This window comes from Streptomyces sp. R35, assembly GCF_041053035.1.
Lineage (GTDB): Bacteria > Actinomycetota > Actinomycetes > Streptomycetales > Streptomycetaceae > Streptomyces > Streptomyces lutosisoli.
The window spans coordinates 2,100,865-3,014,510 of the sequence record NZ_CP163440.1 but is presented as its reverse complement, the minus strand read 5'-3'; the positions used below and the strand labels follow the sequence as shown (position 1 = coordinate 3,014,510).

The following is a 913,646-nucleotide window of genomic DNA, read 5'->3' as shown; positions in this document are numbered from 1 at the left end:
CCCACGGCTGCCACCGGCAGCCAGCCCGCGAGCGCGATGCGCCACGCCGAGGCGCCCGCCGCGAGCGCGCGCCGGTTGAGCGGCTGGATCAGCATGTACGCCACCATCGCGCCCACCCACAGGGACAGCGGGATGAAGTACGGGGCGAACCCGGTGCCGTAGTTGGGCGCCTTGTGCAGGTCCTTGGAGGCCAGCTGCACGGGGTCGGACATGACCTGGGTGCGCTGGTCGCGGGCCGTCCTGTCGTAGTCGGGGATCTGGTCGGCGCCGTCGTGCAGTCCGCCGGCGAGCTTCCCGGAGCCGCCGACGAGCTTGTACAGGCCCCCGTCGAGGGCTTTCGCGCCCGTTTTGAGCTTGCCCACGCCCGTGTCGAGGTCCGTCGCACCGGTCTTGGCCGTGCCGAGCCCGGTGTGCAACCGCTTGGTGCCCTTGGCGACCTTCTCCGCGCCCGCGTTCAGCTTGTTGATCTTGGAGACCGCGTCGTCGAGGTCCTCGGAGAGGTGCGGCGAGCGGTCGGCGAGTGCCTGGGCCTGCTTCTGGAGCGTGGCCAGGTTCTTGTCGAGCTTGTCGAGGTCGCCGCCCTGGTCGTCGATCAGTGTGTTCACGTCGTCGGCGACCTTGGCCACGTCCGCGGCCGCTTCCTTGGCCTTCTTCAGGTCGGGACAGGCGGCGTCGGGGACCGGCAGGGTCTCGCAACGCGCTCTGTAGACGGCGTTCAGCGCGGTGGAGGCCGTATGGGCGCCCTTGGCCGCGGCCGGAGCCGTCTCCACCAGGGTGTCGAGGTTGTGGCGGATCCCCCCGGCGGAGTCGGCGACGAGCTGGGCCGTGTCGCCGATCGACTTCTCGTTGTCCTTCAGGAAGGGGCCCACCTCGTCCGCGACCCCGTTGACCTTGTCGGCCAGCGACTGCGTGCCGTCCGCGACCTGCCGCGAACCGTCCTCCAGGTCACCCGCGCCCTTGTTGAGCTTCTTCAGGCCCCCGGAGAGTTTCCCGCTTCCCTTCTTGGCCTCCTTCAGGCCGTCCGCGAGATCCTTGGAGCCCTTCTTCGCCTTGCCGATCCCGCCCTTGAGCTTGTCGGCCCCCTCGGCGGCCTTCTCGGTCGCCCCGTGGATGTCCGAGAACGAGATGAAGATCTTGTCGAGGAACGACCGCGACGCCTTCGTGGAAGCGGCTGTCCGCACCTCGCTGAACACCGTCCGCGAGATCTGCCCGACGATGTAGTTGTTCGCGTCGTTCGTACGGACCTGGAGCGCGCCCGTCTCCGGCGTGTCCCCGGAGCTGGAGGCGATCCTCTCGCTGAAGTCGCTCGGCATGGTCAGCGACAGGTAGTACGTGCCGTCCTCGACGCCCTCGCGCGCCTCGGCGGCACTCACCTCGTGCCATTCGAAGGTGTCGCTGTCGCGCAGTCCCTTGGTGATGTCGTCGCCCGCCGTGACCTTCCTGCCCGCGGCCACAGCGCCCTTGTCGTCGTTCACCAGCGCCACGGGGATGCGGTCGAGACGGCCGTACGGGTCCCAGAACGACCACAAGTAGAGGGCGCCGTACAGCAGGGGCAGCAGCAGGAGGGCGGCCAGCGCGGCACGCGGGAGCTTGCCCCTGCCGAAGCGCCTGAGCTCAAGCGCGGCCAGTTTCGGCGAGCGCATCGGCCGTCTCCTTGCCTTGGGTGGATTTGGCGGATTCGCCAGACTGGGTGGACTGGGTGGACTGGGTGGACTGGGTGGACTGGGGCGACACGACGGTGGCGCCCTCGGGGGCCTCGCTGCACACCGCCACCACCGTGGTGCCGGACTCGGTGAGCGACTTCAACAGGGCCCACACCTCGGCCCGTTCGGCGTCCGACAGCTTGAGGTCGGTGTCGTCGACGCCAAGGAGGCGCGGACGGCCGATGAGAGCCAGCGCCACGGACAGCCGCAGCGCTTCCAGCCGCTCCAGATCGCGTACGGCGGTCCGGGACCCCTTGGGCAGGGACTCCCGGTCGAGTCCCGCGGCGGCCAGCGCGGTGTCGATCCGCAGCTTCGCCTCGTTGACCCGCTCCGCCCTGGGCCGCAGCAGCCCCCGCAGGGAGCCGCCGAACCGCCGCTGCAACAGCGCCCGTTCGCTCAGATGCTCCCCGACGGTCAGGGCCGGGTCGAGGTCGGTGACGCCGGGCACGTGCGCGAGCGCGCTCACGCGACGCACCGCGGCCATCTGCTTCGGCAGCCTCGACGGGCCCACGACGGCCGTCCCCTCGGTGGGCTTCATCCGGCCCGTGAGCGCGAGCAGCAGACATGTGCGGCCGGATCCGGAGGGCCCCTCGATCGCGATCAGCGAGCCGGGCTCCGCGTCGAATCGGACCCCCCGGAACGCCCAGCCGCGGGGTCCCCTGAGCCCGAAGTCCTCGGCCGTGACGCCGAGTCCGTGCGGACTGTCCACAGCTTCCCCATCCCCTGGAACCACTTTTTGAACTGACTGGTCAGTGCAAAAACTATCTCGAACCTTCGATCGAAGCAAAAGGCCAGGTCAGAACGGATTGTCAGTGGCATACCTCACGATGGGCACATACGGCCACAGTGCCGTCACACAGACGACAGGAGGTTCGTCATGGCCAGCTCTTCCGCGGCCGCCGCCCACCGGCGCCGCGCCACCGGCCCTGCCCCCTCACTGACCGGCCCGGCGAGCGACGTGCACCCCGTGCTGCGCCGGGCCACGGCCCCGCCCGCCGCCCTCGAGCTGCTCGCCCAGGCCCGCGCCGGACTCGAAGAGGCGACGGCCCTGGAAACGCCCAACGAGCGGTACGCGACGGCCCACTTGGCCGCCCTGCGCACCGCCGCCGCCGTCCTCGCCGCCCGCGGCCGCCCGGAGACCACGCCCCGCCGCAGGGCCCGTATCCGCAGCGCCTGGGAAGTGCTCCCCGAAATCGCGCCCGAACTCACCGAGTGGAGCGCCCTGTTCGCCTCCGGCGCCACCCGTCGCGCCCGCGCCGAGGCGGGCATCCAGGGCGCGGCCCGCAGCCGCGACGCCGACGACCTGATACGCGACGTGGCGATGTTCCTGCGCCTCGTCGAACGCATGCTGGTGCTGCAACCCGTGCTTCCCCAGCCCCGACAGGAGGGAGACCGCGAGATCCCGGACGCGGGCTGACCGGCACCACGGCCGAGAAACGGCCTACGGGCCCTCGCCCGCTCATCGCGCGATCCGCCGCGTGAGACGGAGGATCAGTCACGACGGCGGAGGCAATAGGGTGGAGGCGCCTGCAGCCTCCTCACCGGGAGGCCACAAAGATCGCTCCGCCCTGCAAGAGGCGGTGCCGCGCCGAGGAGTCAACTGCCGTGTCGGACCCGATGCGCCCCCGCGCTTCTCTCCGTACCGCCGTGGTCTGGGAGGTCCTCAAGGACGCCCTGGACCGCCGGGTCAAGGCCACCGGGCGGGAGTCCCTCGACGTACTCGACACCGGAGGCGGCAGCGGCAACTTCGCCGTGCCTGTGGCCCGCCTCGGCCACCGTGTCACCGTCGTCGACCCCAGTCCGAACGCGCTGTTCGCGCTGGAGCGCCGCGCCGCCGAGGCCGGCGTCGCCGACCGTGTGCAGGGCGTCCAGGGCGATGCGCACGGCCTCTTCGACGTGGTCGAGCGCGGCGGCTATGACGCGGTGCTGTGCCACGGCGTCCTGGAGTACGTGGACGACCCGGCCGAGGGCGTGCGCAACGTGGTCGACGCGCTGCGCCCCGAGGGTGTCCTCAGCCTGCTCGCCGCCGGCCTGGGCGGAGCCGTGCTGGCCCGCGCCCTCGCCGGGCACTTCAAGGAGGCCAGGCAGGCGCTCGATGACCCGGACGGACGCTGGGGCGAGGGTGATCCCGTACCGCACCGCTTCACTGCCGAACAGCTCACCGCCCTGGTCGAGGGCGCGGGCCTGCGCGTCGGCGCCGTGCACGGCGTGCGGGTCTTCGCGGACCTGGTGCCGGGAGTCCTTGTGGACACCGAGCCCGGGGCCCTGGAGGCACTGCTGAAGCTGGAGGCGGCGGCGGCCGAGCTCGCCGCGTTCCACTCCGTGGCGACACAGCTCCATGTGCTCGGTGAGGCTCAGGGGGCGGCCGAGAACTGAGCCGCCTCCCGCGCCCGAGCGCCCCGGAGGCGAACGAGGCCAAAGAGGGGCGCGCCGCTGATCAGGGGCTTGGCGGCAGATGGAGTACGCCACAGACCCTCCGATCGGGTGCTCGGCGCCGTATGATCGAGGGAGACCGTCCGGCATGACGGACCGTTCGCTGGGGAATGCACGCCTCAGTGGATCGGGGCGCCATGGCGGGTTCCGGTTGGCGAATTGGCGTAGAGGGGCGGGTTTCACGGGGGCGATTCCCTGCCTATCCTGAAGGGGACCCCCGGTCGCCCCGGCGACTGCACGATGAGGAGGACTCCGTGCCGCTCTCGGAGCACGAGCAGCGAATGCTCGAGCAGATGGAGCGAGCGCTGTACGCCGAAGATCCCAAGTTCGCGACAGCGCTTGAGGGAAGCGGGCTGCGTACGTACACCCGGCGACGGGTCTACCAGGCGGTCGCGGGCTTCCTGGTGGGTATCGCGCTCCTCATGGCCGGAATGGTCGCAGTACAGATCTGGCTCAGTGTGGTGGGCTTCCTGGTCATGCTGGGCTGCGCGGTGCTTGCCGTCACCGGTTGGCGCAAGGCCCCCAAACCGGGTGAACAGCCGGCAGCGCCCGGCACACCCGCCGCTCGCCGCCAGGGTCGGCAGCGCCGTTCCCTGATGCACCGAATCGAAGAACGCTGGCAGCGCCGCCGCGACGAACAGGGCCACTAGCCCTCCGGGCGCCGCAGCCGAAGAAACGCACGTGAGGGGGTGTCCACCCAGGTGGTGGACACCCCCTCACGCACGCCCTGAAACCCCCCAGGAGCCCGGCACGGGGGCGGCGTCAGCGCACCAGCGGTAGTGGCGGCCGGACTTGCGAAAGTACCGAGGGAATCCGCACGCACCGCGGCGGACCCACCGAGGCAGACCCGGGGACACATGTGGCGCCACCCCGGACGGGGTGGCGCCACATGTGTCCGTGACCGTCAGCTGTTCTGACCCGAAGGGCGGCGCAGCAGGGTCTCCCTGCGGGCCGCGAGACGGGCCGTCAGGCTCGCCCGGCGGGCCGAGGCCGCCCAGACCACACGGATGGCTGAGCGGGGCGCGAGAAGGGCGCGGAGGTGGGCAGGGCGGCTCGCCGAGGTGCGCAGGGCGTCCGCGATGCGGCGCGCGTCGTCCGCGAGGCCTGCCACGGGTCGGGGATGCGGGGCGTAGAGAACCTGTTCCACGGCTGCCGCCAGCCGGTGCACCGCGTCCGACGCCGTCGGATCGAGGTCCCCGAGACGGACGATCCGCGCGGCGGCCTTGCGTGGCGTCTGCGACTCGTCCGGCACGATCCCGTAGTCCCACGCCGTATCGGTCACCTCCTGCCAGGCGCCCAGCGTGTACGCCGCCGCGTCCGCCTCGGTGCGGCCGTGCCCGCCGAGCCGAACGGCCCGTATCCGCATCCGCCAGAGCATCGGCAGCAGCGGCACCGCCAGGACCAGGAGCCCCGCCAAGGTCAGCCCCAGGATCTTGAACCACGGCCAGCTGTCGTCGTGGGAGCTCGCCGTCGCCGCCGCCGACTGGCTCGGGCACGCCTCCAGCTTGCGCTGCTGCGCCGTGCAGCTCTCGCTCGCCGACGGGGCGGTGGAAGGCGCCGCGGACGAGGACAGCGTGGGCTTCGGAACGGCCGGCACGTTGCTGCCGGGGGTGTCCGTCTGGGTGTACTCCGGCACCGTGCCCCGGTTCGGGGTCGGCTCGAAGCGGGTCCAGCCCACTCCCTCGAAGTACAGCTCGGGCCAGGCGTGCGCGTCGCGCAGCCCCACCGACATCGAACCGTCCGCCTGCGGGGAGCCGGGCGTGAAGCCCACCGCCACACGGGCCGGTATCCCCAGCGTCCGGGCCATCGCGGCCATCGCGAAGGAGAAGTGGACGCAGAAGCCCTCCTTCTCCTTCAGGAACCGCGCGATCGCGGCGGAGCCGCTGCCGACCTGCACCTGGGTGTCGTAGCGGAAGTTGCCGCTGACGGCGAAGTAGTCCTGGAGCTTGACCGCCTGCTCGTAGTGGTTGGCCGAGCCCTCGGTGACCTTCCGCGCGGTGTTCGCCACCACCGCGGGCAACGACTCCGGCACCTTGGTGAACTCGCGCTTCATCGCCGCCGACGGCTCGGGAGCGCTCGCGAGCTGCGCCGCCGTCGGCTGCACGACCAGGCTCGTCACCTCGTACTGCAGGCCGCGGGTGTTCTGGCCGTGATCCCCGACGAGGGTGCGCCCCACAGGCTCGTACCGCCAACTGCCCTTGATGTCGACCTTGCTGGCCGGGTACGGCATCGGGAGCCAGTCCTGCGCGTACCAGTCGGCCGCCGAGATACGGGTCTGGATCGAGGCCCGCTGGATGTCGCTCCCGAGGCCGATCGGCGTCGGGAAGGTGTCCGGGACGTCCTGGATGCGCCGTTGGGCGGGCTTCCAGGCCGTGCCGTCGAAGTCGTCCAGGGAGACGATCCGCAGATAGAGGTCCTGGGTGTCGTCGGCGTTGGTGCGGTACGTCATGACCGTGCGGTCCTCGTCCACGTTCAGACTGTCGCGGAGCGAGACCAGCGGGTTCACCGCGGAGATCGTGCCGCCGCCCCCGGAGCCCGAGCCCACGCCCGTCCCCGCGCCGTCCAGCAGGCCGCCGTCGAGTGAGGGCAGGCCGAGCGGCACCACCAGGGCGATGCCCAGCGCGACCGCGCCGATGCGGCGCCCGGTGCGGACCGGCGCGACGGCGCCGCCGGCCGAGTCGGGGCCCGGTGTGCGGGGCGCCCCGCCGAAGACGCGGCCCCATTGCGAGAGCCGGTCGCGGCCCTCGGCCAGCAGCAGCATCAGATAGCCGGCGGCCGCGAGCAGGAACCACAGCCATGCGGCGCTGCCGCCGGAGAGCCCCGCGGCGACCGAGTACAGCGCGAGCAGCGGCAGTCCGGCGGGTGCCGCGCTGCGGTACGTCACCGCGAGCGCGTCCACCGCGAGCCCGATCACCAGGACGCCGCCGATCAGCATCAGCCGGATGCCGTCGTGCAGCGGCGCCGGAATCGAGTACCGTCCGACGTCGTCGGCGCCCTCCTGCAGCAGCACGCCGAACTGGTGGAAGACCTGGGGCCCCGGGACGATCCCGGCGAGGGCCTGCTGCCGGGCGAAGGCCAGCGTGAGCATCATCAGCGTCACCAGCGCCTGCACCGCCACGGTCAGCGGCCGGGCCAGCGGAACCCGCCGGGTCAGCGCGCCCACACCGGTCTGCACCGCCAGCAGGAACGCCGCCTGGAAGATCCAGGTCGCCGGGTCGACCAGCGGCAGCAAGGCGCAGGCAGCCATCAGCGTGGCCGCCGCCGCGCACAGTGACAGTCGTGCACGCCCGCTCATGAGCCGTCGCCCCCCGCCCTACTCCCCGTCGACGCGACGTGCGTGCGCTGTCGGTCGGCCTCCCGCCACAGGTCGGCGATCCCCGCCCCCCGCGGCACCATCACGGCGGTCCAGCCCGCCTCGCGCAGCATGCGCAGCCGATCCTCGCTCTGGTCCAACGGGCCGGGGACATCGGTCGGTTCCCGCACCCAGGTCTCACTGTCCAGCAGGAAGGCGACGGCCCCGCCGCTGCGCTGGCGCATCTTGCCGAGCACCGTCGCCTGCTCCTCGTCCAGATCGCCGAGGAAGGCGATCAGCAGCCCTTCGTTTCCGCCGCGCAGCACGTCGTACGCCCGGGAGAGCCCGGTTCCGTCCGAGTGGTCGATGACCGCGAGCGTGTCCATCATCATTCCGGCCGCGTCCGCCGACTCCTGGCTGGCGCCCGCGAAACCGTCGGCGCCCTCGCCGGGTACCGAGTTGCCGGTATCGGTCAACAGCCTTACCGAAAAGCCCCGTTCGAGCATGTGCACCAGCGTCGACGCCGTGCCCGAGACGGCCCACTCGAAGGCCGAGTCGGGGCCCGCGCCCTGGAAGGCGATGCCCCGGGTGTCGAGCAGCACCGTGCAGCGGGAGCGCTGGGGCTGCTCCTCGCGGCGGACCATCAACTCGCCGTAGCGCGCGGTCAGGCGCCAGTGCACCCGGCGCAGGTCGTCGCCGTAGCGGTACCCGCGCGGGATGATGTCGTCCTCGCCGGCCAGTGCCAGCGAGCGCTGCCGTCCGTCGCCGTACCCCTTCGCCTCGCCGGTCAGCCGCACCGGCGGCAGCGCCTCCACGCGCGGGATGACCGTCAGGGTGTCGTACGTCGAGAAGGAGCGGGTCAGCTCGCACATGCCGAAGGGGTCGGTGAGCCGCAGTTGCAGCGGTCCGAGCGGATAGCGGCCGCGCAGGTCCGAGCGCACCCGGTAGGACACCTCGCGCCGTCCGCCGGCCTCCACCCGGTCCAGGACGAAGCGGGGCCGCGGACCGAGCACGTACGGAACCCGGTCCTGGAGCATCAGCAGTCCGGTGGGCAGCCGCGAGACGTTGTCCATCCGCAGATGGACGCGTGCCTCGGAACCGGCGGGCACGCGCGCGGGGGAGAGCCTGCGGCTGCCCGCGACCCGGTAGCGGGTGCGGTACAGCACGGTCGCGCAGACCAGCGGCAGGACCGACAGGAGCAGGCCGACCCGGAGCAGATCGCTCTGCCCCAGGACGTACGCGCAGATCGCGGCGGCGACACCGGCGGCCAGGAAGGAGCGCCCGCGCGTGGTGAGACCGGCGAGCGCGGTGCGCAGCCCGCCCGTGTCCTCCTCGGCGGTGTGCCCCGTGCCCGCTTGCGTCATCAGAGCCTCCGGGGCGGCTGCTGGCCGTACGCGGGCGTACCGCGGCCCATCGTGAAGCCGGACTGCTGCTGGGGAGCCGCGGGAACGGGGGTTCGCTGAAGGATCTCCTGGACGACCTGCTCGGCCGTGCGGCGGTTCAACTGGGCCTGGGCCGTGGGCAGCAGGCGGTGGGCCAGGACCGCCACGGCGAGCGCCTGGATGTCGTCCGGCAGCGCGTACTCCCGGCCGCTCAGGGCGGCGGACGCCTTCGCCGCGCGCAGCAGGTGCAGCGTGGCACGCGGCGAGGCGCCGAGTCTGAGGTCGGGGTGCGTGCGCGTGGCCGCGACCAGGTCCACCGCGTAGCGCCGCACCGGGTCGGCGACATGGACCGTGCGGACCGCGTCGATCAGCTTCACGATCTCGTGCGCGTGCGCCACCGGTTGGAGGTCGTCCAGCGGGTTCACCCCGCCGTGGATGTCCAGCATCTGCAACTCGGCGTCCGCGCTGGGGTAGCCGATGGAGACGCGGGCCATGAAGCGGTCGCGCTGGGCCTCGGGCAGCGGGTAGGTGCCCTCCATCTCGACCGGGTTCTGCGTGGCCACCACCATGAAGGGGCTGGGCAGTTCGTAGGTCTGCCCGTCGATGGTGACCTGGCGCTCCTCCATCGACTCCAGGAGCGCGGACTGCGTCTTGGGTGAGGCGCGGTTGATCTCGTCGCCGATCACGATCTGGGCGAAGATCGCGCCCGGTTTGAACTCGAAGTCCCGGCGCTGCTGGTCCCAGATGGACACACCTGTGATGTCCGAGGGCAGCAGGTCGGGCGTGAACTGAATACGTCGCACCGAGCAATCGATGGACTTGGCCAGCGCCTTGGCCAGCATGGTCTTGCCGACGCCCGGAACATCCTCGATCAGAAGATGTCCCTCGGCGAGCAGCACGGTCAGCGAAAGCCGTACGACCTCAGGCTTGCCTTCGATCACTCCTTCCACCGAACTGCGGACACGCTCCACAGTGGCGGTCAGATCCGTAAGGCTCGCTCGATCGTCATAGGTCGTCACCCGGCCCTCCTCGGCCCTTTCCCGGGCCGACGCCCTGTGCGGACCGGCCCACCCCGAAACACGGACACCACGCGCGGAAAGTTCCGCGTGACGCCACACCCGCATTCTTGTTGCCGTTACCGGTTCGTGTCACTCGCCTGTGGATAACTGGCCGCGATATGTCAGGTCTTACGGCTCTTTGGGCGCCGGAAGGCCGGGGTTCTTTCGTGAAGAGAGAGTCCCACGAGGTGCCGAGGGGCGCCGACCGGGGGTCCGGCGGAGCCGGTCAGGTGGGGTCGATCTCGCGCATCAGACCGGTGGTGACGTCGAAGACGAAGCCGCGTACGTCATCGGTGTGCAGCAGGAACGGGGAGGTGCGCACCCGCTGCATCGACTGCCGTACGTCCTGCTCGACGTCCCGGAAGGCCTCGACCGCCCAGGCGGGGCGCTGGCCGACCTCCATCTCCAGGTCGTGCCGGAAGTCCTCGGTGAGGGACTCCAGACCGCAGCCGGTGTGGTGGATGAGGACCACACTGCGGGTGCCGAGCGCCCGCTGGCTGATCGTGAGGGAGCGGATCACGTCGTCGGTGACGACACCGCCCGCGTTGCGGATGGTGTGGCAGTCGCCCAGCTCCAGGCCGAGCGCGGCGTGCAGGTCGAGCCGGGCGTCCATGCACGCGACCACCGCGACGTGCAGCACGGGACGGGCGTCCATCCCGGGGTCGGTGAACGCGGCGGCGTACTGCTCGTTCGCATCGACGAGACGGTCGGTGACGGTGCCGTCGGTGGATATGGCGCCTTCGGGTTCGGTGGGAACGGATGCGGAAGTCGTCATACCTATGACGTTACTGGTCACAGGCGGAGGAGTCCTGCTGTGAGAGGGGACAAAGAACGTCATCGTGGCTTGTTGTGAGGTAACCCACACGGGCGGTGGCGGCGCGCCCATAAGGGTGATTACCGCGGATTTGCGGCTTCATCGGGAGAGGGCCGCGCGACGCGCATGCCGGTTGATTGACCGCGAGACACCGTGGACTAAAGTGACGCGAAGCGGGAGGCGAGGCTCTCCCTGCTGGACTGTTATCCCCCGGAGACCCGGCGCTTTTCCGGTGTCTCCCCGCGTGCGCGGCGCGTACGTACGGCTCGGCCTCCTCCCGCTCCCGGTCGGCTGACGCCACTCACCCGGCGCCAGCAGGCCTCCCCTTCTCGAGCGGGCGGGGACCCGGCGGTGCGTGCGGCCGCGCCGGACTTGAGAGGGCCCCTTGAGCCAGAGTCGACACGTCCCGGTGATGCTCCAGCGGTGCCTGGACATGTTGGCCCCGGCCCTCGCCGAGCCGGGAGCCGTGGTCGTCGACTGCACCCTAGGGCTCGGCGGCCACAGCGAAGCCCTCCTCGCCCAGTTTCCCGAGGCCCGTCTCGTGGCCCTGGACCGCGACAAGGAGGCGTTGCGACTCTCCGGGGAGCGGCTCGCCCCCTTCGGCGACCGCGCCACCCTGGTGCACGCGGTCTACGACGAACTCCCCGACGTACTCGACCGCCTGGGCATCCCGCGCGTCCAGGGCGTCCTGTTCGACCTCGGCGTCTCCTCCATGCAACTCGACGAGGCGGACCGCGGGTTCGCCTACGCGCAGGACGCCCCGCTCGACATGCGCATGGACCAGACGACAGGGATCAGCGCGGCCGAGGTGCTCAACACCTACCCGCCGGGCGAACTGGTGCGGATCCTGCGGGCGTACGGCGAGGAGAAGCAGGCCAAGCGGATCGTCTCCGCGGTCGTGCGCGAACGCGAGAAGGAGCCCTTCAGTAACAGCGCGCGGCTCGTCGAGCTGATCCGCGACTCGCTCCCGCAGGCCGCCAAGCGCACCGGCGGCAACCCCGCCAAGCGCACCTTTCAAGCCCTGCGCATCGAGGTCAACGGTGAACTCAGCGTCCTGGAGAGGGCGATCCCCGCGGCCGTGAAGGCGCTCGCCGTCGGCGGCCGGATCGCCGTGCTGTCGTACCACTCGCTGGAGGACCGGCTGGTCAAGCAGGTTTTCGCGGCCGGCGCCGCCAACACCGCGCCGCCCGGACTGCCGGTCGTGCCCGAGCGCTACCAGCCCCGGCTCAAGCTGCTCACCCGCGGTGCCGAACTTCCGACGGAGGAAGAGGTCGCCGAGAACCGGCGCGCGGCGCCCGCCCGGCTGCGCGGGGCGCAACGCATCCGCGAGGACAACGCCGAGTGAGGCGCGGGGAGAGGGAGGGCGCGTGAGTCGGAAACCCAAACTCGCGGGATGTCGTGGGTTGGATGTCCAAACCCGCGGGATGTTGCGGGTTGGGAATCCAAACTTGCTCAGCCTCAGTGAGTGGGGAAACCAAACCCGCTCGGCGGCCGTGACGCCGGGAAATCAAACCCACTCGGCGACCGTGGCATTGGGAAACCAGACCCACCGAGCGGCCGTGGCGCCGGGAAACCAGACCCATCGAGCGGCCGTGGCATCGGGAAGCCCAACCCGCCAAGGGGCCGTGAAGCCGGGAAACCCATCCCGCCGAGCGGCCGTGAACTCGGGAAGCCGAACCCGCAGGGAGGGCGTGTGAGCACGAAACCCGAACTCAGGGGACGGGCCGCCCGGCTCACGCGGCTGCTGCCGGCCGGTGCCGGACAGGCCGCCCGTACCCCCTTCGTCCTGTTGGTCGTCCTCCTGCTCGGCGGCGGCCTCATCGGACTCCTCGTGCTGAACTCCGCGCTCAGCGAAGGGTCGTTCCGCCTCGACGACCTGCAGAAGGACACCAAGAGCCTCACCGACGAGGAGCAGGCGCTCCAGCGGGACGTGGACGCCTACGCCGCCCCCGACGCCCTCCAGCGCCGCGCCCGCGAGCTGGGCATGGTCCCCGGCGGCGACCCGGCCTTCCTCAACCCCGACGGCACCGTCAAGGGCGTCCCGGGAGCCGCCGCCCAGCAGTCCTCCGCACGGAACCCGATGGTCCTCGCGCCCGAGGTCCTCGCCGCCTCACAGAGCCAGAGCCCAAGTCAGAGTCAGAGCCCGAGTCAGGGGCAGGGGCAGAGTCCGTCTCCGACGTCCGCCGCGCAGCCGTCCGTGGCCGTCCCGGCGACTCAGGCCCCCACCCCGTCCACGCAGCCCTCCACAACCCCCGGCAGGTGACGGAAGTGTCCGACAGGGAACCGCCGCGCCGCCGTGTGCCCGGACCCGCCAGGCCCGTACGTCCCGGAAGCCAGCGGCGCCCGGGCCCCGGTGCCCGCCCCGCGCGCCGCCCGAGCGCACCCCGGCCGAACGGTCCGCGCGTCATCCGGCTCGGCAGCCCCCGGCCCCGCCTGCGCATGGTCAGCCTCGCGCTGACCCTGGTGATGATCGCCTTCGTCGTGCGGCTGCTCCAGGTCCAGGCCGTGGACGCGAGCACCTACGCCGCGAAGGCCGAGCAGAACCGGTACGTCGGGCGCACGCTGGCCGCCGAGCGCGGCGGGATCACCGACCGCAACGGCGTCGAGCTGGCGACGAGCGTGGACGCGTACGACATCACGGCCGATCCGACGATGTTCACGCAAAAGGCCACGACGGTGGCGGACGCCCCCGAGCAGGCCGCGGCGCTGCTCGGCCCGATCCTCGGCCAGGACGCCGACACCGTCGCCAAGAAGCTGAGCACGAAGAACACCCGCTACACCCTGCTCGCGCACCGCCAGACCCCCCAGGTCTGGAAGCAGATCAAGGACCTGAAGACCACGCTCGCGGCCAAGTCCCAGACCGACAAGACCACGGTGAACGTCCTCGCGGGGGTCCTCGCGGTCCCCGCCAGCAAGCGCGTGTATCCGAACGGCGATCTCGCCGCCGGGATACTGGGCTGGGTCAACGCCGACGGCAAGGGCGGCGGCGGCATCGAGCAGCAGCTGAACAAGGAGCTCACCGGCAAGGACGGCAAGATCCGCTACGCCCAGTCCGGCGGCCGTCAGGTGCCGACCGTGGACTCCACCGAGACGCCCGCCGTGGCCGGCTCCGACGTCGAGCTGACCATCGACCGCGACATCCAGTGGGCCGCGCAGAACGCCATCACCGAGCAGGTGAAGAAGTCCAAGGCGGACCGCGGGTACGTGATAGTGCAGGACACCCGGACCGGCGAGATCCTCGCCATGGCCAACTCGCCCGGCTTCGACCCGAACGACCTCTCCCAGGCCGACCCGAACACCCTGCACAACTGGGCCATCGAAGACGCGTACGAGCCCGGCTCCACCGCCAAGCTGATGTCGATGGCCGCCGTCCTGGAGGAGAACGCGGCCACGCCCGACACGCATGTCGTCGTGCCCAACCGGCTGCACCGCGGCGACCGGCTCTTCCAGGACGACGTCGACCACAAGACCTGGTACCTGACGCTCAACGGCGTGCTCGCCGTGTCCAGCAACATCGGCACCATCCTGGCGACCGGCCAGCTCGGCAAGACGCAGAAGGAGGCCAACCAGGTCCTCTACTCGTATCTGCGCAAGTTCGGCATCGGCAGCCACACCGGGCTCGGCCTGCCCGGCGAGACGGCGGGCATCCTCGCGTCCCCCGACACCTGGTCCACGTCGCAGCAGTACACGATTCCTTTCGGCCAAGGCGTGTCGATCAACGCGCTGCAGGCGGCCTCCGTCTACTCCACGATCGCCAACGGGGGCGTACGCATCGAGCCGACGCTGGTGCGCGGCTCGAAGGGGGCCGACGGTCGCTTCACCCCCGCCGCCCAGCCCAAGAAGACAAGGGTCGTGAGCGAGAAGACGGCGAAGACCCTCGCCCAGATGCTGGAGTCCGTCGTGGACGACGAGCAGGGCACCGGCGCCAAGGCGCGTATCCCCGGCTACCGGGTCGCGGGTAAGACGGGTACGGCCAACCGCGTGGATCCGGCCACCGGCAAGTACAAGGGCTACACGTCCTCGTTCGCCGGATTCGCGCCCGCGGACAACCCGAGGATCACTGTCTACTGCGCGATCCAGAACGCCACCGAGGGCACCTACTTCGGCGGCCAGACCTGCGGGCCCATCTACAAGCAGGTCATGGAGTTCGCCCTGAAGACCCTCCAGATCCCGCCCAGCGGTGCCCAGGCCGCCAGACTGCCCGTGACCTTCACCCCGTGATCCACTGTGACCGCACGCCCTGATCAGCCTCCAGCACAACGGACCAGGAACAGCTCGTGACAACGATCACCCCGGCTCCCGGGAACCAGCCCCCGCCAAACCCCTCGCTTCGCTCCAGCGGGGGTGCGCCCGGTACGCTCACCGCCGTGCCACACGCTGATCAGTCCCAAACCACCCAGAAGGGCGTTCCTGTGACATATCCGGGACCGCCGCGACCGGTTCACGTCTCCGCCACACCCCTCGCGGAACTGGCCGATCAGCTGGGTGCCACCGCCCCGGCGTCGATCGCGGAGGTCACGGGCATCACCCATGACTCGCGGGCCGTGCGCCCCGGCGACGTGTACGCCGCGCTCCCCGGTGCCCGCCTGCACGGCGCCGACTTCGTGACCCAGGCGGCCGGCCTCGGTGCCGTCGCCGTCCTGACCGATCCGACCGGCGCCGAGCGCGCCGCGGCCACCGGTCTGCCGGTCCTCGTCGTCGACGACCCGCGCGGCCGGATGGGCGAGCTGGCGGCCACGATCTACGGCCGCCCCGGGCGCGATCTGCTCCAGATCGGCATCACCGGAACCTCCGGCAAGACCACCACGGCGTACCTCGTGGAGGGCGGCCTGAAGAGGGTCCGCTCCACCGGTCTGATCGGTACGGTCGAGATGCGGATCGGCGACGAGCGGATCAAGTCGGAGCGCACCACCCCCGAAGCCACCGACCTCCAGGCGCTGTTCGCGGTCATGCGCGAGCGCGGCGTCGAGGCGGTCGCGATGGAGGTCTCCAGCCATGCGCTGGTTCTCGGCCGCGTCGACGGCTGCGTCTTCGACATCGCCGTCTTCAACAACCTCAGCCCGGAACACATGGAGTTCCACTCCGACATGGAGGACTACTTCCGGGCCAAGGCGCAACTGTTCACACCGCACCGCAGCAAACTCGGCGTCATCAACCTCGACGACGAGTACGGCCGCAGGCTCGCCAAGGAAGCCGGCGTCCCGGTCGTCACCTTCTCCGCCGAGGGCCACCCCGACGCCGACTGGCGAGCCGAGGACGTCGAAGTCGGCCCCATGGACTCGACGTTCACCGCGGTCGGCCCCAAGGACGAGCGGATCACCGCCAGGTCGCCGCTCGCGGGCCCGTTCAACGTGGCGAACACGCTCGCCGCGATCGTCGCCCTCGCCGCCGCCGGACTCGACCCGCAGACGGCCGCCGACGGCATCGCCGCCGTGCCGGGCGTCCCGGGCCGCCTGGAGCGCGTGGACGCGGGCCAGCCCTACCTCGCCGTCGTCGACTACGCCCACAAGACGGACGCCGTCGAATCGGTCCTGCGCGCCCTGCGCAAGGTGACGAGCGGCCGCCTGCACGTCGTGCTCGGCTGCGGCGGCGACCGGGACAAGACCAAGCGGATGCCGATGGGCGCCGCCGCGGCCCGGCTCGCCGACACCGCCGTACTGACCTCCGACAACCCCCGCTCCGAGGACCCCCTCGCGATCCTCGCAACCATGCTCGCGGGGGCGGCGTCCGTGCCGGTACACGAGCGTGGCGAGGTCCAGGTCTTCGAGGACCGGGCCGCCGCCATCGCCGCAGTCGTCGCCCGCGCCGAGCCGGGCGACACCGTGCTGGTCGCGGGCAAGGGCCACGAGCAGGGCCAGGACATCGCCGGGGTGGTGCGTCCCTTCGACGACCGCCAGGTGCTTCGCGAAGCTATCCAGAAGACCCAGGGATGAACTTGTGATCGCCCTCTCTCTCGCCGAGATCGCAGCAGTCGTCGGCGGGCAGACGTATGACATACCGGATCCGTCGGTACAGGTCACCGGACCGGTCGTCAGAGACTCCCGTGAGGTGGAGTCCGGCAGTCTCTTCGTCGCTTTCGTGGGCGAGCGTGTGGACGGCCACGACTACGCCGAGGCGGTGATCGAGGCGGGCGCGGTCGCCGTACTGGCGTCGCGCCCCGTCGGCGTGCCCGCGATCGTCGTCGCGGACGTACAGACGGCTCTCGGCGCCCTCGCCCGCCATGTCGTCGAACGGCTCGGCGCGACCCTCGTGGCCCTCACCGGCTCCGCGGGCAAGACCAGCACCAAGGACCTGATCGCGCAGGTGCTGCGCAGCAAGGCGCCGACCGTGTTCACGCCCGGATCGTTGAACAATGAGATCGGGCTGCCGCTCACCGCGCTCAGTGCCACCGAGGAGACGAAGTTCCTCGTGCTGGAGATGGGCGCCCGCGGCCTCGGCCACATCAGCTACCTCACGGATCTGACGCCTCCGAAGATCGGCCTCGTCCTCAACGTCGGCACCGCCCACATCGGCGAGTTCGGCGGCCGCGAGCAGATCGCGCGAGCAAAGGGCGAGCTCGTCGAGAGCCTCCCGGAGGACGGCACCGCGGTCCTCAACGCCGACGATCCCCTCGTACGCGCCATGGCATCCCGTACGAAGGCACGCGTGATCCTCTTCGGAGAGTCCGACGAAGCGGACGTACGCGCCGAGAACGTCCGTCTCACGGAGAGTGGACAGCCTGCCTTCAGCCTTCGCACACCCTCCGGGTGCAGTGACGTGACCATGCGCCTGTACGGTGAGCACCACGTGTCGAACGCGCTCGCCGCGGCCGCCGTCGCCCATGAGCTGGGCATGTCCGCAGACGAGATCGCCCGCGCGCTCTCCGAAGCGGGCTCCCTCTCCCGCTGGCGGATGGAGGTCACCGAGCGCCCGGACGGCGTGACAGTCGTCAACGACGCCTACAACGCGAACCCCGAGTCCATGCGAGCCGCCCTGCGCGCGCTCGCGGCAATGGGCAAAGCCTCACAGGCACAAGGGGGCCGTACGTGGGCGGTGCTCGGTCAGATGGCCGAGCTCGGGGACGAGGCGCTCGCCGAGCACGACGCGGTCGGGCGGCTCGCCGTCCGACTCAACGTCAGCAAGCTCGTCGCGGTCGGGGGCAGGGAAGCGTCCTGGCTGCAACTGGGCGCATATAACGAGGGTTCGTGGGGTGAGGAGTCGGTGCACGTGTCCGACGCACAGGCGGCTGTCGACCTGTTGCGCAGTGAACTGCGCCCGGGGGACGTCGTACTCGTGAAGGCGTCCAGGTCGGTCGGGCTCGAACGGGTGGCCCTGGCGCTGCTCGACAGCGGCGTTGAGGGTGAGGTTTCCGCCCGATGATGAAGCAGATCCTGTTCGCAGGAGTCTTTGGTCTGTTCCTGACCCTGGTCGGCACTCCGCTGCTGATCAAGCTGCTCGCCCGCAAGGGCTACGGCCAGTACATCCGGGACGACGGGCCGAAGGAGCACCACAGCAAGCGCGGTACGCCGACGATGGGTGGTATCGCCTTCATCCTGGCGACGATCATCGCGTACTTCCTGTCGAAGCTGATCACGGGTTACGCGCCGACCTTCTCGGGTCTGCTGGTGCTCGGCCTGATGGCGGGCATGGGCCTGGTCGGCTTCCTGGACGACTACATCAAGATCGTCAAGCGGCGCTCGCTCGGTCTGCGGGCCAAGGCGAAGATGGCCGGACAGCTGACCGGCGGCATCGCCTTCGCGGTGCTGGCCCTGCAGTTCGCCGACAACCGTGGCAACACCCCGGCCTCCACGAAGCTCTCCTTCGTGCAGGACTTCGGCTGGTCCATCGGCCCGGTGCTGTTCGTGGTCTGGGCGCTGTTCATGATCCTCGCCATGTCGAACGGCGTGAACCTGACGGACGGTCTCGACGGCCTCGCCACCGGCGCCGCGACCATGGTGTTCGGCGCGTACACCTTCATCGGTGTCTGGCAGTTCCAGGAGTCCTGCGCCAACGCGCAGACGCTGACCAACCCGGCCGCCTGTTACGAGGTGCGCGATCCGCTCGACCTCGCCATCGTTTCCTCCGCACTGATGGGCGCCTGCCTCGGCTTCCTGTGGTGGAACACGTCACCGGCCAAGATCTTCATGGGTGACACCGGTTCGCTGGCCCTCGGCGGCGCGCTCGCCGGCCTCGCGATCTGCTCCCGCACGGAGCTGCTGGTCGCGCTCCTCGGCGGTCTCTTCGTCCTGATCACCATGTCGGTCGTCATCCAGGTCGGTTCGTTCCGGATGACCGGCAAGCGCGTCTTCCGCATGGCGCCACTCCAGCACCACTTCGAACTCAAGGGGTGGTCCGAAGTCCTTGTGGTGGTCCGCTTCTGGATCATTCAGGGCATGTGCGTCATCGTGGGTCTGGGGCTCTTCTACGCAGGATGGGCAGCCAAGAAGTGACCGACTGGCAGGGCAAGAACGTCACCGTCGCCGGGCTCGGCGTCTCCGGAATCCCGGCGGCCAAGGTGCTGCACGGCCTCGGTGCGGTCGTCACGGTCGTCAACGACGGCGACGACGAGCGCTCCCGTGCGCAGGCCGCGGACCTGGAGGCGCTCGGCGTCACCGTGCGCCTCGGTGACGGCGCGACCCTGCCCGAAGGCACCGAGCTCATCGTCACCGCGCCCGGCTGGAAGCCGGACAAGCCGCTGTTCGCCGCGGCCGCCGAGGCGGGCGTCCCGGTCTGGGGCGACGTCGAGCTGGCCTGGCGGCTCAGGGGCCCCGATGCGGCCCCCTGGCTCGCCGTCACCGGCACCAACGGCAAGACCACGACCGTCCAGATGCTCGCCTCGATCCTCAAGGCGGCAGGCCTGCGCACGGCGGCGGTCGGCAACATCGGCGTCTCACTGCTGGACGCGGTCCTCGGCGAGGAGACCTACGACGTCCTCGCCGTCGAACTCTCCAGCTACCAGCTGCACTGGGCGCCCTCACTGCGCGCGCACTCCGCGACCGTACTGAACCTGGCGCCCGACCATCTCGACTGGCACGGCTCGATGGAGGCGTACGCCGCCGACAAGGGCCGTATCTACGAAGGCAATCGGGTCGCCTGTGTCTACAACGTGGCCGACAAGGCCACCGAGGACCTGGTGCGCGAGGCGGACGTCGAGGAGGGCTGCCGGGCGATCGGCTTCACGCTCGGCACTCCCGGGCCGTCCCAACTCGGCGTCGTGGAAGGCATCCTGGTCGACCGCGCCTTCGTCGAGGACCGGCACAAGAACGCCCAGGAGCTGGCTGAGGTCTCCGACGTCCGGCCACCCGCCCCGCACAACATCGCCAACGCCCTTGCGGCGGCGGCCCTGGCGCGCGCCTTCGGGGTGCCCGCCCGGGCCGTACGCGACGGTCTGCGGGCCTTCCGGCCCGACGCCCACCGCATCGCGCACGTCGCCGATGTGGACGAAGTCGCGTACATCGACGACTCCAAGGCCACCAACACGCATGCCGCGGAAGCCTCTTTGGCGGCCTACGAGTCGATCGTGTGGATCGCGGGCGGGCTCGCCAAGGGTGCGACCTTCGACGAGCTGGTCGCCAAGTCGGCAAAGCGACTTCGGGGTGTTGTCCTGATCGGTGCCGATCGCGCGCTGATCGGCGAAGCGCTCGCGCGACACGCCCCGGAAGTACCGGTCGTCGACCTCGACCGGACCGACACTGGGGCGATGCTCGCGGCGGTTCAGGAGGCGCGGGGGCTCGCTCACGCCGGTGACACGGTGCTGTTGGCTCCGGCCTGCGCCTCGATGGACATGTTCGCCAACTACAACAAGCGCGGTGACGCTTTCGCGGAGGCGGTTCGCGAGATCGGCGCCGTCGACGGCTGACCCGGGTCCGCCTTGCCTGGCGGCGCCGGGCACACCTGGGAGGGAACGCGTGACAGGGATGTGGCTGGGGTCCAGGCGTCCGACCGCCGGTGGCACGGCGCTGTACCAGCCCGTCCCTCCGCCGGCGCCTGAGCGGCCCGGGAGGACCGCAGGCGGGCCACCCTCCCTCAGCGGCAGCGGCAGCGGCACCGCCCGCCGCGGCGGACGGAGCCGCTGATGGCCGGCAGTCGCACCGGCCGCCCCCCGGTCCAGCGGACCACGAGGCGGCCCGCTTCCCCCCGCCCCCCTCGCGACAACCCCGTACGCCTGCTCTACACGCGCGCCCGCAAGGCCTGGGACCGCCCGCTGACCGCGTACTACCTGATCCTCGGCGGCAGTCTGCTGATCACCGTGCTCGGCCTGGTGATGGTCTACTCGGCGTCGCAGATCACGGCGCTCCAGCTGTCGCTGCCCGGGTCGTACTTCTTCCGCAAGCAGTTCCTGGCCGCCTCGATCGGCGGCGTGCTGCTGCTCGTCGCCTCGCGGATGCCGGTGAAGCTGCACCGGGCGCTGGCGTACCCGATGCTGGCCGGATCGGTCTTCCTGATGATCCTGGTGCAGGTGCCCGGGATAGGAGTCGCGATCAACGGCAACCAGAACTGGATCTCCCTGGGCGGCTCCTTCCAGATCCAGCCCAGCGAGTTCGGCAAGCTCGCCCTGGTGCTGTGGGGCGCCGACCTGATCGCGCGCAAGGAGGACAAGCGGCTGCTCACGCAGTGGAAGCACATGCTGGTGCCGCTCGTCCCGGTGACGTTCATGCTGCTCGGGCTGATCATGATCGGCGGCGACATGGGAACGGCGATCATCCTCACCGCGATCCTGTTCGGACTGCTGTGGCTGGCGGGCGCTCCGACCCGGCTGTTCGTGGGTGTGCTGTCGATCGCGGCCACCCTCGGTGTGATCCTCATCAAGACCAGCCCGAACCGCATGGCCCGGTTCTCCTGCATCGGCGCCACCGAACCCGGCACGGGCGCCACCTCGTGCTGGCAGGCCGTGCACGGCATCTACGCCCTCGCCTCCGGCGGGCTGTTCGGTTCCGGACTCGGTGCGAGTGTGGAGAAATGGGGCCAACTACCCGAAGCCCACACCGACTTCATCTTCGCCGTCACCGGTGAGGAACTGGGCCTCGCGGGGACGCTGTCGGTGCTCGCCCTCTTCGCGGCTCTAGGCTATGCGGGTATCCGCGTGGCCGGACGCACGGAGGACCCCTTCGTGAGGTATGCCGCGGGAGGCGTGACCACCTGGATCACGGCCCAGGCCGTGATCAACATCGGTGCGGTGCTCGGTCTGCTGCCGATCGCCGGTGTCCCGCTCCCGCTGTTCTCCTACGGGGGTTCCGCCCTGCTGCCGACCATGTTCGCCATCGGGCTGCTGATCGCCTTCGCACGCGACGACCCCGCTGCGCGGGCGGCGCTCGCGTTGCGGCAACCTCGCTTTGGCAGAAAGCGGGCTGCGGTGAGAGGCTCCGCGGGGGCCGCGGGGCCTCGGAGATGGAACACGATGCGACGGCGCGCCGCGGTGCGTTCGTCCGGAGAGCGGTGAATTTCGGTGCATGTCGTACTCGCCGGCGGGGGGACCGCCGGCCACATCGAGCCCGCGCTCGCCCTCGCGGACGCCCTGCGGAGGCAGGACCCGACCGTGGGGATCACGGCCCTGGGCACGGAACGCGGGCTTGAGACCCGGCTCGTACCCGAGCGCGGCTACGAACTCGCGCTGATCCCCGCCGTCCCGCTGCCGCGCAAGCCCACGCCCGAGCTGATCACCGTCCCCGGGCGGCTGCGCGGCACGATCAAGGCGGCCGAGCAGATCCTGGAGCGCACCAAGGCGGACGCGGTCGTCGGCTTCGGCGGCTATGTGGCCCTGCCCGCCTATCTCGCGGCCAAGCGGCTCGGCGTGCCGATCGTCATCCACGAGGCCAACGCCCGTCCGGGGCTCGCCAACAAGATCGGTTCCCGGTACGCGGCGCAGGTCGCCGTCTCGACCCCGGACAACAAGCTGCGCGGCGCCCGCTACATCGGCATCCCGCTGCGCCGCTCGATCGCCACCCTCGACCGGGCCGCCGTACGCCCCGAGGCGCGCGCCGCGTTCGGGCTCGACCCCGCGCTGCCGACCCTGCTGGTGTCCGGCGGCTCGCAGGGCGCCCGGCGCCTCAACGAGGTGGTCCAGCAGGCGGCTCCGTACCTCCAGCAGGCGGGCATCCAGATCCTGCACGCGGTCGGCCCGAAGAACGAACTGCCGCAGGTGCATCAGATGCCGGGGATGCCCCCGTACATCCCGGTACCGTACGTGGACCGGATGGACCTCGCGTACGCCGCGGCCGACATGATGCTCTGCCGCGCGGGCGCGATGACCGTCGCCGAACTCTCCGCCGTCGGGCTCCCCGCCGCCTACGTCCCGCTGCCCATCGGCAACGGCGAACAGCGGCTGAACGCCCAGCCGGTGGTCAAGGCCGGCGGCGGACTGCTGGTCGACGACGCGGAACTGACGCCCCAGTGGGTGCAGCAGAACGTGCTGCCCGTGCTCGCCGACCCGCACCGGCTGTACGAGATGTCCCGCGCCGCCAGCGAGTTCGGCCGCCGGGATGCCGACGACCTGCTCGTCGGCATGGTGTACGAGGCGATCGCCTCGCGCCGCCGCCAGTAACGCATCGGCGAGTGAGCCGAAGGGGCGCGCGGGTGTCGAGAGATCGAGCGCGCGGAGGCCCGAAGGGCTGAGCACGGTCGGGCTCTCGACACCGGCTTGGGTGCCCCGGAGGTGAACCGAGCCAGGGAGAAGGAGTGCGCGTGGCCGGACCGACGACCGCCGATCGCGGCGAACGGCAGAAGCTGGAGTCCGGCCCGCCCCGGCCGCCCCGTCTCGGGCGGCTGCGTCGCCCTCGTACGCTCATCATCCTTTTGCTTGCAGCGGTGTTGGCCGGGGCCGCTTCGGTCTGGGTCCTGTACGGCTCGCAATGGCTGCGCGTGGAGCACGTATCGGCGTCCGGGATGCGGGTGCTGACGGCCGAGCAGGTGCGGGAAGCGGCCGATGTTCCGGTCGGATCCCCGCTGATTTCCGTCGATACCGATGCTATTGAGGCACGGCTGCGCCGAAAATTGCCCCGAATTGACTCGGTTGATGTCGTCCGTTCCTGGCCGCATGGAATCGGTCTGAAAGTGACCGAACGCACTCCGGTCCTGATGGTGGAAAAAGGCGCGAAGTTCATCGAAGTGGACGCCAAGGGCGTGCGATTCGCCACGGTTTCTGATGCTCCGAAGGGCGTTCCCGCACTGGAATTGACGGTGTCCCGGTCGGCGGGGCTGCGCCGTTTCGGCGCCGACCGGCTGGTGCGCGAGGCGGTGCGGGTCGCCGGTGACATTCCGGCCGCCGTCGCCCGTGACACTCGTACCCTCAAGGTCCGTTCGTACGACTCCATCTCGCTGGAGTTGAAGGGCGGCCGCACGGTCGAGTGGGGCAGCGGCGAGAAGGGCCGCGCGAAGGCCAGGACGCTCACCGCTCTCATGAAAGCCGCTCCCAAGGCCCGGCACTTCGACGTGAGCGCTCCCACCGCCCCTGCGTCATCGGGGAGTTGACGCACATCTGCGCAGGCCAGCACCCTGGTTGGGCAGTGCTACGCCTGATCACATAGGGTGAAAAGAAAAACGGGAGGTTCGGCGTGTTCGTTGAACGTGCGCCACTTGTCGACTTAGTGTCCTGTTCGGAAGAGTCCAAGGAACAGACACACTGGTAACCCTAAACTTCAGCGTTAGGGTTCGGGTCGGCGTTCGGACCGTCCCATTCGGCATCAGTCGTCGGATCGCGAACGTGCGAGGCGACGACACGTAACTCGAGGCGAGAGGCCTTCGACGTGGCAGCACCGCAGAACTACCTCGCAGTCATCAAAGTCATCGGTGTCGGCGGCGGTGGTGTCAATGCCATCAACCGGATGATCGAGGTCGGTCTCAAGGGCGTCGAGTTCATCGCCATCAACACCGACGCGCAGGCGCTGTTGATGAGCGACGCCGACGTCAAGCTCGACGTCGGCCGCGAACTCACCCGCGGACTCGGCGCCGGAGCCAACCCGGCAGTCGGCCGCAAGGCGGCCGAGGACCACCGCGAGGAGATCGAGGAGGTCCTCAAGGGGGCCGACATGGTCTTCGTGACGGCCGGCGAGGGCGGCGGCACCGGCACCGGCGGCGCGCCCGTCGTGGCCAACATCGCCCGCTCGCTCGGCGCCCTCACCATCGGCGTGGTCACCCGCCCGTTCACCTTCGAGGGACGGCGCCGGGCCAACCAGGCGGAGGACGGCATCGCCGAACTCCGCGAAGAGGTCGACACCCTCATCGTCATCCCGAACGACCGGCTGCTGTCCATCTCGGACCGCCAGGTCTCGGTCCTCGACGCCTTCAAGTCGGCGGACCAGGTCCTGCTCTCCGGTGTTCAGGGCATCACCGACCTCATCACCACGCCCGGCCTGATCAACCTCGACTTCGCCGACGTCAAGTCCGTGATGTCCGAGGCGGGTTCGGCCCTCATGGGCATCGGCTCGGCCCGCGGCGACGACCGCGCGGTGGCGGCGGCCGAGATGGCGATCTCCTCGCCGCTCCTCGAAGCCTCCATCGACGGCGCCCGCGGTGTCCTGCTCTCCATCTCCGGCGGCTCCGACCTCGGCCTGTTCGAGATCAACGAAGCCGCCCAGCTGGTGAGCGAGGCCGCGCACCCCGAGGCCAACATCATCTTCGGCGCGGTCATCGACGACGCCCTCGGCGACGAGGTGCGGGTCACCGTCATCGCCGCCGGCTTCGACGGCGGCCAGCCGCCGGCCAAGCGGGACACCGTTCTCGGCGCGTCCTCGGCCAGGCGCGAGGAGCCGACGCCGGTACGGTCCTCCGACAGCCGCCCGTCCTTCGGCTCGCTCGGCAGCGTCACGCCGAAGGAAGCCCCGGAGCCCGCCCCGGAGCCGGTGAACGAACTGCCGGTCTCCCCGCCGGTCCCGCCGTCCCGCGCCTACTCGGACAGCGCGGCCGAAGAGCTGGACGTGCCGGACTTCCTGAAGTGATAGGACAGCGCTCCGAAACGAGCAATGTGAGCGGCGCGCACTTCGCCTTCACCGACCGGTGGGGCGGGGTGAGCGCCGTTCCGTACGAGGAGCTCAACCTCGGCGGAGCGGTCGGCGACGACCCCGACGCCGTACGGACCAATCGTGAACTGGCCGCCAAGTCGCTCGGACTGGACCCGGCCCAGGTCGTCTGGATGAACCAGGTGCACGGGCCGGATGTGGCGGTGGTCGACGGGCCGTGGCTCTCTTCGGAGATCCCGTCCGTCGACGCGATCGTCACGGTGCGGCGGGGGCTCGCCCTCGCCGTTCTCACCGCCGACTGCACGCCGGTCCTGCTGGCCGACCCGGTCGCCGGGATCGTGGCCGCCGCCCACGCGGGACGGCCCGGCATGATCGCCGGGGTCGTCCCCGCCGCCGTACGGGCCATGGTGGAACTCGGCGCCGAGCCCGCCCGGATCGTCGCCCGCACAGGCCCCGCGGTGTGCGGGCGGTGTTACGAAGTGCCGGAGCAGATGCGCGCCGATGTCGCCGCCGTCGAGCCCGCGGCGTACGCCGAAACCAGTTGGGGCACGCCCGCGGTCGATGTGACCGCCGGAGTGCATGCACAGCTGGAAAGGCTCGGGGTGTGCGACCGGGAGCAGTCGCCGGTGTGCACGCGCGAGTCGCAGGACCACTTCTCGTACCGACGGGACCGCACGACCGGGCGGCTCGCGGGCTATGTCTGGCTGGACTGATGGGGCATGACGGACCGTAAGGCTCAACTCGCCGAAAACCTGGCGAAAGTGGAAGAGCGCATCACGGCGGCGTGCACGGCCGCCGGGCGCAAGCGCGAAGAGGTGACCCTGATCGTGGTCACCAAGACCTACCCCGCGAGCGATGTGCGGATGCTGTCGGAACTCGGTGTGCGTCATGTCGCCGAGAACCGGGACCAGGACGCTGCGCCCAAGGCCGCGGAATGCTCGGATCTGCCCCTCTCGTGGCATTTTGTCGGTCAGTTGCAGACCAACAAGGTGCGTTCCGTGGTGGGTTACGCGGATTTCGTGCAGTCCGTCGATCGTTCCAAGCTCGTCACGGCTCTGTCGAAGGAGGCGGTGCGGACGGAGCGCGAGGTGGGCTGTCTCGTTCAGGTCGCACTGGACGCGGAGGAGAGCGGGAGAGGGGAGCGGGGTGGCGTAGGGCCTGGCGGAATCGAAGAGTTGGGCGAGCTCATCGCTCGGGCTCCGGGGCTCCGGCTCGACGGACTGATGACCGTCGCGCCGCTCACCGGACCGTACGCGGGGCGCCAACAGGCGGCGTTCGAGCGGCTGATGGATTTGTCGACTGTCCTGCGCCGCGCTCATCCGGCTGCGAACATGGTCTCGGCAGGGATGAGCTCGGACCTCGAACAGGCCGTGGCAGCCGGAGCGACACATGTACGCGTCGGTACTGCGGTACTCGGAGTCCGACCCAGGCTCGGGTAACGTCGCCAAGAAGTCGGACCACAGCAGAAAATATGGTCATTACCGCCGATCGGCGGGCATAACGACCTCGTGGATCGCGGGCACTTGGCAATTCGTCAGCCGATCCACCACAGAGCGGAGGACTCAGAGCATGGCCGGCGCGATGCGCAAGATGGCGGTCTACCTCGGCCTCGTGGAGGACGATGGGTACGACGGCAGGGGGTTCGACCCCGATGACGACTTCGAGCCCGAGCTTGACCCGGAGCCCGAGCGTGACCGCCGGCGGCACGAGCCGCCGCACCAGTCACATCAGGCACATCTGAACCAACGGGACGAATCGGTACGAGTGGTGCAGCCTCCGGCGCCGCGCGATCCCGTGCCGCATTCCGCTTCGCTCGCCGCGGAATCCGGGCGTCCGGCGCGAATCGCCCCCGTGGCATCCATCACACAAGAACGTCAAAGCCTGGAGAAGAACGCCCCGGTGATCATGCCCAAGGTCGTGTCGGAACGAGAGCCGTACCGGATCACCACGCTGCACCCCCGGACCTACAACGAGGCCCGTACCATCGGGGAACACTTCCGTGAGGGCACCCCGGTGATCATGAATCTGACTGAGATGGATGACACAGACGCGAAGCGACTTGTCGACTTTGCGGCTGGTTTGGTGTTTGGTCTCCACGGCAGCATCGAGCGGGTGACGCAGAAGGTGTTCCTGTTGTCGCCTGCTAACGTCGATGTCACGGCGGAGGACAAGGCCCGCATCGCAGAGGGCGGGTTCTTCAACCAGAGCTGAGACGCAGGACCGGAATCAAGGCACGGAAACAGGGGAGAGGGAAGCACGGATCATGAGCGTGGTCGGGCAGGTTCTCTACATCGCGCTGATGTGTTTCCTCATCGTGCTGATCTTCCGGTTGGTCATGGACTACGTCTTCCAGTTCGCCCGCTCATGGCAACCCGGCAAGGCGATGGTGGTCGTTCTTGAGGCCACCTACACTGTCACCGATCCACCGCTCAAGCTTCTGCGGCGGTTCATCCCGCCGTTGCGTCTCGGGGGCGTGGCGCTCGACCTGTCCTTCTTCGTACTGATGATCATCGTCTACATCCTGATCTCCGTCGTGAGCCGGCTGTGAACGATACGGTCTTGCCGAATGCCGACGACTACGTTGAGGTGAAGAGATGCCGTTGACCCCCGAGGACGTGCGGAACAAGCAGTTCACGACCGTCCGCCTCCGAGAAGGCTATGACGAGGACGAGGTCGATGCCTTCCTCGATGAGGTCGAAGCCGAACTGACCCGCTTGCTCCGCGAGAACGAGGACCTGCGCGCCAAACTGGCGGCGGCCACGCGCGCGGCTGCGCAGAACCAGCAGCAGGGCATGCGCAAGCCCCCCGAGCAGCAGGACCAGCAGCAGGGCCCGCCGCAGGGCATGCGCGGTCCGGGCGCTCCCGTGCCCGCCGGGATATCGGGCCCGCCGCAGCAGCAGATGGGTGGCCCCATGGGCGGCCCGCCGCAGCTGCCGAGCGGCGCGCCGCAGCTGCCCGCCGGCCCGAGCGGCCAGGGTGGTCCGCAGGGCCAGGGTCCGATGGGGCAGGGTCCCATGGGCCAGGGCCCGATGGGTCAGGGTCCGATGGGCCAGGGTCCGATGGGTCAGGGTCCCATGGGTGGTCCCGGCCAGCAGATGCAGCCGCAGATGCAGCAGCAGATGGGTGGCCCGATGGGCGGTCCCATGGGTGGCCCCATGGGCGGTCACGGCCCGCAGATGCCGCAGCAGGGCCCCGGTGGCGACAGCGCCGCCCGTGTCCTCTCGCTGGCCCAGCAGACCGCTGACCAGGCGATCGCCGAGGCCCGTTCCGAGGCCAACAAGATCGTCGGCGAGGCCCGCAGCCGCGCCGAGGGTCTGGAGCGCGACGCCCGTGCCAAGGCCGACGCCCTTGAGCGGGACGCGCAGGAGAAGCACCGTGTCGCGATGGGCTCCCTGGAGTCCGCTCGCGCCACGCTGGAGCGCAAGGTCGAGGACCTGCGCGGCTTCGAGCGCGAGTACCGCACGCGGCTGAAGTCCTACCTGGAGTCGCAGCTGCGCCAGCTGGAGACGCAGGCGGACGACTCGCTCGCCCCGCCGCGTGCCCCGGCCACGGCGTCCCTGCCGTCGCCCTCCGCGCCCTCGATGGCCCCGGCCGGCGCGAGCGCGCCGTCGTACGGCGGCAACCAGGGCATGGGTGCCCCGGCACCGGCCGCGCCCTCCTACGGCGGGCAGCAGCAGATGTCCCCGGCGATGACCCAGCCGATGGCTCCGGTGCGGCCGCAGGGGCCGTCGCCGATGCAGCAGGCGCCCTCGCCGATGCGTGGGTTCCTCATCGACGAGGACGACAACTGACGGCCTCTAGTACGCCTTAGGCGTCGGCAGCGTTCAGGGCGGAGCCCCGGATTTTTCCGGGGCTCCGCCCTTTTGTTCTGTTCCCTTGGAGTCCTTGGGGCACGTGTACGTGGGCACGCAACGCCGAAGGCCCGGCCCCACCAAGATCTTTGGTGGGGCCGGGCCTTCGGGGTGTTCGTTCGGCTGCGGGTGGGTGGGGGCTGGTGGCGCAGTTCCCCGCGCCCCTTAAGGGGCGCGGGGAACTGCGCAATCTTTTCAGCGGGGGTCTGGGGGCGCAGCCCCCAGGTATGGGACGGGTAGGGGCGGCGGGGGCGAAAGAAGCCCCTGCCGCCCCTCGGGTCAGGCCTTGCGGAGGCGGAACGTCAGGGACAGGGACTCGTCCGTGAAGGGGGCACCGTATGTGTCGTCGGCGTCGCTCTGCGCGAAGTCCGTGGCGAGGACCTCGTCGGCGATGAGGGGCGAGTGCTCGGACAGGGCGGCGACGACGGCCGGGTCCGCGGAGGTCCAGCGGAGCGCGATGCGGTCGGCCACGTCGAGGCCGCTGTTCTTGCGGGCCTCCTGGATCAGGCGGATCGCGTCACGGGCGAGGCCCGCCTGCCGCAGCTCCTCCGTGATCTCCAGGTCCAGCGCCACCGTCGCGCCCGAGTCGGACGCCACCGACCAGCCCTCACGCGGGGTCTCTGTGATGATCACCTCGTCCGGGGCCAGCGTGACCGTCTCGCCGTCGACATCGACCGAGGCCGTGCCCTCACGCAGGGCGAGGGAGAGGGCCGCGGCATCCGTCTCGGCGATGGCCTTCGCGACCGCCTGGACGCCCTTGCCGAAGCGCTTGCCGAGCGCGCGGAAGTTCGCCTTGGCCGTGGTGTCGACCAGTGAGCCGCCCACCTCGGAGAGCGAGGCGAGGGAGCTCACATTCAGCTCCTCCGTGATCTGCGCGTGCAGCTCGCGGTCGAGCGTCTCGAAGCCCACCGCGCCGACCAGCGCGCGGGACAGCGGCTGGCGGGTCTTGACGCCCGACTCCGCGCGCGTGGCGCGGCCGAGCTCCACGAGGCGGCGTACGAGCACCATCTGCCTCGACAGCTCCGGGTCGATGACGGACAGGTCCGCCTCCGGCCAGGACGTGAGGTGTACGGACTCGGGGGCGCCCGGCGTCACCGGCACCACCAGGTCCTGCCAGACCCGCTCGGTGATGAACGGGGTCAGCGGGGCCATCAGGCGCGTGACCGTCTCCACGACCTCGTGCAGCGTGCGCAGCGCGGCCTTGTCGCCCTGCCAGAAGCGGCGGCGCGAGCGGCGCACGTACCAGTTGGACAGGTCGTCGACGAACGCCGAGAGGAGCTTTCCGGCGCGCTGGGTGTCGTACGCCTCCAGAGCCTGCGTCACCTGGTCGGTGAGCGCGTGGAGCTCGGAGAGCAGCCAGCGGTCGAGGACCGGGCGGTCCGCCGGGGCCGGATCGGCCTCGCTGGGCGCCCAGTTGGACGTGCGGGCGTACAGGGCCTGGAAGGCGACCGTGTTCCAGTACGTGAGGAGCGTCTTGCGGACGACCTCCTGGATGGTGCCGTGGCCCACGCGGCGGGCCGCCCACGGGGAGCCGCCGGCCGCCATGAACCAGCGCACCGCGTCCGCGCCGTGCTGGTCCATCAGCGGGATCGGCTGCAGGATGTTGCCCAGGTGCTTGGACATCTTGCGGCCGTCCTCGGCGAGGATGTGGCCGAGGCAGACCACGTTCTCGTACGACGACTTGTCGAAGACCAGCGTGCCGACGGCCATCAGCGTGTAGAACCAGCCGCGGGTCTGGTCGATGGCCTCGGAGATGAACTGTGCCGGGTAGCGGCTCTCGAACAGCTCCTTGTTCTTGTACGGGTAGCCCCACTGGGCGAACGGCATCGAACCCGAGTCGTACCAGGCGTCGATGACCTCCGGCACGCGCGTCGCCGTCTGTCCGCAGCCGTCCTGGGGGCACGCGAAGGTGACCTGGTCGATGAACGGGCGGTGCGGGTCCAGGTTCGACTGGTCGGTGCCGGTCAGCTCGGTGAGCTCGGCGCGGGAGCCGACGCAGGTGAGGTGGCCCTCCTCGCAGGTCCACAGCGGGAGCGGGGTGCCCCAGTAGCGGCTGCGGGACAGCGCCCAGTCGATGTTGTTGTTCAGCCAGTCGCCGAAGCGGCCGTGCTTGACCGAGTCCGGGAACCAGTTGGTCTTCTCGTTCTCCTGGAGGAGGCGGTCCTTGATGGCCGTGGTGCGGATGTACCAGGACGGCTGCGCGTAGTAGAGGAGCGCGGTGTGGCAGCGCCAGCAGTGCGGGTAACTGTGCTCGTACGGGACGTGCTTGAGGAGCAGGCCGCGGTTCTGGAGGTCCTCGGTGAGCTTTTCGTCCGCCTTCTTGAAGAAGACACCGCCCACGAGGGGGACGTCCTCCGCGAAGGTGCCGTCCGTGCGGACGGGGTTCACCACCGGCAGGCCGTACGCGCGGCAGACCTTGAGGTCGTCCTCACCGAAGGCGGGGGACTGGTGGACCAGACCCGTACCGTCCTCGGTCGTCACGTACTCGGCGTTCACCACGTAGTGCGCGGGCTCCGGGAACTCGACGAGCTCGAACGGACGTTGATACGACCAGCGCTCCATCTCGGCGCCGGTGAAGGACTCGCCGGTGGTCTCCCAGCCCTCGCCGAGCGCCTTCTCGACGAGTGGCGCGGCGACGACGAGCTTCTCCTCGCCGTTCGTCGCGACGACGTAGGTGACCTCGGGGTGCGCGGCGACCGCGGTGTTGGAGACCAGCGTCCAGGGGGTCGTCGTCCACACCAGGAGTGCGGCCTGACCGGCCAGCGGACCGGAGGTGAGCGGGAAACGGACGTACACGGACGGGTCGACGATCGTCTCGTAGCCCTGCGCGAGCTCGTGGTCCGACAGACCCGTCTCGTCGCGCGGGCACCACGGGGCGACACGGTAGTCCTGGACCAGCAGACCCTTGTTGAAGATCTCCTTGAGCGACCACCACACGGACTCCACGTACTCGGGGTCCATGGTGCGGTACGCGTCGTCCAGGTCGACCCAGTAGCCCATGCGGGTCGTCAGCTCGGTGAAGGCGTCCGTATGGCGGGTCACGGACTCACGGCACTTGGCGTTGAACTCGGCGATGCCGTACGTCTCGATGTCCTGCTTGGTGGTGAAGCCGAGCTCCTTCTCGACCGCGAGCTCCACGGGGAGGCCGTGGCAGTCCCAGCCGGCCTTGCGGGCCACGTGGTAGCCCCGCATGGTGCGGAAGCGGGGGAAGACGTCCTTGAAGACGCGGGCCTCGATGTGGTGGGCGCCCGGCATGCCGTTGGCGGTGGGCGGGCCCTCGTAGAACACCCACTCGGGGCGGCCCTCGGACTGCTCAAGGCTCTTGGCGAAGATCTTCTGCTCGCGCCAGAAGTCGAGCACGGCGTGCTCGAGGGCGGGCAGGTCGACCTGGGCGGGCACCTGGCGGTACTGCGTCGGGTTCATCGGCGAGCTTCCTCCGGCGGACTTACTGCCTTCCGTCGGAGGGACGAGAGCCTGTGCTGCTACTCAGTAGCTGCTGCGGACGCCGTCTGCGGCGCGCTCCCGCGGTACCACCCTCCTTGGCTCCCCGGTGCTCGGTGTGCACCAGTGAGCCCCCTCATTGGGGTCGCGATGCCGGGTCTACCGGCCGCTGCTTCTGGGCTGCGGCTTTCTTCCGGCGGCTCCGGGGTGATCTTCGCGTCGCGCTCGCCCCCGGGCTTCCACCGTCCCCGGGTCGCTCCTGGCTGCGTACGCCGCTACTCGTCCCCATCCACGCTTCTCGCTCCGCCCAGTGTACGGCGCCTCGGGGACAGCGGCCGACCGGTTTTCCGGGGTGTCCCGGTGGTCTGCGCGGTGACCCGAATGGCGAGGTGCGGGCGTCCGGATCCTGGGACGCCGGGCCTGGCGGATTACCCGGCGGGGAGCTGGGCACAACGCATGCAGGCTTGTCGCGCGGGACCCGCGGGGCGGGCAAATCGTAGGCGTGCCCCGTTGCCGCGGGCCGGAAGTCGATTTATCGTCCCAGCACGATTCGCGCGCAAGATCACAATATGTGAAGGGGCCGCGGCCATGGTGGCGAAGAAGACCGCCGTACAGCAGTCGGCGTCCGGCAGATCCACGGGTCCGGCGGCCAAGGATGTGGGTGGGAAGAAGACCACGCAGGGGGCGCCCGCGACGGACGCGGTCAAGCCGGTGAAGACGGCTTCCAGGACGGCGACCAAAGCGGTGCCCAAGGCGACGACGAAGAAAACGGCCGCTACGAAGACCGCGACCAAGAAAGCGGCCACCACGAAGACGGCCACCACCAAGGCTGCGACGGCCAAAACAGCGTCTACGGAGACGGCGACGAGAAAGGCGGCGGCTTCGAAAACGGCAACCACGGAGACGGCGTCTACGAAGGCGGCCGCCAAGAAGGCCACCGGGAAGAAGACGGCGGCAACGGCGACGAAGGCGGTGGCCAAGAAGACGGCCGGGAAGAAGGCCGCGGCCAAGAAGAGCACCAGTACGGCCAAGAAGGCGGTCGCTTCCGCGGCCGAGGGCGCGGCCCAGGCCGCGAAGACGACGGGAGCCACGACGGTGGTTGCGAAGAAGACTCCTGGCACGGCCACGGCGGCGAAGAAGCCCACCCCGGTCCCCAAGGCGCGGATCGCGGCGGCGGAGCCCGGCGAGCTCGCGGTGCGCCCCGGTGAGGACCCCTGGACCCCGGAAGAGGTCGCGGAGGCGCGTGCGGAGCTGCAGTCGGAGGCGCTGCGGCTGAGCACCGAGATCTCGTCGTCGGAGGAGGCGCTCGTGGGCCTGATGCGTGACTCCGGTGACGGCGCGGGCGACGACCAGGCGGACACGGGCACGAAGAACATCACGCGTGAGCACGAGATGGCCCTCGCGGCCAACGCGCGCGAGATGCTGGAGCAGACCGAGCGCGCGCTGGAGCGCCTGGACGCGGGCACGTACGGGCTCTGCGAGAACTGCGGCAATCCCATCGGCAAGGCGCGGATGCAGGCCTTCCCGCGGGCCACCCTGTGCGTCGAGTGCAAGCAGAAGCAGGAGCGCCGTTACTGAACGGCGCGGGAGGGCTCCTGAGCACATGGGCCCCAGGGGGTGTGCCGTACCCTCGTCCTCAGTCAGGAACCTAGGTCGAGGGACTCACTCACGTGACAGAGGCGGAGCGCATCATCGGTACGCCGGACATCCCAGGAGCGGCGGGGGCCGAGCCGGAGCAGTCCGACGAGAACGCGGCGTCGGGCGACCGGTCCGCCTCGGACGAGTCGGCCATGGACGAGCGGCCCAAGGGCAGGCGCAGGATCGCCGTCCTCTTCACGGTCGCGGCCCTGGCGTACGCCCTCGACCTCGTCAGCAAGATGATCGTGGTCGCGAAGCTGGAGCACCACGCGCCGATCGAGATCGTCGGTGACTGGCTGAAGTTCGAGGCGATCCGCAACGCGGGCGCGGCCTTCGGCTTCGGTGAGGCCTTCACGATCATCTTCACGGTGATCGCCGCCGCCGTGATCGTGGTCATCGCCCGGCTCGCCCGCAAGCTCTACAGCCTGCCCTGGGCGATCGCGCTGGGCCTGCTGCTCGGCGGCGCGCTCGGCAACCTGACCGACCGGATCTTCCGCACGCCGGGCGTCTTCGAGGGTGCGGTCGTCGACTTCATCGCGCCCAAGCACTTCGCGGTCTTCAACCTGGCCGACTCGGCGATCGTCTGCGGCGGCATCCTGATCGTGCTGCTGTCCTTCCGCGGGCTGGACCCGGACGGCACGGTCCACAAGGACTGACGGGTTCCCAGGGGCCCCGGGTTCGCAAGGGCTCACGGGGTCCCTGACGACTGACGTACGAGGCCGTCCGGGGACTCTCCACGGGCACTGATGTTCGGTCCGTGGTCAGGCGGTGTCGGACCCGTCCGGCATACTCGACGGGTGAGCACGATTCCCGAGATCCGTAACCTGCCCGTGCCCGACGGCCTGGAGGGCGAGCGCGTCGACGCCGCCATCTCCCGCATGTTCGGCTTCTCCCGCACGAAGGCCGCCGAGCTTGCCGCGGCGGGGAAGGTCACGGTCGACGGCTCGGTGGTCGGAAAGTCCGAGCGGGTGCACGGCGGCGCCTGGCTCGAGGTGGAGATGCCGCAGGCGCCCGCACCCGTGCAGATCGTCGCCGAGCCCGTCGAGGGCATGGAGATCGTGCACGACGACGATGACATCGTCGTGATCGTCAAGCCGGTCGGTGTGGCCGCCCACCCGAGCCCCGGCTGGACCGGTCCGACGGTGATCGGCGGCCTCGCGGCGGCCGGGTACCGGATCTCGACCTCGGGTGCCGCCGAGCGCCAGGGCATCGTGCACCGGCTGGATGTCGGCACCTCCGGGCTGATGGTCGTGGCCAAGTCGGAGCGTGCGTACACCTCGCTGAAGCGGCAGTTCAAGGAACGCACGGTCGACAAGCGTTACCACTCGCTGGTCCAGGGACACCCCGACCCGATGAGCGGCACCATTGACGCGCCCATCGGCCGGCATCCGAACCACGACTACAAGTGGGCGGTGACGGCCGAGGGCAAGCCGTCCGTCACGCACTACGACCTGATCGAGGCGTTCCGCGCGGCCAGCCTGCTCGACATCAAGCTGGAGACCGGGCGCACCCACCAGATCCGTGTCCACATGGCCGCCCACCGGCACCCCTGCGTGGGCGACCTGACCTACGGCGCGGACCCGACGATCGCCAAGCGGCTCGGCCTCACCCGGCAGTGGCTGCACGCGGTGCGGCTCGGCTTCGAGCACCCCGGCGACGGGCAGTGGGCGGAGTTCGCCAGCGACTACCCCGAGGACCTGCAGAAGGCGCTCGACAAGGTCCGCGAGGAGAGCAACGCGTGAGCGCCGCGTACGTGCTGCGGGTGGCCGAGGACGCCGCCGACCGTGAGGCCTGCTTCGGGGTGCGCAAGGAGGTCTTCGTCCGCGAACAGGGCGTACCCGAAGACCTTGAGTACGACGCCTACGACGCCGGTGCCCTGCATGTGCTGGCCGTGCGGGAGGACGGGTTGCCGCTGGGCACCGGTCGGCTCCTGTACGGCGAGGCGGCGGCCTCGAAGACCGACGGTGACCTGACGGTCGGCTCGCTCGGTCGGCTCGCCGTGACGAAGGCGGCGCGCGGGCTCGGCGTCGGCGCCGCGCTCGTGGGCGCCATCGAGAACGCGGCACGCGCGCGTGGACTGGCCGCGGTGGACCTGCACGCGCAGACGCAGGCACTGGGGTTCTACGAGCGGCTCGGGTACGTGGCGTACGGGGCGGAGTTCCCGGACGCCGGGATGCCGCACCGGGCGATGCGCAAAGCCCTGTAAGCCCTGTAAGCGGGGATTGCGGGGATTGTCGTAGGCGCGTGGCAGGCTTGAGGTCTGGCTCTTCCTTGATCGCCTAGACCTCGCCGGAGCGCTGACCGTGGATCAGTTGGCCCTGCTGTTCGTGCTGTTGCTCGGGGCCGTGGTGAGCGTCCCGCTCGGAGCCCGGTTCGGTCTGCCGGCGCCGGTGCTGATGACGCTCCTCGGGATCGTCCTCGCGGTGGCCGACTTCGTACCGGACGTGAGCATCCCGCCAGAGCTGATCCTGCCCCTGCTGCTGCCGCCGTTGCTGTACGCGGCGGTGCGGCGCACGTCCTGGCGGCAGTTCGCGGCCAACAAACGGCCGATCTTCCTGCTCGCCGTGGCGCTGGTGTTCGTCACCACCTTCGCCGTGGCCGCCGTCGCGAGCGCGATCGTGCCGGGGCTGCCGATCGCCGCCGCCGTGGCGCTCGGCGCGCTCGTGGCGCCGCCCGACCCGGTCGCCGCGACCGCCGTCGCGGGACAGCTCGGACTGCCGCGCCGGCTTGTGTCGATCCTGGAGGGGGAGGGACTCTTCAACGACGTGACGGCGATCGTGCTCTATCACGTCGCGATCGCCGCCGCCGTCAGCGGCACCTTCTCGCCCTGGCGTGCCGGGCTCGACCTCGTGCTGTCCGCCGTGGTCGCCGTCGTCGTGGGGCTCGCGCTCGGCTGGGCCGCGAACAGGCTGATGGACCTGCTCGGCGACGCCACGCTGCAGATCGGGATGACGCTGCTGGTGCCGTACGCCTCGTACGTCCTGGCCGAGGAGCTGCACGGGTCCGGAGTGCTCGCCGTGCTCACCACCGCGCTGTTCCTGGCGGAGTACGCCACCGACGCCGACGACGTCATGACCCGGCTCGCCGGGTCGACCGTGTGGGACGTGGTGGACACGCTCGTCACCGGGGTCGCCTTCGGGCTCATCGGTCTTGAGCTGCACAACGCGATCCGGACGGCGGCCGGGCGCTGGGGCGAGATGCTGGGCTGGGCCGCCGCGATCGTCGTTGTCGTCGTGCTCGTACGGCTGCTGTGGCTGCTGCCGGCGACGTGGCTGACGAAACGGCTGCACGCCAAGCGGGACTACGACGAGGAGATTCCGACGTCATGGCGGGAGACCGTGGTGATGTGGTGGTCGGGGATGCGCGGGGTCGCCTCCGTCGCCCTGGCGCTGGCGATTCCGCTGGAGATGGATGACGGGTCGCCGTTCCCCGACCGGGACGAGATCGTGTTCATCGCGTTCGGGGTGATCATGGCGACGCTGGTGCTCCAGGGGCTCACGCTGCCGTGGCTGGTCAGGAAGCTCGGGGTGCGGGCCGACACCGACGTCGAGAAGGCCTTCGAGAAGGAGCTGGCGATCCGTGCCGCGAAGGCCGCGAAGCGGAGGCTGCGGGAGATCGAGCAGGTGGAGGAGCTGCCGGAGGAGGTGTCCGAGCAGCTGCTGCGGAGGGCCTTCGACATCGGGGTGCGGATCAGTCCCGACATGGGGGACGAGGAGCGGCGCGAGGCATCTGTGCAGCGGGCTCGCCGGATGAAGCGGATGCGGCGGATTCAGGGGGAGATGATGAGCGCGGCTCGGCATGAGGTGCTGTCCGCGCGGAGTGAGCCGGGGGCGGATCCGGAGATCGTGGACCGGGTGCTTCGGCATCTCGACGTGCGGAGCCTGCGGTGATCTCCCGCCCGCGCACCGCCCCCTGGCGCGCAGCGTAGTGATCAGCGGCCTGGCGATCAGTGGTGGTGGTCTCAGCCGCGGCCGGGGCCCGTCCGTGGTGGTTCGTGTGCGGTGCGGCCGTGATCCGGACGCGCTGCCGCCCCGTCCGCCCCGTCGGAATCGCCGCGCTCCGCACGCGATGTACTGCCCGGCGGCAGCACCGCGTCCGCCGTGTTGACGCGGGGGAGTGCGTAGGGGTGCTCCTCGGTCAGCCAGCGGATCATCCGCTCGCGGACCGTGACCCGTACCGTCCAGATGTCGTCCGGGTCCTTCGCGGTGACCAGGGCGCGTACCTGCATGGTGTTGGGCGTCGACTCCGTGACGGCCAGGCCGAAGTTACGGCCGTCCCAGGCCGGGCACTCGCGCAGGATGTCGCGCAGCTGCTCGCGCATCGCCTCCACGGGCGCGGAGTGGTCGACGTGGAAGAAGACGATGCCTGTCATCTGGACGCTGCCGCGCGACCAGTTCTCGAAGGGTTTCGAGGTGAAGTACGAGACCGGCATGGTGATCCGGCGCTCGTCCCACGTCCGTACCGTCAGGAACGTCAGCGTGATCTCGTCGACCGTGCCCCACTCGCCGTCCACCACGACGGTGTCGCCGAGGCGGACCATGTCGCCGAAGGCGATCTGCAACCCGGCGAAGAGGTTGGCGAGCGTGGACTGCGCGGCGACACCGGCGACGATGCCGAGGATGCCGGCCGAGGCCAGCAGCGAGGCACCGGCGGCGCGCATCGCGGGGAAGGTGAGCAGCATCGACGCGACCGCCACCACGGCGACGATCGCGGACACCACGCGCTGGATCAGCGTCACCTGCGTGCGCACCCGGCGGACCCGCGCCGGGTCGCGGTGGGCGGTCGCGTAGCGGGTGTAGGACGTCTCGACGATGGCCGTCGCGATGCGTACCAACAGCCATGCGACGGACCCGATGAGGAGCAGCGTCAGGATCCGGCCGACGCCGATCCGGTGGTCCGTCAGGAGCTTCGCCCGGTCGTAGGAGCCTCTCAGCAGGGCCGCGAACAGCACGAGCTGGAAGGGGACACGGGCGCGGCGGAGCAGGCCCCACAGCGGGGTGGCCTCGTGGTGCCGGTCGTCGGCCCGTCGCAGCAGGCGGTCCACGACCCACCCGACGAGCAGCGTGAGCACGACCGAGCCACCGATGACGATCAGCGGGCGCAGTACGTTCTCCATGCCTCCGACCGTATCCGGCCAGGGGCCGTCATGAACATGTGGTCCCGGCCCGAAGATCTGCTCCCGGCCCGGCCGTGCGGTCCCGGCCCGGCGTTGTCAGCGCCGGCTGGCACCATGGAGGTCATGAACATCATGCTCTTTCACTCGACCTACGGGCTGCGGCCCGCGGTGCGCGCGGCGGCGGACCGGCTGCGCGCCGCGGGACACGAGGTGTGGACGCCTGACCTCTTCGAGGGGCGCACCTTCGAGACCGTGGAGGAGGGCATGACCTTCAACGAGGAGATCGGCAAGGACGAGCTCCTCAAGCGCGCGGTCCTGGCCGCCGCGCCCTACTCCGAGCGCGGCCTGGTGTACGCGGGATTCTCGCTCGGCGCCTCCATCGCGCAGACCCTGGCCCTGGGCGATGAGAAGGCCCGCGGGCTGCTGCTCCTGCACGGCACGTCGGACATCGCCCAGAGCGCGTCGGTGGACGATCTGCCGGTCCAGCTGCATGTCGCCGAGCCCGACGCCTTCGAGACGGACGACTGGCTGAGCTCCTGGTATCTGCAGATGCGGAGAACCGGGGCCGATGTGGAGATCTACCGGTACGCCGGCGCCGGCCACCTCTACACCGACCCCGACCTGCCCGACTACGACGGCGAGGCGGCCGAGGCCACCTGGAAGGTGGCGCTCGGCTTCCTCGACAGCCTGTAGAGCCGCCGCTGGGAGGCCAGAGCCTCCAGGCCTCCGGGACCTCCGGGAGGCGCCGCTACGGCGTCACACCGGGTCGTGGCCTCACACCGGGTCGTACGTCCGCTCCACCTTCTGCGTGCCGCTGCGCGTGCGGTACGAACGGACCCAGGACGAGGTCGCGTTCGGGTCCGTGCGGTCGGAGAGCACGTAGTAGTCCATCTGCGCGCGGTCGGCGGTGATGTCCAGGACGCCGTAGCCGTGGCGGTCGGTGTCGACCCAGTGGACGTGCCGGTTGGCCGCGCGGATGATCGGCGAGGCCACGGCGGAGACGGTGCCTTCCGGGACCTTGACGATGTCGTCGAGGTTGTCGGAGGTGACCGAGGTGATGACGAACTCCGTGGCGGCGGAGGCGGACAGCGGGTAGGTACCGGCGTCGACCGGCACGTCGTTGGCCCAGGCCATGTGGATGTCGCCGGTCAGGAAGACCGTGTTGCGGATGGCGTTGGAGCGCAGATGCGCGAGCAGTTCGCGGCGGTCGTCCGTGTAGCCGTCCCACTGGTCGGTGTTGAGGGCGATGCCCTCCTGCGGCAGTCCGAGCAGCTTGGCGAGCGGCTTGAGCAGGTCGGCGGGGAGCGAGCCCACAGAGAACGGCGAGATCATCACCGAGTTGCCGACCAGGCGCCAGCTGGTGTCGGAGGCCTTGAGCCCGGCCTTCAGCCAGTCGAGCTGGACCCGGCCGGTGATCGTGCGGTCCGGGTCGTCGACCGAGCCGCTGGCGGTGGACGCCTGCTGCGAGCGGAAGGACCGCAGGTCGAGCAGGGAGAGGTCGGCGAGCTTGCCGAAGCGCAGCCGGCGGTAGGTGGTGCCCTCGATCGCGGGACGCACCGGCATCCACTCGAAGTAGGCCTGCTTCGCGGCGGCCTGGCGGGCCGTCCAGGTGCCCTCGGCGCCCTCGGTGTGGTTGACCGCGCCGCCCGACCAGGCGTTGTCGGCGAACTCGTGGTCGTCCCAGATCGCGACGACGGGCGCCTTGTGGTGCAGGGACTGGAGGTCCGGGTCGGTCTTGTAACGGCCGTGCCGGGTGCGGTAGTCGGCGAGGGTGAGGATCTCGTTGGCAGGGGCGTGCGGCCGTACGACCGTGCCGCGCGCCGCGTACTCGCCGGACTTGTACTCGTAGATGTAGTCGCCCAGGTGCAGCCAGGCGTCCAGGTCGCCGCGCGCGGCGAGGTGGCGGTACGGGGAGAAGTAGCCGGCCTCCCAGTTGGCGCAGGAGACCACGCCGAAGCGCAGACCGGTCACGGCGGCGTCGGCGGCCGGGGCGGTGCGGGTGCGGGCGACGGGGGAGTCGGTGCCCCCGGCGGAGAAGCGGAACCAGTAGTCGGTGGCCGGTTCCAGGCCGCGGATGTCCGCCTTGACGGTGTGGTCGGAGGCGGCCGACGCGGTGGTGGAGCCCTTGGCGACGATCGTGCTGAACGCCTTGTCCTTGGCGACGGTCCAGCTGACCTCGGTGTCCGGGCCGAGCCCGGAGCCGGGTATCGCCTCGGAGGTGGGCGTCACCCGCGTCCACAGCAGGATGCCCTCGGGCAGCGGGTCACCGGAGGCGACGCCGTGCAGGAAGGCCGGTGCCTCGGTGGCGGCACGGGCGGGCAGCGCGGCCGCGAGCGGGGCGGCGAGGACGGCGGTGGCGGCCGCGGCCTTGACGACCGTACGGCGGCGCGGGGCGCGGGAGTTGACGGCGCCCGGAACGTTGTGCGGCTCGGAAGATCTGTATCGACTGGTCACGGGCGATGAGGTTACCGATCAGTACAAGCCAAGAGCGGGCGAACTGGCAAAAGTTCGCCCGCTCTTCGAGAGCTGGTCGCCCAACGCGCCCGTCAGGGGGTGCCGGTGGCTCAGGCCTTCAGCGCCGCGTCGATCGCCGTGGTGAAGTCCGCGACCGTCATCGGGGCGTTGCCGTCCGAGCCGGTCAGCGTCTTGCCGTCCATCTTGAAGGTCGGCGTTCCGGTCACACCGCTCTTGTTGAACTTCTCGGACATGGTGAGCGCCCACTTGTCGTAGGTGCCCTCCTTCACGGCCTTCTGGAACGCCGTGTTGTTCTTCAGAGCGGACACGGTGTTCGCGACCTTGATCAGGTAGGCGTCGCTCTTGAACTTGTCGTCCGTCTCCTCCGGGTGGTACTTCGTCGAGTAGAGCGCGCTCTTGTACTCGAAGAAGGCCTCGGGGCTCACGTTCAGGGCGGCGCCGAGGGCGCTGAGCGCGTTCTTGGACCCCTCGCCCGCGCCGTTGTTGTCGATGAACGTGGCGCCGATGTACTGGATCTTGTACTTGCCGGCGTCGAGGTCCGTCTTCACGGTCGCGCCGACGGTCTGCTCGAACTGGGCGCAGATCGGGCAGCGCGGGTCCTCGTACTCCACGAGGGTCTTCTTGGCGGTGCTCTTGCCGACGACGACCGTCGTGCCGTTGGTGCCGGTGGTGTTGGCCGGCTTCACGAGCTTGTCGTTCTTGGCCGCCTCCCAGTAGGTCGGCTTGTTGTTCTGCACCACGGCGTAGCCGATGCCGCCGGCTATCGCGAGGACGCCGACGGCGGAGCAGGCGACGATGACCTGCCGCTTGACCTTGTCGCGCTTGGCCTGGCGCTCGCGCTCCTCGCGCAGGCGCTCACGGGCTGCCGTCTTCGCGGCCTTGCTGTTCCGCTGGCTCATATTGGTGATCTCCATGTGGGACGCGCACATGCCGTACGCGGGATACGTAGGGGGACTGCTGGTGCTCAGATGACGTCGCTCAGGCGGACTTGCTCACGCGAAAGCGACCGAGCACGGCGGTCCACGCCGTCCCAGGGAGTGCACGAAAAGGCGCGTACGGGCGGTGGCCGCCCGGCGCGCGGTGCGCGGCAGCCGGCGGACCGGAGCGAGCCGTACGGTCACCGCGGCGACCGCGATCAGCAGCGGCCGGAAGGTGGCCGCGGCCACCGCGCGCAGCAGCTGGTCCAGGGCCCGCTCGCCGCGGCGCAGCCAGGCCGCCGCGAGGAGCCCGACGCCGACGTGCGCGCCGAGCAGCAGCCAGGCGGCGGCCGGGTCGGCGTGCGCGAGCAGGGCCGCCGCGCGGTCGGTGCTGCCGCCGGTCACGCGGGCCAGCGGGGTGCCGACAGTGCCGCCGCCGCACAGGAGGTCGAAGCCGACCGAGCGCAGCGGGCCCGCGACCGGGCCGCCCGCCCTGCCGTAACAGACGTGCTGTCCCGTGGTGAACACGGTGTCGGCGGCCAGCTCCAGCGGGATCAGCAGGGCCGCGATCCGCCCGAAGCCGCGCTCGCGGCCGGCCAGCGCGTACGCGATGACGAAGACGGCGGCGGCGATCGCGGCCACGGTGCTCAGCGGCAGCGGGACCCGGGACAGCAGGACGTGCGACGCGGTGGAGAGCGTCACGACGAAGGCCGTGAACAGCGCCGCGCGCACGGCTCTGAGCTGGGTCCCGGATATGTCCATAGCGGAGGAGAGTCTCCCACGCGCTCCCGTAAGGGACCCCTAAAGAGTTCCTGTGCGTTACGGGAGCGTTGTGGGACCGCTACCGGAGGACCGGCAGCGGCGTACGGACGTCCGAATGTCTCTACAGGCCCGGGATCCGGCCGTTGCGGAAGAGATCCACGAAGATCTGGTGATCGGCACGCGCGCGTGCGCCGTAGCTGTGCGCGAAGTCCACCAGGAGGCCCGCGAAGCCGTCCTCGTCGGCCGCGATCGCCGCGTCGATGGCCCGCTCCGTGGAGAACGGCACCAGCTCCGAGTGGCCGCTCTCGTCGTCCGCCGCCGCGTGCATCGTGGCCGTGGCCCGGCCGAGGTCCGCGACGACCGAGGCGATCTCCTCCGGGTCGTCGATGTCGCCCCAGTCCAGGTCCACCGCGTACGGCGACACCTCGGCGACCAGCTGCCCGGCGCCGTCCAGCTCGGTCCAGCCCAGCCACGGGTCGGCGTGCGCCTGGAGGGCGCGCTGGGAGATCACCGTGCGGTGGCCCTCGTGCTGGAAGTACTCGCGGATCGAGGAGTCCGTGATGTGCCGGGAGACGGCCGGGGTCTGGGCCTGCTTGATGTAGATCACGACATCGTTCTCCAGGGCGTCGCTGTTGCCCTCCAGAAGGATGTTGTACGACGGCAGACCGGCCGAGCCGATGCCGATGCCGCGGCGGCCCACGACGTCCTTCACGCGGTAGGAGTCCGGGCGGTCCAGGGAGGACTCCGGGAGCGTCTCCAGGTAGCCGTCGAACGCCGCGAGCACCTTGTAGCGGGTGGCCGCGTCCAGCTCGATGGAGCCGCCGCCGGGCGCGAAGCGGCGCTCGAAGTCACGGATCTCGGTCATCGAGTCGAGCAGCCCGAAGCGGGTCAGCGAGCGGGCGTCGCGCAGCGCGTCCAGGAGCGGGCCCTCGGCGGTGTCCAGGGTGAAGGGCGGCACCTCGTCGCTCTTGGCGCCGGTGGCGAGGGCGTGGATGCGCTCGCGGTACGCGCCCGCGTACACCGTGACCAGCTCGGTGATCTGCTCGTCGCTGAGCGCCTTCGCGTACCCGATGAGCGCCACGGAGGCCGCGAAGCGCTTGAGGTCCCAGGTGAAGGGGCCGACGTACGCCTCGTCGAAGTCGTTCACATTGAAGATCAGGCGGCCCTGGGCGTCCATGTACGTGCCGAAGTTCTCGGCGTGCAGGTCGCCGTGGATCCAGACCCGGGAGGTCCGCTCGTCGAGGTACGGTCCGCCCCGCTTTTCCTGGTCGAGGTCGTGGTAGAAGAGGCCCGCCGTGCCCCGGTAGAACGCGAAGGCGGAGGCCGCCATCTTGCGGAACTTCACGCGGAACGCGGCCGGATCGGCGGCCAGGAGCTCGCCGAAGGCGGTGTCGAAGACGGCGAGGATCTGCTCGCCGCGTTGCTCGGCGCTGAGCTGCGGAACCGACATCGCGGGGTGCCTCCTGGTGCAGGTGGTGCGGTGATTTGGCAGGACGGACACGCCGTCCCCCAGGACGGCTGGTCCGTCCACTTCCAACGGACGAAGGTACGCGGGAGTGCCCGGGTACCCGCACGAAGGTACGGCTGATCGCCCGCCGAGTGTCAGTCCCGCGTCATAGACTTCGACGCTGTCCCCCCAGACTGTCCGCAGCCTGTCGCCGATCGTTCTTCTTGGAGGCCGAAGCCGTGTCAAAGCCGCCGTTCACGCACCTGCACGTCCATACCCAGTACTCGCTGCTGGACGGTGCCGCGCGGCTCAAGGACATGTTCAATGCCTGCAATGAAATGGGCATGACCCATATCGCCATGAGCGACCACGGCAACCTCCACGGGGCGTATGACTTCTTCCACACGGCGAAGAAGGCGGGCGTCACGCCGATCATCGGCATCGAGGCGTACGTCGCTCCGGAGTCCCGGCGCAACAAGCGCAAGATCCAGTGGGGTCAGCCCCACCAGAAGCGCGACGACGTGTCCGGTTCGGGTGGTTACACGCACAAGACGATCTGGGCGGCCAACAGTACGGGCCTGCACAACCTCTTCCGGCTCTCCTCGGACGCGTACGCCGAGGGCTGGCTCCAGAAGTGGCCGCGCATGGACAAGGAGACCATCTCCCAGTGGTCCGAGGGGCTCATCGCCTCCACCGGCTGCCCCTCCGGAGAGCTCCAGACCCGGCTGCGCCTCGGCCAGTACGACGAGGCCCTGAAGGCGGCCGCCGAGTACCAGGACATCTTCGGCAAGGACCGGTACTTCCTGGAGCTGATGGACCACGGCATCGAGATCGAGCGCCGGGTCCGCGACGGCCTCCTGGAGATCGGCAAGAAGCTCGGCATCCCGCCCCTGGTGACGAACGACTCGCACTACACGTACGCGCACGAGGCGACCGCGCACGACGCCCTGCTGTGCATCCAGACCGGCAAGAACCTCTCCGACCCGGACCGCTTCCGCTTCGACGGCACCGGCTACTACCTGAAGTCCACGGACGAGATGTACGCCATCGACTCCTCGGACGCCTGGCAGGAGGGCTGCGCCAACACCCTCCTGGTCGCCGAGCAGATCGACACCGCCGGCATGTTCGAGGCGAAGAACCTCATGCCGAAGTTCGACATCCCCGAGGGGTTCACCGAGGTCACCTGGTTCAAGGAGGAGGTCCGCCTCGGCATGGAGCGCCGCTTCCCCGGCGGCATCCCCGACGACCGCCAGAAGCAGGTCGAGTACGAGATGGACGTCATCATCCAGATGGGGTTCCCGGGGTACTTCCTCGTCGTCGCCGACTTCATCATGTGGGCCAAGAAGCAGGGCATCGCGGTGGGCCCGGGCCGTGGTTCCGCGGCCGGTTCGATCGTCGCGTACGCCATGGGCATCACCGACCTCGACCCGATCCCGCACGGCCTGATCTTCGAGCGGTTCCTCAACCCCGAGCGCGTCTCCATGCCCGACGTCGACATCGACTTCGACGAGCGTCGGCGCGTCGAAGTGATCAGGTATGTGACAGAGAAGTACGGCGCCGACAAGGTCGCCATGATCGGCACGTACGGCAAGATCAAGGCGAAGAACGCCATCAAGGACTCCGCGCGCGTGCTGGGCTACCCGTACGCCATGGGCGACCGGCTCACCAAGGCGATGCCCGCCGACGTCCTGGGCAAGGGCATCGACCTCAGCGGCATCACCGACCCCTCGCACCCGCGCTACGGCGAGGCCGGCGAGATCCGGGCGATGTACGAGAACGAGCCGGACGTGAAGAAGGTCATCGACACCGCCAAGGGCGTCGAGGGCCTGGTCCGGCAGATGGGCGTGCACGCCGCCGGCGTCATCATGTCCAGCGAGCCCATCGTCGACCACGCCCCCATCTGGGTGCGGCACACGGACGGCGTGACCATCACGCAGTGGGACTACCCGCAGTGCGAGTCGCTCGGCCTGCTGAAGATGGACTTCCTGGGCCTGCGCAACCTGACCATCATGGACGACGCCGTCAAGATGGTGAAGGCCAACAAGGGCATCGACCTCGACCTGCTGGCCCTGCCGCTCGACGACCCGCAGACCTTCGAACTGCTCCAGCGCGGCGACACCCTCGGCGTCTTCCAGTTCGACGGCGGCCCCATGCGCTCGCTGCTGCGCCTGATGAAGCCCGACAACTTCGAAGACATCTCCGCCGTCTCGGCGCTCTACCGTCCCGGCCCGATGGGCATGGACTCGCACACGAACTACGCCCTGCGCAAGAACAAGCTGCAGGAGATCACGCCGATCCACAAGGAGCTCGAAGAGCCCCTCGAAGAGGTCCTGGCGGTCACCTACGGCCTGATCGTCTACCAGGAGCAGGTACAGAAGGCCGCCCAGATCATCGCCGGGTACTCGCTCGGCGAGGCCGACATCCTGCGCCGCGTGATGGGCAAGAAGAAGCCCGACGAGCTGGCGAAGAACTTCACCATCTTCCAGGCCGGCGCCAAGAAGAACGGCTACAGCGACGAGGCGATCCAGGGCCTGTGGGACGTACTGGTCCCCTTCGCCGGCTACGCCTTCAACAAGGCCCACTCGGCCGCGTACGGACTGGTCTCGTACTGGACCGCGTACCTGAAGGCGAACTTCCCGGCCGAGTACATGGCCGGCCTGCTCACCTCGGTCAAGGACGACAAGGACAAGTCCGCGATCTATCTGAACGAGTGCCGGCGCATGGGCATCAAGGTGCTGCCGCCCAACGTCAACGAGTCGGAGCAGAACTTCGCCGCCCAGGGCGACGACGTGATCCTCTTCGGCCTCTCCGCCGTCCGCAACGTCGGTACGAACGTCGTCGAGTCGATCATCAAGAGCCGCAAGGCCAAGGGGAAGTACGCCTCCTTCCCGGACTACCTCGACAAGGTCGAGGCGGTCGCCTGCAACAAGCGCACCACGGAATCGCTGATCAAGGCGGGCGCGTTCGACACGATGGGGCACACCCGCAAGGGCCTCACCGCGCAGTTCGAGCCGATGATCGACAACGTGGTGGCGGTCAAGCGCAAGGAGGCCGAGGGCCAGTTCGACCTCTTCGGAGGGATGGGCGAGGAGGAGACCAGCGAGCCCGGCTTCGGGCTCGACGTGGAGTTCACGACCGATGAGTGGGACAAGGCCTATCTGCTCGCCCAGGAGCGGGAGATGCTCGGTCTGTACGTCTCCGACCACCCGCTCTTCGGCCTGGAGCACGTCCTGTCCGACAAGGCCGACGCGGGCATCTCCCAGCTCACCGGAGGTGAGCACGCGGACGGCGCGGTGGTCACCATCGGCGGCATCATCTCGGGCCTCCAGCGCAAGATGACCAAGCAGGGCAACGCCTGGGCCATCGCCACGGTGGAGGACCTCGCGGGCTCCATCGAGTGCATGTTCTTCCCGGCGACGTACCAGCTGGTGTCGACCCAACTCGTCGAGGACGCCGTCGTGTTCGTCAAGGGCCGCCTCGACAAGCGCGAGGACGTGCCGCGGCTCGTCGCGATGGAGCTCCAGGTCCCGGACCTGTCGAACGCGGGCACCAACGCGCCCGTGATCCTCACCATCCCGGCGCTCAAGGTCACCCCGCCCATGGTCAGCCGCCTCGGTGAGATCCTCAGCCACCACAAGGGCGAGAGCGAGGTCCGCATCAGGCTCCAGGGCCCGAGCAAGACGACGGTGCTGCGGCTCGACCGGCACCGCGTGAAGCCGGATCCGGCGCTCTTCGGTGACCTGAAGGTGCTGCTGGGCCCGTCCTGCCTGGCGGGCTGAGACACGGCGGCCTGCGACGGGGCGGGCTGGTACGAGGCGGGCTGACACCCGTCAACTGAAGTACGCGAGGGGCGCATCCGCGATGGGATGCGCCCCTCGGTGTGTGCCTGGGCTTCAATAGCCCGGTCGGGCTTCAACAGCCCTGCGCGTGGCCTCAGTTGTGGCCGAAGCGCTTCTGGTGCTTACGGGCAACATCCGCCGGGCTGCCCTGCGCCTGCGACATCGGCGACTGCTGTGCCTCCGACGAAGAACGCTGCGCCTGCTCCTGTGCACGCTCGGCCTGCGAGGAGCGGTCCTGCTGGGTGCCCTGCTTGCGGTTCTTGTTCTTGGCCATGGGGATCTGCCTCCTGAGGGGGATCTAGGGGCCAGGGCCGCGACCAGATTCACATAGGCTGACAAGCGGCGCATTTCGGAGAATTACCGTGCGTAATAAGCCCTGTCGGGGAGCGTTCTCTCGATACGCCACGCCGAAGATCGAGTTCCGGCCGTTAACCTCCGCGCGGTCGGGCAGACTCGAAGGAAGCCCGAAGCAAACCTCCCGGAAAGAGGGTGGATCGAGTGGACCGCTGCATCGTCCTGGTGGACGCCGGGTATCTGCTCGGGGCTGCTGCCAGTCTTCTCGCCGGGGATTCCTCCCGCTCCCGGATCACCGTCGACCACGCCGCCCTCATCCAGGGCCTGCGCGAGCGCGCCGAGTCCGACACGGAGCGGCCCCTGCTGCGCATCTACTGGTTCGACGGCGCCCCCGACCGTGTACCGCAGCCGGAGCACCGCAGGCTGCGCGTGATGCCGCGCGTGACGGTGCGCCTGGGCGCCCTGACCCGTAGCGACGGGCGGTGGGCGCAGAAGGGCGTCGACGCCGCCATGCACGCCGAGCTGACCGAGCTGGCGCGCAACCGCGCCTGCTCCGACGTGGTCCTGGTGACCGGCGACGGGGATCTGCTGCCGGGCATGATGGCCGCCAAGGAGCACGGGGTCGCCGTACACCTGTGGGCCGTGCAGGCTGCGGACGGCGACTACAACCAGTCCGAGGACCTGGTGGCCGAGGCCGACGAGCGGCGCGTGCTCGACCGGTCCTGGATCACCAAGGCCGTACGCGCCAAGGAGCTCGGCGGGATCTGCGCGCCGCCACCCGCGCCGCGCCCCGAGATCGCCGCGATCCTCTCCGCGCCGCTGCCCGAGTCGGCGCTCACCGCGGCGGCGGAGCGGTCCGCGCCGGAGACGGAACACCACTCGGCGGCCGAGTCGCCCAACGGCACCGAGGAGCGCGTACCCACGCCCAAGGGCGTCCCCACCCCCAAGGACCTGGCCGCGCTGCGCGGACCCGGCACACAGGCCGCCCAGCACCCCGCCAGCGCGACGCTGCGCTGGTCCTCGGACAAGGGGTGGGTCGAGCGGCCCGGGGGCGCCACGGAGTCGGCGGAGGCCGCCGCGCTGCCCACCCTCGCCCAGCTCACCTCCGCCGAGCAGCGGTGGGCGGACCGGGAGGAGGACATCACCACGGTGGGTGGCGATCCGTACGAGGTCGGACAGGTGTTCGCGCGGCGGTGGATGGAGCGGCTCACCGACCAGAGCCATGTGCCGAAGCTGTCCACGATGTATCCGCGGATTCCGCATCGGGTGGACGGGGAGCTGCTGCGGTATGCGGCCCGTTTCGGGCTGCTGGCGCACAAGGACGACCAGATCGATGAGCATGATCGGTATGCGATCCGGGCGGGGTTCTGGCGGGAGATCGATGTGCGTACGGCGGCGGAGCATGCGCCTGTGGGGGAGTGACACGCTCGTTTGGCTGCGGGGCGGTGGGGGCTGGTCGCGCAGTTCCTCGCGCCCCTGACGGCACGGGGCTGCGCCCCTGTGCCCCGGTGGGATTTTGGCTGCGGGGCGGTGGGGGCTGGTCGCGCCCACGCGGCGGAGCCGCACAATGTCACAGCCTCGCGCCCCTTACGGGGCGCTCCTTGAGGCAGCCCCGGGCGCATAACGGGGCATCGGACCCCGTAGGCTCGTCCTTCGTGAGTACGCGCACGGCAGGGGCAGTCCGGGATGGGCACAGGGGCGATGTCGTGTGCTCGGTGCGCGCGCTGAGCAAGACCTATCCGGCTGTGCGGGGACGGCGTGGCACTCCGGGTACACCTGAGGTGCGGGCCGTCGACGGGGTGCGTCTGGATATTCGGCGCGGCGAGATCTTCGGGCTGCTCGGGCCGAACGGTGCCGGTAAGTCCACGCTCGTGCGGCAGCTGACCGGGCTCATGCGGCCCGACAGCGGCAGCGTCGAGATTCTCGGCCACGACATCGTGCGTCACCCTGAGCGGGCCGCGCGGATTCTCGCGTACCTCGGGCAGGAGTCCACCGCCCTGGACGAACTGACCGTGTCGCTCGCCGCGGAGACGACCGGGCGGCTGCGCGGGCTGGAGCTTCGCGAGGCGCGGGCCGAGCGGGACGCCGTACTCGACGAACTGGGCCTCGCGCCGCTCGCCTCCCGCGTACTGAAGAAGCTCTCCGGCGGGGAGCGGCGGCTCGCCTGCGTCGCCGCCGCGCTCGTGGGGGAGCGGCCGCTGCTCGTCCTCGACGAGCCGACCACCGGTATGGACCCCCTCGCCCGCCGGGCCGTCTGGGCCGCCGTCGACCGGCGCCGGGCCGAACGCGGTACGACCGTCCTGCTGGTCACCCACAACGTCATCGAGGCCGAGACCGTCCTCGACCGGGTCGCCGTCCTCGACAAGGGCCGCGTCATCGCCTGCGACACCCCGGCCGGGCTGAAGGAGCGGGTCGCGGGCGAGGTACGGGTCGAGCTCGTCTGGCGCGAGAGTGCTCCGCTCGACGTCCCCGAGGTGGCCGCGTTGCGCGCCCGCGCCGTCGAGTCGGGCCGCCGCTGGATCCTGCGGCTCGCCCCCGAGGAGGCCCGCGCGGCCGTCGCCACGGTCACCGGAGGCGCCGCCTTCGCCGCCCTCGACGACTTCACCCTGGCCACGCCGAGCCTGGAGGACGTGTACCTCGCGCTCGGGGGCAATACCCAGGGGCTGGTGAAGGCGTGAGCACGAGGCGCCCGGGAACCGTACGGGAGGCGGGAGCCGCAGATGTACGGAACCCGTGGGAGGCTGCGGACGTTGGGAACAGGACGGCTGCCGGAGTGAAGGGGAGCAGCTCGACGTGAGTGTCGTACCCGCTGGAGTTCTGCCGGGCAGTGCGCTGCCCGTGGCGGAGAACGCCGGCGATGCCGCGGAGCTGGGGCCGCGTGCGCGGCTGTGGCCGTCGCTGGCCGCCGTGTACCGGGCGCAGCTCTCCCGGGCGCGCGTCGCGCGGATCCCGCTGCTGTTCGTGGCCACCTTCCAGTCCGTCGGCATCATGATCATGATGCGGGGTGTGACGGACGGCGGCGGCGAGGCACGGGCCGTGGTGGCCGGGTCGACGGTCCTCGTCGTCGCCTTCGTCGCCCTCAACCTCCTCGCCCAGTACTTCGGGCAGCTGCGGGCCAGCGGAGGGCTCGACCACTACGCGACGCTGCCGGTGCCGCCGGCCGCCGTGGTGCTCGGCGCGGCGGGCGCGTACGCGTCCTTCACCGTGCCCGGGGCCGTCGTCACCGCCGGCTTCGGGTGTGTGCTCTTCGGGCTGCCGCTGGCGCACCTGTGGGTGCTCGCCGCGGTCATCCCGCTCGCGGGCGCCGCCCTCGCCGGGCTGGGGGCCGCCTTCGGACTGCTCGCGCCCCGGCCCGAACTCGCCACGCTGCTCGGGCAGCTGGGCATGTCGGCGGCGCTGCTGCTGGGGGTGCTGCCGGGGGACCGGATGCCGACCGTCGTGCAGTACGCCCGTGATCTGCTGCCGTCGACCTACGGCGTCGAGGCCTTCGCGCGCACGTTCGGGGCGCATCCCGACTGGGCCGCCGTCCTCGGTGACCTGGCCGTCTGTGCCGGTGTCGGGGTGGCCTCGCTGGCCCTGGCGACCTGGGCGTACCGCCGGGCAGCCGTCCGGTGACGCGGCGGACAGCCGGGCCTGGCACGATGTCAGGGTGACCGCTCCGTTGACTCCGCCTCCGCCGCCGCATGAACCGTCTCCGCACAGTGCCTGGCAGGCTTCGCCCGTTCCTGGGGACGCGGCTCCCGCCGCGTACCGGGCCGCGTATGAAGTCTCGTATGGACAGGACGGTCCCGGGATGAAGACCGAAGTGCGGGAGGCCGCCGTGATGACGGTGGCTGTGGCGCTCGCCGGGGTGCTGCTCGGGGTGCTGTGGTCGTGGCTGGCGCCGCATGTGCCGCTGATCGCGGACGCCAGCGCGGTGTATCTGAAGGACACCGAGGGCGAGCAGGCCATCGGGGTTGATGGAACGTTCACTCTGCTTGCGCTGGGGTTCGGTGCGGTCAGTGCGCTGTGCCTGTTTCTGGTGCGGCGGCGTGGGGGTGTGCCGCTGGTTGTGGCGCTGGCCGTTGGGGGGCTGCTCGGGTCGCTGCTGGCGTGGCGGGTCGGGGTCTGGCTCGGGCCCACGCAGGACGTGGTCGCTCATGCCAAGGCTGTGGGCAAGGGGGTTACCTTCTCCGCGCCGTTGAAGCTTGGGGCGAAGGGGGCCTTGCTGGCGTGGTCGCTGGCGGGGCTGGTGGTGCATCTCGGGCTCACCGCGTTGTTCGGGCCGCGGGATCCTGACCCGTACGCGGCGCCTCCGGCCGGTTAGGCAGGGGGTTTCGCCCCCGCCGCCCCTACCCGTCCCATCCCTGGGGGCTGCGCCCCCAGGCCCCCGCTTAAAAGATTGCGCCGTTCCCCGCGCCCCTTATGAGAGTTCGTCTGCGGGGCGGTGGGGGTTGCTCGCGCAGTTCCCCGCGCCCCCTTAGGGGGCGCGGGGAAACGTTGGTCATGCCGGGCGACGGCCGTGGTTTGCGCGGTGTTTCTTGATGCGCCACTTGCGTTTGCGGGTTTTCTTCGACATGTCTCTCGTGCTTAGCCGAGGACGGGAGGTACGTCGAGGGGTCACGCACGGGCGACGTGGGCGGAGACCGCTTCCGTGAGGGCCGTCAGGTCGGCGGGGGTGAGTTCGACCTCCAGGCCGCGACGGCCCGCCGAGACGCAGATCGTGGCGTGGGCGGAGGCCGAGGCGTCCAGCACCGTGGGGAGTTTCTTGCGCTGGCCCAGAGGGGAGATGCCGCCGCGGACGTAGCCGGTGGTGCGTTCGGCGGCTGCCGGGTCGGCCATGGCGGCGCGCTTGCCGCCCACCGCCGTGGCCAGGGCCTTCAGGTCGAGGGAGCCGGCCACCGGGACCACGGCGACGACGAGGGAGCCGTCCACGTCCGCGACCAGCGTCTTGAAGACCCGGTCCGGCGAGACGCCCATCGCCTCGGCGGCCTCCTCGCCGTAGGAGGGGTGCGAGGGGTCGTGCTCGTACGCGTGCACCGTGTACGAGACGCCCGCCGCCGTCAGGGCCACCGTCGCAGGGGTGCCCCCGGACTGCTGCTGCTTCTTCGACTTCTTCGCCAAGGTGCGGACGCCTTACTTCAGTTGAGTCGCCTCAGTTGTCAGTTGAGACTTGTCGGGCCGCGCGTCAGGTCCGACGCCGGCAACGACGGCAGATTACGGATGATCGCGGTCTCCGCGCGCAGCAGTTTCAGCTCCGCACGCAGGCGCGACGCGGTGTCGGGGGTCTGCAGCAGCTGCTGCTTCGCCGGGATGTCCAGCATCACGGCGGCCGCCACGAGGTAGGAGACCACCGCCGGTTCGTCCGGGAGGTCGGCGCCCGTGGACAGGGAGCGTTCGCGCGCGCCCGCCAGGCGCTTCTGGTACTGGCGGAAGGCCCGCAGGACGCCCTCGGCGAGCGCACCCGCCTCCTCGCCGGGCTCCTCGGGCAGTTCCTCCAGTTCGGCCGTGAGGAACGGGCCGGACGCGTCCACCGACAGCAGCCGCACCCGCGTCGTCCCCGTCGCCAGCACCTCGAAGCTGCCGTCGGCGCGCTCCCGGATGGTCGCCGCGTCCGCGATGCAGCCCACCTCGTGGAAGGCCTTGGCGGGGTCGTCGCCGAAACCGGCGGCGGCCCCGCGCTCGGGCACGGCGGTCTGGTCCGGCATGCCGGGTGCGGTGGGCGCGACCTCGTGGCCGTCGCGGATGGCGACGACGGCGAACCGGCGCGGTTCCTCCTCAGGGGTCTTGAGCAAATCGCGCATCATGGCGCGATAGCGCTCCTCGAAGATGTTCAGAGGAAGCACGAGTCCCGGGAAAAGCACCGAGTTCAGGGGGAAGAGCGGAAGCCGGACGGTGGTCACGACGCGAAAGCCTAATGGTCGCCGGAGCGGGCGCGTCCGTCGTGCCCACTCCCTGGATGCGGGTCAGGCTCCGGCCGGCCCAGCGGAAGGCCCGCGGCGACCTCCAGACGGACGCCGTCGCGCAGCTCCAGGAACTGGCCGAGCGGGTCGTCCGACACCTGGTCCCAGGGGAACGACGTCGCGTACGGGCCGATCAGCCGGAGCTGGTCGAGGGCGTCCTGCCAGCGCTCCAGCCTGATCAGGACGTAGGTGAGGAGGTTGCGGACCTCCGCGGGCCACGCGTCGGCGGCGGCGTAGGTCCCGGAGACCGCGATCGCGAGGTCGGCCGCCGCGTCGAGGCGCTCGCGCGGCACCACGGCCCCGCCGCCCTCGGTCAGATAGGCGAAGGCCGCGCGCACCGGCAGCGCCTGCACCAGGGAGCCCGGCAGCGCGTCCTGCGCCGCCCGCTCGGCGAAGTCGAAGCACTCGCGGTGCGAGCCGTACCAGGCGGCCGACAGGTACTGCAGGGCGGCCACATGGCAGCCGTAGTGGTGCGGGGAGCGTCGTACGGCCTCGCCCCACAGCTTCTCGTACTCGGTGTGTCCGACATGCGTGCCGCGGGCGTGGTCGAGCGCGATCCGCCAGGGCACCGGATCGCGGGGATCTCCGTCGGCGGCGGCGCTGATCAGCGGACCGACCTCGCGCAACAGCTCGACGCGGGCGGGCGACTCCCAGCCGCGGCGGACCGCCAGCTCGGCCTTGACCAGCAGCGCGTCCGGGTCGTACGGGCAGGCGCTCTGCCACTCCCGGAGCCACTCGTCGCGGGAGCGCGCGAAGGTCGCGAGGCGCATCGCGTACCGGTCGCGGTTCTCCCACTCGGCGGCCTCGCGCGTGGTGGCGAGCAGCTTGGCGGCGGGGCCGTACTCGCCGCGGCCCGCCGCGACCAGCGCGGGACCGAGGCGCTCGTCCGGGGCGTCGAGCAGTACCTCGTCGTCGGCGGGCAGTCCGGCGGCGAGGCGCGAAGTGTTCCGTGCCATCCGTGCCGTACGGATGAACGCGCGCAGCAGAGCCATGGTGACGACCATTGAAAGCCGCAGGTCGGAGCAGTACCAGGGGTGCGCGGTGACACTTTCGTAACCGTCGTTTGGTTGTATGGCCGACGGTCAAGGGCGGGTAAAAGGTGACTGTTGTTCTACTGTTCGACGTCTGTGCGTACGGGTCCGCGTACCCCCTGGGTCAGCCTCGCCGCAGCAGCCGTGTCGCCCCCGCCGCCACCGTCGTCGCCAGGATCCAGCCGAGCAGGATCACCACCGCGGCCAGCCACTGCCAGCCGCCGCGCAGCTGCCAGAAGCCGACCTGGCCGAGGTCGATGACCGGCAGCAGCAGGTCCAGGGCGAACAGCGAGGCGTTCCACGGGGGATGCCCGTCGCCGTTGATCGGCGGATGGCTGGCATGGGAGAACGCGACCGAGGTCGCCGCCCACAGCACCGCCATCCACAGGGCGGCCCGCCCCGGCCGGTACCCGTAGGCGACCGTCCAGTCCTGCGCGTACCCCCAGAGCTTGGCGGCCGGCGGCAGGGTCTCGCGGCGGCGGCGCTGCTTGGCGAGCAGCACCTCGCGGGCGTCCTCGTCCTCGCCGGAGTTGCGCAGCACCGCGGCGAGGCGCTCGTACGGCTCCGGGTTGTACTCGGCGGTCGCCGCCGCCACCCACTCAAGGCGCCGGGTCAGCGGGAACGCGCCCTGCGGCACGAGGTTCTCGTACCCGAAGCCGCCCATGTGGAGGCTGCCGGGCCCCGGCCAGCTGGAGGCACTGTCCACCAGGTTGACGACCCGGGCGCCGGACAGGACCACCTTGCCGCGCTCCGGTCTCTCCCCGAGGAAGCGCAGCTCGGGCGTCTGGATCCGGCGCAGCGACAGTTCCTGGTCGTCGTCGAAGGTGAAGCGGGCCCGCTCGAAGTCGACCGCGTCCCCGAACCGCCCGTCGTCGAGCCGGATCCCGCCCTGGCACTCGAACCGCTGCACCAGCGTGCCGCGCGCCGGGGTCGCCCCGCTGGTCAGCAGCGGATTGCCGACACCCGCGGGGGTCATGTAGAGCGTGCGGTTGACGGTCAGCTGGGGGGCGTTCAGGGCCAGACGCGTGTACGGGTTGCTCAGCTTGCTGCCGCGCAGGCTGAGCGAGACGCCGACGGTGGCGCCGCGCAGACTCAGCTCGCCGTGCGACTCCAGCATCTCGGCCTGGAGGTCCTGCCCCACGGTCATGCCGTCGCCGGTGATCGAGCGGCCACGCCGGTCCCGGTAGACCACGGCCTGGTTGAGCAGCAGATCCGTGCCGATGTGCGCGTCGGTGAGGCGTACGCCGTTGTGGAACCGGCAGCGCGGCAGATGCAGATCGCCCTCGGTGTGCACCCGGACCGCCTCCAGACGCGGCACCGAGCAGTCCACGAACCGCGCGGTCGTGAACCGGGCCTCCGGCAGCAGGATCTCCTTCTCGAACCGGCACCCCTTCATCTCCACGTACGGCACCACGGTGCCGCCCGCGAGATCGAGCACGTCGGTGATCTGTACGCCGGTCAGCTTCAGCGAGGCGACCCGGCCCTGGAGGGCGGGCGGGCCGTCCAGCAGCAGCCAGGCCACGATCCGGGCCCGGACGCTGCGCTCGGGGCCCCAGGGATGACCCCCGTGCGGATCGTCGACGCTCATGTCCCCGCTGCGCAGGTCGTACACGCTCCCGTTGCGGAAGGCCTGCCACATCCCGGCCTCGGCAGCGGTCAGTTCGTCCGGCAGGTCCCCACCGCGGATGCCGGCACCCTCGGTCACGGCTCTTCCCTTTCTCCCCAGCTACTCGCGGGTTTCGTACAACCGTCCAATGCCCGCTCTGTGACGGCCCGAACGCTAGTGGTGAAGGGGATCTTCCGCGGAACCAAAGGTGGCCGGTATCAGCCACCAAGCGCGATGGACCCCGGCGTTGTATCAGCCATTGATACAGCCGTCCGGCGCCTTATCGCGGTCTGAGAGAATTGCTTACGTGATCTCCCGAATCGATCTGCGCGGCGACGCCCTCCCCGAGGGTTCCGCCCTGCGCGACCTGCTGCCCCGAGCCGACTTCGACGTTCAGACCGCCCTGGAGAAGGTGCGTCCGATCTGCGAGGCCGTGCATCATCGGGGAGACGCGGCGCTGATCGACTTCGCGGAGAAGTTCGACGGCGTACGGCTGGAGTCCGTACGCGTCCCGGCCCAGGCGCTCGCCGACGCCCTGGAGCAGCTCGATCCGGCCGTGCGCGCGGCGCTGGAGGAGTCCATCCGCCGCGCCCGCCTGGTCCACCGTGAGCAGCGCCGTACGACGCACACCACCCAGGTCGTGCCGGGCGGCTCGGTCACCGAGAAGTGGGTGCCCGTCGACCGTGTCGGTCTGTACGCGCCCGGCGGACGGTCCGTGTACCCCTCGTCCGTGATCATGAACGTGGTCCCGGCGCAGGAGGCCGGCGTCGGCTCCATCGCGCTCGCCTCCCCGGCCCAGTCCGAGTTCGGCGGGCTGCCGCACCCGACGATCCTCGCCGCCTGCGCGCTGCTCGGCGTCGACGAGGTGTACGCGGCCGGCGGTGCGACCGCCGTCGCGATGTTCGCGTACGGCACCGAGTCCTGCCCGCCCGCCAACATGGTCACCGGGCCCGGCAACATCTGGGTCGCGGCGGCCAAGCGGTACTTCGCGGGCAAGATCGGCATCGACGCCGAGGCCGGCCCCACCGAGATCGCGATCCTCGCGGACGACACCGCCGACCCGGTGCACGTCGCCTCCGACCTGATCAGCCAGGCCGAGCACGACCCGCTCGCCGCCGCCGTCCTCGTCACGGACTCCGTGGCGCTGGCCGACGCGGTCGAGAAGGAGCTGGAGCCGCAGGTCGCGGCCACCAAGCACATCGAGGACCGGATCGTCCCGGCACTGAGCGGCAGGCAGTCCGCGATCGTGCTCGTGGACGGCGTGGACGAGGGCCTGCGGGTCGTGGACGCGTACGGGGCCGAGCACCTGGAGATCCAGACGGCGGACGCCGCCGCGGTGGCCGACCGGGTGCGCAACGCGGGCGCGATCTTTGTCGGGCCCTGGGCGCCGGTCTCCCTCGGCGACTACTGCGCGGGCTCCAACCACGTCCTGCCCACCGGCGGCTGCGCCTGCCACTCCTCGGGCCTGTCCGTCCAGTCCTTCCTGCGCGGCATCCACATCGTCGACTACACGAAGGACGCGCTGGCCGACGTGGCGCATCACGTGGTGACGCTGGCGGAGGCGGAGGACCTGCCCGCGCACGGCGCGGCGGTCAAGGCGAGGTTCGGATGGAAGGTTCCCCAGAGCAAGTGACCGGCATCGACGATCTCCCCGTACGGGACGAGCTGCGCGGCAAGTCCCCCTATGGCGCGCCCCAACTCGACGTGCCCGTACGGCTGAACACCAACGAGAACCCGTACCCGCTGCCCGAACCGCTCGTCGAGCGGATCGCCGAGCGGGTGCGCGAGGCCGCCCGCGACCTCAACCGCTACCCCGACCGGGACGCGGTGGAGCTGCGCACCGAGCTGGCCAAGTACCTGACGAAGACCGGCAACCACCGGGTCGGCCTGGAGAACGTCTGGGCGGCCAACGGCTCCAACGAGGTCATCCAGCAGCTGCTGCAGACCTTCGGCGGACCGGGCCGTACCGCCATCGGCTTCGAGCCCTCGTACTCGATGCACGCTCTCATCGCGCGCGGCACCGGCACGGCCTGGATCTCCGGCCCGCGCAACGAGGACTTCACGATCGACCCGGCCGCCGCCGAGCAGGCGATCGCCGAGCACCGGCCGGACGTCGTCTTCATCACCACCCCCAACAACCCCACGGGCAACGCGGTCCCGCCCGAGACGGTCCTCGCGCTGTACGAGGCCGCGCAGGCCGCCAAGCCCTCGATGGTCGTGGTCGACGAGGCGTACATCGAGTTCAGCCACGGCGACTCGCTGCTGCCGTTGATCGAAGGTCGGCCGAATCTCGTCGTCTCGCGGACGATGTCGAAGGCGTTCGGAGCCGCGGGCCTCCGGCTCGGCTACCTCGCCGCGCACCCGGCCGTCGTGGACGCCGTCCAGCTCGTACGGCTGCCGTACCACCTGTCGGCCATCACCCAGGCGACCGCGCTGGCCGCCCTGGAGCACACCGACACCCTGCTCGGCTACGTCGAGCAGCTGAAGGCCGAGCGGGACCGGCTGGTCGCCGAACTGCGTGCGATCGGGTACGAGGTGACCGAATCGGACGCCAACTTCGTGCAGTTCGGGCGGTTCGCCGACGCGCACGAGGCCTGGCAGAAGATCCTCGACCGGGGCGTCCTGGTCCGGGACAACGGCGTACCGGGGTGGCTGCGGGTCTCCGCCGGAACCCCCGCCGAAAACGACGCGTTCCTCGACGCGGTCCGTGAACTGAAGAAGGAGCAGAGGGCATGAGCCGCGTAGGACGCGTGGAACGCGTGACCAAGGAGACGTCGGTCCTCGTCGAGATCGATCTCGACGGGTCCGGCAAGGTCGAGGTGTCGACGGGCGTCGGCTTCTACGACCACATGCTCGACCAGCTCGGCCGGCACGGTCTGTTCGACCTGACTGTGAAGACCGAGGGCGACCTGCACATCGACTCGCACCACACCATCGAGGACACCGCCCTCGCGCTCGGCGCCGCCTTCAAGCAGGCGCTCGGCGACAAGGTGGGGATTTATCGATTCGGCAACTGCACGGTCCCGCTGGACGAGTCGCTCGCCCAGGTCACCGTCGACCTGTCGGGCCGCCCGTACCTCGTGCACACCGAGCCCGAGACCATGGCGCCGATGATCGGCGAGTACGACACGACGATGACCCGGCACATCCTGGAGTCCTTCGTCGCCCAGGCCCAGATCGCGCTGCACGTGCACGTGCCCTACGGGCGCAACGCGCACCACATCGTGGAGTGCCAGTTCAAGGCGCTGGCCCGCGCGCTGCGCTACGCCTCCGAGCGCGACCCGCGCGCCGCCGGAATCCTCCCCTCCACGAAGGGCGCGCTGTGACCGGCCTGTCGAGCATCCTGATCGTCGTCGGACTCTTCCTCCTCGGCGGCATCTACTCCTTCGTCAAGCAGGAGATGCCCAAGAGCCTCATCGTGCTGCTCTCCATCGGCGCCGCGATGTGTCTTGTCGCCGGCGTCATGAGACTGGAGGTGTGGAATTGAGCGCCCCTAAGAAAGTCGTCGTTTTCGACTACGGCTTCGGAAACGTGCGCTCCGCCGAGCGTGCCCTCGCGCGCACCGGCGCCGAGGTCGAGATAACGCGCGACTTCGACACGGCCATGAACGCGGACGGTCTGCTGGTGCCGGGCGTCGGCGCCTTCGCCGCCTGCATGCAGGGCCTTAAGGACGCCCGTGGCGACTGGATCATCGGCCGCCGCCTGTCCGGTGGCCGCCCGGTGATGGGCATCTGCGTCGGCATGCAGATTCTCTTCGCGCGTGGCATCGAGCACGGCGTGGAGACCGAGGGCCTCGACGAGTGGCCCGGCACGGTCGAACCGCTGCAGGCCGAGATCGTGCCCCACATGGGCTGGAACACGGTCGAGGCCCCGGCAGGCTCGCGGCTCTTCGAGGGGCTCGACGCTGGCGACCGCTTCTACTTCGTGCACTCGTACGCCGTCCACGACTGGTCCCTCGAAGTCGGGAACCCGGCGCTGCGCGCACCCCTGGTGACCTGGTCGACGCACGGCAAGCCCTTCGTGGCGGCCGTCGAGAACGGCCCCCTGTGGGCCACGCAGTTCCACCCCGAGAAGTCCGGCGACGCCGGAGCCCAGCTCCTCACCAACTGGATCGGAACCCTGTGAGCAAGCTCGAACTCCTTCCCGCCGTCGACGTCCGCGACGGCCAGGCCGTCCGCCTCGTGCACGGCGAGTCCGGGACGGAAACTTCTTACGGCTCCCCCCTTGAGGCCGCCCTCGCCTGGCAGAGCTCGGGCGCCGAGTGGCTGCACCTCGTCGACCTGGACGCCGCGTTCGGCACCGGCGACAACCGCGCGCTGATCGCCGAGGTCGCGAAGGCGATGGACATCAAGGTCGAGCTGTCCGGCGGCATCCGCGACGACGACACGCTCGCCGCGGCCCTCGCCACCGGCTGCACCCGCGTCAACCTCGGCACCGCCGCCCTGGAGACCCCCGAGTGGGTCGCCAAGGTCATCGCCGAGCACGGCGACAAGATCGCGGTCGGCCTCGACGTACGCGGCACGACGCTGCGCGGCCGCGGCTGGACCCGCGACGGCGGCGACCTCTACGAGACGCTGGAGCGCCTCAACTCCGAGGGCTGCGCGCGCTACGTCGTCACCGACATCGCCAAGGACGGCACGCTCCAGGGTCCGAACCTGGAGCTGCTGAAGAACGTCTGCGCGGCGACGGACCGCCCGGTCGTGGCCTCCGGCGGCGTGTCCTCCCTGGACGACCTGCGCGCCATCGCCGAGCTGGTCCCGCTGGGCGTCGAGGGCTCCATCGTCGGAAAGGCCCTGTACGCCAAGGCGTTCACGCTGGAAGAGGCCCTGGAGGCGGTAGCCAAGTGAGCGACGTACGACGCGTCTCGACCGGCGCGCCCTGGGAGGAGGCCTTCGGCTACTCCCGAGCGGTGGAGCTGCCGAACGGCCTGGTGCTGGTCGCGGGCTGCACCTCGGTGATCAACGGGGTGATCGCCCCCGGCGACCCGTACGAGCAGACGGTCAACTCCTTCAACGTCGCGTTCGCGGCCCTTGAGCAGCTCGGCCTCGGCCGCGACGACGTCGTCCGCACGCGCCTGTACCTCACGCATGCCCGGGACGTGGACGACGTCGGCCGCGCCCACAAGGAGCTGTTCGACGCCGTCCGCCCCGCCGCATCCATGATCATCGTCTCCGGCTTCGTGGACCCGCGGCTGGTCGTCGAGGTCGAGGTGGAGGCGTACCGAGGGGAAGCGCGGTCATGACCCTGGCGGTTCGAGTCATCCCCTGCCTGGACGTGGACAACGGCCGGGTCGTCAAGGGCGTCAACTTCCAGAACCTGCGCGACGCGGGCGACCCCGTCGAGATGGCCAAGGTGTACGACGCCGAGGGCGCCGACGAGCTGACGTTCCTGGACATCACGGCGTCCTCCGGCAACCGCGAGACCACGTACGACGTGGTGCGCCGCACGGCCGAGCAGGTCTTCATCCCGCTGACCGTGGGCGGCGGCGTACGCACCGCCGAGGACGTGGACAAGCTGCTGCGGGCGGGCGCGGACAAGGTCGGCGTCAACACGGCGGCCATCGCCCGGCCCGACCTCATCCGCGAGATCGCCGAGCGGTTCGGGCGGCAGGTGCTGGTCCTGTCGGTGGACGCGCGCAGGACGGAGAGCGGCTCCTTCGAGGTGACGACCCACGGAGGCCGCAAGGGCACCGGCATCGACGCCGTCGAGTGGGCGCACCGGGCCGCCGAGCTGGGCGCGGGCGAGATCCTGCTCAACTCGATGGACGCGGACGGCACGAAGGACGGCTACGACATCGAGATGATCGAGGCCGTACGCAAGCACGTGACCGTGCCGCTGATCGCGAGCGGCGGCGCGGGGCGGCTCGCCGACTTCCCGCCGGCCATCGCCGCGGGGGCCGATGCGGTGCTGGCCGCGTCCGTCTTCCACTTCGGGGATCTGCGGATCGGTCAGGTGAAGGAGACGCTGCGCGAGGCGGGGCATCCCGTTCGCTGACGTCGGCAAGGCCATGAGCCCCGGTCACTGGGTGGCCGGGGCTCAGCCTTGGCCAGATGTGAAAGAGAAGTTGCGCAATTTTAGTTGCGCAACTTTTATTTCACATCTAGCGTGGAGTCATGGCAAGCAAGGAGAACCGCCGGATCACGGATGTGGGGACGCTCAAGGCGCTCGCCCATCCGCTGCGCATGAAGTTGTACCGGGCGCTGATCGTCGCGCGTGCCGCGACCGCGTCGCAGCTGGGCGAGCAGGTCGACGAGGCCCCCTCACTGGTCAGCTACCACCTGCGCAAGCTCGCCGAGCACGGGCTGATCGAAGAGGCCGAGGCACGCAGCGGGGACGGCCGTGAGCGGTGGTGGCAGCCCGCGTCCGACGGCATCAGCATCCACGACGAGGACTTCCGGGACGCCCCGGAGAGGGCTGCCGCGCATACGGCCGCCGCTCGGCTCTTCTTCGAACAGCGCAACGAGATGTACCGGCGCTTCCTCGACGAACGGGGCCACTGGGGTGCCGGGTGGAACGACGCGGTCCATGACTCCGAGACCCTGGTGAAGCTGACAGCCCCCGAACTGGCCCAGCTGAACAAGGACATGCAGGACCTGCTCAAGAAGTACGACGAGCAGGGGCGCGCCCGTGAGGCGGCCGGCGACACCCAAGGGCGCGAGCACGTCGCGCTGCACGTGTACGGCTTCCCGTTCCGACCCTGAGAGGACGCGCACCGTGACCACGACCGGCATATCCCCGGCCTCCGTCTCCGTCTCCGCCACCTCCGGCAAGCCCGCTCACCGCGACGGCAACGTACTGCGCTGGCTCGGTGCCTACACCTCGTCGATGATGGGCGACAACGTCTGCTACATCGCGTTGTCCTGGGCGGCCGTGCAGGCCGGAACACCCGCGCAGGCCGGGCTCGTGATGGCCGTGAGCGCCATACCGCGCGCCCTGCTGATGCTGGGCGGTGGAGTGGTCGCCGACCGGTTCGGGCCGCGGAAGGCCGTCATCGGCAGTGACGCCGTGCGCTGCGTCGCCGTCCTCACGCTGGCCGCGGTGCTGTTCGCGACCAGCCCGAGTCTGTGGCTGCTGGCCGTGCTCGCCACCGTCTTCGGCATCGTCGACGCGCTCTTCATGCCCGCCGTGGGCGCCCTCCCGGCCCGTGTCACGAGCCGCGACCAGCTCGCCAGGGTCCAGGGCATGCGGGGCCTCGCCATCCGCTTCGCCAACGTGGTCGGCGCCCCGCTCGGCGGCCTCGGAGTGGCGCTCGGGGGTTCGGCGGCGGCGTTCGGGCTCGCGGGGATGCTGATCGCCGTGTCGGTGCCGCTGCTGATCTCCGTACGCATGCGGGAACTGCCCGCGGACGACGCGCCGGACCAGACCGGCGGCACCGCCTGGCGGGACCTCCGTGACGGCCTGCGCTACCTCCGCGGCCACCGCGTCCTCGCCCCGCTCATCGTCGCCATCGCCCTCGGCGACCTCGGCTTCGTCGGGCCGCTGAACGTGGGGCTGACCCTGCTGGCCGACCGGCGCGGCTGGGGCGCCTCCGGGATGGGCTGGGTGGTCGCCGCGTTCGGGACCGGCGCGGGAGCCGCCGCCCTGCTGCTGACCCTGCGAGGACGCCTGCCGCGCGCGGGGAGCCTGGCCGCCGTGACCATCCTGGGCGGCTCGGTCGCCATCGGCGCCCTCGCCTTCGTGCCGAGCGTCGCCACGGCTGTCGGTGTCGCCCTCGTCCTCGGGCTGCTCGCGGGGCTCAGCGGCGCCCTGTGCGGCGCGCTGCTCCAGACCCAGGCGGACCCCGCCTACCTGGGCCGGGTCAGCGCCGTCGCCGGCCTTGTCAGCCTGGGCCTCGCCCCGCTCAGCATGCCGCTGACCGCCGCCGCGATCGGCTGGTGGGGCACCGGCCCCGTGTTCGTCACCAGCGCCGCGGTCTGCGGCCTCGGCGGGGTCCTCGCCCTGTGCGTCCGCGATCTGCGCCGCGCCGAGCTGCCCCGCTGAGCGGCCCGCTCAGAGGCCCAGCTGCTTCGTCTCGTTCAGCTTGGCGATCGCGTCCTTGTCGCCCTCCAGCTCCACGTCGGCCACCTTCTGCCGCCCGTACGCGAACAGCAGCAGCTCCGAGGGCTCGCCGGTCACCGTCACGACCGGCGTGCCCTTGTGCGCGACCGTCGTCTGCCCGTTCGGGCGGCGCAGCACGAGACCGGTCGGGGCGCCGCGGCCGGTCAGCCGGGCTGTGCGGTCCAGCAGCGACCACAGGGCGTCCTGGAAGACCGGGTCCAGCTCGCGCGGCGTCCAGTCGGGCTGGGCACGCCGTACGTCCTCGGTGTGGACGTAGAACTCGGTCGTGTTCGACGCCTCGTCGATCTGCTTCAGGGAGAAGGGCGAGAAGCGCGGCGGACCCGTACGGATCAGCTGGATCAGCTCCTCGTACGGCTTGTCCGCGAACTCCGCCATCACCCGCTCCAGGCGTGGCGCGAGCTGCTTGATCAGCAGCCCGCCGGCGGCGTCGGCGCGGCGCTCACGGACCACCACGTGCGCGGCGAGGTCCCTGGTGTTCCAGCCCTCGCACAGGGTCGGGGCGTCCGGGCCCACGGCTTCCAACAGATCGGCGAGGAGAAGTCGTTCACGCTTGGCATGGGTCGACATGAGCATCAGCCTACGACCGCCCCGCCGCTGCGCACAGTGGAGACCGGCGGGGTCCGGCCTGTGGACAACTGCGGGGCACGTCGGTGGGGCGCGGCACAATGGCACCCATGACCAGCACGCCTCCGCCCAGCAGGCCCAGCAGCCTGGACCCCGAGATCGCCGCGCGCCTCAAGCGCAGTGCCGACGGGCTCGTCCCCGCCATCGCCCAGCAGTACGACACCGGTGAGGTGCTCATGCTCGGCTGGATGGACGACGAGGCGCTGCATCGCACGCTCACCACCGGCCGCTGCACGTACTGGTCGCGCAGCCGCCAGGAGTACTGGGTCAAGGGCGACACCTCCGGCCACTTCCAGCACGTGAAGTCCGTGGCCCTGGACTGCGACGCCGACACCGTCCTGGTGAAGGTCGACCAGGTGGGCGCCGCCTGCCACACCGGCGCCCGCACCTGCTTCGACGCCGACGTGCTGCTCAAGGACGCCGATTCCGGCGTACCGTCACTGGATCAGTAAGGTCAGCCGCCATGGACCTCGAGACGTTCCGCAAGCTGGCCACCGATCGCCGCGTGATCCCCGTCAGCCGCAAGCTCCTCGCGGACGGCGACACGCCGGTCGCGCTCTACCGCAAGCTGGCCGCCGAGCGCCCCGGCACCTTCCTCCTGGAATCCGCCGAGAACGGCCGCTCCTGGTCCCGCTACTCCTTCGTGGGCGTCCGCTCCGCCGCGACCCTCACCGAACGGGACGGGCAGGCCCACTGGCTCGGCACCCCGCCCGTCGGCGTCCCCGTCGGCGGTGACCCGCTCGCCGCCCTGCGCGCCACCATCGAGGCGCTGCACACGCCGCAGGGCGAGGGACTGCCCCCGTTCACCGGCGGCATGGTCGGCTATCTCGGCTACGACATCGTGCGCCGCCTGGAGAAGATCGGCCCCGGCGAGCGCGACGACCTGAAGCTGCCCGAGCTGACCATGCTGCTCACCAGCGACCTCGCGGTCATGGACCACTGGGACGGCTCGGTCCAGCTGATCGCCAACGCGATCAACCACAACGACCTCGACACGGGCGTCGACGAGGCCTACGCGGACGCCGTCGCCCGCCTCGACGCCATGGAGGCCGACCTCTCGCGCGCGGTCTCGCAGCCCCCGGCCGCGCTGCCGCCCTCCGAGCTCCCCGAGTACACCGCGCTCTGGGGCGGCCCCGACTTCCAGGACGCCGTCGAGGACGTCAAAGAGCGCATCCGGGCGGGCGAGGCCTTCCAGGTCGTCCCCTCCCAGCGCTTCGAAACCCCGTGCACGGCAAGCGCGCTGGACGTGTACCGGGTGCTGAGGGCGACCAATCCCTCCCCGTACATGTACCTCTTCCGCTTCGAGGGCTTCGACGTCGTCGGCTCCTCCCCGGAGGCCCTGGTCAAGGTCGAGGACGGGCAGGCGATGGTGCACCCCATCGCGGGCACCCGGCCGCGCGGCGCCACCGTCCAGGAGGACCAGGCCCTCGCCGACGAGCTGATCGCCGACCCCAAGGAGCGCGCCGAGCACCTCATGCTCGTCGACCTCGGGCGCAACGACCTGGGACGGGTCTGCGAGCCGGGCTCCGTCGAGGTCGTCGACTTCATGTCCATCGAGCGGTACTCGCACGTGATGCACATCGTGTCCACGGTCACCGGGCGCGTCGCGGCGGGCCGTACGGCCTTCGACGTGCTGACGGCCTGCTTCCCGGCCGGCACCCTCTCCGGCGCCCCCAAGCCGCGCGCGATGCAGATCATCGACGAACTGGAGCCGTCCCGCAGGGGGCTGTACGGCGGCTGCGTCGGCTACCTCGACTTCGCGGGCGACTCCGACACCGCCATCGCCATCCGTACGGCCCTGCTGCGCGACGGCACCGCGTACGTCCAGGCGGGCGCCGGAATCGTCGCCGACTCGGACCCCGTAGCCGAGGACAACGAGTGCCGCAACAAGGCCGCGGCGGTCCTGCGCGCGGTCCACACGGCCAACCGGCTCGGGCAGTAGAACCCGGGAGAACCAGGGTCCGACGGTACGAGTCCGGGCAATAGGACGAGAGTCACGTGAACCCCGGGTGACGGTTCGCCCGGGGTTCAGGCGATAGTGGAGTACGTGACAGCTGTACCGCACCCCCGCCCCGAAGCCGCCGGACCCGCCCGGTCCGCCCGCCGCAGCCTTGGTATCGCCCTGCTCAGCGGCGCCCTCGGCGCGGCCGTGGCGCTGCTCTCCACCAGGCAGAGCTGGTCGGAGGGCACCGCGACGGTGGCCGGCGGCGACTTTCCGCTGACCGCCAAGGGCAGCGACGTCACGGGCGTGCCCGCGGCGCTCGCGATAGTGGGCCTCGCCGCGCTCGTCGCCGTCTTCGCCGTACGCCGCTCCGGGCGCTTCCTGGTCTCCGGGCTGCTCGCGCTCTCCGGCGCCGGCACGGTCGTCGCGGCCGTGCTCGGCGCGAGTGACAGCTCCGCGCTCGACGAGAAGGCCGCGGCCGCCTCCGGCAACACCGCCGCCACCGCGGACGCGCTCAGCCACACCGCCTGGCCGTACGTCGCGGCCGCGGGCGGCGCGCTGATCCTCCTCGCGGGGCTGCTCGCGCTGCGCTACGGACGGCTGTGGCCCGCGATGTCGGGCCGCTACGAGCGTGACGGCACACCCCGGCCGCGCAAGGCCAAGCCGGTCGACCCGGACCGCCCCGAGGACATCTGGAAGGCCCTCGACCGCGGCGAGGACCCGACCGGGCCTGATCCGGCCGGCACCTAGATCCGCCGGGGCCCGGATCCAGCGGCGGCTCAAGGGACTTAGGTCCCGCCGCCCGAAGGGTCCTCGGCCCCGGGACTTTCGTCGTGACTTGGCGGAATCGACGCGCGAGGGGGCACCCCCCGCTCACGGCGGACGTCGTTGTACGGGACAATGGACGAAGAGCGTCCGACTTACATACGCACACAGCAACGAGGAGCAAGTCATGGCGGGCAGCAGCCACGGTCACACCCCGGCCGCCTGGACCGGTGTCATCATCGCCTTCATCGGTTTCTGCGTCTCCGGTGCCTTCACGGTGATGGCCAGCCCGCTGGGCTTCTGTGCCGGCATGGTCATCGTCGCCCTGGGCGGTGTCGTCGGCCTGGCGATGCGCGCGGCGGGCCTGGGCCAGCCGAAGACCGCGCACGCGCAGCCCACGCGCGCGGTGCGCGAGGCCGTGGGCGTCGACGCCTGACCCCGTAGCGCTTCACGAGAGGCGGTCCCGGCACTTCTGCCGGGGCCGCCTCTCGCGTACGCGGCGAGCGCCTCCCGCGCGGGAAGGGCAGAATGCGTCGGGTGAACGCCGAAACCCAGAGGGTGACGCGGGCCGAGAGCCCGGGGACCACGGTCGGTGCTGGTGCTGGTGCTGGTGCTGGTGCTGGTGCCGACGCCGGTGTCGGTGCCGGTGATGTGCTGCGGCGCCTCGCCGTCCCCGGTGGGATCCTCGCGGCCGTCGTCGGCGCCTTCGCGTACGTCGGGGCCGTAGACCCGAACCAGCCCGGTCACTACCCCGTCTGCCCGCTGCTGCGCTTCACGGGCGTGTACTGCCCCGGCTGCGGCGGCCTGCGCGGCGCGTACGCCCTCGTGCACGGGGACTTCGCGGCGGCGCTCACCGACAACGCGCTCGCCGTCGCGGGATATCTCGTCTTCGCCGTGGTGTGGACCGTCTGGGTGGTCCGGTCGGTGCGCGGACGGCCGATGCGGATCGATCTCGGGCCGGTCCACCTGTGGAGCGTGGGCGCATTGGTGCTGGTCTTCACCGTTGTCCGGAACCTGCCGTCCGGCGGCTGGTTGCATCCTTGATCCATGGGCAAATGTCCAGGTAGTGGGACCGGCGTCAACCGGATGTGAGGCCTACGCCTTCCTCCGGATACCATCAGAGTGACCCGTCTTTACTGTCCGAGACGATGAACCCGGGTCAGCTGCTCAACCGCTTCAACTGTCCACCGCAGGGAAGGGGGCCGCTCGCGTGAGTGTGCTCGACGAGATCATCGACGGAGTCCGTGCCGACCTCGCGGAGCGGCAGGCGCGCGTCAGCCTCGACGAGCTCAAGGAGCGCGCGGCGAAGGCTCCGGCGGCCAAGGACGGCGTGGCCGCCCTGCGCGGCGAAGGCGTCAAGGTCATCTGCGAGGTCAAGCGCTCCAGCCCGTCCAAGGGTGCGCTCGCCGCGATCGCCGACCCGGCCGGGCTCGCCGCGGACTACGAGGCGGGCGGCGCGGCCGTCATCTCCGTCCTCACCGAGCAGCGCCGCTTCGGCGGCTCGCTCGCGGACCTGGAGGCCGTCCGCGCCCGCGTGGACATCCCGGTCCTCCGCAAGGACTTCATCGTCACGTCGTACCAGCTGTGGGAGGCCCGCGCGTACGGCGCCGACCTCGTGCTGCTCATCGTGGCCGCGCTCGACCAGGCCGCCCTGGAGTCCCTCATCGAGCGCGCCGAGTCCATCGGGCTCACGCCGATCGTCGAGGTGCACGACGAGGACGAGGTCGAGCGGGCGGTGGACGCGGGCGCCAAGATCATCGGTGTCAACGCGCGCGATCTGAAGACCCTCAAGGTCGACCGCACCACCTTCGAGCGCGTCGCCCCCGAGATCCCCGACAGCATCGTCAAGATCGCCGAGTCCGGTGTCCGCGGGCCGCACGACCTCATCGCGTACGCCAACGCCGGCGCCGACGCGGTTCTGGTGGGCGAGTCGCTGGTCACCGGCCGCGACCCGAAGACGGCGGTCGCCGACCTGGTGGCGGCGGGCGAGCACCCGGCGCTGCGGCACGGCCGGAGCTGACCCGCCGGTGCCCACCTCGCCCCACGCCTTCGCCGTTCACCGTCCGGGCCTGAGCCCCGACGGCGACCCGGCGCGCGTGGGGCCGGCCGCACCGGGCCATGGGGACTCGCACCCCGAGTCGGCCGCACCGCTGCCGGGCCACGGGGACTCGTACGGGCGCCCCTGCGTGCGCTCCGCCGCGCCGCTCCCCGTCGCTTCGACGGCCCGGAACCCCTACGCCCGCCTCGCCCGCGGCTGCCGGCCGCGCGGCTGCCGGGCGCCCGCACGACGTGTGCACGGGCGCCGGGTGCGGTACGTCATCGGTGACGAGCCCGGACAGGTGAACGGCATGCGATGGCGCCTCTTCAGGGGCGCGGGGCTGTATTTGATTTGCGGCTACCGCCGCGCGGGCGCGAGCAACTACAGCCGGCCCGCAGCCGGCTGACGACCCCGCCCCCACGGCGATCAGTGCATTTCCACACACTCACCGTGAGGTTTCCGCATGCCCAGCGAGTTCTTCATTCCCGACCCGGACGGTCAAGTTCCCAGCACCGAGGGGTACTTCGGCGCGTTCGGCGGCAAGTTCATCCCGGAGGCGCTGGTCGCCGCCGTGGACGAGGTCGCCGTCGAGTACGACAAGGCGAAAGCCGATCCCGAGTTCGCCCGCGAGCTCGACGACCTGCTCGTCCACTACACCGGGCGGCCGAGTTCACTCACCGAGGTGTCCCGGTTCGCCGAACACGCCGGTGGCGCCCGTATCTTCCTCAAGCGGGAAGACCTCAACCACACCGGATCCCACAAGATCAACAACGTGCTCGGCCAGGCCCTCCTCACCAAGAGGATGGGCAAGACCCGGGTCATCGCGGAGACCGGCGCCGGTCAGCACGGCGTCGCCACCGCCACCGCCTGCGCGCTCTTCGGCCTCGAATGCACCATCTACATGGGCGAGATCGACACCCAGCGCCAGGCCCTCAACGTGGCCCGGATGCGCATGCTCGGCGCCGAGGTCATCGCCGTGAAGTCGGGCAGCCGCACCCTCAAGGACGCCATCAACGAGGCCTTCCGGGACTGGGTCGCGAACGTCGATCACACCCACTACCTCTTCGGGACCGTCGCCGGCCCCCACCCCTTCCCCGCCATGGTGCGTGACTTCCACCGGGTCATCGGGGTCGAGGCCCGGCGGCAGATCCTGGAGCGCGCCGGACGTCTTCCCGACGCCGCCATCGCCTGCGTCGGCGGCGGCTCCAACGCCATCGGCCTCTTCCACGCCTTCATCCCCGACGCGGACGTACGCCTCATCGGCTGCGAGCCCGCCGGGCACGGCGTCGAGACCGGTGAGCACGCGGCCACGCTGACGGCCGGCGAGCCCGGCATCCTGCACGGGTCGCGGTCGTACGTCCTCCAGGACGAGGAGGGCCAGATCACCGAGCCCTACTCGATCTCGGCCGGACTCGACTACCCGGGCATCGGGCCCGAGCACTCCTACCTCAAGGACAGCGGCCGCGCCGAGTACCGCGCGGTCACCGACGACGCGGCCATGCAGGCACTGCGCCTGCTGTCGCGCACCGAGGGCATCATCCCGGCGATCGAGAGCGCCCACGCGCTCGCCGGAGCCCTGGAGGTCGGCAAGGAGCTCGGCAAGGACGGGCTGATCATCGTCAACCTGTCGGGCCGCGGCGACAAGGACATGGACACGGCCGCCCGCTACTTCGGCCTGTACGACAACGGCGTCGACGCCGTCGTCGCCGCGGACGCCGACAGCGAGAACGCCGAGATCGAGGGGGACGTGAAGTGAGCGGCAACATCCAGCTGTTGAGCGACACCCTCGCCGGCGCCAAGGCGGAAGGGCGGTCCGCGCTCATCGCGTACCTCCCGGCCGGGTTCCCGACCGTCGACGGCGGCATCGCGGCCATCAAGGCCGTCTTCGAGGGCGGCGCGGACATCGTCGAGGTCGGTCTGCCGCACAGCGACCCCGTCCTCGACGGCCCCGTCATCCAGACCGCCGACGACATCGCCCTGCGCGGCGGCGTCAAGATCGCCGATGTCATGCGGACGGTTCGCGAGGCGTTCGAGGCGACCGGCAAGCCCGTCCTCGTGATGACGTACTGGAACCCGATCGACCGCTACGGCGTCGAGCGCTTCACCGCCGAGCTCGCCGAGGCGGGCGGGGCGGGCTGCATCCTGCCCGACCTGCCCGTGCAGGAGTCGGCGCTGTGGAGGGAGCACGCCGAGAAGCACGGCCTCGCGACCGTCTTCGTCGTCGCGCCCAGCAGCAAGGACGCCCGGCTCGCCGAGATCACCGCGGCGGGCAGCGGGTTCGTGTACGCGGCCTCGCTGATGGGCGTCACGGGCACCAGGGAGTCGGTGGGGGCCCAGGCCCAGGACCTGGTGCGGCGCACCAAGGCTACCACCGAGCTGCCCGTCTGCGTCGGCCTCGGCGTCTCCAACGCCACTCAGGCCACCGAGGTGGCCGGCTTCGCCGACGGCGTGATCGTCGGCTCGGCGTTCGTGAAGCGGATGCTGGACGCACCGGACGAGGCGGCCGGCCTGGACGCCGTACGGGCGCTCGCGGGCGACCTGGCGAAGGGCGTGCGCGGAACGGCGTAACGCGACCGTCCGAGCAGGCACGTATCCGAGTAGGTACGTAAGTACACGTATCCGAGCGGGTACGTAACGGACAATCCACTCACCCGAACGGGTGGACCTGGGACCGGGGAGGCGCGCTGCGCCTCCCCGGTTCGTTCTGCCGGATGTGAGCGAGAAGAACCGTGACGGAAAGCGCACCGCCCGCGAGCGGCTGGCGGTCGAGCGAGAGAAGCAGAGGGCCGCGGAGAAGCGCCGGCGGGCGCTGATCGTGGGGGCGTCGGCGATCTGCGTCCTGGTCCTGGCCGTGGTGGTCGGCGTGCTGGCCGCCAACTCCGGCAAGGACAAGAAGAGCGACACGTCGGGCCCGGTCGTGTCGCCCTCGGGCGCGACCGGCAAGGACGCTCTAGCGATTCCCGTCGGCAAGGACAGCGCCAAGTCGACTCTCACGGTGTGGGAGGACTTCCGCTGCCCGGCCTGCCAGGCCTTCGAGACGATGTACCGCTCCACGATCCGCGAGCTGGTCGACGCCGGTCAGCTGAAGGTCGAGTACCACCTCGTCACCCTCATCGACGGGAACATGGGCGGCAGCGGCTCCCGCCACGCCGCCAACGCCGCGGCCTGCGCCCAGGACGCCGGGAAGTTCACCGCGTACCACGACGTGCTGTACGAGAACCAGCCCAAGGAGGCCGACGACGCCTTCGCGGACAACAGCAAGCTCATCCAGCTGGCGGGCAAGGTCGACGGCCTGGACACCCCCGCGTTCCGGACGTGCGTCAACGACGGTACGCACGACAGCTGGGTCGTGAAGTCGAACGCCGCCTTCCAGAGCGGCGGCTTCACCGGCACGCCGACCGTGCTGTTCGGCGGCAAGAACATCTACGCGGACCAGACGATGACCCCCGCCAAGCTGAAGCAGATGGTGGAGGCGGAGAACAAGGGCTGAGACCGCCTTGGTGCCCCCGGCCTGTGGCAGGCCGGGGGCACCGCACGTTATGGACCCGTTGCAGGGCTGCTTGCCGTCGGTGGCGTCCGGCACGGTAGCGTCGACCTTGCCATGGAACTTGCCTTCATTCCCAGCCCGTCGCGCGGTGTGCTGCACCTCGGCCCCATTCCGCTGCGCGGCTACGCGTTCTGCATCATCATCGGCGTCTTCGTAGCCGTCTGGCTCGGCAACAGGCGCTGGGTCGCCCGGGGCGGGCGGGCCGGCACGGTGGCCGACATCTCGGTCTGGGCCGTCCCCTTCGGCCTCGTCGGCGGCCGGCTCTACCACGTGATCACGGACTACGAGCTGTACTTCAGCGACGGCCGCGACTGGGTGGACGCCTTCAAGGTGTGGCAGGGCGGCCTCGGTATCTGGGGCGCGATCGCGTTCGGCGCGGTGGGCGCGTGGATCGGCTGCCGCCGCCGCGGCATCCCGCTTCCCGCCTACGCCGATGCCATCGCCCCCGGTATCGCCTTCGCGCAGGCGATCGGGCGCTGGGGCAACTGGTTCAACCAGGAGCTGTACGGCAAGGCGACGGACCTGCCCTGGGCGCTGCACATCACGTCCTCCACGGACGGGCGTGTGCCGGGCTACTACCACCCGACGTTCCTGTACGAGTCGCTGTGGTGCATCGGCGTCGGATTCCTCGTCATCTGGGCCGACCGCCGCTTCAAGCTGGGCCACGGTCGTGCGTTCGCCCTGTATGTCGCCGCGTACTGCGTGGGCCGGGGCTGGATCGAGTACATGCGCGTCGACGATGCCCACCACATCCTGGGCCTGCGTCTCAACGACTGGACCGCGATGGTGGTCTTCCTTCTCGCGGTGCTCTACATCGTCATCTCCTCGCGTCGGCGGCCTGGGCGGGAAGAGGTTGTGGAGCCGGGGGCGGGTGCCTCCGGCGGTGGCGACGGTGACAGTGCGGGCGCTTCCGGCGAGGGTGACGACTCGGGTGACGACGAGGCCGTCGACCTGGAGAAGTCGGCTGAGCCGGATGAGTCGGCTGACGCCGAGTCCACGGAGTCCGACGAGGCCGAGTCCGCCAAGAAGAGCTGAGTTCTTCGGTACGTCGAAGAGGGCGCCGCGTCCTGGAACGCGGCACCCTCTTTTTTCGCCCCCGCCGCCCCTACCCGTCCCATCCCGTTCCTGGGGGCTGCGCCCCCAGACCCCCCTGAATGCGTCTGCGGGTGGGTGGGGGCTGGGCGCGCAGTTCCCCGCGCCCCTGACGGCTCGGGGCTACGTCCCATCGCCCCCGGCCCACCTCGGGTGCTTTTAGGGGCGCGGGGAACTGCGCGCCCAGCCCCCACCCACGAGCCCCGGGAGGGTCAGACCAGGCGGCGTGCCAGGGCGAGGGTGCGGTGGGCGCCTACTACTACCGCTGCGTCGATGAAGCGGCCGTCGGGGAGGGCCTGGGCGCCGGGGCCGGTGGCGGCGGCCTTGACGATGGCTTCGGCGGAGTCGATCTCGGCCGGGGTGGGCAGGTAGGCCCGCTCGATGATGGGGAGCTGACGGGGGTGGATGGCCGCGCGGCCGAGGAAGCCCAGGGTGCGGCCGTGCGCGCAGGACGCGGCGAGGCCCTCCACGTCGCGGATGTCGGGGTAGACCGACTGGACCGGCGGCGGCAGGCCCGCCGCACGGGCGGCCACGATCACCCGGGCACGGGACCAGTCCAGGCCCGCGTCCTCCCGTACGCCCAGGTCGGCCCGTAGATCCGCCTCGCCGAGCGAGACACCGCGCAGCGCCCGGTGCGCGGACGCGATGGCGAAGGCCTGCTCGACGCCGAGGGCCGTCTCCAGGAGGGCGTACAGCGGGATCGCGCCCCCCTCGGCGGGAGTGGCGCCCTCCGCGACCCGTACGACGTCGTCGGGCGAGGTCACCTTGGGCAGCCGGAGACCGGACAGGCCGGGGAGCGGGGAGAGGGTCTTGAGGTCGGCCTCGGCCAGCGGGCCGTCGAGGGCGTTCACCCGGACCATGACGGGGACCGGTGTCGGTTCGGTGAGGAGGTCCGCCGTGGCGGCGCGGGCGTACTCCTTGCGGTCCGGGGCGACCGCGTCCTCCAGGTCGACGAGGACGACGTCCGCGCCGGAGACGAGGGCCTTGGCCACGACGTCGGGGCGGTCCCCGGGGGCGTACAGCCAGGTGAGAGGGAACTCCGCGGTCACAGGGCGCCCTCCGCTCGCAGGGCGTCGATCTCGGGCCCCGTCAGGCCGAGTTCGGCGAGCACCGTCTCCGTGTCCGCGCCGTGCGGACGGCCCGCCCAGTGGATCGCACCGGGCGTGGCGGAGAGCCGGAAGAGGACGTTCTGCATGCGCAGCGGGCCCAGTTCGGGGTCGTCGATGGTGGTGATCGTGTCCAGGGCCTCGTACTGCGGGTCGTTCATGACGTCCCGGACGTCCTGGATGGGAGCCACCGCCGCCTCCGCCTTCTCGAACGCCTCCAGGACCTCGGCGCGGGTACGGCGGGCGATCCAGGCCCCGACCGCCTCGTCCAGGATCTCCGCGTGGCGCGCCCGGTCCGCACCGGTCGCGAACCATGGCTCCTCGATCACGTCCGGGCGCCCGACCAGCCGCATCACCCGCTCGGCGATCGACTGCGCCGACGTGGAGACCGCGACCCAGGAACCGTCCGCCGTGCGGTAGGTGTTGCGGGGCGCGTTGTTCGCGGAGCGGTTGCCGGTACGCGGCTGGACGTGGCCCAACTGGTCGTACCAGATGGGCTGCGGGCCGAGGACGGTCAGGATCGGCTCGATGATCGCCATGTCGACGACCTGGCCCTCGCCGGTGCGCTCGCGGGCCGTCAGCGCGGTCATCACGGCGTACGCCGTCGCCAGGCCCGCGATCGAGTCGGCCAGGCCGAACGGGGGGAGGGTCGGCGGGGAGCCGGGCTCGCCGGTGATCGCCGCGAAGCCGCTCATCGCCTCCGCGAGGGTGCCGAAGCCGGGGCGGTGCGCGTACGGGCCGAACTGGCCGAAGCCGGTGACCCGGGCGAGGACGAGCCGCGGGTTCGCCGCGGACAGTTCCTCCCACCCGAGATCCCACTTCTCCAGCGTGCCGGGGCGGAAGTTCTCGATGATCACGTCGGAGGTGGCGGCGAGGCGGAGCAGGGTCTCACGACCGCCGGGCCTGGACAGGTCGAGGGTGATCGTGCGCTTGTTGCGGCCGAGGAGTTTCCACCACAGGCCGATGCCGTCCTTCGACGGGCCGTGCCCCCGGGACGGGTCCGGCTTGGCCGGATGCTCGACCTTGATGACCTCCGCGCCGAAGTCGCCGAGCATGGTGGCGGCGAGCGGTCCGGCGAAGAGGGTGGCGAGGTCGAGGACGCGCAGCCCGGCGAGGGGGCCGCCCTGCGAGTGCGCTGTCATGAGCCGGCCTGGGTGTCGATCTCGGAGCGGTACGGCATCGAGGACGACGCCCCGGGCCGCTGCACCGACAGCGCGGCCGCCGCCGATGCCCATGCGAGCGCCTCCGGCATCTCCCGGCCCTCGCCGAGCGCCACCGCGAGGGTGCCGACGAAGGTGTCGCCCGCACCGGTCGAGTCCACGGCGGTCACCTGGGGCGCGGGCACGCTGAGGAGGGCTGCGCCGCGGGCCGCGTACAGGCTGCCGGCCGCGCCCAGCGTCACGACGACCTCCGGAACCTGGTCCAGCAGGGCGGCGGCGGCCTCGCGGGGGTCGGTGACGCCGGTGAGCGCGGCGGCCTCGTGCTCGTTGGGCACCAACAGGTCGATGGAGGCGAGGAGTTGGGGTGGCAGGGGTTGCGCGGGGGAGGGGGTGAGGATCGTACGGACGCCGTGCCGGCGCGCGGCTTCCGCGCCCGCGACGACCGCGTCCAGCGGGATCTCCAGCTGGAGCAGGAGCGCGTCGGCGGTGGCGATGAGGCCCTCGTCTCCGGGGGCGAGGGCGGTGACGGTGCCGTTCGCGCCGGGGATGACGACGATCGCGTTGCCGCCCTCGTCGTCCACGACGATGTGCGCGGTGCCGGACGGGCCCTCGGTGGTGCGCAGATGGTCGGTGTCCACGCCCGAGTGCTCCAGTGTGGACCGGAGCAAGCTGCCGAAGGCGTCCGCGCCCACCGCGCCGATCAACGAGACGTCCGCGCCCGCGTGGGCCGCGGCCACCGCCTGGTTGGCGCCCTTGCCGCCGGGGATCGTACGGAACTCCCGTCCCGTCACGGTCTCTCCGCGCTGCGGGGCCTTGGCGACGTACGCGACGAGGTCCATGTTCGTGCTGCCGAGTACGGCGATATGGGTCATGGGCGACGGGTCTCCCGGTGCGTGAGATGGGCGAGGGTGTCGAAGCCGATGCCGTTGAAATCGGCGATCGAGGTGGCGAGGCGGTTCTTCAGGGGGGTGGTCCAGCGGTCGGGGAGGGCGAGCGGGTCTCCTGCCAGCAGACCCGCGATGCTTCCCGCCGTCGCGCCGTTGGAGTCGGTGTCCCAGCCGCCCGACACCGCACGGCAGATGGAGCCGGAGAAGTCGCCGTCCGCATGGGTGAGGGCGGCGGCGATCAGGGCGGTGTTGGGGATGGCGTGGACCCAGTGGTAGGCGCGGTGGGTGGTGTGCAGTTCGTCGACGACCGCGTCGAAGTCCGATGTCGTACGGGCGAGTCGGACGGCGTGGCGGACCGCCTGGGCGAGGCGGGAGGCGGGCGGGACGACGGTGAGTCCGGTGTGCAGGCAGGCGTGGATGTCGTGCGTTCCGGTGGCCGCGGCGCCGATGGTGGCCGCCGTGAACATCGCCGCGTAGACGCCGTTCGCCGTGTGGGTGAGGGTGGCGTCGCGGTGGGCCTGTTCCGCGGCGGCGGCCGGGTCGCCGGGGTTGGTCCAGCCGTGTACGTCCGCGCGGATCAGGGCGCCGATCCACTCGCGGAACGGGTTGCGGTGGCGGGCCGTGCGTGGGGGGCCGATGCCGGTGAGGAGGTTGCGGTAGGCGATGCGTTCGGCGGTGAAGGTGCGGCCTGCGGGGAGTTCGTCCAGCCAGAGTCTCGCTACGTCCGCGGTGGTGAAGTTCCTGCCGTGGCGCTGGAGCAACAGGATGTTCAGGAGGGGGTAGTTGAGGTCGTCGTCCTCTGGCATGCCGTCGATGTTCTCGGCGAGGGAGGTGGGGGCGGAGCGTTTGTTCCAGGGGTAGGTGGTCTTGAGGTCGTCCGGGACGCCGCGTGCCGTGAACCAGGTGTGGAGGGGCCAGTTGCCGGTGGCCCGGGCGAGGGCTCGGATGCCTTGGAGGGGGAGCTTCTCCACTGGTTTGCCCAGGAGGCAGCCGACTGCTCTGCCTAGCCAGGCTGCTTCCAGGCGGGCCTGGGTGGGAGCGGAGCTGGGGGTGGGGGCGCTTACCGGCGCCGACAGGGCGCCAGGCCGGGCGGGCCAGTCGGGGCAGTGGGTTCTGATCTTTGTCAGGCTTGTTGGTTCGTGTTCTGCCAACTTGCTGGGCAGGTCTGCCAGTTCGTCCAGGAGGTCCTTGGCCAGTATCCGGAGGTAGGGGGATGCCGGGGTGGGGGAGGCGCCCGCGCGGAGGGGGGCCTCCGGGCCGCCGGCCGCTCGCCAGCGGGAGGCGATGGCCGAGGGGGCGCGGCCGTCCTGGGAGGCCTGGTGGAGTTCGTGGCCGAGGAGGTCCTCCGGTTGGACCCAGGTCAGTCGGAGCATGGTGTTCCCGTCAACGCCGCGTACGCCGACGCGTGAGCCCGGTGGCGTCGGGCGTCCCGTTCGAAGATCTCGCCGGTCACCTCCGTGAGCGTCCTCGCGGGGGCGTTCAGGTCGAGGCGGCTCGACTCCGCCACCGTCTTGGCCCAGTCGTGCGGGACCTCGGAGCCGAGGGCGCCGGCGAGGGCGCCGGACATGGTGGCGATGGAGTCGCAGTCGCGGCCGTAGTTGACCGAGCCGAGGACCGCGTGCCGGTAGTCGCCGGCCGCGACCACCAACATGCCCAGGGCGAGGGGGAGTTCCTCAATGGAGTGGAGGCGGGAAGGGCGGCGGGCGCCGAGGGAGGGGGAGCGGTAGTCGGGGCCGACCGTGTCGTAGGGGGCAACCGCCTCCCGCAGCGGGACCAGCGCCGACTCGAAGTCCGTGTGCCGGGCGGCGACTTCGCAGACCGCCTCGATGGCCGAGCGGGTGCCGTCCTTCGCCAGGGCCAGGCAGGCGGCCACGACGGAGTCCGGGGTCGCCCCGGGTGCGCACGCCGCCGCCACCCCCGCCGCGAAGACGCCCGCCGCCTCGCGGCCGTACGACGACTGGTGGGCGCCCGCGATGTCGAGCGCCTCGGCGTAGGCGCGGGCCGGGTTGGCCGCGTTGACCAGGCCGACCGGGGCCATGTACATCGCGGCACCGCAGTTGACGATGTTGCCGGTGCCTGCCTCGCGGGGGTCCACATGGCCGTAGTGGAGGCGGGCCACCAGCCATTTCTCCGCGAGGAAGATCCGCTGGAGGGGGAGGGCCTCGGCCTCCAGTTCGGGGATCCAGCGGGGGGTGCCCATGAGGTCGGGGACCAGGTGCTCGGCGACGGCGTACGCGTCGAGGTGGTCGCGGACGGTGGCGTACACCCGTACCAGCGCATGGGTCATCAAGGTGTCGTCGGTGACGTGCCCGTCGCCCTTGTGGTACGGGGCGATGGGGCGGGCCGTACGCCAGTCGTCGCCGTTCCAGGGGCAGACGATGCCGTGTACCCGGCCGCCGTGACGTTCGGTGATCTGCTCGGGGGAGTACCCCTCGACGGGGCCGCCGAGCGCGTCGCCGACGGCGGCTCCGACGAGGGCTCCGGCGATCCGTTCGTCGAGGGTGGATCCTGTTCCTTCTCCTTTGGGCGTCATGCCCGAATCATCCCTCTGGGGTGGCCAGTTCCGTGGCTTCCAGGAGGTCGGCGAGTCCGATGAGATCCGTACCGGTGAGGCGGGGGAGCGCGCAGCCGGACAGCGTGCGGCAGGCGTCGCGCCAGGCGGCGGGGATCGCGGCTCCACCGCCGAGGGCGCCGGTCAGTGCTCCGGCGAGAGCCGGCGCGGAGTCGGCCACGCGGGACAGGCACGCGGCGGCGGGTACCGCTTCCGCGATCCGGCCGTGCGCGGCGGTGGCGAGGGCGAGGGCGACGGGGACGGTTTCGGCGGCCGCGATGCCATAGCTGTAGACATGGTCGACGATCTGATGTTCCAGCAAGGGGACGAGCGCGAAGGTGCCCTCGCTCTCGCGGGCGAGCCGCAGCGCGTGCCGGGTGTTGCGGCCGATCTCCGTCGATGCGGGGAGTTCGGCCAGGGCGGCGTCCACGCAGGCGTCGACATCGGCCCCGGCGAGGGCGAGCGACACCGCCGCGGCCATGGCACGGGCGCCGTGCACGCCGTCGCTGTCCTGGGTGTAGCGGGCGTCGAACTCGGCGAGTTCCGCGGCGAGTCGGGGGTCGCCCGGGTGGGCCACGGCCAGCACGCAGGCCCGTACGCAGGCCGCGTCGTCGAAGTAGTGCGGGTTGTCGTGGCCGGTCGCGGGCGGGCGCAGACCGGTGGCCAGGTTGCCGAGTCCGGCCCGTACGGAGATACGGGCGCGCAGCGGGAGCAGCGCGGACTCGACCTCGGGGGCGCGCTCGGCGGCCGCGGCGACCTCGCTGGCGATGGCGTTCCACGACAGGTCGATGGACGCCCGCATCCGCCGCTCCCGGCTCAGGTCCCCGAGCGCGGCGCCCTCCCCGGCCCGCAGCACGGCCTCCGCCGCGAACGCCGCCCACTCCGCGTCGTCCGACGGGCCGAGCCGCAGCGGCTCCGGCGGCTGGTTCAGCGCGATCGGCACGGGCAGCGTCGTCGTCGCGTTCTGCTCCGCGAACGTGTCCAGCTCCCGCGTCAGCCGCCGCGTCCACTCGGGCATCCGCGCGGCACGGTGCCGCGCGGCGGGCCAGCCGGCGGCGTCCCCCGCGGCCAGCCCGAGGAGAAGCCCCTCGATACGACGGGGGCGCGTGCGCGGGGGTGTTTCCGTGCGGGGGTCTGTGAGGGTGGGTGCCCCTGCGCGGGGCTCTGCGAGGGCGGGCGCCGTGCGGGGGTCCGTGAGGGCGGGCGCCTCCGTGCCGGGCTCTGTAAGCGTGGGTGCCGCCATGCGGGGCGTTGCCGCGACGGGCGTCGCCGTGCGGGGGGCTGCCGCATCGGGCGTCACCGTGCTGAGCGCTCCCGCGAGGGGCTCCTCTGTGCTGGACACCTTCGTGCCGGGCGCTGCCGCGACGGGCGCTGCCGTGCCGGGCCCCGTCGTGCCGGGCCCCGTCGTGCCCAGCAGCTCCGTGACGGGCGTCGCCGTGAGGGCTTGCTCCTTCGTGCCGGGTGGCTCGGTGAGAAGGGCTGCCGTGAGGGCTTGCTCCTTCGTGCCGGGTGGCTCGGTGAGGAGGGTCGGCATGAGGGGCTGCTCCTCCGTGTCCTCCGTGCCGGGTGCCTCCGTGAGGAGGATCGCCGAAACGGCCTCTGCCGCAGGGGTGGCCCCCACTCCGGCTCCCTCGCCCGTGCTCTCTCCGGGCTCGTCTCCGACCAGGCCGGGCCTCACGGTCGTACCTCGTCGTCATCGGCGGCGAGGACGTACGCGTCGGCGTAGGGAAGCGCGTTCGCGTCCGTGTCGGGAAACGCGTGGGGAGGGGCGTAGGGAAGTGCGTACGCGTCCGGGTGGGGCAGTGCGTACGCGTCCGGGGCGGGGAGGGACCACTCGCCGCCCGGATCTCGTACGAACCCGCCCGCGCCCCCACCCCTGCCCGCACCTCGTGCGTGTCCCCCGGCCCCCCACTTCCCGTCGTCGCCCGGCGTCAGCAGTTCCGCCACGTCCAGTACGTGGTGGCCCTCCATCGAGGGGAGGCAGCTGCCCCGGGCCGGGCCGATGGCCGCTGCCCAGGCGGCCGGGATCGACGAGGCGCCGTGGGTCGCGCCGGCCAGGGCGCCCGCGACCGCCGCCGTCGTGTCGGCGTCGCGACCCATGTTCACTGCGGTGAGCACGGACTCGGTGAAGGCGCCGTCGGCGGCCGCGTAGGCGCCGAAGGCGAGGGCGACGGCCTCGGGGGCGAGGTCGGTCCAGGGGTAGCCGCCGATGACGACCGCCGAGCGGACCGCGCGCTCGCCCCGGTGAGCCACTGCGACCGCCCGGCGCAGGGAGCGGGCCGTCCAGGAGTCGTCCGGGATCACCGCGAGCGCGGAGGCGACCACCGCGATCGTGGGGGCGCCCGCCATCGCCGCCGCGACGCCCGCCGCGACCGCCTGGCCGCCGTAGATGCCCTCCCCGTCATGGCTCACCGAGCCGTCGATGGCGACGAGCCTCGCGGCTTCCGCCGGGCGGCCGGCCGCGAAGACGCCGAAGGGGGCCGCGCGCATGGCCAGGCCGTCACTCCAGGCGTGCCGGTGCTGGGCCGAGATCGGCGCCGCCAGGCCGCGGCGCAGGTTCTCCAGCGTGCCGCGCTCGCTGAAACCCGCACCCTTGAACGGGCCCTCGTCACGGTCCGCGATCCACTGGTGCCAGGCCGACTCGACATGGGCCACGGTGAGCGCCGAGCCGTGCCGGGCCAGCAGCAGCCCCGAGAAGATCGCGTACTCGGTGTCGTCCGTCCCGGCCGGGTGCTCGGCGACGTATCCCGTGATCCGGCCCCACTTCGCACGGATCTCCGACGGCTTCATGTTCTCGGCGGGCGCGCCCAGCGCGTCCCCGACGGCGAGTCCGAGCAGCGCGCCGCGCGCCCGTTCGCGGAGATCGGCGGCGTCCCCGGGCGCCGGGACCGAGGGAATGCAGGCGATGGAAGCCATACGTGCCTCTCCTCTCGGGGCCCCTGTCAGTGCGCGGAACCGAGCGCGCGGAACCCTTTGCGGATCTCTCCCACATTGGCGGTTGACAGGAGCCTCATCGGCCTCACTGTCACCCGGTCGACATCTGTGCAGACATTCGCACGAATGAGCGTAAGCCGGTAAAGGTGCAGGTTAGCCCAGCCTTTCCTTGCTGGCGGGGGCGAAATGAAGGGCGTAAGTTCAGTGTTGTCGAAGAGTGGAACTTGTCTAAAGTTAGCCTTACCTTAGAGCGCTGGGGGACCCGTATGGCCATCATCGAGATCGAAGCGACACTGCACGAGGCGCACCGTGACAACCACACCCACCGGGATGTGAACGGCGGATGGCTGCGCCCGGCGGTGTTCGGTGCCATGGACGGGCTCGTGTCCAACCTCGCCCTGATGACCGGCGTCGCCGGCGGGTCCGTGTCTCATCAGACGATCGTCATCACCGGGCTCGCGGGCCTCGCCGCGGGCGCCTTCTCCATGGCTGCCGGCGAGTACACCTCCGTCGCCTCGCAGCGCGAACTCGTCGAGGCCGAACTCGACGTCGAGCGACGGGAGTTGCGCAAGCACCCCCTTGACGAGGAGCGCGAGCTCGCCGAGCTCTACCAGGCCCGCGGTGTCGAGCCCGAGCTGGCGCGGGAGGTCGCCAGGCAGCTGTCCCGCGACCCCGAGCAGGCTCTGGAGATCCACGCCCGCGAGGAACTGGGCATAGACCCCGGCGACCTGCCCTCCCCGACCGTCGCCGCCGTGTCCAGCTTCGGCTCCTTCGCTCTCGGCGCCGTGCTCCCCGTGCTGCCGTTCCTGCTGGGTGCGACCGCCTTGTGGCCCGCGCTGCTGCTCGCGCTGATCGGGCTCTTCGCGTGCGGTGCGGTGGTGGCGAAGGTGACCGCGCGGTCCTGGTGGTTCAGCGGGATCCGGCAGCTCGCTCTGGGTGGTGCGGCGGCGGGTGTGACGTACGTCCTGGGCAGCTTGTTCGGTACCGCCGTAGGATGATGCATCGAGCACCTATGCAAGGGACTGCATAAGTAGCCGTTACTCGGCGGTTTCGATTGCTTAACCACCGGGCATGAGCCGTAAGCGCTGTGGGCAATGAGGCCTGCACGCACCACTCGCTGTGGGCGACGAAGCCTGCCGCGAACCGGGCCGACGGTCACTGATCTGTCCGCTTAGGTCCCTTACCTTCCACCGCCGAGCGCGGTACCCCCCGCCGCGACCCCGCGGTGTCCGCATGTTGGAACGGTGTATCCAGTTACCGGGAACCGCCCCATCATGTAACCTGCACGAAATTTTGCACCCCAGCAGAGGGCCAACGTCGTCCCTCGGCAGATGTCATATGCCACGACGACGACGGGAGAGCCGATGCGTACGCCGCGCCAGCCGTCCCAGCACTCCACGAATGGCCAGAAGTGGTCCTTCATGGATGCTCGCCCTGCTGCGCAGGGTATGTACGACCCCCGCAACGAGCACGACGCCTGTGGCGTCGGCTTTGTGGCCACCCTCACCGGCGAGGCGAGCTACGCGCTGGTCGAGCAGGCGCTCACGGTTCTGCGCAACCTGGAGCACCGGGGTGCCACCGGCGCCGAGCCCGACTCGGGCGACGGCGCGGGCATCCTGTCCCAGGTTCCGGACGCCTTCCTCCGTGAAGTGGCCGGATTCGAGCTCCCCGCGGCCGGTGCGTACGCCGTGGGTATCGCCTTCCTCCCCGAGGACGGCATCACCGACGTCGTCTCACAGATCGAGACGATCGCCGCCGCCGAGGGCCTCACAGTCCTGGGCTGGCGCGAGGTCCCGGTCGCCCCCGAGCTGCTCGGCGCCACCGCCCGCTCGACGATGCCCGTCTTCCGCCAGATCTTCGTGGCCGACGGCGTCAGCGAGGGCATCGACCTCGACCGCAAGGCCTTTGTGCTGCGCAAGCGCGCCGAGCGCGAGGCCGGCGTCTACTTCCCGTCGCTCTCCGCGCGCACCATCGTCTACAAGGGCATGCTGACCACCGGTCAGCTGGAGCCCTTCTTCCCGGACCTGTCCGACCGCCGCTTCGCCTCCGCGATCGCGCTCGTGCACTCCCGGTTCTCCACGAACACCTTCCCGAGCTGGCCGCTCGCCCACCCGTACCGCTTCGTCGCGCACAACGGCGAGATCAACACGGTCAAGGGCAACCGCAACTGGATGCGCGCCCGCGAGTCCCAGCTGGTCTCCGAACTCTTCGGCGACAAGGGCCTGGAGCGGATCTTCCCGGTCTGTACGCCGGACGCCTCCGACTCAGCCTCCTTCGACGAGGTGCTCGAACTCCTGCACCTCGGCGGCCGTTCGCTCCCGCACTCCGTGCTGATGATGATCCCGGAGGCGTGGGAGAACCACGCCTCCATGGACCCGGCCCGCCGCGCCTTCTACCAGTTCCACGCCACGATGATGGAGCCGTGGGACGGCCCGGCCTGTGTCACCTTCACCGACGGCACCCAGGTCGGCGCGGTCCTCGACCGCAACGGCCTGCGCCCCGGCCGCTACTGGGTCACCGACGAGGGCCTCGTCGTCCTCGGCTCCGAGGTCGGCGTCCTCGACATCGACCCCGCGAAGGTCGTCCGCAAGGGCCGTCTGCAGCCCGGCAAGATGTTCCTCGTCGACACCGTCGAGCACCGCATCATCGAGGACGACGAGATCAAGGCCGGCCTCGCCGTCGACAAGCCGTACGCGGAGTGGCTGGAAGCCGGCGAGATCGAGCTCTCCGACCTGCCCGAGCGTGAGCACATCGTGCACACCCACGCCTCGGTCACCCGCCGCCAGCAGACCTTCGGTTACACCGAGGAGGAGCTGCGCGTCATCCTCGCGCCGATGGCCAAGGCCGGTGCCGAGCCGATCGGTTCGATGGGCACGGACTCGCCGATCGCCGCGCTGTCCTCGCGTCCGCGGCTGCTCTTCGACTACTTCACCCAGCTGTTCGCGCAGGTCACCAACCCGCCGCTGGACGCGATCCGCGAGGAGCTGGTCACGTCCCTGCGCTCCTCGCTGGGCCCGCAGGGCAACCTGCTGGAGCCGACGGCCGCTTCCTGTCGTAGCGTCACCCTGCCCTTCCCGGTGATCGACAACGACGAGCTGGCCAAGCTCATCCACATCAACGCCGACGGCGACATGCCCGGCATGAAGGCCGCGACCCTGTCCGGCCTGTACCGGGTCTCCGGCGGCGGCGACTCCCTCGCCGCGCGCATCGACGAGATCTGCACCGAGGCCGACGCGGCCATCGAGAACGGCGCCCGGCTGATCGTCCTGTCGGACCGTCACTCGGACGCCGAGCACGCGCCGATCCCGTCGCTGCTGCTCACCGCGGCCGTTCACCACCACCTCATCCGCACCAAGCAGCGCACCCAGGTGGGCCTCCTGGTCGAGGCGGGCGACGTCCGCGAGGTCCACCACGTGGCCCTCCTCATCGGCTTCGGCGCCGCCGCGGTCAACCCGTACCTGGCGATGGAGTCCGTCGAGGACCTCGTCCGCGCCGGTACCTTCCTGACCGGCATCGAGTCCGAGCAGGCCATCCGCAACCTGATCTACGCGCTCGGCAAGGGCGTCCTCAAGGTCATGTCCAAGATGGGCATCTCGACCGTCGCCTCCTACCGTGGCGCCCAGGTCTTCGAGGCCGTCGGTCTCGAAACGGCCTTCGTCGAGAAGTACTTCAACGGCACGGCCACGAAGATCGGCGGCGCCGGTCTCGACGTCATCGCCAAGGAGGTCGCGGCGCGTCACGCCAAGGCCTACCCGGCTTCGGGCATCGCGCCCGCGCACCGCGCCCTCGACATAGGCGGCGAGTACCAGTGGCGCCGTGAGGGCGAGCCGCACCTGTTCGACCCGGAGACGGTCTTCCGCCTCCAGCACTCGACGCGCTCCGGCAGCTACGAGATCTTCAAGAAGTACACGGACCGTGTGAACGAGCAGTCCGAGCGCCTGATGACGCTCCGTGGCCTGTTCGGCTTCAAGTCGGACCGCCCCTCGATCTCCATCGACGAGGTCGAGTCCGTCTCCGAGATCGTCAAGCGGTTCTCGACCGGCGCCATGTCGTACGGCTCGATCTCGCGCGAGGCGCACGAGACCCTCGCCATCGCCATGAACCAGCTGGGCGGCAAGTCCAACACCGGTGAGGGCGGCGAGGACGCGGACCGTCTCTACGACCCGGCGCGCCGTTCGTCGATCAAGCAGGTCGCCTCCGGCCGCTTCGGCGTCACGTCCGAGTACCTGGTCAACGCCGACGACATCCAGATCAAGATGGCGCAGGGTGCCAAGCCCGGCGAGGGCGGCCAGCTGCCCGGCCACAAGGTGTACCCCTGGGTCGCCAAGACCCGGCACAGCACCCCGGGCGTGGGCCTCATCTCCCCGCCGCCGCACCACGACATCTACTCCATCGAGGACCTGGCTCAGCTGATCCACGACCTGAAGAACGCGAACCCGCAGGCGCGGATTCACGTGAAGCTGGTCTCGGAGGTCGGCGTCGGCACGGTCGCGGCCGGTGTGTCGAAGGCGCACGCGGACGTCGTCCTCATCTCCGGCCACGACGGCGGAACGGGCGCCTCCCCGCTCACCTCGCTGAAGCACGCGGGCGGCCCCTGGGAGCTCGGCCTCGCCGAGACCCAGCAGACGCTGCTGCTCAACGGCCTGCGCGACCGCATCGTCGTGCAGACCGACGGCCAGCTGAAGACCGGCCGTGACGTCGTCATCGCCGCGCTGCTCGGCGCCGAGGAGTTCGGTTTCGCGACCGCGCCGCTCGTCGTCTCCGGCTGCGTCATGATGCGCGTCTGCCACCTGGACACCTGCCCGGTCGGCATCGCCACCCAGAACCCGGTGCTGCGCGACCGGTTCGCCGGCAAGGCCGAGTACGTCGTGAACTTCTTCAAGTTCATCGCCGAAGAGGTCCGCGAGATCCTCGCCGAGCTGGGCTTCCGCTCCATCGAGGAGGCCGTCGGCCACGCCGAGAACCTCGACGTGGAGCGGGCGATCACCCACTGGAAGGCGCAGGGCCTGGACCTGACCCCGCTCTTCTACGTGCCCGAACTGCCCGAGGGTGCCGCGCTGCACCAGGTCATCGAGCAGGACCACGGCCTGGAGAAGGCGCTCGACAACGAGCTGATCAAGCTCGCCGCCGACGCGCTGGCCGCGGACTCCGCGACCGACGCCCAGCCGGTCCGCGCCCAGGTCGCGATCCGCAACATCAACCGCACGGTCGGCACCATGCTCGGCCACGAGGTGACGAAGAAGTTCGGCGGCGCGGGTCTGCCCGACGACACCATCGACATCACCTTCACCGGCAGCGCGGGCCAGTCCTTCGGCGCCTTCCTGCCGCGCGGTGTCACGCTGCGCCTGGAGGGCGACGCCAACGACTACGTCGGCAAGGGCCTCTCCGGAGGCCGGGTGATCGTCCGTCCCGACCGGGGCGCCGACCACCTCGCCGAGTACTCGACGATCGCGGGCAACACCATCGCGTACGGCGCGACGGGCGGCGAGCTCTTCCTGCGCGGCCGCACCGGCGAGCGCTTCTGCGTCCGCAACTCCGGCGCGACGGTGGTCTCGGAGGGCGTGGGCGACCACGGCTGCGAGTACATGACCGGCGGTCACGCGGTGGTCCTGGGCGAGACGGGCCGCAACTTCGCGGCCGGCATGTCCGGTGGCGTCGCGTACGTCATCGACCTGAACCGCGACAACGTGAACGTCGGCAACGCGGGCGCCGTGGAGGAGCTCGACGACACCGACAAGCAGTGGCTGCACGACGTAGTGCGCCGGCACGCGGAGGAGACCGGCTCGACGGTCGCCGAGAAGCTCCTCGCCGAGTGGTCCGTCTCCGTGGACCGCTTCAGCAAGATCATCCCCAGCGCATACAAGGCAGTGCTCGCCGCCAAGGACGCCGCCGAGCGAGCCGGACTCCCCGAGTCCGAGATCACCGAGAAGATGATGGAGGCGGCGACCAATGGCTGATCCCAAGGGCTTTCTGAACCACGGCCGTGAGGTCGCCAAGTCCCGTCCCGTGGACGTGCGTCTCAAGGACTGGAACGAGGTCTACGTTCCGGGCTCGCTGCTCCCGATCATCTCCAAGCAGGCCAGCCGCTGTATGGACTGTGGCATCCCGTTCTGCCACAACGGCTGTCCGCTGGGGAACCTGATCCCCGAGTGGAACGACTACGCGTACCGCGAGGACTGGTCCGCCGCGTCCGAGCGCCTGCACGCCACGAACAACTTCCCGGAGTTCACCGGCCGTCTGTGCCCGGCTCCTTGTGAGTCCGCGTGTGTGCTGGGCATCAACCAGCCCGCCGTGACCATCAAGAACGTCGAGGTCTCGATCATCGACAAGGCGTGGGACACGGGCGATGTCGCCCCGCAGATCCCCGAGCGCCTGTCGGGCAAGACCGTCGCGGTCATCGGTTCCGGCCCCGCCGGTCTCGCCGCCGCCCAGCAGCTGACCCGGGCCGGCCACACGGTCGCCGTGTACGAGCGCGCCGACCGCATCGGCGGCCTGCTGCGCTACGGCATCCCCGAGTTCAAGATGGAGAAGCGGCACATCAACCGCCGTATCGAGCAGATGCGCGCGGAGGGCACCCGCTTCCGTACGGGCATCGAGATCGGCCGCGACCTCAAGGCGACGGACCTGCGCAAGCGGTACGACGCCGTGGTCATCGCCGCCGGTGCGACCACCGCCCGCGATCTCCCCGCCCCCGGGCGGGAGTTGAAGGGCATCCACCAGGCGATGGAGTACCTGCCCCTGGCCAACAAGGTGCAGGAGGGCGACTACGTGGCGCCCCCGATCACCGCCGAGGGCAAGCACGTCGTGGTCATCGGCGGCGGCGACACCGGCGCGGACTGCGTGGGCACCGCCCACCGCCAGGGCGCGGCCTCGGTGACGCAGCTGGAGATCATGCCGCGACCGGGCGAGGAGCGGAACGCGGGCCAGCCCTGGCCGACGTTCCCGATGCTCTACAAGGTCACCTCCGCGCACGAGGAGGGCGGCGAGCGCGTCTACTCCGTCTCGACCACCCACTTCGAGGGCGACGAGGACGGCAATGTCCAGTGGCTGCACCTCGTCGAGGTCGAGTTCATCGACGGCAAGCTGACCCAGAAGCCGGGCACGGAGCGCAAGATCCCGGCCCAGCTGGTGACGCTGGCCATGGGCTTCACGGGCACGGACGTCGAGAACGGCGTCGTCTCCCAGTTCGGCCTGGAGCTCGACGCCCGCGGCAACATCGCCCGAGACGCCGAGTTCGCGACCAACGTCCCCGGCGTGTACGTCGCCGGTGACGCGGGCCGCGGCCAGTCCCTGATCGTCTGGGCCATCGCGGAGGGCCGCTCGGCCGCCCGCGGGGTCGACCGCTTCCTCACGGGCGCGAGCGACCTGCCGGCCCCGATCCGCCCGACGGACCGCTCCCTGATGGTCTGACGACCACCAGCGGTCTGACGCTCCACCCAACAAACGTCCCGTACAACGGCGTACGGAACTGAACGCGGCGCCTGCCTTGTCCCCGACCGGACTTTGGTGGGCGCCGTGGTGCGTTCGGCTACCGCACAGGGGTTACGGCACCTGCGTCACGGCACCTTGTACGTCTCCCCGTACACCTTCCACTCCAGCGGCGTACGCAGGTCCAGGTTGCCCTCGTACAAGAACTTCCGCTGGGCCGTGTCGATGCGGGTCGTGTCGCGGTGGGCGTTCTTGGACTTCATGGCCGCCCGGCGGATGTCGAGGAAGATGTCGAGGTAGGCCTTCTCGGAGCCGCCCTCGGCGGGGGTGTCGGCCTGGGCCAGGGCGCGGGTGCGCAGGCCGTAGAAGCCGGTCGCGCTGGTGCCTGGGCCGTGCATGACCATGGCGTCGTAGTAGATGAACTGGCCCAGTGTGCCGAGGCCGTCGAGTGTGGCGCGGCGGACCGCGGGGTCGAAGTAGACGCGGTCGCGCTCGGCGTCCTGGGCCGCGCGGAAGGCCGCCACCGAGGCCTCCTCGCGCCAGGCCGCGGGGAAGCCCGGGTCGAGGCCCTCGTGCGAGTCCGTGCCGTCGACCTTGCGCAGGGCGGGGAGATAACGGGCGAGACCGTTGCCCGGGTGGTCCTTCGTGTAGTGCTCCACCAGGACGAGCAGGTCGTGGGTGCCGGTGCAGAAGCCGATGAGGCCAGCCGTGTAGCCCTGGCCGTCGCCGATGTCCTCGATGTAGGAGTAGGCGCTGCGCCAGTCCAGCGTGGAGTTCTCGGCGCTCGCCACGATCTGCTGGGCCAGTTCCTTCTTGTCGGGCGCGGCGAGGCCCTCGGCGTCCGTGTGCCCGGCGTCCTGGCGGGCTCCCGGGTGCCCTGCGGTCTCGCCCGCGCCCGAGGGCCCGGGGGTGAAGAAGTAGACCGCCGCCGTGACGAGGGGGAGGACCGCGAGCAGCAGAAGACGACCTCGTTTCATGGGCCCAGCGTAGGGATCGGCTAGGCCGCCCCGCTCTTCAGCGCGGACATCTTCGCGACGGCCAGGACCACCAGCAGCATCAACAGCATCGCGCACGCGGCCCCTTGGCGGAGAGCCCGGCGGCTGTCGCGGGGCGCGTACGCGTAGGCCAGCGTCACGGCACCGCCCGCCAGCAGACCGCCCAGGTGGCCCTCCCAGGAGGTGATCCACGCCGAGATCACCAGCCAGAGCAGCAGGCCCCCCATGTACTGGTTGACGCCGCGCATGTCCGCGCCCAGCCGGCGGGCCATCACGTAGTACGCGGCTCCGAGGCCGAAGATGGCGCCGGACGCGCCGACCGTGGGATCGTCCGGAGCCGCCAGCAGGATGAGGACCGAGCCGCCGAGCGCCGAAAGCAGGTACAGGGTGACGTAGCGGGCCCGGCCGAGCTGGGCCTCCACGACCCGGCCGATGTTCCACAGCGCGACCATGTTCATCACGATGTGCGCGATCCCGAACGTGCCCTCGGTGGGCGGCTGATGGAGGAACGCGCCTGTCAGCATCCGGTACCACTCGCCATCGATGATCCCCTCGGGATGCAGGACCGACGGGTACGGGTACTGCCACAGGTAGTGCCCGCCGTCCGGGCCCGCCAGGCCCCGGCCCAGCATCTCGAACCGGTCGACCACCGACGGACGGGCCACCTCGGCCACATAGGCCAGCACATTGAGGCCGATCAGCAGGTACGTCACCACGGGCACCGTCGAGATCCGGCCGCCGAAGGCCGTGCGGGCCTGCCGCACCGACCGCGCGCCCTCCTTCACACACCCCACGCACTGGTGGCCGACGGCCGCCTCGCGCATGCAGTCCGGGCAGATGTAGCGGTCGCACCGCGTGCAGCGCACATGGGACTCCACCTTGGGATGGCGATAGCAGGTGGTGACGGCGGACTCGGGCTCCACGGCCGGCTCCTCGGGAGGTAACTGCGTGACGGTGACAGGAGTGCCGATGGGGGCGGCGGCGAACAAAATATCGAACGCCGGTGTGCGGGAGGGACGGAGGGTGCCTGAGTGCCTGCGGTGACGTAATCTCGGCGTTTCCGCAACCCTCGCGCGATGGGAGCTCCGCATGGCCGGAATCAGCCTGACCAAGGTGGAGGAGACCGCGCCCGCGTTGGTCAGTCTGTACAAGAGCGCGGGGGTGTCCCTCACCCGGCACGGGCTGAACGGGCAGCGGGCCGCCGTGTATCTGGTCGTCGACTACTCGGGGTCGATGAAGGAGTACTACAAGGACGGCAGTGTGCAGGCGCTCGCCGACCGGGTGCTCGGTCTCGCCGCCCACTTCGACGACGACGGAACCGTGCCTGTCGTCTTCTTCTCCACGGACATAGACGCCGTCACCGATATCGCGCTCGACAACCACCAGGGCCGCATCGAGCGGATCGTCGCCGGGCTCGGGCACATGGGCAAGACCAGCTACCACCTCGCCATGGACGCCGTCATCGACCACTATCTCGACAGCGGCTCCAAGGACCCCGCCCTCGTCGTCTTCCAGACCGACGGCGGACCGATCAACAAGCTCGCCGCGGAACGGTACTTGTGCAAGGCGGCGAAGCTTCCGCTGTTCTGGCAGTTCATCGGGTTCGGGGATCCGGACAGCCGGCAGTTCGAATTCCTGCGCAAACTCGACGAGTTGGCGGTGCCGCACAAGCGGGTCCTCGACAACGCCGGGTTCTTCCATGCCGGTTCGGATCCGCGGAAGGTCTCCGACGGGGAGCTGTACGACCGGCTCGTGGGCGAGTTCCCGCAGTGGCTGTCGGCGGCGCGGGCGCGGGGGGTCGTCCAGTGACCGTACAGCCGCTGCCCGCCGCAGAGCGGGCCGCCGTGCCCTGGAAGAACGGCGGCGGAGTGACCCGTGAGATCGCCGCATGGCCCTCGGGCGCGGACATGGGCGACTTCGTGTGGCGGGTGAGCCTCGCCGATGTCGACGCCGACGGGCCGTTCTCGGCGTTCGCCGAGGTGGACCGGATCCTCACCATGGTCGAGGGCGAGGGAATGGACCTGACCGTCGGCGGCGAACGCCGTCGCGTCGACACCCGCTACGCGCCCCAGGGCTTCCCCGGCGACCTGCCCACCGACTGCCGCCTGCTCGGGGGCCCCGTCGTGAACCTCAACGTCATGTGGCGCCGGGGCGGAGAGGCGGCCCCGGCCGTCACGATCACGCACTCCCGGCCGCCCCTCACCCTCCCCGCGGACCCGGCCGTACTGGTCGTCGTGCTCGACGGGACCGCCGAGCTGTCCGGGCTGACCCTCGGACGGTACGACGCGGCGCTGCTGACCGACGAGGACGCGGTGCTGCACGCGACGGGCCGCATCGCCGTCATCGGTCTCATGTCACGGGACTGAGCGACGGGATCACGACGCCCCGTTGGCTTCGGCGAGGCGGCATGCCACCCTGGTGGGCCGAGGGGAGCGGTTCATGGGCGTGCGAGAGAGCAACTCAGGCCGGGCTACGGGGACTTCGAGTGCAGGGACTTCCGCTGCCGGGACTTCAACTGGCAGGACGTCGTCCGTCGGGACTTCGCGTGCCGGGCGGGACGAGACCGGCAAGGGGGAGCGGCTCGCGGACTGGGCCGACGGGCGGCTGGGCATCTACGCGCTGGCCAAGGCCAACATGCGCAAGGTCTTTCCGGACCACTGGTCGTTCATGCTGGGCGAGGTCTGCCTCTACAGCTTCATCGTCCTGATCCTGACCGGCGTCTATCTGACCCTGTTCTTCGAGCCGAGCGGGGTCGAGGTCGTCTACCACGGCTCGTACAAGCCGCTGAACGGCATCATCATGACGCGGGCGTACGAGTCCACGCTCGACATCAGCTTCGATGTGCGCGGCGGCCTGCTGATCCGGCAGATCCACCACTGGGCGGCGCTCGTCTTCCTCGCCGGGATGCTCGTCCACATGATGCGGGTGTTCTTCACCGGCGCGTTCCGCAAGCCGCGCGAGGTCAACTGGCTGTTCGGCTGGACCCTGTTGATGCTCGGCCTCATCACCGGTCTGACCGGCTACTCGCTCCCCGACGACCTGCTCTCCGGCACGGGCGTCCGCTTCGCGCAGGGCGCCATCCTGTCGGTCCCGGTCGTGGGGACGTATCTCTCCTTCTTCCTCTTCGGAGGGGAGTTCCCGGGGCACGACATCATTTCGCGCTTCTTCCCCATCCATGTGCTCCTGCTGCCGGGGATCATGCTGGGGCTGGTGGTCGCGCATCTGATCCTGGTCTTCTACCACAAGCACACGCAGTACCCGGGGCCCGGCCGCGACCAGAAGTCCGTCGTCGGCATGCCGTTCATGCCGGTCTACATGGCCAAGGCGGGCGGCTTCTTCTTCCTCGTCTTCGGCGTCCTGTCGATCATGGGCGCGATCGCCACCATCAACCCCGTCTGGGCCTTCGGGCCCTACCGGCCGGACCTGGTGACCACCGGCGCGCAACCCGACTGGTATCTGGGCTTCTCCGAGGGACTGATCCGGGTGATGCCGGGATGGGAGATCAACGCCTGGGGCCACACGCTCCAGTTGGGCGTCTTCATCCCCTTCTCGCTCTTCCCGCTCATCATGACCGCCATCGCCGTCTATCCGTTCATCGAGGCGTGGGTCACCGGGGACAGACGTGAGCACCACATCCTGGACCGGCCGCGCAACGTGCCCACGCGCACCGGACTCGGCGTCGCCTGGCTGACGCTGTACGCCGTCCTGCTGGTCGGCGGGGGCAACGACCTGTGGGCCACCCACTTCCATCTCTCGATCAACGCGATCACCTGGTTCGTACGGGTCGCCGTCTTCGCCGGACCCGCGCTCGCCTACGTCGTGACGAAACGGATCTGTATGGGACTCCAACGCCGGGACCGCGACAAGGTGCTGCACGGGCGCGAGTCCGGCATCATCAGGCGGCTCCCGCACGGCGAGTACGTCGAGGTCCACGAACCGCTCACGCCGGCACAGCGGTTCACGCTCACCCAGCACGAGCAGGCGCCGCCGTACGAGGTGGGGCCGCTCGTCGACGCGAACGGCGTGGTCCGCCGGGTCGGCCCCGCCCGGCGGCTGCGCGCCCGGCTGGCGCGGGCCCTGTACGGACCGGACACGCAGATCCCGAAGCCGACGGTGGAGGAGTACCGGGAGCTCACGAGCGAGGACCATCACCACTGAGTCCACTGAGTCCACTGAGTCCACTGAGGACGTCAGCCCTGCACTCGGCGGGCGTGCCCCACGCGGTGCGCAGGGCGCGGGCCTTGGTGAGCCAGAGGGAGAGGTCGTACTCGGCCGTGTAGCCGATCGCGCCGTGCAGCTGGAGGGCGGTACGGGCGGTGGCGTACGCGGCTTCGCAGGCCGTGACCTTGGCGGCGGCGACGTCTGCCGGTGTCATCGACAGGGCGGCCCCGAACAGGAGCGGCCGCGCGAACTCCAGGGCGATCCTCGCGTCGGCGAGCTGATGCTTGACGGCCTGGAAGGAGCCTATGGAGACGCCGAACTGGGTGCGCTGCTTGACGTACGCCACAGTCCGGTCGAGGAGCGCGAGCCCTGCCCCGAGGGCCTGCGCGGCGGTGGCGAGACGGGCCCAGCACAGGGCGTGGGCGGCGGCACAGGTGACCTGGGGGCCGGTGGCCAGAAGTTCACCGCCGGGTTCCGGCCGGGCGAGCCGCCGGGCCCGGTCCACCGACGGGCGCACCGGGCCGTGGCCGGGCGCGAGCCGCAGGCCGGCGCCGTGCACGGCGAGCAGGACCGTCGCCGCGTCCGCGTCGAGCGCGCAGGAGTCCGTCAGGGCGAGCGTGGCGACGCTCTCGCCCGAGGCCAGCGCCGGCAGGAGCCGCTTGGCGGGGCCCGACTCGTCGAGCCCGGAGAGCAGCGCGGCCGCCGCCACCGTCTCCACCAGCGGACCCGGAACCCCGTGGCGGCCCAACTCGACGAATGCCACGGCCAGTTCGACGGGCAGGGGGCCCACCCCGTCGTACGCCTCGGATATCGCCAGCGCGAAGACGCCCGCGTCGGCGAGGCGGGACCACAGGGCGCGGCCCGGGGTGTGGTCGCCCTCGGCCCAGGCGCGGATGGCCGAAGGGGTGTTCGCGGAGGTCAGCATCGCGTCGAGGGAGGCGGCGAAGGCGCGCTGTTCGGTGTCGAGGAGGAAGCGCATCAGCGGCGACCCTTCGGGAGGCCGAGCAGGCGCTCGGCGATGATGTCGCGCTGGATCTCGTTGGTGCCCGCGTAGACGGGTCCCGCGAGGGAGAACACGTAGCCCTCGGACCAGTCGGTGTCCGCCAACTCGCCAGCCGGGCCCAGGAGATCGAGCGCCGTCTCGTGCAGCGCGATGTCGTACTCGGACCAGAAGACCTTGTTCAGGCTGGACTCCGGGCCGATGCTCTCGCCGTCGAGGAAGCGGGAGGCGCCCGCGTACGTGAACAGCTGGTAGGCGCGGGCGCCGATCACGGCGTCGGCCACCCGGTCGCGCAGGGCCGTGTCCGAGGGGTCGGCGTGGGTGCGCCAGAGGTTGACCAGCCGGTCGGCGGCGGCGAGGAAGCGGCCCGGTGAGCGCAGCGTCAGCCCCCGTTCGTTGCCCGCTGTCGACATGGCGATCCGCCAGCCCTGGCCCGGCTCGCCGATCACGTCCTCGTCGGGGACGAAGACGTCGTCCAGGAAGAGCTCCGCGAAGGCCGGTTTGCCGTCCAGGCGGCCGATCGGGCGGACGGTCACGCCGGGTGCGCGCAGGTCGAACATCAGGTAGGTGAGGCCTTGGTGGGGTTTCGGGGTGTCCGGCTCGCTGCGGAACAGGCCGAACGCGCGGTCGGCGAACGCGGCCCGCGACGACCAGGTCTTCTGCCCGCCGAGCAGCCAGCCGCCGTCCGTGCGCACCGCGCGGGAGGTGAGGGAGGCCAGGTCGGAGCCGGCCTCGGGCTCGGACCAGGCCTGCGCCCAGATGACCTCGCCCGTGGCCATCGGCGGCAGCACGCGCGCGCGTTGCTCCCGCGTGCCGTGGTCGAAGAGCGTCGGCGCGAGGAGGCTGATGCCGTTCTGGCCGACCCGGCCCGGCGCGCCCGCCGCGTAGTACTCCTCCTCGAAGACCAGCCACCGGACGATGTCCGCGCCCCGTCCGCCGTACTCCGTGGGCCAGGACACCACCGACCAGCGGTCCGCGGCCAGTTCGGCCTCCCACGCGCGGTGCGCGGCGAAGCCCTCCTCGGTCTCCAGCGAGGGGAGCGGGACGGACGGGACATGGGCGTCGAGCCAGGCCCGGGCCTCGGCGCGGAACGCCTCGTCGGCGGCGGAGTGGGCGAGATCCATCGGCGGCACCCTTCGGGGACGACGTTCGCCGGCAACCTTCTGTGCGGCCTTCCCTAACAAGTGTTTGGTAGGTTAGCGTGGAGTCATGAGCGACGTCGAGAGCCCGGCGTACGTACCCGGGCACGGGCTGCTGAAGGGGCGCTCCGCCGTGATCACCGCCGCGGCGGGAGCGGGTATCGGCGGGGCCACGGCACGCCGGTTCCTGGAGGAGGGCGCGCGCGTGCTGATCAGCGACGCCCACGCGCGCAGGCTCAAGGAGACCGAGCAGTCGCTCGCCGAGGAGTTCGGCGCCGCGCAGGTCGCCTCCCTGCCCTGCGACGTCACCGACGAGGACCAGGTCCACGCCCTCTTCGACACGGCCGCCGGTCTGCACGGCGGCCTGGACATCGTCGTCAACAACGCCGGCCTGGGCGGCACCGCCGACCTCGTCGACATGACCGACGAGCAGTGGTCGAAGGTCATCGACGTCACGCTGAACGGCACGTTCCGGTGTACGAGGGCGGCCCTGCGGCTGCTCAAGGAGCAGGGCGGCGGGGGAGTCGTCGTCAACAACGCCTCCGTCATCGGCTGGCGCGCCCAGGCCGGCCAGGCCCACTACGCCGCCGCCAAGGCCGGGGTCATGGCGCTCACCCGGTGCGCGGCGATCGAGGCCGCCGGGTACGGGGTGCGGGTCAACGCCGTGTCGCCGAGTCTCGCCATGCACCCGCACCTCGTGAAGGTGACCACGCCCGAACTCCTTGAGGAGCTGACCGCCCGCGAGGCCTTCGGGAGGTACGCCGAGCCCTGGGAGGTGGCCAACGTGATCGTGTTCCTGGCGTCCGGCTACTCCTCGTACATGACCGGAGAAGTCGTCGCGGTCAGCAGCCAGCATGCATAGCTGCGAGGCGGTGGCCGGCCTGCGTGGTCCCGAGGCGCGGAGGACCACAATGGACCCGTGCCTACCAAGAAGAAGCCCCAGGTGACCGCCTCGCCGGAGCGGCGCCGTGAACTGCTCGGCACCGCCGCCGAGGTCTTCGCCGAGCAGGGCTACAACGCCACCACCGTACGCAAGATCGCGGACGAGGCCGGGATGCTCGCGGGCAGCCTCTACTACCACTTCGACTCCAAGGAATCGATGCTGGAGGAGATCCTGCGGACCTTCCTCGACGAGCTCTGGAACGGGTACGACGCCGTCCTGGACGCCGAACTCGGCCCCCGGGAGACCCTGGAGGCCCTGGTCACCGAGTCCTTCCGGGAGATCGACCGGCACCGTGCCGCCGTCGCGATCTACCAGAAGGAGTCCCGGCACCTCGCGGCCCAGCAGCGCTTCGCGTTCCTCGCCGAATCGCAGCGCAATTTCGAGAAGGCGTGGCTGAGCACGCTGGAGCGCGGCGTCGCGGCCGAGGTCTTCCGGGCCGACCTCGACATCCGGCTCACCTACCGCTTCGTGCGCGACACCGTGTGGGTCGCCGCGTCCTGGTACCGGCCCGGCGGACAGCACAGCCCGGAGGAGATCGCCCGCCAGTACCTGTCGATGGTGCTCGACGGGATCGCCGTACGTGAATGACCCATGTCTGTGAGGGAGTTGTCATGGCCGAGGCCTACATCGTCGAAGCGGTCCGCACCCCCGTCGGGCAGCGCAAGGGAGGCCTGAGCGGAGTCCACCCGGCCGACCTGGGCGCGCATGTCCTCAAAGCCCTCGTCGAGCGGTCCGGAGTGGACCCGGCCGCCGTCGAGGACGTGGTCTTCGGCTGCCTGGACACGGTGGGGCCGCAGGCCGGGGACATCGCCCGCACCTGCTGGCTGGCGGCCGGACTGCCCGAGGAGGTGCCGGGCGTCACCATCGACCGGCAGTGCGGGTCCTCCCAGCAGGCCGTGCACTTCGCGGCCCAGGGGGTGCTGTCCGGCACCCAGGACCTGGTGGTCGCCGGCGGCGTCCAGAACATGTCGCAGATACCCATCGCCTTCGCCTCCCGCCAGGCGGCGGAACCCCTGGGCCTGACCGCCGGCCCCTTCGCGGGCAGCGAGGGCTGGCGGGCGCGCTACGGCGAGAAGCCCGTCAACCAGTTCCACGGCGCCGAGCTGATCGCCGCCAAGTGGGGCATCAGCCGCCGTGACCAGGAGGAGTTCGCCCTCCGCTCCCACCAGCGGGCGATCCGTGCCATCGACGAGGGCCGGTTCGCGCGCGAGACGGTGGCGTACGGCGAGGTGACCGTCGACGAGGGGCCGCGCCGGGACACCTCGCTGGAGAAGATGGCGGGCCTGAACCCGGTCGTCGAAGGCGGCACCATCACCGCCGCCTGCTCCTCCCAGGTCTCCGACGGAGCCGCCGCGATGCTGCTCGCCTCCGAGCGGGCGGTACGGGAGCACGGGCTGACCCCGCGCGCCCGCGTCCACCACCTCTCGGTGCGCGGCGAGGACCCCATCCGCATGCTCTCGGCCCCCATCCCGGCCACCGCGTACGCCCTGAAGAAGACCGGCATGTCCCTCGACGACATCGACCTCGTCGAGATCAACGAAGCCTTCGCCCCGGTCGTCCTCGCCTGGCTCAAGGAGACCGGCGCCGACCCCGGCAAGGTCAACGTCAACGGCGGCGCGATCGCCCTCGGTCATCCCCTCGGTGCCACGGGCGTGAAGCTCATGACCACCCTGCTCCATGAACTGGAGCGCACCGGCGGCCGCTTCGGCCTCCAGACGATGTGCGAGGGCGGCGGCCAGGCGAACGTGACGATCATCGAACGGCTCTGACGCCTCCGCCGCCCCGGACCCGAGGCCTCCCGGGTCCCGGAGCCGGAGCCCTAGCGGGTCAGCGAGAAGCCCAGCCACACCGCGGCCGCGACCTCCACCATGCCCGGTGCGAGGTCGCCGCCGCCTGTGCCGCCGGCATTCTGGCCGTGGCCGCGGTAGGGCGTGACCGACTCCGGATCCACGTCCTCGACGTGCACCACCGGACCCAGCGAGACATCGGCGGCCTCCGCGTAGACCCCCGCCTTGCGGCGCGCCGCCTCGACCGCTCTGCGGCGGGCCTCGTCGCGCAGCGCGGACTTGTCCTGTACGTCGAAGAGGACATCGTCGACGTGGTTGGCGCCCGCATTCACCGCGTCCACGATCAGCTGCTGCAGCGCGTCCAGGTTCGTGGTCTCGATGGTGAACGTCGCCATGCAGCGGTAGCCGAGGAACTTGCGGTCGGCGCCGTATCCGTCGTACGCGGACTTGAGCGAGAGCCGGGAGCCCGACACCTTCGCGTCGGGTATGCCGTGCCGGCGCAGGGTCTCGCGCAGCGCCGACACCGCCGTGCCCGCCTTGTCGAACGCCTTGTCCGCCGTCGGCGCGAGCAGGTCCACGGCCAGCTTCAGGCGCGCGAGCTGCGGCTCGGCCTGCACACTGCCCGTGCCGAACACACTGAGACCCCAAGGCTGTCTGATCGTCTGATTCATGCGGGCGAGTCAAACACCTTCGCGGTCGGACAGGGCGGAAAATCCACCGATGACCGCCTCTGCCTGAACCATGATCCGCTCCACCAGCTGCGCGCACGAGGGGAGTTCGTCGATCACCCCGGCCACCTGCCCGGCCGCCATCACCCCCAGATCCGTGCGCCCTTCGACCATCGACGCACGCAGCAGCATCGGCGCGTTGGCCGCGAGGAGCACCTGGCTCCAGGACAGGTCCTTGCCGTGCTTCATCGCGAGCCCGTCGCGGATCATCTGCGGCCAGGAGAGCCCGGACAGCTTCCGGAAGCCGGCGGCCCGGCGGACGGCCTGGACGAGGGCCTTCGTACGGCCGGACTTCTCCAGGGAGCCGACGAGGTCCGTACGGAGCATGCGGTGCGGGAGTCCGTCCACGGCTGTCGTGACGGTGACGTCCTTGACCGTCGCCGCCAGGTACTTCGCCTTCACCGCGTCCGGGACGGTCGAGTCCGAGGTGAGCAGGAAACGGGTGCCCATGGCGATGCCCGCCGCCCCGTACGCCAGCGCCGCCACCAGCCCCCGCCCGTCGTGGAAGCCGCCCGCCGCCACGACCGGGATGCCGACCGCGTCCACGACCTGCGGCAGCAGTACCGTCGTCGCCACTTCACCGGTGTGCCCGCCGCCCTCGCCGCCCTGCACGAGCACCGCGTCGGCGCCCCAGGCGGCGACCTTCTCGGCGTGCCGCCGGGCCCCGACGGAGGGGATGACGACCATGCCCGCGTCCTTCAGTTCGGCGATCAGCTCGCGCGAGGGAGCGAGCGCGAAGGACGCGACGCGCACGCCCTCGTCGATGATGATCCGTACACGGTCGCCCGCGTCCCCCGCGTCGGCGCGCAGATTCACCCCGAACGGCTGGTCCGTGCGGGATCTCACCTCCCGTACAGCGTCCCGGAGCTGGTCGAGCGTCATCGTCGCGGAGGCCAGGATGCCCAGCGCGCCCGCGTTCGCCGTGGCCGACACCAGACGGGGGCCCGCCACCCAGCCCATGCCGGTCTGCACGACCGGGTGGCGGACTCCGACGAGCCGGGTCAGCGCGGTCTCCATCAGAGCTCGGCCTTTCCCGCTATGGGAACCTCGCGGTTGCGGGTGCCCTGAGGGTCGATGACCTCACGGATCAACTCCAGCTCCCGTGACGTCGGTTCGCGCGTGAACGGCACCCGGTCGGGGACGTGCAGCTCGAAGCCCGTCGCCTCCCTCACCCGCTCGACCGTGACGCCCGGGTGCAGCGAGGCGAGGCGCATCGAGTGGTCGGGCGTGGCGAAGTCGAGGACAGCGAGGTCGGTCACCACGCGCGGGACGCGGTGGAAGCGCGTGGCGCTCGGGCCCGCCGCGGCGGCCCGGTCGTACCCCACCCCGCACACCATGTCGACCCGCTCGACGAAGACGCGCGGTGAGTGCTTGGGCACCCAGTAACTGGTCGGATTGTTGAGGGTGTTGACCGGGGCTCCGCGCACGCCGAGCAGTTGGCGTGTGGGCCTGGCCCAGTCTCCGATGCAGGAGATGTTCTGGTTGCCGAAGCGGTCGATCTGGCTCGCGCCCATCATCACGTGCCGACGGCCGCCGGTGACCATCGTCAGATGCCGGCGGTAGGGCAGCCAGCCCTCCGGTGTGCCGTCGAGGCCGACGAGCATCGCCTCGCCGTCGGTCAGCAGCAGGTCGGGCGAGAAGGTGCGCCTGGCGAGGCGTGCGCCGATGGACGGGATCAGGCCCATGGGGCTGGCGAGCACCTCGCCGTTGTCCCGCCAGGCCTCGGCGCAGGCGATCACGCAGTACTCGGCACGGGTCGCGGTCACTGGTCGCGCTCCTTCCGCCAGGCCTGGACGGCGCGCTGGTAGGCGTGTTCGTCGCCGCCGAGGAAGCGCTCGGCGAACTCGGCATGCGGCGTTGTGGCGTACAGCTTCTGGAAGGCCTCGTCGCGCCCGTAGTCGGGGACGCACGAGGTGAAGTGCGCGCCGTTCGGGGTCTCGACGACGCCCGTCACGCTCGACCGGTCGAGCAGCAGCGTCTGCGGCGCGGCCTCCTTGGTCAGCTCCGCGGTGTCGACGACGCGCTCGCAGGAGACGTACGCCGTGTCCGCGGCCTCGCAGAACAGGTCGTCGAAGTACGGGTCCGGGCCCAGGTACTGGCCATTGCCGAGGCGGTCCGCGCGGTTCATGTGGACCAGGGCCGCGTCCAGGCGCAGGGCGGGCATGGCGACGAACTCCTCCCGTATCCCCGAGGGCCCGTCGGCGTACGGCGAAGTGACCGTCCGCAGGCCGGGGTTGACCCGCATCACGTCCGAGCCGATGCCCGCCCGCACCGGCAGGAACGGCAGCCGGTTGGCGGCGGCGCGCAGCCCCCACATGAACATCGCCTCGTCGACCTCCATCAGCTCGAAGGCGCCGCGCTCGCGCGCCGCCCGGTAGTGCGGTTCGAGCGGGATCGAGTCGAGCGTCGCGAAAGCGGTGACGAGCTTGCGTATCCGTCCGGCGGCGGCGAGCAGGCCCACGTCCGGGCCGCCGTACGAGACCACCGTGAGATCGGTGATCTGGGTGCGGAGCAGCGCTCTCACCAGGGCCATCGGCTTGCGGCGCGAGCCCCAGCCGCCGATGCCGAGGGTCATCCCGCTGCGCAGCCGGGAGACCGCCTCGTCGGGAGTCATGGTCTTGTCGCTCACTCTTCAGCCCCCTCCTTTTCGATCTTTCCGGCCTCTCCGGCCCTTCCGAAGGTGTCGCGCACGCGGTCGGCGACCCCGCTGAGGTTCGCCTCGAAGGTGAAACCCTGCTCGAAGCGGTAGCTGCGGCGGACGTCGACCGGGTCGATGCCGTTGATGGCGGCCTTGGCCAGGCGGATCAGCTGCCCGTCCTTGGCGGCTATCTCGCGCGCCAGCTCCAGCGCCGCCGCCCGCAGTTCCTCGCGCGGCACGACCTTCCACACCGAGCCGTGCGCATGCAGCTCGGCCGCGGTCGCGGTGCGCGAGGTGTAGTACAGGGCGCGCATCAGGTGCTGCGGGACCAGCCGGGCCAGATGCGTGGCCGCGCCGAGCGCGCCGCGGTCGAGCTCGGGCAGCCCGAAGGTCGCGTCCTCGCTCGCCACGATCGCGTCCGCGTTCCCCACGAGCCCTATCCCGCCGCCCAGACAGAAGCCCCGCACCGCCGCGACGACGGGCACCTCGCACTCGTACACCGCGGCGAAGGCCTCGAAGCAGCCGCGGTTGGCGCCTATGAGCGTGTGATGGCCCCCGGTGGCCTCGGTGTCCCGCTGCATCTCCTTGATGTCGACGCCCGCGTTGAAACCGCGCCCCTCCGCCGTCAGGACGACGCAGCGGATCCCGGGGTCGCGGCCCGCCGCGCGGACGGCGTCGGCCAGGTCGAACCAACCCCGCACCGGCAGCGCGTTCACCGGCGGGAAGTCGACCGTGACGACGGAAATCCCCTTTTCCGGGGACGAGGTGGAGACACCCATGGGCGCATCAGCTACCTTTCCACCAAACGTTTGTTAGGCACATCTCGAAGCTAGCAGCGATTGCATCCGCGCGGGAGGCCCTGTGGACAACCTGGATCTCGGAGGCAGGACCGTCGTCGTCACCGGCGGCACCCGCGGGGTCGGGGCCGGTATCGCGGGGGCGTTCGCACGGGCGGGCGCGCACGTCGTGGTCTGCGCGCGAAGGCCGCCCGAAGTGCCCGTGGAGGGAACCGGCTTCGTGCCCGTCGACCTGCGCGACACGGCCGCCGTACACGCCTTCTTCGACGCGCTGCCCCGGCTCGACGTCCTGGTCAACAACGCGGGCGGCGCGCCCTACCGGCCCCTCGCCGAGGCGGACGCGGCACGGCACGCACGCGTCATCGAGCTCAACCTCACCGCCCCGCTCACCGCCTCGATCGCCGCCTACGAACACCTCAAGCGGACCAAGGGCTCGATCGTGATGATCGGCAGCGTGAGCGGGACACGGCCGTCACCCGGCTCGGCGGCCTACGGGGCGGCCAAAGCGGGCCTGGAGAACCTGGCCCGCTCGATGGCCGTCGAATGGGCCCCCGACATCCGGGTCAACACCCTGGTCGTCGGCATGGTCCGCACCGAGCTGGCCCATCTGCACTACGGCGGCGAGGACGGCATCGCCGCCGTAGCGCGCACCGTTCCGCTGGGCCGCCTCGCCCAGCCGTCCGACATCGGCGAGGCGGCCGTCTTCCTCGCCTCCGACGCCGCCGCGTACATCACCGGGGCCTCGCTGCTCGTCCACGGGGGCGGGGAGCGGCCCGCCTTCCTCGATGCCGCAACTGCCAACAAGGAGAACTGAGATGAGCGCACGGCTGCTGTGTGAGGGGCGAGTCGTGATCGTCACGGGCGCGGGCCGCGGACTCGGCCGGGCCCACGCGCTCGCGTACGCCGCCGAGGGCGCGCGGCTCGTCGTCAACGACCTCGGGGTCGGCCTCGACGGCACACCGGGACCGGACAGCCCCGCCCGGCAGGTCGTCGACGAGATCCGCGCGGCGGGCGGCGAAGCGATGGCCCACGGCGGCGACATCGCGACGACCGAGGGCGCCGCCTCCCTGGTCAGCGCCGCCCTGGAGACGTACGGCCGTCTCGACACCCTCGTCAACAACGCAGGGTTCCTGCGCGACCGGATGCTGGTCAACCTCGACGAGGACGACTGGGACGCCGTGCTGCGCGTCCACCTCAAAGGGCACTTCCTGCCGCTGAAGCACGCTGCGGCGCACTGGCGGGCGGAGGCCAGGGCGGGCCGGACCCCACAGGCCCGAGTCGTCAACACCAGCAGCGGAGCCGGGCTGTTGGGATCGGTCGGCCAGGGCAACTACAGCGCCGCCAAGGCCGGAATCATCGGGCTGACGCTCGTCGCCGCCGCCGAGATGGGGCGGTACGGCGTCCAGGTCAACGCGATCGCTCCCGCGGCCCGCACCCGGATGACCGAACAGACCTTCGCCGAGACCATGACGGCCCCCGGCTCCGGCTTCGACGCCATGGCACCCGAGAACGTCTCACCCCTGGTGGTCTGGCTCGGCTCGGCCGCGAGCGCCGGCGTCACCGGCCGTGTCTTCGAGACCGAGGGCGGGCGGATCACCGTGATGGAGGGCTGGAGGCCGGGCCCGACCGCGGACAAGGGGGCGAGGTGGACGCCGTCGGAGGCGGGCGAGACGACGTTGAAGCTGCTGGCGGAGGCGGAGGTTCCGGGGGCGGTGTACGGGGCGCGGTAGGCCCCAGCCCCCCAAAAAAGATTGCGCAGTTCCCCGCGCCCCTTAAGGGGTGCGGGGAACTGCGCGACAAGCCCCCACCGTCCCGCAGCCGACACACAACCTACGGGGTCTGGGGCGGAGCCCCAGAAGGATGGGACGGGTGGCCCAGGGCCGATCGCAGGAGTGTGGCTATCCCGGCATGGGCCGTCTGCTGGTCGTTGCCGGCGAAAGGGCGGCCCTGCGTGTCGAGGAGTTGGACCTCGATGGTGATGCCGTCGTCCTCCGGGTAGCGATGGGTGACCGACTCGTGGCCCGGGCCGTGGATCTGTTCCAGACCCGCGCGGAGTTCGGCTTCCACGTCCAGGGGAACCCAGCGCAGGGCCTCCGCCAGGGCCTCGGACCTCGCCTCGGCTCCCTGGGCGAGGAGGGCTCGTACGCACCCCAGCGACCCCCGCCGCGCGGCGGCGACCAGCGGCGGCTCACCGGTCGGACCGGGACGGTTCGGGTCCGCGCCGGCCGCGAGAAGGGCCTCCATCACCGGAGCGTGGCCCCGCCGCACCGCCCAGGCCAGGGCCGTGAAGCCGAACGCCTCCACCGTGTCCGGGTACGCCCCGGCCGCCAGCAGGGCGCGGACGACCGCCGTATGGCCGCCGCAGGCCGCGCCGCACAGGGGAGCGTCCGTGTCCTGGCTGAGCCGGTCGGGGGCGGCGCCGGCCGCCAGCAGCAGTCGTACGATGCCGGGCTGGTCGCTCACCGCCGCCAGATACAGCGCCGTCTGGCCGTCCTCGTCCACCGACTCCGGACTCGCGCCGGAGCGCAGCAGCCGTACGACCGCGTCGTCGTCACCCTCGTACACAGCGGTGAAGAGACGCGCCGCGGGGTCGTTGGTGCTCATCCTTCGACCCTCGCTCGCAAAGGACCGGGAGGCAAAGCCTTTTGGGGTGTTCTGTCTCACCCCTTACGTGCTCAGCCCTGAGCCCACCCCTTACGAGCTCCTGTTACGTGTCGCACTCCAGCACCGTCCGGCACAGCGCGCACCGTGCCCGTACCCGGCCGCGCACCGGCACCCTGATCCGCTGGTGGCAGGTCGGGCAGGGGAAGGACACGTGCAGGGGACCACGGCCGTGGGGGGTGAAGGCGTAGGGGACGCCGAGGTGGGGGCCGGGGGTGTGGTGGTCCTGGGCGTGGCGGCGGTCCTTCGCGTAGCGGCGGCGGCCCGTCCAGCCGGCGGCGGTCAGCGGGGGCTGCTGTTCGTCGCGGCGGGCCTGCGCCATGCCCTTGGTGTACGCGGTGTACGCCTGCGGGCTGGTGAACCAGATCGAGGGGTCCTCACCGAAGACGAGGGCGCGTTTGGCGAGGACGTACCCGAACTCCTCCGGCGTCAGATACCCCAGCTTCTGGGAGGAGGCCGCGTCCTCGCGGTAGGCGTCGAGGAGCAGCCAGCCCGCGCCCAGATACGTCGCCGCCGTGTCCGTGAGGATCTCGTTGTCGCGCGTGCCGGGGAAGGAGAGGTCGAGGCGGTGCAGATAGACGTGCATCACCTCGTGGGCGAGGGCGGCGCCGATGTCCCTGCGGTGGGTGCGGAAGCGGTCGTTGAGTTCGATGAAGTACTCGGGCCCCGCGGCGAGTTCGACGTTCGCCGCGTGGGTCATCTCGCGGAAGCCGATGATCATCCGGGCGTCCGGCAGCCGGTAGTGCCGCACCATCTCGTGGGCCACGCGCTGCGCGCCCAGATGCAGGTCGTCGGTGTCGGCGAAGGCCACGTCGGCGGGGGCCACGCTGGTCGCGAAGGTGTGGATGGTGTCGTACGAGAGCCGCTTGTAGAGCGCGGTGATCGAGGCCCGCACCGTGTCCAGATGCGGGTAGCCGTGCTCGACGGGTCCGCCGTTCGCCACGTCCGCACCCCCTGAAGACGCCAGCACTGGATTCCACAGCACTGGCTTCCACTCTAAGCGGGGTTCCTCCCGGCGGCGGGGGGTGCGCGGGCGCGCCGTGCCGTGTCTGGCCGGAATGCGGCCCTTGCCCGGGGTGCGCGAGGCTCCCCATAATCCGCACCAGCTTGGCAGGGGCATGCCATGGCTGTCGAAGGGCCACTTCGGCGGGCCATGCCGGCAGACCCTCGCCTCGCGTTCAACCCCCCACGAAAGGAAGCACGTTGAAGTCTCTCAAGAAGTCCGGCGTCATCAGAAGAGTGCTCGCCATCGGTGCGGTCACGCTCGCCGCGGTGTCCCTCCAGCCGCTGTCCGCGCAGGCAGCGCCCGCCCCCGTCGTCGGCGGGACCCGGGCCGCGCAGGGCGAGTTCCCGTTCATGGTGCGGCTGTCCATGGGCTGCGGCGGCGCCCTGTACGCCCCGAACATCGTCCTGACCGCCGCGCACTGCGTGGACGGCTCGGGCAACAACACCTCCATCACCGCCACCGCCGGCGTCGTCGACCTGCAGAGCAGCAGTGCGATCAAGGTCAAGTCGACGAAGGTGCTCCAGGCGCCCGGCTACAACGGCAAGGGCAAGGACTGGGCGCTGATCAAACTCGCCACGCCGATCAGCCAGCCCACCCTGAAGATCGCCACCACCACCGCGTACAACAACGGCAACTTCACCGTCGCCGGCTGGGGCGCCACCCGCGAGGGCGGCGGCCAGCAGCGCTACCTGCGCAAGGCCACCGTCCCCTTCGTCGACGACGCCACCTGTCAGCAGGCGTACGGCAGCGATCTCGTCCCCGGTGACGAGATCTGCGCCGGATTCGTCCAGCAGGGCGGGGTCGACACCTGCCAGGGCGACTCCGGCGGGCCCATGTTCCGCAAGGACGACACGGGCGCCTACATCCAGGTCGGGATCGTCAGCTGGGGCCAGGGCTGCGCGGAGCCCGGCTACCCCGGGGTGTACAGCGAGGTCTCGACGTTCGCGGCCGACATAGCCCGGGCGGCGTCCGGACTGTAGGCGCCGCGCTCGTCGCACGCACGTCTGACGGTGTGGGCGCCCGTGACCCCGGTTGCGGGCGCCCCGCTGCGCCGGTCCCATGGAGCCGCGCCGGCCCCATGGCAGAGAGATCCCCTTTGCGGCTCTCCGGCACTCCGGCCTCCGTGGGCTGTACCGGTGCTCTGAACTCTCCCGGCCGGCAGTCCCGTTAGTCCAACTGCTGTCCCTCCTTTGTCCATGGGCACGTTCACCTCACGCGGCGCAGGCTGACGGCACGGAACGCCGCCCCCAGGAGGAGTGCCTTGAAGCCCTCAGCCATGCCTTCAGACACGTTCGCCCCCACCCGCCGTGCCGTCGTCGCGGCGAGCGCTGCCGTCGGAATCGGGGCCGCGCTCGGCACACCCGGCGCGGCCTCGGCAGCCACCGCCTCCGGCGAAGACATCACCATCCGCTCCGGCGCCCTCGAAGTCCGCGTCGCCGCCGCCTTCCCGCGGATCGTCTCCTACACCGACCGTGCCACCGGCGCCGTCCTGCACGGCCAGGAGGACGAGGTCACCTCCGTCCTCATCGACAACGCCGAGCGCACCCCGACGGTCACCACCACGGCGGGCGACACCGCGGTCGCGTACCGCCTCGCCTTCGACGGCAGCACCACCATCGACATCGAGATCACGGTGACAGACCGTCAAGTCACCTGGCAGGTCACGGAGATCGCTGACACCGACGCCCTCCCCGTCGGCACCCTCCGCATCCCCGGCCTCGCCCTGCTCTCCGTCCGCAGCGACCAGCCCGGCGCCCAACTCATCGCCGCCCGCATCCAGTTGGACAAGTCCAAGAGCGGCGACACCCTGCTCACCCCGACCGCCGACAGCCCTGCCGACACCGCCACCGGATGCGCGTACGCCGTCGTCGCGCACCACGGACTCGCGGGCGCCGTCGAGACGAACACCGTCTACGACAAGCCCGTCAGTGCCGACGGCACCACCTGGGAGAACGGCCGCCTCTGGCGCCGGACCGTCCGCAAGGAGGGCTACGTCAAGGCCCAGCTCACCCCCGGCCAGTGGACCCACCGCGCCGCGACCGCGACCGACACCGAACCCCTCCCGTACGCCACGGTCATCGTCACCGGCGACCGCAACGGCGACGGCGTGATCGACTGGCAGGACGCGGCGATCGCCTTCCGCGACATCATGGTCACCCCGCTCGGAGCCGACGAGACCCATCTGCGCGTCGTCCCGCACATCCCCTTCAACTTCGCCTCGCAGGCCACCAATCCGTTCCTCGCCACCCTCGACAACGTCAAGCGGATCTCCCTCGCCACCGACGGACTACGGCAGTTCACGCTCCTCAAGGGCTACCAGTCCGAAGGACACGACTCCGCACACCCCGACTACGCCGGCAACTACAACCAGCGCGCCGGCGGCCTCGACGACCTCAACACCCTGGTCAGGGAAGGCAAGAAGTGGAACAGCGACTTCGCCGTCCACGTCAACGCCACCGAGTCCTACCCCGTCGCCCACGCCTTCTCCGAGACCCTCGTCGACAAGACCGACGAGCAGTGGGACTGGCTGGACCAGTCCTACCGGATCGACCAGCGCCGCGACCTCGTCTCCGGCGACATCGCCCAGCGCTTCGCGGACCTGCGACGCGACGCGGACCCGGCCCTGGGCTCCCTCTACATCGACGTCTTCCGCGAGTCCGGCTGGACCTCCGACCGCCTCCAGCGCGCCCTGCGCGACCAGGGCTGGCACGTCACCTCCGAATGGGGCCACGGCCTGGAGCGCTCCTCGCTCTGGTCGCACTGGGCGACCGAGACCGACTACGGCCCCGACACCTCCCGCGGCATCAACTCCCAGCTCATCCGCTTCATCCGCAACCACCAGAAGGACGTCTTCGCCGACAAGTGGCCCACCCTGCTCGGCATCGCCCGCATGGGCAACTTCGAGGGCTGGACCGGCAAGACCGACTGGACCTACTTCTACGACCTCATCTGGGCCCACTCGCTGCCCGCCAAGTACCTCCAGGCGTTCCCGGTCAGGACGTGGGACGAGCACGAGATCACCTTCTTCGGGTCCACATCGGTGTCGGACGCCGACGGCACCCGCCGCATCACCACCGACGGACGGCTCGTCTACGACGGCGGCAGCTACCTCCTGCCCTGGGAGCCGAAGCGGCCCACGAAGCTCTACCACTACAATCCCCAGGGCGGCAGCACCAGTTGGCAGCTCCCGCGCGCCTGGGAGGGCCTTACTCGCATCGCCCTGTACCGGCTCACCGACCAGGGCCGGGTGTTCCAGACGTACATCCCCGTACGTGACGGCAAGGTCACCCTCGACGCCACGCCCAAGCAGCCGTACGTCCTCCACCGCACCCGCGTCTCCGACACCCCCGACCCCGCCTGGGGCCAGGCCACCCCTCTCCACGACCCGGGCTTCAACTCCGGCTCCCTGAAGGGCTGGACGGTCAGCGGCCCCGCCTCCGTCCAGCTCAGCGACCTCGGCGACTACGAGCTGGTGATCGCCTCCGGCGGCGCGGCCACCGTCGCCCAGCGGCTCACCCGCCTCAAGCCCGGCCCGTACGCCGCCTCCGTCCAGGTCGAGGTCGGCGAGAGCGCGGACGACACCCGCAGGGCCTGTCTCCAGGTGCGTACCGCCGACGGCGTCACGGCCGTCAACTGGACGGACACCTCCACCGCGGGCAACTACGTCGCCGCCGACCGCAAGCACGGCACCCGCTTCCAGCGGATGGTCACGTACTTCACCGTGCCCGAGGGCGGCGGCCGGGTCGACCTCACCCTGCGCGCCGACGCCGGGCACGCGCGCGTGCGGTTCGACAACGTCCGTGTCGTGCCCGCACGGCAGCCCTCGAAGCAGGGCGCCCTCGTCTTCGAGGACTTCGAGAACGTCCCCCAGGGCTGGGGCCCCTTCGTGAAGGGTGACGCGGGCGGCTCCACCGACCCGCGCACCCATATCGCCCAGCGGCACGCCCCGTTCACCCAGCGCGGCTGGAACGGCAAGGCGATCGACGACGTCATCGACGGCTCGCAGTCCCTCAAGTCACGCGGTGAGAACGACGGCCTGGTCTACCGGACCGTCCCGCACACGGTCCGGTTCGAGCCGGGCAAGCGCTACCGGGTCACTTTCCGCTACGAGAACGAGAAGGCCGGGCAGTACGCCTGGATCACCGCCGCCGACCACGGCGCGACGACGACCGAACTGGACCGCGCCGACCTTCCCGCCGCCACCGAACCGGCCGAGCCGGCCTACGAGTTCACCGCACCCGGCGAGGGCGAGGCCTGGGTGGGGCTGCGCAAGGTGGGGGACGACGGCACGGCGGAGTTCTCGCTGGACTCGTTCGAAGTGAACGAGGTTTCCTGAAGCTCCAGCACCCACACCTCGTTCACGCCCTCACGCAGGACCGGACCGGGGACGTACAACTCCCGTTGCGGTCCGACCGACCAGTACCGCCCCAGATTGAACCCGTTGATCCACACGAACCCCCGGGTCCAGCCCGGGAGTTCCAGCAGGGCGTCCCCGGCGCCGCGCACCTCGACAGTGCCGCGGTACAGACCGGGGGCGCCGTCCCCCGGGAGCGCCGCGAAAGGCACCCGCCCGACGTCGTCCAGCGCGTCCAGCCGCAGCCCCCGCGCCCGCACCCCGTGCAGATACTGCCGCTCGTGCAGCACACCCCCGGTGATGCCCTTCGGCTCACCCGTGCGGGGCCCGTAGTTGACCCTCCCCAGGGGCTCCACCCACAGCTCCACGCGCGCGTGCCCCACGACCGGCTCCTTGAGCTGCGGCTCCTCCTCGGTGAGCACCCCGGCCCGCACACCGTCGACGTACACCACCGCGAGATCCCTGAGCCCGCGCAGCATGAGCGGATACGGCTGCCGGGGACCGGGCACGGTCACCTCGTACTTGACCAGGCCCCGGTCCACGTCCAGTTCCTCGAAGGTCGGCGGCACGGGGTACTCGCCGCCGGCACCGCCCACCGACTCCAGCACGGCGTCCATGGAGGCCCATTCCCGAAGGGCGACCTGCCCGGACGCCCCGAGCGGCGAGGGCAGCGGCGGCAGCTCGGGCAGCGGCCCGTCCGCGTACTCGGCGAGGACCTCCCGGAAGCGCCAGAACTTCTCGGTGGGGCGCCCGAGTTCATCGATCGGCGCGTCGTAGTCGTAGGAGGTCACGTCCGGCTCCAGCGGCCCGTCGTGCAGCGCCCCGCCGCCCCGGTTGGCACCCGCCCAGCCCCCGAAGTTCGTACCACCGTGCGCCATGTAGAGGTTGACCGACGCCCCGCACTCCAGGATCTCCCGCAGCGCGTCGGCGGCGTCCTGGGGATCCCGTACGACATGGCCGGCGCCCCAGTGGTCGAACCAGCCGCACCAGAACTCCATGCACATCAGCGGGCCCTCGGGCCGGTGCTCGCGCAACGTCGCGAACGCCTCGCGCGCGTGGGAGCCGAAATTGGCGGTCGCCAGGATGCCGGGGACCGAACCGCCAGTGAGCATGTGGTCCTCGGGCCCGTCCGAAGTGAACAGCGGCACGCTCACCCCCTCGGCCCGCAGCAGGTCCGCCAGCCACCGCAGATACACCTGGTCCGAGCCATAGCTGCCGTACTCGTTCTCGACCTGCACCATCAGCACCGGCCCGCCGCGGTCGATCTGCCGCGGCACGATCTCGTGCAGCAGATGGTGGAACCAGTGCCGCACCTGCCCCAGGTACTCCTCGTCCCGCGTCCGGAGCTTCCCCGTCAGCCAGTGCGGCAGCCCGCCGTTCTCCCACTCCGCGCAGATGTACGGGCCAGGCCGCACGATCGCCCACAGCCCCGCCTCCCGGACCGCGTCCAGGAAACGGCCCAGCTGCTGGACATCCCGGAAGGAACCCGAGCGCGGCTCGTGCAGATTCCACGGAACGTACGTCTCCACACAGTTGAGGCCCATCGCCCGCAGCATCCCCAGCCGGTGCGCCCACTGCTCCTCGCGCACCCGGAAGTAGTGCAGCGCCCCGGACAGCAGCCGCACCGGGCGCCCGTCCAGCAGAAAATCCGTGTCCCCCACCGTGAACTCGCTCATGGGCACACGATCACCCCTGGCGGTCGGCCACGTCCATGGACAAAGATCGTCGCTGATTGGACACAAGCAGTACCGAGCCGGGCAGGAGGAAACGGGATGTACCACACCTGGATGCGCTATTTCACCCCCTCTCCGGCCCACCACCGCCTCGGACTCGCCTGCCTCGGTGTCGGCCTCCAGTACGGCGAACTGCCCGCCGTCGGACCCCGCATCCTCGACCACCACGTCGCCGTCGTGATCAGCGCGGGCAGCGGCTGGTACCGCACCCCCGACGGACACCGCCACCCCGTCACCGCACCCGCCCTCATCTGGCTCACCCCCGGCGCACCCCACCACTACGGGCCCGACCCGAGCTGGGACGAGTGCTTCGTCGACTTCACCGGACCCGCGACAGCCACGTACACCGAACTCGGCTACATCGAACCCGACCGGCCCGTCGTTCCCCTCGCCGACGCGGGCACCGCCCGCACCGTCGTCGGGCGCATCGCCCGCGCCGCCCGCCGCGGCAACCCCCTCCTGGAAGTGGAGACCGGCGCCGCCGTCCACGAACTCCTCGTCGCCCTGCGCCGCGCCCGCGCCGACCTCGCTCCCGACGGCGACCAGGTCCTCCACGCCCTCGCCCGCGACGCCTTCCAGCCCCTGTCCGTCGCCGAACACGCCGCCCGGCACGGCATGACCCCCGCCGAACTGCGCACCGCCGTCCGCCGCGGCGCCGGATGCAGCCCCAAGGACTACCTCCTCGGCATCCGCCTGGGCCGCGCCAAAGAACTCCTCGCCGCCACCGAACTCCCCGTCGCCGCCGTCGCCCGCCGCGTCGGCTACGACGACCCCGCCTACTTCTCCCGCCTCTTCACCCGCCGCGTCGGCATCGCCCCCGTCCGCTTCCGCGACCAGCAGGGCCGAACCGTCCCCGGCGGCTGGAGCAACCAGATCCCCGACCCCGACGATCCACCCATGATCGAGCCCCCGCACGCCCCGTAGGGTTGGATGTCATGACCACCAGCAAGCCCCAGGAAGTCGACCCCGCCGTCCGCGCCGAACTCGACCGGCTGCGCGACAGCATCGACAACATCGACGCCGCCGTCGTCCACATGCTCGCCGAGCGCTTCAAATGCACCCAGCAGGTCGGCCACCTCAAAGCCGCCCACCAGCTGCCGCCCGCCGATCCCTCCCGCGAGGCCCACCAGATCGCCCGGCTGCGCCGCCTCGCCGAGAACGCCAAGCTGGATCCGGCCTTCGCCGAAAAATTGCTGAATTTCATCATCGCCGAGGTCATCCGCCACCACGAGCGCATCGCGGACGGCACCGCCGCCACGGGGGAGTGACACCGGGCGCTCCGAACGTGCATCCTGCGCGGAGCACTCCCTGCCACAACCACAGACCCGCATCGTGAGTCCGTACGGGCATAAGCTGGAATGTCCAAACGAGGGGACGTCGGGCCATGCCGTCGGATGCCAGGATCCTCATCGTCGACGACCATGAGGACACGCTGTACGCCCTGGAGAGCGCCCTGGCCCCGCTGGGCTACCAGGTCGCGCGGGCGACCAGCGGCGACGAAGCACTCAAGGAAGTCCTGCGCGGCCAGGTCGGGCTGCTCCTCCTCGACGTGCGCATGCCCGGCGTCAGCGGCCTCGACGTCGTCCGCTACATGCGGCGCCTGGAGCAGACCCAGCACATACCCATCATCCTGCTCACCGGCTTCGGCCCGGACACCGAACTCACCTCCATCGCCTTCAACCTCGGCGTCGCCGACCTCGTCATGAAACCCATCGACCCCTGGGCCCTGCGCACCAAAGTCCGCTACCTGTACGACGCCCACCAACGCCACCAGAGCCTGGAACACGAAGTGCGCGAACTGCGCGCCCTCATCAAGGAACACACCCCCGACCCCGCCCTCACCCACCCCGACACCCGCGTCCCCGTCCAGCGCGATCCCCACAACGAGACGCTGGAACAGGACCGCACCCCTTAACCGCAGCGGACATACGCCCTATCCACAGGGGACATACGCCGCGTACCGGACCACCCCTGTGCGCTGTCGTACCCATCAGGCAGCATGTCCTCATGTCCGTACTGACGCGCGACGAAGCGCAGACCCGTGCCAAGCTCCTCGACGTCCACCACTACGGGATCGAACTCGACCTGACCCGCGGGGACGACACCTTCGACTCCCGCACCGTCATCCGGTTCACCGTCCGCACCGACGCGGACACCTTCGTCGAGCTGAAGCCCGCCGAGCTGCGCTCCGTCACCCTCGACGGCCGGCCCCTCGACCCCGAAACCCTCCACGAGAACCGGCTGCCCCTGGACGGCCTCACCGCCGGCGAGCACGAGCTGCGCGTCGACGCCGCCATGCGCTACTCCCGCACCGGCGAGGGCATGCACCGCTTCACCGACCCCACCGACGGCGAGACCTACCTCTACACCCAGCTGTTCATGGAAGACGTCCAGCGTGTCTTCGCCGCCTTCGACCAGCCCGACCTGAAGGCCGTCTTCGACCTGTCCGTCACCGCCCCCGACGGCTGGACCGTCCTCGCCAACGGCGTCACCGAACACCTCGGGGAAGGCCGCTGGAAGGCCGCACCCACCCCGCTGATCTCCACCTACCTCGTCGCCGTCGCCGCAGGCCCCTGGCACTCCGTGCGCACCGAGCACCGCGGCCTCCCCTTCGGCATCCACTGCCGCCGCTCCCTGGCCCCCCACATGGACGCCGACGCCGACGAGATCCTCGACATCACCCGCGCCTGCTTCGACCGCTACCACGAGAAGTTCGAGGAGCCCTACCCCTTCGACTCCTACGACCAGGCGTTCGTCCCCGAGTTCAACGCCGGCGCCATGGAGAACCCCGGACTCGTCACCTTCCGCGACGAGTTCATCTACCGCTCCGCCGTCACCGACACCGAGCGGCAGACCCGCGCCATGGTCATCGCCCACGAAATGGCCCACATGTGGTTCGGCGACCTCGTCACCCTGCGCTGGTGGGACGACATCTGGCTGAACGAGTCCTTCGCCGAGTACATGGGCTACCAGACCCTCACCGAAGCCACCCGCTTCACCGACACCTGGGTCGACTTCGGCGTCGCCCGCAAGTCCTGGGGCTACGACGCCGACCAGCGCCCCTCCACCCACCCCGTCGCCCCCGACCCGGAAGCCGTCCCCGACACGGCATCCGCCATGCTCAACTTCGACGGCATCTCCTACGCCAAGGGCGCCTCCGCCCTGCGCCAACTGGTGGCCTGGCTCGGCGAGAAGGACTTCCTCGCCGGCATCAACACCCACTTCGCCCGCCACAAGTTCGCCAACGCCACCCTCGCCGACTTCATCGACTCCCTCGCCGGAGCCACCGAACGCGACGTGCACGCCTGGGCCGACGCCTGGCTGCGCACCACCGGCGTCGACACCCTCACGCCCTCGATCGGCGAGTCCGAGGGCTACTGGCACCTCACCGTCGACCGCGACGGCAGCCGCCCGCACCGTATCGCCGTCGGCGCCTACGACACCGTCCCCGGCGAGGACAACCGGCTGATCCTGCGCGACCGCCTCGAACTCGACGTACCACAGGGCAACTCCGTCAAGCTCGGCCCGGGCCGCCGCCCCGCCCTGCTCCTCCTCAACGACGGCGACCTCTCCTACGCCAAGGTCCGCTTCGACCCCGAGTCCTTCGAAACCGTCCGTACGGCCCTCTCCGGCCTCCCCGACCCGCTCACCCGCGCCGTCGTCTGGAACGCCCTGCGCGACGCCGTACGCGACGGCGAACTGCCCGCCATGGCCTACGTGGACGCCGCCCGCGCCCACCTCCCGCACGAGACCGACCTCGCCCTCGTCCAAGGCGTCCTGTCCTTCGCGACCGCCCACGTAGCCGACCGCTTCCTCACCGCCGAGGACCGCCCGGCTGCCCTCGCCACCCTCACCGACCTGTGCCGCGACCTCATCCGCCGCACCGAGGACGGCTCCCACCCCGGCCTGCGGCTCACCGCCGTACGCCACTTCATCGACGTCGCCGCCCACCCCGACACCATCAGCGCCTGGTTCTCCGAGGGCACCGTCCCCGGCGGCCCCGAACTCGACCCCGAGCTGCGCTGGCGCATCCTCGGCCGGCTCGCCGTCCTCGGCGCCGTCGACGACGCCGTCATCGACGCCGAACTCGTCCAGGACCCCAGCGCCACCGGCCAGGAAGGCGCCGCCCGCTGCCGGGCCGCGCTGCCCGACCCGGCGGCCAAGCGTGCGGCCTGGGAGTCGATGTTCACCACCGACGACCTCTCCAACTACCTCTTCACCGCCACCGCGCAGGGCTTCTGGCAGCCCGAACAGGCCGACCTCGTACGGGAGTACGTCGAGCGGTACTGGTCCGACGCCGTTGCGCTCGCCGCCCGCCGCGGCCCCGCCATCGCCGAAGCCGCCGGACGCTGGGCCTTCCCCGTCCACGCCATCTCCGCCTCGACCCTCGCCCTCGGCGAGACCTGCCTCCGCGACGCCGACCCCACCCCCGCCCTCCGCCGCAAACTCACCGACCAACTCGACGACCTGTCCCGAGCACTGCGGGTACGCCAGGCGTAACACCGGCCCAGTTCTTTCGCCCCCGCCGCCCCTACCCGTCCCATCCTTCTGGGGCTCCGCCCCAGACCCCGTTCGGTTGTGTGTCGTCTGCGGGCCGGTGGGGGCCGTTCGCGCAGTTCCCCGCGCCCCTGACGGCGCGGGGCTTCGCCCCGCGATTCCCCGCCCGCCCCCGTTTTTCAGGGGCGCGGGGAACTGCGCAATCTTTTAGCGGGGGTCTGGGGGCGCAGCCCCCAGGGATGGGACGGGTAGGGGCGGCGGGGGCGACACACGTGCGTGACGCCTAGCACCTTCGCCTGCCCAACACATTTCCTCCGTACGGCAGTACCCCCTTTTGGGTCGGATCGTTGTCCTATACGGGCGCGCCGACCCGAAATGCGTACAGGCTTGGACTCCCCCTGCCGCGCGCCCACCGGAGGACACCCCATGAGCACGCCGCCCCTCGCCTCAGGACCCGAAGGCCCCGACGCACTGCGGCCGTTGCTCGAAACCGTCCTCGACGCACTACGCGAGGGCACCGCCGCACGCGGAGGACCACTGCCCGCCGGAGGCCCGCAGACGGTGGCCCGCCGCGTACGGGACACGGTCGGCGACGTACTGCCCCGGCAGGGAACCCAGGACGCCCTGCACGTCCTCGTACGCGCCCTCGCGGAAGGCGCCGCCGACCCCGCCGACCCCCTGTGCGCCGCCCACCTCCACTGCCCACCCCTCGCCGTAGCCACCGCCGCAGACCTCGCCGCCGCCGCCCTCAACCCGTCCCTCGACTCCTGGGACCAGGCCCCGGCCGCATCAGAGCTGGAAACCCTCGTCACCCAAGCCCTGGCACACGAGGTCTACGGCACCCAAGGCGACGCCCTCGTCACCACCGGCGGCACCGAGTCCAACCAACTCGCCCTCCTCCTCGCCCGCGAAGCCCACAGCGCAGTACAACTCGTCTGCGGCGCCAACGCCCACCACTCCCTGCACCGCGCCGCCTGGCTGCTCGGCCTGCCCGACCCCGTCGTCGTCCCCGCCCCCGCCGGCACCATGGATCCCGCAGCCCTCGACGAAGCCCTCACCGAACTGCCCGGCCCCCGCGGCAACTTCCTCGTCGCCGCCACCGCCGGCACCACCGACGCCGGACTCATCGACCCACTGCCCGACATCGCAGACCTGTGCGCCGCCCACGGCGCCCGCCTCCACATCGACGCCGCCTACGGCGGAGGCCTCCTCTTCAGCGACCGCCACCGCACCCAACTCGACGGACTCGACCGCGCCCACACCGTCACCCTCGACCTGCACAAACTCGGCTGGCAGCCCGTCGCCGCAGGACTCCTCGCCGTACGCGACCCCCACGATCTCGCCGTACTGCAACACCGCGCCGACTACCTCAACGCCGACGACGACACCGAAGCAGGACTCCCCGACCTCCTCGGCCGCTCCCTGCGCACCACCCGACGCCCCGACATCCTCAAAATCGCCGTCACCCTCAAAACCCTCGGCAGGGAAGGCGTCGGCGCCCTCGTCGACCAAGTCTGCGCCCATGCCCACGAGTTGGCCGACCTCATAGCCGCCCACCCCGGCTTCGAGCTCTACGACCGGCCGACCATCAGCACCGTCCTGTTCCGACCCGCCGGAGCCCCCGACGACGCCGTCGCCGCCGTACGCCGCACCCTCCTGCACCAAGGCCGCGCCGTCCTCGGACGCGCCGCACTCGACGGCCGCCTCTGGCTCAAAGCCACCCTCCTCAACCCCCACACCCGGCCGGGCGACCTGGCCACGCTCCTGAAACTGGTGGAAGGACACACCCCCCAATGAGCCCGACGCCCACCCCCACACGCCCCGCCGCCGAAGCACCCCGCGACCTGGTGGGCATCGGCATCGGCCCCTTCAACCTCTCCCTCGCCGCCCTCGCCCAGCCCCTCGCCGAACTCGACTCCGTCTTCTACGAACAGCGCCCCGGCTTCGACTGGCACCCCGGCCTCCTCATCGACGGCGCCACCCTCCAAGTCCCCTTCCTCGCCGACCTGGTGACCCTCGCCGACCCCGCCAGCCCCTGGTCGTTCCTCAGCTACCTCAAAGCCCGCGAACGACTCTTCCCCTTCTACTTCGCCGAGCGCTTCCACATCCAGCGCGCCGAATACGACGCCTACTGCCGCTGGGTCGCCGACAGCCTCCCCGGACTCCACTTCGGCCACCAGGTCGACGCCGTCCGCTGGAACCCCGAACGCACCCTGTTCGAAGTCGACTTCACCCAACTCGACACCGACGGAGAAGCCGAAGCCCTCGGCCGCACCTACACCCGCAACATCGTCCTCGGCGTCGGCACCGCCCCCCACATCCCCGAACCCCTCAGACCACTCGTCGAAGCCCCCGGCGTGCCCGTCATCCACGCCGCGGACTACCTCAAGCACCGCGAACAGTTCCTCACCGCCGAACACATCACCGTCATCGGCGCGGGACAATCAGGCGCCGAAGTCTTCCTCGACCTGCTGCGCAACCGCCCCCCGGGCCGCGAGAAAATCCACTGGCTCGCCCGCACCGAAGCGTTCGCCCCCATGGAGTACTCCAAGCTCGGCCTCGAACACTTCACCCCGGACTACACCCGCTACTTCCACCACCTCACCGAACCCGTGCGCGACCGGCTTGTCGCCGCCCAATGGCAACTCCACAAAGGCATCGACGCCGACACCATCGCCGCCATCCACGACGAGCTCTACCGCCGCACCCTCCACGGCGGCTGGCCCGACGCCGTCCTCACCCCCGCCGTCACCGTCCGCACCGCCGGACGCGTCGCCACCACCAAAGTCGAACTCCACCTGGAACACGTCCAACAAGGCGCCCGCACCCGCCTCACCACCGACGCCGTCGTCCTCGCCACCGGCTACCGCGAACGCCCCCTCGGCCAGATCCTCGCCGGACTCGACCCCTACCTGCGCCGCGACAGCTCCGAACGCCCCCGCATCGACGACCAGTTCCGCCTCGTCCTCGACCCCTCCGTCACCGGCCACGTCCACGTCCAGAACGCCGAACTCCACACCCACGGCGTAGGCGCCCCCGACCTCGGCCTCGCCGCCTGGCGCAGCGCCACCATTCTCAACTCCCTCACCGGCAAAGACCCCTACCCCCTCCCCGGACGAACGGCCTTCACCACCTTCGGACTCGACCCCCACCCCCAGATCCCCACCGCCCGCGACACCGCCCGCACACTCACCCCCCTCGTCGAGGGAAGATAAGCAACAGGGCAAAAAGCGGCGTTCACGGCGCCGGCGCACAACCCATCGCCGACACCGTGGACGTATCCCAGCTGGACCTCTGGACCTCTGGACCTCTGGACCTTCAGGCCTTCAGGCCTTCAGACCGCTAGAAGACGGGCGTGCCGTCCCGCGTCAGCTTCCAGTCCACCGAAGCGAACTCCTTCGGGTCGAGCGAGCCCTTCGCGGTCACCCACTCGGCGATCCGCGTACGGATCTCCGTCGACTCCGCCCACACCTCGGTGGCGGAAGCGACATGCGGGAACGCACCGCCACCATTGGCCCGGTAGTTGTTCACCGCCAGCACGAACTGCTCCGCGTCATCCAGCGCCGCACCGTTGTAGGTCAGGTTCTTGATCCGCGAACCCGCCGCCTGCGCGATGTCGATGTCGTACTGAAGACCCGACACGTAGTCGTAGTTGTAGTCCGGACGGCTGTTCGCGTTCGTCAGCTTCTCCACGTCGACCGTGGCATCCGCCGCCGTCTGCACGAAATACTGCGCCGAGTACTCCAGGTACGCCCGGATCTGCGCGCCCGTCATCAACTTCGCGACCAGCGTGTTGTCGTACACATACAGGCTGGACAGATCGCGGATGGTCACGTCACCGGCCGGGATCTCCGACGTACGCGAGAACGGCGACGCCTGCGCGATCACCGGCAGCGACGCATACGACGTACCCACCAGCGCCGCCTTGACCACGTCCTCCTGCACCTTGGTGATCAGGTCGATGATCGGGGCGTCCTTGTACCGCGCCTCGACCGTCGTCAACGTCTCCGTCGCCGTGCCCACCACCTGGTTGACATACGCGACGACCACATCGTGCTCGTCCTTCAACAGCTTGGTGATCTTCGGGTCGTCGGCGACCGAGTTCGAGTTGCGGACCGACGCCGCCACCGACTCGACCGTCCACTTCCCCTTCTCGAAAACCAGCTCGACGTCGAACACCGACAGCCGCTCCGCGTACGCCAACGGCTCCGACAGCACGACCGTCCTGCCCGTCGCCGTGTTGGTGACCTTCAGCTCCGGGATCTCCACATGCGCGTGCCCCACCAGAATCGCGTCGATACCCGGCACCTGCTGAGCGACCAGCGCCGCCGAGTTCTCCACATACGGCAACTGGTCACCGTACGACGACGTGCCCGACGAACCCGAGTGCGCCGACACGACCACCACGTCCGCACCCATCGACCGCAGCTTCGGCACCCACTTCGCCGCCTGCTCCTCCAGACCCGGGAACGTCAACTTCCCCTGCACATACGCCTTGTCCCAGATCGCGATACCCGGGTTGGTCAGACCCAGAACCGCCACCTTCACCGCCGGAGCACCCGGCACATGGAACTTCTTGATGAAGTAGGGAGGGAACGCCGGCTTCAGCGTCTTCGCGTCCAGCGCGTTCGCACCCAGCAGCGGGAAACGACACTGCGACTCGAACTTCCGCAGCGTCTCGATCCCGTAGTTGAACTCGTGGTTGCCGAGCGCCGCCGCGTCGAACCCGATCGCGTTCATCGCCTGCGCCATCGGGTGGACCGGACCGCCCTTGGCGGTGATCGGGTCCACCTTCGCGTAGTAGTACGTCAGCGGCGTGCCCTGGATCGTGTCACCCGCGTCCAGCAGCAGCGTGTTGCAGCGGCCCTTCTCCTCACGGATCTCGTTCACCAGCGTCGAAATCCGCGCCAGACCCTGCGCGTTGCCCGCCTTGTCCGTGTACTCCGCGTCCTTGAAGTAGTCCCAGTTGAAGACATGCCCGTGCAGGTCCGTCGTACCCATCACCGTCAGCGAATACCGCTTCGGGGCCTTCCCACCCGCCACGGACTCGGCAGCCTGCGCCGCCGGAGCCGCAGCCGCCCCGGCGAGCGCAACCCCCGCACCCGTCACAGCGGACTTCTTCAGGAACTTCCGGCGGTTCAACGGCATCTCTATGGCTCCTCTGGAAAAGGTCAACGACGCGCGTAGATTCTGACCCACCCACCACCACCGCAACAGGTCCAGGAGGTTTCGATCTGATGACCTGTAGGCACCCAGAACCGACCCGCCCAGTGACAGAGTGGGACGTATGACCCCCACCCCGGACACCACCCCAGACCAACCCCAACCCGCAGTCCCCTACGGAACACCCGAATCCCCACGCATCGCCGTCCGCGGCGAAGCCCACCTCGAAGTCGACCCCGAAATCGCCCGCATCGGCATCACCGTCATCGCCCGCGGCACCGACAAACGAGACGCCCTCGCCGACCTCACCCGCCGCAACACCACCGCCCTCGACGTCGTCAAGTCCTACGGCGACGCAGTCGAACGCGTCGAAACCGGCGCCTTCTCCATCACACCCGAACTCACCAAACGCGGCCGCGGCGAACGCATCCGCCACTACTACGGCCGCGTCCACATCACCGCCGAATTCACCGACTTCACCGCACTCGGCGAACTCACCACACGACTCGCCGACCTCGACGTCACCCAAGTCGACGGCCCCTGGTGGGCCCTGCGCCCCGACTCACCCGCCCACCGCACAGCCCGCCAACAAGCAGTCCGCGAAGCCGTCCAACGCGCCCGCGAATACGCCGAAGCCCTCGGCACCACCCTCACCGCCCTCGTCGAACTCGCCGACATCGGAGCCGACAACGCCCAGCCCCACGCCTTCGAAGCCCAAACCGCCCGCTCCCTGCGCACCAAGTCCTTCGCCGGCGGCGCCCACGACGACGAAGCCCCGCCCCTCGACCTCGAACCCCAACGCCAACACGTCTACGCCCAGGTCAACGCCCGATTCACCATGGCACCACCCCAGATGTAGCCCAAGCGGCCAACACCATTTCTCCGTGCATAAATGCAGCCGGGGTGCGCCAAAAACCCGCCATGCTCATCCGAGCACCCCGGCGCACAATTCAACCCTTGTCAATAAGGCTTCACGTAAAGGTTGTTGAGTAGTCACGCACGACCAATTCTCTACCCGTCGGTAAGGCCTAGGCTCACACCATGCGCCGAGCGAAAATCGTCTGTACATTGGGCCCCGCCACCGACTCGTACGACCAGATCAAAGCCCTGGTCGAAGCCGGAATGGACGTAGCCCGCTTCAACCTCAGCCACGGCACCTACGCCGAACACGAGGAGCGCTACCGCCACGTACGCAAGGCCTCCGACGAGACCGGCCGCAGCGTCGGCATCCTCGCCGACCTTCAAGGCCCGAAGATCCGACTCGGCCGCTTCAGCGAAGGCCCCGTACTCCTTGAACGCGGAGACACCTTCACCATCACCGTCGAAGAAGGCACCGAAGGCGACCGCCAAACCTGCGGCACCACCTACTCCGGCCTCAACACCGACGTCACCCCCGGCGAACGCATCCTCGTCGACGACGGCAAAGTCACCCTCGAAGTCACCGCCGTCGACGGCCCCCGCGTCCACACCACCGTCGTCGAAGGCGGCATGGTCTCCGACCATAAAGGCCTCAACCTCCCCGGCGTCGCCGTCTCCGTCCCCGCCCTCTCCGACAAGGACGAAGCAGACCTCCGCTGGGCCCTGCGCTCCGGCTTCGACGTCATCGCCCTCTCCTTCGTCCGCAGCGGCCGCGACATCGAAGACGTCCACCGCATCATGGACGAGGAGAACCGCCGCCTCCCGGTGATCGCCAAGGTGGAGAAGCCCCAGGCCGTCGACAACATCGACAACATCGTCGCCGCCTTCGACGGCATCATGGTCGCGCGAGGTGACCTGGGCGTCGAAATGCCCCTGGAGCAAGTGCCCATCGTCCAAAAGCGCGCCATCAAGCTGGCCAAGCGCAACGCCAAGCCGGTCATCGTCGCCACCCAGATGCTCGACTCGATGATCGACAACTCCCGCCCGACGCGCGCGGAAGCTTCGGACGTGGCGAACGCGGTGATCGACGGTACGGACGCCGTGATGCTCTCCGGCGAGACCAGCGTCGGCAAATACCCCATCGAGACGGTCAAGACGATGGCCCGCATCGTCGAGGCGGCCGAGGAGGACATCCTCGCCAAGGGACTCCCGCCCCTGACCGAACGCAACAAGCCCCGCACCCAGGGCGGCGCCGTCGCCCGAGCCGCCGCCGAGATGGGCGACTTCCTCGGCGCCAAATTCCTCGTCGCCTTCACCCAGTCCGGCGACACCGTCCGCCGCCTCTCGCGCTATCGCTCCCCGATCCCCCTCCTGGCCTTCACCCCCACCCCCGCCACCCGCTCCCAGCTCAACCTCACCTGGGGCGTCGAAACCTTCCTCGGCCCCCACGTCGACTCCACCGACGCCATGGTCGACCAGGTCGACGAACTCCTCCTCAAATACGGCCGCTGCCAAAAGGGCGACATCGTGGTGATCACGGCCGGCTCCCCGCCCGGAGTCTCCGGCTCGACCAACCTCGTACGCGTCCACCACATCGGCGAGGACGACAGCCCCAAGTAGCACGCGAAGGGCCCCTCTCGGCGAGGGGCCCTTCATTTCGTTGCGGCCCTTATGGCGTCACGATGTTGAAGTCGGCCGTCGGCGTCACGATGACAGAGAACAACTTGGTCAGCAGGGCGGTGTCACCGGACGTCTGAATGGACCCCAGCCCCTTCCCCGCGAGCAGCTGAAGCAACTGCACCTTGTTCATGGTGAGCGTGAGCCCGGCGGAGCCACTTGCCTTGGTGTCGACGGTATGGGTCAACACGCCATTCCTCAGCCGCAGATGCCAGTACCTGCCCTGCCCCGGCAGATACCAGTCGATCGCGACATCGAGATCCCAGGCCTTCGGCCCATTCACCCGCACCGACATCGCATCGATGAGCTGGTCGACCGAGAGCGCAGCCTTCACATCAGTGCTGTCCGTCGTCGTCGACGGAGGCTTCACACCCTCCCGAAGCTCCATCGCACCCGTCAGATAGAAGTTCCGCCACACCGCGTTCTCAGTGGCATACGCCAGCTTCTCGTAGACCCGCGCCAACAGTTGCTTCGGCTTCTCGGCATCAGGCTCGGCGAACACACAGTGATTCAGCAGCGTCGCGGCAAATCGCAGATCACCATCACGGATGAACCCACGCGCCTTCGACACGGCCGACGACATCCCCCCGAGCGCCTTCACATACCGCTTGGCCTCGGCGACCGGCGGATGCTCCCACAAATGCGCGGGATTAGCATCGAACCAGCCCATGTACCGCTGATAAATGCCCTTCACGTTGTGACTCAGCGACCCGTAATAGCCGTGATTCGCCCATACGCCAGCGAGAGCGGGCGGCAGCGCGAACTCCTCCGCGATCTCCCGCCCCGTCATCCCCGAATTCAGCATCCGCAGCGTCTGGTCATGCATGTAGGCATACAGATCCCGCTGGTTCGCCAATAGCGCGACAATGTCGTCATTGCCCCAGGTCGGCCAGTGGTGCGAAGCGAACGCGACATCCACCCGACCGTCGTACAGCCCAATGGACTCGGTCAGATACTCCGCCCACTGCTTGGCATCCCGAACCTGCGCACCTCGCAGGGTGATGATGTTGTGCATCGTGTGCGTCGCGTTCTCCGCCATGCAGACCGCACGCAGCTCGGGGAACAGGAAGTTCATCTCAGCCGCGGCTTCCGTCCCCGGCGTCATCTGGAACTCCATCACGACACCATCGACGGTCTCCCGCTGCCCGGTCGCGGAGATGTACGTCGTCGGTTCGAGGAGCCCGATGGTGCCGGTCGAGATGTTCTGGCCGAGACCGCACCCGATCTGCCCGGCGGGACCCTTGTCGAGCTGAGCGCCGTACATGTAGATCGAGCGCCGGGTCATCGCCGTACCCGCGTATACGTTCTCGGAGACCGCGTGCTCCATAAACCCCTCGGGGGCCAGGATCGGCACATCCCCGGCCCCGTCCGGCAGTACGCCACGACAGCCGCCGTAGTGGTCCACGTGCGGGTGGGTGTAGATGAGCCCCGTGACCTTCTTGTCGGCCACGTGATCGCGATACAACTTCAGCGCGGCGGCGGCCGTCTCGGCGGAGATGAGCGGATCGATGACGACGATTCCCGTGTCACCTTCGACGATGGTCATGTTGGAGAGGTCCAGCCCGCGGACCTGATAAATCCGGTCCGTGACCTTGTAGAGCCCCTGCTTCCGCGTGAGCTGCGACTGCCGCCAGAGGCTGGCGTTCGCCGTCTTGGGGGCGGCGTCCTTCAGGAAGTCGTACGCGTCGTTGTCCCACACCGCAGTGCCGGCCGAATTCTTCACCACGCCCGGCTCCAGCGCGGCGATGAACCCCTTGTCCGCGGCGTCGAAATCAGCGGCATCCGTCGTCGTACCACCGCCGCTCGCACCCAGTGCGGCAGCGGACTGTGGGTTGAGCGCAACAGCCGCCGCAGCCGCACCGGCAGCCGCGACGACGAAACCTCGTCGGTTCATGGGAGTCATGCGGCCGAAGATCGCCCCGCCTCCTACTGCCGGTCAATAGTTCCTTCGCGATTTGGGGCAGCTCCCAGTCGGGGGCGGGGCAGACAGTGACGGGTCATATTGCGGGGTCAGTACTTGGGGCCTACGTGGGTGTCCATGAGGGCGACGGAGGCCTTGCGGGCGATGGAGATGTTGCGTGAGTTCGGCTGCTTCCAATCGACGCCGAGTGTGTCGAGGGTGTCTGTGAAGAGGCGCATGATGTCGGTCGACTTGTTGGTGAAGAAGTACCGGGGATACTCGTAGCGCTTGTGCTCGCCGCCCATGACCTTCTCGGTCCAGTTGGTCACGCGGCAGCCGTCCGAGTGGATGAGGCCCCGGATGAACTCCCAGGGGTAGGCGTCGACGATTTCCTGTTGCCAGGGTTCGAGGGCGATCGAGCGCTCGTGCTTCTTGCCGGGGCCGTGCTGGGGGAAGAAACAGGGCCAGTGATGGCTGTACCCCACGACTGAGGTGTACCCCACCGCTTGGACTCGGTTCGACTTCTTGCTGGGGTTGATGGCTTCGATGGCAGCAGCGCAAGCCTCGATGAGGCCGGGCCAGGCATTGGCGCAGGCGATGCGGAGGAAGTAGCCCGATCGCACGCCGGGACTGATGCAGCCGTCGCCGAGGTAGAGCCCGAGCAGATAGCTGTAGGCAGCCGTGTTGGAGGGGGACGCAGCCGCTGGACCGCATCTTGAGCACGGCGTGCGCTGCATTCGCGGTAACGGCTCGATGCGCGATTGCCAGGAGCGGATCGCGGCCCGGGAGACCCCCGTCTCCTTGCTCACGGAGTTCAGGCTGCGCCCCTGAGCCACAAGTGCCAGAGCTCGCTTACGTGTACCCATGTCGTGCATGCGGCCACTGTGTGTGGCTGATTGTGACCCTGCACAGCGAAAAGCGGATGTTCACGAGAATGAGAACATCCGCTTCTGGGTGGCGACCTTGGAATCCAAGGAAAAGTGCCCCGGGTGGGACTCGAACCCACACTGTATGCTGTTTGAGAGCACTGCCTGCTGCCGATTGGGCTACCGGGGCTCAATGAATCGAAGGTTCACCTCGACCCACTGCCTGACCACCATACCGCAGCTAGGTAGGCTCTTGGGAGCAGTACCCCTGCCCTGAACGAGGAGCCCCCGTGACCGCCCCCGAGTCGCCCCAGCCCGTAGACGCGCCCGACGACGACAAGTCGCACGTGCCTCCGCTGACGACCCGTGTCGTCATCGCAGAGGACGAGGCGCTGATTCGTCTCGACCTCAAAGAGATGCTGGAGGAAGAGGGCTACACCGTCGTAGGTGAGGCGGGTGACGGTGAGCAGGCCGTCGAGCTGGCCCGGGAGCACAGGCCGGACCTTGTGATCCTTGACGTGAAGATGCCGAAGCTGGATGGCATCTCGGCGGCGGAGAAGATCGCCGAGGAGTCCATCGCCCCCGTTCTCATGCTGACCGCCTTCTCGCAGCGTGACCTCGTCGAGCGTGCTCGCGATGCCGGTGCGATGGCGTACCTGGTGAAGCCGTTCAGCAAGAGTGACGTCGTACCGGCCATTGAGATGGCGGTGTCGCGGTTCACGGAGTTGAAGGCGCTGGAGAAGGAGATCGAGGATCTCACGCAGCGGCTGGAGACGCGGAAGCTGGTGGACCGTGCGAAGTCGGTGCTGCAGACCCAGTACGGGCTGACTGAGCCTGCCGCGTTCCGGTGGATTCAGAAGACTTCCATGGACCGTCGTATGTCCATGCAGCAGGTCGCGGAGGCGGTCATTCTGGACGCCGAGGAGAAGAAGTCGGCCAAGGGCTAGCCCTGGCCCGTTCCCGTCCCCGTACAGCGAAAGAGGCCCGCGCCCCCAGGAGGGGCGCGGGCCTCTTCGTACACCTGGAGTGGACTCAGTCCTCGCCGAGGTATGCCTTGCGTACGGATTCGTCGTGCAGGAGGTCCTGTCCGGTGCCGGAGAGGACGATGTTGCCGACCTCCATGACGTGTCCTTGGTCGGCGAGGGAGAGCGCGGCCTGGGCGTTCTGCTCGACGAGGAGGATGGTCGTGCCGGAGGCCTTGAGTTCGGCGATGGTGGCCAGGATCTTCTGCATCATGATCGGCGAGAGGCCCATGGAGGGTTCGTCGAGCATGAGCAGTTTGGGCTGGGACATGAGTGCCCGGCCCATGGCGAGCATCTGCTGTTCGCCGCCGGACAGGGTGCCGGCTGCCTGCTTGCGTCGCTCTCCCAGGATGGGGAAGAGGTCGTACGCGCGCTGGATGTCCTTCTCGATGCCTGCCTTGTCGCTGCGCAGGAATGCTCCGAGTTGGAGGTTTTCGGCGATCGTGAGCCGGGGGAAGATGTGGCGTCCCTCGGGGGAGTGGGCGAGGCCGAGGGCGACGATCTTGTGGGCGGGGACGTTGGCGAGGGGTTGGCCGTCGAAGAGGATGCGGCCGCCGCTGGGCTTGAGGAGCCCGGAGAGGGTGCGCAGGGTGGTGGTCTTGCCGGCGCCGTTGGTGCCGATGAGGGTGACGATCTGGCCGGCTTCGACGGTGAAGGAGATGCCCTTGACGGCTTCGATCTTGCCGTAGGCGACCTTGAGGTCTTCGACCTCGAGCAGTGCGGTCACTGGGCGTTTCCTTCCTTGCTGGTGGTGCTGTCCGCGGTGTCGTCGGCGGTGGTGGTGTCCGTGGCTTCTGCCGCTTCGACCTCGGCGACTTCCTCGGCTCCGGGGGCGCCTTCGAACGGCTCACCGAGGTACGCGGCGATGACGCGTTCGTCGCCCTGGACGACCTCCGACGTTCCCTCGACGAGCTTTTCGCCCTGGACGAGGCAGGCGACGCGGTCGCTGAGGTTGAAGATGAAGCGCATGTCGTGCTCGATGACGAGGACGGCGATGCCTCGGTCGCGGATGGCGAAGACGAGGTCTTCGGTTGCGCGCGTTTCCTGGGGGTTCATGCCGGCGGTGGGTTCGTCGAGCAGGAGCAGCCCGGGTTCGCTGGCCATGGCTCGCGCGATTTCCAGCTTGCGCTGTTCGCCGTAGGGGAGGTTGCGGGAGAGGTGGTCGGCCTTGTGGGCGAGGCCGATGAACTCCAGCAGTTCCATGGCGCGTTCGCGGGAGGTTGCTTCGGCCTTGCGGAAGCCGGGGCCGCGGAGGAGGGCGGACCAGAGGCCTTCCTTGGTGCGGGTGTGGCGGCCGACGAGGACGTTTTCCAGGACGGTCATGTTGGCGAAGAGCCGGATGTTCTGGAAGGTGCGGGCGATGCCGGCGCTGGTGACCAGGTGCGGCTTGGGGGGCAGCACCGTGCCCTTGTACGACACCTTGCCCTCGGTCGGGACGTACAGGCCCGTCAGGCAGTTGAAGAAGGTGGTCTTGCCGGCGCCGTTGGGGCCGATGAGGCCGACGATCTCGCCGGTGTTGACGGTGAGGTCGACGTTGCGTACGGCGGTGAGGCCGCCGAAGCGCATGGTGACGCCGCTGGCTTCGAGGACGGGGGTGGTGGCCGTGGTGGTGGTCATGTGGGTCACGCCCCTGCCTTGGTGACGCCGACGGTGGTGTCGGGCAGGCCTTGTTCGGGGATGTCGATGTCGTCGCTCTCGTGGAATTCGAGCTGGCGGCGGCGGTTGGCGATGATGCCTTCGGGGCGGAAGCGCATGAGGATCACGAGCGCGATGCCGAAGGCGAAGAGCTGGTACTCCTTGAGGAAGCTGAGCTTCTCGGGGAGGAGGTAGAGCAGGGTGGCGCCGAGGATGGGTCCGTTGACCGTGCCCATGCCGCCGAGGACGACTGCGGCGAGCAGGAACGCGGAGTTGGGGGGTACGGAGCCGGCGAACTGGTACGGGGCCGGGTTGACGCTGTAGCCGACGTGGGCCGAGACCGTACCGGCGAGGCCCGCCAGTGAGGCGCCGAGGGCGAACGCGATGAGCTTGACGCGGAAGCCGTTGATGCCCATGGCGGTGGCGGCGGTCTCGTCTTCGCGGATGGCGATCCAGGAGCGGCCGATGCGGGAGTCGGCGGCGCGGTTGAAGACGATGACGACGATCGCGGTGATGAGCAGCATCAGCAGGAAGTAGTTCGCGAAGCGGCCGAGGGTGACTCCGGCGACGTCGTGGCTGCTTCCGAAGTTGAACCCGAAGATCTTGAGGTCCGGGATCATGGAGATGCCGTTGGGCCCGTTGGTGAGGTTGGGTCCCGAGGTGCCGTCCATGTTCTGTACGGCGATGCGGAAGATCTCTCCGAATCCCAGGGTGACGATGGCGAGGTAGTCGCCGCGCAGTCGCAGGGTGGGGGCGCCGATGAGGACGCCGAAGACGAGCGATGCGGCCATGCCGGTGAGCATGGCGGCCCAGAAGGGGAACTGGACGCCGGAGAAGCGGGAGAACTCGGAGCCGGAGACGAGGGCTGCGGCGTAGGCGCCGACGCCGAGGAAGGCGACGTATCCGAGGTCGAGGAGTCCGGTGAGGCCGACGACGATGTTGAGGCCGAGGGCGACGGTGCCGACTACGAGGATGTTGACGCCGAGGTTGGCGTTGTGCTCGTTGTTCGCGACCCAGGGGAAGATCGCCGCGGCGAGGAATGCCATGGTGGTGGCGAATCCCTTGTGGCGGGCGTTGAGTGCGGCGAAGCGGTCGAAGAGTCCGGCGGTGAGGAGTGCCCAGGTGCCGAAGATGACCAGGAGCAGGTAGCCGAGGAACGTTTCGCTTGCGTCGGGGTCGACGCCGATGCCGTAGTTGAAGACGATCAGGGCCACGGCGGTGGCGCCGGTGATGACGAGGCGTTCGCCCCAGGCGGGGAGCTTGGCTGCCGGGGGGATGTTGTCCGGCTTGCTGACGTAGTCCTTGAAGGTGTCGCCGGGCTTGGGGAGTGCCAGGGTGCCGAGGAGGGCGATCAGGGAGCCGATGGCGGCGATGTAGGCGCCGGGGTCGAGGGCGACGAGGCCCTTGAGGTCGACGGCGATGGCGATCGCGCTGAACCAGCTGACGGCGAACGCGGCGGCGGCGGCGAGGACGACGGGCTGGGTGGCGCCTGCCGGGTTGAGCCAGCCGAGGCCGCGGATGTTCCAGAGGGTGAGAGAGAAGAGGAGGGCGAGGGCGCCTGCGATGAGGTCGAGGACCTGGAGTCCGGCCGGGGAGCCGTAGTAGGTGAGGTCCCCGGGGAAGTCGGACGTGTAGGTCCAGGACATGAAGGTGCTGGCGATGGTGGCGATGGCGCCGATGGCGATGAGGGCGCGGGCGGTGGTCTGGGGGAGTGCGATCAGGCCGCGCTCGGCCGTGTTCTCGATGGTTGCCATGGTGCTCACGCCCTGTCCGCGACGCGTTCGCCGACTAGGCCTTGTGGCCTGAACAGCAGTACGAGGATGAGGAGTACGAAGGCCCACACGGAGGCCCAGCCGCCGCCGCCGAGCTGCTGCATGCCGGGGATGCCGTCGATGTAGCTGGTGGCCATGGTTTCGGCGAGGCCGAGGACGAGGCCGCCGATCATGGCGCCGTAGATGTTGCCGATGCCGCCGAGGACGGCCGCGGTGAAGGCCTTGAGGCCCATCTGGAAGCCCATGTCGTACTTGACCGAGCCGTAGCGCAGGCCGTAGGCGACGGCTGCGACGGCGGCGAAGAAGCCGCCGATGGCGAAGGCGATGACGATGATGCGGTTGGTGTCGATGCCCATGAGCTGTGCGGTGTCAGGGTCCTGCGCGGTGGCCTGCATGGCGCGGCCGGTGCGGGAGAGGCTGACGAAGAGGGCGAGGGCTGCCATGCAGATGGGGGCGGCGATGATGACGAAGAGGGAGCCGCTGCTGATGCTGATGGAGCCGAGGTGCCAGGGGCCGCCGTCGATCTGGGGGAAGTTGATGTCGGTCTTGGCGTCCGGGTACCAGTTGAAGACGGCCTGCTGGAGTGCGAGGGAGAGGCCGATGGCGGTGATGAGGGGGGCGAGGCGTGGTGCTCCGCGCAGTGGTCGGTAGGCGAAGCGTTCGGCCCCGACGGCGATGAGGACGGAGACGAGTCCGCCGCCTATGAGCATCGCCGGGAGGGCTATCCACATGGATGTGCCGTTTGGCAGAACGTAAAGGTAGACCGTGAGTGCGCCGAAGCCGCCGGTCATGAAGATCTCGCCGTGGGCGAAGTTGATGAGCTGGACGATGCCGTACACCATCGTGTAGCCGATGGCGATCAGCCCGTACATCGAGCCGAGGAACAGCCCGTTGGCCAGCTGCTGCGGCAGGGTGTTCACCGCATGGCCTCCATGTGGTGGGGAGTGTTGAGCAGGGCGTATGAAACGGGCCGCGCGGTGACGGGTGGTCTGGCCGCGCGGCCCTTGGGTGGTGCTAGCGGCAGGTGGGGATCAGCCGTTGAACGGGCCGCTCTTGACGGCCTTCCACTTGCCGTCGACGACCTGGTAGACGGTGAGCTGCTTGTTGGTGGTGTCGCCGTACTCGTCGAAGGAGACGGGGCCGGCGATGCCGTCGAACTTGGTCTTCTGGACTTCGGCGACGATCTTGGCGCGGGCGTCGCTCGGGATCTTGCCGTCCTTCACGACGTTGCCGATGGCCTTGATGATCGCGGTGGCGGCGTCGTAGGAGTAGCCACCGTAGGTGCCGTAGTCGCCCTTGAGACCGGATGCCTTGTACTTCTTGATGAAGTCGGCGGCGGAGGGCAGGGAGTCGACGGGCTGGCCGACGGAGGTGACGAGGTCGCCTTCGGAGGTCTTGCCGGCGGTCTCGATGTAGGTCGGGGTGAACATGCCGTCACCGCCGAACAGCGGGATCTTGACTCCGCCGTCCTTGAGCTGCTTGGTGAGCTTCTCGGACTCGTCGTACTGGCCGCCGTAGTACACGAGGTCGGCCTTGGAGTTCTTGATCTTGGTGACGAGGGCCGAGAAGTCGGTGTCGCCGGTGTTGACGTGGTCCTCGCCCGCGACCTTGCCGCCGAACTTGGTGAAGTTCGCCTTGAAGAGCTTGGCGAGGCCGGCGCCGTAGGTCTGCTTGTCGTCGACCACGAACACCTTGCGCTTCTTCAGGGTGTTGTAGGCGTAGTCGGCCGCGAAGCCGCCCTGGAGGGCGTCCGTGGTGGCGGTGCGGAAGTACGTCTTGAACGGACGCGACTTCGCGGTCTGCCAGTTCTTGCCCTGGGTGAGCTCGGGGGCCGTGTTGGACGGCGAGATCTCGACCAGGTTGGCGGTGGCGAAGACCTGCTGCATCTGGGTGGCGACGCCGGAGTTCAGCGGGCCGACCACGCCGAGGACCTTCTCGTTCTGGACGAGTCCGGTGGCGTTCGACTGGCCCTGGGCCGGGATGGCCTTGTCGTCGTGCGCCTCGACCTTGAAGGTCACGCCGGGGACGGTGTTGTTCTTGTTGGCGTCGTCGACGGCGATCTGGACGCCGCCCTGAATGCCAAGGCCGGTGGCGGAGTTCTGACCGGTCAGCGGCGCGTCCACGCCGATGATGATCTCGGTCTTCTTGCTGCTCTTGCTGTCTCCGCTGTCGTCGCGCGAGCCGCAGGCGGTCAGCGTGAGTGCTCCTGTGGTGAGCACGGAAGTGAGTATGACCAAAGAACGCTGTCGCACGTTGAATCCTCTCCCTGGCGCGGCTCCCCAGGGTGGGGGCCGTGTGTCTCGCCGGGCCGTACTGGGTGATGCAGGCCGTGCAGTAGACGCGCCCGGCGGCGCGGTGACTGGCCGTGACTATAAGCGCAGGTAGGGGGAGCTCACAGGAGCGTAGGGAAGGCTGTGACGCTCTTGTTATGCGGGGAGTGTCCTGGTGGGCGCAGGACGGGCAATTCGGGCATTTCGGTTAGCTGTTGGGATGGTGACTGCGTGTTCGCATGCTGAGAACGCCCTGTTCCGGTTCGTGGCATGGATTGATCTCGACTGGTGCGGCGGCGGGTTGGGGTGGCCTGCGGGTCGGGCCGCGTGGGGTGCCGTGGCGTAAGCATTGCTTCATTACGGCAGAGGTAACCGACTGTTACCGCCGTGTGAGGTTGCGCCAGGCGTCTCGGCGAGGGAAGCGGACGCCGGGGAGGCTGTGTTGGGGAAGCAGGCGGCGCGCAGGTCGGTCCACTGGTCGTGCGGGGAGGCGCAGCCGAAGAGAAAGCTTTGCTGCTGCCGTGCGGTCTTGTTGCTGAGGGGCAGGTCGAGGTAGGGGACGTCGAAGGCTGGGCGGCAGGGCGGAGGAGTTGTATACGGAGATGCGCACGGTGATCAGGCGGGGCGATCACGCCCTCACTGTCAGTGGCAGCCAGGGCGGGGTCGTGGCACCCAACTCCATTATTCTGGCGTCAAGTTGGCGAACGGCCAAAGCGCAATGAGTCGTAGCGCGCGGTGAGTTGGAGCGACCTGCAGGCTGGCGAAGGTGGTTCTGCGGAATGCTTCAACGTGGAGGGGCGTCCGGGCTGAACGTGGGCCAGACTAGGCAGAGCAGCGTAGTAAGGCCGTGGCCATCAAAGCGGCGGCGATGATCATTGCCGCCGCTCCGCACAGCCCGGTCGAGATGACAATGCTTGATCAATTCAAGCAGCGTGAATTTGGTTGTGTGTTCTTGGACATTCACATGCCAGAGAAGGGCCCATCGTCGTGGGGTGATCCATTAGAGCGAGTGATTGGCGACAAGACGTTGGCGGGCGCCAATCCGCCCAAGGTGTTCATTGAGTACACGGTCGTGCGTCCGCCAACACGCACTTTGCATTCTTTATCCGTTTGGCAAATATCTCGCGGACCGTTGCGAGCTGCTGTGAGTTCTTTGAAATTGCCGCGGATTCGTAGGTTCGCTCAACCGCAGTCGCTCGCTTGTAGGAACTCTGCATCTGGCAGGATCGACTAGCCAGCGCCGCCCGCACTTCCTGCGATGTGGGATTCTTCGAGTTGGTCCACTTGGGGGCGTGTGCTACCGCTCTGGGATCCTTGTATGAAAGCCCGGTTTTATTTTTGAAGCATTTGACCCATCGGCTTTCAGCATCCTGAACGGACGCGTCGTTGGCGGATTCGTGAATTATGCCCGCACGAAGCTTAAGGATCATATTGACGGCGTCCATCTCGCCGCCTGGCCATGCAGGGGTAAAAGGAAAATTAATACCCGTGGAAAGCTGCTCGTCCGCCTTTCCTGCACACCCGAATTTCGAAATCGACTTCCCGTGATAGCTTGCCGCCCTGTCGGTGCGAGTCCCATTCAGGATCAGCAGAATGTTAGTTCTCTTCTCCTTGTCTGCGGGAAAAGGCTTGGCGGGCTCCATGACGGTGTTTTTCGGGTGAAATCCCAGGGTGCGGGTTTCTTTGATGTCGCGAAGTTCTATTTCGTCGCTTTGCGTGATGAGAGAGTCAGCCTCTCCGGTATCAATAAGGATCACCGGGCGCTGGAGAGTGAAACCATAGCTTTTCAAGCATTTGCGTGTAAGTATTTCTTTGGCTTGCGTAATCAATACTCCTTCGTCTGGGGTGGGAATGTAGCCGCCGAGGCGCTGGTCGGGGCTACCGCTGGCAGATTCTCGGGCTACCACTTGCGGATTTTCTGGTCCCGAGCAAGCGGTGACACCGAACAGCATACATATGGAAACCGCGACACAATTGATAACCTTATTGGCTGTGTGCACTGTTCGACTTCCCGGCCCTCTGTGGGCCAAAGCAAGGGATACTCTGATTGCGCCGCAAAACTCCGGGACGGTTATGACTTTGTCCCGGAGTCTAGTGTCAGGCTGCGGAGGCCGCTCGGCCTCGGGGGGTTACGCTATTCCGTAAACGGGCGATCCGCAGTCGAATTCTGTGCTGTCGCCGTAGAGGCAGGCGTTCACCTTCACCTGTTCCCCCTCGGGAAAGTCTGGATACCAAGTGTCGGTCCAGCCGTTCCCGTTGCTGTTCGTGTAGGTGTGACTTTCCGACGGGCTCTTGAACTTCCCCCTCGCGGAGTATCCGTCCTTCTCCTCGTCCGTCACCTGTGCGAGGTCGCCGTTGGAGATAAAGTGTGCGGATGCACCAGCGGTGGTGGCGTTCCAGGCCCACCCGGAGTCCTGGCCAGCGTAAGACGCCGTTGCCGATCCGGCTGTGATGGCCATAGCTGCGACAGCTGGAATCACGAGCAGGCGCAATCTGGATGTTTGACTCATGTCGAACTCCTGATGGTGGTGGGTGACCGGAATGATCACCTCGAGGGGACCCTAACCGCGAATGAAGGGAAAGTAAAGAAAATTCGAACTCGCTTTTCGGGCAATGGGTGGGTAAGTCAGGGCGAGGTGGCTATGGCGATCAATATTGACATTAAGTGCCCTGTGTCCGTTTTGATTCACTCTTGCGCATGCTAGGCGCGGAAATCGGATATTCTGGTGGTGTACGGCTAATTTTGGCCTGTGAGGATCGGCCAATGAGTTCTTCGGCCGACGGGTTTGCTGCCTTGATGTCGTTCGTTGGCATGTGAGAGGAAGCAGCTCCCGTTCGCCTCGGATTGGCGCACTGGCGTGCGGGCGGAGCGCCTGCCGGCATCCGCTGCCGCGCGTCCGTCAGAGATCGACGCCGAGGCTTAGAGTGCGGATCTGCGAGGCTGGCCCCAGGGCTGGTCCCTGTTCGTCGGCCGCTTCCCGCGTTGATCCACTCCGCCGGGGTATGGCGTCGTCGCGCCCCAGATGAACGCGTGCCCCTTGGCGCGCCGCCTGCCGGGGAGCGCCTTCCGGGCGTCAGGAGGTGGGGGCGTCCTTGAGGACGCAGGTGAGGCGGGCGCTGCAGACGCGCTTGCCGTCCTCGTCGGTGATGGCGATCTCGTAGGTCGCCGAGGTGCGTCCCCGGTGTACGGGTGTGGCCACGCCGGTGACGAGGCCGGAGCGGGCTCCGCGGTGATGGGTGCAGTTCAGGTCGACGCCCACGGCGATCTTGGAGCTGCCGCCGTGGAGCATGGCGCCGACGGAGCCGATGGTCTCGGCGAGGACGGCGGAGGCGCCTCCGTGCAGCAGGCCGTAGGGCTGGGTGTTGCCCTCGACCGGCATGGTGCCCACGACGCGGTCGGCGGAGGCCTCGATGATCTGCACGCCCATGCGGGTGCCGAGGTGGCCCGCTGAGAACAGCGCGGGCAGGTCGACGCCGAGGGCGGCGTACTCGTCGAGGACCTCTTGCGGGAACTTCACGGTGTGCTGCTCGCCCATCGGGCCCGGCTCCGTTCGTCGTGGATCACTTCGTCGTGGATCACTGTCGTGATCACTCCTGCTGAGCAAACGCTCAGTCGGTTGCCGATTGTTCCAGACGTACGACGACGGACTTGCTGGCAGGGGTGTTGCTGGTGTCGGCGGTCGCGTCCAGCGGGACCAGGACGTTGGTCTCCGGGTAGTACGCGGCCGCGCAGCCCAGGGCGGTCGGGTAGTGCACGACGCGGAAGCCGGGTGCGCGCCGCTCGACGCCGTCCTTCCACTCGCTGACCAGGTCGACGTACGAGCCGTCCGCGAGCTTCAGTTCGCGCGCGTCCTCGGGGTTGACGAGCACGACCCGGCGGCCGTTCTTGATCCCTCTGTAGCGGTCGTCCAGGCCGTAGATGGTGGTGTTGTACTGGTCGTGCGAGCGCAGGGTCTGCAGCAGCAGGCGGCCCTCGGGGAGCTTCGGGTACTCGACGGGTGCGGCCGTGAAGTTGGCCTTTCCGGTGGCCGTCGGGAAGCGGCGTTCGTCGCGCGGGGCGTGCGGGAGCGCGAAGCCTGCCGGGTTGGCGACGCGCGCGTTGAAGTCCTCGAAGCCGGGGATCACGCGCGCGATGCGGTCGCGGATCGTCGCGTAGTCCTTCTCGAACTCCTCCCAGGGGGTGCGGGAGTCGTGGCCGAGCACGCGGCGGGCGAGCCGGGCCACGATGGCGGGCTCGGACAGCAGCTGCCCGCTCGCGGGCTCCAGCCGGCCGCGTGAGGCGTGCACCATGCCCATGGAGTCCTCGACGGTCACGAACTGTTCGCCGCTGCCCTGGAGGTCGCGCTCGGTGCGGCCGAGGGTCGGCAGGATCAGGGCACGCGCGCCCGTGATCACGTGGCTGCGGTTCAGCTTCGTCGACACGTGCACGGTGAGGCGGGCGCGGCGCATGGCCGCCTCCGTCACCTCGGTGTCGGGCGACGCGGCGACGAAGTTGCCGCCCATCGCGAAGAAGACCTTCGCCTCGCCGTCGCGCAGCGCGCCGATGGCCCGTACGACGTCGTAGCCGTGTCCGCGCGGCGGGGCGAATCCGAACTCCTTCTCCAGGGCGTCGAGGAAGGCCGGGGCGGGGCGCTCGAAGATGCCCATCGTGCGGTCGCCCTGCACGTTCGAGTGGCCGCGGACCGGGCAGACGCCCGCGCCGGGGCGGCCGATGTTGCCGCGCAGCAGCAGGAGGTTGACGACTTCGCGGATCGTGGGCACGGCGTGCTTGTGCTGGGTGAGGCCCATCGCCCAGCACACGATGGTGCGCTGGGAGGCGAGGACCATGCGGAGGGCCTCGTCGATCTTCTCGCGGGTGAGGCCGGTCGCGGTGAGCGTCTCGTCCCAGTCGGCGGCGCGGGCGGCGGCCGCGAACTCCTCGTACCCGTGGGTGTGTTCGGCGATGAACTCCTCGTCGACCGCGCCCTCGGTGTCGAGGATCAGCTTGTTCAGGAGGCGGAAGAGGGCCTGGTCGCCGCCGAGGCGGATCTGCAGGAACAGGTCGGTGAGGGCGGCGCCCTTGATCATGCCCTGGGGGGTCTGCGGGTTCTTGAAGCGTTCGAGGCCCGCCTCGGGCAGCGGATTGACCGTGATGATCTTCGCGCCGTTGGACTTGGCCTTCTCCAGGGCGGAGAGCATGCGCGGGTGGTTCGTGCCGGGGTTCTGCCCGGCGACGATGATCAGGTCCGCCTTGTAGAGGTCGTCGAGGGAGACGCTGCCCTTGCCGATGCCGATGGTCTCGGAGAGGGCGGAACCCGACGACTCGTGGCACATGTTCGAGCAGTCCGGCAGGTTGTTCGTGCCGAGCTCGCGGGCGAACAGCTGGTAGAGGAACGCGGCCTCGTTGCTGGTGCGGCCCGAGGTGTAGAAGAGGGCCTCGTCGGGGGATCCGAGTGCGGCGAGTTCCTCGGCGACGATGTCGAAGGCCCGCTCCCAGGGCACCGGTTCGTAGTGGTCGGCGCCTTCCGCCAGGTACATGGGGTGCGTGAGGCGGCCCTGCTGGCCCAGCCAGTAGCCGCTGCGGGTCGCGAGGTCGGTGACCGAGTGCGCGGCGAAGAAGTCCGGGGTGACCCGGCGCAGGGTGGCCTCCTCGGCGACCGCCTTCGCGCCGTTCTCACAGAACTCCGCCGCGTGCCGGTGCTCCGGCTCGGGCCAGGCGCAGCCCGGGCAGTCGAAGCCGTCTTTCTGGTTGACGCGCAGGAGGGTGAGCGCGGTGCGGCGCACGCCCATCTGCTGCTGCGCGATGCGCAGGGTGTGGCCGATGGCGGGCAGCCCGGCCGCGGCGTGCTTCGGCTCGGTGACCTGCGGTGCGTCCTGAACCGGATCGCTTTTCGGCGGCTTGCTGGCCATCGCTGAACCCCTTCGCGTGCACACATCCCTGCTATGTCACCGATGGTCGCACGCGGCTGTGACAAGGAGCCTGGCGGGCCGGGACGGCTCTCGATGTCAGTGGGCCGTGGCAGGATCGGGGGCGTGGCAGAAACAGCATCGAAGAAGACCGAGAAAACCGCAGGTGCGGGCCGTCCGAGGCTGATGCTCATGGACGGGCACTCGCTGGCGTACCGCGCGTTCTTCGCGCTGCCCGCGGAGAATTTCACGACCGCGACCGGCCAGCCGACGAACGCAATCTATGGTTTCGCGTCGATGCTGGCGAACACGCTGCGCGACGAGGCGCCCACGCATTTCGCGGTGGCGTTCGACGTCTCGCGCAAGACGTGGCGCTCCGAGGAGTTCACCGAGTACAAGGCGAACAGGTCGAAAACCCCGGACGAGTTCAAGGGTCAGGTCGAGCTGATCGGCGAGCTGCTCGACGCGATGCACGCCCAGCGGTTCGCGGTCGACGGCTTCGAGGCCGACGACATCATCGCGACGCTCGCCACACAGGCCGAGGCCGAGGGCTTCGAGGTGCTGATCGTCACCGGCGACCGCGACTCCTTCCAGCTGGTCTCCGAGCACACGACGGTGCTGTATCCGACGAAGGGCGTCTCGGAGCTGACCCGGTTCACTCCTGAGAAGGTCGTCGAGAAGTACGGGCTGACGCCGGCGCAGTACCCCGACTTCGCGGCGCTGCGCGGCGACCCGTCCGACAATCTGCCGGGCATTCCGGGTGTCGGTGAGAAGACGGCCGCGAAGTGGATCAACCAGTTCGGTTCGTTCGCGGAGCTGGTCGAGCGCGTCGACGAGGTCAAGGGCAAGGCCGGGCAGAATCTCCGCGATCACCTGGAGGCGGTGAAGCTCAACCGCCGTCTCACGGAGATGGTGAAGGACGTCGAGCTGCCCAGGACGGTCCCGGACCTGGAGCGCGCGGCGTACGACCGTACGGCTGTCGCGATGGTCCTGGACACCCTGGAGATCCGGAACCCCTCACTGCGCGAGCGTCTCTTCGCCGTCGACCCGGGTGCCGAGGAGGCCGAGGCGACGGCGCCGGCCGCCGAGGGCGTGGAGCTGGACGGCACGGTGCTGGGCGCGGGCGAGCTGAAGTCATGGCTCGCCGAGCACGGGAACACGGTCCTGGGTGTGGCCACGGTCGACTCGTGGGCGCTGGGCACGGGCTCCGTCGCCGAGGTCGCGCTCGCCGCCGCCGACGGGGCGGCCGCGTGGTTCGACCCGACGCAGCTGGACGAGGCCGATGACACCTCGTTCGAGAAGTGGCTCGCCGACCCCAAGAAGCCCAAGGTCATGCACAACGCCAAGGGCGCGATGCGGGTCTTCGCCGAGCACGGCTGGAGCATCGAGGGCGTGTCCATGGACACCGCGCTCGCCGCCTACCTGGTGAAGCCCGGGCGTCGCTCCTTCGCGCTGGACGCCCTGTCGTTGGAGTACCTCGGCCGGGAGCTGGGTCCCGCCGCCGCGGCCGACGGGCAGCTCGCCTTCGGTACGGACGAGCAGGCCGAGGCCGACGCGCTGATGGCGCAGGCCCGCACGATCCTCGACCTGGGCGAGGCGTTCGGCGAGAAGCTGACGGAGGTCGGCGCGGCCGACCTGCTGCGTGACATGGAACTGCCCACGTCCACACTGCTGGCCCGCCTTGAGCGGCACGGCATCGCGGCGGACAAGGCCCACCTGGAGGCCATGGAGCAGATGTTCGCGGGCGCCGTGCAGCAGGCCGTGAAGGAGGCGCACGCGGCGGCCGGGCACGAGTTCAACCTGGGCTCGCCCAAGCAACTCCAGGAAGTCCTCTTCGGCGAGCTGGCCCTGCCCAAGACGAAGAAGACGAAGACGGGCTACACGACGGACGCGGACGCGCTGGCATGGCTCGCGACGCAGACCGAGAACGAACTGCCGGTGATCATGCTCCGGCACCGCGAGCAGGCGAAGCTGCGTTCCACCGTCGAGGGCCTGATCAAGACGATCGCCGCGGACGGCCGCATCCACACCACGTTCAACCAGACGGTGGCGGCGACCGGCCGGCTCTCCTCCACGGACCCGAACCTGCAGAACATCCCGGTCCGTACGGACGAGGGCCGCGCGATCCGCCGCGGCTTCGTGGTCGGCGAGGGCTTCGAGTCGCTGATGACTGCGGACTACAGCCAGATCGAACTCCGTGTGATGGCCCACCTGTCCGAGGACGAGGGCCTGTTGGAGGCGTTCACGTCGGGCGAGGACCTGCACACCACGGTGGCCTCCCAGGTCTTCTCGGTCGAGCGTTCCGCGGTGGACGCGGAGATGCGCCGCAAGATCAAGGCGATGTCCTACGGGCTGGCGTACGGGCTGTCGGCCTTCGGCCTCTCCCAGCAGCTGAACATCGACGCGGGTGAGGCCCGCGGGCTGATGGACACCTACTTCGAGCGGTTCGGAGGCGTACGGGACTATCTGCGCCGCGCGGTCGACGAGGCGAGGGCGACGGGCTACACGGCGACCCTCTTCGGGCGTCGCCGCTACCTGCCGGACCTCAACAGCGACAACCGGCAGCGCCGCGAGGCGGCCGAGCGCATGGCCCTCAACGCCCCCATCCAGGGCACCGCCGCCGACATCGTCAAGATCGCCATGCTGAACGTGGACAAGGCGCTCCGCGAGGCGAACCTCAAGTCCCGCATGCTCCTCCAGGTCCACGACGAAATCGTCCTGGAAATCGCCCCCGGCGAGCGCACCACAACCGAAAACCTCCTCCGCCACGAAATGGCCTCCGCCGTCCAGCTCCGGGCTCCCCTGGACGTATCCATCGGCTCGGGCCCGGACTGGGAGTCGGCAGCGCACTAGCCTCCGGCGGGCGGGGGGGGCGGTCACGGGGGCTGCGGGGGCCTGGCCCACGTGCCTCGGACTACGGGGTGCGGGCCCCGTACCCCGGCCCCACGGGCTGGGCATCCCCCGGCTCGCGGACGCCGAGCCCGCAGACCTCGGCCCACCGGATGCGGGTGGCGGGTGTGGGTTGCGGGCCCCGGACCACGGGCCCAACGGGCTGAGGGCCCCCGGCCCACGGACCTACCGGTGGACGGTAAGTCACGTCCTCCGCCCGGCTCATTCAAGGCCCGGCACCGCAAGGTGCCGGGCCTTGAATGTCCGCCGCAACGGCGAGAAGCCGACACGGCGCTGTTCGGCTGTGCCGAACCGTCCGAATCCCGCCCGGGCCGCCCGCAGGGCAAGTCCGACCCCCGGCCGCGCGGCAAGGGCAAGGCCCAGGCCCCCACGGCAGCCGGAGACACGGCTTCGTACCCCGCCCAGCTCCCGGAGGGACCCGTCCAGCTCCCCGAGGAACCGCCGACATCCCTGGAAGGCCCCCCAAACTCCGGAGGGCCCCGCTCAATCACCGGGAGGGACTCCATCCAGCCCCGGGAGTGATTTCGCCGAACCCCCGGAGGGACCGTCACCCGCGTGGCCCCCGCAAAAGCGCCCCCCGCCCGGCCGGGCCGTAAGGATGCGGGCATGGGTATACGCATGCTCCACTGCCGCACGGCCACAGCCACGGCCGTCGTCGTCGCGGCCACAGCTGTCGTCTCGGCGCTGCTCGCGCCGATACCCGCGGTCGCCGCGAAAGCCAGCACCGCGCAGGTGCCCGCGGCCTGCCGCTCCACCAGTGACCCCGACCTCGCCGCCCAGATGTCCCGCGACATCCGGGCGGCGTTGTCGTCACGCCAGGGCACCGTCTCCGTGGCGGTGCACGATGACGACACCGGCCTGACCTGCGACCTTGCGAGCGAACGGCAGTACGACTCGGCGAGCGTCGCCAAGGTCACGATCATGGAGGGCACTCTGCGCCGGGCGGAGGAGCTCGGCCGCAAACTCACCGACTGGGAACTGGCCAACATCCGCCCCATGATCACCAGGTCGGACAACACCTCCGCCCTGCGCCTGTGGAACGACCTCGGCCACGCCTACCTGGACCGCCTGCTGGCCCGTGTCGGGACGACGGGCACCGTCCTGGGCCCGGACGGCTACTGGGGCCTGACCCAGATCACGGCCGCCGACCAGATGCGGCTGCTGGACGTCCTCACCAATGCCCGCTCGTTCCTGAAGACCCGCGCCTACGGCCTGAAGCTGATGAGCGAGGTCCGCAGCGACCAGCGCTGGGGCGTGCCCTCCGGCATGCCCAGCGGCCTCACGGCCCATGTGAAGAACGGCTGGCTGCCCCGGGCCACGCACGGCTGGCGCGTGCACAGCGTCGGCGCGTTCACCGGTACCAACCGCACCTACCGCATCGTCGTCCTGTCGCACGACAACCCGACGATGGCGTACGGCGTCCGCACCATCGAGCGCATCGCGCAGGCCGTGCACCGCGGCCTCAACCAGGGACGCGGCCGGATCCAGAGCCCCACCCCGGAGGGCGAGATCAGCGAGAAGTCTGACGGCTCGGCTCCGTACGAGCTGCTGCCGGGCTGGGACGAGCCGGAGCCGGACGCCACAACCTGACGCCCGCGGCGTACAGCCCGAGGCCGAGCACCAGGCCCGCGCCCCCACCGAAACACAACGCCGGGATCAACTCCCAGGGCTTCGCGCTGGAACCCCAGTAGGCCCACCAGCGCGAAGCCCGCTGCACCGCGCCCACCAGCGCGCAGCACCCGAGAACGGCACCCGCCAGCCACCGGTCGGAAGCGGACAGCACCGGCACCCCCACCGGTTCGCCGGACGGGGTGCGGCGCAGCGCGATCACCACGAAGGTCACGACGACGACGGCCGCCACCGCCGAACTGCCGTACTGCGCGTACCAGAACAGCGGTGAGCCCCCGGCGTCCCGGCTCAGGGCGGGGATCAGCCGTACCCCCCACCGGTCGTGATGCGTGAACGCGTCCCACACGACATGCGTCAGCGCGCCGAGCGCCGCGGAGACGTACCACCACAAGGCCGTCGGCGGACTCAGGCGCCGACGTGCCGTCCCGCAGCGCAGCAGCCGGGCGGGACGCCCCTGCCGGGCCGGCGGCAGCAGCGCCACCAGTGGCTCGCGCAGCACCAGCCAGGCGCCCACGAGCGTCCATGCGACGAGCACGTCGAAGGTGAAGACACCGGTGAACGAGTGCGTGAAGGTGCCGAACTCCATCGCTCCGGGCAGCACACTCGCCGCGTAATAGGTCATGTCGGGAGCGAACGAACCGGCCACGAGGACGGCGGGAACCAGCCGTCCGCGCCCGCTTCCGTCACCGCGCACGGCGGGCAGCACGGCCGCCGCATGGCTGAGAGTGAAGGGCAAGTCGTCCCCCTACGGCTGGTTTCGGGCGGCCGGCTCGGGCCGGTGATCAATGACGCCCAGTATGAGTGACCTGTGAAATCATGCGAGCCGGCCACTCGGGGCCGGCGTTCCGCGCACATCGCACATGGCCAACCGGTGAATATCGGGCGCGAACGGGTGCCCGCGCAACGGAAGTTGTCGTAGGGTCACCTGGGTCAACGTGCCGGGGAGCGCGGTCGAACGCCGGCAACACAGGCACGAAGAAGCGGTTGTCCACGGGAGGGGCTCACTCAATGGCGGCGCATTTCGGCAGGAGGCTGCGCAAGGGGGCGGCAACCACCGCCGTGGCCGCGGCCGCGGTCGCGGCCCTGTCCGCGTCCCAGGCCCCGGGAGTGATCACCGACGACCACGGCAGGCAGACGACCGGCGCCGATGCCACACCGGACGCGAACAGCGACGACACCGCGAGCGGCAACTCGCGCTACTACACGGACCTCCCGCCGCTCGACAGCCCCAGCCCGTCGCCGACCACCGGCACGCCCGTCGTCACGGGCGAAGCCGAGGCGGGCATACCCGCGACTGTCCTCGACGCCTACAAGAAGGCCGAGGCGTCGCTGCGCGAGTCCAAGCCGGGCTGCAACCTGCCCTGGCAGCTCCTCGCCGCCATCGGCAAGGTCGAGTCCGGCCAGGCCCGCGGCGGCCGCGTCGACGCGAGCGGTACGACGTACTCGCCGATCCTCGGCCCGGTCCTCAACGGCAACGGCTTCGCGAACATCAGCGACACCGACAACGGCGCGTACGACGGCGACTCCACGCACGACCGCGCGGTGGGGCCGATGCAGTTCATCCCCTCCACCTGGGCGTGGGCGGGCCGCGACGGCAACGGCGACGGCAAGAAGGACCCCAACAACGTCTACGACGCGGCGCTCGCGGCCGGTCACTACCTCTGCCGGTTCGACCACGACATGTCGGTCCAGTCGCAGATGAACGCCTCGATCCTCAGCTACAACAACTCGACGGCGTACCTCAACACGGTCCTGTCGTGGCTGGAGTACTACCGCAAGGGCACCCACGAAGTGCCGGACGGCACCGGAACGCTGCCCTCGCACAGCAGCGACGACACCTCCGGCGCGAACCCCAGCCCGTCGTCCCCCTCGACACCGTCCCCCTCGACACCGAGCACCACGACGCCGAGTACGACGGAGCCGGGCACCTCCGAACCGGGCGACGGCGGCTCGACGAGCCCCAGCCCGAGCCCCTCCACGCCCGCCTCGCCCTCGCCGAGCCCGTCGACGCCCACGCCCACCGAGACCGTGGATCACCTGGCCGACTCGGGTACCGGGAAGCTCACCGCGACGGCGGGCGACACGTTCGCCCAGAAGATCGCCGTACGGACCGAGACCGACGCCGACAAGGCCGTGGCGAAGGTCCGGGTCCGGTTCACGATCCTCGGGGACGACACGGACGCCGCCTTCACCAGCGGCGAGACCGTCGCCACGGTGGTCACCAACCGGCTCGGCATGGCCACCGCGCCCGCGCTCGTCGCGGGTGAGAAGACCGGCGACTTCACGGTCCGCGCCACCGTCGTCGGCCGCGTCATGGCCGGCCTCGACTACACGGCGACCGTCACCCCGCGCCAGGCCGACACCCTCACCCGCACCAGCGACACCGAGCTGACCTGCGTGCCGAGCGGCGAGTTCGCCGACCAGGTCGAGGTGAAGGCCACCTACAACGGCGCCGTCGCGGGCAAGGTCGCGGCCACCGCCACGCTCATCAAGTCGGCGGACGACGCGACCGAGAACGACAAGGGCCCGTACTTCAAGGACGCGGACGGCAAGACCGTACGCACCCTCACGGACCTCACCACGGACGCCGACGGCGTGCTGAAGCTCCCGAAGCTGTACGCGGACGACAGCACCGGCACGTTCCTGCTCCGCATCAACACCACGGGCGGCGCGACGCTGACCGTCGAGCTGAAGGTGGCGGCGGCCACCTCGTAGTCCATGCGCACCGCACAGTCCATGCGCACCTCGTAGTTCATACGCGCGTCAGGGCGCCCCTCCCGCTTCCGGGCGGAGGGGCGCCCTTGTCTGTGTGCAACGTGTTCTCATCTCGCCCCGCCGTTGCTACGGTGCCGGACCTGACGATGTATCAGCTCCTGGCCTTCGGGAGGCCCGCATGCGTGCCCTCATCGCCGCCGCGACCGGTCTCGCCGTGGCGCTCGCCCTGGTGCTGACCATCACGGCCATGGGCTCACCGGCCGGCAGAACATCGCCGAAGCCGCTGCTGACGACCGTGCCCGCACACCCGTAGACCGTGTCTTCAGACCCGTAACTCTCAGGGAGGGACGCCGACATGCGCCGCAAGGCAAGCCTGATCCTGCTCGCCTGCGCCGTGTTCTTCACGGCGCTGTCCCCCCTGATGCGCTGGTACGCCTTCCCGCGCCTGGCGAAGATCCCCGCCAACCAGTACCAGGACATGGTCCTGGAGGCGAAGAACGCGACCCTTATCGACTACGGCACCATGAAGGCCAAGACGGTCCCCAAGGTCACCGTCGTGCAGACCCTCAAGGGCAACGTCGAGGCCTCCGAGAAGATCGAGAAGACCGCGGGCCGGGACGTCGTCGTCTGGGACTCCCTGTCCTACGTCCAGGGACCCGACGGCAAGATGATCTCCAAGATCCCCGAGCGCTACATCTTCGACGCGCACAGCCAGGACCCCGTCCACGCCACGGGAGAGATGGTCGACGGCGACCCGGTGACGCGCGAGGGCATCGAGTTCAAGTGGCCCTTCCTCACGGAGAAGCGGGACTACGAGTACTTCGACGCGCAGACCCGCACCACCAACCCCATCCACTACAAGGGCACCCAGAACTTCCGGGGAGTCAAGGTCTACTACTTCGAGCAGACCATCCCCTGGACCAAGGTCCAGTTCCCGAGGACCATGCCCGTCAAGGGCATCACCCGGGAATCGCTCGCCAAGACCGGCACGAGCATGTGGTACACCACGGTCCGCAAGTTCTGGGTGGAACCGGTCACCGGAGCGCCCGTCTACGGCGAGGAGGACCACAAGGAGGAACTCCGCGGCGGCACCCTGCTCGGCGACGGCAAGAAGGTGACCGCGTTCGCCGGGAACGTGAAGATGCGTGAGGACTACATCAAGCACACGGTCGACCTGGTCAAGTCGAACCGCACCCTGATCCTGCTGCTGACGTCCTACCTGCCGTGGGGTTTCCTGTTCCTGGGCGTCGCCCTGCTGTCCCTGTCGCTGTACCTGGAGGCGCGCAGCCGCAGGCCCGGCGACCCGGCGCCGACGCGGGCAGCGGAGCCCCAGCCGGTCAACGCCTGAGCCGCGCGTTCGTGTGCCGCGTCGGCTCGGCGCTCGCCGGATCCTCGGGCCACGGGTGCTTGGGATAGCGCCCGCGCAGTTCGGCCCGTACGGCCTTGTAACCGTCCCTCCAGAAGGAGGCGAGGTCGGCCGTGACGGCGGCGGGACGACCCGCCGGGGACAACAGATGCACGAGTACGGGTACGCCGGCGACGGCGGGGGACTCGTGCAGGCCGAACATCTCCTGCACCTTCACGGCGAGCACCGGCCGCTCGGGGTCGCCGTAGTCGATCCGGATTCTGGACCCACTCGGCACCTCGATGCGCTCGGGGGCGAGTTCGTCGAGCCGGGCCGCGTCCCCGGTGGCCCAGGGCAGCAGCCGGTTCAGGGCCTGCCCGGCGTCTATCCGCGCCAGATCGGCCCGCCTGCGGGCGCGCCCCAGCTCGGGCTCCAGCCACTCGTCCACGCGCGCGTGGAGCGCGTCGTCACCGACATCGGGCCACGGGGCGCCCAGGTGCAGGTGCAGGAACGCGAGCCGCCGCCGCAGCACCTCCGAGTCCGGGGACCACCGCAACAGGCCGAGCCCCTCCGCCCGCAGCCCTTCGCACAACGCTTCCCGTACGAGTCCGGAGTCGGCGTTCTTGAGCGGCCGCACCGCCAGCTCCACGGCCCCGAGCCGCTCCACCCGCCGCGCGACGACATCACCGTCGGCCCAGTGCACCTCCTCGCCCTCGGCATACAGGCTCTGGGCGGCCTGCCGCGCCGTCTCCTCGTCGATGACGGCCCCGAGGCGCACGCGCGCGTGCCCGGCACCCCCGGGCCGATCGGCCACGGCGACAGCGAGCCAGGGCGCTCCCCGCAGTCCTGTGCCGTCCTGGAGCTCGGCACGGGTGCCGGAAGCCATGAGGTACGAGCCGCCGTGCGCCCGGGCGACGCGCTCCGGGAAGGCGAGCGCAGCGACGAGCCCCACCACACGGTCGCCCCCGGCGCCGGCCCGCCCTCCCGCCTCGAACTTCGTGCCGGTGGCCGAGAAGGAACCTCCGGGTCTCGACCGGCCCGGTACGGAGTCGAGGGCCGCCGCGGGGGCGTCGGCGGGGCGTGTCGCCGCCGCGGCCCCACCGGAGAGAGCGTCGGTGCTCGGCTCGCCCGGGAGAGAGTCCTGGGCGGGCGGGTGGGAAAGGCCCCGCGCCGAAGGCGTGGGCGCCGACGCGGCCCGCAGCCGCCGGGCCTCCGCGCGCCAGCGCGCTGCGTAGGCGTCGCCGCCACGCCGGGCGGCACGCCAAGCCGCGGCGAGGTCGTCGCCGTACTCCCGCGGCGGCTCCTCGCTGAGCAGGGCCACGACCTCCGCGGCCCGGTCCGCGCCCACCTCGGGGGCCGCGTCCAGCAGGGCCCGGGCGAGCCGGGGGTGCAGCCCGAGCCGGGACATGCGTACGCCCCGTTCCGTCGCCCGCCCCGCGGAGTCCACCGCCCCCACCGCCGACAGGACCGACCGTGCCGCCGCCATCGCCCCACCCGGCGGCGGGTCGAGAAGCGCGAGCCCCGTAGCGTCCGGATCGCCCCAGCAGGCCGCCTGGAGGGCGAACGCCGTCAGGTCGGCCACCTTGATCTCCGGCGCGGGGAAGCGGGCCAGACGGGCGTCCTCCGCCTCCGCCCAGCACCGGTACACCGCTCCCGGCGCCTCACGCCCGGCGCGCCCCGCCCGCTGCCGCCCGGCCGCCTGCGAGGCCCGTACGGTCGTCAGCGCGCTCAGCCCGCGCGCGTGGTCCACCCGCGGCTCCCGCGCGAGCCCGGAGTCGACGACCACCCGCACCCCGGGAACCGTCAGCGAAGACTCGGCCACCGCGGTCGCGAGGACCACCCGGCGCCCCGCACCCGGGGACAGCACCGCGTCCTGCACGGCGGCCGGCGCCCGCCCGTGCACTTGAAGTACCTCGACCGGACCAAGATCCCCCAGCTGACCCGCCACCCGCGCGATCTCCCCGACCCCGGGCAGGAAACACAGCACGTCCCCCTCGTGCTCGGCCAGCGCCCGCCGCACCACCGACGCCACATGGGTCAGCAGCGCCGGGTCCACCCGCATCCCGTGCGGCGGCCGTACGGGCCGTACCGGCGGCGCCCACACCACCTCGACCGGATACGACACGCCGTGTGCCTCGACGACTGGCGCGTCGCCCAGCAGCCGGGCCCACCCTTGCGCGTCCGTCGTCGCGGACGCCGCCACCAGCCGCAGCTCGGGGCGGAGGGCGGCCCGTACGTCCAGCGCAAAGGCAGCCACCGTGTCGGCGTCCAGGTGCCGCTCATGGCACTCGTCGAGTACGACCACGTCGACGCCCGCGAGCTCCTGGTCCCGCTGCAACCGCTGCAACAGGACACCGGTCGTGACGACCTCCACGCGCGTGTGGCGGCCGACCACCCGCTCCCCGCGCACGGTGTAACCGACGCTCTCGCCCACCTTCTCGCCGAGCAGCCACGCCATCCGCCGCGCGGCGGCCCGGGCGGCGATCCGCCGCGGCTCGGCGACGACGACCCGGCGTACCGGCCGCCCGTCGTCCAGCAGACCGGCGAGCGCCAGCGGCACCAGCGTGGTCTTGCCGGTGCCGGGCGGCGCCACGAGCACCGCGCTGCCGCCGCTCTCCAGGGCGTCGCTCAGGGCGGGCAGGGCACCGCGAACAGGCAGCGCGTCCAGGGCGTCGTAACGAATCACGCCCCCAGTCTCGTACGGGCGTCAAAACGCCCTCCACGCGCGTGTGCCCGGCAGCCGTCAAAACGCCGTCCACGCGCGCGTGCGCAGTGAAAAGGGTGCCCACGCACGCGTGGGCACCCTTTTCGCACGATCCCTTCGAACGGTCAGTCCCGCTCGCAGACGAAAATCGCCGTCCCCGGGATCAGATTCCCGCGCAGCGGGGACCAGCCGCCCCACTCCTGGGTGTTCCAGGCGGGCCACTCCGGCTCGACGAGGTCGACCAGACGGAAGCCGCCGGCCACGACATCGCGGACGCGGTCGCCGATCGTCCTGTGGTGCTCGACGTACACCGCGCGGCCCTCCTCGTCCTGCTCCACGTAAGGAGTGCGGTCGAAGTAGGAGGCGGAGATGCTCAGCCCCTCGGGGCCGGGCTCGTCCGGGAAGGCCCAGCGGATGGGGTGGGTCACCGAGAAGACGAAGCGGCCCCCGGGGCGCAGCACCCGGCGTACCTCCCGCAGGACGCGGACCGGGTCGGCGACGAACGGCAGCGCGCCGTACGCCGAGCACGCGAGGTCGAAGGATCCGTCGGCGAACGGCAGGGCGCCCGCGTCGGCCTCGACCAGGGGCACGCCCCCGCCGATGCGCAGGGCGTGCTGGAGCTGGCGGTGGGAGAGGTCCAGGGCCACCGGACGGGCCCCCTGGGCGGCCAGCCAGCGCGAGCACTGGGCCGCGCCGGCGCCGATCTCCAGGACGTCCTTGCCCTTGAGGTCCTCCGGCGGGCCGAGCAGCTCGGCCTCCACCTCGTCGAGGCCCTCGGGGCCCCACACGAAACGGTCGTCCCCGAGGAACGTGCCGTGCTCGATCTGGTACTCGTCCGCGTTCCGGTCCCACCAGCCCCGGTTGGCTCGGGAACTCTCCGTGACGCCCGCATCGCGTCGGGTGGCTTCGGGCTCAAGCGGTTCGGGCTCTTGGATGATCGGCTCCCTCGTCGTACTCTTCCGTCCAACCCGTCTCCGCGTGTCACGGCAGAGGCGTCCTATGGCCCGCGTGGCCTCAAGAGACAGGTCTTGTGCCGGGTATGCGGCGATCCGCCCCGGGTGTGCGCCTTCGCGCATTGACCCTGCCCGGCTGCCCCCGTATGCTACAAGTTGCGCTGCGAGCCTGCGCTCCTCAGACCTAGCAGGCTGCGCTCGCATCTGTATGTATGTCCCCTCGGTTTTCGAGGCGCCCACCGGCGGTGTTTGTCACAAACACCGCTCCGGGTTGGGTGCTTCCTTGGCTGTCCGGCCTTCTGCAGAGCGAAACGGGCTCCCGGCGTAAGCAGTACCTACGACTCTCTGTCCGTACCGGAGCCCTTTCCCACATGACGAGCAGCACCGAGACCACCGCCACCACCCCGCAGGTTGCGGTCAACGACATCGGTAACGAGGAAGCCTTCCTCGCCGCGATCGACGAGACGATCAAGTACTTCAACGACGGCGACATCGTCGACGGCGTCATCGTGAAGGTCGACCGGGACGAGGTCCTGCTCGACATCGGTTACAAGACCGAAGGTGTCATCCCGAGCCGCGAGCTCTCGATCAAGCACGACGTCGACCCGAACGAGGTCGTCAAGGTCGGCGACGAGATCGAAGCCCTTGTTCTCCAGAAGGAGGACAAGGAAGGCCGCCTGATCCTCTCGAAGAAGCGCGCCCAGTACGAGCGCGCCTGGGGCACCATCGAGAAGATCAAGGAAGAGGACGGCATCGTCACCGGTACCGTCATCGAGGTCGTCAAGGGTGGTCTCATCCTCGACATCGGCCTCCGTGGCTTCCTGCCGGCTTCCCTCGTCGAGATGCGCCGTGTCCGCGACCTCCAGCCCTACGTGGGCAAGGAGCTCGAGGCCAAGATCATCGAGCTGGACAAGAACCGCAACAACGTGGTCCTGTCCCGCCGTGCCTGGCTGGAGCAGACCCAGTCCGAGGTTCGCCAGACGTTCCTCACCACCCTGCAGAAGGGTCAGGTCCGCTCCGGCGTCGTCTCCTCGATCGTCAACTTCGGTGCCTTCGTGGACCTGGGTGGCGTCGACGGTCTCGTCCACGTCTCCGAGCTCTCCTGGAAGCACATCGACCACCCCTCCGAGGTTGTCGAGGTCGGCCAGGAAGTCACCGTCGAGGTCCTCGACGTCGACATGGACCGCGAGCGCGTCTCCCTGTCGCTCAAGGCGACGCAGGAAGACCCGTGGCAGCAGTTCGCCCGCACGCACCAGATCGGTCAGGTCGTGCCCGGCAAGGTCACGAAGCTGGTTCCGTTCGGTGCGTTCGTCCGCGTGGACGAGGGCATCGAGGGTCTGGTCCACATCTCCGAGCTGGCCGAGCGCCACGTGGAGATCCCGGAGCAGGTTGTCCAGGTCAACGACGAGATCTTCGTCAAGGTCATCGACATCGACCTTGAGCGTCGCCGGATCTCGCTGTCCCTGAAGCAGGCCAACGAGTCCTTCGGTGCCGACCCGGCCTCGGTCGAGTTCGACCCGACGCTGTACGGCATGGCTGCCTCGTACGACGACCAGGGCAACTACATCTACCCCGAGGGCTTCGACCCCGAGACCAACGACTGGCTCGAGGGCTACGAGACCCAGCGCGAGGCGTGGGAGCACCAGTACGCCGAGGCGCAGCAGCGCTTCGAGCAGCACCAGGCGCAGGTCATCAAGTCCCGCGAGGCTGACGCCCAGGCCGAGGCCGAGGGCGCTGCCGCCCCCGCCGCCGGTGCTGGTGCGGGTGTCTCGGGTGGTTCGTACTCCTCGGAGTCGGACGACACCTCCGGCGCGCTGGCGTCGGACGAGGCCCTGGCTGCGCTCCGCGAGAAGCTCGCGGGCGGCCAGAGCTGAACCGGTAGGTTCCGCTAGGCAGTAGCTAGTCGGTGGGCCGCACCCCTTACGGGGGGTGCGGCCCACCGCTTTTTGGTTTCGTCCGCGGGCTTGTGGGGGCTTGTCGCGCAGTTCCTCGCGCCCCTGCGGGGCGCTCCTTGTGCGGCGCCCCCTGCGCGGCGCTGTGGAGTCACCGTGACGGGTTCACAGAGCAACGGATCCACGTACATGAACTGTGGGCGCCAATCTGAACGCAGGGGCGGCGTATGTCTGCATCAAGGTCCGAGTCGGTCCGGGTGTGCGGGGAGAGAAACGTGGCAGATACACGAGTAACTCCAGTGCCGTAACAGGGCGTTGCCAGGATCCCCGGGTCATTCAAGATCGTGAGGGGAGCCGAAGTCATGGCAGCACAGCAGCGATCGGGTACGGCGAGCAGGCGCGCCTTTCTCCGCAACGTCGGTCTCACCGGCGGCGCGGGCGCGATGTTCGCCACCATGGGGGCCCTCGGCCTCGCGCCCACCGCTCAGGCCGCACAGCGCGAACAGCCCTTCCGTGCACTGAAGTCGAGCGATTTCACGCTCACCGGGCGAGGCGCCGCCAAGGTCGTCATCGTCGGCGGCGGCATCGCCGGACTCGCGGCCGCGTACGAACTGGGCAAGGCGGGCTACGACTGTACGATCCTGGAGGCCAGGGACCGCACCGGCGGCCGCAACTTCACGGTGCGCGGCGGCGATTCGACCACCGACCTCTACGGAAACACGCAGACGGCCCGCTTCGGCGAGGGTCATTACATGAACGCGGGCCCTGCCCGTCTCCCGCAGTGGATGGTCACCCTCGACTACTGCCGCGAACTCGGCGTCCCTATCGAGGTGTTCACCAACGTGAACGCGGACGCGTACATCTACAACGAGTCGACCGGCATGACCAAGCCGATGCGCTACCGCACCGCCAAGGCCGACGTCTACGGCTATGTCTCCGAGTTGCTCGCCAAGGCCACCGACAAGGGCGCCCTCGACAAGGAGCTGACCGCCACCGACCAGGAGAAACTCGTCGAGTTCCTCAAGGACTTCGGCGAACTCGGCGACAAGCTGACGTACGAGGGCGGCGAGCGCCGCGGCTACACCACCGTCCCGGCCGCCGCGGGAACCCCAGGCGTGCTCCTCGGGGACGTACCGTCGGCCTCCGAGGTCTTCGCCACCGGCGTCGGCCGCTACTTCTCCTTCGAGTTCGGCTTCGACCAGGCGATGCTGATGTTCCAGCCGGTGGGCGGCATGGACCAGATACCGCGCGCGCTGACCAAGGCGATCGGGGCCCATCGCATCCGTACAGGAGCCGCGGTTTCCAAAATCACCGACAAGGGGAGTGGCGTTACCGTCACTTACACCCAGGGCGGCCGTACCAAGTCCATCGACGCCGACTACTGCATCGGCGCCCTCCCGCCCAACATCTTCGCCAAGATCCCGCACAACCTCGGCTCCGGCGTCCAGAGCGCGCTGGAGGCGATCACGCCGCAGTCCGCCGCGAAGATCGGCCTGGAGTACCGCTCCCGCTGGTGGGAGCTGGACCACAACATCTACGGCGGCATCACCGAGACCGACCAGGACGTCGTCCACATCTGGCACCCCTCGTACGGCTTCCACGGCGAGCGCGGCGTACTGATCGGCTACTACAACTACGACGACGACGCCGACTCGTACGCGAAGCTCACCCCCGAGGAGCGCGAGAAGCGCGCGGTGGCCACGGGCGTGAAGATCTACGGCGAGAAGTACCGCACCGAACTCGCGTCCTCCTTCTCGCACCACTGGCGTCAGACGCCGCACCTGGAGGCCGCCTGGCACGACACCCCCGGCGGACCCGACGACGCCCGCTACAAGCCGTTGAACCAGCCCACCGGACGGGTCTACTTCGCGGGCGACTGGCTCAGTTACACCGACGCCTGGCAGCACGGTGCCTTCACGTCCGCCCGCAAGGCGGTCACCGCGCTCCACGCGCGTGTGCTGTCCTCGTAACACGCGTGTGCTGTCCTCATAGCCGTCTGTAAGTGTCCTCGTGGCCGCTTCGGATGTCTTTCCAGCCGCTCGTGGTGGCTGAGAAGTCGGTAAGAGGCAGTGGTGCGGAGCGCGGGCCGGGAATGCCCGCGCTCCGGGCCACGTTGTGCAGTACGAACACGAGGAGGAGCGGTCACAGTGCTTGATCCGCAGGGTTTGTACGCATGGGAGCCGAAGGGCTTGGCCGTTGTCGACATGGCACTCGCCCAGGAGTCGGCCGGCCTTGTCATGCTCTACCACTTCGACGGATACATCGACGCGGGCGAAACCGGCGACCAGATCGTCGACCGGGTGCTCGACTCGCTGCCCCACCAGGTCGTGGCCCGTTTCGACCACGACCGGCTCGTGGACTACCGGGCCAGGCGCCCGCTGCTGACGTTCAAGCGTGACCGCTGGACCGACTACGAAGAGCCCACCCTTGACGTACGCCTCGTGCAGGACGCCACGGGCGCGCCCTTCCTGCTGCTCTCCGGCCCCGAGCCGGACGTCGAGTGGGAGCGCTTCGCCGCCGCCGTCCAGCAGATCGTGGAGCGGCTCGGCGTCCGTCTCTCCGTGAACTTCCACGGCATCCCCATGGGCGTCCCGCACACGCGCCCCGTGGGCCTCACCCCGCACGGCAACCGCACCGAGCTGGTGCCCGGCCACCGCAGCCCCTTCGACGAGGCTCAGGTCCCCGGAAGCGCCGAGTCCCTCGTCGAGTACCGCCTCATGGAGGCAGGACACGACGTCCTGGGCGTCGCCGCGCACGTGCCGCACTACATCGCGCGTTCCCCGTACCCGGACGCCGCGCTGACCGTCCTGGAGTCCATCACCGGCGCGACCGGCCTGGTACTCCCCGCCATCGCGCACTCCCTGCGCACCGAGGCGCACCGCACCCAGACGGAGATCGACCGGCAGATCCAGGAGGGGGACGAAGAGCTCGTCGCCCTTGTCCAGGGTCTTGAGCACCAGTACGACGCCGCGGCGGGCGCCGAGACGCGGGGCAACATGCTCGCGGAGCCGGTGGACATCCCGTCGGCGGACGAGATCGGCCTCGAGTTCGAGCGGTTCCTGGCGGAGCGCGAGGGCGACGCCTGAGCCTGGTTCCAGGGCTCCCGGTCGGGAGGCCTGTCAGTGGCAGGCCCTAAGCTGCTCGGCATGCTGAAGGTGGGCCTGACCGGTGGTATCGGCGCCGGCAAGAGCGAGGTGTCGCGGCTGCTCGTCGAGCAGGGCGCGGTGCTGATCGACGCGGACAGGATCGCGCGGGAGGTCGTCGCGCCCGGAACTCCCGGGCTCGCGGCGGTCGTCGACGCCTTCGGCGAGGACGTGCTCGCACCGGACGGCGGCCTGGACCGGCCCAAGCTGGGCTCGATCGTCTTCGCCGACCCGGAGAAGCTCGCCGTCCTCAACTCGATCGTGCACCCCCTGGTGGGCGCCCGCTCCCGCGAGCTCGAAAGATCCGCCTCCGAAGATGCCGTCGTCGTACACGACGTGCCCCTCCTCGCCGAGAACAGCCTCGCACCGCTGTACGACCTGGTGATCGTCGTCGACGCCAGTCCCGAAACCCAGCTCGACCGGCTCGTACGGCTGCGCGGCATGACCGAGGACGACGCCCGCGCCCGCATGGCCGCCCAGGCCCCGCGCGAGAAGCGCCTGGAGATCGCGAACGTTGTCATCGACAACGACGTACCCCTGGAGGAGCTGCAGCGGCGCGTACGGGAGGTGTGGGCGGATCTCGCGCGTAGGGCACATCAACCCCATCAGCCCCAGGAATAGCGGCCCCCTGCGGGGGCGTTGAACCCTTCGAGTGAGGGAAGGACTCTGCCGTGCCCGAGACCAGCGGTTCGACCGGACGTACTCCGGAGACCCATGTCATCGACTTCCGTGCCGCCGAGCGACTGCTCGAAGCGCGGGACCCGCGGGGCGCGGTGAAGCTGCTCGACTCAGTCATCGGCGCGCATCCGGAGAACACGGCAGCCCGGCTCCTGCGCGCGCGTGCCTTCTTCGCCGCCGCGCAACTCCGCCCCGCCGAGCTGGAGTTCACGATCGTCCTGGAGCGCGAGCCGGACAACGCCTTCGCGCACTTCGCGCTCGCCCGTACCTATGAGCGCCAGCGCCGCCCAGATCTGGCGAAGCGGCACTTCAGACTGGCGGCGGCGCTCGACCCGAAGCCGCAGTATCTGGAAGCGGCGCGCTTCGACTCGTAAGACATGAGCCGGCGGTGAGTGGGGCCGTGACTGGGCCCTGAGCCGGTCAGGGGTGGCGGTGCTCCGGCGGCCGGAAGGGAGGCCGCTGATCAGCCGGCCGGTACGGAGGCCGCTCATCCACCGGCCGGTACGGTGGCACGTCTCGGCCCGGCTGGAAGTGCGGCCCCTGATGGATGTGCCACAGGATCATGGTCATGTCGACGGTGACGATCAGCCACAGCACGCCGCAGGCGGCCGCCCATCCCGGCCGCCCGGTCAGGGCGAACGCGGCCGTCCCGAAGATCGCCCAGATCAGGCCCCAGAGGCTCAGCCAGAAGCGCAGCCGCAGAGCACTGCGCGCTGTCGTCGGTTCACTGCCCGTACGCATCAGGATCACTACTCCTACTCGGAAACGTACTCTTCGTGGTGCACGTTCACCAAGGGAGAGAGGTCGGATCCACGACCACCGGGGGAGGCGACGGTGCTGCTGGACGCGCTGCGGGCGGACGCGAGACTCGCGGAGTGGCTGAGGGACCTGGAGAGCGAGGGCCCGCCGCGGATGGAAGCGGTGCTTCCGGACGCGGACGAGCTGCCGGACGTCCTGCTCGACCTGACCGTGGCCCACGAGCACATCAATGAACTCGTCGCGCTGCGCGCCCGGTTGGCGGCCGACCCGGAGGCGATGACACTCCTCGCACGCTGCGTCGGCCGCTTCGTCAGGGACATGGGGGAGCCAGGCAAGGGCTGGGAGCCACCCGCGTTCCCCGAGTCGACGGGGGAGCTCGGGCGCTGCTTCCATGTGTACGTCTTCATCGCGGCGCTTCCCTATGTGCGCGCGTACCACCGGGAGCACGGCGTCCCGGAGGACGTGTCCCGGCGCACCCTCGCCGACCTCGGCCGCCATGTGGCCGTGCACCACAGACGGCTCGGCACACCCGGGCTGCTGTTCCCCTGGTGGATCGCCCTGCACTTCCACGGCGAGCTCTTCCAGCTGGGCCGACTGCAGTTCCAGCGGGCGCGGCTCGGCCGGCGCACGGGCGGGGCCGTCGCGGCGGCGAGACTGGACCTGGGCCCCGGCGACTCCTGCCTGAGCCTGCACATCACCGACTTCCGCGGCCCCCTGACACCTTCCGCCTGCGACCGATCGCTCGCTCTGGCCCGGGAGTTCTTCACCCGCCACTACCCCGACGAGCGCTATGAGGTCGCCGTCTGCCACTCCTGGCTGCTCGACCCCCAGCTCAAGCGGTATCTCTCCGCCGACTCCAACATCATCCGCTTCCAGGACCGTTTCGAGCTCGTCTACCAGAACAAGACCCCGGACGACGGGGTGCCCATCGGCTTCGTCTTCGGCGATCCGGAGCTGCCGGTGGAGAAACTGCCACGGCGGAACAGTGTCGAGTGCGCGGTGGTGGACCATCTGCGCGCGGGCGGCCACTGGTACGGCGGCCAAGGATGGTTCGCACTGTAGCTCGCCACTCGAACGAGTGAATGGGGGCGGGGTGGGAACGGGCCGATGAGGGCGGCCCGTTGGACGGGTATGAGGATCGAGAAGCGTCAGGGACACGAAGGAACCGGACCCGGTGCCATCACACCGGACGGCTGCGCGGTCGAGCTCTACGCGCGCCTGCCCATCCGGGACGAGCCGGACATCATCACCGCGGCGGTGCCCGCGGGCGCGCACATCCTGGAACTGGGCAGCGGGGTGGGACGGATGACCCACCCACTCCTGGAGCGCGGGTTCACCGTCACCGCCGTCGACGAGTCGGCCGAGATGCTGGAGCGCGTCCGAGGAGCGCGCACCATACGCAGCACGATCGAGGACCTCGACCTGGGCGAGACCTTCGACGTGGTGATGCTCGCGTCGTTCCTCGTCCACACCGCAGACGCCACCGAGCGGCAGTCGATGCTCAAGACCTGCGCCCGCCATGTCGCGGAGGGCGGCTGCGTCCTGATCCAGCGAGAGGGCGAGGACTGGCACACCAACGTCCCCCGCGAGCGGGTCGACCCCTCAGGCTTCATCTCCCGGATCACGTCCGCGGAGCCGGTAGGCGACGGGGTGAACTCGGTCCACGCGGAGTACGAGTTCCCGGACGCCACGTGGACCCAGACGTTCCTGGCCCGCCCGTTGACGCAGGACGAGTTCGAGGAGGCGCTGGGGGAAGCGGGGTTGCGGGTGGACCGGTATGTGACGGAGGACCGGGTGTGGGTGAGGGCGGTGAAGGGCTGAGCCGTGTGGGGGTGGGGGCGGCGGGGGCGAGGACAAAGCCCGTCCCGCACCGATGAGTTCGGGCCCCGCACCGGGTCTACCTCTGTGAAAGCAACAGCTACCGCTCACACAGGAGTCCCCCATGTCCGAAACCGCCGCTCCCGTCCCCGCCGTCTCCCACATCACCCCCGGCACCAGCCGCCCCCGCAGCGCCCGAATCTCCCTGGCCGCCCTGCAAATCGTCCTCGGCCTCTTCTACGCGATCGCGAGCGCCCTCCCCAAGCTGATCGCACACCCGTCAGCAGTAGAGGCCTTCGACAAGCTCGGATGGGGCCACACGGGCATGTACGTCATCGGTGCACTCGAACTCGCAGGCGGTATCGCCCTGTTGGTCCCGCTCCTGGACTCCGTGGCAGCGGTGGCGCTCAGCGCACTGATGGTCGGCGCGTTCATCGTCAACGTCACGGTCGTCCACGGCCCGTACGTGGCGACCCCGCTCATCCTGATCCTGCCGCTCGCACTGATCGCGTGGGCCAGGCGCAGCCACACCACCGAACTGCTCCGCCTGGTACGCCGACGGGCATGACGGCCGTACGAGACGAAGGGCTCCCCCTGTCAGCAGGGGGAGCCCTCCACGTCGTACGGGGTGAGATTCAGGACCGGGAACCGGAACCGGAACCGGAACCGGACCTGGAACCGGACCCGGATCCGCCGTGCCCACGCTCCTGGCCGGAGGCTCCGGAGGCTCCGGAGGTGCCCGAGAAGCCAGGGGTGCCGGCGGCAAGCCCCCGCAAGCGCTCCAGCTCGCGCCGGTCCCGCTTGGTCGGGCGCCCCGCCCCCCGGTCACGGATGCCCGCGGGAGCGACGGCCTCGCGCGGCGGAGGCGGCGGACTGTTGTCGACGTAGCACTCGACGGCGACCGGCGCTCCGACCCGCTTGCGGATCACGCGCTTCACGACGACGACCCGCTCCCGCCCGTCGTGCCGCAGTCGCACCTCGTCCCCGACGCGCACGGCATACGCGGGCTTGACGCGCTCGCCGTTCACCCGGACATGCCCGCCCCGGCAGGCGGTGGCGCCCATCGAGCGGGTCTTGACGAGACGTACGGACCAGATCCAGCTGTCGACCCGGACGCTCTCGCCGCGACCCGGACCGGCGGCCTTGGCGGCCTCGGCCGCGCTCACCGTGTCACCGGAGCCGTGCGCACCGCCGTTACTCGTGCCCTTCTTGTCACCGTCAGCACCCTCAGAAGCCATATCTCGACCTTAGTCCCCAGTGGCGGCCGCACCGGGAGGATTTTCCACGGCACAGGCCATGGCACAGACCGCCGCACGGACCACCCCGGATGCGACCGCCCTCCGCAGCTCGTGATGACCTAGTCGTACCGTGGAGGGCATGGACACCAGCGGCCTGGAGGGCAGGGGCCTCGCCGAGCTGGACGCGCGGGTCACCGGGTGCCGGGCCTGTCCGCGCCTCGTCGCATGGCGCGAGGAGGTGGCCCGCACCAAGCGCGCCGCCTTCACCGGCCAGACGTACTGGGGGCGCCCGGTTCCCGGGTTCGGACCCGCCGACGCCTCGCTGCTCATCGTCGGACTCGCACCCGCCGCGCACGGCGGGAACCGGACCGGGCGGATGTTCACGGGAGACCGGTCCGGGGATGTGCTGTACGCGGCGCTGCACGACCTGGGCCTGGCGTCGCGGGGGACTTCGGTGAGCGTGGACGACGGGCTGGAGCTGTACGGCGTACGCGTCACCTCGCCCGTGCACTGTGCCCCGCCCGCCAACAAGCCGACGCCCGAGGAGCGGGACACATGCCGCCCTTGGCTCGTACGGGAGTTGGAGCTGCTGCGGCCCTCGCTGCGGGCGGTGGTGGTGCTCGGGGCCTTCGGGTGGCAGGCCGCGTTGCCCGCGTTCGCGGCGGCGGGGTGGGCGGTGCCCCGGCCCAGGCCGGTGTTCGCGCATGGAGCGCGGGTCACGCTGGGCCCGGATTCTGTTGAATCGCAGTCGATGCCGATGGGGCCCGTCGAATCGGAGCCGATGTCGATCGGGCCCGTCGAGCTCTTCGGCTGTTTCCACGTCAGCCAGCGGAACACCTTCACCGGGCGGCTCACGCCCGCGATGCTCCGGGACGTGCTGCGTACGGCGGCGCAGGTGGCGGGGCTGACGATGCGACCGTAGGCGGGTTAGCCTCGCGTGATGGGTGTGTATCCGGAGATCGAACCGTACGACCATGGAATGCTCGACGTCGGGGACGGCAACCGCGTCTACTGGGAGGTCTGCGGCAACCCGCGCGGCAAGCCCGCGGTGATGCTGCACGGCGGCCCCGGCTCGGGGTGCGGTGCCTGGTACCGGCGCTACTGCGACCCGGCGGCGTACCGCATCGTCCTGCTCGACCAGCGCGGCTGCGGACGCTCCACACCGCGCGCGAGCGACTACGAGACGGACATGAGCGTCAACACGACGGCTCATGTGATCCGGGACCTGGAGCTGCTGCGCGGCCACTTGGGCATCGAACGGTGGCTGGTGTGGGGAGTCTCGTGGGGATCGGTGCTGGGGCTGCGGTACGCGCAGACGCATCCGGACGCCGTGTCCGAGCTGGTGCTGACGGGGGTGGCCACCGGCTCGAACCCTGAAGTGGCCATGCTGACCAAGGGACTTGGGAAGATCTTCCCCGAGGCCTTCGAGCGGTTCCTCGCCGAGTTGCCCGAGGGCGAGCGCGACGGCAACCTGGCGGCCGCGTACAACCGGCTGATCGAGTCGCCCGACCCGGAGGTACGGGCGCGGGCGGCACGCGCCTGGACCGACTGGGAGACGGCGATCATTCCTGCGCCGCCGCGGTCCGTGGAGCGCTACGAGGACCCGGCCTTCCGCATGGGTTTCGCCCGCACGGTCACGCACTACTTCGGCAATGACCACTTCCTGGGGGAGGGGAACGACGAGGGCGTCGTCCTCCGGGACGCACCCCTGCTCAAGGGCATCCCCGGCACCCTCGTCCAGGGCAGCCTCGACCTGGGGAATCTGCTGGGCATCGTGTGGCGCCTCCACCACGCCTGGCCCGGCAGCGAGTTGGTCGTCGTCGACGACGCGGGACACAACGCGGGGGCTCCGGGGGTCGTGGACGTACTGGTGGCAGCCACGGACAAGTACGCGGAGGGCTGGGCGGGTTAGGAAAGTTCCGCCTCACCGAACAGATGGCGCACCGTCGACCGGTAGTTGGCCTGTACGTGCGCGAGTGCGTGCGCGCGGGCCCGCTCCGGGTCGCCGGATGAGATGGACTCGTACAACTCGCGGTGTTCGGTGAGGAGTTGGGGCCACTCCTCGTTCTGCCGGGTGAGCCAGCGCAGCCGGCCGTCGACCGGTTCCATGACGGAGATCAGCAGGCTGTTGCCCGCCATGGCCAGGATCCGGTCGTGGAAGCGGGTGTTGATGTCGGTGATCGCCTCCGCGTCGTCGGCGTGGGTCGCGGTCGCCGCGCGGTCGAGCAGCCCGGCCAGCTCGGCCAGCGCCTCCGGGGTGGCGCGTGACGCGGCGAGCCCGGCCGCGTAGACCTCCAGCGCCTCGCGCAGTTCGAAGAGTTCGGCGACATCGGTCGGAGTGAGCCGGCGTACGACGGTCCTGCGCGGCGTCTCGAAGAGTACGAATCCCTCGGCGACCAGCGCGCGGATCGCTTCGCGGACCGGAACCCGGGAGACCCCGAAGCGCTCGGCCAGCTCGCGCTCGACCAGGCGGTCGCCGGGGTGCAGCCGCCCCGCGATGATCTCCTGCCGCAGGGTCGCGAGGACGCGCTCGCGCACCGCGCCCAGCGGCTCTCGCTCCGCGCCCAGAGGTTCGATCTTCGTCATGGTGCCATCTTCGCCGACTCCGGGGGTGTTTTACGGAGCCGTAACTCCAGGGACATCGGTCGGAACGGTTGACGGGGAGACCATGGCAGCAGTTTGGTATACCAAACATGCCCTGCAGGGTCGTCCCCACACTGAATGCAGTCCTCCGCTCCCTCGCCCATGGAGGCCCCGTGTCCCTCACCGACCGTGCCGAAGCCACCGGCACCCCAGCGTTCGTCCCCGATCCCCGGCTCACCAACGAAGACCTCGCGCCCGCCGAGAAGCGCAACTGGAAGGTCTTCGACCTCTTCGCCATGTGGATGTCCGACGTCCATAACCTCGGCAACTACACGTTCGCCGCAGGTCTGTTGGTGCTCGGCATGAACGTCTGGCAGATCTTCACATCGCTGCTCGTCGGCTTCGTGATCATCTACGGCGGTATGAACCTGATGGGCCGGATCGGACAGCGCACCGGCGTGCCCTTCCCCGTCGTCAGCCGCATCAGCTTCGGTGTCTGGGGTGCCAACATCCCCGCGCTGATCAGGGCGATCATCGCCATCATGTGGTACGGGATCCAGACGTATCTGGCCTCCGTCGCCGTCAACGTCATGCTGCTCGCCGCCTGGCCGGGCCTGGAATCGTGGACCCATCACGCCTTCCTCGGCCTGGACGCGCTCGGCTGGACGTCGTTCCTCGCGCTGTGGCTGGTCCAGGCCGTGATCATCAGCCAGGGCATGGAGTCGGTCCGCAAGTTCCAGGACTTCTGCGGCCCGGCCATCTGGCTCGTCATGATCGCGCTGGCCATCTGGGTCCTCGCCAAGGCCGGCTGGAGCATCTCGCTCACCGCGACTCCGCACCCGGTCTCCGTGGGTGAGCAGTGGCGCATGTGGTTCGGCGCGGTCGGGCTCATCCTGGCCACCTACGGCACCCTGATGCTCAACTTCTGCGACTTCTCACGCTTCGCCCCCAGCTACAAGACCGTCAAGCGCGGCAACTTCTGGGGCTTGCCCATCAACTCCACGGCCTTCGTGATCGTCTCGGTCATCGTCACGGCCGGTTCCATCGAGGCGTTCGGCGAGGCCATCACCGACCCGGCGCTGCTCGTCGCCAAGGTCGGCAACACCTGGGTCCTGATCCTCGGCGCCCTGACCTTCGCCATCGCCACCATGGGCGTCAATATCGTCGCCAACTTCGTCTCCCCGGCGTACGACCTCGCCAACGTCTGGCCGCAGAAGATCACCTTCAAGGTCGGCGGCATGATCAGCACGGTCGCCGCACTGGTCGTGACCCCCTGGAACCTCTTCTCCAACCCCACCGTCGTCAACTACTTCCTCGGCGGCCTCGGTGCCTTCCTGGGCCCGCTGTTCGGTGTGATCATGCTCGACTACTACTGGGTCAAGCGCGGCAACGTCGACATCGACCAGCTCTTCAACGCCCAGCCGGGATCGCGCTACTACTACCGCAAGGGCGTCAACCCCAAGGCGCTGTGGGCGTTCCTGCCCTCGGCGGCCGTCGCCGCGGTGCTCGCGCTGGTGAAGGACTTCAGCGACGTGGCCCCGTACTCCTGGTTCATCGGTACGGCGCTGGCGGCCGGCCTGTACGCGGTGCTGTGCCGCTCGGAGCGCGCCGCCAACACCGAGCCCGTCCCCGCCTCCGCCCCCGCTTCCGCCTCCACTGTCGTGGAGGGCTGAGCGTGCGGATCGTCGTCACCAACTGCAATACGACGCAGGGGATGACCGAGGAGATCGTACGAGGTGCCCGGGCCGCCGCCGGCCCGGGCACCACCGTGCTCGGACTCACCCCCACGTGGGGACCCGAGTCCGCGGAGGGCTGGCTCGACAGCTATCTCTCGGCGGCAGCCGTCCTCGACACCCTGCGGACATACGAGGGCCCGTACGACGCCGTGGTCATGGCCGGCTTCGGGGAACATGGCCGCGAGGGCGCGCGGGAGCTGGTGGACGTACCCGTCGTCGACATCACCGAGGCCGCCGCCCATCTCGCCTGTCTGCTCGGCCGTCGCTACGGCGTCGTCACCACGCTGGAGCGGTCGTGCGGGCAGATCGAGGACAGCCTGGAGACGGCCGGGGTGGGCCGCAACTGCGCCGCAGTCGTCGGCACCGGGCTCGGCGTCCTCGACCTCGGTGACTCCCAGCGCACCGAGGACGCCTTCGTGACCGCAGCCGAGCGCGCCCGTGAGGCGGGCGCCGAGGTGCTGGTCCTCGGCTGCGCGGGGATGACCGGACTGCAGCGGGCGGTGGGGGAGAAGCTGGGGCTGCCCGTCGTCGACGGGGTCGCCGCGGCGGTCAAGCTCGCCGAGTCGCTGGTGTCGCTGGGGCTGAGCACGAGCCGCGCGGACGGCTATGCCAGGCCGTTGCCCAAGCGGCGGACTTGGGGGGCACCGGGGGCGGGGGGCTTGGATCCTTCGGGATGATCGGGGCGGGCTCGCTTGTGTCGGGCGATCGGGGCGGGGCTCGCCTGTGTCGGGTCATCGGGGCGGGGGCTTGCCTCCGCGAGGGTGATCCGGTTGACGGCTTGCCTCCCCTGGGGGGTCTTGGGGACCCGGCGGTGGAGCGCGGGCAGACCGGCCGTCGGGGAGTGGTGGCTGTGGCTGTCCTATGTGGTGGAGCCGGCGGGCAACTCCCAGTGGTGCACTGGGAGTTGGCGGTGCGCTGAGCGGGTCCCGTGAAGTCCGGTGCGGTATGGCAGCGCCCTGAAGAGGCGCGGGGCCGTGACACCATGCGGCTCCGCCGCGCGAGCGCGACCAGCCACGACGGGCGCGCTGACGACGCACCGGACCTCCAGCGGAGCGCTCAGCCGCGATCCGGGACCACGGCGACCGCCGTGATCTCCACGAGCTGCCCGGTGTACCCGAGGCAGGTCACCCCGATCAGCGTCGACGAGTGCGGGCCGATGCTGAGCCCGGAGGCCTCGACGACATCCCAGACGTCGGACAACACCGCCGGCTCACTTCCGACGACGTACACGTCGGTCGACACGACGTGCCCCATGTCGCTCCCGACCGCCCGCAGTTGTTCATCGAGATTGGCCAACACCTGCTCGGCCTGCCGCACGTGGTCACCCTCGCCGACTATCTTCCCGTCGGTGTCGAGCGGCACGGATCCGGCGAGGAAGGCGACCTTCGTCCCGGCCTCGACGACGGACGCGTGCGAGTAGGCGGGCGGCGTGAAGAGGCTGGGGACGGTGACGCGCTGGACCATGGGGCTCCCTGTCGAACGGTCGAGGTGCAGTCGAGGGGCAAGTCGAGGGACAACGGACAACCTGCCGATCATGCGGGGCCGGGGGCGGCGGGCGCATCCGAATTTGCGGCGCCGCCGGAGCCGCTGGATGCGCGAAGCGCGGCGGTCGAGCGGATCGATGAGGTCGGCGGGAGGCGGCAGGAGGCAGGCGGAGGCGTGCGGCAGGAGGCGTTCGGCAGGTGTTTGTATGCCCCCGGCCCCTGACCAGGTCACCGGCCTCCCTCCCTCCCTCCCTCCCCCTCCCTCGCCCGCTCCTACGGCGCGCCGAAGAGCATGGGGTTGGCGTACGGACTGTTCACCCGCCAACCCGCCTCGCGTGCCACCCGCTCGAAGACCCCGATCTTGTACGCGAGCCCTTCCGGCTCACCGAGGTCGCCCCACCCGTCCGCGTCGGCCCACTCCGCCTCTCCTCTGATCAACGGGCGCCCCCGTACGGCCAGATGCAGCGCGAGGGTCGAGCGCGCGTAGAGCCGTACGGCATCACGCTGATCTCGCATGAGCGCACACCCCTCGGTGGTCTCGCGCAGCCGTAGCCGCCCGCCCTCGCTTCCGGCCACGAGGAGCGGCATCATCTCCGGCGAGCCGCTCGCCGGGGTCGCTGGGCCGGCGGCCACCAGGAAAGTCAACTCCCTTCCGTACTCGCGCACCTCGTATCGCGGCAAGTACGACAGCCGGGACAGCCCCAGCGCGTGCTTCCACGAGGTGACCCAGAGCCCGCGGTTGAGGTAGTGGCGAACGCTGTTCTGCCAGGTCCAGTACGCGTCCAGCCGGAAACCGTGCAGCCCTTCGGCGCGGCATGCCTCGTACACCGTGTCCAACACCGCCGAGGCGAGGCCGCGGCGCCGCGCCACGGGGTGCACGTACAGAGACCAGATGCGCAACGCCCCCGCGCCCGTGGGCCAGGTGTCGACGGCGATCGTGCCGATGGGGCCTTGCCCTGGTGCCCCATCGCGCCGGTGTTCGCGCCGGTGTTCGCGTCGGTCCTCCTGCCGGTGGCCGTGGCCGTGGCCGTCGCCGGCGCCACGTCCGTCCTCGTGCCGGTCCTCGGACTTGTTCTCGATGCCGGGGCCAGGCTCGCCCGTCGCGTAGATCCAGTACCTCCTTCGGTCCATGTCCTCGTCGTCCGTGTCCTCGTCCTTGCGAGCCTGCCCGAACTCGCCCAGCCGGGCCCGTAATTCCTGCTCGCGCGAGGCCGTGAGCGAGAGCGGGTCGACGCATGCGCCCAGGGCGCCCTCGACCATGGATGCCAGGTCCCAGCGCCTGAAGCCGGGCCCTTCCCCGGGAGCGACAGGGCGCAGCCCGGGGAAGGCCGCAAGGCGTTCGTGTACACGCAGGGCGAGATCGTCTTTCATGATTTCGGAGCCTAGGAGCGCCTCGGACTCGCCGGAGTGCGCTCGGGGCGCGCTCCAGTGGTGCGTCATCAGCGAGGTGGACCACGTCATTGATCACGTGCTCGCCTTTCGCACTCCTGTGCAAGGGCGGGGTACGCGTCGGCGATGGCCCCGTAGATCCGTCGCCGAAGCAGCGTGACGGCCTCGGCCCGCCCGGGGGACCGCTCGCCTCCGGGTAGTCCGTCCAGGAGCCGTTCGTAGTGGCTCAGCCGATGGCGCAGGTAGTCGACTTTCCAACGGAGGAGCGAGGCGCGGTCGCTGGAATCGGCGGATGCGCGGTGACCCGAGTCGGACGCCGTGCGATCACGATCAAGATCACGATCAGGGACAGGAGAGCGGGACTCGGTGCGATCGCGGGAGCCGGGCAGGCCGCAGCCGGCTCCCGCGCTGGTGACACCTCCCGATCGCTGCCCCCACTCCGCCTCCCTCCGGGCTCGGTACTCAACGGTCCGCAGCGCCAACTTGCCCGGGTCCAGGCGTGGCACATCGATGGGCTCCGTCCTGATCCGTTCCAGGACTGCCTCCCGCCGTCGCTCCAGTTCGGCCCGTACAGCATCCGACCGGCGTACCGCACTCTCCGCAACCTCCCGGAACTCTTCGCTCCGCTCCGCGGCCTCGACCCGTTCGGCGCGATAGAGCCGTGTGTGCGGCGCGGACCTGAACCGCGGATTGACGCTGAGCCGATCGGGCGCGCCCAGCAGCCGGCGGACCATCCCGCCGGTCCACCCCCGTGCCCGCAGCCCCGCCGACGAGACGTACCTCTGCCCGTCTTCCTGGTAGCCAGCCACCGCTACCTCCCCCGTAGCCACTAGTCGTGACTCTCTGTGACGACTCTCCCCAATTAATAGCGCCCGCCACTGACAATGGTCGGAGCCGGGGGATCGAGGCCGGGGTGACCGGCGGTGGATATTGACTCGACACCCCCGCCACCCCGCCTCCATCCTCACTCCATGCGCACCAAGCACTTGGGACGTTTCACCGCGGCGGACTTCTAGCCGGGCCACGCCGGAAATGCCGGCGGCCCCGCGGAGGTCCGTCATGTCCCGCACCGTCCACCACGTCCCCACCCGACACCGTTCCACGCCCGCCTACTGGTCATCAGGCCTGCCGGGCTGTGTCACCGCCCATGCCCTCTCCGAACTCCGCTACAGCTACAAGGAGTTGACCGGCGCCCTCCGCGAGGGCCGCCGCCCTGCCCCCACGCCCGTCGTTCGTTCCTTCGCCGCGTACATCTACCCCCGCGCCTTGAACGAGCAGTTCCGAACTCCCTACGAAGCCGCAGCCCGCGCCGACCTGTGCACCTTCCGTACGACGGCCCGGAAACTCCTCCGCGCCGCGCCCTCGGGCGCGCTCCTCGAGACCGCCGAAGACCTGGACCACCCGCCGACCCGCCATCGCCACCGCGACCTGTGGGAATCCTGACGTACGGCCCTGCCGTCACCGGGCTACGCCAGGTGACCGGAACTGCGAAGAAGGGGGCGCGTTGGGCGAGTTGGCAGAGCTGGCGGTCGCTGGGGACGCGCAGGCGGCCCGCACGTCCAGGCCCAGGCAATCGGCGACCTGACCATCGGAGATCCGTGCCGTTGAACCCCGAAGAAGAGAAGTTCCTCGGCCGTGTGGCCGATCGCCTCGCCGCCCTCCCCACCGTCCGGGCCGTAGCCCTCGGCGGCTCCCGCGCGCAAGGCACCCACGGGCCCGACAGTGACTGGGACTTGGCGATCTACTACCGGGGCGACTTCGACCCCGAGAACCTCAAGGCCCTCGGCTGGCCCGGCGAGGTCTCCGAGATCGGCGGCTGGGGCGGCGGCGTGTTCAACGGCGGTGCCTGGCTCACCATCGACGGCCGTCGCGTCGACGTCCACTACCGCGATCTCGGCGTCGTCGAACACGAGTTGGCGGAAGCGGAGGACGGCCGCTTCCGCGTGGAGCCCCTTCTCTTCCATCTCGCCGGCATCCCCAGCTACTTGATCGTCGCCGAGCTCGCCATCAACCGCGTACTGCGCGGCGACCTCCCGCGCCCACCGGCCTTCCCGACCAAGCTGCGCACCGCCGCCTCCGCCCGCTGGTACGACACCGCCCGCGCCACCCTCGCCTACGCGAAGTCCCACCACGCACCGGCCGGCCGCCTCACGGAGGTCGCGGGCGCCATCGCGACAGCCGCGATGCAGGCCGGGCACGCGGTGCTGGCGGCGCGGGGGGAGTGGGTGACGAATGAGAAGCGGTTGCTGGAGCGGGCCGAGCTGCGAACCGTCGATCGCATCATCGCGTCTCTGTCCACGGAATCGGCCCCGGATCAGCTGTCCCGGGCGCTCACGGCGGCTCAGACGCTCTTCGATTCAAAGGGGCTGGGACAGGCCGCAGGCCTGTAAAGAAAGCAATGGAACGGGTCCGCTGCGCGGTCAGCGGCCGATCCGGCCCGCTCCGCGGCCAGTCTGCCAAGGGCCCGTCCCCGAATTGCGTTCATAAAGTTCGCGGCATCCCCGGGACGCGTCATCTCCTGGAAATACGTACGTTCCATTTCCTCCAGCAACGCGATCTACCCTGGTACGACAACAGCCCGGCCGACGTCGCCCGAAGGCACCCGCCCGCCCTCGTCCGACAGGAGCCCCGTGCCACTTCCCAGTGTCGCCGTACCGCCCTGGCTCGCCCACGCCCTGCGCGCGCAGCGCGGGCCCGTGCCCTGGAGTGCGGTGGGGCGGGGTGCGCTGGCCGCCGGGCCACTGCTCCTCGTGGCGGTGCTGAGCGGGCGTACCTCTCTTGGAGTCGTCGCCGCCCTCGGCGCCATGCTCGCCGGGATCAACGACCGGCCGGGGAGCCGGCGCGCCGCCGTCAAGAGGCTCGGGCTGCCCGCGCTCGCCGGGGCCGGGGGGCTGCTCGTGGGGTCGTACGCCGGACAGCATGCCGGGGCCGTCGCGCTCACTCTCCTCCTCACCCTGCTCGGGCTCGTCGCCGGAGCCGTCAGCGCCATCGGGCCCGTCGCCTCCGGGGCCGGGACACAGCTGCTGGTCGCCTCGGCCATCGGGGCCGGGATGCCGTTGCCCGAACCCGGGTGGCAGCGTGCGGTCTTCTTCCTCGCCGGGGCGGGTTGGCTTCTTGCGCTGCGGCTCGCGCTGCCGGCAACGGGCGTCAGCGCCGGGGACTACCGGTTCGACGGGGAGCGGGATGCCGTCGGTGGTGTGTACGACGCGATCGCCGCTCTGCTCGACGCGGCCGGCGGACCGGACGCGAGCCGGCGGCGCGTCGCGCTGACCGCCGCGCTCGATCACGCGCAGGACGCGCTCGCCGGGCCCCGGCTGCGGCGGTACGCCAGTTCCGCGGCCGAGCGGCGGCTGCACGCGCAGTACGCCGCCGCGCTGCCGCTCGCCGAGGCCGCGACCGCGCTCGCCTGGGCGGGCGAGACCGTGCCCGCGCGGGCCGCGGAGGGGCCGCGGCGGCTCGCCGTCGCCGTCCGCACCGGTGCCCACACCGGGCCGCTGCCCGCGCCCGCCCGCTCCGCACCCGCGCTGCGCGCCCTCGACGACGCACTGCTGCACGCCGCCGACGCCTTCGACCGGGGCGGCGCCGGAGACACCCTGCACACCCGGCGTCGTACGGCTGCCTCCCTCGTGCGCACCGCGCTCGGTTCCGGAGGGCGCGAGTACGGGCTCCGGGTCGCCCTCTGCTTCGGCGCCAGCGCGGCCGTCGCGCAGGCACTGCACCACGCCCGCTGGTACGGGAACCACTCCCACTGGTACTGGCTCCCCGCCACCGCCGTGTTCCTCGTCAAGCCCGATCTGGGGCCGCTCGCCTCGCGCGTGCTGTGCCGGGCGGCGGGGACCGTGCTCGGCGCGGTCGTCTTCGCGGGGCTCGCCGCCCTGCTGCCCCGGCCGGAGGGACTCATCGCCCTGGTCGCGGTCAGCGGCGCCCTGATCCCCGTCGCCACACGGCACTTCGCCGCGCAGACCGCCGTCGTGACCGTCCTCGTACTCGCCCTCGTCATGGTGGGCGGGGAGCCGCAGGCCTCCTGGAGCCGGATCGGCGAGACGCTGCTGGCCTGCGGGATCGTGCTGCTCGTCGGGCATCTGCCGGCGCTCGGGCAGCGCGGCGGGGCGGTACGGGCCCGGCTCATCCGTGCCGCGGAGGCGGCGGACGCCTATCTCACGCATGTGCTGAACGACGGCACGACAGAGGACCGGGCCGGCCGGTGGATCCTGCGGCGCGAGGCCTACCGCGCGCTCGCCGAGGCCCGCGCCGCGATCGACCTCGCCGCCGCCGAACTCCCCGCCCTCGCACGGCACGCGGAGGGTACGGACGAGGTCGCGGCCACCCTCGAACGGCTCGTCGACACGACCACGGCGTGCGCCGTCCAGCTCGACGACACCGGACGGCTCACACCTCGGCACACCGAGCGGATCGCCGAACTCCTCGACGAGCTGGCCGAGCGCCGGGAGCGGGCGGGGCTGTTGGCGCCGCGCAAGCTCCCTGTCGCGGTGTAGGCAAGCTCCCCTTCGCCGTTCGGCGCAGGACATCGCTCACAGAGACCGCTACGGCTGCACCCGCACCCACACCGGCGCATGGTCCGACCCCGCCACCCCGCGCCGCTCGCCCGGATCCGCACCCACCGACGGCAGCCGGAGCTGCTGCTCGCCGGGCAGACCCGTACCCGCGGCGGTGACCCGACGCACCAGCTGATGGCTGACCAGGATGTGGTCGATCAGTTCGCGCCGCCCCGAGTTGACGCGGGAGTAGCGCTGGTCGGCCGGGATGAGCGGGGCCACGTCCCACAGGCGCATCGCGTCGCCCGCGTCCGCGTGGTCGTACCCGGGGGTGCCGATCTCGGAGCCGGGCGGGCCGAGGAGGATCTGGGTGGTCGCGGCCTGCACCTCGTCGTTGAGGTCGCCGAGCACCGCCACATCGCGGGTGCGGCCCTCACCGGCCAGAAGCTCGTCGGCCAGCGCGCGCAGCGCCGTGGCCTCGGCGGTCCGCCGGTACAGGGCGTACGCGCCGAAGCGGGCCCGTTCGCCCTCGTCGCGCGGCTGGAAGCGCCCGCCGGGGTACGACAGCAGCTTCGACTTGAGATGGCAGACCGCCACCCTCAGGGACAGGGCCCGGGTCGTGATCTCCACCGCCAGGAAGCCGCGGCCCGCGTGCGACACGGTGGCGCCGCGGTCGTCGGCCTGGACGGGGCGCAGCGGCTCCGGGAAGGCGTTCGTGTCGGCGAGCACCTGTGGCACCACTCGGCTGAGGAAACCGACCCTGATCCCCCGGTCGTCCGGATGACCGGAGAGCGTGACCTGCCAGTCGCCGTCCAGCATTCCGGCCAGGTCGGCGAGCGCGTCCGGGTCCCCGACCTCCTGTACGCCCAGCAGAGTCGGGTCGAGTTCCGTGATGACGGCGGCCAGGGCGGCGAGTTTCGTCTCGTACGCGGCCTTGTCCTTCGGTCCGAAGGGGCCGCCGGGCCGGTACAGGTTCTCCAGGTTCCAGGTGCCGAGGAGCATGCCGGCTCCTTCCAGAAGGCGGGCTGTGGTGACGCCAGGGTGCTCGCGCAAGCGGCCCGGCGACAGGGCTGGGACGGGATGCGCGGTTCACCTCCCTCCGCGGCACGACACCGTCGTACGGTGAGGCGATGACGCAGTCTCCCGCTGATCTCCTCATCACCGGATGCACCGCACTGGTGCACGACGGTCAGGAGGAGATCGAGTTCTTCGAGGACGCCTCGATCGTCGTACGAGGCGGGGTCATCGAGGCGATCACCGACGACGTACGCGGCCTGGACGCCGTCGAGCACATCGACGCCCGCGGTCAGGTGGCGATGCCCGGGCTCATCAACTGCCACACCCACTCGCCGATGGTCGCCCTGCGCGGCATCGCCGAGGACGTGCCCGCCGAGGAGTGGTTCAACGACTACATCTGGCCCATCGAGTCCAACCTCACGGAAAAGGACGTGGAGTTGGGGGCGCGGCTCGCCTGCGCCGAGATGATCCGCGGAGGCGTGACCTGCTTCGCCGACCACTACTTCTCGATGGACACCGTCGCCGCCGTGACGGCCGAGAGCGGGCTGCGCGCGCACCTGGGACAGGCCTTCTTCTCCTCGCAGGGTGCGCAAGGCCGGGAGAAGTCACTGGAGTTCGCGCTGCGGCACCGGGGCGGCGCCGACGGGCGCATCACCACCGCCCTCGCCCCGCACGCCCCCTACACCGTGGACGACGCCGATCTGGCCGCGACCGCCCAGCTCGCCCGCGAGCACGGCCTTCCGGTGCACCTCCACGCCTCCGAGAGCCGCGACCAGACGGACAACAGCCTTGCCCGCCACGGTCTTACGCCGATCGAGGTCCTGGAGCGCACCGGGCTCCTCGACACGGAACTCCTCATCGCGCACGGCACAGGCATCATCGACCGCGACCTGCCCGTACTGGAGCGCGCGACGGGACAGGTGGCCGTCGCGACCGCACCGCGCGGGTACCTGAAGTTCGCCTGGGACCCGACACCGGTACGGGCCCTGCGCGAGATCGGCGTCCCCGTCGGCCTCGCCACGGACGGAGCCGCCTCGAACAACTCCCTGGACGTCTGGGAGTCCATGGCCCTCACCTCACTGGTGCAGAAGTCGGCCGAGGGCGACCCACGCTGGCTGACATCCCGTCAAGCCCTGCACCACGCAACCCTCCAGAGCGCGCGAGCCGTCGGTCTGGGGGAGCGGATCGGCAGCCTCGCGCGGGGCCGGCGGGCCGACATCATCCTGGTCGACCTCACCGGCCCGCACACCCAGCCGGTGCACGACCTCGCGGCCACACTCGTGCACAGCGCCCGCTCCAGTGACGTACGGACGACGATCGTCGACGGGCGCGTACTGATGCGGAACCGCGAGCTGCTCACACTCGATCTGCCTTCCACGGTAAGAGAGTTGGGGGAGCGGCTGCCCGCACTGGTCGACCGTGGCCACGGCCGGCGGATCCAGGAGTACGACACGTGATCCACCGTGCCGGAAAGAATCTCGGCGACGGGCCGATGAGTTCCGCTCCTTGCGCCAGTCCCTTACAGGAAGGGCACCGTTCCGTTCCGTAGGAGGAGCACATGACGCTTCCGCAGATCGTCTCGCGTGAGGAGTGGCGCGCCGCGCGCGAGGAGCTGCTGCTCAAGGAGAAGGCCGCAACGCGTGCGCGGGACGCGCTCAACGCCGAGCGGCGCGGGCTGCCGATGGTCGGGATCGACAAGGAGTACGTGTTCGAGGGCGGCGACGGGAAGGCGACGCTGCTCGACCTCTTCCGGGGGCGGCACCAACTCGTCGTCTACCACTTCATGTTCGCGCCCGAGTGGGACGCCGGCTGCCGCAGCTGCTCGGCCTTCCTCGACCAGATCGGGCACCTCGCGCATCTGCGGGCCCGCGGCACGGAGTTCGCCGCCGTCTCCCGGGCACCGTACACGAAGATCCTTCCCTTCAAGGCCCGCATGGGCTGGACGGTGCCCTGGTACTCGTCGTACGACAGCGACTTCAACCACGACTTCCAGGTGTCGTTCATGGGCGACGACGAAGGTGGTGGCGAGCCCTGCGAACGTCCGGGCGTGAGCTGCTTCCTGCGGGACCGCGAACAGGTCTTCCACACGTACTCGACGTACGAACGCGGCCTGGACGGGCTCGGCTCCACCACCAGCTTCCTCGACCTCACGGCACTCGGCCGGCAGGAGGAGTGGGAGGAGCCCAAGGGGCGCGCGTCCGCGCTGGGGGCGCCCGCGGGCAGCGAGCGGATCCGGTACCACGACGAGTACGAGGACTGAGAGTTCCCTCACACGGGGTGTACCGCCCTGTGTCGGCTACGTCTCAGTACGGTCACTTCGCGAGCCGTTCACCCCATGCAGGGCGTTTAACTCTATGAGAGCAGTACTACATGGAGGTGCAGGGTGAACGGGCGAACGGTGCTGGAGCGCTTTCCCGCCGGTGGGCCGCGCGGGTCGTGGCCCGCGGAGGAGTTCGCACAGGCGCGCCGCCAGGAGGGACAGGCCGTGGAGGTCGTCATGGATCTCTCCACGGACGCGTTCCTGGTCGTCGTGCGAGGTGCCGACGTCGTCGAGTGAGCTTCGCCGAGCGCGCCACGAGTGAGCGTCGCGTGGGATCAGCCCCCGTCAGCCCCCCTTGGGGTGGGCACCTTCGACGTGAACTGCTCGGCTTGCAGTGAGTACAGCTCCGCGTAGATGCCGCCCGTGGCCAGGAGCTCGTCCGGGCTGCCGGACTCCACGAGACGGCCCTGGTCGAGGACGTGCACAAGATCGGCGTGGCGTACGGACGCCAGCCGGTGCGTGATGAGGATGACCGTCTGGCCGGTGCCCGCCAGGGCCCTGATCTTCTCGAAGACCTCCAGCTCGGCCCGGGCGTCGAGCGCCGCCGTCGGCTCGTCCACGATCAGGATGGCGCCGCGCCGGTACGCGGCCCGCGCGATGCCGAGGCGCTGCCACTGCCCGCCCGACAGCTCGTGCCCGCCGCTGAAGCCGCGGCCCAGGAGCGTGTCCAGGCCCCGGGGCAGGTCCGCGACCACGTCCTCCGCCCCGGCCTCGGCGACCGACGAGGCCAGGCGCTCGTCCGTCAGCGGCGCCGAGGCGCGTCCGACCGCGACATTGACGCGTGCCGTGAACGGCCACCGTTTGAAGTCCTGGGCCACCATCGCTATCCGCTCGGCGAGTTGATGCCGGTCGGCGGTCGCCGCGTCGACGTCGTCCCACAGGATCCGGCCGTGATCGGGGGCGTAGAGCCCCGCGAGCAGCTTCACCAGGGTCGTCTTGCCCGAGCCGTTCTCGCCGACGAGTGCCACGATCTTGCCGAGCGGCACGCTGAGGGTGACGTCCGTGAGCGCGGGCCGGGCCGAGGTGCCCGGATAGGTGAACGTGACGTTCTCGAAGCGGATTTCGCGCGGATCGGTGGGAAGCGGATCACCGCCCACCGGGATCGCGCGCTCGGCCGCCTCGACGTACAGACGCTGCAGGTCGCCTACGAACAGGGCCTCCTCGTGGAGGGAGTTGACCTCCAGGACGAGCGTGTCGAGGCTCGCGGAACCGGTGCGGATCGCGATCACGGCGGTACCGGCGACGGAGAGCGCCATCGCGCCGGCCAGCAGCAGCCCGCCGAGGGTCGCGTACGTCGCCACGGTGGCAAGTCCCGTCCAGGCGGCGGCGATCAGACCGGTGCGGGCGGAGAGCCGGGCCAGCCGTGCCTGTTCGGCCTCGGCGGTCTCCGACATCGAGCGGAAGTGGCGTAACAGGAACGGCCCGACGCCGTGCACGCGGATCTCCGGGGCCGCGGCGGGCTCGGTGAGCAGACTGCTGATCAGATGCCCGGCGCGGGCGTGCTGCACCCAGGTGTGGAACGACTCGTAGCGCCGCCGGGCGATGGTCAGCGCGCTCCAGGCGCTCGGCAGCGTCATCGTGACGAGCAGTGGCAGCAGCGCGGGGTGCAGCACGGTCAGGACGCCCGCCGCCGCGCACAGCGAGATCATCGCGTTCACCACCCGGGTGGCGATCGTGATCATGCTTCGGGCGGACCGGGCGCCGTACTGTGCGGTGTCCAGCAGCTTGTGGAAGGCGTCGTCCTCGATCGCGGCCAGCTCCACGGCCGCCGCCCGCTCCAGATACAGCTCGGTCGCCACCCGCTCCACCTTCGGCTCCAGGCGTCCGGTGGCATACGTGGACGCGGCCCGCAGCAGCGCGGCGACCAGCATCACGGCGGCGACCGTGACCAGCGCCGGGAGCGCGCCGCGCAGCCGGTCCCCGACCGGGCCGCTCGTCATCAGCCGCCCCAGCACGCTGTTGACCGCCAGCAGGCTGACCGCCTGGGCGCCGCCGCGGGTCAGCTCGGCGGCCAGCACGACACGGGCGGCGCGCGGGTCCGCCTTCCAGGCGAGACGGAAACTGGACGCGAGCAGCGACGGCAGCCGCGTCAGCATCGCGCGGAAGTTCAACTCAAGGAACGCGTCGGCGTGTTGGGACCAGCCCATGTCGTAGCGGAGCGGGCCGCCGAAGAGCAGGTATTCGGAATCGGAGGGCGGCGGTTTGTCGTTGCCGCGCTTCTTCTTGCGTGTCGGCTTCCCAGCCGATTCGCCCGTCGGCTTCTCCGCCGACTCGCCTGCTGACTTCTCCGCCGCTTTCCCCACCCATGGCCTCCCCGGGACTGCACGAACGGTGCTTTCCCCAGGAACGCGGCGCTCCACCCGCGGAGGCAGTGGTGTTTTGCGGCGACCGGCGCACTTCGGACACGTCCGGCAGCCCCCGGCCGGAGGGTTTACGCGCTGATCGGACGCGACCAAACGGGCGTCGTCCCCGTCATCCGGCACAGCGCCAGATAGAGGGGGATCGGCGGGGTGTAAGGAAGCGTGCCGTCCGGCTTGTGGATGAGGCCGGGTGCGTCGGGCGCGTCCGGTACGACCGCCCCCGTGGCGTAGTGCGCGGGCGCCGGCCACTCCAGAGCGACGTCGGAGTCGGAGGGCACGAGCAGCCACCAGCGCGACCCGTCCGCGTAGACACAGCCCACGCGGGGCAGCCGCGGCAGCAGCAGAGGTCCGAACCGGGCGGGCACCGACACCGCGTCGCAGCCCAGCGGCACGGTCATGCCCTCGGGTACGAGCAGACGCCTCAGCGGCCCGGACATCCGCTGCCCGCGCTTCATGCGGACCATCGTGTCCAGGCTCAGGACCTGCGCTCCAGGCCCTGCCGCGGGCGTACCCCTCACACCCTCCCCCAATCCGGGTTGCGCTCGATCGGCGGGACCCCCAGGGTCCGCGTTCCCCAGGACGCTTCCGTCCCGGTTCCCTGGCCGTCGGCCGGGGGCTTCTTCGCGCTCCAGCCCAGGTCCGACCGGGCTTCGGTGGCTCCGTCCCGCCCGCCCTGCCCGCCCGCGCCGCGCTCCAGCTCCGCCCAGACCAGCAGGCCGGGCCCGGTGTCCTGGGCCCCCCAGGCCCTGGACACGGCCGCGACGAGGAGCAATCCCCTCCCGTGCTCCTCCTCGGGCCGCTGCGGCGAGGGGTGCGGCTCACCCGGAGCGCATCCCTCGTCACGTACCGCTATCCGCACCACGTCGGAGGCGTCGTGCAGCTCGCAGAGGACGCGCTCGCCGGCGGCGTGCACGATCGCGTTGGTGACCAGTTCGGAGATGACGAGGGCCGCCGTGTCGCAGGTGTCCTCGCACACCGCCCAGCCGGACAGCCGGGCATGTGCCAGGCGTCTCGCCTGAGCCACGGAGCCCGGGTGTGCGGCCAGCTCGAAGCGGAACCGGCGCTCGGCGGCCGCGCCGGGCCGGAGCCCTGCGGCGGCACGGAGACCGATCCGGTCTTCGGCGGCGTCTGTTCCTAACGGCGCGGACGGAGTCACGCTTGCCACTATCGCCCCGCCGTGAACACTTGGCAAGTGTCACTCTGAAAAATGCAGAGTGCTGTACGACGCGGTGAGGGCGCGTGGCACACTGCTCGCAACAGCACGCCGAGCGGCGCCAGTTGGGATCGTCGAAGAGGACGAGGAAGAACCCGTACGGCGCCGCCCGGCCTGTCCGGACTCTGTGGACGGGCTGTCATGGACGCAGTGGACGGGCTGTCATGGACTCAGTGGAGGTGGGACGTGAGCGAACCGCGGTCCGCGCCGACGGTCGGTCAGGTGGTCCTCGGCCGACGCCTGCTGGACCTGCGGGAACGCGCGGGTCTCAAGCGTGAGGAGGCCGCGCGCATCCTGCGTGTCGCGCCCGCCACGGTCCGCCGTATGGAGATGGCCGAGGTCTCCCTCAAAATTCCGTACCTCCAACTGCTGCTGAAGGCGTACGGCGTCAGCGACGAGGAGGCCGAGGCCTTCGTCCAACTGGCCGAGGAGGCCAACAAACCCGGCTGGTGGCAGCGGTTCCACGACATCCTGCCGGACTGGTTCTCGATGCATGTGAGCCTTGAGGGCGCCGCCGCCCTCATCCGCTCGTACGAACCCCACTTCGTGCCCGGGCTGCTGCAGACCGAGGACTACGCGCGCGGCGTCATGAAAGCGGGCGCCATCGGCCAGACCAGACCCGAGGACATCGAGCGGCACGTGGCGCTGCGCATACAGCGCCAGGATCTGCTCACCCGCGCGGACGCGCCCCGGATCTGGGCCGTGATGGACGAGACGGCCCTGCGCCGCCCCATCGGCGGTCCCGAGGTGATGCGCGCCCAGATCGACAAGCTGCTCCAGGCCACGAAGCTGCCCAACGTGACATTGCAGGTGATCCCGTTCTCCTCGGGGCCGCACCCCGGCACGTACGGGCCCTTCGTGCTGTTCCGCTTTGCCATGCCGGAGCTCCCGGACATGGTCTACAGCGAGTACCTGACCGGCGCCGTCTACCTGGACGCGCGCTCGGAGGTGGCGACCCACCTCGAGGTCATGGACCGCATGGCGGCTCAGGCCGCCACGGCACATCGCACGAAGGAGATCCTCCGGGATCTCCGCAAGGAGCTGTGAATGGAACGCATCAAGCCGCGGATACGCGACGTGCGCATCTACAACGGAATGCCCGCCCGCGAACTGGGCAACGAAGGCTGGCACAAGCCGTGGAGCGGCGGGAACGGCGGCAACTGCCTGGAGGCGATGAAGCTCGCCGACGGACGCATCGCGGTCCGCCAGTCGGCGGACCCGGACGGACCCGCCCTGATCTACACACCCGGCGAGATGACCGCGTTCATCCAGGGCGCGAAGGCGGGGGAGGCGGACTTCCTTCTGTCATGAACCACTTGTGTTCCCCTTTCCCCGGCTTCCCTAATTGTGGCTCTGAGTTGATGACTTACTTCGATATGAATCCTGACCGCGGCACGGACTTACGGAGAGGCTGGGGCTACAGCCGGGACCACATGCGCCGTGGGGCGTCCACCAGGCGACTCACGGCGACCACCGGGAACGGCGGCTGGTCCGCGCGGCCCGGGCCGAGGCTCAGCCCGTAGTAGATCTGCTCGATGGACGGCGGCCCGACCGCGAGATTGCGCCCGCGCGGGGGCCGCGCTGCCATCGCCGTGATCGGGCGGCTCTGGAACAGCCACAGCCGCCCGCCCTCGTCGAAGCCGAACTCGATGTCCTGGGGGCCGCCGAAGACGCGCCGCGCATGCCGTGCGAGCCGGGCCGCCAGCATCGGCTGGACGAGCACCGCCATCGGGGCGGTGGTGCCGTCAGGGCGGTGCGCCGATTCGAGAACGGTCCGTATCGCCGTACGGAAGTCGCGCCAGCCGCGCACCTCCAGCACGGAGGCGAACTGGCCCGCCAGGGACGACTCCTGGGTGTTCTCCTGAGGGGACGAAGAGCGTACGACGAGGGGGAGCGTGCCGCCCTGGGAGAGCTGGTGCCAGGCTCGCCGGAGCGAGACGGGGTCCCCGTCGGGATCACTGTCCGCCGGGTGTGGCACCACGAACCCGGGAAGCACGGGCAGCCCGGCGCGCGCCGCCCGAGCGAGATGCGCGGCCTTGGAACCCACGAGTCGCGGCAGTGCGGCCGAGGGCTGATCCAAGGGGACGGGGCCGAGACCATACGGCGCGGGGCCGAGGCCGTCTGGCGCGGGCGCGCCACCGCTGTTGTGCCCCACGTCAGTTGGAGGTCGCTTTCCGGCCAGGTCAGCCCGGTGGCAGCACTCCGCACAACGCGTCGAGCGCCGCCCCATAGGCATGCTCCGCGGGCGTCGCATAGCCCACCACCAGCCCGTCCGGCGCGGCCGTCACCGCCTCCGGATGCCGGAACTCGGCGAGCCCGTCGAGCGCGACGCCCTGCCACACCGCCGCCTTGACCGTCGACTGCTCGGTCCCTGGCGGCAGCCGCAGCACCGCGTGCAGCCCGGCCGCGATCCCGGTGACCTCGATGTGCGGTGCCTGAGCGGCGAGCGCGGCGACGAGCCGGTCCCGCCGCCCCCGGTACCTCTGCCGCATACGCCGCACATGACGGTCGTACGACCCGGAGACGATGAAGTCCGCGAGCGTCAGCTGGTCCAACGCGCTCGCCCACGCCTCCCGTTCGCCCTTGACGGCGAGTACGGCATCGACGTACTGCTCCGGAAGGACCATCCAGCCGAGCCGCACCGCCGGCGAAAGGCTCTTGCTGACCGAGCCGATGTGGATGACCCGCTCCGGGTCCAGGCCCTGCACGGCACCCACCGGTTTGCGGTCGTAGCGGAACTCCCCGTCGTAGTCGTCCTCCAGAATCACCCCTCCACGCGCGCGTGCCCAGTCGATCAGGGCGGCCCGTCGCGCGGGATGCAGCGGACCGCCGGTCGGGAACTGGTGGGCGGGCGTGAGCAGTACGGCCCGCTCCCTGCGCAACTCGCCCACCTGAGCGCCGTCTTCGTCCACGGGCAGCGGTACGGTCCGTACGGGCGCGGCGGCCAGCAGTTCGCGGTGGAAGCCGAGGCCGTACGACTCGACGGCCAGCGGGCCCCGCAGGACATGCGGGAAGAGCAGCCGCAGGGCGTGCGCGAAACCCGAACAGATCACGATCCGTCCAGGCTCCGTGCGTACGCCACGCGCGCGTGCCAGGTATGCGGCGAGTGCCTCGCGCAGTTCGACCCGCCCCGCCGGATCACCGGGCCCGAAGGCCTCATTGGGTGCCTGCTGGAGGGCGCGGCGGTACGACGCGAGCCAGGCGGCGCGCGGGAACGACGACGCGTCCGGCGTGCCCTGCCGTAGATCGTGCCGGGGTCCACGCGCGCGTGGAGGTGCCTTTTTGGGTACGCGCGCGGGGGTGCCCGGCGGTGCGGTGCGGTCGGCCACCCTGGTGCCCGAGCCCTGCCGGGCGGTCAGCCAGCCCTCGGCGACGAGCTCGGCGTAGGCGTCGGCGACCGTGTTGCGCGCGACGCCCAGGTCGGCGGCGAGCGAGCGGTACGGCGGCAGCCGCGTACCCGGCGCGAGCCTGCCGCCACGCACGGCTTCGCGCAGCGCACGGATCAGCGCGGCCCGCCGCCCACCCGAGCCCGACAGCTCCAGGTGCAGGTCGGCGCCTATCCGCTCCGCGGAATTGACCCATGAATCTGCCATGGAAATGCACCCTACAGCCGGTCTTTCCGGCCCGTAGATTCATGGTCATGACGACGCACGCAACGCACCTGACGCACACGACGGCCGGTACCACTGTTTCTTCGGGTGGGGCGACCGTGGCCGAAAATGCCCGCCTCGACTTCGCGAAGTCCGCTCCGAAGGTCTTCCGGGCCCTCATCGGCTTCGACGCGGCGGCCCGCGAGGGGCTCGACCCGGCCCTCGTCGAACTGATCCAGATCCGCGCCTCGCACCTCAACCACTGCGCGTACTGCCTCCACATGCACACCAACGACGCCCGCAAGGCCGGCGAGAGCGAGGACCGGCTGCACATGGTCGCGGTGTGGCGCGAGGCCCGGCACTTCTTCACGCCGCGGGAGCAGGCGGCCCTCGCCCTGACGGAGGCGGTCACGCGCGTCGCCGACGCGGGCGTGCCGGACGACGTGTACGCGCAGGCCGCCGCCCACTTCGAGGAGCAGGAGCTCGCCCACGTGCTGGCCCTGATCTTCACGATCAACACGTGGAACCGGGTGGCGCTGTCGACGGCGAAGGTGGCGGGCACGGACGAGCGCCGCTGACGCACCGCCGCCTCCCCTCCGGTCGATGCGCGGCCCGTCACCCGCGACTCGGCGCCTCTGCACCGCCCTCGGTCACACCGTCCTGAGTCACACCGTCATCGGTCGGTCGTACGGCCCTATCGGCGCCGGAAGCTGCGACGTGCCCGTCAGCCGACGGTCCACCGCGGCGGCAGCGGCTCGCCCCTCGGCGATGGCCCAGACGATGAGGGACTGGCCGCGGGCCGCGTCCCCGGCGGCGTACACCCCGGGAACGTTGGTCGCGAAGTCCTGGTCCCGGGAGATCGTGCCGCGCGGTTCGAGGGTGAGGCCGAGCTGGTCGATCAGGCCGTCGTGGCGGTCGGGGCCCGAGAAGCCCAGGGCGAGCAGCACAAGGTCGGCGGGGAGGTCCCGCCCGGAGCCGGGTACCGGGCGGCGCACCTCGTCGACCTCGACGAGGTGCAGTGCACGCACATGCCCGTCCGTGTCCCCGGTGAAGCGGAGCGTGGACGCCGCGAAGAGCCGGGCGTCCGCGTCCGCCGCGGGCGCCGTCTCCAGCACGCCGGCCTCCTCGTGCGCGGCCGAGAGCCGGTAGATCTTGGGGTACGTCGGCCACGGCTCGGCGTCCTCGTCGCGCTCCGCCTCGGGCAGCGGATAGATGTCGAGCTGGGTCACGGACGCGGCGCCCTCGCGTACGGCCGTCCCCAGACAGTCGGCGCCGGTGTCACCACCGCCGACGATCACGACGTGCTTGCCGGCCGCGGACAACGGCGAGACCTCCAGATCGCCCTCGCACACCCGGTCGGCCAGCGGCAGATACTCCATCGCCTGATGGATCCCGGCCAACTCCCGTCCGGGAACGTCCAGTTCGCGCCAGGCGGTGGCGCCCACGGCGAGGACGACGGCGTCGTAGCGTGACTTCAGCTCGGCGGCGCGGATGTCCCTGCCGATCGCCGTCGACGTACGGAACTTCGTTCCCTCCGCCCGCATTTGCTCCAGCCGCCGGTCCAGGTGCCGCTTCTCCATCTTGAACGCGGGGATCCCGTACCGCAGCAGCCCGCCGATCCGGTCGGCCCGCTCGTACACGGCGACGGTGTGCCCGGCCCGGGTCAGCTGCTGTGCGGCGGCGAGCCCGGCGGGCCCCGACCCGATCACCGCGACGGTCCGTCCCGACAGCCGGTCCGGCGGGCGCGGTGGCGTGAAACCGTCCTCCCAGGCCCGGTCGGCGATGGCCACTTCGACGTTCTTGATGGTGACCGCGGGCTGGTTGATCGCGAGCACACAACCCGCCTCGCACGGCGCCGGGCACAACCGCCCGGTGAACTCGGGGAAGTTGTTCGTCGCGTGCAACCGGTCGCTCGCCGCCCGCCAGTCGTCCCGCGAGACCAGGTCGTTCCACTCGGGGATCAGATTGCCCAGCGGACAGGCGTCGTGGCAGAACGGGATTCCGCAGTCCATGCAGCGGTCGGCCTGCTTGCTGATGATCGGCAGCAGCGCCCCGGGGACGTACACCTCGTTCCAGTCCCGCACGCGTTCCTCGACGGGCCGGCGCGGATACTCCTCGCGCGGTGTGGTCATGAATCCCTTGGGATCGGCCATGGCCGTCTCCCTCACGTACGCGTACCGGTGCGGGGCCGCGCGGCCACCGGACGTCATCGGCCCACGGCCTCCGGGCGGCACTCCTTTCCCGCCACGATACGTCGCCTCCGTCGGCCCCGCCGCTCAGGTGAGGGCCAGCGTGTACGACACCGCCGCGGCGGCCGACGCGACCGTGCGGATGTGGTTCCACATCGTCCACTCACGCACGTACGTACGCCAGTACAAAGCGGTCTCCGGAGCTCCGGGCTCCATCTTGAGCAGCGCCTCGTTGCGCGGCACGTTCGCGACGACCGTCACCCCGAACGACCCGAACAGATACAGCGCGCTGCCCAGCAGCAGCTCCACCGTCCCGTCGTCCGGCAACAGCACGAACGTCACCACGGCGAGCACGGCGCACAGCCCGGCCGACCCGAGGAACACCAGCATGAACGGCGGGCGCAACGCGGCGACGTTGATCGCGTTCATCGCGGCGACCCCCTGCGCGGGCGGCAGCTCGGCGAGCCCCCTCATCACGAACGTCGAGAACCCGCAGAACACCCCGGCCACCAGCCCGCAGCCGAGCACCCCCAACACCGTCAGCACGAAGTACGGTCCATCGATCATGTCCACTCCCGCATCGACCCCCCAAGTCCAAAGATCCTGCACGGCACCAACCGTCACCACAAGTGAAATCCTGAACGAGGACAGTGACCATGGCCCAGGGGTGCGGGTGCATACGCGAGCGTCCAGAACCGGGTCGACAAGGGCGGGTAGGGCGGCCAGGACGGCTAGGAGGCGCAGGGCAAGCAGGCAAGCAGGTGGGCAGGCAAGCAGGGTGGGCAGGGCGGGTCTCTGGGCCGGCCGCGCGTCTGCCGGGCAACCCGGTCATGCGCGCGCTGTGAGCTCGTCGCGCCACTCCCAGAGCCGCGCCTCCACCGAGGCCGCGATCCGGCGCCGCGCCTCATATCGCGGCACACCGCTCATCAGCAGCTGGTCGTACGGAGTGTCCGCGTGCCGTACCCCGGCACGAACCGCCGCGGTCACCGCGGCCTCGGACAGCGCACGGCCCGCGGCACTGCGCCCCACCCGCCCGCTGCCGCGCACCGAGGCGTGAGCGGCGATCGCCCGCGCCCGCTCGGCCGGACAGCCGGGAAACAGCCGTCCTATCTCCCGCGCGAACGCGTCCGTGAACCGCAGATCCTCCGCCTTCCGCCGCCGCGCGTCCCGAGCACGGCGCCGCCGCCGCGCCTCCGCGTCCGCCAGGCACCGCTCCTCGGCCCGTGCGAGCGCCGCCTCCTCTACGAGGACACCCTGCCGTTCGTACCGACTCCGCCGCCGGTTGAACCGCACCACCACCGCCGACAGCGCACTGCCCTCCCGCGACCTCCGCGTCAGCGCGGTGTCCCCTCGCGGCAGGAACACCAGATGCCCGAGATCCGCGCAGTCCAGACACCGCGGCGCCCCCTCCTCCAGCACCAGCAGCGCCAGCGGCCCGGTCCCGCACTCGACACAGTGCCGCTTCTTGAGCGGCTGGATCACGAGAAGTCCGGTGCGGTGCGGGGGAGTTGCGATCGGTGCCATATGCGGTTCATTCCCCCGTCCGACCCGGGATCTACGCGGCCGGGCCATCACGGCGGGCGTAAGCCCGGGCTGAAGACCGACACGCGCGTACGGTGCGGAGCGTCGGCGTCTCGATCTCGTCGAGCACCGCCACCGCGAGGTCCGCGTACGCACGTACGGCAGGTGCGCGGCGCCGCGCGGTGCGGTCTCGCCCCCAAAACGGTATCGCCCGGCCGACCGGGCGGGCGGGTGGCGTGAGTATCGCGGCCCATACCTGGAGCGCGGCTCACCTCCCTGAACTCCTCGCCGCCCGCCACGCCCACGAGAACGTCTTGTGATCGCGGCATCATGGGCCCTGTGCGACTCGAAGCGATCACCTGGGAACGGCTCGGCGACCTCCTCGCCGAGCGTCTGCTCGACCTGAAGCCGGACGATGGCAGCCCCTGGCCGCGCATCGCCTTCGACGGAGCCCCGGCCGCCCGCCCAGGCGAGCTCGCGCACCGCGTCTCCGAGGCGCTGCGCATACGCGGCCGGTCCTCGCTCGTCGTGGGCACGGAGGGCTTCCTGCGTCCGGCGTCGCTCCGGCTCGAATACGGCCACCAGGACGCCGAGGCGTACTACGACGGCTGGTTCGACACCAGCGCCCTCTGGCGCGAGGTCTTCGGCCCCCTCGAAGCGGGCGGCAACGGCCGTGTCCTGCCCGACCTCTGGGACCCGGCCACCGACCGCGCCACCCGCAGCTCCTCCATCCAACTCCCGCCCGGCGGCCTCCTGTTGCTGCACGGCCCCCTCCTTCTGCGCCACTGGTTCCCGTTCGACCTCAGCGTCCATGTACTCCTCTCCCCGGGCGCCCTCCGCCGCCGTACTCCGGAGGCCGAGCACTGGACCCTCCCCGCCTTCGAGCGCTACGAGAACGAGGTGGACCCGGGCGCCACGGCCGACGTCCTGGTGCGAGCCGACGATCCGCGTCGCCCGGCGTGGAACGGCTGACTCGTCGCCCCGTCACCCCGTCGCCCCGCCGGCAGGCTGATCGGCTGATCAAAAGTGCCGACCCCTCAGGGCTTTTATATGCATGCGCATGTAGTTAGCCTGTGTTCATGACGCTCTCCGCCGACAATCCGGCCTCCTTCGACGACTCCGTTCGCGCCCTCCTCGACGGCAAGAACTTCGCCAGCGTCGCCACCCTCGGCCCCGGCGGCGCTCCCCAGAACTCGGTGGTCTGGATCAAACGCGAGGGCGACAGCGTCCTCTTCTCCTCGACCGCGGGACGCCAGAAGGTGCGCAACCTCCAACGGGACCCCCGCATCAGCCTCTCTGTCTTCGACCTCGCCAACCCCTACACCTCGGTCGAGATCCGCGGCACCGCCGAGATCCTCCCCGACGACGCCAAGCGCCTCCCGTACGAGCTCTCGCACAAGTACCTCGGCATCGACCCTCCGGCGGAGAAGGACGACGAGGTCCGCGTGATCATCCGCGTCGTCCCGCGGAAGATCGTCGGATTCTCCGTCTGACCCCGGGCGGCTTGGCGGGCACCCCTCGGCAACGGGGACTTCCGGGTGCGTATCGCTGGGGACACGGCGAGAATGTAGGGCGCCGGGACTAGCGGTGTGTTCCGCGCCGCGCCGGCCGTCCGGCACCGGGAGGTACTTCATGACCACCGCCGGAGACATCATGCACCGTGGTGCCCAGTGGATTCCCGCCCACGAGACCCTGGACCGCGCCGCCCAGCTGATGCGCGAGCTCAACGTGGGCGCCCTGCCCATCAGCGACGAGAACGAACGACTCTGCGGCATTCTCACGGACCGCGACATCGTCGTCGGCTGTGTGGCCATGGGCCGCGACCCGGCACGGGTCACCGCGGGCGAGATGGCCCAGGGCACACCGCGCTGGATCGACTCGGGCGCCGACGTCGGCGAGGTGCTCCTGGAGATGAAGGGTCACCAGATCCGCCGGCTTCCCGTGATCGAGGACAAACGCCTGGTCGGCATGATCAGCGAGGCCGACCTGGCCCGGCACCTGACGGACGAACAGCTCGCGGCGTGGGTCGAGAGCGTCTACGCGACGAGCTGACCTCGCCGGTTCTGCCTGTTCCCGCCTTCCAGCCGTTCCCGAGTGGGCGCCTTCCCCGTCCGGCCGGCCGTGCCGGGCGAGGGGCGTCTCACAGCCAGCCGTTGCGCCGGAATCCCCGGTACAGGACGAGGCAGGCGAGGGATATCACGCCTATGACGATGGGGTAGCCGAACCTCCAGTGCAGTTCCGGCATGTTGTCGAAGTTCATGCCGTACACCCCGCAGACCATCGTCGGCACGGCGATGACCGCCGCCCATGCCGTGATCTTCCGCATGTCCTCGTTCTGCGCCACCGTCACCTGCGCGAGGTGCGCCTGCAGGATCGAGTTGAGCAGTTCGTCGAAGGCGGCGATCTGTTCGGTGACCCGCAGCAGATGGTCGGAGACGTCCCGGAAGTAGGCTTGTATCTCCGGGTCGACGACCCGTATCGGCCGAGTCGCGAGCTCCTGGACCGGGCGGGCGAGCGGGACCACGGCCCGCTTCAGCTCGAGGAGTTCACGCTTGAGCTGGTAGATGCGGCCCGCGTCGGTCCGTGCTCCGTTCTCGGCGAACACATGGGCCTCGACCTGGTCGATGTCCTCCTGGACCGAGTCCGTGACATTCACATAGTCGTCGACCACATGGTCCGCGATCGCGTGCAGCACCGCGGCCGGTCCCTTGGAAAGCTGGAGCGAGTCGGCCTCCAACTCCTCGCGCAGCGGGCCCAGGGAGCCGTGCCGTCCATGCCGCACGGTGATGACGAAGTCGTGCCCGACGAAGACCATGATCTCGCCGGTGTCCACCACTTCGCTGGTCGCCGTCAGTTCCTTGTGCTCGACGTAGCAGACCGTCTTGAACACGGCGAACAGCGTCTCGCCGTACCGCTCCAGCTTCGGGCGCTGATGGGCCTCCACCGCGTCCTCGACCGCCAGGGGGTGCAGATCGAAGAGCTCGGCGATGCCGGCGAACTCCCGGGCCGTCGGCTCGTGCAGTCCGAGCCAGACGAATCCTTCGTCGCTCTTGCGGATCCGCTCCACGGTGTCGACCAGATCGCGGCCGCCGGGGACCCGGGCGCCGTCCTGGTACGCCACGCAGTTCACCACCGCGGAGCCCAGCGGAGACCGGGCGGGGTGACTCAGGTCGACACGGGCGCGCCGCCGCGTCAACCGGGCCACCTTGCGGAGGCCGCCGACCGCGCCGAGGGCCGTGACCTTCCGCAGATTCCCTGCCATGGACATCTGGATCTCCTTGCGTGGATCTCCTCGCGCCGCACTTTGCGCCTTGGCGCGCCAGTCTGCCAGGCCTGATCGAGCGCCGGAAAAGCCTGTGGGAACGGAACATTCCGTTCCGGCTGGTGTGTGAGTGAGCGGTCAACGCTCACCGGATCGCGCAGGTGGCGGCAACGGGAGCGTCGGCGATTCCAGACAAGCCGGTCAACTGGGATGATCTCCTCATGACGCGAACCGACGGGTATCTCCTCGACAACCAGCAGACCGAGGCGGGACAGCGCTTCGACGCCTTTGCCGCTCTCTTCGACCCCACGACGTTCCGGCACATCGAGCGCTTCGGCATCGGGTCCGGCTGGCGCTGCTGGGAGGTCGGCGCGGGCGGCACGTCCGTCGTGTCCTGGCTGGCCAAGAAGGTCGGCCCGACCGGACGGGTCGTCGCCACCGACATCGACACCTCGTGGGCGGCCTCCGCAGCCCGCCCGCCGGTCGAGGTCCGTGTCCACGACGTGGGCGCCGAGGAGCCGCCGGGGGAGGGCTTCGACCTCGTGCACGCCCGGCTCGTGCTGGTCCATGTGCCGGACCGGGAGCGGGCGTTGCGGTCGATGGTCAAGGCCCTGCGGCCCGGCGGCCGGCTCCTCGTCGAGGACGGCGACCCCGCGCTGCAGCCTCTCCTCTGCCCCGACGAGTACGGCCCCGAGCAACAGCTCGCGAACCGACTGCGCCAGGGCTTCCGCAGTCTGCTCGCGGAGCGCGGCGCCGATCTCGCGTATGGCCGCAAACTCCCGCGCCTGCTCCGCGAGGCGGGGCTGCAGGGTGTGGAGGCCGACGCGTATTTCCCCGTCACCTCGCCCGCCTGTGCCGACCTGGAGGCCGCGACGATCCGTCAGATCCGCGACCAGCTCGTCACCGCGGGCCTGGCCACCGACCAGGACATCGACCGCCACCTGGCCAACGTAGCCACCGGCTCCATGGACCTGGCGACGGCACCGATGATCTCGGCATGGGGGCGCAAGGGGTAGCCGGAAAAGGGGAGTTGGCCCGGGGCGCCATGGGCCGTGCCGCGCCGATGCGGGGCGCCACGGGCCTGGCCGCCCACCCGTGGGCCGGCCCACTCGCGGGCCGGCCCACCGGCAGGCTTCGCCGGCCCGCCGCCGAGTCTTCCGTCCGGCCGCCGTCAGGCGCCCACCGGTGGCCTTCCTCCGATCCGTTCCACCGCCATCGCCCCCGCTCCGCAGCCCTCCGCCGCCGCCTCCTCGGCCTCCGCGCCCGCGAGCAGGGCGGCGAGGAATGCCCCGGTGAAGGCGTCGCCGGCGCCCGTGGTGTCGCGAGGGGTGGCGGGCACGGCCGGGACACGGGCCCGGACGGTTCCGGAACGGGCCACGAGGGCCCCGTCAACGCCCTGCTTGGCGACGACCAGGGGAACATGGCGGCTCAGCTTGGCCGCCGCGTCCGCGGGATCGGGCAGCCCGGTCAGCAGGTACGCCTCGTCCCGGCTGGGCAGCAGGATGTCGACGCCCTCGGCGAGTTCGAGGAAGCGGTCCACCCCGAGCTCGGTGAGGAACCCCGCCGACGCCGGATCCAGGCTCACCGGTACGCCACGCGCGCGTGCCGACTCCAGTGCCACCGACACCAGCGCCCGGCTCGGCTCGGAGAAGAACAGGTAGCCCGACAGATGCAGGCGCGCGACACCGTCGAGCAGAGCGGGTGACCAGTCGTCGGGTTCGAGCCGCAGGGAGGCCCCGCTGTCCGTGAGGAACGTACGTTCCGCCGAAGCACCCGTGTCCACCAGGCAGATCACCGTCCCGGTCGGCGCCTCCGGATCAACGACGAGCAGGGGACGTACACCGCAGGTCGCGAGCTCGCGCTCGTGCCACGCGGCCGCCTCCGCTCCCACCCGGCCGAGCAGCCGTACGTCCGCGCAACCCCGATGCGCCGCCCAGCATGCGACGTTGGCGCCGGCGCCGCCGGGCACGGTGCGGATCGCGGCGGCCGTGTCGGTGCCCGCCGCGAGCGGCCCGCGGTGCCGGGCGACGACGTCGGTGACCACGTCTCCGACGACGAGCAGAGCGCCCGCAAGCGCCTCCGCCTCCGTATCCCGCCCGGCGGCCCCGTGATCCGTCCCGCTCACGCCCCGGCCCAGGCCGCCGCGATCCGCCCCGCGAGCCGTACGTTGCCGCGCACCGCCGCCAGATTGGCGCTCAGCGAGGCGCCGTCGGTGTGCCGCACCAGATAGTCGAGCAGGAACGGCGTCACCGCCTGCCCGGTCACGCCCTCCGCCTCACACGCGTGCAGCGCGTCGGCGAGCACGCGCGCGTGGAGCGCGGGATCGAGCTGCTCCTCCTCGGGGACGGGGTTCGCGACGATGAGCGCCGACTCGGGAGCGTCCAGTGCGTCCTGCGCGCGCATGACATCCGCCACCTGCCCGGGGGACTCCAGCGTCCAGTCCACCGGATGTCCCGAGTCCGACAGATAGAAGCCGGGGAAGCGCTCCGTGTCGTACCCGGCCACCGCCACACCCAGCGTCTCCAGGCGTTGCAGCGTCGCCGGCACGTCCAGGATCGACTTCACACCGGCGCACACCACCGTGATCCGGGTACGCGCCAGCAGGCCCAGGTCGGCCGACTCGTCCTGCGTCACCGTCCACTCCCGGTGCACCCCGCCGAGCCCGCCCGTCGCGAACACCCGTACGCCCGCGCGGGCGGCGAGCAGCGCCGTCGCGGACACGGTCGTCGCCCCGCTCGCACCCGCCGCCACCGCGAGCGGCAGATCGCGGTGGCCCAGCTTGCGGATCCCGTCCTCGTTCGCGACCCGCTCCAACTGCTCCTTGTCCAGACCGACATGCGGCTGCCCGTCGAGCACGGCGATCGTCGCGGGGACGGCACCCTCCTGCCGTACGACATCCTCCAGCTCCAGCGCGACCTGCAGATTGCGCGGGCGCGGCAGCCCATGGGCGATGATCGTCGACTCCAGGGCCACCACCGGCCGGCGCGCGTCGAGCGCCTCCCGTACCTCTTCGGACACCACGATCACGCGCCTGCCTCCTGTCGGTCGTCTTTCCTCACCTCTGGATCTCTGGCGGGCGGCGCGCCCGGTCAAACCCTTGCGACCTGCGGCGTACGACATCAGCCTGGGGGCATGACGGACAACTCGCCACGTCTCGACCATGTCGTCCTCTGGGTACGTGATCCGGTCGCCTCGGCCGACTTCTACGAGAAGGCGGTCGGACTGGAACCCCTGAAGGTCACCGAATTCGCCGCCGGAAAGGCGTCGTTCCCCTCAGCGCGCCTCAATGAAGAGACCATTTTCGACCTCATGCCCCTCCCCATGGCGGCGTATATGAACATGGTCCCCGGAGGCGCCGACAGCGCCGGTCATCCGGTCAACCACGTATGCCTGTCCCTGCAGGAAAGCGATTTCGACGCGCTGCGGGCACGTCTGGAGGAGCGGTCCGTCCCGCTCTCGGGCTTCTCCTACGACTCCTATGGCGCCCGCGGACTGGCCAAGCGCAGTTTCTACTTCCGCGACCCGGACGGGAACGTCTTCGAGGCACGGCACTACGAGTAGGCCTCACGGCACTACGAGTAAGCCTCAAGGGGGAGAAGGGGTGCACCCGCGCGCGGGTGCACCCCTTCGGGAGGCCATATGGCTGTGTCGATCCGCACGGGACGCTGAACGGCGGACGGCCTGTCTGACCGCGTCTCGAACAGAGGCGACCCTCGACGCGCCCGGCGGATCACGTGCCCTTAGGGTGACCGCTCATGACCACGAACACCCAGCCCGCCCCGTCCTTCGCCGTGCACATCCCCGACGCCGAGCTCGAACCGGAGCCCCTGGACCCGGCTCAGATCGTCTCCGGCGACCCGGTCGTGACCGGCAAGGTGCTGTGGGAGTCGGCCGACGGCAAGCAGCTGCGCGGCATCTGGCAGATCACGCCCGGCGTGGTGACCGACACGGAGGCGAACGAGCTCTTCGTCGTCGTCAGCGGCCGCGCCACGATCGAGGTCGAGGGCGGCGACGTCATCGAGGTGGGCCCCGGCGACGCGGCGATCCTGCGCGAGGGCGACCGCACCACCTGGACCGTGCACGAGACGCTCCGCAAGGCGTACCACATCAGCCTCTGAGGCCCCGGGAGCCGCTGAGGGCCTTTCTCCGGACCTCAGAGACCTTCCACGGCCTGTGATCCCCGAGAGCGCCGACCCCGCGTGAACAGCGCCAGCCCGCTCAGCGGCACCAGCAGACACGCCGCGACGAGGTTCAGCCACCCATAGCTCGCCCGCGCGACCACGAGACCGGCGGCCGCTCCACCGAGACCGGCTGCCGTGCTCATGGTCAGGTCGGACAGCCCCTGCGCGGCGGCCCGCGCCGCCTGGGGCACGGAGTCCGTCAGGAGCGCCGAGCCCGACACCATCCCGGACGACCAGCCCAGGCCCAGCACGAAGAGCCCCACGGCGATCTGTCCGCGGCTGCCGCCCGCTGTCCCGGCGAGCAGCGCCGCACAGGCCAGCAGCCCCACCGCGAGACCGATCCCGGAGAGCCGGCCGAGCCGGTCCGAGAGCCGCCCCATGAGGGGCGAGAACGCGTACATGCCCGCGATGTGACCACTGATCACCAGCCCGATCAGATCGATGCTCGCCCCGTGATGTCCGAGGTCCACGGGGGTCATCGACATGATCGAGACCATCGCGGTGTGCGAGACGGCCACGGTCACGAGCGCCAGCTTGGCCCGCGGCGAGGCCCTGACGGCCGCCAGACCGGCTCGCAGCGTACGTGCGTCGGCCGACTGCTCCTCGATCGGCGCGAGCGCTCTGGCGGTCAGCAGCGGATCGGGGCGCAGCAGTACGGCCACCGTCAGCGCCGACACGAGAAACACCCCGGCCGCCCACAGGAACGGCCCCGCCGCCTCGGGAATCCCGAGTCCGGAGACGCTGCGTCCGGCGGGCGCGGCGATGTTGGGCCCCAGTACCGCTCCGATCGTGGTGGCCCACACCACGTTCGAGATGGCCCGGGCGCGCCGCCCGGGTTCGGCCAGATCGGCGGCCGCGAACCGCGCCTGCAGATTCGCCGACGAAGCCGCGCCGAACCCCGCCATGCCGAGCAGCAGCAGCGGAAAGCTCCCGACGCTCGCGGCGACCACCACGACACCCGCACCCAACGCGCCGATGAGATACGCCAGCACCAGCCCCGGCCGACGGCCGCGCGCGGTCATCAGCGCGGCCAGCGGTACCGAGAGCACCGCCGTACCGGTGACGGTCGCGGTGGGCGCGAGCCCGGACAGCGACTCGGTGCCACTGACCTGCTTGGCCAGCACGGCGGCGAGCGCGATGCCCGTGGCGACCCCGAGCCCGCCGAGGATCTGACTGGCGATCAGTACGGCGGTGATACGGCGCCGCAGCGCCGGTATCGCGTCCGCGTCGAGGGAGAGGGCGTCCTGCCGCTCGACGGAGGTCACGGCGAATACTCGGAGGCAGCGGAACAGGATGCGGAACAGGGTCTGGTCACCGGCGCAGTTTCCCAGCTCGTACCCCAGTACGAACACCGGTTATCGGGTGTACGCACGCGGGTTGCCGCCCAGGGCGATAGGCCCCGTCCGGCTCACCGAGGAGCCATCCGAACAGCGGCGCTCACCGAAGAGCCGTGAGAACCGCGATGTTCACGGGAGAGCCGTCAGAACAGCGGCTCGGGAAGCACGCCCTCCAGAGCGAGCAGCTTCCGCTTGGTCTCCAGGCCACCCCCGAACCCGCCGATACCGCCGTCGCTCTCGACCACCCGGTGACACGGCACGACGACCGGCAGCGGATTCGAGCCCATGGCCACCCCCACGGCCTGCGCCGCACCCGGTTGGCCGACCCGCCCGGCCAGGTCGCCGTAGCCCACGACCGAGCCGTAGGGAACGCCGGACGCCAGCTCGCGGAGCACCTGGCGGTTGAACCCGGAGATCAGCGACCAGTCCAGCGGCAGCTCGAAGTCGCGCCGTTCGCCCGCGAAGTACGCCACGACCTGATGTATCGCCTCGGCCAGCAGAGGTGACCCGGGTGCCTCGACGGGCTCGGCGCCCAGTCGGGACGCGAGCCGGTCGAGCGCCTTGTCGCGCACCGTGTCCGTGGCGTGGAACACGACGTTCACCAGGCCGTCGCGCGTCGCCGCCAGCAGCAGCGGACCGATGTCCGTGCCGACGACGGTCCACACGACCTGCTGCTCGTACTGCCCATGGCTGTCCATGCGACCCACCGTACGGCGCGCCACTGACAATGCCCGTGGTGCGGACGACGGCGCACGTCCGCACCACGGGCGAGGGGCCGGGCGGTACTACTGCAGAGCCTTCTGGATCACGTCGGGCACATTGGTGATGACGCCGTCCACCCCGAAGCCCGCCACGCGCCTGGCGGTGTCCGCGTTGTTGACGGTCCAGGCGAAGACCTTCATCCGACTGCCGTGCGGCCCGTCGAACCCGTGGACCGCGGAGACGTAGCCGGACGAGAGAGCGGTGTGATCCGAGTTGATCTGATCGGCGAACTGCGCGTAGTCGGGCAGCTGTGCGATCGACGGCCTGCCCAGGAAGGCCGTCTTGATGCCGGGGCGCAGATCGTGGACCGTTCGCACGCTGTCCGCGCTGAAACTCTGGACGATCAGGCTGCTCTTCAGGTGCGCCGGGTCGAGCCAGCCCTCGTTGCTCAGGAGCTTGAGGGTCTGCCGCTCGATGCCCGGATAGAGCTCGGGGTTCTTGACCTCCAGGACGAGCTTCTGGTGGTTGTGCGAGACGCGGTTCATGTACTGCTTCAGCGTCGGCACGCGCACGCCCGCGTACCGGGGGCTGAACCAGCTCCCGGCGTCCAGGCGGGCGATCTCCGCGGCGGTGAAGTCCTTGACCTTCCAGGGAGACCGGTGCGGATAGACCCGCTCGACGTCGGTCGTACGCGCCAGCGTGGCGTCGTGGAGGACCACGAGTTCACCGTCCTTGGTGCGCTGGACGTCGTTCTCGACCCACGGGAATCCCATCGCGGCCGCCTTGTCGATGGCGGCCAGGGTGTTCTCGGGCGCGTAGGCGGAGGCGCCGCGATGGGAGACGATCACGGGACCGGTGCTCTGGGACCCGGCCCGGGCGTGCGGACTCGGCAGTATCAGCACGGCGCCCCCTAGAAGCGCGGCGGTCGTGGCGGCGGCAACGCGCGCGTGCATGCGTTCTCCTCACGTCGAGCGATCACGGACAGCACAAGAGTGACAGCAGAGGGTCAACGGAGGAGGGGTACGAGATGGCCGCGGATTGAAAGGAGTTGTCCAAGTCCGCTCACTGGCACCGCACAAGTGGGGCGAGGTCGTGATTCTTTGCCGGAAAATCGTTCGACCATTCCGGTGGGAGTCATACTCTCTGCCTCGACCCTGTCCGCTCTCGCGGTCCTGAGGGTGGGGGCATTTCAGGAATTTTCAGGAGCAACAGGGTGGGAAGGGCAGCCGCACATGCAGGGCACGGTCGACGGCTTCACTTACGGACTCGTCACACCGCTGGTGGCATACCTCATGGCCTGCCTGGGCGGAGCGCTGGGTCTGCGCTGCACCACCAGATCGATGCTCGTCGCCCGCTCCTGGCGCGGCGGCTGGCTCGCCCTCGGCTCGGCGGCGATCGGCTCGGGCATATGGACCATGCACTTCATCGCGATGATGGGGTTCACGGTCAAGGAGACCCCCGTCCACTACGACAAACCGACGACGTTCGCGAGCCTGGGCGTTGCCATCGTGATGGTCGGCATCGGGATCTTCATCGTCGGCTACAAGGGCGCCACCGGAACGGCGCTCTTCACCGGGGGCACCATCACCGGTCTGGGTGTCGCCTCGATGCACTACCTGGGCATGGCCGGCATGCGCCTCAACGGAAAGCTCGAATACAACACCCTGACCGTCTCCGCGTCGGTCGTCATAGCCGTCGTCGCCGCCACCGCCGCCCTGTGGGCGGCGGGACAAGTGCGGGGATTCCTCTGGAGCGTGGGCGCCAGTCTCGTCATGGGGCTCGCCGTCAGCGGTATGCACTACGTGGGCATGGCCGCCCTCAGCGTCCATCTGCACGGCTCGACCAGCACCCCCGCGGGGGACTCGCCCGCCGCCCTGCTCGCACCCATGATGATCGGCCCGCTGGCCTTTCTGTGTCTGGCGGGCGTGGTCGTGATGTTCGACCCGCTGATGGTCATGGGCAAGCCCGACTGGACGCCCGTGGAGAACAGGCCGGGCATCCCGGCGCACCCCGCCGTCCCGCACCCCGGCCGCCGTCCCGCGCCCCGCCGCGGCCAGGACCGCGGACACCGGAGTTCCCGCACCCCGCAGAGCTGGTGATCCGGCCCCGTTGTCAGTGCGGGGTCGTACGGTGGATTCCATGCGGCCCGTATCCAAGATCGAACGTTCGGTGGCGCCTTTCGAGGTCGTCAGCTCCTACCAGCCGAGTGGTGACCAGCCCACGGCCATCGCCGAGCTGGAGAAGCGCATCCGCGCAGGTGAGAAGGATGTCGTTCTGCTGGGAGCGACCGGCACCGGCAAGTCCGCCACCACGGCGTGGATGATCGAGAAGCTCCAGCGCCCCACCCTGGTGATGGCCCCGAACAAGACCCTGGCCGCCCAGCTGGCGAACGAATTCCGCGAGCTGCTGCCGAACAACGCGGTCGAGTACTTCGTCTCGTATTACGACTACTACCAGCCCGAGGCGTACGTTCCGCAGTCGGACACCTACATCGAGAAGGACTCCTCGATCAACGAGGAGGTGGAGCGCCTGCGCCACTCCGCGACCAACTCGCTGCTGACCCGCCGCGACGTCGTCGTGGTCGCCTCCGTCTCCTGCATCTACGGCCTCGGCACGCCGCAGGAGTACGTGGACCGGATGGTCCCGCTCAAGGTCGGCGACGAGATCGACCGCGACGACCTGCTGCGCCGCTTCGTCGACATCCAGTACACGCGCAACGACATGGCGTTCGCACGAGGCACCTTCCGGGTCCGCGGCGACACCATCGAGATCTTCCCGGTCTACGAAGAGCTGGCCGTCCGCATCGAGATGTTCGGCGACGAGATCGAGGCCCTCTCCACGCTGCACCCGCTCACCGGCGAGGTCATGAGCGACGACAACCAGATCTATGTGTTCCCGGCCTCCCACTACGTGGCGGGCCCCGAGCGCATGGAGCGCGCCGTCAACGACATCGAGAAGGAACTGGGGGAGCGCCTCACCGAGCTGGAGAAGCAGAGCAAACTCCTGGAGGCCCAGCGTCTGCGCATGCGCACGACGTACGACATCGAGATGCTCCGCCAGATCGGTTCCTGCTCCGGCGTAGAGAACTACTCGATGCACTTCGACGGCCGCGAACCCGGCTCCCCGCCGAACACCCTGATCGACTACTTCCCGGACGACTTCCTGCTCGTCATCGACGAGTCGCACGTCACCGTTCCCCAGATCGGCGCGATGTACGAGGGCGACGCCTCCCGCAAGCGCACCCTTGTCGACCACGGCTTCCGGCTGCCCTCCGCCCTCGACAACCGCCCCCTGAAGTGGGAGGAGTTCCAGGAGCGCATCGGCCAGACCGTGTACCTGTCCGCGACTCCGGGCAAGTACGAGCTCTCCCGCGGCGACGGCTTCGTCGAGCAGATCATCCGTCCCACCGGCCTGATCGACCCCGAGGTCGTCGTCAAGCCCACCGAGGGCCAGATCGACGACCTGGTGCACGAGATCCGCAAGCGCACCGAGAAGGACGAGCGCGTCCTGGTCACCACGCTCACCAAGAAGATGGCCGAGGACCTCACCGACTACTTCCTGGAGCTCGGCATCCAGGTGCGCTATCTGCACAGCGACGTCGACACCCTGCGCCGCGTCGAGCTGCTGCGCGAACTGCGCGCGGGCGAGTTCGACGTCCTGGTCGGCATCAACCTCCTCCGCGAAGGCCTCGACCTGCCCGAGGTCTCCCTGGTGTCGATCCTCGACGCCGACAAGGAAGGCTTCCTGCGCTCGGGCACCTCGCTGATTCAGACCATCGGCCGCGCGGCGCGCAATGTCTCCGGCCAGGTCCACATGTACGCCGACAAGATCACCCCGGCGATGGAGAAGGCCATCGAGGAGACCAACCGTCGCCGGGAGAAGCAGGTCGCGTACAACACGGAGCGGGGCATCGACCCGCAGCCCCTCCGCAAGAAGATCAACGACATCGTCGCGCAGATCGCCCGCGAGGACGTCGACACGGAGCAGCTGCTCGGCTCGGGCTACCGCAAAACGAAGGACGGCAAGGGCGCCAAGGCCCCTGTGCCCGCGCTCGGCGGCAAGGCGGCCAAGTCCGCCAAGGGCAAGGCCAAGGAGACGGTGCCGACCGACCGCCCCGCGGCCGAACTCGCCGGGCAGATCGAGGAGATGACGGAGCGGATGCGCGCTGCCGCGGCCGATCTCCAGTTCGAGATCGCGGCCCGGCTGCGTGACGAGGTGTCCGAGATGAAGAAGGAGCTGCGCCAGATGAAGGAGGCGGGCCTGGCCTGACGTCCTCGCGGGCCCTGCCGGACCTCGGCATATGCGCGCTGTGTTGCAAGACCGACACAAAGCGCGCCCCAGGGTTCGGCACTGTCAGTGGTGCTGCGTAGGGTTCTGGTCATCCGCGGACTCCGCGGCAACAGGGGACAGTTCGAGAGGGGAACAGCGCGTGACGGTCAACATGACCAAGGGTCAGGCCATCAGTCTGCAGAAGAACGACGGGGGCACCCTGACCGCGGTGCGCATGGGGCTCGGCTGGCAGGCCGCCCCCCGGCGCGGCCTGTTCGGCTCGCGCACCCGGGAGATCGACCTCGACGCCTCCGCCGTGCTGTTCGCGGACAAGCAGCCCGTCGACGTGGTGTTCTTCCGCCACCTCGTCAGCGACGACGGCTCGGTACGGCACACGGGTGACAACCTGGTCGGCGGCGTGGGCCAGGGCGGCGACGACGAGGCGATCCTCGTCGACCTGCAGCGCCTCCCGGTCCACATCGACCAGATCGTCTTCACCGTGAACTCCTTCACGGGCCAGACCTTCCAGGAAGTGCAGAACGCGTTCTGCCGTCTGATCGACGAGACCAACGGCCAGGAGCTGGCCCGCTACACGCTGGACGGTGGGGGCAACTACACCGCCCAGATCATGGCGAAGGTGCACCGCGCGGGCACGGGCTGGCAGATGACCGCCCTCGGCACGCCGGCCAACGGCCGCACGTTCCAGGACCTGATGCCCGCGATCCTGCCGCACCTGTAGGCAGCGCGGCGCGCACAGCACGAGGCGACATAGGGGGACAAGGCGATGACGGCCGAGCTGGTCCGGGGGCAGAACCATCCGCTCTCCCAGGTCCGTCTTGAGGTCCGTGTTTCGGCCGGCAAGCCGATCGTGGCCGGGGCCACGCTCAGCGATGAGCAGGGCAAGGTCCGCGGCGTCGAGTGGGTGGCCCACCCGGGCGCGCCCACTCTGCCCGGACTCGAGGTCTCCAAGCAGGCGGCGGCCGACCACCGCCTCGCGTTCGATCTGGACGCCCTGCCGGAGACCGTGCACCGGGTCAGTGTGCTGCTCGCGCTGCCGTCCGGGGCCGGGGGCCCGGTCCGGTTCGGCTCCGTCGCCGCCCCCTTCATCGCGGTCACCGGCCTCGACGGCTCCGAGGTCGCCAGCTACACCATCACAGGGCTGGACGCCGAGTCGGCCGTCGTCGCCCTGGAGCTCTACCGCAGGCAGGGCGCCTGGAAGGTCCGCGCGGTCGGCCAGGGGTACGCGGGCGGTCTCGCCGAACTCCTCACCGACCAGGGCCTGCCCGAGGCCCAGCAGCTCGCGGGCAGCATCAACGAGGCGGTGGCCCAGGGCCTGGCCCGCTCGGTGGCCGCACCCCCGCCGCGCACGCCCGACGGGGACCGCTCACGACAGGCGGCCACCTCGGCGTCGGGACCGGACCAGCCCTACGGCGGACCACAGGGCGCCTCGGGGACGGTACCGCCGCAGCAGTCCCCGTACGACGTGCCGAGTCCGCAAGGGGCCCCCGCGCCGCAGACCGGCTACCCGGGCGGCCCCGGCCAGCCCGATCCTTCGGCCGTCACCCAGCCGTCCACTCCCGCCGGCGGCGGGATCGACTACAGCCATCCCGGCCGGCAGACCGGGGCCCCGCCTCCGCCCCCGCCGACCGCACCACCCGCTCAGCCCGGGCAGCCCGCACAGCCGGTCGCGGGCGACGCGACCGGCTGGTCCATGGAGGAGCGGCTCTACAACCAGGTGTGGGGCATGTTCGAGGACCTGGCCCGCACCACCGCCGCATACCGCAGCGCCGTCGACTTCGCCGACTCGCGGATGGAGCAGGAGCTCGACAAGGTCCTGTCCGACCCGCGCAGCAGGATCGGCGGACAGGGCGACGCCGCACGCGATGCGGCCCGGGCCAAGCACGCCGATCTGGTCGACCAGGCCCGCGCGGCCCTCGACCGGGACCTCGCCCAGCTCACCGCCGAGGCCGAGGTGGTCGAGCCCGCGCTGCCCCCGGCGTTCGCGCGCTGGGACAACCCGGTCTGGCACGGCTACCGAGTGCCGATGGAGATCCCCATGGCGCTGCGCCTGGGCGACCTCCATCTGCCCGAGAGTGAGGGCCTGAGCATCCCGATGCTGGTCCGGCTGCCACTGGAGCGTGGCCTGTGGATCGACAGCGGGCGGGCCACCCTCGACGATTCACTCGCCGACTCCGACGAGCTGCGCCGCCTCGCCATGGACACGGCGGTGGCGCAGGCCGCACGGCTGCTCGCCGTCTATCCCGCGGGCGAGTTCATGGTGCACGTCATCGACCCGGCCGGCTCAGGAGCCTCGTCCCTCGTGCCACTGGTGCAGTCCGGAGCGCTCGACGGCGCGCCCGCGGTCGGCGCCGCAGGTGTGGCCGACGTCCTGGCCAGACTCACCCAGCGCGTCGACCTGGTGCAGATGGCGGTGCGCGGCGGAGCGGCCGACTCGCTGCCACCGGGCTTCGACACCGCGGAGCAACTGCTGATCGTCAACGACTTTCCGCACGGCTTCGACGATCGCGCCGTGACCCAGCTGCGCTATCTCGCGGACGAGGGGCCGGCCGTCGGCGTCCATCTGATGATGGTGGCCGACCGGGAGGACGCCTCCGCCTACGGACCGCTGCTCGACCCGCTGTGGCGCTCGCTGCTGCGCATCACCCCGGTGCCCGACGACCACCTGGCCGATCCGTGGGTCGGGCATGCCTGGACGTTTGAGCCCGCGCTCGTCCCGCCGGGCAGCCAGGTGCTCCAGCAGGTGCTCGCGCAGGTGGCGGCGGCCCGTCGTCCCTGGAACCGCTGACCTCGTCAAGGCCCTGTCAGGAGCTTGCGTCAAGCATCAGTAAAACGTCCTGACCAGGGAATTTATCCATTCCTTTACTAACCCCTTTACCTTTCCTTGGTGATTCGGGTACTCTTTTCCGTACGGAGGGGAGTACTCCCTACCTGCTGCGGCGTACCCGTCAATACGGATCAGGCCAGATCCCGGGGCGTCGGCCCGTGAACGTCACGGGTGGAAGAGACCTCCGGTAGCGACGACGCTGAAATCTGCCGTTACGTACTGCCGGAGGCGCAGTGGATGTTTCCGTGACCCTTTGGGTCCTGACAATCGTGGGCCTCGCCGCCCTGATCGCGGTCGACTTCTTCATCGGCCGCAAGCCGCACGACGTATCCATCAAGGAAGCCGGAATCTGGACCATCGTCTGGATCGCCCTGGCCGGACTGTTCGGACTCGGACTGCTCATGTTCTCCGGCGGTGAGCCCGCCGGAGAGTTCTTCGCGGGCTTCATCACCGAGAAGTCCCTGAGCGTCGACAACCTCTTCGTCTTCGTCCTGATCATGGCGAAGTTCGCGGTGCCCTCGCAGTACCAGCAGCGGGTGCTCCTCGTCGGTGTGCTCATAGCCCTCGTCCTGCGCACGATATTCATCGCCGCGGGTGCCGCGATCATCGCGAGCTTCGCGTGGGTCTTCTACATCTTCGGCGCGTTCCTCATCTACACCGCCTGGAAGCTGATCCAGGAGGCCCGTGCCGACGACGAGGACGAAGAGTTCGAGGAGAACAAGCTGCTCAAGGCCGCCGAGCGACGCTTCGGCGTGGCCGACCGGTACCACGGCACCAGGCTGTGGATCGAGCAGAACGGCAAGCGCGTCATGACGCCGATGCTGGTCGTGATGCTGGCGATCGGCACCACCGACGTGCTCTTCGCGCTCGACTCGATCCCCGCGATCTTCGGTCTGACCCAGGACCCGTACATCGTCTTCACGGCCAACGCGTTCGCGCTGATGGGTCTGCGACAGCTGTACTTCCTCATCGGCGGCCTGCTCAGAAAGCTGGTCCACCTCAGCTACGGCCTGTCGGTCATCCTCGGCTTCATCGGCATCAAGCTGGTGCTGCACGCGCTGCACGAGTCCGGCGTCCATGTCCCCGAGATCTCCATACCGGTCTCACTCGGCGTGATCTGCGGCGTCCTGGTGGTCACCACGATCACCAGCCTGGTCGCCTCCAAGAAGCAGGCGGCGCTCGAAGAGGTCAAGAGCGCTCCGAAGGACAGCGTCGACGTCTGACCACGACGGACGTAGGAACAACCATCCCCGGGAGCGGTGCGCGGCGGATTGCCGACCCCCGCTCCCGGTGCTTGCTTGGATTCTGCGCGTTCCCGGCCCGGGGGCGCCCCGGCCGGGTGGAGGTACCCATGAAGTTCGTGCAGATCATCGAGTTCGAGACCGAGCGTATCGAGGAGATGCAGAAGCTGGCCGAGGATGCCGACAAGCGCATGGCCGGCCGCAGCGGTGGCCCCACGCACCGCCTCGTCCTGCACGACCGCAACAAGCCCAACCACTACCTCGTGGTGATCGAATTCGATTCGCACGAGGACGCCATGCGCAACAGCAACGACCCCGAGACGACGAAGATGGCGGAGCAGATGGCCGCGCTGTGTACCCGGCCACCGTCCTTCACCGACTGTGACGTACGGGAGATGAGCGAGCTGAAGTAGTGCGCCGGTGACCGAACGGGTTCCTTCAACGCAGTAGCGGAGTAGGCCCCGCGCCACCGGAGTGCGGGGCCCGTGTACGCCTGCGACGATCGCGGCATGATCGTTCGGCTCCGGTCACTCGCGACGCAGTGGACGTTCGTCGTGCCCGTGGTCGCGGTGGTCCTGCTGGCCTTCACCTGGGGACGTGACCTGCCCGGCGCCGTCGTCGTGCTGGTGACGCTGGTCCTTGCCGGGGCCGTGCTGGCCGCAGTCCATCACGCCGAGGTGGTCGCGCACCGGGTCGGCGAACCCTTCGGCTCACTCGTCCTCGCCGTCGCCGTCACGATCATCGAGGTCGCGCTGATCGTCGCCCTGATGGCGGACGGCGGCGACAAGAGCTCGACCCTGGCCCGCGACACGGTGTTCGCAGCCGTGATGATCACGTGCAACGGCATCGTCGGGCTGTGTCTGCTGGTCGCCTCGCTGCGTCACGGGCTGGCCGTCTTCAACGCGGAAGGAACCGGCGCCGCCCTCGCGACCGTCGCGACGCTCGCCACGCTCAGCCTGGTCTTCCCGACCTTCACCACCAGCAAGCCGGGCCCGGAGTTCTCCAGCTCCCAGCTCACCTTCGCCGCGCTCGCCTCGCTCATCCTGTACGGCCTCTTCGTGACGACCCAGACCGTGCGGCACCGGGACTACTTCCTGCCGATCACCCGGCAGGGCGAGGTGATCGACGCGGACGACCACGCCGACACCCCGTCCGGCCGCGAAGCCGGGATCAGCCTGGGGCTGCTCGGCCTGGCTCTCGTCGGCGTGGTCGGCCTCGCCAAGGGCGTATCGCCCACCATCGAGTCCGGGGTCGAGGCGGCCGGCATGCCGCACTCCGTGGTCGGTGTGATCATCGCGCTGCTCGTCCTCCTTCCCGAGACCATCGCAGCGGTGCGGTCGGCCCGCCGTGACCGGGTGCAGACCAGCCTGAACCTCGCCCTCGGCTCCGCGATGGCCAGCATCGGACTGACGATCCCCGCTGTCGCCCTGGCGACCATCTGGCTCTCCGGGCCACTCGTTCTCGGCCTCGGCTCCACGCAGATGGTGCTGCTCGCGCTGACCGTGGTGGTGAGCTCCCTGACGGTGGTTCCCGGGCGAGCGACCCCCCTCCAGGGAGGCGTCCACCTGGTCATCTTCGCGGCCTATCTGGAACTGGCGATCAACCCATGACGGGGTCGACCGACAAGGGCGCGGTCTTGTCACTCCGTCGCCGGTACGACCGCCAGCCGCGGCACCGGCCGGGTCTCCGGCAGCAGCGCGAAGCACCCAAGACTGAGCAGCGCGATCCCGGTCAGATACGCGGCCACGCCCCACGGGACGCGCTCTCCGCTCGCCACCGCCGTCGCCACGATCGGCGTGAGCGCGCCCCCAAGGACGCCGCCCAGGTTGTAACCCACCGCGGCGCCCGTGCAGCGCACCCTGGGCTCGTACAACTCCGGCAGATACGCGGCGATCACAGCGAACATCGTGACGAACGCGAGCAGCGCCACCAGGAAACCGAGGAACATCAGCAGGGGTTCGCCGGTCGACAGCAGCGCGACCATCGGGAACATCCACAGCGCGGCGCCCGCGCAGCCCGCGATGCACAGCGGCCGCCGCCCGTAACGGTCGCCCAGCAGGGCCACCAGGGGCGTCAGGGAGCCTTTCACCACCACGGCGGCCATGATGCAGGCCAGCATGACGGTACGGCTCACACCGAGCCGTTCGACGCCGTAGGCGAGCGCCCAGGTCGTCACCGCGTAGAACACGGCGTAGCCGACCGCGAGGCCGCCGGCCGTCAGCAGCACGAGCCGCCAGTGGTCGCGCACCACCTCGGCGAGCGGCACACGCGCGTGGTCCCGCATTTCCAGAAACCGCGGACTCTCCGCGAGCGAGCCGCGCAGCCACAGCCCCGCCACGGCGAGCACCCCCGCCGCCCAGAACGGCACTCGCCATCCCCACGCCGCGAACTGCGCGTCGGACAGTGTCGCCGACAGCACCAGCATCACGCCGTTGGCCAGTACGAACCCCAGCGAAGGGCCGATCTGCGGGAAGCTCGACCACAACCCGCGCCGCTCGGCGGGCGCGTGCTCCGCGGTCAGCAGCACCGCCCCGCCCCACTCCCCGCCGAGCCCGAGCCCCTGCAGAAAACGCAGCACAAGAAGGATCACGGGAGCGGACACGCCGATGCGGTCGTACGTCGGTACGAAGCCGACGGCGACGGTCGCCGCACCGGTCAGCAGCAGTGAGGCGACCATGACCGGCCGCCGCCCGCGCCGGTCCCCGATGTGCCCGAACAGCACCGATCCGAGCGGGCGTGCGACGAACCCGACGCCGAACGTCGCGAAGGCCGCCAGCGTTCCCGCCAGCGGTGAGAACGTCGGGAAGAACAGCGGGCCGAGGACCAGTGCGGCCGCGGTCCCGTAGACGAAGAAGTCGTAGAACTCGATGGCCGTCCCGGCAAGCGAGGCGGCCGCGAGCCGGAGCATGGAAGGCGCCCTTACGGTGCGTACGTCGTGCATGCCGCGTCAACTACCCACGGTGATCGGCGGTTACGGGGGGCGCGCGGGAGTGTGGTGTGGGTCAATAGGTGACTGCGATGCGCCGGGCTGGTCCGTCGACACGAATCGTGCCCCCATAGGGGATGACGAATTGGGGGTCGGTGTGTCCGAGGTCCACGTCGAAGACGATCGTCGTGCCGGGCGCGTAGGCACGCATGGCGCGGAGCACGGCCTCCCGCTGCTCGGCGGCGTAACTAGCACCCTCCTCCGGGCTGTTGGGGCGCTCGAAGGACCACGTCCTGGCACGGCCCATCAGCAGCGCGGAGAAGCGCTGGAGCAGTCCGCGCTCACCCATGTTCCGCAGCGTGCGGAAGACCTCGGGGGCACTCGGCATCTCCTCCGAGGTCTCCAGGAACAGCACTCCGCCGTCGTACTCGGTGAGGTCGTGGGAGATCTCGCGGTCGGCCATCAGCAGCCAGCCGACGATCTCCAGGCAGCCGCCCCAACTGCGGCCCTCGACCACCCGGTCGGCGTTCACCCAGGTCCATCCGGCGCCGGGCCGGGTCTCCGGTTCCGCGTCGAAGGTCGCCGGATCCGCCCAGTCGCGGCTGACGTCATTCCAGCGCTCGGCGGGCCTGAGCTCGTACTCGCCGGAGGTGAAGAGCGCCGCCCTGAGGGATTCGGCGGTGTGCGGGTTCATGGCAACCGGGCGGCCCAGCTCGCACATCACCGACGCACCGTGGTAGCCGACGATTCCGGCGTTGCGGAGAAAAGCCAGCAAGTTGGTGTTGTCGCTCATCCCGAAGAACGGCTTCGGATTCGCCCGGATCAACTCCCGGTCCAGCAGCGGCAGCACGGTGATCTGGTCCTCGCCGCCGATCGACGCGATGACTGCCTTGACCGTCGGATCCGCGAACGCCGCGTGGATGTCGTCGGCCCGTTCCTGCGGGGTCGAGCCCATTTTCCGGGTCGCCGGATACTCCACCGGTTCGAGGACGTACTCCTTGCGCAGCCGCTCCAGGCCCAGCTCGTACGGGAGCGGGAGGATCCCCGCCAGCCCTGAGGACGGCGAGATCACGGCTATCCGGTCGCCAGGGGAGGGCTTGGGAGGGTACGAAGGCGTCGTCATGACGGGAGGGTACGGGCCGTCACCACTCAGGTGCACCGTGATAAACCGGGTCTGAGCAGCGGTCCTCCACGGACCGGCAGACCTGAAGGACCGGAGGAACCGTGCCCCGCACCCTCGCCAACGCCCCGATCATGATCCTCAACGGGCCCAACCTGAACCTCCTCGGGCAGCGCCAGCCGGAGATCTACGGTTCGGACACGCTCGCGGACGTGGAGGCCCTGTGCGCCAAGGCGGCGGCCGCGCACGGCGGCACGGTCGACTTCCGGCAGTCCAACCACGAGGGCGAACTGGTGGAGTGGATCCACGAAGCGCGCCTGAACCACGCCGGAATCGTGATCAACCCGGCAGCCTACTCGCACACTTCTGTCGCGATCCTGGATGCGCTCAACACCTGTGACGGCCTTCCTGTGGTGGAGGTCCACATCTCCAACATCCACCAGCGCGAGGAGTTCCGGCACCACTCTTACGTCTCGCTCCGCGCCGACGGGGTCATCGCGGGCTGCGGTGTGCAGGGGTACGCCTTCGCGGTGGAGCGGGTCGCGACGCTGGCGGGGACGGGGCAGGCGGACGCCTGACCGCGAGGCGACGCCGTGCGGTGGGGGTGCGCGGCCGCTTGACGGAGGGTAATCGGACGGGCTGAGTCCGATTGTCAGTGGCGGGTGCCACGATCAATTCATGAATTTCTTCGAGGGATTGATCGCGCCCGACCCGCCCGACCCGGCCGACCCGCCCGACGAGCCGCAACCGGAGACGGAACACCGACTGGCCGCCTACCTGCCGGGCGCGGACGAGTCATTACCGCCCGCGAACTGGTTCGTGCCCGCCCAACTGCCGCAGGTCACCGAACTCGGCGCCGGCCCGGCCGCGCGCATCATGCTCACCGGCTGGCATGTGTGGCCCGGTTCGGTGACCTTCCGGCTGCGCATCTTCCTGAGGTCGATCCGCCAGGGCCGGCCGACGCACCCCATCCACTTCGGGCCGGGCCGACCCGGCACCGGCGCCCTGCGCTTCGGCCTGCTGCTCCCGGACGGGCGGCGGATCACCACACTCGACGGCCACCCGTGGCCCGCACCCACGGAGGGACCGCCACGGCCCACTCTGCGACTGCACGGTGGAAGCGGCGGCGGGTTCCACTACGAAATGGAGCTGCACCTGTCGCAGTTGCCCCCGGAGGGGCCCATGCAGCTGGTGGCCGAGTGGCCCGACCATGGCGTGCCCGAAACGCGTACGGAGATCGACGCGACGGCACTACGGGCCGCGGCCGCCGAGGCGGTGGCGATCTGGCCGGAGACCGAGCCCCCACCCTCCGAGGGGAAAGCCCGGCATACGGGCAGTTGCGCGAACCTCAGCTCGGGGCCCGGGGAGATCATGGCGGAGGGCATCGTCGGCCCCGCCGGACGGCGCGACAACCGGCCGGCCGCTCCGCCGCCGAACCCGGACCGCGATGACTGGGAGGCCATGGGGCACGAGGGATGGCAGGACATCGAACTCGTCAGAGCACGCCTCGCAGAGGGCGCCGACCCTCTGGAGGAACTCGACTCCTGGTCCGGCGAGACCCCACTGCACCACGCCGCGGAGCATGGCGCGCCCGAAGTCGTCGCCGAACTCCTGCGGCACGTCGAGGACGTGGACGTGGCGGGTCGCGAGGGATGCACCCCACTGTGGGAGGCGGTCTGCCACGGTGAGAGGGAGGCCGCGGAGCTGCTGCTCGCCGCGGGCGCGGACGCCTGGAGCCCGCAGATGGGCGGCCGGTCGCCGGGCCGTCTCGCCCTCACGACACAGCTGGCCCCGCTTTTCGAGGCGCTGCCGAACGCTGTGCCTCTGACTCCGGAGGAGCGCAAGGCGCAGGAGGATGCCGACCGCCGGGCCGAGGTCTTCCGCGACATGCACTTCGACGGCCGGTCGATCGCCTTCGTGGCGGGGATCGACGAGGAGACGGCGATACGCCGCCTGGGGGCCGACCCGGCTGCCACTGCCGTACTCGACCTCGACCGGGAGCCGGGTCCGTACGGGACCGGACCCCACGGGTTCGACCCCGGTGACCACGAGCTCTCCGGGCGCTTCGTGGGCGTGACCGGAGTACCTGGCGGATGCGTCCTGGTCCAACCGACCAACTACCGCCTGAACACCTCGGACGTTCTCAACGCCCTCTCACCCGGCACGACCGCCTACGGGCTCTACTTCAACGCCAAGGGAGGCACCTTCGGCGAGCTCTCGCGCGACGGGCACAGCGAGTTGAGCGAGGAGATCGGCCTTGTGTTCGGGGACGAGCCCGACCTCCACTGGCTGTACCGCTTCTGGCAGTGGGACAAGCCCTCCGGGATGTGGGGCGCCTACGAAGTGGCGTACGCGTCGCACATGGGCGGCATACGTGTCACCGACCGACGTGCGGTCGAGGGGCCGCCGCGGCGCTGGGCGGAGATACCCGAGGGCAGCGAACTGCTGGGCTGATCCGCGCCGCCGCCGAGGCGTCCGTCAGAGCCGACCCGCCTCCACGATCCGCCGCAGAAACTTCTGTGTCCGCTCCTGCTGAGGGTTGCCGAAGATGTCCTCGGCCGTGCCTCGCTCCAGGATCACACCACCGTCCAGGAAGCAGACCTGGTCCGCGACCTCGCGGGCGAAGCCCATCTCGTGCGTGGCGAGGACCATGGTCATTCCGTCGTCCTTCAAGTCCCGGACGACGTTGAGGACCTCGCCGACGAGTTCAGGGTCGAGGGCGGCGGTGATCTCGTCGAGGAGGAGCAGCCGGGGACGTACGGCCAGGGCGCGCACGATCGCGGCCCGTTGCTGCTGGCCGCCGCTGAGCCGGTCCGGGTACTCGCCCGCCTTGGCGCCGAGCCCGAGCCGATCGAGCAGCTCACGCGCGTGCGCCTCAGCCTCGGCGCGGTTCACGCCGTGCACGCGGCGCGGGGCGAGGGTGATGTTCTCCAGGACGGTCATGTGCGGAAAGAGGTTGTAGGCCTGGAAGACCACGCCGATCCGCCGGCGTACCGCGTCCTGGTCGACCCTCGGGTCGGTGATCTCCTCGCCGTCCAGCCAGATCGCACCGTCGTCGATCTCCTCCAGGAGGTTCGCGCAGCGCAACAGCGTCGACTTGCCGGAGCCGGAGGCGCCGATCAGCGTGGTCACCGTGTGCGGGGCGACTTCCAGGTCGACGTCCCGCAGCACGACCGAGTCGCCGAAGGTCTTGCGGACGGACTCCATCCGCAGCATGGGACCGCTGAGGTCGGGGTTCCGGCTCATACGACGCCTCCCTGGCTGCGACGCCGGTCCATACGCGCGGTCACCCAGTCGGTGAAGCGGGTCATGGGGATGGTCAGGGCCACGAACAGGAGCGCGGCGACGATGTACGCCGTGTAGTTGAGGCTCCGGCCCACGATGATGTCCGCGGAGCGCATCGCCTCGACCGCACCACCGATCGAGACGAGGCTGGTGTCCTTCTGCAGGGACACCATGTCGTTGAGGAGCGGCGGGACTTGGCGGCGTACGGCCTGCGGCAGTACCACGTGGCGCAACGTCTGCCGGGTGGTGAGGCCCAGTGAGCGTGCCGCGGCCCGTTGTGACGGATGCACGGATTCGATGCCGGCGCGGACGACTTCGGCGACGTACGCCGAATAGGTCAGTACGAGGCCCGTGCCGCCGAGCAGAACGGGGTCGTTGGTCACGCCCTGCAGCTGGAGCGCCGGGATACCGAACACGACGATCGACAGGCAGATGATCAGCGGCAGACCGCGGAAGAAGTCGGTGTACGCGGTGGCCAGGGCGCGCACCGGCCAGTACATGGGGCCTCGCAAGGTGCGGGCCACGGCTATCAGCGTGCCCAGCACCAGCACCACGACCCCGCACACCACGAACAGCCGGACGTTCAGCCACAGCCCTTCGAGCACCTTCGGGAAGGCCTCACGCGCGAACGACGCGCTGAAGAACGTCTCCTTGGTGCGCGGCCAGCCTGGCGCGTCGACGACGACGAGGTACAGGACCACGGCGGTGACGAGCGTGGAGAGCGCGGCCACTGCCGTCGAGCGGCGAGCACGGCTGCGCCGGTAGCGCTCACGCTCGATCCGCCGCTGCGACGGGACGTAGGCGTCGCCCCCACCGGGCATGTCCCCCTCGGCGGAGTCCTCGCCCGACTCCTCCTTCATGGCCGTCACTTGAGCACCGGAGCGTCGACGGCCTCGGACAGCCACTGCTTCTCGATCTTCGCGAGCGTGCCGTCCTCGCGCAGCGTGTCCACAGCCTTCGTCACGCAGGAGGTCAGCGCGCTGCCCTTGTCGAGGACGAGCCCGAACTGCTCGGGCGTACCACCCTGGTTCTCGAACTGCCCGACGATCTTCGCGTCGGTCACCTCGGCCGCGGTGATGTAGAAGGCGGTCGGCAGGTCGACCACGATGGCGTCGATCTGGCCGTTCTTCAGCGCGGACTTGGCCTGGTCGTTCTTCGCGTACGCGGCCGGCTGCTGGGTCGGCTTCACGACGTCGTTGATGTAGTTCAGGCTGGTGGTGCCGACCTGGGCGCCCAGCTTCAGGCTCTTGAGGTCCGCGATGCTCGTCGCCTTCGCGGCCTTGGAGCTCTTCAGCGCGATGACGGCCTGGCGCACGTCGTAGTAGCCGGACGAGAAGTCCACGGCCTTCTTGCGCTCGGTGCTGATCGACACCTGGTTGATGTCGAAGTCGAAGGACTTCGTGCCGGGCGCGAAGGCCTTGTTGAACGGGACGCTCTGCCAGACGACGTTGCTCTTGTCGTAACCGAGCTGCTCGGCCACGGCGTAGGCGACCGCCGACTCGAAGCCCTTGCCGTTGGCGGGCTTGTCGTCCTTGAACCACGGCTCGTACGCGGGCTCGTCGGTCGCGATCGTCAGCTTGCCGGAGGTCTGGGTGCTCAACTTGCCCTTGGCACAGGTCTCCCCGGTTGCCCCGGAGGCCTTGTCGGTCGCCTTCTCCTCCGGCTGCGGAGCACAGCCCACGGCGAGGGCGAGCAGGGCAACGGTGGTGGCGGACGCGGTGCGGCGCAGGGCGCGTTGGGCGAGATGCATGGCGGGAGAGTGACAGTCCACCATGCCGTTTGTCGAGGTCACAAGGGCAAATGTCCGCATAGTGGGAACGTGTGTTGCAGTCCCGTGAACGCTCGACGGGAAGCCCGGCCATGTGCTCGACGAGAACGCTGCCGGGGCCGCCGGCCGAGGGCGGGGATCGAAAGGCCGGCGGCCCGTCCGCGCAGGAGCCGTCATCCTGTGCGGGGCTGCTTTCAGTGGACTGCACCAGCGCCCGCGCCGGGAGCGCGCGCGTGACACCGGCGCGTGCGCTCGGTTCACACGGGGCGCGTGCTGCGTCATTCGCGCCGTCGTGCGTACGTGGGTTGCGTGGGGCGTGTACGAGGGACGTGCGCGAGTGAGGCGCACTCGGAGCGCACGACTACGGCTCGCGCGCGGGGAGCGTGCGCTGAAAGCTCGCGCTGGGCTCGCGCTCGCGATCATGCGCCGGGCGCTGTCACGGCAACGCGCCGGGCGCGCTCGTCGCAGCGTGCGGGGCGTGCGCTCACAAACACGCGCGGGGCGCGTGCTCGCGAACACGCGCCCCTGGGGTCGGACTCACCACCCCCGCGCGTGCCACTCCGGCAGATGCGGCCGCTCCGCGCCCAGCGTCGTGTCGTTGCCGTGGCCCGGGTAGACCCAGGTCTCGTCCGGCAGAACGCCGAAGATCTTGGTCTCGACGTCCTGGATGAGGCTGGCGAACGCCTTCGGGTCCTTGCGTGTGTTGCCCACACCACCTGGGAAGAGGCAGTCCCCTGTGAACACATGCGGGTGCCCGTGCGGGTCGTCGTAGACGAGAGCGATCGAGCCCGGCGTGTGCCCCACCAGATGGCGCGCGGTGAGTTCCACGCGCCCCACCCGGATCGTGTCGCCGTCGTCGACGAGGACGTCGGTCGGCACGGGGATGCCGACGGCGTCGTGCCGGCCCGCGTAGGTGCGCGCGCCCGTGGCCGCCACGACCTCCGCAAGCGCCTGCCAGTGGTCGCCGTGCTGATGGGTGGTCACGACGGACGCGATGCCGTCGTCACCGATCAGCGTGAGCAGCGTCGAGGCGTCGTTCGCCGCGTCGATCAGAAGCTGCTCGTCGGTGGCCCGGCAGCGCAGCAGATAGGCGTTGTTGTCCATCGGGCCGACGGCGACCTTGGAGATCATCAGGTTCTGCAGCTCATGCACATCGGCAGGTCCGCCGACCTTCACCGCTCCGCTGTACGTCATGACGGCAGCCTATAGCGGGGGCAGGCCGGGAAGCGGACCGCCGTCGACGCTCAGGCCGGCCCCGTCGCGGCGCCCCGCGAGCCAGCCGAGCAGCGCCGGGGAGGTTCCGGTCACGGTGACCTCGGGGCTGCCCTCCGTGACGCGGCCCGTGCTCCACGCGCGCGTGCCGTCGGTGACGCGTGTGGCAGGCACCTCGGGGTGTCCGCTGAAGCGGTCGGCGAGGAAGTCGATCTCCCGTGCCACGAACTCCTCCGGAAGATCTTCGAGCTCGTACCCGATCCCCAGATCCACGTGGTGCAGTTCGACCTCGATCCACCGCCGGAACGGCACTCGGGCCGCGGAGTCGGTGACCCCGTTGCGCAGCTCCACGGTGCGGGACCAGTCCGCGGGAGCGGCCCCCGCCTCCTGGAAGCGGGCCGCGCTCTCGCGCACGTCCGTGAGCTGTACGTCCAGGGCGCGCGGTGCGTCCCGCTCGATGTCGTTGTCCCGGGCGTCCCCGGAGGCGTACATGGGGCGCCCTTCGAGGACGTTCACGAGAGCGTCCGCGTTGCGGGCGAGGTGGGCGAGGACGTGGCCGCGGCTCCAGCCGGGAAGCCGTGACGGCTCGGCCACGGAAACGTTGTCCAGTTTGGCGGCTGCGCTGAGCAGCCGTTCGGTCGCGTCACGTACAGACGCCAGGTCGCGCACATGATCAATCATGAGGCCGACCCTAGCCCCGCCACACGTTTGGGTGAAGGTGGTCGACCACCACCCTAAATCGAATACGCGTGCTATAAGCTCGGGCGTGGCGTCGGGCATGCTGGAGGGCCCGGGATTGTTGTGAACCAGGGAAACCAACCGGCGCTGTCAGTGGCTCCCCCTAGTCTGAGAAAGACGGGGGCCTCGGCCCCTGTCACTTCTCTCAAGAAAGGTGCGGACCGGCGTGGCCGACCGTCTCATCGTCCGTGGAGCGCGCGAGCACAATCTCAAGAATGTCTCGCTCGACCTCCCGCGCGACTCGCTCATCGTCTTCACGGGCTTGTCGGGGTCGGGCAAGTCCTCGCTGGCCTTCGACACCATCTTCGCCGAGGGGCAGCGGCGCTACGTGGAGTCGCTCTCCTCGTACGCCCGGCAGTTCCTCGGCCAGATGGACAAGCCGGACGTGGACTTCATCGAAGGCCTCTCCCCGGCGGTCTCCATCGACCAGAAGTCGACCTCGCGCAACCCGCGCTCGACGGTCGGCACCATCACCGAGGTCTACGACTATCTGCGCCTGCTCTTCGCGCGCATCGGCAAGCCGCACTGTCCCGAGTGCGGCCGCCCCATCACGCGCCAGTCGCCGCAGGCCATCGTCGACAAGGTCCTGGAGCTGCCGGAGGGGAGCCGCTTCCAGGTCCTGTCGCCGCTGGTGCGCGAGCGCAAGGGAGAGTTCGTCGACCTCTTCGCCGATCTCCAGACCAAGGGGTACAGCAGGGCCCGGGTCGACGGCGAGACGATCCAGCTCACCGAGCCGCCCACGCTCAAGAAGCAGGAGAAGCACACCATCGAGGTGGTCGTCGACCGCCTCACGGTGAAGGACTCGGCCAAGCGCCGCCTCACCGACTCCGTGGAGACCGCCCTCGGCCTGTCCGGCGGCATGGTCGTGCTCGACTTCGTCGACCTCCCCGAGGACGACCCCGAGCGCGAGCGCATGTACTCGGAGCACCTGTACTGCCCGTACGACGACCTGTCCTTCGAAGAGCTGGAGCCCCGCTCCTTCTCCTTCAACTCGCCCTTCGGCGCCTGCCCCGAGTGCACCGGTATCGGTACGCGCATGGAGGTCGACCCGGAGCTGATCGTCCCGGACGAGGAGAAGTCGCTCGACGAGGGCGCCATCCACCCCTGGTCGCACGGGCACACCAAGGACTACTTCGGGCGGCTCGTCGGAGCCCTCGCCGACGCGTTGGGATTCCGAACCGACATCCCCTTCGCCGGTCTTCCGCAACGTGCCAAGAAGGCCCTGCTCTACGGGCACAAGACGCAGATCGAGGTCCGCTACCGAAACCGGTACGGACGCGAGCGCGTGTACACCACGCCCTTCGAAGGGGCCGTCCCCTTCGTCAAACGGCGGCACAGCGAGTCCGAGAGCGACGCGAGCCGCGAGCGCTTCGAGGGCTATATGCGCGAGGTGCCCTGCCCCACCTGTGAGGGCACGCGCCTGAAGCCGCTCGTCCTCGCGGTCACGGTCATGGAGAAGTCGATCGCCGAGGTCTCCGGGATGTCCATCAGCGACTGCGCGGACTTCCTGGGCGAGCTGAGGCTCAACGCCCGAGACAAGAAGATCGCCGAGCGCGTCCTGAAGGAGGTCAACGAACGGCTGCGCTTCCTGGTCGACGTCGGCCTCGACTACCTGTCGCTGAACCGCGCGGCCGGTACCCTCTCCGGCGGTGAGGCCCAGCGCATCCGGCTGGCCACCCAGATCGGCTCCGGACTCGTGGGCGTCCTGTACGTCCTCGACGAGCCCTCCATCGGTCTGCACCAGCGCGACAACCACCGACTGATCGAGACCCTGGTCCGGCTGCGCGACATGGGCAACACGCTCATCGTGGTGGAGCACGACGAGGACACCATCAAGGTCGCCGACTGGATCGTCGACATCGGCCCCGGCGCGGGCGAGCACGGCGGCAAGGTCGTGCACAGCGGCTCCCTGAAGGAGCTGCTCGTCAACGAGGAGTCGCAGACCGGCCAGTACCTGTCGGGCAAGAAGTCCATCCCGCTGCCCGACATCCGCCGCCCCCGGGACCCGTCCCGGCAGCTCACGGTGCACGGCGCCCGGGAGAACAACCTCCAGGACATCGACGTGTCCTTCCCGCTGGGCATCCTCACGGCCGTCACGGGCGTGTCGGGCTCCGGCAAGTCGACGCTGGTCAACGACATCCTGTACACGCACCTGGCCCGAGAGCTGAACGGCGCGAGAAGCGTCCCCGGCCGGCACACGCGCGTGGACGGCGACGACCTCGTCGACAAGGTCGTGCACGTCGACCAGTCGCCCATCGGCCGAACCCCCCGGTCCAACCCGGCCACGTACACCGGAGTCTTCGACCACGTCCGCAAGCTGTTCGCGGAGACGACCGAGGCGAAGGTCCGCGGCTATCTGCCCGGGCGCTTCTCCTTCAACGTCAAGGGCGGCCGCTGCGAGAACTGCTCCGGCGACGGCACCATCAAGATCGAGATGAACTTCCTCCCGGACGTGTACGTCCCGTGCGAGGTCTGCCACGGTGCGCGCTACAACCGGGAGACCCTGGAGGTCCACTACAAGGGCAAGTCCGTCGCCGACGTCCTGAACATGCCGATCGAGGAAGCCATGCACTTCTTCGAGGCCGTCCCGGCGATCGCCCGCCACCTCAACACGCTGAACGACGTCGGTCTCGGCTACGTCCGGCTCGGTCAGTCCGCGACCACCCTGTCCGGCGGCGAGGCCCAGCGTGTGAAGCTCGCCAGCGAACTGCAGAAGCGGTCCACCGGACGCACGGTCTACGTCCTCGACGAGCCGACCACCGGCCTTCACTTCGAGGACATCAGCAAGCTCCTCACCGTGCTCTCCGGACTGGTCGACAAGGGCAACACGGTCATCGTCATCGAGCACAACCTGGACGTCATCAAGACCGCCGACTGGCTCGTCGACATGGGCCCCGAGGGCGGCGCGGGCGGCGGTCTCGTGATCGCCGAGGGCACGCCGGAGGAGGTCGCCGGCGTTCCGGCCAGCCACACCGGAAAGTTCCTGCGCGAGGTCCTCAGCGCCGACCGGATCAGCGACGCCGCCCCGGTGAAGGCCGTGCGCAAGACCGCCGCCAAGAAGACGGTGGCGGCCAGGGCGACGGCGAAGAAGACGACCACGAAGACCGTCAACAACACGGCCACGAAGAAGGCGGCCGCGGCCACGAAGAAGACGGCCACCAAGAAGGCGACCCCCGCGAAGACCACGCGGGCTCGCAAGGCCTGACAAGTCCCCAAAAGTACGGCGCCCCGCGGGAACTCCCCGTGGGGCGCCGTGCGTTGCACAGTCAGCCGCGCTGTCCCTGCGGCTCGACGAACTGCATGTCCAACTGCACCTTGACAACATCACCCAGGAACCCGGTCCCGAAGTCCAGACCGAAGTCGCTGCGCCGTATCTCGCCCGTCGCCTCGAACCCCGCGTGCCGGCGACCGTCGACGGGGGAGTCCACCACCCCGCCGAACTCGACGGCGAAAGGCACCGTCCGCGTCACGCCTCCGATGGTCAAGTCCCCTTCCATCGACCACTCCTCACCGTCACCGGACACCCGCGTCGAGCGGAAGGTCATCGTCGGACGTTTCTCGACGTCGAGCAGTTCGGGCGAGCGAGTGTGCGCGTCGCGGTCCGGGTTCCCGGTGTCAAGAGAGGCAAGAGCGATCTCGGCGCTCACCTTGACATCGGCTGCCGTCTCACCGACGTACAGCCCGGCCTTCACCTCGCCGAAGCGCCCCCGCACCTTGGCGATCCCGAGGTGGCGGATGGTGAAGTTGACGGCCGAGTGCAGGGGGTCGAGCTCCCAGTCGCCAGCGGCGAGCGGCAGGGAAGAGGCATACGCGGTCGGGGAGTTGTCGTCAGTCATGGCTCCACCCTGCGCGGCCGGGCAGCCAGCAGGGAGACCGGCTGAATGGTGGTAGTGACAGGGCCACGATCCGGTGCCGTACGCGCTGTACGTTCGACAGGTGAGCGACAACGAGCTGGGCACCTTCCTGCGCGCACGCCGCGAAGCGATCACACCCGCCGAGGTGGGGCTGCCGACGGGTTCCCGCCGTCGCACTCCGGGGCTGCGCCGCGCCGAGCTGGCCACACTCGCGGGGATCAGCGTCGAGTACCTTATCCGGCTCGAACAGGGCCGCGACCGCAACCCGTCACCCCAGGTCCTGGGCGTGCTCGCCGACGCGTTGCAGCTGCCCGTGACGGAGCGGATCCTGCTGCGCCGGCTCGTCAAGGAGGCCGGTCACGACGCCGTGTTCTGCACATCGGTGGTGGAGCCCACCCGCACCGTGCGCCCCAGCGTGCGGGCCATGCTGGACCGGCTGGAACCCACACCCGCCGTGCTCCTCAACTGGATCGGCGACATCCTCGCGTACACCAGCGGCTATCGGCGGTTCGCCGGACCTCTCGGGGTGCTCGACGGCAAGCAGCCGAACATCCTGCGGTATGTGTTCACCGACGAGCGGGCGCGCGCCGCCTACTCCAACTGGGATCAGGTGGCCGACGTACAGGTCGCCCACCTCAGGCAGGAGGCGTCACTCCAGGATCCCCATGTCGCTGCCGTGGCCGACGAGTTGACCGTCACCGCGGGCGCCCCCTTCGCCGACCGGCTCGCCGCCGTTCCGGCCATGCCCCGGCGGGCCGGTACCGACCTGGTCGCTCACCCGGAGGCCGGCCCACTGCGCCTGTCGTACGAGACGCTCGCCCTGCCGGACGACGGCCACCGCATGGTCGTACACCTGCCCGCCGATGAAGCCACAGCGGCCGCGCTGGACCGCCTCAACGGGCGGCAGCCCGGGGCGCTGCGGTCGGTCGGCAGCTGACTGTGCTGTTACAGGTTGCCGAGTTCAGCGGCGTACGGCGGTTCGGCTCCCGCGCGGGAGCAGGTGATCGCCGCCGCGCGGGCCGCGAAGCGCAGCAGTTCGGTCCAGCCGTCGGCGCCGAGGGCTGCCACCGCAGCCGACGACAGGGCGTCCCGCGCGCCCAGGCCGTGCAGCAATGCCGCGTTCACGGTGTCGCCGGCGCCGATGGTGTCCACGACGTCGACTGGTTCGCCGGGCACGGAGTGCACCGCGCCGTCGCGGGTGAACACCGTCAGACCGTCGCCGCCCTGCGTGATCACCACGGCCGCGGGACCGGACGCCAGCCACTCGCGTGGGGTGCCGCCGAGCCACAGGGCGTCCTCCTCCGAGAGCTTGAGGAGCGACACCGACGGCAGCCAGCTCTTGAACCGGGCCCGGTAGGCATCCGCGTCGGGGATCAGCCCGGCTCGGATGTTCGGGTCGAGCGCGGTGAACACCCCCCGTGCGGCGGCGGTCCGCATCAGCTCCTCGTACGCGCTCGCGCCCGGCTCAAGGACGAGCGAGCAGGTGCCGAAGGACACCGCCTTGGTGGCGTCGGGGAGTTGGTCCGGTGCGGAGAAGAGACGGTCCGCGGTGCCCTCGACGTAGAAGGAGTACGCGGCTGAGCCATCCGTGCCGATCGAGGCGACCGCGAGGGTCGTCGGCTCCGTTCCGCGCTGCACGGACGACACGTCGACGCCCGCCTCGCCCAGCCCGCCCAGGAGTGCCTCACCGAACGCGTCGTACGAGACCCGGGAGCAGAAGGCAGTGGGGGAGCCGAGGCGGCCCAGTGCCACCGCCGTGTTGTAGGGGCCGCCGCCCAGGCGCGGCAGCAGGCCCACGAGGGCGCCCGTGCCCTGCGGTACCAGATCGATCAGGGCCTCACCGGCGACGATGATCACGACTCGGGTCCTTTCCTGTGGCGCTCGGGACTCTTGGAGCTCTCGGGGCAGCCGCACGAGGTGCGGTGGACGAAGGCGGAGGGCAGCCGGACGGTACGGCCCGGACGGCCGGGCGACGCCAGCCGTTCCAGGAGCAGCCGGACGGCCTGGGCCCCGATCTCCTTGCTGGGCTGGGAGATCGCGGTCAGCCGGGGGGTGAACAGGTCCGCCCAGGAGAAGTCGTCGAAGCAGCACAGCGCCAGGTCGTCCGGCACCGACAGGCCCCGTCGGCGCAGGGCCCGCAACGTGCCGATGGTCATGGCGTTGTTGGCGGTGACGAGTGCGGTGGGCTGGGCCGCGAGGGACAGCAGGGCGTGGGTGGCCTCCTCGGCGGCCTCCGCCTGGGAGTTGCCGTGCGCCACGAGCCGTTCGTCGTACGGGAGTCCGGCGTGCGCGAGGCCGTGGCGGTAGCCGGTGATCCGTTCGGAGGTGGTGCTGAGCCCCGGCAGGCCGGCGACCAGTCCGATGCGTTGGTGGCCCAGTTCGGCGAGGTGGGTGACCAGCCGTGTCGTGGGCTCGGCGTTCTCGGTGCAGACTTGGTCGAAGGGGAAGGGGCTCTCGGCGGGGGAGCCGACGAGTCTGTCCAGGAACACGGTGGGTACGTCGTGCTGCCCGAGATAGCGCAGGAGCGCCTCCGGATCCGCCGAGGGGGCGATGATCACGCCGTCGACGCGTCGCTCGTACAGCAGTTGGACGATCTTCCGCTCGTGCTGCGGGTCGTCGTGCGGATCGGCGATCAGCAGGCTGTAGCCGTGCTTCAGGGCGCCGGCCTCGACGCCCTGAAGGATCTCCGTGAAGTACGGGTTGCTGATCGCCGATACCGCGAGCCCGATGGACCGTGTGCGTGCGGTGACCAGTGAACGGGCCAGGGTGTTCGGCGTGTATCCGAGCTCGTCGATGGCATCGAGGACGGCCTGGCGGGTCTGGGGCAGTACAGGGCGCGTGTCATTGAGCACATGCGAGACGGTCGCGATGGACACACCCGCGCGCTGAGCCACATCGACCATCGTCGCCATGACGCTCCCTCCCCTGGAACCCGGTCGTCCGCACGGGAAGCTATCCCATCCGGCGGTAGACGTAAACGCTTACGTAAGCGTTTACGTCCACCTCGTGATGTCGACCCACCCCGCCCGGGGCGGAATGATTCAGACCGGTATCGTCGATCTCCACCGCCCCCGACCAGTGGAGATGCCATGCCCGGCCGTCCGTCCGCGACCCGCCGTACCGTCCTGCGGGGAGCGGCGCTCACCCCGGTCGCCGGGCTCGGCCTCAGCGCGTGCTCCGGTGGTGGCGAGGGTGCTCCCACGAAGCTCACCGGACCGGTCGAGCTCGGCGCGGAGAGCGAGATCGCCAAGGGGAGCGCCAAGCTCTACCGCGATGAGAACGTCGTGGTCAGCCGCGCGGAGAACGGTTCACTCAAGGCGTTCAGCTCGATCTGCACGCACGCGGGGTGTGCCATCAACAAGCTGGAGGGCGCGACGCTCACGTGTCCCTGCCACGGCAGTGAGTTCGACGCGATGACGGGCAAGGTGCTGCACGTGCCGGCCACCACGCCGTTGGAGGAACTGTCCGTGGAGGCGAAGGGCGGGAAGATCATCGCGGGCCCGGGCGCCTGAGGCGCTCTCGCAGCGGACGCCTGACCAGGCCGGTCACCGACGCCGTGCCCTTGACCTGGGTGGTCACTCCCAGTCCCACCCGATCCCCACGATCCCCGACCGCACGCGCGGCTCGACCAGATGCACCGAGCGGTGGCGACCGCTCAGCGTCAGTTCCTGGCGACCGCTGCGCGGAGCCGCCGCCGAGTGCTGGGTGAACCGGTGGCAGTGCACAGGCAACGCGTCCTCGGCGAACTGCACTTGGAGGGCGTACTGCCCGCCCGCGAAGCTGAAGCCGCGGACGTACTCGCTGGACGCACCGGCCGTGCCGTCGTCGAAGCCGTAGCGGAACAGGAACGTATCGCCTGCGCGCAGACGTGTGTCGAAGAGCAGTTCGGCCACGAACACCCCGGTGTCCTGGTGCCAGCGCACCCGCCCCGTACGGCAGTTCTCCAGGGCGCGTACCGCCATCCGTTCCGGAGCGCACCCCGGGTCTCCGTGGTGGATGGCCACATAGCGGTCCACGCCGTCCCTGTGGGCGCGCACTATGTGGTGCGACTCGCGGCCCAGCAGCTCGCGATGTGCCCCGATCCGCACGCGTTCGTGGTGGCCGAGGGTGTGCAGCCCGCCGTCGAGAGGTGACTCCAGCTCGGCCAGAAGCCGCTCCAGGACGCCGGATGCCTCCACGAGGGAGCGGTACGAACGGCCCGCGGGGCGCTGCGGATCGGAGCGCTCGTCGGCCTTGGCGAGCAGCCGGATCAGCGACTCGTCCGGCAGCTGGAGGATCTCCTCCAGGGCGCGTACGGCGCGCAGCGACTCGGGGCGCTGTGGGCGCCGGGCGCCCTGCTGCCAGTAACTCAGGCTCGTCACCCCGACCTTGACCCCGTACCGCGACAGATGGTGCTGTACGCGCTGCAGCGGCAGCCCGCGCGCGGCGATCGCGGCGCGCAGCGCGACATGGAAGGGGCCGCCCCGCAGAGCCGTCTCCAGTTCCGCAGTGGCGACGTCCGCGTGCTGTGTGCCGTGCCGCATGCAGGGGGCCTTTCTGTGAATGTTCACAACGGCTGGTCAGGCCGTTCGTGCGGGTCGTCGGGGCCGCCAGGTCGGCGCGCGGGGGCTGTTCACACGCAGGTTTCGCCGTTCACGCCCCGAGTTCCCCCGCATTGAAGCGTGTTGACCAAGCCCCGACAACACCTGATGCTCAACATGCTTCACCGCAGCGTCCGGACGCGCTCCTCCACTCCTCGAACCCCACTCGGGAGGAACGCATGCGCCACAGAAGGCTCCTCGCTCTCGCCGCCGTGCTGGCCGCCCTCGGCGCCGCCCCGGCGACGGCCGCCGCTTCCCAGGCACCCGCGGCCAGTACGTCCACGCCCCACGCGACGACCCTCGCGTACAAGCGCCTGAACATCACCATGCAGGTCCAGCAGAAGAGCAACTGGTGCTGGGCGGCGAGCGGGAACACCGTCGCCACCTGGTTCGGTCGGAGCTACTCGCAGAACCAGTTCTGCAACGCCGCCTTCGGGCGCGCCCAGGGCGCCGAATGCCCCAACTGGCAGGCCTCTCTGGGCGATGTGCAGGACGGCCTGGACTGGGCGGGCATCAACCCCGGTTCGTACGTCTCCGGATGGCTGCGCCACTCGACCGTGGTGACGGAGATCGACGCGAACCGGCCCGTCGAGACCCGGATCCAGTGGTCGAGCGGCGGCGGCCACATGCACGTCCTCTACGGGTACGACGACACGAACAGCTGGGTCTACTGGGGTGACCCCTGGCCTTCCAACGACCGCTACAACTGGGCCTCCCACGCTTGGTACGTGGACAACGACTCCTTCTCCTGGACCCACTCGCTGTACCGGATCGGGGCGTGAGCGCGATGACCCGACGTACCCGCATCACGAGCGCAGTCGTCGCGGGCTGCGCCGCCACCCTGCTGCTCGGCCTGGCCGCCCCCTCGGCCAGGCCCGAAGCCGGACTCTCACCGGTCGCCCAGGCCTCACCGGTCTCCCAGGCCTCACCAGTCCCTCCGGCCTCGGTGGCCGCCGCGCACCGCGCCGCCACCGAGTCCGCGACCCTGGACACCCTCGTCCGGTTCTTCGCGGCCCCCGGCAGTTCGGTGACCGAATCAACCATCCACGCGCGCGTGGACGACGACACCGTCCCGGTGTACTACCTGTCTCCTGACTTCGTGGCCGGCAGGACCGGCGCACCGGTCGCCCGGCTCGCGTTCCTGGCGACCCGGGCCGTCTCCTCCGACGGCCGGAAGGCATCCCTGTGGACCGCGCGACAGGGCGGCGGCTGGCAGGTGGTGAACATCGCCTCCGGAGACGACGAGACGCGGTACGCGGCCCTGGGCGCCCGGCTGCTGCCGGGCGGCACGGTCTTCAGGGAGCCGCAGATCGACGCCTGGTACGTCGAGCGCCACGCGCGCGTGCTGCCCCTCGACACGGACGCCCGGCACGCGATCGGCGCCCACGGCGCGACGCTGGGCGCCTATCGCGCGCGCGTACACAACGCGTACGCGGACAAGCTCCCCGGCTCCGTGTACGCGCGGTCGGGCGAGGCGGGCGGATACGGCTCCGAGCCCCCGGGGGCCGGCCGCCCGCACGATCCGGAGAACCCCGGCCCCGCCGTCGTCGTCGCCTCGGCGGCAGCCGGCGTCGGAGCACTCGTGGCCCTCACGCTGAGCGCCTCCCGCGTCCTGCGCCGACGCCGCCGCTGACTTCGCATCCCCCCGGCGCCGGGCGGAGCCACGCCCCCGCTCCGCCCGGCAGCCACCAGGAGCCGCACAAGCCAGAGCCAGCGCTCAATCCCGAGCCACCGCCGGCCCCCTACACCCGGCCGCTCACTCCCTACCCCTCACTCCCTACCCCTCACGCCTCACCCCTCACCCCTCACCCCTCAGCAACTCCCATATCGCCCCCGCCGAAAGCGCGGACTTGTGCAGGAAGCCGCGGGCCGAGCTGGCCGCGACGAGTTCCTGGAAGTCCTCCAGGGAGTGCGTCGAGATCAGGATCACGGCGGGCACGCTGCCCGCGAGTCGCGCCGCCACGTCGAAGCCGTTCTCGCCGTCGAGGTCGATGTCGACGAGGGCGACGTCCGGAGTCACGTCAAGAGCCCGCGCGAGAGCCCCCGCGCCCGTCGAGGCGACACCGACGACCTGTACCCCACCACGCTCCAGCAGGGCGCGCGCGGCCTCCAGGAACCGGGCGCTGTCGTCGACGAGGAGACAGCGCATGGACATGCTGACAGCTTCCCAACAGGTTGACCTTCGCGCCTTCCCGCTAGCCGGAAAGTGCTGAAGTCCTTTGCCAGGAAGGCAGGTTCGCGCTCACGCAAAGCAGCGGCGTGTCACCGGCGGTAGCATGTCGATGCCCTGGGGTGGCCGTGTCCCGTCGGTTGGATGGGGGTACACGATGACGTTGCTCCGAAGGAAACCGCTGCACGGCCGGGCGTTCCTCGCCGGAGTGCTCTGCGCGGCCCTCCTCGCCGCCGGATGCGGCGGGGGAGGTGACGACGGAAAGCGTTCCAGGACGCGCGCGGACACCACGTGCGACGGAAGACTCAAGGGCACCACCGACATCACCGTGTGGTTCCACGCGGGCCCGAGCGGGGAGCTCAGCACGCTGCGCGCGCAGGTCAAGGACTTCAATGCCGCGCAGAAGGCGGTCCGGGTCGAGCTGATCACCCTGCCCGAAGAGCGCCCGTACACGGATCTGGTCGAATCCGCGGCGGCCAGCGGCGACCTGCCCGACCTGCTCGACTTCGACGGCCCGAACCTCTACAACTACGCCTGGTCGGGCAAGCTCAAGCCGATCGACTCCTGTGTGCCCGACAGCGTGAAGAACGACCTGTTGCCCTCGATCCGCGAACAGGGCACCTATGAGGGCCGGTTGTGGGGCGTAGGCACTTTCGACTCCGGACTCGGCCTCTACGTACGTCCCTCGGTCCTGAAGAAGGCCGGTATCCGTGTGCCGAGCGGCCGAGGCGACGCCTGGACGGCCACCGAGCTGACCGGCATCCTCCACAAGCTCCGGAAGCAGGGCTACGAGCGCCCGCTGGACCTGCGGCTCAACTACTCCGTTCCGGGCCAGGAGTGGAACACCTACGGCTTCGCGCCCGCCGTCTGGTCGGCCGGCGGCGATCTCATCGACCCCAGGACCCATCGCACGGCCGACGGCTTCCTCAACAGCCCCGAGGCGGTCAGGGCGCTCACGACGATGCAGAGCTGGGCCAAGGAGGGGCTGATCGACCCGGACAAGGACGACAAGGCCTTCGTGGCGGGCCGTAGCCCCCTCTCCTGGGTGGGGCACTGGATGTACCCCGACTACACCAAGGCGTTCCCCGGCGATGTGAAGATCGTCCCGCTGCCCGACTTCGGCAAGGGCACGGTGACGGGGATGGGGTCCTGGCAGTGGGGCGTCACCACGGGCGCCACCGATGGCGACGCGGTCTGGCGGTTCCTCACCTATCTGCTCAAGCCCGACCAGATCCACCGTATGACCGTGGCGAACGGGGCGATCCCGGCGACGAACAGCGCCGTGAGGATCTCGCCGTCCTTCGCCGAGGGCGGCCCCGAGCATCTGTTCATCGAGCAGCTGAGGACGGTCGCGCGGCCCCGCTCGCAGACTCCCGCCTATCCCGCCGTGACCGTGGCCTTCTCCAAGGCCTTCGCGAAGATCGTCGTGGACCTTGCCCCGGTCAAGCCCGCGCTGGACCAGGCGGTCCGTGAGATCGACAAGGATCTGGCCGACCACCAGGGTTACCCGTCTGGCGGGCCATGAGACCCGGCGGCCGGCGCCCGGCCGGGGCCCGTCCGCCGCTGCTCGCGCGGCTGCGGGTGGGCACCAAACTCATGCTGCTCGTCCTGCTGCCGGTCACCGGACTGCTCGCCTTCACGGTCTTCTCGGCCCTGGCCCAGTGGCAGGAGGCGCGCACACTGGAGGACTTCAGGGCCTCGACCAAGGTGTCCTTCGCGACGGCCGGGCTCTACGAGGCCGTCGCCCGCGAGCGCCTCGCGGAGGTCCTCGCCGAGGCGGCCCCGGACCGTACGGACACGGCGGCCGAGCGGGACGCGGCCAGGGGCGCCACCAACCGCGCTCTGACCGCCGCCGAGGGCGCCGCGGCCGGGCACGAAGGACAGCCCGACGTCCTCGGCATCCTCGACTCCCTGCGCAACCAACTCCACGCGGCCCGGCTGGAGTCGGACAGCGGGTCGCTCGCCACGGCGCGGATCGAGCAGCGGTACGCGACAGTCGCGAGGTATCTGCTCGACACCGTCCGCCGCCTCGACTCCAGCCGCCCCACGCGGGCCTCGGGCCGCTCCGGCGATGCCTATCTGGCGATCCTGGGCGCCGTCGAGGCCGCCGAGCGGGAACGCGTCGAGCTCGCCGTCCTGCTCGCGGCGCCGCGGCAGGAGGGCGAAGGCGGCCCCGCCAACCGCTGGCCCGCCCTGGAGAGCGCCCAGCTGGACACCTTCCGTCAGACCGCCTCCGGGCCGCTCCGCGCCCGCCTCTCCCGCGCCCTGTTGCTGCCCGCGGGCCGCACCGTGCGCGCGACCCGTGACACCCTCATGGCCTCCGAGGGCGCCACCGAGCGACTCCCTTCCCTGGAGGGCTGGCTCACGGCCTCCGGCGACCGGCTCACCGCCCTGCGCGGCATCGTCCACGCCGCGGCCGTCGAACTCGCCGCCGACGCCGACCACGACCTGAAGAGCGCCCAGGACCGGGGCGAACGCGCACTCACCCTCTCCGTAGGGGTCCTTTCCGCGGTCACCCTCCTCGCCCTGCCCCTGAGCCGCTCCATCACGCGCCCGCTCACCGTGGTGTCCCAGGGCGCCAAATCGCTCGCCGCCGGCGACCTGTCGTACGACGTCCACTACAGGGGACGCGACGAGATCGGCGTCGTCGCCGACACCTTCCGCGAACTCCATGTCACCAGCGAGCGGCTCGCCGCCGAGATCCGCACCATGAACACGGCATTCGACGACAACCGGCTCGGCCACCGCGCGGACGTCGCCGCGTTCGACGGGACCTGGGCGCAGCTGCTGGGCGGCATGAACGACACCATGGCGTCCTTCGCCGCCGCGCACGGCAGACGCCGCAAGGCCGAGCGGGAGCTGGCGAGCATCTTCACCCTCTCCCTCGACCTGCTGTGCATCTGCGGGATCGACGGCTACTTCAAGCGCGTGAACCCGGCCTTCGAGCGAACCCTGGGGTACGCCGCCGACGAGCTTCTCGCCAAACCCTGGCTGGAGTTCGTCCACCCGGAGGACCGGGCACGCACGCGTGCCGCCTTCCACCGCCTGGCCGACGGCGTCGAGCTCGCCGAGTTCGAGAACCGCTACCTGCGCGGCGACGGCACCGAGCGCTGGCTCCAGTGGAGCGCCCGCCCCGTGACCGGAGAGGGCCTCGTCTACGCCGCCGCGCGCGACGTCACCGAGAGCCGCCGCGCCGACCGCGAGCAGGCCGCGCTGCGCCGCGTCGCCACCCTCGTGGCCCACGGTGATCCGCCGCACGAGGTGTTCGCGGCGGTCGCGCGCGAGGTGGGCCTGGTGCTGAGCACGGCGGCAGCGGCCGTTCTGCGGTACGAGGCCGACGGCGCCGTCACGGTCCTCGGCTCGGCCCACGCGGCCGCGGTCGCGGGCGAGGAGGCGGCCGCCGCGGTGGCCGAGACCCGCCGGGCGGCCCGCGCCGGACGCTCGGTCGGCGCCCCGATCGTCGTCGACGACCGTCTGTGGGGCGCCGTCGTCGCGGCCCCGACGGGCCCGGAACCGCTGCCCCCGGGCACCGAGTCCCGGCTCGCCGACTTCACCGAGCTCGTCGCCACCGCCATCGCCAACGCCGACAGCAGGGCCCAGCTCAGGGCCTCACGCGCGCGCGTGGTGGCCGCCGCGGACGCCTCCCGGCGCCGTATCGAGCGCGATCTGCACGACGGCGTCCAGCAGCGCCTCGTCTCGCTCCAACTGGAGTTGCGGATGGCCGAGTCCATGATGGACGACCAGTCGGCCGAATTCGTCGAGCAGTTGGCGCACATCAGCAAAGGCCTGGACGACACCTTCGAGGACCTGCTGGACATCTCCCGCGGCATCCACCCCGCGATCCTCTCCAGGGGAGGCCTGGGCCCCGCCCTGCGAGCCCTGGCCCGCCGCTCCGCCGTCCCCGTGGAGCTGGATCTCCGGCTGCCCTCCGTCCGCCTTCCGGAACAGACCGAGGTCGCGGTCTACTACGTGACCTCCGAAAGCCTCACCAACGCCGCCAAACACGCCCGCGCCACCGTTGTACAGGTGGCTGCACGGACGTATGACGACGTCCTTGAGGTGTCCATCGGCGACGACGGGACCGGGGGCGCCGAACCGGGCGGCGGCTCGGGGCTCATCGGGCTCATCGACCGCGTAGAGGCGATCGGCGGCAAGCTCGCGATCAGCAGCCCGCCGGGGAGCGGTACGACCCTGACCATACGGCTGCCGCTGCGGGAACAGCCGACCGACGTGTGACCGCCCGGGGCGTGCACGGAGGGGGTCCCATACGGGGGGGCCTTGGACTCGCCGACGTGTGTACGCGCCGCGCGGTCGGTTTCGATCGGTTCCGGACGGAAGAGACAGCCGTCCGGCTCTGGGCCCCGTTTCCGGGGAGACCCGCCCTGTCGGCCGTCCTCGGCGCCGGGTGCGGGCGGTGCGCCGCGCCGCGCGAGCCGTGGACGTCGGGCACGCGCGATGTCGGGATCCCGCGGGTCGAGGGCATGGCGGAGGGGCGCCGCCTCGTCCTCGTACCGGCGGACACGGACCGACCACCGTCGTCTCTCGATCCATGTCGTCACGGCCAGCCCCCCGCCTGTGTCATCGGGTCCGACAGGCTGTTGGGGGCGCGCGCAGGAACGCACCACCGCACCGCAGCGCACGGGTCGGGCAAGGGGGGCCGGGACCATGGACGCCGATCAGCAGCCCGTGCGGGGACGGGTCGTCCTCGCCGACGACGACGTCCTGCTCAGGGAGGGCCTGGCGAGCCTCTGCGAGCGGGTCGGCTACGAGGTGGTCGGGCAGGCCGGTGACGCCGTGCGGCTTCTGGAGCTGGTCGTCGACGAGCATCCGGACCTGGCGATCGTCGACATAAGGATGCCGCCGAACCACTCGACCGAGGGCCTGAAGGCGGCCCGCACGATCCGCGAGCGCCACCCGGACACCGGCATCCTGGTCCTGTCGGCGTTCGTCGAGGTCGAGGACGCCCTGGAGCTGCTGGCGGGCGGGCGCCAGGTCGGCTACCTCCTCAAGAGCCGGGTCACGGTCGTGGACGAGTTCATCGAATCGCTCGACCGGATCCGCAAGGGCGGCTCGGTCGTCGACCCCTCTCTGGTGCAGGAGCTGTTCTCGGCCCGGCGGCGCGACGATCCGCTGTCCTTCCTCAGCGCCCGCGAGCGCGAGGTCCTCGCGCTGATGGCCGAGGGCCGCTCCAACGCCGGCATCGGCCGCCGGCTGTGGGTCACCGAGGGCACCATCGAGAAGCACGTCCGCAGCATCCTCGGCAAACTCCACCTCCAGGAGGACACCGACGATCACCGCCGGGTGCTGGCCGTGCTGACGTTCCTGGAGTCCCGATAGGGCCTCCCCGGGAGGCCGCCCCGCATGCCGTCCGGCGTTGTCCACAGGGTCGCCGCGCTGTCAGCCCTCGCCAGTAGGGTGTGTGACATGGCCGACCCCTCCAGCTACCGCCCCAAGCCGGGACAGATCCCGGACTCTCCCGGGGTGTACAAATTCCGCGACGAGCACCGCCGGGTGATCTACGTCGGAAAGGCGAAGAGCCTGCGCCAGCGCCTGGCGAGCTACTTCCAGGACCTGGCGAACCTCCACCCGCGCACCCGCACCATGGTCACGACGGCCGCGTCGGTGGAGTGGACGGTCGTGTCCACGGAGGTCGAGGCACTTCAGCTGGAGTACTCCTGGATCAAGGAGTTCGACCCCCGGTTCAACGTCAAGTACCGCGACGACAAGAGCTACCCGTACCTCGCGGTGACCATGAACGAGGAGTTCCCGCGCGTGCAGGTCATGCGCGGCCAGAAGCGCAAGGGCGTGCGCTACTTCGGTCCGTACGGGCACGCGTGGGCGATCCGCGACACCGTCGACCTGCTGCTGCGCGTCTTCCCCGTCCGCACCTGCTCCGCCGGCGTCTTCAAGAACGCGGCCCGCACGGGTCGCCCCTGCCTCCTCGGCTACATCGGCAAGTGCTCCGCCCCCTGCGTCGAGCGCGTCTCCGCCGAGGAACACCGCGAACTGGCCGAGGAGTTCTGCGACTTCATGGCCGGCCGTACGGGGACGTACCTCCGCCGCCTCGAGAAGCAGATGACCGACGCGGCCGAGGAGATGGAGTACGAGCGGGCGGCCCGCCTGCGCGACGACATCGAGGCCCTGAAGAAGGCCATGGAGAAGAACGCGGTCGTGCTCGCCGACGCGACCGACGCCGACCTGATGGCCGTCGCCGAGGACGAACTGGAAGCCGCCGTGCAGATCTTCCACGTACGCGGCGGCCGGGTGCGCGGCCAGCGCGGCTGGGTCACGGACAAGGTGGAGGCCGTCACCACCGGTGACCTGGTCGAGCACGCGCTCCAGCAGCTCTACGGGGAGGAGACGGGCGACTCCGTCCCCAAGGAAGTGCTCGTCCCCGCGCTGCCCGACCCGGTGGAGCCCGTCCAGGAGTGGCTCACCGAGCGGCGCGGGTCGAACGTGTCGCTCCGCATCCCGCAGCGCGGCGACAAGAAGGCGCTCATGGAGACCGTGCGGCGCAACGCGCTCCAGTCGCTCGCGCTGCACAAGACCAAGCGTGCCTCCGACCTGACCACCCGCTCGCGCGCCCTGGAGGAGATCGCCGAGGCCCTCGACCTGGACAGCGCGCCCCTGCGGATCGAGTGCTACGACATCTCGCACCTCCAGGGCGACGACGTCGTGGCCTCGATGGTCGTCTTCGAGGACGGGCTCCAGCGCAAGAGCGAGTACCGGCGCTTCCAGATCAAGGGTTTCGAGGGCCAGGACGACGTCCGGTCCATGCACGAGGTGATCACCCGCCGCTTCAGGCGCTATCTCGCGGAGAAGGAGAAGACGGGGGAGTGGGCCGACGGCGAGGCCGGGCTCACGGAGGAAGACGGCCGTCCCAAGCGCTTCGCCTACCCCCCGCAGCTCGTCGTCGTCGACGGCGGTCAGCCGCAGGTCGCGGCCGCCAAGAAGGCCCTCGACGAGCTCGGCATCGACGACATCGCCGTGTGCGGCCTCGCCAAGCGCCTGGAGGAGGTGTGGCTGCCGGAGGACGACGACCCGGTGGTCCTGCCGCGCACCAGCGAGGGGCTGTATCTGCTCCAGCGGGTCCGTGACGAGGCCCACCGCTTCGCGATCACCTACCAGCGCACCAAGCGGGCCAAGCGCTTCAGGGCGAGCCCGCTCGACGATGTGCCGGGCCTGGGCGAGACACGCAAACAGGCGCTGATCAAGCACTTCGGTTCGGTGAAAAAGCTGCGATCCGCGACAATCGACCAGATCTGTGAGGTTACGGGCATAGGCCGCAAGACGGCCGAGGCGATCTCCGTGGCCCTCGCCCAGGCGGCCCCGGCCGCACCCGCCGTGAACACGGCGACAGGAGAGATCATGGGAGATGAAGAAGACGGGGCGCCCGAAACGACGGCGGGCTCCCCGGAGGAACCCGTGACCGCGGGAGCCTCGGACGAGCGACGGGGGCAGGAGAGATGACCGAGAACGACGCGCGCGAAGAGGAACGTCCGGCGCAGGGCCAGGGCGCTCACGAAGCACACAACGAGACAGGCGAAGATCACCTGGAACAGGAAGCGCCCCAGGAAGACGGAGCACAGGTGGGTACGGGTATCGAATCGGCAGGGGTCCCCGAGACGGCCATCCCCGAGCTGGTGATCATCTCCGGCATGTCCGGAGCGGGCCGGTCGACGGCCGCCAAGTGTCTGGAGGACCTCGGCTGGTTCGTCGTCGACAACCTGCCGCCCGCCCTGATCCCCACCATGGTGGAGCTCGGCGCCCGCTCTCAGGGCAACGTGGCCAGGATCGCGGTCGTCGTCGACGTACGCGGCCGTCGCTTCTTCGACAACCTCCGCGAGTCCCTCGCCGACCTGGAGTCGAAGCACGTCACCCGGCGGATCGTCTTCCTGGAGTCCTCCGACGAGGCCCTGGTGCGCCGCTTCGAGTCCGTGCGCCGCCCGCACCCCCTCCAGGGCGACGGCCGCATCGTCGACGGCATCGACGCCGAGCGCGAGCTGCTGCGCGAGCTGCGCGGCGACGCCGACCTGGTCATCGACACCTCCAGCCTGAACGTGCACGAGCTGCGCGCCAAGATGGACGCCCAGTTCGCCGGCGAGGAGGAGCCCGAGCTGCGGGCCACCGTCATGTCCTTCGGCTTCAAGTACGGCCTGCCGGTCGACGCCGACCTGGTCGTGGACATGCGCTTCCTGCCCAACCCGCACTGGGTTCCGGAGCTGCGCCCCTTCACCGGTCTGAATGAGGAGGTGTCGGCCTACGTCTTCAACCAGCCCGGCGCCAAGGAGTTCATCGACCGCTACGCCGAACTGCTCCAGCTCATCGCGGCCGGGTACCGGCGTGAGGGCAAGCGCTATGTGACCATCGCGGTCGGCTGCACCGGCGGCAAGCACCGCTCGGTCGCCACCTCAGAGAAGCTGGCCGCCCGCCTCGTCTCCCAGGGCGTGGAGACCGTGGTCGTTCACCGGGACATGGGACGCGAATGACGGGACGTGCCGCTCTGCGGCTCAGCAGGCTGCGCCGGGTGACCCCCGAGGGCAAGGGAGGCAAGCCCGCCGAGGCGCGCGGTGCCAAGCCGCGCCGCCGCGGCGCCCAGCCCAAGGTCGTCGCCCTCGGCGGCGGCATGGGCCTGTCCGCCTCGCTCGCCGCGCTGCGCCGGATCACCGGTGACCTCACCGCCGTCGTCACCGTGGCCGACGACGGCGGCTCCAGCGGGCGCCTGCGCGACGAGCTGGGCGTGCTCCCGCCCGGCGACCTGCGCAAGGCCCTGGCCGCGCTGTGCGGCGACGACGACTGGGGCCAGACCTGGGCCCGGGTCATCCAGCACCGCTTCCAGTCCAAGGGCGACCTGCACGAGCACGCGGTCGGCAATCTGCTGATCGTCGCCCTGTGGGAGCAGCTCGGCGACCACGTCCAGGCCCTGGACCTGGTCGGCAAGCTGCTGGGCGCGCACGGCCGTGTGCTGCCCATGTCAGCTGTACCCCTGGAGCTCCAGGCCCTGGTCAAGGGGCACGACCCGGAGCGGCCCGAGGACGTCGACACGGTACGAGGACAGGCGACCGTGGCGCTCACACCCGGCGAGGTGCAGTCCGTGCACGTCGTGCCGCACGACCCGCCCGCCGTCCCCGAGGCCGTGGCGGCGGTCCTCGACGCGGACTGGGTGGTCCTCGGCCCCGGCTCCTGGTTCTCCTCGGTGATCCCGCATCTGCTGGTGCCCGAGCTCCTCGATGCCCTCACCCAGACGAAGGCGCGCCGGGTACTCTCCCTGAACCTCGCCCCGCAGCCCGGAGAAACCGATGGCTTCTCCCCGCAGCGTCATTTGGAGGTTTTGGGACGACACGCCCCTAAACTCGCCCTGGACGTGGTGCTGGCCGACGAGGCCGCCGTGCCCGACCGCGACTCACTCTCCGACGCCGCCAAGCGGTTCGGCGCCGCGGTCGAGCTGGCGCCGGTGGCCCGGACCGACGGAACTCCGCGGCACGACCCGGAGCTGTTGGCCGCTGCGTACGACCGTATTTTTCGGATGCATGGAAGGATCGGCCCATGGCGATGACGGCAGCGGTGAAGGATGAGATCTCCCGGCTCCCCGTCACCCGGACCTGCTGCAGAAAGGCGGAGGTCTCCGCCATTCTGCGGTTCGCCGGCGGCCTTCACCTGGTGAGCGGCCGGATCGTGATCGAGGCGGAGCTGGACACCGCGATGGCGGCGCGCCGGCTGAAGCGGGACATCCTGGAGATCTTCGGCCACAGCTCCGAACTGATCGTGATGGCGCCCGGCGGACTGCGCCGCGGCTCCCGCTATGTCGTACGCGTCGTCGCGGGCGGCGACCAGCTGGCCCGCCAGACCGGGCTCGTCGACGGCCGCGGCCGCCCGATCCGCGGGCTGCCCCCGCAGGTGGTCTCGGGGGCCACCTGCGACGCCGAGGCGGCCTGGCGCGGGGCCTTCCTGGCGCACGGCTCGCTCACCGAGCCGGGCCGCTCCTCCTCCCTGGAAGTGACCTGCCCGGGCCCGGAGGCCGCGCTCGCGCTGGTCGGTGCCGCCCGCCGGCTGTCGATCGCCGCGAAGGCCCGCGAGGTGCGTGGCGTGGACCGGGTGGTCGTCCGCGACGGTGACGCGATCGGCGCGCTGCTCACCCGCCTCGGGGCGCACGAATCCGTGCTGGCCTGGGAGGAGCGCCGGATGCGCCGCGAGGTCCGCGCCACGGCGAACCGGCTCGCCAACTTCGACGACGCCAACCTGCGCCGCTCGGCCCGCGCCGCCGTCGCCGCCGGGGCCCGCGTCCAGCGCGCCCTGGAGATCCTCGCCGACGAGGTGCCGGAGCACCTCGCGGCCGCAGGGCGGCTGCGCATGGAGCACAAGCAGGCCTCCCTGGAGGAGCTGGGCGCGCTCGCCGACCCGCCGCTGACCAAGGATGCCGTCGCCGGCCGTATCCGCCGGCTGCTCGCGATGGCCGACAAGCGGGCCCAGGACCTGGGCATCCCCGGGACGGAGTCGAACCTCACCGAGGAGATGGCGGACAACCTCGCGGGCTGACCAGCCCCGATTGATCGCCAGAAGCTCAACACGCCGGTGCCGATGCCCACTTGGGGCATCGGCACCGGCGTTTGCCTGTCTGTGAGGCGCCCTTGACTTGACCATGAAGTGTCATGAGCCTGGCATCTGTTCGCTGCTGTGGCGGACTCATGCAAGGGGGGCTCATGAGACGAAGAGCGAGAGCGATCCTCGCTACCGGCGCGCTCCTGCTGGGCGGTGCGGGCATGGCGCCCATCGCCCAGGCGCAGAACGGCAGTTCACCCAAACCCGACGCGAACGCCGTGAAGGTGTTCCACGCGGAGGTCACGAAGCAGCAGATACCCCTGCTGCTCGCGGCCGGGCAGGACGGCCACGAACTCGGCGACACGACCTGGAAGAACGGCAAGAGCACGGTCGAGGTCTACGTCACCGACCAGCAGGCCAAGAAGCTGGAGAAGCAGGGCGTCGAGCTCACCGAGCACACCCTGTCGGCCAAGGCCGAGGCGCGCGTGGAGGACGCGGCCCAGGGCGTGTTCCGCCCCTACAGCGGCAAGGGCAATCTCCAGGAGGAGATCGTCAAGACGGGCGAGGCCCACCCCGACCTCACCAAGGTCGTCTCCATAGGCAAGACCGTCAACGGCCAGGACATCCTGGCGCTCAAACTGACCAAGGGCGCCAAGAAGACCAAGGACGGCGCCAAACCGTCGGTCCTGTACCTGTCCAACCAGCACGCGCGCGAGTGGATCACGCCCGAGATGACACGGCGTCTGATGCACTACTACTTGGACAACTACTCGACGGACAAGCGCATCAAGAAGATCGTCGACTCCACCGAACTGTGGTTCGTCCTGTCCGCCAATCCCGACGGCTACGACTACACGTTCAAGGACGCGGACGCGCGCCAGTGGCGCAAGAACCTGCGGGACGTCAACGGCGACGGCGTCATCTCCACCGGCGACGGCGTCGACCTCAACCGCAACTTCGCCTACAAGTGGGGCTACGACGACGAGGGTTCGTCCCCCAACCCCACCAGTGAGACCTACCGCGGCACGAGCCCCAGCTCCGAGCCCGAGACCAAGGCCCTCGACGCCTTCGAGAAGCGCATCGGCTTCACGTACGGCATCAACTACCACTCCGCCGCCGAACTGCTTCTCTACGGAGTGGGCTGGCAGGTGGCGACGCCGACTCCGGACGACGTGCTCTACAAGTCGCTCGCCGGAACCCCCGAGAACTCGGCGATCCCGGGCTACCACCCGCAGGTCTCCTCGGAGCTCTACACCACCAACGGCGAGGCGGACGGCCACGCGGGCAACGTCAACGGCATCGCGATGTTCACCCCCGAGATGTCGACCTGCCAGACCGCCTCGAACCTCGACCCGGGCGACGCCTGGAACGCGGCCGACTGCGCCTCGGTCTTCACCTTCCCGGACGACGAGAAGCTGATTGAGCAGGAGTTCGAGAAGAACATCCCGTTCGCGCTCTCCGTCGCCGAGACCGCGGCCCACCCCGACACGCCGTCCTCCTCGGTCGGCATCGACGCCCCCGACTTCACCCCGGCCGCCTTCACGACGTCGTACTCCCGCGGCGCCGACCAGGAGGTCTCCGTCGTCGTCCGCAGGTCCGTACGCGACAAGGAGCTCAAGTACCGCGTCAACGGCGGTCGTACGGAGGACATGGCGCTCAAGGCCTGGAAGGGCGGCGAGACCTACGGCGGCAGGGACAACCTCTACTTCGACGAGTACCGCGCCAAGGTCCGGGACGGCGACCCGGGCGACAAGGTCGAGGTCTGGTACACCGGCAAGACGAAGACCGGGAAGCCCACCTCCAGTACGCACTTCACGTACACCGTGGCCGAACGGCCGAAGGCCGACACGCTGGTCGTCGCCGAGGAAGGCGCGACCGCCACACAGTCCCAGGCATACGTGGACGCCCTGAAGGCCAACGGCAAGAAGCCCCTCGTCTGGGACGTCGCGGCCCTGGGCGCGCCCGACGCGCTCGGCGTGCTCGGCCACTTCAAGACGGTCGTCCACTACACCGGCGCCGTACGACCGGGCGTCGCCACCCAGCTCCAGTTGCGCGCCTTCCTCAACGGGGGCGGCAAGCTGGTCGAGGCGGGCGAGCTGGCCGGCGGCAGCGTCGACCTCGGCGGCGGCACCTTCTCGAACGACTTCAGTCAGTACTACCTGGGCGCCTACTCCCGTACGTCCACTCCGGGGGCCACCGGCTTCACCGGCTCCGGGAAGCTCACCGGCTTCACGGGGGCACTCGGCGACGCGCCCGGCAATCCGCTGAACGCGGCGGGTACCTACAGCGTCACCTCGGACACGCTGCCCGCCGCGTCGTACCCGCAGTTCGCGTCGAGCGCCGGAGCGGGGCAGTTCGCCGGGACCGCCAACCCGTACGGGCCCTACGCGGGCTCGTACATGGCCGCCGCCGTCCACACCGACGACGCCTACAAGCGCCTCACCCGCACCATCGACCTCACCGGTGTCGGAGCGGCGGACAAGCCGACGCTCCGTTCCCAGCTCCTGTGGGACGTCGAGCCCGGCTACGACCACGTAGTGCTCGAAGTCCACACCACCGGGGCCGACGACTGGACGACACTGCCCGAGGCGGGCGGCGCCGGCAGCAACACGGTTCCCGCTGAGTGCGAGGCCGGATTCCTGATCAGGGAGCACCCGTCCCTCAAGCGGTACCTGACGTTCAGCACCGCCGGCTGCACCAACACCGGCACCAGCGGATCCTGGAACAGCATCACCGGTGCCTCCAGCGGCTGGCAGCAGGTCAACTACGACCTGAGCGCGTACGCCGGCAAGTCGATCGAGGTCTCGCTCAGCTACATCACCGACCCGAGCACCGGCGGCCACGGCGTTCTCGCCGACAACGCCTCGCTCGTTGTCGGCGGTGCGGCCACCGAGACGGAGGGCTTCGAGGCCTCTCTCGGCCCCTGGAGCGTCCCCGGACCGCCCGCGGGCAGCCCGGCCGTCCTCAAGGACTGGGCGCGCTACGGAGAGCTCTTCAAGACGTACGGAGGGATCACCACCGGCGACACCGTGCTGCTGGGCTACGGCCTGGAGCACGTCACCGCGGCGGCCGACCGCGCGGCCCTCATCGGGAAGGCGCTGACGGCGCTCAAGGGCTGACCCTGGGTGACGGTCTCGTCAACATCGAGGGTGTTCCGTACCCCTACTGGTGGGTACGGAACACCCTGCCGTGTATGGGGCATCTGGATGTCACTCCGGGAGCCTCAGGGAGGTAGGGTCGTAGGCGGTCGGGGACATCCCATACAAACTCGCCGGCATCTGAGTCGGCGTACCTAACGAGGAGATCGGTTCGTGACGATCCGCGTAGGCATCAACGGCTTTGGCCGCATCGGTCGTAACTACTTCCGCGCGCTGCTGGAGCAGGGTGCTGACATCGAGATCGTGGCTGTCAACGACCTGGGTGACACCGCGACCACCGCTCACCTGCTCAAGTACGACACCATCCTGGGCCGCCTCAAGGCCGAGGTGTCGCACACCGCCGACACGATCACCGTCGACGGCCACACCATCAAGGTGCTCTCCGAGCGCAACCCCGCCGACATCCCGTGGGGCGACCTGGGCGTCGACATCGTCATCGAGTCGACCGGCATCTTCACCAAGAAGGCCGACGCCGAGAAGCACATCGCCGGCGGCGCCAAGAAGGTCCTCATCTCGGCTCCGGCCAAGGACGAGGACATCACCATCGTGATGGGCGTCAACCAGGACAAGTACGACGCGGCCAACCACCACGTCATCTCCAACGCCTCCTGCACCACCAACTGTGTGGCGCCGATGGCCAAGGTTCTCGACGAGAACTTCGGCATCGTCAAGGGCCTGATGACGACGGTCCACGCGTACACGAACGACCAGCGCATCCTGGACTTCCCGCACTCGGACCTGCGCCGCGCCCGCGCCGCCGCCGAGAACATCATCCCGACCACGACGGGTGCCGCCAAGGCCACCGCCCTGGTCCTCCCGCAGCTCAAGGGCAAGCTGGACGGCATCGCCATGCGCGTCCCGGTCCCGACCGGTTCGGCCACCGACCTGGTTGTCGAGCTGCAGCGCGAGGTCACCAAGGACGAGGTCAACGCCGCGTTCAAGAAGGCCGCCGAGGACGGCGACCTCAAGGGCTACCTGTCGTACACCGAGGACCCGATCGTCTCCTCGGACATCGTCAGCGACCCGTCGTCCTGCACCTTCGACTCCTCCCTGACCATGGTCCAGGAGGGGAACTCGGTGAAGATCCTCGGCTGGTACGACAACGAGTGGGGCTACTCCAACCGCCTCGTCGACCTCACGGTCTTCGTCGGCGGCCAGCTCTAAATCCCAGAGCAGGCACCTCGATGTGAGCCAGGGCTCGGGCCGCGCAAAGCCGCGCTGCCCGAGCCCTGTGCTACGTACTGATCGATCAGCCCTCTCGGATTTGAAGAGCCTTCCCTAGGAGTCCCTTTATGAAGACGATCGACGAACTTCTCGCCGAAGGCGTGGACGGCAAGCGGGTCTTCGTCCGCGCCGACCTGAACGTGCCGCTGGCCGACGGCCTCATCACCGACGACGGCCGCATCCGCGCCGTGCTGCCCACGGTCAAGGCCCTCGCCGAGGCGGGCGCCAAGGTGATCGTCGCCTCGCACCTGGGCCGTCCCAAGGGTGCCCCGGACCCGGCCTTCTCCCTGCTGCAGCCCGCCGAGCGCCTCGGTGAACTCCTCGGCGCCCCCGTCGCGTTCGCCCAGGACACCGTCGGCCCCGCCGCGCACGACGCCGTGAACGGTCTGGAGCCCGGCCAGGTCGCGGTCATCGAGAACCTGCGCTTCAACGCGGGCGAGACGGCCAAGGACGACACCGAGCGTGGTGAGTTCGCCGACCGGCTCGCGGCCCTGGCCGATGTCTACGTAGGCGACGGTTTCGGCGCCGTGCACCGCAAGCACGCCTCCGTGTACGACCTCCCGGCGCGCCTTCCGCACTACGCGGGCTACCTCATCGCCACCGAGGTCGGTGTCCTGAAGAAGCTCACCGAGGACGTCAAGCGCCCCTACGTGGTCGCGCTCGGCGGCGCCAAGGTCTCCGACAAGCTCGCCGTCATCGACCAGCTGCTCGGCAAGGCCGACCGGCTGCTCATCGGCGGCGGCATGGCGTACACCTTCCTCAAGGCCCAGGGGCACGAGATCGGCATCTCCCTCCTCCAGGAGGACCAGATCCCGGCCGTCAAGGAGTACATCGAGCGGGCGGAGAAGAACGGCGTCGAGCTGGTCCTCCCCGTCGACGTGGTGGTCTCGACCGGGTTCCCGGACCTGACGGCCAAGGCGCCCACCAACCCCACGACCGTCGCCGCGGACGCCATGCCCGCCGACCAGATGGGCCTGGACATCGGTCCGGAGTCCCGCAAGCTGTACGCATCGAAGCTCGCCGACGCGGCCACCGTCTTCTGGAACGGCCCGATGGGCGTCTTCGAGCACCCCGACTACGCCGAGGGCACCAAGACGGTCGCCCAGGCCCTTCTCGACTCCCCGGCCTTCACGGTCGTCGGCGGTGGCGACTCCGCCGCGGCCGTCCGCATCCTGGGCTTCGACGAGACGGCATTCGGCCACATCTCGACCGGCGGCGGCGCCTCCCTCGAATACCTCGAGGGCAAGACGCTCCCCGGCCTCGCCGCACTGGAGGACTGACCCCGCATGACCACTCGCACGCCGCTGATGGCGGGCAACTGGAAGATGAACCTCAACCACCTCGAGGCCATCGCCCACGTCCAGAAGCTCGCCTTCGCCCTGGCCGACAAGGACTACGACGCCTGTGAGGTCGCCGTCCTGCCGCCCTTCACCGACCTGCGCTCCGTGCAGACCCTGGTCGACGGCGACAAGCTCAAGATCAAGTACGGCGCCCAGGACGTCTCGGCGCACGACTCCGGCGCGTACACCGGCGAGATCTCCGGTTCGATGCTGGCCAAGCTGAAGTGCACGTACGTGGCGATCGGGCACTCCGAGCGCCGCCAGTACCACGCCGAGACCGACGAGATCGTCAACGCCAAGGTCAAGGCCGCGTACAAGCACGGCCTGACCCCGATCCTGTGCGTCGGCGAGGAGCTGGAGGTCCGCGAGGCGGGCAACCACGTCTCGCACACGCTCGCGCAGGTCGAGGGCGGTCTCAAGGACCTCCCGGCCGAGCAGGCCGAGTCGATCGTGATCGCTTACGAGCCCGTCTGGGCCATCGGCACCGGCAAGGTCTGCGGCGCCGACGACGCACAGGAGGTCTGCGCGGCGATCCGCGGCAAGCTCGCCGAGCTGTACTCGCAGGAGCTGGCCGACCAGGTCCGCATCCAGTACGGCGGCTCCGTGAAGTCCGGGAACGTCGCCGAGATCATGGCGAAGCCCGACATCGACGGCGCCCTGGTCGGCGGCGCCTCGCTGGACGCCGACGAGTTCGTCAAGATCGTCCGGTTCCGCGACCAGTGAGCCGAGCAGTGAGTAGGCGGTAGCGGCGATCCGTCGTACCCTTGCGGGGGTCTGGTGCGCTTATCCATGTGCGGCTCCGCCGCGTGGCCACCGGGCCCCCGTCGTCGATCCAGATCCGAGGAAGTTGGTCCAGCCGTGGTTATGGGGTTCTCGATCGCCCTCATCGTCTTCAGCCTGCTGCTGATGCTGCTGGTGCTGATGCACAAGGGCAAGGGCGGCGGCCTCTCCGACATGTTCGGTGGCGGCATGCAGTCGTCCGTCGGTGGCTCCTCGGTCGCCGAGCGCAACCTCGACCGCATCACCGTGGTGATCGGTCTGCTCTGGTTCGCGTGCATTGTCGTGCTCGGCATCCTGATGAAGGTCAACAACTGATCACCGGCTGACATCGGTACGGCAGCACAACTGCACATTACGCAAGCACATTCCGCACGTAAGGCCCCATGTCCGGTACGCGCCCGCAGGCGCGGCCTATCATGGGGCTTGCGTCTAGGGGCGGGGGTGTAACTCCAATCACTGGACGCGCGTTGGGCCTTACGTAGACTGAGGCGCTCGCAGCGAAGCGTCACGCCGACTCGCTTCGCGGCACCATCACGCAGGGAGTTACGACCGTGGCAAGTGGCAACGCGATCCGAGGAAGCCGGGTCGGGGCGGGGCCGATGGGCGAGGCCGAGCGCGGCGAGTCCGCACCCCGGCTGCGCATCTCCTTCTGGTGCTCCAACGGGCACGAGACGGTCCCCAGCTTCGCCAGCGACGCGCAGGTTCCCGAGACCTGGGACTGCCCGCGCTGCGGCTTCCCCGCAGGACAGGACCGGGACAACCCGCCGGACCCGCCGCGCACCGAGCCGTACAAGACGCACCTCGCGTATGTACGGGAGCGACGCAGTGACGCGGACGGCGAGGCGATCCTCGCCGAGGCGCTCGCCAAACTGCGGGGCGAAATCTAGAAGTTGAGAGCCGGCCGGGCACCGAGGGGTGCCTGGCCGGAGCTGTATCGCACGGTTGTCGTGGGGCGTACGGGCGTGCGCCCCACGTGGTCGTGCCGGCCGGAGCTGTCTCGCGCGCGGATTCCCGTGCCGTGACCGGATCCCGCGTCCGTGCCCCGCTGCGCGGCGGCCGATTGTCAGTGGTGCCCTCTACGGTTCTTGAAGTGGCGGAACCAGAGGGGGCGTTGTGACGACGGCTGAACTGGCGGGCGTACGGGCGCCCACGTGGCGCGGGGGATTCGGGCGGCTGTGGACCGCGGCCGTGGTGTCGCAGTTCGGGGACGCCCTGCGCATCGCCGCGCTGCCGCTGCTCGCCGTGCGGCTCACCGACGATCCGCTCGTCATCGCCTCCGTGACGGCCTGCGGCTATCTTCCGTGGCTTCTCTTCGGGCTGCTGGGCGGGGCGCTCGCCGACCGCGTGGACCAGCGGCGGGCGATGTGGGCCGTGGACACGGCACGCGGCGCACTGGTGGCCTCCTTCGCCCTGGCCGTCGGGTTCGGGCACGCGTCGATCGCCCTGCTGATCACCCTCGCCTTCACCTTGACCACCCTCCAGACCCTCTTCGACAACGCGGCCACGGCCCTGCTGCCGTCGCTGGTGGACAAAGAGGCCCTCGGCAGCGCCAACGCCAGACTGATGACCGGACAGCGGCTCGCCGGAGGGCTGCTCGCGGGTCCCTTCGTGCCGCTGCTGCTGACCGTCGGGGCCGCCATGCCGTTCACGGCGGACGCGGCCACCTATCTGCTCGCCGCCGCGCTGGTGGCCTCTGTGCGGATCCGGGCGCCCGAGCGGGAGCCCCGGCCGGCCGGGAGCACGCTGCGCGCCGAGATAGCCGAGGGACTGCGCGCGCTGTGGCGCGACCGGGTACTGCGGGCGACGTGCACGGCCACCCTGCTGTGCAACATCGGCATGGGCGCGCTCATCGCCACCCTGGTGCTGCATGTGACGCGCTGGCTGCGCGCAGGGAACACGGGATACGCGGCGGCGATGACGGCGTACTCGGCGGGCAGCTTCTGCGGCGGCTTCGTCGCCCAGCGTGTCGCGCGCCGGTTCGGGCGGGCCCGCAGCCTGCTGCTGGGCGGATCCGTCCAGACGGCGTCGCTGCTGCTGATGGGCACCGTCCGTCACCTGGGCGCCCTCATCGTGGGCATGGCGCTGCTCGGACTGATGAACATGGTCTGGAACGTCAACCAGGTCACGCTGATGCAGCAGCGCAGCCCCGCGGACATGGTCGGCCGCATCAGCTCCGCCTTCCGTACCGCCTCCACCTCCGGGGCCCCGCTCGGCGCCCTCCTGGGCGGCGCGGTGGCGGGGGCGTACGGGCTGAACGGGCCCGCGCTGTTGGCGGCCGTGCTCTTCGCGTTCGCCGTCATCTCGCTGATACCTGCGCTCAAGCCGGACGTATCTGTTGTTGAGCCGGACGACGGCGTTACGACAGCTCGCGTCAAGCCCTGATCAATTAGGTTGGGACCGGCAGCGGGGCAAGGTACGCAGCAGCACAGGCAGGAAAGAAGGCGGAAGTCCGAGATGAACGCAGACAGCCGTACCAGGCTCAACCAGACGCCCGAGTGGACCGCTCTGGCCAAGCACCGCGAGGAGTTCGCGGACACCCATCTGCGGGACCTGTTCGCGGCCGATCCCGGGCGCGGCTCCGGCTACACACTTCAGGTCGGCGATCTGCACGTCGACTACTCCAAGCACCTGGTCACCGACGAGACGCTGCGGCTGCTGCGCGAGCTGGCCGCGGCGACCGACGTCTTCGGGCTGCGGGACGCCATGTTCCGGGGCGAGAAGATCAATGTCACCGAGGACCGCGCGGTGCTGCACACCGCGCTGCGCGCCCCGCGCGACGCCGTGATCGAGGTCGACGGGGAGAACGTCGTCCCCGCGGTGCACGCGGTGCTCGACAAGATGGGCGACTTCGCCGAGCGCGTCCGCTCGGGCGAGTGGACCGGGCACACCGGCAAGCGCATCAAGAACGTCGTCAACATCGGTATCGGCGGCTCCGACCTCGGTCCTGCGATGGCGTACGAGGTGCTGCGCTCGTTCACGGACCGGGATCTGACGGTCCGGTTCGTGTCGAACGTGGACGGCGCCGATCTCCACGAAGCCGTGCGGGACCTGGACGCGGCCGAGACCCTGTTCATCATCGCCTCGAAGACGTTCACCACGATCGAGACGATCACCAACGCGACCTCCGCGCGCGACTGGCTGCTGACCGAGCTGAAAGCCGGTCAGGACGCCGTCGCGAAGCACTTCGTGGCCCTGTCGACGAACGCCGGGAAGGTGTCGGACTTCGGCATCGACACGGCCAACATGTTCGGGTTCTGGGACTGGGTCGGCGGGCGCTACTCGTACGACTCGGCGATCGGCCTGTCCTTGATGATCGCCATCGGCCCGAACCACTTCCGGGAGATGCTCAACGGGTTCCTTCTCGTCGACGAGCACTTCCGCACGGCTCCCGCCGAGTCCAACGTGCCGCTGCTCCTGGGCCTGCTGGGTATCTGGTACGGCAACTTCCACGACGCCCAGTCGCACGCCGTACTGCCGTACTCGCACTACCTGTCCAAGTTCACGGCGTACTTGCAGCAGCTGGACATGGAGTCCAACGGCAAGTCGGTGGACCGTGACGGCCGTGCGGTGGAGTGGCAGACCGGGCCGGTCGTGTGGGGCACGCCGGGCACCAACGGGCAGCACGCGTACTACCAGCTCATCCACCAGGGCACCAAGTTGATCCCGGCCGACTTCATCGGCTTCGCCGCGCCGGTCGCCGATCTGCTGCCGGGGCTGGTCGCCCAGCACGACCTGCTGATGGCGAACTTCTTCGCGCAGACGCAGGCCCTCGCCTTCGGCAAGACACCGGACGAGGTGCGCTCCGAGGGGGTGCCCGAGGAGCTGGTGCCGCACAAGACGTTCAAGGGCAACCACCCGACGACCACGATCCTCGCGCGCGAGCTGACCCCTTCGGTGCTGGGCCAGTTGGTCGCCCTCTATGAACACAAGGTGTTCGTCCAGGGCGCCGTGTGGAACATCGACTCCTTCGACCAGTGGGGCGTCGAGCTCGGCAAGGTCCTCGCCAAGCGTGTAGAGCCGGCGCTCACCGATGGCGCTGAGGTGCCGGGACTGGACGAGTCGACCAGGGCGTTGGTCGCCAAGTACCGGGAGCTGCGCGGTCAGTAGGCGGCAACGGGTGCGGGTAAGCGGGCGGCGGGAGTCCGCCCGCTTCCCGTAGAATCCCCGGCGATCACGGCGTCGAGCGCTCGGGGGAGCGAAACATGGCTGGTTCGCGCGGGAGATGGCTGAGCGGCAGGCTATCGGTGGCGTCGATCCTGCAGCCCAAGGCCGTGGCGCAGGCGGTGTTCCACCCGGTGTGGATTCCGCCGTCCGTCGACCAGTCCGTGGAGCGGCTCAAACGCGTGCGCGTCATCGCGGGGGCTATCGCGGCGTTCGGCGTGTACACGTTCGTGGAGGGCAAGTTCGACTTCACCGAGGTTCTGGAGAACATGCTGACGGCGGCCGTCGTCCTGCTGTTCATCACACCTCTGACGGTGGGCGTGATGCTCTTCGTCTGGCGGCGCACCGGGAGGATCCGCGATCTGCGCGGGTCCCTGTTCAACTCGCTCAAACTGCTGCTGCTCTTCATCGGCATGGTCGTGGGGACGGTGCTGCTGTGGCAGTTGTCGATCTCGCTCGGGGGCATCGCGCTGGTGGCGCTCGGCCTGGTGGCGATGTGGCTGACCGGCTTCTTGATGTACGGGGCCGTGCAGCTGTCGGGGAACTTCTTCGGTTCCGCCGCCGTGCACCGCGGCCTGCCGCCGCTGCTCGCCACGGTGACGACGTGGCTGATGGCCATTCCCGACCTGGTCACCGGTGATCTGCACGGGCTCAGCTTCAAGATGGGGATCGTCTTCATCCTGGGCGCCCCGCTGACGGTCTCGGCCATCGCCGTCCTGGAGATGAACCGGCTCCGACGGCACCACGGCATCCGGCTGGGCGCGCACCCCGCGACGTTCCCGCCCCCGCGGGTGTATGCGCCGAACCCCGGGTTCGTCCCGCCGCAGGGGAACCCCTACATGCCGCCCGGCCAGCCGTACGCCCCGCCGGGACACCCGTACGCACCGGGCAACGGCACCCCCTACGCCCCCGGAAACGGCGCCCCGTACACGCAGTGGCCGCAGAACCCGTACGGCCAAGGCCCATACGGTTCCTGACCGGCGGGCTCAGGCCACCGCGCTGAGCGTGTCCGCCAGTCGCCGACGGGCCGCTCGCGCCGCGGGCAGGGCGGCGAGTGCGGCGGCGCCCAGCACGGCGGCCGTGCCGAACATCAGGAGAAGCACGGAGGACGGCCCCTGGGCGATGCCGGCGCCGATGCCGCTCGATCTGCCCTGGGCGTCGATCAGCCAGTGCGCGAGGGGCACCCCCAGCGCCGTAGCCACGAGGACCGCTGCCAGGGCCGTGCACCCCGTCGCCGTCACGGTGACCGCGGTGATCTGCCGCGGAGTCAGCCCGATCGCCTTCAGCGCCAGCAGATCCCGCTCGCCCTCGCGCACGGTGCCGCCGATCGCGGTGAGCAGCTCGATGAGCCCGATCAGGGCCAGTACGGCGATCAGCCCCGCGACGACCCCGCGCAGCGGCGAGAGCCCGTCGGCCGGGTTGGTCACGGTGTGCACGTCGAAGCGTCCGTGGGCGGCCGTGGCCAGCTCGGTGGCCGCCTTGTGCGGGTCGGCGCCGGGACGCAGCTGGAGTTGGTAGAGGGTCGGCCGGAGGTCGGGGTCGTTCTCGCGGAGGGTGTCGAGCGAGGTCGAGATGACCCGGCCGCCGTTCTCCGGCTCGATGCTGCGCCCCACGATGTGCAGGATCTGCGGCTGTTCGCCCACCGTGATCCGCACCCAGTCGCCGACGTGGACGTCCAGCAGGTCGAGCAGTCCCTGACCGGCCACCGCCTCGTCGGGGCCGCGTGCGGGGCGGCCCTCGGCCAGTGAGAACGGGTACGGATCCTGGTGGGTGCCGAGCCCGCGCAGCGCGATCATGCCCGTCTGGCCGGGGACCAGGGCGGCCACCTCGACGCCCGGGTGGACGGCGGTGACCTGCGGGTTCTTGGCCAGCAGGGCCCGTACGTCCGCATCGCTCAGGTTCTCGTCCGCCCGCACCGTGAGCGCGGCCGCGAGACCGATCTGATCGGGCCTGCTGTGGAAGCGGTCGATGGTCGTCCACGCGCTCATGGCCACCACGATCAGCAGCAGCGGCAGCGCGAGCCGGGCGATCGTGGCCAGCGAGCGAGGCCGTCGTGTGAACGCCTTGTGCCAGCCCAGGACCAGCGCGGACGGCAGCCGCAGCCCGAGCGCCCCGCGCGCCAGGCCCGACAGCCGCCCGCCGAGCGGCGCTGCGGCCCGCAACCCGGGCACCGGAGGCACCCGCCCGGCGCGCCAGGCCGCGAGTCCTGTCGTCGCGGCGATGAACAACACCGCGGCCACGGGTATCGCGAAGAGTGCCGCCGTGTGCCCCGGGAGCCCCTGCCACACACCGACCGCGTCGCCTAGACGCCCCGGAACCCGGCTGCCCAGCGTCTCGCAGAGCGCGGCGGCCAGCACGGCGCCCAGCAGCGCGAACGCCACGTGCTGGAGCAGGAAGATCCGCACCACCTGGCCGGGCGTGAAACCGATCGCTTTCAGCACCGAGATGTCCCGCAGATGGCCGCGGATACGGGTGCCGATCGCGCCGTGCACGGCGAGCGCGGCGGCGAGCAGCGCGCCGAGGCCGAACAGGCCCAGTACCTGCCCCAGCAGTCGGTTGTCGCCCTGGGCCTCGGCCCGCGCCTGCTGCCAGTGGGAGACCTCGGTGACCGCTCCGGCGCCCAGGAGGGTGACGGCCCGCTGGACGGCGTAGTCCGTGTCGCCGGGATCGGCCAGCCGCAGCCCGATCACCTGGCCGGTGGGCCCGGCCGTGCGCTGCACGGCGGACGGCAGCGCCCACACGAGGCCCGAGCGCTCGCCCGGGCTGTAGCGGGGCTCGGCGCTGTCGGCGACGCCCAGGACGGTCAGGGTCCGTGCGGTGCCGGGCACGGTGAGGATGTCGCCCGGCTCGGCCCACAGCGCCCGGGCGAGGCTGCTCTCCAGCACCACGCCGTCCGGCCTGGCGGGGTCCAGCCAGCGGCCGGAGTCGAGGAGCGGGCGGCCGGTGGTGGGTGGTTCGACGGTGCCGCGCAGTTCGACGGAGGCGCGGGTGCCACGCGACTCGACCGTGGCGGCGGTGGTGGGGTACGGGCCCGCGACGGACTCGACTCCGTCCAGATCGGCGAGCCTGTCCGCATCGGCCGACGGGCCGGTGTGGATCCACACGTGCGCGCCGTGCGACTGGGCGAAGACGCGCTGCCAGGGGTTGGTCGCGTACCCGAAGAGCGCCGTGGCCAGCAGCAGCGAGGCGACGATCCCGGCGGTGGCGAGCACGATGAACAGCGCCTCGCCCCGATGCGTGCGCAGATCGGCGTGCGCCCAGCGCAGAGTGGCCCGCATCCCGGCTCAGCCTCTCGGCTCGCGTACTAGGGACCGGTTCGTCGGCGGAGGCTTGCGCACAGCGGCTCAGTCCTTCAGTTCCAGCACGCCGGATATCCCCACGCCCCGCGACGGCGTGCCGTCGAGTTCCGCGTCGTCGGCGATGCGGCCGTCGAAGAAGCTGATCACCCGGTCCGCGGAGCTCGCGAGCCGTGCGTCGTGGGTGACCAGCACGATGGTCTGGCCGCGCTGGTGAAAGCGGGACAGCAGCCGGGTCACCTCGCGGGTGCCCTTGCTGTCGAGGCTGCCCGCGGGCTCGTCGGCGAGCAGCAGGGGCGGATGGTTGACCAGGGCCCGCGCGAGCGCGACGCGCTGCTGCTCGCCGCCGGACAGCTCGCCCGGCATGCTGCGCTCCTTGCCCTCCAGACCCAGCTCGGCGAGGAGCGTCTCGCGCTCGGCGCGCGCCTGCTTGGGGGAGAGGCCGGCGAGCAGGGCGGGCAGCTCGACGTTGTCGGCGACCGACAGGTTCGACACCAGGTTGAAGAACTGGAAGACGATGCCGATACGGCGCCGGCGTTCGACCGCCCAGCGCGCCTCGCTGTACGCGTCCGTGCACTCGCCGTCCAGCCAGACGCTGCCGGAATCCGGGCGCTGGAGCCCGCCGAGCAGATGCAGCAGGGTCGACTTCCCGGCACCGGACGGACCGGTGACGGCCACGAACTCGCCTTTCCGTACGGAGAGGTCCACGCCACGCACGGCATACGCGGGCGCACCCTCGCCGTAGTGGGTCTTGACCAGGCCCTCGGCGCGCAGCACAGGGGCGTCCTCGGCGGAAACGTCCTCGGGGCGCGGCGAAGGAGCGGTGCGGCTCATTCCTGCTCCTCCAACTCCTCCTGGCAGCGCTCCAGCCAGTCGAGATCGGCCTGCAGATGCAGCATGGCGCCCTCGATGAGCAGCTGGGAGATGCGGTTGTCCCGGTTCTCGGCGGCGGCGAGCTTCGACAGATCGCGCATGGTGTTCAGATACTGGCGCCGCTGCTTGTTGATCAGGGCGATCTGGTCGGCGAGACCGGTCTGCGGTGCCAGCGCGAGCTTCATGAAGAACTCGTCCCGTACGCGCGGTTCGTCCGCCGTCTCCTCGTACCAGGCGCGCAGCGCCTCACGCCCGGCGTCGGTGAGGTGATAGATCTTCTTGTTGGGCCGGCTCGACTGCTCGACTTCCTCGCCCTCGATCAGTCCCGACTTCTCGAGGCGGCCGAGCGTCACATAGATCTGGCCGACGTTCGGCTGAGGGTACGCGGCACCCAGCAGTTGCTCAAGGCCCTGCTTGAGCTCGTAGCCGTGGGCGGGTCCGCGCGCCAGCAGGGCCAGGAGGGACAGCCGCACTCGTGCTCTCCTCCCCGCATCCTTGTCATGTGCCGCAGGCCCACGTGCCCGAGGCCAATGTGCCGCAGGCCCTAGTATCGCCCATACCTAACAGGTATACATGGCCTCTGACTCCGGGCGAAGGTGCCCGGCGCCGGTGTACAGGGAGGAACCTATGCGGTGGATACGCGCCGCCGGTAGGGGCCTCCTGGTCGCGGCGGTGGTCCTGTCCGGTTACGTCGCCTCGGGCGCCCAGGCCGACCGGGCGCAGGGCGGCGGCCGCGGTCCGCTCACGCTGGCCACCGCCGGTGACCTGACCAACTATCTGGGGCCGCTGCTCGACGGCTGGAACCGCACCCACCCCGGCGAGAAGGTCACCCTCGTCGAACTCCCGGACTCCGCGGACGAGACCCACGCGCAGATGACCACCGACCTGCGCGGCGGCGACCGGAGCCGCTTCGACGTCCTCAACATCGACGTCGCCTGGACCTCGGAGTTCGCCGCCGCGGGCTGGATCTCCCCGCTGCCGCGGGACCGCTTCCCGCAGGGCAGCTTCCTGCAGCCGGTCGTGGACACGGCGAGGTACGACGGAAGGCTGTACGCCGTCCCGTACGTCACCAACGCCGGACTGCTCCTCTACCGCAAGGACATCCTGGCCAAGGAGGGCGTCGCGCCCCCGCGCACCTGGGCCGAGCTGGAGAAACAGGCGAAGACCATCGCGCCGAAGTACGGACTCGACGGTTACGCGGGCCAGTTCCTGCCCTACGAGGGGCTCACGGTGAACGCCGCCGAGGCGGTCTACTCGGCGGGCGGCACGATCCTCGGTGACGAGGGCGAGCGCGTCACCGTCGACTCCGCGGCCGCCCGCGAGGGCATCGGCTTCCTCGCCCGCGGCGTACGCGACGGCTGGATCCCGAAGAAGGCGCTCATGTACAAGGAGCAGGAGTCCAAACAGGCCTTCCAGGACGGCCACCTCCTCTTCCTGCGCAACTGGCCGTACGCCTACGTCAGCGCCTCCGCCAAGGGCTCGGCCGTCGCCGGGAAGGTCGGCGCGGTGCCGCTGCCCGGACCCGACGGGCCGGGGACGAGCGTGCTCGGCGGCTCCAATCTCGCGGTCAACGCGCATGCCCGGCACCCCGACTCCGCGGCGCGCCTGATCGCGTACCTCACCAGCGAGCGGGTGCAGCGGCAGGTCCTCACGCGCGGCGCGCTGCCGCCCGTACGGGCCGACCTCTACCAGGACCCGGAGCTGATCCGGGAGTTCCCGTATCTGCCGACGCTGCGCGCGAGCGTCCTCGCGGCGGCGCCGCGCCCCAAGAGTCCCCGATACGACCAGGTCAGCCTGGTGGTGCAGGCGGTCGTGCACGACGCGCTGACGGGCCACGAGACGCCCGAGGCAGCGGTGCGCCGACTGGCGCGCGAGCTTGCCGACATCTCTCGCCGAGGCTGAGCCCTCTTTCCGTCGCGCTCGACGGCTCCTAGTTACATGTTAGGTAACGCGCTCGTCTCATCTTCTGCCTCAGTGGGTGGAAAAGTCGGCATATAAAGTCCCAACTTCCAGATACGCGAAACCTATTCGTTGACACCCGTGCGACATGCCTACTTAACATGCATGCATAACCGGAGGCACGCACAGACAGGTCAACGGGTGAAGCTCAACACGCACCGCTGGTGGCGCGACGCAGTGATCTACCAGGTGTATGTCCGGAGTTTTCTGGACAGCACCGGGGACGGTATCGGCGATCTCGCCGGAGTCCGGGCCGGACTGCCGTATCTGAAGAAGCTCGGGGTCGACGGCATCTGGCTGAGCCCCTTCTATCCCTCGCCGCAGCACGACCACGGCTACGACGTCGCCGACTACTGCGACGTGGACCCGCTCTTCGGCGACCTCGCCGAGTTCGACCTGCTGATGACGGACGCCCGGCGCCTCGGCGTCAAGGTGCTCCTGGACATCGTCCCCAACCACTGCTCCAGCGAGCACCCGTGGTTCCAGGAGGCGCTGGTCTCGGCGCCGGGCAGCGCGACCCGCGCCCGCTTCCACTTCGCCGACGGCCGGGGCCCGGACGGGGCCGAGCCGCCCAACAACTGGCACGCCATGTTCGGCGGCCCCGCCTGGAGCCGGGTCACCGAGCAGGACGGCACCCCGGGCCAGTGGTACCTGCACATGTTCACGCCCGAGCAGCCCGACCTGAACTGGCGCAACCCCGAGGTCGGCGCCCACTTCGACCACGTACTGCGCTTCTGGCTCGACCGGGGCGTCGACGGCTTCCGCATCGACGTGGCCGCCGGCCTCTACAAGCATCCCGACCTCCCGGACTCGTCCGACCCGGAGGCCGACGCCCGCACCCGCGACTCGGTCAACCCGCTCGCCTGGAACCAGCCCGAGGTGCACGACGTCTGGCGCCACTGGCGGTCGGTGTGCGAGGAGTACACCGCCCGCGACAGCCAGGAACGGCTGCTCGTGGGCGAGGTCTCCGTGCCGACCGCCCGCGAACACGCCCAGTACGTACGCCACGACGAGCTGCACCAGGCCTTCTTCTTCGACCTGCTCAGCGCCCCCTGGAACGCCGACGCCTTCCGCAAGGTCATATCCGAGGCCATGCAGGACATCGCCGGCACCGGCTCCACGGTCACCTGGGTGCTCAACAATCACGACCAGGTCCGCACGGTCACCCGCTACGGCGAACTCGGCACCGAGGGAAGCGGCCTGGGCGCCGCCCGCGCCCGCGCCGCCGCGCTGCTGATGCTGGCGCTGCCCGGAGCCGCGTACATCTACCAGGGCGAGGAACTCGGACTCCCCGAGGTCGTCGACCTGCCCGACGACGTGCTCACCGACCCGATCTTCCGCAGGACCGGCAGCCGCGCCCGGATCCGCGACGGCTGCCGGGTGCCCCTGCCGTGGTCGGGGCACGCCTCGCCGTTCGGCTTCACCTCGGGCGTCGAGAGCGCCAAGCCGTGGCTTCCGCAGCCCGCCTACTTCGCCGAGTACGCCACCGACCGCGCCCTCGCCGACACCCGCTCCTTCTGGCACCTCTACCGCGACGGACTCCAACTGCGCGCAGGACTACCCCAGTTGGGCGAGGGCGCGCTGCGCTGGCTGGACACCCAGCCCGGCGTCCTCGGCTTCGTCCGCGGCGACGGCCTGGTCTGTGCCGTCAACTTCGGTACGGCACCGATGCCCGCGCCGGTCTCCGGCACCCCGCTGCTGTCCAGCGGCCCCTGCGCGCCCGGCGTCCTGCCCGGCTCGACGGCCGCCTGGTGGATCAGCGACTGCACCAACCCCTGAGCCCACCCCTCCTGATAGCCACCCCCTCTCCTGATTGCCCGTCAATTCCCATACCTTCGAAGGGACATCAACGATGATGCGACGACGTACGACCCTGCTCGCGAGCTGCACCGCCCTTGCCCTCGCCCTCGGCGCGACCGCCTGCGGAGGCGGCCCCGTCTCCGCAGGCGGTGGCGGCAAGTCGCTCAGCGGCCAGACGATCACCGTGGCCGGTGTCTGGTCCGGCAGTGAGCAGAAGAACTTCCAGAAGGTCCTGGACGCCTTCAGCGAGAAGAGCGGCGCCAAGACCCAGTTCATGTCCACCGGCGACAACGTCTCCACCGTCGTCGGCAGCAAGATCGAGGGCGGCAACGCTCCCGACGTCGTGATGGTCCCGCAGGTCGGCGTGCTCCAGCAGTTCGCGAAGGAGGGCTGGCTCAAGCCGCTGTCCAAGACGACCCAGCAGTCCGTCGACAGCAACTACGCGAGCGTGTGGAAGAACTACGGCAGCGTCGACGGCACCCTGTACGGCCTCTACTTCAAGGCCGCCCACAAGTCGACCGTCTGGTACAGCCCCGACGCCCTCGACCAGGCGGGCGTCAAGCCGCCGACGTCGTACGACGCGATGCTGAAGGCCGGGCACACCGTCTCCGAGTCGGGCCTCGCGGCCTTCTCCGTCGCCGGGCAGGACGGCTGGACGCTCACCGACTGGTTCGAGAACATCTATCTCTCCCAGGCCGGACCCGAGAAGTACGACGCCCTGGCCGCCCACAAGATCAAGTGGACCGACCCGACCGTGGTCGACGCCCTCACCACCCTCGGCAAGCTCTTCAAGGACAAGCAGCTGATAGCCGGCGGCCAGAAGGAGGCGCTGAACACCGACTTCCCCGGCTCCGTCGAGAAGGTCTTCGGGCCCAAGCCCGAGGCCGGCATGGTCTACGAGGGCGACTTCGTGGCCGGGGTCGCCAAGGACCAGTTCGGCAAGAAGATCGGCGAGGACGCCAACTTCTTCCCCTTCCCCCCGGTCGGCGACGGCAAGGCGCCCGTCGTCAGCGGCGGCGACGCGGCCGTCGTCCTGAAGGACGGCAAGAACCAGAAGGCCGCCCAGCAGTTCCTGGAGTACCTGGCGACCCCCGAAGCGTCGGCGGTCTGGGCCGAGGCGGGCGGCTTCCTCTCCCCGAACAAGAAGCTCGCCCTCTCCTCCTACGGCGACGACGTCACCCGCGAGACCGCCAAGTCCCTGGTCGCCGCCGGGGATTCGGTCCGCTTCGACATGTCCGACCAGGCCCCGGCCGCGTTCGGCGGCACCAAGGGCGCCGGCGAGTGGAAGATCCTCCAGGACTTCCTGCGCGACCCGTCCGACCCGAAGGGGACCGCGGCCGAGCTCGAGAGCGCGGCGGCCAAGGCGTACCAGGGCTGATCACCATGACCGCCACACTCCTCAAAGAGGCGAGCCCGCCGCCGGTCAGCATGGCCGACCGCCGGCGGCGGGCCCGGCGACGCGGCCGGATCGTCGCTCTCGCCTTCGTCTTCCCCGCCCTGCTCCTGCTCGGCGCGCTCGTCGTCTACCCGGTGCTGTTCTCGGTGGGCCGCAGCTTCTTCGACGCCTCCGGCACCCGGTTCGTGGGCGGCGACAACTACACCGAGATGTTCCGCGACCCCGCCACGCTCAAGGCCGTCCGCAACACCGCGATCTGGGTGGTCGTCGCACCGACCCTGCTCACCGGGCTCGGCCTCGTCCTCGCCGTCCTCGTCGAAAAGGTGCGCTGGGCAACGGCGTTCAAGCTGCTGCTCTTCATGCCGATGGCCGTCTCCTTCCTCGCCGCGGGCATCATCTTCCGGCTCGCTTACGACGAGGACCCCGACAAGGGCGTCCTGAACGCCGCCGTCGTCTCCGTGCACGACGCCTTCACGGGCACGTCCTCGTACCCGACCGCCCGCGCCCGCGACGGCCAGGGCCTGACCAAGGGGGCCGACGGCTCGTACCGTACGACCGCCACGGCGTCCCCCGGCCACACCGTCGACGTCGGTCTGGTCGGCGTACTCCCGAAGGACCTGCCGCAGGGCGCGCGACCCGCGTACCCGGCGGCGGCGCGGAAGGCGGCCTCCGACGAACTGCGCGGTGTCGTCTACCTGGACTTCACGCGCGGCGGGGGAGGGCAGCAGGGCAAGGTCGACCGCCAGGAGAGCGGGCTGCCGGAGATGAAGGTCGAGGCGGTGCGCGACGGAGAGACGGTCGCGAGCACCACCACCGCGGCCGACGGCTCCTTCCGCTTCCAGGACCTCGGCTCGGGCTCGTACTCCGTGCGGCTGCCGGCGTCGAACTTCGCCCCGCCGTACCAGGGCGTCTCCTGGCTGGGCCCCGCGCTCGTCACGCCCGCCATCATCGGCGCCTACCTGTGGATCTGGACCGGCTTCGCCATGGTCCTGATCGGCGCGGGGCTCGCCGCGCTGCCGCGCGACGCGCTGGAGGCGGCGCGGATGGACGGCGCGAACGAGTGGCAGATCTTCCGCCGGATCACTGTGCCGCTGCTCGCGCCCGTCCTCACCGTGGTCTTCGTGACCCTGGTGATCAACGTGATGAAGGTCTTCGACCTCGTCTACATCATCGCGCCGGGTCCGGTGCAGGAGGACGCCACCGTGCTGGCCACCCAGATGTGGCTGGTGTCCTTCGGCGGCGGCAACAACCAGGGCCTGGGCAGCGCGCTCGGTGTGCTGCTCCTGCTCCTGGTCATCCCCGCCATGGTCTTCAACGTCCGCCGTTTCCGAGGGAGTCAACGATGAACGCGCTCAGGCGAGGGCTCGGCAACAGCCTGGTGCAGGCGTTTCTCGTCGTCGTGGGGCTGGTGTGGCTCACCCCGCTCGCGGGACTGTTCGTGTCCTCGCTGCGGTCCGCGCAGGACACCGCGAAGGGCGGCTGGTGGACCGCGTTGCGGAGTCCTGGGCAGCTGTCCTTCGACAACTACTCGGCGCTGCTGGGCAATTCGGGGATGACGCGGGCGTTCTGGAACACCGTGCTGATCTCCGTCCCGGCGACCTTCCTCGTCGTCGTCCTTGCCGCACTCGCCGGATACGCCTTCGCGTGGCTGGACTTCCCGGGGCGCGAACCGCTCTTCCTGCTGGTGGTCGCGCTGTTGGTGGTGCCGGTCCAGATCGGATTGTTGCCGGTGGCCAAACTCTTCGGGCAGCTGGGCCTGTTCGGCACGATTCCGGGGGTGGTGCTCTTCCACGTGTCGTACGGGCTGCCGTTCGCGATCTTCCTGCTGCGGAACTACTTCGCCGAGATGCCGAAGGAGATGCTGGAGGCGGCGCGCATGGACGGGGGCACCGAGTGGCGTATCTTCACGCGGCTCGTGCTGCCCGTGGGACGGCCGGCCATCGCCAGCCTGGCCATCTTCCAGTTCCTCTGGGTGTGGAACGACATGCTGGTCGCGCTGCTCTTCGCCGACAGCTCATCACAGCCGCTGACAGTTCAACTCCAGTCGCAGATACGGCAGTTCGGGAGCAATATCGATGTGCTCGCGCCCGGGGCGTTCCTGTCCCTGGTGGTACCGGTGGTCGTGTTCTTCGCCTTCCAGCGGCACTTTGTGCAGGGGGTGATGGCGGGGTCGGTGAAGTGACGGGGCCCGAGGGGGTTTTCGCCCCCGCCGCCCCTACCCGTCCCATCCTTCTGGGGCTCCGCCCCAGACCCCGTGGGCCGGTTCGTCGGCTGCGGGTGGGTGGGGGCCGTTCGCGCAGTTCCCCGCGCCCCTTAAGGGGCGCGGGGGAACTGCGCAATCTTTTAGCGGGGGTCTGGGGGCGCAGCCCCCAGCGAAGCGGCGGTCTCCATGGACACGGAAGGCCCCAGGTCGCTGACCTGGGGCCTTCTGGTGGGTTCAGAATTCAGGGCGAAGCAGGCGGATACAGCGACCGGGGCAGTTGGGAAGCCGCCGCGTCGTCCAGCAGCCACAGGGTGCGGGAGCGGCCGTAGGCGCCGGCGGCCGGGGCCTGGATCTCGCCCGCGCCCGACAGGGCGATCGCCGCGGCCTGGGCCTTGTCCTCGCCCGCCGCCAGCAGCCACACCTCGCGGGCGGAGCGGATCGCGGGAAGCGTGAGCGAGATCCGGGTCGGCGGCGGCTTCGGCGCGCCGTGCACGCCCACCACCATCCGCTCCGTCTCCCGCACGGCGGGCAGCTCCGGGAAGAGCGACGCCACATGGGTGTCCGGGCCGACGCCCAGCATCAGGACGTCGAAGGCCGGCGCCGAGCTGTGGTTCTCCGGCCCCGCGGACTTCGCGAGCTCCGCGGCGTACGCCTCCGCCGCCGCGTCCACGTCGGCGCCGTACGGACCGTCGGACGCGGGCATCGGATGCACCCGCGCGGGGTCCAGCGGCACCGCGTCCAGCAGAGCCGCACGGGCCTGTGTGTCGTTGCGGTCCGGGTCGCCCTCGGGCAGGTACCGCTCGTCGCCCCACCACAGGTCGAGGCGGCCCCAGTCGATGGCGTCCCGGGCGGGCGCGGCCGCGAGCGCCGCGAGGAGCCCGTTGCCGTTGCGGCCGCCCGTGAGCACGACCGAGGCGTAGCCGCGCGAGGCCTGCGCGTCCACGATCTTCGTGATCAGCCGGGCCGCGGCGGCCTGGGCCATCAGCTCCTTGTCGTGGTGGACGACGAGCTGCGGAGTACTCACTTGGCTGCCGCCTTCTTCGCGGGAGGCCTCTTGGCGGCGGCCTTCTTGGCAGGGGCAGTGGCCTTTGTCGCGGGCTTCGCCGCGGTCTTGACCGCGCCCGGCGCCGCGCCCTCCTCGGAGGACTCCGCCGCCGTCGCGTTCAGCCGGTGCACCCCGTACCGCAGCGCCGACGCGTAGGTGTCGTCCGGGTCGAGGCGGCGCAGCTCCTCCGCGATCAGCTCGGACGTCTCGCGGCGCTTGAGCGCCACCGCACGGTCGGGCTGGCCCTGGATGGACAACGTCGCCAGGGAGCCGTCGGCGCGGTCCAGGACGATCGGGCCGCAGCTCGTGCCCAGCCGGACGGCGGTGAGGCCGGGGCCGGAGGACGTGGAGCGCTTGACGGGGACGTCGAGGCGGTCGGCGAGCCACATGGCGAGCAGCTCGCAGCTCGGGTTGAACTCCTCGCCCTCCACCTCGACCGCCTCCACCTCGCAGGCGACCTGGTCCAGGGCCGCGGCCAGCATCGAGCGCCACGGCGTGATGCGGGTCCAGGAGAGGTCGGTGTCGCCCGGGGTGTAGGCGTCGGCGCGGGCGCTGAGCTCGCGTACCGGCGCCTCCGCCGCGTAGGTGTCGGTGACCCGGCGCTGGGCGAGAGCGCCCAGCGGGTCATTGGCCGGGTCGACCGGCGCGCTCACCGGCCACCAGACGACGACGGGGGCGTCCGGCAGCAGCAGGGGCAGGACGACCGAGTCGGCGTGGCCCGCGACCTCGCCGTACAGGCGCAGCACCACCGTCTCGCCGGTGCCGGCCTCGACGCCGAGCCGTACCTCGGCGTCCAGACGCGACTTCGTGCGGTCGCGGGGCGAACGCGAAACGCGCTTTATGACCACGAGGGTGCGCGAGGGGTGTTCGCGCGAGGCGTCGTTGGCGGCCTTCAGGGCGTCGTAGGCGTTCTCCTCGTCGGTGACGATGACCAGGGTGAGCACCATGCCGACGGCGGGCGTGCCGATGGCGCGGCGGCCCTGCACGAGCGCCTTGTTGATTTTGCTGGCCGTGGTGTCCGTGAGATCGGTCTTCATGGGCGACGCCAGCTCCGTCCGTCTCGCTCGAGCATTTCGTCCGCCTCGACCGGGCCCCACGTGCCCGAGGGATACTGCGCGGGCTTGCCGTGCTTGTCCCAGTACTCCTCGATCGGGTCGAGGATCTTCCAGGACAGCTCGACCTCCTCGGTGCGCGGGAAGAGGTTCGAGTCGCCGAGCAGGACGTCGAGGATCAGACGCTCGTACGCCTCCGGGCTCGACTCCGTGAACGACTCGCCGTACGCGAAGTCCATGGAGACATCCCGGATCTCCATCGAGGTGCCGGGCACCTTGGAGCCGAAGCGGACCGTGATGCCCTCGTCGGGCTGGACGCGGATGACGATCGCGTTCTGGCCCAGTTCCTCCGTCGCCGTGTGGTCGAAGGGGGAGTGCGGGGCGCGCTGGAAGACGACCGCGATCTCCGTGACGCGGCGGCCCAGGCGCTTGCCCGTGCGCAGGTAGAACGGGACGCCCGCCCAGCGGCGGTTGTCCACCTCCACCTTGATCGCGGCGTACGTGTCGGTCTTCGACTTGGGGTCGATACCGTCTTCCTGGAGGTAGCCGACGGCCTGTTCGCCGCCCTGCCAGCCCGTCGCGTACTGCCCGCGGACCGTGTTCCTGCCCAGGTCCTTCGGCAGCTTCACCGCGCCGAGGACCTTGGTCTTCTCGGCGGCGAGCGCGTCCGCGTCGAAGGAGGCGGGCTCCTCCATGGCGGTGAGGGCCATCAGCTGGAGCAGGTGGTTCTGGATGACGTCACGGGCGGCGCCGATGCCGTCGTAGTAGCCGGCGCGGCCGCCGATGCCGATGTCCTCCGCCATGGTGATCTGCACATGGTCGACGAAGGACCGGTTCCAGATCGGCTCGAACATCTGGTTGGCGAAGCGGAGCGCCAGGATGTTCTGGACGGTCTCCTTGCCGAGGTAGTGGTCGATGCGGAAGACCTGGTCGGGCGCGAAGACCTCGTGGACGACCGAGTTGAGCTCCTCGGCCGACTTGAGGTTGTGGCCGAAGGGCTTCTCGATGACCGCACGGCGCCAGGAGCCGCTCGACTGGTCCGCCAGGTTGTGCTTCTTCAGCTGCTTGATGACCACCGGGAAGGCGGACGGCGGCACGGAGAGATAGAAGGCGAAGTTGCCGCCCGTGCCCTGTGCCTTGTCCAGCTCGTCGATCGTGGAGCGCAGCCGCTCGAAGGAGTCGTCGTCGTCGAAGGTGCCCTGCACGAAGCGCATGCCCTGGACGAGCTGCTGCCAGACCTCCTCGCGGAACGGCGTACGGGCGTGTTCCTTGACGGCGTCGTGGACCTCCTGCGCGAAGTCCTCGTGAGCCCACTCGCGGCGCGCGAAGCCGACGAGCGAGAAGCCCGGCGGCAACAGACCCCGGTTGGCGAGGTCGTACACGGCAGGCATCAGCTTTTTCCGTGACAAATCGCCCGTGACGCCGAAGATGACCAGGCCCGACGGCCCCGCGATACGCGGGAGCCGTCGGTCTGCGGGGTCACGCAGCGGGTTGCTGCTTGACAAGATTTCAGCCCTCCGAAGGGGCGAGGCGCTGGAGCTCCACCTCTGTGGACTTGAGCAGGTCGTTCCAGGACGCCGCGAACTTCTCGACGCCCTCGTCCTCCAGCAGCTGGACCACGTCGTCGTACGAGATCCCGAGCTTCTCGACCGCGTCGAGCTCGGCGCGGGACTGCTCATACGTACCGGCGATGGTGTTGCCGGTGATCTGGCCGTGGTCGTCGGTGGCCTCCAGAGTGGCCTCCGGCATGGTGTTCACCGTGTTCGGCGCGACCAGGTCGTCGACGTACAGGGTGTCCTTGTACGCCTTGTCCTTGACGCCGGTCGAGGCCCACAGCGGACGCTGCTTGTTGGCCTGCGCCTTGTCCAGGGCGGCCCAGCGGTCGGAGGAGAAGACCTCCTCGTACGCCTGGTAGGCGAGGCGCGCGTTGGCGAGCCCGGCCTTGCCGCGGGCGGCCTTGGCCTCGTCCGTGCCGAGCGCATCGATGCGCTTGTCGATCTCGGTGTCCACGCGGGACACGAAGAAGGACGCCACCGAGTGGATCTTGGAGAGGTCGAGGCCCGCGGCCTTGGCCTTCTCCAGGCCCGCGAGGTACGCGTCCATGACCTCGCGGTAGCGCGCCAGCGAGAAGATCAGCGTGACGTTGACGCTGATGCCCCTGCCGATGACCTCGGTGATCGCGGGCAGGCCCGCCTTGGTCGCCGGGATCTTGATGAGCGTGTTCGGACGGTCCACCAGCCAGGCCAGCTGCTTGGCCTCGGCGATGGTCGCCGTCGTGTTGTGCGCCAGCCGGGGGTCGACCTCGATGGAGACCCGGCCGTCCTGGCCCTGCGTGGCGTCGTAGACCGGGCGAAGGATGTCGGCGGCGTCACGGACGTCCGCCGTCGTGATCATGCGGATCGCCTCGTCGACGGTGACCTTGCGGGCGGCGAGGTCGGCGAGCTGCTGCTCGTAACCGTCACCGCTGCTGATCGCCTTCTGGAAGATCGACGGGTTGGTGGTGACGCCCACGACGTGCTGCTGGTCGATCAGTTCGGCGAGATTGCCGGACGTGATCCGCTTGCGCGACAGGTCGTCCAGCCAGATCGCGACGCCTTCCTCGGAGAGGCGCTTGAGTGCGTCTGTCATGGAAATTGCATCTCCTACGTGTCGTATGACCAGCGTCAGCGCTGGGCTGCGGCGATCGATTCCCGGGCGGCATTGGCGACGTTCTCGGCAGTGAAGCCGAATTCGCGGAAGAGCACCTTGCCGTCGGCCGAAGCACCGAAGTGCTCCAGCGAAACAATGCGTCCGGCGTCCCCGACGAACCGGTGCCAGGTCAGACCGATACCGGCCTCGACCGAGACCCGCGCCTTCACGGACGGCGGCAGGACACTGTCCCGGTACGCCTGGTCCTGCTCGTCGAACCACTCCACACACGGCATGGACACGACCCGCGTCGGGACGCCCGCGGCCTGCAGCTGCTCGCGCGCCTCGACGGCGACGTGCACCTCCGAGCCGGTGCCGATCAGGATGACCTCGGGCGAGCCGCCCTCGGCCTCGAACAGCACGTAACCGCCCTTGGCGGCATCCTCGTTGCGCTCGTACGTCGGCACGCCCTGACGGGTCAGCGCGAGACCGTGCGGGGCGCCCTTGCCGAACACCTTCGTGTAGCGCTTGAGGACCTCGCGCCAGGCGATCGCGGTCTCGTTGGCGTCCGCGGGACGGACGACGTTCAGACCGGGGATGGCGCGCAGCGAGGCCAGGTGCTCGACCGGCTGGTGCGTCGGGCCGTCCTCGCCGAGACCGATGGAGTCGTGCGTCCACACGTACGTCACCGGCGCGTGCATGAGGGCCGACAGGCGCACGGCGTTGCGCATGTAGTCGGAGAACACCAGGAAGGTGCCGCCGTAGACACGGGTGTTGCCGTGCAGCGCGATGCCGTTCATCTCCGCGGCCATCGAGTGCTCGCGGATACCGAAGTGGATCGTGCGACCGTACGGGTCCGCCTCCGGCAGCGGGTTGTCCGCAGGGAGGAACGAGCTGGTCTTGTCGATCGTGGTGTTGTTCGAGCCGGCCAGGTCGGCGGAGCCGCCCCACAGCTCGGGAATCACCGCGCCGAGCGCTTGCAGCACCTTGCCGGACGCCGCACGCGTCGCGACACCCTTGCCCGCCTCGAAGACCGGGAGCTTCTCCTCCCAGCCGGCCGGCAGTTCGGTCGAGGCGATGCGGTCGTACTCGGCGGCGCGCTCCGGGTTGGCGGTGCGCCAGGCGGCGAAGCCCTTCTCCCACTCGGCCTTGGCCTCACGACCGCGGTCGAGCGCCTCACGCGTGTGCGCGAGAACCTCGTTGGCGACCTCGAAGGACTTCTCCGGGTCGAAGCCGAGGACGCGCTTAGTTGCCGCGACCTCGTCGTCGCCGAGCGCCGAGCCGTGCGCGGCCTCGGTGTTCTGCGCGTTCGGCGCCGGCCAGGCGATGATGGAGCGCATCGCGATGAACGACGGCTTGTCCGTCACCTTCTTCGCGGCCTCGATCGCGTTGTAGATCGCGTGCGGGTCCAGGTCGCCGTCCGGCTTCGGGGCCACGCGCTGCACATGCCAGCCGTACGCCTCGTACCGCTTGACCGTGTCCTCGGAGACCGCGGTCTCGGTGTCGCCCTCGATCGAGATGTGGTTGTCGTCCCACAGCAGGATCAGGTTGCCGAGCTCCTGGTGGCCTGCCATGGAGGACGCCTCAGCGGAGATGCCCTCCTGGAGGCAGCCGTCACCGGCGATCGCGAAGATGAAGTGGTCGAACGGGGACTCGCCCTGCGCGGCCTCCGGGTCGAACAGACCGCGCTCGTAGCGGGCGGCCATCGCCATGCCCACGGCGTTGGCGACACCCTGGCCGAGCGGCCCGGTCGTCGTCTCCACACCGGTGGTGTGCCCGTACTCGGGGTGACCCGGAGTCTTGGAGCCCCACGTGCGGAACGCCTTCAGATCGTCCAGCTCCAGGCCGAAGCCGGCCAGGTAGAGCTGGGTGTAGAGGGTCAGGGACGAGTGGCCCGCGGACAGTACGAAGCGGTCGCGTCCGACCCAGTCGGCGTCCGCCGGGTCGTGCCGCATCACCTTCTGGAAGAGGGTGTACGCGGCAGGCGCCAGGCTCATCGCCGTACCGGGATGGCCGTTGCCGACCTTCTGTACGGCATCGGCGGCCAGGACGCGGGCGGTGTCGACGGCCCGCTGGTCCAACTCGGTCCACTCGAGGTCTGTGGTGGTCGGCTTGGTGCTCACCCTGGGTCAGGGCTCCTCTCCACATGTTCCACATGTCGAATATCCGGTGCACTGGGCGCCCACCGGCGTTGTCGAGCCTACCCCCGTAAGTACGTGCGTTTTTTCGAGTCATTCCAGACTGCCGGGACTCTCGGAGATCCGCCTCCCGACCGGTCCGTTCCGCATTCGGCAAGTGAATACGGAGCCGCTCGTCCGAGTGCTCAATCGAGTGGTGCTCGGCTCTTCCAGCGGTGCTGGTCAACACGACCCCACCCCCGCGAATGTCGGGGTCTGGGCAACGTCTACAGTGGCGTGGTACGCGCGAGCCTTTACCGGGAGTTCACACCCGGGGCTTGCTGGGATGTCTCTGTCAGGGGTGTGCGTGACGGCCGTCGAATCCCGTCCAGCGGGGGTGCTCGCCAAGAGCAGCAGCCGGGGCCAGCGGCCGTTCGGGGCCCGTGTCAAAGCGTTCGTGGCGCTGACCAAGCCGCGAATCATCGAACTGCTGCTGATCACCACCGTTCCGGTGATGTTTCTGGCCGAGCAGGGTGTTCCCGACCTGAAGCTGGTGCTCCTCACCTGCCTCGGCGGCTACCTCTCGGCGGGTGGCGCCAACGCGCTGAACATGTACATCGACCGTGACATCGACGCCCTGATGGAGCGCACCTCCCAGCGTCCGCTGGTCACCGGCATGGTCAGTCCGCGCGAGTGCCTGGCGTTCGGCATCTCGCTGGCGGTCGTCTCGACGCTGCTGTTCGGCCTGACGGTCAACTGGCTGTCCGCCTGGCTCTCGCTCGGCGCACTCCTCTTCTACGTCGTCGTCTACACGATGATCCTCAAGCGCCGTACGTCGCAGAACATCGTGTGGGGCGGCATCGCGGGCTGCCTCCCGGTGCTCATCGGCTGGTCGTCCGTCACGAACTCCATGTCGTGGGCGCCGGTCATCCTCTTCCTCGTCATGTTCTTCTGGACGCCGCCGCACTACTGGCCGCTGTCCATGAAGGTGAAGGACGACTACGCGCGCGTGGGCGTGCCGATGCTGCCGGTCGTCGCCTCCAACAAGGTCGTCGCCCGCCAGATCGTCATCTACAGCTGGGTGATGGTCGCGGTCTCGCTGCTCCTCACCCCGATGGGCTACACGGGTTGGTTCTACACGGTGGTCGCGCTCGCCGCCGGCGGGTTCTGGCTGTGGGAGGCCCACGGTCTGCAGAACCGCGCCAAGTCCGAGGTGACGGGCGGCAAGCTCAAGGAGATGCGGCTGTTCCACTGGTCGATCACCTACGTGTCGATCCTCTTCGTGGCCGTCGCGGTGGATCCCTTCCTGCGCTGACACTCCGCCGGGACTTCGCGACGGGCGGGGTACGTGGTCAAGGCCACGCACCCCGCCCGTCGCCGTTTGATCTACCCGTCGGTAGCATCCTGGCCATGGCAGACACCCAGCAGGTTGACGAGACCAACGGCGCCCCCCAGGACGCCAAGGCCGAGCGCAAGGCCGCCAAGCTCGCCCAGCAGATCGGCGCCTTCTCCAAGGCGCACGGCGGGGCCGAGGGACAGGTCGCGTACATCGGCCAGAAGGGCGCCCGGATCGTGCTCGTCGGCGCGGACGGCGGCTGGGGCGACCTCGTGGCGCCCACGTACGCGATCGCAGAGGAAGCTGTGAAGAAGTCCGGCATCACCGTTCACGAAGAGTTCGACGGCGAGTTCGCGGCGAAGGTGAAGACGGGCCCGTACGAGTGGACGCGCATGGCGGGGATCCAGCTGGGCGGCTCACGGAAGGCCTGAACCCGACGCGGGCTGGAGCGCCCTGTAAGGGGCGCGAGGCTGTATCGATATGCGGCTCCGCCGGGTGGGCGCGGCCAGCCACAGACGGCCCGCAGTCTCACCACAGCCCGGACCGCCCGAACCGCACGTACAGCGGAGCGCTTTCGCACGGGGTGCGCACGGCCATCACCTGACCCCCGGTCCACCCGTTAAGACCTGTAAGCAGCGCAGCGTCTACGCGGGGAGTCCGGATGATCGAAACGCCGTCCCTCGTGGACCAGTACTGCCACGGCGTACTGAGAACGGAGCTGGGCCTCGGCACCTTCGAGGCCCACCTCGCCAGGACCGAGGGCCCGCCGGCCGCAGGCACCACCTTCTTCGACACCCAGACCGGTTTCGCGGTACGCCGCTGGTGCCCTCCGCTGCTCGGTCTGGAGCCGCACTGTCCCCCCGCCCGCTATCTGGCCAGGCGTCGCGAACTCGGCGTACTGGAATCGGGCCGCAGGCTGCTGCGCGGCAGCGGCATCACGACGTATCTCGTCGACACCGGGCTGCCCGGCGATCTGACCGGGCCGGGCGAGATGGCCTCCACGGGAGCCGCCGACGCGCACGAGATCGTCCGTCTGGAGCTGCTCGCCGAGCAGGTCGCCGACACCTCCGGCACGGTCGAGTCGTTTCTCGCCAATCTCGCCGAGTCCGTCCACGGGGCCGCCGCGAACGCCGTGGCCTTCACGTCCGTGGCGGGCGGACGGCACGGACTGGCGCTCGCGCCCGAGCCGCCCGGGCCGGGCGAGGTGCGGGGCGCGGCGGGCCGCTGGCTGGCGCGCCGCCGGGTGGGCGGCCCGCTGAGCGATCCCGTCCTCCTCCGCCACCTGCTGTGGATCGCGGTGGCGTCAGGACTGCCCCTCCAGCTCCACGCCGGGCTCGGCGAACCCGGACTGCGCATCGACCGCACCGACCCCGTCCTGCTCACCGACTTCGCCCGCGCCACGGCCGGACTCGGCACCGACCTCGTCCTCCTGCACGGCTACCCGTACCACCGGCACGCGGCCCACCTCGCCGGGGTCTTCCCGCATGTGTACGCCGACCTGGGCGCCGCCCTGGTCCGTACGGGGGCGAGGGCGGCAGCCGTCCTCGCCGAGATCCTGGAGCTGGCGCCCTTCGGCAAGCTCCTCTTCTCCAGCGGAGCACATGGATTGCCCGAACTTCATGTGGTCGGGGCACGCCTCTTCCGCGAGGCGCTCGCACGGGTGCTCGGCACCTGGGTCGCCGAGGGGGCCTGGTCGCTGGCCGACGCGCAGCGGGTGGCGGGGCTGATCGCGGCGGGGAACGCGCGGCGGGTGTACGGGGTGGAATGACGCCCCTCTTCACCGGCGTGCCCGGCGGCTCCAGACTGTGCGGATGACCGATGAAGGCACCGCCCAGTTACTCGACCGCTTCCTCGCCGATCTGCGCACCCTCGCCCCGGTCGCCGTGTGGGCGCACGGCTCGCTCGCCGGGGGCGACTACCAGGAGGGGCGCAGCGATCTCGACCTGATCGCCGTCCTGGAGGGCCCCGTCTCGCTCGGCGCGATACGGAAGCTGGTCCGACTGCACCGGCGGCTGCGCGCCGACGAACCGCTCGCCGGGAAGCTGCACTGCAGCTATCTCACCCCTGACACCATGGCCGGCGCCGAGCGGTCGTACGTCACGTGGGCCCATGACCGGCTGCTGAAACGCCCGGTCACCCCGGTCACCCGCCGTGAACTGCACGCCTTCGGTCTCGTCCTGCACGGCAAACCGCCCGAGGACCTGCTGCCGCCCCTCCTGGACCACGAGCTCAGCGATTTCGTCGTACGCGACCAGAAGGAGTTCTGGCGGCCCGCGGTCGACAAGGCCCGGCTCTGGAAACAGGACGTGTGGGTCGACCTCGGGACGATCACCCTCGCGCGGGCCACCACGACCTTGAGGGACGGGCGCCTGATATCGAAGAGGGAGGCCCTGGAGCTGCTCCCCGGGCTGGGGGCGCCGGTGGAGGTGGTCGACGACATCTGGAGGCGGCGCTACGAGGACCCCGCGCCGCCCACGGAGGAGTGGACGGCGCGCCGGGCCGAGCTGACACGGGGCTATCTGGGTCCCGCGATCGACGACCTGGTGACTGCCTATGAACGGCCCACGCGCGCGTGAATGCCGGTACGGCCCACGCGCGCGTGAGCGTCGATACGGCCTACGCGCGCGTAAGCGCCGATTCCGCCGAAGGACCCGGCAGGTCCGCCACGACGTCCGGGCGTTCGCGCAGCGCCAGCAGGACGCGGAGGACCGCGATCCACACCAGGCAGGAGCCGAACATGTGGAGGGCGACCAGGGCCTCGGGGAGGTCCGTGAAGTACTGGACGTAGCCGATGGCGCCCTGGGAGAGGAGGACGAGGAACAGGTCGCGGGTGCGGTGCAGGGGACCCTTGGGGGCGTCGACCGCCTTGAGGACGAACCACAGGGCGAAGGTCAGCGTCACGACGATCCAGGCCAGCACCGCGTGCAGCTTGGCGACCGTCTCCCAGCTGATGGGGATCCGGTTGACCTCGCTGGAGTCGCCCGCGTGCGGGCCGGCGCCGGTGACGACCGTGCCGACCGCGATCAGCAGGAGGGCGGCGGTGACCAGGAACCAGACCAGCTGCCCCACCGACGCGCCGACGAGGGGGCGCGGCTCGCCGTCGCCCTCGCGGGTGCGCTGCCACATGACCGCCGCGACGGTGATGAGCGCGGTGGAGAGCAGGAAGTGGGCGGCGACCGTGTAGGGGTTGAGGCCGACCAGGACGACGATGCCGCCGAGGACCGCGTTGCTCATGACGATCCAGAACTGGGCCCAGCCCAGCCGGGTCAGGCTCCGCCGCCACGGCTTCTGCGAACGCGCGGCGATGATCGCCCAGCCGACCGCGGCGCACAGGACGTAGGTGAGCATGCGGTTGCCGAACTCGATGACTCCGTGGAAGCCCATCGCGCTCGTGGTGGTCAGCGAGTCGTCGGTGCACTTGGGCCAGGTCGGGCAGCCGAGCCCCGAGCCGGTCAGCCGCACGGCGCCGCCGGTGACGACGATGACCACCGACATGACGAGCGCGGCGAGGGCCGCCCGCTGGACCGTCCGGGGTGTCGGGGTCCAGCGTTCGGCGATGAAGGCGAGCGGGTTGCGCACCGCGCTAAGGGCGTCGGCTCGGGTCACGTTTGGCACGCGCCCCATCGTAGGGGGCCGCTTGTGCATGTCTTCACGAGGGCCCCGCACCTACCCAAATCGCTACTCCGGACTGCTCCCGACTACTCCCAGCGGAAGAACTTCCCCGCGGCTCCCAGGCCGACCACCGCCCACACGGCCAGGATCCCGAGGTCGCCCCACGGCATCCCCGCCCCGTGCTGAAGGACATCCCGCAGCCCGTCCGAGAGTGCCGAGATCGGCAGGAGGCCGAGGACGTCCTGGGCGCCGGAGGGGAACTTGTCCATGGGGACGATCACACCGCCGCCGACCAGCAGGAGCAGGAAGACCAGGTTGGCGGCGGCCAGGGTCGCCTCGGCCTTCAGCGTGCCCGCCATCAGCAGGCCGAGGCCCGAGAAGGCTGCCGTGCCGAGGATCAGCAGGAGCAGTACGGCCAGCGGGTTGCCGTGCGGCGACCAGCCCAGGGCGAAGGCGATCACCGTCAGCAGGATGATCTGGAGGGCCTCCGTGACCAGGACGGATGCCGTCTTCGCGGTCATCAGGCCCCAGCGCGGGAGCGGCGAGGCGGCGAGCCGCTTCAGGACGCCGTAACGCCGCTCGAAACCCGTGGCGATCGCCTGGCCCGTGAACGCCGTCGACATCACGGCGAGCGCCAGGATGCCGGGGGTCAGGAAGTCGACCGCCTCGCCCTTGCCCGTGTCGACGATGTCGACCGAGCTGAACAGCACGAGCAGCAGCGTCGGGATGACGACCGTCAGGAGGAGCTGCTCACCGTTGCGGAGCAGCATCTTCGTCTCGAAGACGGCCTGCGCGCCGATCATGCGGGGCAGCGGGGCCGCACTGGGCTTCGGGGTGTACGTACCGGCGACGGTCACGAACGCAGCTCCTTGCCGGTCAGTTCCAGAAACACGTCTTCGAGAGTGTGGCGTTCGACCGAGATCTTCTCCGGCATCACCCCGTGCTGCGCGCACCAGGACGTCACCGTCGCCAGCAGCTGGGGATCGACCTTGCCGCCCACCCGGTAGGCGCCAGGCGTCAGCTCGGCGGCCGTGGAGTCGGCCGGGAGGGCCTTCAGCAGGGACCCGACGTCGAGCCCGGGGCGGCCGGTGAAGCGCAGGGTGTTCTCGGCGCCGCCGCGGCACAGCTCCTCGGGCGAGCCCTGGGCGATGACCTTGCCGGCGTCGATGATCGCCACGTCGTCGGCGAGCTGCTCGGCCTCGTCCATGTAGTGCGTGGTGAGGATGACGGAGACGCCGTCGGCGCGCAGATCGCGGACCAGGTCCCAGGTCGCGTGCCGGGCCTGCGGGTCGAGGCCCGCGGTCGGCTCGTCGAGGAAGACCAGTTCGGGGCGGCCGACCACGGCCATCGCCAGCGCGAGGCGCTGCTGCTGACCGCCGGAGAGGCGCCGGTAGGTCGTGCGGCCGCAGCTGTCGAGGCCGAGCCGCTCGATGAGCGCGTCCACGTCCAGCGGGTGGGCGTGGAGCTTCGCGACATGCCGGAGCATTTCGTCGGCGCGGGCGCCCGAGTAGACGCCGCCGGACTGGAGCATCACGCCGATACGGGAGTGCAGTTCCGCGGACTGTCTCGCCGGGTCGAGGCCCAGGACGCGCACCGTGCCGGAGTCCGGCTTCCGGTACCCCTCGCAGGTCTCGACCGTGGTCGTCTTGCCCGCGCCATTGGGTCCGAGTACGGCGGTGATACCCGCCTTGGCCGCCAGGTCGAGGCCGTCCACCGCGGTCTTCGTGCCGTACCGCTTCACCAGGGCCTGGACCTGGACCACGGGCTCGCTTCGCATGAGGCGCAAGTCTAAGGACGCCGTCGAGGCCCGGGGGCGCCGGGGGCCGCATCCACGTACTGGTCCCGCGGCCGGTGCAGCGCCAGCCAGCGCTCCGCGTACGCCACAGCGTCGGCCACCGGGAACAGCCGTGCGTCGGCCGCGCCCACCTTGCCCCGTACGACGGGACGGTCCCGTTCGAAGTCGGAGCCGAGCTCGTCGAAGAGGTCGGAGGTGATCGATATCTCCCGCACCACCTCCCAGCCCGTCGCGGAGGGGCGTCCCACCTCGACGACGGGCGACGGAACGCGGTACTCGGCCAGGTGGAAGCTCGTGCAGGTGCCGTAGCCGGCGCCGAGCAGCAGGATCCGGGCGCCGTCGGCCTCCAGGCGGGCCAGCGGGCTGCGCTCGCCGAGCCGGCAGTCGGGCGCGTGGCCCTCGATGATCGCCGCCGCGCGCGGGCCGAGCGCCGCGAACGAGGTCTCCGGGTGCGCGCTGCGCAGGGCGCCCGGCCAGTTTCGTACGGTCTCCGGGATCACGCCGACCCCCTGGGAGGGCGTCACCCGGGGGTCGTACGCGGGCATCGTCGCCCTGATGGTCGACCACCACTCCTCGGGCACGGGCGGGTTGCTCCACAGTGCCGGATCGGAGAGGCCGCCGGACTGGGTCGGGACCACCAGAGTGCCGTCGGGGCCCAGTGCGTCGAGCAGTCCCTGGACGACGGCGACCGGGCCCCCGTTGACCCAGCCGAGGGAGCTGAGGGAGGAGTGCACAAGAAGTGTTTCTCCTGGCTGTACGCCCAGCGAGAGAAGGTGTGCGGCGACGGTGTCCCGAGTGACGAGTGGGCCGGTCGGAGGGGGTGTCGGCATGGTTCGGCAGTCTCCCCGAGAGCCCGGCTGTGCGCCACCCAATTGATCGATCAAAGATCGTTTCCGCAGGTCACCTTAGGTATACCTAAGTGATGCACGGCACCGTCCACCCCTCAGGACGCGGCTTGTCAGGCTCTGAGGAATTACGCAACAATGGCGTTGTGAAAAACGTTCGCGAGGCTCGGGAGGCCCCCACGGGGACCCCGCAGGAGGAACTCACGACCGGGGAGCGCTCGACGCGCAACCGGGTCGCGCGGTCCATCCTGGACCACGGCCCCTCGACCGTCACCGACCTCGCGGGACGACTGGGCCTGACCCCGGCCGCCGTACGCCGTCATCTCGACCTGCTCGTCGCCGACGACGTCGTGGAAGCACGTGAGCAGCGGGTCTACGGAGCGCGTACGCGCGGCCGTCCCGCCAAGGTGTTCGCCCTGACCGACTGCGGCCGCGACGCCTTCGACCAGTCCTACGACAAGCTCGCCGCGGACGCGCTGCGCTGGATCGCGGCGCGCGAGGGCGGGGACGAGGCCGTCGTCGCCTTCGCCCGCGCCAGGATGGCCGCCCAGGCCGACGCGTACCGCAAGACCGTCGAGGCCGCCGCCCCCGAGGAGCGCACCGAAGCGCTGGCCAAGGCCTTGAGCGTGGACGGGTACGCTGCTACGGCGCGTAACGCACCGGTTGGTGAGCAGCTCTGCCAGCACCACTGCCCGGTCGCCCATGTCGCCGAGCAGTTCCCGCAGCTGTGCGAGGCGGAGACCGAGATCTTCTCCCAGCTGCTCGGCACCCATGTCCAGCGGCTGGCCACCATCGCCCACGGCGATGGCGTATGCACCACGTTTATCCCCAAGACCACACATAACGCATCTGCAAGCACCGCCGGGAGGAACCCCGCATGACGCTCCCCATCGAGGAGACTGCCCACCCTGAGCTCGAGGGTCTGGGCACGTACGAATACGGCTGGGCCGACTCCGACGTGGCCGGTGCCTCTGCCAAGCGCGGTATCAACGAGGACGTCGTCCGCGACATCTCCGGGAAGAAGTCCGAGCCGGAGTGGATGACCAAGCTCCGCCTCAAGGGCCTGCGCCTTTTCGAGAAGAAGCCCATGCCGAACTGGGGCTCGGACCTGTCGGGCATCGACTTCGACAACATCAAGTACTTCGTGCGCTCCACGGAGAAGCAGGCGGAGTCCTGGGAGGACCTGCCCGAGGACATCAAGAACACGTACGACAAGCTCGGCATCCCGGAGGCGGAGAAGCAGCGCCTCGTCGCCGGTGTCGCGGCCCAGTACGAGTCCGAGGTCGTCTACCACCAGATCCGCGAGGACCTGGAGGAGCAGGGCGTCATCTTCCTCGACACCGACACCGCTCTGAAGGAGCACCCGGAGCTCTTCAAGGAGTACTTCGGCACGGTCATCCCGGTCGGCGACAACAAGTTCGCGTCGCTGAACACCGCGGTGTGGTCCGGCGGCTCCTTCATCTACGTGCCGAAGGGCGTGCACGTCGAGATCCCGCTCCAGGCCTACTTCCGTATCAACACGGAGAACATGGGCCAGTTCGAGCGGACGCTGATCATCGTCGACGAGGACGCCTACGTCCACTACGTCGAGGGTTGTACGGCCCCGATCTACAAGTCGGACTCCCTGCACTCCGCGGTCGTCGAGATCATCGTGAAGAAGGGCGCCCGCTGCCGCTACACGACCATCCAGAACTGGTCGAACAACGTCTACAACCTGGTCACCAAGCGCGCCGTGGCGTACGAGGGCGCGACCATGGAGTGGATCGACGGCAACATCGGTTCCAAGGTCACCATGAAGTACCCGGCCGTCTACCTGATGGGCGAGCACGCCAAGGGCGAGACCCTCTCCATCGCCTTCGCGGGCGAGGGCCAGCACCAGGACGCCGGCTCCAAGATGGTCCACATGGCGCCGAACACGTCGTCGAACATCGTGTCGAAGTCCGTGGCGCGTGGTGGCGGCCGTACGTCGTACCGCGGTCTCGTCGAGATCGGCGAGGGCGCTCACGGCTCCAAGTCGAACGTGCTGTGCGACGCGCTGCTCGTCGACACCATCTCCCGTTCCGACACGTACCCGTACGTGGACGTCCGTGAGGACGACGTGTCCATGGGCCACGAGGCGACCGTCTCCAAGGTCAGCGACGACCAGCTCTTCTACCTGATGAGCCGGGGCATGACCGAGTTCGAGGCGATGGCGATGATCGTGCGCGGCTTCGTCGAGCCGATCGCCAAGGAGCTGCCCATGGAGTACGCCCTTGAGCTCAACCGGCTGATCGAGCTGCAGATGGAAGGCGCGGTCGGCTAACCCCGCCCCCATCGGTCAGCACACGTCTTACTCAGAAAGCGAGCACTACGACAGCCATGGCTGAGGCTCAGAACATCCCGGTGGGGTCCACCACCGCCGGCCAGATCGCGGTGGCCGCCGAGTCGACCGTCGCCACGCGCATGAGCGCGCCCCCGTCCTTCGACGTGGCGGACTTCCCGGTCCCCCACGGTCGCGAGGAGGAGTGGCGGTTCACCCCGCTGGAGCGCCTGCGCGGGCTGCACGACGGCACCGCGGTCGCCACCGGCGACGGCGTGAAGGTCGGCATCGAGGCGCCCGAGGGCGTCATCGTGGAGACCGTCGGCCGTGACGACGCCCGGCTCGGCAAGGCCGGCACCCCGGTGGACCGCATCGCCGCCCAGGCGTACTCGGCGTTCGAGAAGGCCGGTGTCGTCACCGTCCCCAAGGAGACGGTGCTCACCGAGCCGATCCGTATCGCCGTGCACGGCGAGGGCGGGGTCGCCTACGGCCACCAGGTCGTGGAGCTCGGAGCCTTCGCCGAGGCCGTCGTCGTCATCGACCACACCGGTGACGCCGTACTCGCCGCCAACGTCGACTACATCCTGGGCGACGGCGCCAAGCTCACCGTCGTCTCCGTCCAGGACTGGGACGACAAGGCCGTGCACGTCGGCCAGCACAACGCGCTGATCGGCCGCGACGCCACCTTCAAGTCGTTCGTGGTCACCTTCGGCGGCGACCTCGTACGCCTCCACCCGCGCGTCGCCTACGCCGGCACCGGCGGCGAGGCCGAGCTCTTCGGCCTGTACTTCACGGACGCGGGCCAGCACCAGGAGCACCGCCTCCTCGTCGACCACAACACCCCGCACTGCAAGTCGAACGTCGCCTACAAGGGCGCGCTCCAGGGCGACGGCGCTCACGCGGTGTGGATCGGTGACGTCCTGATCGAGGCCAAGGCCGAGGGCACGGACACGTACGAGATGAACCGCAACCTGGTTCTGACCGACGGCGCCCGCGTCGACTCCGTGCCGAACCTGGAGATCGAGACCGGCGAGATCGTCGGCGCCGGACACGCCTCCGCGACCGGCCGCTTCGACGACGAGCAGCTCTTCTATCTGATGGCCCGCGGCATCCCCGCCGACGAGGCCCGCCGTCTGGTGGTCCGCGGCTTCTTCGCCGAGCTGGTCCAGCAGATCGGCGTCGACGACATCGAAGAGCGCCTTCTCGTGAAGATCGACGAGGAGCTGGAGGCGTCGGTCTGATGACTGCCTCTTCGACGTTCCTGCGCGCCTGTGGGCTGAGCGAGCTGGAGGAGGACACCCCGAAGCGGGTGGAACTCGACGGCACGCCGGTCTCGGTCGTGAAGACCGAGGGGGAGGTGTTCGCGATCAACGACATCTGCTCGCACGCGAACGTCTCGCTCTCCGAGGGCGAGGTGGAGGACTGCCAGATCGAGTGCTGGCTGCACGGCTCCGCGTTCGACCTCCGCACCGGCAAGCCGTCCGGTCTTCCCGCGACGCGCCCCGTCCCCGTATACCCCGTAAAGATCGAAGGGGACGACGTACTCGTCTCCCTCACCCAGGAGTCCTGAGGAACCCATGGCAACGCTTGAAATCCACGACCTGCACGTCACCGTCGAGGCCGACAACGCCACGAAGGAGATCCTCAAGGGCGTCGACCTGACCGTGAAGCAGGGCGAGACGCACGCCATCATGGGCCCCAACGGCTCCGGCAAGTCGACCCTCGCCTACTCGCTCGCGGGCCACCCGAAGTACACGATCACCAGTGGCACCGTCACCCTCGACGGCGAGGACGTCCTCGAGATGTCCGTCGACGAGCGTGCCCGCGCGGGCCTGTTCCTGGCGATGCAGTACCCGGTCGAGGTCCCCGGCGTCTCGGTCTCCAACTTCCTGCGTACGTCCGCCACGGCGATCCGCGGCGAGGCCCCCAAGCTGCGTACGTGGGTCAAGGAGGTCAAGGAGACCATGGAGCGCCTCTCCATGGACCCCTCCTTCGCCGAGCGCAACGTGAACGAGGGCTTCTCCGGCGGTGAGAAGAAGCGCCACGAGATCCTTCAGCTGGAGCTCCTCAAGCCGAAGATCGCGATCCTCGACGAGACCGACTCCGGCCTGGACGTCGACGCCCTGCGCATCGTCTCCGAGGGCGTCAACCGCGTCCGCGAGACCGGCGAGGTCGGCACCATGCTGATCACGCACTACACGCGCATCCTGCGCTACATCAAGCCCGACTTCGTCCACGTCTTCTCCGCGGGCCGGATCGTCGAGTCCGGCGGCGCCGAGCTCGCCGACAAGCTGGAGAACGAGGGCTACGAGGCTTACACGAAGGGTGGCGTATCCGCGTGACGCAGCTGCCGGGCCTCCTCGACACCGAGGCGATCCGCAAGGACTTCCCCATCCTGGACCGTCAGGTCCACGACGGTAAGAAGCTTGTGTACCTGGACAACGCGGCGACTTCGCAGAAGCCGCGCCAGGTGCTGGACGCACTCAGTGGCTACTACGAGCGCTACAACGCCAACGTCCACCGCGGTGTGCATGTGCTCGCCGAGGAGGCCACGGCGCTGTACGAGGGCGCGCGCGACAAGGTCGCCGCGTTCATCAACGCGCCGAGCCGCGACGAGGTGATCTTCACCAAGAACGCCTCCGAGTCGCTCAACCTCGTGGCCAACATGCTCGGCTGGGCCGACGAGCCCTACCGCGTGGACCACGAGACCGAGATCGTCATCACGGAGATGGAGCACCACTCCAACATCGTGCCGTGGCAGCTGCTCTCGCAGCGCACGGGCGCGAAGCTGAAGTGGTTCGGCCTGACCGACGACGGCCGTCTCGACCTCTCGAACATCAACGAGATCATCACGGAGAAGACGAAGATCGTCTCCTTCGTGCTGGTGTCGAACATCCTGGGCACCGTGAACCCGGTCGAGGCGATAGTGCGCCGCGCCCAGGAGGTCGGCGCCCTGGTCCTGATCGACGCCTCGCAGGCCGCGCCGCACATGCCGATGGACGTCCAGGCCCTCCAGGCCGACTTCGTGGCCTTCACCGGCCACAAGATGTGCGGTCCCACGGGCATCGGCGTCCTCTGGGGCCGCCAGGAGCTGCTCGAGGACCTGCCGCCGTTCCTCGGCGGCGGCGAGATGATCGAGACCGTGTCGATGCACTCGTCGACGTACGCCCCGGCGCCGCACAAGTTCGAGGCCGGCACCCCGCCGATCGCGCAGGCGGTCGGTCTCGGAGCGGCGATCGACTATCTGACCTCGATCGGCATGGACAAGATCCTCGCCCACGAGCACGCGCTCACCGAGTACGCGGTGAAGCGGCTCCTGGAGGTCCCGGACCTGCGGATCATCGGCCCGACCACGGCCGAGGACCGCGGCGCGGCGATCTCGTTCACGCTGGGTGACATCCACCCGCACGACGTGGGCCAGGTCCTGGACGAGCAGGGCATCGCGGTCCGGGTCGGCCACCACTGCGCCCGCCCGGTCTGCCTGCGCTACGGAATTCCTGCGACCACGCGAGCGTCGTTCTATCTGTACTCCACGCCGGCCGAGATCGACGCGTTGGTCGACGGCTTGGAGCACGTCCGGAACTTCTTCGGCTGAGGGGCTGGCTGAGACGTGAAGCTTGATTCGATGTACCAGGAAGTCATCCTGGACCACTACAAGCACCCGCACGGGCGGGGCTTGCGGGATGGCGATGCCGAGGTGCACCACGTCAACCCGACGTGCGGCGACGAGATCACGCTGCGCGTGAAGTACGACGGCGAGCAGATCGCGGACATCTCGTACGAGGGCCAGGGCTGCTCCATCAGCCAGGCCTCGGCCTCCGTGCTCAACGAGCTCCTGGTCGGCAAGGACCTGGCCGAGGGGCAGAAGATCCAGGAGACCTTCCTGGAGCTGATGCAGTCCAAGGGCCGGATCGAGCCCGATGACGCGATGGAGGAGGTGCTGGAGGACGCGGTCGCGTTCGCCGGCGTCTCCAAGTACCCGGCCCGGGTGAAGTGCGCTCTCCTGAGCTGGATGGCGTGGAAGGACGCGACGGCCCAGGCTCTGGGCGAGAGCGCCGAGAGGAAGACGGCATGAGCGAGAACGAGACCTTGACGACGAAGCCGGCCTCGGAGGAAGAACTCCGCGAGGCGCTGTACGACGTCGTCGACCCCGAACTGGGCATCGACGTCGTCAACCTCGGCCTCATCTACGGCATTCACATCGACGACGCGAACATCGCGACGATCGACATGACCCTGACGTCCGCGGCCTGCCCGCTCACCGACGTCATCGAGGACCAGGCCAAGTCCGCCACGGACGGCCTCGTCAACGAGCTCCGCATCAACTGGGTCTGGATGCCGCCGTGGGGCCCGGACAAGATCACGGACGACGGTCGCGAGCAGCTTCGGGCGCTCGGCTTCAACGTCTGAGTCCTCTGTACTGCCCGTGGGGCCCCGGTGCTGTGTGCACCGGGGCCCCACGTCGTCGTCGGCGCCTCTTGACGCCATCTGTGCGGGTGCATGCGTGAACGCTCCACCTGAGGGAAACGGATTTCTCCCGTTGAACCCTCGGGGCTCAGTCCCAGCCCTTCACCACACGAAACGCCGAGTCCGCCCGATAGAGCGTGCTGTTCTCGTACGCGTCCAGGCGGAGCTGGAAGTTGCGGTGGCGCAGATAGCGGCCCGGGTAGTTGACCGACTCCAGCATGACGGCGCCGGAGTACGACGACGTCCGGGGGCAGAAGGTGGCGTCCTTCTCGAAGAGGTCGGAGCCGTCGTCGCGGTCGGCGCGCAGGGAGAAGTTGCGGTGGCGGAGATAGGTGCCGTCGGTGGTGGCGAAGGAGTAGCAGGAGGAGTTCGCGAGTCCCTCGACCAGCTTGAAGCTGGCGTCCTGCTTGGTCGTGGCCGAACTGCCCGAACCCACCGGATCGAGCCGGACGGCGCCGTCGCTCACGTGCCAGTAGCGGTCGGGGTAGTTGACCGACCGGATCGACTTCAGCGAGGAAGTCGGTTTCGAGGAGGGGGACTTGCTGGACGAGACGGGCTTCGACTGTCCGGGGGCGGGCTCGGCGTCGGAACCCTGTCCCGAGGGCTTGGGCGAGGCGGAACCCCGCGAGGCGGTGGCGGAGGGGGAGGACTGCGGCGGGGCCAGGGCGGTCTTGCCGGCCGGGGCCACGGTCGGGCCGGTGGTCCCGGCGGAGGCGCCGGGCGGGAACAGCAGGCCCGTGTCGGAGGTGGTCTCGTTCGCCCGGTTCTGTGATGAGTCGTCAGAACCGTTGTCCTGTAGGGCGATTGCGGTCGCCGTGGCGATGAGTACCGCCACGGCCAGCCCGCCGGCCAGCCAGAGCCGTCGTGTCCCGGGCAGCCGGCCCTCGTCCGTGACCCGTCCGGCCTCCCATGGCGCCGGGGGTTCGGGGGCGAGATCCGTCTGCACGGGGTAGGGCGTGCCGTGCGGCCTGGGGCGCCAGGGCTCCAGCTCCGTGGAGTGAGCGGGCTGGTCGGGCCCAGGGGTTATTTCTGGCATGCGCGTTCCTCCAGCGTCGCCCGTGGCGAGCGCGGATTCGTCGGCTGGTCGCGGTAACAAGAGATCTACTGGTCTCAGCACAAGTGGGGGGGCGCGGGCGCTCGGAACGGCGGTAGCCGTGGAGGCCATGTGCGCGACTGGTGAAACAGTAGTGGACACGGTGACGTCCGAGCAGCCGTTTCCCCCAGTGATCCCCGAGTGATATCCCGGTGATGCCTGATCGATTCCTCGGTGATCCATGGGAAGTCCACAGGAACTCGGCGCCGGCCCGGCCCGGGGTGCGGCGGGTTCACACGGCATTCTCAGCGTGATCCCAGTCCGGCCTCATAGGCTCGCGGCAGCGTGGAACCGTGTCTGACTCCCTGCGCCCCGTCTTCGTCCTCGGCTGTCCCCGCTCCGGGACCACACTGCTGCAGCTGATGCTGCACGCGCATCCACGGATCGCGCTGCCGCCCGAGACGAGGTTCGTTCTGCCCGCCTACGAGAAGCGGCTGGGCTTCGGTGATCTGAATGAGCGCGGCAACCGGGCCGGGCTCGCGCAGTGGATCACCACGCGCAAGGAGACGCGGTTCCATGAGCTCGGGGTGGACCCCGGGCGCGTGGCCGAGCGGATCACCGAGGGGCCGCCCACGCTCGGGTCGGCACTGGGGATCGCGCTCCAGGCGTACGCCGAGGAGCACGGGAAGGTCCGGTGGGGGGACAAGCGGCCCGCGTACGCGCTGCACGTGGCGGAGATTCTGCGGCTCTTCCCCGACGCCCAGTTCATCCATCTCGTACGGGACGGACGGGACTGTGTCGCCTCGCTGCTCGGCATGCCCTGGTGGCATCGCGGCTTCCACGAGGCCGTGGCCACCTGGTCGCAGGTCATGGACACCACGCGCAAGTACGCCCACAGGCTGGGATCCGGCAGCTGGCACGAGCTGCGCTTCGAGGACCTGGTGTCCGACCCCGAGGGTCAACTGCGCGGTGTGTGCGGGTTCTTGGGGGAGGAGTACGTCCCCGAGATGAGCGAGCCGTACCGGGTGGCCGAGGTGGCCGTGCCCGCACGGAAGACCTGGCACCGGCGCACCCACGGCGTGGTGGACACCTCAAGGGCGGGGAACTGGGCCACTCGCCTGACGCCCGCTCAGATCGCCCTGTGCGACGACGTGTTGGGCGACAGGCTCACCTCGTACGGCTATGAACTGGCCGAAGCCGTCCGCCCCGACCCCGCCGAACTGCTGCGCTATCGGCGCGTGGAGGTCCTGCGACGGGCCGCCCACGCCAAGCGGCGGATGCTCGACCGCTTGGCGCGAGTGCGTGAACCGGGGCCCGTGGCCAGCCAGTTGATGACCACGTCCGAGTTCAGGGCCTAGGGTCTGTCCGGCCGGCCCGCCGGACGGACCCGCCGGACGGACCCTGGGCCCGGCCGTTCGCTACGGAGTGATCCGGACGACCTGCGGGTCGTGGTCGCTGGTCTGGTCCGAGAACTCGCTGTTGATGTGGACGATGTCGTAGTCGTACGACGTGATCGCGGAGCTGACCAGGGTGTGGTCGAGGACCTGCGAGTTGCCGTCGTAGACGTACGTGTACTGCTGCGACGCCGGCAGGGTGTCCACCAGGTCGGTCAGTACGCCGCCCTCAAGGGTCGTGGCGGTGGTCGAGAACTGGTAGTCGTTCAGGTCGCCGAGGACGATCACCTTCGCCGAGGACTGGACCGCGAGGATCGAGTCGACGAAGGAGTTGACGGCCGCGGCCTGCGCGGTGCGCTGGGTCTCCGAGGAGCGGGTCGGGGCCTGGTACTGGCTGTGCAGCGAGTAGTCGCCGCCCTTGGAGACGAAGTGGTTGGCGATCAGGAAGTACGTCGAGCCGTTGAAGGTGAACTCCGCGGCGAGCGGCTTGCGGCTGGCGTCCCAGGCCGAGTTGGTCGGGTCGATCCGGCCGGGCGAGTACTTCAGCTGCGCCGTACCGCTGCTGTTCACCACCGAGTTGGCGGTCGTCGCGGTGCCGCCGGTGCGTGACGTCAGGCCCACGCGCGCGGTGTTGTAGAGGAAGACCTGGCGGATGTTGCCGCCGGTCTCACCGCCGTCGGCGTCGTTGGTCGGGCTGATCTGGGTGTACGCGTATGTCGGACCGCCCGCCGTCTTGATCGCGGCGATCAGCGTGGAGAGCGTGGTGCTCGCGTCGACCGTGCCGTCGTCCGTGGCACCGTTGTTGTCCTGGACCTCCTCCAGGGCCACGATGTCGGGCGACTTGAGGTTGGTCACGATGCCCGAGGCGAGCGCCGTGAACTTCGAGGCGGCGTCGGTCGGGTCGAGGTTCTCCACGTTGTACGTCGCCACCGAGAGCTGGCTCGTCGACTGGGCCGTAGTGGTCTCCTTGGCGATACCGCCCGAGGTCACCGTGCCGAGCGTGGTGGCCTGGAGGGTGTAGCCGCCGTACGCGATGTAGTCCATGACGCCGGTCGCGCCCGAGAGCGTGTCGCCGACGTTCGCCGTCGGGAACGTGGACGACAGCAGCGTGCTGATCTGGACACGGCCCGAGTTCTGGCTGCTGTACGAGGAGTACAGCGAGCCGCCGCGCGCCGAAGTCACCTGCGAGGGCTTCACGTTGACCCACAGCTCGCTGTACTCGTCGGTCCGGCCGACCACGGGCGAGCTGCCGACCGAGACGCGCATGCCCTCCAGGGACTCGTAGTAGTCCAGGGCGTACGTCGTCGGGGCCAGGGTGTACGAGTTGATGGAGCCGCCGCTGTTGGTGCGCGTGTAGGTGGCGGGGACCGTCGAGTCGCTGATCGTGGTGGCCGAAGGCAGCGTGTTCCCGGTGGAGTTGGTGGTCCAGGTCGCGCTGGAGATCTCGGTGAGCGACTGGCTGCCGCCGTCCGTGTCGGGGTAGTACTCGGAGACCTTGCCGGTGACCGTGACGCTGTTGCCGACCGTCGTGCTCGGCGTCGTCGAACCCTTGTAGACGAAGATCGCGTCGCTGGTCGCCGCGTTGCCGTCGCCGCTCGCGCTCTGGATCCAGAAGCCGCGCGAGGAGCCGGTGGAGCGGATCGCGGTGACGATGCCGGTGGTGGTGACCGAGGAGCCGCTGTACGGGGAGACCCGGGTCGAACCCTGGATGGCGGAGATCGTGACGGTGGCCGCCTGCGCGGTCTGGGGGAGGGCGACGAGCGCCCCCGACGCGATGAGAGCGGCGGCCGTCGCGCGGGCGCCGAGCCTGAGCGTTCTGTCCATGTGCGTCCCTTCAACGGGCGGAAGAGCGGGGCGAGTTGGTGCATGGACGTGCTGTTGACCGGTCGCGGAGATTTCTAGGCGCTGGGTGTTACGCGGCGATGTACGGATGGTGTTCTACGCGTGTCGTCTACGCGCGTCAATCGTGTGCGCGGGAATCCGTCGGAAATGTCGGTCGGGATCGCGGGCAAGGCTGTGACCTGACTGTTCATCGCCTGTGCCGCCGTGTCGCGTTCGCTGTACCGGGAGGCGGGAGGCGGGAGGCGGGAGGCGGGTGGCAGCCGGGCCCGGCCGGTGGCGGTCGCCCGCGCCGCGGGGGAGGGCCGCCGCCCCGGCCGTCTCCCCCTACCGCCTCACTCGCGGTCCGAGTCCGGCGCGGCGGGCGGCTGAGGCGGCGCCGACGCGTGCAGGAGTATGTCCGCGAGCCCCTCCCTGCGGATGCGCTGGTCGATGTAGAGCAGGGTCGAGACCAGCGGCAGGAACACCATGGTGAACAACTGGGCGACGAGACTTCCGAGCAGCGAGAGCGCCAGATAGACGCCCACGTGCGGCAGGCTCTGCGCCCAGACGTCCGCCGCGTCCGAGGCCGTCGGCGACGAGGGGTCGTACGGCTGCGGGGTGGGCATCGCGAACGTCAGCGGGAGCCGGATCGCGAGCGACAGGATCAGCGTCGTCAGACCGCCGAGCAGGGTGATGCCGAAGGTGCGCCACCACGCGCCGCGCACCAGCCGCACCGAGCGGCGCAGCGCCTGCACGGGCCCCGCCGCTTCCAGTACGGCGGCGGCCGGGGCGAAGGAGAACAGGACCCAGAGCCACACGGCCAGCGGCACGGCCAGCAGCATGAGCAGGAAGAACAGGGAGAAGATGCCGTACGGCAGATCGCTGCCCAGGAGCATGGCCACGAAGAACGAGACGAACACCGCGGCGAACAACAGCAGCGGGATCATCAGGATCAGACCGAGCAGCAGCATCACGCCGAGCACCGACGGGGTGCGCGGCCAGGTCCGCCGCCAGATCTGGCCGAGGGTGGCCCGCCGGCCGAGCACGGCGTCGTGCAGGGTCGCCGAGCACGAGGCATGGACGAGGGCGCTCGCGGCCGTCAGGCCCACGAGCGCGAAGACCCACACGGCGCCGAACGCGAACAGGACGGGCCGGAAGTCGGCCCAGCGCGGATCACGGGTCGTGTCGTAGATCGCGTGCACGTGATCGCTCACGGCGGCGTACGCGACGGCCGCCGCGCCCGCCATCAGCGCGGCCAGTGCGAGGTTGACCAGGACGGCGAACCCGAACAGTGGCTTCGCGTACCGGCGCATCGTCGCGAAGGCGCCGCCGAAGACCGTGTCCACGCCGAGCGGTGCCAGGGGTATGACACCCGGCTTGGGCGGAGGGGGCGCCGGTGTCCAGCCCCAGCCGCCCGGAGGGCCGCCGTACGGCCCTGATGGTCCCCACCCCGATGTGTCCGACATCGCCCTTGCGCTCCGATGCTCAGGGAGTCCCGTGACTCCAGCCCCCACTGTGATCGCGAACGATATCCGGTGCGCCAGGTGGTGCCTATGGGGGTTGTGGGGCGACTTTGTGTACGGGTGTACGCATCGATGTGTACACTCGTACGCATGGGATACGTGCTGCTCGCCGGAGCCATCGCCGCCGAAGTGGGCGCCACCACCGCCATGAAGTACAGCGAGGGCTTCAGCAAGCTGTGGCCGTCGCTGGTGACCTGCCTCGGATACGTCATCGCGTTCGCGCTGCTCGCCCAGACCCTGAAGACCGTCTCGGTCGGCACGGCCTACGCGATCTGGGCCGGCGTCGGCACCGCAGTCATCGCCGCGATCGGCATGGTGTTCCTCGGGGAGGGGCTCAACGCGGCCAAGGTCGCCGGGATCGCGCTGATCATCGGCGGGGTCGTGCTGCTGAACCTGGGCGGGGCGCACTGATGGCGCGCCGGTACGACCCCGAGCGGCGGCAGCGGATCATCGACGCGGCGATCCGTGTCGTGGGCGCCAAGGGCCTCGCCGGGCTGAGCCATCGCTCCGTCGCCGCCGAGGCCGATGTGCCGCTCGGCTCCACCACGTACCACTTCAAGACCCTCGACGAACTCATGGTCGCCGCCCTGCGCCAGGCCAACGAGGGATTCGCCAAGGTCCTCGCCGCGCACGGCGCGCTGGAGGACCCCGACGTCGACGTCGCCGCCGAACTCGCCGCCCTGATCGGCGAGTGGCTCGGGGGCGACCGCACGGGCATCGAGCTGGAGTACGAGCTCTACCTCGCCGCCCTCCGCCGCCCCGCTCTGCGCCCCGTCGCCGCCCAGTGGGTCGAAAGCCTCGTCGAGCCCCTCGCCCGGCGCACGGATCCCGTCACCGCCCGGGCACTCGTCGCCCTGCTGGACGGCATCTGTCTCCAGGTGCTGCTGACGGGGACGTCGTACGACGAGGAGTATGCGCGGGAGGTGCTGGGGCGGGTGATGCGCTGAACCCGCGTGGGCCCGGCCGTCCGGTGACCCTGCGAGCCCGCGAGCCCGCACGCTCCCCGTGACCAGGTGACCGCCCGGTACCTGAGACGCCCCGTGCACCGGTTCGCCCGGGCGGCCTCCGCCAAGTTAGGTTTTCCCCATGACCGACACGACTGCTACTCGTACCACCGGCGCCGTCGCCGCCGGGCTCGCCACCCTCACCGCCGACGGCACCGTTCTCGACACCTGGTTCCCCGCCCCCGAACTGTCCGCCGAGCCCGGCCCGGCCGGTACCGAGCGGTTGTCCGCCGAGCGGGCCGTGGAGCTGCTCGGTGAGGGCGCGGCCAAGGCCATCGGCCCGGACGCACGCCGTGGCGTCGAAGTGGTCGCGGTCCGTACGGTCATCGCCTCGCTGGACGACAAGCCGCTCGACGCGCACGACACGTACCTGCGTCTGCACCTGCTCTCGCACCGCCTTGTGCAGCCGCACGGCCAGAGCCTGGACGGCATCTTCGGCCACCTCGCCAACGTCGCCTGGACCTCGCTCGGCCCGGTCGCCGTCGACGACGTCGAGAAGGTCCGGCTGAACGCCCGCGCCGAGGGCCTGCACCTCCAGGTGACCTCCATCGACAAGTTCCCGCGCATGACGGACTACGTGGCGCCGAAGGGCGTCCGCATCGCCGACGCCGACCGGGTCCGCCTCGGCGCGCACCTCGCCGCGGGCACGACCGTCATGCACGAGGGCTTCGTGAACTTCAACGCGGGCACGCTCGGCACGTCGATGGTCGAGGGCCGTATCTCCGCCGGTGTCGTGGTCGGCGACGGTTCCGACATCGGCGGCGGCGCGTCCACCATGGGAACCCTGTCCGGTGGCGGCAACGTCCGCATCACCATCGGCGAGCGGTGCCTCATCGGTGCGGAGGCGGGCGTCGGTATCGCGCTGGGCGACGAGTGTGTGGTCGAGGCGGGGCTGTACGTCACCGCCGGTACCCGTGTCACCATGCCGGACGGGCAGATCGTCAAGGCGCGGGAGCTGTCCGGCGCCTCGAACATTCTCTTCCGCCGCAACTCGGTCTCCGGAGCGGTGGAGGCGCGGCCGAACAATGCGGTGTGGGGCGGGCTGAACGAGGTTCTGCACAGCCACAACTGATCAGGTCGTTCTTCGGCTGCGGGTAGTTCGTGGCTGGTCGCGCCCACGCGGCGGAGCCGCATGTGTCACAGCCCCGCGCCCCTTACGGGGCGCGGGCGCGCGGCTTTCAGTGTGCTTCGACTGGTGCTGGAATTACGCCTCTTGTCCGACTTCACCGCGAGTGAATGCTGCCACCCTTGCCGTGACCGTCTGTGAGCGGTCGAGGGCTGGTGGTGGGGATGGTTCCGGCGGCTGAAGAAGACGGAGCGGTCGGCGAGGCGCGCGCGTATGTGGCGGGGCAACGGGTTCGGCACCGGGTTCTGCTGGGTGTGCTGATCTGTGTCGCGGTCCTCAATGCCGGGCTGGTCGCCCTGGTCGTGGCCGCGATCGCCGGCTTCGCGAAGGCCGGACTCGTGGTGCTCTGGCTCGTCGCGTTCCTGGTCACGCTCACCTTCGTGGCGGCATCGGCGCGGCTGTCGAGTGCGGTGGCGGGCATGCGGAGTGCGCGGGAGCCGGCCGAGCGGCAGCTGGAGGAGAGTGTCGCTCGTCTTGCGGCGCAGCTCGGGGTGGACGTCCCGCGGGTGCGCGTCATCGACGACGTCGCTGCCAACGCCTTCGTGGTCGGGTACGGCCGGGGTGCCACCGTCGTCTTCACCTCGGGTCTCGTCGAACTGTGCGGTGACGACGGCGAGTTGCTGGAGGCCGTCGCCGCGCACGAACTGGCAGCGACGGCTGCTCGTGGCACCACGCTGACCTGGCTGTCGTATGCCCTGCTGGGCTGGTCGCTGTCCCTCGCCGTGCCCGCCCGGGAGATCGCCGAGCTGCTGCGCATGGTGTCGCGGGGCTTCAGGAAGGGCGACCCGGAGGTGCCGCGCCACGAGGGGCAGAGCCAGGCCGACTACATGGTCGACAGCATGATCCTCCTCGTGATCACGAGGGCGATCGGCGTGGTCCTGTGGCTCGCCTCGGTGCGCGTCCTGGTGCTCTTCGGCGTTCCGTGGCTGCTCGCGCGGGTCACCCGGGCGGAGATCGTGGGACGACGTGTGGTCGCCGCCGACGCCGTCGCCGTACAACTGACCGGCGAAAAGCCCGCGTTGGTCGAGATACTGACAGAGCTCGGGGTAGTACTCACCACACCGGATCGCGGCGGCCGGCTCGTCGAGGAGCTGTGCTTCGTCGGTCCCCCGCCGCGGCCGGAATCCGAGAAGGAGAACTGGACGCACTGGTTCCCGCCGTATCCGGACATCAAGACGCGTCTCGCGGAGCTCGCCGCATTCGAGCGGGGGCGGTTGCCCGACCGTGTCCCGGTGGCCGGACTCCTGGTGGTCGGGGCCCTGCTCCTCGCTCTGCTGGGCGGGCTCGGCACGCTCGCCGTGCGGCTGCCGTACGACCGGGCTTCCGGGCCGTCCCCGGCGGCCGGGGCGGTGCCCGGAGCCGTGCCGGCGCCCGCGGGCTCGGGTACGCCCACCTCGCGTGTGCCCCTCGGACCGGAGAGCGAGCCGGGCTCGAAGGGAACGTCGGAACCAGGCACCTCCCCGTCCCGGAAACCCACCGTCACCTCCTCGGCCTCGGCCTCGCCCTCGACCACCTCCTTTCCGGCCGACGCGCCGCCGGGTGACACGCCCTCCGACGACAACGTGCCGCCGCGTGACAACCCCGGCAACCCCGGCAATCCCGAGGTGAACACGCTGTCCGAGGCCCACTGGAACGACTTCTGCTCGCGGCAGTTCGGTGTGGCCGCCCGCTTCGGGCCGGACGCCTACAGCGTCGGATGTGTGGGCATCGACCATGCCTTCAACGCGGTGACCGAGGTCTGTGCCGTCGAGTTCCCGGGCGCGTCGCCGAATGTCGACCGGCTCGGCGACTTCCACGATCCGCTGTCCTGGGGCTGCATCGCCCACGCCGACCTTCTCGGGGCGTTCCAGCTCTCCGAGACGCTGCTGGAGCGGCAGACCGGCCGCGATGTCGTCTACCACGCCGACGTCAGCCCCAGCGCGTACGGATACACGTACGCGGACGGCTCACCCGTCGCACTCGGCGAGCTCTGCACCAAGACGCACGCCACCTCGGCCGTCGACCGCCTCCTGGACGTGTACAACGCCCACTCGTCCGTGGAGTGCTACAGCTCCGCCGCGTGAGCCGCGGCGAACTCCGCCAGCGCCGTGAAGTCGCCCTCGCGCAGGCCAAGTCGGGGACTGACGTGGTGGAGCAGTGCGGGCCCGGGATGGTGGGCGGCGACGTAGTCGTCGTCGGCCGGGCTCTGTTCGTCGTCCACCCAGGCGAAGGGGCGGCCCTCGGCGTATGCCACGATCCGTTCCGTCTTCCAGTGCACCCCGTCGGGGCGCTCGGCGAACAGGGCGCCCGTGAAGTCGACGTACGGGAGTTCGGGGAGGCCGATGACCGGGGCGATCCAGCGGTTCGCGGCGTCCATCCAGGTGGTGGCCCAGCACAGGTCGTAGCCGAGAGCGAGCAGGGCGCGGCCGTGATCGGGGTGGAGCCAGACGCGCAGGGGCCTGCCGAGGGTCAGGGCCACCCGGATCGTCGTGTAGCCCTCGGGCCGGCGTTCCGGCTGGGCCGCGTACGGGTTGAGGGGGCCGTCGACGTCGAGGAAGAGCAGAGGTCGGCTCACGGGGTCACCGTAAGCGACGTCGAGGGGGAGAGCCCGGGAAATAACTTCGGCCCGGGGACATAGCGGCGGGCGGGCACGCGCGTCACAAGGAGCACAGGGGCGGGCCACGGGGGCCGCCGAGGAAGAGAAGGTGACGATGGATGCCGAAGCGCAGGAGAGCTTCCGGGAGTTCGTGGCGAACCGGTCGTCCGCGCTGCTGAAGACGGCCGTACTGCTCAGCGGCGGCGACCGGCACGCCGCCGAGGACCTGCTGCAGAACGCCCTGGTCAAGGCCGTGGGGCGGTGGAACCGCATCGACGAGCCCGAGGCGTACGTACGACAGATCCTGTACCGGCAGCAGGTGAGCCGCTGGCGGCTGAAGTGGCCCAGACGGGAACTGAGCGTCGCCGAGCCGCCCGAGGCGTCGCTCGGCGCGGACGCCCAGTCCGCCGCCGAACTGCGCATGGTGATGCGCGGGGCGCTCGCCCGGCTGACGGCGCGGCAGCGCACCGTGCTGGTGCTGCGGTACTTCGAGGATCTGCCCGAGGCCGACGTGGCCCGGCTCCTCGGCTGCTCCGTCGGGACCGTGCGGTCCACGACACACCGCTCGCTCGCCCGGCTGCGGGCGCTCGCCCCCGAACTGGCCGAACTCGGCCCGGGGAACGCCGAACAGCCGCCGTCCCGTGACTTCTCGCCCGTGGAGGTAGGTCCGTGAACGTCGAGGAACTCGTGCGCGACTCCCTGCGGCAGCAGGCCGCCGAACAGCCGTCGGCGGGACCGGGGTTCGCCGACCGGGTACTGGCGGCCCATCGGCGCCGCCGCACCCGCAGGCTCGCGTCCGTCGCCACCGCCACGGCCGCCGTGGTCGCGATGGCGGTGGCGGTGCCGCTGCTGGACTCCGGCAAGGACGACGTGCGCCCGGCGGGCGTACTGGACTCCAAGGAGGTCCACGCCCACCCGGACCAGTCGCCGCCGCGCGATCTGATCTCGGCCGGGAACGTGGCGCTGGCCGCGTACTACACGTCGAAGACCGTCGCGCAGACGGACGACGTGGGCGTCGTCGTCCGCACCTACTGGCTGCTCGACCAGAAGACGGGCACGTACCAGAAGACGACCCGATGGTCCGCCGTGGCCGTCGCCCCCGGCATGCGGACCGCCGCCGTCCTGGAACAGGGCCTGCCCGCCCACCGGATCGGCCTGCTCGACCTCACCACCGGGAAGATCGAGAGGTGGATCCCGGTCGACCGCGGGGTCGGCGGGCTCGCGTTCTCGCGCGACGGGAAGAAGCTCGTCGCCACGACCTACGGCGAGAACCCGGACCTGCGCGACAGGCAGAAGGACCAGGCCGCACTCGAGTGGGTGCCGCGCTTCGGCAAGTCGAGCAGGACCGGCTTCCTCGTCCTCGACATGGCCTCCGGCAAGAGCTCCTGGAGCAGCGTCCCGCCCGGCCGTGACACCAACGCGCGCCAGGACTTCGCCTTCAGCCGCGACGGCAGGCTCGTGTACTCGGCGATCATCGGAGGCCATGACGGCATGCAGCAGTTCTACGACCTCGTGGGCCGGAAGGTCGCCGCGCCCGCCGACGAGAAGTACCTACGCTCGGACGTCTCCGCACGGCTTTCCCCGGATGGCAGGCTCGCCGCGGTCGGCCTGACCAAGGAGCGCCCCGACACCTCGTACTCCGAGATCGTCGATCCCCGTACCGGCAAGCGGATCACCCTGGTGCGCGGCGCGGAGCTGCTCGCCTGGGTGGACGCCAAGCGGCTCATCGCCTATGAGCGGGCTCCGGGCTCGGGGGAGTACCGGCCCATGCTCGTCCTGGTCACGATCGGCAGCGACAAGTTCGTCCAGCTGAGCGGTCCGCACGCGCACCAGACGGACTTCTCCCGGCAGGACTGGCAGCCGGTCTTCGCCGAGCGCTGACCGTGGCCCCGACGGCCCGGCCTCAGGCGGCCACGAGCTGCTCGTACGCCGCCAGCAGCCCGTCGACCCTCGCCGGGTCGGCGGGCCGCAGCGGCGGCCTGACCGGACCCGCGGGCAGCCCGAGCGCGCCGAGCAGCGCCTTGGCCGTGACCGTGCCGGGCAGGCCCCCCGCCATCATCGATTCGACCAGGGGGACGGCCTGCCGCTGGCGGCGGGCCGCCCCGGCCGTGTCCCCCGCATCGAACGCGTCGAGAATCGCCCGGAACTGACGGGGCGCCACATTCGCCACGGTGCTGATGAAACCGGCCCCGCCGACCGCCCGTGTCGCGAGCACGTACTCGTCGCAGCCCGTGTAGTACGCCAACTCCGTGCGGGCCAGCACCTTCTGGGTGCCCAGGAGGTCGTACGCACAGTCCTTGACCGCCACGATCCTCGGGTGCTCGGCGAGCCGGATCATCGTGTCCGGCTCGATGCGCGTGCCGGTGCGTCCCGGGATGTCGTACAGCGCGAGCGGCAGCCCCGAGGCGTCCGCGATCTCGCGGAAGTGCGCCTCGACGGCGTCCTGCGGGGGCCTGCTGTAGTACGGCGTGACCACCAGCAGCCCGTCCGCGCCCGCCTTTTCGGCCTCCAGGGCCAGCTCCACGGTGTGCCGGGTGTCGGCCGTGCCGACCCCCGCCACGATCGACGCCCGCTCCCCGACCGCCTCCCGCACCGCCCGCACCAGCGCGGACTTCTCCGCGTCCGTCGTGGTCGGGGACTCGCCCGTGGTGCCGGAGAGGACCAGCCCGTCACAGCCGTCCGACACCAGCCGGTCGGCGAGGTGCTGCGCGCCGTCGAGATCGAGCGCGCCCGCCTCGGTGAAAGGGGTGATCATCGCGCAGAGGGCGCGGCCGAAGGGAGTGGGACCCGGTGTCGTCATGCCGACAGTCTCGGCACCTCGACCGTGAAGCTCCACTTAATTCTTCTACGAGGTACTGGCAACGAATGCTACGGAGTGCGGGCTCGCGGGGCATCGAGGCCCTAGTGCCAAATCGGCCCCTTATGGGTCACCATGGCGAGAACGGAAGTCGGCGGCAGATCGCGGGAGGCGTCATGAGGCTCGGCAAGGCACTCGCCACCGGAGTTGCGGAAGAGCAGGCCCACACGCAGGACGAGGAACTCCCCGAAGTGGTCGAGGAGTTGGAGGCGTCCGTGCCTGAAGAGGTCCCGGTCGCCCGATGAGGCTGCGGCTCCCCGAGGAACGACCGACGGAGCCGCCGACCGGATACAAGATCGCCCACCCGGTGCTGTCGCAGGACGGCACCCGGGCCGGGTTCACCGGCGTATCGCTGGGTGGCGCGCTGCCGTACGGAGTGCTGGACGAGGCGCGCTGTGTCTACGGGCGACGGCACCGGGCGCCGCACCGCCGCTGCGACTGCGGCTTCCACTGCGTACACGACTCCGCCGCCGCCGAGGCGATGCTCTGCACCGCCGAGCACCGCGCGGCCGTCCTCCTCGACGTCACCGTCCTCGGCGCCTACATCCGCTTCGAGCAGGGCTTCCGCTACGCCCGCCAGCGGGTACGCACCGCGACTGTCGGCCCGTGCGCCTGCGGCGCCGTGGCCGGGGCCCTGGCCGACGCGGGCTGGGGGCGGCCGGGGTGGCGCGCGCTGACGGCGGCGTGCGCGGGATGCGTGCGCGGTCGTACGTCCCTCTCGCTCGCTTCCTTCGCACGGCTGGCGGGGGAGGGGCTGCGGGTCCGGGCCGGGAGCGGCGCGGTGGCCGCGCCCGCCGACCTCGGCGTCTCCGAGCTCGTTGCCGAGGCGGCCCTGCTGCAGGCCCGACTCGACTGGTTCCAGACCCAGTTGGCCCGCCTGGACGAGGGCGGGCCACAGGCCCGGTGAGGGCCGCGGCGCCAGGGGTGGCGCGCACCAGGGTGCCGCCGCCCGGTTTCGCCGTGCCCTCCCGCCGGCGACTCCGACCGTCCCGACGTCCGCCTTGACCCCCGCCCCCGCCATGACCTCCACCGACAACTCTCACCGTCTGGACAAAAAAAGTTTTCGGTGGGAGGGTGGAGTCATGTTGGACGTGACCGTGATCGAGGACGCCGAGGCCGCCGCCGTCTCGCTGGACCCCATACGGGCCCGGCTGCTGGCCGAGCTGGCCGCCGGGCCCGCGTCGGCCGCCATGCTGGCCGGGAAGGTCGGGCTGCCCCGGCAGAAGGTGAACTACCACCTGAAGGCGCTGGAGCGGCACGGCCTGGTCGAGCTCGCGGGTGAGCGCCGCAAGGGCAATGTCACCGAGCGGCTGATGCGCGCGACCGCGGCGTCGTACGTCATCTCGCCGCTCGCCCTGGCCGCCGTGCAGCCCGACCCGGACCGCTTCCGGGACCAGCTGTCCGCCCGCTGGCTGCTCGCGCTCGCCGCCCGGCTCGTACGGGACGTCGGTTCGCTGATCACCGGTGCGGCCAAGGCCCGCAAGCGGCTCGCGACGTACGCGCTCGACGGTGAGGTGACCTTCGCCTCCGCCGCCGACCGGGCCGCGTTCATCGAGGAGTTGACGGTCGGCGTCGGCGCGCTGATCCGCAAGTACCACGACGGGAACGCGGAGGGCGGCCGCCCGCACCGGATCGTCGTCGCCGTCCACCCCACGCTCAAACCCGAAACTGCTGAAGCCGCTGAAGCCGCTGAACCCGCAGGCATCGCGGATGTCGCGGACGCCGCTCAAGCCGTCGAAGCCGGACACTGATCACTCAGGAGCCAACCACCATGTCCAAGGAATTCGAGATCGCCCGTGAGTTCGAGGTCGATGCCCCGCCGCAGGAGGTGTGGGACGCGATCACCAGCGGTACCGGCGGCTGGCTGTGGCCGATGGAGTTCGAGCCGCGCCAGGGCGGGGCCGGGCCCTTCGGCTCCACGCTCACCAACTGGGACCCCCCGCACCGGCTGACCAGCCTGGTCGAGGACGTCGAGGGCATCTCTCAGCAGACCCTCAACCAGATCGACGAGACGATCGAGCCGCGCGACGACGGCCGCCGCTCCTGGATGCGGTACGTGCACAGCGGGATCTTCGTCGAGGACTGGGACAACCAGTACGACGGCGCGAGCAAGCACACGGACTTCTATCTGCACACCCTGCGCGAGTACCTGACCCACTTCGCGGGCCGCCCGGTCGCCTTCTCGACGTTCGACGGACCCGGGGCGTCCATGGCGTCCGACGCCTTCGCCGCGGTCGGGCGGGCGCTCGGCCTCGCGGACGACACCGCCGGGGGCGCGCGGGTCCGGGCCCAGGGCCCCGACGGCGCGGTCCTCGACGCCGTGGTCGACTACCGCGACCCGTACTTCATCGGGCTGCGCACCGACAACGCCCTCATCCGCTTCTTCGGGCGCAACCACTGGGGCGCGCCGGTCGGCATCAGCGTCCACGACTTCGCGGCCGACGCCGACGCCAAGCGGAACGAGACCGCTTGGCAGGGCTGGCTGAACGGCGTGTTCGGCGCCCAGGACTGATCCAAGGCAGGCCTTGGGCGCGGGCAGGGGAAGAGCCCGGCCCCCCGGACGACGGGGCCGGGCTCTTCCCTGTGCGGGCTGCGGCCGGGGCCGCGGCCCGTTACAGGCCTACGGCCGGAACCGCAGCACCTGCGGGTCGTGGTCGCTGATCTGGTCGTTGAACTCCGAGTTGATGTGCACGCTGTCGTACTCGAAGCAGTCCTTGCGGATCGACGGACTGATCAGGATCTGGTCCAGGACCTGCTGGTTGCCCTGGTAGTCGTACGTGTAACGCTCGCTCTTCGGCAGCGACTTGATCGCCGACCAGAGCTCGCCGTCACCTTCGAGGATCTTGGCGGTGTCGGAGAACTCGAAGTCGTTGATGTCACCGAGGGTGATGACGTCGGCGTTCTTCTGCGTGTCCAGGATCTGGTTGACGAAGGCGTTCACCGCCGTCGCCTGGAGGTGACGCTGGGTCTCCGAGCTGCGCGTCACCGGCTGGTACTGCGAGGTCAGACCCTGGTCGCCACCCTTGGAGTTGAGGTGGTTGGCGATCACGAAGACCGTCTTGCCCTTGAAGACGAACTCGCCGGCCAGCGGCTTGCGGCTGGTCGTCCAGGCCGTGTTGCTCGGGTCGATGCGACCGGGGGAGGCGGTGAGCTGCGCCTTGCCGTGCACCTTCGTGACGCCGACCGCGGTGGTGGCGTCGCCGCCCGCGCGGTCGGTGAAGGAGACCCGCTCCGGGTTGAACAGGAACACCTGACGGATGTTGCCGCCCGGCTCACCGCCGTCGGTGTCGTTGGTCGGCGTGATGGAGCGCCAGTCGTACGTCGGGCCGCCCGCGGCGACGATCGCGTCGATCAGCTTGTTCACCGTCACATCGGCGGCGACCGTGCCGTCGTCCGTCGCGCCGTTGTTGTCCTGGATCTCCTCCAGGGACACGATGTCGGGCGACTGCAGGTTGTTCACGATCGCGGCGGCGTGCTCCTCGAACGTGGCGTCGGACGGGTCGAGGTTCTCGACGTTGTACGTCGCCACCGCGAGCTCGTTCTTCGACTGCTTCTGCGTGGTCTCGCGCTCCAGACCGGCGCTCTCCACGGTGCCGAGCCGGCTGGCGACGAGGGTGTAGCCGCCGTACTGGTTGAAGTCCAGCGGGCCGGCCGTGACGCCGGCGAGCGTGTCGCCGACGTTCACCTTCGGGAAGTCCGCCGTCGCACCCAGCGACTGGATCTGGAGGCGGCCGGTGTTCTGCGAGGTGTACGAGCCGTAGACGGTGCCGCCGCGGTGGTTGGCGTGCTCGTTCGGCTTCACCGTGACCCACAGCTCGCTGTACGGGTCGGTGGCGGTGACCACACGGGTGTCGGCGACCTGGACGTTCATGCCCTCAAGGGACTCGTAGTAGTCCAGGGCGTACTTCGTCGGCTCCAGGGGCAGACCGTTGATCGAGCCGCTCGCGGCGGTGTCGCCCAGGGGGGTGTAGTCGTCCGGTACGGACGAGGCGTCGACGACCGTCGCGGCCGGGACGGCGTTGCCGCTGGAGAGCACGGTCACCGTCGGCTTCGAGATCTCCGTCAGCGACTGGTTGCCGGTGGACGCGCCGCCCGGGACGTACTCCGAGACCGTGCCGGAGACCGTGACGGAGTCTCCGACGGCGACCTTCGGGGTGGAGCTGGTGAAGACGAAGACGCCCTCACTGGTTGCCGCGTTGTCGTCGGCGTTCGGGTCCTGGAGCCAGAAGCCCTTCGAAGAACCGTAGGTCCGCACGGCGGTGACGATGCCGGGTACGTCCGTGACCTTCGTCCCCGCGAGCGGGGAGAGGCGGGTCGTGCCCTGGATGTCGTGGATGCGGACGGTGTCCGCGTGAGCCGGGGTGGTGAGCACCACGGCGGAAAGGGTCGAACAGACCGCGGCGACGGTCAGCGCGCCTATGCGCGTCGTTCTCTTGCTCGGCAAGGGAATCCCTCCGGGGACGTACTTGAGCGCCGGGACGAGGGTGGAACAGTGGGGGGAGCGCGACCTGCGTGCGGGCCGGTGACGCGCGTGGAAGTGTGGGCGGCCGGGTGGCCGTGCAACTTCTACGCGCGTAAATCTCGTGTGTGACAAGGGGAGTTGTCAAGGTTTCAGCGGTGTACGGCTCCTGTCAGGGACATGAACCGGGCGGCATGGGTGGAAATCCGTCTAGGCTGAGTCGTCGGCGCGGAACTCCGGGGCGGCCTCCGGATGCCCGCGTCCGGGGACGGTTCTCGGGGTCCGACGCCTGGGGCATGTGCCGCTGCTCGCCGACGCTCGTCTCGCATTGCCACGATTACCCTGCTTTTCCTGGTTGTTCGGAGGAGAACCCAGCCGATGTCAGACAGCTCGCCCTTGCCGCCGGTGCGGCTGACTTCCGAAGCGGAGCTGGCGCGGGACGCGCTCGCCGCACCGTTGTTCTCCCGCGCCGCGCGGCTGGCCCGCTGGGCGGGTCCGGACACGCGCGTCGGCGCGGGGGGCGAACTCGTCGAAGAACAGCTTCCCGAGGCCGCTGCCGTACTCGGGCTCTCCGGGGACGACGCGGCCGCCCTCGCCAGTGAGGCCTGGCGGGTGGCCGTCGACACCGGGCTCGTCGGGATCGTGGACGAGGAGGAGGGCACCGTCGGCGCGGGCGAGGACCTCTCCCTCCTCACCTCCGGAGGACCGCAGGACGTCCTGGGCGTGTGGCTCGGCGCACTGGACACGGTGCTGGCCGACGCGAGCGTGCCCGACCTGGACGATCTCGTCGGCGCGATGGACGAGGGCGGCGAGATCGACTTCTCCTCCCTGGACTGGGATCCGGAGGCCGAGGCCGAGTTCCTCGACGGGGTGCTCGGCAATCTGTATCTGCTCACCGTGAGTGAGGAGGGGCCCGGAGGCGGGCCCATTCCGCTGCCCGCGCTCGCCGCGTCGATGATCGTGCCCGACGACATGGGGGAGCCCACCAACGACGTCCTGGAGCAGGTGTCGGACGCGATGATGCGGCTCGACGACCAGTTCCGGCTGCTGGAGCCCATCGGACTCGTCGACTTCCAGCCCGTCGACGAGGCGCTGATGGCGGAACCCGATGAGGAAGCCGAGGAACCGGCGGCCGTCGACGACACGGACGTCTCGCGGTACGGCATGGTGCGGCTGACTCCGCTCGGGCTGTACGGGATCCGGGCGCGGCTGCTCGAAGCGGGCATGTCCGCTCCCGCGGTGGGCGACCTGGCGGACAAGGGGGCGGACACGCTGCTGGACGGCACGTCCGTGTTCCCGCCGGCCGCGGCCCAGGCCGAGACCGAGCAGTGGCTCGCCCGGCGCGAACCGCTGCCCGCCGCACGGGAGTTGCTCGCCGCGGCCCGCGGTGGCGACGCCGGGGCCCCGCTGCGCCGGCTGCGCTGTCAGCAGGCGCTCTCGCTCGTCGGCATGGAGGCCGAGCCCGCGCTGCGCGAAGTGCTCGACGACGCGGAGCTGGGCGGGCTCGCCCGGGTCTGGCTCTCCGAGCACGGCGTGCCCGACGTGCCCGCGCCGTCCGAGGCGATGGTCTTCTGGCTCACCATCGACACCCTGGCGGCCCAGCTCGCGGCCGAGGGCAACTCCGACGAACTCCAGTCCCTGGTGGAGGGCCTGGCCCAGCAGCACGGCGGCTTCTTCGCCACGGCGTGGCGGGTGGACCACCCGGCTACGCCGGATGTCCTGGAGGCCATGGGGCGGCTGCACCCCGACAAGAAGGTGGCCAAGGAGGCTCGTAAAGCGGCGTTCAAGGCCCGCTCCCAGCAAGGGAGTTGAGAGCGCGGCGATGCGGCGGGGGCAAGGTTTGCCCCCGCCGCTCCATGCGTCAGGTCAATGCGTCGGCCCGATGCGTCGGCAGTGGTGCCGCTCGATGCGTCGGCAGGCGTACCGCTCGATGTGTCAGCAGTGGTACCGCGTCGTGTGCTTGAACGACGACGTCGCGCCGTTGAAGCCGTAGGTCCCGCGGTAGGCCGGCGGGTTCTGGAACTCGCCGACGATGGTGATCGTGGTGGCGCAGGAGCCCTGGCCGGCACGCTTCGCGTCGAGGCGGATCGTTTCCCCTACGTAGCCGCCCGTGATGTCCCAGGGGGCGCCGCAGATGCCGGAGGTGATCTTGCCGCCGGTCACGACGTGCGGGTAGGTGTTGGGGTTGTACTTCACCTCGATGGCGAAGGTGACCGCCCCGTTGTGCAGTTCGAGCTGGGCGGACGTGGAGACGGCCTCGACGGAGACGTCCTGCTGTGAGGCGAACGCCTCGTCCCGGGTCTTGACCTCCGCGCCCTGCGGGTTGTGGAAGCGGTGCTCGGAGCCGGCGTGGCTCTTCTGCCGCTTGGCCTGCGTGGTCATGCTGATTCCCTCTTCCTGTGCGGGTATTGAGTGACCGTCAGGCCAGCTGCTCGGCGATTTCCACCCGCAGCAGTGTGCGAACGTTCTCGATGTGGTTGGCCACGGTGACGACCGAGGACCCCGCGAAGAGCAGACCGGTCGCGACGTTGTCGAGCGAGGTCACCAGCGAACCGGAGTCGCCGCCCGCCGAGATGTTCGTGGTCAGGATCTGGTCCTTGAACCGGGCCGTCCCCGCCGTGCCGTAGCTGACGTCGATCGTGGCGTCGGTCGCGATGATCCGGCCGAAGCTGATGTTCGTCGTGCGGCCGGTCTTCTTCACCAGGTCGCCGACCGCGACGTTGGCCTTGCGCCGCCAGGCGCGCGGCGCACCGCTGAAGTACTGCTCACGGGTGGCGTCCTGGAACTCCACCGCGCCGAGCGCGCAGTCGACCACGTTGTTGTGGCGCTCCACCGGGGTCTGCGGTGCGAACTGGATCGTGATGAACCGGTCCAGGGTCGCGATGCGGTCCGCCGGGTCCGTGCCGCCGTCGAACACTCCGGGCTGCAGGATCGCGCTGCCCAGCTGTGCCCGGTTGGAGTCGGCCAGCACGTGGTTGTTGGAGAGGATGTAGAACTTCGACGGTGTGCCGAGGCCGGGCCCCGGAGGGTCGACGGTGGCGCCCGGCAGGAAGTCGTACACCACGCTGCCCAGTGTGCCCGCGGTCACCCGTACGTTGCCGACCGAGAAGCCGGAAGGGGACGGGCGCATACGGCGCTTGAGGAGCTGCGGCTCGAACTGTCCGAGCCCACTGAGCTCTTCCAGCAACGGCTGCGAGAGGCCGGCGAGTTGCTCGGCCATGCTGCCGTCGGGCTGGTAGGAGACACCGCGGTCCTCGGAGCGGGGCGAGGTCCTGCGCTGCTGCTGACGCTGCGCGGCGACATGGCCGACCGCGACTACGTCGGTGGGGGTGCCGTCGTCCATCACCCGCGGGATGACGTCCCGCTCGGGAAGCTGGGACTCCGGAACCTTCTGGGTCACGAACACCAGCACGGCTGCCTCGCCCGTGGCCTGTCCGTCGATCCACTTCACGCCGTGGCCGAAGCCGACGACATTGGCCAGCGGCGACTGCGGCCGCAGGAAGTCTGAATTCGCTTGCTGGCGGGAGCTGTCACTCAGCTGACCACCAGTCGGTCCTCGCATCATTTCGGGCTGGCTCACGCCAGACCACCTCTTCAGTTTCGGCTCTGGGTTCCTTACGGGCCGCGGCGCGGTGACTCAGCGCTCAGGACGGCTCACAAGTCCTCTTCCTGAGCGCTCACTTCACCGATCGCGAGCACGCGCACCGGTACGCCGTCGAGCTCGTCCGGAACCACGTCTTCTTGAAGGAGCCGGTCACGGGGCACTTTCCGGGTGACGAAGACGATGATCACGTCCTGTCCCGAGTGCTCGTCCCTCCCGGTGCCGACTCCACTCACATGGGCCAGCTTCATGAGCCGGCCTTCGTGGAGGCGCCTTACCCGCTTTGCGTCCATCGGGCTCGCCTCCCCTTCGGGTGGTGTGCTCTTCCTGTCTATGGCCCGGGGGTCCGAGAGTCAAGGCATTCTGAAATGAATCACGAGTTTCGCTACCATTCGCGCCTGTTGACCTTCTTTACGAAGATTATTCCGCCCATCGGCTCGAGTGCGAGAGGTTTCACGGATTCACGGAAGCGGGACCCCTGAAGTTGGCCCATGTTCAACTCCCGTTCAGGCACGGGCGGGACCGTGTGGCCGCAACCGAGGTCCGCCACCCCGCCCCCCCCCACGACAGTCCCACTCCACCGTCACAGGAGACACCATGTCGCTCACCCGCAGGGACTTCGCCAGACGATCCGCGATCACCGGTGCCGGTGTCGCGCTGGCCGGCAGCGTAGGCGCCCTCGCCACCGCTCCCAACGCCCTCGCGTCCACCGACACCGACATCGACACCGAGAGCACGGGCGAGGAATCGGCGGACGGACACGGCGGTGTCGGCTACGGGCCGCTGATCTCCGACCCGAACGGCCTGCTCGCGTTGCCCGCCGGGTTCTCGTACCGCGTCATCACGTACAGCGGCAAGACCAAGCTGGAGTCGGGCGAGTTCACGCCCTCCAACCACGACGGCACCTCCACCTTCTGCGGCCCGCGCGGCGCCACCCTCCTCGTCAACAACCACGAGCTCCGCGGCCCGCGCGCCAGCTGGGCCTACCCCGTGCCGCTCACCGAGGGCCTGGTCTACGACCCGGCCGCGGCCGGCGGCTGCACCGTCGTCGAGGTGCGCGGCGACAAGGTCGCCGAGTGGGTCGGCATCGCCGGCACCGCCACCAACTGCGCGGGCGGCAACACTCCTTGGGGCACCTGGCTCACCTGCGAGGAGACCGAGGACAAGGCCGGCCAGAACGGCATGACCAAGGACCACGGCTACGTCTTCGAGGTCGACCCCGAGGACCGCCGTCGCAACCAGAACCCCAAGCCCATCAAGGCACTCGGCCGCTACGCCCACGAAGCGGTCGTCGTCGACCCCAAGCGCGGCCGCCTCTACCTCACCGAGGACGCCGCGACCCCGAACGGCCTCCTGTACCGCTGGACGCCCCCGCAGGGCTTCGAGCACGGCCACGGGCAGCTCGGCACCCTCGCCGACGACGCCGGCTCGCTCCAGGCCTTCAAGTGCTTCGACTCCGGTGGCCAGTTCGTCGACGACCTCTCCCGCGCCACCAAGATCGGCACCGTGTACGGCGTCGACTGGGTGGACGTCCCCGACCGCGACGCCAAGACCACCTCCGTCCGCAAGCAGTTCGCCGACGGCCAGGTCACCCGCGCCCGCAAGCTCGAAGGCATGTGGTGGGGCGACGGCGGTGCGTACATCGTCTCCTCGTACGCCCGCACGGAGAGCCCCGTCCAGCACGACGGCGCCGTCTGGTTCTACGACCCCAAGCGCCGCACCCTGACGCTCAAGGTCCTGATCGGCGTGAACCCCGACCCGTCGGTCGACGGCGCCTTCGACGGCCCCGACAACATCACCGTCTCCCCCTACGGCGGCCTCGTCATCGCCGAGGACGGCGAGGGCATCCAGCACCTCTTCGGCGCCACCGACAGCGGCCGCACGTACCCGATCGCCCGCAACGAGCTGAACAACGGCACCGCGGAGGCGCCCGAGTACAGCGAGTTCACCGGCGTCACCTTCTCGCCCGACGGCAAGACCCTCTTCGCCAACATCCAGGAGCCGGGCATCATGCTCGCGATCACCGGGCCGTGGAAGCGCCAGAAGCGCGCCTGATTAATTCAATGGCTCGACCCGCGGCCGCACTCCTAAAGTAGTGCACGTCCAGGTGCGAAGGCAGGACCTACTTCCACTGATAATGGGGCGGCCGCGGGTTCGAGTCCCGCCACCGGTACAACGCGCCGGTGTAGCTCAGGGGTTAGAGCACCTACGTCGGTTCCGCCGGCCTTGAACTCTGGACACCACAACTTCATGCACCTCCCGGTGCGCGGGCTGCGGCTACTTCTCTTCCAAAGAATCCACGCCGCCGCCGATTTGATCTCGGGAGGCGCAGCTCATGGTGGGTGCCCGGTGCGCAGGCAACGGTTACTTCATTGGATCAGAAGGTTGCGGGTTCGACTCCCGTCATCGGCTTCGGGTCGATGTAGCTCAATGGATAGAGCATCTGACTAAAGTCCGTCGTCGACCCCTGATCTCGGGCACCCTCCTTTTGCTGCGCCTCCCTCCGAAACACGACTTCACCGTCGTACAGAGAATTCGGGGGAATTCATCATGGCGCGATTCAACACCAAGGCGGCCAAGGCGCAGCCCACTTCCCGTGTGACGTCGACCGGCCGTGTGCTGACGACGCACCAGGGCGGCCGCGGCCAGGAGCGCGACGCGCGCTCGGAGCTGTTCCTGCTCGCCATCGCCAACTTCGTCTCGCAGCAGACCTTCTACGAGTCCGGCGCCGCCCGCGACGACCGGTTCGCCACGCTCGTGCGCGAGCTCGCCGTCGCCGACCCGTCGTGGACGGCCGCCCTGCTGGGCTGGCTGCGCGGCGAGGGCAACCTGCGGACGGCCTCGCTCGTGGGCGCCGCCGAGTACGTGAAGGCACGCCTCGACGCGGGTGCCACCGACGGCCCGGCCAACCGCCAGGTCATCGCCTCCGTGCTGCGACGCCCGGACGAGCCCGGCGAGCTGCTCGCGTACTGGACCTCCCAGTACGGCCGCAACGTGCCCAAGCCCGTCAAGCGCGGCATCGCCGACGCCGTACGACGTCTCTACAGCGGCAAGTCGCTGCTGAAGTACGACACCGCGTCCAAGGGCTACCGCTTCGGCGACATCCTCAACCTGGTGCACGCGGCGCCGGACCCCGACAAGCCGTGGCAGGGCGACCTGTTCCAGTACGCGCTGGACCGGCGGCACAACCCGGACACGGCCGTGGTGCCCAAGTCGCTGCCCGTCCTCGCGGCCCACCGTGACCTGATGGCACTGCGGCCCGCCAAGCGGCGCAAGGTCGTGACCGGAGCGCACGGCGCACAGCGCCTGGCCGAGGCGGGCATGACCTGGGAGGCGCTGGCCGGCTGGCTGCAGGGCCCGATGGACAAGGCGGCCTGGGAGGCCGTCATCCCGTCCATGGGCGCGATGGCGCTGGTCCGCAATCTGCGGAACTTCGACGAGGCGGGTGTCTCGGACGAGGTGGCGGCTCAGGTCGCCGCGAAGATCAGCGACCCGGCGGAGGTCGCGCGCTCGCGGCAGTTCCCGTTCCGCTACCTCGCCGCGTACCAGCACGCGCCCTCGCTGCGCTGGTCGTACCCGCTGGAGCAGGCGCTCGGCCACTCGCTGGCCAACGTGCCCGCGCTGCCCGGGCGGACGCTGGTGCTCGTGGACCGCTCGGGCTCGATGTTCTACTCGCGGCTGTCCGACCGCTCCGAGCTGAACCGGGCGGACGCGGCGGCGATCTTCGGCACGGCGCTCGCGCTGCGGGCGGCGGACGCGGATCTCGTCGAGTTCGGGACGACGAGCAAGTGGGTGAAGTTCCGCAAGGGCGAGTCGGTGCTCAAGGTGCTGGAGCGCTTCGGCGACCTCGGCGGCACCAACACGAGCGAGGCGGTGCGCAAGCACTACAAGAAGCACGACCGGGTGCTGATCGTCACCGACGAGCAGGCCATGTACAGCCACTACGGCGACCCGACCGAGCAGGTCCCGGCGCACGTACCGGTCTACACGTGGAACCTGGCCGGGTACCAGGCGGGCCACGGCCCGTCGGGGAAGGCGAACAGGCACACCTTTGGCGGCCTTTCGGACGCGGCTTTCCGGATGGTGCCGCTGCTGGAGTCGGCGCGGGATGCCGACTGGCCGTGGGCTGCCTGACGGCGTGAAGTGAGCGGGGTCCGCACTTCGGTGTGGGCCCCGCTCTTGTTTGTGCCGAGGACTGACATCTAACATTTCAGTTCATGGAAGCCCTACGACCCGTGCACCGCACCCTGCTGCGGGACCGCGCCTACGAAGCGATCCGCGACGCCATCGTGGCGGGGGAGATCGAGCCCGGCACGCTGGTGCGGGACGCCGAACTCGCGGAACGGCTCGGGCTGTCCCGGGCACCGGTGCGCGAGGCGTTCACGCGGCTCGTGGACGAGGGGCTGCTGGAGAGCAAGCCGCAGAGCTACACGCGGGTGACCCCGGTCGTGGCGGCCGACGTGCGGGACGCGGCGGCCGTGGTCGGAGCCATGCACGAGCTGGTCACACGGGTTGCGGTACCCCGGCTGTTCGCCGCGGACGTGGAGGCGATGCGCACGGCCAACGAGCGGTTCGCCGCCGCCGTCCGCTCGGGCGACGTGGACGCCGCCCTGGGCGCCGACGACGAACTGCACGACATCCTGGTCCGCGTCAGCGGCAACCGTGCCGCCGCCGCCACCATCGCCCGCTACACCCCGCTCATCCGCCGACTGGAGCGACGGCGCTTCGGCGAGGGCGGAAACTGCCGTTCGGCCGGGCTGCACGAGCAGCTGATCGAGGCCTGCGCGGACGGTGACGTGGACGAGGCGGTTCGCGTCACGGCGGAGATCTGGCGGGGCCTGGCCGCGCTCGCCGACGAAGAGGCCCACTGAACCCGGAGGACCCATGTCCCTTTCCTCGACTTCTTCCCCGTCCCTTTCCTCGTACGAGCGTTACCCCCTGCTCTTCGGGCCCTCGCCCGTGCATCCGCTGGAGCGGCTGACCAAGCACCTCGGCGGCGCCTCCCTGTGGGCCAAGCGGGAGGACTGCAACTCCGGTGTCGCGTACGGCGGGAACAAGACCCGCAAGCTGGAGTACCTCGTCGCCGACGCGCTCGCGCAGGGCTGCGACACGCTCGTCTCGATCGGTGGCGTGCAGTCCAACCACACCCGCCAGGTCGCGGCCTGCGCCGCCCGCGCCGGTCTCAAGTGCGTGCTGATACAGGAGAGTTGGGTGGAGTGGCCCGACTCCGTGTACGACAAGGTCGGCAACATCCTCATCAGCCGGCTCGCCGGTGCCGACGTACGGCTGGTGCGGGCCGGGTTCGGGATCGGGTTCAAGGAGAGCTGGGAGCAGGCGCTGCGGGAGGTCGAGGAGGCGGGCGGCAAGCCGTACGCCATTCCGGCGGGAGCCTCGGATCATCCGCTGGGCGGGCTGGGGTTCGCCGGGTGGGCCTATGAAGTCGCCGAGCAGGAGCGGGAGTTGGGCGTCTTCTTCGACACCGTTGTGGTGTGCTCCGTGACCGGGTCGACCCAGGCGGGCATGGTCGCCGGGTTCGCCGCTCTGGAGGAGGCGGGCGGGCGGCCGCGGCGCGTCCTTGGCATCGACGCGTCGGCGGCGCCCGCCCGTACCCGTGAGCAGATCGCCCGGATCGCCCACGGAACGGGGCAACTCATCGGCGTACAGAAGGAGTTGACGGAGGCGGACGTCGAGCTGGACGAGCGGTACCACGCGGGGACGTACGGGATTCCGGACGAGGGCACGCTGGAGGCGATGCGGCTCGCGGCGCGCACCGAGGGGATGGTCACCGACCCCGTGTACGAGGGGAAGTCGATGGCCGGGATGGTGGATCTGGTGGCACGGGGCGAGATCGGGCGGGACTCCACCGTGCTCTACGCGCACCTGGGTGGACAGCCGGCGCTGAACGCGTACAGCGCGTTGTTCTAGACGGTCAGGCTCTGGGCGGTGGGGTGCTAGGCGGTGGTCTTCGGCTTGGTGCCCGTGATCACGAATGCCGACACCAGCAGGGCGGTCAGCGCGATCAGCGAGCCGATGCCGAACGCGCGGGCCGCTCCATCGGTGAGGATGTCGGACGGGGAGCCGTGCGCGTGCCGGGTCGCCGTGCCGAAGACCGTGACCAGGATGGCGAGGCCGAGGGTGCCGCCGAGCCACTGCAGGGTCTGCAGCAGGCCGGAGGCGGCGCCCGCCTCGCGTGGCTCGATGCCCGCGAGGATCGTCGCGTTGAGCGGCATGAAGCTCAGTCCGACGCCTACGCCGAGCAGCAGCAGCGGCCCGAACAGGCCGGTCAGATAGCCGTCGCCGGGCTCCAGCCGCCACAGCCACCCGGCCGCGACGGCAAGCAGGGCCATGCCGGTGAGCAGCACCGGCTTGGCGCCGAGCCGCCCGAGCAGCCGGGGCACGAAACGCACGACCGTGAACATCGCCAGGGTCATGGGCAGGAAGGCGAATCCCGCGCGGAGCGGGCTGTAGTCCAGGACCTGCTGGCAGATCAGGGTGAGGAAGTAGAAGGCGCCGAACATGCCGGCGGGCAGCAGCAGGACGCCCGCGTAACCGCCCGCGCGGTTGCGGCTGGCGAACAGGCGTAGCGGCATGATCGGCTGGTCCGCCCGGGACTCGATCAGGGCGAAGCCCACGAGCAGAGCCGCCGCCGCACTGAACCCGAGCTGCGCCTGGATGTCGCTCCAGCCCTCCTCCGAGACCCGGATGAACGCGTACACCAGCGAGGTCATCCCGGCCGTGCCGGTGAGTGCCCCCGCCGCGTCGAAGCGGCCCGCGTGGCGCGGGGTTTCGGTGACGCGGCGGGGCAGGGCGACGGCGACCGCGACGCCGATCGGTACGTTGATCAGCAGGGCCCAGCGCCAGGACGCCCAGGAGGTGAGCATGCCCCCGAGCACCAGGCCGATGGAGGCGCCGATGCCCGCCATGGAGGAGTAGATGCCGAGGGCGTGGTGGCGGCGCGGGCCCTCCGGGAAGTTGGTGGTGATCAGGGCGAGGGTGCTGGGTGCGACGAGGGCGGCGCCCACGCCCTGGAGCGCGCGGGCCGCCAGCAGCCAGGCGCTTTCGGTGGCGAGACCGCCGAGCAGGGAGGAGGCGGCGAAGAGCAGGACGCCGGCGGTGAGCGTACGGCGGCGGCCCGCGATGTCGCCGACCCGGCCGCCGAGGAGGAGTAATCCGCCGAAGGTCAGCGTGTAGGCGTTGAGGACCCAGGAGAGACCGGTGCCGCTGAAGTCCAGGTCCTTCTGGATGTCGGGCAGGGCGACATTGACGACCGTGGAGTCGACGCCGACCATCAGGTAGGCGGTGACGATGACGAGAAGGACGGTGCCGAGCCTGGCCGGGTGTTCATCCGCCGAGCGGGGCGGGCTGGTGGCGGACGGGGTGGACGGCATGGACGGGGTGGACATGGGATGCTCCCTGTCTCGTGTCCCCGGTGAGTGGTGTGCGGGCAGCGCGAACTGCCCGCCGCGATAACCGGGGACTGTCTCCGTTTAGTACTCGGTAAGATACGGAGAGAGTCCCCGGTTGGCAAGGAGTATCTGAATGGCGCAGGTCAAGCCGATGCGGGCGGATGCACGGCGGAACTATGAGCGGCTGCTCAAGGAGGCGGCAGTCGCCTTCGCCGAGCACGGGGAGAACGCGTCCCTCGACGACATCGCCAAGCGGGCCGGGGTGGGGTCCGGGACCCTCTACCGGCACTTCCCCACCCGGCGGGCTTTGCTGGAGGCCGTGTACGTGGACAGCATCGACGCGATCGCCGTGCGCGCGGACGAGTTCGCGGCGGAGCTCCCACCCGGCGAGGCCCTGGTGGAGTGGCTGAACGAGCTGAGCGAGGGGATGATCCAGGTCCGCGGGCTCAAGACACTGCTCGGCTCGGCCGTCACCGACGGGAGTTCCGCCGTACTGACCGCGTGCGGGACCTCGGTGAAGGCCGCCGCCACCCGGCTGGTCGAGGCCGCTCAGCGGGAGGGGACCCTGCGGGCGGACGTGGAGCCGATCGAGGTGCTCCGGCTCGCGCATGGCGTGGCCACCGCGTCGGAACTGGCGAACGGGCAGGGGAAGTACATCCGCCGGTATCTCTCGCTGCTGACGGAGGGGTTGCGTCCCCAGGAGACGGACGGGGCATGAAGCACGGCGGTGGTGACCTCAAGTCCCCACCGCCGTCTGCCTCTTGCGTGCCTCCGTGCGCTCTTGTGGCGCACGCGAGTGGTCAGAGCGCTTGGGCCGCCGGCTTCACCATGCCGCGGACCGTGCGGGACTTCACGAAGTCGCCGATGGCCGTCATCTCCCACTCGCCGGAGAACTGCTTGATCATCTTGGCCATCATCACGCCGGTCTGGGGTTCGGCGTTGGTGAGGTCGAAGCGGACCAGTTCCTCGCCGGTGGCGGCGTCCAGCAGTCGGCAGTAGGCCTTGGCGACCTCGGTGAACTTCTGGCCGGAGAAGGAGTTGACCGTGAAGACGAGGCCGGTGACGTCCTGGGGGAGGCGGCCGAGGTCCACGACGATCACCTCGTCGTCGCCTCCGCCCTCGCCCGTGAGGTTGTCGCCGGAGTGCTTGATCGCGCCGTTCACGATGGAGAGCTTGCCGAAGTAGCAGCTGTCGATGTGGTTGCGCTGCGGGCCGTACGCGATGACCGACGCGTCCAGGTCGATGTCCTTGCCGCGGTACGCGGGCTCCCAGCCGAGGCCCATCTTGACCTGGGAGAGAAGCGGGCGGCCGCCCTTGACCAGGGAGACGGTCTGGTTCTTCTGGAGGCTCACCCGGCCCTTGTCCAGGTTGATCTTTCCGGAGGGCGCGGGGGCGGCGGCGGGCGCCGGGGGTGCGGGCGGGGCCGGCGGGGCGGTGAGGCGGGGGTCCAGCGGCGGGGCCGGCGGCGCGGGCGGGGTTACGGGGGCCTGGACCGGGGGTGCGGCAGGGGCCGGCGCCGGCGCCGGCGCCGGCTCCTCCACCGAGACGCCGAAGTCCGTGGCGATGCCCGCCAGGCCGTTCGCGTAGCCCTGGCCGACCGCCCGAGCCTTCCATGCGCCGTTGCGGAGATAGATCTCGACGATCACCAGGGCCGTCTCGGTGCCGAGCTGCGGCGGGGTGAACGTCGCCAGCACCGCGCTGTCGGCCGCGTTGCGGATCGTGGCTGTGGGTTCGATGCCCTGGAAGGTCTGGCCGGCCGCGTCCGGGCTCGCGGTGACGACGATCTTCTCGATGCCCGGGGGGACGGCGGTCGTGTCTACCGTGATCGAGTCGGGGCTGGCGCCGCCGCCGGATCGGTACGTCACACCCTGGCCGGTCGGCTGGTTGTAGAAGATGAAGTCGTCGTCGGAGCGCACCTTGCCGTCGGCGGTGAGCAGCAGGCCCGATACGTCGAGCCGCACCGGGGCGGCGACGTCCACCGTCACGCGGGTGACGGAGAGAGGGATGTTCGAGCCGGGGGTCATAGCTGTCATGCCATGGGTAACGAGCGGGGCCGCTTTACCGTTCCCTTACCTGACCGCCAATTGAGTCAGAGGCTGTTGCGCGGGTGGTTGCGGGCCGTTCGCTCGTTGCCCCGCTGGTAGTTTCCGGTCCAGCGGGCCACGACCAGCCGGGGATCGCCGGATTCCACCTCCGTGAGGAACTGTTCGGCTCGGGCGCCACGCAGCGTTCCGGCGGGGCGGCCGAGGTGCGTGATCATTACGGTGCCGTCGGCCTGCTCGGCGTACGAGAATCCCTCTGGGCGTGGCATGACGTGGATGCTAGCTGGAGCCGGGGCCCACATCCCCCGCGGTTGCCCGCCACCAGACAGCGAGCCTGAAGGAACAGTCTCGCTTTGCCGGACGACTGAAGGTACCGGGCCAGTGGGCTGGTTTTGGCCCCCTCTCCCGCCTGACAAGCGGAAGATTCCTCCCTGCCAAGCCGCCGAATCACGGCCGAGCTTGAGATGGGTTCCTGCTTCATCACGCTTGGCCCTGATTGCCGACCAGGGGCTTACGTGCGCTCCACAGGCGTTTACCTCACGCTGCGGTGAGGGCCCCCGGCCCGGGGGTGGGTGGTGCTTCGGGCTGGGCCGCCCGGATCCGACGGCCCTCGTCTTGGGTGTTCTTCGCCGCGTTCCAGTCCCGGTCCTGCGTCGTCCCGCAGGCTGAACAGGTCCAGAGCCGGATTGCCAGGGGCTTGGGTCCGTCCAAGTGACCGCAGGATGAGCAGAGTTGGCTGGAGGGGAAGTTGCGGGCCACACGAGTGAGCTCGCGCCCGTAGCGTTTCGCCTTGTAGCCGAGCATGGCCAAGAATTGGCCCCAGCCCGCGTCGTGCACACTCTTGGCGAGCCTGCCGCGCGCCAGGGCCTTCACGCTGAGCGTCTCCACACTGACTGATTGGTTCTCTCGGATCAGTTTCGTGGACAACTGGTGGTGAAAGTCCTGACGCGCATCGGCCACTGCTGCGTGTGCCCGCGCCACTTTCGCACGGGCCTTCCCCTGGTTCTTGCTCCCTTTCTGTTTGCGGTCCAGCTCTCGCTGCTTCTTCTTCAGTTTCTTCTCTGCCCTCCGCAGAAAGCGCGGCGAGGCTACACGCGAGCCGTCGGAAAGCACCGCAAAGTGCGTTAGCCCCAGGTCAATGCCCAGATCGCCCTCTGCGTCCGGGGCCGCGGCCCGATCGGTGTCGGGATCGGTCGTGACCTTGAACGAGGCGAAGTATCTGCCCGCCGCGTCTTTGATCACTGTGACGCTGGACGGGATCGAGGGCAGGCGCCGGGACCAGCGCACCGGAATCTCACCGATCTTCGGCAGGCTCAACCGTCCTGCCGCGGTGATTGCCTTGTCCTGGTCCCGCAGCGACTGTTGCAGCGGTACCGCTGATACCCCGGCCAGCCACGCCCGCTCCTCGGTCCGCTTGGCCTGAGTGATCAGCAGCTTCGAAAGGTCTCCCGTTTTTGGAAACGGGAGACCGCGCTCGTGCGTCGCCCGTCGGACGGCCAGAGCGTCGTTCCAAACCACCCGTGCGCATCCGAAGGTCCGCGAGAGGGCTGCCCGTGCGCCGGCACCCGGTTCCAGGCGGAACGTGTACCGCAGCTCCATGCACCCTCCCCCTGCGAACGTCAGACCTGGACGCGAACAGAATTCCTGTTCCCTCATGGGGAACGCGTCACCGGTAGGAAAGTCACGCCGGATTCCAGAAATCCTGAAAAGCGGTTCTGTCGCCTCAGTACGGCAAGATCGACAGGTCACTCACGGAGCGGCAGCCCGGGCATGCGTGCGCCAAGTTCTCTATGGGAGCACCACGATCTTCCTGCCGATCCCTGATGCGAACTGGTCCAGTGCCTGGGGGTACTGGTCTAGAGGCAAACGGTCGCTGATGAAGATGTCGGGGTCCAGGACACCGGTCCCGAAAAGTTCCGCCGCCCGTTCGAAGCTGTGCAGGACGGCCATGGAGCCGGTGATGGTGAGCTCTTGGTTGTAGATGCGGTACGGGTCGATCGTCACCCGGGTCGCGTAGTCGGCGACGCCGAACTGGAGGAAGGTGCCGGCCTTGGCGACCCGGTCGAGGCCGTCCTGGATCGCCGCGGCGTTGCCCGTCGCGTCGATGACCAGGTCCCAGCCCTGCGGGCGGTCCAGCTCGTCCGGGTTCGCCGCCGAGGCGGAGGCGCCGAGCAGCTGCGCGGTGGCCAGTCGCTGCGGGTTGAGATCCACGATGTCCACGCTCGCGGCGCCGGTGCGCTTGGCGAGCTCCAGCATCATGAGGCCCATCGTTCCGGAGCCGTAGATCAGGACGTGCGCGCCGAGGCGGGAGTTCAGGACGTCGTAGCCGCGTACCGCGCAGGAGAGCGGTTCGACGAGTGCCGCGTCCTGGGTGCGGACGTGGTCCGGGAGCCTGACGCAGTTCGCCACGGGGGCGGTCGCGTACTGGGCCGCGCCGCCCGCCGTCGTCACGCCGATCGCCGCCCACCGTTCGCAGAGGTTGTTGTGACCCGTACGGCAGTAGCGGCACTCGTAGCAGTAGAGGGACGGGTCCACCGCTACTCGATCGCCGACCGAGATCTCCGTGACCTGGGTGCCCACCCCGACCACCTCGCCCGCGAACTCGTGCCCCGGCACGATCGGCAGCTTGGGTGCGAACTCGCCCTGGAGGATGTGCAGATCGGTGCCGCAGAGGCCGCAGGCGGCGACCTCGACGACGACCTCGCGGGGGCCCGGCGTCGGGTCCGGGACCTCGGTCACGACCGCTCGACCGGCGGACTCGATGACTGCGGCCTTCATTTCACGGCTCCCAGGGACAGGCCCTGGACCAACTTGTCCTGGGCGGCGAACCCCGCGGCGAGCACCGGCAGGGAGATGACGAGCGACGCGGCGCACACCTTCGCCAGGAACAGGCCCTGGCTGGTGATGAAACCGGTCAGGAAGACGGGGGCCGTCTCGGCGACGACACCCGTCAGTACACGGGCGAAGAGGAGTTCGTTCCAGCTGAAGATGAAGCAGATCAGGGCCGTGGCGGCGATGCCCGGCAGGGCTATGGGGGCGACCACGCGGGCGAGGATCGTGGGGAGCCTCGCGCCGTCTATCTGGGCCGCCTCGATCACCGCCACCGGGACCTCGGCGAGGAACGACTGCATCATCCACACCGCGATCGGCAGGTTCATGGAGGTGTAGAGGATGACCAGGAGCCAGATGTTGTCCAGCATGTGCGTGTTCTTCGCGAAGAGGTAGATCGGGAGAAGCCCCGCCACTACCGGCAGCATCTTTGTCGACAGGAAGAAGAACAGGACGTCCGTCCACTTCTTCACCGGGCGGATCGAGAGCGCGTACGCCGCCGGGAAGGCCAGGAGGAGGACGCAGATCGTCGAGACCGTCGACGCCACCGTCGAGTTGATCAGAGCCGGCCATGGGCTCGCTCCGCCTCCCGTGCCGAAGAACTCGCGGTAGCCGTCCAGAGTGAGGGCGGCGCCGAAGGACGGCGGGTTGGTCGCTGCGTCCGACTCGGAGTGGAACGACGTCAGGGCCATCCAGGCGATGGGGAGGAAGAAGACGATCCCGGCCAGCCAGGCCACCAGGCCGAGACTCGTGCCCCGGCTTCCCCGGCCTTCTCGGTTTCCCCGGCTTTCTCGGCGGGCACGGACGCGTACGGCGATGTCGCTCATGCGCGGGACACCTCCTCGCGGAACAGGGACGACACGACGCGGAGCGCGAAGGTCGCGATGATGATCGAGCCGATGACGACCAGGACGCCCGCGGCCGAGGCGAGGCCGTTCTCGTGGGCCTGGTAGAAGCTCTGGTAGACGGTGTAGGGGAGGTTCGCCGTGCCCAGGCCGCCGGACGTGAGGGTGAAGACCGCGTCGAAGTTCTGGACGATGTAGATCGAGCCCAGGAGCGCGCCCAGTTCCAGGTAGCGGCGCAGGTGGGGGAGGGTCAGGTGACGGAAGACCTGCCAGTCGCTCGCGCCGTCCACCCGGGCCGCCTCGATCTGTTCGTGGGAGCGGCTCTGCAGCCCGGCGAGCAGGATCAGCATCATGAAGGGCGTCCACTGCCAGACCAGGGAGGCCTCGACCGCGAGCAGCGGGGTGTTCGAGATCCAGTCGGGCTGTGGTCCGCCCACGTAGTGCAACAACCCATTGAGCAGGCCGTATTCAGGGTTGTAGAGCACATGCTTCCAGAGCAGCGCCGCCGCCACCGGGACCACCAGGAAGGGGGCGATGAGGAGGGTGCGGACGATGCCCCGGCCGCGGAACTTCCGGTCCAGGAGCAGGGCCAGACCCAGGCCCAGGATCAGGCTGACCAGGACCACGGTCACGGTCAGCAGGATCGTCGTCCAGACCGAGTGGCGCAGATCCGCGTCGGTGAGTACGTCCGAGTAGTTGCCGAAGCCCGTGAAGTGGCGGGCGTTCGGGTAGAGGGCGTTCCAGTCGAAGAAGGAGATCACCAGCGTGGCCACGAAGGGGAGCTGGGTCACGGCGATCATGAAGATCAGGGCGGGGAGGAGCGGGGCGCGGGTGGCCCAGGCGCGCAGTCGGCCGGAGGGCCTGCGGGTGGCGCGTACCGATGTGGTGGCCATCGGGGCTGTCGTCGCTGCGGTCATCGTCCCTCGTACTCCTTGGAGATCTTCTCGGCGAGTTTCTGGGACTTCCTCAGGGCCGAGTCGACGGACTGGCGTCCGGCGATGGCCGCGCTGATCTCCTGCGAGACCTTGGTGCCGAGATCGGTGAACTCGGGGATGCCGACGAACTGGATGCCGGGCGCGGGTCGCGGCTGTACCCCCGGGTCGCGGGGCCGGGCTCCTTCGATCGCCTCGCGGGTCATGTCCTGGAAGGCCGCGGCCTCCTTGCGGTAGGCGGCGTTCGTGTACGTCGAGGCGCGCTTGCCCGCCGGGACGTCGGACCAGCCGGTCGTGTCCCCGACCAGCTGCTCGTACTGCTTGCTGGAGGCCCAGGAGATGAACTTCCAGGCCTTGTCCGAGTTGTGGGAGGCCTTCTGCAGGCCCCAGGCCCAGGTGTAGAGCCAGCCGGAGGACTTGGTCTTCTCGACCGGCGCGGGTACGTAGCCGAGCTTGCCCTTGACCGGGGAGTCGGCCGCCTCCAGCAGGCCCGCGGCGGATGTGGCGTCGTACCACATGGCCGTCTTGCCCTGCGTCATGTTGTTGAGGCACTCGGCGAAGCCGGACTGGGCGGCGCCGGACTCGCCGTGCTTGCGTACGAGGTCTACGTAGAACTTCGTCGCCTTTTCAAACTCGGGGGTGTCCAGGCGCGCCTTCCAGTTCTTGTCGAACCAGGTGCCGCCGAAGGTGTTCACGACGGTGGTGAGCGGTGCCATGAGTTCGCCCCAGCCCGGCAGGCCGCGCAGGCAGATGCCCCGCATGTCGGCCTCGGCGCCGTCGACCTCGGCGGCGAGCTCGCCCACCTGCTCCCAGGTGGGGTGCGCGGGCATCGTCAGGCCCTTCTTGGCGAACACGTCCTTGCGGTACATCAGGAAGGACGATTCGCCGTAGAAGGGCTGCCCGTAGAGCTTCCCGTCGTCGGCCGTCAGGGACTGCCGCATGGGGGTGAGGATGTCCTGCTCGTCGTACCCGCTGTCCTGGCGTACGTACGAGTCCATCTCGTGCAGCCAGCCGTTCCTGGCGTAGATCGGTATCTCGTAGTTGGACAGTGTGGCGACGTCGTACTGGCCCGCCTGGTTGGCGAAGTCCTGGCTGATCTTGTCGCGGACGTCGTTCTCCGGCAGGACGGTGAAGTTCACCTTGATGCCGGTCTCTTTGGTGAAGTGGGCCTTGGTGAGCTTCTGCAACTCCACCATCTGGGGGTTGTTGACCATCAGGACGTTGATGGAGTTGCCTCCGGAGCCCGCGCCGCCCGCTCCGGTCCAGCATCCGGAGAGCAGCGGGGTGAGCAGCGTCCCTGCGGCGGCCGCGGCGAGCAGTGCGCGCGGCCTCCGTCGGCTCGGGGTTCGCATGGATCACTCCTGGACGTATGGGGAGAAAAAGGGGTGTGGTGGGGCATGGGTGTGCCCTACGGAGTACGTGAGTTGGGTTTCCGGACGCTATGGGGGGGCGGTTGGGTTTTCAGACTCGGATGACCTGTGGGCCCTGGAGTGTGTAGCGGTGTGCCTCGGACGCCGGGAGCAGCGTGCTCGTGACGATCGCCTCCAGGGAGCTGATGTCGGCGAAACGGCAGAAGCTGACCGCGCCGAACTTGGTGTGCACGCCCGCGAAGACCGTGCGCCGGGAGGCCCGGATCGCCTGTGCCTTGACCTCGCTGACCGCCGGGTCGGGGGTGGTGAGGCCGTGTTCGCGGGAGATGCCGTTGGCGCCGATGTACGCCAGGTCGATGACGAAGCCGGCCAGCATCTTCGTCGTCCAGTGGTCCACGGTCGCGAGCGTGCCGGGGCGGACCCGGCCGCCGAGCAGCAGGACGCTGGTGTGGTCGGCCTCGGCGAGCGCGCCCGCCGTGGCCAGGGACGCGGTGACCACGGTCAGCGGGCGGTCCCTGGGCAGTGCCTCGGCGATGAGCTGGGGAGTGAACCCCTCGTCGACGAAGACCGTCTCGGCGTCCCCCAGCAGCTCGGCGGCCGCGGCGGCGATCCGGCGCTTCTCGGGCACATGGCTCGTGGTGCGGAAGGCGAGCGTCGTCTCGAAGCCGGCGCTCTCCACGGGATAGGCGCCGCCGTGCGTGCGGCGCACCAGACCGTGGTCCTCCAGGGTGCGCAGATCGCGCCGTACGGTCTCCTTCGCGACGCCCAGCTCGGCGGCGAGCACGGTGACGTCGACCGAGCCCGTGCGGCGCGCGGCCCGGACGATCTCGCGCTGTCGCTCCTCCGCCGTCATCGCCGTCATGGTCGCCACCTGCTCCCTCGCGCTCCGTCGCGCACTGCCCGTTCGGGCCCTGTGCGGCCCTTGAGGGAAGTTCTACAGCGGGTATCGGCCACTGACCAGGCCTGTTGCGTGCCCGATGATGCCCGGCTGAGCCCGTTTCACGGTGCGGGTGCCCGCGGCGGACCTGGGGCGGAGCGGAGGACGAGGTGGGATCGGGCAGGGTTCGCGCCCGAACACGGGAGCGGGCGGGCCCGTTCGGTGCCCGCCCGCCGTGTTTTCCGGTTCTCGCCGCGCTGTCAGTACGGCCAGATCGGCGGGTGCGTGGTGAAGTGGCCGCCCAGGTGGGCGTGGTCCGGGTTGCCGGGGTCGAGCTCGCCCTGCTCGGCGATGAGCTTCTCGGCGTACGGCTCGGAGTCGTCCCGCGGCTCGTAGCCCAGCGCCCGCGCGGTCGACAGGTCCCACCACAGGCGGGTGTTGGCGGACGAGCCGTAGACGACCGTGTGCTGTACGTCCTCGGCGGTCAGCGCCGCGTGGAAGAGGCGCGCGCCGTCCTCCGGGCTCATCCAGACCGAGAGCATGCGCACGCTGGTGGGCTCCGCGAAACAGGAGCCGATGCGGACCGAGACCGTCTCCAGGCCGTGCTTGTCCCAGTAGAGCTGGGCCAGGTCCTCGCCGAAGGACTTGGACAGACCGTAGAAGGTGTCCGGGCGGTGCGGGGTGTCGATGGGGATCAGGTCGCTGTCGCCGAAGGGAGCCTCTCCCTGCGGGCGCGGGGTGAAGCCCACCGCGTGGTTGGAGGAGGCGAAGACGATCCGCCGTACGCCTCCCTCGCGCGCGGCCTCGTACAGGTTGTACGTCCCCTCGATGTTCGCCTTGACGATCTTGTCGAAGGACGCTTCCAGGGAGATGCCGGCGAGGTGGATGATCGCGTCGACGCCCCGTACCGCTTCGCGCAGCGCCGCCCTGTCGGAGAGATCGGCGGTGATCGCGTCCGGCTCGCCCTCGATGGGCAGCAGGTCGAGGAGGCGCAGCTGGTAGCCGTACTTCGGCAGCAGCCCCCGCATCAGGGTGCCGAGTCCGCCGGCGGCGCCGGTGAGCAGAACGGTGCGGGGAGCGGGCATGCGGGTGTCTCTCCTCGGTGCGGGGCGATGTGCCATGTCGTGCCGCGTCGGGTGGCCGTAGTGGCCGTATTCATGTACGGCATTCACATCCATGGACACGCTAAGGAGCGGTGACCTGCCGCGTCAAGTGTCGCGCGGTGGTGGTGAATCCGCTGCCGTGTTGCGAGTTTGCGTGCTTGACCGGCCCCAAGGTCGCGTCTTAGCGTGGTCGCGTTCAGAAATATGGACGTGGATCAGAAACGTGCACCGCTGAGCACCGTTTTAGGGAGAGCCCGTGACCTCAGCCCCTCTCGCCGCTCGACTGAGTATCCCCAGCGGGCCGTTGTTCTTCCCTGTCACCGCGTACGGCCCCGACGGCTCCGTCGACCTCGACGTCTACCGGGAACATGTGCGGCGCGGGGTCGAGGCGGGCGCCGCGGCCGTCTTCGCGTGCTGCGGCACCGGCGAGTTCCACGCGCTGACGCCCGAGGAGTTCGAGGCGTGTGTGCGGGTGGCCGTGGATGCGGCGGCGGGGCGGGTGCCGGTCGTCGCCGGGGCGGGGTACGGGACCGCGCTCGCCGTGCGGTACGCGCGGCTCGCGGAGGGCGCCGGGGCCGACGGGCTGCTCGCCATGCCGCCGTATCTCGTCGTGGCCGGACAGGAGGGGCTGCTGCGGCACTACCGGGAGGTCGCCGCGGCCACCTCGCTGGACGTCATCGTCTATCAGCGCGACAACGCCGTGTTCACGCCCGAGACCGTGGTCGAACTGGCCCGGAGCGAGGGAATCATCGGGTTCAAGGACGGGGTCGGCGACCTTGATCTGATGCAGCGGATCGTGAGCGCGGTGCGGAGTGAAGTCCCCGGGGACTTCCTGTACTTCAACGGGCTGCCGACGGCGGAGCTGACCGGGCTCGCGTACCGGGGTATCGGGATCACGCTGTACTCGTCCGCCGTGTTCTGCTTCGCTCCGGAGATCGCGCTGGCCTTTCACGCGGCGCTCAACGCCGGCGACGACGATGTGGTGAACCGGCTGCTCGACGGGTTCTACCGGCCGTTCGTCGATCTGCGGGCGCAGGGGCGTGGGTACGCTGTCTCGCTCGTCAAGGCGGGGGTGCGGTTGCGGGGGCTGGACGTGGGGGAGGTGCGGCCGCCGTTGCACGAGCCGGCCGAGGACCATGTCAAGCAGCTCGCGCAGTTGATCGAGCGTGGGTACGCGTTGCTTGAGGAGGGTGTGTGAAAACGTCCGCGTTCTTGTACCCGTGGGATGTCAACGGGGATCCGGAGGCCGCCTCGCGGATCGCCGGGCTCGGGATACGGCAGGTGACGCTCGCGTCCGCGTACCACTCGACGCGGGCGTTGACGCCCCGGCACCCTCGGCACCGGATCGTCACCGCCGAGCATGCGGCCGTGCTGTACCCCGTGGACGAGTCGCGGTGGGAGGGGCGCCGGATCAGGCCGTACGCGGCGGGGAGCTGGGCCGAGGGTGACGCCTACGGGGCGGCTGCCGCGGAGCTTGCCGATGCCGGGCTCGAGGTCCACACCTGGGTGGTCCTCGCGCACAACTCCCGTATGGGGGCCGAGCATCCGTCCACTTCCGTGGTCAACGTATATGGGGACCGGTATCCCTGGGCGCCGTGCATCGCGCAGCCCGGGACGCGGGACTATCTGGTCGACCTCGCGACGGAGGCGGCGGTGCGGCCGGGGGCTCGTGGTACGGAGCTGGAGTCGCTGGGGTGGTACGGGCTGGCGCATCTGCACGCGCACGACAAGATCGGCGGGGTGGGGTTCGGGGATGCCGGGCAGTACCTGATGTCGCTGTGCTTCTGTGCGGTGTGCCTCGACGGTTACGCGGAACAAGGGCTTGACGGGCGGGAGTTGGCGGCCGCCGTGCGGGGGGCTCTGGAGCCGGTGTGGCGGGGGGCGCCGTCGGACGGTGGGTGGGCGGGGGTCGAGAAGCTGCTCGGGGCGGGGGCTGCGGGGGCTACGCGTGTGTGGCGTGACGGGGTCGCTCGTACGCTCCAGGAGGCGGCGGTCTCGGCGGTACGGGCGGCTGCGCCGGGCGGGTTCCAGGTGCTGCTGCACGCGGATCCGGTGTCGTACCACTGCGGTGCGAACGCCGGGGTCGACCCCAGGCACATCCTGTCCGTGGCGGATGGCGTGGTCGTGCCGTGCACCGGTGGTGCCGGGCTGTTGACTCCCTTCGCGGAGGCGGCGCGGGAGGACAGCGTGCTGGCCGCCAACTTCACCGTGGTGTCGGGGATGGGGGGCAGGCCGGGCGCCCTGGCCGCGGACGCGGAGCGTGCGGCTTCGCTGGGCGCGACGGAACTTCGGCTGTATCACGCCGGGTTGGCGTCTGATGGGGATCTGCGGGCTGTGGGGGCGGCGGTGGCGGGGCTGGGGTGAGGGGCGGGTCGGTTCGGGTTCGTTGTGGGTCGGGGCCGCGCCGGTACGTCCAGCCCGTCGCCGGTGGGCATTACTGCCTGCTGCCACAGCATGAACTTGCCCATAACCACGTAAGCGACGGGCTGGACGTACCGACACGGCCCCTTCTGCGCGACGCCGACTGCGGGTGCGTGTCGGCCGTGCGTCGCCGACTGCGGGTGCGGGTGCGGATCCGTGTGACGAACGGTTCCTGGGGGATCGCGGGGCGCAGCCCCGCGCCTTTGCTTTTGCTTTTAGGGGCGCGGGGAACTGCGCGACCAGCCCCCACCGGCCCGCAGACGACTCTCTTCAGGGGCGCGGGGAACGGCGCAATCTTTTAGGGGGGTCTGGGGGCGCAGCCCCCAGGAACGGGATGGGACGGGTAGGGGCGGCGGGGGCGAGGAAGTGCTTTTAGAGCGGTGGTGCGGAGGGGGCGTCGCGGAGGAGCGGGGGCAGGGTGAGGAGGCGGGTGAGGCCCAGGGCGGCCAAGAGGATGTGGTAGTCGATCAGTTCGACCAGGGCGGCGCCGACGGCCAGGCCGAGGGCGTTGGGGGCGTAGAGGAGGGTGTTCGCGGTGGCGGTGGTGCGGCCCAGGAGATGGGCCGGAGTCTCCCGCTGGACCGCGGTGTACGTCGCGATCAGAACGCAGGGGAGACCGACACCCACGGCCGCGCAGGAGACGAGGGTCAGGGGCTCGGAAGGGATCGAGCGGAGCGCAACCGCGGCGGCCGTGAGAGCGATCCCGTACCCGGCGAAACGGCGTTCGCCCAGCCGGCGCAGGAGGGGGCCACAGACCAGGCCGATCGTCACCGAGCCGGCGCCCTGGACGACGTAGAGGAGACCTACGTACGTGGGGGAGTGGCCCAGGCCTTCGGCCACGGCGTAGATCGTCGCGCCGTTGAGGCCCGCGAAGAGCATGGTCGTACCGCCGGCCAGGACCAGGGGCCGGAGCCGGGGATGGCGCCAGACGAAGGCGGCGCCCTCGGCCGTGCGGGTGAGCCAGGCGGCAGGGGTGGCTTCGGGTAGCGGGGGTTCCTGGACTCGTAGCAGCGCGCACACGCCCGCCGCCAGCCCGAACGTCACCGCGTCCAGCAGCGCGACCCGCGCACCGCCGTACGCCGCGTACAGACCCGCCCCGGCGAGGGGAGCCAACAGCTTCATGCCCTCGTTGGCCGTCATGCGCAGGCCGTTGAGGTCGCCGAGAAGGGTCTTGTCGACCGCTGTGGCCAGCAGCGCCGACTCCGCCGCGTCCTGGACGACGCCTGCCGCGCCGTAGAGGAGAAGCACCGTGAAGAGGATCCACAGGCGGTCCGGGGTGTCCACGGCGAAGAGGGTGAGGAGGAGCGCGGCCAGGGCCAGGTTCGTGGTGATCAGGAGTGGGCGGCGGCGGGTGCGGTCCGCCAGGGTGCCCAGGAGGGGGCCGATGAGTGTGGGGGCCCAGAGCGCGAAGACGCAGAGGGCCGCCAGGCCGTTCGAGCCCGTCAGGTCCTTGACCCAGATGCCCGACACCAGCCACATCGCCGACGATCCGAAACCGGAGACCACCACTCCGGTCAGGTACAACCCCGCGTTGCGGTCACTGAGAACACGCGCCACCGTCCATGTCATGGCAGGTGATCGTGGTTCTAAGGCGGCTGCCGGGGGATCGGGCATGTGCCTTACCCGGCCCGGCGGAAACCGTTGCTGTCTGAGCCGGGGTCGAAGGCCCCAGGTGGGGGTGGGGGTGCCTGGTGGTCTTCGGCCCCGGGCTCAGGGGCAGGTACGGCGGGATGGGGACGGAGGTCGACTTGAGCGGTCAGCGGGCCGTGCCGAAGTCCTGCGTCCAGTAGCTGCCGGGCTGCGCGAGGCCGACGCCGATCTCCTTGTAACCGCAGTCCAGGATGTTGCGCTTGTGGCCGGGGCTGGACATCCAGCCCGCCATCACCTGCTCGGGGGTCGAGTATCCGTACGCGACGTTCTCGCCGTAGGAACTCCAGATGTAGCCGGCCCGCGTGATCCGTGTGCCCGGATCCGAACCGTCGGAGCCCGTGTGCGACATGTTCTGGTGGCTCGCCATGTCCACGCTGTGTGCCTGGGCGGCCTTCGTGAGCTTCGCGTTCAAGGTCAGCGGAGAGCAGCCGACCTTGCTGCGCTCGCTGTTGACCAGGGCCACGATGCGAGCCACGGCGCTGGAGGATGCCGGGGTCGCCGTGGCGGTGGCGGCCGAGGACGCCTTGGGCGCGGCGGTTGTCTTCGAGGCGGTTGCGGTGGGTGCCGCAGTCCTCTTCGAGGCGTGGGTCCTGGATGCGGCGGCCGTCGTAGTGGCGGGTGCGGCGGTTGTCTGCGAAGCCGACGGCTTCGACGTCCACTCGCGGTGCTTCCACCCCTCCTCCGACGAGGACGTGTTCCGCCAGTTCTGCCACTGACCGCCGTACGACTCGGCACCCCGGGTGCCCTGATGGTTCAGACAGGCCATGGCGGCGGTCGGTACCGCCAGCGCGCTCACCACGAGACCAGCGATGGCTATCTGCCGGTGGCGCGTTTTCCTGCGGTGCTTCCTCATGGGGACCTCGCTCCGTCGTCGCGGGTGCGCCTCCGGTGGGCCGGCTCGGCATGGACGCTGTGCCTGAGCTGCGGTGACGCCTTGTGGGGCCGTCATTGTTAAAACCTGAGTGAGTAAGCGGCAACGAGCGCTACTACTACCCGGCCTCGTAGTCCACGAACGGCCTTGAATCGGGCGCACGGGTGTGCTGACGCGGCTCACCGGCGCGCGGCAGGGTCTGGCGCTCCGTCAGAAGCCCCCCTGTGCCCGGCGTGCGGGGTGAAGGAAGCGGGCGGGATGCATGCCATTGGATCATGTGCGTCGTATGTCTGATTCCAGACGGCAAGTCTGGCTATATCGCCCAGGCGTCATGTACTACCGAACCGCGTTGATGCGGGAAGTCGACGTGATGGATGTCACTGTGTGCTGCTGCAACCATTCCCGACGGACGCGTACGGCGCCTCATCGCGGCGCAAGCGGTGAGTGCGCAAGCGGTGAGTGCGCAAGCGACGAGTGTGCAAGCGGTGAGTACGGAAGCGATGAGTTTTGGGCGCCGCCTCGGTCTACCCCATCAGTGGACATGAGTGCTGAGTACTGAGGAGACGTGGATGACCGGCCAGACTTTCGACCTCGGACCGCAGGCCCTGATCGTGGCGCGCCTCGCGCAGGGCGTGACCGAGGAGCAACTCGACGGCGTGACCCCCTGTCCGAGGCTCGCGGTGCACAACATGCTGGGGCATGTGGCCGGGCTGGTCATCGCCTTCCGCGACGCCGCGCGCAAGGACCTGGGCCCTACGACGGCCACCAGCCCGGACTCCTTCGTGCCCGACATCGAGGCCGGCTGGCGCGAGGCCCTGCCCAAGGCGCTCGACGAGCTCGCCGAGGCCTGGCGCGACCCGGCCGCCTGGACGGGTGAGACCCGGGCGGGCGGGGTCTCCCTGCCGGGTGCGGTGGCCGCCGTCGTCGCCGCCGACGAGCTGGTGGTGCACGGGTGGGATCTCGCCCGGGCCACCGGCCAGGAGTACGAGCCCGATGCCGCTGCCTTGCAGGCGTCACATGGGCTCCTCGCCGCCGCGGCCGAGGAGCCGAGCAGGGACGGGGGTCTCTTCGGGCCGGTGGTACCGGTGCCGGACGACGCACCGCTGCTCGACCGGGTGATCGGGCTCAGCGGACGCGACCCCGGCTGGAAGCCGTAGGGCATCCGCACATACAGACACCGAGGACGCTGTAGGGCGCCGGTACATACAGGCACCTGAGGAGCCGCCGAGTCGTGGCGTGCGAGGACACCTGGGGAGCCGGCGGAGTGGCGGCGCACGCGACATGCCAGCAGCCGCAGCGCCCCTGGGGTACCGGAAAGCGTCCCTGGAGTACCGGAAAAGGGGAGTCCGGCGCGCGGTCGTTCCGTACGCTCCCCGCATGTCTCTCGCCCTCACCGTCCTCGGCACCGCCTCCCCCCACCCGGGGCCCGGCCGCCCCTGCTCCGGCTATCTGCTGAGCGGCGGGGGCGCCGAGGTGTGGGTCGACGCCGGGCCCGGGAGCTTCGCCGAATTGCAGAGGCATACGGATCCGGCGCGGCTGGACGCGATCTGGATCTCGCATCTGCACGCCGATCACTGTGCCGACCTCCTCTCCGCCATGTACGGGCTGGCGTACGGCGGGCTCACCCCCTCCGCCCCTCTTCCCGTGTACGGGCCGCCCGAGCTCGGGCAGCGGCTCGCCGGGTTCTTCGGGCAGCGGGATTCCGGGTTCCTGAGTGGGGTCTTCGACCTCCGGACCCTGTACGACGGGCATGACACGCGCGTGGGCGAACTGCGCCTTCGTACGCGTGCCGTCGTGCACGACACCGAGGCGTACGGGCTGCGGGCCGAGTGCGACGGGAGCGTTCTCGCGTACTCGGGGGACAGCGGTCCCTGCCCGGCGCTCACCGAACTCGCCGCCGGCGCCGACCTGTTCCTCTGTGAGGCGGACATCGACCGGCATCGCGGAGGCGAACGCCCGGTGCACCTCACACCCGAGGACGCCGGGGCCGTGGCCAAGGAGGCCGGCGTACGGGAGTTGCTGGTCACCCATGTGGGGCCGACCCTCACCCCGGAGTCCGCCACCGAGCGCGCCGCCGTCGTCTTCGGCGGCCGGACCTCCACCGCCCGCGAGGGCGACATCGTGAGCCTCTGACACCGAGGGCCGGCTCACCGGTCACTCCAACTTCTTTTGTCAGAAGCGTTGACGAAACACAGGCGCGCTCCTACCTTCAACCCGTCGTACTTCGTACGTCATATATGAGACGCGATATGCGAGATCCGATACACGCGATCGGAAGCCCGCGATCCGACACGTGAGATCCGAGAGGCGCGCATGACCTCTGTGCCCACCCCGATCCCGTCCCGCACGCAGTTCGTGCTGGAGGGGATCAAACACCGCATCCTCACCGGGCAGTTGACCCCGGGACAGGCCCTGGTCGAGACCGAGCTCGCCGCACAGTTCGGGGTGTCGAAGACGCCCGTGCGCGAGGCGCTCAAAACCCTGGCCGGTACCGGGCTCGTCGTGATGAACCAGTACAAGGGCGTCACGGTGCGCATGGTGGACGCGGACATGGCGCGCGAGGTGTACGACGTGCGGCTGCTCCTCGAACCGGAGGCGCTGCGGCGGACCGTGCGGCGCGAGGCGTCGCTCGCCGCCGCGCGTGACGCGCTGACGCGTGCCGACGAAGCCGCCGACACCGCCGAACGCTCCCTGGCCAACCGGGAGTTCCACCGCGCCCTGTACGTGTCCTGCGGCAATCCGCTGCTCGGCCGGATGCTCGACGAAGTACGCGACCAGGCCGCCCTGGTCTCGGCGGTCGCCTGGGCCGCCGACCCGTCCTGGGAGCGCGAGGCGAGCGAGCACCGGGAGATTCTGCGACTCGCCCTCGACGGTGACGCCGATGGCGCGGCCGGCGCGCTGCACGCCCATATCGCGTCGTTCGTGCAACGGGCCTTCCCCCAGGGCCAGGAAGAGGATGAACAGGAATGACAGCGACGTACGAGACCCAGCGGGCGGCGCTCGCCGAGGTCGTGGCGATCCCCGTGACTCCGTTCGCCGAGGACGGCACGATCGACCGCGACACCCACCGGGCCCTGCTGCGTCGACTGCTCGACGGCGGGGTGAAGACCCTCACGCCGAACGGCAACACCGGTGAGTTCTACGCCTTGACGCCCGAAGAGCGGCAGCTCGTCACCGAGTTGACCATTGAGGAGACCGGGGACCGGGCGGTCGTTCTCGTCGGTGTCGGACATGACGTGCCGACCGCCGTCGCCTCGGCGCGGCACGCTCGCGCGCTCGGTGCGCAGATGGTGATGGTCCATCAGCCCGTGCATCCGTATGTGTCGGAGGGCGGCTGGGTCGACTACCACCGGGCCATCGCCGAGTCCGTGCCCGAGCTGGGCGTCGTTCCCTACATCCGCAATCCGCTGCTCGCGGGAGCGCGGCTCGCCGAGCTCGCCGATGTGTGCCCGAACGTCATCGGGGTGAAGTACGCCGTTCCGGACGCCGCGCGCTTCGCCGCCTTCGCCCGGGACGCGGGCCTTGAACGGTTCGTGTGGGTGGCCGGGCTCGCCGAGCCGTACGCGCCCTCGTACTTCTCGGCCGGTGCCACGGGCTTCACCTCGGGGCTCGTGAACGTCGCCCCGTCCGTTTCGCTGAACATGATCGAAGCGCTTCGATCGGGCGACTACCCGGCCGCCATGAAGGTCTGGGAGCAGATCCGCCGCTTCGAGGAGCTGCGCGCGGCCAACGCCTCCGCGAACAACGTCACCGTGGTCAAGGAGGCCCTGGCCTCGCTCGGGCTGTGCCGCCGTGACGTCCGGCCGCCGAGCAAGCCGCTGCCCGAGAGCGAGCGCGCCGAGGTCGCCGCGATAGCCGCCGGATGGTCCATATGAACAGCCACGACGAGCAGCGCAGACGGCCCGAGGACCTCAGAAGCCACCAGTGGTACGGCAGCGGCGTCTCGTCGGGGCTGCGCTCCTTCAGCCACCGGGCCCGCACCCGCCAGCTCGGCTATCTGCCCGAGGAGCACCTGGGCAAGCCGGTCATCGCGATCCTCAACACGTGGAGCGACATCAACCCCTGTCATGTGCACCTGCGCGACCGTGCGCAGGCCGTGAAGCGGGGGGTGTGGCAGGCCGGGGGCTTCCCGCTCGAATTCCCGGTCTCCACGCTGAGTGAGACCTTCCAGAAGCCGACCCCGATGCTCTACCGCAACATGCTCGCGATGGAGACCGAGGAGCTGCTGCGGTCCTACCCCGTCGACGGGGCCGTGCTGATGGGCGGCTGCGACAAGTCCACGCCCGCCCTGCTCATGGGGGCCGCCTCCGTCGACCTGCCGGCCGTCTTCGTGCCCGCCGGGCCCATGCTGCCGGGCCACTGGCGCAATGAGGTCCTCGGCTCCGGCACCGACATGTGGAAGTACTGGGACGACAAGCGCGCCGGGCTCATCGGGGACTGCGAGATGACCGAGCTGGAGAGCGGTCTCGCCCGCTCGCCCGGTCACTGCATGACCATGGGTACGGCGTCCACGCTGACGGCGGCCGCCGAGGCGCTCGGCGTGACCGTCCCGGGCGCGTCGAGCATCCCCGCCGTGGACTCCGGGCACGATCGGATGGCCGCGGCATCCGGCATGAGGATCGTTGAACAAGTCCACAAGGACCGCAGACTCTCCGCCATCCTCACCGCCGACGCCTTCGAGGACGCGGTGACGACCGTCCTCGGCCTCGGCGGCTCCACCAACGCCGTGATCCACCTGATCGCGATGGCCGGCCGGGCGGGCGTCCGCCTCACCCTCGACGACTTCGACCGCATCGCCCGCACGGTTCCCGTGCTCGCGAACGTACGGCCCGGCGGCCAGACGTACCTGATGGAGGACTTCCACTTCGCCGGCGGCCTGCCGGGGTTCCTGTCGCGGATCACCGATCTGCTGCACCTGGACCGCCCGACGGTGTCGTACGACAGTCTGCGGGAGCAGCTGGCGAGTGCGCAGGTCCACAACGACGACGTCATCCGCACCCGGGAGAACCCGGTGGCGGCCGAGGGCGGAGTCGCCGTCCTGCGCGGCAACCTCTGCCCGGACGGCGCGGTCATCAAGCACATCGCCGCCGAGCCGCAGCTGCTCAAGCACACGGGTCCCGCGGTCGTCTTCGACGACTACAAGACCATGCAGCGGACGATCAACGACCCGTCTCTCGGGATCACGGCGGACAGCGTGCTGGTGCTGCGCAACGCCGGGCCCAAGGGCGGTCCGGGCATGCCCGAGTACGGGATGCTGCCCATCCCCGACCATCTGCTGAAGCAGGGTGTACGGGACATGGTGCGGATCTCCGACGCCCGGATGAGCGGCACGAGTTACGGCGCGTGCGTGCTGCACGTGGCGCCCGAGTCGTACGTCGGCGGGCCGCTCGCGCTGGTGCGGACCGGGGACACGATCACCCTCGACGTCGAGGCACGGTCGCTTCAACTCAACGTGGACGACGTGGAGCTGGAGCGCAGGAGGGCGGAGTGGACGCCGCCGCCCGTCCGTTACGAGCGCGGCTACGGCGCGCTCTACAACGAACAGATCACCCAGGCGGACACCGGCTGCGACTTCGAGTTCCTGGCCAGGCCGGGCACGGTGCAGGACCCGTACGCGGGCTGAACCACCCTCGGCCGCACTGGCCGAGATATCGAACAACGTACGCGAAGCGCTTCACCACGCGAATGCACGAACGCACGAGAACGCCCGAGAAACGGAGAACAGTCATGGCCCAAGCCGCAGCCGTGGCGAAACCGCCCGCGCCACCCCGGCGACGCCGTGCCTCCGCGACCCCGCGCAGGCTCCCGTATCTGCTGATCGCCCCGGCGGCGCTGCTGATGCTGGGCTTCATCGCCTACCCCGTCATCAGCGTCTTCTACTACAGCCTGCAGAACTTCAACCCGACCAAGCCGTGGCGCAACGGCTTCGCGGGCTTCGACAACTTCACGCACGCCTTCACCGACGACCCCCAGTTCTGGGACACGCTGACCTTCAGCGCCAAGTGGGTCATCGTCGAGGTGGGCCTGCAACTGCTGTTCGGTCTGGCGCTCGCGCTGATCGTCAACCAGACCTTCGTGGGGCGGGCCATCGGCCGCGCGCTGGTCTTCTCGCCGTGGGCCGTCTCCGGTGTGCTGACCTCCGCGATCTGGGTGCTGCTCTACAACTCCCAGACAGGCATTACGCGTTACCTCGCCGACGCGGGCATCGGGCAGTACGGGACGAGCTGGCTGTCGGACACCTCCACCGTCTTCCCGGCGGCCGTGGTCGCCGACCTGTGGCGCGGTGTCCCCTTCTTCGCGATCCTGATCCTCGCCGATCTCCAGTCCGTCTCCAAGGACCTGTACGAGGCCGCCGAGGTCGACGGCGCCAGCCGCTTCCGGCAGTTCCTGCACATCACGCTGCCGCACCTGAAGGACGCCATCGTCCTGTCCACGCTGCTGCGCGCGGTGTGGGAGTTCAACAACGTCGACCTGCTCTACACGCTGACGGGCGGTGGTCCCGCGGGCGAGACGACGACCCTCCCGCTCTATATCGCCAACACCAGCGTCGACGCGCACAACTTCGGCTACGCGTCGGCCCTGACCACGGTCGCGTTCGTGATTCTGCTCTTCTGCTCGATCGTCTACCTGCGACTGAGCAAGTTCGGAGGCGGGGACAAGTGATCACCGAGGACGCCCAGTCCAACACCCGCACGGTCGTCGTGCCGGGCACCCCGGAGTCCGGCGCGGGGATCGCCGTCCCGATGCGCCCCGCGGGGAAGCAGCACCGCGCCTGGGACGAGGTCCCGCGCTGGCAGATCTACGTGCCCCTCGGCATCTACCTGCTCTTCACCCTGATCCCCTTCTACTGGATCCTCCTCTTCGCGCTGCGCCCGGCCGGTTCGACCTCGCTCGTGCCCTGGCCCATGACCTTCGAGCACTTCGACAAGGTGTGGAACGAGCGCAGCTTCGGGACCTACTTCCAGAACAGCGTGCTCATCGCCGTCGCCACGCTGGTGATGACGACCGTCGTGGCGCTCGCCGGCGGCTACGCGCTCGCCCGCTTCGACTTCAAGATCAAGCGCGGTTTCCTGCTGGCGCTGCTCTGCTCGCAGTTCGTGCCGGGGGCGCTGCTCCTGGTCCCGCTCTTCCAGATCTTCGCCAAGCTCCAGATGATCAACTCGCTCGGTAGTGTCATCATCGCCGAGACGGTCTTCCAGCTGCCGCTGTCGATGATCCTCATCAGCGGGTTCATCAGGAACGTGCCGCCCTCGCTGGAAGAGGCCGCCTGGGTCGACGGCTGCAACCGCTTCAACGGCTTTCGGATCGTCGTACTCCCGTTGCTGCGGCCCGGGTTGATCGCCGTCGGCTCCTTCGCCTTCGTGCACGCCTGGAACCACTTCCTGTTCGCCCTGATGTTCCTCAGCGACCAGAGCAAGCAGACCATCCCCGTCGGCCTCAACACCCTGATGAGCTCCGACAGCGTCGACCTGGGCGCGCTGGCCGCGGGCGGCATCATCGCCGCCGTCCCCGTCGTCATCGTCTTCGCCTTCATCCAGAAGTGGCTGATCACCGGCTTCAGCGCGGGGGCGGTGAAGGGATGAGCTCCGGGAAGCGACGTCTTCTTCAAGTGGCGGCCGTGGTCGGCCTGTTGGGAGTGGTCCTCAGCACTCCGGCCGGCGCCGACGCCCGGGACATCAGCCGCGACACCCTGGCCGCGGACGACGGCTGGGCGGCGGCGGAGGGCGGCACAACCGGTGGCGCGGCGGCCGACGACGCCCATGTCTTCACCGTACGCAGCCGTGCCGAGCTGGTCCGCGCCCTCGACGGCGGCAGCGCCACCCCGAAGATCATCAAGATCGCGGGGACGATCGACGCCAACACCGACGACGACGGCCATCACCTGGACTGCGACGACTACGCGACGGACGGGTACGTCCTGAAGGAGTACCTGGCCGCGTACGACCCCCGCACCTGGGGCTCGGCGAAGCCCAGCGGTGCGCAGGAGGAGGCCCGGCAGGCCTCGGCCGCCGCACAGGCCGCGCGCGTCGAACTCCCCGTCGGCCCCAACACCACCATCGTCGGCCTCGGCTCCGGTGCCGTGCTCAAGGGCGCCAGCCTCCAGGTCAAGAACGCGGACAACGTCATCGTCCGCAACCTCGAACTCCGCGACGCCTACGACTGCTTCCCCGTCTGGCAGCCCAACACCGGTGGCCTCGGTGACTGGAAGACGTCGTACGACACCCTCTGGCTGAGCGGCGCCACCCATGTGTGGATCGACCACATCACCGCGAGCGACAAGGGCCACCCGGACGCCGACGAACCCACTTACTTCGGCCGCAACTACCTGCGCCACGACGGCCTGTTGGACATCACCACCGGTTCCGACCTGGTCACCGTCTCCTGGAGCCGGTTCGCCGACCACGACAAGGCGATGCTCATCGGCAACAGCGACGCGGCGACCGGGGACCGCGGCAGACTCCGCGTCACCCTGCACCACAACGAGTTCGAGGGCGTCGTCCAGCGCGCGCCGCGCGTCCGCTTCGGCAAGGTGCACGTCTACGACAACCGGTACGTGGTGCCCGCCGACTCCGAGTACCGCTACTCGCTCGGGGTCTCCACCGAGTCGGCGGTCTACGCCGAGAACAACGCCTTCACCACGCCCAGCCACGTCGAGGTCGCCGACCTCGTGAAGAGCTGGAACGGCACGGCCCTGCACCAGACCGGGACGCTCTTCAACGGCTTCCCCGTCGATCTGCTGGCCATCTACAACGCCTACAACTCCGGCAGCGAGCGCGACCTGACCGCCGACGTCGGCTGGATGCCCACGCTGCACGGGACGATCGACAGCGCCCGGCAGGCCGACCGCGACGTACAGCGCGGCGCGGGTGCGGGGAGGGTCCGATGAGCACGCCCCACGCGAAGGAAGCCCCGCTGCCGGTCGTCCTCGCGGGCGCCCGCGGTCACGGCCGCTGGCATCTGCGGAACATCGGCCGCCTCCAGGAGAAGGGTCTCGTACGACTCGTCGGCATCTGCGAGCTGAACCCGCTCGGCGAGGAGGAGCTCAAAGAGGACTTCCAGGGCCGACTTCCGGAGCAGTCCGCCGACTTCGGCGCCCTCCTGGACTCCACCGGCGCCGCGATCGCGGTGATCTGCACGCCCATCCCCACCCACACCGACCTGGCGCTGATCGCCGCGCGGAAGGGCGTACATCTGCTCCTGGAGAAGCCGCCCGCGCCGTCCTACGCGGAGTTCCGCAGGATGGCGGACGGTGTCGCCGCGGCCGGAGTCGTCTGCCAGATCGGTTTCCAGTCGCTCGGCTCGCACGCGGTGCCCGCGATCCGTGAGCTGATCGCCCAGGGCGCGCTCGGCACGGTGATCGGGATCGGCGGGGCCGGGGCCTGGGCGCGCGACGAGGCGTACTACCGGCGCGCGCCGTGGGCGGGCAAGCGCCGCATGAACGGCGTGGACGTGGTCGACGGGGTGTTGACGAACCCCCTCGCGCACGCCGTCGCCACGGCCCTCGCGCTGGACGGCTCCACCCGCGCGGAGGACATCACCGGGATCGAGACCGAGCTGCTGCGCGCCAACGACATCGAGTCCGACGACACCTCGTGCGTGCGCGTCGTCACCGCGAAGGGCCGTATCACCGTCGCCGCGACGCTCTGCGCCGAACGGCCCGACGAGCCGTACGTCCTCGTGCACGGCGCCCAGGGGCGGATCACCTTCTGGTACAAGCAGGACCGCGTGCTCGTACAGCGGTCCGGGCGGGGCCCGGAGGAGATCGAGTACGGCCGCACCGACCTGCTGGAGAACCTGGTCGCACATCTGACGGACGGCGCCGAACTGCTGGTCACGCCCGAGTCGACGGGCGCCTTCATGAAGGTGGTCGACGCGATCCGCCGGGCGCCCGACCCCGTCGCGCTGCCCGACCAGGCCTGGGAGCTGCTGCCCGGCGAGAACCGCCGGGTCGTCCGGGGCATCGACGGACTTGTCGCGGCCGCCGCCGACACCCTCGCCCTCTACTCCGAACTGGGCGCCCCCTGGGCGGCCTTGAACGAGGTGAGCGCCCGATGAACAACGAGTCACTCGTCCTGCGCATCGCGGGCCGCCCCGTCGCCCGGTACATCACCCGGCCCGCACTGCCGCCCAAGCTCTCCCCGCGTCCGTATCTGCACCCCGTCACCACCCTGGCCGGCACGGCTGTCACCGAGCTCAGCCCCGCCGACCACGCACACCACCTCGGCGTCGGTGTCGCCGTTCCCGACGTCGAGGGGCACAACTTCTGGGGCGGGCGCACCTATGTACGCGACCAGGGGCCCACCGAGCTCGACAACCACGGCGCCCAGCGGCACGCCGCCTTCCAGCTGCGCGACCCCGACGGCTTCGTGGAGGAGCTGCGCTGGGTGGCCGCGGGCGGCGAGCTGCTGCGCGAGCGACGTACGGTCGCGGCGGCCGAACTCACCGAAACCGCCTGGGCGTTGGACTTCACGTTCTCGCTCACCAACACGACCGATCACGAGCTGTCCATCGGAAGCCCCGCCACCAACGGGCGGCCCGGCGCGGCCTACGGCGGCTTCTTCTGGCGTGCCCGCAAAGAGGCCGAGGCGCCGCGCGTCTTCACCGCCGGCACCGAGGGCGAGGAGGCGATCCACGGCACCCGCGCCGACTGGCTCGCCCTTTCCGGCGCCACCTGGACGCTCGTGTTCGCCGGGGCCACCGACGCGACCCGCCGCGACCCCTGGTTCGTGCGCACCGCCGAGTACCCGGGGGTCGGCTCGTCCCTCGCACACGAGACACGGCTGCCGGTCGCGGCCGGGGAGACGGTCGTACGGCGGGTCGTCACCGTCGTCGCGGACGGCGCCCTCGACCGGGCCGAGGCCGCCGTGCTGGCACGGAAGGCGGTGAGCCCGTGATGGCCCTGACCTCCGCCGACCTGGGCGACGGCACCTACCGCAACCCCGTCCTCGACGCCGACTGGTCCGACCCCGACCTGCTCCGCGTCGGCGACGACTTCTACCTCACCGCCTCCAGCTTCGGCCGCGCCCCGGGCCTGCCGCTGCTGCACTCCCGCGACCTGGTCAACTGGACGCTCGTCGGACACGCCCTCCAACTCCTGGAGCCCGCGAGCGACTTCAGGAAGCCCCGGCACGACTGCGGGGTGTGGGCGCCGTCCCTGCGCCATCACGACGACCGCTTCTGGATCTTCTGGGGCGACCCCGACCACGGGATCTTCCAGGTCAACGCCCCCGAGATCAGAGGCCCTTGGACCCGTCCACACCTGGTCAAGGAGGGCAAGGGGCTCATCGACGCCTGCCCGCTGTGGGACGAGGAGACCGGCGAGGCGTATCTCGTGCACGCCTGGGCCAAGTCCCGCGCGGGCGTGAAGAACCGGCTCACCGGCCACCGGATGCGTCCCGACGGCACCGGACTGCTCGACGAGGGCAAGGTGATCGTCGACGCCGACCGGATCCCCGGCTGGTTCACCCTGGAAGGGCCCAAGGCCTACCGGCACGACGGCTGGTTCTGGATCTTCGCACCCGCCGGGGGAGTGGAGTCCGGCTGGCAGGGCGCCTTCCGCTCACGCGGCTTCTTCGGGCCGTACGAGGAGCGGATCGTCCTGGAGCAGGGCGACACCGAGATCAACGGCCCGCACCAGGGAGGCTGGGTGCGCACGGCGGCCGGCGAGGACTGGTTCGCGCACTTCCAGCAGCGTGGCCCGTACGGCCGGGTCGTCCACCTCCAACCGATGCGCTGGGGCATGGACGGCTGGCCGGTCCTCGGCGACGAGGGCGCCCCCGTCGCCGTACACAAGAAGCCGGATCTGCCGCCCCAGCCGCCGTCCGCGCCTGCCACGGACGACGACTTCCCCGGCGGCCGGTACGGGCGCCAGTGGCAGTGGACCGCCAATCCGCAGGACGGCTGGGCCACCCAGCACTCCGGGGACGGGCTGCGGCTGAGCTGCGTACGGACGGTCGACGCGCATGATCTGCGCAAGCTCCCGAACGTGCTCACCCAGCGGCTGCCCGGTACCTCCGCCACCGTCGAGGTCGGGCTGCGGCTCGACAGCGAGGAGCCGGGGGCGCGGGCCGGACTCGCCGTGCTCGGGGACGCGTTCAGCTGGATCGGGCTCCAGCGGGAACACGACGGCTCGGTGCGGCTCGTGCACCGGTTCGCCGAGTCGGTCGCCGACCGGGAGCGCGACGCCGCGCATCCGCCGGCGGCGCCCGAGGGGCGGGCCCGGCTGTGGATCGAGATCGGCGCCGGGGCGCGCTGTCGCTTCTCGTACGACGTCGGCGACGGCCGGATCCCCTCCGGCCAGGTCTTCGCCGCCACCCCCTGGCGCTGGGTCGGCGCCCTGCTCGGGCTCTTCGCGCTCGCACCCGTCGGCGGGGGACACGCCGGCGCGGCCTCGTTCACGCAGTTCCGCATCACCGCGACCCCCTGAGGGTCGATTCCTGCCATCCGTACGCCTGTTGGGAGCCGCAATGACGCACCTCCATAGCAAGCGCTTGCCAGGTTCAGGCCTGGGGAGAACCCTGGCCGCCGTCGTCGGACTGGTGGCAGCCCTGACTTTGGGGGCTGTCGGCCAGGCGAAGGCTGCCGATGCCCCACCGAAAGCACTTTCGGAAGCCGCATCGAAAACACCTTCGACGATGGACCGGTGGAGCGATCAGCCGCACGGATTCGCCTCCCTCGACGGCGGGACCACCGGCGGCGCGGGCGGCAAGGTAGTCACCGTCACCGACCAGGCCTCGCTCGCGAAGTACGCGGCCGCCGAGGAGCCGTACGTCATCCGGGTCTCGGGAGCCGTCGCCGTCGAGCCCTTCGGTTCCGACATCGTCGTGGCCTCGAACAAGACGATCACCGGCGTCGGTGACACCGGCGAGATCGTCCATGGGGAGCTGCACCTCAACCCGGGCACGCACAACGTGATCATCCGCAATCTGACGATCCGCGATTCCTACGTCGAGGGCGACTGGGCCGGCAAGACACAGGACTTCGACGCCATCCAGATGGACACCGTCGACCACGTCTGGATCGACCACAACCGCTTCACGCACATGGGCGACGGGCTGCTCGACATCCGCAAGGACAGCCAGTACATCACCGTCTCCTACAACCAGTTCACGAACCACAACAAGGCGTTCGGCATCGGCTGGACCGCCAACGTCAAGACGCAGATCACCATCGACCACAACTGGTTCAACGGCACCAAGCAGCGCAATCCGTCCGCCGACAACTGCGCCTACGCGCACCTCTACAACAACTATCTGTCGGCGCAGGTGGCGGACGGCGACCCGGTCTGGACGTACGGCAACTGGTCGCGCGGGCAGACCAAGATGGTCATCGAGAACAGCTACTACGACGGGGTCCAGCACCCCTATCAGGCCGACGCCACCGCCGAGTTGGTGCAGCGCGGGTCCATTCTGAAGAACACCACCGGGCGGCACGACGCGTGGGGCACGGCCTTCGACCCGCACGACTTCTACGCCTACCGGCTGGACCCGGCGGCCGCCGTTCCCGCGCTGGTCGCCAAGTTCTCAGGTCCCCAAGCGCGGATCGGCACCGTGCTGAACGTGCCTGCCGACTACCCGACCGTCCAGGCCGCCGTGGACGCCGTGCCCGACGGCAACGACAGCCCCGTGACCATCGCGATCGCGCCCGGAACGTACCGCGCGAAGGTCTACATCCCGGCGACCAAGCCGAACTTGGTGCTTCAGGGGACTGGACAAGATCGCTCCGACACCGTCATCGTCTACGACACCCCCGCACAGTTCGGCGGCTCGACCGGAAGCGCCACCGTGCGGATCGCCGCGAACGACGTCACAGCGCGCGACCTCACCTTCAGCAACGACTTCGACGAGGCCGCGTACGAGTACAGCGGCGAGCAGGCGCTGGCGATGAAGACGACGGGCGACCGGATCGTCTTCGAGAACACGGCCTTCCTGGGCAACCAGGACACCCTGATGACCGACAGCCCCAAGCTGAACCTCATCAGCCGGGTCTACATCCGCGACTCGTACATCGAGGGCGATGTCGACTTCCTCTACGGACGCGCGACCACCGTGGTCGAGCGATCGGTCATCCGCGCGCTCAGCCGTGGCTCCACCACCAACAACGGCTATCTCACGGCCGCTTCGACCTGGAAGGACAACCCGTACGGGTTCCTGATCACCGGGTCGAGGGTCGTGAGCGACGCGCCCGCCGGGTCCTTCCACCTCGGCCGGCCCTGGCACCCGGGCGGCGAACCCGACGCGGTCGCCCAGGTGTTGTTCCGCGACACCGAGCTGCCGGCCGCGGTGAAGGCCTCGCCGTGGACCGACATGAGCGGCTTCTCGTGGAAGGAAGCGCGGTTCGCCGAGTACCGGACGTACGGACCCGGCGCCGCCGTCACCGCTGACCGGCCGCAGCTCAGCGACGCGGACGCGGCCGGCTACACGGTCGCCAACTACCTCGCAGGAACGGATGGTTGGGCGCCGCAAGCCCAGTACCGCTGACGCGACCCCACAACACCCCCGCACCACCTCGTACCACCGCAGCACCACCACAACCCCGCTGGATCCAGAAGAAGAGAGCCGACCAATGAAGATCAGCATCCGTAGAACCAGGCGTGCCGCCATGGCCGTCGCCCTGGGCTCCGTGCTCGCGCTCACCGCCACCGCCTGCGGCGACGACGGCAGTGGCTCGGCCGGGGACAAGGGCAACGAGGGCTCCGGCAAGGGCGAGATCACCTTCTGGGACAACAACGGCGGTGTCCGTACCGACGTCTGGAAGGAGATCATCAAGGACTTCGAGAAGAAGTACCCGGACATCAAGGTCAACTACGTCGGGGTGCCCGCCGCGAGCGTCCAGTCCAAGTACGACACCGCCATCCAGGGCGGCGGCCTGCCGGACGTCGGCGGGGTGGGCACCGCGATGCTCGCCGAGGTCGCCGCGCAGGGCGCCCTCGAACCGCTCGACAGCCGGCTCACGAAGAGCTCGCTGAACGGCAAGCTCAGCGCGAACTTCCTGGCCAGCGTCAAGGCCGCCGGCGGCGACGGCAAGACCTACACCGTGCCGACCTCCGCCAACAACGGCACGCTCTGGTACCGGACCGACCTGTTCACGGCGGCGGGCCTGGACGCGCCGACCACGTGGACCAAGTTCTACGCGGCCGCCGACAAGCTCACCAACTCGGGCAAGAACAAGTTCGGTTACACCATCCGCGGCGGCGAGGGCTCGATCGCGCAGGCCCTGGACGCCACGTACGGGCAGAGCGGCATCACCGAGTTCTGGAACGGCGACAAGACCACGGTCAACGACCCGAAGAACGTGACCGCGCTGGAGAAGTACGTCGCGCTGTACAAGAAGGACACCCCGTCCGCCGACGTCAACAACGACTTCACCAAGATGGTCGCGCAGTGGGACTCCGGCACGATCGGGATGCTGAGCCACAACCTCGGCTCCTACGCGGACCACGAGAAGGCGCTGAGCGGCAAGTTCAAGGGCATTCCGAACCCGACGCTGGACGACGGCACGCGGGTGCAGATCTCCAACCCCGTGGACGGGCTCGGGCTGTTCAAGTCCAGCAAGAACAAGTCGGCGGCCTGGAAGTTCATCGAGTTCGCCGCGTCCCACGAGGCCAACAGCAAGTGGAACGAGTCGGCGGCGCAGGTTCCGGCGAACACGGAGGCGGCGCAGGACGCGTGGGTGCAGTCGTCCGAGCCGACGAAGCTGGCGGCCGAGGCGTTGAACGGTTCCTCGACGAAGATTGTGCAGCTGCCGTATTACCTGCCGGACTGGAACACGATCTCGAAGACCGACAACGAGCCGAACTTCCAGAAGGTGCTGCTCGGGAAGATGTCGGCGAAGGACTTCCTGAACACGCTTGCCGACCAGCTGAACAAGGCGCAGGCGGACTGGAAGGCGAACCACTAGTCCGGGTCGTTTTCTGTGCGCGGTCGGTTCGGGGGTGCTGGGTTGTATCGCGTCTCCGGACCGGCCGTGGCTGGGCGCGCAGTTCCCCGCGCCCCTGAAAAGCCCTCCTCACCCCCTGGTTGAAAGGCACCCCCTGTGTCCCTCACCCGCAGACAGGTCACCAGCGCAGCCCTCGCCGCCGTTCCCCTCGCCGTCGCCGCGACGGCCCCCGCGACCGCTGCACCCAAGGGAGCCCGACGCGTGCGCACGCTCTACATCGCCGGTGACTCCACCGCCGCCCAGAAGTACGCCGATGCCGCGCCCGAGACCGGGTGGGGCATGGCGTTTCCCTTCTTCCTTCATGAGGATCTGAAGGTCGCGAACCACGCGGTGAACGGGCGGAGTTCGAAGAGTTTTGTCGACGAGGGGCGCCTGGACGTCATCCTCGAAGCGATCCGGCCCGGCGACTTCCTGCTCATCCAGTTCGGGCACAACGACGAGAAGAGCGCCGACCCCACCCGCTACACCGAGCCGTGGACGACGTACCAGGACTACCTGCGTCAGTACGTCGACGGGGCGCGGGCCCGTGGCGCGCGGCCGGTGCTCGCCACCTCCGTCGAGCGCAGGAAGTTCGACGCGGACGGCAACGCGCTGCCGACGCACGGCGACTATCCGGCGTCGATGCGCGCCCTCGCGGAGGACGAGCATGTCGCGCTGCTCGACATCCAGGCACTGTCGCTCGCCCTGTGGCAGAAGCTCGGTGTCGAGGAGACGAAGAAGTACTTCAACTGGACCGAGACCGAGCAGGACAACACGCACTTCAACCCGCCCGGTGCGATCGCCGTGGCCCGCCTCGTCGCGGCCGAGCTGCTGCACCGCCGGGTGCTCACGCCCCGGGACGTGCGCCGGCTCGACGAGGAGATCCCCGAGTCCTGGATCACCTGGCCCACTGCCTGACCCCTGACCCCTGACCCGACGGAAAGAGAGAGCCGCACAATGAACACACAGAGATGGCATGGGCATGCCACAGCGCGTGTGGCCGCGCTGATCGGCTGCACCGCCCTCGTCCTCACCGTCACCGGAACCTCCGCCCAGGCCCAGCCCCGCGACCTCGGCCGCCAGACACTCACCGCCGGTGACGGCTGGGCCTCCGACGGCACCGGGACCACGGGCGGTGCGGCCGCCGACGCCGCGCACGTCTACACCGTCACCAACTGGGCCGAGTTCAAGGCGGCCCTGGCGGACGGCGGCACCGCACCGAAGATCATCAAGGTCAAGGGCACGATCGACGCCAACGCCGAGGGATGCGACTCCTTCGCCGCCGACGGCTACGACTTCGCCGCCTACCTGGACAAGTACTCGCCGGAGAACTGGGGGTACGACACCAGCCTGGACACCGAGCCGGCCGACAGCCCCGAGGGTCTGCGCCGCACCTCCGCCGCCAACCAGGACGCCGCCATCAAGGCGTTCGTCCCCGCCAACACCACCATCGTCGGCATCGGCGAGGACGCGGGCTTCAAGGGCGCGAGCCTTCAGATCAAGGCCGTCGACAATGTCATCATCCGCAACCTCGCCTTCGAGAGCCCCCTCGACTGCTTCCCGCAGTGGGACCCGACCGACGGCGACACCGGGAACTGGAACTCCGAGTACGACAGCGCGGTGGTGTACGGCGCCACGCACATCTGGCTCGACCACAACACGTTCACCGACGGGGACCACCCGGACAGCACACTGCCGACGTACTACGGCCGGATCTTCGAGCAGCACGACGGCGAGCTCGACATCGTCAAGGGCGCGGACTACGTGACCGCCTCCTGGAACGTCTTCGCCGACCACGACAAGACGATCCTGATCGGCAACAGCGACAGCGCGTCGACCGCCGCCGTCGACCGGGGGCACCTGAAGGTCACCTTCCACCACAACCTGTTCACCGGCCTGGTCGAGCGTGCGCCGCGCGTCCGCTTCGGTCAAGTGGACTCGTACAACAACCACTTCGTGGCCGACTCCACGTACTCCTACAGCTTCGGCATCGGCATGGAGTCCCAACTCGTCGCCGAGCACAACGCGTTCACGCTGCCGGACGGGATCAGCGCGGCGAAGGTCCTGAAGAAGTGGAAGGAGGCGCCGCTCACCGCCGCCGACAACTACGTCAACGGCACGGCGACCGACCTGATCGCCGTGCACAACGCGGAGATCCCGGCCGAGACGCTCCAGTCCGGCGCCGGATGGACGCCCACTCTGCGGACGAAGGTCGACCCGCCGAAGGCCGTCCCGCGGATCGTCGATCACGGCGCCGGCGCCGGAAAGATCTGCTGACCCGCCTCCCGATCCGGCCGGAGCGGCTCCGCACCGCCCCCCCCATCCGGGGGCGCGCCGCTCCGGCCCCCCTCCGGGCGCGTTCCGTTCCGGCCCCCACCCAGGGGCGGGCGCTCCCGGCTTCCCCCTCCTTGACCCCCTCCTCGACTGAGCCGCACAGCGAAGGAGCATCGCCATGCTCTCCCGCACCACTTCCCCAAGCCGCACCACCCCTCCAAGCCGCAGAACCTTCCTCGTCGCGAGCGCCGGGGCCGCCCTCGCGCTCGGCCTCACCACGACCCCCGCGAGCGCCGGAGGCCGTTCCGCCTTCGGGCGCTACGGTTCGCCGTCCGCGCGCCTCACCGAGCGGACGCTGTACGTCCATCCCGACGGCCTCGGCGACCACACCACCGTCCAGGCCGCCGTGACCGCCGCGACCGGCGCCGGATACACGCTGGTCATCGCGGCCGGCGTGTACCGCGAGACGGTCTCCGTCGGCGTGACCGACCCGGCGACCGGCCTGCCCGGCGTCGCGGGCACCGAGATGACCTGGATCGGCGCCTCGGAGGATCCGCGCGATGTCGTCGTCGTGTACGACAACGCCAATGGCAAGCAGAAGCCCGACGGTTCGGGCACCTACGGCACCACGGGGTCGGGCACCACCACCGTGCGCACCGACGGCTTCACCGCCCGCTGGATCACCTTCGCCAACGACTGGCTGCGCGCCGACCACCCCGAGATCACCGGCACCCAGGCCGTCGCCATCAAGGTGCAGGGCGACCGCTCGGCCTTCGAGCACTGCCGTTTCCTGGGCCATCAGGACACGCTGTACGCCGACTCGATCGCGCTCGGCACCTTCGCCCGCCAGTACTACCGGGACTGCTACATCGAGGGCGACGTCGACTTCGTCTTCGGGCGGGCGACGGCGGTGTACGAGCACTGCCACTTCCACACCCTGGCCCGCACGGACCTGGCCGCCGCCCCGTACGGCTTCGTCTTCGCGCCGTCCACAGCGGTCGCCAACCCGCGCGGCTACCTGGTCACCCGGAGCCGTGTCACCAGCGAGGCCCCGGACGCGTACTACAAGCTGGCCCGCCCCTGGGTGCCCGGCTCGGACACCACCGCCCGGCCGATGCTGACCGTCCGCGACACCCGTCTGGACGCCGGGATCGACGCGGTCGCGCCCTACACCAACATGTCGGCCGCCTACCCGTGGCAGAGCCAGCGCTTCGCCGAGTACCGCAACTCCGGTCCGGGCGCCGTGATCAGTGTCCCGGAGAACCGGCCCCAACTCACCGACGAGGAGGCCGAGTCGGCGACCCGCGAGGCGTACCTCGGCGAGTGGACCCCGTGGAAGGGGTGCTGAGATGCGCCGACGCGCCTTCCTGACCGCCGCGGCGGCCGGAACGGCCGGGGCCCTGACCGCTTTCGGTACGGCCCCCGCCTTCGCCCACGACCATGGCGACCGCCGCGTCCTGCACGTCCGCCCCGGCGACTCCGTCCAGGCCGCGGTGGACACGGTCGACGGACCGGGCTGGACGATCGTCGTCCACCCCGGCACGTACCGCGAAGTCGTCAACATCCCCGCCGGTACTGTGGACTTGACGCTGCGTGGCGCCACCGGCGACCCGTGCGACGCCGTCATCGTGTACGACCACGCCAACGGGACGCAGAAGCCCGACGGTTCCGGGACGTACGGCACCGCGGGCTCCGCCACCTTCACCTCGGCGGCGCCCGGCCTGACCGTGCACGGGCTGACGATCGCCAACGACTGGCTGCGCGCGGACCACCCGGAGATCACGGGGACGCAGGCGGTCGCCGCATACATCACCGGTGACCGTTCGTCCTTCTCGCGGGTGCGGCTGCTGGCCCACCAGGACACGCTGTTCGCGGACACGACGGCGCTCACCGCCTTCGACCGGCAGTACTACCGGGACTGCTACATCGAGGGCGACGTCGACTTCGTCTTCGGGCGGGCCACCGCCGTCTTCGAGCGCTGTCACTTCCACACCCTCGACCGGGACGTCACCTTCAAGCCCGAGGGCATGGTCTTCGCACCGGCCACGGCCCGCGCGAACCCGTACGGCTTCCTGGCCGTCCGCAGCCGGGTCACCTCCGGCGCCGAGGACGCGGCGTACAAGATCGCCCGGCCGTGGGTCCCGTCGTACGAGACCACCGCCTGGCCCTCGCTCGTCGTGCGCGAGACGGAGCTGGGACCCGGCATCGACGCGGTGGCGCCCTACACCAACATGCGCGAGGCCTACCCCTGGCAGAGCATGCGGTTCCGGGAGTACCGGAACACCGGTCCGGGCGCCGTGATCAGCGTTCCGGAGAACCGGCCCCAACTCACGGACGCGGAAGCCGAGGTGCACACGCGCGAGACGTATCTCGGGGACTGGAGCCCCTGTGCGTAGGGCCGTCGCGGCCCTGGCGGCGCTGCTCGCGTGCGCCGTCACGCCCCCGGCGTCCGCGGCGTCCGAGGCCGTCCCAGGTCCCGCCGGCTGGGCCTCGGTCAACGGCGGCACCACCGGAGGCGCCGGCGGCACGGTCACCACCGTCCACACCCGCGCCGAGCTCAAGGAGGCCCTCGCGGGCGACGGCGACCCCACCGCACCCAAGGTGATCCGCGTCGCCGGTGACATCAACGGCCATGAGGCGGACGACGGTTCACTGCTCGGCGAGCAGGACTACGCACCCGGATACGACCTCGCCCAGTACATGTCCTGCTTCGGCGAGGACGGCACGACCTGGTCGGACACCCGCTACGACTACTGCAAGCGACAGCGGACGCTCCGGCAGACCGGCTCCACCAAGGAGAAGGCGCAGATCCAGCTCACCGTCCCCAGCAACACCACGCTCGTCGGGGCCGGCGACGACGCGCGGCTGCTCGGCGTCTTCCTCACCGTCAACACCGGCACGAACATCATCGTGCGCAACCTCCACCTGGAGGCTCCGGTCGACCACTTCACCAGCTGGTCACCGGACGACGGAACGCAGGGCAACTGGAACGCGCGCTTCGACGCGATGACGGTGGTCACCGGCAAGAACATCTGGGTCGACCACTGCACCTTCACCGACGGCCGCTTCCCGGACCGGGACGCTCCCGTCGGCTTCCACGGCAAGCACGTCCAGCGGCACGACGGGCTGCTCGACATCGAGGACGGCTCGGACTACATCACCGTCTCCGACAGCCGGTTCGCCGACCACGACAAGGCGCTCCTCATCGGGTCGGGGGACGGGCGAGGCGACCGCGACCGCGGGCACCTCAAGATCACCTTCGCCCGCGATCTCTTCACCGACATCGTGCAGCGCGGCCCGCGCGTCCGCTTCGGCCAGGTGCACGTCGTCAACAACGTCTACCGGGGCCGCCCCGAGGACACGCTCTACGCGCTCGGCGCCGGTCTGGAGTCCGCGATCGTCTCCGAGCACAACGTCTTCGCCTACCCGCAGGGCGACCCCTCGATGGTCCTCGCGGCCTACGGAGGCACGCACTTCCGCGACACCGGCTCCTGGTTCAACGGCCGCCCCGCCCGCCTCGACGCGGTGGCGACCGGCCTGGGCCTCACGGACGACGTCGGCTGGGACCCCGCCGACGCCTACGACTACCGGCAGTTCACGTCCCCGTCGGCGGTCGAGCACTACGTCCTGCGCCACTCCGGCGCCGGACGCCACTGAATCCCCCAGCACATCGACTCTCGGCTCAGAGACGAAAGGACCGCACTCCATGTCTCGTCGTACCGCTCTCACCCTCGGCGCCGCTCTGGCGCTGGGCGCAGGCCTCGCCGTTCTGCCCACCCAGGCCCAGGCCGCCACGGTCGTCGTCGACACGACCGCCGAACTGACCAGCGCCATCTCCAGCGCCACCGCAGGCACCGTCATCCAGGTGCGCGGCGGCACGTACTACCCGACCGCCACCCTCCAGTCCACGACGAACGGCACCTCCTCCAGCCCGGTCACCCTCACGGCGTACGGCTCGGAGACGGTGAAGATCGACGGCTCGTCGCTCCCCTCCGGCGACTGGATCTTCAAGCTGACCGCCGACTACTGGAACGTCTCCAACATGACCTTCCAGAACTCCCCGGACAGCGCCGTCGTCTGCCAGTCCTGCACCGGCACGAACTGGAGCAACATCAAGACCATCAACGGCGGCGACTCCGGCTTCACGCTCACGGGTGATGGCACCGTCAACAACACGGTCAAGAACATCGACTCGTACGGCAACTACGACTCCGCCAACCACGGCGAGAACGCGGACGGCGTGGCCGTGAAGTTCGGCTCCGGCACCGGCAACCTGATCACCGGCGCCCGCCTGTACAACAACTCGGACGACGGCATCGACTTCTGGTCCTTCTCGTCCCCCGTGACCATCGAGCACACCTGGTCCTTCGGCAACGGCGTCAACCGCTGGTCCGACTCGGCGTTCGCGGGCGACGGCAACGGCTACAAGCTGGGCGGCGACGGCGAGGTGGTCGCCCACGTCGTCAACAACTCGGCGGCCTGGGGCAACGCGGGCAACGGCTTCACCGAGAACAGCAACACCGGCGCGATCGTCATCAACCGCACCACCGCGTACGCCAACAGCAAGTGGGGCTACTACTTCGCCACCAGCTCCGCGAAGCTCGGCAAGAACCTGGCGGTGAGCAACGGCAGCGGACTGGTCAGCAAGGGCTCCTCGGTCACGTCGGCCGGCAACAACTGGGACTCCGGGATCCCGACGCCGTCCTTCGTCTCCACGGACGCGAGCACCACGTACAACTCCCGCCAGTCGGGCGGCTCTTTGCCCGCGACCACGTTCCTGACGACGGGCAGCAGCACGATCGGCGCCACGATGAACTGATCCCGTGGGGGGAGGTGAGGCCCAGTTGTCTGTGGACTATGTATCGATCAGGCAACGGGCCTCGCCTTCAAGGGGGTGACGCGCGTAGAAACCTGTCATGCATAAGCCACTGCGAATAGCGGCGATCGCCGCCACCTGTGCCGTCGCCGGTGCCGCCCTGTACGGCACCGGCGTCGCCACCGCCGACCAGTCGACGGCGAACTCGACCCACGAGCCCTACAACATCGGGCTCCTGGTCAAGGACATCGACACCTACTACGGCACCACGCTCGACAGCAACGGCGTGTACCAGGCGTCCGCGGACAGCCAGTACGCCAAGGACCTGGCGCGCATCGACGCCGCCGCCATGAAGACCATCGACCAGGCGGCGCGCAAGGCGCACCACCGGGGCGAGAACCCCGCGGTCGTCTTCGACATCGACGACACGCTGCTGCTGTCGCTCGACTACGAGAAGAAGACCAACTACACGTACAACTCGGCCTCTTGGGCGACCTACGTGGCCCAGGCCGACCGTCCGGCCGTCTTCGGCACCCCCGAACTCGTCGCGTACGCCGAGTCCAAGGGTGTCGAGGTCTTCTACAACTCGGGCCTGAAGGAGTCGCAGCGCGTCTCCGCGGTCGCGAACCTGAAGAAGGTCGGTGTCGACATCAACCTCGACGCCGACCACATGTTCCTCAAGGACACGGCGAACCCGCCGGCGTACCTGAGCGACTGCGCCACCGCCGGTACCTGGACCTGCACGACCGTGCAGTACAAGTCCGGCACCCGCGAGCACATCGAGGACGACCTCGGGTACAACATCGTCGCCAACTTCGGCGACCAGTACTCCGACCTCGAAGGGGGCTACGCCGACAAGACGTACAAGCTCCCGAACCCGACGTACTTCGTCAGCTAGTTCTCGGACCCGGTCCGTACGGGGCGGATCGACTCCAGGGTCGGCACCACCGGCAGAATCGTGCCGTCGGCCGCGAATTCCATGCGGTCGATGGTGGTCTCCCGGTGCGTGCCGTCCCCGCCCGGCTTCCCGGGGCCGTTCAGGGCGAACCGGTGGTAGACGATGTACCAGTCGTCCGTACCGGGGACGTTCACCACGGAGTGGTGACCGGTGCCCTTGATGCCGTACTCCGGGCGCTTGGACAGGATCGTGCCCCGCTTGGTCCACGGACCGAGCGGGGACGGTCCCGTCGCATAGGCGACGTGGTAGTTCTCGCTGCGGGTGTCGTCCTCGGACCACATGAAGTAGTACGTGCCCTGCCGCTTGACCACGAAGGATCCCTCGCGGAAGTCCGCCGGGGTGATGTCCTTCACCTTCGTCGCGTCGAACGACACCATGTCGTCGTTGAGCGGCACGACGTATCCGTGCCCGTTGCCCCAGTAGAGATACGACTGGCCGTCGTCGTCCGTGAAGACCGCCGGGTCGATCATCTGGCCCGTGAACTGCCCCTTGGCGACCAGGGGTTCGCCCAGCGCGTCCTTGAAGGGGCCGGCGGGGGAGTCCGCGACGGCCACGCCTATCCGCTGCTCCGCGCAGAAGTAGAAGTAGTACTTGCCGTTCCGTTCGGCGATCGCCGGAGCCCAGGCGTTCTTGTCCGCCCACGACACATCGGGACCCAGGTCCAGGATCACCCCGTGGTCCTTCCAGTGCACCAGGTCCTTCGACGAGTACGCCTTGAAACTCGTCCCGCTCCAGCCCGCGTAGCCGTCCGTCGTCGGGTAGATCCAGTACTGGCCGTCCAGGTACTGGATGTCCGGGTCCGCGTTGAGGCCGGGCAGGACCGGACTTCGGGTCACCGCCGCCTCGACCGTCCAGGTCCGGCTCGTCCCGTCCGCAGCCGTCACGGTGTACGTCCGCGGTGTGCGGAAGTCGCGGCGCGTACCGGACCTGGGGCTCACCTCGGCGCCCGCGCCGACCCACAGTTTCGGCGCGAGCCGTGAGAGATCGGTGCCGGGCTTCATCGGCAGGACGACCTTGGACGAGGCCTCGGTGACCACCGCGTACCCTTCTTGCCCGTGCGCCGTCGCGTCCACCACCGACGTCCCGGTGGCCGGATACGCGGCGAGCAGCCGGTCGTACTCCGCCTGTGTCACCGGCATGACCGTGCCGTGCCGCGGGCTGGCCGGGAGCTGGTAGTTCGTCGACATCGTCCACTTCCCCGAGTCGAGGTCGGTCGTCTCGAACGGGACGTAGCCGCGGCCGCCGTACTCGTCGATGAACAGGTACCACTTGTCCTCGGTGTTGGACTTGAAGACCGTCGGCCCCTCGCCGCGGTCGATCGAGCCGCTGCCGATGCACTCCGAGACGAAGTCGTACGTCGTGTTCGTCAGCGAGGCCGACTTCTCCCCGGTGATGAACTTGGAGCAGGGGCTGGACGAGGTGGGATCGCGCTCGTCCTTGGTGAAGCGGTAGTAACTGCCCTTGTTTTTGATGACCGTCGAGTCGATCACCGAGTAGCCCGGGTCGTCCCAGACCTTCGGCTCGCTGAAGGTACGGAAGTCCTTCGTGGTGGCGTACAGCATCTTGTTGTACGTCGATCCGCTGTGGTCCGGGTCGTCGTCGGCGTACAGCTTGGACGCCCAGAAGACGACGTACTCACCCAGGCTGTCGTCCCAATAGGCCTCCGGCGCCCAGGTGTTGCCCGCGCTGTCCGGGGCGACCTTCACCAGGCGCTGGTCGGTCCAGTGGACCAGGTCGGTGGACTCCCAGATCATGATGGACTTGCTGCCGTGGCGCTGGACGTAGTCCCAACTGCCGCTGGAGTTCTTGTACATCCTCAGATCGGTGGCGATGAGGTAGAACTTGTCGCCCTCGGGGGAGCGGATGACGAACGGATCGCGCAGCCCCTTCTCGCCGATGGTGGAGGTGAGGACCGGACTGCCCGCGTTCAACTCCCGCCAGTGCAAGGGGTCGTTGCCGCGGCTGAGGGCGTAGCGGATCTGCTCGCCGTCGGCGGTGCCCTCGCCGGTGAAGTAGGTGAAGAGATAACCGGCGTACTTCTGATGGTTCACGGGCGGTGCTCCGGAGAGTGCGGGGCTGGGCGGTGCCGTGAGCAGGCCCAGCAGAAGGGCGAGGAGGGCGAGGAGGGGGAGAAGGGGGAAAAGGGGGAGGCGGAGCGTGCGGGCGGTCCGGCTTCGCATGACACATCCTGTGGGGGTCTGGTGGATTGTGTTGAATGCCGTGCCCTCGGAGTGTCACCAGTGGTAAACGCTGCGTCAATTGGTGCGGGCGGGACGAGGGGGAGCGAAAAATTTCGATCGCTTTCGCAGGAACCCCGGCAACCTTTCCAGCCACAGCGGCGACCAGGGATCAGAAGCGGGCCGGGGCGGCCCCTCCGGCCCGCTTCGCAGCTCTCCCATTTCCCTAGGAAAGGAACGCCCCGTGCGTCAGAGCATCGGACGCCACCGCAGGACCCGCACGCTTTCGATCGCCGCCGCGGTGGCCGTCGCCGCGGGGGCGGGTGGCGTCTACCTCGGCCTCTCGGACAACGGATCGGCACAGGCCGCCTCCACCACGGTCACCGTCTCCACCACCGCCCAGCTCGAGTCGGCCGTCGCCAATGCCGCCGCCGGTACGACCATCCAGGTGCGCGGCGGCACGTACTACCCGACGTCCACGCTGAAGTCCACGGCGAACGGCACCAGCTCTACGCGCATCACGCTCACCGCGTACGGCAGCGAGACGGTGAAGATCGACGGCTCCAAGCTGGCCGCCGGCTCCTGGCTCGCCGGGATCTACGGCGACTACTGGACCGTCCAGAACATCACCTGGCAGAAGTCGCCCGCCCAGGGCTTCGTCGCCACCTCGTCCGTCGGCGGCATCTTCAAGAACCTGGTCACCGCGAACAACGGCGACTCCGGCTTCACCCTGCGCGGCGACGGTACGACCAACAACCTCGTCCAGAACCTGGACAGTTACGGCAACTACGACGCGGCGGGCCACGGCCAGAACGCCGACGGCATCGCCATCAAGTTCGGTTCCGGCACCGGCAACAAGATCACCGGCGCGCGGCTGTACAACAACTCGGACGACGGCCTCGACCTGTGGCAGTTCTCCTCGCCCGTCACCATCGAGCACTCCTGGGCCTTCGGCAATGGCAAGAACCGCTGGAGCGACTCGGCGTTCGAGGGCAACGGGAACGGGTTCAAGCTGGGCGGCGGGGGTGTCGCCGTCGCGCACGTCGTGAACAACAACGCGGCGTGGGACAACTCGCTCAACGGCTTCACCGAGAACTCCAACACCGGCGCGATCGTTCTCAACCGGAACACCGCGTACGCCAATGCCGAGGCGGGGTTCTACTTCGCCACCGGCAAGGCGCGGCTCGCGCGGAATCTTGCGGTGAGCAATAGGGGCGGGTTGGACAAGCTCGGTTCGTCCACGGTGTCGGCGGCGAACAACTGGGACAGTGGGGTTTCTACGCCGTCCTTCAAGTCGACGGATGCGACTACCGCGTACGGGGTGCGTTCGTCGAGTGGGTCGCTGCCCTCGACGACGTTTCTCACGACTGGCTCTACGACTATTGGCTCGACGATGAACTGAGCGTCGAATAGGGCCGGTTCGCACACTGCGGGCCGGTGGGGGCTGGTCGCGCAGTTCCCCGCGCCCCTTAGGGGGCGCGTCTTACGGGGCGCCCTACGTAATGCGAACGCCCCCGTCGGTCGTCACCGGCGGGGGCGTTCCTCTGCTGACCGAGGGGGGCTCAGGTCAGCAGGTCTATGGAGTCGAACGACGTGCCCGGGCTGAGGTAGACCGTGCCGGACGAGCCGCTGACGATGTTGAGCTTGAGGACGTTGTACTGGCTCACGTCCGTCTTCCACGCACTGGAAGGGACGTTAAAAGTGAACGTGTGGTTGTTTCCCCGGTACGAACCCGTGGTGAGGGAGCGTGTGGAGGGCTGTGTGGGCGCCGAGGGGATGGCCGACACCCAGTCGTTGACCGTCACCCGCGGACGCCCGTTGAGGAACGCGTCCGTCACGCCGACGCGCAGGGTGTGCGCGGCGGCGGCCTGGGCGGCGGTCAGCTTGAAGTAGACGAGCACGCCGTCGTTGACGTCCTTCCAGAGGTACGCCGGGAAGGAGGCGGTCGCACCGCTGTCGCCGATGGTGACGTTGCCGGTCCACTTCGCCGCGCGGGCGTCGGAGGGATGCGCGTACGTCATCAGCTTGGCGTTCTTGAACTCGCCGGGCGTGCCGTCCCAGTCACCGAGCCGCCAGAGTGTCTTGGCGGCGGACGGGTCACCGGTGATCGTCAGGCTGTGCAGCGAGGTCGTCGCGCCGGCCGTCACCTTCACCTCGCTCGTCTGCACGGCGAGCTCGCCCTTGTAGACGGTCAGCGTGTACGTCCCCGGCAGCATCCCCGGGCAGGAGAAGGCGCCCGAGGAGGCCGAGGCCTTCGCCCAGTACTGGGCGGCGGAGTTGGCGAAGCCGACCGTGTAGGCGTACTTCGCGTCCATGCCCTTGAGCCCGACGCCCGCCACCTTGCCGCGCCCCGCCCTGCCCACCCAGCCGGTGATGCCGAGCCTGTCCACCCAGGAGGTGTCGAGGTTCGCGTGGAAGAGGGCGGACGAGGGGGCGCCTCCGTCCGTGAAGTTCAGCACGAACGGGCCCTGGAGCCCGAAGCGCTCGGCCTCCGTCTGCGCCTCGTTGTAGTGCAGGATCTCGTACAGCCCCGCGCCCTTGTCGTTCGAGTGGCGCAGCAGGGAGCGGTAGAAGGGGCCGCCGGACGCCTTCTCGTGGTTGGAGCGCACCAGCCACAGCGCGGCCGAACCGGTGCTGAAGCCGATGTAGTCGTAGTCGATCGTGCGCTTGCCCGAGTAGTGCTTGGAGTGCGTGGTGCCGTCCGCGCGCTTCCAGACGTCACCGGCCTCGATGATCGAGTCGGAGGCCTCGATCCAGGAGTCCGAACCTTCGTTGGGGAAGGCCCCGGGCTTGAGGCGGACGATGTAGCGGGTCGCCGTGAAGGAGGCGTCCGCCTTGTTCGTCCACAGATAGACGCTGTTCTGGCCGCTGCGGGCCGCGTACCACTGGGTGATCGCGCCGTGCACCACCTTCACCAGGATCGTCGACCCGGACTGCTTGACGGTGACGGTGGAGGCGCCGAGCCCCGACTCGACGTGCGAGTGCTTGCCGCCGTAACCCTCGTACTCCTTGCCCTTGTAGGCGAGCGAGGTGATGTCGCCGGTGGACTTGGAGACCTTGAAGACGAGGGAGGCGCCGGTGTCGACGACGTAGTTCGACCCGTCGTCCGTGTAGCCGAAGGTGGCGGCGGACGCGGACGAGAGGAGACCGGCGCCTCCCGCGACGGCTGCGCCGGTGGCGGCGACGCCGATCACGGAGGCCCCGAGCACTCGTCTGCGCGTGAGGTGCTTCTTGTGCGTGCTCAAGGGAACGTGCTCCGTCATACTTGAAGGTTCACTCAGTTGTACGTGATGTCAGATGACGAGAAGTTGCAGGTGGTTCCGTCCGCACCGGTGCCGAGTTCGGTCGGCTCCTTGCCGGTGTTGTTGCCCTGGAAGCGCACGCACGTCTTGATCTTCTTCTTGCTGTCGCCGTGGATGCGGATGTTGCGCAGCGAGGCGGTGTCGCCGTAGTTGGCGTTGACACCGACGATCGCCTTGAGCGGCGCCGTCACATCCACGTCGTTGATGATGATCGTGCGCTTGTACTGCGTCTTGCAGTTGCCGCAGGAGCGGACCAGCTTGCCGGAGTTCTCGACCTGGAACTTGCTGACCACCAGCTTGCCCGCGCCGTTGAACTGCAGGACCTTGTCGTCCGCGCCCTTGGCGCCACCGCCGTAGACCTTGTAGACGGCCGATGACGACTTGCCCTTGAAGCTGGCCGCGTCCTCGCCGACGTCCAGCCACCACACGTTCTGCAGGGTGCAGCTGCCCAGGCAGTGCACGCCGTCGGCGGCCGGGGTGCCGATGATCACGTTCTTGAGGGTCGCGCCGTCGGCGAGCTCGAAGATGGGGCCCTGGTCCTCGTCCTGGCTGCTGGTGCCCAGGTCGCCGGAGCCGTAGAACTTCGTCAGCTTGCCGTCGTACGTGCCCGACACCGAGATCGTCTTCGACACGGCCTTGCTGCCCTTGGCGTCCGGCCACGCCGTCGCCGCGCCCGCCGATCCCAGCATCGTGGTCGTGACGATCGCCGCTCCGGTCAGGCCGAGAGCGGCCGCGCCGCCGATGACGGCACGCCGCTTGGTGACCCGGCGGCGGTGGCTGGCGCGCTGTTCAACTCGTGCAGTCATGAAGCGAGTTCCTTGGGTGGGAGGAGATCGTTACGTCTCCTGGTCGCCACTGCCGAGGAAAGGGTTGCCGCCGCTCGGGAAATTTTTTACGAGTCTCCGCCGGACGCCGTCTCGCCGCTGTCCTGGGCCGCGAAACCGCCCTTCACAGCGGACTGTTTGCCGTCCGTGTCGGTCGCCGTCATCGAGTAGCTGTCGTCCTTCGCGTCCCGGCCGCCGCGGTCGTGGTCGTACTGGCCGGCGAACACCCACTCGCCTCCCCAGACCGTGTGGTCCGGCTTGAGCACCCAGGTGTAGACGAGGAAGCCGTCCTTCTCGACGACCGTCGTCGTGAAGTCGTCCTCGGGCAGCGAACGCCAGGCGCCGGCGTTGGTGACCCCGCCGGTCTGCCTGATCTTCAACTCGACGGTGAGCGAGGTGAGCTGCTTGCTGTTCTTCAGGGTCACATTGCTCTGCGCCCAGAACTCGTTGCTGTGCGGATCGACCGAACCGTCGGACCAGAGCGGGCCGTCCTCGGTGCCGCCCGTGGCGGGCGGCTGGGCCGTGGCGGAGGTGGAGTTCTCGGGCGTCGGGCTCCCCGAGGGTGACGAACTCGGCTTCCCGGACTGCTCCGACGTACCGGAACGGTGGGTCGGGTCCGGGTCGACCGGCGCCCGGCTCGTCGCGTCCGGCGACGGATCGGGGGTCGGCGAGACCGCGACGGTCTGCTGCGCCGGGGTGTCGTCCTTCACCGCCGAGGCGACCGCGTAGCCGCCCACCGCGAGGACGCTCGCGACCGCGGCCGTGGCGCCCACGACGCGGGCCCAGCCGAGCAGCGGCGGACGCGCCGCGCGCCGCGAGGGCCGGCGCTCGTCGGCGCCCGCCATCCCACGCTCCACCCGGGCCAGGATGCGCGCGCGGTCGGGCTCGTACGCCTCGGCCGCCTCACGCAGCCCGGCGCGCAGCTCGTCGTGCACGTCCTGCGCCTTCCTCATCGGTCCCTTCCTCCGGCTCCGCCCGTGGGCAGCACTCCCGCGTGCACCCGCATCGGGGCCTCTTCGGTGCCGAGGAGCCGCTTGAGTTCGGCCATGCCCTTCGACGTCTGCGACTTAACCGTACCCACGGAAACACCGAGGGCGAGAGCCGTGTCCTTCTCCGAGAGGTCGAAAGCATGCCGCAGCACGACGCACGCGCGCTTGCGGAACGGTAGTCTGCGCAGCGCTTCCTGGACATCGACCTTGCCCGGTATGTCGGGGTTCTCGGTCTTGTCCTCGCGCTGCGACCAGAACAGCGTGATCCGTCGGCGCTCACGAACGGCGCTGCGGATGCGGGTGCGGGCCAGGTTCGCGACGACACCACGCGCGTACGCCACCGGATGGTCCGCCGCGCGCACCCGGTCCCAGCGATTCCACAGGGCGAGCAGCGCGTCGGCCGCCAGATCGTCGGCGGCGTCCGGCTCACCCGTCAACAGATGGGCCAGGCGGGCCAGTTCGGCATAGTGCCGATCGAAGAAGGCGTGGAACTCCACGGAGGCTGCGTCGTCGACGACAGTGCCCACGGGCGACCTCTCCTCGCTGCGGCAATTCGGCACCGGTGCAGGTGCGTACGTATACGGCCCCGTGTGTCACCTGTGAAGAAATGGTGTTCCCGTGGGGCGAGATGCGAGAGCGTACCAGCCGGTCGTACAGGGCTTCGAACGACGTATGGCAGGCCGAACCCGATTCCGTAACACGGAGAAAACCTGAAACCGGTTCAACGAGGGAACAATCCAGCCAGCATCCGCACACCCAGCACGCAGGTAACGAGGAGCATCGCCATGTCCGAAACCAAGAAGGCGGCCGACCGGCCAACTGCCGCGCCTCCAGCGGCGAACAGCGTCGACGGGTTCTTCAAGATCTCCGCTCGGGGCTCCACCTTCGGCCGTGAGATACGCGGCGGCTTCGCCACGTTCTTCACCATGGCCTACATCCTTGTCCTGAATCCCATCATCCTGGGCAGCGCCAAGGACAAGTTCGGGCACCACCTCGACGCCGTCCAACTGACCACCGCCACCGCCCTGGTGGCCGCGGTCATGACGATCATCATGGGCGTCGGCGGCAACCTCCCGCTCGCGCTCGCCGCGGGCCTCGGCCTCAACGCGGTCGTCGCCTTCCAGATCGCCCCGCTGATGAGCTGGGACGACGCGATGGGCCTGATCGTCCTGGAGGGCCTGCTCATCTGCGTGTTGGTGGTGACGGGCCTGCGCGAAGCCGTCATGCACGCGATACCGCAGCCGCTGAAGCAGGCGATCAGCGTCGGCATCGGCCTGTTCATCGCCTTCATCGGCTTCGTCGACGCCGGGTTCGTCACCCGTATCCCGGACATCGCGCAGACCACCGTGCCGGTTCAGCTGGGCGGCACCGGCACGCTGGGCGGGTGGCCGGTTCTCGTCTTCTGTCTCGGTGTGCTGCTGACCATCGGACTGCTCGCCCGCAAGGTCAAGGGCGCGATCCTCATCAGCATCGTGACCATGACCGTCGTCGCGATCATCATCAACTCCGCCGCCGACATCAAGAGCTGGGGCCTGACCACGCCCAAGATCCCCGACGACGTCGTGGCCTCACCGGACTTCGGACTGCTCGGTCACTTCAGCCTGTTCGGCGCGTTCGGCGAGACCAGCGCCATCACCGTCGTCCTGCTGGTCTTCACCCTCATCCTGTCCGACTTCTTCGACACCATGGGCACGGTCGTCGGCATCAGCGCCGAGGCGGGCCTGCTCGACGAGGAGGGCAAGGTGCCCAACCTCGGCCGGGTGCTGCTGATCGACGGTGCGGCGGCGGTCGCGGGCGGCGCGGCGTCGGCGTCGTCCTCGACGTCGTACATCGAGTCGGCGGCGGGGGTCGGCGAGGGGGCGCGCACCGGGTTCTCGAACCTGGTCACCGGTGGGCTCTTCGCCCTCGCGCTCTTCCTGACCCCGCTGCTCACGATCGTTCCGCTGCAGGCCGCGGCGCCCGCGCTCGTGGCGGTCGGGTTCCTGATGATGACCCAGGTCAAGCACATCGACTGGGACAAGTACGAGATCGCCATCCCCGCGTTCCTGACGATCGCCGTGATGCCGTTCACGTACTCGATCACCAACGGCATCGGGGCGGGGTTCCTGGCCTACGTGGTGATCAAGTCCGTGCTGGGGAAGGCGAAGGAGGTCCACTGGCTGCTGTGGGCGGCTTCGGCGCTGTTCCTGGTGTACTTCGCGATCGACCCGATTGAGCAGTTGTTCAACGTGAAGTAGGTGGCTTCCGCAGACGGGTGGTCGGCTGCGGGTTGAACGTGGCTGGTCGCGCCGTTCCCCGCGCCCCTAAAGAAGGGGCGCGGGGCAGTGGAGCCTCAGTTTTTCAGTGCTGCCTGCATCATCGCCTTGGCGACCGGCGCCGCCAGCCCGTTGCCGCTGACCTCGGACCTCGCCGCATCCGACTGCTCGACCAGCACAGCGACAGCGACCTCCTTGCCGTTGGAGTCGGACTTCGCGTACGACGTGAACCAGGCGTACGGCGTCTTGCTGTTGTTCTCGCCGTGCTGGGCCGTGCCGGTCTTGCCGCCCACCGTCGCGCCGGAGATCTGCGCGTTCGTTCCTGTGCCGTCCGTGATGACCGTCTGCATCGCGGACTGGAGCTGCTGGGCGGTGGAGGAGCTGACGATCTCCTTGGTCTCCGTGCTGTCGTCGTAGTTCTTCAGCACATTGCCGTCGGCGTCACTGGTCTGCGACACCATGTGCGGCGAGACCAGCTTGCCGTCGTTGGCTATGGCAGCCGACACCATGGCCATCTGGAGCGGGGTGGCGGTCACATCGAACTGGCCGATGCCCGTCAGCGCCGTGGACGACTTGTTCATGTTCGACGGGTACACGCTGGTGTACGCCCGGACCGGCACATCCTGAGTCGTGTCGTTGAAGCCGAACTTCTCGGCCATCGCCTTGACCTTGTCCTGGCCCAGGTCGACGGCCATCTTCCCGAAGACGTTGTTGCAGGAGTACTGCAGCGCGACGCGGATCGAGGCGTTCTTGCAGGGCGCCGACGAGCTCTCGTTCTTCAGGGGAGTGGTCGTGCCCGGCAGGGTGTACGGGTTCGGGCTGTCCGTCTTCGCGTCCACATCCGAGTACAGCCCGTCCTCCAGCGCGGCCGCCGCGACGACCAGCTTGAACGTCGAGCCCGGCGGCAGTGGCTGCCGCAGCGCGCGGTTCACCAGCGGCTTGTCGGAGTCCTTCTTCAGCTTCTTCCAGACGCCGCTGTTGCCCGCGCTGATCGTCGTCGGGTCGTACGACGGTGTCGAGACGACCGCGAGGATCTTGCCCGTCTTCGGGTCGATCGCGACGGCCGCGCCCTTCTTGTCGCCCAGCGCGTTGTACGCCGCCTTCTGGACATCCGGGTCGATCGTCGTGATGACGTCACCTGGGTCGGCGCGCTTGTTGGTGAGCGTGTCGAGCGGGTTCTTCAGCTGGGTGGCGGTCCCGTCGAGCAGGTCCTGGTAGATGCCCTCCAGCTGGGTCGCCCCGTACACCTGTGAGCTGTAACCGGTGACCGCCGCGTACAGACTGCCGTCCGTGTACGTGCGCTTGTACTTGAGGTCGCTGCCCTTCGTCTGCGCGGAACCGGTGATCGCGTCTCCGGCCACGATGATGTTCCCGAGCGGGTTCGCGTAGAGCGCGATCGCGTTCCGCCGGTTCTTCTTGTCCTCCGCGAGCGCCTTGCCGTCGTAGAACTGCACCCATGTCGCCCTGACCAGCAGGGAGAGCACGAGCAGCAGAGAGAAGACGGCGGCACGCCTGATCGTCTTGTTCATCCCGCTCAAGAGGACGAGCGACGGCGGGCGGATCGTTCCCTTCCGCCCGGATTTCTCATGCGTCGTTCATGAAGCCGGTGGTCAGCCGGGGGCCGGCCGCGCCGTCACAGCCTGCGCGTCGCCAGTGTCAGGCGGTCGCGGGCGTCGAACAGGGCGTCCTTGACCATCTGCTCGTGCGCGGGGGTGAGACGGGCCACCGGGACCGAGCAGCTGATCGCGTCGCGGGCCGGAGTGCGGTACGGGATCGCCACGCCGAAGCAGCGCAGCCCCAGCGTGTTCTCCTCGCGGTCCACCGCGAAGCCCTGCTCGCGGACCTGGTGCAGCTCCTCGATGAGCTTCTCGCGGTCGGTGATCGTGTGCTCGGTGAGCGCCGGGAGCGTCTCGGGAAGCATCTTGCGGACCTGCTCGTCGGTGTGGGTGGCGAGCAGCGCCTTGCCGAGGGACGTCGAGTGCGCGGGAAGACGCCGGCCGACCCGGGTGAAGGGGCGCAGATAGTGCTGCGACTGGCGGGTGGCCAGGTAGACGACGTTCGTGCCGTCCAGGCGTGCCAGGTGGATGGTCTCCGTCGTGTCGTCCGACAGCCGGTCCAGCGTGGGGCGGGCCGCGGCGACCACCTCGTCGCCGTCGATGTACGACGTACCGACCAGCAGCGCCCGTACGCCGATGCCGTACCGCGTGCCCGTCGCGTCCGTCTCGACCCAGCCGAGCTCCACGAGCGTACGCAGCAGCATGTAGAGGCTGGATTTCGGATAGCCGACGGCCTCCTGGACCGCGGCCAGGGAGTGCATACCGGGCCGGCCGGCGAAGTACTCGAGCAATTCCACGGTCCGCACCGCGGACTTGACCTGCGCTCCGCCGCCTGTCTCGCCTGCCGACATCGCCCTTGACCCCCTCGTTGGACGGGAAATAGTCTCCGCATCATATTCACCATCAGAGACAGCGTTCAGTATATCGAACGCCCTTGGTGGATGACATAAGAACTGCGGTGAAGAACTGCGGCAACACATCTGGAGGGATCCGCGGTGGCAGCAGCACCAGTCTGGAGTGTCGACCCCCGAACCGGGAAGCAGCGTGAACAGGTTGCGGTGGAGGCCACAGCCCAGGAGGTGGACGAGGCAGTGCGCGCCGCGCACGCCGCGCGCCCCGCGCTCGCCGACCGCACCGTGCGCGCCGCGTTCCTGCGCACCGCCGCCGACCTGCTCGAAGGCGCCAAGGACCAGCTCGTCGAGGCCGCGGACGCGGAGAGCGCGCTCGGCCCGGTCCGGCTCACCGGGGAACTCGCCCGCACCTGTTACCAATTGCGGGCCTTCGCGGACATCGTCGACGAGGGCGCCTTCCTCGACGTCGTGATCAACCACCCCGACGACACCGCGACCCCGCCGATCCCGGACCTGCGCCGCTACAAGGTGCCGCTGGGCGTCGTCGCCGTCTACTCGGCCTCGAACTTCCCCTTCGCCTTCTCGGTCGCCGGCGGTGACACCGCGAGCGCGCTGGCCGCCGGGTGCCCGGTCGTCGTCAAGGCCCACCCCGACCACCCGGGACTGTCGGAGCTGGTCGCGGCCGTACTGCGCAGGGCCGCCGCCCGGCACGACATCCCCGACGGCGTCCTCGGCCTGGTCCACGGCTTCGAGGCGGGCGTCGAACTCGTCAAGCACCCGCTGGTCTCCGCCGCCGGGTTCACCGGTTCGGTCCGCGGCGGCCGTGCCCTCTTCGACGCGGCGGCCGCCCGTCCCGTGCCGATCCCGTTCCACGGCGAGCTCGGCTCGCTCAACCCCGTCGTGATCACCGAGGCCGCCGCCGCCGAGCGTGCCGAGGCGATCGGCGCCGGGCTCGCGGGCTCGATGACGCTGGGTGTCGGCCAGTTCTGCGTGAAGCCGGGCCTGGTGCTGGCGCCGGCGGGCGCGGCGGGCGACCGCCTGGTCAAGTCGCTGACGGACGCCGTCAGCGACACCGACGCCGGTGTCCTGCTCGACCACCGCATGCGGGACAACTTCATCGCCGGTGTCGCCGAGCGCGCCGAACTCCCCGACGTGGAGTCCCCGGTGACCCCGGGCGCGGGCGGCGAGCACACGGTGAGCCCCGGCTTCCTGACCGTGCCTGCGCAGAAGCTCACGACCGAGGGCGAGCACGACCTGCTCCTGGAGGAGTGCTTCGGGCCGCTCACGGTGGTCGCGCGCTACGAGGACGAGTCCGAGGCCAGCGCGGTGCTCTCCCGCCTGCCCGGCAACCTCACCGCGACCGTGCAGCTCTCCACGGAGGAGGCCGCCGGCGAGGGCCGCGGCGCCGAGATCCTCGCCGAGCTCACCCCGCTCGCCGGGCGTGTGCTGGTCAACGGCTGGCCGACCGGTGTCGCGGTGGCCCCGGCCCAGCACCACGGGGGTCCGTACCCGGCGACGACCTCGACCTCGACCTCCGTCGGCGGTACGGCGATCGAGCGGTGGCTGCGGCCCGTCGCCTACCAGAACGCGCCGGAGGCGCTGCTGCCGGCGGAGCTGCGTGACGACAACCCGCTCGGGCTGCCCCGGCGTTACGACGGGCGTCTGGAACGGTAGAGCCGTTGGAGCTGTGGTTGTTCGCGGGACGGACCTGAGAGACTCACGCAATGGACGTCGAACTTCCCCAACTGCCCTTTTCCCTTCGCACGTATGGGCCCGACGGGCACTGGTCCTACGAGGACGGGGTGCTCGCCGGGTGGGCAGGTCCTCGGCAGGACCGGTTCGTGCCGCCCACCGGGGAGGGGCTCGATCCCGCGTCCGACGCGCCCCGGCTGCTCGGGGCGCCCGAAGGGGACTTCCAGCTGATCGCCCGGGTCACGGTCGGCTTCGCGGGCTCCTTCGACGCGGGGGTTCTCTACGTCCACGTGGGCGAGCGGGCCTGGGCGAAGCTGTGCCTGGAGTACTCCCCGGATGTGCCCACCGTCTGCACGGTGGTCACCCGGGGGCACTCCGACGACGCCAACTCCTTCACTGTGGACGGCAGTTCCGTCTGGCTCCGGGTGAGCCGGACGGGGCGTGCGTTCGCATTCCATGCCTCGCGTGACGGTGAGCGCTGGACCTTCGTACGGCTCTTCACGCTTGGCGACGAGAAGGAGACCGGCGCGGCCCTCGTCGGCTTCATGACTCAGTCGCCGATGGGGGAGGGGTGCGTGGTGACGTACGACGGGATCGAATTCCGCCCTCACTGGCCACGGGACCTGAGAGACGGCAGTTGATCGCCCCCGCCGCCCCTACCCGTCCCATCCCCAGGGGCTCCGCCCCTTCGACCCCGTCGGTTGTTCGTCGGGTGCGGGTGGGTGGGGGCTGGTCGCGCAGTTCCCCGCGCCCCTAAAAGCAAAGGCGCGGGGCTGCGCCCGCGATCCCACGCCCGCCCCCACCGCTTTTAGGGGCGCGGGGAACTGCGCAATCTTTTGGGGGTCTGGGGGCGCAGCCCCCAGGAACGGGATGGGACGGGTAGGGGCGGCGGGGGCGAGGAACCCTTTAGTGGGCCCGTCGCAGGGTGAGCGTCGCCGCTGTCGTTGCGGTCAGCAATCCCGCGCTCAGGGCCAGACTCACCCGCATGCCCGACTCGAATCCCCCGGAGACCAGGGAGCCGAACGTCGCGATGGCGAGGCCGCCGGCGACCTGACGGGCCGAGTTGAGGACGCCCGCTGCCAGCCCCGCCCGGGCCGAGGGCACGGCCTCCAGCATCGCGGCCGTCAGCGGCGGGATGGTGAGGGCGCAGCCCAGGGCCAGCGGGACGAGGAGGGCGGCCACGAGGCCGGACGGGGTCGAGGAGTCGACGTACAGGAGGAGCAGGAGCCCCACCGTGGCCAGGGACTGGCCCAGCAGCATCGGCAACCGCGCTCCGTAACGCCCGGCCAACTTGCCCGCCGCGATGTTCGTGACCGCGATCAGCCCGGTCATCGGCAGGAACATCAGACCCGCGTACAGCGCGGAACGGCCTTGGACCTGCTGGAAGAAGAGCGAGAACAGGAACACCACTCCGTAGAAGGCCACGCTGACCGTGGCACCCGCGGCGACGGTCACGCTCACGTTCCGGCTGCGGAACAGGCCGAGCGGGACCACGGGGTGTGTCCGGCGTGACTCGACCCGGAGGAAGACGAGCGCCGCGACGGCCGCAACTCCCAGCGCCACCAGCCCTGTCCCATCGCCCTCGATGACCGCGAACGTCAGCGCCGTGAGCGCCACGATCGCCGTCAGCTGGCCGGGCAGATCCAGCGGCGCGGGCCGCCGGGGGGAGCGCGGCGCCCGGGTCAGCAGGGCGAGCGTCACCATCCCCAGCGGCAGGTTGATGAAGAAGATCCCCCGCCAGTCCCACACCGTGGTCAGCGCTCCGCCCGCCACCGGACCCAGCGCCACCGCGACCGAGCCGCCCGCCGCCCAAAGAGCCACCGCCCGCGCCCGCTGCGCGGCATCCGCGTACGCCTGTCGCACGAGGGCGAGCGAGGCGGGCAGGACCACGGCGGCCGCCGCCCCCTGCACGACGCGCGCGCCGATCAGCACCGGCAGATTCGGCGCCAGTCCGCAGGCCGCCGACGCCAGCGTGAACACCGTGATCCCGATCCCGTACGCCCGGCTCGCCCCCGCCCGGTCCGAGAAGGCCCCGGTGGACAGCATCAGCGCCGCGAAGGCCAGCGTGTACGCGTCCACCACCCACTGGAGCCCCGACATTCCGCCCCCGAGCGCCGCACCGATCGAGGGGAGCGCCACGTTCACCACGGACGCGTCGAGGGTGATCAGCGCGAAGCCGAGGAGGGCGGCGGTGAGGGTGAGGGCGGGGGAGGTGTTCAATCCGCCTGAAGGAGAAGGAAGTTGTGTGTCGGCGGCGGGTGCTTCGGTGGTCGGGTTCGTTGGCATGACCCCATGCTGTGCGTCTCCGTCGGCGTACAGTAGTGGCCCGAATGCCACACCTCCGGAGGTTCTGGCCATGCTCGCCGCGCAGGGGACCGCGCCCCATCGCATCGCCGTGATCGCCCCTTCCCCCGTCTCGATGTTCAACCTCGCCATCCCGGAACTCCTCTTCGCGAAGGTCGAGGTCGACGGCGGCCCGGGCTACGAGTTGGTCGTCTGCACCCCGGAGCCCGGCCCGATCACCACCACCGGCGGGCTCGACCTGCACGTCGGGCGCGGCCTCGACGCCGTGCGCGACGCGGACACCGTGCTCGTCGCGGGCACCGGACAGCGGTACGCGCCCGATCCGGCCACTGTGACCGCCGTCCGCGAGGCCGCCGCCGCGGGCAAGCGGATCGCCTCCATCTGCAGCGGTGCCTTCGTCCTCGCCGAGGCCGGACTGCTCGACGGCCGCAGCGCCACGACGTACTGGGAACTGGCGGACGAGCTGAGCAAGCGCTACCCGGCGCTCGACCTCAAGGGCGACGTCCTGTACGTGCAGGACGGCCAGATCATGACCTCATCCGGGTACGCCGCCGGGATCGACCTCTGCCTGCACATCATCCGCACCGACTACGGCGCCGCGGTCGCCAACCAGGTGGCCCGGCTCGCCCTCGTCGCCCCCGTGCGGCCGGGCGGCCAGACCCAGTTCACCCAGACCCCGCTGCCGCCCGAGCGCGGCGAGGCCTGTGCCGACACCCGCGGCTGGGCGATGCGCAACCTCGACAAGCCGCTCACGCTCACCGACCTCGCCCGGCACGCGGGCGTCAGCGTGCGCACGCTCACCCGTCGCTTCCACGCCGAGAGCGGGGTCAGCCCCCTCCAGTGGCTCCTCCACCAGCGCATCGAGCGGGCCAAGGAACTCCTGGAGACGACCACCCTCCCCATGGACCAGGTGGCCCGCGCCTGCGGACTGGGTACGGCCGACTCGCTGCGCGGCCATCTCGTACGTCGCACCGGGCTGACCCCGAGCGCCTACCGCACGCAGTTCAGCCGCCTGGGAACCGTCCCGAAGCCCGTCACGTCCTCCGTTGCATGATCAATGACCGTGTGAGTCGTGTGAGTCGTGTAAGCCATGTGAACCGTGTGATCAGGACCGCGGTCCCCGCCGAGGCCGCGGCCGTCGCCGATCTGCACGCCCGGGCCCGGGCGACGTACTACCCGGACGGAATCCCGCAGGACGGCACGGACTGGCTCGCGGGCTGGCGGAGTGCCATCGAGCGACCGGACGGACAGGTGCTGTGCGCCGTCGACGAGGGCCGGATCACGGGCATCGCCTCCTTCCGCACCGCGGAGGGCGCCCCCGCCGACACGGTGAAGCTCTTCCAGTTCCATGTCGGCCCGGACCGCTGGCGGGCCGGGATCGGTACGGAACTGCACGCGGCCTGCGTCGAGCAGTGGAAGGCCGACGGGAAGCGCACCGCCACCCTCGACGTGCACGTCGACAATCGGCGCGCCCAGGCCTTCTACGCCCGCCTGGGCTGGGTCCCCGACCCGGAGAACCCGCCCGCCGAGGGTGATCACCACCTGTACCTCCGGTTCTCCGTGACCGGGGAATGAAGCCCGCCGCTTGAACGTTCACATACCGATGACCCCCGGAGGGCGTCCGCACTGACCCGTACCCGTACGACCTGGAGAGCCGAAGACATGCGCGTCGAGATCTGGAGCGACATCGCCTGCCCCTGGTGCTACGTGGGCAAGGCCCGCTTCGAGAAGGCGCTCGACGCCTTCCCGCACCGCGACGACGTCGAGGTCGTACACCGTTCCTTCGAGCTCGACCCCGGTCGTGCCAAGGGCGACATCCAGCCCGTGATCAAGATGCTGACCAAGAAGTACGGCATGAGCGAGGCGCAGGCGCAGGCCGGCGAGGAGAACCTGGGCGCGCAGGCCGCCGCCGAGGGCTTGTCGTACCGCACCCGGGACCGTGACCACGGCAACACCTTCGACATGCACCGTCTGCTGCACTTCGCCAAGGAGCAGGGCAGGCAGGACGAGCTGATCGGCCTGCTCTACAAGGCGAACTTCGCCGAGGAGCGGACCGTCTTCGCCGACGACGAGCGGCTCGTGGAGCTGGCCGTGGCCGCCGGGCTCGACGCCGACGCGGCCCGCGGGGTCCTGGCCGACCCGAAGGCGTACGCCGACGACGTGCGCGCCGACGAGCGCGAGGCCGCCGAGCTGGGTGCGAACGGTGTCCCGTTCTTCGTCCTCGACCGCAAGTACGGCGTCTCCGGCGCCCAGCCCGCCGAGGTCTTCGCACAGGCGCTGACCCAGGCGTGGGGCGAGCGCCCGCCGCTGAAGCTGATCCAGGACGCTTCCGCCGACGCGGAGGCCTGCGGCCCGGACGGATGCGCCGTACCGCAGCACTGACATCGGCGGTGAAGCGGTGAAAGCGCAGGTCGGGGCGTACGTATAAGCGTTCCTTAGCGGAACCACGCAAAATTCCGCAATGGACGAGGAGTTCATGGGGCCGCAGAGTGGTCCCATGGAGACCTTCGAGACCCTCGTACGTGCCGAGTTCGCCCCGAAGAACACCTACCTGAACACCGCGAGCACTGGGCTCCTGCCGGCCCGCGCGGTGGCCGCCATGCGTACCGCCGTCGAGTCCGTCGCCGCCGGGCAGCCGGCCGACATGTTCGCGGACGTCGAGGCCGCGCGGGCGTCGTTCGCGCGACTGGTAGGGGTTCCCGGACGCCGGGTGGCGGCCGGGGCCTCGGTCGCCGTGTACAGCGGGCTGATCGCCGCCTCGCTGCCGCAGGGCGCCGAAGTCCTCACCGCCGAGGCGGACTTCAGCTCCGTCGTGACCCCCTTCCACGTTCGCGGCGACCTCAAGGTCCGCGCCGTACCGCTGGAGCGGATCGCCGAGTCCGTGCGCCCCGGCACGGCGCTCGTCGCGGTCAGTGCCGCGCAGTCCGCGGACGGGCGGGTCGCCGATCTGGACGGGATCCGTGAAGCCGCGCGGGCGCACGGGGCCCGTACATACATCGACGCCTCCCAGGCGGCCGGCTGGCTCCCCCTGGAGGCGGACGCGTACGACTATGTCTCCTCCGTCGCCTTCAAGTGGCTCGTCTGCCCGCGGGGCGTGGCCTTCCTGGTCGTTCCGGAGGACTTCGGCGGGCTCACCCCGGTGTTCGCGGGCTGGGTCGCGGGGGAGGCGCCCTGGGACAGCTGCTACGGCCCGGTCGAGGAACTCGCCCACTCCGCACGGCGGTTCGACGAGAGCCCCAGCCTCTTCTCGTACGCGGGCGCCCGGCAATCCCTGGCCCTCATCGAGGAGTTGGGCGTGGCGAACGTACACGCCCACGACCTCGCCCTCGCCGACCGCTTCCGCGAGGGTCTGCGGGCACTGGGCCACGAACCGCTCCCCGCCCCCGGCTCTCCGATCGTCTCCGTACCCGAACTCGGCCATGTCCAGCCCGACTTGAGTCGCGCCGGAGTCGAAATGTCCGACCGTGCGGGCAACTTGAGGGCCGCCTTCCACCTGTACAACACGCCCACGGATGTCGACCGGCTGCTGGACGCCCTGTCCGGCTGAGAACCGGACACCGGCCCTGGCCCTCTGGCGCGGGGTGCGGCGGGGCGCTAGGAAGGCACCACGAGGTGGTGGTGCCGGTGGATCCGACGCGCACGGACGCCGAACTGCATCGGCGGCTGGTGTACGGGGACGAGACCGCGCTCGCCGAGGTGTACGCCGTGTACGGCGGGCTGGTCCGGCGGGTCGCCGTACGGGTCACCCGCAGCCCGGCCGCCGCCGAGGACGTGGCGCAGGAGGTCTTCGCGCAGCTGTGGAGCAGGCCGTACGCCTTCGACGCGCGCCGTGGCTCGCTGCGCACCTGGCTGTCCATGCTCGCCCACCGGCGGGCCGTGGACTGGGTGCGCAGCGAGGCCCGGCACCGCAAGGACGCCCGCGCGGACGACTCCGCGCTGCACGCCATCGCCGACACCGGGCCCGGCCCCGACGAGACGGTGGTCGACCGCGAACGCTCCCTCCTGCTGCACACCGCCCTCGCCGAACTCCCTCAGCCCCAGCGCGAAGTGGTCCACCTCGCCTACTTCGCCGGCCGCACCTACCGCCAGGCCGCGGTGGAGCTGGGCATCCCGGAGGGCACCGCGAAGACCCGCCTCCGCTCCGCCCTGCGCAAACTCGCCGAATCCCTGGCCGACCCACCGGATCCGGCGCTGGAGAGGGGCGCGTGATGGCGCCGCGGGTGGCCCCGGCCGGGCCGGGCGTGCGTATGGTGGCCACAGCGGGGCGAGGTGCGGCCACCATGCCGGCCATGGCCCGGAAGGGCGGCACGTGATGAGCACCGACCACGACGACGTACGGGACCTGCTGGCGGCCTGGGCATGCGGCGCGCTGACCCCCGCCGACGAGCGGACGGTCCACGCGCACCTGGCGGAATGCGAGTCCTGCGCGGCCGAGGCGGAACGGCTGCGGGAGACGGTACGACTCCTGGACGGCGCCCCCCGGCAGCCCCTGGGCAACAGCGCCGCGGGCAGCCCCGACGGCGTCCTCGCCCTCGCCATGCGCGCCCGTCCGGCCGCCCCGCGGGTGGCCGCGCACGCCGCTCCCTACGCCGCCGCCGTCGCCGGACTCCAGGCCCTGCTAGGGGAGTTGGACGGGCCCGGGCCCTGGGGCACGCCGGTCGTACACGACTGGGACGTGCACGCCACCGTCGCGCATCTCATCGCGGCGGACGAGCCACTGGCGCGCAGGCTGGGCCTGACAGCCCGTGTGCCGGAGTCCCGGATCGCGGAGGGGACGGGATGGGAGGACGCCTGGACCGAGCGGACCGCCGACGTGATCGCGTACGTGCAGGGGCGGACGCCCGAGGAGACCGTCGCCGTATGGACCGCGCAGGCCGGCGCGCTGCTGGCCACACCGGAGGCGAAGGATCCCGAACGGGCCGCGCACGCCACCACGTTGATGGGCGTACGGCTGCCGGTCGCCGACCACTTCGTCGTGCGGGCCTTCGAGGCGTGGATCCACACCGACGACATCGGACGCGCCCTCGGCTTCGCCGTGCCCCCGCCCCCGGACCCCCACCTGCGGCAACTCGTCCGCCTCGCCGTCCGCATCCTCGGCCTGGCCCTGGGCCCCACGGCACCACCGGTCCTCTTCACGGTGACCGGATCAGAGCCCGGCACCCAGTGGATCCTCGGTTCCGAGGACGAGCCCGTACAGGCCGAACTCGTCCTGGATCCGGTCGACTTCTGCCTACTGGTGGGCGGGCGGTACGCACCCGACGAGGTGCCCCGGGGTGCCGTGGGCGACGCCGCCGCGATCAGCGACGTACTGGAGCGGGCCGCGTCACTGGCATGGCTGTAGGCCCGGCACGCCGATGCTGTGTCTGATTGCGGCTTCGCCGCGGGTCGGCTCCGCCGACGGCAACAGAATCACCGCACCGGCGTGAAGTCCCTCGCCCCGATGAACTCGGGCCTGCGCACCGGCGCCGCGAACGGCTCCACCGCCGCGTTCTCCACGCTGTTGAACACGATGAAGACATTGCTGCGCGGGAACGGGGTGATGTTGTCGCCCGAGCCATGCAGGCAATTGCAGTCGAACCAGGTCGCGGAACCGGCCCTGCCCGTGAAGAGCTTGATGCCGTGCCGGGTGGCGAAACGGGTGAGCGCCTCGTCGGAGGGCGTGCCCGCGTCCTGCATCTGCAGCGACTTCTTGTAGTTGTCCTGCGGTGTGGCGCCCGCACACCCGAGGAACGTCTTGTGCGACCCCGGCATGATCATGAGGCCGCCGTTGGTGGCGTAGTTCTCGGTCAGCGCGATCGAGACGGACACCGTTCGCATGTTCGGCAGACCGTCCTCGGCGTGCCAGGTCTCGAAGTCCGAGTGCCAGTAGAAGCCGCCGGCCCCGAATCCCGGCTTGACGTTGATCCGCGACTGGTGGACGTACACGTCCGAGCCGAGAATCTGCCGGGCCCGCCCGACCAGGCGCTCGTCACGGACGAGACGGGCGAAGACCTCGCTGATCCGGTGCACCTCGAAGACGGACCGGATCTCCCGCGACTTCGGCTCGACGATGGACCGCTCGTCGGAGCGGATCGCCGGGTCGCCGAGGAGCCGCTCCAACTCCTGCCGGTACACGGCGACTTCGTCCTCGGTGATGAGCTCCTCGACGGGGAGGAAGCCATCACGCTCGTATGCCTGGAGCTCGGACACCGCGATCGGTCCCGGCTCGCCCGGCGGGCTCCACACGACCGGGTCCTGGCGGGGCACGGACACCTCGGTGGCGCCGCGGCTGGGGTAGAGATCGGTGACAGTGGTCATGGTGATGTCACACCTCCTCGGGCTCGGTGAGCAGGGGATAGACGCCGTTCTCGTCGTGGTCCTCCCGTCCGGTGACGGGTGGATTGAAGACGCAGACGCAGCGGAAGTCCTCCTTGATCCGCATGGTGTGCCTCTCGTGCCCGTCGAGGAGGTACATGGTGCCGGGCGTGATCGTGTGCTTCTGCCCGGTCTCGTCGTCGGTGAGCTCGGCCTCGCCCTCGACGCATACGACGGCCTCGATGTGGTTCGCGTACCACATCGACGTCTCCGTACCCGCGTACAGGATCGTCTCGTGCAAGGAGAATCCGACCTTCTCCTTGGCGAGGACGATGCGCTTGCTCTCCCAGGTGCCTGAGGCCGACCGGACGTGCCGGTCGGTGCCTTCGATGTCCTTGAACGAACGGACTATCACGGTGGTGCGACGCCTCTCTCTCGTGGCTCGGGTGTGTGTCAGGCGGTCTCGCGTACGGCGCGGGCGAGGGTGCGCAGCCCCTCGTCGAGCTCGTCATGGGTGATGGTGAGCGCCGGGAGGAGCTTCACGACCTCGCTCTCCGGCCCGGACGTCTCGATGAGCAGCCCGAGTTCGAAGGCGCGTTGCGCGATACGCCCCGCGCGCTCCTTGTCCGTGAACTCCATGCCCCAGACGAGTCCCCGCCCCCGGTACTCCTTGACGTCGGCGAGGTTCTCCTCGGTGAGGGAGATCAGCGCCTGCTCGATCTGCTCGCCGCGGGCCCGGGTCTGCTTCTCCATGGCGGAGCCGTCGGCCCAGTAGGCCTCCAGGGCGGCGGTGGCCGTGACGAACGCCGGGTTGTTGCCGCGGAAGGTGCCGTTGTGCTCGCCCGGCTCCCAGATGTCCAGCTCGGGCTTGAACAGGCACAGGGACATCGGAAGCCCGTACCCGCTGATGGACTTGGAGACGGTCACGATGTCGGGCACGATCCCCGCCTCCTCGAACGAGAAGAAGGCCCCTGTCCGTCCGCAGCCCATCTGGATGTCGTCGACGATCAGCAGCATGTCGCGCCGCGCGCACAGGTCGGCGAGGGCGCGCAGCCACTCGGGCCGCGCTACGTTGATGCCGCCCTCGCCCTGCACGGTCTCGACGATGACCGCGGCGGGCTGGTTGAGCCCCGACCCCTGGTCCTCCAGGAGCCGCTCGAACCAGAGGAAGTCCGGGACGCGTCCCTCGAAGTAGTTGTCGAACGGCATCGGGGTGCCGTGCACGAGCGGGATCCCGGCACCGGCCCGCTTGAAGGCGTTCCCGGTCACGGCGAGCGACCCGAGCGACATCCCGTGGAAGGCGTTGGTGAAGGACACGATGGCCTCGCGCCCCTTCACCTTCCGCGCCAACTTCAGCGCGGACTCCACGGCGTTGGTGCCGGTCGGGCCCGGGAACATGACCTTGTACGGCAGATCGCGCGGCCGCAGGACGAGGTTCTGGAAGGCCTCCAGGAAGGCGCGCTTGGCGGTCGTCGACATGTCGAGCCCATGGGTGACGCCGTCGCGCTCCAGGTAATCGATGAGGGCCCGTTTGAGTACGGGGTTGTTGTGCCCGTAGTTCAGCGACCCCGCGCCGGCGAAGAAGTCGAGGTACTCGTGCCCGTCCTCGTCGTACATCCGGCTGCCCTGCGCCCGGTCGAAGACGGTCGGCCAGCCACGGCAGTAGCTGCGTACCTCCGATTCCAGGGTCTCGAAGACACTCAGGTCGGGCTGGGTGATGGTCACAGCGAATCGCTCCTCGAAGCGTGTGTGGGGGGAGAGACGGAGATCGTGCGAGGTCAGCGCGAGAGGGGGCCGATGCGGTACAGCACTTCGGGATCGTGCGGTCCGTCGGGGAACTGCCCCGCCTCGAACAGCACTTGGCGCTCGACGCTCGCGCCGTGGCGCCGCGCATAAGACGTGAACAGGCGCTCGGAGGCCGTGTTGCCTGGCGTGATCGTGGTCTCGACTGTGTTCGGGGCGCGCTCGCTCTCCTCGGCGAGCCGCGCGGTCAGCCCGTCGAGCAGCGCCGCGGCGAGACCGCGTCCGCGGTACGCGCCGTCGACGGCCACCTGCCATACGAGCAGCGTGCGCGGGCGCTCGGGCCGGACGTACCCGGTGACGAAACCGACGGGCACCCCCTCGGCGTCGCGCGCCACCGCCGACGTGCCGGCGAAATCACGGCACCAGAGCAGATAGCTGTACGAGGAGTTCAGGTCGAGGGTTCTGGAGTCCTTGGCGATACGCCAGAGCGTGGCCCCGTCGGCCACCTCCGGACGGTCGATCCGAAGGCCCTCCGGCATTTCCAGGAATTCCGCTTGCAGGTTTGCGTGTGCGGCGGTCATGCGGATGGAATTTACCGAGCGAAAGTTCAAATTGCATCGCCGGTCGGGGTTACGCGCGGCGTGCCTATATGTTATCGCGCGCCCGCGCAGGGACGCGCGAGTGGGCGGCGCTATCTCCCTTTTTGTCCGGGAAATAAGGAAGGAAACGGGCGCGCTGTGGAGTGCGTCACAGCCACGTAATGCTCACGAGATCTGCCCGAATTACGTTGGTTGGCGTTCGCGAAATCTTTGCGTTTAGGTACCCGGAAAGCGGGCAGGAGAATATGGGAAGCTGCACTGAACTAATTCGGAGTTTTTTCGCCCCGCCGCCCCAGACCCCGTGGGTTGTGTTTTGGCTGCGGGTGGGTGGGGGTTGCTCGCGCAGTTCCCCGCGCCCCTGACGGCTCGCCCCCGTCTTTTGTCTTTCAGGGGCGCGGGGAACCGCGCAATCTTTTGGGGGTCTGGGGGCGCAGCCCCCAGGGATGGGACGGGTAGGGGCGGAGGGGGCGAAAAGCGCTCGGGCCTCAGCCCCACGCCCCCGCCACGGCCCGCCGCGCCCCCTCCAGATCCACCGACACCCCGAACTCGGCCAGCGCCGCCCCCAGCCCGGCAAGGCTCGCGTGCACGACACCCCGCGTCGCATCGGGTCCGTAGTGGTTCACCCGGATCATCGAGTTCGCGAGCGCACCCCCACCCGCGACCAACGGAAGCCCAGGATCCGCGGCCACCGCCTTCGCGACGAGCGAGGCCGCGTCGATCCCCACCGGCACCCGCAACGTCGTAGCGACAGGCGCCGCATCGGACGCGGCGTACACATACGGCTCCAGCCCGCCGCCCAGCGCGACGGCCCCCGCCCGCGTGGCCGCCGCGGCAGCGGCGTGACGGTCCATCACCGCGTCGAGCCCCTCCCCCTCGATGCGCTCGACACACGCCTCCAGCGCCAGCATCTCCAACTGCGCCGGAGCGTGCAGCAACGCCTTGCGACCGCCGTCGACCCACCGCTCCTTCCAGTCCAGCAGCGACAGGTACGAACGCCGCGGCGCCGCGGGATTGGCGGACATCCGCGCCCATGCCCGCTCGCTCACGGACACCGCCGACACCCCGGCGGGCCCGCCCATCGCCTTCTGCGCCCCGATCACGCACAGGTCGACACCCCACGCGTCCGGCAGCACCGGCTCGGCGCCGATCGACGCGACGGCGTCCAGGTAGAAGAGGGCGCCGTGCTCCCGTACCACCTCACCGATCTCGGCGACCGGATTGGTGTTCCCGGTGGCCGCCTCCGCGTGCACGAGCGACACGAAGTCGATCGACGGGTGCTCGGCGAAGGCCTCGCGGATCTGCGCGGCGGTGACAGCGGTGTGGAAGGGCACCGCCAGGTCGATCACGGTCGCCCCGCAGTCCCGCAGCCAGTCCCCGAAGGTCTGCCCGTACGGACCGGTGATGACGTTGAGCGCGGTCGTGCCGGGCCCGGCCGTCGCGCGAATCGCCCCCTCAAGGGGGAGCAGTGCTTCCCCTTGCATGATCACGACGTCCTGCTCGGTGGAGAGCAGCCGGGCCACGCGGTCCTCGATCGACGCGAAGTGCGCGGCGCTCAGCGGCGCCAGGTCCAGGAAGGGATGGGTCACGGCGGTGCTCTCTTCGCTCACGGGTTCCAAGTACGCGGGCGCGCTCCGGCATGCGGGCGCGCGGAACCGAGCGTATCCGGCGATCCCCAGGGCCCCCTCCTGGATAGGGATCTAAGCCCGGACGGCCCAGTGACCATCGGATTGATTTGAGGAAGTCAAACCTTTCCTTATAATCGGAACCTACAGTTCCCTCACAGGAGGTCCCTAGTGAACCCCGAGCGCACGGTCCCGGGACGCCGGACCCGCATTCTGGCCGCCACCACCGCGACGGCCGGGCTGCTGCTCGTGGCCGGCTGCTCCTCGGACAGCGGAGGGGGCAATGCCACCGCCAGCGGGGTCCCCGTGGTCAAGGCGGGACAGCTCACGACCTGCACCCACCTCCCGTACCCGCCCTTCCAGTCGGAGATCGACGGCAAGGTGCAGGGCTTCGATGTGTCGATGATCGACCTGGTGGCCAAGGACCTCGGCGTGAAGCAGGAGATCGTCGACACGCCCTTCGAGAACTTCAAGACGGGCGCGTTCCTCAACTCCGAGCAGTGCGACCTCGCCGCGGCCGGCATGACGATCACTCCCGAGCGCAAGAAGAACGTCGACTTCTCCGACCCGTACTTCGACGCCACCCAGGCCGTCCTCGTCGACAAGAAGAGCGGCATCACCTCCCTCGCCGATGTGAAGGCGAAGGGCAAGAAGCTCGGTGCCCAGGCGCAGACGACCGGCGAGGACTACGCGAAGAAGCAGGGCTTCGACCCGGTCTCCTTCGAGTCCTCCGACGCGGTTCTGAGCGGCCTGCGCACCGGCCAGGTCCAGGCCGTCATCATCGACTACCCGGTCGTCCAGGGCTGGCTCAAGGACAAGGCCAACGCCGACGCCTTCAAGGTGGTGGACAACCTCAACACCGGTGAGCAGTACGGCTTCACGGTGAAGAAGGGCAACACCAAGCTCCTCGCCGCCATCAACAAGGCGATCAAGGACGCGAAGGCCGACGGCACCTACAAGAAGCTCTACGAGCAGTGGATCGGCCCGTACGACGCGTCCGCGGCCGCCGCCTCCCCGTCCGCCTCATGAGCGGTGCCGACGCACAAGTCCAGCCCCGTAAAACAGGATTGACCCGGCGTCAGAAGCGCACGCTGTCGCGTGGCGCGCAGTACGTCGTCTTCGTCGCCGTCGTGATCGCCTTCGCGGTCACGGCCGACTGGGGGCGTCTGAAGAACCAGTTCGCGCAGTGGGACCTGGTCAAGCAGATGTTCCCGGACGTCATCACGCTGGCGCTGAAGAACACCGTGCTCTACACGATGTCCGGCTTCGTCGTCGGTCTCGTGCTCGGCATGGTCATCGCCCTGATGCGGCTGTCCTCGGTGGGTCCCTACCGCTGGGTCGCCGGGATCTACATCGAGATCTTCCGGGGCCTGCCCGCCCTGCTGATCTTCGTGTTCGTGGGTGTCGCCGTGCCACTCGCCTTCCCCGGCACGGAGATTCCCGGCGGCACGTACGGCAAGGTCGCCATCGCGCTCGGCCTGGTGGGGGCCGCGTACATGGCCGAGACCTTCCGCGCGGGCATCCAGGCCGTGCCCAAGGGGCAGATGGAGGCCGCCCGTTCGCTGGGCTTCTCGTCCGCCCGGGCCATGGTCTCGATCATCGTCCCGCAGGCGTTCCGGATCATCCTCCCGCCGCTCACCAACGAACTCGTGACCCTCTTCAAGGACTCCTCGCTGGTGCTGATCCTCGGCGTCACCCTGGAGGAACGCGAACTGTCCAAGTTCGGCCGCGACCTGGCCAGCACGAGCGCCAACTCCACGCCGATCCTCGTCGCGGGCCTGTGCTATCTGCTGGTGACGGTGCCGCTCGGTTTCGTCGTACGACGTCTCGAAGCGAAGACGGGGGAGGCCACCAAGTGAGCACCGGTACACCGGAGATCCAGGTCCGGGACCTGCACAAGTCCTTCGGCGACAACGAAGTCCTGCGCGGCATCGACCTCGAGGTCGGACAGGGCGAGGTCGTCTGCGTCATCGGCCCGTCCGGCTCCGGCAAGTCCACGCTGCTGCGCTGCGTGAACCTCCTCGAAGAGCCCACCAAGGGCCAGGTCTTCGTCGGCGGTACGGAGGTCACGCACCCCGACGTCGACATCGACGCCGTACGCCGCGGTATCGGCATGGTCTTCCAGCAGTTCAACCTCTTCCCGCACCTGTCGGTGACCGAGAACCTCACGCTGCCGCAGCGCCGGGTGCTCAAGCGGGACAAGGCCGAGGCGGCCCGGACCGCCGCCGAGAACCTCCGCCGCGTGGGCCTGTCCGAGAAGGCGGACGCGTACCCCTCGTCCCTCTCCGGCGGCCAGCAGCAGCGCGTCGCGATCGCCCGCGCGCTCGCCATGGGCCCCGAGGTCATGCTCTTCGACGAGCCGACCTCGGCGCTCGACCCCGAGCTCGTCGGCGACGTACTCGCCGTCATGCGCAGGCTCGCCGACGAGGGCATGACGATGATGGTCGTCACTCACGAGATGACCTTCGCGCGCGAGGTCGCCGACCGGGTCGTCTTCATGGACGGCGGCGTGATCGTCGAGGACGGCACGCCCGCACAGGTCATCGGCAACCCGAGCCACGAGCGCACCCGCCACTTCCTGTCCCGGCTCCTCGACCCGGCGATGGCGGACATGGAGGACACGGAGGAAGAGGCCGAAAAGGGCCCGTAGCGCCTCGCCGTTCGGCACGAATTAAGGTGCGGTGCATGAGCGATCGCGCGGTGCTGCACGTGAAGGGACGGGTGCTCGTCGGGCCCGACGACGTCCGGGACGAACTGTGGGTCGTCGGCGGGAGAATCGCGTACGAGCGGCCCGCCGGCGCCCGTGACGTCCGTACCGTCGAGGGCTGGGCGCTGCCCGGCCTCGTCGACGCGCACTGCCATGTCGGGCTCGACCACCACGGCCCGGTCGCGGAGGACGTCTCGGAGAAGCAGGCACTCACCGACCGCGAGGCCGGCACCCTGCTGATCCGGGACGCGGGCTCGCCCTCCGACACCCGCTGGATCGACGGCCGCGACGACCTCCCGAAGATCATCCGCGCGGGCCGCCACATCGCCCGTACCCGCCGCTACATCCGCAATTACGCGCACGAGATCGAGCCGGAGGACCTGGTCGCCTACGTCGCCGAGGAGGCCCGGCGCGGCGACGGCTGGGTCAAGCTGGTGGGCGACTGGCTCGACCGCGGCACCGGCGACCTGGGCGCCTGCTGGCCCCGCGACGCCGTCGAGGCCGCGATTGCCGAGGCGCACCGGCTGGGCGCGCGGGTGACCGCGCACTGTTTCGCGGAGGACTCGCTCCGGGACCTGGTCGAGGCGGGCATCGACTGCATCGAGCACGCCACGGGCCTGACCGAGGACACCATCCCGCTGTTCGCCGAACGCGGGGTCGCGATCGTCCCCACGCTCGTCAACATCGCGACCTTCCCGGGCCTCGCGGACGGCGGGGAGGCGAAGTTCCCGCGCTGGTCGGCGCACATGCGACGGCTGCACGAGCGGCGCTACGACACCGTGCGTGCCGCGTACGACGCCGGAATCCCCGTCTACGTCGGCACGGACGCCGGCGGCTCACTGGCCCACGGACTGGTCGGCGCCGAGGTCGCCGAACTCGTCACCGCCGGCATCCCGCCCGTCGAGGCGCTGTCCGCCACCACCTGGGGCGCACGACGGTGGCTGGGACGGCCCGGCCTGGAGGAGGGGGCACCCGCGGACCTCGTGGTGTACGAGGGTGATCCGCGCGCGGACGTACGGGTGCTGGCGGCTCCGCGGAGGGTCGTGCTGAACGGACGGGTGATCGGCTAAAACCGCCATGCGCCATGCGTTGAGGACTGGGGACACCGGCCGGTCATTGGGCCGCGGGCTGTGCGGGCAGGTTGAAGACGTGCTGCGGGCTGATGATCTTCGTGATCGCCTGGCCGACGAGGGTGCTGGGCTCGATGATCTTCCGATAGTTGATGTCGGTGTTCAGCACCACGACGAGGGTCGCCCGCGCAGACGGAAGATAGATGGTCAGGGTCTCGTAGCCCGGCAGTGAGCCGTTGTGCCCGATCCAGCCCTGGACGTTGAAGATGCCGAGGCCGTACCCGGCGCCCGGGATCCCGGTGGGGGGCGTCGTGAGCCGCTGCTTCTGGGTGGCGGGGCTGATCATGGTGGTGCCGTCGGGCAGGATGCCCGTGGCCACCGTGGGTGCCCAGATGCGCAGATCATCCAGGGTGGAGATGATCGCGCCGGCCGCCCAGCCCCAGGAGGGGTTCCAGTCGGTCGCGGTCGCGACCTGCCCGTTGGCGGTCTGGTCCGTGTACCCCTGCGGGTGCGGGGCCGGGAACGCCGCGTCGGTCGGGAAGACCGTGTGATTCAGTCCGGCCGGTGTGAGGACGTTTTTCTTGATGTAGTCCTGAAGCGGCTGACCACTGATCTTCTCGACGACCAGACCGAGCAGGATGAGGTTGGTGTTGCAGTAGTAGAACTTCTCGCCCGGCTGGAACAGCACGGGATGCTTGAACGAGTAGTCGAGCAGCTGCTGCGGGGTGAACGGCGCCCGCGGATCGGTCGTCAGCGCCTTGAAGAAGTCGGGATCCTCGGAGTAGTTGAAGAGTCCGCTGCGCATTCCGGCGAGGTTGCGCAGTGTGATCTTGTCTCCGTTGGGCACACCGTCGATGTACTTGCTGATCGGATCGTCCAGGCCGATCTTGCCCTCGTCGACCAGCTTCAGCAACGCCGTCACGGTGAAGGTCTTGGTCTCGCTGCCGATCCGGATGTACATGTCCCGCGCCATCGGCTGGCCGGTCGCCTTGTCGGCGACCCCGAGCGACCGGACGTAGGTCCCCTGGTCGGGCGTCCACACCCCGAAGGCCACCCCGGGGATGTTCGCCTTCCGCATGACCTGCTGCACGGCGACGTCGAGTTGCTGTTCCACGGCAGGGGTGAGCGTACGGACGCCGGTCGCGGACAAGTCGGACGGGGACGGCGAGGGCGGTTCGGTGGAGGCCGCGGCGGTGGCCGTGCTGTCGATGGCCGTGGTGTGCGCCGGTGTGGGTGCCCCGAAGGCGGTTCCGCTCGCGAGCGGCGCCATGAGCGTCCCCATCGCCATGGCGCTGACGGCCCCCCTGCGCAATCGTGATGACGAATGCGTCATGGGCCTACTCCAAGCACATGAGTGCTGAAAGACATGGGCCGCGAGGCCCTGTAAATCCAGCATAGGAGCGCTGCTGCCGGGACGCCTGCCGGGACGCCTGTCGGACGACCGTCGGGCGGCGGGGACGGTGCTCGGCTTGACGGAACGTGACGCGCCGCGGGCCAGGCTCGTTAGGCAACTTTCAGCACATCTTCCAGCATCCGCGTGAATACGCCGGAACGTCACCGGCGTATTCGAGTCAGGGCAGTTGAACAGGTGACCACGGCGAACATCCGTGCCGCGATATTCGAATTCATTCACGGAAACCCCACGTTGGAGTGAAGTCGCGTCAGGTTGCTGACTGTTCACTCTCAGTGCGTAATTCTTGCCGGGTCCCAAGCTTGTCTCTTATGGGGGTCCCACCCTTGAACAGCAACAATTTCCGCATGCCCGCACGCCGTTTGACCGCCACCGCGGCGGCGACCGTCCTCGCCGCCGGTCCCGTGGCGCTGGCCGGCGCGGGCTCCGCTCACGCGACCACTGACCATGGTCGTGCCGGCGCCGTCGTGCTCCGCACCGGGCTCGATGTGTCTCTGCTCAACAAGACGGTGAACGTTCCGCTCGCGGTCTCCCTCAATGAGGTGCAGGCACCGCGGAGCGCCCAGAAGACCGCGCTGACCGCCCAGTTGGACGGCGTCGACGGTGGGCGGCCGTTCAGTGTGCTGCGTGCGGACGTCGCCACCGCGAAGGCCACGGTGTCCGACGGGAAGGCCGAGGGGTACACGCGTCTCGCGCACGCGGTGGTCCACGTTCCCGGGCTGCCGCTGCTGTCGCTCATCGAGGTCGGGCAGGTGACGTCGAAGGCGACGTGCGAGGCGGGGAAGAAGCCCGTCGCCGGCTCGAACCTTCTCGGCTCGGTCACTGTCCTCGGCAAGAAGGTGACGCTGTCGGTGGGCGGGCCGACCGTGGTGAAGGTGCCGGGGGTCGGTGAGGTGCGGCTCGATCTCTCCAAGACCGAGACCACCTCCCGTACGGCGGCCGCGTCCGCGCTCGAACTCAAGGTGTCCATCAATCCGTTGAAGCTGAATGTGGCCGAGGTCGAGGGGACGGTGACGCTGGCCGGGGCGACGTGTGAGTCTCCGGCTGCGCCGGCCGTCGAGTCGGGCAAGCCCGCCGATCCGGTGTCCGATGTGAAGCCCCAGGGGGCTGCGGCGGAGGCCGGCCTCGCGGAGACCGGGGGGAGTTCTGTGACGCCGTACGTCGCGGGTGGGGCGGTTGCCCTGCTGGCGGCGGGAGGCGGAGCGCTCGCACTGGCACGCCGCCGCCGAACCTGACCGCCGAAGCGTCTTTCGCCCCCGCCGCCCCTACCCGTCCCATCCCCAGGGGCTCCGCCCCTTCGACCCCGTTCGGTTGTGTTTCGGGTGCGGGTGGGTGGGGGCTGGTCTAAAAGATTGCGCAGTTCCCCGCGCCCCTAAAAGGGGCGCGGGGAACTGCGCAGTCTTTTGGGGGTCTGGGGGCGCAGCCCCCAGGGATGGGACGGGTAGGGGCGGCGGGGGCGAAAGACGTACGCCTCAGCCCGCTGTCGCCGTTACCGCTCGGTCCAGTGCCTGGAGGAACTGGTTGACGGTCGAGCGGTTCCGTACCGCCACCCGTAGCCACTTCTCGTCGAGCCCGGGAAACGTGTCCCCGCGCCGGACGGCGAAGCCGAGGCCCCGGAGGTGGCGCCGTACGGCAGCGGCGTGAGGGAGGCGGATCAGGACGAAGGGACCCTCCGCGGGTTCCACGACCCGCAGCCCGTCCACCTCGAACTCCTTCAGCCCAGCCACGAGATGCGCCCGATCGGCGGCGATCCGGTGCGCGGCATGCGCGGCCTCCGCCAGCGCCTGCGAGGACATACAGGCCTCGGCCGCGGCGAGGGCGGGCGTGGAGACGGGCCACAGCGGCTGGGCGCGCTCCAGCTCGGTGATCGTCTCGGGGTCGGCGAGGACGTAGCCGATGCGGAGACCTGCAAGCCCCCACGTCTTCGTGAGGCTGCGCAGGACGACGAGACCGGGCACGTCCGTCCGGCCGGCGAGCGCCTCCCGCTCACCCGGCACCGCGTCCATGAACGCCTCGTCGACCACCAACACCCGCCCGGGCCGGGCGAGTCCGGCGATCGACGCGGCCGGATGCAGCACCGACGTCGGATTGGTCGGATTGCCGATCACGACGAGATCCGCGTCCTCGGGGACGGCCGCGGGGTTCAGCCGGAAACCGTCCTCCTCACGCAGCAGCACGCGGTCGACCGTGTGCCCGGCGTCCCGCAACGCCGCCTCCGGCTCCGTGAACTGCGGGTGCACGACCACCGGCTGACGCACCTTCAGGGCACGCGCCAGCAGTACGAAGGCCTCGGCGGCGCCGGCTGTGAGCAGTACCCGCTCCACCGGCAGCCCGTGTCGCGCGGCGACCGCGGCCCGTGCGGCCCGCCCGTCCGGATAGGCCGCGAGCCCGAGCCCGGTCAGCGACGCGGCGATCCGCTCACGCAACCATGGAGGAGGCGTGTCCGCACGGACGTTCACGGCGAGATCGGTGAGCGCGGAACCGTCGTCGCGCACCTCGGCGTCGCCGTGGTGCCGCAGATCGTGCGCGACGCCCTCGCCCTCCCCCTCAGTTCGCATGAGAGTGGGAGTGGGAGTGCGTGTGACCACCGTGGTGTCCGTGGTGGTGGTGACCGTCGTCGTCCGGGTGGAAGTGCGGCTGCTGGGGGAGCCCCACCTTGTCCTCGAAGCCGGGCAGGGCGATCCGGTAGACACAGGAGTCGCAGTTCATCCGGACGTCGCCCTTGATGGCCTCCCGGTAGCGCTCCATGACGAGGTCGAGCAGCTCCGGCTCCGGACCGATCACGTCGGCCGACCGCACCTCGACGTCCGGGTGCGCGGCCGTCCAGCCCTCGGTCTGCTGCCGTACCCGGTCGGGGAGGATCCCGGTGAAGAGGAAGTACGGCAGGACGACGATCCGGCGAGCGCCCAGCTTCACACAGCGGTCAAGGCCCGACGGCACGTCCGGCGCCGCCAGCGACACGAACGCCGTCTCGACACCCGCGTACCCCCGGCCCTCCCACAGCAGCCGCGCCGCCTTGTGCACCTCGGCGTTGGCGTCCGGGTCGGTGGAGCCGCGGCCCACGAGCAGCACCGTCACATCGGCCCGGTCCTCGGGCGTACGGACCGTACCGCCGAGGGCCTCGTCCAGCCGCCGTTCCAGGACGGCCAGCAGCGACGGGTGCGGGCCCAGCGGACGCCCGTAGGTGTACGAGATCCCCGGGTGCCGCTCCTTCTCACGGGCCAGCGCCGCCGGGATGTCCCCCTTGGCGTGCCCGGCGGACACCAGCATCAGCGGCACGGCGGCGAAACGCCGTACCCCCTGCTCGACCAGCTCGGCCACGGCGTCACCCAGCGGCGGCGGCGACAGCTCGATGAACCCGCCCGCGACGGGCAGTTCGGGGTGACGGCGCCCCAACTCCCGTACGAAGTCGCGGAAGGCCTCGGCTCCGGCCTCGTCCCGGGTGCCGTGTCCGGCGATGAGCAGGGCGGGGGCAGGGGTGGTCACGATTTCTCCTTGACGGACGGTGAAGCCTTGGCGGCCTGTGAAACGGGGTGGTACAGAAGGGCGTTGAGCGCGGCGGCGGCGACCGCCGAACCGCCCTTCTCGGACACATTGCTGACCGCGGGCAGCCCGCTTTCGCGGAGCGCGGCCTTCGACTCGGCCGCGCCGACGAAACCGACGGGCAGACCGATGACGAGCGCGGGCGAGGCGTCCAGCGTCAGCAGCTCCTCCAGGGCGGTCGGCGCGCAGCCGATCACCCAGAGGGCCCCCGGGCCGACCTCCTCGTACGCGAGCCGGATCGCGTGCGCCGAACGGGTGAGCCCCGGGCCGGACTTGGCGTCCTTCAGACGGCAGACGGTGTCGCGACGCGTGATGCCCGCCGCGACCATCTCCACGTCCACCACGACCGGCGCCCCGGCGTGCAGCGCGGCATGCGCCTTCTCCAGGGTGCCCTCGTCCGTGACGAGGTCGCCCGCGTAGTCGAGGTCGGCGGCGGAGTGGATGACCCGTTCCACCACCGCACGCGTCAGCGGCGCGAAGTGCGAGGTGTCCAGGCGGGTGCGCAGCCGCCGGAAGGACTCCTGCTCGATGGGGTGCACGACCCGGCTCTCCGGGAACACCTGGCTCACTCGGCTCACTTGGGCTCCTCCTGCCAGCGGTAGCCGCGCGGCGTCACCATGCGCCCGGCGATCTCACGGGTCGCCGTGTTGCCCACGGTCACGACCGTCATCATGTCGACGATCGCCGGATCCAGGGACCCCAGCGTCGTCACCCGGCTCGACTCGTCCGGCCGGGAGGCGTTGCGTACGACACCCACCGGCGTCGTCGGCTCCCGGTGCCCGGCGAGGATCGCGAGGGCCTTCGGAAGCTGCCAGTCGCGTCCCCGGCTGCGGGGGTTGTAGAACGTCACCACGATGTCGGCCTCCGCCGCCGCCCGTACCCGGCGCTCGATGACCTCCCAGGGAGTGTGGAGATCGGAGAGGCTGATCGACACATGGTCGTGGCCGAGCGGCGCGCCCAGGATCGCCCCGGCCGCGAGCGCGGCGGTCACGCCCGGCACCCCGACCACGTCGATGTCGTCGGACGCCTCGGCCAGCGCGGGCGACGCCATCGCGTACACGCCCGCGTCGCCGCTGCCGATCAGCGCGACGGCCTGCCCACGCCGGGCCTCCGCCACCGCCGTCCGCGCCCGCTCCTCCTCGGCACCGAGCCCCGACTCCAGGATCCGGGTGCCGGGCCGCAGCAGATCGCGGATCTGGTCGACGTACTGGTCGAGGCCGACGAGCACGGAGGCGCTCCGCAGTTCTTCCTTGGCGCGGGGCGTCAGCAGATCGCGTGCGCCGGGCCCGAGTCCGACGACGGCCAGTCGTCCGCGCGGGGTCCGCCGTACGACGGCACACGTCGCCATCGCGGGCAGGCCGTCCGCACGCGCGGACTTCCGCTTGGGGACCAGGAGTTCACCCCCGCGTACGAGCGCGGCGGCCTCCGCGACGGAGGGGGTACCGACGGCGGCGAGCGGTGCGTCCGAAGGGTTCGGCACCTCCACCTTCGCCAACTCCTCGGCGGTGTACGTCACCACGGGCACCCCGAGGTGCTCCGCGGCCCCGACGATGCCGGGCTCGTCGGCCTTCGCGTCGACGGTGGCGAGCTCGGCGACGGACTTCGGGGACAGCCCGGCATCGCGGAGGGTGCCTTCGACAAGGCCGAGGATCTCGTCGACGGGAGCGCCCTTGGAGGCGCCGACACCGACGACGAGGGAGGGCGGCCGGAGGACCACTTCGCGGTCGGCGGGGACATGGGCGCGGTCGGAGACACGAAGGACGGCGGTCCCGCCTTGCTGCGCCGGGCGCCCTGCATTCGGCGGCAACGCAGGCAGAGGCCAGCTCAACTCCGCCTCCAGCAGCACGGGTTCCCCGTCCAGCATGGCCCTGGAGACCCCGGCGACATCACCCTCCACGGGAAGCCCGAGCGTGTCCAGCCCCGGCACCCCGACGGAGTCCGTCGCCGTCGTCACCACAGGCTCAGCGCCGAGCAACTCGCCCACTTCCCGGGCAAGTTCATTCGCCCCGCCCCCATGCCCCCCGACGAGGGACACGGCAAACCGCCCCGCCTCGTCGACGCAGACAACGCCGGGGTCGGAGGTCTTGTCGCCCAGCAGCGGAGCGACGAGCCGTACGACCGCCCCCGTGGCAAGGAAGCACACCAGCTGGTCGCACTCCGCGAACGCGGCCCGCACGGCGTCCCCGACGGGTCCGTCGTACACACGGACACGTGTGGGCCAAGCCGTGGCCAGCCGGTTGCGGGCCACCGCCCCCGCCGCCGTGGCGGAAATCAGGCCGATCACTGGGGGACTCCTTCGGTACGGGCCGGAGGCCGGACGCCCCACAGCAGAAAAACGGGATTGGTGGCCGACAGCCGGCTGACGCCACCCGGCAGCGGCGCGAGCCGGGACGACTGCAGCAGCACGCCGTCGCAGTCGAAGCCGGCGCCGGTGAGCGCCTCCCGGGCAGCGGGCACCCGGTCAAGCGCGGCCATGGCGACCACGACGGCACGCCGGGCGCGCCGCGCGCAGACCGTGACGATGGCGGGCAGTTCGCGCCCGCCGCCGCCGATGAAGACCGCGTCCGGATCGTCCAGATCGGACAGCACCGTGGGCGCGGCCCCATGCACGACCCGTACGTCCACGCCGTGCGCCTCGGCGTTGGCACGGATCCGCTCGACCCCGTCCCGCGTCTTCTCGACCGCGGTGACGGCGGCGCCGAACCGCGCGCACTCGACGGCCACGGACCCGGAGCCCGCGCCGACGTCCCAGATCAGCTCGCCGAGGCGCGGCCCCAGCCGGGCCAGCGCGAGCGCCCGTACCTCGAACTTGCTGATCATCGAGTCGCGGTGGGTGAACTCGCTCTCGTCCAGGGCCCATCGGGAAGGCCCGGACGGCGGCCCGGCGACGGTCCGTACGGGGGCGAGGGCACGTGACTCGTCCAGGCACAGGACGACGCTCACCGCCGTACCCCAGTCACGGGCCGCGGCCTCGGCGGGCGTGACCCTCTCCACGCGCTCATGGCCGGGGTCGCCGAGGGCGCTCGCCACGACGAGGACGCGATCGCCGGAGCGGTACGCGAGGGCGGCGCCCAGCTCGGCGGGCCCGGAGCCGGGACCGGTGAGCACGGCCACCTTCGGGTGCGAGCGGCACACGTTCAGCGCGGTGCGCAGGTCACGCCCGTGCGCACTCACGACCACCGCGTCGTCCCAGGGCAGCCCGAGCCGCGCGAAGGCGGTGGCGACGGACGAGACACCGGGGCGGACATCCAGCCGCTCCGCCCCGAACCGCTCGGCCAGCGCCCGCACGATCCCGAAGAAACCGGGGTCGCCGGAGGCGAGGACGACGACCCGGCCGTCCCGCTTCTCCAGATACTGTTCGATCGCTTCCATGGCGGGTGCCAGCGGCCCCAGGACGATGCGCTCGGCGTCCTCCGGCAGCCGTGCCGCCGCCAGATGCCGCCGGGCGCCCACGACGAGCCCGGCGTCGGCGAGCTGGGCCTCCGCGTCCGGAGGCAACGGCGCCCCCGTCCCCGTACCGACCACGACGATCACGACGTACTGCCCTTGCGCGCCGCACGCAGCTCCGCGCGGGCCCGCGGGTCGGCCTTGCGGAAGCCGTGGAAGTGACCGGGGTGGTAGAGGTGCGAGCGGGTGCCGCTCGCGTCGAGCGCCGGGCCGACCAGGAATAGCGTGTGCTTCCAGAGCTTGTGCTCCTTGACGGTCTCCTCCAGCGTCTCGATCGTGCACTTCACGACCAGCTCCTCCGGCCAGGTCGCCTGGTACGCGACCACGACCGGAGTGGACGTCGGATAGCCGCCCTCAAGGAGCTCCCGTACGAGCTGACCGCTGCGGGCGGCGGACAGGAACAGCGCCATGGTCGTCCCGTGCCGCGCGAACTCCCGCACCTCCTCCCCGGGCGGCATCGGCGTCTTGCCGCCGCCGAGCCGGGTGAGGATCACGGACTGCGCGACCTCGGGAATCGTCAGCTCGCGCTGCGCGAGCGCGGCGACGGCGGAGAAGGACGAGACACCGGGAATGATCTCGGTCTCGACGCCGATGTCCGCACACCGGTCGAGCTGCTCCTGCGTACCGCCCCAGAGGGCCGGGTCGCCGGAGTGGATCCGGGCCACCTTCAGCCCCTCCTCCGCGGCCCGCTCGTACACGGCGACGACGTCCTCCAGGGACATCGTCGCGGAATCCAGGATCTCCGCGCCCTCGCGCGCGTGGTCGAGGACCTCGGCCTGCACCAGGCTGGCCGCCCAGATCACGACGTCGGCCTCGGCGATGGCACGCGCGGCGCGGAACGTCAGCAGGTCGGCGGCGCCGGGCCCTGCCCCGACGATGGTCACCTTGCCGGTGGGGGCATCGGCCATGGGAATCGGTCCTCTCCTACGAAAAACTCGGGTGCTGCGAAAAGATCAGTGGCTATGTGGCCGTTGGACATGCGCGAACGGGCCTTGATCGGATAGCAAGGGCGTATGGCGGTCCTCGTCGCGCTCGGCGCGTTCCTGATGACGCTGGCCGGCGGCTGGACGGCACAGCGCGTGACCGACCGGCGCCACCTGGTGCTGGGCCTCGCCGGCGGCCTGATGCTCGGCGTGGTCGGCCTGGACCTGCTGCCGGAGGCGCTGAACGCCGCGGGCAACGAGGTCTTCGGCGTACCGGCCGCCCTGCTGCTGTTCGTCGCCGGGTTCCTGCTGGCCCACCTGGTGGAGCGCCTGCTGGCCCACCGCCAGGCCGCGCACGGAGGCGAGGAGAACGGCGGACGCGCGCCCGAGGTGGGCCTGACGGCGGCCTCCGCGATGGTCGGCCACAGCGCGATGGACGGCGTCGCGATCGGCGCCGCCTTCCAGGTGGGCGGCGGCATGGGCCTGGCGGTCGCCCTCGCGGTGATCGCCCACGACTTCGCGGACGGCTTCAACACGTACACGATCACGAGCCTGTACGGGAACGAGCGCCGCAAGGCGATCACGATGCTGTTCGCGGACGCGGTGGCCCCGGTGGTCGGCGCCGCCTCCACGCTCTTCTTCACCATCCCGGAGCAGCTGCTCGGCGGCTATCTCGGCCTCTTCGGCGGCGTACTCCTCTACCTCGCCGCCGCCGAGATCCTCCCCGAGGCACACCACATGCACCCGGCGCGCTCGACCCTGCTGTGCACGGTCGCGGGCGTGGGCTTCATCTGGCTGGTGGTGGGCATCGCGAACTGACCCGCCGCCCGGACCACTCACAGCTTCCCGCCGCGCCGGCCGTCGCGCCGGGCGGGCGCGATGAGCGTGGACAGATACGGCAGCGGTCCACCGTCGAGCTCGCCCGCGGGCCGGATCGACTCGTCCTCGAGCCCGAGCGCGGACCCCCACACGGCGTCGTCGATCCGCCCGGTCTCGCGCAGCGCCTCCGCGACCTCCTGCGCCTGCCGCCCGAACTTGTACGCGACGACCGTGCCGGGCCCGTTCAGGGCGTCCTTGAGCACCTCGGCCCCGGCGGTCACCGGCACCAGGGTGAGCGGCTCGGTCCCCTCCGTGAGCACGGCCCCCGACCGGGCGGCGAGATCCTGCATGGCGGTGATGCCGGGCACGGTCTCGATCCCCGTACCCGGTACGAGCTCGCCGATGGTGTGCGCGAGATAGGTGAAGGTCGAGTACACATTGGGGTCGCCGATGGTGGCGAACGCGACGACCGCGTGCTTCCTGAGCAGCTCCGCGACCCGCGCGCCGGCGGCGTCCCAGGCGGCCTCGCGGCGCCCCCGGTCGGACCGCTCGTTGAGCGCGAACACGACCCGGACGACCTTCTCCTCGGGCACGTAGTGCAGCACGGTCGCTTCCGCCCGCCCACGCTCCAGGGTGTCCATCACGGGTACGACGACGACCTCGGCGGTCCGCAGAGCGTTGACGCCCTTGACGGTCACCAGCTCCGGGTCACCGGGCCCGACCCCGACTCCGATCAGCTTGCTGCTCATGACGTCAGGCACCTCTCCACGAACCGACGGGCGACACCGGGCTCGGCTGCCCAGTGCGTGTGCAGATAACTCGCGTGCACACCTTGTTGTACGAAACCTTCGACCCGCCGCTCAGGGGCGTGCACACCCCAGGCGGGAGCCGCCCCGGCGCCCGGTTCGACCACGGTCCGGTGAAACTCGTGCCCGCGCATCCGGGTCCCGACGCCGGCGAGCACGCTGTCGCTGACGGCCACGGCATCCCGGTAGCCCAGGGTGAGCCGTTCGCTCATCCGGGCGGTGGCGTCGAGCACCCCGCACATGGGCTGCCCGTCGAGCTCGCGGGACAGATACAGCAGCCCGGCGCACTCGGCGGCGACGGGCGCGCCGCCGAGCGCGAGGTCGGCGACAGCCTTCCGCAGCGGCTCATTGGCGGACAGCTCAGGCGCATACACCTCGGGGAAGCCGCCCCCGATGACCAACCCGGCCGTACCGTCCGGCAGTTGCTCATCCCGCAGCGGATCGAAGGGGACGACCTCGGCCCCGGCCGCGGCCAGCAGCTCGGCATGCTCGGCGTAGGAGAAGGTGAAGGCGGCGCCACCGGCCACAGCGACGACCGGGTGTTCTCCAGCGGCGCCGGACGGCGGCTCCCACGGATCCTCCGGCAACGCGGGCGCGCTGCGCGCCAGCGCCAGCAGCGCATCCAGGTCGCACCCTCGCCGCACCTGCTCGGCGAGCGCGGCCACGGCCTCCACGGCCTCCGCGCGCCGCTCGGCAACCGGCACCAGCCCCAGGTGCCGGGACGGCGTGTCCACCTGCGCGGCACGCCGAAGCACCCCGAGAACGGGCACCCCCGACTCGTCGAGAGCCTCCCGCAGCATCTGCTCATGCCGCTCGGATCCGACCTTGTTGAGGATCACCCCGGCCACCCGCACCCCGGGATCCCAGGAAGCGAAGCCATGCACCAGCGCGGCCACGGACCGGGACTGCGACGACGCGTCGACGACCAGTACCACCGGCGCCCGGAGCAGCTTCGCGACATGAGCCGTGGAAGCCAGCTCCCCCTGCCCCGCGGCCCCGTCGAACAGCCCCATCACGCCCTCGACCACAGCGAGATCGCACCCCCGCGCGCCGTGCGCGAACAGCGGCGAGATCAACTCCGCCCCGCACAGATACGCGTCGAGATTCCGTCCCACACGCCCGGTCGCGAGCGCGTGATACCCGGGATCGATGTAGTCGGGCCCCACCTTGTGCGGGGACACGGCAAGCCCCCGCGAGGCGAAGGCCGCCATCAGCCCCGTGGCAACGGTGGTCTTGCCGCTGCCCGAGGAGGGCGCGGCGATGACCAGCCGAGGGACGGACATCACCACTCGATACCCCTCTGGCCCTTCTGGCCGGCGTCCATCGGGTGCTTGACCTTGGACATGTCGGTCACGAGATCGGCGAACTCGACGAGCTTCTCGGGAGCGTTGCGCCCGGTGATCACGACATGCTGAGTGCCCGGCCGGTCCCGCAGCACAGCCAGCACCTCGTCGACATCCACCCACCCCCAGTGCATGGGGTACGCGAACTCATCCAGGACATACAGCTTGTACGTCTCGGCGGCGAGGTCCCGCTTGACCTGCTCCCAGCCCTCGCGGGCCTTCTCCTCGTTGTCCATCTGGGAGTCGCGCTGCACCCAGGACCAGCCCTCGCCCATCTTGTGCCAGTCGACGGACCCGCCCTCGCCGGAGGCACCGAGCACGCGCAGCGCGTTCTCCTCCCCGACCTTCCACTTCGCCGACTTGACGAACTGGAACACCCCGATCGGCCACCCCTGATTCCAGGCCCGCAGCGCCAGCCCGAACGCGGCCGTCGACTTGCCCTTCCCGATCCCCGTATGCACCACGACCAGGGGACGATTACGACGCTGACGCGTCGTCAGCCCGTCCTCCGGTACGACACTCGGCTGCCCCTGCGGCATTACGCGGCCCTCCTCGAAGTCCCCTGCACATCCCTGACAAGACCGGCGATCGAATCGGCCCGCAGCTCCTCCAGCGTCACCGCGGTGCCGCCCAGTTCACCCGCGAGCTGCCCCGCGAGCCCGAGCCGCACGGGCCCCGCCTCGCAGTCGACGACCACCGAGGCGACCGAGTCGGCCGCGAACAGCCGCGCCGCACGCCCCGCGAGCGCGACCGGCTCCGGCCCACCCGTCGCCCGCCCGTCCGTCACGACGACCACCAACGGCCGCCGCGCCGCGTCCCGCAGCCGCTCGACCCGCAGCACATCGTGCGCCCGCAGCAGCCCCGCCGCGAGCGGCGTCCGCCCACCCGTGGGCAGCGACTCCAGCCGGGCCGCCGCCGCGTCCACCGAAGACGTGGGCGGCAGCGCGACCTCGGCGGCCGACCCCCGGAAGGTCACCAGCCCCACCTTGTCCCGCCGCTGATACGCGTCGAGCAGCAGCGACAGCACCGCACCCTTCACGGCACTCATCCGCTGCCGCGCCGCCATCGACCCGGAGGCGTCCACGACGAACAGCACGAGGTTGCCCTCACGCCCCTCGCGCGTCGCCTGGCGCAGATCGTCCCGCCGTACGACGAGACCGCGCCCCGACCGGCCACGCGCCCGCTGATGCGGCGCCGCCGCCTGCACGGTCGCCGCCAGGTGCAGCTTGGTGAGCGCCCCCTGGGGCCGCCGCGAACCGGTGGTCCGCCCGTGCTCGGTCCGCGCCCGGGAACGCCGCCCGGCCGCACCCTCACCGAGCCCGGGCACGCTCAGCACCTTCGCGCGAAAGGGTTCACCGGCGCGTACGGGTGACTGCTCGCCGCCGCCCCGCGCGGCCGGCGCCTGCCCGTCGTCCGAGGGCTCGCCCTGCGCCGGAACGTCACCGGCGGGGGAATCGCCCTCCGGCCCGTCCTGCGGCGGCTGCCCGCCCCCGCCGGGCCCGTCCGGATCCGGATCGTCGTCCTGGTCCTCGCCCTGCCCGCCGAACTCCTCCAGCGTCTCGTCGAGCTTGTCCTCGTCGAGTCCCGGCGCGTCAAAGGGGTTGCGCCGCCGCCGGTGCGGCAGCGCGAGCAGCGCCGCCTGCCGTACGTCCTCGGCGAGCACCTCGGTCCGCCCCGCCCACGCGGCCAGCGCGGTCGCGGTCCGGGCCATGACGATGTCGGCCCGCATGCCGTCGACCTCGAAGGCCGCGCAGGTCGCCGCGATCTGCCGCAGCGCCCCGTCCCCGAGCCGCACGGACGGCAACAGCTCACGCGCCGCCACGATCCGCGCCCGTACGGCGGACTCCTCATCCGCCCACCGCACGGCGAAACCGTCCGGATCGTCGTCGTACGCGAGCCGCCGCCGTACGACCTCCACCCGCTGATCGGGCTCCCGCGAGGCGGCCACCTCGACGGTCAGCCCGAACCGGTCGAGGAGCTGAGGCCTGAGCTCACCCTCCTCAGGGTTCATGGTCCCGACGAGCAGGAAACGGGCGGCATGCCGTACGGACACGCCCTCGCGCTCTACGTACGAGGCGCCCATCGCGGCTGCGTCCAGCAGCAGGTCGACGAGATGGTCATGGAGAAGATTGACCTCGTCGACGTACAGGATCCCGCGGTGCGCGTCGGCCAGCAGACCCGGCTCGAAGGCCTTCACGCCCTCCGCGAGCGCCCGCTCGATGTCGAGCGCGCCGACCAGCCGGTCCTCGGAGGCGCCGACGGGCAACTCCACCATTCGGGCGGGCCGTTGGGTGCCCGCGCCGACCTCGTGCGGGCCGTCCGGGCAGGCCGGATCGGGCGACCCGGGCGCGCACGAGAAGCGGCACCCGGCGACGACGTCCACCGCCGGCATCAGAGCCGAAAGAGCGCGTACGGCGGTGGACTTGGCGGTGCCCTTCTCGCCGCGGACCAGCACGCCGCCCACGGCGGGCGACACGGCGTTCAGCAGCAGCGCGAGCCGCAGATCGTCCTGGCCGACCACGGCCGTGAACGGAAACGGGGTACTCACTGGTCGTCGCCCTCCAAGTCGCCTTCGAGCTCCAGATAGGTGGCGCGCAGCCGCTCAAGGGTGTCCGCGTCCGGCTCGGCCCACAGCCCCCGGTCGGCGGCCTCCAGCAGACGCTCGGTGATCCCGCGCAGCGCCCACGGGTTGGACTTCTTCATGAAGTCCCGGTTCTCCGGGTCGAAGACGTACTCCGCGCTGAGCTTCTCGTACATCCAGTCGTCCACGACCCCCGCCGTGGCGTCGTACCCGAAGAGGTAGTCGACGGTCGCCGCCATCTCGAAGGCGCCCTTGTAGCCGTGGCGCCGCATGGCCGCCATCCAGCGCGGGTTGACCACGCGGGCGCGGAACACACGGTGGGTCTCCTCGCCGAGGGTGCGGGTCTTCACCTGGTCCGGTACGGCGCTGTCACCGACGTACGCCTCGGGGCTCGCGCCCGTCAGATGCCGGACCATGGCGACCATGCCGCCGTGGTACTGGAAGTAGTCGTCGGCGTCGACGAGGTCGTGCTCGCGGGTGTCGACGTTCTTCGCGGCGACGGCGATCCGCTTGAACGCGGTCTCCATGTCCCCGCGCGCCGCCCGCCCGTCGAGCCCGCGCCCGTAGGCGTAGCCGCCCCACACCGCGTACACCTCGGCGAGGTCGGCGTCCGAGCGCCAGTTGCGGGCGTCGATGAGCGGCAGCAGACCGGCGCCGTACGCGCCCGGCTTGGAGCCGAAGATACGGGCCGTCGCGCGCCGCCGGTCGCCGTGCTCGGCGGTGTCCTCGTCGGCGTGCTTGCGCACGTAGTTCTGATCGGCGGGCTCGTCCAGTTCGGCCACGGCCCGCACCGCGTCGTCGAGGAGCCCGACCACGTGCGGGAACGCGTCCCGGAAGAAGCCCGAGATGCGGACGGTGACGTCGATGCGCGGGCGGCCCAGCTCCGCCAGGGGCACGACCTCGAAGCCGGTCACGCGGCGCGAGGCGTCGTCCCAGACCGGACGGCAGCCGAGAAGCGCGAGGATCTCGGCGATGTCGTCGCCCTGGGTGCGCATGGCGGACGTACCCCAGACCGTCAGCCCGACGGACGTCGGGTACTCGCCGGTGTCCTGGAGGTACCGCTGGACGAGCGAGTCGGCGAGCGACTGCCCGACCTCCCAACTCAGCCTGGACGGAATGGCCTTGGGGTCGACGGAGTAGAAGTTGCGCCCGGTCGGGAGCACGTTCACCAGCCCGCGCGTCGGCGAACCGGACGGGCCCGCCGGGACGTAACCGCCGTCGAGCGCCTTGAGGATGTGGGTGATCTCGTCCGTCGTCCGGGCCAGGCGCGGTACGACCTCACGGCAGGCGAACTCCAACACCGCGACGGCGTCCGGGAGTTCGACGCCGAGGACCTCTCGTACGAGATCGGGGACGGCCGCGACCTCCCAGCCGCGCTCCTCCATGCCCTCCGCGACCCGGCGGCACAGCTGCTCAAGGAGGTCGATCGCGTCGGCCGCCGTACGGGCAGGGCCCTCGACGAGGTCCGTCAGTTCCACCGGCACCTTCACCGGCGCGCCGGGCTCGGCCAGCAGTTCCTTCTCGACCAGGCCGAAGTACTCGGCGAGGCAGGCCCGCAGACCCGGCAGCGCGTTCGCGGCGCCGCCCCACACCTGCGAGGCCCGCAGCACGGCCAGCACGAGGTTCACGCGCGGTTCGGCCTCCGGGCCGCCGCCCAGGATGTGCAGGCCGTCGCGGATCTGCACGTCCTTGATCTCGCACAGATAGCCGTCGATGTGCATGACGAAGGAGTCGAACTCGCCGTCGTCCGGCTGCTCGTCGACATGCAGGTCGTGGTGCAGCTCGGCCGCCTTGACCAGCGTCCAGATCTGCGCCCGTACGGACGGGGCCTTCGTCGGGTCCAGGTCGGACACGAGCGCGTACTCGTCGAGGAGCTGCTCCAGCTTCGCCAGATCGCCGTACGTGTCCGCGCGCGCCATCGGCGGTACGAGGTGGTCGACGACCGTGGCGTGACCGCGGCGCTTGGCCTGGGTGCCCTCGCCGGGGTCGTTGACGATGAACGGGTAGATCAGCGGGAGTTCGCCGAGTACGGCGTCGGGCGCGCAGCCTCCGCTCAGCCCGAGTCCCTTGCCCGGCAGCCATTCCATCGTGCCGTGCTTGCCCATGTGCACGATCGCGTCGGCGCCGAACGAGTTGTCCAGCCACCTGTACGCCGCCATGTAGTGGTGCGACGGCGGCATGTCCGGGTCGTGGTAGATCGCGATCGGGTTCTCGCCGAAGCCGCGCGGCGGCTGGATCATCACGACGACGTTCCCGAACTGGAGGGACGCGAGCACGATGTCGTCGCCGTCCACGTACAGGCTGCCCGGCGGCTCGCCCCACGCCTCCAGCATGCCGTCGCGCAGCTCGGGGTCGAGCTTGTCGAACCATGCCTGATAGTCGGCGAGCGGTACCCGTGCGGGGGCGGCGGCGAGCTGCTCCTCGGTGAGCCATTCGACGTCGTGGCCACCGGCGTTGATGAGCCGGTGGATCAACTCGTCGCCGTTGTCGGGGTGCCCCTCGACGACGTACCCGGCGTCCCGCAGCGCGTCGAGCACCCGTACCGCCGACGCGGGCGTGTCGAGGCCGACGGCGTTGCCGACCCGGGAGTGCTTGGTCGGGTAGGCGGTGAAGACGAGCGCGAGCTTCTTGTCCGCGTTCGGCTTGTGCTTCAACTGGGCGTGCCGCACGGCGATTCCGGCGACGCGCGCGGCCCGCTCGGGGTCGGCGACGTAGACCGGGACGTCGTCCGGGCCCTGCTCCTTGAAGGAGAAGGGGACCGTGATGAGGCGGCCGTCGAACTCCGGGATTGCGACCTGCATCGCCGCGTCCATGGGGGAGAGGGCGGCGTCGGACCCGTCCCAGGCGGCCTTCGACGAGGTGAGGCACAGGCCTTGCAGCACAGGGATGTCGAGGTCGGCGAGCGCGCCGATGTCCCAGGCCTCCTCGTCGCCGCCCGCGGACGCCTGCGAGGCGTGCGTGCCGCCCGCCGCGAGTACGGTGGCGACCAGCGCGTCGGCCTTCCCGAGGATCTCGTACAGGCCCGCGTCCGCGCCGCGCAGCGAACCGCAGTACACGGCAAGGGCGTTGACGCCCCGCGCCTCGATCGCGTCGCACAGCGTGTCGACGAAGCCGGTGTTGCCGGACAGCTCGTGCGCCCGGTAGAAGAGCACGCCGACCGTCGGGCGGCCCTCGACGAACGCGCGCTCGCCGTGGACGCCGTACTCCGCCATCTTGTGCGGCTCCTCGAAGCCCTCACCCGTCAGGAGCACGGTGTCGGAGAGGAAGCGGGCCAGCTCGGTCAGGTTCTCCGGGCCGCCCTCGACGAGATACCGCAGCGCCTCGGCCACCACACCCGCGGGAACCGACGACTCGGCCATCAACTCGGCGTCCGGGACGGCCTCTCCGCCGAGCAGCACGGTCGGGATGCCGGACGCCTTGAGGAAGGCGAGGCCGTCCTCCCAGGCACGCTTGCCGCCCAGCAGCCGTACGACGGCGATGTCCGCGCCCTCGACGAGCGCGGGCAGCTCGGCCGTGACATCCACCCGGGTCGGATTGCCGATCCGGTACGGGGCGCCGGAGGCACGGGCCGCCAGCAGATCCGTGTCGGCGGTCGACAACAACAACACTGTGCTCATGCGGGCGCTCCCGGTGGAATGAAAGGCAGTCCTGATGGCGCGCCCGACTCGATGAGCCGCCAGAGCGCGTCCGTGTCCGCGTGTTCCTCGATCAGATCGCCGAGCCGGTCCAGCTGCTCCTCGCGCAGCGCCGCGAACGACGTGTCGGCGGCCGGCACGAAACGGCGGCCCGCGGCGGCCGCCACCTCGCGCAGAAAGGCACGCCGGAACCCGTCCGACTCCAGCGAGCCGTGCCAGTGCGTGCCCCAGACGGCACCGACCCGGCACCCGTCCAGGAAGGGTTCTCCGCCGGTGACGTCGGCGACGCCGTGGTGGATCTCGTACCCCTCGACGTGCTCGCCGAGCGCCTCGCCGACCGGCCGGGTGAGGGTCTTCTCGCGCGCGAACCGCACGCGTACGGGGAGGAGTCCGAGCCCGTCGACCTGACCGGCGCGCGACTCGACCTCGTCCTCGATGTGCTCGCCGAGGACCTGGAAGCCACCGCAGATGCCCAGCACGGGCCGCCCCTCGGCGGCCCGGCGTGCGATCGCGTCCGCGAGTCCGCGCTTCCGCAGCCACTCCAGCGCCTTCACCGTCCCCCGGGTCCCCGGTACGACGACGAGGTCGGCGTCGGCCAGTTCCTCGGCCCGGTCCACGAACCGCACGACGACACCCGGCTCGGCGGCCAGCGCGTCCACGTCCGTGAAGTTGGACATGAGGGGGACGGCACAGACGGCGACGCGGAGGATGTCCGCGCCGACGGGTTCCGCCACGACGGACTCCCGCACGGCACCCCGCAGCGAGACACGCAGCCCGTCCTCCTCGTCTATGCCGAGACCGTGCTGGAAGGGGAGGACGCCGTAGGAGCGCCGCCCGGTGAGGCCGTGGAGCATGTCGAGCCCCGGCTCCAGCAGGGAGACATCCCCCCTGAACTTGTTGACGAGGAACCCGGCGACGAACTCCTGGTCCTCGCGCGACAGCAGCGCGACCGTCCCGAAGAACGAGGCGAACACGCCCCCGCGGTCGATGTCGCCGACGACGAGCACGGGCAGCCGCGCGTTGCGCGCGATCCCCATGTTCACGATGTCCGTCCGCCGCAGATTGATCTCGGCCGGACTGCCGGCCCCCTCACAGATCACCGCGTCATACGTGCCCCGCAACTCGGCGAGGCAGTCCAGCACGGTCCCCAGGAGGGCCTCCTGTCGTCCCCCGTGATAGCCGCGCGCGGTCATCTCACCCACCGGCTTGCCCATGAGGACGACCTGACTGCTGCGATCGCTCCCCGGCTTGAGCAGCACGGGATTCATCAGCGCGGTGGGCTCGACGCGCGCGGCCTGCGCCTGCATGGCCTGCGCGCGCCCGATCTCGGCGCCCTCGCGCGTCACGAACGAGTTCAGCGACATGTTCTGCGCCTTGAAGGGCGCGACCTTGACGCCCTGGCGCACCAGCCACCGGCAGATCCCGGCGGTGACGACGCTCTTGCCGGCGTCGGAGGTGGTCCCGGCAACGAGGAGTCCGCCGCCCGTTCCGCCACTCATGAGGTACGCCCCTTCGCGAGAAGTCTCTGGGAGAGCAGTCGCCCGGCGGCACTCACGCCGAGGGCGAGCCAGCTCACCCGCCGCGACAGCCGTACGGCCCGCTCTATGTCGTCGACTTGGACGGCGCGCCCGGTGCCGTTGAGCACGGGCCGGTGCTCGACCCGCCCCCCGTACGTGAGCGTCCCGCCGAGCCGCACCCCGAGCGCCCCCGCGAACGAGGCCTCCACAGGCCCGGCGTTTGGGCTCGGATGCTTACGTGCGTCGGCACGCCAGGCGCGTACGGCACCCCGCGGAGCACTTCCGGCCGCGCTCGCGAGCACGGCGGTCAGCCGTGCCCCCGGCCATCCGGCCACATCGTCGAGTCGCGCGGAAGCCCACCCGTACCGCCGGTACTTGGGGGACTTGTGCCCGACCATGGCGTCGAGCGTGTTCACGGCACGGAAGGCGACCAGCCCGGGAACGCCGCCCACGGCGCCCCACACCAGTGCCCCCACCACCGCGTCGGAGGTGTTCTCGGCGACGGACTCGACGACGGCCCGTGCGATCCCGTCGGAGTCCAGCGCCTGGGGATCCCGCCCGCACAGATGCGGCAGCCGCTCCCGGGCCACCTCGACATCACCGGCCGCGAGCGCGTCACCGATCGCGCGGGCCTCGCGCCCGAGGGAGGTTCCCCCGACGACGGCCCAAGTGGCGGCGGCGGTCAGCGCGATGGAGGCGGTACGAGAGGAACGTACGGAATGGCTCGCGAGCGCCGCGAGGCCTGCGGCACCGCCCACGCACACGGCGGTGTGCAGCGCGCCCCACCCGCGGTGGTCCCGCCACAACACCCGCTCCACGGCTCCCGCGGCCCGCCCGAACGCGGCGACCGGATGCCCCCGGCGAGGGTCGCCGAGCAGCAGGTCGCCGAGGAGGCCGGCGGTGGCGCCGTACGCGAAGACGCGATCGGCACGCATCGGTTCAGCCGACCGTGGGGTCGGGGACAACCGTCGTTCGCGTCACTCGCGTCGTTGGCAGGGCACTTGGGCAGCCGCGCATGGCGATATGTCCTCACTCAGGGTGTCCACGCCCTGGTTCGACGAGACCGGCGGTGAGAGTTCCTGGCTCCCGGGGAATTCCTTCCCCGGTGACAGTGGCGGGACCGCGCCGGACTCACACCGGCTTCCTCTCATGCCGCCGTACTTGGCTCGGGCAGTCCACCACGGGGTTGGAAGACCCGTCAACTTGCTGTTGACCTGCGACGGGAGAGTGTGCTGAGACCCACACCGCCGCCACCCCGGCCTGTCCGCCGAGACCGACTTGCGCCGAATTCCCCTGTGGGGGGCGGCAGTCCACGGATGCGCTGATGATCACGGAGCGTAGGCATCCGAAATGCCTGACGAGACGCTCTGCGCGAAGGTGCGGGACCGGTACGCCGAGCTGTCCCGCCGACGCGGAAAAAGAGCCGCCCTGCTCACCGTCACCAGGAAAGGGTGACCGATGAGCAGGGCGGCGATGATCGTGCGGTCCTCAGAAAGGCCGTGCGGTCCTCAGAAAGGATCGTGCGGTGCTCGGACCATGGTCGGCCGGTGCTTCAGGCGATGATCAAGGAGATGCCGTACGCCACCGCCGCAGCGCAGGCCGCGAAGCAGACGTACGCGCCCGTGGCCGCCGCGGCGGCCGAACCGCCCTGGGCCGACTCCTTCTTGGAGAGGCCGACGACGCCGAGGGTGAAGAGGCCGACGAGGGCCACGGTCACTCCGAGGCTCACTCCGATGACGGACCCGAGGGCTGCCCAGTCGATGTTCATGCTGTTTCTTCCTTCGGGTCTCAGGCCATGGCCGACGGAGCCGACGGGTTCGCCGCGGTCTCGGCGGGAGCCGGAATGGTGGCCGTGAGGTCATCGGTGATGCTGCCGGCCGGGGGCGGGGTCACGGCGGCGATGGCCGTGGTCACGACACCGGCGGGCTCCTCGGTCTCGTTGACGTTGGTGGCGTCGACCACCTCGCGGCGCGAGATCCGCCAGATCGCGGCGCTGGAGGCGATCAGGAAGACGGCGACGAGCGCGGTACCCCAGTCGCCGAGGCCGGTGACCCACTCGGCGCCCGCGCCGACCAGCGCGGCGGCCGGCAGCGTCAGACCCCAGGCGACGAACATCCGGGTGGCGGTGGACCAGCGGACCACGCCCCCCTTGCGGCCGAGGCCGGCGCCCATCACGGAACCGGAGACGGAGTGCGTGGTGGAGAGGGAGAAGCCGATGTGGGAGGAGGCCAGGATGACCGTGGCCGCGCTGGTCTGGGCGGCGAAGCCCTGCTGCGGCTGGAGGTCGGTCAGGCCCTTGCCCATCGTGCGGATGATGCGCCAGCCGCCCAGGTAGGTGCCGAGCGCGATGGCGAGACCGGCGGAGAGGATCACCCAGACCGGCGGATCGGCGTCGGGGGCGATGGCGCCACCGGCGATCAGGGCCAGGGTGATGATGCCCATCGTCTTCTGGGCGTCGTTGGTGCCGTGGGCCAGCGAGACCAGGCCGGCGGAGGCGATCTGGCCGGCGCGGTAGCCCTTCGCGGTGGCCTTGGCGTCGGCGTTCTTGCTGAGCCTGTACGACAGCCGCGTGGCGAGCATCGCGGCGATGCCCGCGACGATCGGGGCCGCGACGGCGGGCAGCAGCACCTTGCCGACCAGGACGTCACCGTGCACGGCGCCGGTGCCGGCGGAGGCGATGGTGGCGCCGACCAGGCCGCCCATGAGGGCGTGCGAGGAGCTGGACGGAAGGCCGACGAGCCACGTCAGCAGATTCCAGAGGATGGCACCGACAAGCGCCGCGAAGATCACTTCTGGCTGGATGCCGGATTCGTCGACGAGGCCTTTGGAGATCGTGTTGGCGACCTCCACCGAGAGGAAGGCGCCGACAAGGTTGAGCACGGCGGACATAGCCACCGCGACCTTGGGCTTGAGCGCGCCGGTCGAGATGGTGGTGGCCATCGCGTTGGCGGTGTCGTGGAAACCGTTCGTGAAATCGAACACGAGAGCGGTGACGATCACGATTCCGAGGAGGAGCGTGATGTGTTCCATTTACCCAGGCTTCTGTTTGACGTCAGTGGCATGTGGACCGTAGGCAACCTGGGTGAACGGAAGATGAACTGGGGCGGGCGATGGGGTGTCTCAAAGGGTGGACCGCCCCTCCGTTTGTGTCGAAGGGGCGGCCGGCTGACTCGAACGAAGGCGGAATACCGGGCTCCGGTGGCCGTTTCTAGCCTCGTGCGAGCGTCTTGAGCTGAGTCATGGATCCGTTGAAGAGATTCTGGTCACCCGGCAGGCTGCCGCTGTTGTCGTACTGCCAGAACGTCCAGTACGACCAGCCGGCGGGCAGTGCGCCCGCGTCCGCCGAGTCGTAGCGGGCGAGCCACAGGGCGTGGTTCGCGGCGAAGGCGCGACTGTTGCCGGTGCAGGTGTTCCACCAGTGCGTGGTCGTGTAGATCACCGGACGGCGGCCGGTCTCCCGCTTGATCTCGTCGCTGAACGCCTTGATCCAGCTCACCATCTTGGCCTTGCTCAGGCCGTAGCACTTGTGCGAGCTGTACGGGTTGTACTCGATGTCCAGCGCGGGCGGCAGCGTCCAGCCGTCCGCGTTCCAGGCGCCGCCGTTGCGCACGAAGTACGCGGCCTGGGTGGCGCCGGACGACTTGTTCGGCACCGCGAAGTGGTAGGCGCCGCGGAGGATGCCCGCGTTGCGTGCGCCGTTGTACTGCTGGCTGAAGTACGGATTGTGGTACGTGTGGGACTCGGTCGCCTTCACATAGACGAACCGGGCGCCCTTTGCTTTCGCGCTCGGCCAGTCGACGTTCTTCTGGTGCGAGGAGACGTCGTGCCCCTTGGGTTTGCTCGCTGCGTCGGCCGGGAGCGCGGCGAGAGCGGTCCCCCCGGCGGTGAGTGCCGCCACGACGCCCGCGGCCGCGAAGCCCCGGGCGCGACGACTTAACGGTTTGTGATCACGGGCCATATTTCCCCCCGGAATGGCGACGTGCACGACAAATCCCCCAGAGGTTACTGGAAGATCATCGAATGCCCGTCGATCGCCAGCCAATCGCCAATAGAGGGGGATGTATGCCCATATGCGACCTTACGGATGCCCGGGTTCCGCCCTAAAGTGCCCTCGCCTGCGGCGCGTTGACGACACTGCCTGGCAGGATCGCGGCATGGCTGAGCAGCGACGGGACGCGCGGGACATGCGGGGGGACGCACAGGTTGCGCCCGAGCGGGGCGAGTTGGGCGGGAGGGGCGTGCGGGACGCGGTGACGCGGGCGTGGGACGAGCTTGTCGCGACGGCCCGCCGGACGGTGGCCGACGGGCTGGTCGTCGGAACGTCGGGCAATGTGTCGGTACGCGTCGACGACACCGTCCTGGTCACGCCGACGGGAGTGCCGTACGACCGGCTGACGCCGGATGACGTCGTCGGTGTGGATCTCGACGGCCGGCAGGTGCTCGGTTCGCTCCTCCCGACGAGCGAACTGCCGATGCATCTGGCGATCTACCGTGCGACGGACGCGCGCGCCGTCGTCCATACCCACGCGGCGCACGCGACGGCCGTCTCGACGCTCGTCCCCGAGCTCCCGCTGATCCACTACATGGCGGGCGCCCTCGGCGGACCGGTCCGTGTTGCCCCCTATGCGACATACGGCACCCCGGAGTTGGCCGAGAACATGCTCCAGGCCCTCACCCACCGCACCGCCTGCCTCCTCCAGAACCACGGCACCATCGCCTACGGAGCCTCACTGGACCAGGCCTACGACCGCACGGCCCAGCTGGAGTGGATGTGCCGAGTCTGGCTCCTCTCCTCCTCACTCCCGGGCCTGACCCCCACGCTGCTCTCGACGCCCCAGGTGGAGGAGGCGGGCCAGCACCTACGGGACTACGGCCAGAAGAACTAGCCCGCTATTCAGCCTCCGGCCCGGCCCGGCTCCGCCTCCGCCCGCCTCCGCCTCCGCCTACGCCTCCGCCTCCGCCTCCGCCTCCGCCTCCGCCTCCGCCTCCGGCTCCGGTCCGGCTCCGCCCGTCTCCGGCCCGGCCTCCGGCCCCGGCCGCTCGCCCACCAGGCGGCTCGCGCTACTCCGCTCACCGGCCCGACCTGCGGCGCTGCGCCCGCCGCCTGCCTGACGGGCTCGCGCTGGTCGGCCTGCGGACCGGGCTCGCCGGTCCGGCGCGTGCTGCTCGCCTGTCGATCGGGGTTGTGGTGCTCCGCCTGCCGGGCGGGCATCGGTCCCCCGCCCGACGGGGCCTGTCGGTCCAGCCCGTGCTCCGCCCGGCGGGCGGGCCGTCGCGCCTGCCGACCGGTCCCGCTACTCCGCCGTCGATAACGCCCACGATGCTCCACCCATCGGCCCGGCGCGCGGCTTCGCCCGCTGGCCCGGCCCGTGGTGCCTCGCCCGCTGGGCCCGGCCTGCGGCGCTCCGCCCGCTGGTCCGACCCGCGGTGCCCCGCCCGCTGGGCCGTCCTTGCCTGCTCGTGCCGCAGGGCTTCCCCTTGTCTGTTCTCCGCCGGGGCGAACATCACCATCCCGCCGCTACGGCGCTCAGCCGAGACGTACCGACCCGGCGGTGCCGAACAACCCGGCGCCTCGACGGTCTCGTGCCGCTGTGACCGACGAGGGTGTCCTGCCACCGCGACGGCGCTCAGCCGAGACGTGCCGACCCGGCGGTGCTGACCCCGGCGGTGCTGACCCGGCGGTGCCGAACCAGCGGTGACGACCCGGTCGTGCCGAACCATCCGTACCGCTGGAACACACCCGCCCCACCCTCAGCGGAAGACGTCACCTCGCTCCCGCTCCCGCTGGCCGATAGCGGGCTCCCCCGGGAGACTGAACCCGTGCGCACTGTCAAAGCGACGGCCGCGGCCGTCACCGTAGCCATAGCCGCGGGCATAGCCTCCGTGGCGGCGGGCCGGTTCGCCAGCGACGCCGCGCTGAAGGCGCCGCCAGGCAGGCCCCTGCCCACCGAGCCCCGGCTCACCGTGCACGGCACGACGGAGGGCGGGATCACGCTCACCCGGGACCTGGCCTCCCAGCGCCCAGGCACGTACGGCCTCGCCGGCGACGGCTCCCACGCGGTCGTCGGCCCGGTCATGAATGCCACCCCCCACCCCGTCGACACGGTCGTACGCCGCCTGGAACGCGTCACTCACGGAACCCTGAAATCCGGCGACAAGGTGTGGCTCACCCCGAACCTGTACATCGGCAATCCGAGCGCCGCCCTCGGCCTCGAACACGCCGACGTCGACGTCCCCGGCGAACTCGGCGCCCTGCCCGCCTGGTTCGTGCCCGGCGTCCGCGAAACCTGGGTGATCACCGTGCACGGCCTGGGCGCCACCCGCGAACATCCGATGAACGTGATGAAGTTCCTGAACCGCCACCACTTCTCCGTACTCGACCTCGCCTACCGCGGCGACCTCGGCGCACCCCGCCCCCAGGACGGCCTCAACCACCTCGGCGAGACCGAGTGGCGCGACCTCGACGCCGCCATCCGGTACGCCGTGCGGTACGGCGCCGAGCAGGTCGTCCTGTACGGCTGGTCCACCGGCGCCACCATGGCCCTGCGCGCCGCCGCGCACTCGGCGCTGCGCGAGCGGATCTCCGGGCTCATCCTGGACTCGCCCGTGCTCAACTGGGAGACCACGCTGCGCGCCCTCGCCACCGCCCGCCGCACCCCCAGCGCCCTCCTGCCCCTCGCCGTCCGCGCCGCCCAGGGCCGCACGGGCCTGCACGGCGACCGCATCGAGAACGCCGCGCACCCCGACCACCTCAAGGTGCCGACCCTGGTGCTGCACGGCCCGGACGACACCATCGCCCCCTGGGGCCCCTCACGCCGCCTCGCCGAACGCCGCCCCAACCTGGTCACCCTCTACACGGTCCCGCACGCCCCGCACGGCGCCATGTGGAACGCCGACCCGGCAGGCTACGAAGAGGCCCTCCGCCGCTTCCTCACCCCCTTGATGTAGCCGCTTGATGTGGTCCCTTGATGTAGCCACCGAACCCCCTTGGCGCAGACCCGCGGGCCCTGCCCCCGGTGCGGGCCCGCGCCGACCGGACCGCCGGCCCCGACGAGCCACCCGGCGCACCCGCGTGCGCCCTTCCGGTTCGGCCCCGGACAACTCTCATGGGGGCTCTTTCCCGTCCCATAGGGGCTCTTTCCCGCGTGTCGAGCGCTCTGAGAAGCCCGTGCGCCCATCACCCCCGTCGCCCGCCGTGGCATTCCGTTTGGGTTTTCGGACTGTCAACCGGAAGACTGCACCCGTGACGTCCCGTAACCCGCGCGACTCCAGGCTCCGACTCGTCAGCCCGCGGCCCCTGGCCGCCGCCCCCCGAGCGGTGACCCAGCGCCGCACGCGCCGCCCCGCACCGCGGCCGCCCGAGGGCACACCTCCGCCCGCGGAACTGGCCCGAATGGCGCGCACCGGCCTGGCCGACGCGGCCCGTGTCGCCCGCTGGGCCGACGCCGCTCTGCGCCCGGGGCGCGACGGCGCGAACTCCGACGGCAAGGGCACCCTCTCCGATGCCACCGCCGAACGGGCCGCCGCCGACCTGGGGCTGAGCCCGTCTCAGGTCCGCGCCCACTGGGACACCGCACGCCTGGCGGGCCTCATCGAGGTGCACGGCGACAGCGCCCGCCCGGGCTGGCGGCTGCGCGCCTGGAACCGCGACGACAGCGCCGTGCTGCGTGGCTGGGTCGCCCTCTTCGACGCCTGGTCGCTCGCGTACCCGGAGCCCGTGGGCCGCGAACCCGCCGCCGTCGCCGAAGTCGTCTCCGCGATGCCTCAGGTGCTCTCCTTCCTCCAGCTCTCCGCGGGGCCCGTCCCCATGGAGCAACTCCTCGACCTGCTCGAACAGCGCGTCACGGAGCTGCGCACCGAGCGCTGCGAAATCCCCTACGGCCCCCAGCCTGAGGTCGGCCCGGAGGCCGCCGAGGTCGCGGACGCCCCCCTCGCCCCCCTCCTCGACTGGGCCCTGCACGCCCTCGCGTCCGTGGGCGCGCTCACCTGCGCCGGCGGCCAGGCCACCCTCACCCCGCTCGGCAGCTGGGCGGTCTGGGTCAAGCTGGAGCAGATCTGCGTCGCCGCGCAGAGCCCCGCAGGGAACATCGAGCAGAACGCCGAAGGCATGCTCCGCGGCTGCGCCCAGCTCCGCCCCAACGCGGCCCGCGCCGAGTACCGCGCCTGGCTCGCCGCCCGTCCCGTCGGCAGCGCCGTCACCGAGCTCCTCGACGCCGCCCGCGGCGACGACGCCCTCACCCGCGGCCTCGCCTTCGAGGCGCTGCGCGTGGTCGGCGCCCCCGCCGAGCCCGACGTACGCGCCGTGGCCGAGGAGACCTCGCTGCGCCCCTACGCCCTGCTGTGGCTCGCCGAGCACGACGGCCACGACCCCGAGGACGCCCACGAGGTGCTCACCCGCGAGGAGTCCACCTGGCTGTGGGTCGACACCGCGGCAGCCGTCGCCGACCACGGTGAAGCCCCGCTCCTCGTACGGCACTTGGAGTCCGCGGTGCAGCCCACCGTGCCCGCGCTCCTCGACGAGGTGCGCGCGGTCGGGCACCCTCGCACCGTGCAGGTCCTGGTCGCCCTCGCCGCCGCCCACCCGGACCCGGCGCTCGCCAAGGCCGTACGCCGCGCCGCCTTCCAGGTGCACACCGGGGGAAGCTGACGGGGAGTCGGCGGGGGAACCGACAGGGGAGCGGGCCGGGTCCTACGCCCGTATCTCCGGGGCGTAGGTGCCGAAGCTCCAGATGTTGCCCTCGAGGTCGCGGGCCATGTAGTCCCGCGAGCCGTAGTCCTGGTCCGTCGGGGGCATCAGGATCTCGGCGCCGTGGTCCACGGCGCGCTGGTGGTGTGTGTCCACGTCGTCCACCACCACGTACACCCCCGTCGGGCCGGCGTCCTTCATCGCGCTGTCGAAGACGCCGCCGCGGCCCTTGGAGCCGAGCATGACCGCGCCATTGCCCTGGACCAGCTCGGCGTGCAGCACCGTGCCGACCCCGTTCTCGTCGCTCTCGTACACCGACGCCTCAGTGAAGCCGAAGGCTTCCGTGAGCTGCCTGATCGCCGCCTTCGCGTCCGCGTACAGCAGTGTCGGGTAGATGCTCGGGCGCCCGCCGTCCATGACTGCCATGCCGATCACTCCCACTCGTCCAGCCGCCGGAATCCGACCTGTTGCCCAGTCTTGCACCGGCCACTGACAACGCCCCGCCGTGCGGAAGCCGCCCGCCGTCCGGTCTCAGCGGAAGGTGTTGCACCGCGCCATGTCGCCGCTGCTGTAGCCCTGGTAGAACCACTGCTGCCGCTGCTGGGCCGAGCCGTGCGTCCAGGTCTCCGGGGTCACCCGGCCCTGGAACTTCTCCTGGATCCGGTCGTCGCCGACGGCCGCCGCGGCATCCAGGCCGTCGCGGATGTCGGCATCCGTGAGGCTGGTGATCAGAGCCCTGCCCGTCGACGGGTCCTTCGTCGTCGTCGCGTGGTGCGCCCACACCCCGGCGTAGCAGTCGGCCTGCAGCTCCACCTTCACCGAGTTGCTGTTCGCGCCGGTCACGCCGTCCTGCGACCTGCCCAGCGTTCCCATCAGGTCCTGCACATGGTGCCCGTACTCGTGCGCCACCACGTACGCCTGCGCGAACGGCCCGCCGCTGGAGCCGAACTTGGTGCGCAGATCGTCGAAGAAGCCCAGGTCCAGATAGACCTTGCGGTCGCCGGGGCAGTAGAAGGGCCCGACGGCGGACGTCGCCGCGCCGCACGCCGTGCCGACCTGGTTGCTGAAGAAGACCGTGGGAGAGCGCGTGTACGTGCCGCTGCGGCGTGCGAACTCCTGCGTCCAGAAGGCCTGCACGCTGTTGACCACTGCCACCATGCGGCAGTCCTCCTGGGCGTTCGCGTCGCTTCCTTTGCGGCAGGTCTGCTGGACCTGTGCGAGGGACGAGGAGTTCGCCGCGGGCTCGTCGTTGCCGGAGGAGAGGCCGAGCTGGTCGGGACCGACTCCGAAGAACAGTCCGATGAGCAGAGCGATCAGGCCGGCGATGCCGCCACCGACGGTCGCTCGGCCGCCGGGGATTCGACTGCCGCGCACATCCTGGACCTCGGAAGTGTCCAGGTCGGCGTCGTCGTCGAACTGCATGGGCACACCACCCTCTGCCGTACGTCGCTCTGTGGCGCCATCCTCATACGGCCTCAGGTCCCCGGCCCCGGGCGGAGGTCCGAACGGGGGACGTGCCTGTCCCGTCCGCCGTGTCCCGACGCCGGTCCCGGCTGCCCGCCCCTACGCTCTGCGCCTGATCCGTGGGGCTGTGGTGACGAAAGGGGGCGAGATGGTCGTGCTGTCGACCGAGGTGACCGAGGTGACCGAGGCGCTCCCGACCGTCCCGGCGGCCACGAAGAGCGCGGCCACGAAGAGCGCGACCGTCGAGACCACGGCCACGGAGACCGCGGCCGTGGAGTTCCCACCCTCCCTCGCCCGGCGCCGCCCCCTTCGCGCCCTCCTGCCCGCCGCCCTCGCCCTCCTCCTGGCAGCCCCCCTCCTCGCGGCGGCCCACCAGGCCCGCACCGCCCCCTACGGAGACCGCCTCACCGTCCACGGCCTCCACGCGCGCGTGGAGCACGCGACGCGACCCCCGCTGCGTACGGCAGGGGCCACCGTCGAGGCGTACGACGCACAGACCGGGCGCACCCGGTGGACGTACACGCGGGAGGGCCGGCGCCCGCTCGGCGTGCTCCCCGCGCGCGGGGACGCGATCGCGCTCTGGGACGACGGACTGGTCACCGCCACCGTGCGCGGCGACGGCAGCGCGGTGCGCTGGCACCGGGCCCTTCCCGGGGCCGCGCCCTGGCTCGCCGCCCACGGGGGAGCGGGCGTGCTGCGGGCCCTCGGCCCCCGCATGCTCGCCGTCGTCACCCCTCAGCGCATCGCCGCGTACCGCATCGCCGACGGCGACCTGCGCTGGCTGCTGCCCGCCCGCAGCGGCTGCGCCTTCGCGCCCGCGCGCGCGGTGCGTGCCCGCGCGGCGCTGCTGATCGCGCAGCCCTGCGCCGCCACCGACAGCTGGACCGGCGAGATCATCGCCGTGGACGACCTGGGCAGGATCACCCCGGACCGCACGCCGCTGGGCAGTGATCGACGGGGCGAGCGTCACAGTCTCGAACACGCGCACACCGGAAAAGTGGTTGCACGGCCCCGTTAGACTTGGCCCATGGCCATTCTCCTCGCGCATTAGACGGCGGGAACGTCCTCAGCCGTCCACCCCGCCAACCACCCCGCCCTGGAGTCTGTCCGTGATCTCCGCCTCCGGTATCGAGCTGCGCGCCGGCGCCCGTCTCCTCATCGAGTCCGCCACCTTCCGTATCGCCAAGGGCGACCGCATCGGTCTGGTCGGCCGCAATGGCGCGGGCAAGACGACGCTCACCAAGGTCCTCGCAGGTGAGGGCGTCCCTGCCGCCGGCAATGTCGCCCGCTCCGGCGAGGTCGGCTACCTGCCGCAGGACCCGCGCACCGGCGACCTCGACATACTCGCCGGTGACCGCATCCTTTCCGCGCGCGGCCTGGACACCCTGATCCGCAAGATGCGCGAGAACGAGCAGCGCATCGCCAACGGCTCGGGCGCCACCCGCGACAAGGCCATGCGGCAGTACGAGCGCCAGGAGACCGAGTTCCTCACCAAGGGCGGATACTCCGCCGAGGCCGAGGCCGCCACCATCGCCGCCGCGCTCAACCTGCCCGACCGCGTGCTCGGCCAGCCCCTGCACACGCTCTCCGGTGGTCAGCGCCGCCGTATCGAGCTGGCCCGCATCCTGTTCTCGGATGCGGACACCCTGCTGCTCGACGAGCCGACGAACCACCTCGACGCCGACTCGATCGTCTGGCTGCGCGACTATCTGAAGACGTACCGCGGCGGCTTCATCGTGATCTCCCACGACGTCGACCTCGTGGAGACGGTCGTCAACAAGGTCTTCTATCTCGACGCCAACCGCGCCCAGATCGACGTCTACAACATGGGCTGGAAGCTCTACCAGCAGCAGCGCGAGGCCGACGAGAAGCGCCGCAAGCGCGAGCGGCAGAACGCCGAGAAGAAGGCCGCCGCGCTGCACTCGCAGGCCGACAAGATGCGCGCCAAGGCCACCAAGACGGTCGCCGCGCAGAACATGGCCAAGCGCGCCGACCGGCTGCTCGCCGGACTCGACGCGGTACGGGTCTCGGACAAGGTCGCCAAGCTGCGTTTCCCGGAGCCCGCACCCTGCGGCAAGACCCCGCTCATGGCCGAGGGCCTGTCGAAGTCGTACGGCTCCCTGGAGATCTTCACCGACGTCGACCTGGCCATCGACAAGGGCTCACGCGTCGTGATCCTGGGCTTGAACGGTGCCGGTAAGACGACCCTCCTCAGGCTCCTCGGCGGCGTCGAGACGCCCGACACCGGCGAGGTCGTCGAGGGCCACGGCCTCAAGCTCGGCTACTACGCGCAGGAGCACGAGACCCTCGACCCCGAGCGCACGGTCCTGGAGAACATGCGCTCCGCCGCCCCCGACCTCGACCTGGTCGAGGTCCGCAAGACGCTCGGCTCGTTCCTGTTCTCCGGTGACGACGTCGACAAGCCGGCCGGGGTCCTCTCAGGCGGTGAGAAGACCCGTCTCGCGCTCGCGACCCTCGTGGTCTCCTCCGCGAACGTCCTCCTCCTCGACGAGCCGACGAACAACCTCGACCCGGCCTCCCGCGAGGAGATCCTCGGCGCGCTGCACACCTACAAGGGCGCCGTCGTCCTCGTCACCCACGACGAGGGCGCCGTCGAGGCGCTCGAGCCCGAGCGGATCATTCTCCTGCCGGACGGCGTCGAGGACCTGTGGGGCGCCGACTACGCGGATCTGGTCGCGCTGGCATAAATCCCCACCTGCCCCCGCGCTGTCAGCGGGGCGTGATCGAATGACTGATCCACTGCGTATGGATCATTCGGCCGATCCGTGATCCATCATCTGTGTGAGATCTCCTCGTACCGAGGTGTGTCCTACATCGATTTCGCGGCCGAGCCCTTTATTCCCAAGGGCTCGGCCGTCTTGCGTCGCTGACCAGGTACTTCGTGGAAGAACCCGTTCGGCGGTACGGACAGTGGCAGCCGGAACCTTGGATTCCACTCGTGGGGACGGGCTCCTGTCGTCAAAACCTTGTCTTACGGACCTTGCCGAATGGGTGGCCATGAGGCCCAGGAGGGGTGATCATGAGAGTCCAGAGCGCACTTCCCATGAGGAGGCACGGGTGGCCGAGACTCTGAAGAAGGGCAGCCGGGTAACCGGCGCCGCGCGCGACAAGCTCGCGGCAGACCTGAAGAAGAAGTACGACTCCGGTGCGAGCATCCGAGCGCTGGCCGAAGAGACCGGCCGCTCGTATGGCTTCGTGCACCGGATGCTCAGCGAGTCGGGCGTCACGCTCCGAGGGCGTGGCGGCGCGACGCGGGGCAAGAAGGCCGCCTCGGCCTGAGGCCGGGCGTCCCCATCGGCTTCGGTGGTGGCCACCCGGTCGGTCGCGTGATCGACCGGGTGGTTACTGTGCAGTCACTTAGGTGTCCCTCGTGTTCCGCATGGGGTACGCATCTGATCCGACCGCACCCATCGGAGGCGCCCCATGGCTTCGCTCGACCCGGTATTCGACAAGGACGGCGTACGGCTCACCGTCGACGACGCGATCGCCACGGTGACGCTGACCAACCCGGCCAAGCGCAACGCCCAAAGTCCTGCTCTGTGGCGGGCGTTGACGCAGGCCGGACGGTCACTGCCGGGCTCCGTCCGGGTGGTCGTCCTGCGCGCCGAAGGCAAGTCCTTCTCCGCGGGGCTCGACCGGCAGGCGTTCACGCCCGAGGGCTTCGACGGGGAACCGTCGTTCATCGACCTCGCGCGCGGCTCCGATGCCGAGCTCGACGCGGCCATCGCCGAGTACCAGGAGGCGTTCACCTGGTGGCGGCGCAGCGACATCGTGTCCATCGCCGCCGTTCAGGGGCATGCCATCGGCGCGGGGTTCCAGCTCGCGCTCGCCTGTGACCTGCGCGTCGTCGCGGACGACGTGCAGTTCGCCATGCGCGAGACCAGTCTGGGACTCGTGCCCGACCTCACGGGGACGCATCCGCTGGTGAGCCTCGTGGGCTACGCCCGTGCGCTGGAGATCTGCGCGACGGGCCGGTTTGTGCTGGCTGAGGAGGCCGAGCGGACCGGGCTCGCCAATCTTGCCGTGCCTGCCGACCAGGTCGACGGTGCGGTGCGGGATCTTGCTGCGGCGCTGCTTTCCGCGCCGCGGGATGCCGTGATCGAGACCAAGGCGTTGTTGCGGGGGGTGCAGGACCGTACGTACGAGGAACAGCGGGGTGCTGAGCGTGCGGCTCAGGCTCGGCGGCTGCGGGATCTTGCGGGGGTGGGTGACTGAGGCCCCTCGGGGTGGGTGACTGAGGTTGACTCGGGGCTGCGGGTGGGTGGGAGCTTGTCGCGCAGTTCCCCGCGCCCCTTGAGGGGCGCTCCTGTGCGGGGCGGCTACTCGTGCACGTCAGTTACCAGTACCGCCACCGTCGGGGTGTCCTGTAGTGCCTCTGTGATCGCTGTTCGTACGGACCTTGCCACGTCTGCCGTTCGCTTGTCCGTCGTGACCGCCAGTTCGATGCGGACGTGGCGGCGCGGCAATGCGGGCTCCCCGCCCGGGGTGTCGGTGATGTGTACGGGGCGGCCCAGTACGTCCGTCAGGTGGGTCACGCCCGGGACGGACAGGGCTGCCGTGGCCGCACGTGCCTCGTCCGGGTCCGTCGGCTCGGTGGCCGGGTGTACCTCGGTGGGGCGTACCGCGGCGGCGGCCTCTTCCTCCTCCAGCAAGCCCGTCACCCGTAGGTCCACCTCCGTGACCTTGAGTCCGAGGCGTTCCGTTGCCGCTGTGGCCAGGGCCAGGCGGAGGCGGGCCGCCGTGGTGGGAAGCGGTTCGATGCCCGGGGCCGTGGGGTCCGCCGAGGCCGTGAATTCCGCGCTGATGCGCAGGGGGCCGGGCGGCAGTGCGCTCGGCGGGGGCGGCACGGCGGGGTCGTTGGCCTGGTCGGGATCGGCGAGAGCGATACGGAGCGCGCCGAGGCGTACCCCGCGCACGGGATCCGCCGCGCGCCGCAGTACCGAGTCGGCCGCCCCCTCCGTGATCCACGCGCCGTCGCGCGGAAGGCCGAGCGGCAGCAGTCTGCCGAACCCGAGCTGGTGCCGTACAACCTGCGTCCACCGGTCCGCCGTCATTGCTCCAGCCTGCCGCATCCCCGGCGCGCGACCGAGCAACCCCGCTTACTGTGGGCAAAGGAGGACGACCGAAAGGGACGTACGGCGATGACCGACATGACGGAGCGGAACCGGACGGAGAACTCCGAGGGCGAGAAGGAGTCGCCGCAGACCCGTAAGCCCACCAGGCGCGGCGGCGGAGATCCGGCCACCCGGGGACGGACCACGATCGCCGACGGCGTCGTGGAGAAGATCGCCGGGCTCGCCGCCCGCGATGTGCTCGGCGTGCATGCCATGGGCAGCGGACTGAGCCGGACCTTCGGAGCGGTGCGCGATCGTGTGCCCGGTGGTTCGAAGTCCGTCTCGCGGGGTGTGAAGGCCGAGGTCGGCGAGTTGCAGACCGCGCTCGACCTGGAAATCGTCGTCGACTACGGCGTGTCGATCGCCGACGTGGCCCACGCCGTGCGCGAGAACGTCATCGCGGCCGTCGAGCGGATGACCGGCCTTGAGGTCGTGGAGGTCAATATCGCGGTGAGTGATGTGAAACTTCCCGACGAAGAAGACGAAGAGCCGGAGTCGCGGCTCCAGTGACCACCGGTCACCGAACCGCCGGCGACCGCCCGGCCACCGCACAGCTAGTGATCACTCGGCCATCGAACTGCTGAGGAGCGCACCATGAGCTTGGCCGTGATCGGCATGATCGCCGGAATGGCGCTGGGCTTCGCCGGGTACTTCGGAGGTTTTGGGGCCTTCCTGCTGGTGGCGGCCCTGGGCGCCATCGGATTCGTCGTCGGGCGGTTCCTCGAAGGGGACCTGGATCTCGGTGACTTCTTCCGTCCCCGCGACGACCGGCGGCGGTGACGCGTGCCAGGTCACGTCGACCGGCTCGGCGAGCCGCGGCGGCCCGTGACGACCGTCGCGCCGGCCGAGCGGGGCGCGACCCGGATCGCCGACCGGGTCGTCGCGAAGATCGCCGGGCAGGCGGCGCGCGAGGCGCTGGGATCGCTGCCCCCGGAGGCCGCGCCCCCGCACGCGAGCGTCGTCGTGCGTCCCGGGGCTGTCGGCTCCGCCAGGGCGGGGGAGACCCCGGCCGAGAGAACCGAGAGCGCCCATGTCCGCGTCAGTGTCGAACTCGACTATCCCTCCGACATCGGTGGCCAGTGCAACGCGGTGCGTCGCCATGTCGCTGAGCGGGTAAGGGCGTTGGCGGGGATGGAAGTGCCGGAGGTGGCCGTCCAGGTGGAGCGGCTGCACCTGGCGCAGGCGCCCGGCGCGGCACAGGGGAGGACGCAATGAGCGAGCCCCAGGGCTCCGAGAGCACCCGGCGCATGCCTGTCATGCCCGTCATGGAGAAGGGGTCCGAGAGCGGCGCGCTCGGGCAGTCCGCCTCCGCATCGGACTACGAACCACTGCACACCGTCGACGACGAGGACGGCGGCCAGGGCCGCTTCTGGTCCGTGCGCCGGGTGCCCGCGGGCATCCTCGCGGTGCTGGTCCTCGTCGTCGCGGGGGCCTTCCTGTACGACATCACGGCCGTACGCGCCCACCGGCCCGCCATGCACTGGCGCAGGGAACTGGCCCGGCAGCTCGCCGAACAGCCCCTCGACGACACCTGGGTGCTCGTCGGCGCCGGAATCGCGGCCGCCCTCGGGATCTGGCTGATCGTCCTCGCCGCCACGCCCGGACTGCGCGACGTCCTGCCCATGCGGCGCACCCACGCCGACGTCCGGGCCGGGCTGCACCGGGGCGCCGCCGCGATGGCGCTGCGCGACCGGGCCATGGAGGTCGCCGGGGTCCAGTCGGTCCGGGTCCGTATGGGACGAAAGAAGGTCGACGTCCGCGCGGTCTCGCACTTCCGTGAACTCGACGACGTACGCGCCGACTTGGACGCCACACTCGCCGACGGCATCAGGGGGCTCGGGCTCGCCCGGCCGCCCTCGCTGTCGGTGCACGTCAGGCGTCCCGGACGGAAGGGGTGAGGCCGGTGCTGCGGATCGTCAACCGGGTACTGATCGGGATCATCGGTCTCGCGCTGGTGGCGCTGGGCGGTTCCGTGCTCGCCGTCGGGCTCGGCGTGCGGCCGCCCTCGTGGTGGATCCATGACGGCCGGCACGACGTGCTGCTCAGCGATGCCGAGCGGACCCGGTGGCGGGACCACGGCTGGTGGTGGCCGACCGTCATCGCCGTCCTCGCGGTGCTCGTGCTGCTCGCCTTGTGGTGGCTGGCGGCCGTGCTGCGGCGGCGCCGGCTCACCGAGGTGCTCGTCGACACCGGCGACGGCCAGGGCGCGCTGCTGCGCGGGCGGGCCCTGGAGGGCGTACTGGCCGCCGAGGCGGGCCAGTTGGACGGTGTCGACCACGCGCAGGTCCTGCTGACCGGGCGGCGCGGCACCCCCGAGGCGCGGGTGCAGCTCCTGCTGGAACCGCATGTGAACCCCGGCCACGCGCTGCACCTGCTGACGGCGGAGGCGCTCGCGCACGCGCGGGACTCGGCGGGGCTCGCGGCACTCCCCGCGGAGGTGCGCCTCCGCGGGGTCAAGCACCGTGCCGAACGGGTCAGTTGAGCACCACAAGGGGGTCCGGGACCCCCGCGCGGCAAGGACTCAGAACCCGTGCCGCATCCCGCCGTCCACCGGCAGCATGATGCCCGTCAGGTACGACGCCGCGGGCGAGAGCAGGAACGCGGCCGTCCGGCCGAACTCCTCCGGGGTGCCGTAGCGGCGCAGCGGAATGCTGGCCTCGTTGGCCGCGCGGGTGGCCTCCGGGTCGGCGGAGAGGCCGTCCAGCTCGCGGACGCGGTCCGTGTCGATACGGGACGGGAGCAGGCCGACGACGCGGATGCCGCGCGGGCCCAGCTCGTCCGCGAGGGACTTGGCGAAGCCCGCGAGGCCGGGGCGCAGACCGTTGGAGATGGTCAGCCCCGGGATCGGCTCGTACACCGAGGCGGAGAGCACGAAGCCGATGACACCGCCCTCGCCGAGCTCCGCGGCGGCCGTGCGGGCCAGCCGCACCGCGCCGAGGAAGACCGACTCGAACGCGGCCGTCCACTGCGCGTCCGTGTTGTCGGCGACGAACCCGGGCGGCGGGCCGCCGACGCTGATCAGGATGCCGTCGAAGCCGCCGAAGTGCTCATGGGCGGCCGCGATCAGCCGGGCCGCGGTCCCGGGGTCGGCGTTGTCGGCGGCGACCCCGACCGCGTTCGGGCCGAGCGCGGACGCTGCATCGGCGACGCTCTTCTCGTCGCGCCCCGTCACGATCACCTTCGCGCCGTCGGCGACGAGTTCACGCGCGGCGGCGCTGCCCAGGCCACGGGTGGCTCCCGTGACGACGTACACACGGTCCTTCAGTCCAAGATCCATGGCCCCTATCCTCCCCTATCCCGCCTTCTCGCCTCCGAACAGGGCGAAGGCGGTACCCACCAGGCCGATGTGGCTGAACGCCTGCGGGAAGTTGCCGAGCTGGCGGCCGGCGACGGGGTCGTACTCCTCGGACAGCAGGCCCACGTCGTTGGCCAGCCCCACCAGCCGCTCGAACAGCTCGCCGGCCTCCTGCGTACGACCCGTCAGATGCAGGGCCTCCGCGAGCCAGAACGAGCAGACCAGGAAGGCGCCCTCGCCGCCGGGCAGCCCGTCGACGCCGGTGCCCTCGGCGGTGTAGCGGCGCACGAAGCCGTTGCCGCCGAGCTCCTCGCGGATCGCGTCGATCGTGCCGATCACCCGTGGATCGTCGGGCGGCAGGAAGCCGACGCGGGGGATGAGCAGCAGCGAGGCGTCCAGCTCGCGTGAACCGTAGGACTGCGTGAAGGTGTTCCGCTCGGCGTCGTAGCCGCGCTCGCACACCTCCTGGTGCACCTCGTCACGCATCGCGCGCCAGACGTCCGCATCGCCGCCGAGCTCCGGACACTCCTCCAGGGAGCGTACGGCGCGGTCGGCGGCCACCCATGCCATCACCTTCGAGTACACGAAGTCCCGTCGAGGGCCGCGCACCTCCCAGATCCCCTCGTCCGGCTGCCGCCACGCGGTCCGCAGGAACTCCAGCAGGGCGGCCTGCACGCGCCACATGTGCGGCTTGAAGGGCAGACCCGAACTCCGGGCCAGCGACAGCGAGTCGATGACCTCGCCGTACACGTCGAGCTGCAACTGCTGTACGGCTTCGTTGCCGACCCGGACCGGGTACGAGTCGGCGAATCCGGGCAGCCACGGCAGCTCGTACTCGGGCAGGCGGCGCTCGCCGGCGATGCCGTACATGATCTGCAGGTCCGCCGGGTCGCCCGCGACCGCGCGCAGCAGCCAGTCGCGCCAGGCCTCGGCCTCCTCGTGGTAGCCGGCCGCCAGGAGCGCGCCGAGCGTGAGCGTGGAGTCGCGCAGCCAGCAGTAGCGGTAGTCCCAGTTGCGGACCCCGCCCAGTTCCTCGGGCAGCGAGGTGGTGGGGGCGGCCACGATGCCGCCGGTCGGCGCGTAGGTGAGGGCCTTGAGGGTGATCAGGGAGCGGACGACGATGTCCCGGTGCGGGCCGTCGTAACGGCAGCGCGCCGCCCACGCCTGCCAGTCCTCGACGCTGACGCGCAGTGCCTCGAACGGGTCGACGCGGGAGGGACGCGGCTCGTGCGAGGGATGCCAGGTCAGAACGAAAGCGACCTTCTCGCCCTTTTCGACCGTGAACTCCGAGTGCGTACGGAAATCCTTGCCCCAGGTGCGCACCGGCGGCTCACTGCGCAGCCACACCGAGTCCGGCCCCGCGACCGCGACGCGTTCGCCGTCCACGCGGCGCATCCATGGCACGACCAGGCCGTAGTCGAAGCGCAACCGGAGCAGGCCGCGCATCGTCACCCGGCCGCTCAGTCCTTCGACGACGCGTACGAGATCGGGGGCACGGTCGCGCTGCGGCATCAGGTCGGTCACCCGGACCGAGCCCTCGTCGGTGTCCCACTCGGTGTCGAGCACGAGCGTGTCCGGGCGGTAGGCGCGCCGGGTGCAGAGGCCCGCTCCCTTGGGCGCGATGCGCCAGTGGCCGTGGTCCTCGTCACCCAGCAGCGCGGCGAAGCAGGCCGCCGAGTCGAACCGGGGCAGACACAACCAGTCGACGGAGCCGTCGCGGCCCACCAGGGCGGCAGTCTGTTCGTCCCCGATGAGCGCGTAGTCCTCGATGCGTCGTTGCACGGTGGACGGATTCCCGACGGGGAGGGAGGCCAATCGGGCCGCCAGAGTGGCACGTGCCGCCCGCCCACGGCGCGGGCCGCACGTGGACGGGCGGTCGGCGCTGCCCGAAGCGGTCGGCCCGGGCCTAGACGGTGGCCGCCGCCGTCTCCGGCACGGTCTCCTTCGCGGCCGCCTCCGCCCGGTCACGGCGCTCGCGGCGGGCCAGGACCACCCAGCCCACGGGGACGCCCGCGGCGAACAGCCACCACTGGATCGCGTACGCCATGTGCGGACCGATGTCGCCGTGCTCGGGGTTGGGAATCAGCTCGGGGGAGTCGCCCTTGGGCTCCGGTGCGGTCTGCTCGATGTAGCCGCCGAGGACCTGCTTGCCGAGCCGCTGCGCCTCCTGCTCGCTGCTGATCAGCATGACCTGGCGGTCGGGCAGGCCCCGCACGTTCTTGATGCCGCTGTCGGCGGTCGTCTCGTCGGCCATGAGCCGGCCGGTGACGGTGATCTCGCCCTTCGCGGGCGCCGGGATCTTCGGGAACGCGGTCTGCGCGCCGTCCGCCGGGATCCAGCCACGGTTGACGACGAGGACGCGGCCGTCGTCCAGGACGAACGGGGTCAGGACGTGGTAGCCGACCTCGCCGTCGGTGTTGGTACGGCGGCGTACGACCTCTTCGTGCGCGGTGTCGAAGTGGCCCTTCGCGGTCACCCGGCGGAACAGGTCCTCGTGTTCGATGTGCTGCCCCGGCGATGTCAGCGACTCGGCGGGCACCGGCTTCGCGGCCAGCGACTCGGAGATCACCGTGTTCAGCGCGACCTTGTGCTCATGGCGATGCAGCTGCCAGAAGCCCAGCTTGATCATCGTCGGGATGAGCGCGAGGGTCACGAGGGTGAGAATCACCCACTGCCGGGACAACAGGAAGCGGTACACCCCATTGACGGTACTCGGCACGAATCGGCCCTCGACGGGAGGGTCCCGCCGAGGGCCGCAGTGATGCCCCACGTCGTGCCGGGGAGCGGGGCTCAGACCTTGTCGACGATCCCCACCTTCCCCTCCGCGCGGGCGCAGTGGCCGCCGCAGAACCAGTGGCCCTCGACCTCGACCCCTTGGCCGATGATCTGGACGCGACAGTGTTCGCAGAGGGGGGCCATCCGGTGGATCGCGCAGGAGAAGCAGTCGAAGACGTGCACCGCACCCTGCGCGTGCACCTCGAAGGACATGCCGTAGTCATTGCCACATACTTCACATCTCGCCATGCGCCACAGGGTGGGGCGCGGACGCGGCGCGGGCGAGCGGGCGCCGGGCGAGTCGCCCGGCAATCACCCGTACGTCCGCCAAATCACCCATGCGTCCACCCCTTGCCGGTACGTCATTCAGGGCATCCGTACGTCCGTCAGTGGCCGCCGGGTCACTTCCCCGACGCCGGCTCCACGTCCCGCAGCAGCTGCCCGAATGCCGCCTCGTCGATCACCGGCGTCCCGAACTGCTTGGCCTTGACCACCTTCGACGTGCTGGAGTCCGGGTCGTTGGTGACGAGCAGGCTGGTGAGCCGGGACAGGCTGGTCGCGACATGCAGTCCGGCCTCGACGGCACGGTCCTCCAGCAGCTCGCGGTCGACGGACGTGTCGCCGGAGAACGCGATGCGCATGCCCTGCTTGAGCGGTTTGCCCTCTTCGTAGCGACCTGGGTTGGGATAGGGGCATGCGGGGCGTTTGCGCGAGGGCCGCCAACTCCCGGACGGGTAACCACCTGCCGAGTAACCGCCGGACTGCCGCCCGATCCGCGGCGCCGCGGCGCTGTCGGACCACTCCTTGAGCGGCAGGCACTCAAGGAGCGGCAGCCGTACACCCTTGCTCACGGCGGCCCGCAGGCTCGGCCGGAACGCCTCGGCCAGCACGCGCGCGTCGTCCAGCGCGTGGTGCGCCCGCTGCTGCACGACCCCGAAGTGCGCGGCCAGCGACTCCAGCTTGTGGTTGGGCAGCGGAAGCCCCAGCTCCTTGGAGAGCGCGATGGTGCACAGCCGCTGCCGCACCGGCGCCTCGCGCTCCGCGCGCGCGTACTCGCGCGCGATCATCGACCAGTCGAAGACCGCGTTGTGCGCGACGAGCACGCGGCCGTCGAGCCGGGCGGCGAACTCCTCGGCGATGTCCTGGAAGAGCGGGGCGCCTTCGAGCATGTCGCTCGTCAGGCCGTGGATCCACACCGGGCCCGGGTCCCGCTCCGGGTTGACCATCGTGTACCAGTGGTCCTCGACCTCACCGCGTGCGTCCAGCCGGTAGACGGCGGCCGAGATTATCCGGTCGTCGCGGGCCAGGCCGGTGGTCTCCACGTCGACGACCGCGTACCCCTGTGGATACGCGGCCGGCCAGGAGACTGGGGACGCTGCGGTCGTCAGGTCTTCGAGCATGGTCAATGAGGATACGGGCCACGACTGACAGTCCGGGCCCCGCCTTCCCGGAACGCGGTCCTCCAAAGGCCCCCGACATGGCCACGCGCGCGCGTGCCGCACAATCGGGCCGGACCGCCCCTGAGTTGACGCCGCGCCGCCCGCCAGTAGGGCGCGGGCCCCAGGTGACGGCCCGGCAGCACCGCCGCGAGCCGTCGGTCCAGCGCGTGACGAAAGGGGCGAGGCCGGGGCACGGGCGGCCCGGGTCAGCGTGCGAGCAGGGCCTCCACCAGCGCCCGTACGGAGAGGGCGAACAGCTTCTCCTGGTCGACCGGGCCGGCCAGCGCCCGGGCCAGGCCCGGGTCGTCCTCCGCGGTCTCGGTGTCCCACAGCTCCTCCTCGGCGGGCTGCTGCACGGGCGCGCGCTCGCGGTTGCGCTCGACGAGGACGAAGCCGACGACCTGGAACTGCACGGCCCGGACGACCTCGGCCGCGCGGGTGCCGCGCAGTCCCGCCGCGTGCACCTCGTGCACCAGGGCCTGCTGTGCGGGCAGGAACATCCGCTCGGTCAGTCCGCGTTCGTGCACCATCGCGACGAGGTGCGGATGCTCGCGCAGCTGCCGGCGCAGGGCGCGGGCCACCGACGCGATGCGCTGGGCCGGCGTGCGCCCGGTGGGGCGGATCACGCCGAGATCGGCGACCGTGCGCTCGACGAGCGCGTCGAGGAGCGACTCCCGATTGCCGACGTGCCAGTAGATCGAGGTGACCGCGGTGCCCAGCTCGGCGGCGAGTTTGCGCATCGTCAGGGCGTCCGGGCCGAGCTGCTTCACCAGGTGCGCGGCGCTGTCGAGGATCGCGTCGCGGGTGAGTGCCGTCCTCGTCATGGCGCCCCCACGTTTCCAGGTCTCCGTCGTGCACGCGTATTTACCCGCAACGCAGTCTGCTGTAACTGTGTTACAGGCGCCAGTGACGGACCATCAGGAAACCTTCGGTGAAGGGCGGTACGACATGGCACGAGTGAGGTACGGCGCACGGACGGAGACGGAGATCGCCGCCGCGCGCACCGCGAGCTCCAAGCTCCCCGACATCTGGTCCACCGGAGTGGTGGCCGTCTGGGAGAGCGATCCGGACGCGGTCGCGGCGGTCCTGCCGCCCCCGCTGAAGCCCACCGGGCGGCCCCTGGTGCGGGTGAACATCAGCAAGGTCGAACTGCCCGGATACCCGCTGGGCGCGGGCTCGTTCGCCGTCGCCGCTGCGCACGACGGCGTCGAGGGCTGGTATCCGCTCGTCATGCCGATGACCCACGAACGGGCCCTCATCGGCGGCCGCGAGGTCTTCGGGGAACCCAAGAAGCTCGGCGAGGTGACGGTCGAGCGCGACGGTCTCGTCGTACGGGCCGCGCTCGCCCGGCACGGCATCGCGTTCGTCGAGGTGCGCGGCGCGGTGAGCGGCGGCCTGCCGCTTCCGGAGCCCGTCCAGAAGACCGACTTCTACTTCAAGTTCCTTCCCGCGGTGGACGGTTCGGGGTTCGACGCCGACCCCGTCCTCGTGCACTGTCTGCGCAACGAGAAGGTGCGCAAACTGGAGAGCGTCACCGGGGACGTCGTCCTGCGCGAGTCGATGTACGACCCGGTCGCCGACCTCCCGGTACGCCGGCTCGTCGAGATCACCATCGGTGAGAAGACCACCGACCAGAAGGGCAAGGTCGTCGAACGGGTCAGCGCCCAGGCCCTGTTGCCGTACATCCACCAGCGCTACGACGACCCGCAGCAGATCCTCGACGGGCCGCCCGAGGGGAGCCTCTGATGGATCTCCGCGCGGGGCAGGTCGCCGTCGTCACCGGCGCGGCGAGCGGGATCGGGCTCGCGATGGCGCGGCGGTTCGCGGCGGACGGTCTGAAGGTGGTCCTCGCGGACGTCGAGCAGGGCGCCCTGGAGAAGGCCGCCGCCGAGCTGCGGGAGGACGGCGCCGACGTGCACGCGCGCGTGGTGGACGTCGGGGACCGCGAGGCGGTCTTCGCGCTGGCTTCGGAGGCATACGAGAAGTACGGCGCCGTGCACGTCCTGTGCAACAACGCCGGTGTCGGCTCCGGTGCCGAGGGCCGCATGTGGGAGCACGATCCGAACGACTGGAAGTGGGCCTTCGCCGTCAACGTCTGGGGCGTCTTCCACGGCATCCAGGCGTTCGTCCCGCGGATGATCGCCCAGGGAGAGCCGGGCCACGTCGTCAACACCTCGTCCGGCGACGGCGGGATCGCCCCGCTGCCCACCGCCTCCGTCTACGCCGTCACCAAGGCGGCCGTCGTGACGATGACCGAGTCGCTGTACGCCCACCTGAAGGCGGAGCACGCGCGCGTGGGCGCCTCCGTGCTCTTCCCGGGGCCCCACATGCTCCGTACGGGCCTGTGGGAGTCGCACCGCAACAGGCCCTCGCGCTACGCGAAACAGAAGCCCAGGAAGACCCCGTACCGCAGCCTCGACCAGTGGGAGGCCGCGATGAAGGAGGCGGGCCACGAGGTGCGGTTCACCCCCGTCGAAGAGGTCGCCGACCTCGTCGCCGAGGGGATCCGCCGAGGCCGCTTCTGGCTGCTGCCCGAGAGCGAGCACAGCGACCGGCAGATCCGGGCGCGTTCGCAGTCGATGCTCGACCGCGCCGACCCGTCGTACCTAGAGAATTTCATCCTGGACTGAGGGGCGTGCCATGACCGACCAGGACCCCTACCTCATCATCTCCTCCGACTGCCATGCCGGTCTCCCCACCGAGGAGTACCGGCCCTATCTGGACCCCCGTTTCCACCGGGACTTCGACGAGTTCCTCGCGGGCCGCGACCGGCGCCGCGAGGAGATGACACGGCTCGGTATCCGCAACGAGGCGTTCGCGAACAAGTGGTTCCAGGACAACGAGGAAGGCCTGCGCGGCGGCTGGGACACCGCGCAGCGTCTCAAGGAGCTGGACGGCGACGGTCTGGCGGCCGAGGTCGTCTTCCCGGACGCGGACGCCGTGGACAGCCAGACCGCCGCCCCCTTCGGTGTGGGCCTCGGCCTCTCGGGGGACCAGGACCCGGAGCTCGGCATGGCCGGCGCGCAGGCGCACAACCGCTGGCTGGCCGACTTCGTCTCCGAGAACCCCGAACGGCACTGCGGGGTGGCCCTGTTGCCCATCACGGCGGAGGTGTCGCGCGTGGTGGAGGAGGTGTACCGCGCCAAGGAGTCGGGCCTGGGCGCGCTGATGATCCCCTCCATGTGGGTCGACAAGCAGCCGTACCACGACCGCCGTTACGACCCCGTGTGGGCGGCGGCCGCCGAGTGCGGGATGCCCGTGGTCACCCACTCGGGCGCGGCACCACGCCACGAATACGGCGACCACCTGGGAATCTACGTCTCCGAAGTCACCTGGTGGCCCGCCCGCCCCCTCTGGTTCCTGCTGTGGTCGGGCGTCTTCGAACGGCACCCCGGCCTCAAGTTCGGTGTCGCGGAGTCGGGTTGCTGGTGGCTGCCGAACCTCCTCTGGTTCATGGACCGCCTCTACCTGGGAGCGCACGGCGGCAAGAAGCTGTCGCCCTTCGCGGAGCTGAAGCGGCCCCCGCACGAGTACCTGGACCGGCAGCTCTTCATCTGCGCGACGAACACCAAGCGCCGCGAACTGGCCCAGCGGTACGAGATCGGCATCGACAACATCCTCTGGGGCAGCGACTTCCCGCACCCCGAAGGCACCTGGCCCGACACGCGCGCGTGGCTGGCGAAAACCTTCCACGACATCCCCGTCGAGGAGACGCGCCGCATGCTCGGCCTGGCGGCGGCGGAGGTCTTCGGGTTCGACGTCGAGAAACTGACCCCGCTCGCCCGGCGCATCGGTCCGACCCCCGCCGAACTCGGCCAGAGCGACGACCAGACGGCCGTGGAGGCGTCCTGGGCCCGCTCGCGCGAGGTGGGCCGCCACTGGCTGACGGACCACGACTTCCCGACCCTGGGAGTGACCCCATGAGCGACGACCGGTACACGGTGATCTCCGCCGACTGCCACGCGGGCGCCGATCTCCTGGACTATAAGCCGTACTTGGCGAAGCGGCACCACGAGGCCTTCGACGCGTGGGCGGCCACGTACGTCAATCCGTACGAGGATCTGCTCGCCGACACGGCCGACAAGAACTGGAACTCCGGGCGGCGCCTCGCGGAGCTGGAGGAGGACGGGATCGTCGCGGAGGTCGTCTTCCCGAACACCATCCCGCCGTTCTTCCCGTCGGCCTCCCTGATGGCGCCGGCCCCGACGGTGGAGGAGTTCGCGCAGCGGTGGGCCGGGCTGCGGGCCCACAACCGCTGGCTCGCGGACTTCTGCGCGGCAGCTCCCGGCCGCCGCGCGGGCGTCTTCCAGATTCTCCTCAACGACGTGGACGAGGCGGTGAAGGAGATCCGCTGGGCCGCCGGCGCGGGCCTCAGGGGCGGCCTGCTGCTGCCCGGCACACCGCCGGGTTCGGGCCTGCCCGAGCTGTACTCGTCGGCGTACGACCCTATCTGGGCGGTCTGCGCCGAACTGGGCGTGCCGGTGAACCACCACGCGGGCTCGGCGTCGCCGCCCCTGGGCGACGAACCGGCCGCCCGGGCGGTCTTCATGGTGGAGACGACCTGGTTCTCGCACCGCGCGCTGTGGCACCTGATCTTCGGCGGCGCGTTCCGTCGTCACCCGGACCTGAGGCTGGTGCTGACCGAGCAGGGCTCGGGCTGGATCCCCGGGGTGCTCGACATGCTGGACTACTACCACGGACGGTTGGTGACGGCCGCCACGAAGGCGTCGACGGCCGAGTCGAAATTCGGCGCGGGACTGGCCGAGGCCATGGGCAAGGGCCCGTCGGAAGTCTGGCGGGACAACTGCTTCGTCGGCGCCAGCTTCATGCGCCCGCACGAGGTACCGCTCCGGGACCGCATCGGCCTCGACAAGATCATGTGGGGCAGCGACTACCCGCACGACGAGGGCACCCACCCCTACTCCCGGGAAGGCCTGCGCATCGCCTACGCGGGCCTGCCGCGCGAGGAGATCGCCGCGATGGTCGGCGGCAACGCGGCCCGCGTGTACGGCTTCGACCTGGCGTACCTGGACGAGATCGCCGCGAAGGTCGGCCCGACGGTGGAGGAGATCGCCGAGCCGCTCGGCGATCCGCCGGCGGACGCGACGAGCCCGGTGTTCGCGAGGGGAGGGTCGGTACGGGTGTGGTGACGGACGGTCCGGTGCGTGCCGAGCCGGCCATGGGAGCGGTGACGAGTCGGTACGGGGCTGACGGCGCCCGGGGTGCGATCCTCCCCGTGTGACGCAACCGACGCACGACGAGGCCCACGGAGGAGCGCTCGGCTCGCGGCTGAACTGGCTGCGGGCCGCCGTCCTGGGCGCCAACGACGGCATCATCTCCACCGCCGGCCTCGTCGTCGGCGTGGCGGGCGCCACGGACGACCGCTCCGCACTGCTCACGGCGGGGCTCGCCGGACTGCTGGCCGGGTCGATGTCCATGGCGGCGGGCGAGTACGTGTCCGTCTCCACCCAGCGGGACTCGGAGCTGGCCGCCCTGGCCCTGGAGAAGTGCGAGCTCAAGGAGCAGCCGGAGGCCGAACTGGAGGAGCTGACCGAGCTGCTGGAGCAGCGCGGCCTGACCCGGGACGTGGCCCGCGAGGCGGCGGGACAGCTCACCGAACGGGACGCCCTGCGCGCCCACGCGCGCGTGGAGCTCGGTATCGACCCCGACGACCTCACCAACCCCTGGCACGCGGCATGGGCGAGCTTCCTCGCGTTCACCGCGGGGGCGCTGCTGCCGCTGCTGGCCATGGTGCTGCCCCCGGCGGACTGGCGCCTCGGAGTCACCGTCGTATCGGTACTGGCCGCCCTCGTCCTCACCGGCTGGAGCAGCGCCCGTCTGGGAGGGGCGGACACGGGCCGGGCCGTCCTGCGGAACGTGGCGGGCGGCGCGCTGGCGATGGCGGTGACGTACGCGGTGGGAGCCCTGCTGGGAGCGGCGGGCGTGTGAACCAGTGATCCGCCCCGGCCGTGCGCGGAGTTCACCAGGAGCCGTTGGAGGAGATCACCAAGAAGCAAGCGCGTACCGCCGGTAATACTTGTCGGTAACAACCTCTAGCCGCAGCCGACCAGCGGTTCTACGGTGCACTCATGCCGAACCTGCCCGATGTCGTGCTGTGGTCGATACCCGCCTTTGTGCTGCTCACGGTGATCGAGATCGTGAGCTTCCGTCTCCATCCCGACGAGGACGAGGCGGGCTACGAGGCGAAGGACGCCGCGACGAGCGTCGGCATGGGCCTCGGCAGTCTCGCCTTCGACTTCCTGTGGAAGATCCCGATCGTCGCGATCTACTCGGCGGTCTACGAACTGACACCGCTGCGCGCGCCCGTCCTGTGGTGGACGGTTCCGCTGATGCTGCTCGGCCAGGACTTCTTCTACTACTGGTCGCACCGCGGGCACCACGTCATCCGCATCCTGTGGGCCTGCCACGTGGTCCACCACTCCAGCCGGAAGTTCAACCTCACCACCGCGCTGCGCCAGCCCTGGACGACCTGGACCGTCTGGCCCTTCTACGTCCCGCTCATCGCCCTCGGCGTGCACCCGGCCGCGCTCGCCTTCTGCTCGTCGGCGAACCTCGTCTACCAGTTCTGGATCCACACCGAGCGCATCGACAAGCTGCCCCGCCCCTTCGAGTTCGTCTTCAACACGCCGTCCCACCACCGCGTCCACCACGCCTCCCAGGGCGGCTATCTGGACCGCAACTTCGGGGGCATCCTCATCGTCTGGGACCGGCTCTTCGGATCATGGGTCGCGGAGACCGAGCGGCCCGTCTACGGGCTCACCAAGAACATCGCCACGTACAACCCCCTGCGCGTGGCCACCCACGAGTACGCCGCCATCGCCAGGGACCTGAAGGCGGCCGCGAGTTGGCGCGAGCGGGCGGGCCGGGTCTTCCGCGGCCCCGGCTGGCAGCCCGCGCCGCCGGCCGCCGCGAAGACGCCGGTCACGGAGCCCGTCGCGTGAACCCACGCCTCGCGCGCGTGCTGCTCGTCTCCTTCGGCCTCGCGGTGGTCGTGGACCTCGTGTCCCTGGGTGCGGGGTTCGACCTCGGGCACCGGATCGCCAAGCCGCTCCTGATGCCCCTGCTCGCCGCCCACACGGGCGTACGCGGCGGCCCGCGGCTCCTGGTCGCCGCGCTGCTCTGCGGCTGGGGCGGCGACGTGCTGCTCCTGTCCGACGCCGACCCGGCCTTCCTCGTGGGGATGGCGTCCTTCGCGGCGGGGCACGTGTGTTACCTCGTCCTTTTCCGGCGAACGGCACGCGCGCGTGGAGCCCTGCTCGCGGGTGGGTACGCGATCGCCCTCGTCGCCACCGTCACTCTCCTGTGGCCCGACCTGCCCGTCGGTCTCCGCATTCCCGTCGCGGGCTACAGCCTGCTCCTGACCGCGATGGCGTACGGGGCCACCAGGCTGGGGCTCGTGGCGGGGCTCGGCGGCGCCCTCTTCATGGTCTCGGACACGCTCATCGCCACCGGGGTCGCCGAGTGGCCGCAGCTCCCGAGCCCCGACTTCTGGATCATGCTCACGTACGCCGCCGCCCAGTATCTGCTGGTCCGCGGTGTGCTGGGCACCCTCGGCGCGCGGTCCGCGCCCGCGGCGGCGTACGGTGAGATGCGCTCAACCACCCCCTGAGCGCATCCACCGACGCCCCGCACGAGAAGGACCCTCGCCATGCGCGCCACCACCATCCACGCCCCGTACGACATGCGCGTGGAGGACGTGCCCGAGCCCGTGGTGCAGCTGCCCACCGACGCGGTCGTACGGGTGCTGCGCTCCTGCATCTGCGGCAGCGACCTGTGGGCGTACCGCGGCGAGGCGGCCCGGCAGCCGGGGCAGCGGATCGGGCACGAGTTCCTCGGCATCGTCGAGGAGACCGGCTCCGAGGTGACCGGCGTCCGGCGCGGTGACCTGGTCGTCGCGCCCTTCATGTGGTCCGACGGCATCTGCGACTACTGCCGCGAAGGGCTCACCACCTCGTGCGAGCACGGCGGCTTCTGGGGTGCCGTCGGGTACGACGGCGGACAGGGCGAGGCCGTACGCGTTCCGTTCGCCGACGGCACCCTCGTACAACTGCCCAAGGACGCGGCCTCCGACGACCGCCTGCTGTCGGCCCTGCTGACGCTGTCCGACGTCATGGGCACCGGACATCACGCGGCCCTCGGCGCGGGTGTCCGGAAGGGCGCCACCGTCGCCGTCGTCGGGGACGGGGCCGTCGGCCTGTGCGCCGTGCTGGCCGCCAAGCGGCTCGGCGCCGAGCGGATCATCGCGCTCGGACGCCACCAGGTGCGTACGGACATCGCGCGCCTCTTCGGCGCCACGGACGTCGTCGCCGAACGCGGCGACGCGGCTGTCGAGGCCGTGCGGGAGCTGACCCGTGGCCAGGGCGCGCACTGTGTCGTCGAGGCCGTCGGCACCGAGCAGTCCATGAAGACGGCCGTGAACATCACCCGCGACGGCGGCGCCATCGGCTTCGTCGGGGTGCCGCACGGCAGCGGTACGGGCCTGGACCTGGGCGTGATGTTCGACCGGAACATCGCCCTGAGCGGCGGTGTCGCGCCGGTCCGCGCATACATCCCGCAGCTGCTGCCCGACGTCCTCGACGGGACCATCGACCCGTCGCCCGTCTTCGACATGACCGTCGGCCTGGAGGGCGTGCCCGAGGGCTACAAGGCGATGGACGAGCGCACCGCCCTCAAGGTCATGGTCGCCAACTGAGGCTCACCATCTGATCGGCAGCGGCAGCGCCGTCAGTGCGCCCGAGACCGCGACGACCACGCCCAGTGCCACGACCTCCGCGCGCGCGGGGACGCAGGCGCTGAGCGGGTCCGCCGCGCGGCGCAGACGGAGACGCGCCCAGAGGGCCAGGACGGCGACGACGGCCACCACGAGCACCTTGGCGAGCAGGGTGCGCCCGTACGCCGTCGTCGTCAGCTGGTCCAGGATCGTGCCGGACGGCATCCGGCGCAGGGCGCTCCAGATGCCCGTCGTGGTGATCGCCGCGAACAGGACGGCCGCCACGCGCGCGTAGAGCCCGAGCAACGCGGCACCGGCCTCCTCGGCGCGCCATCTCCGCAGCATCCGCAGGACATGCAGCAGTCCGCCCGCCCACAGTGCCGCGCAGGTCACGTGAACGAGTGTCAGAGCGGAGCCGACCAGCGGACCGTGCTCGGTGGCGGGGTGGGCGCGCAGCGCCTCCGCGACCACCACCGCGGCCAGCGGCCACACTTGGGTGACCGGCCGACGCGAGAGGGCGCACAGCCCGGCCGCCAGGAACGCGTTGACCTCCAGGAGCGCCAGCTTGCCGTCCCGGGTCTGGTAGAGCCCGCCGACGTCGATGTCGGAGAGGTGGTGCGGCAGCAGATTGCCGGTGGCCACGACCGAGGCGAGGCCCAGCGCGGCGAGGAGACCGGCGGCGGCCGTGTACGGGGCCCAGCTGCGCGGCGCGTCCGCCAGGGGCGCGCCCGGCACCCGGCGGGCCAGCCAGGACGCGAACAGCTCGCCCGCGGGCACGCACAGCGCCCCGAACAGAACCGTACGCAGCAGGGCGATACCCGCGATGCCGGGCGCCGCGGCCTCGCCCGTGCCCTCCAGCGCGGTGCGCGGGCCGAGCAACGGGATCAGGGCCGCGACGGCCACCAGGGCGAGTACGGCGGCGGCCCGGCCGGTGGCGCGGCGCCGCGCCGGCTCGCCCGGGCCCGCCACCTCGGCTGTCGGTCGTATCAACGTCACCTCGAAGTCTTCACCAGATGTCGCAGAACCGGGCAAGTGCGGGGAAACGACGGGCGGAACGGCATTCCGCCCATAGGTACGTTTCCGCTCGGCCCGTGACTCAGGCCGATCTGTGAACTATGCCCACCGAGCCGTGTCTGTCCCCCAAGGCCCCGACGGGCGCGCCCAGTCGGCGGGTCCGCCGGTGAACGAGACCGGCGGCAGGGAGTATCGGAGATGCCCGATTCCGCTGTCCGTCCCGGCGAGCCAGGCATCCGGGCCGTCGTACGTCACGTCTCCCGCCGCACTCCGCTCGATCCCGTCCGTCAGCCAGGCCGCCGTGCGCGCGAGCGCCATCCGTACGAAGCGGCCGTACCCCTGCTCCGACTGCTCGGTCAACGCGCGCAGCACGGCTGCCGCCAGCAGATACCCCGTGCCGTGGTCGAGGGCCTGCGCGGGCAGCGCGCCCGGCCGCTCCGGCGACCCCTCCGTCGCGGCGATCCCGGTGGCCACCTGCACCACGCTGTCGAACCCCCGCCGCTCACGCCACGGCCCGTACGCACCCCACGCCGACAACTGCGCCACGATCAGCCCGGGCCTGCGCTCGGCCAGCGCCTCGGGCGAGAGCCCGAACCGGTCGAGGGCGCCCGGCCGGTAGCCGGTGACGACGACGTCCGCCGCGGCGAGCAGCTCCTCGAAGGTGCGCCGGTCGGTCGCCAGGTCCAGCGTCGTCGACCGCTTCCCGAAGCCCGTGTCCGCGTGCGCGTCGGGGTCCTCGGGCAGCTGCGGCGCGTCCACGCGCAGTACGTCCGCGCCGAGCAGGGCGAGCGTGCGGGTGGCGACCGGGCCCGCGATGACCCGCGTCAGGTCCAGGACGCGCACTCCGGCGGCGGGCAGCAGCGGACCGCCGTCGAGCGGGGCGAGCACGCGCGCGCGTGCGGAGTCCATGCGTTCACGCTCGATCAACGGCCGTTCGGCCACCGCGATCGCCTGCTCGTGCGCGGCCCACTCCTTGGCCGTGCGCAGCGCGACGGCGAGGCCCCCGGCGCCGTACACCGTCTCCTCCACCTCCAGCGCGGACCGCTCGGCGAGCAGAGCGGCGACATCCTCCACCGTCGCGTCGTCCGCCAGCCCCAACGCGCCCAGCAGCCGCGCCCGGTGGTGCGGATAGTTCGCGTGCGTCCGCACCCACCCGTCCGCCGTCCGCCAGAACCGCGACACCGGCGCGAAGTTGACCGGCGCGCGCCCGTCGATCAGCAGATGCCGCTCACTCACGAACGCGGTGGCCACGGCCCCGTCGTCCACCCGCACCTCGGGCACCTCGGCGAGCCCGGCCCGCCGCGCCGCCAGCTCGGCGGCGGCCAGCGCGCACGCGCCCACACAGGCCCGCGCCAACTCCCGTACGGGCAGCCGGGCTTCCAGCGCGCCCTCCCGTACCACGGTCGAAACCCGGGAGAGCAGCGCGGGGTCTCCGCCCAGCCCCTCCCACACAGCAGCCATCGGTGAATGTGTCATACAGGCACTATGCCGGGTGGACTCAGTCAACATGGGAGGCGGCCGCCCACCACAGACGCACCTCCTTGCGCACGTCCGTCGGCCGCAGCTCCCACCCCTGCGCGAGGGCGACTTCGGCGACGTAACTCCCGCCGACGCCGCGGTAGACGTGCAGCGGTATCGCGCACTCGACCGGCGGCTTCGCCTTCTTCGGCCTGCGCGGCGCCGAGGCCGCCGCGGTCCACCGGGCGACTACCTTGTCGACGCGCGCCCTGTAGTACTCGGTGTCGCCCTCGTGCCGCACCTCGGGCCACCACACGCACCAGGTCGCCAGGTCGCCGAGCCGTTCCAGCGTCCGGTCCATGAACTCTCCGAAGTCGTGCTCGACGCGCTCGCTGAACGCGGCGATCACCTCCACCAGGAGACCGATCGCGAGGAAGGCGAGCGCCGTCGCCACCCACACCACGCACAGCGCTGGGGCGTAGACCACGCTCGCAATGAAACGCAGCACCAACTGCCATTTGGGCCGGACCGGTTCAGGAGTCCAGGTCGCGGGATCTTCGTACACATGCATGCCGAAGATCCTGCCGTACGGGACGGCCGGGCCGGGCGGATCGTCCGCCCGGCCCGAACCATCTGCACACAAGCCCTACTTCGTCACCGCGTCCAGCGCGTCCACGATGCCCCATCCATAGAAGCCGTTGCGGTTCTTCGTGCCCTCGCACACCGCGTCGACCTTGCCGTCACTGTCGATGTCGTACGGGTCGGTGCACGGTGTGGCGTCGGCCTCGGCGTACAGCAGCGCCTTCACCAGGGCGGCGGAGGCGTGCGGGTGCGTCGACTTGATGAGGGCGGCGACAGCCGCGACATGCGGGGACGCCATCGACGTACCGGCCATGTAGCCCCACTTGCCACCGGGCAGTGTGCCCAGGATCAGACCGCTCGTGGCGGGCGGGGCCGGGGTCTGGTAGCTCGTCGCGTCGCCGCCGGGCGCGGCGACGTCGATGACGCCCAGGCCGTAGTTGGAGAAGGACGACTTGATGCCCTTCGCGCCGGTCGCCGCGACCGTGACCACACCCGGCAACTGGGTCGGGATGTCATAGCACTTGGACGGGTCGATCACCCGGTCCGACGGGGTCCCGTCGTTCGGCGAGACCGGGTCGGTGATCGTGTCGGCCGCCAGGTCGTAGCTCTCGTTGCCCGCCGCCGCGACGTTGACCGCGCCCTTCTTCTCCGCGTACCGCGAGGCGCGGGTGATCGCGTCGACGAGGGCCTTCTGGTCCGGGTCGTCCGTGCAGTTGAAGTACCAGGGGTCGGTGTAATAGCTGTTGTTGGTGACGTCGACGCCGTGCTCGGCCGCCCACACGAAGCCGCAGACCACGGCCTCCGTGTAGAAGTAGCCGGCCGTCGTGGCCACCTTGATGCCGGCGACCTTCACGCCCGGTGCGACACCGGTGATGCCGACGCCGTTCTTGGCGCCCGCGATCTCGCCCGCCACATGCGTGCCGTGCGGGCTCTCCCCGGTGGTGGGACGCCAGGCGCCGTCGGTCGTGTCCGCCTTGCCCGTCACGCAGTTGGCCGACGCGGCGCGGTCGAAGTTCGGCGCGATGTCCGGGTGCGTGTCGTCGACGCCGGTGTCGATCACGGCGACCGTGACCTTGCTGCTGCCGAGCGTCTTCTCGTGCGCCTTGTCCGCCTTGATGGCGGGCAGGTCCCACTGCAACGGTTCCAACGGGTCCTGCCCGTCGACGGCTTCGGCACTCGCGGCCTTCACCTGCCGCGCGGTGAGAGCCGTCGGGGTGCCCACGTCGGTGGTCGACTGTGCGGGCAGCGGCGCGTTGCGCGTGTTGCCGGCCGACTCCACACCGCGGACGCCACGCATCGTCTTGGCGAAGTCGGCGTTCGACGAGTGGACGACGATCACGCCGATCTGGTCGTACGACGTCACGATCGTGCCGCCCGCCTCGGCGATGGCCTTCTTCACGGTGGAGGAAGTGCCGTGCCCGGGACGGACGTTGACGACATAGCTGAGGGCGGTCGCGTCAGCGGCGGTGACCTCCTGGGTGCTGCCGATGGTCGCCTCCGCTGCCGACGCGGTGACGTTCGGCAGGAAAGCGAGGGCCGTGGCCGTAGCCATCCCCAGCGGGATGGCTATGGCACGACGGGAGCGCTGGGAGCGCGCGGTCATGGAATCTCCAGTTCACATTCGCGGGACGAGCTGTACGAGCCGTGCGGAAGCTCAATTGACGGTCGGAGACCGTTACGTGACCTGGCGGTCGGCAACGGTTACTTGACCGCTCGCAGCGCGTTGACGATCCCGAATCCGTAGAAGCCGTTCACGCGCTTGCCGCCCACGCAGGTGGCGTCCACGACACCGTCACCGTTCCCGTCGTACGGGTCGGTCGGGCAACCCGGGTTGTCCGCCTGGGCCTTGAGCAGCACCTGGAGCTGGGCCGGAGTGGCCCAGGGGTACTTGGACTTCAGCAGCGCCGCGACAGCGGCCACGTGCGGCGTCGCCATCGAGGTGCCCTGAAGGAAGCCGTACGTGTTGTTCGGCAGGGTGGAGAGGATGCGGCCGTTCGCCGACGGCGTGTCCGGGATCTGGTACCGGTCGCCGCCCGGGGCCGCGACGTCGATCACGCCGTCCCCGTAGCTGGAGAAGTACGACTTGGCGCCCTTGACGCCGGTCGAGCTCACCGTGACGACACCCGGCAGCTGGGTCGGCACGTCGAAGCACTTGTGCGGGTCGACGGTGCGGGTGACGGCGGTCGAGTCGTCGGGGCTGGAGTCGTCGACGAGCGCGTCCGAGTCGAGGTCGTCGTTGGAGTTGCCCGCCGCCGCGACGTTCAGGGTGCCCTTGTTCTGGGCGTACAGCTGGGCCCGGTTCACCGCGTCGACGATGGCCTTCTGGTCGGGGTCGTCCATGCAGTTGTACAGCCACGGGTCCACGTAGTAGCTGTTGTTGGTGATCTCGACGCCGTGGTCGGCGGCGAACACGAAGGCGCAGACGACGCTCTCCGGGAAGAAGAGCTGGTTCGCGTCCGGCTCCGCCACCGTGATGCCCGCGACCTTCACGCCGGGCGCGACGCCGGCGACACCGATGCCGTTGCGGGCCGCGGCGATCTCACCCGCGACATGCGTGCCGTGGTAGTGGTCGGCGTCCACCGGACGCCAGGCGCCGTACGTGGTGTCCGCCTTGCCGCCCACACAGTTCGCGGACTGCGAGGCCGAGAAGTTCGGGGCGATGTCCGGGTGGGTGTCGTCGACGCCGACGTCGATCACGGCGACCGTCACGTCCTTGCTGCCCGGGTTGATCGTCGCGGCCTTGTCGGCCCCTATCGCGCGCAGGTCCCACTGGTCGGCCTCCAGGGGCTCCTCGCCCGCGGCGCTGCTCTTCGCGACCTTGGCGGCCTCGGCGGCCGACAGCACCTGCGCCGCGCCCTCGTCCGTCGTGCCCGCGGCAGTCAGCGGCGCCGTCCGCGACGCACCGGCCGACTCCACTCCGCGTACGGCCCGGATCTGCTTCCCGAAGTCCGGGTTGGCGGAATGGACGACGATCACACCGATCTTCTCGTACGCGATGACGACGGTGCCGCCGGCCGCCTCGATCGCCTTCTTCACCGACTCGATCGTGCGGTGGTCCGTCTTGGTGTTGACCAGGTACGGCAGGGTCGGGCCATCCGCGCTGGCAGCGGCGGACGCGGTCTGCGGCGCGGCCGACGCGGCGCCCGGCAGGAAGCCGAGCGAGGCGGTGAGCGACAGAACGACCGGCACGGCAAGGGCGAGGCGGCGTCTGGATCGCAGATGAGCCATGGGATCTCCACATCATCCGGAAAACGGAGCTGCCCGAACACAGGTGGTGCCCGGGCAGGTACATGACGGAGTGGTGCAGGCCGAAGCTATCCCCCGCCCGACCTGGCCAGCAATGACTTCCGGGGATGACTTCCGAAAGAAGTCGGGGGAGTTGAACCGGTCCACGCGTGGCGCCGTGACCTTGAGCAGGGAGCCCGAGGACGATCGAGCCCCCTGTCGGATCACGCACGGGAGTCACGTCATCGCTCCTGGTTACGTGATCCACGTCACTGTGAGGTCAGAACCGCATGTCCGTACCCGAGCCGTCCCCGTCCGCGAGCCCCGACTCGCCCCCGTCCACCGTCGCAACCGCACCCGCATCGCGAGGAGACACCGTGGCAACCGACGCACCGCCACCCTCGAAAACCGGATCCCCACTCCCCTCCACCGAGGAGTTCACCGCGGTGCAGGCGAGCGCCGAGTTCGCCGAACTGCGCCGCTCCCACCGCTCCTTCGCCTTCCCGCTGACCGTCGGCTTCATCGTCTGGTACCTGCTGTACGTCCTGCTCTCGAACTACGCGGGCGACTTCATGGGCACCAAGCTGTTCGGCAACATCAATGTCGCCCTGGTGCTCGGCCTCGGCCAGTTCCTCACCACCTTCCTCATCGCCTGGTGGTACTCGCGGCACGCCGCCACCCGGCTCGACCCCAAGGCCGAGGCCATCAAGTCCCGGATGGAGGGCGGCGCATGAGCCCCGCGATCACCCTGGCCGCCGGTGAGGCCAGCCAGCACCGGCCGCTGATCATCACCCTCTTCGCGATGTTCGTCGCCGCGACCCTCGTCATCACCGTCTGGGCGGGCCGCCAGACCAAGGACGCCGCCGACTTCTACGCGGGCGGCCGCCAGTTCACCGGCTTCCAGAACGGCCTCGCCGTCTCCGGCGACTACATGTCCGCCGCGTCCTTCCTCGGCATCGCGGGCGCGATCGCCCTCTTCGGATACGACGGCTTCCTGTACTCCATCGGCTTCCTGGTTGCCTGGCTGGTGGCCCTGCTCCTGGTCGCCGAGCCGCTGCGCAACTCCGGCCGCTACACGATGGGCGACGTCCTCGCGTACCGCATGCGCCAGCGCCCGGTCCGTACGGCCGCGGGCACCTCCACGATCGTCGTGTCGATCTTCTACCTGCTGGCCCAGATGGCGGGCGCGGGCGTCCTTGTGTCGCTGCTCCTCGGCATCACCAGTGACGGCGGCAAGATCGGCATCGTCGCCCTCGTCGGCGTCCTGATGATCGTGTACGTCACCATCGGCGGCATGAAGGGCACCACCTGGGTGCAGATGGTCAAGGCGGTGCTGCTGATCGTCGGCGCCCTGCTGCTCACCTTCCTGGTCCTGCTGAAGTTCAACTTCAACATCTCCGACCTGCTCGGCAAGGCGGCCGACAACAGCGGCAAGGGCTCGCCCTTCCTGGAGCCCGGGCTCAAGTACGGCGCCACGTCCACGACCAAGCTGGACTTCATCTCCCTGAGCATGGCGCTGGTCCTGGGCACCGCGGGTCTGCCGCACATCCTGATCCGCTTCTACACGGTGCCCACGGCCAAGACCGCGCGGAAGTCCGTGAACTGGGCGATCGGCCTCATCGGCTGCTTCTACCTGATGACCCTCGCCCTCGGCTTCGGCGCCGCCGCGCTGATCAAACCGGACGAGATCATCGCCTCCAACAAGGCGGGCAACACGGCCGCGCCACTTCTGGCACTGCATCTGGGAGGCGTCGACTCCAACTGGGGCGCCATCCTGCTCGCCTCCATCTCGGCCGTCGCCTTCGCCACGATCCTCGCGGTCGTCGCGGGGCTGACACTGGCCTCGTCCTCCTCGTTCGCGCACGACATCTACGCGAACGTCATCAAGAAGGGGCAGGCCAGCGAGAAGCAGGAGATGAAGGCCGCCCGGTATGCGACGGTCGGCATCGGTGCCGTGTCCATCCTCCTGGGCGCCCTCGCCCGCGACCTGAACGTCGCCGGTCTGGTCGCGCTCGCCTTCGCCGTCGCCGCGTCCGCGAACCTGCCGACGATCCTCTACAGCCTCTTCTGGAAGCGGTTCACCACACAGGGCGCCCTCTGGTCGATCTACGGCGGCCTGGTCACGGCGGTCGGCCTGGTGCTGTTCTCGCCGGTCGTCTCGGGCAAACCCACGTCGATGTTCCCCGACGCCGACTTCCACTGGTTCGCGCTGGAGAACCCGGGCATCATCTCGATTCCGGTCGGCTTCCTGCTGGGCTGGCTGGGCACGATCCTGTCCAAGGAGGAGCCGGACGCCGGCAAGTACGCCGAGCTGGAGGTCCGCTCGCTCACGGGCACCGGGGCACACTGATTCGCCCCGCCGACGGCCGCGTCGTAGAGATCTACGACGCGGCCGCGCCGCGTCTCGTGGGATCCGGCCGGTGTTGATGTCAGTCGCGTCACGTAGGCTCGATCGTGTCGAGTAGAAGTGATCCGCATCGAGGGAGGGGGCCCACGTGCTCATTGACACCTTCGGCCGAGTGGCCACCGACCTGCGCGTCTCACTGACGGACCGGTGCAATCTGCGGTGTACGTACTGCATGCCCGAAGAGGGCCTGCAATGGCTGGCCAAGCCCGACCTGCTCACCGACGACGAGATCGTCCGCCTGATAGAGATCGCGGTCACCAGCCTCGGCATCACCGAGGTCCGCTTCACCGGTGGCGAGCCCCTGCTGCGCCCCGGCCTGGTGGGCATCGTCGAGCGGGTCGCCGCGCTCGCCCCCCGCCCCCAGATGTCCCTGACGACCAACGGCATCGGCCTCAAGCGCACCGCGACCGCCCTGAAGGCCGCGGGCCTGGACCGGGTGAACGTCTCGCTGGACACCCTGCGCCCCGACGTCTTCAAGACCCTCACCCGCCGTGACCGCCACAAGGACGTCATCGAGGGACTCGAAGCCGCCCGCGACGCCGGCCTGACCCCGGTCAAGGTCAACTCGGTCCTGATGCCGGGGCTGAACCAGGACGAGGCCCCGGACCTCCTCGCCTGGGCGGTGGAGCACGACTACGAGCTGCGCTTCATCGAGCAGATGCCCCTGGACGCCCAGCACGGCTGGAAGCGCGACGGCATGGTCACCGCGGGCGACATCCTCACCTCACTGCGTACGCGCTTCGACCTCACCGAGGAGGGCGCGGACGAGCGCGGCTCGGCTCCCGCCGAACGCTGGCTGGTGAACGGCGGCCCGCACCGCGTCGGCGTGATCGCCTCGGTCACCCGCCCGTTCTGCTCGGCCTGCGACCGTACGCGCCTCACGGCCGACGGCCAGGTCCGCACCTGCCTCTTCGCCACCGAGGAAACCGACCTGCGCGCCGCCCTCCGCTCGGACGCCCCCGACGAGGAGATAGCCCGCATATGGCGCCTCGCGATGTGGGGCAAGAAGGCGGGTGCGGGCCTGGACGACCCGTCGTTCGTGCAGCCGGAGAGGCCGATGTCGGCGATCGGCGGCTGACCCGGGCTTCGCCGGAGTCCGGCGGCCGGCCTCCCCGGGGAAGTCAGTGCCGGCCCTCCGGGTCTTCCCACTCGTCGAGCTTCACGACGTCCTTCAGGAACCCGCGTACACCCAGGAACTGGGACAGATGCTCGCGGTGCTCCTCGCACGCGAGCCATGTCTTGCGGCGCTCCGGCGTGTGCAGCTTCGGGTTGTTCCAGGCGAGCACCCACACGGCGTCGGCGCGGCAGCCCTTGGCAGAGCACTGCGGAGTGGTGGGAGCGGGGGACATGTCGGAGAGCGGGAAGTTCACGCCTCAACCCTAAGCGGCTCTGCGGCACGCCCTGAACGGCTCCGAAAAGGCGACGCCGAGCAGCCACGGGGGGAGCTGCCCGGCGTCGGTCCGTCGCTCCGACGGGGGATGCGGAGCGCGTACGAAGTATGTCACGGGAGACCCGCCGCCCGGCACTGGAACTACATGATTGATCTGAGCTTTTCTTGAGCTTGGTGCGTGGCCGGATTCCGTTTTCGGAGGATCCTCCGAGGTCAGCCAGGGGCCGGATCGGGGTCAGCTCATGTCCTGCGGCTCGCCCCGCAGCCGCGCTCCGGGGTCGGCCGCGACGTCTTCCGGGACGGATTCCGCGGAGCCGTCCTCCCGTGGCGGAGCGATCATCGGACGACTGGGGGCGGCGACGAACGTCGAGGGAAGCGAGGGCGCGTTCTCCCGGCCCGCGTTGGCGATGACCACGGCGATGTAGGGGAGGAGTATCCCGAGTACCAGTGCGACGAGCGCGACGTGCCGCTCGACGTTCCACAGGGTGGCTGCCAGGATCACTGAGACCGTGCGGACGGACATCGAGATGACGTAGCGGCGCTGCCTGCCCCGTACGTCCTCGTCGAGCCCCTGCCTGGCCCCGGTGATCCGGAAGACCTGACTGTTGCTCTGCTTCCGCATCGCGTTCCACCACCCGCCTGTGTCGGACGCTCCCCGGTCCGTACCGGTCCGAACCCCGTCAAGGAAGCAGGCCCGAACAGCCTCCACGTTACGCCGCGGCTGCGTCGCGTTCGAGACCGGGGCATGTCCCGACTGGGCGGACATGATGCGTCGTACCGCGTATGGCTCTACCCGACATGCGCCGTATGGCGGACAGCCCGAGACTGGGCGTACTGCTCACGTAGAGCCGTACTAGGAGGCAGACATGGGCTGGTTGTGGGCGATCATCGTCGGGTTCGTGCTGGGCCTGATCGCCAAGGCGATCCTTCCGGGCAAGCAGCACAGCCCGCTCTGGCTGACCACCATCTTCGGCATGATCGGCGCCATCGTGGGCAACGCGATCGCCCGCGCGGTCGGCGTCGACGCGACCAGAGGCATCGACTGGAGTCGGCACTTCTTCCAGCTCGTGGCCGCGCTCATCATCGTCTTCCTCGGCGACATGGCGTACGTGGCACTGCGGGGCAGCAAACAGAAAGCCTGACGGCAGGTACGACGAAGGGGGCGGACCTCCCACGCGGGAAGCCGCCCCCTTCGGTGTGTGTACGTGCGCTCAGCCGGCCTTGACCTCGACCGCCGCCAGGTTCTTCTTGCCCCGGCGCAGCACCAGCCAGCGCCCGTGCAGCAGGTCCTCCTTGGCGGGGACCGCGTCCTCGGCGGCGACCTTCACGTTGTTCACGTACGCCCCGCCCTCCTTGACCGTGCGGCGCGCGGCCGACTTGCTCGCCACCAGGCCGACCTCCGCGAAGAGATCCACGACGGGACCGAGCTCGGCGACCTGGATGTGCGGCACCTCGGAGAGGGCCGCGGCCAGCGTCTTCTCGTCGAGCTCAGCCAGCTCGCCCTGACCGAAAAGCGCCTTGGACGCGGCGATCACGGCGGCCGTCTGATCGGCGCCGTGCACCAGCGTCGTCAGCTCCTCGGCCAGCGCGCGCTGCGCGGCACGGGCCTGGGGACGCTCCTCGGTCTGCCTCTCCAGCTCTTCGAGTTCCTCGCGGGACTTGAAGGACAGGATGCGCAGGTAGGTCGAGACATCCCGGTCGTCCACGTTCAGCCAGAACTGGTAGAACGCGTACGGCGTCGTCATCTCGGGGTCGAGCCAGATGGCGCCGCCCTCGGTCTTGCCGAACTTGGTGCCGTCCGCCTTGGTCATCAGCGGCGTGGCCAGCGCGTGCACGTTGGCGTGCGGCTCCAGGCGGTGGATCAGATCGAGGCCCGCGGTGAGGTTGCCCCACTGGTCGCTGCCGCCCTGCTGGAGCGTGCAGCCGTGGCGTCGGTACAGCTCCAGGAAGTCCATGCCCTGCAGCAGCTGGTAACTGAACTCCGTGTAGCTGATGCCTTCCTCGGACTCCAGGCGCCGGGCCACGGAGTCCTTCGTCAGCATCTTGTTGACGCGGAAGTGCTTGCCGATGTCCCGCAGGAACTCGATGGCCGACAGGCCGGCCGTCCAGTCCAGGTTGTTCACCATGACCGCGGCGTTCTCGCCCTCGAAGGACAGGAACGGCTCGATCTGCGCGCGCAGCCGGGTCACCCAGTTCGCGACCGTCTCCGGGTCGTTCAGCGTGCGCTCGGCCGTCGGGCGCGGGTCGCCGATCTGGCCCGTCGCACCGCCGACCAGGGCGAGCGGGCGCAGGCCCGCCTGCTGGAGGCGGCGCATGGTCAGGACCTGCACCAGGTGGCCGACATGCAGGCTGGCCGCGGTCGGGTCGAAGCCGCAATAGAACGTGACGGGACCGTCCGCGAGCGCCTTGCGCAAAGCATTTTCGTCAGTGGACAGGGCGAAAAGGCCCCGCCACTTCAGCTCGTCGACGATGTCCGTCACGGTTCTCGTATCTCCTTGGGTGGTCTCGTGAATCAGGTACGAGGTTATACGCCCTGACTGACAGAGCTCATATTGAAGTCCGGCACCCGCAGCGCGGGCATCGCAGCCCTAGTGAACCAGTCGCTCCACTCCCTGGGCAGCGTCTTTTCCGTCCGCCCCGCCTCCGTCGCCCGCCCGAGCAGGTCCACCGGCGACTCGTTGAACCGGAAGTTGTTCACCTCGCCGACGACCTGGCCGTTCTCGACGAGGTAGACGCCGTCCCGGGTCAGCCCGGTCAGCAGCAGCGTCGCCGGGTCGACCTCGCGGATGTACCAGAGGCAGGTCAGCAGCAGACCGCGCTCGGTGGCGGCGACCATCTCCTCCAGGGATCGGTCCTCGCCGCCGTCCAGGATCAGGTTCCCGATGGTCGGGGCGACGGGCAGCCCGGTGAGACCCGCGCTGTGCCGGGTGGTGGACAGATGGGTCAGCGTGCCCTCACGGACCCAGTCCGTCGCGGACAGCGACAGCCCGTTGTCGAACACGGACGCGTCGTCCCCGGAGGAGTGCGCGAGCACGAAGGGGGCGGTCTCCAGGCCCGGCTCGTTCGGGTCGCTGCGCAGCGTCAGCGGCAGCTCGGTGAGCTTCTCGCCGACGCGGGTACCGCCACCGGGCTTGCTGAAGACCGTCCGGCCCTCGGCCGCGTCCCGGGCGGCCGCCGACCACATCTGGTAGATCAGCAGGTCCGCGACGGCGGTCGGCGGCAGCAGCGTCTCGTAGCGCCCCGCGGGCAGGTCGATACGCCGCTCGGCCCAGCCGAGCCGTACGGCCAGCTCGGCGTCCAGCGCTGCCGGATCGACGTCCTTGAAGTCCCGCGTCGACCGCCCCGCCCACGCCGACCGCGTACGGTCCGGCGACTTGGCGTTGAGCTCCAGCGTGCCCTTGGGCTGGTCGTGCCGCAGACGCAGCCCCGTCGACGTACCGAGATAGCTGGAGACGAGTTCGTGGTTGGCGAACCCGTACAGCTCACGGCCTCCCGCACGCGCGCGTGCGAACGATTCGCCGAGCGCCGGCGCGAAGTCCGCGAAGACGGCGGACGAGGTCTCGGCGGGCGCGTCCGTGAAGTCGGGGGACTCCGGTACGCCAGAGACGAGCGGCTGGGCATCCTCGGCCGGACCCGCGCCGCGGGCCGCCGCCTCCGCGGCCCGCACCAGCGGCTCCAGCTCGTCGGCGGTCACGGCCGAGCGCGAGACGACCCCGGACGCGGTGCCCTCACGGCCGTCGACCGTGGCGATCACGGTCAGCGTGCGCCCGCGCGTGACCCCGTTCGTGGTCAGCGCGTTGCCCGCCCAGCGCAGGTTGGCGGTCGACTCCTCGTCGGCGATCACCACACAGCCGTCGGCGCGGGACAGTTCGAGGGCGCGCTCGACGACCTCGTGCGGCTTGTTCGTACGCGCGCTCATCGACCGGCCTCCTGCGTGGTGTTCAGAATGTTGACGCCCTTGAAGAGGGCCGACGGGCAGCCGTGCGAGACCGCCGCGACCTGACCCGGCTGGGCCTTGCCGCAGTTGAAGGCACCGCCCAGGACATACGTCTGCGGGCCGCCCACCGCGGCCATCGAACCCCAGAAGTCGGTGGTCGTCGCCTGGTACGCGACATCGCGCAGCTGGCCGGTGATCCGACCGTTCTCGATCTTGAAGAACCGCTGCCCGGTGAACTGGAAGTTGTAGCGCTGCATGTCGATGGACCAGGACCGGTCACCGACGACATAGATGCCGCGGTCGACGCTCCCGATGAGATCCTCCGTCGACATCCCGGCCGGATCCGGCTGCAGGGACACATTGGCCATGCGCTGCACGGGCACATGGCCGGGGGAGTCGGCGTACGCGCATCCGTTGGACCGCTCGAAGCCGGTCAGCCTGGCGATGCGCCGGTCCAGCTGGTACCCGACGAGCGTCCCGTCCTTGACGAGGTCCCAGGACTGCCCGGCCACCCCCTCGTCGTCGAATCCGACGGTCGCGAGGCCGTGTTCGGCGGTGCGGTCGCCGGTGACGTTCATCAGCTCGGATCCGTACCGCAGCTTGCCCAGCTGGTCGAAGGTGGCGAAGGAGGTGCCGGCGTACGCGGCCTCGTAGCCCAGCGCGCGGTCCAGCTCGGTGGCATGGCCGATGGACTCGTGGATGGTCAGCCACAGGTTGGACGGGTCGACGACGAGGTCGTACACGCCCGCCTCGACGCTCGGCGCCCGCATCTTCTCGGCGAGCAGCTCCGGGATCTGCTCGAGCTCGGACTCCCAGTCCCAGCCGGTGCCCGTCAGGTACTCCCAGCCGCGCCCCACCGGCGGCGCGATCGTCCGCATGGAGTCGAACTCGCCGCTGGACTCGTCGACGGCGACGGCGGTGAGCTGCGGGTGCAGCCGCACGCGCTGCTGTGTGGTCACGGTCCCGGCGGTGTCGGCATAGAACTTGTTCTCGTGCACGGTCAGCAGCGAGGCGTCGACGTGATTGACACCGTCGGCCGCCAGCAGCCGCGCGCTCCAGTCCGCGAGCAGCCCGGCCTTCTCCTCGGCCGGCACGGAGAAGGGATCGATGTCGTACGACGAGATCCACGTCTTCTCGGCGTGCACCGGCTCGTCCGCCAGCTCCACGCGCTCGTCCGACCCGGCCGCCTTGATCACCTGGGCCGACAGCTTCGCCATCGCCACGGCCTGCGACGCCACCTTCGCGGCGGCGTCCATCGTCAGATCCACACCCGACGCGAACCCCCAGGTCCCGCCGTGCACCACCCGCACCGCGTACCCCAGGTCCGTGGTGTCCGACGACCCGGCGGGCTTGGCGTCCCGCAGCCGCCAGGCCGCACTGCGCACCCGCTCGAACCGGAAGTCCGCGTGGTCGGCGCCCAGCGCACGCGCGCGTGCGAGCGCGGCGTCGGCCAGGGCGCGCAGCGGTAGCGCCGTGAAGGCTTCGTCGATGGAATGAGGCACGGAGGTCTCCCTGCTGTCGTGGCCTGTCGGGTCCGATCATGTCGCGCGGACGGGCCCGGCGGCCACGTCTTTCCGTTCGCAGGCCGCATCTTTCGGCCGCGCGGCCAGCACTTTCTGTAGGAATCCGACAGCGAGTCCCCGGTCCCACTGTCGGTGCCCGATTCTCCGCGCGGCGGAGCTGACCGATAGGTTTTCGGTGAAGGCGCCTGTCTTGCAGGGGTTCCGTCCGCTATCGAAAGGGTGATCCGTTGAGCCGCTCGGTTCTCGTCACCGGAGGCAACCGGGGCATCGGCCTCGCCATCGCCCGCGCGTTCGCCGACGCCGGCGACAAGGTCGCCATCACATACCGCTCCGGTGAGCCGCCGGCCGGCTTCCTGGCCGTCAAGTGCGACATCACCGACACCGAGCAGGTGGAGCAGGCCTACAAGGAGATCGAGGCCGAGCACGGCCCGGTCGAGGTCCTCGTCGCCAACGCCGGCGTCACCAAGGACCAGCTGCTGATGCGCATGTCCGAGGAAGACTTCACCTCGGTCATCGACACCAACCTCACCGGCGCCTTCCGCGTCGTCAAGCGCGCCAACCGCGGCATGCTGCGCGCCAAGAAGGGCCGCGTCGTCCTCATCTCGTCGGTCGTCGGGCTGCTCGGCTCGGCGGGGCAGGCGAACTACGCCGCCTCCAAGGCCGCCCTGGTCGGCTTCGCGCGCTCGCTCGCCCGGGAGCTCGGCTCCCGCAACATCACCTTCAACGTCGTCGCGCCCGGCTTCGTCGACACGGACATGACCCAGGCGCTCACCGACGAGCAGCGTGCGAACATCGTGTCGCAGGTGCCGCTGGGCCGGTACGCGCAGCCCGAGGAGATCGCCGCGACGGTGCGGTTCCTTGCCTCGGACGACGCCTCGTACATCACTGGAGCCGTCATCCCCGTTGACGGCGGACTGGGAATGGGTCACTGAACACCATGAGCGGAATTCTCGAGGGCAAGCGCGTCCTGATCACCGGTGTGCTGATGGAGTCCTCCATCGCCTTCCACACCGCCAAGCTGGCACAGGAGCAGGGCGCCGAGATCATCCTGACCGCGTTCCCGCGGCCCACGCTGACCGAGCGCATCGCCAAGAAGCTCCCGAAGCCCACCAAGGTCCTTGAGCTCGACGTGACCAATGAGGAGCACCTCGGGCGCCTGGCCGACCTCGTCGGCGAGGAGCTCGGCGGCCTCGACGGCGTCGTGCACTCCATCGGCTTCGCCCCGCAGGACGCCCTCGGCGGCAACTTCCTCAACACCCCGTTCGAGTCCGTCGCCACCGCCATGCACGTGTCGGCGTACTCCCTGAAGTCCCTCACCATGGCCTGCCTGCCGCTGATGCAGAACGGCGGCTCGGTCGTCGGCCTCACCTTCGACGCCCAGTACGCCTGGCCGCAGTACGACTGGATGGGCCCGGCCAAGGCCGCCCTGGAGGCCACCAGCCGCTACATGGCCCGCGACCTGGGCAAGCAGAACATCCGCTGCAACCTCATTTCCGCCGGCCCCATCGGCTCCATGGCCGCCAAGTCCATCCCGGGCTTCGGCGAGCTCGCCGCCGTGTGGGACTCCCGCGCGCCCCTGGAGTGGGACCTCAAGGACCCGGAGCCGGCCGGCCGCGGTGTCGTCGCCCTGCTGAGCGACTGGTTCCCGAAGACCACGGGCGAGATCATCCACGTGGACGGCGGTCTGCACGCGATCGGCGCGTAAACGCTTACGCGAGCGTTTACGTACGCGGGCCCTGCGGCTCTCGTACGCCGATGACGCCCCGTTTCCCGCAGTGCGCGGGGAGCGGGGCGTCACCCATTAGGCCCACCGGCCGGGCGGAGGAGGTGGGTAACTGCGCACTCTGGATTACGCGTTCCGTACGCGTTCCCTCCCCAGCACGGCCGAGGAGGTCTCCCTTGTGCGCCTGTTCCCCCGCTTCGCCCCGGTGCTGGCCGCTGTCGCTCTCGTGATGGCCCTGCCGTACGACGCCACGCCGCACGCGCGCGTGGAGGCCGAAAAACCCGCTGCTCCGCAGCTTTTCGGAGCCGAGTGCCGCACCACCGTCACCGGCTCCCATGTGGTCGCGTACTGCCACAACCCGTATCCGGAGACCGACCGCGTCAGCCTGCACGTCGAGTGCGACCGCTGGTGGGACATCGACAGCGACGGCGCGCCGGTCGACGCGGAACCCGCCATGACGGTGCGGCTCACCGGACGATGCTGGGAGGAGATCCGCTCGGCCTGGGTCAGCCACCAGAAGTGACGTCCCGGGTCAGCCGGAAGTGCCGTCCGGGTCCTTCGGGCCGAGCCGTCCCGGACGGCACAGGAACGGATAGCCCGCGGCCTCCGTGGCGGCCGCCTCCGCGTCGCCCGAGCGGATCGCGTCGACGAGCCGGGCGTGGTCCATGTACGTCTCCGGCGTCAGCTTCTCGCCGACGTCCTCGCGCAGCCAGTCGCGCAGCACCTCGCCCAGATCCGCGTACATGGCCGTCATGACGTCGTTGTGGGACGCGGCCACCACCGCCAGATGGAAGGTCGCGTCGGCGGTCACGAAGGCCTCCGCGTCGCCGGACTCCCACGCCTCCTCGCGGCGTACGAGGAGCGCGTCCAGCTGCTTGAGATCGCGCTCGGTGCGCCGCTCGGCGGCCAGCTCGGCGGCGCTCGACTCCAGCGTGGAGCGCAGCTCGGCGATGTGCCGCGGGTCGGCGTCCGCGAAGCGGCGGTGCATCACACCCGCCAGCTCGCTGGTCGCCACGACATAGGTGCCGGAGCCCTGGCGGATGTCGAGCAGGCCGTTGTGGGCCAGCGCGCGCACCGCCTCGCGGACCGTGTTGCGGGCGACGCCGAGTTGCTCGACCAGCTCCGGCTCGGTGGGGATGCGGGAGCCCACCGGCCACTCACCCGAGGTGATCTGGTTCCGCAGCTCGGCGATGACCTGCTCGGACAGCGCCGAACGGCGGGGGTGGCTCAGCGGCATGGCGGTCCTTCATACGGGCCCGGGGTGGTCGGTCGCGCGGGGCCGGAGATTCCGGAGATTAACGCAACGGCATTGGACAGCCAATCATCCCATGATTCTATGATGGGCGGCATGACTGGCGAGAAGACCCGGACGATGACGTCCACGCCGATACGCACCTCCGCAGGCACGGAGTCCGAGAACGAGACACCCGCCACGCGCGCGTGGACGACGCGTCTGGTGGTCGTCGGCATCGTCCTCGCCGCCCTCAACCTGCGCCCCGCGATCACCAGCCTCGGCGCCCTCCTCGAAGAGGTGCGCGGCGGGCTCGGCATGAGCGGCAGCGTCGCCGGACTGCTCACCTCCGTACCGCCGCTCTGCTTCGCCGTCTTCGGCGTCATGGCACCGCGGCTCGCCCGCCGCTTCGGACCCGGCGCGGTCGTCTGCGCGGGCATGGTCGCCATCACGGCGGGCCTGGCGATCCGGCCGTACGCCGGGAACACGGCCGGCTTCCTGGCCGCCAGCGCGCTCGCCCTGATGGGCATCGCCGTCAGCAACGTCCTGATGCCGGTGATCGTCAAGCGCTGGTTCCCGGACCGGGTCGGCTCCATGACCGGCCTGTACTCGATGGCCCTCGCGCTCGGCACCTCGACCGCGGCCGCGGTGACCGTGCCCATGACCGACGCCCTGGGCGGCAGCTGGCAGTCCGGGCTCGCGGTGTGGGCGGGGCTCGCGGCGGCGGCCATAGTGCCGTGGATCGCGCTAGTACGCGCGCGGGGCGCCGAATCCGTAAGCGGCTCCACCGCCCCGCGTACCGACGCCGGGACCCGTACGCCTGCCCGGCACGAGCCCGACGAGTTCCGCATCACCCGCAGCCGTACCGCCTGGGCACTCGCCGTCTTCTTCGGACTCCAGGCCACCGCCGCGTACATCACGATGGGCTGGATGGCGCAGATCTTCCGCGACGCGGGCGTCTCGGCCGGCACCGCGGGACTGCTCCTCGCCGTCACGATGGTGATGGGTGTGCCGCTGGCCTTCGTCATCCCGCGCCTGGCCACGCGGCTGCCCCACCAGGGGCCGATCGTGGTCGCACTCGGCGCCTGCGGACTCGCCGGATACGCCGGCCTCTACTTCGCCCCCGCGGGCGGCGCCTGGGCCTGGGCCCTGCTGCTCGGCGTCTCCAACTGCGCCTTCCCGCTGGCCCTCACCATGGTCGGCATGCGGGCCAGGACCGGCGCGGGCGTCGCCAAGCTCTCGGCGTTCGCCCAGAGCACCGGCTATCTGCTCTCGATCCCGGGCCCGCTGCTGGTGGGCGTCCTCTACCAGCACAGCGGCGGCTGGGGCCTGCCGCTCATCCTCATGGCAGGACTGATGGTCCCGCAGATCGCGGTGGGCATCCTGGCGGGCCGCAACCGCACGGTGGAGGACGAGGCGGCTCGCCGGCCTCGGTCCTGACGCGCCGACCCCCCTCCTGAGGGGGCGGACGAAGGGTGCGAGACTGGCCGTATGCCAGTGCTCGAACCGAACCCTCCGAACGGCCAGAAGAAGATGCTGCTCGTCTTCGGCACGTTCTTCGCCATCACCGTGATCATCGCCGTCATCGCGACCATCGCTTCGCCGTGACGGTCGCTTCGTCGTGACCCTGGCTCCGCTCGTCACCGCCCGATGGTGGGGCTAACCCCCCATCCCCTAGGGGGCGAGTGTCAGGGTCAAGTGGGTGGATCGCCGGATGGGTTGAAGGCCCCGGATTCCGTAACTTCGAGATGTGGCCGCGAGGACGCGGACCACGGAGCACTCGAAGCCCCACGGAGGCGGCATGTCGGCCCGTACGCACACCCGGCCCCACCCGGCGACCTCGGGCCGCGTCGACATCCGGCTGCCCTGGTGGGCTCTCGCCCTGCCGACGCTCGCCTTCGTCACCCTGCTGCTCCTGATACTCAATCCGGTGGACGCGCATGCCGCGGGCGGCGGAGCCGCGATCACCCAGGTCTTCGAGCACGTCCAGCACACGGTGCTGCACCAGGCGCCGTAAACCGGCTGGTACCCGAGGCGGAACCCCCGTCACCCCTCCCGGGGGAGCACGTCAACTCCCTGCGCCCGATGGCGTGTTTCATGCGAAGCTGGGACGCATGAGCGTCGCAGAACCCCGCAGGATTGTCCTCTTCCGGCATGCGAAAGCCGACTGGCCACAGGTGTCCGATCACGAGCGGCCGCTCGCCGACCGGGGCCGCAAGGACGCCGCCGTCGCCGGACGCAGGCTGGCCGACACCGGCATCCCCTTCGATCTGGCCCTCTGCTCCACCGCGGCCCGGACCCGCGAGACCTGGAAGCTCGCTGTCCACGAGTTCGCGCACCGGCCGAAAACGGTCTATGAGGAGCGGCTCTACGAGGCCTCGCCCGGCGAGCTGATCGCCGTGCTCAACGAAACCCCCGACGACGCGCAGAACGTGGTGCTGATCGGCCACAACCCGGGCGTGCACGGCCTCGCCGAAATCCTGGCGGGCCAGGCCGAGGGCGACACCCGCACCCGGATGAACAGCCGCGATTTCCCCGCCGCGGCCTTCGCGGTGCTCTCCTTCGAGGGCTCCTGGAAAACCCTGGAGCCCGGAGTGGCCACCCTGGTCGACTACTGGGCGCCGACCGAGTAACCCACCTCTACAGGGACGGGGCCCGGCACCGAGATGGTGCCGGGCCCCGTCCATGAACGCGAGCTCAGTGGTCGTCCAGGTGCATGTCAGCCGCCTCGACCTCTTCACGCGTGACGCCCAGCAGATAGAGCACGGTGTCCAGGAACGGGAAGTTCACCGCGGTGTGCGCGGCCTCCCGCACCACCGGTTTGGCGTTGAACGCGACACCGAGACCCGCCGCGTTGAGCATGTCGAGGTCATTGGCACCGTCGCCGATCGCCACGGTCTGGGCGAGCGGCACCCCCGCCTCGGCGGCGAACCGGCGCAGCAGCCGCGCCTTGCCCGCGCGGTCCACGATCTCCCCGGTGACCCGGCCGGTCAGCTTCCCGTCGACGATCTCCAGCGTATTGGCCTGAGCGAAGTCGAGCCCGAGCCGTTCCTTGAGGTCATCGGTGACCTGAGTGAACCCACCCGAGACGACACCGACTTGGAAGCCGAGCCGCTTCAGCGTACGAATCAGCGTGCGCGCCCCCGGCGTAAGCCGCACTTCCTCCCGCACCTTGTTCACCACCGACGCGTCCAGCCCCTTGAGGAGCGCCACGCGCGCGTGGAGCGACTGCTCGAAGTCCAGCTCCCCGCGCATCGCGGCCGCCGTCACCTCGGCGACCTCGGCCTCGCACCCGGCGTGCGCGGCGAAGAGCTCGATCACCTCGTCCTGGATGAGCGTCGAGTCCACATCCATCACCACGAGACGCTGGGCCCGCCGGTGCAGCCCCGCCGCCACCACCGCGATGTCGACACCGAGTGCCGCGGCCTCGGTCACGAGCGCGGTGCGCAGCGTCTCGGTCTCCGTACCGGACACGGCGAACTCGACGGCCGTCACCGGGTACTTGGCGAGCCGGAAGATACGGTCGATGTTGCCGCCGGACTTCGTGATCCGCGCGGCGATCGCGGCCGTCGACTCCGCGGTGAGCGGATGCCCGAGCACGGTGACGAGCGAACGCCCGACGCCGCGCGGCCGGTTGTCGCCGAGGCCGGAGATGATCTCGGCCTGCATCTTCATCGACTCCGCCCAGCTGTGGACGGTGGCCCGCAGATCACCCTCGAGCCCGGCGGGCGGCTCGGTCACGAGCGCGCACAGCACCATCCGGCCACGGGTGACGACCTGCTCGATGTCGACCACGTCGACGGAGTAGGCGGCGAGGGTGTCGAAGAGTCCGGCTGTGATGCCGGGCCGGTCCTTGCCGAAGATCTTGACGAGGAGGGTGGGGACGTCAGAGGTCTGCGTAGCGCTCATGGTGCTCCCACCGTATCCGGCACCCAGTGCCTTCCGCCCACGCGGTCCGCCTAGCGGACAGGGAACACTGGACGTCACCAAAGTGACCCAAGCATGACCACGGGGCAACACCTCCCTCGCCCCTACCCGTCCCATCCCTGGGGGCTGCACCCCCAGACCCCCTGGGTGGTTCGTCGGCTGCAGGCCCGTGCGGGCTGGTCGCGCAGTTTCCCGCGCCCCTAAAAACACGCCCCCGCACCCAGCGACGCACGACGGCCCACCCACCCTCACCCGGCGCGGCGGCGCAGTCGGCGACGTACCGGCACGGCCCCGCCCCACCCATTCAGCGTCCCCGAGACCCCCGAGGTGGAGGCGGAGGTCCCTCGTCCGGTGGAGGCGGAGGAGGAGGCGGCGTCCGTGGCCCAATCGGCCCAGCCACCGTCGGCGCGCCGTACACATCGCGAGGCGGCCGCGACCCCCCCGGCGGCCGCCCACCCTTCGGTTCCCGCAGCTCATCGGGCAGCCGCAGATACGGATTGGTGTCGGGGTTGGGCGGCCGGTACGAGCCCTGAGGGCTGTACGGCCCAGGCACAGCCCCAGGCACAGCCCCAGCTTCCCCGGCAGTCACCGGATACTCGGCGCCAGGAGCCACCCCACCCGAGTCACCCAGTGCCAGCGGCACCGCCCGCCGCCCCGCGGCCCCACTCGCGTACGCCAGCAGCGCGCCCCCGCCCCCCGCCCCGGCCCCCCACGCGGCGCCCAGCAGCAACGCCACCCCCAGATGCCCATGCAGCTCGATCCCCGCCCCGAACGCGTCGAACCCGAGCACCGACAGCGAGGCGTCCGCGGACACCTCCGTCAACCACGCCAGCAGAGGCAGTGCCAGCGCCGTCACGACCCCGAGCCGAAGAGCGCAGCGCCCTGCGAAGCCGAGGGCACCCCCACCCCGTACATCTGGAGCACCCGACGCTCCCATGAGACCCGCACCCGCCCCCCGTACAAATGGCGTACGCGCGGCGGCCAGCACGCCCGCGAACAGCATCATGACCGCGGCCGCGACCCCCAACAGCCACACACGCCCGTCGAGTTCGGCGAGCCGCCCCAGCGTGACGGGCTGGTCGGAATTGACGCTCAGCAACTTGTCCATGGGGTCGGGCAGCAGCTTGGCGAGCTCACCCGTGGCCTTGCCGTCCCAGGGCACGAACAGACCGATCGGGACACCGAGCCACACCCCGTTCGGCGCCCCCAGCAGCGCCGCGCCCGCGATCCGTTTGGGATGGGCGTCCCCGATCGCCGCGTACGCCGCCGCCGCGAGCCCGGCCAGGACCGCCACCAGCAACACGGTGACGAGCGCGGAGGCGGCCGGCCGTACCACCCGGTGCACGGCTTCCCAGCCGCGCGGCAGCGGCGTACGCCGGGAGGCGAGCAGGGCGATCACCAGGATCCCGGCGGCCCAGGCCGCGCCGCCGAGCAGGGTGGGCACGGTGTCGACGGTGAACCCCACGGCGGCCTTCGCGTTCACGAGGTCGCCGATCTTGTCGGGCAGCAGCCCCCCGAGGTCTCCCAGCCCACCGGGAAGCTTGTCCGTGATGTCACCGAGCCCGCCGCCGCCCGCGACCTTGTCGAGCCCGAGCTTGCTCCCGTCGATCGTGATGATGTCGTGACCGGCCCAGGCGAGCCCGCCGAGCGTGGCCACGAACAGAACCACCACCGCGGTTGCACGCGCGAGGAGTTCGGACGCCGCGATCACAACTCCCGCCCCACGCAAGGACCGTAAGAAGAACCACGACATCAGCAACGCGCCGACCAGCCCCACTCCCAGTGGCGTGATCTGAATGGCAGTGCTCGCCTCCGCTCCTTTCAGGCCGAAGGCCGAAACGTCGCCGGACGGCTTCACCGCACCATTGGCCCCAAGTGCCACCACCGCCGCGGTCATTGGGCCCAGTGAGCCCGCCGTGTCCGCCCCGAGCAGATGCAGGCCGAGCGCGGCCGTGCCCGCCATCCCGATCAACGCCCAGCTCACCGAGGCGATCGCGGACAGCAGCACGTCCCCCCAGGGCACACTCCTGGCACTCCCGCCGTGGTCCGCGGTCTCGATGCTCATCGTCAGACCCCCCGATCCGCGCCGCGGCGATCCACCGCGGATGTCCCCCTCGCGTGGGATTACCACTCTCCGGGCCGGTTTCAACCCCGTCAACGGAAACGGGCAACCCGCCCGTACGCATCCTTCACAAGGCCCGACTTTCGGTCAGGGGGCTCCTACTGAAATAGTTCCCGACGATGTTCGACATCCCTAGACTCCCTGTGATGGGGGTAACTCGGGGGACTACTCAGTGGGGCATGGAGTGCCGGAACTCGTACTGGAATTGAATGGACGGACCTGGACGCTCGATGCGTCCAGGCCATACACCCTCGGACGTGATCCGCAGGGGGACATCGTGCTCGACGACGCCAGGGTGTCCTGGCGTCACGCCACGATCAGCTGGGGCGGCCGTAGTTGGGTCATCGAGGACCACGGCAGCACCAACGGCACGTTCGTGCAGGGGCAGCGGATCCATCAGATGGAGATCGGCCCCGGCTCGGCTGTGCATCTGGGCAACGCGACCGACGGACCGCGCCTGAACCTGTCCGGCGCCGCGGCAGCGGTCGCGCAGCCCCAGCAGCAGCCGTTCGCGGCCCAGGGCGCGAGCCCCGGCTGGGCTCAGCAGCCGACGCCGCAGCAGCAGGCACCGGAGCAGGGCTGGCAGCAGCCGCAGCAGGCCGCGCAGATCCCGCAGCAGCAGGGACCCGGTGGTGGCGCGGGGGCGCCGCCGGTCTACGGCGACCGCAGCCCCACCACGTTCCACCAGTTCTCGCTCGGCCGCGTGATGCGCATCGGCCGTGCGCTGGAGAACGAGCTGGTCGTCTCCGACCTCCAGGTCTCGCGCCACCACGCCGAGTTCCACGCGACGCCCGACGGCCGCTTCGAGATCCGCGACCTCGGCTCGCACAACGGCACGTACGTCAACGGTATGCCGATCGCCAAGGGCGGCTCCGCGCTGCTCGGCCCGAACGACATCGTCGGCGTCGGCCACTCGACGTTCCGCCTCGTCGGCGACCGCCTCGAGGAGTTCGTCGACACTGGTGAAGTCTCCTTCTCGGCCCGCCATCTGACGGTCACGGTCGACGGCGGCAAGCAGATCCTCAAGGACGTCTCCTTCGGCGTACCCGAGAAGTCGCTCGTCGCGGTCATCGGCCCGTCCGGCTCCGGCAAGTCGACGCTCCTGAAGGCGCTCACGGGCTACCGCCCCGCCAACCAGGGTGACGTCCTCTACGACAACCGGAACCTGTACAAGCAGTTCGCCGAGCTGCGTCAGCGCATCGGTCTGGTCCCGCAGGACGACATCCTGCACAAGGAACTGACCGTGAAGAAGGCCCTCAAGTACGCGGCCAAGCTGCGCTTCCCCGCGGACACCACGGGTGAGGAGCGCGAGGCCCGCATAGACGAGGTGCTGCGCGAGCTGAAGCTGGACATCCACAAGGAGAAGAAGGTCACCTCCCTCTCCGGTGGCCAGCGCAAGCGCGTCTCCGTGGCCCTGGAGCTGCTCACCAAGCCGTCGCTGATCTTCCTGGACGAGCCGACCTCCGGCCTCGACCCGGGCATGGACCGCGACGTCATGCAGCTGCTGCGCGGCCTCGCCGACGACGGCCGTACGGTCCTCGTCGTCACGCACTCGGTCGCCGAGCTGGCGATCTGCGACAAGCTCCTCGTGATGGCGCCCGGCGGCTCCGTCGCCTACTTCGGTCCGCCGGAGGAGGCGCTGAACTTCTTCGGCTACGAGACCTGGGCCGACGTCTTCTCCGCGTTCGAGAACTACCGCGACTACGACTGGGCGGGCCGCTGGAAGGGCTCGCAGCACTACCAGATGTACGCCGCGGACATCGACGCGGTGGCTCCGCAGTCGGCGAACGTGCCGTCGCAGCAGGCGATGAAGCCGCGCAAGCCGCAGGGCTGGGGTTCGCAGCTGGCCACTCTGATCAGCCGCTATACCTCAGTGATCGTGTCCGACCGGGGCTTCCTCGGCCTGATGGTGATCCTGCCCGCCGTCCTCGGTGTCGTGAGCGTGCTGATCCCCGCCGACTTCGGCCTCGCCCTCGGCCCGCAGAACGGCAAGCCGCCGTTCTCGAACCGGGACGGCAGCACGATCCTGCTGATCCTCGCGGTGGGCGCCTGTTTCGCCGGCGCGGCCAACTCGGTGCGTGAGCTGATCAAGGAACGGGTGATCTACGAACGGGAGCGGGCGACCGGCCTGTCCCGCTCGGCATACCTGATGTCCAAGGTCATCGTGCTCGGCGTGATCACGATCCTGCAGGGCGGCATCATCGGCGCCATCGGCCTGTTCTCGCTCGGCGCCGAGAAGCTGCCGGACGAGGGCCTGCTGCTGAAGAGCGCGCCCGCCCTCGAACTCACCCTGCCGATCATGGCGCTGGGCTTCACCTCGATGATGTTCGGCCTGGTCATCTCGTCCCTGGTGAAGACGGCCGAGAAGACGATGCCGCTGCTGGTGATGTTCGCGATCGTCCAGGTCGTGTTCACCGGCTGCCTCTTCCAGCTCTACGACAAGGTCGGCGTCGAGCAGCTGGCCTGGCTGATGCCCTCGCGCTGGGCGGTCGCCGCGGCGGGTACGACGGCACAGCTGAACGTCCTGCTGCCCTGGCAGCCCGGCAAGCCGGGGGACCCGCTGTGGGACCACGAGCTCAGCCAGTGGTTCGTCGACATGGGTGTGCTGATCGGCATCGGCGTGATCTGCGGCTTCGCGGTCGCGCGCCTGCTGCGCCGGCACGAGCCCGAGGTCATGCGCAAGTAGTCGCCCGCGCACGCCGGACATGACTGAAGGGCGGCACCCCAGGTGGGGTGCCGCCCTTCGGCGTCTGTGTGGGAGCTCCGCGCTCGGCCCTCAGTACGCGCTGTTGACGTTGTCGATCGAGCCGTACTTGTCGGCCGCGTAGTTGGCGGCGGCCGTGATGTTGGCGACCGGGTCGTAGATGTTCATCGAGGTACCGGAGACGTGGTACGCGTTGAACGTCGGCTGGATGACCTGGAGCAGACCGATCGACGGGGTGCCGTTCTGGGCGTTGATGTCCCAGCCGTTGATGGCGTTCGGGTTGCCCGTGGACTCCCGCATGATGTTGCGGTACAGACCGTTGTACGTACCCGGGATGCCCTTCTTCGCCATGATGTCGAGGGACTGGTGGATCCAGCCGTCGAGGTTGTTGGCGTACGTCTTCACGGCGACGGTCTGGACCGTGACGCGCTGCGCGGAGCGGCTCGCGGCCTGCGCCTTCGCGCGCTCCGCGGCGGCCTTCTTCTTCGCGGCGGCCTCGGCGGCGGCCTTCTTCTTCGCGGCGGCCGCTTCGGCGGCCTTCTTCTTCGCGACTTCGTCAGCCGCCTTCTTCTTGGCGGCCGCTTCGGCGGCCTTCTTCGCCGCGATGGCCTGGTCCTTCAGGGCGGCGCCGGCCAGCTGGTCGGTGACGCTGGCCTTGACGTCCTTGATCGGCTGCTCGCTGTAGGCGACCTGAGGGGAGGCGGCGGCGTCGGTCGTGATGGTGGCCGAGTTGGCCGGAGCCACGGAGAACGCGAGGGCGGCGGCACCGAGGGCTGCGACACCGGCGATCGAAAGCTTGTGGGTCTTGGTCAGCTTGGGACTATGACCAGGAGTGTTGATGTTCTTGGACATGACTGATGGACCTCTTCGAATAGCGCGGAGGTCGCTCTCGGCCCGGCAGGGGACTGACTGTTTCCGGAACAAACGCCGCGGGGCGAAACCCGCGGCGTTGAGCGACGGAGGCCATTCTTAGCGGCCGCAAAATCGTGTGGCAAAGGTGTGACCTACGAAGGCAGGTAGTGGACGCGGAAAGGGCAAAACGGGGCAGACTGTCACGTCTGCCCCGCTCACCCGGGCTCCCTTTATCTCCTATGTGCCTTCGTACGTGATCTGCGCCCTATGTGCGGGCTCACATCGGTCGTGTATCAGTCTCACCAACAGTTGCTGGAGCAATGCTCAGAGTGAGGGTCCTCGTCCGGAAGGATGAGGTGCACGTCCCCGAACTCATGCCAGAGGTAGAGCTCGCGCAGCGCCTCGTCGTAACTGCGGTCTATCGCCGCCCCGCCCGCGATCGCCTCCAGCATCAGCAGATGCGAGGCCTCCGGCTCGTGCAGCCCGGTCAGCAGCCCGTCGATGACCCGTACACCGCGCTCAGGCGTCACCACGAGGTCGGTCCAGCCCTTCGCCGCCCGGACCACCCCGTCGGGGCCCGTAGCGGACTCGACGGCACGCACAGCCGTCGTACCGACCGCGATGATCCGGCCGCCTCCGGCCTTCGCCGCGTTGATCAGCCGCGCCGACGCCTCCGGCACCTCGTACCGCTCCGGATACGGCGGCTCATGGGCCTCCGCCGACGCGACCCCGGTGTGCAGGGTGATCGGCGCGAACTGCACACCCCGGCTCACCAGCTCCGCCACCAGGCGCGCGGTGAAGGGGCGCGCCGCGCTCGGCATCTCCGCGCTGCCCGCACCGTCGGCGGACGGCAGCGCGAACACCGTCTGATACACGGACAGCGGCTGGTCCCTCTTTGTATAGGAGTAGCGAATGGGCCGCCCGTGCCGCCGCAGCAGCCCCAGGACGTCCGCGTCCGACACCCGCCCCCACCAGAGCCGCGGGCTCCGCGAGGTCAGCGGCTCCTCCAGAACGAGTCGTACGTCCCCGGGCAGGCGCACCTCCGTCCCCACGGGCCCGCCCGCACGCGCACGCGTGGTGCCCGTGCCGTCGGGATCCCGCAGCTCGACCGCCCACCGCCCGTCATCGCCCAGCGTGGAGAAATGCACCACCACGCGCGCGTGCCCGATGCGTCCGTCCAGGGCGGCCGCCAGGGTGGTGGAGGTGTTGACGACGAGCAGGTCGCCCGCCTTCAGCTGCCGGGGCAGCTCCACGAACTCGTGATGCGACACCTCTGTACCGCGCGAGACGAGCAGCCGTACGGAATCCCGGTCGAGACCGGGCCGCCGCTGCTCGGCCGGCACCCGCGCCGACAACTCCTCCGGAACCCGCACCGCGGTCGTCATCGCTCCTCCAGGAGTGCCGGCGCCGCATAGCGACCACTGGCCGGCCGCTCGTCGAGCAGGCGAAGAAAGGCCGGAACCACACTGTCCGGCGTCGGCCGCGGATCGCCGTCGTCCGGAACGGCCGCCGCGTACAGGTCCGTGCCCATGTCCCCGGGGTCGACGGCCCAGACACGCAGGCCGGGCTCCTCCTCGCCGAGGACCGCGGAGAGGTGGTCCAGCGCCGCCTTCGACGCGCCGTAGCCGCCCCACGTCTCGTACGCCTCGGCCGCGGCGTCCGAACTGATGTCGATGACCGCGCCCGCCTCCGCGGCCCGCAGCAACGGCAGCGCCTCCTGGATCAGGCCCAGCGCGGCGACCACATTGACCTCCAGGGCCTGCCGGAACCCGTCCAGGGTCAGGTCCTCCAGGCGCACCAGCGGCTCGGCGCCCAGCGCGCTCGCGTTGTTCACCAGCAGGTCGGCACCGCCGAGCTTCCGGGCGGCAGCCACCAGCTCGGCGCGATGCCCGGCGTCCGTGACGTCCCCGGGCAGCGCCTCCACGCGGGTCCCGTACCCGGACAGTGCCACCGCCGTCTCCTCCAGAACCCCGGCCGTTCTGGCGTCGAGCACCAGATCCCAGCCGCGCTCCGCCAGAGCCGCACCGAGCGCCCGCCCCAGCCCCTTCGAAGCCCCCGTGATGATCGCTACCGGCATGACAACCGTCCCCTCGTCCCTTGGCCGCCTTACCTGGCGGGTGTCTTCAAGGTAGGAACCCGGCCGCCCCGACGCCTCGTGCGCGGGCCCCAATGATCCGGGGTCCTTCGTCCTAGGCCGACAGGCCTAGGCGACGGCCATCACAGGTCTGATACGCGTTGTCACACCTCGCCGGTACTTTGGGGTCATGAGTCAAGGACCCCGGTCGGGCCTGTACGCGGTGAGTTCCGCGCTGCTGGCCATGAGCAGGCACCTCGAAGTGCGCGACGTCCTCAAGACGATCGTCGCCTCGGCCCGCGAACTGCTGGACGCGCAGTACGCGGCGCTGGGCGTGCCCGACGACCACGGCGGCTTCGCCCAGTTCGTCGTCGACGGCGTCAGCGACGCGCAGTGGAAGGCCATCGGCCCGCTCCCGCGCCAGCACGGCATCCTCGCCGCGATGCTGCACGAGGCCGGCCCCGAGCGCCTCGCCGACGTGCGCACGGACCCCCGCTTCGAGGGCTGGCCCTCGGCTCACCCCGACATGTCCGACTTCCTGGGCCTGCCCATCCGCGACGGCGACGAGGTCATCGGCGCACTGTTCCTGGCGAACAAGAACAAGAACAGCGCCGAGCCGGACGGCAGGTGCGGCTTCACCGAGGACGACGAGGAACTCCTCACCATCCTCGCCCAGCACGCCGCGATCGCCCTGACCAACGCCCGCCTCTACGAGCGCAGCCGCGAACTCACCATCGCCGAGGAGCGCTCCCGGCTCGCCCATGAACTCCACGACGCGGTCAGCCAGAAGCTGTTCTCCCTGCGCCTCACCGCACAGGCCGCCGCCACCCTTGTCGACCGCGACCCGGCGCGCGCCAAGGGCGAACTCCAGCAGGTGGCCGCGCTCGCCGCGGAGGCCGCCGACGAACTGCGCGCCGCCGTGGTCGAGTTGCGCCCCACCGCCCTCGACGAGGACGGCCTGGTCGCCACCCTGCGCACCCACATCCAGGTCCTCGACCGCGCCCACTCCGCGCGCGTCACCTTCTCCAGTCGCGGAGTGCGGGCGCTGCCCGCCGCCCAGGAGGAGGCCATGCTGCGCGTCGCCCAGGAGGCCCTGCACAACGCGCTGCGGCACTCCGGAGCCGCCGGCGTCGACGTCACCCTGGAGAAGCGCGGGCCGGGCGCCGTTCTGCGCATAACCGACGACGGCAGCGGCTTCGAACCCACCGCGATACGCAGCGCGGGCCGCCACCTCGGACTCGTGTCGATGCGCGACCGGGCGAGCGGAGTCGGCGGCACACTCACCGTGGAATCGGCGCCCGGAAAGGGCACCACGATCGAGATGGAGGTCCCTGGTGGCTGACGCAATCAAGGTGCTGCTCGTCGACGACCACCAAGTGGTCCGCCGGGGCCTGCGCACCTTCCTCGAAGTACAGGACGACATCGAGGTCGTGGGAGAGGCATCCGACGGCGCCGAAGGGATCGCCCGCGCCGAGGAGTTGAAACCCGACGTCGTTCTCATGGACGTCAAGATGCCGGGCATGGACGGTATCGAGGCGCTGCGCAAGCTCCGCGAACTCGCCAACCCCGCGCGCGTGCTGATCGTCACCAGCTTCACCGAACAGCGCACGGTCGTCCCCGCCCTGCGCGCGGGCGCCGCCGGGTATGTGTACAAGGACGTGGACCCCGACGCCCTCGCCGGCGCCATCCGCTCCGTGCACGCCGGACACATCCTGCTGCAGCCCGAGGTCGCGGGCGCGCTGCTGTCCCAGGAGGAGGCCAACTCGGGCCAGGGAAGAGGCGGTTCACTCACCGAGCGGGAGCGCGAGGTGCTCACCCTGATCGCGGACGGCCGCTCCAACCGCGAGATCGCCCGCGCGCTCGTCCTCTCCGAGAAGACCGTCAAGACGCATGTCTCGAACATCCTGATGAAACTCGACCTCGCGGACCGGACCCAGGCCGCGCTCTGGGCCGTACGACATGGGGTGGCAGGCTGATCACCAGCGGATTCGCACTCCGGCGCACTCCTCGGACGCGGTCGGGGTGCTCGGGCGGGCGGCAATTCGGAGGGTTCCGCTCCGGGATGAGATTCATACCGTCGTGTGTATGTCCCCCGAATGGCGCATCCTCCGTGGATCTCGGCCGTTCTCCAATGCGTGCTGCGGCGACTGCCGCAGTGATCGCTACGAGGGGTTGAGAAGTGAAGAACCTGAAGAAGGCCACTGCTGTCGCGATGGTGGCCGGTGGCCTGGTTGCCGCCGGTGCCGGTCTGGCCTCCGCGACGAACGGATCGTGGGCGGGCGGCAGTGCCGAGGGCTCCCCGGGCGTCGCCTCGGGCAACCTCATCCAGGCCCCGGTCCACGTCCCGGTGAACGCGGTCGGCAACAGCGTGAACGTCATCGGCGCTCTGAACCCGGCCTTCGGCAACCTCGGCATCAACCGCTGAGTTCCGTACCGGAACGATCATGACCACCGGCCTTCCAGGGACTCCCTGGGAGGCCGGTCAGTTTGTGGGCTCACGGGCCGACCAGTGGTGTGCTCATAGGGCGACTGAACCGAACGGGCCTTTCGGCCCAGCCTTCCGTGCCGTCCCTGACCCCCTGGCGTTGCTCAGCGTACGACCCACGGCCGGGTCGGATCCGCATATGCAGGAGGAACGCTTCTTATGAACATCGCCAAGAAGGCCGCCGTGGCTGTCACCGTCGCCGGTATCGCCGCGGGCGCTTCCGCCGGTGCCGCTGTTGCCGACGCGGGTGCCGAAGGCGCGGCCGTGAAGTCGCCGGGTGTCATCTCGGGCAACCACGTCCAGGTCCCGGTGCACATCCCCGTCAACGTCGTGGGCAACGCCGTGAGCGTCATCGGCCTCCTGAACCCGGCCTTCGGCAACACGGGCGTGAACCACTGACCCGCACCACGTTCAAGGGCCCCGTGAACACAAACGGTTCGCGGGGCTCTTCGCCGCTCAGCGAACCCCCCGCTCCCGCTCCTCCACAAACGCGTTGTACGCCGCCACCTGAGCCCGCCGGGCCGTCCGCTCCACCGGCCGCAGCGCATGCGACCGCGCCGCGATCTCCGAGGCACTCACCGCCCCGCCATGCCCGTTCTCGTACGCCACGGAGACCAGCAACCCCACCCGCTGGGCAAGCTCCAACACCCGCACCGCACGCGGCGGATACCCGGGAGCCAGCACCTCACGCCCCCGCTCGGCCCGCGCCCGGTACGCGTCGACCGCCGCCTCCGCGACCGGCCCCGACCCGGCGACATCGAGCCGCGACAACACCTGGGTCGCCTCGCGCAGCGCCTCCGCCAGCTCCCGCTCGGCCTCCCCGAGCGACGGCACATCGGCGGGCGGCGCCTCCCGCACGGCAAGGCAGTGCCACACCACCTCGACGTGCACATCGCCGGCGGGCCCGGCCTCGTACACCTCCGGCACGAGCCCGAGCGCGGCGCCGTGGCAGACGACGGCCTCCTCGGCGTCGAGGGCGCGCGCGTTGAAGTCCGGCGGTCCACTCAGCCCGAGCGGATGCCCCGGCGCGGGCAGCGCGACCCGCAGCCCGGTCACCCCGAGCGCGCGCAGCCGGCCGAGGGCGAGCGTGAGCCCGACGGGCCCCGACTCGCCCGGCAGCCCCTCGACCCGGTGCACCGCGTCCTCACCAACGATGGCGAGTACCGCGTCATCCGGCGAAATAAGTCCGGCCAAAAGGGCATTTCCCCATGCGGCCAGCCGTCCTGAGCGTGGTTCCGAGAGCATGCCCCCACCCTAAGGACCGACCGATGGAATGGAGCAGCCGACCGGTGGCGTAGGTTTTCCCTGGGGGCTGCGTCCACAGACGTAAGCGACGGCCGAGACTGCAATGGGAGACAACGCGCTCATGAGCGATGTACTGGAGCTGGAGGACGTATCCGTGGTCCGCGAGGGCCGGGCTCTGGTGGACCAGGTCTCCTGGTCGGTCAAGGAGGGGGAGCGCTGGGTCATCCTCGGCCCGAACGGCGCCGGAAAAACGACCCTTCTGAACGTCGCCTCCAGCTACCTCTTCCCCAGCCAGGGCACCGCCACCATCCTCGGCGAGACCCTCGGCAAGGTCGACGTCTTCGAGCTGCGCCCGCGCATCGGTGTGGCCGGCATCGCCATGGCCGAGAAGCTCCCCAAGCGCCAGACCGTCCTGCAGACCGTGCTCACCGCCGCGTACGGCATGACCGCCGGCTGGCACGAGGACTACGAGGACATCGACGAGCAGCGCGCCCGCGCCTTCCTCGATCGCCTCGGCATGAGCGACTACCTGGACCGTAAGTTCGGCACGCTCTCCGAGGGCGAGCGCAAGCGCACCCTGATCGCCCGCGCCCTGATGACCGACCCCGAGCTGCTGCTGCTCGACGAGCCCGCCGCGGGCCTCGACCTCGGCGGCCGCGAGGACCTCGTACGCCGCCTCGGCCGCCTCGCCCGCGACCCGATCGCCCCCTCCATGATCATGGTCACGCACCACGTCGAGGAGATCGCTCCTGGCTTCACCCACGTCCTGATGATCCGTCAGGGCAAGGTGCTCGCCGCGGGCCCGCTGGAGCTCGAACTCACCTCGCGCAACCTCTCGCTCTGCTTCGGCCTCCCCCTCGTCGTCGAACGCGTCGGCGAGCGCTGGACCGCGCAGGGCCTGCCGATGGCCTGAACACCGGGACGCCCGGACCCGCGCAACGGACCGGGCGTGTCCCCTTGGATCGCGCCCTGTCCGCCAGGGGAGCGCGGTCCTACCATGACCATGTGAACGACATCAACGCATGGGTGTGGTGGCTGGTCGGCGCGGCCGGGCTCGGCATCCCGCTCGTCGTGACCGCGATGCCCGAGTTCGGCATGCTCGCCGTGGGCGCCGTCGCCGCCGCGGTCGTCGCGGGGATCGGCGGCGATGTCGTCCTCCAAGTCCTCGTCTTCTCCGCCGTCTCGGTCGCACTCATCGCCGTCGTACGCCCCATCGCGGCCCGGCACCGCGCCCAGCGCCCCCAACTCGCCACCGGCATCGAGGCGTTGAAGGGCAAACAGGCCGTCGTCCTGGAACGCGTCGACGGTTCGGGCGGCGGCCGGATCAAGCTTGCCGGAGAGATCTGGTCGGCGCGCGCCCTTGACGCCGGACAGGTCTACGAGGCAGGCCAGGAAGTAGACGTCGTGGACATCGACGGAGCCACGGCGATCGTCATGTGACCTCGCACGACGCAAGTGAACCGAACGCCCCACGCGGCAGACGACGGTCTGTCAGACTCGTCCAGCAAGATCTTCAACAACCATAAGATCTTCAGGAATTACCGAGCGGAGAAGGGTACGGGGAGCAACGATGGAACCGATCATCATCGTCCTGGTCATTCTGGTGGTGTTGGTCTTCATCGCCCTGATCAAGACCATCCAGGTCATCCCACAGGCCAGCGCCGCGATCGTCGAGCGCTTCGGCCGCTACACACGGACGCTGAACGCCGGACTGAACATCGTCGTCCCGTTCATCGACTCGATCCGCAACCGCATCGACCTGCGTGAACAGGTCGTGCCGTTCCCACCGCAGCCGGTGATCACCCAGGACAACCTGGTGGTCAACATCGACACGGTCATCTACTACCAGGTCACCGACGCCCGCGCGGCCACGTACGAGGTCGCCAGCTACATCCAGGCGATCGAGCAGCTCACCGTCACCACCCTGCGCAACATCATCGGCGGCATGGACCTGGAGCGGACCCTGACCTCCCGCGAGGAGATCAACGCGGCCCTGCGCGGCGTCCTCGACGAGGCCACCGGCAAGTGGGGCATCCGCGTCAACCGCGTCGAGCTCAAGGCCATCGAGCCGCCCACCTCCATCCAGGACTCGATGGAGAAGCAGATGCGCGCCGACCGTGACAAGCGCGCCGCGATCCTCACCGCCGAAGGTATCCGCCAGTCGCAGATCCTCACCGCCGAGGGTGAGAAGCAGTCCGCGATCCTGCGCGCCGAAGGCGAGGCCAAGGCCGCCGCATTGCGCGCCGAAGGCGAGGCCCAGGCCATCCGTACGGTCTTCGAGTCCATCCACGCCGGCGACGCCGACCAGAAGCTCCTCGCCTACCAGTACCTCCAGATGCTCCCCAAGATCGCCGAAGGCGACGCCAACAAGCTCTGGATCGTCCCCAGCGAAATCGGCGACGCCCTCAAGGGACTCAGCGGCGCCATGGGCAACTTCGGCCCCATGGGCGGCGGTTCGGGCAACGGCGGCACAGAGCGCCGCGAAAAGCCGTCCGTCACCGACTGACGGCACTGTACGGACTCCGGTGTTGTCCCGCGCCCCGTAAGGGGCGCGGGGAACTGCGCGACCAGCAACAAACGACCCGCAGCCGACCGATCACCGGGGGTTTTCCGGCTCTCCCAGCGGAGCGCCTACGCCGGCTGAGCCAGCCACTCCGGCAGCGCGTCGAAGTCGTCCTGGCCGAGCGCCAGCAACATCGCGTCGGCGGGTGTCGGCTCGAACGGCTGCCACAGCAGCGGCATCCCCGCCTGCTCCGGCGTACGGGCCGCCTTGCGGTGATTGTCCTCCGCACAGGACGCGACCGTATTCAGCCACGCGTCCTGACCACCCTGCGCACGCGGCACCACGTGGTCGACCGTCGTCGCCCGCCTTCCGCAGTACGCGCACCGGTGCCTGTCCCGTACCAGAACACCGCGCCTCGACCACGGCGCTTGTCTTCGGAACGGCACCCTGACATATCGGCAGAGCCTGATCACCCGAGGCACGGGTATGTCGAGCGCGGCTCCGCGCATACGGAGTTCGGGGTGGGCCTGCTCCACGACAGCCTTGTCCTGCAGCACCAGAACGACGGCTCGGTTCAACGTCACCGTCGACAGCGGCTCAAAGCTCGCGTTCAGTACCAGCGTGTCCCGCATCCAGCCCACCTCCTGTGTGCACCGGCCCACCCCCTGGCAGGCTTGGATCAACTCTGGCCGGGCGCGCCGAGATGGACAACGCAATAAAAAATGCCCGCCTCTGATCACTTCCAAGACCAGAGGCGGGCAAACGTTCAATGAACGTCTGTCTCGCGAGGGTGCCTTACGCGTTGGACGCGTACTCACCGATCAGCTGGGCGCGCGCCAGCGTGTGGAACCGCAGATTGAAGCCCACCACGGCAGGCGACACGTCCGAGTCCGGACCGAGCTTCTCCTGATCGACGGCGTACACCGTGAACACATACCGGTGGGCAGGGTCCCCGGGAGGCGGCGCGGCACCACCGAAGTCCTTCGACCCATAGTCGTTGCGCACCTGCACCACGCCCTCGGGCAGCCCCTCGAACTTCCCGCTACCCGCGCCCGTGGGCAGCTCGGTGACCGACGCGGGGATGTCGAACACCACCCAGTGCCAGAATCCGCTCCCCGTCGGGGCGTCCGGATCGAAGCACGTCACGGCGAAGCTCTTGGTCTCCGGCGGGAATCCCTCCCAGCGCAGCTGAGGCGAGGTGTTCCCGGCCGCGTAGACCTGAGAATCCTTCAGCGTCGCGCCCGGCTCGACGTCCGCGCTCGTGACCGTGAAGGACGGCACGGTCGGATGGAAGTCGTGGGGGAGCGGCGGCCGCTTGAGGTCGGTCACCTCGGTACCTCCTGATCGGTTCCTGGATGGTTGCCGGGCGGTTCCGGAACGCGCAAATCGCCCGACCCGAGCCTAGAACCAGCTGCGCTTGCTGCCGACCTCCGACAGCCACTGGTTCAGATACGCCGCCCAGTCCGTGCCCTGGTAGTCGTGCAGACCCACCTTGAAGGAGCGGTACGAGTCGCTGCCCTCGGTGAAGAGGCCCGGCTTCTTGTCCATCTCCAGGATGACGTCCATCTCGCGGTCGTCCGCGACGAAGCTCAGCTCCACCTGGTTCAGCCCGCGGTACTGCGACGGCGGGAAGAACTCGATCTCCTGGTAGAACGGCAGCTTCTGTCGCGTACCCCGGATGTGGCCGCGCTCCATGTCCGCGTTCTTGAAGCGGAAGCCCAACTGGATGAAGGCGTTCAGGATCGCCTGCTGCGCGGGCAGCGGGTGCACATTGATCGGGTCCAGGTCACCCGAGTCGACGGCGCGCGCGATCTCCAGCTCCGTGGTCACACCGATGTGCATGCCCCGCAGCGGCTGACCGTCGATCGTGGTGATCGGCGTCTCCCACGGGATCTCCAGCCCGAACGGCACCGCGTGCACCGCGCCCGCCTGGAGCTCGAAGGCCCCGCCGAGCCGCAGCTTCGTGAACTCGATGTCCTGCTTGTACTCCTGGTCGTCGTGACCCTCGACCTCGACCTTGGCCTGCAGACCGACCGACAGACCCTCGATCGCCTGGGCTACCGACCCGCCCTGGATCCGCACCTCACCCTGGACGACGCCGCCCGGAACGGTGTTGACCTCCGTCAGCACCGTCTCGACCGAAGCCCCACCGGCCCCCAGGCTCGCAAGCAGCCGCTTGAACCCCATGTCACTTCCTCCCCAGGCAACGCCTGTTCCATCTGCCGTGTCCGTCTGTATTCCTTGATCCGTACAAACGCGATCCGACCGCGGCCGGTTCCGCGCCCTCACCCTTCCAAGGGGGACGCTCCCTGACCACCCCATCGACACGCACCCGTCTGGACTACGCTCGGACGCCATGATCGCGGCCCCTGACCGTACGCCCCTCACACGCGAGTTCTTCGACCGCCCCGTACTGGACGTCGCCCCCGACCTCCTGGGGCGCATCCTCGTACGCACCACCCCCGACGGTCCGATCGAGCTCCGCCTCACAGAGGTAGAGGCGTACGACGGCCCGAACGACCCCGGCTCCCACGCCTATCGCGGCCGCACGGCCCGCAATGACGTGATGTTCGGTCCCCCTGGTCATGTGTACGTCTACTTCACCTACGGCATGTGGCACTGCATGAACCTGGTCTGTGGTCCGGGCGGGTGGGCCAGCGCAGTCCTGCTCCGGGCCGGCGAGGTCACCGAAGGCGCCGAGCTCGCCCGTAAACGTCGACTCTCGGCCCGAAATGACAAGGAACTGGCCAAAGGGCCCGCACGACTGGCCACGGCCCTTGGGGTGGACCGGTCACTCGACGGCACGGATGCCTGCGCCCCCGAGGGTTCCCCACTGACCCTCCTGACGGGCACCCCCGTCCACTCCGACCAGGTACGCAGCGGTCCGCGCACCGGAGTGGCCGGCGACGGAGGCATCCACCCATGGCGCTTCTGGATCGCCAACGACCCGACGGTGAGCCCTTATAGAGCCCATGCGCCACGCCGTCGCTCAACTTGACGCGTCTCTGGGGGATCCGTAATGTAGCCCGAGCCGCTTGAACCGGGTACGGCGTTCAGCCAGCAGCCGGAAGTGGCCAACCCACTACCTACGTCTTCCCCTCAGCGGGGGCGAATTCGGCGTGCCTGCATGCCTGAATTCAAACTCGCGGAACTCGATTATGAGTTGCGGAGGGAATCGGCTAACGTAGTGAATGTCGAAAGGCCGCGAGGCGAAAGCGCTCAAAGCCGGAAGGCAAACTCCCGCCGACCGGGAATCGGACACGAAAGAGTCTGATAGAGTCGGAAACGCAAGACCGAAGGGAAGCGCCCGGAGGAAAGCCCGAGAGGGTGAGTACAAAGGAAGCGTCCGTTCCTTGAGAACTCAACAGCGTGCCAAAAATCAACGCCAGATATGTTGATACCCCGTCTCCGGCCGATCGGCTGGGACGAGGTTCCTTTGAAAAAGTCCTGCCGGGCACTGCCTGGTAGGCGCACAGCGAGGACGCTGTGAACCTTCCGATTATTCCTCGGGAGGTTCCGCTCTCGTGGTGTCCACCCGATTACGGGTAAACATTCACGGAGAGTTTGATCCTGGCTCAGGACGAACGCTGGCGGCGTGCTTAACACATGCAAGTCGAACGATGAAGCCCTTCGGGGTGGATTAGTGGCGAACGGGTGAGTAACACGTGGGCAATCTGCCCTTCACTCTGGGACAAGCCCTGGAAACGGGGTCTAATACCGGATAACACTCCTGCCCGCATGGGTGGGGGTTAAAAGCTCCGGCGGTGAAGGATGAGCCCGCGGCCTATCAGCTTGTTGGTGAGGTAGTGGCTCACCAAGGCGACGACGGGTAGCCGGCCTGAGAGGGCGACCGGCCACACTGGGACTGAGACACGGCCCAGACTCCTACGGGAGGCAGCAGTGGGGAATATTGCACAATGGGCGAAAGCCTGATGCAGCGACGCCGCGTGAGGGATGACGGCCTTCGGGTTGTAAACCTCTTTCAGCAGGGAAGAAGCGAGAGTGACGGTACCTGCAGAAGAAGCGCCGGCTAACTACGTGCCAGCAGCCGCGGTAATACGTAGGGCGCAAGCGTTGTCCGGAATTATTGGGCGTAAAGAGCTCGTAGGCGGCTTGTCACGTCGGGTGTGAAAGCCCGGGGCTTAACCCCGGGTCTGCATTCGATACGGGCTAGCTAGAGTGTGGTAGGGGAGATCGGAATTCCTGGTGTAGCGGTGAAATGCGCAGATATCAGGAGGAACACCGGTGGCGAAGGCGGATCTCTGGGCCATTACTGACGCTGAGGAGCGAAAGCGTGGGGAGCGAACAGGATTAGATACCCTGGTAGTCCACGCCGTAAACGGTGGGAACTAGGTGTTGGCGACATTCCACGTCGTCGGTGCCGCAGCTAACGCATTAAGTTCCCCGCCTGGGGAGTACGGCCGCAAGGCTAAAACTCAAAGGAATTGACGGGGGCCCGCACAAGCAGCGGAGCATGTGGCTTAATTCGACGCAACGCGAAGAACCTTACCAAGGCTTGACATACACCGGAAACGGCCAGAGATGGTCGCCCCCTTGTGGTCGGTGTACAGGTGGTGCATGGCTGTCGTCAGCTCGTGTCGTGAGATGTTGGGTTAAGTCCCGCAACGAGCGCAACCCTTGTTCTGTGTTGCCAGCATGCCCTTCGGGGTGATGGGGACTCACAGGAGACTGCCGGGGTCAACTCGGAGGAAGGTGGGGACGACGTCAAGTCATCATGCCCCTTATGTCTTGGGCTGCACACGTGCTACAATGGCAGGTACAAAGAGCTGCGAAGCCGCGAGGCGGAGCGAATCTCAAAAAGCCTGTCTCAGTTCGGATTGGGGTCTGCAACTCGACCCCATGAAGTCGGAGTTGCTAGTAATCGCAGATCAGCATTGCTGCGGTGAATACGTTCCCGGGCCTTGTACACACCGCCCGTCACGTCACGAAAGTCGGTAACACCCGAAGCCGGTGGCCCAACCCCTTGTGGGAGGGAGCTGTCGAAGGTGGGACTGGCGATTGGGACGAAGTCGTAACAAGGTAGCCGTACCGGAAGGTGCGGCTGGATCACCTCCTTTCTAAGGAGCATCTAGGCCGCCAAGCTTGCTTGGTGGTCCAGGGCCATTACGTCGGCACACGTCCGACGGTGGTTGCTCATGGGTGGAACGTTGATTATTCGGCACCGTCAGTCATCTCGGGCTGTGAGTACTGTCCTTCGGGGCGTGGAAAGCTGATCATGAGTGGCGAGGGTGTCGGGCACGCTGTTGGGTGTCTGAAGGTACGGCCGATACGGCTGCCTTCAGTGCCGGCCCCAGTGAACTTGCCCAGTAGGGCAGGGTGATGGGTGGTTGGTCGTTGTTTGAGAACTGCACAGTGGACGCGAGCATCTGTGGCCAAGTTTTTAAGGGCGCACGGTGGATGCCTTGGCACCAGGAACCGATGAAGGACGTGGGAGGCCACGATAGTCCCCGGGGAGCCGTCAACCAGGCTTTGATCCGGGGGTTTCCGAATGGGGAAACCCGGCAGTCGTCATGGGCTGTCACCCATACCTGAACACATAGGGTATGTGGAGGGAACGCGGGGAAGTGAAACATCTCAGTACCCGCAGGAAGAGAAAACAACCGTGATTCCGGGAGTAGTGGCGAGCGAAACTGGATGAGGCCAAACCATATGCGTGTGAGACCCGGCAGGGGTTGCGCATGTGGGGTTGTGGGATCTCTCTTTCACAGTCTGCCGGCTGTGAGGCGAGTCAGAAACCGTTGATGTAGGCGAAGGACATGCGAAAGGTCCGGCGTAGAGGGTAAGACCCCCGTAGTCGAAACATCAACGGCTCGTTTGAGAGACACCCAAGTAGCACGGGGCCCGAGAAATCCCGTGTGAATCTGGCGGGACCACCCGCTAAGCCTAAATATTCCCTGGTGACCGATAGCGGATAGTACCGTGAGGGAATGGTGAAAAGTACCGCGGGAGCGGAGTGAAATAGTACCTGAAACCGTGTGCCTACAAGCCGTGGGAGCGTCGGATATGTGCTTGCACATATCTCGTGACTGCGTGCCTTTTGAAGAATGAGCCTGCGAGTTTGCGGTGCGTTGCGAGGTTAACCCGTGTGGGGAAGCCGTAGCGAAAGCGAGTCCGAATAGGGCGATTCAGTAGCGCGCTCAAGACCCGAAGCGGAGTGATCTAGCCATGGGCAGGTTGAAGCGGCTGTAAGAGGTCGTGGAGGACCGAACCCACCAGGGTTGAAAACCTGGGGGATGACCTGTGGTTAGGGGTGAAAGGCCAATCAAACTCCGTGATAGCTGGTTCTCCCCGAAATGCATTTAGGTGCAGCGTCGTGTGTTTCTTGCCGGAGGTAGAGCACTGGATAGGCGATGGGCCCTACCGGGTTACTGACCTTAGCCAAACTCCGAATGCCGGTAAGTGAGAGCGCGGCAGTGAGACTGTGGGGGATAAGCTCCATGGTCGAGAGGGAAACAGCCCAGAGCATCGACTAAGGCCCCTAAGCGTACGCTAAGTGGGAAAGGATGTGGAGTCGCACAGACAACCAGGAGGTTGGCTTAGAAGCAGCCACCCTTGAAAGAGTGCGTAATAGCTCACTGGTCTAGTGATTCCGCGCCGACAATGTAGCGGGGCTCAAGCGTACCGCCGAAGTCGTGTCATTGCAGCAATACGCCCAACGGCGGCTGTGATGGGGAGGGGAGCGTCGTGTGCCGGGTGAAGCCGCGCCGGAAGGCAGTGGTGGACGGTTCACGAGTGAGAATGCAGGCATGAGTAGCGATACACACGTGAGAAACGTGTGCGCCGATTGACTAAGGGTTCCTGGGTCAAGCTGATCTGCCCAGGGTAAGTCGGGACCTAAGGCGAGGCCGACAGGCGTAGTCGATGGATAACCGGTTGATATTCCGGTACCCGCTGTGAAGCGTCAAACATTGAACCAGGCGATGCTAAGTCCGTGAAGCCGCCCCGGAGCCTTCGGGCAAAGGGGAGTGGTGGAGCCGACGGACCAGACCTGCAGTAGGTGAGTGATGGGGTGACGCAGGAAGGTAGTCCATCCCGGGCGGTGGTTGTCCCGGGGTAAGGGTGTAGGCCGTGCGATAGGCAAATCCGTCGCACATGAGGCTGAGACCTGATGCCGAGCCGATTGTGGTGAAGTGGATGATCCTATGCTGTCGAGAAAAGCCTCTAGCGAGTTTCATGGCGGCCCGTACCCTAAACCGACTCAGGTGGTCAGGTAGAGAATACCGAGGCGTTCGGGTGAACTATGGTTAAGGAACTCGGCAAAATGCCCCCGTAACTTCGGGAGAAGGGGGGCCATCACCGGTGAGAGGACTTGCTCCTTGAGCTGGGGGTGGCCGCAGAGACCAGCGAGAAGCGACTGTTTACTAAAAACACAGGTCCGTGCGAAGCCGTAAGGCGATGTATACGGACTGACGCCTGCCCGGTGCTGGAACGTTAAGGGGACCGGTTAGTCACTCTTCGGGGTGGCGAAGCTGAGAACTTAAGCGCCAGTAAACGGCGGTGGTAACTATAACCATCCTAAGGTAGCGAAATTCCTTGTCGGGTAAGTTCCGACCTGCACGAATGGCGTAACGACTTCTCGACTGTCTCAACCATAGGCCCGGTGAAATTGCACTACGAGTAAAGATGCTCGTTTCGCGCAGCAGGACGGAAAGACCCCGGGACCTTTACTACAGTTTGATATTGGTGTTCGGTTCGGCTTGTGTAGGATAGCTGGGAGACTTTGAAGCAGGCACGCCAGTGTTTGTGGAGTCGTCGTTGAAATACCAGTCTGGTCGTGCTGGATGTCTAACCTGGGTCCGTGATCCGGATCAGGGACAGTGTCTGATGGGTAGTTTAACTGGGGCGGTTGCCTCCTAAAGAGTAACGGAGGCGCCCAAAGGTTCCCTCAGCCTGGTTGGTAATCAGGTGTTGAGTGTAAGTGCACAAGGGAGCTTGACTGTGAGACCGACGGGTCGAGCAGGGACGAAAGTCGGGACTAGTGATCCGGCGGTGGCTTGTGGAAGCGCCGTCGCTCAACGGATAAAAGGTACCCCGGGGATAACAGGCTGATCTTCCCCAAGAGTCCATATCGACGGGATGGTTTGGCACCTCGATGTCGGCTCGTCGCATCCTGGGGCTGGAGTCGGTCCCAAGGGTTGGGCTGTTCGCCCATTAAAGCGGTACGCGAGCTGGGTTTAGAACGTCGTGAGACAGTTCGGTCCCTATCCGCTGTGCGCGTAGGAATATTGAGAAGGGCTGTCCCTAGTACGAGAGGACCGGGACGGACGAACCTCTGGTGTGCCAGTTGTCCTGCCAAGGGCATGGCTGGTTGGCTACGTTCGGGAGGGATAACCGCTGAAAGCATCTAAGCGGGAAGCCTGCTTCGAGATGAGTATTCCCACCTCCTTGAGAGGGTAAGGCTCCCAGTAGACGACTGGGTTGATAGGCCAGATCTGGAAGCCCGGTAACGGGTGGAGGTGACTGGTACTAATAGGCCGAGGGCTTGTCCTCAGTTGCTCGCGTCCACTGTGTTGTTCCCAGACAACGAACGGTTGTGCTGGCTGAACAGTTTCACTTAATCAATTGAAAAGTGTGCTTGTTCGCTGCCCGTTCAAGACCCCGTTTTATGACGGGGTGTCTGAAAGGGTTTCGGTGGTCATAGCGTGAGGGAAACGCCCGGTTACATTCCGAACCCGGAAGCTAAGCCTCACAGCGCCGATGGTACTGCAGGGGGGACCCTGTGGGAGAGTAGGACGCCGCCGAACTAATTTTGGAGGACCTCTGGTCCCAGCGACTCGCTGGGACCAGAGGTCCTTTTTTGTTTTTCCGAAGCGCGCCGGGTACCCGGCTGCGCGAGAATGACTTGCGGTACCGAAGACAGGAGTCACCCATGTCCACCAACTCTCCCGATGAGCGACCGGAGCGCGATCAGCGCCGCCGGGACAGTGGTGATCGCGGCGGCTACCGCGGGGGCCCGCGCCGCGACAACGACCGGGGTGGGTCCGATCGTGGCGGGTCCGACCGTGGCGGCTTCCGCCGCGATGACCGGCGTGACGATCGTCGTGACAGCGGCGACCGCGGCGGCTTCCGTCGCGATGACAGCCGGCGTGACGACAGCCGTCGTGATGACAACCGTGGTGGCGGCGGCGGTTTCCGTGGCCGCGACGACCGGCGCGAGGGCGACCGCGGTGGGCGCCCGCCGTTCCGGCGCGATGACCGCCCCAGCGGGCCGCGCCGTGATGATCGCGACCGTGGTTTCCGTCGGGATGGGGACCGTCCTGCCGTCCGTCGTGATGACGACCGCGGCGGCTTCCGTCGGGACGACCGTCCCAGCGGGCCGCGCCGTGATGACGACCGTGGTGGCTTCCGTCGCGATGACAACCGCAGCGGTGGTGGCTTCCGTCGGGACGACCGTCGTGATGACCGGCGTGACGATCGTCGTGACAGCGGCGACCGTGGCGGCTTCCGTCGCGATGATCGCCGTGATGACAGCCGTGGTGGCGGCGGTGACCGTGGCGGCTTCCGCCGCGACGACCGCGGCGACTTCCGGCGTGCCGACCGCAGGGACAGCGGTGACCGCCCGGCCTTCCGCCGCGACGACCGCCGTGATGACCGGCGTGATGACCGTCGGGGCGACGACCGTGGTTTCCGTCGGGATGGGGACCGTCCTGCCGTCCGTCGTGATGACGACCGCGGCGGCTTCCGTCGGGACGACCGTCCCAGCGGGCCGCGCCGTGATGACGACCGTGGTGGCTTCCGTCGCGATGACAACCGCGGCGGTGGCGATCGCGGTGGGCGGCCGCCGTTCCGTCGTGACGATCGCCCCAGCGGGCCCGGTCGTGATGATCGCGACCGTGGTGGCTTCCGTCGCGATGATCGCCGTGATGACAGCCGTGGTGGCGGCGGTGACCGTGGCGGCTTCCGCCGCGACGACCGCAGTGACTTCCGGCGTGACGACCGCAGGGACAGCGGTGACCGCCCGGCCTTCCGCCGCGACGACCGGCGTGACGACCGCCGTGATGACCGGCGTGACGACAACCGTGGTGGCGGCGGCTTCCGTGGCCGCGACGACCGCGGGCGTGACGACCGTGGACACGGTGGCCCGCGTCGTGACGACCGGGGCGGGCGCCCCGGCGGCTTCCGTGGTCGTGACGACCACAGGGGCGACGACCGGCGCGGCGGCGGCTTCCGTGGCCGCGACGAGCGGGACCGTGACCGCGAGCCGATCAAGCGGCTGCCGATCCCTGACGACGTCACGGGTGAGGAGATCGACAAGGACGTACGGCAGGAGCTTCAGAGCCTGCCCAAGGGGCTTGCCGAGGATGTCTCCCGGAACCTGGTGATGGTTGCCCGGCTCATCGACGAGGACCCCGAGGGTGCGTACGCGTACTCGAAGATCGCTCTGCGCCTGGCGTCGCGTGTCGCCGCCGTACGCGAGGCGGCCGGTTTCGCCGCGTACGCGAGCCAGAAGTACAGCGAGGCGCTCGCCGAGTTCCGGGCCGCGCGGCGGATGACCGGCAGCGTGGAGCTGTGGCCCGTCATGGCGGACTGTGAGCGAGGTCTGGGCCGGCCCGAGAAGGCGCTGGACATGGCCGGCGCGCCCGAGGTGCAGAAGCTGGACAAGGCCAGTCAGGTCGAGATGCGGCTCGTGGCCGCCGGTGCGCGGCGGGACATGGGGCAGCTGGATGCCGCCATCGTGACCCTCCAGAGCCCGGAGCTCGCCTCGAACTCCGTACAGCCCTGGACCGCGCGACTGCGGTACGCGTACGCCGACGCGCTCCTCGCCGCCGGTCGTGAGGGCGAGGCCCGCGAGTGGTTCGCGAAGGCCGTCGAGTCCGACAAGGACGGCAGCACGGACGCGTCCGACCGTCTTGCCGAGCTGGACGGCGTGGAGTTCGTCGACGTGCTCGTCGAGGACGAGGATGAGGACGAGACGGAGCCGGAGGCCAAGTCCGAGCCGGAGATCGAGTCCGAGTCCACGGACGAGTTCGACGAAGACGAGGACGAGGACGACGACGAGGTCGAAATCGACGACGAAGAAGACGACGACGAAGAGGACGAGGCCGACGCCGAGGAAGAGACTCCTCGGGCCGCGCAGGTCCCGGTCGACGGCGACGACGACGTTGAGGACGACGAGGACGACGCTCCTCAGAGCTGACGCCGGGCGTCTGTAGAAACAGCAGAAGCAGGCGTACGCAGATACACACGGGCGGCGGGACTCCGGAAGGAGTCCCGCCGCCCGTGGGTGTTTCAGGGGGTCAGAGCGACAGCGCCCGCAGTACCAGCCCCGACGCCGGCTTGGGGCCGAACGACGTCGACTTGCGGGGCATCGTGACGCCCTGGCGGGCGAGGTCGCGTACGACCTCCTCGCGGACCGGATGCATGAGGACGGCCGTGCCGCCGTCGCGCTCCGCCTTCTCGACCGTGGCGGTCGTGTCGTGGATGTAGGCGATGTGCGCGGGCGAGTCCTCCGGGATGTCCCAGACGTGGTCGAGGAGCGTGGCGTGCAGGACCGTCGCGTCCAAGGTGCGCCAGGCCTCGGGGCGGTCGGCCGGGATCGTACGGGCGAGGAGGCCGGGGTCCGGGCGGTCGACCAGGTGGAACGCGCCGTCGCCCGCGAGGAGGAAGGCGTTGCCCTCGGAGGCTGCCGCGGCGAGGGCCTCCAGGGCTTCGGCGAGGGGGACGTCGAGGTGGCGTACCCGGAAGGAGCCCGTGAGGGCGGTCAGCGCGTCGGCGACCGGCAGCCGGTGCAGGAGACGGTGGATGGCGCGGACGCGGAGCGGATAGCGCGCGGTGTCCACCAGGAGGACCAGGCCGTAGTCCCAGGGGCTGGGGGACGGGTGCTCCGCGCGTAGACGCAGATACGTCGCCCAGCGGTGGTGGCCGTCGGCGATGAGCGCCTGGTGGTGGTGGAGATCTGTCTGGATCTCGGCCAGCTCGGCCGGATCGGTGATCGCCCACAGACGGTGGCTGAAGCCGTCCTCCGTGGTGGTCGACAGCAGCGGCGGGCGTTCGGCGGTGCGCTCGATGACGGCGGCCGTGCCGACCCGGGAACCGTTGCCGCGATAGGTCAGCAGCAGGGGTTCGAGGTTGGCCGAGGTGGCGCGCATCAGGGCCGCGCGGTCCGCGATGACGTGCGGCATCACGTCCTCGTGCGGGAGGACGACGCAGTCCGCCGGCTCCGACAGGCGCAGGGCGCCGATGATGCCGCGTTGCAGCATGTCGCCGTCGCGCTGCTCGTACACGTACAGGCCCGGCTCGGGGTCGGTGGTCAGGACGCCTTCCGACAGCCAGAGCCGCAGGGTTTCGGCCGCCTGCTGGTTGCGGGCGGCGGGCGTGCCGTCCTGGGGGAGGATCAGCCGGACGATGTTGTGCGGGTCGGCGGATTCGAGTTCGAGCAGGCCGTCGGGCCGTACGACGACGTCGTACGGCGGGGATGTCACGGCGGCCAGGCTGCCGACCCGGTCGGGGTCGTAGCGCAGGCCCCGGAACGGGGTCAGTTCGAGGCCGCTGCGCGCCGGTGTTGCCTCCGCGGGACCTGCATAGTTCATTGAGGCATCGTAAGTGTGTCAGTGGCATGCGCGATGATCGGGGGAAAGAGATCGAACGAGGAGCGATGTGTAATGAGCCAGACCGTCAGGACGCGGCCCGAGGGCAGTGGCCAGGCCCTGAGCGAGGCGTACGACACGGCGCTGCTCGACCTGGACGGGGTGGTGTACGCGGGCGGTAACGCGATCGCGTACGCCGTGGAGTCCCTCGGCACGGCCCGCTCGGGCGGGATGCACCTCGCGTACGTCACGAACAACGCGCTGCGCACGCCGGACGCGGTGGCCGCCCATCTGACGGAGCTGGGGATACCGACCGGGGCCTTGGACGTCATCACCTCGGCGCAGGCCGCGGCCCGGCTCATCAGCGAGCAGGTGCCCGCCGGCGCGCGCGTGCTGGTCATCGGCGGAGAGGGGCTGCGTGTCGCGCTGCGCGAGCGCGGCCTCGAGCCGGTCGAGTCGGCGGACGACGATCCGGCGGCGGTCGTCCAGGGGTTCGGCGGTGCGGATCTTCCCTGGGGGCGCTTCGCGGAAGCGAGCTACGCCATCGCGCGCGGGGTGCCGTGGTTCGCGTCCAACACCGATCTGACGATCCCCAGTGCGCGCGGAATCGCCCCGGGGAACGGTGCGGCGGTGGAGGTCGTACGGATCGCCACGGGCGCCGAGCCGCAGGTGGCGGGCAAGCCGCTGCCCCCGATGCACCGCGAGACGATCCTGCGGACCGGGGCGAGGCGGCCGCTGGTGGTCGGTGACCGGCTGGACACGGACATCGAGGGCGCGTTCAACGGCGAGGTGGACTCTCTGCTCGTGCTCACCGGGGTGACGGACGGCGCGCAGCTCCTCGCCGCCCCGCCGCAGCACCGGCCGACGTATGTCGACGCGGATCTGCGCGGTCTGCTCACCGGTCAGCCGGATGTCGTCGAGGCGGGCGACGGGTTCCGCTGCGGCGGCTGGACGGCGACGGCTGGGCGGGAGCGGCTGGAGCTGGAGGGCGACGGCGAGGCCCTCGACGGGCTGCGGGCGCTGTGCGCGGCGGCGTGGACGGCGGCCGGAGACGGGGCGTGCGAGCTGGACGGGGGGAAGGCACTGGCGCGGCTGGGGCTTTGAGGGAAGAGAGGGCGGCCTCGGCGTGGCCGGGGTGATGAACGCACGGGCAGCTCGCGTTGCCCATCAGCGGTGACAGGGGATCGAGCCGTCGTGCGAGGGTAGGCTAACCTAACCTCGTGTTGGTCGACAGTCCTCCCGAACAGCGCGCGGAGACCGCCCCCGCGCCCCCAACCCGCCGGGCGATACGTGTCTTTGGGCTCCTCGCGTCCGTGGGCGTCCTGGTGCTCGTCGCGCTGGCGAGCGTCGCGATCGGTGCGAAAGCGCTGCCACTGGACCAGGTCTGGCACGGCCTGTTCCACGACTCTGGGACGTACGCCGACGTCGTGGTCGCCGACCGGATCTCCCGTACCGTCCTGGGGCTGCTGGTCGGCGCCGCGCTCGGGTTGTCCGGCGCGGTCCTCCAGGCGCTCACCCGCAATCCGTTGGCGGATCCCGGGCTGCTCGGCATCAACGCGGGCGCGTCCGCCGCCGTAGTCACCGCCATCACGTACTTCGGTGTCACGAGTCTGAGCGGCTACGTCTGGTTCGCCTTCTTCGGAGCGGCCGCGGTCGGGGCGCTGGTCTGGTTCCTGGGCGGCAGCCGGGGCGCGACCCCGGTGCGGCTCGCGCTCGCGGGCACCGCGATCTCCGCCGCCCTCTACGGCTACCTCCAGGCCGTGATGATCATGGACGATGCGGCGCTCGGCAAGATGCGCTTCTGGACGGTCGGTTCGCTGGCCTCGGCCACCGACACGACCATCAAGCAGGTACTGCCGTTCCTGGCGGTCGGCACGATCGTCGCGCTGGCCCTTGCCCGGCCGCTGAACGCGGTGGCCATGGGCGACGACACCGCCCGCGCGCTCGGCGCCCATCTGAACCGCACCCGCGCGCTGTCCATGGCCGCCGCCACCGTGCTGTGCGGCGCGGCGACCGCCGCCTGCGGACCGATCGTGTTCGTCGGATTGATGGTCCCGCACGTCGTCCGGTCCTTCACGGGGCCCGACCTGCGCTGGATCCTGCCGTACGCCACCGTCCTGTCGCCGGTGCTGCTGCTCGGCGCCGATGTGCTCGGGCGGATGGTCGCCCGGCCCGCGGAGCTTCAAGTGGGTATCGTCACCGCGGTTCTCGGCGGCCCGGTCTTCATCTTTCTCGTACGGCGACGGAGGACGGCGCAGCTGTGACGACCACACGTAAGCCGACTCCCGCCACCAGGGCGGTCCGTACGCGCGGCGGTCTCTCCGTCCGGTTCGACGTCCGGGCGTTCACCGTCGTCGTGGTGCTGCTGGTGGCCGCGCTCACCGCGAGCGTGGTGCTGATCGGTACCGGCGACTTCCCGATCCCGGCCGTCGACGTCCTCAAGACGCTGGTCGGCAACGGAAACGCCGGCCAGGAGTTCATCGTCAACGAACTGCGGCTGCCGCGCGTCCTCGTCGGCCTGCTCGTCGGGTCCTCGCTCGGGCTCGGCGGGGCGCTCTTCCAGTCCATCTCCCGCAATCCGCTGGGCAGTCCGGACGTGCTCGGCCTCGGGCAGGGCTCGACGGCCGGCGCGCTCATCATGATCGTGCTGTTCTCCGGGACCGCGGCCCAGGTCGCTCTCGGGGCGCTCGTCGGCGGACTCGTGACCGGGCTCGCCATCTATCTGCTCGCGTGGAAGCGAGGAGTGCACGGTTATCGACTGGTCCTGGTCGGCATCGGTGTCTCCGCGATCGTCACGGCGGTCAACGGCTATCTGCTCACCAAGGCCGACATCGTCGACGCGGCCCGCGCGATCGTCTGGATGACCGGCTCGCTCAACGGCCGTGACTGGGCCCAGGTCTGGCCGCTGCTCATCATGTGCGCCGTCCTCGTGCCGCTCGTCCTGGGCAACGCGCGAGGGCTGCGCATGATGGAGATGGGCGACGACGTCTCGTACGCCCTCGGGGTGCGCGTCGAGCGCGTACGGCTGCTGCTGATGCTGTCCGCCGTACTGCTGACCGCGGGCGCCACCGCGGCCGCGGGCCCGGTCGGTTTCGTGGCGCTCACCGCGCCGCAGCTCGCCCGGCGGCTGACCCGGTCGCCCGGACCGAACCTGGCGCCGTCGATGTGCATGGGCGCGACCCTGCTGATCGTCGCGGACTGGGCCTCGCAGCGGACCTTCGGCGCCGATCAGCTGCCTGTCGGCGTCGTGACCGGTGTCCTCGGCGGCGTCTATCTGCTGTGGCTGCTCGTCACCGAGCGCAAGGCGGGCCGGATATGAGCGCCGACGACAGCGGGCCGAACAATCAAAGGAGCACTGTGAACCGCCTGTCCGCCGACAACGTCACCCTCGGCTACGACCAGCGAGTCATCGCGGAGAAGCTGTCGGTGGAGATCCCCGACAACTCCTTCACCGTGATCGTCGGCCCGAACGCCTGCGGCAAGTCCACGCTGCTGCGCGCCCTTTCACGGATGCTCAAGCCCTCCGAGGGCCGGGTGCTCCTCGACGGGCAGGTCATCCAGTCGATGCCCGCGAAGAAGGTGGCCAGGACCTTGGGGCTGCTGCCGCAGTCGTCGATCGCGCCGGACGGGATCACCGTCGGCGACCTGGTCGGCAGGGGCCGCTATCCGCATCAGGGGCTGCTGCGCCAGTGGTCGGTGGAGGACGAGCGGGTCGTGCAGGAGTCGATGGCCTCGACCGGGGTCGCCGAGCTGGCCGATCGCTATGTCGACGAATTGTCGGGTGGCCAGCGGCAGCGCGTGTGGATCGCGATGGCGCTCGCGCAGCAGACCCCGCTGCTGCTCCTCGACGAGCCGACCACCTACCTCGACATCCAGCACCAGATCGACGTGCTCGACCTGTGCGCGGAACTCCACGAGGAGCAGGGCCGCACGCTGGTCGCCGTGCTGCACGACCTCAACCACGCGGCCCGGTACGCCACCCACCTCATCGCCCTGCGCGACGGCCAGGTCATCGCCGAGGGCGCGCCGAGCGACATCGTCACGGCCGAGCTGGTCGAGCGGGTCTTCGGGCTGCGCTGCCAGGTCATCGACGATCCGGAGACGGGTACGCCGCTGGTGGTGCCGGCGGCGCGCAAGGCACGTACGGCCAAGGCCGGGCAGGCGGTCGTGGCGGCGGCTACAGAAGGGTCCTGAGCCGGAACAGGTCGCGCAGGCCCGCCTCCAGCTTCACTCTGCCCGAGCCCCAGGCCTTCGCGAAGTTCAGGTTGCCGTTCACCATCGAGACCAGGTCGTCGCCGTTCATGGTGAGCCGGATCTGCGCCTTGTCGTGGGGTGGGCCCTGGAGCGTGTCGAGCACCTCGATCCGGCCGTCCTTGAGACGGCCCACGAAGGTGATGTCGAGGTCGGTGATACGGCAGCTCAGCGAGCGGTCGAGCGCCGCCGCGCTGCGTACGTCGCCTTCCGCGCCCGCCATGTTGTCCGAGAGCTTGTCGAGTGCGGTGCGGCACTCCTCAATCGTCGCCATCGTGATCGACGGTACCGCAGGGCTTCGCGGTAGCGTCGGGGCATGAGCGACTCATGGCCGGAGACCGAGGTCCGGCAGGATGCGAGGGCACCGGAGCCCGGGACCGCCGTCGGGCCGGGCGTCGGGCCTGGCGTCGAGCCGGGCGCCGGGCTCGCGGTCGGCCCCGAGCCGGACGGTGAGCGGGATGCCGAGCCCGCGGTCGAACCCGTGTACGATCCCGCCGCCCCGGCTCCGGTGGGGGTGCCCCGCGTCCCCACCGGCAACGCCGAGGTCGACGCCCAGCTCGACCGGCTGGCCGACGCCGACCACCTCGCCACGGACGGACACCTTGAGGTGTACGAGGATGTACACGGGGGGCTGCGCGACGCGCTCACCGCGCTCGACGCACGCCCGGGACCTCCGGCGCCCCCCGCACCGTACGACCGCAGGAGCTGAACCGAACGTGGCAGGAGTGGCACGCCGCCGTCTCGACGCCGAGCTGGTCCGCCGGAAACTGGCGCGCTCGCGCGAGCACGCCAGCCAGCTGATCGCCGCGGGGCGGGTCAGCGTCGGCAAGACCCTCGCGACCAAGCCCGCCACACAGGTGGAGACCGCGGCCGCGATCGTGGTCACCCAGGACGACAGCGACCCCGAGTACGTCTCGCGCGGCGGACACAAGCTCGCGGGCGCCCTGGCGGCCTTCGTACCGCAGGGGCTGAAGATCGAGGGCCGGCGGGCGCTGGACGCCGGAGCGTCCACCGGTGGCTTCACCGACGTACTGCTGCGCGCGGGCGTCGCCCATGTCGTCGCCGTCGACGTCGGTTACGGACAACTCGCCTGGTCTCTTCAGAGCGATGAACGCGTCACCGTCAAGGACCGTACGAACGTACGCGAGTTGACGTTGGAGGCGATCGATGGGGAGCCCGTGGATCTTGTCGTCGGGGATCTGTCCTTCATCCCGCTCGGACTGGTGCTGCCCGCCCTCGTGGGGTGCGCGGCGCCGGATGCCGACCTGGTGATGATGGTGAAACCGCAGTTCGAGGTGGGGAAGGAACGGCTGGGGAGCGGCGGTGTCGTACGCAGCCCCGAACTGCGCGCGGAGGCCGTGCGCGGAGTGGCCGAGCGAGCCCGTCAGCTGGGGCTCGGAGTGAAGGGTGTGACCGCAAGCCCGTTGCCCGGACCCTCGGGCAATGTCGAGTACTTTCTGTGGCTGCGGGCCGGGGCACCCGAACTCGACCCGGCCGACGTTGACCGTGCAGTGGCGGAGGGGCCGCGTTGACACAGACCCGAGCTCGTACTGTTTTCCTGCTGGCCCACACCGGGCGGCCGGCAGCCATCCGCAGCGCCGAGTTGGTCGTCCAGGGGCTGTTGCGCTCCGGGATCGGCGTACGGGTCCTGGAGGCGGAGGCGGCCGATCTGCCGCTGCCGGACGAGGTGGAGCTGGTCAAGGAGGCGACTCCGCAGTGCCTTGACGGCGCCGAACTGCTGATCGTGCTCGGCGGTGACGGCACGCTGCTGCGCGGCGCCGAGTTCGCCCGCGCCTCCGGGGTGCCGATGCTCGGCGTCAACCTCGGGCGCGTCGGCTTCCTCGCGGAGGCCGAGCGCGACGACCTCGACAAGGTGGTCGACCGGGTCGTCACCAAGGCGTACGAGGTCGAGGAGCGGATGACTGTCGATGTCGTCGTGCACAGCAACGGCGACATCGTGCACACCGACTGGGCGCTGAACGAGGCGGCCGTGCAGAAGGCCGGCGCCGAGAAGCTCCTTGAGGTGGTGCTGGAGATCGACGGGCGGCCGGTGACGGGGTTCGGCTGCGACGGGATCGTGTGCGCGACGCCTACCGGGTCGACCGCGTATGCCTTCTCCGCGGGCGGGCCTGTGGTGTGGCCGGAGGTCGAGGCGCTGCTGATGGTGCCGATCAGTGCGCATGCGCTGTTCGCGAAGCCGTTGGTGACCTCGCCGGACTCGGTGCTCGCGGTGGAGGTGTTGCCGCACATCCCGCCGGGGGTGTTGTGGTGTGACGGGCGGCGGACGGTGGAGTTGCCGCCGGGGGCTCGGGTGGAGGTTCGGCGGGGGGCTGTGCCGGTGCGATTGGCTCGGCTGCACCATGCTTCGTTCACTGATCGGCTGGTGGCCAAGTTCGCGTTGCCGGTTTCTGGGTGGCGGGGGGCGCCGCACTGACGCTCCGGGGGAGGGGTGGGGGCGTATGCGCGGCTGCGGGCCGCCTGTGGCTGGTCGCGCAGTTCCCCGCGCCCTTTGGGGCGCGTCCACTCCCGGGGGTGACATCGTGCCCTTTGTGGGCGCTTGTCACCTGGGGCTTCGTGGCAGCGGGGCGGGGGGCGTCGCACAGCCGGGTCCTGACCTCGTAAGGTCGTGTCCGTGTTGGAGGAGATGCGGATACGGTCGCTCGGAGTCATCGACGACGCTGTCGTCGAGCTGTCGCCCGGCTTCACCGCCGTGACGGGTGAGACCGGTGCGGGCAAGACGATGGTGGTCACCAGCCTCGGGCTGCTGCTGGGCGGGCGCGCTGATCCCGCCCTTGTGCGGATCGGCGCCAAGAACGCCGTCGTGGAGGGGCGCATCGCCGTACCTCCGGGCGGGACGGCCGTCGTACGGGCCGAGGAGGCCGGGGCCGAACTCGACGACGGGGCGCTGCTGATCAGCCGTACCGTTTCGGCCGAGGGGCGCTCGCGGGCACACCTGGGCGGGCGCTCCGTGCCGGTGGGGGTGCTCGCCGAGCTCGCGGACGAGCTCGTCGCCGTGCACGGGCAGACCGACCAGCAGGGGCTGCTCAAGCTGTCCCGGCAGCGGCAGGCGCTCGACCGGTACGCGGGCGACGCCGTCGCCGTGCCGCTCGCCAAGTACGCGGGCGCGTACCGACGGCTGCGGGCGATCTCGGCCGAGGTGGACGAGATCACCACGCGCGCGCGGGAACGGGCCCAGGAAGCCGACATGCTGCGGTTCGGGCTCGACGAGGTCGCGGCGGTCGAGCCGCGCGCCGGCGAGGACGTCGAGCTGGCCGCCGAGGCCGAGCGGCTCGGCCACGCGGAGGCGCTCGCATCGGCCGCCACGGCCGCCCACGCCGCGCTCGCGGGCAATCCCGAGGACCCGGAGGGCGTCGACGCCGCCACGCTCGTCGCGGGCGCGCACCGGGCTCTGGAGGCCGTACGGTCCCACGACTCCGCCCTCGCCGCGCTGTCCGGGCGGATCGGGGAGGTCGGGATCCTGCTGCGCGATGTGGCGGGCGAGCTCGCCGGGTACGCCGATGACCTCGACGCCGACCCGCTGCGGCTCGCGGCGGTCGAGGAGCGGCGGGCCGCGCTCACCCAGCTGACCCGGAAGTACGGCCAGGACATCGACGCCGTGCTCGCGTGGTCCGAGCAGGGGGCCGCGCGCCTCCTCGAACTCGAAGGCGACGACGAGCGGATCGACGAGCTGACCGGCGAACGGGACGCCCTGCGGACCGAACTGGGCGGGCTCGCCCAGGCGCTGACGGACGCCCGTACGGAGGCCGCCGAGCGGTTCGCCGCCGCGGTGACCGCCGAGCTGGCCTCGCTCGCCATGCCGCACGCGCGCGTGTCCTTCGAGATCCGGCAGACCGACGACCCGGAGGGCGTGGAACTCGGCGGGCGCACGGTCGCGTACGGTCCCGCGGGCGTCGACGAGGTCGAGCTGTTGCTCGCCCCGCACCCCGGGGCGCCGCCGCGGCCCATCGCCAAGGGGGCGTCGGGCGGTGAGCTGTCGCGGGTGATGCTCGCGGTCGAGGTCGTCTTCGCGGGTACGGACCCTGTGCCGACGTATCTGTTCGACGAGGTCGACGCCGGTGTGGGCGGCAAGGCCGCGGTGGAGATCGGGCGACGGTTGGCCCGGCTCGCCAAGACCGCGCAGGTGGTCGTGGTGACGCATCTGCCGCAGGTGGCCGCCTTCGCCGATCGGCAGCTGCTGGTCGAGAAGACGAATGACGGGTCGGTGACTCGGTCCGGGGTGAAGGTCCTGGAGGGCGAGGAGCGGATTCGGGAGCTGTCCCGGATGCTTGCGGGGCAGGAGGACTCGGAGACGGCTCGGGCCCATGCGGAGGAGTTGCTGGCGACGGCGCGCTCCGACGGGTAGCGGGGGCTTCCCCGCCCGCCGCCCGTTTTGAGCCCGCTCCGCGGCCCCCGTATCCGGCCCGCTCCGCGGGCCCCTCGGGTGTTGGATTCGGTACCGCCCTGGGCCTCACCCCGCGCCGCCCTCACCACCCTGCGCTCCAACGCGCCCGGTGTTGCCGCCCATGGGGAGCGCAAGAACTACACCCTGCTCCCCGTTCCGCCCCCAAGCCCGCCCAAAACCCCGGCACTTCTCACTCATGTGAGTGACTGCGTCCCCGGCGAGTTGCCCATGCCGTCGCGACCGTCGTCCGGTGGTGGTCCCGGAACGCCCGTGCGGCCTGGCATCCTTGGCGTAGTACGCGGAGCACGACGTGCGGTACAACCCCCCTCTGCACGATCCTTCTGTACGTTTCTTCGTGACCGTCCGACGCCGAACCAGGAGCCCCGGCCACGTGAGCCACGTGAGCAGCCACTCACCGCACGGCCAGTCGCCGCTGCGCACCGTGCAGGTGCTCGGCGGCGGGAGCGCGGGCAGCAGCGCGCATGTGCGGTCGCTGGCCTCGGGGCTCGTCGCCCGGGGCGTGCGGGTCACCGTGTGCGCCCCCGCCGAGGCCGATCACGCGTACGGGTTCACTGGCGTGGGCGCACAGCACGTTCCCGTGCCGCGCAGCAGCGACCCCGCCTCCGTGGCCGCGCTGCGGACGGCCTGCGCGGACGCCGACCTCGTGCACGCGCACGGGCTGCACGCGGCGCTCAGGGCCGCGCTCGCGCTCAGTGGGCGGCGCGTGCCGCTCGTCGTCACCTGGCACACGCGCTCGCACGCGGAGGGGGCGCGGGCCCATCTGCTGCGGCTCCTTGAGCGGCGGGTGGCGAAAGCCGCCGCTGTCGTCCTCGGTACCTCCTCCGACCTCGTGGACCGGGCGCGCAGCAGGGGAGCGCGGGACGCGCGGCTCGCCGCCGTCGCCTTCCCGGCGCCGCGCACGTCTGTCGAGCACGGTGACCCCGACCGGCTGCGGCACAAGGCGCGGGCCGAACTCGGCGCCACCGACCGCCCGTTGCTCATGGCGGTCGGCTCCCTCGACCGGCATCGCGGTTACGCCACCCTGCTGGACGCCGCGCGAGCCTGGCGTCACCTCGATCCCGCGCCGCTGCTCGTGATCGCGGGGGAGGGGCCGCTCCGGACGGTTCTGCAGCGCCGTATCGAGGACGAAGGACTGCCCGTCCGGCTGATCGGGCGGCGCGACGACATCACGGAGCTCCTCGCGGCCGCCGAGATCGCGCTGCTGCCCAGCAGTTGGGAATCCCGCTCCGTCCTCGCGCAGGAGGCCCTCCACGCGCGCGTGCCGCTCGTCGCGACCGCGGTCGGGGGCGTCCCCGAACTGGTCGGCGACGCGGCCGAACTCGTCCCGTACGGCGACGCGGAGGCGCTCGCCGAAGCCGTCGTACGCCTGCTCGGCGATCCCGCTCGCCGAGCGGTTCTCCAGGAGAAGGGCGCCCGACAGGCCGCCACCTGGCCGACCGAGGACGAGACGGTCGCCCAAGTGCTGAGCGTCTACGACGAGTTGACGCAGCACCGGCCTTTGGGCTGACGGTGACGCGGTACTGGCGGCTGGGCCGGCTACGGCACATGCCTCCGGGCCCGCAGCGCCAGGCTCAACGCGAGTACCGTCTGCGGGTCGTCCAGGTCCGTGCCCAGCAACTCGCCGATCCGGGCCAGCCTGTTGTAGAGGGTCTGCCGGTTGAGGTGCAGTTCGCGGGCCGTCTCCGCCTTGCGGCCCGCGTGGGCCAAGTACGTCTCCAGAGTGGGCAGGAGCGGCGGCTTGGAGCGGTTGTCGTGGTCGCGGAGGGGGCCGATCGCGCGGTCCACGAAGGCCGCCAGGTCCGGGTGGTCGCGCAGCCGCCACAGGAGCAGGTCGATGTCCAGGCGGCGGGCGTCGTACCAGGGGCGGTCCGACAGGCCCTGTGCCGCCGTCGCCGTCTCCGCCGCGTGCCGCAGGCCCGCCGAAGCCGCCGCCCAGCCGCCCGCGACGCCGACTACCACCACCGGTGGCTGTGCCCCGGGCCGCTGCATGCCCGCGCGCTCCACGCCCGCCCGCAGCGCCGCCGCGACCCGGTCCGCCACGGCCGCGCGTTCGGACTCCGAGCGCAGGCCCAACAGGAGCGGGACGCGGCCCTCGACCGGACGTACGCCCAGCAGGACCGGGACGCCCACGGAGGCCAGCTCCTCGGCGACCGCGCGGGCCAGGACGGCCCAGCCGCCGCCGGGGGACAGGCCGTCGGCGAGTCGCATCACGACGGGCAGGAGCGGGCTGGCGCCGGGCTTGAAGCCGAGCACGCGGGCCTGCGCGGGCGCGTCCTCGGCAGCGATGCGGCCCTCCGCGAGGTCGGTGAGGAAGTCGCCGCGACCGCGTGCCGCGAGCTCCTCCTCCTGGCGGGCCTGCATCAGGACGACGGCCAGGATGCCCGCGGCACGCTCCGCCGCGATCCGGTGCACCGGGGCGACGGGGGAGCTGACGGGCAGGAGGACCAGCCGGGCCCGTACCGAGCCGGTGCCGGGGCCGCCGCCCGGCACGTCCACGAGGGTCGTTCCGGCGGGCGGCTCCTCCTTGTGCTGGCCGCGCAGCCCCTCCCACACCTGGAGCGGATCGGCGCCCGAAGACCCGGTACCGGCTCCGGCGGCGTACAGGAGCTGGCCGTCGGCCGTCTCCAGGAAGACCGGATTGCCGCTGAAGTCGGCGAGGATGGAGAGGACTTGGGGGACACCGCCGCCGCCGAGGAGCGCCTCGGTACATCGCCGGTGCACCTCCTCGGCCTGCTGGAGCAGCGCGTAGTGGCCGTTGACGATCTCGGTGTGGATCTCCTCCGTGACCGTCACGAACGGCACCTCACGGTGCAGCTGGACCAGCGGGAGCCCGGCGGTGCGCGCCGTCTCCACGAGGGCCGCGGGCAGCCGGGTGAAGCGCGGTCCGAGCTCCACGACGAGCGCCGCGATGCCGCGTTCGGCGAGGGTGCGGACGAAGGCGCGCTGGTCGGCCGGGCGGGTGCCGAGGCCGTAGCCCGTGGTCAGGAGCAGTTCGCCGCCCTTGAGGAGCGAGGCGATGTTCGGGACCTCGCCCGCGTGTACCCAGCGCACGGTGCGCTGCAGCCGGTCGGCCCCCGCGAGGATCTCCGGCAGCCCGCTGCGCAGCCCGGGCAGCTCCAGTGCCCGCTGCACGGTGATTCCGGCGCCTTGCGTGTCGTAACGGCTGTCCATGCAGCGGACGCTACCTGCGGAGACGTTCCGGGCACATCTCCGACCCGTTACGGGCGCCGTCGCGGAGGTCATGTGCGCGACAATGCGTCGCTCCCGTGCCGGAAATACGCGACCTCGTGTCTGTTGTGGCGTGCGTCACTATGTCGCCAGACTGTCGCATCCGCAAGAAATCGACGAATGATCTTCGGATTTCGTTGAGCTGACATGCCGGGAGGGGCGGGAATGGAAGAAACACCCACGCGAGAGGTACATCGCCTCAAAGCGAATTCCGTAGGTCTGGTGGGCGTCGTGTTCATGGCGGTCGCCACCGCCGCGCCGATCACCGCGATGACGGGCAACCTCCCCATCGCCGTCGGGTTCGGCAACGGCACGGGCGCGCCCGCGGGCTATCTCTTCGCCACGGTCGTGCTGACGGTCTTCTCCGTCGGATACGTCGCCATGGCCAAGCGGATCACGGCCGCGGGAGCCTTCTACGGCTACATCTCGCACGGGCTGGGCCGGATCGCCGGGATGGCCTCCGGAATGCTCGCCGTGATGGCGTACATCGTCTTCGAAGCGTCCATCGTCGGCGTCTTCTCGTACTTCGCGAAGACCACGGTCGACGACCAGCTGGGTGTCGACCTGCCGTGGATCCTCTACGCGGCCGCCATGCTCGCCGTCACGGCCGTCCTGTCGTACTTCGACATCAACCTCACCGCGAAGGCGCTCGGCGTGATGCTGATCGCCGAGATCGCCGTGCTGTTCGCGGTGGCCACCGCGGTGCTCGTCCACGGCGGCGGCCCGGACGGCATCCCCGTAGAGCCCATCAACCCGAAGAACGCCTTCACCGGGACCTCGGCCGGGCTCGGTCTGTTCTTCGCCTTCTGGTCGTGGGTCGGGTTCGAGTCGACGGCGATGTACGGCGAGGAGTCCCGCGACCCGAAGCGGGTCATCCCGCGCGCCACGCTGATCTCGGTCGTCGGCGTCGGACTGTTCTACATCTACGTCTCCTGGATGACGATCGCCGGCAACGGCCTGAAGGGCTCGGTCAAGATCTCCTCCGGCACGAGCCCCCTGGACCTGTTCTTCGACCCGGCGCACGCCTTCATCGGCGCCTGGGCGGTCGACGCCTTCCAGTGGCTGCTGATCACCGGCTCGTTCGCCTGCGGCATGGCCTTCCACCAGTGCGCTGCACGCTACCTGTACGCAATCGGGCGCGAGGGCTTCCTGCACCCGGCCCTGGGCCGTACGCACGCGCGGCACGGCTCCCCGTACATCGCCTCATTCGTCCAGTCCGTCATCGCCGTCGCGCTCGTGGCCGCCTTCTGGCTGACCGGGCAGGACCCCTACATCCACCTCTACACGCTGCTCGCGATCCTCGGCACGATGGCGATCCTCATCGTGCAGACGCTGTGCTCGTTCGCGGTCATCGGCTACTTCCGCAAGAACCACCCCGAGGACCGGCACTGGTTCAGGACCTTCACCGCGCCCCTGGTCGGCGGGATCGGCATGATCGCCGTGGTCGTGCTGCTGGTGCTGAACCTGGACACCGCCGCGGGTACGGCGGCGGACTCGCTCTTCTTCAAGGCCATCCCGTGGATCGTCGGCCTGGTCTTCTTCGGCGGGCTCGGCCTCGGGTTCTACCTCAAGGTCAGACAGCCCGAGCGCTACGCCGTCATCGGCCGGATCGTCCTCGAGGACGCGGCCGAGCGCACGGACGACGTCCAGCAAGCCTCCGCCACCGTCTGAGGAGCAGCACTGTGTCCCGTACGAACACAATGCACGTCCTGCGCAGCCTGGCCGCCGACCACGCCGCCGCACGCCGGCTGGGCATCCCCGTCGCCGAGTTGCGGGGGCAGCGGCTGAGCCGCCGCGCCGTCCTGAAGGGAGCCGGAGCCGTCGGCCTCGCCACCGCGACGGGTCTCGCGGCGGCACCCGGAGCCGCCGCCCAGACCACCGCGGCCGCGTCCGCTCCCCGTATCGCCGTCGTGGGCGCCGGAATCGCCGGGCTCACCGCCGCCCTCACCCTGAACGACGCGGGCCTCGCCTGCACGCTCTACGAGGCCAACCCGGACCGCGTGGGCGGCCGCATGTACTCGCAGCGCGACCACTGGGCGTACGGCCAGACATCCGAGATCGGCGGCGAACTGATCGACACCAGCCACAAGAAGATGCTGGAACTGTGCCGCCGCTTCGGGCTGCCCACCGAGGACTTCCTCGGCGGCGGTCCCAACGGAGCCGAGGAAGTCCTCTGGTTCGACGGCGGGTACTACTCGCGCGACCAGGCCGACGAGGACTTCAAGGCCGTCTACCAGGCCCTCCACCAGGACCTGTCGGACTCCGGCGAGGTCTTCTGGAACCAGACCACGGCGGCGGGCACCGCCCTCGACAACATGTCGCTGTACGACTGGATCGAGTCCCGTGTGCCGGGCGGCCACGACTCGCCCCTCGGACGTCTCTTCGACGTCGCGTACAACGTCGAGTACGGCGCCGACACCACCGACCAGTCCGCGCTCGCCCTCGTCCTGCTGATGGGCTACCAGACCAATCCCGGCAACTTCAACATCTGGGGCCTGTCCAACGAGCGCTACCACATCACCGGCGGCAACGACCAACTCCCGCACGCCATCGCCGACTACCTGCCCGACGGCACGATCCGCCAGGGCTGGTCCCTCGACGCGGTGAAGGCCAACAGCGACGGCACGCAGACGCTCACGTTCACCGAGTCCGGTGCCACCCGCACCGTCACCGCCGACCGCACCATCCTGTGCGTGCCGTTGCCGGTCCTCCAGCGGATCGACCTCACCCAGGCCGCCTTCGACACCCGGATGACGAACCTGCTGCGCGACGCCCGCATGGGCTACTGCACCAAGCTCAACATGCAGTTCTCCAGCCGCCCCTGGCGCGGCACCGGCGCCTGGCCCGGCGTGTCCGCCGGCGAGTGCTTCACCGACACCGAGGTCCAGCAGACCTGGGACACCACCAAGGTCCAGCCGGGCACGGGCGGCATCCTCCTCCAGTACGGCGGCGGCAGCCTCGCCAAGTCGCTGGCGCCCGCGGGCCCGTTCTCGTACGAGAGCGATCCGTATGTCACCGGCCTCGCGAAGAAGTACCTCGCCGGCATCGACGCCTTCTTCCCCGGTACGTCGGCGGCCTGGACCGGCAAGGCCCAGCTCTCCGCCTGGCACCTCAACCCGTACTCCCTGGGCGCCTACTCGTACTGGCCCGTGGGCTATCTCCACCGGTACGCGGGCTACGAGGGGGTCGCCCAGGGCAACATCCACATCGGCGGCGAGCACTGTTCGTACGACTTCCAGGGCTTCATGGAGGGCGGCGCGACCGAAGGCGAGCGTGCCGCCCAGGAGGTGATCGCCGCCGTCAGCTAGGCACCGGCAGGATGTTGTGGTTGAAGCGGAAGACGTTGTCGGGGTCGTATTCCGCTTTCACCGCGGCCAGCCGCCGGAGGTTCCCGGCGCCGAGTCCGGCCACGACCCGGTCCGTGCCCTCGTTCCCGATGAAGTTGAGGTAGACCGCGCCGGTGGTCCACGGCCGGACGCCCGCGCGGACGTCCCTGACCCACTGGATGCAGCGCTCGTCGTCGGCCGGCTCCTCCCAGATCCCGAAGGGGTGCACGCCCCAGGGCGCGTCCCGGTAGGGGACCGGGAAGCGGGCCGGGCCGGAGGCGATCGCGCCGCCCTGCGGGAGCAGCACGTGCTGGGTTCCCGTGGGCACGGGCACGGACTCGCCGAGGGCGCAGAACACGTCCACGAGGTCGTCGGGCAGACCTGTCAGAAACTCCGCCGACCAGTAGTTCCGCAGGCCGGGCGGGTCGTCGAGCATGCACTGGAGGTCGGGGTAGGGGATGGCGGTGAGCATCTCGACCTCGTGCGGCAGCGCCAGCAGCGGCTGGGCGAGCTTGCGCAGGTCCTCCTCGCCGCCGACGTACGTGAGGAGAACGGCGCACAGCAGCTTGCCGACCATGTGCTCGGGGACGAACTCCTCGGGCGGGCCCGTCGTATACATGACGGCGCCGCCCGCCTCCGACGGGCCGTTCTCGATGACCTCGCGGTAGACGCGGATCAGGTCCGGGCCGGCGTCCGGCTGGGACATCAGCATGGCGAGGGAGAGTTCCGGCAGCGGGTGCAGCTTCAGGGTCAGCGCGGTGGCGACGCCGAAGTTCCCGCCGCCGCCGTGCAGGGCCCAGAAGAGTTCCGCGTTCTCGTGGTCGGTGGCCAGGACCGTCGTCCCGTCGGCCGTCACCAGTTCGACGCCGAGCAGATTGTCGGCGGCCAGGCCGAACGACCGGTCGAGCCAGCCGTTCCCACCGCCGAGTACGAAGCCGCCGACGCCGGTGGTCGAGACGCGGCCGCCGGTCGTCGCCAGGCCGTACGGCTGGGTGGCCAGGTCGAGGTCGCTCATGACGGCGCCGCCCTCCACCCGTACCGTCTCGGAACCGGGATGGACCGTCACCGTCCGCATCCGGCGCAGGTCGATGACCAGTCCGCCGTCGTTGAGTGACATCCCCGACACGCTGTGGCCGCCGCCGCGCACCGCGATCGGCAGGTCCAGCTCCCGCGCGAAGCGCACCGAACGGGCCACTTCGGCTTCGCTCTCGCATCGCGCGATCACGGCGGGACGTTTGTCGATCATCGCGTTGAAGATCGTCCGGGCGTCGTCGTACCCGGGGTCGTCCGGGGCGAACACCTCACCGGTCAGGTCCGCGCGGAGCGCGGCGAGCGCCGCGCCCGCCTTCCCGAGGGGAGCCATGGCAGCCGCCCCCTTCCCACTGGGGACAGGACTATGTCCAGGCTAGGCGGGCACGGCGGATCGGTCCTGTTCAGCCGCCGTACGCCCCCGAGGCCGTCAGCCTCAGCGCCGTGTCGATCAGCGGAACGTGACTGAACGCCTGCGGGAAGTTGCCGACCTGCCGCTGGAGTCGCGGGTCCCACTCCTCGGCGAGCAGACCGAGGTCGTTCCTGAGCGCCAGCAGCCTCTCGAAGAGCTTGCGGGCCTCGTCCACGCGGCCGATCATCGCCAGGTCGTCCGCCATCCAGAACGAGCAGGCGAGGAAGGCGCCCTCGTCGCCCTCCAGGCCGTCCACGCCCGCGTCCTCACCGGTGGTCGGATAGCGCAGGATGAAGCCGTCCGGGGTGGACAGCTCGCGCTGGATCGCCTCGATGGTGCCGATCACGCGCTTGTCGTCCGGGGGCAGGAAGCCCATCTGCGGGATGAGGAGCAGCGAGGCGTCCAGCTCCTTGGAGCCGTACGACTGCGTGAACGTGTTGCGCTCCTTGTCGTAGCCCTTCTCGCACACGTCCCGGTGGATGTCGTCGCGCAGTTCGCGCCACTTCTCCAGCGGGCCGTCCGCGTCGCCGGACTCGATGAGCTTGATGGTGCGGTCGACGGCGACCCAGGCCATCACCTTGGAGTGAACGAAGTGCCGGCGCGGACCTCGGACTTCCCAGATGCCCTCGTCCGGCTGGTCCCAGTGGTTCTCCAGGTAGCGGATCAGCTTCAGCTGGAGCAGCGAGGCGTAGTCGTTGCGGGACAGGCCCGTCATGTGGGCCAGGTGCAGGGCCTCGGTGACCTCGCCGTACACATCGAGCTGGAGCTGGTGCGCGGCGCCGTTCCCGACCCGTACGGGCGTCGAATTCTCGTATCCGGGAAGCCAGTCGAGCTCCGCCTCGCCCAACTCCCGTTCGCCCGCGATGCCGTACATGATCTGCAGGTTCTCCGGGTCGCCGGCGACGGCGCGCAGCAGCCACTCGCGCCAGGCGCGGGCTTCCTCGCGGTAGCCGGTGCGCAGCAGCGAGGAGAGGGTGATGGCGGCGTCGCGGAGCCAGGTGTAGCGGTAGTCCCAGTTGCGTACGCCGCCGATCTCCTCCGGGAGGGAGGTGGTGGGCGCGGCGACGATGCCGCCCGTGGGCGCGTAGGTCAGGGCCTTCAGCGTGATCAGCGAGCGGACGACGGCCTCACGGTAGGGGCCGTGGTACGTGCACTGCTCGACCCAGTCGCGCCAGAAGTCCTCGGTGGCCTCCAGCGACTGCTCGGGCTCGGGCAGCGCGGGGGGCTGCTTGTGCGAGGGTTCCCACGAGATGGTGAACGCGATCCGGTCACCGGGCGCCACCGTGAAGTCCGCGTAGGTGGTCAGTGCCTTGCCGTAGGTCTCGCAGGCGGTGTCGAACCACACCGAGTCGGGACCGGCGACGGCGACCGTGCGCCCCTCGTGCTTGTGCACCCAGGGCACCACGCGGCCGTAGCTGAAACGCATCCGCAGCGCGGAGCGCATCGGCACCCGGCCGGTGACGCCCTCGACGATCCGGATCAGCTGCGGTGCGCCGTCGCGGGGGGGCATGAAATCGGTCACGCGGACCGTGCCGCGCGGGGTGTCCCACTCGGATTCGAGGATCAGCGAGTCGCCGCGGTATCTGCGGCGTGCCGCCGTCGGCGGTTCGGCGTCGGCCGCGTGCGCCGGGCCCAGCCGCCAGAATCCGTGTTCCTCCGTGCCGAGCAGTCCCGCGAAGATGGCATGGGAGTCGAAGCGGGGCAGGCACAGCCAGTCGACTGTGCCGTCCCGGCAGACCAGCGCCGCTGTCTGCATGTCTCCGATGAGTGCGTAGTCCTCGATGCGCCCGGCCACGTGCATCTCCAGTCGAACGGCCACGTCGCCCCCCGAGGGGCGGTCGCTCTGCGGTCAGGGAACGTTGGTAATTGCGAAACGTCGGTACTAAGGAACGTCAGTAGTGTGCGGAACGTTGATCATGCGTCGCTGCGAAACGTCAATTGTCGGTGCGGTGGGCGGTGAGATTGTCGTTTCGAAACGCACTGACGAGCTCTCGTTGTTCCGGGATACGGGCGGGGATGGTGCCGTGTGTCGGCCGGGCTCGGCAGCGAGTGTCCGAGCAGGATACGACGCACCTGGAAGATCCGCGTGCCGCTCCCGGTAACCCGACTCGTCCGATCGAGTGAGTGTCGACTGAGTGTCGAGCGGGTGCTGTGCGGGGTCTGTGCCGACGTGTGCGCGGAGCGTGGCCGGAAGCGGTCTCGTTCTGTCGCTGATACCCTGGTAGCCCGTGGACCGGTGGGCAAGAAACCCCCGAACCGCAGCGACGGCGCCTCCGGAAATCTCCGGACCCCACGCCGGCACGCACCCCAGACCGCGACCACGGGAGCCCCCTCTTGGCCATGCCGCCCAAATCCTCGACGACCAAGCACATCTTCGTCACCGGGGGTGTCGCCTCCTCCCTCGGCAAGGGTCTGACCGCCTCCAGCCTGGGCGCGCTGCTCAAGGCGCGGGGTCTGCGGGTCACGATGCAGAAGCTCGACCCGTATCTGAATGTCGACCCGGGCACCATGAACCCGTTCCAGCACGGCGAGGTGTTCGTCACCAACGACGGCGCCGAGACAGACCTGGACATCGGTCACTACGAGCGCTTCCTCGACGTGGACCTGGACGGCTCGGCCAACGTCACCACCGGCCAGGTGTACTCGACGGTCATCGCCAAGGAGCGGCGCGGCGAGTACCTGGGCGACACGGTTCAGGTCATTCCGCACATCACCAACGAGATCAAGCACCGCATCCGCCGCATGGCCACCGACGACGTCGATGTCGTCATCACGGAGGTCGGCGGCACGGTCGGCGACATCGAGTCCCTGCCGTTCCTGGAGACGGTCCGCCAGGTCCGTCACGAGGTCGGCCGCGACAACGTGTTCGTCGTGCACATCTCGCTCCTCCCGTACATCGGCCCGTCCGGGGAGCTGAAGACGAAGCCGACGCAGCACTCGGTTGCGGCGCTGCGCAACATCGGTATTCAGCCGGATGCGATCGTGCTGCGCGCCGACCGCGATGTGCCGACCGCGATCAAGCGCAAGATCTCGCTGATGTGCGACGTCGACGAGGCGGCCGTGGTCGCGGCCATCGACGCCAAGTCGATCTACGACATCCCGAAGGTCCTGCACACCGAGGGCCTGGACGCGTACGTCGTGCGCAAGCTCGACCTGCCCTTCCGCGACGTGGACTGGACGACCTGGGACGACCTGCTCGACCGCGTCCACAACCCGCTCCACGAGATCAACCTGGCGCTCGTCGGCAAGTACATCGACCTGCCCGACGCCTACCTCTCGGTCACCGAGGCCCTGCGCGCGGGCGGCTTTGCCAACAAGGCCCGCGTGAAGATCAAGTGGGTCACCTCGGACGACTGCAAGACCCCGGCGGGCGCCGCGCAGCAGCTCGCCGACGTCGACGCGATCTGCATTCCCGGCGGCTTCGGCGACCGCGGTGTCTCCGGCAAGGTCGGCGCCATCCAGTACGCCCGCGAGAACAAGATCCCGCTGCTCGGCCTGTGTCTGGGCCTCCAGTGCATCGTGATCGAGGCCGCGCGCAACCTGGCCGACATCCAGGACGCCAACTCCACCGAGTTCGACTCCGCGACCGCCCACCCGGTCATCTCCACCATGGCCGAGCAGCTCGACATCGTGGCGGGCGAGGGCGACATGGGCGGCACGATGCGCCTGGGTATGTATCCGGCCAAGCTCGCCGAGGGCTCCATCGCGCGCGAGGTGTACGACGGCAAGGAGTACGTCGAGGAGCGCCACCGCCACCGCTACGAGGTGAACAACGCCTACCGCGCCGAGCTGGAGAAGAAGGCCGGTCTGCAGTTCTCCGGCACCTCCCCGGACGGCAAGCTCGTCGAGTACGTCGAGTACCCGCGTGACGTCCACCCCTACCTGGTCGCGACGCAGGCGCACCCCGAGCTGCGCTCCCGTCCGACCCGCCCGCACCCGCTCTTCGCCGGCCTGGTCAAGGCCGCCGTGGAGCGTAAGACGGGTAAGTAGCACAAGGGTTGTACGGTGGCCGGGGTGCGCGTCTTTCGAGGTGCGCGCCCCGGTTTCCGTTGCAGCCTCGCTGTGGCCGATTCCTTTCGGCCGTGACCGGTTTCCTTTTGAACGTGCGGGAAGGGCAGGCCATGACGATCAAGGACACCACCGAGGAGTGGGAGGTCCGGGCGACCGAGACCCCCTTCAAGGGCAACAAGACCTCGGTGCGCACCGACGACGTGGTCATGCCCGACGGATCGGTCGCCCGCCGCGACTACCAGGTCCACCCCGGCTCCGTGGCCGTCCTCGCCCTCGACGACGAGGACCGCGTGCTCGTCATCCGCCAGTACCGCCACCCCGTGCGCCACAAGCTCTGGGAGATCCCGGCGGGCCTGCTCGACATCCCGGGCGAGAACCCGCTGCACGCCGCCCAGCGCGAGCTGTACGAAGAGGCGCACGTCAAGGCCGAGGACTGGCGCGTGCTGACCGACGTCTTCACCACGCCCGGCGGCTGCGACGAGGCCGTCCGCATCTTCCTCGCCCGCAATATCTCCGAGGCCGAGGGCCAGCGCTTCGAGGTCGAGGACGAAGAGGCCGACATGGAGCTGGCCAGGGTCTCCGTCGACGAGCTCGTGCGCGGGGTGCTCGCCGGTGATCTGCACAACAACTGCCTGGTCGTCGGCGTCCTTTCGCTGGTGGCCGCGCGTCAAGGCGACGGCCTCGACGCGCTGCGCCCGGCGGAGGCGCCGTGGCCCGCGCGTCCCTTCGAGGTCTGATCCACCTCTGACGCCACCCCGACGCCATCAGTCCTACGATCGCCTGATCCGATCGGGGGACGTGTCCGCCGCGCTCCTCCCAGATCGTCGCAGAGCGTGAACTAGGCTCTGGAAACGCCCGAACCGGAGTCCCGGCGGGCCCCAGCGTGCAGTGGGACGGGAGTGTGGCCCGTGACGGATCAGGCGGTGGACATCGGCGGCACGAAAGTGTCGGCCAAGGGGCAGCGCCCGGCTGCCGGGTCCGCTCCCACGGAGGGTCAGTTCCTCGGCCGTACAAGAGAGTTGAAGGAACTCCGGGCCGACATCGCGCGCGCGGGCCTGGACACCCTCTCCGGTCGCAAGGCGCCACGCGCGCGCGTGCTGCTCATCGCGGGCAAGCCCGGCTCGGGCCGCACCGCGCTCGCCGAAGAGCTCGCGGCGCAGGTCGCCGAGAGTTACCCCGACGGGGTGCTGCGCGCCCGGCTCACCGAGCCCGACGGCACTCCGGTACCCACCGAACGCACCGCGCGGGAACTGCTCACCGCCCTGGACCGGCCCACGCCGCCCGGGGCCGCCGCCGACGACCTGAGCGAGGCGGTGCGCGAGGCCCTCGCCACCCGCCGCGCCCTGCTCCTGCTCGACGACGCGGCCGACGCCGAACAGGTCGACGCGCTACTGCCGGACACCCCGGAGTGCCTGGTCGTCGCCGTGTCCGGCGGGCCGCTGACCGGTATCGCGGACGTCCGCCCCTGCACCCTGGGCGGCCTCGACACCAAGTCCGCCCTGGAACTCCTCGACCGCTTCACCGGCTCGGTGCGCATCACCGTCGACCCGCTCGCCGCCGAGGGGCTGGTCGAACTGTGCGCGGGCCAGCCCGCCGCCCTGGTGCTCGCCGGCGGCTGGCTCGCGGCCCGCCCGCAGTCGGCCGTCGCCGACCTCGCCAAGCAGCTGCGCACCGACGGCGAGGAGGGCTCGCCGCTGGCCCGCGTCTTCCGGCTCACCTACGCCTCGCTGCCGGCCACCGCCGCGCGGATACTGCGACTGCTCTCCCTGGCGCCCGCGGGCCTCGTCGACCCGCACACCGCGTCCGCGCTCGCCGGCTGCTCGGTGGGCGCCGCCCGCGCCACCCTGGACGACTTCGCCGGGCTCGGGCTCGTGCGGCCCGTCGAGTCGCCGCTGCCGCAGTACGAGGTGCCCGGCTGTCTGCTGCCGCTGCTGCGCGCCCTCACCGACACCCACGACCGCCCGGCCGAGCTGCAGCTGGCCCGCGCCAGGATGCTGGAGCGGACCGTACGGCTGCTGGTGTCCTGCCGCGCGATCACCGAGACCGACAGCTCGCCCGCCCGCGAGAAGCTCGCAGGGATGCCCCGCGCCCTGCGCTTCCCGAACCCCCGGGCGGCCGCCGACTGGCTGCGTATCCGGCAGCCCGCGCTGCTCGCCTCGGCCCGGCTGGCGGTCGCCGACGGCGAGCTGGACACGCTGGCCCGCCGCCTCATGGCCGCGCTGGTGAGGGCGCTGGTCGCGCACGTCGGTACGCGGGTTGCGGCGCCCGAGCTCTATGGCATCCACCGGCTCGTCCTGGACGTCGCCGAGCGCCGGAACCTGCCCCGCGAGAAGGCCGCGGCCCTGCTGAACCTCGCCGACCTGGACGCGCAGACCGGCCGGACGACCGAGGCGCTCGCCCGCTACCGGGCCGCGCTGGACGCCGGACGCGAAGCAAATGACCCGTACGCGACCGGCCGCGCGATGGAATCCGTAGGCGGCGCCCATCAGGAGCTGGGGGACTACGACCGGGCCGCCGACTGGTACGGCAGGGCGCTCGCCGAGCGGCTGGCGCGCGACGAGCGCGTGGACGCGGCCCGGCTGTACGGCCGTATCGCCACCGCGCACACCTACGCGGGCCGCTACGGCGAGGCGTTGCGCAACTGGCGCGCCGCCGTCACCGGGCACCGCAGGAACGACGATGTGGCGGCCCAGGCGCGGGCGTTGAGCGAGCTGGCGCGCGTCCAGGAGTACGCCGGGCGCCCCGAGGAATCACTGCGCACCTGTCAGGAGGCGGTCGAGTGGGCGCGCAGGGCCGACGACGTCCGGCTGCAGGCCGCGCTGCAGCTCCGGCTGGCCGACACCCTGGACCGGCTCGGGGACCCCGCCGCCGCCCGGCTGCACCGCGGGGCGGCCGAGCGAATGCTCGGTGACGAGCTCCCGGAGGGCGTGATGGCCATGGAACAAGGCGCTAACGCCTACGAAATCCGTAGTGCATCCGCCGAAGATTGATGCATTGAAAGGCTAGACAGAGGGAATCCCTTCATTAAACTGGCTCCGCTGCGTTCTTTCGCGGTGTCTCCCGGTGCGCCCCCGTGCATCCGGGTATGACATGCATTGCCCCGGCTTGCATCGCCCCGGCCATGCATAGCCCCAGAACCCTCTGAGTCAAGGACCGTGATCGACGTGAAGGTCGGCATCCCCCGCGAGGTCAAGAACAACGAGTTCCGGGTGGCCATCACCCCCGCCGGCGTGCACGAGCTGGTGCGCCACGGCCACCAGGTCTTCATCGAGCAGAACGCCGGCGTCGGCTCCTCGATCACGGACGACGAGTACGTGTCCGCCGGTGCGCAGATCCTCGGCACCGCCGACGAGGTCTGGGCCACCGCCGACCTGCTGCTGAAGGTCAAGGAGCCGATCGCGGAGGAGTACCACCGCCTCCGCAAGGACCAGACGCTCTTCACCTACCTGCACCTGGCCGCCTCCAGGGAGTGCACGGACGCGCTCCTGGAGTCCGGCACCACGGCGATCGCGTACGAGACGGTCGAGCTGCCCAGCCGCGCGCTGCCGCTGCTCGCCCCGATGTCCGAGGTCGCGGGCCGCCTCGCCCCGCAGGTCGGCGCCTACCACCTGATGCGCGCGGCCGGCGGCCGTGGCGTCCTGCCGGGCGGTGTCCCGGGTGTGACCCCGGCGAAGGCCGTCGTCATCGGCGGTGGAGTCTCCGGCTGGAACGCCGCGCAGATCGCCATCGGTATGGGCTTCGACGTGACCCTTCTCGACCGCGACATCAACAAGCTGCGTGAGGCCGACAAGATCTTCGGCACCAAGATCAAGGCGGTCATGTCCAACTCCTTCGAGCTGGAGAAGGCCGTCCTCGACGCCGACCTCGTCATCGGCGCCGTCCTCATCCCGGGTGCCAAGGCTCCGAAGCTGGTCACCAACGAGCTTGTGTCCCGCATGAAGCCGGGAAGTGTCCTTGTCGACATCGCGATCGACCAGGGCGGCTGCTTCGAGGACTCGCGTCCCACCACGCACGCCGAGCCGACCTTCAAGGTGCACAACTCGGTCTTCTACTGCGTGGCCAACATGCCGGGCGCCGTGCCGAACACCTCCACCAACGCCCTCACCAACGCCACGCTGCCCTACATCGTGTCGCTGGCCAACAACGGCTGGGTCGAGGCGCTGCGCCGTGACGCCGCGCTCGCCAAGGGTCTCAACACCCATGACGGCAAGGTGGTTTACCGCGAGGTCGCCGAGGCGCTCGGCCTGGAGCACGTCGAGCTGGAGAGCCTGCTCGGTTAAGTCATCAACGGGTAAAAGGCGATACGTCAACATAGATCGTCAACACCGTGCACCCGGCCGGACCTTGCCCGACAAGGTCCGGCCGGATGTGTCTCGGGTCACTTTGCGACACTCGTTCAACTCGCCACGAAGGTAACTCTTTAACCGATTCGCACACCGGTGAAACCTGCTGTGCGACGGCCTTACGCCCTTGACAGAGGGGTGTTCGGTTGCCGACACATCGGGTCGGGTCCGGCGGATTGTGTTGCTGCGGACCGGTGACACGCCATAGAGTCGCCAACCGTCGGCATGGTGCCACGCTGACCTATCTAGAAGTTTCCTGGTCACCAAGGAGGTAAGACGACTTGTGAATGAGTCGACATTTACTCCCGGGGGTGGTCAACCAGGAATGCCGGCGCGGGGCCAGAGCCCCACGGGGCTCGAGGCTGTCGGCTCCGTCGCTGTCCGCACCTTCGCAGCCCAAAAGAGTCCCCGGATGACTCAGACAGCACACCAGAGCATGGATGGCCATCACGTGAACGCCATGGCCGGCAACGGAAGTGGCGAGAACCGCACCCACTTCGCCGACTACGACGACCTGCCCGAGGGGCACTTCTACGACCCCGACGCCGAGTACGAGCCCGATCCCGAGTACGCGGCCACGCTCGCGCCCGACGCTGCCCGTCAGCGCCGTGAGCGCGTCGGTCCGACCGGCCGCCCGCTGCCGTACTTCCCGATCCCGGGCCCGCTGACCGACCACGGCCCCGCGAAGATCATCGCGATGTGCAACCAGAAGGGCGGCGTCGGCAAGACGACGTCGACCATCAACCTGGGTGCCGCGCTCGCGGAGTACGGACGCCGGGTCCTGCTCGTCGACTTCGACCCGCAGGGCGCGCTCTCGGTCGGCCTCGGCGTCAACCCCATGGAGCTCGACCTCACCGTCTACAACCTGCTCATGGAGCGGGGCATGGCGGCCGACGAGGTGCTCCTGAAGACGGCGGTCCCGAACATGGACCTGCTGCCCAGCAACATCGACCTGTCCGCCGCCGAAGTGCAGTTGGTGAGCGAGGTCGCCCGTGAGTCCACGCTGCAGCGCGCCCTGAAGCCGCTGATGGCCGACTACGACTACATCGTGATCGACTGTCAGCCCTCGCTCGGCCTGCTCACCGTCAACGCCCTGACGGCGGCTCACAAGGTGATCGTGCCGCTCGAGTGCGAGTTCTTCGCGCTGCGCGGTGTCGCGCTGCTCACCGAGACCATCGAGAAGGTCCAGGAGCGGCTCAACCCGGAGCTGGAGCTCGACGGCATCCTCGCCACGATGTACGACTCCCGCACGGTGCACAGCCGTGAGGTGCTCGCGCGCGTGGTGGAGGCCTTCGACGATCACGTCTACCACACGGTGATCGGCCGGACCGTCCGGTTCCCGGAGACCACCGTCGCCGGTGAGCCGATCACCACGTACGCCTCCAACTCCGTCGGTGCCGCCGCCTATCGCCAGCTCGCCAGGGAGGTGCTCGCCCGGTGTCACGCCGAGTGAGTCTGCCGGGGGCCGACGAACTGTTCCGTACCACCGGGGGAATGGCGCTCCAGGCGTCCACACCCTCACGCCGGACCAACGGCGAGGCCCGGGTGCCGGCTCCGGCCGGTGAGAGCGACGCGGCCGCCGCAGGGGAGGACGCGCCGCATTCGGTGCCCGTCCAGGGCGGTGACGGCGAGGGTGACGAACACGTCGCCGCCGACTCCGAGTCCGACGCGGGAGAGTCCCGCAGCCGGGGCGCGGCTCCAGAGCGCTCCGGGCGACGTCAGACGGCGCAGGAAGGTTCTGCCCCCGGGCAGTCGTCCTCGTCCCGCGGCAAGCGCTCTCGTGCCGCCAACCGCCGGCCCAGCGGGCGGGAGCGGCACGACGAGAAGATCACGGTGTATGTGTCGGCCGAGGAGCTCATGGACCTCGAGCACGCCCGCCTGGTGCTCCGCGGGGAGCACGGGCTCGCGGTCGACCGTGGGCGGATCGTCCGCGAGGCGGTCGCCGTGGTGCTCGCCGATCTGGAATCCCGCGGGGACGCGAGCATCCTCGTACGACGGCTTCGCGGGCGGTAGCGGTAGCCTGCGACGGCTATGACCTCGAACGACGTGCCTGTCCCCGCCGGTGGCTCCGCCGGTCGTCGGCGTGCGCTGGGGCGGGGGCCTGGGGCTGCGCCCCCCGCTGAGGCTCCTGCCGAGGTTCTGCCGCCTTCGGCGGAGCCTGAGCCGCCTGCGGCGGAGGGCGAGGCTCTGGTCGAGGACGGCTCTTCGTCTGCGGACCGTGAGGCGTTGCGCCCACCCGTCCCGCCCAGCGGGACGACTGCCCACAACGCCGACGGAGCTGCCGAGGAACCGCCCGCCGCGGCCCGGACCGAAGCTCCTGCCGAGACCGGCGCTCCTGCCCGGACCGAAGCTCCTGCTGAGACCGGCGCTCCTGCCGAGCCAGAAGCTCCTGCCGAGCCAGACGCTTCCGCCGGATCCGAAGCTTTTGTGGAACCCGAAGCTCCCGCCGGATCCGAAGCTTCTGTGGAACCCGAAGCTCCCGCCGATGCCGGTGACGGTGTCTTCAAGGTGCGGCTGTCGAACTTCGAGGGGCCCTTCGACCTGCTGCTTCAGCTGATCTCGAAGCACAAGCTGGATGTCACCGAAGTGGCGCTGTCCAAGGTCACCGACGAGTTCATGGCGCACATCAGGGCGATGGGACCGGACTGGGACCTCGACCAGACGACTGAGTTCCTGGTCGTCGCGGCCACGCTGCTCGACCTCAAGGCCGCCCGGCTGCTGCCCTCCGCCGAGGTGGAGGACGAAGGTGACCTGGCCCTCCTCGAAGCGCGGGACCTGCTCTTCGCGCGGCTGCTCCAGTACCGCGCGTACAAGCAGATCGCGGACATCTTCAATGCGCGGCTGGAAGAAGAGGCCCGCCGCTACCCCCGTACCGTCGGGCTCGAAGCGCATCACGCCGAGCTGCTGCCCGAAGTGGTCATCAGCATCGGGGCGGAAGGATTCGCCAAGCTCGCCGTGAAGGCGATGCAGCCCAAGCCCAAGCCGCAGGTGTACGTCGATCACATCCACGCGCCGCTGGTCAGCGTGCAGGAGCAGGCCGGGATCGTGGTGGCGCGGCTGCGGGAGCTCGGGGAGGCCAGCTTCCGCGCGCTCGTCGAGGACACCGACGACACCCTCACCGTCGTGGCCCGGTTCCTGGCCCTTCTGGAGCTCTACCGGGAGAAGGCCGTCGCGCTCGACCAGGAAGAGGCGCTGGGGGACCTGATGGTGCGCTGGACGGGCGGGGACGGGGACGAGCAGCCGACGGTGACGGACGAGTTCGACCGGCCGCCCGAGGAAGCCAAGGACGAGGCCAAGAAAGACGCCAAGAAGGAGAAGGCGTGAGCGAGGACACCAGCGAGATCCCGGCAGGGCTGCGCACCGTCGCCGACCTCGATCTCAAGCCCGCCCTGGAGGCCGTCCTCATGGTCGTGGACGAGCCCGCGACCGAGGATCACCTCGCGAAGATCCTGGAGCGGCCCAAGAGGCAGGTCGCGGACGCGCTGCGTGAGCTGGCCGACGAGTACACGGTCCAGGGCCGTGGCTTCGAGCTGCGGCTCATCGCGGGCGGGTGGCGCTTCTACAGCCGGCCCGAGTACGCGGCGGCCGTCGAACGCTTCGTCCTGGACGGGCAGCAGGCCCGCCTCACCCAGGCGGCCCTGGAGACGCTGGCGGTCGTCGCGTACCGCCAGCCGGTCAGCCGATCCAGGGTCTCGGCGGTCCGCGGAGTGAACTGTGACGGTGTGATGCGCACCCTGTTGCAGCGGGGTCTGGTCGAGGAGGCGGGCACGGAACCCGAAACAGGTGCGATCCTGTACACGACGACGAACTACTTCCTGGAGCGGATGGGCCTGCGCGGCCTGGACGAGCTCCCGGAGCTCGCGCCCTTCCTTCCGGAGGCGGACGCGATCGAGGCAGAGACGCTGGAAGGGGTCCCGTCGTTCGATCCGGATGCACCGGATGCAGATGCAGACGACACGACGACGACGGAACTTTGATGCGAAGCAGTGGCAGTGGCAGGAACAGCGGGCGCGGCAACCCCCGGGGGACCGGCGGGGGCGGCGGCGCCCGAGGGACTGGTGGGGGCGGCGGCGCCCGAGGGAGCGGTGGGCGCGGCTCCCAGCCGAGGAGCGCGGCAGGGCGCGACGACAAGCCGAAGCGCGAGAGCAAGCCCCGCCCCGAGGAGCGCCGCTACGACGTGGGCCCCGGCGCCTCCAAGGACGGCCCGAAGTCCGGGCGCGGCGCGTCCGCGCGCGGCGGCGCGAAGGGCGGCCCCAAGCAGGGCCAGCAGCGCGGCGGCCGTACGGAGCCCTCGCGCTCCCGCGAGTACGAGACGCGGACCGAGGAGCGCAACCGGGACCGGTACGCGGGCAAGCCGGACATCAAGACGCCCAAGACCTTCCCGGGCGCCGAGCAGGAGGGCGAGCGGCTGCAGAAGGTGCTCGCGCGTGCGGGCTACGGTTCGCGGCGTGCCTGCGAGGAGCTGGTCGAGCAGGCCCGGGTCGAGGTCAACGGCGAGATCGTCCTGGAGCAGGGTCTGCGCGTCGACCCGGAGAACGACGAGATCAAGGTCGACGGGCTGACGGTCGCGACGCAGTCGTACCAGTTCTTCTCGCTGAACAAGCCCGCCGGTGTGGTCTCCACCATGGAGGACAACGAGGGCCGTCAGTGCCTCGGCGACTACGTGACGAACCGCGAGACGCGGCTCTTCCACGTCGGGCGGCTCGACACCGAGACCGAGGGCGTCATCCTGCTCACCAACCACGGCGAGCTGGCGCACCGGCTGACCCACCCCAAGTACGGCGTGAAGAAGGTCTACCTCGCGCACATCGTGGGCCCGATCCCGCGCGACCTGGGCAAGCGGCTCAAGGACGGCATCCAGCTGGAGGACGGGTACGCGAAGGCGGACCACTTCCGGGTCGTCGAGCAGACCGGCAAGAACTACCTGGTCGAGGTGACCCTCCACGAGGGCCGCAAGCACATCGTGCGCCGCATGCTCGCCGAGGCCGGCTTCCCGGTCGACAAGCTCGTGCGCGTCTCCTTCGGGCCGATCACCCTGGGCGACCAGAAGTCGGGCTGGCTGCGCCGCCTGTCGAACACCGAGGTCGGCATGCTCATGGCCGAGGTCGGTCTCTAGGCCCCACGGTTTCGTACGTACGACGGCCGGTCCTGGAACTTCTCCGGGGCCGGCCGATTCGTTTTCGCCGCTCCGCCGGTCTGTACCGGTGAACGATCCGCCGGTCTGTGCCGGCGAACGAAGGGAGCGGGGATGGCTGCGACGACGGACCGCGACGAATTCGTACGGCTCACCGATCCGTACCGGCGGGAGCTGCTCGCCCACTGCTACCGCATGCTCGGGTCGGTCGACGACGCCGAGGACCTCGTCCAGGAGACGTATCTGCGGGCCTGGCGGTCGTACGACGGCTACGAGGGCCGGGCGTCGTTGCGGACCTGGCTGCACCGGATCGCCACGAATACGTGTCTGACGGCTCTGGAGGGCCGGGTGCGGCGTCCGCTGCCCTCGGGGCTCGGGGAGCCCTCAGACGCGCCTGAGGAGCCTCTGAGGGCCCGTGCGGCGGACGTCCCGTGGCTGCAGCCGCTGCCCGACGCGCTCGTCGACCCGGCGACCGTCGTGGCGGCGCGGGGCAGCCTGCGGCTCGCGCTCGTCGCCGCGCTGCAGAATCTGCCGGCCCGGCAGCGGGCCGTGCTCATCCTGCGCGACGTGCTGGCCTGGCGGGCGCCCGAGGTCGCCGCCCTGCTCGGCACCTCCACGGCGGCCGTCAAAAGCACCCTCCAGCGCGCGCGTGCCCGGCTCGACGAGGTGGCGCCCGACGAGGACCTGGTGACCGAGCCGGACGGCCCCGAGGACCGCGAGCTGCTCGACCGCTACATGGCGGCCTTCGAACACGCCGACATGGACGCGCTGCTGGGGCTCCTCCAGGACGGTGTCGAGCTGGAGATGCCTCCCTACTTGGAGTGGTTCAGCGGCACGAAGGACGTGCTGCGCTTCCTGGGGGCGCGCGTCGGCGAACCAGGGCGCGTGCGGATGGTGCCCACGCGGGCCAACGGGCAGCGCGCGGTGGGGGCGTACGAGCGGGGCGCGGACGGCGTGCACCGGGCGCACTCGCTTCAGGTGCTCCATGTGCGCCTCTTGCACGCTCCACGCGCGCTCGACGTGCACGCCCCGCGCGCGCACCTTGTGCACGCCCCTAGCGCGCTCGGCGTACGCGGCGTGCACTCCTCGCACGCGCCCGGCGTGTACGAGGTGCGCATCGCGCGGATCACCGCCTTCCTCGATCCGGAGCTGTTCGGACGCTTCGGTCTGCCCCAGGTGCTCTCGTGAACTCCGGTGAGCTGCTGGAACGCTCGCTCGCGTACACCCTGGGACGCGTCACGGGCGTGCGGCCGGGGAGCCTGGAGCGGGCCACACCGTGTGCCCAGTGGGACCTGGGGGCGCTGCTCGACCACCTCAACGACTCGCTCGATGCGCTGTACGAGGGGCTGACAGGAGGGCGGATCGGTCTCTTTCCTACGGGGGATCCCGATCCCGCCTGCGATTTCCGCGGGCGGGCGTGTGCGGTGCTCGGAGCCTGGGCCGCGGGTCCCGTGGACTCCGTCGTGATCGGCGACAGGCCGCTGGACGTCAGGGTGATGACCGCCGTGGGGGCCGTGGAGATCGCCGTGCACGGGTGGGACGTGGCACAGGCCTGCGGGAGGCCGGGGCCGATCCCGGCCGCGCTCGCCGCCGAGCTGCTTCCCGTGGCGCGCTGTGTCGTCGCGGACGCCGACCGGGGCGTGCGCTTCGCGGCGCCCTTCGACGTGCCCGCGTGCGCGCGGCCCGGCGACCGGCTCCTCGCCTTCCTGGGGCGTCGCGATTCCTTTTCGGACCCGGCCCGGTCTGCCTTCCGTGAGTGATCCCTTGACCTCACGAAAGGAACCGTCATGGCTGACACCCTGCGTGCCCCGGGCCGTGAACCAGTCGCCGGTGCCGCGCCGCCACGCCGCGCGTGGACCGTCGTACTGGCCGGACTCGGGGCGCTGCTCTGCTCCCTCGACGTCGTCGTCGTCTCCACCGCGCTGCCCGCCCTGCGGGCCGACTTCGGGGCGAGCCTGTCCGACCTGGAGTGGACGATCAACGCGTACAACCTGGTCTTCGCCTGCCTCACCCTGACCGGCGCCGCGCTCGGCGACCGATTCGGGCGGCGGCGCATGTACATCGTCGGGCTCGCCGTCTTCACGCTGGCGTCGGCGCTGGCGGCGCTCGCGGGCGGTCCGGGGCAGCTCATCGCCGCGCGGGTGGTCCAGGGCGCCGGCGCGGCCGTCCTGCTGCCGCTCACACTGACCCTGATCAGCGAGGCGTTCCCGGCCGAGAAGCGGGGCGTCGCGATCGGCGTGTGGGGCGGGGTGACCGGGCTCGGCGTGGCCGCCGGGCCGGTGCTCGGCGGCGCCGTCACCGAGGGCCTGTCCTGGCAGTGGATCTTCTGGCTGAACGTGCCGACGGGGCTCGCGATGCTGCCGCTGGCGGCCCTCAAGCTCCGGGAGAGCCACGGTCCCCGTCCCCAGCTCGACGTCGTGGGACTTGTCCTCGCGGCCGTGGGGCTGACCGGTCTCGCCTGGGCGCCGGTGCGGGCGCCGGAGGCGGGCTGGGGGAGCGCCGAAGTGCTGGGCGCGCTGACTGTCGGCATCGTCTTCGTGGCGGCCTTCGTCGGCTGGGAGCGGTCGCGGGCGCGCTACCCGATGCTGCCGCTCGCGTACTTCAAGAGGCGCGGTTTCTCCACCGCCAACGGTGCGGTCTTCCTGATGTTCATGTCGCTGCTCGGCTCCCTGTTCATGATCTCGCAGCTCTTCCAACTCGGCCTGGGCAACTCACCGTTGGAGGCGGGCGTCCGGATCCTCGTGTGGACCGGCATGCCGCTGGCCGTCGCGCCGGTCGCGGGTGCGCTCGCCGACCGGTTCGGGAACCGGCCCTTCATGCTGGGCGGCCTGGTCCTCCAGGCGGTCGGACTCGGGCTGCTGGCCCGGCAGATCGAGCCGGGTGTCAGCTACGGGAGCCTGGTCCTGCCGCTGATCGTCGCGGGCATCGGCATCTCCATGGTCTTCCCCACGGTCGCGAACGCGGTGACCTCGTCGGTGCCGCCGGGCGACGCGGGAGTCGCGGCCGGCGTCAACAACGCGCTGCGCGAGCTGGGCGGGGTCTTCGGAGTCGCGGTCGCCGCGGCCGTGTTCACGCGGTACGGGGGCTACGGCTCGGCCGCGAGCTTCGTCGACGGCTGCGGGCCCGCGCTGTGGGTCTCGGCGGGGGCGGCGGCAGTGGGCGCACTGGTGGCGGCGTTCGCGCCGTCGCGCGCTCAGGCCCAGAAGCTGGACGCGTCGCACGCCCCGGCTGAGCAGCGGGAGGTTTCCCGCGTCCGGGCCTAGGCGCTGTCGGCCTGGAAGCTGACACCTTCCGTCGCCCCGGCCTCAGAGGCCGACAATTCTCGCTCCGCGGGGCTCGAAGACCGTCAAATACCCGCTCACAGGGGCTTGTAGACGCCCGCTCACCTCTTTATAGTCGTGATGACTATTAGTCGATCTGACTATTAATAGGGGGTGGGTGGGCGTGCTCGCACGGGAAGGCCGCGCGCCCGGGGGCAAGGCACCCGAGGGCTACGACAAATACGCGTTCGAGCCCTTCGCCGTCACCGTCGACCTGGCCGTCCTCACGGTCCGGGCGGGCGCACTCCAGGTGCTGCTCGTCGAGCGCGGACAGGAGCCGTACGTGGGCCGCTGGGCACTGCCCGGCGGCTTCGTGCTGCCGGACGAGTCCGCGGAGACCGCGGCCCGGCGTGAACTCGCCGAGGAGACGGGCCTGTCGGACGTCTCCGGACTCCACCTGGAACAGCTGCGGACGTATACGGAACCCGAGCGCGACCCCAGGATGCGGGTCGTCTCCGTCGCGTACGCCGCGCTGCTCCCGGACCCTCCCGAGCCGCGCGGCGGCGGTGACGCGGCGCAGGCCCAGTGGCTGCGGTACAACGCGCTCGGTCCGCTCGCCTTCGACCACGACCGGATCCTCGCCGACGCCCACGAACGTGTCGGCGCCAAGCTCGAGTACACCTGTCTCGCCACGTCCTTCTGTCCGCCCGAGTTCACCCTCGGAGAGCTGCAGCAGGTCTACGAGACGGTGTGGGGCACCGCCCTCGACCGGCCCAACTTCCGGCGCAAGGTCCTCGCCACGCCGGGCTTCGTCGAACAGGTCCCCGGTGCCGCGCGCCTCACCGGCGGCCGCGGCAAACCCGCCGCGCTCTACCGGGCGGGCGGCGCCAAGGCACTGCACCCACCCCTGCTGCGTCCCACCTCGGAAGGACGGCCCTCATGACCACCACGACGCTCGCCAAGCGCGCCGCCACCGGCTCTCTGCTCGGACTCGCGCTGGGCGACGCGCTCGGGTTCCCCACCGAGTTCAACTCCGTGCCGGCGATCCTCGCCAAGTGCGGGCCCTGGCGGCAGATGCGGCTGCCCAAGCCCGCCACGGTCACCGACGACACCCAGATGACGCTGGCGCTGGCGCGGGGGCTGCGCACGGCCATGGACCGCGGCCTGCTCGGCCCGCTGCGGATGGAGCGGCCGGTGCGCGAGGAGTTCGTGAACTGGTACCAGTCGCCCGACAACAACCGGGCGCCCGGCCGCACCTGCCTCGTCGCCTGCAACCTCCTCAAGAACGAGCAGCGCCGCTGGCAGGAGGCCAGCCAGATCGGCTCCAAGGGCTGCGGCGCCAACATGCGTGTGGCACCCGTCGGGCTCGTACGGGGGCTGAGCGACGAACAGCGGGCGGGCGCCGCGCAGTTCCAGGCCGCGCTCACCCATGGACACCCCACGGCGCTCGCCGCCTCCGACCTCACCGCGCACGCGATCTGGCTCCTCAGCCAGGGCGCCGAGCCGATGGGACTCGTCGGGATGCTGCGCTCGTACGCGTACGAGAACCGCCACCGGTACCACGCGCGCTGGCTCGGCGACCTGTGGACCTTCAGCGAACACCCCACGGCGGAGAGCTATATCGCGCACGGCTGGGACGAGTGCCTGACCGCGCTGGACGACCTCCGGCACGCCGTGCGCACCGTCTCGCCCGAGACCGACCCCTGCCTCGCCACCGGCGGGGGCTGGATAGCGGAGGAGGCGCTCGCCACCGGCCTCCTCTGCTTCCTGCTCTTCGTCGACGAACCCCTCACCGCGCTGCGCCGGGCCGCCTGCACCTCCGGCGACTCCGACTCGATCGCCTGCCTGACCGGCGCCTTCGCGGGCGCCCACCACGGCTCGGACGCCTGGCCGACGGAGTGGGCCGACCGCATCGAGTACCAGGGCGATCTCATGTCGCTGGGGGCGCTCTGGGACGCTTGAGGGATGACTGACGACGTCCTGGACATCGACCTCGCGGCCGTGGTGGCCGAACAGCCCGACCCGGTGCTGTTCGCCACCGTCTCCGGGGCGCACCTCTACGGCTTCCCCTCGCGTGACTCCGACGTCGACCTGCGGGGCGTCCACCTGTTGCCGACGGCCGAACTGGTCGGGCTGCGCGAGCCCGAGGAGACCCGGTCGCGGATGTGGGACCGGGACGGCGTCGAGATGGACCTCGTCACCCACGACCTGCGCAAGTTCGTACGGCTGATGCTGCGGCGCAACGGCTATGTGCTGGAGCAGCTGCTGTCGCCGCTCGTCGTGCACACCACCGACGCGCACCGCGAGCTGGCCGGCCTCGCCCCCGGCGTCCTCACCAGCCATCACGCCCACCACTACCGGGGGTTCGCGACGACGCAGTGGCGGCTCTTCGAGAAGACCGGCGAACTCAAGCCGCTGCTCTACACGTTCCGTGTGCTGCTCACCGGCATTCACCTGATGCGCAGCGGCGAGGTGCAGGCCGATCTGCCCACGCTGCTCGGGCAGATCGACGCTCCCGCGTATCTGCCGGACCTGATCGCCGCGAAGGCCGAGCAGGAGCACGGGGCCGCGGACGTCGCCCACGCGCGCGTGCGGGACGACGTGGAGCGGCTGCACGCCCTGCTGGACGAGGCGCAGGACGCGTCAGCGCTGCCGGACGCCCCCTCCGTGTACGACGCTCTGGACGCGTTCGTCATCAGGGTCCGTCTGGAGGGCTTCGGGGGCGGCCTGGAGGGCTGAGGCCCGGCGCACGCGGATCAGGAAGTCCTCGACGCGGGCCTGGTCGGGCACGGGCGGAAGGGGGCTCTTCGAAGCCGCCTCGTCCGCCTCCGCTGCCAGGCGGGACATCCAGGTCTCGAACTCCGGCCAGGGGACCTCGCCCCGCTTCACCGCGAGCAGCGGCTCGCGCTGGTCGCCGACGTCGATCGTCAGGGCGCCGGTGCGCAGCAGGTCGCGGGAGCTCAGCAGGAGGCGCAGGAGGTGCATGGCGTGCTTCCAGCGGGGCGCGCCGTGCCGGCGTACGTCCGCTTCCAGCTTCTTGTGCTGGCCCAGCGCATAGCGGGCGAACGTGTCGTGCGCCTGGCGGGAGAGGAACGCCTCGCGGAGGGCGAGGAGTTCGCGGCCCGTGTCGTCGACGTATTCGACGAGGGGGGAGTGCAGGCACTCCAGGATGTTCGGGTTGGCGCGCAGCGCGAGGGCGCAGAAGCGCTCCAGCTCCCAGCTGAACTGCTCCTCCGCCGGACCCTCGACATGCGTCGGCGGCTTTTCGAAGCGCCAGAAGAGCGGCGTCGGGGCGAGGAACACGCCCCGACGGTCCGTGTCGCTGTCATCCGTGGCCAGCCCGAAGGCGCGCGACCCCATCACACAGGAGTAGATCGTGTGGTCGCGCACCAGGGACACCATGGGCGTCGGGGACACCGGCGACACCGGGGACTCGGAATGCATGTCCCGGAGCGTACGTGCCGCCTCACGCCAGGCGGATCGAATTTCCCTCCACCGTGATCTTCGCCGCGGGCAGCGGACGCGGCGCCGGACCGGCCTCCACCGCCGCGTTCTCGATGCTGTACTTGCTGCCGTGGCAGGGGCAGTTGATGGTGCCGCCCGAGACGGAGGCCACCGTGCAGCCCCGGTGCGTGCAGATCGCCGAGAAGGCCTTGAACTCGCCCTTCTTCGGCTGGGTGACCACGACCTTCTGTTCCTTGAAGATCTTGCCCCCGCCGACCGGGATGTCGCTCGTCGCGGCCAGCTCCTGACCGCTGGGGGCGGCCGCCACGGACGGCGACGATGTCGACGAGTCGTTGCTGTCGCCGTAGTTGCTGCACCCCGCGAGCAGCGCGGACGTCCCTGTCGCGAGAAGAACCGTGCGCCGCGTCGAACGGTTGGTCATGTCGTCACTCCGAACGTACGGAAGAACCAGAGGGCGGACGTCAGCCAGATGGCCGTCAGGACGGCGAAGACGAGGCCGCCGAGGATCGGCAGCAGCCAGCCGGGAAGTCGCTCCGAGCGGAGCAGCAGCATCTTGGCACTGAAAGCACCGAAGAAGAAGCAACCTAGGGCGGAGTGCCACAAAACGCGCGGCTCGTACGTCTGATAGCCCAACGCGTACAGACAGTGCACCGCGACCGGTACCGCCACCAGGAACGCGATCCGCCCCGACCAGCGGTGCAGCACCGGCGCCCAGCCGGGCCCCGGCAGCTTCCCGTACACCATGAACGCCGAGACGAGCTGAACGAGCGCGAAGAAGAACGCCGTCGTCGCCAGCCATGACTTCACGGCGCCCGTACTGCTGAAGCCGGCGAGGTTGAAGGCGGTTCCCGTCGGGTCGTGCACCTTGCCGTACGCGCCGAGCCCGACCGCGACCGCCGCGGCGACCAGAGCCGGGACGAGATAACGGGCCGCGCCGGGGCGGCGGTGGGCGGGCTGGGGCGACGGGAAGCCCTGGGTGGCGGCGTTCGGGTCCACGGTCATGATCGGCTCCCTGCGGAGGAGGGGGTCGGACGAGGAGGCCGGGTCGGGGTGCGGGCCCGGCGGTGAGGCATACGGCGTCAGGGGGTGACGGGGCGTGCGGTCAGGGTCTGGCCGTCGATCGTCACGGCACCGGTCTCCGGGTCGATCTCGGGTGCCGCCGAGGGCTTGCCGTCGCGGTCGAGGATGCCGACCTGCTTGCCGCCGGGCAGCACGATCCAGCCGCCGTCGATCTTCGCGCCCCGCACGGTGGCCGTCGCCCGGTACAGCCCGGACGGCCTGACCGCCTTGTCGGCGGTGAAGGCATAGCGCTGCCCGCCCAGGTCGACGGTGCCGCGGATGCTCTTGCCGTCCTTGAGCGTGCCGTTCAGCTCGGCGCCGTTCTTGCCGGTGAGCTTCATGGTGCCGTCGTCCTTGACGTCGCCCTTCAGCCACGACTCCTTGTCCCGCCCGTCACAGAAGTACGCGATCGCCTTGCCGTCGCGCAGGGAGACCGCGACCGCCGAGGAGTCGTCGTCGGTACGGCCCGCGTAGTCGGCGTTGGGAAACGCGCTCTTCGAAGGGCTGGGGGACGGGGTGGCCGTCGTGGGCGACGAACTGGGCGCCGGGCTCGCCGACGCCTTGGGGCTGGGCGACTCCTCCCGGTACGACGACGCGCTCTTCGTCCCCGTCGTCGCGTTGAGCGACAACATGAACACGCCGAGCAGCAGCCCCGCGAGAAGGGTGAGAAGGGGTCCTGGACGCTTCATGCGGGCCTCCCCCGAGGCGAGTCTCCTGCCATGAGAGCGGACCCGCGCCCCCGCGTCCAGAGGCGTACGGGTGTGTTCTCACTACAAGTGGCGGGATAGGGCGATTCAAGTGACATTGGCAGGGTCTGAGGCCGGGCGGTCACCTCCCCCCGGCCGCACCCTCGAAAGGCGTGACCATGGCGGGTAACGATCTCGGCAGCTTGCTGGGCGGTCTCCTCGGCGGGGGCGGCCAGGGCAGTACCTCGGGAGGTGCCGGCGCGGGCAACATCCTGGGCGCGCTGCTCGGCGCCCTCGGCGGTGCCGGTGGCCAGAGCAACGGCGGCAATCCGCTGGGCGGGCTGATGGAGATGCTCACCAAGTCCGGCCTGGTCGACCAGGCGCAGTCATGGGTCGGCACCGGCGAGAACAAGCCCGTGAGCGGCGAACAGATCACCCAGGCACTGCCCGGCGAGACGCTCCAGAAGGTCGCCGACCAGACCGGCGTCAGCCCCCGGGAGGCCGCGGACCAGATCGCGCAGAGCCTGCCCCAGGCGGTCGACAAGCTGACCCCGACCGGCCGGCTCCCGCAGGCCGGCACCTCGCTGGAGGACCTCATCAAGCAGCAGTCGCTCTGAGCCGTGCCCGGTGCGCGGCGGCCGTCTCGTCAGGCGGGCGCCGCGCACCCACGCGTTGTGGGCTGACTACGCTGGTGTGACAAGACGAGTACGTAGATCAGCGAGGAGTATCACCGTGGCGGTACGAGCGGTCCGGGGCGCCGTCCAACTGGAGCGGGACGAGGCCGGGCACATGGACGAGCAGGTCAGCGAGCTGCTCACCGCCATCCTGGAGCGGAACGCGCTCACCACGGACGACCTGATCAGCATCTGGTTCACGGCAACGCCCGATCTGCACAGCGATTTCCCGGCGGCCGCGGCCCGCAAGCTCGGCATCGTCGACGTACCGCTGATCTGCGCGCAGGAGCTGGACATCGAGGGTGCGATGCCCCGTGTCGTACGGGTCCTCGCGCACATCGAGTCGGACAAGCCGCGCGCCGACATCGTGCACGTCTACCTGGGTGCCGCGGGCGCACTCCGCAAGGACATCGCCCAGTGAGGACCGCACTCGTCATCGGAACCGGCCTGATCGGTACGTCGGCGGCCCTCGCGCTGGCCGCGCGCGGTGTCGTCGTCCACCTCGCCGACCACGACCCGGAGCAGGCCCGTACGGCCGCCGCGCTCGGCGCCGGCACGGACGAGGCGCCCGAGGGGCCCGTCGACCTCGCGATCGTGGCGGCGCCGCCCGCGCACGTGGCCGCGACGCTCGCCGACGCCATGCGGCGCGGGGTCGCCCGCGGCTACCTCGACGTCGCCAGCGTCAAGGGCGGTCCGCGCCGCGAGCTGGAGGCGCTCGGCCTCGACCTCTCCTCGTACATCGGCTCGCACCCCATGTCGGGCCGCGAGAAGTCCGGCCCGCTGGCCGCGACCGGCGACCTCTTCGAGGGCCGTCCCTGGGTGCTCACCCCCACCCGTGACACGGACACCGAGGTCCTGAACCTCGCCCTGGAACTGGTGTCGCACTGCCGTGCCGTTCCCGTCGTCATGGACGCGGACGCCCATGACCGGGCCGTCGCGCTCGTCTCGCACATGCCGCACCTGGTGTCCAGCATGGTCGCCGCGCGCCTGGAGCACGCGGAGGAGGCGGCGGTACGACTCTGTGGCCAGGGCATCCGTGACGTGACCCGCATCGCGGCCTCCGACCCCCGGATGTGGATCGACATCCTCTCCGCGAACCCGGGGCCGGTCGCCGACCTCCTCGCGGACGTCTCCGCCGACCTCGACGAGACCGTGCAGGCCCTGCGCGCCCTCCAGTCCTCCGACGAGGCCAAGCGCCGCGTGGGCGCCACCGGCATCGAGGACGTCCTGCGCCGCGGCAACGCCGGCCAGGTCCGCGTCCCCGGCAAGCACGGTTCCGCTCCGCGTGCGTACGAGGTCGTGGCCGTCCTCATCGACGACCAGCCGGGCCAGCTGGCCCGCATCTTCGCCGACGCGGGGATGGCCGGGGTCAACATCGAGGACGTACGCATCGAGCACGCGACCGGCCAGCAGGCCGGCCTGGTCCAGCTGATGGTCGAACCGAAGACGGTGCCGGTGCTGAGCGCGGCGCTGCGGGAGCGGGGCTGGGCGCTGCGGCAGTAGACCACTGGCCGGCTGCGGCAGAGGGCCGCTCGCCGGCTGCGGCAGCGGGTCCTTGCCGTGGGGCCCGGGAAGGGCCAGTAATACGGGGTCCGGGGAGCCAGTAACCTTGTGCGGGGCGCGATCGTGTCCCGTACAGACCTCCACCCCGCACCAGGAAGGTGTTCCCACCGTGGAAAACGGCGCCGCCCGGACCGCCCCGGCTGTGATTGTCGCCATCGACGGCCCCTCCGGCACGGGCAAGTCGAGCACCTCGAAGGCCGTCGCCGCGCAGCTCGGGCTGAGCTACCTGGACACGGGGGCCCAGTACCGGGCGATCACGTGGTGGATGGTCAGCAACGGCATCGACATCACGGACCCGTCAGCGATCGCCGCCGTGGCCGGGAAGCCGGAGATCATCTCCGGGACCGACCCGGCCGAGCCGACCATCACGGTCGACGGGACCGACGTCGCGGGCCCGATCCGCACGCAGGAGGTCACCTCCAAGGTGAGCGCGGTCAGCGCGGTGCCCGAGGTGCGCGCCCGGATCACGGAGCTGCAGCGCTCGCTCGCCGCGTCCGCGGAGAACGGGATCGTCGTCGAGGGCCGCGACATCGGCACCACCGTGCTGCCGGACGCCGACCTGAAGGTCTTCCTCACCGCCTCCCCGGAGGCCCGCGCCGCCCGCCGCAGCGGTGAGCTGAAGGGCGCGGACATACACACCACCCGCGAGGCCCTGCTCAAGCGCGACGCGGCCGACTCCAGCCGCAAGACCTCCCCGCTCGCCAAGGCGGACGACGCGGTCGAGGTGGACACCTCCGGCCTCACGCTCCAGCAGGTCATAGAGTGCGTCGTCACCCTCGTCGAGGAGAAGCGGGCCGCCAAGTGACCGCACCCTCGGAGCGGGGCGCCGAGGTCGGGCGCCGTATCGGCGTCGGCCTGATGTACGGGCTGTGGAAGCCGCGCGTGCTCGGCGCCTGGAAGGTCCCCGCGACCGGCCCGGCGATCCTGGCCGTGAACCACTCGCACGCCATCGACGGTCCGATGGTCATGGGCGTGGCGCCCCGGCCCACGCACTTCCTGATCAAGAAGGAAGCGTTCATCGGCCCGCTCGACCCCTTCCTGCTCGGCATCGGCCAGGTGAAGGTGGACCGCGAGACCACCGACCGTACGGCGATCACCCAGGCGCTCGGTGTCCTGTCGGGCGGCGGCGTCCTCGGGATCTTCCCGGAGGGCACCCGGGGCGAGGGAGACTTCGCCTCACTGCGCGCCGGGCTCGCCTACTTCGCCGTACGCAGCGGGGCCCCGATCGTCCCGGTGGCGGTCATGGGAAGTTCCGAGAAGAGCAGCCGGTTGATAAAGGGGCTGCCCCCGCTGCGCAGCCGGGTCGACGTCGTCTTCGGCGACCCCTTCGAGGCGGGCGACGGCAGCGGACGGCGTACGCGCAAGGCGCTGGACGAGGCGACCGTCCGCATCCAGAAGCAGCTCAGCGCCCACCTGGACCACGCCAGGCGTCTGACCGGACGCCCGGAAAACGCCGGGCGCCCCGCCGGGCACTAGGCGACACTTGAGTAGTGGATCACCCGACATACGGGCGGTCCACCGATCACCACGAAAACGACGAGGTACGGACTTCATGAACGACCACATCCAGCCCGACGGCTCGGCCGGCCCGGCCGAGCACGAGCACGGGGCGCTTGGCGATGCCGAGTACGCGGAGTTCATGGAGCTCGCCGCGGAAGAGGGCTTCGACATCGAGGACGTCGAGGGCGCGATCGAGGAGGCGGGCCACGGTCCGCTGCCCGTTCTCGCCGTCGTAGGCCGCCCGAACGTCGGCAAGTCGACCCTGGTGAACCGCATCATCGGCCGCCGCGAGGCCGTCGTCGAGGACAAGCCCGGCGTCACCCGTGACCGAGTCACCTACGAGGCCGAGTGGGCGGGCCGCCGCTTCAAGCTCGTCGACACCGGCGGCTGGGAGCAGGACGTCCTCGGCATCGACGCGTCCGTGGCCGCGCAGGCCGAGTACGCGATCGAGGCGGCCGACGCGGTCGTCTTCGTCGTGGACGCCAAGGTCGGCGCGACCGACACCGACGAGGCGGTCGTACGACTCCTGCGCAAGGCCGGCAAGCCCGTCGTCCTGTGCGCCAACAAGGTCGACGGCCCGAGCGGCGAGGCCGACGCCTCGTACCTCTGGTCGCTCGGTCTCGGCGAGCCGCACCCCGTCTCCGCGCTGCACGGCCGTGGCACCGGCGACATGCTGGACGCCGTCCTGGAGGCGCTGCCCGAGGCCCCGGCGCAGACCTTCGGCACCGCGGTGGGCGGCCCCCGCCGTATCGCCCTCATCGGCCGCCCGAACGTCGGCAAGTCCTCGCTGCTGAACAAGGTGGCCAACGAGGAGCGTGTGGTCGTCAACGAGATCGCGGGCACCACCCGTGACCCGGTCGACGAGCTCATCGAACTCGGCGGGATCACCTGGAAGTTCGTCGACACGGCGGGCATCCGCAAGCGCGTCCACCTCCAGCAGGGCGCCGACTACTACGCCTCGCTGCGTACCGCCGCCGCCGTCGAGAAGGCGGAGGTCGCGGTCATCCTGATCGACGCCTCCGAGAACATCTCGGTCCAGGACCAGCGCATCGTCACGATGGCCGTCGAGGCGGGCCGCGCGATCGTCCTCGCCTTCAACAAGTGGGACACCCTCGACGAGGAGCGCCGCTACTACCTGGAGCGGGAGATCGAGACCGAGCTCCTCCAGGTGGCGTGGGCGCCCCGCGTCAACGTCTCGGCGCGCACCGGCCGGCACATGGAGAAGCTCGTCCCGGCGATCGAGGCGGCCCTGGACGGCTGGGAGACCCGCGTCCCGACCGGCCGGCTGAACGCCTTCCTCGGCGAGCTGGTCGCCGCCCACCCGCACCCGGTCCGCGGCGGCAAGCAGCCCCGCATCCTCTTCGGTACGCAGGCGGGCACCAAGCCCCCGCGCTTCGTGCTCTTCGCCTCCGGCTTCATCGAGCACGGATACCGACGCTTCATCGAGCGCCGGCTGCGTGAGGAGTTCAGCTTCGAGGGCACGCCGATCCACATCTCGGTGCGGGTGCGCGAGAAGCGCGGCGCCAAGAAGAAGTAGGCAGTAGTGGCAACGGGTAAGGGGCGGCTCCCCAAGGAGCCGCCCCTTACCCGTTGTTGTTGTTTCAGAGTCCCCTGCGCGGTGCGGGCGGCAGCGCGGCCGGGATGTGGTGCATTCCCGTGCTGTGCTGCCGCCCGCTCGGCTGCCAGATGGCGGTAGCCGTCGCGGTGTGCCCGTGCTGCGCGGCGCTCTGGCGGGCGGAGTGCGCACCCGCGCTGTACGAGCTGAACGAGTTGTACGAGCCGAAGGAACTCGTCCCGTGCGGCAGGCTCCCGAACGCCTTGAAGCCCAGATCCTCTTCGCCGTGCCGGTCGCCGGGCAGGGCCCTGAAGGATCTGACCCACTCGGCATAGAGCGCGTCGTAGATCGGCGTGGCCGACGGGCCGCTCGGAGGATCCTGAGCCGGCCGCGCCGGGGGTACCTCCCTGCTCGAACGGAGTGGAGAGCTTGAGGGAGGGACCGGCTGGAAGGGCCGGCGGCGGGGGACGTCGTAGGTGTGCACGTACGTGCCAACGACCCCGCCGCCCAACGGATGCGGCCAGCAGAACGCTTTCGCAGGTCACCGGGAGCGCGCAGCGCCCTGAAGGGGCGCGAGGAACTGCGCGCCCAGCCACAGACATCCGGCAGCCGACAACGCACCCGCAAGGCTCCGTCAGGGGCGCGGGGAACTGCGCGACCAGCCACGACTCACCCGCACCCGACAACGCACCCGCAGCTCCCCGCCCAGCCCAGCGGAGCGATCACGTTCCGGCGAGCGGCATCGCGCTAGCCACCAGCTTCCCGTTGGCCGCCGCCTTGTCCAGCGCGTCGCGCAGCAGGTCCTCGCGGGGCTGGCGGCCGATCGACCCGACCGGCGCCGCGAACAGCAGCACCTGCTGGTGCTTATTGGCGGCGGCCCGCCAGCTGTCGGCGACCTGGAGCGCCTGGTGGGCCTGCCACCAGGCAACGGGCGAGCCGCCGCCGGTGCCCGGCTGGAGCACGGCGTGCAGCTGTCCCGCGGCGAGCAGCACGGACCAGCCGTGCAGCACGGGCGGCACCGAGCTCAGCGCGGTCACCGGCATGAAGCCCTGCTCGATGAGGAGGGGCAGGAAGTCGTCGCCGATGTCGGTCGAGCCGGGGCGCACGATCGGCCCGGTCGGCTCGACGACGAGCGCCGGGTGCAACTCGCCGCTGATCAGGACGAGTCCGCTGGTGACGCCGAGCACGGCCTGTTCGGGCGCGGCCTGGGCGGGTACGCCGCCGTCGGGGTGGATCGAGCGGACGGCGCCCTGCAGTTGCTCCTCGGTGACCTGCACGACCTGTGAGGGCAGACAGGTGGCGTGGGCGAAGGCGAGGACGGCGGTCTCGTCGCCGATGAACAGGACGGTGCTGGTGCGCTCCTGTTCCGAGTCGCCAGGAGTGCGGCACGACGTGCAGTCGTAACTGCCCGGGGCGTTCTCTCCGGCGAGCAGGCGGTCGGCTTCTTCGTTGCCGATCTCGGCGCGTACGTCGTCGCTGACGTCGAGCATGCGCGGCACGGTGGCTCCTCGGGATGCGGTGCGTGGTGAGGCCGGGTGGCTCCCGGCCCATGAACCGGGGGTCCCCGGCTCATGAAGATGACAACGGGCGATCTGTGGCCGGAGTCACGCCCGGGAGCGAACGGAATCGAACCATCCGAAGCGCAGGGTGAGGTCACCTGCGGAATCTGTCACTCCAAGTCAACTTCTAGGAATTCCAAGGAAGTTGAGCCGGTGAGGTGAGTCACAGATCGCTGGAGTGACAGGTCGACAAATCCGGAAATCACCCAATGAAGTGGGTGGCCGAAAATCGACGATACTCGCGGTAACGGCTAACTGGCCTCGAATGACAAGGAGTTGGTTGATATCGGGGCGACAAGGTCCCTAGATTCTCGGCCGTGTGCAACGAGCACCGCTCGGGTACGTCCGCCGGCCGAACCAAGCCAGCTCGCAGCACAGCCTCCGGCGGACGGGGCGGAGCGCGACGACCGCGTCCTACACGCAGGGAATCGCGCCCCGCCTTGGGGGACCCCGGGTGTTCCGAGAGGGAACTACATGTCCGCATGTGCCGAGAACACTCAGAACACGCATAAGGCTCGTACGACGACCAAGGCTCGTACGACGGCGGTCCTCGCCGGGGCGGCTCTGCTCGCCCCGCTCGGACTGCTCGCCGCGACCGGTGACGCCGCCGCGGCCGACAGTGGAGTGTGGGACCGCATCGCGAAGTGCGAGAGCGGCGGGAACTGGCACATCAACACCGGCAACGGCTACTACGGAGGGCTCCAGTTCTCCGCCGGCACCTGGCGCGCGTACGGCGGCACCGCCTACGCGTCGACCGCCGACAAGGCCTCCAGGGCCGCGCAGATCGCCATCGCCACCAAGGTCCAGCACGCACAGGGATGGGGCGCGTGGCCCACCTGTTCGGCGCGCGCCGGAGCGTACGGAAACGCGCCGGCGTCCTCGGGCGCCGCGGCAGCCGGAGGCACGGCCGTCACGAAGTCGACACCGAAGTCGGCCCCGTCCAAGTCGAAGCCGTCGAAGGCGCCGGCACGACCGTCGGGCCACACCAACCGTGACGCCTCCCGCGGCGACTACACCGTCCGCGGCGGCGACACGCTGAGCGGTATCGCCGCGCGGCACGGGACCACCTGGCGGAAGATCTACGCCGCCAACCGGGCCGTCATCGGCGGTGATCCCGACCTGATCGTGCCCGGGCAGCGGCTCGACCTCTGAGTTCCGCTCCCCCCGTCCGGGCACGGGGCCCCGCCCGGTCCTCCGACCGGGTGGGGCCATGGCCGCCCCGGCGCGGCTCAACGGGCGGGCGGGGCGTGCTGCTTAGCGTGGACCGATGTACCTCATGCCGGCCACGCGAACCATGCCGACCCCGTCGATCAAGCGCGTTCGGTACGCGGCCGTGGTCGCCGCCGCCCTGGCCGTCCTCGTTCCACCGGGGGCGGCCACCGCCGCGCCCCCGCCCCCGCTCCCCGGCCCCCAGTCGGCGCGGGTGCAGTACGACTGCGTGAAGGACCAGTGGCCCTGGGCCTGCATCGCCGAGTGCGAGAGCAGCGGCCGCTGGGACGCGAACACCGGGAACGGCTTCTACGGAGGGCTCCAGTTCTGGCAGCCCACCTGGGTGGCGTTCGGCGGGCTCGCGTACGCCCCGCGCGCCGATCTCGCCACGCGAGAGGAGCAGATCGCGGTTGCCGAGGAGGTGCTGGCCGCCCAGGGGTGGGAGGCCTGGCCCGTCTGTTCCAAGAGGTACAAACTGCAGGGCCGTATGCATGTGGTGAAGGCCGGCGAGACGCTCTACTCGATCGCCCGCAAGTATCAGGTCAAGGGCGGCTGGAAGGCGCTGTACGAGGCCAACAAGAAGATGATCGGCAGCCGTCCGGACCGGCTGAACGTGGGCACACTGCTCGTCATCCCGAAGGGCTCGGCCGGCGCCCGCCACTCGGACCTCGTCCTGTTCGGCCCGCCCCTGGCCCCGTCGCTCCCGTCGTCGTCCGGGCGACCTCGGCCGCCTCTCCGCTGAACACGACCGCGCCGCGGCGCAGTTCATGGACGTACGTCGTCCGCCCGGACCTCTCGCGCAGGCCGGGCGGCAGCCGCTGTTCCGCGACCACCACGCATGCGTCGAGGCCACCGAGCAGCTCGTACGTCCGTGCCGCGACGGTCGGCGACATGCCCTGCGCGGGCTCGTCGACGAGCACCACGCGCGCGCGTGCCAGCAGGGCGCGGGAGAGGGCGAGCATGCGCTGTTCGCCGCCGGAGAGGGTGCCGGCGCGGCGGGAGAGGAGAGGTTCCAGCTGCGGGTAGGCGTCGAGGGCGGCGGCGAAGCCGGCGGCGGCGAGCTCCAGGTTCTCGCGGACCGTGAGCGAGCCGAAGACGGCCCGGCGCTCCGGGACGAGGCACAGTCCGCGCCGGGCGCGCTCGTACGCGGGCATGCGGGTCACGTCGGCGCCGTCCCAGACGACGGCGCCGCCGGACAGCGGCACGGTTCCCGCGAGGGCGCGCAGCGCGGTCGTACGGCCGGAGCCGTTGCGGCCCAGCAGCACGGTGAGGCCGGGGCCCGGGGCGACGAGGGTCACGCCGTGCAGGGCCTCCAGGGGGCCGTAGCGCACGCGCGCGTGGCGCAGGGCGATGCTCATCCGCCGGACCTCGTCTCCAGTACGCGGTCGGCGGGGCCGGAGGTGACGATCCGCCCCGCCGCCATGACATGGACCGTATGGGCCAGGTCGGCGACCAGGTCGAGGTCGTGCTCCACGACGAGGAGAGCCATGCCGTCCGCGGCGAGGGCCCGCAACACGCGGGTCAGCGCGGTCACTTCGCCGGTGTCGAGTCCGGCCGCCGGTTCGTCGAGCAGGAGCACCCGTGGACTCCCGGCGAGCGCCCGCGCCAGCTCGACGCGCCGGAGGGTCCCGGTCGGCAGACCCGCCGCGGGCAGCGCCCGCACCGGCCCGTCGAGCCCGAGCAGCCGCAACGCCCGCTCCACGGCCGCCGGATCGGCTATCCGTCCCTGCTCGGCGCCCACCCGGACATTCTCGGCGACGGTCAACGAGGGGAAAACCGCCAGCTGCTGAAAGGTCCGCGCGACACCGGACCGGGTCCGCGCGTGCGCGGCCGTCCGGGTGATGTCGTGCCCCCCGAGCAGCACCTTCCCGCTCGACGGGCGCAGCGTCCCGGCGAGACAGTGGAAGAGAGTGCTCTTCCCGGCGCCGTTGGGTCCCACGACGGCGGTCACGCGTCCGGGCCGGATGTCGAGGGAGACCCCGTCGAGGGCGGTGAAGCCACCGTAGGTGACATGGAGTTGGCGGGCGCTCAGAGACTGGGGGGTGGTGAGTTCCAGCGGGGGAAGTGAACGGCGGGGCGTGGCCCGGCCGGGTGGCGCGGTGCCGTCCGGTCGGCCCGGCGGCTCGCCCGGCTGCTGGGCGGGAGCGGCACGGCTTGGTTCCGCCGGCCGCAGTTGCCGTCGTACGCGTGCCCCCAACGGGGTCAGTGTCGCCCGGCGGCGCAGTCGCAGTCGGGAGGCCGTCGTGCGGAGTGCCTCGTACGGGCCTCCGGGGAAGCGGCCGACGAGGACGGCCAGTACCCCGATCAGAGCCGCCGCCACCCCGCCGCGCGCGCCCGCGTCGAGGCCCACGAGGAGGGCGGCGGCGGCCAGGGCGCCGAGGACGCTGTCGGCGCCGAGGACCACGACGGCCGCGAACCAGAGCAGCCCGCGCACGGGGTCGTACGCCGTGGCGTCGAAGGCGCGCAGCCCCATGCCGAGCATGCCGCCGCCGAGCGCGGCCAGGGCGGCGCCCGCGACGAACGCGGTGAGTTTCAGGGCCGGGACGCGGACGCCCGCCGCCGAGGCGCCCGGCTCGTGGTCGCGCATGGCGGCCAGGGCCCGGCCGGTGCGGCCTCGGCGCAGGGCGTTCGCGGCCAGCAACGCGGCGGCGAGGAGGGCGAGTTCGAGTACGTAGTACGCGCGGTCCCCGTCGAAGCCGGTCGGGCGGTCGAGGGCCAGCCCCGATGTGGCGTACGGCTGGGCGAAGACGAAGCGGCTGACGCCCACACCGACCGCGAAGGTGGCCAGCGCGAGGGCCAGGCCGTGGCGGCTGATGGCCGGCCAGCCGGTCAGAACGCCGAGTGGGGCGACCAGGAGCACGGCCACCGCGAGCGCGGCCAGTTCGGGCAGGCGCGGCAGGCCGGGGAAGCGGCCCGCCGCCAGCAGGGCCGTGAAGAGGGCACCCAGACCCGCGTACGCCGCCTGCCCGAGCGATATCTGGCCACCGCGGCCCGTCACGACGACCAGGGACAGAAGGACGACACCGAGCGCGGGCACCTGCACCGACGTATGCAGGTCGGAGCCCGCGAACCCCAGGGGCAGCAGGAACAGGACGACCGCCACGATCCAGGCCCCCGGTGGCGTCGCCACCCGGGCCGTCGCCGTGCGCGGGAGCGCGTCGCGGGTGCCGATGCCGGGCAGGACGAGCGCCGCGATCAGCAGCGCGACCACGAACAGGTTCGCGCCGACCGCCTGGAGCAGCGGTTCCGCCCAGCCCGAGGGGTGCAGCCGCGTCAACTGGCTCTGCGCGACCCCGATGCCGAGGGCCACCACGACGGCGACCGGGAGGCTGCACATCCGGGCGGCCACCGCCACCGCCATCACCTCCATGACGAGCAGCGGCATGCCGTACGGGTCGAGGCGCACGTAAGGGGCGAGGAGCACGCCCGTGAGGCCCGCCGTGAACGAGCCGAAGGCCCAGCCCGCCGCGGCCACCCGGTCCGCGTCGATGCCACCCAGCACCGCCAGCGAGCGGTCGTCGACGACGGCCCGCAGCTCCGTGCCGAAACGGGTCCAGCGCGTCACGGCCCCCACGCCGACGGCCAGCGCGACGGCCACCGCCAGCTGCCCCCACGGGTCCGCCGACACCAGCGTCGGCGCGTCCGCGCGCGCTCCCGTGCCCCACACCAGCGCGGCCCCGCCGACCAGCAGCACGAAGACGCCGATGGACGCGACGAGGGTCTGCGCCGGGTCACCGCCCAGCACGGACAGCGGACGGAAGACGAAGCGTTCCAGGGCCATGCCGATCGCCGGAGCCACCAGCAGCAGCGTCACCGCGGCGCCGAGCGCGAGCGGCCAGCCCCATTCGACCGTGAACTGGCGCAGCAGATACGCGCACACCATCGCGATCGCGCCGTGCGCGAAGTTGAGCACGCCGGTCGCCCGGTGGGTGACGATCAGTCCTATCCCGGTGAGCGCGGCGGCGCTGCCGACCGAGAGACCGGCGAGGGTGAGGTCGTACGTCAGCGACGACATCAGTCACCCGGATCGGTGGCGGACGATTCATCGGGGGTGAGCGGTCCATCGGTGGCGAACGGGTTGTCTGCGGCTGACGGTCTCTTGCCCGCGGACGGTTCACAGATCGGGCACGGCCCCAGGTCCCCGATCATCATGACCCGCGAGTCGACCGGTACGGCCTGTGGCTTCCCGGCGACCAACGGGCAGTCGGCGCGGTGCCACAGCGTGCCGCCGGGCACCATGAGCAGCTTGCCGCTGGTGGCCAGGGGCGCGACCGCCACCTGCCCGGACTCGTCGGCGTCGGCGGGCTCGGCCGCCACGAGCAGCCCGTACAACTCCTCGACGCGTGCTGCCGCCAGGGCGTTCCTGCCGTGCGTGAGCAGGACCGCGCCCGCGATGATCAGCGCGGCTCCGGGGACCGTACAGGACGCGAGGTACGGCAGTTGGCGCTCCGCGTAGCGCTCGCCGGAGATCCCGTACCAGCCGATGACGCACAACACCGCTCCGGTGGCGAGCGCGGCCCAGCCGGCCCACAGGACGGGGTGCACAGTGCGCAGTCGAGCTGTCCGCATCCGGGGCTCCCACACGTCGTGTGTTTGTCCATTGACTGTCCATGTCAGCCAATGGCTTGCACTATGCCTTCTGGAAGCTGACCCTGAAAGCACCGGGCGCACATGGCCCGGACCGACACCCGGTGGTGAGCCAGTTGGTTCTCGGGAGCGACCTCAGGCGGGGCAACGGCCGGGGCGTGGCAGCGGTGGCGGTCCTCGTCCTCGCCGCCGCCCTCACGGCGTGCAGCGACGACAGCGGAGGCGGCACCAGCGCCCCTCCGCCCACCCCCTCCGTACGGCAGTCCAGCAGCGCCGAGCCCAGCCCCACGGCACCGTCCGATCCGGCGGCGGCCGAGAAGGAGGTCAAGCAGAACTGGGAGAAGTTCTTCGACCCGGCCGTCTCCCAGAAGGACAAGCAGGCCGTCCTGGAGAACGGCGACCAGATGACGAAGGTCCTGCAGGGCTTCAACGGCGACAAGCGCGGCCAGCAGGTGCAGGCGAAGGTCGAGAAGGTCGAGTTCACCTCGCCGACCGACGCGAACGTGACGTACTCGCTGACCCTCAAGGGCGCGACCGCCCTGCCGGGCGCCTCCGGGACGGCCGTTGAGCAGGACGGCACCTGGAAGGTCTCCGTCAAGACGCTCTGCGCGCTGGTCCAGCTGAGCGGCAATGAGTCGCCCGGCCCCGGCTGCTGAGTCGGCCGCCCTGGCCGTGCTGCTCCTTCTCGGCACGGCCTGCGGCAGCCGCCTCCCCGAGAGCGACTTCGAGAACCGCTCCACGCCCACGCAACAAGGAGGCGCCGCCCCGATCCGCGTCGGCATCATCACCAGCGCCACCAGTCCCGTCGGCGGCTCGGTCTTCACCGGGCCGCGCGACGGGGCGAAGGCCTACTTCGACCGGCTCAACTCCCGTGGCGGGATCGACGGGCGGCGGGTCGAGGTGCGGCTGTGCGACGACGGCGGCAGCGGGGTCGGCAACAACGAGTGCGTGCACAAACTCGTCGACGAGGACCAGGTCGTCGCCCTCGTCGCCACCACCGCCCTCGACTACGCGGGCGCCTCCCGGGTGTCCCACGCGCGCGTGCCCGACATCGGGGGGCAGCCCATCGGCCCGGCGTACGACACGTATCCGCACCTCTACGGGATCTACGGCAGCCTCGCGCCCCGCGACGGCGAGGTGGGCTGGGGCGGGAAGTTGTACGGCGGCACCGAGGTCTACCGCTACTTCAAGCGTGAACAGGGCGCCCGTACCGCCGCCGTCGTCTCCTACAACCAGTCCGCGTCGGCCGCCTACGCCCGGCTGGTCACCCAGGGGCTGAAGGCCGAGGGCTACAAGGTGGTCACCGAACAGGTCGACTTCGCGCTGCCCAACTTCCGTGCCGCCGCAGCCGACTTGAAGGAGCAGGGTGCCGATCTTGTGTTCGATGCCATCGATACGCATGGGAACGCGCAACTGTGCAAGGCCATGGATGACGTCGGTGCCAAGGTCATTGCCAAGGTCACCAATGTGCAGAACTGGACGTCCACCGTTCCCTCGGACTTCAAGGACTCTCCGCGCTGTCGGAACGTCCTGTGGGCTACCGGGTCCAGTCGTAACTACGAGGACACGTCCGATGCGGCTGTACGGGAGTTCCGTGATGCGACCAAGGGGCTGAAGGAACACTCCCAGTGGCAGTTGGAGGGGTGGGCGGCTGCGATGTGGTTCGCCGACGCGGCGAAGTCGTGTGGGGGTGTGGGGGTCACGCGGGCGTGCGTCGACGACTTCATGAACCATGGCGAGCCGTATGGCGCCGGCGGGTTGCTGATTCCCGTTTCCTACGAGCGTCTGGCCGAGCCGCCGAAGGCCCGCCGGGCCTGTCTGTCGGTGGCCCGCTGGCAGGACGGCCGGGGCTGGGTCTCCCAAGGCAACATGAACACCAACTGCTTCGACGTGCCACAACTGTCGTATCGGCCGTGACGGTGGGTTCTTTCGCCCCCGCCGCCCCTACCCGTCCCATCCCTGGGGGCTGCGCCCCCAGACCCCCCTAAAAGATTGCGCAGTTCCCCGCGCCCCTAAAGACACATGAGACCGGGGGCGGGCCGGGGGGCGACGGGGCGCAGCCCCGAGCCGTTAGGGGCGCGGGGAACTGCGCGGCCAGCCCCCACCGGTCCGCAGCTGACGAACGGGCTGGTTCTTTAGGGGCGCGGGGAACTGCGCGGCCAGCCCCCACCGGTCCGCAGCTGACGAACGGGCTGGTTCTTTAGGGGCGCGGGGAACTGCGCGGCCAGCCCCCACCGGTCCGCGGCTGACGAACGGGCTGGTTCTTTAGGGGTGCGGGGAACTGCGCGGCCAGCCCCCACCGGTCCGCGGCTGACGAACGGGCTGGTTCTTTAGGGGTGCGGGGAACTGCGCGACCAGCCCCCACCCACCCGCAGGCAAACGAACACCCAATGTCCCGCAACCTGCGGACCCTTGCGGACAAGCCCTGTCCGCAAGGGCTGGCAGACTCTGGGCCATGTTGGAGACATCGGCACGACTGCTGCGGCTGCTCTCGCTGTTGCAGGCACACCGTGAATGGTCCGGGGCCGACCTGGCGGACCGGCTCGAGGTCACGCCCAGGACTGTTCGCAGGGATGTGGACCGGTTGCGCGAGCTGGGGTATCCCGTCAACGCCAGCCCCGGCACCGGCGGTGGCTACCAGCTGGGCGCGGGTGCGGAGTTGCCGCCGTTGCTGTTGGACGACGACGAGGCGGTGGCCGTGGCGGTGGGGCTGCGCACGGCCGCCGGGCAGGGCATCGAGGGTATTGGCGAGACGTCCGTGCGCGCTCTCGCCAAGCTCGAACAGGTGCTGCCGCACCGGCTGCGCCGTCGCGTGGGCGCCCTGAACGCGTTCACTGTGCCGATGCTGCGCGGCCCGCAGCCGTCGGCCGTCGACCCGGGCGTTCTCACCGAGTTGGCCAACGCCTGCCGCGACTCCGAGCGGCTGCGCTTCGAGTACCGCGATCACGGGGGTGTCGCCACCCGCCGTACCGTCGAACCGCACCGCCTGGTGTGCACCGAGCGCCGCTGGTACCTGGTCGGCTGGGACGTCGAGCGCGACGACTGGCGTACGTTCCGGGTGGACCGCATCACGCCCAAGCCGCCGCACGGACCGCGCTTCCCGCCCCGTACGCCACCGGCCGAGGACCTGGCGGCGTACGTCGCCAAAGGCGTCTCCACGCGCGCGTACGCCTCACACGCCCTCGTCCGGCTGTTCGTGCCCTTGGAGGAGGCGGCCGAGCGGATCTCGCCTTCCGACGGGACGCTGGAGGCCGAGGGGAACGACAGCTGCGTACTGCGCACCGGAGCCGCGAGCCTCGACGTGATGGTCATTCACGTGATGCTGATGGGCTTCGAGTTCGAGATCATCGAACCCGCCGAGTTCACCGAGGCGATCAGGACGGCGCGGGACCGGCTGTCCCGGGCGCTGGAGCGGGCTTCGGCTCCAGCGCCGCGTACTCCGGATGGTGCAGGTCGAACGCCGGGGACTCGGAGCGGACCCGGGGCAGCGTGACGAAGTTGTGCCGGGGCGGCGGACACGAGGTCGCCCACTCCAGGGAGCGGCCGAAGCCCCACGGGTCGTCGGCCTCGACCTTCTTGCCGTACTTGGCGGTCTTCCAGACGTTGTAGAGGAACGGCAGCGTCGAGAAGCCCAGCAGGAAGGCGCCGATTGTCGAGATGGTGTTGAGTGTCGTGAAACCGTCGGCGGCCAGATAGTCCGCGTACCGGCGTGGCATGCCCTCGGCGCCCAGCCAGTGCTGCACCAGGAACGTGGTCTGGAAGCCGACGAACAGCGTCCAGAACTGGATCTTGCCGAGCCGTTCGTCGAGCATCTTGCCGGTGAACTTGGGCCACCAGAAGTAGAAGCCGCCGAACGTCGCGAAGACGACCGTGCCGAAGACCACGTAGTGGAAGTGGGCGACCACGAAGTACGAGTCGGTGACGTGGAAGTCGAGCGGCGGCGACGCCAGGATCACCCCGGTCAGACCGCCGAACAGGAATGTCACCAGGAAGCCCGTCGCCCACAGCATGGGTGTCTCGAAGGACAGGGACCCCCTGAGCATCGTGCCCGACCAGTTGAAGAACTTCACACCCGTGGGCACGGCGATCAGGAACGACATGAAGGAGAAGTACGGCAGCAACACCGCGCCGGTGGCGAACATGTGGTGCGCCCATACGACGATCGAGAGACCGGTGATGGCCATCGTCGCGGCCACGAGGGTCAGATAGCCGAAGATCGGCTTCCGGCTGAAGACCGGCAGGATCTCCGTGATGATCCCGAAGAACGGCAGCGCGATGATGTAGACCTCGGGATGCCCGAAGAACCAGAACAGGTGCTGCCACAGCAGCGCGCCGCCGTTGGCCGCGTCGAACACCACCGATCCGAACCGCCGGTCCGCCTCCAGGACCAGCAGCGCCGCCGCGAGCACCGGGAACGCGAAGAGGATGAGGATCGAGGTGAAGAGGGTGTTCCAGGTGAAGATCGGCAGCCGGAACATCGTCATGCCGGGGGCGCGCATCCCGACGATGGTCGTAATGAAGTTCACCGCGCCGAGGATCGTGCCGAAGCCGGCCAGCGCGAGCCCCATGATCCACATGTCGGCGCCGATGCCCGGAGAGCGCTCCAGGCTGTTGAGCGGGGCGTAGGCGAACCAGCCGAAGGCGGCCGGTCCGTCGGGCACCGCGAGCGAGCCGAGCACGATCAGGGCGCCGAAGAGGAAGAACCAGTACGACAGCATGTTCAGCCGCGGGAACGCGACGTCGGGGGAGCCGATCTGCAGCGGCATGATCTCGTTGGCGAACCCGGCGAAGGTCGGGGTGGCGAAGAGCAGCAGCATGATCGTGCCGTGCAGGGTGAACAGCTGGTTGAACTGGTTGTTGTCCATGATCTGCAGGCCGGGCCGGGCGAGTTCGGCGCGCATGACCAGCGCCATCAGGCCGCCGATCAGGAAGAAGGCGAATGACGTGATCAGGTAGAGGTGGCCGATCTTCTTGTGGTCCGTGGTGGTCAGCCAGTCCACGACCAATCGCCCCGCCCGCTTCTGCCGTACGGGTCGCGCCGCCGCCTGCGCGGTGTCCGTCCCCATCGCTCGCCCCTTCGCCGTCGCGCGTACTGGGCCCGCTGAAGCTCACGCCATGATGCTCGCGTCGCCCCGTGCTCCGACAGAGGGCGTGCGGGGGTTGTGTGCTGGAACCGTGTATTTCTTATGCGGCGTCAGCTTCCGGGACACGCCCCGGAAGCGGAATGGAAAGGCTTCGCCGTACGGCTGGATCCGCACATTCCATTGGGCTATTCGGGACTGCGTCACGGTAGCTCCGAATTACGTTCGAAGGCGTGCGGAACACGTACGGATCCCCTCGTACGTGTGACGGAGTTCGGCCGAAACGCGTGTCGTGATCCTGTGACAGAAGCGTGACCGGAGGGGGATAGGTGACGCTTCGTCGCGGGCCTGGGCTTCCCCGGCCGGGGTGCGCCGCCTAACGTGGCGGTCATGGCACCCATAACCCCTCCCGCGGAGCCCCAGGACAGTCCGGAGAGCTATGTCGGGCTGGAGGCGAGGAGCGCCGAGCACCGTGCCCGGGAGCACGGCTGGTCCTCGGTGCGCTCGCTGCCGCCCGGCGCGATCATCACCATGGAATACCGCTTCGGCCGGCTGAACTTCGAGGTCACCGACGGCAGGGTGACCCGCTGCTGGAAGGGCTGACGGCACCGTTCAGGGAGACGGCAGCACCCACGGAAGCCCACGGAAGCCACGGAAGCGGCACCACCCACGGAATGCGCGAAGGCCCCCGGCTCATGAGGAGCCCGGGGCCTTCGTGGTGCGGGGAGAGGTTGTGCGTACCGGCCCCGCGGTCTTGATCGGCCTGTGGAGTTGTCGCCCTCAGCCGCCCGTCAGGGGGCGGGCGGAGGTCGTCGTGGTCGCGCGCGGCACGCGGTCCGCGTGTGGCGGGCGGCGGCTGCCGACCGGGGTCACCGGGGTGCGCTCGGAGCGGGCCAGGTGCGGCCCGGGGGCCAGGTAGACGGGCGCCCGGGGCGAGCGGGCGGTGCCGACCGTCTCGCGGGCCGGCACCTCCTCGTCCACGCCGGTGGGCTGCGTGACCATGACGGGCGCGCCGACCGGCGAGGAGGCCGGAGCAGGCGCCGTACGGCCGCGACGGGCGCGCCAGGCGTCGCGGAGCGTGAAGAGCCCGGCTTCGGCGCGGGCGATCAGCGGCTCGACCCACGGCAGCGCCAGCAGGATCAGCAGACCCGCGGCCCAGCCCAGGAGCACATCGCTCAGCCAGTGCGTACCGAGGTACACGGTGGTGAGGCCGACGCCGAGCGAGGTCACGGCGGACAGCGCGGACAGCCAGCGTCTGGCCCTCGGGGTCGAGGCCAGATAGGCCAGGATTCCCCAGGTCACGACGGCATTGGCGGTGTGGCCCGAAGGGAATATATCGCCGCCGAGTCCCATCTCGTTCGAGCCGATCGTGATGGCGTAGTGCGGGCCGAGGCGGCCCATGCCGAGCTTGGCGGCACCGACCGTGATGTTGAGCAGCAGCAGCGAGGCGCCCAGGGTGAGCAGCGGGCGCAGGGTGTGCTGCCGCCAGGAGCGCCAGCCCAGCCAGGCGGCGACCATCACGGCCGTGGGGCCGCGCTGGCCGAGCACCACGTAGTAGTCGAGGAACGCGTGGATCTCCGGCCACTGCTGATAGGGCCGGAAGAACATGACCTGCCAGTCGAACCGGACCAGCCACGACGTGATCGCCACGGCCCACACAATGGCCACGTAGAAGGCCAGGGTGGCTCCGAAGAGCACAACCCTGTGCCGGCTCATCTTCGGCACATCGATGTCGGCCGGTCGTTCCGGCTCACGGTCCAGCCGGGCGAAGACCCGGTCCAGACGGGTGAGGTTTCGTTCGGTACGCACTCAATCGACGTTACAGCGAGTGAGCTGTGTTCCAGGCCGATTCACTCGCTTTGTGATGACGATGTGATGTGGGATTCCTCTCAGAACCATGTTTATTTCCAATGAATCTCTTAATCATCAGTGAGCGGACTCTTCAATTCCATTGATCGCGCACAGCGTGGCTTTATGGCGCTTATATATTCGTTCACCGAATCCTGGTATGGAATTCTCACGGGGGACCGGAGCCGTTCAGCCAGAAGGCCCCGTAGACCGCCGAGGCCACCGCCACCCCGCCGAGCACCAGCGCTGACCTGGACGTACGCAGCCGGGCCAGGGACAGGGCGAGGGGGAGGAGCAAGGGGAAGGCGGGCAGCAGGAGGCGCGGCTTCGAGCCGAAGTAGCTCGACGCGCACAGGGCGAGCGCGGTGACGACCCCCGCGTACACCAGCAGCGGCAGGGGTTGCCCTTGCCGTACGCACGTCACGTACAGCCAGACGATCAGCGCGACCCCGACGATCAGCCCGACCCCGGCCAGGGCCGACGGGAACGACGTGAACTTGTCGCCGACGAAGCGGGCAAAGGCGTAACCGCCGTCGAAGCCGTTGCGCCAGCCCGCCTGGACGTCGAGATAACCGAGCGGGCCCTTGCCCGTGCGGTGGCCGACCCACAGCACGTAGCCGGCGGCGCCGAGGGGCGCGAGGAGCATGCTTAGGGCGCGCCGCCACGCCGGTGCGCCCCCCGGCCGGGGTGCGCTCCGGTTCCGTACGGAATCTCCTGCGAACGAGGTAATCGCCGCCACCCACAGGGCCGCGACCACCGCGATGCCCACCGGGCGGGTCAGCCCGGCGAGCGAGGCGAGCAGGCCCGCGGTCAGCCAGCGGCCGGTCAGCACCGCGTAGAGCGACCAGGCGGCGAGCGCCGTGAAGAGGGACTCGCTGTACGCCATCGACTGCACGATGCCGACCGGCAGCACCGCCCACACGAGCACGGCGCAGACGCCGGCCCGGCGCCCGTACACATGGTCCGCGACCGCGAAGATCCCCCAGGCCGCGGCGAGCGAGGCGACCGTGCTGACCAGCAGGCCCGCGTCCGCGTACGACAGCGGTGTGACCGCCGCGACGAGCCGCTCCAGCCATGGCAGCAGCGGGAAGAACGCGAGGTTCGAGTGGACGTCGCCGTTCGGGAGGCGCACCTCGTAGCCGTAGCCGAGCTCGGCGACGCGGGTGTACCAGAGCGCGTCCCAGCGGGCCGTCAGCAGCGTGTGGGCACTCTTGCCGTTCGTCGCGCTCCACAGGGCGAGCGCGACGAGGCCCAGGGCGCGGACGGCCGCGTACCCCAGCAGGGCGGGCGCGGCCCGGCGCAGGGCGCCCGTGCGGGGCGGCATCGCGACAGGCGTCTCAAGATCGGTCACGGGCTCGATTATCGACGGCACCCGAAGCCGGCCTCGATGGCACCGGAACCGACAGGCCCCGCGGGACGTGGTGCACCAGGGGGAGCGTGGCGCACACCACACGCTCGGCCAGGAGAACGTGAGAGGTCTGCCACGCGTCATTGGCGGGAACTCGCGTACGCTGACGGCTCACTCGCCTTTGTTGCGTGGGCCGGGATTCCGCTCTCCAGGCCGCAGCCCCAGGGAGTCCCCACCCTGCGGTCCGCCGAACGCGAGGGAACCTCTGGAGGTACGTACATGTCCGGGACGACCACGGCCGCTGCGCGATGCCGTCGGGAGACCGGGGCCGGTGCCAACCGCTGGGTCGTCCTCGTCGTCCTGTGCGTCAGCCTGTTGCTGGTCGCCCTCGACGCCACCGTGCTGCATGTAGCGGTGCCCGCCGTCACCGAGGACCTCAAGCCCGGCGCGATAGAACTGCTCTGGATCGTCGACGTCTACCCGCTCGTCTGCGCCTCGCTGCTGATCCTCTTCGGCACGCTGGGTGACCGCGTCGGCCGCAGACGGGTGCTTCTTCTCGGATACGGGCTTTTCGGCGTCGCTTCGGGGATCGCCGCGCTCGCCGACAACGCCCAGGTCCTCATCGGCGCCCGCGCCCTGCTCGGCGTCGGCGGCGCCATGATCATGCCCGCGACGCTGTCCATCCTGCGCCAGGTCTTCCCCGACCGGCGGGAGCGGGCGCTCGCGATCGGCATCTGGAGCGCGGTCGCCGCGGTGGGCGCGGCGGTGGGGCCGCTGCTGGGCGGCTTCCTCCTGGAGCACTTCTGGTGGGGGTCGGTCTTCCTCATCAACATTCCGCTGATGCTGATCAGCCTGCCGATCGGGCGGCTGCTGCTGCCCGAGTCGCGGGGCGACCGCAACGGTCCCTGGGATGTGGTGGGCGCCCTGATGGCCGCCGCCGGACTCTTCGGAATCGTCCTCGGCGTGAAGCGGCTCGGTGGCGGTGAGGCGCCGTTCGGCCCCTTCACGCTCGTGCCGCTGCTCGTGGGCGGTGCGCTGATGGCCGGGTTCGTACGGCGGCAGCGGCGGCGGGCCCAGCCGCTGGTCGATCTGCGGATGTTCTCGCGGCCCGCGTTCAGTACGTCGGTGGGGTGCATCGTCCTCGCCATGCTCGCCCTGGTCGGGCTGGAGCTGATCGCCGCGCAGTACTTGCAGCTCGTGCTCGGACTGTCGCCGCTGGAGACCGGGCTGCGGCTGCTGCCGCTCACCGTCGCGGCGATGGCCTCCGGGCTCGCCGGGGCGAAGATGCTGCGGCGGTTCGGGCCGCGGGCGATGGTCTGCTTCGGGTTCTGTCTCACCGCGGCCGCGGTGGTGACGCTCACGGCGATGGGCGGGGACGACAACACCGGGCTGCTGCTCTTCGGGTTCATCCTGCTGGGGTTCGGGCTGGAGACGACGCTCTTCGGGGCGTACGAGTCGATGCTGAGCGAGGCGCCGCCGGCTCAGGCCGGTGGGGCCGCGGCGATCGGTGAGACCTCGTACCAGCTGGGTGCGGGGATCGGTATCGCGCTGCTGGGGAGCGTGATGAACAGGGCGTACGCGCCCGGGCTGGCGTCCGTACCGGGCGTCTCGGCGGGCGATTCCGCTGCTGCGGGGCACTCGCTGGGGGAGGCGTACGACGTCGCTGCGCGGCTTGGCGGGTCCCGTGGGGATGCCCTGCGGCATGCGGCGCGGGACTCCTTTGTGCACGGGCTGCATGTGACGCTGCTGGTCAGTGCGGGGTTGTTGCTGCTGGGCGCGGTGATGGCGTTGCGGTTGCCCCGGGTCATGGAGTGCGGGGCGCCTGCGGCGGGCCCGGCCATTCCTGCGCCCAGGGATGTCGCAGAGTCCCGCGTGTCGGCGTAGTTTCTCCCACCCACGCACCGCCCGATCGGCCCGCGTGAAAGGTGGACCTCTCCTGTGGGGGTGACCCACCGTCGGCGTCCGCGCGTCCGCCGTCGCGGCGGCAGAAGCCCCACACACCACTCCCCACCCGAACCGGCAGTCGCCGACGGTGGGGCACCCCCACGGGAGACCCGCACTGTCGGCGGGCCCGCACGGGTGGTGCGTGCGTGGGAGACGGCGGGTCAACCCCGCGGGGAGGGGTACTGGACGTGCGGGACACTGCGTCGTAACGTCGGGGCGAAACCGTAACTAGCGGTGCTAGTTTTTAGTGTGCCGGAGGTTGTCGTATGTCCGCGTCATCGAAGCTCCCGCCCTTCGACCCCGCTGATCCGCTGGGTGTCGACGATCTTCTGGACGCGGAGGACCTGGCCATCCGCGACACCGTGCGGACGTGGGCCGCGGACCGGGTACTGCCGTATGTCGCCGAGTGGTACGAGAAGGGCGAGCTCCCCGGGATCCGCGAACTGGCGCGGGAGCTGGGCGGGATCGGGGCGCTCGGGATGTCGCTCCAGGGCTATGGGTGCGCGGGAGCCAGCGCGGTGCAGTACGGGCTGGCCTGCCTGGAGCTCGAGGCCGCCGACTCCGGGATTCGCTCGCTCGTGTCCGTACAGGGCTCGCTCGCCATGTACGCCATTCACCGGTTCGGCAGCGAAGAGCAGAAGCAGCGATGGCTGCCCTCCATGGCCTCCGGCGATGTCATCGGGTGCTTCGGGCTCACCGAACCCGACCACGGTTCCGACCCCGGCGCCATGCGCACGTACGCCAAGCGCGACGGCGGCGACTGGGTCCTCAACGGGCGGAAGATGTGGATCACCAATGGATCCGTGGCCGGTGTCGCCGTCGTCTGGGCTCAGACCGACGACGGGATCCGCGGGTTCGTCGTGCCCACCGACCTGCCCGGGTTCTCCGCCCCCGAGATCAAGCACAAGTGGTCCCTGCGCGCCAGCGTCACCAGCGAGCTCGTCCTCGATGACGTACGGCTGCCCGCCGACGCCGTGCTGCCGGAGGTGACCGGGCTGAAGGGGCCGCTCAGCTGTCTCTCGCACGCGCGGTACGGGATCGTGTGGGGTGCCATGGGCGCCGCGCGGTCCAGCTTCGAGACCGCCGTGGAGTACGCGAAGACGCGCGAGCAGTTCGGGCGGCCCATCGGCGGCTTCCAGCTCACCCAGGCCAAGCTCGCCGACATGGCGGTCGAGCTGCACAAGGGGATTCTGCTCGCCCATCACCTGGGGCGGCGCATGGACGCGGGACGGCTCCGTCCCGAACAGGTCAGCTTCGGCAAGCTCAACAACGTACGAGAGGCGATCGAGATCTGCCGGACCGCCCGTACCATCCTCGGCGCCAACGGGATTTCCCTCGAATACCCCGTGATGCGGCACGCCACGAACCTGGAGTCGGTGCTCACGTACGAGGGCACCGTCGAAATGCATCAACTCGTGCTGGGCAAGGCGCTCACCGGACTGGATGCCTTCCGCTAGATCCGGTCGAAGACCCGGCGGGGCAGGGCCGGTGAGCGGCCCTGCCTCAGCTCTGGTTGAAGAAACCGTCCGTGTGACGGCCCGCGGCCTCGCCGCTGACGATCTCCGTGTTGGCAGGGGTCAGCAGGAAGACACGGGTGGCGACCCGCTCGATCGTGCCGCGCAGACCGAAGGTCAGGCCGGCCGCGAAGTCCACCACGCGCTTGGCGTCGGCGGCCTCCATGGACGTGAGGTTGATGATGACCGGGACACCGTCCCGGAAGAGTTCGCCGATACCGCGTGCGTCCCGGAAACTGTCCGGGGTGACCGTGCCGATCCGGCGGCCCTTTTCCTCCGCCGTCTCGGACGCGACCTTCACGCGCGGGTCGGTGACCCAGGCATCGCCGGATTCCTGACCCTCGGCGTAGTCGTCGTCGTAGTAACGCTCGTCATCGTTGTCGTCGACGAGGCCAAGCCAGGCACTCGCCTTGCGCACCGATCCCATGGACGCCTCCTCTCACAGCGGTCTTTCTTGCTTTCCGCATCCCCATGGTCGTCCATGATGCGGATGTCGCGCCAAGTGGATAGACGCCGCGCGGGGGTTTCGTGACGGTACTGGTGCACAGCGAATACGTCGAGAGCCCGCGTGCCCCAAGGGTGTTGCTGTGTACGGCTGCTGACTGAGAGTGAAATATGATTCTCGACGGCGTTCGGGTGATGGGTGGGGCGTACGGGTGAACGGGGTGGTCGATACGATGCCGCAGCTCAACGTCGTACGCATCACGGGGGAGTGTCGTGTTCGGGATCGTCAGGCCATGCAGTCACCGCCTCGGTGAAGGGCTCAAGGCGCAGTGGATGGCGCATTTGTGCGGGCTGTGCCTCGCGCTGCGCGGGGATCACGGTCAGTTCGCTCGGATTGTCACTAACTATGACGGGCTGCTGATATCGGTTTTGACGGAGGCTCAGGCCGAGCGCGCCACCGGGTGGCGGCGTACGGCGGGACCGTGCCCGCTGCGCGGTATGCGGACCGCGTCCGTCGCCCAGGGCGAGGGCGCACGGCTCGCCGCAGCCGTCTCGCTGGTGCTCGCCTCGGCGAAGGTGCGCGACCACGTCGCCGACGGGGACGGGCTGTTGGCCCGCAAGCCCGTGGCGCTCGCCGCCCGCCGGGTCGCCGCGAGCTGGGGCAAGGCGGGCGCGCGGACCGGCTCCGACGTCGGCTTCGACACCGCCGTACTCGTCGACGCCGTGGACCGGCAGCTCGGCATCGAGGCGCTGGCCGGGATCGGCACCCCGCTGCTGACGGTCACCGAACCGACCGAGACCGCCACCGCCGCGGCCTTCGCGCACACCGCCGTACTGGCCGGGCGCCCCGGCAACGCCGAGCCGCTCGCCGAGGCCGGACGGCTCTTCGGACGGCTCGCGCATCTCCTGGACGCCGTGGAGGACAAGGAAACTGACGCCGCGTCGGGGGCCTGGAACCCGCTGACGGCCACGGGGACGCCGACGGCCGAGGCCCGGCGGCTCGCCGATGACGCCTTGCACGGGATACGGCTCGCGCTGCGCGAGGTCGAGTTCACTGACGGCAAGCTGGCGCATCTGCTGCTCGCGCATGAGCTGGGGCGGTCGGTGGACCGTGCGTTCGGGACGGCGGGATGCGGCCACTCCCATGAAGGCTCGCACGAAGGCTCAACCGAGGGCTCCTTCGGTCCGCCGCAGCAGGGCGGACCGTACAGCCCGCAGAGCCCCCAGGGCACGTACGATCCGCGGAATCCGTACGCCGGCGGTGGCAACCCCTTCGGCGGCGGGCCCTCCTTCCAGCCGCCCGGGCCGGGCAAGCGGGGCTTCTGGGCGGGGTGCGCGGCCGCGATCGGGCTGTGCTGCACCTGCAAGGTGTGCTGCGCCGACGAATTCGAGGGGCCGTGGTCACGCAAGAAGCGCGAGGGGTGTCTCAGCAACTGCGACTGTGACTGCAACTGCTGCGAGGCCTGTGAGTGCTGCGAATGCTGTGAGTGCTGCTCGTGCTGCGACTGCGGACTGTGACGGTCGTCGCGGTCGGCGTATACGAGTGCGGACGTCGCCATGCCGTCCCGCGGGGCTGACCTGCGGGTCGACAGGGGCCGTGTTTCGGGAGGGTAAAACAAAAACATGATCGGGTGACCGGGGTCCCGTGAGGGTCGTTGGTCCGGCGCAGAACCATTTCTGCCCTGCCAGCAACCCGTCCTCCCCATAAGGCACTTCAGTGGACGTCACACCGAAAGCGACGACCGGGCGCGTGCCCGGCCCCCGCGGCGGGACGGGCCGTACGGCTCCCCGCACCATCCGCACCCGGCTCCTCAGAATCCTGATCCTCGCCCTCGCCGTGCTGCTCGCGCTGCTCGGCACCTCGGCGGTCGAGCAGATCATGGCCTACCGCAACGCCTCCGCCACCGCCGACAACGCACGCCTGGAGATCACCCTCCAGGGCCTTGTTCACGAGCTGCAGAAGGAGCGCGGCCTCACCACCGGATTCGTGGGCGGCGTAGGGCAGTTCAGCGCCAAGCTGCCCGCGCAGCGCAAGGCGACGGACACGGCGCGGACGGAGCTCGACCGGGCGCTCGCCGGCCGCGGTGACGCCGCCGCCGACTCCGTACGCGAATCCCTCGGCCGGCTGAAGGGCCTGGCCGGGATCCGCGCGCACGCCGACGACGGCACCGGCGTGGTGAAGGACACCTTCGACTACTTCACCACCACGATCACCGTCCTCGACCGGCTCGGGCTCGGCCTCGACGACGTCCACGACAGCACGCTCCGTGACGCCTACCAGACGCTCCAGATCCTCGGCAACGCCAAGGAGTTCACCGGCGAGGAGCGCGCCATCGTGCTCGGCTCGGTGCGCGCCGGGCGGTTCCGCGGCGACGACTACAGCCGGTTCATGGAGATCCGCGCCGGACGGCTCGCCGCGCTCGACGCGTTCCCGCACTCCGCCTCCGACACGCAGGTGCGGCGTCTGGACGCGGCGATGACCACGCCGGACGCCGAGCGCGCGCTGTCGTACGAGAGCGTCGCCGTGCGGGGCGGCGGGCAGCTCAGCTCGCGCGGCATCCCGCCGATGGCCTGGTGGGACAGCATGACCTCGACCATCAACGGGCTGCGGGACGTGCAGATCTCGCTCGGCGCGGATGTCGAGAACCGGGCCGCCGGGCTGGAGAGCGCCGCCCAGCGCGATCTGCTGCTGTTCGTGCTGCTGGCGTTCGCCACGATCGTCGCGCTCGGCGGGCTCGCGCTGGACTGTGTACGGTCCGTGTCCACACCCCTCACCGACCTCGCCCAGCAGGCCCGCGAAGTCGCGGGCAAGCGGCTGCCGAAGGCCGTGGCCCGGGTGCAGGCCGCCTCCTCGGGGGAGAGCCCCGCGCCGCCCGCGCCGCTCGCCGTGTCCGACAAGGCCGGGGCCGAGGTGCGGGAGGTCGCCGAGGCCTTCGACCGGGTGCAGCGCGCCGCCTTCGACCTCGCCACCGAGCAGGCCGTGCTGCGCCGCAATGCCACCGACTCGCTGGTCAGCCTCGGCCGCCGCAATCAGAACCTGGTACGCCGTCAGATCAGCTTCATCAACAAGCTGGAACACGAGGACGCCGACCCGGCCACCCTCGCCAACCTCTTCGAACTCGACCACCTCGCCACCCGTATGCGCCGCAACGCCGAGAGCCTCCTCGTGCTCGCGGGGGAGTCCAGCCCCCGCCCCTGGTCCACGCCGCTGTCCATCACCGACGTGCTGCGCGCCTCGCTCTCCGAGGTGGAGGAGTACCGGCGCGTCACACTGCGCCGGATCGAGCCCGCGAACGTCAACGGCTCCGTCGTCGCCGAAATCGCCCATCTGCTCGCCGAGTTGGTGGAGAACGCGCTGAGCTTCTCGCCGCCGGACTCCGACGTGGAGATCGAGGGGCGGCGCACCAGCGCCGGCTATCTGGTCGCGATCGTCGACCACGGGCTCGGCATGGACACCCAGGCACTCGCCGAGGCGAACGTACGGCTCTCCGGCACCGCCAGCTTCATGGCCGAACCCACCCGTTTCCTGGGCCACTTCGTGGTCGGCGCGCTGGCCCGCAAGTGCGGGATCGAGGTGCGGCTGGGCGAGGCGCCCGCCGCGGGTGTCGTCGCACGTGTCCTGATCCCCACCGCGCTGCTCACGGAGGCCGCCCCGGCGGTGCCGGCGCCGAAGGAGAAGGCGCAGCTCCCGGCGCCGCGCCGCGCGGCCGACGCGTCCTCCGCGGTGCCCGAGGCGCGTGCCGGACAGCTCGTCTCGGTGGCGGGGCAGCCCGTCGGCGCGGACAAGGAGGCGCACGACGGCTCCGCCGCACGTACGCCCGACGGTCCCGTCTCCCGTACGGCGGACACACACGCTCAGCGGGGGGAGCCCGCACGCGGCGCCTCCGCCGCCCGTACCCGCAACGGACTCGTCAAACGCCCCCGCCGCAGCGCGATCTCGGAGGCCGTCAGCGAGACCGACCGCCCCAGCCGTCCGGCACCCGTCGAGCCGACCCCCGACCGCAGCCCCGCGGAGATCTCCGGGATGCTCGCGAACCTGCGCAGCGCGCACATGCGGGGCGGGATCAGCGTGGAGAAGGAAAAGGAGAGGGAGAAGGAGAAGGGGAGGCTGCGCGACAAGGAGACGACCGCGCCGGAAGCGACCGAGAAGTCCGGCGAGAAGTCCACCGAGAAGGGTGAGGGCAAGTGACCACCCTCGACACGCACAACGACTCGCAGACCTTCAACTGGCTGCTCGCGAACTTCGTCCGGAACACCGACGGGGTGCGCGATGCCGTCGCGGTCTCGTCGGACGGGCTGCTGATCGCGGTGTCGGACGGGCTCGGGCGGACCGAGGCCGACCATCTCGCGGCGATCGTGTCCGGGCTGAGCAGCCTGGCGCGCAGCGCGTCCAAGCGGTACAGCTTCGACGGGGTCAAGCTGATCATGATCGAGATGGGGCGCGGCTTTCTGCTCGTCTCGGCGATCCGGGACGGGAGTTGCCTCGGCGTCCTCGCCGACAGCAGCGGTGAACTCGGCCTGGTCGGCTACGAGATGGCGGTGCTCGCGGAGCGGGCGGGTGATCTGCTCACCCCGGCGCTCATCGCCGATCTGCGCCAGGTGTTGCCACGGTGAGCGGCGAACGTCCCGAAGAGGGCGCGGAGGACGCGACGTTCGTACGGCCGTTCATCATCACCGGCGGCCGGTCCGAGCCCGCGCAGGCCGATCTTCGCCTGGAGACGCTCGTTGTCGCCGTCGGCGTGTCCGGCGAACCGCTGGCCCTCGAACGGCGGCAGATCGTCGCGCTGTGCGAGCGGCCCACGACCGTCGCCGAGATCGCCGACGCCGTGGGGGTGCCGTTGGGGGTCGCCAAGGTGCTGATCTCCGACCTCGTCGTGGCCGGGCGGCTCGCCTGTCAACAACCCGCGGAGCTGCCGCTCCACACGCTCGAAAGGATCAGGGACCATGTCCGCGCGCTCTGACAAGATCGTGCCGTTGGCCGTGAAGATCGTGGTCAGCGGCGGGCTCGGGGTCGGCAAGACGACCTTCATCGGTGCCATCTCGGAGATCGAACCGCTCGACACGGAGGCGGCGATCACTCAGGTGTCGCTCGGGGTCGACTCTTTGGAGGGGGTCGAGTCCAAGACGACCACGACCGTCGCGCTCGACTTCGGACGGATCACTCTCGATCCGTCCATCGCGTTGTATCTGTTCGGGACGCCCGGGCAGGACCGGTTCTCGTTCCTGTGGGACGACCTGGTGGAGGGCGCCCTCGGGACGGTCGTGCTGGTCGACACCCGGCGGATCGAGGACTGTTTTCCGGCGCTGGACTACTTCGAGGCGCATCGGGCGCCGTTCGTGCTGGCGGTCAACCGGTTCGACGGGTCGCAGCGGTTCGCGATCGACGAGGTGCGGGAGGCTCTTGAACTCGGGGACGACGTACCGGTGTTGGAGTGCGATGCGCGGGATCGGGGGTCGGTGCGGGATGTGCTGGCCGCGTTGATGGACCGGGTGATCGGGGCTCGGTCGGTGCCACGGCGGCGTGCGGCTGCGTTGGTTGTTCGTTAGCTGCGGGTCGGTGGGGGCTGGTCGCGCCCACGCGGCGGAGCCGCACAATGTCACAGCCCCGCGCCCCTTACGGGGCGCTCCTGCAAAGGGCGCGGGGAGGGCGCCGTATGCCTCAGGCCCTCAGTTCTTCAGTTCCGGCGGGGAGATCTCCGACTTGGCTATCGCCGAACCCGTCGTGCCCCACTTCTTCAGGATCTTCTCGTACGTTCCGTTCGCGATCAGGTCGTTCACCGCGGCCTGGAAGGCGGGCGCCAGCTCGGTGCCCTTCTTGAAGGCGAAGCCGACGTCGAGACGGTGGAACTCGTTGAGGAACTTGACGCCCTGCTGGTGGGCGACGGCGTAGCGGAGGCCGTTGATGGTGCTCATCACGATGTCGCTGCGGCCCTGTTGGAGCGAGGACCAGATCGCGCCCTGCTCGCTGTAGGTCTGCACCTTGTACGCCTTCTTGCCGGCGTCGGTGCAGACCTTCTTGTTCTCCTCCAGTGTCGCTTCGAAGGTGGTGCCCGCGCCCGTCGCGACGTTCAGGCCGCACAGCTGCTTCAGGTCGGTGATCTTCGTCAGCTTGCTGTCCGAGCGGGTGGCGAAGCCCTGGCCGTCGTTGATGTATGTGACGAAGTCGATCACCTTGCGGCGCTCGTCGGTCACGCCGAAGTTGCTGGCCCCGACGTCGTACTTGCCGCTGTCGAGGGCCGGCAGGATCGCCTCGAACGAGGCCTGCTCCGTCTTGAGTTCGATGCCGAGCGCCTTGGCGACGGCGTTCGCGAAGTCGACGTCCTGGCCGGTCAGGGTCTTGCCGTCGTTCAGATACGTGGTGCCGGGCGGAGTACCGCCGACGCTGACCGCGAGGGTGAGGCTGTGTACTCCGGAGGGCAGCAACTGGGCGGCGGCCTCGTCCTTCTTGACAGCGGAGACGACGTCCGTGGTGGGGATCTTGTCCGTCTTGGCCGCGGCCTGGGCGGTGCCGCCGGTGGAGTCGTCCGAGCCGGAACCGCACGCGGTGAGCAGCAGGGTCGCCGAAGTAATCAGGGCAAAGGGCGCAAAATATCGATTGCGGGCACGCGTGGGCGTACGCATGGTGTGCGGTCTCCTGAAAGCAGAAGGCGGGAGAGGAAGCGCGAGGGGAGGGGTGCGCGTGTGAAGGCGGGGGAGAACGCGAAGGCGCCCGTCAGGAGCGGGCGCGCAGGGGGTCAGCTCAACAGGACGAGGACCACACTCGACCGAAGTCGATGTGGGAGCGCGTGACCAGCCACTGCTGCCGATTCATGGCCCAAGTGGAACAGGCATCCGTTTCTGCGTCAACTGCGCTGAGACGTAACGCTCACAGTATGGACAGCCTTGACAGTGAGGGGAAACGTCCCCGTACTCTCGGTGGACGGTCCTGCTGAGGGGCTCGGCCGTATGCGCCCAGTGGCGCTCCGTGTGAAGGCATCAGCCGCGTTCGATCCCGACGCATCACGGAGCCTTCGCATGTCCTCCGACACCCTTACCAAGGCCGCCTCGGCCACACCTGAACACCCGGAAGACGCCGCGCCCCTGCGCATCGTCCCGCGCCGCCGTCCCGGCCTGTGGGCCACCGCCGTCGTCGTGCTGGCGCTGCTCGGGCTGACCCTCAACTCCGTCGTGCGCAATGACGCGTTCCAGTGGGACGTCGTCGGCGACTACTTCACCTCGGCCTCCGTGCTGCGCGGCCTCTGGCTCACCCTCTGGCTGACCGCGGTCGTGATGGCGCTCGGCTTCGCCCTCGGCACCCTGCTCGCCGCGTTCCGGCTCTCCACCAACCCCGTGCTGAGGGCGGTGAGTTGGGGATACGTCTGGCTGTTCCGGTCGATGCCGATCCTGGTGCAGCTGCTGTTCTGGTTCAACATCGGGGTGCTGTACCCGCAGATCCTCGGTGTGAAGACGGTGAACCTGCTCGGCCCGGTCACCGTCGCCGTCGTCGGACTCACTCTGCACGAGGCCGCGTATGCCGCCGAGGTGGTGCGCGGCGGCATCCTCTCCGTCGACCGCGGCCAGATCGAGGCCGCGCAGGCGCTGGGCCTGAGCCGGTGGCGCCGCTGGTGGAGGATCGTGCTGCCGCAGGCGATGCGCTCCATCGTGCCGCCCGCCGGGAACATGCTGATCGGCACCCTCAAGGGCACCTCCATCGTCAGCGTCATCGCCGTGCAGGACCTGCTGTACTCCGTGCAGCTCGTGTACCACCGCACCTACCAGGTCATGCCACTCCTGATGGTGGCCACACTCTGGTACGTCATCATCACCTCGGTGCTGAGCGTCGGGCAGTACTACGTCGAGCGGCACTACGCGCGCGGTTCGGGGCGCGGCCGATGAGCACAGGACGACCCTCGCTGGTGATCGTGGGGGCCGGGCCGCGGGGGACCGGTCTCCTGGAGCGGATCGCCGCCAACGCGCCCGAGCTGTACGGCGATTCGGGCACACAAGGCCTGGAAGGGTTCGACATTCATCTCGTCGACCCCTATCCGCCGGGTGCCGGACGCGTCTGGCGCGAGGAGCAGTCGCCGCTGCTGTGGATGAACTCCGAGGCCCAGGACGTCACGATGTTCACCGACGAGACGGTGGACATGGCCGGGCCGGTGCTCGAAGGACCCACCCTGCACGAATGGGCGCGCCTCGACGGGCGCACCTTCGCGGACCGGCCGCGGCAGGGCGCGTACATGCGCTGGGTCTACGAGCGTGCCGTGGCCGCCCTGCCGCCGGGCATCCGGGTCCATCACCACCCGCGCCGCGCCCTGCGTGTGGGCGGGCCCCGCGAGGGGCGCCAGCAGGTGTGGCTGGAGGGCCTGCCGCGACCGCTGCCCGCCGATCTCGTCGTCCTGGCCCTCGGCCACCTCGACGCCGAACTCGACGACGAACAGCGCGAGTTGGCCGCGTACGCGCGCGAGCACGGGCTCGTCCATCTGCCGCCGGACTTCACCGCCGACAGCGACCTGTCAGCCCTGAAACCGGGCGAACCCGTTCTCGTCCGCGGCTTCGGGCTCGCCTTCGTCGATCTGATGGTGCTGCTCACGGAGGGGCGCGGCGGGCGGTACGAGGACGGGGTCTACCACCCGTCCGGGCGGGAGCCGATCCTGCATGTCGGCTCCCGGCGAGGCGTCCCCTACCACTCCAAGATCGGCTACGGCTGGGAGGGCGAACGGCCCCCGCTGCCACGGTTCTTCGGGCCCACCGAGATCGACGGACTCCTCGCGCGTCCCGGAGGCTTCGACTTCCGGCGGGACGTGTGGCCGCTGGTCGAGAAGGAGCTGGGGTTCGCGCACTACCACCGGCTGTTCACCGCGCATCCCGAGCGCACCCGGACCGCCTGGACGGACTTCGAGGAGAAGTACGCGGCCGGCGACGGCGCCGAGATCCAGGCGCTGGTGGCGTCCGCCGTGCCCGACCCCGCCGACCGGCTCGACCTCGCCGCCCTCGACCACCCGCTGGACGGGGTGCGGCACACCTCGTACGAGGAACTCCAGACCGGGTTGCGCGCGTACATCGAGAATGATCTGAGTCGACGTCATCAGCCCTCCTACAGCCCGGACTTGGCCGTCTTCCTTGGACTGCTCTCCGTCTACGGTCAGCTGGTCCGGCTCGGTGACATCGGCTCGTGGTGGCACGGCTTCTTCAGCTATCTGGCATCCGGGCCGCCCGGACCGCGGTTGCGGCAGATGCTCGCGCTGTCGCGGGCCGGGATCCTGAAGTTCGCCGGCGCCGACATGACCGTCACCGCCGAGGACGGGGTCTTCCGGGCGGGCAGCGCCACCGTGCCCGGCATGACGATCGAGGCTCGCGCCCTCGTCGAGGCACGGCTGCCGCACCCCACGGTCGAGCGCACACGGGACTCGCTGCTGCGGGAGCTCTACGCCGACGGGGCCGCCGCGACCCCCGAAGGACTGCTCGCCGTGGACCCCGTCGACGGCCGGGTCCTGGACCGTTCCGGCGCCCGGCACCCCCGGCGCTTCGCGCTCGGCCCGCACACCGATGCCCGGGGATCCGGCGCGTTCACCCGGCCGCGTACCGGTGGCCCGGCCTTCCGGCAGAACGACGCGACCGCGCGTGCCGCGCTGGCGTTCCTGCGCGACCTGTCCTGTCGCGCCGCCTGACCGCTCCGCCCGTCTTCCCCTCGAACGTCAACTCCCTGAAGGGACCCCCGATGAGCGCGCCGCTCACCAAAGATCAGCCGGTCTCCACCGCCATGGTCGACATCAGGTCCGTACACAAGCGCTTCGGTTCGCTGGAGGTGCTCAAGGGCGTCGATCTCGAAGTACGGACCGGTGAGGTCACCGTGATCCTCGGTCCTTCCGGCTCGGGCAAGTCGACCCTGCTGCGCACCATCAACCACCTGGAGAAGGTCGACCAGGGCTGGATCAGGGTCGACGGCTCGCTCGTCGGCTACCGGCGCTCCGGCGACAAGCTGTACGAGCTGCCCGAGCGCGAGATCCTCAAGCAGCGCACCCGGATCGGCTTCGTCTTCCAGAACTTCAACCTCTTCCCGCACCTCACGGTGCTGGACAACATCGTCGAGGCACCGGTCTCCGCCCTGAAGCGGCCCCGCAAGGACGTCGTCGAGACCGCGCGGAGGCTGCTCGACCGGGTCGGGCTCGCAGACAAGGCCGACGCCTACCCGAAGCACCTCTCGGGCGGCCAGCAACAGCGAGTCGCCATCGCCCGCGCGCTCGCCCTGGAACCGAAGCTGCTGCTCTTCGACGAGCCGACCTCGGCGCTCGACCCCGAGCTGGTCGGTGAAGTCCTCGACGTCATCAAAGACTTGGCCCACCAGGGCACCACGATGATCGTCGTCACGCACGAGATCGGGTTCGCCCGCGAGGTCGCCGACATCGTGGTCTTCATGGACGACGGCCGCATCGTCGAGCGGGGCGCCCCCGGCGACGTACTCGAACGGCCGCAGCACGAACGGACACGGGCGTTTCTGTCGAAGGTGCTGTGAGGCATGACCAAGGGCTTCCGCTCAAGTGCCCAGTGTTTACAGGAGGGTTCATCCGTATGACGTCATCGCCCGGCCGGGGGCTGCTGCACCTGGCCGCCGCCGTCGATCAGGAGTCGGCGTACGACGCCGGTTCCCACGTCGAGCTGGCGCGGCTCGCGGAGCGTGGCGTGCTCGACTTCGTGACGCTCGGCGACACCTTCGCGCGGCCCGGACTCGACGCACTCTCGGTGCTGTCCCGCCTCGCGCCCGTCACCGGCCGGATCGGTCTGGTGCCGACCGTCACCACCACGCACACCGAGCCCTTCCACGTCCAGGCGGCCGTCGCGACCCTCGACTGGGTGAGCCGGGGCCGCGCCGGCTGGCACATCGACGTGTCGACGACCGAGGGCGAGGCCCGGCTGTTCGGCCGGCGCCATGCCGCACCCGCCGACGCGCTGTGGCAGGAGGCCGGGGAGGTCGCCGACGTGGCCGCCCGGCTCTGGGACAGCTGGGAGGACCACGCCGAGATACGCGACGAGGCCACGGGCCGTTTCATCGACCGGGACAAGCTGCACCACGTCGACTTCGAGGGCGCCGGCTTCTCCGTGAAGGGCCCCTCGATCGTGCCGCGGCCACCGCAGGGCCACCCCGTACGGGTCGTCGACGCGACCGAGGGGCCCGCCCGGCGGACGGCGGCCCGGTACGCGGATGTAGCGCTCGTGCGGGTCGCCGGCCCGGCACAGGCGCGTGCCCTACGGGCCGAACTGCGGGACAGCGCAGCCGAGTTCGGACGGAACCCCGACGACCTGCGTGTCCTCGCCGGGCTCACCGTCGACCTCGGTGACGGCGAGCGTGCGGCCGAGCCGGGCCACGGCGGCGGCGGTCCCCGGCAGACCGCGCAGGGCCCGCTGTACCGCGGCGGCCCCGTCGACCTCGCCGAGCTGATCGCCGCCTGGCACCAGGCCGACGCCGCCGACGGCTTCCACCTCACGCCCGTCGAGCCGCACCGTGACCTGGAGCGGCTCGTCAACGGAACGGTCGCGCTGCTCCAGCACCGCGGTCTGTTCCGCACCTTCTATCCGGGCAGCACGCTCAGGGAGCACCTGGGCCTCGCCCGGCCCGCCAACCGGTACGCCGTGGCAGGGGGAACGTCATGACCGTACGGAAACAGGTCCACCTCGCCGCCTACTTCCCCGGCGTCAACAACACCACCGTCTGGACCGATCCGCGCTCCAAGTCGCAGATCGAGTTCGCCTCGTTCGAGCACCTCGCGCGCACCGCCGAACGCGGCCTCTTCGACTTCTTCTTCCTCGCCGAGGGGCTGCGGCTGCGCGAGCACAAGGGACGTATCCACGATCTCGATGTCGTGGGACGGCCGGAGTCGCTCACCGTGCTGAACGCGCTCGCCGCCGTCACCGAGCGGCTCGGGCTCGCCGCCACGGTCAACGCGACCTTCAACGAGCCGTACGAACTCGCCCGCAGACTCGCCACGCTGGACCATCTCAGCGGGGGCCGGGCCGCCTGGAACGTGGTGACGTCGTCGGACGCGTTCACCGGGGAGAACTTCCGGCGCGGGGGCTATCTGGACCCGGCCGACCGGTACACCCGCGCCGCCGAATTCGTCGAGACGGCAAGGGAGTTGTGGGACTCCTGGACGCCCGACGGTCTGCCCCGGCCCTTCGCGCACCGGGGCCGGCACTTCGACGTCGCGGGTGAGTTCACCGTGCCGCGCCCGCCGCAGGGGCACCCCGTCGTCATCCAGGCCGGGGACTCGGCGGAGGGCCGTGAGTTCGCCGCGTCCGCCGCCGATGTCGTCTTCACACGGCACGGCACGCTGGAGACGGGCCGCGCGTTCTACGCCGATGTGAAGGGGCGGCTCGCACGGTACGGACGGGCCTCCGAGGAGCTGAAGATCATGCCCGGAGTCACCTTCGTGCTCGGCGACACGGCCGCCGAGGCGCAGGAGCGGGCCGCCGAGATCAGACGGCAACAGATCTCGCCGCAGAACGCGATCCTCACCCTGGAGCAGATCTGGGGCATCGACCTCTCCTCGTACGACCCCGACGGTCCCCTTCCCGACATCGACCCGGAACCGGAGTCGGCCCTGGCGCAAGGCCGGGTGCGCGTCGCCGATCGCTACGCGGTCGCCGAGCAGTGGCGGACCCTGTCGCGCGAGAAGGGCCTGTCCATCCGGCAGACCGTCATCGAGGCGTCCGGGCGGCAGTCCTTCATCGGCACCCCGGACGCGGTCGCGGCCGAGCTCGACGAGTTCGTGCGCAGCGACGCCGCCGACGGCTTCATCCTCGTACCGCATCTGACACCCGGCGGACTCGACGAGTTCGTGGACCGGGTGGTGCCGCTGCTCCAGGAGCGCGGCGCGTTCCGCACGGAATACACGGGCACGACGCTGCGCTCACACCTCGGGTTGGCGGAGTCGGTATGGAAGGGTTGATCACATGACGACGGATGCATCCGAGGACTGGAAGCACTGGCACGAGCACCGCATCGAGACGGTGTCCGCGCCCTACGGACCGCTGGCGCTCACGGGCACGCACTGGATCGAGGACTATCCGGAGGGGCGACTTCCGGACATCCCCGGGCTGTGGGCCGCCAAGGACGACGCGGTCGTCCTGACGGCGACGGCCGAGGACGGGCTCACCGTCGACGGGGAGCCCTTCACCGGCGAGGTCGTGCTCGACGCCGACCTCGGACCGGCGGCCGGGGCCCGCGTCGGACGCGGCGAGCGACGGTTCGTCGTCCTCGTGCGCGAAGGCATCTGGGGCGTACGCGACTACGACCCCGCCGCAGACGCGCGGGGCGCCTTCCAGGGCATCGAGGCCACTTCGTACGATCCGCGCTGGTCGGTGCCGGGGCACTTCACGCCGTACGGCGAGGACCGCACCGTACGCGTCGAGAACGCCGACGGAGTCGCGCGCGGCCTCGGGCTCGGCGGTGTCCTCGCCTTCACCCTGGACGGACAGGACCTCACGCTCCAGGTTTCGGTCGAGAACGACGGCTCGCTGTGGGCCGTCTTCGCCGACGCCACCAGCGGGGACAGCAGTTACCGCTTCCGGTTCCTGCGCCCCGCGGCGCCCGACACCGAGGGGCGTACGACGGTGGACTTCAACCGGGCCGTGCTCCCGCCGTGCGCATTCGCCGACCACTTCATCTGCCCCTTCCCGCCGCCCGGGAATACGCTGGGCGCGGCCGTCGAGGCGGGGGAGCGGAACCTGCTCTGAGCCCTCGCCCCTTCCTCATGCGCGCGCCGACGGAGACGACCGTCGGCGCGCGTTGCGTTCGCGTGCCCATCCGGTTTCCTTTCCTGTGAGTCTCTTGTGTGCGACGGGATCCGGCGTCATCCTCTCCAGCGGTGCATGTCAGGAACACGCCATTCTCGGCAGCGCCTCACGGGCCCCCACCCCGTAGGGCCTTCCGCTTCCCACGAGGAGGATCAGTGAGGATCAAGCGCACCCGACTGCTCGCCGTCGCCGCAGGACTCGTCGCCACCACCGTGGCCGCCCTGCCCAGCGCCACGGCCGCAGAGGCTCCCCGCAGCGCCGCCCAACTCGCCCAGGTCGAGGACGCCGTGCAGAGCGCCTCGGTGGGCGGCACCGCCTGGTACGTCGACCGGGCCGCGGGACGCGTCGTCGTCACCGCGGACAGCACGGTCTCGAAGGCCGAGATCGCGCAGATCAAGAAGACCGCAGGCGCCGACGCCGGCAGCCTCAGAGTCCAGCGCTCCGCGGGCGTCTTCAGCCCGCTGCTCTCCGCCGGGGACGCCATCTACGGCGGCCAGTACCGCTGCTCGCTGGGCTTCAACGTCGTCAGCGGCAGCACGTACTACTTCCTGACCGCGGGGCACTGCGGCAAGGTGGCCAAGACCTGGTACACCGACCAGGCGCACACCACGTTGATCGGCCCGACCACCGGCTACAGCTTCCCCGGCAACGACTACGCGCTCGTGCGCTACGACAACACCGCGCTCAGCCACCCCGGCGGCTACAGCGCCGCCAGCGCCTTCGTGGGCGAGTCGGTCAAGCGCACCGGCTCCACCAGCGGCACCCACAGCGGTACCGTCACCGCGCTGAACGTCACGGTCCACTACCAGGGCGGCGGCACAGTGAGCGGCATGATCCAGACCAACGTCTGTGCGGAGCCCGGCGATTCGGGCGGTCCGCTGTACGACGGCACCAAGGCCATCGGCATCACCTCGGGCGGCAGCGGCGACTGTCAGACCGGCGGCACGACGTTCTTCCAGCCGGTCACCGAGGCGCTCAGCGCGTACGGCGTCAGCATCTACTAGGGGTCCATCGAACGCGCAAGATCAACCTCCGTACGGAGTACGTCAGTTGAACGCTGCACGGCCGAAAGGCGCCCTTGCGCCGTTCGGCCGTGCCGCCGAATACTCCCCCACAGCGCTTGTCAGGGGCACGGCTTGTCCGGAATCCGGATGGGCGGCCCCCGGCTGCGCCTCACGGGCCCCCTACCCCACGACACGAGGGCCCCCGACTTCCCTTCGGAGGAACGAAACGTGAGGATCAAGCGCACCACCCCCCGCAGCGGCATAGCGAGACGGACCCGGCTGATCGCCGTCACCACCGGGCTCGTGGCCGCCGCATCGTTCGCGATCCCCAGCGCGAACGCGGCCGACGTGCACACCTTCAGCGCCACCCAGCTGAGTTCGGTGAACAAGTCGGTGCTCAAGTCCGACATCGCGGGCACGGCCTGGGCCGTCGACAGCAAGACGAACCGCGTCGTCGTCACCGTCGACAGCACGGTCTCGAAGGCCGAGATCGCGAAGATCAAGAAGGACGCGGGCGGCAACGCCGCCGCCCTCACCATCAAGCACACCTCGGGCAAGTTCAAGAAGCTGATCACCGGCGGCGACGCCATCTACGGCGGCCAGTACCGCTGTTCGCTCGGCTTCAACGTGCACAGCGGGAGCACCTACTACTTCCTGACCGCCGGCCACTGCGGTGAGGTCGCCTCCACCTGGTACTCCAACTCCGGTCACACCACGACGCTGGGCACGAACGTCAGCTACAGCTTCCCGACCAACGACTTCGCGCTGGTGAAGTACACCAACACCTCGATCGCCCACCCGAGCGCGGTCGGCAGCCAGACCATCAGCAGCGCGGCCACGCCCAGCGTGGGCACCACCGTCTACCGTCGTGGCTCGACCACCGGCACACACAGCGGCCGGGTCACCGCCCTGAACGCCACGGTCAACTACGGCAGCGGCGACGTGGTCTACCAGATGATCCAGACCACGGTGTGCGCCGAGGGCGGCGACAGTGGCGGTCCGCTCTACGCGGGTACCGTCGCCTACGGTCTGACCTCCGGTGGCAGCGGCGACTGCACCTCCGGCGGTACGACCTTCTTCCAGCCGGTCACCGAGGCGCTGAGCTACTACGGCGTGAGCGTCGGCTGACCGACCGGTCGACTGATCGACAGGCCGGCTGACTGGCCGCTACCCCCCACATACGGCTTCCGCACGGCCAGACCTGCAGCCAGCAGCAGGCGAGCCCCCGCACGCAACTGACGTGCGGGGGCTCGCCCTTGGTCAGGTGACGGAGTTACCGTCGAAGTACACGCTGTACACGTCTGATCCGTGCACGCTGTACACGCCTGATGCGCCACTTCGGACCCTGGGGGGCCGTAATGGTCGGTGAACTGGTGGCGGCGGGAGTCTCCGTCGCATCCGTGGGGCTGGTCTATGTGATGGCCGGGGCCCGTGTAGTCAAACAGTACGAACGGGGCGTGGTGCTGCGGCTCGGCAGGCTGCGCTCGGAAGTGCGCGGTCCCGGGTTCACGATGGTCGTGCCCTTCGTCGACCGGCTTCGTAAGGTCAACATGCAGATCGTGACGATGCCGGTGCCCGCGCAGGAGGGCATCACGCGGGACAACGTGACGGTCCGGGTCGACGCGGTCGTCTATTTCAAGGTGGTGGACGCGGCCGACGCGGTCATCCAGGTCGAGGACTACCGTTTCGCGGTCTCGCAGATGGCGCAGACCTCGCTGCGGTCGATCATCGGCAAGAGCGATCTGGACGATCTGCTGTCCAACCGCGAGAAGCTCAACCAGGGCCTGGAGCTGATGATCGACAGCCCGGCCATGGGCTGGGGTGTGCAGATCGACCGCGTCGAGATCAAGGACGTGTCGCTGCCGGAGACGATGAAGCGGTCGATGGCCCGGCAGGCCGAGGCCGACCGTGAGCGGCGCGCCCGGGTCATCAACGCGGACGCGGAGCTCCAGGCCTCCAAGAAGCTCGCGGAGGCCGCCGGAGTGATGTCGGAGCAGCCCGCCGCGCTCCAACTGCGGCTGCTGCAGACGGTGGTGGCGGTCGCGGCCGAGAAGAACTCGACGCTCGTACTGCCCTTCCCGGTGGAGTTGCTGCGGTTCCTGGAGCGGGCGCAACCGTCGGCCCCTCCGGCGCCCGAGCAGTCACCGCCCGCGGTCCAGCAACCGGTGCAGGAGCAACTGCCGCCTACGGAAACTCCCTTGGATCAGGGCGCCGAAGGGTCGAAAACCAGACAGGACTAGTCCTCACAGGCCGCATAGCGACCACACGCGCGGAGTGTTTGCACAGGGAACCCACGTGGTGTGACAACGCACGGTCAAGGCGCCGGGGGCGCACGCCTGTTGGCGCACGGGCGTCCAGAAGTCGACCTTGTGTGCCCCCTGTGCGCCTCGGAATAGTGGGCCGCGAACAACTGGCATGGACGCGGCTCGATGCGGTCCGAAGCTGCTTTTGGCACGCTCTGATGCTGCCTTTGGCGCGGTCTGACGCCGCTTTTTGTCGTGCGCCGGGTTCATGTCCGTACGCCTTCCGGTCGGGGAGGTCCCCATTACCACCCCGACCGACCCCCCACAGGAGGACGTGAGTTGAAGCACCGACGCATACCCAAGCGGCGTGCCGTAATGGCGGGTGCGGGCATCGCCGCACTTGTCGCCGCCGGAGTCACCTTCCAGACTGCGAACGCGAGCGAGGCCCCGAAGACCCCGGCGCCCCACACGCTCTCGATCACGGCGGCCGGAAAGCTCGCCTCGACCCTCGGCGAGGACCTCGGCGCCGACGCGGCGGGAACGTATTACGACGCGAAGTCCCGGCACCTCGTGGTCAACGTGCTCGACGAGGCCGCGGCCAAGACCGTCGCGGCGGCCGGCGCCAGGGCCAGAATCGTCGAGAACTCCCTCGCCGAGCTGAAGAGCGCCCGTACGACGCTCAAGAAGGACGCGACCATCCCCGGCACGTCCTGGGCGACCGACCCGGGGACCAACAAGGTCGTCGTCACCGCCGACCGTACGGTCTCCCCGGCCGAGTGGGCCAAGCTGACCAAGGTCGTCGACGCGCTCGGCTCCACGGCCGAACTCCAGCGTACGAAGGGGGAGTTCAAGCCCTTCATAGCGGGCGGCGACGCCATCACCGGCTCCGGCGGGCGCTGCTCGCTCGGCTTCAACGTGGTCAAGGGCGGGCAGCCGTACTTCATCACCGCCGGGCACTGCACCGAGGCGATCTCCACCTGGTCGGACTCCAGCGGCAACCAGATCGGCACGAACGAGCAGTCCAGCTTCCCGGACAACGACTTCGGTCTGGTCAAGTACACCGGGAACGTCGACCACCCGAGCGAGGTCGACCTGTACAACGGCTCCTCGCAGCCCATCACCAAGGCGGGCGACGCGACCGTCGGTGAGAAGGTGACCCGCAGCGGTTCGACGACCCAGGTGCACAGCGGCACGGTCACCGGCCTGGACGCCACCGTGAACTACGGCAACGGCGACATCGTCAACGGGCTCATCCAGACCGACGTGTGCGCCGAGCCCGGTGACAGCGGCGGCTCGCTGTTCGACGGCGACACCGCGATCGGCCTCACCTCCGGCGGCAGCGGCGACTGCACCTCGGGCGGCGAGACCTTCTTCCAGCCGGTCACCGAGGCGCTCTCGACGTTCGGTGCCGAGATCGGCTGACGGCTCGCACCATTTGACGGAGCCCCGTCCTCGCTTGTGCGGGGGCGGGGCTTTCGCGTAGCGCCGTACAGAACGAAGCGCCGTACAGAAGGTGCGGGCCGTCTGTGGCTGGTCGCGCAGTTCCCCGCGCCCCTTAGGGCGCGTTCGTGCGCCGGCCGACGGTACGCCGACCCCGGCCCGGGCCCGGTCGCCGGTCGCGCCGTCCGGTGTTTGCGCAGGTGGGACGGGCTCGAACGGATGTCGCACAGTTGTTCGGAAATTGGTCTATGGTGGGGGTGAGGCAGTTGGGAACTAATGTTCGAGAGCCTGGACAGGGCTCGCGAGTGCGGGAGGTGCGTGTGCCAGGGTTCACGCATCTGCACACCGTTTCCGGGTTCTCCCAGAGGTACGGGGCCTCGCACCCGGAGCGACTGGCCGAGCGCGCCTCCGAGCTGGGCATGGACGCCCTCGCTCTCACCGACCGGGACACCCTCGCGGGCACGGTCCGGTTCGCCAAGGCCTGCGCGAAGGCGGGCATCCGTCCGCTGTTCGGCGCGGAGCTCGCGGTCGGGGAGCCCGTACGGGGGGAGCGGCGTCGCGCGCCGGTCCGTGGCGGTGCCTTCATCGACGAGTCGACACCACGCGTGACCTTCCTCGCCCGGGACGGCGCGGCCGGCTGGGCCGATCTCTGCAGAATCGTTACGGCGGTGCATGCGGACGGCGGTCCCGGCGCCGGCGCGAGCCAGCCCCTGCTGCCCTGGCCGGACAACCACGCCGAAGGCCTGACCGTGCTGCTCGGCCCCGTCTCCGACGTCGGCCGCGCGCTCGCCGCCGGGCGCCCCGACCGGGCCGCGAAGCTGCTCGCGCCCTGGCGGGAGATCTACGGCGACGCCCTGCGCCTCGAAGCCGTCTGGCACGGCCGCAAGGGCACAGGCCCCGGCTCGCTGCGCCTTGCCGCCCGCACCGTCGGCTTCGCCGCCGAGCAGCGGGTGCGGCCGGTGCTGAGCAACGCCGTCCGGTACGCCGACCCAGGCCTCGGCCCGGTCGCCGACGTACTGGACGCCGCCCGCCGGCTCGTCCCCGTCGACCCGCGGCGCGAGCTGGACTCCGGTGAGGCCTGGCTCAAGGACGAGGCCGCCATGCTGAGCGCCGCCGAACGGATCGTCGAGTCCGCGGGCTACCGTCGCGACACCGCGTACCGCCTGCTCGAACAGACCCGGGCCACGGCCGCCGAGTGCCTCGTCGACCCCGAGGACGACCTCGGCATCGGCACCGTCCACTTCCCCGAACCGCACCTCGTCGGCGCGGGCCGCCGCACCGCCCAGCGCGTCCTGGCCTCCCGGGCGGCGGCGGGCATGGTGCTGCGCGGCTATGACCGCAAGCGGGCCTATTGGGAGCGGATGCACCGCGAGCTGGACATCATCGCCCACCACGGCTTCGCCTCCTACTTCCTGACGGTCGCTCAAGTCGTGGACGACGTACGGAAGATGGGTATCCGGGTCGCCGCGCGCGGCTCCGGCGCGGGCTCCCTCGTCAACCATCTCCTCGGCATCGCCCACGCCGACCCCGTCGAGCACGGTCTGCTGATGGAGCGCTTCCTGTCCAAGCGCCGCTCCGTGCTGCCCGACATCGACATCGACGTGGAGTCCGCGCGCCGCCTGGAGGTCTACCGCACGATCATCGGCCGGTTCGGCACCGAGCGGGTCGCGACCGTCTCGATGCCCGAGACCTACCGGGTCCGGCACGCCATCCGCGACGTGGGCGCCGCCCTCTCCATGGACCCCGCCGACATCGACCGGATCGCCAAGTCCTTCCCGCACATCCGCGCCCGCGACGCCCGCGCGGCCATGGACGAGCTGCCCGAACTGCGCGAACTGGCCGGGGAGTTTCGGCGGGAAGGAGAGAAATACGGCAGGCTGTGGGAGCTGGTCGAGTCCCTCGACGCCCTCCCGCGCGGCATCGCCATGCACCCGTGCGGTGTCCTTCTCTCCGACGCTTCCCTCCTCGCTCGTACGCCGGTCATGCCGACCAGCGGCGAAGGCTTCCCCATGTCGCAGTTCGACAAGGAGGACGTCGAGGATCTCGGGCTGCTCAAACTCGATGTGCTGGGCGTGCGGATGCAGTCCGCGATGGCGCACGCGGTGGCCGAGGTGGAGCGGGCGACGGGGGACCGGCTGGACATCGACGCGGTACCGCCGGGCGACCCGGCGACGTACCAACTCGTCCAGTCCACCGAGACGTTGGGCTGCTTCCAGATCGAGTCGCCGGGCCAGCGCGACCTGGTCGGACGCCTGCAGCCGGCGACCTTCCACGACCTCGTCGTCGACATCTCGCTCTTCCGGCCCGGCCCGGTCGCCGCCGACATGGTGCGGCCGTTCATCGAGGCGCGGCACGGGCGGGCGCCGATCCGCTATCCGCACCCTGACCTGGAAGGGCCGCTGAAGGAGACGTACGGAGTCGTCGTCTTCCATGAGCAGATCATCGACATCGTCGACATCATGACCGGCTGCGGGCGTGACGAGGCGGACCGGGTGCGGCGCGGGCTCTCCGACCCCGAATCGCAGGGGCGGATCCGGTTCTGGTTCGCGCAGAACGCGGCGGCCAAGGGGTACGACGCCGAGACCATCGCGCGGACCTGGGAGATCGTCGAGGCCTTCGGGTCGTACGGCTTCTGCAAGGCGCACGCGGTCGCCTTCGCCGTGCCGACGTATCAGTCGGCGTGGCTGAAGGCCCATCACCCGGCCGCGTTCTACGCCGGGTTGCTCACCCATGACCCCGGGATGTATCCGAAGCGGCTGCTGCTGGCGGACGCGCGGCGGCGGGGGGTGCCGATCCTGCCGTTGGACGTGAACCGGTCTGCGGTCGCCCACCGTATCGAACTGGTGTCTGAATCAGCTGGCTCCGCCGGTCGCTGGGGTGTCCGGCTGGCCCTCTCCGACGTGCACGGCATCAGCGAGGCCGAGGCCGCGCGGATCGCGGACGGGCAGCCGTACGCCTCGCTGCTCGACTTCTGGGAGCGGGCCCGGCCGAGCCGGCCACTGGCGCAGCGGCTCGCGCAGGTCGGCGCACTGGACGCCTTCGGTGCCAACCGGCGTGATCTGCAACTGCACTTGACCGAGCTCCACCGGGGCGCGCGCGGTGCGGGCGGCGGGCAACTCCCGCTGTCCGGCGGGCGGAAGACCGCCTCCGCCGGGCTGCCCGACCTCTCCTCGGCGGAGCGGCTCAGCGCCGAGCTGGGCGTGTTGTCGATGGACGCCTCGCGCAATCTGATGGACGACCACCGGGAGTTCCTGGGGGAGTTGGGCGTGGTCACGGCGCGCCGGCTGCGAGAGGCGCGGCACGGCGAGACGGTTCTGGTCGCGGGTGCCAAGGCGGCCACCCAGACCCCGCCGATCCGCTCCGGCAAGCGCGTCATCTTCACCACCCTGGACGACGGCACGGGCCTGGTCGACCTCGCCTTCTTCGACGACTCCCACGACGCCTGCGCCCACACGGTCTTCCACTCCTGGCTGCTGCTGGTGCGCGGAGTGGTGCAGCGCCGGGGTCCGCGCAGCCTCAGCGTGGTGGGCGCGGCGGCCTGGAACCTCGCCGAACTGGCCGAACTGCGCGCCGAGGGCGGCCTCGACGTGGTGGCGGCGCGGCTGGCGGAGCCCGTACCGGAGCCCCTCCCGAAGGGGGAGGGCGCGAAGGAGAGCCGGACGATCCGCATGTCCACGGGGTACGAGATGCACCCCTGGGCCGATCTGCGTCCCGCGGGCGAAGGGCCCGCGGGAGGAAAGAAGTTGTGGCACCAGAGTCCGGGGAGTGCGGGATGACCATCCTCTGCGTACGTTTCCAGCTGCCTCCGATGTACGAGGCCGCCCTGCCCCAACTCCTCGGGTTGCTGGAGGAGTTCACCCCCGTCATCGAGGCGTTGCCGCCCGACGGCGCGCTGCTGGACCTGCGGGGCGCCGAACGGTACTTCGGGCGCGGTGCCGTGGAGTTCGCCTCGCTGATCCGGGTGCGGGCGCTCGCCCTGTACGGGATCGACTGCGTGATCGGCGCCGGGCCCGGGCCGATGCTCGCCCGCATGGCCCTGCGGGACGCCGCGCCCGGGGTGACCCGTGTGGTGCCCGAAGACCCGGACGCCGCCCGGGAGTTCCTCGCCGGGCGGCCCGTCGCCGCGCTGCCCGGAGTCGGCGGCGCCACCGCCCGCACCCTGTGCGAGTACGGCCTCGACACCATTGGCAAGGTTGCCGCCGCACCCCTGTCCACGCTGCAACGCCTCACCAGCGCCCGCACCGGCCGCGAGCTGCACGAGAAGGCGTCCGGCATCGACCGCGGCAGGGTCGTCCCGAACGCCACCTCCCGCTCCCTCGCCACCGAACGCCCCTTCTCCCGCGACGAGTTGGACCCGTCCCGGCACCGCCGCGCCCTGCTCTCCGCCACCGAGGAACTGGGCACCCGGCTGCGCGCCCTGGAGAAGGTCTGCCGCACGCTGACCCTCACCGTCCGCTACGCCGACCGCTCCACGACCACCCGCAGCCGCACGCTCAAGGAGCCGACCGCCCACTCGTCGACGCTCACGGACACGGCGTACCGCATGTACGAGGCGCTCGGTCTCCAGCGTGCCCGAGTCCGTGCGATCGCCCTGCGCGCCGAGGGCCTTACCCCCGCCGAACAGGCCTCCCACCAGCTGACCTTCGACCCGGTGGACGAGAAGATCCGCCGTATCGAGGAGGTCGCGGACAGAGCGCGGGCGAAGTTCGGGCCGCATGTGATCGGGCCGGGGACGCTGGCCGCGTGATGTCCGTGCGACCGTGGCCCGGCTTCCGGCTTCCGGCTTCCGGCTTCCGGCTCCTGACTCCGCCGGGGTGCGGGACGGTGCGCGAGTCCTCCGCGTGCCGGGAGGCCGGAGTTCAGGCCGCGATCGAGCACATTCCGTGGAATCACCCGGGGTGGCTGCGCCACACTGGCTGATGCCAGTCGGGCACGGTGCGGGGGGACTTGCGGGTGGACGTCGATTTCCAGGTGGAAGTGGGGCCTCGTGGCGAGCACGGCTACCCCGTGGTGTTCCGCGCGGCCGGCGGCGAGGAGGCGCCCGGGGTGATGCGGCTGCCGCCCCTGCGGGACCTGGAAGCACTGGCGGCGCGGGTGCCGGACGCGGTGGTGGCGTCCTCGGCCCGGGTACGCCGTGCCGCGGTCGGGGACGAGGCGCCGGTCCGGGAGCTGGGGCGGATCCTGTTCGACGCCCTGCTCGCCGGGACCGGCTCGGCCCTGCTGATGGCCGCGCGCAACCGTGCCGCCCAGCAGGGCGGACAGGTACGGCTGGTGCTGCGCGTCCAGCCGCCCGAACTGGCCAGGCTGCCCTGGGAGTTCATGTACGACACCGGCGAGGACGGCTACCTGGGACTGGATCTCCCGCTGGTGCGCCATCCGCAGGTCGCACGGCCGGTGGCCGCGTTACGGGTGGTGCCACCGCTGCGGATTCTGGGGATGGTCGCCCGTCCCGACGACCAGGAACCGCTCGCGGCGCACGCCGAGCAGCAGCGGCTGCGCGAGGCGCTGGCCGACCTGGTGGCCGAGGGCCGGGTGGAGCTGGGCTGGGTGGCCGGGCAGACCTGGCGTGACCTGCGCGACGCCGTCCGCCGTGACGCCCGTACCCACGCTCCGGGCGGACAGCAGTCCGGCCAGGGCGGGTGGCACGTGCTGCACTTCATCGGGCACGGCGGGTTCGACGCCCGGGCTCAGGAAGGCACCCTGGCGCTGGCCGGTGAGCAGGGCGGCACGCACTTCCTGGGCGCCGGGGAGCTGGCGATGCTGCTGGCCGGCCATCCCTCACTACGCCTTGCGGTGCTCAACGCCTGCGAGAGCGGGCGCGCGGACGCGCTCAACCCGTTCTCCAGCGTGGCGGGTGCGCTGATGCGCAAAGGCATGCCCGCCGTGCTCGCCATGCAGTACGAGGTGAGCGACGAGGCCGCCCTGGAGTGCGCGCGCACCTTCTACGAGGCCCTCGCCCGACAGCTGCCGATCGACGTGGCGGTCATGGAGGCCCGCCAGGCCATGTCCATCTCCCGGCCGCAGACCCTGGAATGGGGCACGCCGGTGCTGTACATGCGCTCCCTCGACGGCAACGGGCATCTTTTCGACCTTGCCGATGATGTCGGTCCCGGCCCCGTTCCTGACCTCCGCCCCGCCCCTGACCTCGACCTCGACCCCGGCCCCGGCATCGGCTTCGGCCTTCGGAAGAGTCCCTCGGCAAAGCAGCGGGCCGACCTGGACGAGCTGTACGCCGAAGGGCTCGGCGCCCTGTACACCGACCGGTGGGACCAGGCGGTCGAGGCGTTCCGTACGGTCATCGCCCACGACCGCGACTACCGCGACAGCCAGGCCAAACTCACCCGGGCGCGCCAGGGCCAGCGCCTCGCCGCGCTGTACGCCGCCGCCACCGAGGCCGTGGCCGCCCGTGACTGGGAGCAGGCGGTCGAGAACCTCGAGACGATCGTCACCACCGAGCCCGGCCACCGCGACGCCCAGCAACTCCTTGAGCAGGCGCGCCGCGAACAGGTGACCGCCCAACTGCACGACGAGATCGTCACGTTGTACGGAGCCGGCCATTGGGAGGCCGTGCTGGTCGCCGCCGAGCGCCTGGCGCAGCATACGCAGGAGGCCGATGCCATCGCGGAGTTGGTGGCGATGGTGAGCGGTGCCCGGGAAGCGCTGGAGACCGCCGCGCGTGACCAAGCTCTTGCGAGCCACTATCGCGAGGCTCTGGACCATCTCGACGCGGGGCGCTGGCAGCGCGCTGTGGAATCGCTGGCACACGTCAGAGCCATCGACCCCGACTATCGTGACACCGCCCAACTCACGGCCCGCGCCCGCCAGGAGATCGGCCGCACCCCCGTGGCCATCTCCGAGGCCGCCCGTCTCTTCACCTTCCGGGCAACGGGCACTGCCCATGCGGTCGCCTTCAGCCCCGATGGCACCCGTCTGGCAGTCGCCTGCAACAGGCGGACCGCACTGATCATTGACGAACGAGGCAGGAGACTTGTCCTTGTCCAGCTCGGTGTTTTCGGATCGGCGTTGGACGTGGCGTTCAGTTCCGACGGGTGTCGCTTCGCTACTGCCGACCAGACCAGCACTGCGCAGGTGTGGGATGCCAGTACTGGCACCGAACTGTGCTCAGTCAATCCAGGCGGGTCCGTCTACGGGGTAGCGTTCCATCCCGATGGCCTGCGTCTGGCCACTGGCGGTCGGGACTCAACGGCGCGGGTGTGGGATGTCGGTACCGGTGCCGAACTGCTCAAGATCCCCCATACCGACTATGTCTGGGGGGTGGCGTTCAGTTCCGACGGCCTGCGCTTGGCCACCGCCAGTGAGGACAAGACGGCGCGGGTGTGGGACGCCCGCACCGGTGCCGAACTGCTCGGAGTTACCCACAACGCCCGGGTGTCTGACGTGGCGTTCAGCTCCGACGGCCGGCGCTTGGCCACTGCTGGCAAGGACAAGACCGCGCGGGTGTGGGACGCCGACACTGGCGCCGAACTCCTCAAAGTCACCCACACCAAAAGTGTGCGCAGGGTGGCGTTCAGCCCCGACGGCCTGCACTTGGCCACCGCCAGTGAGGACAACACCGCACGGGTGTGGGACGCCGGTACCGGTACCGAACTACTCAAAATCACCCATGACAAAGCCGTGCGGGGCGTGGCGTTCAGCCTCGACGGTCGCCGCCTTGCCACCGCCAGCGAGGACAAGACCGTACAACTGTGGAGCCTGACCGGAGGAGACGATGACTGACCCCGAACCCCTTGTCGCGGATCTCCTCCTCGACCGTCATGTCACCCCCGAGCAGGAACAACCGCTGACCGACGCCCTCACCGCGCTCGGTTACTCGCCGAGCGTCCGTGTCCTGCCGCCGCGTCGTGCGGTCGAGCCGCTGACCTGGCTCATCCTGATCGCCCTCCCCCTACAGGCATTCCTCACGACGCTGGGCGAGAAGGCCGCCGAGGACGGCTACGGCCTGCTCCAGAAGGCCATCCGCGCCATCCGGCGCCCGGCCCCGGCTCTGGCGCCCACACCCGTGCCGACGCCCGCGACCGCGCCCCCGCCGGTCGTACTCCAGGACCCGGCCACCGGCCTGCGCGTCATCCTGGAACACGACCTGCCCGACGAGGGCTACCGGCAACTCCTGACCATCGACCTCACCCAGTACCGCCTCGGCCCGCTGCACTACGACCAGGCGCGGGGCCACTGGCGTTCCGAACTGGACGAAGCCCAACTCCGGTGACGTTCCTTGTCAGTTGGCCCACGGTGGAGTGATCACGGAGCCGTCGGCCAGTTCCGCCTGAAGGCCGATGGACGTGGTGACCCACGACACGGCGGTCTCCTGGGTCGGGTTCTCGACGCCGAGCGTCGCGCCCGGGTTGATGATCACCGTGTCGCCCGCGGTGATCCGCTCGGTGCGACCGTCGAGGGTGATCAGCAGTTCGCCGGCGAGGAGGTGGAAGATCTCCTCGCGGTTGACGGTGTGGAGCGGGGCCTTGGTCCCCGCGGGTATCTCGCCGCGCCAGGCGCACAGCTCCTTGCTGCCGCTCAGGGGAGTGGCGTACGAGATGAAGCGGGCGCCGTGGATCTCGTGGGTGACGGCTTCGGACGGACGGACTACGGGCACGGCGGACCTCCATGGACGTGGACGTTCGGAATGGTCAAGCTCCTTGACCACACCTCAATATGGTCAAGCTGATTGACCAATACGTCAAGCTGCTTGACCAACATGCCCGGGGTGTTTCAATGCTTCCGTGCAGAACTCCGAGGCCATAGCCCTGTCCGCCGCGCTGCTCGCCGCCGCCGGTGAGCTGACGCAGCGTATTCATGACGGCGTGGTCGCCCGGGGGTTCGAGGGGGTGCGGCCCGCGCACGGCTTCGCCTTCACGCGGCTGGCTCCGGACGGGGCGACGGTCACCGACCTCGCCGGCCATCTGGGGGTCACCAAGCAGGCCGCCAGCCAGCTCGTCGAGGAACTCGTCCGCAAGGGATACGTCGAGCGGCGCCCGCATCCCGACGACGCGCGTGCCCGGCTGATCGTGCTGACCGAGCTCGGCTGGGCCTGCACTCGCGCGGCGGAGGAGGCGGCCGCCGATGCCGTGCGGGCGTGGAGCGAACTGCTCGGCGAGGGTGAAATGCGCGCGTTGCGCGACCGTTTGGTGCGCATTGCGCCCTACGGTCCCATCAGGCCCGCCTGGTGACGGTTCATCGGCTGCAACCATCGCCTCTGGTTACCGCTGGAAGTTTTTACTGACGCGTAACTTCACACCTGAGCTACTCGCCCGTAACTTGACGAGTGAACAGCATCCTCGTGATCCGGATCACAGGGCGTATGCCGTCGCAACTCCCTTGAGCCGCAAGGAGATCACACGATGCTGCCCTGGAAGCGAGTGCTCAGACCCCTGACCGCGCTGCTCCTGACCGCCGCGGTCACGGTCGTCCCCGCTGCCGCCGCCCGAGCCGATTCCGCCCCCAGTAGTGGGTGGAACAACTACTCCTGCAAGCCGTCCGCCGCCCACCCCCGCCCCGTCGTCCTCGTCCACGGCACCTTCGGGAACTCCGTCGACAACTGGCTGGCCCTCGCGCCCTACCTGGTGGACCGCGGGTACTGCGTCTACTCCCTCGACTACGGGCAACTGCCCGGCGTCCCGCTCTTCAACGGCCTCGGCCCCATCGACAAGTCGGCCGAACAGCTTCAGGTGTTCGTCGACAAGGTGCTCGCCGCGACCGGCGCCGCCAAGGCCGACCTCGTCGGTCACTCGCAAGGCGGCATGATGCCCCGCTACTACCTCAAGTTCCTCGGCGGAGCCGCCAAGGTGAACGCGCTCGTCGGTATCGCGCCCGACAACCACGGCACCACCCTCAGCGGTCTCACCAACCTGCTGCCGTACTTCCCGGGTGCCGAGGACCTGCTGAAGGCGTCCACCCCGGGGCTCGCGGACCAGATGGCCGGATCCGCGTTCATGACCAAGCTCAACGCCGGCGGCGACACCGTCGCGGGCGTCCACTACACGGTCATCGCCACCGAACACGACGAGGTGGTCACGCCGTACACCTCGGGGTTCCTCACCGGCTCCGACGTCCACAACGTCCTGCTCCAGGACCTGTGCCCGGTCGACCTCTCCGAGCATGTGGCGATCGGCCTCCTCGACCGGATCGCGTACCACGAGGTGGCGAACGCCCTCGATCCGGCGCATGCCAGTGCCACCACCTGCGCGTCCGTGTTCAGCTGATCCAGCGATCCAGCTGATCCAGCCGATTCGGCTGAGCACCCCGCCGGGGTCTGTCCGACCTGAGCCGCCGGACAGACCCCGGAGTTTTTCGTTCTAGCGGCCGTGCCGGCCGCCGTTCACCGCACGGCGGCGGACCGAGGCGAACAGGGCCGCCGCGCCGAGTGCCAGGGCGGCGGCCCCACCGACCGCGATGTACGGGGTGCTGCCGTCGCCACCGGTCTCGGCGAGGTTCTCCGAGGAACCGGCGGCGTCCGGCTGGTTGGCGTCGGTGTCCGAGGCCGGGGCGGCTGTGCTGGGTTCCGCCGACGTACTGGCGTCGTCGTCACCGTGACCGTGGTGCTCGACAGTCGACTTGTCGGCACCGTCCTCGATCTGCTCCTCGGAGGGCGCGGAGGCGGTCGGGGCGGGCGAGGAGCTGCTCCCCGCACCGCCACTGCCGCTTCCGGTGTCGCCGCTTCCGCTGCCGCTCGCGCTTCCGCCGAAGGCCACGTCCGAGCAGGAGTAGAACGCCTCCGGGCTGTCCGAGCGCTGCCAGATCGCATACAAGAGCTGCTTGCCGGAGCGCTCCGGGAGAGTGCCGGAGAACGTGTAGAAGCCTCCCGAGGCGACCGGGTCGGTGGTGGTCGCGACCGGGTGTTCAAGATCCAGGTCGTCCCAGGCGAGCGGCTGGGACGGGTCGTATCCCGCCTTCGTGATGTACACCTTGAAGGTGCCCTTGTGCGGGGCGGTCACGCGGTACTTGAAGGTGTACGAGCCGCTGCTCACGCCGGTCGCGGGCCAGTCGGCGCGCGCGAGGTCGAGCCCCTTGAACTCGTCGTTGTTCGCGCTGCACAGCTTGCCGTCCGGTATCAGCGCCTGGTGCTGCCCGTTCGCGTCGCCGATCCGGATGCCGTTCCAGTCGTAGAGCGCCTGGGTGCCACCCGCCGCGACGGCCGCCTTGCAGGCGTCCGAGGTGGGGCTCTCGGGATTCTCCGCGTAGCACTGGGACACCCGGCTGACCGGGTCACCCATCGTGCCGTGCGCGGCCGCCGGCGCGGCGGCGAGCGCGGTCAGGGCGAGCGGGGCAGCACCGACGGCGGCGATCGCGGCGACCTTGCGGCGAGCGCTCGGGCGAGCAGGCATGGGGGAACTCCTCGAAACGGTCCATGAGGCTTGGGCGGAACCCGTGGGGGCGATCAGCAAACTAGCCCCAAGAAACCGTGAAATCGCCTGCTGGAGGCGGGTGATGGAGATCCTTATGGCGCCGTTAAGGGAGTGCTGAGACTGCGCTCAGATAGGTAGCGTGCGCGGCATGACAGACACGCCTGAAGAGTGCGGGATCCGGCCGGCCGTCGCTTCCGACGTGCCCGCCGTGAAGGCCGTCATCGACGCGGCGTTCCACCCCTACATCGAGCGCATCGGGCTGGTTCCCGTGCCCATGGAGGCGGACCACGCGGCGAACGTGGCCGCGGGGCGGGTGTTCGTGACGGGGGAGCCGGTGACGGGGCTCGTGGTGATCGAGCAGCACGCGGACCATCTGTATCTCGACACCATCGCCGTCCGGCCCGATGCCCACGGCAAGGGCATCGGGCGACGGCTGCTGCATTTCGTGGACGCACGCGCGCGTGCGCTCGGACTGCCCGAGATCAGGCTTCTCACGAACGCGCTGATGTGGGAGAACCAGAAGATCTACCCGCGGTACGGCTACGAGGTCGTGGAGCGTCGCGTGGACGGCCCGTACGACCGCGTGCACTACCGCAAGCGGCTGGTCTGACGGTTATGGGTCCTGGCGGTGGTCGTGGCGGCTCAGCCGTCCGGCCACCACGTTCGTGCGATGTCCTTTCGGACCTCCGGGCGCTCGGCCGGACGCTTGTCGGCCTCCTCCCGCACGCGGCGGGAGTCCGACTTCCTCAGGGGCTTCTGCACGGTCACACGGCGCATGGCTGCCTCCTTGTGTCTACCGGGTTCCGCTGGGGTACGGAGGTAGACCCTTTTCGGGAGAGTTCCTCATCGGTCGGGATCTGTCTGTGGCGGCTGTCACGAATCGACTGTCAGTGGTGGGTGTCACCCTGGGGCGCATGACGAGTAACAGTGGCATGAATCCAGGGGCGGACGTCGACTGGGACGCAGAGTCCGTCACCTTCGACGACGAGCCCGATCACGGCCTGCGTGACCCTCTCGTAAGGGAGGCCTGGGCGGCCCGGCTGCGCACGTGGCTGCCGGAGCGCGCGGCCGACATCCTCGACCTGGGCTGCGGCACCGGCAGCCTGTCACTGCTCGCGTCCGAGCGGGGGCACCGCGTCACCGGGGTCGACCGCTCGCCGCGCATGGTCGACCTCGCCCGCGCGAAGCTGGCGGGCCGTGACGCGGTGTTCCTCCAGGGCGACGCTGCGGCACCGCCCGTCGGTGAGCAGCGGTTCGACGTGCTGCTCTGCCGCCATGTGCTGTGGGCGCTGCCCGACCCCGAGCGCGTCCTTCGGAACTGGCGCGGACTGCTGCGCCCAGGAGGGCGGCTCGTCCTCGTCGAGGGCGTGTGGGGGACCGTGAGCCCGGTCGGCATGTCCGCCGACCGGCTGACCGCCCTGCTGAAGCCCCTCGTGACGGAAGCGGCCGACATGCACGTGGAGCCGCTGTCGGGCGACGCCCGGCTGTGGGGGCGGGAGGTCGAGGACGAGCGGTACGCGGTGGTGGCCACCCTCAGGTGACATGACGGGCGTCCAGGGGTGGTGTGAAAGTCCCGCACAGCACCCCCTAGGCGAGCAACGCCTCGAAGTCGCCCTCGCGGGCTAGGCGTTCGAGTTCGTCCAGGGCGTTCTCGGCGGCGGCCGCGGCACGCGGATCGGTGGCCGCCAGGCCGCTCTCCGCGAACTCGTCCTCGTCCAGCCGCAGTACGGCCTTGCCGTCGGCCGAGCGCCACAGGTCCAGGTCCAGATCCTCGACGACCAGCTCGCCGCCGGAGACGGTGGCCGGACGGGTGATGTCGCAGTACCAGCCCTTCAGTACGCCCTCGGCGTCACGGACCTCCTTCACCGCGTACCAGCGGTCCCGCCAGTAGTACTCGGTGAAGACATCGCCCTGCTCGAACCGTACGAAGCCGAAGTCCCGTACGCCGTCGCCCGCCCACGGCGCGCGTACGGTCACACGGGTGCCGTCGTCGTCGAGCAGCTCGGCGGGGTAACGGATCTTCGTGCGGCCCGCCTTGACGAGGACGACCTCCAACATGGCCGGGGTGTCAGCCGAGTTCGCGGACATACTTCACCTCCGTGGCGCAGATCTCGTAACCGAACCACTTGTTGATCGCCAGCATCGGCCCGTTGCCGGAGTCGTTGCCCGTGAACGCCTCCGTGAAGCCGGCGGCGCGGGCGCGGTGCAGCGAGTCGTTCTTGGCGAGCTTGGCGAGGCCGCGGCCCCGGAAGGCGCGGGCGGTGCCCGTCATCACGGTGCCGTACCGGGTGCCGCCGTCGGTGCGGGCAGCGCTGAACGCGGCGGGGTGGCCGTCGACCACGGCGACCGAGGTCAGTTCGGCGCTGAAGAGAGGGTTGCGCCACGTTTCCGTCAGCCAGGCGTCGTAGTCCGTGAACTCGCGGTCGACGTCACTCGGTTCGTCGAGCAGCGTCTCCGCGTCCAGGCGGAACAGCGGGCGCGGATCGTCGGCGAAGTCCGCGGCGGTGCGCAGCTCCACACCGGGCGGCGGGGACTGGAGCGGCGGCAGGGTGCCGTTCGCCAGGTCGAGGCGGAGGAAGTGCGCGGAGCGGCTGGCGCGGTAGCCGTGCCTCTCCGCGAAGGCCCGGTTGCCGGGCTCGTCCAGGACCCAGGCGTGCAGCCTCGTCGCGCCGAGGGCGGCAAGGCGCTCCTCGGCGGCGCGCACCAGCAGCGCGCCCGCGCCGCGTCCCGTCCGCTTCGGGTGCACATAGACGTTGACGTACGCCTGGCCTGGCTCCGGGCTGTCATAGATGACGCCCACCTGTGCCGTGCCGATGAACTCGCCGTCCTCCTCGGCCAGCAGCGGCTGGTAGTGGGAGTCGGGGTGGGCGTGCTCCACGTCGTAGGCGATGGACTCGGGGGTGTACAGCATGAAGGGGAGGGCCAGATGACGGATGCGGGCGAAGCCCTCGGCGTCTGCCTGGCTTCCGCGGCGCAGCTCGCGAACGATCACTGTCATGGAGTCGCACGCTACGCGTGGGTTGTGTGCGGATGCCTCTCATTTTCCGGTGGGTACGGGACAATCGCTGCGTGACCCTGAAGATCCACATCGATGAGGGGGCCGCGCCGTACGAGCAGGTGCGCGCCCAGATTTCCGAGCAGGCCCGCTCCGGCGCACTGCCGGTCGGCTACAAGCTGCCCACGGTGCGCGGCCTCGCCGAGTCGCTCGGCCTCGCGGCCAACACCGTCGCCAAGGCGTACCGGGCCCTGGAGACGGACGGGGTGATCGAGACACGGGGCCGCAACGGAACGTTCGTGGCTGCCGCCGGCTCGGCCGCCGAGCGCGAGGCAGCGAGTGCCGCGCAGGCCTATGCCGAGAGGGCGCACCGCCTCGGCCTCACGGAGCCGGCCGCGCTCGACGCCGTACGGGATGCCCTGCGGGCGGCTTACGGGGACTAGGGGACTAGGGGGCGCTCAAGACGTCGGCACGCGACCCGGCGTGCGCGTCACCGTCAGGCCCGTTGCCGTTGCCGCACGGGCGAAGGCCATCGCGTCGTGGACCGCTGCCGCATACACGTCGTTGTTGAAGTACGCGTACACCTCGTCGTCGTCGGGCCAGGTTTCGGCGATGCGGTGGGCCCAGGTCGTCAGGGACTGCCGGCCGTAGCGCGGCCATTGCAGGGCGCGACCCTCGTGGAAGCGGAGGTAGCCCCAGTCGGTGGTCCGCCACAGTGGGGTGACCGGGCGGGCGAGTACGTCGGCCCAGCAGAGGGCGGCGCCCCGTGACTCCAGCACGGTGCGCACCTCCGGCGTCCACCAGGAGTCGTGGCGCGGTTCGACCGCGATCCGTGTGCCGGAGGGGAACCGGGCGAGGCAGTCGTCGAGGAGACCGGGGTCGCCGTGCAGGGTGGGCGGGAGCTGGAGCAGGACCGGGCCCAGACGGTCGCCCAGGCCCGCGGCATGCGTCATCAGGCGGTGCACCGGCTCCGCCGGGTCCCGCAGCCGCTTGATGTGGGTCAGATAGCGGCTCGCCTTGACGGCGACGACGAAGTCCGGCGGTGTGCGCTCCCGCCAGGCCGCGAAGGTCTCCCGCGACGGCAGCCGGTAGAAGGCGTTGTTGATCTCGACCGTGGCGAACCGCGCCGCGTACTCCTCCAGCCACAGCCGCAGGGGCAGCCCATCGGGGTACAGGACGCCGCGCCAGTCCTTGTACTGCCACCCCGACGTGCCGACGTACAGGGTCATACCTCCATCAAAGCACCGCTCGCGTGTGTCTGAGGAGCTGAGGAGCTACAGATCTCGCGTGCCCGGGGAGCTACAGATACAGTCCCGCGTCCGCGCCCTCCCGCTGGTCCGGTACGGACGTCGGAGTCGTCCCCCGGCGCAGCGCGTACAGCTCCGCCAGGGTCGCGCCCTCACGGGAGACGCCTTCCTCCGTGCCGAGCCAGCTGACCGCCTCGGGGCGGGTCAGCGGGCCGACCTCGATACGGGCGAGACAGCGGCCGGGGCGGACGACGGCGGGGTGGAGACGCTCCAGGTCCTCGTTCGTGGTGACGCCCACGAGGACGTTGCGGCCCTGGCCGAGCAGCCCGTCCGTGAGGTTGAGCAGCCGGGAGAGCGCCTGGCCCGCCGTGTGCTTGGCCTCGCCGCGGATCAGCTCGTCGCAGTCCTCAAGGAGGAGCAGACGCCAACGCCCCTTGCCCGTGCCGTCCTCCTCACCGATCGCGATGTCCATCAGATAGCCGACGTCCGAGAAGAGCCGCTCCGGATCGAGGACGCAGTCGACCTGGCACCAGTCGCGCCAGGAACGGGCCAGCGTGCGCAGGGCCGATGTCTTGCCCGTGCCTGGCGGTCCGTGCAACAGCAGCAGCCGGCCGGCGATGTCCTCCGGCGTCGTCTTCATCAGGTGGTCCATCGCGTCCGCCACCGGCGCCGTGTAGTTGGGGCGGATCTCCTCCCACGTACCCGCCGAGATCTGGCGTGTCGTACGGTGCGGGCCCCGGCGCGGGGACACGTACCAGAACCCCATCGTCACGTTCTCCGGCTGCGGCTCGGGCTCGTCGGCCGCGCCGTCCGTCGCCTGGTTCAGCACCTTCTCGGCCAGCTCCACACTGGTCGCGGTCACCGTGACATCGGCGCCGCGGTTCCAGCGGGACACCAGGAGGGTCCAGCCGTCGCCCTCGGCGAGCGTCGCGCTGCGGTCGTCGTCGCGCGCGGAGCGCAGCACACGGGCACCCGGCGGGAGCAGCGTCGCCCCGGACCGTACGCGGTCGATGTTCGCCGCGTGCGAGTGCGGCTGCTCGCCCGTCGCGAAGCGGCCGAGGAACAGCGCGTCGACGACGTCCGACGGTGAGTCGCTGTCGTCGACGTTGAGCCTGATCGGCAGAGCGTCGTGTGGGTTCGCAGACATGTCGCCATGATCCGTCACACGAGCGCCCCGTGCACCCGGTTTCCGCAGTGCGTCCCGTGTGTCGGATGTCGTCCGACGCTTCCGGTGTATCCCCTCCGTCCTGTTACAGGGCTGTGGTGTGACGAGATCTGTCCCACGGCCGATGCCCGCCGTTACTGTTGCCCATGATGGGACGTCATGGGTGGAATTCGGGGGCACGGCGGTGGCGGCTCACCGCGCTGCTCGGAGTCGGTGCGGCCGCTCTGGCCCTGGTGGTGACCTTGCTCAACACCCTGCCGGGCGACGGCGGGAGCACCGCGGGCACGACCCGCGACGGGGACAAGGTGCACGGCACACCGGTCACCCCGCCCGGCACGCCGCAGCCGGCGGTGGGCTGGGGCTTCACCCACACCCAGTTCAGCGCCGACGAGGGCAGCGACGCCGCCGTCGAGCGCGCCGAGGGGCTGCTGGAGAAGCAGTCGCTGCCGCAGAACCAGCACATCATGGGCTGGGGTGCCGGCAACCCCGAGCCGTCCAAGGGGCGTTACGACTTCTCCGAGATGGACCGCCGTATCGACTTCATCCGCAAGTCCGGCGGCACCCCGGTCGTCACCCTGTGCTGCTCCCCGGACTGGATGAAGGGCGGCAAGTCCGGCACCACCGACTGGAGTCAGTCCGCCCTGGAGACCGCCCCGGACCGCGCCCACTACAAGGACTTCGCCGCGCTCGCCGCGACCGTCGCCAAACGCTATCCGGACGTACGGCACTTCATCGTCTGGAACGAGTTCAAGGGCTTCTGGAACGACAGCGAGGCCCGCTGGGACTACGAGGGCTACACCGACCTCTACAACCTGGTCTACAAGGCGCTGAAGAAGGTCGACAAGGACATCATGGTGGGCGGTCCCTACCTGGTCATGGACAGCTTCGACCCGCGTCAGACGGAGAACGCGTCCACGACCCTGAAGGGCACCTGGGGCGCCATGGACCAGCGGGTCCTCGACGCCTTCGACTACTGGAACAAGAACAAGGCGGGCGCCGACTTCGTCGTCGTGGACGGCTCCAGCTACACGAACGACGACGACATGCTGCCCAATGAGTTCGCGGCCACCGACAAACTCACGGCCGTCGGCACCTGGGTGCGCGAGCAGACGCACGACCTGCCCCTGTGGTGGGCCGAGTACTACGTGGAACCGGCCGACGGCAACGACGACCGCAAGGGCTGGTCCGAGACCCACCGCGCCGCCGTCCAGGCCGCCGGAATGATCGCGATGGTCAAGGGCGGCGCCTCCTCCGGCTTCTACTGGAACCCGGAGGAGGAGAAGGGCACCGACTGCGCGGGCTGCCTGTGGACACCGACCGACAGCTCCGGCGGGGGGAAGGAGCTCCCCATGTACGGGCTGGTCTCCCGGTTCAGCAAGGAGTTCCCGCCCGGCACCACGTACCGGACGGTGTCGATCGCCGCGGACGACGTGCCCAACGTCCGCGTCCTGGCCACCGACAAGACCGTCCTCGTGATCAACATCCTCGACCGGTCGATCAGCGCGAAAGTGGACGGGAAGCGGTTCGAGATGGGGGCGTACGAGGTGAAGTGGCTGACGCGATAGACCGCGCAGGCCACTTCACCCGAACCACCCGCCCCACACCCGCACAGCGCTGCTCGCACAGCACCGCTCGTACTGCTTTCGCCCGCGCTACTTCATGGTCAGGAACCGCTGCACCATCGAGGCCAGCAGCACCGCCAGCAGCGGCAGCGAGAACCAGAAGCTGCTCTGCAGCCAGCGCAGTTGACGCACGCTCGGCCGCACCGCGACCCGTACGACCTCCCGTGCCGTCAGCAGCATGATGAGCGCGATCGCCGCCAGACCGCCGACCACCGACCACGGTGTCCAGGTGACCTGGGGCCCGATCGGGCCGGGTTCGGCCTTCGGGACCTTGCCCGCGGGCTGCTTGCGCAGCACGTACATCGTCACGTCGTCGTTGACGAGGACCTTCTTCAGCTCCGGCCGGTCGTCGAGGTTGGTGATCAGCCTCGACTCCCAGGTCGCCGAATAGCCCACGTCCATCTCCAGATAGACGACCTGACTGCGGTTGATCATCAGATACGAGTTCGGGCCCGCGTCCTTGAGCGCCTTGACGAGCCCGGACACCAGGACCGGGTCGGCGGGCGCCAGCGTGGGCACGTACTGCACCTTCTCCATGTCCTTGGCGCCCCACGGCATCGCGGGGGTCACATTGGCGATCGTGTCGTTGCTCAGCCAGAGCAGCCGTACGGTCGGATCGTCGTGCTCGTACACGTAGTTCATGGCCGCGACCTCGCCCGGCCTGATCCGCTCGAAGGCCTCGTTGCCCCAACGGGCCACCAGGAAGCCGCCCATGAGGAGCAGGCCCGCCATGAGAGCCGCGAGCGGGGCGAGGCTCACTCGGTCCTTCTCACGTTCCTTCGCGGTGACGCCGGTGCGCGGGAACAGGGCGAGTCCGGCCAGCAGGGCCGCGCCCGGGACGGCGAACATGAAGACCCGCAGGGCCATTTCGCCGCCGTACGACTGCATGCCGAAGCCCAGGAACGGCACGAAGGTGAGGACGAGCAGCGAGCGCTCGCGGTACTTGTGGTCGCGCCGCCGCCACCAGCCCCAGCAGGCGAAGGCCATGATGCCGCCGGCGAGCAGCACGCGCGTGTAGAGCACGAGCTTGTGCGTGGAACTGCCGCCCTGGATACGGCCGGAGACGGACGTCGACACATTGCTGCCCACGCCGCCGACACCGCCGAACAGGTCGTTGAAATGCCCCGACCAGTACGGCTCGGCCATGAAGCTGATCCAGACGGAGACCAGCACGGCGAACAGGATGGGCAGGCCGCGCAGTTCGGAGCGGCCGATGAGGACGAGGACCGCGAGGACGCCCAGCATCACGAACGGCGTGAGCTGGTGTGCCGGGACGGTGGCCGCGAACAGCCCTATCAGGATCACGAGGAGTACGGCCCGCTGGCGGCGGTCCGTCGGCTCGACCTCCGCCTCGCCGGGGCGCACCTTCGCCCACAGCACGCGCGGCGCCCGGAACCACACGAGCAGGATCGCCACGAAGGCCAGATAGAGCAGATACGTGAAGCCCTGCGGCGAGAAGTAGTCCTGGCCGACCCAGCTGCTCAGCGTGAAGATCCAGATGCCGGTCCACTTGGCCCGCCAGCTCGCCCGCATCGAGCGGACCAGGAGGAACATCGGTGCCAGGTAGAGAAGCTGGATCGTCAGCGGCCACCAGCGGATGACCTCGCTGAGGTCGGTGACTCCGCAGGCCTTCGCGACGAACGCGGCGGCGGCGAAGAAGCCGGGCCAGCTCCAGCGGGCGTCGAGGTCGGGGACCGCGGATCCTGTGCGGTCGATGTAGTCCAGGAAGCCGAGGTGCTGCCAGGCCGTGGCGAACCGTGGCTCTGTTTCGATCACCGCGGGGAGTGCGTGCAGGGAGACCACGGTGGCGAGCAGGGTGAAGAGCAGGAGGCCCTTGTGCTCGCTGTTCATCCAGAGGAGTGAGGCGAAGACCGTGACGAGGAGGGCTGCGCCGAGCAGGGTGGGCAGCGGGAGTATGGAGATGAGGCCGAGGCCGCCCATGCGGGCGAGGGAGCCGTCGTTGAGGCCCAGGGCCGGGACCCAGTAGAGGAGCAGGGCGGAGATCAGCAGGCAGCCGAGGACTACGCCCGGTTTGGACGGGTGCTGGAGGCGTTCGCGTAGGGATGGGTTCGTTGTTGGCTGCGGGTCGGTGGGGGCTGGTCGCGCAGTTCCCCGCGCCCCTGAGGGGGCGCTGTCCTTGCCCTCCGCCTCAAAGGGAGCGTCGATTTCCGGGGCCTCCGACGGGCCCAGTGATGCCTCCGAGCCCGGTTCCCTCGCCTCGACCGGCAGGCCTACGGACGGTTGCTTCTGCGCCCAGGTCGGGCGTCGTACCGCTGGAGTTCCCGCCGGGGGTGTGCCCGGTCCCGGGCGGACGTCCGGCCGGCGTTCCAGGTGGTCGAAGTCGACGTGGATGCCGAGCGCGAGGGTGTCGGCGTCCAGCTTCTTCGCCCAGGTGGGGCCGGTCTTCGTCGTGGGCGTCTCGCGTGCCCCCAGGTCGGCGAGGTCGCCGTCCGGTGCCGCGTCCTCGGGGACCTCGGCGGGCGGTGCGGCGCGCACGATCTTGTACAGCCTGGGCGCGGCGATCGTCACGATCACCGCGAGGCTGGAGATCTCGGCGACGCCCGCTCCGGTCAGGCCCATGCGGGGCAGCAGGATCACCGTCAGACCGAGCACGAGGACGCACAACAGGCCTTGCAGATAGGCGAGTCCGGAGGTGCGGCTCTGGGCGCGCAGCACCGCGAAGTACGTCTCCATGACGACCCGCAGCAGCGCGCCGACGGCGAACCAGCGCAGCAGCGGGGTCGCCGCGTGCGCGTAGCCGTCGCCGAAGACGTGCAGGATGAACGGAGCGCCGAGGAACAGCAGCCCGCACACCGGCAGCATGATCCGCGCCATCCGCTTGAGCGCGGCCCGCGTGTTGGCGGCCAGGCGTGCCGGGTCGTGCGAGCCCTCGACGGTCAGCGAGGCGCCCATGTTGATGGCGAGCAGGTTGACCGTGCCGCCGATGGTGGTGGTGATGTAGAAGTACGCGTTGTCGGTGGAGCTGACCTGCGAGGCGACGATCACCGGGACGAGGTAGACCACGGCGAGCGAGAAGAGGGAGCCGGTGTAGTCGCCGGCGAGGAAGCGTCCGATCTCCTTGACCGAGGGCGGTTTCGCGTGGTCCTCGGTCGCCTTGATGTGCCGGGGGACCAGGCGCCGGAAGACCAGCAGCCCCAGCGGCACCACCGACAGGGCGATCGCGGCGATCCAGGAGACGAACACACCCGTCGTGGGGATCGCGGCGGCGAGGCCGATCAGCAGCACCAGCTTCACCGCGGAGAACACCGTGTTGCCCACCGGCACCCACAGCGCGCTGCGCAGCCCGGTCAGCACCCCGTCCTGGAGCGTCAGCACCGACCAGGCGACGACCGCGAGGATGAACCCGAGGCCGTTGAGCGGTCCGTGCAGGAAGCGGTACGAGGGTCCCCACAGGTTCAGGGTGAGCAGGAACAGCACGGCGGCGGACGCCACGACCACCGAACTGCCCGCGTACGTACGGAAGATGAGGCGTCCGGTGGCGCGCCCGGCGACGGGGATGAAGCGGGCCAGGGCGCCCGTCAGGGTCACCGCGGTGAGACCCGCGAGGAGCTTCATCGCGGCGATCGCGGCGGAGCCCTGACCGACCGCCGACTCGGAGTAGTAGCGGGCTGCGACCAGCCAGTACCCGAGCCCGAGCACCGCGGAGATCCCGGTGTTGAGCATCAGGGCGTAGGCGTTGCGGAACAGCTGGTTGCCCCCTCCGGCCCCCTTGCGGCCCCTGCCGGGCAGCCGGAGACGGCGGCCCGGCTGCTTCTCGGGTGCCTCGGTCGTGGGCGTGGAAGCCTGGGTTGTGGTCGTCGTGTCAGACACGGGAAAGGATGGCCTTCCGGCGGACCTGTCGTGCTCTTCGGACCACGGCATACCCCTTGGTGAGGGCGCGGTCCCGGGCGAAGTTGCGGGCGATCGCACGGCCTTCGACCAGCCGCTCGAACTCCTCGATACCGGTGCTGCGGCGCACGGTGACGCGTTGCAGGGCGTACGGTCCCTGCCGGCGCCGCGCCAGGCCGTTGCCGACGGCGAGCGACTGGGCGAACCCCGCCTCGCGCACCGTACGGCGCACCCGGCGGCTGGAGTAGCCGTACGGGTACGCGAACGAGACGGGGCGGGCGCCCAGTTCGCCGGCGATGATGTCCTTGCAGCGCAGCAGCTCGAACCAGAGCGTGTCGTCGGTGAGCTGGTCCAGCTGCGGGTGGGTGTGGCTGTGCCCGCCGATCTCCACCTGGGCCTCGGCGAGCTCGCGCACCTGGTCCCAGTCCAGCATCGTGTCGAGGCCGCCCCCGGTGTCGTGCGCGCCCTTGATCCACCCCGTCGAGACGAACAGCGTGGAGGCGAAGCCGCGCTTGGCGAGCTCGGACAGCCCGTGCCGGTGCACGCCCTCGTAGCCGTCGTCGAAGGTGATGAGGACGGGCCGGGCGGGCAGCGGGCCGCCCGAGCGCCAACTCGTCGCCAGCCGCGCCGTGTCGACCGGGGTGAATCCCCGGTCGTCCAGCAGCGCCATCTGCTCGGCGAACGCCTCCGGCGCGACGGACAGTGCCCTCGTCGCGTCGTTCGGCGAGCGTGCGATCGAGTGGTACATCAAGATCGGCACGGGTTCGCTCATGCTGCCGCCCCCTCGTCGCCCCGGACCCCCTCGATCTCCACCACGGAGAATGTGGCCCCACCCCTGCGTGCCCGGACGCTCCCGAGAACGTACCCGCCCGCCGCCGTCAGAACCCCGGCGACGATGGCGCCCGCACGGCCCGCGCCGCCCGGGCGGGCCAGTGCCGCGTCCCGCAGTCCGCGCAGGATCCCGGCGGGCAGGACACGGGTCGTGTAGCGGCGCTCCGACTCCAGTCCCTTGTCGGAGCCGACGCTTCGGGCGACGAGTGCCTTGGACAGACCCTCGGCGTACGCGCGCGTGCGGAAGTACCCGAAGTGCTCGCGCGCTTCGGGCACCCGGTGGTGGATGACCGCCCGGTCGTCGATCAGCAGGATCGCGTCCGGTCTGGCGCGGGTGAGGCGGATGCACAGCTCCGTCTCCTCGCAGCCCAGCGGGCGCTTGTCGCCGTCGCGGCCGATGCCGGTCGCGAAGCCGCCCGCCGCGTCGAACGCCGTACGACGGAAAGAGGCGTTTCCGCCGAGGACGTTGCGGACCTCGACCCGGCCCGGCGGCAGCCCTTTATAGGTGCAGCCCACCACCCAGTCGAACTCCTCGGGGAACCAGACCGGGCGCCGGCCCGACGCCCAGATCGGCATCGTACGGCCGCCGACGGCCATGACCCGCGGGTCCGCGTACCCCGCGGCGAAGTGCCGCAGCCAGTCCCGCTCGGCCACGGCGTCGTCGTCGAGGAACGCGATGATCTCGCCGCGCGCGACGGCGATCCCGGTGTTGCGGCCCGCGGACAGACCGCGGGGGCCCGCGTTGGCGAGCACCCGCACCGCGTCGGTCTCCTTGTACTCCCTGGTCAGCCGCTCCAGGAGCGTGGCGTTGTGGTCCACGACCAGGAGCGTCTCCAGAGCGGGCAGGGACTGCGTCCGCACCGAGGAGACCGCCGCGAGGATGTCCTCCCAGCGGTCCTCGGTGTAGACGCAGACGACCACCGAGATGCGCGCGATGTCCGGCTCGCTCAAGACACCTCTCCCTGGCCCGAGTTGATCTGGGCGGCGTGCGGCCTGCGGCGCAGCGCGCGCCGGTTGGACCGCTCCTTGAGGATCACCTTGAGCACCCGGAACCCGTCCCGGACGGCGCGCAGATTGCTGGTGCCGTGGATGCGGAGGTACTCGTGGCTGGGGATCTCCTGCACCTTGAGGCCTGCCTTGACGACCCGGATGTTCATCAGGGTCTCGACCTCGAAGCCGGTGCAGTCGAGGTCGATCTTGTCGAGGCAGTGCCGCCAGAACGCGTTGTATCCATAGCAGAGGTCGGTGTAGCGGGCGCCGAACTTGGCGTTGACGGCCGCGCACAGCACGCGGTTGCCGAGCTTGCGGATCGGCGTCATGTCGGACGTGCCGCCACCGTTGGCGAAGCGGGAGCCTTTGGCGAAGTCCGCCCCGGACACCAGTGCGGAGACGTACGACACGATCTCGTGGCCGTCGGCCGAGCCGTCCGCGTCGACCATCACGATGATGTCGCCGGTGCACGCCTCGAATCCGGTGATCAGGGCATCTCCTTTGCCCTTTCCGCGCTGCTCGACGACCTTGACGTCGGGCCACAGTTCGCGGGCCACTTCGACGGTGTTGTCGGTGGAATTGCCATCGACAAGAACCACTTCGTGTATCCAGCCGGGAAGGGTCTTGAAGACGTACGGGAGATTCTCGGCCTCATTCATGGCGGGAATCACGACGCTCACCGGCGGTGCAATGGCCAGGTGAGAGGAGATCGGCCGGTACTTGCCGGCCATTAACGGATCATCGCCCGAAACGGCTGGGCGCAGGACGGAACTCATGAGTCTGGTCCCTCTCGTCCGGTGGACCGCCCGCCCCTGGGCAGTCCGGCTCTTTGTCCGGTTCGAAAGGGGGGTTCTCACTTACGGCATGACGAAATGGATCTCCGTGCCTGCCGGGTGAGCTGGCAAATCTGGCCGGCTTTCGGAAAAGCGGAAACCGGTCGCGCGGCACGACTCGGCACAGTTGTGGTCACCGAGCACGGCACCCCCCTACCGCGCCCCGCGCCGGGCCTCCATCGCGATCTTGAGCCCTCCCCTAGATCGCATTTGCATGATGGACCGATGCGGGTGAGATGTACGACGGTATTGATGAATGAGACTGTATGGCAAGACCTGGAACGAGCCCTCACGTTTTTGTTGGTTTGGCCGTTACCTAATGACTCGAACGGATTTTCCTCATCCGTTTGAGGACCTTTTCGGCAGGCTCGAAGAGCTCCGGCCGCGCAGCCGTCGTCCCCCCACCAGCAGCAGAATGAGGCAGCTGATCACGGTCACGGCCGTGACGCCGCCGCTGACCGACCACCTGTGCACGGCGAGCATGCCCTGGGCCACCAGCATGTCGACCGCGACCGCGCCCGCGACCGACGCCAGGACACGGCCGAAGGGTTCCAGCCCGCGCAGCGCGGCCGCGATGGCGACCGACGGCGCCGCGAGCAGGAAGAACAACGTGAACGGGCCGCGCAGCGGTGAGTCCACGTCGGCGAGCGCGAGGATCGCGCCGACCACCGCGACCACGGTCGCGGCACCCGCGAGCAGCGGCAGCAGATCCCTCCCGGGCTCCTGTCCTGGCCGCTCCGGGCTGTCTGATGAAGGTGTCTTGATACGTATGGTCTGCATTGGCGACTTTGCCCCCCAGCGCGCCGGATGCCGGGCCTCAATGTCGCGCAGCGGGCCGGGGGCCGTCAAGGTGCGGAAGCTGGTCATAGCAGTTCATGGGGGACTTCAAACACGCGTTCCCCGGAGGCGCCGGCTGCCTCCGGGGAACTGCCTTTCAGGTCAAGCGAGTTGACGTGTTACGAGACGATCTTGAGGAGCTTGTTCGGCGAACCGGTACCCGCGCTGGTGACCACGCCCGAGGTCGCGCCGTTCACCAGGGCCGTGGCGACCTGGGCCGGGGTGGCCGAGGTGTGGCCCGCGAGGTAGACGGCTGCCGCGCCCGCGACGTGCGGGGTGGCCATCGACGTACCGGAGAGTGTCGCGGTGGCGGTGTCGCTGGTGTTGTAGCCCGCCAGGATCGAGACGCCCGGGGCGAAGATGTCGAGCACCGAGCCGTAGTTGGACCAGCTCGCCTTCGCGTCCGTGCTGCTGGTGGCGCCGACCGTGATCGCGGTGGAGACCCGGGCGGGGGAGTACGAGGAGGCGTTGGCCCCGCTGTTGCCCGCCGCGATCGCGTAGGTGACGCCGCTGGCGATGGAGTTCGCCACGGCGGTGTCCAGCGAGGTGGAGGCGGAGCCGCCGAGTGACATGTTGGCGACCGCCGGGGTGGTGTGGTTCGCCGTCACCCAGTCGATGCCGGCGATGACGCCCGCGGTGGTGCCGGAGCCGCTGTTGTCGAGCACCCGTACGGCCACGATGTTCGCCTTCTTGGCGACACCGTAGGTCGTGCCCGCGATGGTGGTGGCCACATGGGTGCCGTGACCGTTGCCGTCCGAGGCGGTGGTGTCGCCGTCCACGGCGTCATAGCCGTACGAGGCCCGGCCGCTGATCTGCGAGTGCGTGATGCGCACGCCGGTGTCGATGACGTACGCCGTCACGCCGCTGCCCGCCGTGTCCGGGTAGGTGTATGTGCCGGACAGCGGCAGCGCCGCCTGGTCGATGCGGTCCAGGCCCCAGGGGGCGCTGGACTGTGTGGTGTCGGTCAGGTGCACCGTCTGGTTCTGCTCGACGGAGGCCACCGCCGGGTCGGCGGCCAGTCTCCTGGCCTCGGTGGCCGAGAGGTTGGCCGTGTAGCCGTTCAGCGCGGTACCGAACGTCTTCTTCACCGTGCCGCCGTACTCGTTGATCAGGCCCTTGCCCGCGCTCGACGCGGCCTTGAAGCCGGCGCCCTTCTTGAGCGTCACGATGTAGCTGCCCTTGATCGCTGTGGGGGAGCCGGCGGCGAGCACCTTGCCCTCGGCCGGGACGGCCTGGGCGGGGAGTGCGGTGAATCCGCCCAGAAGGGCGGCGGTCGCCACGGAGGTGATGGCGGCGATCCGGATCTTCTTGCTGCGCAGCTGTGCCATTACGAGGGAGTCCTCCTCAAGGCGGCGCACGCGTGAGTGGCGCGCGCTGTGGGGGTGCGCGAAGGGTCGTGCGCACGGCCCCGGAGCGTTGCGTTCCCCCCCAGGGCCGAGTAAAGAGTCGGTCATGAACGGGTGTTGCTCAAGGGAGTTGACGCCTTGTCACGGACCTGTCATGGACACGCAATCGAACCCACGGGTAACGCACAGGGTCGACTCCGGTAAGTGCCCAAAAGTCTTGGCATGGACACTTCCTGTCAACACGCGTAGCTGGTACGAAAGTTGTGGCAGAGATCCTGCTAAAGGGAGGTTCCATGAGACGTTCCCGAATTACGGCATACGTGACCTCACTCCTCCTCGCCGTCGGCCTCGCCCTCACCGGGGCGGCGACGGCGCAGGCGTCCGGGGCCGCCGCGGCCACCGGCTATGTGGCCCTCGGCGACTCCTACTCCTCCGGTGTCGGTGCGGGCAGTTACATCAGTTCCAGCGGCGACTGCAAGCGCAGCACGAAGGCCTACCCCTACCTCTGGGCAGCCGCCCACTCACCCTCGTCGTTCGACTTCACCGCCTGCTCCGGCGCTCGTACGGGTGATGTCACGGCGAACCAACTGGGCCCGCTCAGCTCCTCCACCGGCCTGGTGTCCATCAGCATCGGCGGCAACGACGCGGGCTTCTCCGACGTCATGACGACGTGTGTGCTCCAGTCCGAGAGCACCTGCCTCGCACGGATCGCCACCGCGAAGGCATACGTCGACTCGACGCTCCCCGGCCAACTCGACACCGTCTACTCGGCGATCAGCGCGAAGGCCCCGGCCGCCCATGTGGTCGTGCTGGGCTACCCCCGGTTCTACAAGCTGAGCGGCTCCTGCGTGGCAGGCCTCTCGGACACCAAGCGGGCCGCGATCAACGGCGCGGCCGACTACCTGGACAGCGCCATCGCCAAGCGCGCCGCCGACCACGGATTCACCTTCGGCGACGTCAGGGGCACCTTCACCGGTCACGAGATCTGCTCGGGCGACGCCTGGCTGCACAGCCTCAACTGGCTGAACATCGGCGAGTCGTACCACCCGACCGCGTCCGGCCACTCCGGCGGCTATCTGCCCGTCTTCACCGGCGTGGCCTGATCACCTTTCTACGGTGATGTGGAAGCGGAGGCCCCGTCCGTCGGGGTCTCCGTCGCGCAAGTGATCGAGAACGGCACGGAGTTGGACGTCGAGTGCACCGGGGACCGGACCTCGACACTGATCTCGTTCTGGAAGGTCCCGCTCGTGTCGTACGTCGTCGCCACGACCGTCTTCTGCTGCGTCCTGCCGCCGTTCGCCGGGAACGAGAGCGTCTTCCAGCCCGGATCGGTCACGTCACCGGTCTTCGTCACCCAGCGGTACTCGACGTCCACCGGCACGCGGCCCACCGTGAACGTCGCGGTGAAGGAGGGCGCCTGGGCGGCGGGCGGCGGGCAGGCACCGGAGTAGTCGGTGCGCTGACCTGTGACCGTCACGCTCACCGACTGCGCCGGCGGAGTGGTGGTCTTCTGGCCGCCACCGGGGGCGCTGGTGGGCGGACTTCCGCCGGTCGCGCCGGCGCTGCCGGTCCCGCTGTCGCTGTGTCCCGTGCTCGAACTCCCGCCGACAGCATCGTCGTTGGAGCCGCTGCTGCTGTTGGTGTTGTTGCCCTGACCGCCGTTTCCGCTGTCGCGGTTCAGCAGGGCGTACGTCAGTCCGGCGAGGGCGAGAGCGACCGCGACCAGGCCCGCGATCAGGACGACGGCGGCGCGGCGGTTGCGGGCGGGCTCGGGCGGCCTGGCCGACGACGGAGTCCTGGCCGTCGGATCGTACGGTCCGGGGGGACCCGTGGGCACCGGCGGTCCCGATGGCCCCGTCCGAGGCTGGCCGAACGCGGCGAGCGTCGCTGCGTCGGGGGTCGGGGGTACCGGGCCCAGGGGTGCGGTGGGTGTGGTGCCGCCCGCGGCCACGAGCCGCAGATCGCGCTCGGCCTGCTCGGCGCTCGTCCGTTCGGCCGGATCCTTGGCGAGCAGCCCCTCGATGACCGGGGCGAGAGGCCCCGCACGGCGCGGTGTCGGCAGCGGCTCGTCGACGATGGCCCGCAGCGTGCTCAGCGGAGTGTTCTGGCGGAAGGGCGAGTTGCCCTCCACCGCCGCGTACAGGAGCACGCCGAGCGACCACAGGTCCGACTCGGGCCCCGGCGTGCGGCCCAACGCCCGCTCCGGAGCGAGGAATTCGGGCGAACCGATGACCTCGCCGGTCATGGTCAGCGCGGAACTGCCCTCGACCATCGCGATACCGAAGTCCGTGAGGACGATCCGCCCGTCGTTCGAGATCAGGACATTGCCCGGTTTCACATCGCGGTGCAGGACACCCGCCTCGTGCGCGGCACGCAGCGCGGCGAGCACCTCGGCACCGATGTGCGCGGCACGCCGCGGCGGCAACGGGCCCTCGGCGTCCAGCAGATCGGAGAGGGCGAGCCCACGGACCAGCTCCATCACGATCCACGGGCGGCCGTCCTCGGCGGCCACGTCGTACACCGTCACCACATTGCGGTTCGAGATACGGGCGGCCGCCCACGCCTCCCGTTCCAGGCGCGCGTACATCCGCTCGACCTCGTGCGCCGGAAGCCCGGCCGGGGCGCGGACCTCCTTCACCGCGACCTCGCGCTGCAACACCTCGTCTCGGGCGCGCCACACCGTTCCCATGCCACCCTCGCCCAAGGGCGACAGAAGGCGGTAGCGCCCCGCGATCACACGTTCACTGCCCGGATCTTCGGACACGTGCGTCCCCCATTCGCATCCGCGCGATTTCTCCCCAAAAGTAGCTCAACCGAGTACGGATGCCGCCCCCCTGAACACCAATCCAGCCCCAAGGGCTACGACGACCAACGCCGATCCCAGAGGTGCGGTCCTGCGGATCAGGACCGCGGTTCGCCCCTCGGCCCACCGCGGGCGCCTGGCCAGGGCCCGGGTCATCCCGCCGCCCAGCTTGACGACCGCGAACCCGGCCGCCGTGAGCGTGAGGGCGAGTCCGACGCCGTACGCGAGGACGAGGAGAAAGCCGAACCACGCCTGTCCCAGGGCCGCGGCGCCGACGAGCACGACCACGGCGGAGGGACTGGGCACGAGCCCGCCGGCGAAGCCGAGGAGGATCGTGCCGCGGACGGTGGGGGCGATGGAGTGGGTGTGGGTGAAGCCGCCGTGGGTGTGTTCGAGGGTGGGGGAGTGGGTGTGAGGGGTGGGGGTGCGTTCCAGGGTGGGGTGTGTGGGGGGTGCTGTGACCGGTCGTCTCCGCGGACGCATGGGCGTGCGCCAGCACCAGGGGGCGTTCGTGCTGTTCGGCGTGCTGGTGCGACTGGTCGCCGTGCTCGTGCTCGTGCTCGTGTGTGTGGCTGTGCGCGTGACCGTGGTCGTGCGTGTGGCCGTGATCGTGTCCGTGGTCGTGGCTTTCGCCGTGCGCATGCGCGTGGCCTGGCCCATGGGTGTGCCCGTGCGCGGAGGGACGGTTGCGCCAGACCCGGCGTACCAGCGTCGCGCCCGCGATCGTCACCAGGACGCCGCTCGCCATGCCGAGCCAGGCGATCACGGAGGGCGCCGCGGCCGAACCGGCCGTGACCAGGAGGCCGAGCGCGACCACGCCCAGGGTGTGGGTGACGGTCACCGACGCGGCCAGCGGCAGGACGTCGCGCAGGCCTGCCCGGCCGCCCCGGGCCGCGGCCGTCGCGGCCATCAGGGTCTTGCCGTGGCCCGGCGCGAGCGCGTGCAGCGCGCCCAGGGCGACAGCGATGACCAGGGCCAGCGCGGCGAAACCGAAGGTGAGGTCGTGGCGGGCCACCAGGTTGTTGAGGGCCTCGGTCCAGCGGTCGGCGCCGCGCGGCAGTACGGAGGCGGCCGGCGCGTCCCGCCGCTCCTCGACGAGGGCGGGGCCGCCGGGGCGGATCCGCAGGGACGCGGTCGCGGTGTCGGCCGGTGAGGAGAGCAGCGCCTTCGGGTAGGTGGTCAGCTCCTGGGACACCGACTTCTTCGGTACGTCCGACGAGGTCAGCGTCATCCGGTCGCCGCGCGCGGTGATCTCGCGCCAGCCGGGCCCCCGGTCCGCCCCGGCGCTGTGGAAGCCCACGGCAAGGGTGTCCTTCTTCGGCAGCGACGCCGTCAACTCACACTCGACGCGCAGGGTGTTGAGCCCCGCCTGCCCGGGCCGCACGCGCGCGTGGCTCGCGCCGACCGTGAGCGGCACCTCGCGTCCTCCGACGGTGACCTTGCTGCCGTTCGCGGCCGACGCGCAGCGCTGCCGGGCCCACTCGGTCATACCGAGCCTCTCGATGCCGGGCTTGGCCTGCGTGGCCGGGATCTCCGCGAGGTCCTCGACATGGTCGACCCGCAGCTGCCCGGGGGCGGCGACGAGCCCGTCGTACCGGTTGACGGTGAAGTTCCCCAGCGGATGCGCGCTCGCGTGCCCGGTGGGGACGAGCACGAGCGCGCAGGCGGCGGAGAAGACGGCCGCGCAGGAGGCGAACAGCCGACGGGCCCGCACCGCGCGGCCTCCAGTGCTACGGGTCACTTGACGGCCTCCAGAGCCTTACGGGCCTCGCGGGCGCCCAGCGGTGAGAAGCCCGGGTTGAGGTCGAGGGCCGACTTCAGTGAGGCGCGGGCCTCCTTCGTGTGCCCGGTGGCGCGCTCGATCACGCCGCGGTGGTAGAGGAAGGACGCGTTGCGGTAGCCGGTGGCCGTCGCCTTGCGGGCGTACGGCAGGGCCTCCGCGTCGCGGCCGTTCACGTGCAGCGCCCAGGCGAGGGCGTCCGCGGTGTGCACGGTGTGGCGGCGGGCCCACTCGGCGCGGGCCGCCTTGAGCGCGGCCTTGCGGTCACCGTGGTCGGCGGCGGCCAGGGCGGTGTCGAGGTCGGCGTTGACACCGTTGGCGCGGGCGATCGAGACCCAGGCGTTGACCAGGGAGTACTGCTCGCGGGCCTTCCGGGTGTCGCCCGCCTTGCCGCGCGCCTCGTACAACTCGCCCAGCTCGACGAGGGGTTGGGGCAACGGAAAGCGGTCCACGATCTGCTCCATACCGCGGATCGCCGCCGCGCGGTCGCCCTGTGCCGCCTGGGCGCGGGCGCGGCCTTCGAGCGCGGGGAGATAGGTGTCGTCGGCGCCGAGGGCGCGTGCGTAGTACATGAGGGCGGTGTCGTAGTCGCCCTGGTTCCAGGCGAGCTGGCCGAGCGCGGTCGCCACGTACGAGACGTCGCCGCGGGTGCTCGCCGTGCTGAGCGCCTGCTGAAGGACCCGGCGGGCGGTCTTCACATCGCCGCGCAGTTCGTGCACATAGGCATACCGCGTGAAGACGGGCACGCCCGGGCGGCGCGAGTCGGCCACGTCGGCGGCCTTCGACGCGTCGTCGTAGCGGCCGAGTTCGACGAGTGCGTCGATGCGCGAGGAGAGGGCGCGCTCGCTGTAGGGGTTCTCCTTCAGGACCTGGTCCGCGTACTTGAGGGCGCCGGTGAAGTCGTGCCGCGCCGCGGCGAGCGCCGCGCGTCCCGCGAGCGCGGATTCGTTGTCGGGGCGCAGTTTCAGCGACCGGTCGAGCGCCTGCTGTGCCTGCGGATAGCGGGAGGGGTCGCCCTTCGTGCGGGCCTGCTCCACGTAGGCGAGTCCCAGCGTCGCCCAGCCGCCGAAGTCCTTGGGCTGGGCCCGTAGATGGGCCTGCAGGGCGGTGATGCTCGCGTCCAGATCCCCACTGGCGAGCAACTGCGGCGATATGCCGCTGGAAGCGGCGGCGACCGTGGAGGTACCGCCGTCGCCGCCGTCCCGGACGGCCCCGAGCACGACGGCACCCGCCGTCATGGCGACCGCCAACGCGGTGGCACAGAAGGCGAGTTGGACACCCCGCCAACGACGCCCGGACGTGGACAGCCGGCGAACGGCGGCGACGCGCTCGTCGTCGGACACATCCGTGGCTCCCGTGGAATCGCCCGGCATCTCCGTGGCTCCCGCGGATTCCCCGGGCACCGCCATGGCCCCCGCGGAGTCGCCGGGCACGCTCGTGGTGTCCACGGCGTCCGCCTCGGGCGTGGCGATCGACGGCTCGCCGCGTTCACTCTCCGGCGCGCTCTCGTTCGTACGCGGGGACATGCCCTCTCCTCAAAGTCCTTGGCGGAAACGGTCGTTGTGGGGGTGGGGGCGGCGCGGCCCGCGCCGTGGGGGATGGACAGGTGCGGGCCGCGCCAGTCATGAGCCGGGTCAGTAGGCCCGGTTGTGCATCCGCCGGCGCCACCACAGCAGGCCGGTGGAGAGCAGCAGGAACCCGGCCGCGCCCGCCGCCGCGGAGGCCGCGATCAGCGTGGTGTCGGTGCCGCCGCCGGTGGAACCCGCGGGCTTCAGCGCGTCACCGAGCTGGTTGCGCACGTCGGTCCCGCTGGTCGTGCCCTTGGCGAGCGCTCCGCGCGAACCCGAGGTCGGCTCGGCCACGTACGGGAAGTACTTCTCGAACTTCTTGTCGTTCTTGTCGACAGCGTCGCCCAAGTCGTTCTTGGAACCGACCAGTTCACCCTCGACGACCTGGAGCGAGGCGTCGATCACGTCGTCGGTGAGCCGGCGTCCGTTCGGGAAGCCCGCGTTGTCGCCGTCGAGCACACCGAGCCGCTTGGGATGCATGCTGGGCTTGATCGAGGTGTTGAGCCGCAGTTCCTCGGCCGGGCGGACGTTGGGCGGCTGGTTGAGGCCCTTGACGCCCTTCAGGAACACGTCGACCAGGTCGTTCCTGGGCTCCGCCGGTGCCTTGATCTTGTAGATCGCCTCGATGAGCTTCGGCAGCTCCGGGTTGGTCACGTTCTTCAGGAACTGGGCGTCGTTCCAGGGCGCGGACGCGTTGAACTTGTCCTTGTCCTTCTGCGGGTTGACGACCTCGTTGACCAGCGGCATGCCGAGCCGGGAGACCTGGGTCCAGTCGCCGTGCGCGTCCTTGCGCTGGGTGGTGGACCAGATGCCGACGACCGGCTGTCCGGCCGACTCACGGATCATGTCGTTGGGCACCTGGAGGGCTATCGAGTTGACGTTGTAGCCCTTGAGGGTGTCCCGCCCGACCTCGGTCAGGTTCCCGCCGTACAGCAGGTCGAAGACGCGCAGGTCCAGGAAGAACGGGTCGTCCGCCTGCCCCGCGAACGTGGTCGAGCCGCCCGCGAGCTTGTACGTGGCCTGGTCGCGCAGCTTGCCGTAGTCCGGCATCGACGCCTTGCCGACGTTGGACGGGGCCACCGGGATGTCGTCCGCGACCTTGGTCCGCGACACCAGCTTCTGGTTGTGCAGCCGCAGCAGATCGATGTCGTACGTCTGCGTGATGTTCAGGTCGGGGTCGTCGAGGCTGGTGACCGGACCCGTGTTGTAGAGGAAGGTGTCGCCGTTCTTGCGGTGCGTCTTGAAGGTGTAGCGGTAGACCAACTCGCCTTGCGCGTCACCGTCGTTGTCGATGTGGATGTCGTACTGGGCGTCGTCGGCGAACGTGTAGAAGTTCGGGCCGCCGGCGGGTTCCTCGAAGGGAATCCAGTTCGCCACGATCGTCGTCGTGTTGGGCTTGTCGGGGCTCACGAACGCGTACACGTCCGTGTTGTCGTACTGGGGCTGCCCCGAGATGAGCGGGGCTTCCCGGTGGCTGGAGGCGGAGGCCGCCCCCGGTTCCAGCGCGGTCACGCCGGCGGCTGCGAGCCCCCCGGCGGCCAGCGCACCACAGACGAGGGTCGCGAGACTCCTGCGTCCCGCGCCACTCCTGGAGATAGGTGTCATGCCGTCCGTCCTCACGTCCAATTGCCTGACGCACGCCATTCGGAGCGGTCGCCGGGGTGGATTGGTCGAATCCCAAACGTCTTTACGGCGGCCCGCCCCGCTTGTTTCATCGACGAGCGCGTTTGTTCGACGACGGCCTCACGCTTCTTTGGTGCCGGACCCGCGTTTTCGGTTCGCTGATCCGTAACCCCATCCGTGGGCACGCTCGCTGCGAACACGTCAGTGGAAGGACGGGCCGTACGCGGCCGGAGAGGGGGACGGGTGGAGGCGGACGAACTTCTGGTGCTCGTGGCCGGAGGCGACCAGAAGGCATTCGAGGAGCTGTACGGACTGGTGTCCGGTCCGGTGTTCGGACTGGTGCGCCGTGTGGTCCGGGACCCGGCACAGACGGAGGAGGTGGCCCAGGAAGTGCTGCTCGAACTCTGGCGTTCCGCGGCGCGGTTCGACCCCGGGCGCGGAAGCGCCCTGTCCTGGATCCTCACCCTCGCGCACCGCCGCGCCGTCGACCGGGTCCGCAGCGCCCGCGCGGCCACCGAACGCGAGCAGCGCGAGGGGCGGCGGGCCCATCACCCCGCCTTCGACCAGGTCGCGGAGGAGGTCGAGGCCGGACTCGAACGCGAGTGGGTGCGCCGCTGTCTCGACCGGCTCACCGCCCTGCAACGCCAGTCCGTCACCCTCGCCTACTACGACGGCTACACCTACCGTGAAGTCGCCGAACGGCTCTCCCTGCCCCTCGGCACCGTCAAGACCCGTATGCGCGACGGCCTCACCCGCCTGCGCGAGTGCCTGGGAGGTGCCGCATGAGCGCCCTCGACCGCCTGCTCCGCCGCGATCTGCACTCGCTCGCCGCCCCTTACGCGCTCGACGCTCTCGAACCCGACGAACGCCGCCGCTTCGAACGTCATCTGCGGGGCTGTCCGCGCTGCACCGCCGAGGTGCGCGCTCTCGCCGAGGACGCCCTGCGCCTCGCGTGGTCGACGGCGGCTCCGGCGCCGGCCGCGCTGCGCGACCGGGTCCTGAGCGCCGTACGGACCACTCCGCAGGAGACGGCCGCGCAGGAGGCGCCCCGGACGCATGCGGGCCACCCGCCCGTACGCGCGCGGGGAGACCGGCAGCCCTCACGCGCGCGTGCCCCCCGTTTCCGTCCCCTTCTCGCGCCGCTGGCCACCACCACGGCCGCCGCGGCCCTCGTCGTCGCCTCCCTGTTCGCCGTACAGGCGACGCACACGCAGGACAAGTTGGACCAGGAGCGCGCCCAGGCACGTGAGATCGCCCACGTTCTCGCGGCGCCGGACGCGCGGGCCACCGGTGAACGGGACGCACAGGGCCGGGGAATCGGAGTTGTGGCCTCCGCATCGGAGCGGCGTGCCGTCGTGACGGTGAGCGGACTCGGCACCCCCTCCGGAGGGCGGGTGCACCAGCTGTGGCTCATGCGCCCCAACGAGAATCCGCGTTCCCTGGGTCTCTTCGACGGCGACACGCCCTTGGTCGCGAGCGGACTGAATACGAACGCGACGTCACTCGCTGTGACCGTCGAACCTCACGGTGGCTCAGCGCAGCCCACGACCACACCAGTTGTCCAACTCGCCCTGGAATCGGTTGGATTCGGAGAGTAATCGTCAACACCCTTACAGGGAAGGTGAATCCTGCGTCCGCGATACACGAGTGCCACGAGGGAGCGATAGGGTTAGCCTGCCCGGGCCGGGTGGACTCGTACGGGTGGGGAGTGACATGGAACAGATAACAGTGCGCAGCAGGGCACGTGTCCCTGCGATCACCTGCGGGAGCAGCGCGACCAGTTCGCGCCTCGACCGCCATCTCGCGGTGCTGGGCGGCCCTGCCATCCCGCAGCGCGAAACGGCCGAGGCGACGTCGCTGATGCGTGAGCTCACCGCGCGTGACACCGCGCACGAGAGCAGCGGCAGGGGCGCGCGAGTGAGGCGGGTCTCGCTCTTCGCACCGCTGAAGCGGCTGCGCCGCTCGCTGTTCGGCGGCCGCTGAGCAGCGGCCGGCACCGGCGTTCCACGACCCGCGCTCCGGCGGCCCCACCGATCCGGCGCAGCGCTGCACTTCCGCGTCCGCCATCCCCACGGCAGGCAGCGGCGCCGGGTGGGCCCCGGCGGGGCGCGGGTCGTCATGCTCCATGCTCCCCCACGGTCCCCGCGCACGCTCGGCGGTCGCCCCTCACGCCGAGCGCCCCGGGCCGCGCCCAACGGTCCACCCCGTGCTCAGCGGGCCACCCCGTCCCGCAGCAACCCCGCGATCTCCGCGTCCGTCATCCCCAGCGCCCGCAACACCACCCCGGTGTGCTCCCCGAGCCTCGGGACAGCCCCCATCCGCGCCTCCTCCCCACCCGGCAGCGTGATCGGCGGCAGCAGCGCCCGCAGCGGCCCCGCCGGTGACCCCACCTCCCGCCACCGGTCCCTGGCCGCCAGCTGCGGATGCTCCGCCACCTCCCGTACGTCCCTCAGGCGCGCGCACGCGATGCCCGCCCCCTCCAGCCGGGCCACGGCCTCGTCGGCGCCGAGCGCGGCAAGGGTCTTCGCCACCACGGCATCGACGCGCTCCCGGTTCCCGACCCGCGCCGCGTTCGTCGCGTACGCCGGATCGTCCGCCAACTCCGGCTGACCCAGCACCTGTTGGGCGAGCCGCCGCCACTCCCGGTCGTTCTGCACCGACAGCAGCACCCGCCCGCCGTCCGCCGTCGGGTAGGCGTCGTACGGCACGATGACGGCGTGCGCGAGAGCCGTGCGCGCCGGGGGCGTTCCTCCGTGCATCGCATGGTGCAGGGGATGCCCCATCCACTCGGCGAGCGCGTCCAGCATCGACACCTCCACCGGGCCCCCGCGCCCGGTCGTACCGCGCCGCACCAGCGCCGCGAGCACCCCGGAGAAGGCGTACATGGCCGCCGCGATGTCCGCCGCCGGAATCCCCGCCTTCACCGGCTGCTCCGGCGTCCCCGTCACCGACACCAGCCCCGCCTCGCACTGCACGAGCATGTCGTACGCGCGTTTGGCGGCGTACGGTCCCGACGCCCCGTACCCCGAGATGTCCACGGCGATCAGCCGCGGATGGTCGCCGTACAGCGTCGCCGCGTCCAGCCCCAGCCGGGCCGCGGCACCCTGGGCGAGGTTCTGCACGAACACGTCCGCGTCCGCGACGAGACGGCGCACGACGTCGAGCCCGCGCGGGTCCTTCAGGTCCAGGGCGATGGACTCCTTGCCCCGGTTGCACCACACGAAGTGCGAGGCCAGTCCGGCGGCCGCGGTGTCGTAGCCGCGGGCGAAGTCCCCGCCGTCGATCCGCTCGACCTTGATGACCCGGGCACCGAGATCGGCGAGCTGCCGGGTGGCGAAGGGCGCGGCGACGGCCTGTTCGACGGCGACGACGGTGATGCCCTCCAGGGGCAGCGGCTGGGTCCGCGGGTGTGGCTGCATGCCGTGGATCATGGCCTGTGCATAACACCTTTGTCATGCATGGATGTTGACGGGGCGATCTTGAAAGGGCCGGATTCCGGCGTTGGACGGGCCGCTCACCGTCCGCCCGTCGCGTAGCGGCGGACGGCGAGCGGCAGGAAGACCGCGATCAGCGCGGCGCACCACGCCAGGGATCCGGCGACGGGGTGGGCCACCGGCCAGGCGGCTCCCTGGGGCACGGGTGCGTTCCCGAACAGGTCCCGCAGGGCCGTGGTCACCGCGCTGATCGGGTTCCACTCCGCGATCGTGCGCAGCCAGCCGGGCAGATTGCCCGTGGGGATGTAGGCGTTGGACAGCAGCGGCAGCATGAACGTCGCACTGCCCAGCTGTCCGGCCGCCTCCTCGCTCCGGGACAGGAGTCCGAGGAAGATCCCGACCCAGGTGGTCGCGAACCGGAACAGCAACAACAGCCCGACCGCGCCCGCCGCCTCCGGCGCCGACCCCTCGATCCGCCATCCGACCGCGAGTCCGACGAGCAGGAACGGAACCGTCCCCGCCGCCGTGACGACCAGATCTGCGACCGCCTGCCCCAGCGGCACGGCCGCCCTGCTCATCGGCAGCGTACGGAAGCGGTCCATCACGCCCCGGTGCGAGTCCTGGGCGGCCTGGAACATCCCGGTCATGATCCCGTTGGCGGCGGTCGCCACCAGCAGCCCCGGTACGAGGAAGGCCCGGTACTCCTCGCCGGGCATCGCCAGCGCGCTGCCGAACACGTAGCCGAAGAACAGCAGCATGGTGACGGGCATGGTCTGGGTGAGGATCAGCAGGCCCGGGTTGTGCCGGATCCGCCGCAGCTGACGGCCCAGCATCGCGCCGCCGTCGTACGCCAACGTACTCATGTCACCAGCTCCTTGTGGTCGGTGCGGTTCTCGGTCAGGCGGAGGAAGACGTCGTCGAGGGTCGGCGGACGCAGGCTCGCGTCGAGCAACGGCACGCCCGCGGCGTCGAGTTCACGCACGAGCCGGGGGAGGGTCAGCGTCGGGTCGGTGGTGACGGCGGCCACCGTGTGCCGTTCACGGTCGAACGTGGGCTCGCTGCCGGTGAGTCGGTCCAGGACGGCGGCCGCGCCGGGCAGCGCGTCCGCGTGGGCGACGACCACCTCCGCGTGCGAACCGATGAGCGACTTGAGTTCGGCGGGCGAGCCGGTGTGGGCGACCCTGCCGCGGTCCATGAGCGCGATGTCGTCGGCCAGTTGGTCGGCCTCCTCCAGATACTGCGTGGTCAGCAGCACGGTCGTGCCCTCGTCCTTGAGCGCGCGCACGGCCTCCCAGATCTGGTTGCGGCTGGCCGGGTCGAGCCCGGTGGTGGGTTCGTCCAGGAAGAGCACGGCGGGGCGGCGGATCAGACTCGCCGCCAGGTCGAGGCGGCGCCGCATACCGCCCGAGTAGCTCGACGCCGGCCGGTCGGCGGCCTCGGTCAGCCCGAAGCGGTCGAGGAGCTCGGCGGCCCGTGCGCCGGCGTCCCGCATCCGGTGCAGCCTCGCGAACAGCCGCAGGTTCTCGCGCCCGGTCAGATCGCCGTCGACCGAGGCGTACTGCCCGGCGACCCCGATGTTACGGCGGACCGCTGCCGCCTCCCGTACGAGATCGTGCCCGGCGACACGCGCGGACCCCGCGTCGGGCCGCAGCAGGGTGGTGAGCAGCCGTACGGCCGTGGTCTTGCCCGCGCCGTTCGGCCCGAGCAGCCCGCAGACCGTGCCCTGCGCCACGGCCAGGTCGAGGCCGCGCAGGGCATGGACATCCCCGAAGTGTTTCTCCAGACCCTCACTAAGTACAGCGTACGTAGTAGTCATGGGGTGACCATAGCGCACTACGTACGATGTACGTAACTAGGATGGTCGCGAGGTGATCGACCAATGGCAGGGCGCAACGCCGTACCCGAAGTGATCTGGGCTCGTCCCGAACGCGCGGGCCGTGGTCCGCGGCCGGCGTACAGCCGCGCGGACATCGCGGCCGCCGCCGTGCGGATCGCGGACGCGGAGGGGCTCGACGCGGTCTCGATGCGGCGCGTGGCCGCCGAGCTGGGCTGCGGCACGATGTCGCTCTACAACTACGTGCCGCGCAAGGAGGACCTGTCCGAGCTGATGGTCGACGCCGTCAGCGGCGAGCACGAACCCTGGGAGCCCTCGGGCGACTGGCGCGCCGACATGCTCCGGGTCGCCCATCAGACCCGCGCCCTCATGCACCGCCACCCCTGGCTGCCGCGCCTGATGTCCCCGGTCTACGGCTTCAGCCCCAACGCCCTGCGCTACCTGGAGCACTGCCTGACCTGCCTCGACCCGCTCGACGCGCGGTACGGCACGAAGATCGAGCTCATCGCGATGCTCAACGGGGTCGTCACGACATACGTCGGCAACGAGCTGGCCACCGTCGAACGCGCCCGCTCCCTGCCCTGGTCGGAGGAGCAGGAGAACGCGATGCGGATCGCCTATCTCGGCGGCCAGGTGGCGACCGGCGCGTATCCGCGCATGGCGGCGGCCTTCATGGAGGACGCCGGGCCGATCGATCTGGAGGCGGTGTTCGAGCGGGCCCTGGGACGGGTCCTGGACGCGTTCACGCTCCGCTCGGAGGGCGGATAGCGGCTGCGGGTCGTTCGTGGCTGGGCGCGCAGTTCCCCGCGCCCCTTACGGGGCGCGCCGCACGTTGCTCAGATCAGCGCGAACTGCCCTTCCGGGCCCTCCTCGTGGTGGTCGAGAACGGAGGCGGGCCGGCGGGCCGCGTCCGGCACCGGAAGCACGCCCACCTTGCTCAGCTCGGCCCGGGTGATCGGCGAACCGATCGTCAACTCGTCCCGCTGGGGCCGGAGTTCCGCGAGCAGCGCCAGCACCGTGACGAGTTCGAGGAGTTCGGACGTCCAGGTCTGCGGCCAGGTGGACGGCCGGATCGCCTCCAGGGTGCCCGGCTCGGGCGGCTCGGTCCTGGCCGCGAACCACTGCTCCAGTACGCGCACTCCGCCCACCTCGAAGTCCCAGGACTGGGGAGGTACCGGCGAGATACGGCCCTCGTCGAGGTGGAGGGCCTCCTCGTCGCGGTCGTAGTGCGGGGCGCGTGGCCGGGCGGGCAGCGGGGCGCGGACGTAGGGGCGGCGGCCGCCGGGGAGCTTGGGGCGCTCGCCGTCGCGGCGCATCAGCCATAGCATCCGGCGGCCCAACTCGACGCCGTACGCCCACACTTCGGGGTCGGCGGTGAGCGGCACGGTGCATCCGTCGCGTCCCGGCCGCGCTGTCGCCACCGTCCAGGCGAGGACGTCGACCGGTTCGGGGGAGTGCCCCAGGCGCGTGCCGAGGTGGTCCAGCAGGCCGGGCGCCAGGTTGGGTTCGAGGCCGCCGGGGCGCCGGTAGAGGGGGCGGATCCGGCCGCCTCGGCCGGCGCTCAGCGGCAGGGCGGAGGCGACCAGCAGCACCGGCCCCGACGCGTCGGGCACCACCGTCTGCTCGACCGCGAACACCTGACGCTCATCGGCCACCCGCCACAACTCGGGGCGCGCCGCGTCGATCAGCCGGTGGTCGGGAATCAGCCACTGCTCGTCGAAGGGGCCGTGCAGGACGCGTACCGGCTCCGGACAGGGACCCGACTCGCGCGCCAGACGGGCGGTTCCGCTCGACTGCCCCGGCAGCTGGCCGACCGCCGAGTGCGTCGTGCGCGAGCGCGTCGGGCCGAACAGCGCCTCGCGGTCCGGCCCTTCGGCCTTGACCAGGGCGTCCCAGCGGGCCTTCAGAGACGCGGCGTCGGGAGCCGTCGGCCACCCCCGGCCCAGCCTCGGCGGTGCGACGGACCACGGCATGAGGTCCGCGAGCAGCGGAGCGTCGTCGTGCGTCACGCTCGGCATCGTACGACGAGAGCGGTGACCACCGTCCTCGTACGGCATCGTCAGTGGGCGTCGAGGGTGACCGTGAACGAGAAGCGGTCACCGCGGTAGTGGATGCGGGCCACGTCCAGGGCGCGGCCGTCCTCGCCGTGCACGATGCCCGTGTAGTGCAGGATCGGGCTGAGCAGCGGGACTTGGAGCAGTCGCGCGGTCTCCGGGTCCGCGAGCCGGGCCTCCACCGTGTCGGTGATCCGGCTGATGCGGACGCCCACCACATCCCGCAGCACCTTGGTCATGGGCCAGCGCACCAGGTCCTCCGGGTCGATCAGCGCCGCCAGTTCGGGACGCACGTAGTTGCGCGCGTGGTTCGTCGGCTCGCCCGTCTTCTCGTCGCTGCGCAGCCGGTGGTACGTCCCCACCTCGGCCAGATCCGGGAAGAACTCGGCGAGTTCCGCGGACACCGGAACCGTGCCGTGGTCCAGCAGCTCGGTCGTCATGCCCGACTGCTGGGCCACGATCGCGTCCACCGAGCCGAGCAGCCGCACGGGAGCGCCGCGCTGCGCGCTCGGCTCGATGAACGTGCCCCGCCGGCGATGGCGCGTGATGAGTCCCTCGTCCTCCAGCTCCTTGAGCGCCTGCCGCATGGTCAGCACACTCACCCCGTAGTGCCCGGCCAGCTGCTCCTCGGTGGGCAGGCGCAGCGGGTCCTGGGGCGAGCGGCCGAGTATCGAGGCACGCAGGGACTGCGAGACCTGATACCAGAGCGGCAGCTTGCGGTTCAGGATGATCGAATCCGGGGCGAAGGAGGTCACGAGGGTATCCGTACCGGTCGCGGGCCTTGAATGCAACGGGCAGTGAATCTCAGTCCAGCGGGCGGAAGTGCCGCTGGAGGCCCTGCCACACGTCGTCGTACGCCTGCTGCAGATGCTCCGCCCGTGCCGCCTGAACCGTCGCGGTCACCGGCCAGCGCGTCTCGAACATGAAGGCGAGCCCGTCGTCGATCTTTTGCGGACGCAGCTCCGCGGCGCTCGCCCGGTCGAAGGTCTCCCGGTCCGGACCGTGCGCCGACATCATGTTGTGCAGCGAACCACCGCCCGGAACGAAGCCCTCCGCCTTCGCGTCGTACGCGCCCTCGATGAGCCCCATGTACTCGCTCATCACATTCCGGTGGAAGTACGGCGGCCGGAATGTGTTCTCGCCCACCAGCCAGCGCGGAGCGAAGACGACGAAGTCGACGCCGGCCAGGCCCGGGGTGTCCGACGGGGACGTCAGCACCGTGAAGATCGACGGGTCCGGGTGGTCGTAGCTGATGGTGCCGATCACATTGAAACGGCGCAGGTCATAGACGTACGGCACATAGTTGCCGTGCCAGGCGACCACGTCCAGCGGCGAATGGCCGTACGTCGCCTGCCAGAGGTTGCCGCAGAACTTGTTCACCACCTCGACCGGGCCCTCGACGTCCTCGTACGCGGCGACCGGCGCGAGGAAGTCGCGGGCGTTGGCGAGGCCATTGGCGCCGATCGGACCGAGGTCGGGCAGCCGGAACGGCGCCCCATAGTTCTCGCACACATAGCCGCGCGCGGCCGGGCTCTGCCCGCCGTCGGACACGGCGTCGAGGAGTTCCACACGGAAGCGGACACCACGAGGAATCAGCGCGACCTGGCCGGGCTCCACATGCAGCAGCCCGAACTCGGTGCGCAGCAGCAGCCCGCCGCGCTCCGGCACGATCAGCAGCTCGCCGTCGGCGTCGCTGAAGACACGGTCCATGGAGGAATTGGCGTGATACAGGTGCACCGCCATGCCGGTGCGCTGGGTCGCGTCCCCGTTGCCGCCGAGGGTCCACAGGCCGCCGAGGAAGTCCGTCCCCGCCGGGGGCTCGGGCAGCGGGTTCCAGCGCAGCCTGTTCGGGTCGGGCACGGTCTCCGCGAAGGGGGCCGTACGCAGGGCGCCGTTCTCGATGCGGGTGAACGCGGGGTGCGCGGCCGACGGACGGATCCGGTACAGCCACGAACGCCGGTTGTACGCCCTCGGCTCGGTGAACGCCGTACCGCTCAGCTGCTCCGCGTACAGCCCGAGCGGCGCGCGCTGCGGCGAGTTGCGGCCGTGCGGCAGCGCCCCCGGCACCGCCTCCGAGCTGTGTTCGTTGCCGAAACCGGAGAGGTAGGTCAGCCCCTCGGCCGTCTTCCTCGCGTCCCCGCTCATGATCGCTCCCTCGCGCCTGATTCCTATGCATCACCGTAGGATTCAGGTTTTCCCCGCGCAAGGGGTCGACCGAGCCCACCGCACGGGATCGGCCACGGCCCACCACCAGGGACGGGCCGAAAACGCCGCCCGGCGGGTACGACGTACCCGGCGTACCCGACGTACCCGGCGTACTACTCCCCAAGGACCGCTGTACGGCCCAAGAACCCGACTTCAGGGGGATCCGGCTGTCAGGGCGTTGTTCTACGCTCCCCGGCATGTGGTGGACGCGTGGACTGCTCGCCGCCCTCGCGGTCTGCGCCCTGCTCGGCGGATCGGTGGGCTGCGGCACCAGTGATGCGCACGAGCGGAAGGACGCAGCGTCGGCCTCGCCCGTGGGCAAGCTGCTGGACGAGATGGACGAGGAAGGGCGGCTTTACCGTGAGGTGGACAAGAAGGGTGCGCCGGAGGTCGCGATCGAGATCCAGCCCGACTCCGACGACAGCTGGGACGTCACGCTGACCGTCCACCACTTCCGCTTCTCGCCCGCCGGCACGCGATCCGTGCCGACGGCCGGACGGGGCATCGCCCACCTCTACCTGGACGGCCGGACCATCGCCCGGATCCGCACCGCCGAGTACCACCTCGCCGGCGACCTCGTCCCGCGCGGCACCCACCACGTCACCGCGCGCCTGTACGCGGACGACGGCACCGTGTGGGCCGTCCACGGCAAGCCCGTCGAGAGCACCGCGGACATCACCGCGTCAGGGGCCGGGGCGACCGCGACGCCGCCGGCGACACCCACGGTGACGATGAGTGCGACCAGCCCCGGGGCCCGTACTGATACGGGAGGTTCACCGGACCCCGGCGGAAAGGCATCATGAAGCCCGTGCCCCATGCGACCTCGCTGCGCAGAGCGCCCGTACAACGGCGCAGTGCCGAACGACTGACCAGAATCCTCGACGCCTGCGCCGACCTCCTCGACGAGGTCGGCTACGACGATCTGAGCACCCGTGCCGTGGCCCAGCGGGCCGGCGTGCCCATCGGCTCCGTCTACCGCTTCTTCGGCAACAAACGCGCGATGGCCGACGCGCTCGCCCAGCGCAACCTGGAGCGCTATGCCGAGCGCGTCACCGAGCGCCTCCAGGAGACGGAGGGCGGTGGCTGGCGCGCGGCCATGGACGCCGTGCTCGACGAATACCTCGCCATGAAACGCACCGCGCCCGGCTTCTCCCTCGTCGACTTCGGCAACCAGATCCCGGTCGGCTCCCGTTACTCGGAGCCCAACACCCGCGTCGCCGACCGCCTCACCGAACTGCTCTCCGGCTACCTCGACCGCACCCCCGACGAGGATCTCCGCCGTACCTTCCTGATCGCCGTGGAAACCGCCGACACCCTGGTCCACCTGGCCTTCCGGGTCGCCCCGGAAGGAGACGAGCGGATCATCGAGGAGACGCGCGAGCTGCTGCGCGCCTATCTGGCCAGGGTTCTCGACTGAACCGTTCCGAGCGGGGGTGAGCCGCACGGCCCGCTTACGCCGGGAATGAACCGCTCGCGAATTTCCGACCTCACCCCCCGGAAGGCCCTCCCCACCATGCCTACCGGTCGGTATGCTCGGCCCAGTCCGTGTGCCACCGCCGCCACCGCCCTCCGGGAGGACCCGTGTCCCGCACCTCCGGCACCACCCCCGACGCCCGCACCGCCCTGCGCGTCTGCCCCCTCTGCGAGGCGACCTGCGGGCTCACGCTCACCATCGAGGGCACCCGGGTGACCGGCGCCCGCGGCGACCGCGACGATGTGTTCAGCAAGGGGTTCATCTGCCCGAAGGGCGCCTCCTTCGGGGCCGTCGACGGCGACCCCGACCGGCTGCGCACACCCCTCATACGCGAGGCCGGCGAGCTGCGCGAAGCCACCTGGGAGGAGGCCTTCGACGCGGTGGCCGCGGGCCTGCGGCCGGTCGTCGAGCAGTACGGGCCGCATGCTGTCGGCATCGTCCTGGGCAACCCGAACGTGCACACCATGGCCGGCGCCCTCTACCCGCCCGTCCTGCTCTCCGCGCTGCGCACCCACAGCCTCTTCACCGCCTCCACGGTCGACCAGATGCCCAAGCACGTGTCGAGCGGACTGCTCTACGGCGACGCCAACGCGATCCCGGTACCGGACCTCGACCACACCGACCACCTCCTGCTCATCGGCGCCAACCCCCTGGAATCCAACGGGAGTCTGTGCACCGCCCCCGACTTCCCCGGCAAGCTCAAGGCCCTGCGGGCGCGCGGCGGCACTTTGACGGTCATCGACCCGCGCCGCACCCGCACGGCCAAGCTCGCCGACCGCCACGTGGCGATCCGCCCCGGCACCGACGCCCTGCTCCTCGCGGCGATGACGTATGTCCTCTTCGAGGAGAAGCTCGTCGACCTCGGCGCCCTCACCCCGCACGTCCAGGGCGTCGAGGAACTCGCCGACGCCGTACGGGACTTCACCCCCGAGGCCGCGAGCGAGGCCTGCGACGTGGACGCCGGCACCATCCGGGCGCTGGCCCGCGAACTCGCCGCCGCGCCCACCGCCGCCGTCTACGGCCGCATCGGCAGCTGCACCGTCCCGCACGGTACCCTCGCCAGCTGGCTCGTCGACGTCCTCAACATTCTCACCGGCAACCTCGACCGGCCCGGCGGCGCCCTCTTCCCGCTGGCGGCCACCGACAGGACACCCCGCCCCGCCGGACCCGGCCACGGCTTCGCGCTCGGCCGCTGGCACAGCAGGGTGAGCCGCCACCCGGAGGCCAAGGGCGAACTGCCCCTGTCCGCCCTCGCGGAGGAGATCGACACCGCCACGCCGGAGGGCAGCCCGGTCCGCGCCCTCATCGCCGTCGCCGCCAACCCCGTACTCTCCGCCCCCGACGGCGACCGCCTCGACAAGGCGCTCGACTCGCTGGACTTCATGGTCAGCGTCGACCCCTACCTGAACGAGACCTCCCGCCACGCGGACGTCGTCCTGCCGCCGCCCCCGCCCTCGCAGAGCGCCCACCACGACTTCGCCTTCAACACCCTCGCCGTACGCAACCAGGTCCGCTACAACCGCCCGGCGGTCCCGCTGGAGCCGGGCCGCATGGCGGAGACCGAGATCCTCGCCCGGCTCGTCCTCGCCGCGACCGGCATGCACGGTGCCGACCCGTCCGCCGTGGACGCCATGGTCATCGACACCACCCTGGGCAAGTCCGTCACCGACGCACACTCACCGGTGCACGGCCGCGACCCGAAGGAACTCGCCGGCCTTCTCACCGGCGAGAACGGCGCCGAGCGGCGACTCGACATGATGCTGCGCCTCGGCCCGTACGGCGACGGCTTCGGCGTCCGGCCCGACGGGCTGAGCCTGGCGAAGCTGCTCACCGCTCCGCACGGCATCGACCTCGGACCGCTGCGGCCCCGCCTGCCGCAGCCGCTGAAGACACCCAGCGGGCGGATCGAGCTGCTGCCGGCACCGATTGTCGACGATCTGCCGCGCCTGCGGGACGCGCTGCGCGAGCGCCCGGCGGCACTCGTACTCGTCGGCCGCCGCCATCTGCGCTCCAACAACAGCTGGATGCACAACGTGCCCGCGCTCACCGGCGGCACCAACCGGTGCACCCTGCACATCCACCCCGACGACGCCGCACGCCTCGGCCTCACGGACGGGGCCGCCGTACGCGTCAAGGGAGCCGGGGGAGAGGTGACCGCTCCTGTGGAGGTCACGGACGCCGTACGGAGCGGGGTGGTGAGCCTCCCGCACGGCTGGGGACACGACCGCCCCGGCACCCGGATGAGCCACGCCGCGCTGGACCCGGGCGTCAACGTCAACCAGCTCCTCGACGGCTCGCTGCTCGACCCGCTGTCGGGCACAGCGGTCCTCAATGGCGTGCCCGTGGAGCTGGCGGCATGCCCCTAGAGGGCCATCGCTCGCCGAGACAAGGCTGTGACCTGGAGTTTTGCGCTTATTGCTCTCGTGTCAACATCTTGTTAACGCTTGCGAGCCCGACCTAACGTCATCGCACCACCGGCCCTGGTGGCAGTTCAAGGGCGAACGTTAGGCAATCCACTCATGCTGACCATCCTCGGCTTCACCATGATCGCGACCTTCCTGGTCCTGATCATGCTGAAGAAGATGTCGCCGATCGCGGCGCTCGTGCTGATTCCGGCACTCTTCTGTGTCTTCGTCGGAAAGGGCGCCAAGCTCGGTGACTACGTCATCGACGGCGTCACCAGTCTCGCGCCCACAGCGGCGATGCTGATGTTCGCGATCGTCTACTTCGGTGTGATGATCGACGTCGGTCTCTTCGACCCGATCGTCCGGGGGATCCTCAAGTTCTGCAAGGCCGATCCGCTGCGGATCGTGGTCGGCACGGCGGTCCTCGCCGCGATCGTCTCCCTCGACGGCGACGGCTCGACCACCTTCATGATCACGGTTTCGGCGATGTACCCGCTGTACAAGCGCCTGAAGATGAGCCTGGTCGTCATGACCGGTGTCGCCGCGATGGCCAACGGCGTGATGAACACCCTGCCGTGGGGCGGCCCGACCGCCCGCGCCGCGACCGCGCTGAAGCTCGACGCCAGCGACATCTTCGTGCCGATGATCCCGGCCCTCGCCGTCGGTCTGCTCGGCGTCTTCGCCCTCTCGTACGTCCTCGGTCGCCGCGAGCGCAAGCGGCTCGGCGTGCTGACGCTGGACGAGGTGCTGGAGCCGCAGGAGGCGGAGACGGTTCTGGTCGGCGCGGGTGGCTCGGGGACCGGTTCGGACAAGAAGGCCGCGCGTACGGGCGGTTCGGGCTCCGGAACGGACGCGGACGCCCCCGAGGCGGACTCCGCCGACGACGGCTTCCAGGGTCTCGACCCGAACCGCGCCACCCTGCGTCCCAAGCTCTACTGGTTCAACGCGCTCCTCACGGTCACCCTGCTCACCGCCATGATCATGGAGTGGCTGCCGATCCCGGTCCTCTTCCTGCTCGGCGCCGCGCTCGCGCTCACCGTCAACTTCCCGCACATGCCCGACCAGAAGGCCCGCCTCGGCGCCCACGCCGAGAACGTCCTCAACGTCTCCGGCATGGTCTTCGCCGCCGCCGTCTTCACCGGGGTTCTGACGGGCACCGGCATGGTCGACCACATGGCCAAGTGGCTGGTCTCCAACATCCCCGACGGCATGGGCCCGCACATGGCCTTCGTCACCGGCGTCCTGAGCATTCCGCTCACGTACTTCATGTCGAACGACGGCTTCTACTTCGGCATCCTCCCGGTCCTCGCCGAGGCGGGCCAGGCACACGGCGTCTCGTCCCTGGAGATCGCCCGCGCCTCGCTCATCGGCCAGCCGCTGCACATGTCAAGCCCGCTCGTCCCGGCCGTATACGTCCTGGTCGGCATGGCCAAGGTGGAGTTCGGCGACCACACCAGGTTCGTGGTGAAGTGGGCGGCGCTCACCTCGCTGGTGGTGCTGGGGGCGGGGATTCTGTTCGGCATCATCTGATCTGACCGATACCGCCTGACAGGTATCGTCCGGCAGATTCCGGCTGACAGATTTCAACACCTGAAATCTGTCAGCCGTCATCTGTTCTCCGTTGTCCACTGTTCTCTGCTGTCCACCAGCTGTCACCCGTCATCGGATGGAGGATCACTGTGCGGCCCGGTGAGACCCGCGGCTGGCTGCTGCGCCTCGTCATCGCCTTCACCTTCACGCAGGGGGCGGTGTCGATGGCCCGGCCCGCCGTCTCCTACCGGGCCCTCGCGCTGGGCGCGGACGAGCGCGCGGTCGGTGTGATCGCGGCGGCGTACGCGCTGCTGCCCCTGTTCGCCGCCGTGCCGCTGGGCCGCCGCACCGACCACGGCCGCTGCGCGCCCCTGCTGCCCGCCGGTGTCGTGCTCATCGCCGGCGGCTGTGCCATGAGCGGCAGGGCGGACTCGTTGGCGGCGATGGCCGCCTGGAGCGGAGTGATGGGGCTCGGCCACCTCTGCTTCGTGATCGGCGGGCAGTCGCTCGTCGCCCGCCAGTCCGCCCCGCACGAACAGGACCGTAATTTCGGCCACTTCACCATCGGCGTCTCGCTCGGTCAGCTGATCGGCCCGATCGCCGCGGGCCTCCTGATCGGCGGTCCCGACATGGCGGGCAGCAGCGCGCTGGCGCTGCTGGTGGCGGGCGCGGTCGCCGCGGTCTCGTTCACGTCGCTGTGGCGCATCGAGGACCGTACCGCCGTGAAGTCCCGTACCGCACAAGGTGAACGCGTTCCCGTCGGGCGGATCCTGCGCGCCAGGGGCGTGCCCGCGGGCATCTTCATCAGTCTCGCCGTGCTGTCCGCGACGGACGTTCTCACCGCGTATCTGCCGGTGGTCGGCGAACACCGGGACATCGCGCCGTCGGTGGTCGGTCTGCTGCTCAGTGTGCGCGCGGCGGCGAGCATCGCCTGCCGGCTGGTGCTGACGCCGCTGCTGAGCTGGCTCGGGCGGACCGCACTGCTCACCGTGACGTGCCTGGTGGGGGCGGTGCTGTGTGCGGGTATCGCACTGCCGGTACCGGTGTGGGCGTTGGCCCTGATGCTTGTCGTCCTCGGCTTCTGTCTCGGGGTCGGTCAGCCGCTGTCCATGACGACGGTCGTCCAGGCGGCTCCCGACGGCGCTCGCTCCACGGCCCTCGCCCTGCGCCTGACCGGCAACCGGCTCGGCCAGGTCGCCGCCCCCGCCACCGCGGGTCTGGTCGCCGGAGTCGCCGGTGTGGCGGCGCCGTTCGTGATGCTCGGCGCGCTGCTGCTGGTGTCGTCGGCGACGGCGCTGCGCTCTCCGGGGAGGCCTGCCCGGGTGCCGGACGAGGGGGCGCGGCCTCGGGTGCGGTTGCGCCGGAAGAGCGATATCTGAGGGGCGTGGGGCGCTGTTGCCGCCTTTGCCGGGGCGGATGTGAAAGAGAGTCAGATGAAATCGTGATTTGTATGATGATCATCCGACTCGGAGGAATTCCCATGTCCACCTCGTCCCTTCCGTGCCGGCCCGGCACCCGCCGGCGAGCTTCCGCCCTCGTAGCCCTCGCTGTCGCGGGCACCACCCTGCTCGGGGCCCCTGCCGCCGTCGCCGCTCCCGGTGACAACGGCGACGTCAAGGTTCATGACTCGAACACGCCGGACAACGATCAGAGAAACGATCCGAAGGTCTGCCAGTTCTACCTCGACGGGTTCAACTTCGACGGGGCGCAGAAGATCACCTGGTCCATCGAGACCCAGCCCCATGTGGACGGCGGCGCCACGCTCGCGGGCGGTCTGACCATCCCGGCGTCCGGCGACGGCCGGACCAAGGGCCTCTTCTCGCTGCCCGACGGTCAGTACAAGCTCACCTGGAATTTCGACGGCGAGAACGGTGCGGGCAAGCAGAAGGTCTTCAAGGTCGACTGCGCTCCCGCGAGCCCGACGCCCACTCCGACTCCGACGTCGACTCCGCCCGGGGGCGGTCCCGGCGGCCCGGGTGGTGGTCCGGGCGGGCCGAACGGCGGACCCCACGCGGGCGGTGGCGGTCTCGCCCACATCCAGGACTTCTCGCCGGTCGTCGGCGCGGCGGCCGCGGGCCTTGTGATGGCCGGGGGAGTCGTTTACCTGCGGCTGCGCCGCCGCCCCGATGGTGCCGCGTAGCGCCTCCCGCAGGCCCCGGTACCGGACGCGCGCCTACCGCCTGACGCGGACCCTCGTCATCGCGGTGACACTGGTGGTGGGCGGCGTTCGGTGCGCGGGCAGCGACGAGTCCGCCGGGCCGCCCGCCGCCGAGGCCGCGGGCCACGGAGGCGCCACGGCGTCCTCCGGCCCCGCCGGGGCGGACGGCGGAGGGCGCGACGCGAAGCCCGACCGCGCGGACGGCGGCGGGCGGGACGCGAACCCCGACCGTGCGGGCGGTGACACACGCGACGCGAAGCCCGACCGTGCGGGCGGTGACGCGCGCGGTGCGAAGCCCCACCGCGCCGCGCCCGCCCGGCCGCCCCGGCCCACGCCCCCGCCCAAGCCGCTCCCGCGCTCCCCGGCGACCTCGCTCCGCATCCCGTACTTCAGCCTGGAAGCACCGGTCGTCGGCCTCAAGCTCGACCGTGAGCGGCGGCTCACCACCCCTCCCGTCGACGATCCCAAGCTGGTCGGCTGGTACGCGGGCGGGCCGACGCCGGGCGAGTCCGGCACGGCCGTCGCCGTCGGCCACCTCGACACCACCACGGGACCCGCCGTCTTCGCCCCACTCAGCCAACTCCGGCCCGGCAGGCTCGTCGAGGTCCTGCGCGCCGACGGCATGACCGCCGTCTACACGGTGGACGCCGTGAAGATGTACGAGAAGGCGCACTTCCCCAACAAGGAGGTGTACGGCGACAGAGGGCGCCCCGAACTGCGTCTGATCACCTGCGGCGGCGCGTACGACCCGAAGACGGGCTACGCCGGAAACGTCGTCGTCTTCGCCCACCTCACGCAGACCCGGGGGCGGCCCCGCACGACGTGAGCGGGCGGAAGGGCGACAGAATCGGGATTCCTGTCGCACTGAACCCGAGAGTCCGCTTTTCGCCCATGTCGAACCGGACCGTCCGATCCCGCCGCGTGTCTTCCCCAGGGCGTGCGCGGTCCGTTAACTTCCGTGACTCATAGGTCCCGTACGACCCGCACGGGACGTTCGACCGCGGAGCACCAGCGCCCGGAAGGCCCCTGGGGGCACCCTTCATGACACGCGCCATCTCTCTGCACAGCGTCAGCAAGTCGTACACCCGCGGCGTCCGCGTGGTGGAGCGGCTGTCGCTTGACATCCGGCCGGGCGAGTTCCTCGTGCTGCTCGGGCCCTCCGGCTGCGGCAAGTCGACCGTGCTGAGAATGATCGCCGGGCTCGAAGAGGTCACCGAGGGCGAGGTGCGCCTCGACGGCGAGTACGCCAACGATCTGCCGCCGTCCGGGCGGGACATGGCGATGGTGTTCCAGAACTTCGCCCTCTATCCGAGCATGACCAGCCGCGACAACATCGGCTTCCCGCTGCGCATCGAGACGCCCGGCAAGGACCCCAGCCCGCGCGTGGACGCCACCGCCCGCATGCTCGGCATCCAGGATCTCCTCGGCCGCTACCCCCACCAGCTCTCCGGCGGTGAACGCCAGCGGGTCGCCATGGGCCGGGCGATCTCGCGCCACCCCTCGGCCTTCCTGATGGACGAGCCGCTGTCCAACCTCGACGCCAAGCTCCGCAACCATCTGCGCGCCGAAATATCCCGGCTCACCAGGGAGTTGGGCGCGACCACGGTGTACGTCACGCACGACCAGGCCGAGGCGATGTCGCTCGGTGACCGTGTCGCGGTCCTGCGCGGCGGAGTCCTCCAGCAACTGGGCACGCCCCGCACGGTCTACGCGCTGCCCGCGAACGTCTTCGTCGCCGCCTTCATCGGCACCCCGCGGATCAACCTGCTGCGCGGCCTGGTCCGGGCGCCGCTCGACGGAGCCATGTCGATCAGCCTCGGCAGGCAGTATCTGCGGCTGCCCGAACCCCTTTCCCTGGACCACCAGTTGCTGCGGGTCCAGCAGGGCCGCGAGGTCATCGTCGGGCTGCGCTCCGAGGCCGTCCGGCTCGCCAAGCCGTCCGCCGCCCGGCCGGGCGAGGTGGCGATCAGCGGCCTCGTCGAGCATGTGGAGTTCCAGGGGCACGAGGTCCTCGTCCACTTCAACACGGGCTCGCAGCCCGCCGTCGTACCGGATCTGGAGGCCCCGCGCCCGACCCGTCCGCCCCGGCGACGGCGCCGCGAGGGCAACGTCCTGGACCGGCTGCGGGAGCGCACCGGAGTCCTGCGGGCCGGGCCGGTCGTGGTCCTGGAACACCCGGCGGACGCGGAACCCGACCACCCCGAACCAGCGCCACCGGAGGGCCGCCTGCCCGGTGACCTCGTCGTCCGCACCACCCCCGACATCGAACTCCGCCACGGCATGCAGGTCCCCCTCCTCGTCGACCTCGCCCACCTGTTCGTCTTCGACCAGCACGGTGAACGCATCTGCCCGGCTCCGGCGCGGCTGCCGGATCTGGAGGAGTGAGTTCCGCTAGGCAGGCGCTCATGACCCTGCACAGCAGCACCCGCGCCCGTCTGCTCACCGCCACCGTCACGGCCCTGCTTGCCGCCGGCGCCCCGGATCCCTCTGGCGCCTGAAAACTATCATCGCTAGTTTAGGGTGCGGGCGACGCGGCCCCTCCCGGGAGGAACACGATGAAGGCACATGACGGCATGTACATCGACGGGGCCTGGCGCCCCGCCGCCGGTACGGACACGATCGAGGTCGTGAACCCGGTCGACGAGCAGGTGATCGGCCGGGTTCCGGCGGGCACCGCGGAGGACGTCGATGCCGCCGTACGGGCCGCACGTGCCGCCTTCCCGGCCTGGGCAGCGACCCCGCCGGCCGAGCGGGCCGCGCGTCTGGCCGCCCTCCGGGACATCCTCGTGGCCCGCAAGGACGAGATCGCCGAGACCGTCACGGCCGAACTCGGCTCCCCGCTGCCGTTCTCGCAGGCCGTGCACGCGGGCGTGCCGATCGCGGTCGCCGGCTCGTACGCCGAACTGGCGGCGACGTACGCCTTCGAGGAGAAGGTCGGCAACTCGACCGTCTACCAGGAGCCCGTCGGGGTCGTCGGCGCGATCACGCCCTGGAACTACCCGCTGCACCAGATCGTCGCCAAGGTCGCCCCGGCGCTCGCGGCGGGCTGCACGGTGGTGCTGAAGCCTGCCGAGGACACCCCCCTCACCGCCCAGCTCTTCGCCGAGACGGTGGCCGAGGCAGGCATCCCGGCCGGTGTCTTCAACCTCGTCACCGGCCTCGGCCCGGTCGCCGGCCAGGCCCTCGCCGAACACCCGGACGTGGACCTGGTCTCCTTCACCGGCTCCACGGCGGTGGGCAAGCGCATCGGCGCGACCGCGGGCGCCGCGGTCAAGCGGGTCGCCCTGGAACTCGGCGGCAAGTCCGCCAACGTCATCCTGCCGAGCGCCGACCTCGCCAAGGCCGTGGGCGTCGGCGTCGCCAATGTGATGTCCAACTCCGGCCAGACGTGCAGCGCCTGGACACGCATGCTGGTGCACACCGCGCAGTACGACGAGGCGGTCGAGCTGGCCGCGGCCGCCGCGGAGAAGTACGGCGACCGCATCGGCCCGGTCGTCAACGCCAAGCAGCAGGCCCGGGTGCGGAGTTACATCGACAAGGGCGTCACAGAGGGCGCCCGGCTCGTCGTCGGCGGCCCCGAATCACCCCGCGAGCAGGGGTACTTCGTCAGCCCGACCGTCTTCTCCGACGTCACACCGGAGATGACGATCGCTCAGGAAGAGATCTTCGGGCCGGTGTTGTCGATCATCCGGTACGAGGACGAGGCGGACGCCCTGCGGATCGCCAACGGCACGGTATACGGGCTGGCGGGCGCTGTGTGGGCGGGCGACGAGACCGAGGCGGTCGCCTTCGCGCGACGGCTCGACACCGGGCAGGTCGACATCAACGGCGGACGTTTCAACCCCCTTGCCCCGTTCGGGGGTTACAAGCAGTCGGGTGTGGGGCGCGAGCTGGGTGCGCACGGGCTGTCCGAGTACCTTCAGACCAAGTCCCTCCAGTTCTAGGACCTAGGAGCATGCACGTGGTTCGCGCCGCAGTACTTCCCGCCGTGGGCGCTCCGTTGGAGATCGCCGAGATCGACCTGCCGGAGACGGGCCCCGGCCAGGTCCGGGTCCGACTGGCCGCCGCGGGTGTCTGCCACTCCGACCTTTCCCTCTCCGACGGCACCATGCGGGTGCCTGTTCCCGCCGTCCTCGGACACGAGGGCGCGGGCACCGTCGTAGCCGTCGGCGAGGGCGTCACGCATGTCGCGCCCGGTGACGGTGTCGTCCTCAACTGGGCTCCCTCTTGTGGCAGTTGCCATGCCTGCTCGCTCGGCGAGGTCTGGCTGTGCGCCAACGCGCTGACCGGCGCGGCGAACGTGTACGCACACCGCGCCTCCGATGGGAGCGACCTCCACCCCGGCCTGAACGTCGCCGCGTTCGCCGAGGAGACCGTCGTGGCCGCCGGATGCGTCCTCCCCGTACCGGACGGCGTACCCCTCGCCGACGCCGCGCTGCTCGGCTGCGCGGTCCTGACCGGATACGGCGCGGTCCATCACTCGGCGAAGGTCCAACCCGGCGAGACCGTAGCGGTGTTCGGAGTCGGCGGGGTCGGACTCGCGGCTCTCCAGGCCGCCCGGATCGCGGGTGCCTCGAAGATCGTCGCGGTCGACGTCTCACCCGAGAAGGAATCGCTCGCGCGCGGCGCCGGCGCGACCGACTACGTCGTCGCCTCCGACACCACCGCACGCGAGATCCGCGCCCTCACCGGCAAGCAGGGCGTCGACGTCGCCGTCGAGTGCGTGGGCCGCGCCGTGACCATCCGCACCGCCTGGGACTCCACCCGGCGCGGCGGCCGCACGACGGTCGTCGGCATCGGCGGCAAGGACCAGCAGGTCACCTTCAACGCGCTGGAGATCTTCCACTGGGGGCGGACGCTCTCGGGCTGCGTGTACGGCAACTCCGACCCGGCGCGGGACCTTCCGGTACTGGCCGAGCACATCCGCGCCGGCCGCCTCGACCTCGGCGGCCTGGTCACCGACCGGATCGCCCTCGACGGCATCCCGGCGGCCTTCGAGAACATGATCGCGGGCAAGGGCGGGCGCGCTCTGGTCGTCTTCCAGTCCGCTGGTCCGCGTCCACCAGGGACCCCGGCCGCGGCCCACGAGAGCTGAAGCAGGGGCAACAGCCCATTGAATCAGGCCTGTTCTGGCTCGGGCTCGGGTTGCGGCTCCGGAGTGCGCACCGGGGCCGCGGCCTTCCCGTTGCCGGAACCCGCGATGCTGGAACCCGTGCCGACGCGGGGACGGGAGCGGGACACCGCCACACCCGCCAGGCACAGCGCCCCGCCCGCCAGGGTGAGCAGCCCCGGCACCTCGTCGAGGAACAGCCAGGACATCAGCACCACCAGGGCGGGCACCGCGTACGTGGTCGCGCCCATGCGGCTCGCGGTGGTGCGGGCGAGGGCGTAGGCCCAGGTCGTGAAAGCCAGCGCGGTCGGGAAGAGACCGAGGTAGAGCATGTTGAGGGTGGCGGAGACGGGCGCCTCGGCCGCGTCCTGGACGAGCTGCCCGGCGAAGGGCAGACACACGACCGCCCCGGCCATACAGCCGAACGTCGTCACCTGGAGCGCGCTCGCCCGGCCGAGCGCCGGCTTCTGTGCGACGACTCCGGCCGCGTAGCCCACGGCGGCGAGCAGGCACAGGACGACCCCGAGGACCGAGGAGCCGCCGTCGCCGGACATCGAAAGGCCCACCGCGACGGCCCCGGCGAACGACACCGCCATGCCCGCCAGCAGCCGCGGCGGCATCGCGTCACCGAGCAGTCGGGAGCCGAGCAGGGCGATGAGGATCGGACCGGTGTTCACCACCAGCGCCGCCGTGCCGGCGTCCACCTGCTGCTCGCCCCAGTTGAGGACGACCATGTAGAAGCCGAACCACAGCAGCCCGGATATGGCGATCCCGCGCCAGGCCGCGCGCGGCGGCCACCCCTCTCTCCGTACGAGGCACACGGCCCCGAGCGCGACGGCTCCCGTCAGCAGCCGCCCCAGTGCCAGCGCACCCGGCGCGTACGCGGCACCCGCGCTCCGGATCGACACGAAGGCGGAGGCCCACAGCACGACGGTGACGGTCGCCGCGCCCGCGGCGAGCAGCTGCGCTCGACGGGTCGGTGACGTGGGGCGGGGCGTGTTCATCATGCTCCTGAGGCTAGGTGGGGGCGCGGGGCGGGCGCTGGCGGATTTAGGACGCCGTGGTGGTGGGTGGGGCCGAAGTCCGGGTCGATCAGTCGATCAGCGGAGCGCCGTCGCCTCGATGCCGAGCAGTTCCGCGAAGGCGCGTTCGCCCTCGGGGGTGACCTTGACGGCCCGCTCCGAGCCGATGCGTACGCACCAGCGCGCGTCCAGGGCGTGCCGGCACAGCGCCGCGCCGGCGGTGCCCGCAAGGTGGGGGCGGCGTTCGGTCCAGTCGAGGCAGGCGCGGGTGAGGGGGCGGCGGCCGGTACGGTCGAGGCCGATTCCCGCGCTGTCGAACCACCTCAGTCCGGCGTCCGTGAGGGCGAATCCGGTGTCCTGGCGGAGCAGACCCCGGTCGGTCAGGGCGTCGGTGAGGGCGATGCCGAGGCGTCCGGCGAGGTGGTCGTAACAGGTGCGGCCACGGGCCATCGCCGATCCGGCGCTGGACTCCCGGAGGGTGCGCGGGGGTTCGGCCGTGTTCGGTCTGGCGTGGGCGGCGAGGTCTTCGACGAGCTGGGCGACGCGGGCGTCCGCGAGGCGTACGTAGCGGTGGCGTCCTTGACGTTCCTCGCTGAGCAGTCCGCCTGCGACGAGTTTGCCGAGGTGTTCGCTTGCGGTGGACGGTGCGACTCCGGCGTGCCGGGCGAGTTCCCCGGCGGTCCAGGCCCGCCCGTCGAGCAACACCAGCAGAAACCCGGCCCGCGTCTCGTCCGCCATCAGCCCGGCCAATGCCGCCAGTCCTGGTCCCACCGGATCCTTCGGCCTCGTCATGTCCTCAGCATGCGACACGAACGCTTCGGCACGCACCGAACGGTTCTCGCCCTCGCCGCCCCTACCCGTCCCATCCCCAGGGGCTCTGCCCCTTCGACCCCGTTCGGTTGTGTGTCGGGTGCGGGTGGATGGGGGCTGGTCGCGCCCCGCGGCGGAGCCGCAAATGTCACAGCCCCGCGCCCCTGAAGGCGCGGGGCTTCGCCCCGCGATCCCCCCGCCCGCCCCTGGTTCGTCGGCTGCGGGTGGGCGGGGGTCTGGGGGCGCAGCCCCCAGGGATGGGACGGGTAGGGGCGGCGGGGGCGAAAGAAGCCCTCAGTCCCCCCGTGTCACCTGCGCGTACTGCACGGCCAAGCCGTCCAGCAACGCACTGAGCCCCGTCTCAAAGGCCCGCTCGTCGATCTTCTCCTGCTGCTCGGCAAGGAGATGGGCCTGCCCGAGGTGGGGATAGTCGGCCGGATCGTACGCGCTCTCGTCGTCCACGAACCCCCCGGCGAACGAACCGAGCGCCGAGCCCATGATGAAGTACCGCATCAGCGCACCGATCGACGTGGCCTGGGCCGCCGGCCACCCCGCATCGACCATCGCGCCGAACACCGCGTCGGCGAGCCGGAGCCCCGCCGGCCGCCGCCCGGGCCCGCGGGCGAGGACAGGGACGATGTTCGGGTGGTCGCGCAGGGCCGCCCGGTAGGAGACGGCCCAGTCGTGCAGGGCGGTACGCCACTCGCGGCCGTCCTCGAACATCGACAGATCGACCTGCGCGCTGACCGAGTCCGCCACCGCCTCCAGGATCTGGTCCTTGGTGCGGAAGTGGTTGTAGAGGGACGGCCCGCTCACCCCCAGCTCGGCCGCGAGCCGACGCGTCGAGACGGCCGGCAGGCCCTCGGCGTCCACCAGTGCCCGTGCCGTCTCGACGATGCGGTCGGTGCTGAGGAGGGGCTTGCGCGGTCGGGCCATGGCGCACATAGTAGGGCTGCATACAGAAACTAGCAGTGCTAATTTAAATGTACGGCTTTCCATGCGCAGCTTTCCTCGTAGGGCCTTCCCTGTACGGCCTTCCCTGTGTACGGCTTCGAAAGCCGCAGTCCGTCTATCTGTGGGGTGACTCGGCATGAACCTGGAGCTCAGCGAGGAGCAGACCGCCGTCCGGCAGCTCGCCAAGGACTTCGTGGCCCGCGAGATCGCCCCCCATGTCATCGAGTGGGACCGCGCCGAGGAAGTCGACCGGTCCATCGTGAAGAAGCTCGGAGAGGTCGGCTTCCTCGGGCTCACCGTCGACGAGGAGTACGGCGGCAGCGGCGGCGACCACCTCGCGTACTGCCTGGTCACGGAGGAACTGGGCCGCGGCGACTCCTCCGTGCGCGGGATCGTCTCCGTCTCGCTGGGGCTGGTCGCCAAGTCGATCGCGTACTGGGGGAGCGAGGAGCAGAAGCGCCGGTGGCTGCCGGGGCTGACCTCCGGCGAGCATGTCGGCTGCTTCGGGCTCACCGAACCCGGCACCGGCTCGGACGCGGGCCAACTGTCGACCAAGGCCGTGCGCGACGGCGACGACTACGTCATCAACGGCACCAAGATGTTCATCACGAACGGCACCTGGGCCGATGTCGTGCTGCTCTTCGCCCGGTCGACCGACGCGCCGGGCCACAAGGGCGTCTCCGCCTTCCTCGTCCCGACGGACACCCCGGGGCTGTCCCGTCGCACCATCCACGGCAAGCTCGGTCTGCGCGGACAAGCCACTGCCGAGCTGGTGTTCGAGGATGTACGGGTGCCCGCGAGCGCCATGATGGCGCCCGAGGGCAAGGGGTTCGGCGTAGCCATGTCCGCGCTCGCCAAGGGGCGGATGTCCGTGGCCGCGGGCTGCGTCGGCATCGCCCAGGCGGCACTGGACGCGGCGGTGACGTACGCGACCCAGCGCGAGCAGTTCGGGAAGACCATCGCGCACCACCAGCTCGTACAGGAACTGATCAGTGACATCGCGGTCGACGTGGACGCGGCGCGGCTGCTGACCTGGCGGGTCGCCGATCTCATCGACCGGGGGCTGCCGTTCACCACGGAGTCCTCGAAGGCCAAGCTCTTCGCCTCCGAGGCCGCCGTGCGCGCCGCGAACAACGCCCTCCAGGTCTTCGGCGGCTACGGCTACATCGACGAATACCCGGCGGGGAAGCTGCTGCGCGACGCCCGCGTGATGACCCTCTATGAGGGCACCAGTCAGATCCAGAAGCTGGTCATAGGGCGGGCGCTGACGGGGGTTTCGGCGTTCTGAGGTACCTCGTGCCGAGTCGCTGCGTGACTGCGTGACTGCGTGACTGCGTGACTGAGTACGTCCCTGAGTATTTCGGCGGATGTGGCCGCGGCCACATCCGCCGACCCTTGTCCCATGAGTGAGACACCGGTCAAGCAGCAGAACACGGCCGCCTTCTACGGTCAGGCCGTGGCCTCTTTCTCGGTCGCCATGGCCGCGACCGCCCTCGGCATCTTCAAACTGCAGGCGGACGCCTGGGTGCGAGCCTTTCTGGCCATCGCCGTCCTCTACTTGGTGACGTCGTCCTTCACGCTGGCCAAGGTGATCCGCGACCGTCAGGACGCGCATCGGCCCGGCGGGCGGGTGTACGACCCCTTCGAGAAGCTCTGAGCGAGATTCGAGCCGTGCTGAGCGGGCACGCTAAGCGCCCGCTCAGGTTCGGGGGTATGGTGTTCACCCTGGCAGTGGAGAAGGGGCGAACAGCGATGAGTACGGCGGAGGAGACGGCCGGCGGCGATATGCAGCCGTGGGCCGAGGTCACCCCGGACGCGGCACGGCGGCTGCTCGTCGCCGCCGTGGAGGCCTTCGCCGAGCGCGGATACCACGCGACGACGACCCGGGACATCGCGGGCCGCGCGGGCATGAGCCCGGCCGCGCTCTACATCCACTACAAGACCAAGGAAGAGCTGCTTCACCGGATCAGCAGGATCGGTCACGAAAAGGCACTGGAAATCCTCCAGACGGCCGCCCAGGGGGAAGGCAGCCCGACCGAGCGCCTTGCCGACGCCGTGAGCTCCTTCGTCCGCTGGCACGCCGGCGGGCGCACCACCGCACGCGTCGTGCAGTACGAACTGGACTCGCTCGGCCCGGACGCCCGCGCCGAGATCATCGCCCTGCGCCGCCAGGTCGACGCCGAGGTGCGCGGGATCATCCAGGACGGCGTGGCGGCGGGCGACTTCGACGTGCCGGACGTGCCGGGCACCACCCTCGCCGTGCTGTCGCTGTGCATCGACGTCGCCCGCTGGTTCAACGTCGATGGCCCCCGCACCCCCGACGAGGTCGGCGCGCTCTACGCCGACCTCGTGCTGCGGATGGTCGGGGCCAAGCAGTAGTCCCGACCGGGTGCGAGCGGGGGCCCGGGCCGGGCCTCGTTCAGAGGTAGTACCGCGACACCGACTCCGCGACGCACACCGGCTTGTCGCCGCCCTCGCGCTCCACGGTGAAGGCCACGGACACCTGTACGCCGCCGGGTACGTCGTCGACGCCCGTGATCTGCGCGGTGGCGCGCAGCCGCGAGCCGACCGGCACGGGGGCGGGGAAGCGGACCTTGTTCGTCCCGTAGTTGACGCCCATCTTCACGCCCTCGACCTTGATCAGCTGCGGGCCGAAGAGCGGGAGCAGCGACAGGGTGAGATAGCCGTGCGCGATCGTCGTGCCGAAGGGGCCCGCCGCGGCCTTCTCGGGGTCCACGTGGATCCACTGGTGATCGCCGGTCGCCTCGGCGAAGAGGTCGATCCGCTTCTGCTCGATCTCGACCCAGTCGGTGTACCCCAACTGCTCGCCCACGGCGCTGCGCAGCTCGTCGACCGTCGCGAACGTCCTCGGCTCTGCCATGTCCTGGCCTCCCACATCTCCATGTCTAAGCGACTGCTTAGCATGGTCGGACGCGGAGCGCATGTCAACGGACCGGGCGTGTGACGAAGTAGGTAGGGTTGGAGGGGTGCCCCAGATCCCTGAGAAGATCCACGAGCTGACCGTCGGCCAGCTGTCGGCCCGCAGCGGCGCCGCCGTCTCCGCCCTGCACTTCTACGAGTCCAAGGGCCTCATCAGCAGCCGCCGCACCACGGGAAACCAGCGCCGCTACCACCGCGACGCACTGCGCCGTGTCGCCTTCGTCCGTGCCGCGCAACGCGTCGGCATCCCGCTCGCCACCATCCGCGAGGCCCTCGCCGAACTCCCCGAGGAGCGCACCCCGACGCGCGAGGACTGGGCCCGCCTCTCGGAGGCCTGGCGTTCCGAACTCGACGAGCGCATCAAGCAGTTGGGCAGGCTGCGGGATCACCTGACCGACTGCATCGGCTGCGGGTGTCTGTCCCTGGAGAACTGTGTCCTGTCCAACCCGGACGACGCCTTCGGCGAACGCCTGACCGGCTCCCGGCTCATGGTGGAACGCACGCGCTCCACCGGCGGGACCGGCGGGACCGACGCCGCCGGTCCCGCCGCCGGCCAGAAGGAGCCCGAGGACTGCCGCTGAACGGCGCCCCGGGCTCCGTACGCCCCACTACTCGTACTCCGTGCCGCCCTTCCGCGTCAGATACGCCGGGCTGACCGCCTTGGCTATCGCCCGGCCGCCCGTCACCGGGCTGTACCGCTCGGTTGCCGGGCGGATGACGACACCCTCGCGCAGATGCAGCTCGCGCCCGGAGACGGTCTCCCGGCCCGAGGCGACCTCCAGGACGCGCTCGATGTCGTACGGGCCCTCGTACAGCCGTGGCACCAGCGGGAGTTCGCCCTCCAGCAGCGCTGCCGGGTCCAGCCATCGGACCTCGCCGTCGATCTCCGCGGACACGTCGAACACGGCGTAACCGAGCGTCTGGCGGCGGCCGTCGGCGCCGTACGACAGGTCCTGTACGCCCGCTCCGTACACCTCGCCGAAGATCCCGACCCGGCGGGCGCCCAGCCGCTCGGCGAGCCGGGCCGCGGCCTTCGCGACCCCGTGGCCGTGGACGGCCCGCCAGTACAGATTGCGCGGGTCCTCCTTCAGCGCGAGGGACTTGGCGCCGAAGCCCTTCGACGAGACGTGCACGCGGCCGCCCTCGTCGGCGACGTACGTCAGCAGACAGGCCGAGCCGTGCAGCTTCTCGGTCAGGACGACGGGCTCGCCGGGGGTGAAGATGTCCGGGTAGCGCTGGATGTTCTCGATGTCGACCCAGGGCAGCAGATCGGGCGCGGACTCGACCTCGCCGCTCATCGTGGGCGGGATCGGCGGCACCCACTTGACGATGCCGAGCACGTCGGCGAAGTCCGTGCCGTCCTCGGCGGCCCGCGCCAGATCGACGTCCGCCAACGCCTTCGGGCGGCACACGATTCCCTGCGACAGCTCACCGCGCAGCCGTACGGCCCTGACCCGGTCCGACGTGCTCCCCGCCAGCCGTCCGGTCAGACCCAGCTCCTCGATCAGCTCGGCCGGCAGCACGGACTGCTCCGGGATGTAGACAGCCCGCTCGCCGGTGCGGTAGGCGCCCTTGGCGACGACGGCCCGGTACAGGCCCACCTGGGCCAGTTCGAGCGCGTCGGCGTTCGGATGCTCGTGGATGGTCAGCACTTCGGCGGTGACGCGCAGCGTCGACATCGGCACTCCTAGGGTTCCTCAGCTGGGTTTCATCGTCCCCAACTGTCCTTACGGGAATGGGGTGGAGCGAGCGGATTAGCGGCTGGTAGCGTCGGGATCTTCGGCCGGTGGCGACGACGGACGGCACGGAGTCCTGACGGGATCAACTCCCATGACCTCAGCTGCCCTTGAGGCCGCCCTCGCCGACATCGACACGGTCTTCCACGGCTTCGCCAGCCCGGACGAAGTCGGTTGCGGGCGCTGTCACCTGCCCGAGGAGACGGCGTTCCTGCGCACTCCGGACATACGCATGCCGTTGGACGTGCTGGAGCGGTTCGTGTACGAGGTCCCCGGTCACTTCGACGACCATGCCGCGGCGATGCGCCGGCTGCTGCCGCAGGCGGCGCGGGCGATGGCCGACGGGAGTCTCGGCGGACCGTACCGGGGAGCCCACGGGCTCATCTGGGTGAACTGGCGTTCCTGGCCCGCCGATCAGGCCCGGGCCATCGAGACGTTCCTCCACGCCTGGTGGCAGGACGTCCTCTCGACACCGCGACCGCCGTACCCCGTCAAGAACGTCTTCGAGACCTGCATCACGATCGCAGGGACCGTGACCCCCTTCCTCGCCGGATGGCACCGGCAGCCGTCGGCCGAGACCCACCTTGTGCAGTGCGTGGACGACTGGATCTACGACCTGATCAGCGACTGCTCACCCTTCTCCTGGTGGGGGCCCGACGGCGAGGACGAGGCCGTCGCCGAGCTCAAGTACTGGCTGTCCCGGCACGCTGCCGACCGCCTTCGCGCCCAGGGGGAGCCCGACCTCGCCTTTCGCGCCGAACTCCTCGCCCTCCCCTACGACGAGCGCTGGGCCCACCCGTACTGGACCAACCCCTCCGCCACCAGCTGACCGTTGGACACCGCCCGCTCCCCGTCCGGGAGTACGAGCGTGTCCTCCAAGCCGATGCGTATGGCGAGCCCCAGCCGTCCCGCGAGTCTCAACACCGGCCAGGCGCCGCCCTCTTCGCCGTGCAGCAGAACAGGGCGGCCGTAGGTGATGCCGAGGTCGGCGAGCAGGGCGCGGGCCGACTCCTCGGCCGTCTCGGGAGAGGTGTCCGTGACCTCCGCCAGGACCCGCAGCACCCGCGGCCCGAGCGGCGATGCCGCGAACCGGGCTGCGCCGTCCGTGCCGGACCAGATGCCCGCCTCCACGCCGATCCCGCGGTCGAGGAGCGCGGCGGCGACCTCTTCCGCTCCCGGCTCATGCCAGTTGACCGAGGCGTGATCGGGCAGGACGGTCCAGGAACGGACGTATTCGACCCGGGCGGCAGGGTCCGGCTCGGCCCACGCGCCGGTGGTCACGCCGATCGGAACGCCGACCCGTGCCCGTATCGCTTCGAGCGTCGCCGCGACGGCCTTCGGTGACAACGTGTCCTGCCCACAGGGGGTTCTGGGATGGACATGGATGTCCGAGCCCCCGGCCGCGACAGCCTCGGCCGCGGACTGTGCCATCGCCCCGGGCGACATCGGCACAACAGCACCGTCACCGGCTCCCCGGCTCCCGTTCAAACAGACCTGCACCATGCCGTCGATGTTGCCAGCCAGTACTGACAAGCGCCCCGTCAGGGGCGCGGGGAACTGCGCGCCCAGCCACGAACAACCCGCAGCGGACGGCTCACCCGCAGTTCCCGTACCCACGCCGCTCAGCACCCCACGCTGCTCAGCACCCAGCGCCGCTCAACCCGGCGGAGCGCTCACGCAGAGGCCAGAAGCAACTGTCCGCGCCTGCACTCCGCCAGCGCTTCGGGCGTCAGAACGGGCCGCGGGACGACAATTCCGCAGCTCGTGCACACCGGGCCCGAAGACGGTTCATGGGCCAGGTCGTACTTCCAGATGAGGCGCTCCCCGGAGCACACCGGACAGACCGAGCCCGGCTCCCGCTCCAGCGCGGCGATCAGCCTGCGCAGCACCTCGGCCAGTGGTTCATGGGGGTGGATCCTCGGGTCGTCGCACCACGCGACCCCGAAGCCGCCCCAGGTCAGCCGGTGCCAGTCGTCGACACTGCCCGGCCTGCGCAGCCCGTCGTGCTTTTCCTTCTTGCGACGCTGCGCGAACTCGACCTCGTAGGCGAGCCAGACGGAGCGGGCCTCCTCCAGCTCGTCCAGTGCGGCCACGAGCCGCGCTGGATCGGGGGATCGGTCCTCGGGTCCGAACCCGGCCCGGGAGCACAGATGGTCCCAGGTCGCCCGATGCCCGTAAGGGGCGAACCTCTCAAGGCACTTGCGCAGTGAATAGCGCCGCAGTGCCAGATCGCTCCTCGGATCTCGCACCTGTCTCGCCAGACTCCGGAAACCGGCCATCGCCCTGCACCTCCGTCACACCTGCACCTGAACTTCGGTCACTTCGGCGTCGATTCGTACGGACGTCGCCGAATAGACGTATCGACAAGCGATTCGGCTCCATCCATTTTTCGATGACCGCCATAAGCCACCCGCCGAGCCCATCCCGGCCTACCTCCCGCCGCTGTCAGCCGCCTGTCGACGGCGCTGTCCGACCGCGATGAATCCCGAAAACTGACGCATGTTCATCTTCAATCCCGGGGATACCGGCGGTAACGTCCGGCCCACCCCCGTCGGTAGGAGCTGCCATGCCTCGGCGTATCCCACGCACCACGCTCGACAGACTGAGAACTCCCCGAAGATTCCCCAAGTTCCTCAAGGCCGCATCCATCTGCGTGCTCATCGCCGGTCTTCTGTCGCCGCTCACCCAGGCCGCGGCTGCCGACACCTCCACCGCGGCCGCCGCGAACGACTACTGCGGCGGCCAGTGTTCCGACATCCTCCCGCCCGGCGAGAACGGCAACGCGACCCTGGCCCAGATCCTCCTCAACCAGGCCTTCGGCACCCAGCCGGACCACGCGGAGGACCAGCTCGCCCCCTACGGCAACCTGCCCTCGGGCTACTCCACGCTCACCGACGCCAAGATCAACACCTTCTTCAACGACGCCTCCTTCGGGGTCGCTTCGGACCAGGTCGCCTCGACCACCCAGCCCGGCGGCCGCAGCGACGTGACGATCGTCCGCGACAAGAAGACGGGCGTCCCGCACATCACCGGCACCACCCGCTACGGCACCGAGTACGGCGCCGGGTACGCCGCGGCCCAGGACCGGCTGTGGCTGATGGACGTCTTCCGGCACGTCGGACGCGGCCAGCTGACCACCTTCGCGGGTGGCGCGGCCTCCAACCAGGGCCTGGAGCAGGAGTTCTGGCGCAACGCGCCCTACACCGAAGCCGATCTGCAGGCCCAGATCGACAACGCCACCGCCAATGCCGGTGCCCGCGGTACGCAGGCTCTCGCCGACGCCAATGCCTACATCGACGGCATCAACGCCTACATCGACGCCTCCGACAGCGGCCGTTACTTCCCCGGCGAGTACGTCCTGACCGGCCACAAGGACTCCGTCACCAACGCCGGCACCATCGACCACTTCAAGCTCACCGACCTGGTCGCGCTGGCCTCCGTCATCGGCGCGCTCTTCGGCTCCGGAGGCGGCGGCGAAGTCAACAACGCCATCTCGCTCCTCGCCGCCCAGTCCAAGTACGGCGTGACCGAGGGCACCAAGCTCTGGGAGTCCTTCCGCGAGCGCAACGACCCGGAAGCGGCGCTCACCCTCCACAACGGCGAGAGTTTCCCCTACGCGACCAAGCCGGACACCGCGCAGGGTGAGGCCCTGCCCGACGCCGGTTCGGTGAGCCAGGAGCAGCTGGTCTACGACCGCACCGGCAGCGCGGCCACCTCCACGGCGACCAGCGCCTCGACCACGGCGGCCACCACGTCCCTCACCTCGGCCAAGCGCGGTATGTCCAACGCCCTCGTGGTGAGCGGCAAGTACACCGCCAGCGGCCACCCGATCGCCGTCTTCGGCCCGCAGACCGGCTACTTCGCGCCACAGCTGCTCATGCTCCAGGAGATCCAGGGCCCGGGCCTCAGCGCCCGCGGCGCCTCCTTCGCGGGCTTGAGCATGTACGTCGAACTCGGCCGCGGCCAGGACTACTCCTGGAGTGCGACGACCTCCGGCCAGGACATCATCGACACGTACGCCGTCGAGCTGTGCCAGGACGACTACCACTACCTCTACCACGGCACCTGCACGGCCATGGACAAGATCGAGCAGACCAACTCCTGGAAGCCGACCACCGCCGACGGCACCGCGGCGGGCTCGTACCGGATGCAGGTCTACCGGACGAAGTACGGCCCGGTGGAGTACCGCGCGACGGTCGGCGGCAAGAAGGTCGCGTACACCACCCTGCGCTCCTCCTTCATGCACGAGGCCGACTCGATCATCGGCTTCCAGATGCTCAACGACCCGGACTACGTGAAGAGCCCGGCGACCTTCCAGAGCGCGGTGCAGCACATCAACTACACCTTCAACTGGTTCTACGCCGACTCGACGCACACCGCGTACTACAACAGCGGCGACAACCCGGTGCGTGCCACCGGTGTCGACGCCGAGTTCCCGGTGTGGGCGCAGGCGGCGTACGAGTGGCAGGGCTGGAACCCGGCGACGAACACCGCCACCTACACCGCGGCGTCGGCCCACCCCAACTCCGTCGACCAGGACTACTACATCTCCTGGAACAACAAGCAGGCCAAGGACTACACGACGGCCTCCTGGGGTGACGGCTCGGTGCACCGCGGCAACCTCCTGGAGGACCGGGTGAAGAAGCTGGTCGCCGCGGGCGGTGTGACCAGGTCGGCGCTGGTGAAGGCCATGGCCGACGCGGCGCTCGCCGACCTGCGGGCCGAGGACGTGCTGCCGGACCTGCTGAAGGTCGTCAACAGCTCGACGGTCACGGACTCCACGGCCGCGGCGGCGGTCAGCAAGCTGTCCGCGTGGGTGACGGCGGGCGCCAAGCGCACGGAGACCTCGTCCGGTTCGCACACGTACGCCAACGCCGACGCGATCCGCATCCTGGACGCCTGGTGGCCGCTGCTGGTGAAGGCGGAGTTCCAGCCGGGGCTCGGCAGCGACCTGTACACCGCGCTCAGCAACAACCTCCCCATCGACGAGTCGCCGTCGGCGGCGCACGGCCCGACCGGCTCGCACGCCGGAAGCTCCTTCCAGTACGGCTGGTGGAGCTATGTCGACAAGGACATCCGGGCGGTGCTGGGGGAGTCGGTACAGGGCGGACTCTCGCAGAAGTACTGCGGCTCCGGCAGCCTCAGCGCCTGCCGGGACGCCCTGATCAGCACGCTCAAGGAGGCGGCCGGCAAGACCGCGTCAGACGTCTACCCCGGCGACGACCAGTGCTCGGCCGGTGACCAGTGGTGCGCCGACTCGATCGTCCAGCGGACGCTCGGCGGCATCAAGCACGGCAAGATCACCTGGCAGAACCGGCCGACGTATCAGCAGGTGGTCGAGTACACCTCACACCGTTAGACACTGGTAACTATCGCGATAAGTCAGTGGAAATGGTGCCGGCGGCGAGTCACTTCACACGGCCCGCCGCCAGCACCAGCTGTGCCAGTTCCCGGTGGCAGATGTCGCTGTGGGCCCCGGACGGGGGCCCGCCGCGGTTGACCACCGCGGCGGCGTCGATGTTCACGCAGCCCGAGGCGGGCAGCTGTGTGTGCAGGGCGTCGGCGAGCGTGAGCGTCTTGGTGCCCGCCACCGCCTGCACCCCGTCGTGGCCCATCGCACCCCATTTGGCGCCCAGCGTGCGGCCGATGTCGAAGTCCGTCGTGACCGCCCGGGAGTCGCCCGCCATCCGCGAGGCCAGCGGATAGATCGTGCCGAGCGCCGAGTCGAAGTGGGAGTAGCAGCACACCAGGGGGCCGTCGATACGGTTCTGCTGGCCGTCCAGCACGCCACTCGCCCGGGGGTCGTGCGGCAGCCGCGCCGCGAACGCGTAGTGCGAGAAAGCCCCTTGGAGCAGGGTCACCGACTTCACCGAGCGCACACCCTTGGGCAGTCCGCGCAGCGCGAAGGAGACCAGACGTCCGCCGAAGCTGTGTCCGACGAGGTGCACGCGCACCTCGGGTGCGGCCTTGGCGAGCTGCCCGATCGCGATCCCGAGCCCGCGCTCACCGACCGTGCCGGCGCGGCGCTTCATCGCGTAGTACGTGGCCTGGCGCAGCAGTTCGTGGGCGCCGTCCCACAGTCGTGGCAGCGCGAACGAGGCGGCACCGGGAGTCTCGGCCTCGGCCAGCGCCTGCGCGAACTCGCCGCAGACCGTCGCCGTGTCCCCGAAGAGCATCTCGGGGTCGCTCTCCGGCACCCCCTCCGCCAGTGTGTCCGCGGCGAACGCGGTCTGCGGCCCCTGCGGCCGGACCTCGACGAGCAGTCGCACGAGACGTCCGAACTCCTCCAACGAGGCGCCCTCGTCCGGCTGTTGGTCCAGCAGCCGCGCGATCTGCTCGACCACCGTCGCGCGGCCGGGGAACACCTCCAGGAGCGCGTGCCGGCTGCTCATGTCGAGGACGGGCCGCGCCACCGTGGCGACGCCGGCGGCCACCGACGGGGGGAAGTCGGGGATCGGCTCGTCCGAGAAGCGCATCGAGGGCCACACCACTCCCACGTAGCCCAGGCGCGCGGCCGGCGCGAGTTCCGGGACGGGTTCGAAGAAGTGGCTGTAGAGGCGGGTGGCGCCCGAGCGGTCGTTGTTCCAGCCGTGCGCGAAGACGACCAGGTCACGGATCTTGCGCTGCGGCACCTCCTTGAGCAGCCGGTCCCGCTCCCGGCCGTCGACGTCCCCGTCCGCATCGAAAGTGAGCTCCCAGTAGGGAGAAACACTCACTGCCGGATCCGCCATGACAAGCCCCCTCGTCCCCCGTGGGCGGTGCGATCTGGGCGCATCGTCCTACTGGTGGGAGAAGTTGGCCATACGTCACGTCGAGTCCGGTGGTGCCCGAACTGATGTCGTATCGGGCCTATCGGTAAATGAGGTACTCCTTGCGCACGCGCCGGAACGCCGCCAACTCCTCCTGCCAGGCCGCCGCCACCTCGTCGGCGCTCGCCCCCGCGTCGATCATCGTGCGCACACTCGTAGAGCCGGTCAGCTTGTCGATCCAGTTGTCGGAGCGCCAAGTGAAGCCGCTCCAGACCTTCTTGGCGGTCACCAGGAGGGCGATTCCGGTGCGTACGGGGTCGTACGCGGCCCGGTCGTGCACATGGATCTGTACGCCCCCGATGGTCTTGCCCTGGAACTTGGAGAAGGTGGGAGCGAAGTACGCCTCCCTGAAGTGCACGCCGGGGAGGCCGAGCCGGCCGGCCTCGGCGGCCCAGCGTCCGTCGACGCCCTCCGCGCCCAGCAGCTCGAACGGGCGGGTCGTGCCCCGCCCCTCCGACAGATTCGTCCCCTCGAAGAGACAGGTCCCCGAGTACACCAGGGCGGTGTCGGCCGTCGGCATGTTCGGGCTCGGCGGCACCCAGGGCAGGCCGGAGGCGTCGTAGAAGTCCGAGCGCTTCCAGCCCGACATCAGTACGGTGTCCAGCTCCACCGGCGCGGGCAGGAACTCCCCGTTGAACAGCCGCGCCAGCTCCGCCACCGTCATCCCGTGTGCCTGCGCGATGGGCTGACGTCCGACGAACGTCGCGAACTCCTTGTGCAGGACGGGCCCTTGGGCCGCCCGCCCGGTCACCGGGTTGGGCCGGTCGAGCACCACGAAGTGCTTGCCCGCGAGCCGGGCGGCCTCCATGCAGTCGTACAGCGTCCAGATGTACGTGTAGAAGCGGGCGCCCACGTCCTGGATGTCGAAGACGACGGTGTCCACGCCGGAGGCCGTGAAGATGTCGGCGAGGGGCTGCCCGCTCTTCAGGTACGTGTCGTAGACGGGGAGCCCGGTCGCCGGGTCGTCGTAGCGGCCCTCGGAGCCGCCCGCCTGTGCGGTGCCGCGGAAGCCGTGCTCGGGGCCGAAGACGGCGGTCAGGTTCACGCGGTCGTCGGCGTGCATGACGTCGACGATGTGGCGTACGTCCTGGGTGACGCCGGTGGGGTTGGTGACGATGCCGGTGCGCTGGCCGCTGAGCTGGGCGTAGCCGGTGTCGGCCAGCCGTTCGAAGCCGGTGCGTAGCTTGTTGCCGCGTTCTTCGGTTGCTCCGGCCGGGATCGGTGCGAGGGTCGCTGCGGTGGCGCCGGCTGCGAGCAGGGACCGTCTGGACAAGCGCATTGTCTGACCTCCGTGATCTCGGAAGGTTGGCACAGGGCACGCTAAGCGCTTCCGCCGGTGGTTCGTAAGCTGCCGGTTGTTCGTGGCTTGTCGCGCAGTTCCCCGCGCCCCTTTCAGGGGCGCGGCTGACCCTTCCCTTGCAACATACCGACTGGTTAGTCTGGCTGCGCAGTAGAGTCGTGGCAGAGCCGAGTTGCGTCGCGTCGTGTCGAAGGAGACCGATGGTGGAAGCCGTGCAGGATGCCGGAGTGGTCGTCACCGGAGCGGGAGGCGGCATCGGGGCCGCGCTGGCCCGTCGATTTGCTGCCGAGGGGGCCAGGGTCGTCGTCAACGACCTGGACGCCGCCAAGGCGCAGGCCGTGGCCGACGAGATCGGCGGCATCGCGGTCCCCGGCGACGCGTCCGCGATCGTGGCCGACGCCCGGGACGCCCTCGGTGGCACGGTCGACGTCTACTGCGCCAACGCGGGCCTCGCCTCGGGCGGCTCGGAGGCGGCCGACGAGAAGGTCTGGGCGCTCGCCTGGGACGTGAACGTGATGGCGCACGTCCGGGCAGCCCAGGAGCTGCTCCCGGCCTGGCTGGAGCGCGGCAGCGGCCGTTTCGTCTCCACCGTCTCGGCCGCGGGACTGCTCACCATGATCGGTGCCGCGCCCTACAGCGTCACCAAGCACGGCGCGTACGCCTTCGCCGAGTGGCTGTCGCTGACCTACCGCCACCGCGGGATCAAGGTTCACGCGATCTGTCCGCAGGGCGTGCGCACCGACATGCTCGACGCCACCGGCAGCGCGGGTGACCTGGTGCTCCAGCCGACCGCCATCGAGCCCGAGGCCGTCGCCGACGCGCTCTTCAAGGGGATCGAGGAGGACCGGTTCCTGATCCTGCCGCACCCCGAGGTCGCCGGGTACTACCAGGTGCGGGCCGCGGAGCCCGACCGCTGGCTGACGAACATGAACCACATCCAGCAGAAGTGGGAGGCGGGCCAGTGACCACCTACGCCGACCGGCCGTGGGTGGCCCTGCTCAACGACGCCCAGCGCGGCCCGGTGAGCCCCGCCGACACCTTGGTGCACGCCCTCCGCGAGGCCGTGGCGGACACCCCGGACCGCATCGCGCTCGCCTACTTCGACGGGCGGCTGAGCTACCGCGAGGTGGACGAGCTGAGCGACTCCGTCGCCGGGCACCTCGCCGCCGGGGGCCTGGAGCGCGGCGACAGGGTCGCGATCCTGCTGCAGAACTCCCCGCACTTCGTGCTCGCCCTGCTCGGCGCCTGGAAGGCGGGCGCGACCGTCGTGCCGGTCAACCCGATGTACAAGTCGGGCGAGGTGGGCCACGTACTGCACGACGCGGAAGTGAGCGCCCTGGTGTGCTCGGACCGCGCGTGGGAGTCGTATCTGCGTGAGACGGCCGCCGACTCGCCCGTACGCATCGTGCTGACGGCATGCGAGTTGGATCTCCAAACGCGCAACGACGCGCGCGTGCTGGCCTTCGAGCGGCTGTCGGTCGCCGAGGGTGCCGACGACCTCGTCGCCGTCGCCCACGCGGGCCACAAGGCCCCCGAGGGGCGTGACCTCGGCCCGTCCGACATCGCGCTGATCAGCTACACCTCGGGCACGAGCGGCACCCCCAAGGGGGCCACCAACACGCACGGCAACATCATGTACAACGCCGAGCGGCAGCGGACGGGCCTGGCGCTGCCCGAGGCGCCCGTCTACTTCGCGATGGCGCCGCTGTTCCACATCACCGGGATGGTCTGCCAGCTCGCCGCCTGCCTCAACAGCGGGGGCACGCTGGTCCTCGCGTACCGCTTCGAGGCGGGGGTCGTCCTCGACGCGTTCGCCGAGCACAAGCCCCTCTACACGGTCGGCCCGTCGACCGCCTTCATGGCGCTGGCCGCGCACCCGGCCGTCACGCCGGACCACTTCTCCTCCTTCGTGAACATCTCCTCCGGCGGCGCCCCGCTGCCGCCCGCCCTCGTCGAGAAGTTCCGGGCCGGCTTCGGGCCGTACGTCCGCAACGGCTATGGGCTCACCGAGTGCTCCGCGCCCTGCGCCTCCGTACCGCCGGGCCGGGAGGCTCCCGTCGACCCGGTCTCGGGGACGCTGGCCGTCGGCGTGCCGGGCCCCGACACGGTCGTACGCATCGTCGACGACCAGGGCCAGGAGGTGCCGTTCGGGGAGCAGGGCGAGATCCTCGTCCGCGGGCCGCAGGTCGTGCCCGGCTACTGGCGCCGGCCGGAAGCCACCGCCGAGACCTTCCCGGACGGCGAGCTGCGCACCGGTGACATCGGGTTCATGGACTCCGAAGGCTGGCTCTACGTGGTCGACCGCAAGAAGGACATGATCAACGCGTCCGGCTTCAAGGTGTGGCCGCGTGAGGTCGAGGACGTCCTCTACACGCACCCCGCGGTGCGCGAGGCGGCCGTCGTCGGAATACCGGACGGCTACCGCGGCGAGACCGTCAAGGCGTACATCAGCCTGCGGCCGGGCGCCGAAGAGGACCCCGACGCGCTCGCCGCGTACTGCAAGGAGAGACTGGCCGCCTACAAATATCCGCGGCAGGTGGAGATCCTGCCCGACTTGCCGAAGACGGCGAGTGGGAAGATCCTCCGTCGGGAACTACGTTCCCGGTCCCACGACTCTCAGTAGACGACCAGTAGACGACAGCTTTTGACCGGAACGCTCGGAAGGCAGGTGGCGGCAGTGCCCAGGACGACGGACGGTGACGGTACGCCCGTCCCGCAGCGGCTCTTGGCCGCCGCCACCCGGCTCTTCGCCGAGCAGGGCTACGACCGCACCTCCGTGCAGGAGATCGTCGAGGCGGCCGGCGTCACCAAGGGGGCGCTGTACCACTACTTCGGCTCCAAGGACGACCTGCTGCATGAGGTGTACGCGCGCGTGCTGCGTATTCAGCAGGAGCGGCTGGATGCGTTCGCGGATGCCGATGCGCCTGTGGAGGAGCGGTTGCGGGGTGCCGCGGCCGACGTGGTCGTCACGACGATCGACAACCTCGACGACGCTTCGATCTTCTTCCGGTCGATGCATCACCTCAGTCCCGAGAAGGACAAGCAGGTGCGAGCTGAGCGGCGTCGGTACCACGAGCGGTTCCGTGCGCTGGTGGAGGAGGGCCAGAAGAAGGGCGTCTTCTCCACGGCCACCCCGGCCGACCTGGTCGTCGACTACCACTTCGGCTCTGTGCACCACCTGTCCACGTGGTACCGCCCCGACGGTCCCCTCACCCCACAACAGGTCGCCGACCACTTGGCGGACCTGCTGCTCCGCGCGCTCCGTCCGTAGGAGGGTTCTCGCCCCCGTTCGGTTGTGTGTCGTCTGCGGGTGGGTGGGGGCTGGTCCCAAAGATTGCGCAGTTCCCCGCGCCCCTTTTAGGGGCGCGGGGAACTGCGCAATCTTTTAGCGGGGGTCTGGGGGCGCAGCCCCCAGGGATGGGACGGGTAGGGGCGGCGGGGGCGAGGAACTGCTTGGCCCCCACCGGCCCGCACTGTTACACGTACTTCTTGATCTCCCGTCGCGCCAGCGAGCGCTGGTGGACCTCGTCCGGGCCGTCCGCGAGCTTGAGCGTGCGGGCGCTGGCCCACAGCTCGGCCAGGGGGAAGTCCTGGCTGACGCCGCCCGCGCCGTGCAGTTGGACCGCCTTGTCGAGGATGTCGACGACCGTGCGCGGGGTGGCGATCTTGATGGCCTGGATCTCGGTGTGGGCACCCTTGTTGCCGACCGTGTCCATCATCCAGGCCGTCTTGAGGACCAGGAGACGCAACTGCTCGACGGCGACGCGCGCGTCGGCGATCCAGTTCTGGACGACGCCCTGCTGGGCCAGCGGCTTGCCGAACGCCGTGCGGGACACGGCCCGGCGGCACATCAGCTCGATCGCCCGCTCGGCCATGCCGATCAGCCGCATGCAGTGGTGGATACGGCCCGGCCCGAGCCGCGCCTGGGCGATGGCGAAGCCGCCGCCCTCCTCGCCGACCAGGTTCGACACCGGCACGCGCGCGTGGTCGAAGACGACCTCCGCGTGCCCGCCGTGGGAGTGGTCCTCGTAGCCGTACACCTGCATGGCGCGCCGGACTTCGACTCCAGGGGTGTCGCGGGGGACCAGGACCATCGACTGCTGGCGGCGGATGTCGGCGCCGTCCGGGTCCGTCTTGCCCATCACGATGAAGATCTTGCAGTCGGGGTTCATCGCCCCGGAGATGTACCACTTGCGGCCGGTGATGACGTACTCGTCCGTGCCATCGGAGGCTCGCTCGATGCGCGTGGTGATGTTCGTGGCGTCGGAGGAGGCCACCTCGGGCTCGGTCATCGCGAACGCCGAGCGGATCTCACCGGCGAGCAGCGGCTCCAGCCACTGCTTCTTCTGCCGCTCGTCGCCGAACTGCGTGAGCACCTCCATGTTGCCCGTGTCCGGCGCGGCGCAGTTCAGCGCGGTGGGCGCCAAGTGCGGGCTGCGGCCGGTGATTTCGGCGAGCGGGGCGTACTGGAGGTTGGTCAGCCCGGCGCCGTACTCGGAGTCGGGGAGGAAGAGGTTCCACAGGCCCTGCCTGCGGGCCTCGGCCTTCAACTCCCCGACGACGGCGGGGGTGTCCCACGGGGAGGCAAGCCGGGCGCGCTGCTCCTCCGCGACGGCCTCCGCCGGATAGACGTACTCGTCCATGAAGGCGAGCAGCTTCTGGCGCAGCTCTTCGGTGCGCGCGTCGAATGCGAAGTCCATGGCGGATCAGCCTTCCTGAAGGGTGGTCAGGCCGTGCTCGATGAAGAAGGGGACCAGCTCGCCGATGCGGTCGAAGCCCGCGCCGACCGTCTGGCCCAGCGTGTAGCGGTAGTGGATGCCCTCCAGGATCACGGCGAGCTTGAACCAGGCGAACGCCGTGTACCAGGAGACGGCGGACACGTCGCGCCCCGAGCGCGCGGCGTACCGCTCGACGATCTCGGCCGGGTCCGGGTGCCCGGCGGCCGAAGCGGTCGTGCTGATGGGGGAGTCGGGGAGGTCCAGCGGCGCGCTGTACATCACCAGCAGCCCGAGGTCGGTGAGCGGATCGCCGAGCGTGGACATCTCCCAGTCCAGGATCGCCTTGATCCGGTCGTCCTCGCCGATCAGCACGTTGTCGAGCCGGTAGTCGCCGTGCACGACGGCGGGCGCGGGGGAGTGCGGCAGTTCGCGTCCCAGCGCCGCGTGCAGCTCGTCGATCCCGGCCAGCTCACGATTCCTGGACGCGTCCAACTGCTTGCCCCAGCGGCGCAGTTGCCGGTCGAGGAAGCCCTCGGGCCGGCCGAAGTCCGCGAGGCCCACCTCGGCGGGATCCACAGAGTGCAGCTCGACCAGCGTGTCCACAAGGCCGAGCACCGCGTCGCGGGTGCGCTCCGGGCCGAGCGGGGCGAGCTGCTCGGCGGTGCGGTACGGGGTGCCCTCCACGAACTCCATGACGTAGAACGGCGCGCCGAGCACCGCGTCGTCCTCGCAGAGCAGCAGCGGCCGGGGAACCGGCACGGCGGTCGGGTGCAGCGCGCTGATCACCCGGTGCTCGCGCTTCATGTCGTGCGCGGTGGCCAGCACATGGCCCAGCGGAGGCCGCCGTACGACCCACTTCGTGGTGCCGTCCGTGAGCGCGTACGTGAGGTTCGACCGTCCGCCTTCGATCAGCCGGCCGGTCAGGGGGCCGTTCACCAGTCCGGGCCGCTCACGGTCGAGCAGGCCGCGCAACTGGTCGAGATCGAGACCTGGCGGGTGGTCTGGGCTCATCATTGCTCCTACACACGCGGAAACGGGACGTGACCATGATGCCGACCAGTCGGTATGTCGTCCAGCGCGTGCGCGAAACGTGATCGGCGTCTCCCCCGTGAACGCCGAGAACCGGGGGAGACGCCGTGTGGCCGCGGGCGGCTGCCTAGTGGTCGTCCCAGTGACCGTCGTGCTGGGCGTGCCGGTGGCCGTCGTGCAGATAGTCGAGGTGGTCGCCGTGCTCGACGGCGCTGTGCCCGCAGTCCTGGCCGTGCTGGTGGCCGTGCCCGTCGTGCGCGGTGTGACCGCTCGGCTCGCACTCGTCCCAGTGCCCCGAGTGCTCGCGGTGCAGGTGGCCGTCGTGCGCGTAGTCGACATGGTCCCCGTGCCGCACCTCGGCGTGACCGCAGCCCGGGCCATGGGTGTGCTCGTGGGTGGGGTGCTCCTGATGAAGGGCGGTCATGGTGCTCACCTTCGGAAGTGGCGTGGAGTGACGGCTCAGGCTAGCGCCACAAAGTGCCGCAATTCCGGCATAAGGGTCATTCCGGTTCGTGTGCCGCCCGAGTACCCTCCCGTGCCGGCGGCTGCCCCAGGACCTCAGAACACCAGCGCCGCGGCGCACACCGCCAGTGCCACCGTGCACAGGGTCGCCGCCGTCGCATGCCGGGGTGTGAGTGCCGGTGGGCCGCCCGGGCCGGACGTCGCGAGCACCCGGATACGGCGGTGGGCGACGGCCAGGAAGCCCAGCCAGAGTGCGCAGCACACGGCGCAGGCCACGACCCCGGCCACCGAGCGGCCGCCGTGCAGGGCGGTCTTCATGGCGAGTACGGCGACGACGGTGCTGGAGAGGGTCGTGCGGCGCCATGCGAGCCGGGTGCGTTCCGGCTGGAGGCCCGGGTCCCGTTCTTCCTGGCCTTCCGGGGTGGGCGTGGTCATCCTGCCCAGCCTGCGAGTACGACGACGACCATCGCGAGGGCGACGATCGCGACGGCGATGCTCAGCAGCGCCGGGAAGCGTGACACCGGCAGGTCCTCGCCTCGTCGCATCGCCCGTTCGCAGGCGATCCAGTGGTTGACGGCGCGGAGCGAGCAGAGCACGCCCGCGGCGAGCAGGGCCAGGGCGAGGCCTGCTCGCCAGGCCCATCGGAGGTCTGGGAGGAACTGGTCCACGGCGAAGCCGCCGCCGATGAGGGCGAGGGCGGTGCGGAGCCATGCCAGGAAGGTCCGCTCGTTCGCCAGCGAGAACCGGTAGTCGGGCGTCCTGCCCTCCTCCCGGATCTCCTGGGGCGCGAACCACAGCCGGACATTCCGCACGAGTTCGATCACGCGGTGACCCTACCGGGCTGGGACCGAGCGGGTTTCGCCCCCGCCGCCCCGTACCCGTCCCATCGGTTGTGTTTCGGGTGCGGGTTGGTGGGGGCTGGTCGCGCAGTTCCCCGCGCCCCTGAAAAGCGGGGCTGCGCCCCGCCATCCCGCGCCCGCCCCCCGTTTTTCAGGGGCGCGGGGAACTGCGCAATCTTTTAGGGGGGTCTGGGGGCGCAGCCCCCAGGGATGGGACGGGTAGGGGCGGCGGGGGCGATCGTCCCCGCGTTCAGTCCAGCGCGCGGTAGTCCCGCAGGCGCTCATATGCCGCCAAACCGTCCGGCACCCACGTCCAGTCCGTCAGGTGGGCCTCCACCTCCTCCTCGGAGAGGAAGTCGTGCCAGGCGACCTCCTCCACCTGAGGGTTCACCGGAAGGTCGCAGTGGACCTCGTACACCGCCGACCACCAGGTCTGACCGGCACCGTTGTCGTACAGGAACTTGAAGAGGGGGACGGGCCGGGGGAGGCCGGAGACACCGAGTTCCTCCTCGGCCTCGCGCAGCGCCGCGTCGTCGTAGGACTCGCCCGCGCCGACGACCCCGCCGACGAACATGTCGTAGAGGGAGGGAAAGACCAGCTTGGTGGGGGTGCGGCGGTGGATGAAGAGGCGGCCCTCGGCGTTCCGGGCCTGGATGAACACGCACCGGTGGCGCAGACCGTGCGCATACGCCTCCCCGCGCGCGGACTGCCCGATGACTTCGTCGTTCTCGTCCACGATGTCGAGGATCTCGTCGGCGGCACTCATGGCCTCATCCAAGCAGCCCCGAGCCCGGCGAGAGCCGAAGCGGCGCCTCCGGCGCCCGGACCGCCGTATCCCTCAATGCGACTGAAGATCCCGCGACCGCTCCGCCGCCACGGTCCCCGCCGGCATCGCCGGATGCAGCCCCAGCAGCACGATGCCCACCACGACGGCCGCGAGCCCCGCGGCCTGCCAGGCGAGCGCCCCCGCGTCCGTACGGAGCTGGTCCCCGAGGAAGCCCACCCCGCAGACGATCCCGGCCAGCGGCTGGGCCGCGGTGAGTGCGGGCAGGGACATCCGCAGGGGTGCGGTCTCGAAGGCGCTCTGTACCAGGACCAGGCCCGTCACGCCGAGCGCCAGCACTCCGTAGGGCTGCCAGCCGGTGAGCAGCTCGCTCCAGCCGCCGGCGCTGAACCGCTGCCCGCTGACGCGGGTGAGCGCGTCCTGGACGCCGTACAGCAGCCCCGCGGCCAGTGCGAGCAGTACGGGCCCGGCGCTCAGCCGGGACCGCTTCGCGTACGTGGTGAGCAGCAGTGCGAGGCCCACCATGATCCCGATGATCAGCCAGTGCCGAAGGGGATTGCTGACGGCGTCGCCGCCCTCCGGCTGACCCGCCACGATGAACGCCGAGACGCCGCCCGCGAGCAGCGCGAGCCCGGTCCAGCCCTGCCGGCCCAGTGACTGCTTGGTCTGGTGGCGGGAGAGCGCGAGCGCGAAGAGCAGATTGGTCGCGAGGAGCGGTTCCACCAGGGAGACTTCGCCCTTGCCCAGGGCGATCGCGCCGAGGACCATGCCGCACACCATCAGCCCGATACCGCCCAGCCACCGGGGCACACGGATGAGGTCGAGCAGCAGACGGGGGGAGAGGAAGTCGCTCAGCGGCGCGTGCGAGGCGGCGTTCTGCTGGAGCACGAAGCCGAAGCCCAGACAGCAGGCCGCGCTCACGGCAAGGATCAGAACGAGAACCGACACGCTGAGTACCTCTAGACGTCAGGCGGGCCACGGTTGCGTTCCCGCCGACTGTAGTGCCATGGACCAGCGCCTGCCCCCGGGAGTCCCCGGAACCAGACAGTTGACTCGGTCACTCTTCTTGCCGAAGGATCTGACCGATCAGTAACAAGGCGTGGTCGACCCTCGCGGTCAACCACCACCAATGTCTCATCAACCAGCGACGATGCCGATCGGTTCGTGACAAAGACCTCATGAGGACCCTCGTGAGGATCCCCGTGAGGACCTCATGGGGAACTTCATGAGCAACCCTCATGACGACGCCGATCCGACCAGTCGGAATGCGAGAGGAAGGGCCCATGGCCTACGACGCAGATGTGATCGTCATCGGAGCGGGCCTGGCGGGGCTCGCGGCGACCGCGGAGCTCGTCGACGCCGGCCGCAAGGTGATCCTCCTCGACCAGGAGCCGGAGCAGTCGATCGGCGGCCAGGCGCACTGGTCCTTCGGCGGGCTCTTCTTCGTCGACTCGCCCGAGCAGCGCCGGCTGCGCATCAAGGACAGCCACGCGCTCGCCCTCCAGGACTGGATGGGCACGGCCGCCTTCGACCGGCCCGAGGACCACTGGCCGCGTCAATGGGCCGAGGCGTACGTCGACTTCGCGGCCGGCGAGAAGCGTTCCTGGCTGCACCGGCAGGGCGTCCGCTTCTTCCCGGTGGTGGGCTGGGCCGAGCGCGGCGGCTACGACGCCAACGGACACGGCAACTCGGTGCCGCGCTTCCACATCACGTGGGGGACCGGGCCCGGTATCGTCGCGCCCTTCGAGCGGCGGGTGCGGGCCGGAGTCGCCCGGGGCCTGGTGCAGTTGAAGTTCCGCCACCGCGTCACCGGGCTTTCGCGCAGCGCGGGCTCCGTCGACACCGTCACCGGCGAGATCCTGGAGCCGTCCGGCATCGAACGCGGCCAGGCCAGCAGCCGTACGGTCGCCGGCGCCTTCGAGCTCAAGGCCCAGGCGGTGATCGTCACGTCGGGCGGCATCGGCGGCAACCACGACCTCGTCCGCGCCAACTGGCCCGAGCGGCTGGGCAATCCGCCCGAGCGCATGATCTCCGGCGTCCCCGCGCACGTCGACGGCAAGCTGCTCGGGATCGCCGAGGAGGCGGGCGCCCACCTCATCAACCGCGACCGCATGTGGCACTACACCGAGGGCATCCAGAACTGGAACCCCATCTGGGAGAACCACGGCATCCGCATCCTGCCCGGCCCGTCCTCCCTCTGGCTCGACGCACGCGGCAACCGGCTGCCGGTACCGCTCTTCCCCGGCTTCGACACCCTCGGCACGCTCGAACACATCATGAAGACCGGGTACGACTACACCTGGTTCGTGCTCGACCAGAAGATCATCGGCAAGGAGTTCGCGCTCTCGGGCTCCGAGCAGAACCCCGACCTGACCGGCAAGTCCATCAGAGACGTCCTCGGGCGGGCGCGCGCCGATGTGCCCGGGCCCGTCAAGGCGTTCATGGACAACGGCGTCGACTTCGTCGTCGAGAAGGACCTCGGCGCGCTGGTGCGCGGGATGAACGCGCTCACCAAGGAGCCGCTCATCGACGAGGCGGAGCTGCGCCGCGTGATCGTCTCGCGCGACCGGGAGATCGCCAACCCGTTCACCAAGGACCTTCAGGTGACGGCGATCCACGGCGCCCGCAGGTTCCTCGGCGACAAGCTGATCCGTACGGCTTCCCCGCACCGCATCCTCGACCCCAAGGCGGGCCCGCTGATCGCCGTGCGCCTCAACATCCTCACCCGCAAGACGCTCGGCGGCCTGGAGACCGACCTCTCCTCACGTGTGCTCACCGAAGGCGGGGACCCGCTGGAGGGCGTGTACGCGGCCGGTGAGGCCGCCGGATTCGGCGGCGGCGGAGTCCACGGCTACCGGTCGCTCGAAGGCACGTTCCTCGGCGGCTGCCTGTTCTCCGGACGTACGGCGGGCCGGGCGGCGGCCAAGGCGGTGGGCTGAGCCCCGGTGAGCCCATGGGACGGGGCGGTGGGTCGCGGGATCAACTCCGCGACCCACAAGGGTGGTTGACACGTGTAGTGACCAAGGCGGCCCTTGACGTGAACCCTTGGCTGCGGCTTTGCTGTGCGTGATCGGCCCCTGACGAACCGCGCCTGTGAGGACGACTCGCGGTGTCACCACCCCCGCCTCCCCTCGGCCGCGGTCGCAAGCGCGCGGTCCAGGCCTTCGACGCCGCGCTCGACGACGCCGAACTCGTCGCCGCGCGCGCCTCGTTGAAGCAGGGGCGGTGGACCGCGGTCCGCGCGCTGCTGGCCGCGACCGGCGACGACTGGGACCGGCGCGGTCATCGCGTCACCGTCCTCGCGCAGGAGCCGGCCGCGCTCGCCTGGGCCCGCGACTGGCAGCTCGCCGAACCCGAGTCCGCCGACGCCGCCGTACTCCTCGGCGGTGCCACCGTCCAGCGCGCCCTGAAGGGCAAGGAACGCCCCGAGCGCGCCCGCGAGGCCTGCCACACCGCCGCGGCACTGGCGCCCGCCGACCCCACGCCCTGGCTCGGGCTGCTCATCCTGGAGCGTGCCCTCGGCGTCGAGGACGACGTGGTCCAGCTCTTCGACGAGGTGCGCCACCGCTACGCCGATCACCACCACGCCCACCATCTGATGGTCGCCCGGCTCGCCGAGCGGCGCGCCGAAGCGGGCCAGGATCCGCTGCACGAGGTGTACGACTTCGCCAACTGGGCCGCCGAACAGGCCCCCGCCGACTCACCGCTCGCGATCCTCCCGGTCGTCGCGCACGCCGAGCGCTACCGCGTCCTCGCCACCGCCGGCAGTGAGCCCGCCGATCCGGTTGCCTCCGGGCACTGGGTGGGGCGCCGGGCCCGCCAGGTGATGAAGGCCGCCTTCGACTGGTGGCTGGAGTGGGAGCGCGACGATCACGCGCGCCGCCTCGTCGACCTCAACTTCCTCGCCCACGCCAAGTTCTGCGAGGGGCGGGGCGCCGAGGCCGCCGCCCTGTTCCATCGCATCGGAGAGCACGCCACCCCGGCGCCGTGGTCGTACCCGGACCGCGACCCGTACAAAGCCTTCCGTGCCGCGCGCGACAGCGCGCTCGGCGCGGTGTGAACGACCAGGCGCGACGACCAGCCGCGACGACCAGCCACGACAACCATCCGCTTCCACCTGCTTCCACCCGCTCCACCTAGTTCCATCCGCTCCACCCGCTCCACCCGCGACCACCCGGAATCCGAACATCCGAAAGGACAACCCCGCGATGACGACGGGCAGTTCGAGCACATCGAGCACATCAGGTACGTCGAACACGGGCAGACCCGCCGTCGCCGACGGCGGCGGCATCAGCACCTTCAAGGGGCAGGAGCGTGCCCTGCGTGCCGACCGGCTGGGCACGGGGGGCCTGCTGCTGTCCGTCCTCGCGGCGACCGCCCCCCTCATGGTGGTCGCGGGTGTCATGCCCACCACATTCGCGGTGATGGGCATCGTCGGGCAGCCACTGCTCTTCGTCGTCCTCGGCGTCGTCCTCGTGCTCTTCAGTGTGGGGTACGCCGAGATGAGCCGGCACGTCCACAACGCGGGCGCCTTCTACGCGTACATCTCGCGCGGCCTCGGCGGCACCGCGGGCGCCGGCGCGGCACTGGTCGCGCTGGTCGCGTACAACGCCCTCCAGGTCGGCATCTACGGCATCTTCGGCTTCGAGGTGTCCGGGCTGTCCTCCACCTACCTCGACCTCCAAGTCGCCTGGTGGATACCGGCGTTGGCGGCCGTGCTGTTCGTCGGCGCGCTCGGCTGGCTGAAGATCGACGTCAACGCGCGCGTGCTGGGCGTGCTGCTGGTCATCGAGGTGGCCCTCGTCGTCATCTTCGACATCGCCGCCGTCGCCGACCCGGCCAAGGAGGGCCTGTCGCTGCACGCCTTCAACCCGGACACCCTCAGCGGCGCGGGGGTCGGCACCGCGCTGTGCTTCTGCATCGCGGCCTTCCTCGGCTTCGAGCAGGCGCCCGTCTACGCCGAGGAGACCAGCCGGCCGCACATCCTGGTGCCGCGCGTGATGTTCCTCGCCGTCGCCGGTGTCGCCGTCTTCTTCGCGCTCAGCTGCTGGGCGCTCACCGTGGCCACCGGGCCCTCGGGCATCGTCGGCGCCTCGCAGAAACAGAGCGCGGGCCTGCTCTTCTTCCTCACCGAGTCGCGACTCGGCGGCACTTTCACGGACGTCCTGCACATCCTGTTCGTGACCGGCATGTTCGCGGCGATGCTCAGCTTCCACAACGTCGTCGCGCGGTACGCCTTCGCCATGGGCCGCGAGGGGCTGCTGCCGCAGGCGTTCGGGCGTACGACCGGCGCGAGCGGCGCCCCCGGCACCGGCTCGCTGCTGCAGACCGGCGTGTCCCTGGTGTGCGTGATCGGCTTCGCGATCGCCGACGACAAGCCGACCGGCGACCCGACCGCACCCGTGCTGCACCTGTTCACCTGGGGCGGCAACATCGGCGCGCTCGGCGTCATCCTGCTGATGGCGGCCGCCTCGCTCTCCGTCATCGTCTTCTTCGCCCGCCGCGGCGCCGCGCGGGCCCAGGCCTGGCGCCTCGCCACCTCCGCGGTCGCGGGCATCGCCCTGCTCGTCATCGCGGTCTACACGGTCAAGGACTTCGACGTCCTGGTCGGAGCGGGACCGGACTCCTCGCTGAGCTGGGGGCTGCCCGCCATCATCGGGGCCGCGCTGGTCATCGGCGTGGTCCAGGGCCTGGTGCTGCGCTCCCGCAAGCCCGAGGCGCATGCCCGGATCGGGCTCGGCAACGAGGCGTTCCAGCTGGACAAGGCGGCCGAGTCCGTGTCCTGAGGCGGCCGACTTGGAGCATGCGTTCCTCAACATCGAGTAAGAAGTGATGACGGAAATCTGACGGATACCCGCCGCCGCTGGCCTCACGGGGGTGGCGGGTGTTCGAATCATTGAGTGAACCCTGAACAGCCCGAAGAGCGCGGACCCGGCCGGTCCGCCGAGCGGGGCCCGGAGCGACCGGGCGAGCGGGACCCGGAAGGCCCGGAACAGCCGGAGCGGGAGCGTCCGCAGGAGCGCGGTGCGCCGATCGGCCGCCGGGTGCTGCTCGGCACGCTCGGACTCGGCGCGCTCGGCGTGTTCGCCGCGCCCACGCTCCAGCGCGGCCTCGAATCCTTCCTCGCCGGCGCCTCCGAGAAGGACCCCACCGGCCTGACCGGCCTGCTGCCCAACGGCGGAGGCTTCCGCTACTACTCGGTGGCGGCGTCCGTTCCGCACAAGAGCGAGGCGGACTACCGTCTCACCATCGACGGCCTGGTCGACCACCCCAAGACCTACACCCTGGCCGAGCTGCGCGCCCTGCCCCAGACCCGCCTCGTCCACGACGTCCAGTGCGTGACCGGCTGGCGGGTGCCGGGCACCCCCTTCGAGGGCGTACGCCTGTCCCATCTGCTCGACGCCGCCGGAGTGCGGTCCTCGGCCGGGGCGATCCGGTTCAACTGCTTCGACGGGACGTACACGGAGAGCCTCACGCTGAAGCAGGCGCGTCGTGCCGACGTCCTGGTCGCCCTGCGCATGCAGGACAAGCCCCTCGGCCACAACCACGGCGGCCCCGTCCGCCTCTACGTAGCCCCCATGTATTTCTACAAGTCCGCCAAGTGGCTCTCCGGCATCACCGTCACCGAGGACGTCCGTCCCGGGTACTGGGAGAACCGGGGCTACGACGTGGACGCGTGGGTCGGCCGCTCGAACGGACGCGACGATGCACCCACGAGTTGACGACACCCCCGCGGTGTCCCCGCACTCCTCCCGCGTACGCCGCTTCAGCCACGCCGAGCGCTGGGTGCACCGCGTGACCGCCCTGCTGATGGGCGTGTGCGTGGCGACCGCGGCCTGCCTGTACATCCCCCAGTTCGCCGAACTCGTCGGCCGCCGTGAGCTCGTGGTCAGGATCCATGAAGTGGCGGGCGTGATGCTCCCACTGCCGGTCCTCGCGGGCCTGGCCTCCCGCGCCTTCCGCTCCGACCTGGGCTTCCTGAACCGCTTCGGGCCGCACGACCGGGTGTGGCTGCGCGCGGCGCTGCGGCGCGACAAGCGTCCGAAGTCCCGCCCCGCGGGCAAGTTCAACGCCGGACAGAAGATCTACGCGGCCTGGATCGCCGGTGCCACGCTGGTGATGCTCGGCACGGGCCTGCTGATGTGGTTCACCCATCTCACCCCGCTGATGTGGCGCACCTCGGCGACCTTCGTCCACGACTGGCTGGCCCTGACGATCGGCATCGTCCTCGCGGGCCACATCGGCATGGCGCTGGGCGACCCGGAGGCCCGCGAGGGACTGCGGACGGGGTCGGTGAGCCAGGAGTGGGCGGAGAGCGAGCATCCGCTCTGGCGGCCCTGAGTCCGGTCGCCCGCCGGTCAGGGCTTGGACAGTGCCTCCTGGCACTCCTTCGCGCGATACGTGAGCCCGCTGACGTACTCGACACGCAGCCCCGGATCGCCCTCTCCACCGCCGCCACCCCCGCACGCGGCCGACGTCGTGAGGGCCAGTGCCCCGGCGACGAACAGCCCCGCGACGCGCACCCCGAGCGAGAACGCCATGACGCCCCCGTTGAGATCGCCCCGGGGACGTGCCGGTGCGAGTCGGTGGCCGCGCGCGGCCACCAGAGGGTGTCCTCATGAACGGGACTGCTCGTGCCGCGCGGGAAGCGGATTCGCCCAGGCTGCGACAGCAGGTGCAAGGAGGTGCTCAGGGGGCGAAATCGAGCAGCACCTTGCAGGACTTGTTCCGGTCGGCGGCGAGCGCGAAGGCCGACTCGGCGTCCTGGACGGGCACCACGGCGCTGACGAGGTCGTCGAACGAGGACTCGACCGCGAGCAGGGCCAGCGCGTCGTCGAACTCCGTGTCGAAGCGGAAGGCGCCGCGCAGCTCGATCTCCCGGCTCACCACCAGGTTCCCCGCGAAGGGGCTCTGCCCGGGCGGCAGCATGCCGAGCTGGACGACGACCCCGCCGCGCCGCACGAGGCGGAGGCAGCTGTCGAGGCCCGCGGCGACACCGGACGCCTCGATGGCGACGTCGACCTCGGAGGGCCAGGAGGGATCGGCGGGATCGTCGGCCCGTACGACGGCGTCCGCGCCGGCCGACACGGCGTACGCCAGTGCCTGCGGCAGCAGATCCGTGACCGTGATCCGTGCGGCGCCCGCGGCCTTCGCGGCGGCCACCACGAGGCAGCCGATGGGCCCGGCCCCCGTCACCAGCACGTGCCGGCCTGCCACGGTCCCCGCCCGCCGTACCGCGTGCAGTGCGACGGACAGCGGCTCGGCGAGGGCCGCCCGGCGCAGTTCGAGGCCGGGCGGGAGCGGCCTCAACTGTTCGGCGGGTACGGCCACTTGGGCCGCGAATCCGCCCTGTACGTGCGGTGTGCGGGCCGCGCTGCCGAGGTAGCGCGTGTCCCGGCAGACGTTCCGCCGGCCGTCCGCGCACTCCGGACACACCCCGCACGGGGTCGCCGGATGCACCGCAACAGCCGTACCCGCCATCGGACCTGAGGCCCCGTCACCGTACGAGACGACCGTCCCGACCACCTCGTGCCCGAGCACCATCGGCTCCGCGAGTCGGAAGTCGCCGACCCCGCCGTGCCGCCAGTAGTGCAGGTCGGACCCGCAGACCCCGCCGTAGCGGACGGCCACCAGCGCCTGGCCCGGGCCCGGCTCGGGGACCGGCAACTCGTCCACACGCAGGTCACCCTGACCGTGGATCACACAACCCAGCATCACAGTCTCCCCGGAGGTCACAGCACGCTCGTCATGCCGCCGTCGACGTACAGCACCTGCCCGCCGACGAAGTCCGCGGCGGGGGAGGCGAGGAAGAGCACCCCGCCGACCAGGTCCTCGGTTCGGCCCCAGCGGCCGGCCGGTGTGCGCCGCCGTACCCAGGCGCTGAACTCCTCGTCCTCGACCAGGGGCCTGGTCAGCTCGGTCTCGATGTAGCCGGGGCCGAGGCCGTTGACCTGCACGCCGTACGGACCCCAGTCCGCGCACATGCCCTTGGTGAGCATCTTCAGGGCGCCCTTGGTCGCCGCGTACGGCGCGATGCCGGGGCGGACCACCTCGCTCTGCAGCGAGCAGATGTTGATGATCTTGCCGTGGCCGCGTTCCGTCATCCGGCGGGCGGCTTCACGGCCGACCAGGAACGCGCTGGTGAGGTTCGTGTCCAGGATCCGGTGCCAGTCGGAGTCCGTGAACTCCAGGAGCGGGGCACGCAGTTGCATGCCCGCGTTGTTGACCAGGATGTCCAGCGGGCCCACCCGCTCCTCGACATCGGCTATTCCGGCGGCGACGGAGGGGCCGTCGGTCACGTCGAACGCGGCCGTATGGACGTCACCGGGCAGCTCGGCGGCGGCCCGGGTGAGGCGTTCGGCGTCCCGTCCGTTGAGGACGACCGTGCAGCCGGCCTCCGCGAGGCCCCGTGCGAGGGCGAGCCCGATGCCCCGGCTGGAGCCGGTGACCAGGGCCGTACGGCCGCTGATGTCGAAGAGAGGGTGAGCCATTCCCGTACCCCTAAATCACGAGCGAGAGCAGCAGGATCAGTCCGCCGCCCACCACCGAGATGATCGTCTCCATGACGGACCAGGTCTTGATGGTCTGGCCGACGTCGAGGCCGAAGTACTCCTTGACCAGCCAGAAGCCGGCGTCGTTGACGTGGCTGAAGAAGAGCGAGCCGGCGCCGATGGCGAGGACGAGGAGGGAGGTGTGGGCGGTCGACATGTCGGCGGCCAGCGGGGCGACCAGACCGGCCGCGGAGATGGTGGCCACCGTCGCGGAGCCGGTCGCCAGCCGGATGGCCACGGCGATCAGCCAGGCGAGCAGCAGGGCGGGGATGGACCAGTCCTTGGAGATGTCCAGGATCATCTGGCCGACGCCGGAGTCGATGAGGGTCGCCTTGAAGCCGCCGCCGGCGCCGACGATGAGCAGGATGCCGGCGATGGGGGCGAAGGACTTCTCGACGGTGGTCGCCAGGCGGTCCTTGGTGAAGCCGGCCGCGCGGCCCAGGGTGAACATGCCGACTATGACGGCCGTGAGCAGGGCGATCAGCGGGGAGCCGATGACGTCGAAGACGCGCTGGACCATGTGGGTGGGGTCGTCGACGATGATGTCGACCAGGGCCTTGGACAGCATCAGGACGACCGGCAGCAGCATCGTGGCGAGGGTGGCGCCGAAGCCGGGGCGCTTGTCGAGGTCCTCGGAGGCACGGGCAGGAATCATGCGGTCGGGGGCCGGGACGTCCACCCAACGGGCCGCGTACTTCGAGAACACCGGGCCCGCGATGATCACCGTCGGGATGGCGATGAGGACGCCGAGCGCGAGGGTGATGCCGAGGTTGGCGCCGACGGCGTCGATGGCGACGAGCGGGCCGGGGTGCGGCGGGATCAGGCCGTGCATGACGGACAGGCCGGCGAGGGCCGGGATGCCGATGCGCATCAGGGAGTAGTTCCCGCGCTTGGCGACCATCAGGACGACCGGTATCAGCAGGACGATGCCGACCTCGAAGAACAGCGGCAGGCCGATCACGGAGGCGATCAGCACCATCGCCCAGGGCATGGCGCGGCCGCCGGCCTTGGCGAGGATGGTGTCGACGATCTGGTCGGCGCCGCCGGAGTCGGCGAGCAGTTTGCCGAGGATCGCGCCGAGGGCGATCAGGACGCCGACGCCGGCGACGGTGGTGCCCAGTCCGGTGGTGAAGCTGACGATGGTCTTGTCGAGCGGTGCTCCGGCGAACGCGCCGAGGGCGAGCGAGCCGATGGTCAGGGCCAGGAATGCGTGCAGCTTGAACTGGGTGATGAGCAGGACGATGACGGCGATGCCGGCCAGCACGGCGATGCCCAGCTGGGCGTGGCCGGCCGAGGTGATCGGCTCGACGGCGTCCGCTGCCAGCATCTCGACGCTGAGTCTGGTCACGGTGGTTCCCTTGCTTTGAGAAAGGCCTGAGTAGGTAAGGGGGTTACTGAGAGGAGAGGAGGGGGTTACTGCGTGGGCTGGGCGAGAGCCCGGAGCGCGGCCACGGCCCGCTCGGTGATCTCCCCGGGGTCGCCCGACACATCCACGGCGACACCCGCCTCGTCCGCTTCCAGCGGCTGGAGCGTGGCGAACTGGGAGTCCAGGAGCGCCGTCGGCATGAAGTGCCCCTGGCGGTGCGACATCCGGTCCTCGATGAGCTTGCGGTCACCGGTGAGGTGGACGAAGACGACACCGGGGGCCGCCGCCCGCAGCCGGTCCCGGTAGCCGCGCTTGAGCGCCGAGCTGCTGACCACCCCGCCGAGTCCGGCCCGGTCGTGCGCCCAGTGGCCGATGGCGTCCAGCCAGGGCCACCGGTCCTCGTCGGTCAGCGGGTGACCGGCCGTCATCTTGTCGATGTTGGCCTGCGGGTGGAAGTCGTCGCCCTCGGCGTACGGAACGCCGAGCCGGGCCGCAAGCAGGGGACCGATCGTGGTCTTGCCGGTGCCTGCGACGCCCATGACCACGACCACGTGGGGGGTACGCACTAGCTGCATCGTGCTCTCGCTGTCTTCGTCGTCTTCGTCGACATCTGATGTCGACGACACTGAAACTCATTAGGTACGACGAATTCAAGAGTCTGTGACATATAAGTCTGACTTTTTGTTCCGGGAGGCAGACTCGTACGCTGGCTCCATGAGCACACGGGGCCGGGGGCTGCACGGACATGTACTGGAATGCCTCGGGCCGGCGATCACGGCGGGCGAGTACCCGCCGGGCAGCGTGCTGCGCACGGATGAGCTCGCGCAGCGCTTCGAGGTGTCACGCTCCGTGATGCGTGAGGCGGTCAGGGTGCTCGAATCCATGTACCTCGTCGAGTCCCGCCGCCGCGTCGGCGTGACGGTCCGCCCCAAGGCCGAGTGGAACGTGTACGACCCTCAGGTCATCCGCTGGCGGCTGGCCGGCGCCGACCGCCCCCACCAGCTGCGTTCACTCACCGTGCTGCGCTCCGCCGTCGAACCCGTCGCCGCCGGCCTGGCCGCCCGCCACGCCACCGCGGAGCAGTGCGCCGAGCTCACCGAGTGCGCGCTCGGCATGGTCGCGACGTCACGCGGCCATCAGCTGGAGGGGTACCTCGTCCATGACGTCGCCTTCCACCGGGTGATCCTCAACGCGTCGGGCAACGAGATGTTCGCCCGCCTCGGTGACGTCGTCACGGAGGTCCTGGCGGGCCGTACCCACCACGAAGTCATGTTCGAGGACCCCGATCCCGCGGCCGTCACCCTGCACGTCAAGGTCGCGGAGGCCGTCCGCGAGGGCGACGCCGTCCGCGCGGAGGAACTCACCCGCGAGATCACGGTCGGCGCGTTGCACGAACTGGACATCCTCGCGCCCTGACGACTACTCGGCGAAGTCTCCGTCGACGTAGACCCAGGCACCGTCGACCCGCTCGAACCGGCTGCGCTCGTGCAGCGTGCCGCCCCGGTAGGAGGCACGGAAGGTGACGGTGCCCGTGGAGTGGAACGCCGACCCGTCACTCGTAGCGAGAATCTCCAGGCCGGTCCACCGCATCCCGGGGTCGAAGTCGACCGACGAGGGCCGTGTGCGCGGGTGCCAGGTCCGCAGCAGGTACTTCTCGTCCCGCTGCACGAAGGCGGCGTACCGCGACCGCATCAGCGCCTCCGCGGTCGGCGCCGCGGCCTCACCGCGGTGGAACCGCCCACAGCACTTCGCGTAGGGCTCGGGAAGCCCACAGGGACAGGACGAACGACTGGTCATGACGGCCATTGTGCCCAAGCGCTCCGCTGTATGTGCCGCGATATGCCGTCGATCGTCCGCGGCACCGTCGTGGCTGGTCGCGCCCGCGCGGCGGAGCCGCATGGTGTCACAGCCCCGCGCCCCTTCGGGGCGCTGCGGAACTGCAGCGGACTTCACCCGACCTGCCTAGGCCGAGTCGGCGTTCGTCGGCGGGTAGGACGGCCGCGCCGGAACCGGTGCGCCGGGCGTCGGCAGCGGCGGGAGCGTCGGCTCGTACAGCCAGGCCGCGAACACGTCGTCCAGGGGTTCGGCCGTGTAGCGGGAGACGTGCGCGCTGAGGGCCGCCGTGGTGACCGCTCCGCCCCGGTGCAGGGTCGCCCAGCCGCGCAGCATACGGAAGAACGCGTCGTCGCCCATCGCGTGGCGCAGCGCGTGCAGGGTGAGCCCGCCGCGCTCGTAGAGCCGGTCGTCGAACATCAGCTTGCGGCCGGGGTCCGACAGGACCAGGTCCTGCGGCAGCGCGGACAGCTTCCGGTGCGCGGCGGCGGCGTGCTGCTGCGCCGTGCGGCCGCCCGAGCGCTCCGACCACAGCCACTCCGCGTACTTCGCGAAGCCCTCGTTCAGCCAGATGTGCCGCCAGTCCGCGATGGAGACGCTGTTGCCGAACCACTGGTGCGCCAGCTCGTGCGCCACCAGCCGCTCCGAACCCCGCGCACCGTCCACGTGGTTGGCGCCGAACGTCGACAACCCCTGTGCCTCGACGGGGACATCGAGCTCCTCCTCCGTCACCACCACCGCGTACTCGCTGAACGGATACGGCCCGAAGAGCTCCTCGAACAGCTCCATCATCGCGGGCTGCCGGGCGAAGTCCCGGGAGAACTCGGCGAGCAGATGCACCGGCAGATGCCCGGACTGCGGTACGCCGCCGAGCCCCGGGTCGCCGAGCAGCACCGTCTGGTACTTCCCGATCGACAGGCCGACCAGATAGCTGGACGTCGGCGCCGCCTGCTCGTAGACCCAGGTCGTCGTCGACGCCTTCGTCGTCCGGGTCAGCAGCCGGCCGCCCGCCACCACCGAGTACGCGGAGGGTGTGGTGATCGAGATCTGGTACGAGGCCTTGTCGGCCGGACGGTCGTTGCACGGGTACCAGGACGGCGCCCCGACCGGCTGGCTCGCCACCAGCGCCCCGTCCTCCAGCTCCTCCCAACCGAGCCCGCCCCAGGGGCTGTTGACCGGCTTGGGATTGCCCGACCAGTGCACCTCGACGGTGAAGGCGGCACCGGCCCGGATCGGCTTCGGCGGGCGGATGCGCAGCCTGCCGCCGCGGTGCGTGTAGTGCGGTGCCTTGCCGTCGACGCGGACCCGGCCGATCCGGAAGTCGGCCAGGTTCAGCTGGAACTCGGCGAGCGGCGCACGGCCCGCTATGGCGTTGAGCCGCGCGGTGCCGGAGAGCCGGTTCGGGCCGGGGCGGTAGTCCAGCGCGAGCTCGTACCGGTGCACCCGGTAACGGGGATCACCGTTCACCGGGAAGTACGGGTCCGATCCCACTGTCTGCTGAACGCTCACTGCTGCGTCTGCTCCCTGCCCTGTGCTCGTACGACGTGCCGCTGTACCGCCCTTCGTATCCGATCCGATCACGTCTTCTATGAACGCCATGCCTCGATCGGATTGCCCAGCCAGCGGGTGTCGTCGGGAACGGACTCCGCCGCCATCACCAGCGACGCGGGACCCAGGGTGGAGCGGGCCCCGACGGTGCTGCCGGGCAGGACGATTCCGCCCGGGCCCAGGGTGGCGCCCTCACGGAGGACCACAGTATCCGTCCGCAAGATCCGGTCGTGGAAGAGGTGGGTCTGCAGGACACAGCCACGGTTCACCGTCGCCGCGTCCTCCAGCGTCACCAGGTCCGTCTCCGGCAGCCAGTAACTCTCGACCCAGGTGCCCCGGCCGATCCGGGCGCCGAGCCCGCGCAGCCAGGCCGTCATCAGCGGCGTACCGGGCACGGATCCGGCCAGCCACGGCACGGCCACGACCTCGACGAACGTGTCGGCGAGCTCGTTGCGCCACACGAATCCGCTCCACAGCGGGTGCTCACCGGCCCGGTGCCGGCCCACGAGCAGCCACTTCGCCACGATGGACAGAACGCAGGCGAGCGCGCCCACGGCGAGCAGCACGAGCCCGGCGAGCGCCCAGGCCCACGCCCCCAGCGCGCTGAGCGCGGCCACGGTCAGCACGGCCAGGGCCGCCGAGCAGAACACCGGCACGATCCGGCACAGCTCGACCAGGCCGCGCGCCCACAGCAGGTGCGCGGGCGGGTCGTACGTACGGCTCTGGTCGCCGTCCTGTGTCGAGCGCGGCAGCTTGACCGGCGGCAGCCCCAGATACGAGCTGCCCTTCTTCGCCTTCTTCGGCGTCGCCGACAGCACCCCGACCAGACCGCCGTCCGGCACGCTGCGGCCCGGCGCGGTCATCCCGGAGTTGCCGAGGAACGCCCGGCGGCCGATCTCGGCCCGCCCGATCCGCATCCAGCCGCCCCCGAGGACGTAGGGCGCGGTCAGCGTGTCGTCCGCGAGGAAGGCACCCTCTCCGACGGTGGTGAGGCTGGGCAGCGCGAGGACGGTGGAGACCTCGGCGCCCCGCCCGATCTTCATGCCGAGCAGCCGCAGCCACACCGGCGTGATCAACCCGGCGTACAGCGGGAACAGCGTCTGCCGGGACCGGTCCATCAGCTGGGTGACGGTCCAGGACTGCCAGCCGATGCGGCTGTGCGTCGGATGCGTGCCCTCGCGCAGCCCCAGGCTCAGCAGCCGTACGGCGATCAGGAGCAGCAGCGCGTACGCGAGACCGAAGGCGAGCGTCGCCGGCACCAGGGCGATCGCGGCACCGCGCAGGGCTTCGCCGAGCCCGGCGTCCGCGCCCACGAACACACGAGCCACGAGGAGCGCGGCGACACCCGCGAGCAGGGGCAGCGCGGTCAGTGCGAACCCGGTCGCCCCGTACATCGCCCGCCAGTACGTGCCGCGCTGCGGCCGCTCCTTGGGCCAGGCCCGCTTCGCCTTGCCGAGCTTGACCGCGGGCGCCCCGGCCCAGCGCTGCCCGGTCGGAATCTGCCCGGCGACGGCGGAACCCGGGGCCACCTCGGCCCGCTTGCCGACCCGCGCCCCCGGGAAGAGCATGCTGCGCGTCCCGACCACCGCACCGGCGCCCACCTTGAGTGCGCCGATCTCCAGCCGGTCACCGTCCAGCCAGTGCCCCGACAGGTCCACCTCGGACTCGACGGCGGCACCCCGGCCCAGCTTGAGCATGCCGGTCACCGGCGGCAGCGAGTGCAGATCCACGTCCGTACCGACCTTGGCGCCCAGGGCACGGGCGTACCGCTCCAGCCAGGAACCGGTGAGCGAGGTCGCGCCACTGAACTCGGCGAGCCGCTCGGCCGTCCACAGCCGCAGATGGACGCTTCCGCCACGCGGGTACCGGCCGGGCCTGACACCGCGCAGCAGCAGCCGCGCCCCGCCCGCCGCGATCGCGAGCCGCCCCGGCGGGCTGAAGAAGACGAGTCCCCCGGCGGCGACGAGCCACCATGACGCGCTGGGCGCCCACGGATACGGGCCGAACCAGTGCAGTACGTTCCCGAGCGCGGCCAGCGCCACGGTCCAGCGCAGTCCGAGCAGGGTGAACAGCGGGATCAGCAGGAGCAGCTGCGCCACCTTGGCCCGCACCGGCACCGGCGCGACGGTCCGCGCGGCGGCTGTGTCGGCGGCCCGCACGGACTTCTCCAGGTGCCAGGCCAGCTTGCGCAGGACGGGCTGCTGGTAGATGTCGAGCACGGCGGCGCTGGGGTAGCGGGTGCGCAGCTTGGTAGTCAGCTGGGCGGCGGCCAGGCTGCCGCCGCCGATCGCGAAGAAGTCGTCGGCCGCGCCGGCGACGGGGATGCCGAGCACCTCGCTCCACTGCTCGGCGAGCCAGGCCTCGGTGCCGTAGAGCTGTTCCTTCGCACCGCCGGTCTCCAGGTCCTCCAGCGGCCAGGGCAGCGCGCCCCGGTCGACCTTGCCGGAGGTGCGGGTGGGCAGGTCGTCGACCGGGGCGAGCAGCGGGACCAGGGCGGCGGGCAGCTCGGCGCGCAGTTTCTCGACGGCGGTGGCGTGGTCCCAGCCGTCCTGGGTGACGACATAGCCGACGAGGAGCTGGTTGCCGCCGCGGGCCGTGCGGACGGCCGCCGCGGCCCCCGCCACGCCCGGCAGGGCCTGGAGCGCGGCATCCACCTCACCGAGCTCGATCCGGCGTCCGCCGAGCTTGATCTGCTCGTCGGCCCGCCCGAGGAAGATCAGCCCCTCGGGCTCCGCCTTGACGAGGTCGCCGCTGCGATACGCCCGCTCCCAGCCCAGCGAGTCCAGCGGCGCGTACTTCTCCGCGTCCTTCTCGGCGTCGAGGTACCGGGCCAGCCCGACCCCGCCGATCACGAGCTGCCCGCTGCCGCCCATCGGCACCAGTTCGCCGGCCTCGTCGACGACGGCCAGCTCCCAGCCGTTCAGCGGCAGCCCGATGCGGACCGGCTCCTCGCCGGTCATCAGGGAGGCACAGGCGACGACGGTCGCCTCGGTCGGCCCGTAGGTGTTCCAGACCTCCCGCCCCTCCGTCACGAGCCGCTGCACCAGCTCGGGCGGGCAGGCCTCGCCGCCGAAGATCAGCAGCCGTACGTCGTTGAGGGTCTCCGGCTCCCAGAGTGCGGCGAGCGTCGGCACGGTCGAGACGACGCTGATCTCCTGTTCGACCAGCCAGGGGCCCAGGTCGGCGCCACTGCGCACCTGGGAGCGCGGCACGGGCACCAGACAGGCGCCGTACCGCCAGGCCAGCCACATCTCCTCGCAGGAGGCGTCAAAGGCGACGGAGAGGCCCGCCATGACCCGGTCGCCGGGTCCGATCGGGTCCTCGGTGAGGAAGAGGGCGGCCTCGGCATCGACGAAGGCGGCGGCGCTGCGGTGACTGACGGCCACGCCCTTGGGTTTGCCGGTGGAGCCGGAGGTGAAGATGATCCATGCGTCGTGCTCGGCCCCGGGCCGCGCGGCCGGAACGTCGGAGCGGCCGGTCACGGTCAGCTCGTGTCCGGCCCCGAGGACCGCGCGCACCTCCGCCTCGCCGAACACCAGCTCGGCGCGCTCGTCCGGGTCCTCGGCGTCCACCGGGACATAGGCGGCGCCGGCGGCCAGTACGGCGAGGATCGCGACGTACAGCTCGTTGGTGCCGGAGGGGACCCGGACGCCGACCCGGTCGCCGAGGCCCACCCCGGCGGCGCTCAGCCGCCGCCGCAGGGCCTCGACCTCGACGGCCAGGGCACGGTAGGTGAGGCAGCGGTGCCCGTCGTCCAGGGCGGGCTCGTCGGCGTACGCCCGAACGGAGGCATCGAGGATGTCGACGAGCGTGCGCGGCGAGGCGGCCGGGGAGGCGGAGAACCGCGCCTGGTCGCCGAACTCCGCACGTACCTCGTCGTCGGACAACGCGAGTGCGGGGCCTTGCTGGAGGGCTGCCATCGGGTCCTCACGTGTTGTTCCCGGAGCGTCCGGGGAGCTGGTGGGCCCGCAGGTATGCCTGGGGATATTCCGGTCCAGCTCCAAACAAGCCTGGAATTTTAGTACGACGCTAGTCGCGGACCTGGTCATCAGCCATGCGAGGGGGTCTCATCGGGCACCGGAACCATTGATTCCGGAGCTCTGACGTGGAGGTACGTCATCCTGACGAGATCTGCCCCACACCTCCACGTAACACAGCACAAGACGCCTTGCGAGCCTTGCGTTCGGCGGTGCCCGGGAACGGGCATCGTGAAGTGGGGGCTGTGCGACGCGGCCTTGGCGCTCCACTTCGGATATTCATATGGGTCGACGGTCAACCGCCGTACAGCAGGCCGGTGTTCGGCTTACGCGCGGCACTCGGGACCCCTACGATTCACCTGCCCCACGGCTGCGGACGGCCGCGGGGCGACCTTGCGTGCCAGGAGGCGGCGAACCCGAACAGACCCGGCAGAAGCGGACCGAGGGGGGATATGGCGGTGGCGACATCCGAACGCGCCCGTGCCTGGATGCTGCCGGTGTCGGTTCCCGGCATCGTGATCGGCGGGGTCGGTCTGCTGGGTCTCGGCCTGCTGGCCGGGCTGGCGGTGGATCCGTCCGCACTGGTCGGCACCAGCGGTTATCTCTTCGGCGCGGGCCTCCTGCTCGCCGTCGGCCTGTACGGCAGCACGTACTCGATCGACCTCGAAGCCGTGCGCTCCGACGTGCCCGGCGTGGTGGCGGCCGTGACGCTCGGCGTCGTCCTCAAAGCAGCCCTGATCGCGGGTGTGATGGTGCTGTCGTTCGGGCGGCCCGAATACCTGGTGCTCGGTATCGCGGTCGCCCAGATCGACCCGCTGTCCGTCGCCGCCCTCTCCAGAAGTGGACGCATGTCGCCGCGCGCCCGGTCGCTGCTGACGGCGTGGGCGTCGTTCGACGACCCGATGACGGTACTGCTGACGCTGTATGTCGCGAGCTACGCCTATACGAAGGCGGGGTACGAGGGCACACCGGCGGTCGCGGGCGGCGGCGCGCGCGGTTACGCGACCGGGCTCGCCCTGAACGCCGCACTGCTGGCAGGGGTGTTGCTCCTGTGGTGGGCGGGACGGAGGGTGGCGGCCAAGGTGTCCGCCTCGCCGCGCGCCCGGCGTGCCGGGGCGGCTTCGGCGGGGCTGCTGGTCGTGGCGATGCTGGTGCTCGCCGCGGGGAACATGCTGATGCTCGCGGTGGCCGTGGCCGGACTCGTGGTGCGTACGGCGGCGTTCGGCAAGGCGCTCGACCGCGCGGTCGGCGGCGCCTTCCTGGCCGCGTTCCTCGCCCTCGGACTGTTCCTCGCGCAGGGCGTGTCGCTGCTGACGGGGTTCGTCCTGGGCGTGGCCGCGTTCGGCGCACAGGCGGTGGTGGCGCTGGGGGTCATGCCCCTGTTCGTACGGGGTCTTGAGCGGCGGGACTGGATCGCGCTCGGGCTCAGTCAGCAGAACGGCATCACGGCCGTCCTCATCGCGCTCACCCTTGAGCGTGACTTCCCGGGCACGGTCGCCACCGTCGGCCCCGCCGTGGTCACCGTCAACCTGCTGTACGGCACGTCACACGTACTGCTGGCACATCCGCCGAGCCTGCGGCGAAGGCGCGGCCACCGGGAACTCGACGCGGACGACGAGCGTCCCTCCCCATGCGAAAAGCCGCCGGTGCGGGAGCCGTTGGCGAACGGCCGGTCCCCGGCGTAACCGCTGTTCGTACCGGCAGGGGAGCCAGACGAGGGAACCGGCGCACGGCAGTCGCCGGACGGGGAGAGTCCGCATGGGGCAGGGGATGGGGCACGACTTACGGGCGACGGGCACGGCGGTCACCGTCGGGGCACTCGTGCTGTTCGGGGTACTCGTGTGGTGGGGGGTCACCGCCGCCCCGGCGTTCGCGGCGCCCGGGGCATCCGGGGAGCGCGACGCCCAACTCGTGTACTGCCTCGACACCGCGCACCGCGGCGACCTCGTCACGGCCGCCGTACGCCTCGGCCTGCTGAAGGCCGGCGCGACGGCCCAGGACACGGTCGTACCCACCGCGGCCGGCGGGCGCATGACGCTGGAGAAGTGGGCCGAGCACAGCCAGGACGACTTCGGACGGGCGTGCTCCGCGCTGATGTCGGCCGATTCCGACTCCCCGGGCGCGGCGGCCGGCGGCAGCGCGGAGGACGGCTGGTTCATGACGTTCCTGAAGTCGCTGCCCCTGCTGGGGGCCGGCGCCCTGCTCACCCTCGGCGGACAGTTCTCGGAGCGCGTATCGGCGGAACGACGGCAGCTCACACAGCATTTGGACTCCGGCGCGGCGGCGTTCCGGGCAGCGGCAAGGGAGTACCTGGCGGACTACGAGCGTCGGCCCGACGCCGACCACACGGCGGTGCTCGCCGCGCGTGACGCGCTGATCGGCCCCCTCCTCCAGGTGTCCGGACCCGGCGCACGGCGCGACACCGCCCGGCAGCTGGCCGGTGAGCTGCCGCTGGCCCGTCCGCTCCCGAGCGCCCGCGACGGCGCGTTCCTCGGCCTGGGCGCCCGGGCCCAGGAGGCACAGGGCGTACGGCAGTCGGTGGAGCGGCAGCTGCGCACCGTGTCGGACCTCAACGGCCGTGCGCTGTACTGGAGATGGCGTACTTTGCGGGCACGCCCCGCCCCCGCGACCCCGGGAGCGTCCGCATGAACGTGCCGATCCAGGACAACCCGTACGGGGTGTACGTACCGGGCAGCAGACAGAGCCTGCCGGGCTTCGCCGTCCCGCCGAGGGACGACCACCCGCTGGTGCCGTGGGAGGACGAGAGCCACGCCGGCCAGTGGGTGGACGTCGACCATGCGCGGGAGCAGCTGGACCTCTTCGAGCAGTGCCTGCTCAGACTCGCGGACCTGGTCACGCCCGGCGTGGACCAAGGGCGTCTGGTGGTGGTCACCGGGCCGGTCGGCATGGGCAAGACCACGCTCATCCACCAGTGCATCTACCGGGCCGGACAGTACATCGCGCGGCTGAACGAGCTGGTCCGCACCGCACCGCCCGGCACCCGCCGTCCCCCGCGGCACATCGTCGCGATGACCGCCGGGTACGGCAACGACGGACGCGCCATCAGCATCGACGAGAACGGCGACTTCGCGTCGACCCCGACCATCAACGCCACCATCCGCGACAAGGTCGTCGCCACCTTGCGCACGCAATTCGCCGGCGCCGGACTCGATCCGGCGCTGTCCCAGGAATCCCCGCTGAAGGCGTTCAACGCGATCAGCGCCCTGCTGGCCCAGCAGGACGCACTGCTGTTCGCCGTGGTTCCCCACATCGACTGGAAGGACGTGGGTGTGCGGACCAGATTCCTCAAGACCTGCTTGAGTCATGCACAGAGCCGGATCGTACTTCTCGTCGAAGTCAGCCATGGAACGACCGAGACGGCGAACGAGGTGGTCGCGGAGCTGCTGCCCAGCGCCGCGGTCACCCACCTCGCACTCGGCAGCCTCAGGCCGGAGGACACCTTGAAATTCAGCCAGAGCGCCCGCTCGGGCCATCCCGACCCGGACAGCGCGCCCCCTCGGACCGCGCAGAGCCTCAGGGACGAGCTGCTCCGGGCCCACGAGCAGTGGCAGCCCGCCGACGTACGGGAGTTGCGGCGCGTCTTCCACGCGGTGGCCGAGGGGCAACGACACGCGGGCAGACCCGTGCGGATCACCGCCGACGAGCTCACCCGGCACACGTCGGGACGGTCCGGTCCGGACCTGGCGACCCTGCGGCGCTTCACCCCCGGCCCCACCGCGCTGCCCCATCCGCCCGGCCCGTCCACGGGCTCCTGACCCGGCCCCGCACCCCCGCACCCGCCCGCCCCTCGCATCGACGTCATCGGAAACACGAGGAGTGCCATCGTGGCCTCAGTCAGTGGAGACATCTGGCACGACAACCCCTTCCCGCTGATCCCAGTCGTGCGCCTCGGCCCCTCGGCGGACCTCGGGGCCGCGCCGGTCGAAGCGGCGGACTCCGGGAACGCGACCGTCGGCACGCCGACCCTCGAAGAGCTCTCCCAACTCGTCGACGACTACCTCGCCGAGCGTCCCGCCGGTGGCCGGCGCGGGAGGACGATCGCCCTGGTCGGCGAGTTCGGGCTGGGCAAGAGCCATGCCCTGCGCGAGGTGTACGCCGCGCTCGGCGCACGCCCGGACGGCCCCGCGATGTGGATCGTGGACGAACCGGCCCAGGACATGGGCCGGATGTACCGGGACCGGCTGCGCGGCCCCGGCGACACCCCCCGCGGACGCCGCGCGTTCGAGGAACTGGTCCGGGACTACTACGCGTACGTGACCGCCAACCGCGTCGGCGAACAGGGCAGCGATCCGCGCCTTGGCACCCTCGACGAGATCGCCGCGGGACTGCGGGACCGCAGCCTCGACCCGGACAAAGTGGTGTCGGCGCTGCGCTACGACCCGGAGGTGATCCACGCGGATCTGCGCGGCACACTGGGCGAGGTCACCGAACACCGCCGTTTCGCCACCGCGCTGGCGCTGCTTCAGGAGCCGCCGTTCACCAGGATGGTGTGGAGGTGGCTGAACGGCGAGGAACCCGCCGAGCCACTGCGCGAGCGCGGCATCACCGAGGCCATCGGGCCGTCGGGCGGGGCCGGCGGACAGCAGTACGCCGCGGCCGGCATAGACCGCGTCTTCGACGCGCTCGCGGTACAGGGATTCCTGCACGGCCGGGTGGGCAGCCCGTATGTGCTGCTGATGGACTCCCTGGAGAAGGTTCTCGACTGGCCCGAGGAGAACCGGCGTACCTTCGTGGACGCCTTCGAACGCCTCGTCAACATCTATGCGAGCCGCGGCGGTCTCCTGGTGTTCTGCGTCTCGCCGGACGGACTCCAGGCGCTGCGGGCGAGCGTGCACGAGCGGGTGGTGCAGCTGTGGCCGACCGGCTTCAGCGAGCGCCTCACCGGGGAACTGGTCGCGGCCTACGTCGACGCGGGCCCCGGCCGGAGTATCCCGCGGGCGCGCCGGTCCTCCGGCCCGTTCGGCCCGGACGCGCTGCGGCTGCTGTACGAGCTGACCGAGGGCGTACCCCGCGAGGTGCTCAGGACCTGCCGCCAGGCCTGGCAGCTCAGCGAGGACCGCGACGGCGCCGTACGGGAGGTGACCGCCGCGGCCGTACTGGAGGCGGTGAGCTTCCTGCACGAGAAGGTCTCGAAGCGGGAGGTCACGGCCGACGTGCACAAGGCCCTCGACCTGGGGCAGTGGCGCATCGCCTCCAGCGACCCGGTCCCGGCCCGGGTGTCCTCCCCGCCGGACACCGACGAGGAGGTGCTGTACTGGCTCGCCCCCGCCCCCAACACCTATCTCGCGGTGATCCTCACCCGCTCCGTCCTCCTCGCAGGCGACGCGGAACGGATCGCCGCCCATGTGCACGGACTGCGCAACGCGGTGCATCCGGCGCGGTTCGAGGCGCTTCTCGTGGTCAACGGCCATGTGTCGCAGCCCATGCAGGACCGCCTGGCGCGCTCGATCGGCTCCCGGCCGCTGGTGTACCGGCAGGGGCCGTTCGCGCAGAGCGTCGACGAGGCGCTGCGGCAGCTCGGCAGGCGGCTGGAGGAGGTACGGCGCGAGGAGGACATCGTCCAGCTGGGCGAGCGGATGCGCCGCGACCTGGAGCGGCAGACCGCCCAGCTCACCGAACTGCGCCAGGCGATGGCCACGTTGACGCTGGAAGCACGCCCGGGCACGGCGTTGCCGCGCACCGAGCCGTCCACGCCGCAGCTCACCGGGCCGGTGCCCGAGGCCCCGTCCGAGCCGGAGCAGGCCGCCGCCGATCTGCCGGGACCGGTGCGACGCCGGTTCAGGGAGGCGCTGGCGGTCCTCGACACGGTCACCCGGCGGGTGGCCGGGCGGACCATGACACGACGCAGCGCCGCGACGCCCGCGGAGCTCGGCGCGCTGGGCTGCGCCACGCTGGTACGGGCGCTGACGGAGGACTTCCGGGGATCCGTCGCGGCCTGGCACCGCACCGCGCTGCGGGGAGTGCCGACCGACGACCAGCTGAGCGAACTGCGCCGGATCTGCCGGGAGTACGAGACCGCGGTCGAGGTGCTGCCGGTGCATCTGCTGGGCAGCGCCGGCCAGGCGCACCCGTTGACGGCGGCCCGCACGGTGGAGGTGCTCGCCGAGGAGGTGTGGGGCACGCTCAGCGCGGCGACTGTGCCGTGATTTCGCCCAGCGCGTGCGCGAGCCCGTGCAACCGGGCCTCGGCGCGGGCGACCTGCGTCTGGTCGAGGGTGACGCCGACGACGAACTCGCGCGGCGAGAGCCACGCGACGTAGACCGCGCCCTCCTGCACATCGAGGACGAGCCGGTCGACCGGCGCCTGACCGGGCGGGGCCTGCGCCACGAGATGCAGCGCGTCGGTGAGGCGGACCACGTGGCCGCGCAGGCCCCGCGAGAGGTCCCGATAGGAGGTGCGCCGACTGCGCACGCTCACATCCATGAAGCGCGGACCGAGTTCGGGCGCGTCGAAGACGTCGCCGACGCACACCAGCGTCCAGTCGCGGTAGTAGCCCGCGTACTGGAGGTCGGTGGTGTTCACATGGTGGTGCCACAGGGAGCGCAGCCGCTGCTCGTAGGCCGGGACGGGCGCGGCGGCCGTGCCGAAGTCGACGCGCAGCGCCGCGTTCTCGGTGTCCGTGGAGACGAGACGGGGCTTCGTGTCCGGGTCGCCCCCGGGCAACTCGTCGGGCAGCCTGTGCACTTCGGTACGGATCCGGGTGACCAGGCGGTTCATGGCGTCGTCCATGGCGGGGACGCGGTCGGGGCCGTCAGCGAGCGCCGCCAGGTACTCGCCGGGCTTGACCCGCCCGCCCCACAGGCCACCGCGCCCGTTGGCGACGACGATGCGCATCAGGTCTCCGGTGCCCAGCGGACGCAGCACCGCGCCGAGGTCCTGGGCGCACAGCAGCAGCCGGCTGCCGGGCAGCGACTCGTCGTGCAGGTCGTCGTCGGCCTCGGTGACCAGACTGCTGAGGGGGGCCCGCTCGGCGCGGCAGACCACGAAGTCGAGGATGCCGTTGCTGTAGTGGGACAACGACCGGATCTCGGGGGCCGCGACGGCCGCCTCCTCGCACAACTCCGTAATCCAGCCGTGGCGTTCGGCCGACCAGTGATACTCCCTCAAGGTCTCCGTGCGGTGCGGTGCCGGGGCTGCCACGTGCGCTCGCCTTTCGCTGGGGGACTGCGGGGACGCCCGTGCGGGCCGGCGTCCCGTGCCGGTGCCTTCCTCGTGTCCGTGTGTCCGTCTTCTTCTTACAGCCCGGGCAGCTCCAGGTCGATGTCGAAGCCCGACGGAGGCACCGGGCGCGATGTGTCGGATCCGGTCAGCCGTGCGTGATGGGCCCGCACCCGGCGTCCGTCGGGGCGGTGTGCGACGCCGAGGTCGCGCAGCCGGTTCAGGGCGCTGTGGGCGAGTTGGGCGGCTTCCTCGGTGCGGTCGGCCGCGGCCAGGGTGGCGGCGAGGGAGTTCTCCGCGACGGCCACCCACGGGTGGGACTGGCCGACCTTGTGGGACAGCAGGTGCACGGCGGCGCGGCCCTCGTCCTCCGCGCGCTGCACCTCGCCCATCGACCGCAGATACACCGCGTGCCGGACCTGGCTGAGCCCCGTGTAGGGGTGCCCCACACCGAACCGGCTCGCCAGCGCGTCCCCGCACTGGCGAGCCTGCTGTTCGGCCTCCTCCACCTTGCCGAGGGCGTGCAGATCGGCGGCGTAACTGAACTGGCAGCGCAGCGTGTCGAAGCGGTCGGCGCCGAAGCGGCTGACGTACAGCTTCAAGGCCCGCAGGTCGCGTTCGTGGGCCATCTCGAAGCCGTAGCGGGGGTCCTTGACGGCGGGGAAGCCGTCGGCGAGGCGGCGCTCGCTGACGGCCAGGCCGACCTCCGTCTTCAGGCGCCCCCCGTCCCAGGTGTCGCCGTACCGGCGCAGCCGCTGGCGCAGCAGGTCCCGTGCCTCGCCGTCGCGCCCGCTCATCCGGTACAGGTAGGCGAGCAGATCGGCCGCGCGCCAGGCGATCGGGTCCTCCTTGCCGCCGACGGCCTGCCGGTAGCGGAAGCGTGCCTGGAGACGGCCCAGGGCGACGGAGACACGTCCCGTGAGCGCCTCGGTGAGGGCGAGGTTGTGCTCGACCTGGACCGTGGCGGGATGCTTCGAGCCGAGCAGCAGCGTGAGCCCCTCCATGGCGGGCCTGATCTGGATCAGGGCGTCCTCGAACCGGCCGAGGGCCCGCAGGGTCGCGGCATGCGAGTCGGCCGACAGCAGGGTGCGCGGGTGGGTCAGGCCGAGCAGCCTGCGGTGACCGCGCAGCGCCTCCTGGGACAGCTCGCGGGAGCATTCGTAGTCGCCGCCCAGGCGGTGGGCGCGGGCGGTGAGGTTGAGCAGCCGCAGGTACTCGGGCGTCTGCTCGTCGCCGTCGGCCCGCCATGCGTCGCGGGCCCGCCCCGAGATGTCGAGGAGGCGGGCGAGGTCGGCACTCTCGCCGCGCTGGCTGAGCGCGTTGAGATGGCGCAGCATCGAGCGGCGCACCCGGGGCCGGGAGTCCTCCCACAGCCGCAGCGAGTACACCTCGCGCGCCCAGTCGGCGGGCAGGTCCTGGTCCTCCTGCGGCACGTACTCGGCGAGCACACTGCGCAGCACCGACTCGACGTGCTGCCGCTTGTCGGGGTCCATGCCGTCGCGGATCAGGTCGCGCAGCGCGTGATGCTGTACGAGGGGCTGCTCCTTGCGGTCGAAGTCGACGTCGAGCAGCCCCACTTGGGCCAGTGACCACAGGGCGACGCTCACCATGTGCTCGTCGGGCAGCTGTACGTCGTCGGGGTGCCGGTGGCGGACGGTGTCCTCGGCGGCTGGTTCGGCGGAGTCGTCGCGGGCCAGCTCGGACAGGATGCGGCGCGAGCGCAGCAGCTCCAGGCCGGTGCCGCGCCCGGTGAGCAGGGAGGCGGCGCCCAGCAGCCAGCCCAGGGCGTCGTGCCCGGGGCTCTCGGCGCGCCAGGCGGCGGCGCCCGGGGTGGCCCCCGCGACGTTCTGGGCCACCCGCACCATGACGGCGACGGGCGGTACGGAGCCGGTCTCGCCGAGGAGTTCGGTCTTGCAGGTGCGGAACTCGGCGAGAAGGTCCGCGACGGCCGCGCGGGCCGCCGCGTCCGGCCCCATGTGATCGTCGCGCCGGTGGGCGTCGGCCCGCTCGGCGAGGCAGTGGGCGGCCAGATGCAGGGCGAGCGGGACGGAGTCCACCACGCTGCCCACCTGTTGGGCCTGGTCCTCGGTGATCTCCGGGAGCCGTTCGCACAGCAGGGCGCGGCACTCGGCGGGCCTCATGGGTCCGATGGCGGTGGCCGTCATATGCGGTGGGCGGGCGTCCGGCTGCCGTTCGGGCGGCGCGACGCGGCTGGTGATCAGCACATGGCCGCGCTCGTGCGGAACGGGGAGCAGACCGTGCAGCTCGGAGGGGTCCACCACACCGTCGTAGACGATCAGCCAGTTCCCCGAGTCGGAGTCGGGGCGCGACAGGCGGGTCAGCAGCCGGGAGACGCCGCCGTCGGGTGCGACGACGCCGAGCTGGTCCTCCGCCGTGCCGAGGCGGCCGGCGAGCCGGGCCAGACCGCGCTGCACCCGCAGCGTCTCCCAGGCGCGCACCCACCACACCACGTCGTACCGGGCGCCGTAGCGGTGGCACAGCTCCCGGGCGGTCTCGCTCTTGCCCCAGCCGCTGGGGCCGTGCAGCACCAGGCAGCCGCCTTCGCGGCCGGCCCCACGCAGTTGCTCGTCGAGCGTCGCCAGCAGGGCGTCGCGGTCGATGAAATCGCCGTTGCGCGGGGCGACGTTGGTGGTCTCGGGCAGCCGCGGGAAGCGTGCGCCCCGCGCGCCCTCGCGGGGTCCCGCCGGGCCGAGGCCGAGGGTGGTGTAGAGCAGCCGCAGTGCCTCGTCCTCGGTGGTGTCGCGCAGGTCGATCCGCTCGTGGTGGGCCGCCGCGGTGTGCGGGAACGGCTCGTCGACCAGGACGATCCGCACATCGGTGTGGGAGAGGGCGCCGATCTGTGCGAGCAGGGTGTCGTCCGCGTCACCCGGCGAGAGGAAGAGCAGGGCCGCACCGGCCGCGGGGCGCTCACCGGCGTAGGTGTCGTCCCTGCGCAGTACGGTCCGCACGCTCCGTTCGCCGAGCCGGTCCTGCAGCCAGGCCGCCCAGAGGGCGTGCCGTGCGGAGTGGACGACGGTGACGTGGGTGAACCGGGCCGGGCGGCGTACCCGCAGCCAGTCGGCGAGCCGCTCGTAGTAGGGGCGCAGACCGGTGACGGTGCCGACGCTCTCGGTCTCGACGGCGAGGCTGCGGCTGTCCAGGTAGAGGGGGTTGTACGGGATCTCCAGGAAGGGGAACTCGCGCTCCTCACGGGCCTGGGCGAGTGGTCCGAACTTGCGGCGCACCCGTTCGCGCGCGTCCCGCAGCCGGTCGTGGACCCCGACGTCGCTCTTGAGCCCGAGGGTGAGCAGCCGGACGGGCCGGTCGCCCTGCGCGCCGGACAGGTCCTCGGCGAGGGCGGCGGCACCGTCGATGGACCAGGCGGTCAACGCGAAGCAGACGACGACCGCGTCGGCGAACCCCAACAGCCGGGCGGGTTCCACCGCGCCGGGAGCGTCCGGCACCGGAGCCTCGACGAGGACGTGGTCGTAGCGGGCCGCGACGGGGTCGTCGGCGAGCCCGGTCAGCGCCGCCGGGGTGGTGAGTGCCGTGGTGGAAACCAGCCCGGGCACCGGGTCGGGTACCGGCAGGCCGTCCGCCTGATCGCCGGAGCGGCCGTCCACGAGCAGCACACTGCGGTTGCCCTCGGCGAGGATGTCCGCCGCGTTGCGCAGGGTGGTGCTCAGTCCGAGGTTCTCCGACGTGGTGAAGAAGATGGTGAACGAACCTGCGCGGTCAAGGGGGTTGGCGTCTGGCATGACCTCTCCGCTCGGCGCGGCACAGCAAGGGAAGGTGGACATAACGGACATGCGAGGGTGTCAGTATAGGGCTCGCTGCCCCACCCCCGGCTGTGCACGCCCGGTGTACGTCAGATCCGCGGGTCGCCCGCACCCCGCCCACTTCGCTCACGCGCTCTCGGTGTGCCCGGTGACGAACGGGTCGCCCGCCGCGCAGCTGTCGTGCACCCGGCGCAGCAGCGCGCCGAGCACGGAGTCCGGCAGGGCGGCGACGTCTTCGAGTGCCAGCCCGGCGATGTCCAGGACGACGGACTGGGCGTCGGGCACCGGGCCCCGGCCTTCGCCCTTACCCGGCTCGGCGGGGGTGGCTCCCTCGGCAACTGCCATGGTGTCCACTCCAGGATGTTCGTGGACCGCTGTGCGGCTGCGGCCCGCCCCGCGTGGACGCGGAGCGGGTGACCGATGTCCACTTCAGCGTAACGCCACCCCCTGCCCGCGCGGCAGCGGTCGTGCGCCCCGTGCTTCGTCAACTGCCCGCAATACGGAACCCGTTGGCTCATTCGTGATGTTGACGCTCGCCGCACCACGAACGAATACTGGTCAAACAGAGTGCGCCAGGTCCTGAAGTACGACGGGGACATACGACGGGACGGCGGCGCACATCTTCGGGGGGAAGCGGATGAGTCGACCGCCACTGCGCCATGCAGAGCCGCCCTGGCCGAGGGCTGCCGACGTGGTGGCACGGGAGACGGCCGGCTGGGTCCCGTACCCGATCCACTCCTTCGTCCTCAAGGTGCACAGCCGCTGCGACCTGGCCTGCGACTACTGCTACATGTACCGCTCGCACGACCAGAGCTGGCGCACACAGCCGCGGACCATGGCCCCCGCCACCGTCGAGCGCACGGCCCAGCGGATCGCCGAGCACCTGTCCGCGCACGGGCTGCACGAGGCGGGCGTCGTCCTGCACGGCGGCGAACCCCTGCTCGCCGGCGACGCCGCGCTCGCCCGCACGGCCTCGACCCTGCGCGCGGCCGTCGGCGACGGCGTACGGCTGCGTCTGTCCCTGCAGACCAACGGCGTACGCCTGACCGAGCAACGGCTCGACCTCTGCGGCGAACTGGGCATCCGGATCGGGGTGAGCACCGACGGCGGACGCGCCGCCCACGACCGGCACCGCCGCGGCGCCGACGGGCGCGGCAGCCATGCCCGGGTCGACGCGGCCCTGCGGCTGCTGGCGAGCGATCCCTACCGGCCGCTGTTCGCCGCGCTGCTGTGCACGATCGACCTGCGCAACGACCCCGTGCGCACCTACGAAGAGCTGCTCTCCCACCGCCCGCCCACCCTCGACTTCCTTCTGCCGCTGGGCAATTGGCACACGCCGCCGCCCGGCCTCGACCCCGGCGGGCGGCGCACCCCGTACGCGGACTGGCTGTGGGCCGTCTTCGAGCGCTGGTACGGGACGGCCGTGCGCGAGACCGGAGTACGCCTCCTCGACGACCTGATGGCCCTTCTGCTGGGCGCCGAACCGCGGACGGAGGCCCTCGGACTGTCCCCGGTGCGCTACGCGGTGGTGGAGACCGACGGCTCGCTGGCCCAGGACGACAGTCTGCGCACCGCATACGCCGGGGCCGCGCGCACCGGGCTCGACGTCGAGCGCCACTCCTTCGACGCGCTGCTGCGCCATCCCGGCGTCGCGGCCCGCCAGTGGGGGGCCGACGGACTGTGCGCCGAGTGCCGCGCCTGCCCGCTGCACCGGGTGTGCGGTGGCGGCCACTACGCGAACCGGTACCGCCACGACACGGGGTTCGCCAACCCGAGCGTGTACTGCGCCGACCTGGCGGCACTGATCGGACGGGTGCGCGGGCGCCTGGCCGAGGATGTGATGCGCCTGGCCACGTCGCCGTCCGCGCGGCCGGCGGCCTCGCCCTCGCTTTCGCCCTCGTCTTCGTCCTCGTTGTCGTCGGAGGTGGCATGACGCCGTTGCCTCACCGCATGCCGGGCGTGCTGTTCGACGAGGTCGCCGCCGGATGCGGCGGCGCCGGGGCCCTGCGGCTGCTCGCCCGCGCCGAGCACAGCCGACGCCTCGCCTGCGTGTATGCGGTGACGGCCGCCGCCCGTGAAACCGGGGGCGCCGTGGCGCAGGAGGCCGAGCGGGCGTGGGAGCTGCTCGTCGCCGCACGGAACGCGGCACCCGACGCCGCGGCCGCCGTACTGACCCATCCGTCGGCCGGTCCCGCACTGTTCGGCCTGCTCGCGCGTCTGACCCAACGGCGCGAGGGCGCGCAGCCGCCGGTGCACTGGTTCACCGCGCTCGCCGCCGCGGCGGCCGTCCGCGCCGGGCTCCCCGGGGACGTGCGCTGGCCTGCGGCGGGCCCCTGGGTGGCGCTGCCCTCGCTCGGCCGGGCCCACTTCCCCGGCGCCCGCCCCGGCGAGCGCGTCGAGGTGCGCGTCGGTGACGACGGCCGGGCCCGGATCGCCGTACCCGGATCGGCCCTCGCCCCCGGCCCGGTCACGGTGCCCGGGGATCCGTACCGGAGCAAGGGACGCTGGCGGGGCGCCCACCTGCTGACCGCCCTGGACACCGACGCCCCGCTGCTGCTCGACCCCCTGGACCCGTCGTGCTTCCCGCACGCGGAGGGGCGCCCCGGAGATCTCGGCGCCGACGAGGTTCGCCGCTGGGCGTCGGTCGCGCGGGACGCCTGCCGGCTGCTGCGCGCCGACCATCCGGAGACCTACGCGGAGCTGGCCGCCGGCCCGCGGCTCCTGGTGCCGCTGACCGGCACCGCCCGGGGCAGCGTCAGCGGAAGCAGTGCGGAGACCTTCGGCTGCGTCGCCATGTCCCTGCCCCCGACGGGGACCGTGTTCGCGGTGACGATGGCGCACGAGATGCAGCACAACAAGTTCGCGGCCCTGCTGCACCTCTTCGACCTGTTCGAGGCGGGCGGCCAGGAGCTGTACTACGCGCCCTGGCGCGGCGACCCGCGCCCGCTGCTGGGGCTCTTCCACGGGGCGTACGCGCATCTGGGGGTGGCGCAGTTCTGGAACCGGCGCCGCGAGACGGAGCCGGACGCCGCCCTGCGGGCCGCCGCGCACCTCCGGTTCGCCCGCTGGCGCTCGGCCACCCGGGAGGCGACTCTCGTGCTCCTGGACTCCGGCCGGCTCACTCCGCTCGGGCAGCGGTTCGCCGGGCGGATGCTCGACACCCTCGACGTCCTGTGCCGACTGCCGGTGCCGCCCCCGGCCCTGCGCCGGGCCGAGGCCGAGGCGCGGGCGCACCGGGCGGCCTGGCACGACCGCAACGGGAGGGCGCGGGCGGTGTCCGTATGACGACGACCACCCGCCCCGAACAGCAACAGGCCCCGGACGGGATTGCTCCCGGCCAGGGCCTGATCACTGCTTCATATGGTGTCCGAGGGGGGACTTGTACCGGGAGCCCACGGATCGCGCCACTCAGCGCTGAATTGGAGCTGGCTCTGCTGTAGCTGCCGACCGGAGTCTGGGCGAGGGGAAGTGTTGGTCGTGCGTCCGCGCAGGTGCGAATCCCCGGCAGGATTCGAACCTGCGACACCCGCTTTAGGAGTGGGATTGGATCTTTGCCGGGTGGTACTCGTCCCTACCAGGCGCTGCTGTTCGTGCAGGCCAGCGGCGCCTGGCATGTTGGCCAAGCCGAATCTTGGCGGCTGGTGTTCGACCGTCCGCTCACGCAGCGCTCACGCGGGAGAGCGGCAGCGGACCGGGGGCACCGCAAGAACGCTGCGGTGCCCCCAGCCGTTGTCGCCACGCTATGCGTCTGGCCCGAGTGAGGCGAGGTCGTAGGCGTTGCTGATGGTGCTGTAGCCGTCCGGCGTCAGGTTGACGTGGTCGCCGGCATCGAAGTCCGCCGGTGCCGCATTGTTGCCCAGTTTCAGTGCCTGTGGGTCCGCCGTACTCGCCGTGTCCGTGACTGCCACGACCGACTCCGCGTCCACGTAGTTCACCGTGGGCGAGGTGAAGTCGAGTTGGTCGGTGATCCAGGTGTTGGTGTCGATGCGGTTCTGGTCGACTGTCGCCGTACAGGCGCTGTAGCCGTCGCAGGGCGTCAGTGTCGTGAAGATGACCTTGATTCCCCAGCCCTTGAGCTGGTCGCGCAGCAGACCGAGTGCGCTGTCGACGTCGACGTCGTCGTGGCCTGCGACGATGTCCTCCAACCCTTGGGTGACCACGACCGTGCGTAGGCCGGGGATCGAGAGTACGTCCCGGTCCAGGCGGGTGACCGCCGCGCGGCCGCCGGCGCCTGCGCCCTGGTCTGTGCCGAGGTAGTTGTTCTCGATGCCGGAGGCCACGACGCCGTAGACCGGTACGCCGTCGGTGTTGTTGCGCAGCCGGTACGCCAACCACTGGTTGAAGCGTGGAGTGTTGTAGCCCGCCGTGTTGCCGGTGGTGCGGCTGTTGATGAGGCCGTCGCCGAGCACGGAGACCGCCGGCCGGTGGTCGGTGGTGGTGACGTCGACTCCGGTGAGGATGTCGGAGAAGCGGCCCGCCGCGACCGTTCCCGTGCCCGTGAACGCCGTGTTTGCCGTGTCCGTGGTGTGGTCGCCGCTGCCGACGGCGCTGACGTAGCTGAGTGTGTCTGTGGCCGCCCAGGGGTGCATGACGAGGTAGTTCACCTCGTTCACCAGATGGATACTGGTCGTGATCACCCCGCCCTGGGCGACCGTCATCGGGATCGGGTCGCTGTAGAGTTCGCCGCCCTCCGGGATCACCACCGACTTGGCTCCGCCGAAGGTCACGTCCACCGGTGTGGAGGTCAACGTGGCGCCGTTGCCGTACGGGGCGACGGTCACGTGGTCGAGGGTGAGCGGGTCGGTGCCCAGTGCGTTGGACAGCCGCAGCCGTACCGTGTCGCCGCCGGCGCTTACCTGGGTGATCTCGCGGAAAGTCTGGTTGCTGAAGGCGCCCATGTCCGAGAAGTGGAAACGCTCCTCGGTCGGTGCGCTCCAGGTACCGGTCCAGGCGGCGCCGTTCGCCGCGGTGGTGGTGTCGCGGACGGACATGCCGATGATGTGCAACCCCGGCACGTACTTGCGGGCCGCGTTGGCCAGGTCGGGCAGCGTCACCGAGTCGACGGTGGCGCCGGCCTTCAGCGGTACCGCGAAGGCGTAGATGTTGGTGTTGCGGGTCTCCTGGGCGCTTGGGGTGTTGCGGTGCAGCAGGGTGACGGCGGCCAGGGTGTCCGAGCCGTACACCCAGTCGGGCATGGTCAGGTAGTAGGGCTGTGCGGTGCCGTCGCCGTAGGTGATGGATCCGGTCGGGGTGACGCAGTCTTCGTATGTGCCGTTGCCCAGGCTGCAGTTGGTGGCCGAGGTGTTGGTGTTGTCGGGGACGACGGGGCTGGTGGTGTCGCCGCCCTGGTGCTGGGAGCCGACGAACCCGTAGGTGGAGAAGCCGAGGAAGACCAGGGCCTGGCCGCTCTTGCCGTTCATCTGGATGGTCTGGTTGGCGGCCATGACGTTGTCGCCGCTGGTGGAGCCGAAGTTGGGCAGGGTGAAGGTGGCGCCGTCCACGGTGACCTTGCCGCCGGGCTGCCAGCCGGCAGCCTTGAGGTCCTGCAGCGAGAGCGTCGCACCGACCCCGTCGGCGTCGGCGGTGGTGTGGTTGCTGTCGTCGGTGGTGGCGGTGTTGTTGAAGGCCGCCTGCAGGCTGGCGTACGTCTTCGTGGCGTGCCCCAGCGCGGTGAACTCGTATTGCTGCTGCGAGGAGACGTTGCCCGCGGAGTCGACGGCGTAGACGTAGAGCGTGTGTGTGCCGGGTGCCACCGGGGTCATGGTGATCGTGGCGGTGTTGTTGCTCGCTGTCACGGTCTGCGAGGACGGGGTGTTGGAGGTCGGCGGGGCGGCGTCCAGGCCGTAGAGGAACTTGGCGGCGTTGTTGCCGTTGGTGCCCGGGTCCACGGAGACGGTGAACTTGCCTGCGGTGCCGGCCGCGGTGATGCCGGGGGAGTCCTCCGGGTAGAGGTTGTCTGCGGTCTTGACGGTCGGTTGCGCAGGGCTGTGCAGGTCGACGGTGAAGTGGCAGGTGGCCGAGGTGGCTGAGGTGTCCTTGCCGTCCGTTGAGGTGACCTTCCAGCTGACCACGCTGCCGTCGGCGAGGCCGCTCATGAAGGACGAGGACAGCTGCACCGGGGCGGTGACTCCACTGGCTACGGTCGCACTGGTCTTCGGGGTGGCCGAGCCGCTGCCGACCCAGTAGGAGTACGTGGCGGCCAGGGCGTCCTTGTCGCCGTCGCTGACCACGGCGTTGAGGGTGGGCGGGGTGGTGGCCAGGGTCTTGCCGACGATCGGGTACGGGGTGGCGGTGCCGCAGCCGAGCGAGGTGGAGCCGACCTTGGTGGCCAGGTTGCCGGGCTTGCTGGGGACGTGGTTGTAGGTGATGGACATCGAGGGGTTGTTGGCGAAGCGCTTGAAGTAGTTGCCGTCGCCGCTGCCGTTCTGGCTGTTGACCAGGGCGAAGGTCCAGCTCTTCCAGTGCGCGGAGGCGCCCTTGGCGATGGTGGAGGTGACGGAGAAGCCGCCGGAGGGCTCGCTGGTGCAGGCCGGGCCGAAGCTCTTCGTGGCGAGCTTGCTGGTCAGCGACGGCTTGGCGTCCCATCTGGTCGACGAGCTGATCGCGCCGGACCAGTAGAGATAGACGTCCGAGGAGAGGCTGCAGCTGGCGGAGTAGTTCTCCTTGGCGTCCACCGTGGCCGAGACGATGTGCGTGCCCCAGATGCTCGAGGGTACGGCCAGCTGGAAGTAGGAGCGCTCGACGCCGATGCAGCCGGACCAGCTGTTGTAGCCGACGCCGGGGTCGCCGTACTGGGTGGAGTCGTAGTTCTTCGCGGTGGGGCAGCCCTGCTGGGTCTCCACGTAGTGCTGCTTGCCGCCGGTGGCGTAGTGGGGGTTCCAGGTAGGGTCGATGAAGACCGGGTACGTGGTGTGCGCGTCGCCGAGCAGCTTGGCGTCGGGCACGAGGGACAGCGTCCGGCCGTGCAGCCGGCCCTGGACCCGGGCCACTCTGGCCTTCTGGGCGGGGCCCGTCTCCGGGGCGGTGTGCTGCCCGCCGATGCCGCTGGAGTCCCACATCGCGGGTTGCGGGGCGCTGAAGAGCACCCGGCCGTCCGGCGTGGTGGCGGCGAGGTTGCCGTGGCCGTCGTCGGCGACGGTGACGCCCTTGGCTTTGGTGGTGAGGGAGAGCTTCGCGAGTGCGGGGTTGGCTGCGGCCTTGGCGTTCTTGACGATGAGGACCTGGGACCAGCCGCCCTGAGTGTCGGCGGTGAGTCTGAGGTCCACGCCGGGCAGCACGTTCGGGTAGGTGAGACTGGCGCCGGAGGCATGCGGGGCGGGCAGCGGTTTCGGCCAGGAGACGGCGAGGGACGCCTTGCCCTTGGCCATGGTGGCGAGCGGGGCCGTGCCTCCGCCGGAGAAGGCGAGTGGCTCGGCCGAGGTCTTGGGACTCCAGGTGCCGTCGGCGTTGCGTTTCAGGGTGGCGTCCACCGGGATCCAGCGGCCGGCCTTGCGTACCCGGACGGGCAGCAGGCTCGACGTGTAGGTGAGGGTGCCGGACGGGTTCGCCGTCGTGGTGGCGGTCTCGGTGGTCAGAGCCTGGACGCGGACAGGATCGCCGGTTGACGCGGCCTGCCTGCGGGCGGCCGTCAGCGAAGCCTGCTGTGTCGTCGTCAGCCCGCCGTCAGCATCAGCTGGGCGCAACGAACCGCTCGGCTCCGGCTGCTCCGTGGAGTGGTCCGGCGCCGGAGTGAGCGCCGGCTGACCGGTGGCAACGTCCGCCACAGATCCCGGAACGGAGTCCGCCGCGGCGGGTAGCACGGCGCCCTGAGACAGACACAGCGCGCTGACAGCAGTGGTCACCAGGAGTCGACCGGGAATTCGCGGTCTCTTTTTGAATGCGTCACCGGCGGAACGCCGACGGAAATGGTCGGACATCTGCCCCCCAATTCGAGTCCGAGAAAAGCGCACATGGGCGCCAGGGAGGCTACCGGCAATCCTGTCAAGGCGACAACTGTCCGAGGAAACCGGCGCGTTGGGGATTTCCGGTTCTTGGTGTGGAGGTGATGTGTACGACTTTGCTGCCTGAAGCCCTAGTTGATCGTGGTTCTTGGTTAATCAGGCTCATTCGTTGGCGAGTTGATGCATTTTCAGGCGCTTCTTGGTCGAGTCTGGGGTGTCGATGACGATCTCTATACCCTTTGATCATGTGAAGGGCCTGTGAGGGGCGGCTTCGAACTGTTCCAATGTCTCTTCGGCAGCCGTGCTGGAATTGGGGGGGGTCCGGAGTGCGTCGGAATTCGCGGTGGCGGTTTTACGGAAGAACCATGCGGATACGCAGCGCGCCGGCATTATGGATCGCCGCAATGACCGTGCTCGGCCTGCTCGTTGCATTTCTCACGCCTGCGGACGCGGTCGCCGACGGACACCGGCCTGATCACCTTGTCAAGGCGAAGAAAGAACACTCGGTGCCGGTGTCCCCGGTCAAGGGCAAGGCGGCGAAGACGCCGACGATGCCCCGCTGGAACGCCGCCAAGGCACGCAAGACCTGGCCTGCGGCCGGCGCGGCCGACGTGGCGGTGCCCGTGCACGGCGCCACCGCCGCGAAAGCCGACGCCCTTCCGGTGTCCGTCAGCGCCGCGTCGAAGAGCGCGCGCCGCGCGCACGCCGACACCAAGGTGCACGTGAGCCTGCCGGGCCAGAAGGCCGCGCAGCAGCTCGGTGTGCACGGCGTGGTCTTCACTGTGCAGCCGGACGAGGCCACTTCGGGTGGCACTGCCCGTGTGGGCCTGGACTACGCGGCGTTCAAGGACGCCTACGGCGGCGACTGGGCCGGACGGCTGCGCCTGGTGCGTCTGCCAGCCTGCGCGCTGACCACTCCGCGCGCTGCCAAGTGCCGCACGCAGACCCCGCTGGCCTCCGCCAACGACACCAAGACCCAGACCGTCTCGGCCGATGTCGCACTGCCCACCCGCACGACCGCGAACAGCGCGGACGCCGAGCCGATGGTGCTGGCAGCGGTGGCCGCCGCCTCGGGCGGCGGCGGCAGCTACGGCGCCACCTCGCTGGCCCAGTCCGGCCAGTGGTCGGCCGGCGGCTCCAGCGGCGCCTTCTCCTACTCATATCCCGTCTCCATGCCCGACGTCCCCGGTAGCCTCGCTCCGAGCGTGTCGCTGGACTACAGCTCGCAGAGCGTGGACGGGCGCACCTCTTCGACGAACGCCCAGTCCTCCTGGGTCGGTGACGGCTGGGACTACGAGCCCGGTTTCGTCGAGCGCAGCTATTCATCCTGCTCCGACGATGCGGCGAACGGCACGCCGAAGACCTCCGACGAGTGCTGGTCGGACGACGTCGACTCGCTCACGCTGTCGTTGAACGGCTCGTCCAACACGCTTGTCCATGACGACGCCACGAACACCTGGCACCCGCAGGGCGACAACGGCGAGAAGATCGAGGTCAAGACCGACACGGTCAACGGCGACAATGACAATGAGTACTTCATCGTCACCACTGCCGACGGCACGAAGTACTACTTCGGTCGGAACCGGCTGCCCGGCTGGGCGTCGGGCAACGCGACCACCAACTCGGTGTACACCACGCCCGTGTACGGCAACGACACCGGCGAGCCGTGCCACGCCTCCACCTTCGCCGACTCCTGGTGCCAGCAGGGATACCGGTGGAACCTCGACTACACCGTCGACCCGCATGGCAACGCCATCAGCTACTGGTACACGCCCGAGACCGGCTACTACGGCCGGGACAACTCCACCACCCCCACCGCGTACACCCGTGGCGGCTACCTCTCCAAGATCCAGTACGGGCAGTTGGCGGGGAAGGTCTACGACAGCACCACCCCGGCGACCGGCCAGGTGTTCTTCGACTCCTCCGAGCGCTGCCTGCCCGACTCCAGCTTCGACTGCGCGTCGTCCAAGCTGACGTCTGCCAACGCCTCGCACTGGCCGGACGTTCCCGTCGACCAGATCTGCGCCTCCTCGGGCACCTGCAACAACCACGGCCCGGCCTTCTTCACCACCAAGCGCCTGACGGGCATCCGCACCCAGAGCCTGGTCGGCACCGCCTACCAGGACGTGGACGCCTGGTCGCTGAGCCACACGTTCCCGTCGACGGGGGATACCACCACTCCGTCGCTGTGGCTGAGCCAGATCGTGCACACCGGCAAGGATGGCGGAAGTCTGGACCTGCCGCCGGTGAAGTTCGCTGGCCAGGCACTGGCCAACCGAGTGGACGGGCTGGACGGCTACCAGCCGATCACCCGCTACCGGATGACCACGGTCACCACCGAGTCCGGCGAAGTGATCACGGTCAACTACACCGGGCCCCAGTGCCATCGCGCGGGCACCCAGGTGCTGCCCTCCAGCGAGGACAACAACACCTACCGCTGCTATCCGCAGTACTGGACGCCGCCGGGCCAGACGTCGCCGCAGCTGGACTGGTTCAACAAGTTCGTCGTCAACTCCGTCACCGCACAGGATCCGACGGGCGGCGGGCTTCCCGTTCAGACCTCCTACACGTATGTCGGCGATCCGGCCTGGCACTTCAGCGACGACCCGCTGACCCAGGCCAAGTACCGCACCTGGAACCAGTGGCGCGGTTACGGCCAGGTCGAGGCCCGCACCGGCACGTCCCCCGGCAAGCTCACGCTGTCGAGGGAGACGTTCTTCCGCGGCATGGACGGCGACAAGACCTCCTCCGGTACCCGCAGCGTCACGCTCAACGACACCGCGAACGACGATGCGCAGAAGGACTCGGACTGGCTGGCCGGCCAGACCTTCGAGGCCCAGTCGTACAACGGTGACGGCGGCGCGCTGCTGTCGGACGGCGTCACCGACCCGTGGAGCTCGGCGGCGACGGCCACCCAGTCGCGGACGAAGGCGGGCCTGGATCCGCTGGTGGCGCGCCGCACGAACATGAAGCGGGCCCGCACCGTCACGACCAAGGCGGACGGCACCAAGCTCACCACCGAGATCGACTACACACTCGACGACGCCACCGGCCTGCCCAAGGCCGTGGACGACCAAGGCGACGTTGCGACGTCCACCGACGACAAGTGCACACGCACCTGGTACGCCACAGACGCCTCCGGCAACCCGCTGCCGATCCCGCGCCGCGTCCAGGAAGTCGCCGTCTCCTGCTCCGCCACCCCCACCTACCCGCAGGACCTGCTCAGCGACGACCTGACATTCTTCGACAACTCCACCGACAACACCGCGACGCCCACCAAGGGCGACGTGACGATGGTGCAGAAGGCCGACTCGGTGACCGCGGACGGCACCGCGCACTACATCACGGCGCTGAAGAACACCTACGACACCTACGGCCGCGAACTCACCGAGACCGACGCCGACAACCGCGTCACGACCACGGCCTACACGCCCACGACCGGCGCCGCCCCCACCTCCATCACGGTCACCCAGCCGAAGGTCACCGGCCAGACGGCCGGCTTCACCACCACGACCACGCTCGACCCGGCCCGCGGCCAGGACCTGAAGACCACGGACGCGGCCGGCTACTCCACCACCAGCACCTACGACCCGCTGGGCCGCCTGACCGCGGTGTGGAACCCGGGTTTCTCCACCGCCAACAACCCCAACACCAAGTACAGCTACAACCTCACTCCGAGTGCTCCGTCGACGGTCACCACCCAGACCCTCAACGGCGATAACAGCTACCGCACCTCCATCTCGATCTACGACGCGATGCTGCGCTCGCGGGAGTCGCAGACGGCGACCGTGGACGGCGGCCGCACCATCACCGACACGGTCTACGACAGCCACGGCTGGCCGGTCAGTGCCTCCGACGCGTACTACAACACCGGCGCCCCGTCCGGCACGCTGGTGGACGCGGCCGACAACCAGACCCCGTCCCAGACCGCCACGGTCTACGACGGTGCGGGCCGGGCGACCGCCTCGATCGCCTACACCTTCGCTTCCGAAACCTGGCGCACCACCACCGCCTACCTGGGCTCCGACCGGGTCGACGTCACGCCGCCCGCCGGTGCCACGCCCACGACGACGTACACCGACGCGAGCGACCGGCTGGTCAAGCTGCTGCGTTACCACGGCACCACGCCCACCGGCGCCGCGGACACCGTCACCTACTCCTATGACGCGGCTGGCCACCAGATCGGCCAGGACGACGGCCAGGGCCACACCTGGTCCAGCAGCTACGACCTCCTCGGGCGCCGCACCTCCCAGACCGACCCCGACACCGGCCACTCAAGTTCCGCCTACGACAACGCCGGCCAGCTGCTGAGCACCACCGACGCCCGCGGCAAGATCATCAGTTTCAAGTACGACGAACTGGGCCGCAAGACGGGTGAGTACGACACCACGGGCGGCGTCACGCCCTCCGCCACCAACCAGTTGGCTGCCTGGACGTACGACACGCTGAAGAAGGGCAAGCCCACCTCCTCCACCCGCTACGTGGGCGGCATCAGCGGCGCCGCCTACACCGAGAAGGTCGCCGGCTACGACAGCCACGGCTGGCCACAGGCCACTCAGCTCGTGATCCCGGCGGCCGAGGGCGCGCTCGCTGGCACCTACACCACCCAGAACCGCTACAACCTCACCGGCACGCTGAGTAGTTACACCGACGCCGCGCCCACCACGGTCAAGCTGCCGCAGGAGACCATCTCCTACACCTACGACGCCTTCGACCGCCCCACGCACGTCGCCGGGGACACCAACGGCTGGGACTACGTCGACAAACTCAGCTACACCGAGTTCGACGAGCCGTACCAGTTCACCTACGGCACCTCGGGCAACTTCGCCCAGCAGACTCTGAACTACGACGACCAGACCCGCCGACTGACCGGCTCCACCACCATCAGCCAGTCCGGCGCCGCGATCGCCGACCAGACCGGCTACGCCTACCAGCCGTCCGGCAATGTCACCAAGATCACCGACAAGCTGGAGACCGGCACGACCGACACCCAGTGCTTCAGCTACGACTGGGCGCAGCGCCTGAAGTCCGCGTGGACGGCTACCGACGCGTGCGCGGCCACCCCCGCGCCGAGTGCTTCCACCACTGTGGGCGGCCCCTCCCCGTACTGGCAGTCATGGACCTACGACGCCACGGGTGCCCGGTCCACGCAGGTGGACCACGACCCGACGGGCGACACCTCCCACGACGCGACGTCCACATACACCCCCGTCGCGGCGGGCAAGGGCCCGGCCCACGCCGTGGCCCAGGTGAACAAAGTGGTGCCGGGAGACTCGGCCTCCAACACCACCAACAGCTACACCTACGACGAGGACGGCAACGCCCTCACCCGTACCACCCGCGCGGGCACCGACACCCTGAGCTACGACGACGAGGGCAAGCTGTCCGAACTGGCCTCGACGGGCTCCAGCGGCGACACGAAGTACCTCTACGACGCCGGCGGCAGCCTGCTGATCCGCCACAGCCCCACCGCCACCACCCTCTACACCGGCGATGAGGAGATCACCCTCAAGAAGGACGCCACGAGCGCCGACGGCGTGCGCTACATCTCCATCGCCGGCGAGACGGTGGCCACCCACTCCTCCGACGGCAAGTTCACGTACCTGATCCCCGACCGTCAGGGCACCAGCACCCTGGAAATCGACTCCCAGACCCAGCAGGTCACCCGCCGCCAGTACAAGCCCTTCGGCGAGGTACGCAACCAGTCCGGGACCTGGATCGGGCAACGGGGATACGTCGGCGGCACCCAGGACGACAACACGGGCCTGACCAACCTCGGCGCCCGTGAGTACGACCCGTCCATCGGCCGCTTCCTCAGCCCCGACCCCCTGCTGGACACCGGCGCCCCGCAAACCTGGAACGCCTACGACTACTCCGCCGACTCCCCGGTCACCCACTCCGACCCGTCAGGCCTGTGCATGGCCGACCAGTGCGGCATCGGCTACCCCATCGGCGGCACCGGCACCAGCAAGAGCAACCCCAAGCGCTACGTGACGACCGGCCCGGTCGATCCCGGCGGCTCAAACACCGCCGTCTGCCACCACGGCAAGTGCTCCGACGGCCACACCCTCGGCGCAAGCGGCGGCAACATCAGCAAGAAGACCTACGACCCGCAGGCCGAAGCCCGCGCCGTGGCCCGCGCCAAAGCCACCGCCGACGCGGCCGCCGCCGCCGCGAAGAAGCAGGCCTCCGGCCTCAAACACCGCCTGCTCAGCCTGGTCGCGGACGTCATCGGCCTCACCGACGCCTACAACTGCTTCACCAAGGGCGACGTCATGGGCTGCATCAACACAGCCCTGACAGCCGTCCCCTGGGGAAAGATCTTCAAAGCCATCAAGGTCGGCGTCGAAGCATTCAAGGTCTGGCGCTCCCTCGACCGCGCCTACACGGCGGTCAAGGACGCGGAAGAAGCCGCGAAGCTCGCCGAGGACGCGGTGAAGGCGGAACACGCCATCACCGAAGCCCGCAAGGCGGAGAGCGCCGGCGCCGGCGCGGCCGAGGACGCGGCAGGCTGCGTGACCCACAGCTTCATACCCACTACCGGCGTCCGCCTGGCAGACGGCTCCTCGACGCCGATCAGCAAGGTCAAGGTCGGCGACACAGTCCTGGCCACCGACCCGCAGACCGGCGTCACGGCCCCCGAGCAGGTCCAGAACGTCATCGTCACCACGACGGACAAGGACTTCACCACTCTCACCCTGGATACGGCCCCGACCCGCGGCCCACCGCACCACACGCAGACTCACACCCCCGCCAAGCAGACCCTCACCACCACCTGGCACCACCCCTTCTGGGACGCCACCCACCACCGCTGGACCGACGCCCACGACCTCACCCCGGGCACCCAACTCCGTCAGGTCGACGGGACCACGGTCATCGTCCGCGGGGTCCGCAACTTCCACCAGCGCAGCACCACGTACGACCTCACCGTCGGAACCCTGCACACGTACTATGTGCTGGCGGGGGCCACGCCGGTTCTTGTTCACAACTGCGATGGAATCGATGACGCAACCACTCTGTATCGCTTCGGGAGTGGCCCAGAAACCACGGAGAAGCTTGCGGCGGATGCCGCTAACGCCGAACAGCACGATTTCCCCCATGGGATTTCAACATCGACTCGACTGCCTCCGAAAATCAAGGAATCTGGCGAGTACCGTTCGACAACGGCTGGCGCGTTGAGGGAGGAGGGATTCAGGGTGGAGCAGACAGGTAGAAACAAGGCGCACCACACTGTCCATCTCCCGAAGCCGGTGACGGAACAGGTGACGAATACGCTGAATGAACTATTCGGGAGTGCAGGATGAGTGACCAGGTAACCTCTACGTCTGCAGTGGTCCTGAACTCATCGGCTGACCTCGCGGATAGGGTTTCTGCGCTAATCAGGCTGTCCGCCCTGGATGCTGAACGAGCTATTCAGGTTGCGATTAGTGTGACTGAAAATCCAGATGAGCCACCAGGTGTCCTCGTTGCTGTAGGGGAAGAGATAGCTCGTATCGCTTCGAAAACTCGATGGCTCACTGAGTTCGAGGTCAGAAACATGAGTGACGTGGCTTTCGATGCCTACTGCGAACATCTCAAGTGAATCGGGCTGCTGACTCGATCGAGCGCTTGGTCGTGGCCGAGCGGTAAGAATTTTGCCGCTGCCTAATGTGTACAGTGGCAAACCATCGTCCCCGTCGAGCCATGCTCGACGGGGACGATTTGCCGTTTGACGGCAGTAGTTGACGGCAACGACGGCGAACACTGGGGGTGCTTGCCGCCGTGTGGCGTGTCTGTCAGGGGCGGTTGAGGGCGTGGCCGAGTGCGGTCATCCTCGCGTTGGAGGCGGAGGCGTACATGGGCGTAGACGGTGGCGGTGACCCCGATGTGGATCCCGACCCCGTGGCGAGGATCGTTACCCATGCATGATCCGGCCGGGGCGTGCCCTATCCGTCCTGGCGGGGCTCTCGATACCTTCGGCCACCGCTCCCGCACCCAGCGTCAGTCCGACCCGTGTACGCGTTCTGGCCTGGGCTTTTGTTGATCGTGCTCAGAGTTTCTTTACTTGGTATCAAGCGCCCCGACCCGCCCTTGGCGGGCCGGGGCGGGCGCGGGCTGATCCGTCGGTGAGGTGCCGCCGGTTCCGCCGCGCGCGGTCCCCGGCCCCTGGGCAATGCTGGCGGGGCTCGCTCGTGGCCTCGCGCGTCGGACCCGGCGACCCTCCCACCTTCGGACCACCTACACCAAGCGCCCGCACCAACCCACGACGCGACCGGATCACGATCCCAATGTGGAACCCCCGCAAGATCACCGAAACCCAGAGCCTGAGGGCGTACGCAGACGGGGCGCGTCGGGGCTGGGGCGGGGGCCGAGGGCACCTTGAGGCACCCACCCGGAGCGGGTCCCGCGCCGGCCGCATTCCAGGCAGGACCCCGACCCAAGGTTCCCCCAACCCCCGCGAGCACACCTGACAGGCCCCAGAACCGGAGGTCAAAGAGCCAGGACAGCGAGCGCGGGAGCGTGCCAGACTTGACCGCAGAGTCCCCGTGCGAGGGGAGCACGGCGAACGGGAGGGCTGAGCGATGAGCGCAGCAGAGACCGAGTACCCGATCCATCCGGCGATGCGGCCGAGGGTGTCGGTGGAGGAGCTTCTCGCGGCGAAGAACGTGCAGCCGATCCGGTCCCTGGACGACCTGAAGGCGGACACCTTCGAGTCCGACGAGGAGGTGGAGGAGTTCATCGCCTTCACCTACGCCGAGCGTCACCGCGACCTCGCCTGAGCCGCCGCGATGCAACCTGTCGTCCTCGACACCGACGTCGCCTCACGCCTCCACAAGGGCACGCTCACTGGCCCGCTGGAAACCCGACTGATCGGCCGCCGCCCGCTGATCTCCTTCGTCACCTACGGCGAACTCACCAAGTGGGTCGAGGTCCGCGAATGGGGCAGCCGCCGCCGCCAGGAACTGGCCGACTGGATCTCCGGTATCGCCGTCCTCCTCGGCGACGAGGCCGTGGCCACCACCTGGGGCAGACTCGCCGCCGCCGGACAGAAAGCCGGACTTCCGCAGCCGAACGACGACATGTGGATCGCCGCCTGCTGCCTCACCCACGACCTTCCCTTGGCGACCTTGAACCTCAAGGACTACCGGTACTTCCAGAAGAACCACGGGCTCCGAATTCTCGGCGAGGAATAGCCCGGGGCATGATCGTCTCCTGACGGCAGTAGCGACGGCAACAGCCACGAATCCCGGCGAACAAGCACGAACACCGATTTGCTGTCAACTTGCAGTCTGACCAGCGAAGTTGCAGGTGACGGACCCCTGCCCTCCACACGTACTATGTGCTGGCAGGATTGACTCCGATACTGGTTCACAACTGCCAAGCAATATCGGATGCAGAGCAAATTGAGGACCACGTAGAGCCGCGTCATATCGCTGGTGGCGAAGAAGCTGATGAGACGAAGTCGCTGTTCGACGGTGACGTTGACCTCGGTGAGCTGGCCAGCCGTACGGAAGGGCGTATCGGTAGGTCTCAAGCCGGCACTGGACGCGTGAGGCATATTATTGATGCTGGAAAGATCATTGGTACGGATCTCAAGGGCTCACCGACGAGTATGTACACGGTCGTCCGCTCACAGGGGCACGCGCTGGGCGGGGACTTTATGTATGAATTCAATGAGCTGGTGACCATGCATCCGGGGTTGCCCAGAGATTTGATCGGATAGAGGGGGCGGCAGGTATTGCTTCGAGTCTCGATTCGTGCGAAGAATCAAGACGTGATTCGGCGGATCGATGTGCCATGGCAGTTCGATCCTGTACTCTGTGGTGTCGACAAGAGGGACCATCCGTTCCTTGGGCATATTGATCCGCATGGAGTGACCGTCTTCAGTGGATATCAGCTCCCAGCAGTCATCGAGGAGATCTCGTCTCTTGGCGAAGATCTCGCTTTGAAGCTAGGCGGAAGAGACTTTCTTGGTCGGTTCATTCAGGAGTGCGTCGAATGTGCTAGGTCGCGCCATCTGATGTGGATTGTCGGAGACTGAGGTTATCGAAATGCTCTTTGGTTGCTCAGGTTCATTGAGCTGCCCACGGCACTCTTCGAGTGCCCGAACCCAAAGCTCTGCTGGATAGCACCCCCGAGATTATTTTGCTCGTTCCAGAGTGCGAATCTGAAGCCCCGCCAGGTGGGTCCTGGCGTGGCTTCAGGGTTTCGTGACGGCAGTAGTTGACGCAGCGGCAACAACCTCGCACAACCACGGACACCCACGTACTTCACCGGACCAGCAACTGGGCTTGACCTGCGGAAAGCAGGTAGAGGGGTCCGCCTAGCACACCTACTATGTGCTTGCCGGGGCCGCACCCATCCTGGTGCACAATTGCGGTGGTGCCGAGGATGCGACCGAAATCGTGTCCAAGAAGGCTGGCGACCGGCATTTCGGCAGCCAAGAGGAGGCCCGTTCGGCTGCACTCAGCGCCCATGGTGTTTCGGACGAGAGCCTTGTCGAGACGCGCAGCATTTACGGCAAGAACCAGAAGAACTTGCGTGGCCCGGATGGCGAGCCGTGGGAGCAGTTGGACGCGATCAATGACAATGGTGAGATGGTCACAATCGACTTCTTCTATGGGGAGCGAATATGGTGACGCGTAGGGCAGCTCGGCGGTAAGTCGTTGCGTTCTGGAGGTGCATGTGTATCGCGTCGGAGATGTTCCACGGTGTACGTGGTGGCCCTATTCGGCCCGCGATGGCGCGGTACATGATGCTGTTGACGGCCTGTGGCTACCTGCCTCCCAAGAGGACGGGAAAAGACTGCTCGAAGAGATCGTCAACGAGTGGTCTTCCTGGACGTGGCTCCTCATGGGGACCTGGTATCGAAAGCGAGGGGAGACGGATCCCTCCAGATTCGAGGCTAGGTACCCGGGGCTGGCGCGAGAGGTTGTCGGCCGGATCCAGGCAGAAAGTCCGAGAGGGCTCGTATCGGACACTGAGTGGTGCGTCGCCGACCCGCACTCAGATCGCCTGTTTGATTTCCTTGAAACGCTTCGACGGTCGAGAGGGAAGGGGGGATGCGCTGTCCTCGCGGAGTCCGCGGATTCTCTGCGCTCTTGGTATGCCCTGTCCGGAGGAATGTTCTGGCGTGCATCCTTGGCGCTTGAACTGGAAGGGATGCGAGGGAGTGAGGTCACCCATGATTCTGTAATTGGATTGCATCTGCAGAACATGTCCGAGCGTGGTTACGTTTCCTTGATTCCGCTCGACCTACATCCTGAAGCCGGGTTTGCGGCATTCACTCATCCTCTGAAAATGGAGAGATTTGCCGCCGACACGCTGAAGGCCTTGTCGGGATTTCCTCTCTTGGACACCCGGGACATCTTCGCCAGGGGCGGCGGGCTTGCTGTGTAGCGTACTCAGGCGGAGCGCTATTGCGTACTTCGTAATTGCTGAACACAATTTTTATTTCCTCGCCACTTGGCCGCCGGCCAGCGAGCACAACAATGGGGGTGTTGATGTACAGACGGGTAGCGATGGCACCCTGGGCTGTGGGCCTGGGTGCTTCGGTTCTGCTGGTTTCGGGGTGTGCGGGACACGGTTCCAGGACCGGCAAGCCGTCGGCTCGGCCAAGCGGCACCTCTGCTCCCGCGAAGGCGGTCGCCCCAGGGGGGAAGTCGTCGGCGGCCATGACGCGCGCGCAACTGGAGAAGGCCGCGATCAAGAGTAGTGATACGCCGGGGTGGGAGGTGGCTACTCCGAAGTCGGCGTCCGGGCCCATCGGCGGAGAGCGCATGGTGGCCGACAAGGCAGCGTGTCAGCCCGTCGCCGATGCGTTGAGCCAGACGGGAGGAGTCAAGCCCGTCGCCGTGGTGGAGCGCAGTTCGGCGGCGAAGGATCGTTCCGGGGTCATGGTGCGTGTACGCCTCGCCTCCTATGCCGACGGTGGCGCCGACAAGGTCATGGTCGGCCTGGCGAACGCGGCCCTGCGGTGCAAGGGCTTCACCGGGTCGGGCAGCGGCAGCGAACAGCACGTCGGGGTGGCGCAGTACGAGGGCTATCTCAGTTCCCAGAACAGCATCGGCCTTCGGCTGACCACGAAGGTCGGAAACCAGACCCTGCCCGTCTACCTGGACGTGGGCGTCGTAGGAAGCACGGTGGAGTACTTCGCGACCTTCAACGTCACGGGAGACGACCCCGGGACCGGATCAACAACGGCGGAAAGGCAGCAAAGCGTCAAGCTGGGGGCCGCAAGCCCCTGACCGCCGTATGCGCACCATCGTGGTCCGTCTCGCAACGAACGTCGGCCCGCCCTGCTCCCCGCGGGGCGGGCTCGGCTCCCTGGTGCTGACAGGCTCGTCCGGGCTCTGCGGGTGCCGATAAATCATCCGCACTGGTCAGGCGACATGTCGGTACTCGTGAAGGACGCCGCCAAGTCGGTCGTGTCGGCGAACGTCGAGGCGCATCATCTGCTCTGGATCGATCACCGGCTCGGGCAGCGCGTGCAACGGCGCGGCCTGCCCGAGGGTCCGATGGGGCCGATGCCCGTTGTGGAACTGCTCGAACTCGCGCAGCGCGTACAGGAGGTGGCGTTCGTTCCAGATCAAAGTACGGTCGAGGAGCTCGCGCCGGCAGGTCTGCACCCACCGTTCCATGATCGAGTTCATTCTCGGCATCCGGACGCCGCTGAGTACGACCTCGACGGCGTTATGCGGCCTGCACGGGCGTCTCAGGCACTCGGTGTCTCAGGCGGCTTGTCCCCGATCGGCCTCTTCCGGCCTCGGTACAACGAAACCGCCACTAGCGCCAAGGCTGTGATCTTGCTTCGCGGGGAGGCCCCCTTGTCAGTCCGATACGACCTGTTCTGGGATCACCTCCTCTGGCCGGGACGGTCGTGGCGGCGGGAACATGCGGTCTTCCAGAGCGAAGGGGGCCGGAACGGGCGACGGCGGGTCGCCCAGCCGGACAAGGACCTCGCCGTCCTCGTGCAGGACGTCGTCGGTGCCGAGCCGGGCAATCCGGGTGAGCGGCTGTGCGTAGAGAAGGACGAGCAGGGCGGCGACGCGGTCCTGGAGCGGCAGGTCGTCGTGGTTGGCGAGTTGTTGCAGCAGCGCGAGTCGCTGGTGCTGGGCGAGCGGGGTGGGATTGCCTGTGGAGCGGTGGGGTATGGCGGCCTTCGGCATGTGTTTGGACCGTATCGCCCACCGCAGGAATGCGTGGGTGAGGCGCCGGGCGGTGTAGCCGCTGGCGTACCAAGCATCGACATCGGCCTGCGTGCAGTCGGCGAGAGACCGTCCACGCTCGGCAAGATGATTGAGGAAGGCGGTCGCGAGGTGGATCTCGTTGCGGGCCTGCTGGACCTGCTTGCCGGTGAGCGGGCCGCGGCCAGCCAGGGTGTTGAGACGGCGCTGGACGTGCCAGGCGGCGAAGAGGTCAGGATGGGAGCACGCAGTACCCGCTGGCGGAACAAACGTAGCCGGGCGGACAGCATCCGCCGAAACAGCATGTGCTACCTGAGGGACAGCAATGGTTACTGCAGCAAGTGGTACCCGATGGGCAGCACGCGCCGTTGTTGGGGCAGCACACGTAGCCCGAAACACAGCAGCCGCCGAAGGAACAGCACTCGCCTCCAGCAGGACAGCAGGTCCTGCCGTCACAGCACTTGCCACCTGCCGGACAGCACTCGTCACCGCAGCACGAGCTGCCGGCTGCACAACACTGCCCGCCGCAGCACACCCTTCCAGGCGGGCAGCACAGGCCGTTACAGCATGAGCTGCCGGACGGGCAGGCATTGTCGCAGCTGCCGCAGTTGTTGGTGTCGGTTTTTGTGTCGACACATGTGCCACGGCAGTTGGTGCGGAATCCGCAGTTCTGGCACCCTCCTGCCGAAACCGCACAGCCCTGATTTTGGAATTGAACGCACGACACCCAATCACTCTGTGATAGCGAGGACCCGGAAACATCGCGACACTGAAATCCTGTGCACCATACCTGAGCTGAATACGGGAACGTGCTAGTTGGCACGCCGACCTTCAGGGCGGGGAACTGCTCTTGAACGCAGGATGTCGCCTCTGACTGAGTGAATGCGACCGCTGTTCGCACAGCGACCACGCATGACGAGCCGTCTTCGACATAAACCGTCATTGGCACGGGAATGACGCAGCTGCCGTTGCTGCAGCGACGCTCCCCTGAACACGACTGCGGGCAGCCTACGCCGCAGCCGCCGCAGTTCTGGACGTCCGTCATTTGATCCTTGCACAGACCACCGCAGCAGAGATTCCCGGATGGGCACGTGGTGGCGCACGCCCCACAGGCGGCCGGGTCGGAAGTCAGGTCGCGGCACGTGCCTGCGCAGTCGGTCAGTCCTGGTGGACATACGCAGAGGCCGCCCTGGCAGATCTTGCCGCCGGTGCAGAGGTTTCCGCAGGTGCCGCAGTTCCTTATATCAGTTGCCAGGCTTGTGCATGCGTCAGCGCAAACAGTCGGAAGTTGCGGCGGGCAGACGCAGGCACCGTCAGCGCAGATCCGTCGGCCGGTGCACATCGTCCCGCAGCTGCCGCAGTTCTGCACATCTGTGGCGAGATTACGACAGGTGCCTGCGCAGTCGGTCAGTCCTGGCGGACATACGCAGAGGCCGCCTTGGCAGATCTTGCCGCCGGTGCAGAGGTTTCCGCAGGTGCCGCAATTACGGGGGTCGGTTGCCGGATTGGTGCAGCCGCCGTTACAACACAACTCTCCTTGGCTGCACACTGTGCCGCAGGCTCCGCAGTTACGCGGGTCCGAGGCAAGCGTTCTACATGTTCCAGCGCAGTTGGTCTGGGCATCAGGGCAGCAGATGCTGCCTGCGCCACCCGGTGAGCAGTGCTGTCTGGTGGGGCATCCGAATGTCTCCCGACATTCGGCAATCAACTCAAGCCGGCAGTGTCCGCGCGCCTCACCGGTGAGATCGTCGCAGCGCGGATCCTCGGTACAGACCACGTACAACTGATTGTCACACGGTCTCGGTCCGCAGGCCCCATTGACACAGCTCGCCCCGCTGCAGCCTGCGCCGCAGCTTCCGCAGTTCTGAGGATCGTTCGTGAGGTTGGTGCATGTGCCTGCGCAGTCGGTCAGTCCTGGCGGACATACGCAGAGGCCGCCTTGGCAGATCTTGCCGCCGGTGCAGAGGTTTCCGCAGGTGCCGCAATTACGGGGGTCGGTTGCCGGATTGGTGCAGCCGCCGTTACAACACAACTCTCCTTGGCTGCACACTGTGCCGCAGGCTCCGCAGTTACGCGGGTCCGAGGCAAGCGTTCTGCATGTTCCAGCGCAGTTGGTCTGGGCATCAGGGCAGCAGATGCTGCCTGCGCCACCCGGTGAGCAGTGCTGTCTGGTGGGGCATCCGAATGTCTCCCGACATTCGGCAATCAACTCAAGCCGGCAGTGTCCGCGCGCCTCACCGGTGAGATCGTCGCAGCGCGGATCCTCGGTACAGGCCACGTACAACTGATTGTCACATGACTTGCCTATGGTGTTCGCACCCGCGATCCAGCGGGCACGCATCACTCGGGTACTCGGGCCGCCGAGCGATGCCTCGGCGGTGAAGGCTGGGGCCGCCATGGCGAGGAGCTAGCCGTAAGTTGGCGACAGAGGCGTCACGAGGAAGCAAAACTCGCCAGTGACGTCGACCGTACAGCTGTAGTACTCCACGACCTGAGTGTGGTGGTTACGAAAGATCAGACGGATTGAGACCAACCGACGGTCGTTTGTCACAGTCGCACGCGTGTCGACGCCCGCGAGCGCTTTTCGGTCGTCGATTTCTTGCACCGTGGTGCGGTAAATGGCGGGATAACGGAGAGCGATGTAGTTGCATGCTCGGTGTGTGTCGGTGAAGCCGTGGTTGTCGGCACGCTTGGTGAGGCGAAAGAAAAGCTCCCTCATCACAACTCGATGATCGCTATTTGCATTACCGTTACCCTCGCCATCAGTGTCCCCGTTCCCATCTTGCAGCGCATCGATGAATTCATCGAGTGTGAAGGTGAGGATCTGGTCGGCCGAGACGAGCCGCAGCCCGGTCGCCGACCAGGCCCACGTAGGTGGCACCGCCGCAGGTCGACCGACCACGACGTTGATTACATTCTCCTCGCTCGCCGGCACGAACGCTTCGATCAACTGGCGGGCGTCATGGCTATCACGTGGCACCACGGCGAAGCTGTCGAGCCCTTGCGTTGTGAAGACCCAGCAAACGTGATGGGAAAGGTAAAGGCTGTCGTCCTGCTGCAGCACGGTCTTCAGGCGATGATGTTCGCTGACTTCCCGATCTCCGACTTGCGCGGCAAGCTGAGCGAATTCCTTCTCCACATCAAGAGAGAGGAACTGTGGTGATAGCCGCCCGATCGCATAGACGAATTGGTCTTGCGCTAGGGGCATGCCGAGTGATGTTGTACCGGGAGCAGGTTGCTGGCTGCAGGCGGTGCAGCCCGTAGGAGCCGGAGCGCTCGTCATCGACCCCCCGCACGTAGCGCAAGGAGCGTTCTTCCGTGTGCTCGTCATCGATCCGGGCATAATGGCGACCTGCGCCTGTTCGGGCAGTTGAGGCGTCTCTCCCGACAGCGGAGTAGACAAGGGAATCGGGTCGGGTGTCCGCATGGGCAGTTCATCCATGCTGGGACTCCCTTCCCGTTGATGGGACGAAACCAATCCAGCGGTTTAGCCGTTCCGCCCGCTCCTGGCAGCCACTACACGGACGAATGCCGAGTGCCGTGGTTCCGCGCTTGACGACTTCTCCGAGCCCTACTTGCTCCCGGGCAATGAAATGGGGAAGCCTCACACGGTAGCGTGCCTTCGTGGCTTCCCCTCCTGGAGCGTCACCTTCTTCGGTCACGCTGGCATCAGAGCCCTCTTCGATCACCGCAATCACCGCCTTATGGTCGTGTGGACTCCAGCCCAAGACGTTTCCATCAGAAGCTGAAATTCCCCCGCTACGGCAAAGCACCCGAACGGAAGGTTTCTACGCAGGGGCCGACGAGTCAATGCCTCTTGCTCGATTCATTTCCGGTCCCCAACAACACTGCGTCGAAGAGTGCCCACCAAACACATCGGTGATCTGCCGGACGCTCTCCTTCCGCGTGTCGTAGGGGTGTCGGAAGCCCAGAGCCGCCAATAGTTGATCTTGGAGGCGTCAGTCCTTCCGTCGGGCGGCGGGGTCGCGGTCGGCGACGTGCCGGGCGACCGCGTCGACGCCGGGGCGGTGTAGCGCTCCAGAGAGTGCACGGAGGCGTGGCGGGAGCGGGCCAGCAGCATTGGGGTGGAGGTGCCTCCTCGGCGCCGTGTGTGAGCGCGCTGTGGCGTAGCCGTTGGAGTGTCCAGCCGTCCAGGTCCTCGATGTCCTCGTTGGAGGGCGCCCTTCCGCGGTAGCCCAGACGGGGACACCCCCCTGAGCAGGCGATCCGGCGAGCAACGAAGCCAGTCGCCGCCCGGTCCGCCCTAACCCAGACGATCGGCTTCGTCACCAAGGCGCTGAACGCCTGAGCCTTGTCGCCACGCCTGCCTTAAAGACGTCACGGGGAGAGCCGCTACGTTGCCGTCGGGCTGGTGGAGAGCTTCGCGCAGGGCGGCATTCTCCGCTTCGAGTTCGGCGTTACGCAGCGTCAGTGCCTGGATGTGGTCGGCGTAGGTGGCGATGGTGGCGCGCGCCTCTCGCTGCTCGGCTGCGTGCTGGGAGCGCAGTGTGCGCTCGGCCTTCTTGAGACGAGCGATGTCCGCGGTCAGGACGTCGGTCTGCGGGCGGGGCACGTCGGGTGTCTTGAGGAGCCCGGTGATGATCTTCGCCAGGGGTGAGCGGTAGTAGGTGGCGCGCGAGACGCCCGCTTCCTTGCACAGCGTGGAGATAGTCAGGGCGCCGCTGGTGTGTTCGGGGGTTCCGGTGACGATTCGCTCGAAGGCGTGGACGACGGCTTGGTCCGTACCCGGTCGGATGGGCACGCCGGCATGCTCCAGGGCGTGCCGCAGCCGCAGCGCGGCGGAGTCATTCATGCGTTGGGGTTTTCGGTGTGGCGCGGAGTTCTGCGATGGCGTGGTCGAGTTCGGCGATGTGGGTGGTCAGCGCGGCGCTCTGGAGCCGGGACAGTCCGGTCGGGGCGTCGAGCGGGCGCTGGGCCTGGACGCGGGCGGTCGTCAGGCGGGGCAGGTGGACGCTGGAGCGGCGGGCATTAGGGCAGGTCAGGCACATGGTCAGCAGCGGCAGGGGTCGGCCCGTGTGCTGGGCCCGCTTCGCGCAGAGGGCGGAGGAGGGCTGGTAGAAGCAGTCGTTGAGGATGCCGGGGTGCAGGGTCTTCGTCAGATGCTGCAGCATGGTGCGCAGCCGGGCAGGGCTGGCGACGATGCCCGGCAGATCGCCCAGTTCCCGGCGGATCCGGGCGAACTCGGCGTTCACGCGGCCGGCGGCGCCTCCGCTGGTGCGGTGGCCGTCGTTCCAGTCGCGGTAGAGGTCCTCGACGTAGTCCAGCTGGGCGATGGCGCGTTCGGCGGCGACCTCGGCGGCAAAGCCCGAGGGGGAGGTGCCTGCGTAGCCTTCGAAGAGGGCGAGTTCGGCGTGCTGGTACTGCCGGGCGCCGGCAACGACGCCGAACGGCTGGTGCGCGATGTGCCAGGCCAGGGTGCGGCGGAACTGACGGGTACTCAGCCGCCACGGCACGAGTTCCTCCTCCCCTTCTTCACTCCCCGGTTCTTCATGAGCGGACGTGCCGTTGTCCGGCGACGGCGCGGCCGTGTGGAGCGGCAGGTAGGGGGCGTCCGGGGTGCTGAACAGTTCGTTGAGGTGATCACGGAAGTCGTTCAGGCGCTTGTTGACCGAGCCGAACAGGACAAGGCTGTTGCTGGTCATGCCCTTGTGGCCGAACAGGTGGGTCGGGTCGTCGTTGACGTCCGTGAGCAGCGCGGCGGCCTGGTGGACGATGTCGAGCACAACCCATTCGGCTTCCTCGCCGGAGAGCTTGCGGCCCTTGAGGACCCGGCCGCGCAGCTTGTGGCGGACACGGCCATCCGGACCGTTCTCGGTGAACGCGCAGTCAGGGGCGAGTTCCCGAACTTCGGCGTCCCTCATTCCGGACAGGTAAGCGATCACGATCCAGCAGGCCGTGCGCAACTGGACCAGTTCGGTGGCCAGCTCCATCGGGCCAAGGCCCGGCCGCCACGGGCGTCCGCTGCCGGGCCAGATCGACAGCGCGGTCCGCAGGCCGCCGGCCTGGTAGCCGAGCTCGCCAGCTGCCTCGGTCAGGTACCGGCGGACCTCGGCGGAGACGGACACTCCGGTCATGCGGGCGACGAGCGCGGCGTTGGGCGCCTGCGGCACTCCGTCGATCACGGGGATACTCGGGCGGCGGGGGGCCTGGCGGCGAGGCAGGGCGGGAACGCCACGACCGGCGGCCCGCAGCTCGGCAACAAACGCATCGATCCGGGCCCGAGCTGAGCCGTTACCGCGAAAGGGCCGCGTTGTCTGGTGAGCGGCGGTCAGCTCGGCGAGTTCGCGCTGCGCGGCCAGGATGTCGGGGCCGGCGGTGGTGACGTAGAAGACGGCGCCTTTCACGAGAGGAGCGATGATCTCCTCGGGGATGCGCTCGGTGGTGTTCTCCCCGTCGCGGATCACTCCGGCCACCGCGTGTCCGGAGCGGCCGGGCCAGGGGTTGACCAGCAGCCGGTCGGCGGTTAGGAACGGCCCATGGGCGAACAGGTGCTTCACGGCGGTCACCCGCAGTGCCGCCTCCTCCGCCGAGACGGTCTGCCACCGCTCCAACGCGGCTTGCAGGTGATCCGTCGTTACGTCACTCAGGCGGCGGGCGCCGACTGTCTGAAAGGTGGCGATGACGGTCCGGGCCTTGTGGAAGGCCCCGAAGATGCCGGTGAGTTTCATCGGGCCTCGCCGGACCAGGGAGGAGTTGCCGCGCCGCAGACGGGAGTAGAGATATTCCCGCAGTACCAGGGCCGTGACCGGGTCGGCAACCGATGTGAAAACGATCGTGCGCTCGCTGGTGCTGCGCGGCAGGAACGGCCTCATGTCCCAGACAGGGTCGGCGAAGCGGGGCCCCGGCCCTGGATGACCCGCGGCGGCCAGCACATGGTCGGGCAGCACGGGCGCGTCACCCGGGACCGGCGCAGGTCCTGCTGGCCGATCCGGACCGGGCTGCTCGACGGAGGCGGAAGAGCGGGTCGTGGGAGTCATGTCAGTCCCTGAAGGATCTGGCCGGGCAGGTGCAGGGCCGCGTCGTGGCTTTCCGCGATGAGCCGGGCGGTGGCCTGCTGCTCGCCGGTGAACTGCGGCAGGATGCCGGTGGTAATCCGCTCCCACGCCAGTGCATAGCGGGCGTTCCACTCCAGCACCGTCATCTCCTCGCGCTGGGTGCTCAAGAATCCGGCGAAACTGAGAATCGCTGGCAGGTGCCTGGTGGTGAACACCGCGTTCGGGCACTCCAGACAGCCCCACACCGCCACCGGGCAGCCGGAGCCCGGGCGGCGGGCGAACGGTGAGGCGTAAAAGTCACGGCAGGACGCCAACCACACGTCGCTGTCCCCGGACAGGGCCGCCGCAACCTCATCGGGAGGCACCTCGGCCGCCGAGGTGTCCAGCCTGCGGCCCTGGTCATCGAGAACGACAGGCGCTTCCAGCGCGGCGTCCAACGCCTCGCGCAGGCCCTTCTCGACAGCCTCCTCATGCAGCGGACGGTGCGCGTCGATGTCGGCGTAGTGCTTGGCCGCGACCCGGGGACTGTGGCCCTCGGCGAAGTCCTCCAGCAATCCGCCGGTCTGCCGGTAGCGGCGCGATTTGTAGCTCTTGCGCAGCCGCCGCAGGTTCAAGACCGCGTCCTCGCCGGATGCCTCGAACAGCGAGGTGAGCTGATGGCGTTCAACGAACGCCTGCTTGACCGTGGCGAGGGTGGTGGCCCGGTGACGACCGAAGGTGGCAATCACCCGCCCGTCGCGCAGCGCGTGTGTCCACAACAGATCCGTTCCGGTCAGGCGGCGGCCGTGAGCGGTCAGCCGCACCGCAAGGCGGATCAGCCCGCCCGGCTGGTGCACGGCGCCGCCGTCGGTCACCCGCAGCGTTTTGCGGGACTGGCCGTGGGCCCGGTTCTTGACGTAGGCGATACTCACATACCCGCGGGCCGGGTTGATCAGGCAATCGGCCGACAGCCGGCACGCGGCTTCCGGCTCCAGACCGGTCTGGCACATCAGCAGCACCACGAACGCCATCACGTCGTATGCCGTGAGGAAGAAATGGCTGTTGAGCCTGCCGATCCCGCCCAGATCCGTGATCTTGTCCATGGCGCCGTGCTCCGCGCGCAGTGCTCCCGTCAGCGGTCCGCGGTCGGCGATGTACCACGCCGCGTTCTCCTGTGTCCAGCCGTGCCAGCCCCCGCCGGCCGGGTCCCGTCCGACCGCGGCCAGCCGCTCGCCAGCCAGCATCCGGTCGCGGGCTGCACGCACGTCGGCCAAGGCCGCCGCCTGAATCGCCTCGAACAGCGCATCCGGGTAGGCGTCCAGCGGCCGGCCACGGCCCTGACCGACCTGGACCGTGGTGAAACCCAGCCGGGCCTGCATCGCCGTGCCCAGCCTGTCCGGGTGTTCCTCCTGGACGAGCCGCAGCAACTTCACCAGCTGCTGCATCCGCAGGTACGGCGTTGTGCTGGAATCCCCGTACCGGGCGACCAGGCTCGTCTCGAAGGAATCCAGGAACTCCGGACGCAGGTCCTCCAGCTCCACGTCGCTGTGCATGTCCCCGGTCTTGGCCAGGTAGGTGACGAACTCAGTCAGCGTGGACGCGTAGCTGTCCGTCGTACCCACATACTTCTGGCGGTTCTCCACTCCCGCCAGGCCCGCCAGCGCCCGGGCCAGGTGCCGCACCAGCCGAGGGCACGCCAGCGCAGAGAAGTCGTAGCATCGCTCGACCCCGCCGGAGAACCTCGCAGTGAACATCACCGGACCCACCGCCGGGACCGCCTCCGGCTCCGGTGGCAGCTCCTCCGGAGCGGGAAACCGCACCCGCCGACTCACGTCGCCTCCCCGGCCCGCTCCAGCGCCATGCTCTGCGCGTCCCACTCGGCCAACGCGGCCAGTACGATCTCCTGCGCCTCATCCAGCACGTCGAGATACACGTAGACGGTGGCCTCGCGGGCATGGCCGAGGAGCAACTGCAGGGTCCGCATCGGATTACCGATCAGCAGCCGCCGCAGCTCCGCGTGCGCAAGCGGCCCGTCCAGCCGACGGCCCAGAGCCCGAACCGTCTGGCGCAGCAACAGCCCCAGCATGTACACGGCATAGGTGTGACGCAGGGTGTGCGGGTGCACCTCGACATCGACCCCGAACGAAGCGCACCGCGCGTTCGCCCGCCGAAACACCGCCTGCCACGCGGCCGGCGCCAGCGGCCGCCCGTCATCGGCCAGCCACAACCACAGCGGTTCCCCAGTGCGCCTCACCAGACGTCGACGTTCCGCCGGACCGATACGTCCGTACGGCCAGCTCCGGGCGCCGCCGTCCAGCACCAGCGCATACCGGCCCGTGCGGATCACCGTCCCGTCCGCAGACGCGGACGGGAAGCGGCCCTGCGCCATACAGCGGGCCACGATCGCATCCCGCTCGACAGCTATGAAGTGGTGGAACTGGCGCACCTTGCGCGGCGGCAGGAACACCCGGCGCCCCTTGCGCCGTTTCGCCACCGCGCCCGCCACCCTGAACTCCCCCAGCTTGCCCGGCGGTGGCACCTCAGGCACCAGCAGACATGACGCCTCACCCAGCCGCATCCCGCTGTGCACAAGACCGTCGGCGAACAGGGCGTTGCGCTCGCTGTGTCGCCCTCGCCACGCTGGATCAGCGCCGCCTTCCGGCAATTCCCCGCGCAGTCCCACGTCCCGAAACAACAGGTAGTCCTCGAAGGAGACGAACCGCACCGGCTCGTCCTCCGGATCTTGCTCCATCTCCGCGTTCACGTGGACACGACGGGGGCCGGCAGGTGTCATCACCGTCTTGTCGACGTACCGGAACGGCGCCCGCTTCAGCAGTCCAGCATCCAGTGACCACGCCACCCACTTGTCCAGCGCCGCCACCGACCGGTTCCACGTCCCCACCGACACAGCACCCGGCCCGTCACACCACAACCGCACTCGCTTGTAAGCCCGCAGATCATCGCCGTCGCACGCCCAGATCGGCTTTCCATGTCGCGAGGTCTCCAGGAACCGGACGAAGAGCATCACGTCCCGGGCGTATCCCAGAACGCTGTTCTCGGCACGCACACCCCAACTCGGCAACTCCCGCAGAAAGCGGTTCAGTTGCAGGTCATACGAGCCGTCCCCTGCCAAAATGAACGGCTGACCCTCGCGGACACCTACACGGTCCAGCACAACCACCGGGCCAACAGGACCCAGGCAGCTCTCCGAACGAGCCCGGCTCGTCGTGCACAGATCAGCGATCACGGCACCGTCCCCATCCCGCTCGTTGACGTCGAACCCGTCCACCATCCCGAAGCCGAAGCACAGGCGCCTTTTCTCCGCTCAGGAACCACTCACGCTGGTGATCTGCTCACGGACCAGAGGCTGTTGATGAGACACATGTGGTAGCTCACATAAACGGCGAGCTGGTGGCGTAGAGCGAGGATCTCGGCGTCCTTGGCGCGGTCGCTCATCGGAAGCAGCCACAGAGCGGCGAAGACATGGGTGGCGGCCAGGTAGGCGAGACGGAGCAGCACGAACGATGATCCTGCCCGCTGTTGATCCATGACTACCGGCGGGGGCGGACCCGCTGCAATGCACGTCTCCGCGCGATCAGCCCCGAGGGTCACGACCTGCACGGATGAGGTTTCCGACAGGCGCAGACACACGGAGCGACCTGTGCGGCGGTCGGACGCCGGTCCGCAGTCGTACACCGCGTCCGTGGAAACGGCCCGTGCGGCGAGGCGTCGATCTGCGGAATTGAGCCGCTGCGGGCCGTGGAGGCCCGCTCTTCGGCTGGCGTCTATCGTTCCCGCCGAGTAGGTAGCTGCGCACCGAGTTCTGCGGTGTCCCTCCCCTCGTAGCGTGGAGTCCGTGATTGCAGGGGAAGTTGGGGTTCATAGGGTTCATGGGGTCCAAGCAACGGACGTACACGCCTGAGTTTCGTGAGGGTGCTGTACGCATCGTGATCGAGAGGGGCAGGCCGATCCCGGAGGTCGCCGAGGAACTCGGCGTGCACTCCGGCACGCTGCACAGCTGGGTGTCGCGGTGGCGCCGCAACGGCTCCGCGTCGTCCGACCGGCCGGCCGAGCCCGCGCCGCCGGGTGGACGGATGCGCGAGGCCGAGCGCGCCGAGCTGGAGCGGCTGCGGCGGGAGATGTCGGAGAAGAACAAGCGGATACGCGAGCTGGAAATGGAGCGTGATGTCCTCAAGCGATGCATGGTCCTCTGGGTGAAGTGACCGTGACGGACCCGGCCGCCCTGGCCGCGTTCATCGGTAACCAGAGGACCGAGCACTGCGTCCCGCACCGTCTGGCCTGCCGGGTCCTGGGGGTGTCGGAGTCCTGGTTCTACAAGTGGCGCGACAAGCCCACCACCGCGCGTGAGATCCGGCGCGGGCAGCTGGCCGCCGCGGTCCGGCAGATCTTCGAGGGCTCTGGCGGCACCTATGGTTCCCCGAAGGTCTGGCTCCTCCTGGTCCGCGCGGGCTGGCGGGTCTCGGTGAACACCGTCGCCCGTCTCATGGCCGAACTCGGCCTGGCCGGGCGGAAGGTCCGCCGACGGCGCGGGCTGACCCGGCCCGGCAAACGGCCGGCGGCCCCGGACTTCGTGCGCCGTGACTTCACCGCGGACGCTCCGGACCAGGTGTGGTGCGGCGACATGACCGAGATCACCACCGGTGAGGGCAAGCTCTACCTGGCCACCGTCATCGACCTGTTCTCGCGTCGGCTGCTCGGTTACGCGATGGGCGCACGCCATGACGCCGAACTGGTCGTGGCGTCCTTGAACATTGCCGCGGCCGCCCGCGGCGGTGACGTGAAGGGTGTGATCTTCCACAGCGACCGCGGCAGCGAATACGGCTCCCGGCGCTTTCGCCGGGCCTGTCGCCGCTTGGGCGTGACCCAGTCCATGGGCCGCGTCGGGTCGTGTTTCGACAACGCCGTCAGCGAGGCGTTCAACAGCGTGCTCAAGGTCGAGTACGTCCACCGGCACACGTTCGCCACCCGCACCGAGGCCCGACTGCGGATCGCGACCTGGATCACCGGCTTCTACAACACGCACCGACTACACAGCGTGTGTGGATATCAGAGTCCGATCGACTACGAGCACAACCACCGGGCCAACTCCGCCTTGGAACTGGCCGCTTAGAAGATCTCCACAGTTCGAGGGGATTGACAGCAACACCTTCCCCCTCTTCACCCACTACGGCGTCCCCTTGTGGGTGCCGGAAGTCGGCGGAGCCATCGACCCGGACAACGAGGCCCATGACCTGATCATGTCCGTCTTCGGCGGCATGTCGAAGGGCGAGCGCAACCGCATCAAGATCCGCGTGCATTCCGCCATGGCCTCGCAGACCCTCGTCGAGGGCCGCTACCTCGGCGGACGCCCTCCCTATGGCTACCGGCTCGTCGACCTCGGCCCGCACCCCAACCCCGGCAAGGCTGCCACCGGCAGACGGCTGTACGGCCTGGAACCCGACCCTGTGGCGGCTCCCGTCGTCGCACGGATCTTCACCGAGTACCTGCGCGGGCTCGGGATCTTCGCCATCGCCGAAGGCCTGACCCGCCACCAGATCCCCAGCCCCTCCGCACACGACCCGGCCCGCAACCCGCACCGCGACACACGGGCCTGGTCCAAGAGCGCCGTCCGCGCGATCCTCACCAACCCCCGCTACACCGGCCGCCAGGTCTGGAACCGGCAGCACAAGCACGAAAGCCTGCTGGACATCGAGGACGTCACCCTCGGCTACACCACCACGCTGCGCTGGAACAGCAAAGACAAATGGGTCGTCTCCCAGCGCATCGTGCACACCCCGCTCATCGACGACGAGACCTTCGCCCAGGCCCAGGACATCCTCGCCTCCCGCACCCGCACCGGACCTGCCCACGGAGTCAAACGAACCCAGAACCTCTACGTCCTGCGGGGTGCGCTCATCCACTCCGCGTGCGGGCGCAAGATGCAAGGGCACTGGGCGCACGACGAGGCGTACTACCGATGCCGCTTCCCCGAGGAGTACGCCCTCGCCAACCACATCCATCACCCCCGCAACGTCTACCTGCGCGAGACGTGGATCCTCCCGCCACTCGACGACTGGCTGAGCAAGGTGTTCCTGCCGCACCGCCTCAACGACACCATCGACCTGATGGCTGGTGCCGCACCCCGCGTCGGCGATGAGGAGGAGGCCGCTGAGACCGCCCGGACAGTGATCGCCGACTGCGATGCCAAGCTCGCCACCCACCGCGCAGCCCTCGAAGCCGGAGCCGACCCCGCCCTCATCACTCAGTGGATCGCCGAGACTCAGGCCCGCAAAGCCCGGTCCGAAGCCGAATGGCGCACCATGACCAAAGGCCCCGGCGCCCGGATGACCCGTGACGAGATCGCCCGGCTCGTACGCTCCATCAGCGATCTGGCCGCCGTCGTCCGCCAGGCGGAGACCAGGGACAAGGCGGAGATCTACCGTCAGCTCGGGCTCGCCCTGACCTACGACTCCGGAAGACAGAAAGTGCTGGTTGAGATGAACCTCAACCAGCACTCTGCGGCAACCCGTGGGCTACCAGTCGGTGTCCGAGGGGGGACTTGAACCCCCACGCCCGATAAAGGGCACTAGCACCTCAAGCTAGCGCGTCTGCCATTCCGCCACCCGGACAAGGTGTCTGTCGCGCGGGGTTTCCCTCGCGGCGACAGAGGAAACATTACCAGGCTTTCCAGGGCCCCTGATCACGCCCTGTTCCCGCGTGAACGGCGTGTGACGGGCCGGGACCGGCCTTGGGCACCGGCGGGGGTCGGAGAGAGGATGAGGGGGACCACCAGCAGTGACAGTGGGAGGAAGCAGCGTGAGCGAGTCGAACACGGCCAGGGGCGTCTCTGGCGAGGACGAGGTCGTGGACCTCTGTCGCGAGCTGATCCGGATCGACACCAGCAACTACGGGGACCACTCCGGGCCGGGCGAGCGCAAGGCCGCGGAGTACGTGGCCGAGAAGCTTGCCGAGGTCGGGCTGGAGCCGCAGATCTTCGAGTCGCACAAGGGGCGCGCCTCCACGGTGGCCCGCATCGAGGGCGAGGACCCCTCGCGGCCCGCGCTGCTCATCCACGGCCACACCGACGTCGTACCGGCCAACGCGGCGGACTGGACCCACCACCCCTTCTCCGGAGAGATCGCGGACGGAATGGTGTGGGGCCGTGGCGCGGTCGACATGAAGGACATGGACGCCATGACGCTGGCGGTCGTCCGGGACCGGCTGCGCAGCGGGCGCAAGCCGCCCCGCGACATCGTCCTCGCCTTCCTCGCGGACGAGGAGGCGGGCGGCACCTGGGGCGCGCGGCACCTGGTCGACAAGCACCCGGACCTCTTCGAGGGCGTCACGGAGGCGATCGGCGAGGTCGGCGGGTTCTCCTTCACGGTCAACGAGAAGCTGCGGCTGTATCTCGTGGAGACCGCGCAGAAGGGCATGCACTGGATGAAGCTGACCGTGGACGGCACCGCCGGGCACGGTTCGATGATCCACAAGGACAACGCGATCACCGAGCTGTCCGAGGCCGTCGGGCGGCTCGGGCGGCACACGTTCCCGGTCCGGGTGACGAAGACGCTGCGGCACTTCCTCGACGAGCTCGGTGACGCGCTCGGCACCGAGCTCGACCCGGAGAACATGGACGCGACGCTCGCCAAGCTCGGCGGCATCGCCAAGCTCATCGGCGCCTCCCTGCAGAACACCGCCAACCCGACCCAGCTGGGTGCCGGGTACAAGGTCAACGTGATTCCGGGGCAGGCCACGGCGCACGTCGACGGGCGTTATCTGCCGGGGTACGAGGAGGAGTTCCTCGCCGACCTGGACCGGATTCTCGGACCGAAGGTCAAGCGCGAGGACGTGCACGCGGACAAGGCGCTGGAGACCACCTTCGACGGGGCGCTGGTCGACGCCATGCAGACCGCGCTGTCCGCCGAGGACCCGATCGCACGCGCCGTGCCCTACATGCTCTCGGCCGGCACCGACGCCAAGTCCTTCGCCGACCTCGGCATCCGCTGCTTCGGCTTCGCCCCGCTGAAGCTGCCGCCGGAGCTGGACTTCGCGGGCATGTTCCACGGTGTCGACGAGCGGGTGCCGGTGGATGCGCTGCAGTTCGGCGTCCGTGTGCTCGACCGCTTCATCGACGCGTCGTGACGTGTTGACCCCGGTATTCGCCCGCGCGTACGGAGATCACCTGGGAAGGGTGAATGCGACCATAAGCTCGTAGCTCTAGTACTCCCTCCTCGTTACAGGTGTAGCGATCCGCTACTTGGGATCGCATTTGCCAACAAGGAGGAATAATGATCAAGAAGGTCGTCGCTGCTGCGGCTGCCACTGGTGGTCTGGTTCTCGCGGGTGCGGGCCTGGCCGTCGCCGATGCGGGTGCTCAGGGTGCCGCCGTGCACTCCCCGGGCGTCCTGTCCGGCAACGTCATCCAGGTGCCCGTTCACGTCCCGGTGAACGTCTGCGGCAACACGGTCTCCGTGATCGGGCTGCTGAACCCCGCCTTCGGCAACACCTGCATCAACAAGTGACGTTGTGCCTCACCCCATGAGGGTCTGAGCCCGTCGGCCCCGGAGTGCGCGCCATGCGCTCCGGGGCCGACCGGCTTTCGGCGCACGCACTGGACGAATGCGTGCGCGTTCCGGATGGTCCAAGCCAAGGGCTAAGGCAGGGAATTCAGTTATGCGACAGGTCACCCGCAAGGGCCTGATGACGGTGGCGGCCGCGACCGGCGTACTCGCCGCGACCGGCGGCTACGCACACGCCGACTCGGGTGCGAACGGCTCCAGTTCGGACTCGCCCGGCGTGCTGTCGGGCAACACCGTGCAGGCGCCGGTGCACGCGCCGGTCAACGTCTGTGGCAACACCGTGAACGTCGTCGGGGTGCTCAACCCGGCGATGGGCAACACGTGCGTCAACCACGGCGGCGGCAGCGGTTCCTCCGGGGGCGGCTACGGCGACGGAGGCTCCCACTCCGGAGGTGGTGCGCAGGCCGGCGGGCACGCCAGCGACTCACCGGGCGTCGGCTCCGGCAACCATGTGCAGGCGCCGATCGACGTGCCGGTCAACGTCTGCGGCAACAGCGTGAACGTGGTCGGCGTCGGCAACGCGGCGGCGGGCAACGACTGCGCCAACGGGACGGGTGGCGGTCACTCCACCACTCCGCCCGGCGGCGGTCACGAGACGCCGCCTCCGGGTAACCCCGGGCAGCCGGGCCACCCCGGGCAGCCGGGCCACCCCGGGAACCCGGGTCAGCCGGGTCAGCCGGGTCAGCCGGGTAACCCGGGCACTCCGGGTCACCCCGGGCAGCCGAGCCAGCCGTCCACCCCGGGCGGCAAGCACCCGGGCGGCTCCTCGAACGCCAACCACCCGGGGGCGCAGTCCGTCACCCAGCCCGAGGGCGCCGCGCAGCTCGCCCACACCGGCAGTGACCTGCCGCTCGGTGTGGTCGTACCCGCCGGTGCGGGGGCGCTGCTGGCCGGTGCCCTGCTCTACCGGAAGGCACGATCGGCGGCGTAAACCGGCACGAACATGAGCACAGCGTCACACATGTCCCCTGTGGCGTGAAGAACGGAGCGGGCCCCGCCAGTGCGGGGCCCGCTCCGTTTCAGCGGCCTGTCGTCACCACGTGGCGCGCACCTGGCGGATGATCCGCCGGCGCAACCGCACCTTGCGGCTGCCGTCGCGCAGCAGGCTCAGGCGGTCCAACTCCCAGTGTCCGTACTCGGCATGGTCCGTCAGCAGGCGTGTCGTCTCCTTGCGGGAGACCCCGCGAGGTACGTACACGTCGACAAATTCGTATTCCGGCATCGCATCTATTGTGCGGGCAGAGGCCGTGTACGGATAGCGTCTGCACTATGTCTGATGCTGTGCAGCCCACCGCTGCCGAGGTACGCGCCGCCGCCGAGGCGGTCAAGACCGCTCTCGACCGCCACCTGGCCGCGGTCGAGCGCAGGACGGGTGAAGACGACCCGGGCGTCTACGAGGCGTTCAACGAGCTGGCCGCCGCGGCTGAGGAGTACGACGAGCTCCTCTACGACCGCTACGACGAGGTCACACCCTTCGAGATCCCCGGTACCGACGACACGCTGCCGCCGTACACGGGCCCTGAGGAGCCGAATGCGCTGAGCGTGCTGATCCGCCGGGACTACGCGGTGGTGGAGCCACAGCGGCTGCTGGCGCAGGCCCAGCGCGTGGAAGCCGTGGAGGAGGACGGCGCCACCGCCACCGCGGGCTTCGACGCGGCGGCCGGCACGATCCACGGTGCGCTCGGGGTCCTGTTCGGCGAGTTCGAACCGGACGAGATCGCCTCCCGGCACAAGGAGTTCGGCCTGGAGGAGGCGGACTCCACACTCTGGGTGACCGCGGCGGACGAACCGGCCGAGCCCGGCGAGTGGCTGGAGATCCCGTTCGAATCGATCGATCCGCAGCGCGTGGTCTGCCGCTTCGACGTCAGCGCCGTCTTCGACGACGAGGCGGAGGACGACCTGGAGGACGACCTCGGCCCCGACGGGGATCTTGAGCCATTGGACGCGGACCACTAGCACGGCGGATCACTGAAAGCGTACGTACGGGGGTGGCGGTCACCGAGGTCCGGTGGCCGCCACCACTGTGTGCACGGAGCAGGGCGCCGGGTGCCGGAGAAGATCAGCCCGAGGCCGGTGCCTGCGCCTTGAGCAGGGCCGGCAGGCGCGTGGTGCGCGGCTTCTGCGGGACCTCCGCCACCGCCCGCTGAAGGGCCTGCTCCACCCCGTGCACCACGGACAGATGACGCTCGGCGCGGCCGAAGGCCGTGTACACCCAGGGCCTGGTCAGGGACTGCGCGGCGTCACCGGGGAGCACCACGACCGCGGCGGGCCAGCGCATGCCCACCGTCTGGTGCGCCGTGAGCGCCCAGCCGTGCCGCACGGACTGCTCCACCCGCTCCTTCGGTACGACGACGGGCAGACCCGCGCACTCCAGGTGCAGCCCGTCGGCGTCGGCCTTCACCACATGGCCCGGCACCGAACGGCCCGGCGCGGGGGAGTACGCGATCCGGTCGCCCGGGTCGAAGCCGCCGAAGCGGCCGGGGCCGGGGTTCAGCCGCTCCTTGAGGGCGGCGTTCAGCGCGCGCGTGCCGACCGCGCCGCCGTGCCCCGGCGTGATCACCTGGGTCTGCTCGGCCGGGATGCCGATCGCGCGCGGCACGGAGTCCGCGACGAGCTGCACGGTCCGGTGCACGGCCTCGCCGGCGTCCCGCACCGGGACGATCACGACCTCCTTGCCGGGCGCCTCGACCTGGTTCAGCTCGCCGATACCGACCCCGGAGACCAGCTCGCCGATCGGCCCGGGATCCGGGGTCCGCGAGGCCACCTGCGGGCACACCCGGGCGGCGAGCAGGTCGGCGAAGACCTTCCCCGGACCCGCCGACCACAGCACCCCGGGGTCCCCGCTCAGCACCAGCCGCGCACCGTCCGGCAGCGACTCGGCGAGCATGGCCGCCGTCTCGACGTCGAGCTGCGGCGCGTCGAGGACGACGAGGAGGTCGAGGTCGAAGGCGCCGTCCGCGTCCCGGCCCGGGCCCTCGGCGCCGGACAGGAGCCCCGCGACGGTGACGACACCGGTGCCCGTGCCGTCTGCGGGGCCGTCCGGCTGGTCGTACTGGGCCATCTGGACCGTGAAGCGGTCGCGGCCGCCCGCAGTGTGTGTGGCGGCCCAGCCGCGCAGGCCGAGACCGCGCGCGGCGTACAGCAGCGCCGCCGCTTCGGCCTGGGACGCGTCCCCGCCCGTGTGCAGGACCAGGCCGTGGCCCGCGACCGCGCGGATCAGCTCCGCGGTGGAGCGGCCGACCGAGGCGGCGGCCTGCTCCCAGTCGGCGGCCGAACCGTCCTCCTTCGGCACGGAGTTCATCACCCGGGCCAGTCCGTCGGCGAGGCTCTCCTCGGCCAGCGCGTACCGCTCCAGGCCCACCAGGACGCGGACCGGGCGCTCCTCGGGCTCCTCGGCTCCCTCCTCCTGCGCGGTGGGGGCCGGCGCCGTGTCGAGCGCGTCCTGGAAGACCAGGGCCTCGCCCTCCGCGAGGGCGCTCTGCACGGCCGCGTCGGCATCCGGCACCGAGCGCTGGGAGAGCGCGGCGGTGAGCGCCGGGGCGTCGAGGGCGGTGTGTCCGGCGAGGGCCGCCTGCTCCAGGAGCCAGACGGTGAGTGCCCGGCCGCGCCGCTCGTCGTCGGGGCCGCACTCCGTGCCGAGCAGCGCGCGGGCGAACCCGTCGGCCTGCTCGGGCCGCACCCCCGCGACCCGCAGCAACTGCCAGGGGTCCTCGCGCAGTTGCTCGTCGGCGCCCTCGCCCAGGGCCGCGACGGCCTGCGGCGCGAGAGCGTCGGGGGCGCCGCCCTCGGTCAGTACCGCGCGTACGGCTCCGACGGTCTCGGGTGCGGCGGCCGACGGTGCGGGGGCCGGGGCGGCCACCGGCTGCGGGCGCCGCGCGGGCTCCTGCACGATCCTGCGTGGCGCGGGCTCGGGCTCGCGGAACGCGGTGGCCGCGGGCTTCTCGCCGCTCTCCACGGCCCGCACCGCCGCGAGCAGATCCGCGGCCTTCCCACTGAGCTTGGCCCCGGCCTCGACCGGCCCCTGCTTCTCGGCCTTCCGCCGCTCGATCCGCTCCCGCTCCAGACGCTGGGCCGCCAGCTCGGCCTCGGCCTCGGACAGTTTCTTGGCGCCTTCGGAGCCTTCCGCTTCCGTGTCCCCGCTCTCGGAGGACGCTTCCGTGTCGCCGCCTTCGGAGGACGCGTCCGCGTCGCCCTCGGCCGCGCCGGCGTCGTCGCCCGCGGTCTCCGGGGCGTCCGCGGCCGTGTCCGCGCCCGGCGCCCCCGGCTCCGCTTCCTCCGTGGTCTCCGGCTCCGTGGTCACAGCGTGCTCCAGTCGTGATCGGGATAGTGGTGCACCGGTGCTGACACGTCGTCGAGCGCCCGGCAGATCTCGTCAGGAAGACTAAGGGTCTCCACTGACAACGCGGCCGTGAGCTGCTGCGCGTTGCGCGCGCCGACGATCGGGGCGGCGACTCCGGGCCGGTCGCGGACCCAGGCGAGAGCCACCTGGAGCGCTGTCACGGCGAGGCCGTCCGCCGCGGTCGTCACCGCGTCCACGATGCTGCTCGCCGTGTCGTCCAGGTACGGCGCGACGAACGGCGCGAGGTGCTCCGAGCCGCCCCGCGAGTCGGACGGCACCCCACCCCGGTACTTGCCCGTGAGCACGCCCCGCCCGAGCGGTGAGGAAGGGAGCAGGCCGACGCCCAGATCGAGGGCGGCGGGCAGTACCTCCCGTTCGACGCCGCGCTGGAGGAGGGAGTACTCCATCTGCGTACTGGCCAGGCGTGTGCGCACTCCCGGCGCCGCGAGCTGCCAGGTCGCCGCCTTGGCGAGCTGCCAGCCGCAGAAGTTGGACACGCCCGCGTAGCGCGCGCGACCGCTGCTGACCGCGAGGTCGAGCGCCTGGAGGGTCTCGTCCAGCGGTGTGGCCGGGTCGAAGGCGTGGATGTGCCACACGTCCACGTAGTCCGTGCCCAGGCGCGCGAGAGAGGCGTCGAGGGCGGACAGCAGATGGCCGCGCGAGCCGTCGAAGCGGCGGTCCGGGTCGGGTACGCTCCCCGCCTTCGTCGAGATGACCAGGTCCCGGCGCGGCACGAGCCCTTCTATGAGGCGTCCGAGCAGATACTCGGCCTCCCCGTCGCCGTACACATCCGCGGTGTCGACGAGGGTCCCGCCCGCTTCCCAGAACACCTTCAAGAGGTCCGCGGCGTCATGCTCGTCGGTGTCCCGCCCCCAGGTGAGGGTGCCGAGTCCGATCCGGGACACACGCAGGCCGGTACGGCCGAGATGCCTCTGCTCCATGGACGCCGAGATTACTGGCCAGAACTCGATACGTGGGGTGCCTGTGGACAACCGGGATCAGGGCAGTGTGGGCGACCCGGACCGGCCGTGCCCGAGCCCGTCCCTGCCGCCGTGCCCACCAGCGCGCTAGGGTCTCCGGAACAAGGGACGTTACTGATCGGTAAGGGGATCGGCCATGCAGCTCGGGATCAACCTCGGCTACTGGGGCGCGGGAATGGACGCGGACAATCTCGCCGTCGCCCAGGAGGCCGACCGGCTCGGATACGCCGTCTGCTGGGCCGCCGAGGCCTACGGCTCCGACGCGGCGACTGTGCTCAGCTGGGTCGCCGCCCAGACCGAGCGCATCGACGTGGGCTCGGCCATCTTCCAGATCCCGGCCCGTCAGCCCGCGATGACCGCGATGACCGCCGCGACCCTGGACTCGCTGTCGGGCGGCCGCTTCCGCCTCGGCCTCGGTGTCTCCGGGCCGCAGGTCTCCGAGGGCTGGTACGGCGTCAAGTTCGACAAGCCGCTGGCCCGCACCCGCGAGTACGTGGAGATCGTACGGAAGGCGATGACGCGCGAGCGCCTGTCGTTCGAGGGCGAGCACTGGACCCTGCCGCTGCCGGGCGGCCCGGGCAAGCCGCTCAAGCTGACCGTGCACCCCGAGCGCGAGCACATCCCGCTGTACATCGCCGCGATCGGCCCCAAGAACCTGGAGCAGACCGGCGAGATCGCCGACGGCGCGCTGCTGATCTTCCCCTCCGCCGACCACCTGGAGGACACCGCGATCACGTATCTGCGCGCGGGCCGGGAGAAGGCGGGCAAGACGATGGAGGGCTTCGACGTCTGTCCGACGCTGCCGCTCGCCGTGGGTGAGGACAAGGACGTGAACGCGCTGGCCGACATGTTCCGCCCGTACACCGCGCTGTACGTCGGCGGCATGGGCAGCCCCAAGCAGAACTTCTACAACCAGCTCGCCCAGCGCATGGGGTACGAGAAGGAAGCCGCCGACATCCAGGGCAAGTACCTGTCCGGCGACAAGACGGGCGCGGCCGCCGCCATTCCGCACACCCTGATCGACCAGACCACGCTGCTCGGCTCCGTCGACCGCATCGCCGACCGGATGCAGGCATACGCCGCGGCCGGGGTCACCACGCTCTCGCTGGCCCCTGCGGGCTTCACCCTGGACGACCGGATCGCCTCGCTCCGGGCCGGTTTCGAGGCCCTGGAGCGTGCCGGGCTCGCGTAGCGCGCGATAGAGCAGGTCGGAGGAGAGGTTCTGCGGCCGTGGTGGGGGCTCGGGGGGTCTTCCCCGCCACGGCCGTCACGGAGAACAACGCGCCCGCGCCCCCTTGGTTACGCGCCTGGGCCTCCCTCGTGGTCCGTCGTTTGGCGGATTTGTCCGACACATCGGTTGCCGTGCTCCTGGCATCCCATTTGACTCGTTTTCTGCGCAGCCCTGCAGAGAGGTGTCAGCGAGATGCTTTCGGCCAAAAGTCTGTTTCAGGAGATCCTCGACAACGACGAGTCGTTCCGGCTCTTCTGTTCCATCGCCGCCAGCGGGGAATCGCAGGGGGGCTGGGAGAACGCCCGCATCGCCGCGCTCGTCCCGCCCGGCGAGCGCGAACTCGCACCCAAGATCGCCCGGCACGGCGCCGACGAGGACAAGCACGGGCGGATCTTCAACGCCCTCATGAAGAAGCGCGGCCTCGAACCCGTCGAGATCCCGTCCGACACCGACTACACCATGCTCCTGGAACGGCGCGGGATCGGGCTCGCGCACGAGAAGCTCAAGAGCGACCAGCCGCTCACCGTGCGGGACATCCTCACGTATCTCGCCCACAGCCGGGTCACCGAGCAGCGCGCCTCCGAGCAGATGGAGCTGCTGCGCAAGCACTTCGCGGACGACCCCGACATCGGCCGCGCGGTGAAGATGATCTCCGGCGACGAGGACAACCACCTCGCCTACTGCCACGAGGAACTGCTGCGTTTCGCGCACGCCGGACACGGCCGCGCCATCCAGGAGGCGCTGCGCGAGTGCGCGCTGGCCGAGATCCGCGTCTACCGGGACGTCAGCCTCGCCGTGATGGCCCACGTGGGGCGCATCCTCGGCTGGCCCAGGGCCAAGGCGGCGACGCTCGCCGTGGGCATCCACGCCGTCTACGCCTACGAGCGGGCCGTGGGCTGGCGCCGGATGGTCTCCCTGAGGATGCCCGAACGGCGTGACGCGCTCGGCGGCCCCGCGGCGGCACCCGAGTTCGCGTAAGCCGCCGTCACGCGGGCGCGCGCGCCCGGTCGTCCCAGACCCGACCCGCACGGCCACCCCCGCCGCTCGAAGCCCGATCACAGCCACCCCCGCCGCTTGAACTGCCGGTACAGCAGGATCTCCAGCGAGACCATCGCCAGCACCACCGCCGGATACGACCAGAGCCAGTGCAGCTCGGGCATGTGGTCGAAGTTCATGCCGTAGATTCCCGCGATCATCGTGGGGATCGCGGCCATGGCCGCCCATGCGGAGATCTTCCGCATGTCGTCGTTCTGGCGCACGCTCATCTGCGCGAGATGCGCCGAGAGGATGTCCGAGACCAGCCGGTCCAGGCCCTCCACGGACTCGTTCACACGCATCAGATGGTCGTTGACATCGCGGAAGAACGGCTGCGCCTTGTCGTTCACGAAGGGCACGCCCGCCCCGGACAGCCGGGTCAGCGGTACCGCCAGGGGGACCGAGGCCCTGCGGAACTCCAGGACCTGCCGCTTGAACGTGTAGATCCTGGACGCGGTGTTCCGCGAACCGCCGAGGGTCGGGGAGAAGACCTCCGCCTCCAGCTCCTCCAGGTCGGTCCCCAGCTCGGTCGCCACCTCCAGATAGTGGTCGACCGTGGCGTCGGCGATCGAGTAGAGCGCCATGGTCGGCCCGTGCCGGAGCATGTCGGGACTCGCCTCCAGACGCCGCCGCACGGCAGCCAGAGGCGAGCCCTCGCCGTGCCGGACGGTCACCACGAAGGAGTCCCCGATGAAGACCATGACCTCGCCGGTGGAGACGACGTCGCTGTCGGGCTCGTAGCAGACCGGCTTGAGGACCATGAACAGCGAGTCGTCGTACACCTCCAGCTTGGGCCGCTGGTGCGCCTTCAGGGCGTCCTCGACCGCCAGCGGGTGCAGCCCGAACTCCTCGGTGACGAGGTCGAACTCCTTCTCCGTCGGCTCGTGCAGCCCGATCCAGATGAACGCGTCGCCCGCGGCACGCGCCTGCGCCAGGGCGTCGGAGAGATCGTCGGGGCCCTCCGTCCGGTGCCCGTCACGGTAGATGGCGCAGTCGACGATCACGGAGTGTATTCTTCCGCCGCTCGGGCACGGGCGCACTCCGGCCGCCGTTGTCCACAGGGCCCGGCCTGTCCCCGAGGCGCCCGTTTACGCTGGGCCGCATGCCCACCCTGATCCTCGTCCGGCACGGACGTTCCACCGCCAACACCGCGGGACTGCTCGCCGGCTGGACGCCCGGCGTCGCCCTCGACGAGCGCGGCGCCCAGCAGGCCGCCGCCCTGCCCGGGCGGCTCGCCGGGCTGCCGATCTCCGAGGTCGTCACCAGCCCTCTGCAGCGCTGCCAGGAGACCGTCCAGCCGCTGCTCGACGCCCGGCCCGAGCTGCGGGCGCACACCGACGACCGTATCGGGGAGGCGCACTACGGCGACTGGTCCGGCCGCAAGCTCGCCGAGCTCAAGGACGAGCCGCTGATGGACGTCGTACAGGCGCATCCGTCCGCGGCCGCGTTCCCCGGCGGCGAGTCGATGCGTGCCATGCAGACGCGGGCCGCCGAGGCGGTGCGCGAGTGGAACGCGCGCGTGGAGCGCGATCACGGCGGTGACGCCGTGTACCTCATGTGCTCGCACGGCGACATCATCAAGTCCCTCGTCGCGGACGCACTCGGACTTCACCTCGACCTCTTCCAGCGGATCTCTGTTGAACCGTGTTCGATCACCGCGATCCGCTACACACGGATGAGGCCGTTTCTCGTGCGCCTCGGGGACACCGGCGATTTCGCGTCCCTGGCGCCGCGCGAGGAACCCCCGAGCGGTGACGCCCCGGTCGGGGGCGGCGCGGGCGCACCGTGATCGTCGGCCGCAGTAGGGTGAAGCGGTCGAAGCAGCGCAGCAGTTGTCAGCAAGTTCTCAGCAGCCGATGCGGACCGGCGCAGTCAGCCGGTCCTCATGCCGATTCAATGGAGACAGGACGTGTCCCGTCAGGTGTTCCTCTACGACCCCCCGGACCGCTTCGTGGCCGGTACGGTCGGGTTGCCCGGGCGTCGTACCTTCTTCCTGCAGGCCTCCTCAGGACCCCGGGTAACCAGTGTGGCCCTGGAGAAGACCCAGGTCGCCGCACTCGCCGAGCGGATGGACGAGCTCCTCGACGAGGTCGTACGGCGGACCGGCGGCAGCGCGCCCGTCCCGGCCATGGCCCCGACCGAGGTGTCCGACACCGCCCCCCTCGACACCCCCGTGGAGGAGGAGTTCCGGGTCGGCACCATGGCGCTGGCCTGGGACGGTGACGAGCAGCGCATGATCGTCGAGGCGCAGGCCCTCGTGGAGCTCGACGCGGAGTCCGAGGAGGACCTCGCCGAGGCCGAGGAGAAGCTGCTCCAGGACGAGGAGAACGGCCCGCCGATGCTCCGGGTCCGGCTCACCGGCGCGCAGGCCCGGGCCTTCGCCAAACGAGCCCTCGACGTCGTCAACGCCGGCCGGCCCCCGTGCCCGCTGTGCAGCCTCCCGCTCGACCCGGAAGGACACGTATGTCCGCGCCAGAACGGATACCGCCGCGGAGCGTGACCACGGCAGAGCTGCTCGCCCAGGGCGAGCTCAAGGTGCGCGGACGGATCCGTGAGGCCTCGAACGCGGTGCTGTACTGCTCCGTGTCGTACGAGGGCCGGGACGCGTTCTGCGTCTACAAGCCCATCGCCGGGGAGCGGCCCCTGTGGGACTTCCCGGACGGCAACCTGGCGCAGCGCGAGGTCGCCGCGTACGAGGTCTCCGAGGCGACCGGATGGGGGCTCGTGCCGCCCACCGTGCTGCGCGACGGGCCGTACGGCGAGGGCATGTGCCAGCTCTGGATCGAGGCGACGGCCGAAGACGGTGGGGCCGAGCTGCTCGCCCTGGTGGACCGCGAGGAGCCCGAGGAGGGCTGGAAGGCCATCGGCTTCGCCGAGGTCGGCGAGGGGAGGACGGCGCTGCTGGTGCACGCCGACGACACCCGGCTGCGACGGCTCGCCGTCCTCGACGCCGTGATCAACAACGCCGACCGCAAGGGCGGCCATCTGCTGCCCGCCGACGAGGGCCGGCTGTACGGCATCGACCACGGGGTCACCTTCAACGCCGAGAACAAGCTGCGCACGCTGCTGTGGGGCTGGGCGGGGGAGTCACTGACCACGGAGGCGGTCGACGTCCTCACCTCCCTGCGGGACGGCCTGGCGCCGGGCGCACCGCTCGCCACCCGGCTGGCCGAACTGATCACCGCCGCCGAGATCGACGCCACACGCGCGCGTGTCGACGCGATGCTCACCTCGGGGAAGCACCCGGAGCCGAGCGGGGAGTGGCCGGCGATTCCCTGGCCACCGGTGTGAGCCGACCCGGCGCCCCGACAGGGGCGCGGGGAGGCGCGGGGAACTGTGCGATCAACCACAACGAACCCTTGGTCGCCGAAGCGCAGAGCGCCCCGAGGTCTTAGGTACCGGCCCCAGGACCTCGTCTGCACACCACCCGGCCTCGCGCAAGGGTGTGTTCCCGGCCATCAGGAGCTGGCCGGTTCGTATACGGAACTTCCGTCCGGTTAGGCTCATGACATGCATGCCTGGCCCGCTTCTGAGGTCCCCGCCCTGCCTGGTGAGGGCCGCGACCTCCGGATCCACGACACCGCGACCGGTGGGCTCGTACGTCTTGACCCCGGTCCCGTCGCCCGAATCTACGTGTGCGGCATCACGCCGTACGACGCGACCCACATGGGGCACGCGGCGACCTACAACGCGTTCGACCTCGTTCAGCGCGTGTGGCTCGACACCAAGCGGCAGGTTCACTACGTCCAGAACGTGACCGACGTCGACGACCCGCTCCTGGAGCGGGCGGAGCGCGACGGCGTCGACTGGGTGGGACTCGCCGAGAAGGAGACCGCCCTCTTCCGTGAGGACATGACCGCCCTGCGGATGCTGCCGCCGCAGCACTACATCGGCGCCGTCGAGGCGATACCCGGGATCGTCCCGCTCGTCGAGCGGCTGCGGGACGCGGGAGCGGCGTACGAGCTCGAAGGGGATGTGTACTTCTCCGTCGAGTCCGACCCGCACTTCGGGCAGGTGTCCAACCTGGACGCCGCCGCGATGCGCCTGCTGTCCGCCGAGCGGGGCGGTGACCCGGACCGTCCGGGCAAGAAGAACCCGCTCGACCCGATGCTGTGGATGGCCACCCGTGAGGGCGAGCCGAGCTGGGACGGCGGCTCGCTGGGCCGCGGCCGGCCCGGCTGGCACATCGAGTGTGTGGCCATCGCCCTCGACCACCTGGGGATGGGCTTCGACGTCCAGGGCGGCGGCTCCGACCTCGCCTTCCCGCACCACGAGATGGGTGCCTCGCACGCCCAGGTGCTGACCGGTGAGTTCCCCATGGCCAAGGCGTACGTCCACGCCGGCATGGTGGCCCTCGACGGCGAGAAGATGTCGAAGTCCAAGGGCAACCTCGTCTTCGTGTCCGCGCTCCGGCGCGACGGGGTCGACCCGGCGGCCATACGGCTCGCGCTGCTCGCGCACCACTACCGGGCCGACTGGGAGTGGACGGACGCCGTCCTCGAAGACGCGGTCGCGCGCCTGGAGAACTGGCGGGCGGCGGTGTCACGGCCCGACGGGCCGTCCGCCGACGCGCTCGTCGCGGAGATCCGCGACGCCCTCGCGAGCGACCTGGACGCGCCGGCGGCGCTCGCCGCGGTCGACCGCTGGGCCGCGCTCCAGCACGAACAGGGCGGTACGGACGAGGGCGCCCCCGGCGTCGTCTCGCGCGCCGTGGACGCCCTCCTGGGCGTGGCTCTCTGACAACTGCACGGGCGCCGGGCGGGTTCTCACCCACCCGGCGCCCTCTGTGCGGGGAGCCGTCCTCCGTTACTTGTTCACGATGACGGCCTGGATGGCGCCACTGCCCGTGTCGAAGATCCCGATGACCTGCTGCCCGTAGGCGAAGGCTTCCTGGACCTCGTCATGCGTCACCTGGTTCGGGTTGACCAGGGGGTACCACACGTTGTTGATGAGCAGGTACAGAATCGACGGCTGGCCCGGGAGCGGAGTGACGACGTCCCAGAAGCGCGTGGCCACGCCACTCGCCAGAGCCTGGGAGTCCACGGCGCTCTGCAGGATCAGCGGCTGACCCTGCTGCTGCTGTCGCTGCTGCCCACCGAGCTGCTGGAGCAGCTGCTGGAAGGGCTGCTGCTGGCCGAGCTGCTGGAGCTGCTGCTGCAGGTGCTGCGGAATGTGCTGCTGCGGAATCTGCTGCTGCGGAATGTGCTGCTGCGGAATCTGCTGCTGAGCAATGCCCTGCTGGCCGAACGGCTGCTGCATCTGCTGACCGAAGGGCTGCTGCTGGCCCATGCCCTGCTGCTGCCCGAACTGCTGCGGGGGCGCGGTGCTCGGGCCCTGCTGGCTCTGCTGCTGGCCCTGCTGGCCCTGCTGGCTCATCTGCGGGATCGTGCTCATGCGGGTGCCACCTTCCATCAATGGTTGGTTGCGTTCCGTCGGTCCGTGACGAACAGGTCCTCAGCCCGTGACCACCAGGCCGACGATCTCGTCGTCCGAGAACCAGACACGTACGTCGGGCCGTCCCCCCGCGAAGGCGGTGTGCACCGCCTGGCGGATCTCGGGGGACGGGGTGTTGAGGTTGCGCCATGCCCCGGACACGTACAGCCGGAGCCTGGGCGGGAGTTCACGCGGATACGGCAGCAGCTCGTCCCAGTACCGCTCGGCCTGGCCCGAGCCGACCGCCTCCGGCAGCAGATGGGTGACCGCCGCCTTGATGTCCGGCCGGTTGCCGATCCGCTGGGAAGCGGGCCGGCCCGGCGCGTCCTGCTGCGGGGAGCCCGTGGCCCGCAGCACCGCGCGGGCACGCTCCGGGGACATCGGTTCCTGCCCTGCCGCCCTGAGCATGCCTTGCAGCGCGGCCAGGGCGCCGACCACCACCGGGGAGGCGGAGGAGGTCCCGGAGAACGTGTCCGTGTACCAGCCGATCTCCTCGGCGCCGCCCTGCAAGTCGCCGGGCCGGTCCCAGAAGCCGCCGGTGGTCGTGACCTCGCGTCCCCAGCCCTGCGCGTCCACGCGTGCCCCGTAGTTGGAGAACGCGAGCCGTGAGCGGTCCGGACCGTGGTCGCGGCCGTGCGTGCCGGGCGGCGGTGCGCCCGCGCCGACCAGGACTGCCCCGGAGGACTGGTTGGAGGGGTTGAAGGGGTTGCGCCACCACTCGGGGAACTCGGCGGGGCGGCGCTCGTACACCGCGTCGTCCAGCGACTCGGCGCCGTTGCCCGCGGCCGCCACGACGAGGACGCCCTTGGCGGTCGCGTACCGGATGGCCGCGAAGTTGTCCGGCCACCACTCGATCGCGATGTAGCCCTGCTGGTCGTCGCGCTGTTCGAAGTCGAACCGCGGCCCTGGAGCGTGCAGTTCGATCAGGAGGATGTCGCCGGGGCCGAGCCGGTCGGCCGCCGCGTGGATCGCCGCCGCCGAGCCGATGCCCTGGAAGGACGCGGCCGCGGTCACGGCGTCCGGCACGACGCCGGTGATCCCGGACTCGCCCTGGTCGCCGCCGATCACCCCGATGACGGCGGTGCCGTGGTTGCGCCAGGCGAGGTCCGTCAGCGGGGTGCCGACGACCACGCCCGCGAGCTTCGCGGCCAGGTCCTCGTGCCCGAGCTGCCAGGCCCCCTCGACATCGATCACCGTGACGCCCTGGCCCGTACCGCCCGGCCGCTGCCAGGCCCAGTACGCGTCGATGCCCTCGGGCGCAGGGCGCAGATAGCCCTGGCGGCTGGTGAAGTCGGGGGTGACGGGCGCCCCTTCCTTCATGCGCCGGCTGTCGTCCGAACTCTGCCCGACCGAGCCCACCGAGGCGGGGACGGCGCCGGGCTTCACATACGCCGTGTCGATCTCCGGCAGTGCGGCGATCCGTGAGCGCAGTTCCTGGGCGCGGCGCTCGACGCCGCGCACCCGGTAGAACAGCGCGAGGTCGGGTCCGCTCTCGGTGCCCGCCACCACGGACTGCTGCTGCGTCTGCTGGAGTCGCTCCTCGCTGCCGAACAGCGGCTCCAGGGCGAGCTGTTCGTCGCTGAGGAACATGTTGAGGGCCGATACGTCCGCGCCCACCGCCGAGCGGACGCCCTCGGCCCGGGCGCGCAGCCGGGCCTCGGGGCGTGCGACGACGATCAGCTCCTGCTCGGCTCCTCGGTAGGTGAATCCGGCTCCGTCGGGCCCCGGCCCGGACGTTCCCGGGCCCTGCGCCGGCTGTACCTGGTCGGTCATCGCGTACCGCTCCCTTCGATCCTTGCGGGTGCCGGTCCATGCGTGTGCTCTGCCGTGCCGTGTCGCGCTCCGTCGCGGGACGACGCGGTGCCATGTCCCGTTCCCGGGCCGCGCCTTCGTGGCACAACCTGGCACGCCCACGGCGACTCGTCCACCCCGTCTTCGCCAACTTGGTTTGAAAACAAGTTGAATGGGGAACCCCGTGCAATCCGTCTTGAAACAGATGTCACGTAGCAATCCGGCCAAAGGCTGCGGAGGCGTGTGTCATGTGATGGGGTGACAGCGGCTGTTGACCCCACGGCCGGTGCGAACCGGCCCCTTGCGGAAGGACGCTCCATGCACCGTTCCTTCGCACGTCGAAGACTGCTCACCGCGACCGCCGCGCTGGGAGGAGCGGCGCTCCTCGGCGGCACCGCCCGCGCGGCCGAAGAGCACCGGCCCGCCGGGTTTCCGCTCCCCAACGGCTTCCGGCCCGAAGGGATCACCATCGGCTCCGCCCCGTTCGCGTACTTCGGTTCCCTGGCGAACGGCGACATCTACCGCGCGAACCTGAACACCGGGCGCGGGGGTGTCATCAGCGAGGGCCTCGGCGCCGAACACCCCACCGTGGGCCTCAAGACCGACCGGCACGGCAGGCTCTTCCTCGCCGGCGGCGCCAGCGGCGAGCTGCGGACGGTCGACGCCCGCAGCGGCGAGATCGAGAAGGTGTACGCCGTCGGGGGCACCTTCGTGAACGACGTGATCCTCACACCGGACGCCGCCTGGTTCACGGACTCCTACCAGGCGCGGCTCTACCGGCTCGCGCGGGGCAGGCACGGCGAGCCCGGAGCCGTCACGACCGTGCCGCTCATCGGTGACTGGGAGCAGGGCACCGACTTCACCGCCAACGGCATCGAGCGCACGCCCGACGGCCGCGCGCTGCTCGTGGTGAACACGGTCGCGGGCGGCGGCACACTGATGCGGGTCGAACCCCGTACGGGGGCGGCCACCGTCGTGGACCTCGGCGCCTCCCGACTCCCCAATGGCGACGGCCTGTTGCTCCTGGGCCGCACCCTCTACGCCGTTCAGCAGTCACAGAACCTGATCGACGTCTTCCGTCTGAACGCCGCCGGCACCCACGGCACGGCGATCGCCCGGATCACCGACCCGCGCTTCAGGATCCCGACGACGGTCGCGGCCTGGGACGGCCGGCTGTATCTGCCGAACGCCCGCTTCGACGTCGAGCCGACGCCGGACACGGAGTACGACGTGGTGGCGGTGGACCAGGTCTGACGGGTCTGACGGATCTGACGGATCTGAGACGACTCAGGGGCGGTACGCATCCCGCGTACCGCCCCTTCTGGTTCAGTCCTCCGAGGAATCCTCGGAACCGGAACCGGAACCGGAACCGGAACCGGAACCGGCATCGGTACCGGTCTCGGTCTCGGCGTCGGCCTCGGATCCCGCGTCGGCCTCGGATTCGGATTCAGCGTCCGGCTCGGATCCGGCGTCCGTCTCGGGCCGCTGCGGCTTCGGCGTCCGTCTCGGGCCGCCGGGGCTGTCGCGGAGGAACGAGGCCGAGTCGCCGGTCTCCGTCGCATGGCCCCCGGCCTGCGCCGCCGGACCGCTGCCGTCCCTGCGTCGCAGATAGCGTTCGAACTCGCGGGCGATCGCCTCGCCCGACGCCTCCGGCAGCTCGGCGGTGTCCCGGGCTTCCTCCAGCGTCTGCACGTACTCGGCGACCTCGCTGTCCTCGGCGGCCAGCTGGTCCACGCCCAGCTGCCAGGCCCGCGCGTCCTCGGGCAGCTCGCCCAGCGGAATGCGCAGGTCGATGAGGTCCTCCAGGCGGTTGAGGAGGGCCAGCGTCGCCTTCGGGTTGGGCGGCTGCGACACATAGTGCGGTACGGCCGCCCACAGGGACACGGCCGGTACGCCCGCGTGTGTGCACGCCTCCTGGAGGATGCCGACGATGCCCGTCGGGCCCTCGTACTTGGTCTCCTCCAGGTCCATGGTGCGGGCCAGGTCCGGATCGGACGTGACCCCGCTGACCGGCACCGGACGTGTGTGCGGGGTGTCACCGAGCAGCGCGCCCAGGATCACCACCAGCTCGACACCCAGCTCGTGCGCGAAGCCGAGGAGCTCGTTGCAGAACGAGCGCCACCGCATCGACGGCTCGATACCCCGGACCAGCACCAGGTCGCGCGGCTTCTCGCCGCCGACCCGGACCACCGACAGACGCGTGGTCGGCCAGGTGATCTTGCGTACGCCGCCGTCCAGCCACACGGTCGGGCGGTTCACCTGGAAGTCGTAGTAGTCCTCGGCGTCCAGCGCCGCGAACACCTCGCCCTTCCATTCCCTGTCGAGATGCGCGACCGCGGCGGAGGCAGCGTCGCCGGCGTCGTTCCAGCCTTCGAACGCGGCCACCATGACTGGGTCGATCAGCTCGGGAACCCCCTCCAGCTCGATCACCCAGCGCCTCCTTCCGACGTGCCCTCGCGTACGCCCCAACCTTACGGCGTGCCGAGGGGACCTCCGCAGCCCCCTTGCACGGGGGAGTGAACGGATCACTGCCCCGCCGACGCCCCGGAAACACCCGTGATCGTCACCCTGAACCACGCCCAGTCATCCGAGCTGTCCTTGGTCATCCCGTCGCCGGCTTCGAGGACGTCCGGCGCCTGCGCCCGGCCCGCGAGGCGCCCGGCCCCGGCGTACCACCCGGGGTCACCCACTCGTGTGGGGGTACGCCGATTCGGCGCGAGGCGGCGGTCGGGTAGGGAACCGTTCGTCGGGTGAGCGGAGTTGACCCCAGGTCGGGTGTGCGGCGAGCCGGAATCGTCTATCTGGCCCTGCTCGGCGTCGGAACCGTGGGGGCGCTCCTCGTGGCCCCGCACCTGGACGACCCGGCATCCGTGTTCGCCGCGCTGCTGCCGACCGGGGCCGGCGCCTACCTCGCCTGGAGCGCCTACCGGGCCGACAGGATCGAGGCGGCCCCGGTGGAGGGCCCGGGCGCTGTCGCCGACCGACTCGCCACCGCCGTACGCCATCAGTGGGAGACCGAGGCACGGGTACGGCGTCTGGAGGATCCGTATCCCCTGCCCGTCGCCTGGCGAACCGCCGGTACCGGGCCGGCCGAGGAGAGCGGGCCGGATCCGTCCGCCGGCGCGCCGGCGTCGTACGGGCTTGCCGGGCGGGGCGGTGAGATCGACGCGATCTTCACCGAACGCGTCGCCACGCGGCGGCTGTTGGTGCTCGGCGACCCCGGTTCGGGCAAGACGCTGCTGCTCGTCCGGCTGGTGCTCGGGCTGATCGGACGGCGCCAGGAGGGCGAGCCGGTGCCCGTGCTCTTCCCGCTCGCCTCCTGGGACCCGGCAGCCCAGGACCTGCGCGGCTGGATGGAACGCAAGCTCGTACAGGACCACGCGGAGCTGGGCGCCGCCGCGCCCGAGCGGTACGGGTGCGTCACCCGCGCCGGGATGCTGCTGGACCAGCGGCTGGTCCTCCCGGTGCTCGACGGGTTCGACGAACTCCCGGCCGCCGTGGGCGCCATGGCGTTGCACGGCATCAACGAGGCGCTGCCGTACGGGTGCGGGCTGGTGCTGTCGAGCCGTCCCGCGGAGTACCGGGCCGCGCTCCGGCCGCGGACCGGGGTGCCCGCGAGGCTCAGCGGGATGGCGGGCATCCGCCTCGAACCCCTGGGCGGCGAGGACGTCGCCCGCTATCTGCTCCGGGACGCGGGCGGCTCGGGCACCCCGGCCGCCGGGCGCTGGGACCCGGTGGTCGAGGTGCTGGGCACGGACGCGCCCGCCGCGCGAGCCCTCACCAGCCCGCTGATGGTGTCCCTGGCCCGGTCCGTCTACAACCCGCGCCCGGGGGAGGGAGCCGCCGCACTGCCGGACCCCGGTGAACTGCTGCGCTGCCCCACCCGGGCGGCGGTGGAGCACCATCTCTTCGAGGCGTTCGTCGGAGCGGCGTACCGGCCACGCGCGGGCAGGCCCTGCCGGTGGACGGCGGAGCAGGCCCGAACCGCCCTGCGGTATCTGGCGGTTCACATGGAGCGCGGGTTCGACGGGGCGGCCGAGGTCGCCTGGTGGAAGCTGCACGGCACCGTGCCGGGCGTGCTGCCGAGGGCGCTGGCCGGGGTGCTGCTCGGGGCTCTGGGATGGCTGGCGGAGGGGACGGTCCTTGAGGTCGTCCACCACTTCACCCACGACCCCGACTACGACCCGAGCTGGCCGTGGCGCGGCGGACTCGGCGTGCTGGCCGGAGGCCTGTGCGGCGGGCTGGTGGGCGGTGTCGCGGCCGGGCTGGTCGTGTCCGTACTGGGTGCCGCCGCCGCCCCGTCCGCCGGCCTGACCGACGTGCTGCTGCAACGGCTGGCGGACAGCGGCGCGGTGGCCTTGACGGCGGTGATCTGCTGCGGGTTCGCGGTCGGGAGCAGGCCCGTCTTCCGCCCGCCGTCCGGCTGGGACCGCAGAGTGCTGCTGACCGGGGTCGTCACGGCGGGCCTGTGGGTGGTCGCGTTCCACAACGCCTGCGGCACGCTCAGCACCGTGCTCTACACACTGCTCGCCTGCGCGATGGGCCTGGACGGCATGCCCGCGGACCCCGCCTGCCCGGTCGCCCGGGTCCGCTGGTCCATCGGCCGCCGGGCCGTCGCCCAGGGAGTGCTGGCAGGGGTGCTGGTGGCCTCCGTCTACTTCATGGAGGGCGTCCTCACGGAGGTGCTCGGGGGCGAGCCGGGCAGGTTCTACGTCGCCCCGGCCGAGCCGCTCGAAGCCGCCTGGGAGTCATGGCGGCAAGGGGCGCTGATCGCGGTGGCCTGCATGCTCGTCCAGGGGCTGCGGACCGTTCCCGTGGATCTCGCGGGCTCCGTCGACGGGCGGGCGCTGCTGCGCAACGACCGTCGCACGATGGGCACATGCGTGCTCGCCGCGGCACTGCTCGGTGCCGCCGTGTTCGGTGCGCAGGAGTGGTACATGCTCACGTTCGTGGCACCGCGCCTGTGGCATGTGAGGGTCACCGGCGACTACGCCTGGTGCTATGCCATCGGGATCATGCCCGCCCTGCTGATGGGCCTGGCCGCCGGACTGCGGCAGACCGCCTGGGGCCGCTACGCCGTGGCCCGCTGGTACCTCGCCCTCCGCGCGAAGCTGCCCCGCGACCTCATGGCCTTCCTCGCCGACGCCCACGAGCAGCGGGGTGTGCTCCGCCGGGTGGGCGCCGTCTACCAGTTCCGCCACATCGAACTGCAACACCATCTGGCGGACCCGGAACGGCAGTTCACAGGGTCGACCGCAGCCACTGTTCCACGCTCGCGATGTGCACCGTCGCCCACGACCGGGCCGCCTCCGCGTCACGGTCGCGCAGGGCACTGAGGATCGCGCGATGCTCGTGCAGTGTGCGGCTGACCGCGTCCTCCTGGGTCAGGCCGCGCCAGATGCGGGCCCGGGTGGTGGGCCCGGACAGGCCGTCGAGGAGGGAGCACAGCACCGAGTTGCCGGAGCTCTGCACGATGCCCCGGTGGAACTCCAGGTCGCAGGCGACGAGTTCCTCCACCGAGGGCGCGCCGCCGAGGGCGTCCAACTGGGCGGTCAGCGCGTCCAGTTGCTGCTCGCTGATGCGCGAGGCCGCCATCGCCGTGGCGGCGGGCTCCAGGATCCGGCGCACGGCGAGGAACTCGAGCACGGTGTCGTCGCGGTGGAAGTCGACGACGAAGCTCAGCGCCTCAAGGAGGAGCTGGGGATCCAGGCTGGTGACATATGTGCCGTCGCCCTGGCGTACGTCGAGGATGCGGATCAGGGAGAGCGCGCGCACCGCCTCCCGCAGGGAGTTGCGGGACAGCCCGAGTTCGGCGGCGAGCTCGCTCTCCTTGGGAAGCCGGTCGCCGGGACGCAGTGCGCCGGAGACGATCATTCCCTTGATCTTTTCGATCGCCTCGTCGGTGACTGCCATGGCGGGCCTCCCTGTCGTTCAGACATCCGATGTCTCACGCCATTATGGGGGTTCAGTGGGCTGAACGGGGTGAAAGTCCGATGTCAGCTCAGGCGAGCGCCTCCAGGTCGGCCAGGGCCGCCACCTCGTCGATCGTCGTGAGCGTCCGGTCCCGCATCAGGATCCTGCCGTCGACGACCGTGTCCCGTACGTCCGCCGAGTGCGCGGCGTACGCGAGCGTGGACCACGGGTCGTGCAGCGGACGCAGATGCGGCGCGTTCAGGTCGAGCACGATCAGGTCGGCGCGCTTGCCCGCCTCCAGGGAGCCCAGGTGGTCGCCGAGCCCCAGCGCGCGGGCGCCCTCGACGGTGGCCATCCGGACCGCCTGCTCGGCGCCGACCGCGGTGGGGTCGCCGGCCGCCTTGTGGACGAGGGCCGCCTGCCGTACCGCGCCCAGCACATCCAGGGTGTTCGAGCTGACCGCGCCGTCCGTGCCGAGCCCCACGGTCACCCCGGCGCTGAGCAGCCGCGGCACCGGCGCGATACCGCACCCGAGCTTCAGATTGGAGACCGGACAGTGCGCGACCGAGGTACCGGTGCGGGCCAGGGCCGCGATCTCGGGACCCGTCAGATCCACGGCGTGCGCGAGGAGCAGATCGGGGCCGAGCAGCCCGAGCGAGTCGAGCAGTTCCACGGGGCGCCTGCCGTAACGCACCTCGACGGTGGCGACCTCGGTCGCGTTCTCCGCCGCGTGGATGTGCAGCAGCGCGCCGAACTCCCGTGCCAGCGCGGCGATGCCGGTCAGCTGCTCGGGCGTGAGCGTGTACGTCGAGTGCGCGAAGAGCACCGGACGGGTGCCGGGCTTCGCCGACACCCGGTCGGCCAGGTCACGCCGGGCCCACTCCAGACGGTCCTCGTAGGCGATGCCGTCCGCCGGGTCCGGTACGTCCATGAAGGTCGGACCGGTGTGCAGGCGCCAGCCGGCCTCGCGCGCCACCCGCTCGGCCGCCTCGTGGAACCAGTACATGTCGAGCGCGGAGGTCACCCCGGCCCGAACGCTCTCGGCGATCGCGACCCGCACCGCCGCGGCCACGTTCTTCGCCGACAGCAGCTCGGTCTCCCAGCGCACCACCCGCTCCAGGAAGCCCTGAAGGGTGACGTCGTCGGCCCGGCCGCGCAGCAGCGTCATCGCCAGGTGGGTGTGGGTGTTGACGAGGCCGGGCAGCACGAGACAGCCCGTCGCGTCGAGGGTCTCGGCAGCGTCGTACCGGGCGCGCAGCTCCGCGGCGGGGCCGACGTCCCGGATCACGCCGTCGCGTACCGCGACCGCTCCGGAGCGCACGAAGGACCCGGCCTCGTCGACCGTCAGGACATCCCCGCCGTGGACCAGCAGATCGGCGTGCTCGCTCACGCGGCGGACTCCTCGTGCTCCGCGCGCTCCTCGGCCAGCAGGCGCAGCGCCTCCAGGGACACCACGGCGCCGCGTTCGACGCCCGCCGCGACGACATCGCGGTGCGGGTTGTAGCCGCCGGTGTTCTCCTCGTCGACCAGGTCGTCCGCGTTCGCGCCGTCGACGACGAGCACGCCGCCCGCGACGAGGCCCCGCAGCGAGGCGGTGACCAGCAGCGCGGACAGTTCCATCTCGATCGCCGCGAGGCCCGCGTTGTCGTACGCGGTGAGCGGGATCAGCCCCGGCTGGAAGGCAGCCCGCGTCCAGACGAGCCCCCGGTGGTGCGGGGCGTCCGCCGCGCGCGCCGCACGCTGGAGGGCGAACACCGCCTCGGGGGACGACACCGCCGGGTACTCGGGCGGCAGCAACTGCTGGGTCACACCGTCGTCCCGTACCGCCGCCTCCGCGATGACCAGGTCGCCGTCACCGATGCCTGCGCGCATCGCGCCCGCCGTACCGAACCGCAGAAAGGTCGTGACGCCCGCGTCGGCCAGCTCCTGGAAGAGCAGGATCGCACCCGGCGCGCCGACCCCGTGCGAGGCGACGGTGACCGGCAGACCCTTCCAACTCCCGCTGAACACACGGTATTCGCGGTGGTACGAGATCTCCTCGGCCCCGTCGAGCAGCGCGGCGACGGCCGCGGCACGCGCCGGGTCGCCGACGACCAGGGCGTACGGCGGAAGGCCGGTGCGGGGTATGCGGGTGATCGGCAGCAGATCCTGGGCGGTCATGAAGCGGCTCCAGCGGGGCGGGTACGGCGACGGCGGCGGGCCGTCGTGAGGAAGAGGGCGCCGAGCGTGACGACGTACGGCGCGGCGTCGGTCGCCTGCTGCGGCAGACCGAGCCCTTGCAGCCGGAAACCGGCGGCCTCGGCGAGACCGAAGAGCAGCGCGGCGAGCAGCACGCCCAGCGGCAGGGCGCGGCCGAGCATCACGGCGACGACGGCGATCCAGCCGCGGCCCGCCGTCATGTTCTCGGAGAACAACGTGACGTTTCCCAGGGCGAGCTGGGCCCCGGCGAGCCCGCACAGCACACCCGAGAGGAGCACGGCCGCGTACTGGTACTTGGCCGGGCTCACGCCGAGCGTGGCCGCCGCCTCCGGGGCCTCGCCGACCCCGCGCAGCCGCAGCCCCCACACATGCCGCGAGAGCATCAGCGCGGCCACACCGACCGCCGCCCACGCCACATAGGCGAGCGGCGAGAAGCCACCGACCAACGGCAGCCCGGCCAGTGACGGATCGTCGAAAGTGCCCTGCACACCGAAGACCGTACGCAACAGAAAGCTGGTCAGGCCCACGGCGAGGAGGTTCATGGCCACTCCCAGCACCACCGCGTCCCCGCGCAACGTCACCGCGCCCACGGCGAGGATCAAGGAGTACGCGGCGGCGGCGAGCGCGGCCGCAAGGACGCCGAGCCACGGGCTGCCGGTGAACCAGCTGGTGGCCACGGACGTGAAGCAGCCCATCAGCATCATGCCTTCGAGGCCGATGTTGAAGACGCCCGCGCGCTCGCAGATCGCGCCGCCGAGCGCGGCCAGCAGGATCGGGGTGAGCGCGCGCAGCGCGGACATGAGGAGATCGGAGTCGAAGAACATCAGACGGCCTCCCGCTGCTGACGCGACCTTCGGAACCATCTGCGCGGAAGGCTCAGCCGGGCGGCCAGGAAAACGATCACAATGGCTTGAAGCACCTGTGTCAGCTCGCGCGGCACCTCGGTCGTCCGCTCCATAGAGAGCCCGCCGACCTGAAGCATCGCGAAGAAGAACGACGCGAGGACCGTGCCCAGCGGGGCCGCGCCCGCGAGCAGCGCCGCGGTCAGCCCCGTCCACGTGTAACCGGGAGCGGTGAGCGCGCCGTCGAGGAAGCGGTACGGGAAGCTCAGCACCCCGATCGCGCCGACGAGTCCGGCGAGAGCGCCCGAGGTGGCCATCAGCCGCAGCGTCAGACCCTTGCGCTCGACGCCCGCGTACGCGGCGAAGCGGGAGTTGAGGCCGGTCATCCGGATCTCGTACCCGATCGCCGTGCGCTTGTCCGTGAACCAGTACGCGGCCGCCGCGAGGACCACCAGCAGCAGCCCGGCCGTCACGGTCGACGAACCGAATGCCGGCAGCGCGACCCCGTCCGGCAGTTGCCGCGTCTGCGGGAGGCTGGAGCCCGGCTCCTTGAGCGGATAGCGGGCCAGGTAGGAGGCGAGCGAGGACGCCGGATAGCTGAGCAGCAGGCTGCTGACCAGGAGCGGGACGCCGAAGCGGTTCTCGCACAGGGCGGCCAGGGCGGCGTATCCGGCACCTGCCGCCATGCCCGCGAGCAGCGCGAGGACGACGGCGAGCGGCGCGGGCACCGGCACGTACAGGCCGGTGACCGCGGCGGCCATGCCGCCGAGCACCATCTGCCCGTCGCCGCCGAGGTTGATGAGCCCGGCCCGCAGCGGAATGGCCAGCGCCAGTGCCAGACCGAGGACGCTGGTGGTGGTGCTCAGGGTCGAGCCGATGCCGTCGGCGCCGAGCGAACCGCTCAGGACGGCGCCGTACGCGGCGAACGGATCGGCCCCCGTGCCCACCAGGAAGAGCGCGCCGATCACGACCCCGGCGAGCACGGAGAAGGCGACGGGGGAGCGCAGGGCTCCCGCTATTCGGGTCATGGCCAAGCCTTTTGTGTCGTGCTGGGTCATGTCAGTCGCCGACCTCCACCGGAGGCTTCTCCGGCTTCGCGCCGCCCGCCATCGCGAGCCCCAGCGTCCGCTCGTCCGCCGCGTCCTTGGTGTACGTGGCGGTGACCCGGCCCTCGTACATCACCAGCACCCGGTCGGCGAGAGCGCGGATCTCGCTCAGCTCGGCGGAGACGAGGAGCACGGCGTGGCCCGCGTCGCGGTACGCGACGATTTCGTCGTGGATGTTCTGGATGGCGCCGATGTCGACACCGCGCGTCGGCTGCTCCACCAGCAACAGGGGGGCGTCGTGGGCGAGTTCGCGGCCGATCAGCAGCTTCTGGAGGTTGCCGCCGGACAGTGCGGAGGCGGGCACCTCGGGGGTGGCCGCCTTGATGCCGAAGCGCTCGACGAGCCGCCGTGCGTGCGCCCGTACGGCCGCGGGCGGCAGCAGCCCCCGTGCCGACAGGGACGTACGGTGATGGCCCATCGCGAGGTTGTCCGCGACGGACGCGGCGGGCGCGGTGCCGACCGCGTGCCGGTCCTCGGGGACGTACGCGAGGCCCTTGGCGCGCCGCTCGGCCGCGGAGGCGTGCGTGATGTCGTGGCCCCGCAGGGCGATCCGCCCGGCGGTGACGGGCCGTAGCCCGGCCAGCGCCTCGATCAACTCGCTCTGGCCGTTGCCCGCGACGCCCGCGATGCCGACGATCTCGCCGGCACGGACTGTGAGCCGGACCGCTCTTACCGCGTCCGTGCCGAGGTCCTCGACCTTCAGTACCTCGTCGCCCGGGGTGCCTTCGGCGTGTACGCGGTCCAGCTCGACCGCGCGGCCGGTCATCGCGGCCGCGATCTCGTCGGCGGAGGTCTCGGCGGTGACCAGCCGGGCGACGACCCGGCCGTCCCGCAGCACCGTCACGTTGTCGCTGCCTTCGAGGACCTCGCGCAGCTTGTGCGTGACAAGGATCACCGTACGGCCCTGCGCGGTCAGCGACTTGAGCACCGCGAACAGGGCGTCGGCCTCGGCGGGGGTCAGCACCGCGGTGGGCTCGTCGAGGATGAGCGTACGGGCGCCACGGTGCAGCAGCTTCAGGATCTCCACGCGCTGCCGCAGCCCGACCGGGAGGTCGCCGACCCGGGCGTCCGGGTCGACGGCGAGACCGTGCTCCTCGGCGAGTTCGCGCACCCGGCGCCGCGCCGCCGCCCGGTCGACCAGACCGAAGCGGCGCGGCTCGGCGGCGTAGACGACGTTCTCGGCGGCCGTCAGCGAGTCGAAGAGCTTGAAGCTCTGGTGGACCATGCCCAGCCCGGCGGCCATGGCGTCACCCGGGTCGCCGAAGGACACCTCACGCCCGTCGATCCGTACGGAACCCGCGTCCGGCCGCTCCATGCCGTACAGGACGGACATGAGCGTGGACTTGCCCGCGCCGTTCTCGCCCATCAGGGCGTGGATCTCGCCGCGCCGGACGGTCAGGTCGACACAGTCGTTGGCGAGCGTGCCGGGGAACCGCTTGGTGATTCCCCGGAGTTCGACGGCGACCTCGGCGACCTCTGTGGTTCCGGCGACGGAGTCGTCAGCTCGCTGCCGGGTCATCGACCTTCAGCTCTCCGGACACGATCTGGTCGCGCAGCGCCTTGACCTTGGTCAGGACGTCCTTGTGCTGGGCGATCACGCACTTGGAGGTGTCGACGCCGGCCTCCAGACCCGTGAGGCTGATGCCGCCCTCCTTCAGGCCGTACGAGACGGTCGTGCCCGCCTTGCCGCCGAGGACCGCGTCGATGCCCTTCCGCACGGCGACGTCGGTGCGCTTGATGACGTTGTCGACGACCGTGCCCGGCGAGGAGACGCACTGGTTGACGTCGACGCCGTACGCGTACGCGCCCTTGGCCTTCGCGGCCTCGAAGACGCCGTAGTTGCCGGCCGCGGCGGCCGCCATGATCTGGTCGGTGCCCTTGGACAGCAGCGAGTTCGCCTGCTCCTTGGCGCGCGCCGAGTCGTCGAACGGGGACTGGCCGCCGACGAAGCGGGTGGAGGTCGACGTCTTGGCGGCGACCTTCTTGGCGCCGGCCGCGAACGGGTCGCTGTAGCGCCGGAACTGGGGCGTGTCGAGCACGTCCACCGCGCCGACCTTGCCGCTCTTGCTGAGCAGCCCGGCCTCCGCGCCCGCGAGGTACACGCCCTCGTGCTCACGGAAGACCGCGCAACTCACGTTCTTGTACGTCTTCGTGGTGCACGCGTCGATCATCAGGAACTGCTGGTCGGTGTGCGCCTTGGCCTGCTGCGCGACCAGGTCGGCGAACTCGAAGCCGACGAGCACGATGACGTCGGGCTTGGCCTCCACGGCGGCCTGCACGTTCTGCTGCTGCGAGGCGGTGTCCGAGGACTCGTAGACCTTCTGCGTCCCGTCGTGCGCCTTGGCCGCGGCCTTCACCCCGTCGACCGCGAGCTTCAGGAACTCGTTCTGCCCCACGGCGTCGGGCGTGACCAGCGTGAAGGACTTGCCGCCGCTCTTGGCGCTGTCGGACGAGGTGTCCTTGGCGGCCGCGTTGCAGGCGGTGGCGAGGAGCGCGGTGCCCGCGGCGAGGGCGGCGAACTGGAGGGAACGACGGGATCTGCGAGGCATCGGTGAACCTTCCGGAGGTACGGCAAACCGCGCTCTGGGGGAGGGGAGCGCGAGAGAGTGAGGGCGAACGTCGGCGCTGACGGGTGCGGGTCAGCCGCGACAGACGTCGCTGGCGCACCGGCCGTGGTCGAGGAAACGGCGCATCGTGAGCAGCACGCGTCCTCCTTCACATCGGCCTTCGGGCTGCGGGTGCTGGACTGTAACACCGGTTTCAGGACACCTGCCCGATTGTCTCGAACTGTGGTTCTTCGAGGTCATGTACGGTTGCGCGCACCCTCGGAACTTCAGGAGTGCCCCGCTATGCCCCAGGAACTGCGAGCGGTCGACTGGACCGGAAACAGCCTCGCGCTCATCGACCAGACCGTGCTGCCGCACCGCACCGAGACCGTCGAACTCCGTGACGTCGACGCGCTGGTGGACGCGATTCAGCGGCTCGTCGTGCGGGGCGCTCCGGCGATCGGGGCGGCGGGGGCGTACGGCGTGGCGCTGGCTCTGCTCCAGGGCGAGCGGGAGGGCTGGGACACCGGCCGGGTGCGCGCGGAGGTCGCCCGCATCCGCGAGGCACGCCCCACCGCCGTGAACCTGATGGTGTGCGTGGACCGGGTGATGACCCGCTTCGACGAGGGCATCGAGGCCGTTCTCGCGGAGGCCGCGGCCGTGCAGCGCGAGGACGTCGAGGCCAACCGCGCGATGGGGGCGTACGGCGCGGACTGGCTGCTCAAGCGGGTGGGGGTGGACCGGCCGCTGCGGCTGCTGACGCACTGCAACACCGGCGCGCTCGCCACCGCCGGCTGGGGCACGGCCCTCGGTGTCATCCGCGAACTGCACGCGCGCGGCCAGGTCGAGGTCGTGTACGCCGACGAGACGCGGCCCCTGCTCCAGGGCTCCCGGCTGACCGCCTGGGAACTGGTCCAGGAGGGCATACCGCACTACGTCCAGGCCGACGGTGCGGCGGCCGGCACCATCCTGCGTGGCGAGGTCGACGCCGCCATCGTCGGCGCCGACCGCATCGCCGCGAACGGCGACACCGCCAACAAGGTCGGCACGGTGGGCGTCGCGCTGGCCTGCGCCGACGCCGGCATACCGTTCCTGGTCGCCGCCCCCACGACGACGGTGGACCTGTCGACGGCCTCGGGCGCCGACATACACATCGAACTCCGGGGCGAGGACGAGGTGTTGGAGTGGGCCGGGGTCCGCGCGGCTCCCAAGGAGTCCCGCGGCCACAACCCGGCGTTCGACGTCACACCGGGGCGCCTGGTGACGGGTCTGGTGACGGAGCGCGGCGTGCTGACGGTGTCGGCGGGGGAGCTGCCGGGGGATCACTTGCGGTAGCGGTGCGGGTCGTCGAGGCCCGTTCGAGGCACGGAAAGGCCGCGGTCCGGTGACACACGGACTGCGGCCTTTCGCTGGGCTCAGCGTCCCGTCAGCTCCAACTCCAGCAGCCACTCGACCACTTCGGTGTGGTGCCGCGCCTGACGCGGATCCGCACCCCACACGTACAGCCCGTGGCCCGCCACGACCACCGCGGGCATGCGCGGGTCGCGCGCCGCCTCCAGACGGTCGCCGAGAACCTTCATGTCCTGGCTGTTGGCGATGACGGGCAGGGTGACCTCGACGTCGTGGGCGGGCTGGCCGACGCCCTTGAGCATCTCCACGTCCTTGAAGACGATGCCGCCCGGCTCGCGCCGGCCCATGGCCACGGACGCGACCGTGTGGACGTGGACGACGGCACCCGCACCGGTGAGCGCGGCGACGCGCGCGTGCAGCTCGGCCTCGGCGGACGGCTTGCCGCCCGAGACGGCGGCGCCGTTCCCGTCGACCAACACCACGTCCGCGGGCGTCAGTTCACCCTTGTCGTGCCCGCTCGCCGTGACCGCGAGACGCAGCGGATCCCGGGACAGGACCACCGACAGGTTGCCGGACGTGCCGCGCATCCAGCCGAAGGAGGCGAACCGGGCCGATTCGGCGGCCAGGACGGCGCCCGCCTCCTCCAGTTCGAGGGCTGAGATGTCGACGGTCATGTGGTGCTCCTTGCGATGGTGATCGCGTCGAACGTCCCCGCCTCGTGGTGATCGCCGACGCCCTGCTCGTAGTACGGCTCTCCGGGGCGGCGTACGCCCACGGCCTGCCAGCCAGCGGCACGCGCCGCGTCCAGCTCGCCCGGCCGGTCGGAGAGGAAGAGGATGCGGCCGGGGGCGGCACCGATGGCCGCCGCGATCGCCGCGTACGACTCCGGCTGTTGCTTCGGCCCCGCGTTCTCGGTGTCGTACAGCCCCTCGACGAGCGGCAGCAGATCGCCCTCGGGGGACGACCGGAACCACGCGCGCTGCGCGGCGACGGAGCCCGACGAGTACACGTGCAGGCGGACGCCCGCGGCGTGCCAGCGGCGCAGCGCCGGGACCACGTCGTCGTAGAAGTGCGAGACGAGCTCGCCGCGCGCGAAGCCCTCGGACCAGATGAGGCCCTGGAGGGTCTTGAGCGGGGTGGCCTTGCGGTCCTCGTCGAGCCACTCGTTCAGGGCCTTCTCGACCCGTACGGCGTCGGCGTCCGGCTCGCCGATCAGCTCCCGCACCTGCGCGACCGCCCGCAGCACATCCGGATCACCGCTCCGCTCCGAGAGCACCGCTCCGAAACGAGAGCGCGAGTACGGGTAGAGCACGTCGACGACGAACCCCGTGGCGCTCGTGGTGCCCTCGATGTCGAGCACCACGGAGTCCACGTCGAAGTGCAACGTCACGCGGCGGCCCTGTCCTGCTGGTACCCGGCGTCGATCGTGTCGTAGTCCGGGAAGCGGGAGGCGATCGTGGAGCCGGTGAAGCTGCCGATCCAGCCGTCCTCCTCGTGGAAGAAGCGGATCGCGGTGAAGGCGGGCTTGGTGCCCATGTCGAACCAGTGCGTCGTGCCGCGCGGCACGCCCAGCAGGTCGCCCTTCTCGCAGTACACGGCGTGCACCTCGCCGTTCACGTGGAGATAGAAGATCCCGGATCCCGAGACGAAGAAGCGGACCTCGTCATCGTCGTCATGGGTGTGCTCCTGGAGGAACTTCTCCCGCGCGGCCTTCGCCTTGGCCGGGAACTCGGGGTCGTCGCTCGGGTGCAGACCGAGGACGTCGACCGTGGTGAAGCCCTCCTCGGCGTTGAGCTTGTCGATCTCCGGGCCGTACGCGGCGAACACGGTGTCGCTGTCGGCGTCCGCCGGCACGTCCTCACGGATCGGCCACTGCTCGTAGCGCACGCCGATCGGTGCGAGTGCGGCGGCGATCTCGGCGGGGTCGGAGGTACGGCGCACGACGGACTCGGGTCCGGACTCGGGCCAGGTCGTCAGCAGGGTCATGGGAGCAACTCCTGGAAGCTGGAAGGGATGTCCGGATACCGAGACAAGCACCGGACGGGCGGGGGGGGAAAGAGGGCGAGACGGCGAGCGGCGGCGGACGGCTCGTCAGCCGCGACACATCGCGCCGGGACAGCACGGCATGCAGGGCATGCGCAGCGCTGTCGCGCGGGGAGTCGTCATCAGGGCCTCACTGTGCCGGGTCGGGTGCCGGTCCCGTGATGGTAACTCCAGGGTGCGCGGCGCCCCGCTGTGACGTTGTCGTTGTCTCACCTGTCGAGAAACCGCTTCCATTGTTTTGACGGCTGGCTGAAAACGTTCTCATGATCTGCATATGAAGACGCTGCTGCTCGTGCGGCGGCTGTACGTGGACTTGCTCCGGTCGACCACAGCCAGCTGTCGCTGACCTCATCCGGAGCTCCGACGCGCCCTGATTCTTCCGGGCGTTCGCCACCTGTCTGAGCGGTGGCGCATTCCTTTCCCTTGCTCCGGGTCCAAGTTCCTTGCTCTCTTCCTTGCTTCCCTCTGCGCCATTCGTGTACCTGGAGCCCCTCATGTCCCGTACCCGCGTTCCCCTTGCCGCGCTCTCTCTCGCCTCCGTCTCCGCGCTTCTGCTCGCTGGCTGCTCGCAGTCCTCGGACGCCTCGGAGAAGACCGGCGACACCTCGGCCTCCGCCTCGGCGGCCAACGGCAAGAAGCCCGCCCCCTTCAGTCAGGGCACCGTCAAGGTGGCCCTGGTCCGGCAGAGCGGCGCCGGCGACTACTTCGAACAGTGGGGCAACGGCGCCAAGGCGCAGGCCAAGGCCCTCGGCATCGACCTGACCGTGTACGACGCCCAGGCCGACAACGCCAAGCAGGCCACCGACCTGTCCTCGGCCGTCAACTCCGGCGCGCAGGCGATCATCGTCGACCACGGCTTTCCGTCCACGATCCAGCCCGAGATCGACAAGGCCGTGAAGAAGGGCATCAAGGTCGTCGTCTACGACGTCGACCAGACCAACAAGTCGGTCGTCAGCACCGAGCAGGACGATGCGAGCATGGCCCAGGCCGTCCTCGACGTGATGGCCAAGGACCTCGGGAAGAACGCCAAGGTCGGCTACGTCAACGTCGCCGGATACGCCGCCCTCGACAAGCGCGACAGCGTCTGGAAGTCGACCGTCGACGCCAACGGCTGGAAGCAGCAGTTCAAGGTCGGCAAGGTGACCGACTCGACGGCCACGGACAACGTTCCCCTGGTCTCCGCCGCGCTCACCCAGCACTCCGACGTGACGGGCATCTTCGCCCCGTACGACGAGCTCGCCAAGGGCACCGTCCTCGCCGTCCAGAACAAGAAGCTCCAGGACAAGGTGAAGGTCTTCGGCGCGGACGTCTCCAACGCCGACATCCAGAACATGACCGCCAAGGGCAGTCCGTGGGTCGCCACGGCGGGCACCGACCCGTCCGCGGTGGGCGCGGCCGTCGTCCGTACCGCCGCCCTGGAACTGGCCGGTCAGCTGAACAAGACCTCCGTCGAGTTCCCGGCCGTCGCGATCACCCAGGACTTCCTGAAGAGCAAGGGGATCGAGAACATGGACCAACTGCGGGCGGCGCTGCCCGCGCTGAACCTGTCCAAGGTGAGCACCGCGGACTGGATCCCCAATGTCGCCCACTGACACACCTGTTGGGACCGCGGCGGTAAGCCTCCGCGACGTCGGCATGGCCTTCGGAGGCAAGACCGTCCTCGTCTCCGTCTCGCTGGACATCGCCCCGGGCAGCGTCGTCGCGCTGCTCGGCGCGAACGGCGCGGGCAAGTCCACGCTGATCAAGATCCTGTCGGGCGTCCATACAGACCATGGCGGGGAAGTGCGCGTGAACGGCGAGCCCGTCGCGCTCCACTCCCCGCTCGCTGCCCGCCAGTTGGGCATCCAGACCGTGCACCAGCGCATCGGCGAGGGCATCGTGCCCGGCCTCACGGTCGCTGAGAACCTGGTCTTCGAGGAGCTGGCCCAGGCACGGGGCAACCCGTTCCTGGGCGGGCGCCGCGTCCTGGCCCGCGCCCGCGAGATCCAGTCCGCGCTGGACCTCGGCTGGAGCGACAGCGTACTGCGGCGGGATGTCACCGAACTGGGCATCTCCGACCGGCAGTTGCTGATCCTGGCCCGCGCGCTGGCCACCCGCCCGCGGCTGCTGATCCTCGACGAGCCGACCTCCGCGCTCTCCGCCGCCGAGGCGGAGCGCCTCTTCGCGCTCGTCGAGCGGATGCGCGACGACGGCATCGCGGTGCTGTACGTCTCCCACCGGCTCGGTGAGATCGACGCGCTCGCCGACCGGCTGGTCGTCCTGCGAGACGGCCGTCTCACCGAGGACCAGGCCAAGCCCTTCGACTGGGACAGCGCCCTGCGCGCCATGCTCGCCCAGGCGCAGGAGGCGACGACCGCACGGCCTCAGAAGGCGGGGCACCAGGGCGAGGTCGTGCTCTCCCTGCGCGGTGTCCCCTTCCTCGACGGCCACACCCCCCAGAACCTCGACCTCCGCGCGGGCGAAGTCACCGGTGTCGTAGGCCTGTTGGGCGCGGGCAAGACAGAGCTGGCCCGCGGCCTGTTCGGCGCCGAGCGCTTCACCGGGGGAGCGGTCGAGCTGGACGGCCGGCCGTACGAGCCGCGCCGCCCGGCCGACGCGATCCGCAGCGGCGTCCACCTCGTGCCGGAGGACCGGCACACGGACGCGCTGGTGCCCGGCTGGTCACTGGCGCAGAACATCTCGCTGCCGTTCCTCAAGTCCCTGTCCACGGCGGGACTGGTGAGCCGGACCAAGGAGGACGCGCTCGGCCGCGCCGCCATCGAGCAGCTCGGTGTCGTCGCCCGTGACGAGCACAGCACGGTCGAGGAGCTGTCCGGCGGCAACCAGCAGAAGGTCGTTGTCGGCCGCTGGCTCGCCGAGAGCCCGCGTGTCCTCATCCTGGACGAACCGTTCCGAGGCGTGGACATCGGCGCTCGCCGCGACATCGGCCGCCGGGCCCGCGCGCTGGCCGCCGAGGGAGCCGCCGTCCTCGTCCTGTCCGCCGACGTGGACGAGGTCCTGGAGGTCGCCGACCGCGTCGTCGTGCTGGCCTCGGGCGAGATCCGCCTCGACGCGTACGGGGAAGACGCGGAGCGCGACCGCGTGATCCAGACCATTTCGGCATCCGTCTGATGCCCGACGATCAGGAGCCGTAGGGCACATGACCACCACCCAGAACACCGAGGCCCCGGCGAAGACGCCGCCCCCGTCCGCCGGTGCCCTCGGCCCGCGCGTCCAGAACGCCGTCATCAAGTACGGCTTCATCTTCGTCACCGTCACCCTCTTCGCGTACTTCGGGATCAGCGAGCCGTCCTTCCGCGACTCGGCGACACTCCTCGACACCCTCCGGTACGTCTCCGTCGCCGCGATCCTCGGCCTCGGCGTCACACTCACCATGGCCGTCGGCGGAATGGACATGTCCGTCGGCGCCGTCGCCGGACTCGGGGTGACGGTCGCGGCGAAGACGATGGTCACGTACAACCAGGTCGGCGCAGTCGCGATCCTCGCCGTCATCGCGGCGGGCGCGCTCGCGGGCCTGCTCAACGCCCTGCTGATCGTCGTCTTGAAGATCCCCGACATGCTCGCCACGCTCGGCACCATGTTCGTGATCCAGGGCACCAAGCTCATCCTGGTCGACGGGCAGTCCATCACCCCCGGCATGACCCAGTCCGACGGCACCACCGCGCCCGGCAAGTTCACCGAGGGCTTCCTGCGCATCGACCGCGGCACGGTCCTCGGCATTCCCGTCTCGGTGCTGATCTTCGGCGCGCTGACCGTCGTCGCCTGGGTGTTCCTCGCCCGCACCCGCTGGGGACGCGTGCTGTACGCGATCGGCGCCAACCCGGAGGCCGCACGCCTGGCCGGCATCCGCGTCGGCGCGTACCGGGCCCTGGCGTACGTCCTCTCCGGCGTCCTCGCCTCCGTCGGCGGCCTGATCCTGGCCTCCCGCATCGGCCAGGGAGACGTCTCCGCCGGTACCTCCCAGCTTCTGGAGGCGGTCGCCGTCGCGCTGGTCGGCACGTCGGTGCTCGGCCGCGGCAGGCCCAACGTGTGGGGCACGGCCCTGGGAGCCGTGCTGATCGGCATCATCACCACGGGCCTGACCATCAAGGGACTGCCGTACTACACGCAGGACGTCGTCGAGGGCGCGGTCCTCATCCTCGCCCTGGTCTTCAGTTTCACCCTGTCCAAGCGCCGCACCGCATAAGGGAGTTCACCGATGGGCTACCGCATCCTGGAGACCGAGGACATCGCCGGCTATCTGCGCGAGCGCGGCCACTGGGGCACGGACGACCCCGTTGTCCGCGAGGTCTCCGACGGCAACATGAACCGCGTCTTCCTCGCCACCTCCACCGACGGCACCCGCAGCCTCGCCGTCAAGCAGGCCCTGCCCTGGGTGCGGGTCGCGGGCCCCTCCTGGCCGATGAGCCCCGAGCGCGCCGACGCCGAGGCCCGCGCGTACGCGCAGGTCGCCAGGGTCGCCCCTGACAAGATCCCGGCGATCCTCGGCTACGACTCGGACAACTACGCCCTCGTCATGGAGGACATGTCCGACCTGGAGGTCCTGCGTACGGTTCTCAACGACGGCGCGGCATACGGCACCGGCACCTCGGCCCGCGTCGGCGAGTTCGTGGCCCAGCTGTCCTTCGCCACCAGCGACTTCGGCATGCCGTCGGCCGAACGCAAGGCGCTCGTCGCGGCCTCGGTCAGCCCCGAACTCTGCAAGATCACCGAGGACGTGGTGCTGTCGGAGCCGTACATCGAGCACGAGCACAACCACTGGCACCCCGGACTCGATGACTTGGCCGCCTCCTTCAAGACGGACGCCCGACTGCGCACCGAGGTCGCGGATCTCCGGCATGTCTTCATGACCAGCGCGCAGGCCCTGCTCCACGGCGATCTGCACACCGGCAGCATCATGGTCGGCGCACGCGAAGACGCCCCGGTGGTACGCGTCTTCGACCCGGAGTTCTCCTTCGTCGGCCCGATCGGCTTCGACCTCGGCCTCTACTGGGCCAACACCCTGGTGTCGGAGGAGCGAGCGAGGGCCCTGGGCACCCTGGCCGACCACGGTGACCAACTCCGCCTCTCCTGGGAGGCGTTCGCGACCGAGTTCCGCCGCCTGTGGCCGTCCCGCGTCGACACCTTCTTCGACGACGCCTACCTCGACCGGTTCCTGCGCCGCGTCTGGACAGAATCGGTCGGCTTCGCCGGCGCGGAGATCGTCCGCCGCATCATCGGTTTCGCCCATCTCACCGACCTGACGACGCTGCCGGACCCGGTGCCCGCCTCGCGCCGGGCACTGCTGCTGGGTCGCGAACTGATCGTCAGGCGGGCCGAGTTGACCGGCCCCGACGACGTACGCGCCGTAGTGGAGGCGCTCACTCCCACAACGTAGAGGGCGCCTCGCGGCGCACCACCGGCGCGATCTCCTCGGCGAACCGCTGCAACGTCTCGATCTGCTCGTCCGTCGACTGTCCGAAGGCGTCCACGGTGATCGACTGGAGATCGTGCCGGTACACCTCGTGATAGCCGAGGATCTTGTCGATGATCTGCTGCGGCGAGCCGATGAGCTGCGGCCCGTCGGCGATCGCGTCCTCGATGGTGCGGAACGGTGTGTTGTACCCCGCCTTGCCCTCCAGGTGCGGCCGGAAGGACTGCCGTACCTTCGCCTCGTACAGGTCCTTGTACCGGGCGACGGCCTGTTCGTGCGTGTCCGCGATCAGCAGCCCGCCCGAGCCCGCCGCCACATGTGCGTGCGCCGGATCGTGCCCGTACGCCTCGAACCGCTCCCGGTAGTGGTCGATCAGCCTGGCGTAGGCGGCGCGCGGCTGGATGGCGTTGGCGGTGAACAGCGGATCGCCGTGCTTCGCGGCCAGCTCCGGGGAGTTGAGGGAGGTCGCCGAGCCGTGCCAGACGCGCGGCGGTCCGTCGTAGGGCCGTGGCACGGTCGTCACATTCTTGAGTGCGGGCCTGAACTCCCCCTCCCAGTCGACCTTCTCCTCACTCCACAGCCGACGCAACAGCTCGTACTTCTCCCGCTGCAGATCCCACTGCCGCTCCTCGTCGAGCCCGAAGAGGTCGAAGTGTCCGGCCTCCGCCCCCTTGCCCACCACCAACTCGACACGGCCGCGCGAGATCTGATCGAGCGTCGCATAGTCCTCGGCGACCCGCACCGGGTCGAGGATCGCGACGACGGTGACACCGGTGAGCAGCCTGATACGACTCGTCCGAGCCGCCAGCGCACCCAGCACGACCGTCGGACTCGACGACAGAAACGGCCCGGCATGCCGCTCCCCGACCGCGTACCCGTCATACCCGAGCCGCTCCGCCGCCACCCCGACGTCGACCACCTCGGCCAACCGGTCGGCCGCCGAGGCGAGTTCCCCGGTCACCGGATGCGGAGCATGCCCAACGATGGAAAGAACCTGAAACTTCACAACACCCCTCTTCTCTCGCCCCCGCCGCCCCTACCCGCCCCATCCCTGGGTGCTGCGCCCCCAGACCCCCTAAAAGATTGCGCAGTTCCCCGCGCCCCTTTTGGGGCGCGGGGAAACTGCGCGACAAGCCCCCACCACCCGCAGCCGACGAACCCACCCACGGGGTCTGGGGCGGAGCCCCAGAAGGATGGGACGGGTAGGGGCGGCGGGGGCGAGAAACCGCTGCGTACCCCTCAGGCACTCTTCTGCCAGGCCCGCGCCAGCAACTCGTACGACCGAACCCGATCCTCGTGATCATGCGTAATGGTGGTGATGACCAACTCATCCGCCCCCGTCGCCCGCCGCAACGCCCGCAACCGCTCGATCACCGTCCCCACCGCCCCCACAAACTGCGTATCCACCCGATCAGCCACCAACTCCCGCTCCGCATCACTCCATTGCCGCGCATACGCCTCGTCGGGCGCCGGAAACGGAATAGCCCCCTCCCCGCTGCGAATGGAGCGCACCCACGCCGCATACCCGGCAGCCAGCCGCCGCGCGGAGTCGTCGTCCGCCCCCACCACGACGTCCGCCGACACGGCGACATAGGGCTCGGCGAGCGCCCAGGACGGCCGGAACGCCCGGCGGTAGGCCGTCACCGCCTCCACGACCGAGGCGGGCGAGACGTGATAGTTCGCCGCGAACGGCAGCCCCCGTGCCCCGGCCACCTCCGCACTCTCGCCCGCGCTGCTGCCGAGGATCCACACGTCGACGTCCGCACCCGCACCGGGCACCGGACGCGCCTCGGTGCCGTCCTGGTCGACATATGTGCCGGCCAGCAGCGCGAGAATGTCGGCGACCTGCTCCTCGTAGGCCGGAGCCTCGGCACCCGGCTGCTGCAACAGGCTCAACTGGAGCCGGAAGCGGGGGGATTGGAGAAGCTGCCCGAAGCCGGTGAAGCGAGGCGGGAGATACAGGCCCTCGTCCGTGAACGTGCCCTCGGGTGAAGCGGACGCCTCAGGAGCCTTCCTGGGCCGCCCCGACCGCCCGAGCCCCAGATCGATCCGCCCCGGGAACAGCGCGTCCAGGATCCCGAACTGCTCCACGACCGACAGCGGTGTCTGATGGCCGAGCAGGACGGCGCCCGAGCCGACCCGGATCTCCCGGGTCGCCTGCGCCACGGCCTGGATCACCAGCGCCGGCACCGAGCTCACCACCCCGGGATTGAGGTGATGCTCGGCCACCCAGTAGCGGCGGTAGCCGAACTCCTCTGCCGCGCGGGCCAGTTCGACAGTGTTGCGCAGCGCGGTCGGAGCGTCCGAGCCGGAGGAAATGGGCACGAGATCGAGCACGGAGAGGGGAACCGGAGGCATCCTCCTACTCTCGCTCCGGGACATTGCGGGCGTATGTACGCGGTATGGCAGCGCTCCGGAAGCCCCTTTCCCCGTACACGCGCCCCTTTCCCCCGTGCCCGAACATGCGAGAGGGGCGGCTCTCCCCCGTGGGAGCCGCCCCTCACATCACCGCAGCCTCTGCTACTTCTTGTCGAGCAGGTCCTGCACCTTGCCCCGTACCTCGTCCGTGGCGAGACCGCGGATCGTCAGCGTCGTCCGGCGGCGCAGCACGTCGTCCGGCGTCTCGGCCCACTCGTTGTCCCGGGCGTACACGACCTGCGCCCAGATCTCCGGGGCGTCCGGGTGGACACGCTCGCCCAGCTCCGGGTTCTCGTTCGCCAGGCGGGCGATGTCGAAGGCCAGCGAACCGTAGTGGGTGGCCAGATGCTTGGCGGTGTCCGCCGCCATGCGAGGGCCGGGCGCCGGACCGTCGACCAGCAGGCGGTGGGCGACCGCGCGCGGGTTGGCGACGCCGGGGAGCGGAAGCTTCTTCGGCAGCTGGGAGATCGGCTCGAAGTCCTCGCCCAGCGGGTGGCCCGGCAGCGACTCCAGCTTCTGCATGACCGTACGGCCGATGTGCCGGAAGGTGGTCCACTTGCCGCCCGCGACGGAGAGCATCCCGCCACGGCCTTCGGTGACGACCGTCTCGCGCTTGGCCTTCGACGTGTCGCCGGGGCCGCCGGGCAGCACGCGCAGACCGGCGAAGGAGTACGTGATCAGGTCACGGGAGAGCTGCTGGTCCCGGATCGAGAACGCGGCCTCGTCCAGGATCTGGGCTATGTCCTTCTCGTTGACCGCGACCTCGCCCGGGTCGCCCTCGTACTCCTCGTCGGTGGTGCCGAGCAGGAGCATGTCCTCCCAGGGGAGGGCGAAGGTGATGCGGTACTTGTCGATGGGGGTCGCCAGCGCGGCCTTCCACGGCGACGTGCGCTTCAGTACCAGGTGCGCGCCCTTCGACAGACGGATGGACGGCGCCGAGTTCGGGTCCTCCATCTTGCGCAGGTGGTCGACCCAGGGGCCGGTGGCGTTGAGCACGAGGCGTGCGTCGACGCCGAACTCCTCGCCGTTCGTGCGGTCCCTGAGGTCCGCTCCGGTGACCCGGCCCTTAGTGAAGCGCAGGCCGGTGACCTCGGCGTGGTTGAGGACGACGGCGCCGGACTCGACGGCCGCGCGGACCGTCATCAGAGCCATCCGGGAGTCGTTCATCTGGTCGTCGCCGTACACCGCGACGGCCTTCAGGTTGTCGGTGCGCAGCTCCGGCACGTCCTGCGCGGCCTTCGAGGGGCTCAGCAGGTGACCGACGCCGTCGCCGAACGCCGACAGGGCGGAGTAGGCGAAGACGCCCGCTCCCAGCTTCGCCGCGCCGTGCGGCCCGCCCTTGTACACGGGGAGGTAGAACGTGAGCGGGTTCGCCAGGTGGGGGGCCACCTGGCGGGAAACCGCACGGCGCTCGAAGTGGTTCTCCGCCACCAGCTTCACCGCGCCGGTCTGCAGGTAGCGCAGACCGCCGTGGAGAAGCTTGGAGGAGGCGGAAGAGGTGGCGCCGGCGAAGTCGCCGGCGTCGACCAGAGCCACCCGCAGACCGGACTGCGCGGCGTGCCAGGCGGTGGAGATGCCCAGGATGCCGCCGCCGATCACGAGAAGGTCGTACGTCGCCTTGGAAAGCTGCTCCCGGGTCTCGGCGCGGCTCGGGTTCGAGCCGGAGGCCGGGTGCGTACCGAGGGCAGGCACGGTCTGCGTGGTGGACTGACTGGTCATGCTGGTTCTTACTCCTCGTCCTCGATCCAGCCCATGGTCCGCTCGACGGCCTTGAGCCAGCTCTTGTACTCACGGTCGCGGGTCTCCGCGGCCATGTTCGGGGTCCACTCCGCGGCCCGGCGCCAGTTGGCGCGCAGGTCCTCGGTGTTGGACCAGAAGCCGACGGCGAGACCGGCGGCGTAGGCAGCGCCGAGGCAGGTGGTCTCGGCGACCATCGGACGCACCACGGGGGCGTCCAGGACGTCGGCCAGGGTCTGCATCAGCAGGTTGTTGGAGGTCATGCCGCCGTCGACCTTGAGGGCCGCGAGCTCGACGCCGGAGTCCTTCGTCATGGCGTCGGTGATCTCACGGGTCTGCCAGGCGGTGGCCTCCAGGACGGCGCGCGCGATGTGCGCCTTGGTGACGTACCGGGTCAGACCGGCGATCACACCGCGGGCGTCGGAGCGCCAGTACGGGGCGAACAGACCGGAGAAGGCCGGCACGAAGTAGGCGCCGCCGTTGTCCTCGACCGACGATGCGAGCGTCTCGATCTCGGCGGCGGACTTGATCAGACCCATCTGGTCGCGCATCCACTGGACGAGCGAGCCGGTGACGGCGATGGAGCCCTCAAGGGCGTAGACCGGAGCCTGGTCGCCGATCCGGTAGCCGACGGTGGTCAGCAGGCCCGAGTACGAGTTGATGATCTTGTCGCCGGTGTTCATCAGCATGAACGTGCCGGTGCCGTACGTGGACTTGGCCTCGCCCTCGGAGAAACAGGTCTGGCCGAACAGGGCCGCCTGCTGGTCGCCGAGCGCGGAGGCGACCGGGATGCCGCCGAGCAGGTCGCCGAGCTTGCCGCCGGTGACCTCGCCGTAGACCTCGGCGGAGGAGCGGATCTCGGGGAGCATGTTCAGCGGGACGCCGATGGACTCGGCGATCTTCTCGTCCCACTCCAGGGTGTGCAGGTTCATCAGCATGGTGCGGGAGGCGTTGGTCACGTCGGTGACGTGGTGGCCGCCGTTGACACCACCGGTCAGGTTCCAGATGACCCAGGTGTCCATGGTGCCGAAGAGGATGTCCCCGGCCTCGGCGCGCTCACGCAGACCCTCGACGTTGTCGAGCAGCCAGCGGGCCTTCGGACCGGCGAAGTACGACGCGAGCGGCAGACCGGTCTCGCGGCGGAAGCGGTCCTGGCCGACGTTGCGGCCGAGCTCCTTGCAGAGCGCGTCGGTGCGGGTGTCCTGCCAGACGAGGGCGTTGTGGACCGGCTCGCCGGTGTTCTTGTCCCACAGCAGCGTGGTCTCACGCTGGTTGGTGATGCCGATTGCCTTGATGTCGTCGCGGGTGATGCCGGCCTTCTCGATGGCTCCGGCGACGACTTCCTCGACGTTGGTCCAGATCTCGGTGGCGTTGTGCTCCACCCAGCCCGGCTTCGGGAAGATCTGCTCGTGCTCCTTCTGGTCGACGGAGACGATGCGTCCGTCGCGGTCGAAGACGATGCAGCGGGACGAGGTCGTGCCCTGGTCGATCGCGGCGATGAAGGGGCCGGCGGTGTGTGCGTCGGTCACGGGGTGCTCCTGGAGGTTCCGTATGAAAGGGGCTGTGTATACGGCGCGGTGCTTCAAGCGGTGCTGTGCGGCGTGCGGCTCGTTAGCGGTGCTCTAGGCGGTGCTCAAGCTGAGCTCTTGCGAGCTGTGCTCCTAAGCGAAGGCGACGTTGTATATGCCTGCGGCGATCGCGCCGCCGATCAGCGGACCCGCGATCGGTATCCAGGCGTAGCTCCAGTCGGAACCGCCCTTGTTGGGCAGGGGGAGCAGGGCGTGCACGATGCGCGGACCGAGGTCACGGGCCGGGTTGATCGCGTAGCCCGTCGGGCCACCGAGGGAGAGGCCGATGCTGACCACCACGAGGGAGGTGATCAGGGCGCCCAGGGTGCCCAGGCCGTTGCCGTTGTCGTTGAGGCCCTGGGTGAGGACCGCGAGGACGAGCACGACGGTGCCGATGATCTCGGTGGCGAGGTTCTGCACCACGTTCCGGATCTCGGGGCCGGTGGAGAAGACGCCGAGCACGGGGCCGGCGCCGGTCTCCTGGGCCTCGACGGCCTTGACCTTGGTGGCCTGCGCGCCCGGACCGCCGACGATCTCCTTGTCGGTGAGGTGGGCGAGGAACTGGCCGTAGTAGGCGACCCAGACCAGTGCGGCACCGATCATGGCGCCGAGCAGCTGCCCGCCCCAGTAGGTGGCGACGTTGCTGAAGTCGTTGTCCTTGATCGCGAGCGCGAGCGTCACGGCCGGGTTGAGGTGCGCACCCGAGAGGGGCGCCGAGATGTAGACCGCGGTCAGTACCGCGAAGCCCCACCCGAAGGTGATGGCGAGCCATCCGGCGTTGCGCGCCTTGGAGGCCTTCAGCGTGACGGCGGCGCACACGCCACCGCCCAGCAGGATGAGAACGGCGGTACCGATGGTCTCGCCGATGAAGATGTCGGAGCTGGACACCCGCGACTCCTTTGTCCTTCGTCCAGGGGAAGCCGAACCCCGGGTCCCTCCGGTGGTTCGTTGCTCTCAGGGAGCGAGAGCGATACGGCCCTTGGCATCGCCACACTCTAGCGCGTATTGCCGGTAGGTGTTCGACAATGTCGACCGATGGACGGGAGTCTTGCCGTCGCGTTACCAGCACGTCAAGAGCTCTGTTATCGAAAACACGATCGTTATTGATCGCTATGAGCTATCGGTGAGTCGTCGATCTTGAGGAAGTACGACGAAGGCCGGGAAGCGCTTGGCTTCCCGGCCCTTCTTCGTACGAATCTCAGAACTGTCAGGCGCTCAGAACCGCCCGGCGCCCAGATCCCGTGACACCGCGCGGGCGCAGTCCCGTACCGCCGCGATCAGGTCCGGGCGCAGCTCCCCGTCCTTGCAGACCCGCTCCACGGCGCCCGTGATGCCCACGGCGCCGACCGGCATCCGGCGCCGGTTGTGGATGGGCGCGGCGACCGAGGCGACACCTGTCCAGGTCTCCTCGACGTCTTCCGCGTACCCGCGCGCGCGGGTCCGGTCGAGCACGCCCTCGAAATCGTCCAGCTCGCTTATGGTGCGCGGCGTGAACGCCTTGCGCTCGGCCTCCAGGACCTCGCTGTGTGCCACCGGGTCGTACGCCGACAGGACCTTGCCGAGCGCCGTGGAGTGCAGCGGCTGCATGGCCCCGACCTCCAGCACCTGGCGGCTGTCGTCGGGCCGGAACACGTGGTGCACGATCAGTACGCCCTGCTGGTGCAGCACGCCCAGATAGACGCTCTCGCCGCTCGAGCGGGCCAGGTCGTCGGTCCACACCAGGGCGCGCGCCCGCAGTTCGTGCACGTCCAGGTAGGTGGTGCCCAGCCTGAGCAGCTCGGCGCCCAGCTGATAGCGCCCGGACGCCGTGTCCTGCTCGACGAACCCCTCCTGCTGGAGGGTGCGCAGGATGCCGTGGGCCGTACCCTTGGCCAGGCCCAGCGAGGAGGCGATGTCCGACAGGCCGAGCTGCCGCTCGCCGCCCGCGAGCAGGCGCAGCATCGCCGCCGCCCGTTCGAGCGACTGGATGTTCCGTGCCATCGCCGTGCTGCCTCCGTCCCCTTCGACCGTCGGCGTGCGACTCACTGCCGCCGTTCGGCAATGTCGAACACTACCGGTCGTTGCCGATCTCCCGCTAATGGGTGGTCGCCACATGTTTCGTCCGTCGTGGCACCGCCGTCACCGACGCCACCCCCGTCCGCCCCGTGGACGCCCCTGACCTTTTGCCGGTGCTCCGGGCTACCCTGACGGCGTGCGCCTTCCATGGGAAGCGCAAAGCCGACAGCCGTCGCACTCCAGGGAGCACCTTCATGGCTTCGTTGCCGAACCCGTCCCTTTCGTCCGAGCTTGCCGAGAACCGGACCCGCATCGACGCACTCCGCGAGGCCCTCACCAGCCGCGTCGTCGTGGCCGACGGCGCGATGGGCACGATGCTCCAGGCGCAGGACCCGACGCTGGAGGACTTCGAGAACCTCGAAGGCTGCAACGAGATTCTGAACGTCACCCGCCCCGACATCGTCCGCTCCGTCCACGAGGCCTACTTCGAGGTGGGCGTCGACTGCGTCGAGACGAACACGTTCGGCTCGAACCACTCGGCGGCGGGCGAGTACGAGATCGCCGACCGGATCTTCGAGCTGTCCGAGGCGGGCGCACGCCTCGCCCGCGAGGTCGCCGACGAGTTCGCCGCCAAGGACGGCCGCCGGCGCTGGGTCCTCGGCTCGATCGGCCCGGGCACCAAGCTGCCCTCGCTCGGCCACATCGCGTACGACGTCCTGCGCGACGGCTACCAGCAGAACGCCGAGGGCCTGATCGCCGGCGGCGCGGACGCCCTGATCGTGGAGACCACCCAGGACCTGCTGCAGACCAAGGCGAGCCTGATCGGCGCACGCCGCGCGATGGACGCGCTCGGCCTGGACATGCCGCTGATCTGCTCGCTCGCCTTCGAGACCACCGGCGTCATGCTGCTCGGCTCGGAGATCGGCGCGGCGCTGACGGCCCTGGAGCCGCTCGGCATCGACCTCATCGGCCTGAACTGCTCCACGGGCCCCGCGGAGATGAGCGAGCACCTGCGCTATCTGGCCCGCCACTCGCGTACGCCGCTGATGTGCATGCCGAACGCAGGCCTGCCGGTGCTCACCAAGGACGGCGCGTACTTCCCGCTGACCCCGCCCGAGATGGCCGACGCGCAGGAGAACTTCGTCCGCGACTACGGCCTCTCGCTGGTCGGCGGCTGCTGCGGCTCGACGCCCGAGCATCTGCGCCAGGTCGTCGAGCGCGTCCGTGACATCGCCCCGTACCAGCGCACCCCGCAGCCCGAGCCGGGCGCCGCCTCCCTCTACCAGACGGTGTCGTTCCGCCAGGACACCGCGTACATGGCGATCGGCGAGCGCACCAACGCCAACGGTTCGAAGAAGTTCCGCGAGGCCATGCTGGAGGCCCGCTGGGACGACTGCGTGGAGATGGCCCGTGACCAGATCCGCGAGGGCGCGCACATGCTCGACCTCTGCGTGGACTACGTGGGCCGGGACGGCGTCGCGGACATGCAGGAGCTGGCCGGCCGCTTCGCCACCGCCTCCACGCTGCCGATCGTCCTGGACTCCACCGAGGTCGACGTCCTGCGCGCGGGCCTGGAGAAGCTGGGCGGGCGGGCCGTCATCAACTCCGTGAACTACGAGGACGGCGACGGCCCCGAGTCGCGCTTCGCGAAGGTCACCCGCCTCGCCCAGGAGCACGGCGCCGCACTGATCGCGCTGACCATCGACGAGGAGGGCCAGGCCCGCACCGTCGAGACCAAGGTCGCCATCGCCGAGCGGCTGATCGAGGACCTGACGACGAACTGGGGCATCCACGAGTCGGACATCCTCATCGACACCCTGACCTTCACCATCTGCACCGGTCAGGAGGAGTCCCGGAAGGACGGCATCGCCACCATCGAGGCGATCCGCGAGCTCAAGCGCCGTCGCCCGGACGTCCAGACCACGCTGGGCCTGTCGAACATCTCCTTCGGCCTCAACCCGGCGGCCCGCATCCTGCTCAACTCGGTCTTCCTCGACGAGTGCGTCAAGGCGGGCCTGGACTCGGCGATCGTGCACGCGTCGAAGATCCTGCCGATCGCGCGCTTCTCCGAGGAGGAGGTCACCACCGCGCTCGACCTCATCCACGACCGCCGCGCCGAGGGTTATGACCCGCTGCAGAAGCTGATGGCCCTCTTCGAGGGCGCCACCACCAAGTCCCTGAAGGCCGGCAAGGCCGAGGAACTGGCCGCGCTGCCGCTGGACGAGCGGCTCAAGCGGCGGATCATCGACGGCGAGAAGAACGGCCTGGAGGCCGACCTCGCCGATGCGCTCCAGACCCGCCCCGCCCTGGACATCGTCAACGAGACCCTGCTGGACGGCATGAAGGTCGTCGGCGAGCTGTTCGGCTCCGGCCAGATGCAGCTGCCGTTCGTGCTCCAGTCCGCCGAGGTCATGAAGACGGCCGTCGCCTACCTCGAACCGCACATGGAGAAGTCGGACGCCGAGGGTAAGGGCACGATCGTCCTGGCCACCGTGCGCGGCGACGTCCACGACATCGGCAAGAACCTCGTCGACATCATCCTGTCCAACAACGGCTACAACGTCGTCAACCTCGGCATCAAGCAGCCCGTCTCCGCGATCCTCGACGCCGCCGAGGAGCACCGGGCCGACGTCATCGGCATGTCCGGCCTCCTGGTCAAGTCCACGGTGATCATGAAGGAGAACCTGGAGGAGCTGAACCAGCGCGGGCTCTCGGCCGACTACCCCGTCATTCTCGGCGGGGCGGCGCTGACGCGGGCGTACGTCGAGCAGGACCTGTACGAGATCTACCAGGGCGAAGTCCGCTACGCCCGGGACGCCTTCGAGGGCCTGCGCCTGATGGACGCGCTGATCGGCGTCAAGCGCGGGGTGCCGGGCGCGGCCCTGCCGGAGCTGAAGCAGCGCCGGGTGCGGGCCGCCGCGGCCGACACGGTGGTCGAGGAGCGCCCCGAGGAGGGCCACGTCCGCTCCGACGTCGCGGTCGACAACCCCGTGCCCGAGCCGCCGTTCTGGGGCACCCGCGTCATCAAGGGCATCCAGCTCAAGGAGTACGCCTCCTGGCTGGACGAGGGCGCCCTGTTCAAGGGGCAGTGGGGCCTCAAGCAGGCACGCACGGGCGACGGGCCGACGTACGAGGAACTGGTCGAGACCGAGGGCCGCCCGCGGCTGCGCGGGCTGCTGGACAAGCTGCAGACGGACAACCTGCTGGAGGCGGCCGTCGTCTACGGCTACTTCCCGTGCGTGTCCAAGGACGACGACCTGATCCTCCTGGACGAGCGGGGCAACGAGCGCACGCGCTTCACGTTCCCGCGCCAGCGCCGTGGCCGCCGGCTGTGCCTCGCCGACTTCTTCCGCCCGGAGGAGTCCGGCGAGACGGACGTCGTCGGTCTCCAGGTCGTCACCGTCGGCTCCCGGATCGGCGAGGAGACCGCCAAGCTCTTCGAGTCGAACTCCTACCGCGACTATCTCGAACTGCACGGCCTGTCCGTGCAGTTGGCCGAGGCGCTCGCCGAGTACTGGCACGCGCGCGTGCGTTCCGAGCTGGGCTTCGCCGGTGAGGACCCGGCCGCCATCGAGGACATGTTCGACCTCAAGTACCGCGGTGCCCGTTTCTCGCTCGGCTACGGCGCCTGTCCCAACCTGGAGGACCGCGCCAAGATCGCCCGGCTCCTGGAGCCGGAGCGCATCGGCGTCCACCTCTCCGAGGAGTTCCAGCTCCACCCGGAGCAGTCCACGGACGCGATCGTCATCCACCACCCGGAGGCGAAGTACTTCAACGCGCGCTGAGGCCCGCCGAGCCGGACAGAGCCGTACAGAGCGGCACAGAGCCGTGCTGAGACGCGCCGAGGATTACTGCGACGCGTACTGATCCGATAAGTCGTACACTGGTCGGTCCACTGCAGGCCGGTTGCCCCTTTGCCAAAAAAGGGCAACCGGCCTGATCGTCCCTCAAGGAGGTGCGCCCGGATGACCAGTACGGTCCCCGCGCTCGGTACCCGTACGGCCGAAGGCTCAGCCCTGGAGGCCGTGCTCCTCGACATGGACGGCACTCTGGTGGACACCGAAGGCTTCTGGTGGGACGTCGAGGTCGAGGTCTTCGCGGCCCTCGGCCACACGCTCGACGACTCCTGGCGCCATGTGGTGGTCGGCGGCCCCATGACCCGCAGTGCCGGATTCCTCATCGAGGCCACCGGAGCCGACATCACCCTCGCCGAGCTGACCGTGCTGCTCAACGACGGGTTCGAGGGCCGTATCGGCCGCTCGCTGCCGCTGATGCCGGGCGCGGCCAGACTCCTCGCCGAGCTGGCGGCGCACGAGATCCCCACCGCCCTGGTCTCCGCCTCGCACCGCCGCATCATCGACCGCATCCTGGGCTCGCTCGGTCCCCAGTACTTCGCGCTGACCGTCGCGGGCGACGAGGTCGAGCGGACCAAGCCGTTCCCCGACCCCTATCTGCTCGCGGCCTCGGGGCTCGGCGCGGCTCCGGCCCGGTGCGCCGTCATCGAGGACACCGCCACGGGCGTCGCCGCCGCCGAGGCCGCCGGATGCCGGGTCGTCGCCGTACCCTCGGTCGCGCCCATCGCCCCCGCCGCCCGGCGCACGGTGGTGACGTCCCTCGAAGAGGTCGACCTGCCTTTTCTACGCGGCTTGATGACGGAAATGCACTAAGCGTTCACCCAGCGTGCAGAACTGAATCACCGAGCGTGCGGAACGAATACGGGAAAAGACGGAGGGTTCCCCGAGGTAACCGCAGGTGACCCTCTCGCAGGAATTCATTCGCGAGCCGGATGGCCGAATTCCGGTACTTGCCAACCGAGTTGAGAGTGTGACGTTCGCCACGCCACAAGGGGTCGACATCGGGTCGGACATGTGCCGTAACCCCCCTTTCGGGGGTGCTTGACGTGCCCTTGTGTCCCGATTGGTGGAATCCTGCACGAATCCTTCCGCTGTCGGGTTATCGGTGTGTCCACGCCCGGTTTCGCAGCGTGATGGGAACTCAACTCCGGTACCTGCGAGCCGTCCTGGTGGTGCGGACTAATGTCGTCGCGAGAACATCGCCGTACCCCCCGTGACCCGCCGCACCACCCCTGCATGCGGGTTCACGGAATCTACAGCTCTGGAGAAACTCGAGCATGAACCGCAAGACTTTGGTGCTGCCGGCCGTGATCGGCCTGCTTGCCCCGGTGCTCGCCGCATGTGGTGGGTCCGACAGCGGGAGCAACAGCGGCGATGCCATCGTTGTCGGCACCACGGATGCGTTCAAGGCCTCGAAGGCTGCCCCGGCTCCCCTCGACCCGGCGTACGCGTACGACGTGGGCACCTGGAACGTTCTCCGGCAGACCGTGCAGACCCTGATGGTCCAGCCGCGCGGCGACGGCGACCCGGAGCCCGAGGCGGCCGAGAAGTGCGGGTTCAGCGACACGGGCAACGAGCGCTACGCCTGCACGCTGCGCAAGGACCTGAAGTTCTCCAACGGCGACCCCGTTACCGCCAAGGACGTCAAGTTCTCCATCGACCGCGCACTGTCGCTCAAGTCCGACAGTGGTGTGTTCGCGCTGCTCTCCACCATCGACACCGTCGAGACGCAGGGCGACCGCGAGGTCATCTTCCACCTCAAGACCGCGGACGCCACCTTCCCCTTCAAGCTGTCGACCCCGGTCGCCGGTATCGTGAACCCCAAGGACTACGAGAAGGGCAAGCTGCGCGACGGCTTCGAGGTGGACGGCTCTGGCCCGTACACCCTTGAGGCCGAGGTCAAGGACGACAAGATGGTCAAGGCCGTCTTCACCAAGAACCCGAACTACAAGGGTCAGTTGAAGGTGAAGAACAGCAAGGTCGAGATGCGCTCCTACGAGAGCGCCGACGCCATGGGCACCGCGCTCGAAAAGGGCGACATCGACCTGATGACCCGCTCGATGACGCCCGCCCAGATCACCAAGCTCGGCAACGTCACGGACAGCAACATCGACCTGATCGAGATGCCTGGCCTGGAGATCCGCTACCTGGCCTTCAACACCGATGCCTCGACGGTGAAGACCAAGGCCGTCCGCCAGGCCATGGCCCAGCTCGTCAACCGCGGTGAGCTCGTCTCCAAGGTGTACGGCTCCCAGGCCGAGCCGCTCTACTCGATGGTCCCGGCCACCATCACGGGCCACTCCAACTCGTTCTTCAACAAGTACGGGGACCCGAGCGTCACCAAGGCCAAGGCGGCACTGGCCAAGGCCAACATCACCACCCCGGTGAAGCTCACCCTGCACTACACGACCGACCACTACGGCACGGCCACCCAGCAGGAGTTCGAGGTCCTGAAGAAGCAGCTGAACGCCAGCGGCCTCTTCGACGTCAGCATCTCGGGGACCAGCTGGGACAAGTTCGTCCCGGCCGAGCGGGCGGGCGACTACGACGTCTGGGGCATGGGCTGGTTCCCTGACTTCCCGGACGCCGACAACTACCTGGCGCCGTTCCTCGACAAGGACAACTTCCTCAAGTCGCCTTACACGAACAACCAGGTCATCAACACCCTCATCCCGGAGTCCCGGCGCGAGGCCGACCGCCTCACCGCGTCGAAGAGCCTCACCGACATCCAGGACATCGTGGCCGAAGACGTCCCGCTGCTGCCCCTGTGGCAGGGCAAGCAGTACATCGCCGCGCGGGACGACATCACGGGCACGGAGTGGGCGCTCAACTCCTCCTCGACCCTCCAGCTGTGGGAGCTCGGCCGAGGAGTCAGCGGCTGACCGATCTCCCCGACCCGGGGCCGGGGCGGCCCCGGGTTCTCGAGACCCGACGACAAGGCACATGCTCGTGAACATGCGCAACCAGTGGCCGGTCCTGCCCATCGTGGCGGGGCTGGCCTCCGGCCTGCTCACCGGATGCGGCTCGGAGACCGGCGATTCCGGGAGCAGCGGCTCCTCCGTGGTCATGGGGATGTCCGACGACGTCCTGGCCACCGACCCGGCGTCCGGCTACGACCCGGGTTCCTGGCTGTTGTTCAACAACGTCTTCCAGTCCCTGCTGAGTTTCCCCAACGGTGGCACCGAGCCGGTCCCGGAGGCCGCCAAGGAGTGCACGTTCACGGACACCTCGACCACGGTGTACAAGTGCACGCTGCAGGACGGGCTGAAGTTCAGCAACGGTGACGAGCTCACCTCGAAGGACGTCAAGTTCTCCTTCGACCGCATGCTGGAGATCAACGACGACGCCGGTCCCGCGATCATGTTCCCCATGCTCGACACGGTGGAGACGCCGGACAGGAAGACCGTCGTCTTCCACCTCAAGTACGCCGACGCCACCTTCCCGAGCAAGATCGCCTCCGGCGCGGGCTCGATCGTGGACCACCAGCAGTACTCCAGCAGCGGACTGCGCACGGACAACGAGGCGGTCGGCTCGGGCCCGTACAAGCTGGACTCCTTCAGCAAGGACAAGGCCGTCTTCTCCATCAACGGCAACTACAAGGGCACCGCCAAGGTGAAGAACTCCGGCATGACGCTGAAGTTCTTCCACGGCGACCAGTCCGCCCTGAAGAACGCGCTGCTCAGCAACCAGATCGACATCGCCTACCGCGGCCTCGCCGCCAACGACATCGCGGACATCGAGGACAGCACCGCCACCGGCAGCGGCATCAACGTCGTCGAGGGCACCAGCGCCGAAGTCCAGCACCTCGTCTTCAACATGGACGACCCGGTCGCCGGCAAGCTCGGCGTGCGCAAGGCCATCGCCTATCTGCTCGACCGCGACGCCCTGGTCAACGAGGTCTACGAGGACACGGCGACACCGCTCTACTCGATCATCCCGGCCGGCATCACCGGCCACAACACGTCGTTCTTCGACACCTACGGCGCCCGCCCCTCGAAGTCCAAGGCCCAGGCCGCGCTGCGCGCCGAGGGCATCAGCGGCAAGGTGAAGCTGACGCTCTGGTCGACGCCGTCGCGCTACGGCCCGTCCACCGACCAGGAGTTCAAGGCGATCGCCAAGCAGCTCAACGCCAGCGGGCTGTTCGACGCCACCGTGAAGTCCGTCGCCTACGACCAGTACGAGAAGGACATCGCCAAGGGCAAGTACGGCGTGTACGTGAAGGGCTGGGTGCCCGACTACCCGGACCCGGACAACTTCACGGCCCCGTTCTTCGGCAAGGGCAACGTGCTGAGCAACAACTTCACCAACAGCACGATCACCGGCCAGCTCATCCCGAAGACCGCCGCCGAGAGCGACCGCTCCTCGACCGACTCCGACTACGGCAGGCTTCAGGACCTCGTGGCCGACGAAGTGCCGATCATCCCGATCTGGCAGGCCAAGCAGTACGCCGTCGTCCGCGACAACGTCTACGGGCTCGAATACTGCCTCGACGCCTCGACCGTGTTCCGCTTCTGGGAGATCAGCAAGGGCTGACCCGTGGTGTACATGCGTTGAGGGCGCCCCCTTCCAGAAGGGGGCGCCCTCAACGCATGTGCTGCGACGGGCTACTGCGCGCCGGGGCGCACCAGCCCGCTCTCGTACGCATACACCGCGGCCTGCACCCGGTCGCGCAGCCCCAGCTTGGTCAGGACGTGGCCCACATGCGTCTTGACCGTGGTCTCGCTGACGAACAGGTCGGCCGCGATCTCCGCGTTCGACAGGCCGCGAGCCACCAGCTTCAGCACCTCGACCTCACGGTCGGTCAGCGTGTGCAGCGTGTCCGGAACCGGCTCGTCGCCGGACGGCAGATGACCCGCGTACTTGTCGAGCAGCCGGCGCGTGATGCTCGGCGCGAGCATCGCCTCGCCCGCCGCGACCACCCTGATCGCCTGCACCAGCTCATCGGCGGGCGCGTCCTTGAGCAGGAAGCCGCTCGCGCCCGCGCGCAGCGCCTCCACCACGTACTCGTCGAGGTCGAAGGTCGTCAGGACAAGGACCTTCGCCGGACCGTCCCGGCCGGGGCCGGAGATCTGCCGGGTCGCCTCGACACCGTCCATCCGCGGCATACGGATGTCCATCAGAACCACATCGGGCTGCAAGGCACGTACTTGGTCGAGTGCCTGGAGACCGTCACCGGCCTCGCCGACGACCGCAAGGTCCTGCTCCGCTTCCAGGATCATCCGGAAGCCGGTACGCAGCAGCGGCTGGTCGTCGACCAGTAGGACGCGGATGGCCACGTGAGTCTCCTTCGCTAGTCCGGCCCCATTCTGCCCTGCGCGTGCTCACCGGCTCGCCGCTGGGGCGCTCCAGCCCCGCCGGCTCACACGCCGTCCGGCTCGGGCGCCCTGACAGGCAGCGGATAGGGCGGGGGAGTGCCGCCGAATTCCGGACACACCGCCTGGTGATCGCACCAGCCGCACAGCTTGGTGGGCCGCGGCCGCCAGTCACCGGTCTCGGTGGCCTGCCGGATCGCGTCCCACAGGGCGAGCAGCTTGCGCTCGACCCGCTCCAGGTCCGCGATCACCGGGTCGTACGTCAGCACGTCACCGCTGCCGAGATAGACGAGCTGGAGCCGACGCGGGACCACCTGCTTCAGCCGCCACACCACGAGGGCGTAGAACTTCATCTGGAACAGGGCGCCCTCGGCGTACTCGGGCCGTGGTGCCTTGCCCGTCTTGTAGTCGACGATCCGGACCTCGCCCGTCGGCGCCACGTCGACGCGGTCGATGATGCCGCGCAGCTTGAGCCCGGAGTCGAGCCGCGCCTCGACGAACAGCTCCCGCTCGGCGGGTTCGAGACGGGTCGGGTCCTCCAGCGTGAACCAGCGCTCCACCAGCTGCTCGGCCTCGGTGAGCCAGCGCGCCAGCCGCTCGCCCTCCGGGTCGTCGGCGAACAGCTCCACGACCTCCGGTTTGGTCTCCCGCAAGCGGTCCCACTGCCCGGGGATCAACGACTTGGCGCGCGGCGCCGTCCGCTCCGTCGCCGGTGCGTCGAAGAGCCGCTCAAGGACCGCGTGCACCAAAGTGCCCCTGGTCGCCGCCTCGCTCGGCTTCTCGGGGAGCTTGTCGATCACCCGGAACCGGTACAGCAGCGGGCACTGCATGAAGTCACTGGCACGCGAGGGCGACAGCGACGTGGGCGGCACGGCGGGGGCGGCCGGTATGGCAGCGGCGGCCGCGACAGCCTCCGTACCTTCCGTACCTTCCGCCGCTTCGCTCGCGACGACTCCGGTCGCTTCGACCGCGACGGGTTCGGTCCGCTCGGCCGGCACGGCGGTTCCGGCGCTGTCGGCGCCGTTCTCCGCGACGCCCTCGGTGCTGGTTTCCATGACGACAGACCTTACGGCCCGCCACTGACAGCACTGCGCCATTACGGGGGACAACCCCCGGACCCTCAGCCGGACAAGCGGGTCGGCCGCGCCGGCCGGCGACGACGTCGGACGGTCCGCGTGAGCGATACGAGCAGTGCCCGGGTGGCACGGGCGACGGCGCGGAAAACGGAGGGGGTGCCGGGGCGGAACGCGTCGCGACGGCCGCATACCATCGACCCAGACCCTCCTGCTCCGCGTGATCGGGGCGGGAGACGCTTCGAACGAGGGGACATCGTGGACGAGAGCGGCGGGAGCGGGCAGCCGCGGTCCGGTACCGATGAAGCGGCCGAGCGCCACGAGGGGCCGCAGGCCTCCACGGGCCCGGCCGTGGACGCCACACGCCCCGGACCGGACCGTCACGAGCGCCCCACCGGGCCTGCGCCCACGGCCCAGCGTGATCCCGAGCCCCAGCCCGACGCCGACGCCTCGGCCCAGGCCCAGCCGGGCGGCGAGGCAGCCCCTGACATCTCCGCCGAGCCCGAGACGCCCCAGGGCCCTCAGGGCGAGTCCCGGTCCGATACCGGTGCCGACGAAACCACCGACACCAGTACTGCCGAAACCACTGACACCGGTGCTGCCGAAAACACCGACATCGATGCCGCCGACCACACCTTTGTGAAGACCGGCCCCCAGCCCACGGACGCCGACTCGGCCGACTCCACCGCGTCCACCCGGACCCTGGCCCAGTCCGGTTCCGGCAAGGGCCGGCCGCCGCGCCGCGGCAAGGAGCCCGGTGGCGGGCTGCTCATGGGGCGGCCCTTCGGCGTGCCGGTGTATGTCGCGCCGAGCTGGTTCCTCGTGGCCGCACTGATCACCTGGGTGTTCGGCGGCCAGCTGGACCGCGTGCTGCCGGACCTCGGCGCCGCGCGTTACCTGGTGTCCCTCTTTTTCGCGGTGGTCTTCTACGCCTCCGTGCTCGTCCACGAGCTCGCCCACACCGTCGCCGCCCTGCGCTTCAAGCTGCCGGTGCGCCGGATCCAGCTGCAGTTCTTCGGCGGGGTCTCGGAGATCGAGAAGGAGGCCGAGACACCGGGCCGGGAGTTCGTGCTGGCCTTCGTCGGCCCACTGCTCTCGCTCATCCTGTCCGGCCTCTTCTATGTGGCCATGCAGACCGTCGAACCGGGCACGGTCCCCGGCGTCCTACTCGCCGGCCTGATGATCTCCAACCTCATCGTCGCCGCCTTCAACCTGCTGCCCGGACTGCCCCTGGACGGCGGCCGCATGCTCCGCGCCGTCGTCTGGAAGATCACCGGCAGGCCGATGAGCGGCACGATCGCCGCCGCCTGGGTCGGCCGCGCCCTCGCCGTCTCCGTACTGATCGGGCTGCCCCTGCTCACCCAGTCCGGAGTGATCGGCGACGCCCCGGACGACATCGGCGGCATGGACACCGTCACGGACGCCCTGCTCGCCGCCATCCTCGCCGCGATCATCTGGACCGGCGCCGGCAACAGCCTCCGGATGGCCCGGCTGCGCGAACACCTGCCGGAGCTGCGCGCCCGCTCGCTCACCCGGCGCGCGGTCCCGGTCGAGACCAACACCCCGCTCTCGGAAGCCCTGCGCCGCGCCAACGACGCCGGCGCCCGGGCCCTGGTCGTGGTCGACGCCGACGGCGAACCGCTCTCCCTGGTCCGCGAGGCCGCCATCGTCGGCGTACCGGAACACCGCCGCCCCTGGGTCGCCGTCAGCGGCCTCGCCCAGGACCTCACCGACGGCATGCGCGTCTCCGCCGAGCTCGCGGGCGAGGACCTCCTGGACGCCCTGCGCGCGACCCCGGCGACCGAATACCTGGTGGTGGAGGACTCGGGCGAGATCTACGGGGTCCTGTCGGCGGCGGACGTGGAACGAGCCTTCGTCAAGGCGATGGCCCGCCCCTCCTGAAGGGATCCGTCGAAGACGCATCACCCGCGGTGTCCGCACGTACCTCCCATGGTCAGCGCCCCGCGCGGGGACCGGTAGGCTGGTCACATGTCCGAACCGACCGGTGCCGCCCGCAGGCGCGGGCCCTTCAAGGTCGGGGACCAGGTTCAGCTGACCGACCCCAAGGGCCGCCACTACACGTTCACGCTCGAAGCGGGGAAGAACTTCCACACCCACAAGGGTTCCTTCCCGCACGACGAGCTGATCGGTGCTCCCGAGGGCAGCGTTGTCCGCACCACGGGGAACGTCGCCTATCTCGCGCTGCGCCCCCTGCTCCCCGACTACGTCCTGTCCATGCCCCGCGGCGCCGCCGTGGTCTACCCCAAGGACGCGGGGCAGATCCTGGCCTTCGCCGACATCTTCCCCGGCGCGCGCGTCGTGGAAGCGGGCGTCGGCTCCGGCTCGCTCAGCAGCTTCCTGCTGCGCGCCATCGGCGACCAGGGCATGCTGCACTCCTACGAGCGCCGCGAGGACTTCGCCGAGATCGCCCAGCAGAACGTGGAGCGCTACTTCGGCGGCCCGCACCCCGCCTGGCAGCTCACCGTCGGCGACCTCCAGGACAACCTGAGCGACACCGACGTGGACCGCGTCATCCTCGACATGCTCGCCCCCTGGGAGTGCCTGGAGGCCGTCTCCAAGGCCCTCGTCCCCGGCGGCATCCTCTGCTGCTACGTGGCGACCACCACCCAGCTCGCGCGGACCGTGGAGTCCATCCGCGAGATCGGCTGCTTCAACGAGCCGACCTCCTGGGAGTCGATGATCCGCAACTGGCACGTCGAGGGCCTGGCCGTCCGCCCCGATCACCGGATGATCGGCCACACCGGCTTCCTGCTCACCGCCCGCCGCCTCGCGGACGGCGTCGAGCCGCCCATGCGCCGCCGCCGCCCCGCCAAGGGCGCGTACGGCGAGGACTACACCGGTCCGAACGCCGACGGCGGCTCCGGCCGCTGACGTACCCAACGCACCACGACTGTGGCCGAGTTCCCGGAATCGCCCGGGAACTCGGCCACAGCCCTTTTCCGTTGACGCGCCGCCAGAAGTACGGACCCCGCCGTTCCACCACACTGTGACGTGTGGCACCATGCGGGACACCCCCACCGGCACAGCCCTCACGGGAGACACTCCTAGTGCAGCAATCCGTTGTCCCGGAACTGGCACACACGCACACCAGCCCCATCCAGTGGGTCGCCACGGCCACCGCCATCGCCGGAGTCGTCGCGCTGTCCTCCGTCCTGCAGCCCGGCTCGGCGACGGCGGCCGCGCCGGGCCCCGAGACGAAGTCCGCGGCGGCCGCGATCGCTCCCGACCCCGCCGCTGTCGACTTCCCGATCGAGTGCGGGCCCACCAAGGTCCTCGTCCAGAAGAAGGCCTCCGGGGACCTCGACGGCGACGGCCGCCCGGAGACCGTGGCCGTCGTCCGCTGCGACGCGGGCTCGGGCACCCCGCCCAACGGCGTCTACGTCCTCACCCAGGCCGCGGGCGCGAAGAAGCCTCGCGTCGTTGCCACCCTGGTCGACCCCAAGGACCGTCTGAGCGTCACGGACTTCGCGCTGCGCGACGAAACCGTCACCGCCACCCTGCTCGGCTACTCCTCGACCGACGTACCGAGTTGCTGCCCGGACGTGAAGGACCGCGCCAAGTGGCAGTGGAAGAACGGCGCGTTCCTCCGCTCGACCCCGTCCGAGGCCCAGAGCGTGTGAGCACCTGACGAAGTACGCGGCACACGAAAACACCCTCCGCCCGGCGGAGGGTGTGAGAAAGCAGACAGCCGGTGACGCGGGGTGCCACTTGAGTCACTCCGCGTCAGGACCGTAGACCTCGACCTTGTCCGAAACCCGACGTACATGGATGCAGTCGCCCGGGCACTCCTTCGCGGAGTCGGTCACATCGCGCAGAAGCGGAAGCGGTACGGGCGTTGTGGCGCCCGGGACCTGCAGCAGCTCGTCGTCGGGGCTCTTCACATAGGCCAGACCGTCGATGTCCAGCTCAAAGACCTCGGGCGCGTACTGGGCGCAGATTCCGTCGCCGGTACAGAGATCCTGATCGATCCAGACCTCAAGTGCCTCGCCGTCGACTCCGGCCTCCTGCTGCACGGTCATTTCTCCTGCCGTTTCCTGCGCCGAGCGATCCGACATGCCAGCAAGTCGGGCCAGCTCTGACGGGTGTTGAACACTTCGACCCTACCTCCGTCCGCTTCCCAATCATGTTGGGTGGGTATTCCCCTGGCGTGAGGGAGAGCGCAAGGGTGAAGATCGGACACACCCCGACAGTCTTTGTGATCTAGGGGTTTCAATCGACACCCACCCAGGTAGGGTCTGGAAGCGTCCAGCTCCCCTTGGAGGAGGTGAGGACCGTGGCAGCCCACGACGACGACATGAACCGCGGCATCCGCCCGGGACGAGGGTCCGATGACCCCGCCGGGCAGATTGCCTACCTTGAGCAGGAGATCGCCGTCCTGCGACGCAAGCTCGCCGACTCTCCGCGGCACACGAGGATTCTCGAAGAGCGGATCGTCGAGCTGCAGACCAACCTGGCCGGCGTGTCCGCACAGAACGAGCGGCTCGCCAACACGCTCCGTGAGGCCCGCGACCAGATCGTGGCCCTCAAGGAAGAGGTCGACCGGCTCGCACAGCCGCCGGCAGGCTTCGGTGTCTTCCTCGTGGCGAACGAGGACGGCACGGCGGACATCTTCACCGGGGGCCGCAAGCTCCGGGTGAACGTCAGCCCCAGCGTGGAGCTCGAAGAGCTCAGGCGCGGCCAGGAAGTGATGCTCAACGAAGCCCTCAACGTGGTCGAGGCCATGGAGTACGAGAGCGTCGGCGACATCGTCACCCTCAAGGAGATCCTCGAGGACGGCGAGCGCGCCCTCGTGCAGGGGCACACCGACGAGGAACGGGTGGTACGGCTCGCCGAGCCCCTCCTGGACGTCGTCATCCGACCCGGCGACGCCCTGCTTCTCGAACCCCGTTCCGGCTATGTCTACGAAGTCGTCCCGAAGAGCGAGGTCGAGGAACTCGTCCTCGAAGAGGTCCCGGACATCGGCTACGAGCAGATCGGCGGCCTGGGAAACCAGATCGAACTGATCCGCGACGCGGTCGAGCTCCCCTACCTCTACCCCGACCTCTTCAAGGAGCACGAACTGCGGCCGCCCAAGGGTGTCCTGCTGTACGGGCCCCCCGGATGCGGCAAGACGCTCATCGCCAAGGCCGTGGCCAACTCGCTGGCCAAGAAGGTCGCCGAGGTGACCGGACAGGCCACCGGCAAGAGCTTCTTCCTCAACATCAAGGGCCCCGAGCTCCTCAACAAGTACGTCGGCGAGACCGAGCGGCAGATCCGCCTCGTCTTCCAGCGTGCACGTGAGAAGGCAAGCGAGGGCACCCCCGTCATCGTCTTCTTCGACGAGATGGAATCCCTCTTCCGCACCCGTGGATCGGGCGTCAGCTCGGACGTGGAGAACACCATCGTCCCCCAGCTGCTCGCCGAGATCGACGGCGTGGAGGGCCTGGAGAACGTGGTCGTGATCGGCGCCTCGAACCGCGAGGACATGATCGACCCCGCGATCCTGCGCCCCGGACGTCTCGATGTGAAGATCAAGATCGAGCGCCCGGACGCCGAGGCAGCGAAGGACATCTTCGCGAAGTACCTCACCGAGCGCCTCCCGCTGCACTCCGACGACCTCGGAGAACACGGCGGAGACCGGTCGGCCACCGTCCACGGCATGATCCAGACCGCCGTGGAGCAGATGTACGCCGAATCCGAGGAGAACCGCTTCCTCGAGGTCACCTACGCCAACGGCGACAAGGAAGTCCTGTACTTCAAGGACTTCAACTCCGGCGCCATGATCGAGAACATCGTCGGCCGCGCCAAGAAGGCGGCCATCAAGGCCTTCCTCGAACAGAACCAGAAGGGCCTTCGGGTCTCCCACCTCCTCCAGGCCTGCGTGGACGAGTTCAAGGAGAACGAGGACCTGCCCAACACCACCAACCCGGACGACTGGGCCCGAATCTCCGGCAAGAAGGGCGAACGGATCGTCTACATCCGTACGCTCGTCACCGGAAAGCAGGGCGCGGACACCGGACGCTCCATCGACACGGTGGCGAACACCGGTCAGTACCTGTAAAAGACAGGGCGGCTGCGGGTGCCCTCACCGGGTACCCGCAGCCGACTGTTTTCCGGGGCACGGCTGGAGCAGAGCAATGACGCAAATGATCTCCCCACCAGCGCAAAGGCGTTCTAGGCTCTTTCGTACCGCCGAGTCGCGCGTTGCGGGGACGGGCACCGCACACGCACCGGAGCACCAGCGGTACTTGAGCAGCGCCCCCGACCGAGGGCGCTGCCGGGCAAGGAGGGCCGCATGACCGTACGGCGAGTAATGGGCATCGAGACGGAGTACGGGATCTCCGTCCCCGGCCACCCCAACGCCAATGCCATGCTCACCTCGTCCCAGATCGTCAACGCCTACGCGGCGGCGATGCACCGGGCGCGCCGCGCCCGCTGGGACTTCGAGGAGGAGAACCCGCTGCGGGACGCGCGAGGCTTCGACCTCGCCCGCGAGGCCGCCGACTCCAGCCAGCTCACCGACGAGGACATCGGCCTGGCCAATGTCATCCTCACCAACGGTGCGCGGCTGTACGTGGACCACGCACACCCGGAGTACAGCGCTCCCGAGGTCACCAACCCGCTGGACGCCGTCCTGTGGGACAAGGCCGGCGAGCGCATCATGGCGGAGGCCGCGGAGCGCGCGGCCCAGCTCCCCGGCGCCCAGCCGATCCACCTCTACAAGAACAACACCGACAACAAGGGCGCCTCGTACGGCACGCACGAGAACTATCTGATGAAGCGGGAGACCCCCTTCTCGGACATCGTGCGCCACCTCACGCCGTTCTTCGTCTCACGCCAGGTCGTCACCGGAGCGGGCCGCGTCGGTATCGGCCAGGACGGACACGAGCACGGCTTCCAGCTCAGCCAGCGCGCCGACTACTTCGAGGTCGAGGTGGGCCTGGAGACCACCCTGAAGCGCCCCATCATCAACACCCGCGACGAGCCGCACGCGGACGCCGAGAAGTACCGCAGGCTGCACGTGATCATCGGCGACGCGAACCTCTCCGAGATCTCGACCTACCTGAAACTGGGCACGACGGCCCTGGTCCTGTCCATGATCGAGGACGGCTTCATCGCCGTGGACCTCGCCGTCGACCAGCCCGTACGCACCCTCCACCAGGTCTCGCACGACCCGACCCTCAAGCGCCTGGTCACGCTCCGCAGCGGACGCACACTCACCGCTGTGCAGTTGCAGATGGAGTACTTCGAGCTGTCGCGCAAGTACGTGGAGGAACGGTTCGGAGCCGACGCGGACGAGCAGACCAAGGACGTCCTGCTCCGCTGGGAGGACACCCTGAACCGCCTGGAGAACGACCCGATGAGCCTCTCCGGAGAGCTCGACTGGGTCGCCAAGCGGGAACTCATGGAGGGCTACCGACGCCGCGACGGCCTCGACTGGGACGCCGCCCGGCTGCACCTGGTCGACCTCCAGTACGCCGACGTACGCGCCGAGAAGGGCCTCTACAACCGCCTCGCGGCGCGCGGCAAGATGAAGCGCCTGCTCGACGAGTCGGACGTCGAGCGAGCCCGCACCAAGCCGCCGGAGGACACGCGCGCGTACTTCCGCGGACGCTGCCTGGAGCAGTATGCGGACGACGTCGCGGCGGCCTCCTGGGACTCGGTGATCTTCGACCTGCCCGGCCGGGACTCGCTCCAGCGCGTCCCAACCCTGGAGCCGCTTCGCGGAACGCGTAATCACGTCAAGGAGCTCCTCGACCGCTGCCGTACGGCTGAGGACCTGGTCAGGGTCCTTTCGGGCGGCTGAGTGGGCACCTGTCCGGCACCCGCCGGACAGGGTGGAAAGTCCGGCGTAGGGGAATCATCGAGGTGGCCCCCGTACGTTGTAGCAACTGCGGGGCCGATGTCGGACCCTGCTTGTAGGGTCTGATCAAGAACGTCGAACCGAGCGGGGTGAGGGTTATGGCGACCAAGGACACCGGCGGCGGACAGCAGAAGGCGACGCGCAACACCGAGGAGGTCGAGGAGACAGCGCAAGACGCGCAGGCCTCCGACGACCTCAAGGAGCGCCAGGAGAAGCTGAGCGACGATGTCGACTCGGTTCTGGACGAGATTGACGACGTACTCGAGGAGAACGCCGAGGACTTCGTTCGAAGCTTCGTTCAAAAGGGTGGAGAGTGATTTCACCTTTGAATCGAAGGGTTCGAGCGGGGGTTGTAGGTGGTCGACGAGCGCGAAGCGAAGAAGTGTTCGCGGTGTCAGATGAGCAAGCCGCGGACCGCCTTCGCAAGTAACAAGTCCACGAGTGACGGGCTCCAGGCGTACTGCCGGGAGTGCTCTGCGGAGTACTACCGGCGGCGTCAGGAGGCGAAGGGGCGGACAGTGCGCCAGAAGGTGCCTGTCCCGCCCGGCCACAAGCATTGCCGGGGCTGCAATGAAGTGAAGCCTCACAGTGACTGGCACCGAAAGAACAGTGCGCCGGACGGTCTGGCGAGCCGCTGCAAGGCCTGCAAGGCGGCTGCCAGCCCAGCTGGTCACCTTCGCAGGAAATACGGCCTCACCGAAGCCGAGCGTGACGAGATGGTGGCCTCTCAAATGGGGCTCTGCGTGATCTGTTTGAAAGCTCCTGCCATTCATGTGGATCACTGCCACGAGACGGGTAGGGTCCGTGGCGTACTGTGCTTCAACTGCAATTCGGCCATCGGCAAGTTGGGAGATGATCCCGACGCTGTTCGTCGGGCTGCCGCCTACTTGGAAGGATCCTCGTGGAAGCCAACACTCGTAGCACCGGGCGTCTACCAGCTGCCTTCCTGACGCCTGGGTCGTCGTCCTTCATGGACTTCCTGTCCGAGCACCAGCCGGAGATGCTCCCGGGCAAGCGGCAGCTGCCGCCCGTCCATGGCGTCATCGAGGCCCCGCACGGCACGACCATCGTCGCCGTCACGTTCCCTGGGGGTGTGGTCCTCGCCGGTGACCGGCGGGCGACCATGGGCAACATGATCGCGCAGCGCGACATCGAGAAGGTCTTCCCGGCCGACGAGTACTCGGCGGTGGGCATCGCCGGTACGGCGGGTCTGGCCGTCGAGATGGTGAAGCTGTTCCAGTTGGAGCTGGAGCATTTCGAGAAGGTGGAGGGTGCCCAACTCTCCCTGGAGGGCAAGGCGAACCGCCTGTCCACGATGATCCGTTCCAACCTCGGCATGGCCCTGCAGGGCCTGGCCGTGGTCCCGCTCTTCGCCGGGTTCGACGTGGACCGTGGCAAGGGCCGCATCTTCTCCTACGACGTCACGGGCGGCCGCTCCGAGGAGCACGGCTACGCGGCCACGGGCTCCGGCTCGATCTTCGCGCGCGGCGCCATGAAGAAGCTGTACAGCAACGATCTGAACGAAGACCAGGCCACGACCCTCGTCATCCAGGCCCTGTACGACGCGGCCGACGACGACTCGGCGACGGGTGGCCCCGATGTCGCCCGCCGGATCTATCCGATCGTCACCGTGATCACCGAGGACGGCTTCCGCCGGCTTACCGACGAGGAGTCCTCCGAGATCGCCCGCGCGATCCTGGAGCGGCGCCTGGTGCAGCCCGACGGCCCGCGGGCCGCGCTGCTCTGAGCCCGGCCCCTCTTGCCCAGGTGACCCAGTGACTTCGACTGAAAGGGACGGATAACCGGTGTCGACGCCGTTCTATGTCTCACCCCAGCAGGCCATGGCCGATCGGGCCGAGTACGCCCGCAAGGGCATCGCCCGCGGCCGCAGCCTGGTCGTGCTGCAGTACGCCGACGGCATCGTGTTCGTCGGCGAGAACCCGTCCCGGGCGCTGCACAAGTTCAGCGAGATCTATGACCGGATCGGCTTCGCGGCCGCCGGCAAGTACAACGAGTACGAGAACCTTCGGATCGGTGGTGTGCGCTACGCCGATCTTCGGGGTTACACCTACGACCGTGATGACGTGACCGCTCGTGGTCTCGCCAACGTCTATGCCCAGACTCTGGGCACGATTTTCTCGTCGGCTGCCGAGAAGCCGTACGAGGTGGAGTTGGTGGTTGCCGAGGTGGGGGAGACCCCTGAGGGTGACCAGATTTATCGGTTGCCGCACGACGGGTCGATCGTGGATGAGCACGGGTCGGTCGCGGTCGGTGGTAACGCCGAGCAGATCAGCACCTATCTCGATCAGCGTCATGAGGACGGGATGTCGCTGGCGGGGGCGCTGAAGCTGGCGGTGCAGTCGCTGTCGCGGGAGCCGAACGGTGGTGAGCGGGAGATTCCGGCGGAGCGGCTGGAGGTCGCGGTGCTGGACCGTACGCGGCCGCAGCAGCGGAAGTTCAAGCGGATCGTGGGGCGTCAGCTTGCCCGGTTGCTGGAGGCCGGGGGCGCGGAGACCGCCACGGAGGCCGAGGACGGCGACGACGAGGAGTGACCTCCTCTGCTTTGCCTTGTCCATCGCGCGCCCCGGCCGATTTGGTCGGGGCGCTCGGCGTTTCCGTGCGCCGCTTTCGGCTGGCCGGGGCCGGGTGCGTGGGTGGGTCGGGGCCATGCCGGTACGTCCAGCCCGTCGCCGGTGGGCATTGCTGCTTGCTGCCACGGCGGGACTAGGCGGCAATAACCACGTAAGCGACGGGCTGGACGTACCGGCACGGCCCCTTCCGTGCGTCGCCGACTGTGCCGCCGTACCGGCTGGGGGTGGGGAGCGTGCGTCGGCGGGTGCGGGTGCTTGGGGGCTAGCGCGGTGGGGCTGTGGAGCCTCGTACGACCAGTTCTACCGGGATGTCGCCCTGTGGGGGTGTGCGGTCGTCCAGGACGGCCAGGAGGGCTTCCATGCCCTGTGCGCCGAAGCGTTCGGCGTCCAGGCGGACTGTGGTCAGTTCTGGGTCGATGGCTCGGGAGAGGGCCAGGTCGTCCAGGCCGGTGATGGAGAGGTCGTCGGGGATGTGGAGGCCGAGGCGGCGGGCCGCTTTGTAGGCGCCGGCCGCGAGTTTGTCGTCGTCGCAGACCAGGGCCGTGGGGCGGGGGCCGGGGGCGGCGAGCGCTGTTTCGGCGGCGTTGAGGGCGTCTTCGATGGTGATGGGGGCGCGGGTGGTGCGGAGGTCTGTGCCGGGGACCTCGGACAGGCGGGTGGCCAGTTCTCGGGCGCGTACCTCGAAGGTCCAGGAGGCGATGTCGGCCGCCAGGTGCAGGAAGCGGCGGTGGCCGAGGGCCAGGAGGTGTTCGGCGACCTGTCGTACGCCGTCCTTGATGTCGAGATTGACCGTGGCCGCGCCCAGGCTGCCCTCCGGGTCGCTGTCGAGCATGACCAGGGGGAGCTGGTCGCCGCGGATCGCCGTGAGAGCGTCGGCGGCCATGGAGGAGGCGATCACGCCGTCGAGGGCCGCTGCTGCCGAGCCGAAGGGGTTGCGGGCGGGGCCGATGCCCTCGGGGGAGGGGTAGAGGACCACGCCGAAGCCGTGTTCGGCCGCGACGCGGGCCGCGCCGGTGTAGACGCCCGCGAAGAATTCGGTGGTGAGCGCGGGGACCACCAGGAGGACTGTGCGGGTGCGGCCCAGGCGGAGGTTGCGGGCGGCCAGGTTCGGGCGGTAGCCGAGCTCCTGGGCGGCTTCCCGGACCCGCTGTGCCGTGGCCTCGGAGACCCGGCCGCGCCACTTGTCGCCCAGGACGAGTGAGACGGCGGCCTGGGAGACCCCGGCGGCCTGGGCGACGTCACGGCTCGTGGGGCGCGTACTACCTCGTGCCACCGTCGACCTGCTCCCTCGTATGGACTCCCGGACAGCGCACATGGTACGTATGGAGAGCGGCGTTATACGTAAAACTTCCGACGTCGCGTGCTACGAGAAGGGCTGACATGGCTGCGGGGTACCTGGAGATCCTCAGGGCGAGGCACGCCACCCGGCTGCTCGTCGGCACCCTCATAGGGCGGCTGCCGAACGCCACCGCGGCCATCGCCGTCGTGCTGTTCATCCGCGCCGAGGGCGGCACGTACAGCCTGGCGGGCGTGCTGGCCGCCGTGTACGGCGTGGCCAATGCCGTGGGGCAGCCGCTGCTCGGGCGCCTGGTGGACCTCTACGGGCAGCCGCGGGTGCAACTGCCCGCCGCGCTCGTCTCGGCTCTCGGGATGAGCGTGTTCGCGTTCGCGGGCACGCAGACGCCGTCGCTCGCGTATGCCTCGATGGCCGTTGCCGGGCTCTTCACGCCGCCCCTGGAGGGTGGTCTGCGGGCGCTGTGGCCCTCTGTCCTGCGCAGGGAGGACCAGGTGCACACGGCGTACGCGATGGACGCGGTGGCGCAGGAAGTCATGTTCACGGTGGGGCCGTTGCTGGTGACGCTGTGCGTGTCGCTCTGGTCCGCCCAGGCCGCGCTGCTCGTGCTGAATGCCATCGGCGTGCTGGGCGCCCTCTCCGTAGTCGTGTCGCCGCCCTCGCGCGCGTGGCGCTCGGCACCGCGCGAGGCGCACTGGCTCGGCGCGTTGCGTTCGTCCGGGCTGCTGGCCCTCCTTGCCGCCTTCCTGTTCGTCGGGATCGCCCTCGGTTCCATCACGGTCGCCGCGGTGTCGTACGCCGACGGCCACGGAGGGGACGCGGTGTACGGCTGGCTGATGGCGGGCATCGGTCTCGGTGCCCTCGTCGGCGGCGCGGTGTACGGCGTGCGGCAGTGGAGCGGCGCGCCGGAGCGGCGACTGCGGGTGCTCGTCGCCCTTCTGGCGGTGTGTTACCTGCCGCTGACGCTGGTGCCGGGCCCGGTCGCCATGACCGCGCTCACCACGCTCGCCGGAGTGTTCCTGGCGCCCTGTATCGCCTGCGCGTTCGTCCTCGTCGACCGGCACGCGCCGCGCGGCACGGTCACCGAGGCGTTCTCCTGGCTTGTGACGACGTTCACCGTGGGCGCGTCCGTCGGAACGGGCCTCGCGGGCCCCGTAGTCGAGTGGGGCGGGGCGGTGTGGGGCTTCGCCGTACCGGGTGCCGCCGGGGCCGCCGCGCTGGTGGTTCTGCTGGCCACGGGGCGGGTCCTCGCAGCTACCGGGGACAGTGCGGTCGTTGCGGTCTCACCGGAAAATGATCCAAACCGTGCTGTCGAACCCCGTTTCAGCTCGGGGGATCGGGCGTAATGTTCAGTCATGGACCGCCGCATTTTCGGGCTGGAGAACGAGTACGGCGTCACGTGTACGTTCAGGGGACAGCGCCGCCTGTCTCCCGACGAGGTGGCGCGGTACCTCTTCCGCCGTGTCGTGTCATGGGGCCGCAGCAGCAATGTCTTTCTGCGGAACGGTGCCCGCCTCTATCTCGACGTGGGATCACATCCGGAATACGCGACACCCGAATGTGACAACGTGACGGAACTCGTCACCCACGACAAGGCCGGCGAGCGCATTCTCGAAGGACTCCTGGTGGACGCCGAACGACGCCTGCACGAGGAAGGAATCGCGGGCGACGTCTACCTGTTCAAGAACAACACCGACTCGGCAGGCAACTCCTACGGGTGCCATGAGAACTATCTGGTGGCCCGGCACGGAGAGTTCTCCCGACTCGCGGACATCCTCATTCCGTTCCTCGTCACGAGGCAGCTTCTGTGCGGTGCCGGCAAGGTGCTGCAGACTCCGCGCGGCGCCGTGTACTGCGTCAGCCAGCGCGCCGAGCACATCTGGGAGGGCGTCAGCTCCGCGACGACCCGCTCCCGGCCCATCATCAACACCCGCGACGAACCGCACGCCGACGCCGAGCGCTACCGCAGGCTGCACGTCATCGTCGGCGACTCGAACATGTCCGAGACGACCATGCTCCTCAAGGTCGGAGCCACCGACCTCGTCCTGCGCATGATCGAGGCGGGCACGGTGATGCGTGACCTCACCCTGGAGAACCCCATTCGGGCGATCCGCGAGGTCAGCCACGACATCACGGGCCGCCGCAAGGTGCGCCTGGCCAGCGGCCGCGAGGCCTCCGCGCTCGAAGTGCAGCGCGAGTACTACGAGAAGGCTGTGGACTTCTGCGAGCGCCGCGGAATCCGCACCGGCACCGTCGAGCAGGTCCTCGAACTGTGGGGCCGTGTGCTCGACTCGATCGAGGCCGAGGACCTCGACCGGATCGGTACCGAAATCGACTGGGTCATGAAGTACCAGCTCATCGAGCGGTACCGAGCCAAGCACAACATGACGATGTCCCACCCGAGGGTCGCGCAGATAGACCTCGCCTACCACGACATCCACCGTCGCCGCGGCCTGTACTACCTGTTGGAGAGGAAGGGACAAGCCGCCCGGATCTGCAACGACTTGAAGATCTTCGAGGGCAAGTCCGTGCCGCCCCAGACCACTCGGGCGCGGCTGCGTGGCGACTTCATCCGGCGCGCTCAGGAACAGCGCCGCGATTTCACCGTCGACTGGGTCCATCTGAAGCTGAACGACCAGGCGCAGCGCACGGTGTTGTGCAAGGACCCGTTCCGTTCGGTCGACGACAGGGTGGAGAAGCTCATCGCGGGAATGTGATGCGTACGTTCCGGGAGTGAATCCGGAACGCAACGCGGGGCGCCGTACGTTTTCCGTACGGCGCCCTTCTCACGTCGTAGAGTTGCGCGCACGCCATCAACCAAGATCGATCGATACGAGGCCCTCACCGTGCGCCGACGCTCACTCCTCATCGCCGTACCCGCTGGATTGGTCACACTCGCCGGATGCGGTGACGACGGCAAGTCAGACACGGCCAAGTCCAGTAGCAGCCCGTCGGCTTCGGCCTCCGCCTCGTCGGCGCCGCCGCCGAAGATCGTCGACGGTCCGCTGCCGGCCATCACCGCCGGTACGAAGTTCGACGAGAAGCCGACCGTCGCGAAGGGCACCGGGGATCCGTCGAAGAACCTGGCGGTCAAGACGGTCATCGCGGGAGGCGGCCAGACGGTCGCGGAGAACGACTACATCCAGGCCAACTACCTGGGCCAGATCTGGGACACGGCGAAGGTCTTCGACAACTCCTACGACCGCAAGACGCCCCTGGTCATCCAGCTCGCGCAGGGCGGCATCATCGACGGCTGGCGCTACGGCCTGGTGGGCAAGAAGGTGGGCAGCCGCGTCGAGATGGCGGTGCCGCCGACCTGGGGCTACGGCACGTCGGGCAACAGCCAGGCGGGCATCAAGGGCACCGACACGCTGGTGTTCGTCATCGACATCCAGAACACCTTCAACGCCAAGAGCTCCGCCAAGGGCAAGGACGTCGCGCAGAGCGACGCTGCCCTCCCGAAGGTGGGCACCAACACCGACGGCAAGGCCCCCTCCATCACCGTGCCGAAGACGACCGCCCCGACCAAGCTCGTGGCGACCTACGTCATCGAGGGCGACGGCGACGAGGTCAAGGCCGACAGCAGCGTCCTCGTGCAGTACAAGGGTGTGCTCTGGGACGGCGGCAAGGAGTTCGACTCGACGTACAGCCGGGGCCAGCTGACCTCGTTCTCGCTCCAGCAGGTCGTCAAGGGCTGGTCCCAGGGCCTGACCGGCAAGAAGGTCGGCAGCCGCGTCCTCATCGTCGTCCCGCCGAGCCTGGGCTACGGAGACAGCCCGCCCAGCGGCAGCGGCATCAAGAAGGACTCCACCCTCGTCTTCTCGGTCGACATCCTGGCGAAGATGTAACCCCTCCGGGGATGTAAGACTGTCCGAGTTGCCTTTACGTAAACAAGCAGGAGCTAGAGACGTGAGCATCGAGAAGCCCGAGATCGACTTTCCGGGCGGCGAGCCCCCGGCGGACCTCGAGATCAAGGACATCTGGGAGGGCGACGGCCCGGTCGCCAAGGCCGGCGACTTCGTCAAGGTCCACTACGTGGGCGTGGCCTTCTCCACCGGCGAGGAGTTCGACGCCTCCTGGAACCGCGGCAACCCGCTGGAGTTCCAGCTCGGCGTCGGCCAGGTCATCAGCGGCTGGGACCAGGGCGTGCAGGGCATGAAGGTCGGCGGCCGTCGCCAGCTGGTCATCCCGGCACACCTCGCGTACGGCGACCGCGGTGCCGGCGGCCGTATCGCCCCGGGCGAGACGCTGATCTTCGTCTGCGACCTGGTTTCGGTCTGACAACAGCACGGGGATCGGCGTCGGGTTAGATGGTCACGGAGTTCCGGCTCCGGTCCGATCATCATGAAGGCCCGACTTCAGTCCGATCTTCGTACGCCGTGTGATCAGGGTCTGACCGGACCCGATCACCTGGGGCCCATGCCTGTCCGGGCATGGGCCCTCGGCTTTTGCCGCGACACTCCGGAGCGGTACGGTCATCGGTCGGAAGCACCATAGGGAAGGGCGTCGATGGCCATTGCCAAGGCCGAGCGGCTGATGAACCTGGCGCTGTGTCTGCTGGGGACTCGGCGGCCGCTCAGCAAGCGCGAACTTCGCGAGTCCATCGAGGCCTATCTGGAGGCTGGGTCCGACGACTCCTTCAACCGGATGTTCGAGCGCGACAAGGACGATCTCCGCGAGCTCGGCCTGGTCATCGAGACGGTCGAGAACCTCGACGGCGAGGTCGGCTACCTCGCCCGCCGCGACAGCAACCGCCTCCCGCCCATCACCCTCGACGCCGAGGAGGCCGCCGCCCTCGGCCTCGCCGCGAAGGTCTGGCAGCAGGCCCGGCTGGCCGGTGCCGCGAGCGGCGCCCTGCAGAAGCTGCGTGCCGCGGGTCTGCCCGAGGATGTGGACCCCTACGAGGCCCATGGCGCCCTGGAACCGCACATCCCCGTCCACGAGGCAGCCTTCGAACCGCTGATGCTCGCCCTCCGTGACCGCCGTCCGGTCGTCTTCGACTACCGCAAGGCCACCGCCGCGCACCCCGAGACCCGGCATGTCGAGCTGTGGGCCCTGGAGTGCTGGCGCGGCCACTGGTACGTCGCGGGCTGGGACCGCGACCGCGGCGCCGAGCGTGTCTTCCGGCTCTCCCGGATCACCGGCAAGGTCCGCGCCCGCGCGGGGCGGTACACGGCCGAGGTACCCGACGTCGTCACCGTGCGCGAGACCGTCGCGGGCTGGGCGGGGGAGATCGCCGACCGCTCCGCGCTGATCCGGCTGCGCAGCGGCTCGGGCTACCCGCTGCGGGCCAAGGCCGTCTCGGTGCGGGAACTGGGCGACGGCTGGGACGAGTTGGAGATTCCGTACGGGCACGGCCTGGACGCCTGGCTCGTCGAGTTCGGGCCCGACGTGGTGGTCCTGGAGCCTGCCGAACTGCGGGCCGATGTGGTGGACCGGCTGCGCGCTGTGGCCAAGGGCTGAGGGGGAACGTAAGAAAGTGGCAGGAAAACCGGCCAGGCCCACGAACGCGATCGACCAGACCCGGCGGATGCTCTCCCTGGTGACGTATCTGCGCGAGCGCCCCGGCGCCCGCGTCGGTGACGTGGCCCGGGCCTTCGGGATCACCGAGGACGAGCTGATCTCCGATCTCGATGTGCTGCCGCTGTGCGGGACCAGCTTCCGCGGCGGTGATCTGCTCGACATCGACACCGACGGCGACCGGATCTGGTGGCACAACCCGGACGATGTGGCGGAGCCTCTCCGGATCGCCGCCGACGAGGCGACCGCGCTGCTGGTGGCCGCCCGTGCGGTGTCCACGTTGCCGGGCCTGCGCGAGGGCGACCGGCAGGCGCTGCTGCGCGCCACCGCCAAGGTGGAGGCCGCCTCCGGCGAGGCGGCGGGCGCCAGCTCCCGGCTGTCCGTGACCTTCGAGTCGGAGGGCGGGGTCTTCGCGGACGTCGACCGGGCCATCTCCGAGCGGCGCCGGCTGTGGATCCGCTACTACTCGCCCTCGCGGGACGAGCTCACCGAGCGCGAGATCGACCCGATCCGGCTGGTCAGCGTCGGGCACACCTATGTGGAGGCCTGGTGCCGCCGCTCCGAGGCGCGCCGCACCTTCCGGCTCGACCGGGTCGCCGAGATCCGCATCCTGGACGAGCCGTCCGCGCCGCCCGAGGTCGAGCTGCGGGACCTGTCCGAGGGGCTCGTGCAGCCCGCGGCCGAGGATCCCGAGGTGGTCGTCGAGGTGGGTCCCGGCGGGCGCTGGGTCGCCGAGTACTACCCGCACGACAGCGCGGATGAGCTGCCGGACGGCGGGCTGCGTATCACCCTGCGGACCCCCGATCCCACGTCACTGCGCCGACTGGCGCTGCGCCTCGGCGGCGACGGCCGGATCGTGTCGCCGCAGGACCTCGCGGACAGCGCCCGTCACGCCGCCCGGGAGGCGCTCGCGGCCTACGACGGGCTCGACGGGCTTCAAGGGGATCAGGACGGGCCGTACGACAGGCAGGAGCAGGGGCTTTGAGCACGTCGTCGATGTCTGGTGCGCCGGAGAAGGCCGGAACCTCGGAGAAGGCCGGCGGGCCGGGGAGAGCGGGGGCGCCTTCCGGTGCGCCGGAGATGTCGGTGGTGACCGCCTTCGCCGGGATGAGAAGGGTGGTCGACGTGATGTTCAAGGCCGCCTGCCCCGACTGCCGGGCCGGCTTCGAGCTCACGGCGAGCGCCCTGCGGCTGGCCATCGGCGCCAGCAGCCGCACGACCTTCTACTCCTTCACCTGCCCCGAGTGCGGCATCGCCGTGCGCAAGCCCGCGGGCGAGCGCATCGTCGAGCTGCTCACCGGGGGCGGGGTGCGGACCCTGCGCCTGCACTCCACCCTCTAGGGTCGACGTCATGTTCTGGCCGATGTTTGCGATCGCTGTGGGTTTCCTGGGAATCGCCGTTCTCGGAGTGCTCGCTGTCCGTGTCTTTGTGGAAGCGGAGCGTCTGGGGCGACAGGTTTCCGACTCCGCGCTGCGCATCAATCGAGCCGCCGAAGACCTGGAACGCGCGGCTGTGACCACCGCCCGCTCTGTGGATGCACTGTGAGTAGCGGGCGCCCTGCGTTTTGAGTGGCTTTCGCCCTGTCAACTTTCCGGCAACGGCAGGTACGCTGCTGATCGCGGCCCGGATAACGAGGCGCGGGTCGCGAACTGGGAGTACGCACAGGGATTGCCCCGCGTTTACCCCTGAGCGTTACGATCGCTGTCAACACGACGGTCGGACACATGTCCGACCGATCGGACGGCACCCCGACCATGCAGCCTCGGTGAGAAGGTAAAGACTTATGTTCGGAAGGCTCGGAGCTCCCGAGATCATTCTCATCCTCGTCGTCATCATCCTGCTGTTCGGCGCGAAGAAGCTTCCGGACATGGCGCGCTCGCTCGGCAAGTCCGCTCGCATCCTCAAGAGCGAGGCCAAGGCGATGAAGGACGAGGGCAGCACGCCCGCCCCGGCAGGCCCGCCCAACACCGACGAGCAGCCCCCGGCTCAGCGCACCATCCAGGCCGCCCCCGGCGACGTGACCAGCTCGCGCCCGGTCAGCGAGCCGACGGACACGACCAAGCGCTGACGCAGGGCCGGACACCTCCGGCCCGCCGCACGAGATGAGGACGTGGGTTGCTCAAGTCTGCCCGCAAAGAGGAGAAGGATCCCGAGGGGAGGATGCCCCTCGCGGATCACCTTCGTGAGCTCCGCAACCGGCTTGCGAAGGCGATGCTGGCCATCGTTGTCGTCACGACCGTGGCCGCCTTCTTCTACAACGACATCATCAACATCATCACCAAGCCGGTGCTGGACTCGGTCGGCTGTTCCCAGACGTTCGAGCAGCTGGCGAACTCGCATCAGAAGACCCAGCAGTGCGCGCAGATCACCATCAACGGTCTTCTCACGCCGTTCACGCTGGCGCTGAAGGTGTCCCTGATGGCCGGTGTCGTGCTGGCCTCGCCGATCTGGCTGTACCAGCTGTGGGCTTTCGTCGCCCCCGGCCTGCACCGTCACGAGCGCAAGTACGCGTACGCGTTCGTCGGCACGGGCGCGCCGCTGTTCCTCGGCGGTGCCTACTTCGCCTACCGGGTGCTCCCCACCACGGCGAAGGTCCTGATCGGCTTCACGCCGGACGGCGTGAACAACCTGCTGCCGCTGGACGATCTGCTCGACCTCGTCCTGCGCATGGTGCTCGTCTTCGGCCTGTCCTTCGAGCTGCCACTGCTGCTGATCATGCTCAACCTCACGGGCATCCTCACCGGTAAGCGCATGCTCGGCTGGTGGCGCGGCATGATCATGGGCATCACGGTCTTCGCGGCCGTCGCCACGCCCAGCACCGACCCGCTGACCATGCTGGCGCTCGCCGGACCCATCTGGATCCTGTACTTCGGCGCCGTGGCCTTCTCTCTCCTCAACGACCGCCGCAAGCGGCGCCGCGAGGCCGAGGGCCCGGACGACGACGAGGCCTCCGACCTCGACCTCACCCCCGAGGACATCGGCGAGGTCGAGACCGTGTCGGCCAGCCGGGCACTGCCGGAGCAGGCGGGCTCGGACCGGGTCAACGGTTATGACGACGTGACCTGACGAAGCACGTAGATCTCGTAGGGTCAGGGCCGTGACCAGCGAGATCACCCTCTTCGTCAATCCCACCGCGGGACGCGGCCGGGGCGCCCACGCGGCGCAGCCGGCCGCTTCCGCGTTGCGGGCGGCGGGATTCTCCGTCCGCACGATCCTCGGGGAGAACGCGGAAGACGCCCTCAAGCGCGCACGCGGCGCCGTCGAGGGCGGCACCGGCGCCCTCATCGCCGTCGGCGGCGACGGCATGGCGAACCTGGCCCTCCAGGCCGTCGCCGGGACCCGCACCCCGCTCGGCCTGGTCGCCGTCGGCACCGGGAACGACTTCGCGCGGGCCCTGGGCCTTCCCGTGCGTGACCCGGCGGCCGCGGGACGCCTGATCGCCGAGTCCCTCAAAGGGGCGCGGCTGCGCGACATCGACCTGGGGCGCGTGGGCGACACCTGGTTCGGCACCGTCCTCGCCTCCGGCTTCGACTCCCGGGTCAACGACCGCGGCAACCGCATGCGGTGGCCCACCGGCCGCTTCAAGTACGACCTCGCCATGCTCGCCGAACTGGCCGCCTTCAAGCCCTTCCCGTACCGCATCACGCTGGACGACGGCGAGGTCCAGGAGATCGAGGCGACGCTCGTGGCCGTCGGCAACGGATCGTCGTACGGCGGCGGCATGAAGATCTGCGCGGACGCCGACCTCACCGACGGGCTGTTCGACATCACGGTCGTCGGGGACTGCAGCCGTACGACGCTGCTCAAGGTGTTCCCGAAGGTCTACAAGGGCACCCACCTCAGCCATCCCAAGGTCACCGTGCACCGGGCCGCGAGGGTCGAACTCGTCGCGGACGGCATCACGGGGTACGCGGACGGGGAGCCGCTGGGTCCGCTGCCGCTGACCGCGGACTGTATACGGGCAGCGGTGCGGGTGGCGCTTCCCTGAGCTGCGGTGATCCCGGGGTTCACAGGTATGGATCCGGATATTGATCGTCCTGTTGTCAGTGCCTCCCGGTAGTCTCGAAAGCACGATGACAGAGGACCTCTCACCGGCCGAGCGGTATGCGGCAGCACGGCAGCGCGCTGTCGAGCAGGCCACCGCGCTCGCCTCCTTCCGCGAGATGTACGACTTCGGCCTCGACCCCTTCCAGATCGAGGCCTGCCAGGCTCTCGAGGCGGGCAAGGGTGTGCTGGTGGCCGCGCCCACCGGCTCGGGCAAGACGATCGTCGGCGAGTTCGCCGTCCACCTCGCCCTCCAGCAGGGCAAGAAGTGCTTCTACACCACGCCGATCAAGGCGCTCTCGAACCAGAAGTACGCCGATCTGTGCCGCCGTTACGGCGCGGACAAGGTCGGCCTGCTCACCGGAGACAACAGCGTCAACTCCGAAGCCCCGGTGGTCGTGATGACCACCGAGGTGCTCCGCAACATGCTGTACGCGGGCTCGCAGACCCTCCTCGGCCTCGGCTATGTGGTCATGGACGAGGTGCACTATCTCTCCGACCGCTTCCGTGGCGCCGTCTGGGAGGAAGTGATCATCCACCTCCAGGAGTCGGTGACCCTGGTGTCGCTCTCGGCGACCGTGTCGAACGCGGAGGAGTTCGGCGACTGGCTGGACACCGTCCGCGGTGACACCCAGGTGATCGTCTCCGAGCACCGGCCCGTGCCGCTGTTCCAGCACGTGCTGGCCGGACGCCGGATGTACGACCTCTTCGAGGAGGGCGAGGGCAGCAAGAAGGCCGTCAACCCCGACCTCACGCGCATGGCGCGCATGGAGGCCAGCCGCCCGTCGTACCAGGACCGCAGACGGGGCCGCGCCATGCGCGAGGCCGACCGCGAGCGGGAGCGCAGACAGCGCTCGCGCATGTGGACGCCGGGCCGCCCCGAGGTCATCGAGCGGCTCGACGCCGAAGGGCTGCTGCCCGCCATCACGTTCATCTTCAGCCGCGCGGCCTGCGAGGCCGCCGTCCAGCAGTGCCTGTACGCGGGCCTTCGGCTGAACGACGACGAGGCGCGGGCGAGGGTCCGCGAACTCGTGGAGGAGCGCACGGCCTCCATCCCCGACGAGGACCTGCACGTCCTGGGCTACTACGAATGGCTGGAGGGCCTGGAGCGCGGCATCGCGGCCCACCACGCGGGCATGCTGCCGACGTTCAAGGAGGTCGTCGAGGAACTCTTCGTACGCGGCCTGGTCAAGGCCGTCTTCGCGACCGAGACCCTCGCGCTGGGCATCAACATGCCCGCCCGCTCGGTGGTGCTGGAGAAGCTCGTCAAGTGGAACGGCGAGCAGCACGCCGACATCACCCCCGGCGAGTACACCCAGCTGACCGGTCGTGCCGGCCGCCGAGGCATCGATGTCGAGGGCCACGCCGTCGTGCTGTGGCAGCGCGGCTTCAGCCCCGAGCACCTGGCGGGACTCGCGGGCACGCGCACCTATCCGCTGCGCTCCAGCTTCAAGCCGTCGTACAACATGGCGGTGAACCTGGTCGAGCAGTTCGGCCGGCACCGCTCGCGTGAGCTCCTTGAGACGTCCTTCGCGCAGTTCCAGGCCGACAAGTCGGTCGTCGGGATCTCCCGGCAGGTGCAGCGCAACGAGGAGGGTCTGGAGGGCTACAAGGAGTCCATGACCTGCCACTTGGGCGACTTCGACGCGTACATGCGGCTGCGTCGCGAGCTCAAGGACCGCGAGACCGAGCTGGCCAAGCAGGGCGCCTCGCAGCGGCGTGCCGAAGCCGCCGTCGCCCTGGAGAAGCTCAAGCCCGGCGATGTCATCCATGTCCCGACCGGCAAGTACGCGGGCCTGGCGCTGGTGCTGGACCCCGGCCTGCCCGCCGGCCGGTCGAACGGTCATCGCGGCTTCGAGCAGCACGACGGCCCCCGCCCGCTGGTGCTCACCTCCGAGCGCCAGGTGAAGCGGCTCGCCTCGATGGACTTCCCGGTGCCGGTCGAGGCGCTGGACCGGATGCGCATCCCCAAGTCCTTCAACCCGCGCTCCCCGCAGTCCCGTCGCGACCTGGCGTCCGCGCTGCGCACCAAGGCCGGGCACATCGTCCCCGACCGGCACCGCAAGAAGCGGGCCGAGGCCGCCGACGACCGCGAGATCGCCCGGCTGCGCACGGCGATCCGGGCCCACCCCTGCCACGGGTGCAGCGACCGTGAGGACCACGCCCGTTGGGCCGAGCGCTACCACCGGCTGGCGCGCGACACCAAGCAGCTGGAGCACCGCATCGAGGGCCGGACGAACACCATCGCCCGCACCTTCGACCGGATCGTGGCCCTCCTCACCGAGCTGGACTACCTGCGCGGCGACGACGTCACCGAACACGGCAAACGGCTGGCCCGGCTGTACGGCGAACTGGACCTGCTCGCCAGCGAATGCCTGCGCGCCGGAGTCTGGGAGGGACTCAGCCCCGCCGAACTCGCGGCCTGCGCCTCGGCGTTGGTCTACGAGTCCCGGGTCGCCGACGACGCCATGGCACCGAAGGTGCCCTCCGGCAAGGCCAAGGCCGCGCTCGGCGAGATGGTCCGTATCTGGGGCCACCTGGACGCGCTTGAGGAGGAGTTCCGGATCACCCAGACCGAGGGCGTCGGCCAGCGCGAGCCGGACCTGGGCTTCGCCTGGGCCGCGTACGAGTGGGCTTCCGGCAAGGGCCTCGACGAGGTGCTGCGCGAGGCCGAGATGCCCGCCGGTGACTTCGTGCGCTGGTGCAAGCAGGTCATCGACGTACTCGGTCAGATCGCGGCCGCCGCGCCTGTCTCCGGCGGCGGGAGCTCGACCGTCGCGAAGAACGCGCGCAAGGCGGTTGATGGACTGTTGCGTGGGGTGGTGGCTTACTCCTCGGTGGGGTGAGCTGCGCGGGCAGGGTGTGGGTGGGGCGGTTTTCTCGCCCCTCCGCCCCTGCCCGTCCCATCCCTGGGGGCTCCGCCCCCAGACCCCCCGGTGGCTTTTCGGCTGCGGGTGGGTGGGGGCTGGTCGCGCAGTTCCCCGCGCCCCTGACGGGGCGCACCATCCCCGTCCTTACGCGGCCCTCCTCGTGGACGATGAGGATGACGTGGCGGCCGAAGTCGATGGCCTCGCGCGTACGGGCGTACCGCTCGCGCGGTCTCGGTGCGTCAGCGGTTCACATATGCCCGCCAGCCCCCGTACGCCGTGATGTCCTCGGCGCCTTCGAGCGCGGACGGTTCGCACAGGAAGCCGGGGACGTGGCTGCCGTCGGCCAGCTCGACCCGGCCGAGGGCCATCGGCCGGGGCAGGGCGGCGAGCAGTTGCCCGAGGCCTTCGGCGGGCAGCCGCCACACCTCGGCCTCGATGGCGGCACCGCCCTCGCCGACGTGGACGAGACCCGGCTTGGGCGGGGTGGTGGACAGGGCGTGCAGGCGGTACACGGGTGCGGTGGTCGTCGTGCGCTCCAACTCTGCTCCCAGGGAGAGGAGTTGGGTGTTGAGCGGCTGGCCGGACAGGTGTGCGCCGACCACGGCGATCCGGAGCCGGGGCTGGAGCAGCCCGGCGATCCGGGCGAGGCGTTCGTCGGTGAACGCGGGGCCGATCAGCATCACGCCGAAGGGCAGACCGGCCGGCGTGAGACCGGCCGGTACGGCTACGGCCGCCAGGTCGAAGAGGTTCGTGGAGTTGGTGAAGCGGCCCAGGCGGGCGTTGGCGCCCAGCGGGTCGGCGGCGACCTCGGCGAGCGTGGGATGGCCGGGCGTGGTCGGCAGCAGCAGTGCGTCGGCGTCGCCGAGCTGGGCGATCGCTCGGGTGCGGAGTTCGGCGAGACGGTCCTGGTCGGCGTGCAGCTGGTGGGCGGGGATGTCGCGGGCGCGGGTGATGATCCCGGCGACCGTCGGGTCGAGACCCTCACCGCCCTCGATGATCAACTTGTCGACAAAGCTCCCCACTGCCGTGTAGCGCTCGGCCACGAACGCGCCTTCGTAGAGCATCGCCGCCGCCTCGGTGAACGGGGTGAGGTCGAGGGTGCGGATCTCGGCACCGGCCGCGGCGAGTTGGGCGACGGCGGATGCGTACGCCTGTGCCCAGCCCTCGTCCAGTTCGCCGAGCTGCGCCGTCGGCGCGACGGCGACGCGCCACGGGCCGGGGGTGCGCTGCGGGAGCGCCGGGAGTTCGCGATCCGACGGGGAAGCCAGGTACGCGAGGGCCTGCTCGGCCTCCGGGAGCGTACGGGCGAACACGGTCACGCAGTCCAGCGAGGCGCAGGCCGGGACGACGCCGGTCGTCGGCACCAGGCCGCGGGTCGGCTTCAGGCCGACGATGCCGTTGAACGCGGCGGGGACGCGGCCCGAGCCCGCGGTGTCCGTGCCGAGGGCGAGGTCGACGATGCCGAGGGCTACGGCCACGGCCGATCCTGAGCTGGAGCCGCCGCTGATTCTGGCCGGGTCCAGGGCGCACCGTACGGCGCCGTGGGGGGAGCGGGTGCCGACGAGGCCTGTGGCGAACTGGTCGAGGTTCGTGGTGCCGAGGATGAGTGCGCCGGCTGTGCGCAGGCGGGCGACCGCGGGGGCGTCGGTCTGCGGGGTGTACGCGTAGGCCGGGCAGCCGGCGGTGGTCTGGAGTCCGGCCACGTCGATGTTGCCCTTCGCGGCGAGGAGCTTGCCGGCGAGGGGGAGGTGCTCGCCTGCGGCGACTCGGGCGTCGATGGCTCGGGCTTCCTGCTCGACCTCTGCCTGGGGGCGCAGGTCGATCCAGATCTCGGGGCGGTTCGTGGCCTCGATGCGGGCGTAGGCCAGCTGGACTCTGGTCAGGGCGGACATCGGTGCTCCTTGTGCTGAGGTGGTTCTGTCGGCTGCGGGCCGGTGGTCGTCCGTGCCCACCCGTTCCGTCCTGCGGAACGACTGCCCACAGACGAGGGCTCGTGGAGTCTCTTCAGCTTGTGGGGGTCAGGACCAGCAGTGCCGTGCCCGCCTCCACCTGGTCGCCCGGCTTCGCCAGGATCTCGTGTACTACTCCGTTCATGGGGGCGGACACACGTGACTCCATCTTCATGGCCTCCAGGGCCAGCAGCGGCTGGCCGGTGGTGACCGTGTCGCCCGGCTTGACGTTGAGCTGCCAGACGGACGCGGCGAATTCGGCCTCGATCAGGCGGCCGCCCTCGGGGATGGTCACCTCCACGGGGGAAGCGGCGGGTGCGGAGGCTGCCTCCGCGCGGGTGAACTCGCCCGCGGCCTCCCAGGCGTCGCGTTCCGCCGAGAAGGCTGCGCCCTGGCGGGTCCTGAACTCCGCGATGGAGTCGGCGTTCTCGGCGAGGAAGCCCTCGTAGTCCGCGAGGGAGAAGACTCCCTCCTCGATGCGCGGTACGAAGCGGCCCGATGTGATGTCGGCCCGCAGTTCCAGCAGTTCGTCGGCGTCCACCGGGTACCACTTGATGCGGTCGAAGAAGCGCAGCAGCCAGGGCGAGCCCGGCTCGAACGCGCCGCGCTGCTGCCAGCCCGACCACACCTGGGTCGTACGCCCGACGAACTGGTAGCCGCCGGGGCCCTCCATGCCGTAGATGCAGAGGTACGCGCCGCCGATGCCGACCGAGTTCTCGGCGGTCCAGGTGCGTGCCGGGTTGTACTTGGTGGTGACCAGGCGGTGGCGCGGGTCGAGGGGTGTCGCCACCGGGGCGCCCAAGTACACGTCTCCCAGACCGAGTACGAGGTACTCCGCGTCGAAGACCGTGCGGTACACGTCCTCCACCGCGTCCAGGCCGTTCACGCGGCGGATGAACTCGATGTTCCACGGGCACCAGGGCGCGTCGTCGCGGACGCCCGCCATGTAGCGGGCGATCGCCTCACGGGTGGCCGGGTCGTCCCAGGAGAGGGGGAGATGGACCGTGCGGGAGGGGACCACCAGCTGGTCGCTGGGCGGCAGTGTCCGCGCGATCTGCCGTACGGCGGCCAGGAGTTCGCGCTGGGGGAGGCGGCGCGGGTCCGCCTGGATCTGGAGGGAGCGGATGCCGGGCGTGAGATCCGTGACCCCGTCGAGATCGGCCTCGGCCACCGCCTCCATCAGGGCGTGCACGCGCATGCGCAGCGCCAAGTCGAGCTGCATGGGCCCGAATTCGACCAGCAGGTTGTCGTCGCCGCTGCGCCGGAAGGTCACGTCGCCGTCCCGGGCGAGCACTCCGCCGTCGACGATCGCGGGCCGCGCCGAGCCGTCGTCGGCGAGCGGCGCGAAACGCACGGTGTCGCCGGGGCGGAACTGGCCGAGCTTCCAGCGTTCCGTGCTGACGACCGTCGCCGGGCAGACGAAGCCGCCGAGCGAGGGACCGTCCGGGCCGAGCAGTACCGGCATGTCGCCCGTGTAGTCGACCGCGCCGACGGAGTACGGCGTATCGTGGATGTTGGACGGGTGCAGGCCCGCCTCGCCGCCGTCGGTGCGCGCCCAGCGCGGCTTCGGCCCGACCAGCCGGACACCTGTGCGGGCCGAGTTGAAGTGGACCTTCCAGTCGGCGGCGTAGAAGTCGTGGATGTCGTCCTCGGTGAAGAACTCCGGTGCGGCGTGCGGGCCTTCGAGGGCGCCGACCCGCCAGGTGGCAGAGAGGACGGGGCGGTCGCCGATCGGTACCGGCGCCCCGTGCTCCGTGGCCGAGCCGCCGTGCAGCACGTCGCCCGTCCGCAGGGTCCGGCCCCCGTGGCCGCCGAACCGGCCCAGCGTGAAGGTGGACGCGCTGCCGAGGAACGCCGGCACGTCCAGGCCCCCGCCCGCGAACAGCACATAGGTGCGCAGGCCGTGCTCGGCGGGAGCGCCGACCTCCAGTACGGCCCCCGCGGGCACCGTCACCGGCTCCCACTGCGCGACCGCCGTGCCGTCCACGGTGACCGGCGCCGGAGCGCCCGTGACGCAGACCGTCGTGGTGTGCGTGAAGCGCAGGCTCGGCCCCTGGAGCGTGCACTCCAGGCCCGGCGCGCCCTCGTGGTTGCCGAGCGCCCGGTTGCCCAGCCGGAACGACAGGTCGTCCATCGGGCCGCACGGCGGCACGCCCACCTGCCAGTAGCCGGTGCGGCCCGGCCAGTCCTGCACCGTGGTGAGCGTCCCGCCGGACACGACCTCGATGCGCTGAGTGGGATCGGTGACGCCGGCCAGCGTCGCCGTCGAGTGCGTGGCCCGCTGGAAGGAGTCGTCGGCGAGCGCGGCCCGTACCAGTCCCAGGTTTGTCTCGATGCCGTCGATCCGGGTCCTGGCCAGCGCCTCGTCGAGCCGCTCCAGGGCGTGCGCCCGGTCCGAGCCGTACGCGATGACCTTCGCGAGCATCGGGTCGTACGATGTGGTCACCTCGGTGCCCGTCTCGACCCAGCCGTCCACGCGGACGCCGCCGGGGAACTCGACCCGCGTCAACAGGCCCGCGCTCGGCCGGTGTTCGCGCGAGGGGTCCTCGGCGTACACGCGGGCCTCGACGGCGTGGCCGCGGGGCGCGCCCGGGTCCCGTACGACATCGGATTCCCCGCGGGCCAGCCGCAGCATCCAGGCGACGAGGTCGACGCCGTAGATCTCCTCGGTGACCGGATGCTCCACCTGGAGACGGGTGTTGACCTCCAGGAAGTACGCCTCCTCGCGCGCCGCGTCGTACACGAACTCGACGGTTCCGGCCGAGCGGTATCCGACACTGGCGCACAAGTCGCGGGCCGCGGAGGCCAGTCGGCTGCGGACGGCGGCCGGCAGGCCCGGTGCCGGGGCCTCCTCCAGGACCTTCTGGTTGCGGCGCTGGAGCGAGCAGTCGCGGTCGCCGAAGGTGACGACGCGGCCCCGGCCGTCGCCGAAGACCTGCACCTCGACATGGCGGGCGTCCTCGACCAGGCGCTCCAGGAAGACTCCGGCCGAGGAGAAGGAGGCCGCGGCGACGCGCTGCACCCGCTCCCAGGCCTCGGTCAGTTCATCGGCGGAACGACATGCCGACATACCGATGCCACCGCCACCGCCGGTGGCCTTGAGCATGACGGGACAGCCGATACGCGCGGCTGCTTCCAAGGCCTCCGGAAGGCCGGGGAGGAGCCCCGTACCCGGCGCCAGCGGCACCCCCGCCGCCTCTGCCGCGGCCCGCGCCGTGTGCTTGGCGCCGAACAGCTCCAGCTGCTCCGGCGTCGGCCCCACGAACACGATCCCGGCGTCCTCGCAGCGCCGCGCGAAGGCCGCGTCCTCGGAGAGGAAGCCGTATCCGGGGTGGATCGCCCCGGCGCCGGTGTCCTTGGCCGCCTTCAGGACGAGGTCGGCGTCCAGGTACGACTCCTTGGCGGGCGCGGGTCCCAGCCGTACCGCCTCGTCGGCGAGCCGGACGTGCGGCGCGGAGCGGTCGGGGTCGGAGTACACGGCGACCGTGCGCAGTCCGAGTTCGCGGGCCGTGCGGATGATCCGCACCGCGATCTCGCCGCGGTTGGCGACCAGCAGCGTGTCGAAGCTCATTCAGCTGCCCCGACTGCCTCGGCTGCCGCTGTGACGTCGACGGCTTCGATGGTCATCTCCACGGCCGTCGGCTCGAAGCCGTTGCAAGGGTTGTTGATCTGCGGGCAGTTGGAGACCAGCACGATCACGTCGCGCTCGGCGCGCAGCGTCAGCTTCAGCCCCGGGGCCGAGATGCCGTCGACGATGCCGAGGGTGCCGTCCTTCTCGACCGGCACGTTCATGTACCAGTTGATGTTCGAGACGAGATCGCGCTTGCCCAGGCCGTACTTGGCGCCCTCCGCGAGGAAGTTGTCCACGCAGGCGTGCTGGGACCAGGTGTGGTGCCCGTACCGGAGGGTGTTCGACTCCTTGGAGCAGGCGCCCCCGACCGTGTCGTGCCGGCCGACCTCGTCCTCCACGACGGTCATCAGCGGGGTGTGCTCGTTGGACATCAGCACACTGCCGGTGGTGAGGAAGAGGTTGCCCTGCGCGTGGATCGTGTCGGGCGCGCTGTAGCGCACGGCCGTGTCCTGGGCGTCGTACACCAGGAAGTCGACGGCCTGGTTGCCGTGCAGGTCGGTGACGGTGAGTGTCTCGCCGGTGCGGATGACGGCCGACCAGGCGGCCCGGGCCGGGACAGTGACGCGGGTCATGCGATCCCCCTCGTGGCAAGGAACTCGGCGGTGTTCAGGAAGGCGCGGCGGGCCTCGGGCGTGGCTTCCCACAGCGGGTCGCCCGGCTTGGTCGCCTCGGTGCGCCAGGCCAGCACCTCCAGGGGGGTGCTCATGTACTCGGGGCGCGGATCGGCGGGATGCGGCACGTTCGCGATCAGTACGGTGACGTCCTGCTCGGCGCGCAGGGTCACGCTGCCGCCGGGTCCTGCCGAGCCGGTGAAGTCCAGCGAGCCGTCGTCGCGTACCTCCACGCCCTGGAAGAAGGAGAGCGAGGGTGCCAGATCACGCGGTTCGAGCCCGTTCTTGGCGGCGGCCAGCTTGAACAGCTCGCGTCCGGCGGGGGAGTCCGACTGCGGGGTGCCGTCCCCGTACCGCTCCGTGTTGCGTACGAGCGTGGAGGTGCCGCACAGCGCGTCGTGCCGTCCGGAGGTGTCGGCGACCACCGAGGCCAGCACGCGGCCCTGGTCGGACAGGAGCAGCTGTCCCTCGCCCAGGTAGGCGTTCCACTGGACCTTGACGGTGTCCGCCACGTTCAGGCGCTCCCACGGGCGGTCGGCGACGTACAGGAGGACGTGCGCGCAGGCATCGCCCTTCAGGTCGGTCAGCCTGAGCTCCGTGCCCCGGGCCAGCACCTTGTGCGTGTAGTTGCCGCCCGCCACCGTCTCCGCCCACACCAGGTGGCCGGCCTCGCACGGCGGGGTCGGCCAGGCGCTGGCCGGGACGACGGGCATGGCCTCGGTGCGGGTGCCGTCCTGGGCGCGGGCGTGGTCGCGTGCTCCGTAGGTGGTTGCTGTCGCCATCGCGGGTCCTCCGGCTCCTGGATTATTTCTGTCGCCCGACAGAAATTAGGAGCGGGCCGGGTCGATGCCGTGTCTCGTGCGTTGCCATGCGGTTACCGATTCCTCACAGGGGCGCCGGGGGGCGCCCTCAAAGGGGCGCGAGGAACTGCGCGGCCGGCCACAGGGAACCCGCAGCTAGGATCGAACGCATGGACACAGGTGGTGGGCGAAAGGTGGGCAGGCCGCGGGCCGCGCAGCGGCCGGACAGCGGGCTCACCCCCCGTGCCGAACTGCTCGACGCCGCCGCCGAGTTGTTCACCACGCGGGGATACGCCGCCACGACCACCCGTGCCGTCGCCGAGCGGGCCGGTATGCGTCAGGCGTCCATGTACCACTACGTCTCCGGCAAGGAGGAGCTGCTCGCCGAGCTCCTGGAGTCCACGGTCACGCCCTCGCTGACCTTCGCCCGTGAGCTCCTCGCGGACGACGGGACCCCGGCCGGGGCCCGGCTGTGGGAGCTGTGCCGCACGGACGTCGAGCTGCTCTGTGGCGGCCCGCACAACCTCGGCGGGCTCTATCTGCTGCCTGAGGTGCGCACCGAGCGCTTCGCGGGCTTCCATGCCGTACGGGCCGAACTCAAGGACGCCTACCGCCAGTTGCTCGCCGCGACGGCGGCGGGCGGCGCGCTCGCCAAGAGCGAGCTGGACCTGCGGACGGATCTGTTGTTCGGGCTGATCGAGGGTGTCATCCTCGTGCACCGCTCGGATCCGGAGCGGCCGGTGTCGGCGTTCGCGGAGGCCACGGCGGACGCGGCGCTGCGGATCGCCGGGATCTGACCGGGCAGTAAATCGCCGGAATCCCAGGGATTCACCCCTTCCGGGGGGCGGTTTTCGTGTGTCCGTACGTCGTCACACACCGTGTGCGAACGAAGCCTCAGCGTGCAAATGGAGCCGAGGCTACTCCTGTCCCGCGGGCGATTTCAGGTGCTTGCCGAATATGACACAGCGATGATCCGGTCGGACTAAGCTCGCCCGCAGCGCACCGAGTTGAGGTGTATTCGTGCGCTTGTTCCCAAAAGTTCCGAAGATTCTGTTTGACCATGACGTTTCCCCCACAAACTTCCCCGACCCCCCAGCCGATTTGTCTCAGAGGGCATACATGGTGAGTGTTCAATCGCCTCCCGGTGGCCGTGAACTTCCCTACGCGCGCGTGCTGTTGCTGCCGGCCATACTGATGGCCGCGGTGACCGGAGCCGCCGTCGCCGTTGTGACGGACCCGGCCCGGGCCGCCGTCGGCTGGTGCGGCGGCATCGCCACACTGCTGGTCGTCGCGATCGGCGCCGAAGCCGTACGCCGCGGCCGCATCGCCCGCGGCCTGCGCGCCGAACTCGCTCGGCGCACCGCCTACCTGGAACAGCGCATCGTCGCCCACGACCAGGAGATCGTGCACCTCCACCACGAGGTCCTGCCCGCGGCGCTCGACCGCCTGCGCGGCGGCGATTCACCCTCAGAGGTGGTTCGCCTCCTCGGCCGCGACGATCCCGACCTCCGCGAACTCCCCAAGTCGCAGCGCGACTTGCTGACGACGGTGCTCAAGATCGTCGACACCGAGGAGTCGATGCGCGACGCGGCCCACCGGGCCTTCGTCAACATCGCCCGGCGCGTCCAGGCGATCGTCCACCAGCAGAACAAGGAACTCCGCGAGATGGAGGAGGACCACGGGCGCAACCCCGAGGTCTTCGACGACCTGCTGCGCATCGACCACGGCACCGCGCTGATCGGCCGTCTCGCCGACTCCATCGCGGTGCTCGGCGGTGGCCGTCCGGGGCGTCAATGGCCGCAGCCCGTACCGCTGTTCAGCGTGCTGCGCGGCGCGATGTCCCGGATCCTCGAATACCGGCGCATCGAGCTGCACAACATCGTCGAGGTCGCCGTCAACGGCGTGTCCGTCGAACCGCTCATCCACGCCCTGGCCGAGCTCCTCGACAACGCCACGCGCTACTCGCCGCCGCACACCAAGGTGCACGTCACCGCAATCGAGGTGCAGACCGGCATCGCCATCGAGATCGAGGACGGCGGCGTCAGCCTCAGCGACGAGGCCCGCGCAAAGACCGAGGGCCTGCTCCAGAAGGCCGCGGAGGGCTCCGACCTCGACTTCCTGGGGGAGAACCCCCGGCTCGGCCTGGCCGTCGTCGGCCGGCTCTCGCGCATGTACAACATGCAGGTCTCGCTGCGGCAGTCCGCGTACGGCGGTGTCCGCGTCGTCCTCGTCGCGCCGAGCGCCATGCTCACCGCCGACCGTGCCCTCGGTGTCGCCCACGGCATCGGCGCGACCGCCGTACCGCAGATGGACACCGGCGGAGTCGAAGGCCCGGCGCGCAAGCCCAAGAAGCGCCGCCCGACCACCGGACCCCGCATTCCCAACCCGACCGGCGGCTCCCTGGACGACGACGTCCCCACGGTCACCGAATGGACGCCCAACGGGCTGCCGCAGCGCCGCAGCCGGATCAAGATCCCGCTCAGCCAGCGGATCGTCGAGGCCCGCGCCGAGGCGGCGGCGGCCGAGGCCGCGGCGGCAGCGGCACCCTCCTGGGCCGCCGAGGCCGCTCCGGAGGAGAAGGAGCCCGAACCGGGACTGTGGGTCGAGGCGTTCATGAACGGACTCAAGGGTGACCCGGATCCGACCGCATTCAGCTCGAACAACCAGTCGGCCCCTGCCGAGGCCGACGACGAGGGGGACCTCAAGTGATCCAGCAGCGAGCCAACTTCGACTGGATGCTCAAGGAGCTCGCCGACGGCGTACCCGGCATCCAGCAGATCGTGGTGCTCTCCGCCGACGGACTGCGCATCGCCCGGTACGGCGGTGACCCGGACGCCGCCGACCGGGTCGCCGCGGCCTGCGCGGGCCTGCAGAGCCTGGCCGGAGCCGTAGCGGGAGAGATCCCCAACAGCGACGGCCGGATGCGCATGGTCATCATCGAGATCAACGGCGGCTACTTCTACCTGATGTCGGCAGGGCCCAACGCCTACCTCGCGGTCCTCGCCGACCAGACGGCGGAGCCCGGACTGATGAGCAACCGCATGCGCGACCTCGTCGTACGGATCGGCGCCCACCTGACGAGTCCGCCGCGGCGCAACGGGCAGACCGTATGACTCCTCCGCAACGCCGGCGGCGCTACCCCAAGGAAGAGTTCCAGGAACCCCCCCAAGAGAGGTCCCCCGAAAGGGGGTCCCCCGCAGAGGGCCAGGACAACCCGAGGGACCCCGAGCGCCTGTATGTGCTCACGGGCGGAGGCGAGGGCGGCGACCGGGCCGCCCTCGACCTGGTGACGTTAATCGTGGCGTGCGCCGACGAGCCGACGCCCGCCGCCCAGCCGGAGCAGTCGGCGCTGCTCCGGCTCTGCAAGGCCCCTCTCTCCGTGGCCGAGCTCTCGGCCTATCTCAATCTGCCGTTCAGCGTGGTGACCGTCCTGCTCACCGAGCTGCTGGCGGCCGAACTGGTACAGGCGCGCGCCCCGATCGTCCGCTCGGCGCTCCCCGACCGTTCCCTCCTCGAAGCGGTGATGCATGGACTTCAAAAGCTCTGACACGATCACCGGCCCTCGCGCCGAGGACCATCTGCCGCACACGGCGCAGGCCGCCGTGAAGATCGTGATCGTGGGCGGCTTCGGGGTCGGCAAGACGACCATGGTGGGCTCCGTCAGCGAGATCAGGCCGCTGACCACCGAGGAGACCATGACGCAGGCCGGTATCGGAGTCGACGACAACTACGGATCCGAGACCAAGACGGCCACCACCGTCGCCATGGACTTCGGCCGCATCTCGATCACCGAACAGCTGGTGCTCTACCTGTTCGGCACCCCTGGCCAGGAGCGCTTCTGGTTCCTGTGGAACGGCCTGTTCGAGGGTGCGCTCGGCGCGGTCGTCCTGGTCGACACCCGCCGCCTGGAGGTCAGCTTCGACGTGATCGGCCGCCTGGAGGAGCGCGGTGTGCCGTTCGTCATCGCCATAAACGACTTCCCGGACGCGCCCCGCTATCCGGTCGAGGACCTGCGGACCGCGCTCGACCTCGCCGAGGACATCCCGATCATCAAGTGCGACGCGCGCCGCAGGGCTTCCAGCCGGGATGTCCTGATGACGCTGATGCGCTTCCTGCACTCGCTGGCCATGACGCGCGCCTGAGCCCCGCCCGCACGCACCGAATCCGTACGCAGATACGCCAACTCCCAAGACACCGGATCCACTTCAGTTTCGGAGCGATCACCGTGACGCCTGAATCCCACTCCCCGACCGGTACGGACGACCCCACGCTCGGCCCGCCGCCCGGCTGCCCCGCCCACGGCCTCGGTCCCGGCGGACTGCGCCGGCTGTACGGCCCCGAAGCCGAGGACCTGGGAGCCGTGTACGAGAACCTGCGGGCCGAGCACGGCTCGGTGGCCCCCGCTCTGCTCCACGAGGACGTGCCGATCTGGGTCGTGCTCGGCCACGGCGAGAACATGCACATGCTGCGCACCCCCTCGCAGTACAGCCGTGACACCCGGTTGTGGGCCCCCTTGCAGGACGGCACGGTCAAGCCGGATCACCCGCTCATGCCGATCGTCGCCTGGCAGCCCATCTGCTGCCACGCCGAGGGCGACGAGCACCTGCGGCTGCGCGGCGCGGTCACCGGCGCCATGTCGACCATCGACCACCGGGGCATCCGCCGCCACATCAACCGCGCGACTCAGCACCTCGTCAACAAGTTCTGCGAGGAAGGCAGGGCCGACCTGGTAGCCCAGTTCGCCGAGCACCTGCCGATGGCAATGATGTGCGAGATCCTCGGCATGCCCGAGGAGTACAACGACCGGCTGGTGCACGCCGCCCGCGACATGCTCAAGGGCACCGAGACCGCCATTGCCAGCAACGCGTACCTCATGGACGTGCTGATGCGGCTCACCACCCGCCGCCGGGCCGAACCCAGGGAGGACTTCACCAGCCACCTGATCAACCACCCGGCGCGGCTCGACGACGAGGAGATCGGCCAGCACCTGCGCGTCGTCCTGATCGTCGCGTACGAGAGCACCGCCAACCTGCTCGCCAACGTACTGCGGGTCGTGCTCACCGACCCGGGGTTCCGCGCCCGGCTCAACGGCGGCCAGATGACGGTGCCTCAGGCGGTCGAGCAGTCCCTGTGGGACGAGCCGCCGTTCAGCACGATCCTCCCCTATGTCGCCAAGCAGGAGACCGAGCTGGGTGGCCAGCGCATCCGCAAGGGTGACGGCCTCATCTTGGGCATGGCGCCGGGCAACGTCGACCCGCGCGTCCGTCCCGACCTCACGGCCAACATGCAGGGCAACCGCTCCCACCTCGCTTTCAGTGGCGGTCCCCACGAGTGCCCGGGCCAGGACATCGGCCGCGCCATCGCCGACGTCGGCGTCGACGCGCTGCTGACCCGCCTTCCGGACATCCAACTCGACTGCGAAGAGGACGAGCTGCGCTGGCGGGCGTCCATCTCGAACCGGCACCTGGTGGAGCTGCCGGTGAAGTTCGCGCCGAAGCCTCAGCAGGACGTCAGGCAGCGGCCCTCCATCAACCCGGTGCCGGCGCAGCGCCCGAACGACTGGCTGGTCAGCACGCAGCGGGCACAGCCCATGGCTCCGGAACCCGTCATCCCGGCCGCCGAGCCCACGCCGACGCCCGAACTGGCCCGCCGGCCGGGCGTGTTCCGGCGCCTCCTGCGCTGGTGGCGCGGCGACTGAGCCGACCGGGGCACCGGGGCTACCCGGCCCACTCCTCGTACGACGACCAGGCCCGCAGCACACGCGGGCTGACGAACCGGTGCTCGCGCCCCGTGACCGGATCGGTGAACTCCAGGGACCGCGCCAGCAGTTGGAGCGGGCGCCGGAAGTCGCCGGCCGCCACGGGGCCGGTCACCACCGGATAGAGGGGATCGCCGAGGATCGGCACCCCCAACGCGCACATGTGCACCCGCAGTTGGTGCGTCTGCCCGGTGTGGGGTCTCAGCCGGTAGCGAGCCAGCCCGTCGTCCCGCTGTTCCAGCAACTCCACGTCGCTGACGGCATTGGGCTCGCCCTCGACCTCGCGCGCCGCCATGACCCCACGCTCCTTCACGATCCGACTGCGCACGGTGCGCGGCAGGGCGAGCGCCGGATCGTGCCGGGCGACGGCCTCGTATTCCTTGGCGATGAGCCGGTCGCGGAACAGCGACTGGTACGCGCCGCGCTCCGCAGGGCGCACAGTGAACAGGACCAGCCCGGCGGTGAGCCGGTCCAGGCGGTGGGCGGCGCCCAGCGTGGGCAGGTCCAGCTCCCGGCGCAGCCGCGCGAGCGCGGTCTCCGTGACATGGCTGCCGCGTGGTGTCGTGGCCAGGAAATGCGGCTTGTCGACGACGACGACGTGCTCGTCGCGGTACACGACGTCCAGCGCGAACGGCACCGGCACCTCGTACGGCAGCTCCCGGTGGAACCACACGAACATGCCCGGCACGTACGCCATGTCACGCGGCACGGCACGCCCGTCGGCGTCCACGATCAGCCCTGCGTCCAGCATCCCGTCGATCACCCCCGCCCCGGCCGCGAGCCGCTCCACCAGATGATCGCGCACGGTCGCCCACGCCGCCCCCTGCGGCAGCTTCACCCGCACCGGATCGACCCCGTCGCGCTGCGGCAGGGGGGAAGGGGGGATCGGGCTTCTGCGTCTCATCACGATCAAGCGTACGAGGGGGCACTGACAGGCGGGGTACGAGCCGGCCCCGACCTTGTTCGCGGGCCGGTGGAAAACCGGACTTCCACGGACCGAGGCCGGTGTAAATACGGTGTGCCCGCCCGCGCTCCGTTGGCAGGATGCGGGCCATGCCTTTCCTCTCCAGCGCAGTCCTGCCCGCCGGAACCCTTGCCCAGTCCCCGCAGCCCACCCTCCCCACCGGCGACGGCCTGGTCCTGCGGCCCTGGCGGACCGAGGATGCGCCCCTGGTCCACAAGGCCTTCCAGGACCCGCTCCTGCACCAGTGGCACATCCGACGGTCCGAGTCGGAGAGCGAGGCGCGCGGTTGGATCGACGGGTGGCTCAAGGCCTGGGCGGGCGAGGACAACGCACAGTGGGCCGTCACCGACGTGACCACCGACCGGCTGCTGGGGCGCGTGGCGCTGCGGAGCATCGTGCTCGCCGACGGCTGCGCCGAACTCGCCTACTGGACCGCGCCGTGGGCCCGGGGCCAGGGCGTCGCCCCGCGCGCGACGGCGATGCTGACTCGCTGGGCCCTCGACGAGATCGGTTTCCACCGCCTCGAACTCCTCCACGCCGTCCGCAACGAGGCGTCCTGCCGGGTGGCCACGAAGACCGGCTTCGCTCTGGAGGGCACCAAGCGCCGTGCCCTCCTCCATCCGGACGGCTGGCACGACATGCACCTGCACGCGCGCGTGCGGGGCGATTGACGCTACGCGCGCGTGTCGAGCTGTTCCGGTCTCTGGCTCAGCTCGTCCTTCGCCGACCGGTTGCCCCGCCAATACACCGCCCGCCTTGTGGCTCCGTCCGGGGCACATGACCACCTCGGCAACCGCCCCGGGCACCCGCGGATTCCCGAGCGGTTTCCTGACAGCCGGAGTCAGCGGCTGACCGGTACCGATCGGTGACGCCGAGGACCGCCGCCAAAACCCCCAACTGCAGGAGGGGGCGTGCGCGTTGTGATCTGCGACCGTCCAGATGTGAGTGCAACTCGTTCATGCAGGGATCAACGACGTCCACTTCCGGTCTGGACCGAACTGCGATGTGATAGAAGCTGCAACCGTCGAAGGCGGCGCGTCCTGTTCGCGCCACCGTGGAAGGGGGAGCCCGTGGCGTCACTCGTCCCGTCGTCGCCCACCGCGGCCGCCACTGCCTCGGCCCTCTTGGAGCACGCCCGTGAGCGGGCGCGCCAACAGCGCACACGGGGATGTCCTCGTACATCACCGTGAAGCGCCGATCGTCCACCAACTCCTCGGCTTCTCGCTGCGAGAGCAGGCAACCTGCCCCAGGCCTCACCCGCCTCAGCCAACTCCGGCGCCATAGACATGGAGGACTTAGTGCTCGCCATGATCCCGACGTATGCGGAGCCCACCCCCCCGACCGTAAGCCCATACACTCGGCGGATCGAAGAATATGTCCGCTCACTCGGAGAGAGCCTCGGACTGACAGAGACGCAGGGCGGCCGGGAGCGGCTGGAAGCAGGCTACGGACAATTTGTTGCCTGGACCTATCCAGAAGCCTCATTCAGCGATCTCTGCCTTTGCGCGGAATGGCTTTTCTTCACCTTCATCCTGGACGACTTGCACACGTTGAAGGTCTATGACGATCCGGAAGTCTGGGCTCCGGTCCACCGGCGCCTGATGAGCATCATCAACACCGGGGAAGACCCTGCCCCCGCATGGGAGCAATCTCCTTTCACTGAGGCGCTCACGGATCTATCCATCCGTACGGGCAAAAGGCTCTCACCAGCGCTCCACGGACGACTCAACCGGCACCTGGACCTGTTCTTTCAAGGATTCACCGAGGAATCCGAGAATCGGTTCCGCGGCACTCCCCCGGGGATTGACAGTTTTACCCAGACCAGGCGACTGTCGGTAGGTATGGAGTTCGGCTTCGATTTGGTTGAACTCAGCCAGGGCACGGAGGTGCCTGAAAGTATCTATGAGACAGGCTTGTTCAGGAAGATCGTCGAAGCAGCGAGCGATGTAGTCGCCTGGCAGAATGACCTGCATTCGATTCACCTGGATGACATGCGTGGAGATTTCCACAACGTCGTCATCGTCATGCAGCATGCCGACGGAATCTCGCTGGAGGAAGCCATCGACTCGGCCGTTGCCAAGGTTCAGGGGCGCGTGGCCGACTTCCTGGCCGCCGAAGAGCAGCTCTGGCCCTTCCTGGAGAGCCGTGGTGTGCCGCCCCGCACCCGTGAAGAGATTCTGAGGGTCACCGCCGGAATGCGGCAGTGGACGAATGGATGCCTGCACTGGTACGGGAACACCACCCGCTACGCGATCCCCACCACCTCGGACGAGTCGGATCAACAGCATGCTCACCTGCAGGCGATGCTCCCGAGCCGGGAACACGCATTCCGTCATAGTTGCGGGTGACCAGCAAGGACTACGCACCGGCTTCCTCGACGCCGGCCTGTACGAGGCTCCCGCCCCATCGATGCGAACCAAGAGCGGCTTGGAGCAGGACCTGAGGGTTAGCTCGCCAACATCCTGGATCGACAAGAAGGGCCAACACGCCATGGCAACGGACCATGTAGGCATCGCACAGGCTCCGGGGGCACTGCCGATCGTCGGGCATCTGTTTCCCCTGCTCCGTGACCCGCTGCGTTTTCTGAACACCCTCCCCTCCTATGGCGATTTGGTGCAGATACGGCTAGGTACACAAACGGCCGTCGTAGTCTGCCGGCCTGAACTCGTCCAGCAAGTTCTCCTGCATGACCGCACTTACGACAAGGGCGGACCCATCATCGAACGGATCGGGAATGCGCTTGGGGACGGTCTTGCCTCGTGCCCCCACAGCGCCCATCGGCGACAGCGACGCAGCTTACAGCCGGCCTTCTCTCGCACTTGCCTGCGTGAATACGCCGCCCTCATGACCCAGCAGATCGACACGCTCACCATCGGCTGGAGCGACGGACGGACCGTGGACGTAGCCGCGCAGATGTACGATTTCGCGAGTGACACAATTGCTCGTACATTGTTCACGGCTGAAGCCGCGCGACCCGCCATAGACACCGTCAAGGAATGTCTGCCCGATATCTTCCGAGGTATCTATCAGCAGGCTGTCCTCCCGCCTTGGCTGAGCCGTCTGCCACTCCCCCCGAACGTGCGCTACGAGCGGGCTCGCAACCGAGCGTCGGCCGCGGTCAGCAAGACCATCAGCTTGTACCGGCAAGACGATGAGACCCACGGCGATGTGCTGTCGATGCTCCTCAAGACGCATGACGACGCGGGAGAAGTCCTCGGCGACGCCGAGATCCATGCTCAGATCATGACCCTGCTCGTCGCCGGCATCGAATCCACCGCAGTGGCTCTTACCTGGGCTGTGCATCTCCTGTGCCAAAACCCCGATGTCCAAGAGCGATTGCGCACCGAGACAGCCAAGGTTCTCGGCACCCGAACGGCCACTTGGGATGATCTTCCCCAGCTCGACCTGGCGCGCCGGGTCATCACCGAGACACTACGCATCTACCCTCCCGGATGGATCCTGACTCGAACGACCGCCACCGAGGCGCGGCTGGCGGACGCTGTGATCCCCCCCGAAACCACCCTCATCTACAGCCCGTATCTCATGCACCACGATGAACGATTCAATCCGCGCCCCAGCTCCTTCGATCCCGACCGGTGGCTTCCGGAGCAGGAACACGTGCGCGGCGCTTTCATTCCGTTCGGCGGAGGTGCGCGCAAGTGCATCGGTGACAACTATGCGATGACCTTGGCGACACTCGCCCTGTCCACGATCGTGGCCCAATGGCGGCTCTCGAGTGGTGACCATCAACTGCCGCATATCGAACCCCGTGTGACCCTGACCCCTCACGGTGTCCAGGTCCGAGTGGAGTGTCTGCAGAGAGTGCCTGATTGACGGAGGATCACCCGTCTGTGTCGGGTTGGCGTCGCAGTGCAGCGTCCAGGCGCGAATGTCCGCGTCCGTGAGGTGGAGTTCGCCCGTGCTCGATACGGGAGCACGTCGACTCGTGCCGGCCCGCGAGACCGGCCAGTGCCCTTGCAGTCAGACCCGCAACCTTGCGGATCTCACGAGGGCGCTGGCCGAGTGCTCGTCGGGCTTCGGCGACGCTGGACGATGACGGCGACTTGCTGATTCCCCGTCAGGGCCGGCGGGGCGGCCGGTACTGCTCAGCGGCGGCCGCGATCGAGTTGGTGCTGGGGTTCCCCAGTGGCACGTGCGGACACGATGGCGATGGCGACGGCGATCAGCTGGATTCTGCGGGCACTGCCAGCGGTGCTCCTACCTCCGCAGTGTGCCCTCGATGTGCCCTCAGCCACCGGTACAGGCACCCCAGCCCCACCGTGACCAGCAAAAACAGCACAGTGAACCACTGGAAGTACCAGTGCCCGCCCGCCGGGTCGTACACCTCGGCGCGCGGCCAGGCGAGGTTGACGGTCATGAGGAGGCCGTACAGGAGGGCGAGCACGTTGACGGGGACGCCCCAGCGGCCGAGCGAGAAGAGCGGGGCGCCCGTCTCGTCGGTGCCGTCGGCGGTGAACTGCCCGCGCAGGCGGCGTACCAGCAGCGGCCCGGTCACCATCGCGTACGCCAGGTACAGCATAACGATGCAGGTGGTGCCGATCGCCAGAAAGGCGTCCGGAGAGGCGAAGTTGAGGAGCAGCAGCGCGGCGGCGAGGACCCCGACGACCAGGGCGGGGGCGCTCGGCATGCCGGTGCGCGGGTTGACCTTCGCGAGGCGGCGGGAGAAGGGGAGCTGGTTGTCGCGGGCCATCGAGAAGAGCATGCGGCAGGCGGCCGTCTGGATCGCCAGGGTCGCCACCGCGATGGCCACCACGACGTCGGCGAGCAGCGCCCGGCCGACCCCGTCGCCGAGGCTGCTGGTCAGGACGTAGCTCAGGCCGTCGACGCCCAGATGCCCGTCCGTGAGGCTGGGCGCGGCCAGCAGACCGCCGAGCACGATCAGCCCGCCGAGCAGGCCCGCCGCGCCGAGCGCGGTGAGGATCGTACGGGGCGCGGTGCGGCGCGGGTTGTGGGTCTCCTCGCTCATCTCGCCCGCGCTGTCGAAGCCGATCATCACGTACGCCGCCATGAAGGAGCCCACCATGAGCGCGCCGAAGAGGCCGGTGCTGCCCTCGCCCGTGTGGAAGGTGATGCCGGGGGAGCGCTCGGAGTGCGTGAGCAGCAGCACGATGATCAGGACCGCGCCGATGATCTCGGCGGTCACACCGACGCGGTTGATCACGGACATCACGCGGTTGTCGACGACGTTGACCAGCGTGGTCAGGACCAGCAGGATCACGCCGAGTACGGCCGCGTTGGCGGCGCCGTCGGCGCTGATCGGTGAGGGGTCGCCGCCCACCAGCTGGAAGCCGGACCAGATGGCCGGCAGCACCATCTGCAGCGCGAGCGCGGCCGCCGCGACCACCACGATCTGTCCGATCACCATGATCCAGCCGGCGAACCAGCCGAACGAGAGGTTCGACAGGCGCGAGGACCACTGGTAGATCGCGCCCGAGATCGGATAGCGCGCGGCCAGCTCCGCGAAGCACGCGGCGACCGCCAACTGGCCCACCAGCACGGCCGGCCAGGTCCAGAAGAAGACGGGGCCGCCGAACGCGTACCCGAAAGCGAAGAACTGGAAGACGGTCGTCAGGACGGAGATGAAGGAGAACCCGGCGGCGAACGAGGCGTACCGGCCGAGGCTGCGGTGCAGCTCCTGGCGGTAGCCGAACTCGGCCAGGGAGCGGTCGCCGGGGGACTCCGGCGGGTCCGGGCGTACGTCGGAGGGGGCGGTGGTGGTCACGGCGGCACCTGCCTTCGGCGCGGAAGGGTGAGCGGGACGACGAGCTGAATTCCTGTCGGGTGACAGAAATTAGGGAGACCCTGTTTCGCTCGCGTGACGCGGCCATGTCGGCGGCGGGCCTAAGTCCTCACGCCTTGCCCTCCCTGTCGAAACGCGATACATCGTGTGTATTGACGCTCCCTTCGGACACGCGATATGTTCGGCTACGGATATTCGGAGGCGAGGTGGGATCATCATGGCGACGAAACGCCGCAAGCTGAGCAATCCGCTGGCGCTCGCGGTCATGGTGCTGCTCACCGAGCGGTCGATGCACCCGTACGAGATCGCCCAGACCCTGCGCCGACGCGGCAAGGACACCAGTCTGAAGATCAACTACGGCTCGCTCTACACCGTCGTCCAGAACCTGGAGAAGCACGGCTTCGTCGAGGTCGCGGAGGTGCAGCGGCAGGGCAAGCGCCCTGAGCGCACGCTCTACGGCATCACAGACGCCGGGCGCGAGGAGGCCACGGAGTGGCTGTCGGACCTGATCGCCGTTCCGGCACAGGAGTTCCCGATCTTCGAGACCGCGCTCTCACTCGTCGGGGTGATCCATCCCGACGAGGTCGTGCGGTTGCTGGGGGAGCGGCTCAAGACGCTTGAGTTCCAGGCCGCCAGCACACGCGGCGGTCTGATGAAGATGCGCGAGAGCCTGCCGCGGATCTTCCTGGTGGAGAGCGAGTACCGCCTGCACATGGTCGAGGCGGAGGCCGAGTGGGTCCGCGGCCTCCTGCGGGAGCTCAAGGACGGCACGCTCGACGGTGTCGAGCAGTGGCGGAGCTTCCATGAGACGGGGGAGATCCCGCCGGAGTTCCAGGAGTTGGAGGACCGCCACTTCGAGAAGTGACCCAGACGTAAACAGACCCCGGCAGAGCTGTTGCAGCAGCTCCACCAGGGTCTCGAACCCCGAACCGAATCCGCTGTGAGGCAGTTCCAGGCGATCGAGGTGCGGCACACCCAGGATAGCCCGGCGCTCTTCACGCGGATCAGTCGCCGATCCGCTCATGCGGATCAGTCGTACGTCCGCACGCGCGGATCAGTCGTCGATCCGCTCCCGCGGATCCTTCGCATTCGCTCACTCAGGAGAGCAGTCGCCATGAGCAGTACCCGTGCGCCCGCGGTAGCGGCGCGTCAGCTGATCAAGACCTACCCCGGTGACGTCACCGCCCTCAACGGCATGGACGTCACCGTCGAGACGGGCACCGTCTTCGGACTCCTCGGTCCGAACGGCGCCGGCAAGTCCACCACCGTCAAGATCCTCACCACCCTGGCCCGCCCCGACTCGGGCACCGCCACCGTCGCGGGCCATGACGTGCTGCGCCACCCGGACCGGGTGCGCCGCGCGATCGGCGTGGTCGCCCAGAGCTCGGGCGCCGACCCGGTGGCGACCGGCCGGGAGAACCTCCAACTCCAGGGCAGGCTCTACGGATTGAAGGGAGCCGACCTCGGCCGCCGGGTCGACGAGCTCCTTCAGCGATTCAAGCTCGCCGACGCCGCCGGGCGCCAGGTGAAGGGCTACTCCGGGGGCATGCGACGCCGCCTGGACGTGGCGCTCGGCCTGGTCCACCGCCCCGAGGTGCTCTTCCTCGACGAGCCCACCACCGGTCTCGACCCCGAGGCGCGCACCGCGATGTGGGACGAGATTGCCCGCCTCGCCGGCGACGAGGGCCTGACCATCCTGCTCACCACGCACTACCTCGAAGAGGCCGACCGGCTCGCCGAGCGCATCGCCATCGTCGACCGCGGCCGTGTCGTGGTCGAGGGCACACCGGACGCCCTGAAGGGTGAACTCCGCGGTGACGCCGTCCACTTGGAACTGCGCGACGCGGTCGGCGAAGCGGGTCGTACGCTGCTGAACGGCAGCCTCACCCGGCTGCCCGGCGTGCACGAGGCACTCATCGAGGGCCGCCGGATCAGTGTCCGTGCCGACGACGGAGCCGCCGCGGTGCCCGCTCTGCTCGGGGCCCTTGAGCGCGCCGGGGTCGCAGTCGCCGCCGCGACCGTGGCCCGCCCCTCGCTCGACGACGTCTATCTCCGCTACGCGGGCCGCCGTTACTCCGAGGCGGAGGCCGAGTCCACCGAGAGCCTCGTCCTCGCCGGAGGTGCCCGATGAGTACCGCTGTCTCGCAGACCTGGTACATGACCCAGCGTCAACTCATGGTGTTCGTACGGCAGCCCGCATACATGCTGATCACGCTGATCCAGCCAGTGGTCTGGCTGTTCCTGTTCGGCAACCTCTTCAAGAAGGTCGTCGAGCTGGGCGGCTTCGGCACCACCTCGTATCTCGACTACCTGGTGCCCGGCGTCGTGGTGATGAGCGCGCTCAGCTCCAACATGTGGGCGGGCATGACCACGCTGGACGAGATCCAGCGGGGCACACTCAACCGGTTCCTCACCACACCCGTCAGCCGGGCCGCCCTGATGAACGGCAATGTCGTCAACAACGGCCTGGTCACCGCGTTGCAGTCGGTCATCATCGTGCTGCTCGGACTGCTCGGCGGTGCCGACTACCCGGGCGGGATCGGCGGGATCGCGATCCTGATCATCGCCTCGGTACTGCTCGGCACGATCTTCGGGGCGCTGTCGAACGCGCTGGGCATGCTGGTCCAGGAGCGGGAGTCGATCATCGGCATCAACACCTTCTTGCTTCTGCCGCTGACGTTCCTCTCCTCGGCCTTCATGGCCCCGTCCCAGATGCCCGGCTGGATGCGGCACATCGCCGACTTCAATCCGCTCAACTGGGCGATGGTGGCGGGCCGTTCGGCGATGTCGGCCGACCCCGACTGGGGCGATGTGTTCAGCCGGGGAGGGGGCCTGCTCGCGCTCGCGGTGGCGGCGGTGTGGCTGTCGATCCGTACGTTCCGGTCGTATCAGCGGTCGGTGTAAGGCAGTTGGCCCAGAGGTAGTCGGCCGAGAGACAGTTGACCGGAAGGCGGCCACCAAGTCGGCGGCCGCCTTCCGTGGCAAACCAAGTCGGCGGCACCGCCTTCCGCGGCAACGAAGCCGGCGGCCGCCTTCCGTGCCTCGCACCGTCACCCGGTGGTCAGGCGGACGCCTCCTGCTCCGCCTCCACCTGCGCGTTCCACTCCCGCTTCGACGCCTGCCAGCCGTCCTCGTTGTGCCCGAGTCGCCAGTAGCCGGAGATCGACAGGTCCTCGCGCGCGATCTCGCGCTCGACCCGCAGCAGCTGGCGCAGCTCCTTCACGAAGCCCGCCTCGCCGTGCACGAAGGCGTGCACCCGGCCCTGCGGGAAGTCGAGGGCGCGTACGGCCTCCACCAGGGCCTCGCCCTGGGGCCGGTTCCCGCGGTGCAGCCAGACGACCTCCACATCGGAGTTGATCTTCTGCTCCTCCTCGGGGCCGGAGACCTCGATGAAGGCATGGGTCACGGCACCGTCGGGCAGCGCCTCCAGGGAGGCCGCGATCGCGGGCAGCGCGCTCTCGTCACCGGCCAGCAGATGCCAGTCGGCGCCCGCGTCGGGGGCGTAGGCGCCGCCGGGGCCCATGAACCGTACGACCTCGCCCGGCTGGACCCGGGTGGCCCACGGTCCGGCCAGACCCTCGTCGCCGTGAATCACGAAGTCCAGCGTCAGCTCGCGCACCTCGGGGTCCCAGGCGCGCACGGTGTACGTCCGTGTCACGGGCCACTGCTCGCGCGGGAACTCCTCGCGGATGCGCTCCATGTCGAAGGGCTCGGGGTAGCTGACCCCCTCGGGGCCGAACAGCAGCTTCACATAGTGGTCCGTGCTGGAGCCCGCGGTGAATTCGCCCAGGCCGTCGCCGCCCAGTACGACCCGCTGCATATGCGGAGTGAGTCGCTCGGTCCGCACCACCTGCGCGGAGTGGGGCTTCCGGGGCTTGCGTGCCGGGCGCTCTGCCATGACGGCCTCCTGGTTCACATAGTTAGGCTTACCTAAGTTAGCATCTCTCCCTCTGAGTCACCTATGCGTGGAGCGGTATCACTTATGCCTGAAGGGTCGAAAGCAAGCGGTGCAACGACCCGCCCAGGCCCCAGCGGGCGGCGAGCGCGTCCAGTGCGGCGGGATCGCGCGGCGCGTGCGGCAGCGCCGTGTCGACGTCCGGCAGGGGGACGTCACCGGCGACCTTGACGACCGTGGGCGCGACCGCGACGTACGGCCGCGACTCGTCCAGACGCTTGCGCTGTGACGGGGTCAGCTTGGCCTTCGGGTCGTCGACCGCGGCCATGATGCCGGCCAGGTCGCCGAACTCGGCGAGCAGTTTGGCGGCCGTCTTCTCGCCGATGCCGGGCACTCCGGGCAGACCGTCGCTCGGGTCGCCGCGCAGCAGCGCCAGATCCGCGTACCCCCGGCCGTCCACGCCGTACTTCTCGCGCAGCCATGCCTCGTCGGTGAGCTGGAGCGTGCCGACACCCTTGAGGGGATACAGGACGCGGATTCCCCGCTTGTCGTCGACCAGCTGGTAGAGGTCGCGGTCGCCGGTGACGATGTCGACCGGGCCGGTGGCGCGTCCGGTGAACGTGCCGATCACGTCGTCCGCCTCGTACGCCTCGACCCCCACCCGTGCGATGCCCAGCGCGTCCAGGACGTCCTCGATGACGGGCACCTGCGGCGACAGCGTGTCCGGCACCTCCTCCTCGTCCGGGCCCGCCTCGCGCTCCTCGGCCACCCGGTGTGCCTTGTAGGACGGGATCAGGTCGACCCGCCACTGCGGGCGCCAGTCGGCGTCCATGCACGCCACCAGATCGTCGGGGCGGTGGTCCTTGACCAGGCGGTCGATGAATTCGAGCAGTCCGCGCACGGCGTTGACCGGCGTGCCGTCCGGGGCCTTCACGGATTCCGGGACGCCGAAATAGGCGCGGAAGTACAGCGAGGCGGTGTCGAGAAGCATGAGTCGTCGAGTTTGCTGCGTCACGTTTCGCATCATGCCGTACGCCACTGACAGTGACCTGAACCACTCCTGCGTTTGCTCCGGGTAAGCGGGGGCAGGCGCCGCCTCTGAGTGAGGCCGGTTTCGTTTTCTACCGTTTGGCGTATTCCGTTCCGGCCGTTCAAACCATTTGGAACTGGTTCAAACCGTTCCAGAGAATCGTTCCAACGAGAGGTACACGTGTCATCCAGGCTTGAGGCCGAGCATCTGTACAAGGTGTTCGGGAGACGACCGGACGAGGCCGTGGAGCGGCTCCGGCAGGGGGCCGACCGCGACGAGCTGCGCGCCGACGGCGCGACCGCCGCGGTGATCGACGCGTCCTTCACGGTGGAGCCGGGCCAGATCTTCGTCGTCATGGGCCTGTCCGGATCCGGCAAGTCCACGCTGCTGCGCATGCTCAACGGACTCCTGGAGCCGACCGCAGGACAGGTGCGCTTCGACGGCCAGGACCTGACCGCGCTCAGCGCCCGTGAACTGCGCGAGGTCCGCTCCAAGAAGATCAGCATGGTCTTCCAGCACTTCGCGCTCTTCCCGCACCGCAGCGTCCTGGAGAACGCCGCGTACGGCCTGGAGGTCCAGGGCGTGCCGAGCGCCGAGCGCAAGGAACGCGCCACCAGGGCCCTGGAGCTGGCAGGACTCGCCGGCTGGGAGAAGTCCTGGCCCGACGAGCTGTCCGGCGGGATGCAGCAGCGTGTGGGCCTCGCCCGGGCGCTCGCCACCGACGCCGACCTGCTGCTGATGGACGAGTCCTTCAGCGCGCTCGACCCGCTGATCAGGCGCGACATGCAGGACCAGCTGATCGAACTCCAGAAGAAGCTCAAGAAGACCATCGTCTTCATCACGCACGACCTCAACGAGGCGATGCGCCTGGGTGACCGGATCGCCGTCATGCGCGACGGCCGCATCGTGCAGACCGGCAGCGCCGAGGACATCCTGGTGCGCCCCGCCAACGACTACGTCGCCTCCTTCACCCAGGACGTCGACCGCTCCCGCGTCCTGACCGCGGACGCCGTCATGGACACGGACGTCCGCGGCGACGAGGCGGACTGCGCCTGCGAGACCGCCACGCCCGACACCTCCTTCGTGGACCTCTGCGCCATCAGCGCCCGCCTCACGCACCCGGTCGCGGTGCTCGACGAACGGCGCAAGCTCGTCGGTGTCGTCCCCCGGCAGCGCCTGGTCGCCTTCCTCGGCGACGAGCGGGAGACCCCCGTAGGCTGCGCCAGTCCTCGGACCGAGGCGGTGAAGGCCGGTGCCTAGAATCCCCTTCGGCGACTGGGTCAACAGCGCCGTCGACTGGCTGCTGGGCCACATGGCCTGGCTCTTCGACTTCTTCAAGACGGTCTTCCAGGGAACGTACGACGGCATCGACGCCGTCCTTCAGGCTCCCGAGCCGCTGCTCCTCGCGGGCATCTTCGCCGTCATCGCGTTCTGGCTGCGCGGCACGTCCGCCGGTGTCCTCGCCTTCGTGGGCTTCGCCTTCATCGACTCCCTCGAACTGTGGGAGGACGCGATGGTGACCCTCTCGCTGGTCCTCGTGGCGACCCTCATCGCGCTGGTCGTCTCCGTGCCCGTGGGCATCTGGGCGGCGCGCTCCGACCGGGTCAGCGGGATCGTCCGGCCGGTCCTCGACTTCATGCAGACGCTGCCCGCGATGATCTACCTCATCCCGGCCATCCTGTTCTTCGGCACGGGCGCCCCGGCGGGCATCGTGGCCACCCTGATCTTCGCGCTGGCACCCGGCGTCCGCATGACCGAGCTGGGCATCCGCCAGGTCGACAAGGAACTCGTCGAAGCCGCCGACGCGTTCGGCACCACACCCCGCGACACCCTGCTGCGCATCCAGCTGCCGCTCGCACTGCCCACCGTCATGGCCGGCGTCAACCAGGTCATCATGCTGGGCCTGTCCATGGCCGCCATCGCGGGCATGGTCGGCACCGGCGGCCTCGGCGGCGACGTCAACGAGGCCATCGGCCAGCTGAACGTCGGCCTCGGCTCCGAAGCGGGCGTCGCCATCGTCATCCTGGCCATCTACCTGGACCGTATGACCAGCGCGCTGGGCACCCAGGTCTCCCCGCTCGGCCGCCGCGCCGCCGCCCGACTGCGCGCCGCGCAGGGCCTGAAGCTCTGGTCCTACCGCCCCCGGCCCGCCGTGGCCATGGCGGGCGTCGTCGTGCTCGCCCTTGTCGCGGGCGGCATGGGCATCTTCGGCGGCACGAACGCGACGTCCACCGCGGCCGACGGTGCGAACGTGGGCCAGGGCAAGAAGGTGACCATCGGCTACATCCCGTGGGACGAGGGCGTCGCCTCCACCTACCTGTGGAAGGAGATCCTGGAGGAACGCGGCTTCCAGGTCGACACCAGGCAGTTCGACGCGGGCCCGCTGTACACCTCCCTCGCCCAGGGCGACATCGACTTCCAGACGGACTCCTGGCTGCCGACCACGCACGAGCAGTACTGGAAGAAGTACGGCAGCAAGCTCGACGACCTGGGCTCCTGGTACGGCCCGACCTCGCTGGAACTGAGCGTGCCCGCGTACATGAAGGGCATCGACTCGCTGGACGACCTCAAGGGCCAGGCGTCCAAGTTCGGCGGCAAGATCACCGGCATCGAGCCCAGCGCCGGAATGATGAGCCTGCTCAAGAGCAAGGTGTTCAAGGAGTACGCCCTCGACAAGGAGTACAAGGTCGTCGACAGCTCCACGCCCGCCATGCTGGCCGAGCTGAAGCGCGCGTACGCCAAGCAGGAGCCCGTCGTCGTCACCCTCTGGTCGCCGCACTGGGCGTACAGCGACTACAAGCTGAAGAAGCTCAAGGACCCCAAGGGCGCCTGGGGCAAGGGCGACGGAGTGCACACGCTCGCCCGCAAGGGCTTCGCCCAGGACAACCCGGTCGTCGGACAGTGGCTCAAGAACTTCAAGATGACCGAGAAGCAGCTCACCGGCCTTGAGGCGGAGATCAACAAGGCGGGCAAGGGCAAGCAGCAGGACGCCGTGCGCGCCTGGCTGAAGAAGAACCCCGGCGTCGTCGATAAGCTGGCCCCGGTCAAGAGCACCGCCGCCAGTGCCGAGGCCAAGCGCTCCCTGGACGTGGCCTGGTTCCCCTGGGACGAGGACGTCGCCGTCACCTACCTGTGGAAGAACGTCCTCGCCCGGCGCGGCTACACGCTCAACCTCAAGCAGATGGACGTCGGCCCCGTCTACACGGGTCTGGCCTCCGGCGACCTCGACCTCAACTTCGACGCGTGGCTGCCCTACGCACAGTCCAATTACTGGGACCAGCACAAGGACGATCTGAGAGACCTCGGCACCTGGTACCAGCCGACCTCCCTGGAGATCGCCGTGCCCTCGTACGTGAAGGACGTCAAGTCCCTCGCGGACCTCAAGGGGAAGGCCGACACCTTCGACGGGAAGATCATCGGCATCGAGCCGGGTACCGGCGAGATGAACCTCCTGAAGACGAAGGTGCTTCCCGGCTACGGCCTCGACAAGGAGTACAAGGTCGTCGACGGCTCCACGCCCGCGATGCTCGCCGAGCTGAAGCGCGCGTACGCCAAGAAGCAGCCGGTCGCCGTCGTCCTGTGGTCCCCGCACTGGGCCTACAGCGAGTACAAGCTCACCAAGCTCGCGGATGGCAAGAAGCTGTTCGGCGAGGGCAACACCATCCGGACCATCTCCAGCAAGAAGTTCCCGGGCCAGTATCCGCAGCTCACCAAGTGGATCAAGAACTTTAGGATGAGCGAGGCCGAACTCGGCAGCCTGGAGAGCGAGATCAAGCAGCGCGGGCAGGGGCACGAGGAGGACGCCGTCGCCGCGTGGCTGAAGGAGCACCCGGACATGGTGGAGCGGATGACTCCGCAGTAGTACGCAGTAGTCCGTGATCGTCCCCGGTGGTCCGCCGGGGGTCGCGCCGAGAGGTGGTCTTCGTCGTACGGGTCCCGTGTCCCGTGTGGCGAAGCCCACCCCTCGCGGCATTCACGGGGCCCGCGACTCCTCCGTACGCTCGGCTCTCCTCTTCCGCTCGTTCCTGTGAGACCCCCGTGCGATCCCTGTTCCGGCTCGGCCCCCTCGTCGCGGTGGCGCTGCTGATCGCCGTGCTCCCGGACGCGAGCGCGGAACCCGCGTCCCTGGCGACGGCCCGCTTCGCGGAACTCGCCGGCGACGTGCGCGACGCCGACGGATACGCGTACGGCCTGCGGGACACCTCCGGCCGCACCATGGACGCCGCGCAGATCACCCAGGCGGCGGACGGCACCTATCTCGCCGTCTACCACACGACCCTCGGCGACGGCCGGTTCCACGCCGCGGTCGCCACCTCCACGGATCTGCGCACCTGGACCCGCCGCCACGACTTCGGCGCGGGCACCAGCCAGCCCGCACTCGCGGCCGACGACACCGGTGGCTACGTACTGGCGTACGAGAAGGATCCGGACAACCACATCGCCGTACGCGGCTACGCCGATCTGGCGGCCCTGCTGGCCGGGAAGGCGGCCCGCGCCTACGACGCACCGCGCACCCTCTCGCGCTGCGCCGAGGGCACGCCGGACATCACCTCCGTGCACGACGGCACGGTCGAACTCACCGGCCACTACCGGGCGGAGTGCGACACGGACCGCCAACTCCGGGCCACACTCACGGACTTCACGACCTGGCAGGCCGAGCCCGACCGGCGCCTGGACCGCGCCCTGGAGTCGTGGGGGACCGGCGGCAACATAGGCGACCGCTCGCTCCTGCGACTCGGGGGCCGGAAGCTGGTACTGATAGAGGGTCAGCGGTGGCGCAAGGACTTCGGGAGCTGGCGGACGTACGCCTACGATCCCGCGACCGGGCGGGCCGACCGGCTGACTCTGCGCACCCACGGCGGCAGCCGGGCCTTCGCCAATCCCTCGGCGACGCTGCTCACCGATCCGGACGGGCATCCGGCCCTGCTGGTCAGCCTTTTCGTGCCGCGCGAGGGTGCGGCGCCGGGGGAGTCGGGTCAGCTCGTGTATTGGCGAGAACTGTGACCCTCGCACTCCTTCGATGTGACAGCGATGTGACGGGTGCATGAAACGGTTTGCCGAACATGCGTAGGGTGCAAACAACTCTTCAGAGGTAATGGACCGAAGAAACCGAAGAACCAGCGGACCGACGACGCAAGGGAGGCAGCCGGAGCGATGGGCGACCACAAAGAACAGCCCCTTCGGGTGGGCGCGGCCGTCCGGCGGCGGCGCCGGGCACTGGAGCTCACGCTCGCCGTCGTGGCCGAGCGCAGCGGCCTGTCGGTCCCCTTTCTCAGCCAGGTCGAGAACGAGCGGGCCCGGCCCAGCAAGAGCTCCCTGGAGAGAGTCGCCGACGCACTCGGCACGACCGCCGTGGAACTGCTCGCCGCGGCCGACCCGGCGTGCAGCGTCGACGTCGTGCGCGCCGACGCCGGTGCCGAGTTCACCCCCGAAGCCCAAGTGCGCCCCCTGGTGCGCGGTCACCACCAGTTGCACGCCACGGAGTTCACCGGTGACCACGACGAGGGACGCGAACTCCAGCACCGCAACGACAAGTTGATGTACGTCGCCGACGGCGCCGTCGAGGTCGAGGCGGAAGGCCGCGCCCATCGGCTCGGGCGCGGCGACACGCTGTATCTGACGGGCGGTGTGCGCCATCGGTGGCGGGCGACCGTCCCGGACACCCGGGTGATCGTGGTCGAGGTCGCCGACCACATCGACGCGGTGGAGGAGCGGCACGGCTTCGGCAGACGCTGACCGTTCCCTGGGCGACGGGCACACCTTTGGGTGGCGCTGACCCTTCCGTGGCGGATCCATGCCAGGGGGCACTGCGATACTGACGCCATGTCCGGTACCTCCGGTTATGCCTTCGACAACACCTCCGAGCTCGCCGGCGGGCGCTTCGACGCTCTGGAGACCTGCTACGACCCGGTGACCTTCGCCCGTCTCGCCGACCTGGGCGTCGGTCCCGGGATGCGCTGCCTGGAGCTGGGCGGAGGCGGCGGCTCCGTCGCGGGCTGGCTCGCCGACCGGGTCGGCCCGACCGGCTCCGTCCTCGTCACCGACCTCGAACCACGCTGGATGGACGGCCTCCCCGGACGCGCCAACCTGCGCGTCGTGCGGCACGACATCGGCGCGGAAGAGCTCCCGGAGGGCGACTTCGACCTGATCCACGCCCGGCTCGTGCTGCTCCACGTGCCCGAACGCGGGGCGGCCCTCGACCGGCTGGTGCGGGCGCTGCGCCCCGGCGGTCTGCTCGTGCTGGACGAGTTCGACTGCGGCTGGATCCCCGTGCTCGCGTCCCCCTCGCCCGAGTCGGCCGCACTGTTCGAGAGGATGCACGACGCGGTGATGGGCATCATCACGGCGGCCGGCGCCGACATGCGATGGGGCGCGCATGCCTACGCGGCGCTGTGCCGGGCGGGTCTGACCGAGGTGGCGTCCGCGACGTACGCCGAGTCCTGGCGCGGCGGCTCGTCCGGCACCCGCCTGCACCAGGTCAACATCCGCCAGTTGGCAGGCCGCCTGGTCGAGAAGGGCCTGACCCAGGAGCAGCTGGACGACTGCATGCGTCTCCTCGACGACCCCGGCTTCGCCGTCAACTCCTATCCGCTGATCACGACTTGGGGCGTGCGGCCGTGACACGTGCCGTACCGCGAGCCGCACCGCGTGTCGTCTCGCTCGTGCCCTCACTCACCGAGGCCGTGGCCGTCTCCGTCCCCGGGGCCCTGGTCGGCGCGACGGACTGGTGCAGCCATCCCGCGGACCTCGATGTCGTACGGATCGGGGGCACCAAGAATCCCGGGGTCGACCGGATCGTGCGGCTCGCGCCCGATCTGGTCGTCGCCAACGAGGAGGAGAACCGCGAGCCCGACCTGACCGCCCTGCGCGAGGCGGGAATCGAGGTGCTGGTCACCGAGGTGCGGGATGTGCCGGGAGCCTTCCGCGAACTGGCGCGGGTGCTGGACGCGTGCGGCGCGGGCAGCCGGCCTCGCTGGCTCGACGAGGCGGAGACGGCGTGGGCGCGGCTGCCCGCTCCCGACCGCCGTACGACCGCGGTCGTGCCGGTCTGGCGGCGGCCCTGGATGGTCCTGGGCCGGGACACCTTCGCCGGGGACGTGCTGGCCCGGCTGGGCGTGGACAACGTGTACGCGCGCCACGAGGACCGCTACCCCCGCATCCCGCTCCCCGAACTCAGGGCCGCGGCCCCGGACCTCGTCGTCCTGCCCGACGAGCCGTACCGCTTCACCGCCGACGACGGACCCGAAGCCTTCGAGGGCACGCCGTGCGCGCTGGTCGACGGCCGCCGACTCACCTGGTACGGGCCGTCGTTGGCGCAAGCGCCCCGGCTGCTCGGCCAGGCGCTGCGAGCAGCTCACCGCTGAGCAGACCGCGCGCCGTGCGGACGGCGGCCACGGACCAGGCGGCCACCAGCAGCACGTACAGGGCGACCGCCAGCACGTCGAAGGCGACCAGGCCGGTGTGCCGGGCCAGCCCCTCGGCGCCGGTCACGCAGGTCCCCACCGGGAACGTGAACGCCCACCAGGTCATCGCGAAACCCATGCCCCGGCGACGCGCCCGCAGCACCATCGCGGTGGCCAGCCCCAGCCAGAGCAGCGCGAAGCCCGTCACGGGGACGCCGTAGAGGACGGCGAGCATGCCGAACCCCTGGTCGTACGGAGCGGGCACCACGCCCGGCGCGAAGTCCGCGAACTTGCCGACGGCGGTGGTCGACTGGCCCAGCGGGCCGAGCACGAGGAACAGGGTCGGGGTGAGTACGAGCGGCAGCGGCCCCCCGGTGATGAGCCGGGCGAAGATCACCGGCAGCATCACGAAGGTGGCCAGCAGGCTCAGTCCGAACATCGCGAAACAGGCCAGCAGGAGAGTCTCCCGGGCCTGTCCGGAAGGCAGATGGGGGACGAGGAGGGGGCCGAGGGCGGCGGAGACCATGGGCGCGACGAGCGGAAGCAGCCAGACCGGTGTCGCCTGGCCGGGCTCGATCCGATGGCGTACGACCATGAGGTACGGCACGGCCACGGCGGCGACGAGCCCGACGACCGTACCGGCGGTGAACAGGACGGCGTCCAGGGCGACCGCCGCCCCGGTTCCGATCCAGTCCTGGCCCACGACCAGGGTGCCGCCGCCGACGGCCAGCAGGGCCATGGAGAGGCAGCCGTAGAAGGGGGCCATGGCCGGGTCGAGGAGGTGGGCGCGGGCCTGGTCGCGGTGGTGCGTCCAGTGCAGCGCGCGGGCGGCGAGCAGGGTCACGAGCACCGCGAGGGAGAGCGCCCATACGGCGGTGCAGACGGTCCGCAGGCCCGGAACGTCCCCGGGGAGTCCGGCGCCCGCCGTGGCCACGATCGCGGTGCCCATCACCGAGGCGTACCAGTTGGGGCCGAGATGCCGGACGGCGACGGCGCGAGGGGTTCCCGAGGTGCGGGGGGTTCCGGCCTTGCGGAGGGTGAGGGGCTGGGCTGCGGTGACCATGTCCCCCACGGTCGCGCGGCGGCGTACTCCCCACCAGGGAGTGTCGCTCTATGGGGGCATAAGCTGGGTTTATGGGCAACGTGGAAGGACCGACCGGAGCAGAGGCGGCCGGAACCGGGGCGGCCGGGAGCAGAGGCGGGGAGCCGGCCGGGGCCGGGATCGCGCACCGGGTGCCGGACCTGGGGGCGATGGAGCTGTTGCTGGCCGTGGCGCGCCTCGGGAGTCTGGGGCGGGCCGCTCGCGAACTGGGGATCACCCAGCCGGCGGCCAGCAGCCGGATCCGCTCCATGGAACGGCAGCTGGGAGTGGCCCTCGTCGACCGGTCGCCGCGCGGGTCGCGGCTCACCGACGCGGGGGCGCTGGTCACGGACTGGGCGCGGCGGGTGGTGGAGGCGGCCGAGGCGTTCGACGCGGGGGCGCAGGCATTGCGGGACCGGCGTGACTCGCGGCTTCGGGTCGCCGCGAGCATGACCATCGCCGAGTATCTGCTCCCGGGCTGGCTGATCGCGTTGCGCGCGCAGCGGCCCGACACGGCGGTGTCGCTGCTCGCCGGGAACTCCGCCGCTGTCGCGGAACGGCTCCTTGCCGGTGAGGCGGATCTGGGCTTCGTCGAGGGGTTGTCGGTTCCGGCGGGTCTGGACTCGACGGTGATCGCCCACGACCGGCTGATCGTGGTGACGTCACCCGGACATCCCTGGGCGCGTCGCCGGGCGCCCCTGTCCGCCGCCGAGCTTGCGGCTACGCCGCTCATCCTCCGGGAGGAGGGGTCGGGTACGCGTCAGGTCCTCGACACCGCGCTGGGTGGCCTTGCGCGGCCCCTCATCGAGCTCTCCTCGACCACGGCGGTCAAGGCCTCCGCGGTCAGTGGCGCCGGGCCCGCCGTCCTGAGCGAGCTGGCCCTCGGCGAGGAACTCTCGGCCCACCGGCTGGTGAACATCCCCCTCGCCGACGTCCAACTCGCCCGCTCTCTCCGCGCCGTCTGGCCAACGGGCCATCGCCCCACGGGCCCGGCCCGAGACCTACTGTCGCTGACGCGGGGCGTGTAGCTGAGGCCGGGAGTTCTCGCCCCCGCCGCCTCTACCCGTCCCATCCCGTTCCTGGGGCTCCGCCCCAGACCCCGTAGGCCGGTTCTTTGGCTGCGGGTGGGTGGGGGCTGGTCGCGCCCCGCGGCGGAGCCGCAAATGTCACAGCCCCGCGCCCCTCAAAAGCACCCGGGGCGGACCGGCAGCTGTTGAGGGGCGCGGGGAACTGCGCGACAAGCCCCCACCCACCCGCACCCGACACACAACCGAACGGGGTTGAAGGGGCGGAGCCCCTTGGGGATGGCACGGGTAGGGGCGGCGGGGGGCGAGAACCCGGTGGTCTGGCCTATGTGGCGTTGACCAGGGCCCGCATGACGCGCAGGTCCTCGCCCGCCTCCGGATGCCATTGGACCCCCAACACCCACGAGGAGCCGGGGAGTTCGATCGCCTCCACCGTCCCGTCCGCCGCATGGGCCGAGGCCCGCAGGCCATCGCCGAGACGCTCCACCGCCTGGTGGTGGTACGTGGGCACGGCGGTCACCTCCGGGACGACACCGGCGTACAGGCTTCCCGGCACGGGCGTCACCTCGTGGTGCCCGAAGACACCGGCATCCTTCACATGCCCGTCGATGTGCTGGACGAGCGTGCCGCCCAGGGCGACGTTGAGGAGTTGCAGCCCCCGGCAGATCCCGAGCAGCGGCGTGCCGGAGGCCAGCGCGGCCCGGATCAGGGCGAGTTCCCAGGCGTCACGCTCGGGCGCGGCCGGCCCCGTACGCGGGGAACGCTCGGCGCCGTAGCGGACGGGGTCGACGTCCGGGCCGCCCGCGACGACGACCCCGTCGAGGCGGGCGACGGTCGCGGCCGCCTGCGCCGGGTCGTCCGGCGGCAGCATCACGGCGAGCCCGCCCGCCCGCTGCACGAGCCGCGGATAACCGGCCGGCAGCAGCGCCGCCTCCAGCTCCCACACCCCCCAGCGCGCCCCGGACTCCAGATACGTACTCACACCGATCAGCGGCCTGCCCATGCTGCCTCCCTCACTTCCATGCCTCCCTCACTTCCATGGAAAGACGTCAATGGAACAGACGCCGGACATCAAAGGAACAGACTCAATGGAACAGACTTATACCTTTGCATAGCCGGTCCCGCGGAAGCGAGGTCCCGTCACGTCAGGAACCCCCGCAGCAGCGCCGCCGTTCCCGCACAGTGCTCCCGCATCATCTCCCGCGCCCCGTCCGCGTCCCCGTCGAGCACCGCCTCGACCAGTGCGGTGTGCTGCCGCTGGGAATGCTCGAGGTTCCGTACCAAAAGGGGGATGCAGTCGAGGAGGTCGTTGACGGAGGCGCGGACGGCCGCGTACTGGGCCGTCAGCGACGGGGAGCCGCACAGTTCCGCGAGGGTGAGGTGGAGCATCGTGTCCAGGCGCCGGTAGTCGGCCAGCGGTGCGTCGTGGGTGCGGGCGAGCGCCTCACGCAGCCGGTCGGCCTGGTCGTCGTCGAGCCCGTGCGCGGCGCACAGTCCCGCCGCACCCACCTCCAGCACCTCGCGGAAGCGCAGCACGTCCTCGATGTCGACCTCGGCGACCCGCCGCCGCAGCTCCTGCTCGCCGGGCGCGTCGGTCCTCGGCACCACGAAGGTCCCGCCGTACCGGCCGCGCCGCGACTCGACCAGGCCCTGGTCCTGGAGCACCTTCAGCACCTCGCGCAGCGTCACCCGGCTGATCCCGAGCCGCTCCGCCAACTCCCGCTCGGCGGGCAGCCGTTCGCCGCCCGGCACCAGGCCGAGCCGGACGACCTGGAGGATCTGCTCCAGGGCTTCCTCGAAACCGTTGCCCGCCCGTACCGGCCGCAGCACGGGCGTCAGCCCGTCGCCCAAGCTTCCCGGACCGCTTCCCGGACCGCTCGCCGGACCACTGTCAGGACCCGCCTGCGTCATCTGGTCGTGCCCCCTTCCCAAGCAATGGTTCTCGGCAATACCTTATGGCTCTCGGCTGACCCAAGGAGGCTTTTCCGGTGGCAGACCGCACACCCCCGCTCGCCGTCGAGGAGCTGCACGCCCTCGTCGCGGGCGGCGAGATCGACACGGTAGTCCTGGCCTTCCCCGATATGCAGGGGCGGCTCCAGGGCAAACGGTTCGCCGCGCGCTTCTTCCTCGACGAGGTCCTGGAGCACGGCACGGAGGGCTGCAACTACCTCCTCGCCGTCGACACCGAGATGAACACCGTCGACGGGTACGACATGTCCTCCTGGGACCGGGGCTACGGCGACTTTGCCATGCACCCGGATCTCAGCACCCTACGGCTCGTCCCGTGGAACGAGGGCACCGCCCTGCTCATCGCCGACCTCGCCTGGAACGACGGCTCCCCGGTGGTGGCCGCGCCCCGCCAGATCCTGCGCCGCCAGCTCGACCGCCTCGCCGAACTCGGCTACACCGCCCAGGTCGGCACCGAGCTCGAATTCATCGTCTTCAAGGACACCTACGAGCAGGCCTGGGACGCCCACTACCGAGGGCTGACCCCTGCCAATCAGTACAACATCGACTACTCGGTGCTCGGGACCGGGCGCATCGAGCCCCTGCTGCGCCGCATCCGCAACGAGATGCAGGCCGCCGGCCTGACCGTCGAGTCCGCCAAGGGCGAGTGCAACCCCGGCCAGCACGAGATCGCCTTCAAGTACGACGAGGCCCTCGTCACCTGCGACCAGCACGCCATCTACAAGACCGGCGCCAAGGAGATCGCCTCCCAGGAGGGCGTCTCGCTCACCTTCATGGCGAAGTACAACGAGCGCGAGGGCAACTCCTGTCACATCCACCTCTCGCTCACGGACGCGGACGGCACGAATGTGATGGCCGGCTCCGCGCAGGACCCCGGCGGCATGTCGGACGTCATGCGGCACTTCCTCGCCGGACAGCTGGCGGCCCTGCGCGATTTCTCGCTCCTCTACGCGCCCAACATCAACTCGTACAAGCGCTTCCAGCCCGGCTCCTTCGCGCCGACCGCCGTCGCCTGGGGGTACGACAACCGCACCTGCTCCCTCCGCGTCGTCGGCCACGGCCGCTCGATGCGCTTCGAGAACCGGCTGCCCGGCGGTGACGTCAATCCGCACCTGGCCGTCGCCGGACTCGTCGCGGCCGGTCTGTACGGCATCGAGCAGAAGCTGGAGCTGCCGGAGCCGTGCGCGGGCAACGCGTACACCGCCGAGTACGAGCACGTGCCCACCACCCTGCGCGAGGCCGCCGAGCTCTGGGAGAACAGCCCCATCGCCAAGGCCGCCTTCGGCGACGAGGTGGTCGCGCACTACCGCAACATGGCACGCGTCGAGCTGGACGCCTTCGACGCCGCGGTGACCGACTGGGAGCTGCGCCGCTCCTTCGAACGCATGTGAGGCCCTTCTTGTCCGAGCAGTCCCAGCAGGCCGACCCGTACGCGGGGTCCGACCCGTACGAGCTCCCCGTACTCAATCCGGCGACCGAAGAAGTCGTCGCCACCGTGGCGGGCGCCACCGCGCAGGACGTGGACGCCGCCGTCGTACGGGCGACGAAGGCGCAGTCCGCATGGGCGGCCCTGGCTCCCGGCGACCGCGCCCGGCTGCTGCGCCGCTTCGCCGTCGCCGTCGACGACCACCTCGAAGAACTGGCCCGCCTTGAGGTCCGCGAGGCCGGTCACACCCTCGGCAACGCCCGCTGGGAGGCGGGCAACGTCCGTGATCTGCTCGACTACGCGGCCGGGGGAGTGGAGCGGCTCACCGGCCGCCAGATCCCGGTCCCGGGCGGCCTCGACGTGACGATCCTCGAACCGCTCGGTGTCGTGGGCGTCATCGCGCCCTGGAACTTCCCCATGCCCATCGCGGCCTGGGGCACCGCCCCCGCGCTCGCGGCCGGCAACGCGGTCATCCTCAAGCCCGCCGAGACGACACCCCTGACGGCCCTGCGACTGGCCGAACTCGCCCTGGCAGCCGGCCTTCCCGAGCACCTCTTCCAGGTGCTGCCGGGCGCGGGACCCGTCGCGGGCAACGCCCTGGTCGAGCACCCGGGGGTGGCCAAAATCGTCTTCACCGGGTCAACGACCGTGGGCAAACAAGTGTTGGCGAAGGGCTCGGCCCTCCTCAAGCGCGTCACCCTCGAACTCGGCGGCAAGAGCCCCAACATCGTCTTCGCCGACGCCGACATCGAGGCCGCCGCGGCCGCCGCCCCCATGTCCTTCCTCGACAACTCCGGCCAGGACTGCTGCGCCCGCACCCGCATCCTCGTCCAGCGCTCCGCGTACGACCGTTTCCTCGAACTCCTCGCCCCCGCCGTCGAGTCCGTCGTCGTCGGCGACCCGTCCGACGAGCAGACGCAGATGGGCCCGCTGATCTCCCGGGCGCAGCTGGAGCGCGTACGGTCGTACGTCGACGCCGACGCGCCCGGCATCCGCGGCAAGGCGCCCGAAGGCCCCGGCTTCTGGTTCCCGCCCACCGTCCTCACCGAGGTCGAGCCCCACGCGCGCGTGGCCGTCGAGGAGGTCTTCGGCCCCGTCGCCGTGGTCCTGCCCTTCGAGGACGAGGCCGACGCGATCCGGCTCGCCAACGCCACCGACTACGGCCTCTCCGGTTCCATCTGGACCCGTGACGTGGGCCGGGCGCTGCGCGTCTCGGGAGCCGTCCGCGCCGGGAACCTGTCCGTCAACTCCCACTCCAGCGTCCGCTACTGGACCCCCTTCGGCGGCTTCAAGCAGTCGGGGATCGGCCGCGAACTCGGCCCGGACGCGCTCACCGCCTTCACCGAAACCAAGAACGTCTTCATCAGTACGGAGGGCCCCGCACAGTGACCGAAGCCACCGAAGGAAACATCTGCCGCCGTCTCGTCGGCCGTACCGCCGTCATCACCGGCGCCGGCAGCGGCATCGGCCTCGCCACCGCGCGCCGGCTCGCCTCCGAGGGCGCCCATGTCGTCTGCGGCGACGTGGACGAGCAGCGCGGCAAGGCGGCCGCCGAGGAGATCGGCGGGATCTTCGTCAAGGTCGACGTCACCGACCCCGAGCAGGTCGAGGCGCTCTTCAAGACGGCGTACGACACCTACGGCTCCGTCGACATCGCCTTCAACAACGCGGGCATCTCGCCGCCCGACGACGACTCCATCCTGGAGACGGGCCTGGAGGCCTGGAAGCGCGTCCAGGAGGTCAACCTCACCTCCGTCTACCTGTGCTGCAAGGCCGCGATCCCCTACATGCGGCGCCAGGGCAAGGGCTCCATCATCAACACGGCGTCCTTCGTGGCCCGGATGGGCGCGGCCACCTCGCAGATCTCGTACACGGCCTCCAAGGGCGGCGTCCTGGCCATGTCCCGCGAACTGGGCGTCCAGTTCGCCCGCGAGGGCATCCGGGTCAACGCCCTGTGCCCCGGGCCGGTGAACACCCCGCTCCTCCAGGAGCTGTTCGCCAAGGACCCGGAGCGGGCCGCTCGGCGCCTCGTGCACATCCCGGTCGGGCGGTTCGCCGAGGCGAACGAGATCGCCGCGGCGGTCGCGTTCCTCGCCAGCGACGACTCCTCCTTCGTCAACGCCACCGACTTCCTGGTGGACGGCGGAATCTCGGGCGCGTACGTCACGCCCCTGTAGACCACCTCGGTATATGTACGTCCCATGCGATACCGATCCGTTTTCGCGTGGACCCTGGTCGCGGCCGCCGCCCTGGCGGCCGCGCCGGCCGAGGCCGCACCGCCGGTCAGCCCGGACTGCCCCCGACTGTCCGGGAGTTGGTACGGCGACAACCGCGCCCACCTCCAGCAGGTGATCGATGAACGGGGCACCTGCGCCGGGCACGCCGACGGGGGCCGGCCGGTCGCCGCCTTCGACTGGGACAACACGGTCACCAAGAACGACGTCACCGACGCCACCCTCGCCTGGGCCCTCAAGCACGACAAGATCCTGCGCCCGGCGAGCTGGAAGGCCACCAGCGAGTGGCTCACCGACGCGGCGAACACCGCCCTCACCGCCGCATGCGGCACCGGCGTACCCGTGGGCGCGCCCCTGCCGACCGCCACGAACACCCGCTGCACCGACGAGATCTTCGAGATCCGCGAGGACGGGCGGACCATGAGCGGCGCCGCCGCCTTCGCCGGCGACTGGAACCACCGGCGCACCGTCCCGCAGTACGCCTGGGTGCCCCAGCTGTTCGCCGGACACACGACCGCCGAGCTGACCTCGTACGCCCGACAGGCGCGGAAGGCGGCCCTCACGGCGCCCGTCGGCTCGACGCAGAGCCTCGGCACCCACACGATCCCGGCGTACGTCCGCTACTACGACCGGCAGCGCGATCTGATCCGTACGCTCCAAAGAGCCGGATTCGACGTCTACATCGTCTCGGCGGGCTCCGAACCCGTCACCGAGGTCTGGTCGCGCGGCGTCGGCATCGACGCCCGGCACACCATCGCGATCCGCTCCGTCCTCGACCGGCGCGGGCGGATCACCAGCTGGAACCAGGGCTGCGGCGACGCACCGGCGAGCCGGGGCGAGGCCATCCCGTACATCGACGGGAAGCGCTGCTGGATCAACCAGGAGATCTACGGAGTGCGCGGCGCCGCCGCCTGGCAGAAGCAGGACCGGCGCCACCGCACCGCGATCGCGGGCGGCGACGCCGACACCGACGTCACGTTCGTCGGCGACGCCACCGGCGCGCACCTCGTCATCAACCGCAACAAGAACGAACTCATGTGCCGGGCGTACGACGACGCCGACGGCCGCTGGGTGATCAACCCGATGTTCATCGAGCCGCTGCCGCGCAGGCGGGATCCCTACCCGTGCTCGACCACCGCGTACAACGAGCCTGACGGGACCAGAGGCCCGGTACCGAGGGAGGACGGGTCGGTCGTGCCCGACCGTGCGGACACCGTGTACTGATCTTCGGGGCTCGTCCTAAAGTGCGGGGATGAGTATGACGCCTCCGCCCGGCTGGTACCGCGACCCGTCGTACCCGCTCGTCGAGCGCTGGTGGGACGGGACCGCGTGGACCGACCACCGGCGCCAGCCCGAGGCGCCCCAACTGCCGTTGACGCAGCCGGAGTCCCCCGGAGAGGGCGGTTCCGGCCGCGCCAAGGCCGTCGCACTCTCCGTGGCCGGAGTCGTCCTCGTCGCCTCGATCGTCACGGGCGCCGTCCTGCTCCGCCGGGACGACGGCGGCGGCGACGCGGCGGCGACGACCCCGACGACTGCGGTGTCCCCACCCGTGAGCGACACCCCGTCGCCCTCGGCGTCCACCTCCGCACCCTCGGCGGACGACCCGTCCGTCGTCGTGGACGAGCTCAACGGCATCACGTTGCCGCTGCTCGACGGCTGGGTCAGACCCCAGTACGTCGCCGAGCACGACATCGTGATGACGACTCCGGGCACGTACGACTGCCCGGGCGACCCCGGCCTCTGCCGCCACGGCCGGGTCATCTCGCGCACGGTCACGGCGAACGACGAGAAGTCCCCGAAGGTCCTCGCCCAGCAGGACATCGAGGACGCCGCGAACAGCTCCTACGACCGCGACCTCATCGACAACCGCCCCTTCAAGGGCATCACGTCCCACCAGGAGGTGAAGTCGGGCCAGGTCGCCGTCGCCGGACGTGCCGGGTACTTCGTGCGCTGGAAGGTCAAAACGCGAGTGGGGCCCGGCGGTTACGTCGAGTCGCTGGCCTTTCCGTCCAGCGTGGGCTCGGAGTCGCTCGTCATCGTCCGCTTCGCCTTCGACGCGGGATCCGACGGCCCGCCGCTCACCGACATGGACAGGATCGCCAAGGGGATCCGGCCGGTGGGCGACGCGGACACGGGTGGGGGCGTGGGCAGCAGCATCGGCCCGTCGAAGTGAACCGGATCACAGCGAAGCGAACCGGATCACAGGGAAGTGGAGCGGGTCACAGGAAGGTGTGGCCCTCGCCGCGATACGTCGGGACCGTGGCCGTCACCGCATCGCCCTCCACCAGATGCAGCGTGTCGAACCGCTCGCACAGTTCGCCGGCCTTGGCGTGCCGGAACCACACCTTGTCGCCGATGAGCAGATCGTCGGCCGGGGAGCCGAGCAGCGGCGTCTGCACCTCGCCGGGGCCCTCCTGGGGGTCGTACTTCAGCCCCTCCGGGAGGTACGGGACCGGCAGCCGGTCGCGGCCCGGAGCGCCCGAGGCCGGGTAACCGCCGCCGAGGACCGTCACGATCCCGACGCCCGGCCGGCGGACGACGGGCTGGGCGAACAGCGCGGCGGGACGCCCGGTGAACGAGGTGTAGTTGTCGAAGAGCCTCGGCACATAGAGCCCGGAGCCGGCCGCGATCTCGGTGACCGCGTCCTCGGCGGCGGTGTGCTGGACACTGCCGGTGCCGCCGCCGTTGACGAACTCGAGGCCGGGCTCCACGGCCCGTACGGCGCGGACGACGTCGGCCCGCCGCTGGGCGAGCTCCTTGCGGGCGGTGGCCTGCATCAGCCGGACGGCACGCGAGCGCAGGGGCCGTCCCTCGACCGAGTCCCCGACGCCGGCGATATGACCCTCGTACGCCATGATCCCGACGAGCTTGAACCCCGGCTGCCGGACGACGGCGCGGGCCATGTCGGCGACCTGGGCGGGGGAGTACAGCGGCGAACGGAGGGCGCCGACGCGGACCCGTCCGCCGAGCAGCTTGAGGGAGGTGTCCAACTCCAGGCAGACGCGCACGACTTCGGTGCCGCCCTGCCGGGCCTCGTCGATGAGACGGAGCTGGGCCGGGTCGTCGACCATGACGGTCACGGCGGCGGCGAGCTTGGGGTCGCTGGTCAGCTCGGCGTAGCCCTTGCGGTCCGCCGAGGGGTAGGCGAGCAGTACGTCGTCGAAGCCGGACCTCGCCAGCCACAGGGACTCGGCGAGGGTGAAGGACATGATTCCCGCGAAGCCGTCCCGGTCCAGGACGCGTTCGAGCAGGGTGCGGCAGCGGACGGACTTGCTGGCGACACGGATCGGCTTGCCGCCGGCCCGGCGGACGAGATCGTCCGCGTTCGCGTCGAAGGCCTCCAGGTCCACGATCGCGACGGGGGCGTCGAGGTGAGCGGTGGCCCGGTCGTAACGGGCCCGGTCTGCGGCGCGGGCAGTCATGACCGAAGCCTGCCAGACTCGATTACCGCAGGGTAGGGGGACGTTCCGGGCAGATGCCCCGGGGCCCCGGACTGGTTCCCTCCGGGCCAGGGTCAACCCGTAGAGTGACGCGCACGCAGGGAGGACGACCTTGTCCCGACGGGCTCCGCCCGGGGTGACGGTCCACCGGTGCGGGTATGCGTGCCCGTGGCGGTTTCCCTTCCGCACCTGTGAAACGGCCCCGCCGAGCTCCGAGGCGGTCCGACAGCCCGGTACGAGGAAACGGGGGGTCCATGAGTACGGAAGCGCGCCGCGCCTCCATCCCCCCGCGTCCGTCGACTCCACCTGGTTCCTCGGCGCCGTCCGGTTCGTCGAATTCGTCCGGTTCGTCGACTCCGTCCGGTCCGGCGGATCAGGCCGGTCCTACGCCTCCGCCCAGTCCTGCGTCTCCGCCCGGCACGGTGACTCCACCTCGCCCGGAGCGGCCTCCGACGTCGGGAGAGTCGTTCGTGCCGGACGACACCACGCCCCGGGGAGAGCCCGCGCCGCGAGGCGAAGCCGCGGGGTGGGGTGAGACCGCGGGGCGCGAGGTCCCGTCGCCGGGACAGACCCCGTCTTCCCGTGCGCAGGATCTGGCTGCCGGGGACGCCCTGTCGCTCCCGCCCCGGCCCGCGACCCCGCCGTCGGCTCCGTCGGCTTCGGCACGGTCCATGGCCTCGGGGTCCGGCGATGCCGTGGCGCCCCGTCCGGTGGGCTCGACGTCGGGTGATGCCTCGTTGTCTTCGCCACGGCGAGTGGACTCGGCGCACGGCAGCCCCGTGCTTCCGCCCCGCCCCCAGGCCGCACCGGCGGGCGGCAGCCCTCCGCCCCGTCCGGTGAACCCGCCTGTGGCGGGGGAGGCCTTCGGATCGTCCTCGTCATGGTCCCGGCCGGGTGAAGGGACCGTGGAGGGTGATGGTCCTCGGTCGTCCGGTGGGGGCGCGGTGTCGGGTGCGGGGCGAGGCCCGCGTGTGCCGGCGCCCGCGAGGTCCTTCGACTTCTTCGACTCCTCCTCCGATGCGTCGGTGCCGACGCCGGACGCCACCAGCGGCCCGCAGGGCTCCGCGTCGGCGGCCGGGGTGGAGGCCCGGCGGTTTCCCGAGCTGCGGCCCGGGCGCCGGGCCGGTTCGGCGGGCCCGCCGCCGCCCGCTGCCTCCGCGCGGTTCCCGGACGCGCCGCCCGTGACCGCGGACAGCGGCCGTGGTGTGTCGCCCGCCGCTGCCGCACGCCGTGCCGGCGTGTCCGTGGAGGGGCCCAGCGAGACCACCAGGCGACTGCGGCCCATCCCGGCCGAGGAACCCGCCGGAAAACCCCCGGCTCCCACACCTCCGATTCCCACACCTCCGTCAGCAAGCCCGTCAGTAACCCCGAGCGTGGAGCGCCCCTTCGTGTCGTTCGCGCAGCCGGAGACGTACGACGACAGCCCGCGCCCGGTCGCCAGGCGGCGCACCCGACCCCGTACCGTGGCCGCCGCGGCCTGTGTCGTCCTCGGGCTCGGGCTCATCGGCGGTGCGGTGACGGGGAGTTGGCTGACCGGTGACGGCGCGGACGGGTCCGGTTCGCGCAGCACCTACGCGGCCGCCGCGGATCTCTGGCACAGCGTGCCCGTGGACGAGCTCTTCCCGCCCACCGTGCAGGGCGACGGCGCGGGCCCCGGCGGCGCCGACCGCACCTGGACGCGTATCGCCGTCGCCCCGGACACCGGCTGCAAGGACGCCTTCGACCCGCTGCTGCGCAAGGCCCTGGCCCCGGTCGGCTGCCTGCGGCTGCTGCGCGCCACCTACACGGACGCGACCCGCAGCCATGTCACCACCGTCGGCCTGCTGTTCACCAAGGCGGACGCGGCGGCCATGACCTCCCTGAAGGCCCGCTTCCAGAAAGAGGGCCTGGGCAGCCGCACCGACCTGATGCCCCGCCCGTACGCCGCGAAGGGCACCGCCGCCGAGGGCTTCGGCGACGCCCAGCGTGCCTCCTGGACGGTGTCGGTCCTCACCGACGCCCCTGTCGTCGTCTACGCCGTCTCCGGCTTCGCGGACGGCCGCACCGTCACGGCTCCCCAGCCCGCCGCCGACGCCATGAAGGCCGGCGCGACCACGGCCCCGGCCCAGGCGGGCCTCGGCCACGAGGCGCAGGGCCTCGCCGACCGCGTGGAGCGAGGCCTCCGCAAGACCGCCACCTCGGCCACGGAGAAGCCGTCATGACCCGCAAGGCCGGAGCGTCCCGCAAGGCCGGAGTGAGCCGCAGGGCCGGACTCCTCAGCGTCCTGCTGGCCGCCTCCCTCGCCCTGGTCCCGTCCACGGCCGCCCACGCCGACGGCATACGCGCCCAGCAGTGGGCCCTCGACGCGATGCACACCCAGGAGGCCTGGCGCACGACGAAGGGCAAGGGCATCACCGTCGCCGTCCTCGACACCGGCGTCGACGCCCAGCACCCGGACCTCGCGGGCAACGTCCTCACCGGCAAGGACATGGTCGGCTTCGGAGCCTCCCGCGGCGACCGGTCCTGGGCCCGGCACGGCACCGCCATGGCGGGCATCATCGCCGGTCACGGCCACGGCGCGGGCAACGCCGACGGCGTCATGGGCATCGCCCCCAAGGCGAAGATCCTCCCGGTCCGGGTGATCCTCGAAGACGGCGACTCGGCCCGCACGAAGGCCCGCAACACCCGCGGCAACGCCCTCGCCGAGGGCATCCGCTGGGCCACCGACCACGGCGCCGACGTCATCAACCTCTCCCTCGGCGACGACTCCAAGTCCGCCCACCCCGAACCCGCCGAGGACGAGGCCGTCCAGTACGCCCTGAAGAAGGGCGCCGTCGTCGTCGCCTCGGCAGGCAACGGGGGCGAGAAGGGCGACCACATCTCCTACCCGGCCGCCTACCCGGGCGTGATCGCCGCGACCGCCGTCGACCGGTACGGCACCCGCGCCTCGTTCTCCACCCGCCGCTGGTACGCCACCGTCAGCGCCCCGGGCGTCGACGTCGTCATCGCCGACCCGGACGACCGCTACTACTCGGGCTGGGGCACCAGCGCGGCGTCCGCGTTCGTCTCCGGCGCGGTCGCCCTCGTCAAGGCGGCCCACCCGGGGCTCTCCCCGGCCCAGATCAAACAGCTCCTGGAAGACACCGCCCGCGACGCCCCCACCGGCGGCCACGACGATTCCCGCGGCTTCGGCTTCATCGACCCCGCCGCCGCCATCAAGGCCGCCGCCCGCATCAAGCCGGAGGGCCTCGACTCGGCGGCGTACGGCGAGAAGTACTTCGGTACGGGCCCCGACGCCCCCGAGGACGACAACAGTTCCGCCAGTTGGGCGGGCCCACTCGCCGGCGGCTTCGGCGCGGTCCTGCTCGCAACGGCGGTGGCGCTGTGGCGAGGCCGCAGATTCTCGGAGCGCACCCAGTAGAACGCGCCCCGAGAGGGGCGCCGGGCTGTGACATGTGCGGCTCCGCCGCGTGGGCGCGACCAGCCACACCCGGCCGCGGCTATGACGACGGCGGCGACGGAACCAACGCTCAGGCCTGGCTGTCCGTGAACGCGGCCACCGCGGCCTTGGCCGCGGCCTCCACCAGCGAAATCCCCTTCGCCTGCGTCGAGTTGCCGTTCGACAGCGTCGCCACCAGATAGTCGTGCCCGTCGACGGTGACCCGCCCGATGCTGTTGATGTCCCACAGCCCGGTCGTACTGCGCGCCAACCACCCGTTCTTCAGCGCCCACTTGGAGCCGTCGGCCGCGGCTGAAACCCCCCATTGCTGGTCGATCTCGATCTCCCCCATGAGCCCCTGAAGGTACGTCTGCGAGGACTCGCTGAGCTTCGAGTCGTCCCCGAACACCTGCTGGAGCAGGGTGAGTTGATCGGCGGCCGTGGTCTGGGTCAGCCCCCACAGCATGTCGTTGCCGCCCGCGGTGTCTGTGAGCCCGAAGCGCTTGTTCGCGGCGTCGAGCCCCTTCGCCTTGCCGATGATCCGCCACAGCGCCGACGCCGATGTGTTGTCGCTGTTCTCGATCATCGCCGTGGCGTACGTCTTCTCCTGCGCCGTCAGATGCCGGTCCGCGTCCTGCGCCTGGAGCAGCAGCGTGGCCAGGATGTCGACCTTCACGATGCTCGCCGTGTCGAAGGCGGAGTCGCCGTACGTGGCGCTCTCGCCGGAGTCGGTGTCGAGGACCGCGACCGACAGCTTCGCGGTGTCCGCCACGGTCACGTCCTTCATCGCCGCGGCGAGCAGGGCGTCCCAGTCCACCGAGGGCTCCGCCACAGGTTCCACCGAGGCCTCCTCGCTGACGGCCGGCGATGTCGAGGACGACGCCGAGGGAGCGGACGACGACGCCGACGACGATACGAGGCCCGGGCCGTCGTGCGCCTGCGCCTTCACGTACACGGTCCCGGCAGCCGTACCGCCCACAAGGACGGCGGAGGCCACCAAGGTGTAGAGGATTGGCGTGCGTCGGGAGGGGCGGGCGCGGCGCCCGCGTGCTCTGTGACGGTCCATCCCGCGATGCTGGATGCCAGGCCTGTGTCCGCGGTTAGACGAATGTTAGAGGTGTGTCAGGGAAACCTGAGAAACCGATGAGTCCCGTCAACCCCGGGTTTCCGGGGCCGCACAAGCGCAGCAGCATCCCCCCTATAGGGTCGGGGACCGTGGCGAACAAGAACATTCCCGACTCCGGCTTCTCCGACGACGACGGTTCCGCCGATCCCCGGCTGAGCGCGGCGCTCGCGGCCTGGGCCGAGGACCGCACCGCCGTAGGGCCGGTCCTGGAGGCGCTCACGGGCGCCCGGCTGCTCGTGCCCGTCGTGGCCGTCCTGGGCGAGGTCGAGGAGGACGCGAACGGGCTGCGTCACGAGAAGACCAGCGACATGGCCGTGCCGACCCTGAAGGCCGGCAGCCGCACCGCGCTGCCCGCCTTCACCTCCACCGAGTCGCTGGCCCGCTGGGACCCCGAGGCCCGCCCCGTCGCCGTACCCCTGCATCAGGCCTTGCAGGCGGCGGCGCACGAGAAGGCCGACACGATCGTGCTGGACATGGCTGGGCCCGTGCCCTACGAGCTGACGGGCCCGGCCCTGCTGGCGCTCGCCGAGGGGCGTACGTCCGCCGACCCGCTCGCCGACCCGGCCGTCGTCGACGCGGTACGGGCCGCGGTCGCCGCCGAGCCCCTGGTGCTCCGCGCCCACCTCGGCCCCGGTCAGGCCGACGGCACCCTCGCGCTCGTACTGGACCCCTCCGCCGCCCCGGCCGAGACCGCCCGCGCGCTCGGCGAGCGGCTCGCGGCCGACGAAACGCTGAGGGCCCGCCTGGTGCGCGGCCTCGACCTGGCATTTCTGCCGGCCGGAGCGACGCTGCCTGGCGAGCCCCTCTATGTACGTTCCTGATGTTCCGGCGGTGCGGTCCTAGCCGTAGACCGGGCCCGTGTACTTCTCGCCCGGGCCCTGGCCCGGCTCGTCCGGGACGAGCGACGCCTCGCGGAAGGCCAGCTGCAGCGACTTCAGACCGTCGCGCAGCGGCGCCGCGTGGAAGGAGCTGATCTCGGTCGCGCTCGCGTCGAGCAGCCCGGCCAGCGCGGTCACCAGCTTGCGCGCCTCGTCCAGGTCCTTGTGCTCGTCGCCCTCCTCGGTCAGACCGAGCTTCACTGCTGCGGCGCTCATCAGGTTGACGGCGACCGTCACGATCACCTCGACGGCGGGGACCTCGGCGATGTCGCGGGTCATGGTGTCGTAGTCGGGCGTCTGGGGAGGGGTGTCACTCATGCATCACACGATAGGTCGTAGGTGGGAGCGACCCCTACACACCCCTGGTCGGCCCTCTTCAGTACCCGCGGATGCCGTCGGTTAGCCCTGACTGCCCCGAGCTGCTAACCTTGTGTAACGACCGGCCGGACGCGCCAAGAAGTATGTCAGCGTGCTCGGCCCACAAGTGGAGGCTCCGATCTCCCACCCGACCATCCTCCGGGACGGCGGGTCACCCGGTCAGGCGGCCACCACCGTTCCGTACGGACGGTGGAGTCGCCCGAATGTGCGCCCCGCGGTTCACCGCGGCGGTGCTCCGGTATTCCTTGGAGCCCCGCCTGTGTCCCGTCCGGGGCATTTTTCATGCCCCGCGGTGGTTGGTCCAACTGTCATCAGAGACATACGCGGCTGTCCGCCAGACCGCCGTGTGGTGCTACCGAGGAGGATCCATCAGCACCGAGCCCCGCATCAACGACCGGATTCGCGTTCCCGAAGTGCGACTTGTCGGTCCCAGCGGCGAGCAGGTCGGGATTGTTCCGCTTGCCAAGGCCCTGGAGCTTGCGCAGGAGTACGACCTCGACCTGGTCGAGGTGGCGGCGAACGCACGTCCGCCGGTCTGCAAGCTCATGGACTACGGGAAGTTCAAGTACGAGTCGGCCATGAAGGCCCGTGAGGCGCGCAAGAACCAGGCGCACACGGTCATCAAGGAAATGAAGCTCCGGCCGAAGATCGACCCGCACGACTACGACACCAAAAAGGGTCACGTCGTCCGGTTCCTCAAGCAGGGCGACAAGGTCAAGATCACGATCATGTTCCGTGGTCGCGAGCAGTCCCGGCCCGAGCTGGGCTACCGACTGCTGCAGCGTCTCGCGTCGGACGTCGAGGACCTCGGGTTCATCGAGTCGAACCCGAAGCAGGACGGCCGGAACATGATCATGGTTCTCGGTCCGCACAAGAAGAAGACCGAGGCGATGGCCGAGGCCCGTGAGGCTCAGGCGGCTCGCAAGGCAGAAGCGAAGGCCAACCCGGGCAAGTCGCAGAACGCCGCGGAGACCGACAGCGTCGACGAGGACATCGCCGACGAGGTCGCGACCGACGAGGTCGAGACCGCCGAGGCTCCGGCCGAGGCATCCGCCGAGGCCTGATCCCAGGGCTCACGCCCCGGGATGACAATCCATACATATGACGTTCCACCGTGCCCGGTTTCACGACCGGGCACCGGAACGCCACTGACGAGGAGAGAACGGCGCTATGCCGAAGAACAAGTCGCACAGCGGTGCCAGCAAGCGCTTCAAGATCACCGGCTCCGGCAAGGTGCTCCGTGAGCGCGCCGGCAAGCGCCACCTGCTCGAGCACAAGTCGTCCCGCGTGACGCGCCGCCTGACCGGCAACGCCGAGATGGCCCCGGGCGACGCCGCGAAGATCAAGAAGCTTCTCGGCAAGTGACGTATCGGCGCCTGATCATTTGATCGCCGCGCGCCGTACATCTGGACCGGGACCCCATCGATTTCGGGCCGTGTGACGATCACCACGGCCCCGCTACAAGGAGTTAACAAGTGGCACGCGTCAAGCGGGCAGTCAACGCCCACAAGAAGCGCCGGGCGATCCTCGAGGCCGCCTCTGGCTACCGCGGTCAGCGCTCGCGCCTGTACCGCAAGGCCAAGGAGCAGGTCACCCACTCGCTGGTCTACAACTACAACGACCGCAAGAAGCGCAAGGGCGACTTCCGTCAGCTGTGGATCCAGCGCATCAACGCCGCTGCCCGCCAGAACGGCATGACGTACAACCGCCTCATCCAGGGTCTGAAGGCCGCCAACATCGAGGTGGACCGCAAGATCCTCGCGGAGCTGGCCGTCAACGACGCCAACGCGTTCGCCGCGCTCGTCGAGGTCGCGCAGAAGGCGCTGCCGTCGGACGTCAACGCGCCGAAGGCTGCGTGACGCTGCGCTGGCCTTGAGCCGGATGTAGCTGTGGCTGTGGACCTGCTTGCCTTGCGGCTTGCGGGTCCACATGCGTTTTCGCTGGCGCTGCCGCCCAGTACGACTGCGCCGTAGGGGCGTGGGCCGTCTCGTGGCTCACGGTCGATCGTGGCTGGTCGCGCCCACGCGGCGGGGCCGCAGATGTCACAGCCCCGCGCCCCTAAGGGGGCGCGGCTGCCCTCAGCCGGCAATTGGATCGTGAACGTCGCCGGAATCCGCCGTCTCGGCTGAGTGCCGTCACGGCGGGAAGAGGGCCGGCCCGGGCTCTCCGCTCCGGAGGGACGAGACTGCCCCGCAGTCGCAGTCGCAGCCGCAGCCGGCGACCCCGATCGCGAGCCCCGCGACGGAGATGCCGGTCCGTAGCCCGCAGCCGCCGGCGGCTGTCGTGCCTGGCCGTGGCCGGGAGCTTTTTCGTCGTCGTCGCTTCGGCTCGGCGCGGCGGACACCGAACAACCCTCCGCAACCCTCCGAAGGTGAACCCATGGCTGCCGCCCCCGAGTTGATCTCCCCGCGCTCGCCTCGTGTCTCTGCCGCGCGGCGGCTGGCGAAGCGGAACTTCCGGGGCAAGGAGCGGCTGTTCCTGGCCGAGGGTCCGCAGGCCGTGCGGGAGGCGGCGGCGCATCGGCCCGACGGCACCCCCACTCTCGTCGAGCTCTTCGCGACCGTCGAGGCCGCGGAGCGCTACGCCGACATCATCGGGGAGGCCCGGGACGCCGGAGCCCGGGTGCACCTCGCCGAAGAGGACGTGATCGCCGACATCTCGACGACCGTCACCCCGCAGGGGCTCGTCGGGATCTGCCGCTTCCTGGACACCTCGTTCGAGGACATCCTCAAGGCCGGGCCCAAGCTCGTCGCCGTACTCGCGCATGTCCGGGACCCCGGGAACGCCGGGACCGTGCTGCGCTGCGCGGACGCCGCCGGTGCCGAGGCCGTCGTCCTCACCGACGCGTCCGTCGATCTCTACAACCCCAAGGCCGTGCGGGCCTCGGTCGGGTCCCTGTTCCATCTGCCCGTCGCCGTCGGGGTGCCCGTCGAGCGGGCCGTCCAGGGGCTCAAGGACGCGGGCGTACGGATTCTCGCGGCGGACGGCGCCGGTGACGACGACCTCGACGACGAACTCGACAAGGGGACCATGGGCGGGCCCACGGCCTGGGTGTTCGGGAACGAGGCGTGGGGGCTTCCGGAGGAGACGCGCGCGCTGGCCGATGCCGTCGTGCGCGTACCGATTCACGGAAAGGCCGAGAGTCTGAACCTGGCCACGGCCGCAGCCGTATGTCTCTACGCATCCGCCCGTGCGCAGCGCGCCTCCGGAGGGTGCCGCTCCGTCACCGACAGCTAGTAGGGTGACGGGCTCGGGGGCCCTCGGCGCCAGACGAGAGGTGGGGTACGGGGATGAGTGTCGGCACGAGCGGTGCGCAGAAGGCGCCGCGAGCACGGGACGTGCGCGGCACCACCGCGTCCCCGTCCCGGCGCGGTGATCTCGACGCCGCGGCCGAAGCCGACCTCGGAGCCGAATCCGGAGTGGACCCCGTGGCCGGGCTCGGAGCGCTGGGCATCGACCCCGACGACCTTCCCGACGGACTCGTCGTCGCCGACGAACACGGCCGGGTGATCTGCTTCAACGCCGCCGCGGCCCGTATCACCGCCGTCCCCGCCTCCGAGGCCCTCGGGCGCCGCCTGGAGTCGGCGCTCCCTTTAGAGGATCTGGAGGGCCGCAGGTGGTGGCAGCTCACCGACCCGTACGGCGGTCTCGCGATCCGCAACGGTCAGCCCGAGCGCAATCTGCTGCTGCACGGCGGCCGTGAGGTCCTTGTCTCGGCGCGCTACGTGCGGACGAAGCCCACCGGTCCCGTCCACCGCGTGGTCGTCTCGCTGCGCGACACCGAGGCCCGCCGCCGCACCGAGCGCAGCCACGCCGAGCTGATCGCCACGGTCGCCCATGAACTGCGCTCGCCGCTCACCTCGGTCAAGGGCTTCACGGCCACCCTGCTCGCCAAGTGGGAACGCTTCACCGACGACCAGAAGAAGCTCATGCTGGAGACCGTCGACGCCGACGCGAACCGTGTGACGCGGCTGATCGCCGAGCTGCTCGACATCTCCCGCATCGACTCCGGGCGCCTCGAAGTGCGCCGCCAGCCCGTCGACATCGGCGCGGCCGTCGGCCGTCACATCCAGGCGTACGTCACCTCGGGCCAGCCCGCCGACCGCTTCCTGCTGCGCATCGAGCAGCCGCTGCCCGCCCTGTGGGCCGACCCCGACAAGATCGACCAGGTGCTCAGCAACCTGCTCGAAAATGCAGTGCGCCACGGCGAGGGAACCGTCACCATTGACGTCACGCCCTCGACGTCCCCGCGAGAGCGGGGGGACCGGGAAGACGCGGCGAACGCCGCCACGTCGGTCACCGTGAGCGACGAGGGCAGCGGCATCCCGGAGGAATCCATGAACCGCGTCTTCACCCGCTTCTGGCGGGGCAGCAAGCGCGGCGGGACCGGTCTCGGGCTCTACATCGTCAAGGGCATCGTCGAGGCCCACGGCGGCAGCATCACGGTCGGCCGCGCCCCCGGCGGCGGCGCCGAGTTCCGATTTACGTTGCCCGTGGGCACCCCGGCGTATCTCCAGTAGCGCCGAACCGGCCCCACGGGCGCATTCGTACCGGGGCTTCCCGTGGACACGAGTCCGGGGCAGGGCCCCACCCCCGTTAGACTCGGCCTTTGGCACCTTTGCGTCCCCGTTTCACGTTTCAGGGACGATGCGCGTCCCCCGAGTCGGGACGGGGACCATCCGCCAGCCAACCGGAAGCACGGGAAGAGATGTCGGCACCGAATAAGTCGTACGACCCTGTAGAGGTCGAGGCCTTGAAACCGGAAGAGATCGAGCGCATGCGGGACGAGGCGCTCGCCGCCTTCGCGGCCGCCGGTGACCTCGACGCGCTCCAGGAGGCCAAGGTCGCCCACACCGGCGGCACCTCGCCGCTGGCCCTCGCCAACCGCGAGATCGGCGCCCTGCCCCCGCACGCCAAGGCCGCCGCCGGCAAGGTGGTCGGCCAGGCCCGCGGCGCGGTCAACAAGGCCCTCGCCACCCGCCAGACCGAGCTGGAGGCCGAGCGCGACGCCCGGGTGCTGGTCGAGGAGGCGGTGGACGTCACGCTGCCCTACGACCGCGTACCGGCCGGCGCCCGCCACCCGCTGACCACGTTCATGGAGCGCGTCGCGGACGTCTTCGTCTCCATGGGATACGAGGTCGCCGAGGGCCCCGAGGTCGAGGCGGAGTGGTTCAACTTCGACGCCCTGAACTTCACGCCCGACCACCCGGCCCGGCAGATGCAGGACACTTTCTTCGTCGAGGGTCCCAAGGGCGATCACGGCGAGTCCGGTGTCGTGCTGCGCACCCACACCTCGCCCGTGCAGGCCCGCGCCATGCTCGACCGCGAGCCGCCGGTCTACATCGTCTGCCCCGGCCGGGTGTACCGCACGGACGAGCTGGACGCCACGCACACCCCGGTCTTCCACCAGATCGAGCTCCTCGCCATCGACGAGGGCCTGACCATGGCCGACCTCAAGGGCACCCTGGACCACATGGTCCAGTCGCTCTTCGGCGCGGAGATGAAGACCCGGCTGCGGCCGAACTTCTTCCCCTTCACCGAGCCGTCCGCCGAGATGGACATGCTCTGCTACGTCTGCAAGGGCGAGTCCGTCGGCAACCCCGACCGCCCCTGCCGGACCTGCTCCTCCGAGGGCTGGATCGAGCTGGGCGGCTGCGGCATGGTCAACCCCCGGGTGCTGGTCGCCTGTGGCGTCGACCCGGAGAAGTACAGCGGATTCGCCTTCGGGTTCGGCATCGAGCGGATGCTGATGTTCCGCCACAACGTCGAAGACATGCGAGACATGGTCGAGGGTGACGTCCGGTTCACCCGGCCGTTCGGGATGGAGATCTGATGCGGGTCCCGCTTTCTTGGCTGCGGGAGTACGTCGACCTGCCGGCGACGGAGACCGGCCGCGACGTCCAGGCCAAGCTCATTTCCGTCGGTCTCGAGGTCGAGACCGTCGAGCAGCTCGGCGCCGACCTCAAGGGCCCCCTGGTCGTCGGCCAGGTGCTGACCATCGAGGAGCTGACGGAGTTCAAGAAGCCCATCCGCTTCTGCACCGTCGACGTCGGCACCGCCAACGGCACCGGTGAGCCCCAGGAGATCGTCTGCGGCGCCCGCAACTTCGCCGTCGGCGACAAGGTCGTCGTGGTGCTGCCGGGCGCCGTCCTGCCCGGCAACTTCGCGATCGCCGCGCGCAAGACGTACGGCAAGACCTCGCACGGCATGATCTGCTCCGGCGACGAGCTGGGCATGGGCGACGACGGCAGCGGCGGCATCATCGTCCTGCCGCCCGAGCACGAGGTCGGCACCGACGCCATCGAGCTGCTCCAGCTCGTCGACGAGGTCCTCGACATCGCCGTCACGCCCGACCGCGGCTACGCCCTGTCGATCCGCGGCGTGGCCCGCGAGGCCGCCACCGCGTACGGCCTGCCGCTGCGCGACCCGGCGCTGCTCGACGTACCGGCCCCGAACGCCTTCGGCTACCCGGTGCAGATCTCCGACCCGATGGGCTGCGACCGCTTCACCGCGCGCACGGTGACGGGTCTCGACCCCGAGGCACACTCCCCGATCTGGCTCAAGCGCCGGCTGCAGAAGGCGGGCATGCGCCCGATCTCGCTCGCCGTCGACATCACCAACTACGTGATGCTGGAGCTGGGCCAGCCCCTGCACGCGTACGACCGCACCCGCGTCCAGGGCGCGATCGGCGTGCGCCGGGCCGAGCAGGGCGAGAAGCTCACCACCCTGGACGGCGCCAAGCGCACGCTCGACGCCGAGGACCTGGTGATCACCGACGACCGCGGCCCCATCGGCCTCGCGGGCGTCATGGGCGGTGCCAACACCGAGATCGACGACACCGAGGGCACCACCACCGAGGTCGTCATCGAGGCCGCGCACTTCGACGCGCTCTCGATCGCCCGTACGGCCCGCCGTCACAAGCTGGCCTCCGAGGCGTCCAAGCGCTTCGAGCGCGGCGTCGACCCGCAGGCCGCGTCCGCCGCGGCCCAGCGCACGGTCGACCTGCTGGTCCTCCTCGCGGGCGGCTCCGCCGACGCCGGGGTCACCGAGGTCATCGCGCCCTCCGCGCCGCACACCATCACCATTCCGGCGAACCACCCGGACAAGGTGGCCGGTGTCGACTACGGCCGCGAGACCGTCGTACGCCGTCTCCAGCAGGTCGGCTGCGACGTCTACGGGCAGGACGAGCTGATCGTCACCGTGCCGTCCTGGCGGCCCGACCTGACGGACCCGAACGACCTGGCCGAAGAGGTCATCCGTCTGGAGGGCTACGAGAACCTGCCCTCCACGCTGCCCAAGCCCCCGGCGGGCCGGGGCCTCACCGACCGGCAGCGGCTGCACCGCCGTTTCGGCCGCGCGCTGGCCGGTGCCGGATACGTCGAGGCGCTGAACTACCCGTTCATCGGCGAGCACGTCTTCGACCAGTTCGGCCTGGCCGCCGACGACCCGCGGCGCAAGGTCGTCAAGCTGGTCAACCCGCTCTCCGACGAGGAGCCCGCGCTCCGTACGACGCTGCTGCCGGGCCTGCTCCACGCCCTGCGCCGCAACGACGGCCGCGGCAGCCACGACCTCGCGCTCTTCGAGACGGGCCTGGTCTTCCAGCCGCAGGACGAACTGCGCGTCGCGGGCCGGCTGCCCGTCGACCGCCGTCCCACCGACGAGGAGATCGCGTCCCTCACGGCCGCGCTCCCCGTCCAGCCCCGGCACGCCGCCGTCGTCCTCGCGGGCGCCCGCGAGCAGGCCGGCTGGTGGGGCAAGGGCCGCCCGGCCGACTGGGCCGACGCGATCGAGGCCGCGCGCTCCCTGGCCCGCGAGGCGGGGACCGAACTCCTCGTCCGCTCCGGCCAGTACGGGCCGTGGCACCCGGGCCGCTGCGCAGAGCTCGCGGTCGTCATCGGCGGTACGGAGAAGGTCATCGGGTACGCCGGTGAGCTGCACCCCGGCGTCCTGAAGACCCTGGGCCTGCCCGCGCGCACCTGCGCGATGGAGCTGGACCTGGACGCGCTGGAGCAGGCGAGCGCGGGCGTCCCCAAGGGCCCGAAGATCTCCACCTTCCCGGTCGCGACCCAGGACGTGGCCCTGGTCGTCGACAAGACCCTCCCGCACACGGACGTCGAGGCCGCGCTGCGCGAGGGTGCGGGTGAACTCCTCGAGTCCATCCGGCTGTTCGACGTCTACGAGAACAGCGAGCAGCTCGGCGAGGGCAAGAAGTCGCTGGCGTACGCGCTGCGGTTCCGTGCCGCCGACCGGACGCTGACCGTGGACGAGGCCTCGGCCGCTCGCGACGCGGCGGTGGCGCTGGCCGCTGAGCGCACGGGAGCGGTGTTGCGGGGCTAGCCCCCGCTGGGAGTACCGGGGAACTGTGCGTCGTTTGTCGGCTGCGGATTGGACGTGGCTGGGCGCGCAGTTCCCCGCGCCCCTTTCGGGGCTCGGCTGTCGCGCCCCCGCGGCGGAGCCGCGCAATGTCACAGCCCCGCGCCCCTTTCGGGGCGCGTCCCTGGCGCCTACCTGCATAAATGCGGGTGTCCGAAGGTGGCTCACTCATTCGGGTGACAACTCCGGGCGATCTGGCCCGATCGGGGCATGTGGTCGACAGAATCGGACCGGCCTCTCGGAGGCCGTCTGCGCTGTCAGGGCCTATTGGGGGGCCAATCGGCATGATCCGTATCAAGGCTGGGGCTCCCTGCAGGGCAACGCCCCGGAGGCATTCGCGGGTGCTGGCCCGGGCGGGCCTCGGCCCGCGCGGCCGGGGCGACGGCCTGCGGGCCGGGCTCACTCGGGCGGTGCGCGGCGGAAGTCCCCGGACGAGGCGGAGACGTGGCCCGCGCGTCGCCCTCGACCGAACGCTGCGCCGGGCCGAACGCAGGCCGTTGCGTCGGGCGCTGAGCATAGGTCTGCCCATCGCCTGGGGCGCGCTGGCGATCACGTACAAAATGGCCTGCCCGCTCGCGCAGCAGAACGGGCTCGGTGCCCGGATCGTCACCAGTGCCGTCTTCTTCACTGTCGGTACGGGCCTGATCCTCCACGTCAGAAGGGCGCTGCTGGGAGAGCTCAGACAGCTCCGCAAGGTCGCGGGCGCCGCCCAGAACGTACTGCTGAGGCCGCTTCCCCCGCGCATCGACGGGCTGAGCATCGCCGCGGCCCAGCTCTCCGCGGACCGTGGCGCGAGTGTCGGCGGTGACCTGTACGAGGTGATCGCCACCGAGCACGGCGTACGGATCGTCATGGGTGATGTCCGCGGGCATGGACTCGGCGCCATCGCAACCGTCGCCGCCGTCCTCGGCAGCTTCCGCGAAGCCGTGCACGACGAACCCGAACTCGGTTCCGTCCTCAAGCGGCTGGAGCGCGCGCTGGCCCGGCATCTGCGGGAGCGGGCCCGTGCCGAGCACCCCTCGACGGGGCTCGACCCCGACAGCCCGGTCGCCGAGGAGTTCGTCACCGTGCTGCTGCTGGAGATCCGCCGCGACGGCGAGGTGTACGCCCTCAACTGCGGGCACCCCTCGCCGTATCTGCTCAGCACCGGCCGCGTGGAACCGCTCGCCAGCGCCGAACCACTGCCTCCGCTCGGCCCGTTCCCCCTCCCGGCCGAACTGACGGCCACCCACTGCGGCCAACTCCTTCCCGGCGAGACCCTGTTCCTGCACACCGACGGAGTCGAGGACGCCCGCGACACCCACGGCCGCTTCTTCCCCCTACCGGCCGCTCTCGCCGAGGCGGCCCGCACCCACCCGGTCTCACCTCAGTCGGTTCTGCGGGCGGTCCTCACCCAAGTCCTGCGCCACTCGGGCGGAAGACCGACGGACGACGTGGCCGTACTGGTCCTCCGCAACGACCGCACCCGAGTCCCTGCGCAGCAGGCTCCCCCCGCGGTGCACCACGCGCCCCGTTTTTAGGGGCGCGGGGCTGCGACATTATGCGGCTCCGCCGCGTGGGCGCGACCAGCCACAACGCACCCGCAGCTGAAGCACAACCTGCAGTTACCCGGCGTAACCGGCGGAGCCGTCCGCCCCGCCACGGAGTGTCGGGCAGGCAGCTGGGCGGACGGCGCGGATTCGGGCCGCCGCACTGTACGAGGGGGAGCCGGCGGCCCGGCCGGCCTCTTGCGAGGCATTTCAGTCAACAGGCCAGAAACGCTCTGCGACAGTGCGCGTACTGCCCGGATACGAGCACTCGTTTCACACCCCGTGTGAATCGGGACGCACTAGTCTGACGGCACCGAGCCACCCGGGGGGCCTCCATGCAGCCCAACACTCTGCTCGACGCGATTCTTGACGAGGCCGGCATCTCGCACGCGGGACTCGCCGCCCACGTCAACCAGGCGGGGAGAGCGCGCGGTCTCGCGCTCAGGTACGAACACACCGCCGTGGCACGCTGGTTGAAAGGCCAGCGGCCGCGCGGCCAGGTGCCCGACCTGATCTGCGAGGTGCTCGCCGGCCGGCTCCACCGGCCCGTCACACTCGACGACATCGGCCTCGGTGTGCCCGGCGAGCCGTCCGCCCCGCACGGCACCTCGCTCTCCGGCTTCGTCGAACGGGCCACCGCCCTGTGGCGCTCCGACGAACAGCAGCGCCCGCACATCCTCGGTGCCCCGGCCGTCACCGGAACACCCGCCGTGATGCCCGTGTGGGAGTGGGAGAACCCGCCCGAGGACGTGGACGTCTCCCGCGGCGGACGCCACCTCGTGAGCATGGCCGACATCGACATGCTGCGCGCGGCCCGCGCCCACTACGAGCAGATGTACCGCAAGGCGGGCGGCATAGCGACCCGCACCCGGATCGTCGGCTTCCTCAACTCGGAGACGGCGCCGCTGCTGCGCGGCAGCTACACCGACGCCACCGGCCGCCAACTCCACCGCGCCACCGGCGGGTTGGTCGCCATCGCGGGCATCTGCGCCTATGACTCCGACGCGCACGGACTCGCCCAGCGCTACTTCCACCAGGCGCTGCGGCTGGCGAAGGCCAGTGGGGACAGGGGCCTCGGGGCGTATGTCATAGCCCTGCTCGTCAACCAGTCGCTGTTCATGCGCGAGCACCGGCAGGCCGTCGCCTTCGCCGAGGCCGCGCTGCGCGCCGCCGGGCGGCACATCACCCCGGCGCTCGCCTCCGACCTCTACGCGATGCAGGCCAAGGCGTACGCACACCTCGGCGACGGCAGCAGCGCGCTGTCCTGCATCCGGCGTGCCGAACAGACCGCCGAGCGCATCCGGCGCGGCTACGAGCCGGACGAGACCGGCTATGTCCAGCCGGGCCTGGTCAATGTCCAGGTGGCGGAGGCGCTGCTCAGCCTGGGTGACCTGGTGGCGGCGGCGGAGCACGCCACGGCCGCCGTCGGCAACCCGGCCCACGACCGGGGGCGGGTGCACCGGCTCGCCATGCTGAGCCAGATCGAACTGCGGCAGGGCAACGCCGACAAGGCGGTGGCCACCGCGGTCCAAATGGCCGAACAGGCACGCGGGATGGAGTCCCAGCGCCTGCGCGACAGACTCCGCGCGGTACGCGAGCACCTGGTGCGCAGCGGCTGCTCGGGCACGACCGAGGCCGCCGAACTCATCGACGGCGCACTGCGCGTACCGCTCTAGAAACCGCCCAGCACGCCGCTCTGGAAACCGCTCCAGCGCACCGCTCTGGAAAGCTGCGCACCGCTCTACGACACTGTGCCTGCCGCCGCCGCTGCACTGCGCCCCGACTCTGTGAGCCTGCTGTCAGGACGCTCCTGCTGCGATATTGCCATCTACTCGGCGGAAGGTGGCAGAACCGTGCAGTGGACGAAACAGAACGAACAAACTGTGTATGCAAACCGCTGGTTCAGCGTCAATCTCGCGGATGTGGAGCTGCCGGACGGTCGGCACCTCGATCACTTTTTGATACGGCTGCGGCCCGTTGCCGTGGCCACTGTGGTGAATGAGGCCAACGAGGTGCTGCTCCTGTGGCGGCACCGCTTCATCACCGACAGCTGGGGGTGGGAACTCGCGGCGGGCGTCGTCGAGGACGGTGAGGACATCGCCGTCGCGGCGGCCCGCGAACTGGAGGAGGAGACCGGCTGGCGGCCGGGACCCCTACGGCATCTGATGAGCGTCGAGCCCTCCAACGGGCTCACCGACGCCCGGCACCATATCTTCTGGGCCGACGAGGGCGCGTACATCGGACACCCCGTGGACGATTTCGAGTCGGACCGAAGGGAGTGGGTTCCCTTGAAGCTCGTCCCCGACATGGTCGCCCGCGGCGAGGTCCCGGCCGCCAACATGGCTGCCGCACTGCTCCTTCTCCACCATCTCAGGCTCGGGCAGGACGCGTTGCCCTGATCCATTTCCCCCCACGGCGTCCAGAGGCCTTAATGCCCGAGAGCCTGCCAGACCGCCACGGCCAGCGCGCCCACGGCCGCGACGACCGCGACGGCGGGCAGGGGCCAGCGGGTGTGTTCGAGGGCGACGACCCGTGCGCTCAGGTCGTCGAGATCCTTGGAGGTCTGGTCGTCGCGCTGAGTGAGCAGCGCCAGTCCTCCCTCGATGCGGGTGAACCCCACTTCGAGGGACCGGCGTAACTCTGCGAGTTCCCCTGGGATCACGGGATGCTCGGGGTCGGCGGTCACGAGTCCGCTCCTTTCCGTAGTCGTCACATCCCTTACATGCGCACGGAAAGTCAACTCGCCTGGTGGACGCGTGGGGAGCGTGTGCGAGGGGCATATGCGAGCCCGGCGCGCACACGGTGTGTGAATGGCGCGGGCCCGGCACCGAAAAGGGTGCCGGGCCCGCGCGAGCCCGAGCGGTACGGACTGTAGTCAGAAGCCTGCTGTCACTAGGCGTACGTATAGAAGCCCGAGCCCGACTTCCGGCCGAGCCGTCCCGCGTCCACCATGCGCTGCAGCAGCGGGGGAGCGGCGTACAGCGGCTCCTTGTACTCCTCGTACATGCTGAACGCGACCGAGGCCACCGTGTCGAGGCCGATCAGGTCGGACAGCTTGAGCGGGCCCATCGGGTGGGCGCAGCCCAGCTCCATGCCGTTGTCGATGTCCTCGCGGCTCGCGATGCCCGACTCGAACATCCGGATCGCCGACAGGAGATACGGGATCAGCAGCGCGTTGACCACGAAGCCCGAGCGGTCCTGGGCGCGGATCGCGTGCTTGCCGAGGGCCTTCTCGGCGAACAGCTGGGCGCGGCTGAGGGTGCCCTCGGAGGTGGTCAGCGCCGGGATCAGCTCGACGAGCTGCTGCACCGGGGCCGGGTTGAAGAAGTGGATGCCGATGACCTGGTCGGGACGCGAGGTGGCGACGGCGAGCTTCACCAGCGGGATCGAGGAGGTGTTGGAGGCGAGGATCGCGTCCTGCCGGGTCACCACCTGGTCGAGCACCTGGAAGATCTCGGTCTTCACCTGCTCGTTCTCGACGACGGCCTCGATCACCAGGTCGCGGTCGGCGAACTCGCCGAGGTCCGTGGTGAAGCTGAGCCGGTCCTGGGTGGCCTTGAGCTCCTCCGCGGAGATCTTTCCGCGCTCGGCAGCCTTGGAGAGGGAGTTGAAGAGCCGGGTACGGCCGATCTCCAGGGCTTCGCCGGTGGTCTCGGCGACCTTGACGTCCAGACCGGCGCGGGCGCACACCTCGGCAATGCCCGCTCCCATCTGGCCGCAGCCCACCACTCCGACGCGTTCGATGTCGGTCACATCGTCCCCTTCGCTGATCTACGACCTCCGCAGGACCCCCGTTTGTTCGGTGCCTGCTCCGATCGTGCACGTTACTCCGAAGTATCGATGATCGATCGTGCGGGTCGGGCATGCTGTGCGGGGAGACGGTCCGTGACGATGCGGATCCGTTGTGTAGTGGGGGTGTGGAGATGGGGCGACTGTCACGTCGGGCGTTCGCCGTGGCCGCTGTGGCGACGCTTTCGGGACTCGTGACGGCGGGGGATGCCGCTGCCTTTCCGGGGCCGGCCTCCTCGGGTCCGGCTTCGCCGGCTGCGGCGTCCCCGGGCCGGGCTCGGGCGGTGCGCGAGCTGCGCGGGATGTGGCTGGCGACCGTCTCCAACCGCGACTGGCCTTCGACCCCGGGCCTGCTCGCCGGCCGGCAGCGTGACGAACTGCTCGGGCATCTCGACACCGCCGTACGTCTCCGCCTCAACACCGTGATCTTCCAGGTGCGCCCCATGGCCGACGCGCTGTGGCCCTCTCCGTACGAGCCGTGGTCCCAGTACCTGACCGGCGTCCAGGGCAAGGACCCCGGCTGGGACCCGCTGGGCACCGCGGTGCGGGAGGCCCATGCGCGCGGCCTGGAGCTGCACGCCTGGTTCAACCCGTACCGTGTCGCGGACCACACCGACCTGACGAGGCTCACCCCCTCGCACCCCGCCCGCAGGCACCCCGACTGGGTCGTGCGCTACGGCGGGAAGCTCTACTACGACCCCGGGCTGCCTCAGGTCCGGAAGTTCGTCCAGACCGCGATGCTCGACGCGGTGCGGAAGTACGAGATCGATGCCGTGCACTGGGACGACTACTTCTACCCGTATCCGGTCGCCGGCCAGGTCTTCGACGACGACGCGACGTACGCGGCCCACGGTGCGGGCTTCCCGGACAAGGCCGCCTGGAGACGCGACAACATCGACCGCCTGGTCCGGGAGATGGCGGCCGCCATCAAGGAGATCCGGCCCGCGACGCGCTTCGGGATCAGCCCCTTCGGGGTGTGGCGCAACGCCGCCACCGACCCGCTCGGCTCGCCGACCCAGGCCGCTGTACAGGCGTACGACGATATGTACGCCGACACCAGGAAGTGGGTCCGGAAGTACTGGATCGACTACATCTGCCCGCAGCTGTACTGGAACATCGGCTTCACCGCCGCCGACTACGCGCGGCTGCTGCCCTGGTGGGCCGGGGTCGCCGAGGGCACGGGCACACAGCTGTACATCGGGGAGGCGCTGTACAAGGCGGGCGATCCGGCGCAGCCCGCGGCCTGGCAGGACCCCGCCGAACTCTCCCGGCACCTGACCTTCGCTCGCGACTACCCGCAGGTGCGCGGGCATGCCTTCTTCTCCGGCACGCAGGTCGCCGCGGACCGCATCGGCGCACTGGCGCGGGTCGTCGCCGACCACTATCAGCAGTCGGCGAAACCCCCGCGCTGAGCTCGGGGGTGATCCCCGGGCTCAGTCAGTGCATGGTGCTGGTGTCCTTGTGGCGGATTTCGGTGTCGGGGCCCGGAGAGCACACTCCCTCGTGCCCGTCCTCGAACTTCACGCGGTACGGCGGAGTGCCTTCCGGCCCCAGTACCTCGGTGATCTTCCCGACCTTGTCGTGCTGCCCGACAACCCTGCCGTGCTGCACAATCTGGTCGCCCTTGGATGCGCGCATCTGAACGGTCTCCTCGTCATATACGGGAGTAGCGGTCCGTGGCCGCAAGTCTACGGCTGGTGGCGCCGGTTGGCCCGGCCCGTGCGTGCCGGTCAGCCCCGCGCCCGTTGGGTGAGCGCGATGCAGACCAGAACGGCGGCGGCCGTCAGGGGTGCGGCCGGTGTGAGCTGCTCGCCAAGGAGCAGTACCGACCACACCAGTGTGAGCAGCGGCTGCGCCAGCTGCAACTGGCTGGCCTTCGGAATCCCGATCGACGCCATGCCGCGGTACCAGACGACCAGGCCGAGGAACTGCGAACCGGCCGCCACCCAGAGCAGCCCCGCCACGCTGTGCGCGGTCAGCCGCACGGGCTCGTACGACAGTGCGACCAGCGCGCCCGGCAGCGTCAGCGGCAGGCACAGGACCAGTGCCCAGCCGACGACCTGCCAGCCCGGCATGACACGGGCGAGCCGACCGCCCTCGGTGTAGCCCGCCGCGCAGACCAGCAGCGCCCCGAAGAGAAACGCGTCCGCGCTGGTCAGGGCGCCACCGCTCTGCTGCACGGTGAACGCGATCACCGCGGCCGCGCCCGCGAGAGCCGCCGTCCAGAACACCCGCGAGGGCCGTGCTCCGGTGCGCAGTGCCGACAGCAGCGCGGTCGTCAGCGGCAGCAGCCCGACGACCACGGCCGCGTGGGCGGTGGTCGACGTCTGAAGAGCGAGCGTCGTCAGCATCGGGAAGCCGAGCACGACGCCCGCGGCGACGACGGCGAGCCCCGCCCAGTGCCGACGGCCCGGCACGGGAACACGCAGCGCCAGCAGACAGCCGCCCGCGATGACCGCCGCCAGCCCACTGCGCACGGCCACCAGGGACCAGGGGCCGAAGCCCTCCAGGCCCCAGGCGGTGGCCGGGAAGGTGAGCGAGAAGGCGGTGACGCCGAGGGCGGCCTGGAGGGTGCCCGAGCGGCGCTGGGTGCGCGGGTGAGGGTTTCCGGCGGCCTGGGGGTTGGCGGCGCGGGAACCAGGGGTCCCGTCCTCGTGACGGCCCTCGTGCTGAGCCGGGGCGGTACGGACGCTGCCCTGCGTGCTGACCGCTATCCCCATGCCGTCAGTAGCGCTACTCTGTGCTCTCATGCATGAGCGTAGCAGTGGCGATGACCTGGCGAATCAGCTGCGGCGAGAGCTGGACCGCTACTCACCCGGTGGAAAGCTGCCGTCGAGCCGGGCGCTCGTCGAGCGGTTCCGGGTGAGCCCGGTGACCGTGTCGCGGGCGCTGGCGCAGCTCGCCGCCGAGGGGCTGGTGGTCACCCGGCCCGGCGCCGGCGCGTTCCGGGCGCAGCCGCGCAGCGCCATCACGCCGACCGGGGACACCTCCTGGCAGGAGGTCGCGCTCAGCGCGGACGCGTCCACCGAACTCGTACCGCGCACGGTGGACGCGTCCGGCGTCCTCAGCTCGCTCGCCGCGCCGCCGCCCGGGGTCATCGAGTTCAACGGCGGCTATCTGCATCCGTCGCTCCAGCCGGAGCGGGCGATGGGCGCGGCCCTGGCCCGGGCCGGGCGCCGCCCGGGTGCCTGGTCCCGGCCGCCCATGGAGGGGCTCACGGAACTGCGCGAGTGGTTCGCGCGGGGCATCGGCGGCGCGATCACCGCGGCCGAGGTGCTCATCGCGGCGGGCGGACAGTCCGCGCTCACCACGGCGTTGCGGGCACTCGCCCCGCCGGGCGCCCCGGTCCTGGTCGAGTCGCCCACGTACCCCGGAATGCTGGCGATCGCCCGCGCGGCCGGTCTCAGGCCGGTACCCGTGCCGGTGGACGCGGACGGGGTGAAGCCCGCCCTGCTCGCCGACGCGTTCAAGGCGACCGGCGCCCGGGTCTTCGTCTGCCAGCCGCTGTTCCAGAACCCGACCGGCGCCGTGCTGGCCCCTGAGCGGCGCGCCGAGGTGCTGCGGATCGCGCGCGAGGCGGGCGCGTTCGTGATCGAGGACGACTTCGTACGCCGTCTCGTGCACGAGGACGCGGGCCCGCTGCCGCGTCCGCTGGCCGCCGAGGACCCCGACGGCGTCGTCGTGCACGTCGGCTCGCTGACCAAGGCGACCTCGCCGAGCTTCCGGGTGAGCGCACTGGCCGCGCGCGGTCCGGTACTTGAGCGGCTGCGCGCCATCCAGGTCGTCGACTCCTTCTTCGTGCCGCGCCCGCTCCAGGAGGCTGCCCTCGAACTCGTCGGCTCGCCCTCATGGCCCCGCCATCTCCGTGCCGTGTCCGCCGAGTTGAAGACCCGCCGTGACATCATGACCGCCGCGCTGCGCCTGAACCTCCCCGAACTCGCCCTGCCCCACATCCCGTTCGGCGGCTACCACCTGTGGCTCCGCCTGCCGGACGGGACTGGGGGCACCTCCCAGGCTTTCGGCTCTGGGGGAGAGTCCGCCCTGGTCACCGCCGCCCTCCGGGCAGGCGTCGCCGTCACCCCCGGCCGCCCCTACTTCAGCGCCGAACCCCCGGCCGCCCACCTCCGGTTGAGCTTCGCGGCGGTCGCGGGGACGGAGGAGATCACGGAGGGGGTACGGAGACTGCGGGCGGCGTGCGCCTTTTAGCCCGGCTCGCGTCATTCAGCCTGTCGGGCGTTTGAGGACGGGACCGCGAACGAACCACATCCCACCCGCCTCGCGGCACCTTCGGCGCGGCTCGCGTCTTTTTCCGCCCGGCCCGCGTCCTTCAGCCCGTCCGGCGTTTGAGGACGAGGCCGTTCAGGCCGAAGGGGGGTCTGGGGGCGCAGCCCCCAGGGATGGGACGGGTAGGGGCGGCGGGGGCGAAATCGGCAACCGTTCGCCCCGTCTACGCGAAGCTGGGTTTCGAGCCGCTCGCCCGCCCCGACCAGTGGCTGGCGCTCACCCCCCACCGAGCTCGCTCCAGTGAGCCCGCGTGTACCCTGCGTAACACCCCTTGACCAGCGGAGTCCCGCACTCCACGATCTCCGCATGCATCTTCGGGTCACGTTCGTAGCCGCCGCGCGCAGCTCCTCGCTGCTCGCCGAGCGCTTCGAGGACGACCGGCCTCTCGACCAGGCCGGCTGGGACGAAGTGCAGCGCGCCGCCGCCGAGCTGGTGCCGCTGGCGGCGGCCGAGCTGCGCTACTGTTCGCCGACGCCCCGCAGCCGGGCCACCGGCGACGCGCTGGGCTACGGGCCGCTCGTCCAGCTCGCGCTGCGCGACTGCGACATGGGCCGGTGGCGCGGCTTTACGCTGGGCGAGGCGATGGCCCGCGAACCCGAGGCCGTCGACGCCTGGCTCGCCGATCCGCGCTCGGCGCCGCACGGCGGTGAGTCCCTGATGTCCTTCATCTCCCGAGTCGGCGGCTGGCTCGACACCCGCCCCGCCGACGACGGCAGCCGCATCGTCGCCGTGGCCGAACCGTCCGTGGTGCGGGCCGCCCTGGTCTACGCGCTCAAGGCCCAGCCGTCGACGTACTGGAACATCGATGTGCGCCCTCTGTCGACGGTCACCCTCACCGGGAACAACGGACGCTGGAATCTCCGGCTGGAGGCCGGGATGCAGCGCGTCTAGGCCTGTTCAGCAGGAGTCGCGCAGGCCTGTTCAGCAGGGGTCGCCGGACCCGTGCCGGCGCACGCGTGCGTAGTCGGTCGTCAGGACGAGGTCCTTGGCCGGCCCGCCGACGCGCCACACCGTGCGCCAGCGGTCTTCCGCGTACACCGTGAACTCGCCCCGGTAGAGGTCCGCCGAGCAGGGATGGTCGGCGATGTGCCGCCCGCTGCTCAGGTCCAGGTCGTGGAAGGGCCGGCCGTCCGAGAACTCGACGAGGGCCGTACCCGCGGCCGTCCCCCGCAGGAACCGCAGCGTCCGCTCGGCGGGCCGTGCGACGCCCTGCCAGACGAACGTGCCGGATTCGTGGTGCAGAAGCCCCGCGTCCCCCGGACCTTTCAGTGGTCCGAAAACCGTCGTGCCGGTGAAGCGCCCCTCCGCGTCACTGGCCAGATCCCGCACGGCACGCTCGACCCGCCAGCTCCCGGCCAGGTATGTCAGCACGTCCGCGACTGGCCAGAACTCGCCCATACCGTCCCGCTCTCCGTCCCATCCGATGCTGCGTGACCCATTGACGCACTCTGGCCCCCTCCCTATTTTTGCCGTTCGAAGTATTGATCGACGTCTGATATTTCGAACAACTCCACACTAACTACAGAGCCGCGGAGTATCCATGTCACCCACCCGCACCCGCTGGAGACTCGGACTCACGGCCACCGCACTCCTGGTGGCCTCCACCGTCGTTCCCGGGACCGCTCCGGCGAACGCCGCCGCCGATGTCACCGACTACGTGATCACCGTCGACCCGAAGGGCTCGGGCGCGAAGATCGACGACACGATGTACGGCGTCTTCTTCGAGGACATCAACCGCGCCGCCGACGGCGGCCTGTACGCGGAGCTCGTACAGAACCGGTCGTTCGAGTACAGCACCGCCGACAACGCGTCCTATACGCCGCTGACCTCCTGGACCGTCTCCGGCAGCGCGCAGGCCGCGAGCGACGACGGCCGCCTCAATGCCCGCAACCGCACCTATCTCTCCCTGGACGGCGGCTCGTCCGTCACCAACTCCGGTTACAACACCGGGATTTCGGTCGAGAGCGGCAAGGTGTACGACTTCTCGGTCTGGGCCCGCGCCGATGCCGCGTCGCCCCTGACCCTGACGCTCCAGGACTCCGAGGGCACGCTGGCCGAGGCCCGTCAGGTCACCGCGCGCGGCGGCTGGGCCAAGTACCGGGCGACGTTCACCGCGACCCGCACCAGCACCGCCGGGCGCCTCACCGTCGCCGCGGGCAACCCCGTCGCGCTCGACATGATCTCGCTGATCCCCCGGGACACATATAAGGGTCACGGCCTGCGCAAGGACCTCGCCGAGAAGATCGCCGCCCTCCATCCGGGCTTCGTACGCTTTCCGGGCGGCTGCCTGGTCAATACCGGCAGCATGCAGGGATATGACGAGGCGTCGGGCTATCAGCGCAAGCGCTCGTACCAGTGGAAGGACACCGTCGGGCCGGTCGAGCAGCGCGCCACGAACTCCAACTTCTGGGGCTACAACCAGAGTTATGGGCTCGGCTACTACGAGTACTTCCAGTTCGCCGAGGACATCGGCGCGATGCCGCTGCCCGTCGTGCCCGCACTCGTCACCGGCTGCGGCCAGAACAAGGCCACCGACGACGACGCGCTGCTCAAGCGGCACATCCAGGACACCCTCGATCTCATCGAGTTCGCCAACGGCCCGGTGACGAGCGAATGGGGCAAGAAGCGCGCCCGGATGGGCCACCCCAAGCCCTTCCACCTCACGCACCTCGAAGTGGGCAACGAGGAAAACCTCCCCGCGGCGTTCTTCTCGCGCTTCACCCAGTTCCGCGCCGCCATCGCGGCCAAGTACCCGGACGTCACGGTGATTTCGAACGCCGGCCCGGACGACTCGGGTACCACCTTCGACACGGCCTGGAAGCTCAACAAGGATGCCGGCGTCGACATGGTCGACGAGCACTACTACAACAGCCCGCAGTGGTTCCTGCAGAACAACGACCGCTACGACTCGTACGACAGGAACGGCCCGAAGGTCTTCCTCGGTGAGTACGCCTCGGGCGGCAACACCTTCAAGAACGCCCTCTCCGAAGCCAGTTACATGACAGGCCTGGAACGCAACGCGGACGTCGTGAAGCTCGCCTCGTACGCCCCGCTGCTTGCCAACGAGGACTATGTGCAGTGGCGCCCGGACATGATCTGGTTCAACAACCACGCCTCGTGGAACTCGGCCGACTACGAGGTGCAGAAGCTCTTCATGAGCAACGTCGGCGACCGGGTGGTGCCCAGCAGCGCCACCACCACACCGTCGCTGAGCGCGCCGATCTCGGGCGCCGTCGGCCTGTCGACCTGGGCGACCACGGCGGCGTACGACGATGTCTTGGTCACCGGCGAGGACGGGACCACACTGCTCAGCGACGACTTCAGCGGTGACGCCTCGCAGTGGACCCACACGGGCACCGGGAGCTGGAGCCTCCAGGACGGGCAGTACGTGCAGACCGACGAGGCCGCGACCAACACCATGGTTCAGGCGGGCGACCCGGCCTGGCACGACTACGACCTGCACGTGAAGGCCACCAAGAAGTCCGGCAAGGAGGGCTTCCTCGTCGCCTTCGGAGTCAAGGACACCGGCAACTACTACTGGTGGAACCTCGGCGGCTGGAACAACACGACCTCCGCCGTCGAACAGGCCGTGGACGGCGGCAAGTCGACGCTGATCTCCAAGGCCGGCTCGATCGAGACAGGCAAGGCGTACGACATCGACGTCAAGGTACGAGGCCGTCAGGTCACCCTCTACCTGGACGGCCAGGAGTGGGGGAGCTTCACCGACGACAAGCCCGCGGAGCCGTTCCGTCAGGTCGTCACGCGGGACGCGAAGACCGGTGACCTCATCGTCAAGGTCGTCAACGCCCAGTCCGCGGACGCCCGTACGGCGATCGACCTGGGCGGGGCGAAGGTGGGACACAAGGCCGCCGTCACCACGCTCCAGGCCGCGCCCGACGCGGTGAACACGGAGACGGCCACCGCGGTCGCCCCGGTGAAATCCACCTTCGAAGGGGTCGCCGACACGTTCACGTACACCTTCCCGGCGAACTCCGTGACGTTCCTGCGGATCAAGAAGAGGTAGCCCCGGCCGTGGGCTGCTGCTCGACCGGCAGCAGCCCACGCTCGCCGAAGACCTTCTTCGCGACCAGGGTCGCGTTCATGGCCTTCGGTATGCCGCAGTACACCGCGGAGTGCAGCAGCGCCTCGACGATCTGCTCCGACGAAAGTCCCACGTTCAGTGCGGCGTTGACGTGCACTTCCAGCTGGGTCTCGCAGCCGCCGAGCGCCGTGAGCATGCCGAGGGTCACCAACTGGCGGTCGCGCGGGGCGAGTCCGGGCCGGTCGTAGATGTCGCCGAAGGCCCAGGCCACGATCTGGTGGCCCAGTTCGGGGTTGATGTCGGACAGCGCGTCGACCACGCGCTGCCCGGCCTCGCCGTCCACGCGCTCAAGGATCTTCAGGCCGTGCTCGAAGCGCTCCTCGCGGGTGGTGGCGTTGTTCATGGGGGCGTTGTCGATGAGGGCGTCGCTCATGAGAGGTCGTCCGATCCCGGCTGGTCGAGCAGCCGTTCGTAGTGGTCGATCTTGTCGTCGAGGGCGGCCGCGTTGCGGCGCAGGGCGCGGATCCGGTCCGCGAGGTCGGCGCGATGCTCCCGGAGCAGCGCGAGCCGCTCGGGGACCGAGACGTCGCCCCGTGCCCGCAGCTCGGCGAACCGCTGCATGTCCGCGATCGACATGCCCGTCTCGCGCAGCCGGATCAGGAACTCCAGCCAGGCCAGGTCGGCCAGCTCGTAACGCCGCTGGTTCCCGGTGGTCCGGCCGACCCGTTCGATCAGGCCGGCCTTCTCGTAGTACCGCAGCGTGTCGTGCGAGAGTCCGGTGTGCTCGACGACCTGGGCGATCGTGAGCGTCGGCTCCTGGCTGTGCGGGTGGGGCTGTCCGCTGGTCATGACAAGAACGGTAGAACCTGGAGCGCACTCCAGGTCAAGCCTCGCCCGCGATCACGCCGCGAAGAGCCTTCAGCGCGGCCGGAGATCAATCGCCGAAGTACCTCTGAGCTGTGCGAACACCCTCGGCCAGAGCGTCGACCTCCGCCGGGGTGTTGTAGACGTAGAAGGACGCCCGGGTGGTCGCCGGGATCCCGTAGCGCCGCACGATCGGGCGGGCGCAATGGTGGCCGACGCGGACGGCTACGCCCCGCTCGTCGAGGATCTGGCCGACGTCGTGCGGGTGGATGCCGTCGACCGTGAACGACACCGCGGACCCGCGGTCGGTGAGCTCGCGGGGGCCGACGATCCGTACGCCGGGGATCTCGCCGAGCAACTCCAGTGCACGGGCGGTGAGTTGGTCCTCGTGCGCGGCCACCTCGGCCATGCCCAGCTGCTGGAGATAATCCACGGCCGCCGCCAGCCCCACCGCCTGCGCCGTCATCGGGACGCCCGCCTCGAAGCGCTGGGGCGGCGGCAGGAACGTCGTGCGGTCCATCTCGACGACCTCGATCATCGAACCGCCGGTGAGGAACGGGGGGAGATCCGCGAGGAGTTGACGCCGCCCCCACAGCGCGCCGACGCCGCTGGGGCCGAGCATCTTGTGACCGGAGAACGCGAGGAAGTCGGCCCCCAGCTCGCGTACGTCGACGGGCCGGTGGGGGACCGACTGGGCGCCGTCGACCACCACGAGCGCACCGAACGCGTGGGCGCGGTCGGCGAGTTGGCGCACGGGGTTGATCGTGCCGAGGACGTTCGACTGGTGGGTGAGGGTCAGGACCTTGGTGCGCTCGTCGAGCAGTTCGTCGACACGGGTGAGGTCGAGGCGGCCCTCGTCGGTGAGTCCGAACCAGTCCAGCGTTGCCCCGGTGCGTTCGGCGAGCTGCTGCCAGGGGACGAGGTTCGCGTGGTGCTCCATCTCCGTGACCACGATCCGGTCGCCCGGGCCGATGTGACGCGCGTTTTCGAGCGCGTAGGCGACGAGATTGATGCCCTCGGTCGTGTTCTTGGTGAAGACGATCTCGTCGTCCTCCGCGCCGATGAGCCGCGCGACGGTGTGCCGCGCGCCCTCGTACGCCTCCGTGGCCTCCCCGGCCAGCTGGTGCGCGCCGCGGTGCACGGCCGCGTTGTGGGTGAGGTAGAAGTCCCGCTCGGCGTCCAGGACTTGGAGGGGCTTCTGGGTGGTCGCGCCGGAGTCGAGGTAGACGAGCCGGGCGCCGCTCTCCACCGTCCTCTCCAGGATCGGGAAGTCCTTGCGGAGCGCGTCCACGTCGAAGGCCACGGGGGCTCACCTCTCACGGGTTGTTCGCTGGGTGTCTCACGGGTTTGTGCACTGTTTGCCGTGAGGGACGCTAAGCCTCCTCACGGAGAATCGCAACCGTTAGCATGAGACGCGTGGAACACCGCGTGGAGCACGAAGCCCCCCACTACCTGCATCAGCCGCCGGTCCCCGGCGAGGAGCGCTATGTCTCGCTGGCCCTGGTCAACACGCGTTTCGCGCTGAGTCATGGCCCGGTCGACCTGCTCGACGACACAGAGGCCGCGCACCTCTGGCTCGTACGGCATGAGCTGCTGCCGGATCCGGTGGCGCTGAACGGCCGGCAGTTCGGCCGGCTCCTCGGCCTGCGCGAGGCGCTGCGCTCGCTCTTCGAGGCCCGCGAGGCCCGTTCCGTACCGCCGCGCGAGAGCCTCGACACCCTCAACTCCGCGCTGGCTGCGGCGCCTGCGACGCCCCGACTCGCCTGGACCGCGGACGGCCCGCATCGCGCCGACGAACCCGACACCGGTAACCCGGCGGGCGCCGCCCTCTCCCTCCTCGCCGACGACGCGGCCGAACTCCTCACCGGACCGGAAGCCCCGCAGCTCGCCCCGTGCGCGGCCGACGGCTGTACGCGCTGGTTCCTCCGCTCCCACGCGGCCCGGCGCTGGTGCACGACGAAGTGCGGCAACCGGGTGCGGGCGGCACGCGCCTACGCGGCACGCAAGGCGCGGTAGCCGCAGCGTGCCGTCGTATCCGAGGTGCGGGGTGTCGTACCTGAGGTGCGGGCGGGTGTCGTACCTGAAGTACGGCGGTTACGAGTGGCGGCGAGGCTTGCCGCGCTTGGCGCCGCCCTTGGGGCCACCGGAACCAGTGCCGCGGGGGTTCTTGCCGCCCGCCTTGCCGGCCGTGGACTTGCGCCGTGCGCCGCCGCCCGAGTCCGACCGCTGGGGCGTGGACTTCGCCTTGGACTTGGCCTTCTGCGCGTCGGCGGCCGGGGCCTGGGAACGTCCCCGGGTGCTGTTGACCGTCCGGCCGCGGACGATGCCGATGAAGTCCTCCACCTGGTCGGTGGTCTTCTCCTCGGGCCAGGACAGTGCGACGCGCGACTCGGGGGCGTCCGTGACCGTCCGGTAGGTGAGGTCCTTGCGGTGGTGGAGGCGGGCCAGGGACTGCGGGACGACGAGGACGCCGATGCCCGCCGCGACAAGCTCGACGGCATCCTCGGTGGTGGCGGGGCGCTCCAGCGCGGGCTTCCCCGGCAGGCGCTCCCAGTCGAGGGTGTCGTCCAGGGGGTGCAGCACGATGTCGTCGGCGAGATCCTCCGTGGAGACCTGCTCGACCGCCGCCACGATGTGGTCCTTGGGGACCATGACGACCGTCGTCTCGGTGTACAGGGGGATCGCGCTGAGGTCGGTCCGGTCGACCGGCAGCCGTACGAAGCCCGCGTCGGCGCCACCGCCGCGCAGCAGGCCGAACGCCTCGTCGGCGGAGACCGCGACGAGGGTCAGCGGGATGTCGGAGAACCGCTCGTTCCAGATCCGCACCCACTTGGCGGGCGTGACCCCCGGGACGTACGCGAGCCGGAACGCGGGGGATGCTTCGGAGCCAGTCACTTCGTCAGGTTACCGGTCATGGTCACGGGTGCCGCACAGGCGACCTTGACCAGGTGCCGCACCCGTGACGTCGCCTCCCGAACACGTGATGGTCGGCGATGGCTCACATGCTCGATACCCTTGACACCATGACGTCGCACCAGACCACCCAGACGATGAAGCCCGCGACCGCGGCGAAGAAGCTGGGTGTGTACCTCGAGGCCACCCCCGCCGAGTTCCAGGAGGGTGTCGTCTCGCGCGCCGAGCTGACTGCGCTGCAGGCCGACCCGCCCGAGTGGCTCCAGGAGCTGCGCCGCAACGGCCCGCACCCCCGTCCGGTGGTCGCGGCCAAGCTGGGCGTCTCCATCGCCGGGCTCGCCCGGGGCGGGGTCACCGAGGCCCTCACCACCGAGCAGATCGAGGCCCTCAAGACGGAGAACCCCGGCTGGCTGCGGCAGGAGCGCTCCACACAGGCCGAGGTCCGCAAGGAGTCGGTCCGCATCAAGGAGAAGAACGCGGAGCGGGCCGCCAAGCGTTCCTGACCGCCACCCACGTCGTCGCCCGGTGATGCGGCGGGTTCTCGCCCAGTCATGTGGCGGGTCCGTCGCGTTCCGTGAAAGCCGCCGACGGCTCCCCGCCGCCGCCACTATCGTCGAAAGTCATGGACACCGATGACGACGCTCTGGTGGCGGAGCAGATCGCGTACTACCGGGCCCGCGCCTTCGAGTACGACCGGGTCTATGCCGAGCGCCAGGACCTGCGCGAGCTGGTGACGGCGGTCGACGAGCTCCCCATCGCCGGAGACGTGCTGGAGCTCGCCTGTGGAACGGGTCAGTGGACCGGAAGACTGGCCGCACGGGCGCGCTCGATGACGGCCGTCGACTCGTCGCCCGAGGTCCTGGGCATCGCGCGGGCGCGGACCGGGTCCGCCGATGTCGAGTTCGTCCAGGCCGACGTGTTCACTTGGCAGCCCCCGCGCCGCTACGACACTGTGTTCTTCGCCTTCTGGCTCTCCCACGTCCCGCTGTCCCGGATGGGCCACTTCTGGAACACCGTCGCCGCCGCCCTCACCCCGCACGGCAGAGCGATCTTCATCGACGAGGGGCCTGCGGAGGCCGCCCGCGAGGAGGTCGCCGCGGAACTGCGCCGCCTCGACGACGGAAGCCAGTACCGCATCGTCAAGATCTTCCACGACCCGACCACCCTCACCGACGATCTCGCCACCCTCGGCTGGTCGGCCGACGTCCGCCCCCTGGGCAACTTCATCGTCGGAATCGCCGCACCCCCGACGGCCCCCGGCTGAGCGACCTCGCCTTCTGGCTCTCACCCCTTCCGTTCCGTCGTTCCGTCGGTTCCGGCCCACCGATGCCGGGATTGCATAAACGTGCAGCGAAACGTATAGTCATGCCATCCAAGAGGAGGGTTCCATGGCGGTACGTGCGGCAGTGGCGGGAGCGAGTGGGTACGCGGGCGGGGAACTGCTGCGTCTGCTCCTGGGGCACCCCGGGATCGAGATCGGCGCTCTGACCGGCAACTCCAACGCGGGTCAGCGCCTGGGCGCGCTGCAGCCGCATCTGCTGCCGCTCGCGGACCGCGTCCTCCAGGAGACGACCCCCGACGTGCTCGCCGGGCATGACGTCGTGTTCCTCGCGCTGCCCCACGGGCAGTCCGCCGCCGTCGCCGAGCAGCTCGGTCCGGACGTCCTCGTCGTCGACATGGGCGCCGACTTCCGGCTGAAGGACCCGGCCGACTGGGAGAGGTTCTACGGCTCCGCGCATGCCGGGACCTGGCCGTACGGCCTCCCCGAACTGCCGGGTGCCCGCGCTGCGCTGGAGGGGTCCAAGCGCATCGCGGTGCCCGGTTGCTATCCGACGGCCGCCTCGCTCGCGCTCTTCCCGGCGTACGCGGCCGGGCTGGCGGAGAACGAGGCCGTGATCGTCGCCGCCTCCGGGACGTCCGGTGCCGGAAAGGCGCCCAAGGCGCATCTGCTCGGCTCCGAGGTCATGGGCTCCATGTCCCCGTACGGCGTCGGCGGCGGCCACCGGCACACCCCCGAGATGATCCAGAACCTCGGCGCCGCCGCGGGTGAGCCCGTCACCGTCTCCTTCACGCCCACGCTCGCGCCGATGCCCCGCGGCATCCTCGCCACCTGCAGCGCGAAGGCCAAGGCCGGCGTCACCGCCGAGTCCGTACGGGCCGCGTACGAGAAGGCGTTCGCGGACGAGCCGTTCGTGCACCTGCTGCCCGAGGGCCAGTGGCCCGCCACGGCGTCCGTCTACGGTTCCAACGCCGTTCAGATCCAGGTCGCGTACGACGCCGCCGCGCACCGCATCATCGCGATCAGCGCCATCGACAACCTGACCAAGGGCACCGCGGGCGGTGCCGTGCAGAGCATGAACATCGCCCTCGGCCTTGATGAGGCCACCGGGCTTTCCACGATCGGAGTCGCACCGTGAGTGTCACGGCAGCACAGGGATTCACGGCGGCGGGGATCGCCGCCGGGATCAAGGAGAACGGCAACCCGGACCTGGCCCTCGTGGTCAACAACGGGCCCCGCCTCGCCGCCGCGGGCGTCTTCACCTCCAACCGCGTGAAGGCCGCGCCGGTCCTCTGGTCGGAACAGGTGCTCAAGAGCGGCCAGTTGACCGCCGTCGTCCTCAACTCGGGTGGCGCCAACGCCTGTACGGGTCCCAAGGGCTTCCAGGACACCCACGCCACCGCCGAGAAGGTCGCGGAGTCGCTCAGTGCCGCGGGGTTCGGGGAGACCGGCGCGGGCACGGTCGCCGTCTGCTCGACCGGCCTCATCGGCGTCCTCCTGCCGATGGACAAGCTGCTCCCGGGCGTCGACCAGGCCGTCGCTCAACTCGGCCCGCACGGCGGCGAGAAGGCCGCCATCGCCATCAAGACCACCGACACCGTGCACAAGACGTCGGTCCACGAGGGCCCCGGCTGGACCGTCGGTGGCATGGCCAAGGGTGCGGGCATGCTCGCCCCGGGCCTGGCCACCATGCTGGTCGTGCTCACCACCGACGCCGACGTGGACAGCGACACCCTGGACAAGGCGCTCCGCGCCGCCACCCGCGTCACCTTCGACCGGGTCGACTCCGACGGCTGCATGTCCACCAACGACACCGTGCTGCTGCTCGCCTCCGGCGCCTCCGAAGTCACCCCGGAGTACGCGGAGTTCGCCGAGGCCGTCCGCACGGTCTGTGACGACCTCGGTCAGCAGCTCATCCGCGACGCCGAAGGCGCCGGCAAGGACATCAAGGTCGAGGTCATCAACGCCGCGACCGAGGACGACGCCGTCGAGGTGGGCCGCTCCATCGCCCGCAACAACCTCCTCAAGTGCGCGATCCATGGTGAAGACCCCAACTGGGGACGGGTGTTGTCCGCGATCGGCACCACGAAGGCCGCCTTCGAGCCCGACCGGCTGAACGTCGCCATCAACGGCGTATGGGTCTGCAAGAACGGCGGTGTCGGCGAGGACCGCGAGCTCGTCGACATGCGCTACCGCGAAGTGCACATCGTCGCCGACCTCGCCGCCGGCGACGAGACCGCCACGATCTGGACCAACGATCTCACCGCCGACTACGTCCACGAGAACAGCGCGTACTCCTCATGAGCGATTCGACCGACAATTCGACCGACAAGACGAGCACGACCAGGAAGCACACCGCCCTGCCCAAGGCGCGGATCCTCATCGAGGCGCTGCCCTGGCTGACCCGCCACAACGGCAAGACCGTCGTCATCAAGTTCGGCGGAAACGCCATGGTGAACGAGGAGCTGAAGGCCGCCTTCGCGCAGGACGTCGTCTTCCTGCGGCAGGCCGGCCTCAGGCCCGTCGTGGTGCACGGCGGCGGCCCGCAGATCAGCGCAGCCCTCGACAAGCACGGCATCGTCAGCGAGTTCAAGGCGGGCCTGCGGGTCACCACCGAGGACGCCATGGACGTCGTACGCATGGTCCTGGCCGGGCAGGTGCAGCGCGAGCTGGTAGGGCTGCTCAACCAGCACGGGCCGCTCGCCGTCGGCATGACCGGCGAGGACGCGCACACCATCACCGCCACCAAGCACCAGCCCGAGATCGACGGCGAGCTCGTCGACATCGGCCGGGTCGGCGAGATCACCGCGATCGACACCGGTGCCATCGAGGCGCTGCTCTCCGACGGCCGCATCCCGGTCGTCTCCTCGATCGCCCGCTCCCAGGACGACGGACATGTCTACAACGTCAATGCTGATACGGCGGCTGCGGCACTCGCTGCGGCACTTGGCGCCGAAACCCTCATGGTCCTCACAGACGTCGAGGGCCTCTACGAGGACTGGCCCAACAGCGACGAGGTGATCAGTCGCCTCACCGCTTCCCAGCTGGAGAAACTGCTGCCCGAGCTGGCCAGCGGCATGGTGCCGAAGATGGAGGGCTGTCTGCACGCCGTACGCAACGGCGTCACCACCGCCCGCGTCATCGACGGCCGGGTCCAGCACTCGATCCTGCTGGAGATCTTCACCGACGAGGGGATCGGCACGATGGTCGTGCCGGACGAGGAAGAGGGGGATGCCGTATGACCGCGAACCAGGACATGACCGGCAACGAAGAGCTCACCCAGCGGTGGCAGGGCTCGCTCATGGACAACTACGGCACCCCGCGGCTGCCGCTCGTCCGCGGCGAGGGCACCAAGCTGTGGGACGCCGACGGCAAGCAGTACCTCGACTTCGTCGGCGGGATCGCGGTCAACGCCCTCGGGCACGCCCACCCCGCGATCGTCGAGGCGGTGAGCAAGCAGATCGCCTCCCTCGGCCATGTCTCCAACCTCTTCATCGCCGAGCCGCCCGTCACGCTCGCCGAACGGCTGCTCCAGCTCTTCGGGCGCGAGGGCCGGGTGTACTTCTGCAACTCGGGCGCCGAGGCCAACGAGGGCGCCTTCAAGATCGGCCGGCTCACCGGCCGGACGCACATGGTCGCCACCACCGGCGGCTTCCACGGCCGGACCATGGGCGCCCTCGCGCTCACCGGCCAGGCAGCCAAGCAGGAGCCGTTCCTGCCGCTGCCCGGCGACGTCACGCATGTTCCGTACGGCGACGCGCAGGCACTGGCCGCCGCGGTCACCGAGGAGACGGCCCTCGTCATCATCGAGCCGATCCAGGGTGAGAACGGGGTCGTGGTCCCGCCCGCCGGATATCTGAAGGCGGCTCGTGCCATCACCGCCGCCGCCGGATCGCTGCTGGTTCTCGACGAGGTACAGACCGGAATCGGCCGGACCGGGCACTGGTTCGAGTACCAGGCCCACGAGGGCGTCCTGCCCGACATCGTCACGCTCGCCAAGGGCCTCGGCGGCGGACTGCCGCTCGGCGCCACCGTCGCCTTCGGCCGGGCCGCCGGGCTGCTGAAGCCCGGACACCACGGCACGACCTTCGGCGGCAACCCGGTCGTCTGCGCCGCCGGACTCGCCGTACTCGACACGATCGAGTCCGAGGGACTCCTCGGGAACGTGAAGCGCTCGGGCGAGAAGCTGCGGGACGGAATCGAGTCGTTCGGGCATCCGCTGGTCGACCATGTCCGGGGTGCGGGACTGCTCCTGGGTATCGTGCTCACCGAGCCGCTCGCGCCCCAGGTGCAGCAGGCGGCTCAGGACGCCGGTTTCCTGGTGAACGCGCCCGCCCCCGATGTCGTACGGCTGATGCCGCCGCTGAACCTCGGCGACGACGAAGTGGACGCGTTCCTCCAGGCCCTTCCCGGCATCCTCGACGCAGCCAACGGGGACGGATGATCCCGGGAAATGGGACGACGACGATGAGTCAGGCGCAGGACCATGAGCACGCAGGGCCTGCCGTGCCGCAGACCCGCACCGCACGCCACCGCCGGATCGTGGACATCCTCAACCGGCAACCGGTGCGCTCGCAGAGCCAGTTGGCGAAGCTTCTCGCCGACGACGGGCTGAGCGTCACGCAGGCGACGCTCTCCCGGGACCTGGACGAGCTGAACGCGGTGAAGATCCGCAACAACGACGGCGATCTGATCTACGCGGTGCCGAGCGAGGGCGGGTTCCGTACGCCGCGTGCTCCGCTGGGGGAGTCGGCGAAGGAAGAGCGGATGCGTCGGCTGTCCGCGGAGCTGTTGATCTCCGCGGAGGCCTCCGCGAACCTCGTGGTTCTGCGTACGCCTCCGGGGGCTGCGCAGTTCTTGGCCTCGGCTATTGATCAGGCTGAACTGCAGGACATCCTGGGCACCATTGCCGGTGATGACACGTTGCTGTTGATCAGTCGGAACCCGACCGGGGGGCAGGCGCTCGCCGATCATTTGCTGCGGTTGGCTCAGAACAATCATTGAGGTTGTCGGTCGGGTGCGCGGCGGTGGGGGCTGGTCGCGCAGTTCCCCGCGCCCCTAAAAACCCCTCACCCCAGGCGTTGGGCGAGCCCTCCCGTGCACCTGACCTCATCTCCCGCCGTGATCAGCAGGGCCTCGATGTCCGGGAGTGACTCCAGCCAGTCCAGCGCCTGGCGGGAGCCCATCGCGAAAGCCGCTGTCGCCCAGGAGTCCACCCAGGTCAGGTGGGGGCCGACCACGGTCACCGCCACCAGGTCGGTGACCGCGGACTTGCCGGTGCTCGGGTCGACGATGTGGGCGCCGCGCTCGGCTGTGCCGGAGGTGGCCACGGCCAGTTCGTCGACGCCGGCCGCGGAGACCACGGCCGCGAGTGAGCCCGGGCGGAGCGGGTCCGAGATGCCGACCCGCCAGGGCCGGTGCGACCCGGGCACGCCGTACAGCTGGACGTCGCCGCCGCCGTTGACGCTCACCCCGCTCGCCCCGGCAGCGGCGAGGTGCCGGGCCGCGCGCTCCGTCGCCCAGCCCTTCACGATCCCCGTCGGGTCGAGCCGCCCCTCGTACCTCGTGCTGAACCAGCCCTCACTCAGCCGCTCGGCCTCCGCGCCCAGAGCGAGCACCTCGGCGACCTCGGGATCGCACTGCTCGACGCTCAGTTCACCGCGCGCCAGCCGCGAGATCTGGCTGTCCTCGCGGTAGGTGCTGAACATCTCGTCCACGCGGTGGAGTTGGGCGATCGCCTCCTCCAACGCCTTCTGGACGGGCCCCGGTTCGCCTCCGCGTACGTCGAAGGAGAAGACCGTGCCCATGACCTCCTCGGCGTGGCGCAGCGCGGGCGGGGCCTCCGCGGACTCAGCCACCGGCCTTGTCCAGGGCCGACTGGAGGGACTGCCTGTAGCCGCCGCTGGTGTAGGTGGCGCCGGAGACGGCGTCGATGCCGGCGCTCCCGGCCGCGACGGCTTCCTGGTTGAGCTTGGGTACGGCCAGCGCGGTCTTCTGGCTGCTGGTGCCGCCGCTGGGTGCCTGGACCGCCTCGGCCTTGGTGATCTTGTCGCCGCTCAGGGTGATGCGGACCTGGACCGGCCCGTACTGGGTCTGGGCGACGTTTCCGGTGATGATGCGGGCCTGCGTGGCGGGGGCCTGGGTAGCCGGTGCCTGGGGCGACGAGGACGAGCCCGAAGACGCGGCGGCCGAACCCGAAGATCCCGACGTACCGCTGCCCGCGGTCTTGGCCTTGTCCAGGGCCGACTGGAGGGACTGCTTGTAGCCGCTGCTGGTGTAGGTCGCCCCCGAAACCGCGTCGATGTCCGCGCTCTGTGCGGCGACGGCCTCCTCGTTGAGTTTGGGTATCGCCAGGGCGGTCTTCTGGTCGCTGGTGCCGCCCTTGGGAGCCTGGAGGGCCTCCGCTTTGGTGATCTTGCCGCCGCTCATGGTGAGCCGTACCTGGACGGGCCCGTACTGGGTCTGGGTGACGCTTCCGGTGACGGTCTGCGAGCCCGTCTGTGACGCGCTGCCGCCCTGGGGCGACTCCTGCCCGGCCGCCGTCTGCTGGGCCGCCGTTCCGCCCTGCGCCGACGCGGCGGCCGGGTCGGACGCGGGCTTCAGCGACAGCAGCAGGACGATCCCGGACACGGTGGCGGCGGTGGCGAGCACGACGCGCCGAATGGGGTGGCTCTTCTTCATCGCTCCTGACTCCCGTCGCTCACATCTCGAACGACTCGTGATGGATGCGGCGGGCGGGGACCCCCGCGCCGCGCAGTGCTTCGTACACCTCTTGGGCGAAGCCGGGCGGCCCGCACATGAAGACGTCGTGGTTGTCGATGTCCGGCAGCTTGCGGCGCAACGTTTCCGCCGAGATGTCCGGGCGCTCCCCGCCGGGGCTGTTGACCGCGTACATCAGCCGGGCCCCGCGCTCCTTGGAGATGACGGCGAGCTCGTCCCACAGGGCCAGGTCCTGGGTGCTGTTGGCCCGGTAGAGCAGCGTCAGGTCGCCGGACGCGCCGGGCAGCGTCTCGAACAGCGCCCGCATCGGCGTGATCCCGACGCCGCCCGCCACCAGCAGCACCTTGCCGCGGCTGCGCTTGCCCGCCGTCAGTGCCCCGTACGGGCCCTCGGCCCAGACCCGGGTGCCCGGCTCCAGGTCACGCAGCGCGGAACTGTGGTCGCCGATCGCCTTCACGGTGATGCGCAGCATATTGGGGCGGGGCGCCGCCGACAGCGAGTACGGGTGGGAGCTCAGCCGCATGCCGGGCGCCAGGAAGCGCCAGCGGAAGAACTGCCCGGCCTCCGCGCCCATCCGGTGCAGCTTCCGCCCGCTGATCAGCACCGACACGATCCCGGGCGTCTCCTCGATGACCGCCTCGACCCGCATCCGGTGCTTCAGGTTGAGCCGGATCGGCGAGAGGATCCGGTACCAGACGACGAGCGCGGTCACCGACCCGTACAGCCCGTACCAGACCGTCTTCGCGGTGGGCTCCACGGCGAAGTCGTTGCCGGTGGACAGCTGGTGCCAGAACGTCAGGAACACGGCGGCGTACGTCAGCAGGTGGACGTGGTACCAGGTGTCGTACGGGATCAGCCGGCGGACACCGCCGATGGAGATGAACCCGATGAGCACCAGCAGACCCGTGCCGATCGCGGCCTTGCCCATGTCGGGCAGCTGGTTGACCGAGTCGATGGTCTGCTGGACGATCCCGCCGAGCCCCTTGCCGGACTGCAGGGCGTAGCCCCACATGGTCAGGAAGAGATGGGCCAGAACCAGACAGATCGTGTACCGGCCGCTCATGGCGTGCCAGCGGGCGACCCGGTCGGAGCCCACCCGGCGTTCCAGGGCGGGCACCCGGGCCATCTGCAGCACCACGAGCGCCATCAGATAGCCGGCGAGCAGCCCGGTGATCCGGCCCGCGTTGAGGATCTTGCTGTTGTCGTCCGCGATGGACGGGGTGTTGTTCCACCACAGCCAGATGACCCCGGCCGCGCCCGCCCAGACGGCGAGCAGCAACGGGACGGCGGGCGAGCGGCGTGGGCGAATACGGCGCATGGTCTGGCGCCGCGCGGCGCGACCACCGGCGATCGTGGACACGGTTCCTCCGTGTGTCGTCCGTGGGGACGGGGCGAGGGGAGTGGCCCCCTGGCCCAGAGATACGGTCCCCGACGGCCGTGCGTTCAGAGGCCCGCCGAGTCCAGTGCCGACTGGAGGGACTGCTTGTACCCGTCGCTGGTGTACGTGGCCCCCGAGACGGAGTCGATCTGCGCGCTCTGGGCAGCGAGCGTCTCCCGCCTGAGCTGCGGAATCGCGTAGCTGTTGATCTCCTGGTCCTTCGGGTTGTCGGTCGGGTAGGCGACCGCCGTGACATCGGTGATCCTGCCGTTCTTCACCGTCACGCGCACCTGGACGGGGCCCCAACGGGTCTGGACGGTGTCGCCGGTGACCGTCTTGGTACCCGTGCTCTTCGTGCTTCCGGAACTGCTGCTGGGGGAGCTGCTCGGGGAGCTTCCGGATGTGCCTCCGGATGAGCTTCCGGAGGACTGGGACTGGCCCGACGACGAGGACGCCTGGACCACGGTCGGCGGCGTGTGCGGCTTCAGCGACAGCAGCAGGACGACACCGGTGACGGTGGTCGCGGCGGCCAGCGTCACCCGCCGCAGCGGACGGTTCTTCTTCAGGGCGTGCAAGGCGGCCTCACAGCTCGAACGACTCGTGGTGGATACGGCGGTCGGGGACCCCCGCCGCGTGCAGCGCCTCGTACAGGTCCCGCGCCATCGCGGGCGGGCCACAGAGGTAGATGTCGTGCCCGGCGATGTCCGGCACGGCCTCGCGCAGGGATTCGGCGGTGAACCGCGGACGCGTCCCGTCGGCGCCGTTGACCGCGTACAGGACGCGCGCCCCGCGCCACTTCGCGATGGCCTCCAACTCGGCGCCCAGCGCGAGGTCTTCGGCCGTACGCGCCCGGTAGAGCAGCGTGAGGTCGCCGGGCAGCGCCTCGAACAGGGCGCGCAGCGGGGTGATGCCGACGCCGCCCGCGATCAGCAGGGCCTTGGGCCCGGTGCTCCGCTCGGGGGTCAGCGCGCCGTACGGGCCCTCCGCCCACACCCGGGTGCCGGGCCGCAGCAGCCCCACGGCGGCGCTGTGGTCGCCGAGCGCCTTCACGGTGATCCGCATCCGGTCGGGGCGCGGCGGCGCCGACAGCGAGTACGGCGTGGAGGTCCACCGCATCCCCTCGGCGAGGAACCGCCAGCGGAAGAACTGCCCTGCCTGGGCCTTCAGTTCGTCCAGCCGCTCCCCGCGCACGACGATGGAGAAGACGCCCGGAGCCTCGCGGTACACGGACTCGACGCGCAGCTTGTGCCGCAGGTTCAGCCGCACCGGCGCGAGCAGCCGGAACCACACCACCAGCGCGGCCGTGCCCAGATAGAGCACGTACCAGGCGGCCCGGGCGGCGGCGCTGCCGACGAAGTCCGAGCCGAGCGCGAGCTGGTGGAAGAAGGCGAGGAACACGGCCACATAGGTGAGCAGGTGCACGTAGTACCAGAACTCGTGGCTGATCCGGCGGCGGGCCACGCGCGCCGAAGTGATCCCGACGGCGAAGAGGATGAGCGTGCCGATCGTGGCCTTGAGCATGTCCGGGTAGTCGAACACCACGCTCAGCGTCTCGTCCACGATGCCCGACCCGTCCTGGGCGGCGTACCCGAAGAGGATCAGCGTGACGTGCGCGACGAGCAGGCAGACGGTGTACCGGCCCGCCATGGCGTGCCAGCGGGCCACCCGGTCGGAGCCGATGCGCCGCTCCAGGAGCGGGACCCGGGCCATCAGCGCCACCAGGATCGCGCAGCTGTAGCCGCACAGCAGCCCGCAGATCCTCCCGGCGTCCGTCAGCCAGCCGGCGAGGCCCACCACCGACCGGGTGTCGTACCACCACAGGGCGACGACCGCGGCGGCTCCGGCCCACAGCAGGGCCAGCAGCGGCCCGGCGGGGGAGGGCCGGGGGCGCCGGCGCCCTCGTGCCGGGCGCGGGAGGGCCGCCCGCTCGTACGTCGTGGTCATATGTCCGTCCTTCCGGATGTCCGGGAGGAAACTGTGCGTCCGGAACTTCTGAGGACGCTCTGAACGGACGCGCGACGCCGCCCCACGGCGGACCGCTCACTGCGGACTCAGAGAAAACTCAGAGGCGGGAGGGGGCGGCGCGACCTCGCCGAGGGGTGATCCTGGAAAGGACATGAACACTCCCCGCTCCCGAGGCAACGGCCGGCCCGCGCTCACCCGGCCCGACGGCACCCCCGTACGCGTCCTCGTCGTCGACGACGACCCGGATCTCGCCGAGGTGCTCTCCGGGGCCCTGCGCTACGAGGGCTGGGAGGTGCGCACGGCGGGCGACGGGGCCTCGGCCGTCACCGGGGCCCGGGAACTGCTGCCCGACGCCGTCGTCCTCGACGTGATGCTCCCGGATACCGACGGTTTCGCCGTGCTGCGCCAACTGCACACCGTGAAGCCCGACGTCTGCGTCCTCTTCCTCACAGCGCGGGACGCCATCGAGGACCGGATCGCCGGCATCACCGCGGGCGGCGACGACTACGTCACCAAGCCGTTCAGCCTGGAGGAGGTCGTCGCCCGGCTGCGCGGACTGCTGCGCCGCGCGGGCATGGCCCGGCAGCTGGACGAGGGGCCCCGGCTCACCGTCGGCGACCTGGTCATGGACGAGGAGGCCCGCGAGGTGACCCGCGGCGGCAAGCTGATCGAGCTGTCACCGACCGAGTTCGAACTCCTGCGCTTCCTGATGCGCAATCCACGCCGCGTCCTCAGCAAGGCGCAGATCCTCGACCGTGTGTGGTCGTACGACTTCGGTGGCCAGGCCCATGTTGTCGAGCTCTACATCTCGTATCTCCGCAAGAAGGTGGACGTGGGTCGCGAACCCATGATCCACACAGTGCGGGGCGCCGGATATGTGATCAAGCCGGTGGCGGGATGACACCGCGGCGGTGGCCGTGGCTGACGCGGCGGTGGGCGTGGGCCAGGCGCCGATGGTCGTGGCTGGGAGCGGGTGTGCGAAGGCTGCCGCGCCCGCGCACGATGCGGGCCCGGCTCACCGCCGGGCTCGTGGTGCTGCTCGCCGTCAGCTGCGCCGCCGTCGGGGTGGCCGCCGTGTACGAACTGAACGGCTTCCTCACCGGTCGCGTCGACCAGCAGCTCTACGACGTGGGAGCGCGGTACCCCGCGAGCCTGGAGCACCGGACCCCCACGCCGAAGTCGGACCATGACGGCGACGAACACGGCGACACCCGTAAGCAGAGCGCGGGCACCTTCGGCGCCCGGCTGGTGGGCAGCGACGTGACCAACGCGGCGGTCGTCCCCTCCGGCGCGGTTGCCACCGATCAGAACGTGTCCCTGACCGTCGCCGACAAGAAGGCCCTGGCGGACGTTCCCGTCGACGGCCGCGCCCACACCATCTGTGTCTCGGCCCTGGGCGAGTACCGGGTGCTGGCGACGAAGGGACTGGACGGCGACGTCCTGATCACCGGGCTGCCGATGGAACCGGTCCAGGCCGCGGTGCACCGCCTCGAACTGGTCGCCTCCTGCGTGTTCGGCGCGGCCCTGGCGATCGCCGGTGTCGCCGGAGCCTTCTGGGTGCGCTGGTCGCTGCGCCCGCTGAGCCGGGTCGCCGCTACCGCCACCCGGGTCAGCGAACTCCCGCTCGCCAGCGGCGAGGTGGCGTTGCCGCCGCGCGCGCCCGAGTCCGACCCGCGCAGCGAGGTGGGCCGTGTCGCCGGTGCCTTCAACCGCATGCTCGGCCATGTCGAGGACGCCCTGACCAAGCGGCATGCGAGCGAGGAACGGCTGCGCAGCTTCGCCGCCGACGCCAGCCATGAGCTGCGCACCCCGGTCGCCTCGGTCCGCGGCCACGCGGAACTGGCGCTGCTGCACCCGGACCCGGTGCCCCCCAAGGTGACCCGCGCCCTGGAGCGCATAGCCGCCGAGTCGGCCCGCATGGGCGAGATGGTCGACGACCTGCTGCTGCTCGCCCGCCTCGACGCGGGCCGCCCCCTCGAACAGCTCCCCGTGGACCTCACCCACCTCGTCCTCGACTCGGTCACCGACGCCCGGGCCGCCGGCCCCGACCACCGCTGGACCCTGGAGCTCGCGGAAGAGCCGGTCACGGTGACGGGCGACGCACACCGACTCCAACAGGTGTTGGCCAACCTGTTGGCCAACGCACGTTTGCACACACCCGTTGACACCAAGGTCACGGTCTCGCTGAAGACGGCCTCCTCGAAGGCGGAGGGGACCATCGCGGTACTGACGGTGGCCGACGACGGCCCCGGCGTCCCCGAGGACGTCCAGCCCGGCGTCTTCGAACGCTTCACCCGAGCTGACCGCCGCCGGGCGGATGGCGCGGGCGGAGGGGCGGGCCTGGGCCTGTCGATCGTGGCGGCGGTGGTAGAGGCGCATGGGGGCAGCGTGGGCCTGGAGAGCCGCCCAGGGGAGACGACGTTCACGGTCCGCCTACCAGCCGACGGCGAGGGAGGCGCCCCGTAAGGGGCGCGGGGAACTGCGCGACCAGCCAAAGACGACCTGCGGCCAACGAAACGTCCCGCACCCCTACGGCGCATCGTGCATGGGCTCAAACCGCAGACGGCGGCAACGGAAGCGGCAACCCAGGCAACCCGTCCAGGCTCGTAGCCACGTGATCCTTCTTCGTGAAGTACTCGCTCAGCGAGACGTCGTCCTCCCGGGCAAACCGCTTCGCATGCAGATCACGATCCTCGTCGTACGACATGAACGGCACCGCATAGCCACAGGTGTCCCGAACAAGTTCGGCCGTCACGACGATGATCGCGCGCAGACCGTGCGGGGTCGGGTCGATGGAAGGGAAGTGGCCGAGCAGCCCCTTGAAGCGCGGGTCGTCACGGAAGACCGGCTCGCCACGGCCGTGCACCCGCACGATGTTCGGCGGGCCCTGGAAGGCACACCACATGAGAGTGATCCGGCCGTTCTCCCTCAGGTGCGCGATGGTCTCGGCATTGCTTCCGGCGAAGTCCAGATAGGCCACGGTCAGTTCGTCGATCACGGCGAACGAACCGGTGAGTCCCTTGGGGGAGAGGTTGACCGTGCCGTCCCCGGACAGGGGCGCGGTCGCGGTGAAGAAGAGGGGCTGCGCTTCGATGAACGTACGCAGTCTGCCGTCTATGCGCTCGTAGGTCTTTCCCATGTCTAACGATTATTGAGGAAAGTCGTTCGCCTGTCTAAGGAATTAAGGGTTCCGTGGCCGAAGGTTCCGTGGCCACCCCGGCCGGCGTGCGGGGCGGCCACGGAGTCGGTCATGCGCCGTCCGTCACTTGTTCAGCGTGCAGGTGGCGAGTGAGTCCAGGCCCTGCGGCTTGGCCGCGGTGCGCCCGATGGAGATGGCGATGCGGTCGATGGTGGAGACCCGCTTGTCCTTCAGGGGGCCGAGGATCGCGTTCTGGACGAAGTTCGGTCCGCCCTGGCCGACGGTGTTCGCCAGTCGCGTGTTGGCCTCGGAGATCTGGGTGTTCAGCAGCGCCAGATTGCGGTCGACCTCGGCCTTCGCGGAGGCGGGAATCGCCGGCAGCTTCGACGCGACGTCCGGGCAGCTGATGGTGCCGGCGGCGGTCGAGCCGCTCGCGGCGCCGGTGCCGCCACCCGCCTGCGCGGTCGCGGCGGCGCTCGCGCTTGCGGTCGCGGTCGCGGTCGGCGTCGAGGCGGCGGCACCCCCCACCGCGTTCAGCGTGCACGGGGCGAGCGAGTCCAGGCCCTGCGGCTTGGCCGCGGTGCGCCCGATGGCCGTGGCGATGCGATTGATCGTGGCGACCCGCTTGTCCTTGAGGGGGCCGAGGATCGCGTTCTGGATGAAGTTCGGTCCGCCCTGGCCGACCGTGTCGACGAGCCGCTTGTTGGCCTCGGAGATCTGGGTGTTCAGCAGCGTGAGGTTGCGGTCGACCTCGGCCTTGGCGGAGGCGGGGATCGCGGGCAGGCTCGGCGCGACGGCCGGGCAGTTCACGGTGCCCGGGGATGCGGCCTTCGTCGTGGCGTTCTGGGTGCCGCTCTTGGATGTCTCCCCGGCCAAGGCGTTGCCGGCGATCACCGCTCCGGACAGCACCACTGCGGCGGCGCCGCCGATCATCACGACGCGGCGCTTGTTGTACTTCGGAAGGGCCCTGGACATGCGGAAGCCTCACTTGGTCAGGAGTGGGTGCACGGGAAGTGGGTGCACGGGAAGCGGGTGTACAAACGCGGCGCCTGCGTTCGGGGGGAAGTACGGGAAAGCGATTTCCCGCGTTCAATCACCGCCGAGATTTCCGAATCGGCAGCTCCCGGCGCCTTGTCTCGGCGTCCTGCCCCGGCGCCCTGCCCCGACCGCTCCTCGATTGACGAATCATGCAGAGTGCTGCATACTCATGCATGTCAGCGAATGCAGTGTGAGGAGAAACCCGTGACCGAGCGCGTCGTACTCGCCTACTCAGGCGGTCTGGACACCTCCGTCGCCATCGGCTGGATCGCCGAGGAGACGGGCGCCGAGGTCATCGCTGTCGCGGTCGACGTCGGCCAGGGCGGCGAGGACCTGGACGTCATCCGTAAGCGTGCGCTCGCCTGCGGTGCCGTCGAGGCCGAGGTCGCGGACGCCAAGGACGAGTTCGCCGACGAGTACTGCCTCCCGGCGATCAAGGCCAACGCCCTCTACATGGACCGCTACCCGCTGGTCTCCGCCCTCTCCCGCCCGACGATCGTCAAGCACCTCGTCGCCGCCGCCCAGAAGCACGGCGCCACCACGGTCGCCCACGGCTGCACCGGCAAGGGCAACGACCAGGTCCGCTTCGAGGCCGGCATCGTCGCCCTCGCCCCCGACCTCAAGTGCATCGCCCCGGTCCGTGACTATGCGATGACCCGGGACAAGGCGATCGCCTTCTGCGAGGAGAAGCAGCTCCCGATCGCCACCACCAAGAAGTCCCCGTACTCCATCGACCAGAACGTCTTCGGGCGCGCGGTAGAGACGGGCTTCCTGGAGGACATCTGGAACGCGCCGATCGAGGACATCTACGAGTACACCTCGAACCCGGCCACCCCGCGTGAGGCCGACGAGGTCGTCATCTCCTTCAAGCAGGGCGTCCCGGTCGCCATCGATGGCAAGCCCGTCACCGTGCTCCAGGCCATTCAGCAGCTCAACGAGCGCGCCGGCGCCCAGGGCATCGGCCGGATCGACATGGTCGAGGACCGGCTCGTGGGCATCAAGTCCCGCGAGGTGTACGAGGCTCCGGGCGCGATCGCGCTCATCACGGCCCACCAGGAGCTGGAGAACGTCACCGTCGAGCGCGAACTCGCGCGCTACAAGCGGCAGGTCGAGCAGCGCTGGGGCGAGCTGGTCTACGACGGCCAGTGGTTCTCCCCGCTCAAGCGCGCCCTGGACGGCTTCATCAACGAGGCCAACCAGCACGTCAACGGCGACATCCGGATGACCCTGCACGGCGGCCGCGCGGTCGTCACCGGCCGGCGCTCCGACACCTCGCTCTACGACTTCAACCTCGCGACGTACGACACCGGCGACTCGTTCGACCAGGCCGCGGCCAAGGGCTTCATCGACATCTACAGCCTGTCGTCGAAGATCGCCGCGAAGCGGGACCTGGCGTAAACCAGGTCCGCCCGGCGCAAACCTCCCACGCACTAGCGTCTCTGATTGGCCAGAGAGCCTGAGTATTGCTCAGGATGTGAGCCAATCGCCCTCGTGCTGAACGGCAGGAGCCGTCAGTCCGTGTGGCACGTCCCTCCGGACGCTGGTCGGTGAAGTCTTGCGACCTTGCCGAGGAGGGTGCCCGACGTCGCCTGGGCGCCGGGCGTGCGCGTGACACTCTGCTACAGGGTAGTTACGTTTGGCTAATTCGATTGGCCGCCTCCTCACTCACAAGTGGGGAGGCACTGGCAAATCCACACCCATGTCTTCTAGGAGCACGCAAGTGAGCAGCAACAGCGGTGACGTACGGCTCTGGGGCGGCCGTTTCGCCGACGGTCCCGCCGAGGCCCTGGCCAAGCTGTCCGCGTCCGTCCACTTCGACTGGCGGCTCGCGCCCTACGACATCGCCGGTTCGCGTGCCCACGCGCGCGTGCTGCACAAGGCGGGCCTGCTCACGGAGGACGAGCTGACGCGAATGCTCGCGGGCCTCGACCAGCTCGAAGCGGACGTCGCCGACGGCACCCTCGTCGGCACGATCGCAGACGAGGACGTCCACACGGCCCTGGAACGCGGCCTGTTGGAGATCCTCGGCCCCGACCTCGGCGGCAAGCTGCGCGCCGGCCGCTCCCGCAACGACCAGGTCGCCACCCTCTTCCGCATGTACCTGCGCGACCACGCCCGCATCATCGGCGGCCTGATCGCCGAGCTCCAGGACGCGCTGATCGGTCTGGCCGAGGCGCACCCGGATGTCGCGATGCCGGGCCGTACGCACCTCCAGCACGCTCAGCCGGTGCTCTTCGCCCACCACGTCCTCGCGCATGTCCAGTCCCTGTCCCGGGACGCCGAGCGGCTGCGCCAGTGGGACGAGCGGACGGCCGTGTCGCCGTACGGTTCGGGCGCGCTGGCCGGTTCCTCCCTGGGCCTGGACCCGGAGGCGGTCGCGAAGGACCTCGGTTTCGAGCACGGCTCCGTCGCGAACTCCATCGACGGCACGGCCTCCCGCGACTTCGTCGCCGAGTTCGCCTTCATCACCGCGATGATCGGCGTCAACCTCTCCCGGATCGCCGAAGAGGTCATCATCTGGAACACGAAGGAGTTCTCCTTCGTCACCCTCCACGACGCGTTCTCGACCGGCTCGTCGATCATGCCGCAGAAGAAGAACCCGGACATCGCGGAGCTGGCGCGCGGCAAGTCGGGCCGTCTGATCGGCAACCTCACCGGCCTGATGGCGACCCTCAAGGCCCTCCCGCTCGCGTACAACCGCGACCTCCAGGAGGACAAGGAGCCGGTCTTCGACTCCTGCGACCAGCTGGAGGTCCTGCTCCCCGCGTTCACCGGCATGATGGCCACGCTGACCGTCAACCGTGAGCGCATGGAGGAGCTGGCCCCGGCCGGCTTCTCGCTCGCCACCGACATCGCCGAGTGGCTAGTCAAGCAGGGCGTGCCGTTCCGCGTCGCGCACGAGGTCGCCGGCGAGTGCGTGAAGGTGGCGGAGGCCGACGGCATCGAGCTGGACGGTCTGACCGACGAGCAGTTCGCGAAGATCTCCGCCCACCTGACTCCGGAGGTGCGGTCGGTCCTCAATGTCCCCGGCGCCCTGGCGTCCCGCGACGGCCGAGGTGGCACGGCCCCGAGCGCGGTCGCGATTCAGCTGGCCGAGGTGAAGACGGACGTGGCGGCCCAGCACGCGTGGGCGATGGCCAAGCAGAAGCGGTAAGGGCGGTGTCCCTTCAGGGGCGCGGGGCTGTATCGATGTGCGGCTCCGCCGGGCGCGACAAGCCACGACATGTCCGCACCCGCCGAAGCGCCGCACGAACCGAGCTCTGAGGCGAGAGCGGAAGGGCATCGCGGGTTACGTTGGTCGAAGCCGTACCGCAGCCGACCAACGGAGCCCGCGATGCCCTTCGCCCGACTGGCCACAGCAACGACCCCCACCTGCCACATCGGCTTCGGTCTTGCCGCAGTCGGCCGCCCCGGCTACATCACCCTCGGCCGTGAGCAGGACCTCCCGGCCGAACGCAGCGTCGACGCCCTGCGCGAGCGCACCCACGAGCTTCTCGAAGCCGCCTACGCCCAGGGCGTGCGCTACTTCGACGTCGCCCGTTCGTACGGCCGCTCCGAGGAGTTCCTCGCCGACTGGCTCAACGGCCGGCCCGACATCGACGACGTCGTGGTCGGCAGCAAATGGGGCTACACCTACACGGCGGACTGGCAGACCGACGCCGAGGCGCACGAGGTCAAGGACCACAGTGTCGCCACTTACGAGCGGCAGCGCGCCGAGACGGCGGAGCTGCTCGACGACCGGCTCGACCTCTACCAGATCCACTCGCTGACCCCGGACAGCCCGGCCCTCACCGACAAGGAACTCCACGCCAAGCTCGCCGAAGCGGCCGCACAGGGCCTCTCCATCGGCTTCTCCACCAGCGGGCCCGCGCAGGCCGACGCCATCCGTGCCGCGCTCGCCGTGACGGTCGAGGGCGAGCCCCTCTTCCGTACCGTCCAGTCCACCTACAACGTGCTGGAGACCTCGGCCGCGCCCGCGCTCGCCGAGGCCCATGACGCCGGACTCACGGTGATCGTCAAGGAGGGCATGGCCAACGGCCGGCTCGCGGATCCCCATGCGCCGGACGCGCTGAAGGCCATCGCCGCGGAGACCTCCCTGGGCTGCGACGCCGTGGCCCTCGCGCTGATCCTGCGGCAGCCCTGGGCGGGCGTCGTACTGTCCGGCGCGGCCACCGCCAACCAGCTCGCCTCGAACCTGCACGCGGCGGTCGTCGACCTCGACGACGACCAGCTGTCCCGGCTCGCGGCCCTGGCCGAGGACCCGGGCGCGTACTGGGAGCGGCGCGGACAGCTGCCCTGGCACTGAGCGCCCCGTGAGCAGGGGCACTGAGCCCGCCCCCGCGAACAGGGAGCACTAAGCCCCCCCGGTAAACAGGGGGCACTGAGAGACACCGCAAGCAGAGAGCGCGTGAGACTCTCGCGCGTCTGGTGAGACAATAATGTCTCACATGGTCTATGCTTGTCTCATGGCTGTCGACCGCGAACACGTGCTGCGCAGCGCAGCCGCCCTGCTCACCCGCAAATCCACCGCCACCATGGACGAGGTCGCCAAGGCGGCCGGGATCAGCCGGGCCACGCTGCACCGCCAGTTCGCGGGGCGTGACGCACTCGTACGGGCGCTGGAGGCGCTCGGCATCGAGGAGTGCGAGGCGGCCCTGGACGCCGCCCGCCCCGACGAGGGCGCCGCCCAAGAAGCCGTACGCCGCCTGGTGAAGGAGCTGGAGAAGGCAGCCGGCCTGCTCGCCTTCCTCTACACCGAGAACCAGCTGTTCGAGGGCGAGGAACAGAACGAGGGCTGGGCGCGGATAGACGCCCGGATCGCCGCGCTGTTCCGGCGCGGCCAGGACAGCGGTGAGTTCCGCATCGACCTCACCCCGGCCTGGCTCACCGAAGCGCTCTACGGGCTCATGGCCTCGGGGGCGTGGGCCGTGACCGAAGGCCGGGTCGCCACCAAGGACTTCCACTACATGATCGTCGAGCTGCTGCTCGGCGGCGCACTACGGAGAGAGGAATCATGACCAGCACCCTGCAGCCGGCTGTCGCGGCGGAGGTGGAGAAGCGCCCGCGTCGTTGGCTCGCGCTCTCCGTCCTCGCCCTCGCCGTGCTGTTGGTGGCCGTCGACGCGACCGTCCTCGGCCTCGCGACCCCGTACATCAGCGAGGACTTGAAGCCCTCGGGCACACAGCTCCTGTGGATAGGTGACGTCTACTCGTTCGTCATCGCAGGTCTGCTCGTCTCCATGGGCAGCCTCGGCGACCGCATCGGCCGCAAGAAGCTGCTGCTCGTCGGCGCCACCGCGTTCGGCCTCATATCGGTGCTCAACGCCTATGCCACGACACCGGAGTTGATGATCCTGGCGCGGGCGCTCCTCGGTGTCGCGGGCGCGACCCTGATGCCCGCCACGCTCGCCCTGATCCGCAACCTCTTCCACGACCCGCGCGAGCGCAGCTTCGCCATCGGCATCTGGGGGGCAACAGCGTCCGCCGGTACGGCAGTCGGCCCGGTCGCGGGTGGCTTCCTGCTCGAACACTTCTGGTGGGGCTCCGTCTTCCTCATCAACCTTCCGGTGATGGTCGTCCTCGTCCTCGTCGGCAGCAGGCTGCTGCCCGAGTCGAAGAACCCGAACCCCGGCCCCTGGGACCTGACCAGCGTCGCCCTCTCGCTCGTCGGTGTGATCGGCGTCGTGTACGCGGTGAAGGAGGCCGCCGCGCACGGGCTCTCCTGGGAGCCGACGGCCGCGGGCCTGCTCGGTGCCGCCGCCCTGTACTGGTTCGTACGACGTCAACTCACGCTGCCCGCACCGCTGTTGGACGTACGGCTGTTCCGCAACCGGGGCTTCTCCGGGGCTGTGCTCGCCGACCTGTTCACCGTCCTAGGCATGTCCGGGCTCGTCTTCTTCCTCTCCCAGTACCTGCAACTCGTGCAGGGCAGAGGGCCGTTCGAGGCCGGGCTCGCCGAAGTCCCCGCAGCCGTGGGCGCGGTGGCCGCGGGTCTGGTCGCCGGCTCGGTCGCCCGGCGGTTCTCGGTGCGTGCCGTGGTCACCGGCGGTCTCGCCGCGGTGGGGCTGGCGCTCGGTGCGCTCACCCTGCTGAGCCAGTCCACCGGCTATCCGCTGCTCGGCGCCGCCCTGCTGTTCGTCGGCATCGGCGCGGGCTTCTCGTTCACCGTCACCGCCGACGTGATCCTCTCCAGCGTGCCCAAGGAGCAGGCGGGCGCCGCGTCCGCGGTCTCCGAAACGGCGTACGAACTGGGCGCCGCCCTCGGCATCGCCCTGCTCGGCTCCATCGTCACCGGCGTCTACGCGGGCTTCACCGGCCCGGCGGGCACCCCGGCCGAGGCCCATGAGTCACTGGGCGGCGCGGTGGAGGCGGCAAAGGGCCTGCCGGCACACACCTCCGAGCCCATGCTCAGCGCGGCCCGGGAGTCCTTCGTCGACGGCCTCACCCTCGCGTCGGGCGGCGGCGCGCTGGTGCTGCTGGCCACGGCGGTGGCGGCATGGTTCTTGCTGAGAGGGCAGAGGTTGGAAACGGGGCTCGAGGAGGCGCCCCGATAGGGGCGCGGGGCTGTGACATCATGCGGCTCCGCCGCGTGGGCGCGAGCAACCCACGAACAGCCGCACACGCCGTACGGCAGATGCCCAACGGCGCTGTGCGGTCTTCCGCTTTCGCTGCGCGGCTACGCGGCCTTCGCCTTCGTGGCGTACATGTCCACGTACTCCTGCCCCGACAACCGCATGACCTCAGTCATCACCGAGTCGGTCACGGCCCGCAGCACATACCGGTCACGGTCCATACCCTCGTACCGCGAGAACTCCATGGCCTCACCGAAGCGAACCGTGACGCGACCCGGCCGCGGCATACCCGCACCCCCGGGCTGGATCTTGTCCGTGCCGATGATGGCGAACGGGACGACGGGCGCGCCGGTCATCATGGCCAGCCGGGCGATCCCCGTACGGCCGCGGTAGAGCCGGCCGTCGGGGGAGCGGGTGCCCTCCGGGTAGATGCTGAAGACCTTGCCCTCCTCCAGCACCCGGCGGCCGGTCATCAGCGCCGCGACACCGCCGCGGCCGCCGTCCCGGTCGACCGGGATCATGCCGCAGCCGGTGAAGAACCAGGCCATCAGGCGGCCCTTGACGCCCTTGCCGGTGACGTACTCGTCCTTGCCGATGAAGAAGACCTGGCGGTCGCAGAAGAGCGGCATGATCATCGAGTCGATGAACGTGAGATGGTTGCCGGCCAGGATGACCGGACCGTCACCCGGGATGTGCTCCACGCCTTCCACCCGTGGGCGGAACATCAGGCGAATGATCGGTCCGAGCACTGCCTTGATGAGCGCGAAGCGGGACAACGGGCCCTCCGGTGTCAAGGGATCGGTATGGAAGTCTGTGCAGGTGAGGACGATACTCGCGGCCCCCGGGTGATTGCACATCGGGTTCACCGACTGGATACGCACTGTTGACGCAGGTTTACCTGCGGTGGCGCGCCAGTGGGCGGCCGACATGCGGGCGACACGATGTGACGGACATCGCGCGCCGCACCTGGCGAACGGGTGAACCCGTCCTCGCTGACCGCCTACCCACCCCTCTCGCTTCGAAGCCGACGGACCATCACATTCCGCATTCCGTACGACATCCAGGGTCACCCACGTGTTCGACCGCAGGTCTCCCTCCCGTCATGGGAGGGCACCTACGATCGTCCCGCTTTGACAGGCGGGGGCACTACGGCGGGAGGAGCGCTCATGAGGGCGCAGCAGTCGCACGAGTCGCAGGAGTCGAACGGACAGGAGCGGGGCACGGCGCGGCGAGCCCTGCTCGGGGCCGCGGTGCTCGGGGCGGGCGGAGCGGTCCTCGGACTGCCCGGCACGGCGAGAGCCGACGAGCGGCACGGGGGCGGCGGCTACCAGAGCCTGCCCAAACCCACCGTCATCGGTCACCGCGGGGCCAGCGGATACCGGCCGGAGCACACCTTCGGCTCGTACCAGCTGGCCCTCGACCTGGGCGCGGACGTCGTCGAGGCGGGCGACCTGGTGCCCACCAAGGACGGCCACCTCGTATGCCGTCACGAGCCGGAAATCGGCGGGACCACCGATGTCTCGGCGCACCCCGAGTTCGCCGGGCGCAAGACGACCAAGACGCTCGACGGGGTCGCCGTCACCGGCTGGTTCACCGAGGACTTCACGCTCGCCGAGCTGAAGACCCTGCGCGCCGTCGAGCGCATCCCGGCCAACCGCCCGCACAACACCCTCTATGACGGCCGCTGGGAGATCCCCACCTTCGAAGAGGTGCTCCGCTGGCAGGACGAGCAGACCCGCAAGCGCGGCAAGCAGGTCTGGATCTACCCCGAGACCAAGCACCCCACCTACTTCCGCAAGCTGGGCCTCGGCCTGGAGGAGCGGGTCGCGGGGCTGCTGCGCAAGTACGGCAAGGACAAGAAGAACTCGCCCGTCATCCTGCAGTCCTTCGAGCCGAGCAGCATCCAGCGCCTGAACAAGCTCGTCGGCAACCCGCTCGTCGTGCTGCTGTCCGCCGCGAGCAGCCGCCCCTGGGACTTCGTGGAGGCGGGCGACCCGCGCACGGTCGCCGACCTCGTCACTCCGCAGGGCCTCGCCGAGATCGCCTCGTACGCGCAGGGCATCGGCCCGACCCTCGACCTGGTCATCCCGAAGGACGCGAGCGGCAGCCTCCTCACGCCGACCACGCTGGTCGACGACGCGCACGACGCGGGCCTGATCCTGCACCCGTACACCATGCGCAACGAGAACCCCTTCCTGCCCGCGAACTTCCGGAAGGGCACCGACCCGACCGCGTACGGCGACGTCTTCGGGGCATTCAAGACGTACTTCGCGACCGGCGTCGACGGTGTCTTCTCCGACAACGCGGACACCGCGGTGCTCGCCCGCGCGGACTTCGTCAACGGATGAGCCCGCCACCCCGGTTGGGGTGACAGTCGGCCGTCCCGGCAACCTCGCGCCGGGGCGGCCGCGTCGTGCCGCATATGACACACGACATGGTTGCCACGCTGCGCCCGCTCCTCGCCGCCGAGGCCTCGGCCGAGGCATATGCGTCCGGCGCCGAGCAGGGCGACCTGGAACAGGCCGTCTGGCTGCGCCTCCTGGAGCGACTCGACGCGGGCGGCCCGCCCGTCGACCCGCAGGGGTGGGTGCGCCGCGCCGTACGCTCCGAGGCCCGCCGCAGCCGCCGTACGGCCCGCATCGAACTGCCCTACGCCGCCGAACCCGCCGACGACCGCGGGCCCGGCCCCGAGCAGCAGGCGATGACCGCCGACCGTCATCGCGCGCTGCATGCCGCGGTGCGCCGGCTGCCCGGCCGCTGTCCGAGCCTGATGGCGGCGCTGCTCTCCCCGGAGGACCTCACCTACCGGGAGATCGCGGGGGAGTTGGGTATCTCACAGGGCAGTCTGGGTCCGGAACGTTCCAGATGTCTGGGATGTCTGCGTCGATTGCTCACGGTGGAGGTTGCGGCTCGCTGACGGCGGGGATAGGAGTGAGGGACTACCGGTGGAACAGGTGAGCGGGAGGCATGCACACATGGGCATGAGCGTGACCATCTCGGCGGCGACCGAGCAGGATGCCGAGCAGATCCTCAAGCTGCAGTACCTCTGCTACCAGAGCGAGGCCGAGCTGTACGGCGACTACGGCATAGAGCCGCTCACGCAGCCGCTCGACTCCCTCAGGGCGGAACTGGCGGGCGGCACCGTCCTGGTGGCCCGGCTCGGAGAAGAGGTGGTGGCCTCGGTCCGCGGCGTGGTGGACGCCGACGGCACGGCCCGCATCAACAAGCTCATCGTCCACCCGCGCATGCAGAGCCACGGCCTGGGCGGACGTCTGCTCGCCGCGATCGAGGCACAACTCGGCGCGGACGGTGCGGCCAAGTCCTTCCAGCTCTTCACCGGCCACCGCAGCGAGCGCAACCTGCGCCTGTACCGCAAGCACGGCTACGCGCCGGTCTCCCGGGAACAGGTCGACGAGCGGCTCACCTTGGTGACCCTGGCGAAGGGCGCCGACGCGGGCGCGCTCGCGGCCAGCGCATAGCGCTCACCGAGCGGCTGTACGTCTTACCGGGCGGCTGCCGTACGGGCCTTGCGCAGCCAGTACATCGCCGACAGCGGCAGCAGCACCGGGATGAACAGATAGCCCATCCCGTAGTCCGACCACACCGTGGCGTCGGGGAAGGCGGACGGCTCCACCAGCGTCCAGGTCCCGACGATCAGCACACCCGCGAGCTCGGCGGCGCAGCACACAAGCGCCGCCCTGCGGGCCGTCTCGCCGCCGCGTACGAGCGAGTACGTGATGAAGCCGTAGACGACACCCGCGACCGCGGACAGCGAGTAGGCGAGCGGCGCCTTGTCGAACTCCGTCGAGATCTGCACGGCGGACCGCGAGACCGCGCCGACGACCATCACGCCGTACAGCCAGAGCAGCAGCATGCCCGGGCCGCTGATGAGCCGCGTCCGCTTCTTCCGCGTCTCGCCGGGCACGATCCCGTTCTCCTCCGTGGCCGTCATCTCAGCCTCCCCAGATGTCATAGAGCCGCACCTCAAGGACGGCGAGGACGATTCCGCCGGCCGCCACCGTGACCGAACCCCAGCGGGTGCGCTCCGCCAGCGACATGAAGCCCACGGCCGGAACGCACGCGAAGGCGCCGAGCAGATACGCCACGAAGATCGTCGTGCCCTGCTCCGCCTTCTCGCCACGCGCCAGCTGCACAATGCCGATCACCAGCTGAACCGCGGCGAGCAGCGACACCACGGCCATGCCGATGAAGTGCCAGTCCTTCGTGGGCTGATCACGGTAGGCGGCCCAGCCGCACCAGGCGGCGAGCGCGAGCGCGGCGACGGCAGTGGCAACCGTCAGGGCATCAAGCATGCCGCGACCCTATTACGCCCCAAAAGACCCGGTGCCCTCGCCCCCGGCTGTCAGGCGGTCGTCTCGTCGGCGACGAGCCAGGCGTTCGCGGCCCGCCGCCACAGTGTGTGGTGCCACTCGTTGGCGTTGGGGGCGGGCCGGTCGGTGAGTGCCGGGTTCGGGCCGGTCTCGATGAGATGCAGCAATGTCCATGCGACGCCGTAGCAGTCGTCAGGCCCGAAGCAGCCCACCAGCGCTCCGGCTTCCTCGGCCGTGACAGGTCGCGTGATCGCCTCCAGTTGCCGCACCCGCCGGTCGATCTCGTCCTCGCCGGCGTCCCGGTCGGGCAGCGGCCCGTCGGTCACGAAGGCCTGCACTTCGGGTCTCATGCCGGGAGGATCGACGCCGGTGGTCCCGTCCGGCAAGTTCCGGCAGCCCCGTAGGGTCGAAGGCATGAAGATCCACGCTGAAGCCCTCCTGTTCGACAACGACGGAACACTCGTCTCATCCCTTGAGTCGGTGAACCGGTGCTGGACCCGATGGGCGCAGGAGTACGGCATCACGGCCGAGGACTTCGCCCGGATCGAACTGCACGGCCGCCCTGCTGTCGAGATAGCCGCCGACCTGCTGCCCGCCGGCATCGTCCCGCAGGCCCTCGCGCGGATCGAGCAGCTGGAGGTCGAGGACGTACCCGGCGGAGTCCAGGCCCTGCCCGGCACCCTGGCGCTGCTCGGCTCCCTGCCCGCCGAGCGCTGGGCCGTGGTGACCTCCGCCACCCGGCGGCTGGCCGAGGCGCGGCTCGACGAGGTCGGCATCCGCCCCAAGACGATGATCGCCGCCGACGACATCACCCGCGGCAAGCCCGACCCCGAGCCCTACCTCCTCGCCGCCCGCGAACTGGGCGTCGACCCGGCCCGCTGCGTCGTCTTCGAGGACGCCCCCGCCGGGCTCCAGGCGGGCCGCGCCGCCGGTATGACCACCGTGGCGTTGGCCACAACCCACCAGGCCCACGAGCTGGATGCCGACCTTGTGGTCAAGGACCTCTCCGCCCTGTCCGTACTGGTCACGCGTACCGGAGTGGAGATCTCCGTTCGCGACTGAAAGGCGTCCACCACTGTCCGTATAGCGGACAGTGGTGGCAGGCTCCACCTGTGGTTCTGCTTTACTTGATCCCATGACCACGACGAGCAGCCGCATCCTTGCGACCGAGGCGACCATGACGCCCGGTGCTCGTTGTATGTGTCGAATGTGCGCCTTCTAGAGGGCCCCTGCACCACCGCCTGATCCCGCGCCCCGAAGCGAGATCGCCGCGCCCTGTGTCCGTACCGCGTACGTGACCGGGCTGCCCCGCGCACAAGTTCTCCCCCTCCGGATACCTCCGGTTCCATCGCCACCGCGAGAACCGTGCCGCGTTCCCGACCGAATGCACCCGTGCCCGGCGCACACCCACGCCCCGCACTCGACAGTGACGGAAACCCCAGTGATCACGACAACGGGCCTCACCAAGGTCTACCGCTCGCGCGGCCGTGAAGTGACCGCCCTCGACGGCGTCGATCTGCACGTCCGTGAAGGCGAGGTGTACGGCGTCATCGGCCAGTCCGGCGCCGGCAAGTCCTCGCTCATCCGCTGCGTCAACCTCCTGGAGCGTCCCACCTCCGGCACGGTCACCGTCGCCGGACAGGACCTCACCGCCCTCGCCGGCCGCGGCCCGCGCGCGGGCCGGGAACTCCGCACGGCGCGCAGCCACATCGGGATGGTCTTCCAGCACTTCAACCTGCTGTCCTCGCGCACCGTCCAGGACAACGTCGAGCTGCCGCTCGAAATCCTCGGCGTCTCCGGCAAGGAGCGCTCCCGCAAGGCACTCGAACTCCTCGACCTGGTCGGCCTCTCCGACAAGGCCAAGGTCTACCCGGCCCAGCTCTCCGGCGGCCAGAAGCAGCGCGTCGGCATCGCCCGCGCCCTCGCCGGCGACCCGAAGGTACTGCTCTCCGACGAGGCGACCAGCGCCCTCGACCCGGAGACCACCCGCTCCATCCTCCAGCTGCTGCGCGACCTGAACCGGCAGCTGGGCCTGACCGTCCTGCTCATCACCCACGAGATGGACGTCGTCAAGACCATCTGCGACTCGGCCGCCCTCATGGAGAACGGCCGGATCGTCGAGTCCGGCACCGTCAGCGAACTGCTCGCGACACCCGGCTCCGAGCTGGCCTCCGCGCTCTTCCCGGTCAGCGGCGACGCCACCGGCGACGACCGCACCGTCATCGACGTCACCTTCCACGGCGAGGCGGCGACCCAGCCCGTCATCTCGCAGCTCTCGCGCACGTACAACATCGACATCTCGATCCTCGGCGCCGCGATGGACACCGTCGCGGGCAAGCAGGTCGGCCGGATGCGCATCGAACTGCCCGGCCGCTACGAGGACAACGTCGTGCCGATCGGCTTCCTGCGCGAGCAGGGCCTGCAGATCGACATTCAGGGCCAGGAGCCCGTACTGGTCAAGGAAGGTGCCAAGTGACCTGGTCCGAGATGCAGCCGCTGCTGTCCCAGGCGTGTTGGGACACGCTCTACATGGTCGGCTGGTCCACCCTCATCGCGATCGTCGGCGGCCTCCCGCTCGGCATCCTGCTGGTCCTCACCGACCGCGGCGGACTCCTCCAGAACGTCCTCGCGAACAAGGTGATCGGGCAGGTCGTGAACATCGCCCGCTCGATGCCGTTCATCATCCTGATGGTCGCGCTGATGAACTTCACACGCACCATCACGGGTACGACGATCGGCCGCGAGGCCGCCATCGTGCCGCTCGCGATCGGGGCGATCCCCTTCTTCGCACGCCTTGTTGAGACGGCCGTCCGCGAAGTGGACGGCGGGCTCGTCGAGGCCGTGCAGTCGATGGGCGGCAACACCTGGACCGTCGTCCGCAAGGTTCTCGTACCGGAGTCCCTGCCGTCGCTGATCTCCTCCGCCACCACCACGATCGTCGCCCTCATCGGCTACTCGGCGATGGCCGGCACGGTCGGCGCCGGCGGTCTCGGCGACATCGCGATCCGCTACGGCTACCAGCGCTTCGAAACCGGGCTGATGTGGATCACCGTGGCCATCCTCGCCGTGGTCATCTCCGTCATCCAGTTCGCCGGCGACTACGCCGCCCGAGGGTTGCACCGGCGCGGAGGGCACTCCGGTGCCGCGCCGAAGCTGCGGCTGCTGAAAGCCAAGGAGCCCGCGACCGCCGACGTGAGCAAGGTCGCCTGAGTACGCCGAGCGCGTCTCTCACCCACCCGCCAGATTTCCCCGTAACCACCCAACACGGGGTAGCTCCATCCCAATGGAAAGGCACTTTTCGTGCGTAACACCGCCAAGATCACCACTGCCGTCCTCGCCGCCGGAGCCCTCACCTTCGGGCTCACCGCCTGCGGCTCGGACAAGGACTCCGCCTCCTCCGACACCAGCGGACCGCTGATCGTCGCCGCGAGCCCCACCCCGCACGCCGAGATCCTCGACTACGTCAAGGACAACCTGGCGAAGAAGGCGGGCCTCGACCTGGAGGTCAAGGAGTTCACGGACTACGTGACGCCGAACACGGCGACCGAGGACGGCTCCGTGGGCGCCAACTACTTCCAGAACCAGCCGTACCTCGACGACTTCAACAAGAAGAACGGCACCCACATCGTGCCCGTCGTCACGGTGCACCTGGAGCCGCTCGGCCTCTACTCCCACAAGGTGAAGAGCGCCGACGCCCTGAAGAGCGGTGCGACGATCGCCGTCCCGAACGACACGGTCAACGAGGCGCGGGCGCTCAAGCTGCTCGCCGCCAACGGGATCATCACGCTCAAGGACGGCGCGGGCAACGACGCGACCACCAAGGACATCGCGAAGAACCCGAAGAACCTGAAGTTCAAGGAGCTGGAGGCGGCTCAGACCCCGCGCTCCCTGGACGACGTCGACGCCGCGGTGATCAACGGCAACTACGCCATTGAGGCCGACCTCAAGCCCGCCAAGGACGCCCTCGTCCTGGAGTCCGCGACGAACAACCCGTACGGCAACTTCCTCGCCGTCAAGAAGGGCAACGAGGACGACCCGCGCGTCAAGAAGCTCGCCAAGCTCCTCACCTCGCCCGAGGTGAAGAAGTTCATCGAGGACAAGTACGCCGGCTCCGTCATCCCGTCCTTCTAGTCGCTGCTCGGTCCAGACGTTCTGAACGTTCCGAGGGGGAGAACGCGATGCGCAAGCACGTCATATCGGCAGCGGCCGCCGCACTGGCACTCGGGCTCGGCGTGACCGCCTGTGGCTCGGGTCCGGACTCCGGCGGGGGTGGTGACGACGACGCCCTGGTCGTCGGCGCCACCGCCGTCCCGGCCGGCGAGGTCCTGTCGTACATCAAGAAGGACCTCGCCGAGAAGGCGGGCCTCAAGCTGGAGATCAAGGAGTTCACGGACTACGTCCTGCCGAACACCGCGCTCCAGGAGGGCACGCTCGACGCGAACCTGTACCAGAACCAGCCCTTCCTGGACGAGTTCAACAAGTCCAAGGGCACCGACCTCGTATCGGTCGTCAAGGCGTACCTGCCGCCCATGGGCGTGTACTCGAAGAAGATCACGGACATCGCGAAGCTCGCCGACGGAGCCACCGTCGCCGTGCCGAACGAGACCACCAACGAGGGCCGCGCCCTCAAACTCCTCGCCTCCAAGGGCCTGATCACGCTCAAGGAGGGGGCGGGAACGACCGCGTCCCCGGCGGACATCACGGCCAACCCGAAGCACCTGAAGTTCAAGGAGCTGGACCCCGCTCAGCTGCCGCGCTCCCTCGACGACGTGACGGCCGCGGTCATCAACAACAACTACGCCCAGGACGCGGGCCTCAGCCCCGCCCAGGACGCGATCCTCCTGGAGTCCGCGAAGGACAACCCCTACGCGAACCTCCTGGCCGTCAAGAAGGGCAACGAGGACGACCCGCGGGTCAAGAAGCTCGCGACGCTGCTCACTTCGTCCGACGTGAAGAAGTTCATCGAGGACAAGTACAAGGGCTCGGTCCTGCCGGTCACCTCCGGCTGACGCCCGCTCCCGTTACCGCACGGGGTCCACTCCATTACCCGGAGTGGACCCCGTTGTGCGGTTCAGTGGTTTCATGCTGCATGCTGGGCAGTTCAGCGGGCCCGACGGTTTCCGAGGGCCCGAAGTCCCCGACGGTTACGGAGCGGCGCATGACGAGCACCTTCCCCAACATCTCCATCAGTACGGAGCGGTTGGTCCTGCGCGCGCTCGACGAGGACGACGTACCCGCCCTGGCCGAGATGATGAACGACGAGATGGTGGCGGCCTGGACGTCGGTGCCCCAGCCCTTCACCGAGGACGGCGCCCGCACCTGGATCACCGAGTACGCGCCCACCGAGCGCGCGGAGGGCCGCGGACTCGACCTCGCCGTCACCGAGTTCCTCACCCAGCGCCTGGTCGGCATCATCCAGCTCGGCAAGACGAACTGGCATGTGCGGTCCACCGAACTCTCGTACATCATCGCCCCCTGGGCACGCGGCGAGGGCTACGCCTCCGAGGCGGCGCTCGCCACCGCCCAGTGGCTCTTCGGCGACCAGAAGTTCGAGCGCATCGAACTGCGTACGGCGGCCGACAACACCGCCTCGCAGCAGGTCGCCCAGAAGATCGGCTGCATCAGCGAGGGAGTGCTGCGCAACGCCTGTATAGCGCGCACCCGCACCGAGGACGGGACCTGGGTGGACCTGCGCACCGACTTCATCGTGTGGAGCCTGCTGCCGGAGGACCTCGACGGTGTCGGCGAGCAGTTCGCCGACACCGGTGGTTTCACGTCGTTCTCCGACTGGAACTGAGCACCACGGGAGCCTCGGACAGGGCGCCCCGGGAGCCACTGGAGTCTTCGGTACGGGCCCCGGAAGCCCCGTGGCGGAATCCGCGGGACCGCTCCCACCCGCCGGAGCCCGTCGCGGCGCCGCCCCGGCCGCACCAGGTACCCTCACGGAGCCTGCCCATGGGCTGCCCCTGACGACCTGCAAAAACCTTCTGGAGACTGACGACGATGGCCGACCGGGTCACGGTGATCGGCTGGGACGGCTCGCCACTGACCGCCGCGGCGCGCTCCGCACTCGGTGCCGCCACGCTGGTGGCCGGCGCGGCCCACCACCTCGCACTCCCCGAGGTGCCCGCGACCGCCGAACGCATCCGCCTCGGCAGCGTCGGCCTCGCCGCCCGCCGGATCGCGAGCCACCGGGGCACCGCCGTCGTCCTGGCCGACGGAGACCCGGGCTTCTTCGGCGTCGTCCGCACCCTGCGGAGCGGCGAGTTCGGCCTGGAGGTCGAAGTGGTGCCCGCGGTCTCCTCGGTAGCCGCCGCCTTCGCCCGCGCCGGTATGCCCTGGGACGACGCACAGGTGGTCGTCGCACATCGCCGCACCCTGCGACGCGCGGTGAATGTATGCCGCGCCCACACTAAGGTCGCCGTCCTCACCTCGCCCGGGGCAGGTCCCGCCGAACTCGGTCTGCTCCTCGAAGGAGTGCACCGCACCTTCGTCATCTGCGAGGAACTCGGCACCGCGGCCGAGCGGGTCACGATCCTCACCTCCGACAAGGCCGCCGACCACACCTGGCGCGACCCCAACGTCGTCATCGTCATCGGCGGCTTCGTGGCCACGGCCGAGGACGGCGGCTGGATCGCCGGCCGCGACCCGGGCACCGGACCGCGCGGCTGGGCGCTGCCCGCCCAGGCGTACGGCGGTGCGCTCGGCGAAGGCGAAACGGATCTGCTGCGCGCCGCCCAACTCGCCCGCCTGGGCCCGCGCGTCGGCGACCTCGTCTGGGACATCGGCTCCGGCAGCGGCGCCTTCGCCACCGAGGCCGCGCGCACCGGCGCCGCCGTCATCGCGGTCGACCGCAATCCGGGCTGCTGCGCCCGCACCGAGGACTCCGCCCGCCGCTTCGGCGTCCAGATGCAGATCGTGCACGGCACCGCGCCGCACGTCCTGGAGAACCTCCCCGAACCCGATGTCGTACGCGTCGGAGGCGGGGGAGTGGAGGTGGTCTCGGCCGTCGCCGACCGCCGTCCGCAGCGCATCGTGACGCACGCCGCCACCCGCGACGCGGCCGAACTCGTCGGCCGGGACCTGACGGAGCACGGCTACGAGGTCGAGTGCGCGCTCATTCAGTCCGTCGAACTCGATACAAGGGCCTGGACGGAGAAGGAACGGAGTGTCGCGTTCCTGCTCAGCGGCCGTTTGCCGGATCGCGCCCCGTGATCCTGTTGTCGTACTGCGCGCGGTAGGCTGGCCGATCGTTGTACCGCTCCCGGGTGGTCGGCCTTTCGTCGGTCAATGTCCGGAAAACGCGCCCGTTTTGAGGCGTGTGTGGTACGGCAGAACCGGAGGACGCGCAACGTGGCGCAGTCCACAGCGGGCGCTCGCGGATCACGCTGTCGCGAGGGCGGGACGACCGGGACAATGCCAGTTAATGGCTTTGTCGTCTTTGTTGGCCGGTCGTTCGTGCCGCTGGGCACGCACGCTCGTTCTTCACAGTGGGGCGGTCGGTGCGCCGTTCCGGGCGAGCTGGACTTGGAAGCACTAACCGATGGGCGAGGGGTACGCATGACCGACACCGGCCAGGTCCCGGGCGAGGGATTGCCGGAGAGCGCAGGCATGGTGGAGCAGCCGGGCGTCACCGCGCCGGGCGCGTACACCTTCCTCGACCCCTCCGAGAACCCCGCCGAGGACGACGACCTGCTCCTGATGCCGGGCGCCCCGGGAGCCCAGGGCGCTTGGGGCAACGAGGTGCCGCCGCCGGCCCCGATGCCCTTCCTCCACGAGCCGGGCCCGCACGAGATGGCCGGGCGCGACAGCGGCGCGGTCGACCTCGGCGCCGTCCGCGCGCCGAACCTGGCGCCCGCCCCGCAGCCGACGACGCCGCGCCGCCCGCTGCACCTCGGCCCGCCGACACCGGACGGCTCCGCGAGCCCGGTGCGCTCGCTGGCCGACCGCGGCCCGGCAGGTGCCCCGGTGAGCCCCGCTCTCGTCACCCCGTCGCCCGTGGCCGATCCCGTGGCCGCCGCCCCCGCAACTCCCGTACGGCACGCGGGTCCGCCGACGGTCGGGCCCGAGTACCTCGATGTGCCGCAGCTCGGTGAGATTCCGCCGCAGGGCGCGGTCCCGTGGGGCGCACCGCCCGTGGCTTCCGACGCGGGGGCTGCAGAAACGGTCGTCCCGGAGCCGGGACCGGCCCTCGAGTCCATCACGCCGGCCGAGGCCCCGCCGGTCGCCGAGGTGGCTCAGCCCGCCGAGGTTCCGGGACTCGCGCCCGCTCCCGAGGCACAGGCTCAGATTGCGGAGGCGGCTGCCGAACCCCAGGCGTTCCAGGTCGCGGAGGGTTCGCCCGCCCCCCAGGAACCGGCAGGCGCCCAGGCTCCCGAGGCCGCACCCGCCCTGGACGGCTCGCAGGTCCCGCAGACTCCGGACGCGACGCCCTTCCCGGCGGCCGCCGAGGTCCCGCACGCCTTCCAGGCGACGGACGACACCGAGGGCAACGCGTACGCCGGGCAGACAGACGCCGCCCACGCATCCGCGCACGAGGCCGCCCCGGCGCAGATCCTGTCCGACGTCGAGCACTTGGCGCCTGCGCAGAGCCTCGCTCCGGTTCCGGACCTCGCGCCCGCACACGCCCCGCAGGCAGGGCACGCGGCCCCGCCGCAGTTCGCCGACCAGGGCGCGTACGGAGTCGACCCGGCCGAGCCGGCGGCCCAGTTCACGGACCCCGGAGTTCACATCCCGGAACCGGCTGCCCAGTTCGCGGACGCGGGATTCCATGAGGAGGCCCCGCAGCCGCTCGCGGCAGCCGTCGCGTCCGCTCCCGAGGCCGCGCTCTCCGCGGACGCCTCGCACGGCCAGTCGGTGCCCGGCCTCGAAGCCTTCCAGGCCCAGCAGTTCGCGGCCCCGGCCGCTTTCGCCGAGAACGGCGCCGCCGAGGCACTGCACGGCGTCCCGGTGAGTGTGGCCGCGCACGCGGAGGCCCCCCAGGCATCCGCGGACTGGTCCCACGGCGAGCAGCACTTCCCCGATGCCGTTGGGACGACCGGCGTGTCCGGACTCCCGGGCACCCCCCTGGAGCCCCACGCGGACCAGCCCCTCGGCCAGTTCGTGCCCGTGGAGGGCACGGTGCCCACGACCCCGCACCTGGCCCCGACCCCGCCGCACGCCATGATCGTGCCGCCCCTCCCCGCGGAGGAGCAGCCCGTGGCCGAGGAGCCCGCGGACGAGACGATCGTGGTGGCGCCCGCCCCCACTCAGGAGATCGCCGGGGAGACCGTCGAGGCGATCACCGAGGTGATCATCGAGGAGACCGCCGAGGAATCCCCGGAGACGCCCGCCGCGGAAGCGGAGCCGATCGCTCCGGCGGTCGTACCGGCGCCCCGGGAAGCCGAGGCCGAAGCCGAACCGCGAGTCGAAACCAGGCCCGAGGCACTCCCCGTACCGGAACCGCTCGCCGCGGAGCCGGAGCCCGTAGTAGTCGCACAGCAAGCGGAGGACCTGGACACCCAGGTCGCCGACCAGGAAGAGAGCACGGCCGCAGTGGAAGACGTACGAGAGTCCACCGGCCCGGCGGCCCCCGGCTACGACGACGCCGAGCGCGAGGCCGTGCTGCGCGTGATGCGCGAGCGCCGCGACATCCGCAACGGCTTCCGCAGCGACCCGATCCCGCACGACGTGCTGCTCCGTGTCCTTGAGGCCGCGCACACCGCGCCGTCCGTCGGCCACTCCCAGCCCTGGGACTTCGTCGTCATCCGCTCCGCCGACACCCGGCGGTCGATGCACGAACTGGCCGCCCGCCAGCGCGAGGCGTACGCGAAGTCGCTGCCCAAGGGCCGTGCCAAGCAGTTCAAGGAACTGAAGATCGAGGCCATCCTCGACACCCCGGTGAACATCGTCGTCACCGCCGACCCGACCCGCGGCGGCCGTCACACCCTGGGCCGTCACACCCAGCCGCAGATGGCCCCGTACTCCTCCGCGCTCGCGGTCGAGAACCTCTGGCTCGCGGCCCGCGCCGAGGGCCTCGGCGTCGGCTGGGTCAGCTTCTTCGACGAGCGCGAGATGGTCCGCGCCCTGGGCCTGCCCGAGCACCTCGAAGTGGTCGCCTACCTGTGTGTCGGTTACGTCGACGAGTTCCCGGACGAGCCCGAGCTGATGCAGGCCGGCTGGTCCAAGCGCCGCCCGCTGTCGTGGGTCGTGCACGAGGAGACCTACGGCCGTCGCGCGCTGCCCGGCGAGGAGCCGCATGACCTGCTCGCCGAGACGGTCTCCAACATCCGCCCGCTGGACGCCAAGGCGCTCGGTGAGGCGTGGGAGCGCCAGAAGCGGATGACCAAGCCCGCCGGCGCGCTCGGCATGCTGGAGATCATCTCCGCGCAGCTGTCGGGCCTGTCCCGGATGTGCCCGCCGCCGATCCCGGAGCCCGCGGCCGTCGCGATCTTCGCGGGCGACCACGGCGTGCACGCCCAGGGCGTCACTCCGTGGCCGCAGGAGGTCACCGCCCAGATGGTGGCCAACTTCCTGGGCGGCGGCGCGGTCTGCAACGCGTTCGCCAACCAGGTGGGCGCCGAGGTCTGCGTCATCGACGTGGGCGTCGCCTCCGACCTCCCGGCGACCCCGGGCCTCCTCCCGCGCAAGGTCCGCGCGGGCACCGCCGACATGACCACGGGTCCCGCGATGTCCCGCGAGGAGGTCATCGCGGCCATCGAGGTGGGCATCGAGACGGCCCGCGACCTGGTGGCGGCGGGCAACAAGGCCCTTCTGACGGGCGAGATGGGCATCGCCAACACCACGGCGTCGGCGGCCCTGATCTCCGTCTTCACGGACACCGACCCGTCCGAGGTGACGGGCCGGGGTACCGGCATCAACGACGAGACCCTGGCCCGCAAGACCGAGGTCGTCCGCCGCGCCATCGAACTCCACCAGCCGGACCCCGCCGACCCCATCGGCGCCCTCGCGGCCATCGGCGGTCTCGAACACGCCGCCATGGTCGGCCTCCTCCTCGGCGGCGCCTCCCTCCGTACGCCGGTGATCCTGGACGGCGTGAGCGCCGGTGCCGCGGCCCTGGTCGCCCGCGCCATCGCCCCCGAGGTCCTGGCCGCCTGCATCGCAGGCCACCGCAGCGCCGAACCGGGCCACGTGGCCGCCCTGAACAAGCTGGGTCTGCGCCCGCTGGTCGACCTGGACCTCCGCCTCGGCGAGGGCACGGGCGCGCTGCTGGCCCTGCCGGTGGTGCAGAGCGCGGCGAGGGCGATGCACGAGGTGGCGACGTTCGATTCGGCGGGAGTAACTGAAAAGTAGGCGCCGCGGCTGTGGGCAGTCGTTCCGCTGGGGCGGAACGGGTGGGCACAGCCGCCCACGGCCCGCAGACGAACGGGGGTCCGGGGGCGTAGCCCCCGGTTTCGGGAAGGGGCGGGCTTGGGGAAAGAAACCCCACCCACCCCAGCCACCCACCGGACCCGCACCCTAAAATCCGCACGTCAGGGGCCACTCCAGAGCCGCAGGGGCCCCGCCCGGCAAAGCCCCGCACGAGGAGCCGCACCTCCATGGCCGAACACCCCGCCTACCCCGTAGGCCTCCGCCTCACCGGCCGCCGCGTAGTCGTCCTCGGCGGCGGCCAGGTAGCCCAGCGCCGCCTCCCGTCCCTCATCGCGGCAGGCGCGGACATCCACCTCGTATCGCCCGAGGCCACCCCCTCCGTCGAGGCGATGGCCGACGCGGGCGAGATCACCTGGACGAAGCGCCCGTACGAGGACGGCGACCTCGCCGACGCCTGGTACGCCCTGATCGCGACCAGCGACTCCAAGGCGAACACGGACGCCTCGGCCGAAGCGGAGCGCCACCGCGTCTGGTGCGTCCGCTCGGACGACGCCGACGCGGCCACGGCGTGGACCCCGGCGACGGGCCACAGCGAGGGCGTGACGGTCGCTGTCCTCACCACGAACGCCAAGGGCCGCGACCCCCGCCACACCGCCGCGATCCGCGACGCCGTGGTGGAGGGCCTCCGCGACGGCACCCTGGTGGCGCCGCACCACCGCACCCGCACCCCCGGTGTCGCCCTGGTCGGCGGCGGCCCCGGTGACCCGGACCTGATCACGGTCCGTGGCCGCCGTCTGCTCGCGGAGGCCGACGTGGTCATCGCGGACCGCCTCGGCCCGCGCGACCTCCTCGCCGAACTCCCGCCGCACGTCGAGGTGATCGACGCGGCGAAGATCCCGTACGGCCGTTTCATGGCCCAGGAGGCCATCAACAACGCGCTGATCGAGCACGCGAAGCAGGGCAAGTCCGTCGTACGGCTGAAGGGCGGCGACCCGTTCGTCTTCGGCCGTGGCATGGAGGAGGCCCAGGCGCTCGCCGAGGCGGGCATCGCCTGCACGGTCGTTCCCGGCATCTCCAGCTCGATCTCGGTCCCGGGCGCGGCCGGTATCCCGGTCACCCACCGGGGTGTCGCACATGAGTTCACCGTGGTCAGCGGCCATGTCGCACCGGACGACGAGCGCTCCCTGGTGGACTGGCCGTCGCTGGCGAAGCTGCGCGGCACCCTCGTCGTCCTCATGGGCGTCGACAAGATCGGCAAGATCGCCGAAACCCTCGTCGCGCACGGCAAGCCGGCCGACACCCCCGTCGCCCTGGTCCAGGAGGGCACGACCGCCGCGCAGCGCCGCGTCGACGCGACCCTGGCGACGGTCGCCGAGACCGTACGCGCCGAGGACGTGAAGCCCCCGGCGGTGATCGTCATCGGCGAAGTCGTGAACGTGGGCGTGCACAGCCCGCTGAAGACTTCCGAGTAACCACGGGTAACCCAACCCGTTCCCAGCCGTTGGCACCGCACCCAGGACAAGGCAGTATCACCCTGTGGCCGATCTCATCACCGTTGAGAACCCCGACGACCCGCGTCTGCGCGACTACACGGGCCTGACCGACGTGGAGCTGCGCCGCAAGCGCGAACCCGTGGAGGGCCTGTTCATCGCCGAGGGCGAGAAGGTCATCAGACGCGCCAAGGACGCCGGGTACGAGATGCGCTCGATGCTCCTGTCCGCCAAGTGGGTCGACGTCATGCGCGATGTCATCGACGAGCTCCCGGCACCGGTGTACGCGGTCAGCCCGGAGCTCGCCGAGCAGGTCACCGGCTACCACGTGCACCGCGGCGCGCTCGCCTCCATGCAGCGCAAGCCGCTGCCGACGGCGGAGGAACTCCTGCGGTCCGCGCGCCGGGTGGTCGTCATGGAGGCGGTCAACGACCACACCAACATCGGTGCGATCTTCCGCTCCGCCGCCGCCCTCGGCATGGACGCGGTCCTGCTCTCCCCGGACTGCGCGGACCCGCTCTACCGCCGCTCCGTGAAGGTCTCGATGGGCGCGGTCTTCTCCGTCCCGTACGCCCGTCTCGAGACCTGGCCCAAGGGCCTGGAGTCGGTCCGTGAAGCCGGCTTCAACCTGCTCGCCCTCACCCCGGACGAGAAGGCGAGGTCCCTGGACGACGCGGCCCCGCACCGGATGGACCGGGTCGCGCTGATGCTCGGCGCGGAGGGCGACGGCCTCTCCACGCAGGCCCTGATGGCGGCGGACGAATGGGTCCGCATCCCCATGGCCCACGGCGTCGACTCCCTCAACGTGGGCGCGGCGGCCGCGGTCGCCTTCTACGCGGTGGCGACGGGCCGCCCGGAGAGCTGACCGCTCCGACGGACGGCCGTCCGCACCCCCGGCCGTCCTGCTAGCCGTCCTTCTGAAGCTCGCTCCGGTACTGCTCGGCCATCAGATCCCCGGTGGGCAGCGGTGCGAACGACGACTGCTCCTGCCGTACGTCCTTCCGCACGCCTCCGTCGTCCAGCCCGCGCGCCGGCCCCTGGCACCCCTGCGCCGCCGCGATGCCCAGTGCCACGAGCAGCGTCACCACGACGAACACGAAGAGCCGCTGGCGCAGCAGCCGCGGGTTGGCGGGCCGCCGGCCCGTGCCGGTGGTCCGGGGAGCGGGACGGCCGGTACCGCTGCGGGGCGCGGGCCTGCTGCCGGAGCGGCCGGTGTTCCGGGCGGGCGCGGGGCGCGAACCCGTACGCGAGCCGCCGTTCGTCCCGCCCGTGCGCGGCGGGGGTGTGCCCTGCGGACGCCGCTGGGTGCGCTGCTCGGCGTACTGCTCGGCCAGGCGCCCCGTCGGCCGGTCGGGATCGGTGCGCGGCGCGGGCGGCCGTACATCCGGCATGCCCTGTGCCTCGCGGGCCGCGATCTCCTTGAGCCGCAGGGACAGTTGGAGCGTGCTGGGCCGCTCCTCGGGGTCCTTGGCCAGACATGCCCGTACGAGCGGAGCCAGGGCGTCCGGAACGCCGTGCAGTTGGGGCTCCTCGTGCACCACCCTGTAGAGCATCACTTCGGAACTGCCGTGTCCGAAGGGTGAGTCCTGGGTCGCCGCGTACGCGAGCGTGGCGCCGAGCGCGAACACGTCCGTGGCCGGCGTGACGGCGGCGCCGCGCACCTGCTCGGGCGCGAGGAAGCCGGGGGACCCGACCGCCGTGCCGACGTGTGTGAGCGTGCTCGCTCCCGTCGCCCAGGCGATGCCGAAGTCGATGATCCGCGGCCCCTTCGGGGACAGCAGGATGTTGGACGGCTTGAGATCCCGGTGTACGACACCGGCCTCGTGCACGGCGACGAGCCCCTCGGAGAGGGCGGCACCGACGGCGGCCACGTCGGCGGCCGACAGCGGTCCCTCCTCGGCGACCTTGTCGTGCAGGGAGGGCCCGGGCACGTACTGCGTGGCGAACCACGGCCGGTCCGCCTCCAGGTCGGCGGCGACGAGCCGCGCCGTGCAGCCGCCCCTGATGCGCCGGGCCGCCGAGACCTCGCGGGCGAACCGCGACCGGAACTCCTGATCCTCCGCCAGATCCGGCCGGATCACCTTCAGCGCGACCCGCTGGCCACGCCGGTCGGAGCCCAGGTAGACAACCCCCATCCCGCCCGCGCCGAGCCGTCTGTGAAGCCTGAACGAGCCGACGACACGCGGGTCCTCGCGCCTCAGGCGCATCATCGCCATGTCCATCCCCGCTGCCCGGTCCGTTTGACGAGCCACAGCTTACGTTTCCGCGGCCGGGTGCGCGCAGAGGCCGCGCCCTCTCGGCCCGATCGATTGTCAGTGCCGGGTGGGAAACTTGAAAGGTGGTCAGGGAGCGTGTGAACAGGCTGGCTTTGGGCTGCCTGTGATCCCAACCATCCGTCGCAGAAGGGGGATTGGGCCCGTGAAGGGTGACCGTGTCGAGATAGTCGTGGACGCCGGGGACACGACGCGTACGTACGAGGTGGTGGCGAGCAGGGCAGGCCGCCGGGTGGAGACGGCGGTACGCCGAGGTGTGGTGGAAGTGAGCGAAGTCACCCGAAGCGGATCAGTGGTGCGCACCGCCCGCTTCATGGCGACCCGGGTGCTGGCGCTGGTCGAGCAGCCGGTCCCGAGGGAGGACAGCTCGGAACAGTCGGGGCACACCGGGCGCCCCCTCCGGGAAGACCCTGAGACCTAGGTCCTCATCTCCACCCAGGGGAGTACACCGCAGGTCATCGCTCATCCTCCGGGAGGCCCGGCAATCGGTACGAGGGCATGACGACCCACGTGCGCCGCGCGCCTAGATTTGATGTCAAGCGGCGGGTGCAGCACTCGTCCCCCGAGGTCAGACACCCGCCGCTGCCAACCACAACAGAAGCTCGGTCAGGAGAGGGACCATGGCCCACACGGCACCGCGGACAGCACTCCGCACGCAGGGACGCAGGGCGTACGGCGCAGCGTTCGGCACCCGCCGCCAGGGTCAGCGCCACCCATTGGTGGCGACAGCGATGGTCCTTCCCCTGGCGGCCCTGCTCGTAGTCGTCTTCGGCGGCTGGGACGCAGTGGTCACACAAGCGTCGTCCGTGGGCGTGATGCTGGGGCGCTGAGCGGCGCCCCAGGCCCGGAAGAGCGGTCCGGGCGGGGACATCCGGCCATGAAACCCCGTGGGGACGGGGGTGCGGCGGACGGCACAAAATGCCCGCGCAGCTGGGGAGCTGCGCGGGCATTTTTTTTCTGCACTGACCCGCAGACCGGGCCGAGCGAGGGTTCTTTGTCTGAGGGTGGGTGGGGGCTGGGCGCGCAGTCCCCCGCGCCCTTTAAAGGAACCCGGGCCGGACCGGCGTGCTTTTAGGGGCGCGGGGAACTGCGCGCCCAGCCCCCCACCGCCCCGCAGACGCATTCAAGGGGCGCGGGGAACGGCGCAATCTTTCAGGGGGGTCTGGGGGCGCAGCCCCCAGGAAGGGATGGGACGGGTAGGGGCGGCGGGGGCGAAGAACGTACGCTCGCCCGGAACCGACCGCGCACCCCAGGGGGACCCGTGACCGCAGACGTGCTGCCGGCGCTGACCGCCAAGGCGCGGCGCGCGGCCCATACGGAGCCCACACCCTGCGCACACTTCGACACGGTCCTCGCCGATCGTCAGGACGCCACCGTCGTCCGCCACGGCGACACCGTGGCCAAGGCCCACGCCCCCGGCACGGACCCCGCGGAACTCTCCCTGCGCCTCACCGTCGCCGCCAACCTCCCGGACACCCTCCTCGCCCCTCTCGCGCCCACACCCGCAGACCTGCACGGCCGCCTGGTGACGTTGTGGCCGTACGGCAGCCCCGTAGACCCGGAGAACCCCGACGCGGCCCCCTGGGAGGCCGCAGCCACCCTGCTGGCCCGCCTCCACCGAACCCCCGCCCCGGACGGCCTGCCGCCCATGCGAGGCCCCGCCAAGGCCGCCCGCGCGATCGCCCGCCTGCACGCGGCCGGCCCGCACCCCGCCACCGCCCCGGTCCTGCGCGCCTGGGCCGCCCTTCCGGCCTGGGCCCGCGCCGAGGCCCCCATGCCGCCGGCCGAGCGCATCCTGTGCCACGGCGACATGCACCTCGGCCAGCTCGTCCGTCACCCCGCACCGTCCGGCCCCTGGCTCCTCATCGACGTCGACGACCTGGGCGTCGGCACCCCGGCCTGGGACCTGGCCCGCCCGGCCGCCTGGTACGCCTGCGGTCTGCTCCCGCCCGAGGAGTGGCTGCGCTTCCTGACCGCCTACCAGCGCGCGGGCGGCCCGGCCGTCCCCGCGCACGGCGACCCCTGGCCCGCCCTGGACGTCGCGGCCCGAGCCCTCACCGTGCAGACCGCGGCCCTGGCGATCGCCAAATCCGTTGCCGCCGGGCAGCCGTTGGACGAGGTGCAGCAGGCCGTGATCGACGCCTGTGACCGAATGGGCACGGTCCCGCCCGAGTTGGCGCACGGTTTCGCGACGTAAGGTGCAACCGACCGAAGCCGGGCGGAGTCTGTCCTGGCGGAAGCAGTACCGACCGGCGAGGAGTTGAGCCGAGCATGCAGTGTCCGAAGTGCCATGCGCAGATGCACACGTACAACCGCAATGGTGTACAGATCGAGCAGTGCAGCGGCTGCCGCGGGATATTTCTCGACTACGGCGAGCTGGAGGCGCTGACCCGGCTGGAGGGCCAGTGGTCCCAGCCCGCGCCGCCGCCGGCCGCCCCGCAGGCGTACCCGTCGGCTCCCGCTCCGGCCTGGGGCGCCCCGCAGCACGGCGGCCATGGCGGCGGGCACTACGGCGGCCACGGCGGTCACCAGCGCCACAAGAGCTTCGGCCACATGCTCTTCTCGTCCTGAACCGAAGAAGGGGCCCCTCCGTCCAAGCGGAGGGGCCCCTTCTTCGTACGTAGGGATGTCGTATGTACGGATACGCCGGACATGACGATGCCCCCGACCGTACGAGACGGCCGGGGGCATCGGCTGGTGCGCGATACTGGGATTGAACCAGTGACCTCTTCCGTGTCAGGGAAGCGCTCTCCCGCTGAGCTAATCGCGCAGGTCACGCGACCGAAGCCACGCTTACTGCTGGTACTGCGTGCGCGATACTGGGATTGAACCAGTGACCTCTTCCGTGTCAGGGAAGCGCTCTCCCGCTGAGCTAATCGCGCGGGTACGGATCCTTCGAGAAGATCCAGTGGACGATACTGGGATTGAACCAGTGACCTCTTCCGTGTCAGGGAAGCGCTCTCCCGCTGAGCTAATCGTCCTTGGAGGTGGAGACGGGATTTGAACCCGTGTAGACGGCTTTGCAGGCCGTTGCCTCGCCTCTCGGCCACTCCACCAGGAGCGTAGGGGTTCGGGAAGATCCCCCACTTCCTGCGAGCGGACGACCAGGTTCGAACTGGCGACCTCAACCTTGGCAAGGTTGCGCTCTACCAACTGAGCTACGTCCGCTTGTCGTTTCCGTTCGGCTTGCGCGTCCCGGCGACGTGTTGAACTCTAGCGGATTCCGGGGCCAGCACAAAAACGCGTTTGTGCAGCGTGCTGCGGTACGTCCACTCCAAGGACACGGCCGGGGCACCCGCAGGTCACCCGCCCTAGACTCGACTGCGTGCTCGACCTCCCTCCTCTCGCCCGCTTCGGTGGCCTCGTCGCAACCGGCCTCCTCGACGTCACCAGCGACCCCGCGGCCCTGGACTCGAACGGTTTCTGGGCCGTCTCGGCCGACTTCGAGGGGCGTCTGACCTGCGCCCGCTTCAGGGACGTACGAGAGGAGCCGGTGCCCGCGCCGGTGCCCGGGCGTTGGCGGGGACCCACAGCCGATGACTGGAAGTCGTCCCTCGACCGCGCCGCATACACCGCGGGCGTACGCCGTATCCGCGAGCACATAGCGGCCGGCGAGGTCTACCAGGCGAACCTCTGCCGCGTCCTGTGGGCGCCCATCGCTCCCGACGCCGATGTCGACGAGCTGACCGCGCTGCTCGCGCGCGGCAACCCGGCGCCATATGCCGGAACGATTCGCCTGCCCGGTCACGGGGTCGAGATCGCCACCGCGTCCCCCGAACTCTTCCTGCGCCGCTCCGGCCGGGTCGTCGAGTCGGGCCCGATCAAGGGCACCGGACGCACCGAGGCGGATCTCCTGGAAAAGGACTACGCCGAGAACGTGATGATCGTGGACCTGGTCCGCAACGACATCGGGCGCGTCTGCGCCACCGGCAGCGTGACCGTCCCCGAGCTGTGCGTCGTCGAGAAGCACCCGGGGCTCGTCCACCTCGTCTCCACCGTCCACGGCGAACTGCGCGAGGACGCGGGATGGCCCGAACTCCTCGCCGCCGCCTTCCCGCCCGGCTCCGTCACCGGCGCCCCCAAGTCCAGCGCCCTGCGGATCATCGACGCCCTGGAGACCGCGCCTCGCGGGCCGTACTGCGGAGGCATCGGCTGGGTCGACGCCGACCGCGGCACCGGAGAGCTCGCCGTCGGCATCCGCACCTTCTGGATCGACCGGGAGGAGGGGGTGCTGCGCTTCGGTACGGGTGCGGGCATCACCTGGGGTTCGGACCCCGAGGGGGAGTGGCGGGAGACCGAGCTGAAGGCCTCCCGGCTGCTCGCGGTAGCGTCGGGAGAGTACGAGGCAAATGAAGGGACCCTTCGGTGAAGATCTGGCTCGACGGCGGGCTGCAGGACATCGAGACCGCCCGCGTTTCCGTCTTCGATCACGGACTGACCGTCGGTGACGGCATCTTCGAGACCGTGAAGGCGGTCGACGGGCGGCCGTTCGCGCTGACCCGCCACCTCGACCGGCTGGCCCGCTCGGCCCGCGGCCTCGGCCTGCCCGAGCCCGACCTCGACGAGGTGCGCCGCGCCTGCGCCGCGGTCATGGACGCCAACCCGATGCCGCTCGGCCGGCTCCGCATCACCTACACCGGCGGCCACGGCCCGCTCGGCTCCGACCGCGGCGAGCACGGCCCGACCCTGGTCGTCGCCCTCGGCGAGTCCGCACGGCGCCCCGACTCCACCGCCGCGGTCACCGTCCCCTGGACGCGCAACGAGCGTGGCGCCCTGACGGGCCTCAAGACCACCTCGTACGCCGAGAACGTCGTCGCCCTGGCCCGCGCGCGCGAACAGGGCGCGACCGAGGCGCTGTTCGCCAACACGGTCGGTCAGCTCTGCGAGGGCACGGGGTCCAACGTCTTCGTCGTCCTCGACGGCGAGATCCACACCCCGCCGGTCGCCTCCGGCTGCCTCGCCGGCATCACGCGCGCCCTCACCGTCGAGTGGACCGGCGCCAAGGAGACCGATCTGCCGCTGGACGTTCTGCAGAGCGCCGAGGAGGTCTTCCTGACGTCCACACTGCGCGATGTGCAGGCCGTGCACCGGGTCGACGCCCGTGAACTCCCGGGCGCGCCGGGCCCGGTGACCGCCAAGGCGATGCGGATCTTCGACGAGCGGGCCGGGGACGACCTCGATCCGTAGAACGGCAGAACGTGGCTCGCGGCGCGGATATCCAGATGACCACGGGCCGCACGGCGGGTAGAACACCACTGATGACCACGACCCTGCGGCCGACCGAGCCGCTTCAGCATGCCGCCGACGGGTCGCTGTCACGCCGCTACCAGGTGTGCGTGAACAGCCGCCCCGTGGGTGCGATACACCTCGCGACGGACCTCCACTTCGGGCCCTCTGTCGCCCAGATCCGCGAACTGCGCATCGAGGAGCCCGACCGGGGACGCGGCCGGGGCACGGTGGCCGCGCTCGCCGCCGAGGAGGTGGCGCGCGGCTGGGGCTGCGAGCAGATCGAGACGTCGGTCCCCGGCGCCGCCGAGGCCGGGCTCCGGCTCACCACGGCGCTCGGATACGTGACCCGCAATCGCCACATGGACAAGGCCCTCGGCGACACCCCGCCCGAGTTGCCCGCCGGGAGCGTCGGCCGTCCCATGACGCAGGACGAGCACGACGCCTGGGACCTGCAGGGCAGGGAGAACTACGCGCAGGACTGGATCCAGCGCGGGGTGTCGGAGGCCGAGGCGTACGCCAAGTCGAACCAGGACCACGACCAGTTGCTGCCGCAGGGTCTCGCCACGGAGAACATGCTGTTCAGCGTCCTGGAACACGAAGGGACCCCGGTCGGAGACCTGTGGCTGGGGGAGCGCCGCGGAAGCGCCTTCGTCTACAACGTCGAGGTCCACGCCGCACACCGCGGCCGGGGCCACGGCCGTACGCTGATGCTGCTCGCCGAAGCCCACGCGGTGGCCGCCGGGAAGCACCGCATCGGCCTCAACGTCTTCGCGGGCAACACCCCGGCCGAGCGGCTCTACGAGTCACTCGGCTACGAGACGACGGTGTACCACCTCTACAAGAGCCTGCTCTAGGAGCTACGGCTTCCGCCGGGTGACGACGTTACGACTCCTGCTCGGCCAGCAGCCGGTCCGCGATCTCCTCGATGCGCTCGCGCAGGCCCTCCTGGCTCTTGCCGCCGTCGAGGCGTTCGCCGCCGATGACGTACGTCGGGGTGCCGGTCACTCCGATGGCCTTGCCCTCGGCCTGGTCGGCGTCGACGATCAGGATGTGCCGGCCGTCGATCAGGGCGGTGTCGAACTCCTCGGCGTCCAGGCCGAGTTCACGGGCGACCTCGACCAGGAAGGGTTCTCCCTCACGGTCCAGCTCCTCGACGCGGCCGAGCACCGCCTCGACGTACGGCCACGCCTGGCCCTGCTCCGCGGCTTCCTCGGCGGCCTGCGCCGCGGCGAAGGCGTGCTTGTGCTTCTCCAGGGGGAAGTGCCGCAGCCGCAGCTCCAGGCGGTCGCCGTAGCGGGCGCGCAGCGCGCTCAGGTCGGCGAGAGCGCCGCGGCAGTCGGGGCACTGGAGTTCGCACCAGACGTCCAGGACGGCGGCCGCGGGACGGGCGGAGGAGGAGTCGTTCATGGAGCCAGTCTCCCAGCCCCGGTGGGGGCGGCCCAACCGGGACCTGGGGAGGACGCCGACCCGGAGATGTCCCTGAGGTCCGCCCGGAGCATGGCATACCGGGCGTGGAGAGGTGCAGGATGGAAGGGACGAACCGCCCCTGCTCGACCGAGCCCTGCCCTGGAGGACCGGATGATTGCCGAGACCGTCTGTTCCGCCGTCTCCGTGGCCGGCCTGGGCATCGCCGCGGTCACGGCCTACCGCAAGCGCTTCCTGGCGGCCGCCCGTATCGCCGCGTACTCGCTGGTGCCGATCGGCCTGGTGATGACAGGGGTCGTCGGCTGGCTGGCCGACACCGCGTTCAGCCCGACCGCGTGGGCCGGCTTCGTCGTGCTCGGCGGCGCCTGGCTGCTGTTCACGAGCACGCGAGCCGTGGAGCGGCGCCGCGGCGTCGGGACGCGGAAGGAACGCAAGGCGGCGGAGGCCGCCCAGCGCGAGGCGGTCGCCCCCTCGGCCTCGGCGCCCTCGCTGACCCAGGCTTCCCGCCCGGCCGCCCGCCCCGCGGCAAAGCCCCGGGCCACGGGTTCAGGGGAGGACTTCAGCGACATCGAAGCCATCCTCAAGAAGCACGGCATATGACCGGCTGAAACGACACAACACTGCACGGGGGCTCCCCGGAGTGCGCGTAAGTGCTCATGTTCTGGCGCGCCCCTCACATGATCCGGCGAACTCCCGCATTTTCCGGGCGTGTTGATCGCGCGAGTGGGGTCGGCTGCGCCATCATCGCCGCGAGATGCTGGACACAACACAGAGCGACACCGCCGCCCCGCCCGAGGAGCGGCGTGGTTGTCTCTTCGCGCTCTCCCAGCCGCCGCTGATGATCTTCCTTGCGGTGATCGGCTGTCTGCTGCTCATGGCTTCGCTGCACGACCTGCTGCTGCTCTGAGCCGTACACGGAGCCCCTGGCGCCACCCGCCGAGGGCTCCGTCAGTCCGCCCCTTCCTCGCGTTCGAGCGTGGAGCGCCGAGCCGATACGTCCGCCAGTCCCGTGTCCTTGTGCAGCGTCTTGTGCCGCGTCCGGAGCCGTCGGTACGCCGCTCAGCCCGCCGCTTCCTTCCGCCGTGCCCGGTACGCGGCCACGTGGAGGCGGTTCCCGCAGGTGCGGCTGTCGCAGTAGCGGCGGGAGCGATTGCGGGAGAGGTCGACGAAGGCCCGCCGGCAGTCCGGGGCCTCGCAGCGGCGCAGCCGCTCCTGCTCCCCGGCGACCACGAAGAAGGCCAGCGCCATCCCGCAGTCGGCCGCGAGATGGTCGGCGACGGACGCGCCCGGCGCGAAGTAGTGCACATGCCAGTCGTAGCCGTCGTGGTCGGTGAGCCGCGGGGTGGTGCCCGCCGCGGCGACCAGGTCGTTGATGAGCGCGGCGGCGATCCGCGGGTCGTCGG

At 70.2% G+C, this 913,646-nt stretch carries 800 protein-coding genes, 7 tRNA genes, 3 rRNA genes, 2 pseudogenes and 1 riboswitch (2 of these 813 only partly in view); of the genes and pseudogenes, 483 read left to right on the top strand and 329 right to left on the bottom strand.

All coding sequences use genetic code 11. The features are described from left to right. Both AB5J50_RS13955 and AB5J50_RS13950 read right to left on the bottom strand, forming a co-directional pair. Positions 1–1,643, bottom strand: the 5' portion of a protein-coding gene (locus AB5J50_RS13955) for a YhgE/Pip family protein (protein ID WP_369257983.1). Its footprint begins 442 nt before the window's first position; the window shows 1,643 of its 2,085 coding nt (coding positions 1–1,643); its start codon is at positions 1,641–1,643; the stop codon falls past the left edge of the window. Continuing rightward, on the bottom strand, positions 1,615–2,412 hold the full coding sequence (locus AB5J50_RS13950) for an ATP-binding cassette domain-containing protein (RefSeq protein ID WP_369257981.1): 798 nt from the start codon (positions 2,410–2,412) through the stop codon (positions 1,615–1,617). Before AB5J50_RS13950 ends, AB5J50_RS13955 begins: the two co-directional genes overlap by 29 nt. A 168-nt stretch (positions 2,413–2,580) precedes the next feature. Here AB5J50_RS13950 and AB5J50_RS13945 point away from each other — a divergent pair, with 168 nt between their 5' ends. The 3 genes from AB5J50_RS13945 to AB5J50_RS13935 all read left to right on the top strand — a co-directional run bounded on the left by AB5J50_RS13945 (position 2,581) and on the right by AB5J50_RS13935 (position 4,786). After that, positions 2,581–3,120 (top strand): SAV_6107 family HEPN domain-containing protein, encoded by a 540-nt coding sequence (locus AB5J50_RS13945; protein WP_369257979.1) that lies wholly within the window; start codon positions 2,581–2,583, stop codon positions 3,118–3,120. Between the two features lie 188 nt (positions 3,121–3,308). Further along, complete coding sequence (locus tag AB5J50_RS13940) at positions 3,309–4,079, top strand: methyltransferase (protein WP_327428056.1); 771 nt, start codon at positions 3,309–3,311, stop codon at positions 4,077–4,079. Between the two features lie 311 nt (positions 4,080–4,390). Beyond that, complete coding sequence (locus AB5J50_RS13935) at positions 4,391–4,786, top strand: DUF3040 domain-containing protein (RefSeq protein WP_369257977.1); 396 nt, start codon at positions 4,391–4,393, stop codon at positions 4,784–4,786. A gap of 254 nt (positions 4,787–5,040) precedes the next feature. Here the strand turns inward: AB5J50_RS13935 and AB5J50_RS13930 are convergent, their stop codons facing one another. From AB5J50_RS13930 to AB5J50_RS13915, 4 genes are all read right to left on the bottom strand, one after another. Then, positions 5,041–7,431 carry a DUF3488 and DUF4129 domain-containing transglutaminase family protein gene (locus AB5J50_RS13930; protein ID WP_369257975.1) on the bottom strand — a complete coding sequence of 797 codons (2,391 nt, stop codon included), beginning with the start codon at positions 7,429–7,431 and terminating at the stop codon, positions 5,041–5,043. Next, entirely contained in the window at positions 7,428–8,792 is a 1,365-nt protein-coding gene (locus tag AB5J50_RS13925) for a DUF58 domain-containing protein (RefSeq protein WP_369257973.1), read from the bottom strand. The genes AB5J50_RS13930 and AB5J50_RS13925 overlap by 4 nt, the downstream gene beginning before the upstream one ends. Next, on the bottom strand, positions 8,792–9,829 hold the full coding sequence (locus tag AB5J50_RS13920) for a MoxR family ATPase (protein ID WP_327428052.1): 1,038 nt from the start codon (positions 9,827–9,829) through the stop codon (positions 8,792–8,794). Before AB5J50_RS13920 ends, AB5J50_RS13925 begins: the two co-directional genes overlap by 1 nt. A 265-nt stretch (positions 9,830–10,094) precedes the next feature. Next, positions 10,095–10,643 (bottom strand): carbonic anhydrase, encoded by a 549-nt coding sequence (locus AB5J50_RS13915; protein WP_327428051.1) that lies wholly within the window; start codon positions 10,641–10,643, stop codon positions 10,095–10,097. A 424-nt stretch (positions 10,644–11,067) separates the two neighbouring features. On the opposite strand from AB5J50_RS13915, the gene rsmH reads away from it, so the two are divergent. The 16 genes from rsmH to AB5J50_RS13835 all read left to right on the top strand — a co-directional run bounded on the left by rsmH (position 11,068) and on the right by AB5J50_RS13835 (position 29,406). Continuing rightward, on the top strand, positions 11,068–12,027 hold the full coding sequence (gene rsmH, locus AB5J50_RS13910) for a 16S rRNA (cytosine(1402)-N(4))-methyltransferase RsmH (protein WP_327428050.1): 960 nt from the start codon (positions 11,068–11,070) through the stop codon (positions 12,025–12,027). A 348-nt stretch (positions 12,028–12,375) separates the two neighbouring features. Next, positions 12,376–12,945 carry a hypothetical protein gene (locus AB5J50_RS13905; protein WP_369257970.1) on the top strand — a complete coding sequence of 190 codons (570 nt, stop codon included), beginning with the start codon at positions 12,376–12,378 and terminating at the stop codon, positions 12,943–12,945. 5 nt (positions 12,946–12,950) lie between these two features. Then, positions 12,951–14,903, top strand: coding sequence for a peptidoglycan D,D-transpeptidase FtsI family protein (locus AB5J50_RS13900; protein ID WP_369257968.1), 1,953 nt, complete (start codon positions 12,951–12,953; stop codon positions 14,901–14,903). A 56-nt stretch (positions 14,904–14,959) separates the two neighbouring features. Next, on the top strand, positions 14,960–16,615 hold the full coding sequence (locus tag AB5J50_RS13895; RefSeq protein ID WP_369257966.1) for a UDP-N-acetylmuramoyl-L-alanyl-D-glutamate--2,6-diaminopimelate ligase: 1,656 nt from the start codon (positions 14,960–14,962) through the stop codon (positions 16,613–16,615). Between the two features lie 4 nt (positions 16,616–16,619). Then, positions 16,620–18,041 (top strand): UDP-N-acetylmuramoyl-tripeptide--D-alanyl-D-alanine ligase, encoded by a 1,422-nt coding sequence (gene murF / locus AB5J50_RS13890; protein ID WP_327428046.1) that lies wholly within the window; start codon positions 16,620–16,622, stop codon positions 18,039–18,041. Further along, on the top strand, positions 18,038–19,111 hold the full coding sequence (gene mraY / locus AB5J50_RS13885) for a phospho-N-acetylmuramoyl-pentapeptide-transferase (protein WP_369257964.1): 1,074 nt from the start codon (positions 18,038–18,040) through the stop codon (positions 19,109–19,111). Before murF ends, mraY begins: the two co-directional genes overlap by 4 nt. Beyond that, the gene (gene murD, locus AB5J50_RS13880) at positions 19,093–20,520 is read left to right on the top strand and encodes a UDP-N-acetylmuramoyl-L-alanine--D-glutamate ligase (protein ID WP_369257962.1); all 1,428 of its coding nucleotides are present in this window, start codon (positions 19,093–19,095) and stop codon (positions 20,518–20,520) included. Before mraY ends, murD begins: the two co-directional genes overlap by 19 nt. A 216-nt stretch (positions 20,521–20,736) precedes the next feature. Then, the gene (gene ftsW, locus AB5J50_RS13875; RefSeq protein WP_327428043.1) at positions 20,737–22,101 is read left to right on the top strand and encodes a putative lipid II flippase FtsW; all 1,365 of its coding nucleotides are present in this window, start codon (positions 20,737–20,739) and stop codon (positions 22,099–22,101) included. Between the two features lie 6 nt (positions 22,102–22,107). Next, a complete protein-coding gene (gene murG / locus AB5J50_RS13870) occupies positions 22,108–23,202 on the top strand; it encodes an undecaprenyldiphospho-muramoylpentapeptide beta-N-acetylglucosaminyltransferase (RefSeq protein ID WP_369257959.1) in 1,095 nt (364 codons plus the stop codon). A 140-nt stretch (positions 23,203–23,342) separates the two neighbouring features. Next, positions 23,343–24,128, top strand: a complete 786-nt coding sequence (locus AB5J50_RS13865) for a cell division protein FtsQ/DivIB (protein ID WP_369265387.1) — start codon at positions 23,343–23,345, stop codon at positions 24,126–24,128. Positions 24,129–24,403: 275 nt separating this feature from the next. Continuing rightward, positions 24,404–25,594 (top strand): cell division protein FtsZ, encoded by a 1,191-nt coding sequence (gene ftsZ, locus AB5J50_RS13860; RefSeq protein WP_369257957.1) that lies wholly within the window; start codon positions 24,404–24,406, stop codon positions 25,592–25,594. Further along, positions 25,591–26,328, top strand: coding sequence for a peptidoglycan editing factor PgeF (pgeF, locus tag AB5J50_RS13855; protein ID WP_369257955.1), 738 nt, complete (start codon positions 25,591–25,593; stop codon positions 26,326–26,328). Before ftsZ ends, pgeF begins: the two co-directional genes overlap by 4 nt. 6 nt (positions 26,329–26,334) lie before the next feature. After that, positions 26,335–27,054, top strand: coding sequence for a YggS family pyridoxal phosphate-dependent enzyme (locus AB5J50_RS13850; RefSeq protein WP_327428038.1), 720 nt, complete (start codon positions 26,335–26,337; stop codon positions 27,052–27,054). A 130-nt stretch (positions 27,055–27,184) separates the two neighbouring features. Continuing rightward, positions 27,185–27,826, top strand: a complete 642-nt coding sequence (locus AB5J50_RS13845; RefSeq protein ID WP_369257953.1) for a cell division protein SepF — start codon at positions 27,185–27,187, stop codon at positions 27,824–27,826. A gap of 52 nt (positions 27,827–27,878) precedes the next feature. Continuing rightward, positions 27,879–28,163: a YggT family protein gene (locus AB5J50_RS13840; protein WP_028803186.1), complete on the top strand. Its 285-nt coding sequence runs from the start codon at positions 27,879–27,881 to the stop codon at positions 28,161–28,163. 46 nt (positions 28,164–28,209) lie between these two features. After that, entirely contained in the window at positions 28,210–29,406 is a 1,197-nt protein-coding gene (locus tag AB5J50_RS13835) for a DivIVA domain-containing protein (RefSeq protein WP_369257951.1), read from the top strand. 339 nt (positions 29,407–29,745) lie between these two features. On the opposite strand, the gene ileS is transcribed toward AB5J50_RS13835, so the two are convergent. After that, positions 29,746–32,889, bottom strand: coding sequence for an isoleucine--tRNA ligase (ileS, locus tag AB5J50_RS13830; protein ID WP_369257949.1), 3,144 nt, complete (start codon positions 32,887–32,889; stop codon positions 29,746–29,748). Positions 32,890–33,495: 606 nt separating this feature from the next. On the opposite strand from ileS, the gene AB5J50_RS13825 reads away from it, so the two are divergent. The 5 genes from AB5J50_RS13825 (at position 33,496) to AB5J50_RS13805 (ending at position 38,435) form a co-directional block, all read left to right on the top strand. Then, entirely contained in the window at positions 33,496–34,485 is a 990-nt protein-coding gene (locus AB5J50_RS13825) for a TraR/DksA family transcriptional regulator (protein ID WP_369257947.1), read from the top strand. A gap of 92 nt (positions 34,486–34,577) precedes the next feature. Next, complete coding sequence (lspA, locus tag AB5J50_RS13820; RefSeq protein ID WP_369257945.1) at positions 34,578–35,201, top strand: signal peptidase II; 624 nt, start codon at positions 34,578–34,580, stop codon at positions 35,199–35,201. Positions 35,202–35,342: 141 nt separating this feature from the next. Further along, the gene (locus tag AB5J50_RS13815; RefSeq protein ID WP_327428032.1) at positions 35,343–36,287 is read left to right on the top strand and encodes an RluA family pseudouridine synthase; all 945 of its coding nucleotides are present in this window, start codon (positions 35,343–35,345) and stop codon (positions 36,285–36,287) included. Then, complete coding sequence (locus AB5J50_RS13810) at positions 36,284–36,751, top strand: GNAT family N-acetyltransferase (RefSeq protein WP_369257943.1); 468 nt, start codon at positions 36,284–36,286, stop codon at positions 36,749–36,751. The genes AB5J50_RS13815 and AB5J50_RS13810 overlap by 4 nt, the downstream gene beginning before the upstream one ends. Before the next feature lie 97 nt (positions 36,752–36,848). Further along, complete coding sequence (locus tag AB5J50_RS13805; RefSeq protein ID WP_369257941.1) at positions 36,849–38,435, top strand: Na+/H+ antiporter; 1,587 nt, start codon at positions 36,849–36,851, stop codon at positions 38,433–38,435. A gap of 71 nt (positions 38,436–38,506) precedes the next feature. Here AB5J50_RS13805 and AB5J50_RS13800 read toward each other — a convergent pair whose 3' ends face one another. Beyond that, positions 38,507–39,661, bottom strand: a complete 1,155-nt coding sequence (locus tag AB5J50_RS13800; protein ID WP_369257939.1) for a mechanosensitive ion channel family protein — start codon at positions 39,659–39,661, stop codon at positions 38,507–38,509. A gap of 123 nt (positions 39,662–39,784) precedes the next feature. Between AB5J50_RS13800 and AB5J50_RS13795 the strand changes: the two genes are divergently transcribed. Next, on the top strand, positions 39,785–40,354 hold the full coding sequence (locus AB5J50_RS13795) for a dienelactone hydrolase family protein (RefSeq protein WP_369257937.1): 570 nt from the start codon (positions 39,785–39,787) through the stop codon (positions 40,352–40,354). Positions 40,355–40,435: 81 nt separating this feature from the next. On the opposite strand, the gene AB5J50_RS13790 is transcribed toward AB5J50_RS13795, so the two are convergent. The 4 genes from AB5J50_RS13790 to AB5J50_RS13775 form a co-directional block, all read right to left on the bottom strand. Next, positions 40,436–42,115 (bottom strand): alkaline phosphatase, encoded by a 1,680-nt coding sequence (locus AB5J50_RS13790; protein WP_369257935.1) that lies wholly within the window; start codon positions 42,113–42,115, stop codon positions 40,436–40,438. 110 nt (positions 42,116–42,225) lie between these two features. After that, positions 42,226–43,035 (bottom strand): thioredoxin domain-containing protein, encoded by an 810-nt coding sequence (locus tag AB5J50_RS13785; RefSeq protein WP_369257933.1) that lies wholly within the window; start codon positions 43,033–43,035, stop codon positions 42,226–42,228. A gap of 93 nt (positions 43,036–43,128) precedes the next feature. Continuing rightward, the gene (locus AB5J50_RS13780) at positions 43,129–43,815 is read right to left on the bottom strand and encodes a hypothetical protein (RefSeq protein ID WP_327428025.1); all 687 of its coding nucleotides are present in this window, start codon (positions 43,813–43,815) and stop codon (positions 43,129–43,131) included. Between the two features lie 121 nt (positions 43,816–43,936). Continuing rightward, on the bottom strand, positions 43,937–45,265 hold the full coding sequence (locus tag AB5J50_RS13775; RefSeq protein WP_369257931.1) for a DUF2252 domain-containing protein: 1,329 nt from the start codon (positions 45,263–45,265) through the stop codon (positions 43,937–43,939). Positions 45,266–45,501: 236 nt separating this feature from the next. Here AB5J50_RS13775 and dnaE point away from each other — a divergent pair, with 236 nt between their 5' ends. Next, positions 45,502–49,041: a DNA polymerase III subunit alpha gene (gene dnaE / locus AB5J50_RS13770; RefSeq protein ID WP_369257929.1), complete on the top strand. Its 3,540-nt coding sequence runs from the start codon at positions 45,502–45,504 to the stop codon at positions 49,039–49,041. A 154-nt stretch (positions 49,042–49,195) separates the two neighbouring features. Here the strand turns inward: dnaE and AB5J50_RS13765 are convergent, their stop codons facing one another. Beyond that, entirely contained in the window at positions 49,196–49,375 is a 180-nt protein-coding gene (locus AB5J50_RS13765; protein ID WP_369257927.1) for a hypothetical protein, read from the bottom strand. A gap of 224 nt (positions 49,376–49,599) precedes the next feature. Here AB5J50_RS13765 and AB5J50_RS13760 point away from each other — a divergent pair, with 224 nt between their 5' ends. The 4 genes from AB5J50_RS13760 (at position 49,600) to AB5J50_RS13745 (ending at position 53,701) form a co-directional block, all read left to right on the top strand. Further along, positions 49,600–50,817, top strand: coding sequence for an NYN domain-containing protein (locus AB5J50_RS13760; protein WP_369257925.1), 1,218 nt, complete (start codon positions 49,600–49,602; stop codon positions 50,815–50,817). Between the two features lie 284 nt (positions 50,818–51,101). Further along, on the top strand, positions 51,102–52,073 hold the full coding sequence (locus AB5J50_RS13755; RefSeq protein WP_369265386.1) for an ABC transporter ATP-binding protein: 972 nt from the start codon (positions 51,102–51,104) through the stop codon (positions 52,071–52,073). 115 nt (positions 52,074–52,188) lie between these two features. Then, positions 52,189–53,010: an ABC transporter permease gene (locus AB5J50_RS13750; protein ID WP_327428020.1), complete on the top strand. Its 822-nt coding sequence runs from the start codon at positions 52,189–52,191 to the stop codon at positions 53,008–53,010. Positions 53,011–53,044: 34 nt separating this feature from the next. Next, the gene (locus AB5J50_RS13745; RefSeq protein ID WP_327428019.1) at positions 53,045–53,701 is read left to right on the top strand and encodes an AAA family ATPase; all 657 of its coding nucleotides are present in this window, start codon (positions 53,045–53,047) and stop codon (positions 53,699–53,701) included. A gap of 293 nt (positions 53,702–53,994) precedes the next feature. Here the strand turns inward: AB5J50_RS13745 and ybaK are convergent, their stop codons facing one another. The 4 genes from ybaK to AB5J50_RS13725 all read right to left on the bottom strand — a co-directional run bounded on the left by ybaK (position 53,995) and on the right by AB5J50_RS13725 (position 58,073). Continuing rightward, positions 53,995–54,498 carry a Cys-tRNA(Pro) deacylase gene (gene ybaK / locus AB5J50_RS13740; RefSeq protein WP_327428018.1) on the bottom strand — a complete coding sequence of 168 codons (504 nt, stop codon included), beginning with the start codon at positions 54,496–54,498 and terminating at the stop codon, positions 53,995–53,997. A gap of 38 nt (positions 54,499–54,536) precedes the next feature. Beyond that, entirely contained in the window at positions 54,537–55,277 is a 741-nt protein-coding gene (locus AB5J50_RS13735) for an LON peptidase substrate-binding domain-containing protein (RefSeq protein ID WP_369257923.1), read from the bottom strand. A gap of 11 nt (positions 55,278–55,288) precedes the next feature. Next, the gene (locus AB5J50_RS13730) at positions 55,289–56,329 is read right to left on the bottom strand and encodes a hypothetical protein (RefSeq protein WP_327434971.1); all 1,041 of its coding nucleotides are present in this window, start codon (positions 56,327–56,329) and stop codon (positions 55,289–55,291) included. A gap of 163 nt (positions 56,330–56,492) precedes the next feature. Next, positions 56,493–58,073, bottom strand: coding sequence for an oxidoreductase (locus tag AB5J50_RS13725; protein WP_369257922.1), 1,581 nt, complete (start codon positions 58,071–58,073; stop codon positions 56,493–56,495). Positions 58,074–58,281: 208 nt separating this feature from the next. On the opposite strand from AB5J50_RS13725, the gene hisD reads away from it, so the two are divergent. The 10 genes from hisD (at position 58,282) to AB5J50_RS13675 (ending at position 65,954) form a co-directional block, all read left to right on the top strand. Further along, entirely contained in the window at positions 58,282–59,607 is a 1,326-nt protein-coding gene (hisD, locus tag AB5J50_RS13720) for a histidinol dehydrogenase (protein WP_327428015.1), read from the top strand. Next, complete coding sequence (locus tag AB5J50_RS13715) at positions 59,604–60,710, top strand: histidinol-phosphate transaminase (protein WP_369257921.1); 1,107 nt, start codon at positions 59,604–59,606, stop codon at positions 60,708–60,710. Before hisD ends, AB5J50_RS13715 begins: the two co-directional genes overlap by 4 nt. After that, positions 60,707–61,300, top strand: coding sequence for an imidazoleglycerol-phosphate dehydratase HisB (gene hisB / locus AB5J50_RS13710; protein ID WP_280856988.1), 594 nt, complete (start codon positions 60,707–60,709; stop codon positions 61,298–61,300). The genes AB5J50_RS13715 and hisB overlap by 4 nt, the downstream gene beginning before the upstream one ends. Next, positions 61,297–61,461: a hypothetical protein gene (locus AB5J50_RS13705; RefSeq protein WP_187285985.1), complete on the top strand. Its 165-nt coding sequence runs from the start codon at positions 61,297–61,299 to the stop codon at positions 61,459–61,461. The genes hisB and AB5J50_RS13705 overlap by 4 nt, the downstream gene beginning before the upstream one ends. Beyond that, positions 61,452–62,099 carry an imidazole glycerol phosphate synthase subunit HisH gene (hisH, locus tag AB5J50_RS13700; RefSeq protein WP_369257918.1) on the top strand — a complete coding sequence of 216 codons (648 nt, stop codon included), beginning with the start codon at positions 61,452–61,454 and terminating at the stop codon, positions 62,097–62,099. Before AB5J50_RS13705 ends, hisH begins: the two co-directional genes overlap by 10 nt. After that, positions 62,096–62,821: a bifunctional 1-(5-phosphoribosyl)-5-((5-phosphoribosylamino)methylideneamino)imidazole-4-carboxamide isomerase/phosphoribosylanthranilate isomerase PriA gene (gene priA, locus AB5J50_RS13695; protein ID WP_330303893.1), complete on the top strand. Its 726-nt coding sequence runs from the start codon at positions 62,096–62,098 to the stop codon at positions 62,819–62,821. Before hisH ends, priA begins: the two co-directional genes overlap by 4 nt. Next, positions 62,818–63,216, top strand: coding sequence for a RidA family protein (locus tag AB5J50_RS13690; protein WP_369257916.1), 399 nt, complete (start codon positions 62,818–62,820; stop codon positions 63,214–63,216). The genes priA and AB5J50_RS13690 overlap by 4 nt, the downstream gene beginning before the upstream one ends. After that, positions 63,213–63,968 carry an imidazole glycerol phosphate synthase subunit HisF gene (gene hisF, locus AB5J50_RS13685; RefSeq protein WP_369257914.1) on the top strand — a complete coding sequence of 252 codons (756 nt, stop codon included), beginning with the start codon at positions 63,213–63,215 and terminating at the stop codon, positions 63,966–63,968. Before AB5J50_RS13690 ends, hisF begins: the two co-directional genes overlap by 4 nt. A 119-nt stretch (positions 63,969–64,087) precedes the next feature. Beyond that, positions 64,088–64,675: an ArsR/SmtB family transcription factor gene (locus AB5J50_RS13680; protein WP_369257912.1), complete on the top strand. Its 588-nt coding sequence runs from the start codon at positions 64,088–64,090 to the stop codon at positions 64,673–64,675. Between the two features lie 13 nt (positions 64,676–64,688). Next, positions 64,689–65,954, top strand: a complete 1,266-nt coding sequence (locus tag AB5J50_RS13675) for an MFS transporter (protein ID WP_369257910.1) — start codon at positions 64,689–64,691, stop codon at positions 65,952–65,954. A gap of 9 nt (positions 65,955–65,963) precedes the next feature. Here the strand turns inward: AB5J50_RS13675 and AB5J50_RS13670 are convergent, their stop codons facing one another. After that, a complete protein-coding gene (locus AB5J50_RS13670) occupies positions 65,964–66,599 on the bottom strand; it encodes a TIGR03085 family metal-binding protein (RefSeq protein ID WP_327428007.1) in 636 nt (211 codons plus the stop codon). A gap of 107 nt (positions 66,600–66,706) precedes the next feature. Between AB5J50_RS13670 and hisI the strand changes: the two genes are divergently transcribed. The 11 genes from hisI (at position 66,707) to lgt (ending at position 75,983) form a co-directional block, all read left to right on the top strand. Further along, positions 66,707–67,108: a phosphoribosyl-AMP cyclohydrolase gene (gene hisI, locus AB5J50_RS13665; RefSeq protein WP_327428006.1), complete on the top strand. Its 402-nt coding sequence runs from the start codon at positions 66,707–66,709 to the stop codon at positions 67,106–67,108. Between the two features lie 11 nt (positions 67,109–67,119). Beyond that, on the top strand, positions 67,120–68,598 hold the full coding sequence (locus AB5J50_RS13660; protein WP_369257908.1) for an anthranilate synthase component I: 1,479 nt from the start codon (positions 67,120–67,122) through the stop codon (positions 68,596–68,598). Between the two features lie 96 nt (positions 68,599–68,694). Next, positions 68,695–69,348 (top strand): TIGR02234 family membrane protein, encoded by a 654-nt coding sequence (locus AB5J50_RS13655; RefSeq protein WP_369257906.1) that lies wholly within the window; start codon positions 68,695–68,697, stop codon positions 69,346–69,348. Positions 69,349–69,550: 202 nt separating this feature from the next. Further along, positions 69,551–69,799, top strand: a complete 249-nt coding sequence (locus AB5J50_RS13650) for an HGxxPAAW family protein (RefSeq protein WP_369257904.1) — start codon at positions 69,551–69,553, stop codon at positions 69,797–69,799. A 92-nt stretch (positions 69,800–69,891) separates the two neighbouring features. Continuing rightward, positions 69,892–70,407 carry a DUF2752 domain-containing protein gene (locus tag AB5J50_RS13645; protein WP_369257902.1) on the top strand — a complete coding sequence of 172 codons (516 nt, stop codon included), beginning with the start codon at positions 69,892–69,894 and terminating at the stop codon, positions 70,405–70,407. A gap of 166 nt (positions 70,408–70,573) precedes the next feature. After that, positions 70,574–71,383: an indole-3-glycerol phosphate synthase TrpC gene (gene trpC, locus AB5J50_RS13640; protein ID WP_327428001.1), complete on the top strand. Its 810-nt coding sequence runs from the start codon at positions 70,574–70,576 to the stop codon at positions 71,381–71,383. Between the two features lie 166 nt (positions 71,384–71,549). After that, on the top strand, positions 71,550–71,807 hold the full coding sequence (trpM, locus tag AB5J50_RS13635; protein ID WP_369265385.1) for a tryptophan biosynthesis modulator TrpM: 258 nt from the start codon (positions 71,550–71,552) through the stop codon (positions 71,805–71,807). A gap of 57 nt (positions 71,808–71,864) precedes the next feature. Next, on the top strand, positions 71,865–73,157 hold the full coding sequence (gene trpB / locus AB5J50_RS13630) for a tryptophan synthase subunit beta (protein ID WP_327427999.1): 1,293 nt from the start codon (positions 71,865–71,867) through the stop codon (positions 73,155–73,157). Beyond that, on the top strand, positions 73,154–73,969 hold the full coding sequence (trpA, locus tag AB5J50_RS13625; protein WP_369257900.1) for a tryptophan synthase subunit alpha: 816 nt from the start codon (positions 73,154–73,156) through the stop codon (positions 73,967–73,969). The genes trpB and trpA overlap by 4 nt, the downstream gene beginning before the upstream one ends. Positions 73,970–74,114: 145 nt before the next feature. Then, positions 74,115–74,891, top strand: coding sequence for a DsbA family protein (locus AB5J50_RS13620; protein ID WP_369257898.1), 777 nt, complete (start codon positions 74,115–74,117; stop codon positions 74,889–74,891). Between the two features lie 111 nt (positions 74,892–75,002). Next, positions 75,003–75,983 carry a prolipoprotein diacylglyceryl transferase gene (gene lgt / locus AB5J50_RS13615; RefSeq protein ID WP_369257896.1) on the top strand — a complete coding sequence of 327 codons (981 nt, stop codon included), beginning with the start codon at positions 75,003–75,005 and terminating at the stop codon, positions 75,981–75,983. 269 nt (positions 75,984–76,252) lie between these two features. Here lgt and AB5J50_RS13610 read toward each other — a convergent pair whose 3' ends face one another. The 7 genes from AB5J50_RS13610 to AB5J50_RS13580 form a co-directional block, all read right to left on the bottom strand. Further along, entirely contained in the window at positions 76,253–77,089 is an 837-nt protein-coding gene (locus AB5J50_RS13610) for a CoA ester lyase (protein WP_369257894.1), read from the bottom strand. Then, positions 77,086–78,288: a CaiB/BaiF CoA transferase family protein gene (locus tag AB5J50_RS13605; protein WP_369257892.1), complete on the bottom strand. Its 1,203-nt coding sequence runs from the start codon at positions 78,286–78,288 to the stop codon at positions 77,086–77,088. Before AB5J50_RS13605 ends, AB5J50_RS13610 begins: the two co-directional genes overlap by 4 nt. After that, a complete protein-coding gene (gene rbsK / locus AB5J50_RS13600; RefSeq protein ID WP_369257890.1) occupies positions 78,285–79,178 on the bottom strand; it encodes a ribokinase in 894 nt (297 codons plus the stop codon). Before rbsK ends, AB5J50_RS13605 begins: the two co-directional genes overlap by 4 nt. Beyond that, a complete protein-coding gene (locus AB5J50_RS13595; protein WP_369257888.1) occupies positions 79,175–80,566 on the bottom strand; it encodes an ADP-ribosylglycohydrolase family protein in 1,392 nt (463 codons plus the stop codon). The genes rbsK and AB5J50_RS13595 overlap by 4 nt, the downstream gene beginning before the upstream one ends. Further along, the gene (locus AB5J50_RS13590) at positions 80,554–81,726 is read right to left on the bottom strand and encodes an ADP-ribosylglycohydrolase family protein (RefSeq protein WP_369257886.1); all 1,173 of its coding nucleotides are present in this window, start codon (positions 81,724–81,726) and stop codon (positions 80,554–80,556) included. The genes AB5J50_RS13595 and AB5J50_RS13590 overlap by 13 nt, the downstream gene beginning before the upstream one ends. A 7-nt stretch (positions 81,727–81,733) precedes the next feature. Next, entirely contained in the window at positions 81,734–82,987 is a 1,254-nt protein-coding gene (locus AB5J50_RS13585; protein WP_369265384.1) for an ADP-ribosylglycohydrolase family protein, read from the bottom strand. 431 nt (positions 82,988–83,418) lie between these two features. Next, positions 83,419–84,660 carry an ADP-ribosylglycohydrolase family protein gene (locus tag AB5J50_RS13580; RefSeq protein ID WP_369257884.1) on the bottom strand — a complete coding sequence of 414 codons (1,242 nt, stop codon included), beginning with the start codon at positions 84,658–84,660 and terminating at the stop codon, positions 83,419–83,421. Between the two features lie 284 nt (positions 84,661–84,944). On the opposite strand from AB5J50_RS13580, the gene AB5J50_RS13575 reads away from it, so the two are divergent. The 3 genes from AB5J50_RS13575 to AB5J50_RS13565 all read left to right on the top strand — a co-directional run bounded on the left by AB5J50_RS13575 (position 84,945) and on the right by AB5J50_RS13565 (position 92,088). Further along, positions 84,945–85,676 (top strand): VIT1/CCC1 transporter family protein, encoded by a 732-nt coding sequence (locus AB5J50_RS13575; protein ID WP_327427988.1) that lies wholly within the window; start codon positions 84,945–84,947, stop codon positions 85,674–85,676. 366 nt (positions 85,677–86,042) lie between these two features. Continuing rightward, complete coding sequence (gene gltB, locus AB5J50_RS13570) at positions 86,043–90,635, top strand: glutamate synthase large subunit (protein ID WP_369257882.1); 4,593 nt, start codon at positions 86,043–86,045, stop codon at positions 90,633–90,635. Beyond that, positions 90,628–92,088, top strand: a complete 1,461-nt coding sequence (locus AB5J50_RS13565; RefSeq protein ID WP_327427986.1) for a glutamate synthase subunit beta — start codon at positions 90,628–90,630, stop codon at positions 92,086–92,088. The genes gltB and AB5J50_RS13565 overlap by 8 nt, the downstream gene beginning before the upstream one ends. A gap of 146 nt (positions 92,089–92,234) precedes the next feature. Here AB5J50_RS13565 and AB5J50_RS13560 read toward each other — a convergent pair whose 3' ends face one another. Together AB5J50_RS13560 and AB5J50_RS13555 are read right to left on the bottom strand one after the other, a co-directional pair. Continuing rightward, entirely contained in the window at positions 92,235–93,083 is an 849-nt protein-coding gene (locus tag AB5J50_RS13560; RefSeq protein ID WP_369257880.1) for a chitosanase, read from the bottom strand. Between the two features lie 20 nt (positions 93,084–93,103). Beyond that, positions 93,104–94,024: a rhomboid family intramembrane serine protease gene (locus AB5J50_RS13555; protein ID WP_369257878.1), complete on the bottom strand. Its 921-nt coding sequence runs from the start codon at positions 94,022–94,024 to the stop codon at positions 93,104–93,106. A 166-nt stretch (positions 94,025–94,190) separates the two neighbouring features. On the opposite strand from AB5J50_RS13555, the gene AB5J50_RS13550 reads away from it, so the two are divergent. The 3 genes from AB5J50_RS13550 to AB5J50_RS13540 all read left to right on the top strand — a co-directional run bounded on the left by AB5J50_RS13550 (position 94,191) and on the right by AB5J50_RS13540 (position 97,259). Beyond that, complete coding sequence (locus AB5J50_RS13550) at positions 94,191–94,910, top strand: VWA domain-containing protein (RefSeq protein WP_369257876.1); 720 nt, start codon at positions 94,191–94,193, stop codon at positions 94,908–94,910. Then, a complete protein-coding gene (locus AB5J50_RS13545) occupies positions 94,907–95,467 on the top strand; it encodes a HutD family protein (protein WP_369257874.1) in 561 nt (186 codons plus the stop codon). The genes AB5J50_RS13550 and AB5J50_RS13545 overlap by 4 nt, the downstream gene beginning before the upstream one ends. A 73-nt stretch (positions 95,468–95,540) precedes the next feature. Then, positions 95,541–97,259, top strand: coding sequence for a cytochrome bc complex cytochrome b subunit (locus tag AB5J50_RS13540; RefSeq protein WP_369257872.1), 1,719 nt, complete (start codon positions 95,541–95,543; stop codon positions 97,257–97,259). Here the strand turns inward: AB5J50_RS13540 and AB5J50_RS13535 are convergent. Both AB5J50_RS13535 and AB5J50_RS13530 read right to left on the bottom strand, forming a co-directional pair. Beyond that, positions 97,234–98,241 carry an acyl-CoA dehydrogenase family protein gene (locus tag AB5J50_RS13535; RefSeq protein ID WP_369257870.1) on the bottom strand — a complete coding sequence of 336 codons (1,008 nt, stop codon included), beginning with the start codon at positions 98,239–98,241 and terminating at the stop codon, positions 97,234–97,236. The two genes, AB5J50_RS13540 and AB5J50_RS13535, sit on opposite strands and share 26 nt — an antisense overlap. After that, positions 98,241–99,386 (bottom strand): acyl-CoA dehydrogenase family protein, encoded by a 1,146-nt coding sequence (locus AB5J50_RS13530; RefSeq protein WP_369257868.1) that lies wholly within the window; start codon positions 99,384–99,386, stop codon positions 98,241–98,243. Before AB5J50_RS13530 ends, AB5J50_RS13535 begins: the two co-directional genes overlap by 1 nt. A gap of 85 nt (positions 99,387–99,471) precedes the next feature. On the opposite strand from AB5J50_RS13530, the gene AB5J50_RS13525 reads away from it, so the two are divergent. Genes AB5J50_RS13525 through AB5J50_RS13515 form a run of 3 tightly spaced genes read left to right on the top strand, consistent with a single transcriptional unit; the run spans position 99,472 to position 102,113 of the window. Further along, entirely contained in the window at positions 99,472–100,263 is a 792-nt protein-coding gene (locus AB5J50_RS13525; protein ID WP_369257866.1) for an SDR family oxidoreductase, read from the top strand. 57 nt (positions 100,264–100,320) lie between these two features. Next, the gene (locus AB5J50_RS13520) at positions 100,321–100,932 is read left to right on the top strand and encodes a TetR/AcrR family transcriptional regulator (RefSeq protein ID WP_369257864.1); all 612 of its coding nucleotides are present in this window, start codon (positions 100,321–100,323) and stop codon (positions 100,930–100,932) included. A 23-nt stretch (positions 100,933–100,955) separates the two neighbouring features. Beyond that, entirely contained in the window at positions 100,956–102,113 is a 1,158-nt protein-coding gene (locus AB5J50_RS13515) for an acetyl-CoA C-acetyltransferase (RefSeq protein WP_369257862.1), read from the top strand. Positions 102,114–102,163: 50 nt separating this feature from the next. Here AB5J50_RS13515 and AB5J50_RS13510 read toward each other — a convergent pair whose 3' ends face one another. From AB5J50_RS13510 to AB5J50_RS13490, 5 genes are read right to left on the bottom strand one after another with little or no spacing between them, the layout of a single operon-like run. Further along, complete coding sequence (locus AB5J50_RS13510; RefSeq protein ID WP_369257860.1) at positions 102,164–102,802, bottom strand: SIMPL domain-containing protein; 639 nt, start codon at positions 102,800–102,802, stop codon at positions 102,164–102,166. A 9-nt stretch (positions 102,803–102,811) separates the two neighbouring features. Continuing rightward, complete coding sequence (locus tag AB5J50_RS13505) at positions 102,812–103,876, bottom strand: NAD(P)H-dependent flavin oxidoreductase (RefSeq protein ID WP_369257858.1); 1,065 nt, start codon at positions 103,874–103,876, stop codon at positions 102,812–102,814. Continuing rightward, positions 103,876–104,625 (bottom strand): CoA-transferase subunit beta, encoded by a 750-nt coding sequence (locus tag AB5J50_RS13500; protein WP_369257856.1) that lies wholly within the window; start codon positions 104,623–104,625, stop codon positions 103,876–103,878. The genes AB5J50_RS13505 and AB5J50_RS13500 overlap by 1 nt, the downstream gene beginning before the upstream one ends. Further along, complete coding sequence (locus tag AB5J50_RS13495) at positions 104,622–105,488, bottom strand: CoA transferase subunit A (protein WP_369257854.1); 867 nt, start codon at positions 105,486–105,488, stop codon at positions 104,622–104,624. The genes AB5J50_RS13500 and AB5J50_RS13495 overlap by 4 nt, the downstream gene beginning before the upstream one ends. Continuing rightward, on the bottom strand, positions 105,485–106,276 hold the full coding sequence (locus AB5J50_RS13490; protein WP_369257852.1) for an enoyl-CoA hydratase family protein: 792 nt from the start codon (positions 106,274–106,276) through the stop codon (positions 105,485–105,487). The genes AB5J50_RS13495 and AB5J50_RS13490 overlap by 4 nt, the downstream gene beginning before the upstream one ends. A 91-nt stretch (positions 106,277–106,367) precedes the next feature. On the opposite strand from AB5J50_RS13490, the gene AB5J50_RS13485 reads away from it, so the two are divergent. After that, complete coding sequence (locus AB5J50_RS13485) at positions 106,368–107,108, top strand: SDR family oxidoreductase (RefSeq protein ID WP_369265383.1); 741 nt, start codon at positions 106,368–106,370, stop codon at positions 107,106–107,108. A gap of 1 nt (position 107,109) precedes the next feature. After that, complete coding sequence (locus tag AB5J50_RS13480) at positions 107,110–108,024, top strand: SDR family oxidoreductase (protein ID WP_369257850.1); 915 nt, start codon at positions 107,110–107,112, stop codon at positions 108,022–108,024. Between the two features lie 100 nt (positions 108,025–108,124). Here the strand turns inward: AB5J50_RS13480 and AB5J50_RS13475 are convergent, their stop codons facing one another. Continuing rightward, a complete protein-coding gene (locus AB5J50_RS13475; RefSeq protein WP_369257848.1) occupies positions 108,125–108,898 on the bottom strand; it encodes an ankyrin repeat domain-containing protein in 774 nt (257 codons plus the stop codon). 103 nt (positions 108,899–109,001) lie between these two features. Beyond that, the gene (locus tag AB5J50_RS13470; RefSeq protein ID WP_369257846.1) at positions 109,002–109,898 is read right to left on the bottom strand and encodes a hypothetical protein; all 897 of its coding nucleotides are present in this window, start codon (positions 109,896–109,898) and stop codon (positions 109,002–109,004) included. A gap of 260 nt (positions 109,899–110,158) precedes the next feature. Between AB5J50_RS13470 and AB5J50_RS13465 the strand changes: the two genes are divergently transcribed. Both AB5J50_RS13465 and AB5J50_RS13460 read left to right on the top strand, forming a co-directional pair. Next, complete coding sequence (locus tag AB5J50_RS13465) at positions 110,159–110,941, top strand: serine protease (RefSeq protein ID WP_327427967.1); 783 nt, start codon at positions 110,159–110,161, stop codon at positions 110,939–110,941. A 296-nt stretch (positions 110,942–111,237) separates the two neighbouring features. Beyond that, entirely contained in the window at positions 111,238–114,297 is a 3,060-nt protein-coding gene (locus AB5J50_RS13460) for an endo-alpha-N-acetylgalactosaminidase family protein (protein WP_369257844.1), read from the top strand. Here AB5J50_RS13460 and AB5J50_RS13455 read toward each other — a convergent pair. Further along, positions 114,183–115,991, bottom strand: a complete 1,809-nt coding sequence (locus AB5J50_RS13455) for a beta-galactosidase family protein (RefSeq protein WP_369257842.1) — start codon at positions 115,989–115,991, stop codon at positions 114,183–114,185. The two genes, AB5J50_RS13460 and AB5J50_RS13455, sit on opposite strands and share 115 nt — an antisense overlap. A 96-nt stretch (positions 115,992–116,087) precedes the next feature. On the opposite strand from AB5J50_RS13455, the gene AB5J50_RS13450 reads away from it, so the two are divergent. From AB5J50_RS13450 to AB5J50_RS13425, 6 genes are all read left to right on the top strand, one after another. Then, on the top strand, positions 116,088–116,972 hold the full coding sequence (locus AB5J50_RS13450; RefSeq protein WP_369257840.1) for a helix-turn-helix domain-containing protein: 885 nt from the start codon (positions 116,088–116,090) through the stop codon (positions 116,970–116,972). An 11-nt stretch (positions 116,973–116,983) separates the two neighbouring features. Next, a complete protein-coding gene (locus AB5J50_RS13445) occupies positions 116,984–117,316 on the top strand; it encodes a chorismate mutase (protein WP_369257838.1) in 333 nt (110 codons plus the stop codon). 116 nt (positions 117,317–117,432) lie between these two features. Beyond that, on the top strand, positions 117,433–117,963 hold the full coding sequence (locus AB5J50_RS13440) for a two-component system response regulator (protein WP_369257836.1): 531 nt from the start codon (positions 117,433–117,435) through the stop codon (positions 117,961–117,963). A 92-nt stretch (positions 117,964–118,055) separates the two neighbouring features. Then, entirely contained in the window at positions 118,056–120,548 is a 2,493-nt protein-coding gene (gene pepN / locus AB5J50_RS13435) for an aminopeptidase N (protein ID WP_369257834.1), read from the top strand. A gap of 423 nt (positions 120,549–120,971) precedes the next feature. Beyond that, positions 120,972–122,342, top strand: a complete 1,371-nt coding sequence (locus AB5J50_RS13430) for an aspartate aminotransferase family protein (RefSeq protein WP_369257832.1) — start codon at positions 120,972–120,974, stop codon at positions 122,340–122,342. After that, the gene (locus tag AB5J50_RS13425; protein ID WP_369257830.1) at positions 122,339–123,760 is read left to right on the top strand and encodes a lysine N(6)-hydroxylase/L-ornithine N(5)-oxygenase family protein; all 1,422 of its coding nucleotides are present in this window, start codon (positions 122,339–122,341) and stop codon (positions 123,758–123,760) included. Before AB5J50_RS13430 ends, AB5J50_RS13425 begins: the two co-directional genes overlap by 4 nt. Positions 123,761–123,887: 127 nt before the next feature. Here AB5J50_RS13425 and AB5J50_RS13420 read toward each other — a convergent pair whose 3' ends face one another. Next, positions 123,888–125,693: a bifunctional UDP-sugar hydrolase/5'-nucleotidase gene (locus tag AB5J50_RS13420; protein WP_369257828.1), complete on the bottom strand. Its 1,806-nt coding sequence runs from the start codon at positions 125,691–125,693 to the stop codon at positions 123,888–123,890. Between the two features lie 139 nt (positions 125,694–125,832). Here AB5J50_RS13420 and AB5J50_RS13415 point away from each other — a divergent pair, with 139 nt between their 5' ends. Next, positions 125,833–126,567, top strand: a complete 735-nt coding sequence (locus AB5J50_RS13415; RefSeq protein ID WP_369257826.1) for an SIMPL domain-containing protein — start codon at positions 125,833–125,835, stop codon at positions 126,565–126,567. A gap of 182 nt (positions 126,568–126,749) precedes the next feature. After that, positions 126,750–128,186, top strand: a complete 1,437-nt coding sequence (gene pyk, locus AB5J50_RS13410; RefSeq protein WP_369257824.1) for a pyruvate kinase — start codon at positions 126,750–126,752, stop codon at positions 128,184–128,186. Positions 128,187–128,235: 49 nt separating this feature from the next. On the opposite strand, the gene AB5J50_RS13405 is transcribed toward pyk, so the two are convergent. The 3 genes from AB5J50_RS13405 to AB5J50_RS13395 form a co-directional block, all read right to left on the bottom strand. Further along, on the bottom strand, positions 128,236–130,146 hold the full coding sequence (locus AB5J50_RS13405; protein ID WP_369257822.1) for an alkyl/aryl-sulfatase: 1,911 nt from the start codon (positions 130,144–130,146) through the stop codon (positions 128,236–128,238). A gap of 107 nt (positions 130,147–130,253) precedes the next feature. Next, entirely contained in the window at positions 130,254–131,018 is a 765-nt protein-coding gene (locus AB5J50_RS13400) for a helix-turn-helix domain-containing protein (RefSeq protein WP_369257820.1), read from the bottom strand. Positions 131,019–131,124: 106 nt separating this feature from the next. Next, positions 131,125–131,199: transfer RNA gene (locus AB5J50_RS13395), tRNA-Leu, on the bottom strand. Between the two features lie 100 nt (positions 131,200–131,299). On the opposite strand from AB5J50_RS13395, the gene AB5J50_RS13390 reads away from it, so the two are divergent. Continuing rightward, a complete protein-coding gene (locus AB5J50_RS13390) occupies positions 131,300–131,956 on the top strand; it encodes a response regulator (RefSeq protein WP_327427952.1) in 657 nt (218 codons plus the stop codon). Between the two features lie 85 nt (positions 131,957–132,041). Here the strand turns inward: AB5J50_RS13390 and AB5J50_RS13385 are convergent, their stop codons facing one another. The 9 genes from AB5J50_RS13385 to AB5J50_RS13345 form a co-directional block, all read right to left on the bottom strand. Further along, positions 132,042–132,758: an ABC transporter ATP-binding protein gene (locus AB5J50_RS13385; RefSeq protein WP_330303839.1), complete on the bottom strand. Its 717-nt coding sequence runs from the start codon at positions 132,756–132,758 to the stop codon at positions 132,042–132,044. Next, entirely contained in the window at positions 132,755–133,657 is a 903-nt protein-coding gene (locus AB5J50_RS13380; RefSeq protein WP_369257817.1) for an ABC transporter ATP-binding protein, read from the bottom strand. The genes AB5J50_RS13385 and AB5J50_RS13380 overlap by 4 nt, the downstream gene beginning before the upstream one ends. Continuing rightward, positions 133,654–135,420: a branched-chain amino acid ABC transporter permease gene (locus tag AB5J50_RS13375; protein WP_369265382.1), complete on the bottom strand. Its 1,767-nt coding sequence runs from the start codon at positions 135,418–135,420 to the stop codon at positions 133,654–133,656. Before AB5J50_RS13375 ends, AB5J50_RS13380 begins: the two co-directional genes overlap by 4 nt. A gap of 5 nt (positions 135,421–135,425) precedes the next feature. Further along, positions 135,426–136,358, bottom strand: coding sequence for a branched-chain amino acid ABC transporter permease (locus AB5J50_RS13370; RefSeq protein ID WP_330303837.1), 933 nt, complete (start codon positions 136,356–136,358; stop codon positions 135,426–135,428). A gap of 111 nt (positions 136,359–136,469) precedes the next feature. Further along, positions 136,470–137,690: a branched-chain amino acid ABC transporter substrate-binding protein gene (locus AB5J50_RS13365; RefSeq protein WP_369257815.1), complete on the bottom strand. Its 1,221-nt coding sequence runs from the start codon at positions 137,688–137,690 to the stop codon at positions 136,470–136,472. A 1,073-nt stretch (positions 137,691–138,763) separates the two neighbouring features. After that, positions 138,764–139,660, bottom strand: coding sequence for a hypothetical protein (locus AB5J50_RS13360; protein ID WP_369257813.1), 897 nt, complete (start codon positions 139,658–139,660; stop codon positions 138,764–138,766). Positions 139,661–139,837: 177 nt separating this feature from the next. Continuing rightward, positions 139,838–140,257, bottom strand: coding sequence for a hypothetical protein (locus tag AB5J50_RS13355; protein ID WP_369257811.1), 420 nt, complete (start codon positions 140,255–140,257; stop codon positions 139,838–139,840). A 525-nt stretch (positions 140,258–140,782) separates the two neighbouring features. Further along, positions 140,783–141,244 (bottom strand): PaaI family thioesterase, encoded by a 462-nt coding sequence (locus tag AB5J50_RS13350; RefSeq protein WP_369257809.1) that lies wholly within the window; start codon positions 141,242–141,244, stop codon positions 140,783–140,785. Between the two features lie 73 nt (positions 141,245–141,317). Next, positions 141,318–143,597, bottom strand: coding sequence for an FdhF/YdeP family oxidoreductase (locus AB5J50_RS13345; RefSeq protein WP_369257807.1), 2,280 nt, complete (start codon positions 143,595–143,597; stop codon positions 141,318–141,320). A gap of 123 nt (positions 143,598–143,720) precedes the next feature. Between AB5J50_RS13345 and polA the strand changes: the two genes are divergently transcribed. Together polA and AB5J50_RS13335 are read left to right on the top strand one after the other, a co-directional pair. After that, positions 143,721–146,447 (top strand): DNA polymerase I, encoded by a 2,727-nt coding sequence (gene polA, locus AB5J50_RS13340; RefSeq protein WP_369257805.1) that lies wholly within the window; start codon positions 143,721–143,723, stop codon positions 146,445–146,447. A gap of 663 nt (positions 146,448–147,110) precedes the next feature. Then, positions 147,111–148,094: a serine hydrolase gene (locus tag AB5J50_RS13335; RefSeq protein ID WP_369257803.1), complete on the top strand. Its 984-nt coding sequence runs from the start codon at positions 147,111–147,113 to the stop codon at positions 148,092–148,094. Here AB5J50_RS13335 and AB5J50_RS13330 read toward each other — a convergent pair. Beyond that, on the bottom strand, positions 148,015–148,869 hold the full coding sequence (locus AB5J50_RS13330; RefSeq protein WP_369257801.1) for a DUF4184 family protein: 855 nt from the start codon (positions 148,867–148,869) through the stop codon (positions 148,015–148,017). The genes AB5J50_RS13335 and AB5J50_RS13330 overlap by 80 nt on opposite strands. 272 nt (positions 148,870–149,141) lie before the next feature. Here AB5J50_RS13330 and AB5J50_RS13325 point away from each other — a divergent pair, with 272 nt between their 5' ends. The 3 genes from AB5J50_RS13325 (at position 149,142) to AB5J50_RS13315 (ending at position 152,196) form a co-directional block, all read left to right on the top strand. Next, positions 149,142–150,848 carry a lytic murein transglycosylase gene (locus AB5J50_RS13325; RefSeq protein WP_369257799.1) on the top strand — a complete coding sequence of 569 codons (1,707 nt, stop codon included), beginning with the start codon at positions 149,142–149,144 and terminating at the stop codon, positions 150,846–150,848. Positions 150,849–151,026: 178 nt separating this feature from the next. Then, a complete protein-coding gene (locus AB5J50_RS13320; RefSeq protein ID WP_327427940.1) occupies positions 151,027–151,161 on the top strand; it encodes an SPW_0924 family protein in 135 nt (44 codons plus the stop codon). 42 nt (positions 151,162–151,203) lie between these two features. After that, positions 151,204–152,196 (top strand): DUF3068 domain-containing protein, encoded by a 993-nt coding sequence (locus AB5J50_RS13315; RefSeq protein WP_369257797.1) that lies wholly within the window; start codon positions 151,204–151,206, stop codon positions 152,194–152,196. Here AB5J50_RS13315 and AB5J50_RS13310 read toward each other — a convergent pair. Continuing rightward, positions 152,186–154,879: an ATP-dependent RNA helicase gene (locus AB5J50_RS13310; protein WP_369257795.1), complete on the bottom strand. Its 2,694-nt coding sequence runs from the start codon at positions 154,877–154,879 to the stop codon at positions 152,186–152,188. The genes AB5J50_RS13315 and AB5J50_RS13310 overlap by 11 nt on opposite strands. A gap of 143 nt (positions 154,880–155,022) precedes the next feature. Next, complete coding sequence (locus AB5J50_RS13305) at positions 155,023–155,973, bottom strand: class I SAM-dependent methyltransferase (RefSeq protein WP_369257793.1); 951 nt, start codon at positions 155,971–155,973, stop codon at positions 155,023–155,025. 248 nt (positions 155,974–156,221) lie between these two features. On the opposite strand from AB5J50_RS13305, the gene rpsA reads away from it, so the two are divergent. The 5 genes from rpsA (at position 156,222) to AB5J50_RS13280 (ending at position 161,937) form a co-directional block, all read left to right on the top strand. Further along, on the top strand, positions 156,222–157,724 hold the full coding sequence (gene rpsA / locus AB5J50_RS13300; RefSeq protein WP_327427936.1) for a 30S ribosomal protein S1: 1,503 nt from the start codon (positions 156,222–156,224) through the stop codon (positions 157,722–157,724). Between the two features lie 461 nt (positions 157,725–158,185). Beyond that, positions 158,186–159,712 (top strand): flavin monoamine oxidase family protein, encoded by a 1,527-nt coding sequence (locus AB5J50_RS13295; protein WP_369265381.1) that lies wholly within the window; start codon positions 158,186–158,188, stop codon positions 159,710–159,712. A 177-nt stretch (positions 159,713–159,889) separates the two neighbouring features. Beyond that, a complete protein-coding gene (locus AB5J50_RS13290; protein WP_327427935.1) occupies positions 159,890–160,828 on the top strand; it encodes a PAC2 family protein in 939 nt (312 codons plus the stop codon). 60 nt (positions 160,829–160,888) lie between these two features. Next, positions 160,889–161,506, top strand: coding sequence for a dephospho-CoA kinase (gene coaE / locus AB5J50_RS13285; protein ID WP_369265380.1), 618 nt, complete (start codon positions 160,889–160,891; stop codon positions 161,504–161,506). Between the two features lie 50 nt (positions 161,507–161,556). After that, entirely contained in the window at positions 161,557–161,937 is a 381-nt protein-coding gene (locus AB5J50_RS13280) for a tetratricopeptide repeat protein (RefSeq protein WP_327427934.1), read from the top strand. 46 nt (positions 161,938–161,983) lie between these two features. On the opposite strand, the gene AB5J50_RS13275 is transcribed toward AB5J50_RS13280, so the two are convergent. Beyond that, the gene (locus tag AB5J50_RS13275; RefSeq protein ID WP_327427933.1) at positions 161,984–162,304 is read right to left on the bottom strand and encodes a DUF6343 family protein; all 321 of its coding nucleotides are present in this window, start codon (positions 162,302–162,304) and stop codon (positions 161,984–161,986) included. Positions 162,305–162,397: 93 nt separating this feature from the next. Between AB5J50_RS13275 and AB5J50_RS13270 the strand changes: the two genes are divergently transcribed. From AB5J50_RS13270 to AB5J50_RS13260, 3 genes are all read left to right on the top strand, one after another. After that, on the top strand, positions 162,398–163,384 hold the full coding sequence (locus AB5J50_RS13270; RefSeq protein WP_369257789.1) for an acyltransferase domain-containing protein: 987 nt from the start codon (positions 162,398–162,400) through the stop codon (positions 163,382–163,384). A 69-nt stretch (positions 163,385–163,453) separates the two neighbouring features. After that, positions 163,454–164,143, top strand: a complete 690-nt coding sequence (locus AB5J50_RS13265) for a class I SAM-dependent methyltransferase (RefSeq protein ID WP_369257787.1) — start codon at positions 163,454–163,456, stop codon at positions 164,141–164,143. Between the two features lie 121 nt (positions 164,144–164,264). Further along, positions 164,265–164,708: a DoxX family protein gene (locus tag AB5J50_RS13260; protein ID WP_369257786.1), complete on the top strand. Its 444-nt coding sequence runs from the start codon at positions 164,265–164,267 to the stop codon at positions 164,706–164,708. Between the two features lie 67 nt (positions 164,709–164,775). Here the strand turns inward: AB5J50_RS13260 and AB5J50_RS13255 are convergent, their stop codons facing one another. Next, positions 164,776–165,378: an RNA-binding S4 domain-containing protein gene (locus AB5J50_RS13255; protein WP_369257784.1), complete on the bottom strand. Its 603-nt coding sequence runs from the start codon at positions 165,376–165,378 to the stop codon at positions 164,776–164,778. Positions 165,379–165,517: 139 nt separating this feature from the next. On the opposite strand from AB5J50_RS13255, the gene AB5J50_RS13250 reads away from it, so the two are divergent. After that, on the top strand, positions 165,518–166,300 hold the full coding sequence (locus AB5J50_RS13250) for a uracil-DNA glycosylase (protein ID WP_369257782.1): 783 nt from the start codon (positions 165,518–165,520) through the stop codon (positions 166,298–166,300). An 18-nt stretch (positions 166,301–166,318) separates the two neighbouring features. After that, positions 166,319–167,290: a prolyl aminopeptidase gene (gene pip / locus AB5J50_RS13245; protein ID WP_369257780.1), complete on the top strand. Its 972-nt coding sequence runs from the start codon at positions 166,319–166,321 to the stop codon at positions 167,288–167,290. On the opposite strand, the gene AB5J50_RS13240 is transcribed toward pip, so the two are convergent. Next, positions 167,287–167,964 carry a GntR family transcriptional regulator gene (locus AB5J50_RS13240; RefSeq protein ID WP_369257778.1) on the bottom strand — a complete coding sequence of 226 codons (678 nt, stop codon included), beginning with the start codon at positions 167,962–167,964 and terminating at the stop codon, positions 167,287–167,289. The two genes, pip and AB5J50_RS13240, sit on opposite strands and share 4 nt — an antisense overlap. A gap of 170 nt (positions 167,965–168,134) precedes the next feature. Here AB5J50_RS13240 and AB5J50_RS13235 point away from each other — a divergent pair, with 170 nt between their 5' ends. Together AB5J50_RS13235 and AB5J50_RS13230 are read left to right on the top strand one after the other, a co-directional pair. Continuing rightward, entirely contained in the window at positions 168,135–169,634 is a 1,500-nt protein-coding gene (locus AB5J50_RS13235) for an NCS1 family nucleobase:cation symporter-1 (protein WP_369257776.1), read from the top strand. Between the two features lie 2 nt (positions 169,635–169,636). Next, a complete protein-coding gene (locus AB5J50_RS13230; RefSeq protein WP_369257774.1) occupies positions 169,637–170,374 on the top strand; it encodes an aspartate/glutamate racemase family protein in 738 nt (245 codons plus the stop codon). Positions 170,375–170,753: 379 nt separating this feature from the next. On the opposite strand, the gene AB5J50_RS13225 is transcribed toward AB5J50_RS13230, so the two are convergent. The 3 genes from AB5J50_RS13225 to AB5J50_RS13215 all read right to left on the bottom strand — a co-directional run bounded on the left by AB5J50_RS13225 (position 170,754) and on the right by AB5J50_RS13215 (position 173,379). Then, positions 170,754–171,161 carry a RidA family protein gene (locus AB5J50_RS13225; protein ID WP_369257772.1) on the bottom strand — a complete coding sequence of 136 codons (408 nt, stop codon included), beginning with the start codon at positions 171,159–171,161 and terminating at the stop codon, positions 170,754–170,756. A gap of 293 nt (positions 171,162–171,454) precedes the next feature. Continuing rightward, positions 171,455–172,552, bottom strand: coding sequence for a GNAT family N-acetyltransferase (locus tag AB5J50_RS13220; protein ID WP_369257770.1), 1,098 nt, complete (start codon positions 172,550–172,552; stop codon positions 171,455–171,457). 86 nt (positions 172,553–172,638) lie between these two features. Beyond that, positions 172,639–173,379 (bottom strand): hypothetical protein, encoded by a 741-nt coding sequence (locus AB5J50_RS13215; RefSeq protein ID WP_369257769.1) that lies wholly within the window; start codon positions 173,377–173,379, stop codon positions 172,639–172,641. A 250-nt stretch (positions 173,380–173,629) separates the two neighbouring features. Here AB5J50_RS13215 and AB5J50_RS13210 point away from each other — a divergent pair, with 250 nt between their 5' ends. From AB5J50_RS13210 to AB5J50_RS13200, 3 genes are all read left to right on the top strand, one after another. Beyond that, positions 173,630–174,013 (top strand): hypothetical protein, encoded by a 384-nt coding sequence (locus AB5J50_RS13210; protein ID WP_369257767.1) that lies wholly within the window; start codon positions 173,630–173,632, stop codon positions 174,011–174,013. A gap of 155 nt (positions 174,014–174,168) precedes the next feature. Further along, on the top strand, positions 174,169–174,960 hold the full coding sequence (locus AB5J50_RS13205) for a nucleotidyltransferase domain-containing protein (protein ID WP_369257766.1): 792 nt from the start codon (positions 174,169–174,171) through the stop codon (positions 174,958–174,960). Positions 174,961–175,200: 240 nt separating this feature from the next. Continuing rightward, the gene (locus tag AB5J50_RS13200) at positions 175,201–177,066 is read left to right on the top strand and encodes an FUSC family protein (RefSeq protein WP_369257764.1); all 1,866 of its coding nucleotides are present in this window, start codon (positions 175,201–175,203) and stop codon (positions 177,064–177,066) included. 48 nt (positions 177,067–177,114) lie between these two features. On the opposite strand, the gene AB5J50_RS13195 is transcribed toward AB5J50_RS13200, so the two are convergent. Then, positions 177,115–178,068, bottom strand: coding sequence for an endonuclease/exonuclease/phosphatase family protein (locus tag AB5J50_RS13195; RefSeq protein WP_369257762.1), 954 nt, complete (start codon positions 178,066–178,068; stop codon positions 177,115–177,117). A gap of 128 nt (positions 178,069–178,196) precedes the next feature. Here AB5J50_RS13195 and AB5J50_RS13190 point away from each other — a divergent pair, with 128 nt between their 5' ends. The 3 genes from AB5J50_RS13190 (at position 178,197) to AB5J50_RS13180 (ending at position 180,640) form a co-directional block, all read left to right on the top strand. Further along, positions 178,197–179,540, top strand: coding sequence for an amidohydrolase (locus tag AB5J50_RS13190; protein WP_369257761.1), 1,344 nt, complete (start codon positions 178,197–178,199; stop codon positions 179,538–179,540). Positions 179,541–179,641: 101 nt separating this feature from the next. Further along, on the top strand, positions 179,642–180,343 hold the full coding sequence (locus AB5J50_RS13185) for a DUF899 domain-containing protein (protein ID WP_369257759.1): 702 nt from the start codon (positions 179,642–179,644) through the stop codon (positions 180,341–180,343). A gap of 123 nt (positions 180,344–180,466) precedes the next feature. Further along, on the top strand, positions 180,467–180,640 hold the full coding sequence (locus AB5J50_RS13180) for a hypothetical protein (RefSeq protein ID WP_327427913.1): 174 nt from the start codon (positions 180,467–180,469) through the stop codon (positions 180,638–180,640). A gap of 38 nt (positions 180,641–180,678) precedes the next feature. Here AB5J50_RS13180 and AB5J50_RS13175 read toward each other — a convergent pair whose 3' ends face one another. From AB5J50_RS13175 to AB5J50_RS13165, 3 genes are all read right to left on the bottom strand, one after another. Continuing rightward, positions 180,679–182,550: an ABC transporter ATP-binding protein gene (locus AB5J50_RS13175; protein ID WP_369265379.1), complete on the bottom strand. Its 1,872-nt coding sequence runs from the start codon at positions 182,548–182,550 to the stop codon at positions 180,679–180,681. Between the two features lie 284 nt (positions 182,551–182,834). After that, positions 182,835–183,227: a hypothetical protein gene (locus tag AB5J50_RS13170; RefSeq protein WP_330303803.1), complete on the bottom strand. Its 393-nt coding sequence runs from the start codon at positions 183,225–183,227 to the stop codon at positions 182,835–182,837. Between the two features lie 50 nt (positions 183,228–183,277). Further along, a complete protein-coding gene (locus AB5J50_RS13165) occupies positions 183,278–183,928 on the bottom strand; it encodes an ATP-binding protein (protein WP_369257757.1) in 651 nt (216 codons plus the stop codon). Positions 183,929–184,162: 234 nt separating this feature from the next. On the opposite strand from AB5J50_RS13165, the gene AB5J50_RS13160 reads away from it, so the two are divergent. Together AB5J50_RS13160 and AB5J50_RS13155 are read left to right on the top strand one after the other, a co-directional pair. Continuing rightward, complete coding sequence (locus tag AB5J50_RS13160) at positions 184,163–185,023, top strand: helix-turn-helix transcriptional regulator (RefSeq protein ID WP_369257755.1); 861 nt, start codon at positions 184,163–184,165, stop codon at positions 185,021–185,023. Continuing rightward, positions 185,024–185,287: a DUF397 domain-containing protein gene (locus AB5J50_RS13155; RefSeq protein ID WP_327427909.1), complete on the top strand. Its 264-nt coding sequence runs from the start codon at positions 185,024–185,026 to the stop codon at positions 185,285–185,287. A 106-nt stretch (positions 185,288–185,393) separates the two neighbouring features. On the opposite strand, the gene AB5J50_RS13150 is transcribed toward AB5J50_RS13155, so the two are convergent. Together AB5J50_RS13150 and AB5J50_RS13145 are read right to left on the bottom strand one after the other, a co-directional pair. Next, positions 185,394–186,056, bottom strand: coding sequence for a PEP/pyruvate-binding domain-containing protein (locus AB5J50_RS13150; protein WP_369257753.1), 663 nt, complete (start codon positions 186,054–186,056; stop codon positions 185,394–185,396). A gap of 103 nt (positions 186,057–186,159) precedes the next feature. After that, the gene (locus tag AB5J50_RS13145; protein ID WP_369257751.1) at positions 186,160–187,569 is read right to left on the bottom strand and encodes a PLP-dependent aminotransferase family protein; all 1,410 of its coding nucleotides are present in this window, start codon (positions 187,567–187,569) and stop codon (positions 186,160–186,162) included. Positions 187,570–187,616: 47 nt separating this feature from the next. On the opposite strand from AB5J50_RS13145, the gene AB5J50_RS13140 reads away from it, so the two are divergent. Beyond that, positions 187,617–188,144, top strand: coding sequence for a carboxymuconolactone decarboxylase family protein (locus AB5J50_RS13140; RefSeq protein WP_369257749.1), 528 nt, complete (start codon positions 187,617–187,619; stop codon positions 188,142–188,144). Between the two features lie 87 nt (positions 188,145–188,231). On the opposite strand, the gene AB5J50_RS13135 is transcribed toward AB5J50_RS13140, so the two are convergent. The 3 genes from AB5J50_RS13135 to AB5J50_RS13125 all read right to left on the bottom strand — a co-directional run bounded on the left by AB5J50_RS13135 (position 188,232) and on the right by AB5J50_RS13125 (position 191,279). Beyond that, positions 188,232–189,719 (bottom strand): glutamate synthase subunit beta, encoded by a 1,488-nt coding sequence (locus tag AB5J50_RS13135; RefSeq protein ID WP_369257748.1) that lies wholly within the window; start codon positions 189,717–189,719, stop codon positions 188,232–188,234. A 123-nt stretch (positions 189,720–189,842) separates the two neighbouring features. Beyond that, positions 189,843–190,322, bottom strand: a complete 480-nt coding sequence (locus tag AB5J50_RS13130) for an anthrone oxygenase family protein (protein ID WP_327427902.1) — start codon at positions 190,320–190,322, stop codon at positions 189,843–189,845. A gap of 261 nt (positions 190,323–190,583) precedes the next feature. Next, the gene (locus tag AB5J50_RS13125; protein WP_369257746.1) at positions 190,584–191,279 is read right to left on the bottom strand and encodes a DUF2293 domain-containing protein; all 696 of its coding nucleotides are present in this window, start codon (positions 191,277–191,279) and stop codon (positions 190,584–190,586) included. Positions 191,280–191,606: 327 nt separating this feature from the next. On the opposite strand from AB5J50_RS13125, the gene AB5J50_RS13120 reads away from it, so the two are divergent. From AB5J50_RS13120 to AB5J50_RS13110, 3 genes are all read left to right on the top strand, one after another. After that, positions 191,607–192,248 carry a uridine kinase gene (locus AB5J50_RS13120; protein WP_369257744.1) on the top strand — a complete coding sequence of 214 codons (642 nt, stop codon included), beginning with the start codon at positions 191,607–191,609 and terminating at the stop codon, positions 192,246–192,248. Between the two features lie 107 nt (positions 192,249–192,355). Further along, a complete protein-coding gene (locus AB5J50_RS13115) occupies positions 192,356–192,769 on the top strand; it encodes a PPOX class F420-dependent oxidoreductase (RefSeq protein ID WP_369257742.1) in 414 nt (137 codons plus the stop codon). Positions 192,770–192,908: 139 nt separating this feature from the next. Next, a complete protein-coding gene (locus tag AB5J50_RS13110) occupies positions 192,909–193,328 on the top strand; it encodes a CBS domain-containing protein (RefSeq protein WP_369257740.1) in 420 nt (139 codons plus the stop codon). Between the two features lie 88 nt (positions 193,329–193,416). Here the strand turns inward: AB5J50_RS13110 and AB5J50_RS13105 are convergent, their stop codons facing one another. Continuing rightward, positions 193,417–194,544: a magnesium and cobalt transport protein CorA gene (locus tag AB5J50_RS13105; RefSeq protein WP_369257738.1), complete on the bottom strand. Its 1,128-nt coding sequence runs from the start codon at positions 194,542–194,544 to the stop codon at positions 193,417–193,419. A gap of 215 nt (positions 194,545–194,759) precedes the next feature. Here AB5J50_RS13105 and AB5J50_RS13100 point away from each other — a divergent pair, with 215 nt between their 5' ends. Then, on the top strand, positions 194,760–195,554 hold the full coding sequence (locus tag AB5J50_RS13100) for a methyltransferase domain-containing protein (protein ID WP_369257736.1): 795 nt from the start codon (positions 194,760–194,762) through the stop codon (positions 195,552–195,554). A 155-nt stretch (positions 195,555–195,709) separates the two neighbouring features. On the opposite strand, the gene AB5J50_RS13095 is transcribed toward AB5J50_RS13100, so the two are convergent. Then, a complete protein-coding gene (locus tag AB5J50_RS13095; protein ID WP_369257734.1) occupies positions 195,710–196,663 on the bottom strand; it encodes a carbohydrate kinase family protein in 954 nt (317 codons plus the stop codon). Continuing rightward, entirely contained in the window at positions 196,660–197,565 is a 906-nt protein-coding gene (locus tag AB5J50_RS13090) for a pseudouridine-5'-phosphate glycosidase (protein ID WP_327427895.1), read from the bottom strand. Before AB5J50_RS13090 ends, AB5J50_RS13095 begins: the two co-directional genes overlap by 4 nt. 105 nt (positions 197,566–197,670) lie before the next feature. On the opposite strand from AB5J50_RS13090, the gene AB5J50_RS13085 reads away from it, so the two are divergent. Next, positions 197,671–198,099 carry a VOC family protein gene (locus tag AB5J50_RS13085; protein WP_369257731.1) on the top strand — a complete coding sequence of 143 codons (429 nt, stop codon included), beginning with the start codon at positions 197,671–197,673 and terminating at the stop codon, positions 198,097–198,099. 194 nt (positions 198,100–198,293) lie between these two features. Continuing rightward, the gene (locus tag AB5J50_RS13080; protein ID WP_369257729.1) at positions 198,294–198,656 is read left to right on the top strand and encodes a cupin domain-containing protein; all 363 of its coding nucleotides are present in this window, start codon (positions 198,294–198,296) and stop codon (positions 198,654–198,656) included. 35 nt (positions 198,657–198,691) lie between these two features. Here AB5J50_RS13080 and AB5J50_RS13075 read toward each other — a convergent pair whose 3' ends face one another. From AB5J50_RS13075 to AB5J50_RS13065, 3 genes are all read right to left on the bottom strand, one after another. Next, complete coding sequence (locus AB5J50_RS13075; protein ID WP_369265378.1) at positions 198,692–199,984, bottom strand: MFS transporter; 1,293 nt, start codon at positions 199,982–199,984, stop codon at positions 198,692–198,694. Between the two features lie 215 nt (positions 199,985–200,199). Beyond that, positions 200,200–200,754, bottom strand: coding sequence for a methylated-DNA--[protein]-cysteine S-methyltransferase (locus AB5J50_RS13070; protein ID WP_327427892.1), 555 nt, complete (start codon positions 200,752–200,754; stop codon positions 200,200–200,202). A gap of 87 nt (positions 200,755–200,841) precedes the next feature. After that, positions 200,842–201,711, bottom strand: coding sequence for a glycerophosphodiester phosphodiesterase (locus AB5J50_RS13065; RefSeq protein WP_369257727.1), 870 nt, complete (start codon positions 201,709–201,711; stop codon positions 200,842–200,844). A 279-nt stretch (positions 201,712–201,990) separates the two neighbouring features. Between AB5J50_RS13065 and AB5J50_RS13060 the strand changes: the two genes are divergently transcribed. The 7 genes from AB5J50_RS13060 to AB5J50_RS13030 all read left to right on the top strand — a co-directional run bounded on the left by AB5J50_RS13060 (position 201,991) and on the right by AB5J50_RS13030 (position 210,723). Then, positions 201,991–202,857 carry an MHYT domain-containing protein gene (locus AB5J50_RS13060; RefSeq protein ID WP_369257725.1) on the top strand — a complete coding sequence of 289 codons (867 nt, stop codon included), beginning with the start codon at positions 201,991–201,993 and terminating at the stop codon, positions 202,855–202,857. Positions 202,858–202,897: 40 nt separating this feature from the next. Next, complete coding sequence (gene uvrB / locus AB5J50_RS13055; protein WP_369257723.1) at positions 202,898–205,027, top strand: excinuclease ABC subunit UvrB; 2,130 nt, start codon at positions 202,898–202,900, stop codon at positions 205,025–205,027. Positions 205,028–205,187: 160 nt separating this feature from the next. Continuing rightward, complete coding sequence (locus AB5J50_RS13050) at positions 205,188–205,766, top strand: TerD family protein (RefSeq protein ID WP_327427888.1); 579 nt, start codon at positions 205,188–205,190, stop codon at positions 205,764–205,766. Positions 205,767–205,811: 45 nt separating this feature from the next. Then, positions 205,812–207,833, top strand: a complete 2,022-nt coding sequence (locus AB5J50_RS13045) for a TerD family protein (protein ID WP_369257721.1) — start codon at positions 205,812–205,814, stop codon at positions 207,831–207,833. Positions 207,834–208,105: 272 nt separating this feature from the next. After that, on the top strand, positions 208,106–209,095 hold the full coding sequence (locus AB5J50_RS13040) for a TerC/Alx family metal homeostasis membrane protein (protein WP_327427886.1): 990 nt from the start codon (positions 208,106–208,108) through the stop codon (positions 209,093–209,095). Positions 209,096–209,223: 128 nt separating this feature from the next. Further along, entirely contained in the window at positions 209,224–209,526 is a 303-nt protein-coding gene (locus AB5J50_RS13035; protein ID WP_369257716.1) for a hypothetical protein, read from the top strand. Between the two features lie 96 nt (positions 209,527–209,622). Further along, positions 209,623–210,723, top strand: coding sequence for a calcium:proton antiporter (locus tag AB5J50_RS13030; protein ID WP_369257714.1), 1,101 nt, complete (start codon positions 209,623–209,625; stop codon positions 210,721–210,723). A gap of 29 nt (positions 210,724–210,752) precedes the next feature. Here the strand turns inward: AB5J50_RS13030 and AB5J50_RS13025 are convergent, their stop codons facing one another. Continuing rightward, positions 210,753–212,021: an MFS transporter gene (locus AB5J50_RS13025; protein WP_369257712.1), complete on the bottom strand. Its 1,269-nt coding sequence runs from the start codon at positions 212,019–212,021 to the stop codon at positions 210,753–210,755. A gap of 94 nt (positions 212,022–212,115) precedes the next feature. Next, on the bottom strand, positions 212,116–213,162 hold the full coding sequence (locus AB5J50_RS13020) for a S66 peptidase family protein (protein WP_369257710.1): 1,047 nt from the start codon (positions 213,160–213,162) through the stop codon (positions 212,116–212,118). A gap of 101 nt (positions 213,163–213,263) precedes the next feature. On the opposite strand from AB5J50_RS13020, the gene aroQ reads away from it, so the two are divergent. Both aroQ and AB5J50_RS13010 read left to right on the top strand, forming a co-directional pair. Beyond that, positions 213,264–213,737, top strand: coding sequence for a type II 3-dehydroquinate dehydratase (gene aroQ / locus AB5J50_RS13015; RefSeq protein WP_369257708.1), 474 nt, complete (start codon positions 213,264–213,266; stop codon positions 213,735–213,737). A 100-nt stretch (positions 213,738–213,837) separates the two neighbouring features. Continuing rightward, positions 213,838–215,613, top strand: coding sequence for an ankyrin repeat domain-containing protein (locus AB5J50_RS13010; RefSeq protein WP_369257706.1), 1,776 nt, complete (start codon positions 213,838–213,840; stop codon positions 215,611–215,613). Between the two features lie 24 nt (positions 215,614–215,637). Here AB5J50_RS13010 and AB5J50_RS13005 read toward each other — a convergent pair whose 3' ends face one another. From AB5J50_RS13005 to AB5J50_RS12985, 5 genes are all read right to left on the bottom strand, one after another. After that, complete coding sequence (locus AB5J50_RS13005; protein ID WP_369257704.1) at positions 215,638–216,405, bottom strand: amino acid ABC transporter ATP-binding protein; 768 nt, start codon at positions 216,403–216,405, stop codon at positions 215,638–215,640. Further along, positions 216,402–217,313 (bottom strand): amino acid ABC transporter permease, encoded by a 912-nt coding sequence (locus AB5J50_RS13000; protein WP_369257702.1) that lies wholly within the window; start codon positions 217,311–217,313, stop codon positions 216,402–216,404. Before AB5J50_RS13000 ends, AB5J50_RS13005 begins: the two co-directional genes overlap by 4 nt. Next, positions 217,310–218,194: an ABC transporter substrate-binding protein gene (locus AB5J50_RS12995; RefSeq protein ID WP_369257700.1), complete on the bottom strand. Its 885-nt coding sequence runs from the start codon at positions 218,192–218,194 to the stop codon at positions 217,310–217,312. The genes AB5J50_RS13000 and AB5J50_RS12995 overlap by 4 nt, the downstream gene beginning before the upstream one ends. Positions 218,195–218,749: 555 nt before the next feature. Then, positions 218,750–219,406 (bottom strand): MBL fold metallo-hydrolase, encoded by a 657-nt coding sequence (locus AB5J50_RS12990; RefSeq protein ID WP_369257698.1) that lies wholly within the window; start codon positions 219,404–219,406, stop codon positions 218,750–218,752. A gap of 9 nt (positions 219,407–219,415) precedes the next feature. Further along, positions 219,416–220,105, bottom strand: coding sequence for a maleylpyruvate isomerase family mycothiol-dependent enzyme (locus tag AB5J50_RS12985; RefSeq protein WP_327427876.1), 690 nt, complete (start codon positions 220,103–220,105; stop codon positions 219,416–219,418). A 223-nt stretch (positions 220,106–220,328) separates the two neighbouring features. Between AB5J50_RS12985 and uvrA the strand changes: the two genes are divergently transcribed. Beyond that, a complete protein-coding gene (gene uvrA, locus AB5J50_RS12980; protein WP_369257696.1) occupies positions 220,329–223,367 on the top strand; it encodes an excinuclease ABC subunit UvrA in 3,039 nt (1,012 codons plus the stop codon). A gap of 61 nt (positions 223,368–223,428) precedes the next feature. Here the strand turns inward: uvrA and AB5J50_RS12975 are convergent, their stop codons facing one another. Then, positions 223,429–223,998, bottom strand: coding sequence for a YceI family protein (locus AB5J50_RS12975; RefSeq protein WP_369257694.1), 570 nt, complete (start codon positions 223,996–223,998; stop codon positions 223,429–223,431). Positions 223,999–224,098: 100 nt separating this feature from the next. On the opposite strand from AB5J50_RS12975, the gene AB5J50_RS12970 reads away from it, so the two are divergent. Next, the gene (locus tag AB5J50_RS12970) at positions 224,099–224,953 is read left to right on the top strand and encodes a helix-turn-helix domain-containing protein (protein ID WP_369257692.1); all 855 of its coding nucleotides are present in this window, start codon (positions 224,099–224,101) and stop codon (positions 224,951–224,953) included. A gap of 8 nt (positions 224,954–224,961) precedes the next feature. Here the strand turns inward: AB5J50_RS12970 and AB5J50_RS12965 are convergent, their stop codons facing one another. Continuing rightward, a complete protein-coding gene (locus AB5J50_RS12965) occupies positions 224,962–225,873 on the bottom strand; it encodes a carbohydrate kinase (RefSeq protein WP_369257690.1) in 912 nt (303 codons plus the stop codon). Further along, the gene (locus tag AB5J50_RS12960) at positions 225,870–226,928 is read right to left on the bottom strand and encodes a LacI family DNA-binding transcriptional regulator (protein ID WP_369257688.1); all 1,059 of its coding nucleotides are present in this window, start codon (positions 226,926–226,928) and stop codon (positions 225,870–225,872) included. Before AB5J50_RS12960 ends, AB5J50_RS12965 begins: the two co-directional genes overlap by 4 nt. Positions 226,929–227,105: 177 nt before the next feature. Here AB5J50_RS12960 and AB5J50_RS12955 point away from each other — a divergent pair, with 177 nt between their 5' ends. Next, positions 227,106–227,528 (top strand): Rieske (2Fe-2S) protein, encoded by a 423-nt coding sequence (locus AB5J50_RS12955; protein ID WP_327427870.1) that lies wholly within the window; start codon positions 227,106–227,108, stop codon positions 227,526–227,528. Between the two features lie 63 nt (positions 227,529–227,591). Here AB5J50_RS12955 and AB5J50_RS12950 read toward each other — a convergent pair whose 3' ends face one another. Further along, the gene (locus AB5J50_RS12950) at positions 227,592–228,539 is read right to left on the bottom strand and encodes a hypothetical protein (RefSeq protein ID WP_369257686.1); all 948 of its coding nucleotides are present in this window, start codon (positions 228,537–228,539) and stop codon (positions 227,592–227,594) included. A 236-nt stretch (positions 228,540–228,775) separates the two neighbouring features. Between AB5J50_RS12950 and AB5J50_RS12945 the strand changes: the two genes are divergently transcribed. Beyond that, a complete protein-coding gene (locus tag AB5J50_RS12945; protein WP_369257684.1) occupies positions 228,776–229,378 on the top strand; it encodes a papain-like cysteine protease family protein in 603 nt (200 codons plus the stop codon). A gap of 5 nt (positions 229,379–229,383) precedes the next feature. Continuing rightward, positions 229,384–230,229, top strand: coding sequence for a hypothetical protein (locus AB5J50_RS12940; protein ID WP_369257682.1), 846 nt, complete (start codon positions 229,384–229,386; stop codon positions 230,227–230,229). A gap of 165 nt (positions 230,230–230,394) precedes the next feature. On the opposite strand, the gene AB5J50_RS12935 is transcribed toward AB5J50_RS12940, so the two are convergent. Next, positions 230,395–230,751: a response regulator gene (locus AB5J50_RS12935; RefSeq protein ID WP_369257680.1), complete on the bottom strand. Its 357-nt coding sequence runs from the start codon at positions 230,749–230,751 to the stop codon at positions 230,395–230,397. A 172-nt stretch (positions 230,752–230,923) separates the two neighbouring features. Here AB5J50_RS12935 and AB5J50_RS12930 point away from each other — a divergent pair, with 172 nt between their 5' ends. From AB5J50_RS12930 to AB5J50_RS12855, 16 genes are all read left to right on the top strand, one after another. Beyond that, positions 230,924–232,291, top strand: coding sequence for a sugar ABC transporter substrate-binding protein (locus AB5J50_RS12930; RefSeq protein ID WP_369257678.1), 1,368 nt, complete (start codon positions 230,924–230,926; stop codon positions 232,289–232,291). Continuing rightward, on the top strand, positions 232,288–235,002 hold the full coding sequence (locus tag AB5J50_RS12925) for a PAS domain S-box protein (protein WP_369257676.1): 2,715 nt from the start codon (positions 232,288–232,290) through the stop codon (positions 235,000–235,002). The genes AB5J50_RS12930 and AB5J50_RS12925 overlap by 4 nt, the downstream gene beginning before the upstream one ends. A 429-nt stretch (positions 235,003–235,431) precedes the next feature. Further along, positions 235,432–236,103, top strand: a complete 672-nt coding sequence (locus AB5J50_RS12920; RefSeq protein ID WP_369257674.1) for a response regulator — start codon at positions 235,432–235,434, stop codon at positions 236,101–236,103. Between the two features lie 87 nt (positions 236,104–236,190). Beyond that, positions 236,191–238,236 carry an excinuclease ABC subunit UvrC gene (gene uvrC, locus AB5J50_RS12915; protein ID WP_369257672.1) on the top strand — a complete coding sequence of 682 codons (2,046 nt, stop codon included), beginning with the start codon at positions 236,191–236,193 and terminating at the stop codon, positions 238,234–238,236. Further along, the gene (gene rapZ, locus AB5J50_RS12910; RefSeq protein ID WP_369257670.1) at positions 238,233–239,255 is read left to right on the top strand and encodes an RNase adapter RapZ; all 1,023 of its coding nucleotides are present in this window, start codon (positions 238,233–238,235) and stop codon (positions 239,253–239,255) included. The genes uvrC and rapZ overlap by 4 nt, the downstream gene beginning before the upstream one ends. Beyond that, entirely contained in the window at positions 239,252–240,322 is a 1,071-nt protein-coding gene (yvcK, locus tag AB5J50_RS12905) for a uridine diphosphate-N-acetylglucosamine-binding protein YvcK (RefSeq protein WP_327427861.1), read from the top strand. The genes rapZ and yvcK overlap by 4 nt, the downstream gene beginning before the upstream one ends. Beyond that, the gene (gene whiA / locus AB5J50_RS12900; protein ID WP_010987695.1) at positions 240,313–241,302 is read left to right on the top strand and encodes a DNA-binding protein WhiA; all 990 of its coding nucleotides are present in this window, start codon (positions 240,313–240,315) and stop codon (positions 241,300–241,302) included. Before yvcK ends, whiA begins: the two co-directional genes overlap by 10 nt. Positions 241,303–241,466: 164 nt before the next feature. Continuing rightward, on the top strand, positions 241,467–244,424 hold the full coding sequence (locus AB5J50_RS12895; protein ID WP_369257667.1) for a M14 family zinc carboxypeptidase: 2,958 nt from the start codon (positions 241,467–241,469) through the stop codon (positions 244,422–244,424). 192 nt (positions 244,425–244,616) lie between these two features. After that, positions 244,617–245,627 carry a type I glyceraldehyde-3-phosphate dehydrogenase gene (gene gap / locus AB5J50_RS12890; RefSeq protein WP_327427859.1) on the top strand — a complete coding sequence of 337 codons (1,011 nt, stop codon included), beginning with the start codon at positions 244,617–244,619 and terminating at the stop codon, positions 245,625–245,627. A 128-nt stretch (positions 245,628–245,755) separates the two neighbouring features. Beyond that, the gene (pgk, locus tag AB5J50_RS12885) at positions 245,756–246,967 is read left to right on the top strand and encodes a phosphoglycerate kinase (RefSeq protein ID WP_327427858.1); all 1,212 of its coding nucleotides are present in this window, start codon (positions 245,756–245,758) and stop codon (positions 246,965–246,967) included. A 6-nt stretch (positions 246,968–246,973) separates the two neighbouring features. Continuing rightward, positions 246,974–247,750 (top strand): triose-phosphate isomerase, encoded by a 777-nt coding sequence (tpiA, locus tag AB5J50_RS12880; RefSeq protein ID WP_327427857.1) that lies wholly within the window; start codon positions 246,974–246,976, stop codon positions 247,748–247,750. A 141-nt stretch (positions 247,751–247,891) separates the two neighbouring features. Then, positions 247,892–248,122, top strand: a complete 231-nt coding sequence (gene secG, locus AB5J50_RS12875) for a preprotein translocase subunit SecG (RefSeq protein ID WP_033310747.1) — start codon at positions 247,892–247,894, stop codon at positions 248,120–248,122. Positions 248,123–248,358: 236 nt separating this feature from the next. Next, the gene (locus AB5J50_RS12870; RefSeq protein ID WP_078615979.1) at positions 248,359–248,694 is read left to right on the top strand and encodes an RNA polymerase-binding protein RbpA; all 336 of its coding nucleotides are present in this window, start codon (positions 248,359–248,361) and stop codon (positions 248,692–248,694) included. 226 nt (positions 248,695–248,920) lie between these two features. Further along, positions 248,921–250,189, top strand: coding sequence for an MFS transporter (locus tag AB5J50_RS12865; RefSeq protein ID WP_369257663.1), 1,269 nt, complete (start codon positions 248,921–248,923; stop codon positions 250,187–250,189). A 72-nt stretch (positions 250,190–250,261) separates the two neighbouring features. Next, the gene (gene pgi, locus AB5J50_RS12860) at positions 250,262–251,914 is read left to right on the top strand and encodes a glucose-6-phosphate isomerase (protein ID WP_369257661.1); all 1,653 of its coding nucleotides are present in this window, start codon (positions 250,262–250,264) and stop codon (positions 251,912–251,914) included. Positions 251,915–252,009: 95 nt separating this feature from the next. Continuing rightward, entirely contained in the window at positions 252,010–252,945 is a 936-nt protein-coding gene (locus tag AB5J50_RS12855) for a hypothetical protein (RefSeq protein WP_369257659.1), read from the top strand. A gap of 9 nt (positions 252,946–252,954) precedes the next feature. Here the strand turns inward: AB5J50_RS12855 and AB5J50_RS12850 are convergent, their stop codons facing one another. The 3 genes from AB5J50_RS12850 to AB5J50_RS12840 all read right to left on the bottom strand — a co-directional run bounded on the left by AB5J50_RS12850 (position 252,955) and on the right by AB5J50_RS12840 (position 256,610). Then, entirely contained in the window at positions 252,955–255,246 is a 2,292-nt protein-coding gene (locus AB5J50_RS12850) for an ABC transporter permease (protein WP_369257657.1), read from the bottom strand. Between the two features lie 66 nt (positions 255,247–255,312). After that, positions 255,313–256,098, bottom strand: a complete 786-nt coding sequence (locus AB5J50_RS12845; protein ID WP_369257655.1) for an ABC transporter ATP-binding protein — start codon at positions 256,096–256,098, stop codon at positions 255,313–255,315. After that, on the bottom strand, positions 256,095–256,610 hold the full coding sequence (locus AB5J50_RS12840; RefSeq protein ID WP_369257653.1) for a PadR family transcriptional regulator: 516 nt from the start codon (positions 256,608–256,610) through the stop codon (positions 256,095–256,097). The genes AB5J50_RS12845 and AB5J50_RS12840 overlap by 4 nt, the downstream gene beginning before the upstream one ends. Before the next feature lie 154 nt (positions 256,611–256,764). Between AB5J50_RS12840 and AB5J50_RS12835 the strand changes: the two genes are divergently transcribed. The 5 genes from AB5J50_RS12835 (at position 256,765) to AB5J50_RS12815 (ending at position 263,474) form a co-directional block, all read left to right on the top strand. Then, entirely contained in the window at positions 256,765–258,039 is a 1,275-nt protein-coding gene (locus AB5J50_RS12835; RefSeq protein WP_369257651.1) for an ABC transporter substrate-binding protein, read from the top strand. A 162-nt stretch (positions 258,040–258,201) separates the two neighbouring features. Then, positions 258,202–259,875, top strand: coding sequence for a glycoside hydrolase family 13 protein (locus AB5J50_RS12830; protein ID WP_369257649.1), 1,674 nt, complete (start codon positions 258,202–258,204; stop codon positions 259,873–259,875). Between the two features lie 73 nt (positions 259,876–259,948). Continuing rightward, positions 259,949–261,274 carry an ABC transporter substrate-binding protein gene (locus tag AB5J50_RS12825; protein WP_369257647.1) on the top strand — a complete coding sequence of 442 codons (1,326 nt, stop codon included), beginning with the start codon at positions 259,949–259,951 and terminating at the stop codon, positions 261,272–261,274. Between the two features lie 5 nt (positions 261,275–261,279). Further along, complete coding sequence (locus tag AB5J50_RS12820; protein WP_369257645.1) at positions 261,280–262,638, top strand: ABC transporter permease subunit; 1,359 nt, start codon at positions 261,280–261,282, stop codon at positions 262,636–262,638. Next, positions 262,635–263,474, top strand: a complete 840-nt coding sequence (locus AB5J50_RS12815; protein WP_327427846.1) for a carbohydrate ABC transporter permease — start codon at positions 262,635–262,637, stop codon at positions 263,472–263,474. The genes AB5J50_RS12820 and AB5J50_RS12815 overlap by 4 nt, the downstream gene beginning before the upstream one ends. Positions 263,475–263,736: 262 nt before the next feature. On the opposite strand, the gene pgl is transcribed toward AB5J50_RS12815, so the two are convergent. The 5 genes from pgl to tkt are packed head-to-tail and all read right to left on the bottom strand — an operon-like array spanning position 263,737 to position 270,343. Continuing rightward, on the bottom strand, positions 263,737–264,519 hold the full coding sequence (gene pgl, locus AB5J50_RS12810; protein WP_369257642.1) for a 6-phosphogluconolactonase: 783 nt from the start codon (positions 264,517–264,519) through the stop codon (positions 263,737–263,739). Beyond that, complete coding sequence (opcA, locus tag AB5J50_RS12805; RefSeq protein WP_369257640.1) at positions 264,516–265,577, bottom strand: glucose-6-phosphate dehydrogenase assembly protein OpcA; 1,062 nt, start codon at positions 265,575–265,577, stop codon at positions 264,516–264,518. Before opcA ends, pgl begins: the two co-directional genes overlap by 4 nt. Continuing rightward, a complete protein-coding gene (gene zwf, locus AB5J50_RS12800; RefSeq protein ID WP_369257638.1) occupies positions 265,574–267,097 on the bottom strand; it encodes a glucose-6-phosphate dehydrogenase in 1,524 nt (507 codons plus the stop codon). The genes opcA and zwf overlap by 4 nt, the downstream gene beginning before the upstream one ends. Positions 267,098–267,101: 4 nt before the next feature. Further along, positions 267,102–268,220, bottom strand: a complete 1,119-nt coding sequence (gene tal, locus AB5J50_RS12795; RefSeq protein WP_327427842.1) for a transaldolase — start codon at positions 268,218–268,220, stop codon at positions 267,102–267,104. Positions 268,221–268,255: 35 nt separating this feature from the next. Then, a complete protein-coding gene (tkt, locus tag AB5J50_RS12790; RefSeq protein ID WP_369257636.1) occupies positions 268,256–270,343 on the bottom strand; it encodes a transketolase in 2,088 nt (695 codons plus the stop codon). A gap of 355 nt (positions 270,344–270,698) precedes the next feature. On the opposite strand from tkt, the gene AB5J50_RS12785 reads away from it, so the two are divergent. The 4 genes from AB5J50_RS12785 to AB5J50_RS12770 all read left to right on the top strand — a co-directional run bounded on the left by AB5J50_RS12785 (position 270,699) and on the right by AB5J50_RS12770 (position 274,249). Then, positions 270,699–271,652, top strand: a complete 954-nt coding sequence (locus tag AB5J50_RS12785; protein ID WP_369265377.1) for a heme o synthase — start codon at positions 270,699–270,701, stop codon at positions 271,650–271,652. Positions 271,653–271,747: 95 nt separating this feature from the next. Continuing rightward, positions 271,748–272,104 (top strand): hypothetical protein, encoded by a 357-nt coding sequence (locus tag AB5J50_RS12780; RefSeq protein ID WP_369257634.1) that lies wholly within the window; start codon positions 271,748–271,750, stop codon positions 272,102–272,104. Positions 272,105–272,334: 230 nt separating this feature from the next. After that, positions 272,335–273,441 carry an amidohydrolase family protein gene (locus AB5J50_RS12775; protein WP_369257632.1) on the top strand — a complete coding sequence of 369 codons (1,107 nt, stop codon included), beginning with the start codon at positions 272,335–272,337 and terminating at the stop codon, positions 273,439–273,441. Positions 273,442–273,484: 43 nt separating this feature from the next. Beyond that, the gene (locus AB5J50_RS12770; RefSeq protein WP_369257631.1) at positions 273,485–274,249 is read left to right on the top strand and encodes a nucleotidyltransferase domain-containing protein; all 765 of its coding nucleotides are present in this window, start codon (positions 273,485–273,487) and stop codon (positions 274,247–274,249) included. A 40-nt stretch (positions 274,250–274,289) separates the two neighbouring features. On the opposite strand, the gene AB5J50_RS12765 is transcribed toward AB5J50_RS12770, so the two are convergent. From AB5J50_RS12765 to AB5J50_RS12750, 4 genes are all read right to left on the bottom strand, one after another. After that, the gene (locus tag AB5J50_RS12765) at positions 274,290–275,297 is read right to left on the bottom strand and encodes a heme A synthase (RefSeq protein ID WP_369257629.1); all 1,008 of its coding nucleotides are present in this window, start codon (positions 275,295–275,297) and stop codon (positions 274,290–274,292) included. A 74-nt stretch (positions 275,298–275,371) separates the two neighbouring features. Further along, positions 275,372–276,088 (bottom strand): ABC transporter permease, encoded by a 717-nt coding sequence (locus tag AB5J50_RS12760; protein ID WP_327434962.1) that lies wholly within the window; start codon positions 276,086–276,088, stop codon positions 275,372–275,374. A 50-nt stretch (positions 276,089–276,138) separates the two neighbouring features. Beyond that, the gene (locus AB5J50_RS12755) at positions 276,139–277,062 is read right to left on the bottom strand and encodes an ABC transporter ATP-binding protein (protein WP_327427836.1); all 924 of its coding nucleotides are present in this window, start codon (positions 277,060–277,062) and stop codon (positions 276,139–276,141) included. Positions 277,063–277,073: 11 nt separating this feature from the next. Further along, positions 277,074–277,910, bottom strand: coding sequence for an aminoglycoside N(3)-acetyltransferase (locus AB5J50_RS12750; RefSeq protein WP_369257626.1), 837 nt, complete (start codon positions 277,908–277,910; stop codon positions 277,074–277,076). Between the two features lie 161 nt (positions 277,911–278,071). On the opposite strand from AB5J50_RS12750, the gene AB5J50_RS12745 reads away from it, so the two are divergent. The 8 genes from AB5J50_RS12745 to AB5J50_RS12710 are packed head-to-tail and all read left to right on the top strand — an operon-like array spanning position 278,072 to position 284,634. Further along, on the top strand, positions 278,072–278,806 hold the full coding sequence (locus tag AB5J50_RS12745) for a helix-turn-helix transcriptional regulator (protein WP_369257624.1): 735 nt from the start codon (positions 278,072–278,074) through the stop codon (positions 278,804–278,806). Further along, complete coding sequence (sufB, locus tag AB5J50_RS12740; RefSeq protein ID WP_330303727.1) at positions 278,803–280,227, top strand: Fe-S cluster assembly protein SufB; 1,425 nt, start codon at positions 278,803–278,805, stop codon at positions 280,225–280,227. The genes AB5J50_RS12745 and sufB overlap by 4 nt, the downstream gene beginning before the upstream one ends. A 56-nt stretch (positions 280,228–280,283) precedes the next feature. Continuing rightward, positions 280,284–281,465: a Fe-S cluster assembly protein SufD gene (sufD, locus tag AB5J50_RS12735; RefSeq protein ID WP_369257622.1), complete on the top strand. Its 1,182-nt coding sequence runs from the start codon at positions 280,284–280,286 to the stop codon at positions 281,463–281,465. After that, a complete protein-coding gene (locus tag AB5J50_RS12730) occupies positions 281,465–281,794 on the top strand; it encodes a bifunctional 3-phenylpropionate/cinnamic acid dioxygenase ferredoxin subunit (protein ID WP_124004478.1) in 330 nt (109 codons plus the stop codon). The genes sufD and AB5J50_RS12730 overlap by 1 nt, the downstream gene beginning before the upstream one ends. Positions 281,795–281,801: 7 nt before the next feature. Next, complete coding sequence (gene sufC / locus AB5J50_RS12725; protein ID WP_369257619.1) at positions 281,802–282,566, top strand: Fe-S cluster assembly ATPase SufC; 765 nt, start codon at positions 281,802–281,804, stop codon at positions 282,564–282,566. After that, positions 282,563–283,819 carry a cysteine desulfurase gene (locus AB5J50_RS12720; RefSeq protein ID WP_369257617.1) on the top strand — a complete coding sequence of 419 codons (1,257 nt, stop codon included), beginning with the start codon at positions 282,563–282,565 and terminating at the stop codon, positions 283,817–283,819. The genes sufC and AB5J50_RS12720 overlap by 4 nt, the downstream gene beginning before the upstream one ends. A gap of 15 nt (positions 283,820–283,834) precedes the next feature. Continuing rightward, entirely contained in the window at positions 283,835–284,299 is a 465-nt protein-coding gene (gene sufU, locus AB5J50_RS12715; protein ID WP_369257615.1) for a Fe-S cluster assembly sulfur transfer protein SufU, read from the top strand. Continuing rightward, positions 284,296–284,634, top strand: a complete 339-nt coding sequence (locus AB5J50_RS12710; protein WP_028803403.1) for a metal-sulfur cluster assembly factor — start codon at positions 284,296–284,298, stop codon at positions 284,632–284,634. The genes sufU and AB5J50_RS12710 overlap by 4 nt, the downstream gene beginning before the upstream one ends. Positions 284,635–284,779: 145 nt before the next feature. On the opposite strand, the gene AB5J50_RS12705 is transcribed toward AB5J50_RS12710, so the two are convergent. After that, positions 284,780–285,727 carry an AbfB domain-containing protein gene (locus tag AB5J50_RS12705; RefSeq protein ID WP_369257613.1) on the bottom strand — a complete coding sequence of 316 codons (948 nt, stop codon included), beginning with the start codon at positions 285,725–285,727 and terminating at the stop codon, positions 284,780–284,782. A gap of 350 nt (positions 285,728–286,077) precedes the next feature. Here AB5J50_RS12705 and AB5J50_RS12700 point away from each other — a divergent pair, with 350 nt between their 5' ends. Beyond that, the gene (locus tag AB5J50_RS12700) at positions 286,078–287,082 is read left to right on the top strand and encodes a sulfotransferase (RefSeq protein ID WP_369257611.1); all 1,005 of its coding nucleotides are present in this window, start codon (positions 286,078–286,080) and stop codon (positions 287,080–287,082) included. Between the two features lie 60 nt (positions 287,083–287,142). Here the strand turns inward: AB5J50_RS12700 and AB5J50_RS12695 are convergent, their stop codons facing one another. Then, complete coding sequence (locus tag AB5J50_RS12695) at positions 287,143–288,942, bottom strand: endonuclease/exonuclease/phosphatase family protein (RefSeq protein ID WP_369257609.1); 1,800 nt, start codon at positions 288,940–288,942, stop codon at positions 287,143–287,145. Between the two features lie 350 nt (positions 288,943–289,292). Continuing rightward, positions 289,293–290,405 (bottom strand): hypothetical protein, encoded by a 1,113-nt coding sequence (locus AB5J50_RS12690; RefSeq protein ID WP_369257607.1) that lies wholly within the window; start codon positions 290,403–290,405, stop codon positions 289,293–289,295. Positions 290,406–290,552: 147 nt separating this feature from the next. Here AB5J50_RS12690 and AB5J50_RS12685 point away from each other — a divergent pair, with 147 nt between their 5' ends. The 4 genes from AB5J50_RS12685 (at position 290,553) to AB5J50_RS12670 (ending at position 294,655) form a co-directional block, all read left to right on the top strand. Further along, positions 290,553–290,873, top strand: a complete 321-nt coding sequence (locus AB5J50_RS12685) for a multidrug efflux SMR transporter (RefSeq protein WP_327427824.1) — start codon at positions 290,553–290,555, stop codon at positions 290,871–290,873. Further along, on the top strand, positions 290,873–291,409 hold the full coding sequence (locus tag AB5J50_RS12680) for a TetR/AcrR family transcriptional regulator (RefSeq protein ID WP_369257605.1): 537 nt from the start codon (positions 290,873–290,875) through the stop codon (positions 291,407–291,409). The genes AB5J50_RS12685 and AB5J50_RS12680 overlap by 1 nt, the downstream gene beginning before the upstream one ends. 139 nt (positions 291,410–291,548) lie before the next feature. Further along, entirely contained in the window at positions 291,549–292,538 is a 990-nt protein-coding gene (gene dapD / locus AB5J50_RS12675; protein WP_327427822.1) for a 2,3,4,5-tetrahydropyridine-2,6-dicarboxylate N-succinyltransferase, read from the top strand. Between the two features lie 218 nt (positions 292,539–292,756). Beyond that, a complete protein-coding gene (locus AB5J50_RS12670; protein ID WP_369257603.1) occupies positions 292,757–294,655 on the top strand; it encodes a M48 family metalloprotease in 1,899 nt (632 codons plus the stop codon). Here the strand turns inward: AB5J50_RS12670 and AB5J50_RS12665 are convergent. Further along, positions 294,637–295,146 (bottom strand): hypothetical protein, encoded by a 510-nt coding sequence (locus AB5J50_RS12665; RefSeq protein ID WP_369257601.1) that lies wholly within the window; start codon positions 295,144–295,146, stop codon positions 294,637–294,639. The genes AB5J50_RS12670 and AB5J50_RS12665 overlap by 19 nt on opposite strands. Positions 295,147–295,282: 136 nt before the next feature. Between AB5J50_RS12665 and AB5J50_RS12660 the strand changes: the two genes are divergently transcribed. Next, complete coding sequence (locus tag AB5J50_RS12660; RefSeq protein ID WP_369257599.1) at positions 295,283–295,840, top strand: SigE family RNA polymerase sigma factor; 558 nt, start codon at positions 295,283–295,285, stop codon at positions 295,838–295,840. Then, positions 295,837–297,048 (top strand): YncE family protein, encoded by a 1,212-nt coding sequence (locus AB5J50_RS12655; RefSeq protein WP_369257597.1) that lies wholly within the window; start codon positions 295,837–295,839, stop codon positions 297,046–297,048. Before AB5J50_RS12660 ends, AB5J50_RS12655 begins: the two co-directional genes overlap by 4 nt. A gap of 22 nt (positions 297,049–297,070) precedes the next feature. Here the strand turns inward: AB5J50_RS12655 and dapA are convergent, their stop codons facing one another. Then, positions 297,071–297,967 carry a 4-hydroxy-tetrahydrodipicolinate synthase gene (gene dapA / locus AB5J50_RS12650; protein WP_369257595.1) on the bottom strand — a complete coding sequence of 299 codons (897 nt, stop codon included), beginning with the start codon at positions 297,965–297,967 and terminating at the stop codon, positions 297,071–297,073. 173 nt (positions 297,968–298,140) lie between these two features. Between dapA and AB5J50_RS12645 the strand changes: the two genes are divergently transcribed. The 4 genes from AB5J50_RS12645 to AB5J50_RS12630 all read left to right on the top strand — a co-directional run bounded on the left by AB5J50_RS12645 (position 298,141) and on the right by AB5J50_RS12630 (position 300,536). Further along, the gene (locus AB5J50_RS12645) at positions 298,141–298,269 is read left to right on the top strand and encodes a hypothetical protein (RefSeq protein WP_327427816.1); all 129 of its coding nucleotides are present in this window, start codon (positions 298,141–298,143) and stop codon (positions 298,267–298,269) included. Further along, positions 298,266–298,931: a hypothetical protein gene (locus AB5J50_RS12640; RefSeq protein WP_327427815.1), complete on the top strand. Its 666-nt coding sequence runs from the start codon at positions 298,266–298,268 to the stop codon at positions 298,929–298,931. Before AB5J50_RS12645 ends, AB5J50_RS12640 begins: the two co-directional genes overlap by 4 nt. Positions 298,932–299,106: 175 nt before the next feature. Beyond that, positions 299,107–299,775 carry an ArsR/SmtB family transcription factor gene (locus AB5J50_RS12635; protein ID WP_369257593.1) on the top strand — a complete coding sequence of 223 codons (669 nt, stop codon included), beginning with the start codon at positions 299,107–299,109 and terminating at the stop codon, positions 299,773–299,775. 20 nt (positions 299,776–299,795) lie between these two features. After that, entirely contained in the window at positions 299,796–300,536 is a 741-nt protein-coding gene (locus tag AB5J50_RS12630) for an SRPBCC domain-containing protein (RefSeq protein WP_369257591.1), read from the top strand. Positions 300,537–300,644: 108 nt separating this feature from the next. On the opposite strand, the gene AB5J50_RS12625 is transcribed toward AB5J50_RS12630, so the two are convergent. After that, entirely contained in the window at positions 300,645–302,468 is a 1,824-nt protein-coding gene (locus tag AB5J50_RS12625; protein ID WP_369257589.1) for an endonuclease/exonuclease/phosphatase family protein, read from the bottom strand. A 393-nt stretch (positions 302,469–302,861) separates the two neighbouring features. Here AB5J50_RS12625 and AB5J50_RS12620 point away from each other — a divergent pair, with 393 nt between their 5' ends. Continuing rightward, entirely contained in the window at positions 302,862–304,295 is a 1,434-nt protein-coding gene (locus AB5J50_RS12620; RefSeq protein ID WP_369257587.1) for a hypothetical protein, read from the top strand. Between the two features lie 123 nt (positions 304,296–304,418). On the opposite strand, the gene AB5J50_RS12615 is transcribed toward AB5J50_RS12620, so the two are convergent. From AB5J50_RS12615 to AB5J50_RS12605, 3 genes are all read right to left on the bottom strand, one after another. Beyond that, complete coding sequence (locus tag AB5J50_RS12615) at positions 304,419–304,865, bottom strand: hypothetical protein (protein WP_369257585.1); 447 nt, start codon at positions 304,863–304,865, stop codon at positions 304,419–304,421. Positions 304,866–304,902: 37 nt separating this feature from the next. Next, positions 304,903–306,063: a hypothetical protein gene (locus AB5J50_RS12610; protein WP_369257583.1), complete on the bottom strand. Its 1,161-nt coding sequence runs from the start codon at positions 306,061–306,063 to the stop codon at positions 304,903–304,905. A 74-nt stretch (positions 306,064–306,137) separates the two neighbouring features. Continuing rightward, positions 306,138–306,275 carry a hypothetical protein gene (locus AB5J50_RS12605; RefSeq protein WP_369257581.1) on the bottom strand — a complete coding sequence of 46 codons (138 nt, stop codon included), beginning with the start codon at positions 306,273–306,275 and terminating at the stop codon, positions 306,138–306,140. 406 nt (positions 306,276–306,681) lie between these two features. Here AB5J50_RS12605 and AB5J50_RS12600 point away from each other — a divergent pair, with 406 nt between their 5' ends. The 4 genes from AB5J50_RS12600 (at position 306,682) to AB5J50_RS12585 (ending at position 312,009) form a co-directional block, all read left to right on the top strand. Next, complete coding sequence (locus AB5J50_RS12600; protein ID WP_369257579.1) at positions 306,682–308,139, top strand: alkaline phosphatase PhoX; 1,458 nt, start codon at positions 306,682–306,684, stop codon at positions 308,137–308,139. Positions 308,140–308,634: 495 nt separating this feature from the next. Next, positions 308,635–310,218 (top strand): TROVE domain-containing protein, encoded by a 1,584-nt coding sequence (locus tag AB5J50_RS12595; protein WP_369257577.1) that lies wholly within the window; start codon positions 308,635–308,637, stop codon positions 310,216–310,218. An 83-nt stretch (positions 310,219–310,301) separates the two neighbouring features. Then, positions 310,302–310,955 (top strand): GntR family transcriptional regulator, encoded by a 654-nt coding sequence (locus AB5J50_RS12590; protein WP_369257575.1) that lies wholly within the window; start codon positions 310,302–310,304, stop codon positions 310,953–310,955. 13 nt (positions 310,956–310,968) lie between these two features. Then, positions 310,969–312,009 carry a 1-aminocyclopropane-1-carboxylate deaminase gene (locus tag AB5J50_RS12585; protein WP_369257573.1) on the top strand — a complete coding sequence of 347 codons (1,041 nt, stop codon included), beginning with the start codon at positions 310,969–310,971 and terminating at the stop codon, positions 312,007–312,009. A 26-nt stretch (positions 312,010–312,035) separates the two neighbouring features. On the opposite strand, the gene AB5J50_RS12580 is transcribed toward AB5J50_RS12585, so the two are convergent. Continuing rightward, the gene (locus AB5J50_RS12580) at positions 312,036–313,487 is read right to left on the bottom strand and encodes an MFS transporter (protein ID WP_369257571.1); all 1,452 of its coding nucleotides are present in this window, start codon (positions 313,485–313,487) and stop codon (positions 312,036–312,038) included. A 136-nt stretch (positions 313,488–313,623) separates the two neighbouring features. Here AB5J50_RS12580 and AB5J50_RS12575 point away from each other — a divergent pair, with 136 nt between their 5' ends. Further along, on the top strand, positions 313,624–314,208 hold the full coding sequence (locus AB5J50_RS12575) for a TetR/AcrR family transcriptional regulator (protein ID WP_369257569.1): 585 nt from the start codon (positions 313,624–313,626) through the stop codon (positions 314,206–314,208). A gap of 82 nt (positions 314,209–314,290) precedes the next feature. Here AB5J50_RS12575 and AB5J50_RS12570 read toward each other — a convergent pair whose 3' ends face one another. From AB5J50_RS12570 to AB5J50_RS12530, 9 genes are all read right to left on the bottom strand, one after another. Continuing rightward, entirely contained in the window at positions 314,291–315,514 is a 1,224-nt protein-coding gene (locus AB5J50_RS12570; RefSeq protein ID WP_369265376.1) for a TerD family protein, read from the bottom strand. Positions 315,515–315,579: 65 nt separating this feature from the next. Continuing rightward, a complete protein-coding gene (locus AB5J50_RS12565) occupies positions 315,580–315,801 on the bottom strand; it encodes a hypothetical protein (protein ID WP_369257567.1) in 222 nt (73 codons plus the stop codon). A gap of 268 nt (positions 315,802–316,069) precedes the next feature. Next, positions 316,070–317,131 (bottom strand): RNA-guided endonuclease InsQ/TnpB family protein, encoded by a 1,062-nt coding sequence (locus tag AB5J50_RS12560; protein WP_369257565.1) that lies wholly within the window; start codon positions 317,129–317,131, stop codon positions 316,070–316,072. A 189-nt stretch (positions 317,132–317,320) separates the two neighbouring features. Continuing rightward, a complete protein-coding gene (locus AB5J50_RS12555) occupies positions 317,321–318,310 on the bottom strand; it encodes a zinc-dependent alcohol dehydrogenase family protein (protein ID WP_369257563.1) in 990 nt (329 codons plus the stop codon). After that, complete coding sequence (locus AB5J50_RS12550; protein WP_369257561.1) at positions 318,307–319,188, bottom strand: carbohydrate ABC transporter permease; 882 nt, start codon at positions 319,186–319,188, stop codon at positions 318,307–318,309. The genes AB5J50_RS12555 and AB5J50_RS12550 overlap by 4 nt, the downstream gene beginning before the upstream one ends. Further along, positions 319,185–320,123 (bottom strand): sugar ABC transporter permease, encoded by a 939-nt coding sequence (locus tag AB5J50_RS12545; protein WP_330303692.1) that lies wholly within the window; start codon positions 320,121–320,123, stop codon positions 319,185–319,187. The genes AB5J50_RS12550 and AB5J50_RS12545 overlap by 4 nt, the downstream gene beginning before the upstream one ends. Beyond that, positions 320,120–321,490 (bottom strand): sugar ABC transporter substrate-binding protein, encoded by a 1,371-nt coding sequence (locus AB5J50_RS12540; protein ID WP_369257558.1) that lies wholly within the window; start codon positions 321,488–321,490, stop codon positions 320,120–320,122. The genes AB5J50_RS12545 and AB5J50_RS12540 overlap by 4 nt, the downstream gene beginning before the upstream one ends. Positions 321,491–321,599: 109 nt before the next feature. After that, positions 321,600–322,370 carry a DeoR/GlpR family DNA-binding transcription regulator gene (locus AB5J50_RS12535; RefSeq protein WP_369257556.1) on the bottom strand — a complete coding sequence of 257 codons (771 nt, stop codon included), beginning with the start codon at positions 322,368–322,370 and terminating at the stop codon, positions 321,600–321,602. A gap of 275 nt (positions 322,371–322,645) precedes the next feature. Then, entirely contained in the window at positions 322,646–323,470 is an 825-nt protein-coding gene (locus AB5J50_RS12530) for an NAD-dependent epimerase/dehydratase family protein (RefSeq protein ID WP_369257554.1), read from the bottom strand. A 274-nt stretch (positions 323,471–323,744) separates the two neighbouring features. Here AB5J50_RS12530 and AB5J50_RS12525 point away from each other — a divergent pair, with 274 nt between their 5' ends. Both AB5J50_RS12525 and AB5J50_RS12520 read left to right on the top strand, forming a co-directional pair. Further along, positions 323,745–324,686: a 5-dehydro-4-deoxyglucarate dehydratase gene (locus AB5J50_RS12525; protein ID WP_369257552.1), complete on the top strand. Its 942-nt coding sequence runs from the start codon at positions 323,745–323,747 to the stop codon at positions 324,684–324,686. Beyond that, the gene (locus AB5J50_RS12520; RefSeq protein WP_369257550.1) at positions 324,683–325,852 is read left to right on the top strand and encodes a hypothetical protein; all 1,170 of its coding nucleotides are present in this window, start codon (positions 324,683–324,685) and stop codon (positions 325,850–325,852) included. Before AB5J50_RS12525 ends, AB5J50_RS12520 begins: the two co-directional genes overlap by 4 nt. A gap of 429 nt (positions 325,853–326,281) precedes the next feature. Here AB5J50_RS12520 and AB5J50_RS12515 read toward each other — a convergent pair whose 3' ends face one another. Then, a complete protein-coding gene (locus tag AB5J50_RS12515) occupies positions 326,282–327,478 on the bottom strand; it encodes an MFS transporter (RefSeq protein ID WP_369257548.1) in 1,197 nt (398 codons plus the stop codon). A gap of 187 nt (positions 327,479–327,665) precedes the next feature. Further along, on the bottom strand, positions 327,666–328,412 hold the full coding sequence (locus AB5J50_RS12510; RefSeq protein WP_369257546.1) for a CAP domain-containing protein: 747 nt from the start codon (positions 328,410–328,412) through the stop codon (positions 327,666–327,668). Positions 328,413–328,999: 587 nt separating this feature from the next. Here AB5J50_RS12510 and AB5J50_RS12505 point away from each other — a divergent pair. The 20 genes from AB5J50_RS12505 (at position 329,000) to AB5J50_RS12410 (ending at position 352,336) form a co-directional block, all read left to right on the top strand. Further along, on the top strand, positions 329,000–329,587 hold the full coding sequence (locus tag AB5J50_RS12505; RefSeq protein ID WP_369257544.1) for a TIGR03086 family metal-binding protein: 588 nt from the start codon (positions 329,000–329,002) through the stop codon (positions 329,585–329,587). Between the two features lie 220 nt (positions 329,588–329,807). Next, positions 329,808–330,563, top strand: coding sequence for an MBL fold metallo-hydrolase (locus AB5J50_RS12500; protein WP_369257542.1), 756 nt, complete (start codon positions 329,808–329,810; stop codon positions 330,561–330,563). Between the two features lie 180 nt (positions 330,564–330,743). Beyond that, positions 330,744–331,400, top strand: coding sequence for a GntR family transcriptional regulator (locus AB5J50_RS12495; RefSeq protein WP_327427789.1), 657 nt, complete (start codon positions 330,744–330,746; stop codon positions 331,398–331,400). Beyond that, positions 331,397–332,305 (top strand): dihydrodipicolinate synthase family protein, encoded by a 909-nt coding sequence (locus AB5J50_RS12490; RefSeq protein ID WP_327427788.1) that lies wholly within the window; start codon positions 331,397–331,399, stop codon positions 332,303–332,305. Before AB5J50_RS12495 ends, AB5J50_RS12490 begins: the two co-directional genes overlap by 4 nt. Beyond that, complete coding sequence (gene araD / locus AB5J50_RS12485; RefSeq protein ID WP_369257540.1) at positions 332,302–334,053, top strand: L-arabinonate dehydratase; 1,752 nt, start codon at positions 332,302–332,304, stop codon at positions 334,051–334,053. Before AB5J50_RS12490 ends, araD begins: the two co-directional genes overlap by 4 nt. 104 nt (positions 334,054–334,157) lie before the next feature. Continuing rightward, positions 334,158–335,093 (top strand): sugar ABC transporter permease, encoded by a 936-nt coding sequence (locus AB5J50_RS12480; RefSeq protein ID WP_330303679.1) that lies wholly within the window; start codon positions 334,158–334,160, stop codon positions 335,091–335,093. Between the two features lie 80 nt (positions 335,094–335,173). Further along, positions 335,174–336,013, top strand: a complete 840-nt coding sequence (locus AB5J50_RS12475; protein ID WP_327434960.1) for a carbohydrate ABC transporter permease — start codon at positions 335,174–335,176, stop codon at positions 336,011–336,013. Next, positions 336,010–337,317 carry a polysaccharide lyase family 1 protein gene (locus tag AB5J50_RS12470; protein ID WP_369257537.1) on the top strand — a complete coding sequence of 436 codons (1,308 nt, stop codon included), beginning with the start codon at positions 336,010–336,012 and terminating at the stop codon, positions 337,315–337,317. Before AB5J50_RS12475 ends, AB5J50_RS12470 begins: the two co-directional genes overlap by 4 nt. Beyond that, positions 337,314–338,486, top strand: a complete 1,173-nt coding sequence (locus AB5J50_RS12465) for a Gfo/Idh/MocA family protein (protein ID WP_369257535.1) — start codon at positions 337,314–337,316, stop codon at positions 338,484–338,486. The genes AB5J50_RS12470 and AB5J50_RS12465 overlap by 4 nt, the downstream gene beginning before the upstream one ends. Beyond that, positions 338,483–339,325: a PmoA family protein gene (locus AB5J50_RS12460; RefSeq protein ID WP_369257533.1), complete on the top strand. Its 843-nt coding sequence runs from the start codon at positions 338,483–338,485 to the stop codon at positions 339,323–339,325. Before AB5J50_RS12465 ends, AB5J50_RS12460 begins: the two co-directional genes overlap by 4 nt. Next, positions 339,325–340,857: a family 43 glycosylhydrolase gene (locus AB5J50_RS12455; protein ID WP_369257531.1), complete on the top strand. Its 1,533-nt coding sequence runs from the start codon at positions 339,325–339,327 to the stop codon at positions 340,855–340,857. The genes AB5J50_RS12460 and AB5J50_RS12455 overlap by 1 nt, the downstream gene beginning before the upstream one ends. A 40-nt stretch (positions 340,858–340,897) precedes the next feature. Beyond that, positions 340,898–342,910, top strand: coding sequence for a pectinesterase family protein (locus AB5J50_RS12450; RefSeq protein WP_369257529.1), 2,013 nt, complete (start codon positions 340,898–340,900; stop codon positions 342,908–342,910). A gap of 85 nt (positions 342,911–342,995) precedes the next feature. Next, on the top strand, positions 342,996–344,330 hold the full coding sequence (locus tag AB5J50_RS12445) for a sugar ABC transporter substrate-binding protein (protein ID WP_369257527.1): 1,335 nt from the start codon (positions 342,996–342,998) through the stop codon (positions 344,328–344,330). A 135-nt stretch (positions 344,331–344,465) separates the two neighbouring features. Beyond that, positions 344,466–345,266, top strand: a complete 801-nt coding sequence (locus AB5J50_RS12440; protein ID WP_369257525.1) for a rhamnogalacturonan acetylesterase — start codon at positions 344,466–344,468, stop codon at positions 345,264–345,266. 39 nt (positions 345,267–345,305) lie between these two features. Further along, positions 345,306–346,625 carry a polysaccharide lyase family 1 protein gene (locus AB5J50_RS12435; protein WP_369257523.1) on the top strand — a complete coding sequence of 440 codons (1,320 nt, stop codon included), beginning with the start codon at positions 345,306–345,308 and terminating at the stop codon, positions 346,623–346,625. A 175-nt stretch (positions 346,626–346,800) separates the two neighbouring features. Continuing rightward, positions 346,801–347,970, top strand: a complete 1,170-nt coding sequence (locus AB5J50_RS12430) for a pectinesterase family protein (protein ID WP_369257521.1) — start codon at positions 346,801–346,803, stop codon at positions 347,968–347,970. Position 347,971: 1 nt separating this feature from the next. Continuing rightward, complete coding sequence (locus tag AB5J50_RS12425) at positions 347,972–349,018, top strand: pectinesterase family protein (protein ID WP_369257519.1); 1,047 nt, start codon at positions 347,972–347,974, stop codon at positions 349,016–349,018. Further along, entirely contained in the window at positions 349,011–350,279 is a 1,269-nt protein-coding gene (locus AB5J50_RS12420; protein ID WP_369257517.1) for a polysaccharide lyase family 1 protein, read from the top strand. The genes AB5J50_RS12425 and AB5J50_RS12420 overlap by 8 nt, the downstream gene beginning before the upstream one ends. Before the next feature lie 49 nt (positions 350,280–350,328). Then, on the top strand, positions 350,329–351,441 hold the full coding sequence (locus AB5J50_RS12415) for a chondroitinase-B domain-containing protein (RefSeq protein WP_369257516.1): 1,113 nt from the start codon (positions 350,329–350,331) through the stop codon (positions 351,439–351,441). A 97-nt stretch (positions 351,442–351,538) separates the two neighbouring features. After that, the gene (locus tag AB5J50_RS12410) at positions 351,539–352,336 is read left to right on the top strand and encodes an HAD family acid phosphatase (protein WP_327427773.1); all 798 of its coding nucleotides are present in this window, start codon (positions 351,539–351,541) and stop codon (positions 352,334–352,336) included. On the opposite strand, the gene AB5J50_RS12405 is transcribed toward AB5J50_RS12410, so the two are convergent. Continuing rightward, a complete protein-coding gene (locus AB5J50_RS12405) occupies positions 352,333–354,576 on the bottom strand; it encodes a family 43 glycosylhydrolase (RefSeq protein ID WP_369257515.1) in 2,244 nt (747 codons plus the stop codon). The genes AB5J50_RS12410 and AB5J50_RS12405 overlap by 4 nt on opposite strands. 241 nt (positions 354,577–354,817) lie before the next feature. Between AB5J50_RS12405 and AB5J50_RS12400 the strand changes: the two genes are divergently transcribed. Then, positions 354,818–355,975, top strand: a complete 1,158-nt coding sequence (locus tag AB5J50_RS12400; RefSeq protein WP_369257514.1) for a right-handed parallel beta-helix repeat-containing protein — start codon at positions 354,818–354,820, stop codon at positions 355,973–355,975. A gap of 160 nt (positions 355,976–356,135) precedes the next feature. Here the strand turns inward: AB5J50_RS12400 and AB5J50_RS12395 are convergent, their stop codons facing one another. From AB5J50_RS12395 to AB5J50_RS12380, 4 genes are all read right to left on the bottom strand, one after another. Then, the gene (locus AB5J50_RS12395; protein ID WP_369257512.1) at positions 356,136–357,836 is read right to left on the bottom strand and encodes a rhamnogalacturonan lyase B N-terminal domain-containing protein; all 1,701 of its coding nucleotides are present in this window, start codon (positions 357,834–357,836) and stop codon (positions 356,136–356,138) included. Positions 357,837–357,850: 14 nt separating this feature from the next. Next, the gene (locus AB5J50_RS12390; protein ID WP_369257510.1) at positions 357,851–358,681 is read right to left on the bottom strand and encodes a pectate lyase; all 831 of its coding nucleotides are present in this window, start codon (positions 358,679–358,681) and stop codon (positions 357,851–357,853) included. 86 nt (positions 358,682–358,767) lie between these two features. Then, entirely contained in the window at positions 358,768–359,652 is an 885-nt protein-coding gene (locus tag AB5J50_RS12385; protein ID WP_369257508.1) for a hypothetical protein, read from the bottom strand. Beyond that, a complete protein-coding gene (locus AB5J50_RS12380) occupies positions 359,649–360,215 on the bottom strand; it encodes a SigE family RNA polymerase sigma factor (protein ID WP_369257506.1) in 567 nt (188 codons plus the stop codon). Before AB5J50_RS12380 ends, AB5J50_RS12385 begins: the two co-directional genes overlap by 4 nt. Before the next feature lie 258 nt (positions 360,216–360,473). On the opposite strand from AB5J50_RS12380, the gene AB5J50_RS12375 reads away from it, so the two are divergent. After that, a complete protein-coding gene (locus AB5J50_RS12375) occupies positions 360,474–361,925 on the top strand; it encodes an NCS2 family permease (protein ID WP_369257504.1) in 1,452 nt (483 codons plus the stop codon). 95 nt (positions 361,926–362,020) lie between these two features. Here the strand turns inward: AB5J50_RS12375 and AB5J50_RS12370 are convergent, their stop codons facing one another. Both AB5J50_RS12370 and AB5J50_RS12365 read right to left on the bottom strand, forming a co-directional pair. Beyond that, positions 362,021–363,472, bottom strand: a complete 1,452-nt coding sequence (locus AB5J50_RS12370) for a peptidoglycan D,D-transpeptidase FtsI family protein (protein WP_369257502.1) — start codon at positions 363,470–363,472, stop codon at positions 362,021–362,023. Between the two features lie 104 nt (positions 363,473–363,576). Beyond that, complete coding sequence (locus tag AB5J50_RS12365; protein WP_028803360.1) at positions 363,577–364,350, bottom strand: IclR family transcriptional regulator; 774 nt, start codon at positions 364,348–364,350, stop codon at positions 363,577–363,579. A 144-nt stretch (positions 364,351–364,494) separates the two neighbouring features. Between AB5J50_RS12365 and AB5J50_RS12360 the strand changes: the two genes are divergently transcribed. Beyond that, a complete protein-coding gene (locus AB5J50_RS12360) occupies positions 364,495–366,024 on the top strand; it encodes an aldehyde dehydrogenase (NADP(+)) (RefSeq protein ID WP_369257500.1) in 1,530 nt (509 codons plus the stop codon). Positions 366,025–366,074: 50 nt separating this feature from the next. Continuing rightward, the gene (locus AB5J50_RS12355) at positions 366,075–366,683 is read left to right on the top strand and encodes a DUF1349 domain-containing protein (protein WP_327427763.1); all 609 of its coding nucleotides are present in this window, start codon (positions 366,075–366,077) and stop codon (positions 366,681–366,683) included. Positions 366,684–366,948: 265 nt separating this feature from the next. Here the strand turns inward: AB5J50_RS12355 and AB5J50_RS12350 are convergent, their stop codons facing one another. Then, positions 366,949–368,328 (bottom strand): MFS transporter, encoded by a 1,380-nt coding sequence (locus AB5J50_RS12350; RefSeq protein WP_369257498.1) that lies wholly within the window; start codon positions 368,326–368,328, stop codon positions 366,949–366,951. A 70-nt stretch (positions 368,329–368,398) separates the two neighbouring features. On the opposite strand from AB5J50_RS12350, the gene AB5J50_RS12345 reads away from it, so the two are divergent. The 6 genes from AB5J50_RS12345 (at position 368,399) to AB5J50_RS12320 (ending at position 373,687) form a co-directional block, all read left to right on the top strand. Continuing rightward, a complete protein-coding gene (locus AB5J50_RS12345; RefSeq protein WP_369257496.1) occupies positions 368,399–369,400 on the top strand; it encodes a GlxA family transcriptional regulator in 1,002 nt (333 codons plus the stop codon). Next, complete coding sequence (locus tag AB5J50_RS12340; protein WP_369257494.1) at positions 369,397–369,921, top strand: N-acetyltransferase family protein; 525 nt, start codon at positions 369,397–369,399, stop codon at positions 369,919–369,921. The genes AB5J50_RS12345 and AB5J50_RS12340 overlap by 4 nt, the downstream gene beginning before the upstream one ends. 87 nt (positions 369,922–370,008) lie before the next feature. Continuing rightward, positions 370,009–370,728, top strand: coding sequence for a DsbA family oxidoreductase (locus tag AB5J50_RS12335; protein WP_369257492.1), 720 nt, complete (start codon positions 370,009–370,011; stop codon positions 370,726–370,728). 79 nt (positions 370,729–370,807) lie between these two features. Next, complete coding sequence (locus AB5J50_RS12330) at positions 370,808–371,893, top strand: aminotransferase class V-fold PLP-dependent enzyme (protein WP_369257490.1); 1,086 nt, start codon at positions 370,808–370,810, stop codon at positions 371,891–371,893. Positions 371,894–371,958: 65 nt separating this feature from the next. Beyond that, positions 371,959–372,555 carry an RNA polymerase sigma factor gene (locus AB5J50_RS12325; RefSeq protein WP_369257488.1) on the top strand — a complete coding sequence of 199 codons (597 nt, stop codon included), beginning with the start codon at positions 371,959–371,961 and terminating at the stop codon, positions 372,553–372,555. A gap of 103 nt (positions 372,556–372,658) precedes the next feature. Then, positions 372,659–373,687: a maleylpyruvate isomerase family mycothiol-dependent enzyme gene (locus tag AB5J50_RS12320; RefSeq protein ID WP_369257486.1), complete on the top strand. Its 1,029-nt coding sequence runs from the start codon at positions 372,659–372,661 to the stop codon at positions 373,685–373,687. Positions 373,688–373,755: 68 nt separating this feature from the next. Here the strand turns inward: AB5J50_RS12320 and thpD are convergent, their stop codons facing one another. From thpD to AB5J50_RS12295, 5 genes are all read right to left on the bottom strand, one after another. Continuing rightward, complete coding sequence (gene thpD / locus AB5J50_RS12315) at positions 373,756–374,643, bottom strand: ectoine hydroxylase (RefSeq protein ID WP_369257484.1); 888 nt, start codon at positions 374,641–374,643, stop codon at positions 373,756–373,758. Between the two features lie 7 nt (positions 374,644–374,650). After that, the gene (locus AB5J50_RS12310) at positions 374,651–375,055 is read right to left on the bottom strand and encodes an ectoine synthase (RefSeq protein ID WP_369257482.1); all 405 of its coding nucleotides are present in this window, start codon (positions 375,053–375,055) and stop codon (positions 374,651–374,653) included. Positions 375,056–375,093: 38 nt separating this feature from the next. After that, positions 375,094–376,365, bottom strand: a complete 1,272-nt coding sequence (gene ectB, locus AB5J50_RS12305) for a diaminobutyrate--2-oxoglutarate transaminase (protein ID WP_327427756.1) — start codon at positions 376,363–376,365, stop codon at positions 375,094–375,096. A 53-nt stretch (positions 376,366–376,418) separates the two neighbouring features. Then, complete coding sequence (ectA, locus tag AB5J50_RS12300; protein ID WP_369257480.1) at positions 376,419–376,964, bottom strand: diaminobutyrate acetyltransferase; 546 nt, start codon at positions 376,962–376,964, stop codon at positions 376,419–376,421. A gap of 503 nt (positions 376,965–377,467) precedes the next feature. After that, positions 377,468–378,568, bottom strand: a complete 1,101-nt coding sequence (locus AB5J50_RS12295; RefSeq protein WP_369265375.1) for an alanine--glyoxylate aminotransferase family protein — start codon at positions 378,566–378,568, stop codon at positions 377,468–377,470. A gap of 207 nt (positions 378,569–378,775) precedes the next feature. Between AB5J50_RS12295 and AB5J50_RS12290 the strand changes: the two genes are divergently transcribed. The 4 genes from AB5J50_RS12290 to AB5J50_RS12275 are packed head-to-tail and all read left to right on the top strand — an operon-like array spanning position 378,776 to position 382,381. Beyond that, complete coding sequence (locus AB5J50_RS12290; protein WP_369257478.1) at positions 378,776–379,633, top strand: transporter substrate-binding domain-containing protein; 858 nt, start codon at positions 378,776–378,778, stop codon at positions 379,631–379,633. Next, entirely contained in the window at positions 379,630–380,463 is an 834-nt protein-coding gene (locus AB5J50_RS12285; RefSeq protein ID WP_369257476.1) for an amino acid ABC transporter permease, read from the top strand. The genes AB5J50_RS12290 and AB5J50_RS12285 overlap by 4 nt, the downstream gene beginning before the upstream one ends. Next, positions 380,460–381,254, top strand: a complete 795-nt coding sequence (locus AB5J50_RS12280) for an amino acid ABC transporter ATP-binding protein (protein WP_369257474.1) — start codon at positions 380,460–380,462, stop codon at positions 381,252–381,254. The genes AB5J50_RS12285 and AB5J50_RS12280 overlap by 4 nt, the downstream gene beginning before the upstream one ends. 35 nt (positions 381,255–381,289) lie before the next feature. Then, on the top strand, positions 381,290–382,381 hold the full coding sequence (locus AB5J50_RS12275) for an amidohydrolase family protein (protein ID WP_369257472.1): 1,092 nt from the start codon (positions 381,290–381,292) through the stop codon (positions 382,379–382,381). A gap of 43 nt (positions 382,382–382,424) precedes the next feature. Here AB5J50_RS12275 and AB5J50_RS12270 read toward each other — a convergent pair whose 3' ends face one another. Then, positions 382,425–383,495, bottom strand: coding sequence for a serine hydrolase domain-containing protein (locus AB5J50_RS12270; protein ID WP_369257470.1), 1,071 nt, complete (start codon positions 383,493–383,495; stop codon positions 382,425–382,427). Positions 383,496–383,502: 7 nt separating this feature from the next. Here AB5J50_RS12270 and AB5J50_RS12265 point away from each other — a divergent pair, with 7 nt between their 5' ends. Next, the gene (locus AB5J50_RS12265) at positions 383,503–383,742 is read left to right on the top strand and encodes a hypothetical protein (protein WP_369257468.1); all 240 of its coding nucleotides are present in this window, start codon (positions 383,503–383,505) and stop codon (positions 383,740–383,742) included. Between the two features lie 376 nt (positions 383,743–384,118). Then, positions 384,119–385,027 carry an SCO1860 family LAETG-anchored protein gene (locus tag AB5J50_RS12260; RefSeq protein WP_369257466.1) on the top strand — a complete coding sequence of 303 codons (909 nt, stop codon included), beginning with the start codon at positions 384,119–384,121 and terminating at the stop codon, positions 385,025–385,027. Between the two features lie 237 nt (positions 385,028–385,264). Here the strand turns inward: AB5J50_RS12260 and cobC are convergent, their stop codons facing one another. Genes cobC through cobM form a run of 6 tightly spaced genes read right to left on the bottom strand, consistent with a single transcriptional unit; the run spans position 385,265 to position 391,690 of the window. After that, on the bottom strand, positions 385,265–386,350 hold the full coding sequence (gene cobC / locus AB5J50_RS12255) for an Rv2231c family pyridoxal phosphate-dependent protein CobC (protein ID WP_369257464.1): 1,086 nt from the start codon (positions 386,348–386,350) through the stop codon (positions 385,265–385,267). Further along, complete coding sequence (locus AB5J50_RS12250; protein ID WP_369257462.1) at positions 386,340–387,278, bottom strand: sirohydrochlorin chelatase; 939 nt, start codon at positions 387,276–387,278, stop codon at positions 386,340–386,342. The genes cobC and AB5J50_RS12250 overlap by 11 nt, the downstream gene beginning before the upstream one ends. Continuing rightward, positions 387,275–387,904 (bottom strand): precorrin-8X methylmutase, encoded by a 630-nt coding sequence (locus AB5J50_RS12245; RefSeq protein ID WP_369265374.1) that lies wholly within the window; start codon positions 387,902–387,904, stop codon positions 387,275–387,277. The genes AB5J50_RS12250 and AB5J50_RS12245 overlap by 4 nt, the downstream gene beginning before the upstream one ends. Positions 387,905–387,909: 5 nt before the next feature. Beyond that, complete coding sequence (cobJ, locus tag AB5J50_RS12240; RefSeq protein ID WP_369257460.1) at positions 387,910–389,619, bottom strand: precorrin-3B C(17)-methyltransferase; 1,710 nt, start codon at positions 389,617–389,619, stop codon at positions 387,910–387,912. Continuing rightward, positions 389,616–390,869, bottom strand: a complete 1,254-nt coding sequence (cbiE, locus tag AB5J50_RS12235) for a precorrin-6y C5,15-methyltransferase (decarboxylating) subunit CbiE (RefSeq protein ID WP_369257458.1) — start codon at positions 390,867–390,869, stop codon at positions 389,616–389,618. The genes cobJ and cbiE (AB5J50_RS12235) overlap by 4 nt, the downstream gene beginning before the upstream one ends. After that, positions 390,866–391,690 (bottom strand): precorrin-4 C(11)-methyltransferase, encoded by an 825-nt coding sequence (gene cobM, locus AB5J50_RS12230; protein ID WP_327427742.1) that lies wholly within the window; start codon positions 391,688–391,690, stop codon positions 390,866–390,868. Before cobM ends, cbiE (AB5J50_RS12235) begins: the two co-directional genes overlap by 4 nt. Positions 391,691–391,795: 105 nt before the next feature. On the opposite strand from cobM, the gene AB5J50_RS12225 reads away from it, so the two are divergent. Then, positions 391,796–392,524, top strand: a complete 729-nt coding sequence (locus tag AB5J50_RS12225) for a ZIP family metal transporter (RefSeq protein ID WP_369257455.1) — start codon at positions 391,796–391,798, stop codon at positions 392,522–392,524. Positions 392,525–392,541: 17 nt separating this feature from the next. On the opposite strand, the gene cobI is transcribed toward AB5J50_RS12225, so the two are convergent. The 10 genes from cobI to AB5J50_RS12175 all read right to left on the bottom strand — a co-directional run bounded on the left by cobI (position 392,542) and on the right by AB5J50_RS12175 (position 406,364). Continuing rightward, the gene (cobI, locus tag AB5J50_RS12220; protein WP_369257453.1) at positions 392,542–393,273 is read right to left on the bottom strand and encodes a precorrin-2 C(20)-methyltransferase; all 732 of its coding nucleotides are present in this window, start codon (positions 393,271–393,273) and stop codon (positions 392,542–392,544) included. Next, positions 393,270–394,616: a cobyrinate a,c-diamide synthase gene (locus AB5J50_RS12215; RefSeq protein WP_369257451.1), complete on the bottom strand. Its 1,347-nt coding sequence runs from the start codon at positions 394,614–394,616 to the stop codon at positions 393,270–393,272. Before AB5J50_RS12215 ends, cobI begins: the two co-directional genes overlap by 4 nt. After that, entirely contained in the window at positions 394,613–395,212 is a 600-nt protein-coding gene (cobO, locus tag AB5J50_RS12210) for a cob(I)yrinic acid a,c-diamide adenosyltransferase (protein WP_327427738.1), read from the bottom strand. Before cobO ends, AB5J50_RS12215 begins: the two co-directional genes overlap by 4 nt. Then, positions 395,212–397,221, bottom strand: a complete 2,010-nt coding sequence (locus tag AB5J50_RS12205; RefSeq protein WP_369257449.1) for a putative cobaltochelatase — start codon at positions 397,219–397,221, stop codon at positions 395,212–395,214. The genes cobO and AB5J50_RS12205 overlap by 1 nt, the downstream gene beginning before the upstream one ends. After that, positions 397,218–400,871, bottom strand: a complete 3,654-nt coding sequence (gene cobN / locus AB5J50_RS12200) for a cobaltochelatase subunit CobN (protein ID WP_369257447.1) — start codon at positions 400,869–400,871, stop codon at positions 397,218–397,220. Before cobN ends, AB5J50_RS12205 begins: the two co-directional genes overlap by 4 nt. After that, entirely contained in the window at positions 400,868–402,388 is a 1,521-nt protein-coding gene (locus tag AB5J50_RS12195; RefSeq protein WP_369257445.1) for a cobyric acid synthase, read from the bottom strand. The genes cobN and AB5J50_RS12195 overlap by 4 nt, the downstream gene beginning before the upstream one ends. Then, positions 402,385–403,341 (bottom strand): cobalamin biosynthesis protein, encoded by a 957-nt coding sequence (locus AB5J50_RS12190; RefSeq protein ID WP_369257443.1) that lies wholly within the window; start codon positions 403,339–403,341, stop codon positions 402,385–402,387. The genes AB5J50_RS12195 and AB5J50_RS12190 overlap by 4 nt, the downstream gene beginning before the upstream one ends. A 118-nt stretch (positions 403,342–403,459) precedes the next feature. Next, positions 403,460–403,601: riboswitch (cobalamin riboswitch) on the bottom strand. A gap of 357 nt (positions 403,602–403,958) precedes the next feature. After that, a complete protein-coding gene (locus AB5J50_RS12185; protein ID WP_327427733.1) occupies positions 403,959–404,174 on the bottom strand; it encodes a hypothetical protein in 216 nt (71 codons plus the stop codon). Between the two features lie 20 nt (positions 404,175–404,194). Continuing rightward, on the bottom strand, positions 404,195–405,436 hold the full coding sequence (locus tag AB5J50_RS12180; RefSeq protein WP_369257441.1) for an anion permease: 1,242 nt from the start codon (positions 405,434–405,436) through the stop codon (positions 404,195–404,197). A gap of 178 nt (positions 405,437–405,614) precedes the next feature. Next, positions 405,615–406,364 (bottom strand): lysozyme, encoded by a 750-nt coding sequence (locus AB5J50_RS12175; RefSeq protein WP_369257439.1) that lies wholly within the window; start codon positions 406,362–406,364, stop codon positions 405,615–405,617. A gap of 196 nt (positions 406,365–406,560) precedes the next feature. On the opposite strand from AB5J50_RS12175, the gene AB5J50_RS12170 reads away from it, so the two are divergent. The 3 genes from AB5J50_RS12170 to AB5J50_RS12160 all read left to right on the top strand — a co-directional run bounded on the left by AB5J50_RS12170 (position 406,561) and on the right by AB5J50_RS12160 (position 411,053). Then, the gene (locus tag AB5J50_RS12170) at positions 406,561–407,292 is read left to right on the top strand and encodes a class II aldolase/adducin family protein (RefSeq protein ID WP_369257437.1); all 732 of its coding nucleotides are present in this window, start codon (positions 406,561–406,563) and stop codon (positions 407,290–407,292) included. A 934-nt stretch (positions 407,293–408,226) separates the two neighbouring features. Then, on the top strand, positions 408,227–409,354 hold the full coding sequence (locus AB5J50_RS12165) for an alpha/beta hydrolase (protein ID WP_369257435.1): 1,128 nt from the start codon (positions 408,227–408,229) through the stop codon (positions 409,352–409,354). A 295-nt stretch (positions 409,355–409,649) separates the two neighbouring features. Continuing rightward, the gene (locus AB5J50_RS12160) at positions 409,650–411,053 is read left to right on the top strand and encodes a hypothetical protein (RefSeq protein ID WP_369257433.1); all 1,404 of its coding nucleotides are present in this window, start codon (positions 409,650–409,652) and stop codon (positions 411,051–411,053) included. Positions 411,054–411,095: 42 nt separating this feature from the next. On the opposite strand, the gene AB5J50_RS12155 is transcribed toward AB5J50_RS12160, so the two are convergent. Next, positions 411,096–411,518, bottom strand: coding sequence for a VOC family protein (locus tag AB5J50_RS12155; protein ID WP_327427728.1), 423 nt, complete (start codon positions 411,516–411,518; stop codon positions 411,096–411,098). Positions 411,519–411,623: 105 nt separating this feature from the next. After that, on the bottom strand, positions 411,624–412,514 hold the full coding sequence (locus AB5J50_RS12150; protein WP_369257431.1) for a neutral zinc metallopeptidase: 891 nt from the start codon (positions 412,512–412,514) through the stop codon (positions 411,624–411,626). 190 nt (positions 412,515–412,704) lie between these two features. Here AB5J50_RS12150 and AB5J50_RS12145 point away from each other — a divergent pair, with 190 nt between their 5' ends. The 4 genes from AB5J50_RS12145 (at position 412,705) to AB5J50_RS12130 (ending at position 416,792) form a co-directional block, all read left to right on the top strand. Continuing rightward, the gene (locus tag AB5J50_RS12145) at positions 412,705–413,574 is read left to right on the top strand and encodes a PQQ-binding-like beta-propeller repeat protein (protein ID WP_369257429.1); all 870 of its coding nucleotides are present in this window, start codon (positions 412,705–412,707) and stop codon (positions 413,572–413,574) included. Positions 413,575–413,665: 91 nt separating this feature from the next. Beyond that, positions 413,666–415,264, top strand: a complete 1,599-nt coding sequence (locus AB5J50_RS12140) for an ABC-F family ATP-binding cassette domain-containing protein (protein WP_327427725.1) — start codon at positions 413,666–413,668, stop codon at positions 415,262–415,264. A gap of 370 nt (positions 415,265–415,634) precedes the next feature. Further along, on the top strand, positions 415,635–415,856 hold the full coding sequence (locus AB5J50_RS12135) for a helix-turn-helix domain-containing protein (RefSeq protein WP_006123601.1): 222 nt from the start codon (positions 415,635–415,637) through the stop codon (positions 415,854–415,856). Between the two features lie 144 nt (positions 415,857–416,000). Then, complete coding sequence (locus AB5J50_RS12130) at positions 416,001–416,792, top strand: enoyl-CoA hydratase/isomerase family protein (protein ID WP_369257427.1); 792 nt, start codon at positions 416,001–416,003, stop codon at positions 416,790–416,792. 104 nt (positions 416,793–416,896) lie between these two features. Here AB5J50_RS12130 and AB5J50_RS12125 read toward each other — a convergent pair whose 3' ends face one another. Further along, complete coding sequence (locus tag AB5J50_RS12125; protein WP_369257425.1) at positions 416,897–417,631, bottom strand: nucleopolyhedrovirus P10 family protein; 735 nt, start codon at positions 417,629–417,631, stop codon at positions 416,897–416,899. An 87-nt stretch (positions 417,632–417,718) separates the two neighbouring features. On the opposite strand from AB5J50_RS12125, the gene AB5J50_RS12120 reads away from it, so the two are divergent. The 5 genes from AB5J50_RS12120 to amaP all read left to right on the top strand — a co-directional run bounded on the left by AB5J50_RS12120 (position 417,719) and on the right by amaP (position 420,173). Further along, a complete protein-coding gene (locus AB5J50_RS12120) occupies positions 417,719–418,201 on the top strand; it encodes an Asp23/Gls24 family envelope stress response protein (RefSeq protein WP_369257423.1) in 483 nt (160 codons plus the stop codon). A gap of 84 nt (positions 418,202–418,285) precedes the next feature. Next, positions 418,286–418,471: a hypothetical protein gene (locus AB5J50_RS12115; RefSeq protein WP_327427721.1), complete on the top strand. Its 186-nt coding sequence runs from the start codon at positions 418,286–418,288 to the stop codon at positions 418,469–418,471. Between the two features lie 3 nt (positions 418,472–418,474). Next, positions 418,475–418,906 (top strand): Asp23/Gls24 family envelope stress response protein, encoded by a 432-nt coding sequence (locus AB5J50_RS12110; RefSeq protein ID WP_369257421.1) that lies wholly within the window; start codon positions 418,475–418,477, stop codon positions 418,904–418,906. After that, on the top strand, positions 418,903–419,589 hold the full coding sequence (locus AB5J50_RS12105) for a DUF6286 domain-containing protein (protein ID WP_369257419.1): 687 nt from the start codon (positions 418,903–418,905) through the stop codon (positions 419,587–419,589). Before AB5J50_RS12110 ends, AB5J50_RS12105 begins: the two co-directional genes overlap by 4 nt. 5 nt (positions 419,590–419,594) lie before the next feature. Further along, the gene (amaP, locus tag AB5J50_RS12100) at positions 419,595–420,173 is read left to right on the top strand and encodes an alkaline shock response membrane anchor protein AmaP (RefSeq protein ID WP_369257417.1); all 579 of its coding nucleotides are present in this window, start codon (positions 419,595–419,597) and stop codon (positions 420,171–420,173) included. Positions 420,174–420,212: 39 nt separating this feature from the next. On the opposite strand, the gene AB5J50_RS12095 is transcribed toward amaP, so the two are convergent. From AB5J50_RS12095 to AB5J50_RS12070, 6 genes are all read right to left on the bottom strand, one after another. Continuing rightward, complete coding sequence (locus AB5J50_RS12095) at positions 420,213–420,968, bottom strand: SDR family oxidoreductase (protein WP_369257415.1); 756 nt, start codon at positions 420,966–420,968, stop codon at positions 420,213–420,215. Positions 420,969–420,983: 15 nt separating this feature from the next. Then, entirely contained in the window at positions 420,984–422,768 is a 1,785-nt protein-coding gene (locus AB5J50_RS12090) for a glycoside hydrolase family 15 protein (RefSeq protein ID WP_369257414.1), read from the bottom strand. Positions 422,769–422,892: 124 nt separating this feature from the next. Further along, a complete protein-coding gene (locus AB5J50_RS12085; protein WP_369257412.1) occupies positions 422,893–423,684 on the bottom strand; it encodes an SURF1 family protein in 792 nt (263 codons plus the stop codon). Positions 423,685–423,776: 92 nt separating this feature from the next. Next, a complete protein-coding gene (locus AB5J50_RS12080) occupies positions 423,777–424,010 on the bottom strand; it encodes a hypothetical protein (RefSeq protein ID WP_327427715.1) in 234 nt (77 codons plus the stop codon). 152 nt (positions 424,011–424,162) lie between these two features. After that, positions 424,163–425,161 (bottom strand): DEDDh family exonuclease, encoded by a 999-nt coding sequence (locus tag AB5J50_RS12075; RefSeq protein ID WP_369257409.1) that lies wholly within the window; start codon positions 425,159–425,161, stop codon positions 424,163–424,165. A 245-nt stretch (positions 425,162–425,406) separates the two neighbouring features. Then, positions 425,407–426,024 carry a TetR/AcrR family transcriptional regulator gene (locus tag AB5J50_RS12070; RefSeq protein WP_369257408.1) on the bottom strand — a complete coding sequence of 206 codons (618 nt, stop codon included), beginning with the start codon at positions 426,022–426,024 and terminating at the stop codon, positions 425,407–425,409. A 124-nt stretch (positions 426,025–426,148) separates the two neighbouring features. Here AB5J50_RS12070 and AB5J50_RS12065 point away from each other — a divergent pair, with 124 nt between their 5' ends. The 8 genes from AB5J50_RS12065 (at position 426,149) to AB5J50_RS12030 (ending at position 433,913) form a co-directional block, all read left to right on the top strand. Continuing rightward, the gene (locus AB5J50_RS12065; RefSeq protein WP_369257406.1) at positions 426,149–426,946 is read left to right on the top strand and encodes an acetoacetate decarboxylase family protein; all 798 of its coding nucleotides are present in this window, start codon (positions 426,149–426,151) and stop codon (positions 426,944–426,946) included. After that, positions 426,946–427,830 carry an SDR family NAD(P)-dependent oxidoreductase gene (locus AB5J50_RS12060; RefSeq protein WP_369257404.1) on the top strand — a complete coding sequence of 295 codons (885 nt, stop codon included), beginning with the start codon at positions 426,946–426,948 and terminating at the stop codon, positions 427,828–427,830. The genes AB5J50_RS12065 and AB5J50_RS12060 overlap by 1 nt, the downstream gene beginning before the upstream one ends. A gap of 10 nt (positions 427,831–427,840) precedes the next feature. Continuing rightward, the gene (locus tag AB5J50_RS12055) at positions 427,841–429,124 is read left to right on the top strand and encodes an amidohydrolase family protein (RefSeq protein WP_369257402.1); all 1,284 of its coding nucleotides are present in this window, start codon (positions 427,841–427,843) and stop codon (positions 429,122–429,124) included. Then, positions 429,121–430,350, top strand: a complete 1,230-nt coding sequence (locus AB5J50_RS12050) for an amidohydrolase family protein (protein WP_369257400.1) — start codon at positions 429,121–429,123, stop codon at positions 430,348–430,350. The genes AB5J50_RS12055 and AB5J50_RS12050 overlap by 4 nt, the downstream gene beginning before the upstream one ends. A gap of 88 nt (positions 430,351–430,438) precedes the next feature. After that, positions 430,439–431,149: a VIT family protein gene (locus AB5J50_RS12045; protein WP_369257398.1), complete on the top strand. Its 711-nt coding sequence runs from the start codon at positions 430,439–430,441 to the stop codon at positions 431,147–431,149. Positions 431,150–431,289: 140 nt separating this feature from the next. After that, entirely contained in the window at positions 431,290–432,162 is an 873-nt protein-coding gene (locus tag AB5J50_RS12040; protein ID WP_369257396.1) for a sterol desaturase family protein, read from the top strand. Further along, positions 432,159–432,830: a lysoplasmalogenase gene (locus tag AB5J50_RS12035; protein WP_369257394.1), complete on the top strand. Its 672-nt coding sequence runs from the start codon at positions 432,159–432,161 to the stop codon at positions 432,828–432,830. The genes AB5J50_RS12040 and AB5J50_RS12035 overlap by 4 nt, the downstream gene beginning before the upstream one ends. 39 nt (positions 432,831–432,869) lie before the next feature. Next, positions 432,870–433,913 carry a zinc-dependent alcohol dehydrogenase family protein gene (locus AB5J50_RS12030; protein ID WP_369257392.1) on the top strand — a complete coding sequence of 348 codons (1,044 nt, stop codon included), beginning with the start codon at positions 432,870–432,872 and terminating at the stop codon, positions 433,911–433,913. 3 nt (positions 433,914–433,916) lie between these two features. On the opposite strand, the gene AB5J50_RS12025 is transcribed toward AB5J50_RS12030, so the two are convergent. From AB5J50_RS12025 to AB5J50_RS12005, 5 genes are all read right to left on the bottom strand, one after another. Next, complete coding sequence (locus AB5J50_RS12025; RefSeq protein ID WP_369265373.1) at positions 433,917–434,918, bottom strand: CopD family protein; 1,002 nt, start codon at positions 434,916–434,918, stop codon at positions 433,917–433,919. Positions 434,919–435,044: 126 nt separating this feature from the next. Beyond that, the gene (locus tag AB5J50_RS12020; protein ID WP_369257390.1) at positions 435,045–436,406 is read right to left on the bottom strand and encodes a CoA transferase; all 1,362 of its coding nucleotides are present in this window, start codon (positions 436,404–436,406) and stop codon (positions 435,045–435,047) included. A 37-nt stretch (positions 436,407–436,443) separates the two neighbouring features. Continuing rightward, positions 436,444–436,974 carry a hypothetical protein gene (locus tag AB5J50_RS12015; RefSeq protein WP_369257388.1) on the bottom strand — a complete coding sequence of 177 codons (531 nt, stop codon included), beginning with the start codon at positions 436,972–436,974 and terminating at the stop codon, positions 436,444–436,446. Between the two features lie 75 nt (positions 436,975–437,049). Continuing rightward, positions 437,050–438,588, bottom strand: coding sequence for a S8 family serine peptidase (locus tag AB5J50_RS12010; protein ID WP_327427702.1), 1,539 nt, complete (start codon positions 438,586–438,588; stop codon positions 437,050–437,052). Between the two features lie 98 nt (positions 438,589–438,686). Continuing rightward, positions 438,687–440,213 (bottom strand): S8 family serine peptidase, encoded by a 1,527-nt coding sequence (locus AB5J50_RS12005; RefSeq protein ID WP_369257386.1) that lies wholly within the window; start codon positions 440,211–440,213, stop codon positions 438,687–438,689. A 374-nt stretch (positions 440,214–440,587) separates the two neighbouring features. Here AB5J50_RS12005 and AB5J50_RS12000 point away from each other — a divergent pair, with 374 nt between their 5' ends. The 3 genes from AB5J50_RS12000 to moaA all read left to right on the top strand — a co-directional run bounded on the left by AB5J50_RS12000 (position 440,588) and on the right by moaA (position 443,695). Then, positions 440,588–440,944 (top strand): DUF485 domain-containing protein, encoded by a 357-nt coding sequence (locus tag AB5J50_RS12000; protein WP_369257384.1) that lies wholly within the window; start codon positions 440,588–440,590, stop codon positions 440,942–440,944. Further along, positions 440,941–442,560 carry a cation acetate symporter gene (locus tag AB5J50_RS11995; RefSeq protein ID WP_369257382.1) on the top strand — a complete coding sequence of 540 codons (1,620 nt, stop codon included), beginning with the start codon at positions 440,941–440,943 and terminating at the stop codon, positions 442,558–442,560. The genes AB5J50_RS12000 and AB5J50_RS11995 overlap by 4 nt, the downstream gene beginning before the upstream one ends. 145 nt (positions 442,561–442,705) lie before the next feature. Then, positions 442,706–443,695 carry a GTP 3',8-cyclase MoaA gene (gene moaA / locus AB5J50_RS11990; protein ID WP_327427698.1) on the top strand — a complete coding sequence of 330 codons (990 nt, stop codon included), beginning with the start codon at positions 442,706–442,708 and terminating at the stop codon, positions 443,693–443,695. A gap of 43 nt (positions 443,696–443,738) precedes the next feature. Here the strand turns inward: moaA and AB5J50_RS11985 are convergent, their stop codons facing one another. Continuing rightward, positions 443,739–443,966 (bottom strand): hypothetical protein, encoded by a 228-nt coding sequence (locus AB5J50_RS11985; RefSeq protein ID WP_327434954.1) that lies wholly within the window; start codon positions 443,964–443,966, stop codon positions 443,739–443,741. Positions 443,967–444,242: 276 nt separating this feature from the next. Then, positions 444,243–444,629: a DUF3099 domain-containing protein gene (locus tag AB5J50_RS11980; protein WP_369257380.1), complete on the bottom strand. Its 387-nt coding sequence runs from the start codon at positions 444,627–444,629 to the stop codon at positions 444,243–444,245. Positions 444,630–444,873: 244 nt separating this feature from the next. On the opposite strand from AB5J50_RS11980, the gene AB5J50_RS11975 reads away from it, so the two are divergent. Then, positions 444,874–445,149: a GlsB/YeaQ/YmgE family stress response membrane protein gene (locus AB5J50_RS11975; protein ID WP_369257378.1), complete on the top strand. Its 276-nt coding sequence runs from the start codon at positions 444,874–444,876 to the stop codon at positions 445,147–445,149. Between the two features lie 69 nt (positions 445,150–445,218). On the opposite strand, the gene tyrS is transcribed toward AB5J50_RS11975, so the two are convergent. From tyrS to AB5J50_RS11960, 3 genes are read right to left on the bottom strand one after another with little or no spacing between them, the layout of a single operon-like run. Further along, complete coding sequence (tyrS, locus tag AB5J50_RS11970; RefSeq protein WP_369257376.1) at positions 445,219–446,487, bottom strand: tyrosine--tRNA ligase; 1,269 nt, start codon at positions 446,485–446,487, stop codon at positions 445,219–445,221. Between the two features lie 44 nt (positions 446,488–446,531). Further along, the gene (locus AB5J50_RS11965) at positions 446,532–447,926 is read right to left on the bottom strand and encodes a metallopeptidase TldD-related protein (protein ID WP_369257374.1); all 1,395 of its coding nucleotides are present in this window, start codon (positions 447,924–447,926) and stop codon (positions 446,532–446,534) included. Next, on the bottom strand, positions 447,923–449,446 hold the full coding sequence (locus tag AB5J50_RS11960; RefSeq protein ID WP_369257372.1) for a TldD/PmbA family protein: 1,524 nt from the start codon (positions 449,444–449,446) through the stop codon (positions 447,923–447,925). The genes AB5J50_RS11965 and AB5J50_RS11960 overlap by 4 nt, the downstream gene beginning before the upstream one ends. A 248-nt stretch (positions 449,447–449,694) precedes the next feature. Between AB5J50_RS11960 and fabG the strand changes: the two genes are divergently transcribed. The 3 genes from fabG (at position 449,695) to AB5J50_RS11945 (ending at position 451,713) form a co-directional block, all read left to right on the top strand. Beyond that, entirely contained in the window at positions 449,695–450,399 is a 705-nt protein-coding gene (gene fabG, locus AB5J50_RS11955) for a 3-oxoacyl-[acyl-carrier-protein] reductase (protein ID WP_369257370.1), read from the top strand. 5 nt (positions 450,400–450,404) lie between these two features. After that, complete coding sequence (gene fabI, locus AB5J50_RS11950) at positions 450,405–451,172, top strand: enoyl-ACP reductase FabI (RefSeq protein ID WP_327427691.1); 768 nt, start codon at positions 450,405–450,407, stop codon at positions 451,170–451,172. Between the two features lie 247 nt (positions 451,173–451,419). Beyond that, positions 451,420–451,713, top strand: coding sequence for a hypothetical protein (locus AB5J50_RS11945; RefSeq protein ID WP_327434953.1), 294 nt, complete (start codon positions 451,420–451,422; stop codon positions 451,711–451,713). A gap of 9 nt (positions 451,714–451,722) precedes the next feature. On the opposite strand, the gene AB5J50_RS11940 is transcribed toward AB5J50_RS11945, so the two are convergent. After that, positions 451,723–452,427 carry a FadR/GntR family transcriptional regulator gene (locus AB5J50_RS11940; RefSeq protein ID WP_327427690.1) on the bottom strand — a complete coding sequence of 235 codons (705 nt, stop codon included), beginning with the start codon at positions 452,425–452,427 and terminating at the stop codon, positions 451,723–451,725. Positions 452,428–452,526: 99 nt separating this feature from the next. Between AB5J50_RS11940 and AB5J50_RS11935 the strand changes: the two genes are divergently transcribed. From AB5J50_RS11935 to AB5J50_RS11920, 4 genes are all read left to right on the top strand, one after another. Next, a complete protein-coding gene (locus AB5J50_RS11935) occupies positions 452,527–453,861 on the top strand; it encodes a CynX/NimT family MFS transporter (protein WP_369257367.1) in 1,335 nt (444 codons plus the stop codon). Between the two features lie 51 nt (positions 453,862–453,912). Continuing rightward, positions 453,913–454,029 carry an SGM_5486 family transporter-associated protein gene (locus AB5J50_RS11930; RefSeq protein ID WP_327427688.1) on the top strand — a complete coding sequence of 39 codons (117 nt, stop codon included), beginning with the start codon at positions 453,913–453,915 and terminating at the stop codon, positions 454,027–454,029. A gap of 193 nt (positions 454,030–454,222) precedes the next feature. Further along, positions 454,223–454,438: a hypothetical protein gene (locus AB5J50_RS11925; protein ID WP_327427687.1), complete on the top strand. Its 216-nt coding sequence runs from the start codon at positions 454,223–454,225 to the stop codon at positions 454,436–454,438. Between the two features lie 97 nt (positions 454,439–454,535). Continuing rightward, positions 454,536–455,054: a histidine phosphatase family protein gene (locus AB5J50_RS11920; protein ID WP_369257365.1), complete on the top strand. Its 519-nt coding sequence runs from the start codon at positions 454,536–454,538 to the stop codon at positions 455,052–455,054. A 64-nt stretch (positions 455,055–455,118) separates the two neighbouring features. Here the strand turns inward: AB5J50_RS11920 and serB are convergent, their stop codons facing one another. Both serB and AB5J50_RS11910 read right to left on the bottom strand, forming a co-directional pair. Continuing rightward, positions 455,119–456,330, bottom strand: a complete 1,212-nt coding sequence (serB, locus tag AB5J50_RS11915; RefSeq protein WP_369257363.1) for a phosphoserine phosphatase SerB — start codon at positions 456,328–456,330, stop codon at positions 455,119–455,121. A 322-nt stretch (positions 456,331–456,652) separates the two neighbouring features. After that, positions 456,653–458,413, bottom strand: coding sequence for a streptophobe family protein (locus AB5J50_RS11910; protein ID WP_369257361.1), 1,761 nt, complete (start codon positions 458,411–458,413; stop codon positions 456,653–456,655). A gap of 241 nt (positions 458,414–458,654) precedes the next feature. Here AB5J50_RS11910 and AB5J50_RS11905 point away from each other — a divergent pair, with 241 nt between their 5' ends. Further along, entirely contained in the window at positions 458,655–461,156 is a 2,502-nt protein-coding gene (locus AB5J50_RS11905; protein ID WP_369257359.1) for an FHA domain-containing protein, read from the top strand. Positions 461,157–461,246: 90 nt separating this feature from the next. Here AB5J50_RS11905 and AB5J50_RS11900 read toward each other — a convergent pair whose 3' ends face one another. The 3 genes from AB5J50_RS11900 to AB5J50_RS11890 form a co-directional block, all read right to left on the bottom strand. Then, positions 461,247–462,026 carry a transglycosylase SLT domain-containing protein gene (locus AB5J50_RS11900; RefSeq protein WP_369257357.1) on the bottom strand — a complete coding sequence of 260 codons (780 nt, stop codon included), beginning with the start codon at positions 462,024–462,026 and terminating at the stop codon, positions 461,247–461,249. 299 nt (positions 462,027–462,325) lie between these two features. Next, positions 462,326–463,411 carry an S-adenosylmethionine:tRNA ribosyltransferase-isomerase gene (locus tag AB5J50_RS11895; protein WP_369257355.1) on the bottom strand — a complete coding sequence of 362 codons (1,086 nt, stop codon included), beginning with the start codon at positions 463,409–463,411 and terminating at the stop codon, positions 462,326–462,328. Then, the gene (locus AB5J50_RS11890; protein WP_369257353.1) at positions 463,408–464,103 is read right to left on the bottom strand and encodes an SDR family NAD(P)-dependent oxidoreductase; all 696 of its coding nucleotides are present in this window, start codon (positions 464,101–464,103) and stop codon (positions 463,408–463,410) included. Before AB5J50_RS11890 ends, AB5J50_RS11895 begins: the two co-directional genes overlap by 4 nt. 187 nt (positions 464,104–464,290) lie before the next feature. Between AB5J50_RS11890 and AB5J50_RS11885 the strand changes: the two genes are divergently transcribed. The 4 genes from AB5J50_RS11885 to AB5J50_RS11870 all read left to right on the top strand — a co-directional run bounded on the left by AB5J50_RS11885 (position 464,291) and on the right by AB5J50_RS11870 (position 466,984). Next, positions 464,291–465,442, top strand: a complete 1,152-nt coding sequence (locus AB5J50_RS11885; RefSeq protein WP_327427679.1) for a GAF domain-containing sensor histidine kinase — start codon at positions 464,291–464,293, stop codon at positions 465,440–465,442. Next, positions 465,435–466,076, top strand: a complete 642-nt coding sequence (locus AB5J50_RS11880) for a response regulator transcription factor (protein ID WP_330303574.1) — start codon at positions 465,435–465,437, stop codon at positions 466,074–466,076. Before AB5J50_RS11885 ends, AB5J50_RS11880 begins: the two co-directional genes overlap by 8 nt. A 203-nt stretch (positions 466,077–466,279) precedes the next feature. After that, positions 466,280–466,525: a chaplin gene (locus tag AB5J50_RS11875; RefSeq protein ID WP_369257351.1), complete on the top strand. Its 246-nt coding sequence runs from the start codon at positions 466,280–466,282 to the stop codon at positions 466,523–466,525. Positions 466,526–466,744: 219 nt separating this feature from the next. Further along, on the top strand, positions 466,745–466,984 hold the full coding sequence (locus AB5J50_RS11870) for a chaplin (protein ID WP_369257349.1): 240 nt from the start codon (positions 466,745–466,747) through the stop codon (positions 466,982–466,984). A gap of 57 nt (positions 466,985–467,041) precedes the next feature. Here AB5J50_RS11870 and AB5J50_RS11865 read toward each other — a convergent pair whose 3' ends face one another. Further along, complete coding sequence (locus AB5J50_RS11865) at positions 467,042–467,830, bottom strand: hypothetical protein (RefSeq protein ID WP_369257347.1); 789 nt, start codon at positions 467,828–467,830, stop codon at positions 467,042–467,044. A gap of 121 nt (positions 467,831–467,951) precedes the next feature. On the opposite strand from AB5J50_RS11865, the gene AB5J50_RS11860 reads away from it, so the two are divergent. From AB5J50_RS11860 to AB5J50_RS11850, 3 genes are all read left to right on the top strand, one after another. Then, positions 467,952–468,743, top strand: a complete 792-nt coding sequence (locus AB5J50_RS11860; RefSeq protein WP_330303571.1) for an ABC transporter ATP-binding protein — start codon at positions 467,952–467,954, stop codon at positions 468,741–468,743. 92 nt (positions 468,744–468,835) lie between these two features. Then, entirely contained in the window at positions 468,836–469,270 is a 435-nt protein-coding gene (locus AB5J50_RS11855) for an NfeD family protein (protein WP_369257345.1), read from the top strand. Between the two features lie 130 nt (positions 469,271–469,400). Next, positions 469,401–470,336 carry an SPFH domain-containing protein gene (locus AB5J50_RS11850; RefSeq protein ID WP_327427672.1) on the top strand — a complete coding sequence of 312 codons (936 nt, stop codon included), beginning with the start codon at positions 469,401–469,403 and terminating at the stop codon, positions 470,334–470,336. 125 nt (positions 470,337–470,461) lie between these two features. On the opposite strand, the gene AB5J50_RS11845 is transcribed toward AB5J50_RS11850, so the two are convergent. From AB5J50_RS11845 to AB5J50_RS11835, 3 genes are all read right to left on the bottom strand, one after another. Next, positions 470,462–470,965 (bottom strand): HNH endonuclease, encoded by a 504-nt coding sequence (locus AB5J50_RS11845; protein WP_327427671.1) that lies wholly within the window; start codon positions 470,963–470,965, stop codon positions 470,462–470,464. A gap of 163 nt (positions 470,966–471,128) precedes the next feature. Continuing rightward, positions 471,129–471,662: a YbhB/YbcL family Raf kinase inhibitor-like protein gene (locus AB5J50_RS11840; protein WP_369257343.1), complete on the bottom strand. Its 534-nt coding sequence runs from the start codon at positions 471,660–471,662 to the stop codon at positions 471,129–471,131. Between the two features lie 72 nt (positions 471,663–471,734). Next, entirely contained in the window at positions 471,735–472,520 is a 786-nt protein-coding gene (locus AB5J50_RS11835) for a sporulation protein (RefSeq protein ID WP_327427669.1), read from the bottom strand. Positions 472,521–472,689: 169 nt separating this feature from the next. On the opposite strand from AB5J50_RS11835, the gene AB5J50_RS11830 reads away from it, so the two are divergent. The 4 genes from AB5J50_RS11830 to rrf all read left to right on the top strand — a co-directional run bounded on the left by AB5J50_RS11830 (position 472,690) and on the right by rrf (position 479,098). Beyond that, a complete protein-coding gene (locus AB5J50_RS11830) occupies positions 472,690–473,331 on the top strand; it encodes a DNA-3-methyladenine glycosylase (RefSeq protein WP_369257341.1) in 642 nt (213 codons plus the stop codon). A gap of 554 nt (positions 473,332–473,885) precedes the next feature. Further along, positions 473,886–475,411, top strand: a 16S ribosomal RNA gene (locus AB5J50_RS11825). Between the two features lie 313 nt (positions 475,412–475,724). Further along, a 23S ribosomal RNA gene (locus AB5J50_RS11820) occupies positions 475,725–478,844 on the top strand. A 137-nt stretch (positions 478,845–478,981) separates the two neighbouring features. Continuing rightward, positions 478,982–479,098: ribosomal RNA gene (gene rrf / locus AB5J50_RS11815) — 5S ribosomal RNA — on the top strand. The 16S, 23S and 5S rRNA genes sit together here, the layout of an rRNA operon. 119 nt (positions 479,099–479,217) lie before the next feature. Here the strand turns inward: rrf and AB5J50_RS11810 are convergent. Beyond that, positions 479,218–480,492, bottom strand: a complete 1,275-nt coding sequence (locus tag AB5J50_RS11810) for a hypothetical protein (protein WP_369265766.1) — start codon at positions 480,490–480,492, stop codon at positions 479,218–479,220. Positions 480,493–480,567: 75 nt separating this feature from the next. On the opposite strand from AB5J50_RS11810, the gene AB5J50_RS11805 reads away from it, so the two are divergent. Further along, on the top strand, positions 480,568–481,491 hold the full coding sequence (locus AB5J50_RS11805; protein WP_369265372.1) for a hypothetical protein: 924 nt from the start codon (positions 480,568–480,570) through the stop codon (positions 481,489–481,491). A gap of 100 nt (positions 481,492–481,591) precedes the next feature. Here the strand turns inward: AB5J50_RS11805 and AB5J50_RS11800 are convergent, their stop codons facing one another. After that, on the bottom strand, positions 481,592–482,884 hold the full coding sequence (locus tag AB5J50_RS11800; RefSeq protein WP_369257339.1) for a DUF1015 domain-containing protein: 1,293 nt from the start codon (positions 482,882–482,884) through the stop codon (positions 481,592–481,594). A 72-nt stretch (positions 482,885–482,956) separates the two neighbouring features. On the opposite strand from AB5J50_RS11800, the gene AB5J50_RS11795 reads away from it, so the two are divergent. From AB5J50_RS11795 to AB5J50_RS11780, 4 genes are all read left to right on the top strand, one after another. Next, positions 482,957–483,985, top strand: a complete 1,029-nt coding sequence (locus AB5J50_RS11795) for an HAD hydrolase-like protein (protein ID WP_369257337.1) — start codon at positions 482,957–482,959, stop codon at positions 483,983–483,985. 116 nt (positions 483,986–484,101) lie between these two features. After that, positions 484,102–485,145 (top strand): FecCD family ABC transporter permease, encoded by a 1,044-nt coding sequence (locus AB5J50_RS11790; protein ID WP_369257335.1) that lies wholly within the window; start codon positions 484,102–484,104, stop codon positions 485,143–485,145. Next, positions 485,142–486,200: a FecCD family ABC transporter permease gene (locus tag AB5J50_RS11785; RefSeq protein WP_369257333.1), complete on the top strand. Its 1,059-nt coding sequence runs from the start codon at positions 485,142–485,144 to the stop codon at positions 486,198–486,200. The genes AB5J50_RS11790 and AB5J50_RS11785 overlap by 4 nt, the downstream gene beginning before the upstream one ends. Further along, the gene (locus tag AB5J50_RS11780; RefSeq protein WP_327427663.1) at positions 486,197–487,075 is read left to right on the top strand and encodes an ABC transporter ATP-binding protein; all 879 of its coding nucleotides are present in this window, start codon (positions 486,197–486,199) and stop codon (positions 487,073–487,075) included. The genes AB5J50_RS11785 and AB5J50_RS11780 overlap by 4 nt, the downstream gene beginning before the upstream one ends. On the opposite strand, the gene AB5J50_RS11775 is transcribed toward AB5J50_RS11780, so the two are convergent. Next, on the bottom strand, positions 487,059–487,406 hold the full coding sequence (locus tag AB5J50_RS11775; RefSeq protein ID WP_369257331.1) for an SCP2 sterol-binding domain-containing protein: 348 nt from the start codon (positions 487,404–487,406) through the stop codon (positions 487,059–487,061). The genes AB5J50_RS11780 and AB5J50_RS11775 overlap by 17 nt on opposite strands. A 207-nt stretch (positions 487,407–487,613) precedes the next feature. Here AB5J50_RS11775 and AB5J50_RS11770 point away from each other — a divergent pair, with 207 nt between their 5' ends. The 5 genes from AB5J50_RS11770 (at position 487,614) to AB5J50_RS11750 (ending at position 493,062) form a co-directional block, all read left to right on the top strand. Continuing rightward, positions 487,614–487,841, top strand: a complete 228-nt coding sequence (locus AB5J50_RS11770) for a hypothetical protein (protein WP_369265371.1) — start codon at positions 487,614–487,616, stop codon at positions 487,839–487,841. A 7-nt stretch (positions 487,842–487,848) separates the two neighbouring features. After that, positions 487,849–488,664, top strand: a complete 816-nt coding sequence (locus tag AB5J50_RS11765) for a TlyA family RNA methyltransferase (RefSeq protein WP_369257329.1) — start codon at positions 487,849–487,851, stop codon at positions 488,662–488,664. Further along, entirely contained in the window at positions 488,661–489,566 is a 906-nt protein-coding gene (locus AB5J50_RS11760; RefSeq protein ID WP_327427660.1) for an NAD kinase, read from the top strand. The genes AB5J50_RS11765 and AB5J50_RS11760 overlap by 4 nt, the downstream gene beginning before the upstream one ends. Before the next feature lie 198 nt (positions 489,567–489,764). Next, positions 489,765–491,495 (top strand): DNA repair protein RecN, encoded by a 1,731-nt coding sequence (gene recN, locus AB5J50_RS11755; RefSeq protein ID WP_369257327.1) that lies wholly within the window; start codon positions 489,765–489,767, stop codon positions 491,493–491,495. 430 nt (positions 491,496–491,925) lie between these two features. Continuing rightward, positions 491,926–493,062: a glycosyltransferase family 4 protein gene (locus tag AB5J50_RS11750; RefSeq protein ID WP_369257325.1), complete on the top strand. Its 1,137-nt coding sequence runs from the start codon at positions 491,926–491,928 to the stop codon at positions 493,060–493,062. A gap of 29 nt (positions 493,063–493,091) precedes the next feature. Here the strand turns inward: AB5J50_RS11750 and AB5J50_RS11745 are convergent, their stop codons facing one another. Next, the gene (locus AB5J50_RS11745) at positions 493,092–494,726 is read right to left on the bottom strand and encodes a PucR family transcriptional regulator (RefSeq protein ID WP_330303555.1); all 1,635 of its coding nucleotides are present in this window, start codon (positions 494,724–494,726) and stop codon (positions 493,092–493,094) included. 222 nt (positions 494,727–494,948) lie between these two features. Between AB5J50_RS11745 and AB5J50_RS11740 the strand changes: the two genes are divergently transcribed. Both AB5J50_RS11740 and AB5J50_RS11735 read left to right on the top strand, forming a co-directional pair. Next, entirely contained in the window at positions 494,949–496,454 is a 1,506-nt protein-coding gene (locus AB5J50_RS11740) for an APC family permease (protein ID WP_369257322.1), read from the top strand. 11 nt (positions 496,455–496,465) lie between these two features. After that, positions 496,466–498,091: a flavin monoamine oxidase family protein gene (locus AB5J50_RS11735; RefSeq protein WP_369257320.1), complete on the top strand. Its 1,626-nt coding sequence runs from the start codon at positions 496,466–496,468 to the stop codon at positions 498,089–498,091. Here AB5J50_RS11735 and AB5J50_RS11730 read toward each other — a convergent pair. Together AB5J50_RS11730 and AB5J50_RS11725 are read right to left on the bottom strand one after the other, a co-directional pair. Beyond that, on the bottom strand, positions 498,084–499,472 hold the full coding sequence (locus tag AB5J50_RS11730; RefSeq protein ID WP_369257318.1) for an FAD-binding protein: 1,389 nt from the start codon (positions 499,470–499,472) through the stop codon (positions 498,084–498,086). The two genes, AB5J50_RS11735 and AB5J50_RS11730, sit on opposite strands and share 8 nt — an antisense overlap. A gap of 70 nt (positions 499,473–499,542) precedes the next feature. Further along, positions 499,543–501,351 (bottom strand): glycoside hydrolase family 15 protein, encoded by a 1,809-nt coding sequence (locus AB5J50_RS11725; RefSeq protein WP_369265370.1) that lies wholly within the window; start codon positions 501,349–501,351, stop codon positions 499,543–499,545. Positions 501,352–501,890: 539 nt separating this feature from the next. Here AB5J50_RS11725 and AB5J50_RS11720 point away from each other — a divergent pair. The 15 genes from AB5J50_RS11720 (at position 501,891) to AB5J50_RS11650 (ending at position 519,037) form a co-directional block, all read left to right on the top strand. Continuing rightward, positions 501,891–503,540, top strand: coding sequence for a CTP synthase (locus AB5J50_RS11720; protein ID WP_369257316.1), 1,650 nt, complete (start codon positions 501,891–501,893; stop codon positions 503,538–503,540). A gap of 131 nt (positions 503,541–503,671) precedes the next feature. Further along, a complete protein-coding gene (locus AB5J50_RS11715) occupies positions 503,672–504,298 on the top strand; it encodes an NUDIX domain-containing protein (protein WP_369257314.1) in 627 nt (208 codons plus the stop codon). A 171-nt stretch (positions 504,299–504,469) separates the two neighbouring features. Beyond that, the gene (locus AB5J50_RS11710) at positions 504,470–506,551 is read left to right on the top strand and encodes a tetratricopeptide repeat protein (protein WP_369257312.1); all 2,082 of its coding nucleotides are present in this window, start codon (positions 504,470–504,472) and stop codon (positions 506,549–506,551) included. 174 nt (positions 506,552–506,725) lie between these two features. Further along, positions 506,726–507,841: an alanine dehydrogenase gene (gene ald / locus AB5J50_RS11705; RefSeq protein ID WP_327434949.1), complete on the top strand. Its 1,116-nt coding sequence runs from the start codon at positions 506,726–506,728 to the stop codon at positions 507,839–507,841. A gap of 388 nt (positions 507,842–508,229) precedes the next feature. Continuing rightward, entirely contained in the window at positions 508,230–509,357 is a 1,128-nt protein-coding gene (locus AB5J50_RS11700; RefSeq protein ID WP_327427651.1) for a ParA family protein, read from the top strand. Beyond that, entirely contained in the window at positions 509,342–509,917 is a 576-nt protein-coding gene (locus AB5J50_RS11695; protein ID WP_327427650.1) for a hypothetical protein, read from the top strand. Before AB5J50_RS11700 ends, AB5J50_RS11695 begins: the two co-directional genes overlap by 16 nt. A gap of 18 nt (positions 509,918–509,935) precedes the next feature. Beyond that, positions 509,936–511,228 (top strand): ScpA family protein, encoded by a 1,293-nt coding sequence (locus AB5J50_RS11690; RefSeq protein ID WP_369257310.1) that lies wholly within the window; start codon positions 509,936–509,938, stop codon positions 511,226–511,228. Continuing rightward, positions 511,225–511,881 carry an SMC-Scp complex subunit ScpB gene (gene scpB / locus AB5J50_RS11685; RefSeq protein WP_369257308.1) on the top strand — a complete coding sequence of 219 codons (657 nt, stop codon included), beginning with the start codon at positions 511,225–511,227 and terminating at the stop codon, positions 511,879–511,881. The genes AB5J50_RS11690 and scpB overlap by 4 nt, the downstream gene beginning before the upstream one ends. Then, a complete protein-coding gene (locus AB5J50_RS11680) occupies positions 511,881–513,020 on the top strand; it encodes a pseudouridine synthase (RefSeq protein WP_369257306.1) in 1,140 nt (379 codons plus the stop codon). Before scpB ends, AB5J50_RS11680 begins: the two co-directional genes overlap by 1 nt. Before the next feature lie 132 nt (positions 513,021–513,152). Continuing rightward, positions 513,153–514,226: a sigma-70 family RNA polymerase sigma factor gene (locus AB5J50_RS11675; protein WP_369257304.1), complete on the top strand. Its 1,074-nt coding sequence runs from the start codon at positions 513,153–513,155 to the stop codon at positions 514,224–514,226. After that, positions 514,223–514,798 carry a TIGR03086 family metal-binding protein gene (locus AB5J50_RS11670; RefSeq protein ID WP_369257302.1) on the top strand — a complete coding sequence of 192 codons (576 nt, stop codon included), beginning with the start codon at positions 514,223–514,225 and terminating at the stop codon, positions 514,796–514,798. Before AB5J50_RS11675 ends, AB5J50_RS11670 begins: the two co-directional genes overlap by 4 nt. Before the next feature lie 27 nt (positions 514,799–514,825). Continuing rightward, positions 514,826–516,301 (top strand): DHA2 family efflux MFS transporter permease subunit, encoded by a 1,476-nt coding sequence (locus AB5J50_RS11665; RefSeq protein ID WP_369257300.1) that lies wholly within the window; start codon positions 514,826–514,828, stop codon positions 516,299–516,301. A 181-nt stretch (positions 516,302–516,482) separates the two neighbouring features. Continuing rightward, on the top strand, positions 516,483–517,241 hold the full coding sequence (locus tag AB5J50_RS11660) for an NUDIX domain-containing protein (RefSeq protein ID WP_369257298.1): 759 nt from the start codon (positions 516,483–516,485) through the stop codon (positions 517,239–517,241). Next, on the top strand, positions 517,238–518,260 hold the full coding sequence (locus tag AB5J50_RS11655; protein WP_327427642.1) for an ADP-ribosylglycohydrolase family protein: 1,023 nt from the start codon (positions 517,238–517,240) through the stop codon (positions 518,258–518,260). The genes AB5J50_RS11660 and AB5J50_RS11655 overlap by 4 nt, the downstream gene beginning before the upstream one ends. A gap of 3 nt (positions 518,261–518,263) precedes the next feature. Further along, complete coding sequence (locus AB5J50_RS11650; RefSeq protein WP_369257296.1) at positions 518,264–519,037, top strand: nucleotidyltransferase domain-containing protein; 774 nt, start codon at positions 518,264–518,266, stop codon at positions 519,035–519,037. Here the strand turns inward: AB5J50_RS11650 and AB5J50_RS11645 are convergent. The 4 genes from AB5J50_RS11645 to AB5J50_RS11630 all read right to left on the bottom strand — a co-directional run bounded on the left by AB5J50_RS11645 (position 518,942) and on the right by AB5J50_RS11630 (position 521,511). Then, positions 518,942–519,742 carry a nucleotidyltransferase domain-containing protein gene (locus AB5J50_RS11645; protein ID WP_369257294.1) on the bottom strand — a complete coding sequence of 267 codons (801 nt, stop codon included), beginning with the start codon at positions 519,740–519,742 and terminating at the stop codon, positions 518,942–518,944. The two genes, AB5J50_RS11650 and AB5J50_RS11645, sit on opposite strands and share 96 nt — an antisense overlap. Before the next feature lie 22 nt (positions 519,743–519,764). Continuing rightward, positions 519,765–520,184: a Rieske (2Fe-2S) protein gene (locus AB5J50_RS11640; RefSeq protein WP_369257292.1), complete on the bottom strand. Its 420-nt coding sequence runs from the start codon at positions 520,182–520,184 to the stop codon at positions 519,765–519,767. Then, positions 520,181–520,765 (bottom strand): DUF6529 family protein, encoded by a 585-nt coding sequence (locus AB5J50_RS11635; RefSeq protein WP_369257290.1) that lies wholly within the window; start codon positions 520,763–520,765, stop codon positions 520,181–520,183. Before AB5J50_RS11635 ends, AB5J50_RS11640 begins: the two co-directional genes overlap by 4 nt. A gap of 77 nt (positions 520,766–520,842) precedes the next feature. After that, complete coding sequence (locus tag AB5J50_RS11630) at positions 520,843–521,511, bottom strand: hypothetical protein (RefSeq protein WP_369257288.1); 669 nt, start codon at positions 521,509–521,511, stop codon at positions 520,843–520,845. Between the two features lie 176 nt (positions 521,512–521,687). Between AB5J50_RS11630 and AB5J50_RS11625 the strand changes: the two genes are divergently transcribed. The 6 genes from AB5J50_RS11625 to der all read left to right on the top strand — a co-directional run bounded on the left by AB5J50_RS11625 (position 521,688) and on the right by der (position 526,782). Further along, a complete protein-coding gene (locus tag AB5J50_RS11625; RefSeq protein ID WP_369257286.1) occupies positions 521,688–522,125 on the top strand; it encodes a YidB family protein in 438 nt (145 codons plus the stop codon). Positions 522,126–522,240: 115 nt separating this feature from the next. Then, positions 522,241–522,603 carry a chorismate mutase gene (gene aroH / locus AB5J50_RS11620; protein WP_327427636.1) on the top strand — a complete coding sequence of 121 codons (363 nt, stop codon included), beginning with the start codon at positions 522,241–522,243 and terminating at the stop codon, positions 522,601–522,603. Next, positions 522,600–523,685 carry a prephenate dehydrogenase gene (locus AB5J50_RS11615; RefSeq protein WP_327427635.1) on the top strand — a complete coding sequence of 362 codons (1,086 nt, stop codon included), beginning with the start codon at positions 522,600–522,602 and terminating at the stop codon, positions 523,683–523,685. Before aroH ends, AB5J50_RS11615 begins: the two co-directional genes overlap by 4 nt. Positions 523,686–523,854: 169 nt before the next feature. Then, on the top strand, positions 523,855–524,550 hold the full coding sequence (gene cmk, locus AB5J50_RS11610) for a (d)CMP kinase (protein WP_369257283.1): 696 nt from the start codon (positions 523,855–523,857) through the stop codon (positions 524,548–524,550). Next, the gene (locus AB5J50_RS11605; protein ID WP_369257281.1) at positions 524,508–525,221 is read left to right on the top strand and encodes a lysophospholipid acyltransferase family protein; all 714 of its coding nucleotides are present in this window, start codon (positions 524,508–524,510) and stop codon (positions 525,219–525,221) included. The genes cmk and AB5J50_RS11605 overlap by 43 nt, the downstream gene beginning before the upstream one ends. 76 nt (positions 525,222–525,297) lie before the next feature. Further along, positions 525,298–526,782 (top strand): ribosome biogenesis GTPase Der, encoded by a 1,485-nt coding sequence (der, locus tag AB5J50_RS11600; protein WP_327427632.1) that lies wholly within the window; start codon positions 525,298–525,300, stop codon positions 526,780–526,782. 64 nt (positions 526,783–526,846) lie between these two features. Here the strand turns inward: der and AB5J50_RS11595 are convergent, their stop codons facing one another. Beyond that, positions 526,847–527,284, bottom strand: coding sequence for a hypothetical protein (locus AB5J50_RS11595; protein WP_369257279.1), 438 nt, complete (start codon positions 527,282–527,284; stop codon positions 526,847–526,849). Between the two features lie 238 nt (positions 527,285–527,522). Beyond that, on the bottom strand, positions 527,523–528,299 hold the full coding sequence (locus AB5J50_RS11590; RefSeq protein ID WP_369257277.1) for a hypothetical protein: 777 nt from the start codon (positions 528,297–528,299) through the stop codon (positions 527,523–527,525). Positions 528,300–528,833: 534 nt separating this feature from the next. Here AB5J50_RS11590 and AB5J50_RS11585 point away from each other — a divergent pair. Then, a complete protein-coding gene (locus AB5J50_RS11585; protein ID WP_369257275.1) occupies positions 528,834–529,511 on the top strand; it encodes a transglycosylase family protein in 678 nt (225 codons plus the stop codon). 124 nt (positions 529,512–529,635) lie between these two features. Then, positions 529,636–530,310, top strand: a complete 675-nt coding sequence (locus AB5J50_RS11580) for a transglycosylase family protein (RefSeq protein WP_369257273.1) — start codon at positions 529,636–529,638, stop codon at positions 530,308–530,310. Here AB5J50_RS11580 and AB5J50_RS11575 read toward each other — a convergent pair. The 3 genes and pseudogenes from AB5J50_RS11575 to AB5J50_RS11565 all read right to left on the bottom strand — a co-directional run. Next, positions 530,198–530,926, bottom strand: a complete 729-nt coding sequence (locus AB5J50_RS11575) for an ATP-binding cassette domain-containing protein (protein ID WP_369257272.1) — start codon at positions 530,924–530,926, stop codon at positions 530,198–530,200. The two genes, AB5J50_RS11580 and AB5J50_RS11575, sit on opposite strands and share 113 nt — an antisense overlap. Continuing rightward, positions 530,923–533,583 carry an ATP-binding cassette domain-containing protein gene (locus AB5J50_RS11570; protein ID WP_369257270.1) on the bottom strand — a complete coding sequence of 887 codons (2,661 nt, stop codon included), beginning with the start codon at positions 533,581–533,583 and terminating at the stop codon, positions 530,923–530,925. The genes AB5J50_RS11575 and AB5J50_RS11570 overlap by 4 nt, the downstream gene beginning before the upstream one ends. A 92-nt stretch (positions 533,584–533,675) precedes the next feature. Then, a pseudogene (locus AB5J50_RS11565) lies at positions 533,676–534,137 on the bottom strand (hypothetical protein); the annotation flags it as partial. A gap of 122 nt (positions 534,138–534,259) precedes the next feature. Between AB5J50_RS11565 and AB5J50_RS11560 the strand changes: the two are divergent. The 3 genes from AB5J50_RS11560 to AB5J50_RS11550 all read left to right on the top strand — a co-directional run bounded on the left by AB5J50_RS11560 (position 534,260) and on the right by AB5J50_RS11550 (position 537,648). Next, entirely contained in the window at positions 534,260–534,811 is a 552-nt protein-coding gene (locus AB5J50_RS11560) for a hypothetical protein (RefSeq protein ID WP_369265369.1), read from the top strand. Further along, on the top strand, positions 534,786–536,072 hold the full coding sequence (locus AB5J50_RS11555; protein WP_369257268.1) for an ABC transporter substrate-binding protein: 1,287 nt from the start codon (positions 534,786–534,788) through the stop codon (positions 536,070–536,072). The genes AB5J50_RS11560 and AB5J50_RS11555 overlap by 26 nt, the downstream gene beginning before the upstream one ends. A 538-nt stretch (positions 536,073–536,610) precedes the next feature. Then, the gene (locus AB5J50_RS11550) at positions 536,611–537,648 is read left to right on the top strand and encodes a helix-turn-helix transcriptional regulator (protein WP_369257266.1); all 1,038 of its coding nucleotides are present in this window, start codon (positions 536,611–536,613) and stop codon (positions 537,646–537,648) included. Here the strand turns inward: AB5J50_RS11550 and ctaD are convergent. Next, positions 537,530–539,221 (bottom strand): cytochrome c oxidase subunit I, encoded by a 1,692-nt coding sequence (ctaD, locus tag AB5J50_RS11545; protein ID WP_369257264.1) that lies wholly within the window; start codon positions 539,219–539,221, stop codon positions 537,530–537,532. The two genes, AB5J50_RS11550 and ctaD, sit on opposite strands and share 119 nt — an antisense overlap. 405 nt (positions 539,222–539,626) lie before the next feature. Between ctaD and AB5J50_RS11540 the strand changes: the two genes are divergently transcribed. After that, on the top strand, positions 539,627–539,839 hold the full coding sequence (locus tag AB5J50_RS11540) for an I78 family peptidase inhibitor (protein ID WP_327427621.1): 213 nt from the start codon (positions 539,627–539,629) through the stop codon (positions 539,837–539,839). Positions 539,840–540,016: 177 nt separating this feature from the next. Here the strand turns inward: AB5J50_RS11540 and AB5J50_RS11535 are convergent, their stop codons facing one another. Next, positions 540,017–541,045, bottom strand: a complete 1,029-nt coding sequence (locus tag AB5J50_RS11535; protein ID WP_369257262.1) for a phosphatase PAP2 family protein — start codon at positions 541,043–541,045, stop codon at positions 540,017–540,019. 208 nt (positions 541,046–541,253) lie between these two features. Continuing rightward, positions 541,254–542,435 (bottom strand): glycosyltransferase family 39 protein, encoded by a 1,182-nt coding sequence (locus AB5J50_RS11530; RefSeq protein ID WP_369257260.1) that lies wholly within the window; start codon positions 542,433–542,435, stop codon positions 541,254–541,256. A gap of 276 nt (positions 542,436–542,711) precedes the next feature. On the opposite strand from AB5J50_RS11530, the gene AB5J50_RS11525 reads away from it, so the two are divergent. Continuing rightward, positions 542,712–544,316, top strand: coding sequence for an MFS transporter (locus AB5J50_RS11525; RefSeq protein WP_327427619.1), 1,605 nt, complete (start codon positions 542,712–542,714; stop codon positions 544,314–544,316). Positions 544,317–544,642: 326 nt separating this feature from the next. Further along, positions 544,643–545,833: an acyl-CoA dehydrogenase family protein gene (locus AB5J50_RS11520; RefSeq protein WP_369257258.1), complete on the top strand. Its 1,191-nt coding sequence runs from the start codon at positions 544,643–544,645 to the stop codon at positions 545,831–545,833. A gap of 46 nt (positions 545,834–545,879) precedes the next feature. Here the strand turns inward: AB5J50_RS11520 and AB5J50_RS11515 are convergent, their stop codons facing one another. After that, a complete protein-coding gene (locus AB5J50_RS11515; protein WP_369257256.1) occupies positions 545,880–546,317 on the bottom strand; it encodes a cell division protein SepF in 438 nt (145 codons plus the stop codon). 290 nt (positions 546,318–546,607) lie between these two features. Here AB5J50_RS11515 and AB5J50_RS11510 point away from each other — a divergent pair, with 290 nt between their 5' ends. From AB5J50_RS11510 to AB5J50_RS11490, 5 genes are all read left to right on the top strand, one after another. Continuing rightward, positions 546,608–547,852, top strand: coding sequence for a DUF5685 family protein (locus AB5J50_RS11510; protein ID WP_369257254.1), 1,245 nt, complete (start codon positions 546,608–546,610; stop codon positions 547,850–547,852). Between the two features lie 232 nt (positions 547,853–548,084). Next, entirely contained in the window at positions 548,085–550,523 is a 2,439-nt protein-coding gene (locus tag AB5J50_RS11505) for a nitrate- and nitrite sensing domain-containing protein (protein ID WP_369257252.1), read from the top strand. Further along, entirely contained in the window at positions 550,520–550,948 is a 429-nt protein-coding gene (locus AB5J50_RS11500; protein WP_327427614.1) for a roadblock/LC7 domain-containing protein, read from the top strand. The genes AB5J50_RS11505 and AB5J50_RS11500 overlap by 4 nt, the downstream gene beginning before the upstream one ends. Further along, positions 550,945–551,295 carry a DUF742 domain-containing protein gene (locus AB5J50_RS11495; RefSeq protein ID WP_327427613.1) on the top strand — a complete coding sequence of 117 codons (351 nt, stop codon included), beginning with the start codon at positions 550,945–550,947 and terminating at the stop codon, positions 551,293–551,295. Before AB5J50_RS11500 ends, AB5J50_RS11495 begins: the two co-directional genes overlap by 4 nt. Next, a complete protein-coding gene (locus AB5J50_RS11490) occupies positions 551,279–551,881 on the top strand; it encodes an ATP/GTP-binding protein (protein ID WP_369257249.1) in 603 nt (200 codons plus the stop codon). Before AB5J50_RS11495 ends, AB5J50_RS11490 begins: the two co-directional genes overlap by 17 nt. Before the next feature lie 120 nt (positions 551,882–552,001). On the opposite strand, the gene AB5J50_RS11485 is transcribed toward AB5J50_RS11490, so the two are convergent. After that, positions 552,002–552,955 (bottom strand): transporter substrate-binding domain-containing protein, encoded by a 954-nt coding sequence (locus AB5J50_RS11485; protein WP_369257247.1) that lies wholly within the window; start codon positions 552,953–552,955, stop codon positions 552,002–552,004. A gap of 393 nt (positions 552,956–553,348) precedes the next feature. Between AB5J50_RS11485 and AB5J50_RS11480 the strand changes: the two genes are divergently transcribed. From AB5J50_RS11480 to AB5J50_RS11415, 14 genes are all read left to right on the top strand, one after another. Continuing rightward, positions 553,349–554,209: an amino acid ABC transporter permease gene (locus AB5J50_RS11480; protein ID WP_369257245.1), complete on the top strand. Its 861-nt coding sequence runs from the start codon at positions 553,349–553,351 to the stop codon at positions 554,207–554,209. After that, complete coding sequence (locus AB5J50_RS11475) at positions 554,206–555,984, top strand: FAD/NAD(P)-binding protein (protein ID WP_369257243.1); 1,779 nt, start codon at positions 554,206–554,208, stop codon at positions 555,982–555,984. The genes AB5J50_RS11480 and AB5J50_RS11475 overlap by 4 nt, the downstream gene beginning before the upstream one ends. Before the next feature lie 50 nt (positions 555,985–556,034). Beyond that, complete coding sequence (locus AB5J50_RS11470; protein ID WP_369257241.1) at positions 556,035–556,829, top strand: amino acid ABC transporter ATP-binding protein; 795 nt, start codon at positions 556,035–556,037, stop codon at positions 556,827–556,829. A gap of 56 nt (positions 556,830–556,885) precedes the next feature. Then, complete coding sequence (locus tag AB5J50_RS11465; RefSeq protein WP_369257239.1) at positions 556,886–557,965, top strand: LLM class flavin-dependent oxidoreductase; 1,080 nt, start codon at positions 556,886–556,888, stop codon at positions 557,963–557,965. After that, positions 557,962–559,260 carry an NtaA/DmoA family FMN-dependent monooxygenase gene (locus AB5J50_RS11460; protein WP_369257237.1) on the top strand — a complete coding sequence of 433 codons (1,299 nt, stop codon included), beginning with the start codon at positions 557,962–557,964 and terminating at the stop codon, positions 559,258–559,260. Before AB5J50_RS11465 ends, AB5J50_RS11460 begins: the two co-directional genes overlap by 4 nt. A 4-nt stretch (positions 559,261–559,264) precedes the next feature. After that, entirely contained in the window at positions 559,265–560,047 is a 783-nt protein-coding gene (locus AB5J50_RS11455) for a DUF1684 domain-containing protein (protein ID WP_369257235.1), read from the top strand. Between the two features lie 215 nt (positions 560,048–560,262). Further along, the gene (locus AB5J50_RS11450) at positions 560,263–561,111 is read left to right on the top strand and encodes a S1 family peptidase (protein WP_369257233.1); all 849 of its coding nucleotides are present in this window, start codon (positions 560,263–560,265) and stop codon (positions 561,109–561,111) included. Positions 561,112–561,339: 228 nt separating this feature from the next. Continuing rightward, a complete protein-coding gene (locus AB5J50_RS11445) occupies positions 561,340–562,239 on the top strand; it encodes a S1 family peptidase (protein WP_369257231.1) in 900 nt (299 codons plus the stop codon). A 230-nt stretch (positions 562,240–562,469) separates the two neighbouring features. Then, entirely contained in the window at positions 562,470–563,351 is an 882-nt protein-coding gene (locus tag AB5J50_RS11440) for a slipin family protein (protein WP_369257229.1), read from the top strand. 378 nt (positions 563,352–563,729) lie between these two features. After that, the gene (locus AB5J50_RS11435) at positions 563,730–564,776 is read left to right on the top strand and encodes a S1 family peptidase (RefSeq protein ID WP_369265368.1); all 1,047 of its coding nucleotides are present in this window, start codon (positions 563,730–563,732) and stop codon (positions 564,774–564,776) included. 338 nt (positions 564,777–565,114) lie between these two features. Continuing rightward, positions 565,115–568,570, top strand: a complete 3,456-nt coding sequence (locus AB5J50_RS11430) for a DNA polymerase III subunit alpha (protein ID WP_369257227.1) — start codon at positions 565,115–565,117, stop codon at positions 568,568–568,570. Beyond that, the gene (locus AB5J50_RS11425) at positions 568,567–569,541 is read left to right on the top strand and encodes a hypothetical protein (RefSeq protein WP_369257225.1); all 975 of its coding nucleotides are present in this window, start codon (positions 568,567–568,569) and stop codon (positions 569,539–569,541) included. Before AB5J50_RS11430 ends, AB5J50_RS11425 begins: the two co-directional genes overlap by 4 nt. A gap of 206 nt (positions 569,542–569,747) precedes the next feature. After that, entirely contained in the window at positions 569,748–572,531 is a 2,784-nt protein-coding gene (locus tag AB5J50_RS11420) for a CHAT domain-containing protein (protein ID WP_369257223.1), read from the top strand. Continuing rightward, positions 572,524–573,021: a hypothetical protein gene (locus tag AB5J50_RS11415; RefSeq protein ID WP_327427598.1), complete on the top strand. Its 498-nt coding sequence runs from the start codon at positions 572,524–572,526 to the stop codon at positions 573,019–573,021. Before AB5J50_RS11420 ends, AB5J50_RS11415 begins: the two co-directional genes overlap by 8 nt. A 9-nt stretch (positions 573,022–573,030) precedes the next feature. Here AB5J50_RS11415 and AB5J50_RS11410 read toward each other — a convergent pair whose 3' ends face one another. Beyond that, complete coding sequence (locus AB5J50_RS11410) at positions 573,031–573,405, bottom strand: cupin domain-containing protein (RefSeq protein WP_369257221.1); 375 nt, start codon at positions 573,403–573,405, stop codon at positions 573,031–573,033. A 127-nt stretch (positions 573,406–573,532) separates the two neighbouring features. Between AB5J50_RS11410 and AB5J50_RS11405 the strand changes: the two genes are divergently transcribed. Both AB5J50_RS11405 and AB5J50_RS11400 read left to right on the top strand, forming a co-directional pair. Then, entirely contained in the window at positions 573,533–573,979 is a 447-nt protein-coding gene (locus AB5J50_RS11405; RefSeq protein ID WP_369257219.1) for a MarR family winged helix-turn-helix transcriptional regulator, read from the top strand. Positions 573,980–574,150: 171 nt separating this feature from the next. After that, positions 574,151–575,011, top strand: coding sequence for an alpha/beta fold hydrolase (locus AB5J50_RS11400; RefSeq protein ID WP_327427595.1), 861 nt, complete (start codon positions 574,151–574,153; stop codon positions 575,009–575,011). Positions 575,012–575,104: 93 nt separating this feature from the next. Here AB5J50_RS11400 and AB5J50_RS11395 read toward each other — a convergent pair whose 3' ends face one another. Beyond that, complete coding sequence (locus tag AB5J50_RS11395) at positions 575,105–576,133, bottom strand: lytic polysaccharide monooxygenase (RefSeq protein ID WP_369257217.1); 1,029 nt, start codon at positions 576,131–576,133, stop codon at positions 575,105–575,107. 169 nt (positions 576,134–576,302) lie between these two features. On the opposite strand from AB5J50_RS11395, the gene AB5J50_RS11390 reads away from it, so the two are divergent. Then, positions 576,303–576,764, top strand: coding sequence for a GNAT family N-acetyltransferase (locus tag AB5J50_RS11390; protein WP_327427593.1), 462 nt, complete (start codon positions 576,303–576,305; stop codon positions 576,762–576,764). Positions 576,765–576,796: 32 nt separating this feature from the next. Here the strand turns inward: AB5J50_RS11390 and AB5J50_RS11385 are convergent, their stop codons facing one another. Then, positions 576,797–576,931: a hypothetical protein gene (locus AB5J50_RS11385; protein WP_369257214.1), complete on the bottom strand. Its 135-nt coding sequence runs from the start codon at positions 576,929–576,931 to the stop codon at positions 576,797–576,799. A gap of 137 nt (positions 576,932–577,068) precedes the next feature. Between AB5J50_RS11385 and AB5J50_RS11380 the strand changes: the two genes are divergently transcribed. After that, the gene (locus AB5J50_RS11380; protein ID WP_369257212.1) at positions 577,069–577,695 is read left to right on the top strand and encodes a class I SAM-dependent methyltransferase; all 627 of its coding nucleotides are present in this window, start codon (positions 577,069–577,071) and stop codon (positions 577,693–577,695) included. Positions 577,696–577,741: 46 nt separating this feature from the next. Here the strand turns inward: AB5J50_RS11380 and AB5J50_RS11375 are convergent, their stop codons facing one another. Further along, positions 577,742–578,242, bottom strand: a complete 501-nt coding sequence (locus AB5J50_RS11375; RefSeq protein WP_369257210.1) for a DUF402 domain-containing protein — start codon at positions 578,240–578,242, stop codon at positions 577,742–577,744. Further along, on the bottom strand, positions 578,223–579,152 hold the full coding sequence (locus AB5J50_RS11370) for a GNAT family N-acetyltransferase (protein WP_369257208.1): 930 nt from the start codon (positions 579,150–579,152) through the stop codon (positions 578,223–578,225). The genes AB5J50_RS11375 and AB5J50_RS11370 overlap by 20 nt, the downstream gene beginning before the upstream one ends. A 71-nt stretch (positions 579,153–579,223) precedes the next feature. Here AB5J50_RS11370 and AB5J50_RS11365 point away from each other — a divergent pair, with 71 nt between their 5' ends. Continuing rightward, positions 579,224–579,592, top strand: coding sequence for a GntR family transcriptional regulator (locus AB5J50_RS11365; protein WP_369257206.1), 369 nt, complete (start codon positions 579,224–579,226; stop codon positions 579,590–579,592). A 15-nt stretch (positions 579,593–579,607) separates the two neighbouring features. On the opposite strand, the gene AB5J50_RS11360 is transcribed toward AB5J50_RS11365, so the two are convergent. Both AB5J50_RS11360 and AB5J50_RS11355 read right to left on the bottom strand, forming a co-directional pair. Continuing rightward, on the bottom strand, positions 579,608–580,378 hold the full coding sequence (locus AB5J50_RS11360; protein WP_327427587.1) for a DUF72 domain-containing protein: 771 nt from the start codon (positions 580,376–580,378) through the stop codon (positions 579,608–579,610). Positions 580,379–580,448: 70 nt separating this feature from the next. Further along, positions 580,449–581,561 (bottom strand): DUF5925 domain-containing protein, encoded by a 1,113-nt coding sequence (locus tag AB5J50_RS11355; RefSeq protein WP_369257204.1) that lies wholly within the window; start codon positions 581,559–581,561, stop codon positions 580,449–580,451. 149 nt (positions 581,562–581,710) lie between these two features. Between AB5J50_RS11355 and AB5J50_RS11350 the strand changes: the two genes are divergently transcribed. Then, positions 581,711–583,126 (top strand): xylan 1,4-beta-xylosidase, encoded by a 1,416-nt coding sequence (locus AB5J50_RS11350; protein ID WP_369257202.1) that lies wholly within the window; start codon positions 581,711–581,713, stop codon positions 583,124–583,126. A gap of 87 nt (positions 583,127–583,213) precedes the next feature. Here AB5J50_RS11350 and AB5J50_RS11345 read toward each other — a convergent pair whose 3' ends face one another. The 6 genes from AB5J50_RS11345 to AB5J50_RS11320 form a co-directional block, all read right to left on the bottom strand. Beyond that, positions 583,214–587,014 carry a lipopolysaccharide biosynthesis protein gene (locus AB5J50_RS11345; protein ID WP_369257200.1) on the bottom strand — a complete coding sequence of 1,267 codons (3,801 nt, stop codon included), beginning with the start codon at positions 587,012–587,014 and terminating at the stop codon, positions 583,214–583,216. Continuing rightward, complete coding sequence (locus AB5J50_RS11340) at positions 587,007–587,804, bottom strand: polysaccharide deacetylase family protein (RefSeq protein WP_369257198.1); 798 nt, start codon at positions 587,802–587,804, stop codon at positions 587,007–587,009. Before AB5J50_RS11340 ends, AB5J50_RS11345 begins: the two co-directional genes overlap by 8 nt. Continuing rightward, on the bottom strand, positions 587,801–588,814 hold the full coding sequence (locus AB5J50_RS11335) for a glycosyltransferase family 2 protein (RefSeq protein WP_327427582.1): 1,014 nt from the start codon (positions 588,812–588,814) through the stop codon (positions 587,801–587,803). Before AB5J50_RS11335 ends, AB5J50_RS11340 begins: the two co-directional genes overlap by 4 nt. Then, positions 588,811–589,629, bottom strand: a complete 819-nt coding sequence (locus AB5J50_RS11330) for a glycosyltransferase family 2 protein (RefSeq protein ID WP_369257196.1) — start codon at positions 589,627–589,629, stop codon at positions 588,811–588,813. The genes AB5J50_RS11335 and AB5J50_RS11330 overlap by 4 nt, the downstream gene beginning before the upstream one ends. Before the next feature lie 396 nt (positions 589,630–590,025). Continuing rightward, positions 590,026–590,466, bottom strand: a complete 441-nt coding sequence (locus tag AB5J50_RS11325; RefSeq protein WP_369257194.1) for a hypothetical protein — start codon at positions 590,464–590,466, stop codon at positions 590,026–590,028. Positions 590,467–590,642: 176 nt separating this feature from the next. Beyond that, entirely contained in the window at positions 590,643–591,851 is a 1,209-nt protein-coding gene (locus AB5J50_RS11320) for a S8 family peptidase (RefSeq protein WP_369257192.1), read from the bottom strand. A gap of 311 nt (positions 591,852–592,162) precedes the next feature. Between AB5J50_RS11320 and AB5J50_RS11315 the strand changes: the two genes are divergently transcribed. Then, complete coding sequence (locus AB5J50_RS11315; protein ID WP_369257190.1) at positions 592,163–592,972, top strand: SGNH/GDSL hydrolase family protein; 810 nt, start codon at positions 592,163–592,165, stop codon at positions 592,970–592,972. 8 nt (positions 592,973–592,980) lie between these two features. On the opposite strand, the gene AB5J50_RS11310 is transcribed toward AB5J50_RS11315, so the two are convergent. From AB5J50_RS11310 to AB5J50_RS11295, 4 genes and pseudogenes are all read right to left on the bottom strand, one after another. Beyond that, the gene (locus tag AB5J50_RS11310) at positions 592,981–594,633 is read right to left on the bottom strand and encodes a serine/threonine-protein kinase (protein WP_369257188.1); all 1,653 of its coding nucleotides are present in this window, start codon (positions 594,631–594,633) and stop codon (positions 592,981–592,983) included. 45 nt (positions 594,634–594,678) lie between these two features. After that, a pseudogene (locus AB5J50_RS11305) lies at positions 594,679–596,386 on the bottom strand (sulfite exporter TauE/SafE family protein). Positions 596,387–596,409: 23 nt separating this feature from the next. Continuing rightward, positions 596,410–597,978 (bottom strand): tetratricopeptide repeat protein, encoded by a 1,569-nt coding sequence (locus AB5J50_RS11300; RefSeq protein WP_369257186.1) that lies wholly within the window; start codon positions 597,976–597,978, stop codon positions 596,410–596,412. A 108-nt stretch (positions 597,979–598,086) separates the two neighbouring features. After that, complete coding sequence (locus AB5J50_RS11295) at positions 598,087–599,625, bottom strand: DUF4331 domain-containing protein (RefSeq protein ID WP_369257184.1); 1,539 nt, start codon at positions 599,623–599,625, stop codon at positions 598,087–598,089. A gap of 261 nt (positions 599,626–599,886) precedes the next feature. Here AB5J50_RS11295 and AB5J50_RS11290 point away from each other — a divergent pair, with 261 nt between their 5' ends. The 3 genes from AB5J50_RS11290 (at position 599,887) to AB5J50_RS11280 (ending at position 601,626) form a co-directional block, all read left to right on the top strand. Next, entirely contained in the window at positions 599,887–600,429 is a 543-nt protein-coding gene (locus AB5J50_RS11290) for a sigma-70 family RNA polymerase sigma factor (protein ID WP_327427574.1), read from the top strand. Continuing rightward, positions 600,426–601,241: an anti-sigma factor gene (locus AB5J50_RS11285; RefSeq protein WP_369257182.1), complete on the top strand. Its 816-nt coding sequence runs from the start codon at positions 600,426–600,428 to the stop codon at positions 601,239–601,241. The genes AB5J50_RS11290 and AB5J50_RS11285 overlap by 4 nt, the downstream gene beginning before the upstream one ends. 115 nt (positions 601,242–601,356) lie before the next feature. Beyond that, positions 601,357–601,626 (top strand): hypothetical protein, encoded by a 270-nt coding sequence (locus AB5J50_RS11280; RefSeq protein WP_327427572.1) that lies wholly within the window; start codon positions 601,357–601,359, stop codon positions 601,624–601,626. A 227-nt stretch (positions 601,627–601,853) separates the two neighbouring features. On the opposite strand, the gene AB5J50_RS11275 is transcribed toward AB5J50_RS11280, so the two are convergent. The 3 genes from AB5J50_RS11275 to AB5J50_RS11265 all read right to left on the bottom strand — a co-directional run bounded on the left by AB5J50_RS11275 (position 601,854) and on the right by AB5J50_RS11265 (position 604,893). Beyond that, entirely contained in the window at positions 601,854–603,074 is a 1,221-nt protein-coding gene (locus tag AB5J50_RS11275; RefSeq protein ID WP_369257179.1) for a CaiB/BaiF CoA transferase family protein, read from the bottom strand. An 83-nt stretch (positions 603,075–603,157) separates the two neighbouring features. Further along, a complete protein-coding gene (locus AB5J50_RS11270) occupies positions 603,158–603,940 on the bottom strand; it encodes an ABC transporter permease (protein ID WP_369257177.1) in 783 nt (260 codons plus the stop codon). Then, on the bottom strand, positions 603,937–604,893 hold the full coding sequence (locus AB5J50_RS11265) for an ATP-binding cassette domain-containing protein (protein ID WP_369257175.1): 957 nt from the start codon (positions 604,891–604,893) through the stop codon (positions 603,937–603,939). Before AB5J50_RS11265 ends, AB5J50_RS11270 begins: the two co-directional genes overlap by 4 nt. A gap of 63 nt (positions 604,894–604,956) precedes the next feature. Between AB5J50_RS11265 and AB5J50_RS11260 the strand changes: the two genes are divergently transcribed. Further along, a complete protein-coding gene (locus AB5J50_RS11260) occupies positions 604,957–605,679 on the top strand; it encodes a TetR/AcrR family transcriptional regulator C-terminal domain-containing protein (RefSeq protein WP_369257173.1) in 723 nt (240 codons plus the stop codon). 68 nt (positions 605,680–605,747) lie between these two features. On the opposite strand, the gene AB5J50_RS11255 is transcribed toward AB5J50_RS11260, so the two are convergent. Genes AB5J50_RS11255 through hmgA form a run of 3 tightly spaced genes read right to left on the bottom strand, consistent with a single transcriptional unit; the run spans position 605,748 to position 609,110 of the window. Further along, on the bottom strand, positions 605,748–606,929 hold the full coding sequence (locus tag AB5J50_RS11255) for a type ISP restriction/modification enzyme (RefSeq protein ID WP_369257171.1): 1,182 nt from the start codon (positions 606,927–606,929) through the stop codon (positions 605,748–605,750). A gap of 41 nt (positions 606,930–606,970) precedes the next feature. Continuing rightward, the gene (locus AB5J50_RS11250; protein ID WP_327427566.1) at positions 606,971–607,720 is read right to left on the bottom strand and encodes a GntR family transcriptional regulator; all 750 of its coding nucleotides are present in this window, start codon (positions 607,718–607,720) and stop codon (positions 606,971–606,973) included. 49 nt (positions 607,721–607,769) lie between these two features. Next, the gene (gene hmgA / locus AB5J50_RS11245) at positions 607,770–609,110 is read right to left on the bottom strand and encodes a homogentisate 1,2-dioxygenase (RefSeq protein WP_369257168.1); all 1,341 of its coding nucleotides are present in this window, start codon (positions 609,108–609,110) and stop codon (positions 607,770–607,772) included. A 257-nt stretch (positions 609,111–609,367) separates the two neighbouring features. On the opposite strand from hmgA, the gene AB5J50_RS11240 reads away from it, so the two are divergent. The 10 genes from AB5J50_RS11240 to AB5J50_RS11195 all read left to right on the top strand — a co-directional run bounded on the left by AB5J50_RS11240 (position 609,368) and on the right by AB5J50_RS11195 (position 621,832). After that, positions 609,368–609,973 (top strand): nuclear transport factor 2 family protein, encoded by a 606-nt coding sequence (locus AB5J50_RS11240; protein ID WP_369257166.1) that lies wholly within the window; start codon positions 609,368–609,370, stop codon positions 609,971–609,973. Beyond that, positions 609,970–610,587, top strand: a complete 618-nt coding sequence (locus AB5J50_RS11235; protein ID WP_327427563.1) for a TetR/AcrR family transcriptional regulator — start codon at positions 609,970–609,972, stop codon at positions 610,585–610,587. The genes AB5J50_RS11240 and AB5J50_RS11235 overlap by 4 nt, the downstream gene beginning before the upstream one ends. Before the next feature lie 164 nt (positions 610,588–610,751). After that, positions 610,752–613,010 carry a molybdopterin oxidoreductase family protein gene (locus tag AB5J50_RS11230; protein ID WP_369257164.1) on the top strand — a complete coding sequence of 753 codons (2,259 nt, stop codon included), beginning with the start codon at positions 610,752–610,754 and terminating at the stop codon, positions 613,008–613,010. 153 nt (positions 613,011–613,163) lie between these two features. Continuing rightward, complete coding sequence (locus AB5J50_RS11225) at positions 613,164–614,579, top strand: CitMHS family transporter (protein ID WP_369257162.1); 1,416 nt, start codon at positions 613,164–613,166, stop codon at positions 614,577–614,579. Between the two features lie 149 nt (positions 614,580–614,728). Continuing rightward, positions 614,729–615,958 (top strand): MFS transporter, encoded by a 1,230-nt coding sequence (locus AB5J50_RS11220; protein WP_369257160.1) that lies wholly within the window; start codon positions 614,729–614,731, stop codon positions 615,956–615,958. A gap of 101 nt (positions 615,959–616,059) precedes the next feature. Then, complete coding sequence (locus AB5J50_RS11215; protein WP_369257158.1) at positions 616,060–616,719, top strand: hypothetical protein; 660 nt, start codon at positions 616,060–616,062, stop codon at positions 616,717–616,719. After that, positions 616,706–617,563, top strand: coding sequence for a class F sortase (locus tag AB5J50_RS11210; protein ID WP_369257156.1), 858 nt, complete (start codon positions 616,706–616,708; stop codon positions 617,561–617,563). Before AB5J50_RS11215 ends, AB5J50_RS11210 begins: the two co-directional genes overlap by 14 nt. 215 nt (positions 617,564–617,778) lie before the next feature. Continuing rightward, positions 617,779–619,122 (top strand): ABC transporter ATP-binding protein, encoded by a 1,344-nt coding sequence (locus AB5J50_RS11205; protein WP_369257154.1) that lies wholly within the window; start codon positions 617,779–617,781, stop codon positions 619,120–619,122. 170 nt (positions 619,123–619,292) lie between these two features. Next, entirely contained in the window at positions 619,293–620,681 is a 1,389-nt protein-coding gene (locus AB5J50_RS11200) for an aldehyde dehydrogenase family protein (RefSeq protein ID WP_369257152.1), read from the top strand. Positions 620,682–620,698: 17 nt separating this feature from the next. Further along, positions 620,699–621,832: a Zn-dependent alcohol dehydrogenase gene (locus AB5J50_RS11195; protein ID WP_369257150.1), complete on the top strand. Its 1,134-nt coding sequence runs from the start codon at positions 620,699–620,701 to the stop codon at positions 621,830–621,832. Between the two features lie 23 nt (positions 621,833–621,855). Here AB5J50_RS11195 and AB5J50_RS11190 read toward each other — a convergent pair whose 3' ends face one another. The 3 genes from AB5J50_RS11190 to AB5J50_RS11180 form a co-directional block, all read right to left on the bottom strand. After that, positions 621,856–622,854, bottom strand: coding sequence for a DMT family transporter (locus tag AB5J50_RS11190; protein ID WP_369257148.1), 999 nt, complete (start codon positions 622,852–622,854; stop codon positions 621,856–621,858). A 93-nt stretch (positions 622,855–622,947) separates the two neighbouring features. Then, positions 622,948–623,661, bottom strand: a complete 714-nt coding sequence (locus AB5J50_RS11185) for an ArsR/SmtB family transcription factor (protein WP_369257146.1) — start codon at positions 623,659–623,661, stop codon at positions 622,948–622,950. Positions 623,662–623,973: 312 nt separating this feature from the next. After that, the gene (locus tag AB5J50_RS11180; protein WP_369257144.1) at positions 623,974–624,615 is read right to left on the bottom strand and encodes a TetR/AcrR family transcriptional regulator; all 642 of its coding nucleotides are present in this window, start codon (positions 624,613–624,615) and stop codon (positions 623,974–623,976) included. 154 nt (positions 624,616–624,769) lie between these two features. Here AB5J50_RS11180 and AB5J50_RS11175 point away from each other — a divergent pair, with 154 nt between their 5' ends. The 3 genes from AB5J50_RS11175 to AB5J50_RS11165 all read left to right on the top strand — a co-directional run bounded on the left by AB5J50_RS11175 (position 624,770) and on the right by AB5J50_RS11165 (position 627,012). Then, a complete protein-coding gene (locus AB5J50_RS11175) occupies positions 624,770–625,921 on the top strand; it encodes an acyl-CoA dehydrogenase family protein (protein WP_369257142.1) in 1,152 nt (383 codons plus the stop codon). A 114-nt stretch (positions 625,922–626,035) separates the two neighbouring features. Beyond that, entirely contained in the window at positions 626,036–626,290 is a 255-nt protein-coding gene (locus AB5J50_RS11170; protein ID WP_369257140.1) for a YiaA/YiaB family inner membrane protein, read from the top strand. 95 nt (positions 626,291–626,385) lie between these two features. Then, on the top strand, positions 626,386–627,012 hold the full coding sequence (locus AB5J50_RS11165; protein ID WP_327427550.1) for a TetR/AcrR family transcriptional regulator: 627 nt from the start codon (positions 626,386–626,388) through the stop codon (positions 627,010–627,012). Between the two features lie 40 nt (positions 627,013–627,052). On the opposite strand, the gene AB5J50_RS11160 is transcribed toward AB5J50_RS11165, so the two are convergent. Next, positions 627,053–627,514, bottom strand: a complete 462-nt coding sequence (locus AB5J50_RS11160) for a MaoC family dehydratase (RefSeq protein ID WP_327427549.1) — start codon at positions 627,512–627,514, stop codon at positions 627,053–627,055. Positions 627,515–627,620: 106 nt separating this feature from the next. Here AB5J50_RS11160 and soxR point away from each other — a divergent pair, with 106 nt between their 5' ends. Then, positions 627,621–628,154, top strand: coding sequence for a redox-sensitive transcriptional activator SoxR (gene soxR, locus AB5J50_RS11155; protein ID WP_369257137.1), 534 nt, complete (start codon positions 627,621–627,623; stop codon positions 628,152–628,154). Between the two features lie 27 nt (positions 628,155–628,181). Here the strand turns inward: soxR and AB5J50_RS11150 are convergent, their stop codons facing one another. Beyond that, on the bottom strand, positions 628,182–629,252 hold the full coding sequence (locus AB5J50_RS11150; RefSeq protein ID WP_369257135.1) for an RNA ligase (ATP): 1,071 nt from the start codon (positions 629,250–629,252) through the stop codon (positions 628,182–628,184). A gap of 151 nt (positions 629,253–629,403) precedes the next feature. Here AB5J50_RS11150 and AB5J50_RS11145 point away from each other — a divergent pair, with 151 nt between their 5' ends. Continuing rightward, a complete protein-coding gene (locus AB5J50_RS11145) occupies positions 629,404–630,138 on the top strand; it encodes a hypothetical protein (RefSeq protein ID WP_369257133.1) in 735 nt (244 codons plus the stop codon). Here the strand turns inward: AB5J50_RS11145 and AB5J50_RS11140 are convergent. Further along, on the bottom strand, positions 630,084–630,812 hold the full coding sequence (locus AB5J50_RS11140) for a 3-keto-5-aminohexanoate cleavage protein (RefSeq protein WP_369257131.1): 729 nt from the start codon (positions 630,810–630,812) through the stop codon (positions 630,084–630,086). The two genes, AB5J50_RS11145 and AB5J50_RS11140, sit on opposite strands and share 55 nt — an antisense overlap. 170 nt (positions 630,813–630,982) lie before the next feature. Further along, positions 630,983–631,588 (bottom strand): hypothetical protein, encoded by a 606-nt coding sequence (locus AB5J50_RS11135; protein ID WP_369257129.1) that lies wholly within the window; start codon positions 631,586–631,588, stop codon positions 630,983–630,985. Between the two features lie 287 nt (positions 631,589–631,875). Between AB5J50_RS11135 and AB5J50_RS11130 the strand changes: the two genes are divergently transcribed. Continuing rightward, on the top strand, positions 631,876–634,668 hold the full coding sequence (locus AB5J50_RS11130) for a penicillin acylase family protein (RefSeq protein WP_369257127.1): 2,793 nt from the start codon (positions 631,876–631,878) through the stop codon (positions 634,666–634,668). A gap of 49 nt (positions 634,669–634,717) precedes the next feature. On the opposite strand, the gene AB5J50_RS11125 is transcribed toward AB5J50_RS11130, so the two are convergent. Continuing rightward, a complete protein-coding gene (locus AB5J50_RS11125) occupies positions 634,718–636,040 on the bottom strand; it encodes a serine-threonine protein kinase (protein WP_369257125.1) in 1,323 nt (440 codons plus the stop codon). A 118-nt stretch (positions 636,041–636,158) separates the two neighbouring features. Further along, a complete protein-coding gene (locus AB5J50_RS11120; protein ID WP_369257123.1) occupies positions 636,159–637,397 on the bottom strand; it encodes an exo-beta-N-acetylmuramidase NamZ domain-containing protein in 1,239 nt (412 codons plus the stop codon). Positions 637,398–637,618: 221 nt separating this feature from the next. Between AB5J50_RS11120 and AB5J50_RS11115 the strand changes: the two genes are divergently transcribed. Genes AB5J50_RS11115 through AB5J50_RS11105 form a run of 3 tightly spaced genes read left to right on the top strand, consistent with a single transcriptional unit; the run spans position 637,619 to position 640,689 of the window. Next, positions 637,619–638,383, top strand: a complete 765-nt coding sequence (locus AB5J50_RS11115; protein ID WP_369257121.1) for an SDR family oxidoreductase — start codon at positions 637,619–637,621, stop codon at positions 638,381–638,383. Further along, positions 638,380–640,041: a class I adenylate-forming enzyme family protein gene (locus tag AB5J50_RS11110; RefSeq protein WP_369257119.1), complete on the top strand. Its 1,662-nt coding sequence runs from the start codon at positions 638,380–638,382 to the stop codon at positions 640,039–640,041. The genes AB5J50_RS11115 and AB5J50_RS11110 overlap by 4 nt, the downstream gene beginning before the upstream one ends. A gap of 54 nt (positions 640,042–640,095) precedes the next feature. Further along, positions 640,096–640,689 (top strand): TetR/AcrR family transcriptional regulator, encoded by a 594-nt coding sequence (locus AB5J50_RS11105; protein WP_327427538.1) that lies wholly within the window; start codon positions 640,096–640,098, stop codon positions 640,687–640,689. A gap of 205 nt (positions 640,690–640,894) precedes the next feature. Here the strand turns inward: AB5J50_RS11105 and AB5J50_RS11100 are convergent, their stop codons facing one another. The 7 genes from AB5J50_RS11100 to AB5J50_RS11070 form a co-directional block, all read right to left on the bottom strand. Next, complete coding sequence (locus AB5J50_RS11100) at positions 640,895–642,118, bottom strand: acyl-CoA dehydrogenase family protein (protein WP_327427537.1); 1,224 nt, start codon at positions 642,116–642,118, stop codon at positions 640,895–640,897. A gap of 6 nt (positions 642,119–642,124) precedes the next feature. Next, a complete protein-coding gene (locus AB5J50_RS11095) occupies positions 642,125–643,147 on the bottom strand; it encodes a phosphotransferase family protein (RefSeq protein WP_369257117.1) in 1,023 nt (340 codons plus the stop codon). A gap of 145 nt (positions 643,148–643,292) precedes the next feature. Then, on the bottom strand, positions 643,293–643,589 hold the full coding sequence (locus AB5J50_RS11090; protein ID WP_369257115.1) for a hypothetical protein: 297 nt from the start codon (positions 643,587–643,589) through the stop codon (positions 643,293–643,295). A 134-nt stretch (positions 643,590–643,723) separates the two neighbouring features. Beyond that, positions 643,724–644,062 carry a DUF202 domain-containing protein gene (locus AB5J50_RS11085; RefSeq protein WP_327427534.1) on the bottom strand — a complete coding sequence of 113 codons (339 nt, stop codon included), beginning with the start codon at positions 644,060–644,062 and terminating at the stop codon, positions 643,724–643,726. Further along, a complete protein-coding gene (locus AB5J50_RS11080; protein ID WP_327427533.1) occupies positions 644,059–644,451 on the bottom strand; it encodes a DUF202 domain-containing protein in 393 nt (130 codons plus the stop codon). Before AB5J50_RS11080 ends, AB5J50_RS11085 begins: the two co-directional genes overlap by 4 nt. A gap of 265 nt (positions 644,452–644,716) precedes the next feature. After that, a complete protein-coding gene (locus AB5J50_RS11075; protein ID WP_369257113.1) occupies positions 644,717–645,232 on the bottom strand; it encodes an NUDIX hydrolase in 516 nt (171 codons plus the stop codon). 72 nt (positions 645,233–645,304) lie between these two features. After that, the gene (locus tag AB5J50_RS11070; RefSeq protein WP_369257111.1) at positions 645,305–646,198 is read right to left on the bottom strand and encodes a DMT family transporter; all 894 of its coding nucleotides are present in this window, start codon (positions 646,196–646,198) and stop codon (positions 645,305–645,307) included. Positions 646,199–646,533: 335 nt separating this feature from the next. Between AB5J50_RS11070 and AB5J50_RS11065 the strand changes: the two genes are divergently transcribed. The 5 genes from AB5J50_RS11065 to AB5J50_RS11045 all read left to right on the top strand — a co-directional run bounded on the left by AB5J50_RS11065 (position 646,534) and on the right by AB5J50_RS11045 (position 652,591). Further along, positions 646,534–648,189: an FAD-binding dehydrogenase gene (locus AB5J50_RS11065; protein WP_327427530.1), complete on the top strand. Its 1,656-nt coding sequence runs from the start codon at positions 646,534–646,536 to the stop codon at positions 648,187–648,189. Between the two features lie 170 nt (positions 648,190–648,359). Beyond that, positions 648,360–649,310, top strand: coding sequence for a hypothetical protein (locus AB5J50_RS11060; protein WP_369257108.1), 951 nt, complete (start codon positions 648,360–648,362; stop codon positions 649,308–649,310). A gap of 148 nt (positions 649,311–649,458) precedes the next feature. Then, positions 649,459–651,036: an APC family permease gene (locus tag AB5J50_RS11055; protein WP_369257106.1), complete on the top strand. Its 1,578-nt coding sequence runs from the start codon at positions 649,459–649,461 to the stop codon at positions 651,034–651,036. A gap of 246 nt (positions 651,037–651,282) precedes the next feature. Beyond that, on the top strand, positions 651,283–651,972 hold the full coding sequence (locus AB5J50_RS11050; RefSeq protein ID WP_369265367.1) for a molybdopterin-dependent oxidoreductase: 690 nt from the start codon (positions 651,283–651,285) through the stop codon (positions 651,970–651,972). Further along, positions 651,956–652,591, top strand: a complete 636-nt coding sequence (locus tag AB5J50_RS11045) for a cytochrome b/b6 domain-containing protein (protein WP_369257104.1) — start codon at positions 651,956–651,958, stop codon at positions 652,589–652,591. The genes AB5J50_RS11050 and AB5J50_RS11045 overlap by 17 nt, the downstream gene beginning before the upstream one ends. A 17-nt stretch (positions 652,592–652,608) precedes the next feature. Here AB5J50_RS11045 and AB5J50_RS11040 read toward each other — a convergent pair whose 3' ends face one another. The 5 genes from AB5J50_RS11040 to AB5J50_RS11020 form a co-directional block, all read right to left on the bottom strand. After that, complete coding sequence (locus tag AB5J50_RS11040; RefSeq protein WP_369257102.1) at positions 652,609–652,791, bottom strand: hypothetical protein; 183 nt, start codon at positions 652,789–652,791, stop codon at positions 652,609–652,611. 148 nt (positions 652,792–652,939) lie between these two features. After that, positions 652,940–653,965, bottom strand: coding sequence for an L-idonate 5-dehydrogenase (locus AB5J50_RS11035; RefSeq protein WP_369257100.1), 1,026 nt, complete (start codon positions 653,963–653,965; stop codon positions 652,940–652,942). A gap of 17 nt (positions 653,966–653,982) precedes the next feature. Further along, positions 653,983–654,741 (bottom strand): SDR family oxidoreductase, encoded by a 759-nt coding sequence (locus tag AB5J50_RS11030; RefSeq protein ID WP_369257098.1) that lies wholly within the window; start codon positions 654,739–654,741, stop codon positions 653,983–653,985. Positions 654,742–654,751: 10 nt separating this feature from the next. Continuing rightward, positions 654,752–656,149: a gluconate:H+ symporter gene (locus AB5J50_RS11025; RefSeq protein ID WP_327427522.1), complete on the bottom strand. Its 1,398-nt coding sequence runs from the start codon at positions 656,147–656,149 to the stop codon at positions 654,752–654,754. Between the two features lie 65 nt (positions 656,150–656,214). Continuing rightward, positions 656,215–656,742 carry a gluconokinase gene (locus AB5J50_RS11020; protein WP_327434941.1) on the bottom strand — a complete coding sequence of 176 codons (528 nt, stop codon included), beginning with the start codon at positions 656,740–656,742 and terminating at the stop codon, positions 656,215–656,217. Positions 656,743–656,881: 139 nt separating this feature from the next. Here AB5J50_RS11020 and AB5J50_RS11015 point away from each other — a divergent pair, with 139 nt between their 5' ends. After that, positions 656,882–657,583, top strand: a complete 702-nt coding sequence (locus AB5J50_RS11015) for a FadR/GntR family transcriptional regulator (protein WP_330303428.1) — start codon at positions 656,882–656,884, stop codon at positions 657,581–657,583. A 3-nt stretch (positions 657,584–657,586) separates the two neighbouring features. On the opposite strand, the gene AB5J50_RS11010 is transcribed toward AB5J50_RS11015, so the two are convergent. The 3 genes from AB5J50_RS11010 to AB5J50_RS11000 form a co-directional block, all read right to left on the bottom strand. Further along, positions 657,587–657,973, bottom strand: coding sequence for a YchJ family protein (locus tag AB5J50_RS11010; RefSeq protein WP_369265366.1), 387 nt, complete (start codon positions 657,971–657,973; stop codon positions 657,587–657,589). 156 nt (positions 657,974–658,129) lie between these two features. Next, positions 658,130–659,509 carry a M1 family metallopeptidase gene (locus AB5J50_RS11005; protein ID WP_369257095.1) on the bottom strand — a complete coding sequence of 460 codons (1,380 nt, stop codon included), beginning with the start codon at positions 659,507–659,509 and terminating at the stop codon, positions 658,130–658,132. Between the two features lie 77 nt (positions 659,510–659,586). After that, entirely contained in the window at positions 659,587–663,468 is a 3,882-nt protein-coding gene (locus AB5J50_RS11000; RefSeq protein WP_369257093.1) for a Pls/PosA family non-ribosomal peptide synthetase, read from the bottom strand. A 515-nt stretch (positions 663,469–663,983) separates the two neighbouring features. Between AB5J50_RS11000 and AB5J50_RS10995 the strand changes: the two genes are divergently transcribed. The 4 genes from AB5J50_RS10995 to AB5J50_RS10980 all read left to right on the top strand — a co-directional run bounded on the left by AB5J50_RS10995 (position 663,984) and on the right by AB5J50_RS10980 (position 669,692). Then, on the top strand, positions 663,984–665,210 hold the full coding sequence (locus AB5J50_RS10995; protein ID WP_369257091.1) for a hypothetical protein: 1,227 nt from the start codon (positions 663,984–663,986) through the stop codon (positions 665,208–665,210). Positions 665,211–665,295: 85 nt separating this feature from the next. Further along, positions 665,296–666,174 carry a hypothetical protein gene (locus AB5J50_RS10990; protein ID WP_369257089.1) on the top strand — a complete coding sequence of 293 codons (879 nt, stop codon included), beginning with the start codon at positions 665,296–665,298 and terminating at the stop codon, positions 666,172–666,174. Beyond that, on the top strand, positions 666,171–667,301 hold the full coding sequence (locus tag AB5J50_RS10985; protein WP_369257087.1) for a hypothetical protein: 1,131 nt from the start codon (positions 666,171–666,173) through the stop codon (positions 667,299–667,301). The genes AB5J50_RS10990 and AB5J50_RS10985 overlap by 4 nt, the downstream gene beginning before the upstream one ends. A 69-nt stretch (positions 667,302–667,370) precedes the next feature. Further along, positions 667,371–669,692 (top strand): hypothetical protein, encoded by a 2,322-nt coding sequence (locus AB5J50_RS10980; RefSeq protein ID WP_369257085.1) that lies wholly within the window; start codon positions 667,371–667,373, stop codon positions 669,690–669,692. Here AB5J50_RS10980 and AB5J50_RS10975 read toward each other — a convergent pair. From AB5J50_RS10975 to fxsA, 3 genes are all read right to left on the bottom strand, one after another. Next, entirely contained in the window at positions 669,670–670,686 is a 1,017-nt protein-coding gene (locus AB5J50_RS10975; protein ID WP_369257083.1) for a hypothetical protein, read from the bottom strand. The two genes, AB5J50_RS10980 and AB5J50_RS10975, sit on opposite strands and share 23 nt — an antisense overlap. Before the next feature lie 95 nt (positions 670,687–670,781). Then, a complete protein-coding gene (fxsT, locus tag AB5J50_RS10970; RefSeq protein ID WP_369257081.1) occupies positions 670,782–674,462 on the bottom strand; it encodes an FxSxx-COOH system tetratricopeptide repeat protein in 3,681 nt (1,226 codons plus the stop codon). A gap of 147 nt (positions 674,463–674,609) precedes the next feature. Beyond that, positions 674,610–674,828 carry an FxSxx-COOH cyclophane-containing RiPP peptide gene (gene fxsA / locus AB5J50_RS10965; RefSeq protein WP_327427511.1) on the bottom strand — a complete coding sequence of 73 codons (219 nt, stop codon included), beginning with the start codon at positions 674,826–674,828 and terminating at the stop codon, positions 674,610–674,612. Between the two features lie 292 nt (positions 674,829–675,120). Here fxsA and AB5J50_RS10960 point away from each other — a divergent pair, with 292 nt between their 5' ends. Continuing rightward, on the top strand, positions 675,121–676,416 hold the full coding sequence (locus tag AB5J50_RS10960) for an FxsB family cyclophane-forming radical SAM/SPASM peptide maturase (RefSeq protein ID WP_369257079.1): 1,296 nt from the start codon (positions 675,121–675,123) through the stop codon (positions 676,414–676,416). Next, entirely contained in the window at positions 676,413–677,768 is a 1,356-nt protein-coding gene (locus tag AB5J50_RS10955) for an HEXXH motif domain-containing protein (protein ID WP_369257077.1), read from the top strand. The genes AB5J50_RS10960 and AB5J50_RS10955 overlap by 4 nt, the downstream gene beginning before the upstream one ends. A 455-nt stretch (positions 677,769–678,223) precedes the next feature. Here AB5J50_RS10955 and AB5J50_RS10950 read toward each other — a convergent pair whose 3' ends face one another. Continuing rightward, complete coding sequence (locus tag AB5J50_RS10950) at positions 678,224–682,246, bottom strand: hypothetical protein (protein WP_369257075.1); 4,023 nt, start codon at positions 682,244–682,246, stop codon at positions 678,224–678,226. Between the two features lie 542 nt (positions 682,247–682,788). Between AB5J50_RS10950 and AB5J50_RS10945 the strand changes: the two genes are divergently transcribed. The 7 genes from AB5J50_RS10945 to AB5J50_RS10915 all read left to right on the top strand — a co-directional run bounded on the left by AB5J50_RS10945 (position 682,789) and on the right by AB5J50_RS10915 (position 694,650). Next, positions 682,789–689,727, top strand: a complete 6,939-nt coding sequence (locus AB5J50_RS10945; RefSeq protein ID WP_369257073.1) for an RHS repeat-associated core domain-containing protein — start codon at positions 682,789–682,791, stop codon at positions 689,725–689,727. 1,257 nt (positions 689,728–690,984) lie between these two features. After that, a complete protein-coding gene (locus AB5J50_RS10940) occupies positions 690,985–691,182 on the top strand; it encodes a hypothetical protein (protein ID WP_369257071.1) in 198 nt (65 codons plus the stop codon). 9 nt (positions 691,183–691,191) lie between these two features. Continuing rightward, the gene (locus AB5J50_RS10935) at positions 691,192–691,596 is read left to right on the top strand and encodes a type II toxin-antitoxin system VapC family toxin (protein WP_369257069.1); all 405 of its coding nucleotides are present in this window, start codon (positions 691,192–691,194) and stop codon (positions 691,594–691,596) included. 146 nt (positions 691,597–691,742) lie between these two features. Then, positions 691,743–692,126, top strand: a complete 384-nt coding sequence (locus tag AB5J50_RS10930; protein ID WP_369257067.1) for a hypothetical protein — start codon at positions 691,743–691,745, stop codon at positions 692,124–692,126. A 616-nt stretch (positions 692,127–692,742) separates the two neighbouring features. Then, positions 692,743–693,042, top strand: coding sequence for a hypothetical protein (locus tag AB5J50_RS10925; RefSeq protein ID WP_369257065.1), 300 nt, complete (start codon positions 692,743–692,745; stop codon positions 693,040–693,042). 46 nt (positions 693,043–693,088) lie between these two features. After that, complete coding sequence (locus tag AB5J50_RS10920; RefSeq protein ID WP_369257063.1) at positions 693,089–693,802, top strand: hypothetical protein; 714 nt, start codon at positions 693,089–693,091, stop codon at positions 693,800–693,802. Between the two features lie 275 nt (positions 693,803–694,077). Beyond that, the gene (locus AB5J50_RS10915) at positions 694,078–694,650 is read left to right on the top strand and encodes a hypothetical protein (protein ID WP_369257061.1); all 573 of its coding nucleotides are present in this window, start codon (positions 694,078–694,080) and stop codon (positions 694,648–694,650) included. 135 nt (positions 694,651–694,785) lie between these two features. Here the strand turns inward: AB5J50_RS10915 and AB5J50_RS10910 are convergent, their stop codons facing one another. From AB5J50_RS10910 to AB5J50_RS10875, 8 genes are all read right to left on the bottom strand, one after another. After that, a complete protein-coding gene (locus AB5J50_RS10910; protein WP_369265365.1) occupies positions 694,786–695,121 on the bottom strand; it encodes an integrase core domain-containing protein in 336 nt (111 codons plus the stop codon). 111 nt (positions 695,122–695,232) lie between these two features. After that, positions 695,233–695,571 carry a hypothetical protein gene (locus AB5J50_RS10905; RefSeq protein WP_369257059.1) on the bottom strand — a complete coding sequence of 113 codons (339 nt, stop codon included), beginning with the start codon at positions 695,569–695,571 and terminating at the stop codon, positions 695,233–695,235. A gap of 2,425 nt (positions 695,572–697,996) precedes the next feature. Next, the gene (locus tag AB5J50_RS10900; RefSeq protein WP_369257058.1) at positions 697,997–699,031 is read right to left on the bottom strand and encodes a hypothetical protein; all 1,035 of its coding nucleotides are present in this window, start codon (positions 699,029–699,031) and stop codon (positions 697,997–697,999) included. Positions 699,032–699,853: 822 nt separating this feature from the next. Next, complete coding sequence (locus tag AB5J50_RS10895) at positions 699,854–700,402, bottom strand: hypothetical protein (RefSeq protein ID WP_369257057.1); 549 nt, start codon at positions 700,400–700,402, stop codon at positions 699,854–699,856. Continuing rightward, on the bottom strand, positions 700,395–702,587 hold the full coding sequence (locus AB5J50_RS10890) for a hypothetical protein (RefSeq protein WP_369257056.1): 2,193 nt from the start codon (positions 702,585–702,587) through the stop codon (positions 700,395–700,397). Before AB5J50_RS10890 ends, AB5J50_RS10895 begins: the two co-directional genes overlap by 8 nt. Next, complete coding sequence (locus tag AB5J50_RS10885; RefSeq protein ID WP_369257055.1) at positions 702,584–704,416, bottom strand: hypothetical protein; 1,833 nt, start codon at positions 704,414–704,416, stop codon at positions 702,584–702,586. Before AB5J50_RS10885 ends, AB5J50_RS10890 begins: the two co-directional genes overlap by 4 nt. After that, the gene (locus AB5J50_RS10880; RefSeq protein WP_369257053.1) at positions 704,413–705,876 is read right to left on the bottom strand and encodes a tyrosine-type recombinase/integrase; all 1,464 of its coding nucleotides are present in this window, start codon (positions 705,874–705,876) and stop codon (positions 704,413–704,415) included. Before AB5J50_RS10880 ends, AB5J50_RS10885 begins: the two co-directional genes overlap by 4 nt. Positions 705,877–705,920: 44 nt before the next feature. Then, positions 705,921–706,103: a hypothetical protein gene (locus AB5J50_RS10875; protein WP_369257051.1), complete on the bottom strand. Its 183-nt coding sequence runs from the start codon at positions 706,101–706,103 to the stop codon at positions 705,921–705,923. A 371-nt stretch (positions 706,104–706,474) separates the two neighbouring features. On the opposite strand from AB5J50_RS10875, the gene AB5J50_RS10870 reads away from it, so the two are divergent. From AB5J50_RS10870 to AB5J50_RS10860, 3 genes are all read left to right on the top strand, one after another. Then, positions 706,475–706,807, top strand: a complete 333-nt coding sequence (locus tag AB5J50_RS10870; RefSeq protein ID WP_369257049.1) for a transposase — start codon at positions 706,475–706,477, stop codon at positions 706,805–706,807. After that, positions 706,804–707,715, top strand: coding sequence for an IS3 family transposase (locus AB5J50_RS10865; protein WP_369257047.1), 912 nt, complete (start codon positions 706,804–706,806; stop codon positions 707,713–707,715). Before AB5J50_RS10870 ends, AB5J50_RS10865 begins: the two co-directional genes overlap by 4 nt. A 73-nt stretch (positions 707,716–707,788) precedes the next feature. Further along, positions 707,789–709,147 (top strand): recombinase family protein, encoded by a 1,359-nt coding sequence (locus AB5J50_RS10860; protein ID WP_369265364.1) that lies wholly within the window; start codon positions 707,789–707,791, stop codon positions 709,145–709,147. Here the strand turns inward: AB5J50_RS10860 and AB5J50_RS10855 are convergent. Continuing rightward, positions 709,129–709,213: transfer RNA gene (locus AB5J50_RS10855), tRNA-Leu, on the bottom strand. The two genes, AB5J50_RS10860 and AB5J50_RS10855, sit on opposite strands and share 19 nt — an antisense overlap. A 187-nt stretch (positions 709,214–709,400) precedes the next feature. Between AB5J50_RS10855 and AB5J50_RS10850 the strand changes: the two genes are divergently transcribed. The 3 genes from AB5J50_RS10850 to AB5J50_RS10840 all read left to right on the top strand — a co-directional run bounded on the left by AB5J50_RS10850 (position 709,401) and on the right by AB5J50_RS10840 (position 712,094). Next, on the top strand, positions 709,401–710,726 hold the full coding sequence (locus AB5J50_RS10850; protein WP_369257045.1) for a M20/M25/M40 family metallo-hydrolase: 1,326 nt from the start codon (positions 709,401–709,403) through the stop codon (positions 710,724–710,726). A gap of 146 nt (positions 710,727–710,872) precedes the next feature. Continuing rightward, complete coding sequence (gene chpH / locus AB5J50_RS10845) at positions 710,873–711,106, top strand: chaplin ChpH (RefSeq protein ID WP_369257043.1); 234 nt, start codon at positions 710,873–710,875, stop codon at positions 711,104–711,106. A gap of 151 nt (positions 711,107–711,257) precedes the next feature. Continuing rightward, entirely contained in the window at positions 711,258–712,094 is an 837-nt protein-coding gene (locus AB5J50_RS10840) for a chaplin (RefSeq protein WP_369257041.1), read from the top strand. A 102-nt stretch (positions 712,095–712,196) separates the two neighbouring features. On the opposite strand, the gene AB5J50_RS10835 is transcribed toward AB5J50_RS10840, so the two are convergent. Next, positions 712,197–712,385 carry a DUF5703 family protein gene (locus AB5J50_RS10835; protein ID WP_028801646.1) on the bottom strand — a complete coding sequence of 63 codons (189 nt, stop codon included), beginning with the start codon at positions 712,383–712,385 and terminating at the stop codon, positions 712,197–712,199. A gap of 47 nt (positions 712,386–712,432) precedes the next feature. Here AB5J50_RS10835 and AB5J50_RS10830 point away from each other — a divergent pair, with 47 nt between their 5' ends. Then, entirely contained in the window at positions 712,433–713,119 is a 687-nt protein-coding gene (locus AB5J50_RS10830) for a hypothetical protein (RefSeq protein ID WP_369257039.1), read from the top strand. A gap of 103 nt (positions 713,120–713,222) precedes the next feature. Here AB5J50_RS10830 and AB5J50_RS10825 read toward each other — a convergent pair whose 3' ends face one another. Together AB5J50_RS10825 and AB5J50_RS10820 are read right to left on the bottom strand one after the other, a co-directional pair. Next, positions 713,223–715,463, bottom strand: a complete 2,241-nt coding sequence (locus AB5J50_RS10825) for a helix-hairpin-helix domain-containing protein (RefSeq protein WP_369257037.1) — start codon at positions 715,461–715,463, stop codon at positions 713,223–713,225. Continuing rightward, positions 715,460–716,443 (bottom strand): aldo/keto reductase, encoded by a 984-nt coding sequence (locus tag AB5J50_RS10820; RefSeq protein WP_369257035.1) that lies wholly within the window; start codon positions 716,441–716,443, stop codon positions 715,460–715,462. The genes AB5J50_RS10825 and AB5J50_RS10820 overlap by 4 nt, the downstream gene beginning before the upstream one ends. A gap of 175 nt (positions 716,444–716,618) precedes the next feature. On the opposite strand from AB5J50_RS10820, the gene AB5J50_RS10815 reads away from it, so the two are divergent. Both AB5J50_RS10815 and AB5J50_RS10810 read left to right on the top strand, forming a co-directional pair. Next, entirely contained in the window at positions 716,619–717,674 is a 1,056-nt protein-coding gene (locus AB5J50_RS10815) for an LLM class F420-dependent oxidoreductase (protein ID WP_369257033.1), read from the top strand. Positions 717,675–717,905: 231 nt separating this feature from the next. After that, entirely contained in the window at positions 717,906–718,691 is a 786-nt protein-coding gene (locus AB5J50_RS10810; RefSeq protein ID WP_369257031.1) for a ferritin-like domain-containing protein, read from the top strand. A gap of 77 nt (positions 718,692–718,768) precedes the next feature. Here the strand turns inward: AB5J50_RS10810 and corA are convergent, their stop codons facing one another. Further along, positions 718,769–719,752: a magnesium/cobalt transporter CorA gene (gene corA, locus AB5J50_RS10805; RefSeq protein ID WP_327427479.1), complete on the bottom strand. Its 984-nt coding sequence runs from the start codon at positions 719,750–719,752 to the stop codon at positions 718,769–718,771. 98 nt (positions 719,753–719,850) lie between these two features. Between corA and AB5J50_RS10800 the strand changes: the two genes are divergently transcribed. The 4 genes from AB5J50_RS10800 to mshC all read left to right on the top strand — a co-directional run bounded on the left by AB5J50_RS10800 (position 719,851) and on the right by mshC (position 723,488). Beyond that, a complete protein-coding gene (locus AB5J50_RS10800) occupies positions 719,851–720,537 on the top strand; it encodes a histidine phosphatase family protein (RefSeq protein ID WP_369257029.1) in 687 nt (228 codons plus the stop codon). A gap of 120 nt (positions 720,538–720,657) precedes the next feature. After that, positions 720,658–721,248 (top strand): DUF3090 domain-containing protein, encoded by a 591-nt coding sequence (locus AB5J50_RS10795; RefSeq protein ID WP_369257027.1) that lies wholly within the window; start codon positions 720,658–720,660, stop codon positions 721,246–721,248. After that, the gene (locus AB5J50_RS10790) at positions 721,212–722,039 is read left to right on the top strand and encodes an SCO1664 family protein (protein ID WP_369257025.1); all 828 of its coding nucleotides are present in this window, start codon (positions 721,212–721,214) and stop codon (positions 722,037–722,039) included. Before AB5J50_RS10795 ends, AB5J50_RS10790 begins: the two co-directional genes overlap by 37 nt. A 219-nt stretch (positions 722,040–722,258) precedes the next feature. Further along, complete coding sequence (gene mshC, locus AB5J50_RS10785) at positions 722,259–723,488, top strand: cysteine--1-D-myo-inosityl 2-amino-2-deoxy-alpha-D-glucopyranoside ligase (protein WP_369257023.1); 1,230 nt, start codon at positions 722,259–722,261, stop codon at positions 723,486–723,488. A gap of 66 nt (positions 723,489–723,554) precedes the next feature. Here the strand turns inward: mshC and AB5J50_RS10780 are convergent, their stop codons facing one another. After that, entirely contained in the window at positions 723,555–724,142 is a 588-nt protein-coding gene (locus AB5J50_RS10780; protein WP_369257021.1) for a hypothetical protein, read from the bottom strand. 60 nt (positions 724,143–724,202) lie between these two features. Then, positions 724,203–725,954, bottom strand: a complete 1,752-nt coding sequence (locus AB5J50_RS10775; protein WP_369257019.1) for a S8 family peptidase — start codon at positions 725,952–725,954, stop codon at positions 724,203–724,205. Between the two features lie 336 nt (positions 725,955–726,290). On the opposite strand from AB5J50_RS10775, the gene AB5J50_RS10770 reads away from it, so the two are divergent. Then, positions 726,291–727,226 (top strand): SMP-30/gluconolactonase/LRE family protein, encoded by a 936-nt coding sequence (locus AB5J50_RS10770; protein WP_369257017.1) that lies wholly within the window; start codon positions 726,291–726,293, stop codon positions 727,224–727,226. A gap of 72 nt (positions 727,227–727,298) precedes the next feature. On the opposite strand, the gene AB5J50_RS10765 is transcribed toward AB5J50_RS10770, so the two are convergent. Both AB5J50_RS10765 and AB5J50_RS10760 read right to left on the bottom strand, forming a co-directional pair. After that, on the bottom strand, positions 727,299–728,402 hold the full coding sequence (locus AB5J50_RS10765) for a PAC2 family protein (protein ID WP_369257015.1): 1,104 nt from the start codon (positions 728,400–728,402) through the stop codon (positions 727,299–727,301). 95 nt (positions 728,403–728,497) lie between these two features. Continuing rightward, complete coding sequence (locus AB5J50_RS10760; RefSeq protein ID WP_369257013.1) at positions 728,498–728,662, bottom strand: hypothetical protein; 165 nt, start codon at positions 728,660–728,662, stop codon at positions 728,498–728,500. Between the two features lie 60 nt (positions 728,663–728,722). Between AB5J50_RS10760 and AB5J50_RS10755 the strand changes: the two genes are divergently transcribed. Continuing rightward, positions 728,723–731,308, top strand: coding sequence for an NACHT domain-containing NTPase (locus AB5J50_RS10755; RefSeq protein ID WP_369257011.1), 2,586 nt, complete (start codon positions 728,723–728,725; stop codon positions 731,306–731,308). On the opposite strand, the gene AB5J50_RS10750 is transcribed toward AB5J50_RS10755, so the two are convergent. From AB5J50_RS10750 to AB5J50_RS10720, 7 genes are all read right to left on the bottom strand, one after another. Next, positions 731,214–731,885: a FadR/GntR family transcriptional regulator gene (locus AB5J50_RS10750; protein WP_369257009.1), complete on the bottom strand. Its 672-nt coding sequence runs from the start codon at positions 731,883–731,885 to the stop codon at positions 731,214–731,216. The genes AB5J50_RS10755 and AB5J50_RS10750 overlap by 95 nt on opposite strands. Positions 731,886–731,973: 88 nt before the next feature. Further along, on the bottom strand, positions 731,974–733,275 hold the full coding sequence (locus AB5J50_RS10745) for an amidohydrolase (protein ID WP_369257007.1): 1,302 nt from the start codon (positions 733,273–733,275) through the stop codon (positions 731,974–731,976). After that, positions 733,272–734,045, bottom strand: coding sequence for a nucleoside phosphorylase (locus tag AB5J50_RS10740; RefSeq protein WP_369257005.1), 774 nt, complete (start codon positions 734,043–734,045; stop codon positions 733,272–733,274). The genes AB5J50_RS10745 and AB5J50_RS10740 overlap by 4 nt, the downstream gene beginning before the upstream one ends. Further along, complete coding sequence (locus AB5J50_RS10735; RefSeq protein WP_327427467.1) at positions 734,042–734,908, bottom strand: ABC transporter permease; 867 nt, start codon at positions 734,906–734,908, stop codon at positions 734,042–734,044. Before AB5J50_RS10735 ends, AB5J50_RS10740 begins: the two co-directional genes overlap by 4 nt. Next, a complete protein-coding gene (locus AB5J50_RS10730; RefSeq protein WP_369257003.1) occupies positions 734,908–735,954 on the bottom strand; it encodes an ABC transporter permease in 1,047 nt (348 codons plus the stop codon). The genes AB5J50_RS10735 and AB5J50_RS10730 overlap by 1 nt, the downstream gene beginning before the upstream one ends. 31 nt (positions 735,955–735,985) lie before the next feature. Then, positions 735,986–737,551, bottom strand: coding sequence for an ABC transporter ATP-binding protein (locus tag AB5J50_RS10725; RefSeq protein WP_369257001.1), 1,566 nt, complete (start codon positions 737,549–737,551; stop codon positions 735,986–735,988). Further along, positions 737,532–738,581, bottom strand: coding sequence for a BMP family ABC transporter substrate-binding protein (locus tag AB5J50_RS10720; RefSeq protein WP_369256999.1), 1,050 nt, complete (start codon positions 738,579–738,581; stop codon positions 737,532–737,534). The genes AB5J50_RS10725 and AB5J50_RS10720 overlap by 20 nt, the downstream gene beginning before the upstream one ends. A 300-nt stretch (positions 738,582–738,881) precedes the next feature. On the opposite strand from AB5J50_RS10720, the gene mtnA reads away from it, so the two are divergent. Continuing rightward, positions 738,882–739,913: an S-methyl-5-thioribose-1-phosphate isomerase gene (gene mtnA / locus AB5J50_RS10715; RefSeq protein WP_369256997.1), complete on the top strand. Its 1,032-nt coding sequence runs from the start codon at positions 738,882–738,884 to the stop codon at positions 739,911–739,913. An 80-nt stretch (positions 739,914–739,993) separates the two neighbouring features. Here the strand turns inward: mtnA and mtnB are convergent, their stop codons facing one another. Genes mtnB through AB5J50_RS10700 form a run of 3 tightly spaced genes read right to left on the bottom strand, consistent with a single transcriptional unit; the run spans position 739,994 to position 741,914 of the window. Then, positions 739,994–740,602: a methylthioribulose 1-phosphate dehydratase gene (mtnB, locus tag AB5J50_RS10710; RefSeq protein ID WP_369256995.1), complete on the bottom strand. Its 609-nt coding sequence runs from the start codon at positions 740,600–740,602 to the stop codon at positions 739,994–739,996. Then, positions 740,599–741,318, bottom strand: coding sequence for an acireductone synthase (gene mtnC / locus AB5J50_RS10705; RefSeq protein WP_369256993.1), 720 nt, complete (start codon positions 741,316–741,318; stop codon positions 740,599–740,601). The genes mtnB and mtnC overlap by 4 nt, the downstream gene beginning before the upstream one ends. Continuing rightward, positions 741,315–741,914, bottom strand: a complete 600-nt coding sequence (locus tag AB5J50_RS10700; RefSeq protein WP_369256991.1) for an acireductone dioxygenase — start codon at positions 741,912–741,914, stop codon at positions 741,315–741,317. Before AB5J50_RS10700 ends, mtnC begins: the two co-directional genes overlap by 4 nt. A 551-nt stretch (positions 741,915–742,465) precedes the next feature. On the opposite strand from AB5J50_RS10700, the gene AB5J50_RS10695 reads away from it, so the two are divergent. From AB5J50_RS10695 to mtnK, 4 genes are read left to right on the top strand one after another with little or no spacing between them, the layout of a single operon-like run. Continuing rightward, a complete protein-coding gene (locus AB5J50_RS10695; protein ID WP_369256989.1) occupies positions 742,466–743,563 on the top strand; it encodes a substrate-binding domain-containing protein in 1,098 nt (365 codons plus the stop codon). Next, a complete protein-coding gene (locus tag AB5J50_RS10690) occupies positions 743,550–745,082 on the top strand; it encodes a sugar ABC transporter ATP-binding protein (protein ID WP_369256987.1) in 1,533 nt (510 codons plus the stop codon). The genes AB5J50_RS10695 and AB5J50_RS10690 overlap by 14 nt, the downstream gene beginning before the upstream one ends. 28 nt (positions 745,083–745,110) lie before the next feature. Next, positions 745,111–746,157, top strand: a complete 1,047-nt coding sequence (locus AB5J50_RS10685) for an ABC transporter permease (protein ID WP_369256985.1) — start codon at positions 745,111–745,113, stop codon at positions 746,155–746,157. Positions 746,158–746,169: 12 nt separating this feature from the next. Next, positions 746,170–747,348 carry an S-methyl-5-thioribose kinase gene (mtnK, locus tag AB5J50_RS10680; protein WP_369256983.1) on the top strand — a complete coding sequence of 393 codons (1,179 nt, stop codon included), beginning with the start codon at positions 746,170–746,172 and terminating at the stop codon, positions 747,346–747,348. On the opposite strand, the gene AB5J50_RS10675 is transcribed toward mtnK, so the two are convergent. The 6 genes from AB5J50_RS10675 to AB5J50_RS10650 all read right to left on the bottom strand — a co-directional run bounded on the left by AB5J50_RS10675 (position 747,332) and on the right by AB5J50_RS10650 (position 755,087). Next, a complete protein-coding gene (locus AB5J50_RS10675) occupies positions 747,332–748,390 on the bottom strand; it encodes an LLM class flavin-dependent oxidoreductase (RefSeq protein WP_369256981.1) in 1,059 nt (352 codons plus the stop codon). The genes mtnK and AB5J50_RS10675 overlap by 17 nt on opposite strands. 233 nt (positions 748,391–748,623) lie before the next feature. After that, the gene (locus tag AB5J50_RS10670) at positions 748,624–749,742 is read right to left on the bottom strand and encodes an LLM class flavin-dependent oxidoreductase (RefSeq protein ID WP_369256979.1); all 1,119 of its coding nucleotides are present in this window, start codon (positions 749,740–749,742) and stop codon (positions 748,624–748,626) included. Positions 749,743–749,904: 162 nt separating this feature from the next. After that, complete coding sequence (locus tag AB5J50_RS10665; RefSeq protein WP_369256977.1) at positions 749,905–751,521, bottom strand: FAD-dependent oxidoreductase; 1,617 nt, start codon at positions 751,519–751,521, stop codon at positions 749,905–749,907. Between the two features lie 8 nt (positions 751,522–751,529). Continuing rightward, positions 751,530–753,068: a glycerol kinase GlpK gene (gene glpK, locus AB5J50_RS10660; protein WP_369256975.1), complete on the bottom strand. Its 1,539-nt coding sequence runs from the start codon at positions 753,066–753,068 to the stop codon at positions 751,530–751,532. A 132-nt stretch (positions 753,069–753,200) separates the two neighbouring features. Next, a complete protein-coding gene (locus AB5J50_RS10655) occupies positions 753,201–753,995 on the bottom strand; it encodes an MIP/aquaporin family protein (protein ID WP_369256973.1) in 795 nt (264 codons plus the stop codon). A gap of 327 nt (positions 753,996–754,322) precedes the next feature. After that, positions 754,323–755,087 (bottom strand): IclR family transcriptional regulator, encoded by a 765-nt coding sequence (locus AB5J50_RS10650; RefSeq protein WP_369256971.1) that lies wholly within the window; start codon positions 755,085–755,087, stop codon positions 754,323–754,325. Between the two features lie 269 nt (positions 755,088–755,356). Here AB5J50_RS10650 and metH point away from each other — a divergent pair, with 269 nt between their 5' ends. The 4 genes from metH to AB5J50_RS10630 all read left to right on the top strand — a co-directional run bounded on the left by metH (position 755,357) and on the right by AB5J50_RS10630 (position 763,489). Further along, complete coding sequence (gene metH, locus AB5J50_RS10645; protein ID WP_369256969.1) at positions 755,357–758,887, top strand: methionine synthase; 3,531 nt, start codon at positions 755,357–755,359, stop codon at positions 758,885–758,887. 180 nt (positions 758,888–759,067) lie between these two features. Then, entirely contained in the window at positions 759,068–759,769 is a 702-nt protein-coding gene (locus tag AB5J50_RS10640; RefSeq protein WP_369256967.1) for an HAD family hydrolase, read from the top strand. Positions 759,770–760,233: 464 nt separating this feature from the next. Beyond that, positions 760,234–761,838, top strand: a complete 1,605-nt coding sequence (locus AB5J50_RS10635) for an ABC transporter substrate-binding protein (protein WP_369256966.1) — start codon at positions 760,234–760,236, stop codon at positions 761,836–761,838. Positions 761,839–761,905: 67 nt separating this feature from the next. Then, entirely contained in the window at positions 761,906–763,489 is a 1,584-nt protein-coding gene (locus AB5J50_RS10630) for an ABC transporter substrate-binding protein (RefSeq protein WP_369265363.1), read from the top strand. Between the two features lie 71 nt (positions 763,490–763,560). On the opposite strand, the gene AB5J50_RS10625 is transcribed toward AB5J50_RS10630, so the two are convergent. After that, positions 763,561–764,232, bottom strand: coding sequence for a response regulator (locus tag AB5J50_RS10625; RefSeq protein ID WP_369256964.1), 672 nt, complete (start codon positions 764,230–764,232; stop codon positions 763,561–763,563). An 83-nt stretch (positions 764,233–764,315) separates the two neighbouring features. Next, positions 764,316–765,323 (bottom strand): RecB family exonuclease, encoded by a 1,008-nt coding sequence (locus tag AB5J50_RS10620; protein ID WP_369256962.1) that lies wholly within the window; start codon positions 765,321–765,323, stop codon positions 764,316–764,318. Between the two features lie 276 nt (positions 765,324–765,599). On the opposite strand from AB5J50_RS10620, the gene AB5J50_RS10615 reads away from it, so the two are divergent. The 3 genes from AB5J50_RS10615 to AB5J50_RS10605 all read left to right on the top strand — a co-directional run bounded on the left by AB5J50_RS10615 (position 765,600) and on the right by AB5J50_RS10605 (position 768,982). Then, positions 765,600–767,243, top strand: a complete 1,644-nt coding sequence (locus AB5J50_RS10615; protein WP_369256960.1) for a site-2 protease family protein — start codon at positions 765,600–765,602, stop codon at positions 767,241–767,243. A gap of 87 nt (positions 767,244–767,330) precedes the next feature. After that, complete coding sequence (locus tag AB5J50_RS10610; protein WP_330303350.1) at positions 767,331–768,233, top strand: tRNA (adenine-N1)-methyltransferase; 903 nt, start codon at positions 767,331–767,333, stop codon at positions 768,231–768,233. A gap of 176 nt (positions 768,234–768,409) precedes the next feature. Further along, positions 768,410–768,982: a hypothetical protein gene (locus AB5J50_RS10605; RefSeq protein WP_369256957.1), complete on the top strand. Its 573-nt coding sequence runs from the start codon at positions 768,410–768,412 to the stop codon at positions 768,980–768,982. Positions 768,983–769,075: 93 nt separating this feature from the next. On the opposite strand, the gene AB5J50_RS10600 is transcribed toward AB5J50_RS10605, so the two are convergent. Then, a complete protein-coding gene (locus AB5J50_RS10600; protein ID WP_327427441.1) occupies positions 769,076–769,381 on the bottom strand; it encodes a ferredoxin in 306 nt (101 codons plus the stop codon). A gap of 254 nt (positions 769,382–769,635) precedes the next feature. Between AB5J50_RS10600 and arc the strand changes: the two genes are divergently transcribed. The 6 genes from arc to prcA all read left to right on the top strand — a co-directional run bounded on the left by arc (position 769,636) and on the right by prcA (position 775,757). Beyond that, positions 769,636–771,402, top strand: coding sequence for a proteasome ATPase (gene arc, locus AB5J50_RS10595; RefSeq protein WP_327427440.1), 1,767 nt, complete (start codon positions 769,636–769,638; stop codon positions 771,400–771,402). A 234-nt stretch (positions 771,403–771,636) separates the two neighbouring features. Further along, positions 771,637–773,148: a depupylase/deamidase Dop gene (gene dop, locus AB5J50_RS10590; protein WP_369256954.1), complete on the top strand. Its 1,512-nt coding sequence runs from the start codon at positions 771,637–771,639 to the stop codon at positions 773,146–773,148. A gap of 155 nt (positions 773,149–773,303) precedes the next feature. Then, complete coding sequence (locus AB5J50_RS10585; protein ID WP_327427439.1) at positions 773,304–773,522, top strand: ubiquitin-like protein Pup; 219 nt, start codon at positions 773,304–773,306, stop codon at positions 773,520–773,522. Positions 773,523–773,603: 81 nt separating this feature from the next. Further along, positions 773,604–774,155 carry an endonuclease VII domain-containing protein gene (locus AB5J50_RS10580; protein WP_369265362.1) on the top strand — a complete coding sequence of 184 codons (552 nt, stop codon included), beginning with the start codon at positions 773,604–773,606 and terminating at the stop codon, positions 774,153–774,155. Next, positions 774,107–774,952, top strand: a complete 846-nt coding sequence (prcB, locus tag AB5J50_RS10575) for a proteasome subunit beta (protein WP_327427437.1) — start codon at positions 774,107–774,109, stop codon at positions 774,950–774,952. Before AB5J50_RS10580 ends, prcB begins: the two co-directional genes overlap by 49 nt. Positions 774,953–775,010: 58 nt before the next feature. After that, on the top strand, positions 775,011–775,757 hold the full coding sequence (gene prcA, locus AB5J50_RS10570) for a proteasome subunit alpha (protein WP_327427436.1): 747 nt from the start codon (positions 775,011–775,013) through the stop codon (positions 775,755–775,757). Positions 775,758–776,058: 301 nt separating this feature from the next. On the opposite strand, the gene AB5J50_RS10565 is transcribed toward prcA, so the two are convergent. Then, entirely contained in the window at positions 776,059–777,069 is a 1,011-nt protein-coding gene (locus AB5J50_RS10565) for a LacI family DNA-binding transcriptional regulator (RefSeq protein ID WP_369256951.1), read from the bottom strand. A 107-nt stretch (positions 777,070–777,176) separates the two neighbouring features. On the opposite strand from AB5J50_RS10565, the gene AB5J50_RS10560 reads away from it, so the two are divergent. The 12 genes from AB5J50_RS10560 to AB5J50_RS10505 all read left to right on the top strand — a co-directional run bounded on the left by AB5J50_RS10560 (position 777,177) and on the right by AB5J50_RS10505 (position 789,501). Further along, complete coding sequence (locus AB5J50_RS10560) at positions 777,177–778,436, top strand: MFS transporter (protein ID WP_369256949.1); 1,260 nt, start codon at positions 777,177–777,179, stop codon at positions 778,434–778,436. A gap of 9 nt (positions 778,437–778,445) precedes the next feature. After that, positions 778,446–779,807, top strand: a complete 1,362-nt coding sequence (gene pafA / locus AB5J50_RS10555) for a Pup--protein ligase (protein ID WP_019066118.1) — start codon at positions 778,446–778,448, stop codon at positions 779,805–779,807. Between the two features lie 129 nt (positions 779,808–779,936). Then, positions 779,937–780,938 (top strand): FKBP-type peptidyl-prolyl cis-trans isomerase, encoded by a 1,002-nt coding sequence (locus AB5J50_RS10550; RefSeq protein WP_369256945.1) that lies wholly within the window; start codon positions 779,937–779,939, stop codon positions 780,936–780,938. Between the two features lie 61 nt (positions 780,939–780,999). Beyond that, complete coding sequence (locus tag AB5J50_RS10545) at positions 781,000–781,371, top strand: FKBP-type peptidyl-prolyl cis-trans isomerase (protein ID WP_369256943.1); 372 nt, start codon at positions 781,000–781,002, stop codon at positions 781,369–781,371. Between the two features lie 228 nt (positions 781,372–781,599). Next, positions 781,600–782,553: a helix-turn-helix transcriptional regulator gene (locus tag AB5J50_RS10540; protein WP_369256941.1), complete on the top strand. Its 954-nt coding sequence runs from the start codon at positions 781,600–781,602 to the stop codon at positions 782,551–782,553. Positions 782,554–782,569: 16 nt separating this feature from the next. Then, on the top strand, positions 782,570–783,595 hold the full coding sequence (locus tag AB5J50_RS10535) for a helix-turn-helix transcriptional regulator (RefSeq protein ID WP_369256939.1): 1,026 nt from the start codon (positions 782,570–782,572) through the stop codon (positions 783,593–783,595). A 95-nt stretch (positions 783,596–783,690) separates the two neighbouring features. Further along, positions 783,691–783,951, top strand: a complete 261-nt coding sequence (locus tag AB5J50_RS10530; RefSeq protein WP_327434936.1) for a hypothetical protein — start codon at positions 783,691–783,693, stop codon at positions 783,949–783,951. Between the two features lie 10 nt (positions 783,952–783,961). Further along, on the top strand, positions 783,962–784,156 hold the full coding sequence (locus AB5J50_RS10525) for a hypothetical protein (protein ID WP_369256937.1): 195 nt from the start codon (positions 783,962–783,964) through the stop codon (positions 784,154–784,156). A gap of 238 nt (positions 784,157–784,394) precedes the next feature. Further along, positions 784,395–784,679 (top strand): Sec-independent protein translocase subunit TatA, encoded by a 285-nt coding sequence (gene tatA / locus AB5J50_RS10520; protein ID WP_362510843.1) that lies wholly within the window; start codon positions 784,395–784,397, stop codon positions 784,677–784,679. Between the two features lie 47 nt (positions 784,680–784,726). Beyond that, on the top strand, positions 784,727–785,677 hold the full coding sequence (gene tatC, locus AB5J50_RS10515) for a twin-arginine translocase subunit TatC (protein WP_369256935.1): 951 nt from the start codon (positions 784,727–784,729) through the stop codon (positions 785,675–785,677). A 31-nt stretch (positions 785,678–785,708) separates the two neighbouring features. Next, complete coding sequence (locus tag AB5J50_RS10510; RefSeq protein WP_369256933.1) at positions 785,709–786,599, top strand: diacylglycerol kinase; 891 nt, start codon at positions 785,709–785,711, stop codon at positions 786,597–786,599. A gap of 40 nt (positions 786,600–786,639) precedes the next feature. After that, positions 786,640–789,501 carry a DEAD/DEAH box helicase gene (locus AB5J50_RS10505; RefSeq protein ID WP_369256931.1) on the top strand — a complete coding sequence of 954 codons (2,862 nt, stop codon included), beginning with the start codon at positions 786,640–786,642 and terminating at the stop codon, positions 789,499–789,501. Between the two features lie 263 nt (positions 789,502–789,764). Here AB5J50_RS10505 and atzF read toward each other — a convergent pair whose 3' ends face one another. From atzF to AB5J50_RS10485, 4 genes are all read right to left on the bottom strand, one after another. Next, positions 789,765–791,417: an allophanate hydrolase gene (atzF, locus tag AB5J50_RS10500; RefSeq protein ID WP_369256929.1), complete on the bottom strand. Its 1,653-nt coding sequence runs from the start codon at positions 791,415–791,417 to the stop codon at positions 789,765–789,767. 112 nt (positions 791,418–791,529) lie between these two features. Then, positions 791,530–795,045 (bottom strand): 5-oxoprolinase/urea amidolyase family protein, encoded by a 3,516-nt coding sequence (locus AB5J50_RS10495; RefSeq protein WP_369256927.1) that lies wholly within the window; start codon positions 795,043–795,045, stop codon positions 791,530–791,532. Beyond that, positions 795,042–795,677, bottom strand: coding sequence for an urea amidolyase associated protein UAAP2 (locus AB5J50_RS10490; protein ID WP_369256925.1), 636 nt, complete (start codon positions 795,675–795,677; stop codon positions 795,042–795,044). Before AB5J50_RS10490 ends, AB5J50_RS10495 begins: the two co-directional genes overlap by 4 nt. Next, positions 795,674–796,498, bottom strand: a complete 825-nt coding sequence (locus tag AB5J50_RS10485) for an urea amidolyase associated protein UAAP1 (RefSeq protein ID WP_369256923.1) — start codon at positions 796,496–796,498, stop codon at positions 795,674–795,676. Before AB5J50_RS10485 ends, AB5J50_RS10490 begins: the two co-directional genes overlap by 4 nt. 188 nt (positions 796,499–796,686) lie before the next feature. On the opposite strand from AB5J50_RS10485, the gene AB5J50_RS10480 reads away from it, so the two are divergent. From AB5J50_RS10480 to AB5J50_RS10455, 6 genes are all read left to right on the top strand, one after another. Next, positions 796,687–797,313, top strand: coding sequence for a helix-turn-helix domain-containing protein (locus tag AB5J50_RS10480; protein WP_327427421.1), 627 nt, complete (start codon positions 796,687–796,689; stop codon positions 797,311–797,313). Positions 797,314–797,635: 322 nt separating this feature from the next. Beyond that, a complete protein-coding gene (locus AB5J50_RS10475; RefSeq protein WP_369256920.1) occupies positions 797,636–799,225 on the top strand; it encodes an ATP-binding protein in 1,590 nt (529 codons plus the stop codon). Continuing rightward, a complete protein-coding gene (locus AB5J50_RS10470; RefSeq protein WP_327427419.1) occupies positions 799,222–799,629 on the top strand; it encodes a roadblock/LC7 domain-containing protein in 408 nt (135 codons plus the stop codon). Before AB5J50_RS10475 ends, AB5J50_RS10470 begins: the two co-directional genes overlap by 4 nt. Next, entirely contained in the window at positions 799,626–800,063 is a 438-nt protein-coding gene (locus AB5J50_RS10465; RefSeq protein WP_327427418.1) for a DUF742 domain-containing protein, read from the top strand. The genes AB5J50_RS10470 and AB5J50_RS10465 overlap by 4 nt, the downstream gene beginning before the upstream one ends. Continuing rightward, positions 800,044–800,658: an ATP/GTP-binding protein gene (locus AB5J50_RS10460; protein ID WP_327427417.1), complete on the top strand. Its 615-nt coding sequence runs from the start codon at positions 800,044–800,046 to the stop codon at positions 800,656–800,658. Before AB5J50_RS10465 ends, AB5J50_RS10460 begins: the two co-directional genes overlap by 20 nt. A gap of 83 nt (positions 800,659–800,741) precedes the next feature. Then, positions 800,742–802,214: a cytochrome P450 gene (locus AB5J50_RS10455; RefSeq protein ID WP_369256917.1), complete on the top strand. Its 1,473-nt coding sequence runs from the start codon at positions 800,742–800,744 to the stop codon at positions 802,212–802,214. Positions 802,215–802,233: 19 nt separating this feature from the next. On the opposite strand, the gene AB5J50_RS10450 is transcribed toward AB5J50_RS10455, so the two are convergent. Beyond that, the gene (locus AB5J50_RS10450; protein WP_369256915.1) at positions 802,234–803,178 is read right to left on the bottom strand and encodes an RluA family pseudouridine synthase; all 945 of its coding nucleotides are present in this window, start codon (positions 803,176–803,178) and stop codon (positions 802,234–802,236) included. 149 nt (positions 803,179–803,327) lie between these two features. Here AB5J50_RS10450 and AB5J50_RS10445 point away from each other — a divergent pair, with 149 nt between their 5' ends. The 3 genes from AB5J50_RS10445 (at position 803,328) to AB5J50_RS10435 (ending at position 807,072) form a co-directional block, all read left to right on the top strand. Next, positions 803,328–803,909 carry a GNAT family N-acetyltransferase gene (locus AB5J50_RS10445; RefSeq protein WP_369256913.1) on the top strand — a complete coding sequence of 194 codons (582 nt, stop codon included), beginning with the start codon at positions 803,328–803,330 and terminating at the stop codon, positions 803,907–803,909. 636 nt (positions 803,910–804,545) lie between these two features. After that, the gene (locus AB5J50_RS10440; RefSeq protein ID WP_369265361.1) at positions 804,546–805,586 is read left to right on the top strand and encodes a hypothetical protein; all 1,041 of its coding nucleotides are present in this window, start codon (positions 804,546–804,548) and stop codon (positions 805,584–805,586) included. A 79-nt stretch (positions 805,587–805,665) separates the two neighbouring features. Continuing rightward, positions 805,666–807,072, top strand: a complete 1,407-nt coding sequence (locus tag AB5J50_RS10435; RefSeq protein ID WP_369256911.1) for a cytochrome P450 — start codon at positions 805,666–805,668, stop codon at positions 807,070–807,072. A gap of 7 nt (positions 807,073–807,079) precedes the next feature. Here AB5J50_RS10435 and AB5J50_RS10430 read toward each other — a convergent pair whose 3' ends face one another. Beyond that, on the bottom strand, positions 807,080–807,208 hold the full coding sequence (locus AB5J50_RS10430) for a hypothetical protein (protein ID WP_369265360.1): 129 nt from the start codon (positions 807,206–807,208) through the stop codon (positions 807,080–807,082). Between the two features lie 213 nt (positions 807,209–807,421). Further along, a complete protein-coding gene (locus AB5J50_RS10425) occupies positions 807,422–808,981 on the bottom strand; it encodes an amino acid permease (protein WP_369256909.1) in 1,560 nt (519 codons plus the stop codon). A gap of 235 nt (positions 808,982–809,216) precedes the next feature. On the opposite strand from AB5J50_RS10425, the gene AB5J50_RS10420 reads away from it, so the two are divergent. The 3 genes from AB5J50_RS10420 (at position 809,217) to AB5J50_RS10410 (ending at position 811,903) form a co-directional block, all read left to right on the top strand. Beyond that, positions 809,217–809,864 (top strand): PadR family transcriptional regulator, encoded by a 648-nt coding sequence (locus tag AB5J50_RS10420; protein WP_369256907.1) that lies wholly within the window; start codon positions 809,217–809,219, stop codon positions 809,862–809,864. A gap of 249 nt (positions 809,865–810,113) precedes the next feature. After that, entirely contained in the window at positions 810,114–811,130 is a 1,017-nt protein-coding gene (locus AB5J50_RS10415; protein ID WP_369256905.1) for an ATP-binding cassette domain-containing protein, read from the top strand. Further along, a complete protein-coding gene (locus AB5J50_RS10410) occupies positions 811,127–811,903 on the top strand; it encodes an ABC transporter permease (RefSeq protein WP_327427409.1) in 777 nt (258 codons plus the stop codon). Before AB5J50_RS10415 ends, AB5J50_RS10410 begins: the two co-directional genes overlap by 4 nt. A gap of 157 nt (positions 811,904–812,060) precedes the next feature. Here AB5J50_RS10410 and AB5J50_RS10405 read toward each other — a convergent pair whose 3' ends face one another. Next, the gene (locus AB5J50_RS10405; protein WP_369256903.1) at positions 812,061–812,897 is read right to left on the bottom strand and encodes a siderophore-interacting protein; all 837 of its coding nucleotides are present in this window, start codon (positions 812,895–812,897) and stop codon (positions 812,061–812,063) included. An 82-nt stretch (positions 812,898–812,979) separates the two neighbouring features. Then, the gene (locus AB5J50_RS10400; protein ID WP_369265359.1) at positions 812,980–813,918 is read right to left on the bottom strand and encodes a 5'-3' exonuclease H3TH domain-containing protein; all 939 of its coding nucleotides are present in this window, start codon (positions 813,916–813,918) and stop codon (positions 812,980–812,982) included. A gap of 186 nt (positions 813,919–814,104) precedes the next feature. On the opposite strand from AB5J50_RS10400, the gene AB5J50_RS10395 reads away from it, so the two are divergent. The 6 genes from AB5J50_RS10395 (at position 814,105) to AB5J50_RS10370 (ending at position 821,288) form a co-directional block, all read left to right on the top strand. Then, a complete protein-coding gene (locus tag AB5J50_RS10395; protein ID WP_369256901.1) occupies positions 814,105–815,184 on the top strand; it encodes a glycine betaine/L-proline ABC transporter ATP-binding protein in 1,080 nt (359 codons plus the stop codon). Then, entirely contained in the window at positions 815,177–817,786 is a 2,610-nt protein-coding gene (locus AB5J50_RS10390) for an ABC transporter permease/substrate binding protein (protein ID WP_369256899.1), read from the top strand. Before AB5J50_RS10395 ends, AB5J50_RS10390 begins: the two co-directional genes overlap by 8 nt. A 176-nt stretch (positions 817,787–817,962) precedes the next feature. Further along, positions 817,963–818,928: a hypothetical protein gene (locus tag AB5J50_RS10385; RefSeq protein WP_369256897.1), complete on the top strand. Its 966-nt coding sequence runs from the start codon at positions 817,963–817,965 to the stop codon at positions 818,926–818,928. A gap of 150 nt (positions 818,929–819,078) precedes the next feature. Then, positions 819,079–819,660 carry a helix-turn-helix domain-containing protein gene (locus tag AB5J50_RS10380; RefSeq protein ID WP_327427404.1) on the top strand — a complete coding sequence of 194 codons (582 nt, stop codon included), beginning with the start codon at positions 819,079–819,081 and terminating at the stop codon, positions 819,658–819,660. Between the two features lie 87 nt (positions 819,661–819,747). Continuing rightward, positions 819,748–820,545, top strand: coding sequence for a class I SAM-dependent methyltransferase (locus AB5J50_RS10375; RefSeq protein ID WP_369256895.1), 798 nt, complete (start codon positions 819,748–819,750; stop codon positions 820,543–820,545). 41 nt (positions 820,546–820,586) lie between these two features. After that, positions 820,587–821,288 carry a helical backbone metal receptor gene (locus tag AB5J50_RS10370; protein ID WP_369256893.1) on the top strand — a complete coding sequence of 234 codons (702 nt, stop codon included), beginning with the start codon at positions 820,587–820,589 and terminating at the stop codon, positions 821,286–821,288. On the opposite strand, the gene AB5J50_RS10365 is transcribed toward AB5J50_RS10370, so the two are convergent. Then, positions 821,215–822,390: a TDT family transporter gene (locus AB5J50_RS10365; RefSeq protein ID WP_369256891.1), complete on the bottom strand. Its 1,176-nt coding sequence runs from the start codon at positions 822,388–822,390 to the stop codon at positions 821,215–821,217. The two genes, AB5J50_RS10370 and AB5J50_RS10365, sit on opposite strands and share 74 nt — an antisense overlap. Positions 822,391–822,578: 188 nt before the next feature. Here AB5J50_RS10365 and AB5J50_RS10360 point away from each other — a divergent pair, with 188 nt between their 5' ends. Further along, the gene (locus AB5J50_RS10360; RefSeq protein WP_369265358.1) at positions 822,579–823,436 is read left to right on the top strand and encodes a LysR family transcriptional regulator; all 858 of its coding nucleotides are present in this window, start codon (positions 822,579–822,581) and stop codon (positions 823,434–823,436) included. A 322-nt stretch (positions 823,437–823,758) separates the two neighbouring features. Here AB5J50_RS10360 and AB5J50_RS10355 read toward each other — a convergent pair whose 3' ends face one another. Beyond that, positions 823,759–824,436 carry a gamma-glutamyl-gamma-aminobutyrate hydrolase family protein gene (locus AB5J50_RS10355; protein WP_369256889.1) on the bottom strand — a complete coding sequence of 226 codons (678 nt, stop codon included), beginning with the start codon at positions 824,434–824,436 and terminating at the stop codon, positions 823,759–823,761. A gap of 137 nt (positions 824,437–824,573) precedes the next feature. Further along, positions 824,574–825,344, bottom strand: a complete 771-nt coding sequence (locus AB5J50_RS10350) for an FCD domain-containing protein (RefSeq protein WP_330303304.1) — start codon at positions 825,342–825,344, stop codon at positions 824,574–824,576. A 77-nt stretch (positions 825,345–825,421) separates the two neighbouring features. On the opposite strand from AB5J50_RS10350, the gene AB5J50_RS10345 reads away from it, so the two are divergent. Genes AB5J50_RS10345 through AB5J50_RS10325 form a run of 5 tightly spaced genes read left to right on the top strand, consistent with a single transcriptional unit; the run spans position 825,422 to position 831,234 of the window. Further along, positions 825,422–826,792: a glutamine synthetase family protein gene (locus AB5J50_RS10345; protein ID WP_369256887.1), complete on the top strand. Its 1,371-nt coding sequence runs from the start codon at positions 825,422–825,424 to the stop codon at positions 826,790–826,792. Positions 826,793–826,800: 8 nt separating this feature from the next. After that, on the top strand, positions 826,801–828,216 hold the full coding sequence (locus tag AB5J50_RS10340) for an aldehyde dehydrogenase (protein WP_369256885.1): 1,416 nt from the start codon (positions 826,801–826,803) through the stop codon (positions 828,214–828,216). After that, complete coding sequence (locus AB5J50_RS10335) at positions 828,213–829,004, top strand: 3-oxoacyl-ACP reductase (RefSeq protein ID WP_327427396.1); 792 nt, start codon at positions 828,213–828,215, stop codon at positions 829,002–829,004. The genes AB5J50_RS10340 and AB5J50_RS10335 overlap by 4 nt, the downstream gene beginning before the upstream one ends. Positions 829,005–829,028: 24 nt before the next feature. Further along, positions 829,029–830,285, top strand: a complete 1,257-nt coding sequence (locus AB5J50_RS10330) for a haloacid dehalogenase-like hydrolase (RefSeq protein ID WP_369256883.1) — start codon at positions 829,029–829,031, stop codon at positions 830,283–830,285. A gap of 28 nt (positions 830,286–830,313) precedes the next feature. Next, positions 830,314–831,234, top strand: coding sequence for a DUF2510 domain-containing protein (locus AB5J50_RS10325; protein WP_369256881.1), 921 nt, complete (start codon positions 830,314–830,316; stop codon positions 831,232–831,234). Positions 831,235–831,280: 46 nt separating this feature from the next. Here AB5J50_RS10325 and AB5J50_RS10320 read toward each other — a convergent pair whose 3' ends face one another. Next, complete coding sequence (locus tag AB5J50_RS10320; RefSeq protein ID WP_327427393.1) at positions 831,281–832,483, bottom strand: amino acid deaminase/aldolase; 1,203 nt, start codon at positions 832,481–832,483, stop codon at positions 831,281–831,283. 1,121 nt (positions 832,484–833,604) lie between these two features. Between AB5J50_RS10320 and AB5J50_RS10315 the strand changes: the two genes are divergently transcribed. Continuing rightward, positions 833,605–834,702, top strand: a complete 1,098-nt coding sequence (locus AB5J50_RS10315) for a hypothetical protein (protein WP_369265357.1) — start codon at positions 833,605–833,607, stop codon at positions 834,700–834,702. Further along, on the top strand, positions 834,699–835,901 hold the full coding sequence (gene mycP / locus AB5J50_RS10310) for a type VII secretion-associated serine protease mycosin (RefSeq protein ID WP_369256879.1): 1,203 nt from the start codon (positions 834,699–834,701) through the stop codon (positions 835,899–835,901). Before AB5J50_RS10315 ends, mycP begins: the two co-directional genes overlap by 4 nt. Positions 835,902–836,010: 109 nt before the next feature. Here mycP and AB5J50_RS10305 read toward each other — a convergent pair whose 3' ends face one another. Further along, positions 836,011–836,985 (bottom strand): serine hydrolase, encoded by a 975-nt coding sequence (locus AB5J50_RS10305; RefSeq protein WP_369256877.1) that lies wholly within the window; start codon positions 836,983–836,985, stop codon positions 836,011–836,013. Between the two features lie 149 nt (positions 836,986–837,134). On the opposite strand from AB5J50_RS10305, the gene AB5J50_RS10300 reads away from it, so the two are divergent. Further along, complete coding sequence (locus AB5J50_RS10300; RefSeq protein WP_369256875.1) at positions 837,135–837,866, top strand: SseB family protein; 732 nt, start codon at positions 837,135–837,137, stop codon at positions 837,864–837,866. 18 nt (positions 837,867–837,884) lie between these two features. Here AB5J50_RS10300 and AB5J50_RS10295 read toward each other — a convergent pair whose 3' ends face one another. Next, the gene (locus tag AB5J50_RS10295) at positions 837,885–838,241 is read right to left on the bottom strand and encodes a DUF1844 domain-containing protein (RefSeq protein ID WP_369256873.1); all 357 of its coding nucleotides are present in this window, start codon (positions 838,239–838,241) and stop codon (positions 837,885–837,887) included. A 404-nt stretch (positions 838,242–838,645) separates the two neighbouring features. On the opposite strand from AB5J50_RS10295, the gene infC reads away from it, so the two are divergent. The 10 genes from infC to AB5J50_RS10245 all read left to right on the top strand — a co-directional run bounded on the left by infC (position 838,646) and on the right by AB5J50_RS10245 (position 850,602). Continuing rightward, positions 838,646–839,365, top strand: a complete 720-nt coding sequence (gene infC, locus AB5J50_RS10290; protein WP_369256871.1) for a translation initiation factor IF-3 — start codon at positions 838,646–838,648, stop codon at positions 839,363–839,365. 106 nt (positions 839,366–839,471) lie between these two features. Next, the gene (gene rpmI, locus AB5J50_RS10285) at positions 839,472–839,666 is read left to right on the top strand and encodes a 50S ribosomal protein L35 (RefSeq protein WP_003977225.1); all 195 of its coding nucleotides are present in this window, start codon (positions 839,472–839,474) and stop codon (positions 839,664–839,666) included. A 110-nt stretch (positions 839,667–839,776) separates the two neighbouring features. Continuing rightward, on the top strand, positions 839,777–840,160 hold the full coding sequence (rplT, locus tag AB5J50_RS10280) for a 50S ribosomal protein L20 (protein WP_003970214.1): 384 nt from the start codon (positions 839,777–839,779) through the stop codon (positions 840,158–840,160). A 520-nt stretch (positions 840,161–840,680) separates the two neighbouring features. After that, the gene (locus AB5J50_RS10275) at positions 840,681–841,538 is read left to right on the top strand and encodes an RNA methyltransferase (RefSeq protein ID WP_327427387.1); all 858 of its coding nucleotides are present in this window, start codon (positions 840,681–840,683) and stop codon (positions 841,536–841,538) included. A 53-nt stretch (positions 841,539–841,591) separates the two neighbouring features. After that, positions 841,592–842,821 carry an ATP-binding protein gene (locus tag AB5J50_RS10270; RefSeq protein ID WP_369256868.1) on the top strand — a complete coding sequence of 410 codons (1,230 nt, stop codon included), beginning with the start codon at positions 841,592–841,594 and terminating at the stop codon, positions 842,819–842,821. 188 nt (positions 842,822–843,009) lie between these two features. Beyond that, positions 843,010–844,134 carry a phenylalanine--tRNA ligase subunit alpha gene (pheS, locus tag AB5J50_RS10265; RefSeq protein ID WP_369256866.1) on the top strand — a complete coding sequence of 375 codons (1,125 nt, stop codon included), beginning with the start codon at positions 843,010–843,012 and terminating at the stop codon, positions 844,132–844,134. Next, positions 844,134–846,638 (top strand): phenylalanine--tRNA ligase subunit beta, encoded by a 2,505-nt coding sequence (pheT, locus tag AB5J50_RS10260; RefSeq protein ID WP_369256864.1) that lies wholly within the window; start codon positions 844,134–844,136, stop codon positions 846,636–846,638. Before pheS ends, pheT begins: the two co-directional genes overlap by 1 nt. Positions 846,639–847,234: 596 nt before the next feature. Beyond that, positions 847,235–848,194 carry a PP2C family protein-serine/threonine phosphatase gene (locus AB5J50_RS10255; RefSeq protein ID WP_369256862.1) on the top strand — a complete coding sequence of 320 codons (960 nt, stop codon included), beginning with the start codon at positions 847,235–847,237 and terminating at the stop codon, positions 848,192–848,194. Between the two features lie 344 nt (positions 848,195–848,538). Further along, a complete protein-coding gene (locus AB5J50_RS10250; RefSeq protein ID WP_369256860.1) occupies positions 848,539–849,879 on the top strand; it encodes a transcriptional regulator in 1,341 nt (446 codons plus the stop codon). A 177-nt stretch (positions 849,880–850,056) separates the two neighbouring features. Next, positions 850,057–850,602 carry an NUDIX hydrolase gene (locus AB5J50_RS10245; protein ID WP_095933127.1) on the top strand — a complete coding sequence of 182 codons (546 nt, stop codon included), beginning with the start codon at positions 850,057–850,059 and terminating at the stop codon, positions 850,600–850,602. A gap of 29 nt (positions 850,603–850,631) precedes the next feature. Here the strand turns inward: AB5J50_RS10245 and AB5J50_RS10240 are convergent, their stop codons facing one another. Beyond that, positions 850,632–850,889 (bottom strand): hypothetical protein, encoded by a 258-nt coding sequence (locus tag AB5J50_RS10240; RefSeq protein ID WP_327427382.1) that lies wholly within the window; start codon positions 850,887–850,889, stop codon positions 850,632–850,634. Between the two features lie 206 nt (positions 850,890–851,095). Further along, complete coding sequence (locus AB5J50_RS10235; protein ID WP_330303284.1) at positions 851,096–851,956, bottom strand: 3-hydroxybutyryl-CoA dehydrogenase; 861 nt, start codon at positions 851,954–851,956, stop codon at positions 851,096–851,098. 170 nt (positions 851,957–852,126) lie between these two features. Between AB5J50_RS10235 and AB5J50_RS10230 the strand changes: the two genes are divergently transcribed. Next, positions 852,127–853,404, top strand: a complete 1,278-nt coding sequence (locus AB5J50_RS10230; RefSeq protein ID WP_369256858.1) for a glycoside hydrolase family 10 protein — start codon at positions 852,127–852,129, stop codon at positions 853,402–853,404. 25 nt (positions 853,405–853,429) lie between these two features. On the opposite strand, the gene AB5J50_RS10225 is transcribed toward AB5J50_RS10230, so the two are convergent. Continuing rightward, positions 853,430–853,630: a DUF1918 domain-containing protein gene (locus tag AB5J50_RS10225; RefSeq protein WP_369256856.1), complete on the bottom strand. Its 201-nt coding sequence runs from the start codon at positions 853,628–853,630 to the stop codon at positions 853,430–853,432. Between the two features lie 92 nt (positions 853,631–853,722). Beyond that, complete coding sequence (locus tag AB5J50_RS10220; protein WP_369256854.1) at positions 853,723–854,742, bottom strand: DMT family transporter; 1,020 nt, start codon at positions 854,740–854,742, stop codon at positions 853,723–853,725. Here AB5J50_RS10220 and AB5J50_RS10215 point away from each other — a divergent pair. Together AB5J50_RS10215 and AB5J50_RS10210 are read left to right on the top strand one after the other, a co-directional pair. Beyond that, complete coding sequence (locus AB5J50_RS10215) at positions 854,741–856,198, top strand: PLP-dependent aminotransferase family protein (RefSeq protein WP_369256852.1); 1,458 nt, start codon at positions 854,741–854,743, stop codon at positions 856,196–856,198. The genes AB5J50_RS10220 and AB5J50_RS10215 overlap by 2 nt on opposite strands. A 384-nt stretch (positions 856,199–856,582) precedes the next feature. Continuing rightward, positions 856,583–857,167: a histidine phosphatase family protein gene (locus AB5J50_RS10210; RefSeq protein ID WP_369256850.1), complete on the top strand. Its 585-nt coding sequence runs from the start codon at positions 856,583–856,585 to the stop codon at positions 857,165–857,167. Between the two features lie 30 nt (positions 857,168–857,197). Here AB5J50_RS10210 and AB5J50_RS10205 read toward each other — a convergent pair whose 3' ends face one another. Next, a complete protein-coding gene (locus tag AB5J50_RS10205; protein ID WP_369256848.1) occupies positions 857,198–857,674 on the bottom strand; it encodes a DUF6314 family protein in 477 nt (158 codons plus the stop codon). Between the two features lie 142 nt (positions 857,675–857,816). Between AB5J50_RS10205 and AB5J50_RS10200 the strand changes: the two genes are divergently transcribed. Beyond that, positions 857,817–860,300, top strand: coding sequence for an alpha-L-arabinofuranosidase C-terminal domain-containing protein (locus AB5J50_RS10200; protein WP_369256846.1), 2,484 nt, complete (start codon positions 857,817–857,819; stop codon positions 860,298–860,300). Here the strand turns inward: AB5J50_RS10200 and AB5J50_RS10195 are convergent. The 3 genes from AB5J50_RS10195 to AB5J50_RS10185 all read right to left on the bottom strand — a co-directional run bounded on the left by AB5J50_RS10195 (position 860,287) and on the right by AB5J50_RS10185 (position 862,485). Continuing rightward, positions 860,287–860,721 carry a carboxymuconolactone decarboxylase family protein gene (locus AB5J50_RS10195; RefSeq protein ID WP_369265356.1) on the bottom strand — a complete coding sequence of 145 codons (435 nt, stop codon included), beginning with the start codon at positions 860,719–860,721 and terminating at the stop codon, positions 860,287–860,289. The genes AB5J50_RS10200 and AB5J50_RS10195 overlap by 14 nt on opposite strands. Before the next feature lie 26 nt (positions 860,722–860,747). Further along, positions 860,748–861,167 carry a MerR family transcriptional regulator gene (locus AB5J50_RS10190; RefSeq protein ID WP_327427373.1) on the bottom strand — a complete coding sequence of 140 codons (420 nt, stop codon included), beginning with the start codon at positions 861,165–861,167 and terminating at the stop codon, positions 860,748–860,750. Between the two features lie 85 nt (positions 861,168–861,252). Then, positions 861,253–862,485 (bottom strand): cysteine desulfurase, encoded by a 1,233-nt coding sequence (locus AB5J50_RS10185; protein WP_369256843.1) that lies wholly within the window; start codon positions 862,483–862,485, stop codon positions 861,253–861,255. 113 nt (positions 862,486–862,598) lie between these two features. On the opposite strand from AB5J50_RS10185, the gene AB5J50_RS10180 reads away from it, so the two are divergent. After that, the gene (locus AB5J50_RS10180; protein ID WP_369256841.1) at positions 862,599–863,198 is read left to right on the top strand and encodes an ABATE domain-containing protein; all 600 of its coding nucleotides are present in this window, start codon (positions 862,599–862,601) and stop codon (positions 863,196–863,198) included. A 78-nt stretch (positions 863,199–863,276) separates the two neighbouring features. On the opposite strand, the gene AB5J50_RS10175 is transcribed toward AB5J50_RS10180, so the two are convergent. Then, on the bottom strand, positions 863,277–864,077 hold the full coding sequence (locus AB5J50_RS10175; protein ID WP_369256839.1) for a LysR family transcriptional regulator substrate-binding protein: 801 nt from the start codon (positions 864,075–864,077) through the stop codon (positions 863,277–863,279). A 128-nt stretch (positions 864,078–864,205) separates the two neighbouring features. On the opposite strand from AB5J50_RS10175, the gene AB5J50_RS10170 reads away from it, so the two are divergent. The 7 genes from AB5J50_RS10170 (at position 864,206) to AB5J50_RS10140 (ending at position 870,378) form a co-directional block, all read left to right on the top strand. Then, positions 864,206–864,598 (top strand): DUF5997 family protein, encoded by a 393-nt coding sequence (locus AB5J50_RS10170; protein ID WP_369256837.1) that lies wholly within the window; start codon positions 864,206–864,208, stop codon positions 864,596–864,598. Between the two features lie 119 nt (positions 864,599–864,717). Continuing rightward, positions 864,718–865,359, top strand: coding sequence for a trans-aconitate 2-methyltransferase (locus AB5J50_RS10165; protein WP_369256835.1), 642 nt, complete (start codon positions 864,718–864,720; stop codon positions 865,357–865,359). 124 nt (positions 865,360–865,483) lie between these two features. Continuing rightward, on the top strand, positions 865,484–866,512 hold the full coding sequence (argC, locus tag AB5J50_RS10160) for an N-acetyl-gamma-glutamyl-phosphate reductase (RefSeq protein ID WP_369256833.1): 1,029 nt from the start codon (positions 865,484–865,486) through the stop codon (positions 866,510–866,512). Beyond that, positions 866,509–867,678, top strand: a complete 1,170-nt coding sequence (gene argJ, locus AB5J50_RS10155; RefSeq protein ID WP_369256831.1) for a bifunctional glutamate N-acetyltransferase/amino-acid acetyltransferase ArgJ — start codon at positions 866,509–866,511, stop codon at positions 867,676–867,678. Before argC ends, argJ begins: the two co-directional genes overlap by 4 nt. Then, positions 867,675–868,616, top strand: coding sequence for an acetylglutamate kinase (gene argB / locus AB5J50_RS10150; protein WP_330303267.1), 942 nt, complete (start codon positions 867,675–867,677; stop codon positions 868,614–868,616). Before argJ ends, argB begins: the two co-directional genes overlap by 4 nt. Positions 868,617–868,630: 14 nt before the next feature. Further along, a complete protein-coding gene (locus AB5J50_RS10145; protein WP_369265355.1) occupies positions 868,631–869,818 on the top strand; it encodes an acetylornithine transaminase in 1,188 nt (395 codons plus the stop codon). A gap of 23 nt (positions 869,819–869,841) precedes the next feature. Beyond that, entirely contained in the window at positions 869,842–870,378 is a 537-nt protein-coding gene (locus AB5J50_RS10140; protein ID WP_327427364.1) for an arginine repressor, read from the top strand. A 65-nt stretch (positions 870,379–870,443) separates the two neighbouring features. On the opposite strand, the gene AB5J50_RS10135 is transcribed toward AB5J50_RS10140, so the two are convergent. The 5 genes from AB5J50_RS10135 to AB5J50_RS10115 all read right to left on the bottom strand — a co-directional run bounded on the left by AB5J50_RS10135 (position 870,444) and on the right by AB5J50_RS10115 (position 875,416). After that, positions 870,444–871,181, bottom strand: coding sequence for an FAD:protein FMN transferase (locus AB5J50_RS10135; protein WP_369265354.1), 738 nt, complete (start codon positions 871,179–871,181; stop codon positions 870,444–870,446). Between the two features lie 43 nt (positions 871,182–871,224). Continuing rightward, entirely contained in the window at positions 871,225–872,055 is an 831-nt protein-coding gene (locus AB5J50_RS10130) for an FMN-binding protein (RefSeq protein WP_369256828.1), read from the bottom strand. Between the two features lie 19 nt (positions 872,056–872,074). Then, positions 872,075–873,412 (bottom strand): ferric reductase-like transmembrane domain-containing protein, encoded by a 1,338-nt coding sequence (locus tag AB5J50_RS10125; RefSeq protein WP_369265353.1) that lies wholly within the window; start codon positions 873,410–873,412, stop codon positions 872,075–872,077. A gap of 125 nt (positions 873,413–873,537) precedes the next feature. Further along, positions 873,538–874,047 carry an FMN-binding protein gene (locus tag AB5J50_RS10120; RefSeq protein WP_369256826.1) on the bottom strand — a complete coding sequence of 170 codons (510 nt, stop codon included), beginning with the start codon at positions 874,045–874,047 and terminating at the stop codon, positions 873,538–873,540. A gap of 7 nt (positions 874,048–874,054) precedes the next feature. Further along, the gene (locus AB5J50_RS10115; RefSeq protein ID WP_369256822.1) at positions 874,055–875,416 is read right to left on the bottom strand and encodes a ferric reductase-like transmembrane domain-containing protein; all 1,362 of its coding nucleotides are present in this window, start codon (positions 875,414–875,416) and stop codon (positions 874,055–874,057) included. A 172-nt stretch (positions 875,417–875,588) separates the two neighbouring features. Between AB5J50_RS10115 and AB5J50_RS10110 the strand changes: the two genes are divergently transcribed. Continuing rightward, positions 875,589–876,338 (top strand): response regulator transcription factor, encoded by a 750-nt coding sequence (locus tag AB5J50_RS10110; RefSeq protein ID WP_369256820.1) that lies wholly within the window; start codon positions 875,589–875,591, stop codon positions 876,336–876,338. Between the two features lie 101 nt (positions 876,339–876,439). Next, on the top strand, positions 876,440–877,903 hold the full coding sequence (locus AB5J50_RS10105; protein ID WP_369265352.1) for a sensor histidine kinase: 1,464 nt from the start codon (positions 876,440–876,442) through the stop codon (positions 877,901–877,903). Between the two features lie 85 nt (positions 877,904–877,988). Here AB5J50_RS10105 and AB5J50_RS10100 read toward each other — a convergent pair whose 3' ends face one another. Together AB5J50_RS10100 and AB5J50_RS10095 are read right to left on the bottom strand one after the other, a co-directional pair. After that, positions 877,989–878,576 (bottom strand): pyridoxamine 5'-phosphate oxidase family protein, encoded by a 588-nt coding sequence (locus AB5J50_RS10100; RefSeq protein ID WP_369256818.1) that lies wholly within the window; start codon positions 878,574–878,576, stop codon positions 877,989–877,991. 123 nt (positions 878,577–878,699) lie between these two features. Further along, positions 878,700–879,551 carry a hypothetical protein gene (locus AB5J50_RS10095; RefSeq protein WP_369256816.1) on the bottom strand — a complete coding sequence of 284 codons (852 nt, stop codon included), beginning with the start codon at positions 879,549–879,551 and terminating at the stop codon, positions 878,700–878,702. Positions 879,552–879,818: 267 nt separating this feature from the next. On the opposite strand from AB5J50_RS10095, the gene AB5J50_RS10090 reads away from it, so the two are divergent. From AB5J50_RS10090 to AB5J50_RS10070, 5 genes are all read left to right on the top strand, one after another. Next, positions 879,819–881,012 (top strand): argininosuccinate synthase, encoded by a 1,194-nt coding sequence (locus AB5J50_RS10090; RefSeq protein WP_369256814.1) that lies wholly within the window; start codon positions 879,819–879,821, stop codon positions 881,010–881,012. Positions 881,013–881,334: 322 nt separating this feature from the next. Then, complete coding sequence (argH, locus tag AB5J50_RS10085) at positions 881,335–882,768, top strand: argininosuccinate lyase (protein WP_369256812.1); 1,434 nt, start codon at positions 881,335–881,337, stop codon at positions 882,766–882,768. Positions 882,769–882,948: 180 nt separating this feature from the next. Further along, positions 882,949–883,920 (top strand): aldo/keto reductase, encoded by a 972-nt coding sequence (locus AB5J50_RS10080; protein WP_369256810.1) that lies wholly within the window; start codon positions 882,949–882,951, stop codon positions 883,918–883,920. Between the two features lie 160 nt (positions 883,921–884,080). Further along, positions 884,081–884,632, top strand: a complete 552-nt coding sequence (locus tag AB5J50_RS10075) for a helix-turn-helix domain-containing protein (RefSeq protein WP_327427354.1) — start codon at positions 884,081–884,083, stop codon at positions 884,630–884,632. After that, a complete protein-coding gene (locus AB5J50_RS10070) occupies positions 884,629–886,167 on the top strand; it encodes an MFS transporter (RefSeq protein ID WP_369256808.1) in 1,539 nt (512 codons plus the stop codon). Before AB5J50_RS10075 ends, AB5J50_RS10070 begins: the two co-directional genes overlap by 4 nt. Before the next feature lie 122 nt (positions 886,168–886,289). Here the strand turns inward: AB5J50_RS10070 and AB5J50_RS10065 are convergent, their stop codons facing one another. Then, entirely contained in the window at positions 886,290–887,042 is a 753-nt protein-coding gene (locus tag AB5J50_RS10065; RefSeq protein WP_327427352.1) for a lysophospholipid acyltransferase family protein, read from the bottom strand. Positions 887,043–887,351: 309 nt separating this feature from the next. On the opposite strand from AB5J50_RS10065, the gene AB5J50_RS10060 reads away from it, so the two are divergent. From AB5J50_RS10060 to AB5J50_RS10050, 3 genes are all read left to right on the top strand, one after another. Next, positions 887,352–888,533, top strand: coding sequence for a glycerophosphodiester phosphodiesterase (locus AB5J50_RS10060; RefSeq protein ID WP_369256806.1), 1,182 nt, complete (start codon positions 887,352–887,354; stop codon positions 888,531–888,533). Positions 888,534–888,607: 74 nt separating this feature from the next. Beyond that, a complete protein-coding gene (locus AB5J50_RS10055) occupies positions 888,608–889,102 on the top strand; it encodes a sigma-70 family RNA polymerase sigma factor (protein WP_327427350.1) in 495 nt (164 codons plus the stop codon). A gap of 58 nt (positions 889,103–889,160) precedes the next feature. Continuing rightward, on the top strand, positions 889,161–889,664 hold the full coding sequence (locus tag AB5J50_RS10050) for a GNAT family N-acetyltransferase (protein ID WP_369256804.1): 504 nt from the start codon (positions 889,161–889,163) through the stop codon (positions 889,662–889,664). 23 nt (positions 889,665–889,687) lie between these two features. On the opposite strand, the gene AB5J50_RS10045 is transcribed toward AB5J50_RS10050, so the two are convergent. The 3 genes from AB5J50_RS10045 to AB5J50_RS10035 are packed head-to-tail and all read right to left on the bottom strand — an operon-like array spanning position 889,688 to position 890,866. Continuing rightward, positions 889,688–890,137, bottom strand: a complete 450-nt coding sequence (locus AB5J50_RS10045; protein WP_327427348.1) for a hypothetical protein — start codon at positions 890,135–890,137, stop codon at positions 889,688–889,690. A gap of 1 nt (position 890,138) precedes the next feature. Next, entirely contained in the window at positions 890,139–890,498 is a 360-nt protein-coding gene (locus tag AB5J50_RS10040) for a hypothetical protein (protein ID WP_330303245.1), read from the bottom strand. Positions 890,499–890,548: 50 nt separating this feature from the next. Continuing rightward, a complete protein-coding gene (locus tag AB5J50_RS10035; protein ID WP_369256801.1) occupies positions 890,549–890,866 on the bottom strand; it encodes a hypothetical protein in 318 nt (105 codons plus the stop codon). Between the two features lie 64 nt (positions 890,867–890,930). Here AB5J50_RS10035 and AB5J50_RS10030 point away from each other — a divergent pair, with 64 nt between their 5' ends. The 10 genes from AB5J50_RS10030 (at position 890,931) to AB5J50_RS09985 (ending at position 904,181) form a co-directional block, all read left to right on the top strand. Continuing rightward, the gene (locus tag AB5J50_RS10030) at positions 890,931–891,578 is read left to right on the top strand and encodes an HAD family hydrolase (RefSeq protein ID WP_369256799.1); all 648 of its coding nucleotides are present in this window, start codon (positions 890,931–890,933) and stop codon (positions 891,576–891,578) included. A 379-nt stretch (positions 891,579–891,957) separates the two neighbouring features. Then, positions 891,958–892,992: a methionine ABC transporter ATP-binding protein gene (locus AB5J50_RS10025; protein WP_369256797.1), complete on the top strand. Its 1,035-nt coding sequence runs from the start codon at positions 891,958–891,960 to the stop codon at positions 892,990–892,992. Continuing rightward, positions 892,989–893,726, top strand: coding sequence for a methionine ABC transporter permease (locus AB5J50_RS10020; protein ID WP_327427343.1), 738 nt, complete (start codon positions 892,989–892,991; stop codon positions 893,724–893,726). The genes AB5J50_RS10025 and AB5J50_RS10020 overlap by 4 nt, the downstream gene beginning before the upstream one ends. Positions 893,727–893,816: 90 nt before the next feature. Beyond that, the gene (locus AB5J50_RS10015) at positions 893,817–894,647 is read left to right on the top strand and encodes a MetQ/NlpA family ABC transporter substrate-binding protein (RefSeq protein ID WP_369256794.1); all 831 of its coding nucleotides are present in this window, start codon (positions 893,817–893,819) and stop codon (positions 894,645–894,647) included. 47 nt (positions 894,648–894,694) lie between these two features. Further along, positions 894,695–895,525, top strand: coding sequence for a MetQ/NlpA family ABC transporter substrate-binding protein (locus tag AB5J50_RS10010; protein WP_369256792.1), 831 nt, complete (start codon positions 894,695–894,697; stop codon positions 895,523–895,525). Positions 895,526–895,674: 149 nt separating this feature from the next. Then, positions 895,675–896,313, top strand: coding sequence for a GNAT family N-acetyltransferase (locus tag AB5J50_RS10005; RefSeq protein ID WP_327427339.1), 639 nt, complete (start codon positions 895,675–895,677; stop codon positions 896,311–896,313). 206 nt (positions 896,314–896,519) lie between these two features. Further along, the gene (gene cbiE / locus AB5J50_RS10000; RefSeq protein WP_369256790.1) at positions 896,520–897,731 is read left to right on the top strand and encodes a precorrin-6y C5,15-methyltransferase (decarboxylating) subunit CbiE; all 1,212 of its coding nucleotides are present in this window, start codon (positions 896,520–896,522) and stop codon (positions 897,729–897,731) included. Between the two features lie 345 nt (positions 897,732–898,076). Further along, positions 898,077–901,808 (top strand): nicotinate-nucleotide--dimethylbenzimidazole phosphoribosyltransferase, encoded by a 3,732-nt coding sequence (cobT, locus tag AB5J50_RS09995; RefSeq protein WP_369256788.1) that lies wholly within the window; start codon positions 898,077–898,079, stop codon positions 901,806–901,808. Positions 901,809–902,053: 245 nt separating this feature from the next. Continuing rightward, positions 902,054–903,298, top strand: coding sequence for a uroporphyrinogen-III C-methyltransferase (gene cobA, locus AB5J50_RS09990; protein ID WP_369256786.1), 1,245 nt, complete (start codon positions 902,054–902,056; stop codon positions 903,296–903,298). Positions 903,299–903,362: 64 nt separating this feature from the next. After that, entirely contained in the window at positions 903,363–904,181 is an 819-nt protein-coding gene (locus AB5J50_RS09985) for a TrmH family RNA methyltransferase (RefSeq protein WP_369256784.1), read from the top strand. A gap of 40 nt (positions 904,182–904,221) precedes the next feature. Here the strand turns inward: AB5J50_RS09985 and AB5J50_RS09980 are convergent, their stop codons facing one another. Continuing rightward, complete coding sequence (locus AB5J50_RS09980; protein ID WP_369256782.1) at positions 904,222–905,538, bottom strand: serine/threonine-protein kinase; 1,317 nt, start codon at positions 905,536–905,538, stop codon at positions 904,222–904,224. A gap of 196 nt (positions 905,539–905,734) precedes the next feature. Between AB5J50_RS09980 and AB5J50_RS09975 the strand changes: the two genes are divergently transcribed. From AB5J50_RS09975 to AB5J50_RS09960, 4 genes are all read left to right on the top strand, one after another. Continuing rightward, positions 905,735–906,010, top strand: a complete 276-nt coding sequence (locus tag AB5J50_RS09975; protein WP_060902353.1) for a hypothetical protein — start codon at positions 905,735–905,737, stop codon at positions 906,008–906,010. 199 nt (positions 906,011–906,209) lie between these two features. Further along, the gene (locus AB5J50_RS09970; protein ID WP_327427334.1) at positions 906,210–906,419 is read left to right on the top strand and encodes a hypothetical protein; all 210 of its coding nucleotides are present in this window, start codon (positions 906,210–906,212) and stop codon (positions 906,417–906,419) included. Positions 906,420–906,850: 431 nt separating this feature from the next. Then, complete coding sequence (locus tag AB5J50_RS09965) at positions 906,851–907,786, top strand: phosphotransferase (protein ID WP_369256780.1); 936 nt, start codon at positions 906,851–906,853, stop codon at positions 907,784–907,786. A 74-nt stretch (positions 907,787–907,860) separates the two neighbouring features. After that, positions 907,861–908,160 carry a zf-TFIIB domain-containing protein gene (locus tag AB5J50_RS09960; RefSeq protein WP_327427332.1) on the top strand — a complete coding sequence of 100 codons (300 nt, stop codon included), beginning with the start codon at positions 907,861–907,863 and terminating at the stop codon, positions 908,158–908,160. A gap of 124 nt (positions 908,161–908,284) precedes the next feature. Here AB5J50_RS09960 and AB5J50_RS09955 read toward each other — a convergent pair. The 5 genes from AB5J50_RS09955 to AB5J50_RS09935 all read right to left on the bottom strand — a co-directional run bounded on the left by AB5J50_RS09955 (position 908,285) and on the right by AB5J50_RS09935 (position 908,757). After that, a tRNA-Val gene (locus AB5J50_RS09955) sits at positions 908,285–908,359 on the bottom strand. A gap of 40 nt (positions 908,360–908,399) precedes the next feature. Further along, a tRNA-Val gene (locus tag AB5J50_RS09950) sits at positions 908,400–908,471 on the bottom strand. 27 nt (positions 908,472–908,498) lie between these two features. After that, positions 908,499–908,570, bottom strand: a tRNA-Val gene (locus AB5J50_RS09945). 1 nt (position 908,571) lies between these two features. Continuing rightward, positions 908,572–908,645 (bottom strand) — tRNA-Cys (locus tag AB5J50_RS09940). 39 nt (positions 908,646–908,684) lie between these two features. Next, positions 908,685–908,757: transfer RNA gene (locus AB5J50_RS09935), tRNA-Gly, on the bottom strand. Positions 908,758–908,914: 157 nt separating this feature from the next. Between AB5J50_RS09935 and AB5J50_RS09930 the strand changes: the two genes are divergently transcribed. The 3 genes from AB5J50_RS09930 to AB5J50_RS09920 all read left to right on the top strand — a co-directional run bounded on the left by AB5J50_RS09930 (position 908,915) and on the right by AB5J50_RS09920 (position 911,672). Then, positions 908,915–909,958: a chorismate-binding protein gene (locus AB5J50_RS09930; RefSeq protein ID WP_369256778.1), complete on the top strand. Its 1,044-nt coding sequence runs from the start codon at positions 908,915–908,917 to the stop codon at positions 909,956–909,958. Further along, positions 909,955–910,776, top strand: coding sequence for an aminotransferase class IV (locus AB5J50_RS09925; RefSeq protein WP_369256776.1), 822 nt, complete (start codon positions 909,955–909,957; stop codon positions 910,774–910,776). Before AB5J50_RS09930 ends, AB5J50_RS09925 begins: the two co-directional genes overlap by 4 nt. Positions 910,777–910,847: 71 nt before the next feature. Beyond that, positions 910,848–911,672 (top strand): GNAT family N-acetyltransferase, encoded by an 825-nt coding sequence (locus AB5J50_RS09920; protein WP_369256774.1) that lies wholly within the window; start codon positions 910,848–910,850, stop codon positions 911,670–911,672. A 28-nt stretch (positions 911,673–911,700) separates the two neighbouring features. On the opposite strand, the gene AB5J50_RS09915 is transcribed toward AB5J50_RS09920, so the two are convergent. After that, positions 911,701–912,225, bottom strand: a complete 525-nt coding sequence (locus tag AB5J50_RS09915; RefSeq protein ID WP_327427328.1) for a DsbA family protein — start codon at positions 912,223–912,225, stop codon at positions 911,701–911,703. A gap of 171 nt (positions 912,226–912,396) precedes the next feature. On the opposite strand from AB5J50_RS09915, the gene AB5J50_RS09910 reads away from it, so the two are divergent. Together AB5J50_RS09910 and AB5J50_RS09905 are read left to right on the top strand one after the other, a co-directional pair. Next, complete coding sequence (locus AB5J50_RS09910) at positions 912,397–912,843, top strand: hypothetical protein (RefSeq protein ID WP_327427327.1); 447 nt, start codon at positions 912,397–912,399, stop codon at positions 912,841–912,843. A gap of 154 nt (positions 912,844–912,997) precedes the next feature. Then, positions 912,998–913,150, top strand: coding sequence for a hypothetical protein (locus tag AB5J50_RS09905; protein ID WP_010988207.1), 153 nt, complete (start codon positions 912,998–913,000; stop codon positions 913,148–913,150). A 152-nt stretch (positions 913,151–913,302) separates the two neighbouring features. Here AB5J50_RS09905 and AB5J50_RS09900 read toward each other — a convergent pair whose 3' ends face one another. Continuing rightward, positions 913,303–913,646 carry the 3' portion of a CGNR zinc finger domain-containing protein gene (locus AB5J50_RS09900; protein ID WP_327427326.1) on the bottom strand. The gene runs 214 nt beyond the window's last position, so only the last 344 of its 558 coding nucleotides appear in the window; the start codon falls outside the window, past its right edge — the gene reads right to left on this strand; it ends in the stop codon at positions 913,303–913,305.

Excerpts from the sequence above, each read along its gene's own strand:
- AB5J50_RS13945 (WP_369257979.1), top strand. The coding sequence starts at position 2,581 with ATGGCCAGCTCTTCCGCGGCCGCCGCCCACCGGCGCCGCGCCACCGGC.
- AB5J50_RS13930 (WP_369257975.1), bottom strand. The coding sequence starts at position 7,431 with ATGAGCGGGCGTGCACGACTGTCACTGTGCGCGGCGGCGGCCACGCTG.
- AB5J50_RS13925 (WP_369257973.1), bottom strand. The coding sequence starts at position 8,792 with ATGACGCAAGCGGGCACGGGGCACACCGCCGAGGAGGACACGGGCGGG.
- AB5J50_RS13915 (WP_327428051.1), bottom strand. The coding sequence starts at position 10,643 with ATGACGACTTCCGCATCCGTTCCCACCGAACCCGAAGGCGCCATATCC.
- mraY (WP_369257964.1), top strand. The coding sequence starts at position 18,038 with ATGATGAAGCAGATCCTGTTCGCAGGAGTCTTTGGTCTGTTCCTGACC.
- murD (WP_369257962.1), top strand. The coding sequence starts at position 19,093 with ATGGGCAGCCAAGAAGTGACCGACTGGCAGGGCAAGAACGTCACCGTC.
- ftsW (WP_327428043.1), top strand. The coding sequence starts at position 20,737 with ATGGCCGGCAGTCGCACCGGCCGCCCCCCGGTCCAGCGGACCACGAGG.
- AB5J50_RS13850 (WP_327428038.1), top strand. The coding sequence starts at position 26,335 with ATGACGGACCGTAAGGCTCAACTCGCCGAAAACCTGGCGAAAGTGGAA.
- AB5J50_RS13845 (WP_369257953.1), top strand. The coding sequence starts at position 27,185 with ATGGCCGGCGCGATGCGCAAGATGGCGGTCTACCTCGGCCTCGTGGAG.
- AB5J50_RS13840 (WP_028803186.1), top strand. The coding sequence starts at position 27,879 with ATGAGCGTGGTCGGGCAGGTTCTCTACATCGCGCTGATGTGTTTCCTC.
- AB5J50_RS13835 (WP_369257951.1), top strand. The coding sequence starts at position 28,210 with ATGCCGTTGACCCCCGAGGACGTGCGGAACAAGCAGTTCACGACCGTC.
- ileS (WP_369257949.1), bottom strand. The coding sequence starts at position 32,889 with ATGAACCCGACGCAGTACCGCCAGGTGCCCGCCCAGGTCGACCTGCCC.
- AB5J50_RS13825 (WP_369257947.1), top strand. The coding sequence starts at position 33,496 with ATGGTGGCGAAGAAGACCGCCGTACAGCAGTCGGCGTCCGGCAGATCC.
- AB5J50_RS13800 (WP_369257939.1), bottom strand. The coding sequence starts at position 39,661 with ATGGAGAACGTACTGCGCCCGCTGATCGTCATCGGTGGCTCGGTCGTG.
- AB5J50_RS13795 (WP_369257937.1), top strand. The coding sequence starts at position 39,785 with ATGAACATCATGCTCTTTCACTCGACCTACGGGCTGCGGCCCGCGGTG.
- AB5J50_RS13785 (WP_369257933.1), bottom strand. The coding sequence starts at position 43,035 with ATGAGCCAGCGGAACAGCAAGGCCGCGAAGACGGCAGCCCGTGAGCGC.
- AB5J50_RS13780 (WP_327428025.1), bottom strand. The coding sequence starts at position 43,815 with ATGGACATATCCGGGACCCAGCTCAGAGCCGTGCGCGCGGCGCTGTTC.
- AB5J50_RS13775 (WP_369257931.1), bottom strand. The coding sequence starts at position 45,265 with ATGTCGGTTCCGCAGCTCAGCGCCGAGCAACGCGGCGAGCAGATCCTC.
- AB5J50_RS13765 (WP_369257927.1), bottom strand. The coding sequence starts at position 49,375 with ATGGCCAAGAACAAGAACCGCAAGCAGGGCACCCAGCAGGACCGCTCC.
- AB5J50_RS13730 (WP_327434971.1), bottom strand. The coding sequence starts at position 56,329 with ATGGCTCTGCTGCGCGCGTTCATCCGTACGGCACGGATGGCACGGAAC.
- hisB (WP_280856988.1), top strand. The coding sequence starts at position 60,707 with ATGAGCCGCGTAGGACGCGTGGAACGCGTGACCAAGGAGACGTCGGTC.
- hisF (WP_369257914.1), top strand. The coding sequence starts at position 63,213 with ATGACCCTGGCGGTTCGAGTCATCCCCTGCCTGGACGTGGACAACGGC.
- AB5J50_RS13680 (WP_369257912.1), top strand. The coding sequence starts at position 64,088 with ATGGCAAGCAAGGAGAACCGCCGGATCACGGATGTGGGGACGCTCAAG.
- AB5J50_RS13670 (WP_327428007.1), bottom strand. The coding sequence starts at position 66,599 with ATGTCGACCCATGCCAAGCGTGAACGACTTCTCCTCGCCGATCTGTTG.
- hisI (WP_327428006.1), top strand. The coding sequence starts at position 66,707 with ATGACCAGCACGCCTCCGCCCAGCAGGCCCAGCAGCCTGGACCCCGAG.
- AB5J50_RS13660 (WP_369257908.1), top strand. The coding sequence starts at position 67,120 with ATGGACCTCGAGACGTTCCGCAAGCTGGCCACCGATCGCCGCGTGATC.
- AB5J50_RS13650 (WP_369257904.1), top strand. The coding sequence starts at position 69,551 with ATGGCGGGCAGCAGCCACGGTCACACCCCGGCCGCCTGGACCGGTGTC.
- AB5J50_RS13645 (WP_369257902.1), top strand. The coding sequence starts at position 69,892 with ATGCGTCGGGTGAACGCCGAAACCCAGAGGGTGACGCGGGCCGAGAGC.
- trpB (WP_327427999.1), top strand. The coding sequence starts at position 71,865 with ATGCCCAGCGAGTTCTTCATTCCCGACCCGGACGGTCAAGTTCCCAGC.
- lgt (WP_369257896.1), top strand. The coding sequence starts at position 75,003 with ATGGAACTTGCCTTCATTCCCAGCCCGTCGCGCGGTGTGCTGCACCTC.
- AB5J50_RS13605 (WP_369257892.1), bottom strand. The coding sequence starts at position 78,288 with ATGACAGCGCACTCGCAGGGCGGCCCCCTCGCCGGGCTGCGCGTCCTC.
- rbsK (WP_369257890.1), bottom strand. The coding sequence starts at position 79,178 with ATGACCCATATCGCCGTACTCGGCAGCACGAACATGGACCTCGTCGCG.
- AB5J50_RS13595 (WP_369257888.1), bottom strand. The coding sequence starts at position 80,566 with ATGCTCCGACTGACCTGGGTCCAACCGGAGGACCTCCTCGGCCACGAA.
- AB5J50_RS13590 (WP_369257886.1), bottom strand. The coding sequence starts at position 81,726 with ATGACGCCCAAAGGAGAAGGAACAGGATCCACCCTCGACGAACGGATC.
- AB5J50_RS13585 (WP_369265384.1), bottom strand. The coding sequence starts at position 82,987 with ATGGCGGCACCCACGCTTACAGAGCCCGGCACGGAGGCGCCCGCCCTC.
- AB5J50_RS13580 (WP_369257884.1), bottom strand. The coding sequence starts at position 84,660 with ATGGCTTCCATCGCCTGCATTCCCTCGGTCCCGGCGCCCGGGGACGCC.
- AB5J50_RS13575 (WP_327427988.1), top strand. The coding sequence starts at position 84,945 with ATGGCCATCATCGAGATCGAAGCGACACTGCACGAGGCGCACCGTGAC.
- gltB (WP_369257882.1), top strand. The coding sequence starts at position 86,043 with ATGCGTACGCCGCGCCAGCCGTCCCAGCACTCCACGAATGGCCAGAAG.
- AB5J50_RS13565 (WP_327427986.1), top strand. The coding sequence starts at position 90,628 with ATGGCTGATCCCAAGGGCTTTCTGAACCACGGCCGTGAGGTCGCCAAG.
- AB5J50_RS13560 (WP_369257880.1), bottom strand. The coding sequence starts at position 93,083 with ATGAAACGAGGTCGTCTTCTGCTGCTCGCGGTCCTCCCCCTCGTCACG.
- AB5J50_RS13550 (WP_369257876.1), top strand. The coding sequence starts at position 94,191 with ATGGCCGGAATCAGCCTGACCAAGGTGGAGGAGACCGCGCCCGCGTTG.
- AB5J50_RS13540 (WP_369257872.1), top strand. The coding sequence starts at position 95,541 with ATGGGCGTGCGAGAGAGCAACTCAGGCCGGGCTACGGGGACTTCGAGT.
- AB5J50_RS13535 (WP_369257870.1), bottom strand. The coding sequence starts at position 98,241 with ATGCGCTTCCTCCTCGACACCGAACAGCGCGCCTTCGCCGCCTCCCTC.
- AB5J50_RS13530 (WP_369257868.1), bottom strand. The coding sequence starts at position 99,386 with ATGGATCTCGCCCACTCCGCCGCCGACGAGGCGTTCCGCGCCGAGGCC.
- AB5J50_RS13525 (WP_369257866.1), top strand. The coding sequence starts at position 99,472 with ATGAGCGACGTCGAGAGCCCGGCGTACGTACCCGGGCACGGGCTGCTG.
- AB5J50_RS13515 (WP_369257862.1), top strand. The coding sequence starts at position 100,956 with ATGGCCGAGGCCTACATCGTCGAAGCGGTCCGCACCCCCGTCGGGCAG.
- AB5J50_RS13510 (WP_369257860.1), bottom strand. The coding sequence starts at position 102,802 with ATGAATCAGACGATCAGACAGCCTTGGGGTCTCAGTGTGTTCGGCACG.
- AB5J50_RS13505 (WP_369257858.1), bottom strand. The coding sequence starts at position 103,876 with ATGGAGACCGCGCTGACCCGGCTCGTCGGAGTCCGCCACCCGGTCGTG.
- AB5J50_RS13490 (WP_369257852.1), bottom strand. The coding sequence starts at position 106,276 with ATGGGTGTCTCCACCTCGTCCCCGGAAAAGGGGATTTCCGTCGTCACG.
- AB5J50_RS13480 (WP_369257850.1), top strand. The coding sequence starts at position 107,110 with ATGAGCGCACGGCTGCTGTGTGAGGGGCGAGTCGTGATCGTCACGGGC.
- AB5J50_RS13475 (WP_369257848.1), bottom strand. The coding sequence starts at position 108,898 with ATGAGCACCAACGACCCCGCGGCGCGTCTCTTCACCGCTGTGTACGAG.
- AB5J50_RS13460 (WP_369257844.1), top strand. The coding sequence starts at position 111,238 with ATGCCTTCAGACACGTTCGCCCCCACCCGCCGTGCCGTCGTCGCGGCG.
- AB5J50_RS13455 (WP_369257842.1), bottom strand. The coding sequence starts at position 115,991 with ATGAGCGAGTTCACGGTGGGGGACACGGATTTTCTGCTGGACGGGCGC.
- AB5J50_RS13450 (WP_369257840.1), top strand. The coding sequence starts at position 116,088 with ATGTACCACACCTGGATGCGCTATTTCACCCCCTCTCCGGCCCACCAC.
- AB5J50_RS13445 (WP_369257838.1), top strand. The coding sequence starts at position 116,984 with ATGACCACCAGCAAGCCCCAGGAAGTCGACCCCGCCGTCCGCGCCGAA.
- AB5J50_RS13440 (WP_369257836.1), top strand. The coding sequence starts at position 117,433 with ATGCCGTCGGATGCCAGGATCCTCATCGTCGACGACCATGAGGACACG.
- pepN (WP_369257834.1), top strand. The coding sequence starts at position 118,056 with ATGTCCGTACTGACGCGCGACGAAGCGCAGACCCGTGCCAAGCTCCTC.
- AB5J50_RS13430 (WP_369257832.1), top strand. The coding sequence starts at position 120,972 with ATGAGCACGCCGCCCCTCGCCTCAGGACCCGAAGGCCCCGACGCACTG.
- AB5J50_RS13425 (WP_369257830.1), top strand. The coding sequence starts at position 122,339 with ATGAGCCCGACGCCCACCCCCACACGCCCCGCCGCCGAAGCACCCCGC.
- AB5J50_RS13420 (WP_369257828.1), bottom strand. The coding sequence starts at position 125,693 with ATGCCGTTGAACCGCCGGAAGTTCCTGAAGAAGTCCGCTGTGACGGGT.
- AB5J50_RS13415 (WP_369257826.1), top strand. The coding sequence starts at position 125,833 with ATGACCCCCACCCCGGACACCACCCCAGACCAACCCCAACCCGCAGTC.
- pyk (WP_369257824.1), top strand. The coding sequence starts at position 126,750 with ATGCGCCGAGCGAAAATCGTCTGTACATTGGGCCCCGCCACCGACTCG.
- AB5J50_RS13405 (WP_369257822.1), bottom strand. The coding sequence starts at position 130,146 with ATGACTCCCATGAACCGACGAGGTTTCGTCGTCGCGGCTGCCGGTGCG.
- AB5J50_RS13400 (WP_369257820.1), bottom strand. The coding sequence starts at position 131,018 with ATGCACGACATGGGTACACGTAAGCGAGCTCTGGCACTTGTGGCTCAG.
- AB5J50_RS13375 (WP_369265382.1), bottom strand. The coding sequence starts at position 135,420 with ATGGCAACCATCGAGAACACGGCCGAGCGCGGCCTGATCGCACTCCCC.
- AB5J50_RS13360 (WP_369257813.1), bottom strand. The coding sequence starts at position 139,660 with ATGCTGTTCGGTGTCACCGCTTGCTCGGGACCAGAAAATCCGCAAGTG.
- AB5J50_RS13350 (WP_369257809.1), bottom strand. The coding sequence starts at position 141,244 with ATGGGCGAGCAGCACACCGTGAAGTTCCCGCAAGAGGTCCTCGACGAG.
- AB5J50_RS13345 (WP_369257807.1), bottom strand. The coding sequence starts at position 143,597 with ATGGCCAGCAAGCCGCCGAAAAGCGATCCGGTTCAGGACGCACCGCAG.
- AB5J50_RS13335 (WP_369257803.1), top strand. The coding sequence starts at position 147,111 with ATGGGTATACGCATGCTCCACTGCCGCACGGCCACAGCCACGGCCGTC.
- AB5J50_RS13325 (WP_369257799.1), top strand. The coding sequence starts at position 149,142 with ATGGCGGCGCATTTCGGCAGGAGGCTGCGCAAGGGGGCGGCAACCACC.
- AB5J50_RS13320 (WP_327427940.1), top strand. The coding sequence starts at position 151,027 with ATGCGTGCCCTCATCGCCGCCGCGACCGGTCTCGCCGTGGCGCTCGCC.
- AB5J50_RS13315 (WP_369257797.1), top strand. The coding sequence starts at position 151,204 with ATGCGCCGCAAGGCAAGCCTGATCCTGCTCGCCTGCGCCGTGTTCTTC.
- AB5J50_RS13305 (WP_369257793.1), bottom strand. The coding sequence starts at position 155,973 with ATGCGCGAAGGCGCACACCCGGGGCGGATCGCCGCATACCCGGCACAA.
- rpsA (WP_327427936.1), top strand. The coding sequence starts at position 156,222 with ATGACGAGCAGCACCGAGACCACCGCCACCACCCCGCAGGTTGCGGTC.
- AB5J50_RS13295 (WP_369265381.1), top strand. The coding sequence starts at position 158,186 with ATGTTCGCCACCATGGGGGCCCTCGGCCTCGCGCCCACCGCTCAGGCC.
- coaE (WP_369265380.1), top strand. The coding sequence starts at position 160,889 with ATGCTGAAGGTGGGCCTGACCGGTGGTATCGGCGCCGGCAAGAGCGAG.
- AB5J50_RS13275 (WP_327427933.1), bottom strand. The coding sequence starts at position 162,304 with ATGCGTACGGGCAGTGAACCGACGACAGCGCGCAGTGCTCTGCGGCTG.
- AB5J50_RS13265 (WP_369257787.1), top strand. The coding sequence starts at position 163,454 with ATGAGGATCGAGAAGCGTCAGGGACACGAAGGAACCGGACCCGGTGCC.
- AB5J50_RS13260 (WP_369257786.1), top strand. The coding sequence starts at position 164,265 with ATGTCCGAAACCGCCGCTCCCGTCCCCGCCGTCTCCCACATCACCCCC.
- AB5J50_RS13255 (WP_369257784.1), bottom strand. The coding sequence starts at position 165,378 with ATGGCTTCTGAGGGTGCTGACGGTGACAAGAAGGGCACGAGTAACGGC.
- AB5J50_RS13250 (WP_369257782.1), top strand. The coding sequence starts at position 165,518 with ATGGACACCAGCGGCCTGGAGGGCAGGGGCCTCGCCGAGCTGGACGCG.
- pip (WP_369257780.1), top strand. The coding sequence starts at position 166,319 with ATGGGTGTGTATCCGGAGATCGAACCGTACGACCATGGAATGCTCGAC.
- AB5J50_RS13240 (WP_369257778.1), bottom strand. The coding sequence starts at position 167,964 with ATGACGAAGATCGAACCTCTGGGCGCGGAGCGAGAGCCGCTGGGCGCG.
- AB5J50_RS13225 (WP_369257772.1), bottom strand. The coding sequence starts at position 171,161 with ATGGTCCAGCGCGTCACCGTCCCCAGCCTCTTCACGCCGCCCGCCTAC.
- AB5J50_RS13220 (WP_369257770.1), bottom strand. The coding sequence starts at position 172,552 with ATGAAAGACGATCTCGCCCTGCGTGTACACGAACGCCTTGCGGCCTTC.
- AB5J50_RS13210 (WP_369257767.1), top strand. The coding sequence starts at position 173,630 with ATGTCCCGCACCGTCCACCACGTCCCCACCCGACACCGTTCCACGCCC.
- AB5J50_RS13195 (WP_369257762.1), bottom strand. The coding sequence starts at position 178,068 with ATGCTCCTCGGCACCTGGAACCTGGAGAACCTGTACCGGCCCGGCGGC.
- AB5J50_RS13190 (WP_369257761.1), top strand. The coding sequence starts at position 178,197 with ATGACGCAGTCTCCCGCTGATCTCCTCATCACCGGATGCACCGCACTG.
- AB5J50_RS13185 (WP_369257759.1), top strand. The coding sequence starts at position 179,642 with ATGACGCTTCCGCAGATCGTCTCGCGTGAGGAGTGGCGCGCCGCGCGC.
- AB5J50_RS13175 (WP_369265379.1), bottom strand. The coding sequence starts at position 182,550 with ATGGGCTGGTCCCAACACGCCGACGCGTTCCTTGAGTTGAACTTCCGC.
- AB5J50_RS13170 (WP_330303803.1), bottom strand. The coding sequence starts at position 183,227 with ATGGTCCGCATGAAGCGCGGGCAGCGGATGTCCGGGCCGCTGAGGCGT.
- AB5J50_RS13155 (WP_327427909.1), top strand. The coding sequence starts at position 185,024 with ATGGAACGCATCAAGCCGCGGATACGCGACGTGCGCATCTACAACGGA.
- AB5J50_RS13145 (WP_369257751.1), bottom strand. The coding sequence starts at position 187,569 with ATGGCAGATTCATGGGTCAATTCCGCGGAGCGGATAGGCGCCGACCTG.
- AB5J50_RS13140 (WP_369257749.1), top strand. The coding sequence starts at position 187,617 with ATGACGACGCACGCAACGCACCTGACGCACACGACGGCCGGTACCACT.
- AB5J50_RS13135 (WP_369257748.1), bottom strand. The coding sequence starts at position 189,719 with ATGGCCGATCCCAAGGGATTCATGACCACACCGCGCGAGGAGTATCCG.
- AB5J50_RS13130 (WP_327427902.1), bottom strand. The coding sequence starts at position 190,322 with ATGATCGATGGACCGTACTTCGTGCTGACGGTGTTGGGGGTGCTCGGC.
- AB5J50_RS13125 (WP_369257746.1), bottom strand. The coding sequence starts at position 191,279 with ATGGCACCGATCGCAACTCCCCCGCACCGCACCGGACTTCTCGTGATC.
- AB5J50_RS13120 (WP_369257744.1), top strand. The coding sequence starts at position 191,607 with ATGGGCCCTGTGCGACTCGAAGCGATCACCTGGGAACGGCTCGGCGAC.
- AB5J50_RS13115 (WP_369257742.1), top strand. The coding sequence starts at position 192,356 with ATGACGCTCTCCGCCGACAATCCGGCCTCCTTCGACGACTCCGTTCGC.
- AB5J50_RS13110 (WP_369257740.1), top strand. The coding sequence starts at position 192,909 with ATGACCACCGCCGGAGACATCATGCACCGTGGTGCCCAGTGGATTCCC.
- AB5J50_RS13105 (WP_369257738.1), bottom strand. The coding sequence starts at position 194,544 with ATGTCCATGGCAGGGAATCTGCGGAAGGTCACGGCCCTCGGCGCGGTC.
- AB5J50_RS13100 (WP_369257736.1), top strand. The coding sequence starts at position 194,760 with ATGACGCGAACCGACGGGTATCTCCTCGACAACCAGCAGACCGAGGCG.
- AB5J50_RS13085 (WP_369257731.1), top strand. The coding sequence starts at position 197,671 with ATGACGGACAACTCGCCACGTCTCGACCATGTCGTCCTCTGGGTACGT.
- AB5J50_RS13080 (WP_369257729.1), top strand. The coding sequence starts at position 198,294 with ATGACCACGAACACCCAGCCCGCCCCGTCCTTCGCCGTGCACATCCCC.
- AB5J50_RS13070 (WP_327427892.1), bottom strand. The coding sequence starts at position 200,754 with ATGGACAGCCATGGGCAGTACGAGCAGCAGGTCGTGTGGACCGTCGTC.
- AB5J50_RS13065 (WP_369257727.1), bottom strand. The coding sequence starts at position 201,711 with ATGCACGCGCGCGTTGCCGCCGCCACGACCGCCGCGCTTCTAGGGGGC.
- AB5J50_RS13060 (WP_369257725.1), top strand. The coding sequence starts at position 201,991 with ATGCAGGGCACGGTCGACGGCTTCACTTACGGACTCGTCACACCGCTG.
- uvrB (WP_369257723.1), top strand. The coding sequence starts at position 202,898 with ATGCGGCCCGTATCCAAGATCGAACGTTCGGTGGCGCCTTTCGAGGTC.
- AB5J50_RS13045 (WP_369257721.1), top strand. The coding sequence starts at position 205,812 with ATGACGGCCGAGCTGGTCCGGGGGCAGAACCATCCGCTCTCCCAGGTC.
- AB5J50_RS13035 (WP_369257716.1), top strand. The coding sequence starts at position 209,224 with ATGAAGTTCGTGCAGATCATCGAGTTCGAGACCGAGCGTATCGAGGAG.
- AB5J50_RS13030 (WP_369257714.1), top strand. The coding sequence starts at position 209,623 with ATGATCGTTCGGCTCCGGTCACTCGCGACGCAGTGGACGTTCGTCGTG.
- AB5J50_RS13025 (WP_369257712.1), bottom strand. The coding sequence starts at position 212,021 with ATGCTCCGGCTCGCGGCCGCCTCGCTTGCCGGGACGGCCATCGAGTTC.
- AB5J50_RS13020 (WP_369257710.1), bottom strand. The coding sequence starts at position 213,162 with ATGACGACGCCTTCGTACCCTCCCAAGCCCTCCCCTGGCGACCGGATA.
- AB5J50_RS13010 (WP_369257706.1), top strand. The coding sequence starts at position 213,838 with ATGAATTTCTTCGAGGGATTGATCGCGCCCGACCCGCCCGACCCGGCC.
- AB5J50_RS13005 (WP_369257704.1), bottom strand. The coding sequence starts at position 216,405 with ATGAGCCGGAACCCCGACCTCAGCGGTCCCATGCTGCGGATGGAGTCC.
- AB5J50_RS12995 (WP_369257700.1), bottom strand. The coding sequence starts at position 218,194 with ATGCATCTCGCCCAACGCGCCCTGCGCCGCACCGCGTCCGCCACCACC.
- AB5J50_RS12990 (WP_369257698.1), bottom strand. The coding sequence starts at position 219,406 with ATGACGTACAGCGGAGCGGTGAAGGTCGGCGGACCTGCCGATGTGCAT.
- AB5J50_RS12985 (WP_327427876.1), bottom strand. The coding sequence starts at position 220,105 with ATGATTGATCATGTGCGCGACCTGGCGTCTGTACGTGACGCGACCGAA.
- AB5J50_RS12975 (WP_369257694.1), bottom strand. The coding sequence starts at position 223,998 with ATGACTGACGACAACTCCCCGACCGCGTATGCCTCTTCCCTGCCGCTC.
- AB5J50_RS12960 (WP_369257688.1), bottom strand. The coding sequence starts at position 226,928 with ATGGCGACGATGGTCGATGTGGCTCAGCGCGCGGGTGTGTCCATCGCG.
- AB5J50_RS12955 (WP_327427870.1), top strand. The coding sequence starts at position 227,106 with ATGCCCGGCCGTCCGTCCGCGACCCGCCGTACCGTCCTGCGGGGAGCG.
- AB5J50_RS12950 (WP_369257686.1), bottom strand. The coding sequence starts at position 228,539 with ATGCGGCACGGCACACAGCACGCGGACGTCGCCACTGCGGAACTGGAG.
- AB5J50_RS12945 (WP_369257684.1), top strand. The coding sequence starts at position 228,776 with ATGCGCCACAGAAGGCTCCTCGCTCTCGCCGCCGTGCTGGCCGCCCTC.
- AB5J50_RS12940 (WP_369257682.1), top strand. The coding sequence starts at position 229,384 with ATGACCCGACGTACCCGCATCACGAGCGCAGTCGTCGCGGGCTGCGCC.
- AB5J50_RS12935 (WP_369257680.1), bottom strand. The coding sequence starts at position 230,751 with ATGTCCATGCGCTGTCTCCTCGTCGACGACAGCGCCCGGTTCCTGGAG.
- AB5J50_RS12930 (WP_369257678.1), top strand. The coding sequence starts at position 230,924 with ATGACGTTGCTCCGAAGGAAACCGCTGCACGGCCGGGCGTTCCTCGCC.
- AB5J50_RS12925 (WP_369257676.1), top strand. The coding sequence starts at position 232,288 with ATGAGACCCGGCGGCCGGCGCCCGGCCGGGGCCCGTCCGCCGCTGCTC.
- AB5J50_RS12920 (WP_369257674.1), top strand. The coding sequence starts at position 235,432 with ATGGACGCCGATCAGCAGCCCGTGCGGGGACGGGTCGTCCTCGCCGAC.
- uvrC (WP_369257672.1), top strand. The coding sequence starts at position 236,191 with ATGGCCGACCCCTCCAGCTACCGCCCCAAGCCGGGACAGATCCCGGAC.
- rapZ (WP_369257670.1), top strand. The coding sequence starts at position 238,233 with ATGACCGAGAACGACGCGCGCGAAGAGGAACGTCCGGCGCAGGGCCAG.
- yvcK (WP_327427861.1), top strand. The coding sequence starts at position 239,252 with ATGACGGGACGTGCCGCTCTGCGGCTCAGCAGGCTGCGCCGGGTGACC.
- whiA (WP_010987695.1), top strand. The coding sequence starts at position 240,313 with ATGGCGATGACGGCAGCGGTGAAGGATGAGATCTCCCGGCTCCCCGTC.
- AB5J50_RS12895 (WP_369257667.1), top strand. The coding sequence starts at position 241,467 with ATGAGACGAAGAGCGAGAGCGATCCTCGCTACCGGCGCGCTCCTGCTG.
- pgk (WP_327427858.1), top strand. The coding sequence starts at position 245,756 with ATGAAGACGATCGACGAACTTCTCGCCGAAGGCGTGGACGGCAAGCGG.
- tpiA (WP_327427857.1), top strand. The coding sequence starts at position 246,974 with ATGACCACTCGCACGCCGCTGATGGCGGGCAACTGGAAGATGAACCTC.
- secG (WP_033310747.1), top strand. The coding sequence starts at position 247,892 with ATGGGGTTCTCGATCGCCCTCATCGTCTTCAGCCTGCTGCTGATGCTG.
- pgi (WP_369257661.1), top strand. The coding sequence starts at position 250,262 with ATGAACGCAGACAGCCGTACCAGGCTCAACCAGACGCCCGAGTGGACC.
- AB5J50_RS12855 (WP_369257659.1), top strand. The coding sequence starts at position 252,010 with ATGGCTGGTTCGCGCGGGAGATGGCTGAGCGGCAGGCTATCGGTGGCG.
- AB5J50_RS12850 (WP_369257657.1), bottom strand. The coding sequence starts at position 255,246 with ATGCGGGCCACTCTGCGCTGGGCGCACGCCGATCTGCGCACGCATCGG.
- AB5J50_RS12845 (WP_369257655.1), bottom strand. The coding sequence starts at position 256,098 with ATGAGCCGCACCGCTCCTTCGCCGCGCCCCGAGGACGTTTCCGCCGAG.
- AB5J50_RS12835 (WP_369257651.1), top strand. The coding sequence starts at position 256,765 with ATGCGGTGGATACGCGCCGCCGGTAGGGGCCTCCTGGTCGCGGCGGTG.
- AB5J50_RS12830 (WP_369257649.1), top strand. The coding sequence starts at position 258,202 with ATGCATAACCGGAGGCACGCACAGACAGGTCAACGGGTGAAGCTCAAC.
- AB5J50_RS12825 (WP_369257647.1), top strand. The coding sequence starts at position 259,949 with ATGATGCGACGACGTACGACCCTGCTCGCGAGCTGCACCGCCCTTGCC.
- AB5J50_RS12820 (WP_369257645.1), top strand. The coding sequence starts at position 261,280 with ATGACCGCCACACTCCTCAAAGAGGCGAGCCCGCCGCCGGTCAGCATG.
- AB5J50_RS12815 (WP_327427846.1), top strand. The coding sequence starts at position 262,635 with ATGAACGCGCTCAGGCGAGGGCTCGGCAACAGCCTGGTGCAGGCGTTT.
- opcA (WP_369257640.1), bottom strand. The coding sequence starts at position 265,577 with ATGAAGACCGATCTCACGGACACCACGGCCAGCAAAATCAACAAGGCG.
- tal (WP_327427842.1), bottom strand. The coding sequence starts at position 268,220 with ATGACAGACGCACTCAAGCGCCTCTCCGAGGAAGGCGTCGCGATCTGG.
- AB5J50_RS12780 (WP_369257634.1), top strand. The coding sequence starts at position 271,748 with ATGGCAGACACCCAGCAGGTTGACGAGACCAACGGCGCCCCCCAGGAC.
- AB5J50_RS12775 (WP_369257632.1), top strand. The coding sequence starts at position 272,335 with ATGATCGAAACGCCGTCCCTCGTGGACCAGTACTGCCACGGCGTACTG.
- AB5J50_RS12770 (WP_369257631.1), top strand. The coding sequence starts at position 273,485 with ATGACCGATGAAGGCACCGCCCAGTTACTCGACCGCTTCCTCGCCGAT.
- AB5J50_RS12765 (WP_369257629.1), bottom strand. The coding sequence starts at position 275,297 with ATGGGGCGCGTGCCAAACGTGACCCGAGCCGACGCCCTTAGCGCGGTG.
- AB5J50_RS12760 (WP_327434962.1), bottom strand. The coding sequence starts at position 276,088 with ATGATCGGCGCGCAGGCCGTCTTCGAGACGAAGATGCTGCTCCGCAAC.
- AB5J50_RS12755 (WP_327427836.1), bottom strand. The coding sequence starts at position 277,062 with ATGCGAAGCGAGCCCGTGGTCCAGGTCCAGGCCCTGGTGAAGCGGTAC.
- AB5J50_RS12750 (WP_369257626.1), bottom strand. The coding sequence starts at position 277,910 with ATGCCGACACCCCCTCCGACCGGCCCACTCGTCACTCGGGACACCGTC.
- sufB (WP_330303727.1), top strand. The coding sequence starts at position 278,803 with ATGACGCTCCCCATCGAGGAGACTGCCCACCCTGAGCTCGAGGGTCTG.
- sufD (WP_369257622.1), top strand. The coding sequence starts at position 280,284 with ATGGCTGAGGCTCAGAACATCCCGGTGGGGTCCACCACCGCCGGCCAG.
- AB5J50_RS12730 (WP_124004478.1), top strand. The coding sequence starts at position 281,465 with ATGACTGCCTCTTCGACGTTCCTGCGCGCCTGTGGGCTGAGCGAGCTG.
- sufC (WP_369257619.1), top strand. The coding sequence starts at position 281,802 with ATGGCAACGCTTGAAATCCACGACCTGCACGTCACCGTCGAGGCCGAC.
- AB5J50_RS12710 (WP_028803403.1), top strand. The coding sequence starts at position 284,296 with ATGAGCGAGAACGAGACCTTGACGACGAAGCCGGCCTCGGAGGAAGAA.
- AB5J50_RS12705 (WP_369257613.1), bottom strand. The coding sequence starts at position 285,727 with ATGCCAGAAATAACCCCTGGGCCCGACCAGCCCGCTCACTCCACGGAG.
- AB5J50_RS12695 (WP_369257609.1), bottom strand. The coding sequence starts at position 288,942 with ATGGACAGAACGCTCAGGCTCGGCGCCCGCGCGACGGCCGCCGCTCTC.
- AB5J50_RS12690 (WP_369257607.1), bottom strand. The coding sequence starts at position 290,405 with ATGTCGGACACATCGGGGTGGGGACCATCAGGGCCGTACGGCGGCCCT.
- AB5J50_RS12685 (WP_327427824.1), top strand. The coding sequence starts at position 290,553 with ATGGGATACGTGCTGCTCGCCGGAGCCATCGCCGCCGAAGTGGGCGCC.
- AB5J50_RS12680 (WP_369257605.1), top strand. The coding sequence starts at position 290,873 with ATGGCGCGCCGGTACGACCCCGAGCGGCGGCAGCGGATCATCGACGCG.
- dapD (WP_327427822.1), top strand. The coding sequence starts at position 291,549 with ATGACCGACACGACTGCTACTCGTACCACCGGCGCCGTCGCCGCCGGG.
- AB5J50_RS12670 (WP_369257603.1), top strand. The coding sequence starts at position 292,757 with ATGGTTCCGGCGGCTGAAGAAGACGGAGCGGTCGGCGAGGCGCGCGCG.
- AB5J50_RS12660 (WP_369257599.1), top strand. The coding sequence starts at position 295,283 with ATGGATGCCGAAGCGCAGGAGAGCTTCCGGGAGTTCGTGGCGAACCGG.
- dapA (WP_369257595.1), bottom strand. The coding sequence starts at position 297,967 with ATGACGACACCGGGTCCCACTCCCTTCGGCCGCGCCCTCTGCGCGATG.
- AB5J50_RS12645 (WP_327427816.1), top strand. The coding sequence starts at position 298,141 with ATGAGGCTCGGCAAGGCACTCGCCACCGGAGTTGCGGAAGAGCAGGCC.
- AB5J50_RS12640 (WP_327427815.1), top strand. The coding sequence starts at position 298,266 with ATGAGGCTGCGGCTCCCCGAGGAACGACCGACGGAGCCGCCGACCGGA.
- AB5J50_RS12635 (WP_369257593.1), top strand. The coding sequence starts at position 299,107 with ATGTTGGACGTGACCGTGATCGAGGACGCCGAGGCCGCCGCCGTCTCG.
- AB5J50_RS12630 (WP_369257591.1), top strand. The coding sequence starts at position 299,796 with ATGTCCAAGGAATTCGAGATCGCCCGTGAGTTCGAGGTCGATGCCCCG.
- AB5J50_RS12620 (WP_369257587.1), top strand. The coding sequence starts at position 302,862 with ATGTCAGACAGCTCGCCCTTGCCGCCGGTGCGGCTGACTTCCGAAGCG.
- AB5J50_RS12615 (WP_369257585.1), bottom strand. The coding sequence starts at position 304,865 with ATGACCACGCAGGCCAAGCGGCAGAAGAGCCACGCCGGCTCCGAGCAC.
- AB5J50_RS12600 (WP_369257579.1), top strand. The coding sequence starts at position 306,682 with ATGTCGCTCACCCGCAGGGACTTCGCCAGACGATCCGCGATCACCGGT.
- AB5J50_RS12595 (WP_369257577.1), top strand. The coding sequence starts at position 308,635 with ATGGCGCGATTCAACACCAAGGCGGCCAAGGCGCAGCCCACTTCCCGT.
- AB5J50_RS12590 (WP_369257575.1), top strand. The coding sequence starts at position 310,302 with ATGGAAGCCCTACGACCCGTGCACCGCACCCTGCTGCGGGACCGCGCC.
- AB5J50_RS12585 (WP_369257573.1), top strand. The coding sequence starts at position 310,969 with ATGTCCCTTTCCTCGACTTCTTCCCCGTCCCTTTCCTCGTACGAGCGT.
- AB5J50_RS12580 (WP_369257571.1), bottom strand. The coding sequence starts at position 313,487 with ATGTCCACCCCGTCCATGCCGTCCACCCCGTCCGCCACCAGCCCGCCC.
- AB5J50_RS12575 (WP_369257569.1), top strand. The coding sequence starts at position 313,624 with ATGGCGCAGGTCAAGCCGATGCGGGCGGATGCACGGCGGAACTATGAG.
- AB5J50_RS12570 (WP_369265376.1), bottom strand. The coding sequence starts at position 315,514 with ATGACCCCCGGCTCGAACATCCCTCTCTCCGTCACCCGCGTGACGGTG.
- AB5J50_RS12565 (WP_369257567.1), bottom strand. The coding sequence starts at position 315,801 with ATGCCACGCCCAGAGGGATTCTCGTACGCCGAGCAGGCCGACGGCACC.
- AB5J50_RS12560 (WP_369257565.1), bottom strand. The coding sequence starts at position 317,131 with ATGGAGCTGCGGTACACGTTCCGCCTGGAACCGGGTGCCGGCGCACGG.
- AB5J50_RS12555 (WP_369257563.1), bottom strand. The coding sequence starts at position 318,310 with ATGAAGGCCGCAGTCATCGAGTCCGCCGGTCGAGCGGTCGTGACCGAG.
- AB5J50_RS12550 (WP_369257561.1), bottom strand. The coding sequence starts at position 319,188 with ATGAGCGACATCGCCGTACGCGTCCGTGCCCGCCGAGAAAGCCGGGGA.
- AB5J50_RS12545 (WP_330303692.1), bottom strand. The coding sequence starts at position 320,123 with ATGACCGCAGCGACGACAGCCCCGATGGCCACCACATCGGTACGCGCC.
- AB5J50_RS12540 (WP_369257558.1), bottom strand. The coding sequence starts at position 321,490 with ATGCGAACCCCGAGCCGACGGAGGCCGCGCGCACTGCTCGCCGCGGCC.
- AB5J50_RS12535 (WP_369257556.1), bottom strand. The coding sequence starts at position 322,370 with ATGACGGCGATGACGGCGGAGGAGCGACAGCGCGAGATCGTCCGGGCC.
- AB5J50_RS12530 (WP_369257554.1), bottom strand. The coding sequence starts at position 323,470 with ATGCCCGCTCCCCGCACCGTTCTGCTCACCGGCGCCGCCGGCGGACTC.
- AB5J50_RS12515 (WP_369257548.1), bottom strand. The coding sequence starts at position 327,478 with ATGACATGGACGGTGGCGCGTGTTCTCAGTGACCGCAACGCGGGGTTG.
- AB5J50_RS12510 (WP_369257546.1), bottom strand. The coding sequence starts at position 328,412 with ATGAGGAAGCACCGCAGGAAAACGCGCCACCGGCAGATAGCCATCGCT.
- AB5J50_RS12505 (WP_369257544.1), top strand. The coding sequence starts at position 329,000 with ATGACCGGCCAGACTTTCGACCTCGGACCGCAGGCCCTGATCGTGGCG.
- AB5J50_RS12500 (WP_369257542.1), top strand. The coding sequence starts at position 329,808 with ATGTCTCTCGCCCTCACCGTCCTCGGCACCGCCTCCCCCCACCCGGGG.
- AB5J50_RS12495 (WP_327427789.1), top strand. The coding sequence starts at position 330,744 with ATGACCTCTGTGCCCACCCCGATCCCGTCCCGCACGCAGTTCGTGCTG.
- AB5J50_RS12490 (WP_327427788.1), top strand. The coding sequence starts at position 331,397 with ATGACAGCGACGTACGAGACCCAGCGGGCGGCGCTCGCCGAGGTCGTG.
- araD (WP_369257540.1), top strand. The coding sequence starts at position 332,302 with ATGAACAGCCACGACGAGCAGCGCAGACGGCCCGAGGACCTCAGAAGC.
- AB5J50_RS12480 (WP_330303679.1), top strand. The coding sequence starts at position 334,158 with ATGGCCCAAGCCGCAGCCGTGGCGAAACCGCCCGCGCCACCCCGGCGA.
- AB5J50_RS12475 (WP_327434960.1), top strand. The coding sequence starts at position 335,174 with ATGCGCCCCGCGGGGAAGCAGCACCGCGCCTGGGACGAGGTCCCGCGC.
- AB5J50_RS12470 (WP_369257537.1), top strand. The coding sequence starts at position 336,010 with ATGAGCTCCGGGAAGCGACGTCTTCTTCAAGTGGCGGCCGTGGTCGGC.
- AB5J50_RS12465 (WP_369257535.1), top strand. The coding sequence starts at position 337,314 with ATGAGCACGCCCCACGCGAAGGAAGCCCCGCTGCCGGTCGTCCTCGCG.
- AB5J50_RS12460 (WP_369257533.1), top strand. The coding sequence starts at position 338,483 with ATGAACAACGAGTCACTCGTCCTGCGCATCGCGGGCCGCCCCGTCGCC.
- AB5J50_RS12455 (WP_369257531.1), top strand. The coding sequence starts at position 339,325 with ATGGCCCTGACCTCCGCCGACCTGGGCGACGGCACCTACCGCAACCCC.
- AB5J50_RS12450 (WP_369257529.1), top strand. The coding sequence starts at position 340,898 with ATGACGCACCTCCATAGCAAGCGCTTGCCAGGTTCAGGCCTGGGGAGA.
- AB5J50_RS12445 (WP_369257527.1), top strand. The coding sequence starts at position 342,996 with ATGAAGATCAGCATCCGTAGAACCAGGCGTGCCGCCATGGCCGTCGCC.
- AB5J50_RS12435 (WP_369257523.1), top strand. The coding sequence starts at position 345,306 with ATGAACACACAGAGATGGCATGGGCATGCCACAGCGCGTGTGGCCGCG.
- AB5J50_RS12430 (WP_369257521.1), top strand. The coding sequence starts at position 346,801 with ATGCTCTCCCGCACCACTTCCCCAAGCCGCACCACCCCTCCAAGCCGC.
- AB5J50_RS12425 (WP_369257519.1), top strand. The coding sequence starts at position 347,972 with ATGCGCCGACGCGCCTTCCTGACCGCCGCGGCGGCCGGAACGGCCGGG.
- AB5J50_RS12415 (WP_369257516.1), top strand. The coding sequence starts at position 350,329 with ATGTCTCGTCGTACCGCTCTCACCCTCGGCGCCGCTCTGGCGCTGGGC.
- AB5J50_RS12410 (WP_327427773.1), top strand. The coding sequence starts at position 351,539 with ATGCATAAGCCACTGCGAATAGCGGCGATCGCCGCCACCTGTGCCGTC.
- AB5J50_RS12405 (WP_369257515.1), bottom strand. The coding sequence starts at position 354,576 with ATGCGAAGCCGGACCGCCCGCACGCTCCGCCTCCCCCTTTTCCCCCTT.
- AB5J50_RS12395 (WP_369257512.1), bottom strand. The coding sequence starts at position 357,836 with ATGACGGAGCACGTTCCCTTGAGCACGCACAAGAAGCACCTCACGCGC.
- AB5J50_RS12390 (WP_369257510.1), bottom strand. The coding sequence starts at position 358,681 with ATGACTGCACGAGTTGAACAGCGCGCCAGCCACCGCCGCCGGGTCACC.
- AB5J50_RS12385 (WP_369257508.1), bottom strand. The coding sequence starts at position 359,652 with ATGAGGAAGGCGCAGGACGTGCACGACGAGCTGCGCGCCGGGCTGCGT.
- AB5J50_RS12375 (WP_369257504.1), top strand. The coding sequence starts at position 360,474 with ATGTCCGAAACCAAGAAGGCGGCCGACCGGCCAACTGCCGCGCCTCCA.
- AB5J50_RS12370 (WP_369257502.1), bottom strand. The coding sequence starts at position 363,472 with ATGAACAAGACGATCAGGCGTGCCGCCGTCTTCTCTCTGCTGCTCGTG.
- AB5J50_RS12365 (WP_028803360.1), bottom strand. The coding sequence starts at position 364,350 with ATGTCGGCAGGCGAGACAGGCGGCGGAGCGCAGGTCAAGTCCGCGGTG.
- AB5J50_RS12355 (WP_327427763.1), top strand. The coding sequence starts at position 366,075 with ATGGACGTCGAACTTCCCCAACTGCCCTTTTCCCTTCGCACGTATGGG.
- AB5J50_RS12350 (WP_369257498.1), bottom strand. The coding sequence starts at position 368,328 with ATGCCAACGAACCCGACCACCGAAGCACCCGCCGCCGACACACAACTT.
- AB5J50_RS12345 (WP_369257496.1), top strand. The coding sequence starts at position 368,399 with ATGCTCGCCGCGCAGGGGACCGCGCCCCATCGCATCGCCGTGATCGCC.
- AB5J50_RS12340 (WP_369257494.1), top strand. The coding sequence starts at position 369,397 with ATGATCAATGACCGTGTGAGTCGTGTGAGTCGTGTAAGCCATGTGAAC.
- AB5J50_RS12335 (WP_369257492.1), top strand. The coding sequence starts at position 370,009 with ATGCGCGTCGAGATCTGGAGCGACATCGCCTGCCCCTGGTGCTACGTG.
- AB5J50_RS12330 (WP_369257490.1), top strand. The coding sequence starts at position 370,808 with ATGGACGAGGAGTTCATGGGGCCGCAGAGTGGTCCCATGGAGACCTTC.
- AB5J50_RS12320 (WP_369257486.1), top strand. The coding sequence starts at position 372,659 with ATGAGCACCGACCACGACGACGTACGGGACCTGCTGGCGGCCTGGGCA.
- thpD (WP_369257484.1), bottom strand. The coding sequence starts at position 374,643 with ATGACCACTGTCACCGATCTCTACCCCAGCCGCGGCGCCACCGAGGTG.
- ectA (WP_369257480.1), bottom strand. The coding sequence starts at position 376,964 with ATGACCGCCGCACACGCAAACCTGCAAGCGGAATTCCTGGAAATGCCG.
- AB5J50_RS12285 (WP_369257476.1), top strand. The coding sequence starts at position 379,630 with ATGAGCGGTGCCGACGCACAAGTCCAGCCCCGTAAAACAGGATTGACC.
- AB5J50_RS12275 (WP_369257472.1), top strand. The coding sequence starts at position 381,290 with ATGAGCGATCGCGCGGTGCTGCACGTGAAGGGACGGGTGCTCGTCGGG.
- cobC (WP_369257464.1), bottom strand. The coding sequence starts at position 386,350 with ATGCGAACTGAGGGGGAGGGCGAGGGCGTCGCGCACGATCTGCGGCAC.
- cobM (WP_327427742.1), bottom strand. The coding sequence starts at position 391,690 with ATGGCCGATGCCCCCACCGGCAAGGTGACCATCGTCGGGGCAGGGCCC.
- AB5J50_RS12225 (WP_369257455.1), top strand. The coding sequence starts at position 391,796 with ATGGCGGTCCTCGTCGCGCTCGGCGCGTTCCTGATGACGCTGGCCGGC.
- cobI (WP_369257453.1), bottom strand. The coding sequence starts at position 393,273 with ATGAGCAGCAAGCTGATCGGAGTCGGGGTCGGGCCCGGTGACCCGGAG.
- cobO (WP_327427738.1), bottom strand. The coding sequence starts at position 395,212 with ATGCCGCAGGGGCAGCCGAGTGTCGTACCGGAGGACGGGCTGACGACG.
- cobN (WP_369257447.1), bottom strand. The coding sequence starts at position 400,871 with ATGAGCACAGTGTTGTTGTTGTCGACCGCCGACACGGATCTGCTGGCG.
- AB5J50_RS12195 (WP_369257445.1), bottom strand. The coding sequence starts at position 402,388 with ATGAGTGGCGGAACGGGCGGCGGACTCCTCGTTGCCGGGACCACCTCC.
- AB5J50_RS12190 (WP_369257443.1), bottom strand. The coding sequence starts at position 403,341 with ATGCGTGCCGATCGCGTCTTCGCGTACGGCGCCACCGCCGGCCTCCTC.
- AB5J50_RS12185 (WP_327427733.1), bottom strand. The coding sequence starts at position 404,174 with ATGAACATCGACTGGGCAGCCCTCGGGTCCGTCATCGGAGTGAGCCTC.
- AB5J50_RS12180 (WP_369257441.1), bottom strand. The coding sequence starts at position 405,436 with ATGGAACACATCACGCTCCTCCTCGGAATCGTGATCGTCACCGCTCTC.
- AB5J50_RS12175 (WP_369257439.1), bottom strand. The coding sequence starts at position 406,364 with ATGGCCCGTGATCACAAACCGTTAAGTCGTCGCGCCCGGGGCTTCGCG.
- AB5J50_RS12170 (WP_369257437.1), top strand. The coding sequence starts at position 406,561 with ATGGCTGAGCAGCGACGGGACGCGCGGGACATGCGGGGGGACGCACAG.
- AB5J50_RS12155 (WP_327427728.1), bottom strand. The coding sequence starts at position 411,518 with ATGGCAGTCATGGACGGCGGGCGCCCGAGCATCTACCCGACACTGCTG.
- AB5J50_RS12150 (WP_369257431.1), bottom strand. The coding sequence starts at position 412,514 with ATGCAGTTCGACGACGACGCCGACCTGGACACTTCCGAGGTCCAGGAT.
- AB5J50_RS12145 (WP_369257429.1), top strand. The coding sequence starts at position 412,705 with ATGGTCGTGCTGTCGACCGAGGTGACCGAGGTGACCGAGGCGCTCCCG.
- AB5J50_RS12130 (WP_369257427.1), top strand. The coding sequence starts at position 416,001 with ATGGCTTCGCTCGACCCGGTATTCGACAAGGACGGCGTACGGCTCACC.
- AB5J50_RS12125 (WP_369257425.1), bottom strand. The coding sequence starts at position 417,631 with ATGACGGCGGACCGGTGGACGCAGGTTGTACGGCACCAGCTCGGGTTC.
- AB5J50_RS12120 (WP_369257423.1), top strand. The coding sequence starts at position 417,719 with ATGACCGACATGACGGAGCGGAACCGGACGGAGAACTCCGAGGGCGAG.
- AB5J50_RS12115 (WP_327427721.1), top strand. The coding sequence starts at position 418,286 with ATGAGCTTGGCCGTGATCGGCATGATCGCCGGAATGGCGCTGGGCTTC.
- AB5J50_RS12105 (WP_369257419.1), top strand. The coding sequence starts at position 418,903 with ATGAGCGAGCCCCAGGGCTCCGAGAGCACCCGGCGCATGCCTGTCATG.
- AB5J50_RS12095 (WP_369257415.1), bottom strand. The coding sequence starts at position 420,968 with ATGGATCTTGGACTGAAGGACCGTGTGTACGTCGTCACGGGAGCCACC.
- AB5J50_RS12080 (WP_327427715.1), bottom strand. The coding sequence starts at position 424,010 with ATGGCGAGATGTGAAGTATGTGGCAATGACTACGGCATGTCCTTCGAG.
- AB5J50_RS12075 (WP_369257409.1), bottom strand. The coding sequence starts at position 425,161 with ATGCTCGAAGACCTGACGACCGCAGCGTCCCCAGTCTCCTGGCCGGCC.
- AB5J50_RS12070 (WP_369257408.1), bottom strand. The coding sequence starts at position 426,024 with ATGACGAGGACGGCACTCACCCGCGACGCGATCCTCGACAGCGCCGCG.
- AB5J50_RS12065 (WP_369257406.1), top strand. The coding sequence starts at position 426,149 with ATGGCACGAGTGAGGTACGGCGCACGGACGGAGACGGAGATCGCCGCC.
- AB5J50_RS12060 (WP_369257404.1), top strand. The coding sequence starts at position 426,946 with ATGGATCTCCGCGCGGGGCAGGTCGCCGTCGTCACCGGCGCGGCGAGC.
- AB5J50_RS12055 (WP_369257402.1), top strand. The coding sequence starts at position 427,841 with ATGACCGACCAGGACCCCTACCTCATCATCTCCTCCGACTGCCATGCC.
- AB5J50_RS12050 (WP_369257400.1), top strand. The coding sequence starts at position 429,121 with ATGAGCGACGACCGGTACACGGTGATCTCCGCCGACTGCCACGCGGGC.
- AB5J50_RS12040 (WP_369257396.1), top strand. The coding sequence starts at position 431,290 with ATGCCGAACCTGCCCGATGTCGTGCTGTGGTCGATACCCGCCTTTGTG.
- AB5J50_RS12030 (WP_369257392.1), top strand. The coding sequence starts at position 432,870 with ATGCGCGCCACCACCATCCACGCCCCGTACGACATGCGCGTGGAGGAC.
- AB5J50_RS12020 (WP_369257390.1), bottom strand. The coding sequence starts at position 436,406 with ATGGCTGCTGTGTGGGAGGGGCTGGGCGGAGACCCCGCGCTGCTCTCC.
- AB5J50_RS12015 (WP_369257388.1), bottom strand. The coding sequence starts at position 436,974 with ATGCATGTGTACGAAGATCCCGCGACCTGGACTCCTGAACCGGTCCGG.
- AB5J50_RS12010 (WP_327427702.1), bottom strand. The coding sequence starts at position 438,588 with ATGACCGCGCGCTCCCAGCGCTCCCGTCGTGCCATAGCCATCCCGCTG.
- AB5J50_RS12005 (WP_369257386.1), bottom strand. The coding sequence starts at position 440,213 with ATGGCTCATCTGCGATCCAGACGCCGCCTCGCCCTTGCCGTGCCGGTC.
- AB5J50_RS11995 (WP_369257382.1), top strand. The coding sequence starts at position 440,941 with ATGAGCCCCGCGATCACCCTGGCCGCCGGTGAGGCCAGCCAGCACCGG.
- AB5J50_RS11985 (WP_327434954.1), bottom strand. The coding sequence starts at position 443,966 with ATGTCCCCCGCTCCCACCACTCCGCAGTGCTCTGCCAAGGGCTGCCGC.
- AB5J50_RS11980 (WP_369257380.1), bottom strand. The coding sequence starts at position 444,629 with ATGCGGAAGCAGAGCAACAGTCAGGTCTTCCGGATCACCGGGGCCAGG.
- AB5J50_RS11975 (WP_369257378.1), top strand. The coding sequence starts at position 444,874 with ATGGGCTGGTTGTGGGCGATCATCGTCGGGTTCGTGCTGGGCCTGATC.
- AB5J50_RS11965 (WP_369257374.1), bottom strand. The coding sequence starts at position 447,926 with ATGAGCGCGCGTACGAACAAGCCGCACGAGGTCGTCGAGCGCGCCCTC.
- fabI (WP_327427691.1), top strand. The coding sequence starts at position 450,405 with ATGAGCGGAATTCTCGAGGGCAAGCGCGTCCTGATCACCGGTGTGCTG.
- AB5J50_RS11945 (WP_327434953.1), top strand. The coding sequence starts at position 451,420 with ATGGCCCTGCCGTACGACGCCACGCCGCACGCGCGCGTGGAGGCCGAA.
- AB5J50_RS11940 (WP_327427690.1), bottom strand. The coding sequence starts at position 452,427 with ATGCCGCTGAGCCACCCCCGCCGTTCGGCGCTGTCCGAGCAGGTCATC.
- AB5J50_RS11935 (WP_369257367.1), top strand. The coding sequence starts at position 452,527 with ATGATGGGCGGCATGACTGGCGAGAAGACCCGGACGATGACGTCCACG.
- AB5J50_RS11930 (WP_327427688.1), top strand. The coding sequence starts at position 453,913 with ATGCCAGTGCTCGAACCGAACCCTCCGAACGGCCAGAAGAAGATGCTG.
- AB5J50_RS11925 (WP_327427687.1), top strand. The coding sequence starts at position 454,223 with ATGTCGGCCCGTACGCACACCCGGCCCCACCCGGCGACCTCGGGCCGC.
- AB5J50_RS11920 (WP_369257365.1), top strand. The coding sequence starts at position 454,536 with ATGAGCGTCGCAGAACCCCGCAGGATTGTCCTCTTCCGGCATGCGAAA.
- serB (WP_369257363.1), bottom strand. The coding sequence starts at position 456,330 with ATGAGCGCTACGCAGACCTCTGACGTCCCCACCCTCCTCGTCAAGATC.
- AB5J50_RS11910 (WP_369257361.1), bottom strand. The coding sequence starts at position 458,413 with ATGAGCATCGAGACCGCGGACCACGGCGGGAGTGCCAGGAGTGTGCCC.
- AB5J50_RS11900 (WP_369257357.1), bottom strand. The coding sequence starts at position 462,026 with ATGTCCAAGAACATCAACACTCCTGGTCATAGTCCCAAGCTGACCAAG.
- AB5J50_RS11895 (WP_369257355.1), bottom strand. The coding sequence starts at position 463,411 with ATGACGACCGCGGTGCGGGTTCCGGAGGAGTTGTCGGCGCGGGTGCCG.
- AB5J50_RS11890 (WP_369257353.1), bottom strand. The coding sequence starts at position 464,103 with ATGCCGGTAGCGATCATCACGGGGGCTTCGAAGGGGCTGGGGCGGGCG.
- AB5J50_RS11885 (WP_327427679.1), top strand. The coding sequence starts at position 464,291 with ATGAGTCAAGGACCCCGGTCGGGCCTGTACGCGGTGAGTTCCGCGCTG.
- AB5J50_RS11870 (WP_369257349.1), top strand. The coding sequence starts at position 466,745 with ATGAACATCGCCAAGAAGGCCGCCGTGGCTGTCACCGTCGCCGGTATC.
- AB5J50_RS11865 (WP_369257347.1), bottom strand. The coding sequence starts at position 467,830 with ATGCTCTCGGAACCACGCTCAGGACGGCTGGCCGCATGGGGAAATGCC.
- AB5J50_RS11860 (WP_330303571.1), top strand. The coding sequence starts at position 467,952 with ATGAGCGATGTACTGGAGCTGGAGGACGTATCCGTGGTCCGCGAGGGC.
- AB5J50_RS11850 (WP_327427672.1), top strand. The coding sequence starts at position 469,401 with ATGGAACCGATCATCATCGTCCTGGTCATTCTGGTGGTGTTGGTCTTC.
- AB5J50_RS11845 (WP_327427671.1), bottom strand. The coding sequence starts at position 470,965 with ATGCGGGACACGCTGGTACTGAACGCGAGCTTTGAGCCGCTGTCGACG.
- AB5J50_RS11835 (WP_327427669.1), bottom strand. The coding sequence starts at position 472,520 with ATGGGGTTCAAGCGGCTGCTTGCGAGCCTGGGGGCCGGTGGGGCTTCG.
- AB5J50_RS11830 (WP_369257341.1), top strand. The coding sequence starts at position 472,690 with ATGATCGCGGCCCCTGACCGTACGCCCCTCACACGCGAGTTCTTCGAC.
- AB5J50_RS11800 (WP_369257339.1), bottom strand. The coding sequence starts at position 482,884 with ATGAACTATGCAGGTCCCGCGGAGGCAACACCGGCGCGCAGCGGCCTC.
- AB5J50_RS11795 (WP_369257337.1), top strand. The coding sequence starts at position 482,957 with ATGAGCCAGACCGTCAGGACGCGGCCCGAGGGCAGTGGCCAGGCCCTG.
- AB5J50_RS11780 (WP_327427663.1), top strand. The coding sequence starts at position 486,197 with ATGAGCGCCGACGACAGCGGGCCGAACAATCAAAGGAGCACTGTGAAC.
- AB5J50_RS11775 (WP_369257331.1), bottom strand. The coding sequence starts at position 487,406 with ATGGCGACGATTGAGGAGTGCCGCACCGCACTCGACAAGCTCTCGGAC.
- AB5J50_RS11745 (WP_330303555.1), bottom strand. The coding sequence starts at position 494,726 with ATGGACAGCCGTTACGACACGCAAGGCGCCGGAATCACCGTGCAGCGG.
- AB5J50_RS11740 (WP_369257322.1), top strand. The coding sequence starts at position 494,949 with ATGGAAGAAACACCCACGCGAGAGGTACATCGCCTCAAAGCGAATTCC.
- AB5J50_RS11730 (WP_369257318.1), bottom strand. The coding sequence starts at position 499,472 with ATGGCTCCCCTCGGGAAGGCGGGCGCGGCGCTCGCCGCGCTCCGCGCG.
- AB5J50_RS11725 (WP_369265370.1), bottom strand. The coding sequence starts at position 501,351 with ATGCACGTGGCCGGGCGCATCGAGGACTACGCACTCATCGGAGACATG.
- AB5J50_RS11720 (WP_369257316.1), top strand. The coding sequence starts at position 501,891 with ATGCCGCCCAAATCCTCGACGACCAAGCACATCTTCGTCACCGGGGGT.
- AB5J50_RS11715 (WP_369257314.1), top strand. The coding sequence starts at position 503,672 with ATGACGATCAAGGACACCACCGAGGAGTGGGAGGTCCGGGCGACCGAG.
- AB5J50_RS11700 (WP_327427651.1), top strand. The coding sequence starts at position 508,230 with ATGCCGGCGCGGGGCCAGAGCCCCACGGGGCTCGAGGCTGTCGGCTCC.
- AB5J50_RS11690 (WP_369257310.1), top strand. The coding sequence starts at position 509,936 with ATGACCTCGAACGACGTGCCTGTCCCCGCCGGTGGCTCCGCCGGTCGT.
- AB5J50_RS11680 (WP_369257306.1), top strand. The coding sequence starts at position 511,881 with ATGCGAAGCAGTGGCAGTGGCAGGAACAGCGGGCGCGGCAACCCCCGG.
- AB5J50_RS11675 (WP_369257304.1), top strand. The coding sequence starts at position 513,153 with ATGGCTGCGACGACGGACCGCGACGAATTCGTACGGCTCACCGATCCG.
- AB5J50_RS11665 (WP_369257300.1), top strand. The coding sequence starts at position 514,826 with ATGGCTGACACCCTGCGTGCCCCGGGCCGTGAACCAGTCGCCGGTGCC.
- AB5J50_RS11655 (WP_327427642.1), top strand. The coding sequence starts at position 517,238 with ATGACCACCACGACGCTCGCCAAGCGCGCCGCCACCGGCTCTCTGCTC.
- AB5J50_RS11650 (WP_369257296.1), top strand. The coding sequence starts at position 518,264 with ATGACTGACGACGTCCTGGACATCGACCTCGCGGCCGTGGTGGCCGAA.
- AB5J50_RS11645 (WP_369257294.1), bottom strand. The coding sequence starts at position 519,742 with ATGCATTCCGAGTCCCCGGTGTCGCCGGTGTCCCCGACGCCCATGGTG.
- AB5J50_RS11640 (WP_369257292.1), bottom strand. The coding sequence starts at position 520,184 with ATGACCAACCGTTCGACGCGGCGCACGGTTCTTCTCGCGACAGGGACG.
- AB5J50_RS11635 (WP_369257290.1), bottom strand. The coding sequence starts at position 520,765 with ATGACCGTGGACCCGAACGCCGCCACCCAGGGCTTCCCGTCGCCCCAG.
- AB5J50_RS11630 (WP_369257288.1), bottom strand. The coding sequence starts at position 521,511 with ATGAAGCGTCCAGGACCCCTTCTCACCCTTCTCGCGGGGCTGCTGCTC.
- AB5J50_RS11625 (WP_369257286.1), top strand. The coding sequence starts at position 521,688 with ATGGCGGGTAACGATCTCGGCAGCTTGCTGGGCGGTCTCCTCGGCGGG.
- der (WP_327427632.1), top strand. The coding sequence starts at position 525,298 with ATGAACGACCACATCCAGCCCGACGGCTCGGCCGGCCCGGCCGAGCAC.
- AB5J50_RS11585 (WP_369257275.1), top strand. The coding sequence starts at position 528,834 with ATGTCCGCATGTGCCGAGAACACTCAGAACACGCATAAGGCTCGTACG.
- AB5J50_RS11580 (WP_369257273.1), top strand. The coding sequence starts at position 529,636 with ATGCCGGCCACGCGAACCATGCCGACCCCGTCGATCAAGCGCGTTCGG.
- AB5J50_RS11575 (WP_369257272.1), bottom strand. The coding sequence starts at position 530,926 with ATGAGCATCGCCCTGCGCCACGCGCGCGTGCGCTACGGCCCCCTGGAG.
- AB5J50_RS11570 (WP_369257270.1), bottom strand. The coding sequence starts at position 533,583 with ATGTCGTCGCTGACGTACGACCTCACCCTCGCCGGTCTCTCGGTCGGC.
- AB5J50_RS11555 (WP_369257268.1), top strand. The coding sequence starts at position 534,786 with ATGAGTCGCCCGGCCCCGGCTGCTGAGTCGGCCGCCCTGGCCGTGCTG.
- AB5J50_RS11550 (WP_369257266.1), top strand. The coding sequence starts at position 536,611 with ATGTTGGAGACATCGGCACGACTGCTGCGGCTGCTCTCGCTGTTGCAG.
- ctaD (WP_369257264.1), bottom strand. The coding sequence starts at position 539,221 with ATGGGGACGGACACCGCGCAGGCGGCGGCGCGACCCGTACGGCAGAAG.
- AB5J50_RS11540 (WP_327427621.1), top strand. The coding sequence starts at position 539,627 with ATGGCACCCATAACCCCTCCCGCGGAGCCCCAGGACAGTCCGGAGAGC.
- AB5J50_RS11525 (WP_327427619.1), top strand. The coding sequence starts at position 542,712 with ATGTCCGGGACGACCACGGCCGCTGCGCGATGCCGTCGGGAGACCGGG.
- AB5J50_RS11520 (WP_369257258.1), top strand. The coding sequence starts at position 544,643 with ATGTCCGCGTCATCGAAGCTCCCGCCCTTCGACCCCGCTGATCCGCTG.
- AB5J50_RS11515 (WP_369257256.1), bottom strand. The coding sequence starts at position 546,317 with ATGGGATCGGTGCGCAAGGCGAGTGCCTGGCTTGGCCTCGTCGACGAC.
- AB5J50_RS11490 (WP_369257249.1), top strand. The coding sequence starts at position 551,279 with ATGTCCGCGCGCTCTGACAAGATCGTGCCGTTGGCCGTGAAGATCGTG.
- AB5J50_RS11485 (WP_369257247.1), bottom strand. The coding sequence starts at position 552,955 with ATGCGTACGCCCACGCGTGCCCGCAATCGATATTTTGCGCCCTTTGCC.
- AB5J50_RS11480 (WP_369257245.1), top strand. The coding sequence starts at position 553,349 with ATGTCCTCCGACACCCTTACCAAGGCCGCCTCGGCCACACCTGAACAC.
- AB5J50_RS11475 (WP_369257243.1), top strand. The coding sequence starts at position 554,206 with ATGAGCACAGGACGACCCTCGCTGGTGATCGTGGGGGCCGGGCCGCGG.
- AB5J50_RS11470 (WP_369257241.1), top strand. The coding sequence starts at position 556,035 with ATGAGCGCGCCGCTCACCAAAGATCAGCCGGTCTCCACCGCCATGGTC.
- AB5J50_RS11465 (WP_369257239.1), top strand. The coding sequence starts at position 556,886 with ATGACGTCATCGCCCGGCCGGGGGCTGCTGCACCTGGCCGCCGCCGTC.
- AB5J50_RS11460 (WP_369257237.1), top strand. The coding sequence starts at position 557,962 with ATGACCGTACGGAAACAGGTCCACCTCGCCGCCTACTTCCCCGGCGTC.
- AB5J50_RS11455 (WP_369257235.1), top strand. The coding sequence starts at position 559,265 with ATGACGACGGATGCATCCGAGGACTGGAAGCACTGGCACGAGCACCGC.
- AB5J50_RS11440 (WP_369257229.1), top strand. The coding sequence starts at position 562,470 with ATGGTCGGTGAACTGGTGGCGGCGGGAGTCTCCGTCGCATCCGTGGGG.
- AB5J50_RS11435 (WP_369265368.1), top strand. The coding sequence starts at position 563,730 with ATGGCGGGTGCGGGCATCGCCGCACTTGTCGCCGCCGGAGTCACCTTC.
- AB5J50_RS11425 (WP_369257225.1), top strand. The coding sequence starts at position 568,567 with ATGACCATCCTCTGCGTACGTTTCCAGCTGCCTCCGATGTACGAGGCC.
- AB5J50_RS11415 (WP_327427598.1), top strand. The coding sequence starts at position 572,524 with ATGACTGACCCCGAACCCCTTGTCGCGGATCTCCTCCTCGACCGTCAT.
- AB5J50_RS11400 (WP_327427595.1), top strand. The coding sequence starts at position 574,151 with ATGCTGCCCTGGAAGCGAGTGCTCAGACCCCTGACCGCGCTGCTCCTG.
- AB5J50_RS11395 (WP_369257217.1), bottom strand. The coding sequence starts at position 576,133 with ATGCCTGCTCGCCCGAGCGCTCGCCGCAAGGTCGCCGCGATCGCCGCC.
- AB5J50_RS11390 (WP_327427593.1), top strand. The coding sequence starts at position 576,303 with ATGACAGACACGCCTGAAGAGTGCGGGATCCGGCCGGCCGTCGCTTCC.
- AB5J50_RS11385 (WP_369257214.1), bottom strand. The coding sequence starts at position 576,931 with ATGCGCCGTGTGACCGTGCAGAAGCCCCTGAGGAAGTCGGACTCCCGC.
- AB5J50_RS11380 (WP_369257212.1), top strand. The coding sequence starts at position 577,069 with ATGACGAGTAACAGTGGCATGAATCCAGGGGCGGACGTCGACTGGGAC.
- AB5J50_RS11375 (WP_369257210.1), bottom strand. The coding sequence starts at position 578,242 with ATGTCCGCGAACTCGGCTGACACCCCGGCCATGTTGGAGGTCGTCCTC.
- AB5J50_RS11370 (WP_369257208.1), bottom strand. The coding sequence starts at position 579,152 with ATGACAGTGATCGTTCGCGAGCTGCGCCGCGGAAGCCAGGCAGACGCC.
- AB5J50_RS11360 (WP_327427587.1), bottom strand. The coding sequence starts at position 580,378 with ATGACCCTGTACGTCGGCACGTCGGGGTGGCAGTACAAGGACTGGCGC.
- AB5J50_RS11350 (WP_369257202.1), top strand. The coding sequence starts at position 581,711 with ATGGGACGTCATGGGTGGAATTCGGGGGCACGGCGGTGGCGGCTCACC.
- AB5J50_RS11340 (WP_369257198.1), bottom strand. The coding sequence starts at position 587,804 with ATGAGCGAACCCGTGCCGATCTTGATGTACCACTCGATCGCACGCTCG.
- AB5J50_RS11330 (WP_369257196.1), bottom strand. The coding sequence starts at position 589,629 with ATGAGTTCCGTCCTGCGCCCAGCCGTTTCGGGCGATGATCCGTTAATG.
- AB5J50_RS11325 (WP_369257194.1), bottom strand. The coding sequence starts at position 590,466 with ATGCAGACCATACGTATCAAGACACCTTCATCAGACAGCCCGGAGCGG.
- AB5J50_RS11320 (WP_369257192.1), bottom strand. The coding sequence starts at position 591,851 with ATGGCACAGCTGCGCAGCAAGAAGATCCGGATCGCCGCCATCACCTCC.
- AB5J50_RS11315 (WP_369257190.1), top strand. The coding sequence starts at position 592,163 with ATGAGACGTTCCCGAATTACGGCATACGTGACCTCACTCCTCCTCGCC.
- AB5J50_RS11300 (WP_369257186.1), bottom strand. The coding sequence starts at position 597,978 with ATGTCCCCGCGTACGAACGAGAGCGCGCCGGAGAGTGAACGCGGCGAG.
- AB5J50_RS11295 (WP_369257184.1), bottom strand. The coding sequence starts at position 599,625 with ATGACACCTATCTCCAGGAGTGGCGCGGGACGCAGGAGTCTCGCGACC.
- AB5J50_RS11285 (WP_369257182.1), top strand. The coding sequence starts at position 600,426 with ATGAGCGCCCTCGACCGCCTGCTCCGCCGCGATCTGCACTCGCTCGCC.
- AB5J50_RS11280 (WP_327427572.1), top strand. The coding sequence starts at position 601,357 with ATGGAACAGATAACAGTGCGCAGCAGGGCACGTGTCCCTGCGATCACC.
- AB5J50_RS11275 (WP_369257179.1), bottom strand. The coding sequence starts at position 603,074 with ATGATCCACGGCATGCAGCCACACCCGCGGACCCAGCCGCTGCCCCTG.
- AB5J50_RS11270 (WP_369257177.1), bottom strand. The coding sequence starts at position 603,940 with ATGAGTACGTTGGCGTACGACGGCGGCGCGATGCTGGGCCGTCAGCTG.
- AB5J50_RS11265 (WP_369257175.1), bottom strand. The coding sequence starts at position 604,893 with ATGACTACTACGTACGCTGTACTTAGTGAGGGTCTGGAGAAACACTTC.
- AB5J50_RS11260 (WP_369257173.1), top strand. The coding sequence starts at position 604,957 with ATGGCAGGGCGCAACGCCGTACCCGAAGTGATCTGGGCTCGTCCCGAA.
- AB5J50_RS11255 (WP_369257171.1), bottom strand. The coding sequence starts at position 606,929 with ATGCCGAGCGTGACGCACGACGACGCTCCGCTGCTCGCGGACCTCATG.
- hmgA (WP_369257168.1), bottom strand. The coding sequence starts at position 609,110 with ATGAGCGGGGACGCGAGGAAGACGGCCGAGGGGCTGACCTACCTCTCC.
- AB5J50_RS11240 (WP_369257166.1), top strand. The coding sequence starts at position 609,368 with ATGTGGTGGACGCGTGGACTGCTCGCCGCCCTCGCGGTCTGCGCCCTG.
- AB5J50_RS11235 (WP_327427563.1), top strand. The coding sequence starts at position 609,970 with ATGAAGCCCGTGCCCCATGCGACCTCGCTGCGCAGAGCGCCCGTACAA.
- AB5J50_RS11225 (WP_369257162.1), top strand. The coding sequence starts at position 613,164 with ATGCTGACCATCCTCGGCTTCACCATGATCGCGACCTTCCTGGTCCTG.
- AB5J50_RS11215 (WP_369257158.1), top strand. The coding sequence starts at position 616,060 with ATGTCCACCTCGTCCCTTCCGTGCCGGCCCGGCACCCGCCGGCGAGCT.
- AB5J50_RS11210 (WP_369257156.1), top strand. The coding sequence starts at position 616,706 with ATGGTGCCGCGTAGCGCCTCCCGCAGGCCCCGGTACCGGACGCGCGCC.
- AB5J50_RS11205 (WP_369257154.1), top strand. The coding sequence starts at position 617,779 with ATGACACGCGCCATCTCTCTGCACAGCGTCAGCAAGTCGTACACCCGC.
- AB5J50_RS11200 (WP_369257152.1), top strand. The coding sequence starts at position 619,293 with ATGAAGGCACATGACGGCATGTACATCGACGGGGCCTGGCGCCCCGCC.
- AB5J50_RS11190 (WP_369257148.1), bottom strand. The coding sequence starts at position 622,854 with ATGATGAACACGCCCCGCCCCACGTCACCGACCCGTCGAGCGCAGCTG.
- AB5J50_RS11185 (WP_369257146.1), bottom strand. The coding sequence starts at position 623,661 with ATGACGAGGCCGAAGGATCCGGTGGGACCAGGACTGGCGGCATTGGCC.
- AB5J50_RS11180 (WP_369257144.1), bottom strand. The coding sequence starts at position 624,615 with ATGGCCCGACCGCGCAAGCCCCTCCTCAGCACCGACCGCATCGTCGAG.
- AB5J50_RS11175 (WP_369257142.1), top strand. The coding sequence starts at position 624,770 with ATGAACCTGGAGCTCAGCGAGGAGCAGACCGCCGTCCGGCAGCTCGCC.
- AB5J50_RS11170 (WP_369257140.1), top strand. The coding sequence starts at position 626,036 with ATGAGTGAGACACCGGTCAAGCAGCAGAACACGGCCGCCTTCTACGGT.
- AB5J50_RS11165 (WP_327427550.1), top strand. The coding sequence starts at position 626,386 with ATGAGTACGGCGGAGGAGACGGCCGGCGGCGATATGCAGCCGTGGGCC.
- AB5J50_RS11160 (WP_327427549.1), bottom strand. The coding sequence starts at position 627,514 with ATGGCAGAGCCGAGGACGTTCGCGACGGTCGACGAGCTGCGCAGCGCC.
- AB5J50_RS11150 (WP_369257135.1), bottom strand. The coding sequence starts at position 629,252 with ATGTCGACGCTGCGCGTCACCGCCGAAGTGCTGACCATCCACGAGCAT.
- AB5J50_RS11145 (WP_369257133.1), top strand. The coding sequence starts at position 629,404 with ATGACCTCAGCTGCCCTTGAGGCCGCCCTCGCCGACATCGACACGGTC.
- AB5J50_RS11140 (WP_369257131.1), bottom strand. The coding sequence starts at position 630,812 with ATGGTGCAGGTCTGTTTGAACGGGAGCCGGGGAGCCGGTGACGGTGCT.
- AB5J50_RS11135 (WP_369257129.1), bottom strand. The coding sequence starts at position 631,588 with ATGGCCGGTTTCCGGAGTCTGGCGAGACAGGTGCGAGATCCGAGGAGC.
- AB5J50_RS11130 (WP_369257127.1), top strand. The coding sequence starts at position 631,876 with ATGCCTCGGCGTATCCCACGCACCACGCTCGACAGACTGAGAACTCCC.
- AB5J50_RS11125 (WP_369257125.1), bottom strand. The coding sequence starts at position 636,040 with ATGGCGGATCCGGCAGTGAGTGTTTCTCCCTACTGGGAGCTCACTTTC.
- AB5J50_RS11120 (WP_369257123.1), bottom strand. The coding sequence starts at position 637,397 with ATGCGCTTGTCCAGACGGTCCCTGCTCGCAGCCGGCGCCACCGCAGCG.
- AB5J50_RS11115 (WP_369257121.1), top strand. The coding sequence starts at position 637,619 with ATGGTGGAAGCCGTGCAGGATGCCGGAGTGGTCGTCACCGGAGCGGGA.
- AB5J50_RS11100 (WP_327427537.1), bottom strand. The coding sequence starts at position 642,118 with ATGGACTTCGCATTCGACGCGCGCACCGAAGAGCTGCGCCAGAAGCTG.
- AB5J50_RS11095 (WP_369257117.1), bottom strand. The coding sequence starts at position 643,147 with ATGAGCCCAGACCACCCGCCAGGTCTCGATCTCGACCAGTTGCGCGGC.
- AB5J50_RS11090 (WP_369257115.1), bottom strand. The coding sequence starts at position 643,589 with ATGACCGCCCTTCATCAGGAGCACCCCACCCACGAGCACACCCATGGC.
- AB5J50_RS11085 (WP_327427534.1), bottom strand. The coding sequence starts at position 644,062 with ATGACCACGCCCACCCCGGAAGGCCAGGAAGAACGGGACCCGGGCCTC.
- AB5J50_RS11075 (WP_369257113.1), bottom strand. The coding sequence starts at position 645,232 with ATGAGTGCCGCCGACGAGATCCTCGACATCGTGGACGAGAACGACGAA.
- AB5J50_RS11065 (WP_327427530.1), top strand. The coding sequence starts at position 646,534 with ATGGCCTACGACGCAGATGTGATCGTCATCGGAGCGGGCCTGGCGGGG.
- AB5J50_RS11055 (WP_369257106.1), top strand. The coding sequence starts at position 649,459 with ATGACGACGGGCAGTTCGAGCACATCGAGCACATCAGGTACGTCGAAC.
- AB5J50_RS11045 (WP_369257104.1), top strand. The coding sequence starts at position 651,956 with ATGCACCCACGAGTTGACGACACCCCCGCGGTGTCCCCGCACTCCTCC.
- AB5J50_RS11040 (WP_369257102.1), bottom strand. The coding sequence starts at position 652,791 with ATGGCGTTCTCGCTCGGGGTGCGCGTCGCGGGGCTGTTCGTCGCCGGG.
- AB5J50_RS11035 (WP_369257100.1), bottom strand. The coding sequence starts at position 653,965 with ATGCTGGGTTGTGTGATCCACGGTCAGGGTGACCTGCGTGTGGACGAG.
- AB5J50_RS11030 (WP_369257098.1), bottom strand. The coding sequence starts at position 654,741 with ATGGCTCACCCTCTCTTCGACATCAGCGGCCGTACGGCCCTGGTCACC.
- AB5J50_RS11020 (WP_327434941.1), bottom strand. The coding sequence starts at position 656,742 with ATGCAGCTAGTGCGTACCCCCCACGTGGTCGTGGTCATGGGCGTCGCA.
- AB5J50_RS11015 (WP_330303428.1), top strand. The coding sequence starts at position 656,882 with ATGAGCACACGGGGCCGGGGGCTGCACGGACATGTACTGGAATGCCTC.
- AB5J50_RS11010 (WP_369265366.1), bottom strand. The coding sequence starts at position 657,973 with ATGGCCGTCATGACCAGTCGTTCGTCCTGTCCCTGTGGGCTTCCCGAG.
- AB5J50_RS11000 (WP_369257093.1), bottom strand. The coding sequence starts at position 663,468 with ATGGCAGCCCTCCAGCAAGGCCCCGCACTCGCGTTGTCCGACGACGAG.
- AB5J50_RS10990 (WP_369257089.1), top strand. The coding sequence starts at position 665,296 with ATGGGGCACGACTTACGGGCGACGGGCACGGCGGTCACCGTCGGGGCA.
- AB5J50_RS10985 (WP_369257087.1), top strand. The coding sequence starts at position 666,171 with ATGAACGTGCCGATCCAGGACAACCCGTACGGGGTGTACGTACCGGGC.
- fxsT (WP_369257081.1), bottom strand. The coding sequence starts at position 674,462 with ATGCCAGACGCCAACCCCCTTGACCGCGCAGGTTCGTTCACCATCTTC.
- fxsA (WP_327427511.1), bottom strand. The coding sequence starts at position 674,828 with ATGGCAGTTGCCGAGGGAGCCACCCCCGCCGAGCCGGGTAAGGGCGAA.
- AB5J50_RS10960 (WP_369257079.1), top strand. The coding sequence starts at position 675,121 with ATGAGTCGACCGCCACTGCGCCATGCAGAGCCGCCCTGGCCGAGGGCT.
- AB5J50_RS10955 (WP_369257077.1), top strand. The coding sequence starts at position 676,413 with ATGACGCCGTTGCCTCACCGCATGCCGGGCGTGCTGTTCGACGAGGTC.
- AB5J50_RS10945 (WP_369257073.1), top strand. The coding sequence starts at position 682,789 with ATGCGGATACGCAGCGCGCCGGCATTATGGATCGCCGCAATGACCGTG.
- AB5J50_RS10940 (WP_369257071.1), top strand. The coding sequence starts at position 690,985 with ATGAGCGCAGCAGAGACCGAGTACCCGATCCATCCGGCGATGCGGCCG.
- AB5J50_RS10935 (WP_369257069.1), top strand. The coding sequence starts at position 691,192 with ATGCAACCTGTCGTCCTCGACACCGACGTCGCCTCACGCCTCCACAAG.
- AB5J50_RS10915 (WP_369257061.1), top strand. The coding sequence starts at position 694,078 with ATGACGCGCGCGCAACTGGAGAAGGCCGCGATCAAGAGTAGTGATACG.
- AB5J50_RS10905 (WP_369257059.1), bottom strand. The coding sequence starts at position 695,571 with ATGCCGAAGGCCGCCATACCCCACCGCTCCACAGGCAATCCCACCCCG.
- AB5J50_RS10900 (WP_369257058.1), bottom strand. The coding sequence starts at position 699,031 with ATGGATGAACTGCCCATGCGGACACCCGACCCGATTCCCTTGTCTACT.
- AB5J50_RS10895 (WP_369257057.1), bottom strand. The coding sequence starts at position 700,402 with ATGAATGACTCCGCCGCGCTGCGGCTGCGGCACGCCCTGGAGCATGCC.
- AB5J50_RS10890 (WP_369257056.1), bottom strand. The coding sequence starts at position 702,587 with ATGACTCCCACGACCCGCTCTTCCGCCTCCGTCGAGCAGCCCGGTCCG.
- AB5J50_RS10880 (WP_369257053.1), bottom strand. The coding sequence starts at position 705,876 with ATGGTGGACGGGTTCGACGTCAACGAGCGGGATGGGGACGGTGCCGTG.
- AB5J50_RS10870 (WP_369257049.1), top strand. The coding sequence starts at position 706,475 with ATGGGGTCCAAGCAACGGACGTACACGCCTGAGTTTCGTGAGGGTGCT.
- chpH (WP_369257043.1), top strand. The coding sequence starts at position 710,873 with ATGATCAAGAAGGTCGTCGCTGCTGCGGCTGCCACTGGTGGTCTGGTT.
- AB5J50_RS10840 (WP_369257041.1), top strand. The coding sequence starts at position 711,258 with ATGCGACAGGTCACCCGCAAGGGCCTGATGACGGTGGCGGCCGCGACC.
- AB5J50_RS10835 (WP_028801646.1), bottom strand. The coding sequence starts at position 712,385 with ATGCCGGAATACGAATTTGTCGACGTGTACGTACCTCGCGGGGTCTCC.
- AB5J50_RS10830 (WP_369257039.1), top strand. The coding sequence starts at position 712,433 with ATGTCTGATGCTGTGCAGCCCACCGCTGCCGAGGTACGCGCCGCCGCC.
- AB5J50_RS10820 (WP_369257035.1), bottom strand. The coding sequence starts at position 716,443 with ATGGAGCAGAGGCATCTCGGCCGTACCGGCCTGCGTGTGTCCCGGATC.
- AB5J50_RS10815 (WP_369257033.1), top strand. The coding sequence starts at position 716,619 with ATGCAGCTCGGGATCAACCTCGGCTACTGGGGCGCGGGAATGGACGCG.
- AB5J50_RS10810 (WP_369257031.1), top strand. The coding sequence starts at position 717,906 with ATGCTTTCGGCCAAAAGTCTGTTTCAGGAGATCCTCGACAACGACGAG.
- AB5J50_RS10800 (WP_369257029.1), top strand. The coding sequence starts at position 719,851 with ATGCCCACCCTGATCCTCGTCCGGCACGGACGTTCCACCGCCAACACC.
- AB5J50_RS10790 (WP_369257025.1), top strand. The coding sequence starts at position 721,212 with ATGTCCGCGCCAGAACGGATACCGCCGCGGAGCGTGACCACGGCAGAG.
- mshC (WP_369257023.1), top strand. The coding sequence starts at position 722,259 with ATGCATGCCTGGCCCGCTTCTGAGGTCCCCGCCCTGCCTGGTGAGGGC.
- AB5J50_RS10780 (WP_369257021.1), bottom strand. The coding sequence starts at position 724,142 with ATGAGCACGATCCCGCAGATGAGCCAGCAGGGCCAGCAGGGCCAGCAG.
- AB5J50_RS10775 (WP_369257019.1), bottom strand. The coding sequence starts at position 725,954 with ATGACCGACCAGGTACAGCCGGCGCAGGGCCCGGGAACGTCCGGGCCG.
- AB5J50_RS10770 (WP_369257017.1), top strand. The coding sequence starts at position 726,291 with ATGCACCGTTCCTTCGCACGTCGAAGACTGCTCACCGCGACCGCCGCG.
- AB5J50_RS10750 (WP_369257009.1), bottom strand. The coding sequence starts at position 731,885 with ATGGCAGTCACCGACGAGGCGATCGAAAAGATCAAGGGAATGATCGTC.
- AB5J50_RS10740 (WP_369257005.1), bottom strand. The coding sequence starts at position 734,045 with ATGACCGCCCAGGATCTGCTGCCGATCACCCGCATACCCCGCACCGGC.
- AB5J50_RS10735 (WP_327427467.1), bottom strand. The coding sequence starts at position 734,908 with ATGTTCTTCGACTCCGATCTCCTCATGTCCGCGCTGCGCGCGCTCACC.
- AB5J50_RS10730 (WP_369257003.1), bottom strand. The coding sequence starts at position 735,954 with ATGACCCGAATAGCGGGAGCCCTGCGCTCCCCCGTCGCCTTCTCCGTG.
- AB5J50_RS10725 (WP_369257001.1), bottom strand. The coding sequence starts at position 737,551 with ATGACCCGGCAGCGAGCTGACGACTCCGTCGCCGGAACCACAGAGGTC.
- AB5J50_RS10720 (WP_369256999.1), bottom strand. The coding sequence starts at position 738,581 with ATGCCTCGCAGATCCCGTCGTTCCCTCCAGTTCGCCGCCCTCGCCGCG.
- mtnA (WP_369256997.1), top strand. The coding sequence starts at position 738,882 with ATGCCCCAGGAACTGCGAGCGGTCGACTGGACCGGAAACAGCCTCGCG.
- mtnB (WP_369256995.1), bottom strand. The coding sequence starts at position 740,602 with ATGACCGTCGACATCTCAGCCCTCGAACTGGAGGAGGCGGGCGCCGTC.
- AB5J50_RS10700 (WP_369256991.1), bottom strand. The coding sequence starts at position 741,914 with ATGACCCTGCTGACGACCTGGCCCGAGTCCGGACCCGAGTCCGTCGTG.
- AB5J50_RS10695 (WP_369256989.1), top strand. The coding sequence starts at position 742,466 with ATGTCCCGTACCCGCGTTCCCCTTGCCGCGCTCTCTCTCGCCTCCGTC.
- AB5J50_RS10690 (WP_369256987.1), top strand. The coding sequence starts at position 743,550 with ATGTCGCCCACTGACACACCTGTTGGGACCGCGGCGGTAAGCCTCCGC.
- AB5J50_RS10685 (WP_369256985.1), top strand. The coding sequence starts at position 745,111 with ATGACCACCACCCAGAACACCGAGGCCCCGGCGAAGACGCCGCCCCCG.
- mtnK (WP_369256983.1), top strand. The coding sequence starts at position 746,170 with ATGGGCTACCGCATCCTGGAGACCGAGGACATCGCCGGCTATCTGCGC.
- AB5J50_RS10670 (WP_369256979.1), bottom strand. The coding sequence starts at position 749,742 with ATGCCTCCGGTTCCCCTCTCCGTGCTCGATCTCGTGCCCATTTCCTCC.
- AB5J50_RS10665 (WP_369256977.1), bottom strand. The coding sequence starts at position 751,521 with ATGACCAGTCAGTCCACCACGCAGACCGTGCCTGCCCTCGGTACGCAC.
- AB5J50_RS10650 (WP_369256971.1), bottom strand. The coding sequence starts at position 755,087 with ATGGCACGGAACATCCAGTCGCTCGAACGGGCGGCGGCGATGCTGCGC.
- metH (WP_369256969.1), top strand. The coding sequence starts at position 755,357 with ATGGCTTCGTTGCCGAACCCGTCCCTTTCGTCCGAGCTTGCCGAGAAC.
- AB5J50_RS10640 (WP_369256967.1), top strand. The coding sequence starts at position 759,068 with ATGACCAGTACGGTCCCCGCGCTCGGTACCCGTACGGCCGAAGGCTCA.
- AB5J50_RS10635 (WP_369256966.1), top strand. The coding sequence starts at position 760,234 with ATGAACCGCAAGACTTTGGTGCTGCCGGCCGTGATCGGCCTGCTTGCC.
- AB5J50_RS10620 (WP_369256962.1), bottom strand. The coding sequence starts at position 765,323 with ATGGAAACCAGCACCGAGGGCGTCGCGGAGAACGGCGCCGACAGCGCC.
- AB5J50_RS10610 (WP_330303350.1), top strand. The coding sequence starts at position 767,331 with ATGTCCGAACCGACCGGTGCCGCCCGCAGGCGCGGGCCCTTCAAGGTC.
- AB5J50_RS10600 (WP_327427441.1), bottom strand. The coding sequence starts at position 769,381 with ATGACCGTGCAGCAGGAGGCCGGAGTCGACGGCGAGGCACTTGAGGTC.
- dop (WP_369256954.1), top strand. The coding sequence starts at position 771,637 with ATGACCGTACGGCGAGTAATGGGCATCGAGACGGAGTACGGGATCTCC.
- AB5J50_RS10585 (WP_327427439.1), top strand. The coding sequence starts at position 773,304 with ATGGCGACCAAGGACACCGGCGGCGGACAGCAGAAGGCGACGCGCAAC.
- AB5J50_RS10580 (WP_369265362.1), top strand. The coding sequence starts at position 773,604 with ATGAGCAAGCCGCGGACCGCCTTCGCAAGTAACAAGTCCACGAGTGAC.
- AB5J50_RS10560 (WP_369256949.1), top strand. The coding sequence starts at position 777,177 with ATGGCTGCGGGGTACCTGGAGATCCTCAGGGCGAGGCACGCCACCCGG.
- pafA (WP_019066118.1), top strand. The coding sequence starts at position 778,446 with ATGGACCGCCGCATTTTCGGGCTGGAGAACGAGTACGGCGTCACGTGT.
- AB5J50_RS10540 (WP_369256941.1), top strand. The coding sequence starts at position 781,600 with ATGGCCATTGCCAAGGCCGAGCGGCTGATGAACCTGGCGCTGTGTCTG.
- AB5J50_RS10530 (WP_327434936.1), top strand. The coding sequence starts at position 783,691 with ATGTCGGTGGTGACCGCCTTCGCCGGGATGAGAAGGGTGGTCGACGTG.
- AB5J50_RS10525 (WP_369256937.1), top strand. The coding sequence starts at position 783,962 with ATGTTCTGGCCGATGTTTGCGATCGCTGTGGGTTTCCTGGGAATCGCC.
- tatA (WP_362510843.1), top strand. The coding sequence starts at position 784,395 with ATGTTCGGAAGGCTCGGAGCTCCCGAGATCATTCTCATCCTCGTCGTC.
- atzF (WP_369256929.1), bottom strand. The coding sequence starts at position 791,417 with ATGTCCGCCCTGACCAGAGTCCAGCTGGCCTACGCCCGCATCGAGGCC.
- AB5J50_RS10495 (WP_369256927.1), bottom strand. The coding sequence starts at position 795,045 with ATGAGCTTCGACACGCTGCTGGTCGCCAACCGCGGCGAGATCGCGGTG.
- AB5J50_RS10490 (WP_369256925.1), bottom strand. The coding sequence starts at position 795,677 with ATGACCCGCGTCACTGTCCCGGCCCGGGCCGCCTGGTCGGCCGTCATC.
- AB5J50_RS10485 (WP_369256923.1), bottom strand. The coding sequence starts at position 796,498 with ATGGCGACAGCAACCACCTACGGAGCACGCGACCACGCCCGCGCCCAG.
- AB5J50_RS10480 (WP_327427421.1), top strand. The coding sequence starts at position 796,687 with ATGGACACAGGTGGTGGGCGAAAGGTGGGCAGGCCGCGGGCCGCGCAG.
- AB5J50_RS10475 (WP_369256920.1), top strand. The coding sequence starts at position 797,636 with ATGGTGAGTGTTCAATCGCCTCCCGGTGGCCGTGAACTTCCCTACGCG.
- AB5J50_RS10465 (WP_327427418.1), top strand. The coding sequence starts at position 799,626 with ATGACTCCTCCGCAACGCCGGCGGCGCTACCCCAAGGAAGAGTTCCAG.
- AB5J50_RS10460 (WP_327427417.1), top strand. The coding sequence starts at position 800,044 with ATGGACTTCAAAAGCTCTGACACGATCACCGGCCCTCGCGCCGAGGAC.
- AB5J50_RS10450 (WP_369256915.1), bottom strand. The coding sequence starts at position 803,178 with ATGAGACGCAGAAGCCCGATCCCCCCTTCCCCCCTGCCGCAGCGCGAC.
- AB5J50_RS10445 (WP_369256913.1), top strand. The coding sequence starts at position 803,328 with ATGCCTTTCCTCTCCAGCGCAGTCCTGCCCGCCGGAACCCTTGCCCAG.
- AB5J50_RS10440 (WP_369265361.1), top strand. The coding sequence starts at position 804,546 with ATGATCCCGACGTATGCGGAGCCCACCCCCCCGACCGTAAGCCCATAC.
- AB5J50_RS10420 (WP_369256907.1), top strand. The coding sequence starts at position 809,217 with ATGGCGACGAAACGCCGCAAGCTGAGCAATCCGCTGGCGCTCGCGGTC.
- AB5J50_RS10415 (WP_369256905.1), top strand. The coding sequence starts at position 810,114 with ATGAGCAGTACCCGTGCGCCCGCGGTAGCGGCGCGTCAGCTGATCAAG.
- AB5J50_RS10410 (WP_327427409.1), top strand. The coding sequence starts at position 811,127 with ATGAGTACCGCTGTCTCGCAGACCTGGTACATGACCCAGCGTCAACTC.
- AB5J50_RS10405 (WP_369256903.1), bottom strand. The coding sequence starts at position 812,897 with ATGGCAGAGCGCCCGGCACGCAAGCCCCGGAAGCCCCACTCCGCGCAG.
- AB5J50_RS10400 (WP_369265359.1), bottom strand. The coding sequence starts at position 813,918 with ATGCGAAACGTGACGCAGCAAACTCGACGACTCATGCTTCTCGACACC.
- AB5J50_RS10380 (WP_327427404.1), top strand. The coding sequence starts at position 819,079 with ATGGGCGACCACAAAGAACAGCCCCTTCGGGTGGGCGCGGCCGTCCGG.
- AB5J50_RS10375 (WP_369256895.1), top strand. The coding sequence starts at position 819,748 with ATGTCCGGTACCTCCGGTTATGCCTTCGACAACACCTCCGAGCTCGCC.
- AB5J50_RS10365 (WP_369256891.1), bottom strand. The coding sequence starts at position 822,390 with ATGGTCACCGCAGCCCAGCCCCTCACCCTCCGCAAGGCCGGAACCCCC.
- AB5J50_RS10360 (WP_369265358.1), top strand. The coding sequence starts at position 822,579 with ATGGAGCTGTTGCTGGCCGTGGCGCGCCTCGGGAGTCTGGGGCGGGCC.
- AB5J50_RS10355 (WP_369256889.1), bottom strand. The coding sequence starts at position 824,436 with ATGGGCAGGCCGCTGATCGGTGTGAGTACGTATCTGGAGTCCGGGGCG.
- AB5J50_RS10350 (WP_330303304.1), bottom strand. The coding sequence starts at position 825,344 with ATGACGCAGGCGGGTCCTGACAGTGGTCCGGCGAGCGGTCCGGGAAGC.
- AB5J50_RS10330 (WP_369256883.1), top strand. The coding sequence starts at position 829,029 with ATGCGATACCGATCCGTTTTCGCGTGGACCCTGGTCGCGGCCGCCGCC.
- AB5J50_RS10325 (WP_369256881.1), top strand. The coding sequence starts at position 830,314 with ATGAGTATGACGCCTCCGCCCGGCTGGTACCGCGACCCGTCGTACCCG.
- AB5J50_RS10320 (WP_327427393.1), bottom strand. The coding sequence starts at position 832,483 with ATGACTGCCCGCGCCGCAGACCGGGCCCGTTACGACCGGGCCACCGCT.
- mycP (WP_369256879.1), top strand. The coding sequence starts at position 834,699 with ATGACCCGCAAGGCCGGAGCGTCCCGCAAGGCCGGAGTGAGCCGCAGG.
- AB5J50_RS10305 (WP_369256877.1), bottom strand. The coding sequence starts at position 836,985 with ATGGACCGTCACAGAGCACGCGGGCGCCGCGCCCGCCCCTCCCGACGC.
- AB5J50_RS10295 (WP_369256873.1), bottom strand. The coding sequence starts at position 838,241 with ATGAGTGACACCCCTCCCCAGACGCCCGACTACGACACCATGACCCGC.
- rpmI (WP_003977225.1), top strand. The coding sequence starts at position 839,472 with ATGCCGAAGAACAAGTCGCACAGCGGTGCCAGCAAGCGCTTCAAGATC.
- AB5J50_RS10275 (WP_327427387.1), top strand. The coding sequence starts at position 840,681 with ATGGCTGCCGCCCCCGAGTTGATCTCCCCGCGCTCGCCTCGTGTCTCT.
- AB5J50_RS10270 (WP_369256868.1), top strand. The coding sequence starts at position 841,592 with ATGAGTGTCGGCACGAGCGGTGCGCAGAAGGCGCCGCGAGCACGGGAC.
- pheS (WP_369256866.1), top strand. The coding sequence starts at position 843,010 with ATGTCGGCACCGAATAAGTCGTACGACCCTGTAGAGGTCGAGGCCTTG.
- pheT (WP_369256864.1), top strand. The coding sequence starts at position 844,134 with ATGCGGGTCCCGCTTTCTTGGCTGCGGGAGTACGTCGACCTGCCGGCG.
- AB5J50_RS10255 (WP_369256862.1), top strand. The coding sequence starts at position 847,235 with ATGGCCTGCCCGCTCGCGCAGCAGAACGGGCTCGGTGCCCGGATCGTC.
- AB5J50_RS10250 (WP_369256860.1), top strand. The coding sequence starts at position 848,539 with ATGCAGCCCAACACTCTGCTCGACGCGATTCTTGACGAGGCCGGCATC.
- AB5J50_RS10230 (WP_369256858.1), top strand. The coding sequence starts at position 852,127 with ATGGGGCGACTGTCACGTCGGGCGTTCGCCGTGGCCGCTGTGGCGACG.
- AB5J50_RS10225 (WP_369256856.1), bottom strand. The coding sequence starts at position 853,630 with ATGCGCGCATCCAAGGGCGACCAGATTGTGCAGCACGGCAGGGTTGTC.
- AB5J50_RS10215 (WP_369256852.1), top strand. The coding sequence starts at position 854,741 with ATGCATGAGCGTAGCAGTGGCGATGACCTGGCGAATCAGCTGCGGCGA.
- AB5J50_RS10220 (WP_369256854.1), bottom strand. The coding sequence starts at position 854,742 with ATGAGAGCACAGAGTAGCGCTACTGACGGCATGGGGATAGCGGTCAGC.
- AB5J50_RS10210 (WP_369256850.1), top strand. The coding sequence starts at position 856,583 with ATGCATCTTCGGGTCACGTTCGTAGCCGCCGCGCGCAGCTCCTCGCTG.
- AB5J50_RS10205 (WP_369256848.1), bottom strand. The coding sequence starts at position 857,674 with ATGGGCGAGTTCTGGCCAGTCGCGGACGTGCTGACATACCTGGCCGGG.
- AB5J50_RS10200 (WP_369256846.1), top strand. The coding sequence starts at position 857,817 with ATGTCACCCACCCGCACCCGCTGGAGACTCGGACTCACGGCCACCGCA.
- AB5J50_RS10195 (WP_369265356.1), bottom strand. The coding sequence starts at position 860,721 with ATGAACAACGCCACCACCCGCGAGGAGCGCTTCGAGCACGGCCTGAAG.
- AB5J50_RS10190 (WP_327427373.1), bottom strand. The coding sequence starts at position 861,167 with ATGACCAGCGGACAGCCCCACCCGCACAGCCAGGAGCCGACGCTCACG.
- AB5J50_RS10170 (WP_369256837.1), top strand. The coding sequence starts at position 864,206 with ATGACGTCGCACCAGACCACCCAGACGATGAAGCCCGCGACCGCGGCG.
- AB5J50_RS10165 (WP_369256835.1), top strand. The coding sequence starts at position 864,718 with ATGGACACCGATGACGACGCTCTGGTGGCGGAGCAGATCGCGTACTAC.
- argC (WP_369256833.1), top strand. The coding sequence starts at position 865,484 with ATGGCGGTACGTGCGGCAGTGGCGGGAGCGAGTGGGTACGCGGGCGGG.
- argB (WP_330303267.1), top strand. The coding sequence starts at position 867,675 with ATGAGCGATTCGACCGACAATTCGACCGACAAGACGAGCACGACCAGG.
- AB5J50_RS10145 (WP_369265355.1), top strand. The coding sequence starts at position 868,631 with ATGACCGGCAACGAAGAGCTCACCCAGCGGTGGCAGGGCTCGCTCATG.
- AB5J50_RS10140 (WP_327427364.1), top strand. The coding sequence starts at position 869,842 with ATGAGTCAGGCGCAGGACCATGAGCACGCAGGGCCTGCCGTGCCGCAG.
- AB5J50_RS10135 (WP_369265354.1), bottom strand. The coding sequence starts at position 871,181 with ATGGGCACGGTCTTCTCCTTCGACGTACGCGGAGGCGAACCGGGGCCC.
- AB5J50_RS10130 (WP_369256828.1), bottom strand. The coding sequence starts at position 872,055 with ATGAAGAAGAGCCACCCCATTCGGCGCGTCGTGCTCGCCACCGCCGCC.
- AB5J50_RS10125 (WP_369265353.1), bottom strand. The coding sequence starts at position 873,412 with ATGCGCCGTATTCGCCCACGCCGCTCGCCCGCCGTCCCGTTGCTGCTC.
- AB5J50_RS10115 (WP_369256822.1), bottom strand. The coding sequence starts at position 875,416 with ATGACCACGACGTACGAGCGGGCGGCCCTCCCGCGCCCGGCACGAGGG.
- AB5J50_RS10110 (WP_369256820.1), top strand. The coding sequence starts at position 875,589 with ATGAACACTCCCCGCTCCCGAGGCAACGGCCGGCCCGCGCTCACCCGG.
- AB5J50_RS10105 (WP_369265352.1), top strand. The coding sequence starts at position 876,440 with ATGCGGGCCCGGCTCACCGCCGGGCTCGTGGTGCTGCTCGCCGTCAGC.
- AB5J50_RS10100 (WP_369256818.1), bottom strand. The coding sequence starts at position 878,576 with ATGGGAAAGACCTACGAGCGCATAGACGGCAGACTGCGTACGTTCATC.
- AB5J50_RS10095 (WP_369256816.1), bottom strand. The coding sequence starts at position 879,551 with ATGTCCAGGGCCCTTCCGAAGTACAACAAGCGCCGCGTCGTGATGATC.
- AB5J50_RS10080 (WP_369256810.1), top strand. The coding sequence starts at position 882,949 with ATGCCCTTCGCCCGACTGGCCACAGCAACGACCCCCACCTGCCACATC.
- AB5J50_RS10075 (WP_327427354.1), top strand. The coding sequence starts at position 884,081 with ATGGCTGTCGACCGCGAACACGTGCTGCGCAGCGCAGCCGCCCTGCTC.
- AB5J50_RS10070 (WP_369256808.1), top strand. The coding sequence starts at position 884,629 with ATGACCAGCACCCTGCAGCCGGCTGTCGCGGCGGAGGTGGAGAAGCGC.
- AB5J50_RS10065 (WP_327427352.1), bottom strand. The coding sequence starts at position 887,042 with ATGTGCAATCACCCGGGGGCCGCGAGTATCGTCCTCACCTGCACAGAC.
- AB5J50_RS10060 (WP_369256806.1), top strand. The coding sequence starts at position 887,352 with ATGAGGGCGCAGCAGTCGCACGAGTCGCAGGAGTCGAACGGACAGGAG.
- AB5J50_RS10055 (WP_327427350.1), top strand. The coding sequence starts at position 888,608 with ATGACACACGACATGGTTGCCACGCTGCGCCCGCTCCTCGCCGCCGAG.
- AB5J50_RS10050 (WP_369256804.1), top strand. The coding sequence starts at position 889,161 with ATGGGCATGAGCGTGACCATCTCGGCGGCGACCGAGCAGGATGCCGAG.
- AB5J50_RS10045 (WP_327427348.1), bottom strand. The coding sequence starts at position 890,137 with ATGACGGCCACGGAGGAGAACGGGATCGTGCCCGGCGAGACGCGGAAG.
- AB5J50_RS10040 (WP_330303245.1), bottom strand. The coding sequence starts at position 890,498 with ATGCTTGATGCCCTGACGGTTGCCACTGCCGTCGCCGCGCTCGCGCTC.
- AB5J50_RS10035 (WP_369256801.1), bottom strand. The coding sequence starts at position 890,866 with ATGAGACCCGAAGTGCAGGCCTTCGTGACCGACGGGCCGCTGCCCGAC.
- AB5J50_RS10030 (WP_369256799.1), top strand. The coding sequence starts at position 890,931 with ATGAAGATCCACGCTGAAGCCCTCCTGTTCGACAACGACGGAACACTC.
- AB5J50_RS10010 (WP_369256792.1), top strand. The coding sequence starts at position 894,695 with ATGCGCAAGCACGTCATATCGGCAGCGGCCGCCGCACTGGCACTCGGG.
- AB5J50_RS10005 (WP_327427339.1), top strand. The coding sequence starts at position 895,675 with ATGACGAGCACCTTCCCCAACATCTCCATCAGTACGGAGCGGTTGGTC.
- cbiE (WP_369256790.1), top strand. The coding sequence starts at position 896,520 with ATGGCCGACCGGGTCACGGTGATCGGCTGGGACGGCTCGCCACTGACC.
- cobT (WP_369256788.1), top strand. The coding sequence starts at position 898,077 with ATGACCGACACCGGCCAGGTCCCGGGCGAGGGATTGCCGGAGAGCGCA.
- cobA (WP_369256786.1), top strand. The coding sequence starts at position 902,054 with ATGGCCGAACACCCCGCCTACCCCGTAGGCCTCCGCCTCACCGGCCGC.
- AB5J50_RS09980 (WP_369256782.1), bottom strand. The coding sequence starts at position 905,538 with ATGGACATGGCGATGATGCGCCTGAGGCGCGAGGACCCGCGTGTCGTC.
- AB5J50_RS09970 (WP_327427334.1), top strand. The coding sequence starts at position 906,210 with ATGGCCCACACGGCACCGCGGACAGCACTCCGCACGCAGGGACGCAGG.
- AB5J50_RS09960 (WP_327427332.1), top strand. The coding sequence starts at position 907,861 with ATGCAGTGTCCGAAGTGCCATGCGCAGATGCACACGTACAACCGCAAT.
- AB5J50_RS09920 (WP_369256774.1), top strand. The coding sequence starts at position 910,848 with ATGACCACGACCCTGCGGCCGACCGAGCCGCTTCAGCATGCCGCCGAC.
- AB5J50_RS09915 (WP_327427328.1), bottom strand. The coding sequence starts at position 912,225 with ATGAACGACTCCTCCTCCGCCCGTCCCGCGGCCGCCGTCCTGGACGTC.
- AB5J50_RS09910 (WP_327427327.1), top strand. The coding sequence starts at position 912,397 with ATGATTGCCGAGACCGTCTGTTCCGCCGTCTCCGTGGCCGGCCTGGGC.
- AB5J50_RS09905 (WP_010988207.1), top strand. The coding sequence starts at position 912,998 with ATGCTGGACACAACACAGAGCGACACCGCCGCCCCGCCCGAGGAGCGG.